Below are 922,746 nucleotides of genomic sequence, written 5' to 3'. Positions count from 1 at the left end.
CAACGATCTCGTTATGGCGAGGCTCCTGTACAAATACACGTTATCGCTCTGGTGGGTTCGAGAGAACCGGCACAGGGTAAAACAGGCACTGTCGAATCAAGGCTTTGTCAGTATAACTTCCCTTGCGGGATACGGTGTACAGTGCTGAACCCAGGACGTGGGGATCTCCTCTTCGACATGCCCTGTCTTGCTCGCCCCTGAGAGATTTTATTATTCAAAGGGAATTCACTATGTCTTACGCTATTCACAACCAAAACCAGGCATTCAATGACAGCGCGATCGCGCAATATATGAATACCGATTTTATCGTCCTCGATATTGCATTATGCGTGGCGCTGGCGCGCGAGCAATTCTTCGAAAAATTAAAAGACGATGATATTCCGTCGCATATTTTTATCGAAGACCATGGCCGCCTGGCGGGGATGGTTGCTGTGCGCAAATTGCTGCAAACCGCGGATACGGTGCAGCCGGTGAAATCGCTGATGATTTCGCAGTTTTTGCAGGTCAAACCGGAGGATGAACGTGCCGACGTTGCCGGGCTGCTGGCGCACGGCGGCGCGGATGTGGTGCCCGTGGTCACCCACGGCAAGCTCGTCGGCTGCCTGACCGAGCGCGAAATTGCCCATCTGCTGGAAGATGACGTCACCGAAGATGCTCAGCTTCAGGGGGCGACGCTGCCGCTGGAAAAGCCCTATCTGGACACCAGCCCGTATAGCCTGTGGAAGAAACGCTCCGTCTGGCTGCTGCTGCTGTTTGTCGCCGAAGCCTACACCAGCTCGGTCATTCAGCATTTTGAAGAGGCGCTGGAGTCCGCCATCGCGCTGGCGTTCTTTATTCCACTGCTGATCGGCACGGGCGGCAACAGCGGGACGCAGATCACCTCCACCCTGGTGCGCGCCATGGCGCTGGGGGAAGTCCGTCTGCGCGACGTTGGCCGCGTGCTGCGTAAAGAGATGACCACGTCGCTGATGATTGCCGCCACGCTGGGTCTGGCCGGGTGCATCCGCGCCTGGATGATGGGGATTGGGCTGGAAATTACGCTCATCGTCAGCCTGACGCTGGTGTGCATTACGCTGTGGAGCGCCATTGTCTCGTCCGTCATTCCAATGGTGCTCAAGCGCTGCGGCATTGACCCGGCGGTCGTCTCCGCGCCGTTTATCGCGACGCTTATCGACGGCACCGGGCTGATTATCTACTTTAAAATCGCGCAATATACGCTGGGTCTGGAGTGATGTGATTTCTTGCCGGGTGGCGCTGCGCTTACCCGGCCTGGCAATGCCGTAGGCCCGTGCAGGCGTAGCGCCGCCGGGCACTACTCAGATCGCATCAAGCTTTCTCACCGCCAGCCCAAACGCCTCAATCGCCAGAGCAACATCCTCAGCCATCACCGATTCGGCCGGATGGTGGCTGACCCCGCCCTTACAGCGCACAAACAGCATCCCCACCGGCCAGCGTTCCGCCAGGGCGATGGTGTCATGCCCGGCGCCGCTGGGCAGGGATAACGAGCGCCCCTGCACCGATTCAACGGCGTCGCCCAGCATGTGCTGCAAACGCGCATCGCACGGCGTGGCGGCGATCCGGTAAAACTCCTCGGCAGCAAAGCTTAACCCGCGACGGGCGGCGATGGCCTGCGCCTGCGCAAGCAGTTCCGCGAGCAGCGCGTCAAGCGGGCCATCCTGCGGGCCACGAATATCCAGCGAGAGCGCAACTTCGCCGGGGATGACGTTGACCGCGCCGGGCAGGCATCGCAGTTCACCGACCGTCGCCACCCGGTTGCCGCCCTGCTGTCGGGTGGTGTTTTCAATCAGAACCATCCATTCGGCGGCGGCGGCCAGGGCATCCTTACGGTGATTCATCGGCACGGTACCCGCGTGCCCGGCCTCCCCGGTGAAGCGGCAGCTGAGGCGGCGCGCGCCGTTAATGGCTTCCACCACGCCCAGCGCCAGCCCTTCCTGCTCCAGGCACGGCCCCTGTTCGATATGCAGTTCCAGACAGGCGCTGAAATCGTCCTGATGACGCGCCGCGAGCGCCACGCGGGCAGGATCGAGCCCCGCCTGCACCATCGCCTGCGCCACGCTGATGCCCTGAGCATCACACGTCTCCAGCCATCCCTGCGGCCAGGTGCCGGTGATGCCCCGGCTGCCTAACAGGGTGATTCCAAAACGGGTTCCCTCTTCGTCACCAAAGCCGACAATCTCTATGGCCTGGGCCAGATGCACACCCTGCTGGTGAAGGCCGTCCACCACTTCGATGGCGGTGAGCACCCCGAGCATGCCGTCGTAGCGCCCGGCGTTGCGTACGGTGTCCAGATGCGAGCCGAGCAGCACCGCCTGCGCCCCTTCCTGCGCGCCTTCGTAGCGTCCACAGATATTGCCCACGCTGTCCTGCCAGACGGTCATGCCCGCCTGACGCATCCACTCCCCGACCAGCTGGTTGGCCTGCAGATGCTGCGTGGAGAGATAGACCCGCGTCAGGCCGTCCGGGGTTTCACTGATGGCAGCCAGCGCGTCGGCGCGCGCCATCACCCGTTCTGCCGCCGGGCTCATTGCGGCATCTCGCGACGATAGTGGTCCCACGCGGCCTGCATGGCGGCACCCTGCGTGGTGGTGAATTTGAGGTAATTCAGCACCGACTCCAGCGCGCTCAGGGTGGTCATCACGCAGTCCTTGCGCGCGTTGTAGCCCATGGTGCCAATGCGCCAAACCTTGCCGTGCAGCGGGCCAAACGAGGTGCCGATTTCAATCCCGAAATCCTCCAGCATCAGCTTACGCACCTGGTCACCGTTGATGCCCTGCGGTATCACCACGCCCAGCACGTTGTTCATCTTGTGCTTCAGGTCGCCGAAGGTCTCCAGCCCCATCGCCTGAATCCCCTTCAGCAGCGCATCGCCGTGCAGCTTATGACGCGCAATGCCGTTATCCAGCCCTTCCTGCAGGATCAGCCGCGCGCATTCGCGGGCGCCAAACAGCGCGGTGGTCGCTTCGGTGTGGTGGTTCAGCCGCTCCGGCCCCCAGTAGTCCATCACCATGCCGAGATCGAAGTAGTTGGAGTAGATCATCTCCTCGTCGCCGTCGCGGTGGGCGTCGGTGCGAATGCCCTCCTCCACGCACTTGCGGCGGCGGATCGCCTCTTCCATCCGCGCGCTCAGGGTGATCGGCGACGTGCCCGACGGGCCGCCGAGGCACTTCTGCATCCCGGCCGAGACGGCATCCAGCCCCCAGGCGTCGGTCTCCAGCGCGTTACCGCCGAGCGACGCGGTGGCGTCGGTGTAAAACAGCACGTCGTAGCGACGGCAGATGGCACCCAGCTCCGCGAGCGGCTGCAGCATGGTGGTGGAGGTATCGCCCTGCACGGTCAACAGCAGGCGCGGACGAATACGTTTAATCGCATCCTCCACCTGGTCCGGGGTGAACACCTCGCCCCACGGCACCTCTATGGTATGCACCTCCGCGCGGCAGCGGCGGGCAATTTCGCACAGCAGATGACCAAAGCGGCCAAAAACCGGCACCAGCACCTTATCTCCCGGGCGAATGGCGGAGACCAGAATGGCTTCAATCCCCGCGCGGGATGTACCGTCTACCAGCATCGTCCAGCGGTTTTCGGTGCGGAACACCCCACGATAGAGCGCCATCACCTCATTCATGTAGTGGGTCATGGCCGGATCGTACTGGCCGATCAGCTGGCTCGACATGGCGCGCAGCACGCGCGGGTCGGCGTTAATCGGGCCCGGCCCCATCAGCAGGCGCTGCGGCGGGTTGATTTGCGGAAAGTGTGCGATATCCATTGTTAAGTCCTTATCAGTTGAGGCCGCGCACGGAGGAGATGAACTGCTTCAGTTCCGTGGTCTGCGGGTTGGCGAACAGCGTTTTGCTGTCGCCCTGCTCCCAGACTTTCCCCTGGTGCATAAACACCACGCGGTCGCCCACTTCGCGGGCAAAATTCATTTCATGGGTAACCAGTATGAGCGTCATCCCCTCGGCCGCCAGCTGCTCCAGCACCTTGAGCACTTCGCCCACCAGCTCCGGGTCGAGCGCGGAGGTGATCTCGTCGCAGAGTAACACTTTCGGCGACATGGCCAGCGCGCGGGCGATCGCCACGCGCTGCTGCTGGCCGCCCGAGAGGCTCGACGGGTAGTAATCCAGACGATCGCCGAGGCCAACCTTCTCCAGCATCTGCTGCGCCAGCGCCCGGCATTCGGCGGCGCTTTTCTTCAGCACCCGCCGCGGGGCGAGCATCACGTTCTCCAGCGCCGTCATGTGCGGGAACAGGTTGAAGCTCTGGAACACCATCCCGATCGAGCGGCTGATTTCACGCGCCTGAGAATCCCGGTCGGTAATGGTCATGCCGCCCAGCTTGATGCTGCCGTCCTGATAGCCTTCCAGTCCGTTGATGCAGCGCAGCAGCGTGCTTTTGCCCGATCCGCTGCGCCCGATGATGGAGATCACCTGGCCCATGTCGATATCCAGATCGACGCCCTTGAGCACGTGGTTATCGCCGTAGTACTTCTGCACCTGATTAATGGTGATGAGAGGCATTGAATTTCGTCTCCAGATAGCGGCTGTAGCGCGACAGCGGATAACACAGAATAAAGTAGCCGAGCGCCACCAGCGCAAAGACCTTAAACGGCTGATACGTCACGTTGGTCAGCATGGTCCCGGCCTTAGTCAGCTCGATAAAGCCGATAATCGACGCCAGCGCGGTGCCTTTGATCACCTGCACGGCAAAGCCGACCGTCGGCGCAATGCCGATGCGCAGCGCCTGCGGCGCGACGACGCGAAACAGGGTCTGGCCAAAGGTCAGCCCCAGACAGCGCGAGGCTTCCCACTGCCCTTTTGGCAGCGCGCGAATGCTGCCAAACCAGATATCGAGCAGGAACGCGCTGGTGTAGAAGGTCAGCGCCAGCGAGGCGGCGGTCCACGGCGAGACGTCAATGCCGAACAGCGCCACGCCGAAGAAGGCCAGAAACAGCTGCATCAGCAGCGGCGTGCCCTGAAACAGCTCAATATAGCCGCGGATGATGCGCTTGACCGTGCGCCCGCCCGTCAGGCGCAGCAGCAGCAGAGGCAGGGTCACCACCGCGCCGCCGACAAACGCCACCAGCGACAGCAGCACCGTCCAGCGCCCGGCCAGTAGCAGGTTGCGAATAATGTCCCAGTCGGTAAAGGTGGTCATCATGCCTGCACCCCCAGCCATTTTCGTCCTGCCGCCATCATCAGCTGGCGCAGGGTAATCGACAGCGCTAAGTAAATCCCGGTTGTCACCAGATAAACCTCAAAGCTCAAAAACGTTCTGGACTGGATCAGGTTGGCGGCGAAGGTCAGCTCTTCATACGAGACCTGCGACACCACCGACGAGCCGAGCATCACGATGATGCACTGGCTCACCAGCGCCGGGTAAATGCGCTGCAGCGCGGGCGGCAATACCACGCGGATAAAGGTCTGCAGGCGGGTCAGCCCCAGCACGCGTCCGGCTTCCCACTGCCCTTTCGGCGTGACCTGTATGCCCGCGCGGATAATCTCGGTACTGTAAGCACCGAGGTTCACCACCATGGCCAGCAGCGCCGCTTCCCCCGCCGTCATCTTCAGCCCGAGATTCGGCAGGCCGAAGACGATGAAAAACAGCTGCACTACAAACGGCGTGTTGCGGATGATCTCCACGTAGCCGCCCCAGATCCGGCTGAACCAGGTTGTGCGTCCGCTGCGGATCGCCGCCCCGAAAATCCCTGTTGCCAGCCCGCCGACGGTCGCCATCACCGTCAGCTGAACGGTGACCCACAGCCCCGCCAGCAGCTCCGGCCAGTGCGGCCAGAGCGCGGAGAAATCAAGTTGCTCAGTCATCGGCTCAGGCGCCAAGGTTTGCCGGCAGCGGGGCCTTCAGCCATTGCTCGGACAGGCCGTTCAGCGTGCCGTCCTTGATGCCCTGCTCAATCAGCGCATCCACTTTTGCCTTCAGGGCCGGTTCGTTTTTCTTCAGGCCAATAAAGCACGGCGAATCTTTCAGCATAAAGCTCGGCACCGGGGCTTTATCCGCGTTCTGGCGCGAAATGGCCGCTACCACGAGGTTGCCGGTTGCCACGTACTGCACCTGTCCGGAGAGGTAGGCGGAGAGCGTGGTGTTGTTGTCTTCGTAGCGCTTCACGTCCGCGTCTTTCGGCGCCAGGCCGGTCAGCACCATGTCCTCCACCGCCCCGCGCGTCACGCCGATGGTTTTTCCGCTCAGCGCGGCGGCGTCCTTCAGCTCGGCCCCTTTCGGACCAAACACGCCGAGGAAGAACGGCGCGTAGGCGCGGCTGAAGTCGATCACCTTCTCGCGCTCCGGGTTTTTACCGAGGCTGGAAATGACCAGGTCCACCTTATCGGTTTGCAGGTACGGCACGCGGTTGGCGCTGGTCACCGGCACCAGCTGCAGCTTGAGCTTCATCTGTTTAGCCAGATAGCGTGCCATATCGATGTCATAACCCTGCGGCTGCAGATCGGTCCCCACCGAGCCAAACGGCGGGAAATCCTGCGGAACGGCAATGCGGATAGTGCCGCGCTTCTCGATATCCTGAAGCTGGTCAGCCTTTGCCGGCAGCTGTGTGAAGAGACATGCGGCCCCGGCTAGTGCAATCAACAATTTTTTCATGGTGCTTTCCCGTAACGTTAACATGAAACAAAAGATTCTTTGAATGTGATTTTGCAACTAATGTGCCAGATAAGGCGAAGCGGGAAATATTGTTGTGAAGCCTTATAAAACGCGGACGGGGCATAAATGCTCTCCATTTACGCCCCGTCTGGTTGCACCATTTCAATGCAAAGCACCAGCCTGATGCCCCATTATCGCTGTTCGAGCTCGTCCAGCTGCTGGTAAAGGGAGGCAATCTCGTGAATGCGCGGGCGGCCTTTATCGAGAATTTCATGCAGGAAGGCGTTCGCCAGCAGGTTGATCAGGCTGTTGACCGATGAATAGCTATCATAGGCGGAGACGCTGTCCAGCGGGGCGCAAAGCTGCCAGCTCGCCAGCGGGAACAGACTGTGCGCCTGCGGCTCGCACATCAGCAGCACCGGAATACCGCTGCTCTGAAGCTGCTGCATCAGCGGGCGAATGATGCGCGGACGGCGGCGGAAGGCCATCATGACCACCAGATCGTCCGGCGTTAAATCCACCAGCTCTTCGCCCAGGCTCTGCCCCGGCTGCGGCAGGACCAGCACCTGCCCGCGCGCCTGCAGCAGCTGCTGGCGCAGGTGGAGCGCCGCCGGATAGGCGTTACGCATGCCGATAATGACGATGCGGCGCGCCCTGACCATGCAGGCCATGGCGTCGGCAAACTGCTGTGCGTCGAGGGCATTAACCCACTGGGTCAGGTTCGCCATCTCCTGCTTGTAGTGGCGCGCCAGCAGCGTGTTGCCCTGCACCGCATCGCGATTATCGGTGAGCGGCATCCCGCTCTGGCGCAGGGTGCGCAGCTCTTCGCGCATCTCCTTATATTTCTCATAGCCGAGCCGCTTAAACAGACGGCTGACCGTGGCTTTCGACACCCCGCTCAGCTGCGCCAGCTCGGCGCTGTTGTAGCTAATGAGGTCGTCAAAATGGTCGAAAATAAAGTCCGCCACCCGCTGCTCCTGCGGCGACAGCGACGGGTATTGTACTTTCAGACGTTCATCCAGTTGTTCCATAGCGCCTCTGTAACTTTTGTTTCATCACATTTTGCCTTTGATTCTACCTTTCATTATACGTGCCAGTTTACTGAAACTTTTCTTTCAGAACTGGAACAGCTTTTGCAGCACCTTGTGACTTTCAGGGTTACGAGGACTCTTCATGCAAAGTAATGTCTCCACACACGGTATGGCGGTTGCCCCCCACCACCTCGCCAGCCAGAGCGCGCTGGCCGTGCTGCGCGAAGGCGGCAGCGCCATCGAAGCGATGGTCGCGGCGGCGGCCACCATCGCCGTAGTCTATCCGCATATGAACGGGCTGGGCGGCGATGGCTTCTGGCTTATCGTGCCGCCGGAAGGCGATCCCATCGCCATTGATGCCAGCGGCGCGGCGGGATCGCGCGCGACGCTGGCCGCCTACGACGGGCTCACGCAGATCCCCCATCGCGGCCCCCGTGCGGCGCTGACCGTCGCCGGAACCGTCAGCGGCTGGGACGAGGCGCTGAAGGTCTCCCGCGAGATGACCGGCAAGGCGCTGCCGCTGGCTCGGCTGCTGGCCGACGCCATTGACTATGCGCAAAACGGCACGCCGGTTACGGCCTCTCAGGCCCACGCCACGGCCAGCAAGTTCGACGAGCTGAAGGACGTTCCCGGCTTCGCGGAAACCTGGCTGGTGGACGGCAAGCCGCCGCAGATCGGGAGCCGTTTTTACCAGCCCGCCATGGCCACGACCCTGACGCGCCTTGTGGAGGACGGTCTGGACAGTTTTTATCGCGGCCCGCTGGCGGAAGTCCTGGCGCAGGGCATGGAGACGCTGGATCTCCCCGTGACGCTGGCCGATCTCAACGCCCACGCCGCCCGACGCACCGTGCCGCTGAAGCTGCAGCATCAGCAGGGAGAGATCTTTAACCACGCCCCGCCGACGCAGGGGCTGGTCTCGCTGGCGATACTCGGCATTACCGACCGCCTGAACATGGCGGAGGCCGACGACGCCGAAACCCTGCACCGCATCGTGGAAGCCACCAAGCTGGCCTTTGGCCTGCGCGATGCCCACATCACCGACCCGCGCGCGCTAAAAACCGATATTCAGAGCCTGCTGGATCCCGCCGCTCTGCAGGCGCTTGCCGACAGGGTTGACGACGAACGCGCGGCGCCGTGGGGAACCGGAAAAGGTCCCGGCGATACGGTGTGGATGGGGGTGATGGACAGCAGCGGGCTTGCCGTGTCGTTTATCCAGAGCATTTATCACGAGTTCGGCAGCGGCGTGGTGCTGCCCGATACCGGCATCGTCTGGCAGAACCGCGGCGCATCGTTCAGCCTCGACCCCAATCATCTTTTAGCCCTCGCGCCGGGCAAACAGCCGTTCCACACCCTGAACCCGGCTGCGGCACGTCTGAAGGACGGTCGCGTGATGGTCTACGGATCGATGGGCGGCGACGGGCAGCCGCAAACCCAGGCCGCGCTCTTTACCCGCTACGTTATCCAGGGCGTCCCCCTGCAGGAGAGCATCACCCGCCCGCGCTGGCTGCTGGGACGTACATGGGGACAAACCTCGGACACGTTAAAGCTGGAAGGACGCTTTACCGCTGAGACGGTCTCGCGGCTTCAGGCACTCGGACATGAGGTGGAGCTTTTCCCTGACTTTAGTGAAGCGATGGGCCACGCGGGCGCGATTGTCCGCCACCCCAACGGGTTGTTTGAAGGGGCATTTGACCCGCGCAGCAACGGCGCGGCCGCCGGATTCTGAGGAGAAAACAATGACGACACCACAACCCGACTGGCAAGCGTATCTGGCGCAAATGGAAACCGTACTCGGCGTGACGCTGGACGATACCCGCCGCGCCGAGCTGCAGCTGCAGTTCAGCCGCATAGCAAATATGGCCGCCCCACTGATGGCGCTGCCGCTCGACGACCGTCTGGAGATTGCAGGAGTGTATAAAGCATGACGCTACACGAGATGAGTATCAGCGCGATCCAGCAGGCGCTGAGCGCGGGGGAGCTGAGCGCCCACGAGATCGCCCGACAGACGCTGGAGGCGATTGCGCGCGTAAATCCGCAGATCGGCGCCTGGACCACCGTGACGGAAGCGCGCATGCTTGCCGAAGCCGATAATATTGATACCCTGCGACGGGAAAAGCGTCCCCTGCCGCCGCTGGCAGGTGTGCCTTATGCGGTGAAAAACCTGTTCGACGTTGCCGGTCACACCACCCTCGCCGGGGCCGAGCTGTTCAGCCAGCGCCCTGCCGCGGCCGCTGATAGCTTTGCGGTGCGCCAGCTGCGCAGCGCGGGCGGGCTGCTGACCGGGATGGTGAATATGGACGCCTACGCCTACGGCTTTACCACCGAGAACAGCCACTACGGCACAACGCGTAACCCGCACGACCTGGCGCGCATTGCGGGCGGATCGTCCGGCGGTTCAGCCGCCGCCGTGGCCGCCGGGCTGGTGCACTTTTCGCTCGGCACCGACACCAACGGCTCAATCCGCGTTCCGGCCTCCCTGTGCGGTATCTATGGCCTGAAGCCCACCTTTGGCCGCCTGTCGCGATCCGGCAGCCATCCGTTTGTCGCGAGTCTGGATCATATCGGCCCCTTTGCCCGCCGCGTGTGCGACCTGGCATCCGTATACGACGCGCTGCAGGGGCGGGACAGCAGCGACGGTTTTCAGGCAGAGAGCTCGCGCGAACAGACGCGCCCCCTGCTCGATCGCGGGCTTGACGGCCTGCGCTGCGCGGTGCTCGGCGGCTACTTCACCACCTGGTGCGACCTGGACGCCAGAGACGCCGTGGCGCGGGTGGCGAAGGCGCTCGACGTGCAGGATGAGCTACAGTTCCCGGACGCCGAGCTGGCGCGTTCGGCGGCGTTTATCATCAGCGCCGCCGAAGGGGGAAATCAGTACCTGCCCGCGCTTCGCCATGAGCCGGAGCGTTTTGAACCGCACTCCCGCGAACGGCTGCTGGCCGGGGCGATGATCCCCTCCGCCTGGTACATCCAGGCCCAGCGGTTTCGCGCGCACGCCCGGCAGGCGTTCAAAACCCTTTTCGCGCAGGCCGACGTGCTGATTGCCCCGGCCACCCCGCGCAGCGCCACGCTGGCGGGCGAGCAGACCATGGAGATTAACGGCCAGCAGCTTCCTATTCGCGCCAGCATGGGGATGCTGACCCAGCCAATTTCGTTTTTGGGCCTCCCGGTGACCACCGTTCCGCTGCGCACCGCTCAGGGGGCACCGATTGGCCTGCAGCTGATTGCCTCGCCGTTTAACGAGCAGGCCTGCCTGCGCGTCGCGCGGGTTCTGGAAGAGAGCGGCATCACCGATGCCCGTCCGGCGGAGATAGCAGCATGATGAATCACGATGACATTAACCTCCCGTGGGTGGTTGCCGAGGTGACGGCCGCGTTTTACCGCTATGAGGACGCGCTGGTGAGCAACAACGTTGCGGTGCTGGACGAGCTGTTCTGGCACGACAAAAACACGGTGCGTCTCGGAGCGGGTGAAAACCTGTACGGGATTGATGAAATCCGCGCCTTTCGTGCGGCGCGCCCCGCCGCCGGTCTGCAGCGGACGCTGCGACACACCGTGATTACCACCTTCGGAGAGGATTATGCAGTGTGTAGCACCGAGTTTACCCGCGAGGGGACGGAACGCACTGGCCGCCAGCAGCAGACGTGGGTACGGTTTGCCTATGGGTGGCGGATCGTGGCGGCGCAGGTGAGTTTGATGGTGTAATGTAATGCACAGTTTTGCGGCTCAGGGCGGGAAATCCCCCTGAGCGCTATTTAGCAATACACTTTAAGCCGTTATGGTAAATCACCCGCTTTTAACAAGCCGATGGCACGGTCGAGTTGCTTGTAGAGTTTGTGTCTCAAATCTTCTAACTCGTCATTTTCCCTAAGTAAAGGCGTCCCATTTTTATGAAGAACAATATCGTTAAATGATCCCATTCCACCGAAGAGTTTTTTTAATGAGTAAATGGATGACTCATAATCAACATCAAGTTCGGAGCCTAATTTTTCAAAGGTTTTCGCCCACGAATCCTCATCATTTGAGGACAGTATGATGACGATGTCGATTACTGTTTTCTGTATTTCATTTTTCACTTCAAACCGCCACTCCCTGGTATCTTCCAAAGCGTAGCTACTATAACTTGCTCAGTTCCACCGGAGTAAAGGTCTTTTTACCTGCCCGGTGGCGCTGCGCTTACCGGGCCTACGATGTCCCGTATGTCCTGTGGGTCCTGTGGGTCCTGTAGGCCGGGTAAGGCGCAGCCGCCACCCGGCAAAACACGGCTCAATTACTTCTGAAACGGATGCACCTCCCGCCAGTGGTCGGCAATCTGCTGGCGGGAACAGACCCAAACCCGCTCGTGCTGCTGCACATAATCCAGGAACCGCTGCAGCGCGCGAAAACGCCCCGGTCGCCCCAGCAGGCGACAGTGCATGCCGATGGACATCATCTTCGGCGCGCTTTCTCCCTCTTCGTACAGCACGTCAAAACTGTCCTTCAGATACGTATAAAACTGATCGGCGGTGTTAAACCCCTGCGCGGTCGCGAAGCGCATGTCGTTCGCATCCAGCGTATAGGGCACAATCAGGTGCGGTTTACGGGAGCCGTCGCTGCAGGCCACCTCCGTCCAGAAGGGCAAATCGTCGCCGTAGTAGTCGCTGTCGTAGTCAAAACCGCCGTGCTCTACCACCAGCTGGCGCGTATTGGGGCTGTCGCGCCCGGTGTACCAGCCCGCTGGCGGCTTGCCAAACAGGTCGGTCAGAACATGCACCGCCTTGTGCAGGTGTTCGCGCTCCTGGCTGATGTCCATATTCTGATAGTGGATCCAGCGCCAGCCGTGGCTCACCACGTCGTAATCCGCGGCTTTGATCGCCTCAACGATCTCCGGGTGACGCGCCAGCGCCATCGCCACGCCGAAGACCGTCAGCGGCAGGCCGCGCTTTTGAAATTCACTGTGGATCCGCCAGAACCCGGCGCGGCTGCCGTATTCGTAGAGGGAGTCCATCGACATGTGTTTGTCCGGGTAGCTGGCCGCGCCGATGATGTCCGACAGGAACTGCTCGGAACCGGCATCGCCGTGCAGAACGTGGTTTTCCGCCCCTTCTTCGTAATTGAGCACAAACTGCACGGCGATGCGCGCCTGATTCGGCCACCGCGCGTGCGGCGGGTTGCCCGTGTAGCCGCGCAGGTCCCGCGGATAATCTTGTTCAAAAAGCCCCATTGCCACCCCCAAAAATTAAAATGGATTTAATGCCTGAAAATGTCCGCTTAACGGTTTGTTCTCCGGGAACGCCAGATCCCCGTGCTTGCTGGTCGACAGCCCCAGCGCCACCAGCGATTCCAGCATCTTCACCGCCGCGCTGACGCCGTCGATCACCGGCACGCGCAGCTCGCGGGTCAGCTCCTGCGCCAGCGTCGCCATGCCGCCGCAGCCCAGCACGATGGCGCCACAGCCATCCTCTTTCAGCGCCTGTATACAGCGCGCGCGCACTTTCTCCTGCGCCAGACCGCTGCCGTCCTCCAGCGCCAGCACCGGAAGGTCGATGGCGTGCAGCGCCGCGCAATGGTCCTGAAAGCCATACTGGTGCAGCAGATGACGGGCAATAATCAGCGTGCGCGGCAGCGTGGTCACAACCGAAAAGCGCGTCGCCACCAGCGTCGCCATATGCATGGCGGCTTCGGCGATGCCGATAACCGGCCCCTGCGCCAGTTCGCGCGCCGCCAGCAGGCCCGGATCGCCAAAGCAGGCGATCACGTGCCCGTCCACGCCCTGCTCCCTGCCTTTTTTGATCTGCTCCAGGACACCGACGGCGGCGATGGCCTCATCAAAATGGCCTTCAATCGACGGCACGCCCGCGCTTGGGCAGACCGCGAGGATCTCCGTTCCCGGCGCCGCCACCGCGCGGGCCGCCGCGCCGATGGTTTCCGTCATGGCGAGACTGGTGTTGGGGTTGATCACTTGTATACAGACAGACATTACGACTCCTTGTGGCCGGCAAACAGCCGGGCAAAATCAGGCAGGCACTCGCCCGCCCGCTCGAAGCAGAGGCTGGCGACGATATGTTCAAAATGGTGCATTAATGCATCGCTTAGCGGCTGGAGCGCCTTCTGGCGCAGCAGATCCACAAGCTGCTCGTGATCGTTGCAGCGGCAGCCCTGACGCCACGGCGCGCCCCAGGTGGCAATCACCAGCGAGGAGCGCTGGCTCAGGCTGGTCACCATCTCAGTGAGCACCTGGTTGCCGGAGATGGCCTGCAGCTGAATGTGGAAACTGGCAGAGTGGCGGATCGCTGCCGGGCCGTCATAGGCCTCGTGCGCCTGCTGCTCCTGACGAATAATGGCCTCCAGCGCGGCAAGATGCGGCGGCTGGCAGTGCGCCAGCACGTCCGGCAGGTTAGCAACCTCCAGCAGGGCACGGGTGCGGAAGATGTGCTGCGCCTCTTCCACCGTCGGGCTGGCGACGTGTGCACCACGCTTGGGCGTCAGGGTGACCATTTGCACAGCGGCGAGTCGCTGAAGCACCTTGCGGATGCCCGTGCGGCTCACGCCAAAGACCTCGGCCAGCGCCTCTTCCGGCAATTTGCTCCCCGGCAGCAGCTGATGTTCGACAATCGCGGTCATTAGCGCCTGGAAGATGGATTCGTCTTTGTCATGCAGGTCTGGCGCGGTCTGCAGGGCGTTTATGTTGTTCATTCACCACTCCGAATTTTACTTTCCGTTATCGAATCGTATACATAAAAATAAAATATTGCATACAAGATTTATTATTTTGGCCTGGATCCTGCAACACCGTTTGCACTCCCACTCAACGGGTTTTCATTCACAGGAGCAGGTTTCATGCCAAACAGTCAAAACGCACAGCAAGGTACGGCCGCTGATTCCGGTGCGGTTTACAGCCCACGTCTTTGCAATGAGGATCTGGCACCGACGCGTGACCAGAACTGGAGCTGGTACAACATCTTTTCGTTCTGGATGTCGGACGTTCACAGCATGGGGGGTTATGTTGTCGCCGCGAGCTTCTTTACGCTCGGGCTGGCAAGCTGGCAGGTGCTGCTCTGCCTGCTGGTGGGGATTTGCATCGTGCAGCTGTGCGCCAACCTGGTGGCCAAACCGAGCCAGATGGCGGGCGTGCCCTACGCGGTGATCAGCCGTCAGGCGTTTGGCGTGTTCGGGGCCAATATTCCGGCGGTGATCCGCGGGCTGATCGCCTTCGCGTGGTACGGCATTCAGACCTACCTGGCCGCCAACGCGCTGATGCTGGTGGCGCTGAAGTTTTGGCCGTCGCTCTCTTCACTCACCACCGGCGCGTTCCTGGGCCTGTCGCATCTGGGCTGGATCTGCTTCGCCATTATGTGGGTTCTGCAGGCGATGGTCTTCTGGCACGGCATGAGCGCCATCAAGCGCTTTATTGATATCGCCGGTCCGGCGGTTTACGTGGTGATGCTGGCCCTCGCCGGCTGGATTGTATACAAGACCGGTTTTGACGGCATTTCCTTCACTCTTGCCAGCAAATCCCTGAGCGCGGGCGAGCAGACCTGGCAGATGATCACCGCGACCGCGCTGGTAGTCTCCTACTTCTCCGGCCCGCTGCTCAACTTTGGCGATTTCTCCCGCTACGGCAAAAGCATGGGCGAGATCCGCCGCGGCAACCGCTGGGGGCTACCGTTTAACTTCCTGCTGTTCTCCATCGTGACCGTGGTGATAGTCTCCGGCACCCAGTCGCTGTTTGGCCGCATGATCACCGACCCGATTGAGACCGTCAGCCGCGTGGGCAACGATCTGGCCGTGGCGATTGGCCTGCTGACGATGATCACCGCCACCATCGGGATCAATATCGTGGCAAACTTCGTCTCCCCGGCGTTTGATTTCTCTAACTGCTCGCCGCAGAAAATCAGCTTCCGCACCGGGGGGATGATTGCCGCCGTCGGCTCGATCCTGCTCACCCCGTGGAACCTGTTCAACTCGCCGGAGCTTATCCACTACACCCTGGACGTGCTCGGGGCGTTTATCGGCCCGCTGTTCGGCATTCTGATTGCCGACTTCTACCTGATTAAACGCGGCAAGGTGTCGGTTGACGATCTGTTCGACGACACGCCAAAGGGCAAATACTGGTACCGCAACGGCTTTAACCCGAAAGCCATTGGGGCGCTGATCCCGTCCGTTGCCGTGGGCCTGGTCATTAGCTTTATCCCGGCCCTGCATGAGGTGGCAAACTTCAGCTGGTTTATTGGCGTCTTCCTCGGCGGCGTCACCTACCGCTGGCTGGCGCGGGAAGAGCGCGAGACGGCAGGTGCGACGTCGTTTGGCTCCCGCGTGGCGACGCAAAAAGAGTAACCCCTTCCCTCCGGCCGCAGCATATCTGCGGCCCGTTCATTCTGGCACCGTTCTTGCTGAGCCTTTTCACCCCCGCTACGCACACACGAAGGCAGGAACCATGATGGAATACCAGACTGCGATACGCGGTGCATTTTTTGATATTGCCCGGGTCTGCGACAGTGCAGACGCTATTGCACAACACGCGCGCTACCTTGAGGACGGCCTGCTGTTTATCCAGAACGGAAAAATTCTGGCACAGATGCCGTGGCAGGAGGGCGAGCAGTATCTTGACCCGCACAAAGGCTATACCGACCTGCGCGGCAGGCTGCTGCTGCCCGGTTTTGTCGACACCCACGTTCATTATCCGCAAACGGAGATGATCGGCGCCTTTGGTGAACAGCTGCTGGAATGGCTGACCACCTACACCTTCCCGGTGGAGAGCCAGTTTGCCGATGAGGCCTACGCGAAAGAGATCGCCGAATTTTTCATTAACCAGCTGGTGAGCAACGGCACCACCACCGCGCTGGTGTTTTGCACGCTGCATCCGGAATCGGTCGAGGCGCTGTTTACCGAGGCTCTACGCCTGAACATGCGCCTTATCGCTGGTAAGGTGATGATGGACAGACACGCGCCGGACTACCTGAGCGAAGACGCGAAGCAGAGCTACCGGCAGACGCGGGCGCTGATCCAGCGCTGGCATCACCGTGGACGGCTGGGCTACGCGATTACGCCGCGCTTTGCCCCGACCTCATCCCCCGAGCTGCTTGCCGCGGTCAGCCTGCTCAGAGAGGAGTTTCCGGACACCTGGCTGCAGACCCACCTGAGCGAAAACCCCAACGAAGTGGCCTGGGTGAGCGATCTCTGGCCGGAGCACGAGCGCTATCTGGACGTGTATCACCACTACGGCCTGACCGGCGAGCGCAGCGTGTTTGCCCACGCGATCCATCTGCACCACAGCGAGTGGCAGTGCCTGCATGACACCGGCTCGGCGGTGGCGTTTTGTCCCACCTCTAACCTGTTTCTCGGCAGCGGGCTGTTTCGCCTGCCCGCCTGCTGGCAACACAGGGTGCGGATGGGCATCGGCACCGACGTCGGGGCGGGCACGACCTTCAGCATGCTGCGCACGCTGGGGGAGGCCTACAAGGTGGGCCAGCTTCAGAGCTACCGCCTGCGCGCCAGCGAGGCCTTTTACCACGCCACGCTGGGCGGCGCGCACGCCCTCCGGCTGGACGATAAGATTGGCAACTTCGCGGCAGGCAAAGAGGCGGATTTCGTGGTTATCGACCCCAACGTGACGCCGCTGCAGCGCCTGCGCAATCGCCGCTGCCAGGATATCTACGAGCAGCTCTTTGTGCTGATGACCCTCGGCGACGAGCGCAACATCAGCGAGACCTGGGTCAACGGCGAGCGGGTGTGGTCAACTGCCCCGGTAGGTTGACCACCCGCCGGGGGCAATCACAAACGGCAGATGGAAATGCTCGTCTGCCGTTTCTCCCGTCACAAAATCAATTTGCGCGCAGGGGTAGATTGTCTCCCGGCCGGTATTGCTAAACCACGCGCCGATCTCCGCCACCAGCCGATAGCGGCCCGCGGGCAGAGAGGGAACGAACGCGGCGATGCGCCCCTGGGCGTTGGTCACGCCCGTCGCCAGCGTCTTTCCGTCCTGTTGCAGATGAACCGTTACGCCCTCTGCGGGTTTGCCCGTCGAAATATCGAGAATGTGGGTGCTGAGTGTGCTCATTCGCTAATGACTCCTTCCAGCCGCAGCAGCGTAATTTCCCGCAGCTGTTCCAGCGCGGCACGGACTTCCTGCGCGTCGCTGTTCTCCAGCCGCGCGTGCAGCGCTTGTAAAATGTCCTCACCGCTGCGGCCCTTCGCGCGGATCAGAAAGACGCGCCCGAAGCGGGCCTCGTAGCGAGCATTGCCTTCGCGCAGCGCCTGGGCCAGCTCGGCATCGCTATCGTTCACCGCCCCCTGCTCCCGGCGCGATAGCGCCGCCTCCGCCGCTGAACCCGCGGGCTTTTCCCCGATGCGCGGATGGGCGCTCAGGGCTTGCGTTAAGGCCGCCTCATCCCAGCGTTGCGTCAGTGCCTGCGCCGCAATGAACAAGGCTTCCCGGCTCGAATAAGGCCGCCCACTCACCAGCGCGTCGGCCCAGCCGGGTATCGCCACGCAGGGCTGAAGCAGCGTAAAAGCGTCTTTCTCAGGAAGCTGATTAAAGTCGTGCAGTGCGATCATAGGTTCTCCTTGATTATCCTTCTCCGCTTATTGCACAAACCACGCCACTCTTGAGACAAACGTGAAACAGTCGATTCCCGATAGCTGACCAGGAAATTTTTGATTCATAAAAAGGCACGCTCACCGCGTTTGCGCACCTTAGCAGTGCAAAGGTCGCCCTCACAACGCCGTTTTCGCCACTCTGCAGCCTGGTACGCAAATTGCTGAATGTCTTTACACCCTGCAAAAGGAGAGAAGCATGAGAGCAATCGTTATTGGTGCGGGTATTGGCGGCCTGAGCGCCGCCGTCGCGCTGAAGAAAGCGGGCATCGACTGTACCGTGTTCGAAGCCGTAAAGGAGATCAGGCCCGTCGGGGCGGCCATCTCCATCTGGCCGAACGGCGTGAAATGCATGCAGCACCTCGGCATGGGCGACATCATCGAGACCTACGGCGGGCCGATGCGTTTTATGGCCTATAAGGATTACCGGCGCGGCGATACCCTGACCCGCTTTAGCCTTGCCCCGCTGGTTGAGCGTACCGGCGGGCGTCCCTGCCCGGTCTCGCGCGCTGAGCTTCAGCGCGAAATGCTGGACTTCTGGGGGCGCGACAAGGTGCAGTTCGGCAAGCGCGTCGAACGCGTCCATGAAGACGACGCTGGCGTGAGCGTCACCTTCACCGACGGCACCACGGCATCCGGCGATTTCCTGATTGCCGCCGACGGCAGCCACTCGGCGGTTCGCCCGTACGTGCTGGGCTATACGCCGGAGCGCCGCTACGCCGGGTACGTTAACTGGAACGGGCTGGTGAAGATTGACGAAGAGATTGCCCCGGCGCACCAGTGGACCACCTTCGTTGGCGAAGGCAAACGCGTGTCGCTGATGCCCGTCTCCGGCGGTCGTTTCTACTTCTTTTTTGACGTGCCGCTGCCCGCAGGCCTGGAGGAGGACCGCACCACCCTGCGCGCCGATCTCACGGGCTACTTCCGCGGCTGGGCGCCGCCGGTGCAGAAGCTTATCGCGGCGCTGGATCCTGCAACGACCAACCGCATTGAAATCCACGACATTGAGCCATTCGACAGCCTGGTGCGCGGCAACGTCGCGCTGCTGGGCGATGCCGGGCACAGCACCACGCCGGATATCGGCCAGGGCGGCTGCGCGGCGATGGAGGACGCCGTGGTGCTGGGGGAATGCCTGCGTGAAAATCACAATATCACGCTGGCGCTGCGACAGTACGAGGCGCTGCGCTGCGACCGGGTGCGCGACCTGGTGCTGAAGGCGCGCAAGCGCTGCGACGTCACCCACGGGAAAGACATGGCGTTGACGCAGGCCTGGTATCAGGAGCTTCGAGAGGAGACCGGCGAGCGCATCATCAACGGTCTGTGCGAGACCATTCAGGGCGGCCCGTTAGGCTGAACGTAAGAGGGATAATGATGAAAAGAGAACCGACTCCACCCGCCCACTGTACGTTTGAGCCAGAGGACTGGCTGCGCCTGGCGAAATGCTGGCATCCGGTCGCGCGCACCTGCGACGTCGGACCGGCGCCGGTCAAAGCGACGCTACTGGATGAGCAGCTGGTGATTTACCGCATTAACGACCAGGTCGTGGTCGCCCGTGACGTTTGCCCGCACCGCGGCGTGCCGCTGACGCTCGGCTTTCATGACGAGCACGGGATTATCTGCCCCTATCATGGCTTACGCTTTGGGGAGGACGGGCGCTGCAACCGTATTCCCTCCAGCCCGGATCAGCCCGTTCCGGCGAAGCTGAACCTGATTAACTACGCCGTGGAAGAGCGGTTCGGGCTGATCTGGACCTGCCTGGCGTTTGATCCGGATAACCCCGCGCCGCTGCCTACCATGCCGCACTGGGATGACGACGGATTTCAACAGATTAACTGCCCGGCGTTTGAGGTGAACGGCTTTGCCGGACGTCAGGTAGAAGGTTTTCTGGACGTGGCGCACTTTGCCTGGATCCACACCGATACCTTTGCGGACCCGAATAACCCGCTGGTGCCCCACTATCAGCCGCAGGAGACGCCGTTTGGCTTCGTGGCGGATTACTGGAGCTCAGTGAGCAACTATCCCGCCAGTTCACCCGTGCAGGCCCCGGAAGGGTTCCAGTGGTTGCGCCATTTTGAAATGCATCTGCCGTTCACCGCCACCCTGACGATTCATTTTCCGGGTGAATCGAGACTGGTCATTATGAACGCCGCGTCGCCGGTCTCATCGCGCGTGACCCGCATGTTCGCCCCTATCGCCCGCAATTTTGACCTGCATATTCCGGTGGAGGATGTGCATGCCTTCAATCTGCGCATTTTTGAAGAGGACCGTCTGATGGTGGAAACCCAGCGCCCGGAAAGCCTGCCGCTGGACCTGACTCTGGAAGCGCATATCCCCGCGGATAAAAGCTCGATTGCCTACCGTCGGGGGCTTAAGAAGATGGGCTTTGGCGAGTTTTTCCTGGTATGACGGAGGCCGATATGCTGAGCGTAATTGTTGACGGGCTGTGGCGCGAGGGTGACAAAAGCCTTGCCGTCAGGCTGGTGGCTGAAGACGGGAGCGCACTGCCGACGTGGCAGCCCGGCGCGCACATTGATGTTCACCTGCCCTGCGGCGTGGTGCGCCAGTATTCCTTGACCGGAGCGTGTGGCGGCGAGAACTACCTGATCTGCGTGGGGCGGGAAACCGCGTCGCGCGGCGGATCGCGCTACGTTCACGAGACGCTGCGTCCCGGGCAGAAGCTGATGATATCCGCCCCGCGCAACCTGTTTCCGCTTCAGCAGGCAGAGCGGGTTTTGCTGCTGGCGGCGGGTATTGGCATTACGCCGCTGTATGCGATGGCCCTGCAGCTGAAGGCGGGCGGAACGCCGTTCACGCTGCACTATTACGTCAGGAACCGCGAAAGCGCGGCGTTTGCGCGCGAACTCTCGCAGTGCGGTGAGTGCATCATTCATACCGCCAGCCCGCGCACAGCGCTCGCAGAGCATATCCCCGTGCCTGAGGTGGGTTTGCGAGCCTGGGCGTGCGGACCGGCAGGATTTATGGAAAAAGTGCGTGAGGTCGCCACGGCGAAGGGATGGGATGACGCCCATATCCACAGCGAGGCGTTTCAGCCCGTTGTGCCCGCCGCAGGCGGTGAAACCGGGGAGATCTTCACGGTCAAGCTGGCCTCCTCCGGGGAGCGCTGGCCGGTGCCTGCGGACAAAACCATCGCCCAGGTGCTGCAGGCAAACGGCGTGGACGTGCCGCTGTCATGCGAGATGGGGATCTGCGGAGCCTGCCTGACGCCGGTGATTGACGGCGTGGTGGATCACCGGGATAGCGTGCAGTCGGAGGCGGAAAAAAGCGCGACGGACCAGCAGGTGGCGCTGTGTTGTTCGCGGAGCCATTCCCGGGAGCTGGTGATTGCCCTGTAAAGCAAAAAACCCTGCGATATTTCTATCGCAGGGTTTTTGAATTTGGCGGAAGCGTAGAGATTCGAACTCTAGAACCCTTTCGGGTCGCCGGTTTTCAAGACCGGTGCCTTCAACCGCTCGGCCACGCTTCCAAAGTGAGGCGCACTATAAACATCTATTAGCGCCTTGTAAAGCAGGAATTTTTCTATTTTTCCCCGCAGGCGTTTGACTGCGCAAAAAGTCACCCGCACGGCGATCTCACGTCACTCACCACGACCTTGTACATACCGTAACATAGCAACGCTCATCCTTTTAAATCGCTCTGGTATAGAATGCCTCAAAAATAGAAGGTCATTTGTTGTGTAATTGTTATAAATCTGAATTCCCGCAGATTTTAGACATTACTGCCATGCAGTGTTACGGGTTGATGATGAAAATCAAAAATACGCTTTGCTTACATATCCTGATGGCAACCCTGGCCATTTTGTTCCTTTGTATTCACCCGCTGGTGACGAGCTTCGATCCGCCGCTCGCCTTCCATCCGCTGATTAAATCAATGGCGGGCACGCCTAAAGAACAAGCGGAAAAAATTGCCACTATTTCTCATGCCTTAGAAGGGAATGCGATATTTTTCATCGGTGCGTCCGAGGTTGCGACCTCAGAAGATGAACATTACGCTGTATATAATTACTTTAATAAGCAATTACACAAACCCGTCGTGGCGTATGGCGATGCGTTTGTCGATGACGAAACGCAGTTTTTGCTGTTCTCACGTTTTAAAAATAGCCTTAACGCAAACAGTAAAGTTGTTTTGCTTCTGGCACCTGACAGCTTTTACTCTAAAGGTCTACCACCCGCTATCTATGCCGATAATTTCCCGGGTTCTATTTTTAATCCTTTGATGAAGGATCCGCAGGCGCGCCCAATATTAGTCAATTATTTAAAGCATATTGATAGTAAAGAAATAAGCCATTTAACCTTTGGCCAAATGCGCGTCTTTGGCTGGCACCCCGATCTGATCTGGGACGAGCTGAGCTTCCAGTTTGCGAACGTCTGCACCATGATTAAAAACGACTGGCTGGCGCTGCTCAACGTTACGCCCCAGACGGTACAGCCGTGGCCGCAGCAGCCAACCACCCACATTGCTCCCGACTGGGATAAAGAGCTGGCGAACGCGCGCGAGTTAAATAAAAAACGCCAGCAGAGCGCGGCCACGCTGTGGATGGACAAAACGATTTACGAGCAGGACGGTAAGCCGCAACAGTGGGATGACACGCCGGTCGTGCCTGCGCAAATCGCCGCGTTCAGTAAAACCGTCCAGCTGTTGAAAGAACGTCACGTGCAGGTGATTGCTATCGTCGACCCGGTTAACCCCTGGGCGCTTTACAACACCAATACCTTCCGCCCGGTTGATAAGCAAATTAAAACCATTCTGGAAAAGAACCAGATCCCTTATTTAGATATGTACGCCATGCCTTATCAAAATGGCTGGAACTGGGATCGTTTGCACCCTTCCGAACTGGCCTGGGTTCCTATGATTCGCTTTATTGCACAGAGCTTTAAATAATGAAAATCGCGATCCGTCTTTTTTTCCTTTATCTCCTGCTGGCGATCACCATCGTCGCGTGGACCTCTGTCGATGACAGCATGAGTATGCAGCTGCATTTTGAATATCAAAAGTTCTGAGGCCGAATGATGTATAGCTCAGGAATGTTTTTTGTCTATTTATTTTCCTCCGCCCTGGCGTTTGCGCTGGTCAATCGCGTATTACGCCATCGTCTGACCTGGTTATCTGCGCTATCGGTGCTGACGGCTCTGGGATGGGGATATATATTTCAGGGTGATTATATTGTCCCCGTCGCCGTTTTTTTCAGCTTTTATGTTTTCGCCACGCTAAAAGAGAAGGGATGGTTAAAAACGTGGCAGGCGGTTGTTCTGACATTATTGCCGCTGTTGCTGGTGAAATTACACTTAAATAACCACTGGGGCATGATTGGTCTCTCTTTTATGACGTTCCGCGCGGTGGACGTGCTGCTCTATCGCAGTAAAAAAGAGGGACAGAATTTCCTGCACTATTTCTGCTATCTGTTTATGCCCTTTATCATCCTGGCCGGCCCCATGTACCGCTGGCGGACATGGATGAGCGACGTTAGCAAGCCCGCGTTTGCCCTTAACCGTGAACAGTTTTTGGTCGCGTTAGAGCAAATCATTACCGGCATTGTCCAGAAGTTCCTGTTTGCCATGCTGGTTGATTCACTTGTCGTGCAGCCCTGGAGCCATAAGCCGTTTACGCTGACCGTGGGGGTGGTGATGTCGATTGCCTATAGCGCCTACCTCTACTTTGATTTTGCGGGCTATAGCAATATGGCCATCGGCGCGGGCCGCCTGTTTGGGCTCAATATTCCGGCAAACTTCAATATGCCGCTTCTGGCAAAAAACCCCCAGGACTTCTGGCGCCGTTTCCACATCAGTTTGTCTGAATGGCTGCGCGATGTGGTCTTTATGCCCGTTTACATGAACCTGATGAAATTCAACTTTTTCCGTCAGAACAAAACGCTGGCGCAAAATATCGGTATTTTTTGCACCCTGTTCTGCATGGGGGCATGGAATGGCCTGGAACGCCATTACGTCATCAGCGGCGCGCTGTTTGGCGCGATTTCCGTCACTCATAACATGCTGCTGTGGTCAGCCAAGCGCAGCCCGGCATTGCACCGGGTCTTGCAGTATCCGGCCGTTGCGTTTTTAGGGCGAATTCTGACGCTGGGAAGCGCCGCGGGATCCCTTTACATCTTTAGTGGAATGTCACCTCTATGAAAAATCACTCCGATCTTCAGGAACTGCAGGATTTCTTGCGTGCGGCATTATGCGATCCCGCCTCCCCGCAGCAGTTGGCCATCAGCGGCAGCGACGAAGCCTTAAGCTGGCTGCAGCTTTCCACGGCCGTGGCGGACTGGGCGCAGCGCTATCATCGCTGCCAGCCTGTTGCCGGTACGCCGGTCGTCTTGTACGGACACCAGCAGGCCGAGTTCGCCGTGGCGATTTATAGCTGCCTGCTGCACAACATTCCGTACATTCCGGTGGACTGCATCTACCCGCAGGAGCGCCTCCGGGAGATCTGCCATCTGGCCAATGCCCCTTACTATTACGACGTCGCGACCCGGCAGTTCATCGCCACCGGGGAACCGGGCAAGGTGCTGGAGGAGCAGGATCTGGCCTACATCATGTTTACTTCCGGCAGCACCGGTAAACCTAAAGGCGTGCAGATTGGGCGTGAAAGCGTATGGCACTTCATGAAATGGGTCAGCCAGGACTTTTCGCTGCCGGAAAAACCGGTGCTCATGAACCACGCGGTGTTCAGTTTTGACCTCTCCCTGATCCCTTTGCTGGCGAATCTGGCGATGGGCGGGCACATCGTGCTGAACGCCAAAGAGGACATTCAGAAAGAGAACTGGCTTGAGCGACTGAAAAGCAACGCCGTCTCAGCCTGGGTTTCCACCCCCTCTTTTGCCTACCAGCAGCTGCTTTCCCCGCAGTTTAACAGCGACTATTTGCCTGAACTCAACGTCTTTATCTTCATTGGTGAAGTGTTGAATAAAGCGCTGGTTAAACAGCTTCGCCGCCGTTTCCCGCAGGCCAAAATCATCAACTCCTATGGCCCTACGGAAGCAACCATCGCAACGACCGTGGTTGAAATCACGGATGCGATCCTGAACAGCGACAGCGCCGTGCTGCCGGTGGGGGTCATGATGCCTGAGAGCAGAATGGAAATTTCCGCCGACGGCGAGCTGATTATCTGGGGTAAAAACGTCATGCGCGGCTACCTTGGTCTGCCGCAGGAGAACGCGGCGAAATTACTCCATCGGGAAGATGAAGCGTTTCGCGGCTACCGTACCGGCGATCTGGGCTATGAGGCGGGGCTTATCTATTGCCAGGGCCGCAACGACAGCCAGGTGAAACTGAACGGCTACCGTATTGAAATTAACGAGATCGAAAACCGCCTGCTGGCCATGTCAGGCATCAACGAAGCGGTGGTTCTGCCGCTGATGAAATCCTGCGGCAGCGTGCTGCGCATTGCCGCGTTCTGCGTGACGGATATGGCGCCGGATACCATCAAAACATCGCTGTCGAAGGTAGTTCCGCACTATATGGTGCCTTCACAAATTATCGTAAAAGACGCTTTGCCGCTCAATCCTAACGGCAAAATTGACCGCAAGCTGCTGGACGCTTACGCCCGCACAAATTAATGACCCCAGGAAAAATTATGGAACAAGAAATTCTCGCCCTGTTCGAAAAAGTGTTATCCCGTAAGGTGGGCTTTCACGATGAACTGATTGAATCCGACATTCTCGACTCCATCCTGGCGGTCGATATGGTGCTGGAAGTGCAGGACGTTTACGGCTGCATGATCCCGCCAACTGACGTGGCGACGGTGCTGAAAACTCCGGCGGACCTGGCCCGCTATATCGAAGAAAACCGCTAAACGCCGCTGCTGTTAATCCTGCCCTGAAGGCTCTGGAGGATCTCTCCAGAGCCTTTATTCGTTCCCCCTTCCGCCTGAACGCTAAACGCTCCCTTTCACAAAAATGAAACCGCCTGCTTTTACTATTTCACCTACACTTTAGGGGTACTGTCGGTACGGGAAACAAAAAAAAGCCAACTTAATTAAGGCATTACTGATTCGCTGTGCGCTCAGCCGGGGAACGTTTTGCCTTTAACAGAGGAGTCTGCGGTATGGCATTCGTAACAACGAAAGACGGCGTCAATATTTACTATAAAGACTGGGGTCCAAAAGAGGCTCAGCCCATTGTTTTCCACCACGGCTGGCCGCTAAGTGCCGATGACTGGGATAACCAGATGCTCTTCTTCCTTGCAGAAGGCTATCGCGTTATCGCTATCGATCGTCGTGGTCATGGGCGTTCGGATCAGGTGAGTGAAGGCCACGATATGGATCATTATGCGGCCGATGCGTCAGCCGTGGTTGAAAGCCTGGATCTGCACAATGCCGTGCACGTCGGTCATTCCACCGGCGGCGGCCAGGTCGCCCGCTATGTTGCGCGGTATGGACAACCGCAGGGGCGCGTCGCCAAAGCGGTGCTCGTCAGCTCCGTTCCGCCTCTGATGGTCAAAACGGAGACGAATCCCGGCGGAACGCCCATCGAGGTGTTCGACGGCTTCCGCAAAGCGCTGGCGGCTAACCGCGCCCAGTTTTATCTCGACGTGGCCAGCGGTCCGTTCTACGGTTTTAACCGCGATGGCGCCGAGGTTTCGCAGGGTACGATCCAAAACTGGTGGCGTCAGGGAATGATCGGCAGCGCCAAGGCTCACTATGAGGGGATTAAGGCGTTTTCAGAGACCGACCAGACGGAAGATTTGAAAACCATCACGGTTCCCGTTCTGGTGTTGCAGGGCGATGACGATCAGGTTGTACCGTATAAGAATGCCGCCCTGCTGCAGGACAAACTGCTGGCGAACAGCGTGCTGAAAATTTATCCGGGCTTCCCGCACGGGATGCATACCACCCATGCGGATACCATCAACGCGGACATCCTGGCTTTTATCCGCTCATAACGCCGCGTTTCTTGCCGGGTGGCGCTACGCTTACCCGGCCTACATTCCGCCACGATATTCCATTCAATGCATGAACGCCACCCGAGGGTGGCGTTGTTTATTCCGCTTAACGATTATCCAGCTGGGCGCGAACGTTGTTCAGCCCGGTGGTGTTGATCCGATAAGGCTGCCCGTTCACGGATCGGATCAGCTTTTTGGTGCGGAGTTTTTTAAAGACGCTGAGCGTGCAGTCGCTCAGCACCAGCCCTTCACGGGTATAGCACTCAACGGACGTGACGCGGCCAGAACTGTCGCGGACGTGCACAATACGTCCACCTTTGGCGAGAACGTGCAAGGTACGTTGTTCCTGACGGGATAAATTCATACTGGAAAACCTGTGTAATCATCATGCGTAAAAACGAGCCCACACCCGCAGGTGCGTGCGTAAGGTTTAAGCGCAGCGATAACCAGTCCGTCCTGAAAGGGGCGGGAAGCTGATTATCTGATGAAAACATTCTCCAGCATCAAAGCCTCGGTGAGAGATGAAAAGGTATTTACGGGATGAATGATAACGCCTGTATTTTACAGGGGAATAGCAGGAGGCTAAAAGTGTGAACGGGATCGGTCCGTAAAATCGTCTTTCGTCAATTTTACTGCCAGACTGAAGCCCTTTACTGAACACCGACTGGAGCTCTTCTTATGCCTGATAACTATACCGTAGTTGAAACCGTCCCCACTGCAGAAGCGTTTTGCCGGCTGCGCGAAATTTCGGGTCTTAGCCCTCGCCCGCTGGAGGCGGCCCGAAAAGCGCTGCCCGGCAGCTGCTATGGTATGCATATAGTATTTCAGGGAAAACCGGTCGGTATGGGGCGCATCGTGGGGGATGGTGCGTTGAATTTTGATATTGTCGACGTCGCGGTTGATCCGCTTCATCAGGGGAAAGGGCTGGGCAGAGTCATTATGGAAACGCTTGTTGCCTGGCTGGATAACCACGCCTGTAAAGGAGCGTACGTTTGCTTAATGGCCGATGTGCCTGAGCTTTATACTAAATTTGGTTTTACGCTCGTTCGCCCGGCAAGCGAAGGAATGGCAAGAATCTGGTGAAGGACGAACCTGCGTTAAGGCAAAAGAAAAACCCCAGGTTAACGAGTAACCTGGGGTTTATATCTGGCGGAAGCGCAGAGATTCGAACTCTGGAACCCTTTCGGGTCGCCGGTTTTCAAGACCGGTGCCTTCAACCGCTCGGCCACACTTCCTGAGTGAGGCGAACTATAAACACCTCACCGCGTGCTGTAAAGAGTGACGGCAATCGTTCGCTGTAAAAATAGTCAAAACGTGTTTAATCGGTTGAACTGACGACACATCGACGATTTTATCAGCACCGTCTCCCGCGCTCAGGTTTAGTGTTTTTTGATGTACATGTCTTTCGTGTAATAGTACCCCAGCTTATCCGGCGTAAATCCGCCCACCCACGGTTTCACCAGATGCGTGCGGACGTAGTGATACACCGGGATGGCGGGCACATCACGTCCCAGCAGGTCTTCTGCCTGCTGGTAGAACTTACCTCGCTCATCAGCTGTTTTGGCTTTTGCGGCATTGAGCAGCGCCTGGTCATATTCTGGATTGCTGTACTGGCTGGTGTTTTCGCTGTCGCCGGTGCGGAAGTTGTTCAGGAATGTCGCCGCATCGTCGTAATCGGCAATCCACGCGTACCGCACCGCGTCAAAGTTGTGGGTGTGCATGGTATCCAGCATGGTTTTCCACTCCTGATTTTGCAGCTTCGCGTCCACGCCGAGGTTTTTCTTCCACATGGAGCTGGCCGCAATCGCGATGCGCTGGTGCGATTCAGAGGTGTTATAGAGCAGGTTAAAGCTCAGAGGATGGCTGGCGTTATATCCGGCCTCATTCAGCAGCTTTTTCGCCTCAGCGATGCGTTTGTCCAGCGGCCAGCTGGCATAATCCGGGTTCTGGAGCTTAACGCCGCCGATATCCGGCTGGCTGATGAGCCACGCCGGGCGTTGACCCTGCCCTAATACTTTTCCGGCAATGATGTCTTTATCGAGCGCCATGTTCAGCGCCTTGCGCACGCGGGCGTCGTTGAACGGCGGACGGGTGGTATTGAATTCGTAGTAATAGGTCGCCAGCTGAGGTGAAACGTCGAGCTGGCTGCCCAGTGTCTTCTTGAGCTGGGCAAACTGGTTGATCGGCACCGTGTAGACAATGTCAATTTCGCCCGCTTTATAGCGGTTCACATCCGCGGCCTCGGAGGTGATAGGCAGATAGGTCACCTTGTTAATCACGGTATGGTCATTATCCCAGTAGCGCGGGTTGCGCTCCGCCACGATGCGTTCGTTGACCACCCACTGGGATAGCTTATAGGCCCCACTGGTGACGATATGTTCAGGCTTGGTCCACTTGTCACCAAAGCGGCCAATCAGCACTTTATCCACCGGCACCAGCGACGGGTGCGCCAGCATAGCGAGGAATGCCGCGTTAGGCTGCGTCAATGTCACTTCCAGCGTGGTGTCGTTAATGGCTTTCACGCCCAGCGTATCGGGCGCTTTTTTCCCCTGGGCGATATCCGCACCATTTACGATGTGCATGTTGCCAGGATAGCTGGCATATGGTGAAGCGGTTTTAGGATCAACCAGACGCTGCCAGCTCCAGACCACATCTTCCGCGGTGATGGCAGTGCCGTCGCTCCAGGTGATCCCCGGGCGCAGATGGAACGTCCAGACGGTGTTGTCCTTGTTCTCCCATTTTTCCGCCAGTCGGGGCTGAACTTCACCCGACGGGGAAACGCTGACCAGCCCGTCGAATAAATCACTGATAATATTGAATTCGACGTCGCTTTCGACTTTATGCGGGTCGAGCGAAGCGGGCTCATTACCGTTGTTCCTGACCAGTTCCTGCTTATCGGCCAGCTGCGTTCCTGCCGGCACGTTAGCCGCCCAGGTTGCCGTGCTGGCGCACAGGATCCCGGCGGTAAGTAAAGAGAGCGTAAAGCGCGTGCGTGTTTGTGGTTTCATTTCCTTCGCCTTATTGTCTGTTTTTGTGACGATCCGGAAATAACTCTTAGCGGCCTTATGGTAATAACGCAATAATTTTCAGTAACCTATAAGAGGTTGATCTGATTAATCGCGTCAAACCGCTGTTCATACTAGTGAAATGTATTTATTCAGAAGAAACAACCAGCTCCAGCGCTAACCTGCTGAGTAAAGATGGGTAAAACCACTTTGAGACTGGCGCCCCGTTTCCTATTCTTTCCGTTAATTACATCTGTCATAAGAGAGTGACTCATGGATCGTATAATTACTTCCTCACGCGACCGTACATCGCTACTCAGCACCCACAAGGTGCTGCGCAATACCTATTTCATGCTCAGCCTGACGCTGGCGTTTTCGGCAATCACCGCCACCGCCAGTACCGTGCTGATGCTGCCGTCTCCGGGGCTGATTCTGACCCTGGTGGGCATGTATGGCCTGATGTTCCTGACCTACAAAACCGCTGACAAACCGGTCGGTATTCTGTCGGCGTTTGCCTTCACCGGCTTCCTGGGCTACATCCTGGGACCGATGCTGAACGCGTATCTGTCTGCCGGTATGGGCGACCTTATCGGCATGGCCCTGGGCGGCACCGCGCTGGTGTTCTTCTGCTGCTCGGCCTACGTGCTGACCACCCGTAAGGACATGTCCTTCCTCGGCGGTATGCTGATGGCGGGTGTTGTGGTAGTGCTGGTGGGCATGGTGGCAAACATCTTCCTGCAGCTGCCTGCCCTGCACCTGGCGATCAGCGCCGTGTTTATTCTGATTTCTTCCGGCGCGATCCTGTTTGAAACCAGCAACATCATTCGCGGCGGTGAGACGAACTATATCCGCGCCACCGTGAGCCTGTACGTGTCGCTGTATAACATCTTCGTCAGCCTGTTGAGCATCCTGGGCTTCGCCAGCCGCGATTAAGCCACAGCGCTGTGAACCTGGCCCCGCTTATGCGGGGCTTTGTTTTTTGGTACACTGCTGCGGTTTTTGACTGACGCGTGAATGACTATGTTGAGTTTTGAAGGCAAAGAGATCGAGACCGATAACGACGGTTATCTGAAAGATAGTGGCCAGTGGAGTGAAGCGCTGGCAGAAGTGATTGCTGAGAAAGAAGGTATCACCCTCTCCCCCGAACACTGGGAAGTGGTGCGTTTTGTCCGCGAGTTCTACCTTGAATTCAACACCTCTCCGGCTATTCGCATGCTGGTCAAGGCGATGGCCAATAAGTTCGGCGAAGAAAAAGGCAACAGCCGCTATCTCTATCGTCTGTTCCCGAAAGGCCCGGCAAAACAGGCCACCAAAATTGCTGGCCTGCCTAAACCGGTGAAGTGTATTTAGTAGCGAATACCGAAGTTCATATATTCCCGCCCGGGTTGATGCGGTTCTGTTAAGACCCTATCAACCCGTGCGCTGCGCGGCCCGCCCGCCTTCAGCCACGCCACCAGCTTGTCGACCTGCTCCGCTTCGCCGCAGGCGACCACCTCAACGCTGCCGTCATCCATGTTGCGCGCGTATCCCGTTAGCCCAAGCTGCACGGCCTCGCGCTGGGTGCTGTAGCGGAAACCCACGCCCTGAACAACGCCGTGAACCCAGGCAATAGTGCAGACTTTAGACATTCTTCTTCTCCTTAACGTAGCGTTTTCGGTAAACAGCCGTAGTGTTGCCGAAAACGAGCGGTAAAACGAGAGCTGGACAGATACCCACATTGTAATGCGATTTCGCCGATCGGTAATCGGGTTGACTGAAGCTGTGACAGCGCAACGGCCATCCTCACCTCCTCCACAATCTGACGAAAACTTTGTGACTCCTCGCGTAACCGCCTGCGCAGCGTCGGTACGCTTAATGCGAGGCGGCTGGCGACGTCCTGCGCGGTCCAGGCTCTGGCGGGCGACAGCATAATGAACTGTCGCACCTGCTCGGTCAGGTTATTGTTTCGCTCAATAAGCAGCGGACCTGCCACGCCGTCATGCAGCAAGGCCAGCAACAGACCGAAGGCCTGATGTTTTTGCAGCGCCTCCGGTAAATCCTGACGCACGGCGTGCAGCAGGTTATCCCACATAAACGCCAGCCCTTCGCTCAGCGGAGCACAGAGCGAATGTAACGTCGTGCGCGGCCAGGATTTCAGGTAATGCGCTTTAAACTCGGCAACGATCTCCGGCGATAACATCAGCAAATCTGAGTGAAACAGACCGTTTGCAGGCTGATTAATGATCTCCATTGCCGTATTGGCAGGGATAATAATGAGCTCACCCCGGGTTGCCACCAGGCGGTTATCGTCCTGAACAATCACCTTACTGCCGTGAGTGATATGGCAAATCGCCGGAAAAAAGAGTTTAACCTGGTGCAGGCGATGCATTTTGCTGGCAGTCACTTCACCCGCCGTGAGATGTTTATGTCGAAAATGGAACTCCTGCACCCCGCCATCCTTATCTGCTGTAGGTTGCTGTTAACTGAGCCTTTGCCAGAACGTGACTATTGAGCATATAGCCGACCAGCGCGCCGCTGGCATTTTTGTCGACGGGCAGTTTATCCACGTCCAGCGCCCAGACGGTCATCTGATAGCGGTGAGGCTTATCGCCTGCGGGCGGACAGGCGCCGCCGAATCCAGAATAGCCGAAATCATTACGCCCCTGCACAGCGCCAGCAGGTAATTTTTCGCCATTTGGGTTACCCGCATCAGCAGGCAGCGTCATTGTCTTCGCCGGTATATTGGCTACGGTCCAGTGCCACCAGCCGCTGCCGGTAGGCGCATCCGGGTCATAGACCGTGATGGCAAAACTTTTCGTACCGGCGGGGGGATTTGTCCACGCCAGCTGTGGAGATTGATTACCACCGTGGCAGCCAAACCCCTCAAATACCTGCTGCTGCAACAACCGGCGTTCGCCGGAAATATCCCGGCTGGTGAGGCCGAAAGGCGTTACCGCGAAAACCTGAAAACTTATCGCCGACAGAGCGGCTATTGTGATGACACTGCGCTTTTTCATGGGTATTTCCTTTGCTGAACCGGAAGCCCTAAGATAAAGCACGCAACAATGCCCCAATGTGCCTAAGCGATTTGATTTTGTGCCGAAACGCTCAACGGCATCGGCAGATGATTGCGCCTTGCTGAATGTGCTACTCTACGCGCCATTTCCCTGAAATCGACAGAACAGCAAATTATGAGTGTACGTTTAGTGTTAGCCAAAGGGCGCGAGAAATCCTTACTGCGCCGTCATCCCTGGGTCTTTTCCGGCGCGGTTGCCCGCATGGAAGGCAAAGCCAGCCTCGGTGAAACCATTGACATCGTTGACCATCAGGGGAAATGGTTAGCGCGAGGCGCCTTCTCGCCAGCGTCCCAAATCCGCGCTCGCGTCTGGACGTTTGATAAAGACGAAACCATCGACATCGACTTCTTCGTCCGTCGTCTGCAGCAGGCGCAGCAGTGGCGTGAGTGGCTGGCAAAACGCGACGGGCTGGACAGCTACCGCCTGATTGCCGGTGAGTCAGACGGTCTGCCGGGCGTGACCATCGATCGCTTCGGCAACTTCCTGGTGCTGCAGCTCCTGAGCGCCGGGGCGGAATACCAGCGTGCCGCGCTGATCAGCGCCCTGCAAACGCTGTTCCCACAGTGCGCCATTTACGACCGCAGCGATGTGGCGGTGCGCAAAAAAGAGGGCATGGAGCTGACCCAGGGTCCGGTCACGGGTGAACTGCCGCCTGCCCTGCTGCCGATTGAAGAGCACGGCATGAAGCTGCTGGTGGACATTCAGGGCGGCCACAAAACCGGTTACTACCTCGACCAGCGCGACAGCCGTCTGGCTACGCGTCAATACGTTGCCGACAAACGCGTGCTGAACTGTTTCTCCTACACCGGTGGTTTCGCCGTTTCAGCGCTGATGGGCGGCTGTGCCCAGGTGGTCAGCGTGGACACCTCCCAGGAAGCGCTGGACGTGGCAAAACAGAACGTCGAGCTGAACAAGCTGGATCTGAGCAAAGCCGAATTTATACGTGACGACGTCTTCAAGCTGCTGCGTAAATATCGCGACCAGGGCGAGAAGTTCGACGTCATCGTGATGGATCCGCCAAAGTTTGTGGAAAACAAAAGCCAGCTGATGGGCGCCTGCCGCGGGTATAAAGATATCAACATGCTGGCTATCCAGCTGCTGAACCCGGGCGGAGTTCTGCTCACCTTCTCCTGCTCAGGCCTGATGACCACAGATTTATTTCAGAAAATCATCGCCGACGCCGCAATAGATGCTGGCCGTGATGTACAATTTATAGAGCAGTTCCGTCAGGCAGCCGATCACCCCGTGATTGCTACCTACCCGGAAGGACTGTATCTGAAAGGGTTTGCCTGTCGCGTCATGTAACTTGAAAAGAGAAATATTGCCCGCACATAACGTGTAAGTAGTGTTTCCCGGGAGGTGACTATGATTGCCAGCAAATTCGGTATCGGCCAGCAGGTCCGCCACACTTTGCTCGGGTATTTGGGTGTGGTCGTGGATATCGACCCGGAGTATTCCCTTGATGAACCGTCAGCAGACGAGCTGGCGGTGAATGCAGAGCTTCGCGCCGCGCCCTGGTACCATGTGGTGATGGAAGGTGATGATGGACAACCCGTTCACACCTATCTTGCTGAAGCGCAGTTGAGCAGCGAGCTGCAGGAAGAGCATCCGGAGCAACCCACAATGGATGAGCTTGCTCAGACTATCCGCAAACAGTTACAGGCTCCGCGCCTGCGGAACTAAGCGTGTAAAAAAAGCCCGATGAACGGGCTTTTTTTTATTACTTCGCCAGCCCCAGACGGGGGATGTCAATCGCCGGACAGCGGTCCATGACGACCTTCAACCCCGCATCCCGCGCCAGAACGGCGGCCTGCTCGTTAATCACGCCCAGCTGCATCCACAGCGTTTTTGCCCCTACGGCGATAGCGTCCTGCGCCACTTCCCACGCCGCCTCGGAGTTTCGGAAGACATCAACCATATCAATTTTTTCCGGCACGTCAGCGAGCGTGGCATAACCCTGCTGGCCCATTAAGGTTTTCCCCGCCACTTTTGGCGAGACCGGGATGACGTGGTAGCCCTGATCGAGAAGGTATTTCATCACCCGATAGCTTGGACGATCGGGTTTATCGCTCGCGCCCACCAGCGCAATGGTACGCGTGGATGTCAGAATCTCGGCAATATCGTTCTCTTTCATGGTTTTTCTCCTGGCTTTTTTAAAAGTGTACGCCAAACCGCACATCTCAACCATCCATCCCATACCGACGCATGAGGGCAAAACGGCGAAATATGTCTATATGTTAGTAAACATGATTCTCGAAAAATTTAGATACATTAATGCGGCGACAGGATTTCTGACGGGAGCCTTCTATGAAAGCCGGTATTGCCACTGCTCTGATTGCGTTAGTGATGCCGGTCTGCGTTTTTGCTACCACACTCCGGCTCTCTACCGATATTGATCTCCTGGTGCTGGACGGAAAAAAGGTCTCCAGCTCGCTATTGCGCGGTGCCGACAGCATCGAGTTAGATAACGGGCCGCATCAGCTGGTATTCCGGGTGGAAAAATCGATCGGTCTGGCGAATCACGAGCAACGGATGTACATCTCGCCTCCGCTGATCGTCAGCTTTAATACCCGGCAAATCAGTCAGGTGAATATCACCCTCCCTCGTCTTGAAACGGAGAAAGAGTCTGCGGCCTTCGACGCTTCACCCCGCGTTGAACTGCTGGACGGGGATGCGATGCCGATTCCGGTGAAGCTGGATATTCTGGCGCTGACGACCTCACCAAAAGGTCCGGACTACGAGGCCGCGACGCAGACCTATAACAAAGCGGGGAAACGCGCATCGCTTCCGCAGTTTGCCACCATGATGGCGGACGACAGTACGCTGCTATCCGGCGTCTCCGAACTGGACGTCATTCCTCCCCAGTCCCAGACCCTGACGGAACAGCGCCTTAAATTCTGGTTTCAGCAGGCCGATCCCGACACGCGGGCCCGATTTTTACAGTGGGCAAAACAACAACCTTCATCGTAAGCCACATTTTTTACGCCTTTCTCTTGCAGCGTCAGAAGGTTCCCGTCATCGTGTAGGCAGTTAACCTGATGGATATGATTATGGAACTGACAACACGCACGCTGCCTGAGCGCAAACACATTGCTCTTGTGGCGCACGATCACTGTAAACAAATGCTGCTTAACTGGGTTCGCCGCCATCAGTCTTCGCTGGAAAAGCACGCCCTGTCGGCAACCGGCACAACCGGTAACCTGATTCAGCGTGAAACGGGTCTGCAGGTGAATGCCATGCTGAGCGGCCCGATGGGCGGCGATCAGCAGGTCGGCGCGCAGATCTCCGAAGGGAAGATTGATGTGCTGATTTTCTTCTGGGATCCGCTGAACGCGGTTCCGCACGATCCGGATGTTAAAGCGCTGCTGCGTCTGGCGACGGTGTGGAATATTCCGGTAGCGACGAACCTGTCGACGGCGGATTTCATCATCGAATCGCCGCAGTTCAACTCGCCGGTAGATATCCTTATTCCGGACTATCAGCGTTATCTTTCAGAGAGATTGAAGTAGCTTTACGCCCGGCGGCGCTACGCTTGCGCGGGCCTACTGGTTTTGTAGGCCGGGTCAGGCGAAGCCGCCACCCGGCAATCCCGCTACGGTTTTCTCGCCACCGGCACATCAATACTCTTCAAAATATCGACAAACACGGATGGCTCTTCTTTATTAAACAGTAGCCATACGCGATGCCGCGCGCGGGTGATAGCCACGTACAGCAAACGCCGCTCTTCGGCATCCGGGAAGTCTTCCGGCACCGGCAGCAAGGCCTGTTCCATTACCGACTCGCGGGCCGGAGCCGGGAAACCGTCGCTGCCCTCTTTCAGCCCCACCACAATCACATAATCAGCCTGCTGCCCTTTGCTGGCGTGAATCGTCATAAATTCAAGCTGCAGCTTCGGCCAGCGGGTGGCGGCTTTTTCCAGCGCCGCGGGCTTAAGGTGATGGTAGCGGGCCAGCACCAGAATACGTTCATCAGGCTTCGCGTAGCCGCTGAGCTTGTCCAGCAGCGGTTCCAGCTGGTCATCCGCCAGCAGGGTCACGGCTTTTTTATCCCCTGGCCGCAGGCTATTGAGCGGCTTTGCCAGCTGATGCGGGTTCTGCTGGATAAAGCGGTTGGCGATTTCACCAATACGTGAATTGAAGCGGTAGGTGGTGTCCAGATCGCTGCGATCCCCTTCGCCGAAGTAGTGGTGGAACGCGGTTGTCAGGGAGAGCTGCGCCCCGCTGAAGCGATAGATGGCCTGCCAGTCGTCACCCACCGCAAACAGCGACGTATGTTTATTTTGCGCCCGTAGCGCCGAGAGCAGTGCAGCACGCTGCGGTGAGATATCCTGGAACTCATCCACCAGAATATGTTTCCACGGGCTGACAAAACGCCCCTTCTCAAGAATGATGATGGCCTGATGGATCAGGCCGGAGAAATCGACGGCATTTTCCTCTTTCAGCGCGGTTTTCCAGGCTTTCAGCAGCGGAGCCATCAGCTTGACCCGCTTCGAAAACAGATCGCGGATCGCCTCCGGCGCGCTTTCAATCATCTCTGCCTGCGTTCCGCCGTGCATTCGCATCAGGCTGACCCAGCGGTCAAGCCGTGAACCCAGCCGACGCGCCAGTTTATCATCCTGCCAGAAGCTGCCCTCCGGCACCTCCCAGTTGAGTTCCTCCTCCAGCCACTGACGCCACCCTTTCGCCTGCGCCTTTTTCTCACTGCACTGCTGGCGCCACGTTTTGATGAACAGCGCCTGACGCGCCTGCGCGTCGTTTTCCAGCTTACTGATGGAAGGCACTTTTTTACTGCCCTGCTGAATAATATGCAGCGCAAGGGCATGGAAGGTTCTGGCCGTGATATCCCGGGTATGCAGACGCTCCTGGATCCGTTCGTCCATCTCCTGAGCTCCCTTGCGGCCAAAGGCCAGAAGCAGAATTTGATCGGCTACCGCTTCCCCGGTCGTCAGCAGCCAGCCGGCACGCGCCACCAGCACCGACGTTTTACCGCTACCGGCCCCCGCCAGCACCAGCAGCGAATGCTCACCGTTAACCACCGCGCGCGCCTGGGCCGGGTTGAGCGGAGAGGACTCCACCGAATTGAAAAAGTCGGCGTATTGGGTGAGCATGGCGTCCGTCCACGCCTGATTATGGGCGAGACGGCTTTTATCCTTATCATTCAGCCAGGCCTGACACTGGCGCCAGGCGTCGCGACAGTTGTCAAACTCGTCGAGACGCGTCACGGAGATCGGCAGTGCCGAGAGTGCCTGTCGGATCTTTTGCTGCAGCCCGGCGGTCTGCTGACGAGTGAGCCACGAATGCTGCGCGTTGCTTTGCGCGATATCGTCCAGCACCTGCTGGAGCACCTGGGCGGCAATCACGCTCATATCCTGGCTCCACTGCTGCCAGAGCGCGTTCAGGTGATGGTGGAAACGCTGGGTTTCCGCCCACTCGGTGCCGTGAAGACGCACGACTTTATCGTCAGGCAGAACGAACTCCAGCTCGCCCCATACCAGCCCGCGTTTGCAGTGGATAGCCAGAAGCTGATTAAACGGAATAAGGTATTCGTGGCGTTCCCCGGAGACTTTCACCCCGGCATTAAGGAGAACAACCCTGTCGTAAGGGTGTTGCGCCAGGCGTTTGCCTAACGACGTTGCTTTCAGTTCCATGTTCCGCCAAATCCACGAAGAGATAATTTACCTGACAGTTTAACTGCCAGTTTTAAGGTGCTCCAGCCTAAAAAAACGTTACAATCATTGGGCGTTAATTTTATCGAAAGGAAGTGAGGGTTTATGCGTACCGTTCTGAATGTGTTGAATTTTGTGCTGGGCGGTTTTGCCACCACCCTTTCCTGGCTTTTTGCCACGCTGGTGAGCATCGTCCTGATTTTCACGCTTCCCCTGACCCGTTCCTGCTGGGAAATCACAAAACTCTCCTTAATCCCCTACGGGAATGAAGCCATCCACGTTGACGAGCTGAATCCGGAGAGCAAAAGCGCCCTGATGAATACCGGCGGAACCCTGCTGAACATTCTGTGGCTGATTTTCTTCGGCTGGTGGCTGTGCATCATGCATATTTTTGCGGGGATTGCGCAGTGCATCACGATTATTGGTATTCCGGTGGGGATCGCGAACTTTAAGATCGCCGCTATCGCCCTTTGGCCCGTCGGGCGCAGGGTTGTTCCGATCGAAGTGGCCCAGGCGGCGCGTGAAGCAAACGCTCGTCGTCGTTTTCAGTAACTAAGGACCGGCCGCGTTTATGCTAAGCCCACTGCTTCGCCGTTATACCTGGAACAGCACCTGGCTATACAACGTCAGGATATTTATCGCGCTTTGCGGCACGGTTGCCCTGCCCTGGTGGCTTAATGATGTCAAGCTCACCATCCCACTCACGCTGGGCGTAGTGGCCGGGGCGCTGGCGGACCTGGACGATCGTCTGGCCGGGCGTTTACGTAACCTGGTTATTACGCTCGTCTGCTTTTTTATTGCCTCGGCGTCCGTTGAGCTGCTTTTCCCATGGCCCTGGCTGTTTGCCCTGGGGCTCACGCTCTCAACCAGCGGGTTTATTTTGCTGGGCGGCCTTGGGCAGCGCTATGCCACCATCGCTTTCGGTGCATTGCTGATCGCCATCTACACCATGCTGGGCGTTTCCCTGTACGACCAGTGGTATCAGCAGCCGGTTCTGCTGTTGCTGGGCGCCATCTGGTATAACCTGCTGACGCTAACCGGTCATTTAATCTTCCCGGTTCGCCCGCTGCAGGATAACCTTGCCCGCAGCTTTGAGCAGTTAGCCCACTATCTGGAACTGAAATCCCGCCTGTTCGACCCGGATATCGAAGAAGAAAGCCAGGCTCCGCTCTACGATCTGGCGCTGGCAAACGGCCAGCTGGTCGCCACCCTTAACCAGACAAAAGCCTCTCTGCTTACCCGTCTGCGCGGCGATCGCGGTCAGCGCGGAACGCGAAGGACCTTACACTACTATTTTGCCGCCCAGGATATTCATGAACGCGCCAGCTCTTCGCACGTTCAGTATGCCGCCCTGCGCGAGAAGTTCCGCTACAGCGACGTGATGTTCCGCTTCCAGCGCCTGCTGTCCATGCAGTCCCAGGCGTGCCAGCAGCTCTCTCGCTCTATTCTGCTACGCACGCCCTATCAGCATGACCCCCGCTTTGAACGCGTATTCAGCCACCTTGATGCGGCGCTCGACCGCGTACAGGCCAGCGGAACGTCACCGGAGCACATCAAAGCGCTGGGCTTTCTGCTGAACAACCTGCGGGCGATTGACGCGCAGCTGGCGACCATTGAGTCCGAACAGGCGATGGCGGTGCCGGGCAGTGAGGTTGAAAACCAGCTTGCTGATGACAGCGTCCACAGCGTCAGCGATATGTGGCTACGGCTGAGCCGCAACTTTACGCCGGAGTCGGCTCTCTTTCGCCACGCGGTAAGAATGTCGCTGGTGCTGTGCGTGGGTTATGCCTTTATCCAGATAACCGGGCTGCACCACGGCTACTGGATCCTGCTGACCAGCCTGTTCGTTTGCCAGCCAAACTATAACGCCACCCGACACCGTCTTGCGCTGCGTATTATCGGCACGCTGGTTGGCGTCGCGATCGGCCTTCCGGTGCTCTATTTCGTCCCCTCCGTTGAAGGTCAATTGATCCTGATCGTGATCACCGGCGTGTTGTTCTTCGCGTTTCGCAACGTGCAGTACGCCCATGCCACCATGTTCATCACGCTGCTGGTGCTGCTCTGCTTTAACCTGCTGGGTGAAGGGTTTGAAGTCGCCCTGCCCCGCGTGATCGATACCCTGATTGGCTGCGCGATTGCCTGGGCCGCGGTCAGTTTTATCTGGCCGGACTGGCGTTTTCGCAATTTGCCGCGCGTGGTAGACAGGGCGATGAACGCCAACTGTCGATACCTTGACGCTATCCTTGAGCAGTACCACCAGGGGCGCGATAACCGCCTGGCTTACCGGATAGCTCGTCGCGATGCGCATAACAGCGATGCAGAACTGGCCTCCGTTGTCTCTAACATGTCAACGGAGCCTCGCGCCACGGCGGAGATTCGTGAGACTGCGTTCCGCCTGCTCTGCCTGAACCATACGTTCACCAGCTATATTTCGACGCTGGGGGCCCACCGTGAGAAACTCACTAACCCGGGTATTCTCAACCTGCTCGATGACGCCGTCTGCTATGTTGATGACGCGCTTCATCACCGACCGGCCGATGAGCCGCGCGTTCAGCAGGCGCTGGATGAACTGGCTCAACGCATTGCGCATCTAGACCCTGGAAACGACAGCAAAGCGCCGCTGGTACTTCAGCAGATAGGCCTGCTTATCGCTCTGCTGCCTGAAATTTGCCGGCTGCAACAGCAAATCGCTACCTGGAGGAGTGATTCTCCTGTGGCTCAGGCAGCGCATTAAACCACTCCGTCAGCTCCCGGCGAATGCCTGCCGGGAGTGCCGCCTCATGCAGCCCTTCGATGGCCCCTTCCAGCGCGAAGAGAACTTTAATACTGAGCGCTTTGTTGTTTGCCCGCATCTTTAGCCAGCTCGCTCTGGCACCCAGCGCCCGGAGCGTTTCCTCGTTGGTTATGCCTGCTTCAAAGAGCAAGACCTCAAGCTGAAAGGTTAGGTTTGGCAGATCCTTAAGGCGGTTTCGCTGATGTCGCTGATAGCGCTCTTTTCTTGCCGCACTGAGCGCAAACGAGGAGAGCTGAAGCAATCGCTCCCTGTCCTGCCATAATCCGTCATCCACACGATAATAGTTGAGCAGCACCGGGCGACCTCGCTTCATCAACGTCAAAAAAGAGGAGGCATTTTTTACACAGTATTTTGCACTCTCCTCACAGGCCCGAAGATAAAGTTCGCCATCAGAAACCATGGCAAAAACCGCATCATCCACCGCGAGGGTGTAGCCTCCAAACAGCGCGCGATGATGGATCTCGCCCAACGGGGAGAGGTATTCCTGGGATTTATAAATCCGTTCATAAGATATCTTTTTCATGATATTTCCCTTAAAAATCAAAACGTAACAACGAAATTTCTTACTAGCGGATCCGTTAGCAGGAAAATAGGCAACTTATCGCCGTTGAGCAAGATGAATTTTCGAGGGGCATCAAGATTGAATGAATTTTGCGAGTCGCTTTCCGAAAATGAGGTTGATCTTTGGGCACACAGGGGTTACTGTATATTCATACAGTAACCACAGGGCTGGAATGAATATGCACACTTCAGGCTATGCAAATCGCGCAATCTCTCTCTCTTCTGCAGCAGGCAATGTCCCGCAGAATTCCGTCGAGCGTGTTTCCACAGGGCTTATCAGTGAAGTGGTTTATCGTGAAGACCAGCCCCTGTTGACGCAACTTCTGTTATTGCCGCTATTACAACAGCTCGGTCAGCAATCGCGCTGGCAGCTTTGGCTCACGCCTCAGCAAAAGCTGAGCCGCGAGTGGGTTCAGTCCGCAGGCCTTCCGCTCACCAAGGTTATGCAAATTAACCAGCTCTCGCCTTGCGATACCGTTGAGTCGATGATCCGTGCGTTACGCACCGGAAATTACAGCGTGGTGATTGGATGGTTACCGGAAGAATTGACGGAAGAGGAACATTTCCGTCTGACTGAAGCAGCTGAAGAAGGGAATGCGATCGGGTTCATTATGCGTCCTGTTCGATCGGATTCTTACCGCAGAGGACAACTTTCTGGGCTAAAAATTCACTCGAATTTGTATCATTGAGTGAAATTAAGATTTTTCCTGGAATTTTTTTTGACTACAAGATGACGCTAAAGTTCCCTGACTGAAAATTGCGGCAAGGCTTGTCTGGTGCGGTTCTCCTTAATTTTATTGCACAAAATTCGTTCGAAAAATGTTAAATAATCGGTATACGGAACTTTTTTTTTCATATGCCTGACGGACTTCACACTTGTAAGTTTTCAGCTACGTTGTAGACTTTACATCGCCAGGGGTGCTCGGCCTAAGCCGAAGATATCGGTAGATTTATATTTGACCACGCCCCCCGGTGAAGGATTTAACCGTGATTCTCTTCTGAGACTTTCATGGCGAATTTTGGATGATAACGAGGCGCAAAAAATGAAAAAGACAGCTATCGCGATTGCAGTGGCACTGGCTGGCTTCGCTACCGTAGCGCAGGCCGCTCCGAAAGATAATACCTGGTATGCAGGTGGTAAACTGGGCTGGTCTCAGTTCCACGACACCGGCTGGTACAACAGCAGCCTGAACAATGATGGCCCAACTCACGAGAGCCAGCTTGGTGCAGGTGCGTTCGGTGGCTATCAGGTTAACCCGTATGTTGGTTTTGAAATGGGTTACGACTGGTTAGGTCGTATGCCATACAAAGGCGACACCATCAACGGCGCTTTCAAAGCACAGGGCGTTCAGCTGACCGCTAAACTGGGCTACCCAATCACTGACGATCTGGACGTGTACACCCGTCTGGGCGGCATGGTATGGCGCGCAGACTCCAGCAACAACATCTCTGGCGACAACCACGATACCGGTGTTTCCCCAGTATTCGCTGGTGGCGTTGAGTGGGCTATGACCCGTGATATCGCTACCCGTCTGGAATACCAGTGGGTTAACAACATCGGCGACGGCAACACCGTTGGTGTTCGTCCAGACAACGGCATGCTGAGCGTAGGTGTTTCCTACCGTTTCGGCCAGCAGGAAGAAGCAGCACCAGTTGTTGCTCCAGCGCCGGCTCCAGCTCCAGAAGTACAGACCAAGCACTTCACTCTGAAGTCTGACGTTCTGTTCAACTTCAACAAAGCGACTCTGAAACCAGAAGGCCAGCAGGCACTGGATCAGCTGTACACCCAGCTGAGCAACCTGGATCCTAAAGACGGTTCTGTAGTGGTTCTGGGCTTCACCGACCGTATCGGTTCTGACGCTTACAACCAGAAACTGTCTGAGAAACGTGCTCAGTCTGTTGTTGATTACCTGATCTCTAAAGGTATCCCAGCTAACAAGATCTCCCCACGTGGTATGGGCGAATCTAACCCAGTTACTGGCAACACCTGTGACAACGTGAAAGCTCGCGCTGCACTGATCGACTGCCTGGCTCCAGATCGTCGCGTAGAGATCGAAGTTAAAGGCATCAAAGACGTTGTAACTCAGCCAGCGGCATAAGTTATCGTCTTATAAAAAAACCCCGCCATGCGGGGTTTTTTATTTTCTGCAGAAAACTAGAATCTATTTTTTACCCAACAGGGCCTGAAGGTCGTTCTTCAGCGTCGACATCTGATTGGCGTACTTCTCTTTATGTTCGGCATCCTCAATCAACTGCACGATGGTTTCCGACAGCGTTTTGCCCCGGCGTTGCGCCAGCCCAGCAAGGCGTTGCCAGACAACGAACTCCAGGTCGATTGATTTTTTGCGAGTGTGCTGATGCTCAGCGTTAAAATGCCGTTTGCGTCGCGCGCGGATAGTTTGCTTCATCCGGTTTAATAACGCAGGATTGATGTGTTTCTCAATCCAGCCGTTAACCTGTACCGGTTCATTTTCGAGGGTCAGCAAAATATCCACGGCTTCTTGCGCAGCGCTGGCTTCGATGTAGCAGGTGATCAGCTCCCCTTCACGGTGCTTTTTGACCAGGTACTTCCATTTCCAGCCGCTTTCGAGATTTTCCAGTTGTTGATATTTCATTGCGATCTCAGTGTTACCACGTAACTATGTTCAGAATATCAGTTTTTTAGCAATCTGCTGAAAAGAAATCATAGCCTGTGATTGAATGCAGCCAATCACCCTGTCGAAATCCCCAATCCTGCTTGGGTACAGCCCCCCGCTTACGGTATACTCCACGCTTTTACATCTGACTAAAAAACATCAACTTTGACCATTACGAAACTTGCATGGCGTGACCTTGTTCCGGATACCGAAAGTTACCAGGAACTGTTTGCACAGCCCAAACTCGCAAAAGAACACGAATTCATCCTTAGCGATACGCAGCCTCGTTTGCATTATGCGCTGGAGCAGGTGTTAAGCCCATGGGCAACAGCGCCCTTTATGCTGCTCAAGGCCCCGGAAGAAGCGGAATACCTGACGCTGCTCGGGGATGCCGTGCGCCAGCTGAAGCCGGAAGCGAACGCCGTTTTTGGCGGCCAGTATCGTATTGCGGGACATGATGTCACTTTCGAGCCAGCGGCGCAGGCCGATGGCCGTTTTGCCGCTAAGGGAGAAGTGATTACCGCTAACTGGGTCGAGGCGGAACAACTCTTTGGTTGTCTGCGCCAGTTTAACGGCGAACTTTCGCTGCAGCCGGGGCTGGTACATCGCGCAAATGGTGGTGTTCTCATCATCTCGCTGCGTACCCTGCTCTCGCAGCCGCTGCTGTGGATGCGTCTGAAAACCATCGTCCACCAGCAGCGTTTCGACTGGGTCGGCTACGATGAGTCTCGTCCCCTGCCTGTCTCGGTTCCGTCTATGCCGCTGTCGCTAACCGTCGTGCTGACGGGTGACCGTGAATCGCTGGCGGACTTCCAGGAAATGGAGCCTGAACTGGCTGAGCAGGCGGTGTATAGCGAATACGAAGACAATATCCAGATTGCCGATGCCGACGATATGGCACAGTGGTGCCAGTGGGTGATGGCCGTTGCCGAACGTTTTGCGCTGCCAACGCCTGCGGCTGACGCGTGGCCGGGCTTAATCCGCGAAGCGGTACGCTACACCGGTGACCAGGAAACGCTGCCGCTTTGCCCGCTCTGGATCGGCAAACAGCTGCGTGAAGTGGGTGTGATCAGCGGTAACGGGGCGTTCACCGGAGAACAGCTCACTCAGATGCTGGCTCAGCGCGAGTGGCGAGAAGGCTATCTTGCCGACCGTATGCAGGATGAAATTCTGCTCGAACAAATCCTGGTGGAAACCGAAGGCGAACGCGTCGGGCAGATCAACGCTCTGTCGGTGATTGAATTTCCTGGCCATCCGCGCGCGTTCGGGGAGCCGTCCCGTATCAGCTGCGTTGTGCATATTGGCGATGGCGAATTTACCGATATCGAACGGAAAGCCGAGCTGGGCGGAAACATTCATGCGAAAGGCATGATGATCATGCAGGCGTTTTTGATGTCTGAACTGCAGCTTGAGCAGCAGATCCCCTTCTCCGCCTCGCTGACGTTTGAGCAGTCCTACAGCGAAGTGGATGGCGATAGCGCCTCTATGGCCGAGCTGTGCGCCTTAATCAGCGCCCTGGCAGAAGTGCCCATCAATCAGAACATTGCGATCACCGGTTCGGTAGACCAATTCGGTCGTGCCCAGCCAGTGGGAGGCCTCAACGAAAAAATTGAAGGCTTCTTCTCTATCTGTCAGCAGCGCGGTTTAAACGGCAAACAGGGTGTGATTATTCCTGCTGCCAACGCACGCCATTTGAGCCTCAGTCAGGATATTCTGGATGCAGTTGAGCAAGAGCAATTCGCCATCTGGGCCATCGAAGGGATTGAGGATGCACTACCCTTACTGACAAATCTGGTTTGGGATGGCGAAGGGCAAACCACCCTGATGCAGACTATTCAGGAGCGCATTGCTCAGGCGACACAGCAGGATGCTCGTCATCGTTATCCATGGCCGTTACGCTGGCTGGGCTGGTTTAGTTCGAACTGATCGGACTTGTTCAGCGTACACGTGTTAGCTATCCTGCGTCCTTCACTAAAATAAGGCTTACTGAGAACATGGTAGATAAACGCGAATCCTATACAAAAGAAGATCTTCTTGCCTCTGGTCGCGGTGAACTGTTTGGCGCAAAAGGCCCACAGTTACCGGCCCCGAACATGCTGATGATGGACCGTGTCGTGAAAATGACCGAAACCGGCGGCAACTTCGATAAGGGTTACGTAGAAGCAGAACTCGATATCAACCCGGACCTGTGGTTCTTCGGTTGTCACTTTATCGGCGATCCGGTAATGCCTGGCTGTCTGGGTCTGGATGCGATGTGGCAGCTGGTTGGCTTCTATCTGGGCTGGCTGGGCGGCGAAGGTAAAGGCCGCGCGCTGGGCGTAGGCGAAGTAAAATTCACCGGCCAGGTTCTGCCTACAGCGAAGAAAGTGACCTATCGTATTCACTTCAAGCGCATCGTTAACCGCCGCCTGATTATGGGCCTGGCAGATGGCGAAGTGCTGGTCGATGGTCGTCTGATCTATAGCGCAAGCGACCTGAAAGTTGGCCTGTTCCAGGACACTTCAGCTTTCTGATCGTGCTTTTCGCACCACCAGAAAGGCGAAACCTCCGCATTGCGGAGGTTTCTTTTTTGAAAGAGACGTTATCAGGCTATGAGTGCCCTGTCGCCGATGGCTTCTCGCCAGCCTCCAAGCCATTGTGACCTTTGATTTATCGTCTGATAAGGACACATTTCTTTAGAACGTCCAGCGATGCCGGCCTGATAACCACGTTGATGAGCCCGTTCCAGGCGATCTCGTTTCTGTCTCTTCATGCCTCGTTTCCCTCATTCTTTTGTCTGGTGGAAAGAAAACAGTGTCTGCACTAAATGCACAGGCACAGATAACGAATACCCCGAATTAGTCGCAGCGTCAATGTTCAAAATTCATACGGGTGTAATATTTGTGAGGTACCTGGAAGTTCATTTGTACAAAAATTGTGACGTGGCACAAGTAACAATCTGAACTGAAAACGAAAAAAAACCGCAATCAGCGACAGGCCAACTGCGGTTTTTGATGATGAATTTTACTTATGGCAACCGGGAGATTTCCCTTGCGATGCTGGCCGACTCCTGTGCCCAACCCTGAGCCAGAACTTTCACCATTTCATCATAACCGTCTTTCTGCTGCTTCAGCTCCAGATGGAAAGGACGCTTAATCAGCTGCCCCTGATGATTCAGCAACCACTCCCCGCTGATCACCACCGCACCGTCATAACGGCCGTGGAAGCCCGTGACCGTGACGTTCAGAGTATCCTGGTCGTTACCCAGCGGCTGCGACGCGACAACCCAACCCGGAAGCTGGCTGCCCAGATTGGCCACCAGCGTGTTTCGCAGCTGCTGATCCAGCGGGCTGGCCCACAGGTTGTTCGTCGCAATCACGTATTTAACGTCGCTGGTCTGATAGACCACGCCGTTTCCTGCCAGATAATCCGGCACGGCAACCTGCTCAACCCACAGCTGACGGTTTCCCTGACTCGCCGTGCTTTGCCCGCCGCTGTGGGTCTCCACAGGCAGCTGATAGTAGCTTTTATTCTCTACCCCTGAACTGCACGCCGTTAACAGCAGAGCGCCAACCATCAATAGCCACTTTTTCATTGTTTTGCCCTCTTCGGCTCAGGATCCTTTTTATCTTTCGCTTCGAACACCAGCGCATTGCTCTTCTCGTTGAGCGTTTTCAGAACAGGCTGCAGTTCACGCAGGACCTGATCAAGACGCTGCATATCTGCCACCATCTTGTTATAGGCCGCTGAGCCCGGCTGGAAGCCCTGCATACTGCGGTTCAGCTCACGCAGCGTTTTCTGCATGTCCTGAGGCAGCTGCTGCATGCTCTGGCTCGCCGTGATCTTGTTGATATTATCCAGCGTGGTTTGCAGACGCTGCATTGTCTCCTGGCTCTGATGTAACGACCCGGTCGCCGCTTCAATCATCGGATTCAATGGCAGATTGTTAATCTTATCCAGCGTTTCCATCAGACGCTGCTGGATCTGGGCCAGACCGCTGCTCACCGTTGGAATGATCTTGTAGCCACCGAATTCACGGATACCGGTAATCGGAGGCGCTTTTGGATAGAAGTCCATGTCCACGTACAGCGCACCGGTCACTAGGTTGCCGGTTTTCAGCGACCCGCGCAGACCGCGTTCCATCAGCTGGGTGATATGAGTAGCGATATCCTGATTTTCACCAATCTGATTAAGCAGACGCTCCGGTTCAATGCGGATCAGCACCGGAATGCGGTAATCATCATCCAGCACCTGCTGAAGGCCCGGGACGAAGAACGGCACTTGCCCAACCGTACCGAGACGAATGCCGCGGAACTCAACAGGCGCCCCCGGCTGCAGGCCGCGAACGGAGTCTTTAAAGAACATCAGGAAGTCAACGTGATCGGTATAGAGCGCATCCTGAATGCTTTTTTGATCGTCAAACAGACGGAAAGCGGTGTTCTCTGCAACCGGCTGACCCAAGTCCAGCCCTTCCGGCACGTCAAAACTCACGCCGCCGCCAAACAGCGTGGTCAGCGAACCCATCTCAACGCGCATGCCTGCCGAGGTCAGATCCACCGCGATCCCGCTGTCTTTCCAGAAGCGGACGTTGCTGGTGACCAGGCGATCGTTTGGCGCATTGATGAAGAGCTGATAGCTGATCGCGCGTTTCTGCGGATCAAACGTGCTTTTCTCAACCGACCCGACGCGGTAGCCGCGGAACAGTACCGGGTCGCCCGCCGTGAGCTGACCTGCTTTTTTGCTGTCTAGGATCACGCGGATACCCTTGGCATCAGGCGGCGCAAGCGGCGGTGAGTCCAGAAGCTGGTATTTGGCTGGCTGGTTACCCTTAGCGCCGGGCTGCAGCTCAATGTAGGCGCCAGAAAGCAGCGTCCCTAAGCCGCTGATCCCTTCACGCCCCACCTGCGGCTTAACGACCCAGAAAACGGAATCGCCATGCAGCAGTTTTTCCATGCCGGCATTAAGGCGCGCCTTAATTTCCACATGGGTTAAATCGTCGGTCAGGGTTGCGCTTTCGACCACGCCCACGTCCACGCTACGGCTTTTGATGGTCGTTTTACCGCCCTCAATCCCCTCGGCATTGGTGGTTATCAGCGTGACTTCCGGTCCCTGATGGCTGTAATGATAAAACAGGATCCAGGCACCGATCAGCGCGGTCACGATGGGAAAAATCCACACCGGCGACCAGTTTTTGACCTTCTGCACTTTCGCCTCTCCACTCTTATTTTCCATGCTCTTACTCTTCCTCATGGCTTGATTCAGGCTCACGATCCCACGATAAACGAGGGTCGAAGGTCATGGCCGCAAACATGGTCATGATCACAACCAGTGCAAACATTAAAGCCCCCATCGCGGGATAAATACTCATCAAACCGCCCATCCGCACCAGTGCAGAGAGAACGGCGATGACAAACACATCAATCATTGACCAGCGTCCGACAAACTCGACCACTTCATAAATCAGGTGCATGCGCTCGCTGTCGCGTTTCCCATGACCTTTCGCATCCCAGCAGAGCCAGGCGATGGCAATCATTTTTAAGGTTGGCACCATAATACTGGCGATAAAAATTACGCCGGCGACCGGATAAGAACCTTCGCCCCAGAGCAATATCACCCCGGCCAGGATCGTGGAGGGCATTTTGTCGCCGAGCAAATCGGTGATCATGATTGGCAGAATATTGGCTGGCAGATACAACATGACGGACGTGACCAGCAGCGCCATCGTCCACTGCAGACTATTTTTACGGCGTACGTGACCTTTCGTTTCGCAGCGCGGACAAACGTCGAGATCGGCGGGCAGCACGGCGGTGCAGCATGGGCAGGAACGCAGCCCCTGGCGAATGCCGGGCAACCCGACCTTCACCTTCTGTGCAAGCGTCGGTGCCGGAGCGATATCATCCCACGCCCAGCGCCTGTCCACGCACTGGAATGCGCGCAGCTGCAGGACGCAGTAAAGGCACCACGGAATAAAGCTGCTGCCGATCCCCACGTCGCCGTACGCCATGAGCTTCACGAAGCTGACCAGAATGCCTGCCAGAAAGATCTCGGCCATGCCCCAGCTTTTAAGCTGAAAAAGGATGCGCGCGAGCCTGATTTTCAGCGATGCCGGCATCCTGACGCGGTTGACCAGCAAAAGGATAACGACCAGGCAAAAAGCCGGGACTATCTGAACAAACAAGAGAAAAAAGGTGCCGAGACTGGCGTAATCTTCCGAGAACATCACGCCCGGGATTTCAAGCAAATCCACCTGGCTGGTTATCCCTCCCACCTTCATATAGATGAAGGGGAAGAGATTGGAGAGCAGCAGCATGAACAATGCTGCCAGAGCGTAAGCAGTGGGACGCTGCCGCGGCGCGTCCCACTCGGTTGTCAACGTTGCGCCGCAACGTGGACACAGGGCTTTATGTCCGTGACCAAGCTCTGGCAACGCCACGAGCATATCGCATTGCGAGCATAAAATATGCCTGTCGGCATGGTGCTGGTCACACATATGTTATCCCTGTTTATGCGCCGTTTTTCAGAGACTCAAGGTACTCCCAGCGCTCAAATGCTTCTTCCAGGGCTTTTTCAGCCGCGGACAGTTCTGACAGTACTTTCTGAGTATAGTCATGCGATTGGGTAAAGAATGACGCATCAGCAACCTGTTTTTGCAGATCTTCAAGCGCGGCCTCCAGCTCTTCCAGACGCTGCGGTAGTCCCTCCAGTTCGCGCTGCAGGTTATAGCTTAGTTTAGCCGAGGTTTTCTTGACAGTTTCTGCTTTTGTTACAGTAGGTTCAGAACTTATTTTGGACTTTGCCTGTTTCTGCGCCAGAGACTGCGATTGCTGCCCTTTGGCATCGTGATAACCGCCGACATATTGACCAATTCGCCCTTCACCTTCGAAGATCCAGCATTCGGTTACGGTGTTATCCACGAACTGACGATCGTGGCTAACCAGCATCACGGTCCCCTGATAACCGTCAATCAGCTCTTCGAGTAATTCCAGCGTTTCGACATCCAGGTCGTTCGTTGGTTCATCGAGAATTAACAGGTTACTTGGTTTCAGGAACAAACGCGCCAGCAGAAGACGGTTTCGCTCACCGCCGGATAACGCACGGACTGGCGTCATTGCGCGTTTCGGATGGAACAGGAAGTCCTGCAGATAGCCCAGCACGTGGCGCGGTTTGCCGTTTACCATCACCTCTTGCTTGCCTTCGGCGAGGTTATCCATCACTGTGCGGTCCGGATCCAGCTCCGCGCGGTGCTGGTCGAAGTAGGCCACTTCAAGCTTAGTCCCGCAGTGAATGCGGCCGCTGTCGGCCTGCAGCTGGCCCAGCATCAGCTTCAGCAGCGTGGTTTTACCGCAGCCGTTCGGGCCGATAAGCGCAATTTTGTCGCCGCGCTGGACCTGAGCGGAGAAATCTTTCACCAGTACTTTGCCATCAACCTGATAGTTGACGTTTTCCATTTCGAAGACAATCTTGCCCGAACGGGACGCTTCTTCCACCTGCATTTTGGCGCTGCCCATCACTTCACGGCGTTCGCTACGCTCACGACGCATTGCCTTCAGAGCGCGCACGCGGCCTTCGTTACGTGTACGGCGGGCCTTGATGCCCTGGCGGATCCACACCTCTTCCTGCGCCAGCTTGCGGTCGAACTCCGCATTCTGCAGTTCTTCCACGCGCAGGTTTTCTTCTTTCTCAAGCAGATAGGTGTCGTAATCGCCGGGATAGGTAACCAGCTTGCCGCGGTCGAGATCGACAATACGCGTCGCCATGTTGCGAATAAACGAACGGTCGTGCGAGATAAAGATGATGGTGCCGCTGAAGGTTTTCAGGAAACCTTCCAGCCAGTCAATCGCTTCGATATCCAGGTGGTTCGTCGGTTCGTCCAGCAGCAGCACCTTGGGCCCGCTGACCAGCGCGCGGCCCAGGGCCGCTTTACGCAACCAGCCGCCGGAAAGCGCCGACAGTTCCATGTCCGCTTCCAGACCAAGTTGGGCCAGAACCTCGTTAATGCGGTTTTCAAGCTGCCACAGACCGTGGTGATCGAGCATCTCCTGCACTTTCGCCAGTTCGTTGAGGTTTTTGTCGCTCGGGTCGGTCATCACCAGATGCGAAATCTCGTGATAGCGCTTCAGGTATTCGGCCTGCTCAGAAATGCCTTCCGCCACGAAATCGTAAACGCTGCCGGTCACGTGACGCGGCGGATCCTGCTGGAGGCGGGAGACGATCAGATCCTGCTCGTAAACGATGCGGCCGTCATCCAGCCCCTGTTCGCGATTAAGGATTTTCATCAGCGTGGATTTACCCGCGCCGTTACGGCCCACCAGACAGACGCGCTCGTTATCTTCGATATGCAGCTCTGCATTATCGAGAAGCGGCGAGTCGCTGAAAGAGAGCCACGCGCCGTGCATACTAATTAAAGACATTTATATTTCCTTTCAGGCCGCGGTAATCAACCAGCAGTTATGAATTTGACGGTTACGGGCAAAGTCCTGAGACAGCGTTTTTTGGCTGATTTCTTGTGCTTTCAGTCCCAGGGCTGCTAAGCCGTCATGATCCATACGGAAGCCGCGTTTGTTGTTCGAGAACATAATGGTGCCGCCCTTACGCAGCATGCGCTTCAGGTCGGTCATCAGGCGCAGGTGATCGCGTTGTACATCAAAGCTATCTTCCATACGCTTGGAGTTGGAGAAGGTCGGCGGATCGATGAAGATCAGGTCGAACTGCTCGTCAGTATCGCGCAGCCAGCCCAGCACGTCGGCCTGCATCAGTCGGTGCTGACGTCCGGTCAGCCCGTTAAGACGCAGGTTGCGCTCCGCCCACTCAAGATAGGTGCGGGACATATCCACCGTGGTGGTGCTGCGTGCGCCGCCCAGACCGGCATGCACGCTGGCGCTGCCGGTATAAGAGAAGAGATTCAGGAAGTCCTTGCCTTTACTCATCTGGCCCAGCATGCGGCGGGCGATACGGTGGTCGAGGAACAGGCCGGTATCCAGATAGTCGGTCAGGTTGACCCACAGGCGCGCGTTGTATTCGCCCACTTCGATGAAGTCGCCCTTCTCGCCCATCTTCTGGTACTGATTTTTGCCTTTCTGACGTTCACGCGTTTTCAGCACCAGCTTGTTTGGCGCAATACCCAGCACGGCGATGGTGGCAGCAATGACGTCCAGCATGCGCTGACGCGCTTTTTGCGCATCAATGGTTTTCGGTGGAGCATATTCCTGAATCACCACCCAGTCCGCGTAGCGGTCAACCGCCACGTTGTACTCAGGCAGGTCGGCATCGTACAGGCGATAGCATTCAATGCCCTCCTGCTTCGCCCACTTCTCAAATTTCTTCAGGTTCTTGCGCAGGCGGTTGGCGTAATCTTCCGCCACGCCGGACGGCTTGCTGTCCGCCGCCTTCTCCGCCAGATGATAGTTCTTCTGCACGCAGTCCAGCGGGCCGTTTTTCGCCTTAAACTGGCGATCGGCACGCAGCTGCAGGCAGCTCAGCAGCTCCGGCGAGGCGCTAAATAGCGACAGATTCCAGCCGCCGAAGTAGTCCTTCATATTGCGGCCCAGCAGGCTGTGCAGGGCAATCAGCGCCGGTTCGCTGTCCAGACGCTCGCCGTATGGCGGGTTGCTGATCACGGTACCGTACGGGCCTTTTGGCAGCGGGTTGGTCAGGTTTGCCACGTCTTTCACCTCGAAGGTGACCAGCTCGCCGATACCGGCGCGACGGGCGTTGCTGCGCGCGCGTTCAATGACGCGCGGGTCGCTGTCCGAACCGTAGAAGTGGGAGGTGTACTCTGCCAGACCTTTGCGCGCGCGGGTCTGCGCGTCGTCTTTGACCTCTTTCCAGATCGCTTCGTCATGCTGTGCCCAGCCTTTGAAGCCCCAGTGACCGCGATGCAGCCCCGGCGCGCGGTCGGTTGCCAGCATGGCCGCTTCAATCAGCAACGTACCGGAACCACACATCGGATCGAGCAGCGGCGTGCCCGGCTGCCAGCCGGAGCGCATTACAATGGCGGCGGCCAGGGTTTCTTTAATTGGTGCCATACCGGTACGATCGCGGTAGCCGCGCAGGTGCAGCCCCGCGCCGCTCAGATCGAGGGAGATACTCGCCGTGTCGCCGTTCAGCCAGACGTTAATACGCAGATCCGGATTTTCGCGATCGACGTTCGGACGTTCCTTATTTTTACGCGTGAAGCAGTCCACAATGGCGTCCTTTACGCGCAGGGCACCGTACTGGCTGTTGCGAATCTCGTCGTTCACGCCGTTGAAATGCACCGCAAAGGTGGCATTGGGCGTGAAGATCTCTGTCCAGTCGATCATCTGTACGCCGGTATAGAGATCCAGGTCGCTATAGACCTTGCACTCCTTCATCGGCAGCATGATGCGCGACGCCAGACGGCTCCACATCAGGCTCTGGTAAATAAGCCGCGTGTCGCCCTCAAAATGGACACCACCCTGAACCACCTGGCACTCTTGCGCGCCCAGGCTTTCCAGTTCAGTTTTTAACAGCTCTTCCAGCCCACGGGCCGTACTGGCAAACAGAGAATTCATATCGTCACTTTTACTCTTAGAAAATTGTCGCGCATTATAGCTAATATGGCGTGTATGTCATAAAGTTGAAGGCTTATTTTCATTTGTGGGAGTGTGCAGTGGCGACGTTATCCAGGCTTTTTATTCATCCAGTGAAATCCATGCGCGGCATCGGCGTCTCTCACGCGCTGGCCGACATGAGCGGATTTGCCTTCGATCGTATTTTTATGGTCACCGAGCCTGACGGCACGTTCATTACCGCACGCCAGTTCCCTCAGATGGTTCGCTTTACCCCTTCCCCGCTTCATGACGGTTTGCACCTGACCGCGCCGGACGGCTCCAGTGCGGTTATTCGCTTTGCTGATTTTGCGCCTGTCGATGCGCCAACGGAAGTGTGGGGCAATCATTTTACCGCGCGCATAGCCCCGGATGAAATTAACCGCTGGCTGAGCGTTTTCTTCTCCCGCGACGTGCAGCTGCGCTGGGTTGGGCCTGAACTGACGCGTCGCGTGAAGCGCCACGACGCCGTTCCCCTCTCCTTCGCCGATGGCTTCCCGTTCCTGCTGACTAACGAAGCCTCGCTGCGTGATTTACAAGGCCGTTGCAAAGCCAGCGTTCAGATGGAACAGTTCCGTCCGAATCTGGTGGTGACGGGTGCCGGGGCATGGGAAGAAGATACCTGGAAAGTGATCCGCATTGGCAGCGTCATTTTTGACGTGGTGAAGCCCTGCAGCCGCTGCATTTTCACGACGGTCAGCCCGGAGAAAGGCCAGAAGCACCCTTCCGGCGAACCGCTGAAGACGCTGCAGTCATTCCGCACCGCGCAGGATAACGGCGATGTCGATTTCGGCCAGAACCTGATCCCGCGCTCCAGCGGCGCGATCCGCGTCGGTGATGAGGTAGAAGTGCTCGCCCGAGGGCCTGCAAGAGTGTACGGTTCAGGTCAGGAAGAAGAAATGGTCGACGTTGTGACAAATGTCGCCTCTGCGGTAGATATTCACTGGCAGGGTAACGTCATCCGGGGTAACAACCAGCAGGTGTTGCTTGAGCAGCTGGAACAAGCAGGGATCCGCATCCCCTATTCCTGTCGCGCGGGAATTTGCGGATGCTGCCGCATCAGGCTGGTGGATGGCGAAGTGAGTGCGTTGAAAAAATCGGCAATTGGAAATGACGGCACAATTCTGTGCTGTAGCTGCGTCCCGAAAACGTCCGTACAGCTGGAAGCTTAAACCGCCTGCTCGAGGCTAAAGGAATCTACGCGAAGCTGGGGCTTCAGCCTGTCGTTCATCACCTTAATGGCATCCCCAAGCTGCATCGTCCGCCCGGCAATCGTCACGCCGGGCTGGGCCAGCAAACAGAGCGCGGCATTTTCGCCAGGCTCCACCACCAGCAGGCTCACCTCTTCTGCGGTATCGCTCAGATTGACGCTCGCCGCATCGCCCGTTGCCGGAGTCCAGTTCATGCCGTGCGGCAGGAAATGCCAGCTCTTTGGCATTTGCGGCTTCAGGAAGCGGATAGCCACCAGCGCATTTAATACCAGCTCGGCGCGCTGCTCTTTCGAGAGCATCAGATCGCGACATTTTTCCTCAAAGGAGAAATAAAGCGCAGCGTCATCAACGCAAAAGCCTGACGGGGAAAAGGCGTCCGGGGTTAACATTCGGCGGGCAAAACGAGAGCGAAACAACATGCCATTGGCTAAGTCGAGCATCATTCGGTCATGCTCGTCGCAAAAATACCAGCGCCAGTTATCGTCAGGTTTAATTCGCATGTTTCTCTCCCGTCCCCGAAACGTCCTGTACTAAAAATGTCCCGATCGCCGCTTCGTTTATAACACCATTAATAAAAGACTATAATGTCTAAATAAGCAACAGTGACGGAATATAAAACAACCAGGGCTGGAAATAAAGCCCTGGTTGTCTGATTAAGAGAAAAGATTAGATATGCGTAACGATTTCTTTAATCAGCGGCGGCCCTTTAAAAATAAAGCCGGAATAGATTTGCACCAGCGACGCACCCGCCGCCATCTTCTCGCGCGCAGCAATCACGGAGTCAATGCCGCCGACGCCAATAATCGGCAAACGCCCATTTAATTCCGCAGACAGGGCGCGAATAATTTCGGTGCTTTTTAATTGTACCGGACGTCCACTTAACCCACCCGCTTCGTCACAGTTTTTCATTCCCTGCACGAGGGAACGATCGAGGGTGGTATTGGTCGCAATAACACCATCAATATTATGGCGAACCAAACTGTCGGCAACCTGGATCAATTCTTCGGCAGAAAGATCCGGGGCGATCTTAACCGCGACCGGAACATATTTATGGTGGATCGACTGAAGTTCATTTTGCTTATTTTTAATGGCACTCAGAAGATCGTCCAGCGCTTCGCCATATTGTAAGGAACGCAGGCCTGGAGTATTGGGTGAAGAAATATTCACCGCAATATAACCGGCATAGGCGTAGACTTTTTCCATACAAATCAGGTAGTCATCTTTACCCTGCTCGACCGGCGTGTCTTTATTTTTGCCGATATTGATGCCGAGTATTCCGTCAAAGTGGGCTTTTTTAACGTTCTCAACGAGGTGATCAACACCGAGGTTATTGAAGCCCATGCGGTTGATCAGCCCTTCGGCTTCCACCAGTCGGAACAGGCGCGGCTTGTCATTTCCCGGCTGCGGGCGCGGGGTGACGGTGCCGATTTCAATGGAGCCAAAGCCCATCGCGCCCAGGGCATCAATGCACTCGCCATTTTTATCCAGACCGGCCGCCAGACCCAGCGGATTTTTAAAGGTCAGCCCCATGCACTGCACAGGTTTTACCGGAACATGCTGGCGCACCAGCGCGGCCAGAGGCGTTCCGGTAATACGACGTAATTGCTGGAATGTAAATTCATGAGCGCGCTCAGGGTCGAGCTGGAAAAGGGCTTTACGAACGAAGGGGTAGTACATGAACTCTCCTGGATTCCCGGTGTGCAAACCGGGAGGGGATTATGGGCGATCCCGGCGCGAAAGGGAATTGACCTGCGGCAAAAAATCGGCGTAAAACGCAATCGTTTACCTCACCGTCTATTTCTTATGCACTTTTTCGCATTTTAATTGCAGATAAATCATTTAGTGGAATAAACGCGCGGTGTCACACTCCTTAAAATTGTTATGAATATTAGATAAAAGCAAACAATTAGTTATAAGGAGGAAGTATGCGCGTCATTACCCTGGCCGGAAGTCCACGATTCCCTTCGCGCTCCAGCGCCCTGCTGGAATATGCCCGTGAAAAACTCAATGCTCTGGATGTGGAAGTGTGCCACTGGAACCTGCATAACTTCGAACCTGAAGATTTGCTCTACGCCCGTTTCGACAGCCCAGCGCTTAAAACGCTCATCGAGCAGCTTAACGGCGCTGACGGCTTAATTGTGGCAACGCCCATTTATAAAGCCTCTTTTTCCGGAGCGCTGAAAACCCTGCTCGATCTGCTTCCGGAACGCGCGCTGGACGGCAAAGTCGTGCTGCCGCTGGCAACGGGCGGTACGGTTGCTCATTTACTGGCCGTGGATTACGCCCTGAAGCCGGTGCTGAACGCGCTGAAAGCGCAGGAGATCCTCCACGGCGTTTTCGCCGATGACTCCCAGGTCATCGACTATCAGCACAAACCCCACTTTACGCCAAACCTGCAAACCCGCCTCGATACTGCTCTGGAAACCTTCTGGCATGCCCTGCATCGCCGGGATATCCAGGCGCCGGCGTTTGGTCAGCCTCAAGGAGTCGCACATGTTTAAAACCTTAACCCGCATCGGACTGGCCGGTTTGATGGCGCTTACCTCGCTGGCCCATGCCGCAGAAACGGCTCCGGAAAGCTTACGTATCGGCTATCAGAAAGGCAGCGTCAGCATGGTGCTGGCAAAAAGCCACCAGCTTCTGGAAAAACGCTTCCCGGACACCAAATTCTCCTGGGTAGAGTTCCCGGCCGGCCCGCAGATGCTGGAGGCCCTGAACGTTGGCAGTATCGATCTCGGCAGCACGGGCGATATTCCCCCTATTTTCGCCCAGGCGGCGGGAGCGGACCTCGTCTATGTCGGCGTTGAGCCGCCCAAGCCGAAGGCCGAGGTGATCCTCGTGCCAGAAAACAGCGATATCAAAAGCGTCGCCGACCTCAAAGGCCATAAGGTCGCATTCCAGAAAGGTTCCAGCTCACACAACCTGTTGCTGCGTGCCCTGCAAGAGGCCGGGCTCAAGTTCACTGACATTCAGCCTGTTTACCTGACGCCTGCCGACGCGCGCGCCGCGTTCCAGCAGAAGAACGTTGATGCCTGGGCCATCTGGGATCCGTACTACTCTGCCGCATTGCTGCAGGGCGGCGTTCGCGTGCTGAAAGACGGTACCACGCTGAAGCAGACCGGTTCGTTCTATCTGGCCGCGCGCCCTTATGCGGAAAAGAACGGCGCATTTATTCAGGGCGTGCTGGATACCTTTACCCAGGCCGATGCCCTGACTCAGAGCCAGCGTCAGGAGAGCATTGCCCTGCTGGCGAAAACCATGGGCTTACCTGAGCCGGTGATCGCGAGCTATCTCAACCACCGTCCACCCACCACTATTACGCCCGTGGACGCGCACGTCGCCGCGCTTCAGCAACAAACGGCTGATCTCTTCTATCAAAACCACCTGGTACCAAAACAGGTCACTATTCGCGAACGCATCTGGCAGCCCGCAGGCAAAGAAGGAGCTAAATCATGAGTCTGAATCTTTTCTGGTTTTTACCCACCCACGGTGATGGACACTATCTTGGTACAGAAGAGGGCTCGCGCCCGGTTGACCACGGCTACCTGCAGCAGATTGCGCAGGCGGCGGACCGAATCGGTTTCACCGGGGTGCTGATACCAACCGGACGGTCATGTGAAGATGCGTGGCTGGTCGCCGCGTCGATGATCCCGGTCACCCAGCGCCTGAAGTTCCTGGTCGCGTTACGCCCGAGCGTCGTCTCCCCTACCGTGGCGGCACGTCAGGCGGCAACGCTGGACCGACTGTCCAACGGCCGCGCCCTGTTTAACCTGGTGACGGGTAGCGATCCGCAGGAGCTGGCGGGCGACGGCGTGTTCCTCGACCATACCGAACGCTACGAAGCCTCCGCCGAGTTCACCCGCGTCTGGCGACGTCTGCTGGAAGGGGAAACCGTCACCTTTGAAGGCAAGCATATTCACGTTCGCGACGCGAAGCTCTACTTCCCGCCGGTGCAGCAGCCGCGCCCGCCGCTCTATTTTGGCGGATCGTCGGATGTGGCGCAGGATCTGGCAGCAGAGCAGGTCGATCTCTATCTGACCTGGGGCGAACCGCCGGAGCTGGTGAAAGAAAAAATTGCTCAGGTTCGCGCTAAGGCGGCCGCCCATGGCCGCAAGGTGCGCTTCGGCATTCGCCTGCACGTGATTGTGCGCGAAACCAATGAAGAAGCCTGGCAGGCGGCGGACCGTCTGATCTCCCATCTGGATGATGAAACGATCGCCAGAGCCCAGGCCGCGTTTGCCAAAACCGACTCCGTCGGGCAGCACCGAATGGCGTCCCTGCACAACGGCAAGCGCGAGAACCTGGAGATCAGCCCGAACCTGTGGGCGGGCGTCGGTCTGGTACGCGGCGGCGCGGGCACTGCGCTGGTCGGCGACGGCCTAACCGTGGCCGCGCGCATTAATGAATACGCCGAACTGGGCATCGACAGCTTCATTCTCTCCGGTTATCCGCATCTGGAAGAGGCGTACAAGGTGGGCGAACTGCTGTTCCCACATCTGGATGTCGCCATTCCGGAGGTTCCGCAGCCGCAGCGGCTTCAGCTTCAGGGCGAAGCCGTGGCGAACGAATTCATTCCACGCAAAGCCGCACAGAGCTAAGGAGTGACCATGTCTGCCACCTCACAAAAATGGCTGCTGCGCGCCGCGCCGTGGTTTTTACCCGTCGGCATTGTGGCGCTCTGGCAGCTCGCATCGTCTACCGGCTGGCTGTCGAGCCGAATTCTGCCCTCTCCGGAGGGCGTTGTAGAAGCGTTCTGGTCGCTGAGCGTGAGCGGAGAGCTGTGGCAGCACCTGGCGATCAGCTCCTGGCGCGCCGTGATTGGGTTTTCCATCGGCGGCAGTATCGGTCTGGTTCTGGGCCTGATCAGCGGCCTTTCCCGCTGGGGCGAGCGGCTGCTGGATACCTCCATTCAGATGCTGCGTAATGTGCCGCATCTGGCGCTGATCCCGCTGGTCATTTTGTGGTTTGGAATTGATGAGAGTGCCAAGATCTTCCTCGTGGCGCTGGGCACATTGTTCCCGATCTACATTAATACCTGGCACGGCATCCGCAATATCGATCGCGGTCTGGTGGAGATGGCGCGCAGCTACGGCTTATCGGGTTTTTCCCTCTTTATTCATGTCATTCTGCCGGGCGCCCTGCCCTCCATTATGGTCGGGGTGCGTTTTGCGCTCGGCCTGATGTGGCTGACGCTGATTGTGGCGGAAACCATTTCAGCTAACTCCGGGATTGGCTACCTGGCGATGAACGCCCGCGAATTCCTGCAAACGGACGTGGTGGTGGTTGCCATTATCCTTTATGCCCTGCTCGGCAAACTCGCTGACGTCAGCGCCCAGTGGCTGGAGCGCAGCTGGCTGCGCTGGAACCCGGCCTATACCCTTCAGGAGGCGAAAGCATGAATACTGCACGACTGAATCAGGGGACCCCGTTACTGCTGAACGGCGTCACCAAACGCTACGGCGAAAACACCATTCTTAACGGGCTGGATCTGCATATTCCCGCCGGACAGTTTGTGGCCGTCGTCGGGCGCAGCGGCGGAGGCAAGAGTACGCTGCTACGGCTGCTGGCCGGACTGGAAGCCCCCAACGGCGGCGACATTCTGGCAGGGACAACGCCGCTTGCGAATATTCAGGACGATACCCGCATGATGTTCCAGGACGCGCGGCTGCTGCCGTGGAAAACGGTTATCGACAACGTCGGGCTCGGTCTTAAGGGCAACTGGCGGGATGAAGCCCGCCAGGCGCTGGCCGCCGTTGGGCTGGAAAATCGAGCCGATGAATGGCCTGCTGCCCTTTCGGGTGGACAGAAGCAGCGCGTGGCGCTGGCGCGGGCGTTGATTCACCGTCCGGGCCTGCTGTTGCTCGATGAACCGCTGGGCGCGCTCGACGCCCTGACGCGAATCGAAATGCAGGATTTGATTGGATCCCTCTGGCAGGCGCACGGCTTTACGGTACTGCTGGTGACGCATGACGTGAGCGAAGCCGTCGCCATGGCTGACCGGGTGCTGTTAATAGAGGAAGGGAAAATAGGTCTGGATCTGACGGTGGATCTTCCGCGGCCTCGTCGCGTGGGCTCGGCAAGACTGGCGGAGCTGGAAGCGGAAGTGCTGGATCGGGTGATGAAACGGGGGGGTACGGAGTTAGAACGGGCTAAGGCTAATGCCTGATGCCCTCACCCCGGCCCTCTCCCACGGGGAGAGGGAGTAAACACTAAAAACGGCAACCGAGGTTGCCGTTTTGCTTTTACCTGCCCACCGGGCTTTTACATCAGGCAAGCGCTTTAGCAATCTTCTCGTACAGATCGCCAGACAGGTTTTCCAGCCCTTTCAGCTGCTCAAGCGCGGCACGCATCTTCGCCTGACGCTTCGCATCGTAGCGTTTCAGACGGATCAGCGGCTCAATCAGACGCGACGCCACCTGCGGGTTACGGCTGTTCAGCTCGGTCAGCATTTCCACCATGAACTGATAACCGCTGCCGTCTTCGGCGTGGAACGCGGCCGGGTTGCTGCTGGCAAACGCGCCAATCAGCGAACGCACGCGGTTTGGGTTGCTCAGGGTAAAGGAGCGATGCTTCAGCAGGCTGCGTACGTTGCTGAGCGCATCGGCCGCCGGACTGGTCGCCTGCAGGATGAACCACTTGTCCATCACCAGGCCATCCTGATGCCACTTGTCGTCGTACTCCTGCATTAGCGCATCACGGCACGGCAGTTCAGCGGCAACGCTTGCGCCCAGCGCGGCCAGCGCGTCGGTCATGTTATCCGCTTCGTGATACTGCTTGCTCACCAGGGTGTTCGCCAGCTCGGTTTCACCAAACGCCAGATAGCGCAGGCAGGTGTTGCGCAGAGAACGTTTACCAATGTCCGCATGCTCAACGCGATAAGCGTCAAGCTTGTTGGCGTTATAAATAGCCAGGAACTCGTCCGCCAGTTCAGCAGCCAGCGTACGGGTCAGCGCTTCACGCACCGCCACGATCGCGATCGGATCGATAATTTCGAACAACTCCGCGATTTCAGTCGCTGACGGCAGGGTCAGAATTTCAGCGGCCAGCGCCGGGTCAATCTTCTCATCCAGCAGGATTGCGCGGAACGCGTCAGCTACGTGAACAGGCAGCGACAGCGGCTGGCCCTGCTGATGACGGTTTACGTTGAGCTTGATGTAGGTCGCCAGCAGGCTTTGTGCGGCATCCCAGCGGGAGAAGTCGTTACGCGCGTGACGCATCAGGAACGTCAGCTGCTGATCGCTCCACTTGTACTCCAGCTTCACCGGCGCGGAGAACTCACACAGCAGCGCAGGCACCGGCTGGAAGTAGACGTTATCGAAGATAAAGGTCTGTTCGGCCTGGGTCACGTTCAGCACGTGGTGTACCGGGTGGCCGCCCTTCTGCAGCGGGATGACTTTGCCTTCGTTATCGTACAGCTCAATGCTGAACGGAATATGCAGCGGATATTTCTCTTCCTGCTCCGCCGTCGGCGGCGTGCGCTGGCTGATGGTCAGCGTGTACTGCTCGGTTTCCGGATTGTAATCGTCTTTGACGGTAACAATCGGCGTACCGGCCTGGCTGTACCAGCGGCGGAAGTGGGAAAGATCGACATTGGAGGCATCTTCCATCGCCTGCACAAAATCGTCGCAGGTGGCCGCGCTGCCGTCATGACGCTCGAAGTACAGCTGCATCCCTTTCTGGAAGTTCTCTTCCCCCAGCAGGGTGTGGATCATGCGGATAATTTCAGCGCCTTTCTCATACACCGTCAGGGTGTAGAAGTTATTCATTTCGATGACTTTATCCGGGCGGATCGGATGCGCCATTGGGCTGGCATCTTCCGCAAACTGCAGGCCGCGCATGGTACGCACGTTGTTGATGCGGTTTACCGCGCGTGAACCCAGATCGGAGCTGAACTCCTGGTCACGGAAGACGGTCAGGCCCTCTTTCAGGCTCAGCTGGAACCAGTCGCGGCAGGTGACGCGGTTGCCGGTCCAGTTGTGGAAATATTCGTGGCCGATGACACGTTCGATATCGAGGTAGTCTTTATCGGTGGCGGTATCGGTACGCGCCAGCACGTATTTGGAGTTAAAGACGTTGAGGCCTTTATTCTCCATTGCGCCCATATTGAAGAAATCAACGGCGACGATCATATAGATGTCGAGGTCATATTCGAGGCCAAAGCGCTCTTCGTCCCACTTCATGGAGTTGATGAGGGAGGTCATCGCCCACGGCGCGCGGTCCAGGTTGCCGCGGTCAACAAACAGCTCCAGCGCCACCTCGCGGCCTGAGCGCGTTTTGAAGGTGTCGCGCAGCACGTCGAAATCGCCCGCCACCAGCGCAAACAGGTAGCACGGTTTCGGGAATGGATCCTGCCACTGAACCCAGTGACGACCGTTCTCCAGCTCGCCTTCACCTACGCGGTTGCCGTTGGAGAGCAGGAAGGGATACAGGGTTTTATCGGCGATGATTTTGGTGGTGAAGCGCGCCAGGACATCCGGGCGGTCGAGATACCAGGTAATGTGGCGGAACCCTTCCGCTTCACACTGGGTGCACAGCGCCACGCCAGACTGGTACAGCCCTTCCAGCGCGGTATTGGCGGCCGGGCTGATCTCATTCACGATGCGCAGCGTAAACTGTTCCGGCAGGTTGTCGATGACCAGCTGGTTGTTTTCTTCTTTATAGTCCGACCAGGCTTCATCATTAATATGCAGGGAGACCAGCGTCAGGTCTTCGCCATCCAGACGCAGCGGCACGGCAGTTGCGCTGTGGCGCGTCACCTGACTCACCGCCGTGACAACGGTTTTAGTGGCATCCAGGTCAAAAGTCAGATCGATTTCGCTAATCAGATAATCCGGCGCACGGTAGTCGTGGCGGTATTTGGCTTGTGGCTGTTGTGTCATAGAAAACCTTATGCATCGTTTGTCGAGTAACGTTTCAATATATTCCTGTTGCGCAAAACGCGCTATGCAGAATGTTCATCTTTTCAGGGTCAACACCCTTTTTTGCTACATTTGTATAACACGGGGCACAAAATGCCCTCGACCATAAAACGCGCTTATGTTGTGATCGGGGTTCAATAAATCACTAAACAAGGTATACTCCGGAGTTGTTTATTGTACTAAACGCTCCTGTGAGAGGATGCTACTGCGCACCTATGACTCAATTCGCTTCTCCAGTTCTGCATACGTTGCTGGATACCGACGCGTATAAACTGCATATGCAGCAAGCCGTTTTCCACCATTACTATGACGTTCATGTCGCGGCGGAATTCCGCTGCCGTGGCGACGACTTGCTCGGTATCTACGCGGACGCCATTCGTGAACAGGTCAGTGCTATGCAGCATCTGACGCTGCAGGACGAGGAATATCAGTGGCTTTCTGGCCTGCCTTTCTTCAAAGCCGACTACCTGAACTGGCTGCGCGATTTCCGCTATAAGCCGGAACAGGTCACCGTGGTTAACGATAACGGCAAGCTGGATATTCGCCTTGAAGGTCCGTGGCGGGAAGTGATCATGTGGGAAGTGCCGCTTCTGGCGGTGATCAGTGAACTGGCTCACCGCTACCGTTCACCGGAAACGGGCGTAGCGCAGGCGGTCACCTCGCTGGAAAACAAGCTCGCTGACTTCTCCACGCTGACCGCAGGGCTGGACATGTCCCGCTTCCGCCTGATGGACTTTGGCACCCGCCGCCGTTTCTCGCGTGACGTTCAGGAGGCCATTGTTAAACGTCTGCAGCAGGAGCCGTGGTTCGTTGGCACCAGTAACTACGATCTGGCACGCCGCCTCAACCTGACGCCGATGGGCACCCAGGCACACGAGTGGTTCCAGGCGCATCAGCAGATCAGCCCTGACCTGGCTAACAGCCAGCGTGCGGCACTGGCCGCATGGCTTGAGGAGTACCCGAATCAGCTCGGGATCGCCCTCACCGACTGTATTACGATGGATGCCTTCCTGCGCGACTTTGGTCCCGAGTTCGCTGAGCGTTACCAGGGATTACGCCACGACTCCGGAGATCCGGTTGAATGGGGCGAGAAGGCCATTGCCCATTACGAGAAACTCGGCATTGACCCGATGAGCAAGGTTCTGGTCTTCTCCGATAATCTCGACCTGGCGAAAGCGGTCGAACTCTACCGCCATTTCAACACCCGAGTGAACCTGAGTTTCGGGATCGGTACCCGTCTGACCTGCGATATCCCTCAGGTAAAACCTCTGAATATCGTCATCAAACTGGTGGAATGTAACGGCAAGCCGGTGGCAAAACTCTCCGACAGCCCGGGCAAAACCATCTGCCATGACAAAGCGTTTGTCCGCGCACTGCGTAAAGCGTTCGATCTTCCCCAGATCAAAAAAGCCAGTTAAGCGCTTACGGGAGCCTTCAAGGCTCCCCTCTTCTTATTTATTTCTCAATTCTTCTCTTTTGACTGCGAAATTTACTTGTCTGATAGCGGATGGCAGGTAACATAGATATCCCCCCATAAGGGTGGACAAGTGTTTATTTTTTCCGACTATTAACAGAGAGAATATTATGAGCGTTGTGCCTGTAGCCGACGTACTCCAGGGCCGTGTCGCCGTTGACCAGGAAGTCACCGTGCGCGGATGGGTGCGTACCCGCCGAGATTCTAAAGCTGGCATCTCCTTCCTTGCCGTCTATGACGGTTCCTGCTTTGATCCTGTACAGGCCGTCATTAATAATTCTCTGCCCAATTACAATGATGACGTTCTGCGCCTGACAACCGGTTGCTCCGTAATTGTTACCGGCGTGGTTGTGGCATCACCGGGCCAGGGCCAGAGCTTCGAAATTCAGGCTTCTGCGATTGAAGTCACCGGCTGGGTTGAAGATCCGGACACCTATCCGATGGCTGCAAAACGTCACAGCATCGAATATCTGCGTGAAGTCGCCCACCTGCGTCCGCGTACCAACCTGATTGGTGCGGTGGCGCGCGTGCGTCATACGCTGGCGCAGGCGCTGCATCGTTTCTTCGATGAGCAGGGCTACTTCTGGGTGTCTACCCCGCTGATCACCGCGTCCGATACGGAAGGTGCCGGTGAGATGTTCCGCGTCTCGACGCTGGACATGGAAAACCTGCCGCGCACGCCGGAAGGTAAAGTGGACTATGACAAAGACTTCTTTGGTAAAGAAGCTTTCCTGACGGTATCTGGTCAGCTCAACGGCGAAACGTACGCCTGTGCGCTGTCTAAGATCTACACCTTTGGCCCAACCTTCCGTGCCGAAAACTCCAACACCAGCCGTCACCTGGCGGAATTCTGGATGCTGGAGCCGGAAGTGGCCTTCGCCGATCTGGACGATGTTGCGGGTCTGGCGGAAGCGATGCTGAAGTATGTGTTCAAAGCGGTGCTGGAAGAACGTCCTGACGACATGAAATTCTTCGCAGAACGCGTAGACAGCGATGCTGTGGCGCGTCTGGAGCGTTTCGTCTCTGCCGACTTTGCGCAGGTGGACTATACCGACGCGGTGGCGATCCTCGAGAAATGCGGTGAGACGTTCGAGAACCCGGTTTACTGGGGCGTTGACCTGGCGTCTGAGCACGAACGCTATCTGGCCGAGAAACATTTCAAAGCGCCGGTTGTCGTTAAAAACTACCCGAAAGACATTAAGGCCTTCTACATGCGCCTTAACGAAGACGGTAAAACCGTGGCAGCGATGGACGTCCTGGCGCCGGGCATCGGTGAAATCATCGGTGGCTCTCAGCGTGAAGAACGTCTTGACGTGCTGGACGCGCGTATGGAAGAGATGGGGCTCAACCCAGCTGACTACAGCTGGTACCGCGATCTGCGTCGTTACGGTACCGTACCGCACGCCGGTTTTGGTCTGGGCTTCGAGCGTCTGATTGCCTACGTTACCGGTGTTCAGAACGTACGCGACGTGATCCCGTTCCCACGTACTCCACGTAACGCCAGCTTCTAATCGGTAAAAAACTAAAATGGCCAGCAGATGCTGGCCATTATTTTATTCTGTATTGTCAGTTTTCGTCAGCGTAAAGTCAGCGTCTTTAAACCTTATCCCCGTCACAACCACTACCTGTTACGTTTTGTTTCCGCGAAACATCCAGCCACAAAAAATAAACCCCATTATTATTGCGATTATTACACCTTCGGGCATTAGCACAAATTTCAACCACTTTTTCAGCCGTCCGGAAGGCCTTTTAAAGCCATAAGAAAAAATGAGTCGTTTAGCGTCTGTTTATATGAAATGCCTTTATCCAAATTAATCATAAGGAATTCATATATATAGGATATGCCCTGTCGCTTAATTCGCCAGGTCGCTCTGAAGTTTGAGGTGGTTCACAAAGTTCCCAAAAATACACATTTAGTTACACATAATTTCTTTTGGTTACTTAATCTTGAGAATTGTAGCACTTTCAGGCTAGCGAAACGCTTCGGCGAATGGAAAGATGCCTGTCAGATACATAAAGACACCAAACTCTCATCAATAGTTCCGGAAATATTTATTGACAGAATTTATTGACGGCAGTGGCGAGTGTCATAAAAAAACCAATGAGGGTAATAAATAATGATGAAGCGCAATATTCTGGCAGTGGTAATCCCTGCCCTGCTGGTAGCCGGTGCAGCTAACGCTGCAGAAATCTATAACAAGAACGGCAACAAACTGGACTTCTACGGGAAAGTTAACGCCGAGCACGATTTCGTGACTTCCGGTGATAACACCAACAATAACGACGCTACCTACGCGCAGATCGGTTTCAAAGGCGAAACTCAGATCAACGACCAGCTGACCGGTTACGGCCAGTGGGAATACCGTTTCCTGGCCAACCAGGCTGAAAATGGTACTCAGACTAACAAAAACCGTCTGGCATTCGCTGGCCTGAAAGCGGGCGATGCTGGCAGCATCGACTACGGTCGTAACTACGGTATCGTTTACGACGTAGAATCATACACCGATATGGCGCCGTCCTTCTCAGGTATGACCTGGGGCGGTAACTATGTTGATAACTTTATGACCAGCCGCAGCACCGGTCTGCTTACCTACCGTAACAGCAACTTCTTCGGTCTGGTTGACGGCCTGAGCCTGGGCGTTCAGTACCAGGGCAAAAACGACCGTTCTGACGTTAAAACCTCTAACGGTGACGGCGTAGGCTACTCTCTGGGTTACGACTTCGGCGAAGGCTTCGGTGCAATCGCATCTTACAGCAACGCTAACCGTACTCTGAACCAGAAAGCTGATGGGGAAGGTGATAAAGCTGAAGCATGGGGTGTTGGTCTGAAATACGACGCTAACAACATCTACCTGGCAACCACCTATGCAGAAACCCGTAACACCACCCGTACCGGTTCTAACGGTGACGCTGGCTTCGCTAACAAAACGCAGAACTTCGAAGTGGTTGCTCAGTACCAGTTCGATTTCGGCCTGCGTCCAGCAATCTCCTACGTGCAGACCAAAGGTAAAGACCTGGCTGCCGTCAATGGCTTCAGCGGTGGCGATGCAGACCTGGCTAAATTCATCCAGGTTGGTACCACTTACTACTTCAACAAAAACTTCAACGTGTGGGCTGACTACTACATCAACCTGCTGGACAAAGACTCCGACTACGCGAAAGCTGTTGGCGGTCTGAACGGCAACGACGATATGGCTGCTGTGGGCGTAACCTACCAGTTCTAATCAGAACACCACTTTGTTATATGCTTAATGAACAGGGCTTCGGCCCTGTTTTTTTATGCGTGACAGAAAATAATGGCGACTTTTGAAAAGCCGCACGCTTTTCGTCGCAAACGGTTGGCATTTTGTAAATCTACCGTTAACCTGATAGCGGATTTCACTTCTGTAATCACAATGGAACTTCGTCATGTTTGAGAACATTACCGCCGCTCCTGCCGACCCTATTCTGGGCCTGGCCGATCTGTTTCGTGCCGACGACCGCCCTGGCAAAATCAACCTGGGTATTGGTGTATATAAAGATGAAACCGGCAAAACTCCGGTACTGACCAGCGTTAAGAAAGCTGAGCAGTATCTGCTGGAAAACGAAACCACCAAGAACTACCTCGGTATTGATGGTATCCCTGAATTTGGTCGCTGCACCCAGGAGCTGCTGTTCGGTAAAGGCAGCGCAATTGTGAGTGACAAACGTGCCCGTACAGCACAGACCCCAGGCGGTACCGGTGCGCTGCGCGTGGCGGCGGATTTCCTTGCGAAAAACACCTCTGTGAAGCGCGTATGGGTAAGCAACCCAAGCTGGCCTAACCACAAGAGCGTGTTTAACTCCGCGGGTCTGGAAGTGCGTGAATACGCTTACTACGACGCGGCCAATCACTCTCTCGACTTTGACGGCCTGCTGGCGAGCCTGAGCGAAGCGCAGGCGGGTGACGTGGTGCTGTTCCACGGCTGCTGCCATAACCCAACCGGCATCGATCCAACGCTTGAGCAGTGGGAACACCTGGCGAAGCTGTCCGTAGAAAAAGGCTGGCTGCCGCTGTTTGACTTTGCCTATCAGGGCTTCGCTCGTGGTCTGGAAGAAGATGCCGAAGGCCTGCGCGCGTTTGCAGCCGTGCATCAGGAGCTGATTGTCGCAAGCTCGTATTCCAAGAACTTCGGTCTGTACAATGAGCGCGTAGGCGCCTGTACGCTGGTTGCTGCTAACGAAGAGACCGTCGATCGTGCGTTCAGCCAGATGAAATCGGTTATCCGCGCTAACTACTCTAACCCACCGGCACACGGTGCGTCTGTTGTTGCGACTATCCTGAGCAACGATGCGCTGCGCGCTATCTGGGAACAAGAGCTGAACGATATGCGCCAGCGCATTCAGCGCATGCGCCTGCTGTTTGTGAACACCCTGGCTGAGAAAGGCGCAGACCGCGACTTCAGCTTTATCATCAAACAGAACGGCATGTTCTCGTTCAGCGGCCTGACCAAAGAGCAGGTTCTGCGTCTGCGTGAAGAGTTTGGCGTGTACGCCGTGGCCTCTGGTCGCGTAAACGTTGCAGGCATGACGCCTGACAACATGGCGCCACTGTGCGAAGCGATTGTCGCCGTACTGTAATTTACGCCCATAAAAAAGCCTGCGTTATGCAGGCTTTTTTTATTCGGGTTACCAGACAGGCATCTCATCCTGAAGGAACGGGTTATGGAGCCGTTCATAGCCCAGCGTCGACATCGGACCGTGCCCAGGGATAAACGTCACATCATCACCCAGCGGCAATAACTTCTGTTTAATCGACTGAATCAGCTGTCCGTGATCGCCGCGCGGAAAATCGCTGCGTCCTACGCCACCTTTGAAAATCACATCGCCGGAAATCAGCAGACGGGACTGGTCATCAAAGAAGACGATATGGCCTGGCGTATGCCCAGGACAATGCAACACCTGTAAAGTCACATTCCCTACGTTAACGCGCTCTCCTTCGTTCAGCCAGCGATCGGGCGTCAGGGGCTGACACTCATCAAGGCCAAACATGCGGCTTTGGGCGGGTAAACCCTGCAGCCAGAACTCATCTTCTTTTTCCGGACCGACGATCGGCACACCGTAGTGTTTAGCGAGTTCAGCCGCTGCACCCACATGGTCGAGGTGACCATGCGTCAGTAAAATCTGCATGAGCGTCACGCCGCTGTCGGCGACTTCCTGCTTGATTTTCTCAGCGTCACCGCCGGGATCGACAAGCGCGGCCAGTTTAGTCTGTTCGCACCAGATCAATGAACAATTCTGGGAGAACGCGGTAACCGGAATAATACGATAGTTCATACTGCTCCTGTGTTTCGTTATTACCAGTGCCGAACCGGACCGGTATCAATATGCACAAAGTTGCTGCTGGGGTAATATCCTACACCACCTGCGTGCATAGATAACGCGGCTTTGCGAATATTGGCTAACGAAACGCCTTCAATATGGAAATCCATTGCCTGTCCCTTCGTATGATAGCTTTTTTTCGCTACCCCACGACTGTGGGCGCGCAGTTCATTATTGGTGTCAATAGAGCGATAGCCAGAAATGAGCTGCACCGGCTTGCTGGTGCCCAGCAGGCCCTGAAGGCGGAAAAGCTGATCAAACAGTCCTGGATCGATGGCTTTTATTTTATTCGCGCGGAAATCACGGAAAAAATGGTTAAGTCTTGCTAATTCATCCTGAATATAGCCTCTGCCATCGAAAAACTCCGCTTTTAGCGACTCACCGGTATGCAGATTGTTGAGCGTTAAAACTCGCGGACGAGGTGTCGAGAGGGTGGCAAATGCTGGCGTCGGCAAGATGGCCGCTGCGCCAAGCGCAACACCACCTAACGCCAGCAGTTTGCGGCGATTAGCGTCAAATTTGTCCATGATAATCAGGTCTACAGGTAAAAGAAATCGTAATATGCTTAGCGCACGAAGGGCACCTTAACTGGCAAAACCGGGTACGTCAAGGCGCCCAACCCCAGTGAAGACGCGGCTTGCAGCGATATAGCCCCTTATTCACCCTAACTTACGACAATCATTTTTCCCGAACTGCTTCATTTACCTGATTAATTGTTCCGCTTTTGGCAAAATTTGTGCGCCAGATCGCGCGGTGAGATCATAATTGTAAATATCTGTACGGTACTGAGTACGCCCGTCTTCGCCAACAAACGCCGTCAGATAGTAAAGATTGACCGGAATATTGTGTCGAATATTAACGTAACGCGTATCCCCCTGCTTCAGGGCATCCGAAATGCGCGTATCGTTCCAGCCCGCATCCTGCAGCAGCATATTGGCCAGCTCCGAGGCTTTGTTCACGCGTACGCAGCCAGAACTCAGCGCGCGAGTATCTTTCTGGAACAGGTTGTGGTTCGGCGTATCGTGCAGATAGATAGCTTCTGAACTCGGCATATTGAATTTGTAGCGCCCTAAAGAGTTATGCGCCCCGGGAGCCTGCTGGAAACGGAACGGCAGATTCGACGCGGTGATCGTCGACCAGTCAACCATATAAGGATCGATGGCCTCTTTACTGTTCCATCCACGCATAACCGTATAGCCATGACGTTCCAGATAGCCCGGATCGTTCCAGACCTTCGGCAGAATGTCTTTTCGCGCCAGAGTCGGCGGTACGTTCCACGGCGGGTTAACCACCACGTTATTCAGCGCGCTGCTCATCATCGGGGTTTTACGATCCGGACGACCGACAATCACGCGCGACGCCAGTTTTTCGCTACCATCCTGATAATAGACCAGGGAATACGCCGGGATGTTAACCATAATCCCGGTAGAGAGCGTTCCCGGCAGCAGGCGCAAACGCTGGATATTAAGCGCAAGCACCCCTGCCCTCTGCGCAGGCGATACGTTCAGCCAGTCGCGCGTCGTCTGGCCAATGACGCCATCGGCCCCCAGCCCCTGAGCGGCCTGAAACTGTTTAACAGCCGCAACCAGCTCGCGATCGTAAGCCGCGGGTTTGTTGCTCAGGACAACGGCTTTCTTCTCTTTTACTGGAGCTGACGGGCTGACGGCGACGCTTTGTGGATCATCACCCGGGAGAGCAATCTTTGGCCCGCCATCAAGAAGACCGGAGCGCGTTAAAATCTCCCGCAGAGCAGGCACATCGCTGCTCCACTGCCCCGGACGCAGCGTCGCGGTACCGCGCATCTGCGGCCATGGGCGCGAGTCGCCCACCAGCGCGAGGAGCGACTGGTGCAGAGTGGCATATTGTGGATGCGCCGGTGCGAGGCTGGCGATAAAGCGCGGCAGTTCGCCGTTATCCAGCGCTAACTGCCACTGGTTAATCACCGACAGCGCCGGCGTCGCCAGCTTGTACGGCTTATCGCTGTACAGCCAGCGGTTGCCGTTGACCGGAATGCCCGCCACGAACTGCAGGTAGCCCATCATGGCATCGGAAAGTACCACGTCCCGAGCCTGCCCGGTGACGGCAGGATCGGTTAACAGCTCAACCCACTTTGTAAACTGCGGCTGAAATCCTGCAATCGCGACTTCAGCCAGCTGCTGCTGGAAGGCGCGCACGGCATCGCGGTTTTCCCACATCGGTTTCATATCGCGGGCGGCATAGAGGAGCGTGAGCTGATTGAGATAGACAGGCGTGTAGCCTGACGGCAGCTCCGACTGCAGCTGCTGGCTGAGCGATTCGGCGTCGATGCCTTCCGGCAGCGGTTTAATACCGGCCATGATAGCCGTTGCCGGAGACTGGTCCAGCGGCTGGGACAACGACGTTGGCTGCGCGCCTGTCGTTGCCGAGCTGTCAGTCGGCACAATTTCAGGCTCGTCGGCCTGGGCGGTTAACAGCGGAGCAAACATCACTGCCAGGCATAAACTCAGCGCAGACAGCTGACGACCACATTTTTTCTTAAGCAACATCCCTTGCCCCCTGTTTTCACGACATGCCCATCACGTTGGGGCTTTATTTCATTATAGGTAGACGGCTAAGCTGTTGCCTTACCTTATGTAAAGAAGTTTAAAGATAACGCAGCCCCAAGCACAAGTTAAGTTTAAAAAAAAAGCGGCGCCAGTGCGCCGCTTCGGGTCAGAAGACGCTTCAGGAAGCGTCCGCCGTGGTTTCCGGCAATGACTCTGGCGGCTGCGGCGCAAAGCCACGCAGCCCCACAACGTGAACGTGTTCGCTGTTCTGGAACACTTTACGCACCAGTTTGTAGGTGGTGCCCTTCTCAGGGCTGATGTTTTCCGGCGCCGCGATAATGAGCTGCATATCGAGACGTTCGCAAAGCTCGAACAGCGTGGCAATTGAGCGGGCATCAAGACGCGCCGCCTCATCCAGGAACAGCAGTCGGCATGGGGAGATGTCTTTGCCGCGCAGGCGGCGCGCTTCATCTTCCCAGCTCTGTACGACCATCACCAGAATTGACATCCCGGTACCGATCGCTTCACCGGTTGAGAGCGCCCCGGACTCCGCACGCAGCCAGCCGTCTGAGCCACGGTTTACCTCAACTTCCATTTCCAGGTAGTTACGGTAGTCCAGCAGCTCTTCACCGATGGTTTGCGGCGTACGCTGGCCCATATCAATCTGCGGATTCAGGCGCTGATAGAGCTTCGCCAGCGCTTCGGAGAAGGTCAGACGGTTGCTGTTGAACAGATCCTGATGCTGCTCGTGCTGCTCTGAGAGCACTTCCAGCAGCGTCGCGTGAGCTTCACGCACGTTGACGTTGAGGCGCACGCTGTTCACCTGGCCAAACGACACGCTCTGCAAACCCTGGTTCAGCTGGCGGATACGGTTCTGCTCGCGCTGAATGGTTTTACGAATGATATTCGCCACGCTGCGGGAGCTGATCGCCAGCTTCTGCTCGCGGGAGGTCAGCTCCTCCGTCAGGCGACCCAGCTCGATCTCCATCTGTTCGATGGCTTCAACCGGATCGTCGGTACGGATGATGTCCTGACGAATACGCTCGCGCAGGTGCTGGTAAACCGCCACGAAGAACTGGATTTTACGCTCCGGACGTTTTGGATCTTCCGACATACGCAGCACGTCGCGCAGGTGTTCGTTATCCGCCACCGCCAGACGCAGCGCACCCAACGCCTTATCCGACATGGAACGCAGCTCATCGGCAGAGAGATACGCCAGCTCGCGACGGTGCAGACGACGCTCAACGTTATTGTCTTTCACCATGCGCATCACCGCGCACCAGCCCGCCTTGGCGGTCACGACCTGCTCGCGCATTTCGTGATAGTCGCGTTCCAGCTTGCGCAGGCGACGGGTCAGGTTATCCATTTCCGCTTCGCAGAAGGTCAGCGCTTTTTCCAACTGATTACGACGCGCGCGGTTATTGCTGAGCTGTGAATGCAGCTCGTCACGACGGATACGCGCGCGCTCTTCTGCCCCGCTATCGGCACGAACGCCGATGTCCTGAAGCTCTTTCTGCAGATCGTTTAACAGCTCTTTCTTGGTGTCGAAGGAGCTTTTCAGCGAGGCCAGCACCTGGTTGTACTGGTTCAGCTGAGCGGAGTGGCTGCGCATCGCTTCGCGGGCGCGAGTACGTTCCGCTTCCGCCTGCTCAAGGCGCTGACGCAGTTTTTCGTTCAGGTCGCTGTTACCGCTCAGCATTTCCGCCGAATCGGAGTAACCAAAGTGGGCCCGACGCTGCACCACTTCCGTCAGGGCAAACGCCTGCTGACGCGCTTCGCGCTGCACCTGCTGTGACCAGGCATAATCTTCTTTTAACTGCTCGAACTGTTCCGGGTCGCTCTGCAGAACAGACACGACGGGCTCCAGCTTCGCCAGCTGATTGCCGTGCTGCTGAACGAAACGCGCGGCTTCCTGCGCTTCATCCAGACGCTCCTGGATCTCGTCCACACGGTCAGCCAGCGTGTCATCCGCCAGCAGATTCAGGCGCGGCAGAATGCGGTTAAGGGCAGCAACGCCCTCTTTCGCCTGTTCAAACTGAACGCGACTCTGCTGGTTATCACTTTCATGGCTGGCAATCGCACGTTCCAGCTCGCCACGGCGGGTATTGAGCTTGCGGATTTCTGCTTCCGGATCCGCGTCAAACGCTACGGCGAGATGGCTGCCGATAAAGCGGCTGAAAGACTGGTGCAGACGCTGGGTTTTCTGCACGTCAAACGACAGGGTCGCAAAACGTTCAGACAGCGTTTCACGCTCGGCGTGCAGGCTCTCAATGCGGCTTTCGCGCGCGGCGCGGCCAAACAGCGGCAGCTCCGGGAAGCGGGAGTAACGCCACTGACGATCGGCGATTTTCACCACCACCGCTTTTTCCAGCTCGTCGACGCTGAATACGCTGTCATCGAACGACTGCGGATCCCCTTCGATCAGGTAGAGATCTTCCGGGCAATCTTCCAGGCCGGCAAGCTGCTCAGAAATCAGCGACAGATCCGGGACAACAATCGCGTTGCGGGATGGACCGTACAGCGCGGAGAAATACGGGGCATCGTCCAGGCCAACGTCGTCATAAATCTCGGACAGCAGCACGCCGCCAAAACGCTCGGCGAGAGTATTCAGGCGCGGATCTTCTGACCCGCCAGGCTGGCTTAAGCGCTCAATTTCTTCATCGACGTCACGCTTGCGCGCGCCCACTTCATCACGCTCAACGATGGCTTCGCGCTCGCGCTCCAGCAGCTGCTGCAGGTATTCGGTCACTTCCTGGCTGGATTCGAACTGCTCGCCGCATTGCTCGCTGAGCTGGTTCAGGCTGCTTTGAGCCGCCAGCCAGACCGGCGCACGCTCCAGGAGCGTCTTCGAACGGGACTGAATCTGCTCCAGCTCCTGACGCAGGTTCATACGCTGTTCGCTGGCGTTTGAGACGGTATCGGACAGGGCTGCAATACGCGCTTCCAGCTCCTGATGCAGGGCCTCAAGCTCGTCAAAATCGTAATTTTTTCCTTGACGCTTGCAGAATTCCGCCAGCAGACGCTCGGCCTCCTGCTGCTCGCGCAGGCGCTGTTCCAGCTCGTTCAGACGCATGCGCAGCGGCTGAACCTGCTCGGCCAGATGGCGCTGGTTCACGCCGTCGCGCAGCAGTTCACGGGCAACGTCCCAGGCTTCGCTACGCGCCAGCGGGCCGTTAATCGCAACGACTAACTGATAAGCCTGCTCAAACTGGCTGTGTGCCGTTTGCGCGACGCTCATTTTCTGTTCGAGGGACAGCAGTTTCTCGGTGGCTTCCTGCTCTTTGGCCTGGAAGGTATCCAGCCACTCGTCGGCGCTGTCCGGCGTCAGGTCAGGCAGATGGCAAAGCTCTTTCGCACGCTGCAATGCCTGCAACGCCTGGGTGTACTGAATCGCTCGCGTCTGCTGCACGTCAAGTGCCTGCTGGTAATCGGCAAGCTGGCTTTTCAGCTCATCCACTTCCAGCTCGGCGGCTTCGGCGCGGGCTTCGTTCTCTTCCTGCATCTCGGCGGCTTCAGCCACCACTTCATTCTGCTCTTCGAGGCGAATTTGCAGCTCGTCGAGGTCCGCTTCGTAGCGCTCAATTTTTTCCTGCTGACGCAGCGCAGTTTGCACCAGGTTCAGGTGATCGCTGGCGGCCTGGTAGTCGGCTTCCAGGTCCCCCTCGGCACCGTTATGCTCACCGAGCTCGCGCGCCATTTCGACGTGCTTGTACTGCTCGGCCACCAGCTGTTTACGGGAGGTAAACAGTTCGCGACGGTATTCTAATGCCTGATCGAGATGCACGCGCCGCTCGTTGGCGTGGCGCATGTAGTCCGCCGCCACATAGTTGGTGGCTTCGCTGATAAGGTGTTTAAACAGGTCACGGTCAGACTGGGTAACGCGAATCGCTTCCAGCGTCATACGGTTTTCACGCAGCGCCGCTTCCATATCCTGGAAGGCCTTACGCACCCCGCTGTTTTCCGGTAACAGGTAATCACGCAGGGAGCGGGTAATGGCGCTGGAGATACCGCCGTACAGAGACGCTTCGATCAGGCGGTAGTATTTGCTACGGTCTGATGCGGTGCGCAGACGACGCGCCACCACGCCCAGATCGAACATCAGCGAGTGGTAGTCGGTAATCGAGTTGAACTGCTTGAACTGCACGCCTTCGATCGCTTCGAGCTTATCTTTCAGCTCCTGCAGCGTTAGCACGCGCGCCTGGCGTTCGTTCAGGGTTTCCGTCAGCAGCGCCGTCGGCTGCACGGAGGTCGGCAGGCCCTGAATCGCAAACGGTTTGATATCCACTTTACGGTCGCGCCCGGCGACCTGCTGCAGGCGCACGCCTACTACCACTCGCTGATGACGGGAGTTAATGACGTCCAGAACCGAATAACAGACGCCGGCCTTCAGCTTACCGTGCAGACCTTTATCACGGGAGCCGCTTGTTGCCCCCGCTTCGGTGGTGTTACGGAAGTGAAGCAGAGTCAGGTCAGGGATCAGCGCCGTAACAAAGGCCGCCATGGTGGTGGATTTACCCGCACCGTTACCGCCGGAGAGCGTCGTGACCAGCTCATCCAGATCGAACGTTCGGGCAAAGAAGCCGTTCCAGTTAATCAGCGTCAGTGAGCGAAATTTACCGCGTTCAATCATTACTCTTCCTCCCCGCTATCCGGCAGATTTTCTTCATGCTCATCATTGAGCTGCAAATGGTTTTCCACCGGCATCGCTTCACCATCGCGGATCATGCGAAGCTGCGCTTCACGCGCGTCATCGCCCGCACGCACGTCGGCGCCGAAGCGGAAGACAGATTCCGTAATGCGGAATTTGCTGCTGTCGTGGCCCATAAACCAGACCATCCCCAGACGGCGCAGACGGTTCAGGGAAGAGCGAACCTTTTCCTGTAATTTCTGACGGTCAAGATCCGACCCCGTGGAGCGGTTGTTCACCAGCTTGAGCAGCTTGCTCTCATCTGCCAGCGTCAACAGCTCGTCGTAAAGTTCCTGCTGGGTGAAGATCCCTTCATTTGCCAGACGTTCCGGACTGAGGTAGAGGTAGCAGAGAATTTTGCCGACCATCATATCCAGCTCGGAGAGCACGGAACGCGGAATCAGCGTCGTAGAGCGCGGACGCAGGTAGAAAAACCCTTCCGGCGCGCGGATAAGTTCCACGTTGTAACGTGCGTAAAACTCTTCCAGATACTCCTGAAAGTCCATCAAAAAGGCGTGATTATCCAGCTCGTCTAAGCCAATGTGACGACCGGCACGCAGCTGGCTGTCCAGCGCCGGAAATAACGGATTCGCCAGCGCCTGTGCCAGCTTAACTGGCATCACTTGTTCAATATTTGTCAATGACATGCGCCTGTACCTTGGCTCCGTAATCGTTAATTGGCTGCCACTTAGGCGGCAGTCCAGTGAAATCTGCTTGTGCGATACCCAGGCGAACCGCCTGGTCTACCACAATGCGGGCAACGTCGAAGTGGCGCGCACGAGGATATTGCGCCAGATAGTCGCGCACCACGAGTCCAAGATCCAGCGGAGCTTGTCTGGTTTTGTAGACCGCGAGCTGTTCTTCGATCATCGCCGCAAGCTGCTCGCGAATTTCGTTAAATTCTTCGTATTCCAGATCCGGCGGCAGTTCACCGGTTACCTCTTCATCGCGCAGCGCCATCTCTTCGTCACGCATATCCAGCAGACGATCGGCATTAGCGTAGGTCAGCGCCCACGGCGCATCGAAATAGGTCTGCACCGACTGGCGAAGACGCTGAGCAAAGACGCGGTTTTTATCCATATCAATCGCGGTACGGATAAATTTATGCACATGTCGGTCGTAGCCGATCCACAGGTCGATCGACTGCTGGCCCCAGCTGATAATGCGGTCCAGTTTGCTCTGCAGATCGAATACAAGGCGGTCGACAAAATGCAGATCGTCGTGCGCCAGCGTCGCATCCTGGATGCGCAGCAGGTTGGCCTGCAGCTTGTCCCCTGCGGCTTCCAGCGTATCCTGCAGCTCACGCAGCGTGCCAGAGGTTTCTGATAGCAGAAGTTCACAGCTGGAGATGGCCGCTCGCCAGTCTTTATTCAGCAGTTGGGCAATATCGTCTTTCACCTGCTGCTGCTGTTCGTCCATCAGGCGCTGGGTGAGATCGATACTGTCGAAAATCTCGGCCACCGAGTATTTCAGCGGCGCGTAGACGTTACGGTGCCAGTGGAATTCGTCACCGTTTTCATCCGCCGCGTCGGCGGCGCGCTTAAGCTCACCCGCCACGATCGAGAGCTGCATGGAAAGACGCAGCGTGGAAAATTCACGCTGGCGAATATAGTAATCGGTGATGCCGATGCCCAGCGGCGTCAGGCGATAGATGGCGTTTCCTTCCGCCTGCTCGCTGGTAAAGCGGTTCAGCAGACGTTGACGCACCATATCGTTAATCGCGTTGTTGGCACGCACGCTAATGGTTTCGCTGGTTTGCTCAAACGCATCACTGACATGGCGGAAAGCATCCACCAGTTCACCCTCGCTCATTTCACCATCCAGCCGTTCGCCGTTCAGCGTGGCAACCGCCAGCAGGAAAGAGAGTCTGTCTACCGGCAGCGAGATGGAGAAATCGTTTTTCCTGGCCCAGGCAACCAGTTCGGGGACTGTCTGGGAAAATTCACTCATAGGTTATCCTTGCATCTGCGGCTTGTGCGCGGTGACGTGAATATAGCGGCCAAGGCTGATAAAAGGCTCCTGACGGCAATACCGCGTTTCCAATTCTGTTAAGGTGTCAAAACAGTCACGCTGTTTGTGTTTTTCACGCAGATAATCATGAAACACCCTGACGCCCGTCTTCCCGACAATCTGCCAGCCAATCGCTTCCAGCCAGCCATAAACCTGCTGCGGATCGCGCGGATAGTCCGGGGAAAGCGTGCGCTTTTTCTTTTTGGGCATCCCGACCTGCACATAGTCGAAGTTTCCTGCAACCATGTTGTGCATCAGGAAGCCGTTAGCATTGTAGAACATCAGCGACAGCGTGCCGCCCGGTCGCAACATCGACCACAGGGTTTGTAACACGCTTTGTGGATCGGCAACCCACTCCAGCACCGCATGAAACAATATCAGATCAACCTGGGTTTCCAAATGCTGTGCAATGTCCTGAGCGGCGCATTGTATAAAATGCATGTTGTCGCTCACACCTTTCTCTTCTGCCGCACGCGTCGCGCGGGCGACCATTTCTCCAGAAAGATCGCAAAGCGTGACGTGATGACCGCGCTCGGCCATTTTAATCGCCGTCTGCCCTTCACCGCCACCGGCGTCCAGCACGCGCAACGTTTGTCCACCAAAGGTGGTCAGAATGGTGTCCAGATCCTGCCAGAGGATCGTCTGACGGAGCTGCCCTTTCGTGGTGCCATAAATGTTGCGCGAAAACTTTTCCGCGATGTCATCAAAATTGCGATCCCGCATTGGGAGAGTTCCACTCGCTAACTACAAAACCGCTATTTTGTCACACCCGCGCGGAGAATGAACCTCTCTGGTGTAATATCACGGGTAATCACTTGCTATATGGTCAAAAAAGGAACCAAAAAGGATGCTTTTTACCCTGAAGAAATACGTTGGAGCGATGATGCTTCCCCTTCCGCTGCTGCTCATTATCATCGCGCTGGGGCTGGGGCTGGTCTGGTTCAGCCGCTTTCAGAAGAGTGGCAAAACGGTTATCACGCTCGGCTGGTTTGTCTTGCTGCTGTTGAGCCTGCAACCGGTCGCGGATGGTCTGTTAGACCCCATCGAAAACAAGTATCCGACCTGGCAGGGAAATCAGAAAGTGCCGTACATCGTGGTGTTGGGGGGCGGATATACCTGGGATCCTGACTGGGCTCCCAGTTCAAACCTGATCAACAACAGCCTGCCACGGCTAAACGAAGGCATTCGCCTCTGGCTGGCGAACCCGGGATCAAAAATGATCTTCACCGGCGCGGCGGCCAAAACGAACCCGGTGAGTACGGCTGAAGCGGGCGCCAGGGTCGCGGAATCGCTCGGCGTACCCCGTTCATCGATTATCACCCTGGACAGCCCAAAAGATACCGAGGAAGAGGCTGCCGCAGTGAAGCAGGCGATTGGCGATGCGCCGTTCTTACTGGTGACCTCCGCCTCACACCTGCCGCGCGCGATGATTTTCTTCGAGAAACAAGGCCTGCACCCGCTTCCCGCACCGGCAAACCAGATGGCCATCGACGCACCGCTCAACCCATGGGAACGGGCGATCCCATCCCCGATGTGGCTGATGCATAGCGATCGCGTCGGCTACGAGACGCTTGGACGCCTCTGGCAGTGGCTGAAAGGATCGTCAGGCGAGCCAGGGCAAGAGTGATCTTGTTGCCAGATCGAAGTTTGCGCGATTAAAACGTCCGGTGTTCACCAGCTGCGCGACTTCGTCCCAGAGCAGGTAGAGCCAGCGCCGCCAGAGAAATGCTTCCGCAACAGGGGCGCGTTGAAGGTAATGCCAAAGTAAACCTTCCGCCGCCCCGCTGTCGCTGAGCCTGAAGAGCTCATATTCACGCGGAGCCCAGAGCATGATCCCCGGCCCGAGCATCGCCAGAAGCTGATCGCTACGGGAGTCCTTGAGCATGCTGCGCAGGGTGAAATTACCGTGGATCAGCACGCAGTTGTCATTAAAACCCTCAAACAGCGCCGGTAAGCACTCGCGGGTGCGAAAGAGGATACGTTTGTCCTGCATGGTTAAACCGGTATTGTTGAACTGGTTAAGCGTCCCCCACAGCACTTCCACCCGCTGGCGATACCACAGCGGCCACAGGTTTTCCTGAGTGCTGTCGACCGGACCGACAAGCCCGCGGCTATCCTGGCGGTGCCAGGCCAGCAGCGCCTCGACAATCTGGTCCTTTAGCTGCTCCCAGCGTTCCGGCGTGCGCGCGGGCGCTTCAACGGGCACACCGCGTAAACGCTCAATCAGCAGTACGTCCGGGCCCGGGTGTTCCTCATGGGTCATCACGCCATACACCGTCGGCATACGGACGGTTCCCTCCCGCGCCAGCATCGACATTTTCCATGCAAGCTGCCTGGCAACGCCCGGCGAGGTGAAACTTCTGGCCATCAGCGGCATTGGATTACCCTGGCTGTCATACAACGACCAAAGCGCAGTATCGACCTTTTCACTCACGCATTCGACCCGACTTAATTTCTCACCAAGCAGATGGCTAAGTTCGGCACGCAGCTGTTCCATATGAGATTACCCCCATTAAGACTACTGCTTTTATAATGAGCGTCCTGAAGGAAGATGTCACCCGGAAGAGATCAATCAGGGAAAAGAAAGGGAAAAATAAACCGGAGAGTGCATCCCTCCTTACGGAGAGATGCCGGTAAGATTAACGCAATTCGGCGCGAACGCGCTCAAGATCTTCAGGGTTGTCTACGCCCGTGCCAGGGACTTCCTCAGCAACGGCAACGTGAATTTTCTCGCCGTACCAGAGCACACGAAGCTGTTCCAGCATTTCGATATGTTCCAGCGGACTCGGCGCCCAGGTAACATACCGACGAATAAAACCGGCCCGATAGCCGTAGATCCCAATATGACGCAGGAAGGTATCACCGATAGTCTCTTTAGAGAGCGCAAAGCGATCGCGATCCCACGGGATCGTGGCGCGTGAGAAATAGAGCGCATAGCCTTCGGCATCCATGACCACCTTCACCGCATTCGGATTGAATGCCTCTTCAGCGTGGTGAATGGGCACCGCGAGCGTCGCCATACCGACCTGACGCTGCGCCAGGTTTTCTGCTACCTGACGGATAATCACCGCCGGGATCATTGGCTCGTCGCCCTGCACGTTCACAATGACCGTATCATCACTGAAACCACATTTCTCAACCACTTCCGCCAGACGCTCGGTGCCGGACTGGTGATCGGCACGGGTCATGCACACCTCACCGCCTGCCGCCTCAACCGCACGGGCGACGTCAGGATGATCGGTAGCAACAATCACGCGATCGGCGCCGGATTCACGCGCACGCTCGAGGACATGCACGATCATCGGCTTGCCGTTGATATCCACCAGCGGTTTACCCGGCAGACGCGTTGAGGCATAACGCGCAGGAATAATGACAACAAAACTCATGGTTTGCTCTCTTCTGCCACCAGGGAACGAGCTTCATTTTCCAGCAGTACCGGAATGCCGTCACGCAGCGGGAAAGCCAGGCTGTCCAGCTTGCAAATCAGCTCCTGTTTGTCCTGGCTGTAGTAGAGTTTGCCGTTGCATACCGGGCAGGCAATAATTTCAAGTAAACGGTGATCCATAGTTCCTCCGTATGGGTAATCGCTAAAGCTTAACACATTCCCTTTTCAGGGCGTGCCTGTTTCCCAGCCACTTCGACAGGATGTAAACAGTCCGTCGGGCACCCGGCCCAGCGTCACGTCGCGGGCACCCTGCCAGCGCGCGAATTCGCTGATGGCGAACGTTAACCCTTTTTCCAGGCTTGCCGTCACCCTGACGCCCTCTTCCAGATAAAGCGCAATGATTTCAAGCGTGCCGATCTTGCGGTGCATTTTGGCGTCCATGCGCCCGACCAGCAGTCCCTTATGCAGCAGCGGGAGAACAAAGTAGCCATACTGGCGCTTTGGGGCCGGGGTATAACATTCCAGCCGGTAGCTAAAATCGAACAGCTGCTCAGCGCGTTTTCTGTCCCAGACGACCGGGTCGAAAGGCGACAATACCGCGCTGTGGGTTGCCTGAAGTTTCCCCTCCAGAGCCTGAGGCAATAACGGGAGGAGATCCGCATGCAGCCACATTTCGCCCAGCGTTTCCACGGTAACGGGAATAACGCGCTGCTCGTGTTGCCACATGTCCAGCAGCGGTTTCAGCGCGGGCTGGCGAAGGCGATAATAATCTGCCAGCCACTGCGTGCGGAAAATCCCCAGGCTGCGGGCGCTGTTTTCGAGCATGATGGCCTCGGCCGCCTCCTGGGTAAGCAGGTCACGCTCGTCGTCCCAGTGCGGCATCACGCGATGCGTCAGGTCGTAGACGCGCTGAAAATTACGCCGCTCAATCACCATGACTTTTCCAGAGGTGAACAGCCCTTCGAGATGACGTTTGTGCGGCTTCCACTCCCACCAGCCGCTTGTACCCTTGCGCGGGTGTTCAAAATCGGCGGAGCGGACGGGACCATTATCCTGAATATGCGCGATGAGCTGTTCAATTTCGGCCGCATGTTCCAGCATCCACGCCTGTCGGTATTTCCAGCCCATCTTTTCCGGGGCAAGCATACGGTGACGCACCAGGGCAAAATCGCTGCGGGGCAGGAAGCAGGCTTCGTGCGCCCAGTACTCCATTAATTCACCCTTGCTGAGCGCCTCATCCAGCCACTGTGAAGGATAATTCCCCAGGCGGCTAAACAGCACCAGGTAGGGGCTACGGGCCACAATATTAATGGTGTCGATTTGAAGCAGCGACATGCGCTGGACGGTAGAGAGAATATCGGCAGGCTGCGCGCGGCGGCGGGGCTTTTTGAGCAGCCCCTGCGCGGCGAGGTGGAGATTACGTGCGGCTGAAAGCGAGAGTTGCGGTAAAGACATGCGTTTTCCTGTCAGTCTAAGCGCCACCAGAACCGCGTAAGCCTTTACTGCACCAACGCAATCAGTTCCTGGAGCAAGTGTTCCGGCTGCTCGCCGCTGAGTTCAGCGTCAACCGGCAGATACCACCAGTTATCTTTCGCAAAGGCACGGCATTTCACCGCATCTTTTTCGGTCATGATCAGCGACTGTCCGGGTACGGTCAGGGCGTTTACTTCCCCTTCCACCAGCGCCTGGTGGTCGGCCAGCGGAACCCGTTTTTCCAGCCAGGCACCACACTGTTCCAGCGTCGCGAAGAAGCGCGGCGGATGGCCAATACCCGCCATCGCCACCAGTGAAGGCAGCTCAGCAACCGCCCGACGTTCACCCGTCGCCAGGTTGACTGCCAGACCCGGCTGCAGGTACATCGGGATTTCACCCGCGTTTGCTTCACCGCCGTTCACAATCACCGCATCAACGGACTTAAGACGCGAAGCCCGTTCGCGCATGGGTCCGGCCGGCAGCCACCAGCCGTTACCGAAGCGGCGAACGCCGTCAATGACCACAATCTCTTTATCACGCGCCAGGGCGTAATGCTGCAGACCATCGTCAGTGATAATGATTTGTACCGCCTGTTCGGCAAGTAGTGCCTGAACGGCGTCGCTGCGCACCGGAGAGACCGCAACCGGCGCGCCGGTACGCTGGAAAATCAATACCGGCTCATCACCCGCTTCGGCACTCGTGGTTTCCGCCGTCAGCAACAGCGGATAACGCGCCGCTTTACCGCCATATCCGCGCGATACCACTCCCGGGCGGATGCCGCGCTTTTGCAATTGCTCAACCAGCCAGATCACCACAGGCGTTTTACCGTTGCCGCCCGCCGTAAGATTACCGACCACCACAACCGGAACCGGCGCGCGCCAGGCACGCTTCAACCCCAGACGGTAAAGCAGACGGATAATGCCGCTCACCAGGCCGTAAAGCCAGGAGAGCGGCAAAAGCAGCAGCCACAGCGGGGATTCACCGGACCAGATGCGTGCAATCATTCGCCAAACTGCATCTTATGTAGCTGAGCGTAAACGCCGCGGTGTTCCAGCAAATCAGCATGGCTTCCACGTTCAACAATGATGCCGTCTTCAACTACGACGATTTCGTCAGCCTGCTCGATAGTCGACAGACGGTGCGCAATCACCAGCGAGGTACGGTTCTTTTGCAGCTCATCCAGCGCAGACTGAATAGCGCGTTCAGATTCCGTATCCAGCGCAGAGGTCGCCTCGTCCAGAATCAGAATCGGGCTATCGCGCAGCAGCGCACGGGCAATGGCGATACGCTGACGCTGACCACCGGAGAGCAGTACCCCGTTCTCACCGATTATCGTATCCAGACCATTATCCATCTTGTTGATAAAGTCCATTGCATAGGCCATGCGCGCGGCGTTCTCAATCTGCTCACGGCTGTATTCATCCGTGCGCGCATAAGCAATGTTGTTTGCCACAGTATCGTTGAACAGGTGCACGTTCTGGGAAACAAGCGCCACCTGGTTACGCAGAGATTGCAGGGTATATTCCCGCAGGTCATGGCCGTCTAAAAGGATTTCACCTTCGTTAATATCATAGAAACGGGTGATCAGGCTGGCAATGGTCGATTTACCCGAGCCGGAACGGCCCACCAGCGCTACGGTTTTACCCGCCGGAATGGAGAGATTGATATTACGCAGCGCCGGCGTTTCACGTCCTGGATAGGCGAAAGTGACATTGCGGAATTCGAGATCGCCACGAGCGCGCTCAATCTCGCGTGTACCCTCGTCTTTTTCCTGTTCGGAATCCAGAATGCTGAACAGCGTCTGACAGGCGGCCATCCCGCGCTGGAACTGGGCATTCACGTTCGTCAGGGATTTCAGCGGACGCATCAGGGCGATCATCGAGGAGAAGACTACGGTAATGGTACCCGCCGTCAGCGTCTCCATCACGCTTGGGAAGCTTGCCGCATACAGGACAAATGCCAGCGCCAGCGACGCGATCAGCTGAATAATCGGGTCAGAGATGGAAGAGGCCGAGACCATTTTCATCCCCTGCAGACGCATTTTATTGCTGACTTTATCGAAGCGTTTGGTTTCGACCTCCTGACCGCCGAAGATCAACACTTCCTTATGCCCTTTCAGCATCTGTTCCGCACTGGTCGTCACCTGGCCCATCGTGTTCTGCATGTTCTTGCTGATATTGCGGAAGCGCTTTGAGACGACGCGGATGGCAATAGAAACTACCGGTGCCAGAACGATAAGGATGATCGACAGCTGCCAGCTGTAATAGAACATCATCGCGAACAGGCCGATGATTGACGCGCCTTCACGCACAACGGTGATCAGTGCGCTCGAGGACGAGGAGGCAACCTGCTCGGAGTCGTAGGTGATACGGGACAGCAGCGTCCCGGTAGACTGCTTGTCAAAGAACGCAACCGGCATGCCCATCATGTGGCTGAACAGGCGACGGCGCATGGTCATAACCACTTTCCCTGATACCCAGGAAATACAGTAGCTGGAAATATAGCTGGTGATGCCGCGTAAAATCATCAGTCCGATAACCACCAGAGGCATCCATAGCAACACTGAGCGATCCGTTTTACCAAAACCGTCGTCCAGTAACGGTTTGAGAAGCGATAGCATAAAAGTATCGCTGGCTGCGTTGAGGATTAACGCTACTCCCGCCACGATCAGGCCTGCTTTAAAGGGCGCAATCATCGGCCAGAGTCGGCGGAAGGTTTGCCACGTGGAGAGATCTTTGTCGTTATGCATTCAAAAAACCAGCATTCGTTGAAATAGCCGCATATTCTACCCGTTATCGACGGGCTCGCCAAACCACTGATGATACCAAACGGGTAAAAATTGCTCGCGCAAGCGCCGGATTTGCCAGTGATGTTGCGAGAATGTCACCGATATTTGTCCAGAATGAGGAGTATCGTGCCAGATATACCCCTCTTTTCGATAACGTCGGACAACTTTTGCCGACGGGAATCGCCATGCATTATAGCGGGCCGCTGAATCCAGGGCGATCTGACCTTCCACCCGCTGTACCAGCGGCAATGAAGACGAAGTATTACTGCCATGATGGGGCACCTGTATGATCGTGGACGTCAGATAACGCCAGTAATGGCTAAGCATAGCCTGTTCCGCTTGCGCTTCAATATCTCCTGTTAGCAGAACACTCTGCTCACCGTCGTCCACCTTTACCACGCAGGAATGGTTATTTCCCTGAGCCGGGTAATTTTCGGGGGGCCAGTGGACGGTGAAGGTGAGTCCCTGCCATTTCCATCTCTGCCCGCGAAAACAGGGCAGATGCCCCGCCTGGCGCAATGGGCTTCTTACCCACACGTCCGGCCACGCTTTTTGCAACGATGCGAGTCCTCCCGCATGGTCGAGGTGCTCATGACTGAGAATAACGCCTTCAGGCCTCAGTTGATGCCAGCGAAGCCACGGGATAATTAACCGCTGCGCGCTGTCTCCGCCCGGCCAGGCGAGCCCGGTATCATAGAGAATGGCTTTCCCGTGCCGTTCAATGACCATCGCCAGCCCCTGCCCCACATCCAGCATATGCAGCGTCCAGCTCTCGCTTTTTTCCGGGCGCCAGAGAGGAAATGTCAGCAAGGCACTTCCTGCAAAACAAACGGCTGGAAGGGTTTTCCAGGCACGAAAACGCCAGCCAACGATGGTAAGCCAGGGCAGTAATGTCATGTACTGCCAGCGTTGGTCGACATTTTGCCAGCCGTCAGGCAGGCGCATGAGGAGCCAGAAAAGCCCCGCAAGTGACTTATTGGCTGCGAACCAGACGACGGTTTCCGGTGCCGCCAACGGCAGGAGATGAAGCAGCATGCCGAACAGGATCAGCGGCACGGAGACAAACGTCACCAGGGGAACGGCAAAGAGATTCGCGACCAGGGAGGAGATGCTGAAGCCATGGAAAATCAGGACCTGTACCGGCATCAGCAGCATCAACATACCCACCTGCAGATAGATCAGGTTCAGCAGCGGCCGTATACGTCGTGCCCTATGCCAGTCAGGAAGAGGCAGCCACTGAAACCAAAAAATCAGCGCGGCGACAGCAAATGCAGACAAGAGCAGACTCTGCGAGAGTATGGCTAAGGGGTCGCTTATCAGGATCGCCGCGATACAGCAGACCCACACCTGCCAGGGAGACCATTGCCGGGCAGCGATCCGCAATAATGCAAGCACAGCAAGCGCAATGACCGTTCGTAGCGCAGGTGGTTGCAGACCGGTAAGCCAGGCGTAGAACGCGGCAAAGCACAACCCGGCTAGGAGAGGCATCTGCCAGTGGACCCGGTGGCTGGGTAATAAAAACTGGATCCCACGTGCGAGTAACCAGACGAGGGATGCCGCCAGCGCGATATGCAGACCCGAAATCGCCATCAAATGCAGCGTCCCGGTTTCACGCATCAGGTCTTTTATTTCCTGGGGCATATCCAGACGTTCCCCCATTCCCAGTCCGAGGATAACCGCCCCCCATCGGTAAGCAGAAAGGCGGTTTTGCAGTGACATGAGATATTGCGCTCGCAGGCTACAGTGCCCATCAACGAGTTCCGCATGGGTGAAGCGCCCGCTCAGCGTTTGATGGCGGGCAAAAGCGCTGCGCTGAGAATCATAACCGCCGTCGTTCAGTTCGCCATGGGCAGGCCTGAGCCTGAGCGTCATGCTCCAGCGCTGACCGGCACACGCTTTCTGTGGCAGATAATTGCCATACAGCATGACGCCGGTAGTAGCCCACCAGCGCTTGCCATCAACGCTGAGAATGTTTCCCTGATGCTGCGTGGCGCCATCTGTGGCGGTGATCGCTACCTCAGCCTGCACAGCCCCCGTGGTTAAATGCTGCATCGGCCAGACGCTCTCCTTCGCAGCCAGAATACCCCACACGCAAAGTAACAGCGTGAAACCCGCATACTTCAGTCGTACGTTTCTTCGTGCGGCAAGCACGACCCCGCCAACAATCATTAGCCACACGGTATGACGTGATGGCAGTTCAGGTAACCAAAGTAACGGGGCTATTGCCAGAATGACGCAGACGCTAAGAGCGGGAATTCCCATTGCTACCTCCCTGTTTCAGGGGGGCAGTATGTAAGCAGACAGAGCGAGTTGTCAGGTGAGAAGCATGTGTTTTACGGCACGCGCTGTGCTGTTTTTATTGGTTTGCAGAAAATGAAACGAAAAATGCAGGGCACCTTCAGAATGAAAGCGACAGAGACAAAAAAAGCACCCGCAGGTGCTTCCTTTCGAACCCAGTTTAACCGGCTGGCTAAACTCAGTTGCCGTAAATATTGGCGCGATCGCGCAGTTCTTTACCCGGCTTAAAGTGTGGAACGTACTTACCTTCCAGCTCGACTTTATCGCCAGTTTTCGGGTTACGCCCGGTACGTGGAGCACGATAGTGCAGAGAAAAACTACCGAAACCGCGGATTTCAATGCGCTCGCCCTGGGCAAGAGTGGAGGCCATATGCTCCAGCATCTCTTTTACGGCATCCTCCACTGCCTTGGCAGGGATATGCGGTTGCTGACTGGCAAGTCTTTCAATCAATTCTGACTTGGTCATGATTCCTCCGGTTCCTTTCAAACCAATTAGCTGAACAGCTCATTAAACAAGGGCGGCCGTAGCCGCCCTTTGTTATTGATTACAGGACGAATCCTGCAATCTGTCAAGTTTGCTCCTCATCCTTCACGCTGTAAATGCGTTACAGCGCAAATGATGCTGAGAACCTGATATTACTCGCCTTTAGCTGCTTTGAAAGCTTCAGCCATTGCGTTGTTAGAGAAGTTTGCATCTTCCTGTTTGTTAACAGTTGCGATTGCATCTTTCTCATCAGCTTCGTCTTTAGCACGAACAGACAGGCTGATTGCACGGTTCTTACGGTCAACACCGGTGAACTTAGCTTCAACGTCGTCGCCTACGTTCAGAACCAGAGTGGCATCTTCAACGCGGTCACGTGAAGCTTCAGAAGCGCGCAGGTAACCTTCAACGCCGTCAGCCAGTTCTACGGTTGCGCCTTTAGCGTCAACTGCAGTCACTTTACCGTTTACGATTGCGCCTTTCTTGTTCAGTGCAACCCAGTTGTTGAACGGATCTTCTGCGAGCTGTTTAACGCCCAAGGAGATACGCTCACGCTCTGCGTCAACCTGCAGAACAACTGCAGCGATTTCGTCGCCTTTTTTGTATTCACGAACTGCTTCTTCGCCTGCAACGTTCCAGGAGATGTCAGACAGGTGAACCAGGCCATCGATGCCGCCGTCCAGGCCGATGAAGATACCGAAGTCAGTGATAGACTTGATTTTACCTTCAACACGGTCGCCCTTGTTGTGGGTTTCCGCGAACTGCTGCCATGGGTTGTTTTTGCACTGTTTCAGGCCCAGGGAGATACGACGACGTTCTTCGTCGATATCCAGAACCATAACTTCCACTACATCACCAACGTTAACAACTTTGGATGGGTGGATGTTTTTGTTGGTCCAGTCCATTTCGGAAACGTGCACCAGACCTTCAACGCCTTCTTCGATTTCAACGAAGCAGCCGTAGTCAGTCAGGTTGGTTACGCGACCAGTCAGTTTAGTACCTTCTGGGTAACGCTTAGCGATAGCTACCCATGGATCTTCGCCCAGCTGTTTCAGGCCAAGGGATACACGAGTACGCTCGCGGTCGAACTTCAGCACTTTAACAGTGATTTCGTCGCCCACGTTCACGATTTCGCTTGGGTGCTTAACGCGTTTCCACGCCATGTCGGTGATGTGCAGCAGGCCATCAACGCCGCCCAGGTCAACGAATGCGCCGTAGTCAGTGAGGTTCTTAACGATACCTTTGACTTCCATGCCTTCCTGCAGGTTTTCCAGCAGCTGATCGCGTTCTGCGCTGTTTTCGGATTCGATAACGGCACGACGGGAAACAACAACGTTGTTACGCTTCTGGTCCAGCTTGATTACTTTGAACTCAAGCTCTTTGCCTTCCAGGTGCAGAGTGTCACGAACTGGACGAACGTCTACCAGAGAACCTGGCAGGAACGCACGAATACCATTCAGCTCAACAGTGAAGCCACCTTTAACTTTGCCGTTGATAACACCGACCACAGTTTCAGCTTCTTCGTAAGCTTTTTCCAGCGTGATCCATGCTTCGTGACGTTTCGCTTTCTCACGAGAAAGCAGGGTTTCACCGAAGCCGTCTTCTACTGCGTCCAGAGCAACGTCAACTTCGTCACCAACCTGGATTTCCAGCTCGCCCTGGGCGTTTTTGAACTGCTCTGCCGGAATGGCGGACTCAGATTTCAGACCGGCGTCAACCAGTACTACGTCTTTGTCGATAGCAACAACAACACCGCGAACGATGGAACCCGGGCGGGTTTCGATTTCTTTTAAGGATTCTTCAAACAGTTGAGCAAAAGATTCAGTCATGTTTAATCTTCAGGTTAATATTAACGTCCACCTGGCTCCGTGCCGGATGGGGTTGTTTCACATACCCGCCGTCAATCCATTGCAGCGGGGGTACTGCTAAATCGGTCGCGATTACGCGAGTGCCAGTTTTTGGCGCGCATATTGTAGCGCTTTTTCAATCACTTGCTCAATAGTTAAACTGGTTGAATCCAGAACTAATGCATCTTCTGCAGGAACAAGTGGGGCGACGGCGCGGTTACGATCGCGGTCATCGCGCTCTTTTATCTCGGATAAAAGGCGATCAAAGTTAACACTAAACCCCTTTTCCTGCAACTGAAGCATGCGGCGTTGCGCACGTTCTTCCGAAGAGGCGTCGAGGAAAATTTTTACAGGCGCATCAGGGAATACCACAGTTCCCATATCGCGTCCGTCAGCGATCAAACCCGGTGCTTCACGAAACGCGCGCTGACGACGTAACAGCGCCTCACGAACGCGCGGGAATGCCGCAACCTGGGAGGCCGCATTAGCCACTTCCTGCGTACGGATTTCGCCGCTCACGTCTTCCCCTTCAAGGATGACTTCCAGGTTGCCATCGGTCGATACGAAACGCACATCCAGATGCGCAGCCAGCGGAACCAACGCTTCTTCAGACGCAACATCCACATGGTGATGCAGCGCGGCCAGCGCCAGCACGCGATAGATTGCTCCCGAATCTAAAAGATGCCATTGCAATGCTTCCGCCATCGCTTTGCACAGAGTACCTTTCCCTGCGCCACTCGGCCCATCAATGGTGATTACCGGGGCAACTGCCGTCATCTTTTTCTCCTTAAATAAGGCATACCGTTTACATGAACGCCGCGCATTATACGCGCCAACGTACGCAACTGTTACCTTTGCGTGCAAATTACGGAATGATTGAAGCAGAGTGTAGAAGAAATGAGCGGAGGTGTTCGTAATGAAGAGTAAGGAAATGCCGCATCGGGCGATGCGGCAAAGCGTTATCAGGCCAGCGTGCTAATGCGTGCCAGCTGTTCGAAGTAGTCCGGGAACGTTTTCGCGGTGCACTTCGGGTCAAGAATTGTGACAGGCGTGTCCGACAGCGCCACTAGCGAGAAGCACATCGCCATACGGTGATCGTTGTAGGTGCCGATTTCCGCAAACTGTAGTTTTGCCGGAGGCGTGACGCGAATGTAGTCTTCGCCCTCTTCCACCTCGGCACCGACTTTTCGCAGTTCTGTCGCCATTGCGAACAGGCGGTCCGTCTCTTTTACGCGCCAGTTGTAGATGTTACGCAGCGTGGTGGTGCCTTTGGCGAACAGCGCCGCCGTGGCAATAGTCATCGCCGCATCAGGGATATGGTTCATGTCCATGTCGATAGCGTTCAGCTCGCCGTGGGTACAGGAGATGAAGTCATCGCCCCAGGTGACAATGGCGCCCATTTTTTCCAGCACGTCCGCAAAACGGATGTCGCCCTGCACGCTGTTACGGCCAATACCGGTCACTTTTACCGTGCCGCCTTTAATCGCACCCGCGGCCAGGAAGTAAGACGCGGATGACGCATCCCCTTCAACCAGGTAGTTACCCGGAGACTGGTACTGCTGTGCCCCGCGCACCACGAAGCGCTGATAAGACTGGTTTTCCACATCAACGCCGAAGGTTTTCATCAGGTGCAGCGTGATATCAATGTACGGTTTAGAGACCAGCTCGCCTTTAATCGTGATAACCGTATCCTGCGGAGCCAGCGGCGCGGTCATCAGCAGCGCGGTCAGGAACTGGCTGGAGACGCTGCCGTCAACCTCGACGTGACCGCCGGTAAAACCGCCGCGCAGGCGCAGTGGCGGATAGTTTTCCTGCTCCAGATACTCAACCTGCGCGCCGCCCTGACGCAGGGCATCCACCAGGTGACCAATCGGACGCTCTTTCATGCGCGGCTCGCCGGTCAGCACGATGTTGTTGCTCCCCAGGCACAGGGCCGCCGCCAGCGGGCGCATCGCGGTACCCGCGTTGCCCAGAAACAGTTCAAGCTCTTCGCCCGAGCGCAGCGCGCCGCCGTTGCCGGTCACTTCGCAGCGGGTGCGATCGTCGGAGAGAGTGTAATGAACGCCCAACGCTTTCAGCGCATTGAGCATATGGCGCACGTCATCGCTGTCCAGCAGGTTTGTAAGGACGGTGGTGCCGTTTGCCAGAGCTGCCAGCAGCAGAGCGCGGTTCGAGACACTTTTTGAACCAGGCAGATTAATGGTGCCATCTACCCGCGCGATAGGTTGTAACGTCAGGGATTCCATGAAAACTAAACTCTCAACTCAACATAATAAAAACCCCGCAGGGGCGCTGCGGGGGTGAAAAACAGCAAATTAACCGTGACGACGTTCGAAGTCGATCATGAAATCCGTCAGGGCTTTAACGCCTTCCAGCGGCATCGCGTTATAGATGGAAGCACGCATGCCCCCAACGACACGGTGACCTTTGAGCGCATGCAGGCCTGCAGCGAAGGACTCTTCCAGGAAGACTTTATCCAGGCTGCTGTCCGCCAGCTGGAAAGGCACGTTCATGCGGGAACGGTTAGCGTTCGCCACATCGTTGCGGTAGAAATCGCTCTTGTCGATCACGCCGTACAACAGTTCAGCTTTCTGCTGATTCACCTTATCCATCTGCGCCACGCCGCCGTTTTGCTTCAGCCATTTGAAGACCAGGCCGGAGAGGTACCAGGCAAACGTTGGTGGGGTGTTGAACATAGAATCGTTATCATTCAGCACGGTGTAATCGAGAATCGACGGGCAGGATTTATGTGCTTTACCCAGCAGGTCTTCACGCACGACGACGATAGTCAAACCGGCCGGACCGATATTTTTCTGCGCGCCCGCATAGATAACGCCGTAGCGGCTGACATCAATTGGCGCAGATAGAATGGTAGAAGAGAAGTCGGCGGCAACCACGACATCGCTGCCGAAGTTTGGCGTCTCGTCGATGGCAATCCCGTCAATAGTTTCGTTCGGGCAGTAGTGCAGATACGCTGCGTTATCCGAAAGCTGCCACTCGCGCATTGGCTTCACGGCGCGCAGACCGTCAACGGTCACTTTGGCATCGATAACATTCGGCGTGCAGTATTTATGCGCTTCTTTAACGGCGCTCGCCGCCCAGTAACCCGCGTCAACGTAATCAGCCGTCGTTTTGTCACCGAGGATATTCAGAGGAACGCCTGCAAACTGGCCGCGTCCACCGCCGTGACAGAACAATACTTTGTAGTTCGAGGGAATATTCAGCAGATCGCGAAAATCCTTTTCTGCCTCTTCCGCCACCTGAATAAACTCTTTACCACGGTGGCTGATTTCCATCACCGACGTACCGAGACCGTTCCAGTCACAGAGTTCCTGTTGAGCCTGTTTAAGCACGTCTGCCGGTAACATCGCCGGACCTGAACTGAAATTAAAGACTTGAGCCATTTCCCCTCACCACGCTAAAAGCCATAAGTTATAACTGTGGATATCGGTTTTATCATTCAGTGACACGCGCCGCAATGTCTAAAACTTATGACCCGTGAAATGTGCCCCGCGTCACACAAAACAATCTGCCGCCTCGCCAGGACAAAACCGACAAAATGGCTGTCAGGTGATACGTTTAGCCCGGCTAACCTTCGTCCATTCCGGATTTGCACAGCGGGGGCATAATTGACGATCCCCCGGCTGCATCGCGACAACATGGCTACATCTCACGCAGGCATACTCGCCTGACTCAGGTACGGTTTTGAAACGCTCGATCAGCATATCCGGCAGGATACACAGTCCCGGCTTCACCTCGTCGTCAGAATAGTAATAGACGCTGATCTGCCCGTTAGTTTCCATGATCGCCAGCCGCACCTGCCCGAGCTGTTCAACGCTGTTCAGGCGTAGCTCCATAAAGAACTCAAACTCGGTCATATTGGCGCTTTGTACATTTTCCCAGGCCAGCTGTCCGTCCTCGACGATAACGACCGGCTTCCCTTCAAGCAGATCTTCCAGCTTTTCGCTTTTCGACATCAGCCACATGACAAGACGGTAAAGTAGCGCCAGTGAGACAAAAACGATAAACACCGGCACCATTGGTACGTCGTCATAAAAGGCGACGTCCCCCGCCGCCGAGCCCAGCGTCAGGATAATCAACACCTCAAAGAGCGACATCTGCCGCACGCCGCGACGGCCAGTAATTTTAAGAAACAGGAAGACGAGTACGAAGGTATACAAGCTGCGCAGCGCCACTTCGCCCAGAAATTCAGGAGGAACTTTATCAAACGCCATCCGCTGGAGATCAAATGCTTTCATTTTTCTATGCCTTAACAGTCAGTTACTGCCACTAAGCATAGCCCAGCCTTTTATTTTCGCCGAAGATAGCACCCGTCACGCAAAACCCGTATCATTGCGCGCTTTACGTACGATAAAAGTGAACGCCATGACTCAAACGTTTATCCCCGGCAAAGACGCCGCCCTGGAAGATTCCATCGCTCGCTTCCAGCAGAAACTGACCGACCTGGGTTTTAACATCGAAGAAGCCTCCTGGCTCAATCCGGTGCCTCATGTCTGGTCCGTGCATATTCGCGATAAAGACTGTGCCCTGTGCTTTACCAACGGTAAAGGCGCGACAAAAAAAGCGGCACTGGCCTCTGCACTGGGTGAGTATTTTGAGCGTCTGTCCACCAACTATTTCTTCGCAGACTTCTGGCTGGGCGAGACCATCGCTAACGGCCCGTTCGTTCACTATCCAAATGAAAAATGGTTCCCGCTGACCGAAGATGACGAACTGCCGGAAGGTATTCTCGACGCGCGCCTGCGTGCCTTCTACGATCCAGACAGCGAACTGACTGCCAGCATGCTGATCGATCTGCAGTCTGGCAATGAAGACCGTGGGATCTGCGCCCTGCCGTTCACCCGCCAGTCTGACGAGCAGACCGTCTATATCCCGATGAACATCGTCGGCAACCTGTATGTGTCCAACGGTATGTCCGCCGGTAACACCCGCAATGAAGCGCGCGTGCAGGGTCTGTCCGAAGTCTTTGAACGCCACATTAAAAACCGCATCATCGCCGAATCCATCAGCCTGCCAGAAATTCCGGCAGACGTGCTGGCGCGCTACCCGGGCGTGGTGGAATCCATCGCAAAGCTGGAAGCAGAAGGTTTCCCAATCTTCGCGTATGACGGCTCGCTGGGCGGTAAGTACCCGGTTATCTGCGTCGTGCTGTTTAACCCGACCAATGGTACCTGCTTCGCCTCCTTCGGCGCGCACCCGGACTTCGGCGTGGCGCTGGAGCGTACCGTCACCGAGCTGCTGCAGGGCCGTAGCCTGAAAGATCTCGACGTGTTTACGCCGCCAACGTTTGACGATGAAGAAGTGGCCGAGCATACCAACCTCGAAACCCACTTCATCGATTCCAGCGGCTTAATTTCCTGGGATATGTTCAAGCAGGACGCGGACTATCCGTTCGTGGACTGGAGCTTCGCGGGTACCACGGAAGAAGAGTTCGCCACGCTGATGGCGATCTTCAACGCGGAAGATCAGGAAGTTTACATTGCCGACTACGAACATCTTGGCGTCTACGCGTGCCGCATTATTGTTCCGGGCATGTCCGACATCTACCCCGCTGAAGACCTGTGGCTGGCGAACAACAGCATGGGTGCGCACCTGCGCGAAACGCTGCTGGCTCTGCCGGGCAGCGAGTGGGAGAAAGAAGATTATCTGAACCTGATCGCCCAGCTGGACGAAGAAGGCCACGATGACTTCACTCGCGTACGCGAACTGCTGGGCCTGGCGACCGGTAAAGACAACGGCTGGTATACCCTGCGTATCGGTGAGCTGAAAGCGATGCTGGCCCTGGCGGGTGGCGATTTGGATCAGGCTCTGGCCTGGACCGAGTGGACCATGGAGTTCAACCAGTCGGTCTTCTCCGCCGAGCGCACCAATTATTACCGCTGCCTGCAAACCCTGTTGCTGCTGGCACAGGAAGACGATCGCGAGCCGCTGCAATACCTGAACGCTTTCGTGCGTATGTACGGTGCTGAGGCCGTAGAAGCTGCCAGCGCGGCCCTGAGCGGCGAAGCGCCGTTCTATGGCCTGCAGGCTGTTGATAGCGATCTGAAAGCCTTCCCTGCGCATCAGTCGCTGCTTAAAGCCTATGAAAAGCTGCAGAAAGCAAAAGCCGCTTACTGGTCAAAATAAGCGCATATAACATTACCAGCAGTAGGCGTATTCAATCGTCTGGGCTATATTACGGGGCAATTTCATTGCCCCGTTTTTTATTTTCTTCGGCAATGACTGTTGATTGTAATAATAAAGTTAAACATGGGTAAATATAATAATATTTACCCGAGCTTTACTGTTACTTTTTATGGTAAATACTCCATATTAATTAACTGTCTCAGAGGTGGCTGAACGAAAAAATTCAACTCTTTTCATAACTTTTAAAATTTATTTTTATACGGATAATCAAATACTTACTCCGCATTTGTCGTAAAACCATACACACTGCGGGCCTATAAGCCAGGCGAGATATGATCTATATCAATTTCTCTTCTATAATGCTTTGTTAGTATCTCGTCGCCGACTTAATAAAGAGAGAGTTAGTGTGAAAGCTGACAACCCTTTTGATCTTTTACTCCCTGCTGCGATGGCCAAAGTTGCCGAAGAAGCGGGTGTCTATAAAGCAACGAAACACCCGATGAAGACGTTCTATCTGGCGATCACGGCTGGTGTGTTCATCTCTATCGCTTTCGTCTTCTACATCACCGCCACTACCGGTACTGCCGGAATGCCTTTCGGCATGGCCAAACTGATTGGCGGCATTTGCTTCTCACTGGGTCTGATTCTCTGCGTCATTTGCGGCGCCGACCTCTTCACCTCGACGGTACTGATTGTCGTGGCAAAGGCCAGCGGAAGAATTACCTGGGGTCAGCTGGCACGTAACTGGCTTAACGTCTACGTGGGTAACCTGGTTGGCTGTCTGCTCTTTGTTTTGTTGATGTGGCTTTCTGGCGAGTACATGACCGCCAACGGTGGCTGGGGCCTTAATGTCCTGCAAACCGCCGACCACAAAATGCACCACACATTTATCGAAGCCGTTGCTCTCGGCATCCTCGCGAACCTGATGGTCTGCCTGGCTGTATGGATGAGCTACTCGGGTCGTAGCCTGATGGACAAAGCCTTAATTATGGTTCTGCCGGTTGCGATGTTTGTTGCCAGCGGCTTTGAGCACAGTATCGCGAATATGTTCATGATCCCAATGGGCATTGTTATCCGCGACTTTGCGAGCCCGGAGTTCTGGACCGCAGTTGGTTCATCCCCGGAAAGTTTCTCTCACCTGACTATTATGAATTTCATTACTGATAACCTGATCCCTGTCACTATCGGGAACATTATCGGTGGGGGTCTGTTAGTTGGGTTGACATACTGGGTCATTTACCTGCGTGGCGACGATCATCATTGATGGTTTTCTCAGGCAGTAAATAAAAAATCCACTTAAGAAGGTAGGTGTTACATGTCCGAGCTTAATGAAAAGTTAGCCACAGCCTGGGAAGGTTTTGCGAAAGGTGACTGGCAGAATGAAGTAAACGTACGTGACTTCATTCAGAAAAACTATACCCCGTATGAAGGTGACGAATCCTTCCTGGCTGGCGCAACTGACGCGACCACCAAGCTGTGGGACAGCGTAATGGAAGGCGTTAAACTGGAAAACCGCACTCACGCGCCAGTTGATTTTGACACCTCCGTTGCTTCCACCATCACTTCTCACGATGCTGGCTACATCAACAAAGCCCTTGAGAAAATCGTTGGTCTGCAGACTGAAGCACCACTGAAACGCGCAATCATCCCGTTCGGTGGTATCAAAATGGTAGAAGGTTCCTGCAAAGCGTATAACCGCGAGCTGGACCCAATGCTGAAAAAAATCTTCACCGAATACCGTAAAACCCACAACCAGGGTGTATTCGATGTTTATACCAAAGACATCCTGAACTGCCGTAAATCTGGCGTTCTGACTGGTCTGCCAGATGCGTATGGCCGTGGCCGTATCATCGGTGACTACCGTCGCGTTGCGCTGTACGGTATCGACTTCCTGATGAAAGACAAGTACGCGCAGTTTGTTTCCCTGCAGTCCGATCTGGAAAACGGCGTAAACCTGGAAGCGACTATCCGTCTGCGTGAAGAGATCGCTGAACAGCACCGCGCGCTGGGTCAGATCAAAGAGATGGCTGCTAAATACGGCTGCGATATCTCTGGTCCTGCTACCAACGCTCAGGAAGCTATCCAGTGGACCTACTTCGGCTACCTGGCCGCAGTTAAGTCCCAGAACGGTGCAGCAATGTCCTTCGGTCGCGTATCCACCTTCCTGGATGCTTACATCGAACGTGACCTGAAAGCAGGCAAAATCACCGAGCAAGACGCTCAGGAAATGATTGACCACCTGGTCATGAAACTGCGTATGGTTCGCTTCCTGCGTACCCCTGAATATGATGAGCTGTTCTCCGGTGACCCAATCTGGGCAACTGAATCCATCGGCGGTATGGGCGTTGACGGCCGTACTCTGGTAACCAAAAACAGCTTCCGCTTCCTGAACACCCTGTACACCATGGGTCCTTCTCCGGAGCCGAACATCACCGTTCTGTGGTCTGAAAAACTGCCTCTGAACTTCAAGAAATTCGCCGCTAAAGTGTCCATCGATACCTCTTCTCTGCAGTATGAGAACGATGACCTGATGCGTCCGGACTTCAACAACGACGATTACGCTATCGCTTGTTGCGTAAGCCCAATGGTTGTTGGTAAACAAATGCAGTTCTTCGGTGCGCGTGCAAACCTGGCGAAAACCATGCTGTACGCAATCAACGGCGGCGTTGATGAAAAACTGAAAATGCAGGTTGGTCCTAAGTCTGAGCCAATCAAAGGCGACGTTCTGAACTTCGACGAAGTGATGGACCGCATGGATCACTTCATGGACTGGCTGGCTAAACAGTACGTCACCGCGCTGAACGTTATCCACTACATGCACGACAAGTACAGCTATGAAGCCTCTCTGATGGCGCTGCACGACCGCGACGTTATCCGCACCATGGCGTGTGGTATCGCAGGTCTGTCCGTTGCTGCTGACTCCCTGTCTGCAATCAAATATGCGAAAGTTAAACCAATTCGTGACGAAGACGGTCTGGCTATCGACTTCGAAATCGAAGGCGAATATCCGCAGTTTGGTAACAACGATTCTCGCGTTGATGACATGGCGGTTGACCTGGTAGAACGTTTCATGAAGAAAATTCAGAAACTGACTACTTACCGTAACGCTATCCCGACTCAGTCTGTTCTGACCATCACCTCTAACGTTGTGTATGGTAAGAAAACCGGTAACACCCCAGACGGTCGTCGTGCTGGCGCGCCATTCGGCCCAGGTGCTAACCCAATGCACGGTCGTGACCAGAAAGGTGCTGTTGCCTCTCTGACCTCCGTTGCTAAACTGCCGTTTGCTTACGCGAAAGATGGTATCTCTTATACCTTCTCTATCGTGCCAAACGCGCTGGGTAAAGACGACGAAGTGCGTAAAACTAACCTCGCGGGTCTGATGGATGGTTACTTCCACCACGAAGCGTCCATCGAAGGTGGTCAGCACCTGAACGTGAACGTCATGAACCGTGAAATGCTGCTCGACGCGATGGAACACCCTGAGAAATACCCTCAGCTGACCATCCGCGTATCTGGCTACGCAGTACGTTTTAACTCCCTGACGAAAGAACAGCAGCAGGACGTTATCACCCGTACTTTCACTCAGTCCATGTAAGTGGAATTGACTGAAATCACGCGTTAAAAAGCGTACAATAAAGGCTCCACATAAGTGGGGCCTTTTTAGCACCCTCTCCACCTCAGTCTCTTTTGTCCGCTATCTATACTCTATGGATATCAGCCAAAACAGACTTCAACACAGCCGGCTTTGAGCTGTGCATACTCAGGCCCCGGACGGGCCGATGCTGGAGATATCACCGCAATGTCAATTATTGGTCGCATTCACTCCTTTGAATCCTGTGGCACCGTCGATGGCCCGGGTATCCGCTTTATCACCTTTTTCCAGGGCTGCCTGATGCGCTGCCTGTACTGCCATAACCGTGATACCTGGGATACGCACGGCGGTAAAGAAGTGACCGTTGAAGACTTGATGAAAGAGGTGGTGACCTACCGCCACTTTATGAACGCGTCCGGCGGCGGCGTCACCGCATCCGGCGGTGAAGCCATTCTTCAGGCCGAATTTGTCCGCGACTGGTTCCGCGCCTGCCACAAAGAAGGCATTCATACCTGCCTGGATACCAATGGCTTTGTACGTCGCTACGATCCGGTGATCGATGAACTGCTCGAAGTGACCGATCTGGTGATGCTCGATCTCAAACAGATGAACGATGAGATCCACCAGAACCTGGTGGGCGTCTCCAACCACCGCACGCTGGAGTTTGCCAAATATATTGCTGATAAAGGCATTAAAACCTGGATCCGCTACGTGGTGGTTCCAGGCTGGTCAGACGACGACGACTCCGCGAACCGCCTGGGGGAATTCACCCGCGACATGGGCAACGTCGAGAAAATCGAACTTCTGCCCTATCACGAGCTGGGTAAACATAAATGGGTGGCCATGGGAGAAGAGTACAAGCTTGATGGCGTGAAGCCGCCGAAAAAAGAGACGATGGAACGCGTCAAAGGTATTCTTGAACAGTACGGCCACAAGGTGATGTATTAAAGATAAGGCCCGGTAAAAACCGGGCCTTTTTATATTCTATTTAAACACGCCGTTAATAACGGTCGTCACAATCGCAGTACTCAGGGCAATTAAGACCAGGTCGTCGCCCACTACTCGCCATTCATAGCCGGGATAGGAAGGAAGCTGGTCCAGCATTGAGGCCGGAACGGTTTTCTTCGCAATACCCGGAGGCAGTGGTTTACCGCGCGCCAGGTTTTTCGCGATCCCCGGTGGCAAAGACTTATAGCCCGTTAAGCCGTAATTCACGGCCAGATGGCGGGCATGATCGAAACTGACGCGAGCGTCGACATCATTACCGACATCTTTGCTGTTTTTAACGCTCTTATTCGATTTCCCAGGGTTATCCTGACCGTTTTTTTGCTTATTACCATGGTTACCGGAGTTACCAGAATTCCCGTTACCATGATTGCCGCTGTTACCCTGTCCGCCCCCGTTTCCGTGACCATTGCCATTCCCGTTTCCAGGGTTAGCCATGACCGGAGCCGTTGCAAACGTTAAAGACAACACTACGGCCAGTGCGGTAGTGGAAAAACGACGAATAGACATGATTGCTGCCTTATTGTGGTAGGACTCACCTGAATTATCGTCCGGCGCAATAAACAAACAATAAGTAAAACTCTGAGTTGTGATGGGGACAAAAAAGCCTGTCATCGACAGGCTTTTAATTCATCAGGCATGTGCCACAGGCGTTGGATGTTCACCCGCTTTACGCAGCAGCATTAACAGATAAATAAACGACACGCTGGCGATCATGATAAACAGTAAATTGTCGGAGTAATTCTGCATCAGCATCGCGGTAAACGTCGGCCCTAATAAGCTGCCGATGGTGTAGCTCAGTAACAGCGCCTGGTTCATTGCCACCAGCTGGTGATGCTCGACTTTCTCACAGGCCCAGGCCATCGCGACGGGATAGAGCGTAAAGCCGGCAGCCCCGAGAATGAACAGCGCAGGTGCCATCGCGGCGTTGCTGAGCATGGCAAGACAGCCCATGATCACCACGAAGACCTGAACGCGCAGCACCAGCAGACGGCCAAAGCGGTCCGCCAGGCGGCCAATCGGCCACTGCCCCACAATACCCGCACTCACCATAACCGCCATCCAGAAGCCAATTCCGGAATCGCTGACGCCCTGATGATTCAGATAGAGTGGCATCAGGCCATAGAGCGAGCCGAGGACAATCCCCGAGATAATGCAGCCGTTAACGCCCAGACGCGCCTGACGCAGTCTCAGCATTGGCCAGACGTGGGTTGCTTCCTGGTGTTCGCTGTTCTGGTTCACAATGCGCGTAAAGAGCAGCGGCAGGATCGCGGCCAGCACCATACCTGTCACCCACGGCAGAACGCTCATCAGGTCGGTTGGCAGCTTGCTCACCATCAGTTGTCCCAGCACGGTGCCGACGTAATAAACCATCATGTAGGCTGCCAGCAGGCGACCGCGGTTGCGGGAAGTGCCGCTGCACATCAGCGCACTTTCAACGACCACCCAAATCATCGCGCAGCCTACACCGGCAATAAAGCGCCATGCCATCCAGCTCCAGAAGCCGACCATCAGGCCCAGCCCCGCACACCCGGCAGCGAAAATCAGCGAAGCCAGATAATAGCTGCGGTTAAAGCCAAAGCGCTTAATCAGGCTCCCGGTCAACAGCGTACCCAGCAGGTTCCCGGTAAAAAAGGACGAGCTGACCATACCCACCTGCCAGGTCGGTAAGTTTTCATGGGCGAGCCACAGCGGGACGAGTGTATTTAACACTGCGATCGCCAGGGTCAACAGAAGCAGGCCACAGAGCAACAGCAGCACTGGCCGGGTATAGGTGGTCATGGATTAAAAAGCCGTGAGGAAGTTCAGATTTCGTGCGCATCATGCCACTGGCAAAAACAAAGTCAATCCACTGATTTAGCCGCCTCGCACAATATGTTCCCTGTCGATTTAAAAAACTTATCCTGCTAATGCCACGCCTGCTATAAATATTAATTATGTCGCTGTTTTCATTTATTAATGGGCAAAATTAAAACAAAACGACAGTCGAAAAATTTCATGATCGAAAAAAGAAAAAGCCGGGCACTCAGGCCCGGCTTGATATAACCAAATACAACGTTAACTGGCGATAGCCATACCGACGGTCATATGCAACCCGTAGAACACGCCGCGACCAATCAGTTCACCCGCCAGTACCAGCACAAAAGCCAGTGACAACAGTGGCAGCGCGGGCTGATAACCTTTGAGCTGAGGAGCAATCCAGAATACCAGCGCGGCGACCAGCAGAACGATACGCCAGGCCATCAGCGCACCGTAGTCCGGCACCAGGGCTGAGGCCTGCTGGATAGAGCTGTGAATGGTTGCCAGTTCAGAACCCTGCATCAGGGCGACCATCGCACTTACTACCAGCGCCAGCAGCGAAACGGCAGGTAGCAAACGCATTGCCCATCCGTCGACACCTGCCACGCACAGCAGCAGGTAGCCCAGCAGCGGCCCGCCAATAAACATCGTCAGGAAGAAGCTCATCGGCGTCCAGACGCTGTACCAGGTGGGGACGGTATCGATAGTGTTATAGACACGCACCATCATCCACACGAATACCACGCCCAGCACCATGGTCAGGATCAGCCACAGGCTGCGCAGACCGGCAGGCAACTTCTTCATAGCGGCCAGCAGCCAGCCCAGCCCACCGACGGCAAAGAAAATTGCCCCGCTGGCAATCTCGTTACTGAGGGATGAGGCTCCCACGCGGTTCAGAGAGTTAAACGCGCGCATCGGTGAACCCAGGTGCAGCGTAGAGGCAATAAAGCCAATTCCCATCAGCACCCACAGGCCAAACATGCTCAACACCAGACGCTGCTGCTGTTCGGCATTGAGGTTCCCTTTTAACAACGCCAGCGCGAGCACAATGAAGCCGCCCGCCACGCACTGACCAAAGACCGTGAAGATCATCAGCGGCCATTCATGCCATCCACTTCCCATCTCACACCTCCTTCGGGTTTGCCAGGTAGCCGGTGGTGTCACCTGTAGGACGGCTGTTGGCGTTAGGTTTAATCACAATACTCGGCTTCGTGAAGTGCGCAGACGGCAGCGGCGCCACGGCGGCGAGTTGACCATGTTTTTGACGCAGCTCTTCTATAGGACCGAAGTCCAGCGCGCGTAGCGGGCAGGACTCGACGCAAATCGGCTTTTTGCCATCCGCTACGCGAGTGTGGCAACCGTCGCATTTGGTCATATGACCTTTGGCGGCGTTGTACTGCGGCGCGCCGTACGGGCACGCCATGTGGCAGTAGCGACAGCCGATGCAGACATCTTCATCCACCACCACAAAGCCATCTTCACGCTTGTGCATCGCCCCGCTCGGGCAGACCTTGGTGCAGGCCGGATCTTCACAGTGGTTACAGGCAATCGACAGGTAATACGCAAAGACGTTCTGATGCCAGACGCCGTTATCTTCCTGCCAGTCGCCCCCGGCGTATTCGTAGATGCGGCGGAAGCTAACGTCCGGGGTCAGGTCTTTGTAATCTTTACAGGCCAGCTCGCAGGTTTTGCACCCGGTGCAACGGCTGGAATCAATAAAAAATCCATACTGGGTTGTCATCGGCTACTCCTTAAACCTTTTCAACCTGGACAAGGTTTGTGTGGGATGGATTGCCCTTCGCCAGCGGCGACGGACGCTGCGTGGTCAGCACGTTAATACTGCCCGCCTGGTCGATGCGGTTGGCATCCGGGCTGTACCAGGCCCCTTCCCCTAACGCCACCACGCCGGGCATCATGCGCGGCGTCACTTTGGCCTCAATGTGCACCTCGCCGCGACCGTTGAAGATGCGCACGCGATCGCCGTTGCTGATGCCGCGCGCTTTCGCGTCCATCGGGTTGATCCACATCTCCTGGCGGCAGGCGGCTTTCAGCACGTCGACGTTACCGTAGGTAGAGTGCACGCGCGCTTTGTAGTGGAAACCGGTCAGCTGCAGCGGGAATTTAGCCGTCAGCGGATCGTTGTAGTTCTCAAAACCCGGCGTGTAGATCGGCAGCGGATCGATAACGTCCCCTTCCGGCAGTTCCCAGGTCGACGCGATTTTTGCCAGCTCTTCGGAGTAAATTTCGATTTTGCCCGACGGTGTAGTCAGCGGGTTCGCCTGCGGGTCTTCACGGAACGCTTTGTACGCCACGTGGTGCCCTTCCGGATCGCGCTGTTTGTACATACCCTGCTTGCGGAAGGTATCGAAATCAGGCAGGTCAGGGACCGCCTTACGGGAGAGTTCATGCAGATGGCGCATCCACCCTTCCTGAGTACGCCCTTCGGTAAACTGCTGCTCAACGCCAAGACGTTTCGCCAGCTCAGAGGTCATCTCATAGATGGTTTTGCACTCAAAGCGCGGTTTAATCGCCTGGTCAGTAAAGATCACGTAGGACATGTTGCCGCAGGAGGCGTCCAGCGCGAAATCCATCTGCTCAGAGGCGGTGCAGTCCGGCAGCAGGATATCGGCATATTTTGCCGAGGAGGTCATATGGCAGTCGATCACCACAATCATCTCGCACTTCTTGTCGTCCTGCAGGATTTCATGGGTGCGGTTGATTTCGGAGTGCTGGTTGATGAGACAGTTACCGGCATAGTTCCAGATCATCTTGATCGGCACGTCCAGCTTGTCTTTGCCGCGAACACCGTCGCGCAGGGCGGTCATTTCCGGACCCCGTTCGATCGCATCGGTCCACATAAACATGGAGATGCTGGTCTGAACCGGGTTATCCAGCGTCGGCATACGTTCAAACGGCACTTCATACGAGCCTTCACGCGCGCCGGTGTTACCGCCGTGAATGCCGACGTTGCCGGTCAGAATGGAGAGCATGGAGATGGCACGGGTCGCAATTTCGCCGTTCGCATGACGCTGCGGACCCCAGCCCTGGCTAATGTAGGCCGGTTTGGCTGAGCCAATCTCACGCGCCAGCTGAACGATACGCTCTGCCGGGATGCCAGTGATGGTGGAGGCCCACTCCGGCGTTTTCGCCACGCCATCGCTGCCCTGACCAAGAATGTAGGCTTTGTAATGCCCGTTTGCCGGCGCGCTGGCTGGCAGAGTTTTCTCGTCATAGCCGACGCAGTATTTATCCAGGAAAGGCTGATCGACGAGGTTTTCGGTGATCATTACCCATGCCAGCGCTGAAACCAGTGCCGCATCGGTACCCGGCCGGATTGGGATCCACTCGTCTTCACGTCCGGCACCGGTGTCGGTATAGCGCGGATCGATGATGATCATGCGGGCATTGGATTTAGCGCGAGCCTGTTCGAGATAGTAGGTTACTCCGCCACCGCTCATGCGGGTTTCACCCGGGTTGTTACCGAACAGCACGACCAGCTTACTGTTTTCGATATCTGACGGGCTGTTGCCGTCCGCCCAGCCGCCGTAGGTGTAGTTCAGTCCCGCTGCGATCTGCGCCGAGGAGTAGTCGCCATAGTGATTGAGATAACCGCCGCAGCAGTTCATCAGGCGCGCCACCAGCGTTTTTCCCGGTGGCCAGGAACGGGTCATCGTGCCGCCGAGCGTCCCGGTACCGTAGTTCAGGTAGATAGATTCGTTACCGTACTCTTTAATCAAACGCTGCATGTTGGTGGCGATGATGTCGTAGGCTTCATCCCAGCTAATCCGCTCGAACTTCCCTTCCCCACGCTTACCGACGCGCTTCATCGGGTATTTCAGGCGGTCCGGGTTGTACACGCGGCGACGCATTGAGCGACCGCGCAGACAGGCACGAACCTGATGTAACCCTTCGTAGTTATCGTCCCCGGTATTGTCGGTTTCGACATATTTAATTTCACCATCCACCACGTGCATACGCAGCGGACAACGGCTACCGCAGTTGACGGTACAGGCACTCCACACTACTTTTTCCGGCGAAGTGGCCGGAGACAGAGCATCTGCCGCCGACGCCAGTCGGGTAAAGGGGAGCGTGAAGGCACTGCTGGCTACGGCCAGACCGCCTATGGCCGTGGTTTTCATCAACCCACGGCGAGTGACCTCGGCAGCCATTAATGCTTCAGGCGCGTTGATTTTCATAGAGACTCACTTTGGTTGCTCACAAAGAAAAGAGAGGCGGCGCGAACCGCTATGTAGTTTTATATATAACGAATGCTTTCGTTATCAGCTTTTTATGCTGACTTTCATTCGGAGGAGTATTACTACTTTAGAGGGAGGGGTTATTGCGTCGTATCAAATCAAAGGCATAAAAAAAGCGCCCTGAGGCGCTTTTTTGTTTTAAGACAAATTATTAGCCGATGTACTGCTGGCCCTTCATGTATGGACGCAGCACTTCAGGGATCTCAATACGACCGTCTGCCTGCTGGTAGTTTTCCAGCACGGCAACCAGGGTACGGCCCACAGCCAGACCAGAACCGTTCAGGGTATGCACCAGACGGGTTTTCTTGTCAGATTTGCTGCGGCAGCGTGCCTGCATGCGGCGAGCCTGGAAATCCCAGACGTTAGAGCAGGAGGAGATTTCACGGTAGGTGTTCTGCGCAGGCACCCACACTTCCAGATCGAAGGTTTTGCAGGCGCCAAAGCCCATATCACCGGTACACAGGGCCATACGACGGTACGGCAGACCCAGCAGCTCCAGCACTTTCTCAGCGTGGCCGGTCATCTCTTCCAGCGCGTCCATGGACTCTTCAGGACGGACGATCTGCACCATCTCAACTTTGTCGAACTGGTGCATACGGATCAGACCGCGCGTGTCGCGACCGTAAGATCCTGCTTCAGAACGGAAGCACGGAGAGTGCGCCGTCAGTTTGATCGGCAGATCGTCTTCGTCGATGATCTCATCACGCACGAGGTTAGTCAGCGGCACTTCCGCGGTTGGGATCAGCGCGTAGTTGCTACTGTCCGCTTCTTCGTCCAGCGGACGGGTATGGAACAGATCGCCGGCAAATTTCGGCAGCTGGCCCGTACCGTACAGCGTATCGTGGTTGACCAGATACGGCACGTAGGTTTCGCTATAGCCATGCTGCTCGGTGTGCAGATCCAGCATGAACTGCGCCAGCGCGCGGTGCAGATGAGCAATCTGGCCTTTCATCACCACGAAGCGAGAACCGGTCAGCTTAACCGCTGCCGCAAAGTCCAGGCCCGCGTGCATTTCGCCCAGCGTTACGTGATCGCGCACTTCGAAGTCAAACTCACGAGGCGTACCCCAGCGTTTCACTTCAACGTTGTCGTTTTCATCTTTGCCGACAGGCACGCTGTCGTCAGGAATATTCGGGATAGCCAGGGCAATATCACGAATCTCGGCCTGAAGAACGTCCAGCTCAGCTTTCGCCTGATCCAGTTCTTCACCCAGCTTGTTCACTTCCAGGCGTAATGGCTCAATATCTTCCCCGCGCGCTTTCGCCTGGCCGATGGATTTCGATCGAGAGTTACGCTCTGCCTGCAGATTTTCAGTTTGTACCTGCAGTACTTTACGACGCTCTTCAAGAGCGCGCAGCTTATCTACATCCAGCTTAAAGCCCCGGCGTGCCAGTTTTTCAGCGACTGCGTCTGGCTCATTACGCAGCAGATTGGGATCGAGCATGCTTATCCTGTGCTTATCGAATTAAAATAGGAAAATGTGACCACAGCCTGCGGCCACAAGGTTATACCCTAAATAATTCGAGTTGCAGGAAGGCGGCAAGCGAGCGAATCCCCAGGAGCATAGAAAACTATGTGACTGGGGTGAGCGAGCGCAGCCAACGCACATGCAACTTGAAGTATAACGGGTATACATTGCCAACATTACCGCAACGATTGAACTAACGGTAGCGTTTTATAGGGCTATTTTGATCCTGTCCGGCGAGCCAGGTGAGCTTTTCACCAATCTTGCCTTCAAGACCTCTGTTTGTGGGGTGATAATAGCGCGTTTGTGCCATCTCCTGTGGGAAATATTCCTCCCCGGCAGCGTAGGCATTGGGTTCGTCGTGAGCGTAGCGGTACTCCTGCCCGTAACCCATCTCTTTCATCAGTTTGGTCGGCGCGTTACGCAGATGAACCGGCACATCGTAGTCCGGTCGTTCGCGCGCGTCGGACATCGCCGCTTTGAAGGCGGTATAGACGGCATTGCTTTTCGGCGCACAGGCCAGATAGACAATCGCCTGCGCAATAGCTCGTTCGCCCTCCGCGGGTCCAACGCGGGTGAAGCAGTCCCAGGCCGAAAGCGCGACCTGCATAGCGCGAGGATCGGCATTGCCGACATCTTCTGAGGCAATCGCCAGACAGCGGCGCGCGACGTATAACGGATCGCCGCCCGCAGTGATAATGCGCGCGTACCAGTAAAGCGCCGCATCCGGCGCGCTGCCGCGCACGGACTTATGCAGCGCCGAGATAAGGTCGTAAAAACGATCGCCTTTGTTATCGAAGCGCGCGCTGCGTTCCCCGGCAATTTCGGTGAGCAACTCCTGCTTCAGCACCCGCTTCCCGGCATCGTCGACTTCGGCCATATCGGCCATCATTTCCAGCGTATTCAGCGCCCGACGCGCATCGCCGTTGACCAGCTCGGCAATCGCACGACGCGTGTCGTCAGGCAGAACGATATCCTGCCCGCCGTAGCCGCGCGCTTTGTCGTCCATCGCCTGGCTGAGAACCTTTTCGATATCCTCGGTGGTCAGCGATTTGAGCAGGTAAACGCGCGCACGGGACAGCAGCGCCGAGTTCAGTTCGAAGGACGGGTTTTCGGTGGTCGCGCCGATGAAGAAGATCGTGCCGTCTTCAATATGCGGCAGAAAGGCATCCTGCTGGCTCTTGTTAAAGCGGTGGACTTCGTCCACGAAGAGGATGGTGCGCCGCCCGGCATTGCGGTTCTGCCGCGCACGCTCGATCGCCTCACGGATCTCTTTCACGCCGGAGGTGACCGCCGAGATGCGTTCGACGTCCGCGTTGGCATAGCGGGCGATCACTTCTGCAAGCGTGGTCTTGCCGGTGCCAGGGGGTCCCCAGAGGATCATCGAATGGAGTTGCCCGGCCTCAATGGCGCGCGGCAATGGCTTACCGGCAGCCAGCAGGTGTTGCTGGCCGATGTACTGCGCTAAATTTTCTGGCCGCATACGAGCGGCCAGAGGTTGAAACGCGTTATCTGAAAAATCGAGCGACAGATTGCCCACTCACGCCTCTTACTTATTACGTTGGTCATCCACCGTTACGCCCTGCGGCGGGGTAAAGGTGAATTTCGATGCATCAACGGCGCCGTTCTGCTGAGACTTGAGCTGGTAGCTGCTGCGCTGATCGTCCTGCTCAACCGCGCCGAACTGATTAATGGTACCGTTGGTGCTTACGTTAATGGTGAACTGCTTCAGGTTGCCGTTGCTGCCTTTCGGCGTCAGGACAAACTCGTCACCCGTCTGTTTAATATTGTACTGCTGCCAGTCGCTGGCCTGGTTACGGGCAATCAGCATAAACGGCGTATTGCTGGTGGCATCCTTCAGCCAGGTCGCTGTAGCCTGCTCAACGAACGGGTTGAAGAACCATAAGGTTTTACCGTCAGATACCAGGATGCTCTCATCCGGCTGGGTCATATGCCAGTTGAACAGATTTGGGCGTTTTACCCATAAATCTCCCTGGCCTTCCTGCACCGCGTTGCCGCTGCCGTCAGTCACTTTTTGCGTGAAGCTTGCGTGGAAGCTGCTTACTTTATCCAGTCGGCTTTTAAGGTCGCTGGCTGCATCAGCCCAGACGCTGCTGGCGACAAAACTGGTGAGTAATGCACAGGCGATGGCGATTTTTTTCATTGTTATTCCTTAAAATACGTCTTCCCGGTATGGGGTTTCCGTCTTCTATTCTGGACCTGCCCGGAGGCAGGCGACAGAAGAAAATGCTTAATTTTGGCTGATTTACCCTTCTTTGCAATCGCTGAAGGTTAATCAAACGGCGGCGGTGCCAGCACCTCGCGGTTACCGTTATGGCCCTGCTCGCTCACAATGCCCTGCGCTTCCATCTGCTCGATGATGCGCGCCGCGCGGTTATAGCCGATGCGGAACTGACGCTGCACGCCAGAGATGGACGCTTTGCGTTTTTCGGTAACGAAGTTAACCGCCTGATCGAATAACGGATCCAGTTCTTCGCCGCCGTCGAAGCCACCGCCACCGCCTTCGCTTTCCGTGTCGCTGGTAATACCGTCAACGTATTGCGGACGACCGCGCGCTTTCCAGTCCTGCACGACGGCATGAACTTCCTCATCGCGGACGAACGCACCGTGGACACGCACCGGAGAGGTGGAGTTCGGGCCGGAATAGAGCATGTCACCCATACCCAACAGCGACTCTGCGCCGCCCTGATCAAGAATGGTACGGGAGTCAATTTTACTTGATACGGTAAACGCGATACGCGTCGGAATGTTCGCTTTGATAAGACCAGTGATAACGTCCACGGAAGGACGCTGGGTCGCAAGCACAAGGTGAATACCGGCCGCACGCGCTTTCTGCGCCAGACGGGCAATCAACTCTTCCACTTTCTTACCGACGGTCATCATCAGGTCGGCGAATTCATCAACCAGCACGACGATATAAGGCAGTTTTTCCAGCACCGGATGCTGGGCATCCATGCTATCACCTGGCTTCCAGTAAGGATCCGGTATCGGACGTCCCATGCGTACCGCCTGGGCGATTTTCTCGTTATAACCGGCCAGGTTACGCACGCCCAGCGCAGACATCAGCTTGTAGCGGCGTTCCATCTCATTGACGCTCCAGCGCAGGGCGTTGGCGGCGTCTTTCATGTCGGTCACAACTTCGGTCAGCAGATGCGGGATGCCTTCGTAGACCGACAGTTCGAGCATTTTCGGGTCGATCATGATGAAACGCACATCTTCCGGCTGCGCTTTATACAGCATGCTGAGGATCATGGCGTTCACCCCGACAGACTTACCGGAACCGGTAGTACCCGCGACCAGCAGGTGAGGCATTTTTGCGAGGTCTGCCACGACCGGATCGCCCGCGATATCTTTACCCAGCACCACGGTCAGCGGAGATGGGTTATCGCGGAACTTGGTGTTATCCAGCACTTCACGCAGGTAGACGGTCTGACGTTTCTTGTTCGGCAGCTCAAGGCCAACGTAAGGTTTGCCCGGAATCACTTCCACCACACGTACCGCAACGGTCGAGAGAGAACGCGCCAGGTCGCGGGACAGGTTAGAAATACGCGCCGCTTTAACGCCCGGCGCCAGGTTCAGTTCAAAACGGGTGATCACCGGACCCGGTGAGTAGTTCACCACGTCCGCCTTGATGCGGAAGTCAGCCAGACGGGCTTCGACCAGACGCGCCATCTGCTCCAGAGCGAAGGTATCAACCGGTTCCACTTCTGACGGCGGCGGCGTTAACAGATCCAGAGACGGCAGCGGCGTGCTTGGACGCTGCAGCGGACGGCTGTCACCGTTGCGCATCAGCAGCGGGTGAATCAGGCTCTCCTGCGGCTGAGGCGCAGGCTGCTGGAACTGCGGCGGCTGTGGTGGCTGCTGCGGTTGCGCATACGGCTGCTGAACAGGCTGATGCGGCTGCGCGTAGCCCTGTGGTGCTGGCTGCTGGCGCACAGGCTCTGCTTCCGGCATCACGCTCGGGGTAAATAAAGGCTCGCTCGGGCCATCATCCACCAGATCCTTCATGGGCGAGAATTCAAAATCAGACAGCGAGAACGGATTTGCACCAGCCGGTTGTTCACCTGAATAGCGCTGCTGCTGGGTGGCGGCAAACTGGCGCGCTAATTCCGCTTCTGCTGCGTCATCTTCGTCTTCCAGCAGCGGTTCATCGTGCTGATATTCTTCACCGTAGCGTTGATTCTGCTGCGCGGCGAACTGACGGGCCAGCTCGTCCTGCTGCATTTCATCGGCGTCATCTTCGTACTCAGGCTCGCGCACTTTTTCTTCGGCCATACGCTGGGAAGGCAGCTTGATACCATAAGAGGCAAGTTCACGGCGGGTTGGTACGCGAACGCGGTTAGGGCGAGGCAGTTGCGGACCAATCCCCTCCTTCACCTGAGGACGTGGCGTCCCTCCGGTTGCCAGGCTAAAGACAGGTGCAGCCACGGCAGCGGCCGCGGTAGCCTGCTTCACGCTTTCCGCTACGGGTGCAGTAGCAGGTGTCGGGTCGACCGGTGGAACGGAAACAGAAGGCGCTTTCGCAATTGGCTCCTGCACCGGTTCAGGCACAGGCTGATACCAGGCCGCCAGCTGCTCGCGTTCACGCGCACGACGCTCTTCGACTTCCTCGAAATAATACATTGGTGGACGAGAGGGTTTTACCTCTTCCACGATTTCAGGTTCAGGCTGTGGCTCTACATAAGGCTGCACGGGTTCAACCGGTTCAGGGGCATACTCCTGATAAGGTTGGGCCACAGGCTGTTCATAGTGCGGATAATCTTGCGGCTCATATGCAGGCTGCGGCGGCTGATAAGGCTGCTGCCACTGCTCCTGCTGCACAGGGATGTAGCTTTCTGGTTCAGGCGCGATAACCGGCTCCGGCGTGTGAACGCCTGGCGCAGTTTGCCAGTCAACCTGAGGCTGCTGAATAACGGATTCCGGCGGCGAAACCGGCGCGGATGGCATCACGGCATCGACAGGCGCGGCATACGCCTGCGCAGCGGTCGTCGCGGCTGCGGCTGCCGCAACCGGCTCGGTAACCGAGTGGCCATTTAACAGCGGATCGTATTCGTCGAAGTCACCCGGCGTGGCCCGGCTGCCGGAGAAGAGCACATCGTCAGGATCGACTGCGACCCCCGCAGCACGATACGCCACCTGCTCGTCTTCATCCATGCGTTTACCGGAGAAGAGCGCCGCATCGGTTTTACGGCCCAGGGGGTTGGCAAATTTCTCAGCAACACGCTGACGACGCGCCAGCGCGCCGCGTAGAATACGCGCACGACGAGACTCGCGATGCTGCACAGGTGCGTTATCTTCCTCTTCTTCTTCGTACTCGTCTTCATCAACCCACGTATCGTCACGGCGGGTACGGTTGCTGGCGAAGGTCAGAATAGTGAGGATAAAACTACCAATCTTCTCGGCAATGCTCACCCAGGACCAGCCGGTAAACAGCGTTAGCCCGGCCGCCCAAATGCACAGCAGCGCCAGCGTGCCCCCGCTGCTGTGCAGCATAGGCTGCAGCGCAGAACTGAGTAAGCTGCCGATCACCCCGCCAGAGGCGAAGTACCAGATATCATCCGCATTGATTGCCGCCAGCCCGCACGAGGTGAGGATCAGCGCCAGCGCGCCAATCAGGCGCAGCGATACGGCGAAATAGTCGATGTAATCATCGTTCTGACGATGACGCCACGCAAACCAGCATCCGCCAATGATAATGACGGGAAGGGTGTAGGCCATCACACCGAAAATGAAGAACAGCGTGTCCGCAAGCCAGGCACCTGGGACACCGCCTAAATTATGGATAGGCTCATGCCATGCAGTTTGTGACCAGCTGGGATCTGAGGGGTTGAAACTGAGTAAGGCTGCCATCAGCCAGACGGCAAAAAGGGCAATAACAATCAGCAAAGCCTCGAGGAGACGACGTCCGCTGCTTAGCTTCGATAGTGTGACTTCTTTGTCTTCAGTGTATTCCTGGCTCAAAAAAGGCTCTCCAGGTATCAGGCATATCCTGCCTTTTTGCTAAAACGGACAACAGCGCCGGGACTCCCCGGCACTGTTGCTGTATGGATTAACAGGAGTGTAATCAAACTACGCTGATTTTGCACCTGTTCCGTGTTAGCGCGTCTTAATAACCAGACGATTGCTCTGTTTGACCTCTTCCATCACCACATAGGTACGGGTGTCGTTCACGCCTGGCAGACGCAGCAGGGTTTCCCCCAGCAGCTTACGGTAGGCGGACATATCTGGCACACGGGTTTTCAACAGGTAGTCGAAATCACCGGACACCAGATGACACTCTTGAATTTCTTCAAGTTTTTGTACAGCGGCGTTAAATTGCTCAAACACATCCGGCGCACCACGATTCAGAGTAATCTCAACAAATACCAGAAGTGAGGCATCCAGATAATGCGGGTTCAGCAGAGCCGTATAGCCCTGAATAAAACCCTGTCTTTCCAGTCGGCGCACACGCTCAAGGCACGGCGTCGGGGAAAGTCCCACACGTTTTGAAAGCTCGACGTTGGAAATACGCCCATCCTTTTGCAATTCATTAAGAATGTTACGATCGATACGGTCGAGATCTTTGCCAGGGCGCTTCTTGCTATCTACCATTATTATTGTCTCTCTGTATTCCTTCCCTACTCCTGCCTGGACCCTGTGCACATCACTGTTCAGAGCCTGTACCCGTTAGTCATCACATCGCCTGATTATGTTATAGACGCGATGCGGATTCGGGTTCTGTTGGTAAGAAGACCGTTGCCCGAAGGCAGTCACCGACATCACGTATGGCGTCTGTCCACGCCATGCGTAGATTTCACTGACCCGGTAAAAATGGCATTTACGTGCATGCCTATGCGGCATACGGTTAACGCGGTTTTTTTTCTTCCTTGAATGTTTTCGCAAAAGCGCAGGGGATTGTCAAAGCAAAACATCGTTTTTTAGTACAACATGCCGGATATTCATTGCGGCAGGGTATTAATCCTCATTTTATTGCCTTACAAACGACCGCTTTTCTGGAGAAAGCGTGATGTTATAGCGCCTCATTCATCGTCCGTGGCTATTACACAGATTGATATCAAAATTGCTGCGCTCTTTTTTTACGGCAACAAATTCCCTACAATCCAGCCAAATGTCTGCCAACAACAATGGGGATCTCATGGGCACGGCCAAACACAGTAAGCTGCTAATCCTTGGTTCTGGACCTGCGGGATATACCGCAGCGGTCTATGCTGCACGCGCTAACCTGCACCCGGTACTTATCACCGGTATGGAAAAAGGCGGTCAGCTGACCACCACCACCGAAGTGGAAAACTGGCCAGGCGACCCGAACGACCTGACCGGGCCGCTGCTGATGGAACGTATGCACGAGCATGCCGCCAAATTCGAAACCGAAATTCTGTTCGACCACATTAATAAGGTCGATCTGCAGAACCGTCCATTCCGCCTGACGGGTGACAGTGGTGAATACACCTGTGACGCGCTGATCATTGCAACCGGCGCCTCTGCCCGTTACCTCGGCCTGCCATCTGAAGAAGCGTTTAAAGGCCGCGGGGTTTCTGCCTGCGCCACCTGCGACGGTTTCTTCTACCGCAATCAGAAAGTCGCGGTCATCGGCGGCGGCAACACCGCAGTGGAAGAAGCACTCTACCTGGCGAACATTGCCTCTGAAGTGCACCTGATTCACCGTCGCGAAACCTTCCGCGCGGAGAAGATCCTGATCAAACGTCTGATGGATAAAGTGGCAAGCGGCAACATCGTGCTGCATACCAACCGTACCCTGGAAGAGGTGACAGGCGACCAGATGGGCGTTGCCGGTCTGCGTATTCGTGATACCCAGAACACCGATAACGTCGAAACGCTGGAAGTGGCGGGTCTGTTTGTGGCCATCGGTCACAGCCCGAACACCGCAATATTCGACGGTCAGCTGGAGCTGGAAAACGGCTACATCAAAGTGCAGTCTGGCATTCACGGTAATGCGACACAGACCAGCATCCCGGGCGTATTCGCGGCCGGCGACGTGATGGACCACATTTATCGTCAGGCAATTACCTCTGCGGGCACCGGCTGTATGGCCGCGCTGGACGCTGAACGCTACCTCGATGGACTGGCTGAACAAGGTAAATAATCTTTACAAGTCAGTAACAAACGTAAATAAAGGCGGCGATAAGTCGCCTTTATTGTCTCCCCGTTGTAACATTGCGCTGCCCAATTTCTAATAACGTCACCTGCAAAGTACGCAATGGAAAAAACCCGTCAACAAGAGTTAACACGCTGGCTGAAACAGCAAAGCGTTATTTCCCGCCGCTGGCTTACGATTTCCCGTCTCCTGGGTTTCGTCAGCGGTCTGTTGATTGTTGCCCAGGCATGGCTGCTGGCCCGCATTCTTAATCACATGATCATGGAGAACATTCCGCGCGAAGCGCTCCTGCTGCCTTTTATTGTCCTGATCCTGATTTTTATCCTGCGCGCCTGGGTGGTATGGCTGCGTGAGCGCGTCGGTTTTCACGCCGGACAGCACATCCGCTACGAGATCCGCCGTCAGGTGCTCGACAGGCTTCAGGAAGCCGGCCCCGCGTGGATCCAGGGAAAACCGGCCGGTAGCTGGGCGACGCTGATCCTTGAGCAGATTGACGATATGCACGACTACTACGCGCGCTATTTACCGCAGATGGCCCTTGCCGTCTTCGTTCCGCTGCTGATCGTGATCGCCATCTTCCCGGTGAACTGGATGGCTGCGCTGATTCTGATGGGCACCGCCCCGCTAATCCCGCTGTTTATGGCGCTGGTCGGGATGGGGGCAGCGGATGCCAACCGCCGTAACTTCCTGGCACTGGGTCGCCTGAGCGGCCATTTCCTCGATCGTCTGCGCGGCATGGAGACGTTACGCATTTTTGGCCGCGGTGAAGCGGAAACCGAAAACATTCGCCTGGCGTCACAGGACTTCCGCCAGCGCACCATGGAAGTGTTACGCCTCGCCTTCTTGTCTTCCGGCGTACTTGAATTCTTTACCTCACTGTCGATTGCCCTCGTGGCGGTCTACTTCGGCTTCTCCTACCTCGGCGCGCTGGATTTCGGCCATTACGGCACGGCGGTGACTCTTTCTGCCGGTTTCCTGGCGCTGATCCTGGCCCCGGAGTTTTTCCAGCCGCTTCGCGATCTGGGAACCTTCTATCACGCCAAAGCGCAGGCGGTTGGCGCCGCCGATAGCCTGAAAACGTTCCTGGAAACGCCGCTGGCCCACCCTGAGCGCGGTGACGTAACGCTGAATGCGAAAGATCCGGTGACCGTTGAAGCGCAGGACTTTTCCATTCTGTCGCCCGAAGGCAAAGTGCTCGCCGGTCCGCTGAACTTTACCTTACCTGCCGGGCAACGCGTGGTCCTTGTCGGCATCAGCGGTTCCGGGAAAAGTTCTCTGCTGAATGCGCTATCCGGTTTTATGGCCTACACGGGTTCGCTGCGGATCAACAAAACCGAACTGCGCAACCTCGACCCTGACGCCTGGCGTAAACAGCTCAGCTGGGTAGGCCAAAACCCGCAGCTTCCCGCCGCTACGCTGCGCGAAAATGTGCTTCTGGCGCGCCCGGACGCGCGCGAAGATGAACTGCAATCGGTTCTCGACCGCGCATGGGTCAGCGAGTTTCTGCCGCTGCTGCCGCAAGGGGTGGATACCGTTGTCGGTGACCAGTCCGCCGGTCTGTCGGTCGGGCAGGCGCAGCGTGTGGCGGTTGCCCGCGCGCTGCTTAACCCATGCCAGTTGATGCTGCTGGATGAGCCCGCCGCCAGCCTGGATGCCCATAGCGAAAAGCGCGTAATGGAGGCCCTCAACGCCGCCTCCCGGCAGCAAACCACTCTGATGGTCACCCACCAGCTGGAAGGCATTGCCGACTGGGACCAGATCTGGGTTATGGAGAACGGCCGTATTGTTGAGCAAGGCGATTACGCCTCTCTCGTTGCCGCGCAGGGACCGTTTGCCGCCCTGCTGGCGAACCGTCAGGAGGACATCTGATGCGTGCTCTGCTGCCTTATCTTGCGCTCTACAAACGTCACAAATGGATGCTGACGCTGGGGATTGTGCTGGCTATTGTCACGCTGCTCGCCAGCATCGGCCTGCTCACGCTTTCCGGCTGGTTCCTGTCGGCCTCGGCCGTCGCGGGCTTTGCCGGTTTATACAGCTTCAACTATATGCTCCCGGCTGCCGGGGTTCGCGGTACCGCCATCACCCGTACCGCCGGACGCTATTTCGAACGGCTGGTCAGCCACGACGCCACTTTCCGCGTGCTGCAGCACCTGCGTATCTACACCTTCAGTAAACTGCTGCCCCTCTCCCCTGCCGGGCTGGCGCGTTTTCGTCAGGGCGAGTTGCTTAACCGCGTCGTGGCGGATGTCGACACGCTGGATCACCTTTACCTGCGCGTGATTTCCCCGATCGTGGGCGCGTTTGTAGTGATTGTGGTGGTCACGCTGGGACTGTCTGTTCTGGATGTTCCCGTTGCGCTGACGCTGGGCGGGATCATGCTGCTGACGCTTATCATTTTGCCGCCGCTGTTTTACCGCGCCGGGAAATCCACCGGGGAAAAACTGACGCGCCTGCGCGGGGACTACCGCCAGCAGCTAACCTCCTGGCTTCAGGGGCAGGCGGAGCTAACCATTTTTGGTGCCAGCAAGCGCTACCGCGCTCGGATGGAAAGTACGGAGCTGAACTGGCATGAGGCCCAGCGCCGCCAGTCGGAGCTGACGGCATTTTCTCAGGCGCTGATGATGTTAATCGGCGGCGTGGCAGTGATTGCCATGCTGTGGCTAGCTTCCGGCGATGTCGGGGGGAATTCACAGCCGGGTCCTCTTATTGCCCTTTTCGTCTTCTGTGCGCTGGCCGCGTTTGAAGCGCTGGCCCCGGTGACGGGCGCCTTCCAGCATCTGGGACAGGTCATCGCTTCTGCCCTGCGCATCACCCAGATTGCCGAGCAGAAACCTGAAGTCACGTTCAGTGCCGGGCAGACCGTGGTACCAGAGCAGGTTGCACTGACGCTGGAAGATGTCACTTTCGCCTACGACAAACAGGCGCAGAACGCGCTGGACGGTATTACCCTTTCTGTTAATGCCGGTCAGCGAATTGCGATCCTCGGCCGTACCGGCTGCGGTAAATCGACGCTGCTTCAGCTGCTGACCCGCGCCTGGGATCCGCAGCGCGGCCAGATCCGTTTTAATAATACGTTGCTGACTGATTTCAGCGAGCAGGCCCTACGCAAGACCGTGAGCGTCGTTCCGCAGCGCGTGCATCTGTTTAGCGCCACGCTGCGCGATAACCTGCTGCTGGCCGCGCCAGAGGCCTCTGATGATGCGCTTCGCGCCGTGCTGGAGCAGGTAGGTTTGCAAAAGCTGCTTGAGGACGAGGGGTTGAACAGCTGGCTGGGCGAAGGCGGCCGTCAACTCTCCGGCGGTGAACTGCGCCGTCTGGCAATCGCGCGCGCGCTGCTGCACGATGCGCCGCTGATGCTGCTCGACGAACCCACCGAAGGGCTGGATGCAACAACCGAGAGCCAAATCCTTGATTTACTGGCGAATGTTATGACCGGCAAAACCGTGCTGATGGTCACGCACCGCCTGCGCGGCCTTGCGAGTTTTGATCGGATAATTGTGATGGACAACGGACACATTATTGAGCAAGGTAGTCACGCAGAGCTGTTGGCGAAACAGGGTCGCTACTACCAGTTTAAACAGCGTCTGTAGACTATATTTGTAGCGTCCTCACTCGCGTACTGGAGTTTTGCTGTCATGCGCCTGGTCCAGCTTTCTCGTCATAACATCGCGTTCCCTTCTCCGGAAGGGGCGCTGCGTGAGCCCAACGGGCTGCTGGCCCTTGGCGGTGACCTCAGTCCCGCGCGGCTTTTAATGGCGTACCAGCGCGGTATATTTCCTTGGTTTTCTCCCGGCGACCCGATTTTATGGTGGTCCCCCGATCCGCGTGCCGTGCTTTGGCCAGCGCAGTTTCACCTGAGCCGCAGCATGAAGCGTTTCCATGCGAAATCACCGTACCGAGTCACCCTCAACCACGCCTTTGGTCAGGTCATTGAAGGCTGTGCAGAAGACCGCTATGAGGGGACATGGATAACCCGCGATATTATTACCGCCTACCACCAGCTTCATGAGCTTGGCTACGCCCACTCCATTGAGGTGTGGGAAGGCGGAGCGCTCGTCGGCGGCATGTACGGCGTGGCGCAAGGGACCCTGTTCTGCGGCGAGTCGATGTTCTCTCGTGCGGTTAACGCCTCGAAAACGGCGCTGCTGGTCTTCTGCGAGGCGTTTGCCCAGCGCGGCGGACGCCTGATCGATTGTCAGGTGCTCAACGAGCACACGGCCTCCCTGGGTGCTGTTGAAATCCCGCGACGCCAGTACATCGAGCATCTGGACGTCAGCCGCCAGGAGAAGCTCCCGCGCGACTTCTGGATACCGAGAACGCTCTTTATGCCCAATGCCTAAATGTTTTCCGCATATTTTTTGTGAGGGTGTTATAATTACGCCGCAGAGTAGCTTCTGCCTGTTGCCCCGCCGCCGTTTGGGACCCTCGCTTCAGATAACGTCCTGACGTTTATCCTGTCGTCTCCCCTTTACGAATGCGCTTCCTGTTCGGTTGTACCGTGACGCTTGGGCAATGCGCCGAAACTGTTTTGCTGCGTTTTAATCGCGCAATTCTTTACTTAATTGATGAATTTCGGCATTATCTTGCCGGTTCAAAACTTGGTAGTGATACCCCAGAGGATTAGATGGCCAAAGAAGACAATATTGAAATGCAGGGTACCGTACTTGATACGTTGCCTAATACCATGTTTCGCGTAGAGCTGGAAAACGGTCACGTGGTAACTGCGCACATCTCCGGTAAAATGCGCAAAAACTACATCCGCATTTTGACGGGCGACAAAGTGACTGTTGAACTGACCCCGTACGACCTGAGCAAAGGCCGCATTGTCTTCCGTAGTCGCTAATTGTTTTCGCCTGTAATGGCAGATGAATATTAAATAAGGCCGGGATTTTCCCGGCCTTACTTTTTTGCGCTGCTGGCGATTATTTGAACAATCATCTGGCTGTTCGTTTCTGCGCCAGGGCTGTCTGTTCGACAGTGCAGAGAGAAAGGGTGGGACGAATTAGCAGCAGCAATGCCCTTTTATAGGCTGTGTTTCGCTATGCTATCAGCCGTTTGCTACCTGATAACCTATATTTATCAAAGCATCAAGCTCGTCTTTTGCAAACAACCTTGCCCTGTAGCATTCGCCAGGGAAATCTGGATAGCCATCCAGCGAGCAAATCAGATCGTAGATTGTGGCAATGATATGGCCTGTCGCATCGCTGATAAAGAAAGAGCGTGCGTGGTTGGTGTAGATGCCATAGTAGTCACCATAATCTATTGCTGCCCCCATAAAATCAGTAATTTGAGGAACACGATCGGAAGGTAACTGGATAATGCTACCTGCCTGGGTTGCTGTTTTGTTGACGAGATCAACAGCATAGAACATGACTCTCGCAGGATCTGTTTTGTAAGAATCAGCCGTTGAATCAAGGGTAATATCTCGAGTAACTGCATTGCCTACATTATCGACGCAGGAGCGGTTATCAAACAGCGAAAGAACAAATTTTCCTTCAGTCCCATTGCTTAACCCAGCAAAAGCGCTATTTTTCGTAACGAATACGGTATGAGCGCCATTTTCAAAATTCTCAATACCGGAAGTATCTATCTGCGTAACGCCCTGCCCTGCAGCGAAATTACTGTTAAATCCCCCGGTATTAATACTCCATAATATCTTACCATCGGCAGGAGAAATACCAAACGTCAGGCCTGCAGAACGAGTATGGACAACAATCGCTTCAGCATTTGCCTCACCCGCTGGGATCCAGGAAAGCGAGTTAAGGTGAGCATCGTTTGTCGGGCTATTATTCAGGATCTGCGTATTATCAAATGCACGCGTATAATTTTTTGCCCAAAGCATCACGCCTGTCTTTTCATCAAATTTTAAAATCGATGCGTCCTGTCTCATCGTGTTGGTCGAACGGTCCGGGTTATCATTACCAATCATGAAGAGATTACCGGCTGAATCCCAGATCAGATCGTGGGTGTTAGCATAGCGGTTACCATCGCGGTCGCGTAAATCAAATTCCAGAATCTCATTGCCTAAAATATCGATTTTAAAAAAGCGTCGACCATACCAGTGTTCATCTTCATCACTGCCGATATAGAAATAGCCATTATGCGTTTTTAACATTTGATTACGATAGGGCTGGGCGTAATAGCAGCGAAGATCGCCGTTTTGGTCGTAACCATCACAATTGGTGGTCATTAACCAACTGTTTCCCCATACGGCCGCAAAGTTAGCGGGATCCGTTTTCTCAATATCGATATGGAAAATTGTCGCATCACGATAGACTTGTTCCTGTGTGCTCACCAGAATGGTTTGATTGAAAACTTCCACTCCGCTAAGGTTTTTAAAAACAACCTGTACTTGATTGAGATAATTCGCGTACAGTCCAATAACCGGAATTTTTATCTCAGATAAAGAGATAATGTCATTTGAAGAATACGTAAAATCTAAGCTTGATTCGCTAGTTAATCTTCCCAGAACCGTATAGGAATATGTTACCGCCTCATTAATCATAAACTTCAGATATACCGCAAGCTGGTTATTCGCAGGCGCGAGCTCCATTCCAAGATAGGTATTTTCCATTTTATTCACCTTTTGTTAGCTATTACTGTTTAACTTCTTTTACTCGCATCTCATTCACCTGTTGGGGAATGATCTTGTTTCCTTTCACAAGATAATCAATAACCGCATCAGAAAGGTTATACCCACCTTTTACCTGTTTGTTCTGACCATCGATAAATGCAGTAAAGCCATCGCCACCCGGGGCAAGGAAACTATTTGTCGCTACGCGATAGATATCAGTGTCTACAATCGGCTTGCCATTAAGCGTAAATAGCACAACGCGGTGCCCAACTGGTTTATGTTCGTCGTAGCGCATTTCCAGTCCTTTCGACATCTGCAAAACACCATTGGTAAGTGACGCACCGTGTTCCATAAGATTGCGTAAGGATTTCCCTTTCAAATCCATTACAGTTAGCTCATTGGGAAACGGGAAAGCGCTAATAACATCGCCAAGGGTTATCGGACCGGCATTCAAATCTGCGCGAAGACCACCTGAATTAGTGAGCGCCAGCTGCGCATCAGGCGCTGCAGCAAGCATTGCATCGGTAAATAAATTTCCCAGCGAAGATGATTCACCATAGGCGCGCGTAAGCGTAACAGGCGTCTCTCCAACTTTTTGGCGAACCGTCTCGGAAAGTTTTTTATTCCAGCTATCAATAACGCTCTGAGTTGCCGGATCGGGTTTCCATTCATCGGCATAAAGGGTTTTAAGTTCGAAGCTTTTTATTTTTTGGTGATGTGTTTTTAGATCCACATCCAGAACCAGCTTACCGATATCAATCCCACCACTGTCGGTCGAAAGTACCAGCGTGTTACCTGCTTTGAGCGGCTCCACTGTTCCAACATGCGCATGCCCGGTAATCAGAATATCCAGCCCCTTCACCTGCTTCGCCGTCTGGATATCCTTATCAAGGGCACGCTTCACATCCGTATTGCCGATACTGGACTGGCGTGCTGGGAAACCTTCATGCATGAGTGCCACGGTAACATCCACTTTCCCGCGAAGTTCATCCAGATAACGCTGGAGATATTTCACCTCGTCACGCGCTTCAATGCCCTGACGCATTGAAGATGAAACGGTATCATCGAAAGCGAACACGCCATGCAATCCAATGACCCCAATTTTTACGCCATCCTTTTCGATGATGGTATATGGCTTATTCCAGAAGAGGACGTTACTATTTTTATAAAAAACGTTCCCTAACAGTATCGGGAAGTTAGCCTGACTGAGCTGTATCAGCGTATTATCCCAACCATGATCGAACTCATGATTGCCTACAGACGCAGCATCAAAAGACATTGTATTCATAATATCTATGATTGCCCGCCCTTTTGTCAGGCTGCTAATGTACGGACCGGTAAAGTAATCGCCAGCATCAAAATAAAAAGTGGCTTTATTCTTTTTCTTTTCTTGCTTAACGTATGTTGCAATATTTGCGAAGCCACCGACAGCTCTTTTACCTTCTGCAACATAGGGAAGTTTATAGGGCTCAACATGTGCATGCAGGTCATTGGTATAAATGACGGTAACATCCTGCGCAGAGCTTAGCGAAGCATATCCCGATAGTAATAAAACCGCGATTACTGTTTTTTTCATCTTTTAACTCTCGAATTAAAGAAGGAATTTCATTATCGATTAGCGAAAAACAGATTTTGTGAACTTTCTCACGGCATATAAAAAAGGCGGGAGTGAAAATCGTCGACTGACAGAATCAGTTGGTGACATGCATGGAATGCGCTCCGAAAATAGATCTCAATGTTTGTAAAAGCTGGTCATGCCCTAATCTTGGAATACCAGATGCGAGTGACTATATTGTTCCTGTTTATCGTCTGGGCTACGCTGCACTTGAATGTCAAAAATGTGGCAGTCTTCCTCCATTGTTTAATAAAAAAGAATGTGACGAGTGGTTCAGCCACTTCATGCAACAAAAATTAGGGAATACAGGACAAGGTTGTCCCCGCTGTTTTACAGCTCACGTCATTCGCTATGGATATACAAAAGCCCGAACCCCACGCTTTCAATGTTGTACCTGCCGCTATGTGTTTACTCCACCCTATGACAATGCTCTATGCCAGAATAAAAATATCTCCCTTCTTTCACGGCTCGAACAAGGTGTGCACTCTGGAGAAACGACAAATCAAAGGGCGCTTGCGCAAGCGGTTAACGGGTTCGAACACGATCTTCATGTTTCTGTCCCTGGATTAACAAGGGTGTCAACGATGACGATGGTGATACCGTTTCAGGGCCGCTCTGCGAGACAGAAATTGTATGTTGTGATTAGCGCTGATGCTGATTCGGGCAAAATTATGCAAATCACAACCAACTATAGCGACTGGAAGGCAGGTGATTCGTTGCTCTATAAAAGTTCAAATGCCAGCCCTCCTGCGATATTACCGTCGAGCGATGTTGATCTTATTCGGGAACGAGAGAAACAATTTCTAACGCGAAGTCAATTTGATGAAATTCAGTACGGTAACGCCGAACTTAAGCGAAACGACCGAGGAAGCATAGTCCGTCCTGTCATAACCATACACAGTCATTTCCAGCGTTTAAAACGACGCTTTCCGGGTGTGACCGATCATTATCTCGCGCATGAGTGCGTCTTGCGCGGCGGTGCGATTACGGCCTGGTCAACAGAGGTTCGTCTTGGGAAAACCGATCTGTGGTTTGTGTCCGAAAAGGCTGAGGACGTCATGTTCTCTGACAAGTCATTTTACCTGACTGGTAGCTGGGAAATGGGATGGTGGAAGAACGTGTGGGAACGCTGGGATAATGGCGAAAGTTGCAAGATGATTGGGCTCCTGACCGGACAGCAAAGTACAGCACAACCCGCATTGATTACACTTGCACCCTGCACTGCATTTGCTGTCTGGCTGAGAGCCCATCCATGGTCATTACAGTGTCAAAACTATGGGGCGCGGGTAGTGAGCCAGCATTTAGTGGGTCTTGGCTGTATTTATAACCAACAGATAAACGGCGAACACTCCGACGCCTCGTTCCACACTTAGAAAGTAATGTTAATTACCGCTTCTGCGCTTCGAGCGCAACGACATCAGTAGCCACGCTTTTTGTCACGGCTGTTCTGCTTTGCCCTCACCCCGTCCCTCTCCCACAGGGAGAGGGAGAAAAGCAGGCATAAAAAAACCGGGCAAATGCCCGGTTTTAACATTAACGTTCAACTCACTTAGTGAGCCGCTTCCGGCTTGTGCTTCGCTGCACTCTGGAAATCGTACGTCAGTTCGTTCTTCGCCTGGTCCAGCGCCACGGTCACCTGGCCGCCGTCCACCAGCGAGCCAAACAGCAGCTCGTTCGCCAGCGGTTTCTTCAGGTTGTCCTGAATCACACGCGCCATCGGACGGGCGCCCATCGCACGGTCGTAGCCTTTCTCTGCCAGCCAGTTGCGGGCCTCCTGGCTTACTTCCAGCGACACGCCTTTCTGATCCAGCTGAACCTGCAGCTCGACGATGAACTTATCAACTACCTGATGGATCACCTCGGTAGACAGGTGATCGAACCAGATAATGTTGTCCAGACGGTTACGGAACTCCGGCGTGAAGATCTTCTTGATCTCCTCCATCGCATCGGTGCTGTTATCCTGGTGGATCAGGCCGATGGATTTACGCTCGGTTTCACGCACCCCGGCGTTGGTGGTCATCACCAGCACGACGTTGCGGAAGTCCGCCTTGCGCCCGTTGTTGTCGGTCAGCGTCCCGTTGTCCATCACCTGCAGCAGGATGTTGAACACGTCCGGGTGCGCTTTCTCGATTTCATCGAGCAGCAGAACCGCGTGCGGATGCTTGATCACCGCGTCGGTGAGCAGGCCGCCCTGGTCAAAGCCCACGTAGCCCGGAGGCGCACCAATCAAACGGCTGACGGTGTGACGCTCCATATACTCGGACATATCAAAGCGCAGCAGCTCAATGCCCAGCGCTTTGGAGAGCTGAACCGTCACCTCGGTTTTCCCAACGCCGGTCGGGCCAGCGAACAGGAAGGAACCGACAGGCTTATGGTCATGCCCCAGCCCGGCGCGGGCCATCTTGATCGCTTCGGTTAAGGCCTCAATGGCTTTATCCTGACCAAAGACCAGCATTTTCAGGCGATTACCAAGGGTGCGCAGCGTGTCGCGGTCGCTCTGAGAAACGCTCTTCTCAGGGATACGCGCGATGCGGGCCACCACGGATTCAATATCCGCCACGTTAACGGTTTTCTTACGCTTGCTGGCCGGCATCAGGCGCGCACGCGCCCCTGCCTCATCAATCACGTCAATAGCCTTATCCGGCAAGTGACGGTCGTTGATGTATTTCACCGCCAGCTCCACCGCCGCACGAACCGCTTTCGCGGTGTAACGCACGTCGTGGTGCGCTTCGTACTTCGGCTTCAGGCCGTTGATAATCTGCACCGTTTCCTCGACGGACGGTTCGGTCACGTCGATTTTCTGGAAGCGGCGCGCCAGCGCACGGTCTTTCTCAAAGATGTTGCTGAACTCCTGGTAGGTCGTGGAGCCAATCACGCGGATCTTGCCACTGGAGAGCAGCGGTTTGATCAGGTTAGCCGCATCCACCTGGCCACCGGAGGCCGCACCTGCACCGATGATGGTGTGGATCTCATCGATAAACAGAATGCTGTTGGTGTCCTGCTCCAGCTGTTTTAACAGCGCCTTGAAGCGTTTTTCAAAATCACCGCGGTATTTGGTGCCCGCCAGAAGCGAGCCGATATCCAGCGAGTAGATGGTGCAGTCGGCAATCACTTCCGGCACGTCGCCCTGCACAATACGCCAGGCAAGCCCTTCGGCAATCGCGGTTTTACCCACGCCAGATTCCCCCACCAGCAGCGGGTTGTTCTTGCGGCGACGGCACAGGACCTGGATCGCACGCTCCAGCTCTTTATCGCGACCAATCAGCGGATCGATACCGCCAACGCGAGCAAGCTGATTAAGGTTGGTGGTGAAGTTTTCCATACGATCCTCCCCGCCTGCTTGCTCTTCATTGTTATTGACCTGATTGCCGGAATCCGAGGCCTGGTTAGGCTCGTCTTTGCGCGTTCCGTGAGAAATAAAGTTAACCACATCAAGGCGGCTGACTTCGTGTTTGCGCAGCAGGTAGGCAGCCTGTGACTCCTGCTCGCTGAAGATGGCGACTAAAACATTTGCGCCAGTCACTTCGCTACGTCCGGAAGACTGGACGTGGAATACCGCACGCTGCAACACGCGCTGGAAGCTGAGCGTCGGCTGCGTGTCGCGCTCTTCTTCACTGGCTGGCAGCACCGGTGTGGTTTGTTCGATGAAGGCTTCGAGTTCCTGACGTAGCGCCACCAGATCCACGGAGCAGGCTTCCAGCGCTTCGCGGGCAGATGGGTTGCTAAGCAGTGCGAGCAGTAAATGCTCGACGGTCATAAACTCATGTCGGTGCTCACGCGCTCTGGCGAAAGCCATGTTTAAACTGAGTTCCAGTTCTTGATTGAGCATAGGCACCTCCCCCAATTTTATGCCTTATCAGGCCTTTTCCAGCGTACACAGCAACGGATGCTCGTTCTCCCTCGCATAGTCGTTCACCATCGCCACTTTGGTTTCCGCCACTTCGGCAGTGAAGATGCCGCAGATAGCTTTGCCACGATAATGAACGGTAAGCATCAGTTGCGTTGCACGTTCTACATCATAAGAAAAGAACTTTTGTAGCACGTCAATAACAAATTCCATTGGCGTGTAATCATCGTTCATTAACATAACTTTATACATAGATGGCGGTTTTAGCGCGTCGCGCACTTTGTCTTCCGCCAGCTGGTCAAAATCCAGCCAGTCGTTGGTCTTACCCATTTTGCATAACCACTTTGAATCTACCTCAGATGTTAGATAACAATCATCTATTACTGTCATCCGCGATGTCTGTCACAAACTGTTGCAATAGCGTTAACTGCTTCAAACTTTGGTTGATTATTGTCCCATCTCCAGCGCCAAACGCTTGACGACTTCTTTCGTTTCTCTAAATTGTACAAGCGTGAGATGGCGAGGTTTTGAACAGCCCCCACTCCACCACCGGTTCATTCCATCTTAACTTATAAGATTTACGAAGGATGTCGAAGCATGGAAATGGGTACTGTTAAGTGGTTCAACAACGCCAAAGGGTTTGGCTTCATCTGCCCCGAAGGCGGCGGCGAGGATATCTTCGCTCACTATTCCACCATTCAGATGGATGGTTACAGAACGCTCAAAGCCGGGCAGTCCGTCCGGTTCGATGTACACCAGGGACCAAAAGGCAATCATGCAAGCCTAATCGTACCCGTTGAAGCAGAGACGGTTGCATAGCTCTCTGTTTTATTGTGTACATCCCGCAGTCAAAATGCCAGCCCGATCGGCTGGCATTTTTATTTTCGGCTTATTCCCGAGCCAGCGCATCCACCGGATCCAGCCGCGCCGCGTTGCGGGCTGGCAACCAGCCAAATAAAATGCCGGTAAAGGTCGAACACAAAAACGCGGTGATAATGGCGACCGGCGAGAAGCCAATCTCCCAGCCGGGTAAAAAGAGCTGGAGCGCGAAGGCGATCATCATCGAGAGCGCAATCCCCATCGCACCGCCGACCAGACACACCAGCACGGCTTCAATCAAAAACTGCTGCAGCACGTCGCTGGCACGGGCCCCGACAGCCATGCGGATGCCAATCTCCCGGGTACGCTCGGTTACCGACACCAGCATAATGTTCATCACCCCGATGCCGCCGACGACCAGCGAAATCACCGCCACCAGCGTGAGGAACAGCTGAAGAGTACGTGTGGTCTTTTCCGCCGTTTTCAAGAGGCCGTCCATATTCCAGGTGAAGAAGTCCTTCTTCCCGTGGCGCAGGGTTAACAGCCGCTCAAGCTGCTGTTCGGCCAGCGCGCTGTCGTAGCCCTCCTTCACGCGCACAGTGATGGAATTGAGCCAGGACTGCCCCATAATCCGCCCGGAGATGGTGGTATAGGGCAGCCAGACGCGCAGGATCTTGCTGCTGCCAAACATCGACTGTTTCTCTTCCGCCACGCCGATGACCGTGGCAGGCATGTTGCCGACCAGGATCACTTCGCCCACAACGTTGGTTTTATTGGGGAAAAGCTGCCTGCGCGAGTTCGCGTCCAGCACCACCACCTGCGCCCTGCCCGCCAGCTGCTCGGCGTTGAAGGTAGCGCCTTCGCTAAAGGTCATGCCGTAGACGTTGAAATAGTCTCCGCTCACGCCGTTAGCGCTGGCGGCAACGTCAACATTGCCCACGCGCAGGCGCAGGTTCTGCGAAACCGCAGGCGTGGCGGAGTTCACCCACGGCTGCTTCTGAATCGCCGCCAGATCGTCGTACTTCAGCGCCTGCTGATACTGCGGCTCGTCGTCGCCAAAGTCTTTGCCGGGATAGACGTCAATGGTATTGGTGCCGATGGCGCGGATATCCGCCAGCACCAGCTGCTTGGCCGCGTCGCCCACCACCACAATCGACACCACCGAGGCGATACCGATAATGATGCCGAGCATCGTCAACAGGGTTCGCATTTTGTTGGCCGCCATCGCCAGCCACGCCATAGTCAGCGCCTCACGAAAGCCGCTGGAGAACTGACCCCAGCCGGTTGACGCCGGTAGTACTTCTTTCGGCGCCGCAGCTCTGGACTCACGCGGCGGCGGATTGCTGACCAGCTCGCCGTCGTGGATCTCAATGATTCGCTCCGCCTGCGCCGCCACCTGCGGATCGTGGGTCACGATAATCACCGTGTGCCCCCGATCGCGAAGCTGATGGAGGATCGCCATCACCTCTTCGCCGGAATGGCTGTCGAGCGCGCCGGTCGGTTCATCCGCGAGGATCACCTGCCCGCCGTTCATCAGGGCGCGAGCAATGCTCACGCGCTGCTGCTGGCCGCCGGACAGCTGCGAGGGCTGGTACTCTACCCGCTCAGCCAGCCCCAGACGCGTCAGCAGCATCTGCGCGCGCTCAAGGCGCTTTTTACGCTCGACGCCCGCATAGACCGCAGGCACTTCCACGTTCTGCGCCGCGTTAAGGTGAGAAAGCAGATGATAGCGCTGGAAGATAAAGCCGAAGTGTTCCCGGCGCAGCTTCGCCAGCGCGTCGCCGTCCAGCACGGAAACATCCGTCCCGGCCACGCGATAGGTACCGCTGGTCGGTTTATCCAGACAGCCGAGAATGTTCATCAGCGTCGATTTACCGGAACCCGATGCGCCGACAATCGCCACCATCTCGCCCGCCTCCACGCGCAGGGAGATGCCCTTCAGCACCTCCACCGGGCCATCGCCCGACGGATAGCTGCGACGAATGTTATTCAGCTCAAGCAGCGCCGTCATTTAGCAGCTCCGGGCAGGCTTTCGCTGACAACAACCTCCTCGCCCTCTTCCAGCCCTTTCACCACCACAACGTCGGTGTCGTTGCGCGCGCCAATCACGACCTCACGCTCGCGCGTTTCGCCGTTGCGCAGCACTTTCACTTTATAACGGCTCTCCCCGGCGGATTCGCCCAGCGCAGAGAGCGGAATGGTCAGCACGTTCTTCACGCCGGTCAGCTGAATATGCACCTGCGCGGTCATGTCGAGACGCAGCACGCCCTTCGGGTTTGGCACTTCAAAACGCGCATAGTAGAAGATTGCGTCGTTCACTTTTTCCGGCGTCGGCAGAATATCCTTCAGCACGCCTTCGTAGCGCGTCTGCGGGTCGCCCAGCACCGTAAACCAGGCGTTCTGCCCCGGCTTAAGATGAATAACATCCGCCTCGGAAACCTGGGCTTTGACCAGCATGGTGCTCATGTCCGCCAGCGTCAGAATGTTTGGCGCCTGCTGCGCGGCAATCACCGTCTGGCCCTGCAGCGTAGTAATCTGGGTCACTTCGCCCGCCATTGGCGCGACGATTTTGGTGTAGTCGAGGTTGGTTTTCGCCGTATCCAGCGAGGCCTGATTGCGTTTGATTTGCGCGTCAATCGTGCCAATCTGCGCCTGTTTCACCGCCAGTTCTGTAGTGGCAGTATCTAAATCCTGTTTCGAAATCGCCTGGGTTTTAGCCAGCGCCTGCTGACGGGTCAGCGTCACCTGGGCCAGGTTACGTTCTGCCAGCGCCTGCGCACGCTGCGCGCGCAGCTCCATCAGCGTGGCTTCCACCTCGCGGATCTGGTTCTCAGCCTGCTCAGGATCGATAACGCCGAGCAGCTGGCCTTTTTTTACCTTGTCGCCGATCTCAACCGACAGCGTTTTCAACTGGCCGCTGACCTGAGCGCCGACGTCAACCTTGCGCAGCGCGTCAAGCTTGCCCGTCGCGAGGACGTTTTGCTGCAGTTCGCCCGGGCGAACGATCAGCGTCTGATACTGTGGTACCGGCGCATTCAGCACCTGCCATAGCCAGTACCCACCGGCTAAAACCACGACCGCCAGCAGCAGAAACAGCGTTCTGCGTTTTCCCTTGAGGTTCATAAATATTCCAAATAAATGTTCTGGCAATGATAAGTGTTGATTCTAACTAAACGACTCTTCAACGAAAGCCCTGTTCTCCGAAATCGTCCTAATTTGTTTACGAGATGTTGACATTTCCCCTGCTGAAATAGCGATATTCCAAAAGGATCAGGATCTACCATGTCTTCTATCGTCGATACATCACTTTCAAACCTGCCGCAGCCAAAATCCGGCTGGCAGCTCTTCAAAAACCTGGCTTTCGGTGAGATCGCACCCGGGCTGGCATGGGAAAAAACCGCCTATCGACGTAAGTTCATGCTGCGTTCACTGGCGACACCGCTCAGCACCGCTCGGCTGCTGTCTGAGCTTGCAAAACATCCGCACCTGATGCAAATGCTCCAGGTACAGCCGGGGCTGCCCTGCCGCCTTCATCGTCCGTGGTTAACGGTCAATATGGATCGACAGCGTGCGCTGGCTTCGCTGTCCTGCCACTATCAGATGATGTGTCGTCAGCTGCCGGCGACGCTGACTCATGGTTACCTTTCTAAGCAGGGCGTGACTCTGCTGACCTTAACCGGAAAAGATGAACAGCAATTTACCGTCCGTCTTTGTGCGGACGCGTTTATGGATAAAGAGGGAGAAGCTACCCTCGTTTTCTGTAACAGTCAAAATACGGCGCTGGCGGAGATGACCTTTACGCTATGCCAGTTTGAGGGAAAATCGACGCTGTTCATTGGCGGTTTACAGGGCGCAAAAGCGCATGTTCCCCATGAGCTGATCCAGGGCGCGACGAAAGCCTGCCACGGTCTGTTCCCGAAACGTCTGCTGGTCGAGGCCGCAATGACGCTCGGCGCCGCGTTCCCGGTAGAGCAAATTGTCGCCGTCAGTAACGATACCCATATTTATCGCAGCTGGCGCTACCGCAAGAAAAAAGAGGGGAAACTGTTGGCCGATTACGACAGTTTCTGGATCTCCATCGGCGGTGAAAAGCAGGACAACGGTAACTTTATGCTGCCGCTCGTCATGCCGCGTAAACCGATGGAAGAGATCGCCAGCAAAAAACGTTCCGAATATCGCCGCCGCTACGAGCTGCTTGATAGCCTGATTCTGCAGGTGAAACAGGCGACCCAACGCTAATCCGCTTTCCCGCGTGCCAGCCACAGCACGCGGGAGAACATCTTCCGCAGCAAGGTCGGTACCGCCTCCACGCCCCGTCTCCCCGCTTCCGTCGCCACTTCAATGGCTAAATCCGGTTTTGACGAACGGTGAATGGCTTTGGCGATCACCCGCCGCATGTTCATCGGGACATCGACCGGCACCATGGCAATTCGGTGGAAGACGTCGTCGAACCCCTGACGATACATAAAGTGTTCCATGTCCATCGCGGGAAGCATGGTTAAATGGTCGCGCTCTTCCTCTCGCTCGTTATTCAGCAGGCTCCGCACGGTCGAGGCATATTTTTTGCCCGCCTCATCACCGTCTACCAGCACGTGCCACTCGATCCCCATCCGGCGGGCAAATTTTATCAGCGGCTTTAATCCCGACTGGGCGAATTCAATCACCTTAATGCCTTCCGCATCAAAATGGTGGCCGCACTGGCGCGCCAGTTCGTTGATGACCCAGGTTTCCGTTTCCCCCTCCACCAGCAGCCAGCAGCGGGCAAAGAGCGACGACGCCCGGTTAAAGCGAATATGAAACGCGATGCGCCGCCCGTCTTCCGCGTTCAAACCGCCCGGCCCAAGGCGGAAAGCGGAGACGCGGGAGGATTCACGCACCAGGCGACAGACGTGTTCTACCGGCGTCAGCGATAATAATTCCCCGGAATTGGTGGTCGTTATACGCTGGAGCGGCAGCAGATTCAGCAGATGCCATGCCACGGAAAGCATGATGGGATGCAGGCGCGTTTCCGGGTCTTCCACCAGCAGCAGCGGCCGGGCGTCCCGGTCAAGACGAACGGTGCCTTTGGCCTGCAGAAGCGTTGAAAACAGCCCCAGCAAAATTACCCGATGGGTACGACCGCCGGGCCGATCAATCATCCGGTTAATGATGTCGAGGTAGCGCCAGCTGCGCTGCTCATCATGAGAGCGGCGGCGCATCAGACGATGGCGCGACTCAGAGGTTCCCTGCTCGGAAAAATAGTGTTCCAGGAGTTGTACCATTGCGGACAACCCCTGACGGATTTGACCATCGGTCAGATTCTGCGGACGTGACACCAGCTCTCTGGCCAGAAAATCCAGCTCGCGGGCGGTGACTTCCACATCCGGCATATTGGGTACGGTACCGTTACGAATACGCCGCATAAAGCGCGCATCGCGCAGGCGTAACACCGGCGTCAGGCGGATCAGGTGGCGGGCCAGATCGTCGATATTGTCCAGCGGAATCGGGTTGGCTTTCTCATCGAGAAAATCACGCAGGGTGAGTACACCCTCGTTCTCCGCCATTTCACCTTCCAGCCGATAGAAAATCCGGTGGAAACCGTCATCGCAAGGCACCCAGCAGGGTGACAGCGGGCGGAAGCGACGCACGCGGTGACGTCCGGGTTCGGATTCGCGGAACGTCAGGATGATATGCAGGTGCTTCTCGCGCCCCGTCACGTCGCCGGGCGGGAACCAGAAATCGTCGCGAACAAAGTGATACAGATCATCCTCGGGTGAAAGCAGTAACGTCAGCGCATCCAGCAGGCTGGACTTACCCCACGCGTTCTCGCCGATAAGGACGTTGTTCTGCTCCAGCTGCAGTGACAGGCGGTTAATACCGCGAAACCCGACAATTTCCACACGTTCGAGAAGCATAAATCCCCCGCGATATGATCACTTTTTCCTTCAAGTTATCAGCAGTATAGCGGGATGCACACAGGCTTGACACTGCAATCCGCCTCCATTACCTGGAGGAAGCTCGAAAAATTCAGAATTTATCCATCAGGTTTCATTTGAAATAACCCTCATATCGCAAGATACTACCGCCCGCAAATTGGACTATGCTCTATTTACCTCCAGTTTGAACAAGGATTGACATCACATTGCCTTAAATCAAATTAATCGAATTTATTTAAGTGGCGAAGGGGTGTTGTTGGTTTTTAAAATACGAACTCTTTGAGTCGTCATCCCTTTATGGCGATATATCCCGTGCGCGGGAAAGCGTGCGGATAATTATTTGAGGTGGTTATGTTTAGAAAATTGGCAGCAGAATGCTTTGGTACATTCTGGCTGGTATTTGGTGGCTGCGGTAGCGCCGTTCTGGCAGCAGCATTCCCGGAATTAGGTATCGGTTTTGTCGGCGTCGCGCTGGCTTTTGGTTTAACCGTATTAACCATGGCGTTTGCCGTGGGGCATATTTCCGGCGGTCATTTTAACCCGGCAGTGACGTTAGGTTTGTGGGCTGGCGGTCGTTTTCCGGCGAAAGACGTGATTGGATATATTGTGGCACAGGTGGTTGGCGGTATTATTGCGGCTGGCGTTCTGTACGTGATTGCCAGCGGTAAAGCCGGGTTCGACGCGGCCGCCAGCGGCTTCGCCTCTAACGGCTTCGGCGAACACTCTCCGGGCGGCTACTCCATGCTGTCTGCCATCGTGATTGAAATTGTGCTGACCGCCGGCTTCCTGCTGGTGATCCACGGCGCAACGGACAAACACGCGCCAGCCGGTTTTGCCCCGATTGCCATTGGTCTGGCGCTGACGCTTATCCACCTGATTTCTATTCCGGTCACCAACACCTCCGTTAACCCAGCACGCAGCACCGCCGTTGCCATCTTCCAGGGTGGCTGGGCGCTTGAGCAGCTGTGGCTGTTCTGGGTGATGCCCATCGTCGGCGGTATTCTGGGCGGCGTGCTGTATCGCACCCTGCTGGAAAAACGCGATTAATTAAGTGCAGCAATGTCGGGTGGCGCTAACGCTTACCCGACCTATGTGAGTGTGCACTCTGTAGGCCGGGTAAGGCGTAGCCGCCACCCGGCTTTCTTTTGCCGCTTTACTGAACAGCCTTTATTGGTTAGTGTCACAGGCGCTTAACCGATACTCAAAAAGGACCGGCTGTTCATGTTTTCAGGACTCCTCATCATTTTACTGCCCCTGATTGTGGGGTACCTTATTCCGCTGCACAGAGAATCCGCATTACGGCTCATCAACCGTTTTCTCAGCTGGATTGTTTACGTCATTCTTTTCTTTATGGGGATTAGCCTGGCATTTCTGGACAACCTGTCGGCGAATTTACTCTCCATCCTCCATTATTCTGTCGTCACCGTGGTGGTTATTTTGCTGTGCAATATTGCCGCGCTGCTGTGGCTGGAACGCACTATTCCATGGAAAAACCACCATCATCAGGAAAAACTCCCTTCACGAATTGCAATGGCGCTTGAATCATTAAAATTATGCGGCGTCGTGGTGCTCGGTTTTCTTCTTGGGCTGACCGGTTGGGCTTTTTTACAGCACGCAACTGAGGCCAGTGAATATACTCTGATCTTCCTGCTGTTCCTGATCGGTATTCAGCTGCGAAATAATGGCATGACGCTGAAACAAATTGTCCTCAACCGTCGGGGGATGATGGTTGCCGTCATGGTTGTCGCAAGTTCAATGGTAGCGGGCGTCATTAATGCCTTTATTCTCGATCTGCCGCTGAAAACCGGCCTGGCGATGGCGTCAGGTTTTGGCTGGTATTCCCTCTCCGGTATTCTGCTGACTGAATCATTCGGCCCGGTGATCGGTAGCGCCGCATTCTTTAACGATCTGGCGCGCGAGCTGATTGCCATCATGCTGATCCCGAGCCTGGTTCGCCGCAGTCGTTCTACCGCGCTGGGTCTGTGTGGCGCGACGTCGATGGACTTTACCCTGCCGGTATTACAACGCTCCGGCGGGCTGGAGATGGTGCCCGCGGCTATCGTTCACGGCTTTATTTTAAGCCTGCTGGTTCCGATCCTGATGGCCTTCTTCTCTGCCTGATACTTCTTTGGCGGTAGGTTTCCTGCCGCCAAAATTGCGCTAAATCAATCTCCCTCTATTTTGTAGCAGAAAGCCCTTTTCACCGTTCTGGCACAAGCATAATCTTAAACATGTATATCAAATATAACTTTAACAGGTGTGATTATGTTTTGTGTGCAATGTGAACAAACCATCCGTACCCCGGCAGGCAACGGCTGCTCCTACGCACAGGGTATGTGCGGCAAAACCGCAGAAACATCTGACCTGCAGGACCTGCTGATTGCGGCTCTGCAAGGCCTTTCCGCCTGGGCGTTTAAAGCCCGCGAATATGGCATTGTCGACCACTACGTCGACAGCTTCGCTCCACGCGCGTTTTTCTCCACGCTGACCAACGTTAACTTCGACTCTCCGCGCATTGTGGGCTACGCCCGCGAAGCGATTGCCCTGCGTGAAGCGCTGAAAGCACAGTGCCTGAAGGCGGATGCCTGTGCCCGCCTGGAAAACCCGATGTCAGAACTTCAGCTGGTCAGCGACGATTTGGGCGACCTCCAGCGTCAGGCTGCAGAATTCACCCCGAATAAAGACAAAGCGGCGATTGGCGAGAACATTCTCGGCCTGCGCCTGCTGTGCCTGTACGGGCTGAAAGGCGCGGCGGCCTATATGGAACACGCGCACGTGCTCGGTCAATACGACAACGACATCTACGCCCAGTACCACAAAATCATGGCGTGGCTGGGCACCTGGCCTGCCGATATGAATGCCCTGCTTGAGTGCTCAATGGAAATCGGCCAGATGAACTTCAGGGTGATGAGCATTCTGGATGCCGGTGAAACCAGCACCTACGGCCACCCAACGCCGACGCAGGTCAACGTTAAAGCAACCGAAGGCAAGTGCATCCTGATTTCCGGTCACGACCTGAAAGATCTCTACAATCTGCTGAAGCAAACCGAAGGCACCGGCGTTAACGTTTATACCCACGGTGAAATGCTGCCGGCGCACGGCTATCCGGAGCTGCGTAAATTTAAGCATCTGATCGGTAACTACGGCAGCGGCTGGCAGAACCAGCAGGTGGAGTTCGCCCGCTTCCCGGGCCCTATCGTGATGACCTCTAACTGCATCATCGACCCGACCGTGGGCGCGTATGACGATCGCATCTGGACCCGCAGCATCGTCGGCTGGCCGGGCGTGAGCCATCTTGAAGGTGACGATTTCGGTCCGGTTATCGCCCAGGCGCAGCAGATGGCAGGCTTCCCGTACAGCGAGATCCCGCATCTGATCACCGTTGGCTTTGGTCGCGAGACGCTGCTCGGTGCCGCTGATTCGCTGATCGATCTCGTCAGCCGTCAAAAGCTGCGCCACATCTTCCTCGTCGGCGGGTGCGACGGCGCGCGCGGCGAGCGTAACTACTTCACCGATTTCGCCACCCGCGTGCCGGAAGACTGCCTGATCCTGACCCTGGCGTGCGGCAAATACCGTTTCAACAAGCTGGACTTCGGCGACATCGAAGGTCTGCCGCGCCTGATCGATGCGGGCCAGTGTAACGATGCTTATTCGGCCATCATTCTGGCGGTCACCCTGGCGGAGAAACTGGGCTGCGGCGTGAACGACCTGCCGCTGTCGCTGGTGCTGTCATGGTTTGAGCAGAAAGCGATTGTCATCCTGCTGACCCTGCTCTCTCTGGGCGTAACCAACATCGTGACCGGCCCGACCGCGCCTGGCTTCCTGACGCCGGATCTGCTGGCGGTGCTGAACGAGAAATTCGGTCTGCGTTCCGTGACCAACGTTGAAGATGATATGAAGCAGCTGCTGAGCGCGTAAGGAGTTATCCATGACCATGCCAACCTCACACTGCCCGTGGCGCATGCAGGTTCACCACATCCACCAGGAGACGCCGGATGTGTGGACGCTGTCGCTGCTGTGCCATGACTACTATCCTTACCGTGCAGGCCAGTATGCGCTGGTCAGCGTTCGCAATTCGGCGGACACTCTGCGCGCCTATACCCTATCCTCAACGCCGGGCGTGAGCGAATACATCACGCTTACCGTCCGTCGCATTGACGACGGCGTGGGTTCCCAGTGGCTGACCCGGGACGTGAAGCGCGGGGATTATATCTGGCTGTCCGATGCGCAGGGTGAATTCACCTGTGACGACAAAACAGACGATAAATTCCTGCTGCTGGCAGCGGGCTGTGGCGTGACCCCGATTATGTCGATGCGCCGCTGGCTGGCGAAGAACCGCCCGCAGGCCGACGTGCAGGTTATCTTCAGCGTCCGTTCCCCTGACGATGTGATTTTTGCCGATGAGTGGCGGAATTATCCGGTGACGCTGGTGGCGGAACACAACGCGACCCACGGCTTTGTGCCCGGTCGCCTGAGCCGCGAGCTGCTGCAAAGCGTGCCGGATATCGCGAACCGCACCGTGATGACCTGCGGTCCGGCGCCGTACATGGATATCGTTGAGAAAGAAGTGAAAGCGCTTGGCGTGACCCGCTTCTTCAAAGAGCAGTTCTTCACGCCGGTGGCGGAAGCGGCAACCAGCGGCATTACGTTCACCAAACTGCAGCCTGCGCAGACCTTCTTTGGCCGCGTGGGGACCACGCTGCTGGAGGCGCTGGAAAGCAACAGGGTGCCGGTTATGGCAGCCTGTCGGGCTGGCGTGTGCGGTTGCTGTAAGACGAAAGTGGTTTCAGGGGAGTACAGCGTCACCAGCACCATGACGCTGTCCGACGCGGAAATTGCCGAGGGTTACGTGCTGGCATGTTCGTGCCACCCACAGGGAGATCTGGTGCTGGCGTAATCTGATGCGGTGCCGCCATTTTTGCCGGGTGGCACTTCGTTTACCCGGCCTACTTTGTACAGGTTTGCTCTTCGTAGGCCCGGTAAGCGCAAGCGCCACCGGGCTTTTGTTATCCTCACCGCCACGCAGGACCTTTCCCTACCGCAAACCGCCCTGCCCCTAAAAACGCCACCGCCAGCGAGCCGATAAAGAAGTACACCAGGCTTTCAATCGCCCATGCGCCTACCTTATCGAGGGCAAGTGTTTCACCCATTCCCACCATCAGCCACGCCACAATCATCGTAAAGGCCAGCACAAGCGCGGCAGGGCGCGTAAGGAGCCCGACAATAATCAGGATCGGTGCCACCACTTCGCCAATCAACACGCCGTAGGCGATAAATCCCGGCAACCCTTTTTCCACCAGCATGCCGCTGATAAAGCCCACCCCGCCAAAAAGCTTGTGCAAACCGTGAAAGAGCATCAGCCCGCCGACGGCAAGTCGTAACAAGAGTTTGCCAAGATCGTCGCACGATAGCTTTTCATTAACAGCAATTAACAATGATTTAACCATCTGAAATTATTCCTTTTTTTAACAGTGATACCACCAGATTATGCCGAATAATTGCGCATGAAAAGCACCTTTTAATTGGGAGTATGCGACGGGCAATACGGAGACTTTCTTCTAAGCTTGTAAGCGATATCACAAAAAGGAGACGGACAACCATGAAACAAACCGTGGCTGCATATATAGCGAAAACGCTCGAACAGGCTGGCGTAAAACGTATCTGGGGCGTCACCGGCGATTCCCTGAATGGACTCAGCGACAGCCTCAACAAGATGAAGACCATCGAATGGATGCCCACCCGGCATGAAGAGGTTGCCGCCTTCGCCGCAGGCGCTGAAGCACAGCTCACGGGGGAACTGGCCGTCTGCGCCGGATCGTGCGGGCCGGGTAACCTGCATCTGATCAACGGCCTCTTTGACTGTCACCGTAACCACGTGCCGGTGCTGGCCATTGCCGCCCATATCCCCTCTTCCGAAATCGGCAGCGGCTATTTTCAGGAGACGCATCCACAGGAGCTGTTCCGTGAATGCAGCCACTATTGCGAGCTGGTTTCGTCCCCGGAGCAGATCCCGCAGGTGCTGGCGATAGCCATGCGCAAAGCCGTGCTGAATCGCGGCGTTTCGGTGGTCGTTATTCCGGGCGATGTGGCCCTCAAGGCTGCGCCAGAAGGGGCCAGCACCCACTGGTATCACGCGCCGCAGCCGGTGGTGACGCCAGCCGAGGAGGAGCTGAAAAAGCTGGCGCAGCTGCTGCGGTACTCCAGCAATATCGCCCTGATGTGCGGCAGCGGCTGCGCGGGCGCGCACAAGGAGCTGCTTGAATTTGCGGGTAAGCTTAAGGCCCCCGTTGTCCACGCCCTGCGCGGCAAAGAGCACGTCGAGTACGACAATCCTTACGACGTGGGGATGACGGGTCTGATCGGTTTTTCCAGCGGCTTCCACACCATGATGAACGCCGACACGCTGATCCTGCTCGGCACCCAGTTCCCGTATCGCGCATTCTACCCGACGGACGCCAAAATCATTCAGATTGATATCAACCCGGCCAGCATCGGCGCGCACAGCAAGGTCGATATGGCACTGGTGGGCGACATCAAATCCACGCTTGCCGCCCTGCTGCCGCTGCTTGAAGAGAAAACCGATCGCAAGTTCCTGGATAAAGCGCTAAGCGACTATCGCGATGCCCGCAAGGGGCTGGACGATCTCGCCAAACCGAGCGACAAAGCCATTCACCCGCAATATCTGGCGCAGCAGATCAGTCATTTCGCGGACGACGATGCCATCTTCACCTGCGACGTAGGCACGCCAACCGTCTGGGCGGCCCGCTACCTGAAGATGAACGGCAAGCGCCGGCTGCTCGGCTCCTTCAACCACGGCTCGATGGCCAACGCCATGCCGCAGGCGCTGGGCGCAAAAGCGACGGCGCCGGAGCGTCAGGTGGTGGCGATGTGCGGCGACGGCGGGTTCAGCATGCTGATGGGGGATTTCCTGTCGGTGGTACAGATGAAGCTCCCGCTGAAAATCGTGGTCTTTAACAACAGCGTCCTGGGCTTCGTGGCGATGGAGATGAAGGCCGGTGGTTACCTGACGGACGGTACCGAGCTGCACGAAACCAACTTCGCGCGCATTGCCGAGGCCTGTGGCATCACCGGTATTCGCGTGGAGAAAGCCTCAGAGGTGGATGAAGCCCTGCAGCGCGCGTTTTCCATCGACGGTCCGGTGCTGGTGGATGTCGTCGTCGCCAAGGAGGAGCTGGCGATCCCGCCGCAGATCAAGCTTGAACAGGCCAAAGGCTTTAGCCTCTATATGCTGCGCGCCATCATCAGCGGTCGCGGTGACGAGGTGATCGAACTGGCAAAAACCAACTGGCTCAGGTAAAACATTTCGCATGACCTCTTAAATTAAAGGGATGTGAAATGATTGATTTACGCAGTGATACCGTAACCCGCCCGAGCCGCGCCATGCTCGAAGAGATGATGGCAGCCCCGGTCGGGGACGACGTCTACGGCGATGACCCGACGGTCAACGAACTGCAGCGCTACGCGGCTGAACAGAGCGGCAAGGAGGCCGCCCTGTTCCTGCCTACCGGTACGCAGGCTAACCTGGTCGCGCTGCTCAGCCACTGCGAGCGCGGTGAAGAGTACATTGTCGGCCAGGGCGCGCATAACTATCTGTATGAAGCCGGCGGTGCCGCGGTGCTCGGCAGCATTCAGCCGCAGCCAATTGACGCCGCGCCGGACGGCACCCTGCCGCTCGATAAGGTCGCGGCAAAAATCAAAGCCGATGATATTCACTTTGCCCGCACCAGGCTGCTCAGCCTCGAAAACACCCACAACGGCAAAGTGCTGCCGCGCGAGTACCTGAAAGCAGCGTGGGAGTTCACCCGCGAGCGCGGGCTCGGCCTGCACGTTGACGGCGCGCGCATCTTTAACGCCGTGGTGGCGTACGGCTGCGAGCTGAAAGAGATTGCGCAATACTGCGACTCGTTCACCATCTGCCTCTCTAAAGGGCTGGGCACGCCGGTGGGTTCCCTGCTGGTGGGCAATGCGGACTACATCAAGCGTGCCAACCGCTGGCGTAAAATGACCGGCGGCGGCATGCGTCAGGCGGGTATTCTGGCGGCTGCCGGACTGTACGCCCTGAAAAACAACGTGGCGCGTCTGAAGGACGATCACGACAACGCCGCGTGGATGGCGGCGCAGCTGCGCGAGATTGGCGCCGACGTGATGCGCCACGACACCAACATGCTGTTCGTCCGCGTGGGCGAGGATCGCGCCGCTGCGCTGGGTGAGTTCATGAAAGCACGTGGCGTGCTGATTAACGCCTCACCTGTCGTACGTCTGGTGATGCACCTCGACGTGAACCGCGAGCAGCTGGCCGACGTGGTGAAACACTGGCAGGCGTTTTTACAGCGATAAGGATCATCACGTGCCGCAACGCATTCTGGTGCTCGGCGCCAGCGGGTATATCGGTCAGCATCTCACTGCGGCGTTAAGCAAGCAGGGGCACCGGGTGCTGGCAGCGGCACGCAACACCGAACGCCTGCAAAAACTCGGTTTGCCGGGCGTTACCTGCCACAACGTTGACCTCAACTGGCCGAGGGAGCTTCCCGCCCTGCTGGAAGAGGTCGACACGCTTTACTACCTGGTTCACAGCATGGGCGAAGGCGGGGATTTTATCGCCCACGAGCGTCAGGTGGCGATGAACGTCCGCGATGCCCTGCTGCAAACCCCGGTGAAGCAGTTGATTTTTCTCAGCTCACTCCAGGCACCTGAACACGAGCAGTCCAATCACCTGCGCGCCCGCCATCTGACGGCTGAAACCCTGCGCGGCGCTGCTATTCCCGTCACCGAACTGCGCGCCGGAATTATCGTCGGCGCAGGCTCCGCCGCCTTCGAAGTGATGCGCGATATGGTGTATAACCTGCCGGTGCTCACGCCGCCGCGCTGGGTCCGTTCTCGCACCACGCCGATTGCGCTGGAGAACCTGCTGCATTATCTGGTGGCTCTGCTGGATCATCCGGCAGAGCAACACCGCGTGCTCGAGGCGGCAGGCCCGGAAGTGCTGAGCTATCAGGAGCAGTTCGAACATTTCATGCGCGTCAGCGGACGCCGCCGCTGGCTGATCCCCATCCCCTTCCCGACCCGCTGGATTTCGGTGTGGTTTTTGAATGTGATCACCTCGGTGCCGCCGACCACCGCCAAAGCGCTGATCCAGGGGCTTAAGCACGATTTACTGGCCGACGATCGCGCGCTGCGCGCCTTAATTCCCCAGAATCTGATCCGCTTTGACGATGCCGTGCGCAATACGCTGAAAGAAGAAGAGCAGCTGGTGAACTCCAGCGACTGGGGTTACGACGCCCAGGCGTTTGCACGCTGGCGGCCGGAGTATGGCTATTACCCGAAACAGGCGGGCTGCACGGTGAAAACCCGCGCCAGCCTGGCCGCGCTGTGGGAGGTGGTGAATCAGATTGGCGGCAAAGAACGGTATTTCTTCGGTAATATTCTCTGGCAAACGCGCGGGGCGATGGACCTGCTGGTGGGCCACCGGCTGGCAAAAGGCCGTCCGGCACGCCCGTATCTTGAGGTGGGTGACGCGGTTGATAGCTGGAAGGTGATCATTGTCGAGCCGGAAAAGCAGCTGGCGCTGCTGTTCGGCATGAAAGCCCCGGGGCTGGGCCGACTCTGCTTTACCCTGAAAGACAAAGGCGATCATCGTGAACTGGACGTCCGCGCATGGTGGCATCCGCACGGAATGCCGGGCCTGTTTTACTGGCTGTTGATGATCCCTGCCCACCTGTTCATCTTCCGGGGCATGGCGAAACGCATTGCGCAACGGGCAGAACAAAAAATGGAAAAGTTCTAAATAAAACTCTCTTTCTTTCACCTTTCCCATTGCATAGCGCCGTAATTCACGAAAGAATGCGCACGAAATTCTTTTCAACACAGTGGATAGTTATGAAGGTACTGGTTACCGGTGCGACCAGCGGCTTAGGCCGAAATGCGGTCGAATTTCTGCGCAATAAAGGCATTAGCGTCAGGGCTACCGGTCGCAACGAAGCGATGGGTAAACTGCTGCAAAAAATGGGCGCAGAGTTCGTCCATGCCGACCTGACGGAGCTGGTCTCCTCGCAGGCGAAGGTGATGCTCGCCGGTATCGACACGCTATGGCACTGTTCCAGTTTTACCTCCCCATGGGGGACCCAGGAAGCCTTCGATCTCGCCAACGTGCGGGCCACCCGTCGTCTGGGTGAATGGGCCGTTGCCTGGGGCGTGCGTAACTTCATTCATATCTCGTCACCGTCACTCTATTTCGATTATCACCACCATCGTGACGTGCAGGAAGATTTCCGCCCTGCCCGCTTTGCCTGTGAGTTTGCCCGCAGCAAGGCGGCCAGCGAAGAGGTCATTGATCTGCTGGCGCAGTCAAACCCGCATACCCGCTTTACGGTTCTGCGTCCGCAGAGCCTGTTCGGGCCGCACGACAAGGTGTTTATTCCGCGTCTGGCGCAGATGATGCACCACTACGGCAGCGTGCTGCTGCCGCGCGGCGGCGATGCGCTGGTGGATATGACCTATTACGAAAACGCCGTCCACGCCATGTGGCTGGCAAGCCAGCCGGACTGCGATAAGCTGATCTCCGGTCGCGCCTACAACATCACTAACGGCGAACCCTGCACGCTGCGCAGCATTGTGCAGCGCTTAATTGATGAGCTGCAGATCGACTGCCGCATCCGTTCAGTCCCTTACCCAATGCTGGATATGATTGCCCGCAGCATGGAGCGTTTTGGCAATAAATCGGCCAAAGAACCTGCGCTGACGCATTACGGCGTATCGAAGCTTAACTTTGATTTCACGCTGGATATTTCGCGGGCAGAGAACGAGCTGGGATATAAACCGGTCGTGACGCTGGATGAAGGGATTATGCGTACGGCGGCGTGGCTGCGGGATCACGGAAAGCTTCATCGATAGATCTGCTTCTGCATTTTACGATGGGAAATAAAACGGCAACCCGAAGGTTGCCGTTTGTCATTTTGGTGATTACAGGGCAGTCCACGCATCCTGCCATGCAATCCCTTTACCTGGCTCGTAGTAGGATGGCGCGTTATTGCACCAGCCGCTGTACGGATAAGGTTTGCACTGGAACAGCTGGCCGCGGTTGTTAACGATATCGCCTGCTTTCCATTTGGTTTTGGAGGTCCACGTCGGGTAAGTCCCGGTCTGGCCGCCGTTGGTCTGCTTAGCCTGCACGTTCAGCGTATAGGTGGTGGTGCTGCTCAGCTCGCCGTCACTGACGGTAAGTTTGATCGGGTACTGCGTCGCCGCAGCCACTTCCGGTGCATTGAAGGTAATAATCGCTTTATCTTCGCCGCTTACGGTCTGGCCGTTTGGAGCCGTCCAGGTATAAGTCAGGTGGTTACCGTCTTCATCAGTTGAGCCAGACGCGTTCAGAGAAACAGATTTACCCGCTTCAACCGCCCCCACCGGACCGGCGATTTTTGCTACCGGCGCATGGTTTACCGGCGCTGGCGTATTATCGTCCGGAGCCGGGGTGTTATCGTCTGGCACCGGCGTGGTGTTGCCTTCGTCCGCCGGGTCGACAGGGGTCGGCGTCGGGGCTGGCGTGACGCTGCCGCCGTCGGAAGTCCCGTCTTCACCCACCACCTTCACATTGAAGAAATGCTTCACGCATTTGGAGTAGTCACCCTCTTTAAAGGCGCTGAATGGCGTCTGGTAGCCCACCAGCTGGCAAGAGTAGGTCTGGCCTGACGGGGTATCCGCGCTCCATCCCCAGTCCTGTTCCCAGTAGATCTTCAGCGCGCCGGCACCGCCTTCGTCGAACTGCTTCATGTTGGCGCAGCCCAGCACTTCGTTAGACGGAACAGACACTTTCAGGTAGTTAGCAAACTCTTTGTAGTATTTGATACGGTTTTGAGACTGGGCGATCTCAGTCGGGCCGCCACACTCCACGCCGCCGTTGATGATCTGCGTGGTCACGCCGAAGCCCGGTACCAGACCATTCGCCTTATCGTGAGCGTTCGGCTGCCAGGTGCCGTCGATAACCTGCAGCATGCTCGGTTTTGGCGGCTGCGGGTAGGCGAAGAAGAAGATCGCGGAAGCAAGGTTCAGCCAGGTGTCCGCCACCAGCTCAGGTTTTTCCAGCAGTACACGGACGTCGCCGTACATCGCTTCAGAGAACGGGCCGTAGTTGTAGTTATAGGAGAGCTGTTTCGCACCGCGACCAAAGTAGCTAACGAAATCGCCATCTTTGTCTTTACCGCACGGCCAGGTCTGCCCCTGCCAGACATCCGGGTTACATTCGCCGTTATAGCCGCCCTTCTGACCTTCGCTCCAGCCCATCTCACGCACGTAAACCAGCGCCTGACGCCACTCGGCTTCCGGACGCCAGGACTCGTGGCCGCCAGTTTCCTGCGCAAAGTGCGCGAACATGGTTGCCAGAGACTTACGGCAGATGGCATCGCTGTTACGACCATCGGTATAGGTCTGGCACAGTGCCGGGAATTTACCGACCGCTTTCAGGAAGTTGCTGTAGGTATATTCCGGCGCACGCAGTGGGAAGAGATATTCCCAGTCGCTGGCCTTGATAATCCCTTCCACGCGCTTGACGTTTTCCGGGTTTGTCGATTTACCCGGCTCAATTTGTTCCACCAGGCTGTTGTCCAGCGTGCGGATGGTTGACTTCACTGAAGCCATCAGCGGGAAGTTGGTCAACTCCTGCTCTTTCTTCTGCAGATCGCTGGCCTTAACGGTGTAAGGTTCGCTGCTGGCCTGCAGCTGGGTTGCCTGAGCCATAAACGGTGCAACGCATGCGCCCGCAATAAGAACACTGAGTAATGTTCTTTTGTTCATATCAATGGTCCTCTTAATTAAATTAAGGGTCAATAAAAGCTAATTTGTTTCGCGGTTTATTTATTAATCATTTAATAAATAAACCAGGGAGCAGTTTTCGTTTTATGAAGAACACCAGTTGGTACTCTTCAAAAAACAAAAATCAATAATAATAACGGTTACGGGTGCTACGTTTTAACTTCTGATATTTATTCCAGACCTTACGGGCATAGACCATGCGCTGCGCGTAATTCTCTTTTTTCAGCCCCGCGTTATAGGCGCCGACCGCCTCCCAGTTATAGCCATAAACTTTAATCATTCCGGATAATATCGATGCACCAACCATAATTGAGGTGCAGGGCTCGGTAATTAACCGGTACTCATTAATGCCTTTTTGCTCCAGCTCGGAAAAATGTGAACTGTTAATCTGCATCAGGCCGACATCACGCGTGCCATCATGATTCTGTCCAATCGCGTTGGGATTCATTCCCGATTCAACATTCGCAATGGCATACAACAGATAGGGATCCACATGATAATAACTGGCGGCTTTATCCCAGCAGTTGGCAAAGACGCTATGACTTATTATCAGCAACAATAAAAATAACGTTTTCATTTTCAGTCCGGCTCTTTTTCATTGTCTCCTTACGCGCTTATTGCTCTGTTTCCTGATTTACGGTCCACGTCCGTCGCGGGACGTGGACCGTAATAGCGGGCAAGTTCCTTACCCGCATCGTTATGGCAGTGACTTATTTGCAGTCAGCCGCAGGGCCTTTTTTCACCCATACATCGCTGCTACCTGGTTTATCACCCTTCGTCCACCATTTTGCGGTGTAGGTGTAACCGTTGTAGGTAGTGGTGTCGCCGCCGTTATAGACCACGTCGGAGCGCCAGTTGAATTTCACCTGACTTACCAGCTCCCATGCATCCACACCGAAGCCCGGCTGGTTGCCCTGAGTCCAGTATTTTGCTTTCCAGACCAGGTTGTCGAAGCTGACGGTATTGCCGGCGTTGTAAACCTTGCTTGCGCTCCAGGCAGCGTATTTACTGGCGTTGGCGTCAACAGGCTTATCGCAGCTATTGGTGGCAGAACCTTCGTCAGACGGCGTATTGCCTTCATCGGATGGAGTATTACCTTCGTCAGACGGCGTGTTGCCTTCATCGGCAGGGGTGTTACCTTCGTCAGACGGCGTGTGGCCTTCATCGGAAGGGGTATTGCCTTCGTCAGACGGCGTTTCCGCCGCTTTAGGCGTTACCGTCACCTGTACGTTAGTCTGTACGCTGGACTTGCCGTCGCTTACCACCACGGTCAGCGTGTAAGTTGATTCCGCATCCACGTCCGGCGCGGTGATGTTCAGGTTCGCGGTGTCTGCGCCTGTCGCCTGCATATTCGCAGGAACGCTCCAGGAGTAGGTCAGCGCGTCGCCATCAGGATCGTTAGCCTGAGCGTGCAGCGAGTAGCTCTGGCCCGCTTCCAGCGTCACGGCTTCCATCTGATTCACGACCGGCGCCTGGTTTGCTTTCGGCGCTTTGTTCAAGACCTGGACGTCAGCGGTGCTGCTCAACCCTTTCGCGTCAGTGACCGTCAGGCGGAACGCCAGAGTCTGATTACTGGTGACAGCGGCAACGTTGAAGGTCGCTTTCGCTTTGGTGCTGTTGGTGATGGTCACCGACGGGCCAGAGATCTGCGTCCACTTGTAGGTGATGGCATCGCCATCCGGATCGGTGGAAGCCGAGCCATCCAGGGTCACCGTCGCCGGACCGGTTACGCTCTGGTCAGCGGCAGTCGCCACCGGCGCATGGTTGGTCACCACCGGATCAACCGGCGCAGCGCCACCGCCTGTCAGGCTTTCATTCATCGCGTTCAGAATGTCTCCGGTATCGGAGTCGATAGACCATGCAAACAGACCGCCCAGGTTTTTCGCCAGCACATACTGACCTTTCGCCGTTGCGGAACGCGCATCTTCATAGGTGATCAGATCGCCGGTGGTTTTGTTAAACAGATACGGCGCTTCAGCGGTAGCATCATAGTTGTATTCCCAGCCCGCTTTGCCTTTGTACTCGTTAACGATCTGACGATAGTCAACCACGCCAGGTTCCCAGGTCCCTTTCACCATGCCCGTTGCCGTGCCGGTGAACGGGTTGTTATTGCTGTAACCGTGAACGCCGGTCCAGCCGCGACCATACATGGCCGTCCCCACGACAATTTTGCCGGGCTGTACGCCCTGCGCGAGGAGCGCATTCACGCCGTTTTCGGTGGTGTAGTTGGTATCCGGTTTGTTCGCCGGTGCGCGCAACGCGTTCTGGTGACCCAGCTCGGTGTTGCTCCAGCCGCCGTAGAAGTCGTAGCTCATCAGGAAGATGTGATCCATGTACTGCTGGGCAGTGGTGTAATCCACGTCTTCAATTTTGTCGCTGCCAGAACCGATTGCTGAGGTCAGTTCAAAGGTACGGCCGGTTTCGGCTGACAGTTCATTCATCATGGTGCGCAGTTCGCGCATCAGTGCGGTATAAGTCTCTTTATCCTGCTGCGGGTTGCCCAGCGTTTCGTTCTGACCGCCGCCGCCCGGGAATTCCCAGTCGATGTCCACGCCGTCAAAGAATTTCCAGGTTTTCAGGAAATCTTTCACGGAAGCCACGAAGCGATCGCGGATCGCTTTGTCATGCATTTTGAAGAACGGATCGGAGAGGGTCCAGCCACCGATAGACGGCAGCACTTTCAGGCCCGGGTTGGCTTTCTTCATTGCCATCAGCTGGCCGAAGTTGCCTTTGTAGGGATCGTCCCAGCCGCTTACGCCAGCCTGAGGTTTCTGCAACGCGGCCCACGGGTCGTGAATCGCCACCTGGAAGTCCTGACGCCCCGCACAGGCGCGCTTAAGCGCTTCGAAGCTGTTACCGCCATCAATGGTTTTCAGGCTGTCGTTGATGCCGTCGCCGCCGCAGATTGGAATGAAGCCATACAGAATGTGGTTAAGGTTAGCCGCCGGGATTTTATCCACCGGGAAATTACGGTCATAAACGCCCCACTCAGGGAAATAGGCACCGACCACTTTATCGGTGTGCTTAGAAAGGGTTTTATTATTTTCCTGCATGGTGGTGTTGAGTGGCAGCAGATGGCTACCGTCGGTATCCGCGACGATAATCAGTTTGCTGGCGCTGGTGCTGCACCCGCTGGCATTGCAGAGTTCAACCGTTTCCTGGTAGCGACCGCCTTTCTTCACTTTAAAAGTAGCCGTGCCGGACATGCTGCCTGCACCGGTCCAGACGGTTTTGCCGTCGAGCAACACTTTCGCAGAAGTCGGCGCCGCGCCGCTCCAGACATCCCACTGCACTTTAACATCGGCGCCATCATGGACTTTGACGAGGCTGTTGTAAGCAGTAGCAGACTGATCAACCTCGACAATGGCAAATTTATCATTACCACTGGCGATAGTTGCTTTACCTGGCACGGCTGCGAACACCGGGCTTGCAGCCGCTGCAACGAAGAGTGCCAGATATTTAGGCTTCAGAAATTTCATTATTTGATCCTGATAATACGATTTGTGAAATTAAATACCCATGCTTTTCCATTAACATGGACAAACGTTATTTACTGATAAATTAATCGTGAACGTTTCTGGTTCGCGAAAGACTTTACTTATTATTGCGCTGTATTTCCCTCCATTCATAAAACCTTCGACAACTTTTTATTGCGTTGGGAAGAATACAGTAGGGAATTTATTTTCGCCTTTCATTCCCTCGATGAAAAAACTTCAGAAAAAACTTGACTGCATTATTTAAAAGATGAGAGGTGAAATTTTCGCGATAAATACAACCAGCCCGGAAAAAGCAATATAGGGGCCAAAGGAAATAAGGTTATTTTTATTCTCAAAGGGCTTTAGCAGACAATGCATAATAATGCCCCCCAGCGCCGCGATCAGCACAATAGAGGGTAACGCTTGCCAGCCGCACCAGGCGCCTAGCGCCGCCAGCAGCTTAAAATCACCATAACCTAATCCTTCCCGGCCGGTAAGCAGGCGGAATGCCCAGTAAACCAGCCAGAGCGACAGATATCCCGCCACCGCGCCATAGATGGCATCGGTCAACGGTAGCGTACGGAACAGGGCATGGAACATCAGCCCCGTCCACAGCAGCGGCTGGGTCAGGCAGTCCGGCAGCAGCATATGACGCGCATCGATCACCACCAGCGGCAGCAGCAGACTCCACATTACCCACAGCGCGATCAGCGCCAAAAACGACGGCGCCAGCGCGGCGCTGGCGGCAAAGAAGAGAGCGCTACAGACTTCCACCAGCAGCAGCCGCAGCGGAATCGCGCTTTGGCAGTGGCGACAGCGACCGCGCAGCGCACACCAGCTAATGATGGGAATATTTTCCCACGCGCTCAGGGCGTGGTGGCATTCCGGGCAGTGAGAGGCGGGAAACAGCAGATTGCCAGCCCCCTCTTCTTCCATTACCAGCGGCGGAATACGCTCCGCCACTACGCCCAGGAAACTGCCGATGATCGCGCCCAGCGCTCCGCTCATGACGCTCAGCCCCGGCAGATTCGCCTCCTGCAACAGCATTAGCGGGTTCATGCGCTTTCCGCCCAGCTCAGCGTAATATGCGCTTTCACGTCACTCTGACGATCCACCGGCGTTAACGCGAGTTTCTCCAGATGTATACCGGAAGAGACGTTCATCTCACGCAGCCAGTTTTGCAGGGCAGAAACGCTGACGCGCTCGACATCAAAGGTCAGCGACTGCTCTTCCTGACGCATGTTTGTCAACGCGACGTGCACGACTTTGGCACTTTCTTCCACCACGCTGCGCGGGTTCGGGGTATTGACCACTCTGGACTGGAGATGGTTTTTATCAATTTCCTGACGCATCCAGTTCAGCGTCTGCTTCTGCTTAAATAACACGGCCTCGTTATTTTTGATGAGTGTATCGAGCGGCATCATCGCGCCGTAATAAACCATCGCACAGCAGAGTGCTCCGCCACAGAGTTTAAATAAATTACGCTCGCGTGGACTGTAATTTTGCCAGCGGTTTTTTAACTGGGCTATTTGCGTTTTCATTTATAGCTCCCGGTAATAATGGCGGTATAAGGCGCCTCGCCGGAAATCGGCTGCATCGTAAATTCAAAGGTCTCGGCGCTGCGGGCGACAAAATCCAGCAGGGCCTGTTTATCCATGGATTTAACATTCAACGTCAGCTGATTTTGCGTTTCGTCATATTCCACGTTATTGATTTCCAGAGACGGCAATGACTGCCTGATTTGATTCAGCGCTTCGAGCTGCAGGAAGAACCCTTTCTTCGCCTTGCTAATATTTTGCCCGACGTAGTATTTCAGGTTGCTGGTCTGGCGCAGGGTCGGGAAATAGTGCTGCGCAACGGTGGCCATCTCCCGGTGGATCTCGTTTTGCTGATGAGTGAGCATCCACGCCATCCCAACGCGGGGGCCGATCAGCAGGCCGACGCAAAGCAGCGCCGCCGCCGCGAGAGCCGTTTTGGCGTGGCGAAAACGCGGACCGGTGGCGCTGCGTCCGGAAAACTCCCCGTGCAGCATGTTGATACGACAGCCCTGCCACTGGGGCTGAATCAGCACCAGCGGATGCTGCCACGCCAGCTGTTCATCCACCTGTACCCCCTGCGGCGCATCGCCGTAGCAGCACACCTCACCCTCCGGGCATTTACTCAACAGCAGCGGCAGCAGAACCGTATCGGCTTCGCCAGCGCTGCCATGGGAAAAACGCAGCCAGTAGCTCTCTTCCAGGCTCGCCAGCGTAGTGCCCCCTTCGCTCACCGGCAGCAGCCAGGCATCCGGCAGCGCCTGGGCCACCGTGAGCCCCGCCTGAGCGAACAGCTCTAGCCAGTGGCGCAGACGTTCAGCGTCGATGGCCACGGCATCCACTTCCGGCCCCTTTTTGTTCAGCACCGTCCAGTGCAGCGTATCCACCTCGCCGAGCAGCGTCTCTTCCGCCATCCACGAGAACTGTGCCGTCTGGGCGGAAAGCCCTTTTTTCGGCAGGGTAAAATGACGAAAGATCGTCTCGCTCGCCGGCAACAACAGGCACACCTGCTGAGAAAGCGGGTGACAGGAAAGTTCGCTCAGTGCGCTCCAGCCCGTCAGATATTCCACCCGATCGTTACCGGATTCACACCACCAGATTTTGCCGTCCTCACGGGTATCGGGACGAATAAAAAGCACCTTTTTCATTATCTTCTACTTATCTTATTCAACCATTCGGTAGCGGCGTTGCCAGGTCACGACCTTGCCAGCCTCACTGTCAACGTGAATCTGACTGACGACGCGCAGCGTTAAATCATCGGTATTGCCGGTGGTATCCACCCGAAAATAGCGACTGTTGACCGCAACCCTGTCCTGAATCTGCGCCAGGATATCTTTGGTCTGCGGATAGTTGCTCTCCAGCACTTTGCTGAATGCCTCCAGCGACGCCCACCCCTCCTCCGGGCGTGAATCGATCAGGCGTGCAGCGTCGTCCGTGTTTAACACGCCGGTAAAAACCGCCGCCAGCAGCGGCGCCTGTTCGCGTGTTAAGGTATTCACGTTTATGGTGCCATCCGTATCCGGCAAGGCGCACAGCAGCTTGCTGGCCTTCGGCCACGCGGCCTGCGGAAAGGCGGGCAGCAGTCTGATTTCGTTGATGGTGCGCATCATTTGATTCGCCGGACCGCGGGCGGGCGTCACGCTCGCCCAGACATCGGCCTCCTGGCCCTGTTTCGCCGTCACGTTGTCGGCGTCAAGATAATCAACCAGTTGCTGGTAAATCTCTTCTGCCGCCAGCGTCCCGACGCCACTTTCTGTCAGCAGTTGTTCGATAATCTGCTCTTTGACCGGTTTTTCCGGCAGCGCAGTGGCGTCGGCCGGCGCCGCTGGCGCCGCGTCAACGGCCAGCAGACTATTGACGTTAAAGCAGGTCCGGGCATCCTCCACCTGACTCACCACGGTGTAATTTTCCCCGTGGGTTTCCAGCGGCTGCGCCCAGTCACCTCGCGGCGACAGCCCCGCCCCTTCTGAACTGGCCGCTTTCTGCAATACGTTTTCCAGTACCTTCTGTTGACGGGCAATGGCCCAGCGCAGCGTCTGCTGGCTGACCTGATAATGCGTTTTTTGCAGGTGTCGGCAGAACTGCTGACTGATTTTCGCAGCCAGGGCGGACATCATCACCAGCAGGATCAGCACCACCAGCAGCGCCACGCCACGCTCTTTTCGCGCTGTTTTGCCGCTCATGAACTCACTCCAGGATGTACTGCCGTATCGGTCTGCGGGGTGGTTACGGGCTGGGCCGCATTCTCCGCTGCCGGCTGTGCCGGGTCCGCATTCGTCTCTTTTGGTGCGGTCTGGATCTCAGGCATATCGCCGGGAGTGATAAAAACCCAGCGCCAGGTTTCCCCGTTTTCCATGGTCAGATTCAGCTCAACGCCATCAGGCTGATGGGCGATGTCGGTCCATTTTTCCTGCCAGCCTTCGTGCCAGAAGCGCCATTTCATCGCTTTCACGTCGTTCAGAATCGGCACTTCTTCCGGCTGCGCGCTGGCGGGACCGTCGATAGCAGCCCAGACGTTACGCCACAGGCGCTTGTCCTTTAAGGTCCAGCGCACCCGCTCCAGCAGCACCTGACCGCTGATGCCGTTCAGGGTTGTCATTTCCACACCATTCTGCTGCTGGACGAACACCTCGCCGCTGTTGCGCGGCGCGCGCGCCTGTTGCTGATAAAAGTCACGCGAGAGGAGGTTGTACGTGCGTTGAAGCGCTGTCACTTTTGTCGCCGCCTCGTCGCTGGCCGTCGAGGTGCGCATCGCGCCGTCGAGAATTTGCCAAGCGAGAATGCTGATCACCGCGAAGATAGCCAGCGCAATCATAATTTCCAGCAGGGTAAAGCCCTGCTGACGCTGCACCTTACTCACGATTCACCTCCGGTTCGGCGAGCTGAAGCGCCACCACCGGCTGCGCATCGCTTCCTTCGCTGTAAACCCGTACCTCATCGACAAAGGTATTTTCGGCGGTTTTCACCCGCTGGATATGCCATGTCCAGGTTTGTCCGCCCATGGTTTCGGTACCCTCCTGCTCGGCATCCGGGAAATCGGCCTGAGCCAGCTGCGCTTGCGCCAGTTGATTTTCCGCCACCCAGCCGGCCTGTAGCGTTTCCGACAGGCTGTGGGTAAAGCGCACGTTCAGGGTGACGGAGTTCATCAGCGCCAGCGCCGCGGTGGAGAAAATCACCAGCGCCACCATCACTTCCAGCAGGGTCATCCCCTGCTCGTTGGTTTTGCGTTTAGTCATCGTTTTCCACCACCACGGGAACAGAGCCCTGTGACGTCACGTGAAAGCGCTGCTTTTTATCCAGGCTTTCGAGGCTGAGCGTGAAGCGGCTAAGCTCGCCGTCCGGCAAAAAAATGATTTGCGGCTCATCGTCCAGCGTGGCCGCCAGCGTTCGCGATGAGAGGGAGACATGCATCTCCTCAGGAAACTCGCCGCGGGTGGCGATCCGCCCCGACTTTAACGGTGCCCAGTGGCGTTCACCGTTATTTCCAACCTGTGTTACCAGTTCAAATTCTGACGAGGTCATGACCAGCCCGACGATATTTCCGTCCATTACCGCACGGTCAGAACCATATTCAACGAGGGATTTTAGCTGCTGACCAAATGTATCTGCGCCGCTGCGTGATGGAATGGTAGTGACCACCATCATGGCGCTCAGGGCGAATATCACCAGCGCCACGATAATTTCCAGCAGGGTAAATCCACGTTGCTTATTCATTACTTATCTTTTTTATCAAAAGACCAGTTGCTGATATCGTCGGCAGTATTTGCTTCTGCATCCGGACCGGCTGAGAAAATATCGACAGCGCCATGCTCACCCGGGCTGACCAGAATATAGTCATTGCCCCATGGATCCTGCGGCAGGCGGCGAATATAGCCGTCGTCACGGTAGCCTTTCGGAATGGGTGCAATTTCAGGTTTGGTTACCAGCGCCTGCAACCCCTGCTCGGTGGTCGGGTAGCGATGGTTATCCAGTTTGTACATATCCAGCGAACCTTCCAGCGCCACAATATCGCTGGTCGCTTTCTGAATATCGGCTTTTTCTTTATTGCCCATTAAATTAGGCACAACCATACTGGCCAGCACACCGAGAATAACGATAACCACCATTAATTCGAGCAGCGTGAATCCCGCCTGACGCTTCAGGCTATTTTTTTTCAAAGACATGATTAACCCACCATATTATTAAGTTGAAGAAGCGGTTGTAATATTGAAAGAACGATAAATAAAACAACGGTCGCCATAGTTACTACCAGTGCCGGTTCAAATACCGACAGCGTTAAAGTAATTCGATGCTGTAATGCAGATTCCTGGTTTTCCGCCGCACGATCCATCAACGAGCCCAGCTCGCCGCTCTCCTCCCCGGAAGCCACCATGTAAAGCATGGTAGGTGGGAAAATCCTCGCCTGTTCCAGCGCGTTGTAGAGGGATGCCCCCTGACGCACGGTGTCCGCCGCCTGTTCAAGCACCTGCCGGGCATAGAGGTTTTCAATCCCGTCCATTGCGATGTACATCCCTTCCAGCAACGGAACGCTGCTGGCCTGCAAAATACTCAGCGTACGGATGTAGCGCGCGCTGTTGATGGCGCAGACCAGTTTTTTCAGCGGTGACTTTAGCAACAGCCACCGATGATAAACAAATCGGTTCTTTTCTATTTTTATCCAAAATTTAAAGCTCGCCGACGCCCCGAACAGGCCGCTGGCGATAACGATGCCCCAGGCCTGTAAAAAGTCGCTCACCGCAATCAGCGTGCGGGTGGTCACCGGCAGCTCTTGTTTCATGTGGGTGAACTGGTCGATGACCTGCGGCACCACGGCGACCAGCAGAATGGAGATCACCGCGATCGCCACCACCGTCAGGGTGATGGGGTAGACCATCGCCTGGGTGAGCTTGCTTTTCATCTTCTGGCGCTGCTCGTTGTACTCGGCGAGCTTTTCCAGTACGCCACCGAGATGACCGGTCTTTTCACCGGCCATCACCAGGGTGCAGTAGAGCTTGTCGAAGCTGCGCGGAAACTGGCTGAAGGCGTCGAACAGCGTGTGACCTTCCACAATCTTGTCGCGGATCTCGGTCACCATCGCCGCCAGGGTTTTATCTTCCGTCTGCTTCGCAATCGCTTTCAGCGCACTCTCCAGCGGCAGCGCGGCATTAACCAGCGTCGCAAGCTGTCGGGTAAACATCGACAGCACCGGAATCGACAGTTTTGCCCCTTTACGGGCGTTTTTTCCCGCCGCCGGATCGCTGGTCGGCGCAATGTTCACCGGCATCAGCTTCTGTTCGCGCAGCATCTGGCGCACCTGCTTTGGCCCTTCGGCCTGCAGGGTGCCGCGCTGGGTTTTCCCCGCGGCGTCCTTCGCGGACCACGCATACCAGGCCATTACGCATCCCCTCCGCGCTCGGCGGTGACACGCATCACCTCTTCCAGCGAGGTCACGCCGGAGATCACCTTCAGCAGACCGTTTTCACGCAGGCTGTAGGCCTCTTTGAAAAGCTGCGTTTCGATGGACATCTCATCTTTATCTTCATGGATCGCACGGCGCATGGCGCTGTCGACCACCAGAAATTCATGGATGCCTGCGCGTCCCTGGTAGCCGCTCTGGCGACACTGTTCACAGCCCACGGCGCGATAAATCGCTTTCGGCGGCGTTTCCATAAAGGTGAACAGCGCTTTCTCATTGTCATCCAGCGGACTGGTCGTGCGACAGTGCGGACACAGCCGACGCACCAGACGCTGAGCAATGACGCCAAGCAGCGACGAACCAATTAAAAATGACTCCAGCCCCATATCACGCAGACGGGTAATGGCGCCCGCGGCACTGTTGGTGTGCAGCGTGGACATCACCAGGTGACCGGTGAGCGAGGCCTGTACCGCGATTTGCGCGGTTTCGCCGTCACGAATTTCCCCGATCATCACTACGTCCGGGTCCTGGCGCAGAATGGCGCGCAGCCCGCGTGCAAAGGTCATATCCACGCGCGGGTTAACCTGGGTTTGCCCTACGCCTTCCAGTTCATATTCGATCGGATCTTCCACGGTCAGAATGTTGCGTTCATGACCGTTAAGCGCCGACAGCAGTGCGTACAGGGTGGTACTTTTCCCCGAACCGGTCGGGCCGGTCACCAGGATGATGCCGTGCGGACGTTCAATCAGTCCCTTTAGCTTCACCAGCTCTTCGTCAATCAGACCGAGCTTGTTGATGTCCGGCTTAAGGTTACTTTTGTCCAGCAGACGCATTACCACGCGTTCGCCGTACTGAGACGGAATAGTAGAGACACGCACGTCAATGGCCTTACGACCAATGCGCAGAGATATACGACCGTCCTGGGGGAGACGTTTTTCGGCGATGTCCAGTTTGGACATCACCTTGATACGCGACACCAGCAGCGGCGCGAGCTTGCGCGCCGGCTGCAGCACCGGACGCAGCACGCCGTCAACGCGAAAACGAATGCTCAGGGTGCGCTCGAAGGTCTCGATATGGATATCGGAAGCCCCCTCTTTCACCGCTTCGCCCATAATGGCGTTGATCAGGCGGATCACCGGCGAGTTCTCGTCGTTATCGAGCAGATCTTCGTTATCAGGGATCTCCTCGGTTAACGCCATCAGGTCAATATCGGCGTCCATGTCGTCCACCAGCTGCTGCGAGACGCCGCTGTTTTGCTGCCAGATGTTGGTCAGCAGTTCGTCAAACGCTTCCGCCGTCAGGATCGTCGGAGCATAGGAGCGCCCCAGCACGCGGCGCATCTCCAGCAGAGCATACGCCTGCGCATCCTCGCGGATATAAACCTCGTCGTTATAGAACAGGACCCCGTTCTCTTTCGCCCAGGTGCTGGTACAGAGCGCATTACTCATCTCGGTCATGTCGCTTGCGCCTTATTCTTTAAACGGGTTGCGGGACGACACCGGCGCACTGGTGCTTACCGGCGCGGCGCGGCTCTGCGACGGATAGGCTGGCAGTATCGGTGAATCAGAATTCTCTACGATGCCCAGCTTATGCTCTTCCATACGCTGCTGCTGACGCGCCTGGATCTGATCGTATTTCTCTTTCGACGCCGCGCTGTAGTTGTCATCGTCGCGCAGTACGGTAGTGTGGATAAACACCATCAGGTTACGTTTGGCGCTGTCCTGGGAGGTGTAGCGGAACAGCTGACCTACCACCGGAATATCGCCCAACAACGGTACTTTCGAGACCGACTGTTTGGTGACGTTTTCCATCAAACCACCCAGCACCACCGTCTGCCCGCTGTGGACCATCACTTCGTTGTTGATGGTGCGGGTGTTGAACGTTGGACCCAGGCTGGCATCGGCCGTCGAGGTGTTATCCACGCTGGAAACTTCCTGCTCGATCTTCAGATGGATCATGTCGCCATCGTTGATCTGCGGTACGATTTTCAGCTTCGTACCGACGGTTTTACGTTCCACCGAGTTAAAGACGTTATCGCCGCTGGTGGTCTGTGAACCGGAGAGTACCGGTACATCCTGACCGACGTTGAACGACGCCTCTTTGTTATCCAGCGTCACCACGCTCGGTGTCGAAAGAATGTCGTTTTTGCCGTTAGTGGACAGCGCCGTCATCAGCGCGCCAAAGTCGCCGTTAAAGAAACCGGTCGCCAGGCCCGTATAGCTGCCAATGACTTTTGACTTCTTGATCTGGCTAATCGGCAGACCGGTCGAACCAAACTGAACCCCACCGTGTTTACTTGTCCACTGCACGCCCAGATCCAGACCGTTACCGTCCTGAACTTCGGCGATAATCGCCTCCACCAGTACCTGAGGACGGCGAATATCCAGCTTGTCGATCACTTTTTCCAGCGAATTCATGACGTTTGGCTGGGCGGTGATCACCAGCGAATTGGTAGACTCGTCGGCGGAAATATTCAGATCGCCTGCCATCGGCGCGGCTTTGCTCTTGCCACCGCCAACTTTATCCTTCAATTGCTCGCCGATCCCCGTCAGCACCGGCACCACTTTGCTGGCGTTGGCATATTTCAGGTAGAAGACGCGGGTGTTGCCCTCGTTGTTCTGCTCGCGATCGAGCTGGGAGATCAGCATTCGGGTGCGCTGACGCGCGTCCGGGCTGCCGCTGATTACCAGGCTGTTGGTTTCATCGTCGGCGACCACTTTGGTCGACAGCTGCGGGGCGTTTTGACCTTTCTGCTCTTCGTTGTTGAGGTTGTTCAACATGTCAGAAAGCTCTTTGGCCGAGGAAAAACGCAGTGGCACGATTTCACGGCGCTGGACGCCGCTTTGATCCACACGCTGCACCAGATCCACCAGACGGTTAACCACCGAGGCTTTGCCGGTTAACAGCAGCACGTTTGACGGTTCAAAATGGACCACATTGCCGATGCCGGAGGCGTCGTTCAGCTGACGCAACAGGGGGGCCAGCTCACGTACCGGGACGTTCTCCATTCGCACCACGCGGGTGATGACTTCGTCGCCCTTGCCAGGGTTTTTGCTGTCGGCAATCGGTGCGCCCGACATGCGCGCCACCGAAGAGCGCACGACTTTCACCATCCCGTTATCCATCGGAATCACCGACAGACCATAGAGATCCAGCACGCTCAGGAAGAACTGGTAATATTCATCTTCCGTCAGTACGTTGTAGGTGCGAACCGACACCGTTCCCTGAACGGAAGGATCGACCAGAATGGTTTTATTGAGGTTACGCCCGACGGTATCGATAAATTCGCGGACATCGGTATTTTTAAAACTGGCGCTAAAGTTCGCCGCGAACAGCGAACCAGAATATAACGACAATGCGGTTAGCGCTACGCACGCCCATGGAAATTTCTTCATGTCTGTACACTTATTAATTGTTTAGAACATTGACCCGAATATTTTCAAGGTGAGCGTGACGCCGAATAACGACATCCGCTTCTTTCATTTTTGACCAGCGGGCGATGAGCTCTTTTGCCTGCGCCTCTTTAGTCATATCCACATCGTCAACTTTTACCACCACATCACCTTTTTCCAGGCCAGCATGGCTGTAGAAAGGCGACGCATTGCGTGGATTAATGTTGTAGCCTTCCAGCTGGCCTTTTTCGATTAATGGTTTTAACACCAGATAATCATCCAGATGCAGATTATCCAGCCCAGCATCTTTCTTCGATTTGGTTACCGGGGCGCTGTCAACGCCGCCTTTGAAATAGTCTGGTTTTTTAAGTGAAATAACCTGCGGTGCGCCTTCATAATTCACCACAACATTATCAGGATGAATTTCGGCAATAAAAGCATTGTCAAAACCAGCGAGCATTTCGCCCTCGCGATAGCTCTTTTGCCCGGCGGGGGTTTTTATCACCGCAAAGGACAGCCAGGCCTCATCGCTGCTGAGAATACCTTCGATTTCGGCACTGAGCGGCTTTTTCACCGCCGCTGGCTGTTTCGCTGGCATCACCGCCGGCGTGAAAAGTACAAACTGAGTTTCATCGTGACTTTTTTTGTGCATATTCTTTTTTGAATCAGACAACCTGTTCGTCACTTTCTTATAATCTTTATAAACCATATACCCTTGCTGGCCGCAGAAAATAAGCAGCACAAACATGACGCAGGGCATAATCAATTGAGTAACAAATGACATCCGCATTTTTTAACGAGCCTTTCTGCCAGTCAGTAATTCACAGCGCAGGGCTGTATGAGTGAGTGATGTAAATACTAATGTGTTTCCTCGCTCCCGCCCATTCGCACTTCCGCTAACAATAATTTAGAAAAATATTGATCGTTAAAAAAACCTATGATAGATGCGCAGACAGAATATTTTTATCCTGCAATTAAATTGCCCCTTCCGCCTGTCTCCTTTACTTTTCCGGCTCCTTGTTAAGAATGAAAGAGACGGTAATACGCTATGTATATGCGCCATTTTAATTTCACTACCCAGCCTTTCCGGGCTATCACCCGAATGCCAGGTGATTTTTTTGTTCCATATCATCAGGATGTGTTCGGTTTGCTGAAAGAGAAGTGCCAGACAACAGGCGTCACTGCGCTCTTTAGCGACGACAGCTATCTCACCTCACAGTTTTGCGATGCGCTGAAAAAGCATGACGGCACGCTGCTTGCCGTTAACGCTTTCCCGAAACTCAGCGCCAGCGGTCTGCTCTATAAACTCAACGCCACCACTAAAGAGAGCAAAACCCGGATCCAGGCAATCGATCGCGTGCTGCGTCAGTGGCAGGAGGAGATGCTGTCCTGCAAAACCACACGTAAAGTGCTGGTCATTTCGCATATTCAGTCGATGAAAGCGAATTGCCATGATGCACTGTCCATGTTGTTAACCCGCGCGCAGGAGCTGGATGTGCCTCTGTCGGTTGTGCTGATGGGATCGGCCGACCAGGAAGCTACCCTCCAGCAGTCCGGGTTGCGTGAATCTCTTCATACGCATCACACGCTCCGGCCCCTCACCGGCCGCGAGTCCCTGAGCTATGTTCAGGCCCAGTGTGAAGCGCATGGCAGCGACGCGACGCCGTTCACCCGGGCCCGCGTGCGCAAGATGCATGTTCTGACCAAAGGACAGACAGGCAAAATTAACGAGCTGGCGCACCTTGCGATGCTAGCCGCCTGGACCGAGCGTTCAGCGCAGGTATCGCCGCGCCATCTGCGCCTCGCCGCAGGAGAAGTTCTGCCTGCGAAACCGAAGGGTAAACGCCTTGCCATCATGGGCCTTTTTGCCTCTGTAATGTTTGCCGCCTGCGGCTGGGCATTGATGCCCACCATTACCGCCAGACTGCCGGTCCAGCTGCCCGTAATGGCAAGCTGGAAACCGCAGGCGCCAAAAACCAACGCCCCAGCGGTGCCGGTTATTGATAATGAAGTGGTGAATAAGCCCGATGCGATGCATCAGCTCTATACCATGTGGGGCTATGACGCCACGATGGAAGAGGCGGTCTGCCAGAACGCCGGGAGGGTCAACCTGATGTGTAAGGAGGGCAACGCTCCGGTCGAGGAGCTGGCAAAAGAGGGTTACCCGTGGATCGGCGAGATCAAAACAGGCGATCACCTGAACTATGCCGTGGTGGCCAGAGTAGATGATAACTCGCTGGATTTGCTGATGAATAATCGCACCTGGCAGGTGAGCCGCAGCTGGTTTACCCAGCATGCAACGGGCAATTACACCCAATTGCACCGCCTTACGCCGCAGGGGAAAGATGCCGTGAGCGCCGAAAGCAGCGCCAAAGATCTGGGCTGGATGGATCAGCAGCATAGCCTGGCGCTGAATCTGCCCGAAATCCACACAAAGGCGTGGACGGCCGAACTGATGCAACGCACCCGCGAGTTTCAGCAGAAAATGCATCTGCATGTGGACGGGATTGCGGGTGAAGATACATTGATGCAGTTAATGCGTGAAACCAGGACTACGCCAAGCGTACTTATTCAGTCCGCAAATATATCTGCGACCCCCACCGCGCAGGAGATGCATTCATAATGTCGACGATTACTCTGGCTGCCCAGCGCAGCCATACCCTGAACGCACCGGTCTGGTTTTCTTACCGGCGCCCCTCGATGAAAAAAGTGGTCTGTGCCACCCTGATATGGATGGTGGGAATAGTGATGGCGATCGCAGCGGGACTCTACGCTCATCTCTACTGGGATCTGCGCCATCCGGTACCTGAGCCAATCAAAGCTAGCGCCGTTAAGCCAGAAACGAAGCTATCGGATATGCATTATGTCTATGTCAGTAAACCGTTCCCGCAGCCTGAACAAAAGCAAGAACCGGTGTCAAAAGAGATGCCGCCGCTGCAGGAGATGCCCGTTGATAGCGGCGATGCCGACTGGCAGCAGGCGCCCGACGGTGAAATGCCGCATGATATTTCCCGGGATCCATTGCAAGGGACAGAAGTGAACAATTCTGCTATCCCCGATCGGGATAATACCGGTCAGACAGTTGATGACGGGGCGATCAAGGCATTATTGATGAAGGCGTTAAAAGAGCAGGAAAAAGATTATTCGCAGGGGAAAATGCCCGCGCCCCCAGTGGATGAAACCACGGCAGGAACGCAGGCAAATAATTTACTGAAACATAGTCCCCCTTTCAGTTAAAAAGGAGATAAAAGCAGTTAATACTTCTCCGGCAGTGCCGACAAATGCATAAGACGGCCTTTATTAACCTGAATATAATTACCTTTTTTCAGGTCGGCGAGGATTTTAATAATCGTACTCCGGGCCAGACTGGTATATTCCTGAATATAGTCGTAAATATTGATATCGCGCTGATGGTGCACAATCAGTTCGTTAATTTCCAGCAAGAACTCGCGAACAATCGAGTACGCGCTGCGGGCTACCAGCACTTCGTCACGCTTGCTGAGCAGACAAACGTACCAGGAAAGAACTTTACTCAAGGCTTCCCACAGGTTTTTCTCGCTTATCAGACGGACAAAGTCATCTTTTTTAATGGTGCGCACTACGGCATTGGCACGAACCAGGCCGTACATATGCGGTGAGTTATAATAAATAGAAGAGAGACCAAAAATACATTTATCCTGTAAGGTGAACATACACAGTTCATCCGACTCGCGGCGGAATTCAACTTCACCGCTAACGATAAAATGAATATATTCGCTGTTCTCGGTACTGATACGCTGCCATTTGCGTAAGGTTCTTTCTTCAAAACCTTCAGTCGCCGCGATAAGGGCATCAAGTTCTGCTTGTGGACGGCTATTTTTACTGTAGATACTTAACATAGTTATACCTGTTAATATTAAATTGAAAAAGGTGAACGTGTGCAATCACAGCGCATATATGCGTAGTCCATTTAACAAATGTAAAGTAAAGCTAAGGCGTTAGCACATCCCTATTTCTTATTTATCGTGCTGATATATTGTCAACCACGTTTGCGAGTAATTTCGACTGAGGAAACTATAAAACATTTACGGCGTGAATGTGATTAAAAATATGTCCAAAAGTAGACCCTGTAAAAGCGAAGTCGGGTAACCCGAAGGATTACCCCTGTCCGTAGCGCTCTAACAGCGCCTCCGCGATAGCCAGCGTTTCGCGATCGGCCACGCCGTCCCAGCGCGCCGGGCGAAAATGCATCTGAAACGCGACGATCACGCGCTTCTGCTGTGCGTTCGTCATGTTATCGGTCACCTCATAGCCGTAGCGCGCCAGCAGATCGAGCAGCACCTTCGGCTCCACGAGCTCATCGCGCGGCTTGCCGTTCAGGTAAAACTCCACCCGCGCCGGGTCGGGCCATGCGCCAATGCCCTGCATGGCGAGCGCCTGCCACGGGAACAGCGGGCCTGGATCGTCTTTACGCTGCGGCGCGATGTCCGAATGAGCGACCACATTTTCAGGCCTGATGTTGTAGCGGGTAATAATGTCTTTGGCGAGCGGCACCAGCGCCGCAATTTGTGCAGGCTCAAACGGCGTAAAATGCTTAACGCCCGACGTTTTTTGCCAGCCACGGTTCTCCAGCTCAATGCCGACAGACGTATCATTGATGCGGTTGGTGCCGCGCCAGAAGCTGATGCCCGCATGCCAGGCCAGTTCGCTTTCGGGTACCAGCTGCCAGATGCGCGGCTTACCGTCCGGTGCCGGGGGTTTAGCCGGGATCAAATAGTGAGAGCTGACGTTCTTATCCGTCAGCGTGGCCAGCGAGCTGTCAAAATCATCTGCGGTATAGTGGATAACCAGCACCTTGATGCGCGGGTAAGCCGCCTGCGCCTGATGACGCGTATCCAGCTCGTAGGCGCCTTTGTCGATGATCCCTTTTTCGGCGGCACACCCTGCCAGCAGCAGCGCCAGCAGGAGCGTGGCAAACGAACGCCTCATCGCAGGGTTTTCACCGCCGTACCGCTCACGCTCACCATCAGCATGCTGGCATCTTTGCCGACCGTTTCGTAGTCGATATCGATCCCGACGACCGCATCCGCGCCGAGGGCTTCCGCCTGCTCGCCAAGCTCTTTGAAGGCGATTTCGCGCGCTTTGCGCAGCTCTTTTTCGTATGCACCCGAGCGGCCACCCACGATATCGCGGATACCGGCAAAAAAGTCACGGAAGATATTGGCGCCGAGAATCGCTTCGCCGGTGACCACGCCGCAGTACTCGGTAATTGTCTGCCCTTCCAGGGTTGGCGTTGTTGAAAACTGCATGGTTTCTCTCCTTCTTTAGCGTTCAATGCCTTAGGCACAGCATTATCGGTTCGTTACGCTATGATTGAAAGGATAGTTAATAAATAAGGAAATCAACATGCGCTATTCAGCTTTAACACTTTTCGTGCCCTGCGCGCTGGTGCTCAGCGCCTGTACCACCACGGTCACGCCTGCCTTTAAGGATATCGGTACCCGCAGCGGCCCCTGCATTGAGGGCGGCCCGGACGCCGTGGCGCAGCAGTTCTATGATTATCGCATTCAGCACCGCAGCAACGATCTCACCGGCCTGCGCCCGTATCTGAGCGATGGCCTGGCAAAATTGCTTAACGATGCCACCCGCGATCCCCAGCATAACGCCCTGCTGAAATCCGATCCATTCTCCAGCCGTACCACGCTACCGGACAGCGCCGAAGTGGCGAGCGCGTCAACCATCCCGAACACGGATGCCCGTAACATTCCGCTGCGCGTGAAGCTGACGCAGGGAACCCAAACCTGGCAGGATGAAGTGCTGATGATCCGTGAAGGACAGTGTTGGGCGGTAGACGATGTGCGCTACGTTGGCGGCAGCGTTCATGCCCCGGCAGGCACGCTTCGCCAGTCGATTGAGAACCGCTAAATCATCACCAGTAAAAATGTTATCCCCGTAAAATGTCCGGCATTTCTCGCGGAATGCCGACATTTATACTCGCCCCCCTTGCCGTTCGCTATTTTGTGCTATGTTTAAGAGGAAACACGGGTTATATTTAACTTTTAACGCAGAAATATTGCATAACTATTCTGTGAACGGTACTATCTGCGGCCTCAATTGCTATAGATTGCCTGGATGAGTAAAGACTGCCCCGATGAGTATTAAACTAAACGGCATTAACTGCTTCTACGGCGCACACCAGGCGCTGTTTGACATCACGCTGAACTGCCCGGAAGGCGAAACGCTGGTTTTGCTTGGCCCAAGCGGTGCAGGCAAAAGCTCCCTTCTGCGCGTCCTTAATCTGCTTGAAATGCCCCGTTCAGGTACGCTGGCGATTGCCGGTAACCATTTTGATTTCGCGAAGACGCCGTCTGATAAAGCGATTCGCGAACTGCGTCAAAACGTCGGCATGGTCTTCCAGCAATACAATCTCTGGCCGCACCTGACCGTGCTGCAGAACCTGATCGAAGCGCCGTGCCGCGTGCTGGGGTTAAGCAAAGATCAGGCGATCGCCCGTGCCGAAAAGCTGCTGGACCGTCTGCGCCTTAAGCCCTACAGCGACCGCTACCCGCTGCACCTGTCCGGTGGTCAGCAGCAGCGCGTGGCCATTGCCCGCGCGCTGATGATGGAACCCGCGGTGCTGCTGTTTGATGAACCAACGGCGGCGCTGGATCCGGAAATCACCGCCCAGATCGTGAGCATCATTCGCGAGCTGGCAGAAACCAATATTACGCAGGTTATCGTCACCCACGAAGTGGAAGTGGCGCGTAAAACCGCCAGCCGTGTGGTCTACATGGAAAATGGGTATATCGTTGAGCAAGGTGATGCGAACTGCTTCGCTAACCCGCAAACCGATGCCTTCAAAAACTATTTATCTCATTGATTGTGTCAGGGGAAATATAATGAAAAAAGTATTACTTGCCGTGCTGCTTGCTGGCGTTACCCTTTCCGCTACCGCAGCCCAGACCATTCGTTTCGCTACGGAAGCCTCTTACCCTCCGTTTGAGTCCATTGATGCGAACAACAAAATTGTGGGCTTTGACGTGGACCTGGCTAACGCCCTGTGTAAAGAGATCGACGCGACCTGCACCTTCAGCAACCAGGCTTTCGACAGCCTGATCCCAAGCCTGAAGTTCCGTCGTATCGACGCCGTGATGGCCGGTATGGACATCACCCCTGAGCGTGAAAAGCAGGTGCTGTTCACTACCCCTTACTACGACAACTCCGCCCTGTTCATTGGTCAGAAAGGTAAATTCACCTCTGTCGATCAGCTGAAAGGCAAAAAAGTTGGCGTGCAGAACGGCACCACGCACCAGAAATTCATCATGGATAAGCATCCGGAAATCACCACCGTTCCGTATGACAGCTACCAGAACGCGAAGCTGGATCTGCAAAATGGCCGTATCGACGGCGTTTTCGGTGATACCGCGGTGGTGAGCGAGTGGCTGAAAGCCAACGACAAGCTGGCGCCAGTGGGCGACAAAGTGACCGATAAGGATTACTTCGGTACCGGTCTGGGGATTGCCGTTCGTCAGGGCAACACTGAGCTGCAGCAGAAATTCAACGCTGCGCTGGAAAAAGTGAAGAAAGACGGCACCTACGAAACCATCTACAAAAAATGGTTCCAGAAGTAATTCCTGATGAATGAAATTTTTCCTTTAGCAAGTGCCGCCGGGATGACCGTCGGCCTTGCCGTTTGCGCACTGATTATCGGCCTCGTGCTGGCGATGTTCTTTGCGGTGTGGGAATCTGCGAAATGGTTCCCCGTCGCCTGGACAGGCTCCGCGCTGGTCACCGTGCTGCGCGGGCTACCGGAAATTCTGGTGGTCCTGTTTATCTATTTCGGCTCCTCGCAGCTGCTGCTCACGCTGTCGGACGGCTTCACCCTCAATCTCGGCTTTGCGCAGATCCCGGTGCAGATGCAGATCGAAAACTTCGACGTCAGCCCGTTCCTGTGCGGCGTGATTGCTCTCTCCCTGCTCTATTCCGCGTACGCGTCGCAAACCCTGCGCGGTGCGCTGAAAGCCGTTCCGCAGGGTCAGTGGGAGTCGGGTCAGGCGTTAGGCCTGTCGAAGTCAGCCATCTTCTTCCGTCTGGTGATGCCGCAGATGTGGCGCCATGCCCTGCCGGGGCTCGGCAACCAGTGGCTGGTGCTGCTAAAAGATACCGCGCTGGTGAGCCTGATCAGCGTTAACGATTTGATGCTGCAAACCAAAAGCATCGCCACCCGTACCCAGGAGCCGTTTACCTGGTACATTGTGGCGGCGGCGATCTACCTGGTGATCACGTTGCTCAGTCAGTACATCCTCAAGCGTATTGACCTGCGAGCGACGCGCTTTGAACGGAGACCAGGCTGATGCTTGAATACTTTCCCGAGTTGATGAAAGGGCTGCACACCAGCCTGACGCTGACCGTGGCGTCCATTATCGTGGCGCTAATCCTGGCCCTTATCTTCACTATCATCCTGACGCTGAAAACGCCGGTGCTGGTGTGGATTGTGCGCGGCTACATCACCCTGTTTACCGGTACGCCGCTGCTGGTGCAGATCTTCCTGATTTACTACGGCCCGGGCCAGTTCCCGTCGCTGCAGGAGTATCCGGTTATCTGGCATCTGCTCTCTGAGCCGTGGCTGTGTGCCCTGATTGCCCTTTCGCTGAACAGTGCGGCCTATACCACCCAGCTGTTCTACGGGGCGATCCGCGCCATCCCGGAAGGCCAGTGGCAGTCCTGCGGGGCGCTGGGCATGAGCAAAAAAGACACGCTGGCGATCCTGCTGCCGTACGCCTTTAAGCGCGCCCTCTCCTCCTATTCCAACGAAGTGGTGCTGGTGTTCAAAAGTACCTCGCTGGCCTACACCATCACCCTGATGGAAGTGATGGGTCACGGACAGCTGCTGTACGGGCGCACCTATGACGTGATGGTGTTCGGCGCGGCAGGCGTGGTCTATCTGGTGGTGAACGGTCTGCTGACGCTGATGATGCGCCTGATCGAGCGTAAAGCACTGGCATTTGAGCGCAGAAATTAACCACGCGAATGCATAAAACGGTATTCATAAAGCGGGTAACCTGATGGGTTATCCGTTTTTTTTTTGTGGTAAATACAATATTTAATCATTTTTATTGCATACAAATTCATTAACTGGCATTGTACATCCAGGCCGCAGACACGGCGCATCAATAAGACAGACGGGAGCATTACAATGAAAAAGTTAGTTCTGGCCGCATTACTCGCCACCTTCGCCGCTGGCGCATCCGCTGCGGATAAAATCAATTTTGGCGTATCCGCCACCTATCCGCCGTTTGAATCGCTGGATGCCAGCAACCAGATCGTTGGTTTCGATATCGATCTGGCGAAAGCGCTGTGCAAACAGATGCAGGCCGACTGCACCTTTACTAACCATGCTTTTGACAGCCTGATCCCGTCGCTGAAGTTCAAAAAATACGACGCGGTGATCTCCGGGATGGACATCACGCCTGAGCGCAGCAAGCAGGTCGCGTTCACCGACCCGTACTACGCCAACTCGGCGGTGGTGATTGCGAAGAAAGGCGCTTACACCTCTTTCGATCAGCTGAAAGGCAAACGCATCGGGATGGAAAACGGCACCACTCACCAGAAATACCTGCAGGACAAACACCCGGAAGTGAAGACCGTGGCCTATGACAGCTACCAGAACGCGATTATCGACCTGAAAAATGGCCGTATCGACGGCGTCTTCGGCGACACCGCCGTGGTGAACGAATGGCTAAAAACCAACCCGCAGCTGGGTACCGCAACGGAAAAAGTGACCGATCCGCAGTACTTCGGCACGGGCCTCGGCATCGCGGTACGTCCGGATAACAAAGCCCTGCTGGAAAAACTGAACGGCGCGCTGAAGGCGATTAAAGCGGACGGGACGTACCAGAAAATTAGCGAGCAGTGGTTCCCGCAGTAACCTTTTTTGCCGGGTGACCTGGCCTACGGGGGTGGTAGTCTGTAGGCCGGGTAAGGCGAAGCCGCCACCCGGCAATTTCTTAAAGCGGCACAAAGAACCTGAACCGCGCCCCGCTCACCGACTCCATCAGCCTGATCCCGCCCCCGTGCAGCTCCAGCATCCGTTTCACGATTAACAGCCCCAACCCGCCGCGATTCTCCCGCGAGGCCTGGGTATTGAGCGCCGACGGCCGCTGGAACAGATCGTCGCGCAGCGAGGCATCCACGCCCGTTCCGCTGTCGGACACTTCGACCTGCAGCTGTTCATTTTCCTGCCACACCGCCAGGCGAATTTCTCCGCCGCCAGGCGTATGGCGCATCGCGTTATCCAGCAGGTTAGTCACCACGCGTTCGATCATCGACACATCGGCATTTACCAGCGGCAGCGGCCCCGGCACGTCAATATGCAGATTGACCTCTCGCGTGCGGGCGGTGAGCTCAAACTTCTGCGCTACGTCGGAAATCAGCTCCGCCATTGCGAACCGCTCGCGCTGGGGTTTGATGCCCCCGTGCTCAAGACGAGCCAGCTCAAACAGCTGCTGCGAAAGATGGCGGACCTTTTGTCCCTGACGCAGGGCGGTGGCGAGATACTGCTGGTGCTCCTGCGGCGTCAGCGTGGCGGATTTGAGCGACAGGGTTTCGAGATAGCCCAGCAGGGAGGTGAGCGGCGTGCGGAGATCGTGCGAAATATTGGCGATAAACTCCCGGCGCTGGCGATCGCTGTCGGCCAGCCGATCCCACTGTTGGGTGATTTTGCGCGCCAGCTCGATAAAGCTGTTGCGCAGGATCGCCACTTCATCTTTTGCCGCCGCGTCCGGCGTCTGTGCCGCCAGCAGCCTGATTGCGCTCATGCTGTCCTGCTCCAGCCCGGCCACTTCCACCGTCAGCTTTTTGACCGGACGCGTGACCCAGTACCAGATCAGCAGTCCTGCCAGCAGCCCAAACAGCGCAACCCACAGCAGTGACCACAGGACGGTACTCCACAGCGCCTTGTGCCAGGCCATTTCCGCCAGGGCGTTTGACTCCTCGCCCTGCAAAATAATGTACAGATAGCCTTTCAGCTCGCCGTCCTGCCGCAGGGGCGTGGCGCTGAAGACTTTTTGATTTTGACTGCGCGGATCGTCGCCCAGTACCGGCATGGCGGTGCCGCTCAGGAAGCTCTGCACCGGAGCCAGATCGATTTTTTGCCGCTGAATATGGCCCGGCGGTGCGGCATCGGCGAGGATATCGCCGTCAGGAGAGATAACGTACAGCTCAACGCTTGGATTAAAGGTCATCAGTCGGCCAAACAGCGGTTTCAGCGCGCTGCGGTCGACCCGGCCCTGCGCGTCCAGAATCGGTTCGCGCTGGACGATCTGCTGCGCCAGCCCGCCCGACAAACGCTGCACCATCGCGTTACCGTACTGCATGCTGCTGTAGAGCTGGACCGCGCAAGCGACGGCAGCGCAGAGCATCATCAGCAGGATGAACAGCAGCGTCAGGCGCTGGCTCAGGCTAAAGCGACGCATCATGCTGCGGCTCCGCAAATTTGTAGCCCTTGCCCCAGACGGTGCGAATGATCTCCGGTTCGGCGGCGTCCTTCTCTATCTTGATGCGCAGGCGGTTGATATGGGTGTTGACGGTGTGCTCGTAGCCTTCGTGCTGGTAGCCCCAGACCTGCTCCAGCAGCGCCAGACGGGAAAACACCTCTCCGGGATGACGGGCAAAGAAGTAGAGCAGCTCGAACTCGCGCGGGGTGAGATCCACCACCTGGCCGTGAAGCAGCACGCTGCGCGCCAGCGGGTCGATGGTCAGACCGTGGGCCTGAATGTGTCCGTCGGTTTGCGCCTGCCCCATCGCCTGCTGGCGGCGGAACAGCGCTTTGATGCGCGCAATCAGCTCCTGCACGGAGAACGGTTTTGCCAGATAGTCGTCGGCGCCGGTTTCCAGCCCGGTGATGCGGTCGGTTTCGCTGCTGCGGGCGCTGATGATGATCACCGGCAGGTAGCGCGTCATCTGACGGATGCGTCGGCAAATCTCCAGACCGTCCACGTTGGGCAGCATCAGGTCGAGGATCACCGCATCCCACGGCTGTGCTTCAAGACGCAGCAGGGCGTTGCCCCCGTCGGGCTCGTGGGTGATGGCGTAGCCTTCGTCTTCTAAATTGAGTCGCAGAAGCGCCGCGATATCGTGGTCGTCTTCCACCAGCAGGATCTGCTTCATGGGTAAGCCTTCATTCATTTCTTATGACGTAAGCTTACCTGATTTCGACGGGATGAAGAGTTCACATTTTGTTGAACATTGTGCGGGGGTCATGCCGGGTGGCGGCTACGCCTTACCCGGCCTACTCCGGATCGTAGGCCCGGTAAGCGCAGCGCCACCGGGCGATGTTGAGGATTAGTGCGTTTTCACCAACAACGTCAAAACTTCATAATGCGCGGTATGAGGGAACATATCAAAAAGCTGAACGCGTTCAACGCGATAGCCCGGTAGTTGAGCGATGTCTTTCGCCATGGTCTGCGCGTTGCAGCTGGAATAGATGATGTACTCAGGCGCCATCTGGCTCAGGTAGTCGCACAGCGCATTACCGATGCCGCGGCGCGGCGGGTTGACCAGCACCAGCTCCGGCACGTTGCCCTGTCCGGTCGCGAACTGCGTGGAGTCGAGCGCCTGGAAGCGCAGATTCGTTAACCCCAGCTCAGCGGCGGACTGCTTCGCGCAGGCAATCGCTTCGGCAGAGATCTCAATCCCGGTGAGCTGCATCTCCGGCGTCGCGCAGTGCAGGCCAAACCCACCCACGCCGCAGAACAGATCCCACATATGATGGATGTTCAACGCACGCACCCAGTCGCGGGCGGTAGCGTACAGGCTGCTTGCCACGGTCGGGTTGGTCTGGAAGAAGCTTTGCGGGCGGATCCACAGCGGCACGCCGTTGAAGCTCTCCGCCAGCGCGTGCTGGTCGGTGAAGAAAATTTCTTTCTCCCCTTCCATGATCGCCATATGCACCGGCTGGATGTTTGCCGTAATCACCTTCAGCTGCGGGAGCTGCGCCTGCAGCCACGGCAGCGCCGCGCGCAGCTGCTCCAGCTTGGCTTCCGAGCGCAGCACGAAGCGCAGCATCATGCCGCCGTCTTTCTGGCTTTCAGTCAGCAGAAGGTATTTCAGCTCACCGCGCTTGCGGGCCACGCTGTAGGGCGTTAATCCCGCCCGGGCAATAAAGGGTTTGAGCGCCGCAAAGACCGGCGCAAAGGAGGCGGGATACAGCGGGCAGTCGGTTAAATCTTCCGGCGTGCCGTCGCGGTGCAGCATCCCCAGCAGCGGTTTTTCGACGCTGCCGCTGACCACCATTTTGGCTTTATTGCGAAAGCCCTGCTCAGGGCCGCTGACGGGTGCGCACCACTCGCCCACCGCGTGTTCTGCCAGCAGCTGTTGCAGGTCGGCCATTTTGGCGGTGAGTTGTTGAGAGACCGGCTGTTCTATCCACTGACAGGAGCGGCAGCGTCCGGCGTCATAGAGTGCGCACTGCATATGAAAACCTTAAAAATCACGAGGGCTGCGATTATATACACAAAATCATTCAAGTTGTATCAAGGCGGCAAGTCTGAGAATCCCCAGGAGCTTACTCAAGTAAGTGACTGGGGTGAACAGACGCGGCCAACGCAGAGACGGCTTGAAGGATGACGTGTATACACATTATTGCAGGCGGAAGAATCGCCGACTGGAGGCCGGAACGAAGAGAAGAAAGAGCACCAGCATGTCCGGCAGTTTTTGCATAAACAGCGCGCGCAGGATCTCGCGTTTGGATTCTCCGGCAATGCTGAACAGCTCCGGGTAGCCGTAGCCCAGCGAGGCGGCCCACAGATAGCTCGCCGCGGTAATTTGCGTCAGCATATAGACCCAGCGCGCCCAGTTTCGCCCTTTAACCAGCGAAAACGCGCAGTAGATCTCGATAAACACCAGCACCAGGCTGCTCAAAAAGACCAGCGTCAGATTCCACGTCTGCACGCTACGGTGAATGAATTCACCGATGCCGCGCACGCCCAGGGTATTCAGAATCATCAGCACGTCCAGGCAGCGGATCATAATAATGGCGAGCGCCGCCACCTGAACCAGCGCAGGTACGTTAGGACGCGCGTGCGTAATACGTGATTTTTTTAATAATCCCAATGTTTTACTTCCCTGAAAAACAGTGCCGCGTCATGCGCGGCACATCACTGGAAATTTTAAATCCTTCAGCCGCGTCTTGCACGCTGGATATCACGCACACGCTGTTTTTCCGCGCGCGCCATCAAATACCAGGCGATAAATCCGACAATTCCGACCACGCCGAGGATGATAGAGGCCAGGGCGTTGATCTCCGGGTTGACCCCCATGCGCACGCTGGAGAAGACCAGCATCGGCAGTGTCGTCGCCCCCGGGCCGGAGACGAAGCTGGCGATGACCAGATCGTCGAGCGACAGGGTAAACGCCAGCAGCCAGCCGGAGATTACCGCCGGCATAATCATCGGCAGGGTGATGATGAAAAAGACCTTCAGCGGCGTCGCGCCGAGATCCATCGCCGCCTCTTCAATGGAGCGATCCAGCTCGCGCAGGCGCGAGGCGATCACCACCGCGACATAGGCGGTACAGAAGGTGACGTGCGCCAGCCAGATGGTGAGCATCCCGCGATCCACCGGCCAGCCGATGGCGTGCGCCAGGGCCACGAACAGCAGCAGCAGCGCGAGACCGGTGATCACGTCCGGCATAACCAGCGGGGCAGTGATCATAAAGGCGAAGCCGTTTGAACCGCGAAAACGCCCGAAGCGCACCATCACCAGCGCGGCGATCGTGCCCAGCACCGACGCCATGGTCGCCGCCAGCGCCGCGATGGTCAGGCTCAGCCCCACCGCGCTCATCATCGCAGCATCGTGGAACAGCTCGCTGTACCAGCGCGTCGACCAGCCTGCCCAGACCGTCACCAGTTTGGAGCTGTTAAACGAGTAGATCACCAGCATCAGCATCGGCGCATACAGGAAGGTAAAGCCGATAACGAGGATCGCAATTCGCCACGGGGAGCGCACTACCGGTAAGTTGTTCATCCGTGGTCTCCCATCTGTTTCTGCTGATGCTTGTGGAACCACATGATCGGCACGATCAGCAGCAGTAACATCACAATCGCTACCGCCGAGGCCACCGGCCAGTCGCGGTTATTGAAGAACTCCTGCCACAGCACGCGACCAATCATGATGCTGTCCGGCCCGCCGAGCAGTTCCGGGATCACAAACTCCCCTACCGCCGGGATAAAGACCAGCATCGACCCGGCGATAATGCCGCCTTTGGTCAGCGGGACAATGACGCTGAAGAAGGTTTTTAACGGACGGGCACCGAGATCGAGCGACGCTTCCACCAGCGAGTAGTCAATACGCGTCAGCGCCGTGTAGATCGGCAGCACCATAAACGGTAGATAGGCATATACAATGCCGATATAGACCGCGAGATTGGTGTGCAGGATCGTCAGCGGCTGATCGATAACCCCGAGCCACATCAGAAAGTTATTCAGCACGCCGTTGTTTTTCAGGATCCCCATCCAGGCGTAAACGCGGATCAGGAACGAGGTCCACGACGGTAAAATCACCAGCAGCAGCAGGATATTTCGCGTCGACGGCTTGCTGTGCGCCACCGCCCACGCCAGCGGGTAGCCCATCACCAGACAGCAGAGCGTCGAGATCGCCGCCACCTGCAGCGACTGCAGATAGGCTTCGAAATAGAGCGGGTCGTCGGTGAGCTGGAGGAAGTTACCGAGGTTAAGCGTCAGCGTCAGCTGCCCGTCGGCCCAGTCCAGCAGGTTGGTGTAAGGCGGGATCGCCCGCGCCATCTCCGCCAGGCTTATCTTGAAAACAATCAGGAACGGCAGCAGGAACAGCAGGATCAGCCACACGTACGGCATGGCAATCACCAGCTTGCGGCCGTGTTTCATCTGCATGCGCGTCAGCCAGTGGGCAAAGCCGCCCGGCTTTTCTACGCGGGCTGGAGGTTCAAGTGTGCTCATGATCGCTCCTTATACCGTCAGCACGACGCAACTGTCAGCGTCCCAGCACAGGCGCACTTCGTCGCCCCAGGTCGGCTGCCCCTTGCGATAGCGATGTTCGTTCTGTAGCTGCGCGCTGAGCATCTGCCCGCTCTTCAGGCGCACGTGGTAGATAGACAAATCGCCCAGATAGGCAATGTGCACCACTTCGCCGACGGCAAAGTTATAGCCATCGGCAGGCGGATCCTCACAGAGCATGATTTTCTCCGGACGCAGCGCGACGTAGACCGGCACGTTATCCACCACCGAGTTATCAGGATCGACCTTAAGCGGATGCTGCAGCCCCGGCGATTCGATAACAAGGCCATCCTCCTGACGCTCTTTCAGCAGCCCTTCGAAGACGTTAACCGAGCCGATGAACTCCGCGCTGTAGCGGGTGGTCGGATGCTCATAAATCTCTTCCGGCTCGCCAATCTGCACGAACTTCCCGCGGTTCATGATCGCGATACGTCCGGCCATGGTCATCGCTTCTTCCTGGTCGTGGGTCACCATCACGCAGGTCACCCCCACGCGCTCGAGGATATCGACCACTTCGAGCTGCATACGGTCGCGCAGCTTTTTGTCCAGGGCGCCCATCGGTTCGTCGAGCAGCAGCAGTTTCGGGCGTTTTGCCAGGCTGCGGGCCAGGGCCACGCGCTGGCGCTGGCCGCCCGAGAGCTGGTGCGGCTTACGCTTCGCGAACTCCTGCATGTGTACCAGACTGAGCATCTCGGCCACGCGCGCGGTAATTTCGGCTTTCGGCAGCTTGTCCTGCTTCAGGCCAAAGGCAATGTTCTGCTCCACCGTCATGTGCGGAAACAGCGCGTAGGACTGGAACATCATATTGATCGGGCGCTGATACGGCGGCACGCTGGAGAGATCAACGCCGTCGAGCATGATTTGCCCGGCAGTGGGCTGTTCAAAACCGGCCAGCATACGCAGCAGGGTCGATTTACCGCAGCCAGAGGCCCCCAGAAGGGCAAAAATCTCGCCTTTATAGATCGTCAGGCTGACGTCGTCCACGGCATGCTGGCCATCGAAAGATTTGGTGAGGTTACGAATTTCAAGAAGCGGGGTCAGCGCTTTACGGACTTTCGCCTGCGGGCGGGGGATCGCGTCATTCACGGGGTGTTCTCCGGTAGAGATCAAAACTGGTGCAAACGCACCGTCAGGGTGCGCATCGCCGGGCGGCGCTAACGCTTGCCCGGCCTACGGGTTGTAGAGGCCCGGTAAGCGATAGCGCCACCGGGCAACAATACCAAACGCCGTTATTTACCGCTTTTCACCTTGGTCCACGCGCGGGTACGCACGCGGTCAATTTTTGGATCCTGGACTTTCAGGGTGAAGAGCTTGGCGAACACATCCGCTGGCGGATAGATAGCCGGGTTATTACGGATTTCTTCGCTCACCAGCGGCACGGAGGCCTTGTTACCGTTCGCGTAGTAAACGTGGTCGCTGATATGGGCGATAACCTCAGGACGCATCAGGTAGTTGAGGAACTGGTAGGCTTCGTCTTTGTTCTTCGCATCAGCAGGCATCGCAAAGACGTCAAAGAAGGCCAGCGCCCCCTCTTTTGGAATGAAGTAAGAAACGTTCACGCCGTTTTTCGCCTCTTTAGCGCGGTTAGCCGCCTGCCACACGTCCCCTGCCCAGCCGATCGCGACGCAGATGTCGCCGTTCGCCAGATCGTTGATGTACTGAGACGAGTGGAAGTAACGGATGTTTGGACGCAGCTTCAGCAGCAGATCGGTCGCCGGGCCGGTGTAATCATCCGCCTTATTGCTGTTCGGATCTTTGCCCAGGTAGTTCAGCACGGTGGCGAAAATCTCTTCCGGCGCATCGAGGAAGGAGACGCCGCAGCTTTTCAGCTTCTCAAGGTTTTCCGGCTTCAGCACCACGTCCCAGCTGTCCAGCTTCACGTCCGGGCCCAGCGCCGCCTTCACTTTATCGACGTTAAAGCCGATACCGGTGGTCGCCCAGAGATACGGCATCGCGTATTTATTGTCCGGGTCATGCTTGGCCACCAGCTTCAGCACTTCCGGATCGAGGTTTTTCCAGTTAGATAGTTTGCTCTTATCCAGCGGCTGGAAGACGCCTGCCGTCAGCTGGCGCTCGAGGAAGCTTGCGGAAGGCACCACGAGGTCAAACCCGGTGCTGCCCGCCATCAGTTTTCCTTCCAGCACTTCGTTGGAATCGAACACGTCGTAGACCACTTTAATGCCGGTCTCTTTTTCAAAATTTGCGACCGTGTCCGGCGCAATATAGTCAGACCAGTTATAAACGTGCAGCGTTTTTTGTTCCGCAGCGAGCGTGCCGGCAGAGACGGCCATCAGAGCACCCGCAACCAGACCCGATAACCATTTTTTATTCAAGGCGATCATAGTGTTATTCCTTCTGAAAGCTCGTTAACAAACGAACTAAAACTGTGCAATCTGGATATATGCAAAAATCATGCATAGTTTGTCGCTCTGCTCAAAATAAAAAGAAACCTCTTTACCCGGCAGCTTCCGCTCGCTTTTTGAAGCATCGCAAGAATAACTGTAGCCCGTGTCCCCGGCTATAGCCCAGACGAAAAAACGCCTTTTATCAATTTTTTATGCAGGTTAAGTCTACGTGATAAGCCGAAACGGCCTTCAGGGAGGTGAAAAATTCTTTAAAGAAAGGTTAAAAGCAGCAGAAAAAATGGCCTTCTGCAGCCGCTATGGCAGCGACTGCGCAAAAGTCAGACAGGCTTAGTGAAGAAAATTGGGAGATGCATCATTATTCTCTGCATCATCTTCCGCGCTATACAGCAGATGGTGTGCATTGGCTTCCATCATGACCATCGAAATTTGCTCTTCACTCAAGCGCATAAACCAGGAGAACTGCTTGAACGACAGCCCGGCACCGGAGAATAAAGACTGGCAAACAACCAGTTTTGGCAGATTATCATCCTGTATGTCGAGAAATGCCTTCACCGTCAAAGAACTGGCATTGATGGCCGACAGGTCGGAGGCCAGCGCCAGCAGCGCGGACGGCTTCACTTCGGCCAGCGCGGAGAAAAGGATCACGTCGTTAATGAGATCGATTTTGGCATCGAAAATGCCGTCGAAATTCTGCATATGAGGCAGATGCAGCGCCTGGCAGGAATCGCATTCGAAGAACGTAATTCCGGCATCATCAAGCCATTGACGTAACGTATCCAGTGTAGGTACGACCTGTAAATCCATCGCTGTGCAGCCTCTTAAATAAAAACTTTGCATAGATTACGCAAAAAGTGCGTTCAATACCATTTAACCGCCCGTTTTCAGACAGTACCCCGGCGTGGCATGACGCTCGATCCATGCGATCATTTTACCCGCAATATCGACCCCGGTGGTTTTTTCCACGCCTTCCAGCCCCGGCGAGGCGTTCACCTCCATGACCAGCGGCCCGCGCGTTGCGCGCAGCAGGTCTACGCCCGCTACGTCCAGCCCCAGCGTTTGCGCCGCTTTGACGGCAATTTCCCGCTCGCGCTCGCTGATATCGGCTACCCGCGCGACGCCGCCGCGGTGAAGGTTAGAGCGGAAATCGCCCTCTTTCGCCTGGCGCTCAATGGCCGCCACCACTTCATTGCCGACCACGAAGCAGCGAATATCGCGCCCTTTCGCCTCTTCGATGTACTCCTGCACCAGAATGTGGGCATTCAGTCCCCGAAAGGCGTCAATCACGCTCTCCGCCGCCTGACGCGTCTCCGCCAGCACCACGCCAATGCCCTGGGTGCCTTCCACCAGCTTGATCACCAATGGGGCACCGCCCACCATGTCGATCAGATCGCTGGTGTCGTCCGGCGAATGGGCAATCCCGGTGACGGGAAGATCGATCCCCTGACGGGCAAGGAGCTGCAGCGAGCGCAGCTTGTCGCGGGCGCGGGAAATAGCAACGGATTCGTTGAGCGGATAGCTGCCCAGCATCTCGAACTGTCGCAGCGCGGCGGTGCCGTAGTAGGTAATCTGGGAGCCGATGCGGGGGATCACTGCATCAAAGTGCGGCAGCTTGCGGCCTTTGTAGTGAATCGACGAGGCGGCCGGGTCGATGTTCATATAGCAGGACATCGGGTCGAGGATCTCAACCTGATGCCCGCGTTTCGAAGCCGCTTCTCTCAGGCGCTTACATGAATAGAGCGTTCCATCCCGGGACAATATGGCAATTTTCACCCTGCACCTCTCTGAAGACATGGAAAAAGCCTGCGTATCATATACGCAGGCAGGCGCAGGATAAATGGACTATCGCGTTGCCCAGCCCTGTTTGTGCAGATAATCAAGAATAAACGGGCGATTTTCTTTAATGATGGTGCGGCGAATATGGTCAGTCCAGGTATCGCGACGATTGTTACTGCCGCGCGTCAGGTAGTAGTTCGCCAGCTCTTCATCGTATTGATTCAGGACGTCCTGATCGACCGGCTTATAGTAGTTTTCGTGCACCAGCATCGCCGCAGGAATGCGCGGCTTCAGATCCGGGTTATCCGCAGGCCAGCCGAGGCACAGGCCAAACAGCGGCAGCACGTGTTTTGGCAGCTTCAGTAGTTCGGTCACGCTTTCAATATTGTTACGCAGGCCGCCAATGTAGACACCGCCTAACCCCAGCGACTCCGCCGCAGTGAAGGCGTTTTGCGCCATCAGCGCGGTATCCACCACGCCCAGCAGCAGCTGTTCGGCCAGCCCGAGCTCGGCTTCAGGGCAGATCTGCAGGTGGCGGTTAAAGTCGGCGCAGAACACCCAGAACTCCGCCGCCTGGGCCACATGCTTTTGCCCGCCGGTCAGCGTCACCAGTTGTTCACGCATGGCCGGGTCGGTGATGCGGATAATGGAGCTGCACTGCAGAAAACTGGAGCTCGAAGTCGCCCTGGCGCTGTCAATAATAGCGGCACGCTGCGCCTCGGTAATCGGCTCATCGGTGAAGTGGCGAATGGAACGGTGGGAACGGAGCAGGTCAATCGTTGGTGTCATCTTGTCTCTCTTTGTCTTGCTTAAACCTTATGCCAGCCAGTATAGGCAATGATCTGCGCGATGTAATTGGCCAAACATAGCCTGACTGTATCAAAGCGACAGGCGAAACCTTCTTTAATGGCGACAGGTTATCGGGCACTATATGTCTTATTCGCCGTCAGGCTTGTTTTTTTAGGAGAGAGAAATGTTTGCAGTAATTTTTGGTCGTCCAGGGTGCCCATACTGTGTACGCGCGAAAGAGCTGGCTGAGAAACTGACCGAAGAGCGCGATGACTTCAACTTCCGCTACGTGGATATCCACGCGGAAGGCATCACCAAAGCGGATCTCGAAAAAACCGTCGGCAAGCCGGTTGAAACCGTACCGCAGATCTTCCTCGATCAGAAACACATCGGCGGCTGCACTGACTTTGAAGCTTACGCCAAAGAGCACCTGGGCCTGTTTGCTGCCCAGTAATGATATGAAACGACGCCCTCACCGAGAGGGCGTTTTTATTTGTGGTGCCGTCGGCGTTGAAGCAGACTGCGCACAAATAAGTAGCAGAGCGCGCCAAGGGCGCACCAGAATACGGCGCTCATCAGCCATGCCAGTTCCTGCCAGAAACTCCGCGTTGATATATACAGCATACGCATCAGCAGCAGACACAGCGGCGCGGCCAGGATGGCGCCCAGCAGCGGCTTCACCACCTCCCCTTTACGGGAGAGAAAACTGGCAGCAGCCCCCGGCAGCGTAAAAAAGAGCAGCCCCAGCTCCGGATGACCCGACGCCCTGAATGCTCCTTTCACGTTAAAAGCAAGCGACATGCATACGACCGTGAACAGCAAAAAGCAGCTGATCACCCCCGCCCAGTTTCGTTTAATGTTCAAACTATCCTCCTGATTTATCTCTATCAAATACACCTTCGTCTGTTAGACGCCCAGTCAGATAAAGCAGTGCGGCAATCCTTGCCAAAGTACGCACAGGGTGATGCGATAATCAGTAGCTGTCAGTAGCTAATGCGATTAAACTACACGCCAGCTAATGTTTTAGGGAATAAAGCAGGAAACAGGGAGCGTTAACGCCTTTCCCTGACCCAGAAAACAGTAGCCCAAAAAGTCCTTTCATTCAACAACTTACTGGTAAACAAGAAGTTAGCCTCCGTGAATATAAACGTCGCAGACTTGTTAAATGGGAATTACATCCTGTTATTATTTGTGGTACTGGCGCTGGGCCTTTGCCTGGGTAAATTGCGCCTGGGTTCAGTTCAACTTGGTAATTCCATTGGCGTTTTAGTCGTCTCCTTATTATTAGGCCAGCAGCACTTCAGCATTAACACGGACGCGCTCAACTTAGGTTTTATGCTGTTTATTTTTTGCGTTGGCGTGGAAGCGGGACCGAACTTTTTTTCAATTTTCTTCCGCGACGGCAAAAATTATCTGATGCTGGCGTTGGTGATGGTCGGCAGCGCGCTGCTGATCGCGTTAGGGCTGGGTAAACTGTTTGGCTGGGATATCGGGTTAACGGCCGGTATGCTGGCAGGCTCCATGACGTCCACCCCTGTACTGGTGGGTGCCGGCGATACCCTGCGCCATTCCGGCATGGCCGGCGCGCAGCTTTCTGCCGCACTCGACCACCTGAGCCTGGGCTATGCCCTGACCTATCTGATTGGTCTGGTGAGTCTTATCGTTGGCGCGCGCTACCTGCCAAAACTGCAGCACCAGGATTTACAGACCAGCGCCCAGCAAATCGCCCGCGAGCGCGGTCTGGATACCGACTCCAAACGTAAAGTCTATCTCCCGGTGATCCGCGCCTACCGCGTCGGGCCAGAGCTGGTTGCCTGGGCTGACGGCAAAAACCTGCGCGAGCTGGGGATTTACCGCCAGACGGGCTGCTACATCGAACGTATCCGCCGCAACGGCATTCTGGCGAACCCGGACGGCGACGCGGTGCTACAGATGGGCGACGACATTGCGCTGGTGGGTTACCCGGACGCCCACGCCCGTCTCGACCCGAGCTTCCGTAACGGCAAAGAGGTGTTCGACCGCGATCTGCTCGACATGCGCATCGTCACCGAAGAGATCGTGGTGAAAAACCATAACGCCGTGGGCCGCCGCCTGGCGCAGCTGAAGCTGACCGACCACGGCTGCTTCCTCAACCGCGTGATCCGCAGCCAGATTGAGATGCCTATCGACGACAACGTCGTGCTCAACAAAGGCGACGTTCTACAGGTCAGCGGCGACGCCCGACGCGTGAAAACCGTGGCCGACCGCATCGGCTTTATCTCGATTCACAGCCAGGTCACCGACCTGCTGGCCTTCTGCGCCTTCTTTATCGTTGGCCTGATGATCGGGATGATCACCTTCCAGTTCAGCAACTTCAGCTTTGGCATCGGTAATGCCGCCGGTCTGCTGTTCGCCGGGATCATGCTGGGCTTCCTGCGAGCGAACCACCCGACCTTCGGCTACATTCCGCAGGGCGCGCTGAACATGGTGAAAGAGTTCGGTCTGATGGTCTTTATGGCAGGCGTGGGCTTAAGCGCGGGAAGCGGTATCGGCCACAGCCTGGGTGCCGTCGGCTGGCAGATGCTGGTGTCCGGACTTATCGTCAGCCTGGTGCCGGTCGTTATCTGTTTCCTGTTCGGCGCCTACGTGCTGCGCATGAACCGCGCCCTGCTCTTTGGGGCAATGATGGGCGCGCGTACCTGTGCGCCTGCAATGGAAATCATCAGCGATACCGCGCGCAGCAACATCCCGGCGCTGGGGTATGCAGGCACGTACGCTATCGCTAACGTGCTGCTGACGCTGGCGGGTACGCTGATCATCATCATCTGGCCTGGACTCGGATAACTCCTAAGTTTGCGCGTGGTGAAAATTATTTTCGTTACGCGCAGAACTTTTTTATCAGGGGGCAGTCATAACTAGTGCCACTGCTTTTCTTTGATGTCCCCAATTTGTGGAGCCCATCAACCCCGCCGTTTTGGTTCAAGGTTGATGGGTTTTTTGTTGCCTGAAATTCCCCTTACTCAATTTCACCTTCTCTCCAGCCATTAAAACATATATGATTAAACGCATATAAAAACCACGCCGTCAGGAACCCTCATGCTCCACCCACTCCACCTCTTCAAAACCCTCTCCGACGAAACGCGGCTCGCCATCGTCATGCTGCTCCGCGAAGCGGGCGAGCTGTGCGTCTGCGATCTCTGCGCCGCCACCGCCGAATCTCAGCCGAAGGTCTCCCGCCACATGGCCCTGCTCCGCGAGTCCGGGCTTGTGATCGACCGTCGCGAGGGGAAATGGGTCCATTATCGTCTCTCGCCCAACATGCCTGCATGGGCGGCAGCCGTTATCGACACCAGCTGGAACTGCCTGCGGGAAGAGACGCGCATGAAGCTGAAAAACCGGCTTCCGGGTTCGTGCTAATCAAGACACATTCACAAAAACAGATATAACGGAGTAAGCGATGTTTCTGGCAGGGGCAATTTTTCTGTTTACGCTGGTGCTGGTCATCTGGCAGCCGAAAGGACTGAGTATTGGCTGGAGCGCCACCATCGGCGCCGTGCTGGCGCTGGTCAGCGGCGTGATTCACATTAATGATATACCGGTAGTCTGGAATATCGTCTGGAACGCTACGGCAACGTTCATCGCCGTCATCATCATCAGCCTGCTGCTGGATGAGTCCGGCTTTTTCGAGTGGGCGGCGCTGCACGTCGCCCGCTGGGGAAACGGTCGCGGGCGATTGCTGTTTACCTGGATTATCCTTCTGGGCGCAGCCGTCGCGGCGCTGTTTGCCAATGACGGCGCAGCGCTGATCCTGACCCCTATCGTTATCGCCATGCTGCTGGCGCTGGGGTTCAGCAAACAGGCTACGCTGGCATTTGTGATGGCGGCTGGTTTTATCGCCGATACCGCCAGCCTGCCGCTGATTGTGTCGAACCTGGTCAACATCGTCTCGGCAGACTTCTTCACGCTGGGGTTCAGTGAATATGCTTCGGTGATGATTCCCGTTGATATCGCCGCGATTGCCGCAACGCTGGTCATGCTCCATCTGTTCTTTCGCAAGGAAATTCCGGCGGAATATGACCTGGCGAAACTGCGCGAGCCTGCACGCGCGATAAACGATCTACCGACGTTCAGAACCGGCTGGATCGTGCTGCTGCTTCTGCTCGTAGGTTTCTTCGTCCTTGAGCCTCTCGGCATTCCGGTCAGCGCCATTGCGACTGCGGGCGCGCTGGTTTTGTTCGCTGTCGCAAAACGCGGACATGCGATAAACACCGGAAAAGTGCTGCGCGGCGCACCGTGGCAGATCGTGATCTTCTCGCTGGGGATGTATCTGGTGGTGTATGGCCTGCGCAATGCCGGGCTGACGGACTCTCTCACAGGCGTACTGAACAGCCTGGCCGGACACGGATTGTGGGCGACCACGCTGGGTACCGGGTTCATCACCGCGTTCCTGTCATCCATAATGAACAATATGCCCACGGTGCTGATTGGCGCACTCTCCATTGAGGGCAGCACAGCAACGGGATTGATTAAGGAGGCGATGATTTACGCCAACGTGATTGGCTGCGATCTGGGCCCGAAAATCACGCCTATCGGCAGCCTCGCCACCCTGCTCTGGCTCCACGTGCTGGCGCAGAAAAACATGACGATCACCTGGGGTTACTATTTCCGGACGGGCATCATCATGACGCTGCCGGTCCTGTTTGTGACGCTCGCCGCGCTGGCGCTACGTCTCTCCTTCACACTGTAATGAGCCACTGATATGAGCCACATCACCATTTACCACAACCCCGCCTGCGGCACCTCGCGCAACACGCTGGAGATGATCCGCAACAGCGGCACGGAGCCAGAGATTATCCTCTATCTGGAAACCCCGCCGTCGCGCGATACGCTGACCACCCTGATTGCCGATATGAGCATTTCGGTGCGGGATCTGCTGCGTAAAAACGTGGAGCCCTATGAACAGCTCGGCCTTGCCGAAGATAGCTTCACCGACGACCAGCTAATCGAGTTTATGCTGCAATACCCGATTCTGATTAACCGTCCGATCGTGGTCACACCGCTGGGCACCCGCCTGTGTCGCCCGTCAGAAGTCGTCCTCGACATTCTGCCTGATGCGCAGAAAGGGGCATTTACGAAAGAAGATGGCGAAGCGGTGGTGGACGCCAGCGGGAAGAATATCCTGAAAAAATAATCCATCCTCAGGTGGAGAACAGGGCCAGCTTCCGGTGGCCCTGAGCGCCTGGAGAAAACAACCGCCCGCTAGCTCGACACGCAGACGCGGTTGCGCCCCTCACGTTTTGCACGGTAAAGCGCCTGATCGGCTCGCGCCAGGGCTGACTGCATGCCATGTTCAATCTCAAGTTCATCCGGGGTCATGCATACAAGACCCATGCTGGCGGTGAAGCGGATCGTCTGCCCGTTGAAGTCGACGTTCTGGCTGGCAAGGCTCATCCGTACGCGCTCGGCGATCTCAGCGGCCGCCTCCAGAGTAGTATGCGGCATTGCCACGACAAACTCTTCCCCGCCAAAGCGGGCGACAATGTCGCTGCCTCTCACCAGTGCCGGAAGCGCGTTGCCAATATGCTTCAGCACCGCATCGCCACCGTCATGACCCCATGTGTCGTTAATATGCTTAAAGAAATCCAGATCCATGCTCATCAGGCACAGGGGCTGCTGATGCCGGCGGGCAAGATTGCAGGCCTTCAAAGACCACTCATCAAACTGACGACGGTTTGCCAGCCCGGTGAGCGGATCGTGCCGCGCCTCCTGCTGGAAACGCGCCCGCTGCAGGGCGTTGACGTGGATATAGTGCATAAGAAACCACTGCGTAAGGGAGATAACCAGAATCGCCAGCGCCGTCCACAGTGCCTGATAATACCAGCCGTGCAGCACGTCTTTTCTGGCCAGCCCGACGGCCAGCACCCATTTGCGTTCGTTGAGGTTGAGAAATACCCCCATACGTTCAACGCCATCAATCGGAGAGGTGTATCGGTGGACCTGTGCGGTATCACTCGCGTATTCCAGCAGCTTCGCGAGGCGCGGGTCGGAGGTGTTCAATTGCGTACCGCCATTCGCCCCCATACGGGCAAGCTGCACAGCATTGTCACGGTCAAGGACTGCCATCGCCCCGCCATGGCCTAAATCAAAGCCCTGCACTTCCATTTTGCGGAACATATCGTTCATGGAGTGACCATTGAAGAAACCCACCGCACCGCCCAGAAAGCGACCATGGGCATCGCGCACCGCTCGGAACATCACGAACCCTACCATGTTTTTATCCGTGCCGTTGCTTCGCCAGTAAAACAGACTTTCGGTGACTTCATCCCGGCGAAAATCGTTAAACAGAGGGCGCTGCCGGAAGCTGGCCTGCGCAAGCGTAGAGGCGTCCAGAGCGCGTTCAAAAGGAAATAGTGCGCGGCTGCTAAGAAAATCACCGTATTCATCAAAGACGACAACGCCATCCAGCCAGGCGCGCTTCAGTTCCCCTTTCAGAAATGACTGCGCATTTTCAGGCGTGACCGTATGGTTGAGCAGAAAGGCATTACCGATAAAGCGCATCTGGTAGCGCATCGCGTTAAGGCTGGTATCAAACTGCTGAGACTGGAGTATCGCCGTATTGCGAAGGATACGTGCAGCGTTATCCTCCACATAGCCGCGCTGGTAGAGCAGATGTCCAATCAGCAGACCCGCCTGAACCAAAATCACCAGTACCAACAACGCTCTCTTTTTTGCCAGACTGACCTGCACGAACCAGGTACTTACTTTTTCACCCAACGCCAACCTCAACCACTGAACAGTAAATAACCAACGCGGTGGATAGTCACGTGATCAGCCCGGATTGTCAATATGAAGAAAAATCGTAATACATTGAAAAATATAAACTAATTCGTTTTATTTAACGGTGTGATACCCGCAATCCTCCCCACCATCGCCCGAATCTCCTCCCGGGATAGCGGCGTCCGGTCGGTCACGTAGTGCAGCGTCATCCCTTCAATAAAGGCATCCAGCGCGCGGGTGGTGACCGGGTCGAACCACTGCTCCAGCGTGGTCTGGCTCATCTTCATCCAGTCCTGCATCACCGTTTTGAGCGCCGCGCTGCGGTGCATAAAGGCGTAAAGCTGATACATCAGCGCCATGTTGTGCGGCGTGGTCACCTGCGAGCTGTGGATCAGGGTAGTGATGGATTCGCACGCCATTTCCGGCCCGGTGACGCCCGCAAAGAAATCCCGGTACTGCTGCGACATCTGGCAGGTAAACCACGTGAAGGCCTCCTCCAGCAGCGGCTCCATACCGTCGAAATAGTAGGTCATCGACCCCAGCGGCACGCCCGCGCAGGTGGCGATTTTACGGTGCGTGACGGCGTGAATACCGTGTTCAGCAATGGTGTCGAGCGTCGCCTGCAGGATTTTCTCCCGGCGATGCGGATCGTTGGGTGGTCTGCTCATCAATTCCTCACCTGGTTTGTGTACAAATGTACACAAACTTGCTAGTGTTGTCGCTATTGTTGTACTTCTGGTGCTACCCCAATGACGCTGACCTCTCCCCGCAAAGCCCTGCAGCTCCGCATGTGGGCGCTGTTTATGTTCTTCTTTATTCCCGGTCTGCTGATGGCCTCCTGGGCCACGCGCACCCCAGCCATTCGCGACATTTTGTCCGTTTCTACCGCAGAAATGGGCATCGTGCTGTTCGGCCTGTCGATAGGCTCCATGAGCGGCATCCTCTGCTCCGCGTGGCTGGTGAAGCGCTTCGGTACGCGGGCGGTGATCCGCACCACCATGTGCTTCGCGGTGTTCGGGATGATTGTGCTGAGCGTGGCGCTGTGGTTTGCCTCACCGGTGCTGTTTGCGCTGGGGTTGACGGTGTTTGGCGGCAGCTTCGGCTCGGCGGAAGTGGCGATAAACGTTGAAGGGGCGGCGGTCGAGCGCGAGATGAACAAAACCGTGCTGCCTATGATGCACGGCTTTTACAGCCTCGGCACGCTGGCCGGGGCGGGCGTGGGGATGGCGCTGACGGCCTTCGGCATGACCGCGAATCTGCATATCCTGCTGGCGGCGCTGGTGTGCATTATTCCGATTCTGACCGGCATCCGGGCGATCCCGGACGGCACCGGCAAGAACGCCTCAGATGAACAGCATTCTGCTGAAAAAGGGCTGCCCTTCTACCGCGATTATCAGCTGATGCTGATTGGCGTGGTGGTTCTGGCGATGGCGTTTGCGGAAGGGTCCGCCAACGACTGGCTGCCTCTGCTGATGGTGGACGGTCACGGCTTTAGCCCAACCTCCGGCTCGCTGATCTACGCCGGGTTTACTCTGGGGATGACCGTCGGGCGCTTCACAGGCGGCTGGTTTATCGACCGCTACAGCCGCGTGGCGGTGGTGCGCGCCAGCGCCCTGCTCGGCGGGCTGGGTATCGCGATGATTATCTTTGTGGATGTGGACTGGATTGCCGGCGTCTCGGTGATCCTCTGGGGGCTGGGCGCGTCCCTCGGCTTCCCGCTGACCATCTCTGCCGCCAGCGACACCGGCCCGGATGCGCCGACGCGCGTCAGCGTGGTGGCGACAACCGGCTATCTCGCCTTCCTGGTCGGGCCGCCGCTGCTCGGCTTCCTCGGCGAGCACTACGGGCTGCGCAGCGCCATGCTGGTGGTATTAGGGTTGGTGATCGTCGCGGCGCTGGTGGCGCGCGCGGTGGCAAAGCCGGAAACGAAACACACGACACTGGAGAAGGGATATGAGCGTTAAACTGATCGCCGTCGACATGGATGGCACATTCCTGAGTGATGCCAAGACCTACAATCGCCCGCGCTTTCTGGCGCAGTACGCACGCATGAAGGCGCAAGGCATTCGCTTCGTGGTCGCCAGCGGCAACCAGTATTACCAGCTAATCTCCTTTTTCCCGGAGATTGCTCATGAAATTTCATTCGTCGCCGAAAACGGCGGCTGGGTCGTGAGCGAAGGTGAAGACGTCTTCAACGGTGAACTGTCGAAAGCCCATTTCGAGACCGTCGCGAACGTGTTAAACGACGTTCCGGGCATTGAGGTCATCGCCTGCGGGAAAAGCAGCGCCTACACGCTGAAATGCTATGACGAGGGCTTTAAGGAGATCGCGGCGAAGTACTATCACCGTCTGGAAATGGTCAGCGATTTCGACAACCTGAACGATATTTTCTTCAAGTTCGGGCTCAACGTGTCTGATGATGAAATTCCGCGTATTCAGGCGCTGCTGCATGAAAAGCTGAGCGACATCATGGTGCCCGTCACCACCGGTCACGGCAGTATCGACCTGATTATCCCCGGCGTGCATAAGGCCAACGGCCTGCGGATCCTTCAGCAGCGCTGGGGGATAGAGAACAGCGACGTGGTGGCCTTCGGGGACAGCGGCAACGACGTGGAGATGCTGCGCCAGTCCGGGTTCAGCTTTGCGATGGCGAATGCCAGACCGCATATCAAAGCGGCGGCGCGCTTTGAAGCGCCGCATAATAACGAGGAAGGCGTGCTGGATGTGATTGATAAGGTGTTGAACGGGGAGGCACCGTTTAATTAACACTGTGCGGTCTGGTGCCCTCTCCCCTCACCCTGGCCCTCTCCCCAAAGGGGAGAGGGAATAAACAGTTAAGGTTGCAGGGCGTTTCCGACGCGCTTGTCCTTCAGGAATACCACCATCAGGCCAACCCACAGCGCACCGTTGGCGAGGTTAAACAGGCTGAACAGCCCATTGCCGCCCATCGCATAGGCATGCTTGCTCACTTCGATACCGACGGTAAAAATCAGCATCTGCAGCATCCCCATCGCCGCTGAGACCGTGCCTTTACTCATCTCGCTGGCAAACAGCGTCAGGCGCACCAGCCCGGCGTTCGCCACGCCAATCCCGAAGGCGTAAATGCTCAGCCCTGCCGTCATCCACAGGTAAGCATGTGATGACGCGACGGTCGCCACCGCCGCCAGAATCAGCCCTGCCGCAATCGGCCAGCCGCCCATGATAATCAGTGAACGCACGGTGCGTCGTGACGTCAAACGTGCCAGCACCAGGTTGCCGATAATCAGCGCGCCAAAGATCGGCACCTGCAGCAGGCCGTACTCATAGCTGCTGAGCTTTTCGCCGCTGATGATAATAACCGGAGACTGGGCAATCCACGCCAGCAGCGGCAGGCTAACGAATCCGGTCGCCAGCGCCCCCGCCACAAAGCGGCCATTCTTCAGCACTTCTTTGTAATCCCGACCCAGCTCTTTCAGCGAGAGTTTCTCGCCGATGCGGGTGGCGGTTTCCGGCATCGCCCGGTGCAGGCCAAAGAACGCGATGGCGGCGAGAACCGCAAAGAGCACAAACATCCCTTCCCAGGGCGCCACATGCACCCATGCGGCGCCCACCAGCGGCCCGAGCAAGGGAGCGATCAGCGCCACGTTCGCCATCAGCGCGGTAATTTTGATGCACACCGCCTCTTCAAACGACTCCTGAATGGCGGCATACCCCACGGCGCCGATAAAGCACAGGCTCACCCCCTGCAGGAAACGCAGCAGGGTAAATTGTTCAATGTTTTGCGCCAGCAGCGTGGCGAGACAGGTGACGATAAACCACACCACGCCCGTCAGCATCACCGGACGGCGTCCAATACGATCCGACAGCGGGCCTAACAGCCACTGCAAAAACATGCCGCCGGCCAGATAGGCGGTCATGGAGGTCGGTACCCACTCAATTCCCGCGTTGTACTGCGCCACCACGGTCAGCATACCGGGCTGGATCATATCGTTGCCGATATAGGTAGAAAATTCGTAGAGCACCAGACACAGGGGGAAAAGCAACGCCTGACGACCCAGACGTGAACCAGAAGAAGAACGGTTTAACATGCAATCTCTTTATAATGACAAAATCGCGACGAGTGTAATGAAATGCCGGAGCCCGAGATAGTGATTTATCGAGGATAAACAGAAATAAAGCACATATCGTCTTCGTTTAAGGTTTCCTTAATTTGACAGATTTATGATAGCCGCATTACTCGTCAACGACCCCAAATTATGGCACTCACCTCCAGCCGTTCAGAATTGTCTAAGTTACAGACAAATAAGACAAAACGACTTTACCGCTTACCGACCCGCTTTTATGGTTATCAGCTTTTCATACTGATAGTCCTTGCCGTGGTGTTTACGTGGCTATCGCGCAATGAAGCGCTCGACAGATGGGTAACCGGCTTCTGGTATGACGCGGCGACGCAGAGCTTCCCGCTGCAGAAAGACCACCTGCTAGATCTGCTTAACCATCGTCTGGCGAAGTACATCGCCATCGCCTTAGGCGCCGTGGCGCTGTTTTACGGCGCTTACAAGCGTAACGCAAGGCTGGTTACGGCGGCGCTTCTGATGGGCGTTGGCGCGCTGGCGGTGGGCCTGTTGAAAAGCATGAGCCATCACAGCTGCCCGTGGGACCTGTTGGAATACGGCGGTAAGGCTGTCTCTTATCCCCTGTTCAGCACCATCCCTGCAGACAGCGGTCCGGGACGCTGTTTCCCCGGCGGTCACGCCTCCAGCGGCTTTATGGTGATGGGGCTGTTTTTTGCCTTCTGGCGCGAGCGCCCTCGCCTCGCCTGGAGCTTCGTCGCGCTGGGCGTGGTGTTAGGTCTGGCGATGGGCTTCGGTCAGGTCATGCGCGGGGCGCATTTTTTCTCTCACAACCTGTGGGCTGGGTGGTGGGTCTGGTTTTCTCAGGTGGTGGTCTACGGCCTTGTTTCCACCCGGTTTGCTAAAGAGTGATAACGTTATGTTAGAGAATCTAAATTATCAGCTGTTTTATCTGATCAATGCCACCCCGGCCTCGCCCGAGTGGACGATCGATTTTGCCACCTTCCTGGCAAAAGATCTGATCAGTATCGTGCCTGCACTGGCTGCGATTCTCTGGCTGTGGGGACCCCGCAGCCAGGTAAAAGCGCAGCGCCAGCTGGTGATCAAAGTGGCGATGGCGCTGGGCGTGAGCGTTCTGGTGAGCTTCGTTCTGGGTCATGTGTTCCCGCACGCCCGTCCTTTTGTTGCACATGTGGGCTATACCTTCCTGCACCACGCGCCGGATGACTCGTTCCCGAGCGATCACGGGACGGTGATCTTTACCTTTGCGCTGGCTTTCCTGTTCTGGCATCGCCTGTGGTCTGGTGCGGTCCTGATGGTGGCGGCCCTGGCAATCGCCTGGTCTCGCGTTTACCTGGGCGTACACTGGCCGCTGGATATGGTGGGCGGTTTCCTGGTCGGGCTGATTGGCTGCGTGAGCGCGGCGATCCTGTGGAGCCTCTTCGGTGAAGCGCTCTACCGCACGCTGTCTTTACTCTATCGCGCCATTTTCGCTATCCCGATCCGCAAAGGCTGGATACGTGACTAACCCCAACCTGACAGGTTACACTTGAACCCCCGCCCTGCGGGGGTTCACTTTTTTTATCCCGAGGAACTATGGAAACACGTCGCGATGACCGCATTGCTCAGCTGCTACAGGCGCTGAAGCGCAGCGATAAGCTGCATCTTAAGGAAGCCGCCAACCTCCTCGGCGTCTCAGAGATGACCATTCGTCGGGATCTAAACAGCGAGAGCGCGCCCGTCGTGCTGCTGGGTGGATACATTGTGCTTGAGCCGCGTAGCGCCAGCCATTATCTGATCAGCGACCAGAAGACGCGCCTGGTGGAAGAGAAACGCAAAGCCGCGCGGCTTGCTGCCTCACTGGTACAGCCGCACCAGACGCTGTTTTTTGACTGTGGTACCACCACGCCGTGGATTATCGAAGCCATCGACAGCAGCATTCCTTTTACCGCCGTGTGCTACTCCCTGAACACCTTTCTGGCGCTTCAGGAGAAACCCGAGTGCCGGGTGATCCTCTGCGGCGGTGAGTTTCACGCCAGCAACGCGATTTTTAAGCCGCTCAACCTGCAGGACACGCTCAGCAATCTCTGCCCGGATATCGCGTTTTATTCCGCCGCCGGCGTCAACGTGCGCCAGGGGGCGACCTGCTTTAATCTGGAAGAGCTGCCGGTGAAGCACTGGGCGTTGAGCGCCGCGCAGTACCATGTGCTGGTGGTCGATCACAGCAAGTTTGGCAAGGTGCGTTCGGCAAGAATGGGCGAACTGGCGCAGTTCGATGCCATCGTCAGCGACTGCCGCCCGGACGACGAGATTGTGGCCCACGCGAAGGCGCAGCAGGTGAAGTTGATGTATTAAACGGGGTGCGGTCTGATGCCCTCACCCCGGCCCTCTCCCACAGGGAGAGGGAGAAAAAACGTAGGCCGGGTAAGCGCAGCGCCACCCGGCAAAAAACTTAGCTAAACCAGCTGCCAAACCACCCGTGGAATTTCATCATCACGAAATCCCACATCCGGCTGAAGAAGCCGCCCTCTTCAACTGCTTCCATCACAATCAGCGGACGCTGTTCAATCGACTTGCCGTTAAGCTGGAAATCAATCGTCCCGACCACCTGGCCTTTTTTCAGCGGTGCGGTGAGCTGCGGGTCGGTCAGGGTGTAGCTGGCCTTCAGGTTTTTCAGCTGACCGCGCGGAATGGTCACCGAGCCCGCCTCACCCGCGCCCAGATTCACTTCACTCTTGTCACCAAACCAGACGCGCTGGCTGACGAACGTGGCATCCGGTTTAATCGGCGTCACAGTTTCATAGAAGCGGAAGCCCCAGGTCAGCAGTTTTTCTGACTCATTAAAGCGAATACGGTCGGTTTTGGTGCCCAGCACCACCGAAATCAGGCGCATGTCCCCCTGGGTCGCGGAGGCCACCAGGTTGTAGCCTGCACCCGCCGTGGTGCCGGTTTTCATCCCGTCCACGTTGACGTTGCTGCTCCACAGCAGGCGGTTGCGGTTCGGCTGGCGAATTTTGTTGAAGGTAAACTCTTTCTCTTTGTGGATCGCGTATTCATCCGGCACGTCGTGGATCAGCGCTTTGCCCAACAGCGCCATGTCGCGCGCGGTGCTGAACTGTCCCGGCGAATCCAGACCGTGAACCGTTTTGAACGTGGTGTTGGTTAAGCCCAACTTCTGCGCGTAGCCATTCATCAAGCCAATGAAAGAATCCTGGCTGCCGGCAACGTAATCGGCCAGCGCGATGCACGCATCATTTCCCGACTGAATAATTACCCCTTTGTTCAGATCGGAAACAGAGACCTGATCGCCAGGCTTCAGGAACATCACGGAAGAACCCCGCAGCGCCGGGTTGCCGGTCGCCCACGCATCCTTCCCGATGGTGACCATATCGTCCAGCTTGATCTTGCCCGCTTTCAGCGCCTGGCCCACCACGTAGCTGGTCATGATTTTGGTCAGGCTTGCCGGATCGAGTTTCTCATCCGCATTCCCTTCCGCCAGCACTTTACCGCTGGAATAATCCATCAGGATCCAGGCGCGCGCATCCACTGGCGGCGCTTCGGGCGCAGCCTGTTCAGCTGCATAGAGAGTTGGTGCAAACAGGAAAAGGAGCGCAGAGCCTGTCGCAAGGCTGCGCAGAGAAGTCATTTTACGCGTCATAAATGCCACCCGAGTGTCCATTCAAAAATTACGTCACATCACCGTGTCGCAAGAAGCGATGAGTAATAGCGCACTAAAACGGTTAAAGAAACCCAACGAGGGTAAAGTTATTAAAGTTTATGCAATAACATTCAGATACGCTTTGATTCAGACGATTTTTTTGTCTTCTGTTGCGTAATTGTTAGGTTTATCTCACCATGGCGAAAGCTGACCCGGATTCACATCTCATCAGGAGTAAATATGATTACGCTTTGGGGCAGGAACAACTCGACCAACGTTAAGAAAGTGCTCTGGACGCTCGAGGAGCTGGATTTACCGTTCAATCAAATCATGGCTGGCATGTCGTTCGGCGTTAACAAAGAGGCCGATTATCTGGCCATGAACCCGAACGGCCTGGTGCCGCTGCTGCGCGATGATGAAACAGACGCGACGCTTTGGGAGTCCAACACCATTGTCCGTTACCTCGCCGCCCAGTACGGGCAGGGCCGCCTGTGGGTTGAAAACCCGGCTCGTCGTGCTCAGGGCGAAAAGTGGATGGACTGGGCGAACCAGACGCTTTCGCCAACCCACCGCGTGATCCTGATGGGGCTTATCCGCACGCCGGAAGCAGAACGCGACTATCCCGCTATTCATGCCGCCCAGGACGCCTGCGAAAATCTGTTCGCGATGATGGATGACGAGCTGGCGAAGCACGCCTGGTTCTCCGGCGAGGCCTTCGGCACAGGCGATATCGCCGTGGCGCCGTTCGTCTGGAACCTGACCAATATGGGCTTGAAGTGGTCGCCGCGCCCTCACCTTGAGCGCTGGCTTAAACAGCTGAGCGATCGCCCTGCTTACCGCAACGTCGTGATGATCCCGGTCACCTGATTACGCGCCGGACGGGCTGACTTTCAACAGCTGCCCGTCCGTCTCGTCGGTCAGCACATATAAATAGCCGTCCGGCCCCACCCGCACATCGCGAATACGCTGGTCCCGGTCACCCAGAATGCGCCCGTCCTCCGTCACCTTGTTGCCCTGCACGCTCAGCACGATCACGTCCTTCTCCTTCAGCGCCCCAATGAACAGCTTGTTTTTCCACTGCGGGAAAACATCGCTGTTGTAAAACGCCATACCGCTCACCGCGGGTGAGACTTTCCAGACGAACAGCGGCTTCTCGGTGCCCTCAACGTGCTCGCCTTTGGCTTCCGGGATTTTCAGGCCGCTGTAGTTAATGCCGTGCGTCGCCAGCGGCCAGCCGTAGTTCTTACCTTTCTCCGGGATGTTGATCTCATCCCCGCCGCGCGGGCCGTGCTCGTTCAGCCAGAGCGTGTCGCTCCAGGGGTTCATCGCCATCCCCTGCGGGTTGCGAATGCCGTAAGACCAGATTTCGGGTCGCACACCGGGGGTATTCACGAAGGGGTTATCCGACGGGACTTTCCCGTCTTCGGTGAGGCGCACCACCTTACCCTGCAATTTATCCAGATCCTGGGCCGTCGGACGCTGATTGTTCTCGCCGAGTCCAATAAAGAGAGAGCCTTTACCGTCGAACACCAGCCGCCCGCCAAAATGGTTGCCGGTTGAGAGTTTTGGCATCTGGCGGAACGCCACCTGGAATCCCTCGATGCGGGAATAGTCGTCGCTCAGGCGGCCATAGCCCACCGCCGTTCCGGCTTTACCATCATGTCCGGCCTCGGCGTAGCTCAGCCAGACGCGGCGCGACTTTTCAAAATCCGGCGCCAATACCACATCCAGCAATCCTCCCTGACCGTTTGCCCAGACCTTCGGTACTCCGACAATAGGATCGGAAAGCCCTCTCCCGGCCTGCCAGCGTTTGAGCTGACCGCCCTTCAGGGTCACCAGCAGCCCGTCATTATCCGGCAGGAACGCCAGGGACCAGGGATGATCGAGTCTGTTTTGCAGCACCTCGACCTTGACCGCCTCTGGCGCAGCAAGAAGTGAAAACGAAATGAATAACGCAGGCAGGGAAATCAGCGAGGATCGAGGCATAACGCGCTCCTTTATCGGCATATGGCATAAAGATTAGCCACTGCGTCCGGGCGCGTTACCACTTTTACAAAAGCTTAATCAGAAGGGGGAGTTGCCTCCCCCGGGATCAGTGCTGTTCAAGCCGTTTGTGCTCGTTCAGGCACATGATGCATAGAGAGAGCGTTGTCAGGCAGTTTTCAAGCTTCTCCGCGTTTACGGCGATAAAGTTCGGGCAGTCGTGGCGTCCGTTCATCAGACACACCCCTGCAATGGAGAGCACCTCAGCGGCGCGGCGCAGCGCGATCTCTTCACTTTCGCCGCCGTTCGCCTTCAGGGTCGGTGCTTTTTCACGCATGAAATTACACAGTTCAAACAGGTTATCACGCAGATGTTCGCTTTCGCTGACTGACATATACCCTTTTGCCTTCCTCAACTGCAGGTACGCGGCCAGGTCGATTCGGGCGTTGATCAGCTTGTTCAGCAGATCGCGTTTTAGTCTGTCAACGGTCATGCTCTTTCCTCCTCTGTCAGCCATGGTGCATAGTCAGAATAAGTTTATTTTTTGTACAGTTTAATGCCTGGGATCAATTTTTATTAACTGATTAACATTATTTACAATGTTACAACCTCGGCCCGACGCATCCGCCTTGCAAAGAGTGTATAAATCCCCCGCGATACGCTGTAAAATCCCGCCCTGATAACTCCATAATTGATGAATTTTTAACCTATGAGCAATGTTACGCACCAGCCGAAAATCGGCTTCGTCTCCCTGGGCTGCCCGAAAAACCTGGTGGATTCAGAACGCATCCTGACCGAACTGCGCACCGAGGGCTATGACGTGGTGCCAAGCTACGACAACGCCGATATGGTGATCGTAAACACCTGCGGCTTTATCGACAGCGCGGTCCAGGAGTCTCTGGAAGCCATCGGTGAAGCGCTGACCGAAAACGGCAAAGTGATCGTGACCGGCTGTCTGGGCGCGAAAGAAGACCAGATCCGCGAAGTGCACCCGAAGGTGCTGGAGATCACCGGCCCGCACAGCTACGAGCAGGTGCTGCAACATGTTCATCACTACGTGCCAAAACCAAAACACAATCCGTTCCTGAGCCTGGTACCAGAGCAGGGCGTGAAGCTGACGCCGCGCCACTACGCGTACCTGAAGATTTCCGAAGGCTGTAACCATCGCTGCACCTTCTGCATCATCCCGTCCATGCGTGGCGATCTGGTGAGCCGTCCGATTGGCGAAGTGCTGGCTGAAGCCAAACGTCTGGCCGACGCGGGCGTGAAGGAACTGCTGGTCATCTCCCAGGATACCTCTGCCTACGGCGTGGACGTGAAGCACCGCTCCGGTTTCCACAACGGCGAGCCGGTGAAAACCAGCATGGTGGGCCTGTGCGAGCAGCTGTCCAAACTCGGTATCTGGACGCGTCTGCACTACGTCTACCCGTACCCGCACGTTGACGACGTCATCCCACTGATGGCGGAAGGCAAAATTCTGCCTTACCTGGACATCCCGCTGCAGCACGCCAGCCCGCGCATTCTGAAGCTGATGAAGCGTCCTGGCTCCGTTGATCGCCAGCTGGCGCGCATCAAGCAGTGGCGTGAGATCTGCCCGGACCTGACCCTGCGCTCCACCTTCATCGTCGGCTTCCCGGGTGAAACAGAAGAAGACTTCCAGATGCTGCTCGACTTCCTGAAAGAAGCGCGTCTGGACCGTGTCGGCTGCTTCAAGTACAGCCCGGTGGAAGGCGCAACCGCCAACGAGCTGGCGGACCAGGTGCCGGAAGAGGTGAAAGAGGAGCGCTGGAACCGCTTCATGCAGCTGCAGCAGCAGATCTCTGCCGAGCGACTGCAGGAAAAAGTGGGCCGCGAGATCATGGTAATTATCGACGAAGTGGATGAAGAAGGCGCGATTGGCCGCAGCATGGCGGACGCCCCTGAAATAGACGGTGCAGTGTACCTGAACGGCGAAACCAACGTTAAGCCGGGTGATATTATTCGCGTGAAGGTTGAAAACGCGGACGAGTATGACCTGTGGGGTAGCCGGGTTTAATCTCCTTTCCCCCTCACCCTAACCCTCTCCCCACTGGGGAGAGGGGACTGCTCGGTGCGGTTTTTCACCCTCGCCCCTTTGGGGAGAGGGCCTGGGTGAGGGGCAAGTAAAAGCCTATCCCTTTATCCTCGGATCCAGCGCGTCGCGCAGCCCGTCACCTAACAGGTTAAACGCCAGCACGGTCAGGAAAATCGCCAGACTCGGGAAGATCGCCACGTGCGGTGCAATCACCATATCCGCCCTCGCCTCGTTCAGCATCGCGCCCCACTCCGGCGTCGGAGGCTGCGCCCCTAATCCCAGAAACGACAGGCTGGCCGCCGAGATAATCGACACGCCAATACGCATGGTGAAATAGACCACGATGGACGACACCGTACCCGGCAGAATATGGCTGAAGAGGATGGTGGCGTCGCTGGCCCCCATACTGCGGGCCGACTCGATAAAGGTCTGCTGCTTCAGCACCAGCGTGTTGCCGCGCACCAGGCGAGCGAAAGCCGGAATAGAAAAGACCGCGACCGCAATGATGACGTTCGCCATGCCGCTGCCCATGATGGCCACCACGGCAATCGCCAGCAGAATGCCGGGGAAGGCAAACAGTACGTCGCAGATGCGCATGATGATGCGGTCCCACCAGCCTTCGTAATACCCGGCAACCAGCCCCAGCACGGTACCGATGGCCGCGCCGATCAGCACCGCAAACACCCCGGCGGCAAGCGAGATCTGCGCCCCCACCAGCACGCGGCTAAAGATATCGCGCCCGAGGGAGTCCACGCCGAACCAGTGCAGCATCGACGGTCCGTCGTTCAGACGGTCGTAGTCAAAATAGTTTTCCGCATCAAACGGCGCCACCCACGGCGCAATCACCGCCACCGCAATGAGCAGCAGCACAAACAGCCCTGCGGCCATCGCGACCGGCTGACGGCGGAAACGCCGCCAGAATTCAGACCACGGGGTGCGGACGTGGTCCGGCTTTAGCCCCGGCATGGAGTTTAAAACGGCCTGACGCCGCCAGTTCAACAATCGCATCTTACTTATACCTGATGGCCGGGTTAATGGCGGCGTAGAGCACGTCCACCACTAAGTTGATAAGGATAAACTCCAGCGAGAAAAGCAGGACTTCCGCCTGAATCACCGGGTAGTCGCGCATCTCGACGGAATCGACCAGCAGACGTCCCAGCCCCGGCCAGTTAAAGACCTTTTCCACCACGATAGAGCCGCCCAGCAGGAAGCCAAACTGAAGCCCCATCATCGTCACCACCGGGATCATCGCATTACGGAACCCGTGCTTGAGAATGACCCACTTCTCGCTAACCCCTTTCGCCCGCGCGGTGCGAATATAATCTTCGCTCAGCACGTCAACGAACGAGGCGCGGGTAAAGCGGGCCATTACCGCCGAAACGGCAGCCCCCAGCGTCATGGAAGGCAGGATGTAATGCTTCCAGGTATCGGCCCCGACGGTCGGCAGCCAGCCCAGCTCAACGGAGAAGATCTGCATCAGCAGCATCCCCAGCGCGAACGCCGGGAAAGAGATGCCGGTCACCGCCAGCGCCATGCCGAGCTTGTCCGGCCAGCGGTTGCGCCAGACGGCCGCGACAATCCCGGCGCCAAGTCCGAACACCACGGCCCAGCTCATGCTGGTTATCGTTAACCAGAACGTAGGCATAAAGCGGGTGGCGATCTCCTCCGACACCGGACGACGCGACACCATCGAGATACCAAAGTCACCCTGCAGAACGTTGCCAATATAGTGCAGAAACTGCACATACAGAGGCTGGTCAAGACCAAGCTGTTTACGCACCAGCTCAATGACCGCGGCATCCGCTTCGGGCCCGGCAACCAGACGCGCCGGATCGCCCGGCAGCATATGGACAAACAAAAACACCAGCACCGCCACAATCAGCAGCGTCGGAATAAGCCCCAGCAGGCGTTTACAAACATAATTCAGCATGGGCGTTATTTTAAATCCGCATCGTCAAAGCTAAAGCCCGTGTCCGGCATGATATAGAACCCGGTCAACGCTTTGTTATGGGCTGACACCAGTTTCTCCACCACCAGCGGCACCCACGGTGACTCTTTCCAGATGATGTCCTGCGCGTCCTTGTAAAGGCGTGCTTTCTCCTCCGGCCTGGTGGTTTTCAGGGCATCGGCCAGGTCTTTGTCCACCTGCGGGTTGCTGTAGAACGCGGTATTGAACAGGGTTGGTGGCCAGTTCTGCGAGGCAAACAGCGGCGACAGCGCCCAGTCGGCTTCACCGGTCGAGGCCGACCAACCGGTGTAGAACATCCGCACGCCGCTCTCTTTCTGCCCTTTCCCCTCAACCTCGGCCGCACGCTGCCCGGCATCCATGGCGGTCACCTGCGCCTTGATACCCACCTGCGCCAGCTGCTGCTGAGTGAACTGCAGCACCTTCTGGGCGGTACTGTGATTATGCGACGACCACAGCGTGGTGCTAAAGCCGTTCGGATAGCCCGCCTCTTTCAGCAGCTCGCGCGCTTTGGCCGGATCGTACGGCCACGGCTGATAGCTTTGCGCATAGGCGATAGCCGGCGGCAGCACGCCGGTGGCCGGGGTGGCATAGCCGGCAAATGCGACCTTCACCAGCGCCTGGCGGTTAATGGCGTAGTTAATGGCCTCGCGCACCTTCGGGTTATCGAACGGCTTTTGCGTGACGTTCATGCTGATGTAGCGCTGCATGATCGACGGGCTGGCGACCAGCTCCAGCTTGCTGTTTTTCTCCAGAATGGCGGCCTGCTCGTAAGGCACAGGGAAAGCAAACTGCGCCTCGCCGGTTTGCAGCATTGCCGCGCGGGTGTTGTTATCCACTACCGGGCGCCAGGTGATGGTGTCCAGCTTCGGCAGCCCTTTTTGCCAGTATCCCGGGTATTTCTTCACCTTCACAAAATCGGTCTGATTCCAGGTGACCAGCTCATACGGGCCGGTACCGACCGGGTGGAAGCCGATCTCCTTGCCGTATTTCTTCAGCGCGGCAGGGGAAATCATCGCCGTCGCCGGATGCGCCAGGATATTGATAAACGCGGAGAACGGCTCTTTCAGAGTAATTTTTACCGTCGCCGGGTCGACCACCTCGGTTTTGGCGATGTTTTTATACAGGTTGTAGCGCTTGAGGCTGTTTTCAGGATTGCTGGCGCGATCGAGGTTAACCTTCACCGCGTCCGCATTAAAGTCGGTGCCGTCCTGGAACTTCACCCCGGTTTTGAGCTTAATGGTGTACACCAGCCCGTCATCCGAAACGGTGTACCCCTCCGCCAGCACGTTTTTGAGCTTCATCTCTTTGTCCAGGCCAAACAGGCCCTGGTAGAACGATTTCGCCACCGCCTGTGAGAGCGTGTCGTTAGCGTCATACGGATCCAACGTCGTGAAGTTAGAGCCGACAGCGACCACCACATCTTTGGCAGCGAACGCGGGGGCAGCGGCCAGGGCTGCCGTCACGCTCGCGGCTAACAACCATCTACGCGCTACAAATGTAACCATTATGTTCTCCTGCCTGTTGAAAGTTATAACCGCGAAAAAGCATTGTCCTGACGCGGGGGAGCCACGAAATGACCCGGCCCGACCTCACGCAACGCCACGCGCTCTACGGCCTCGCCGCGTTTACGAATATTGCTCGGCATTTCATCCTGCAGCAGCACGCGCTGGCCGTGACGATGCGCCGGGTCGGCGACCGGGACCGCCGCGATGAGCTTGCGGGTGTACGGATGCTGTGGATTCTCAAACACTGCTCTTCGCGGTCCGATTTCCACGATTTGCCCCATAAACATCACCGCCACGCGATGGCTGATGCGCTCAACTACCGCCATGTCGTGCGAGATAAACAGGAAGGCGATCCCCATATCCCGCTGTAAATCCAGCAACAGATTGATGATTTGCGCCCGGATAGAGACATCCAGCGCCGAGACGGATTCATCCGCAATCACCACTTTCGGGTTCAGCGCCAGCGCGCGGGCGATGCAGATACGCTGCCGCTGCCCGCCGGAAAACTCGTGCGGATAACGCCAGGCGTGTTCTGCCTTCAGGCCAACGCGCTCCAGCAGCCAGGCCACGCGACGCTGCGCCGCCTCGCCGTCAAGCAGGTTATGCACTCGCAGCGGCTCCATGATCGAATACCCCACCGTATGGCGCGGATCGAGGGAGGCATACGGGTCCTGAAAAATAAACTGAATATCTCTCCGCACCGCCTGCAGCCTGCTGTCCGGAAGGGCGTCAATGCGCTCGCCGTTAAAGGTAATGCTGCCCTCCTGAGATTCCACCAGACGGAGCAACGCGCGCCCGGTGGTGGATTTACCGCAGCCGGACTCCCCCACCAGCGCCAGCGTTTCACCCGGCCAGAGATCGAAGCTGACGTTTTCCACCGCGTGCACTTCACGCTTCACGCGGTTCAGTACGCCGCTGCGCAGCGGAAACCGGGTAACCAGATTGCGCACTTCCAGAATGGGCTTGCCCGGCACCACGGTGTCCTGCTCGCGCTCATCCTCCTGCGGCTCAGACGCCTCGAGGGAAATCAGCGGAAAACGACGCGGCAGATCGCTGCCGTTCATCGCCCCAAGACGCGGGACCGCCGCCAGCAGCGCTTTGGTGTAGGGATGCGCGGGCGCGTGAAAAATCTGCTCGACCGGGCCGGTTTCCACCGCGCTGCCCTTGTGCATCACCAGCACCCGATCGGCGATATCGGCGACCACGCCCATATCGTGGGTGATGAAAATCACCCCCATCTCCATCTCCTGCTGCAGCACGTTGATGAGCTGCAGGATCTGCGCCTGAATCGTCACGTCCAGCGCCGTCGTCGGCTCATCGGCAATCAGCACCGCCGGACGACACGAGAGCGCCATGGCGATCATCACCCGCTGGCGCATGCCGCCGGAAAGCTGATGCGGGTAGCGGCCCAGAATGGCCTGCGCCTCCGGAATGCGCACCAGCTCCAGCATGCGTTTGGCTTCCCTGAGCGCCTCATCGCCGCTCAGCCCCTGATGCAGGCGGATGGACTCGGCGATTTGTTCCCCGACCGGGAACACCGGATTCAGGGAGGTCATCGGCTCCTGGAAGATCATCGCAATATCCGCCCCGCGCACGCCCTGCATCTGCGAACCGCTTAGCTCGTTTAAATCAATGACCTGACGGTTGCGGCGGCGCAGGAGCATTTTCTCGCTGCTGACTTGCCCGCCCGTCTGTTCCAGCAGGCGCATCAGCGCCAGCGCGGTGACCGATTTCCCGGAGCCGGATTCGCCAACAATCGCCAGCGTCTCGCCGCGCCTGAGCGTAAACGATAAATTCTGCACCGCGGGGATGAGTTGCCGCTCTTCCTGAAACGCAATATTGAGCTGATGGACAGCCAGCACTTCGCGGTTGTCCAGTTCTTCACTGTGCGGCACGCGCTGCCCCCTTATTCACGATAGATGCCCGTGCTCGGCTCATCACCGGCATAGCCCCAGGCGCGGTACATGCCTTCGCTGTTGAACGGCAGGGCCACGTTGCCCTCACGATCCACCGCGATGAGCCCGCCAACGCCGCCCAGGGCAGGTAATTTCTCCATCACCACGCGCTCGCAGGCCTCGTTCAGGCTTAAGCCGCCGTAATCCATCAGCGCGGTGATGTCGTAGGCCGCGAGGGCGCGGATAAACACTTCCCCGGTGCCGGTACACGACACCGCCGCCGTCGCGTTATTGGCATAGCAACCCGCGCCCGGCAGCGGGCTGTCGCCCACGCGTCCGGGCAGCTTGTTGGTCATCCCGCCAGTTGACGTCGCTGCCGCGAGGTTGCCGGCCTTATCCAGCGCCACCGCGCCGACCGTGCCCATTTTGCTGCGCTCATCCAGCGGCGCAGTATGATCAAGCTGCGTCGTGCCCGCCGAACGGGCGTCCAGCAGCTGCTGATAGCGCGCTTCGGTGGAAAACAGGTCAGGCGATACCGGCTCCATCCCGTGTTCGAAGGCAAACCTCTCCGCCCCGGCCCCCGTCAGCAGCACGTGCGGGCTCTCTTCCATCACCAGACGCGCGGCCAGCACCGGGTTACGCAGGTGGCTAACGCCTGCCACGGCCCCCGCTTTCAGGGTGACGCCGTCCATCACGCAGGCATCCAGCTCGTGCGTTTCATCCCGGGTAAAGACCGAACCGATCCCCGCATTAAATAACGGGCACTCTTCCAGCAGGCGCACCGCCTCGGTGACCACGTCCAGCGCGCTTTCGCCCGCTTCCAGCATTCTCTGGCCCGTTTCCACGATGGCGTACAGCGCGTCGATATAGCGCTTTTCCTGCTCGGGACTGAGCTGTGCTCGGGTGATTGCCCCGGCGCCACCATGAATTGCGATTACCGCATTAACCATTCGCATCACCCGTTAGCCTGATTTGCGGCTTTTTCTATAAATATCATTATCGTCGACGAAACTTCAGATGATTTTTGAATATAGAAAGACGTAACTGTGATGTAAAGCGTACACCCATCGGGTCATACAGTTAGCCGCACTTTTCTGCCATAATGAGCGCTTTCGTTGTTACTCCGCAGGAGCCCACCATGGATTTTACCGCCGGACTGATGCCGCTTGAGACGGCACTCACGCAGATGCTTGACCGAGTTTCCCCGCTGCATGACGTTGAGACGCTGCCCCTCGTGCGCTGTTTTGGCCGTATTGCCGCGCGCGATATCGTCTCTCCGCTTAACGTGCCGGGGTTTGATAACTCCGCGATGGACGGTTACGCGGTACGCCTGGCGGATCTCCAGACGGGTAACGCCCTGCCGGTGGCGGGTAAAGCCTTTGCGGGCCAGCCTTTTAGCGGTGAATGGCCTGCGGGCACCTGCGTGCGCATCATGACCGGCGCGCCGGTTCCGGCTGGCTGCGACGCCGTGGTGATGCAGGAAGAAACTGAACAGACCGACGACGGCGTGCGTTTTACCGCGAACGTTAAAGCGGGCCAGAACATTCGCCGTACCGGCGAGGACATTACCCTTGGCGCGACGGTCTTTGCCGCCGGACAGAAGCTGACGGTGGGTGAACTGCCGGTGCTGGCGTCCCTCGGCGTTGCTGAAATCGACGTTATTCGTAAAGTGCGCGTTGCCGTTTTCTCCACCGGCGACGAGCTGCAGCTTCCGGGCCAGCCGCTGCGGGACGGCCAGATTTACGATACCAACCGCCTGGCGGTACACCTGATGCTGGAGCAGCTGGGCTGCGACGTGATTAACCTCGGCATTATTCCTGACGATCCGGAAAAACTGCGCGCCGCGTTTATCGAGGCGGATAACGCTGCCGACGTGGTCATCAGCTCCGGCGGCGTCTCCGTGGGCGAAGCGGATTACACCAAAACCATCCTCGAAGAGCTGGGAGAAATCGCCTTCTGGAAGCTGGCCATCAAGCCGGGCAAACCGTTCGCGTTTGGCAAGCTTTCACAAAGCTGGTTCTGCGGCCTGCCGGGTAATCCGGTCTCGGCTGCACTCACCTTCTACCAGCTGGTGATCCCGCTGCTGGCGAAGATTTCCGGCAACAAGGCAAACCCGCTGCCTGAACGTCAGCGCGTGCGCGCCGCCACGCGCCTGAAAAAATCGCCGGGTCGCCTCGATTTCCAGCGCGGCATTCTGGCGCGCAACGCGGACGGCGAGCTCGAAGTAAGCACCACCGGGCACCAGGGCTCACATATTTTCAGCTCCTTCAGCCAGGGCAACTGTTTTATCGTGCTTGAGCGCGAGCGCGGCAATGTGGAAGCAGGCGAGTGGGTTGAGGTCGAGCACTTTAACCACCTGTTCGGAGGCTGACATGACGGTGGAGCTGAGCGACCCGGAGATGATGCGCTACAACCGCCAGATTGTGCTGCGCGGGTTTGATTTCGAAGGCCAGGAAGCGCTCAAGGCGGCCAGCGTGCTGGTCGTCGGTCTGGGCGGTCTGGGCTGCGCCGCCGCGCAGTATCTTGCTGCGGCGGGCGTGGGAAGCATGACGCTGCTGGATTTCGATACCGTATCGGTGTCCAACCTGCAGCGCCAGACGCTGCACAGCGACGCGACGGTTGGCCTGCCAAAAGTGGACTCTGCCCGCACGGCGCTGGCGCGCATCAACCCCAACGTTCAGTTCACCCTGATTGACGCGATGCTGGATGACGACGCGCTCTCCGCGCAGATTGCCCGACACGATCTGGTGCTGGACTGCACCGATAACGTCGCCGTCCGTAACCAGCTCAACGCGGGCTGTTTTGCCCACAAAACCCCGCTGATCTCCGGTGCGGCGATCCGCATGGAGGGGCAAATCAGCGTCTTCACGTACGCCGAGGGTGAACCCTGCTACCGCTGCCTGAGCCGTCTGTTCGGCGAGAATGCGCTGACCTGCGTTGAGGCGGGCGTGATGGCGCCGCTCGTCGGCGTGATTGGCTCACTGGAGGCGATGGAAGCGATCAAAATGCTGGCGCACTACGGCACGCCAGCAGCGGGGAAACTCGTGATGTATGACGCGATGACCTGCCAGTTCCGCGAGATGAAGCTGATGCGTAACCCGGGGTGTGAGGTTTGCGGAGGATAAACCCTGCTGCGGCCTGATGCCCTCACCCCGCCCCTCTCCCACAGGGAGAGGGAGAAAATCGTAGGCCGGGTAAGCGCCAGCGCCACCCGGCAACAGCGTCAGATCGACGTCCGTCCAAACGCACCCAGCCAGTCTTGCTCAAATTTCACGATCGCCGCATCCACGGCCGGAGAGGTAATAAACTGCTGCGCCACGTCCAGCGGCAGCGTGATGGACTCGCACCCTGCCAGCAGGCAGTCCAGCGCCTGACGCGGGGTTTTAAAGCTCGCGGCCAGCACTTTTGACTGCGGGGCATGCAGCGTCAGCAGCTGCTGTAATTCCATAACGGTCTGGATCCCGTCCCCGCCCTGCGCGTCCACGCGGTTAACGTAAGGCGCCACATACTCCGCCCCCGCCAGCGCGGACAGCATCCCCTGCGCGGCACCGTATACTGCCGTGCCCAGCGTCGGGATCCCTTCTGCTTTCAGCATCTTGATCGCCGCCAGCCCTTCTGCGGTCACCGGCACTTTCACCACCAGATCGTTAATGATAGCGCGCAGCTTACGCGCGTCTTCCACCATCCCTTCGGCGGTGGTCGCCATCACCTGAGCGAACAGACGGCCTTTACCGCCCATCGCGTCGTGCAGCGCGGGCAGCAGTTCTTCGAGCGGCGTTTTACCGGCAGCAACGATGCTTGGGTTGGTGGTCACGCCCGCCAGCGGGAAGATACGCGCCAGCTTTTTGACTGCCGCAACGTCAGATGTGTCGAGATAAAGTTCCATGATGTCACCCTCAAAATTAGCCTGCACTTACCCTATCACGATAAAACCTGCTCAAGAGTTGACCTGCATCAAGATAACTTTCATTCGAAAGTAATTTAATCTTCGTATGCAGGATGAGAGGCAAAAATATGATCTTCAATATTCAGCGTTACTCTACCCACGACGGCCCCGGTATTCGAACCGTGGTGTTCCTGAAAGGCTGCTCGCTGGGCTGTCGCTGGTGCCAGAACCCGGAAAGCCGCTCCCGCAGCCGGGACGTGCTGTTTGATGCGCGTCTGTGCCTGGACGGCTGCGACCTTTGCCAGAAGGCGGCACCGGGCTGCATCGAACGCGCGCTGAATGGCCTGGTCATCCACCGCGAGAAGCTGAGCGAAGAGACGCTTAACGCCCTCACCGACTGCTGCCCGACGCAGGCGCTGACCGTCTGCGGCGAAGAACGGCAGGTTAAGGAGATCATGGCAACCGTAGTGCGCGACAAGCCTTTCTACGACCGCAGCGGCGGCGGGATCACCCTCTCCGGCGGCGAGCCGTTTATGAACCCCGAGCTGGCGCACGCCCTGTTTAAAGCCAGCCACGAACAGGGGATCCACACCGCCGTGGAAACCTGCCTTCACGTACCGTGGCACTATATCGAGCCGTCATTACCCTACGTCGATCTGTTCCTCGCCGACCTGAAGCACGTCGACGGTGACGTTTTCAAACAGTGGACGGACGGTTCGGCTAAGCGAATCCTGGACAACCTGAAACGCCTGGCCGCCGCCGGGAAAAAGATCACCATCCGCGTGCCGCTGATCCAGGGCTTTAACGCAGATGAAGCCTCCATCACCGCCATTACCAACTTCGCCGCCGATGAGCTCGGCGTCGAGGATATTCATTTTCTGCCGTATCACACGCTGGGCATGAACAAATACACCCTGCTCGGCCAACCCTACTCTGCCCCTGACAAACCGCTGGATAACCCTGCTCTGCTGGACTTCGCGCAGCAGTACGCCTGCCAGAAAGGGTTAACCGCGACCTTACGAGGATAAACCTATGACAACCCTGAATCTCAACACCCTCAGCGAGCGTATTAAGGCACACAAAACGGCCCTGGTGCATATCGTTAAGCCGCCGGTCTGTACCGAGCGCGCCCAACATTACACCGAAATGTACCAGCAGCACATGGACAAGCCGATCCCGGTGCGTCGCGCCCTGGCGCTGGCGCATCACCTGGCTGAACGCACCATCTGGATCAAACACGACGAGCTGATTATCGGTAACCAGGCAAGCGAAGTGCGCGCCGCGCCGATCTTCCCGGAATACACCGTCTCCTGGATTGAGAAAGAGATTGATGACCTGGCGGATCGCCCGGGCGCGGGCTTTGCGGTGAGCGAACAGAACAAGCGCGTGCTGCATGAGATCTGCCCGTGGTGGCGCGGCCAGACGGTGCAGGACCGCTGCTACGGCATGTTCACCGACGAGCAGAAAGGCCTGCTGGAAACCGGCATTATCAAAGCCGAAGGCAACATGACCTCCGGCGACGCGCACCTGGCCGTTAACTTCCCGCTGTTGCTGGAGAAAGGTCTCGACGGCATGCGTGCGAAAGTGGCCGAGCGCCGCTCGCGTATCAACCTGACGGTGCTGGAAGACCTGCACGGCGATCAGTTCCTGAAGGCGATTGATATCGTGCTGGAAGCGGTGAGCCTGCACATCAAACGCTTCGCCGATCTGGCGCGCCAGATGGCCTCAACCGAAACCCGCGAAAGCCGCCGCGACGAGCTGCTGGCGATGGCTGAAAACTGCGACGTGATTGCTCACGAGCCGCCAAAAACCTTCTGGCAGGCGCTGCAGCTGTGCTACTTCATTCAGCTGATCCTGCAGATTGAGTCCAACGGCCACTCCGTCTCCTTCGCGCGTATGGACCAGTATCTTTATCCGTTCTACCGCCGCGACGTGGAGCTGGACCAGAGCCTCGACCGCGAGCACGCCATCGAGCTGCTGCACAGCTGCTGGCTGAAGCTGCTGGAAGTGAACAAGATCCGCTCCGGCTCGCACTCGAAGGCTTCCGCCGGTAGCCCGCTGTACCAGAACGTCACCATCGGCGGCCAGAAGCTGGTTAACGGTGAGCCGATGGACGCGGTCAACCCGCTCTCCTACGCGATTCTGGAATCCTGCGGTCGTCTGCGCTCCACCCAGCCGAACCTGAGCGTGCGCTATCACGCGGGCATGAGCAACGACTTCCTCGACGCCTGCGTGCAGGTGATCCGCTGCGGCTTCGGGATGCCTGCCTTTAACAACGACGAAATCGTGATCCCGGAATTCATCAAGCTCGGCGTTGAGCGCGACGATGCCTACGACTACGCGGCGATTGGTTGTATCGAAACCGCGGTGGGCGGCAAGTGGGGCTATCGCTGCACCGGCATGAGCTTTATCAACTTCGCCCGCGTGATGCTCGCCGCGCTGGAAGGTGGCCGCGATGCCACCAGCGGCAAGGTATTCCTGCCGCAGGAGAAAGCGCTCTCCACCGGTAACTTCGACAATTTCGAAGAGGTGATGGCGGCGTGGGATACCCAGATCCGCTACTACACCCGCAAATCCATCGAGATTGAGTACGTGGTAGATACCATGCTGGAAGAGAACGTCCACGATATTCTCTGCTCGGCGCTGGTGGACGACTGCATCGAGCGCGCGAAAAGCATCAAGCAGGGCGGCGCGAAGTATGACTGGGTCTCCGGCCTGCAGGTTGGCATCGCCAACCTGGGCAACAGCCTGGCGGCGGTGAAGAAGCTGGTGTTCGAACAGGGTACTATCGGTCAGCAGCAGCTGGCGGCGGCGCTGGCGGATGACTTCGACGGGCTGACCCACGAGCAGCTGCGCCAGCGCCTGATCAACGGTGCGCCGAAGTACGGCAACGACGATGACAGCGTGGACATGCTGCTGGCCCGTGCCTATCAGACCTACATCGAAGAGCTGAAGCAGTACCACAACCCGCGCTACGGCCGCGGCCCGATTGGCGGTAACTACTACGCGGGCACCTCTTCCATCTCCGCGAACGTGCCGTTTGGCGCGGCGACGATGGCAACGCCGGACGGACGTAAGGCGCACACGCCGCTGGCGGAAGGGGCTAGCCCGGCTTCCGGTACCGACCACCTTGGCCCAACGGCGGTGATTGGCTCGGTGGGTAAACTGCCGACGGAAGCGATTCTCGGCGGCGTGCTGCTTAACCAGAAGCTGAACCCGTCAACGCTGGAAAACGACAGCGATCGCCAGAAGCTGATGGTGCTGCTGCGCACCTTCTTCGAGGTACATAAGGGCTGGCATATTCAGTACAACATCGTCTCGCGCGAAACGCTGCTGGAAGCGAAAAAACATCCTGACCAGTATCGTGATCTGGTGGTGCGCGTCGCGGGTTATTCGGCGTTCTTTACCGCCCTTTCGCCGGATGCGCAGGACGATATTATCGCCCGTACTGAGCATACGCTGTAACGGTGTACCCCCTAAGGGGAAATGCGCACGCTGATGCCCTCACCCCGGCCCTCTCCCACGGGGAGAGGGAGAAAATACTAAAAACGGCAACCTCGGTTGCCGTTTTGCTTTTACTTTCGAATGAAATTAAATTTGTGCTCCCCGTCACCTTGTTATTAGAATGTTTCAAAACGCAGTGACCCAGGAGCACAGTATGACCGTTAAAGTTATCGTCACCGATATGGACGGAACTTTTCTTGATGATGCCAAGCAGTACGATCGTGACCGCTTCCAGGCACAGTTTGAACAGCTTAAAGCCCGCGACATTGAATTCGTTGTCGCCAGCGGCAACCAGTATTACCAGCTCATCTCCTTCTTTCCGGAGCTGAAAGACAGGATCTCCTTCGTGGCGGAAAACGGCGCGCTGGTGTTCGATCGCGGGGAGCAGATTTTCCACGGCGAGCTGACCCTCCATGAATCGCAGATCGTCATTGGCGAACTGCTGAAAGATAAAGGGCTGAACTTCGTGGCCTGCGGGCTGGAGAGCGCGTACGTCAGCGATAAAGCCCCGGACGCGTTCGTGGCGCTGATGTCAAAGCACTACCACCGCCTGAAACGCATCAGCGATTACCGCGACATTGACGACGTGTTGTTCAAGTTCTCCCTGAACCTGCCGGACAGCGATATCCCCAATCTGGTGGATAAGCTGCACGTCTCGCTGGACGGCATCATGAAGCCGGTCACCAGCGGCTTTGGCTTTGTGGATTTGATTATCCCCGGGCTGCACAAAGCGAACGGCATCAGCCGTCTGCTGAAGCGCTGGAAAATCTCCCCGCAGGAGTGCGTGGCCATTGGCGACAGCGGCAACGATGCCGAGATGCTGAAGCTGGTGAAATATTCCTTTGCGATGGGTAATGCGGCAGAAAGCATCAAAGAAATCAGCCGCTACAGCACCGACGACAACAACCATCAGGGCGCGCTGAACGTGATTCAGGCCGTGCTCGACAACCACTCCCCGTTCGACGTCTGATCCTCTCCTCGCCGGAGCCTGGCTCCGGCCTCTCACTCTTTTTCCGTCCTGTGGCGCACGTCAAGTTTTTAAACTTGCATTAACTTAATTTTAACTTAAAGTATCACTTGTAGACACTTTTACTTTCGAATGAAAGATGCGAGGCAGTTATGACCTTTACCAGTGAAACCTTGCCGGCGGATCACAAAGCGGCAATCCGTCAGTTGAAACGTGAGTTACGCGCGCAGATCGGAGACGTGCAGGCGGTGTTCAACAAGCTCAGCGATAGCATTGCCACCCGCGTGGCGGAAATTAACGCGCTTAAAAATAAAGGTGAATCCGTCTGGCCGGCGATCCCGTTTGCGGATGTGAAAAACGGCACGATTACCGACGCGCAGCGCGAAGCCGTTAAGCGCCGCGGCTGCGCGGTGATTAAAGGTCACTTCCCGCGCGAGCAGGCGCTGGCGTGGGATCAGTCGATGCTCGACTACCTCGATCTGAACAAGTTTGACGAGGTGTACAAAGGCCCGGGCGATAACTTCTTTGGCACCCTGACCGCCTCCCGTCCGGAGATTTACCCGATCTACTGGTCGCAGGCGCAAATGCAGGCGCGTCAGAGCGAAGAGATGGCACAGGTGCAGTCGTTCCTGAACCGTTTATGGACGTTCGAGAGCAACGGCAAGCAGTGGTTCGACCCGGACGTGAGCGTGATTTATCCGGATCGTATTCGCCGCCGTCCGCCGGGAACCACCTCAAAAGGACTCGGCGCACATACCGACTCCGGCGCGCTGGAGCGCTGGCTGCTGCCGGCCTATCAGCAGGTCTTCGCCCGCGTGTTTGACGGCAACGTCGAGAAATACGATCCGTGGAACGCCGCGCACCGTACCGAAGTGGAAGAGTATACCGTCGATAACACCACCAAATGCTCGGTGTTCCGCACCTTCCAGGGCTGGACGGCGCTGTCGGACATGATCCCCGGCCAGGGCTTGCTGCACGTGGTGCCGATCCCGGAAGCGATGGCGTACATTCTGCTGCGTCCGCTGCTGGACGACGTGCCGGAAGACGAGCTGTGCGGCGTGGCGCCGGGGCGCGTGCTGCCGATATCCGAGAAGTGGCACCCGCTGCTGATCGAGGCGCTGACCAGCATTCCGGCACTGGACGCGGGCGATTCCGTGTGGTGGCACTGCGATGTGATCCACTCCGTCGCGCCGGTGGAAAATCAGCAGGGCTGGGGCAACGTGATGTACATTCCTGCCGCGCCGATGTGCGAGAAGAACCTCGCCTACGCCAAAAAGGTCAAGGAAGCGCTCGAAACCGGCGCATCGCCGGGTGATTTCCCACGCGAAGATTATGAAAAGAGCTGGCAGGACCGCTTTACCGTGAACGATCTCAACATCCACGGCAAGCGCGCGCTGGGCATGGCTTAACCGTCGTACAGCCCTTCCCGCTCAACGGCGGTGCGTCGTTTCCCCTGACGTATCCGCCGTACCGATTCCCGTACGGTCAGCGTGCCGTTAAGCAGTAACGTCCCCACCGGCGCGTCCGGGCGCATCAGCCGCTGCTGGAGCATGTGCACCGCTTCCGTTCCCAGCTCGTCGCGCGGAACATGCACGGCCGTTAATGGAACATCCTGAATCGCCGCCAGGTTAAACCCGTCAATGCTCATCACCGACACGTCCTGCGGCACGCGCAATCCGTGGTTTTGTAATGCGTTGATGGTACCCGCCGCCATAAAATCGCCGCCGACCAGGAACGCGGTTGGCAAATCCTTGCCCTGCATTTCGCTGAGCCAGCCGCTGACCACCTGTTCCGTTTCGCGCGCGCTGAAGCTGGGCACCACCAGCAGATCGCGCCTGTCGTTGAACGTCAGGTTGTGAGATTGCCACGCGTCGCGGATCCCCGACAGACGCAGCTCCATCGTGTAGCGACGCAGGCACAGCACGCTCATAACCTCGCGGTGTCCCATCTCGAACAGATATTCCGCCGCCCGCTCGCCAATGGCGCGGTGATCGGGCGCGACGGCAGGCAGACGCATGTGCCGGTCGCGGCAGTTAATCAGCATGCAGGGTTTTCCCACGTCCACCGCCAGATCGTGGATATGCGGGTCGTCGATACCGAGAAGAATGGCGGCCTGCGTGTCCGACTCGTTCATGCGCGCCAGAAACAGCTGGGCGTCGCTGTCGTTCTCTTCCAGCGCGCAGTAGCGCAGGCGCACATCGTGGGATGCCAGGCCTTTACTCACGCTCTGGATCACGCGGTAGTAAAAGATGTCGGACCGCTCGTCGAAGGCGCGCTGAGGAGCAAAAACCACCAGGCTATTGAGCAGCAGCCGTCCCGCCGCCATACCCTCCATCACCCCCAGCTCCCTCGCGCACGCCAGCACCTTTGCGCGCGCCTTTTCACTGGTATTCGCTTTCCCCGCCAGCACGCGCGACACGGTGCTGATCGAGAGCTGCGTGCGGGCTGCGATTTCGGTGATTTTTAGCCTTTTGTCCATTTTGTGATCTGGCTCCATTTGCGAAATGAAAAAATTTTCATAGCGTGTTTATCAGGAAATAACTGACATAAATGCCATCTTGCCAGAGTGTTTACGTCAGTTATGAGAAATTTTGCACAAAATCGACTATTGCCCGCTCATTTTCTCCCTTATGGTGAACTTGTCACACAACCTCCATACTAGTTGTATACCAACTTAAGCAGTTTAAACGGATAGAAATCAAAGGCATAAAAATCTGTGTGACACCTGAACCTCCGTCCCCTTACCGTCCGTCTTGTGGAGAGTAAAATGAGTCAGGACATCAATAACACCGTTGCGACAAGCAAAACCCGTCGCGTCATTAAGAACCTGCGCTGGTACGTGCTGGTGCTGTTCTTACTTGGCGTCACCGTTAACTACATCACCCGAAATTCGTTAGGCATTCTTGCCCCCGAGCTGAAAGAGAGCCTCGGGATCACCACCGAGCAATACTCCTGGATCGTTGGCGCGTTCCAGATTGCCTACACCATTTTCCAGCCCCTCTGCGGCTGGCTGATTGACGTGATCGGTCTGAAGATTGGCTTTATGGTGTGCGCCGGGATCTGGGCGCTGATGTGTATTTTCCACGCGGGCGCCGGAAGCTGGCTGCACCTGGCTATTTTACGCTTCTTTATGGGTGCCTCTGAGGCCGCCGCTACCCCGGCTAACGCCAAAACCATCGGTGAATGGTTCCCGAAATCAGAACGGCCTGTTGCCGCCGGCTGGGCGGGCGTGGGCTTCTCTATCGGCGCGATGCTGGCTCCGCCTATCATCTACTTCGCTCACGCGTCGTTCGGCTGGCAGGGAGCGTTCATGTTTACCGGCGTGCTGGCGCTGCTGTGGGTGATCCTGTGGTGGGCGTTCTACCATAATCCGGAGCAGCACCCGAACCTGAGCAAGGACGAGCTGGCGTTTATCAAGCAGGATAACGAGCCGCCTGCCGTCAAACTGCCCTTCCTGACCGCGCTGAAAACCGTTTCAAAAAACAAACGTTTCTACGGTATCGCCATCCCGGCCTTTATGGCGGAACCGGCCTGGGCGGTGCTGAGCTTCTGGGTGCCGCTGTACCTTGCCAAAGAGCACGGCATGGACCTGAAGCAGATTGCGATGTTTGCCTGGCTGCCGTTCCTCGCCGCCGACCTCGGCAGCGTGGCGAGCGGCTACCTGACGCGTCTGTACACCCGCCTGTTCGGCTGCTCCCGCGTGAACTCGGTCGTCGCCAGCTCCGTGACCGGCGCGTTCATGATGATCTCTCTGGCCATCGTGGCCATTACCCGCGACCCGTATATCACCATCGTGCTGATCTCCATCGGCGGCTTCGGGCACCAGATCATCTCCTGCATGCTGAGCGCCCTGGTCGTTGAGTCGTTCGACAAAGGCCAGATGGCGACAGTCAACGGCATGCGCGGTTCGGCGGCGTGGATCGCCAGCTTCCTGTTCTCCCTGTTAATCGGTGTGACCGCCGACAAAATCGGCTTTAACCCGCTCTTTATCGCCATGGGCTTCTTTGACCTGATTGGCGCTGTCTTCCTGGTAGCATTTATTGCTGAACGTCGCGCCAAGCGCGCCTGATAGTGGATGTATTGCATATGAAAACCCTGAAAAACTGGACCGTTGATACGCAGTCGGCAAACCATCTGGAACTGCTGGTCGATAACCAGCACCGCCTGTGCCTGTATGTGCTGGAAGAGAACCTGTTCCGCGTGCTGGTCAAACGCAAAGGCGAGCTGGCGCTGGACCGCACCTGGAGCATCGCCCCAGAACAAGACGTGCCTTGGGAAGGCCGCCGCCGTGACGATATCAGCGGCTTCACCTGCCCGGCCTGGACGCTGACGCAGCAGGTCGACACGTTAACCGTGGCAACCGAGCAGCTGCGCGTGACGGTCCACCAGCCGCTATGGCTGGAGTGGGACTACCGCAATGACGCCGGCGAGTGGCAGCCGCTGGTCAACGACCGACCCACCAGCGCCTACCTGCTGAACGCCCACGGCGACGGCGTGGCGCACTACCTCAGCCGCCGTAAGGACGAGCGTTTCTACGGTCTGGGCGAGAAAGCGGGCGATCTGCAGCGCAACGGCAAACGCTACGAGATGCGTAACCTCGACGCGATGGGCTATAACGCCGCCAGCACCGACCCGCTGTACAAGCACATTCCGTTCACCCTTACCCGCCGCGACGACGTCAGCTACGGCCTCTTTTACGACAACCTGAGCAGCTGCTGGCTGGATCTGGGTAATGAAATCGACAACTATCACACCGCCTATCGCCGCTGGCAGGCGGAAGCGGGCGATATCGATTACTACATTTTTACCGGCAAGCGCGCGCTGGACGTCACCAAAGCCTTTGTCCGCCTGACCGGGAAAACGCTGTTCGGACCGAAATGGAGCCTGGGCTATAGCGGCTCGACCATGCATTACACCGACGCGCCGGACGCGCAAAACCAGCTGATGAACTTCATCCGCCTGTGCGAAGAACACGCCATTCCGTGCGATTCGTTCCAGCTCTCCTCCGGCTATACCTCCATCAACGGCAAGCGCTACGTCTTCAACTGGAACTACGACAAGGTGCCGCAGCCGAAGGTAATGAGCCAGGCGTTCCACGACGCGGGATTGAAGCTGGCCGCCAACATCAAGCCGTGCCTGCTGCAGGATCATCCGCGCTATAGCGAAGTGGCGGAAAGCGGCCTGTTCATTCGCGATTCAGAAACCGATGCACCCGAACGTTCCAGCTTCTGGGATGACGAAGGCTCGCACCTCGACTTTACCAACCCGCAAACGGTGCAGTGGTGGCAGAACGGCGTCACCACGCAGCTGCTGGAGATGGGCATCGACTCCACCTGGAACGACAACAACGAGTATGAAGTGTGGGACGGGGAAGCCCGCTGCTTTGGCTTCGGCAAGGAGATCGCCATCAAGCATATTCGCCCGGTCATGCCGCTGCTGATGATGCGCGCCTCGCTGGAAGCACAGCAGCGCTTTGCGCCGGAAAAACGTCCGTATCTCATCTCCCGCTCCGGCTGCGCCGGGATGCAGCGCTACGTTCAGACCTGGAGCGGCGACAACCGCACCAATTGGGACACCCTGCGCTATAACATCCGCATGGGGCTGGGCATGAGCCTGTCAGGGCTGTTCAACGTCGGCCATGACGTGGGCGGTTTCTCCGGCGACAAGCCGGACGCCGAGCTGTTCGTGCGCTGGGTGCAGAACGGCGTGATGCACCCGCGCTTTACCATTCACTCGTGGAACGATGACCACACGGTGAACGAACCGTGGATGTATCCGGCCATCACGCCGTGCATTCGTGGTGCGATTGAACTGCGCTATCGTCTGCTGCCGTATCTTTACACCCTGCTCTGGCAGGCGCACGCCGACGACGAGCCGATGCTGCGCCCGACCTTCCTCGACCACGAGCACGATGCACAGACTTTTGAAGAGTGCGATGACTTCCTGCTGGGCCGCGACCTGCTGGTCGCCAGCGTCGTCGAGGCCGGTCAGCGCGAGCGCCGGGTCTGGCTGCCGGATAACGAAACGGGCTGGTACGATTTTTACACCCACGCGTGGTATGCGGGCGGACAATCCATCGTCCTCGACGCGCCGCTGGAAAAACTGCCGCTGCTAGTGCGCGCCGGAGCCGGCCTGCCGCTGAGCGAGCGCATCACGCATGTGAGTGCCGAAAAAGATACGACCCGCGAGCTGAAGCTGTTCCCGGTTAAAGGCGTCGGCACAACCTCCGGGCTGCTGTTTGAAGACGACGGTGAAAGCTGGGGCTATCAGAACGGCAATGCGCTGTGGGTGGAATGGGAAATGGTGTGCGATGGCGCAACCATCAACCTGAAGGTGAACGCGCGCGGGGATTATCGTCCGGCGTGGAAGGCGCTGAAGGTGTCATTACCGGCGGGGGAAAAACGTACGCTGCGGGTGAATGGGGCTGAAGGGAGTGAGTGGGTGGTGTAGTGCGGCCTGATGCCCTCACCCTAACCCTCTCCCACAGGGAGAGGGTACAGAACGTAGACCCGGTAAGCGAAGCGCCACCGGGCTGCTGTTTGAAGACGACGGTGAAGGCCGGGGCTATCAGAACGGCAATGCGCTGTGGGTGGAATGGGGCTGAAGGGAGTGAGTGGGTGGTGTAGTGCGGCCTGATGCCCTCACCCTAACCCTCACCCACAGGGAGAGGGAACAGAACGTAGGCCCGGTAAGCGAAGCGCCACCGGGCTGCTTTTTGAAGACGACGGTGAAGGCCGGGGCTATCAGAACGGCAATGCACTGTGGGTGGTGTAGTGCGGCCTGATGCCCTCACCCTAACCCTCTCCCACAGGGAGAGGGAACAGAACGTAGGCCCGGTAAGCGAAGCGCCACCGGGCTTTTTTTTAGCCGTCGATACCTTTGCTGCGCAGGTAATCTTCGTAGTTACCGGTGAAGTCCACCACGCGCTCTGGCGTAATTTCGATCACGCGGGTCGCCAGGGAGCTGACGAACTCACGGTCGTGAGAGACGAAGATCAGGGTGCCCTGATACATCTCCAGCGCCATGTTCAGGGATTCGATAGATTCCATGTCCAGGTGGTTGGTCGGTTCGTCCATCACCAGGATGTTTGGTTTTTCCATCATCAGCTTGCCGAACAGCATGCGGCCTTTCTCACCACCGGAAAGCACTTTTGCCGGCTTTTTAATGTCGTCCTGGCTGAACAGCAGACGACCCAGAATGCTGCGCACCGCCTGCTCGTCGTCGCCTTCCTGCTTCCACTGGCTCATCCAGTCAAAGACGGTCAGGTCATTTTCGAACTCGTACTCATGGTCCTGCGCGTAGTAACCAATCTGCGCGTTTTCGGACCATTTCACGGTGCCGCTGTCCGGCTGCAGTTCGCCGACCAGGGTTTTCAGCATGGTGGATTTACCCACGCCGTTGGCGCCCAGAATGGCAATCTTCTCGCCCACTTCCAGCAGCAGGTTGAAGTTTTTAAACAGCGGGCCTTCATCGAAGCCTTTGGTAAGGGCTTCCACTTCCAGCGCGTTACGGAACAGCTTCTTGTCCTGCTCGAAGCGGATGAACGGGTTCTGACGGCTGGAGGCTTTAACCTCTTCCAGCTTGATTTTATCAATCTGACGCGCACGGGAGGTCGCCTGACGCGACTTAGAGGCGTTAGCGCTGAAGCGGCTGACGAAGGACTGCAGGTCCGCAATTTGCGCTTTCTTCTTGGCGTTGTCCGCCAGCAGACGCTCGCGCGCCTGGGTGGCCGCCGTCATGTACTCGTCGTAATTGCCCGGATAGACGCGCAGCTCGCCGTAGTCCAGATCCGCCATGTGCGTACAGACCATGTTCAGGAAGTGACGGTCGTGCGAGATGATGATCATGGTGCTGTCGCGATCGTTGAGCGTCTGCTCCAGCCAGCGGATGGTGTCGATGTCCAGGTTGTTCGTCGGTTCGTCGAGCAGCAGGATGTCCGGGTTAGAGAACAGCGCCTGCGCCAGCAGCACACGCAGCTTCCAGCCTGGCGCAACTTCGCTCATCGGGCCGTAATGCTGTTCAACCGGAATGCCTACGCCCAGCAGCAGCTCGCCCGCGCGCGCTTCCGCAGAGTAGCCGTCCATCTCACCGTACTGCGTTTCCAGCTCGGCCACCTTATAGCCATCTTCTTCGCTCATTTCGGCCAGCGCGTAGATGCGATCGCGCTCCTGCTTCACTTCCCACAGCTCCGCGTGCCCCATGATCACGGTGTCGAGCACGGTGAACTCTTCGAAGGCGAACTGATCCTGACGCAGCTTACCGATGCGCTCGTTCGGATCGAGCGACACGTTGCCGAGGGTCGGCTCCAGGTCACCGCCGAGGATCTTCATAAAGGTGGATTTACCGCTACCGTTGGCACCAATCAGGCCGTAACGGTTGCCGCCGCCAAATTTGACGGAAATGTTTTCGAACAGCGGCTTACTGCCAAACTGCATAGTGATATTGTTGCAAAGAAGCAAAATTGATACTCTCTTGTAAGTTACTGAGGTGTATATGAAACAAAACGGAAAAGCATACTCTTACATAAAATTTTCATCAAAGAAGCAGGAACAAGGCGACTCTGTAAGACGCCAAACCGAGCTTGCTGAACAGTACGCACACGCCAATAATTTAATTCTATCAGATAAGAACTTCCAAGATCTCGGAATCTCTGCGTTCAAAGAGGGAAGCAGGCCTTCGCTTGGAGATATGCTCGAAGCAATCGAGAAGGGTCAAATCGAGCAAGGCTCGACAATCATCATTGAATCGCTGGACCGACTAAGCCGACGAGGTATCGACGTCACTCAACAAATCATTAAGTCGATTCTGCAAAACAACGTCTTCATCGCTTCGTTGGTTGATGGATTGTTACTGAAGCGGGAATCTGTCAATGATCTTGTAAGTGTCATCAGATGATTGAACCAGAAACATTAACATCCGAGAACACTTTTGAAACCTGTGCCTGCGATTGTATTAAATTAATTTGATAATCAGTGGTTCCATTTTCGGAGTCGGATTTAGAAACTCGTGTATAGGCATAAATTGACATAATCCTTCTCTCTTTTGAAAAAAGTATTATAAACAGTGATTTATGACAAGTATATATTGTATTATAACAATAACTAAAACGACATCTCGCCAAGTATTTGTAGAAAATCTTGTTAATGTAAACAAATTTTATATACATGGATAAATTAGAGTGTGAAGGTAACTATTGAAATTAAGCTAAATTTTCAAAAAACTAACAAGCTGCCTGTATTGACTATTAGTAAATAAAACCCCATACAACTTAGCTTAAAAATAAATTGCTGGTGTTTAATTTATGGCAAAAATATAAATCTTGTAGATTAAAAAAGCCATAAAAGACAAATAAAGAACTTCCTTTATCTTTCCGAGTAAAGAAATAGTCTTTTCTACAAAAACATTACACCACGAGCTGTCTTCTCTATTATCAATAATTTCAATTGACTCAGGACTACCTATTAAAGGAAGCCAATATTTTTCCATGAAGTTTTCATTTCCCTCAAAATAATGACTGTGTCCACCCTTGAAATATCTATTGACGAACCTATTATTATTGAGACCATAAAATCCTATTCTACCAGCCATTCCAGTATTAGGTACAAATGCTTCTGAGAGGAAAAGGATTTTGTCATCCGAACCGCAATCGTTTACAATTCTTGCATTGGTTTTATCTAAAATTAGTTTGAAATCAAATTTTGAAGGTAATACACTTCCACTCAACACAATGAGTCGAACGTTAATTCTTTCTTTTTTCTTTAATAAAAAATCATTGACAGCTTTTATAACTATGTAAGTTCCAAAACTATGGCAAAAAAACATTATCTCTTTTTGGTTTTCGTTTCGATCTCTAATGTTTTTTAATTGTGCGGCAAAATGCTTAAGCCTTATGGTCCTTAAAAAAGGGATGAAGAAGGATATGACAGTGAAATACCCATATTTATAAGAGTGAAACTCTACTGTATTAACATTTGATTCAACTATCTTTTTCAGCTTCTCCTGCCATGCTCCTTTAGTCCTGATCCCATGAACTGTGATGCATATGATTTTATTTTCAACCGCATAATTAGAAATTTTTCGAGTCGATTCAAACTGGATAGCTTTCAGCAAAATCCCTTTCCAAGCTTTGTTTCGTACTGAAGCTTCGATTAACACTTCGCAATGCTCATCAAATTGCTTACGGAACAGTTCAATATCATCGAAATGTGCCGTTATTCCAACAATTTTCCCTGGTTTTAACAAAGTTGGTCTACTTTTTATGTCATTTAATAATGTCAAACCATATTGTGCACGTGGCGATTCATCTCTTTTCGGTAAAACTACATCCAGTATTAAAAAATCGAAACAGATTCCTCTTAAGAAGTCTTTTGCCTTTTGAGTATTTGGTGCAAGGAATATTTCATTTTCAGACAATCCAATTTTATCAATTAGTAAATTGCTGATTTCTGTTCTGCGCGTGATATTATCATCAACAATCAATACTTTCACTTTCTTAATCCTTTAATTGAATTCACTAACTCATCCCGCCATTCACTTTTTGTATTGCTGTAGAGTATAAATCCCATGCAAGATTCTTTGTACTGACTCAAAAGCTCATCTTTTAAAGCTTCATATGAATAGGAATTTACATTATCGCTAAAGCTTTTGAATTGCGTGATAAAAATAAATTTAATTCCTTTGCATCTTTTACTCATTTTTCTAGCGAGTTCTTTCCCACCGAAAACCCTAAAATCACCACCTGAGTTTGTAGAGGTTTTATCAAAAGTAGGAAGACTCATATCAAGAAGAACTAAATCATAATTAAACCTAGTTATCATTTGCCAAGCAGAAGTAAATGAATGACATTCATTTACTTTTATATCTTGAAATTCCGAATGAATTATCTCAACTATTCTCTTTCTTTTAAATTCGTTATCTTCAACGACTAGAATATTAATATCCATAAGTAATTTCCACCTTGAAGATATCGTCGTTATAAGAAGGAATAATATTATAAGACTTTGATACATTTTTTAAAGCATGAAGACATTTATATAATCCTGAACCACCATTATTTAATAGCAAATCACTATCATTCATATTGATTAGCTTTAACCTGATTTGTTCAAAATGTCCGTTATGCAACAAGCCTTTAGCTCGCTCCGACATTTGATTAGAAATCGATATTCTAAATTTATCATTTTCATCTCCTGAGATGTTAATAGTTACTATTAAATTGTCTTTAGAAAACTTATAACTATTATTCAAAAAATTAATCAAACATAAAACCAGTACGTATAGGTGTGATCCTGGTATGTAATAGTTATCCACTTTGTTGATCTTTACGTTGATTTCACAGTTGTTTATTTGTTGAAAACATTTAATTGCCAGTTGAACTAATTTTTCAAGTTCGATTTTTTCCAACTGAGTTGATTTCTTTAGAGAAAACCATTCACATACGGTACGAACATGCTCATTTACTTCTGTATTAGATAACTTTATCTCATCTAAAAGATCACTCATTGACGTGCCTCTTTTAGCTTGATTTATAGATTCTATTAGTTCCGAATACAGATCGTCTATTTTGGCCGAAAATATTTCATTCAGCTTTAATTTCATGATATATAAACATTTTGCTAGTTTAGCATTAAATAACCCGAATATAGATTCCGCGATATCTTCAACAGTTTGCTTTTCATCGAGCATGTTTTTTATGCTTGCAAACTCTTCAAAAGATATATCAAAAAAGAAAACCCTATCTGGTTCGTCACCATTTAGTGAGGTTTTCATCCAATTTTCAGCTATATCAATCAATTTGTTGAAATCAGCGCTAAATTTAACAAGCAATGCATCGATATCGTTCAAAATATTATCATTGATCATGTTATAATATTCTAACCAATAAACATTGGACTTATAATTACCATTTTCATCAAGTTCAGTAATTAGATGTTTGCTTTGAGGTGAAGAACAAATTAAATTACCGAAAAAACCATGTCTAATTTCAGAACTTAAATTAATATCCAAACCAACTTCTTTATTATTAAAGTATTCCACTAATAACGTATTGATAATTCTTCCTACTATAATATTTTTATCACCTTTCAAAACCGTTACATCTTCTATTTGATATTTCATATCAGAATCTACTACTTCTATTTCACTATCATCATGATATTTAGTAATAAGCGCCTCAATTTCCTGTTTTCTTTTTCCATATATATGTTTTGTATCAACAAATATTTTGGCATTGTTGAATCTTGCGGCCTCACTATTAATCAAGATTTCATCTACTATATATTTACATTCTTTATCGACATCAGATTGCTTCAAATAACTTAATGATACAAGTTTGTTAAGTATTTTAATACGTTCAATTTTAAGATCGTTTTCATCTTCAAAGCAACCCAGATAGTCCATAACATCAGTTTTAGCTATATCATATAAAAAAATGACCTGCTTTCCATTCATCTTATCATCAATTAATTCGCTCGGCCTTTCAATACCTTGAGTTATAATATACTCTTCAAAAAATTCGTTTATAACTTCGCTTTTATCATCGTTACTATATAAGTTATAATAATGAGCACAAATAACTGAATCTAATGAATATATTTTCATCTCATTAATATAGTTTACAATTTCTTCTAATGGCAAACAAATATTAGAGTTGGTGTTTTTGATAAGTTCGTCTGTTGAATATTCTACAAGCCCATTGAAATCATTATTTTTTAAATAATACTCAACTCTTAACTCTATAGAATCCTTCTTGATACTAGTTACTTTACTATATTCATGAATCAAGTCTAATGCGTTTCTATCATTTTTATCGATAGCTTTTATCGCTGCATACTTAAGCTTCCTGAAAGGATCGATATTTTCCAACGAGTTATTTAAAAACATAGAAGGTGGTGATTCTAAATTACAGGCTAATGGTGTTAAAGGTGTATGTAAAAATCTAGATTTTTCAATTATTTTAGTTTTCCTTTTTTCATCAAAAAAGAATGGTGCTGCTTTCATTATGCTAATTATTATGTGATCAGACAATTCCAAACTAGAATAAATTATAGACAGATTAATTAATTGCAAAATGGCTTGATTAGAGTCTTTTAAAGAATAAATTGAAATTAAATTATTAATTATATTGAGAAGCAAAGGAGGTAAAGATCGTGGTTTCCTGCCAGCGTAAATATAAGATTTAGCTATTATATTTACCTTAGTAACCACATCTGTAATAGAAAAGATATTTTCTTCTAAACGGTCTATGATAGCTGAGTAATTACCAGCTGTATAATCATAAACCTCTTTATCTTTTTCATTACTCGTTCGGACTGTTTCTTTCCGCTTTATCACATTGACTATATACTCTGAATTACTATAGATATTATAATCACTGAGTTTCTCTAAGATCGGAGTAAGTATGTCGTAATCTTTAGTTATATCCTCCTTTTTTGTAAGCCTATAAATGATTATTTTTTGCAAAGCATCAAAGAGATCTATCAATGGAAGTTTTTGCAACCAGTTAATTGAGTGAATAAGATCAACATCATCGTATAGTGGATATTGCAAACACATCAAAGAATGAAAAGCAGCAATATTTAAAGCTCCACCTTCAATATATTCTTTGTTTGACCGCCTTACCATAGTTTCAATAGCTGTACTGGCCTCAACACTATGCGATTTCCAGCCACTAACTCTAATCACTTCGTATAAGGTATCAGATATTTTATTTGTTTTCCATTTTTCAACTAAGTCATCAATAAGTTTAAATTCTTTTTTTGCTGTCAAGACAGCTATTCTATAATTCATTTCCCATAATGAAAGACCTGTTAGAGAATTTATAACATCTAATTTTTCATATATCTTTTCGAACTCTCCCTTAATAAAAAGGTCTTCCATATCTGAACGTATTGCATTTATCTCCTTTAATTTAACATTTTCCTTGGACAATACAGACTCGAATAAACGCATTAGTCTTCGATCACTAAAATCATTTAGTCCAAGTATTTCCTTAGTAACTAGCTCATCTGAAGGCATTTTAGACTGATTTAAGAAACCAAAGACCTCTTTATCTTTTAAGATTATATCTAATGAATTTACATATTCTTTATCAGTTGATCTTGCTAGGAAAAAATAAAATGCGTCTTGTTTTGCTTCATGTTGCGTTTTAGTAAGATCTGAAGGATTTAAAACGGATGATACAACTTCATGTGTTTTACGTGATCTATTTCTCAAATTGTGTATTCTAAACTTTGGCATGATTTTATTCCTTAATTAATATTATGCTGTATTAATAAATTATAATGATCCGCAAAATAATAAAATTCGCACAAGATAATAACACATGTTATTACCTACAAATAAAATAGTAACAATTTGAAATTATTGTTTTATGCTACCGCCCTCAAAAAAAATTTGCATCTGAATTTTAAAGCAATCATCTAGTACTGTCGAGTATCATCTTTTTATATTTCCTAAAACTAATCAATCTTGAATAGCACTCTAACTCAGTCTGAAAACTAATTAACTTTACTAGAATAATTCCGATTAACATTTTGTTTCTCAGTTCTAATAGAGAAATATCTCAGTCACCGAAATATAGGCGTTAAGTAATTATGTCATTCTGGGTAATGATAACTCTGTAAATCGCATTCCGATACATATCATAAGATGTGCTGTAAATTTATGCTTAAGGAATCTATTGCCTTTTTTAGTCTATTAAGAATCACTACACGCAAGAAAGGATATATCCTTGGTAAATGGGCTCCGTAGTTGACTGGCCTCTAAATATTATCCATTAAGTTACTGTGTAGCCTTCACATCAAAAGCGAAAAATACAATGTCTCATTTCAAAATATTAGCCTAGTCGCTTGCCTTTTTTTGACAACCAGGGACTGATTTCAACGCCTCTCATTAAGGAATCAGATATTCATTTGATTAGATATACCCACTACCGCCTCAGATTTTAATTCAATCCTTAGTAACGTTAATAAATAATGCTAATGTAAATGAATTCTGATTTTAACATTAATAATGTGAAATATGTGTGAGAGCCTTCTCTCGGGCATACAAATTCTAGCTAAAAAGTTGTTTGCCGGGTTCAAATGGTCCAATTTTGTATATAACCCAACTTGTAGGGGGTTTATGAATTAAACTTTAAGTTTTTATATTTTTTGTTAAACCGTAGATTTTACATTTGATTACCAAAGCTGTACTGAGGGTAGTGGTAGGCCTAACTTCAATCACTCCTAACTTTTCTTCAAAGGCTCCCATACTAACGATCCTCTTGCGAATGAAGCGAAAATTAGAGCAACCTAAGACTCTTCGATTCAGGCACATCTACATTGCAGGCTGTTGCAAGGCTCAAATGAGGAAAGATTTGTTACTTTGAAACAATTGTGTGACGTTGCTGGTAACTAACACGGGGAGATTCCTGCGAAAAGTGTGATAAACACGGCATTATGCCACAATTCCGAATTGAGATCCCGTGTTGCGGCAATCCACTAAACTTTAACAAAATCGAAAAAAATGTGATTTCGTACACATCTGAATTCCCTGTGAGCGGGAATGCACATATAATGCGCTCCCATCACAGATTCAGACTTATCAACTCATCGCCTGAATGGCTTAGATACCTTGCACAACATGAACATGAAATTAACAGCGCTTTTTGCGGCGGCGTTAGCCGTAGTAGGTTTTTGTAAGACCGCGTCTGCGGTGACGTATCCCCTGCCGACCGACGGAAGCCGTCTGGTGGGTCAAAACCAGGTGGTGACGGTTCCTGAAGGTAACTCTCAGCCGCTGGAGTATTTCGCGGCGCAGTACCAGCTGGGTCTGTCTAACATGCTGGAAGCGAACCCGGGCGTTGACCCGTACCTGCCGAAAGCAGGTACCGTGCTGAATATCCCTCAGCAGCTGATCCTGCCGGATACCGTTCATGAAGGTATCGTAATTAACAGCGCCGAAATGCGTCTGTATTACTACCCGAAAGGCACCAACACCGTGATCGTGCTGCCAATCGGTATCGGCCAGCTGGGCAAAGACACCCCGCTGAACTGGACCACCAAAGTTGAACGTAAGAAAGCGGGCCCAACCTGGACGCCGACCGCCAAAATGCACGCGGAATATATCGCTGCGGGCGAGCCGCTGCCAGCCGTTGTGCCGGCAGGCCCGGATAACCCGATGGGTCTGTATGCTCTGTACATTGGTCGTCTGTATGCGATTCACGGCACCAACGCCAACTTCGGTATCGGCCTGCGCGTGAGCCACGGCTGCGTGCGCCTGCGTAACGACGACATCAAGTTCCTGTTCGAAAACGTGCCGGTTGGTACGCGCGTGCAGTTCATCAACGAACCGGTGAAAGCAACGTCTGAACCAGACGGCAGCCGCTACATCGAAGTGCACAACCCACTGTCCACCAGCGAAGACCAGATCAACAACAACGAAGTCGTCCCTGTTACGCTGAACAGCGCGGTACAGGCGGTAACGTCTCAGCCAGACGTCGAAACGACGATTGTTGACCAGGCCGTGCAGAACCGCTCCGGTATGCCGGTGCGTTTGAACTGATAAAGAAGCATTAAAAAAGCGGGCCTCGTTGCCCGCTTTTTTTTACCCGTTATTCACGATCACGATCCCGCCGTGGTCGTACCGATAGTGGCAGTGCGCATACTCCAGCGGCGTGCCATCCTCCAGATAAATCACCTGCTCCACCTCCAGCACCGGATCGGTTTCCTCGCAGACCAGATGCTCTCTGTCCAGCGCGCTGGGCTTAAGCGCCCGCACCACCCGATACGAGCCCATAATTTTCAGCCCCAGGGTTTCCTGAACGTACTGAAACACCGAACCTTCAAGATGGTTTTTCGTCAGGCCCGGCACCAGATTCATCGGCATCACCGTGGAATCCAGCGACATGGGTTCGCCGTTTAATAAGCGCAGACGAATAAAGTCATAGACGGGCGCATCGGCGTTAATCATCAGCGACGCCTGCTCTTTTTCGTTCGGGAAGCGCAGTTCAAAATGCACCACCTGGCTGGTAACCGTGCCCAGATGTTCCCAGGTTTTGGTGGCACCGAAATAGTCGCTGCCGGAAAGATCCCACTGCGAGAGCTGGAGGAAATTTTTGCGGATGAACGTCCCCTGGCCCTGGCGGGTATAAACCAGCCCTTCGACGATCAGCTGGCGCATTGCCTGCTGGATGGTCATCCGGCTGGTACTGAACTCCGCCGCCAGCGCAAACTGGTCCGGGAGCGGTTCATGGGCGGCGTACTGCTGGCTGATAATGCGTTTCTTGATTTCCCGCGCTATGGTGATGTACTTCGCCGCCATGGTCCTTCCTTTCTGTTAGTTTTCTATCCCGCTGTTTTTCAAGGCCACTCGCTCGGCAATTTTGAGGAAAGGCAGGTAGAAGAATACACCAAATACGATGATTGCCAACTGCACCACCACCGCCCGCCAGTCTCCCGCCGTGGCCAGCCAGGCGCTGAGAATCGGCGGCGTGGTCCACGGGATCATCACCACGCAGCGCGACATTAACCCCAGCGTGGTACAGAGCCAGGCGAAGTAAATGCCTATCGCGGGCAGCAGCACGAACGGGATCATCAGCGGCAGGTTAAACACGATCGGCAGGCCAAAAATCACCGGCTCGTTGATATTAAACAGGCCCGGCGCCAGCGACAGACGCGCCACCTGCTTAGCCGACTGTTGTCGGGAGAAGATAAAGATGGCGATCAGCAGCGATATTGTGCTGCCCGTCCCGCCCACCATGCCAAAGGTCGGCACGAAGATGTTGTTGATGATGTGCGGAATGGGCTGGCCGTTGGCGAAGGCCAGCATGTTCTCGTTGGTATTGATCAGCAGGAACGGCTCCAGCACCACGCTGTTGACCACCGACTGATGAATGCCGAGCGTGAAGAGGAAGTTGCCGAAGCTGTAGATAAAAATCGTCCCCGGCAGGCTGGTGTTGATCAGCCGCAGCGGCTGCTGGATAAAGGTCGTAATGAGATGGATCAGGTCCGTATGCAGCACGTTTGCCAGTATCGCCGCGAGCACCGCAAACAGCGAAAGCGTGAGAATGGTTGGGATCAGCGCGGTAAAGGATTTGCTCACCGCCGGGGGCACGTTTTCACCGAGCGAAATGTGCAGCGCCTTCAGCCGCGAGATGGCGATGAATACCTCCGTTGAAAGCAGCCCAATCAGCACCCCGGCGAAGATCCCGGTGGAGCCGATATTGGCGAAGGTCAGCACCTGCGTCACGCTGACCGCAGCGTCGCTGCCGACGGGCGTAATCTGTAAGCGCATCGGCATCATAATGATAAAACTGCTGACGGCGATAACCACTGCCGAGACCGGGTTGTCGAAATCTTTGTTGCGCGCCAGCGACCAGGCAATCATCGGCGCCAGCAGCAGCGCGGCAATGTTCAGCGTGCCGTTGATAATCGCCTCGCCCCACACTTTGAAATGCGCCAGCGTATCGCCGTGGAAAATCCAGGGAAACACCACGTTGTTCACCAGCACCGCCAGACCGGCGAGGATGAAAATGGGCATCACCGTGGCGAAGGCGTCGCGCAGGGAGCGAAGGTGCACCTGGTTTGCCAGGCGCGCCGAGAACTCGACAAACTTATCGACAAAGGACTGCATGTGCGGTGTGATTTTTGTTTCAGACATAGCGGAGTGTTCCCATCAATCAGTCACAAAAACGGCCCGGCAGCGTACGGCTTACATCTCGCGTCCGTTGGAATGGATAACCTGTTTTAACCACGCGTAGCTCTTCTTCGGCACGCGCTTGAGGTCTTTCAGGTCGTGGTTTTCCCGGTTGACATAGACCACGCCGTAGCGCTTACGCATGTCGCCCTGGGAGCTGAGAATGTCGATCAACCCCCAGCCGAGGTAGCCAATGACCTCTGCCCCGTCCTCGAACATCGCCTCCTTCATGGCCTCGATATGCGCCCGGTGGTAATCGATGCGGTAGGTGTCCTCAATCGGGTTCACCCCGTCCCAGGACTCAATCACCCCAATGCCGTTTTCAATCGGGAATACCGGCAGGCGCCAGTCGTTGGCGTAGCGGGTAATGATGGTGCGAAAGCCCAGCGGATCAATCTGCCAGTTCCACTCGGTAGCTTTCAGGTAGGGGTTATTTTTCTCGCCGTGCAGCAGGTAATAGTTCACAGGCGTGCCTTCCGGAATTGCATCGCTGTCCAGCGTTTTGCTGGCGTAGTAGCTGAAGGCCATATAGTCATTTCTGGTGCGCGCCAGCAGCGCGAGATCGTCAGCGCGGTAGATATCGCCAAAGCCCTCCTGCTCCACCACCGCCATCACCGCCGGGCTGTAGCCCTGTCCTGCGAAGACGCGCAGCAGGTTCTGGTTGAGGAATTCGTCATACTGCTGGGCGCAGAAGATATCGCGCGGTTTGCAGGTGGCCGGGTAGATCAGCTGGTGCGCCAGCATGCCGCCCATCAGCTGGCCCGGTTTCGTCTGGTGCAGGTATTCGGTCAGCGCCATGTGCGCCACCATCGTATGGTGCTGCAGCTCGTACAGCTCGCGCAGGGTTTTTTCGCCTTTCATATAGCCGGAAATACGGAACGCTTCCGGCATATGGAAGATGTTCTGCTCGTTGAAGGTCAGCCAGTACTTCACGCGGTCGCCATAGCAGTCGATCATCTTTTTGCCGTAGCGGATAAAGGCGTCCATCACGCGGCGGTCGTTGAAGCCGTTGTACTCCTGCGCCAGCGCGAGCGGCATATCGAAATGGTACAGGCAGATCATCGGCTCGATGCCGCGGGCGATCAGATCGTCAATAAAGCGGTCGTAAAAGGCGATGCCTTCGTCATTGAACGGGCCGTCGCCCTGCGGGCAGACGCGGCTCCACGAGATCTGGAAGCGGTAGCAGTTCATGCCCAGATCCTGCATCAGGTCGAAATCCTCCCGGTAGCGGTGGTAGGAGTCGGTCGCGACTTTCCAGTCGGAGACGTTCTCCCCGGCTTCGCGAATGTCGTACACCGACATCCCCTTCCCGCCCTCGTTCCAGGCCCCTTCCGTCTGCATGCTGGAGACCGAGTTGCCCCATAAAAAGTTGGCCGGCAGCTGATTGTTCATGTTCCCTCCCTATATGACTAGTCATTTAAAATTTTATGACTAGTCATATAGGCGAAGATGAAGGGACGATCAAAGAGGAGAATCGTTTTTTGTGAGGTATGTTGGAAAGAAGAAGCCGGGCAGGAAAATGGATCGCGCAAATCCTTTTCCTGAGGCCGGAGAGTTAGCCTATGCAAAATCACATTTCCCGATCGTGCCACTGGCTGGCCTCATAAAATCATTATTAACTTAATGAGCATGAACCCAGGCCCTGGCCGGAAAATAAAAATCTCAACCCTATCAAATGGAAAATGACGCTCATGAAGATATCTACTAGCCGTATCGCATTCGCTCTCAGCTTAGCGTTGCCATGCTCTATGACTCACGCGGCAACGGTGTATACGGGTGATAAGGTGCAGGGAGTACCTGTTATCTCGACTCTGGATGTAGCTGACCTGACAGCAGGACAACATCGCTTCATGTTCGAGGGGGTTGAGACAGGGACGGGACAGCGATGGTATGTCCCCATAATGGTGGCAAAAGGGAAAACGGACGGGAAGAAAGTTCTGCTTCAGGCTGGGGTCCACGGGGATGAGCTAAATGGGGTTCGTATCGTACAAAAAGTGATGGAACAACTGGACCCCGCCAAAATGAAAGGAAGCGTTATTGGTATTATTGGCCCAAACCGTTCTGGACTTGAAAGGGTCTCCCGGACATGGTCTGTTTCAACCGATGGTGGTGAGACGATCGACTACAACCGCGTACATCCAGGAAAAGAAACGGGTAACTCTGCTGAGCGTCAGGCATGGATGATGTGGAATAAGGTTTACAAGGGAAATGTAGACCTGGCGATTGACTATCACACCCAGTCTACCGGAACGGCTTATCCGCTGTTCATTTATGCCGACTACCGCAATGCGGATGCCCGGACGATTGCAGAACTTTTTCCGGCCGATCAAATTAAGAAAGATCCCGGCGAAGCCGGCTCAATGGAGACAACCTTTATTCAAAATGGTATCCCGGCGATAACGGCCGAGACGGGAGAACCGAGGATTTACCAGCAGGATATGATTTCCCGGGGCTTAGAGGGTGCCCTCAATGTACTGATCCACTACAAGGTTATTGAAGGCAAAATCGGCGCAACCGCCAGCAGCAATAAAACATATATTGGTAATGCTATCAGTTCAATACGTGCAACCACGGGTGGGTTTGCGGAAGTTTTCGTTAAACCCGGCGACACGGTAAAAGCAGGACAAGAGGTCGCCCTGCAGCGAAATGCATTCGGTGATGTTGTCGCGAAGTATTCAGCAGAACGGGACGGCAAAGTACTGTCAATTGGAACAGATGTAGTTAGAGAACCCCGAGCCCTGCTGGTAAGAGTCCTTGAGCAAAATCCAGCGGCAACCTGCAAAGACGGTTGCTGATTGCCGCCACGGCCCATCGTTGAATCGGCAAAAGCATGCTCAATGGAATAAAATGCTTTCGCCGATTTCTGTACCGATGGGCAAAGAAATTTAAAATCACCTCGACAGATTTTTAAAATATCCAATGCCGATGGTCTTACGGAAACGCCAGTCCTGCCATTGAGGCCATAAAACGTGGGCGATCATCGCGATAGCTATCCATCGGAACCAGGTGGCAAACGTATTACTGTGCCCCTGAGGCTCTTTATATCCCTTCACCCATCCATCATATCCTCGCTCGCCAAGTAAGGTGTCCGGGAATCCACCATCCGCGTTCTGGAAGTCCAGCAATTTCACGAGCATACTGCGTAGCCAATGCTCAATTTCATCGCTGCGATATGGGCAACGCGCGTGGCCGTGCGCCAGAATATCGATAATATCGACATCAATACAGCTGCTACGAATGGCTAGTGGTTGTTCCAGGCAACGGCTTATCGACTGGTTAAAATAGGGAATATTTTCATCGAGTGCATAAAATACATGTAAATTATGCGTCGCACCGCAGAGCGCAAATAGTAAAGCTTCCTGGCTGTACTGCTGACCCGGCCCCCAAAAACCTGAATAGGGTTCGCTTTGCTGATTATGCCAGAAGATCATATCCTGCAAACGTTGAGCCGCAGGACCGTTCGGTTCTCTCTGATGTTCGAGTAACAGAAAACTACCGATGTTGACGATATTATTACCTTCCAGCCAGGGATCGCGCATATCACGTTGACCTAACCATGCCCAAAAATACTGAGCGTCGAGGTAAGGTTTCAAAAATGGCAGCTCGATTCTATCCAGTTGATCCAGCACTTCCAGCGTCCCCATACAGTAATTGGTTGTATGAAAACGCATGTACTGGCGCGTTTTTTCAGCATCCGGTCCTTTCCATGTTTCGTTCCAGCACAATCCCGGCAACTGGAAAAAACCGTCCTTTCCCTGATGACCCAATATCCAGTCCGCAAGCGCTTCTTTCCCGGCGATCTCATCCCCCAATAAAACGCGAGCCATCGTGCCATCATAGGTTCCCGGCAGAAGCATCTGCGGCCATTGCTCGGGCTGGTGAAGTGCGCTAACGCGTAATACGCCTGCCGTTGCGTTGGGGAGTTGCATTTTATTTAGCCAAAGAAGACTTTTCTCTCTGGCTGCCAAAATACGTTCCTTTAACAGACTATCGGTAAATGACATGTTCTGTACCTGTATAGTTAATATTATTTAAATTTAGCTGCTGACATTGATGGAATTAATAAATGCATTATCAGGAAACCCAGCAGATAGGCAAAACCACCCATCAGGAAAATAGACCAATAGCTTCCGGTTGCCTGTAAAATATGTCCTGTGGCCTGCGTAAAAAGAATTGAACCGAGAGAACCAATCAGGCAACCAATACCAACAACAGCACCCACCGCCTGTTTTGGGAACATATCGGATACGCTGGTATAAAGATTGACCGACCAGCCCTGATGCGCTGCGACAGCAAGCCCAATCAGCAGTACAGCGCACCAAAGATTGGAAACATTCGAGACCAGTAAAATAGGAAGCACGCAGGTAGCGCATAACAATAATGTCGCTTTACGCGCTTTATTGACGGCCATACCGCGGTTTACCATCCATGCAGGGAGATAGCCACCTGCAAGACCGCCCATCGTTGCCAGAATATTGATTAATACCAGGGGCATCGCCATATGCGCCATATCAATACCGCGAGCGTCATGCAGCCACTTCGGTAGCCAAAAAAGGAAGAACCAGAAAATCGGGTCAGTGAGAAATTTGCAAATGGCGAATGCCCAGGTCTGCTTATACTTTAGCAAACCCAACCAGCTGATTTTTTGAGTTGTTTGTGCTGTAATATCAGCGTCATCATCCTGATTAATCCAGGCTAATTCTTCTTTATTTACCTTCTTAATTTTCTCCGGTTTTCCGTATAATATTAACCAGAAAGCAATCCAGATAAACCCTACGGCACCGGTTACGATGAATGCTTCACGCCAACCCCACTGTAATGCTATCCATGGAATAATAACAGGAGCAAAAATATTACCGATGTTGGAACCCGAATTAAAAATACCCGTTGCAAAAGCACGCTCTCGTTTCGGGAACCACTCTGCGGCAACCTTCACAGCTGAAGGGAAGTTGGCACTCTCCCCAAGCCCAAGGAAGATTCGCGCGTAGATAAATCCTATAACGGTACCGACCATTCCGTGAGCCATCGCAGCTAAACTCCAGATTGCCAGTGCGACAGGTAAAACCAGGCGTGCGCCATAAACGTCAACAAAACGTCCGCACAGGAATAAACCTAAGGCATAGGCAGCCTGAAATGCCGTCACTATATTACCGTATTCAATTTCATTCCAGCCAATATCTTTTTGTAATATTGGGGCGAGCAATCCTAATATAGATCTGTCGAGATTATTTATGGTGACAGAAAAAAAGAGCAACGCGCAAATCGTCCATCGATATCGACTGGTTGTAGAACCAATATTTACAGCTTCATTACTGACACCACCCTGCAACTGACCCATCGTATTTCCTCCGTCACGATTTAATAATCGTATCCAAACAGACCCATAGTAATTAATTTCAACCAGTGTACGTTACCCGGCCTGAATGCATGACGGATAAGAAACAGAAGTGAGATCCCTGAAGTCCTGCCATAATTTTATGTGAGTCATATCGCGCCTCAGGGTTGCAGACGTGATCAAAATCACCATAGCAAAAGCAATTATGAGATGTACATCACATTAGAATCCTGTCGTTATTCGACCTCCATCACATTTACATGTTTTTATCACTTAACTTTCCTTCTGTTTATGAGGAACAGCTCCAGCGCCTGAATTCGAGCCGTTATTCTACAGAAACACCTCTTTTATGAAGGATATCTCATGTTGGAAAAATCGGACCTGGCTGAAAATGCCGTTGAATGCTTACATAACGAGCAATATGACCAACCGTATAATAAGCAGAATCTCAATCATACTAATCTGTTATTCACGGGTGGCCGAGACCGTGAAAGCCTGAGTGGCGAATGGCGCTTTACGCTGGATCTTCACGACACGGGATTAAGACAAAAATGGTATCTCTTAGAGAAAAACGACGCTGAAACACGTCGCGATCCTTACGATTATGATCCTTTTGCCGGGGATACCGTTCCGGTGCCGGGATGCTGGCAAATGATGAAAGAAAAATGGTTTTATTATGAAGGGAGTGCGTGGTACACCCGGGACATTGATTACCTCAAACAGGACGCGGATGAACGTATTTTCTTACGCATTGGCGCAGCCAATTATGATTGCAAAGTTTTTGTCAATCATCAGTTTATAGGCAACCACTATGGGGGCTCAACTCCATTTTGCGCTGAATTAACGTCTGTATTACTGCCTGGAAAGAATGTGGTGATGTTATGTGTGAATAACACCCGCACTACTGACAGGCTACCCTTGAGAAATAATGACTGGTTCAACTATGGCGGGATATACCGTGAAATTGATATTATTCGAACGCCGCAAACTTATATCAGGGATCTGTTCGTTTATTTAGTTCCAGACGGCAAATATAATAAAATAGCCGTGAGAATAGCAGTGGAAGGCGATGCGCGAGAGGTGAATTTCTCTCTCACTGAACTTGGCATCTCCGTAACTCTTCCGGTGGTGAATGGCATTGCTGAAGCTAACCTGTCTGCTGAACCGCAAATTTGGTCTCCTGAACACCCTAAATTGTATCGCGTTATGGCATCGCTGGGGCGCGACTGTGTCAGCGACCGCGTGGGTTTCAGGCAAATTGACGTTGTGGGTACGGATATCCGTCTCAACGGTAAATCGCTCTATCTACGCGGCATAAATTGTCACGAAGATGATGTATTATTGGGAAAAATGACCAACGAAGCGGATATCCGCCGCCGTTTTCATGATGCTAAAGAGCTGAACTGCAACTACCTGAGACTGGCGCATTACCCCCACCATGAGATGGTCGCGCGTATTGCGGATGAGGTCGGTTTGTTGCTCTGGGAAGAAATTCCAAACTACTGGGCGATAGATTTTAAAAATCCGACAACGCAACGCGATGCACATAATCAGTTGATGGAGCTAATCTATCGTGACCGAAACCGTGCGAGCGTAATTATCTGGTCAGTGGGTAATGAAAATGCCGATACCGATGAACGCCTGGATTTTATGAGCATGTTGATTGACGCAGCCCGAAAGGCCGATCCCAGCCGTTTGATTTCTGCCGCTTGCCTTGTCAATCATGCAAAAATGAAGATTGAAGATCGTCTGGCAGATTATCTTGATATTATCGGTCTGAATGAGTATTACGGCTGGTACGAAGAGAATTTTGACGATCTGATTGTGCTCGGTGAAAACTCGTCGCCAACAAAGCCTGTTGTCATCACTGAAACTGGTGCCGAGGGCGTTCCGGGCGAACATGCACCTCAGTCGGGGCCATTCTCGGAAAACTATATGGCGGATGTTTATCGCAAACAGACCGAGTATCTGCCAAAACTCAATTATGTGCGCGGTTTTACTCCATGGTTGTTGTATGACTACCGTACAGAAAGACGTCAGAACCCCTTTCAGAAAGGATTCAATTGCAAGGGACTGATTACCGCAGATAAAATAACGCGCAAAAAAGCATTTTATGTATTGCGGGATTTTTATCAGCAATTAAAAAATGCCGGGTCATAATTGATCAATTTTCTGTCAAACTTTCTGCCAGGCTAAGTAGCCTGGCAGGATCAAATAGCATAGCCAGATAATGTGGCTGTTGTTGTTCTTCTTTATCAATCCACGCAGAAATTCGAATCGCCAGAAGGCGCAGTTCATTAATTTCACTATTTAATTCAAATGAAGATATGCCACTCTGATGGCCGTAACGATCGACCATCATTTTCATAGCGACACTTCGTGCGACTCTGTTGAACATTTCAGTGTAGTACGGTACGCGGTCCCAGACGCGTTTGAATAAATCTTTTTTCTCATCCGACATATCAATGGAGTGTATTATTTGAAAGAGCCGGTTACGGGAGTCTTGTGCCAAAAACATAGCTCGTTCTTTCTCTAACACTAATTGCTGGAACTGTTCGCGTCCGGCATCGGGATCGTTTATCGGGAACAAGACCGTCGCAGCATAATCATCAGATTTAAGCAAATGAAACTGCAGTTGTTTTACGGCTTGTGCATAGTTTACCGGAACCTGGCTGAAATGGTGTAAAACATGTCCCAGAATATAGGGGGTCTTTCTCATCCATTCATAGCTGCTGGCGTACAATTGATGAAAGATGTTTAATTCAGCCGCCTCCACCTTACGCTCAAGCATATCCGTGAGCCAGCAATGAAATGCCTGTTTCTCAGACATAAATATTTCACGGCCAAACATCGCTAAGCCATGCAGGTTCACTGAATTTACGGAGTTAATCAGGGAACTGTTAGAGATCCATTCCCAACTAAGCCGTCCCGTAATCGCTTCCAGTTCCTCACCGGCCATACTTTCAACCCAGCTAAGACGGCCCTGAATTTCCTCTAATAAGTAGCACGGTAGTAGAGTCCAGCCGTACTCCAGCCCCCACATATCAAACTCAATCCACTTGACCCGACCTTCAAGCTGAGTCAATAAAGGGTTATTGACAAAACCCGGGCGATAACCATGAGCAACTGCTTTTATTGACACCCTCACATCCGGAGGTAATACCTGCAACGCATTGACTAATTGCCACGATGCTGCCTCATCCTCCATGTAGTCACGCAGGACCATTTTTTTCCCCAGGCTTCGCAGGGTTTGGTAGAGAAATGGGATTGTCGAGACCCAGCTGGCTTTATAGGGTTGATGTCGGTGAAGATTAACAATCATTCCATCAATGCCGGATAGCTGTTCCAGGGCTTCAAAGAGTGCGTGCTGATAAAAATTTTTCCAGAAAACTTCATCTGCGCTAATATTATCAATCAAAGCATATTCTGGATATTTTTCTTGTATTTTTCCATCCCGTGGTAGCGCTTCACCTTGCAACCAAACGCCAATGCCCGACGCCTGACAATAACGGCATAATCGCTGCAAATACAATAAATGCTCCTGATACTCACGCATCAGATTTTCACGACCATGTTGACAATATTTTGAGGGAGGAACTAATAAAGACAATAAATTCTGCTGATTAATAACAAGTCCATTAAATTGGTCCCGTACCATCACTGCAATAACACTCTGCAAGTATGGCCAGTGCCAGATCAGCGAAGAGTTTACTTCTAGTAAACGAAGCGGAATTGAGCTCTGCACTTAAAGAAACCACACTAAGAACGTTAGCCATGACCTGCATTTTATAGCTTTTATTTTTCATTCACCACATTTCTTTGTTCATAGACATCCTGAAGTCCTAATTACAATAGTGATACAGTTTGCCTTTAAAAAAGCAGCATCTCGTCATTTACTTTTATCTCATCCCCGGCAGGCGATGCGCTTACCGGGGATAAGGAAGGTTACTGCTGCGCGAGCTGATTGCGGCGATACTCCCCCTGCCGCTCCAGCATCCAGCCAGGATATTCCCGCGGCAGCGCGCTCACCGCATCAAGCTGCAGAAGCTCATCTTCGCTGAGACGGATCCCGGTGGCGGCAATGTTGTCGTCCAGCTGTTCAACGCGTTTCGCACCGATGATGACGCTGGTCACCGCTTTCTGGTGCAGCAGCCACGCCAGCGCGATTTGCGCGACGGAGACGCCCTTGCTTTCGGCAATAGTGCGCATCACGTCCACGCAGTCGAAAGCGCGATCTTTGTTCACCGGCGGGAAGTCAAACTCCAGACGACGACCACCGGCTTCGCTCTGCCCGTCGCGGCCATATTTTCCGCTCAGCAGGCCGCCTGCCAGCGGGCTCCAGACCATTAGCCCGACGCCTTCGCTCTGCATCATGGGCACCAGCTCGCGCTCCAGATCGCGCCCGGCAATGGTGTAATACGCCTGCAACGACGCGAAACGCGCCAGCCCGAGACGCTCGGAAATGCCCAGCGCTTTGGCAATCTGCCACGCCGCCCAGTTCGAGACGCCGATATAGCGCACGTGGCCGTGCTGCACCAGGTTATCCAGCGCATACAACGTCTCTTCAATCGGCGTGGCCGGGTCGAAGCCGTGCAGCTGGTAGAGATCGATATGATCGAGCTGCAGGCGGCGCAGGCTCTCCTTCACGCTGCTGATGATGTGATAGCGCGAGCTGCCGCGCGAGTTCACCCCTGCCGTTCCGGTTTCGCCGAACACTTTGGTCGCGACGACCACGTTCTCGCGGGGGATTTTCAGGTTTTTCAGCGCCTGGCCGGTGATCTCCTCCGAACGCCCTTCCGAGTAAACGTCCGCGGTATCGATAAAGTTGATCCCGGCATCCAGCGCGCGGCCCACCAGCTGTTCTGCTTCGCTTTGCTGGAGCTGACCAATCTTGCCCCACATGCCGCCTTCACCGCCGAAGGTCATGGTGCCGAGGCACAGTTCAGAAACGAACAGACCGGTATTGCCCAGTTTTTGATAACGCATAAGATAATCCTCGCATGTCGTTTATGGGGTACCCGATAGTTATACCCGCCCCTCAGCCATCGCGAATGTGGCGTTCCTGTCCGTTTCTTGCCCAATCCTCTGAAAATTTATCCGCGCGGGGCGTCGCCAAAGACGCTGTAGTCAGGTAATTGCACCTGCTGATACGGCTCCCAGCCGCCGCCGAGCGCCTTGTAGAGCGCCACCAGATCGAGCGCGCTTTGCACCTGCGCCTGCGCGCGCTGCTGCTCGGCCTGCGCCAGCTGTCGCTGGGCGTCCAGCACGTCGATAAAGCTGGCGATCCCCTGGCGGTAGCTGTCACTTGCCAGGTCAAACGCGTTTTGCAGCGCATCGATCGTTTTTGCGAGACCCGCCTCACGCTGCTGGTCGGTGCGATAGCTCACCAGCGCGTTTTCGACATCGCCAAGCGCGGTGAGCACCGTCTGACGATAGTCCAGCACCGCCGCCCCCTGCTGCGCGCGCGCCACCTTCACGCTGGAGACCAGCCGACCGCCCTGGAAAATGGGGATGGAGACCTGCGGGCCAAAGCTGTAGAAGTGGCTGCTCCAGTCGGTCAGCCAGTTGGTTTCGCTGTTGCGCAGGCCAAACTGCCCGGAGAGGGTAAAGCTCGGGAACAGCTCCGCCACCGAGACGCCGATTTGCGCCGTGGCGGCGTGAAGGTTCGCCTCCGCTTCGCGCACGTCCGGACGGCGGCGCGCCAAGGTCGACGGAATGCCGGTCTGCACGATATCCGGCAGGGCGGGCATCGGCTGCACGCTTTGCAATTCCGCATCCAGCGCCCCCGGCGGCTTGCCGAGGAGGATTGCCAGGCCGTTCATCGCCTGCCGCTCCTGCGCCTGATATTGCGGAAGCTGTGCCTCAAGGTTTCCTAACTGCGCCCGGGCGTTTTCCACATCCATCTGCGGTGACAGCCCGCCCCGCTGGCGGCTTTCAGTGAGATCCAGCGTCTGCTGCGCGCTTTTAATCTGGGTATTCAGCGTGGCGATAATGCTCTGCGCCCCGCGCAGCTGGAGCCACGCGCGCGCCACTTCGGCTTCCAGCGACACCAGCGCGTCGTTACGCTGCTCGATAGCCGCTTTCTGCTGCGCTTCGGCGGCTTCCACCTGACGACGCACCTTGCCCCACAGGTCGATTTCCCACTGGGCGTCGAAGCTGCCCTGATAGAGGTTAACCGGCTGCGTCAGCGGCCCCAGCGCGCCCTTCAGGGCAGGATCGATGCTATCCACCTGGTCATACACGCCGTGGGATTTCAGCTCCCCTTCCAGCCCGAGCTGCTGGCGCGTCGCCTGCAGGTTGCCGTTCACCGACGGGTAAAACGCCCCGCCCGCCTGGTTAATCTGCTCACGCGCCCCGGCGATGCGCAGCACCGTCTGCTGCAGCGTCAGGTTCCCGGCGATGGCCCGCTCAACCAGGCTGTCGAGCTGCGGCGAGCCGAAGGTTTTCCACCAGCGCGGGTTGGTCGCGGCGGAGGTCGTTTGCGATTTCACCGTGCTGTCGCCCTTATCGTTCCAGTGCGAGACGGCGGGCGGCGCGGGCTGCTGATAGTCCGGCCCGACGGCGCAGCCTGCCAGCAGCATCATTATCATCAGGGGGTGTAAACGTCTGTGTATCATCAATGTGCTCCTGCACTCCCCTCGCTCTTAACCGGCGAGAGCAACAAACAAAACGGAATCAGTAACAAGGCCACGGCGCTCAGAATGGTGAAGACGTCGATGTAGGCCAGAAAGCGCGACTGCTCAATCATGGTCTGGTACATGCGTCCGGTGGCAATGCCGGTGGGGTCACCCACCTGGGTGGTGAAGTTCTGGATCGCCTGGGCGCTTTCGCGTATCGCCTGCTGGAACTGCTCGTTAAACGGCGAGGCGTGGTACGCCAGATGCGCGCTGTGCGCCTGCGACCGTTCGGTGATGGCCGCCGTCGACAGCGAGATCCCAACCGAGCCCGCGACGTTACGGAACATGGTGAATAACGCCGCGGCATCGGCATTCAACCGTCTTGGTATCGAGATAAAGGCAATGGTGGTGAGGGGCACAAAAAGGAACCCCAGCCCAATCGACTGGGCGCTGCGGAACAGCACCAGCGTTTCGAAGTCGATATCCGGCGTCAGCGTGCGGGACCAGAAGAACGATACCGCCAGGCAGGTAAAGCCAAAGGCGATAATCCAGCGCGTCTGCACCACCGGCATCAGCTTCAGCACCAGCGGGATGGTTAACACGATCAGCACCGCCCCGGGCGACAGCACCAGCCCGGACCAGGTGGCGGTATAGCCCAGGTCCTGCTGTGCCAGCTGCGGGATCACCACCGAGCTGCCGTACAAAATCATCGCCATCCCCGCCATCAGCAGGCTTGAGATGGCAAAGTTGCGGTCCTTCATGCAGTGCAGATCCACCACCGGTTTTTTGGCATACACCAGCCAGTAAATGGCACCGATAATGCCGATAAGCGTCAATACGGCGAAGGTTCGAATAAAGTTCGAGTAGAACCAGTCCTCATCTTCCCCCCGGTCGAGCATCACCTGCAGGCAGCCCAGCCCCAGGGCGATCAGGCCGATCCCCGTCCAGTCGATGGTCAGCTTCTCTTTTGACTTGCTCTCCCACGGTGGATCTTCCAGCAGCTGGTAGATCGCCAGCACCGTGACAATTCCCACCGGGATGTTGATAAAGAATACCCAGCGCCACGAGTAGTTGTCGGTGATCCAGCCCCCCAGCGTCGGACCGAGGACGGGTGCGACGATAATCGCAATAGACGAGAGCCCAAAGGCTTTGCCCCTGTCCTCCGGCTTGAAGTAGTCGAGCAGTACCGACTGCTGCGTGGGCTGTAGCCCGCCGCCAAAAAAGCCCTGCATCACGCGGAACAGGATGATCTGCCACAGCTCGGTGGCGATCCCGCACAGGAACGAGCAGACGGTAAACATCACGATGCAAATCAGGAAGAATTGCTTGCGGCCAAACACCCGGCTCAGAAACGCCGAGATGGGCAGCACGATGCCGTTCGCGACCAGATAGCTGGTTAACACCCATGTGGATTCGTCATAGCTGGACGAGAGCGAGCCCGCCACGTGGGGCAGCGCCACGTTAACGATAGTGGTGTCCAGAATTTCCATAAACACCGCCAGGGTGACGACAATCGCCACCGCCCACGGATTACTGGCGGGCTTCCAGCTGTCGTGGCTGTGATCCGTCATTCCACCGTCACCTTCGGCGCAACCGACAGCCCCAGCGGCAGCGGTTTGTTCGGATCGAGCCCCTTATCAATCACGATTTTCACCGGCACGCGCTGCACAATTTTAACGAAGTTACCGGTGGCATTTTCTGCCGGGAAGGCGGAGAAGCGCGAGCCGCTGCCCTGCTGGATACTGTCAACGTGACCTTCAAGCTCCATATCCGGCCACGCGTCGACGGACACGGTGACCTTATCACCGGGCTTCATGCGCTCAAGCTGGGACTCTTTAAAGTTCGCCACCACCCACACGTTCGGTGAAACCAGGGAGAACAGCGCCGTTCCCGCCTGCACCAGCGTGCCGGGCTGCACGTTGCGTTTGGTGACAAAACCGTCGAACGGGGCGCGAACTTCGGTGTAGGAGAGGTTCAGATTCGCCGTTTCCAGCTGCGCTTTCGCCTGATCGACCTGACGCTCGCGCGCTTCAACGTTGGTTTCCTGCTGGCGGATTTGCAGCTGGACCTGCTCTGCCACCTCCAGCTGCGCCTGGGCGCTCGCCAGCCCCGCCTGCGCGCTGCGCAGCTGTGCGTTCGCGGAATCAATGCTTTGCTGGGTGGTTGCCCGCGGGTCGACGCCGCGCTGGCGTCGGTACTCTGCCTGCGCGTTCGCCAGATCGGCCTGCGCTTTCAGCACCTGCGCTTTGGCTTCGTCACGCTGGGCGGGATACTGCACTTTCGAGAGCGCCAGCTGCGCCTGGGCCTGATGCAGCTGCGCGATAGCCAGCCCAAGCTGGGCCTGGGCCTGATCGCGCTGCGCGGTGGTATCACGCGGATCGATGACCACCAGCAGATCGCCCTTTTTCACGCGCTGGTTATCGCGCACCCGTAGCTCGGTGACGTAGCCCGCCGTTTTCGGGGCAATCGTCACCACGTCGCCGTCGGTAAAGGCGTCGTCGGTCGTCTCTTCATTACGGGTTAAAAACCACCAGACCAGGGCCACGACGACCATCACCACCACGACAATGCCGAGGATAATTAACGGTTTCTTGCCCGGGCGCTTACGCTCATTATTATTTTTGTCCTGCTCGTCAGCAGGCGGAGTTTGATCTTCAGCCATAGTTCAGCAACGGTCCTGTCAGTGAGCGGCATCACACTATGCCGTTCACTAAAGCTAGGACGTTGCTATACGTTTGCCAGGAAAAACTGACAAATTGCGCACTATATGAGAAGGAATATTCCGAAACCGACCGCCGCAGCCCAAACCAGCATCGGGATCGACCAGAGATGGAAGCGCCACCAGATACGACGGTCGTTGGCCATGCGCAGAGCAATCAGGTTGGCCAGCGAGCCGGGCAGCAGGCCAAACCCGCCAATGTTAACGGCCCAGGCCAGGAGCGTATCAGGCGGAACGTAGTTGAGCAGCAGAATGGTGGACGGCACGTTGCTGATAAACTGCGACAGGCCAATCGCCGTCAGCCACAGTCCCGGCTGAGACAGCGTGCTGACGCTGTGCAGCACGTTTTGCAGCACCGGAAGCTGAATAAGCAGATGCACATCAATAAACATCGCCATAAAGACCAGCAGCAGCGTCCAGTCCACGCTAACCAGCACGCGACGCGCCAGGACGACAAAGCCTGCGGCTACGAGCAGCACGCCCGCCAGCTCATACTTCAGCTCCAGCGCAAACAGAAAGACGATGTATAACCCGAGGCAGCTCCACACCAGACGCGGCTGCCACTGCGGGCCCGTGGTGCCGCTGTGGTACTGCAGTTTTTTATCCGGAAACGCAAACCAGCAGACCGCCAGCAGCGACAGCATCATCACCAGCGCCAGAGGGGCCATCTGCCAGGTAAAGGCGGCGAACGATAGCCCGGACCGTCCCCAGAGAAGGATATTTTGCGGGTTGCCGATTGGCGTCAGAAGTGAGCCTGCATTGACGGCCAGCGCTTCAAAGATGATCAAGCGGCTGACGGGGATCTCGCACAGCTTACGCAGCGTGAGCGTGAGGGGCACGATGATAAACAGCGCCACGTCGTTGGTCAGAAACGTCGACAGCACCGCGGCGGAGAACACCATAAACAGGGACAACCTGCGCTCGGTGGCAAAGCGGCGCACCATTTTACGTCCCAGCACGTCAAAATAGCCGCTCAGCTCGACCCCTTTGGTGAGCATCATCAGGCCGCTCAGGGTAATGATGGTGCGCCAGTCAATGGCGGCGGGCCAGGCCTGCGGCGCAAACGGCACAAAGAGGCTTAACGCTGCGCCAATGAGTAATAAGAGATGGAAGAAACGATCGCGTGCCAGAGCCTGCAGTCCAGGGATTTTCATTCAGCGGAGGGACCATATTTAAGCGTAAATTCACGAAACTTCACCAGCGTCTCTTCGCTCACGTGGTGTTCCATTCCTTCCGCATCCCGGCGGGCGATCTCCGGGCTGACGCCCAGCACCAGTAAAAAATTCTCGACAAGCTGGTGGCGCTCGCGGCTCTCCTGCGCGAGTTTCTCCCCTTCCGGCGTCAGAAAGACCCCGCGCCAGGGGATCATTTCGATTAGGCCCACGGAGGCGAGACGTTTTAACATTTTTGCGACAGTTGGCTGCGACACCCCCAGCCTGGCGGCCATATCGACCTGCCGCGCTTCCCCGACCTCACGAATCAGATCGGAAATGAGTTCAACATAATCATCAATCAGTTCACGCCGGTGCGCTTCACGGACCTGGCGAAAACCTTCGACATGCTCTTCAACATTCACCAGTTGCGTCGTTTTTTTAATGGTTGGCTTACCTGCGCGACGGTTCATTGTACTTCCTCAGTGGGGTGACGCTTCCAGCGCCCGGTATCGAGAGCGCACATTGTAAACCATCCCTCCACAAGCACAAAAAATTAACGAAATAGCCATAGCTATACAATATAGCCTGTGCTATATCTGTATGTAATGCAGTCACCCTTCACGGATCGAAGGGATCTAAAATCAGGAGGTCTTATGAACGAATTCAAGAGGTGCATGACCGTGTTTACCCACTCACCCTTTAAAGTGCGCTTAATGCTGTTGAACATGCTGTGCGATATGTTTAACAACAAACCGCATCAGGATGACAAACCTTCCCACTAAGCGGCGTCGCGGTACGCCGCTTCATTTTCCCGTCACATTCTCGCTGTAAACTGGCTTCCAGCCGCCTTATTCCCGATCTTTTTTACGGATTTGCAATCCCCTTCGCAAAACATCTGCCTGGCAACTGTTGATATTATTTAGCGCTCGCACTATCTTCTTGCAGCCCTGCACAATTTGCGGCTCGCTGAAGCGGACCCTCATTCCCTCTCCACGCACTGTCAGGCAGGTTATGACCCTTGACGCCAGGGTGAGCACATGGCGTTTTCATCCATGATAGTGACCTATGAATTTAACCCTGATAGATACCGTTGTGACCCGCAGCCGGGCCTTAAGCCCGTGGACGGGGTTTTACTTTTTGCAGTCATTACTGATTAACTTTGCGCTGGGTTATCCCTTTAGTCTGCTCTACGCGGTGGCCTTCACCTGCATTCTGCACGTGCTGTGGCGAGCCGCGCCGCGCGCGCAAAAAGCGTTAATCGGCATCTGCTCGCTGGTTGCTGCACTTTATTTCCCGTTTGGTCAGGCCTACGGCGCGCCAAACTTTAATACCCTGCTGGCGCTGCACTCGACCAATATGGAAGAGTCAACGGAGATCCTGACGATCTTCCCGTGGTACAGCTATGTGGTCGGACTCTTTATCTTCGCGTTGGGCGTTATCGCCATCCGCCGTCAGTCGGGCGAGAAAAAATCCTGGGGTAAGATCGAAATACTCTGTCTGGTGTTCAGCGTTGCCGTGGCGTTTGTCGCCCCCATCCAGAACATTCCCTGGGACGGTAAGCTAAGGCTTACTAATATCGGCTATCCGGTTTTCCGCTTCGTGAAAGACGTCGTCGTAAATAATAAAGAGGTCCTCGACGAACAGGCCCGCATGGCTGAGCTTTCCAACATGAAAGACACCTGGAACGTGCTGGCCGTTAAGCCGAAATATCACACCTATGTAGTGGTGATTGGCGAAAGCGCGCGTCGCGATGCAATGGGGGCGTTTGGCGGCCACTGGGACAACACCCCGTTTGCGAGTTCGGTCAAAGGCACCCTCTTCACCGATTACGTCGCGGCCAGCGGCTCGACGCAGAAATCGCTCGGCCTGACGCTTAACCGGGTGGTCGACGGCAAACCCCAGTATCAGGATAATTTTGTCACCCTGGCAAACCGCGCGGGCTATCAGACCTGGTGGTTCTCCAATCAGGGGCAAATTGGCGAATACGATACGGCCATCGCCAGCATCGCCAAACGCGCTGATGAAGTGCAGTTCCTGAAAAACGGCGATTTTGAAGCCGACAAAAACACCAAAGACGAAGCGCTGCTGAAAATGACGGCACAGGTCTTCGCCACTCCGCGCACCCAGCCGCAGCTGATCGTCCTTCATCTGATGGGGTCGCACCCGCAGGCCTGCGATCGAACCGGCGGGAAGTACGCGGAGTTTGTGCAGTCCAAAGAGACGTCCTGCTATCTCTACACCATGACGCAAACCGACGACCTGCTGAGCAAGCTGTACGATCAGCTCCGCAATACGGGCGACAGCTTCTCCATGGTCTATTTCTCGGATCACGGTCTTGCGTTTAAAGAGCGTGGTAAAGAGGTGCAGTATCTGGCACACGATGATAAGTTCCAGCAGAACTTCCAGGTGCCGTTTATGGTGCTGTCGAGTGATGATAAAACGCATCGCGTGATTAAAGCGCGTCGTTCGGCTAATGATTTCCTGCAGTTCTTCTCGCAGTGGACCGGGATTAAGGCCGAGCAGATAAAAACTGCTTACCCGTTTGTCTCTAACAAGAAAGCTCCCCCAGTGTACGTTACCAACTTCAAGTTACAGAAAGTTGACTATAACCATCTGGGTACGGATATTTTTGATATTAAGAGTAAGTAATTGCCGTCTCGTGCGGGTTGATGCCCTCACCCTGGCCCTCTCCTACAGGGCTGAGGCCTGCACGGACGACGCCCTCTCCCTTGAGGGAGAGGGATGGGGTGAGGGGGAACATACGGCTCTGGTGGTCATTCCGTTCACTTTATGTTCCTTGCTACTCTGTAACGACATCACCGGTGAACGTGCCAGGGTGGCTCAGTCGCCACCACCCTGGCGACCCGGGCTCCCGGCGGTAAATCGCCGCTTCGCGGTACCCTCAGCTTATTCCTTCTGGCTATCGGGTCGGGCATGAGCCTGCATCCCTGCAGGCCACGCCCTCTCGGCGCATCCCTGCGCCTCGCCCCGGCCTTACGGAAACGCTTCGGCGATTTACAGCCGGACCATAGCATCGCTGAAGGTTAATCATTTCACTTCAAAACCTGAATCGCTTCTGGTTTAAAGTTACCTGGGATCTTTCCCCAAACGGGGAGGGAAAAAGACAAAAAAAATCCGCCTCAGTGGGCGGATTTTTTATTTAATCACCGAAGTGATTAGAAGCGGTAACCTACGCCAGCGATCCAGGTGCCAACGTCAACGTTGCGGATACGGCTCTGCTCATAGGAGAAGTCCAGAGCAACGTCCTGGATTGGGTTGAACTGCAGGCCCGCGCCGTAGGAGAAGCCGTAGTCGCTGTTGCTTGCAGTGCGGCTTTCGCTCTGGTTTTCAGTCTGCTGGAATTTACCGTAGCCAACACCTACAACACCGTAGATGCTCGCCCAGTCGTTCAGACGGTAAGCTGGACCAGCGGTGATACCGTAGTACTGGCCTTTGTTGTATGCGCCGTTTTCAGAACGATCTTTCTCGGTGTAGGTGAAAGAACCGATCACGCCCAGTGGGTTGTTATCCTGCTCGTAGCGATACTTCAGGTTGAAACCGTTAGCTTTGTTCATCACGCCCTGATAGTCGCTCTGAGCGTAACCACCAGTAACAGTAGAAGTAGCAGCTACAGCGGTACCTGCGGAAACAGCCAGTACAGCGGCCAGTGCTGAAAGACATGCAATTTTTTTCATAACCACCTCAAATGTGCTTCAAGTAAGTCCGTAAGTTTTAAATATATCAAAAAAATTTGCGAAACTCTTTGTGATTCGTGATGTCTAATGAAACCTTTCCTGTAACAGAACGTTTCCAGCGTAAGCTATCTCTTTCAAATCACATGCAATTTTCACTACTAAATGCGCATAGTGCGCGTCTGCGCCGTTACATTCATCCAGATTATTCCTAATCTTAAAGGCGATAAATCCACCAGCGCTTAACCATTTTACGGATTTCACCTGCTTTTTTTTCAACAGTACCTCAACCGTAGCCGCATATTTCCTTTACACTGCAACCTTTACCTCATTTGACATAAGCTGACAGGAGAAAGGATGCCTGGGTTATCCCGCACGTCGTCGGTCTGGTTGCCGGTAGCAGTCATACTCATTGCCATGTTGTCCATTCAAAGCGGTGCTTCGCTGGCAAAATCACTTTTTCCGCTAGTAGGTGCGCCAGGGGTGACTGCCCTGCGTATCGTACTGGGAACGGCGATACTGGTGGTCATTTTCAAACCCTGGCGTCTGCGTTTCAAAAAGGAGCAGCGTTTACCCCTGCTGTTTTATGGACTCTCCCTGGGGGCAATGAACTATCTGTTCTATCTCTCTATACAGACGATACCGCTGGGGATCGCCGTCGCGCTGGAGTTTACCGGTCCGCTGGCGGTGGCGCTTTTCTCCTCGCGGCGTCCGGTCGATTTTATCTGGGTGGTGTTAGCCGTTCTGGGCTTATGGTTCCTGCTGCCGCTGGGCCAGAATGTATCTGAGATTGATCTGACGGGCGCAGCGCTGGCGCTGGGTGCAGGCGCATGCTGGGCTGTCTATATTCTCACGGGACAGCGTGCAGGCGAAGAGCACGGTCCGGCAACGGTGGCGCTGGGTTCTCTCATTGCGGCCATCGTATTTGTGCCCATCGGCATGGCGCAGGCGACAGAGTCCATCTGGCAATGGTCCGTCATGCCCATCGGACTGGCAGTCGCGATTCTCTCTACCGCACTCCCCTATTCTCTGGAGATGATTGCCCTTACGCGTCTTCCGACACGCATATTTGGCACCCTGATGAGCATGGAGCCCGCCCTTGCTGCCATTTCCGGGATGGTATTTCTCGGCGAAACCCTGACGTTGACCCAGACGCTGGCGCTCTGCTCCATTATCGCGGCATCAATGGGCTCGACGCTCACCATGCGCCCGGAACCTAAAGTCGAGAAAGTGGATATCAACTAAAGCCATATATTCTGCATGGCTTCCACGTCATGCAGAATAAAGGCCAGAAATGCATGCGTTATAATTTCTTACACACTCAGTCCTGCCAGCAAAATATCCCTCTGCGTTGACTTCCTCATCCAGCAATTAAGATTGATCTGTATCAAATTTAAAAATATTGATTAATTTCAATAAATTAAATTCTCAACCTCCTTCTCGCTATTAAACCGATAGGCACAGCCAAACCGCAGAGAAAAAATCCGGTGCTATACTTAGTTCCGTAATTACCTGGGACATAAACATCAAGAGGATATGAGATTATGAGTACCGCTAAACTGGTGAAAACGAAAGCGTCTAATCTGCTTTATACCCGTAACGATGTATCGGACAGCGACAAAAAAGCGACCATTGAGTTGCTGAATCGCCAGGTGATCCAGTTCATCGATCTTTCGCTGATCACCAAACAGGCCCACTGGAATATGCGCGGTGCAAACTTTATTGCCGTTCATGAAATGCTGGATGGCTTCCGCACAGCACTGGTAACCCACCTCGATACGATGGCTGAGCGTGCCGTTCAGTTAGGTGGCGTGGCGCTTGGCACCACGCAGGTGATCAACAGCAAAACGCCTCTGAAGAGCTATCCGCTTGATATTCATACCGTTCAGGATCACCTGAAAGAGCTGGCGGACCGCTACGCGATTGTGGCAAACGATGTGCGCAAAGCGATTGGCGAAGCGAAAGACGAAGATACCGCAGATATCTTCACCGCCGCGTCGCGCGATCTGGATCAGTTCCTGTGGTTCATCGAATCTAACATCGAGTAATTCATATAATTGCTCTGTTAAATTCTCGCCATGACGCGATGCCGTTCACATTAGCGGAGCGGCACTGTGTTTCACGGGATAACGGGTTTTTTATCTTAACCGCCCACGGCCTTCATGGTCGGGGGCGTTTTATTTTGAACAACGCCTCCAGATTTCCACGCAGATGTTCCCGCTTTTTCGAGATGTGACGTAGCCGTCGTTCTCACCCTAACTCTTCGCATACGCTCACTAACCTCTCCGTGTCTAAGGTAAACCACCCGGTAAATACCGTGTACACAATAGCCTTTCAAGAAGTGCAGTTATCCCGAGTATGCAATATGATAGATGATTCATTCTGCAGTGACTTCAATCCGATGCTGGCTAAACGCATCGGTATTCCTAAAGGGAGTTTTTTGATGAAAGAAAATAAACACGTCAGCAAATTCGAAGCAAACCATCTCAATCCCGGTGAAGCCGTTCTGCAGTGGGGAGAAGGCTATATTGGCAAAGTGATGGGACAGGGCAAGGACAAACAGCACAACGGTGTACTGATCGTTACGGGCCAGCGAGTGGCATTCTACCGGAAAGGCTTTCTCGGCGAAGTGATTGAGACCATCCCGTTAAAATCCATCACGTCGATTGAACGCAAGTCCACGCTGGGTCACCGGGTCATTCGGATCCATACCTCCCACGACGATCTGGAATTTAAAATGTTCAGCAAGGATGCCGAGCTCGCCCTGATTGAGGCGATTGAAGCTGGCCGCGGAGTGAAGACGGAAACACCAATAGCCGAACCGGCTATGACCCATCAGGATCCCTATGAGCAGCTCAAAAAACTTTCCGAACTCAAAGAGAGCGGGATCATTTCAGAAGATGAATTCCAGGCGAAAAAAAGCAAATTAATGGAGCTGATTTAACGTTCCTTTCTCCTGGTTGACAGCGGAAATGAAGAGTTTCTGCAGCCAGCTCACCGGATAGCGGTTTTTTGATATCTTAATCGCCCCCGGCCTTGATGGTCGGGGGCGTTTGTTGCCTCACGCCGTAACAGCGGTCCGCCGGGAGCGATGTCAGCACCATTTTCTCCACGCCGTGCATCTCACAAGCTATCCTTCGGGCATATAAGTACTCTGGCAGTGAAGGTTTCTCTTTCCGTGCCTGTTTCGACACTTTGAGTTTCATCTGCCTGTCACCTGTGCCCTGGTGAGGGTTTTGCACATCTATGGTGCACGTTTTTTGCCTGAGAACATGCAAAAGTGAAGAAATTGTAATAATCACCTCACACAACCGTTAACGGAAGATTGTTTTTTCGTCAGAATTTACGCTAAATATCTCCCCGTCAGTTGAGCCAAACGAAGCGCACCAAAACAGTGCTCCACTTTGGTGCAATAAGACCTCATTGCCCCATTTATTGTGCAATGCATGACATCATCCCCTTTGCAAAACAATAGCTTGTAAAGTTGGCACGATTTTTTCATTGTGCCACCTGTTCTCGCAGGGGATCGCCCCGTGGATATAAAAGGAAATGCTATGAAGTCTGTATTAAAAGTTTCACTGGCTGCACTTACCCTGGCTTTTGCGGTGTCCTCTCAGGCTGCCGACAAACTGGTTGTGGCGACCGACACGGCGTTCGTTCCGTTTGAATTCAAACAGGGTGATAAATACGTTGGTTTTGATGTGGATCTGTGGGCCGCAGTCGCAAAAGAACTCAAGCTGGATTACACCCTGAAGCCGATGGACTTCAGCGGCATCATCCCGGCACTGCAAACCAAGAACGTTGATCTGGCGCTGGCGGGTATCACCATTACCGACGAGCGTAAAAAAGCGATCGACTTCTCTGATGGCTACTACAAAAGCGGCCTGCTGGTGATGGTTAAAGCCGATAATAACGACGTAAAAAGCGTGAAAGATCTCGACGGCAAAGTGGTGGCAGTGAAGAGCGGCACCGGTTCGGTTGATTACGCGAAAGCCAATATCAAAACCAAAGACCTGCGTCAGTTCCCGAACATCGACAACGCGTACATGGAACTCGGCACCAACCGTGCTGACGCTGTTCTGCACGACACGCCGAACATCCTGTACTTCATCAAAACAGCCGGTAACGGCAAGTTCAAAGCCGTTGGCGAGTCTCTGGAAGCCCAGCAGTACGGTATCGCGTTCCCGAAAGGCAGCGACGATCTGCGCACGAAAGTTAACGGCGCGCTGAAAACGCTGAAAGAGAACGGCACCTATAACGAAATCTACAAAAAATGGTTCGGTACCGAGCCTAAATAATTTCACCTGAATTCAGGTTTGTAACGCCCGGTGGCGCTGCCGCTTACCGGGCCTACGTTTTTCGTTTTTCACCACGGTATACAGGAATACATCATGCAGTTTGACTGGAGCGCCATCTGGCCTGCCATTCCACTCTTGCTTGAAGGCGCTAAAATGACCCTGTGGATTTCGGTCCTGGGTCTGGTTGGCGGGTTGATTATCGGTCTTGTCGCCGGTTTCGCCCGCACCTACGGTGGCTGGATTGCAAACCACATCGCACTGGTTTTCATCGAAGTGATCCGCGGCACCCCTATTGTCGTGCAGGTCATGTTCATTTACTTCGCCCTGCCTATGGCGTTCACCGACCTGCGCATCGACCCGTTCAGCGCAGCCGTCGTCACCATTATGATCAACTCAGGCGCGTACATTGCGGAAATCACCCGCGGTGCGGTGCTGTCGATTCATAAAGGTTTCAGTGAAGCCGGTCTGGCATTAGGCCTTTCACGTCGCGAAACGATCCGCCACGTTATTCTGCCGCTGGCGCTGCGCCGCATGCTGCCACCGCTGGGTAACCAGTGGATTATCAGCATTAAAGATACGTCGCTGTTCATTGTTATCGGCGTGGCCGAACTGACCCGTCAGGGGCAGGAGATCATTGCTGGCAACTTCCGCGCGCTGGAAATCTGGAGTGCGGTGGCCGTTGTCTACCTGATCATTACTCTGGTTCTGAGCTTCGTTCTGCGTCGTCTTGAAAGAAGGATGAAAATCCTGTGATTGAATTTAAAAACGTTTCTAAGCACTTTGGCCCAACCCAGGTGCTGCACAATATCGATCTGAACATCCAACAGGGTGAAGTGGTGGTCATTATCGGGCCGTCCGGCTCCGGTAAGTCGACCCTGCTGCGCTGCATCAACAAGCTGGAAGAGATCACCAGCGGCGACCTGATTGTCGACGGTCTGAAGGTGAATGACCCGAAAGTCGACGAGCGCTTGATTCGCCAGGAAGCCGGCATGGTGTTCCAGCAGTTCTACCTCTTCCCGCACCTGACGGCGCTGGAGAACGTGATGTTTGGCCCGCTACGCGTGCGCGGCGCCAACAAAGCGGCGGCAGAAGCGCTGGCAAAAGACCTGCTGGCAAAAGTCGGCCTGGCGGAGCGTTCGCACCACTACCCTTCCGAGCTGTCTGGCGGCCAGCAGCAGCGCGTGGCGATTGCCCGCGCGCTGGCGGTGAAGCCTAAATTGATGCTGTTTGATGAGCCTACGTCCGCACTCGACCCGGAGCTGCGCCACGAGGTGCTGAAGGTCATGCAGGATCTGGCAGAAGAAGGGATGACGATGGTTATCGTGACCCACGAAATCGGCTTCGCCGAGAAGGTTGCATCCCGCCTGATCTTCATCGACAAAGGCCGCATCGCCGAAGACGGTAACCCGCAGGATCTCATTGCGAATCCGCCGAGCCCGCGTCTGCAGGAGTTCCTGCAGCACGTCTCCTGATCCATCGCTTTACGCTAAAGCCGGGCTTGCCCGGCTTTTTTACGCCAGATTGTTCTCAAAAATCCCCCTCCTCGCCTCGACTTCTATACTTATCATTTTGTTCGACATTTTCACCGGAGGACGCCGTGCCGTGGATCCTGTTGCTGTTGATTAGCCTGTTTAGTGCGCCATCGTTCGCCGTCGCGATCCCCGGCGTGACCACCGGAACGACCGCCAGCCAGCAAAGTACGCCGCCCCCTGAACCCGATGTCGAACAGAAAAAAGCCGCCTATAGCGCGCTTGCCGACGTCCTTGAAAACGACACCTCCCGCCAGGAACTCATCAGCCAGCTGCGGAAAGTGGCCGCCACGCCGCCGCAGGAGCCGGTGCCTGTCATCACTCCTCCCCAGGTGGAGGAGCAAAAAACGGTACTGGAAAACGTCACCGACGTGAGCCGCCACTATGGGGAAGCGCTTTCCTCGCGCTTTGCCCAGCTCTATCGCAACCTGATTGGCTCACCGCACAAGCCCTTTAACCCACAAACGTTTACCGCCGCCGCCACGCAGTTCCTGATGCTGGCCGGTGCGGTATTTCTTTTTTACTGGCTGGTGCGCCTGTGCGCGTGGCCGTTGTACCGCAAAATGGGACAATGGGGACGCAGAAAGAATCAGCAGAAAAGCAGCTGGCTGCACCTGCCGTTGATGATAGCCTCAGCGTTTATCATTGATTTACTGCTGCTGGCGCTGACGCTGTTCTTAGGCCAGATGCTGGCCGACAGGCTTAATGCAGGCAATAAAACCATCGCCTTCCAGCAGTCGCTTTTCCTGAATGCCTTTGCCCTGATTGAGTTCTTCAAGGCGCTGCTGCGGTTACTCTTTTGTCCCCACGTGCCGGCACTGCGTCCTTTCTCTATCCGGGATGAAAGCGCGAAGTACTGGGCGCTGCGCCTGAGCGTGCTCAGCGGGCTGATTGGCTACGGTCTGCTGGTTGCCGTGCCGATCATCTCCAACCAGGTGAACGTCCAGTTTGGCGCACTGGCAAACGTCATTATCATGATCTGCATTACCGTCTGGTCGCTGTATCTGATCTTCCACAATAAAAAAACCATTACCCAAAGCCTGCTGAATCTGGCCGATCGCTCCCTCTCGTTTTTTAGCCTGTTTATCCGCGCTTTCGCCCTGGTGTGGCACTGGCTGGCAAGCGCCTACTTCATCGTACTGTGCTTCTTCTCGCTGTTCGACCCGGGCAATAGCCTGAAATTCATGATGGGAGCGACGTTCAAAAGCCTCGCCATTATCGGCATCGCGGCGTTTGTGTCAGGGCTGCTGTCGCGATGGATCTCGAAAACCATCACCCTGTCGCCGCAGGTACAGCGTAATTACCCGGAACTGCAAAAACGGGTAAACGGCTGGATGTCGGTATCGCTGAAGGTGGCGCGCATTCTCACCGTCTGCGTGGCGATTATGCTGCTCCTGAATGCGTGGAGCCTGTTTGATTTCTGGAACTGGCTGCACAACGGTGCAGGTGAAAAAACGGTCGACATCCTGATTCGCATCGCGCTGATTTTGTTCTTCTCTGCCGTCGGCTGGACGCTGCTGGCGAGCCTTATCGAGAACCGTCTGGTGTCGGATATCCACGGCCGCCCCCTGCCCAGCGCGCGGGCAAGAACGCTGTTAACGTTGTTCCGTAACGCGCTGGCGGTCATTATCAGTACCATCACCATCATGATTGTGCTGTCTGAAATCGGGGTGAATATCGCCCCGCTGCTGGCCGGTGCCGGTGCCCTGGGGCTGGCAATCTCCTTCGGGTCGCAAACGCTGGTGAAGGATATTATTACCGGCATCTTTATTCAGTTTGAGAACGGGATGAACACGGGCGATCTGGTGACCATCGGGCCGTTAACCGGCACCGTGGAGAGAATGTCGATTCGCTCGGTGGGCGTACGCCAGGACACCGGGGCGTACCACATTATTCCCTGGTCTTCGATCACCACCTTCGCCAACTTTGTGCGCGGCATTGGTTCCGTGGTAGCGAACTACGATGTGGATCGTCATGAGGATGCCGATAAAGCGAAGCAGGCGCTGCGCGATGCGGTAGAAGATCTGATGCAGATGGAGGATATTCGCGGACTGGTGATTGGAGAGCCGTCATTTGCCGGCATCGTCGGGCTGACGAACACGGCGTTTACCCTGCGCGTGTCGTTCACCACCCAGCCGCTGAAGCAGTGGACGGTGCGCTTTGCGCTCGACAGCATGGTGAAAAAACACTTTGATCTGGCGAACGTGCGGATGCCGGTACAGACGTATCAGGTACTACCGCCGCCCGCAGCGCCGCTCCCACCGCAGGAGCCGACGCTGTAGCCTGGTTGCCGGGTGGCGGCCTCGCCTTACCCGGCCTACGACGGAGTGCTATTTGCGACGTTTGTTATTGTCCATAAACGTCCAGGCGATAAAGCGACTCTGTTTCTGGCCCTGCGCCATCTCTTTTTTCACCACTTTTACGGCGCCCGCTTCGGTCAGCGCACGGTAGAGCGGCGGCAGGTTATCTCCGCGGGAGACCAGCGTCGTGAACCACTTCACCTGACGGCCAAACTGTTTGCTTTCCGCAATCATGCGCAGGATAAACGCCACTTCTCCGCCTTCACACCATAATTCCTGCTGCTGACCGCCGAAGTTCAGCGCGGCGTCTTCAGCCTGACCCAGGTTACGGCGCTTGCGCTCGCTGCCCGCACGGGCCGATGCCGCCGAATCATGGAACGGCGGATTGCACATCGTGGCGTCATAGCTTTCGTTTTTGTGAATAATGCCGTTGAAGATCGCACCTGCATCTTTCTGACGACGCAGGCGAATGGCGCGGCTTAATCCCGGGTTAGCGCTGATAATCGCCTGGGCGCTGGCAAAGGCCTCGTCACCGATTTCGCTTCCGGTAAAGCGCCACTGATATTCATGCGCGCCGATCAGCGGGTAAATCAGATTCGCCCCGGTGCCAATATCCAGAATCGTGGCCTGCTGTGGAACAGCGCCCTCATTACCTTCGGCAAGAAGGTCGGCAAGGTGATGAACGTAATCCGCGCGGCCCGGCACAGGTGGACAGAGAAAGCCTTCGGGAATATCCCAGTTCGCCACACCGTAAAAATGCGCCAGCAGGGCTTTGTTCAACATTTTAACCGCCTGCGGGTCAGCAAAGTTGACCGAAGGCTCACCCGCAGGGGTCTGGACAATGTAGTCCTGCAGCGGCGGGCAGCTCAGGCATAACGCATTCATGTCGTAGCGGCTGCGGTGGCGATTTCGTGGGTGCAATCCCGGCTTTTGGGAAGTCATGGCGTTCTCCTTTAAACAGCGGCGTAAGATACCCTTTGCTGGCCCAACGGTAAATCTTTCTCTGCATCGATTAAAAATTCGACATAAATCAAACACCTTTATGTCTATGATCTGTCAGCGAAATGTCAATTCATGTTGTTCAAAAAATAAGCAGATCATCATCAAATATTTGCGCTAAGTCACACTCCTCCGGCTTCTAAACTTAAGGGGAATCACCTGTTGTTTCCTCATGAGGATGTGATTATGAAAAAGTACCTGACCCTTGCTGTTATCGCAGCCGCCCTGGCGACGGCGTCCTTTTCTGCCATGGCCGTTCAGTCGCTGACCCAGAGTACTGACACCAGCCAGCTACGTCCTGCGGGCACCGTTTCGGTAAGCCGTGCCAGTAACCTTGACGATCTGCAGAATAAACTAGCCGAGAAAGCCCGCCAGGAAGGTGCCAAAGGTTTCGTGGTGAACTCCGCAGGCGGAGATAACCACATGTACGGCACTGCGACTATCTATAAATAACCGGCCTCTTTCCCAAGACTGCATCTGCCCAACGGGTGCAGTTCTCTTCTCCCTTCGGCTTGATTGTTCATTTTTTAACCCCATAGTAAAGGTATGACCTAAACCGATTTCAGGAGGACGCTATGGCTTCCGGCTGGGCAAATGACGACGCTGTTAACGAACAGATCAACAGTACTATTGAAGATGCGGTTGCGCGTGCCCGCGGTGAAATTCCGCGCGGCGAAAGCTTAACGGAATGCGAAGAATGTGGAGACCCCATTCCGGAGGCGCGGCGAAAAGCCATCCCAGGCGTAAGGCTTTGCATCACCTGCCAGCAGCAGAAAGATTCGAAAAACTCATCACACTCGGGATATAATCGCAGAGGTTCGAAAGACAGCCAGTTACGTTGACTTTACTTTACCCAGGCTAACCGAGCCCGCTTGTTCCTTTACGCTCACGGTTTTTAGCCAGACGCGTAGCAAAACGTGCCATTCTTATCGCTTCTGTAAAGCGCATCCGCAAGAAGTGTAAAGCGGTACTTTGAATTTATTAATATTCAATAAGTTATTTGTCATTCAATTTTTTTGAGCAACCACGTCAATTCTCTTCGATTTTATCACTCGCAAAAAACCGTGATACTTATCACATCGACGGAACATCGTCCCCTTAACAGAAACACCTGCGAGAGATTAATTATGAAAACCATCAAATATGCTGTAGCTGCTGTTGCCCTGTCCGCTCTGTCTTTCGGCGCTTTCGCCGTAGAGCCTGTCTCTTCCACTCAGGCACAGAACATGAACAAAGTCGGTGTGGTGAGTGCTGATGGCGCGACCACGCTGGACGGTCTGGAAGCCAAACTGGCTGAGAAAGCCGCTGCTGCCGGTGCAAGCGGATACACCATTACCTCCGCTAACGGCAATAACAAGCTGAGCGGTACCGCGGTTATCTACAAATAATCGACTGAATGAATGCTGTACCCTCGCCATACCCTCTGGTGAGCTGCTCCAACCCTCATTGACCCTGTTGTTGTTACCCTTGCTTGCCCGTCCGCCACTGGACGGGCTTTTTTTTGTCTAAAACGCCGCGTCCACGCGTTTGAGACCGGCCTCGATCGTATCAACCTCCCCGGTTGCCAGCAGGCAGCAGGCCATCTGCAGCTTGATCGAATGCGGAACAGGAACATTTCCGGCAAGGCACTGCTCAATCCAGTGGGCAGTAGTATGGGGATCTTTTGCCTCAGGCAATATCACACCGGTATTCTCTTCCCCGCGCTCCAGAATGGCGCGCGTGCCTGCGGAATCAATCAGCATCACCTGCGGGCAGCGCTGCGGGTTCGCATAAACCTCACCTTCCGTGCCGTGCATCAACAACGCCCTTCCGCCAATTGCCTCGAAGAATTGCCCCACGCGTGCCACGTATTCCGGATGCGAGACGCTGGAAAGACGCAGGGCGGCATCTTCGCCAAACGGCGTGGCCAGTTTCGCCAGCGTGTGTGCGCTGTTGCGCACGCCCATGCGCCAGCGCATGTCCAGCTGCTTCTCCAGCGGCGGGCACAGGGCACCGACGGGGATGTAAACCGGCTGATGGCCATCCAGCTTCGCCTGTGCCTGCCCCGCATGGCGCGTGGGCTCAATCCCCAACATGCCGAAAATGGTCTCCGTCAATACGCGGGTGGGATCTTCGCTTACCCCGTGAACCACCACCGGGAACCCCAGCTTGTGAAGTAAGATCGCCAGCAGCGGCGTCAGGTTCGCCAGCTTGCGTGCGCCGTTATAGCTCGGGATCACAATCGGCATCGGCTTTGCCACCGGCGGCGTCAGGCGCAGCGTTTGCGCCTGCATCGCCTCATAGAAGCCGCGCATCTCCGCTTCACCTTCACCTTTGATACGCAGCGCTATAAGGATGCCGCCCATCTCCAGGTCCGGTACCTCGCCGTCGAGCATACGGGTGTAAAGCGCGCGAGCGGTTTCATGGTCCAGGTCGCGGGCGTGGTTTTTCCCGCGCCCTACCTCTTTGATAATTTTGCGATAATCCACGACATTCCTCCTGACAGCCTTATCTTGCTAACAATATAGCCCTGATGATGACCCCGCTGTTAGTTATTTTGACCGTCCTGCGTATTTTAATAATCAATTGTTTTATAGAAATAAATTATTTTGCAAGAATTAATTGAGTGATTCGGAAGCCGCGCGGAGCCTTTCCCGGCATGAATTTTCTGATTAAATAACCAGCGGTGAGTAGTTGAGACATAACTTCGAACAATGCGAGCTGCAAAGATCGAAAGGAGAAACATACAGGTTCAAATATGAAAAAAGTCACTTTAGGTTTATTCATTACTGCTGCTCTGGGATGCTCTGCATCTTCTTTCGCAGCATCCACCGGTGAAGGACAAATTAACTTCACAGGTGAAATTATCGATTCCGCCTGTCAGGTGGTTAACGGCTTAAGCAGTCCGCTGAATGTTGCGCTGGGCAAAGTCTCCAAAACAACATTTACCGGCGTAGGCTCTACCAGCACCTTAACGAAATTTGATATTAAGTTAAAAGACTGCCCGGAAACGGTCACGTCTGCAGCTATCAACTTCGGTGGTACGCCGGATGCGGATAATAACACCACGCTGGCCTTGACCACGGGTGCTACGACTGCAACGGGCGTGGCGATTCAGCTGGTTGATTCTTCCGAACAGCCCGTCAGTTTATATACGCCTTCAAAGCAGTATCCTTTAACTGCTGGAACGACGGAAAATAATCTGGAGTTTGGTGCACGTTATATTCAGACTCAGGCATCGATCACTGCCGGCCAGGCTAACTCAGCCTCTACTTTTACAGTTATTTATAACTGATACGATCAATGAGGAGATATTCGCCCTCCCGCGAATATCTCCTCTTTATTTGAGACATATTTATGCGACACAGTTATTTATTAAGCGCACTTTTACTGACTGCAGTAACAGCCCATGCAGGTGTGATTATTAATGGTACCCGACTAGTTTATCAGGGAGAGAAAAAAGAGTCTTCGATTGGGATTTCCAATCCGGACGAGATTAACTATCTGGTACAGTCCTGGGTAGATACCGGTTTGAAAAAAGGCGATAAAGCGCCATTTCTGATTACCCCACCGCTGTTCCGTCTGAACGCTAAAGAAGATAACGTGTTGCGCGTGGTTCGCACCAGCGAGAATATGCCAGAAGATCGCGAGTCGTTGTACTGGTTAAATATTAAAGCCATTCCTTCTTCAAGCCATGAAGAAGGCGTTAATACGTTACAAATAGCCATTAATACCCGTATTAAATTGCTGTATCGCCCTGCATCGATTAAAGGCAAACCTGAAGCGGTGGCTGATAAGCTGGAATGGCACCGCGAAGGCAATGATCTGGTGGTAAACAACCCTACGCCTTTCTATATGAATTTCCAGAGCGTAACGCTGAACGGCCAAAAAGTGGCAAAAGCAACCTGGGCTGTGCCAAATACCTCTACCCACTTTGCCCTCCCGGCAAATATGAGCGGTAACAACGTAAGCTGGTCGGTTATTACCGATTACGGCAGCATCAGTAAAACCTGGTCTGCATCCGTTCGTTAATACTTTATTTGACGCCTGGATAATCATGTACAGCACAACTCAACCGCTATTACGTCGACTGCGTAAAATGCTGCCCACTTTTTGTGGAATAGCGGTAACATGCTGTGCGCTGCAGGCCCACGCTGATGATTATTTTAACCCTGCTCTGCTGGATATTGATAATCCAGAACAGGCAAAGACGGATCTCTCTGTTTATGAACACGGTCCCGGTCAGGCACCAGGTAAATATCAGGTCACGGTGTTCGTCAATAACAATAAAATCGACACCCATGACGTCCTTTTTACATTACAAAAAGATGCCCGGGGAGATGATTCCCTGAAGCCTTGCCTGAGCCTGGATGAATTAACCCATCTGGGCATCAAAACCAAAGATTATCCAAAGCTGGCGACCAAAGGGGAATGCGCGGATCTCAGCGCTATCCCTTCGGCCTCGGCGACTTTCCGCATCAAAAACCAGCAACTGTTGCTGAGTATTCCCCAGTCGGCGCTGGGCCAGGTGCCTCGCGGCTACATCGATCCGAAAGAGTATGACGAAGGGATCACCGCGGGCATCCTGAACTATAGCGTTAACGCCAGCCAAAGCCACGTTCGCCAGCAAGGGGAAGCGGACAACAGCAGTGAGTTTATTAACCTGCGCCCCGGTTTCAATACCGGAGCCTGGCGCGTGCGTAATTACAGCACCTGGAATCACAATTCGGATGGCGGTCAGGACGACGGCAAGCTGACCCCGGTCTATACCTATGCCCAGCGCGATATAGTGGGGCTGAAGAGCGAGATGACTGTGGGTCAGAGCAGCACCCAGGCCGACGTTTTCGACAGTGTCTCTTACACTGGCGCACAGCTGGCTACCGAAAGCGACATGCTGCCGGACAGCGAGCGCGGGTATGCACCGGTAGTGCGCGGTACGGCGCACAGCAACGCCCAGGTGGTGGTTCGCCAGAATGGCTACGTTATTTACCAAAACACCGTTGCCCCCGGCGCGTTTGAGATTAACGATCTCTACCCGACCGGCAGCAGCGGCGATCTGAACGTCACGGTAAAAGAGACCGACGGCAGCGAGAGTCATTTCGTGGTGCCGTTTGCCTCCGTGCCGGTGCTGCAGCGGGAAAAACACCTGAAGTACAGCGTCGCTGCAGGGCGCTACCGTTCATACGATAAAGAGGTTGAGAAGACCCCTTTCGCCCAGGGCAGCGCCATCTATGGCCTGTCACACGGCGTCACCGTTTACGGCGGTACGCAGCAGAGTTCGCATTACCACTCCGCCGCGCTCGGCGCGGGGAAAAACTTTGGCGATCTCGGAGCGTTCTCCGTAGACGTTACCCGTGCCAAAGCGTTACTGAAAAAGCGCCAAACCAGCAAAGGGCAATCCCTTCGTCTGCGCTACAGCAAAAATTTTACCGCGACCGGCACTAGCTTCTCGCTGGCGGGTTATCGCTACAACAGCAAAGGCTTTTACACCCTGCAGGACACCATGGAGTCCTGGACCAGTGCAAACGACTGGTCCGCTCCACAGCAGCGCCGCTCACGGGCGGAGGCGACCATCGACCAGACGTTGAGCGACAAGTGGGGTTCGGTGACGCTAAGCCTGGTGAAAGAGCGTTACTGGAGCCAGAGTCAGGATATGACCTCCCTGAGTGTTAACTACAACAACAGCTGGCATGGCGTGAGCTATAGCCTGAGCTACAGCCTCAATAAAAACAGCGACGACAAGGACGAGGACGGTAAATACATCAGCTATGACCGACAAATTGGCCTCAACGTGTCGGTTCCACTCGACCGCTGGCTGCCTAACACCTGGGCAAACTACAGCCTGAACACCAGTAAAGACGGCACCACGCATAACCTCGGTTTGAACGGTACGGCGCTGGAGGGTGACAACCTGAGCTGGAACATTCAGGAAAATCTCGACCGCGCCAACAACAACACGGCCACCAGCATGAATGCGGATTACAAAGGCACCTACGGTGAAGTGCGCGGCGGCGTAAGTCAGGACAGTCATCAGCAAACCGTGAGCGCCGGGATTCAGGGGGGGGTGGTAGCTCACGCCAACGGCATTACGCTTGGACAGTCATTGGGAGAAACCATCGTCCTGGTCAAAGCGCCGGGCACCCACGGCACCCACGTGGCGAATCAGACGGGCGTAGTAACCGACTCTCGCGGCTATACCCTCGTGCCCTTTGTGACACCGTGGCGTCATAACCCGATTTCTCTGGACACGGAGACACTGCCAGAAGATGCCGACGTCACGCACGCCTCGCAGACGGTCACGCCGACCCGTGGCGCAGTGGTTCGCGCCAGTTTCAATACTCGCGTGGGCAACCGCGTCTTAATGACCCTCTCCTGGAATGATAAACCGCTGCCCTTCGGCGCAACGGTCACTACGGAAGATAAGAGCGGTGAATTTATCGTCGGCAATGACGGCCTGGTGTATCTCACCGGACTGCCGCAGCACGGACGCCTTTTCGTTTCATGGGGCAAGGAGGCGAGCGAGCACTGCATCGCCGATTATGCCCTGATGCAAGGAAGGGACGACACCAACATTATTAACGCTGCCGCGCAGTGTCACTGATTAACACCGGACCGATTATGATGAAGATAGTAAAATCGTTTTTCTTACTTGTAGTTCTGGCGACCGCCGCGCTCTTTATGCCGCATGCGAAAGCTTCTTGCCAATCGCCGAGTCTGCCCGCTCTGCTATCACTAACGTCGATTTCGGTCCCCACCAGCCTGCCCGTGGGGTCGACTATTCCGGGAACTGAACGCACTGCGCACATATCGGGAAACTGTTACTACGCGCAGGATGCGGGTCAGCCAATCATCGCGTGCTACAACGGCTTCGGCAAAGAGATCCCCGGGATCCCCGGCGTCTATGAAACAGGCGTTGCTGGTATCGGCATCTCGCTAAGAAATGATAAAGGACAGCGCGTGACCGGCGCGGCGGACCAGACTTGTTCGGCGAACATGCCCGTAGGCCAGGTCTCCGGTACGATAAACAGCGACTCTTCCATCCCGTTTAGCTTTGACGTGATGCTGGAACTGGTAAAAACCAGCGAAACCGTGGCTTCTGGCGCACTGACAATGAGCAATACGCAATTCAACCTTGCAGTTGAACAAATTGAGGCCCTGAGTGACCCTAACACCCTCTCTTACTCAGGCAATGTTCAGGTAAAAGCTGTGACATGCACGGTGTCACCTAAATCCCTGACCATCACGCTGGGTGATTTTCCGGTGAGCCGCTTTACCGGGGCAGGAAGCGTGGTTTCCCAATCGACATTCAGTGTCGACATGCTCTGCGATCAGGATGTAGAGCCGGAGATGATGATCACCAGCGCCAATGGCTATGAAACGAATTTTCCTGGCGTGATCAAATTAACGCCGGAAAGCGGCGTGGCGACCGGCGTGGGGGTGAAAATGCTCTTTAACGGCCGGATACCTGTTTTCGGGGAATATATGAATACCTTAACCGCCCATGCCAATGTCCAGGCGCAATATCCCTTCAGCGTCTCTTACGAACAAACCAGCTCGGAGGTAACGCCCGGAACGGCGAATGCCGTCGCAACCATTACGGTGGCTTACAAATGAAAACGTTATTAACCCTTTTACTGCTTGGAGTGGCCAGCCAGAGCCTGGCGGAAGAGATTCAACTCGATATTCGCGGAAACATTTACGCCAACGCCTGCCAGGTGGACAGCGCCAGTCAGAACCTGACGGTCAATCTGGGCACAGCGAATACCGGCGATTTTAAGGATGTGGGCGATACCGGACAATGGAAATCATTCGACTTAACCCTGTCGAAATGCCCAACCACTTCCGTGCTGGCCACGGCCACCTTTCACGGTCAGCCAGACAGCGTTCATCCGACTAAATTCGCCAGCACAGGAACCGCGAAAGGACTGGCGCTGGAGCTTGCCGACCCGCAGGATCAGATCTCGCTTGCCCCGGACGCCAGCTTCAGCGTGATGATCAACCAGCACTATCACACGGCAGATTTCCCGCTGGCCGCCCGCTATTACGCTACCTCAATGCCGGTCACCGCAGGCACATTCAACAGCGCGGTGCAGGTGACCTTCACTTACCAGTAGGACCGCGCCCCTTAGCACGGAGGCTTTTTTTACGCCCGGCTGTCAATGTTGCCGGGCGTTTTTTTACCTCGGGCACCTCGGGCACCTCGGGCTGTTCAATCGGAAAGATCGGCAGCGCGTTTAACAACCGTTGGCCGTAATTTTTGGTCAGCAGACGTTTATCATAAATCACCACTTCCCCCCAGCAGCCATGGCTACGGATCAGGCGCCCGACCTGCTGAATGAGGTTAAACGACGCCGCAGGTAAACTTTGCACTTCAAACGGATAGCGGTTGAGGCTTTTCAGCCACTCGCCTTCAGTGATGACGACCGGGCTGTCGATGGGCGGGAAGGCGATTTTGTGGATGTGCACCTGAGTCAGGTAGTCCCCTTTCAGATCCAGACCTTCTGCAAAGGACTGCAAACCCACCAGCACGCTGCGCTCGCCGTTATCAATGCGCTTGCGGTGGGTTTCCACCAGCCGGTAGCGCGGCTGATCGCCCTGCACCAGCAGGAGTAAACGCAAATCGGTGACGTGCTCAAGGAAGCGCTGCATCGCCCGCCCGCTGGCAAACAGCACCAGCATGCCGGGGTACTTTTTACTTTCGACCTGCTCGCGAAAGTAGGCCGCCATTTCAGCGATGTGCTGCTCTACGTTGTCGATAAGCGGCTCGAATTTCATGCGCGGAATGACAAGCTTCCCCTGCTCGCAGTGGTTAAACGGCGAGTCCAGCGCCACGAAACGATCGCCCGCTTTCTCTTTAAGCCCGCTCATTTCCTGCAAACGAGAAAAACTGTTCAGGGAACGCAGCGTGGCAGAGGTGACCACCACGTGCGGCACGCTGCGCCAGATCAGCTTTTCCAGCTGATCGGCCACGCGGATGCCCACGCAGTGGAAAAAGAGATGGACCTGCCCGTCGCGCACTTCACGGGTGGTCCATTTAGTGACCGGCGCGCCCGACGCCTGCGCCATCGAGGCCAGCCGCCAGAGCTTGCTCTGCGCTTCAAACATGCCGAGCGCACGGTTCATTTGCAAAAGGATACGGTGCAGGCGAACAACGTCATGCGAGCCGGTTTTCTCGCTGAGATCGTTTAAGAACATCTCCGCCAGCCCGCGCAGCTTTTCGAGATGCTTCGCCAGCTGCTGGCAGATCTCCATCACCTCGTCCGGCAGCTCGCCCATCGCAAAGCGGTGTTCCGCTTCCTGGGTTGCGGGAAGATAAAGATTCAGGATGTTGTTCAGCGACGAGATAAGGCTGTAAACCTCTTCGCAGTGGTCGCTCAGCCGCTCCGGCACCGCCAGCGGCGGCGTGGTTTTCGGGCGGAACTGCTCCATGCAGGTGGCGACAAGCTTGCAGAAGAGATCCAGCTGCAGGCGGAACCAGGGCGCGGTAATTTCCGCGCTCATCTCCAGCGCGTCGCGCGCCACGTCGGGCAGATGGTGGCCTTCGTCAAGCACCAGCAGCAGGTTTTTCGGCTCCGGCAGCACCGCTTCGCTCTCCAGCGCCGCCATCACCAGAGCGTGGTTTGCCACAACCACCTCCGCCTCCTGAATTTCACGCCGGGCGACAAAAAACGGGCACTCGCGATAGTAGTGGCAGTTGCGGTTCAGGCAGCTGGCTTTGTCCGTGCTGAGCCTGCGCCACAAATCGTCGCTGATGGCTTTATCGGTGTGATCGCGCAGGCCGTCCCATTTGTAGCCATCGAGATCGCCTTTCAGCGTTGCGCAGAGCTCCTGCTCGGCTTTGTTGTTTGGCGTGAGATCGTCGTCGAGGAAAGCCAGCAGATCCTGTTGCGACGCCTCGCTGCTGGCAAGCCCTGCCAGATTGCGCGGGCAGACGTAGCGACCGCGCCCAAAGGCGGCCGTAAACCGCAGGTCGGGGATGATTTTGCGCAGCAGCGGTAAATCTTTGCTGAAGATCTGATCCTGCAAGGCCACGTTGGCGGTGCTGACCACCAGCGTTTTGTCTTCTTCCCGCGCAATCGCGATGCCGGGAATGAGATACGACAAGGTTTTCCCAACGCCGGTCGGCGCTTCAATCGCCAGATGTCGCCCGTCGTCCCCGGCGAGCGTTTTTGCCACGTCAGCAATCATCTGCCGCTGCGGCGCTCGGGGGATAAAGTCGGGGATCTGCTGTTGTAGCGCCTTGTACCATGCGCCTATTTGCGCCTTGAGCGCAGCGGTTAAAGCCATCGGAAAACCTGAAATACTGTATAAACAGACACTATTGTGGCACTTTCTCTTCACTGCCGCAAAAAGAAAAGCCCGGCTTTAAGACCGGGCTTCCAGATTACTGCGGGTTAGCAGGTTTGCGCGGGCGGCGTCGACGCTGCCCTTCCCCTGCCGGTTTCCCTTCGCCGCTGCGCCACGGGCTTTCACCCGCCGGTTTGCTGTCGTTGTTGCGACGCGGTGGTTTGCCGGACGATTTCGGCGCGCCGCCTTCGGCACGACGCGGCTGCTGACCGCGACCGCCACCACCCTGGCCACGTCCACCGCCGCCCTGACGACCGTTCTGAATCGGCTCGGCTTTGATCGACGGATCCACTTCATACCCCGGGGTTTCGATGCGCGGGATCTCTTTTTTCAGCAGACGCTCGATGTCGCGCAGCAGCTTGTGTTCATCCACGCAGACCAGAGAAAGCGCTTCACCGGTTGCCGCCGCGCGGCCGGTACGGCCGATACGGTGAACGTAATCTTCCGGCACGTTTGGCAGCTCGTAGTTCACCACGTGCGGCAGCTCTTCAATGTCGAGGCCACGGGCAGCAATGTCGGTCGCCACCAGCACGCGGATGTCGCCGGATTTAAAGTCAGCCAGCGCACGGGTACGCGCCCCCTGGCTCTTGTTACCGTGGATCGCCGCGCTGCGGATGCCGTCTTTATTCAGCTGTTCCGCCAGGTGGTTCGCGCCGTGCTTGGTGCGGGTAAAGACCAGCACCTGCTGCCAGTTACCCTGACCGATCATTTGGGAGAGCAGTTCGCGCTTGCGCTTTTTATCAACAAAGTGAACGTGCTGCGTCACCTGCTCGGAGGCGGTGTTGCGGCGCGCCACTTCAACTTCCAGCGGGTTATGCAGCAGCTTTTCCGCCAGCGCCTTGATCTCGTCGGAGAAGGTCGCAGAGAAGAGCAGGTTCTGACGACGCGCAGGCAGCTTGGCCAGCACGCGACGAATGTCGTGGATGAAGCCCATGTCGAGCATGCGGTCGGCTTCGTCCAGCACCAGAATTTCAATGCTATCAAGCTTAACCGCGTTCTGGTGTTCCAGATCCAGCAGACGACCCGGCGTTGCCACCAGCACGTCCACGCCGCCGCGCAGCTTCATCATCTGCGGGTTGATGCTGACGCCGCCGAACACCACCAGCGAGCGAATGTTGAGATAGCGGCTGTAGTCACGCACGTTCTCGCCAATCTGCGCGGCCAGTTCGCGGGTTGGGGTGAGGATCAGCGCACGAACCGGACGACGGCCTTTAGCGTGCGGCTGGTTTTTTACCAGCAGCTCTAACAGCGGCAGCGTAAAGCCCGCGGTTTTACCGGTGCCGGTCTGGGCGCTGGCCATCAGGTCACGGCCCTGAAGAACGGCAGGAATAGCCTGCTGCTGGATTGGGGTTGGCTCAACGTAGCCCTGCTCTGCGATCGCGCGCAGAATTTCCGGGTTCAGGCCAAGGGAATCAAAAGACATAAAAACTCCGAACCGCCCCGACCATCACAGGTGTAGTTTTCAGGGAGATATAACAATTAGGAGGACAAAAACCACAATGTCGCGAAGGGGCGGAGTGTAGCAGCTTTTGTGACGTGGCGCATAAAATATCCCTCCGCATTCCCTCGACGTTAGCGTGAATCAGGCATAATCTTAATCAATCGATTGATTAATTCTTAATGCCGCCATGAATACGACACCCACAACAACCAAAGGTGAACAGGCCAAAAATCAGCTTATCGCCGCCGCGCTGGCGCAGTTTGGTGAGTACGGGCTGCATGCGACCACGCGCGATATTGCCGCTCTGGCCGGACAGAACATTGCGGCGATTACCTACTATTTTGGCTCAAAAGAGGATTTATATCTCGCCTGCGCCGAATGGATCGCCGATTTTATCGGCACGCAGTTTCACCCGCACGTTGAGGAAGCCACCGCGCTGCTCGGCCAGCCATCGCCCGATCGCGAGGCCATCCGCCAGCTGATCCTCAAAGCCTGCCACAACATGATCCGCCTGCTGACGCACGACGATACGCTCAACCTGAGCAAGTTTATCTCCCGGGAGCAGCTCTCCCCAACCGTCGCCTATCAGCGGGTACACGATCGGGTGATTGCCCCGATGCATACCCATCTGACCCGGCTGATCGCCGCCTATACCGGTCGGGACGCCAGTGATACCGAGACAATTTTGCATACCCACGCCCTGCTGGGTGAAATCCTTGCCTTCCGTCTGGGCAGGGAAACCATCCTGTTACGCACCGGCTGGACACAATTTGATGAGGATAAAGCCGCGCAGATTAGCCAGGTCATCGCCTGTCATCTCGATCTGATCCTGCAAGGCTTAACGCAAAGGAGCCTGAAGTCATGAAAAAACCTGTCGCCATCATTCTGGTGGTTGTTGTTTTGCTTGCCGCTGGAGTCGGTGGATGGCTGTGGTATCAGAGCCATCAGGATAAAGGCCTGACGCTGTACGGTAACGTGGATATTCGCACGGTGAACATGAGCTTCCGCGTGGGCGGACGTCTCGCCTCGCTGAGCGTTGACGAAGGCGATGCCATTAAAAGCGGGCAGACGCTGGGGATGCTGGATAAAGCGCCCTATGAGAATGCGCTGCTGCAGGCCAAAGCGGGCGTATCCGTCGCTCAGGCGCAGTACGATCTGATGCTGGCGGGCTATCGCGACGAAGAGATCGCTCAGGCCGCCGCCGCCGTTAAGCAGGCACAAGCCGCCTATGACTACGCGCAGAACTTCTATGCCCGCCAGCAGGGGCTGTGGAAAAGCCGCACCATTTCCGCCAACGATCTGGAAAATGCGCGCTCGTCCCGCGACCAGGCGCAGGCCACGCTGAAGTCCGCGCAGGATAAATTAAGCCAGTACCACACCGGTAACCGCCCGCAGGATATCGCCCAGGCGAAAGCCAGCCTTGAACAGGCGCAGGCGCAGCTGGCTCAGGCTGAGCTGGATCTGCACGACACCACGCTCATCGCGCCGTCTGACGGCATGCTGATGACCCGCGCCGTGGAGCCGGGCAGCATGCTCAGCGCGGGCAGCACCGTGTTAACTCTCTCCCTGACCCGCCCGGTCTGGGTACGCGCCTACGTTGACGAGCCGAATCTCGGCCAGATGCAGCCGGGCCGCGAGCTGCTGCTCTATACCGACGGTCGCCCGGACAAGCCGTACCACGGCAAGGTGGGCTTTGTCTCCCCTACCGCCGAATTCACGCCGAAAACCGTTGAAACGCCGGACCTGCGTACCGACCTCGTGTATCGCCTGCGCATCATCGTGACCGATGCGGATGACGCCCTGCGTCAGGGCATGCCCGTCACCGTAAAAGTAGACAACGGGGAACGACATGAATGACGCGGTTATTCAGCTCAACAATCTGGTTAAACGCTTCGCGGGAATGGACAAACCGGCCGTTGCGCCGCTGAACTGCACCATTCAGAAAGGCTATGTGACCGGGCTGGTCGGCCCGGACGGCGCGGGGAAAACCACGCTGATGCGGATGCTGGCGGGGCTGCTGAAGCCGGATGAAGGATCGGCCAGCGTGCTTGGCCTGGATCCGATAAAAGACGACGGCGCGCTCCACGCCATGCTCGGCTATATGCCGCAGAAGTTTGGCCTGTATGAAGATCTGACGGTGATGGAAAACCTGAACCTGTACGCCGACCTGCGCAGCGTCACCGGCGAAACCCGGAAGAAAACCTTCGCGCGCCTGCTGGAGTTTACCTCCCTCGGCCCGTTCACCGACCGGCTGGCGGGCAAGCTCTCCGGCGGGATGAAGCAGAAGCTGGGGCTGGCCTGCACGCTGGTGGGCGAACCAAAAGTGCTGCTGCTGGACGAGCCCGGCGTCGGCGTGGACCCGATATCGCGCCGCGAGTTGTGGCAGATGGTGCACGAGCTGGCGGGCGACGGGATGCTGATCCTCTGGAGCACCTCCTACCTCGACGAAGCGGAACAGTGCCGGGACGTGCTGCTGATGAACGAAGGCGAACTGCTTTATCAGGGCGAGCCGACGACGCTGACGCAGAGCATGGCCGGTCGCAGCTTCCTGCTGCACAGCCCGCAGGCGTCCAACCGCACGCTGCTGCAGCGGGTGCTCAAGCTGCCGCAGGTCAGCGACGGGATGATTCAGGGCCGCTCGGTGCGGGTGATACTCAAAAAAGAGGCCACCGTCGACGATATTCGCCATGCGCCCGGCATGCCGACGATTGAGATGGAAGAGACTGCGCCGCGCTTTGAGGACGCGTTCATCGACCTGCTGGGCGGCGCGGGGACGTCAGAGTCGCCTCTTGGCGCAATCCTGCACACGGTGGAAGGCACGCCGGGCGAAACGGTGATTGAAGCCAAATCCCTCACCAAAAAGTTCGGGGATTTCGCCGCCACCGATAACGTCAATTTCGCGGTAAAACGCGGCGAGATCTTTGGCCTGCTCGGGCCGAACGGCGCGGGAAAATCGACCACCTTTAAGATGATGTGCGGCCTGCTGGTGCCGACGTCCGGCAAGGCTCTGGTACTGGATATGGACCTGAAGGTCAGCTCCGGCAAGGCGCGCCAGCATCTCGGCTATATGGCGCAGAAGTTTTCGCTGTATGGCAACCTGACGGTCGAACAGAATCTGCGCTTTTTCTCCGGCGTGTACGGCCTGCGCGGGCGGGCGCAGAACGAGAAAATCCGCCGCATGAGCGACGCCTTCGGGTTAACCAACATTGCTTCCCACGCCACCGACGAACTGCCGCTCGGCTTTAAGCAGCGGCTGGCCCTGGCCTGCTCGCTGATGCACGAGCCGGATATTCTGTTTCTGGATGAACCGACCTCGGGCGTTGATCCCATTACCCGCCGCGAGTTCTGGCTGCATATCAACAGCATGGTGGAAAAAGGGGTGACCGTGATGGTGACCACCCACTTCATGGACGAGGCGGAGTACTGCGACCGCATCGGGCTGGTGTATCGCGGCAAGCTGATTGCCCACGGTACCCCGGACGACCTGAAAAACGAGGCCGCCGACGATGAGGTCCCGGACCCGACCATGGAGCAGGCGTTTATCACCCTCATCCACGACTGGGATAAGGAGAATGCCCATGCGCAGTAACGCCCTTTCCTGGCGCAGGGTGCGCGCCCTGTGCATCAAAGAGACGCGGCAGATCGTGCGTGACCCCAGCAGCTGGCTGATTGCGGTGGTGATCCCCCTGCTGCTGCTGTTTATCTTTGGCTACGGCATTAATCTGGACTCCAGCAAGCTGCGGGTCGGGATTTTGCTGGAACAGCAGAGCGAAGAGGCGCTGGACTTCACCCACGCCATGACCGGCTCTCCCTACATTGACGCCACCATCAGCGACAGCCGCCAGGAACTGATCCAGAAGATGCAGGCCGGGAAGATTCGCGGTCTGATCGTCATTCCGGTGGATTTCGCCGCCAATATGGCGCGGGCGAATACCGATGCGCCGATCCAGGTGATCACCGACGGCAGCGAGCCGAACACCGCCAACTTCGTGCAGGGCTACGCGGAGGGGATCTGGCAGCTCTGGCAGATGCAGCGCGCGGAAGACCGGGGCGAGACGTTCGAACCGCTCATCGACGTGCAGACGCGCTACTGGTTTAACCCTGCCGCCATCAGCCAGCACTTTATTATTCCGGGCGCGGTGACGATTATCATGACGGTAATCGGCGCGATTCTGACCTCGCTGGTGATCGCCCGCGAATGGGAGCGCGGCACCATGGAGGCGCTGCTTTCCACCGAAGTGACGCGCGTCGAGCTGCTGCTGTGCAAGCTTATTCCCTACTACTTCCTCGGCATGCTGGCGATGCTGCTCTGTATGCTGGTGTCGGTCTTTATCCTCGGCGTGCCGTATCGCGGCTCGCTGGTCGTGCTGTTCTTTATCACCAGCCTGTTTTTACTCAGCACGCTGGGGATGGGGCTGCTCATCTCCACCATCACCCGCAACCAGTTTAACGCCGCGCAGGTGGCGCTCAATGCCGCTTTTCTGCCGTCGATTATGCTGTCCGGGTTTATCTTCCAGATAGACAGTATGCCTGCGGTGATCCGCGCCGTGACCTATGTGATTCCGGCGCGCTACTTTGTGAGCACGCTGCAAAGCCTGTTCCTGGCGGGGAATATTCCGGTGGTACTGATTATCAACACCCTGTTTTTGATGGCGTCGGCGGTGATGTTTATCGGGTTGACGTGGATGAAAACCAAACGGCGGTTAGATTAAGGAGCGCGCATGTTTCACCGATTATGGACGTTGATACGCAAAGAGCTGCAATCCCTGCTGCGCGAGCCGCAAACCCGCGCCATTCTGGTCTTGCCGGTGCTGATTCAGGTTTTGCTGTTCCCGTTTGCCGCCACCCTTGAGGTAACCAACGCCACCATTGCCATTTACAACGAAGACAACGGCAAACATTCCGTCGAGCTGACGCAGCGCTTTGCCCGTGCGAAGGCCTTTACCCACGTCCTGCTGCTGAAAAGCCCGCAGGAGATCCAGCCCACCATCGACACGCAAAAAGCGCTGCTGCTGGTGCGGTTCCCGGCGGATTTTTCCCGCAACCTGGATACTTTCCAGACCGCGCCAATGCAGCTGATCCTCGACGGGCGTAACTCCAACAGCGCCCAGATAGCGGCCAACTACCTGCAGCAGGTGGTGAAGGATTACCAGCAGGAGCTGATGGAGGGCAAACCGAAGCCCAACAACAGCGAGCTGGTGGTACGCAACTGGTACAACCCAAATCTGGACTACAAGTGGTTTGTGGTGCCGTCGCTGATCGCCATGATCACCACTATCGGGGTGATGATCGTGACTTCCCTTTCCGTCGCCCGCGAGCGCGAACAGGGCACGCTGGACCAGCTGCTGGTCTCCCCGCTCGCCACCTGGCAAATTTTCGTCGGCAAAGCGGTACCAGCGCTGATCGTCGCGACGTTCCAGGCCACCATCGTGCTGGGGGTGGGAATTTGGGCCTATCAGATCCCGTTCGCCGGTTCGCTGGCGCTGTTTTACTTCACGATGGTGATTTACGGGCTGTCGCTGGTGGGGTTTGGACTGCTGATTTCCGCACTCTGCTCGACGCAGCAGCAGGCGTTTATCGGGGTCTTCGTCTTTATGATGCCCGCGATTTTGCTCTCGGGGTACGTTTCGCCCGTCGAGAACATGCCGGTCTGGCTACAGGATCTGACGTGGGTAAATCCGATTCGGCACTTTACGGACATCACCAAGCAAATCTATCTGAAGGATGCGAGTCTGGATATTGTCTGGGGAAGTTTGTGGCCGCTACTGGTTATAGCGGCCACGACGGGCTCAGTGGCGTACGCGATGTTTAGACGCAACATTGCGTAGCTTTTTCTCTTTGGTCAGCAACGAGACCACCGCAGGCCCTGCGAGGATAGCCAGACCCGCCAGGGCCAGCAGCAGGTTGTTTTGCAGCACGCGCGACAGCAGCCAAAGCACAATCATCGCGGCACCAAAATACCAGGTGGTGGTGAGCTCTTCGAGCACATCACCCACCTCGCGCCAGCGCGCTTCATGGTGGCGCTGTAAGAACAGCATCGACAGCACGGTGACGCCGTAAAGGACGCATAGCCCCAGGCCAACACGCACCAGCGTGCCGCTCATCCAGCCCATCACCAGTACGGCCACGACCAGTAAATGCAACATTATCTGCCAGCAACTCAGGCCAGTTGCGACACGAACACGTTGTTGCCACTTCATGGCTTCTCTCCTGAAGGATTTTTCTCTGCTTAATCAGACTACCGCACTTTACGGAAAATTCCGTAACGCCGCATCTTTTTGTGACGCCGACTACACTTTATTTTCATTGGGATAGTCACTCAGGAAGGAGCTTATGACTCAAAAAATGCAGCATTTCTCGCTTAAGGTGCTGACGATAAACATTCATAAGGGCTTCACAGCATTTAACCGCCGCTTCATTTTACCGGAGCTGCGCGACGCGGTGCGCACCGTCAGCGCGGATATTGTCTGCCTGCAGGAGGTGATGGGCGCACACGAAGTGCATCCGCTTCACTTTGAAAACTGGCCCGACACGCCGCACTATGAATTTCTGGCCGACACCATGTGGAGTGACTACGCCTACGGCCGCAACGCGGTCTATCCGGAAGGGCATCACGGAAACGCGGTGCTTTCCCGCTACCCCATAGAACATTACGAAAACCGCGACGTTTCCGTTGGCGAGAGCGAAAAACGCGGCCTGCTATACTGCCGCATTAGCCCGCCCGACCTTGAGCTGCCCATCCATGTCGGCTGTGTTCATCTGGGCCTTCGAGAAACCCATCGTCAGGCGCAGCTGAAAATGCTGGCCGAATGGGCCAACGCGCTTCCCGAGGGTGAACCGGTAGTGGTGGCGGGCGATTTCAACGACTGGCGACAGCGGGCCAACCATCCGTTGAAAGTGGATGCCGGACTGGAGGAGATTTTTACTCGCGCCAACGGCAGGCCTGCGCGCACCTTCCCGGTCCGTTTCCCGCTGCTGCGGCTTGATCGCATCTACGTAAAAAATGCCCACGCCAGCAGCCCGACCGCCCTGGCGCTTCTCAACTGGCGGCATCTTTCCGACCACGCCCCGCTCAGCGCGGAGATCCACCTATGAAATGTTCCTGGCAGGAAGGCAACCGGATCACGCTGCTGGTCAACGGGGACGAGTACTACCCGGCCGTGTTTAAAGCGATTGATAACGCCCGGCAGAAAGTGATCCTCGAAACCTTTATCTGGTTCGAAGATAACGTCGGCAAGCAGCTGCACAGCGTGCTGCTGCGCGCCGCACAGCGTGGCGTCAAAATTGAAGTGCTGCTGGATGGCTACGGCTCGCCGGACCTCAGCGATGCGTTCGTCAATGAACTCACCGCCGCGGGGGTGGTGTTCCGCTACTACGATCCCGGCCCTCGCCTGTTCGGCATGCGTACCAACCTTTTCCGCCGGATGCACCGCAAAATTGTGGTGGTGGATGAGACGGTGGCGTTTGTCGGCGGCATTAACTACTCGGCTGAGCACATGTCCGACTACGGCCCGGAAGCAAAGCAGGACTACGCCATTCGCATTGAAGGCCCTGTGGTGCAGGATATTTTGCTGTTTGAGCTGGAGAACCTGCCGGGGAAAGAGGCCGTTCGCCGCTGGTGGCGACGCCGTCATCGCCCGGAAGAGAACCAGAAGCCCGGCGAAGCGCAGGCGCTTTTCGTCTGGCGCGACAACGGCGAACACCGGGACGACATTGAACGTCATTATCTCAAGATGCTCGCCAACGCGAAGCGCGAAGTGATTATTGCTAACGCCTACTTTTTCCCGGGCTATCGCCTGCTGCATGCCATGCGCAATGCGGCCCGACGCGGCGTGCGCGTGAAGCTGATCGTGCAGGGCGAGCCCGATATGCCGATCGTCAAAGTCGGGGCGCGGCTGCTGTATAACTATCTGGTGAAGGGCGGCGTACAGATCTACGAATATCGCCGCCGACCGCTGCACGGCAAAGTCGCGCTGATGGACGATCACTGGGCAACCGTGGGCTCCAGCAACCTCGATCCGCTGAGCCTGTCGCTTAACCTTGAAGCCAACCTGATCATTCACGATCGCCAGTTTAATCAGACCCTGCGGGATAACCTGCAGGCGTTGATCGTTAACGACTGCGTGCGCGTGGACGAATCCATGGTCCCCAAACGCACCTGGTGGAACCTGGGCATCAGCGTGGTGGTGTTCCACTTTCTGCGTCATTTCCCGGCTATGGTCGGCTGGCTGCCGGCGCACACGCCCAAGCTGGCGCAGGTGGACCCGCCGGTACAACCTGAAATGGAAACCCAGGACCGCATAGAAGCGGAAGACGGAGGCAAACCCTGATGTCGAAATCGCATCCGCGCTGGCGGCTGGCAAAAAAGATCCTGACCTGGCTGTTTTTCATTGCAGTCGCGGTGCTGCTGGTGGTCTACGCGCAGAAAGTTGACTGGGAAGAGGTGTGGAAGGTCATCCGCAACTATAACCGGATGGTGCTGCTGGGCGCGACGGGGCTGGTTATCGTGAGCTACCTGATGTACGGCTGCTATGATCTGCTGGGTCGGGCCTACTGCGGCCACAAGCTGGCCAAACGTCAGGTGATGCTGGTGTCGTTTATCTGCTACGCCTTTAACCTGACGCTGAGCACCTGGGTCGGGGGGATTGGCATGCGCTATCGCCTCTACTCGCGGCTCGGCCTGCCGGGCGGGACCATCACGCGTATTTTTTCCCTGAGCATTACCACCAACTGGCTGGGCTATATTCTGCTCGGCGGGGTGATCTTCACCATCGGCGTGGTGCAGCTGCCCGCGCACTGGTATATCGATGAGGCCACGCTGCGCATTCTGGGCATCGTACTGCTGCTGATTATCGCCGTTTATCTGTGGGCCTGCGCGTTTGCCAGACGCCGTCACATGACCATTAAAGGGCAAAAGCTGGTGCTGCCCTCATGGAAGTTTGCGGTGCTGCAGATGGCCGTTTCCAGCGCCAACTGGATGGCGATGGGGGCCATCATCTGGCTGCTGATCGGCGAGGACGTGAATTACTTCTTCGTGCTGGGCGTGCTGCTGGTGAGCAGTATTGCCGGGGTGATTGTACATATTCCGGCGGGGATCGGCGTGCTGGAGGCAGTATTTATTGCCCTGCTGGCCGGGGAGCACGTTTCTCAGGGAGCCATCATCGCTGCCCTGCTCGCCTACCGCATGCTGTATTACTTCCTGCCGCTGGCGCTGGCAACGATCTGCTATCTGGTGCTGGAGAGTCGGGCGAAAAAGCTGCGGGCGAAGAATGAGAGGATGCTGGCGAAGTGAATAAGTCGGGTGGCGGCTTCGCCTTACCCGACCTACGGTTCGCGCTTCGTAGGCCGGGTAAGGCGAAGCCGCCACCCGGCAAAGCAACCTTAACGACGGTTGCCGAAAATACGCAGCAGCATCAGGAACAGGTTGATGAAGTCCAGATAGAGCGTCAGCGCGCCCAGAATCGAGTATTTGCGCAGGTTAGAACTGTCGCGCACGTCGATCTGCTCGCCGATGTTTTTCAGCTTCTGGGTATCATACGCCGTCAACCCAACGAAGATCACCACACCGATATAGGTCACAGCCCACATCAGCGCTTCGCTCTTCAGCCACAGGTTCACCAGCGACGCCAGCACGATCCCAATCAGCCCCATAAACAGCATGCTGCCGAAGCCGCTCAGATCGCGCTTCGTGGTGTAACCGTACAGGCTCATCACACCAAACATCCCGCCGGTGACCACGAAGGTGCTGGCGATGGATGAGTAGGTGTAAACGATGAAAATGCTGGAAAGCGTCAGCCCCGTTAGCGCCGAATAGAGCATAAACAGGGTCGTTGCCATGCCGGCACTTAGCTTGTGCACCAGACCAGAAAGCACAAACACCAGCGCCAGCTGCGCGATAATAAGCCCAAAGAAGGTGATTTTGCTGGAGAAGATAAACATCATCAGCTCTGGCGTGTTCGCCGCATACCACGCGATAAACGCGGTAAGCAGCAGGCCAACCGTCATCCAGCCGTACACCTGAGCCATATACGTCTGCAGGCCGCTACGGGTCTGCTGTACTATTGAATCGGAACGCGGAAATCGGTCCATGATTCACTCCTGATTAAGATTAAGTAGACACACTCGTTAAGAGTAACACATCCACGTAAACCGACTACCAACGGCTGGCGGCCTGCTTATCGCTGTCGCGGGATTCTACCCAGCGCTCGCCTTCCGGCGTGGCTTCGCGCTTCCAGAACGGGGCTTTGGTTTTGAGGTAATCCATAATGAACTCTCCTGCCGCAAACGCGCTGCCGCGGTGCGCGCTGGTCACCCCGACGAAGACAATCTCCTCGCCGGGCCACATCTCGCCGATGCGGTGAATCACCGTGACGCGTCCGAGCGGCCAGCGGCCTCGCGCCTCGTCCACAATCTCCGCCAGCGATTTCTCGGTCATGCCGGGATAGTGCTCCAGCGTCAGCGCCTTCACGCTATCACCAAGATTGTGGTTGCGCACTTTGCCGGTGAAGGTGACAACCGCGCCGTCTTCATCGCGTTCCGCCAGCCAGCTGTATTCGGTCCCCACGTTAAAACGCTCGGGGCTCACCAGAATTCGGGTCTCTGACATCTTAGCCCCCCGTTACCGGCGGGAAGAAGGCCACTTCATCCCCTTCAGCCAGCGGGTGAGTGAACTCCACCAGCGTCTGGTTAACGGCGGCCAGCAGCTTGCCTTCGTCCAGCGCCAGCGCCCAGCGGTCGCCCTGTGCCGCCAGATGCGCGCGCAGGGCAGCGACGTTTTCGAAGGACGCATCCAGCGTCAGGCTGTCGGTATTCACCAGCTCGCGCACCTGCGCAAAAAAGAGCACCTTAATCATGGCTGTCCACCTTAAAATCACCCGATTTGCCGCCGCTTTTTGCCAGCAGGCGAACCGGGCCAATCACCATATCTTTCTGCACCGCTTTGCACATGTCGTAGATGGTCAGCGCGGCAACGGAGGCCGCCGTCAGCGCCTCCATCTCCACGCCGGTTTTGCCGGTTAAGCGGCAGAGTGACTCAATGCGCACGCGGCTCTGCTCCGGCTGGGCCTGCAGGTTCACCTCCACCTTGCTCAGCATCAGCGGATGGCACAGCGGAATTAAGTCCCAGGTGCGCTTGGCGGCCTGAATCCCCGCAATGCGCGCGGTCGCAAAGACATCCCCCTTATGGTGGCTGCCGTCGATAATCATCGCCAGCGTTTCCGGCAGCATGGTGACGAACGCTTCCGCGCGCGCCTCGCGCACCGTTTCCGCTTTGGCGGAGACGTCAACCATATGTGCTTCGCCAGCGGCGTTAATGTGGGTCAGTTGTGACATAGCTTATTTCTTTAAATGGGGATGGAAATTACACGGACGGGTGCGGGCATCCAGCTGCGGGGCGATGATGTTTTCCCACGCGGTGCGGCAGGCTTTCGTCGAACCCGGCATAGCGAAAATCAGGGTTTTGTTAGCCACTCCGGCAACGGCGCGCGACTGCAGCGTGGAGGTGCCAATCTCTTCAAAGGAGAGCATGCGGAACACCTCGCCGAAGCCTTCCACCTCGCGGTCGAACAGCGGGAGCAACGCTTCAGGCGCCTGATCGCCTGCGGTAAAGCCGGTGCCGCCGGTGATCAGCACCACCTGCACCTCATCACTCGCAATCCACTGCGAAACCTGAGCGCGAATGGCGTAGCGGTTCTCCTTCACGATCGCTTTATCGACGATGTTATGCCCCGCGTCATGGGCCGCCTCGCGCAGCCAGTGGCCGGAGGTATCATCCTCTTCGCCACGGCGGTCGGAAACGGTAAGGATAGCAATGCGTGTCGGGATAAATTCTGCGCTTACCTGACTCATCTTCTGATTCCTTCTTAAGCCTGATTACCCGCCGATGTAGGACAGGTTCTGAGTAATGCCGGTATTGCCCTGATGCAGGAAGTGGGTCTGTTTTTTATGCGTCAGCGCTTCAGAAATGCGTGCTTCAAGCGCGTCCTGCTGCGCATCGTCTTCCAACAGATCGCGAAGGTCCACGCCGCCGTCGCCGAACAGGCAAAGGTGGAGCTTGCCAACGGAAGAGACGCGCAGGCGGTTGCAGCTGGCGCAGAAGTCTTTCTCATAGGGCATGATGAGCCCAATTTCCCCTTCGTAATCAGGATGGCAGAAGACCTGCGCCGGGCCGTCGCTGCGCTGGCGGATCTGGTGGATCCAGCCGCGCCTGAGCAGCTCGTCGCGCAGCACCATGCCGGAGATGTGGTGCCGACGAAACAGCTCGCTACCCTCGCCGGTTTCCATCAGCTCAATAAAACGCAGCTGAATGGGGCGGGATTTAATCCACGCCAGGAAGGTATCGAGCTGGTGATGGTTTACATCACGCATCAGCACCGTGTTGACTTTGACTTTTTCGAAGCCGGCCGCAAATGCCGCATCGATACCGTCCATGACCTGCTGGAATTTATCCTGGCCGGTAATGGCGTGGAACTGGCGGGCGTCCAGACTGTCCACGCTGACGTTAATGGCGGTTAAGCCCGCATCGCGCCAGGTGGCCACGTCGCGCGCCATGCGGTAACCGTTGGTGGTGACGGCAATCTGGCGGATACGTTCGTTTTCACGCACGGCGGCAATGATGTCGGGGAAATCGCGGCGCAGCGAGGGCTCTCCGCCGGTCAGACGCACTTTTTCGGTGCCGAGCTCAGAGAAGGCGCGCGTGACGCGGCGCACTTCATCCACGGAGAGAAAGCCGTTATTGGTGACGCTGCCCGGTTTGTAGCCGTCGGGCAGGCAGTAGGTGCAACGGAAATTGCACACATCGGTAATCGACAGACGTAAGTAATAAAACTTACGCGCGAAAGCATCAGTAAGTTGTGAAGCCATGTACACCTTTCCAGATCGGGAGGCACAGTCATTTCTTTCTGTACCCTGGTGGCAAATTCGCCACGGCCAGAGCGCCATATCTTTCGACACAGGCACAAGGGCTAGAGTGTATGTTTTCAATTTTGAAAACGTGGTTAGGGCGATAGTAGCGCGGAAATTCTTACGGCGCCATTATCGCTTTACGCTATATAATCATCTATATAGCGAGTCATTCCTGCATTTTCGCTACAGAATACCTAAAAACCGCATTTTCACATTGATATACGTCATTTTGCATCAGGTGAGGCATCGTCTTTTAGGGGTAGTTAGGTTACTGTTACGCGATCGAACGTGATAAGGAATACGTATGCGCAATCGCACATTTGCGGATCTTGACCGAGTGGTCGCTCTTGGCGGAGGCCACGGCCTGGGCCGCGTCATGTCCTCTTTGTCGTCACTCGGCTCAAGGCTGACAGGGATAGTAACCACCACCGACAACGGCGGGTCAACCGGGCGGATCAGACGTGCCGAAGGCGGCATTGCCTGGGGAGATATGCGCAACTGCCTGAACCAGTTAATTACCGAACCCAGCGTCGCGTCGGCGATGTTTGAGTACCGTTTTGGCGGTAATGGCGAACTTTCCGGGCATAACCTCGGAAATCTGATGTTAAAGGCGCTGGATCACCTGAGCGTAAGGCCTCTGGAAGCCATCAACTTAATCCGTAATTTGCTCAAAGTGGACGCATTCCTAATCCCCATGTCTGAACAACCGGTAGACTTGATGGCAATCGATGCCGAAGGGCATGAAGTTTACGGTGAAGTGAATATTGACCAGCTCATCCTGCCGCCAGCGGAGTTAATGACCTATCCGAGCGTGCCCGCCACGCGAGAAGCGGTGGAGGCAATCGGGGAAGCGGATCTTATCCTGATCGGTCCGGGAAGTTTTTATACCAGCCTGATGCCAATTCTGCTGGTGAAAGAGCTGGCGCAGGCGCTGCGCCGCACCCCTGCCCCGATGGTTTACATCGGTAACCTGGGGCGTGAGCTGAGCCCGGCAGCCGCAAGCCTGTCGCTGGCGGATAAACTCAATTTGATGGAGCATTACGTCGGTAAGAAGATCATTGACGGCGTGGTGGTGGGGCCGAAGGTGGATGTATCCGGTATCGGCGATCGCCTGGTGGTGCAGGAGCCGCTGGAGGCCTCAGACATCAAGTATCGTCACGACCGGCATCTGCTGCGCGAGGCGCTGGAGAAGGCGATTCAGGCGCTGGGTTAGATTCGTTTTGTGCGGCCTGATGCCCTCACCCCGGCCCTCTCCCACGGAGCTGAGGAACCCCCAGTAATTTCTCTACACGAAGCGATGAATGTTGCTTCAGGAAAATGAACGGCTTGCAGTGACGCCCTGGTCCGGCTGTAAATCGCTGAGGCGTTTCCTGCAGGCCGGGGCGAGGCGCAGGGATGCGCCGAGAGGGCGGGCTTTACATGGACGTTGCCTCCGCCCGTACCCGACAAGACGGAAGGAATAAGCCGAGAGCACCGCGAAGCGGCGATTTACCGCCGGGAGCCCGGGTCGCCAGGGCGGCGGCGACTGAGCCGCCCTGGCACGTTCACCGGTACAGGAATCACAGAGTAGCAAGGAACATAAAGTGAACGGAATGACCACCGCTGCCGTATGTTCCCCTCACCCTAACCCTCTCCCCAAAGGGGCGAGGGGATTGTTCAGTGCTCGCATTATTTTGTGGGGATTCCTCAACCCACGGGGAGAGGGAGAAAACAACGCTTTACTCACGATGCCGCGATAAACAGATCCCGCAGCTGATGAAGCTGGTCGCGGATCTGCGCCGCCTCTTCGAACTCCAGGTTCTGCGCGTGCTGCATCATCTGCCCTTCCAGCTCGCGGATTTTCTGCTGCAGCGCTTTTGGCGTCAGCACGACGGTATCTTCTTCCACCACTGAACGCGCCTTGCCGCGGCCTTTCGCTTTGGTTTTGGCGATGTTCTGACCCAGCGCCAGAATATCCACCACCTTCTTGTTCAGCCCCTGCGGCGTAATGCCGTGCTCTTCGTTGTAGCGCTGCTGTTTCTCGCGGCGGCGCTCCGTTTCACTAATCGCTTTCGCCATCGACGGGGTGATTTTGTCACCGTACAGAATCGCTTTACCGTTGACGTTACGCGCGGCGCGGCCAATGGTCTGAATCAGCGAACGCTCGGAACGCAGGAAGCCCTCTTTATCCGCGTCCAGAATCGCCACCAGCGAAACTTCCGGCATATCCAGACCTTCTCGCAGCAGGTTGATCCCTACCAGCACGTCAAACTCGCCCAGACGCAGGTCGCGGATAATCTCCATGCGCTCCACGGTATCGATATCCGAGTGCAGATAACGCACCTTCTCGCCGTGCTCTTCGAGATACTCGGTCAGGTCTTCCGCCATGCGCTTGGTGAGCGTGGTCACCAGCACGCGCTCGTTGATGGCGGAACGGGCGCGAATTTCCGAGAGCAGATCGTCTACCTGCGTGGCCACCGGACGCACCTCGATAACCGGATCCAGCAGCCCGGTCGGACGCACCACCTGGTCAACCACCTCATCGCCCGATTTTTCCAGCTCGTAGTTGCCCGGCGTGGCCGAGACGTAGATGGTTTGCGGCGCCAGCGCCTCAAACTCTTCAAACTTCATCGGACGGTTATCCAGCGCTGACGGCAGGCGGAAGCCGTACTCCACCAGCGTCTCTTTACGCGCCCGGTCACCGCGGTACATCCCGCCGATCTGCGGGATCGTGACGTGGGATTCGTCGATCACCAGCAAACCGTCTGCCGGAAGGTAATCAAACAGCGTCGGCGGCGGCTCGCCCGGCCCGCGCCCGGAGAGGAAGCGGGAGTAGTTTTCGATGCCGGAGCAGTAGCCCAGCTCGTTCATCATCTCCAGATCGAACTGGGTACGCTGGCTGAGGCGCTGCTCTTCGAGCAGCTTATTGTTCGCCAGCAGCACCTTACGGCGCTCGGCCAGCTCCACTTTGATCTCTTCCATCGCCTGCACGATACGCTCGCGCGGCGTCACGTAGTGCGTTTTCGGGTAGATGGTGAAGCGCTGGATCACCGACTCAACGTGTCCGGTCAGCGGGTCGAAGAGTGACAGGCGTTCGACCTCCTCGTCAAACAGCTCGACGCGCAGCGCCATATCGTCCGATTCTGCCGGGAAGATGTCGATCACTTCGCCGCGCACGCGGAACGTACCACGCTGGAAGGCCTGATCGTTGCGGGTGTACTGCAGCTCCGCCAGACGACGTAAAATAGCGCGCTGGTCGATGATCATCCCCTGCGTCAGGTGCAGCATCATCTTGAGATAGAGATCCGGATCGCCCAGACCGTAGATCGCGGAAACCGAGGCGACAACGATCACGTCACGACGCTCCAGAAGCGCCTTAGTGGCCGACAGTCGCATCTGCTCGATGTGTTCGTTCACTGAGGCATCTTTTTCAATGAAGGTGTCAGAGCTCGGCACATAGGCTTCAGGCTGGTAGTAGTCGTAGTAGGAGACGAAATACTCCACCGCGTTTTCAGGGAAGAACTCTTTCATCTCGCCGTAAAGCTGCGCGGCCAGGGTTTTGTTGGGCGCCAGCACCATCGTGGGGCGCTGGAGATCCGCAATCACGTTGGCGATGGTAAATGTTTTACCCGAGCCGGTTACCCCCAGCAGCGTCTGGTGCGCCAGCCCATCTTCCAGCCCCTCTTCCAGACGACGGATCGCCTCAGGCTGATCGCCTGACGGACGGAAAGCAGAATTCAATTTGAACGGTTTACTCATGGGCGACAACCTGATGACGTTATAAGCGGCAGGTGAGTAATTTTACTCCTTGTTGCCAGGAATGCCAGTAAAAAACACTGGATGAAAAACCAGTAGCATGTCAGGATATTTAGAGTAGCGCCTGAATGATTAGCGCGAGAGCGACCAAAATTTGGACTGTGACAACATAAAACACCAGTCAGGTCAGGTTATCCCCAGAACTTTTTCTTTTTTAACATTTGTCAAGCCAGGTAATGATAGTTTTGTGGCAACCGGTGACAGTTTCATGACGGGAATTGCTTTTATCTAAGCAATTAAAAATTAAACGATATTTTCTAAAGCCGTGTTTCGCGTCAATTTGGGCGTAAGCCGCGCCCTCTCTCGCTTATCGCGTGTTTTCTAACTCTAATGCACAAGGTTATCCACAGGAATAGTGGATAACTGCTTCCAGCCCATGCAGACAGGCGCTCCGCAAATTCCCGGATTTTCCCACGAGACGGCGGCAAAAAATTTTTATAGCTATTTTTTGCTGATTAACAGTTGCGTCATTCATAACCAACCGATGCGATCTTGCTCACATTTCCACCATTTCGGGCTCTGCACCACAACTCACCACCGCTGGCACCGTCGATGTGCAATCCCGGTTTTTATCCACCGCGCTTCTGTGACTTATTCCTAAAAAAGCCGCTTTTTTAATCACTTTCCGCTTTATGGCAGGGGTTTTGCAGATTGAACGACGAGCCACACCTACACACATTTTTAAGGAGAGAAAGATGTTGAGTCTGCGTGCAGTGAATCAGTTTTACGGAAGTCAACATACGCTATGGAATGTGGATTTAGATTTTCCGCAAGGGATGTGTACAGGCGTCGTTGGCCTGCCGGGCATGGGTAAAACCACCCTCATGAATTGCATCGCCGGGAAAGTGCCCGTCGAAAGCGGCAGCATCATCTGGTATGAGGCGGGCGCGCCGCCGCGCGATTTGCTCAACCCGCCGTCAGAACAGCGCTCCGGACCGGGGATTGGCTATGTCTCGCAGGACAGGCGGATCTTCTCTCAGCTAACGATTGAGGAGAACCTGCATATCGCCATGCGGGCGACGGGGAAACCTAACCCGGAGGCGAAAAATGACGTTTACGATCTGTTTCCGGCGCTCTATGGGGTGCGACAAACCCGCGCCAACACGCTCTCTCCGGACCACCAGTATCAGCTGGCGCTGGCTAATGCGCTGGTAAACCGCCCTCACCTGCTGATCCTGGATGAACCCCTGCACGGCGCTGGGCACAGCGTTGCCCAGAAGCTGGTGCAGCTGCTGGGACGATTAAACCGGGAGCTGGGTATGACGGTGTTATTAGCCGAGCAGCAGCTGTCGTTTATCCGCCGGGTGGCGGACCGTTTCTGTATGCTCTATCGCGGGCGTAACGTGGCGCAGGGCCACGTTAACGAACTGGATGATGAGCTTATCGCTCACTGGATGTCGCGGGAAGCAAAACGCTGAGATCGAGATAACGTCCGGTTTCGGCATTTTCCGCGCCGTCAGCAAGCCAGGGAATCTCCCCGAGGCACGGCGCGGGAAGGACACGCCTGAGCGTCGCCAGATACTCCTGATGGCGTTTACCCGGCGCAACCACGTCGTTGGCTATCCAGCCCGCCAGACGTAGTCCGGCCTGCTGTACGGCCTGCGCGGTCAACATGGCGTGATTGATACAGCCCAGCTTGACGCCGACGACAAGAATGACCGGAAGCTGCTCGGCCTGCACCCAGTCAGCAAACGTCTGCGCGTCTGAAAGCGGCGTAAACCAGCCGCCGGCCCCTTCCACCAGCACCCAGTCGGCCTGATTTTCCAGCGTCCGCAATCCGGCGGACAGTACGGCAAAATCAATCGGACGACCTTCGTCAGCGCTGATAATGTGCGGCGAGGTCGGCTCGGCAAAGGTGTACGGATTCACCGCGGAATAGGCAAGCTCACACGTGCTGTTACGCTGGAGCGCCAGCGCGTCGGTGTTGCGTAACCCTTCCGCCGTCATCTCGCTGCCGGAAGCTACAGGCTTATACCCGGCGGTGTTTTTTCCGAGCAGCCGTGCCGCCTGCAGCAGCGCCGAACTGGCTACCGTTTTGCCCACTTCTGTGTCCGTGCCGGTAACAAAATAACGTTCAGTCACGTTCGATAATCCCATGAAAAAGTTGATAGGAGAGCGGGAATTGACCCCGCTGCTGCGGCCAAGCCAGCTCAAGGCGCTGCAGCTGCCCCCGGGTGAGCGGTTTTTTCTCGCGTCCGGTATGCAGGTGCGTGGCGCCTATGCCCTTCAGCGAACGCATGGCGCTGAACGCATCGCTAAAATTGAGCGTGATGGTCTGCACCACGCTGCGAGCGCGCCAGCCTGCCAGCGCCTGCGTCACCTGCTGATGCGATAAGAACCGGTTAGCGTGCGGCTGTTCATCGACCGCCTGCCAGGCCTGATTCAGCTCCGGCAGCGAACTTTCCAGCAGGGTGGTAAAAGCCACCTTCCCACCCGGTCGCGCCACGCGATAAAGCTCGCGCAAGGCCTGCGGCAGGCTGCTGCACCACTGAACCGCCAGATGGCTCCAGACCAGATCAAACTGCGCGTCCGCCAGCGGGATCGCCTCGATATCGGCCAGCAGATAACGATCTGCAGCCTGCCGCTGACGCGCCTCTTCCAGCATCCGGGCGGAGAGATCGATAGCCGTCACCTGGCTTCCCGCCCCGCGCCAGTAGCGGCTGTTGCTGCCGGGACCACAGCCGGCGTCCAGCACCTGTGGAAAACGGTTCTCGCCAAGGGCGGCAAGAAGCCCCTGCGCGCTCAGACGCTGCAGCTCATCATGCTGCGAATAGCTCTGCGCGGCGCGACCAAATGCCGCCGCGATGGCCTGCTTATTCACCGGCATCATGGAGCGCCTCCAGCAACGTCTCAATATCCTGTCGTTCATGCGCCGCCGTCAGGGTTAAGCGTAGCCGCGCCGTGCCCGGCGGCACGGTGGGCGGACGGATGGCGGTCACCCACATGCCGCGCTCGCGCAGCGCCTGTGCCAGCGCCAGCGCGCGGCCGTTTTCGCCGACAATCACCGGCTGGATAGCGCTCTGCGAATCGGGACTGCGGAAGGGCAGCACCGCTAACCCCTGGCAGAAGCGAGAGATATGCTCTGCCAGACGCTGGCGACGCTCATCCCCTTCCGCGCTGCGGATGACCGCCAGCGACGCCGACAGCGCCACGGCCTGCGCCGGGGGCATGCTGGTGCTGTAAATCAGGTGTCGGGCAAACTGCAGCAGATAGTCGGCAACGGATTCGCTGCACAGCACGGCGGCGCCGCTGACGCCAAAGCCTTTGCCGAAGGTGACAATCAGCAGTTCCGGCTTCACGTTTTGCTGATACGCGCTGCCTCGCCCTTCGTCGCCCATTACGCCAGCGCCGTGGGCATCGTCCACCAGCAGCCAGGCATTCTGCCGTTTTGCGGCCTCATGCAGCGCGGCAAGCGGCGCGCTGTCGCCGTCCATGCTGAACACCCCTTCCGTGACCGCCAGCTGTTGTCCTTCACACGGTTTATCCAGCAGCGCAGCAAGCTGTTCCGCATCGTTATGGGCAAAACGCCGCAGCTGAGCCGGGCTTAAATTTGCCGCCTCCAGCAGGGACGCATGGCTTAAGCGATCGGCAACAATGCGATCGTCCTTCCCCATCAGGGCCGTAATGACCGCCTGATTGGCGGCAAAGCCGGAGATAAACAGCAGCGCGCGCGGGTAGCCGAGCCAGTCGGCAAGCGCCTCTTCCAGCGCCTGATGCGCCGTGGTGTATCCGCTGACGTGTCCCGATCCGCCGCTTCCCACGCCAAACCGCTCAGCGCCCTGCTGCCAGGCACGGATGATGGCCGGATGCTGGCTCAGCCCGAGATAATCGTTGCTGGAGAAATTGCAGAACCGCTGGCCTTCACGGGTAAGAAAACGGCCCGCGCCGTTTTCAACCACCCTGCGAACGCGAAATGCCTCTGCCGCCCGACGGTCGTCGAGCGCAGAGTTGATACGTGCCTGCCAGGTCATACGGCTGCCGCGTTGTAGAACTGGTCGGTGTCGGCGTTGAAAATCTGCTGCTCCAGCTGCTGCTGTTGCTCGTTATCGCCCGTCAGCACTTCGGTCTGATGCGGGTTCAACCCCAGCTTGCGGAACAGCTGAACGTCTTTGTCCTCTTCCGGGTTCGGCGTGGTCAGCAGCTTGCAGCCGTAGAAGATGGAGTTGGCTCCGGCCATAAAGCACATCGCCTGGGTCTGCTCGTTCATCTGCTCGCGGCCCGCCGAGAGGCGAACGTAAGAGGTCGGCATCATGATGCGCGCCACCGCGATGGTGCGAATAAAATCAAACGCATCCACGTCCTCGTTATCCGCCAGCGGCGTACCCTTGACCTTCACCAGCATGTTGATTGGCACGCTTTCCGGCGGGGTCGGCAGGTTCGCCAGCTGCAGCAGCAGGCCCGCGCGGTCTTTCACCGTTTCGCCTAAGCCCACGATGCCGCCGGAACAGACCTTGATTCCCGCGTCGCGCACTTTATCCAGCGTGTCCAGACGCTCCTGATAGGTACGGGTGGTGATGATGTTGCCGTAAAACTCCGGAGAGGTATCGAGGTTGTGGTTGTAGTAGTCCAGCCCCGCGGCCGAGAGGCGCTGCGCCTGCTCTTCGTTGAGCGTACCGAGGGTCATACAGGCTTCGAGACCCATCTCCTTCACGCCCTTCACCATCTGCTCCAGGTACGGCATGTCGCGATCGTGCGGGTTTTTCCACGCCGCGCCCATGCAGAAGCGGGTCGAGCCGGCGTTTTTCGCCTTGCGCGCGGAGTCGAGGACCTGCTCCACTTCCATCAGGCGCTCTGACTCCAGACCGGTTTTGTAGCGCGCGCTCTGCGGGCAATATTTGCAGTCTTCGGGGCAGGCGCCGGTCTTGATCGACAGCAGCGTGCTGACCTGAACATGGCGAGGATCGAAGTGCTGACGATGCACCTGTTGGGCTTCGAACATCAGCTCAAGGAAAGGTTTATTGAATAATTCAGTGACTTGCGACATCGTCCAGCGTGCGTGGTGAGCCATCGGGCTTCTCCAAAGGGTTTTGTTAATTTTCGGTTCGGTTTATACTCGTAAACCTAAAACTTTTCAAAATGGTTTACAAGTCGATTATGACCCAGGACGATCTCGCCTTCGACAAGCAGCATATCTGGCACCCTTACACCTCCACCACCCGCCCCCTTCCCGTCTATCCGGTGGCCTCGGCCCACGGCTGCGAGCTGCACCTCGCCAGCGGCGAGCGGCTCGTTGACGGGATGTCTTCCTGGTGGGCGGCCATTCACGGGTATAACCACCCGCGCCTGAATGCGGCGATGAAGGCGCAGATTGACCAGATGTCGCACGTGATGTTTGGCGGGATCACCCATCAGCCCGCCGTAGATTTATGCCGCCGTCTGGTGGCGATGACGCCTGAATCGCTGGAGTGCGTGTTCCTGGCCGACTCCGGCTCCGTGGCGGTGGAAGTGGCGATGAAAATGGCGCTGCAGTACTGGCATGCGAAGGGCGAAACGCGCCAGCGGTTCCTCACCTTCCGCAACGGCTATCACGGGGATACCTTCGGGGCGATGTCGGTGTGCGATCCGGATAACTCCATGCACAGCCTGTGGAAGGGGTATCTGCCGGAAAACCTGTTCGCCCCTGCGCCGCAGAGCCGCTTCGACGGCGAGTGGAACGAGATGGACATGGTCGGCTTCGCGCGGCTGATGGCAGCGCATCGTCACGAAATTGCTGCCGTCATTCTTGAACCGATCGTGCAGGGCGCGGGCGGAATGCGGATGTACCATCCGGAATGGCTGAGGCGTATTCGCAGGATGTGCGACCGCGAGGGCATTCTGCTGATTGCCGATGAGATCGCCACCGGCTTTGGCCGCACCGGCAAGCTGTTTGCCTGCGAGCATGCGGGTATCGCCCCGGATATTCTGTGTCTGGGTAAAGCGCTGACCGGCGGCACCATGACGCTCTCCGCCGCGCTCACGACCCGCCAGGTTGCCGACACCATCAGCGACGGCGAGGCGGGCTGCTTTATGCACGGCCCGACGTTTATGGGCAACCCGCTGGCCTGCGCCGTCGCAAGCGAAAGCCTGGCCATTCTGGAGAGCGGCGAGTGGCAGACGCAGGTGGCGGCGATTGAGGCGCAGCTGAAAGATGAGCTGAATGCCGCCTCGGGTGCGAATTTCGTGGCGGACGTGCGCGTGCTGGGCGCCATCGGCGTGATTGAAACCACCCATCAGGTGAATATGGCGGCGCTGCAGCGCTTCTTCGTGGAACAGGGCGTGTGGGTCCGGCCTTTCGGCAAGCTTATCTACCTGATGCCGCCGTACAGCATTACCCCGGAGCAGCTGCGTAAATTAACCGACGCGGTCGTAACAGCCGTTAACATTCCCGCGCATTTCACGATTTAGCCCTATGCATTACACTTGCAGAACGAGTGATTAACGAGGGTAAACCGTATGAAAATCATCAGTAAAGATCTGCGCGACGGTGAAAAACTGCCGGAACGCCACGTATTCAACGGCATGGGGTATCAGGGAGACAATATCTCCCCGCACCTGGCGTGGGACGAGGTTCCGGCAGGCACTAAAAGCTTTGTCGTGACCTGCTACGACCCGGATGCGCCTACCGGCTCCGGCTGGTGGCACTGGATTGTGGCGAACCTGCCTGCCGACACGCGCGTCCTGCCGCAGGGCTCCGGTTCAGATCTGGTTGCCCTGCCTGAAGGCGCCATTCAGACGCGCACTGACTTCGGTAAAGCGGGCTACGGCGGCGCGGCGCCACCAAAAGGGGAAACCCACCGCTATATCTTCACGGTGCACGCGCTGGATGTGGAGAAGATTGAGGTCGATGAAGGCGCGAGCGGCGCGATGGTCGGGTTTAACGTGCATTTCCATTCGCTGGGTAGCGCGTCGATTACGGCGATGTATTCCTGAAAAAAGCCGGGTGGCGGCTACGCCTTACCCGGCCTGGATTTCGCATTCGTAGGCCCAGTAAGCGCAGCGCCACCGGGCAAAAATCACAGCACCGGCGGCAACAGCACCACCAGCCGCCCTTCTTCCAGAAGCTGCATCGCCTTATCAATATCCGGCGCAAAGAAGCGGTCATCATCGTAATGCGATACATGCTCGCGCAGCGCATGACGCGCCTGCTCCAGCAGCGGGCTGGATTTGAGCCCTTCACGCAGATCGATACCCTGACTCGCCGCCAGCCATTCCACCGCCAGCACGCCGCGGGTGTTGGAGGCCATCTCCCACAGACGACGCCCGGCAGCCGGTGCCATCGAAACGTGATCTTCCTGGTTTGCCGACGTTGGCAGGCTGTCCACGCTGTGCGGATGCGACAGCGCCTTGTTCTCGCTTGCCAGCGCTGCGGCCGTCACCTGAGCAATCATAAAGCCCGAGTTGACCCCGCCGTTACGCACCAGGAACGGCGGCAGCTGGGACATGTGTTTATCCATCATCAGCGCGATACGGCGCTCTGATAACGCGCCGACTTCGGCAATCGCCAGGGCGATATTATCCGCCGCCATTGCCACCGGCTCGGCGTGGAAGTTACCGCCGGAGACCACCTCGTTTTCCTCGGCGAACACCAGCGGGTTATCGGACACCGCGTTGGCCTCCACCAGCAGCACCTCTGCCGCCTGGCGCAGCTGCGTCAGGCACGCGCCCATCACCTGCGGCTGGCAGCGCAGGGAATACGGATCCTGAACCTTCTCGCAGTTATGGTGTGAATCGGCAATTTCGCTGGTGTCGGTAAGCACGTGACGGTACATCGCGGCGGCATCAATCTGCCCGCGCTGACCGCGCACCTCGTGGATGCGGGCATCGAACGGCCGACGCGAGCCCAGCACGGCTTCGGTTGTCAGCGCACCGCATACCACCGCCGAGGCAAACAGATCTTCCGCTTCAAACAGGCCGCGCAGCGCGAAGGCGGTCGACGCCTGGGTGCCGTTCAGCAGCGCCAGCCCCTCTTTCGCCGCCAGTGTGATCGGCGTTAAGCCAGCTTTTTTCAGCGCCTCTTTCGCCGGAAGCCACTCGCCCTGCCAGCGCGCTTTGCCTTCGCCCAGCAGCAGCAGCGACATGTGGGCCAGCGGCGCAAGATCGCCGGAAGCCCCGACGGAACCCTTCGCCGGGATCCACGGATAGACCTCCGCATTCACCAGCGCCATCAGCGCCTGAATCACGCTCAGGCGAATGCCGGAAAAGCCGCGCGCCAGGCTGTTGATTTTGAGAACCATCATCAGACGGACAATCTCATCATCCAGCGGCTGACCCACACCCGCCGCGTGCGACAGCACCAGCGAACGCTGTAAGTTTTCCAGATCGTGTGTCGCGATGCGGGTCTGCGCCAGCAGCCCAAAGCCGGTGTTAATCCCGTAGGCCGTGCGCCCTTCGGCAACGATGGCTTCGACGCAGGCGACGCTGTCGTTAATGGCGGCTTGGGCACTTGCATCCAGCGAAAGGGTGACCGACTGACGCCAGACGTTACGCAGCTGTTTGAGCGTCAGCGAGCCGGGAGTGAGTGTTAATGCGTTCATCAATGCTTTCCTTGTGTGGCAGGGATCATCGGCAGGTTAAGGCCCTGCTCTTTGGCACAGTCAATGGCAATCTCATAACCCGCATCCGCGTGACGCATCACGCCGGTGGCCGGGTCGTTGTGCAGTACGCGAGCAATACGCGCGGCGGCTTCATCCGTTCCGTCACAGACGATGACCATTCCGGAATGCTGGGAGAAGCCCATCCCCACGCCGCCGCCGTGGTGCAGCGACACCCAGGTCGCGCCGCTGGCGGTATTCAGCAGGGCGTTCAGCAGCGGCCAGTCGGAGACCGCATCCGAGCCGTCGCGCATGGCTTCGGTTTCGCGGTTCGGGCTGGCGACGGAGCCGGAGTCCAGGTGGTCGCGGCCGATGACAATCGGCGCGGAGACTTCACCGCTGCGCACCATTTCGTTAAAGGCCAGGCCGAGTTTTTGACGCCACTCCAGCCCTACCCAGCAGATACGCGCTGGCAGGCCCTGGAAGTTAATGCGCTCGCGGGCCATGTCCAGCCAGTGGTGCAGGTGTTCGTCATCGGCGACGATCTCCTTCACTTTGGCGTCGGTTTTGTAGATATCCTCCGGGTCACCGGACAGGGCAACCCAGCGGAACGGACCGATACCGCGGCAGAACAGCGGGCGGATATAGGCCGGGACGAAGCCCGGGAAGTCGAAGGCGTTACTCACGCCCATCTCTTTCGCCATCTGGCGGATGTTGTTGCCGTAGTCAAAGGTCGGAATGCCCATCTGGCTGAAGGCCAGCATGGCGGAGACGTGCTCGGCCATGGAGCGTTTCGCGGCAAGCACCGTGCCTTCCGGATCGGTTTCCGCTTTTTGCTGATAGTCTTCCCACGTCCAGCCTTTTGGCAGGTAACCGTGCAGCGGGTCATGGGCGCTGGTCTGGTCGGTAACCAGATCCGGACGCACGCCGCGGGCGACGAGCTGCGGGAGAATGTCCGCCGCGTTGCCGCACAGGGCAATCGACACCGCTTTACCTTCGGATGTGTATTTTTTGATGCGCGCCAGCGCATCGTCCAGATCGGTTGCCTGTTCATCGACGTAGCGGGTACGCAGGCGGAAATCAATGCGGCTCTGCTGGCATTCAATATTGAGCGAGCACGCGCCGGCAAGCGTGGCGGCCAGCGGCTGTGCGCCGCCCATCCCGCCGAGACCCGCGGTTAATACCCAGCGGCCTTTCAGCGAGCCGTTGTAGTGCTGGCGACCGGCTTCCACGAAGGTTTCGTAGGTGCCCTGCACAATCCCCTGGCTGCCGATATAGATCCAGCTACCCGCGGTCATCTGGCCATACATCGCCAGCCCTTTTGCGTCCAGTTCGTTGAAGTGTTCCCACGTTGCCCAGTGCGGCACGAGGTTAGAGTTGGCGATCAGCACGCGCGGCGCGTTTTTGTGCGTTTTAAACACGCCAACCGGCTTGCCGGACTGCACCAGCAGGGTTTCGTCGTGTTCGAGTTCGGTCAGGGATTTTACAATTGCGTCATAGCATTCCCAGTTGCGCGCGGCGCGGCCAATGCCGCCGTAGACCACCAGCTCGTGGGGGTTCTCCGCCACCTCAGGGTCAAGGTTGTTCATCAACATGCGCAGCGGGGCTTCGGTGAGCCAGCTTTTGGCGGTGAGAGTGGTGCCGCGCGCGGCGCGGACATCCTGCTGGCGGTATTTACCTGACGACATTGTGTGCTCCTCATACGGGACAGTGATGTATTTAGATATACTTGTATAGACAAGCACACACAAGGTCGGATTTAACAAAAAAGATACAATTTTGTTATATTGCGTTAGCTATCACGCTTTTAAAACTTATGACATAAAGTGGCCCTGAAGCCGATAGCGGTTCCCCGGGAAAAGCAGCCGGGCATGCGACACAATGTGCGACGAGGACCAGGTTCGACGGCGGATCAGCAGGCACGGATCGTGCTCTTTAATGCGCAGCCGCTCGCACTCCTGCGGCGTGGCGCGCACGGCTTCCACAATGTGCTCTCCTTCCGTCAGCGGTGCGACAAGCGAAAGATAGGCGTGAGGCGTAGTCTGGGTGTAATCCTGGTTCAGGTAGTCCGGTATCCGTTCGGCGTTAACGCAGCGATCTTCAATCTGCACCGGAATGTCGTTCTCAAAATGCACCATCACCGAGTGGAAGATGCGGCTTCCCTCTTTGACATTCAGCTCTACCGCCTGCTCGGCGCTGGCCTGGGTCTCTTCGAGCACCAGTACCTCACAGCGGTGCTGATGATTACGCGCGGCAATTTCGTCCGCGATGCTGCGGATTTCAAACAGGGCAGACTGCCCTTTCGGTTCCGCCACAAATGTCCCCACGCCCTGCAGGCGTACCAGAAGCCCTTCGTCGGTCAGCTCGCGCAGCGCCCGGTTGACGGTCATCCGGCTAAAACCAAACTGCGCCACCAGCTCAGCCTCCGAGGGAATGCGATCGTGCGGCCGCCAGACGCCGGTGGCGATTTTTTCGCTGATCGCCTGCTTTACCTTTTCGTAGAAAGGCGCGGGAGAGCTTGACTGCGGCAGGGGTGAGCGTGAAAACATCGTGACTCCTTGAATAGTGTTATGCCCACCAGTGAGCAATTTGCCAGGCCAGACGGGCGGCAAGCTTTGCGCCCTGTCCGTCCCGATCGTACTGCGGGTTAAACTCTACCAGATCGGCGGCCTGTAGCTTACCGCTACGGCAGATTTGTTCGATAACCAGGAGAAGATCCAGCGCCGGTATGCCTAACGCAGCCGGCGCGGACACGGCGGGCATTTCGCTGGCGGGCAGCACGTCCAGATCGATCGTCAGGTAGACGCGATCGGCCTGCGCCAGCACCTTTTCCAGCGCGAACAGTGCATCGCGCCTGAAATGGAGATCTTCCACCAGCGTGACGTTCAGGCGTTCGGCCTCATCCCACAAAGCCTGCGTGTTCGCCGCCCGGCTCACGCCAAAGCAGGCGTACTGAAATGCCCGCCCGCGCTCATCGCAGTAATGCGCCAGCTGGCGAAACGGAGTGCCGGACGTTGCCCGGTCGGCCTTGCGCAGATCGAGATGGGCATCAAGATTGATAATGACAACCCGCTCGTTCGGGAAGGCGTCCAGCACGCCGCGACCGTGCGCCCAGGCGGTTTCGTGCCCGCCGCCAAAGACCAGCGTACGCATCCCGGACTGCTGACAGGCCGTGACGGCATCGCTTAACGCCTGCTGCGCCGCTTCCAGCTCGTCGCCTTCAACGTATACCGAGCCCATATCCGCCAGCCGCTCGTGCCCCTGATGGCTTGCCATATTCGCCAGCGCTTTTCGCAGCATATCCGGTGCCTGCACGGCGCCAGGCCTGCCCTGATTGCGTTTAACCCCTGCATCACATTCAAAGCCTATCAGCGCGATGCCGGATGGAAGCGGCGTGAACTGCCCCTGCTGCTTTATCGTCTGGAAAATTCGCTTTGCATTGCTGGCCTCGGCGCTGTCGTCGCGCCCCTGCCAGACCGTTTCGGCTACGGGCCGCCATAATCTCATGCTGCCTCCCCACGGAAAATACGTTGATACAGCGGATTTCGTCCCGGCTCGTAGACCATCTCTACCGGATGGTGCGCATCCCAGACGACGAAATCAGCGACAAACCCTGCCCGCAACTGTCCGTGGGTTTCACCGCGGCCCAGCGCCTGCGCGGCATGCCGCGTGACGCCAGCCCAGGCCTCTTCAGGCGTCAGGCCAAACTGGACGCAGGCCATGTTCATCGCCAGGTGCAGGCTGGCAAACGGGCTGGTGCCGGGGTTATAGTCGGTCGCGACGGCCATCGGTACCCCCTGTTTTCTGAGCCGTTCCACCGGCGGACGCTGGCGCTCCTGCAGAAAATAGAACGCCCCCGGCAACAGGACCGCAACCGTGCCGCTTTCCGCCATCGCCTGAACGCCCGCGTCGTCGAGATATTCGATATGATCGGCGGAGAGTCCCTTATACCGGCTGACCAGCGCCGCACCGCCCTGATTTGACAGCTGCTCGACATGCCCTTTTACCGGGATACCGAGCGCGGCTGCCGCCTTAAAGAGGCGCTCGGTTTGCGACGGCGTAAAGCCGACGTTTTCGCAGAACACGTCTACTGCTTCGTATAACTTTTTTTGCCACAGCGTGGGCAATATCTGCTCACAGACCAGCGTGAGGTACGCATCCGGATCCAGTCGGTATTCCGGCGGAACCGCATGCGCCGCCAGCAGCGTTGGGCTGATATCAACCGGATTATTAAGGCTCAGCTGGCGAGCGACCTGCAGCATCTTCTCTTCGGCCTCGGCGTTGAGACCGTATCCGGATTTGATTTCAACCGTAGTGACGCCTTCATTCATCAGACGCTGAAGCCGCTGCTGCGCCAGCTCAAGCAGGGTTTCGGGCGAGCTGCTGCGCGTCGCCGTCACGGTAGCGTTAATCCCGCCCCCCTGGGCGCTGATGGTTTGATAAGAGACGCCGTTCAGACGCTGCTCCCACTCCGCCGCGCGATCGCCGCCAAATACCAGGTGGGTATGGCAGTCAATCAGGCCAGGCGTGACCAGACGCCCCTGAAGATCGACACAGTGCCGGTGTCCGGCCGGAATGTCAGATTCAGGGATCACGGCCAGAAGGGTGTGGCCGCGTACAACCAGGGCGTGTTGCTCTTTCAGTCCATAGGGCGCACAGACGTCAGGCGCCATCGTAGCCAGTCGCGCGTTTCGCCATATCACATCGTCGGGATGAATCTGCTGCATGGGCGTTCCACTTGTCATGGGTTGTATAGACATTTATTTGCATCCACCGTCAACTGTCAACTGCCTTGAAGGAAAATGTTATTTATTTGTGATCACTTACCTGCCGCTCCTGGGCTAAAAATGCAACTTTTACCCTTTTTATCTTCCCGTTTCGCTCAACTTAGTATAAAAAAGCAGGCTATTTCGTCTATCCCGTTTAAGACTTGCATACCCAGGAGCTCTACCTTGAACATTTCCAGGATTTCCCGTCTGGCGTTAGCACTCGCCTTTGGCGTGACCTTATCCGCATGCAGTTCAACACCACCGGATCAGCGCCCTTCTGAGCAGGTTGCGCCCGGTACCGCCTCCCGCCCGATTTTGTCCGCTGATGAAGCGAAGAACTTCGATCGTGCGCATTACTTCTCGGCGATGGATCCTAACGCTGCGCCGTGGACACCGTCTTCTATTAACCTGCCTAAACAGCCTGACTTCGTGGTTGGCCCGGCGGGTGCGCAGGGCGTAACGCATACCTCTATTCAGGCTGCGGTTGATGCTGCCATTACTAAACACAGCGCGTCTCGCCAGTACATCGCGATCCTGCCAGGTGAATATGAAGGCACCGTATATGTTCCGGCGGCACCAGGCAGCATTACGCTTTACGGTCTGGGCGAAAAAGCAATCGACGTAAAAATTGGCCTGGCGATTGATTCCGAAATCGACAGCAACACCTGGCGTCACCTGGTGAACCCGGCCGGTAAATATATGCCGGGTAAGCCGGCTTGGTACATGTTTGATAACTGCCAGAGCAAGCGTTCCGCCACCATTGGCGTGATGTGCTCGGCGGTATTCTGGTCTCAGAATAACGGTCTGCAGCTGCAGAACCTGACCATTCAGAACACCCTGGGCGACAGCGTTGACGCCGGTAACCACCAGGCCGTCGCGCTGCGTAGCGATGGCGATCAGGTGCAGATTAACAACGTCAACATTCTGGGCCGTCAGAACACCTTCTTCGTGACCAACAGCGGTGTGCAGAACACCCTGCAGAATAACCGCCTGACCCGTACCCTGGTGACCAACAGCTACGTTGAAGGTGACGTGGATCTGGTCTCCGGCCGCGGCGCGGTGGTGTTTGATAACACCGATTTCCGCGTGGTGAATTCACGTACTCAGCAGGAAGGTTACGTGTTTGCTCCGGCAACCCAGTCTAACCTCTTCTATGGCTTCCTGGCCGTGAACAGCCGCTTTAATGCTGCCGGTGACGGCGTGGCACAGCTGGGACGATCCCTGGACGTGGACTCTTCAACCAACGGTCAGGTCGTGATCCGCGACAGCGTGATCAACGAAGGCTTCAACATGGCGAAACCGTGGGCGGATGCCGCGATCTCCAAACGTCCGTTCTCCGGCAATACCGGTGCAGTGGATGATAAAGGGAACGTGCAGCGCAACCTCAACGACGCTAACTTCAACCGCATGTGGGAGTACAACAACCGCGGTCTGGGTAGCAAAGTGGTTGCTGAGCCGAAGCAGTAATAAGATGAGAGTAAAAGGGGGAGTTTAATCCCCCTTTTTACTGCGACTGAATGCGTCAGGCTCCAAACTTAAGATACGCATCCAATAGTTGCATAATCGCAACCATGAGTTGCAGGAACAGAATTGCCCATTCCACACCGCTCATACGCCACTCCTTTGGTATAGAGCACTTCTCCCCTGATTTACCTTTCCGCTGCCTGTCATCAGAGGTGTGTTGGTTATGTTTTGATGTGCTCCGCAGTTTAGGCACTGTCGGCACCACCCGACAGCCAGGACTGAATACGAATCCTGAATTGCGGAACTGCAACACATCAAGCCAACGGACAGAATGATATCAAATCACTACTGTATATAAAAACAGATAAGATCTGTTTAGGAATTTATAAAGAAAATGCATCTAACCAACTGATTATTTTAAAAATAACAACCGCTAATCATTCTATGTTCTTTGTCCTTCGTTGACGATGAATTTACTTCGCCTTGGGTCGACATTATGATGACCATGTTGGTTACGTTTTGATGTGCTCACCCGGCTACCACCGGACATAAAAAAACCTCGCATTCGCGAGGTTTTTTGTTTTCAGCCGCTTAGTGAGCGTTTACCACCACCCACATTGGCCCCTGGCCTACGGCATAACGCCCTTTCTCTTCGAGCAGACCCTGCTCGCCTTTAATTTCATACAGCGCGATATGGTGGGATTTCTGCCCCGCCGCAATCAGGTATTTGCCGCTGTGATCGATATTAAAGCCGCGCGGCTGGGCTTCCGTTGGCTGGAACCCTTCAATCGCCAGCACGCTGCCGTCTTCAGAGACGCTAAATACGGTGATCAGGCTGGAGGTACGGTCACAGGCGTACAGATGGCGGCCATCTGGCGTAATGTGGATATCTGCCGCCCAGCGGGTGTCGGAGAAATCAGACGGCATCATGTCCAGCGTCTGCACGCACTCAATCTGACCGTTCGGATCTTTCAGTTCCCATACGTCCACAGAGCTGTTCAGTTCGTTGACCACGTAGGCGTACTGCTGGTTCGGATGGAAGACCATATGGCGCGGACCTGCGCCTTCAACGGTAGTCACTTCAGCAGGATTTTGCGCCACCAGGTGACCATCGTCGCTCAGGGTGAACAGGCAGATACGATCCTGCTTCAGCGCAGGCACCCACAGCGTGCGGTTATCCGGAGAGATATTCGCCGAGTGACAGCCTTCCAGCCCTTCCACCACATCCACGGTTTCGACCGGAATGCCGTCTTCCAGACGGGTTACGCTGACGCAGCCCGCGTTGTAAGAGCCGCTAAAGACAAAGTTTCCTTTGCGATCGGTTGAGATATGGGTTGGGCTACCCGGCAACGGAGCTTCGGCAGTGTACGTCAGCGCGCCGTCGTCCGGAGAAATACGATAGGCCAACACGCGGAACTCCGGGCGCACACCCACGTACAAGAAACGTTTATCCGGGCTGATGACCATCGGTTGCACCTGGCCTGGCACATCAACAACCTGAACCAGCGTGAGTGTCCCCTCGGTATTTAAACGCCAGACATGGATCTGCTGGCTTTCAGGACTGGCGGTATAAACGGTTTGTTTCATGAATATTCACTCCTCACTGCGCATGAAAGTAGTTAACTTTTGACGGTGAATGCTGAATTGTCGACAGGAGTTTTGAAGCGTTCGCCTCTCGGTGTACCATCCCATCAAAACGTAAATTCAATATTAACCCGGGAAAACAGATGACCTCGCGTGTGATTGCTCTGGATTTAGACGGTACCTTACTGACGCCGCAAAAAACCCTTCTTCCCTCCTCCCTTGAAGCGCTAAAACGCGCGAAGGAAGCGGGATATCAACTCCTTATCGTAACGGGTCGACATCACGTTGCCATTCACCCTTTTTATCAGGCACTGGCGTTAGATACACCTGCAATTTGTTGTAATGGCACTTATTTGTATAATTATCAGGCAAAAAAGGTTTTAGAATCCGACCCGCTGCCGGTTCCCCAGGCGCTGCAACTGATTGATCTGCTGGATGAGCATGCCATTCACGGCCTGATGTACGTGGATAACGCGATGGTGTACGAGCGCCCAACCGGCCATGTGGTGCGCACCAGCAACTGGGCGTTATCCCTGCCTGAAGCCCAGCGTCCTGTCTTTACCCATGTTTCATCCCTGCGTCAGGCGGCCCAGGACGTTGAGGCTATCTGGAAATTTGCCCTGACGGATGAAGACACCACCAAACTGAATGCCTTCGCGAAACACGTGGAACAGACGCTGGGTCTGGAGTGCGAATGGTCCTGGCACGATCAGGTGGATATTGCCCGCAAAGGCAACAGCAAAGGCAAGCGTCTGAAGCAGTATGTGGAATCGCAGGGCTGGTCAATGCAGGACGCGATCGCCTTCGGCGACAACTACAACGACATCAGCATGCTGCAAGCTGCCGGTACGGGCGTGGCGATGGGCAATGCCGACGACGCAGTAAAAGCGCGCGCTGACGTAGTCATTGGCGACAACACCACCGACAGCATCGCGCAGTACATTTATACCCATCTGCTGTAATCAGGCGGTGATCGAGACGCTCTTGATTTGCGCGTAGAGCCACAGGCCGGGTTTGATCCCTAACTCATCCCTGGCCCAAGGGCTGATGCGCGCCCAGAGCGTTCTGCTTCCCACCTCGAGCTTCACTTCCACCTGGCCGTTATCATCAAAACACTCCGCCACTTTGGCGCGCAGAATATTTCGAATACTGGTTTGCAGCGGCGGTTGCAGCACCAGCGAAACGTCAGATGCCTGAATACGAATACGCAGCGCGGACTGCAATGGCTTGTCGATCTTATTGACCCACAGGTGCTGATCGCCCAGCGCCAGCGCCGTCATCGCGTAGTGCGGATGGTGTTCCAGCACGCTCACTTTCAGGATGCTGCTCTGCTGTTCCCGGGGTAACCACGGGTGCATTACGCTACTGCCCCACACCTCTTCCAGGTTGCCGAAGGCCTTGACGCTCCCCTCTTCCAGCACCAGCACTTTGTCGGCCAGATGCAGGATCTCATCCAGCGAATGGCTGACGTAGAGCATCGGAACATTAATTTCCCGCGTCAGGCGCTGTAGATAAGGCAGGAGCTCACGTTTGCGCGGAATATCCAGCGAGGCCAGCGGTTCGTCGAGCAGCAGCAGTTCGGGTGCGGTCAGCAACGCGCGGCCAATGGCCACGCGCTGTTTTTCTCCGCCGGAAAGCGAGGATGGCAGCCTGTCGAGCAGTGGCTCAATGCCTAAAAGCGTTACCAGCTTATCAAATTGCCCGGCCATGCTTTTCGCCATGCCGTAACGAAGGTTGCCGCGCACGCTGTAGTGCGGGAATAAGCGTGCGTCCTGGAAAACATAGCCGATGCGGCGTTTATCCGGCGACAGATAAACCTTATTTTTCACGTCATTCAGGACACGGTCATTCAGGACAATACGGCCAGACTGCGGGCGCGTCAGGCCGCTGATGGCATTTATCAGCGAGGTTTTGCCCGCTCCCGACACGCCGAAGATGGCGGTGATACCGCTTGCCGGCAGAGTCTCGTTAAGCGTCAGAGTATGGTTTCCCAGCGTCTGGGAGAAATTCAGTTCCAGCATGCTTATTTCCCCATCCGCTCACGGCTCAACCGCGCCAGCCATTCCGACACCAGCAGCGATACCAGGGCTAATACGATTGAGATGATACACAGCCGCGCCGCCGCGCCCTCTCCACCCGGCGTTTGAATCAGGGTATACATGGCCGAGGGGATGGTTCGCGTCTCGCCGGGGATGTTCGATACGAAGGTGATGGTCGCGCCAAACTCGCCCAGCGAGCGGGCGAAAGCCAGCACCGTCCCGACAATAATGCCCGGTAACGTCAGGGGGAGCGTGATGGTGAAAAAGACGCGCCAGCGCCCGGCGCCCAGCGTGCGGGCCGCCTGCTCGAGCTTCATGTCCACGCCTTCCAGCGCGAGGCGGATCGCCCTCACCATCAGCGGGAATGACATTACCGCTGCCGCCAGTACCGCACCGCGCCAGCTAAAAGCGAACGTCAGCCCAAACCAGTCGTAGAGCTTCTCGCCGATAAAACCGCGCCGCCCCATCGACACCAGCAGCAGATAACCAACCACCACGGGCGGCAACACGAGCGGAAGATGAAGCACGCTGTCGAGCAGCGCTTTGCCGGGAAACTGACAGCGAACCAGTAGCCAGGCAAAGAAGATCCCAAAGGGCAAACTCAGCGCAACCGCCAGGGAAGAGACTTTAAGGCTCAGCAGAACAGCCTGCCATTCAGGATCGGTCAATATCATCAGTGAGTCGTAAATCCGTAACGTTTAAAGATTGCGGACGCTTCCGGCCCCTTCAGATAATCGCGGAAAGCCGTCACGGTCGCATTTTTATGTCCATCAACAATCGCAACAGGATATTCCACTTTCTTGTGGGAGTCTTCCGGGAACGTTGCCACCACTTTCACACCCTTACTGGCTACGGCATCAGAGCCATACACAATGCCCAGCGGGGCTTCGTTGCGTTCCACCAGCGCCAGCGCGCCGCGGACATCCTCCGCCGGAGCCAGCTTCGGCGACAATGTCTCCCATGCGCCCAGCTTTTGCAGCGCTTCTTTGGCGTAGATCCCGGCAGGAACGTGCTCCGGATCGCCCACCGCCAGACGCCCGCCGTTCAGCAGACTTATCCAGTTGGTCTCTTTGTTGATGGTGATGTCAGCCTGGGCGCTGGCTTTTGGCGCCACCACGACCAGGCTATTCCCCAGCAGCGTTTCGCGGGTTGCCGCATCAATCGCTTTCTTCTCCACCGCGTAATCCATCCACTTCTGATCGGCCGAGATGAACAGATCCGCCGGCGCGCCCGCTTCTATCTGGCGCGCCAGCGTCGAGGAAGAGGCAAAAGAGGAGACCACCTCGACGTTTTTCTCTTTTTTATACGCCGCCGCGATATCCTGCAGCGCGTTGGTCAGCGACGCCGCCGCAAAGACCGTGATTTTAACCTCGTCCGCCAGCGCGTGTCCGGTAAGTGAAAGCGTCAGCGTTGCCCCTGCGAAAAGGCGTATCCATGAACGTGCCATCTGTAACTCCTGTGAGTAGCGTTATATACACATTAATATAACGGTAACGTCAGGGAGATCCCAGCGTTTAATCGTACCGCTGAAGGGGTAAACCAGTGTGATGCGTTAAATGATATCGGCGTAAACGGGAAAATCTTGAGAGCAAAACGCCCGGGCTAGCCGGGCGTTTTGTGGGGAATCAATGCTGCTTTTTAGCCTGGTCTTTGTGACCAATGTTCGAAAAGACGTTGAACACTTCACCCAGGCCGTAGATGGCACCGAGGATGATGGCCATCACTACTGGTACCATGATCACGGCGAATACCAGACTTTTCAACAACTCTAACATGGTTTTCTCCAGATATTGTGAATGGCTCATTCTACCTTTTCAAGTGAGAAAATCATCCCCTTTTGTGCGGTACCCTTTGCGCCCTGCACCATTTGGGTCACAATACTCTTTTTGCCAGGACACTGTTATGCAGGCCGAAATTCTCCTCACTCTTCGACTTCAGCAGAAGCTTTTCGCCGATCCGCGACGTATCGCCCTGCTTAAACAAATAGAACAAACGGGCTCGATTAGCCAGGGGGCGAAAAACGCGGGCATCAGCTACAAAAGCGCCTGGGACGCCATCAACGAAATGAACACCCTGAGCGAACAGCCGCTGGTGGACAGAGCCACGGGCGGCAAAGGCGGCGGCGGTGCGATCGTGACGCGTTATGGCCAGCGCCTTATTCAGCTCTACGATCTGCTGGCCCAGATCCAGCAAAAAGCGTTTGATGTATTGAGCGACGACGATAACGTTCCGCTGGACAGCTTGCTGGCCGCCATTTCCCGCTTCTCGCTACAAACCAGCGCCCGCAACCAGTGGTTTGGAACGGTGACCGCGCGGGACAATCTCCAGGTACAGCAGCATATTGAGATCCTGCTTGCCGATGGCGCCACCCGTCTTAAAGCCGCAATAACGGCGCAGAGTGCGGAGCGCCTTGAGCTGGATGAAGGTAAAGAGGTGCTGGTGCTGCTGAAAGCACCGTGGGTCACTATCACGCGCGATCCCAATGCGGCAAAGGCAGCTGATAATCAGCTGCAGGGCGCAATCAGCCATATCGAACGCGGCCAGGCGCAGTGCGAAGTGCTCATGACCCTGGCTGATGGGCAGCCGCTTTGCGCGACCCTACCGCTCAGCGAGTCGGACGACTTAGAAGAAGGTGCTGTCGTCACCGCGTATTTCAACGCAGACCGGGTGATTATCGCCACTTTGTGCTGAGCGCATTGACAATCGTACCGACAGTGCGTATCCCTGATATCTGTTGCTGCAAAAACAGGGATAAATCATGTCATCATTGCATATTTCGCAAGGCACATTTCGTCTTAGCGATACCCGAACGCTGACGATTGCTGATTTGACGATACGCGCGGGTGAAAGCTGGGCGTTTGTCGGCACCAACGGCAGCGGTAAATCCGCGCTGGCCCGCGCGCTGGCGGGAGAACTCAACCTCCTCAAGGGCGAATACCAGAGCGATTTTAAGCGCCTGACGCGCCTGTCATTTGAACAACTACAAAAGCTGGTCAGCGACGAGTGGCAGCGCAACAACACCGATTTACTCAGCCCAGGCGAAGAAGATACCGGCCGTACGACGGCGGAAATTATTCAGGATGAGGTGAAAGACCCCGCCCGCTGTCAGCGCCTGGCTGAACGGTTCGGCATCACCGCCCTGCTGAACCGACGCTTTAAATACCTTTCTACCGGCGAGACGCGGAAAACGCTGCTTTGCCAGGCGCTGATGAGCGAGCCCGAATTGCTTATCCTCGACGAACCGTTTGACGGCCTTGACGTGCAGTCCCGGGCGCAGCTGGCGTCCCTGCTGGCGTCGCTTAATCAGCAGGGATATACCCTCGTGCTGGTGCTTAACCGCTTCGATGAAATTCCGGATTTTATCCAGCACGCGGGCGTCCTGGCCGACTGTAACCTGACCGAGACCGGCGAAAAAAACGCGCTGCTTAAGCAGGCGCTGATTGCCCAGCTCGCCCACAGCGAACGGCTCGACGGTATTACCCTTCCCGAACCCGACGCCCCTTCGGCGCGCCATGCGCTCGATCCCCACCAGCCGCGCATCGTGCTGCGCGACGGGGTGGTCTCTTATGACGATCGCCCGATCCTTAATCGCCTCAGCTGGACGGTCAATCCGGGCGAGCACTGGCAGATTGTTGGCCCCAACGGCGCGGGAAAATCAACGCTGCTGAGCCTCATCACCGGCGATCACCCGCAGGGCTACAGCAACGATCTGACGCTGTTTGGTCGGCGTCGCGGCAGCGGAGAAACCATCTGGGATATCAAAAAACATATCGGCTATGTCAGCAGTAGCCTGCATCTGGATTACCGGGTCAGTACCACGGTACGCAACGTGATCCTCTCCGGATATTTTGATTCCATCGGTATTTATCAGGCGGTGTCGGATAAACAGCATAAGCTGGCCCAGCAGTGGCTGGACATTCTGGGCATGGACAACCGGGTTGCTGACGCGCCGTTTCATAGCCTTTCGTGGGGGCAGCAGCGTCTGGCACTGATCGTTCGCGCGCTGGTGAAACACCCTACGCTGCTGATCCTCGACGAACCGCTGCAGGGACTTGACCCGTTGAACCGCCAGCTTATCCGCCGCTTTGTGGACGTGCTGATTAGCGAAGGTGAAACGCAACTGCTGTTTGTTTCACATCATGCTGAAGATGCCCCCGCCTGCATCACGCATCGCCTGGAGTTTGTTCCGGATGGTGAACACTATCGCTATCGGCAAAGCAAAATCGATTGACCTCCGGAGGGCACCGCCCTCCGTTTTTCAGATAACCTGCACTAATACATTGCTATCCCGTTGATCTACAATGCCTCATGGCAGTTGAAAATCGGATTTTAAAAACAGTGTAAACGATTCCACTATTTTATCCCATGTCACACTTTTTGCGTCTCTGTTATGCTATGGTTATTACATACCATAAGCCCAATGGAGCGAAATATGCGAGTTCTGGTAACAGGTGGTAGCGGTTACATAGGTAGTCATACCTGCGTGCAACTGCTGCAAAACGGCCATGACGTCATCATTCTCGACAACCTGTGCAACAGTAAGCGCAGCGTGCTGCCTGTAATTGAACGTCTTGGCGGTAATCAACCGACTTTCGTGGAAGGTGACATCCGCAATGAAGCGTTGATGACCGAGATCCTTCACGATCACGCCATTGAAGCGGTAATCCACTTCGCGGGTCTGAAAGCGGTCGGTGAATCCGTTGCGAAGCCGCTCGAGTATTACGACAACAACGTCAACGGTACTCTGCGTCTCATCTCCGCCATGCGTGCGGCGAACGTCAAAAACTTCATCTTTAGCTCCTCCGCCACCGTTTACGGCGATCAGCCCAAAATCCCTTACGTTGAAAGCTTTCCGACCGGTACTCCGCAAAGCCCGTACGGCAAAAGCAAGCTGATGGTGGAGCAGATCCTGACCGACCTGCAAAAAGCCCAGCCGGAGTGGAGCATCGCCTTACTGCGCTACTTCAACCCGGTCGGCGCGCATCCGTCTGGCGACATGGGTGAAGATCCGCAGGGCATCCCGAACAACCTGATGCCGTATATCGCCCAGGTTGCCGTGGGTCGCCGCGACTCGCTGGCTATTTTTGGCAATGACTACCCCACCGAAGATGGCACTGGCGTGCGCGACTACATCCACGTGATGGATCTGGCCGACGGTCACGTTGCGGCCATGCAGCAGCTGGCTGACAAACCGGGCGTGCATATTTACAACCTCGGTGCCGGGGTCGGCAGCAGCGTCCTGGACGTGGTTAACGCCTTCAGTAAAGCCTGCGGGAAGCCGGTTAACTACCACTTCGCACCGCGTCGTGAGGGCGATCTGCCTGCTTACTGGGCCGACGCCACCAAAGCCGACAAAGAGCTTAACTGGCGTGTTACGCGCACGCTTGATGAAATGGCACAGGATACCTGGCACTGGCAGTCACGCCATCCGCAAGGCTATCCGGACTAAGGATCCGTCATGACGCAATTCAATCCCGTCGATCATCCGCATCGTCGTTTTAACCCGCTAAGCGGGCAATGGATTTTAGTTTCTCCGCATCGCGCCAAGCGCCCCTGGCAGGGGGCGCAGGAGACGCCTGCAAAACAGACGCTGCCACAGCATGACCCGGACTGTTTCCTCTGTCCGGGCAACACGCGCGTCACCGGGGATAAAAACCCGGACTACAAAGGTACCTTCGTGTTCACCAACGATTTTGCCGCCCTGATGACCGACACGCCGGACGCGCCGGAAAGCCACGATCCGCTGATGCGCTGCGAAAGCGCGCGCGGAACCAGCCGCGTGATCTGCTTCTCGCCCGATCACAGCAAAACGCTGCCGGAGCTGAGCGTTGAGGCACTGAAAGAGGTGGTCAGCACCTGGCAGGCTCAAACCGCAGAGCTGGGGCAGAGCTATCCGTGGGTGCAGGTGTTCGAAAATAAAGGCGCGGCCATGGGCTGCTCGAACCCGCACCCGCACGGCCAGATCTGGGCGAACAGCTTCCTGCCTAACGAAGCCGAGCGTGAAGACCGCCTGCAGAAAGCGTATTACGCGGAAAATGGTTCGCCGATGCTCGTGGATTACACCCAGCGTGAGCTGGCCGACGGCAGCCGCACCGTGGTCGAAACAGAACACTGGCTGGCCGTCGTCCCTTACTGGGCCGCCTGGCCGTTTGAAACGCTGCTGCTGCCGAAAGCACACGTGCAGCGCATTACCGATCTCAGCGACGCGCAGCGCGACGACCTTGCCCTGGCGCTGAAAAAACTGACCAGCCGTTACGACAATCTGTTCCAGTGCTCCTTCCCTTACTCCATGGGCTGGCACGGCGCGCCGTTTAACGGCGAAGAGAATCAACACTGGCAGCTGCACGCCCATTTCTATCCGCCGCTGCTGCGCTCTGCGACGGTACGTAAATTTATGGTGGGCTACGAGATGCTGGCGGAAACCCAGCGTGACCTGACGGCGGAACAGGCGGCAGAACGTCTGCGTGCCGTTAGCGACGTCCACTATCGCGAATCAGGAGTCTAAAAATGAGTCTGAAAGATAAAACACAATCCCTGTTTGCTGAGAAATTTGGCTACCCTGCCACCCACGTTATCCAGGCGCCTGGTCGCGTTAACCTGATCGGTGAACACACCGACTATAACGACGGTTTCGTGCTGCCGTGCGCCATCGATTACCAGACCGTCATCAGCTGCGCGAAGCGCGACGACCGTAAAGTCCGCGTGATTGCGGCGGATTACGATAATGAGACGGACGAGTTTTCCCTCGATTCCCCGATTGTGACGCACGACGGTCAGCAGTGGTCTAACTACGTGCGCGGCGTCGTAAAACACCTTCAGAAGCGTAACAAGAGCTTCGGCGGTGCGGATTTAGTCATCAGCGGCAACGTGCCGCAGGGTGCGGGCTTAAGCTCCTCTGCGTCTCTGGAAGTCGCCGTTGGCACCGTGTTCCAGCAGCTTTATCATCTGCCGCTGGATGGCGCGCAAATCGCCCTGAACGGTCAGGAAGCAGAAAACCAGTTCGTGGGCTGTAACTGCGGCATTATGGACCAGCTGATCTCCGCGCTGGGCAAAAAAGAGCATGCCCTGTTAATTGATTGCCGTTCGCTGGGCACCAAAGCCGTTCCCCTGCCAAAAGGCGCGGCAGTGGTAATCATCAACAGCAACTTTAAGCGCACGCTGGTGGGCAGCGAATACAACACCCGCCGCCAACAGTGCGAAACCGGCGCCCGCTTCTTCCAGCAGCCAGCCCTGCGCGACGTAACGCTCAATGAATTTAACAAAGTGGCGCACGAGCTGGATCCGGTTGTCGCTAAACGCGTTCGTCACGTGCTGACGGAAAATGCCCGAACCGTTGAAGCCGCGTCCGCGCTGGCGAAAGGTGACCTGAAACGCATGGGTGAGCTGATGGCGGAATCTCACGCCTCCATGCGCGATGATTTTGAAATCACCGTTCCGCAAATCGACACCCTGGTGGACATCGTTAAAGCGACCATTGGCGACAAGGGCGGCGTACGCATGACGGGCGGTGGTTTCGGCGGCTGCATCGTTGCGCTGGTGCCAGAAGAGCTAGTCCCTGCCGTGCTGGATGCCGTGACGAAGCAGTACGAAGCAAAAACAGGCATCAAAGAAACCTTCTACGTTTGTAAAGCATCACAAGGAGCCGGACAGTGCTAAACGAAACGCCCACACTCGCACCGGATGGTCTGCCGTATCGCCTGTTAACCCTGCGCAACAGCGCGGGGATGGTCGTTACGGTGATGGACTGGGGTGCAACCCTTCTTTCTGCCCGCGTACCGATGCCGGACGGCAGCGTGCGCGAGACCCTGCTCGGCTGCGCATCGCCCGAGCAGTATGTTAATCAGTCCGCCTATCTTGGCGCATCCGTAGGACGCTATGCTAACCGCATCGCAAAGAGCCGCTTTGAGCTCGACGGCGTGCAGTACCCCCTGCTTCCAAGCCAGGGTGAGAATCAGCTGCACGGCGGTCCGGACGGGTTTGATAAACGCCGCTGGAAGATTGTTCGTCAAAACGACGGTGAAGTGCTGTTCTCGCTGGATTCGCTGGACGGCGATCAGGGTTTCCCGGGTAACCTTACCGCCTCCGCGCGCTTTACGCTGACCGACGACAACCGTATCGCCATCGAATACCGTGCGACGGTCGACAGGCCGTGTCCGGTCAATCTAACCAATCACGCGTACTTTAATCTGGACGGTAGCCAGTGCGACGTGCGTAACCACAAGCTGCAGATCCTGGCGGATGCCTGGCTGCCGGTTGACGAAATGGGCATTCCGTATCAGGGCCTCAAAGACGTCAGCGGCACCAGCTTTGACTTCCGCAGCGCGAAAACGATCGCCCAGGATTTCCTGAGCGATGACGATCAGCGCAAGGTTAAAGGCTACGACCACGCGTTCCTGCTGCAGGCCAAAGGGGATGTGAAACAACCTGCCGCTCAGGTCTGGTCTGCGGATGAGAAGCTGCAGATGACGGTTTATACCACCGCCCCTGCCCTGCAGTTCTACTCGGGTAACTATCTCGGCGGCACAGCGGCGCGCGAACACGATGAGTACAGCGACTGGCAAGGCCTGGCGCTGGAGAGCGAGTTCCTGCCGGACAGCCCAAATCATCCGGAATGGCCGCAGCCGGACTGCGTTCTGCGTCCGGGTGAAGAGTATGTGAGCGTCACAGAGTATCATTTCATTCCACATTGATTTCCAGCCCTCCATCGGAGGGCTTTTTTCTGCGCGCCTTGCTGAAAATAGCGCCGATCGCAGACAAAATCATAACCCTGGATTCACAAGCATCTTACACTCAGAGACTATTTTCGCTATGGTTAGGGTTAAGCGTTGCTGGTGGCACGGCCACAGCAATATAATGAGAATTGTTATCATTCTAAAAATGCTTGAGGAGTAAGAGATGGCTATAACTAAGCTGGTCCTGGTACGTCACGGCGAAAGCCAGTGGAACAACGAAAACCGCTTTACCGGCTGGTACGACGTTGATCTGTCTGAGAAAGGCGTAAGCGAAGCAAAAGCAGCAGGTAAACTGTTGAAGGAAGAAGGCTTCAGCTTTGATTTTGCTTACACCTCTGTGCTGAAACGTGCCATCCACACCCTGTGGAACGTACTGGACGAACTGGATCAGGCCTGGCTGCCGGTTGAGAAGTCCTGGAAGCTGAACGAACGTCACTACGGTGCGCTGCAGGGCCTGAACAAAGCGGAAACCGCTGAGAAATATGGCGACGAGCAGGTTAAACAGTGGCGTCGCGGCTTCGCAATCACCCCGCCAGAGCTGACCAAAGATGACGAGCGCTACCCGGGCCACGATCCGCGTTACGCGAAGCTGACCGACGCTGAGCTGCCAACCACCGAAAGCCTGGCGCTGACCATCGACCGCGTTGTGCCTTACTGGAACGAAACCATTCTGCCACGCCTGAAAAGCGGCGAGCGCGTGATCATCGCGGCTCACGGTAACTCCCTGCGTGCGCTGGTGAAATACCTGGACAACATGGGTGAAGACGAAATTCTCGAGCTGAACATCCCAACCGGCGTACCGCTGGTTTATGAGTTCGACGAAAACTTCAAGCCTATCAAACACTACTATCTGGGTAACGCAGAAGAGATCGCAGCGAAAGCAGCGGCCGTTGCGAACCAGGGTAAAGCGAAGTAATTTCGCCAGACATAAAAAAAGCGCGGAGCCTTCCGCGCTTTTTTATTTGTGCCTGATAATTCAGCCGCGACGCGCTTTTACCGCATTCGCCAGCTGACGCAGGATAGTATCGGTATCGTCCCAGCCAATGCAGGCATCGGTCACGCTTTTGCCATACACCAGGGGTTCGCTGCCTTCCAGATTCTGGTTACCTTCAACCAGATGGCTTTCTATCATCACCCCAATCACCGCTTTCTCACCGCCGGCAATCTGCTGGCAGACGTCTGCGCCCACTTCCATCTGCTTTTTAAACTGCTTGCTGGAGTTGGCGTGGCTGAAATCGATCATCACCTGCGGTGGCAGCCCGGCTTTTTCCAGCCCGACTTTAACTTCGGCCACATGTTTCGCGCTGTAGTTCGGCTCTTTGCCGCCGCGCAGAATAATATGGCAGTCACCGTTGCCGCTGGTGTTAACGATGGCAGAGTGACCCCATTTGGTCACGGACAGGAAGCAGTGCGGTGCACCCGCAGCATTGATAGCGTCAATGGCGACCTTGATGGTGCCGTCAGTGCCGTTTTTGAAACCCACCGGGCAAGAGAGGCCGGAAGCCAGCTCGCGGTGCACCTGAGATTCAGTAGTGCGCGCACCAATTGCGCCCCAGCTCATCAGATCTGCCAGGTATTGCGGCGTAATCATGTCCAGGAATTCACCGGCCGCAGGCAGGCCGCTGTCGTTGATCTCCAGAAGCAGCTTGCGCGCAATGCGCAGACCGTCGTTGATCTGGAAGCTATTATCCATATGCGGATCGTTAATCAGCCCTTTCCAGCCCACGGTGGTGCGCGGTTTTTCAAAATAGACGCGCATGACGATTTCCAGCTCGTCCTTCAGCTCTTCACGCAGGGTGAGCAGACGAGCAGCGTATTCTTTCGCGGCAGCAGGATCGTGAATCGAGCACGGGCCAATCACCACCAGAAGACGATCGTCATTACCTTTCAGGATCTTATGGATCGCTTTACGAGCATGAGAAACCGTGTTTGCGGCATTTTCAGTGGCGGGGAATTTCTCAAGGAGTGCTACAGGAGGTAATAACTCATTGATCTCTTTAATGCGTAAATCGTCGTTCTGATAATTCATCTTCGTTCCAGCTCTGCCATATCTTTAGTAATGAAAGCAATCCTTTCAATCTAACTTGTCGGTCATGAAGTGTAAACACGGTTTTACACTTCACGCAGATAATTCCTGGAATTCGCCTAAAAATCGCCACAAAATAGCGAAAAATGAGATCTAACCTAAGCTTTTTAACTGTAACAACCAATTTTACACGCTTAAACGCGATTCCCTACTGACGTAAGTCCGTTAGGCGGAATCTTTCGCCTCAAAAAAGATGCACTGTTGGAGAATGTTATCCAGCGTAACGACAAGAACAGGAGCACCATGATGAAAATGACAAAACTGGCAACCCTCTTCCTGACCGCCACTCTCACTCTGGCCAGCGGCAGCGTCCTGGCCGCGGAAACGGGCACATCAGACAGCAACGGTGACGCGAATGCGGCTGCGGCGGCAGGTCAGCCTGCGCCTGATGCAAAACAGAACATCGCCCCGAATAATGTCGACAACAACCAGATCAACACCGGCAATACCAATACTGGCGGCACCATGCTGCATCCAGACGGTAGCGGTTCCGGCACCATGAACCATGACAATATGAGTTCAGACGAGGTCCATAAGAACTCGATGTGTAAGGACGGCAAATGCCCGGACCCTAACGACAAAGTGGGTAACGACGCCAATACCAAAACTGATGGCACCACCCAGTAATTTGTATGAACCGTCAGAAAAAGGAGAGCCCAGGCTCTCCTTTCTTTTTGGAGTAACCTATTAAAAACGCTACACTAAAAACAATAACACTTCAGGAAAGCAGACATGGCGCACTCCCATTCCCACTCGTATGCCCCCGGCAACGACAACGCTAAACGACTGATGCTGGCCTTTGGCGTCACGGCAACGTTTATGATTATCGAGGTCATTGGCGGCCTGGTATCCGGCTCTCTGGCGCTTCTGGCCGATGCCGGACATATGCTGACCGATGCCGCCGCCCTGCTCTTCGCCCTGCTGGCCGTGCAGTTTGCGCGTCGTCCACCAAACGCGCGCCATACCTTCGGCTGGCTGAGGCTGACCACCCTGGCCGCGTTTGTTAACGCCATCGCGCTGGTGGTCATTACCGTGCTTATCGTCTGGGAGGCCGTACAGCGCTTCAGACACCCGCAGCCGATCGCCGGGGCGACAATGATGGTCATTGCCGTGGCAGGGCTGCTGGCGAATGTCCTGGCCTTCTGGATTTTGCACCGCGGCAGCGGGGAAAAGAACCTCAACGTGCGCGCGGCGGCGCTGCATGTGCTGGGGGATTTGCTCGGTTCAGTCGGGGCGATTGTCGCCGCGCTGGTGATCCTCTACACCGGCTGGACGCCTGTCGATCCGATTCTGTCCGTGCTGGTGTCGTGTCTGGTCTTGCGCAGCGCCTGGCGGCTGCTTAAGGAGAGCGTGAACGAACTGCTTGAAGGGGCGCCAGCATCCATGGACATCGACGAGTTGAAGCGCAACCTGCGCCGTACTGTCCCGGAAGTCCGTAATGTCCATCACGTGCACGTCTGGCTGGTGGGAGAGAAACCGGTCATGACGCTGCACGTCCAGGTGATCCCACCTCACGACCATGATGCGCTGCTCGATCGCATCCAGCACTTCCTTGAACATCACTACGACATCAGCCACTCCACCATCCAGATGGAGTATCAGCCCTGTAGCGGACCGGACTGCCACCTTAACGAGGCGCAGTCCGGTCATTCACATCATCATGACCACTAGCTGGACAGCGCGTGAGAGCCTCGCTCACGCGCGCTGTTAATCCACATCCGGCTGCCGTTCAGCGCGATGAAGGTCAGCAGCAGATATTCCAGCGACATGGCATAGACGCCCTGCAGGGCAAAGATCGCCACGCTGATCACGTTGATGATGACCCACAGCAGCCAGTTCTCAACGTATTTACGGGTCATCAGGATCATCGCCGCAATCGACAGCACCATCATGCAGGAATCCCAGAACGGGAAAGCATCCGGCTGGAGTTCTGGCATCGTCACGTTCAGGCCGATACCGGACATGACCGAAACGGCAACGCGGGTCAGGAACGCAAACACCGGGTTGATGTAGACGGTCATTAAGCCAATGGCCACCACGCAGGCGACGAACCAGGCGATGGCTTTCGGCAGGGGCAGCCAGCGGATCTGCAGCTCGGCCTCCTGCTGGCTGTTCTGACGCGACCAGGCATACCAGCCGTAAATATTGGCGGCAAAGAAGAACAGCTGCAAAAGCAGGCTGGCGTACAGCTGGATCTGGAAGAAGATAATCGCAAACAGCGTGACGTTAATCAGCCCGAACGCGTAGTTGCTGATCTTCTCAAGGCTTGCCAGCCAGATACACAATAAGCCCGCCAGCGTACCTACGGCCTCAATCCATGACAGGTCATAGCCACCTGCACCAATCGGTATGTGAACCAGAATGTTATGTGTGCTAAAAAAATCCATCTTTTCCCCGGGGCGAGTTGAATTAAGTACGTAGTGTAGCCGCAAAATCCAGCATGCGGTTAAGCGGAATTAACGCGCCTTCACGCAGGGCAGCATCCACATGGATTTCATGCGCCGCACCACCGGTTTCTAACCCTTCGGCAATCGCTTTCAGACCGTTCATCGCCATCCACGGACAATGCGCACAGCTGCGACACGTTGCGCCCTCGCCCGCCGTTGGCGCTTCAAGAAGCTCTTTCTCCGGTACGGCCTGCTGCATCTTATAGAAGATACCGCGATCGGTCGCCACGATGAGCTGCTGGTGAGGCAACGTCCTGGCCGCGTTGATAAGCTGACTGGTTGAGCCCACGGCATCCGCCATGTCGACAATTGACTGCGGAGACTCGGGGTGAACAAGAATGGCCGCGTCGGGATAAAGCGCCTTCATGCGCGCCAGCGCCTGAGTTTTGAATTCGTCGTGCACAATGCAGGCACCTTGCCAGCAGAGAACGTCAGCCCCCGTCTGCTTCTGGACATAATTTCCGAGATGACGGTCAGGCGCCCAGATAATTTTTTCGCCCAGGCTGTCCAGATGTTCAATTAGCTCAACGGCGATGCTCGACGTGACTACCCAGTCTGCCCGCGCTTTTACCGCCGCAGAGGTGTTGGCGTAAACCACCACGGTCCTGTCAGGGTGGGCGTCACAGAAGGCCGTGAATTCGTCAATCGGACAGCCGAGATCCAGCGAACACTCCGCGTTAAGCGTAGGCATCAGAATGGTTTTTTCCGGGCTCAGGATTTTTGCCGTTTCGCCCATAAAACGCACGCCGGCAACCAGCAGCGTGGAAGCGGGATGTCGTGCACCGAAGCGTGCCATCTCCAGTGAGTCAGAGATACAGCCCCCCGTCTCTTCCGCCAGCTGCTGTATTTCCGGGTCGGTATAGTAATGGGCCACCATTACCGCATCGCGCTCTTTAAGAAGACGTTTGATCTTCTCGCGGTAGAACTGCTTTTCATCCTGGCTCAGCGGGACAGGCTTAGGCGGAAACGGATAGATTGCGGCTTCAGGATCAAACATCACACTCATTATGGCTTCTCGTTTTACGGGCTTAACAATATTGCCTTTCATTTGCCTGACATAGCAAAACGCGTGGCAATTGTGTTTTGTATACTAAACAAGATAGCGAATCTGGCGTGAAAAGTCACCGGGAATAGATGGGCGGAGCATTTGTTGTACCGCAGATAGCAAAAAGGCGCCTTTAGGGCGCCTTTCTACACTGGTGGGTCGTGCAGGATTACTCGGCTTCGCCTCGCCCTTCGGGCCGTTGCTAAAGCAACGTTATCCTTCACGTTTCATATCAAAACAAAACATTAAAATTGGTGGGTCGTGCAGGATTCGAACCTGCGACCAATTGATTAAAAGTCAACTGCTCTACCAACTGAGCTAACGACCCCTTGCGGGATGTACTACAAATTTATTCAGGCTGGTGGGTCGTGCAGGATTCGAACCTGCGACCAATTGATTAAAAGTCAACTGCTCTACCAACTGAGCTAACGACCCATTCGGGTGTCGCCTGAATTATCACTCGGAACCAATAAAATTGGTGGGTCGTGCAGGATTCGAACCTGCGACCAATTGATTAAAAGTCAACTGCTCTACCAACTGAGCTAACGACCCGAGTGGTGGGTGATGACGGGCTCGAACCGCCGACCCCCTCCGTGTAAAGGAGATGCTCTACCAACTGAGCTAATCACCCACTCTGTACTGCCGGTATGCGTTAAGTGGTGGGTCGTGCAGGATGACTCGGCTTCGCCTCGCCCTACGTGCCGTTGCTGACGCAACGTTATCCTTCACGTTTTACTACTACTTCCACCTGACTTAGTGGTGGGTCGTGCAGGATTCGAACCTGCGACCAATTGATTAAAAGTCAACTGCTCTACCAACTGAGCTAACGACCCACTTTTACGCTGTTTTCACGTTGTTTGATATCCCGTGGCAACGGCGGCATATATTACTGATTTAAGAATTCAGCGCAACAAAAATTTCGATGAAGATCACTTAACTGCTTAGTAATCATGCTGCACGACCAGAAATAACGCGATTTCTGGTCATGCGATAATCATCCCATCGAATTCAGACGTTTTTGCGCCTGCTTAGCACCTTCGGTACCCGGGAATTTTGCGACCACCTGCTGATACACCGCTTTGGCTTTCGCCGTGTCGCCTTTGTCCTGCATGATCACGCCAACCTTATACATCGCATCTGGCGCTTTCGGCGATTTTGGGTAATTTTTCACCACGGAGGCAAAATAAAACGCCGCATCGTCCTTTTTACCCTTGTTGTAATTCAACTGACCGAGCCAGTAATTGGCATTTGGCTGATAAGTGGAATCAGGGTATTTCTTAACAAAGCTCTGAAACGCAGCAATCGCGTCATCCTGACGAGATTGATCCTGCACCAGGGCAATGGCCGCATTGTAGTCCGTATTCGCGTCACCGCTCTGTACAGGCGCACCTGTTGAAGCTGACGTATCAGCAGATGGCGTTGGCGTAGACGTCGCCGCACCGCTCTGATCGCCTGCGGCTGGCTGTGCTGCTGCACCACCACCGCTGCTCAGGCTATCGATCTGCAACAAGATTTGCTTCTGACGTTCCACAACCTGGTTAAGCTGATACTGGCTTTCCTGAATCTGACCCCGAAGAGAGTCAATATCATTCTGGTTATCGGAAAGTTGTTGCTGGAGTTGGGTTAAAAGCTGGCTGTGAGCGTTAGAAATACGCTCGAGTTGAGTGACCCGGTCTTCTACCGAGCCTGAGCCGACACTACTGATTGGTGCCTGAGCAAAAGCGGCCCAGGGGGCCGCTATTCCAACCAGTAACGACAGACTCAACAGATGATGTCTGAAGTTACTGCTCATGCAATTCTCTTAGTAAACCAGTACGGCACGACGGTTTTTGGAGTAAGCCGCTTCGTCGTGACCCAGTACTGCAGGTTTTTCTTTACCGTAAGAAACGATGGAGATCTGGTCAGCAGAAACGCCTTTACCCTGCAGGTACATTTTAACAGCGTTAGCACGACGTTCACCCAGGGAGATGTTGTACTCTGGAGTACCACGTTCGTCCGCGTGACCTTCTACGGTGACTTTGTAAGATGGGTTGCTACGCAGGAAGTTAGCGTGCGCATCCAGCATCGCAGCGAAGTCAGAACGGATGTCGTATTTATCCAGATCGAAGTAAACGATGTTGTTCTGCTGCAGCTGCTGCATCTGAAGACGCGCTTGCTCTTCAGAAGACATGTTGCCATTGCCGTTCGCGTCCATACCGGTGCCGGCACCCATCATGCCTTCGCCGCTCTGGTCATTGCTTGCGTTCTTGTTAGAAGAACACGCTGCGATTGCCATTACAGGCAGAGCGATCATCAGCCCCTTCAGCACTTTGTTCAGTTGCATTTCTATGATTCCTTTAGTAATCAATTAATTATTATTTACAGATACGGCGACCAGGCAGGTGATTTTACCTGTCCATCAGTTGCCGGAATACGCGCTTTGAAACGCCCATCTGTAGAAACCAGATTCAGCACAGATCCCATCCCCTGAGAAGAGCTGTAGATTACCATCGTGCCGTTAGGTGCCAGACTTGGCGTTTCATCCAGGAACGTTGACGACAGAACTTGAACGCCACCCGCTACCAGATCTTGTTTGGCAATGTGCTGCTGCCCACCGTTGGAGCTGACCATTACCATAAATTTACCGTCGCTGCTCACGTCTGAGTTCTGGTTCTGTGAACCTTCCCAGGTAATACGCTGCGGAGCACCGCCGTTGATGTTGACTTTGTAGATTTGTGGACGGCCAGCCTGGTCAGAGGTAAACGCCAGGTTTTGACTGTCAGGGAACCATGAAGGTTCGGTGTTGTTGCTGCGTCCGTCGGTCACCTGACGGATCTGGCCAGAGCCAATATCCATCACGTACAGGTTCAGGCTACCGGTTTTTGACAGCGCAAACGCCAGTTTAGACCCGTCCGGAGAGAAGGAAGGCGCACCGTTGTGACGCGGGAAAGACGCCACCTGACGAACCGCACCGTTAGCCAGCGTCTGGATTACCAGCGCTGAACGGCCGCTTTCGAAGGTTACATACGCCAGTTTAGAACCGTCCGGAGACCAGGCTGGAGACATCAGCGGCTGTGAAGAACGTTTCACCAGGAACTGGTTATAGCCGTCGTAGTCAGATACGCGCAGCTCATACGGGAACTGACCACCGTTAGTCTGCACCACGTACGCGATACGGGTACGGAACGCCCCTTTAATACCGGTCAGTTTTTCAAATACCGCATCGCTGGCAGCGTGTGCCGCATAGCGCAGGTACTGCTTAGTGACCTTGTAAGAGTTCTGTGCCAGAACGGTACCCGGCGCCCCACCGGTATCCACCAGCTGCCAGGCCACGTTGTAAGAGCCGTCCGGGTTAGGCGTAACCTGACCCACAACCACGGCATCAATACCCAGCGCAGACCATGCTGCAGGCTGTACTTCCTGCGCGCTACCCGGCTGCTGAGGCAGACGAGAACGATCTAACGGGTTGAATTTACCGCTGTTACGCAGGTCAGCCGCCACGATGCCACCGGCATCTTCAGGTGCAGCGCCAGGACCGGCCCACTGGAACGGAACAACACCGATTGGGCGTGCCGAGTCCACCCCCTGGGTGATCTCGATACGTACTTCTGCGTGCAGTACTGCTGCCCACAGCATTAAAAAACTAAATGCTACACGTAATGCCTGCTTCATCATATCTCCCTTATCCGGGTAACCTTACCCACGATAATTTAGCAGAATGTTAACAAACTCAAATAGACAAAACTACCCGAACCCTGTGACTAAACCTGGTCTATTTTTCCCCGTTTGCACGGGGAAAATGTAACTTAAGGTTTGAAGTCCAGCGGCGCATTTTTGAAGACTTCGTAGACTGCCTGCGAAGGCGGTTTAGGCATCTTCGCCTGACGTGCTGCAGCCAGAGCCGCAGTACATAAAGCCGGGTCGCCACCTTCAGACTTAATATCCAGCAGCATGCCGTCCGGAGCCAGTTTTATACGCAACGTACACGTTTTACCGGTATAGGAAGACGCATCATAGAATCGGCTTTCAATAGCGGATTTAATCTGCGCGGCATAACCGTTGATTTCAGCCCCTGTCGCACCGTTACTCTTAGTGTTACCACTTCCGGTCGGCGCTGCGTTGTTTCCTTTCGCCCCACCGCCCGTTTTCGGCGCATTCTTACCGGAGCTCAAATCGCCCAGCAGATCGTCAACCCCTGCGGCAGCAGCGGCTTTTTCAGCGGCGGCAGCCTTTTTAGCAGCCGCTTTTTCAGCTGCTGCTTTCTTATCGGCAGCGGCCTTCTCAGCTGCAGCTTTTTTGTCAGCAGCGGCTTTTTCCGCGGCAGCTGCTTTTTCTGCAGCCGCTTTCTCAGCAGCAGCCGCTTTCTTAGCAGCCTCGGCAGCAGCTTTCTTCTCTGCGTCCTGAGCGGCTTTCTTCGCGGCTTCTGCTTCAGCTTTCTTCTGAGCGTCAGCAGCGGCTTTTTTCGCGGCTTCCGCTTCTGCTTTCTTCTGTGCATCAGCAGCAGCTTTCTTCGCGGCTTCCGCTTCAGCTTTCTTCTGTGCATCGGCAGCGGCTTTCTTCGCGGCTTCCGCTTCAGCTTTCTTCTGAGCATCAGCAGCGGCTTTCTTCGCCGCTTCTGCCGCTAATTTTGCCTGGGCATCAGCCTGTGCTTTCGCGTCCGCTGCGGCTTTAGCTGCCGCCTCTTCCGCCTGCTTTTGCTGTTCCTGAGCTTTCTTCGCGGCCTCTTCGGCTTGTTTCTGCTGTTCCGCCTGCTCTTTCGCAGCTTCCTGCGCCTGCAAACGTTCTTTCTCAAGCTGCTTCAGACGTTCCTGCTCTGCGGCCTGCTTTTCACGCAGTTCTTCCGCCTGCTGTTGCGACTGTTTTTCACGCTGCTCTTCAGCCCGTTTGGCACTCGCCTTCTGCTGTTGTTCGCGATTATAGTTCTGTACTACCGCACCGGGATCCACCATCACGGCGTCAATGGAAGACCCTCCACCGCCGCCGGCTGATGCATCAATATGCTCGTCGAACGAACTCCAGATCAGCGCTGCAAAGAGAATAACGTGCAGCACTGCGGAGACGATTATCGCTCGCTTAAGCTTGTCGTTCTGTTCGGTTGCCTTTGACACTATCGGTTCCCAAAAACTACGCGGATAATCAAATAGGTTGGGTCATTAAGCCAACTGACTTAACACCCGCACTATGTAGCAAGTTCAGCGCTTTAATAATTTCATCGTAGGGTACGTCTTTCGCGCCACCGATTAAGAAGACCGTTTTCGGATTTGACTCCAGGCGACGCTGCGCTTCGGCAATAACCTGCTCAGGCGGCAGCTGATCCATACGATCTTTCTCGACCACGACGCTGTATTGCCCTACGCCGGAAACCTCAATGATAACCGGAGGATCGTCATTGGTGCTCACCGCCTGTGATTCTGTCGCATCCGGCAGATCCACTTCCACGCTCTGGGTAATGATTGGCGCTGTTGCCATGAAGATCAGCAGCAGGACCAACAGAACGTCCAGCAGTGGAACGATATTGATTTCGGACTTGAGCTCGCGACGACCTCGTCCACGCGATCTGGCCATGGTTTACCCCTTGTTGCTCTCGGTGCTGGTAAACGCCTGACGGTGCAGAATCGCAGTGAACTCTTCCATAAAGTTGTCGTAGTTCAGTTCCAGTTTGTTCACGCGCTGGTTCAGACGGTTGTAAGCCATAACCGCCGGAATTGCCGCAAACAGACCGATAGCGGTCGCAATCAGTGCTTCAGCGATACCCGGTGCAACCATCTGCAACGTCGCCTGCTTCACCGCGCCCAGCGCGATAAAGGCGTGCATGATCCCCCACACGGTACCAAACAGGCCGATATACGGGCTGATGGAACCGACAGTACCGAGGAATGGAATGTGCGTTTCGAGATTTTCCAGCTCGCGGTTCATAGAGATGCGCATCGCACGCGAGGCACCTTCCACCACCGCTTCCGGCGCATGATTGTTTGCACGATGCAGACGGGCAAACTCTTTGAAACCGCTATAAAAAATTTGCTCGGAGCCTGTAAGGTTTTCACGGCGCCCCTGGCTTTCCTGATACAGACGAGAAAGCTCAATACCCGACCAGAACTTATCTTCAAACGCTTCAGCTTCACGGCCAGCGGCATTGAGGATACGCGTTCTCTGGATGATGATGGCCCAGGATGCGATTGAAAAACCAATCAAAATCAACATGATAAGTTTAACCAGAAGGCTTGCCTTCAGGAACAAATCAAGGATATTCATGTCAGTCACTGCTTAAACTCCGCGACAATAGACTTAGGAAGCGCACGAGGCTTCATTATGGTTGGATCAACACAAACAATCAGTACTTCAGCTGAGTTCAGTACGGTGTTCTCTGCGTTGACTATCCGCTGCGTGAAAACCAGTGAGGTCCCGCGCATTGATGTAATTTCAGTTTGGACTTCGAGCATATCGTCGAGTCTGGCAGGCGCAAAATACTCAAGCGTCATCTTGCGAACCACGAAGGCAACTCGCTCAGCCAACAGTACCTGTTGACTAAAGTGATGATGGCGCAGCATCTCTGTGCGTGCCCGTTCATAAAAAGCAACGTAGCTGGCGTGGTAAACCACACCACCGGCATCGGTATCTTCGTAATAGACACGAACCGGCCATCGAAACAGCGTTGTATTCACTTTACATCCCGGTAATGCAACAAAAGTTAATGCTTTTAAACTTCGCTACTATACGCGCGGGAAAGAGGGTTGGGAATGGGGGAAAGTAAACGGAGAGTAAATTTTTATGGGCCAGGGTAAGCCCATAACGTTAACGGACATTTCTTATTCAGAAGAAGAAGAAAATCAAACCGGCGAGAAGCACCAGATCGGCAATCAGCGGGCAAAAAATTCCCTGCCAGTGAACGGCTTTCGGACGAAAGCCCACGCCGTGGATCACACCTGCACATACCGCCCACATAATGAGGAAGCCGTGCCAGATTTCAAGCTCGCTGGTTTTCGCTGCAAAGCGCGAAGGGTCCCAGAAGATACAACCTGCCAGCAGTAATGCCATCACTAAAGAAAGCGCCCGTAACGGGCGCTTGTCCATTACCGCGTAAAGTTTCGCGATAATATTCATCAGTGTTTTTCTTCACCCGCTTTGGTCGCTTCGACATGCTCAAGCGCCAGGGCAGTGATGACACCAAATGCACAGGCAAGAAGCGTCCCTAAAATCCATGCGAAATACCACATATTCAGCTCCTTACTTAATACATAGAGTGGGTGTTGCTTTCGATATGTTCTTTAGTGATGCGACCGAACATTTTCCAGTAACACCAGATGGTGTAAGCCAGAACAATCGGAACGAACACGCAAGCAACATACGTCATCAGGTTCAGCGTCATATGGCTGGACGTTGCATCCCACATGGTCAGGCTAGCATTCAGCATGGTGCTGGATGGCATGACGAATGGGAACATTGCGATACCCGATGTCAGGATGATGCACGCCAGGGTCAGCGATGAGAACACGAACGCCAGCGCGCCTTTCTCCAGACGAGACGTCAGCATGGTCAGCAGCGGCAGCAGCACGCCCAGAGCCGGGATCGCCCACAGCGCAGGAGTATTGTTGAAGTTCACCAGCCATGCCCCTGCCTGACGCGCCACTTCTTTTGTCAGCGGGTTAGACGGTGCAGTGTGGTTGATCGCAGACGTCACCACATAACCATCAATACCGTACACCACCCACACGCCTGCCAGCGCGAAGCAGACCAGCGTAACCAGCGCAGCAACCTGAGCCGTCGCGCGGGAACGCAGATGCAGTTCACCAACCGTACGCATCTGCAGATAGGTTGCGCCCTGAGTGATGATCATCGCCACGCTCACCACGCCGGCCAGCAGACCAAACGGATTCAGCAACTGGAAGAAGTTTCCGGTGTAGTAAAGACGCATATATTCGTCGAGGTGGAACGGTACGCCCTGCAGCAGGTTACCGAACGCCACGCCGATCACCAGCGGTGGAACGAAGCTACCGATGAAGATGCCCCAGTCCCACATGTTACGCCAGCGGGTGTCTTCAATCTTGGAACGGTAGTCGAAACCGACCGGACGGAAGAATAAAGAGGCCAGCACCAGAATCATCGCCACGTAGAAGCCGGAGAACGCAGCCGCGTAGACCATCGGCCAGGCAGCGAACAGCGCGCCGCCTGCGGTGATCAGCCACACCTGGTTACCGTCCCAGTGAGGGGCGATTGAGTTGATCATGATTCGACGCTCGGTGTCATTACGACCGAGGAAACGGGTGAGCATCCCCACCCCCATGTCGAAACCATCCGTGACGGCGAAACCGATCAGCAGAACGCCGACCAACAGCCACCAGATAAAACGCAATACTTCATAATCGATCATTTGATGACTCCTGTCTTAGCGTGCCGGCTGAGTAGTCGCAGTGGACTGCTCGTAGTGATAGCGACCGGTTTTCAGGCTGCTTGGGCCAAGGCGCGCGAACTTGAACATCAGGAACAGTTCAGCCACCAGGAACAGGGTGTACAGACCACAAATCAGCAGCATGGAGAAGATCAGGTCGCCTGCGGTCAGGGACGAGTTCGCTACCGCCGTTGGCAGCACCTCACCGATCGCCCATGGCTGACGGCCATACTCCGCTACAAACCAGCCGGATTCGATTGCGATCCACGGCAGTGGAATACCGTACAGCGCAGTGCGCAACAGCCATTTTTTCTCGCCGATGCGGTTGCGAATCACGGACCAGAAGGAGGCCGCAATGATCAGCAGCATGATGATGCCGCAGCCCACCATGATACGGAATGCGAAGTACAGAGGCGCAACGCGTGGAATCGAGTCTTTGGTTGCCATCTGGATCTGCGCTTCTGTCGCATCAGACACGTTCGGGGTATAACGCTTCAGCAGCAGACCGTAACCCAGATCTTTCTTCACGTTGTTGAACTGGTCGCGAACGGCCTGGTCGGTAGAACCGGCACGCAGCTGTTCCAGCAGCGAGTAGGCTTTCATACCGTTACGAATACGCTCTTCGTGCTGAACCATCAGCTCTTTCAGACCCGTCACCTGCTTATCAACAGAACGGGTGGCGATGATACCCAGCGCGTAAGGGATCTGAATAGCGAAGCGGTTTTCCTGTGCGTCCTGATCCGGAATACCGAACAGCGTAAAGGCAGCTGGTGCCGGCTGGGTTTCCCATTCGGCTTCGATGGCGGCCAGTTTGGTTTTCTGCACGTCACCCATTTCGTAACCAGATTCATCACCCAGAACGATAACAGAGAGGATTGCAGCCATACCGAAGCTTGCAGCGATAGCAAAGGAGCGCTTAGCAAACGCGAAGTCACGACCGCGCAGCATGTAGTAAGAACTGATGCCCAGTACAAACATCGCGCCGCACACGTAGCCAGAAGCCACGGTGTGAACGAATTTAACCTGCGCAACCGGGTTCAGGACCAGCTCAGCAAAGCTGACCATCTCCATACGCATGGTTTCGAAGTTGAAATCAGACGCGATAGGGTTCTGCATCCAGCCGTTCGCCACCAGGATCCACAGCGCAGACAGGTTCGAACCTAATGCCACCAGCCAGGTCACCGCCATATGCTGGACTTTACCCAGACGGTCCCAACCGAAGAAGAACAGACCTACAAAGGTGGATTCGAGGAAGAATGCCATCAGACCTTCAATGGCCAGCGGCGCACCGAAGATATCCCCTACATAGTGGGAATAGTAAGACCAGTTAGTCCCGAACTGGAACTCCATAGTCAGACCGGTTGCCACGCCCAGTGCGAAGTTGATACCAAACAACTTGCCCCAGAACTTGGTCATATCTTTATAAATCTGTTTGCCGGAGAGAACGTATACCGTTTCCATAATGGCCAGCAGGAACGCCATACCCAGCGTCAGTGGCACAAACAGGAAGTGGTACATCGCGGTCAAGGCAAACTGTAAGCGCGACAGTTCGACTATATCTAACATCATGACTCCTTGCTCATCGCATGAAGACTCCGAGAGTGAACCCCGTCAGAAAGAGATCCACACGCATGCCCCAATACAAATTATTCGCATCCTTGTCGTCGTTATTACCCTGAAGGAGGATAAAAACGATGACGTGAGGTTACAAATACGTTAATAAAAAACTCAAATTGATCCCGCAAATATAATACGCTGCAAAACCCTTACAATAAACAGGTTTTTATTGAATCACATTTACGTTTTTCGACGGCGATCAATTTATAGCAAAATTACCACTTTTCGGCCATTTTGATCGGGGACAATTTAGCGCTTTTCATCGCCTTTTTCCAAGGATTAAACATTGATTTAAATCAAAAACGATCAGCGATGTTAACCATGTTTAATCATGGTGAGAATGGTAAAAACCATGTTAATGATATGTGCATACAAAGATGAGATTGGTTATCGAGGACGGAAACAAATATAAACAGAAGTGATTTTAATTAACGCGAATGAAAGGAACATTTCAACGAGGAACAAACCATAAAGCGTAGGCGGGCCAGGTTATTTTTCCATTGTATTTATGCAACCCTTCAAAATTACATTTAATTTACTTTTAACACCTCATAAGTTAACACCGATGTGTGACTATTTAATGAAAAAAGGCTGCCCTGGATGCAGCCTTTTCTTATCACGGTACTCAAACGATAAGAATACTAAAGGTTCGTGACTGCCCCGGCCTGAATGCCCCGACCATCCCCTCTTCTTCACCGTGGTCCATCAGCCGTTCATTCATGTCCGTTTCGCAGCACCGCTTCACCGCCGGATTTACGGATAGCGTCGCGTCACATGCGCTGGACTGTGAAGGGTTGAACAGACGAAGAATCAGCTCATCACGGTCTTCCGCTTTTTTGAGCGCACTGAGTACGCATCCCGTTGGCGAAAGCGCTAACAGGCTATAACTTTCCGGCGTGGTCAACGACGCGCGATTCAGCTTCATTGCATCCCAGGGGATCTTGTTATAACACTGCACCGGCGTTAACCACGATTTAGCCTGCTGCGCGACACCCGCGTTTTCCGGCGTGCCGCTGAAGCTGAAGAGACTAAAGCGACAGGTTAATGGCCCACGCAACTGAGAGTCAGGAACAGGTATTTTGATCCCCGAAGGTCTACCAGGACGCAACAGCAAATCTTCTTTCCCGAGAAGGCCCACGCCGCGCAACAAGGTTAAAGCGAATGCTTTTTTGTCATCACCCACCACTTCAAACTCACGCAGCCCCTCGGTGAATAGCGCAAGCCCGTTTCGTTTTTCCTGCAGAACGGCATAGTTGAGTAAATTCCAGACGGGAACCGGCGCTTCTTTCCAGCTCTCCTCCTGCCAGTTTTGCATCGCTGCGTCCTGCACCGGGCGAGAGATCGTGCCAAACTGCGTATCCGCTAACACTTCCTCTGTCATAAACGGCGTTGGGATCAGCACGCGAACGCGGTGGTCGTTAGCCTGGTTATCCAGACGCACGGCCACATCAATGCGCCTGCTGTTATGGCTAAGCGTGACGTCAAACTCCACGTTGAGTAAGCCGTTTCGCTGGCGCGCCGCGCGTTCGGCCAGATTTGCCGGAACGGCGATTCGATGGCGGATAGCCGCCCTGCTCTGCCAGCCTTCGTGCGTGACCTCAACCTGATGTTCGCCCTGCGCTGAAGTGAGTCTCCACTCTTCCCGCGAAGGCGAGTAGTCGTACTCATCGCCATCATCCGAGCTCTCTTCGATTTCCAGCACGCGGTCATAAATAAGCCCGGTTTCTTTATCGCGCAGGCGCAGCGTGCCGTCGTCATTTAAGTCAATCTGCCAGAAGGCATTTTCAAGTAAGGATTCGGTGTTTTTCATCGCAGAAAGCATCTTCCCGGCCACGTTTGGTTCGATAAACAATGTGCGGTAGCCCATCGACGGCAGTATCTGGCTGAGCTGAATATCAAACTCCATAAACGGTTCGTAATTGCCGTAGTGAACAATCTGCCGGTCAATAAGGCCGGGGTCGAGCTCGCGCGCGCTGCGGATGAAATAAGGGATCTCATTGCCTTTTTCATCGCACAGTCGGAACTGGCTGGCGCGCAGCCGAATCGTGGTGTTCAATACCTCTTCACGCGGCCAGGGCATCAGGTTGAACATCACCAGCTTATCGGCGTCGCTTTGCGGCATGTTGTCAACAATCTTGCGCATGTAGAAACGCACCAGGTTGTCAGCCATATCCTCAGCCAGTTCAATGCGGGAAACAATCTCGCGATGCACCTTGTCGCTACAGCAGCAGCCGATGCTGTCGTGAGCGTGGTTTTTGAGGATCTCTTTCCACATCTTCTCCAGCAGGCCGTGGTGGTAGTCGAAGCCCAGCGTCCAGGCAAGCGCCGCCAGCGGCTCGAGGATATTGACGATTTTGTTCTCGATACGGGCATGGGCGATTTTAATGTCCATGCGCGTGGAGCCGATGGTCCGGTGAACGCGCATGTATTTCCCGTCGATAAACTCACCTTTTAGCGTCGCCAGCCCATCGCGGTGCGCGTCGATATAATCAAACACCTCTTCGAACCGACTCATCACAAATTGACGCTGGGGATAGATTTCACGAAGCTTATCCATCACCGCGAAAATATTCTGCTGCAGCGGCATCTGGTCGTGACCGTTGGGCAGCAAAATCTCTTTGGTGACGGAGGCGTTTTCCAGGACCTCGAAATAGCTGTCGAGCCGTTTTCGCAGCCCCGCTTCGTCCTCAGGTAAGTACTTACCAATCGCGTAGCCCAGCGGCAGTACCTGAGCAGTCACTTCACTGCCGTCCTGGCTCTGCCAGAGAAATTCGGTTTTATCGGTTCCGTGTCTTTCCGAGCAGCCGCGCCAGAACATCGTGCGGGTGATGCCAAATCCGTTATAGATATGCGGAAGCTGGCTGGACATGCCAAACGAATCCGGCAGATAGCCGATCTTCATCGGCTCGCCGAACGCCATACAGTCACGAATGCCGTACATCAGGTTGCGGACAATCGACTCGCCGCCGACAATCGTGGTATCGGTCTGGGTATACCAGGGGCCGATAATCAGCTTTCCGCGCTCCACAAGCGCTTTCACCCGCGAGCGATTTTCAGGCACGACGGCAAAATAATCCTCCAGCACCGCCGTCTGTCCATCGAGGACATAATATTTATACTCGTCATCCTGCTCCAGACGGGTCAGGATCTCTTCCATATTATTGACCAGAAGAATACGCGACTCTTCGGTGGTGAAGTACCACTCACGGTCCCAGTGCATATGCGGCGTGATATGAACGCGAGATACAGCTTTCATCTTCGTTTCCTGTTTGTGCGTTGTTACGGTATAGCGTCTTCAGTGACGTAGTTGCCCTTTTTCACCGCCTGGCGTCGCCAGAGCAGCAGAATGAAGGTGGAGATAGCGGTACCCACCAGCGCCGCGCCAAACCAGCCCGCCGCCGCAACTACACCGCTCAACCCGGCATCGTGAAGTAAAAAGAGAGAGAAAATACCGGCCCCCGGCGTAGACAACCCGATCCCCATCGCGCCGACAATTGCGCCTGTTACCATGGAGCCGAGCACGAATGAACCAATGACGCGAAGCGGATCTTCAATCGCCATCGGAATCGCCCCTTCGGTAATGCCCGCGAGGCCGAGCAGCCAGGTCGATTTACCGGTTTCAATTTCAAATGGTTTAAACAGTTTCGGTGCCAGCATCGTTGATGCCGTAACGGTGAAGGCCGACACCATTTTGACGGAGGCAAAGATGGCATAAGGACCATATACCCCGTTCGCCATTGCCCCCAGACAGAACGCGTAAGAGGCTTTGTTGACCGGGCCACCCAAATCGAATGAGCACATAAACCCGAGAATCGCCCCCAGAAGCAGTGCATTCGCGCCGGATAGCCCATTAAGCCAGGCGGTGAGCGTAGTATTAAGCCAGGCCACCGGCTCACCGATCACAAACAGCATCAGGCTGCCCGCGCCCAGCACGCCAATTACCGGATAGAGATAAAAAGTCAGAAAGCCGTTGTAGCGGCTACTGAGCCGGATGTGGTTTTTCACCCAGCGCATCAGATAGCCCGCGATCAGCCCGCCGACGATAGCGCCGAGAAAACCGGAGCCGATCATGTTGGCAGCCAGACCGGCCGCAAAGCCCGGCGTCAGCGCGGGTTTGTCCGCCAGCGAGTAGGCGGTGTAGGCCGAGAGAACAGGCACCATCAAAATGCCGAGCATGCCGCCGCCAAGCTTGCGATACATCCACAGCCACGAGTTTTCCTGGTCAAACAGGTGCTGCAGGCCCAGGATTTGCGCCAGCAGTACCGATACGGCCAGCACCGTACCGCCGGCGACAATCAGCGGTACCGCAAAAGAAATACCGCTGAGAAGCGCCTGCTTGAGTTCAGTTTTAATGCTCTTTTTCGTTTCGGTATCGGCCTGTGCATGGCGCGCATCGGTAGAAGGCTTCAGCGCCAGCGCTCGCTCAATAAGCGCTTCTGCATGGCGCAGAGGTTCCGCGACGGGCACGGAAATGGCGGGGATCCCCTGAAAGCGCTCGCTCTCTTTGATCGCTACTTCTGCGGCAAAAATACACGCATTCGCCTCCTGCAACTGCTGGGCAGTAATGCGCCCTTCAATGCCGTTCGCCCCCTGCTTTTCGACCACCACGTTGACGCCGAGCTTACGTCCCGCTTTTTCCAGGTACTCTGCGGCCATATAGGTATGCGCGATCCCGGCCGGACACGCGGTGACACACACGACGGTTGGTGCATTCACCAGCGTATCAGCCTCGTCTACCTTCGAGACACCGTTCAGCGCATCAAGCAGATCCTCAGCCGTCTCTGCAGCCATAACGCGTTCCCGGAGGACATCATCGGCCAGGCGAGACGTCAGCGCCGTCAGCACCTGGATATGCGTGGATCCCGCTTCAGCTGGCGGGATGGCAAGCAGGACGATCAGCTCTACCTGTTCAGGGCCGTCCACCCCCTCCCACTCCAGCGGTTCGCACAGCGTAGCAACTGCAAAAGCCGCTTCGTTCACCGCGCTCGATTTACCATGCGGGACAGCCAGTCCTTCACCCAGCGCGGTCGGCCCCAGTGATTCACGACGGTAGACCTCCGCCAGAAATGCATCGCCATCGGTAATTTTGCCCAGCGCCACCAGCCGCATCGTAAGCTGGCGAATGGCCTCATCACGGCTGGCATAGTGCGCCTGCACGCAGACAGCACTGGTGTGGGTCAGAGTCGTCAGGTTCATAAGATCCTCACACGTAAGTTGTTATTGTCTGGCGGCAATTGTGGCAGGCAATACAATACATTTATGTGATCACTTTCACTAATGGCGAATATTTGTATTTAATTTGTATTATTTACAAATTTTAAGCTGAAGGCATAATTCCGTGAAAAGGTATTAGAAAGGCAGATTCAATGGGTAACAAACCGATGTACCGGCAGATAGCCGATGCGCTTCGCGAGAAAATCAACGCGGGTGAGTTAAAACCTGGCGATGCGTTACCGACGGAATCCAGCCTTCAGGAGGCGTTCAACGTTAGCCGTGTAACGGTGAGACAAGCGCTGAAGCTGCTTACGGAAGAACAGATCGTCGAGAGCATTCAGGGCAGCGGCACCTACGTAAAAGAAGAGCGCGTTAACTACGACATTTACCAGCTCACCGGCTTTTACGAAAAACTGGCGGACCGGAACGTGGATACCCACAGCGACGTCAGCGTCTTCGAAGTGGTGAAAGCCGATGAGAGGCTCGCCGCAAGGCTGGCGATCAACCCGGACGATAAAGTCTGGCACGTCAAACGCGTCCGCTTTATCAAACAAAAACCGGTGAATCTGGAAGAAACGTGGATGCCGCTGGCGATGTTCCCCGACCTCACCTGGGAAGTGATGGAGAATTCGAAATACCACTACGTTGAGCAGATCAAAAAGCTGGTTATCGATCGCAGCGAGCAGGAGCTGGTGCCGATCATGCCGTCAGAGGAAGCGATCGCCGCGCTGTCGCTCGATCCGGCAAAGCCGATCCTGGAAAAAGTCTCCCGCGGGTTTCTGAAGGACGGACGTGTTTTTGAATACAGCCGTAACGTGTTCAATACCGACGATTACAAGTTCACGCTTGTCGCCAAACGCAGGCAATAAAAAAGGCCGCTTTACAGCGGCCAACCATGTCGAAACGGACATTTTTATACTGCAACGCCCCCCTTTCGGGGAGCAGAGAGGACTTACTTAATGATGGATTTCAGTGCTTCGCCGATATCCGCCAGGCTGCGAACGGTTTTCACGCCTGCGGCTTCCAGCGCTGCGAATTTCTCATCAGCCGTACCCTTACCACCGGCGATGATCGCGCCTGCGTGACCCATACGCTTGCCTTTCGGCGCAGTCACGCCCGCGATGTAACCCACAACTGGCTTGGTCACGTGTTCTTTGATGTAAGCAGCCGCTTCTTCTTCCGCGCTACCACCGATCTCACCGATCATCACGATCGCTTCGGTCTGTGGATCTTCCTGGAACAGCTTCAGGATGTCGATGAAGTTAGAGCCCGGGATCGGGTCACCGCCGATGCCCACGCAGGTGGACTGGCCGAAACCGTAGTCGGTGGTCTGCTTAACCGCTTCATAGGTCAGGGTACCGGAACGGGACACGATGCCCACTTTACCCGGCTTGTGAATATGGCCAGGCATGATGCCGATTTTACATTCGCCCGGGGTGATAACGCCTGGGCAGTTCGGGCCGATCATACGCACGCCGGCTTCATCCAGCTTCACCTTCACGGTCAGCATATCCAGCGTCGGGATGCCTTCAGTGATGGTGATGATCAGTTTGATGCCTGCGTCGATCGCTTCCAGAATAGAGTCTTTGCAGAACGGCGCCGGAACGTAGATCACGGTCGCGGTTGCGCCGGTCGCTTCTACGGCTTCACGCACGGTGTTGAACACCGGCAGGCCCAGGTGCGTGGTGCCGCCTTTACCTGGCGTTACGCCACCAACCATCTGCGTGCCGTAGGCAATCGCCTGTTCGGAGTGGAAAGTCCCCTGGCTACCGGTGAAGCCCTGGCAGATAACCTTGGTATCTTTATTAATTAAAACTGACATTATTTCCCCTCCACTGCGGCAACAACCTGCTGAGCTGCATCCGTCAGACTTTTCGCTGCAATAATATTCAGGCCGCTGTCAGCCAGTTTTTTCGCGCCGAGTTCAGCGTTGTTACCTTCCAGACGCACAACCACCGGAACGTTAACACCCACTTCTTCTACCGCGCCGATGATACCGTCGGCGATCAGGTCGCAACGGACGATACCGCCGAAGATGTTAACCAGAACGGCCTTCACGTTGTCGTCAGAGAGAATGATTTTGAACGCTTCGGTTACGCGCTCTTTGGTAGCGCCACCGCCTACGTCGAGGAAGTTTGCTGGCTCACCGCCGTGCAGCTTAACGATGTCCATGGTGCCCATTGCCAGGCCCGCACCGTTAACCATACAGCCGATGTTACCGTCCAGCGCCACGTAGTTCAGTTCCCACTGTGCAGCCTGCGCTTCACGCGGGTCTTCCTGAGACTGGTCGCGCATTTCGCGCAGATCGGACTGGCGGAACAGCGCGTTACCGTCAGCGCCCAGCTTGCCGTCGAGGCAGATCAGGTCGCCCTGGGTAGTGATCACCAGCGGGTTGATCTCGATCAGCGCCAGATCGCGTTCCAGGAAGATGTTCGCCAGACCCATGAAGATCTTGGTGAACTGCTGAACCAGCTTGCCTTCCAGACCCAGCTTGAACGCCAGCTCGCGACCCTGGTAAGGCATTGGGCCCGCCAGCGGATCGATAGCCACTTTGTGGATCAGGTGAGGAGTTTCTTCCGCCACTTTTTCGATTTCCACGCCGCCTTCGGTAGACGCCATGAACACCACGCGACGAGAGCTACGGTCAACAACCGCGCCCAGGTACAGTTCTTTCGCGATGTCGGTCGCCGCTTCCACCAGGATCTGGTTAACCGGCTGGCCGTTCGCGTCTGTCTGGTACGTTACCAGACGCTTGCCGAGCCAATGTTCAGCAAACGCACGAATCTCTTCTTTGCTCTTAACAACCTTCACACCGCCCGCTTTACCACGGCCACCAGCGTGAACCTGACACTTAACTACCCACGGGCCGGCACCGATTTTAGATGCAGCTTCTTCTGCTTCACGCGGGGTAGTACAGGCATAACCCACCGGAGCCGGTAAGCCATACCGGGCAAACAGCTGTTTGGCCTGATATTCATGTAAGTTCATGTGTTCTATCCATCCTTCAGGGTAATCGTTATCTTCAAACCTGTAGACCGGCGCAGTCTGTGTGCCGGATGGCGCTACGCTTATCCGGCCTACAGGGCAGGTGATGCTAAATCGACACTAGACGTCCAGCAGCAGACGCGTTGGATCTTCCAGCAGCTCTTTAATCGCTACCAGGAAGCCCACGGACTCGCGGCCGTCGATCAGGCGGTGGTCGTAAGAGAGCGCCAGGTACATCATTGGCAGGATCTCAACTTTACCGTCTACCGCCATCGGGCGATCTTTAATGGCATGCATACCCAGGATCGCGCTCTGCGGCGGGTTAATGATCGGGGTAGACATCAGCGAGCCGAATACGCCGCCGTTGGTAATGGTGAAGTTACCGCCGGTCAGATCGTCTACGGTCAGCTTGCCGTCACGGCCTTTAACAGCCAGCTCTTTAATGTTTTTCTCGATGTCAGCCATACCCAGGGTATCCACATCACGCAGAACCGGCGTTACCAGGCCACGTGGAGTAGAAACCGCCATGCTGACGTCGAAATAGTTGTGGTAAACCACGTCATCGCCATCGATGGACGCGTTCACTTCCGGGTAGCGTTTCAGCGCTTCAACCACCGCCTTCACGTAGAAGGACATAAAGCCCAGACGGATACCGTGACGTTTTTCAAACGCGTCACCGTACTGCTTACGCAGGTCCATGATTGGCTTCATGTTCACTTCGTTGAAGGTGGTCAGCATCGCGGTGGAGTTTTTCGCTTCCAGCAGACGCTCAGCCACGCGCTTGCGCAGGCGAGTCATTGGCACGCGTTTTTCGCTGCGGGCGCCCAGAGCAGGCTGTGCTGCTGGTGCTGCCGCAGGGGCTTTCGCTTCCGCCTGAGCAGGCGCTTTCGCCAGATGTTTGTCGATGTCTTCACGGGTCAGACGACCGCCTACACCGGTGCCTTTAATGGCTGCCGGGTCAAGGCTGTGTTCAGCCAGCAGGCGACGGATCGCCGGGCTGAGGGCGTCGTTAGACTGTTCTTCCAGAGAAGCCTGCTGGCGCTGAGCCGGCGTAGAGGCTTTCTCTTCAGATTTCGCGCTGGACTCTTTGCCCGCGCTGTTGCCTTCACGCAGGCGACCCAGGATCTGACGAGAGGTGACGGTGGTACCTTCATCTTCCAGAACCGCGTCCAGAACGCCATCCGCCGAAGCCGGTACTTCCAGTACCACTTTGTCAGTTTCGATTTCTACCAGCACTTCATCGCGCTTAACGGCATCGCCTGGTTTTTTGTGCCAGGTAGCGACGGTCGCATCTGCTACGGATTCAGGCAGGTCGGGAACAAGAATATCTACGCTACTCATTTTGTATCCTTTAATTAATCGACGTTCAGCGCGTCATTGACCAGATCTTGTTGCTGCTTCTGGTGAACGGACATATACCCTACCGCCGGAGAGGCGGAGGCCGGGCGACCTGCATAGCGCAGGGCTGACCCAAATGGAATCACTTCACGGAAATGATGCTGGCTGCAGTACCATGCGCCCTGGTTGAGCGGCTCTTCCTGGCACCAGACAAAATCATGTACGTGAGCATATTGTTTCAGCACTTCCTGCATCGCCTGATGCGGGAACGGATAAAGCTGTTCGATACGCACGATGGCGACATCTTTCTGATCGTTCTTGCGGCGCTGTTCCAGCAGGTCGTAATAAACCTTACCAGAACACATCACCACACGCTTCACGGCCTGCGGATCCAGCTCGTCAATTTCACCGATGGCCGGCTGGAAAGTTCCGTTCGCCAGTTCTTCCAGGCTGGACACCGCCAGCGGATGACGCAGCAAGGATTTCGGCGACATCACCACCAGCGGACGGCGCATACCGCGCAGCGCCTGACGACGCAGCATGTGGTAGACCTGAGCCGGAGTGGACGGCACGCAGACCTGCATGTTCTGCTCGGCGCAGAGCTGCAGATAACGTTCCAGACGCGCGGAGGAGTGCTCCGGACCCTGGCCTTCATAACCGTGCGGCAGCAGCATTACCAGGCCACACATACGGCCCCACTTCTGCTCGCCGGAGGAGATGAACTGGTCAATAACCACCTGCGCACCGTTGGCGAAGTCACCGAACTGCGCTTCCCAGATGGTCAGGGTGCGTGGTTCAGCTGTGGCGTAGCCGTATTCAAAGGCCAGTACCGCTTCTTCAGACAGCACGGAGTCCCAGACCTTGAACTGGCCCTGACCGTTGTGCACGTGCTGCAGCGGGGTGTAGGTTGAACCGTTGGACTGGTTGTGAACAACCGCGTGACGGTGGAAGAAGGTCCCACGGCCCGCATCTTCACCGGAAAGACGAACCGGAATGCCTTCGTCAACCAGCGTTGCGTAAGCCAGCGTTTCCGCGCCGCCCCAGTCGAACAGCTTCTCGCCTGCCGCCATGGACTGACGGTCAGCGTAGATTTTCGCTACGCGAGACTGCATCTCGATAGCGTCCGGTACGGTGCTGATGCGTTTAGCCAGCTCCTGCAGGCGCTTCATCTCAACCTTGTTCGGGTAGCTCTCATCCCACTCGTGGTTGAGGTACGGCGACCAGGTAAAGGAGTGCATGTTCATCGGGCGCAGCTCTTTCACCACGCATTCACCCGCATCCAGCGCGTCGCGGTAGAGGTTGACCATTTCGGTCGCATCTTCCAGCGTCGCCACTTTGTCGCTCTCCAGCTTGTCAGCATAGATTTTGCGCGGGGTCGGGTGTTTTTTGATTTTCTGGTACATCAGCGGCTGGGTTGCACTTGGCTCATCCGCTTCGTTGTGGCCGTGACGGCGGTAGCAGAAGAGGTCAATGAACACATCGCGTTTAAAGGTATTACGGAAGTCCAGCGCCAGACGGGTAACGAAAGCCACGGCTTCCGGGTCATCCGCGTTAACGTGGAAGATCGGCGCCTGCACCATCTTACCGATGTCGGTGCAGTACGGGGTAGAGCGCGCATCCAGCGGGTTAGAGGTGGTGAAGCCCACCTGGTTGTTGATCACGATGCGAACGGTACCGCCCACTTCGTAACCACGCGCTTTCGACATGTTCAGGGTTTCCTGAACCACGCCCTGCCCTGTGACCGCCGCATCACCGTGGATGGTGATTGGCAGAACTTTGTTGCTGCTCGGCTCGTCCAGACGATCCAGACGCGCGCGCACGGAACCGATAACCACCGGGCTGACAATTTCCAGGTGCGACGGGTTAAACGCCAGCGCCAGGTGAACCAGACCGCCTTCGGTTTCGATATCAGACGAGAAGCCCATGTGGTACTTCACGTCGCCGGTGCCGAGGTGCTCTTTATGTTTGCCCGCGAACTCGTCGAACAGGTCCTGCGGTTTTTTACCCAGCACGTTGACCAGCACGTTCAGACGACCGCGGTGCGCCATACCCAGCACCACTTCACGGGTGCCGCTCTTGCCTGCGTGACGAATCAGCTCTTTCAGCATCGGCACCAGCGCGTCGCCGCCTTCCAGCGAGAAGCGTTTTGCGCCCGGGAATTTCGCGCCCAGATAGCGCTCAAGCCCTTCCGCTGCGGTCAGTTCGCTGAGGAAGCGTTTTTTCTCGTCAGCCGAGAAGGTCGCGTGGCCCGCTACGGATTCGATGCGCTGCTGGATCCAGCGTTTCTCTTCGGTAGAGGTAATGTGCATGTATTCCGCGCCGATGGAGCCGCAGTAGGTTTGCTTGAGCGCGTCAATCAGATCGCCCAGCTTCATCGTGTCTTTGCCGATGGCAAAGGAACCTACGTTAAAGCTTTCCTGGAAATCGGCCTCGGTCAGATCGTGATACGCCGGATCGAGATCGGCCACACGATCTTGTTTCCACAGTCCCAGCGGATCGAGATTGGCATGCTGGTGACCGCGGAAGCGATAAGCGTTGATAAGCTGCAGGACTTTAACCTGCTTCGCATTGGTGTCAGGGTCGGAAATCGCAGAAGAGTAACGTGAGGCATCCTTCGCCAGACGACGGAAATAATCACGTGTTTTGGAATGGAATTGATCCGGTTTGACCCCTGTGCCAGGCAACTGCTGGAACATGGAACGCCAGTTTGCGTCCACTGAGTCAGGATCGGTTAAGAAGTCTTCATAGAGCTGTTCAATCCAGCTCTGGTTCGCACCAGAAAGGAAAGAAGAGTCCAGCCAGGCTTTCATTGCGCCGTTCTGCATCGTGATCCCTTAAGCATTTTTATGCTTACTTTCGCCGTAGAAACTACCACGCACACCACGTGTACGTGCCGGGGTTCACCTGCGAGCTCTTTTCATTTGGCCCGCGAAGGAACCTTTAGAAACTGTCTGGACTTCAGGGTAGTACAGGGCAGTTTTTAAAGGTTTCTGCATTTTGCCCGGTGGCGCTACGCTTACCGGGCCTACAGTCTCGTAGGCCGGATAAGCGCAGCGCCATCCGGCAACGTTACTTACGCACTGCGCTGCAGCAGCATCGACTTAATATGGCCGATGGCGCGCGTCGGGTTCAGCCCCTTCGGACACACACTGACGCAGTTCATGATGCTATGGCAGCGGAATACGCTGAAAGCGTCACTCAGTCCTTCCAGACGGCTGTCGGTTTCGGTGTCGCGGCTATCGATCAGGAAGCGATAGGCAGCCAGCAGACCGGCCGGGCCGATAAACTTGTCCGGGTTCCACCAGAACGACGGGCAGGACGTTGAACAACATGCGCAGAGAATACACTCGTACAGACCATCGAGTTTTTCACGCTGCTCAGGAGACTGTAAGTGCTCGCGAGCGGGTGGATTTTGCCCATTATTCAATAAGTAAGGCTTAATCTTCTCATATTGTGCATAGAATTGCCCCATGTCTACCACCAAATCACGCACGACCGGCAGGCCTGGCAGAGGACGGATAACAATTTTCTGACCAGGACGCTGCAACGCTGAAATTGGCGTGATGCAGGCCAGGCCATTTTTGCCGTTCATGTTCACACCGTCAGAGCCACACACCCCTTCACGGCAGGAGCGGCGGAACGACAGGGTTGGATCTTTTTCTTTCAGCTGGATTAAGGCATCCAGCAGCATCATGTCACGACCTTCTTCCGCTTCCAGGGTGTAATCCTGCATGCGCGGAGCGTCGTCTACATCCGGGTTATAACGATAAACTGAGAATTCGAGTTTCATTATCCTGTCTCCGCATTAGTAAGTACGAATCTTCGGCGGGAACGCCGGACGCAGTTTCGGTTCCATGTTGACGCTACGACGCGTCATGGTTTCCGACTCTGGTAGATACAGGGAATGGCACAGCCAGTTTTCGTCATCACGATCCGGGAAGTCGAAGCGGCTATGCGCGCCACGGCTTTCGGTACGGAAGTTTGCCGACATCGCGGTCGCGAACGCGGTTTCCATCAGGTTATCCAGCTCCAGGCACTCAACGCGCTGGGTGTTGAACTCGCTGGAAGTGTCGTCCAGACGGGCATTTTTCAGACGCTCGCGGATCGCTTTCAGCTGCTCAAGACCTTTGGCCATCGCGTCGCCTTCGCGGAATACCGAGAAGTTGTGCTGCATGCACTCCTGCAGCGCTTTGCGGATTTCCACCGGATCTTCGCCGTTACGGTTGCCGTTCCAGCGGTTGAGGCGCTCAAGAGAGGCATCGATTTCGTCGTCGGTTGCGTCACGCAGCGCGCCCTGCTCGGCAATGGATTCCTGCAGATGCAGACCCACCGCGCGACCAAACACCACCAGGTCCAGCAGGGAGTTGCCGCCCAGACGGTTTGCACCGTGTACGGATACGCAGGCAATTTCGCCTACCGCGAACAGGCCAGGAATGACCACATCTTCGCCCTGCTCGTTCACGGTCAGCGCCTGACCGGTCACTTTGGTCGGAATACCGCCCATCATGTAGTGACAGGTTGGGATAACCGGAATCGGCTCTTTCACCGGGTCGACGTGTGCAAAGGTGCGGGACAGTTCCAGGATACCCGGCAGACGGGATTCCAGAACCTCTTTACCCAGATGGTCGAGTTTCAGCTTCGCGTGTGGACCCCACGGGCCGTCGCAGCCGCGGCCTTCACGGATTTCGATCATGATGGAACGCGCCACCACGTCACGACCCGCCAGGTCTTTCGCATTAGGGGCATAACGCTCCATGAAGCGCTCGCCGTGTTTGTTCAGCAGGTAACCACCTTCACCGCGGCAGCCTTCCGTCACCAGAACGCCCGCACCGGCGATACCGGTTGGGTGGAACTGCCACATTTCCATATCCTGCACCGGCACGCCCGCGCGGATAGCCATACCGACACCGTCACCGGTGTTGATGTGGGCGTTGGTGGTGGACTGATAGATACGGCCTGCACCGCCGGTCGCCAGCACGGTAGCGCGGGCTTTGAAGTAGACCACTTCACCGGTTTCGATGCACAGCGCGGTACAGCCTACAATTGCGCCATCGGCGTTTTTCACCAGATCCAGCGCATACCACTCGGAGAAGATAGTGGTGTGGTTTTTCAGGTTCTGCTGATACAGGGTGTGCAGCAGCGCGTGACCGGTACGGTCAGCCGCCGCCGCGGTACGTGCCGCCTGCTCGCCGCCGAAGTTTTTCGACTGGCCGCCAAACGGACGCTGATAGATAGTGCCATTTTCCAGGCGGGAGAACGGCAGACCCATATGGTCCAGCTCCAGAATCGCTTCCGGGCCGGTTTTACACATATATTCGATGGCATCCTGGTCGCCGATGTAGTCGGAACCTTTTACCGTGTCGTACATGTGCCATTCCCAGTTATCTTCATGGGAGTTACCCAGCGCAACGGTGATACCGCCCTGCGCAGACACAGTGTGGGAACGGGTCGGGAAAACTTTAGAGAGCAGCGCACAGGTCTGGCCGCTCTGGGAAATTTGCAGTGCGGCACGCATACCTGCGCCACCGGCACCAATCACAACAGCATCAAATTCTCTGACTGGCAGTTTCATTACACACCCCACACCACAACGAATCCATAAATAACGTAAACCACCAGTGCAACGACAATGGCCAGCTGCAGTGGGAGGCGAATCGCCAGCGGTTTAACGTAATCGGTCAACACCTGCCACATGCCAATCCAGGCATGGATAAGGATGGAGAATAGAGCCAGCAGGGTGAACACTTTGGTGAAGGCGGATCCGAAGAACCCACTCCAGATTTCCCACGTCAGCGTGCCGCTGGTCGCAAAGAAACCGATCATATAGATGATGTAAAGGGTGAGAACGATGGCGGTAGCACGGACCAGGATGAAGTCATGTACGCCGTTGCGTCCTAATGCGGAGGCGTTGCTTACCATACGAGAACTCCTGCGAGAAGTGAAAGCACGACAGTAATCACAAATGAAATGTTAGCGGAGCGTTTCCCGGCTTCGAAAGTCTCTTCCAGGTAGCCAAAGTCCATCAGCATATGGCGAACACCTACGACGACGTGGTACGCCAGCGCGGTAAGAATGCCCCACATGATGAATTTCACGAAGAAGCTGTTCATGATGGCAGAGGCCTGGAGGAATCCTTCAGGGGAAGAGAGGCTGGTGCCCAGTAACCACAACAGAATACCGACCGCCACAAACGTAATCACACCGGACACACGGTGCAGAATGGACGCTATTGCTGTTACAGGGAACCGGATCGTTTTCAGATCCAGATTGACAGGTCTTTGTTTTTTCACATTTCTTATCATGAATAACGCCCACATGCTGTTCTTATTGTTTCCTTCCTCCGGACTGCGATGCGGGTCAAGCAGCGTTCCTTTTCTATAACTGCGCGTCATGCAAAACATTGCTTCCAGATGCTAAAACGACACGTTACAACGCTGGGTGGCTCGGGATTGCAGGGTGTTCCGGAGACCTGGCGGCAGTATAGGCCGTTCACAAAATCATTACAATTAACCTACATACAGTTTGTCGGGTTTTCTCTGGAACAGTGATCAGGGTCACGATAACAACATCTTTTTAATTTTTAATCATCTGATTTGACAAATGTTAAACAATATTGTTACAAACGTCATCAGAAAAGGCATATAATGCGCAAAAGTTATGAGGTCTCACTTTCACCTGACAAATAGTTATGTAACAGTGTGATGGTATTGACCGAAGTTATCAGGACAGTTATTAGTGATATACAGGTTTGAATAATTCGGACTGCAAAAACGCTGATTTGCTGTTGTTTCACTGATATTTCATTCGTTTACCTGCAAGGCGCCATAGCTCTGTACCCTGGTTTGTCCTCGTGAGCTGAGCGGTAAGCCAAATAACAATCTGGTAACGGTGATTTACCGCTGAAAGCAAATCCGGTGAAGCGCAGTCTTAAGCATAAGGCGCTAAGGAGACCGTAAATGGCTGATACAAAGGCAACGCTCACCCTAAATGGTGACACTGCTATTGAACTGGATGTGCTAAAAGGCACGCTCGGTCAGGATGTTATTGATATCCGTACGCTGGGTTCCAAAGGGATGTTCACCTTTGACCCTGGATTTACCTCTACCGCATCTTGCGAATCCAAAATCACCTTCATTGACGGTGACGAAGGTATCCTGCTCCATCGCGGCTTCCCTATCGATCAGTTAGCCACCGAATCCAACTACCTGGAAGTGTGCTACATCCTGCTGAACGGCGAAAAACCGACGCAGGCCCAGTTCGATGAATTTAAAACCACCGTGACCCGTCACACCATGATCCATGAGCAGATTACCCGTCTGTTCCATGCGTTCCGTCGTGACTCTCACCCAATGGCGGTGATGTGCGGTATTACCGGTGCGCTGGCAGCGTTCTACCACGACTCCCTTGACGTGAATAACCCGCGTCACCGTGAAATCGCCGCTTACCGTCTGCTGTCCAAAATGCCTACCATGGCGGCCATGTGTTACAAATACTCCATTGGCCAGCCGTTTGTGTATCCGCGCAACGACCTCTCCTACGCGGGTAACTTCCTGCGCATGATGTTCTCCACGCCGTGCGAAGAGTATGAAGTGAACCCGGTGCTGGAACGCGCGATGGACCGTATTCTGATCCTGCACGCTGACCACGAACAGAACGCCTCTACCTCTACCGTCCGTACCGCGGGCTCTTCAGGCGCGAACCCGTTCGCCTGTATCGCTGCGGGCATCGCCTCCCTGTGGGGACCAGCGCATGGTGGTGCGAACGAAGCGGCACTGAAGATGCTGGAAGAGATCAGCACCGTTGAGCACATTCCTGAGTTCGTGCGTCGTGCGAAAGACAAGAATGACTCCTTCCGCCTGATGGGCTTCGGTCACCGTGTTTACAAAAACTACGACCCGCGCGCCACCGTGATGCGTGAAACCTGCCATGAAGTGCTGAAAGAGCTGGGTACCAAAGATGACCTGCTGGAAGTGGCGATGGAGCTGGAACACATCGCGCTGAACGACCCGTACTTCATCGAGAAGAAACTCTATCCGAACGTAGATTTCTACTCTGGCATTATTCTGAAAGCGATGGGCATTCCGTCTTCCATGTTCACCGTCATCTTCGCCATGGCTCGTACCGTAGGCTGGATTGCGCACTGGAACGAAATGCACAGCGAAGGCATGAAAATCGCTCGTCCTCGTCAGCTGTATACCGGCTACGAGCAGCGTGATTTTAAGTCTGACCTGAAGCGCTAAAAGACGTTGGGTGCGGCCTGATGCCCTCACCCCGGCCCTCTCCCACAGGGAGAGGGGGAAAACCTTAAAAACGGTAACCCAAGGGTTACCGTTTTACTTTTATTTCTGGCAGTGCGGGCACCAGTAAAAGGGTCTGGAAGAGAGCATCATCCTGTCGATAATTCCACCGCACCGTTCGCACTTTTTCCCCGCCCGATGAAACACCTTAAAGCGGAACAGCGCCCCGTGATGCTTGTTTTCATCTACGATGCCGCGCGTGTTGTACGACAGCCGCGGGATGTCCAGCAGCGCGTGGGACAGCGCCTCCAGCTGTTCATCGCTCAGCTGAGAGGCTTTATGCTGCGGCGCCAGCCCGACTTCCCAGAGGATTTCCACCCGCAGGTAGTTGCCAAGCCCGGCCAGAAACGACTGGTCAAGGAACAGGCCGGAAAACTGCCGGTTGCGGAATGTGGGCGATAGCAGTCGGGCCTTCACATCGCTCGCCGTCAGACGCATATCCAGTACGTCCGGTCCCACTCGCTTTAGAAACGGGTGCGTGAGCAGTTGTTCCGGCGTTAACATTTCGATATCAGAGGCGCTATAGAGCAGGATCGCCTTATCGGCCGTTTGCAGCCTGACGCGCAGCACGCGGGTGGTTTGCGGCTGCTCGTCCGCCTCCACCACTCGCCAGACGCCGTAAAGCTGATTATGGCTATATAACGTCAGGTTATGGGAAAAATGCGTGAGCAACGCTTTGCCGCGCGTTTCAATATGAGTCACCGTCTGGCCCACCAGCTGTGACTCAAACGGTTTCAGTTGAGGAAAAGCAAACCAGACCTCCGTCAGGGGTTTGCCCTTTATCGCCGACTCGAGGCTATCCGCCGCGCGGCGGATCTCCGGGCCTTCTGGCATTTTTCTGTCCTTTCATGATTAGTCTGCACTGACAAGAATGCCCTCTTCAGAGAACGCTGCCCGCAAGCGGCGCGCGAACTGGAGCGCATGCTCGCCATCACCATGTAAACATACCGTATCAGCCTGAACGTGTGCCGATGTGCCATCCACGGCGGTCACCCGCCCGGCGCGCACCATCTCCAGCGTCTGCGCCAGCGCTTGACCTTCGTCGGTAATCAGCGCACCGGCCTGCGTACGTGGAACCAGGCTGCCGTCCGGCATGTATCCTCGATCGGCAAAGACCTCCTGACGCGTGGTTAACCCCAGACGCTCGCCGGCGCGAATAAGCTCGCTGCCCGCCAGACCCACGAGGATCAGCTGCGGGTTGCAATCCTGCACCGCGCGGGCAATCGCCTCCGCCAGCGCCGGATCTTTTGCCGCCTGATTGTAGAGCATGCCGTGCGGCTTCACGTGGCGCAGCACGCCATTCTCCGCGCGCACCATCGCCTCCAGCGCGCCGATCTGGTAGAGCACCTGAGCGTAGACCGTCTCCGGCGGCAGATCCATTGCGGTGCGGCCAAAGTTTTCCCGGTCGGGGAAGCTGGGATGAGCCCCAATAGCGACGCCTTTCTTAATGGCATTACGCACGCTCTCCAGCATGGTTTGCGCATCGCCCGCGTGAAAGCCACAGGCGATGTTGACCGAGCTGACCAGCGTCATCAGCGCCGCATCGGCGCTGCCGCCCTCTCCCAGATCGGCGTTCAAATCAATCTTTACCATCAAGCCTCCACGCAAGCTGTTCGAGATAACGCTGCTGATCCTGCCGCGCCTTTAGCGCCTCCTCCAGCGAACACTGCACGAAGTGAATCGGCTGTCCGAGGGGAATTTGCGCCAGATGGTAGCGATCGGCTTCAATGATGCAGGCAATTCGCGGATAGCCGCCCGTCGTCTGCGCGTCATTCATTAACACGATCGGTTGCCCGTTGCCCGGAACCTGAATAACCCCAGGCAGTAAACCGTGGGAGAGTAGTTCCCTGTCGGTCGTTCGGATCAGCGGCTGCCCCTGCAGGCGATAGCCCATACGGTTACTCTGCGGACTGATTTTCCACGGCGAGCGCCAGAAGGACTCTTTTGAGGCCTCGTCGAACTCATGATATTCCGGCCCCGGTAAGGCGCGGATCTGGTTTCCCCACAGCAGCTGTTTTACGCCCTGCGTGGTCGAGAAATGGCGAGCAGAGGGCTTGATTGCAAGCCGATCGCCGTCGCGCAACAAACGTCCTTCATGACCGCCAATCCCGGCTTTCTGATCGGTACTGGATGAGCCCAGCACCTCAGGCACATCAATGCCGCCAGCCACCGCGAGATAGCTACGCACGCCGTGTAAAGGGCGCTTTAAGGTCAGACGCTGTCCGGCTTTGGCCCGCAGACGCCAGCCGGTCCATACCGCTTTGCCGTCCAGAGTGGCATCACAGCCTGCGCCGGTGAGCGCGAACCAGGTCTCCTGACCAAACTCAATGACACACTGGCCGAGCGTAATTTCGAGCGCCGCCGTGCTGCCGGGGTTGCCCACCAGCACGTTAGCGATTTCCAGCGCAGGACGGTCCAGCGCGCCACAATAGCTCACGCCCGACTGGCGCATGCCAAAGCGGCCGGCATCCTGTACGGAGGTATAAAGCCCGGCGCGAATAAGCGTTAACATACCCCCTCCTTTTGTGGAATAAAGCGAAGGGTATCGCCTGGGCGCAGCAGTATTGGCGACTCCAATCCGGGGTCAAATAACGGTGTGGCGGTATGCCCAATAAGCTGCCAGCCGCCGGGCGAAGTTAGCGGGTATACGCCGGTCTGCTCGCCGCCAATCGCGACCGTCCCCGCCGGTACGCTCAGGCGCGGTTCAGCGCGGCGTGGCGTATGCAACTGAGGGGATAATCCCCCCAGATACGGGAATCCGGGCTGAAACCCCAGGAACCAGACCACGTAGTCAACCGAGCTGTGCAGCTCAACAACCTGCTTTGCTGTCAGTCCACAGTGGTCTGCCACCACGCCAAGATCCGGTCCCCCCGAACCGCCATAAACGACCGGGATCTCAATGGCACGCGATTCCGGCTCCAGCGCCTCGCTCTCTTCCCACCAGCGCTGTAAACGTTCAATGGCATCCAGCGCCAGCGTATGCGGACTACGCAGCACCACCGTGATGTTATTCATCCCCGGAATGGCTTCAACCACTTCCGGCAGATCGACCATACGCTGGGTTAGCCGCCAGATACGCTTTTGCGTGGCAAGGGTCACCGGCGGCTCGAGCTCCAGAACCACTGCCGTTTCTCCCAGAAGATAACAACGCGCTCGCTGCACTCAGACACCTCTCATCAGGCCGGGTTAGGGATATCAATAAAGGTCACATCCAGATCGGTATTTTCCGTCAGCCACTCGCTGAGGGCACGAATACCGCCGCGCTCGGTCGCGTGATGCCCGGCCGCGTAGAAATGCAGCCCCTGTTCACGGGCCGAATGAATGGTCTGCTCGGAAACCTCGCCGGTGATAAAGGCATCGACACCGAAGCGCGCGGCGCTGTCGATAAAGCCCTGACCGCCCCCGGTGCACCATGCGACACGCTTCACCGTATCCGGACCGGTATCACCGCTCCAGAGCGGGCGCCGCCCCAGGCGCGCTTCTATCCACGAGGCCAGCTCCAGCCCCGGAACCGGCATCGCCAGCTCGCCCCACGGCACCAGCGGCTCAATTTCGCCCATCACGGTGATCCCAAGTAGCTGCGCCAGCTGGACGTTGTTGCCGAGCTCCGGATGTGCGTCCAGCGGCAGGTGATAGCCGTACAGGTTGATGTCGTTTGCCAGCAGCGTTTTCAGGCGATTGCGCTTCATCCCGCGAATAATCGGCGATTCGTTTTTCCAGAAGTAACCGTGATGGACAATCACCGCATCGGCGTTCTGACGAACGGCCTCGTCCAGCAGCGCCTGGCTTGCCGTCACGCCGGTGATAATTTTTTGTACCGTCTCGCGTCCCTCAACCTGGAGCCCGTTCGGGCCGTAGTCGCTGAAGGAGGCGCTGTTCAGTTTTTCGTTAATCAGGCTTTCCAGTTCGCTGTTTTTCATCATCACTCTCTTATGCTTTGCGGGCCGCTTCGTACGCCGCCAGCGTGGCGACACGCGCCTGTTTATGGTCGACAATCGGACGGGGATAATTCAGTTTTACACGCTGCTTATCCGCCCATGCCCACGGTTCGTGGATCGCTTTAGCCGGTATCTCTTTAAGTTCAGGGACCCAGCGGTAGATAAACTCGCCGTCCTCATCAAATTTTTGTCCCTGAGTGGTTGGATTAAAAATCCGAAAATAGGGAGCCGCATCGGTGCCCGTAGAGGCCGCCCACTGCCAGCCGCCATTATTCGCGGCAAGATCGCCATCGATCAGCTGAGAGATAAAATAGCGCTCTCCGATACGCCAGTCGATAAGCAGATCCTTCACCAGAAAGCTGGCGGTAATCATTCGCAGGCGGTTGTGCATCCACCCCGTCTCATTGAGCTGACGCATCGCGGCATCAACAATCGGGTAGCCCGTCTTCCCTTTTTGCCAGGCCTGTAAATGTGCCTCATCGTGCTGCCATTTTACGTTGTCGGTCCAGGGAATGAACGGACGATGCTTACAGAGATCGGGATGATACGTCATCAAATGGCGGTAGAACTCACGCCAGATAAGTTCGTTCAGCCAGACAGAACCGGTGCCCCCATCCAGCGCCTGCGGCTGCTCCGCCAGCAGGCGGTGTAAACACTGGCGAGGAGAGATCGCGCCCAGCGCTAAAGAGGCCGACAGGCGGCTGGTGCCCTCGATGGCGGGAAAATCCCGACGCGCCTCGTAGTTGGCCGCGTCCTGTTTGCAGAACTGGCGGAGTTGCGCGATGGCCGCTTTTTCATCTGCGGGGAACAGCGCTTTATCAAACTGCTTCTGAGGATAATCGAACGTCAGTTCAGGCAGGTCCTTTATGGCTTCGCCTCTCACGGCAGGCGCCGCAACGCACTCCGGCAACGCCTCCTTCAGACGTTTGATAAAGGCATTTTTAAACGGAGTGAAAACTTTATACATCTCGCGGTTGCCGGTCATCACGCTGCCCGGCGCCAGCATCACGCTGTCATCAAATCCTTCACAGACTACATCTTCCAGCATCTTCTCAAGCTGCCGGTCGCGCTGCTGCTCGTTGAATTCGTACTGATAGTTGTAAAAAAGATGCGTGACGTTGTGCTGCTTACAGGTCTCCTGCACTGTCTGCAGCTGTGCGGCAAAATCACTTACCTCTTTATAAATCAGCGGTATCCCTTTTCCGGCAAGCGAATGCTGCAGATCGGTCAGATACGCACGCAGCAAGGCCGCCTGGCGTGGCGCCATATCATGCTGCCGCCACTGCTCGGGCGTAGCCACAAACAGAGCCAGTACGTTAGCGTCTTTGGCGCGGCAGGCCGCCGCCAGGGCGATGTTGTCATGTACGCGCAGGTCCGCGCGAAACCAAACCAGATGGGTGGGCATAAAACTCCAGGCTATTGTCCATTATGTCCGTAAGGGCATGCCGTAAAAGGAAAAAGCATGCATTGAACTACTTTGCCATGAAGTGTAGACGGGATGAAATAAAAAAGGCCGCCCGCGGCGGCCTTAACGCTACTTGTCCTGCGCTATCGTGGTAAATGCAACAAACCCGATCGGCTCATCACCTTTGACAACGAGTACGCTGGCGACAATGAACGCGATGCAAAAATAGCGTTTCATTATGCGGTCCCTGCTGCTAACCGCTCCACCGTTCACCACCGGTGATAAGTCGGTGGACACAAGCTCTGACGAGAGCCTGACTTACGGTTGTGGTCACGCCTTTCCCAGGACCGGTGCCCATGTGCGAGATGGCGGAAAGGGACGCTGCATAGTAGTTGGCCCTGTCGTAAAACGTAATCCACCGAAAAGGTTTTTAAGAATATATTTAGGGAGTTGCTGTTTGATTACTTGATGACCCGAGATATTCTTGTAAGCCTCTGACGAGGGCTTGAAGACCACCCAACGGACTGCGAATCCCGAGGGACAAAAAAACCGCCACATTGCTGTTGGCGGTTTTTTTATTGCTGTGTGTAGTCTTCGTATCAGTAGAAATCGCAGGTCGCTTTCTCGGCCTGATCCATCCACACCGGCTTCTCGCTGGTTTTCGCCCAGACGCGGTGCAGATAGCTGTAAAAACGTGCACGATCTTTCCAGAACAGCATCACCGGCAAAGCCAGCACGCCAGCCACTACGGCGAAAGCGCGGCGCATGAACACGATATGAGCCGGAAACTCTTTATAAAGATCCATATTTTTCTCCCCTATAGTTGGCCGGAAACGTCATCCGGAAAATTCAAAATCTGTGACCTGGCTAAAATAATATCGCTTTGTTTGTAATTTTACTACTCATCCGACCACTTATTTTCGTTCGTTTAGCGAAAATTTACACTCACACCGTAATTAAGTTACAAAAGAGTTAACGATTTACTTATCAATAGTTAAATTGTGGGCTTTGGCATTTTTATACTTTTTTTACACCCGCCCTTCTCATTTTTGCGAAATCTTTGCGCCATAAATCCTACCGTTAGCACAACAACAAAAGTCACCCGGAGGTGGATTGTGAGTGCAGGTCTTATTGCCGGCATCGTGCTGGTGTTCCTGTTATTGGGTTATCTGGTTTATGCCCTGATTAATGCGGAGGCATTCTGATGGCTGCTCAGGCGTTTTTGCTTATTGCCAGTTTCTTAGTGGTGTTGTTCGTTCTGGCAAGGCCACTGGGATCGGGGCTGGCACGGCTAATCAATAACGTTCCCCTGCCCGGCACGGGAAGCGTTGAGAAAGGGATCTGGCGCGTACTGGGAATAGACGATCGGGAGATGAACTGGGGTGACTATCTGAGCGCCATTCTGCTGCTGAACATTGTCGGGCTCATTGCGCTTTTTGCCATGCTGATGTTGCAGGGCATTCTGCCGCTGAATCCGCAACAGTTGCCGGGCCTGTCCTGGCATCTTGCGCTGAACACGGCGGTCAGTTTTGTCACCAACACCAACTGGCAGTCCTATTCCGGTGAAACCACGCTCAGCTACTTCAGCCAGATGGTCGGGTTAACCGTGCAGAACTTCCTCTCTGCCGCCAGCGGTATTGCGGTGATCTTCGCGCTGACGCGTGCGTTTGCACGCCAGAAAGTGAGCACGCTGGGTAACGCTTGGGTCGATCTGACGCGCATTACGCTGTGGATCCTGCTGCCGATTGCGCTGCTGATCGCGCTGTTCTTCATACAGCAGGGCAGCCTGCAAAACCTGCTGCCCTACGCGCCTTATACCTCGCTGGAAGGCGCAAAACAGCTCCTGCCGATGGGGCCAGTGGCGTCGCAGGAAGCCATCAAAATGCTCGGGACGAACGGCGGGGGATTCTTCAACGCCAACTCCTCGCACCCGTTTGAAAACCCGACCGCCCTGACTAATTTTGTGCAGATGCTGGCGATTTTCCTGATCCCCGCCGCGCTCTGCTTTGCCTTTGGCGACGTGGTTAACGATCGCCGTCAGGGGCGTACCCTTCTCTGGACCATGTCGCTGATCTTCGTGGTCTGCGTTGCGCTGGTGATGTGGGCCGAATGGCAGGGTAATCCGCACTTCCTCTCACTGGGTGCCGACAGCGCAATCAACATGGAAGGTAAAGAGAGCCGCTTTGGCATTCTTGCCAGCAGCCTGTATGCGGTGGTCACCACGGCTGCCTCGTGCGGGGCGGTCAACGCCATGCACGATTCCTTTACGGCGCTCGGCGGCATGATCCCGATGTGGCTGATGCAGATTGGCGAGGTGGTGTTTGGCGGCGTAGGATCCGGTCTTTACGGTATGCTGCTGTTCGTGCTGCTGGCGGTGTTTATTGCCGGTCTGATGATTGGCCGCACCCCGGAATATCTGGGTAAAAAAATCGACGTTCGCGAGATGAAACTAACCGCGCTGGCGATCCTGGTCACCCCGGCTCTCGTGCTGCTCGGCACCGCGCTGGCGCTGATGACCGAGGCCGGACGCAGCGGCATCTTTAACCCTGGCATTCACGGTTTTAGTGAAGTGCTGTATGCCGTCTCCTCTGCCGCCAACAACAACGGCAGCGCCTTTGCAGGCTTAAGCGCCAACTCACCGTTCTGGAACTGCCTGCTGGCGTTCTGCATGTTCGTGGGTCGCTTCGGGATCATTGTGCCGGTTATGGCGATAGCCGGATCGCTGGTGAATAAAAAAATCCAACCGACCACTACCGGGACATTACCGACCCACGGCGCGCTGTTTATCGGCCTGCTGACGGGCACCGTGTTGCTGGTCGGCGCCCTGACCTTTATCCCCGCCCTCGCGTTAGGCCCGGTCGCGGAATACCTCTCTTTACGCTGATTTTGCGGAGAAATTGTCATGAGTCGTAAACAACTGGCCCTGTTCGAACCGTCATTAGTTCGCCAGGCGCTCATGGATGCGGTGAAAAAGCTGAGCCCGCGCGTGCAGTGGCATAACCCGGTGATGTTTATCGTCTGGGCGGGAAGCGTCCTGACCACCGCCCTGGCGATTGCCATGGGAACAGGCCATATGCCGGGAAATGCGATGTTTACCGGTGCCATCAGTCTGTGGCTGTGGTTTACCGTACTGTTCGCCAACTTTGCGGAAGCGCTGGCGGAAGGCCGGAGTAAAGCCCAGGCCAACAGCCTGAAAGGGGTGAAAAAAACCGCCTTCGCGCGCAAGCTACGTGAACCGAAATACGGCGCGCAGATGGATCACGTTCCGGCAGATGAACTGCGTAAAGGCGATGTGGTGCTGGTGGAAGTCGGTGACATCATCCCTTGCGACGGCGAAGTCATTGAAGGGGGCGCATCGGTGGATGAAAGCGCCATCACCGGTGAATCCGCGCCGGTGATCCGTGAGTCCGGCGGCGATTTCGCCTCCGTGACGGGCGGGACGCGCATTCTCTCCGACTGGCTGGTGATCCAGTGCAGCGTTAACCCGGGTGAAACCTTCCTCGACCGGATGATCGCCATGGTGGAAGGCGCTCAGCGCCGTAAAACGCCAAACGAGATTGCCCTGACCATCCTGCTGGTGGCCCTGACCATTGTCTTCCTGCTGGCAACCGCCACGCTGTGGCCGTTCTCCGCCTATGGCGGTACCGCGGTCACCGTCACGGTGCTGGTGGCGCTGCTGGTTTGTCTGATCCCTACCACCATCGGCGGCCTGCTGTCGGCCATCGGCGTGGCCGGCATGAGCCGTATGCTCGGTGCCAACGTTATCGCCACCAGCGGACGTGCGGTGGAAGCCGCCGGTGACGTGGACGTCTTGCTGCTGGACAAAACCGGCACCATTACCCTCGGTAACCGCCAGGCGTCGGATTTCTTACCCGCCCCGGGCGTGGATGAAAAAACGCTGGCGGATGCCGCGCAGCTCTCTTCGCTTGCCGATGAAACCCCGGAAGGCCGCAGTATTGTGATCCTCGCCAAGCAGCGCTTTAACCTGCGCCAGCGCGACGTTCAGAGCCTGCACGCCACTTTCGTGCCCTTCACGGCGCAAACCCGCATGAGCGGCATTAACATTCAGGATCGCATGATCCGTAAAGGCTCGGTTGACGCGATCCGTCGCCATATCGAGGCCAACAACGGCCACTTCCCGCCGGAAGTGGACAGCCTGGTCGAAAGCGTGGCCCGTCAGGGGGCGACGCCGCTGGTGGTGGCCGAAGGGGCCCATGTGCTGGGGGTGATTGCCCTGAAGGATATCGTCAAAGGCGGCATCAAGGAGCGTTTTGCCCAACTGCGTAAGATGGGGATCAAAACGGTGATGATCACCGGGGATAACCGTCTTACCGCCGCGGCGATTGCCGCCGAAGCGGGCGTGGATGATTTTCTTTCTGAAGCTACACCGGAAGCCAAGCTGGCGCTGATTCGTCAGTATCAGGCGGAAGGCCGTCTGGTGGCGATGACCGGCGACGGGACCAACGATGCCCCTGCCCTGGCGCAGGCCGACGTGGCGGTGGCAATGAACTCCGGTACCCAGGCGGCAAAAGAGGCGGGCAACATGGTCGACCTCGACTCAAACCCGACCAAGCTGATTGAGGTGGTGCACATCGGCAAGCAGATGCTGATGACGCGCGGGTCGCTGACCACGTTCAGCATCGCCAACGACGTGGCGAAATATTTCGCCATCATTCCGGCCGCGTTTGCCGCGACCTATCCGCAGTTAAACGCATTGAACGTGATGCACCTGCACTCTCCGGCCTCGGCGATTCTGAGCGCAGTCATCTTTAACGCCCTGATTATTGTCTTCCTGATCCCGCTGGCGCTGAAGGGCGTGAGCTATAAGCCGCTCACGGCGGCCGCCATGCTGCGCCGCAACCTGTGGATTTACGGCCTGGGCGGGCTGGTGGTGCCCTTCGTCGGAATCAAGGTTATCGACCTGCTGTTGACGCTGTTCGGCCTGGTTTAAAAGGTGAATCAAATGACCATGTTACGCCCCGCTATACTTCTGTTTATTCTGCTGTCTCTCATTACCGGCGGGTTGTACCCGCTGGTGACCACCGCGCTGGGCCAGTGGTGGTTTAAGGATCAGGCTAACGGCTCGCTGATATTGCAAAACGGTGAAAACCGCGGTTCTCGCCTGATTGGTCAGAACTTTACGGATGCCCGCTACTTCCAGGGACGCCCTTCCGCCACTGCCGAAAGCCCGTATAATCCAATGGCATCCGGCGGCAGTAACCTGGCGGGCAGCAACCCCGAGCTGGACAAAGCCGTCGCTGAGCGCGTAGCCGCCCTGCGCGCCGCGAATCCGCAGGCCAGCCGTGACGTTCCCGTGGAGCTGGTGACCGCATCGGCCAGCGGGCTGGACTACAGCCTGACGCCGGCAGCCGTGGCATGGCAGATCCCGCGCGTTGCCGCTGCCCGTCAGCTGACCGTCGAACAGGTGAGTCAGCTGGTTGCAGAGCACACGCAAAAGCCGCTGGTCAGCTTCATCGGCATGCCCGTGGTAAATATTGTTGAGCTGAATCTGGCGCTGGACGCGCTAAGGAAAAACTAAATGACCGACGAGCCCATGCGCCCGGATCCGGACAGGCTGCTCGAACAAACAGCTGAAGCCCATCGCGGCAAACTGAAAATTTTCTTCGGCGCCTGCGCGGGCGTCGGGAAAACCTTCGCCATGCTGACGGAAGCCCAGCGGCTTCGGGCGCAGGGGCTCGATATTCTGATCGGCGTGGTTGAAACCCACGGACGTAAAGAGACAGCATCACTGCTGAAGGGGCTGGCTACCCAGCCGCCCCGCCGCATCAGCCATCGCGGTCGGTTAGTCACCGAATTCGATCTCGATGCCGCCCTCGCCCGCCGTCCCGCGCTTATCCTGATGGACGAGCTAGCGCACAGCAACGCGCCTGGCTCACGCCATCCAAAACGCTGGCAGGATGTTGAAGAATTACTTGAAGCCGGTATCGATGTTTTCACGACGGTTAACGTTCAGCACCTCGAAAGCCTGAACGACGTGGTCAGCGGCGTGACCGGCATTCAGGTGCGCGAGACGGTGCCCGACCCCTTCTTTGATTCCGCGGACGAGGTGGTGCTGGTCGACCTGCCGCCCGATGATTTGCGCCAGCGCCTGCACGAAGGCAAAGTGTATATCGCCGGCCAGGCCGAGCGCGCCATCGAACATTTCTTCCGTAAAGGTAACCTGATAGCCCTGCGCGAGCTGGCCCTGCGCCGAACCGCCGACCGGGTGGACGATCAGATGCGCGCCTGGCGGGACCTGCAGGGCCAGGAACGCGTCTGGCACACGCGGGATGCCATCCTGCTGTGCGTGGGCCACGGCAGCGGCAACGAAAAACTTGTCCGCACCGCTGCTCGCCTGGCGGCCAAATTTGGCAGCGTCTGGCATGCGGTGTATGTCGAAACGCCGCAGCTGCACGCGCTGCCCGAAAACCAGCGTCGCGCGATCCTGAGTTCGCTGCGCCTGGCGCAGGAGCTGGGTGCCGAAACCGCCACCCTTTCCGATCCGCAGGAAGATAAAGCCATTTTGCGCTACGCGCGCGAGCACAACCTGGGGAAAATCGTCATCGGCCGTCGCCAGCATCGCCGCTGGTTTAGCCGCGAATCCTTTGCCGACAAGCTGGCCCGTCGTGCGCCGGATCTGGATCTGGTGATCGTGGCGCTGGACGACAAACCTACCCCCTTACCCAATCGCGCGCCGGACGGCCGCACCTTCAGCGATAAATGGCGCATTCAGCTCCGCGGCTGCCTTGTCGCCGTCGTGCTCTGCGCCCTGATTACCGTCATTGCCAGCCAGTGGCTGATTGCGTTTGATGCCGCCAACCTGGTGATGATCTACCTCCTTGGCGTGGTGGTGGTGGCGCTCTTTTATGGGCGCTGGCCGTCGGTACTGGCGACGGTTATCAACGTCATCAGCTTCGATCTGTTCTTTATTGCCCCCCGCGGGACGCTCGCCGTCTCGGACGTACAGTACATCCTCACCTTTGCGGTGATGCTCACCGTCGGGCTGGTGATCGGCAATCTGACGGCGGGCGTACGCTATCAGGCGCGCATCGCCCGCTATCGCGAACAGCGCACGCGCCATCTCTATGAGATGTCAAAATCGCTGGCGGTGGGCCGCACGCCGCTGGATATCGTGCAGACCAGCGAGCAGTTTATCCGCTCGACGTTTCATGCCAGCAACCTGATTCTGCTCCCGGACGAACACGGCAAGCTGCGCCCGCTGACGTCCGCCACAGGCATGACCCCCTGGGACGAAGCCATCGCGCGCTGGAGCTTTGACAAAGGCTTACCGGCGGGCGCGGGGACCGACACCCTCCCCGGCGTGCCCTATCAAATCCTGCCGCTGCGCAGTGCCGATAAAAATCAGGGGCTGGTGATTGTTGAGCCCTCAAACCTGCGCCAGCTGATGATCCCCGAACAGCAGCGACTGCTGGAGACCTTTACGCTGCTGGTTGCCAGCGCGCTGGAACGACTGGCTCTCACCGCAAGCGAGGAACAGGCCCGTCTGGCGAGCGAGCGGGAAAGCATTCGTAACTCGCTGCTGGCGGCGCTCTCGCACGATCTGCGTACCCCACTCACCGTCCTGTTCGGTCAGTCTGAAATTCTGACGCTGGACCTGGCGGCGGAAGGCTCTAAACATGCCCTTCAGGCCAGCGAGATCCGCCAGCATGTGCTGAATACTACGCGCCTGGTGAATAACCTGCTCGATATGGCGCGTATCCAGTCGGGCGGTTTTAACCTCAAAAAAGAGTGGCTCACGCTTGAAGAGGTGGTGGGCAGCGCCCTGAAAATGCTCGAACCCGGCCTGGGTGGGCGACATATCGCGCTGAACATGCCCGAACCCCTGACGTTAATTCACGTTGATGGTCCGCTGTTTGAACGAGTGCTGATCAACCTGCTGGAAAATGCCGGCAAATATGCGGGCGCCAGTGCTCAAATTGGCGTGGATGCGACGGTGGACGATGGCACGCTTCATCTTGACGTCTGGGATACCGGACCCGGCATTCCCGCCGGTCAGGAGTTGGCCATTTTCGAAAAATTCGCGCGCGGCAATAAGGAGTCGGCTATTCCGGGCGTGGGGCTGGGGTTGGCGATTTGCCAGGCAATCATTGACGTACACGGCGGGTCTATTTCCGCAGAGAATCGTCCGGAAGGCGGCGCGCGGTTTTGTGTTACACTTCCTCTGGAAACCCCGCCAGAACTTAATGAATTACCAGAGGATTTGTGATCAACGTTCTGATTGTTGAAGATGAGATCGCCATTAGCCGTTTTCTGCGCGCTGCGCTGGAAGGAGACGGTCTGCGCGTTCATGATGCGGGTACGCTTCAGCGGGGTTTAATTGAAGCCGCTACCCGCAAGCCGGACCTGGTGATCCTCGATCTTGGGCTGCCGGACGGTGACGGCATCGATTTTATTCGTGAAGTCCGGCAGTGGAGCCAGATGCCGATCCTCGTGCTCTCCGCCCGTACTGAAGAGACGGATAAAATCGCCGCGCTGGATGCCGGCGCGGATGACTATCTGATTAAACCGTTTGGTATCGGCGAGCTACAGGCCCGCCTTCGCGTGGCGCTGCGTCGCCACAGCGCCACCACGCCTGCTGACCCAACCTACACGTTTGGGGATATCCGGGTTGACCTGGCCGCGCGGCGCATTGTGCGCGGCGAAGAGGAAATTCACCTCACGCCCATAGAGTTTCGCCTGCTCGCCGTACTGCTCAACAACCACGGCAAGGTACTCACCCAACGCCAGCTGTTAAGTCAGGTATGGGGACCTAACGCCGTGGAACATAGTCACTATTTACGCATATATATGGGACATCTTCGTCAGAAACTCGAAGTCGACCCCGCTCGCCCTCGCCATTTATTAACTGAAACCGGTATCGGTTATCGGTTTATGCTCTGAATAACTATTCAGTTTATTTTTAAATAAAATAAAAATCCCTCAGAAAATATTTCAAAAATAACCCAACCGTTATATTTAGGGTTATTTATGCCCGTTTAAAACATTAACAAAACATCCTGTTAACTCATTGCCAACAAATCAGTATTTTGATCTGCGATATTCATCAAAAACGACTATTTATTTCTAAAATGATCGGTTAACGGTGATCTTCTTCACAGTTAATCCCCTTTTCCTGGATAAAATGACCGTGCTTTCAATTACTGAAAGGAAAATGAATCATGGAAAACAACAATCGTTTAATGCCCCATATAAGGCGGACAACACATATCATGATGTTTGCCCACCGAAACTGCTTTGACTTTCACCTCTTTAATGCCCGGTAGTCCTTCGACTTCTGGCGCACTCGCTTACAGGTTACCCTGAAACACCTTATTTTACAGGCCATTGCCTGTAAACTCGTGCGCTCATTCATTTTGATTCAGACTCATCCGCTCCGGGCGGACTGAATTTCAATCATCAAAAAAGCAATGTACTGATTTTAATCAGCGGCCACCCTTTGCTTTTTTTCCGGAAAATTATCGATTTCTTTCTTGCAAGAAATCGAGGGATGCTTATTACCTAAAATAAAGAGAGAAAGATGAAAAGTTTAAAAATCGCAGCCAGCCGTGCATGTCCGGATTGCTTTACCACCCAGCGTGAACTGGTGGATGTCAGAACCTCTGATTATATCGACGTTGCCGCTATTGTGCTGGCGGTCAGTGATATTACCGACGGCATACTGGACGAAATAGAAGCCACCGGATTTGACATTCCTGTTTTTGTTGCGACGCATAAAGAAGAGATCATTCCGGCAGACTATTTATCGCGCATTCATGGCGTATTTGAGTATTCAGACACCAGCAACGACTTTTATGGACGCCAGCTGGAAGCGGCTGCCCTGAAGTATGAAACCCAGCTGCGTCCACCGTTTTTCCGCGCGCTTGTCGACTACGTGAGGCAGGGTAACAGCGCGTTTGACTGTCCGGGGCATCAGGGTGGCCAGTTCTTCCGCCGCCATCCTGCCGGTAATCAGTTTGTCGATTTCTTTGGTGAGACGCTTTTCCGCTCCGATCTGTGCAACGCCGACGTCGCGATGGGCGATCTGCTGATCCACGAAGGCGCGCCGTGCATCGCCCAGCAGCATGCGGCGAAGGTCTTTAACGCCGATAAGACCTACTTCGTGCTGAACGGCACTTCGTCATCCAACAAAGTGGTGCTTAACGCCCTGCTCACCCCGGGCGACCTGGTGCTGTTCGACCGTAACAACCACAAATCTAACCATCACGGCGCCCTCCTCCAGGCAGGCGCAACGCCGGTCTATCTCGAAACCGCACGTAACCCGTACGGCTTTATTGGCGGCATTGACGCCCACTGCTTTGAAGAAAGTTATCTGCGCGAGCTGGTGGCAGAGGTGGCGCCGGGTCGTGCACGCGATGCGCGTCCGTTCCGTCTGGCGGTGATCCAGCTCGGTACCTACGATGGCACCATCTATAACGCCCGTCAGGTGGTGGATAAGATTGGGCACCTGTGTGATTACATCCTGTTTGACTCCGCCTGGGTGGGTTACGAGCAGTTTATTCCGATGATGGCCGACTGCTCTCCGCTGCTGCTGGAGCTGAACGAAAACGATCCGGGGATCCTGGTCACCCAGTCCGTGCATAAACAGCAGGCCGGCTTCTCGCAGACCTCGCAAATCCATAAGAAAGACAGCCATATCAAAGGCCAGCAGCGCTATGTCCCGCATAAGCGGCTGAATAATGCCTTTATGATGCACGCCTCCACCAGCCCGTTTTATCCGCTGTTCGCTGCGCTGGACATCAACGCCCGGATGCATGAAGGCCAGAGCGGCCGCAACATGTGGATGGACTGCGTGGTGAACGGTATCGAAGCGCGCAAGCTGATCCTGGAAAACTGCCAGTATCTGCGCCCCTTCGTGCCGGAAACGGTGGATGGTCGTCCGTGGGAAAGCTGGGACACGTCGGAGATTGCGACCGATCTGCGCTTCTTCCACTTCGTACCGGGTGAAAACTGGCACGCTTTTGAAGGCTACGCTGAGCATCAGTATTTTATCGACCCGTGCAAGCTCCTGCTGACCACGCCGGGCATTAACGCCCGCACCGGGGAGTATGACGACTTCGGCGTGCCCGCCACTATCCTTGCCAACTTCCTGCGCGAAAACGGCATCGTGCCGGAAAAATGCGATCTCAACTCGATCCTGTTCCTGCTCACGCCTGCGGAAGATATGGGCAAACTGCAGCAGCTGGTGGCGCAGCTGGTGCGCTTCGAAAAGCTGCTCGAGAGCGATGTTCCGCTGAAAGAGGTCCTGCCTTCTCTCTACAAACAGCATCCGGAACGCTATTCGGATTACACCCTGCGTCAGATCTGCCAGGAGATGCATGACCTGTACGCCCGTCACAACGTGAAGCAGCTGCAGAAAGAGATGTTCCGCAAGTCTCACTTCCCACGCGTGATGATGAACCCGCAGGACGCAAACTACGCCTATCTGCGCGGTGAGGTTGAACTGGTCTCCCTGCGCGACGCGGAAGGCCGCATCGCCGCGGAAGGCGCCCTGCCTTATCCGCCGGGAGTGCTTTGTGTTGTCCCTGGGGAGGTCTGGGGCGGTTCCGTGCTGCGCTACTTTGCCGCGCTGGAAGAAGGCATCAACCTTCTGCCGGGATTCGCGCCGGAGCTGCAGGGTGTGTACGTCGAAGAGTGCGAGGGCCGTAAACAGGTTCGCTGTAACGTCATCAAACAAGCCGCCGCTCAGCCCGCGCTGCTGAAAGGAGAGAAATTATGAGTAAGTCCAATAAGATGGGCGTGGTGCAGTTGACCATCCTTACCATGGTGAACATGATGGGGTCCGGGATTATCATGCTGCCAACCAAGCTTGCCGAAGTAGGAACCATTTCAATTATCTCCTGGCTGGTAACCGCTGTCGGCTCGATGGCGCTGGCGTGGGCGTTCGCCAAGTGCGGGATGTTCAGCCGTAAGTCAGGCGGCATGGGGGGCTACGCCGAGTATGCCTTTGGCAAGTCGGGCAACTTTATGGCCAACTATACCTACGGGGTGTCGCTGCTGATCGCCAACGTGGCGATTGCCATATCCGCCGTGGGTTACGGTACGGAGCTGTTTGGCGCGACGCTTAGCCCGGTACAGATTGGCTTAGCCACCATCGGCGTGCTGTGGATCTGCACCGTGGCTAACTTTGGCGGCGCGCGTATCACCGGACAGCTTTCCAGCATCACCGTCTGGGGCGTAATTATTCCGGTTGTCGGCCTGTGCATCATCGGCTGGTTCTGGTTCAGCCCGACGCTGTACGCCAACTCCTGGAACCCGCACCATGTGCCATTCTTTACCGCAGTCGGCTCTTCTATCGCCATGACGCTCTGGGCCTTCCTCGGTCTGGAATCCGCCTGCGCGAACGCGGAAGTGGTTGATAATCCGGAAAAGAACGTCCCGATTGCGGTCCTCGGCGGTACGCTGGGCGCGGCGGTGATCTATATCGTCTCGACGAACGTCATTGCGGGCATCGTTCCGAATATGGATCTGGCCAACTCCACGGCGCCGTTCGGGCTGGCCTTCGCGCAGATGTTCACTCCGGAAGTCGGGAAAGTGATTATGGGTCTGATGGTGATGTCGTGCTGCGGTTCACTCCTTGGCTGGCAGTTCACCATCGCGCAGGTGTTTAAATCCTCGGCTGATGAAGGTTACTTCCCAAAAATCTTCTCCCGCGTGACCAAAGCGGATGCGCCGGTGCAGGGCATGCTGGCGATTGTTATCTTCCAGAGCGGATTGTCGCTGATGACCATTAGCCCGTCGCTGAACAGCCAGTTCAACGTGCTGGTCAACCTGGCGGTCGTGACGAATATCATTCCGTATATTCTGTCGATGGCGGCGCTGGTGATTATTCAGAAGGTGGCGAAGGTGGATCCACGCAAGGCGCGCGCGGCGAATATCGTGGCGCTGATTGGGGCAATCTACAGCTTCTATGCGCTCTACTCTTCCGGCCAGGAAGCGATGCTATACGGGGCGATGGTGACCTTTATGGGCTGGACGCTGTACGGTCTGGTGTCACCACGGTTTGAACTGAAGAATAAGCACAGTTGAAAAAAGCCCGGTGGCGCTAGCGCTTACCGGGCCTACGAGGTCAATGCAAAACGGCAACTCAAGGGTTGCCGTTTTTAATGTTTTCTCCCTCTCCCTGTGGGAGAGGGTCGGGGTGAGGGCACCAGCCCGCACCAAACCGCACTTACGCGTTTTTCAGCACTTCGCTGACAATCTCTACCGCTTCTTTCTCAATCTGCTGGCGATGCTCAGCGCCGAGGAAGCTTTCGCAATAGATTTTATACGCATCTTCCGTGCCGGACGGACGCGCGGCGAACCAGCCGTTTTCGGTCATCACTTTCAGCCCACCAATGGAGGCGCCGTTACCCGGTGCCGCCGTCAGACGCGCGGTGATCGGGTCGCCTGCCAGGGTGCTTGCGCTGACCATCTCAGGAGAGAGTTTGGACAGAGCCGCTTTCTGAGCTGACGTCGCGCTGGCCTGAATACGGTTATAGCTTGGTGCACCAAAGCGTGCCGCCAGCTCGTTGTAATGTTCCTGCGGGTTCTTACCGGTGACCGCGGTGATTTCCGCTGCCAGCAGGCACATGATGATGCCGTCTTTATCGGTTGACCATGGCGTGCCGTCGAAGCGCAGGAAAGATGCGCCCGCGCTCTCTTCACCACCGAAGCCGAAGCTGCCGTCGTGCAGACCGTCAACGAACCATTTGAAGCCCACCGGCACTTCCACCAGCTTGCGGCCAAGCGCGTCGACCACGCGGTCGATCATCGCGGAGGAAACCAGGGTTTTACCGACGGCCACCTCTTTGCCCCACTGCGGACGGTGCTGGAACAGGTAGTTGATTGCAACAGCCAGATAGTGGTTCGGGTTCATCAGCCCGGCAGGGGTGACGATACCGTGGCGGTCGTAATCCGGGTCGTTAGCAAACGCCAGATCGAATTTATCACGCAGCGCCAGCAGGCCCGCCATCGCGCACTCGGAGGAGCAGTCCATGCGGATCGCGCCGTCTTTATCCAGGTGCATAAAGCGGAAGGTCTGATCGACGTGATCGTTCACGATGGTCAGATCCAGCTTGTAGTGCTCGGCGATACGTTTCCAGTATTCGATACCGGAGCCGCCCAGCGGATCCACACCCAGCTTCAGGCCGGCTTTCTGAATGGCCGCCATATCGACGATATCCGCCAGGCCTTCCACGAACGGCTGAACCAGATCCAGTTCTTTCACATGACCGGACGCCATAGCCGCATCCAGAGAGATGCGCTTCACGCCTTTCAGGTCATCAGCCAGCAGCGCGTTCGCACGATCTTCCACCACTTTAGTGACGTTGGTGTCTGCCGGACCGCCGTTAGGCGGGTTGTATTTGATACCCCCGTCTTCCGGCGGGTTGTGGGATGGCGTGATAACGATACCGTCAGCCAGCGCGCCACCTTTTTTGTTGTGTACCAGGATTGCGTTAGAGACCGCAGGCGTCGGGGTGAAGCCGTTGTTCTCCTGAACAATCACATCGACGCCGTTTGCCGCCAGCACTTCCACAACAGAAATGAACGCCGGTTCAGACAGGGCATGGGTATCTTTCCCCACGTAGCACGGACCGGTAACGCCGTTTTTAGCGCGCTCTTCCGCAATGGCCTGAGCAATGGCCAGAATGTGCGGCTCGTTAAAGCTGTGGCGCGCCGCGCTGCCGCGGTGACCTGATGTACCAAACTTCACTGCGTGTTCTGCGTTGCCCACGACCGGCTTCAGCACGTAATACTGCGCGGTCAGCTGAGCGACGTTAATCAAATCGCTTTGTTGTGCAGGTTGGCCTGCACGGCTGTGATTTGCCATTACCGGGTCCTTCTGATGCAAGGGTTAAATTGTACCGCAAACCTTTTCAATCAATTCCGCCGGGAACTGCATGGACTGCATGATGTGTTCAATCATGCTGCATTTGCGGCCCGTATTGGTATTGGTGATCACCCAGTACGGGGTGCCAGGTACATGTTTGGGTTTGGTTTGATTGCCATTTTGCAGCAGCGTCTGCTCGTCGCCCGCGAAGTAGACGCGAGTACGACCGTGCAGCGACTCGGTCGCTTCAGCAAACGCTTTGTTATCCAGTGAATAAAGTGTCGACAGCACCAGCATAAAGCGGTTAACCGCCTTTTTCTGCTCCGCGTATTCATCGGAGAGCAGCAGCTCGCGCATCGCGCGCACTTTATCTTTTGCCGGCGTCACGGCAGGTTTTGCTTGTGCAACAACGCTTGGCTGAGACACGACATCTTTGGTGACTGGGGTAGCAGGCTGTGAAGCGGCGGAAATTTTAAGCATGCGCCGTAAAATGTCGGACGCGCTCTCCCCGATATGCCGCGTCTGGCTGGCAATATACTGATAGAGTTCGTCATCAACTTCGATTGTTTTCATCTTAATCCAGTGCGATATCTTATCTGAATACAAGTCATTGGGATTATAAGGTCAAATCCCAACAGCGGATAGCGTCAAACCAGGTTGGCGGCAAAAGTCAGATTAAACTGGAACCTTGCAGCCGGGCGGCAGAATGGTCAACATGATACCCTAACCTAACATACGTAAAAAAAGAACTTTGCCATGAAATTGAATACCCGAGCGCAAACTGCACAATCGCCGAACAATAATTCTCCCATCGTACTGGTTCACGGGCTTTTTGGCAGCCTGGATAACCTGGGCGTGCTGGCGCGCGATCTGGTTACCGACCACGATATTTTACAGGTCGATATGCGAAATCACGGTCTTTCCGGCCGTTCCGACGAGATGACCTACGCCGCAATGGCGCAGGATCTGCTGGATACGCTGGATGCCAACGATCTGCAAAAGGTAACCCTCATCGGGCATTCAATGGGTGGCAAAGCGGTGATGGCCCTGACGGCGCTTGCGCCGGAGCGTATTAACGGCCTGGTGGTGATTGATGTTGCGCCCGTGGATTATGACGTCCGCCGTCACGACGAAATTTTTGCCGCCATCAATGCTGTCACCGAAGCGGGTGTCGCGACCCGCCAGCAGGCAGCAGCCGTCATGCGTGAGCATCTTGATGAAGAGGGCGTCGTGCAGTTCCTGCTGAAGTCGTTTGTTGACGGCCAGTGGCGTTTTAACGTGCCGGTGCTCTGGGACCAGTACAACAACATCGTGGGCTGGAAAACCGTCCCCGCCTGGCCGCACCCTACTCTCTTTATTCGCGGCGGAAACTCTCCTTACGTTACCGACGCGTACCGCGACGCCATACTGATGCAGTTCCCGGAGGCTCGCGCCCACGTTATTGCCGGTGCCGGGCACTGGGTGCATGCGGAAAAACCTGACGCCGTGCTGCGCGCCATTCGCCGCTATCTTGCTGATACTGCAAATTGATTAAAAAGAGAGCGACTGGAAGGCTGCGGGCTTCCAGTCGTTGGCGCGCCGTTTTTGGTGATGTATGATGGCGCGCTTATCGCCCGGGCATTAGCAGGGCGGCGTGTTTCCCCCGAAGTCTCAGAATCATGGCCAAAGAACAAACGGACCGTACGACACTAGATCTGTTCGCGAATGAGCGTCGTCCGGGACGACCGAAGACGAATCCGCTTTCGCGCGATGAACAGCTGCGTATCAATAAACGCAATCAGCTTAAACGCGATAAAAATCGTGGGCTTAAGCGTGTCGAACTGAAGCTTAACGCCGACGCCGTCGATGCGCTGAACGAGCTGGCTGACGCGCGAAATATCAGCCGCAGCGAGCTCATTGAAGAGATGCTGATCGCCCAGCTTGAGACGTTGCGCGGCCAGGCATAAGTCTGAAAATTCCCTTAATTACCCTTTTCATGTAGCACAGAGTGCAGTCCTGCGCGATAGCTGTTTCCGCAGGGTTGTCAGTTCTGCTATTATTGCCCTTATCCGTGGCCGAATTGCGCCACCATACTATTAAGTTTCAAGAGGTTATTTTACTCATGGCAATCATCGGCATTTTCTTTGGCAGTGATACCGGCAATACCGAAAATATCGCAAAAAACATTCAAAAACAGCTCGGTAAAGACGTTGCTGATGTGCATGACATCGCCAAGAGCAGCAAAGAAGATCTGGAAGGCTATGACATTCTGCTGCTGGGTATCCCAACCTGGTACTACGGTGAAGCCCAGTGCGACTGGGATGATTTCTTCCCGACGCTGGAAGAAGTCGACTTCAACGGTAAGCTTGTTGCCCTGTTTGGCTGCGGCGATCAGGAAGACTATGCCGAATACTTCTGTGACGCGCTGGGTACCATCCGCGACATCATTGAGCCGAATGGCGCGGTTATCGTAGGCCACTGGCCGACCGCCGGTTACCACTTCGAAGCGTCTAAAGGCCTGGCCGATGACGATCACTTCGTGGGTCTGGCCATCGACGAAGACCGTCAGCCAGAACTGACCGCTGAGCGCGTCGAGAAATGGGTTAAGCAGATCCGTGAAGAACTGCACCTGGACGATATTCTTAACGCCTGATTTTTATCGCGGCGCAACGGCGGTTGCGCCCGTGCACCAGGTCAAACCGATTAAATTAATTGCTACAATCTTTTAACTTTTTCGCCCAGACCTGTACAATGTCTCCCTGATAAAATGTGGTTTTTCATTGAGCAAGTTTGTTGGTGATACCCCATTTTTATAAGCATATTTTGCCTGAGACTTGCAGTTTTCATTTAGCCATGGCAGTTCTATAATGAGACGCATTATCCCAGGTGCATTTTCTGTCACTTCCTACAGAAGTGAATCGTTTAGCAACAGGACAGATTCCGCATGACTGACAACAATACCGCATTAAAGAAGGCTGGCCTGAAAGTTACGCTTCCTCGGTTAAAAATCCTCGAAGTGCTTCAGGGTCCAGACAATCACCATGTCAGTGCGGAAGACCTCTATAAACGTCTTATCGACATGGGTGAAGAGATTGGGCTGGCTACCGTCTATCGCGTGCTGAACCAGTTTGATGACGCGGGCATTGTTACCCGTCATAATTTCGAAGGCGGTAAATCTGTTTTCGAACTGACTCAGCAGCAGCACCACGATCACCTGATCTGCCTCGATTGCGGCAAGGTCATTGAATTCAGCGATGATTCCATCGAATCACGCCAGCGTGAAATCGCCGCGCGTCATGGCATCCGCCTGACTAACCACAGCCTGTACCTTTACGGTCACTGCGCTGAAGGCGACTGCCGCGAAGACGACCACGCGCACGACGCGAAATAATCAGTATTCATACTCTGAGCCAGCCGCAAGGTTGGCTTTTTTTTTGCCTGTAAAAAGCCCGGTGGTGCTGCGCTTACCGGGCCTACGGGCTATGACACCTTTGTAGGACCGGCAAGCGCAGCACCACCGGGCGTAAAGCACTTATTTATTGTTATTGCGTATCTCGTTCCAGATCTTATCGCAACGCTTCGCCACTTCCTGATCGTTACCGGTTTTACGTGCCTGAATGCAGGCCTGGTAATCCATCACGCGGACGTTCTCCTGCGTCGCGAACTGCTCGTGTGCTTTCTCTTTCTTCAGCACGTTCAGCACGCTCTGACAGGCTTCAATCTTCTCCGGCGATCCTTCCGCAGTATTAATGCAGGCGCTATACGCCTCTTTCAGACGGGTGTCCTCTTTCGGTGCCTGTGTCTGAGCGCACGCCACCAGCCCTGATGCCAGCAACGCGACGATTACGATTTTTTTCATCATGTGCAGTCTCCATACCGGCGGGACTCAGCCCGCCGGTGCGTTCATCAGAAGATAGTGAATGGGGCGATAACCATGAATTTCACGTCACGTTCATCCTGGAAGATGTTGCCGTAACCGCCCGCGTAGCTCGGGATATCGGAGTGGTTGTCGTACTGGGTGAAGTGCAGTTTGAACATCGTGCCTTTCGCGCGGCCATCCTGCAGCGTATAGATAGCATCCAGGCTGTAGGAAGACTCTTTCAGGCGATAGTTTGGATCGTAGTAAGCGTCCGGTGTTGCCATGTCGGCAGGTTTTGCATCCCAGGCGTAAGCGTAAGAAGCGCCCACCGCCCAGCCAGGCAGGTTCCAGTTTTTCAGGTCGTACATTGCGCCGAAGAAGACCGCTTTCTCGCCGTCGGCGTTGAAGTCGGAGCGGTTATCCCACCAGATATCAAGACGACCGTTGGAGGAAGCGTAGGTCGGGGTCATACGCTGCAGGAAGTAGCCCTGCTGCCCTTCCGCTTTCACCCATGTGCCTTCCAGACGCAAATCAACCTGACCGACCTTATAGCCGAAAGTGAGCGCCTGCAGCCAGGCGGTACCGTCGTAGATGTCGTTAACGCCACCGTTACTGACTTTATCGCGCGTACCGTAGAACTGGTAGCTGGTACTCAGCGGGCTACCCGCGACATCAAACTTATAGCTGGCCTTAGCAAAGTACTGATCGATATAACCTTGCGCCTGGCCAAATGCCGCTTCGAGAACCAGATCGTTTTTGAAGTCGTATTTCGCGCCCAGCGAGTGGAGGTAATCGACTTTGGTTTTCTTATCGTTCTGGTAGAACTTGTCCATTTCAATGTGCCACGGTGCTTTGTACTCGTTGGTCCACATATAGGAGAAGCTCAGCGCACCCGCATCGCCGTAGTCAAAGTTGGCTCCCGCTTCCGCCCCCTGATAGGTACCCGGCATAAAGCTCCAGTGTGGGGCTAACAGCGTCTGGCCGGTTGGCTGAATATAACCGCCGCGGGCCCATACCGGACCGTATTTAAATTTCGCTGCGGCTTTGTAAAGGCTGATACCGCTCTTATCGCCAGACCAGTCTTCTTTATACGCTTTGTTGCTGGAGGAGAAGGCGATTTCGTTCGGGTGGCCGCTGTCGCCGTTTTCCGCCATTTCAATCGCGGTGAACGCAGCAATATCCAGGCCGAACATATCCGCGGCGTAGCCTGACTGGAAGTCCAGGTTGGCGTTCCAGGTGGAGTGCGAGAGGTTGGTTTTGTATTTATCTTCAGTGACGTCTTTACGGTCACGCTCACGTTGCCAGTAATAAATACCGCCCGTGAGGGTAGAATCTTCGATGAAGCCCGCTGCTTTTGCCTCTGGCGCAATCACCAGGCCCGACATTGCTGTCACACCGGCAATAGCCAGCGCCAGCGCACTACGTTTGCCACTGAACGTACGCATAGATTATTCCTCTTTGACGAATTAAAACGCCTGAAACGGCGTAAATAAAAAAGACCAAATAGTCAGGGGTAGTTTTAAATACCCTCGAATTAACTACCGTCTTTAGGTTATTTTTCGCGACGCGAATTATCAATGCTTTTTAGCGGGCAAAAGTCAGGATTATGACGAAGTGCACATAATTGGTAGTGCTTTGTAACATTTACAGGAAGGCGAGGAATGACGGGGAATTATCAGTTATTTCAGCGGGTAGACGTGGTATCTCTTACCTGTTTTGTAACCTTTTTGATTTTCGCTATGACACAAACTTTTTTTAGAAAAATAAGTAGCACCTCATTGACCTGTTATTTTCATGACGCCTCTTTAGGCCCGGGCTTAATATCCTGATCGTTAAATAAAAAAACGCCGCATAATGCGGCGTTTGTCTCTCATTGACCAGAACAGCAATATTATTCGCCGATCTTCGTCCAGGTATCACGCAGACCCACGGTACGGTTAAATACCGGTTTCTCCGCCGTGCTGTAACGGCTGTCCAGGCAGAAGTATCCTTCACGTTCAAACTGGAACGCTTTGCCCGCTTCAGCGGCTTTCAGAGAAGGCTCCGCATAACCCTGCTTGATCACCAGCGATTCCGGGTTGATGGTTGCCAGGAAGTCTTCCGCCGCACCCGGGTTAGGCACGCTAAACAGACGATCGTACAGACGAATTTCTACCGGCAGCGCGTGGGAAGCGCTCACCCAGTGAATAACGCCCTTCACTTTACGGCCGTCAGCAGGATCTTTGCTCAGAGTCTCGGCGTCGTAAGAACAGAAGATGGTAGTGATGTTCCCTTCCGCATCTTTTTCGACGCGCTCGGCTTTGATGACGTAAGCATTACGCAGACGCACTTCTTTGCCCAGCACCAGACGCTTGTACTGCTTGTTGGCTTCTTCGCGGAAATCAGCGCGGTCAATCCAGATCTCGCCGCTGAACGGCACGTCACGGCTTCCCATTTCCGGTTTGTTCGGATGGTTAGGCATGGAGACCAGCTCGCTCTCGCCCTGCGGATAGTTTTCGATCACCAGCTTCACCGGATCGATAACGGCCATCGCGCGCGGGGCGTTTTCGTTGAGATCTTCGCGAATGCAGGATTCAAGAGAGGCCATCTCGATGGTGTTGTCCTGCTTGGTCACGCCGATACGTTTGCAGAACTCACGAATAGAGGCGGCAGTGTAGCCACGACGACGCAGACCGGAAATAGTCGGCATACGCGGGTCGTCCCAGCCCTCAACGTGCTTGTCGGTCACCAGCAGGTTCAGCTTACGCTTGGACATCACGGTGTATTCCAGATTCAGACGAGAGAACTCGTACTGGCGCGGATGCACAGGAATGGTGATGTTATCCAGCACCCAGTCGTACAGACGACGGTTGTCCTGGAACTCCAGCGTACACAGGGAGTGCGTAATGCCTTCCAGCGCATCGCTGATGCAGTGGGTGAAATCGTACATCGGGTAGATGCACCACTTGTTACCGGTCTGGTGGTGTTCTGCGAATTTGATGCGGTACAGCACCGGATCGCGCATCACGATGAACGGAGACGCCATGTCGATTTTGGCACGCAGGCACGCTTTGCCTTCTTCGAAACCACCGGCACGCATTTTTTCAAACAGCGCCAGGTTCTCTTCCACGCTGCGATCGCGGAACGGGCTGTTTTTGCCCGGCGCGGTCAGCGTACCGCGATATTCACGGATTTCGTCAGCAGACAGTTCATCAACATACGCCAGACCCTTGTTGATCAGTTCAACCGCGTAGGCGTACAGCTGATCGAAATAGTCAGAGGAGTAGCAGATATCGCCAGACCAGTTGAAGCCCAGCCATTGCACGTCATTCTTGATGGACTCAACGTATTCGATGTCTTCTTTTACTGGGTTGGTGTCATCGAAACGCAGGTTGCACTGTCCCTGGTAGTCTTGTGCAATGCCAAAGTTCAGGCAGATGGACTTCGCATGCCCGATATGCAGGTAGCCGTTCGGCTCCGGCGGGAAACGGGTATGAATTGTGGTGTGCTTACCACTGGCCAGATCTTCATCGATGATCTGACGAATAAAGTTACTCGGGCGGGCTTCTGCCTCACTCATCGTGGATTCCTCAAAGCGTAAACAACGTATAACGGCATATGATCTTATAAGCCGGACGTAGTGACAACCCTTAAAACGTCTCTGAAGAAAATAATGGGGGCTTTTGCTGCAAAAAAAAGCGGCGGAGGATATCCCCCGCCGCTTAAGGCATGACTCTACTCAGGAGCGATTACTTGCCTTTAATCTCATACAGCGGTGTTTGACCCGCAACAACCTGACCTTTGGCCTGAATGACCAGGCCGCTAAAGTCGTCGATGTTGCTGCAAACGACCGGACTTATCATGGAGCGCGCGTTGGCGTTCAGGAAGTCCAGATCCATTTCCAGAATCGGCTGCCCAGCCACCACTTCAGCGCCCTCTTCCACCAGACGAGTAAAGCCCTGGCCGTTCAGCGCAACGGTATCGATACCCATGTGGACAACGATCTCCGCGCCATTTTCGGTTTCGAGGCAGAACGCGTGGTTGGTGTTGAAGATTTTCACGATAGTACCGGCCGCCGGAGACACAACGGTTTTTTCCGTTGGTTTCACCGCCACACCGTCACCTACCGCTTTGCTGGCGAAGGCTTCGTCAGGCACCTGCTCAATCGCAACGACTTCACCGGTTACCGGTGAAACCAGCGCAGCTACCGTTTTGGCGTTGGGTACCGCCTGAGGTTTTGCAGCCGCTGGCGCGGCGGCAGGTGCGGCAGAAGCTTCTGCTGCGGCTACCGGACCGGTGGTTTTCATGGCGTTAGCAATTTTCTCTGCCACGAAGCCAACGATAATCTGCACGCTGGTTTTGTTCAGGCGGATAACACCGGAAGCACCCAGACGTTTGGCCAGCGCTTCGTTCACCAGGGAGGAGTCTTTAACGTTCAGACGCAGGCGAGTGATACAGGCGTCGATGCCGGTCAGGTTGTCAGAACCGCCGACAGCGGCGATGTACTGACGCGCCAGACCTGATACGTCCTGATCCTGAGCACCACTCACGTTCATATCCTGACCATCCGCTTCGCTACCGGCCACAGCCAGCTCACGACCCGGCGTCATCAGGTTGAATTTGGTGATAGTGAAACGGAACACCACGTAGTAGATCGCGAAGAACACCAGGCCTTGCGGGATCAGCATCCACCAGTGTGTCGCCAGCGGGTTACGGGACGACAGCACCATATCCACCAGACCGGCGCTGAAGCCAAAACCGGCAATCCACTGCATGCTGGCAGCGATGAACACGGAGATACCGGTCAGCACGGCGTGGATCACATACAGAACCGGCGCCACGAACATGAAGGAGAATTCCAGCGGCTCGGTGATACCGGTGAAGAAGGCCGCGAACGCCCCCGCCATCATGATACCCAGCACTTTCGCTTTATTCTCTGGACGCGCGCAGTGGTAGATAGCCAGCGCAGCACCCGGCAGACCAAACATCATGATTGGGAAGAAGCCAGCCTGGTAACGACCGGTGATACCGACAACCGCTTTACCTGCTTCGATGGACTGTGCGCCACCCAGGAAGTTAGGAATATCGTTAATACCGGCAACGTCGAACCAGAACACGGAGTTCAGCGCGTGGTGCAGACCGACCGGGATCAGCAGACGGTTGAAGAACGCGTACACGCCCGCACCGACAGAACCCAGTTTCTGGATGTGCTCACCGAAGTTCACCAGACCGTCGAAGATCATCGGCCAGACGTACATCATGATGAACGCGACAACGATCATCACAAACGAGGTCAGAATGGGGACCAGGCGGCGACCGCTAAAGAAGGAGAGCGCTTTTGGCAGCTCTACGCTGCTGAAGCGGTTATACAGTTCAGCGGAGATGATACCCACAAGGATACCGACAAACTGGTTGCTGATCTTACCGAATGCCGCCGGAACCTGGTCCGCCGGAATTTTTTGGATCATGGCCACCGCTGCAGGCGAGCAGAGGGTGGTTAACACGAGGAAACCGACAAAACCGGTCAGCGCAGCGGCACCGTCTTTGTCTTTGGACATACCGTAAGCCACACCAATCGCGAACAACACGGACATGTTGTCGATAATGGCGGAACCTGACTTGATAAAGAACGCCGCCAGCGCGCTGGTATTACCCCAGCCGTTGGGGTCGATCCAGTAGCCGACACCCATCAGGATGGCTGCGGCAGGCAGCGTGGCGACCGGCACCATCAGTGCGCGACCAACCTTTTGTAAATAACCTAGAATACTCACTTTCTTCCCCCTATGAGACCCCGTTTAAGGCATGTTCTCAGCTCTGTTTTTTATTGTGTCACGAACGATAGATACCGTTGATGCTTCACTGGCATTGTGAGTGTGTGAAAAATTAATTCGTATCGCAAATTAAACGCGTACTTTTTGTGATTTTTGTCACCAAATATCGTTATTCACCCTCCCTTATACTGGCTAACAGCGAAAACTTATTTTATCATTCAAAAAATCAAGACGGATTGATCCGGCCTGAAAGTTTCCAGGTTACGCTTAAGTATCAGGTTCCGATAGCCATCCGCCCACTCTTCTACTTTAACTCTTGAGGTGAACAATGAGACTGATTCCCCTGGCAACTGCTGAGCAAGTCGGTAAATGGGCCGCTCGCCATATCGTTAATCGTATTAACGCGTTTAAACCGACCGCCGATCGTCCTTTCGTTCTTGGACTTCCGACAGGCGGCACGCCGCTGACCGCCTACAAGGCGCTGGTTGAGATGCATAAAGCAGGCCAGGTTAGCTTCAAACATGTTGTAACCTTCAACATGGATGAATACGTTGGCTTACCGAAAGACCACCCGGAAAGCTACCATAGCTTTATGCACCGCAATTTCTTTGATCACGTTGATATTCCATCTGAAAATATTAACCTGCTGAATGGAAACGCGCCTGATATTGACGCAGAATGCCGTCAGTATGAAGAAAAAATCCGTTCTTACGGTAAGATCCACCTGTTCATGGGTGGTGTAGGTAATGATGGTCACATCGCGTTTAACGAACCGGCGTCATCTCTGGCTTCCCGCACCCGTATTAAAACGCTGACCCATGACACGCGCGTGGCAAACTCCCGCTTCTTTGACGGCGACGTTAACCAGGTTCCAAAATACGCCCTGACCGTAGGCGTAGGCACCCTGCTGGATGCCGAAGAAGTGATGATTCTGGTGCTGGGCGGCGTGAAAGCGCAAGCGCTCCAGGCTGCCGTTGAAGGCAACGTTAACCATATGTGGACCATCAGCTGCCTGCAGCTGCATCCTAAATCAGTCATCGTTTGCGACGAACCGTCCACGATGGAGCTGAAGGTTAAAACGCTGAAATACTTCAACGAGTTAGAAGCCGAGAACATCAAAGGTCTGTAATTGAATAACCGCCTCTTCATCAAGAGGCGGCCGCTTTTTTTAACCGGGGGTCGTTATGTACGCTTTAACCCACGGTCGGATTTATACCGGCCATGAAATTCTGGATGACCATGCGATTGTTATCGCTGATGGCCTGATTGAACGTGTTTGCCCGCTGGCAGAACTGCCGCCGGAGATTGAACAGCGCTCACTCAATGGAGCAGTAATCTCCCCCGGTTTCATCGACGTACAGCTCAACGGCTGCGGCGGTGTGCAATTCAATGACACTGCGGATGCGGTGACGGTCGAAACGCTGGAGATCATGCAGAAAGCCAACGAGAAATCGGGCTGCACCAGCTATCTGCCAACGCTCATCACCAGCAGTGATGACCTCATGAAGCAGGGTATCCGCGTGATGCGCGAATACCTGGGCAAACACTCTAATCAGGCGCTGGGCCTGCACCTTGAAGGGCCATGGTTGAATATGGTCAAGAAAGGAACGCATAACCCGGATTACGTGCGTAAACCTGATGCGGAGCTGGTTGACTACATGTGTGCGAACGCCGATGTGATCACCAAAGTGACGCTGGCACCTGAAATGACGGGTGCGGATGTCATTAGCAAACTGGCGGGTGCCGGGATTATCGTTTCAGCAGGCCACTCAAACGCGACGCTGAAAGAAGCGAAAGCCGGTTTCCGCGCGGGCATCACTTTCGCAACGCACCTTTACAACGCCATGCCGTATATCACAGGCCGTGAACCGGGTCTGGTCGGGGCGATTCTGGATGAGCCAGACGTCTACTGCGGCATTATTGCTGACGGTTTACATGTCGATTACACAAACATTCGCAACGCTAAGCGGCTGAAAGGTGACAAACTTTGTCTGGTGACGGATGCCACCGCACCGGCAGGTGCAAATATTGAGCAGTTCATTTTTGCCGGTAAAACAATATACTACCGCAATGGACTGTGTGTGGATGAAAACGGCACGCTGAGCGGTTCCTCTTTAACCATGATTGAAGGGGTCCGTAACCTGGTTGAACATTGCGGGATTGCGCTTGATGAAGTCCTGCGTATGGCAACCCTTTATCCGGCTCGCGCAATGGGCGTGGATAAACAGCTCGGCGGAATTGCACCAGGTATGGTTGCAAACCTGACGGCATTCACACACGATTATAAAATTATTAAGACCATCGTTAATGGTAACGAGGTCGTCACTGAGTAAGTAAAAGTATGACACCTGGCGGACAAGCTCAAATCGGTAATGTCGATCTCGTTAAACAACTTAACAGTGCGGCGGTGTACCGTCTGATTGACCAGCACGGACCAATCTCGCGAATTCAGATAGCCGAACAAAGCCAGCTTGCTCCCGCCAGCGTGACAAAAATTACCCGTCAGCTCATTGAGCGCGGTCTGATCAAAGAAGTCGATCAGCAGGCCTCCACCGGGGGCCGCCGCGCCATCTCTATTATCACCGAAACCCGAAATTTTCAGGCCATTGGCGTCCGTCTGGGCCGCCATGACACTACGCTCACGCTGTACGATCTGAGCAGTAAAGCCATTGCGGAAGAACACTACCCTCTTCCGGAGCGCACCCAGGAGACGCTGGAGCATGCGCTGCTGAATACCATCGCGCAGTTTATTGAAAGCTGTCAGCGCAAGATCCGCGAACTCATCGCCATCTCCGTGATTCTGCCCGGTCTGGTCGACCCGGAAAGCGGCGTGATCCGCTATATGCCTCATATTCAGGTTGAAAACTGGGGGCTGGTCGACGCGCTGGAAAAGCGTTTTAAAGTGACCTGCTTTGTGGGCCACGACATCCGCTCGCTGGCGCTGGCAGAGCACTACTTTGGTGCGAGCCAGGACTGTGAAGACTCTATTCTGGTGCGCGTCCACCGCGGAACGGGCGCGGGTATTATCTCTAACGGCCGTATTTTTATTGGTCGCAACGGTAACGTCGGGGAGATCGGCCACATTCAGGTTGAACCCCTCGGGGAGCGCTGCCACTGCGGCAACTTCGGTTGTCTTGAAACCATTGCCGCCAACACGGCCATCGAGCAGCGCGTTCGCCATCTCCTTGAACAGGGTTACCAAAGCCGCGTCACGCTGGACGATTGCAAGATTGGAACCATCTGCAAAGCCGCCAATAAAGGCGACGCGCTGGCCTGCGAAGTGATCGAGCAGGTGGGGCGCCATCTGGGGAAAACCATCGCCATCGCCATTAACCTGTTTAACCCACAAAAAGTGGTGATTGCCGGTGAAATTGTGGAAGCGGAAAAGGTGCTGCTCCCCGCGATTGAAGGCTGTATCAACACCCAGGCGCTGAAAGCATTCCGCCAGAATCTTCCGGTGGTTCGTTCAAAGCTTGACCATCGTTCGGCGATTGGCGCATTCGCGCTGGTCAAACGCGCCATGCTCAACGGAATTCTGCTGCAGCATTTGCTGGAAAGTTGATCGGACCTTATAGTAACGCCTTCTTTTTTTTGATGTCGGACTGTCCATGACCATTAAGAATGTAATTTGTGATATCGACGGCGTGCTGATGCACGACAACGTTGCCGTGCCGGGTGCTGCGGAGTTTCTTCACCGCATCATCGACAAAGGAATGCCTCTTGTTCTTCTCACGAACTACCCTTCTCAGACCGGTCAGGATCTGGCAAACCGCTTTGCCACGGCGGGTGTCGACGTCCCGGACAGCGTGTTTTATACCTCGGCGATGGCCACGGCGGATTTTCTGAAGCGTCAGGAAGGAAAAAAAGCCTACGTGGTAGGTGAAGGTGCGCTTATCCATGAGCTGTATAAAGCAGGCTTTACCATCACTGATGTAAACCCTGACTTTGTGATCGTCGGCGAAACGCGCTCCTTTAACTGGGAGATGATGCATAAAGCTGCATATTTTGTTGCCAGCGGCGCGCGCTTTATCGCTACCAACCCGGATACGCACGGCCGTGGTTTTTATCCGGCCTGCGGTGCGCTCTGTGCCGGTATCGAGAAAATCTCTGGTCGTCAGCCGTTTGTGGTCGGTAAACCGAGCCCGTGGATCATTCGTGCCGCGCTCAACAAGATGCAGGCCCACTCGGAAGAAACGGTTATTGTCGGCGACAACCTGCGTACCGATATTCTTGCCGGTTTCCAGGCTGGCCTGGAGACGATTCTGGTCCTCTCCGGCGTCTCTCAACTTGATGACATTGATTCGATGCCGTTTCGTCCAAGCTGGATTTACCCCTCCGTCGATGAAATTGACATCATCTGATACCAAACCACGCCTCAGGGCGTGGTTTTTCATTCATGGCCTATACAAACAAAACCCCATCTAACAAAAAGCACGTTTTATTGCATAATCATCAATAAAAGAACTCGCGGCGTACTCTTTTTTCACTATTCAGCAATCACTATTGCACTTTTTCCGCTTTCACCCGTAAAACGCTTGCGCGCCCTGCCCCTTTGCGGCATTTTCATAAGCAAGCAACATTACAAAGCAACAGGGTTAACGGAGAAGGTTATGTGTTCAATTTTTGGCGTACTGGATATTAAAACTGACGCGGGCGAACTGCGAAAAAAGGCACTCGAACTGTCCCGCCTGATGCGCCATCGCGGACCGGACTGGTCAGGCGTTTACGCCAGTGACAAAGCGATTCTGGCTCACGAACGTCTGTCTATTGTTGACGTCAACGCCGGTGCACAGCCGCTGTATAACGAGAAAAAAACGCACGCGCTGGCTGTCAACGGTGAGATCTACAACCATCAGGCGCTGCGCGCCGAGTACGGTGACCGCTACGCGTTCCAGACCGGCTCTGACTGTGAAGTTATCCTGGCGCTGTATCAGGAGAAAGGTCCTGAGTTCCTGGACGACCTGCAGGGTATGTTTGCCTTTGCCCTGTACGACAGCGAAAAAGACGCTTACCTGATTGGCCGCGACCACATCGGTATTATCCCGCTGTACATGGGCCACGATGAACACGGCAACTTCTACGTTGCCTCTGAAATGAAAGCCCTGGTGCCGGTTTGCCGCACCATCAAAGAGTTCCCGGCGGGCAGCTATCTGTGGAGCAAAGACGGCGAGATCCGCTCCTATTACCAGCGTGACTGGTTCGACTATGATGCGGTAAAAGACAACGTCACGGACAAAGCCGAGCTGCGTCAGGCGCTGGAAGATTCCGTGAAAAGCCACCTGATGTCCGACGTACCGTACGGTGTGCTGCTCTCCGGCGGTCTGGACTCCTCCGTGATCTCCGCGATCACCAAGAAATTCGCGGCCCGTCGCGTGGAAGATCAGGAGCGCTCAGAAGCCTGGTGGCCACAGCTGCACTCCTTTGCCGTGGGCCTGGAAGGCGCACCGGATCTGAAAGCCGCGCAGGAAGTGGCAAACCACCTCGGCACCGTGCACCACGAGATCCATTTCACCGTGCAGGAAGGACTGGATGCCATCCGCGATGTGATCTATCACATCGAAACTTATGACGTAACAACCATCCGCGCTTCAACGCCGATGTACCTGATGTCGCGTAAGATCAAGGCGATGGGCATCAAGATGGTGCTCTCCGGTGAAGGTTCTGACGAAGTGTTTGGCGGCTACCTGTACTTCCACAAGGCGCCGAACGCCAAAGAGCTGCACGAAGAGACCGTGCGTAAACTCCAGGCGCTGCATATGTTTGACTGCGCGCGCGCCAACAAAGCGATGTCGGCATGGGGTGTCGAAGCGCGCGTGCCGTTCCTGGATAAGAAATTCCTCGACGTGGCGATGCGCATCAACCCGCAGGACAAGATGTGCGGCAACGGCAAAATGGAAAAACATATCCTGCGCGAATGTTTTGAATCCTACCTGCCGGCGAGCGTGGCGTGGCGTCAGAAAGAGCAGTTCTCCGATGGCGTAGGCTACAGCTGGATCGACACCCTTAAAGAGGTCGCGGCGAAACAGGTTTCTGACCAACAGCTGGAAACCGCAAGCTTCCGCTTCCCGTACAACACGCCGGGTTCGAAAGAAGCGTATCTCTACCGAGAAATCTTTGAAGAATTGTTCCCGGTACCGAGCGCTGCGGAGTGCGTGCCGGGTGGCCCGTCCGTCGCCTGCTCTTCTGCCAAAGCGATTGAATGGGATGAATCTTTCAAATCCATGAACGATCCATCAGGACGCGCAGTAGGCGTTCACCAGTCAGCCTACAAATAATCACTCAGATCGCAATCGGGCCCCTCAGGGGCCTGATTTTTTTGCCTCGCATTTCACCGTCTAAATCTGATTAATAACCAATAATTGCCGAATATTCGGTCACGCTGTTCGCAACCTAACCAAACAGTCACATTCCAGCTATTTTCGTTGAAAAAGGTGTTGACGCTGCAAGGGTCTATACGCATAATGCGCCCCGCAACGCCGATAAGGTAACGCGAAAAAAGATGGCTACGTAGCTCAGTTGGTTAGAGCACATCACTCATAATGATGGGGTCACAGGTTCGAATCCCGTCGTAGCCACCATCTTTTTTGCGGGAGTGGCGAAATTGGTAGACGCACCAGATTTAGGTTCTGGCGCCGCAAGGTGTGCGAGTTCAAGTCTCGCCTCCCGCACCATTCCCGGGTAAGCGTTGCACGGATGGGGTATCGCCAAGCGGTAAGGCACCGGTTTTTGATACCGGCATTCCCTGGTTCGAATCCAGGTACCCCAGCCATATTTCTTCGATTTTGCGGTTCTCCGCGGTATTGGGGTATCGCCAAGCGGTAAGGCACCGGTTTTTGATACCGGCATTCCCTGGTTCGAATCCAGGTACCCCAGCCATCGAAGATTGCAGTACTGGCTACGTAGCTCAGTTGGTTAGAGCACATCACTCATAATGATGGGGTCACAGGTTCGAATCCCGTCGTAGCCACCAAATTTAGATTATCGATGTTGTTCGGTAATGAAAAAAAATTGTTGGGGTATCGCCAAGCGGTAAGGCACCGGATTCTGATTCCGGCATTCCGAGGTTCGAATCCTCGTACCCCAGCCAATTTAAAAAGTCGTTAGGCAGTTTGTTTAACGCAATTGGGGTGTCGCCAAGCGGTAAGGCTCTGGTTTCTGATACCAGCATTCCGGGGTTCGAATCCCTGCACCCCAGCCACTTAAGTAACAAAAAAGCCCGCTCTGCGGGCTTTTTTGTTTTTGTACAGAATTGTGCGGCCTGATTCCCCCTCACCCTAACCCTCTCCCCAAAGGGGCGAGGGAAAAGTCGGAGCAAAGATTAAAGTCCGAGGGCGTACTTCAGGGCCTGACGCTTCAGGCCACCAGCACGCTCTGCTGCCATCAATCCAATATTACGCAGAATGCGCACCGGGGCTAAATCATTGCTGAACCCGGCATAGAACAGATCCATCCCCGACTGCATGAGGAAGTTATCCGCCATACGCCGCGTCTGGTAACGCTTCAGGATCTGATGGCTGGCCCAGTTTTCCGCGTGCCCGCGGGCGCTGTCCAGCACATCCAGTAAGGCATCGACGTCACGATACCCCAGATTGACCCCCTGCCCGGCCAGCGGATGAATGGTGTGTGCCGCATCACCCACCAGCGCCAGCCCTTCACGGGCATACTGCAAAGCGTGACGTCGCGTGAGGGGAAACGCCCCGGCAGCGACCGGCGTAACATTGCCCAGACGGCTCGGGAAGTGCAGGCGGATTTCCCGCTGCAATTGTTCCATTGAAAGCCCCTGCAGCTGGCGAATACGCGCCGGTTTGTCGTACCAGACCAGCGACGCCCAGTTCTCAAACAGCGGTAAAAAGGCGTGCGGGCCGTTCGGCGTAAAGTGCTGCCAGGTGCTTTCTCCCGGCGCATTCTCGCACTCGACGGTAATCAGCATGCAGGACTGCTCATACTGCCAGGCATGAACCCCGATCCCCGCCATCTGTCTGACCTGCGAGTTAGCGCCGTCTGCCCCAACGACCAGCTTCACGGCCAGTTCATCGCCGCTGTCGAGCGTCAGTAAATAGCCACTCTCGTGAGGATGCAGTGCCTTAAGCGACGCCGGAACACGCAGCGTCACCTTCGGATGCGTCTCCAGCGCCTGCCAGAGTGCCAGCTGAAGCACGTTGTTTTCCACCATATAACCCAGGCGCGGCAGCTTCAGCTCAGCGGCATCAAACGCGACGTGGGCATTTTCCCACTCCCAGGTTTCAAGACGGCTGTATGGATGGGCGCGCATCGCCAGCACCGCCTCCCAGACGCCCAGCCCGCGCAGCAGATCGACGGACGCCGCGCTGATAGCAGAAATGCGCACATCCGGTTTGCTGGCGGGATCAAAGGCCGGCGGAGCAGCCTGTTCAATTACCGTTACCTCGAATCCCTGCTGCGCCAGCCCCAGCGCCAGCGCGCCGCCGACCATACCGCCGCCGACAACGGCAACTTCGGTGTGTAGGAGTGTCATGGTCAATTTTCCTTATTGGAGAATCCCTTAAGTTTACCGGATTTTTTCGGTCCTGAGACACATAACCTTCATACTGGTCACAACCCCACCAAAGCATTACAATACGCGGCTTGCAATCCTGAGCTGAGCAAGTCGATGACTAAAAAACTCCATATAAAAACCTGGGGCTGTCAGATGAACGAATACGATTCATCCAAGATGGCCGATCTGCTGGATTCAACCCACGGATACCAGCTGACAGAAAATGTGAAAGAAGCGGACGTGCTGCTGCTGAACACCTGTTCGATTCGTGAAAAAGCGCAGGAAAAAGTCTTTCACGTCTTAGGCCGCTGGAAGCTTCTCAAGCGAAAAAATCCGGACCTGATCATCGGGGTGGGTGGCTGCGTCGCGTCGCAGGAAGGCAAGCTGATCCGCCAGAGAGCTCCGTATGTGGACATTGTCTTTGGCCCTCAGACCCTGCACCGCCTGCCGGAGATGATTAATCAGGTTCGCGGCAACCGTAGCCCGGTCGTTGACGTCAGCTTCCCGGAGATCGAAAAGTTTGACCGTCTGCCAGAGCCGCGCGCCGATGGCCCGACCGCCTTCGTCTCCATCATGGAAGGCTGCAACAAATACTGCACTTACTGCGTGGTGCCTTACACCCGTGGTGAAGAAGTCAGCCGTCCGGCAGACGATATTCTGTTTGAAATCGCGCAGCTTGCCGCACAGGGCGTTCGCGAAGTGAACCTGCTGGGCCAAAACGTTAACGCCTGGCGCGGGGAAAACTACGACGGCACCACCGGCAGCTTTGCCGAGCTGCTGCGTCTGGTGGCCGCGATTGACGGCATCGACCGCATTCGCTTTACCACCAGCCATCCGATGGAGTTTACCGACGACATCATTGACGTGTACCGCGATACGCCAGAGCTGGTGAGCTTCCTGCACCTGCCGATTCAGTGTGGCTCTGACCGCGTGCTGAACCTGATGGGCCGCCCGCATACGGTGCTGGAGTACAAGTCCACCATCCGCAAGCTGCGTGAAGCGCGTCCGGATATCCAGATTAGCTCTGACTTTATCGTCGGCTTCCCAGGCGAAACCGCTGATGACTTCGAGCGCACCATGAAGCTCATCGGTGAAGTGAATTTTGACGTTAGCTACAGCTTCATCTTCTCTGCGCGTCCTGGAACACCGGCGGCCGATATGGTTGACGATGTGCCGGAGGAAGAGAAAAAGCAGCGTCTGTATATTCTGCAGGAGCGTATCAACCAGCAGGCCAACGCGTGGAGCCGTCGTATGCTCGGCACCGTTCAGCGCATTCTGGTGGAAGGCACTTCCCGCAAGAGCATTATGGAACTCTCTGGCCGTACCGAGAACAACCGCGTGGTGAACTTTGAAGGCACTCCGGATATGATCGGTAAATTCGTGGACGTCGAGATTGTCGAAGTGCTGACCAACTCGCTGCGCGCGAAGCTGGTACGCACCGAAGACGAAATGGGCCTGCGTATTGCCGAGTCACCGGAATCCGTGATCTCTCGTACCCGTAAAGAAAACGATTCTGGCGTGGGGATTTACCAGCCATAATCCTTCTGGCCTGCCCTTCCGGCAGGCCTTGTATTTCCTCTCATCGCCCCCAATATCTTCCGCAACGCTTGCGCCTTTATTCTGTGGCGTGAATAATTTCGGTAATGACCGTTTTATTACGCCGTGTGGCAGCGGGTCAGTTAACTAATCAAAGAGGAACAGTTTGAACATAGATACGCGTGAAATTAGCCTTGAGCCAGCAGACAACGCTCGCCTGCTGAGCCTGTGCGGGCCGTTTGATGACAACATCAAACAACTGGAGCGACGTCTGGGTATCGAAATCAATCGTCGCGATAATCATTTCAAACTTACCGGACGCCCTATCTGCGTCAACGCTGCTGCGGACATTCTGCGTAGCCTGTATGTCGATACCTCCCCCATGCGCGGCGAAATTCAGGATATCGAACCGGAACAAATTCACCTCGCCATTAAAGAGGCGCGCGTGCTCGAGCAAAGCGCGGAAAGCGTGCCGGACTATGGCAAGGCGATCAACATTAAGACCAAGCGTGGCGTCATCAAGCCGCGTACGCCAAACCAGGCGCAGTACATCGCCAATATTCTCGACCACGACATCACCTTCGGCGTGGGACCGGCGGGTACGGGTAAAACCTATCTGGCGGTTGCCGCGGCGGTCGATGCACTGGAACGCCAGGAGATCCGCCGCATCCTGCTGACCCGCCCTGCCGTCGAAGCGGGTGAAAAACTGGGCTTCCTGCCTGGCGATCTGAGCCAGAAGGTCGACCCGTACCTGCGCCCTTTATACGATGCGCTGTTCGAAATGCTGGGCTTTGAGAAGGTTGAGAAGCTGATTGAGCGCAACGTTATCGAAGTGGCCCCGCTCGCCTACATGCGTGGTCGTACGCTGAACGATGCGTTCATCATTCTCGATGAGAGCCAGAACACCACCATCGAACAGATGAAGATGTTCCTGACGCGTATCGGCTTTAACTCGAAAGCGGTGATTACCGGCGACGTCACGCAGATCGATCTGCCGCGCAGCACCAAATCGGGCCTGCGCCACGCCATCGAAGTACTGGCCGAGGTCGATGAAATCAGCTTCAACTTCTTCCACAGTGAAGACGTGGTACGCCACCCGGTGGTCGCGCGTATCGTTAACGCCTATGAAGCCTGGGAAGAGGCGGATCAGAAGCGTAAGGCCGAACTGGCCGCAGAACGTAAGCGCGAAGCGCAGGAGCAAGAACAGAAATGAGTCAGGTGATCCTCGATTTACAGCTGGCCTGTGAAGACAATTCCGGCATGCCAGATGAGGCACAGTTTCAGAAATGGCTGGACGCCGTTATTCCGCAGTTTCAGGAAGAATCAGAAGTGACGATTCGCCTGGTGGATGAAGCGGAAAGCCATGAGCTTAACCTGACCTATCGCGGGAAAGATAAGCCGACCAACGTGCTCTCTTTCCCGTTCGAAGCGCCTCCGGGCATTGAGATGCCGCTGCTGGGCGATCTGATCATCTGCCGTCAGGTTGTTGAGCAGGAAGCTAAAGAGCAGCAAAAGCCGCTTGAGGCCCACTGGGCGCATATGGTGGTGCACGGCAGCCTGCACCTGCTGGGCTACGATCATATTGAAGATGACGAAGCGGAAGAGATGGAGTCCCTCGAGACAGAGATAATGCTTGCTCTGGGCTATGAGGATCCGTACATTGCCGAGAAAGAATAGTCCGTCACCTGACTGACTCACCTGCCGCCACGAAAGGACATCGCGTGGCGGTAAACGTTGAACTAACAAGAGAACCCTTAACAAACGCCATGAGCGACGACAATTCACACAGTAGCGACACGACAACCAGTAAAAAGGGATTTTTCTCCCTCATTCTGAACCAGCTTTTCCACGGCGAACCCAAAAACCGTGATGAACTGCTGGAGCTGATTCGTGATTCCGGGCAGAACGACCTTATCGACGAAGATACGCGCGAAATGCTCGAAGGGGTTATGGACATCGCCGACCAGCGCGTTCGCGATATCATGATCCCCCGCTCGCAGATGATCACCCTGAAACGTAACCAGACCCTGGACGAGTGCCTCGATGTGATCATCGAATCCGCCCACTCGCGTTTCCCGGTCATCAGCGAAGACAAAGATCACATCGAAGGGATTTTGATGGCGAAAGATCTGCTGCCGTTTATGCGCAGCGATGCCGAAGCCTTCAGCATGGAAAAAGTGTTACGCCAGGCCGTGGTTGTGCCGGAAAGTAAACGTGTGGATCGGATGCTGAAAGAGTTTCGCTCTCAGCGTTACCACATGGCGATTGTTATTGATGAATTTGGTGGCGTCTCCGGTCTGGTCACGATCGAGGATATCCTTGAGCTGATCGTGGGCGAAATCGAAGACGAGTACGACGAAGAAGAGGATATCGACTTCCGTCAGCTCAGCCGCCACACCTGGACCGTGCGCGCGCTGGCCTCCATCGAGGATTTCAACGACGCCTTCGGGACCCACTTCAGCGATGAAGAGGTCGATACCATTGGCGGGCTGGTGATGCAGGCCTTTGGCCATCTCCCGGCGCGCGGTGAGACCGTTGACATCGACGGTTACCAGTTCAAAGTAGCCATGGCCGACAGCCGACGTATTATACAGGTTCACGTCAGAACGCCGGACGACTCACCGGTGCCAAAACTGGAAGATTAACGTAAATGGCATTTGCCCCATTGCTTGAACGCCAGCGCGTCCGTTTGCTGCTGGCGCTGTTACTCGGAGCCAGCGGTACGCTGGCTTTTTCTCCTTACGACATCTGGCCCGCGGCCATTCTCTCCCTGATGGGGCTTCAGGGTCTGACCCTGAACCGTCGTCCGGTGCAGGCTGCCGCTATTGGCTACTTCTGGGGACTGGGGCTGTTTGGCTCAGGTATTAACTGGGTCTATGTCAGCATCGCCCAGTTTGGCGGTATGCCGGGCCCGGTTAACGTCTTCCTGGTGGTACTGCTCGCCGCGTATCTCTCGCTTTATACCGGCCTGTTCGCCGGCATCCTTTCTCGCCTGTGGCCCAAAACCACCTGGCTGCGCGTCGCCATTGCCGCACCGGTGGTCTGGCAAATCACGGAGTTCCTGCGCGGCTGGGTGCTGACCGGCTTCCCGTGGCTGCAGTTCGGCTACAGTCAGATTGACGGCCCGCTCAAGGGCCTGGCGCCGGTCATGGGCGTTGAGGCCATTAACTTCCTGCTGATGGTGGTCAGCGGCCTGCTGGTCCTGGCGCTGGTCACGCGCGGCTGGAAGCCGCTGGTTGTGGCGCTGGTGCTGTTCGCTCTTCCCTTCCCGCTGCGCTATATCCAGTGGTTCACGCCTGAGCCCGCGCGCGCTATGCAGGTTTCCATGGTTCAGGGGAACATCCCGCAGTCCATGAAGTGGGACGAGAAAGAGCTGCTGAATACGCTGAAGATCTACGCCAACGCCACCGAAGAGGTGATGGGTAAATCGCAGCTGATTATCTGGCCGGAGTCTGCCATTCCCGATCTGGAGATCAACCAGCAGCCGTTCCTCAACATGATGAACGACCTGCTTGTGGCGCGCGGCAGCACGCTGATCACCGGAATTGTCGACGCGCGTCTGAATCAGCAGAACCGCTACGACACCTACAACACCATCATTACGCTCGGCAAAGACAGCGAATACAGCTACCACTCCACTGACCGGTACAACAAGAACCACCTGGTGCCGTTTGGTGAATTTGTGCCGCTGGAGTCGATTCTTCGCCCGCTGGCCCCGTTCTTCGATCTGCCGATGTCCTCCTTCAGCCGCGGACCGTACGTACAGCCTCAGCTGCACGCGCACGGCCTGGCCCTGACGGCGGCCATATGCTACGAAATCATCCTCGGCGAGCAGGTGCGCGATAACTTCCGCCCGGATACAGACTATCTGCTGACCATCTCCAACGATGCCTGGTTTGGTAAGTCAATCGGCCCGTGGCAGCACTTCCAGATGGCACGCATGCGCTCCCTGGAGCTGGCACGTCCGCTGCTGCGCAGCACCAACAACGGCATCACCGCCGTGATTGGTCCGCAGGGTGAAATCCAGGCGATGATCCCGCAGTTTACCCGAGAGGTGCTGACCGCTAACGTCACGCCAACCACGGGGCTGACGCCGTACGCACGCACCGGCAACTGGCCGCTGTGGATCCTGACCGCGCTGTTCGGCTTTGGCGCGGTGCTGATGAGCCTGCGCCAGCGTCGTCGATAATCCCTCCACTTCCTGCCGGGTGGCGCTGACGCTTACCCGGCCTACATTTTGCTCCCGTAGGTCGGGTAAGGCGCAGCCGCCACCCGACAATTCTCTCCAGACTCCAATTCTGGCACGCCTATTGCTTCGTTTATTCAGGTAAACGCAGTTTGGCTTAACGTGCAACTTTGTCGCACCAGCGTAGACCATCGGTAGCACCGAAACGGTGCAACGGGAGATATTTGCCTCTGAATGGTGCGGCGCGCTTCGCAAAAATAAACAATAACGCAGCAAAATCTTTACATTAAGCCAGACTAAATGTTAACAAGCTTGCATAACACTGCACTCGCATTGCGCGAGATATAACAACATCACAATGGGTATCAATGCGTCTCTGGCGCTGATAAAAAAGGAGTTGGGTATGCAATTACGTAAACTGGCCACAGCAATGCTGGTTATGGGAATGTCTGCTGGCGTGGTTCACGCTGAAGATGCGCCTGCAGCAGGCAGCACTCTCGACAAGATTGCCAAAAACGGCGTTATCGTGGTCGGCCACCGTGAATCTTCTGTCCCGTTCTCTTACTACGACAACACGCAAAAAGTCGTGGGCTATTCACAGGATTACTCCAACGCCATCGTTGAAGCCGTGAAGAAAAAGCTGAACAAACCTGACCTGCAGGTGAAGCTGATCCCAATCACTTCACAGAACCGTATTCCACTGCTGCAAAACGGCACCTTTGACTTCGAGTGTGGCTCCACCACCAACAACCTCGAGCGTCAAAAGCAGGCAGCCTTCTCTGACACCATCTTTGTAGTAGGCACCCGCCTGCTGACGAAGAAAGGCGGTGAGATTAAAGACTTCGCTGACCTGAAAGGCAAAGCAGTCGTTGTCACCTCCGGTACCACGTCTGAAGTGCTGCTGCACAAGCTGAACGACGAGAAGAAAATGGATATGCGCATCATCAGCGCGAAAGACCATGGCGACTCCTTCCGTACCCTGGAAAGCGGTCGTGCCGTCGCGTTTATGATGGACGACGCCCTGCTGGCGGGCGAGCGTGCGAAAGCGAAGAAACCAGACAACTGGGATATCGTCGGTACCGCGCAGTCCAAAGAAGCCTACGGCTGTATGCTGCGTAAAGACGATCCGCAGTTCAAAAAGCTAATCGATGACACCATCGCTCAGGTGCAGACCTCCGGCGAAGCGGAAAAATGGTTCGACAAATGGTTCAAGAACCCGATTCCACCAAAAAACCTGAACATGAATTTTGAACTGTCTGAAGACATGAAAGCGCTGTTCAAATCTCCAAACGACAAGGCTCTTAACTAATTAGAACAACAGGGGCGGGATCTCCTGCCCTCTCGATTGTCGGGAAGCATGGACAGACTATACGCTGAGTGGTCGTTCCCCACTCGGCGCGAAAAATGAGCTTCTCACCAATCTTCGAGGGTAGCGCTGCTACCCTTTTTTTTCTGGAGTTTATTATGTCAATCGACTGGAACTGGGGCATATTTCTGCAACAAGCCCCGTTCGGCAACACCACCTATCTTGGCTGGCTGTGGAGCGGCTTTCAGGTCACCGTGGCATTATCGATAACGGCGTGGATCATCGCGTTTCTTGTCGGTTCTTTGTTCGGTATTCTGCGCACCGTCCCTAACCGTTTTCTTTCAACACTCGGCACCCTGTATGTGGAACTGTTCCGTAACGTTCCGCTGATCGTGCAATTCTTTACCTGGTATCTGGTTATCCCCGAACTGCTGCCGGAAAATATTGGCATGTGGTTCAAGTCGGAACTGGATCCGAACGTGCAGTTTTTTGTCTCCTCCATGATGTGTCTGGGGCTGTTTACCGCTGCGCGCGTTTGCGAGCAGGTGCGTGCCGCCATTCAGTCATTGCCGCGCGGACAAAAAAACGCGGGCCTGGCGATGGGGCTGACCCTGCCGCAGACCTACCGCTACGTACTGCTGCCTAACGCCTACCGCGTCATCGTTCCACCGATGACCTCAGAGATGATGAACCTGGTGAAAAACTCGGCCATCGCCTCGACTATCGGCCTGGTTGATATGGCTGCACAGGCGGGCAAGCTGCTGGATTACTCCGCCCACGCGTGGGAATCCTTCACCGCAATCACGCTCGCCTATGTTCTGATTAACGCTTTCATCATGCTGGTGATGAACCTGGTTGAACGCAAAATTCGCCTGCCGGGCAACATGGGGGGCAAATAATGTACGAATTTGACTGGAGTTCTATCGTTCCATCCATGCCTTACCTGCTTGATGGCCTGGTGATTACCTTAAAAATCACCGTTATTGCCATCATCATTGGTATCGTCTGGGGGACCCTGCTGGCCGTCATGCGCCTGTCGAGCTTTAAGCCGCTCGCCTGGTTTGCGACCGCCTACGTTAACGTGTTCCGTTCCATTCCGCTGGTAATGGTGCTGCTGTGGTTTTACCTGATTGTGCCCGGCTTCCTGCAAAACGTGCTGGGCCTGTCGCCGAAGACTGATATCCGTCTGATCTCCGCCATGGTGGCATTCTCGATGTTTGAGGCCGCTTACTACTCGGAGATTATCCGTGCGGGCATTCAGAGTATCTCCCGCGGACAATCCAGCGCCGCGCTGGCGCTGGGAATGACGCACTGGCAGTCCATGCAGCTCATTATTCTGCCGCAGGCGTTTCGCGCCATGGTTCCGCTCCTGCTGACCCAGGGTATCGTGCTGTTCCAGGATACCTCGCTGGTCTACGTTCTGAGCCTGGCAGACTTCTTCCGTACCGCGTCAACCATCGGTGAGCGTGATGGTACGCAGGTTGAGATGGTGCTCTTTGCGGGTGCGGTCTATTTTGTGATTAGTTTAAGTGCGTCGCTGTTGGTCAGCTGGCTGAAGAAAAGGACGGTATAATGATTTCCCTGAAAAATGTTTCTAAATGGTATGGGCACTTTCAGGTGCTGACCGACTGCTCCACTGAAGTCAAAAAAGGCGACGTTGTGGTGGTGTGCGGGCCGTCCGGCTCCGGTAAATCAACGCTGATCAAAACCGTCAACGGACTGGAGCCGGTCCAGCAGGGCGAGATCGTGGTCAACGGTACTAAAGTCAACGACAAGAAAACCAATCTTGCCCAGCTTCGCTCTCACGTTGGCATGGTGTTCCAGCATTTTGAGCTGTTCCCTCACCTCTCCATTATTGAGAACCTGACGCTGGCACAGGTGAAAGTGCTCAAGCGTGATAAAAAAGCGTCGCGCGAGAAAGGCCTTAAGCTCCTGGAACGCGTTGGGCTTTCGGCGCATGCCGACAAGTTCCCGGCACAGCTTTCCGGCGGCCAGCAGCAGCGTGTGGCGATCGCCCGCGCGCTGTGCATGGATCCGGTGGCCATGCTGTTTGATGAGCCAACGTCGGCGCTCGATCCGGAGATGATCAACGAAGTGCTGGACGTGATGGTCGAGCTGGCGCACGAAGGGATGACGATGATGGTGGTGACCCACGAAATGGGCTTTGCCCGTAAAGTGGCCAACCGCGTGATCTTTATGGACGAAGGAAAAATTGTCGAAGACTCGCCGAAAGAAGAGTTCTTCGCTAACCCGAAATCCGAGCGTGCGAAAGATTTCCTCGCGAAAATTCTGCACTAATCTTCCCGGTGCGCAATCTGCGGATTGCGCACTGCTTCACGCTTTCACTCACTTCCTCTCGTCGGCGTCACATTGCAGCGTTAACCTTGTCACAAAATAACGTTACGTATGGAGAACGCTATGGCACAGCCTATTATTCTCGATTGCGATCCGGGTCATGATGACGCGATCGCGCTCGTCCTCGCTCTTGCCTCCCCCGAACTCGACGTCAAAGCCGTCACCTCTTCCGCCGGTAACCAGACGCCGGATAAAACCCTGCGTAACGTTTTGCGCATGCTGACGCTGCTCAAACGCACCGATATACCTGTCGCCGGCGGGGCCGTGAAGCCGCTGATGCGCGAGCTGATTATTGCCGACAACGTTCATGGTGAAAGCGGGCTGGACGGTCCGGCGCTGCCGGAGCCGGGATTCACGCCGCAAAACTGTACCGCCGTGGAGCTGATGGCGAAGGTGCTGCGGGAAAGCGCAGAACCGGTAACGCTGGTGGCTACAGGACCGCAAACCAACGTCGCGCTGCTGCTGAACAGCCACCCTGAACTGCACGGCAAAATAGCCCGTATCGTCATCATGGGCGGGGCCATGGGGCTGGGTAACTGGACGCCTGCGGCGGAGTTCAACATCTTTGTCGATCCCGAAGCCGCTGAGATTGTCTTCCAGTCCGGCTTACCGATTGTGATGGCAGGGCTGGACGTGACCCATCGTGCGCAGATTATGGCGGACGATATTGAGCGTTTCCGCTCGGTGGGCAACGCGGTCGCGACAACCGTGGCCGAACTGCTCGACTTCTTTATGGAGTATCACAAAGCCGAGAAATGGGGATTCCACGGCGCGCCGCTGCACGACCCGTGCACGATAGCCTGGCTGTTAAAGCCTGAGATGTTTACCACGGTTGACCGCTGGGTTGGCGTGGAAACGCAGGGAAAATATACCCAAGGGATGACGGTGGTCGATTATTACTCGCTGACGGGGAATAAACCGAATACCACGGTGATGGTGGACATCGATCGGGAGGCGTTTGTGGATTTGCTGGCGGATAGACTGGCTTACTATAGTGCGGCCTGATGCCCTCACCCCGACCCTCTCCCACGGGGAGAGGGAGCAAACACTAAAAACGGCAACATGGTTGCCGTTTTGCTTTTACCTTTTGCGGCCTGTTGCCCTCACCCCGCCCCTCTCCCACGGGGAGAGGGAGCACACACTAAAAACGGCAACATGGTTGCCGTTTTGCTTTTACCTTGTGCGGCCTGATGCCCTCACCCCAGCCCTCTCCCACAGGGAGAGGGAGCACACACTAAAAACGGCAAAATAGTTGCCGTTTTGCTTTTACCTTGTGCGGCCTGATGCCCTCACCCCAGCCCTCTCCCACGGGGAGAGGGAGCACACACTAAAAACGGCAACCATGTTGCCGTTTTGCTTTTACCTAGGGCTCAAACGGCCGACGCTGAAACTGATCGTGGCCGCATTTCGGGCACAGCGACAGAACCTCCGGCGTATACACTGCAATATGGTGGTGGCAATTCTCGCACACCAGATTTCCCAGCCCGACCACTTCACCGCTGTGATACACACCGTGATGGTTCAAATCCTGAAAGACCTCGCGCCACTCCAGCTGCGTTTTATCCGTGATGTCGGCCAGCTCTTGCCACAGGCTCTCTTTAATCACCCGCATAAAAACGCTGTCCGTGACCTCCTCCTGGCTCTCCTGGTAGCTGCGCGCGAACTCTTCCAGATCGCGACGCACGGCGCGTGTCACCTCTTCCACTTCGGTTCGCGTTAACTCACCCGTTTGCGTCACGCGGGCATGCGCCTGCTCCACCAGCGCATCGATATCGCGCTCGCCGTTACGCAGTCGTTCCGTCAGTGTCGCCACCAGTTCGCGGTAAAATTGAGCAACCTTGTTCATCATTTTGCCTCCCGGGTAAGTAACTATTTCTAATAATAGACCTTATTTCATCGCCGCTTTGTCAGGTGAAGCACAGACCCGGTAAATTCCTGCAAAGCGCATTTGTGCGAAAGGCTGTTTTGACGCGGGCGTTTGGGCTATGCTATGCGGATCTGAATTACCACATCCATTGGCTACATTTGTAGCTGTATTGAAAACAGGACCACTGGCTGCCATGCAAGAGCAATACCGCCCGGAAGAGATAGAATCAAAAGTCCAGCAACACTGGGACGAGAAGCGCACCTTTGAAGTAACCGAAGACGAGAGCAAAGAGAAGTATTACTGCCTGTCGATGCTTCCCTATCCTTCTGGTCGACTACACATGGGCCACGTGCGTAACTACACCATCGGCGATGTGATTGCACGCTACCAGCGCATGCTGGGCAAAAACGTTCTGCAGCCTATTGGCTGGGATGCGTTCGGTCTGCCTGCGGAAGGCGCGGCGGTCAAAAACAACACCGCACCGGCGCCCTGGACGTACGACAACATCGCGTACATGAAAAACCAGCTCAAAATGCTGGGCTTTGGCTATGACTGGAGCCGTGAGCTGGCAACCTGTACCCCAGAGTACTATCGCTGGGAGCAGAAGTTCTTCACCGAGCTGTATAAAAAAGGCCTGGTGTATAAGAAAACCTCAGCCGTTAACTGGTGTCCGAATGACCAGACCGTTCTCGCGAACGAACAGGTTATTGATGGCTGCTGCTGGCGCTGCGACACCAAAGTTGAGCGTAAAGAGATTCCACAGTGGTTTATCAAAATTACCGCTTACGCTGATGAGCTTCTGAACGATCTGGATAACCTGGACCACTGGCCAGATACCGTTAAGACCATGCAGCGCAACTGGATCGGCCGTTCTGAAGGTGTGGAGATTACCTTCAACGTTGAGAACTATGACCAGACCCTGACCGTCTACACCACCCGTCCGGACACCTTCATGGGCGCGACCTACCTGGCCGTGGCCGCAGGTCACCCGCTGGCGCAGAAAGCGGCAGAGAACAATCCGGAACTGGCTATCTTCATCGACGAGTGCCGCAACACCAAAGTGGCCGAAGCCGATATGGCAACGATGGAGAAAAAAGGGGTTGATACCGGCTTTAAAGCCATTCACCCGCTGACGGGCGAAGCGATCCCCGTCTGGGCCGCCAACTTCGTACTGATGGAATACGGCACAGGCGCCGTGATGGCCGTTCCGGGTCACGACCAGCGCGACTACGAATTTGCCACCAAATATGGCCTGACCATCAAGCCTGTTATCCTGGCGGCTGACGGTTCTGAACCAGACCTGTCCGAAAACGCGCTGACTGAAAAAGGCACCCTGTTCAACTCCGGTGAATTCAGCGGCCTGAGCTTCGAAGAGGGCTTCAACGCCATCGCCGACAAGCTGGCCTCTCTGGGCGTGGGCGAGCGTAAGGTTAACTTCCGTCTGCGCGACTGGGGCGTGTCCCGTCAGCGTTACTGGGGTGCGCCAATTCCAATGGTGACGCTGGAAGATGGCACCGTGATGCCAACGCCAGAAGATCAGCTGCCGGTGATCCTGCCGGAAGACGTGGTCATGGACGGCATCACCAGCCCGATCAAAGCCGATCCTGAGTGGGCTAAAACCACCGTCAACGGTCAGCCCGCGCTGCGCGAAACCGACACCTTTGACACCTTTATGGAGTCATCCTGGTACTATGCTCGCTACACCTGCCCGCAGTATCAGGACGGTATGCTCGATTCCGATGCGGCGAACTACTGGCTGCCGGTAGATATCTACATCGGCGGCATTGAACACGCCATCATGCACCTGCTCTACTTCCGCTTCTTCCACAAACTGATGCGCGATGCAGGCATGGTGAACTCTGACGAACCAGCAAAACAGCTGCTGTGTCAGGGCATGGTGCTGGCAGATGCGTTCTATTACGTCGGTGCCAACGGCGAGCGTAACTGGGTTTCACCGGTTGATGCGATTGTCGAGCGCGACGAGAAGGGCCGTATCGTGAAGGCCAAAGACGCCGAAGGTCATGAGCTGGTCTACACCGGCATGAGCAAGATGTCCAAGTCGAAAAACAACGGTATCGACCCGCAGGTGATGGTTGAGCGTTACGGCGCGGATACCGTGCGTCTGTTCATGATGTTTGCTTCTCCGGCGGACATGACGCTGGAGTGGCAGGAGTCTGGCGTTGAAGGCGCAAACCGCTTCCTGAAACGCGTCTGGAAACTGGTTTACGAGCACACCTCACTGGGCGATGCGCCGGCGCTGAACGCCGCGGCACTGACTGAAGATCAGCAGGCGCTGCGTCGTGATGTTCATAAAACGATTGCGAAAGTGACCGATGATATTGGTCGCCGTCAGACCTTCAATACCGCAATTGCGGCTATTATGGAACTGATGAACAAGCTGGCGAAAGCCCCGCAGGACGGCGAGCAGGATCGTGCCTTAATGCGTGAGGCACTGCTGGCCGTCGTTCGCATGCTGAACCCGTTCACGCCGCACGTTAGCTTTACCCTGTGGCAGGAGCTGAAAGGCGAAGGCGATATCGACAACGCGCCGTGGCCGCAGGCTGACGAAGCAGCGATGGTTGAAAACACAACGCTGGTCGTGGTCCAGGTAAACGGCAAAGTCCGCGGTAAAATTACCGTAGCGGTCGATGCAACCGAAGAACAGGTTCGCGAGCGCGCTGGCCAGGAACCTCTGGTCGCAAAATATCTTGAGGGCGTTACCGTACGTAAAGTGATCTACGTACCGGGTAAACTGCTCAATCTGGTCGTTGGCTAAGCGCGGGAGGAAACGTGCGACAACTGGCAACAATACTCTTATCACTGGCGGTGCTTGTCACCGCTGGCTGTGGCTGGCACCTGCGCAATACCACGGCGGTGCCCGCTGAGATGAAAACGATGATCTTCGACTCATCAGATCCGAATGGTCCGCTCAGCCGGGCAATTCGTAATCAGCTGCGTCTGAACGGCGTTGAGCTTGTTGAGAAACAAACGCTGCGCCAGGACATTCCATCTCTGCGTGTCATGGGGATGACTCTCGGCAAAGATACGGCATCTATCTTCCAGGACGGTCGTACCGCAGAGTACCAGATGGTTATGACGGTCAACGCAGCGGTCCTGATCCCGGGTAAAGACATCTATCCGATCAGCACGAAAGTGTATCGTTCGTTCTTCGATAACCCGCAGACGGCGCTGGCAAAAGATGCCGAACAGCAGATTATCATCAACGAAATGTACGACAAGGTGGCAGAACAGCTGATCCGCAAACTGCCAAGTATTGCAGCGTCAACTAAACAAGGATCTGACATCGTTGAAAAACCGGTTGCCGGCACGCTTCCTGCTGCTAACTCTCTGGGTAAATGATGATCAGGCTGTATCCTGAACAACTCCGCGCGCAGCTCAAAGAAGGGCTGCGCGCGGCGTATCTGCTTCTTGGAAACGATCCGTTATTACTTCAGGAAAGCCTGGATGCCGTGCGGCATGAGGCCGCCTCTCAGGGCTTCGATGAGCACCACACCGTCCAGCTGGACAACAACACCGACTGGAATGCCCTCTTCTCACTCTGTCAGGCGATGAGCCTTTTTGCGTCACGTCAGACTATTCAGATCCTGCTGCCCGAAAACGGCCCTAACGCCGCCATCAATGAACAGCTGGCCACGCTGGTCAGCCTGCTTCACAGCGATCTGCTGCTGATTGTGCGCGGCAACAAGCTCACCAAAGCGCAGGAAAATGCGGCGTGGTTCACCCAACTCGCAGCCCACGCGGTGCAGGTCACCTGTCAGACGCCAGAGCAGACGCATCTGCCAAAATGGGTCGCAGCGAGAGCGAAGCAGAACAACCTTCAGCTGGATGATGCGGCGAACCAACTGCTCTGCTACTGCTATGAAGGTAACCTGCTGGCCCTGGCACAGGCGCTGGACAGACTCTCCCTGCTCTGGCCGGACGGCAAGCTGACCTTGCCGCGCGTCGAGCAGGCCGTTAACGACGCGGCGCACTTCACGCCGTTCCACTGGGTGGACGCGCTGCTGTCGGCGAAGAGCAAACGCTCCCTGCATATTCTGCAACAACTGCGTCTCGAAGGGAGCGAACCCGTTATTTTGCTGCGTACGCTGCAGCGCGAATTACTGCTGCTGATTACGCTCAAGCGTCAGTCTGCCCATACGCCGCTGCGTTCGCTGTTGGATAAACACCGCGTGTGGCAAAATCGCCGCGCTTTGACCACCGAGGCCGTCAACCGCCTGAGTCATGAACAGCTTCGTCAGGCTGTACAGCTTCTGATGCGCGCTGAGCTTACGTTAAAACAAGATTACGGCCAGTCGGTCTGGGCGGAGCTGGAAAGTCTTTCTCTGCTGCTCTGCCACAAGGCGCTGGCAGACGTTTTTATTGATGGATAGCATGCATTCTTTACAGGCCTTGTATGGCGGCACCTTCGACCCGGTACATTACGGGCATCTGAAGCCGGTTGAAATTCTGGCGAATCTGATCGGCCTTCAGCGCGTCACTATTATGCCCAATAATGTCCCGCCCCATCGTCCACAGCCCGAGGCGACCAGTGAGCAGCGAAAAGAGATGCTTGCGCTTGCCATCGCAGATAAACCGCTCTTCCGACTTGATGAGCGTGAGCTGCGTCGCGACACACCCTCCTGGACATCTCAGACGCTTCAGGAGTGGCGCGCCGAACAAGGGCCAGACCAGCCGCTGGCTTTTATCATAGGCCAGGATTCCCTGCTGAATTTCCCCACGTGGCATCAGTATGAAACCATTCTGGAGAACAGCCATCTGCTCGTCTGCCGCCGTCCAGGCTATCCGCTAACCATGCGCGAAGAGCAGTACCAGCAGTGGCTTGAAGACCACCTCACCGATAATGTTGAAGATCTTCACAACCAGCCTGCCGGAAAGATCTATCTGGCTGAAACGCCGTGGTTCGATATCTCTGCGACCCTCATTCGCGAGCGTTTACAGCAGGGTTTAGCGTGTGACGAGCTGCTGCCGACCCCGGTGCTGGCCTATATTCATGCGCACGGTTTGTATCAGAAAAGCGCAGATGAATAGCCGGAGAGTATAAAAAGCGGCTTATTGTTTATCCTGCCTTGACAGGGTAAGCCATACTGTTATTCTCCGCTGCCAGACTTTCCCGCCGATCGTTGCTTTACAGAAATTGTTTTACAAAAATGGCAATGCAATCTCAGGCGGAGGGTGGGATGATACCCGCCTTCAAAAGCCCGGCCGAAGACATTTGTCCCGACTCAGGCGTGAGTTCAGGTATACTGTCTGGCTACGAATTCAAAGTTTTACAATCTCATTCACCCCAGGGGGAAAACTTGCAGGGTAAAGCACTCCAGGATTTTGTTATTGACAAAATTGATGACCTGAAAGGTCAGGACATCATCGCTATCGACGTTAAGGGTAAATCCAGTATTACCGACTGCATGATCATCTGCACCGGTACATCGACGCGTCATGTTGTTTCAATTGCCGATCACGTGGTTCAGGAATCGCGTGCAGCAGGGCTTTTGCCGCTGGGTGTTGAAGGTGAAGCGACGGCTGACTGGGTAGTAGTCGACCTCGGCGATGTGATTGTCCACGTCATGCAGGACGAGAGCCGTCGCCTGTATGAGCTGGAAAAACTCTGGGGTTAATGCGTGAAGTTGCAGCTGGTCGCCGTCGGCACCAAAATGCCGGACTGGGTACAAACCGGTTTTACTGAATATCTGCGTCGTTTTCCAAAAGACATGCCGTTCGAACTGGTGGAAATCCCCGCCGGTAAGCGCGGCAAGAACGCTGATATCAAACGTATTCTCGAAAAAGAGGGCGAACTGATGCTGGCTGCCGCAGGCAAGAACCGCATCGTCACCCTCGATATTCCAGGAAAACCCTGGGATACGCCGCAGCTGGCGCACGAACTGGAGCGCTGGAAGCAGGATGGCCGTGACGTCAGTCTGTTGATTGGCGGGCCCGAAGGGTTATCTCCTGCCTGCAAAGCGGCAGCAGAACAAAGTTGGTCCCTCTCCGCGCTGACGCTTCCCCACCCGCTCGTTCGGGTACTGGTGGCAGAAAGCCTGTATCGCGCGTGGAGCATTACTACCAACCACCCCTATCACCGCGAGTAATGACTGACCAGGGTAGATTAAGCAGCGGATGAAACTACAGAATTCTTTTCGCGACTATACGGCTGAGTCCGCGCTGTTTGTGCGCCGGGCGCTGGTCGCCTTTACCGGGATTTTGCTGCTTACCGGCGTGCTGATCGCCAACCTCTATAATCTGCAAATTGTCCGCTTTACCGACTACCAGACGCGTTCAAACGAAAACCGCATTAAGCTGGTGCCTATCGCACCCAGCCGCGGCATTATTTACGATCGTAACGGCACCCCGCTGGCGCTGAACCGCACCATTTATCAAATCGAGATGATGCCGGAAAAAGTCGATAATGTTCAGGATACGCTGGAAGCGCTGAAAAGCGTTGTTGACCTTAACGACGACGATATCGCCGCCTTTAAAAAAGAGCGCGCCCGCTCTCACCGCTTCACCTCGATTCCGGTTAAAACCAATCTGACGGAAGTCCAGGTGGCCCGCTTTGCGGTGAACCAGTACCGTTTCCCCGGCGTGGAAGTAAAAGGTTACAAGCGTCGCTACTACCCCTACGGCTCCGCGCTGACGCATGTGATTGGCTACGTCTCCAAGATTAACGACAAAGACGTTGACCGCCTTGATAAAGACGGCAAGCTGGCCAACTACGCCGCAACGCACGATATCGGCAAGCTGGGGATCGAACGTTACTACGAAGACGTTCTGCACGGGCAAACAGGCTATGAAGAGGTTGAGGTTAACAACCGTGGCCGCGTGATCCGCCAGCTGAAAGAAGTGCCGCCTCAGGCGGGGCATGACGTCTATCTGACGCTCGATCTTAAGCTGCAGCAGTATATTGAAACCCTGCTGGCGGGCAGCCGTGCAGCCGTTGTGGTCACCGATCCTCGTACCGGCGGCATCCTGGCAATGGTTTCCATGCCTAGCTATGACCCGAACCTCTTCGTTGACGGCATTTCCAGTAAAGACTATTCCGGTCTGCTGAACGATCCGAACACGCCGCTGGTGAACCGTGCGACGCAAGGGGTTTATCCGCCGGCATCAACGGTTAAACCTTACGTGGCGGTTTCTGCGCTGAGTGCCGGCGTCATCAACCGTAATACCAGCCTGTTTGACCCGGGCTGGTGGCAACTGCCTGGTTCAGATAAACGCTATCGTGACTGGAAAAAATGGGGCCACGGTCATCTGAATGTCACCAAATCGCTGGAGGAATCTGCGGATACCTTCTTCTATCAGGTGGCGTATGACATGGGTATCGACCGCCTGTCAGAGTGGATGAGCAAATTCGGTTACGGGCATTACACCGGCGTGGACCTTTCAGAAGAACGTTCCGGCAACATGCCAACGCGTGAATGGAAGCTGAAGCGCTTTAAAAAGCCGTGGTATCAGGGTGACACCATTCCGGTGGGTATCGGCCAGGGCTACTGGACGGCAACGCCGCTTCAGATGAACAAGGCCATGATGATCCTCATTAATGACGGCGTGGTGAAAGTACCTCATCTGCTGCAGAGTACGGTTGAAGACGGCAAAAAAGTACCGTGGAACCAGCCGCACGAAGCTCCAGTGGGTGACATTCATTCAGGCTTCTGGGAAATCGCGAAAGACGGTATGTACGGCGTGGCAAACCGCCCGAACGGTACCGCACACAAGTATTTCGCCGGGACGCCGTACAAAGTGGCGGCGAAGTCCGGTACAGCGCAGGTGTTTGGTCTGAAAGCCAACGAAACCTATAACGCGCACCGCATTGCCGAACGTCTGCGTGACCATAAGCTGATGACGGCGTTTGCCCCTTATGACAACCCGCAGGTCGCGGTGGCAATGATTCTTGAGAACGGTGGTGCCGGGCCTGCAGTAGGGACCATCATGCGCCAGATCCTTGACCACATCATGCTGGGTGATAACAACACCGAACTGCCGGCTGAAAACCCGGCCGCCGCTGCGGCGGAGGACCAATAATCATGACGGATAATCCAAATAAAAAATCGCTGTGGGACAAAATCCACATCGACCCAGCCATGCTGCTGATCCTGCTGGCTTTGCTGGTTTACAGCGCGCTGGTTATCTGGAGCGCCAGCGGCCAGGACATCGGGATGATGGAGCGCAAAATCGGCCAGATCGCTATGGGCCTGATCATCATGGTGGTGATGGCGCAGATCCCGCCGCGCGTCTACGAAGGCTGGGCGCCCTACCTCTACATCTTCTGTATTATTTTGCTGGTTGCGGTAGATGCGTTTGGCGCCATTTCAAAAGGGGCGCAGCGCTGGCTGGATTTGGGTATTGTCCGCTTCCAGCCCTCGGAGATTGCTAAAATCGCCGTGCCACTGATGGTGGCACGCTTTATCAACCGCGACGTTTGTCCACCGTCTCTGAAGAATACCGCTATCGCGCTGGTGCTGATTTTCCTGCCAACACTGCTGGTTGCGGCGCAGCCTGACCTTGGCACCTCAATCCTTATCGCGCTCTCTGGCCTGTTTGTTCTCTTCCTGTCGGGCCTGAGCTGGCGCCTGATTGGCATCGCGGTGGTGCTGATTGCGGCGTTCATCCCTATTCTCTGGTTCTTCCTGATGCATGATTACCAGCGCCAGCGCGTCATGATGCTGCTCGATCCGGAAACCGATCCGCTGGGCGCGGGCTATCATATTATTCAGTCCAAGATTGCGATTGGCTCCGGCGGCCTGCGCGGTAAAGGCTGGCTGCACGGTACGCAGTCGCAGCTGGAATTTTTACCGGAACGTCACACCGACTTTATCTTTGCCGTACTGGCGGAAGAGTTGGGGCTGGTTGGCATCTTAATATTGCTGGCGCTGTACGTACTGCTGATCATGCGGGGATTGTGGATTGCAGCGCGCGCGCAAACCACCTTTGGTCGCGTCATGGCTGGCGGGTTGATGCTGATTTTATTCGTTTATGTCTTCGTAAATATTGGTATGGTGAGTGGTATTCTGCCGGTGGTAGGCGTACCGCTGCCGCTGGTGAGTTACGGAGGCTCGGCACTGATCGTGTTGATGGCCGGGTTTGGTATCGTGATGTCGATCCATACCCACAGAAAAATGTTGTCAAAAAGCGTATAAAAATAAGGGGATCGGAATGCGTAAGCAGTGGCTGGGGATCTGCATTGCGGCAAGTTTACTTGCGGCCTGCACAAGTGATGATGGTCAGCAACAGGCAACCGTCGCGCCGCCGCAGCCTGCGGTGTGTAATGGCCCGATCGTTGAAATCAGCGGTGCCGATCCCGTTTATGAACCGCTGAATGCCAGTGCCAATCAGGATTACGAGCGCGACGGCAAAAGCTATAAAATCGTTCAGGATCCTTCCCGTTTCAGTCAGGCGGGCTTTGCCGCCATTTATGATGCCGAGCCAGGCAGTAACCTGACGGCCTCCGGGGAAGCGTTCGACCCCATGCAGCTGACGGCGGCACACCCGACGCTGCCAATCCCGAGCTACGCACGTATCACCAACCTGGCAAACGGCCGCATGATTGTCGTGCGTATCAACGACCGCGGCCCGTACGGGAATGACCGGGTGATCTCCCTGTCTCGCGCGTCAGCCGATCGTCTGAATACCTCGAACAACACTAAAGTTCGTATTGACCCGATTATCGTCGCGCAGGATGGTTCGCTGTCCGGGCCGGGTACCGCGTGTACGACGGTGGCGAAACAGACCTATGCCCTTCCCGACCGCCCAAATCTTGACGGCGGAATGGGCAGCGTCTCTTCTCCGGCCGAACCTGCTCAGCCTGGGGGAGAAATACGCCCGATCAGCAATGACACGCTGCAAAGCGACGATTCAACGGGCGCACCGGTAAAGAGTAGCGGTTTTCTTGGCGCACCAACGACCTTAGCCTCGGGCGTGCTGGAAGGCAGTGAGCCTACCCCAGCCCCAGCTCCCGTTGCTGCGCCAGCGACCCAGCCGGCTCCCGTAACGGCGCCAGCGGTCACGCAAAGTGCGGCGGCGGCAGTTCCAGCAGCGGCCAGCGGCAGCTACGTGGTTCAGGTCGGTGCAGTGAGCGATCAGGCCCGGGCCAAACAGTATCAGCAGCGTCTGAGCCAGCAGTTTGGCGTACCTGGACGCGTTGAGCAGAACGGTGCGGTATGGCGCATTCAGATGGGGCCGTTTGCCAGCAAATCGCAGGCCGCATCCCTGCAGCAGCGTCTGCAGAATGAAGCTCAGCTTCAGTCATTTATCGCTGTTGCAAAATAATTAACCGGCGGTATCCGAATTGTCAGTTTGTGTAAAACGCATTCACAAACTCATGCTTAAAGTCGGATGCCTGCCTGAATAGCATTTGCTATAGTAAGGCACTTTTTTTAATTCCATCACGGATGTCGTAGTTCTGACCATGAAGACCACTTTTTCTGCTCGTTTTGTGCAGCGCATGGCGCTGACCACGGCCCTTTGCGCTGCTGCGCTCTCCGCAGCTCACGCCGATGACCTGAATATCAAGACCATGATCCCTGGCGTTCCGCAAATCGATGCGGAATCCTACATCCTGATCGATTACAACTCTGGCAAAGTGCTGGCAGAACAGAATGCCGATGCCCGCCGTGATCCGGCCAGCCTGACCAAAATGATGACCAGCTACGTTATCGGCCAGGCGATGAAGGCAGGTAAATTCAAAGAATCGGATCTGGTCACCATCGGTAACGATGCGTGGGCAACCGGGAACCCTGTCTTCAAAGGTTCCTCTCTGATGTTCCTGAAGCCGGGTATGCAGGTCCCTGTTTCCCAGCTGATTCGCGGTATCAACCTGCAGTCTGGTAACGATGCCTGCGTGGCGATGGCCGATTTCGCCGCCGGTAGCCAGGATGCCTTCGTGGGTCTGATGAACAGCTACGTGAACGCGCTGGGTCTGAAAAACAGCCATTTCCAGACCGTACACGGCCTGGACGCAGACGGTCAGTACAGCTCCGCGCGTGATATGGCCCTGATTGGTCAGGCGCTGATCCGCGATGTCCCTAACGAGTACTCTATCTATAAAGAGAAAGAGTTCACCTTCAACGGTATTCGTCAGACCAACCGTAACGGCCTGCTGTGGGATAACAGCCTGAACGTTGACGGCATCAAAACTGGCCACACCGACAAAGCGGGCTACAACCTGGTGGCCTCAGCCACTGAAGGCCAGATGCGTCTGATCTCTGCCGTGATGGGCGGCCGCACCTTTAAAGGTCGTGAAACAGAAAGCAAGAAACTGCTGACCTGGGGCTTCCGCTTCTTCGAAACCGTAAACCCACTGAAAGCAGGTAAAGAGTTTGCTTCTGAACCCGTCTGGTTCGGCGACAACGACCGCGCTTCACTCGGTGTTGATAAAGACCTCTACCTGACCATTCCACGCGGTCGTATGAAGGACCTGAAAGCCAGCTACGTGCTGAACAGCACCGAGCTGCATGCCCCGCTGCAGAAAAACCAGGTTGTGGGCACGATCAACTTCCAGCTGGATGGCAAAACGATCGATCAGCGTCCGCTGGTTGTCCTGCAAGAAATTCCTGAAGGCAATTTCTTCGGCAAAATCATTGATTACATTAAATTGATGTTCCATCACTGGTTTGGTTAAAAATTGAACACTTGAAAGTGTGATTTTGATCCCCATATACTAAGTATCCTGATAACTCCCACCTGACGTGGGAGTTATTATTTTTTGACGTTACGCCGGAGCTGACATGAAAACCAAACTTAACGAACTGCTTGAATTCCCTACCCCATTTACCTACAAAGTAATGGGTCTGGCGAAACCTGAGCTGGTTGATCAGGTGGTTGAAGTGGTACAGCGCCATGCGCCGGGTGACTACTCTCCGTCAGTAAAACCAAGCAGCAAGGGCAACTACCACTCGGTTTCTATTACCATCACTGCGACACACATTGAGCAGGTTGAGACGCTTTACGAAGAACTCGGCAATATCGAAATCGTTCGTATGGTGCTGTAGTCCCTTTGCGGTTACCCGGTTTGCCGGGTAACCCCTCTCCCCGCTGTGATATACTCCCCCACACCTTTTGTCCCTCGTCTTCGGAGACGCAGTTTTGTATCAGGATAAAATTCTGGTCCGTCACCTCGGCCTGCAACCTTATGAGCCTGTCTCCCAGGCTATGCATGACTTCACCGATTCACGCGATGACAGCACCCCAGATGAAATCTGGCTGGTTGAACACCTGCCAGTATTTACGCAGGGTCAGGCGGGTAAAGCAGAACATTTGTTAATGACGGGAGATATCCCGGTTATACAGAGCGATCGCGGCGGTCAGGTCACTTATCATGGGCCCGGGCAGCAGGTGATGTACGTCCTGCTCAATCTGAAGCGCAGAAAGCTTGGCGTACGTGAACTGGTCACCCTCCTGGAACAAACTGTCGTCAACACGCTGGCGGAATATGGTATTGACGCGCATCCACGCGCCGATGCACCGGGCGTCTACGTTGGGGAAATGAAGATCTGCTCTCTGGGGCTGCGTATTCGTAAAGGCTGCTCATTCCATGGCCTGGCCTTGAATATTAATATGGATCTTGCGCCTTTCCAGCGCATTAATCCCTGCGGCTATGCCGGCATGGAAATGACGCAAATGCGCCAGTGGGTTGAAACCGCTACGCCAGAAGCTATTCGCCCCGTGCTTTTGAAGAACGTGTTAGCGCTACTTAACAATCCCCCGCACGAATATATCCCTGCTTAATATATCGTACAACAGGGCTCGCTAATTTGACGGGCCGCTGTTTATTTACCGCTTTTGCACTTTACAATAATCCACAGATTCTATATTTTCGAAGCGCCCGAATATTACCGCTACATATTATTTAGCCTCCAGCAAGCTCGGCAAACACGGCATAAGTAACGTGAGCAATTATCACTCAACCGTTTGCTTTTGAGAAAGAAGTGAAACAAAACCAACCCTTTACGAATCTCTACAAGCATAATAAATAAATTCAACTATCATTCATATTGTGAATGTATACGGAGTGAAAGCGTGGAGTATAATAATTTACCAGCCAAACGACTGAATGAACCTGGTGGCGAAGACAAGCCGCAAATTTTTCGGACTTTACGTAATATTGATCTCAATTTACTGACTATTTTTGAGGCAGTATATGTCCACAAGGGTATCGTTAACGCTGCGAAAATTCTTAATCTCACGCCATCAGCAATAAGCCAGTCAATCCAAAAGCTACGCGCTATATTTCCTGACCCGCTATTTATTCGTAAGGGCCAGGGGGTAACGCCGACGGCTTACGCCACGCATCTCCATGAGTACATCAGCCAGGGGCTGGAGTCGATTCTGGGCGCACTGGATTTAACCGGTAGCTATGATAAGCAGAGAACCATCACCATCGGCTGCTCCCCTTCTGTGGGAGTGCTTGTGATGCCGGCGATCTTCCAGGCCGTGAAAGAGCATGCTCCGCAGCTCCTGCTTCGCAATGTGCCTCTCCATGAACCTGACATTCAGCTTGCGCAGTTCCAGACGGACCTGATTATTGAAAGCGGTAGCTTCAGCGCCAGAGCGCTGGGACAAAATGTGCTCTATACGGATAACCTGGTGCTGGTTTGCCGGCAGCAGCATCCGGTTCTCAGCGAACCGCTGAACATCGAAAACCTGCGCAACTACGACCACTCCTCTTTCATGACCGAAGGGCAGTCTAACCATGCGCTTCGTCAGCGTATTGATGAAATTTTCCCGGAACGCCAGATCAGCTTCAGCAGTTACAATATGTTCACCACCGCATCCCTGATCGGCAGCAGCGACATGCTGTGCGTTATGCCATCACGCCTGTACAGCCTGCTACGAAAATGCTGGCCGCTGGAGAGCATTCCGCTCAGTCAGCTTAATGCGGAATCTATCGAGATTTCCCTGCATTACAACAAGCTGAGTTTGCGCGATCCGGTCCTGGAAAACGTCATCCGCATTATCCGTCAGGCCTTCTGACAGGTTTAGCCAGCACAAGCCCCTGCAACAGGCAGGGCAAAAGGCACAAAACAACAACTATTTTACAAATTGGCGATCTGGCAGGCTGCTTTAACGACCGTTTCAATGATATACTGCCTGTCGTTCGTTCAAAAATAGTTGATAAATACAACATTCCCTTGAATTGAAACGCTTTCCTTCGATATTCGCAACTGGAACACGCACGCTATGAGTAAACCCATTGTGATGGAACGCGGTGTTAAATACCGCGATGCCGATAAAATGGCCCTTATCCCGGTTAAAAACGTGGCTACAGAGCGCGAGGCGCTGTTAAGAAAACCGGAATGGATGAAAATCAAACTTCCGGCCGACTCTTCGCGTATCCAGGGGATCAAAGCGGCGATGCGCAAGAATGGCCTTCACTCCGTATGTGAAGAGGCTTCTTGTCCGAACCTTGCTGAATGTTTCAATCACGGTACCGCGACGTTTATGATTCTGGGTGCTATCTGCACCCGCCGCTGCCCGTTCTGCGATGTTGCTCATGGCCGTCCAGTCGCACCTGATGCTAACGAACCCCAGAAGCTGGCGCAGACCATCGCCGACATGGCGCTGCGTTATGTGGTAATCACCTCCGTTGACCGTGACGATCTGCGTGACGGTGGTGCTCAGCACTTCGCCGACTGTATTACGGCCATTCGCGAGAAAAGCCCTAACATCAAAATCGAGACGCTGGTGCCTGATTTCCGCGGCCGTATGGACCGCGCGCTGGATATCCTGACCGCCACGCCGCCAGATGTGTTTAACCACAACCTGGAGAACGTGCCGCGTATCTACCGTCAGGTCCGCCCGGGTGCTGACTATAACTGGTCTCTGAAACTGCTGGAGCGTTTCAAAGAAGCGCATCCGCATATTCCGACCAAGTCTGGTCTGATGGTGGGTCTGGGTGAAACAAATGAGGAAATCATTGAGGTGATGCGCGATCTTCGCCGCCACGGTGTGACCATGTTGACCCTGGGACAGTATTTGCAGCCAAGCCGCCACCACTTGCCGGTACAGCGCTACGTGAGCCCGGACGAGTTCGATGAAATGAAAGCCGAAGCGATGGCGATGGGCTTCACCCACGCTGCCTGCGGCCCATTCGTTCGCTCCTCATACCATGCAGATATGCAGGCTAAAGGCGAAGAAGTAAAATAATGCTGTAATATTCATTTACAGTAATACAAAAAAACCGGCCTCATGAGCCGGTTTTTTTTTCGCAAGCCCTCAGGCGTTGCTGTCACTCTTTGTGAGAAAGCTTGTCTGCCGGGACGTCATCCTCGGCGCTTTTCTTCGCCGCTGCATCATCGTCGTTCATTGCTTTCTTAAAGCCTTTGATGGCAGCCCCCAGGTCACCACCCAGCGTGCGTAACTTCTTGGTACCAAACAGCAGGACGACCAGTGCGGCAACCACCAGCAGTTTGGTAATACTAATCTCACCCATAGATACCTTCTTTACTTAAAACAGGCTGCATTCAGCGCCAAAACCTGATTGTATTAACGGTCATTTAGCGCGTGCACACAATAGCAATCTGTAACAAGGTGAATCAAGCATTGTTGAAAAAAACATCACAATAATTGCGGTGGCGCAAACCGACGATTGCGAAGAACGGGTAATTGCTGACGCGCAAGCGCAATTCTTTCTGAGCTTATCTCCGCCACCAGCAAATGCGGGGCTTCAGCGGCGGCGGCGATCGTTACCCCCAGCGGATCAACCACCCTGCTTTGCCCGATGTTTTTCGTGCCGCATTCTCCTGCAGCAACGACATAGCTGGTGGTATCCAGCGCGCGCGCCGCAAGCAGCGTTGCCCAGTGGTGCTCTTTTAACGGCCCTCTGACCCACGCGGCAGGCAGTACCAGTACGTCCGCCCCCTGTAGCGCCAGATGGAGCGCCAGCTCGGGAAAACGCAGGTCATAGCACGTCATCAGCCCGATCTTGAATCCGTCAATCTCCAGAAGCGGTGGAATACTGTCTCCGGGGTCAACGCGACGCGACTCCTGAATACTGAACGCATCATAGAGATGCAGCTTGGCGTAACGTGCAACAATGGCTCCGTCGCGAATCGCCACTAGCGTATTCACTGCACGGCCCGGCGTGGAGGGAACATGGATCGTTAAGATCGTCGTCATCGTATTGCCCACGCTCTGGGCGAGCAGCTGCTGTAAAAATTCGCCATCCAGCGGCTGCGCGGACTTCACGGATAAATCCGGGTCGTTATCATCCCTGGCCAGCAGCGCCTCGGGGAGCACCAGCAGCGACGCGCCTTTCTGCCGGGCCTGCATCATCAGGTTGACGCATGTGCTCGCATTCTCATGCCAGTCAGGTGTGACCGCAAACTGCCCTACCGCAACATACATATTTGTCCCCTCATCATAAACGGCGTTAAACTCGCTTCTCTTACACATCAAATAGCAGGTATTTAGCGTGTTACAACTACTTTTAGCCGTTTTTATTGGTGGGGGAACGGGTAGCGTTGCGCGATGGTTTCTGAGTATGCGGTTTAACCCCCTGCATCAGGCGATTCCCATGGGGACGCTTGCCGCTAACCTGATTGGTGCCTTTATCATCGGCATGGGGCTGGCCTGGTTTAACCGAATGACGCACATCGACCCAATGTGGAAGGTATTGATTACCACCGGATTCTGCGGTGGGTTAACCACTTTCTCAACCTTTTCTGCGGAAACGGTTTTTCTCTTTCAGGAAGGCCGTATCGGCTGGGCGCTGATGAATATGGCGATCAATATGTTCGGCTCCTTTGCGATGACGGGGATCGCATTTTGGCTCTTTTCTTCCGCAAGCGCGCATTAACAGCCGAACCGTTAATGTTGGCTTAATTTTTCTCTGTCACTCTGGATGCAGTACTGAACGAGGGTGACAGAATGAAACAGAGTCTGATGAGCGCAGGAATGGTGTTGTTGAGCGTGCTGATCGTTGCCAGCTTCCTGAAAATGTATCTGCTTGGCTGATTCAAAACGAAAAAAACCCGCTCAGTGAGCGGGTTTTGAAATTCTTGCTGACGCGTCTGAATTACAGAGCGATTACGTTAGCAGCAGAAGGGCCTTTGGCACCGTTAGTGATTTCGAACTCTACACGCTGACCTTCAGCCAGAGTTTTGAAACCATTAGACTGGATTGCAGAGAAGTGTACGAACACGTCTTTGCTGCCATCTTCAGGAGTAATGAAACCGAATCCTTTGGACTCATTAAACCACTTAACGTTACCTTTAATCTTAGACATCAAAATTACCTTTACATTAAAAAACGACACAAATGCTGTGTCGGTTATCAGTACATCAATTGTGGGACCTTTTGTCCAGCGGATCTTTGATAAAAAGTGACTAAAGTCGCGTTAATTTTCACTGACAGATTTTTATCGCTTATGAATCAACGCCTGCGCATTTTTTCACCACCACATCACGTTTTGTCAGTTAAAACTGAAAACGCATCCAGGCGAAGTAAACGTTTCCGTTGTTGTAAGTCCCCGGGATGTAGGTCATCTGGAACGTTGCAGGGCCATAGCCAATAGAGGCCAGCGGCAGCAGCACCGGGATCGGGATGTAGTTCCAGTTGTCACGTGCAGTGACCCCGGCGGTATAGCCCAAACCGACGTGGAAGTTCTCGTCCGCAAGCGGACGCCAGGTTTTCTCCCAACCATAGCCCCCAATCGGCTCCCATTTATTAAACGAGTCTTTGAAGGCCATCAGATAGATGCCATGCCAGTTGCCTTTTTCATCCCAGCGAGACTGGCCAAAACCTGCGCCCCACGGACGCTCGTTGTATTTATCGGTTTTCTCTTTGTCATAAGCAAAACGCGCGTGCCACGTTATTGCCGGAACATAGAGATCATAATGTTCAGGTGCCGTCCAGGTCTGGGAAACATTATCCGTAAAGGTTGAAAACCATCCTTTATCCGTCGCGTTGCCTTCTGCCTGTGCAACAGAAGAAAACGTTAACTGCCCAAAAATAAACAACAAAATAGAGAAAAATGTATTACGTACGATCACAATGCAATTACCATTCTTAGTATTCGAGGCAAAGTTTACCATAAAATAGTTGAATCAAGGCTTAACGGCATCGGCGTTATTCCTAATTATTCGGCCTCTTTCCGGGAATATTCTTAAAGAAAGTGGACGATACGTGCAAATAAGCCCACAAGGGGTGTGACTTTTATCATTTAGCTTTCTTAATCAAAGACATGCAAAACCATACAAAGCATTAACAATTTGTTATCATTAATGGGACATATTGCGCTATTTCTCACGGTCAAGGGCCTCATGACATAAATGTATGGGCTATGGCAAAAACACGGTTGTTCTGTTCTCTAGTCGTCTGTTTATTGATTTTAATCAGCAAGAACAGGCCAATTATTCGGCACATTTTCATCCTTATTTTTTTTATTGATTTTTTGTGCTCCATTGCAGCAGAGATACAGGGGACATCATGCTTACGTTATTCGAGCTCCTTATTGGAGTCGTCGTCATTGTCGGCGTCGCACGCTACATCATTAAAGGCTACTCGGCCACGGGCGTATTATTTGTTGGCGGTTTAACGCTGCTGATTATCAGCGCAATAATGGGGCACCAGGTGTTACCTGCCAGCGCGACCAGCACCGGTTACACCGCTACAGATATTGTTGAATACATTAAAATATTGCTCATGAGCCGCGGCGGCGATCTGGGCATGATGATCATGATGCTGTGTGGTTTTGCGGCCTATATGACCCATATCGGCGCCAACGACATGGTCGTTAAGCTTGCCTCCAGACCCCTGCAATACATTAACTCGCCGTATTTGCTGATGGTCGCGGCCTATTTCCTCGCGTGCCTGATGTCGCTGGCCGTTTCGTCGGCTACCGGACTTGGCGTACTGCTGATGGCGACGCTGTTCCCGGTGATGGTGAACGTCGGTATCAGCCGTGGCGCGGCTACAGCCATTTGCGCGTCTCCGGCAGCGATTATTCTCTCCCCTACCTCCGGCGACGTTGTGCTGGCGGCAAAGGCGGCGGAAATGTCGCTCATCGACTTTGCCTTTAAAACCACGCTACCGATCTCAATCGTTGCCATTGTCGGCATGGGTATCGCGCATTTCTTCTGGCAGCGCTATCTCGATAAGAAAGAAAACATCAGCCATGAAATGATGGACGTGAGTGAAATCACCACCACCGCTCCCGCGTTTTATGCCATTCTGCCCTTTACGCCGATCGTCGGAGTGCTGATTTTTGACGGCAAATGGGGTCCACAGCTGCACATCATCACCATTCTGGTTATCTGCATGCTGCTGGCCGCCGTGCTGGAGTTTGTGCGCGGTTTTAACACGCAAAAAGTCTTCTCAGGTCTGGAAGTGGCGTATCGAGGTATGGCGGATGCCTTCGCTGGCGTGGTGATGCTGCTGGTTGCAGCGGGCGTTTTTGCCCAGGGTCTGAGCACGATCGGCTTTATCCAGAGCCTGATTTCTATCGCCACTTCGTTCGGCTCGGCCAGTATTATCCTGATGCTGGTTCTGGTGGTGCTGACCATGCTGGCGGCGATGACCACCGGTTCCGGCAACGCGCCTTTCTACGCTTTCGTTGAGATGATCCCTAAACTGGCTCACTCGTCCGGTATTAACCCGGCCTATCTCTCCATTCCTATGCTGCAGGCATCAAACCTGGGCCGTACCATTTCGCCGGTGTCGGGCGTGGTCGTTGCCGTTGCCGGAATGGCGAAAATCTCGCCGTTCGAAGTCGTCAAACGCACCTCAGTGCCCGTTATGGTTGGGCTGATTATCGTGATTATCGCCACGGAAGTGCTGGTACCCGGCGCGGCCTAAGCTAAATTACTGATATCCAAAAAGCGCCTGCGGGCGCTTTTTGTGCTTTAATAACTTCCAGAAATTAATCGTGTTCATTCGATCAGGAAATCATATGTTCAGGAAGGATATTGTTATCCCGTCTGGCGCAATCGCGCTTGCACTCTGTGTCTTCTCCACACAGGCAGAACCGCTCGAGGCAACCCAGTATGGCGATTTCGATCGCTATGTGCTGGCCCTGTCCTGGCAAACCGGTTTTTGCCAGAGCATGGTCGAGCGCAACCGTAATGAACCTGACGAATGTCGCCTGCAGAAAGAGCGCGAGAATAAAGCCGATTTCCTGACCGTTCACGGGCTATGGCCCGGCCTGCCAAAATCTATTGCCGCACGCGGCGTGGATGAACGTCGCTGGATGCGTTTTGGCTGCGCCACGCGCCCCATTCCGAACATGCCGGAAGTGAAGGCCAGCCGCAAATGCGATGCCGCCGAAACCGGACTGTCGCTTTCCGCTGCCGCGAAGCTCAACGACGTGATGCCGGGCGCGGGCGGGAATTCCTGTCTGGAACGCTACGAATATGCCAAACATGGCGTCTGCTTTGGTTTCGATCCGGATGCCTATTTCGGCACGATGGTGCGGATGAATCAGGAAGTTAAAAGCAGCGCGGTCGGTAAATTCATCGCCGACAACTACGGGAAATCCGTCAATCGCAGCGACTTTGACAGTGCCGTTGCCAAAAGCTGGGGCAAGGAGAACATCAAAGCGATCAAGCTGACCTGCAACGGCAACCCGGCGTATCTGACCGAAATGCAAATTTCCCTGAAGGCAAACGCCATTAACAACCCGCTTTCAGCGGCGTCATTTGCACCGCAGCCACATCCGGGTAACTGCGGAAAACAGTTCGTGATTGATAAAGCCGGTTACTGATCCGCGCCCGGGCGCACCATATCAAACCGGTTTTCATCGCTGATGCCATAGTACGCCGTCGGCCCACCCGCACGCAGGATGGGCTGCGCTTTTGCCGTCTGGTATATCCCCTCTTCCAGCAGCGTTTCGGCAATATGGATTCCGACCACTTCCCCCAGCACCAGCCACGTGTCTACCGGCGTACCGTCAGCCCCCGTCAGTTGAATGCATTGCGACAGGCGACACTCAAAATTCACCGGGCTTTCTGCAACGCGAGGGGCGTTAACCAGGTGGCTGGCCGCTGGCGTAAGTCCGGCAAAGCTAAATTCATCCCGATCGTGGGGAAGCATCGCGGAGGTTTGATTCATCGCCTGGGCGAGATCGCGCGTCGCCAGATTCCAGACAAACTCTTTTGTCTCGGTAATATTACGCACGCTGTCCTTCCAGCCGTTGCTGGAAAAGCCGATGATCGGCGGGCGATAATTAAAGCAGTTAAAGAAGCTATACGGTGCGAGGTTCAGCTGACCGGCCTTATCGCATGAGGAGATCCAGCCGATCGGACGCGGACCAATAATGGCGTTCAGCGGGTCATGCGGCAGGCCGTGTCCCTGAGACGGTTGATAGAAGTACATAGTGCTCTCTCGTTGGTGGGCAACGCCCGGATTCAGGACACTCAGCGTAACGTATTCCACCCGGAATGAAGACTGAATAAATTTCAGCGAAAATTCATATGGACCATGAATGTGACTTTCATCACTTCAAACTTGCGTGCTCAGCCAGTATCATCGGGAGAGTTAAACCCTCGCTGCCAGACGGCGAGGGTTTTCTTTTGGATCAGTTTCTGCGTTAGACGCAGCATTAACGACATGGAGTAAAAAATGTCCAGACCTACCATTATCATCAATGAACTCGACGCAGAACGTATCGACAGGCTACTGGAGAAAGCGGAGTTCGCCTCACTCCCCGTGGCCGACGCACTGAATGAGGAGCTCGACCGGGCGCAGATGTGCACGCCTGAGACGATGCCGCATAACGTGGTCACCATGAACAGCCAGGTGAAATTCCGCAATCTGACCACCGGGGAAGAGTTGACCCGTACGCTGGTTTACCCCGCTCAGATGACCGACAGCAGCGCACAGCTCTCTGTTCTGGCTCCTGTGGGTGCCGCACTGCTGGGGCTGCGTACGGGGGATACGATCCACTGGGAATTGCCGGGCGGTGCCTCGACCCATCTTGAAGTGCTGGAGCTGCTCTACCAGCCAGAAGCCGCGGGCGATTACCTGCGTTAATCTCTTCTGAATAAGCGCCTATCCGCTTTGCACAGAGGATGCAGCCGCATCCTCTTTCCGCAAATTCACCCGATTTTCCTATACCGCGCAAAATGGCCTTAATCCACGCTTAATCTGTTTTGGTGCCGCGGGGACGGTCATGAGTGAGATAGGCGTTATTACACTTATCTTTCTGATTTTTGTGGCGGTTATCGTCACGGCCGTGCTCTATCTTGAACGCCACTGGTAAGCGAACATTCTCAGGCAACCCCACCCGGGAAAGCATTCACCAGGCCCTTAACTTTCTGCTCTGCAGCTTCGGGCGTTTCTGCACCAGGGACCAGAATCACCTTCCGGCACTCCTCCTCCCGTTTTTCGAAAATCTTATAGGCGCGTTCCGCATCCGCAAGGGGGAGATAATGGGTCACGATCTCTTCCGGCGTAAGCAGCCCTTTTTCGATCAGCGGTAACAGTTCCCCCAGCCAGGCATGGACGTGCGTCTGGCCCATCTTAAACGTCAGCCCCTTATCAAAGGCATCGCCAAACAGGAAGCCATGAATAAACCCGGCGTACACGCCGGGTACGCTGACCACGCCACCGCGTCGAACGGCAGCAATGCACTGACGCAGCGCTTTGCCGCTGCTGCCTTCAATTTTAAGATTGCTGAGGATCGTTTCGGTGGTGCTGCCTTTCGCTTCAAACCCGACCGCATCAATCACGGCGTCAACGCCGCGCTGGCCCGCGGTCTGCTCGATGATTTTTTCCGCGGCGTCGTTATCATCATCAAAGTTGATGGGGATTGCGCCGTAACGCGCCTCGGCAAATCGCAAACGGTACGGGTGGTGATCGATAACAAAGATCTGCTCAGCCCCTAACAGCCGCGCGCAGGCAATGGTCAGTAATCCCACCGGCCCGGCGCCGAAAACCGCTACGCTCGAACCTTTTCCAATCTGCGCATTTTTTGCCGCCTGCCAGGCCGTGGGCAAAATATCCGAAAGGAACAGCGCCTTATCATCGGAAAGGAGTTGCGGAACCTTAAACGGCCCGACGTTGCCTTTTGGCACGCGAACATATTCTGCCTGTCCCCCCGGCACACCGCCGTAGAGATGGCTGTAGCCAAACAGCGCGGCCGGCGCGGGGATTTGCTTTTTGTTCAGCGCAGCGCCCTGCCCGGCATTGGTATTCTCACAGGCAGCGTATTGCTGCAGACGACAAAAGAAACAGTCCCCGCAGGCGATGACAAAGGGGATCACCACCCGATCGCCTTTTTGCAAATTCTTCACCTCTGCGCCGCACTCGACGATTTCTCCCATAAATTCATGGCCAAAAATGTCGCCGTGCTGCACCTTCGGGATCTTTCCGCGATAGAGATGCAAATCGGAGCCGCAGATAGCCGTGGCCGTGACGCGCAGAATGATATCGTCGGGCTGTTCGATAATGGGATCGGGGACATTCTCGACGCGAACATGGTGCGGACCGTGATACGTAAGTGCTTTCATGCGACCTCCGAAAGGTTCCAGGTAAGTGTATAAGGGTAGCCACCCCTGAAGGTCCGCCCTGAAATACGGGGCTTTTGAGATTTATCCTGGTGAGATAAGAAAACTGACGGGGCGCTTACAGAAACCATTTATATTTTATGGTTGAATGAGTTCAGCGTTTATAAACAAGGAGAAACGGGTATGTATCAGAGAATCATTATGCCGGTTGATGTTTTTGAGATGGAGCTGAGCGACAAGGCCGTTCGCCATGCGGAGTTCCTGGCGCAGCAGGACGGTGTTATCCACCTTTTGCACGTACTGCCGGGCTCCGCCAGCCTGAGCCTGCACCGCTTTGCCGCCGACGTGCGTCGCTTCGAGGAGCATTTGCAGCATGAAGCGGAAACTCGCCTGCAAACCATGGTCAGCCACTTCAGCATCGACCCTTCACGGATCAAAACGCACGTCAGATTCGGCAGCGTACGCGATGCGGTAAACGAACTGGCGAACGAACTGAAAGCAGACGTGGTTGTCATCGGTTCGCGCAACCCTTCCATTACCACGCATCTGCTGGGCTCTAACGCCTCCAGCGTGATCCGCCACACCCATATACCGGTGATGGTCGTAAGATAAAAAAAGAGGCCACCTTTCGGTGGCCTCTCGCTATTGCAGGTGTAGCCTTACTTTCTTCTATTATGCGGTTTTGGTGCGGATCAGGTAGTCGAACGAACTCAGCGACGCCTTCGCCCCTTCGCCCGTGGCGATGATGATCTGTTTGTACGGCACGGTGGTGCAGTCGCCCGCCGCAAACACGCCCTTCACGCTGGTTTCACATTTCGCATCGATGATGATTTCGCCCATGCGGTTGCGCTCAATCGCGCCTTCCAGCCAGGTGGTGTTAGGCAGCAGACCAATCTGCACGAAGATCCCTGAAAGCTGAACGCTGTGCACGTCGCCGCTCACGCGGTCGCGGTATTCCAGACCGGTCACCTTGCTGCCGTCGCCCTTCACTTCCGTGGTCTGCGCGTTCAGCACGATGTCGACGTTTTTCAGGCTGCGAACTTTATCCTGCAGAACCTGGTCGGCCTTCATCTCTGGCGCGAACTCCAGCAGGGTGACGTGTTCAACGATACCCGCGAGGTCGATAGCCGCTTCCACGCCGGAGTTACCGCCGCCGATCACCGCCACGCGTTTACCTTTAAACAGCGGGCCGTCGCAGTGCGGGCAGTAGGTCACGCCTTTGGTACGGTACTGATCTTCGCCCGGGACGTTCATGTTGCGCCATTTCGCACCGGTGGCAATGATAATGCTGCGCGCTTTCAGCACCGCGCCGGAGGCGGTTTCAATGTGGTGTAAACCACCCTCGACCGCTGCCGGAACCAGCTTGCTGGCGCTCTGGCTGTCGATCACGTCTACGTCATAGTCGCTGACGTGCGCCTTCAGCGCGCCGGCCAGCTTCTGGCCTTCGGTCTTCGGCACGGAAATGTAGTTTTCGATGTCCACGGTATCGAGCACCTGACCGCCAAAGCGTTCGCCCATCAGGCCAGTACGAATGCCTTTACGCGCGGAGTATACCGCTGCCGCCGCGCCCGCAGGGCCAGAACCGACGATCAGCACGTCGTAGGCATCGCGTTTGTTCAGCTCTTCCGCCGCACGTTTTTCAGCACCGGTATCCACTTTGGCAACGATTTCGGTCAGCGTCATACGGCCCTGGCCAAACTCTTTGCCGTTCATGTAAACCGCCGGAACGCCCATCACGTTGCGATCGGTGATTTCATTCTGGAAGGTACCGCCGTCAATCGCCGTGTGCTTGATGCGCGGGTTGAGGACAGACATCAGGTTCAGCGCCTGCACCACGTCCGGGCAGTTGTGGCAGGAGAGCGAGTAATAGGTTTCAAACTCGAAATCACCGTCGATATCGCGGATCTGCTCCAGCAGCGCCTGCGCTTCTTTTGACGGATGACCACCGGTCCACAGCAGCGCCAGCACCAGTGAGGTAAATTCGTGACCCAGCGGAGAACCGGCAAAGCGCGGTCCCTGCCCGGAGCCCGGGTTGGTAATCAGGAAAGAGGGCTTACGGACGTTAAGCGAGTTATCTTCTTTGAAGGTCACTTTCGGCGACAGCTCGGCGATCTCAGCCAGCAGTTCTTTGATCTCTGCCGATTTCGCGCTGTCGTCCAGCGTAGCAATCAGCTCAACGGGTTTGGTCAGTTTCTCAAGGTAGGCCTTGAGCTGGGTTTTCATATTTGTGTCGAGCATTATTCTTCCCTCGTTAAAAACGTCATCATGCAAGCTGCCTTAATCGGGCGGCCTGAATGCAACTTGCATCATGGTGCTGGAATGAAATGGGCGCGGGGAGCGCCCATTGATTGCCGGGTGGCGCTTCGTTTACCTGGCCTACGATACTGTAGGCCCGTGCAATCGCAGCGCCGCCAGGCTTTACAGACTTAGATCTTGCCGACCAGGTCTAAAGATGGAGCCAGCGTGGCTTCGCCTTCTTTCCATTTCGCCGGGCAAACTTCGCCTGGGTGAGAAGCCACGTACTGAGCGGCTTTGACTTTACGCAGCAGGTCAGAAGCATCACGGCCGATACCTTCAGCGGTAACTTCGATAGCCTGGATAATGCCCTGCGGGTCAACAACGAAGGTTGCACGGTCTGCCAGGCCTTCATCTTCACGCATGTTGTCGAAGTTACGGGTCAGGGCGCCAGTCGGGTCGCCGATCATCGCGTATTTGATTTTTGCGATGGTTTCAGAGCTGCTGTGCCACGCTTTGTGGGTGAAGTGGGTATCGGTAGACACAGAGTAAACGTCTACGCCCAGCTTTTGCAGTTCGTCGTAATGGTCAGCCACGTCGCCCAGTTCAGTCGGGCAAACGAAGGTAAAGTCAGCCGGATAGAAGAAGAAGACGCTCCAGCGGCCTTCGGTATCTTTCTCGGTAACTTCGATGAACTCACCGTTTTTGAACGCCTGGTTTTTGAAAGGTTTAATTTTGGTATTAATCAAAGACATCTGTACTTCCTCCGTGTTTTCGTTGAGATGTAAGGTAACCAACTTTATTCATCGGGGCTAATGCGTATGCTTTATCAAATCAATCAGCCAAACCTTACAACGTCGACAAGACAACAAGGTGAACCTTTTACAGGGAAGCCTGAAAGTAAAAAGGCCGCCTCAACGGGCGGCCCTGATACCTGAATTCCCCGCAGGTTCATTCAGTGCCAGCCGAAACTGGCGTTGCGTTGCGCTCTACAACCCTTTCTATCAAGGCGGTAACAGCCGTTTGATTACACCATCCGCGCAGGGATTGAGCAATCCATAAGAGAGGCATTCCTGCCTATGGCTGTGATAGGTTGTGTCGAACATCATTCCGGAGCGTTATAAATTTATTTTTATTATAAAACTATCTCAATATATAAATGACAACTGTCATTTATATGATTACCCCGTTTTCGAAGATAAAATTACCTTAATCGCCTTTGAAGCGCTCTTTCAATAATCTACCACCGTGATACATTGAGATGCTTTTAATTTAAAACTAAGAGAGCTTACCAAAAGGGTTATAAATGGTTAGCCTCAAACTATTGTTATCAGTTATATGATAACCACAGCAAACGCAGCACCCTCAGGACGAAATATGGCAAACCTCTATGACCTTAAAAAATTTGATCTTAATCTGTTAGTCATTTTCGAGTGCATTTACCAACACCTTAGTATCAGTAAAGCCGCCGAGACGCTGTATATCACCCCCTCTGCCGTGAGCCAGTCACTGCAACGCCTGAGAGGACAGCTCAACGATCCTCTGTTTATCCGTTCCGGTAAAGGGATCACGCCCACGACCGTCGGCGTCAATTTGCATCATCATCTGGAACAGAACCTGAACCAGCTGGAGCAGACTATCAATATCATGCACAGCAGCGGGTTGAAGAAGAATTTTGTCATTTATTGCCCACATTTTATGAGTACGAAAGCAACGCTTGACCCTATAAAACTGCTCATGGACAACCATAACTATTCAATTGAATTGCATGATGTTTTTCTTTCGCCTGATTCAGCAGAAGATCTCTTAGCCTACAGAAGAGCCGACCTGATATTTTCGTTTTCCTCCTCTAACAGTCACTCTATCGCCTGTAGCCTCTACCATAAACTTCCTTTCGTGCTCGTTTGTCGGGAGGGTCATCCCCGTCTCAGTGAAAATCCCACGCGTGAAGAGATTCTGAATGAAAACTTCACCGCCTACCTGAACGATGAGAACAGCTTCAAAACCTATCAGGAAAAGGCCGAAAGCCTGTTAACCGAAAGAAATATTGTCTATCGTAGCGACTCTTTTATATCCCTTCTGTCGGTGATCGGTTCATCCGACCTCATAGGATTAGTGCCCGCGCCAGCCTTCGAACAATATGGGCCAGCCCTCAACCTGCGCAAAGTGGAAACTGACATTCAATTCCCCAGCATTGATATTTACATGATGTATAATCGCTCCGCGCTCAATAGCTCGGCATTCGCAAGTTTTATCGAAGAAATATCCTTACCGTGAGTTGTTGGTGTGGTTCTCACACTAAATGGGAACCACAATGTTAAAACATACACCACCGTTATAGAATTACGTGACATAACCATTTCATATCCAACTAATTATTGACTGATATAATCATCTCATTAGTATTAACGCTACAGTCAGGTATTTATTCCTCAGGAAGAGAATAAGCATGTCAATTTATAAATACCCCTTAAACCAGGATGTCCTTACTGCTGCTCGGGAGCGAATAAAATGGACTCTCGAAAATTTTCCCAGAACCTGTGTTTCTTTTTCAGGAGGTAAAGACTCCACCGTCATGCTGCATTTAGTTGCCCGACAGGCGCGACTGATGAAAATCAAAATAGATGTCCTCTTTATCGACTGGGAAGCGCAGTTTTCCCATACCATTACCCATGTTGAGCATATGCGCGAGTTGTACAGCGATGTCATCGATCATTTCTGGTGGGTCGCGCTTCCCCTGACAACGCAAAATTCCCTGTCGCAATTCCAGCCGGAATGGCAATGCTGGGAACCCGGCACCCGATGGGTCCGCCACCCTCCTGACAACGCGATAACCGATCCCGCTTTTTTCCCCTTCTACCAGCCAGGCATGACGTTTGAAACCTTTGTCCGCAGCTTCTCCGACTGGTTCTCTCACAATCGCCCGGCGGCGGTACTGATTGGCATCCGCGCCGATGAGTCTTACAACCGTTTTCTGGCTATCGCGTCGGCGCGTAAACAGCGGTTTGCCGATGATAAACCCTGGACAACCTTCGCTCCGGGCGGGCATGCCTGGTATATCTACCCCATCTACGACTGGAAAACCGCCGATATATGGACCTGGTTTGCCAAATCGGGATGTTGCTATAACCCACTCTATGACCTGATGTTTCAGGCGGGCGTGCCGCTACGCTACATGCGTATTTGTGAACCCTTTGGCCCGGAGCAGCGCCAGGGCTTATGGCTCTACCACGTTGTTGAACCCGATCGCTGGGCGTCCATGTGTGAGCGCGTGAGCGGTGCGCGCAGCGGGGGGATGTACGCCGGGCACGATAACCATTTTTACGGCCACCGAAAAATCTTGAAGCCTGAACGCCTCTGCTGGCACGAATATGCCATGCTGCTCCTCGACAGCATGCCGCAAAATACGGCTGAGCATTACCGCAATAAAATCGCCATTTATCTGCACTGGTATAAGAAGAGAGGCATAGAGAATATTCCCGACACGCAGGACGGTGATATCGGTTGCAAAGACATCCCCTCGTGGCGCCGTATTTGCAAGGTTCTCCTTAATAACGACTACTGGTGCAGAGCGCTATCGTTCAGCCCAAATAAACCCAAACATTATCAGCGCTACAGCGACAGAGTGAAGGCGAAACGCAAGGAGTGGGGCATATTATGCGACAAAGACTAATCACCGAGATGGAAACGTACCTTCAGTCACTTTCCGAAGAGGATCGCATTAAGGCCATAAATGCTTTTCGCGAAGCGATCCATAAAAACAGCCCGTTTCGTGAGCAACCGATAGACTGCGTCCTCTGGATCAGACAGGACGATATTACCGCTAACGACTACAACCCCAATAACGTTGCTCCACCAGAAAAACGGCTGCTCAGCAAGTCGCTGGAGCTTGATGGATTCACCCAACCTATCGTTGTGACAGAAAGTGAACCGCAGCACTACGAAATTGTGGATGGTTTTCATCGCCATGAAATCGGCAAAAACCAGGCGGCACTGAAGCACCAGCTCAAGGGTTATCTCCCCGTTACCTGCCTGCGTCAGGACCGACAGGATAAACATGACCGTATGGCTGCCACTATTCGTCACAACCGGGCGCGGGGTCGGCACCAGATTAACGCCATGTCGGAGATCGTTCGCGAGCTGGTGCAGCTTGGCTGGAATGACGAGAGAATAAGCAAGGAGCTGGGTATGGATGGCGATGAAGTTTTGCGCCTCAAGCAAATTAACGGTCTGCTGGAGCTGTTTGCAGACCGCCGTTACTCAGAAGCCTGGACGGTGAAATAATCAGAGCGTGTTCAGACGCTCTGCCGCCGCCAGCAGCGTCGATTCCTGCTTCGCAAAGCAAAGGCGGATCAGCTTATGCTGGAAGGGATCGGCGCAGAACACCGACAGCGGGATGGCGGCTACACCCACCTCTTTTGTCAACCACTGGCAAAAGCTGACGTCATCCAGATCGGAAATCGCGCTGTAGTCCGCGAGCAGGAAGTAGGTTCCTTCAGACGGCAAAATTTCCAGACGGCTTTTACTTAACGCAGCCACAAACAGATCCCGACGTTCACGATAGAAGTGCGGCAGCTCGCGGTAATGCCCGGGCTCAGCGCGCAGCATATCCGCCAGCGCCAGCTGAGCTGGCGTGTTCACGGCAAAGGTCAGATACTGATGCACCTTGCGCAGTTCAGCGCTAATGGCCGCCGGTGCGACGCAGTAGCCCACTTTCCAGCCGGTCATATGGTAAGTCTTACCGAATGACGAGACGGCGATAGCACGCTCACGAAGCTGCGGATGGGCCAGCACGCTGGCGTGTCCCTCTTCTGCAAAGCAGATGTGCTCGTAGACTTCATCACTCAGCACGTAAATTTCACGTTCCGCAATCGCCTGCCACAGCGCGGCGAAATCGGCTTTCTGCCACACCGTCGCCGACGGGTTGTGCGGGGTATTCAGGATCACCAGGCGGGTTTTGTCGCTCAGCAGCGCGGCAAACGCCTGCCAGTCAGGGCGAAAATGCGGCGGCTGGAGCGCCACGCGTTTTACCACGCCACCGGAGAGTTCAACCGCAGGCGCATAGCTGTCGTAGCTCGGATCAAAGCAGATAACCTCATCGCCCGTACGCACCAGCGCGGTGATGGCCGCATACAGCGCTTCGGTCGCCCCTGCCGTCACCGTAATATCGCTGTTCGCATCGGGCTTATAGCCATACAGCTCAGCCGTTTTGTCCGCAATGGCTTCCCGCAGCGCCTGAACGCCCGTCATCGGTGCATACTGATTTGCTCCCTGCGCCACGTGATACGCCAGACGCGCCTGCAGATAAGCCGGGCCGTCGAAATCCGGGAACCCCTGAGAAAGGTTAATGGCGTTGTGCTGCTGCGCCAGGGCGCTCATCTGCGTAAAGATGGTGGTGCCGAGATTGGGAAGTTTACTTTGCGGAATCAATGCGTTAATGCTCATTGTGTTGTGCCTGCCTGTAATACTTATGTTGCTGCCACTATAACACGATGTTAGTCTTTGGCAATCAAGACGCTTAGACGTCTAAACAATATGAATATTCCTGGCCGAGAGGGTAAAAGGAAATGACAGACAACCTGCAACTCACGCATCTGGTCGACGCCTGCCGCTGGATTGGTGCCAAAGGCTGGGCCCCAGCCACCGGCGGCAACATGTCGGTGCGTCAGGACGAACATCTGTGCTGGCTAAGCGAATCCGGTAAGGACAAAGGCAGCCTCACCATGGATGACTTCCTGCAGGTCGAGATTGCCACCAATCGCGCCCCATCCGGTCGTAAACCTTCGGCGGAGACCGGGCTGCACACCCTTATCTACCGTCTGTTTCCTGAGGCCAACGCCGTTCTGCACGTTCATACCGTCAACGCCACGGTGCTGTCCCGTCTGGTCAAAGAAGCCGAGCTCAACATTAGCGGCTTTGAGATGCAAAAATCCCTCACCGGGCAGACTACGCATCTGGACACGGTGGCTATCCCGGTCTTCGATAACGACCAGGATATTGACGCCCTCGCCTCCCGAATCGCCCATTACGCACGGGAACGCCCGCTTAATTATGGTTTTCTTCTGCGCGGTCATGGCTTAACCTGCTGGGGACGCGACGTGGCCGAGGCCCGCCGTCATCTTGAAGGATTAGAATTCTTATTTGAATGCGAAATGCGTTTACGACAACTGGAGAGAATATGATTCGCGCGATTGTGACGGATATTGAAGGGACCACCAGCGATATCCGTTTTGTCCATGACGTTTTGTTCCCCTACGCGCGTGAGCGGCTGGCGGCCTTCGTGACCGCTCAGCAGTACGCCGAGCCGGTCAAATCCATTCTGGACAACCTGCGTGATGAAATCGGTCACCCGAACGCCAGCGTCGGCGAACTTATCGACGCCCTGTTTGCCTTTATGGATGAAGACCGCAAATCGACCGCGCTCAAAGCCCTGCAGGGAATCATCTGGCACGACGGCTACGTCAACGGCGACTTTACTGGCCATCTCTACCCGGACGTGCTGCCCGCGCTGGAAAAATGGAAAGCGCAAGGGATTGATCTCTATGTTTATTCCTCTGGCTCCGTCGCCGCGCAGAAACTGTTATTTGGCTACAGCGACGAAGGTGATATTACTCATCTGTTCAGCGGCTATTTTGACACCCACATCGGCGCCAAGCGCGAGGTGCAGTCTTATCAGAACATTGCGGCGCAAACGGGCATTGCCCCGTCGCAGATCCTGTTCCTGTCCGATATTCATCAGGAGCTGGACGCGGCTGAACAGGCAGGTTTTCGTACCCTGCAGCTGATTCGCGGCGATGATGACGGCGCAAGCCATCACCATCAGGTCCACCAGTTTGACGAGATTAACCCGGAGCAGATCCCTTCATGAGCGCATTAACCATTTATTCCGATAAAGACGCCAGCCGACACCAGTGGCACAGCACCGACGCCGCCGAGATCGCCCAACAGCTCAACGCTAAAGGCGTGCGGTTTGAACGCTGGGCTGCGGATCGCGATTTAGGACACGATCCTGCGCCTGAAGCCGTGATCGCGGCGTATCAGCATGCGATCGACAAGCTGGTCGCAGAGAAAGGCTATCAGAGCTGGGACGTAATCAGCCTGCGCGCCGACAACCCGCAGAAAGAGGCGCTGCGCGCTAAATTCCTGAACGAACACACCCACGGCGAAGACGAAGTGCGCTTCTTCGTGGAAGGCGCGGGGCTGTTCTGCCTGCACATTGGCGATGAGGTGTATCAGGTACTGTGCGAGAAAAACGACCTGATCTCCGTGCCGGCGGGCACGCCGCACTGGTTTGATATGGGTTCAGAGCCGAACTTTACGGCGATCCGTATTTTCGATAACCCGGAAGGCTGGGTGGCGCAGTTTACCGATAGTAACATCTCCCAAAAGTATCCTACGCTGAGTTAATAAAGATAAGAGGTCTATTCTAAACGACCTCATATCTTTTCAACCACACCATAAGCTCCATTTAATTTATTCACCCCTAAGCGTACTAAATATATATTCATTTTCTTGAAAGCAAATAGGCATATACGTTCTACCAAGCATTGCTATTGGCAGATGAACATCGTATGCTATATTTTCCGCATGTGAAACGGGCTGTAAAACACATAATTTCGTGTACCAAAAAGATGTCATCGCAGATGATGTACTATACCATCGTGAAGAAAACCCCTTCATCTCGTTAATAATATCTAACATTATTACATCCCTTTCCTCTTTTGTACAACACTCTAAATAATACATTGTTATAGCATAGTCAATATCGCAAACCTTTATTTCATTAAGGAATTCAGCCTTTAATTCTTTTATCTGAAACCACTCTCTCCATAATTCATAGGCTATCTTCCACGTTGACATTCTAAACGACTGCTCTGCATATAATGAAAACTCAGACATACACTCAGAAACAGCCTTTCGGCCTCCATTATCAGAATTAAGTTCGTAAAGATGTAACGATATCGAATTAAAATATAGCGTCATTAACCCCTCAGACTTTATAGAAGCCAAGGCTTTTCCTAAAGGTTGTTGTAAAGTCGGGTACCTAGAGGGAAATGTATTAAATATCTTCATAAAATGCCCTGAGAGTTCTAAATTAACAAAAACATTCAAAAGCAATTCACTAATACGATCTTTATTAATTTTTTCCTTCCTGATTCTATTAAATGGAAAGATAGAAGCAATCGTATAAAAATTGATGCATGCAGAATTTGTTGAAATTGCCAAATCCAGAGCTTTATCCTCCCCCAAATAATCAAAAACCCCCCATAACACTGGGACATCCCTATGTCTATTTAAAGCGTCAATCAACATTTCACGGCAATTATAATAAAGAAAATCAACAGAACTTTTAATGTAATGATTTAGAAATAATTTGTAAACGTCAGCCTCGCGATGAAATTCATTGTAAATTGAATACCAATCATTTTTTTTAACGATATCATTTATGTAATTCTTTTTTTCAGTGTTATGGAAATCAGTATCACAACAATAATCAATAGAACTAATTGATGAAGTTATCATTTCTATCGACGTTGAATAAAATATCTTCGAGTCACTATGCAAACGATTATTACTCCAAAAAACATCAGAACCTATAGTTACATCGATAATATAGTAAATTGCAATAACTTCAAATTTATCATTGATATGCCCGTTGAAGATAATACATTCAATCCATTTCAAAAAAAACAATGCATCGTTGGAATATACAGTGCATCCAGTTCTATTCGTAAAGATAAATTCTGACAATCCATCCACACTTTCTGCACGTAACAATAAATGCTCCATGCAATTACAATCTTCTTTTACAGCACGAATAACTTCCGAAAAATACAATGCGAATTGTTCTTCTACTAATTTAGTATCATTTGTCATATGTACTCCAAACTAAGCAATCAGGATGTTGTATAACACCCCACAATTCCTCAAATGCATCTGCTATCAGTTGCGCATCACTTACTTTTTGTAAAATATGATGTTCTCTACCTACACTATTTATCGAGGTACCAATTGACCAAGCCATTGGTTCATTTTCGGTATAAGGAAAAATTAAAAATCGATCATGAAAGTTCCACCCTTTGTTACCGTAGGGCTTCCTTACTTCAATATTTAATCCTAACAATGTTTGTGGTGGGAGTGTTGACAAGCGTCCAAATGAATCAGAAATATACTCATCCATACTTCCATCGTCTTCAGCATTGGAAACCTTTGCATCACCAGCTACTTTTGAAATGTACTTTGAGGAAGTTATCGCTCTCATTTTCGATTTCAAACATGTATTGTAGAATAATGTCTCCAATAAATCATCGCCATTAAGATACGGATCCCACAAACAAACACCATTTTCTCCAAATTTGTTTATCAAAAAACGGATATCATTTAAAGCACGGGTTCGTTCACTTTCTCTATATTTACCCTTTGCGTTATATTGGACAAAATATTTTTCATGTAAGAGTTGCTCTCGTTCGCTACGATAAATACGAATCGAAGACCATTTTTTAACATCACTATCCCTTTCTCCAATCATGCTATTTTGTGGACTATAAACTTGTATTTTATCAAATCCTCCACTTTTTAAAGGAATAATTCTTGAACTGCCATTAATTGCTCTCATATTCAATGCAATTCTTTTAATAAATGACGAAGGTCTAACTGCATAAAGAAGAACTTTATGAAAAGGATCCCATATTGTCATTTCGTAAGGACTGCCATACTGACTTGGGAAGATCATTTCATTTTGCTCAGCACTAAGCACCGTGGAGTAAAATGAATCAATATTTGAATCACGATCCATCCTCTTAAAAGTAATATACACATCTCTTTTTGAAGCAGAGGGATGCCAAATAAGTTCGCAATGTAAATTTTCATTATTTGGATATGTGCGCACTCTCGCGCGAATAATATTTACTGGGATTTGCATTAATATACATCCTAATTTATCTGAAACTGATGCAATGCTAAAAGGAATCAACTTACTCACTTTTGAAGACAATTCTTGAAGAACCTGAGGATTATCTAAAAGGAAGTGAAGTTCATTTTTTGCTTCATTTTCTAATTCAACTAGTAAAGAACCACCAAAAAAATTATTTTTTAACAGCTTATTTATTACATTACAGTCGTAACTATCTGCTGGGATGAATTTATATGGATTGATTTTATAGTCACAAGCGGGCAATACGTCTTTACAACTTAGCCATGTTCTATCATTTATTAACCTTTTAATAAGCAATAAAATAGTTTCATGCGTGATATAATATTTTTTAATCCCAAAATACCAATTCTTTAAAGAGGATACTTTTAAATCATCTTTTCCATTCAAATAGCTTATCTTTTCAAACTCAGGATTAGTGACATTTTCATAGACGAGATGCGTTAAAACATTTATTACTGCGCGGCTATTTTTATTTAATGCAAATAGTTCAGTAACTTCTATGCAATTATAAAAGCCTAATACCCCCTCCGTAGTTAATCTATCTAAATCTAATATTAGATCATTTAACTCATCCATGCTTTTGCCTCATACATTTTCTTAACAAATGAATAAATGTAATGCTTGTTTTATTGCTTCCATGATCCCATGAGAACCATATCACGTATTACCTTTTCAGTATCTAATCCAACCAATGTTGCTAAACGCACAAACTCCACCACGTCTAACCTACGCACACCGTTTTCTACTTTGGCAATAAACGATTGTGGTTTACCCAAGTCCTCAGCAAGTTGCGCCTGAGTAATCCCCTTCTCTTTACGAGCTTTCTTCAACGCGTTGATTACACGCTGGTATTCATCCGAGTAAACTGAAGCCATTGTTCCGATTCCATACAAATATCCTGAAATCGAATATCCTCCCATTGTTTTTTATCCCAAAACAGGATAATTGAGCGCGTAACAAACACATGTAAGGAGGACACAATGCAACATCAGAACTGGCATCCGGCCGATATTATCGCTGCACTAAAGAAACATGGAACAAGCCTGGCTGCGTTGTCACGAAAGGCTGGCCTTTCCTCAGCCACGCTGGCAAACGCGCTTACCCGACCATGGCCCAAAGGTGAACTGCTTATCGCTCAGGCGCTAGACATTCCACCCGATGTGATATGGCTGGAAAGATACTTTGATGAAAAGGGAGAGCGAGTATTTCGTCAGATGAGGAATTCCAAAAAGAGAAATCTGTCTTCAACATAATCAATGAATTCTCCCCCCCTCACCCCAACCCTCTCCCTCAAGGGAGAGGGGGTCTAGGAGCACTACCGTTTTAGCCCCTTCACATACCCCACCAGCTGATCCAGCACTATCCCCCACCCTTCGTGGAAGCCCATCTGCTCGTGCTGCTCGCGGATATCCTTCGTCGGATGACGCGCAATCGCCGTATAGAGCGTTTTGCCCTCCCCGACATCTTCCAGCAATAAAATCGCCGTCATAAACGGCTTCTCGGCCGGTTTCCAGCCTTCGGTATAGCCGTCGGTAAAGACCAGCTTTTTCCCCGGGTCGATTTCCAGGAACACACCCCGGTTATCCATCCGCTGCCCGTCCACATCAAACACGGTGTTGAACCGACCGCCCACGCGCAGATCGAGGTCACATTCGGTCACCTTATGGGGAGCAGGAATGAAAAAGTTTTTGATGTGTTCCGGCGTGGTCCAGCAGAGCCACAGCAGATCGCGCGGTGCGTCCACCACGCGCTCCAGTTTTAAGTCAGTTTCAGGATCGAGCGTCACGATATTGTCCTCTTAAGGGAACCCCTTAAAGGATAGCCGGACTCAGGCGAATTTCCCGTTTGCCACCGCCTCCGGCGTGACCACGCCCGTATCCAGCACCCAGCCGCTAATCAGCGAGGCAGGAGTAACGTCAAACGCCGGGTTATAAACCCGTGCATCTTCCGGTGCCCACTGCACCGCGCCAAAGCTTCCGGCTACGCCCGTTACCTCGCTGGCGGCGCGCTGCTCAATCGGGATCGCGTCGCCGTTCGGGCAGTCCGGATCGAGAGTGGTTTGCGGCGCGGCCACGTAGAACGGAATGCCGTGGAATTTTGCCAGCACCGCCAGGGAATAGGTGCCGATCTTGTTCGCCACGTCGCCGTTGGCGGCAATGCGGTCTGCGCCCACCCACACTGCGTCTACCTGCCCTTTCGCCATCAGGCTGGCGGCCATGGAATCGGTAATCAGCTGATACGGCACGCCCAGCTCGCCGAGTTCCCACGCGGTCAATCTACCGCCCTGCAGCAGCGGACGGGTTTCATCGACCCAGACGTTGCTAACGTTGCCTTCCTGGTGCGCGCGAGCAATCACCCCCAGCGCGGTGCCGACGCCTGCCGTTGCCAGCCCGCCGGTGTTGCAGTGGGTCAGCAGGCGGCTGCCGGGCTTCACCAGCGCGCTGCCCGCTTTCGCAATGGCGTCACAGAGCCGTTTGTCTTCGTCGATCAGGCGCAGCGCCTCGGCGACCAGCGCCGGAACATACTCTTCCTGCCACAGCGCCAGCTTCATGCGGTCAAGGTTGTTCATCAGGTTCACCGCCGTCGGGCGGGACGCGCGCAGGGTTTCCAGCGCAACCGCCAGCTCGTCACGGCTTTTGCCGTTTTCCGCCAGCAGCGCCAGCAGCAGACTTGCAGAGAGACCGATCAGCGGCGCGCCGCGCACCCGCAAGGCGTGAATATGCCCCACCAGCGCCTCTACCGTTGAGGCATCCAGCCAGCGTTTCTCCTGCGGAAGGGCCTGCTGGTCGAGAATAAAGAGCTGATTATTCGTCACCCGCAGGCTGGTCGTCTGTAATGTCTGCATGTCGTTAATTCCCTGTTGCGTTGTTGTAGCACATTGTGTCAGGATGAAATCCAGATGTATAGACGTCTACATGTCTTTATTAGCAAACCCGTGAGGAGCAGGCCATGTCGCAATACCGTACCTTTACCGCTCAGGACGCCGTGGAATATGCCAGGCAGTTTGGCGGCCTTGACGATCCTTCATCGCTGGTGGAGGCGCAGGAGGTAGGCGACGGCAACCTCAATCTGGTGTTCAAAATCTTCGACAGCGCGGGCGTGAGCCGCATCATCGTTAAGCAGGCGCTGCCCTACGTGCGCTGCGTCGGCGAGTCCTGGCCGCTGACGCTGGACCGCGCCCGTCTGGAAGCGCAAACCCTGGTCGAGCACTACCGGCACAGCCCGCAGCACACGGTGAAAATCCACCACTTTGACCCGGAACTGGCGGTGATGGTGATGGAAGATCTCTCCAGCCATCGCATCTGGCGCGGCGAGCTGATCAAAAATAATTATTACCCGCAGGCTGCGCGTCAGCTGGGTGAATACCTCGCACACGCGCTTTTCCACACCAGCGATTTCTACCTGCACCCGCACGAGAAGAAAGCGCAGGTGGCGAAATTCATCAACCCGGAGATGTGCGAGATCACCGAAGATCTGTTCTTCAACGATCCGTACCAGATCCACGAACGCAACAGCTACCCGGCCGAGCTGGAAAATGACGTCGCCGCGCTGCGCGACGACGTCCAGCTGAAAATTGCCGTGGCCTCCCTGAAGCACCGTTTCTTTTCTCAGGCTGAGGCCCTGCTGCACGGGGATATCCACAGCGGCTCGATTTTTGTGGCCGACGGCAGCCTGAAGGCCATCGACGCCGAGTTCGGCTATTTCGGGCCGATTGGCTTTGACGTCGGCACCGCCATCGGCAACCTGCTGCTGAACTTCTGCGGCCTGCCGGGGCATCTGGGCATTCGCGATGCCGCCGCCGCCCGCGAGCAGCGCCTGACCGATATTCAGGAACTGTGGAACACCTTCGCGGAGCGCTTCCAGGCGCTGGCACACGAGAAAACGCGCGACGCCGCGCTCGGCGCACCGGGCTATGCCTCCGCGTTCCTGAAAAAGGTCTGGCATGATGCCATCGGCTTCAGCGGCACAGAACTCATTCGCCGCAGCGTCGGGCTTTCCCACGTCGCGGATATCGACACCATTCAGGACGAGGCGATGCGCCACGAATGCCTGCGCCACGCGATAACGCTCGGCAAGGCGCTGATTGTTATTGCTGACCGTATCGACAGCGCGGAAGATCTGGTGGCGCGGGTGCGGCAGTACAGCTGATATTTTTGCCGGGTGACGGCTTTGCCTTACCCGGCCTACGCTCCTGATTTTCTCCCTCTCCCCGTGGGAGAGGGCCGGGGTGAGGGCATCAAACAGCGCTTACCCCAAATACTCAATCACCGACAGCCCGCCGTTATAGTCCGTGCTGTAGATAATTCCCTGCGCATCCACAAACACGTCACACGACTGGATCACCTGCGGGCGATTCGGGCGGGTATCCATCATTTTCTCCGGTGCCGCAGGCACCAGCGCCCCCGTTTCCACCGGTCGATACGGATTAGAAATGTCATACGCGCGCACGCCCGCATTCTGATAAGTTGCAAAAATCAGCGTTGAGCTGACAAAGCTCCCCGGCCGGTTCTCGTGCAGGTTATGCGGCCCAAAATGCGCCCCTTTAGCCACGTAGTCAGTCTCGTCCGGCTGCGGGAAGGTAGAAATGCTGACCGGATTAGACGGCTCGCGAATATCAAACAGCCAGATCAGCTTCTCGCCGTCCTCCTGGTTATCAAGCACCGCTTCGTCCAGTACCACAAGCAGATCGCGGTCCGGCAGCGGCAGCGCGGTATGCGTCCCGCCGCCAAACGGCGGACTCCAGTTACGGTGGCTAATAAGCTTAGGCTGGGTACGGTCCTTCACGTCAAGCAGCGTCAGGCCGCCGTCGCGCCAGCTGCCGTACGCGGTATCGCCGGCAATAATCGCATGGTGGAGCGCGTAGCGTTTCCCTTCCGGCCAGTTCGGCTGTTCGCCTTCGGCCTGGTTCATCCCCGGCAGCCACCAGCGTCCCGCCACCTCAGGCTTACGCGGGTCGGCCAGGTCGATCGTAAGAAAGATGTAGTCGGTAAAACCGTCGATCAGCGCCGATACGTACGCCCAGCGGCCACCGACGTACCAGATGCGGTGAATGCCAATCCCGTTCAGCGACAGAAAGCCGATTTCGCGCGGCCTGTCCGGGGTGGAGATATCAAACACCCGCAAGCCCGCGCTCCAGCCTTTGTCCTTCACGTCGCTGACGGTCTCGCCCACCTGCCGGGTGTAGTAGACCTTCTCGTCGGCAAAGCGGGCATCGGCAAACAGATCCCGGGCATTGATCACCAGCAGGAGATCGTCATGTGCCTGGAGGTGCACGTTCCAGGTGCCCGGCGGCGCGGGAACATAGCCCGCCGCTTTCGGGTTTTTCGGATCGCGCACGTCTACTATCGAAAAGCCCTGCGACACCATATGGCCAATATAGGCGTAACCGCGGTGCACCATCAGCTGCACGCCGTCCGGGCGACCGCCCTGATCGCTATGGCCAATCAGCCGCATATTGCGGCTGTATTCGGGAGGGGGTAAAGAAGTCACCTTGAGCTCCTTACGCCCGGTGGCGCTGCGCTTACCGGGCCTACGGGTGCAAAATGTAGGCCGGGTAAGGCGCAGCCGCCACCCGGCTGGGTTTTATTTATTCTTCGCTTCCAGCGTCGCAAACCACGGCGCAATAAAATCTTCCGTCTGGCCCCAGCCCGGAATGATTTTGCCCAGCGACGCCACGTTCACCGCGCCCGGCTGGGCGGTCAGCAGCGCCTGCGGAATAGCGGCTGCCTTAAAATCGTAGGTCGCAGGCGTCGCTTCCCCGGCAATTTTGTTCGCCACCAGACGCACGTTGGTCGCCCCAATCAGCTTCGGATCCACCGCCACGCTCACCTTCCACGGGCTGCCCGGCTCGCGCATCAGCTGCAGATCCTGGTTGGAGATGTCGATGCTGTAGAGTTTGATCTCGGTACGGCCGTTCTCTTTCAGCGCTTTATACGCGCCCTGGCTGAAGGCGTCCCAGGTTCCCCAGATGGCGTCGATTTTACCTTTCGGGTATTTCGCCAGGATCGCGCCCACTTTGTTGGCGGTGTCGCCCTGCACGTCAGAGGAGACCGCGCCGATAGACTCCAGCTCTTTGATGTCCGGGTACTGTTTTTGCAGCTCTTTATACGCCGCCTGACGACGCTCCATCGGCGGGAAGCCCGCGACCCACAGCTTGACGATATTGGCCTTGCCGTTGAAATCTTTCGCCAGCTGGCCGAAGGAGAGATTGGTCAGGGAGGCATCATCCTGCTGGGTGACGGTCACGCCCGGGATCTCGCCGTTAACCGCGGTATCGAATACTGCAACTTTAATCCCGGCGTCCACCGCCTTCTTCACCAGCGCGGTGGAGTACGGATCGCGGCCCTGAGAAAGGATAATCCCGTCGTACTTCTGGCTGATGGCCTGGTTCACGAAGTCCTGGAATTTAGCGTCGTCCCCGTTGCTTAAAAAGGTGCTGACCTTAAAGCCAAGCTTCTTCCCTTCCTGAATGGCCCCGGCAATAAACTGCGTGGTGTTGTCGTCTGAGCCGAGGTTACGGATCACCGCGATGCGAATGGGGCCGTCATGGTTAGCTATGGCCGCCGGAAGCGGTGCGGGCGTGGCCGCATAGCCAGGCAGAGCGGTGAATAACCCTAATGCCACCAAAGAGAGTGCAATCTTTTTCATTTTTTATCCCGTTGTGTTGTCAGCGTTTTTGTATGTACGTAATCGCCAGCGCTACCGCGAGCACCAGCCCTTTTATAATGTCCATGGCGTAATACGGCACGGAGAGCATCACCAGCCCGTTCGACAGCACGCCGAGAATGACCGCCCCGACCAGAGTTCCCAGCGCATTCGGCTTGCCGGACCCGGCCAGCGAGAAGCCAATCCACGCCGCCGCCACCGCATCCATCAGGTAACCGCCGCCCGCGTTTACCTGCGACGAGCCAATGCGCGAGGCCAGCAAAATCCCGCCCAGGCCCGCCAGCAGGGAGGCAATCACGTAGGCCGCCACCTTGTAGCGGGTGGTGCGAATCCCCGAGAGGCGCGCAGCTTCCGGGTTACCGCCGATGGCGTACATCCTGCGCCCGTGGGTGGTCAACGAGAGCCCCAGCTGCGCCAGAACCGTCACTACCAGCATGATGATCACAATCGTCGGCACCTGCCCCAGCAGGCTGAACGCCGTCGGAATGGTGCCTTCCGCCATGTCACCGCTCGGCAGCACCATGTTTTCGGTAATCGAACCGCCGTAGCTGTAGGTCATCGCCACGCCCTGAATGACAAACAGGCTGGCAAGCGTCGCAAGCATGTCCGGAATACGCAGAATGACGATCAGAAAGGCGTTAAACAGCCCCACCAGCGTGCAGAGCGCGAGGGTGATCAAAATAGACTCGGTAGTGCCGAAGCCGTGCCAGACGAAAAGTGAAATCACCAGCGCGTTCGCCAGCGACGCGGTGGATCCCACGGAGAGATCGAACCCGCCGATGGTCAGCGATATCGACACGCCGATGGCTATCACCGTCACGATGGCAATCGAACGCAGAATATTGATGATGTTGTTCGGATCGAGGAAGCTGTCCGACGCCAGGCCAAAGACGGCAACCAGCGCGACGACGGTTAACAGCATGCCCCACTTGTAGAGAAAATCGAAAATCTGCTGACGGCCAGACGCCGCCGCGTTCACTGAAAGGGCCTTGCTCACGACGCCGTTCCTCCGGTTGAATAATAAAGTAGTGTCTCTTCACGGGCCTCGGCCCCGGTGATTTCCGCCACGATGCGCCCGTCCCACAGCACGCAGATGCGGTCGCACAGCCCGACCAGCTCGGCAAACTCGCCGGAGGCGTAAATCACCCCTTTGCCCTCGCGCGCCAGGCCGTCGATCAGCTGGAACAGATCGGTTTTGGCCTTCACGTCCACGCCTTTGGTCGGCTCGTCGAAGATCAGCACGCTCGCGTCATTGCGCAGCCACTTGCCGATGGCGACCTTCTGCTGGTTGCCGCCAGATAAGCGGCGCAGCACCTGTCCCGGCCCACGGGCGCGTACGCCTACGCGGGCGATCACCTCTTCTGCCCAGCGCCACGCCTGTCGATGGCCGAACAGGCTCCAGCGCGAGAAGCTGTTATCGGCGCACACGGCAAGGTTCATGCTCACCGGCTCGTCGATAAAAATGCCCTCTTTGCGCCGCTCCTCCGGCACCAGCGCCAGCCCGCGCAGCACGGAGTCCGCCGGGTCGCTCGGCTGCCAGGACTGATGATTCAGCTCACCGCGCGCCACGCGGCTTTTAGTTGCGCCAAACAGCGCCTTACAGAGTTCGGTTTTGCCCGCCCCCGCCAGCCCGGCAATCCCGAGAATTTCGCCTTTGCGCAGGTGCAGGGAGATATCTTTTAGCAGCGCGTCGTCGTGCAGCCCTTCTACCCGCAGCAACGTTTCGTCGCCGTGCGGCGGCCGCGCGGGCGGGTAGATATCGCTCAGCACGTGGCCGAGCATCTTCTCGACGATCGCTTCGCCGCTGAGATCGGCCATCGGGCCGGACTCGATCAGCTTGCCGTCGCGCAGCACCGTCAGGGTGTCGCAGATAGCTTTTAGCTCGTGAATGCGGTGGGAAATAAACACCACCCCGATGCCCTGCTGCTTTAAACGTCTCACCACGGCAAACAGACGCTCGCTCTCGTGCGCGTCCAGCGGCGCGGTGGGCTCATCAAGAATCAAAAAACGGCAGTGATGGGACAGGGCGCGCGCCAGCAAAATCTGCTGCTTTTCGGCAAGCGTGCAGCTGTCGATGGAACGGCGGACGTCCAGCGTAACGTCAAGCTGCTCCAGCGCCTGTCTCGCCTGCTGGCGGATCGCGCGCCAGTTAAAGCGATGCCCCGGCTGCGCCAGCTGGTCGAGCATGATGTTCTCGGCGATGCTTAACCCCGGGATCAGCGCCACGTCCACTTCCTGCTGCACGAGGTGGATCCCCAGCCGTTTGGCATCGAGCGGTTCGCGGATGCTTACCGGCTGGTTATTAATGCTGATCTCGCCTTCATAATGGTCGTGCGTCCCGCACAGCACCGCCATCAGCGTCGATTTCCCCGCGCCGTTGGCGCCGGTCAGCGCATGTACCGATCCGCCGGTTAAGGTGAAATTCACGCGCGACAGCGCCTGAAAGCCGGAAAAGGCCAGGCTGATACCGCGCATTTCAAGGCGACTGGAAACCATCCGCGTAAATCCTTCATTACTCTTCTGATTTATCGAATTTTTCACAGCTCCGGTTGACTGACAACGACGGAAAAGGCATAAGTTAAAGCGAAATATTATTAGCCATCCGGATGTCCAGACATAACATCGGGTTAGCGCTTGCTAAAAAAGGACAACACCATGAGCAACACCGATATCCGCGTCGTGCCTGGCCCGGCGAACTACTTCTCCCACTCCGGAAGCCTTGCGCGTCTGAATGACTTCTTTACCCCGGAACAGCTTTCCCGCGCGGTGTGGATTTACGGCGAGCGCGCTATCGACGGCGCGCGCCCTTTCCTGCCGGAGAGCTTTAACGCGCCGGGGGCGAAACGCCTGCTGTTTAAAGGCCACTGCAGCGAGCGCGACGTCACCCATCTTGCGAATGAATCCGGCAGCGACGCCAGCGTAGTGATTGGCGTCGGCGGCGGTGCGGTGCTGGATACCGTCAAGGCAGTGGCGCGCCGCTTAGGGGTACCGTTTGTGGGCATCCCCACCATCGCTGCTACCTGCGCGGCCTGGACCCCGCTCTCCGTCTGGTACAACGATGCCGGTCAGGCGCTACATTTCGAGATCTTCGACGACGCCAACTTCCTGGTGCTGGTAGAGCCACAGATCATTCTCAACGCACCCGCGGAATACCTGCTGGCGGGTATCGGCGATACGCTGGCGAAGTGGTACGAAGCGGTAGTGCTTGCTCCGCAGCCTGACAACCTGCCGCTGACCGTGCGGCTGGGCATCAACGGCGCGCTGGCAATCCGCGACGTGCTGCTGGAGCACAGTGAGGAAGCGCTGGCCGACCAGCAGCGCGGCGAGCAAACGCAGGCGTTCCGGGACGTGTTGGATGCGATTATCGCCGGTGGCGGGATGGTCGGCGGTCTGGGCGAGCGCTATACCCGCGTGGCGGCGGCTCATGCGGTGCACAACGGTTTAACCGTGCTGCCGCAGACGGAAAAATACCTCCACGGCACCAAGGTGGCCTACGGCATTCTGGTGCAAAGCGCCCTGCTCGGCCAGGACGACGTGCTGGCACAGCTGGTAGCGGCGTACCAGCGCTTTAACCTGCCGACCACGCTTCGCGAACTGGACGTCGACATCAATAACCGCGACGAGCTGGATCGGGTCATCACCCACACTCTGCGCCCGGTAGAGTCGATTCACTATTTACCCGTTACGTTAACGCCTGACGTTCTGCGCGAGGCGTTTGAGAAGGTGGAATACTTCAGCCGTTAATCTCCCTGACCGTCTATACCTAATGATGATTCTTACTACTCTCGTAACGAGGTCATCATGCAGATCGATTTAACAGGTAAAAAGGCGCTGGTTACCGGCGCCAGCCGCGGGTTGGGTCGTGCGATTGCCCTGTCGCTGGCGCGCGCCGGTGCGGATGTGATTATTACGTATGAAAAATCTGCCGATAAAGCCCAGGCGGTTGCCGATGAGATTAAGGCGCTGGGCCGACACAGCGAAGCCGTGCAGGCCGACAGCGCCAGCGCGCAGGCGATTCAGGATGCCGTCACCCATGCGGCGCGTTCCCTTGGCGGGCTGGATATTCTGGTCAACAACGCCGGGATCGCGCGCGGCGGCCCGCTGGAGTCCATGACCCTGGCGGACATCGACGCGCTCATCAACGTCAACATTCGCGGCGTGGTGATCGCCATTCAGGAAGCGCTGGTGCATATGTCAGACGGCGGGCGCATTATCAACATCGGCAGCTGTCTGGCAAACCGCGTGGCGATGCCGGGCATTGCCGTTTACTCGATGACCAAGTCTGCCCTCAACTCCCTCACACGCGGCCTGGCGCGCGATCTGGGGCCGCGCGGGATTACCGTTAACCTTGTCCACCCCGGCCCCACCAACAGCGATATGAATCCGGAAGACGGCGAACAGGCAGAAGCCCAGCGCCAGATGATCGCCGTCGGTCACTACGGCCAGCCGGAAGACATCGCAGCGGCGGTCACCTTCCTCGCCAGCCCGGCTGCGGGGCAGATCTCCGGTACCGGCCTGGATGTGGACGGTGGTTTAAACGCCTGATCGCACATTTCCTGCAAGCCTCTGTCGTCCGGCAGAGGCCTTTTCGAGCCGCCTCGACGGTTTACGTTTTGCCTCTTACCTGTGTTTTTTCTCCGCTCTACAGTACTCCATAAGAAATTCGGAATTTATCTAATAGTCTTATTATTTCCTTATATTTTGTGTGGGCGTACAGTGGAGGTACGGATGAAGATTGTCTGGTCCAATGGTGCAAAGAAGGCTTTTTCAAAGATTGAAGAGCGGTATCAGCGACGCATTGAGGTAAAGCTTACTGAGCTGGATGACCGTTCAGCTCCCCGGCCCGATATCAAAAAAATATCAGCGACCGAAAATCATTTCCGGCTACGCGTTGGCGATTACCGCATCATCTATACGCTTCGGGACGATCCCGATAACCATTGTTATGTTTTGGCCGTCAAGCGCAGAACTTCAACGACTTACCTGCATGAGGAGAAAGCCACCTATGGCTGTTCAGCTAATTAAGGACGATAACGGTAAAACGCAGTATGTGGTTATTCCTTACCACGAATACTTCCGCATGTGCTCACAGATGGCAGAGATCGACGACGAAACCGATGACGATCTGGAGGATATTGAGGTCGAACACGATAGTCTGGATGACGTGGAATTGCCCGGAGAAGTGTGCAGCATCATGACCTGGCAGAACGTCAGCCTGCAGGCCGCGTGGCGTATCCTGCGCGGGTTATCCCAGCAGGAGGTGGCGGAGAAACTCGGCATCAGCCAGTCCGCCGTGTCACAGCTGGAAGCGCTGGACTCCCGTCCGCAAAAGCGCACCCGTGAAAAGCTGGCAGCGATCTACGGCTGCAAGCAGGAGCAGATCAGCCTCTATTTACCGAAAGAGGGTTAACAGCACTTCGCCCCGCCCTTGCCGCCGTAACGGGCGTCCTGGCGGTCACGGAAAAATTCTTCGTAGGTCATGGGCGTCTGGTCCGGATGGTTGACGCGCATATGCTCGACGTAGTTGTCGTAGTCCGGCACGCCAATCATCATTTTGGCGGCCTGGCCCAGGTACTTACCTGCTTTGGAAAGGGTGTCGAACATAGGTCATTTCTCGTTTGTTTCCCTCACCCCGGCCCTCTCCCAAAGGGAGAGGAAGGATAAGAAATGTAGGCCGGGTAAGGCGAAGCCCCCACCCGGCACAAAGGTTAGTGCGCCCCTTTCGCCTGGGTCACAATCTCTTCCAGGTTTTCAGGCATTGGCTCATAAGGCGTCTCTTTCGCCGTTGGCGTGTCGACTTTCAATGCCGCCAGCGCGGTCTTGAGAGAATACAACGCCAGCACCACGACCACCACCATAAAGAAGATGGTCAGCCCGGCGTCCAGACGGTTGTTAAACACCAGCTGGGACAGCTGCGACTCGGTATACTGCGCCGGGATCTTACCGCTGTCGATCATCGCCTGGAACTTGTTGGCGATTGCCAGGAAGCCCACCTTGTTGTCCGGACTGAAGGCCTTCTGCCAGCCCGCGGTCAGGGTACAGATCAGCAGCCATGCGGTAGGCACCAGCGCCACCCATGCGTAACGCTGGCGTTTCATCTTGAACAAGACTACGGCGCAGAGCATCAGCGCCATGCCCGCCAGCATCTGGTTGGCAATACCGAACAACGGCCACAGGGTGTTAATCCCGCCCAGCGGATCGACCACGCCCTGGTGCAGGAAGTAGCCCCACGCCAGCACGCACAGCGCCGTCGCCAGCAGGTTAGCCGGGAGCGAGTCGGTACGTTTCAGGTTCGGGGAGATGACGCCCAGCAGATCCTGCAGCATAAAGCGCGCCGCACGGGTTCCCGCATCCACCGCAGTCAGGATAAACAGCGCTTCAAACAGAATGGCGAAGTGATACCAGAACGACACGTCCATCAGCCCGCCCAGCGCGCCGTGAAGAATATACGCCATGCCGACCGCCAGCGTCGGCGCCCCGCCCGCGCGGGAGATAATCGACTGCTCGCCCACTTCACTGGCGATGCTCGTCAACGTTTCAGGGGTAATCGCAAAACCCCACCCACTCACCACCTGCGCGGCAGATGCCACCACGTCAACGGTACCGGCCGGAGCCAGGACCGCCATCGGGCTGTTCATCGCGAAGTAGACGCCTGGGTCGATAATGCATGCGGAGACCAGCGCCATGATAGCCACGAAGGACTCCATCAGCATGCCGCCGTAGCCAATCAGGCAGGCCTGATTTTCATTCGCCAGCATCTTCGGCGTCGTCCCGGAGGCGATCAGCGCGTGGAAGCCCGACACTGCACCGCAGGCAATGGTAATAAACAGGAACGGGAAGAGATTGCCGGTCCAGACCGGGCCGGTACCGTCGATAAATTTGGTTAACGCCGGCATGGTTAGCGTTGGGCGCATAATCAGAATACCGATCGCCAGCCCGATGATGGTGCCGATTTTCAGGAACGTAGAGAGATAGTCACGCGGGGCCAGCAGGAGCCACACCGGCAGCACCGCCGCCACAAAGCCGTAGCCCACCAGCATCCAGGTCAGCTGTACGCCGGTAAAGTCGAAGAACGGCGCCCAGGTCGGGCTTTCCGCCACCCAGCCGCCGGAGATAATGGCGAACACGAGGAATACCAGGCCAATCACCGACACTTCACCAATGCGGCCCGGACGCAGGTAGCGAATATAGATCCCCATGAACAGCGCCAGCGGAATGGTAAAGGCAACGGTATACGTTCCCCACGGGCTGTGGGTCAGCGCTTTCACCACGATCATCGCCAGCACCGCGAGGATGATCACCATGATCATAAAGGTCGCCACCAGCGCAATCACCCCGGCGGTTGCCCCCATCTCCTCTTTCACCAGCTCACCCAGCGAACGCCCGTCGCGGCGGGTCGAGACGAACAGCACCATAAAGTCCTGCACCGCGCCCGCCAGCACCACCCCGGCGAGGATCCAGATCATTCCCGGCAGGTAGCCCATCTGCGCCGCCAGCACCGGTCCCACCAGCGGGCCTGCCCCGGCAATCGCCGCAAAATGGTGACCGAACAGCACTTTCTTGTCGGTCGGCACGTAGTCCAGACCGTCGTTATGACGAACGGCCGGGGTCATGCGGGTGCTATCGACCGCCAGAACATTTTTAGCGATATAGCGACCATAAAAACGATAGGCGATCAGGTAAACGCAGACCGAGGCAACGACGATCCAGAGCGCGTTGATCTGCTCCCCCCGGTTGAGGGCGATGTAGCCCAGGGCAAAGGCTCCCACAACGGAGAGCCCTGCCCATGTAAGGTATTTCCCTGAGTTGTTCATAGTTGTTGTCCGTTGTTGTGAAACAGTGAGATGTTACATTTTGTTTCTAGAACAACCGCAAAAATTTAACAACTTTGAAACGCAATAATGCGTGGTCAAACCAGAGATTTACACCACAGTGTTAAGCCGATCACTTTGATCTGCCTGGGCTAGCCCAGCACCATCGTACTCAACCGGCAGGTACAGCACCGCCGCCCCTGCTCGTCGAAGACAACAATCTCCCAGCTCTGGGTGGAGCGGCCCAGATGCAGCGGCTGGCACACCCCGCGCACCTTACCGTGAGAGACCGCCCGATGATGCGTGGCGTTCAGCTCCGTTCCCACCACGCTCTGACCGTCGCGGGTCATCAGAAATCCGGCCATTGAACCGAGCGTTTCCGCCAGCGCCGCCGATGCCCCGCCGTGGAGCAGGCCAAACGGCTGATGGGTACGCGCATCCACCGGCATCTCCGCTTCCAGCATGTCGTCGCCGATACGGGTATAGACAATGCCGAGATGCGCCACCAGGGTGTTCAGGCTGGTGGCGTTCAGCTCCTCGAGCGGTATATGACGTTTCCAGATCATTTACGCCCCCAGCGTGGAGCCGCCGTCCACCACGATATCCTGCAGGGTGATGTGGCTGGCGGCATCGGAGGCAAGGAACAGCACCGTGCTGGCGATCTCCTGCGGACGAGCGATTTTGCCCAGCGGAATACCGAGCTTAAACTGCTCGCCAAAGCCGCGAATACGCTGCTGCTCCGCGTCGTCGCTTTTCCACAGGGTGCGCTGCATGTCGGTATCCGTTGAGCCCGGCGACACCAGGTTACAGCGCACGCCGCAGCCCGCCAGCTCCAGCCCGACGGTCAGGGCCAGGCTTTTCAGCGCCGCTTTCGACGCGCCGTAGGCGCTCATGCCGATGCGCGGCGCGTGCGCCGCGTCGGACGCCACGGTAACAATCGCCCCGCCCTGCTGACGGCGGAACTGGCCCATGGTCAGCTGGAACAGATTGAACGCGCCTCCGACGTTGACCGCGAAGGTGTCCTGCCAGTCCTTCTGCGAGAGCTGGTCCGTCGCTCCCATGCGCAGAATGCCCGCCGCGTTGACCAGCACGTCCAGGCGTTCGAGCGACGCCAGCACTCGCCCGCAGACCTCATGCACCTGCGCGGCATCCGCCACGTCCAGCGTTTCGGTGGCGAACGGGTAATCATACTTCGGAAAGGCCAGATCGAACCCGGTCACCTGCGCACCGGCTTCGGCAAACGCCAGTGCGGTCGCATAGCCAATCCCCTTCCCCGCGCCCGTCACCCAGACGGTTTTGCCGGTAAAATCGAATCCCGCCATTACTTCACCTCGCGGGAAAGCAGCGCCCACCAGGCGTCGAGAGTGGGATTTTTTGCCAGCATCACGAAGTCGATATCGCCATGCACTTTGCGCCAGCGGGCGGCCAGCGCCATCATGCGTACCGAATCCAGTCCGTAGTCGATCAGGTTTTCGTCATCCATCGGCTCGTCGGACTCGTCCAACAGCGGCAGGATCAGTTCGCGCAGCGCGGCTTTGGTCGCCGGAACGGACGGCAGCAGTTCGTCGGTCATCACCACGCGCCCCGAGCGTCCGGCCACATAGTTCAACGACATCAGGTGCTCGTCACGGGTGAAATCCGCCAGCGCGTCGGCAATAAAGAACGGCTTGATGTCGCGCATAAAGGCGTCGGTGGCGGTGGTCATGCAGCCGATGTGGGCGTACACGCCGGTAATCAGCAGCTGGTTGCGGCCCGTCTCTTTCAGCATCTGCTCCAGCGGCGAACGGTGGAACGCGCTGTAGCGCCACTTCACCAGCACCGTGTCCGCTTCGTCCGGCGCCAGCTCGGCGACGATGCGCTGCTGCTCCGGCGAACGGGTCAGGCCCGGCCCCCACATGTCGTTCAGCAGGGCGCGATCGTCGTCGCTCTGCTCTTTTGGCTGCGCGGTGTAGTACACCGGGATATTGTGTTCTTTGCACCAGGCGCGCAGTCTGGCGATGTTCGCCACCACCTGCTGCATCATCGCGCTGTTTTCGCCCCAGAAGTTCAGGAAATACTCCTGCATATCGTGGATCAGCAGCGCCGCGCGCTCGGGCTCAAACGCCCAGTTCACCTTGCTGGTCGGCAGCTCAGCGGCGGTCGGCAGCGCGTAAGCGGTTAATTTTGGAATGGCCATACTCTGTTCCTCAGCCCCGGGCGCGTTCAGCAAGCCACAGGCGCAACTGTTTCTTATCGACTTTGCCGACCGGCGTCAGAGGGAGCGCATCCACGCTCTCCACGCGGTCCGGCAGCTTGAATTCGGCGACGCCCTGCTCGCGCAGGAAGCGGCGCACCTCAACCGCGCGCAGGGGCTGTTTCACCACCAGATACGCGCAGCTTTTTTCGCCCAGCAGGCTGTCCTCCATGCTCACCAGCGCGGCGTGGATCACCGCCTCATGGCGCAGCAGCAGGTTTTCGATCTCTTCGGCAGCGATCTTCTCGCCGCCGCGGTTGATCTGATCCTTCTCGCGTCCCTGCACGGTGATGTAGCCCTGCTCGTCAATGGCGATCAGATCCCCGGAGCAGTAAAAGCCGTCGGCGTCGAAGGCGCTGGCGTTGTGTTCCGGGCTGTTGAAATAGCCGCGGAAGGTATACGGGCCGCGCGTCATCAGACGCCCAACTTCCCCGCGCGGCAGCGGGTTGCCGTGCTCGTCCGCCACCCACACTTCGTCATCCGGGCACATCGGGCGACCCTGGGTGTTGATGATGCGCTCCGGCGCGTCGTCGAGCGCGGTGTAGTTCACCAGCCCTTCCGCCATGCCGAACACCTGCTGAAGCTGGCAGCCGATTTCAAGCGGAATGCGCGCCGCGAGCGTGGCGGAGAGGCGTGCGCCGCCCACCTGCAACAGCTTCAGGGAGTTGAGCTGCGCGTTGCCCGCGCCGTCGGCAATCGCCTGCAGCCAGAGGCTCACCGCCGGCGGAACCAGCGAGGTGACGTTAATCTGATGCCGTTCAATCAGCGGGAAGCAGAGCGTAGCGCTCGGATCGTTCGCCAGCACTACGCAGCCGCCCGCGGTGAAGACGCCCAGCGATCCCGGCGAACTCATGGCGTAGTTATGCGCGGCGGGGAGCGCGTTCAGGTAACGCGTTTCGACGGTAATGCCGCAGATCTCATTGCTGCGGCGGATGCTGTAGTCGTAGTCGTTATGCGTGCGCGGGATCAGCTTCGGCGTGCCGGTACTGCCGCCGGAGAGCTGGAAGAAGGCCACTTCGTCGGCGGGCGTCGGGTTCGGGATGAAGTTGTCCGCCGGACGCGCAATCGCCTCTTCCAGGGCATGTTCACCCTTATCGCCGCGCAGGAGCACGACGCGCACCGAGCGATGCGTATCCACAAAGGTATTAAGAAAATCATCGCCCGCAAACAGCGCGTGGTCACGGTCGGCAATCAGCACGGCGGGTTTGATCTGCGCCGCGTAGGCGTTCAGCTCGCTGCGCTGATGGCTAAAGAGCGCGTTGACCGGCGCGACGCCGATTTGCAGCAGCGCGAAGAAGGTGATGTAGAACTCGGCCACGTTGCCGAGCTGCACCAGCGCGGTCTCACCGCGATGCAGCCCGCGCGCCTGAAGGGCTGAGGCCAGGTTGTTCACCGCCTGATTAAACGCGCGGTAGGTAATGTGCCGCTCGCCGTCGATTATCGCCACGGCATCGCTGCCCGCGCGATCCGTCAGGATGTGGGTCAACGGCAGATCCTGCCAGTAGCCTTTTTCGCGGTAGCGGCGGGCGAATTCCTCAGGCCAGCGGGTAAAAGGGATGGTCATGAGTCTTCCTTAGTGCAAACCAAAAACGTTGAGCATGGTGGAGAGCTTCACGCCCGTCTCGCGCCACTCGCCCACCGGCGAGGAGGCGGGAACAATGCCCGCACCGGCAAACAGACGAACGGTATTTTTATGCAGACGCGCGCAGCGGATGGTTACCACCCACTCGCCGTTGCCTTCGCTGTCGCACCAGCCGACGATGCCGCCGAACAGCTCGCGGTCGAACGGCTCCAGCTCGGCGATCAGTTCTTTCGCCGCCTGATGCGGGAAACCGCTCAGCGCCGGGGTCGGGTGCAGAAGGCAGGCCAGGGTCAGGGCGTTTTCGTTTTCACGCGCGTCACCTTCAACCGGCGTCGCCAGATGCCACAGCGTCGGCGTGGTGATCAGCTGAGGAGAATCAGGCATGGTGAGATGATGGCTGCGCGGTGCCAGAATGGTCTTCATCGCCTGGGTCACCAGGTCGTGCTCGTGACGGTCCTTTTCGGAGGCCAGCAGCTTATTGCCCGCTTCACGATCTAATACGTCGTCCGGCTGACGGCGCGCCGAGCCTGCCAGCGGCAGCGAGCTAAAGTGCGAGCCCTCTTTGCGCAGCAGCAGTTCAGGGCTCGCGCCCAGCAGCACACCGCCGTCTTCCAGCGGCACGTGGAAGTTGAAGCTCGCCGGGTTCTGGGCGATCAGGCGCTCCATCAGCGCACCGCTGTCCATGTGTTTGTCGGTCGCGATATCAATCAGGCGCGACAGCACCACCTTGTTCACCTGCGGTGTGGCGGTGAGCGACGCGGCGCGAGCGACCATCTCTTCGAAAACGGGCTGCGGCGGGATCTCGGTGCGTTGTTCCACCTTCAGCGCCTGCGAGCCGGAAAAATAGCGTGCAGACTGCTGACGTGCCGGACGGGAAAAGGTCTGCCAGCGTTGGGGAATAAACAGAGAGGATGGCTTGCGGGTATCGAACGGGATAGCCCCCACCATCACCGGATGAGCGATACCGTTGGCTTTCGCATTCCGGAAAGCCTGGGCTAATTTTTGCTGGAAGTGCCCGGCCGGATCGTCGCCGCCAACGGCGGGTTCAGAGAAGCGGGCAAAGCAGCCTGAGGTAGTAAAGCTGCGGTAAGGCGACATAAAGAAAAAGCGGTCTGATTCGAGCGTGGTTGCGGCGTGCTGAATTTCCTCAGCCAGGGACGTGTCCATATCATCCTCCTCAAAATGATAAAAGAAGCAATAATGATTATCATTTATATTTTCGTCGGCTAACCTAATCCCACATCGCTTCGCTGTCAACCGTCGGGCAAATAACTTGTGCGACAAAAGCTTGCATCCCGGTGCCGCAACCATGAAAATGAGAAGCATTATCTTCAACAAAAACAGGATGTCGCGCTGTGAGATTCCCTTTCGTATTCCGTAATACCCTGCTTTTATCTGGACTTTTTGTTTTAGGACTTGCCTCAGCCGTGGCCGCCGACTGGCCGCGTCAGGTGACCGACAGCCACGGCGTTCACACGCTTGAGAGCAAACCGACGCGCATTGTCTCCACCAGCGTGACCTTAACCGGCTCCCTGCTGGCGATTGACGCGCCGGTGGTCGCCAGCGGCGCGACCACGCCAAACAACCGCGTGGCGGATGCGCAGGGCTTTTTACGCCAGTGGGGTGACATTGCGAAACAGCGCAAGGTTGCGCGACTGTACATCGGTGAGCCGAGCGCCGAAGCGGTCGCCGCGCAAATGCCTGATCTGATTTTGATCGGTGCAACCGGCGGGGATTCCGCGCTGGCGCTGTACGATCAACTCTCCGCCATCGCTCCAACGCTTATCATCAACTACGACGACAAGAGCTGGCAGGAGCTGCTGACCCAGCTGGGCACCATAACCGGACAGGAAAAACAGGCCGCAGAGCGCATTGCCGCGTTTGATAAACAGCTCGCGCAGGTGAAACAGCAGATGAAGCTGCCGCCGCAGCCGGTGAACGCCATCGTCTACACCGCCGCCGCGCATTCAGCCAACCTGTGGACCGCGGAATCGGCACAGGGCAAGCTGCTGCACCAGCTGGGCTTTAGGCTGGCGGATCTGCCAGCCGGGTTGCAGACCTCAACAAGCCAGGGCAAGCGCCACGACATTATCCAGCTTGGCGGCGAAAACCTGGCGACGGGACTGAACGGTGAAGGGCTGTTTGTGTTTGCCGGAGACGAGAAAGACGTGGAGGCGATTTACGCTAACCCGCTGCTGGCGCACCTGTCGTCGGTGAAAAACAAGCGCGTGTGGGCGTTGGGAACCGAGACGTTCCGCCTGGATTATTACAGCGCGATGTTGGTGTTGCAGCGTTTAGAGGCAATTTTCGGCTAATGCCTGCGCCCGGTGGCGCTTCGCTTACCGGGCCTACGGGGGCAAAATGTAGGCCGGGTAAGGCGCAGCCGCCACCCGGCAAATCACACCGGGGCACTCTCCTGCCTGAACCGGCGCAACTCCACCAACGCCACTAATAAAATCCCGCCAACAATCGCTAACACAAACCCGCTGCTGCTCGCCGACGCCGCCGGGGTCATTATCGCCCCCAGCCCGCCGAGGATCGCCGCGCCGATGGCATCGCCCGTGACGTTCTGCGCGGTCCACAGGCCGTTGATGCGCCCGAGCATCCCTTCCGGCGTCTGGGTCTGGATCAGGGTGTATTGCAAGAGCGAGCTGATGGCGCTCAGCCAGCCAAAGATCACCAGACACATCACCCCGAGCGCCCAGACCGGCATCAGGCTGAAGAAGCCAATGGCGATAAACGAGGCCAGCGTGGCGAGTAGCATTATCAACCCCGGTCGCGCGCTCTGCGCCAGGTTGCCGCTGGTCAGCGCCCCACAGGCCGCGCCGAGCGGAATCGCAGCGTACAGCAGGCCAATCTCCGAGGCGCTCATCTGCCACTCTCCCGCTAATGCCGGATACAGCACGCGCACGGCGCTCGCCATGGTCAACAGGCCGCCGAGCAGCGCAATGCCGCCAATCAGCGGGTTGCTGAACAGGAAACGAATAGCGGCCATCAGTGATTTCATCGGATGCTCGCGCGTCTGCGGCGGAGGCGGCAGCAGCGGCAGGCGCAGCAGCGTCAGGGTGGTGATGAAGGTTCCCGCCGCCGCCAGCCCGTAGTTCCACGCCACGTTGCCGGTCGCCAGCAGCAGGCCGCCCACCATCGGTGAAATTACTGAGCCGAGGCGCACGGTGAGCATGGTTATCGCCCCCGCCTGCATCAGGTTTTCGCGCCCGACCAGCGCGGGCGTCGCCGCCAGCAGCGCCGTCACGCCCAACGAGGCAAAAAAGCCGTCCCACAGCCCGAGGGCATAAATGGCCATCAGCGACGGCTCCGGCAGCATGGCGTTCAGGCACAGCCCGATAAAGCCCACGCCGCAGGTGCCGCGCGCCAGCAGGATCAGCTTCTTGCGCTCGTAGCGGTCCGCCAGCACGCCGCCGACCATCAGGCCGATGAACATCGCCCCGCCGGTTAAGGTGACGGATAACCCCACCAGCCAGCTGGAGTGCGTCATGGCCTGGATCTGTACCGGCACGGCCACGCCGAGCAGCCCGAGGGACAAAATAGAGATAAAGCGAGCGATAAAGACGGCGCGATATGCCGGGTGCGTTTTAAGCAGGCTGAGGTTGAGCAGCCAGGATTTTTGATTCATGACAAAGCCTTGAGTGTAATTCTACCCATTCCATGGGCGCACATGCTAACATAGCCAAATAAGATAGATAACGATAATCACTATCATTATCAAATCATGGATGTTGCTATGTCGTTTTCCTCTTCTTCGGTGCGCGCCATTGCCGTGCCCGTTTTACTGCTGCTCCTGAGCCTTGCCGTTGCACTCAGCCTGCTGGTCGGCGCGAAGCCGCTGCCCGCGTCCGTTATCGTTGATGCGCTCTCCGGCACCTGCCAAAGCGCTGACTGCGTCATCGTGCTCGACGCCCGACTGCCCCGCACGCTTGCCGGAATGCTGGCGGGTGGCGCGCTCGGCCTTGCCGGTGCGCTAATGCAAACCCTCACCCGTAACCCGCTGGCGGACCCCGGGATTCTCGGCGTGAACTCCGGCGCCAGCTTTGCCATCGTGCTCGGCGCGGCGCTGTTCGGGTTGACGTCGCCCTCTGAACAGCTGGTGATGGCCTTTTGCGGCGCGATGGCCGCCTCGCTGGTGGTCGCGTTTACCGGCAGCCAGGGCGGCGGCCAGCTCAGCCCGGTACGCCTGACGCTGGCGGGCGTGGCGCTCGCGGCGGTGCTGGAAGGCTTATCCAACGGCATCGCCCTGCTCAACCCGGACGTCTACGACCAGCTGCGCTTCTGGCAGGCCGGTTCGCTGGATATCCGCACCCTTGAAACCCTAAAAGTGGTGGCGATCCCGGTCATTATCGCTGCCGCCGTGGCGCTGTTCTTAAGCCGGTCGCTCAACAGCCTGAGCCTCGGCAGCGACACCGCCACCGCCCTCGGCAATCGGGTAGCGCGCACGCAGCTGATTGGTCTGCTCACTATCACCGTATTGTGCGGCAGCGCGACCGCCGTTGTCGGCCCGATCGCCTTTATTGGCCTGATGATGCCGCACATGGCGCGCTGGCTGGTGGGGGCGGATCACCGCTGGTCGCTGCCGGTGACGCTGCTGGCAACCCCTGCCCTGCTGCTGTTTGCCGACGTGCTGGGCCGCCTGCTGGTGCCCGGCGAGCTGCGCGTCTCGGTGGTCAGCGCCTTTATCGGCGCGCCGGTGCTGATCTTCCTCGTACGCCGTAAACGCGGAGGTGGCGCATGATGGCTCCTTCCCGGCGTTTAGTCACCTGCATCACCCTGCTAGTTATCGCCATCCTGCTGCTGGCAGCGTGGAGCCTTCGCAGCGGCGCGGTGACGCTCGATTTCAGCCAGGTGGTTAACGCCCTGCTCGGCAGCGCGCCGCGCAATATCACCATGGTTGTCACCGAATGGCGACTGCCGCGCGTGGCGATGGCGATTCTGGTCGGCGCAGCGCTCGGCGTGAGCGGTGCGATATTCCAGTCGCTGATGCGTAACCCGCTCGGCAGCCCGGACGTGATGGGCCTCAACACCGGGGCCTGGAGCGGCGTGCTGGTGGCGATGGTGCTGTTCGGCCAGCACCTGACGGCCATCACCTTTACGGCAATGGCGGGCGGCATTCTGACGTCCTTACTGATCTGGGCGCTGGCCTGGCGCAACGGTATCGACACCTTCCGGCTGATCGTTATCGGGATCGGCATCCGCGCCATGCTGATGGCCTTTAACACCTGGCTTTTACTGCAGGCCTCGCTGGAAACCGCGCTCTCCGCCGGGCTGTGGTACGCCGGCTCCCTCAACGGCCTGACGTGGGGCAAAACCTGGCCCGCCGCGCCGCTGATTGTGCTGATGTTTATCGGCGCGCTGCTGCTGGTACGCCGTATGCGCCTGCTGGAGATGGGCGACGACAGCGCCTGCGCGCTGGGCGTGGGCGTTGAACGCTCGCGCCTGATGCTGATGCTGGTCGCCGTACTGCTGACCGCCGCCTCCACCGCAATTGCCGGGCCCATCTCGTTTATCGCCCTCGTGGCACCGCACATCGCCCGCCGCCTTAGCGGAACGGCGCGCTGGGGCTTAACCCAGGCGGCGCTGTGCGGCGCGCTTTTACTGCTGGCCGCCGATCTCTGCGCCCAGCGGCTGTTTATGCCTTATCAACTTCCGGTGGGCGTGGTGACCGTCAGCCTCGGCGGGATTTACCTCATCGTGTTGCTCGTTCAGGAGTCACGCAAGAAATGACAGATTCAACCACCCGCTTGCGCGGCGAAAATCTCACTCTCGGCTACGGCAAAAAGATCATTGCTCGTGATTTATCCGTCGCCATTCCGGACGGCCACTTCACGGCGATTATCGGCCCGAACGGCTGCGGAAAATCGACTCTGCTGCGCACCCTGAGCCGCCTGATGACGCCTGCTGAAGGCCGCGTGTTCCTCGACGGGGAGCAGATCCAGCGCTTCGCCAGCAAAGAGGTGGCCAGGCGCATCGGGCTGCTGGCGCAAAACGCCACCACGCCGGGGGACATCACGGTGCAGGAGCTGGTCTCGCGCGGACGCTACCCGCACCAGCCGCTGTTTACCCGCTGGCGTGAGGAAGATGACGTGGCGGTTAGTCGCGCGATGAGGGCAACCGGGATTACCGATCTGGCCCAGCAGAGCGTGGATACTCTTTCCGGAGGGCAGCGTCAGCGCGCGTGGATCGCAATGGTGCTGGCGCAGGAGACCTCCATTATGCTGCTGGACGAGCCGACAACGTGGCTGGATATCAGCCACCAGATTGACCTGCTGGAGCTGCTGAGCGAGCTGAACCGCACGCAGGGATACACCCTGGCGGCGGTGCTGCACGATTTAAACCAGGCGTGCCGCTACGCCACGCACCTGATTGCCTTGCGAGACGGGGAGATTGTGGCGCAGGGTGCGCCGAAAGAGATTGTGACGCCGGAGCTGATCGAGCGGATCTACGGCATGCGCTGCATGATAATCGACGATCCGGTGGCGGGAACGCCGCTGGTGGTGCCGCTTGGGAAACGTGCGGTCTGATGTCCCCTCACCCTGACCCTCTCCCCAAAGGGGAGAGGGGACGATTACACCCTCTCCCCTTTGGGGAGAGGGCTGGGGTGAGGGGCTGTTGACGTTACCCCAAAATATTCTTCAGCACCGGTCCAATCTTCTCAAACGCCTGCGGTGAAATGATATCCACGTGGGCGCAATCCTGGCTGTACACCTCAAGTTCCGCCACCCACGGCGCCCAGGCGGCCTGCGGATCCATCGTTCGGGTGCGCTCGGCAACGAACAGCGTCGCTTTGCCATCAAAGCGCGCGCTGTGGGCCGTGGTGAGCAGCCGCACCGCGTCGGCGTAGTTGCCTTCAATGGTGTTAAACAGCTCGCTGGAGCCCTGCCCCTGCTGGGCGGCGATAAACGCCTGACGCTCGCGCTCGATTTCCGCCAGCACTTCCGGATCGAGGCCGTTGGCCTCTTTCTCCGCCCAGTTCTGGGTTTCCGGCGGCCAGGTATCCAGCAGGCCGAGGAACGCCACCGCTTCACCCTGCTCGCGCAGGCGGGCCGCAATCCCCTGCGCCAGCGTACCGCCGAGGGAATAACCGAACAGGTAATATGGCCCCTGCGGCTGCTGCTTACGCAACGTAGTCAGGTGATGTTCAATCACCCCATCCAGATCCGCACGCTGCTGCATCGGCCCGTCCGGGCGCGGCGACTGAATGCCGACGATTGACCAGCGCGGGCTGAGGTAGCGCGCCAGCACGCTAAACTGCCAGGCGAAGCCGGACGCCGGATGGAAGCAGAACAGCGTCGGACCGTCGCCTTCCCTTAGCGGAAGAAGCGTTTCATACCCCAGCCGCTGCGCCTGCTCATCGCTCATCTGCGAGTCCAGCAGCGCGCTGAGCTTACTCACCGTGGAGGCGACCATAATCTGCCCCGGCGTTACCTTACGGGTGAACGTGCGGCTAAGCTGCGCCGCCAGACGCATGGCCAGCAGCGAGTGGCCGCCGAGGGCAAAGAAGTCGGCCTCAATGTCGTTCACCTCGCAGCCCAGCAGCGCGGCAAACGCCTGCGCGACGGCGATTTCGGTTTCGCTTTCCGGCGCCCGCCCGGAGGTTTTACTCGTCAGCTCCGGCAGCGGCAGCGCCTTGCGATCCAGCTTGCCGTTGGCGCTCAGCGGCAGCGCGCTGATTTGCAGCAGCACCACCGGTACCATATGCGGCGGCAGCTGTGCCTTGAGCGATTCGAGCAGCGCATCGCGGTCCAGCGGTAAGCCGGATTCAGAAACCACGTACCCCACCAGCTGGCGCGCATCGCCGCCCGTTGCCGCCGCCTGGTTGAATACGCAGGCGTGCGCCACGGCCTGGGCCACGTCCGGCAGCGACAGCATCGCCCGGTCGATTTCACCCAGCTCAATGCGCTGGCCGCGGATTTTGATCTGGTCGTCGCTGCGGCCCAGATACTCAACCGCCCCGTTATCCAGCCAGCGGGCAACGTCTCCAGTGCGGTACATCCGCTCGCCCGGCGCGAACGGGTCGGCGATAAAGCGGCTGGCGGTGAGATCCGGACGACCAAGATATCCCTGCGCCAGCTGAATCCCGGTGAGGTAGAGATCGCCCGCCACGCCGAACGGCACCGGGCGCATCATCGCATCCAGAATGCGCAGCCCCGTGTTCCACACCGGGAAGCCGATCGGCACGCTGTTGCCTTCCACCGCCGCCAGTTCAGGCCCAAACGCCGGATACCAGCTGACGTCTACCGCCGCTTCCGTCGGGCCGTAGAGGTTATGCAGCGGCACGTGCGTCAGCTGTTCCCACTCGCGGCATAGCTCAGCCGGCAGAGCTTCGCCGCTGCAGAACACCTGCTTAAGGGTTTTGCAGCAGTCGACGTTTTCCGGCGTCAGCGAGGCAACAAACGCCGCCAGCATCGACGGCACAAAGTGGGTAGTGGTCACGCCGTAGTGCGTGAAGAAGCTTTGCATCGCCTGCGGATCGCGGTGCGCGTCCGGCTCGGCCATCACCAGCTTCGCCCCGGCGATAAACGGCCACCAGAACTCCCACACCGACACGTCAAAGCTGCACGGCGTTTTCTGCGCCACCACGTCGTTGGCATCGAGCGGATAATGGTCCTGCATCCACTTCAGACGGTTAACGATGGCGTTATGGCCGACCATGACCCCTTTTGGACGCCCGGTCGAACCGGAGGTAAAGATGATGTACGCCGTCTGCTCCGGCTTCGCCAGCCGCAGCGGCTCAGCACCCGCGGTCGGTAATAGCGTGTTGTAACTAAACGTCTCGACGGAGAGATCGCTAAAGCGCGGAAGCTGTTCGTCAGTGGTAATGAGCAGGGACGGCTTCGCGTCCTCGAGCATCATCCGCAGGCGATCGTCCGGGTAGCCGGTGTCGAGCGGCAGCCACGCGGCGCCCGCCTCCACAATGCCGTGCAGCGCTAACGACAGGAATACCGAGCGCGGCAGGGCCACCGCCACGCTGTCGCCCGGCTTCACGCCGCGCGCGCGCAGCAGGTTTGCCAGCGCGACGACCTGCTCGCGCATCTGGCGATAGTTCAGCTCAACGTGCGCATCCGCCAGCGCCGGGGCGTCCGGCGTTTTGCTCGCCTGTTCCGCCACCAAATCCGCGAGCGTAGTGGACGGCAGCGCCAGTCCGGTATCGTTGATGCGCGCCAGTTGGGCATATTCCTGTTCAGAAACGGTTTCCACCTCGCCGCAGCGCAGGTCCGGGTTGGCCGCAAACTGCACCAGCATCGCGTTCAGGCGCGCGACGTGACGCATCAGCGTCGCATCGTCGTAGCGCTGCTTATTGGCGAGGATCTCCATGCTCAACCCGCCCTGCTCGTCCGGGAACAGCGCCAGCTCCAGATCGTTCACCGGGCCGGTCGCCAGCGTGTGGGTGATGGCTTCCACGCCGTCGATATCCAGCTGGTAGTCGAACACTTTAACGTTCAGTACCGGCCCGAACAGCGCTTCATCACCCGCCGCTTTCCCACTGTCGCGCACGATCTGCTCGGCGTCGTAGCGCTGGTGGCGGCGCATTTTTTTCAGCTGGTTCGCCAGGCGCAGCGCCAGCGAGGGCAGGCTCTCCAGCGGATCGATATTGACCGCCAGCGGCAGGACGTTAAGCACCGGTCCGGTCGCGGTCAGGGCTGCGGACCCCATCCTTCGCATAAAGATAAACCCGGCGGCGTAGTCCAGACGTCCGGTGAGGCGCCCCAGCCATAGCGCCACCAGCGCAAGCGCCAGGTCGGTGCGCTGTACCTTTTCTGCCGCCTGCGCAAGCTGGCTAAAAGCACGACCGTCGGCGGCGATTTTCAGGCGCAGGATATCCGTAGTCGCCGCTCGGCCCGGCAGCGGCGCGGAGGAGAGCGAGACCGGAGACGGCAGCTGTTTGCGCTGCTCGGCCCAGAACGCGCCGTCGCGCCGGTACGCTTCACTGTCGCGATAGCGCTGGTACTCCTCCACTACCTCTTCAAATGGCGTAAACGGGGATTCAGGCGTAGGGTCGCCCTTTTTCCACGCGGCATAAATTGCGGCGATCTGGCGGGTAATGGCCGGGAAGCTGAAGCCATCCACCACCAGATGATGATAGCGCTGATACCAGTACCAGTGGTTTTCACCGACCTGAATCAGCTGGTGAAACGCCAGCGGCTGACCGCTGTCGACGCGCAGGTTCTGGTTAAGATCGGATTCCATCAGCGCCACGGCGGCGGCGTGAGAATCAACGCGAACAACGGACGGTTCCGGCAGAATGAATGTCTCATCCACCCACTGCCACACCTCACCGTTTTCTTCTGCAAAACGCATGCGCAGGGTATCGGCCTGCATCATGCCTTCCGCAATGGCTTTAGCCAGCAGTGGCGCATCGATATCGCCTTTCAGCTCGGTGTAGTGCGCAACGCTCCAGGCGTTTGGCAGCGTGGACAGCTGTTCCGCCATCCAGATCCCCGGCTGGGCGGCGACGAGAGGAAGACGGTTCATGCGTTCTCCCCCGCAAAGTGAGACGGCTCAAGCGTTTGCCAGTGCCCGGCAAGCCAGTGCTGGCACGCCTCCTGAGACTGTGCCTCGCACACCACGCGCCACCCTGCCGGCAGTTCGCACTGCTGCGGCCACAGGCTGTACTGCCCCTGGTCGTTTTGCAAAATGGCGAACTGTCCCTGCGGATTATCGAAAGGATTGCTGAATTCCATACAGACTCCGTTATTGAATGAGCGGCTGCCAGAGGGTCATCAGCCCCTGCGTCAGCCCACCGCGCCAGCAAAGCGCATCGTGTCCGCCGTCAACCTGACGCCAGATAACCGGTTGGTATGAGTGCAGTTCGGCGTAAATCGCCTGATTCGCGCGGAAGATGAGCGGCTCGTTGCGCCCGGCTTCAAGAAAGATGCATAGCCCGCGAGGGGATATTTCACCGGCTTTAAGCTGTTCGATTAACAGCCCGTCCTGCTGCCCGCCTCGGTGCGGCCACCAGTAAGAGCCGGACAGGCTGAGCACGCAGCCAAAACGCTGTGGCCAGTTGAGGCCAGCATACAGAGATGCGAGACCGCCAAAGCTCTGGCCTGCCACTACCGTACGGTCGGCGCGGTCGCTGAACGGCACGCGTTTTTGGACAAGGGAGAGCAGTTCTTCCTGCACCGCCAGCCAGAAATCGGGATTGCACGGCAGTTCGCGGTTGCGATGCTCCATGTCGATAACATCGATTAAGACGTAGACAGCAGGCGGTAATTTGCGCTCGGCGGTGAGCGACGCCAGCGCGGGCCAGATCGGCATACTTTCGGCCCATAACTGCCCGTCGAGCAGCACCGCCAGCGGGCGTTCCGGGCTATGATCCCCGGTGGTGAAAATCCAGATGCGGCGACGATTTTTCAGACGCGCGCTTTCCCACTCAATGCAGACCGGCGGCTGAAACGGCGTATCGGGATGATTCCAGCCCGGCTGAACGGGCGCGTCCGGCATCTCCAGCGCGGAGACGGCATGACCGCGCCCGCCGCGCCAGCTTTGCGGATTCAGCGGGTCGGAAACCGCGTGCGGCAGCAGCTTGCGCCACCCTTCGCGCAGCGCCATGCGCTCCGGCTGCTCGCCTTCAAACACTATGCTGGCAAAATCGTTTTCATTCACGGATGGGATAAAACAGTAGCTCCCGCGCCACTCGGGGCTGAACTCCCCCTGCCACTGCCAGACGTCGGTATCGGGAATGCGTTCGAGAGACTGCGGGCGGGCATTTTGGTGGTGATCGGTCACGCCGGTGACGTAGAGCCAGACGCGTTTGATCGGTGACGTTTTTTGCGTTCCTGCCGGGTCACGCCACCAGAACGTGACGCGATATTTTCCCTTTTCCGGCTTCCATTCAGGCCCGTTTTTCGACTGCCACCACGCTTCACTTCCCGTTGTTAACGCCGTCACCCTTATAACCTCATGTTTAACAGTCTTTTTTGTTTCAGAGCAAATTTTATTGATAATATTATTGATAACTATTTGCATTTGCAATAGCGTAGTGCCCGCGCTGTGGGAAGCGCTCATAAAACAACCACAAAAGCAGGACGTACAATGAATAAGAAGATTCACTCTCTGGCCTTGCTGGTCAATTTAGGGATTTACGGCGTCGCGATGCCCGCCATGGCAGACGACAACACCGCCTCTGCGCAGCACGAAGACACGATGGTGATCACCGCCGCCGAGCAGAATCTGCAGGCGCCGGGGGTATCGACCATCACCGCCGATGAAATTCGCAAAAACCCGCCCGCACGCGATGTAGCGGAAATCATCCGCACGATGCCGGGCGTTAACCTGACCGGAAATTCCACCAGCGGCCAGCGCGGGAATAACCGTCAGATTGATATCCGCGGCATGGGGCCGGAAAACACGCTGATCCTGATCGACGGTAAGCCGGTCACCAGCCGCAACTCTATTCGTCTGGGCTGGCGCGGCGAACGCGACACCCGCGGCGATACCGGCTGGGTGCCGCCGGAGATGATCGAGCGCATCGAGGTGATCCGTGGCCCGGCAGCCGCGCGCTACGGCAACGGTGCGGCTGGGGGCGTGGTAAACATCATCACCAAAAAATTCGACGACCAGTGGCACGGCTCCTGGAACACCTACCTGAACGCGCCTGAGCACAAGGACGAAGGTTCCACCAAACGCACTAACTTCAGCCTGAGCGGCCCGCTGGGCGGCGACTTCAGCTTCCGCATGTTCGGGAACCTGGACAAAACCCAGGCCGACGCGTGGGACATCAACCAGGGTCACCAGTCTGACCGTACCGGTGCCTACGCCGACACGCTGCCCGCGGGCCGTGAAGGGGTGGAAAATAAAGACATCAACGGCGTGGTGCGCTGGGACTTTGCGCCGATGCAGTCTCTGGAATTTGAGGCGGGCTACAGCCGTCAGAACAACCTCTACGCGGGCGATACCCAGAACACCAACAACGACAACAGCTCCAGCGGTCTGGTGAAAAAGAACTACGGCAAAGAGACCAACCGTATCTATCGCCAGAACTTCGCGGTGACCTGGAACGGCGGCTGGGATAACGGCATTACCACCAGCAACTGGGCGCAGTACGAGCACACCCGCAACTCCCGTCTGGGCGAAGGGCTGGCGGGCGGTCTGGAAGGTCTGTTCAACAGTAATAAATTCACCGACACCGATCTGGCCGACGTGATGCTGCACAGTGAAATCAACCTGCCGATTGATTTCCTCGTTAACCAGAACCTGACGCTCGGCACCGAGTGGAACCAGCAGCGCATGAAGGACTCGACCTCCTTCACCCAAACCCAGCAGGGCGGCACCATTCCGGGCATGAGCAACGACCGCAGCCCGTACACGTCGGCAGAGATTTTCTCTCTGTTCGCCGAAAACAACATGGAGCTGACCGACAGCACCATGCTGACCCCTGCCCTGCGCTTCGACCATCACACCATCGTCGGCAACAACTGGAGCCCGTCACTTAACCTGTCGCAGGGTCTGGGGGATGACTTCACGCTGAAGATGGGGATCGCCCGCGCCTATAAGGCGCCGAGCCTGTACCAGACCAACCCGAACTACCTGCTCTACAGCAAAGGCCAGGGCTGCTACGCCAGCTCCGACGGCGTGGGCTGCTACATGATGGGTAACGACGACCTTAAGGCCGAAACTAGTATCAACAAAGAGATTGGCCTGGAGTGGAAACACGACGGCTGGCTGGCGGGCGTCACCTGGTTCCGCAACGACTACCGCGACAAGATTGAAGCGGGCTACGCGCCGATTGGTCACACCTCTTCCGGTAAAGTGCAGACGGATATCTACCAGTGGGAAAACGTACCGAAGGCGGTGGTGGAAGGTCTGGAAGGCTCCCTGAACGTGCCGGTCAGCGACACGATTAACTGGACCAACAACATCACCTACATGCTGCAGAGCAAGAACAAGGAGACTGGCGACCGTCTGTCGATCATTCCGGAGTACACGCTGAACTCCACTCTGAGCTGGCAGGTGCATCAGGACGTGTCGCTCCAGTCGACCTTTACCTGGTACGGCAAGCAGCAGCCGAAGAAGTACAACTACAAAGGTCAGCCTGTCACCGGGTCTGAGAAAGACGAAGTCAGCCCGTACAGCATCGTGGGTCTGAGCGCAACCTGGGACATGACCAAAAACGTCAGCCTGACCGGCGGCGTGGATAACGTCTTCGACAAGCGCCAGTGGCGCGCGGGTAATGCCCAGACGACGGGCAACACCACTACCGGGGCGTATATGTACGGCGCGGGGGCTTATACCTATAATGAGCCAGGCCGCACGTGGTATATGAGCGTGAATACGCGTTTCTGATAAAGGCAACAACGCCTCCCTCTCCCTCTGGGAGAGGGCGAGGTGAAAGCAAAACGGTAACCCGTTGCCGTTTTTAGCGTTTGCTCCCTCTCCCTGTGGGAGAAGGCCGGGGTGAGGGCGAGGTGAAAGCAAAACGGCAACCCGTTGCCGTTTTTTAGTGTTTGCTCCCTCTCCCTGTGGGAGAGGGCCGGGGTGAGGGCATCAGGCCGCACTATTCGTTGATAGAGGGGAAAACATGCACACCACCCACACCACGTTCATTCTCGCCGGCCACACCGTTCACCACGTCACCTTCGACCCAACCACCTTCACCGACGCCGATCTCCTCTGGCTCCCCCACCACGCCGAGCTTTCAAACGCCGGGCGCAAACGCAAAGCCGAGCATCTGGCAGGCCGCATCGCCGCCGCACATACGCTCGATGCGATAAATGAACGCGCGATTCCCGGCATCGGCCCCAGCGGCGAACCGCTCTGGCCGGAAGGGGTTTCGGGCAGCATCACCCACTGCGGCACGCAGGCGATGGCCGTTGCCGTGCGTCATCCAGATGCGTTTGTGGGTATTGATTGCGAAGCCATTCTTCCCGACCGTGAAGCCCGAGAAATCCAGGACGGTATCATTGATGCACAGGAAGCGACGAGCCTGACGCGCTCGGGCTACCCTTTTGCGCTGGCGCTGACGCTCGCTTTTAGCGCCAAAGAGAGTCTGTTTAAGGCGCTCTACCCGCGGGTGAAGATGTATATGGGCTTTGACTGTGCGAGCGTCACAGAGGTAACGGAAAAAACAATCACACTGGCACTTTCGCGCCCGGCTGGAGAATATCCTGAGGGTAAACGCTTCACCCTCGTCTGGCAGCATAATGATGGGAACCTGTGGACGTTGCTAAAAGCCTGAATGCGCTTCGCTTATCAGGCCTACGGTAAACCGGTTTTGTAGGCCGGGTAAGGCATCGCCGCCACCCGGCATGAGGGCAGCGGCGATGCCTTTTTACGTTCTTCAGTTCAAGGATCACACATCCGGGAACATCACGCTATTCCCCGGCGCTTCCCTGTGCAGATGGATAAAGTTCAGGTGCCGTTCATACTGGTCCAGAATGTCTGTAATCACCTGCTCCTTGCTGTAGTCCATCAAATCATTCCCCTGGCTCCCTTCCAGCAGGAAGGTTTCCAGCCGGTAGTAGGTCGACTTCCCGCTGCGCGCCCGGTAGGTAAAACCAGGCACCGAATACTGCTGCGGCCAGATCTGGTAGACAAAGTTCTGTTCGTCGCCCATGTGCACCAGCAGATCCAGGTGTCCCAGGTTTTCGCCCTCCTCCGGCGGCAGGTTTTTCAGCTCCACGTAGGCGCCACGCAGCTTCAGCTCCTGCGCCACCTCTTCCATCGCCGGGAAGCAGACCGTCTCCATCATCTGTTTGGTGTAGCGCGTGCCCGGATAGTTCATCAGGCGCGACAGGCGTTTCTTCCAGCTCAGCCTGTCCTGCGCGCCCATCGGGCGCGGCGCGGTGTCGCGGCTGGCGCTGACGCGGCGGTAGTCTTCCACCTTGAGCGATTTATACAGCCCGGCCATCACGAAGAAGATAACGAAGCTGAACGGCAGGCCCATGATCACCGTGGTGTTCTGCAGCGCCGAAATACCGTTGGTCATCAGCATGCCGAGCGTCAGCAGGCCAATGGCGACGGACCAGAAGATGCGCAGCCAGTTCGGGGCATCGCTGTTGATGTCCTTCAGCTTCGAGGTGAAGTTGCCCAGCACGAGCGCGCCGGAATCCGCCGAGGTGACGTAAAACAGCAGGCCGGTGATAGTCGCCACGGAGGCGCTAAAGGTGAACGCCGGGTACTGCGCCAGCAGGCTGTAGAAGCCGCGCTCCGGGTGCGCCATCGCTTCCTGCGCGAAGGTCGCATTGCCTTGGATGATCTCGTGCAGCGCGCTGTTGCCGAACACCGACAGCCAGAGGAGCGTAAAGGTGAACGGGATAATCAGCGTGCCCATTACAAACTGGCGGATGGTGCGGCCACGTGAAATACGCGCCAGGAACAGTCCGACAAACGGCGACCACGCCACCCACCACGCCCAGAAGAACAGCGTCCAGTTGTTCATCCACTCTACCGGGCGGTCGAAGGCGAAGCTGTTCAGCGTCATGCCCATAAAGCGGTTCACGTAGTCGCCCACGTTGAGCACTAAGGCATTGAGCAGGAACGAGGTGTCGCCCATAAACAGCACGAACAGGATCAGGCCCAGCGCCAGCGCCACGTTCAGCTCGGAGAGCACGCGGATGCCCTTGTCCACGCCCGATGTCACCGAAATGGTGGCGATAATGACGGAGAGCGCAATCAGCGCCGCCTTCGCCGCCATCGAATCCGGAATATCAAACAGCACGCTCAGGCCGTAGTTGAGCTGCACCACGCCAATGCCGAGCGTTGTCGCGATGCCGAAGATGGTGCCGATCACCGCCGCGATATCCACCGTGTGACCAATCGGTCCGTTTATCTTTTTCCCGAAAATCGGGTACAGCGCGGAGCGGATGGTAAGGGGCAAATTATAACGATAGCTAAAGTATCCCAGCGCCATTCCCATCAGGGCGTACATTGACCAGCCGGTCAGGCCGTAGTGGAACAGCGTCCAGACCATCGCCTGGCGCGCGGCCTCCATCGTCTGCCCTGCCCCTTCCGGGGGCTGCATATACTGCGTGACCGGTTCCGCGACGGAGAAGAACATCAGGTCGATGCCGATGCCCGCGGCAAACAGCATCGCGGCCCAGCTCAGCAGGCTGAACTCGGGCTTTGACTGCTCGGGACCGAGCTTAACGGAGCCGAAGCGCGAGCAGGCAATGCAGACCACAAAGACGATATAGAGCGTCGCCGCCAGCAGGTAGTACCAGCCGAAGGTCTTCGATACCCAGTTCAGGGTGCGCCCAATCCACTCGGCGGAAAAATCACGAAAGAAGATCGTTGTCAGGGAAAACAACAAAATCAGCCCGGCGGACGTATAAAAAACGACCGGGTTGATTTTGTCTTTTTCTCTGTCCTGTGAAAGGTCTGTCATCCAGTATCCTCACTGTTTTTGTAACTATTAAAATCCAAATCCGCAACAATTAAGACACATTTTATATTGAACGTCCAATCAAAAACCGCTTTAATGGTTAACCAACGCTGATGAATGGAGTGGCAAAAATGCCCAAAGTGGGGATGCAGCCGATCCGGCGCAGGCAGCTTATCGACGCCACGCTGGAAGCAATAAATGAAGTGGGAATGCATGACGCGACGATCGCGCAGATCGCCCGTCGGGCGGGCGTTTCCACGGGGATCATCAGTCATTACTTCAAAGACAAAAACGGTCTGCTGGAAGCAACCATGCGCGACATCACCGGCCAGCTTCGCGATGCGGTATTAAGCCGCTTACGCGCCCTGCCGGACGGCAGCGCGGAGCAGCGCCTGCAGGCGATTGTCGGCGGCAATTTTGATGAAACCCAGACCAGCGGCGCGGCAATGAAGGCCTGGCTGGCCTTCTGGGCGAGCAGCATGCACCAGCCGATGCTCTACCGCCTGCAGCAGGTGAGCAGCCGCCGTTTATTGTCGAACCTGGTGTACGAGTTCCGCCGCGAACTGCCGCGCGAACAGGCCGAAGAGGCAGGCTACGGCCTGGCGGCCCTGATCGACGGACTGTGGCTGCGCGCTGCGCTGAGCGGCAAGCCGCTGGATAAGACCCTGGCGCAGTCGCTCACCAGCCACTTTATCAGCCAGCATTTACCGACCGAATAACCGAGGAGAATTTATGTCCCGAATGGCAGAACAGCAGCTTTATATCAATGGTGGTTATACATCGGCCACCAGCGGTCGCACCTTCGAGACCATCAACCCGGCCAATGGTGAAGTCCTGGCGACCGTACAGGCCGCCGGGCGCGAAGACGTCGATCGCGCCGTAGAAAGCGCAGCGCGCGGGCAAAAAGTCTGGGCGGCGATGACCGCCATGGAGCGCTCCCGCATCCTGCGTCGCGCCGTCGACATCCTGCGCGAGCGCAACGACGATCTGGCAAAGCTGGAAACCCTCGACACCGGTAAAGCGTTTTCTGAAACCTCGACCGTCGACATCGTCACCGGCGCGGACGTTCTGGAGTACTACGCGGGGCTGATCCCGGCGCTGGAAGGCAGCCAGATCCCATTGCGCGAGACCTCATTCGTCTACACCCGCCGCGAGCCGCTGGGCGTGGTGGCGGGCATCGGCGCGTGGAACTACCCGATCCAGATTGCCCTGTGGAAATCGGCCCCGGCGCTGGCGGCGGGCAACGCAATGATCTTCAAGCCGAGCGAAGTGACGCCGCTCACCGCCCTGAAGCTTGCAGAGATCTATACCGAAGCGGGCGTTCCGGACGGCGTGTTTAACGTCCTGCCGGGCGTGGGCGCGGAGACCGGCCAGTACCTGACCGAGCATCCGGGCATCGCCAAAGTCTCCTTTACCGGCGGCGTCGCCAGCGGCAAAAAAGTGATGGCCAACTCGGCGGCCTCGTCCCTGAAAGAGGTGACGATGGAGCTGGGCGGCAAATCGCCGCTGATTATTTTTGACGATGCCGACCTCGATCTCGCGGCGGACATCGCCATGATGGCCAACTTCTTCAGCTCCGGCCAGGTGTGTACCAACGGCACCCGCGTTTTTGTTCCGGCTAAGTTCAAAGCCGCGTTTGAGCAGAAAATTGTTGAGCGCGTGGGCCGCATCCGCGCGGGCGATCTGTTCGATGAACGCACCAACTTTGGTCCGATGGTCAGCTTCCCGCACCGCGACAGCGTGATGCGCTACATCGCCAAAGGCAAAGAGGAAGGCGCACGCGTGCTGTGCGGCGGCGACGTGCTGAAGGGCGAAGGCTTCGATAACGGCGCGTGGGTGGCCCCGACCGTGTTCAGCGACTGCACCGACGAGATGACCATCGTGCGCGAAGAGATCTTCGGCCCGGTGATGTCCATCCTCACCTATGACACCGACGAAGAAGCCATTCGCCGCGCCAACGATACCGACTACGGTCTGGCTGCGGGCATCGTCACGGCCGACCTGAACCGCGCCCACGGCGCCATTCATCAGCTCGAAGCGGGCATCTGCTGGATCAACACCTGGGGTGAATCCGCAGCCGAGATGCCGGTTGGCGGCTACAAGCACTCCGGCATTGGCCGAGAGAACGGCGTCATGACGCTCCAGAGCTACACCCAGGTGAAGTCCATCCAGGTTGAGATGGGTAAATTCCAGTCCATATTTTAACCGGGAGGTTTATTTGCAATTTGACTACATCATTATCGGGGCCGGCTCTGCCGGCAACGTGCTGGCTACACGACTGACAGAAGATCCGAACACCACCGTCCTGCTGCTTGAGGCAGGCGGGCCGGACTACCGCTTTGACTTCCGCACCCAGATGCCCGCCGCGCTGGCGTTCCCGCTGCAGGGCAAGCGCTACAACTGGGCGTACGAAACCGAACCAGAGCCGTACATGAACAACCGCCGCATGGAGTGCGGGCGCGGCAAAGGGCTGGGCGGCTCGTCGCTGATCAACGGGATGTGCTACATCCGCGGTAACGCGATGGACCTCGACCACTGGGCAAAAGAGCCGGGTCTGGAGCACTGGAGCTACCTCAACTGCCTGCCCTACTACCGCAAGGCCGAGACGCGCGACGTGGGGCCGAACGACTACCACGGCGGCGACGGTCCGGTGAGCGTCACCACCTCGAAACCGGGCGTGAACCCGCTGTTTGAAGCGATGGTGGAGGCGGGCGTGCAGGCGGGCTATCCGCGTACCGACGATCTCAACGGCTATCAGCAGGAAGGTTTCGGCCCGATGGACCGCACGGTCACGCCGCAGGGCCGACGCGCCAGCACCGCCCGCGGCTATCTGGATCAGGCGAAACCGCGTCCGAACCTGACCATCCGCACCCACGCCATGACCGACCGCATCCTCTTTGAGGGCAAGCGCGCGGTGGGCGTCGAGTGGCTGGAGGGTGAAAGCACTATTCCATCTAAAGCAACGGCGAAGAAAGAAGTGCTGCTGAGCGCCGGGGCGATTGCCTCTCCGCAGATCCTCCAGCGCTCCGGCGTGGGCAACGCTGACCTGCTGAAACAGTTCGATATCCCGCTGGTACACGATCTGCCCGGCGTGGGCGAAAACCTGCAGGATCACCTGGAGATGTACCTCCAGTACGAATGCAAAGAGCCGGTCTCCCTCTACCCTGCCCTGCAGTGGTGGAACCAGCCGAAGATTGGCGCCGAGTGGCTGTTTGGCGGCACCGGCGTGGGCGCGAGCAACCACTTCGAAGCGGGCGGGTTTATCCGCAGCCGCGAGGAGTTTGAGTGGCCGAACATTCAGTACCACTTCCTGCCGGTGGCGATTAACTACAACGGCTCGAACGCGGTGAAAGAGCACGGCTTCCAGTGCCACGTCGGCTCCATGCGCTCGCCGAGCCGCGGCCACGTGCGCATCAAGTCCCGCGACCCGCACCAGCATCCGGCGATCCTGTTCAACTATATGTCCCACGAGCAGGACTGGCAGGAGTTCCGCGACGCGATCCGCATCACCCGCGAGATCATGCACCAGCCCGCACTGGACAAGTACCGCGGCCGTGAAATCAGTCCGGGTATTGACTGCCAGACCGACGAGCAGCTGGACGAGTTTGTGCGTAACCACGCCGAAACCGCCTTCCATCCGTGCGGCACCTGCAAGATGGGTTACGACGAGATGGCGGTGGTCGACGGCGAAGGCCGCGTTCACGGGCTGGAAGGGCTGCGCGTGGTGGATGCGTCGATTATGCCGCAGATCATCACCGGCAACCTGAACGCCACCACCATTATGATTGGTGAGAAGATTGCCGACGCCATTCGCGGTCGCGAGCCGCTGGTGAAGAGCACGGCTGCGTATTATGTGGCGAACGGGGCGCCGGTCAGGCGCTGAGTTGCCTGACTACGTTTCAACAATGGTTAGGAACTCAGTTTCATAGATTAAATTCCCCGGACGTCGCCGCCGGGGAATTGTACCAGTCAGAACACATTGTCCCTGAGACGAAAAGAACGGGTAATGCGATCCCAAATCGCCACAAGCTCAGCGTCGCTATAGGCTGATGGGGGAGCAGTGTCGCTGCCTTCGGGTGGGATTTCGTTGCTTAACGTCAGATCAAGACTGGGATGCATGAAGTCTGCATTTGTCTCATTCGCTACGGCGGTATACATGAGCTGCGCTGAGGAATTATCGGATGAACTTTTTGGTGGGGCCGTAATCAGCCATTCACTGGCCGCAAAACCGGCAATCTGCGTTTCACCCTTACGCAGCGTGCGTCCATTAATGCTGTTGATATAAGACTGAATTTCCCCGGTTCGCTCCAGCATGGTGGTGCTTTCTTTCAGAGCATTATTGCTCCAGACGATAAAAGAAAATGCCGAACTGTGCGGATAAATAAAGGTGATGTCTTCCTTTGGTTTTCCGTTCCCGTCACGGATAAACCCTTCTGAAATACAGGTGCCCGGGTGTGTCGGGATTTCATCGTCTTTTCGCCCGCTCAGACGGGACATTAAGTCCTGTAGCTCTGCTATTTTCTGAGGTTTGTTATTGGCCATCCACTCTGGTCTTCCCACCTCTTTCCGTAGCCAGAATGCACGCTCTTTGGCAAAGCGCGGATCAGAGTAATCGGTAATCTCCTGAGTGAGGACAAACGCCACCCCATCAACATACAGATGCCCTTCCAGAATGCGACTAGAACCCGCCACACTCTCATTTTGATTACGGTCAAATATCACCGCGTTGTCATTTATCCGGTGCACCTGCTTTAAAAAAGGCTGATCCACTTTCCTTACTGTATGCCCGTTCAGCAACTCCAGCTCTCGAAGCCGGATACGCTGTGCAAAAGCCGGAAGGTAAATCCGCTTGCTGCTGATGCTGATCTCATTGATTTTGGCATCTTCAGTCCGGGTGTTTTCAAAAGAGGCCGGAACCTCAAACACATAGCGTCCCACGCACTGAGTTTTGGTGGAGGCAAACAGGTTGTCAACCATACGGATTTCCTTATCGGTTAATGCTGGTGGTGTGTGCACAAACGTCACGTAGTTATGAATATAGAATCCTGCCGCTAACAGCAGAAGCGTTATCGTGACAATTACAGGAGACTTGTCTTCTTTCATGGAGCTGGCACCTGTAGCGTGATTTTCACCACCGAGCGAACCGTGAACATCAGGGCGTCGGACAGGTCACTGCAGACCGAGAAATTATCTTTCATCCTGGAAATAATCCCGGACTTAAAACCTCCGTCATTATCCATTAAAGGCGCGATTACACAGCGGATTAAACTGACGTTTCTGGTACCATTCATATCTCAGATTCCATTCCCTTTACCCATGACACACTATTCAGAACGCATCGTCCCTGAGACGAAAAGAACGGGTAATGCGATCCCAAATCGCCACAAGCTCAGCGTCGCTATAGGCTGATGGGGGAGCAGTGTCGCTGCCTTCGGGTGGGATTTCGTTGCTTAACGTCAGATCAAGACTGGGATGCATGAAGTCTGCATTTGTCTCATTCGCTACGGCGGTAAACATGAGCTGCGCTGAGGGATTATCGGATGAGCTTTTTGGTGGGGCCGTAATCAGCCATTCACTGGCCGCGAAACCGGCAATCTGCGTTTCACCCTTACGCAGCGTGCGTCCATTAATGCTGTTGATATAAGACTGAATTTCCCCGGTTCGCTCCAGCATGGTGGTGCTTTCTTTCAGAGCATTATTGCTCCAGACGATAAAAGAAAATACCGAACTGTGCGGATAAATAAAGGTGATGTCTTCCTTTGGTTTTCCGTTCCCGTCGCGGATAAACCCTTCTGAAATACAGGTGCCCGGGTGTGTCGGGATTTCATCGTCTTTTCGCCCGCTCAGACGGGACATTAAGTCCTGTAGCTCTGCCAGTTTCTGAGGTTTGGTATTAAGATGACCGACACTGACACCAGCATTGATGAAATCCGCCCTATCTTTTTGATACTTTCGATCATTTAAATCTGTGATTTCCTGGGTAAGGGTAAATGCCACCCCGTCAACGTACAGATGCCCTTCCAGAATGCGGCCAAAACCCGGTACACTTTCATTTTCATTACGGTCAAAGATCACCGCATTCTCATTGATCCGGTACACCTGCTTTAAGAAAGGCTGATCCACTGTCCTCACTGTATGCCCGTTCAGCAACTCCTGCTCTCGTAGCCGGATACGTTGTTCAAACGCCGGGCGATAAAGTCGCTTGCTGCTGATGCTGATCTCATTGATTTTGGCATCTTCGGTCCGGGTGTTTTCAAAAGAGGTCGGAACCTCAAACACATAGCGCCCCACGCACTGAGTTTTGGTGGAGGCAAACAGGTTGTCAACCATACGGATTTCCTTATCGGTTAATGCTGGTGGTGTGTGCACAAACGTCACGTAGTTATGAATATAGAATCCTACCGCCAGCAACAGCATCGCCAGCGGAATAAGCAGGGGAAACGGGAATTTTTTCATGGTGCCGGCACCTGCTGCACGATTTTTACCACCGAGCGGACCGTGAACATCAGGGCGTCGGACAGGTCGCTGTAAACTGAACGGGAGCGATCTACAGGATCAACGGCATAGGCCCCTTCATGGTCAACATTGGTCGCCAGCACCCCAAGAATTCTGGGAAACCTGGTCCGGATCGCCTTTACTGGCACCGTGCCATCGCCGGGCGTTCCTGCGGAAATCAACTCAAAGGTTATTCCTGAATCATACCGATATGTCGGTGACGATGGCTCTGGATAGCCCATCACCGGCACGGGCCGCAGAGCAGGCCGTTCTTTCCACGTCAGAAAAGCATCAGACTTATTGTCTGCACTCGCGCCATAAAACAGCCAGGTCTGCGGGTGGTATTTGCCATTTAACTCCTCAATAAAAATTTGAACTGGACCCTTAATACGCTTAGCAAAACTATCCCACTGCTTATCAGTATCCCCAAGCAGCAAATCCTTCTCACACAGCCGCCACCAGTCCGTTTTGTTAAGGTATATTTCCGTGTATGGATCGCTTTTTGGCAGAGACTGTTGCGTACCACCGCTCTCGATTTTCAGCCAGCCAGGACCGTAAGCCTTGCCCGGCAGCAACTGTAACGGACCGGGAGACTGGGCCAGGACAGGCATCAGTTTCTCGGCACTGTCCCCGATAATTATCCCGGTAATTCCCCGTTCGCCGGTTTTCATACGTCGATAAGCCGCTGGCGAGCCAAGGTCCGGCATCACCCCGTGGACAATCCCCAGAATACTGCCCTGACCGTTCATGTTTTCTGAATAATGCCGGGCAACCATGCCTCCCATCGAATGGGTAACAAGAATGACTTTATCCACCGCGAGACGACCGTGATATAACCCCAGAACCTTGTTGATATATTGGCCAAGCAACGCCGCCGAATCAGCATTCGACTGTAGCCAGTTATAGCCAAAAACGTGAAGCGGGTATAAAAAGTGGTGGCCGTGCGCAGTTTCTTCTTCCGTCAGCACCTGCTCTGCAGGTTCGTCACCGATCCTTACACCGGTAAAACGCTGCCGCGCCGTTTGTAATTGCGCTTCACGGAAATAATTATCTAACAGGATATCGTCGTCACTGAGCAAGTACTGCAACCGGTCAAGCGCCTCGCCGTAGCTCATATAAAACGCACTTCCCCACCCCCGTGCACGGCGGGATGGGAATTTTTTACCATCAGCCCCCTCATTGAAGATATTCCCGCTGTCATCAACGGATGTGGTTTTTGGGTCCAGAAGCTGTTTTCTTTTCTCCGGGCCTGCTAACGGCCATTTTTTTAGTGATTCAAAGCTGTACTCCCAGACATTGTTCTCTTTGTTCTTTAAATTAGATCCCATCACTCCCGGAATAAAAATAACCGGAATGATTTTGTGCGGCGGCATAAGGCAAACCGCCACGTAATTATTTTCTTTTGGCTGGGAGGTCAATTCATAATGAAACCGTCCATTGTCGTCCCAGATGGGCCGATGATAAGCACGATTTTCAGAGTCATCCATGAGTTAAGTTCCTGATATTGGAGATCCAGAAGGGCATTAGCGCATAAAACCCGCGAACAGAACTTAACCAAAATCAACGTTCAAATTCACTTTGCCCCCCTTCCAAAAATATTTTCATACTCCTGCATCCAGTTTCCCCCCGCCCCTCGTATATGAGTATGTGAGCAACGCCTTTGCTCCTTAATCCGAGGATAAATGATGAAAAAGCTACTCAGTGTTGCATTCGTATCCAGCGCGATACTCTTCTGTGCAGGCGCATCAGCAGCCATGACGTCAGACACCGTGATGGTGGGCGGAGCGGCGATGTTCCCGAGCAAAAATATTGTTGAAAACGCCGTGAACTCGAAAGATCACACTACGCTGGTGGCCGCCGTCAAAGCGGCCGGGCTGGTGGATACGCTCCAGAGCAAAGGGCCATTCACCGTGTTTGCCCCGACCAATGCGGCGTTTGCGAAATTGCCTGCCGGCACGGTCGAGAACCTGGTCAAACCCGAAAACAAAGCCACGCTCACCAGCATTCTGACCTATCACGTGGTCGCCGGTAATTACGATATGAAAGCGCTGGAGCAGAAAATTAAACAGGGCGGCGGTCACGCGGAGCTTAAGACCGTTAACGGTCAACCGCTGTGGATCATGAGTAACGGCCCGCATAATATTCAGCTCAAGGATGGTAAAGGTAACGTGGCGAACATCAGCACCTACGACGTCCATCAAAAAAATGGCGTGATCGATGTGATTGATACCGTCCTGTTGCCTAAGTAGTTGTCTATACTTCGGAAGTGTGACGTTGCTTTCCGGGAAAAACATGGATAACGCGCTGGCTGAACAGCAGTTGAAATTAATGCAGGCGATCGCTAACGGCGATCGCCGCGCATTTGAACAACTTTACCGACTCACATCGCCTCACCTGTTTGCCGTTGCGCTGCGCATGTTGCGCGACCGCGCCTGGGCAGAAGAGATCCTTCACGACTGTTTTGTCACCGTCTGGAGTAAAGCCGAAACCTATAACGCTACCCTGAGCTCCCCGATGACCTGGCTTACGCATATTGTTCGCAACCGCTGTATTGACTGGCTGCGCAGCGGGCAAACCCGGGCTGCAGCCCGTGAAGAGTCGTATTCGGAAGATATTCTGCTGAGCGAAAGCGATGAGCAGAATAACTGGCACGACGACGCGCAGGCAGCACGGCTCAGGCATTGTCTGGACCATTTGAGTCATGAACAGCGCCAGAGTATTACGCTTGCCTACTATCAAGGCATGTCCCACAGCGACATTGCCGACTGGCTCCACCAGCCCGTGGGCTCGGTAAAAAGCTGGATCCGCCGCGCGATGGATCATCTTCGGGAGTGCGTGGGCCTATGAATGACAGCGAAAAACGCGATGACATGCTGGCTGCGGAATATGCCCTCGGCACCCTGCGCGGAGGGGCGCGGCTTCAGTTCCAGAAAAGACTTGCCGCTGAGCCGCGCCTGAAAGCCCGCGTCGCGTACTGGCAGGAAATGTTCAGCACGCTCGACAGTCATCTTGCGCCAGTTCCCCCACCCGAGACGGTGTGGAAGAGAATCGCCCTCGATCTGCCGCCCAAAAAGCCTTTGCGCAAAAGCCGGCCTTATCTCGGCTGGACGATCGCGGCCGGCATCGCCGCTGTTAGCGCGGTAGCCTGGTATACCATCCGCACGCCGGAACTCGCACCGCTGATGGTGCTCAACGATGCCCAACAGCACGGACAATGGGTCGTCAGTACAGACGCCCGCCGCCAGTATCTGAGCATAACGCCTCTCAGACCGAACGCTGTCGCGGCGCAAAACAGCCTGCAGCTTTGGCTTATTCCTGCCGGGAAGGCCCCGATATCCCTTGGGCTGCTGCAAAGTGATATACCGACCCATGTTGCCCTCAGGAATAACACCCTTACCCCTGACGCGATGATAGCCATAAGCCTTGAACCTGAGGGGGGATCGCCCACCGGTCAACCCACCGGTCCCGTGCTCTACAGTGGGAAAATTTAATTCTCAGGCCTTGTTCGCAGGGCCGCGAGCCTCTTAATCTACCTTCCCCGGATTTACGCCTGCATGATAAGAAAAGAGAGAGTTTTCAATACTAAATCCTGTACATAATATTGGCTGTTACATATAAGAATTAAATATTAGCACGGCAATGAATTTTATTACTTGAAACTTTATTGACACTCTCCCTGAAACTCCATTAAGTTTAAACCGAATGCTATTTAATTCGATATATACAATATATTTTCAAAAAGGGTTAAAGAATTTTTCATCATTCTTTAACCCTTCTCTGCATTTTATTTTTTAATCACACTACAGTGAGATAAGATCATGAATAATAGTGCAAACAAAGTTGTTGTTATCACCGGTGCCAGCAGCGGTATTGGTGAGGCCATCGCCCTTCACCTGGCAAATAAACCATTTTCTCTGGTGCTGGTTGCCCGTCGTCTGGAGAGAATTAACGCCCTTGTGGATCGCATTATTCAGCAGGGCGGCCAGGCAATTGCCGTGAAGGCGGACGTGACCCGACAGGAAGAGGTTCAGCGCGCGGTTGATGCTGCCGTCGCCGCATACCAGCGCGTCGATGTGCTGATCAACAACGCGGGCTTTATGGCGATTGCCCCCATCAGCGAGTTGAAAACCGACGAATGGGACCGGATGATTGATACCAATATCAAAGGCGTGCTGTACGGTATCGCAGCGGCATTTCCGGTGTTTCAGCGTCAGGGGAGCGGGCACTTTATTAACGTTGCCTCCGTGGCGGGCATCAAGGTCCTTGCCCCCGGCGGCGTGGTGTACAGCGCTACGAAATTCGCCGTCCGCGCCCTGAGCGAAGGGTTACGTCAGGAAGCGGGGAAAACCGTTCGGACTACCCTTATCTCCCCCGGCGCCGTTGAAAGCGAGCTGCAGTTTGGTAGCTCTGATGCCCCGAGCAAACAGTTCCTGCATGAATTTTATAAGCAGGCTATTCCGGCAGAGTCGATTGCCAGAGCCGTATTATTTGCTATCGAACAGCCTGGCGATGTTGATGTGAATGAAATAATTATTCGTCCCACGCAGGAAGAATTTTAGCATGAGTTAAATAACGCTGAATGAGGTGTCATTATGATTAAATCATTAACGTCCTTATCAGATTTAAATATGCGATCGGGTGCCGATATTCTCCTTGAAGTGCTGGAGAGTGAAGGCGTGGAATATATTTTTGGCAACCCCGGAACCACCGAACTTCCGCTCATTGATGCCCTGCTTCGCCATGAAAATATTCACTATATTCTGGCGCTTCAGGAGAGCAGCGTGGTCGCCATTGCCGACGGCTACGCGAAAGCCTCAGGCAAGACCGGTTTTATCAATTTGCATACCGCCAGCGGTCTGGGGCACGGTATGGGGAATCTCATTAATTCGCGGATCATGAAAACCCCGCTGGTTGTCACCGTCGGACAGCAGGATACGCGACACTACGTCCGCGACCCGCTCCTGTACGATGACATTGTCTCCATTGGTTCCCCGGTCATGAAATGGGCGCAGGAGGTCACCAGCGCCGACCAGCTACCGGTGCTGGTGCGCCGGGCATTTCACGCTGCCAGCTACCCTCCTGCGGGTCCGGTGCTGCTTTCTCTGCCAATGAACGTGATGGAAGAGCTCAGCGACGCCGGAATACAAACGGCCTCTAAAGTGAACTACCACACCGTGGCGGGCTCGCTGGACGAACTGGCGGCGGAGCTGAGCCAGGTTACGCCCGGCAGGATCATGATTGTGGCGGGGGATGAAGTTCACTCCAGCGGCTCAACGCAGGAGATTGTCCAGCTTGCTGAAGCGCTCGGCGCCCACGTCTACGGCTCCTCCTGGCCGTTGAACCTCCCCTTTCCCACCCAGCACGCGCTCTGGCGGGGCAATATGCCCACCACCGCCAGCGAAATCGCCAGCATCATCAACGCCTACGATGCCGTATTTATCATCGGCGGCAGAAGCCTGATTACCATTTTGTACAGCGAGGGCGAGGCCATTCCGGATGCCTGTGCGGTGTATCAGCTCTCGGCGGATATGAACGAACTTGGCCGCACGTATGCCACCCGCCTCTCGGTGATGGGGGATATCAAACTGTCCCTGCATGAACTACTGCCAAAGCTTGAGCAGCGTCTGATAGCCAGCACGCTGGCCCACCAGCGGCTGCTGGTTGCGGCTCGCGACGAACGTGAGAAGGAGTGGCAGCAGCAGGAAGAACGTCTGGCCGCCGAGCGGCTACGCCCGGCGATCTCCCCGATGGTAGCAGCCTGGGAAGTCATCCGATCCATTCCGCCTGGCACCACCATCGTTGATGAGGCGATAGCGACCGCCAGGCATGTCCGCCGGTTCATCTCTGACCAGCAGCATCAGCGCTACTACTTTATGCGCGGCGGCGGACTGGGCTGGGGGATGCCTGCCTCAGTGGGCCATTCGCTGGGGCGCGGACGTGAGCCGGTGGTCTGCCTGATAGGCGACGGAGCCTCCCTTTACTCGCCGCAGGCGCTCTGGACGGCGGCACACGAAAATCTGCCGGTCACCTTTATCGTTATGAACAACAGGGAGTACAACATCCTGAAAAACTTTATGAAGAGCCAGGCTGACTACAGCTCAACGCGGCTGGGGCGTTTTATCGGGATGGACCTTGTGAACCCGCATATCGATTTTCAGTCGCTGGCCACCGCCATGGGCGTCCACTGCTGCCGGGTGACCGAGGCTGCCGATATCGCCGAAGCGGTAGCGCGCGGGCTACAGTCAGGAAAAACCAACCTGATTGAAATTGCGATTTCCGCGTATTAGCCGCGCGTTTACGCTGTACCCTACATAAAAAACTTATAACCGAAACGCCTCAAGCCGCTTTATCTGACGCCCATCGTCGTCAAAATTCTCCGCCGCCAGCCAGGCACGCAGCTCCGCGTCTCTTTGCGGCCATTCGCCGTCAATAATAGAAAGCATATCGCTGTCGCGGTTGCGCCCTTTACGCACCAGCTTCTGGCGCAGGCGCCCTTCCCAGACAAACCCCAGCCGCTCCGCCGCCCTGCGTGAGGCAACGTTCATCGAATCGCACTTCCACTCGAGGCGCCGGTAGCCGTGCTCAAACGCATTTTTCAGCAGCAGCCACACCGTTTCAGTACCGATGCGGGATCTTTTCATTTTACGCGACCAGGTGACGTGCCCGATCTCCACCGACCCCAGAAGCCGCTCGTTGGCCATATAGCTCACCAGCCCCACCGCACGTTCGGTGCGTAAGTCAATGACGGCAAACGGCACCAGCTCATCGTCCATGACCTTCGCCATGATCCAGTGCGCGGTGGCTTCCACGCTCGTGGGCTGCGTGCTGGCAAGCCACGTCCAGTCGCTGTCGTCGCCCAGCGCGTAGGCCTCATAGAGATCGGCCGCGTGGCGATCGGCGTCCAGCGGCTCCAGGCGACAATACTGGCCGAACAGCGGCGTGCGGGTTAACGCCCGCGCGCCTTTCCAGTCAGGAACGATATCGTTAACGGTTTGACCATGTTGATTGATTTCGGGCACGGCGGTGACTCCCTGAAAGGTAAGGAGTTTGTTATAGCAGGTTAAAAAGCAGGCGAAAAGCAGCGTATTTTAATAGCCCGAGCGCATGCGATATTCCCGGAAGGCATAAGTAAAGCTGAATTTCGACTTTGTGGAATGCCACAGTCGCCCTAACGTAGCGGAGCATAAAACAATCACAATATATTCTTCTCAGGGATCGCTATGACTAAAAAACTGCTGCCGTTACTGGTACTGACTGCGCTCGCAGGCGCAGCCCACGCCGCTACTCCGCCCAACACGCTGGTGGTTGCCCAGGGGCTGGATGACATCGTGAGCCTCGACCCGGCCGAAGCCAACGAGCTCTCCAGCATCCAGACCGTGCCGAGCCTGTACCAGCGTCTGGTGCAGCCGGACCGCGATAATCCGGAAAAAATCACGCCGATTCTGGCAGAAAGCTGGGAAGCGGACGCGGCAGCAAAAACCCTGACCATCAAGCTTAAGCCCGATGCGAAATTCGCCTCCGGCAACCCGCTGCGCCCTGAAGACGTGATCTTCTCTTATACCCGCGCCGTGACGCTGAACAAATCCCCGGCCTTTATCCTCAACGTACTGGGCTGGGACGCGAGCAACATCGTCAGCCAGCTGAAAAAGGTGGACGAGCACACCCTCCAGCTTCACTGGACGGCGGACGTGAGCCCGTCGGTGGCGCTGAATATTCTCTCCACGCCGATTGCCTCTATCGTCGATGAAAAGCAGGTCGCCGCGAACGTGAAGGATAACGACTTCGGTAACGCGTGGCTGAAAATGCACTCGGCGGGCAGCGGCGCGTTCAAAATGCGCGTCTATCAGCCGCATCAGGCCATCGTGCTGGAAGCCAACGACTCCGCTCCCGGCGGCGCGCCGAAGCTGAAAAGCATCATCATTAAAAACGTCCCCGATCCGGCTTCGCGCCGCCTGCTGATCCAGCAGGGTGATGCGGACGTGGCGCGCGATCTGGGTGCAGATCAGATTAGCGCCCTGGACGGCAAGCCGGGCGTGAAGGTGCTGAGCATCCCGTCTGCTGAACAGAATTACCTGGTCTTTAACACCGGCAACAGCGCTAACCCGCTGCTGAATAACCCGGCCTTCTGGGAAGCGTCGCGCTGGCTGGTCGATTATGACGGCATCACTAAAAACCTGCTGAAAGGCCAGTACTTTGTTCACCAGAGCTTCCTGCCGGTCGGTCTGCCGGGCGCGCTGGAAGACAATCCGTTTAAATTTGATCCGGCAAAAGCGAAAGCCATTCTCGCCAAAGCGGGCATTAAGGACGCGCACTTCACGCTGGACGTGGAGAACAAGCCGCCGTTTATCACCATCGCGCAGTCGATGCAGGCGAGCTTTGCGCAGGGCGGCGTGAAGGTGGATCTGCTGCCTGCCGCCGGAAGTCAGGTCTATGCCCGCGTGCGCGCCAAGCAGCATCAGGCGGCGATTCGTCTGTGGATCCCGGACTACTTCGACGCGCACTCAAACGCCAGCGCCTTCGCGTGGAATGACGGGAAGTCCAGCACCGTGGCCGGCCTGAACGGCTGGAAAATTCCGGAGCTGAACAAGGCCACGCTGGCGGCGGTAGCCGAACCGGATCCGGCGAAGCGTCTGGATCTGTACAAGAAAATGCAGGAACAGCTGCAGCAGAGCTCGCCGTACGTGTTCGTCGATCAGGGCAAAACCCAGATCGTGGTGCGCGATAACGTGAAGGGGTATCAGCAGGGGCTGAACGCGGATATGGTCTGGTACGATCGCGTCACGAAGTAGCCCTCACCCCAACCCTCTCCCGTGGGAGAGGGTTGGGGTGAGGGCAACATCGCGCAGAAGAGCCGCCTGTTCCCCCTCACCCCCGCCCTCTCCCACAGGGAGAGGGGTCGTCCGTGCATATTTTCAGGATAACGATTTTCCCATGCCACATCTTTCCACCCGCGTGCTTCAGGGTCTGCTGACCCTGCTGCTCACGCTCTTCGGGCTGCTGCTCGTCACGTTTGCGCTTTCGGCGTTTTCACCGGTCGATCGCGTGCTGCAGATCGTCGGCGATCACGCCAGCCAGTCGACGTACGATCAGGTTCGCCACCAGCTTGGGCTGGATCGTCCCCTGCCCGTGCAGTTCTGGCACTACCTGCAAAACCTTGCCCACGGTGATTTGGGCACCGCCAGCGCCACCGGGCAACCGGTGCTGCAGGATCTGCTGCACGCCTTTCCCGCCACGCTCGAACTGGCGACTTTGGCCTTAATCATCGGCGCCGTGCTCGGCGTGATTGCCGGGGTGCTGTGCGCCCGCTACGCCGGTTCGCCGCTCGATTTAGCCATCAGAACGCTCACCCTGCTCGGCAACTCGGTGCCGATTTTCTGGCTCGGCCTGCTGATGCTGGCTCTGTTCTACGCGAAGCTGCAGTGGAGCGCGGGTCCCGGCAGGCTGGATGATATCTGGCAGTTCACCGTCGAGCCGCGCACCGGCTTTGCGCTCATAGATACCTGGCTTTCCGGCGACCGCGAGGCGTTCCGCAACGCCCTCAGCCACCTGGTGCTGCCGGTGCTGCTGCTGGCCTATTACTCGCTGGCGAGCATCACCCGCCTGACGCGCTCCGCCTGCCTCGGTGAAATGAACAAAGAGTACATCCTGCTTGCCCGCGCCAAGGGTGCCGGGGAGATGACCATCCTGCTGCGCCACGTGCTACCGAACATTCGTGGCACCCTGCTGACGGTGATCGCCCTCGCCTACACCAGCATGCTGGAAGGTGCTGTACTGACCGAAACCGTCTTCTCATGGCCGGGGATCGGGCGCTACCTCACCACCGCCCTGTTCGCCGGAGACACCACCGCGGTCATGGGCGGCACGCTGCTGATTGGCGTCTGCTTTGTCCTGATCAATAACCTTACCGACCTGCTTGTGCGGGCGACCGATCCCAGGGTGCGCTGATGCCGTTTTATCTTTTCTTACGCCGCCTGCGCCGCTCCCCTGCCGCGTTTTGCGGGCTGGTTGCCATTGCGCTGCTGGTGTTTATTGCCCTGTTCGCCCCCTGGCTGGCACCGGTTGATCCAAACTGGCAGGACGCCGCCGCGCGCCTGCAGGCACCGAACGGCCAGCACTGGCTGGGCACCGACAGCTACGGGCGCGACCTGCTCTCGCGCCTGATTTACGGCACCCGTCCGGCGCTCGGGCTGGTGGCGCTGGTTACCGTTATCACCCTGCCCGCCGGGCTGCTGGTGGGGATTTTGTCCGGCTACTATGGCGGCTGGATGGAGCGTATCCTGATGCGCTTCACCGACGTGGTGATGTCGATGCCGCGCCTGATCCTCGCCTTCGCCTTTGTGGCGATGCTCGGCCCGGGGCTGGTCAACGGCGCGCTGGCGCTGGCCTTAACCACCTGGCCTGCCTACGCGCGTCAGGCGCGGAGTGAAATTCAGCGTCTGCGCCACAGCGACTACCTCGCCGCAGCCGAAATGATGGGCATCCGCGGGCTGCGCCTGCTGGTCGGCCATATTCTGCCCCTGTGCCTGCCGTCCGCGATTGTGCGGCTGGCGCTCGATCTGGCGGGGATTATTCTGGCGGCTGCCGGGCTGGGCTTCCTCGGTCTTAGCGCACGCCCTCCAATGGCCGAATGGGGCGCGATGATCGCCGACGGCATGCAGGTCATTTTCGACCAGTGGTGGATTGCCGCCATTCCGGGCGGGGCAATTCTGTTTGCCAGCCTGGCCTTTAACCTGCTGGGCGATGGCCTGCGCGATGTACTGGAGCCACAGCATGACTGAACCCCGCGTCATCGTCGATGCGCTGAATATCGACTACCCCGCCGCACGCGTGGTCAACACCCTGAGCTTTACGCTTGGCAACGAGCGGCTGGCGCTGGTGGGGGAATCCGGCTCCGGCAAGTCCATGTCCGCCCGCGCCCTGATGGGGCTGGTGCGTAAGCCCGGCATCGTGAGCGCCAGCCGGCTTAACGTGCTCGGCAACGACCTGCTGACCCTGAGCACCCGCCGCTGGCAGGCGCTGCGCGGCAACGGGATTGCGATGGTCCTGCAGGACCCGCGCTACGCCCTGAATCCGGCGAAAAACGTCGCCGCTCAGCTTGATGAGGCGCTCACGCTGCATCAGCGCCTGTCGCGCCCGGAGCGTGCGGCGCGTATTCACGACATCATCCGCGCCGTCGGGCTGAACGAGAACGTGCTGTCACGCTACCCCGGTGAACTTTCCGGGGGAATGGGCCAGCGGGTGATGATCGCGATTGCGCTGATCAACAACCCGCAGGTGCTGATTGCCGACGAACCGACCTCCGCGCTGGACGCCCGCCTGCGTAGCCAGATCCTCGAGCTGCTGGTGCAGCAGAGCGAAGAACGCCGGATGGCGATGCTGTTAATCAGCCACGAGCTGCCTCTGGTAGCGGAACACTGTGACCGCGTGCTGGTGATGTATCAGGGCGAAAAGGTGGATGAAATGGCGGCAAGCCAGCTCCCGCAGGCGACGCACCCGTATACGCGCACCCTGTGGACCTGTCGTCCAGACGCCAACACCTTCGGCCAGATGCTGCCGACGCTGGACCGTTCGCAGCCGTGGAAGGAGACCGATAATGGCGCTCGTTGAAGTTAAGGATCTCCAGGTGAGCTTCGGAGATAAAACGGCGGTGTCCGCCGCCAGCTTTACCATCGAGAAAGGTGAAACCTTCAGCCTGATAGGTGAATCCGGCTGCGGGAAATCGACTATTTTGCGCGCGATGGCGGGGCTGCAGCGCGAGTGGAACGGTCGCATTTCTATACTGGGAGAAGCGCTACGGCCAGGGCGACGTTTTGAAGGCGAGCTTCGCCGCAACGTGCAGATGGTGTTTCAGGATCCGTGGGCGTCGCTGCACCCGAACCACACCATTGCGCGCACGCTGTCGGAGCCGTTAAGCATCCACGGCGAGACGCAGATCGCGGAAAAGGTGGCCAATGCGCTGCACGAGGTGGGGCTTTCCGCCGACGCGGGCAAGCGCTACCCGCACCAGCTTTCCGGCGGCCAGCGCCAGCGCGTTGCCATTGCCCGCGCGCTGCTGCTGCGCCCGAAGCTTCTGCTGCTGGATGAACCGACCTCGGCGCTGGACATGTCGGTACAGGCGGAAATCCTGAACCTGCTTAACCGCCTGAAGGCCGAGCACGGCATGACCTATCTGCTGGTGAGCCACGACGCGGACGTGATTGCGCATATGTCCGACCGGGCGGCGTTTATGGCGCACGGGGAGATCCAGAAGGTGTTTGACCGCGAGGCGATGTTACGGGGCGAGCACAGGATGGGATAAGTGCGCGCGGCGATGCCCGGTGGCGCTGCGCTTGCCGGGCCTACGTTGCGTGCCGCGTTGATGGTTTTTCGTTGGCCGGGTAAGGCATCGCCGCCACCCGGCAAAAAAATCACTTCAGCAGCTTCACCGTGGCATCAATGTCGATCTCATCTTCGGTGAAGATCAGCGTCGTGTTCTGGAAGGTGGTGATCGCGAGCTTCTTCACCGTGCGCATTTCGCCAGGCTTTTTATCAGATTTCGGCTTGATGCTGTTCATCAGCAGCCCCACCGACAGCACCGCATTCTCTTTGTCGATTTTGGTATCAACCGGTTCTTCTTCGTTGAACACCACGAAGGATTTGATGGAGGTGAGCTTCACGCGCTCGCCCGCAATAAAGAGATGTTTGCTTTCCGGGATCACCTTCACCGCGTAGGCGGAAAGGCCTTTGTTGTTGGTGGTTGGCTCGAAGGTCACCGCGGCATCTTTCTTAATCAGATCGGGGTTCGCGACCTTAATCACATGAAAATAGCGGTTGTCGCCGTTTTCATCTTTGATAAATCCAAAGCCTTTATCTTTAAACCACGTTGTGATTGTACCGTTCATCGCTGTTACCGCCTGTCAGATCGTAATGACTAAAGTTTTGCAGCGCGCAGTGTAATGCACAATGGCGGAGGAGACAAAAAAAAGCCCCTGCACGGGTGCAGGGGAAAACTCATGTCAGAGCTTATTAGAATTTAGTTGAATACCATCCCACCATCGATGAGCAGAGACTGGCCGGTCATGTAGTCGGAATCCGGTCCCGCCAGGTATGAAACGCAGGCGGCGACATCTTCCGGTTCGGACAGGCGGCCAAGCGTGATGCGTTTGGCAAAGGTTTCAGTCCCGTAGCCGAGCGGTTTACCCGCCGCCTCGGAGACCTGACGGTCGATCTCCGCCCACATCGGCGTTTTAACGATGCCCGGGCAGTAGGCGTTAACGGTGATCCCCAGCGGAGCAAGATCCCGTGCGGCGGTCTGGGTTAAGCCGCGCACCGCGAATTTACTGGAACTGTAGACAGCCAGCTCCGGGTTGCCGGTGTGGCCCGCCTGGGAGCAGGCGTTGATGATTTTGCCGCCGTGCCCCTCTTTGCGAAACGCGTCAATCGCGGCCTGGATCCCCCAGATCACCCCTTTCACGTTGATGTTGTAAACCTTGTCGACAATCTCCGGCGTGATGGATTCGATTGGGGTAGAAGGCGCAATCCCGGCGTTATTGACGATCACGTTGAATCCGCCCAGCGCGGTGCGGGCTTTCTCCACCGCCGCAAATACCTGCTCGCGGTCAGAGACATCCACCTTCACGGCGACGGCGTTACCGCCGTTACGGATGATTTCATCGGCGACGGCTCTTGCCGTCTCAACGTTATAGTCGGCGATGGCGACGGCAAACCCATCCTTAACCAGGCGAAGCGCGATCGCTTTACCAATCCCCTGGCCTGAGCCTGTTACGAGAGCAACTTTTTGCATTTCTCTGTCCTTATGTTGAGTCACAAAATCTGGCTGAGATGGAGCTGGCCCATCAGCAGCGGGTTATCGCTGTAGTCGACGGGAATGGCCACCACGGCCGGGCCATCCACATCCATCGCCGCACGCAGCGTGGGTTCGAGCGCGTCGGCGCTCTCCACGGCAAAGCCTTTCGCGCCAAAGGCGTCGGCATAGACTTTGAAATCGACCGGGCCGAACTCGACGCCGGAAAGACGCTGGTATTTTTTCTCTTCCTGAATGGCAACCATGTTGTAGCCGTTATCCACCCAGATGATGTGCAACACGTTAGCGTTGAGGCGCACCGCGGTTTCCAGCTCCATGCTCGACTGCAGGAAGCCGCCGTCGCCGGAGACCGAAACCACCTTGCGGCTCGGGTTGACCAGCCACGCGCCAATGGCCCACGGCAGCGCGACGCCCATGGTCTGCTGACCGTTGGAAATCATCACCTGACGCGCCCGGAAGCTGTAGAGGTAGCGGGCGATCCAGATGTGGAAGCTGCCCATGTCGACGGTGAGCGTCACGTCGTTATTGACGATGTCCTGCATGGCGCGCACGATGCGCAGCGGATGCAGGGCAAACTGGTTGAGCGAGGCGCCGCGACGATCGAGCAGATCGCGCTGATGCTGGCGGTCGACCAGAATTTCGGAGGCACGCTGGCTTAGCTCAAGCTTATGGTCGATACGGTTAGCGAGCTGATTCAGCGTTTCGGCGATGTCCCCCACCAGCTCCAGATCCGGCACGTAGTTTCGTTCTTCATAGGCAGGCAGCACGTCGATGTGCACCAGCGTGGCGTCGCCGCTGTTCCACATGGACGGCTCGTATTCCACCGGGCTATAGCCGATGCAGATAATCAGATCCGCCAGATGGAGCAGCCGGTCGCCCGCCTGGTTATTGAACAGACCGACGCGTCCGGCGAAACGGGTGAAGTGCTCCTGGTTCACCGCCCCGGCGGCCTGATAGGTGCTGGTGACCGGAATACGGCTTTTCTCCAGCAGCTTGCGCAGCGCGGCGCTGTTGGCTGGCTGGCTCGCCATCAGCCCCAGCAGAATGACCGGGTTTTTGGCCTTTTCAATAAGCTTCGCTACGTCGTTGATGGCGGATTCCGGTGCTGGTCCCATCAGCGCGGGACCGCTGGCAGGCAAAATCGCCCCGGTGGCGGGCTGGTCGACAATATCCTGCGGCAGGCTGACGAACGCGCCCCCCGGCCTGCCGTGCTCGGCGGCGCGAAACGCGTTGGAAACCACCTCAGCAATCGCGTCCGGCGCGCTCACCTCCACGGCGTATTTGGTGACCGGGCTGAACATGGCGACGGTGTCCATGCTCTGGTGCACCAGCTTCGCTTTATCCGCCCGCTTCACCGCCCCGCCCAGCGCGACTACCGGGTCGCCTTCGCTGTTGGCGGTGGCAATGCCGGTGATCAGGTTGGAACAGCCGGGCCCGGAGGTCACCAGCGCTACCCCGGCCTTGCCGGTCAGACGCCCTACCGCCGCCGCCATAAACGCCGCGTTGGCCTCGTGACGGACGGGAATGATCTCGATGGAGGAATCCAGCAGGGAGTCAAAGACCTTGTCGATTTTCGCCCCCGGGATCCCGAACACCTGCTTCACGCCCTGCGCTTCCAGCTGGCCGACAACCAAATCGGCGCCGTGTGCCCACTGACGTGACTGTTTCTCACTGTTCACGGTAGTTCTCCTGTTAGTTTTCGACGGCACGGATCGCCGCATCCAGATTGCTGGGGTGAAGGTTGGCCTGTAAAAAGGCGCTGTCGGCGGGCAGATCGATCATCAGCTTGTGAATTTCACCGAAGGTGAGCACGCCGCTCTCCAGCTGGTAGTCGAGCAGATGCCCACCGCCCTGACGGTCGTCGGTAATGAAATGTTCGTGGTAGCCCGCCACGTTGATGCCCTGCATATGCTGCGGCGTGCGGAACCCGACCAGCACCCCTTCACGCTGGTTAAAGCGGAACACCGGCTGGTCGTCCAGCACGTCGGTCATCGCGCGGTACGGCGGCTTCTGGCGCGGTACCGTGCGGGTGTGGGCGTGGCGAAAGTTGCCGTCAATGCGCAGCGCGCAGAACAGGTTATCGGAGGGGATTTGCTTATCGATCGCGTCGTGGATCTGCTGACGGCTGACCGGCGCATTGAAGGTGATACGGTACTGCGGCTGGAACCAGGTCATCACCGCAAACGGCGTTTTCTGCTCCGGCTTCGCGGCCCGGGCACTGCCGTCGGCGCGCAGCTGGTACACCTGGCTGCTGAAGGCGATCATTTCGCCGTCCAGCTCGTTGAAGGTGCCCAGACCAAAATCACCGTGTGCCAGCAGATCGGCGATGGTGGTCTCTCCTTCATACACGCCGCTTAGCAGGGCGCTCATTAGCGATGTCTGATAGATCACGCTGTCAGGATGCTGGGCGGAGAACCCACGCAGGGTCTCGCACAGACTGGCTTCGCAGTCGCAGGCAGATGAATGCACCATCATGCTCGTCCTCTTCAACTTTATTTAGAAAGGTTAAATAAATGTTGACCCGATTCAGCAGAGAGTTCCAATATAGAAACCATGCTGGTTTGAGACGTTTTAGATATGGAACTTCGTTATCTGCGGTATTTTGTCGCGGTTGCACGCGAGCGACACTTCACCAGGGCGGCCGAAGCGCTGGGTATTTCACAGCCTCCTCTGAGTCAGCAGATCAAACGGCTCGAAGAGGAAGTGGGCACGCCGCTGTTCAGGCGCCTGACGCGGGGCGTGGAGCTAACCGAAGCGGGAGAAGCCTTCTATGAGGACGCCTGCAAGATCCTGGCGCTGAGCGACGCCGCGCTGGAGAAAGCCCGCGGCATCGCGCGCGGGCTGAACGGCAACCTGTCGATTGGCATCACCAGCTCCGACGCTTTTCATCCCAAAATTTTTACCCTGATTCGCCAGTTTCAGGTGCAGAACATGGCGGTGCAGGTTCACCAGGTGGAAGCCAATATGTCATCGCTGACGACGATGCTGGCGGAGGGTGAACTGGATATCGCCTTCGTGCGCCTGCCGTGCGAGAGCAGCAAGGCGTTCGAGTTAAAAATCCTCGACCGGGAGCCGATGGTGGTGGCGCTGCATCGCGATCATCCGCTGGCGGCGTGCGATTCGCTGGCGTTAGAGCAGCTTCGGGAAACGCCGGTGGTGCTGTTCCCGCAGGAGGTCGCGCCGGGCCTGTATGACCGGGTTCACGGCTGCTGCGAGCGGGCCGGGATTGACGTCCAGCACGCGCTACAGTCGTCGCAGCTTTCCTCCTCCCTGAGCATGGTTTCCGCAGGCGGCGGGTTTGCGCTGGTGCCGAAATCCATGGCGGCCATTTCGCCGCCGAATGTGACCTATCACGCGCTGAGCTCACCGGAGCTTTATACCGACATCGCGCTCTGCTGGCGGCGCTTTGAACGCTCGCGGACGGTGAAGCGGTTTTTGACGATGCTGAGCGAGGGGTGACGGCAGCGCGGCTGTGCCCGGTGGCGCTGCGCTTGCACGGGCCTACTGTTCGTGTCGCGGGTTGGCGGGCTTGTAGGCCGGGTAAGGCGCAGCCGCCACCCGGCAATGCCATCCTCTGTCGTCAAAACACGGGATCTTAGAACGGTATAGGTCTTGTTGATGCACGCTTCGGTACTACGTTTTCCTGGTAATTGTCTGCCGCAATTCCTCTGTTACTCTGGCGGTGCTCAAAGGATGACAAGGAAGAACAATGCTGAACCCCGGATTCGTTACCCGCAAAGCGCTTGCTCAGTGGCAGGATGTTCCCGCTTTTCTCCGCCAGTTCCAGTTTCATGAAAAACACCGAACGGTCATTCATACTGCGCATCCTGAAAATATTCTGCCGTTGATTGCAAACTTTGACGTCCGGCAAGATGCCGTGATTCGTCGGCTGATGGCTTTACGGCAATTACCGCAAAAACTTCTCCGCAATCAGCAGGCTGGCTCAATCAGCGACTTTGGCCTGCACAGTTTTACCCTTTTGAAAAACTCCGCATCTGAACTCTGCTACGGCTTAAAAGGACAATTCTGGCGGACCAGTTTCGGTCTGGAAAACGCACCGGATGCCAGCGCGTTTCAGTCGCCAGCCGCGCCGGGCAGCGCAAAGCTGTTGCTACGCTATAAGGTAACGGAACTGACGCCAGGTCAACATGAACTCTGTACGGAGACCTTCGTCTATTGTCCGGACAAACGTACTCACCTAAAAATGGCAGCCTACTGGCTGGCAATACGGGCCGGGAGCGGCTGGATCCGCAGAAGGACGCTGAAAGCGGTTAAGTCGAATATCGAAGGGCTGGAATGAGCGAGGAGCAGCGCTATGCTGCATAGAAAACAGTCTTACCTTTGGCCTTTATCATAATGATCATCAGATTGGTTTCGCGCGTCTGATAACCCCCCCTGTTCAGCTCCCCGTTGACTTATTCACTCTGTGTTTTCATCATCCGTTTCTGAGACAACGCGAACCCGTTCGGTCTGTGAAGATCGAACGTAAGTTGATGACAGCAGCGCTAACCTTAAAAAGCGGGACTATTTGCTATGAATCCAAGGGAAAATATTGTCAGTACATTCAGTGAATTGTCTGCAGAATTGCAGCGTGCTGCCGAGTTCTCGCTACAGAATACCAATCAACTGGTCGTGCTATCGATGCGTGCCTTCGCCAGTGAAGCCGGTGTAAAACCCGCCACGCTGCTGCGGTTAGCGCAACGATTAGGCTACAACGGCTGGGGTGAACTCAAGGACGCATTCATCGATGAACTCGGGCTGCGCAATGATACATATGTATCCAAAGCCGAGAAGCTGATCGCCAAAGGCACTCAGCCGCAGCTGTATGAAGAGGTGTTTCAGGCGCATCAGGCCAATTTGGCTTTTACGCAGCATGAAAACCATCAGGCCATGGAGCAGGCCGTATCGCTGCTGGACGCCGCTGAGAATGTCTATATTTGCGGATTCCGGGCCAGCTTTCCTATCGCCTGGTCGCTGTTTTATGTCTATCGACTGTTCAACCGGCAGGCGTCGTTAATTGATGGTCTGGCGAGCAATATCGAAGTGTTCACTCGAGAATTAACAGCACAAGATTGCCTGTTACTCACCAGTTTTGCCCCCTATTCCCGTGAGTCGCTCGATGTCCTGCACGCGGCCCGGCAGGCAGGCGCGACGATCGTCGCCATCACGGATTCTCCCGTCTCGCCATTAGCCCAGGCTGCCGATTGCACGCTGCTGTTCTCCATAGACAGCCCGTCGTTTTTCCCTTCCGTGGTGTCCGGCATGGGGCTGGCCGAGTGTTTACTGGCGATGCTGGTCGCGCGCCATGGTCGGGATGCAGTGAATAAAATCGAAAATGCTGAACGCTACCTTATTAACTCTGGTGCCTATGTGGTGCCCGGGAAACCCTGAAAAATAATTCATTTGCATCCGGCATAAGAAAACAGAATACATTTGAATCAAAATGAAATTGACGTGATACAAATGAATCCTGCATGATGCGCTTCATTAGCACAGCGCATTCAGGAGCAGGACCAGCATGACCCATATCATTCACCGCAGTCTACGCAGCACGCCCACCGTGGCGGTACGCGCCCAGGGGGCGTACATTTTTGATGCACAGGGAAAACAGTATCTGGATGCCTGCGGTGGCGCCGCCGTTTCCTGTTTAGGCCACGCGCATCCTGACGTGCTGGCTGCGATGCATCGCCAGATCGATCGGCTGGCCTATGCCCATACCAGTTTTTTTACCAGCGACACCGTTGAGCAGCTTGCTGAGCATTTGATGCGCACGGCACCAGGCGACCTTAACTATGCCTATTTCGTTTCGGGCGGTTCGGAAGCGGTTGAAACCGCGCTTAAGCTGGCGCGCCAGTATTTTGTTGAGATCGGCCAGCCGTCGCGCACCAAATTTATCGCCCGTAAGCAGAGCTATCATGGCAATACCCTTGGGGCGCTCGCGGTGGGAGGCAACGAATGGCGCCGCCGCCAGTTTGCCCCCTTGCTGATCGACGTGATCCGCGTTTCGGCCTGCAATGAATATCGCGACCGCCGCGATGACGAAACCCAGCAGCAATACACCACGCGTCTGCTCAACGAGCTGGAGCAAGCCATTATTGAGGCCGATCCCGACACCATTATTGGTTTCTGCGCAGAAACCGTGGTGGGGGCCACCACCGGCGCCACCCCGCCTACCCCGGGCTATCTTAAAGGTGTACGCAACCTGTGTGATAAATACGGCATCCTCTATATCGCGGATGAAGTCATGTGCGGCATGGGACGCACCGGCACATTGCATGCGTTTGAACAGGATGATGTGGTGCCGGATTTGGTGACTATCGCGAAAGGGCTGGGGGGTGGCTATCAGCCGATTGGCGCAGTATTAGCGAGCGAGAAAATTGTCTCAGCGCTGCAGGCCGGTAGCGGTCTGTTCCAGCACGGACACACCTATATTTGTCACGCGACCGCCGCGTCTGCAGCCCTGGCCGTGCAGCAGGTGATTGCGCGCGATAATTTGCTGCAGGCGGTCAGGCAACAGGGGGCTTACCTGCACAGCGCATTGCGTGAAGTGCTGGGGGAATTACCGCACGTCGGTGATACGCGTGGACGCGGCTTGTTTGCGGGCGTTGAGCTGGTACGCGATAAAGACAGCAAAACCCCCTTCGATCCAGCCCTGAAGCTGCATGCAGCAATCAAAGCAAACTGTATGTCACGTGGGCTGATGGTCTATCCAATGGGTGGAACCATTGACGGGCAGTATGGCGACCATATCCTGATCGCCCCCCCGTTTATTGTCACGCCTGCCCAGCTCGACTTTGTGGTAGACACGCTGAACACCGTTATTCGCGAAGAGACCGGCAAATTATGATCAATCGTTTACCGCCGCTGGCGGAGCATGAGTGGGACGACCAGCAGCGCGCGTTGGCCGAAGAGATAATCAACGGGCCCCGCGGTGCGCTGCTGCCACCTTTCGAGCCGCTGCTGCGCAGTCCAGAGCTCATGGCGCATGCGCAGCGCATGGGGGAATACCTGCGTTATCGCAGCGCGCTGGGACAGCGCCTGTCGGAACTGGCGATTTTGATGACCGCGCGGCACTGGTCGCAGCCTGTTGAGTGGGCGATTCATGCGCCGATAGCGCGCGAGAAGGGTATTTCTGCCGCGGCGGTGCTGGCGATTAATGAAAAGCGTCTTCCTGAGGATCTGCAGCCGGATGAATGGGCGGTCTATCACTTTTGCAAGGAGTTACAGGAGCAGCAGAAGGTCAGCGATTCCACCTGGCAGCACGCTATCGCGCTGTGGGGCGAGAAAGGCGTGGTGGATCTTATCGGCATCAATGGTTATTACAGTTTTCTCTCAATGGTAATGAACGGCGCACAGACGCCGGTACCCGACACCCGGGATGATATTATTCCCGCATAAGCTTTCGTTTTAAATTTGGCGCATGAAAGTGCGCCCTGCATATCAACATTTTATTTCCCCACCCCGCCGATGTATTTCGCAGGGTGACATTCATGCACGCTACTTCACTGACGCCGAGGGTTATCATGTCTGGATTATTAACTAAATTAAAAGTTACGTTAGCGCTGGTCGCTTGCTCCGCCAGTTTTGTGGCACAAGCGCAGGATAAATTAACGGTTGGCGTGGATACCGCCTTTGTCCCCTTTGAATTTAAACAAGGCGATAAATACGTCGGCTTTGATATTGATTTGTGGGATGCCATCGCAAAAAAAATGGATGTCAGCTACGAATTACGCCCGATGGACTTCGGGGGACTGATTCCGGGTTTGCAATCACGTAATCTGGATGTCGCCATGGCGGGCATTACGATAACCGACGCGCGTAAACAGGTCGTCGATTTCAGCGACGGTTATTATGATGCTGACTTATTAATGGCGGTGAAAAGCAGCGATAATACTATTACTAAATTCAGCGATTTAGCTGGAAAGAAAGTGGGATTAAAGCAGGGAACGGCGGCGGCCAGCTTTATGAAAAGCAAATATAAGGCGAACTATGTCGAATTCCCGAATATCGACAACGCCTATCTTGATTTGCAGGCAGGTAACCTTGATGCCGTAGTGCATGATTCCCCCAACGTGCTCTATTACGTAAAAACGGCAGGTGATGGCAAAGTGAAATCGACCGGCGAGACTGACAGCATTCTGCCGCAGCACTACGGCTTTGCCATGCAGAAAAACAGCAGCCTGACGCCGAAGATCAACGCTGCTCTGCAGGCGCTGCGTGCGGACGGGACTTACAGCAAGATTTACGTGAAGTGGTTTGCTAAACAGCCAAAATAATCCCGCCAGGTCGGAGCGATCCGACCTCGTTGCATCTTAACGGGTAACATGATGAATTTCGACAGTAAATATATTTGGGAGTCCCTGCCGCTGCTGTTGCAAGGACTGCAGCTGACGCTGGTTATTTCATTATCAGGTTTATTAGGTGGTTTTGTTATTGGCCTGCTGGCGGGAACCTGTCGGGCGCTCGGAGGGAAAATATCAAAGACAGTCTCGTTAGTTTTTGTCGAGTTAATCCGCGGAACGCCTATTATGGTGCAGGTGATGTTTATTTACTTCGCACTTCCCATGGTGTTACCGATTCATATCGACCCGGTAACGGCGGCCATTACGACCATTGTAATTAACTCGGGTGCTTATATTGCAGAAATCACCCGAGGGGCGATTCTTTCGATTAATAAAGGATTTAGAGAGGCCAGCCTGGCAATGGGATTATCCCAACGCAGCACCCTATGGCATGTCATAATGCCGCTGGCATTACGCCGTATGATCCCGGCGTTAGGTAATCAGTGGATTATCAGCATTAAAGATACCTCGCTGTTTATTGTTATTGGTGTGGCGGAATTAACTCGTCAGGGGCAAGAAATTATTGCCGGTAATTTCCGCGCGCTGGAAGTCTGGACCGCAGTGGCAATGATTTACCTGCTGGTGACGCTGTGCCTGAGTTTCCTGCTGAAGCAACTGGAGAAGAGGATCCATATTTTATGAGCATGGTTGAATTTAGCGCAGTGTCGAAAAATTTCGGCGCCACTCAGGTGCTGCACGACATCAATTTAAAAATTGACGCCGGCGAAGTCGTGGTGATCATCGGCCCTTCCGGTTCGGGCAAATCAACGCTGCTGCGCTGCATTAACAAGCTGGAGGAAATCTCCTCCGGCACGCTGCTGGTAGCGGGAATGCACATTACCGACCCTCACGCTAACGAATGTGATATCCGCCGCGAAGCCGGGATGGTGTTTCAGCAGTTCCATCTGTTCCCCCATCTGACGGCGCTGGAGAATGTGATGTTTGGTCCGGTTCGCGTACGCAAACAGAGCAAAGTCGCCGCGCGGGAACAGGCGCTGGCGCTGCTTGACCGCGTTGGCTTACGCGAACGCGCCAGCCACTACCCATCAGAACTCTCTGGCGGTCAGCAGCAACGCGTAGCCATTGCCAGAGCCCTGGCAGTGAAACCGAAAATGATGCTGTTCGACGAGCCAACCTCAGCGCTGGACCCCGAATTACGGCATGAGGTGCTGAAAGTCATGCGCTCGCTGGCCGAAGAAGGCATGACCATGGTGATTGTGACCCATGAAATCGGCTTCGCCCGCGATGTGGCATCCCGGCTCATCTTTATTGATGGCGGTACCATTGCCGAAGATGGTCCACCTGATATGCTGCTGAATAGCAGTCGCAATCCCCGCCTGAAAGAATTTTTGCAACACGTATCCTGAACAGAAGTGAATGATAATTCTATGAAAAAAATCGACATTCGTGGTTCCGCTTTTGCAGTAGGTCAGGCGCTTGGCGCGTTCGGCCGCGAGGCCTGGCATGCAAAACTGACGCAAACGGCCTTGTGGCAAACCGTTACCGCTATGAAAGACGCAGAACAGACCCGGAGCATGCGCTCGCGGGTCCAGTCTCAATATCCCCTGATCTGGCAGGAGCTGGAAGGTTTGGCCGAGGGCCTGGATGCACCGTTTGATGAGGTGTTTGCCTGGAACTGCCGTGGCGATCTGGTGCGCTCAACCTCCGATGGCTGCACCACGGTAGCAGGAAGCACCGCGGAGGGAGAGCTGATTATCGCGCATAATGAAGACGGTTTTCCGCAGCTTCGCAACGACTGCGCCATCGTCAGCATCACCCCGGATGACGGCCTGGCGTTCACCAGTTTTGCCTATCCGGGATCGATTTGCGGACATACCTTCGCCGTAAACGAAAAAGGCGTGGTGAATACGGTGAATAACATACGCGCTTTGCACCGTCCGGAAGGAATGCCGCGCCAGATACTTGCCCGGGCTGCGCTGAATGCCACCACGCTAGATGAAGCCATCTCCATACTGACCACCGGGCCACGCGCCGGTGCATTTCATCATACGCTGGGGCAACGGGGAGACGGCCGGCTGTTCAGCGTGGAGGCGACGGGAACAGGCTGTTCCGTCACGCCGCTGCGGGACGTTTTCGCCCATGCTAATCACCTTATCCACCCTCAGCTTGATGCGGTTGAGCAGGTGATCACTGACAGCTCCCGGTCACGCCAGCAGCGGCTAAACGCCTGGCTGGAGACGCAATCTCACCTTGATGGCGAAGCGGCGCTGGCTATTCTCTCAGACCAGCATGATCCCGCGCTCCCGATTTATCGTCTCTCACCACACGATCCTGATGAAGAGAACACGCTGGCCACGGCCATTTTTATCCTGAGTAAGTCGGATATTGAATGGCAGATATTCACTCACGATCGGCAAAAACCTGTTTTACAGCAGGAATGCCCGGCGGCGCTGCGCTAGCGCGGGCCTACAGGGCTGTGATTTTTGTAGGCCGGGTCAGGCGTAGCCGCCACCCGGCAATGCACTTCTGGAAGCCGCCTCGCAAACCTGCAAGCAACCTTATGTAATTCAGGGGCATCCCCTTTCCTTCCTTTTTACACCGCCGTAAAGTGCCTGCGTTGCGGCACATCAGTAACCGGGCGTAGGAACCCGTTAGCATAACATGACATTTTTTGGACAAAGAGGATGCTAAATGGCTACTAACCCTGAATTTTCCTACGCGCTTTCTGAGAAAAGCGCTGTTCATCATCTCATCAATCATCCAATTTCCGATTCCGCGGATCTCTTCGAACTGGCCGATGCCTGCGCCGCTTACGTAAGCGTACTGGTGGAAACTGACGACGCGGTGACGTTTGCCACGCTCTGTACGCGATTACTGGCTGCGCTGAAACGGCTGCGCGAGTGCTGTGACTCGGAACTTCCGCCGTATCTGGTTGAACAGTTGGTTGCGGGGGAAAAGATTACCTCCTGCGTGCCGGACTGCTGGCAGGAAACGACGTTGCAGGTGGATTATGCCGTAGCGTTAACGCTGGCGGTGATGGGCGGAACACTGCCCATGAGCGTGGCGAAAGAACTGACCGGGCTGCTGCATGATATGGTCTGGTTGCTGGCGGAGTTTGTGAAGGAGCCTTATATCACGGCGCACTGAGACGGGTGATGGAAGGCCGGAATTCTGCGAGGTAAGAAGCAGGATTTCGCCTTACTCAAAGTACAGAGTAGTTTGTTGAATGTCCGTTAAGAGCGATTAACAGAAGTTGGCAACTATCATTGATGGGCAAGACAACCAACAAAACAGTTCAATACAGTGACTATTAGACTGGTGATTGTACTTACCCCATTATCTTCTTATAATATTTTGGATAAGAAGTTTGACAAGCAAGAATTATCGATTTGATCATTTTGATTTCTTAAGTAATTATATTCTCCGCAAGGATATTCAATGCGCTATACACCAGTTTTAATTGTCCCTTTATTAAGTGCCTGCAGTTTCAGTTTTATGAAGTTTGATAATGACCCACTAGTACAAGCGACATACGCATCTGGTGCGACCAAAAGTTCAGTTATTGCTGCGGGTGGAAAAGCAGAAAGTGAGATGAGTGTTCCAGAAATTAAAGGGACCTGCATCAACTACACGCTAAAAAAAGATGCAGAGACAATGCCTTTTTATGTGGCGTTCGATAAGAATGGAAACCGAACACATTATGGCTATATTTCCTGCCAACAGGCGAGAGCCAAAGGAATATTTAGTCAGTAAATTTGATTAGAACATCATCCCTCTTCTGTCTATAAAGACAAGAAGAGGAATGTATAAATTACTTATACATCAGTAACCTGCAGCCTTATTAGCTGCTTTTATACGCTTGTTTCTTGTGTCTTTTTCTTGTTTGTCTTTAGCTTGCATTATCCCACCTGCAGCATTCACCCAATCATTTGCGGTACAGCCTGACAATACCATACTCAATATTAGTGCAAATACATATTTCATTTTAGTTTCACCACCTAATTATTGTACAAATAACGTCCGTGTAATACTCATTGTATTTGACACTTACGGAGTAAATTTAACATAGAATCACATTACCAGCAACAGGAGTATTTCTAGCCCCGTTTATGTAACTGGTGAGTCATATTCATTAGCTTAAAAAATTTGAGTTGCATGGTAGAAAATAGACCAGTAGCTAACAAAACGACATATCATATTAAATCAAATATTAAATAGTGAATCATTTCCCTTACGCACATCAACCACACATAGCTGATTTAAATGACTGCTCGTTACACCGCCAATATCGGCAGTGCGATGTTCTGCTTCTGGTACAAAAAAGACATTCATACTCACATCTATCACCTTCCCTCTCTACCGCCCCACCGCCACGCTCGCCGACAGCCCCGCCACCAGCTCAACTCCCTCCGGCAACCTGTCGATATGAATGCGCACCGGCACGCGCTGCGCCAGCCGCACCCAGCTAAAGGTAGGCTCAACGTCGGGCAGACCCAGCCCGCCCGTCTCGTCGTTGCTGTCCCCAATTCCGTGCCCGATGCTCTCCACGTGCCCCGTGATGACCGGCTCGTAACCCATCAGCACCACCTGCGCGGCATCCCCGACGCGAATATGGCGCAGCTTGGTCTCCTCAAAGTACCCCACCACCCAGAAGCTATGCGCATCGACGATGGCGACCCTGGTCTCCCCCGCCGTCGCGTAGTCTCCGGGGCGAAGCCGCAGGTGGGTGACGTACCCTGAGACCGGCGCACGGACGGTGGCGTGCGCCAGATTAAGCTCGGCCAGTTCCAGCGCGGCCAGCGCACCGTGATAATTGGCCGCCGCGACGTTCGCCGCGCTGCCGGTTTGCTGAAGATCCTCGCTGGAGATGGCGTTTTTAATCAGCGTGCGACGGCGGGCCGCATCCTGGCGCATCAGCATCTCATGACGTTTCGACTCCACGTCAGCCTGCGCGCTGGCCACCGCCAGCTTAAGCCAGCGCGGATCGATGGTGTACAGCACATCGCCCCGATTCACCCACTGGTTATCCCTGACGGCCACGCTGATGACGGGCCCGGAGACGTCCGGCGCAATCTGCACCACATAGGCCCGCACGCGCCCGTCGCGGGTCCACGGCGTTTCTGCGTAGTGTTTCCACATCATAAACGCCAGAAGCGTAGCCGCCGCGACGGCGCTTAACGTCAGCGCATAGCGAGCCAGTAAAGAGAGCAGTGATTTCATGACAATAACCCCAACGCGGTCAGGCCCTGCATTAGCAGGAAAAAGGTGGCAATCCAGGTTGAAACATCCATCAGCGGGCGAAACGGCAAGCGTCGGTACCCCCTGCTGAGAGAAAAAAGCGCGACGAGGCCCAGCGTGCAGACCAGCGCCGCAAGAGCGACGACGAGCAGCCCCGGGATAAAAACCCCGCCGATATTGAGATCGTTAACCATGGTCAGGCCCCCGTAGTGCGCAGTGCAGATCCGCCAGCCTGAAGACAAACTGGCGCGTATGTTCATCTGCTGCAGGCAGATGGCGCTCGATAAGTGTGGTGATGAGTTCGCGTAAGGCGTCGCAGTCTGCGGCGTTTATCCGATGAAAAAGTGCGTCAACCTCCCTGCCGGGCGGTGCGTCACTGCGGCGTAAATGCATGACCGACAGCCCCAGACGCAGCGCGTGTAACAGCCGATCGAGCGCCTGCTCTGGCGCGCGCTCGCTGCGCTGCAGGCGCGGCAGCAACAGGGCGGTTCGGTCCATCATCAGGTTGATCCAGTGCGTTTCGTCAACCCGCAGCGTGCCTTTCACGCAGCGGCGAATGTCGCGCTGGCAAAGATTGAGCAATCGCGCGATAGCGCCATCCGCCTGCACGGTTTGCAGCAGGCTCATGCTGATGACGGCAAAGCCGGTCGCGGCAAATAGCGCAATGGCGGTGTTGGCCGCAGCGGCGAAGTCTCCGCTGTAGTGAGCCCCCAGCTCGCACAGAATGGGCAGTGTCAGGGTGATCCCCATCGCCATAAACGTGGTGGGCGGGCGCGCCTGAAGCGACCCGGCCAGCAGATACGCAGGGGCAAGCACCGCCACCAGAACCGGGAAGTCGCTCACCAGCGGCAGCAGCGCAAAGCTGTAGAACAGGCTAATCACCACGCCCCAGAACGAGCCAATGATGTATTTCAGAATGTGCGGTGCCGGGGTGTCGAAACTGCCAAACAGCGTGCAGCAGACCCCCAGAATAGACACCGCCGTACCGCCATCCGGCCATGCTGAGAAGATCCAGACCAGACAGCCGCCCAGAATAATGGCGAAAGCCCCCAGCGCCGTGCGGGCAGCGGTAAGAGGATCGCGGTGGAAAACGTAGCCTTTCGCCGCGCGGGTTTGCATCTCCCCCAAGACGGGTTTGGCGTGGAGGATGGCCCCGGAAAGACGCTCGCACTGCTGCAGAAGCGCGATAGCCTCCGAGAGATAGCGAATAAAACTGACCTGCAGCGCGTCTTCAAACGTCTGCGCCTGCGCGGCATACCGATCGATGAGAAGCGCACAGCGGTGCCGTAATGCCTCTGCCGTGCTGCTGAGGCTAGTGCCTTCACCGGCCAGCCAGGCCTGAACATCCTCCATCAAGGCCTGCTCGTCGGCGAGCAGGTTTCCGATCGATGGCAGGCGATCGTGCAGTTCACAGTTGATGATAACCAGCCGCGCCAGCCGATCGTGAATCGCTTTCCTGGCCTGCCGCACCGGGGCGGAGAGGGCAAAATCATACGGAATATGGTGGCTTATGCCCTGCAGGAACTGCAGCGCCAGGGCCAGATGCAGCGGGCCGGAAGCCGCATCTGGCTTGCCCGCTAAGGTATCCGCCACTCGCCTGCGCGCGGCCTGGAGCGTCTGGGATAATTTAGCGTTGAACAGTCCTGATACGCGCGCGGGCAGCACGTAGCGGTGAATCAGCGCCGCGCAGAAAATCCCTATCGCGATCTCCTGTACGCGGACGATGGCGACGTTAAAGATGCCGCCGGGATCGGCTACCGCTGGAAAACCAATCAGGCTTGCGGTGTAGCCGGCCAGCACAAAGGCATAGGCCCGGGGCGTGCGCTCCAGCAGGGAGAGCCAGAGGCAGAACGTGATCCAGCCCGTCAGCGCCACGCTACACAGGATCGGCGTATTCGCGAAGGTAGGTACAATCAGAACGGTCGCGCTGGCACCCACCACGGTTCCGGCCAGACGGTAGAGGCTTCTGCTCAGCGATGCGCCTACCGACGTCTGGGACACGATGTAAACCGTAATAATGGCCCATGAGGGACGTTCAAGGCCTATCGACAGCGCGATGTAATAAGCGAGCATCGCCGCGGCAAAACTCTTCGCGGCGTAGTTAAGCGCCCCAGCGTCGTTTTGCAGCGCGGCGGGCAGGCGCACGGGATAAGAGAAGATATTATTCATGCCGGGATTATTACCGGCTTGCAGTGCTGCTTAAATACTCTATTCTGTCAAAAAATACCTGAATGTTGCCAGAATCGTGAAGCCTCAATCTGCTACTACGCTGTATGACCCTGACTCTACCGACTCTCCTGCCGTGGCGCGTCATCTGGACTTAGTGGACTACGCGGCGGAAGTGCCGGTGCATAGCCACCGGAAAGGACAGCTGATTATTGCCCGGTACGGAGCGGTCAGCTGTTACGCAGAAAATGACATCTGGATCGTGCCGCCTGACTGCGCCGTCTGGATCCCCGGCGGGATCCCGCATAGTGCCAAAGCGACCTGGAACGCGCATCTGAACTATCTGTTTATTGAGCCCGGCGCGGCAGCGCTGCCTGAGAGGTGCTGCACGCTGGCGATCTCGCCGCTGATTAAGGAGCTGGTCGATCGTCTGACGCGTGAGGGCGTTGATTATCCGCCCGACGGCCATGTCGCCAGGCTAATCAGGGTCACGCTTGATGAGCTTGCCAGCATGCCGCAGCAGAAGCTGAGCCTGCCGGTTTCAACCGACCCTAAAATTCGCGCCATGGCCGACGCGCTGGTCAGCCGCCCTGAGGACCGAAGCACCCTGAAGGAGTGGGCGAAAAGGCTTGCCCTCAGCGAGCGCTCGTTTGCCCGCCTGATGCAGCGCGAGACCGGGCTGAGCTTCGGACGATGGCGCCAGCAGCTGCATTTAATTATTGCCCTGCGGGAACTGGCAAGCGGCGTGCCCGTCCAGAACGTGGCGACAACGCTCGGGTATGAATCCGTGAACGCGTTTATCACCATGTTCAGAAAAGCGATGGGCAGCACGCCCGCCCATTACTTTGCTGAACGAAAAAGCAGCGGCCGTTAACCCGGCCCCTCGCTCCCCGCCGCCAGCAGCGGCACCATCACGTCGCTGATGGGCACCGCAATGCCGTGTTTGCGGCCGTAGCGCTGGATGACGCCGTTGCGGATATCCCACTCCATCGGGCGATCCGCCTGACGGTCAGCGAGAATCGACGTCCCCAAATCCACTGGCGCGCGCTGGAAGTTCGCCAGAATCTCCTGCGCCACGTCATCGGCCAGCTTCGCCCCTTCGGCACGGGCGACGGCCAGCCCCTCGCGCAGGTAGGCCAGCGAAAGTTCGCTGATATCCTCGCGCCTGAACATCCCGGCACGGCGGTTGGCCAGCACCATCAGCCCGGCAACCGCGTTTTGCAGCAGCTTGCGCCAGGCGACGGTGGGGAAATCTGCCGAGAGTGCAACTTCACAGCGCGTACCGCGAAGCGCCTTCACCACCCGCTGCGCCTGCGGCACGTCCGGCAGCGTCAGGCGCGGTTTGGCGCGCAGCCAGACGGAGGCATCCGGCTCGCGCTGCGCCGGGAACCAGACCACCGAGGGCAGCACAGTCGCACCACTGACCAAAGGCTCAAGCTGCGCCTTCTGTTCCACGCCGTTTTGCAGGGCGCAGACCACCGTATTTTCATCGCACAGCGCGCGCAGCCAACCGGCGCTGTCGGCATTTTGCGTCGTTTTCACCGCGATAAACACGAGGTCAACGGGGCGCGAAATGGCCGTCGGATCGGTTAATACCGGGCCGGGCACCACCGTTTCACCCTCGTCGTGACGCAGGCGTAACGCCGCGTGTGCGGTCCGTCCGCAGAGCAGCGGCGTGCGGCCCGCGTCATGCAGTGCCGCGGCAATGGTGGTACCAATCGCACCGGGACCAATCAGCGCAACGGTTGGATAGTCAGACATGATTCACTCCCCTTTTGCTAAGCCTGCTATCAGTTATACCACCCTGAGACGAGCGCGCCACACCCGTTGTCTATACTCAACACTCTACAGACAACGGAGTGCGCCATGCCTTTACCCGATTTCAAATCCTCTGAACCGTTCACCCTTGGCATCGAGCTCGAACTGCAGGTGGTTAACCCGCCGGGGTACGATCTTAGCCAGGACTCCTCCGCGCTTATCGCCGCCGTCAAAGACGACATCAAAGGCGGTGAAGTCAAACACGACATCACCGAAAGCATGCTCGAAATCGCCACCGGCGTGTGTCAGACCATCGACCAGGCGGCGGCGCAGTTCTCGGTGATGCAGCAGAGCATCCTGCGCGCCGCGGCGGAGCAGCACATTCAGATCTGCGGCGGCGGGACGCATCCGTTTCAGAAATGGCAGCGTCAGGAGGTGTGCGACGACGAGCGCTATAACGTCACGCTGGAGCGCTTTGGCTATCTGATTTTGCAGGCGACGGTGTTCGGTCAGCACGTTCACGTCGGCTGCCGGACCGGGGATGACGCCATTTACCTCCTGCACGGCCTGTCGCGATTCGTGCCGCACTTTATTGCCCTGGCGGCCGCCTCGCCGTACATGCAGGGCACCGACACAAAGTTCTCCTCGTCGCGGCTCAATATCTTCTCCGGGTTCCCGGATAACGGGCAGATGCCGTGGGTTAACAGCTGGCAGGAGTTCGAAGGACTGTTCCGCCGCCTGAGCTCCACCAGCATGATCGACAGCATCAAGGATCTGCACTGGGATATTCGCCCCAGCCCGCATTTTGGCACCGTGGAGGTGCGGGTAATGGATACGCCGCTGACGCTCGGCCACGCGATTAACATCGCCGGGCTGATTCAGGCCACGTCGCACTGGCTGCTGACCACGCGACCGTATAAGCATCAGGAACGGGATTTTCTGCTGTACCGCTTTAACCGTTTTCAGGCGTGTCGCTACGGGCTGGAGGGGATCCTGACGGACGTGCACACCGGCGAGCAACGAACCGTGGCGGAAGACATTGCCTGGCTGCTGGAGCAGGTGGCGCCGTCGGCCGATAAGCTCGGAGCCACAAGCGCAATCAATGAAATTGCCCTGCTGTTAAAGCAGGGCAAGAGCGAGGCGCAGCGCATGCGGGACTTTATCGCCGACGGCGGCTCGCTTATTTCTCTGGTGCAGAAGCACTGTGAGCTGTGGGCGACGAGTCCGTAAGGCCGTGGCCCCACTCGCGCAGGCGCTGGAACAGCACGAACAGCGCCGGGATAAACAGGCTCCCCACCACGGTCGCTACCAGCATGCCGCTAAACACCGTGGTGCCGATGATGCGGCGGCTCTGGGCACCCGCCCCGGTCGCCAGCATCATCGGCAGGACGCCGATAATGAACGACACGGCGGTCATCATCACCGCGCGGAAGCGGCGCGAGGCCCCTTCCCGCGCGGCATCGACAATCGCCATTCCGTCCATGCGCCGCGCGCGGGCAAACTCCACGATCAGGATCGCGTTCTTGGCGGCGAGGGCTATCAGTAGCACCAGACCAATCTGCACGTACACGTCGTTGGCGTATCCGGCCATCCACAGCCAGACCAGCGCCCCGCCGATGGCGAACAGCACCGAAAGCATCACGCTCGCCGGGAGCGTCCAGCTCTCGTACTGGGCGACAAGGAACAGCCACGCCATCACCACCGCCGCCAGCACGATCCAGATCGCCTGATTGCCGGTCTGCTGCTCCTGGTACGACATGCCGCTCCAGGCGTAGTCGTAGCCGGCCGGCAGGCTTTCCGCCAGAATCTCGCCCATCGCCGCCATCGCCGTGCTGCTGCTCACCCCAGCCGCTGCCGAGCCGCTCACCGACACGGACGGGAACTGGTTGTACTGCTGCAGGAACGGCGCGCCGACGGTCGGCGTGATGGTGACAAGATTGCTCAGGCGTACCCGCTCGCCGCTGTTACTGCGCACGAACAGCTCGCTAATCTGCTCGGCGCGCTCGCGCCACTGCATCTCGTTTTGCATCACCACGTGGTAGACGCGGTTGTTGATGCTGAAATCCCCGGCGCGGGTGCCGCCAAAGGCGGTTTGCAGGCTGCTGAAGATGCGCGACACCGGCACGTCGAGGCGCGCGGCGCGCTCGCGGTCAACGGTCAGCGTCAGCTGCGGCACGTTGCTGCTCCAGGTGGTGAACACGCGGCTCAGCTGCGGGTGCTGGTTGGCTTTCGCCAGCACCTCACGCGTCACGCGCTCCAGCTCCGCCGGGCTCTGCCCAGCCTGGGCCTGGATGCGCAGGTCGAAGCCGGAGGCGTTGCCCAGTCCCGGCAGCGTCGGCGGCGCGAAGGTCATGATGGTCGCTTCCGGCAGAGCCAGCAGCTGGCGCTGCAGGGTGCCCATCACCTCCTCCAGCGGCGGGCGGTCGCTCCAGTCCTTCAGCATGATGGAGATAAACCCGCCGTTGGAGGCGCTGGTGCCGTTGAGGATGTTAAACCCGGAGACCTGAATCACGTCTTCAACCGCCGGGTTTTTGGCGATTAACTCGCGCGCCGTGGTCATCACCGCTTCGGTGCGCTCCAGCGAAGCCGCTTCCGGCAGCTGAACGCTGGCGAAGAAGTAGCCCTGGTCCTCCTGCGGCAGGAAGCCTTTTGGCATCGACGTAAAGCTGAACAGCACGACTGCCGCCGCGCCTGCGGTGGCCAGCAGCGCCAGCCACGGACGCAGGTTTAAGACATTCACGATGCGGGTGTAGAAACCGCGCGTGGCGTCCAGCCCGCGGTTAAAGGCGCGATAGACTGCCGCCGGTTTCTCCGGGGGCGGACGCAGCAGCATCGCGCACAGGGCGGGCGTCAGGGTTAGCGCCACGAGGCTTGACAGCGTCACGGCGGTGGAGAGCGTCACCGCGAACTGGCGGTAAAGCTCGCCGACAATCCCCGGCAGCAGCGCCACCGGCACAAACACCGCCAGCAGCACCAGCGTGGTCGCGATGACCGGCCCGGCAATCTGGCGCAGCGCCAGCGCGGTCGCCGCCGTGCGGCTCTGCCCTTCCGCCATCAGCGTTTCAACGCTCTCCACCACCACGATGGCATCATCCACCACCATGGTCAGCGCCAGAATAATGGCAAACAGGCTGAGGGTATTGGCGGAGTAGCCCAGCGTGTAGAGCACCGCAAAGGTGCCCACCAGCGACACCGGGATAGCGAGGGCGACAATCAGCGTCGCGCGCCAGCTCTGCAGGAACAGGGAAACGACCACCACTACCGCCAGCATCGTCAGCGCCAGCGAGACGCCGATCTCTTTAATGGTCGCGGCAACAAAAGAGGTGGTGTCGAATTTCACCTCGTAGACCAGGTCGTCCGGGAAGCGCGTAGAGAGACGCTCCAGCTCCGCGCGTACCGCATCGGCCACGCGCAGGGCGTTGGCGGACGGCGTCGGATAAATGCCGAGGTAGGCGGAGTCGTGGCCGTTCAGCTGCGCGCCGGAGCTGTAGCTGCGCGAGCCGAGCTCGATGGTGGCGATGTCCTTCAGGCGCACCAGCTGGCCCATCTCGCCCGCGCGGATAATGATGTCGGCAAAGTCTTCAGCCTGGCTTAAGCGCCCCAGCCCGTTGATGGTCAGCGTCTGCTGCTGGCCGTTAAACACCGGCGGCGTGCCCACCTGACCCGCCGCGCCCTGCACGTTCTGCTCGCGCAGCGCCTGCGCCACGTCATCGGTGGTGACGTTCAGGGCGTTCATGCGGTCCGGGCGCAGCCAGATGCGCATGCTGTAGTCGCGTGCGCCGAACATCTGCACCTGCCCGACGCCGGGCAGACGGGACAGCGCCTCGCGCACCTGGGTGCTGGCGTAGTTGCTGACGAACAGCGGCGTGTGGGTGTTGTTCGGTGAGTAAAGACTTACCCCCATCATCAGGTTGGTGGCACGCTTGCGCACCTGCACGCCGTTTTGCTGCGCCTCGGCTGGGAGCTGCGCCACGGCCTGCGCCACGCGGTTTTGCACGTCGATGGCGGCGAGATCCGGATCGGTGCCCGCCGCAAAGGTAATGTTCAGGCTGTAAGTGCCTTCGTCCGAACTGGTGGACTCCATGTAGAGCATATGATCCACGCCGTTCAGCTGCGTCTCCAGCGGCGTGGCGATAGCCTCCGCCACGTCAGCCGAGCTGGCGCCCGGCCAGCTGGCAGAGACGTTCACCACCGGCGGCGTGATCTGCGGGTACTGCTCCACCGGGATAATCCTCAGCGCAATGGCCCCCAGCAGGGTGATGACCAGCGCAATCACCATCGCGAAGCGCGGGCGTTTGATGAAAAACGTCAGCATGATGGCTCCTTAATTCAGTATCTGGACGGCAGCGCCCGGCTGCACGCGCTGCGCGCCGTCAGTAATCGCTCGCTCACCGGCCTTAACGCCGGAGGTAATCTGGAACTGCTGGCCGATTTGTCCGGCGACCGTCAGCGAACGCATTTCGGCTTTGCCGTCGGCGTTAATCACCCAGGCAAAGAATCCGTCGCCATTCTGCTGTACGGCAGCGGCGGGCAAGGTCAGCACCGGCTGCTCGCTTGCCGGACGCAAAAACACGTTCACATTGCCGCCGGGCAGCAGCTGATGACGCGGATTGGCAAACTCGGCGCGCAGCATCACGCTGGCGGTACGCGGGTCAATGCGGTTATCCACTGACGTCAGCTCGCCGCTGACGCGCTGGCCGTTGCTGTCGATCAGCGCCTGCCAGGCACGCTTCATGGCGCTGATATCCGCATGCTGTCCGGCTTTGGCGGCAAATGCCCCCTCTTCCAGCGAAAAGGCGATGCGGATCGGGTCAAGCTGCACCACCTCCACCAAAACGCCGCTCGCCGGGTTGACCAGGCTACCCACGTGGAAGCTGCTGTGCCCCACGCGGCCGTCAATCGGCGAGGTGATGCGGGTGTAGCTCAGGGTGACGTTGCGGGCTTCAAGCCGGGCTTTCGCCTGCTCCAGCGCGGCACTGGCGACGTCTCGCTGCATGCGGGCGTTGTCCACGTCGTGACGGCTGATGGCGTTGCTGCTGCCGAGACTTTCAAAGCGAGAAAGCTGCTGCTGCGCCTGGCGCAGCGTAGCTTCGGCGCTTTTCACTTCGGCCTGCGCCAGGCGCAGTGCGGCGCGCGGCTCGGCGTCGTCCAGCTCAAACAGCACGTCGCCTTTTTTCACGTACTGCCCGTCACGGAAGTGGATTTTGGCGATCGTACCCTCCGTGCGTGCGCGTAGCTCAACGGTGTGAATGGCTTCGATGCGGCCCGGGATCTGGCGCTCGGCGGCGTGGGCGGTTTGCTCCACGGTGGCGACGCGAACGGGAATGGCGGCGAATGCGGGTTGCAGGATGCAGGCGAGGAGCGCGAACAGGAGTGGGAATTTCATGGCAGTACCTCAGATATGTTCCCCTCACCCCGGCCCTCTCCCTAAAGGGGCGAGGGAGAAAACCGAGCCCAAGGGAGAGTACCAGACTGTCCCCTCTCCCCTATGGGGAGAGGATTAGGGTGAGGGGTAAGGTTTTAAGGTTTAGTTATGCAGCCTTACGGAACCTGCGGGTCAGTCGCTTCTCAATTTCGACGACGAAGAACATCACGCCTGCAACGGCCAGGGTCACAAACCAGTAGCGCAGCGGCAGGGCTTCGGTGCCAAACAGCATCTGCATAAACGGCAGGTAGATAATCGCCGCCTGGAGCAGGAACAGCACGCCCGTCACCAGCCAGATCCCTTTGTTCGCCAGCAATCCACGGTTCAGGGAGAACCCTTCGGTGTTGCGGCAGTTAATCATGTACACCCACTGGGCGCAGACCAGCATCTGCAGCAGCACGGTGCGGATGAACTCCGCGCTGTGGCCGCGCGGGGCCAGCCAGGCTTCCAGCGCAAAGGCGGCGATGGCAATCATGGTGCCGACGAAGGCCACGCGCCAGACGGCGTAGGCGTCCATCACGTGCTGCCCGGTCTGACGCGGCGGACGGCGCATGATGTTGCGCTCGGCGGCCTCAAAGGCCAGGCCGAAGGAGAGCGTGGCCGAGGTCGCCATGTTCATCCACAGAATCAGCACCGGCGTCAGCGGAATGATGTTCCCCGCCAGCAGCGCAATCACAATCAGCAGACCCTGCGCCAGGTTAGTCGGCATGATGAACAGGATGGTCTTCTTCAGGTTGTCGTAAACGCGACGCCCCTCTTTCACCGCGCTGGCGATGGTGGCGAAGTTATCGTCCGTCAGGACCATATCCGCCGCCTCTTTGGTCACTTCCGTACCCTTAATGCCCATCGCAATGCCCACGTCCGCCTGACGCAGCGCCGGGGCATCGTTCACGCCGTCGCCGGTCATGCCGACGATTTCGCCTTTGTCCTGCAGCGCTTTCACCAGGCGCAGCTTATGCTCCGGGCTGGTACGGGCGAAGATGTCATACTTCACCGCCGCGTCCGCCAGTGCGGCGTCGTCCATCTTCTCCAGCTCGTAGCCGGTGACCGCCTGCTCGCTGTTGGTGATCCCCAGCATCTGGCCGATACTCATCGCCGTCTGCGGGTGATCGCCGGTGATCATCTTCACGCGGATCCCCGCCTGCTGGCAGGCGTTAATCGCGTCAATGGCTTCCGGGCGCGGCGGATCCATCATCCCGGCGATGCCGAGGAAGATCAGGCCGTGGCTCAGGTCGTCGTGCGTCAGCTCTTGCTCGCCGTTCGCCGGCTTGAATGCCGCGGCAACCATGCGCAGCCCCTGACGCGCATAGCGCTCCATTTCGGTTTCCCAGTACGCGCGGTTGAAGGCTTCCGCACCGTTGCGGGTCTGCTGCTGCGCGCACAGGGCGAAAATGACGTCCGGCGCGCCGGTGATCAAAATCTGCTCCTCACCGCCAATCTGGTAGTGGGTGCTCATGTACTTGTACTGCGAGTCGAACGGGATCTTATTTACCAGCGTGGTCATCACCGGCTCAAGGCTGGCCTTCGCCGCCAGCACCTTCAGCGCGCCCTCGGTCGGCCCACCGGTAATGCCCCACAGGCCGCGCTCGTCCTGAATCAGCTGACTGTCGTTACACAGGTCGATGGTGCGCAGGTACTGCTCCAGCACGGTGCCCGGCTGGATCTGCACCGGCTCGTCGCTGCCTTCCAGATAGATGTTGCCTACCGGCTCGTAGCTGTTGCCGTCCACGCGGTAGCAGGCGTCGGCGGTGATGATGGCTTTAGCCGTCATCTCATTCATGGTCAGGGTGCCGGTTTTATCCGAGCAGACCACGGTCATCGCGCCGAGCGTTTCAACCGTCGGCAGCTTGCGGATAATCGCCCGCTTGCGCGCCATCGCCTGCACGCCAAGGGAGAGGATGATGGAGATAATTGCCGGCAGACCTTCCGGTACGGAGGCCACCGCCAGGCTAATCAGGGAGAGCAGCAGCTCGCCCATCGGGATCTCGCGGAACACCAGGCTGAAGACAAACAGCGCGGCCATCATTGCCAGGATAATGGCGAAGATCGCTTTACCCAGCTTGTCCATCTGCACCAGCAGCGGCGTACGGTGCTTCTCGATACCCGCCATCATCTGGTTGATGTGGCCGAGTTCAGTATCCTGACCGGTCGCGGTGACCACGCCGACGCCGCCGCCCGCGCTGACGGTCGTCCCGGAGAAGAGCATATTGGTGCGATCGCCCAGCGGTAATTCGCCGCTCAGCGGATTAACGTGTTTATCCACCACGGTGGATTCACCGGTCAGAATCGCCTCTTCCACGCGTAAATTATGCGCTTCAATTAAACGCATGTCCGCCGGAATACGGTCCCCCGCGCGCAATACAATAATATCGCCCGGGACTATTTCAGTTGTGGGTATAGTTTCGTGGTTGCCGTTACGAATAACGCGCGCCTCGCTGGAGAGCATATTACGAATACTCTTCAGGGATTTTTCCGCGTTGCTTTCCTGAATATGGCCAATTAAGGCATTGATTACCGCTACGCCCAAAATAACCAGCGTATCAACCCAGTGGCCCATTATTGCCGTTAATACGGCAGCGGCCAGCAGGACATAAATCAGTACATCATTAAAATGGGCTAAGAAACGCAGCCAGGCGGGTTTGCCTTTTTTCTCCGGCAGCGCGTTCGGCCCTTTTTTTTGCAGACGCGCCTGCGCCTCTGCACGATCCAGACCGCTGGCCTGGCTCTGCGCGTGAGCAAGCACCTGCTCTACGGTCTGCTGGTATGCCAACCCGCCGGAAGGCGGCACGTTAGGAGTCAATTTTTTTTCAGTCATCGTTTTTTTCCTTCAATTTCCGGTGAACAGAAGCCTGAATTCCTTTCGGGCTTAAATAAATTCATTTTAAAGTCTTGCGGGTAAAATTGATCTACCGCAATATAATGACTTCTCGGTTATTCAAAACTGATTAAAACTATTTCGATGATCTGATTTTTACAAAATATTTCTAAACCAATACTAAACGAGGGGGAACCATGTGGGGTATTTATCGCGGGCGCAGACTGGTGTTATACGTTATCGCGGCCATTGTTATTGCCACGTTAATTGGTTATAGCACCTATACATTTGTAAAATTATTTTCCTGATGCGGACGTTTATTTACATTACGAGATAATAATATAAACGCCGGGTCGTATGTTGTTATTTATTGGCAGTAATAATGTCTTTGTTTTATTCAAAAAGGCCAGCGGGGCTGATATTGCTTTACGTAACAGAATGCCGGACAATGACATTTTTAACTGACGATTAACATTACGATGAAACACCCGCTAGAATCGCTGCTCACCGCAGGCGGCATTTTATTACTGGCCCTGCTTTCGTGCCTGCTGCTCCCGGCGCCTTCGCTTGGGCTGGTGCTGGCGCAGAAGCTGGTTCAGACCTTTCACATGGTCGATCTTAACCAGCTCTATACCATTCTGTTCTGCGTGTGGTTTTTACTGCTCGGGGCGATTGAATTCTTCGTGCTGCGTTTCGTCTGGCGACGCTGGTTTTCACTCGCGTCCTGAGCCCATAAAAAAGCCGGGTGGCGGCTACGCCTTACCCGGCCTACGCGCGACAGGTTAATGTGTCTGGCTATGGTTCTCTTTACGGTACGCTCCCGGCGGCTGGTTGAACGTACGGGTGAAGATACGGGTAAACGTCTGCTGCGAGTCAAACCCGTAACGCAGGCAGATGTCGTACACCCTGGCATCGGATTCTCGCAGATCGCGCGCCGCCAGCAGCAGCTTACGTTCACGAATATAACGCCCCAGACTCTCCCCTTTGTACTGCATAAACAGCCGCTGCAGGTGCCATTTCGAGTAACCCGCGTGGCGGGCAATCTCCTCTATTCGTAATGGCTGGTGCAGATTGTCGTCGATCCATTCGACGATAGTGTCGATGACTTGAGCGGAAATGGTCATACTGCTGTCCCCCTCTGCTTCTCGCTTAAACATTATTCCCACCACGCACGAAAGGTTTGTGCGCTGTCGCTTACCCGGACGGGCTCGCCCAGTTCCGGCGTCAGCAACCGATAATTTTTATCCTTGCTGGCTTTTGCCAGCTGGATCAGCGGATCGTTCCAGGCGTGTTTCGCCAGCACGAAGCGTCCGTTATGCCCGGGCACCACGGCTTTCGCGTTGAGATCCGCCGAGGCCTGCGCCGTTTCCTCCGGCAGCATGTGGATGTACTTCCAGTCCTGGTCGTACTGGCCGTTCTCCATGATGGCGACGTCCACTTCGCCAAACTGTTCACCGATGGCCCTGAAGTGCGGGCCGTAACCGGAATCCCCGCTGTAGTAAACCTTCTGCTCTGGCGTGACGAACATGAAGCTGCCCCACAGGGTGCGATCGCGTTTGATGCCGCGACCGGAGAAGTGACGCGCTGGCAGAACGTGCACCGTCAATTCATCGCTGATGCGTACCGACTGGTTCCAGTCACGCTCGTCAATAATCTCGGGCTTCATCCCCCAGTAACGCAGGTGGGACCCCACGCCCAGCGGCGTCACTACGCGCTTCACCTTCGGCAGTAGCGCCTTGATAGTGGCGTAATCCAGATGATCGTAGTGATCGTGCGAGATAATCAGCAGGTCGATCTCCGGCATGCGTTCCGCGCGCCACGGATACTCGCCGGCAAAGGCCTTATTGAGGAACGAGAACGGCGCGGCATAGTTGCCAAGCACCGGGTCAATCAGGATCCGTTTACCCGCGAGCTGCATATACCACGAGGAGTGACCGAGCCACACCAGGGTGTCCTGCTCCAGCGGCAGGCTCGCAAGATCGGTTTTCACCAGCGGCAGCGGCTGGGCCGGGCGGGCGTTTTCGGTTTTTTTGGTCAGAAACTCCCACATTGCGACCAGCATATTTTTATCGCCGTTATAACCCGGCGTCGGCAGCGTATTGTGGAATTTCCCCTCGCGATACTGTGGGGAGGCCTCCACTTCAGTGAGTCGTTCACCCTGCGGCGGCTGGCCGAATCCGGCATTCAGAACAAACGGTAAACTCGCGGCTGAAGCAATAATCATGATTAACACCACGCAGATGAAGAGAGGTTTTTTCATATCCTGACCCGAAAACGCGCCCCATCCGATAGCGTGCGCAGGGTAAACTTGATTATGAGTGAGTAAGCACTCATTATAGATATGATGATAAAGTCGTCAAGACGTTTTCGATCTTTGACATTCCGCGTTGCAGCGTGTCAAAGCACGTGTTTCAATCAGGGTTTTTATAATTGACAGGAGGAAAAATTTAGTGGCACGTCCGAAGAGTGAAGATAAAAAACAGGCCTTACTGGAAGCCGCAACGGCGGCGTTTGCACAGTCAGGTATTGCCGCCTCAACGGCGCTCATTGCCCGTAAGGCGGGCGTCGCCGAAGGCACCCTGTTCCGCTACTTTGCTACGAAAGACGATCTGCTGAATGCCCTCTATCTTCATCTGAAGCAGGATCTCTGCCAGACCATGCTGGCGAACCTCGATCGCACCATCACGCTGCCTAAAGAACATACCCGCAATATCTGGAACAGCTATGTGGACTGGGGTATTCGTAACCCGGTTGCTCATGCGGCGATCCGCCAGATTGGCGTCAGTGAAAAGCTGAGCACCGAAACGGAACAGGCGGTGAAAGAGATGTTTCCGGAGCTGCATGAACTCTGCCGGCGCTCGGTGCGTCAGGTGTTTATGTCTGATGAGTTTAAAACGTTTGGCGATGCGCTTTTCTTATCGCTTGCCGAAAGTACGATGGAATTTGCCACCCGCGATCCGTCCCGCGCCGTTGATTTTAAAGCGCTCGGCTTTGAGGTGATGTGGCGCGGGCTTGCCCAGGAAGAGAGCGATGGACAGTAAAACGTTGCAGGAACACGCAAAACGCGTGGCGCTGGAACTGCCGTTCACCGAACACTGCTGGCCGTTCGGGCCGGAGTTTGACGTGTTCAAAGTGGGTGGAAAAATTTTCATGATTATGGCCGTCGCGCACGGGCGGCCGCACGTCAGCCTGAAGTCAGACCCGGAGAAATCTCTGTTAAACCAGCAGATCTACCGCGGGATAGAACCCGGCTACCATCTGAGTAAAAAGCACTGGATTTCCCTTTACGGCACTGACGACGTGACGCCGGAACTGGTTACCGATCTCATCAATGATTCCTGGCATCTGGTGGTGGATAAGCTGCCAAAAAAAGACCAGAAGTGGATCCGGCCGGTCTGATTGTTCGTCTGAGACGAACAGATTAAACGCTCGAATTGCCCTTATCTTTTTCCGCGTACCGCTGTAATCTGCTTACCTTTCGCGCCCGCACGCGGGCGAATTTCATCATCAGGAGTTGTTATGGATATCATTTCTGTTGCGCTGAAACGCCACTCCACCAAGGCGTTCGACGCAAGCAAAAAACTGACCGCTGAAGAAGCGGAAAAAATCAAAACCCTGCTGCAGTACAGCCCGTCCAGCACCAACTCCCAGCCGTGGCACTTCATTGTGGCCAGCACCGAGGAAGGAAAAGCGCGCGTGGCGAAATCCGCGGCAGGCACCTATGTGTTCAACGAACGCAAAATCCTGGATGCCTCTCACGTGGTGGTGTTCTGCGCGAAAACCGCGATGGACGATGCCTGGCTGGAACGCGTTGTCGATCAGGAAGAAGCCGACGGTCGCTTCAACACCCCGGAAGCCAAAGCCGCGAACCACAAGGGCCGCACCTATTTCGCCGACATGCACCGCGTGGATCTGAAAGATGACGACCAGTGGATGGCGAAGCAGGTTTACCTGAACGTCGGCAATTTCCTGCTGGGCGTGGGCGCAATGGGCCTGGACGCGGTACCGATCGAAGGTTTCGACGCCGCGATCCTCGACGAAGAGTTTGGCCTGAAAGAGAAGGGCTTCACCAGCCTGGTAGTGGTGCCGGTTGGACATCACAGCGTGGAAGATTTCAACGCCACGCTGCCGAAATCCCGCCTGCCGCTGAGCACGATTGTGACCGAGTGCTAAACAAAACGGGCCGCTCTGTGCGGCCCGTTACGCTTTACTGATGACTAACCTGCGATGTGGGTGCACATCACGATCGTGTCCCCAGGCAAACGCAATCCAGCGTTCTTCCAGTTCGGCATATGAACTCACCGGTGTTAAGTGCCACTCTTCCCCTACCGTACCGTCAGCCACGCTTATCCGATAATTCATACTGAACGCCCAGTCGATCATGCGTAACCAAAACCGCTGTCCATCGCCGGTTTGTTCGCTGTCAGAAACCACAATGTCGTATTCGCTCAACACCCATTGGAAGAAGGATTGGGGTAATCCACTGATTACCCGCTGATGGACAGCGCGTGGCGTGCGCCAGACCATCACCTGTGTTGCAGCCCCGTGTGGAAAGGTAATTTCTTTATGAAACGTCAACTTTACCGCATACGCCGTATAGGGTTTTCCGTCCTCGGTGGTCACGAGACGGTATTCATCGCCGTATCGCGATTTTAACAGGCGATATCCCACCGGCAGCATAAATCCGGGCAGATGAAAATCCACCGTACCCCGCGCAAGAAACGCTTCGGTATGTTCGACGTTTCGGGAGATAAGGCCTAATTTTTGGCTGAAATCTGCGGAATCAATCATCAGTGGCGACATGGTGGTTGCTCATGGCGAGAGTATAGACGACTTAACACCTTGTCGAAATGATGTCGATTCAGTCGATGGGTTTAAGTTAAACCCAACATTACACCGGTCTCCTCCACTTAGCAGATTCGGCGCTTATTCCCTGAAACCGTCTCGCAAAAAACTTACTTTCCCTGCGCAGCCAGCCACTCCATCGCCCGCTCCCCGGCCTCATCCACCGGCAGATACACCAGCAGACGCGACCCGTTTCGCGGCGCGGAGTACCAGTACATCTGCTGCAGCGTAAAATCCCCCAGCTCGGGATGGGTAAACAGCTTGAGCTGGTTCTCCACGCCGCGCACGTCGTTACGCTGGTGCCACAGGTTTTTAAACTCTTCGGACACCGCAAAGAAGCGCGCCAGTTTGGCCTCCCACTGCGGGTCACCCCGGTGTTCGGCCATCGCCGCCCGGAAATAGGAGACAAAGATGGGCAGTACGTCGTCGCGTCTGCCGAGGCGCGCGCGCCACGCCGGATGGGTGAGGAACAGGTAAATACAGTTGCGATCTTCGGGAGGGATGTCATTGAAATCGACGCCCATCAGATGCCCGAAGCTGTCGTTCCACGCCACGATATCGAAATTGGGTTTCTGAATGCTGGCGGGTTTCGGCATCAGCGTATCCAGCAGGCGTCGGGTGCCTTCGCTGATGCCTTCGCAGCAAACCGCCTGCGGCGCTTCACCCGGCGGCAAACCCGCTAACACAAACAGGTGCCGGGCTTCAGTTGGGGTGCATTGCAGCGCTTTTGCCACGGCCGCCATCACCGCGCTGGACGGATTGACGTCCCTGCCCTGCTCAAGCCAGGTGTACCAGGTCACGCCCACGTCTGCGAGCATCGCCACCTCTTCCCGGCGTAGACCCGGCGTGCGGCGACGACCGCTGCGCGGCAAGCCGAGACGCTGCGGATCGAGGCTTTCACGTCGGGCGCGTAAAAATGCCCCGAGCTGTTTTCGGGTGTCATCCTGAAGTGAGACGACGGGTTCAGACATAAGCGCCATAGATCCCCCTGCATGGTAGTGCCAGTACCAGTATAAGCAAGAACTGGTACCCGTTTATCTGATGGTAGATGCTACGACCATCTGTTGAATGACGCAATGGAGTTACCATGAATACGTCAGTTGTTTCACCGGGTCGCGCTGGCCTGATATTGCTGTTAACCGGCCAGATGCTGCCGATGATTGATACCTCAATCACCAACGTGGCGCTGGACGCCATTACCCATTCACTGCACGCTACCGCCACCGAACTGGAGCTGATCGTCGCGCTCTACGGCGTGGCCTTTGCCGTCTGCCTCGCGCTCGGCAGCAAGCTGGGGGATAACTTTGGCCGTCGCCGTCTGTTCATGTGGGGCGTGGCGAGCTTTGGCCTGGCCTCGCTGCTGTGTGGAATGGCGGGGAACATTGAACAGCTGCTCGCCGCGCGCATCGTTCAGGGCGCGGGTGCCGCACTGATCATGCCGCAAATTCTTGCCACGCTGCACGTGACGCTCAAAGGTACGGCGCATGCAAAAGCCATCAGCCTGTTCGGCGGCATCGGCGGGATTGCGTTTATCGTCGGGCAGATGGGCGGCGGCTGGCTGGTATCGGCGGATATCGCCGGACTGGGCTGGCGTAACGCCTTTTTTATCAACGTGCCGATTTGTCTGGTGGTGCTGGCGCTGAGCCGCCGCTTCGTACCGGAAACCCGTCGCGAGACGCCGTCACGCATCGACTGGCCGGGTACCGTGCTGCTGGCCATCATGCTTTGCTGCCTGCTGTTCCCGATGGCGCTCGGCCCGCAGTGGCACTGGTCCTGGCCGCTGAAGGTTATGCTTCTCGCCCTTGTCCCGCTGGCCTGGCTGATGGCGCTGAATGCGCGCAAAAAAGAGCGTGAGAATGCCCACCCGCTGATCCCGCCGCGCCTGCTTGCGCTTCGCAGCGTACGCTTTGGCATACTGATTGCGATGCTCTTTTTCAGCGTCTGGTCCGGTTTTATGTTCTGCATGGCCCTGACCATGCAAACCGGTCTGGGGATGGCCCCCTGGCAGTCCGGGAACAGTTTTATCGCCCTGGGCGTGACCTACTTTATTTCGGCGTGGTTCGCGCCGCGGCTGATTGCCCGCTACAGCACCAGCACTATTCTGCTGACGGGTCTGGCGATCCAGATTACCGGCCTGCTGGCGCTGATCGCCACGTTCCGCGTTTGGGGCATGGAGAATACCGCCCTGACGCTGGCACCCGCGACCGGACTAGTGGGCTACGGGCAGGCGCTGATCGTGAACAGTTTCTACCGCATCGGGATGCGCGATATTCAGCCTGACGACGCCGGGGCCGCGAGCGCCATTCTCAGCACCCTGCAGCAGGCCGCGCTGGGGCTTGGCCCGGCCATTTTTGGCGCGATTCTGCTGCACGCGCTGCAGAACCATCACGGGGATTACACCCTGGCGGTTAACGTCTTCCTGATGGTGGAAACGGCGATGATGGTGGTGCTTGCCCTGGCGACGCTGCGCATCCGCCATAGCCTGTGCCTGCCGGTGGTGAAGGTCTGCCAGGCCACCAAATAAGACCGTGAATTTGCATAATAGATCCGCAGCCGCCATTATGGGGCTGCAAAAATACAGGAGATGTTATGCAGGAATTGATTGCTCAGGTTGAAGAGTTAGGCATTGAAATTAATCACACCACCTCTTTAGTGATTATCTTTGGTATTATTTTTCTTACCGCCATCATCGTTCATTTTATTCTGCACAAAGGCGTGCTTCGCGCTTTCGAAAAACGCGCGCAGGCCAGCAGCCATTTATGGCTGCAGATCATCACCCAGAATAAATTATTTCACCGTCTGGCCTTTACCCTGCAGGGGATAATTGTCAACGTCCAGGCGGTACTGTGGCTGCAAAAGGGCAGCGAAGCAGCGGAAATACTCACCACCTGCGCGAAGCTGTGGGTGATGGTGTATGCCCTGCTCTCTTTCTTCTCGCTGCTGGACGTGATTTTCAATCTGTCGCAGAAAATGGCCACCGCATCACAGCTGCCGCTGAAAGGGATTTTCCAGGGCATCAAGCTGGTGAGCGCCATCCTGGTGGGAATACTGATTATCTCCCTGCTGATTGGCCAGTCCCCGGCGATTCTGATAAGCGGTCTGGGTGCCATGGCCGCCGTCCTGATGCTGGTGTTTAAAGACCCGATACTCGGACTGGTGGCTGGGATTCAGCTTTCCGCCAACGATATGCTCAAGCTCGGCGACTGGCTGGAGATGCCGAAATACGGTGCCAACGGCACGGTGACGGACATCGGCCTGACCACTGTGAAAGTACGCAATTTCGATAATACGATTACAACCATTCCGACGTGGGCGCTGGTCTCCGACGCCTTTATCAACTGGAGCGGCATGTCGGCCTCCGGCGGGCGACGCATTAAGCGCAGCCTGAACATTGATACCACCAGCATTCATTTTCTCGACGAGCAGGAACAGCAGAAGCTTATTCAGGCGAAACTGCTGAAGCCCTATCTGGCCGCGCGTCATGAGGAAATTAGCCTGTGGAATCAGCAGAACGGTGAAGGAGAATCGGTATTAAACCTGCGCAAGATGACCAATATCGGCACCTTCCGCGCCTACCTGAATGAATATCTGCGCAACCACCCGCGCATTCGTAAAGATATGACGCTGATGGTGCGTCAGCTCGCGCCTGACGCGAATGGCTTGCCGATTGAAATATATGCCTTCACCAACACGGTGGTCTGGGCAGAATATGAGGAGATTCAGGCCGACATCTTCGACCATATTTTCGCGGTGGTGGATGAGTTTGGGCTGCGTATTCACCAGTCCCCGACCGGAAACGATATTCGCTCGTTGACCCCTCAGCATCGGTAAGGTGGGTTGCCGGGTGGCGGCTTCGCCTTACCCGGCCTACTTTGGTTTTGTAGGCCCGGTAAGCGAAGCGCCACCGGGCGAAAAGGCAGGTGCGGTCTGGTGCCCTCACTCCGGCCCTCTCACACAGGGAGAGGGAGAAAACCGCGCTACTTTTTGCGGGAAAGCTTAAACGTCACAAACAGGAAGATAACCCACACCGGCAGCAGCATCGCCGAGAGACGCATCTCATCCATGGTGCACATCAGCACCAGAATCAGCCCCAGGAAAGCGATACAGATGTAGTTCCCCGCCGGATACAGAAGCGCTTTGAACTGCGTCTCTCGCCCCTTGCGGCGCATCGCGGCGCGAAAGCGCAGGTGCGCCAGGCAGATCATAATCCAGTTCAACAGCAGCGTGGCAACAACCAGCGCCATCAGCAGGCCAAAGGCCTCTTTCGGCAGCAGATAGTTAATCAGCACCACCAGCGAGGTGATAGCGCCGGAAAGGAACAAGGAATTCACCGGCACGCCGCGACGGCTGACGCGGGTGAGGAACTTCGGCGCGTTGCCCTGTACGGAGAGGCCAAACAGCATGCGGCTGTTGGAGTAGACGCCGCTGTTATAGACCGACAGCGATGCAACCAGAATGACGAAGTTCAGCGCGGAGGCGACCACGTTGCTGTTCAGATCGTGGAAAATCATCACGAACGGGCTGCTGTCGGATTTCACTTCCACCCACGGATAGAGCGCCAGCAAGACCACCAGCGAGCCGATGTAGAACAGCAGAATCCGGTACACCACCTGGTTGACCGCTTTTGGAATGCTTTTATGCGGGTCGCGCGCTTCGGCAGCGGTAATACCAATCAGCTCTAATCCACCGAAGGAGAACATGATCACCGCCAGGGAGAGAATCAGCCCTTTCCAGCCGGTCGCGAGGAAGCCGCCGTGCTGCCACAGGTTGTCGATAGTGGCCCGCTCGCCACCGTGGCCGGAGAACAGCAGCCACAGGCCAAAGCCGATCATACCGATAATCGCCAGCACCTTGATCAGCGCAAACCAGAACTCGGTTTCGCCATACAGGCGCACGTTGACGAGGTTAACGGCGTTAATAATGATGAAGAAGGCCGCCGCCCAGATCCACGTCGGGACATCCGGCAGCCAGTACTGCATGTAAATGCCTGCGGCGGTCAGCTCCGCCATCCCCACCAGCACGAACATGACCCAGTAGTTCCAGCCGGACAGGAAGCCTGCAAACGGGCCCCAGTATTTATAGGCAAAGTGCGCGAAGGAGCCTGAAACCGGCTCTTCAACGACCATCTCGCCAAGCTGGCGCATGATCAGGAAGGCAATAATCCCGGCGATACCGTAACCCAGCAGCACCGCCGGGCCAGCCATCTGAATAGCGGGGCCGATGCCGAGAAACAGCCCGGTACCGATGGCACCGCCAAGGGCAATTAACTGAATATGTCGATTTTGCAAACCACGTTGCAGCGTCGGATTCTGATCCGACGAGGCTTCAGCGCTACCATGGCCTGAAGCGGATGACGCGTCTTTCACGTCCTACCCCTGTCTCTTTTTTAGAAGGGGCACGTTTTAACACTTCATGCTGGAGGTAGCAAGGGATTGGGGCATCCCTGCCCCGGATAACGAGATGGAACGCTTAAAACGCGTAGCCAACCGAGACCTTAAAGGTGCGCGGCTCGCCCTGCGTAATATAGGTACCGGAATCGTCCACGCTGGCCCAGTAGTTTTCATTGGTCACGTTGTCGATGCCTGCGCGCACGGTCATCTGGTTTGCATTGTGGTTCACCGCGAAGCGATAGCGCATCCCCAGATCCAGCGTGGTGTAGCTATCCAGCTTTTTGGTGTTTGCCAGATCAGCGTACTGCGCGCCGGAGTGGTTCACGCGGGCGGTGGCGGTCAGGCCATCAATCGGCTTGATGTCGTACTCTGCGCCCAGCACGGCGTAAAAGTTCGGAATACCGATCGCATCGTTACCCTGATTCACACCATTTTTGGTTTTGGTCAGCTCGGCCTGCAGCCATGTGGCGCTGGCGTTCAGACGCATCCCCAGCATGGGTTCGCCGAAGACGTTCAGCTCCACGCCGCGGTTACGCTGCTCGGCGTCCAGGCCGTAGTGGCCGCTGTCGTCAAGGATCGCCGACGGCATCTTGATTTCAAACAGCGCAAGCGATCCGCCCACGCGGCCAAAGTCCGCCTTCACGCCCACTTCGTTCTGCTTAGAGTGAACGATACCGGTGCTCTGGCCGTAGTTGGTGGCGGTATTAGGCGCGGTTTTGCCCGGCTGCAGCGCTTCGGTATGGTTAGCATAGAGGGAGATTTCCTCCCACGGCTTGTAGACCACGCCATAGGTTGGCATCCAGCGGCTGCCGTCGAAGCCGTCTGCCGCGTTTTCCGCACCGGTAATTTTGTTATACCCGCGAATGACCACTTTCTGGTGGCGCGCGCCCGCGGTGAACAGCAGTTTGTCGTCCAGCACGCCCAGGGTATCGCTCAACAGCCAGCCCTGGGTACGGGTGCGTCCGCTGGTCAGCGGGTCGCTGTACTTTCCGCCAGATCCGTTGAGGTTGGTGCTGTCCGGCATATCGACCCCGGTGTTGTGATAGATGTTGGTCGTCGGGTTATCCTTCGTCGCCGACATTTTCCACGCGATCTTTTCGTTTTTGGTCATCGCCGAATAGCCAACGTTGACCTTGTGCGAGATAAAACCGGTATCAAAGTTACCGCGAATGCCCGCCATGCCGCTGACGGCGTCGCTGATGCGGTTGGTATCCAGACGGCTAACCGTTGCCTTGCCGCTTTTATCGACCAGCTTCGGCGCGCTGTAGATCCCTTCCTCATGCGCATGCTGCGCGCCCAGGCCGGTATAGGCGGTCCAGCCGTCGGTGATGTCGTACTCGCTGCGCCACATCCCGAACTCGTTTTCGATGTTGCTGTAGGCCCACTTCTGCGAGAAGTTGCGATCGTTTTTCGGCGGCTCGGGCACGAAATCCACCGCGGAAATATTGACGCTGGTCGGGCTGCCGTGGAAGGTTTTCTTCTGATAGCCGAGATCCAGCGAGGTGCGGAAGCGGTCACCGCTGTAATCCAGGCCGGTAGAGAGCAGCGTGGTGCGGCGGCGATCGTTCGGTATGCCGGTTTCCCCTTCGCGATGGACCAGGTTCACCCGCGCGCCAAACTGGTCGTTGTCGCCGTAGCGACGGCCCGCATCCAGCGTGGTGCCAATCTGAGAATCTGAGGTGTAGTCGACGCCCACTTTCGCCTGCGGAAGTTCGCCCGCGTGTTTTGGCTCAAGGTTGATCATCCCGCCCACGCCGGAGCTCGCCGCGCCGTTCATCAGGGCGTTTGCCCCTTTGAAGATCTCAATGCGCTCAACCATCTGCGTATCCACCACCTGCCGCGGCAGCACGCCGGACAGACCGCCAAAGGTCATGTCGTCACCGTCGAACTTCAGACCACGGATACGGTAGGTTTCCGCGCTATTGCCGAACCCCTGAACGAACTGCACGCCCGCGTCGTTCGCGACGACATCGGCAATGGTTTTCGCCTGCTGATCTTCCACCAGCTTCGAGGTGTAGCTGATGATGTTGAACGGCACGTCCATGGCGTTCTGCTGGCCCAGCATCCCCATGCGCCCGCCGTTCGCCACCTGTCCGTCAAGGAAGGCCGGAATCAGCTGGTCACCACCGGGTTTGAAATCGCTTGCTGGTGCAGCCTGGACAACGAGTGTGTCCTCTTTTTGATCGTCCGCCGCGAAGGCGGAATGTGTCACCGCGCCAACGGCGAGCGCCAGCAGCGTCTTGTGTATGTTGGTGTTGTTCATCGTTAACCCATTTGAAAGTGCGCGCAAAAATGACCCTTTGTCGGGCCTTAGAATGTATTGACAGCAATGCAAATGAGAACTATACGCATTATCTATGTGTTAGCAAGCGTAACCACGAACAACAAGACGAGGGGGAGACAGGGTGAGGAACAACCACCCCGTTTCGGGGGTGGCTGCAGTGACGTTATTTTTTCTTGTAGATATTGGCCGTACCGTGAATTTTATTATTGGTGTTCCCTGAAGTGAGCACCAGGACATCCGCGCCTTTCTTATCGGCTTTCTCAATCAGTTCTTTTTTCGCATCATCAACCGATACTTCATTCGAGGTGTTTACCGTACCGATTTTTTTATATTGAGATGCAACTTTTTTGAACTCACTTTTAGTCAGCAGCTGAGCAGCAAAAGCATTGGTTGTAAACAGTAACGCCGTTCCCAACAAAATAGCAGTCGTCTTTTTCATAACCTTTTTCCTTGAGATTAATCAGCAACTACGAAAAACCTCACGCAGTGTGGTGAGGTTTTATGAGCATGGTAGAGAATCTCAGGAAATGCCATACGGTCAGGAAAATTGTTTTATAACAACCCGTTGCATGAAATTACTAACGAATATTAAGAATATTCGAATACACGCGCTACGCCAGCAATATCAATGCGTACCGCCGTGCCCGGGTTCCATCCTGGCTGGCTGACGGTCTTCAGGGTCACGGGCTCGTGCTGCCCGGCGAGCCCGAGGGTGAGCGTCGACAGGTGGCCGGTAAAGTCCACATCAAGAATTGAGATTGGGCTTTCATGTGGGGCACATGCCGTCACGCTCAGCTGTTCCGGGCGCAGCATCACTCTGCCCTGCCCTGTCGCCTGCGCGTTGTCCGTGGGCACCTCACCCAGGGCGCAAAGGGCGTAGCCCGCGGTGAGCTGCGCAGGCAGGATCAGCGCATCGCCAAGAAACAGCGCCGTCTCTTCGTCAACCGGACGGGTGTAAACGTCATAAGGCATACCGACCTGCGTGAAGCGTCCGGAACGCATGACGGCAACCTGTGTGGCAAAGGACAACGCTTCGTTCTGATCGTGGGTGACCAGAATCGAGGCAACGCCCGCTTCGGCCAGCAGATCGGCCGTTGCCTTACGCGTCATCGCGCGCAGGCCGGTATCGAGAGCCGAGAACGGTTCATCCAGCAGCATCAGTGAAGGACGCTGGGCCAGCGCACGGGCAAGCGCCACGCGCTGCTGCTGTCCGCCGGAAATTTCGTGGGGCCAGTGTGTTGCGAGCTGCCTGTCCAGCGAGACCATCTCCATCAGCGCCTCAACGCGCTGGCGCTTCTCGTGGCGGGTCCCGTCCAGCCCCCAGGCAATGTTATCTGCCACATTGAGGTGCGGGAACAGCGCACCCTCCTGAGGCACAAAACCGATCCCGCGCAGATGGGCTGGGACAAAACGGTTTTCATCAAACAGCGTTCTTCCCTGCATGACAATACGTCCGGTGTCGGGCGTCTCAAACCCGGCAAGAATACGCAGCAGCGTGGTTTTCCCTGACCCGGACGGCCCGACAATCGCCGTCCTGCTCCCCGGCGCAACGCTCAGGTTTAAGCTGTCGAGCACCTGAACATCAGCAAACGATTTAGAAATGGCGGTTAATTCAAGCATGTCATAGCCCTGCAATTTTTTTCGACTGCATATAGAGAATGGCGGTCAGCGGGAGTGAAATCAGGATCATCAGCATCGCGTAAGGCGCGGCGGCCACGTAGTCAATTTCACTGGTCAGCGCCCAGAATCCGGTGGAAAGCGTGCGCGTGCCCAGGGGAGAGAGCAACAGCGTGGCGGTTAACTCGTTGCTGACGCCGAGGAAAACCAGCGCGGCACCCGCCGCCGCTCCCGGCGCGGCCAGGCGCATCGTGACGCTCCAGAGCGCCTTTGCGGGCGTGCTGCCAAGGCTGCGCGCCACGTTTTCCAGTTCGACCGGCGCCTGCGCAATCCCCGCCCGCAGGTTGATGAGCGCGCGGGGCATAAACATCAGCAGGTAGGCCAGGAACAGGGTTATTTCCGTCTGGTAAATAGGGCGGGCGTAATGAATGGTGACGGTGACCAGCGCCAGCGCCGTGACAATGCCCGGCAGTGAACTGGTGATATAGATGCACCCTTCCAGCATCCGGAAGATACGGTGCGGATAGCGGATACCGAGCCACGCGATGGGGATCACGCACGCCGTCGTCAGGAGCGCGCCGCCCACGCCGAGCATCAGCGTCTGGCGCAGGGAGTGCCAGAGATCGGCGCTCATCCAGTTTTCAACACCGCCGAGCCAAATCCAGCGACACAGGACAATTAACGGCACGCCCAGCGCCAGCACGATCAGCACGATGAAAAACAGTTGCCCCAGCGCGGCGGCCGCAGGCTTCAGCGGCCAGCGTTTCTGTTCCCGCGCGGCCCCGGCGCCAATGCGCGCGTAGCGTGCTTTTCCGCGCGTCACGCCTTCCAGCACTAAGATAGCCAGGCAGCATAACGCCAGCACGCCCGCCAGCATGTTCGCTGCCGGGCCGCTGAAGGTAGACTGAAACTGGTCATAGATTGCCGTGGTGAAGGTATCAAAGCGGATCATCACGTACAGGCCATATTCCGCCAGCAGGTGCAGCGCCACCAGCAGCGCGCCGCCGCAGATAGCCAGCTTGAGCTGGGGCAGCACCACGCGGAAAAAGACCCGCCACGGCGGGGTGCCGAGCGAAGCGGCGACATCTTCGAGCGTCGGGTCAAGGCGACGCAGCACCGCCGCAACCGGCATATAGATAAACGGATAGTAGGCAAGAACCGAGAGGAATACCCCCGCGGAGAGCCCGTGCATGGACGGGACAACGCTCACCCATGCATAGCTTTGCACAAACGCGGGGATCGCCAGCGGGGCGACCGCCAGTGCAGACCAGATCCCTCGTCCGGCAAGCTGCGTGCGCTCTGTGAGCCAGGCTATCGCCACGCCCGTCACGATGCACAGCGGAACCGCTAAAGCCGTCAGCCACAGCGTGTTGCTGAGCAGCTCGGCAACACGCGGGCGAAACACCAGCGCCTTAATGGTTTCCCAGCCGGTCTCAATGCCAATGGCAATGATAAAACCCAAAGGCAGAAGCGCCATTAATGAAAACAATACAGCTAACGCAACCATCGGGAGTGCAGGACGCCTGCGGGCAGGCTCCTGCACTCTGTTTTTTCCGATGTCGAGACTCAGACCAGACATAAGGCGTTCACTTCACTCTCAGGATCACAGCAGACCGGCTTGCGTCATCAGCTCGATAACTTTTTTACCGTTGAGCGATGAAGGTTCAACTTTCGGCGCATCAAGATCTTTCAGCGGGACCAGTTTCGGGTTGGAGGCCGCGTTCACGCCCACTGCATACTCAAAGGCATTGTTGGTACGCAGACTTTCCTGACCTTCTTTACCGGTAATGTATTTAATAAAGGCCTGCGCCTGCGCTTTGTGTTTGCTGGACGCCAGCACGCCACCGCCGGAGAGGCTTACGAACGCGCCCGGATCCTGGTGTTTGAAGTAGTAGAGCTGGGTGTTTTTGCTGTTTTCACCGGTTTTGGACTGATCGACAAAGCGGTAGTAGTGATAAATCACGCCGCCATCAATCTGGCCGGCATTGACTGCCTTCATCACGGTGCTGTTGCCTTTATAGGCAACGAAATTGGCTTTCATCGCCTTGAGCCATTCCAGGGTGGCCTTTTCGCCTTTCAGAGCCAGCATCGCGCTCACGATGGCCTGGAAATCCGCGCCTGACGGTGATGCCGCCCAGCGGCCTTTCCACTCGGGTTTTGCCAGATCCATCAGAGATTTAGGCAGCTGCTGTTCGCTCAGCTTCGCCGGGTTATAGACGAATACGGTGCTGCGGGCGGCAATGCCGATCCAGCGGCCGTGCGCCGGACGATACTCTGCCGGTACCTGCTTCAGGGTGTCTGCATCCAGCGGCGCAAACAGGTTGGCATTATCCACCAGCACCATTGACGGCGAGTTTTCCGTCAGGAATACGTCTGCCGGTGACGCGCTGCCTTCCTGAACCAGCTGGTTACCCAGTTCGCTGTCATCGCCGTTACGCAGAGTGACTTTAATGCCGGTTTCTTTAGTAAAACCGTCGACCCACGACTTCACCAGGTTTTCGTGCTGCGCGTTATAAACAACGATACCTTCGTTGTTATCGGCGGCAACTGATTGTGTGGAAAGGAAAAGGGATGAAGACAACAAGGCAAGCGAGAAGCAGGACAGCAGGCGAGAATTCATGAAGATATCCTTTATAGACCAACGGGATTAACAACTCATAGCTTTGTGGGACAGGATTAAAGCATACAACAACGCTAATGATAATTAGTATCAATCCAGTTTAGTCGTAAAAGTGTAAAATTTCTTTTTAGCAGATTTTAGAATGATAAAAATCCAAATTTTAATGCGAGATAATTTTTAGATTAAGAAAACCTTAAGCCTGTCTACAAGGAAATTAATTAGCCTTCTATTTATTATGGCACGAAGGTAAATCTGTTATTCATGCTTCCGGCAGATATAAAAGCCCCGATATTGCGGGGCTTTTTATGCTTATCCGGAGGTAGCTAGATTTATAAGGCTACTATTTTAAAAAGCATCACATAACCGCATGAGGGGCATACATAGGATAGGTGAAGAACAATAAATGCACGCAGTTCAGCCCAAAATGGAATAACGTTGCAACCCAGAGCCTGCCGCTCCACATCCATGCCAGGCCGTAAATAATGCCGGAGAGGCTGGCAAAAATAATCAGCAGTGAACCGCCGCTATAATGCATCAGCCCAAAGATGACTGAGGCAATCAACAGCGCGACAGCAGGATGAACGATCCGGGACAAGCGCTGCTGCAGGTAGCCTCTGAACAAGGCTTCCTCAGCCAAAGAGACGAAGAAAATATTCGCAAGGGCAAATTGAGCGAACCATTCTGGCGCATGCGGCTCAATTCTAAGCCCGCCCAACGCAACGGCCAGAAGTAACAGCGCGGGTACCGAAAGAACCAATATCGCCCAGCCGACCTTGCCAGCTTTATATAGGGGTTTTGCTACGAATAACGTTGGCATGCACGTAATTAAAAAGAACGGCACCACTGCTTTGTCCATATTAAAGTACATACTGAACGGTATGCTTTGCGGACCAACGACGACACCATCCAGCACCCTGGGATTATGAAAACACGGGATCACATGCAAAACCAGGGCAACGGCGATGACCACGCACAGGATTTCGACCAGATATATGTATTTATTTTTTTTATTACGTAGCCATTCAACAACAGACCAGCCAACAACGATTGATGCAATAATCAGTAGCGCCGGGGCGTCAAGAATACTCTGTTTCCAGCCGAGAAATGCCGTTAATCCCAGCATCAGGTAAGCCAGGCTTTTATTAAGGGAGAGTGCGGCAAGCGAAGTTGCGAGTAGATACCACATAAATGTCCTTCATGACCGGTAAATTTTAAGGGCGATGTCCCAAATATGTCCCACAACGGAAATCAGGAGGATGTGAAAGAGGCGTAACGCTATGAAATGAAATGGCACGCCCTGTAGGATTCGAACCTACGACCTACGGCTTAGAAGGCCGTTGCTCTATCCAACTGAGCTAAGGGCGCACTGAGAAGCGTGAACTTCGCGGTGGTGAAACGCGAAGAATTATACGGTCAATGGCAGGTGAGTCAATGCCTTTTCCGTTTTCAGGGCCAATTCCCCCTAGCCGATTGTAAATACGGCTATTTTCTCAACATTTATCCCCGTTTTACCGTAAAATTTAGCGCTGCGAAAAGCCTTAGTTGCATTTAAGTAACGCCTGCTGTTTTCCTGTAAGTCAGCTCGTCACACTAGAGTCAGGTATCCCGGCCGCCTGGAGGCTGACAGACAACAGGACAATGGAGTGACAGCGCAAAACCTGATCGATACGCCCCCCCGCTTACAGTACATATCTCAGGACATCGTCGGCATTAAGCTCGAGCCCATCGTCGCCCTTACCTCCTTGCGCCAGGTTGGCGTCGAGGTCCTTAGCGTCCTGGCCGACACGCGGCACAGTGAGGACTTTTTTTGCGATCGCTCCGCTGACTGGTCGATAACGCTGCTTGAAGCGCAGCTTGCTGCGTTAAAAAATACGCCGCACGGTCATAAACTTTTTATTAATCTGCCGATAACCGTCCTGACAGAGCCTGCGTCCTTTCAGCGTCTTATCAGACTCCCCTGCGTGCCGCTCAATATAGAATTTGTCGACCTTGCGGCTTTTTTGGCGCTGTCTGTCGCGCGCAAGCAGCATGTGGTTCAAAATCTGCAGCAGCTGAGCAGACAGGGGCACGCAATCTGGCTGGATGACATCGATGACGTCTTAGTACAGTCGTTTTTATCCTGCCGACTCCCTTTAAGTGGCATCAAAATAGATAAGGAAGCATTCTGGCGTTTACGCGACACCCCTGCGCTGAGGCAACTGGTTTCCCTTTGCTTTCAGCTTGCCGGGAAAGTGCTTATCGAAGGTATTGAGACTGAACGCGATCGTACCTTGGCACTGCAGGCAGGCGCAGACTTCGGCCAGGGGTATTACTGGCCGTCCTGGACATGGCCGGAGGATTAAAACGCCATTTCCAGGAGGGAGGCCATGCGAATGACAGTGCGCCGTTACCGGCGGCGGCGTACAGGAAGTGATGCACTGGGATTTACGCGCTCACCTTTTGCTCCCCCCTTTTTCGACCGGCTCGAATTCTTGAGCCAGTCCATCAGCCAGCCCCGCAAAACAGACGCCCCGTTTATCCTTCTGGTGACGGAGGATCACTATCTGCGTACCGGCTTTCTCAACGGGCAGTTCCCGCTGAGCAGCTGCTGCGACTACGCTACGCTTGATGACGCCCTTGTCGCGCAGACGCAGTGGCCCTCCGCCCGTCTGGTCGTTGATATTGAAAGCCGGTCCACGGGGCTGCTGGAGAAACTGGATCAGTTGAGACGGCACAGCCTGTTTCCGCCTTTCCTTACGCCCTGGCTGTTAGTCCGGGCCGATAATTACGACACCCGCCTCTTCTGCAAAGCGGCTGGTCCTTTTCATGTGCTCGAACGCCAGCTGAACGCCGCGGCACTCCAGCACAGCCTGCTGGATACCCGCCCCCCGCAGGGCTCCGACAAAGACTGGTTCTCCCGCAACGAATGGCCAATCCTGCAGGAACTTTCCCGGGGCAAGACGTTACGTCAGATTGCCCTTATGCAGAATCGTCCCTATAGCCGCATTATCTATCGTCTCAGCTGCATCCTGGTGAAACTGGGGCTGAGTCATCGGCAGGAATTGCTTCATCTTCTTAATAACCTCTCAGACTGCACGTTTACACTCACGTCCTAACCCCTTATTTCCTAAAGCGCTTTAGGAATTTACTTACCATTCGTGTTTCAAAAATGTTAATTTTTAACAATAAAGTCGAAATTATAACTATTCCTAATTTATGGCCGCGAACCTTGTGAAATGCCACAAATTGAACGAACGGCAGAACTTTCCTCCATCCGTTAAGTGAATGCAGGCAGCGTTAACAAGATGATAATGATGTAAAAACAAGCAGGTTAGCGGGAACGCTCAGGAGGAAAAAGCGAAGCGGATAGCATGTTCTCCTGTGCATGAGATGCGGGCCTTCGGGTCAACCTGCACGCTTTCAGATGAAGGTCTGACGGCCTGCGAGGGCAATTGTTGTCCTCATCAGCGTGGGTTAGCCCCGCTGAATGATGCGTGTTTTTGTTAACAATTGATCAACATAAAGAGATATCTGTTATTTTTTGTTATTACATAAAGATGAAAATATGCGGTAAATGAGATAACAGGATATTTCCGCTAAATTTAAAAAAATAGCGATTCAGATCCAGAAGATAATACAAACCCATACGCGGATATTAATTTACAGGGTTTTCGGAAAAAACTTACCCTGTATAATAAGATGCGTACCAAATTTGAATAAGAAAAATCTTTTTGCCAACACCAGCCTAATGAGATGACCGCGCTGAGGCATAGTTCTTTTCATTACGTAAACAAGGATGCTTTCGCTCTTTCCAGGGAAATACTACGGTATAGGGATCTGCACATTATATCCTTCCGGCATTTCGAGAGTTTTACAAACTCTGCATAACGCTTTTAACAATCTGAGGCATTAAAAATGAAACCGGCATCCGTTATCATTATGGACGAACATCCTATCGTCAGAATGTCGATAGAAGTCCTGCTACAGAAAAATAAGAATATCACAGTCAAGCTCAAGTCTGGCGATAGCCATGAAGTTCTTGACTGTATCCGTAATCACCCTATCGATCTGGTGATCCTTGACATTGAACTCACGGGCACGGATGCTTTCGCTTTACTCAAGAGAATCAGAAACTTAAACAAAGAGATTAAGGTTCTGTTTCTCTCATCTAAATCAGAGTTATTTTATGCGGGTCGCGCTATTCGCGCCGGGGCAAATGGCTTCGTCAGTAAACGTAAAGATTTGGGTGAGATCTACAACGCCGTAGAAATGATTCTGATGGGCTATTCCTTTTTCCCGTCGGAAACGCTGAACTTTATAAACCATTTGGGGTCAGGGAAAGGGATGGCTGTCGATATGCCATTATCGAACCGCGAGGTCACGGTATTACGGTATCTGGCGAATGGATTATCCAATAAGGAAATTGCTGAACAGCTACTATTAAGCAACAAAACCATTAGCGCGCATAAATCCAATATTTATTCCAAGCTGGGTGTGCAAAGCATCGTGGAATTAATTGATTACGCCAAAGCGCACGAACTGCTTTAACCTGAATTCACTCCCTGCAGCTTATCTGAGCTGCAGGGAGTGCGGTCAGTGCTAATTATAGTTAATCATAAAGGTGGCATCCGCATCGGCTCGTCCGGGCTGAGGGTTATCTGCAGTGGCAATATAATTGGCATAAAACGACAATGTCGCATTCCCCTGCGCATCAACCGAAACCGGCTGGCTGGCCTGCTGGAGAGCCAGACGCGTTTTATCCGCATCCCTGATCTCTACCGCGACATGACTCGCTGTACTGGCGTCGTTTAGCGCCAGCAAACCGTTATTGCTCCCGTCGGCTTTGCCCGAAAACGTAATGGAAGCCGCGCCCGGCGGGCAGCCGGTCAGCTTCAGCGTAAACGGCATGGGCTGCGTGCGGCTCCCGGTAGTGCTGAGCTGTTTCGTGGGCCAGGTGCCCAGCGTAACGCTCTTGTCGCTGTCGCTCCCCTCGGCTACGCAGGTAAAATCGACAATGTTGCCGGACATCTGAATATTGATTTCGCCCAGTGCAGTGGCTGACCACGCGTTTGCCTGAAACATCGCCAGGGCTACCGCAGCGCAATGCCATTTCCAGTTCAGCATCATTCCCCCTTAATCGTAATCCACGCGAAGATAGCCGCGAGAGGTGAAGCGGCCTTCTGCGGGTTTATTCCCGGTAATGCTCACCGGCCATACCCGAATTGCTACCTGCGCCTGCGCGCTGTCGTCCAGGCGGAACGGTATTTTGCTGTTCAGGTTGTTAGGCGTCAGAGGGGCGCCGCTATCGTTCGCAACCACAAATCCAAGATCCGGGTTATCGGAAATCAGCGCATTGCCAGAGACTTTTTCCGCCTCGATGCGCATCGTCAGATAAGCGTTGGCCTCTACGTTCGTACACTTAATGGCAATGGTTTTACTTTGCGGTGAGACTTTCTGGGGACGATTACCGGCACCCGCCTGGCTGAACAACGATGCACCGATATCGCCAAAATCGAACTCCACCACCTGCCCGGCATTTATCGCGCAGCTTTGCGGTACCTGAATGGTACCGCTATAGCTGATGGTATACACCGGCGTATTCAGTGGGTCAGATGTTGTGGTCGTCACATACACCCGAAACATGGTTTGCTGCGGGATCACCACCATATTGATAAACCGCCGCGTGACTCTCAGGCGGAAGACCAGCTTCGAGTCGGTAACCGGAAACGCCTTGTTATTCGGAACGTTAGGATGCTGCCCCATCTGGATATAGTTGGCTGGCGGGTAGAACGTACCCGCGAAGTCATCGTGGATCTGCATTGCGCCATCAAGGTAGTCATTCAGCTTCACATACTTATAGCTATCAATCACCGTCGTTATCGGCAGACTGGTGACGTAACTACGCATCGTGGACTTCCCGCTCGTTCCTTTGGGGCAGATAGCATTTACGCCGACCAGCCCGGACTTTTGCGCAAGGGTCACAATTTGCCCCGGTTTGTTATTGGAGCTGTTAAAAACGTTTGAGAGATCGTAGGAAATATCCTTCGCCACGCCAGTGGAGTTCTGGCAAACCGTTGCCCATGCGGGCATCGCGCTGCACAGCAGCGCAAAGCTCATTACGTTGCGTAAAATGCGCATCTTTGGAACCTCGTTAACGATCACAGCTTGCCCCTGCCATGGTAATGGCCTGGTTCTGGCTTTCAGGCGACAAGCGATAGTGTGCGCGACACTGGGACTGCGCCCCGTCGCCCCACTGGATCAGCAGTTCGCCTTCCAGCGGCAGCCCACTCAGGTAAATTTGTCCATCATCCCCCACCATGCTGGTGACACCGCTTCGGGTTTCACGGACCACCGCGCCGAACGGCACGGGCTGGTTACCGCGCATCACCGTCAGCAGAGCGCGTACGCCGATGCGGGTATCAAAGCTGGCGCGCACCAGCGCGCCTTTAGTCGGCACCACGCTGCTCACGTTGTTTTCAATGTCGGTGTTGTTGCTCATGGTGTTGGTATCCAGCGCCACGCGGTTGTAGCGATAGACGGTGGCATACGGCATCACCGCGTATCCTCGCCAGTCGGTTTTCACACCGGTCTGGTTTTCAATACTGACGCCTGATGCCCCCGGCGCTTTGATCAGCACGTTGGTGTCGCCCAGCGGCTGGCTGAAGGTCACGCCGTCGGCGTGGCCGACCACCCCGCCGGAGAGCTGCCAGTTGAGATCGTGCTGGTCGCGGGAATAGTTGTAGCCCACGCCCAGCGTGCCGTAGGTCGCCTGCCAGTTGGCGCTGGCGCTTCCGCTTGAGCCGTTGGTGCTGGCGTGTCCCTGGGTCACGCTGTAGTTCAGGTTGCGGTCCTCCAGCAGCGTTCCGCTGACGCCGGTTTGCCAGCTTGTGTCGCCATCGCTGTTTCGACTGGCGGATGCCGTAGCGTAGGCGCGGTCAATCGCGCTGTCCCGGCGATAGCCCTGACGGGTAAAGAGGCTAAACGGCACGGAGACGTTAAACGACGCGATCCGATCGGTGCCGTCTATCCCAACGGATTTGTTCCACGACCAGGAGACGGAGTAGTTGATCCCCTTCACGCCTCCCGCATAGCCCAGCTGGTACCAGAGGTTCGACTCGTCGGTTCCCCAGTAGGTCTGCTCGCTGCCGGAGATATAGACCGAGCCGTAGTCCCCCAGCGACTGAGACACGTTGAGCTGGAAGCGGCCTTTTTTATTCCACGTCAGGTTGTGATAACTCTGCACGTCAGGCACATCGTTATCGTTCTGGCTATCGGCATACTGATAACCCTCCATTGAGCGCCAGGCGACGTCGTCGAGGGTGTAAAAGCCTTTTGTGGAGTAGCGGTAGCCCAGCAGCTGGAAGTTGGTGCCGAAGCCGTTAAGGGATTTCGCATAGAGGAAGCGCAGAGACTGCCCTTCATGCTTGCTGTCGTCCGCGAGCTGGCTGCGGGCGTGGGTGATATCGAGCGAAACAGCGCCCCAGTCGCCCAGGTTTTTCCCGGCCCCGACGGCCACCGCGGTATAGCGTGACGCCAGCTGCGTCCCGCCGTAAAGCGTGTAACCGTTGGCTAGACCGGTAATCAGGGTTCCCTGGGTGAAGAACGGCGTATCCTGATCGCTGTTACCGCTGCGGTAATCCCCCGCAACGAGATCGTATTTCCAGCGCCCTTCACGCTGCAGAAGCGGCACGGTGGAGTACGGCACGGTATAGCGCTGCTGGGTGCCGTCTTTCTCTTCGACCGTGACCTCCAGGTCACCGCTTGAGGAGGTCGGGTTAAGATCGGTAATCGCAAATGCGCCCGGCTGGACGTAGCTTTGATAGATAACGTAGCCATTCTGGCGAACCACCACTTTGGCGGGCGTACGGGCGATCCCGCGCACGGTCGGCGCGTAGCCCTGCAGGCTGTCCGGGTACATGCTGTCAGACGAGAAGAGCCGCCCGCCGCGGAACCCCATGCTGTCGAAGACGTCATTCCCGGTATTGCTGTCGCCCAGCACCAGTTCGCTTTTAAGCGGGATAACGGTGCGCTGCGCCCAGGTGCCAATATTCTGCCACTCGCTATGACGCTGCCCGTTATTCTGCGTGTACCGCCATGCGCCGTTGTTACGTAAACGCCAGGCGCCATAGTTCAGCCCGCTCTGCAGGTTGAGGTAATAGCTGTCGTCCTCGCTTCCCCGGTTACCGGTGAAACTGTAGTTCACCAGCGCGGCGGGAATGCCTTCATCCCACTGTTCAGGCGGAATGTAGCCCCGGGCGCTGTTTTGCAACGCCACCTGCGGCAGGCTGACGTCCAAACGCTGTGAGGCAAAGTTAAATGCCGTTTCGCTGCCGGGGATAGCCGTGGTCAGAGGAACGCAGGTCTCGCCCTGCACCTTAGCCAGCTCGGGAAACGCCGCGACGTTAACGCCAAAGCGATCGAGCATCGCGCGCGTAATGCACGCTGACAAACCGCCCGCTACCGGCGGCGTATTCTCGGCCTGCTCAAAACGCACGTCCTGGGTACCGATAAACTCATCGTTACGCCAGATATCCACGCGATAAACGCCGGGTGCCTGCTGGTGTCCTTGTTCAAAACGCGACAAATCCGCCACGCTGGCGGTGTCGTCGGACAAGAAGGCCGGGTTGAAATAACTTTCGCTCCAGCCAGCCTGCGGCCAGAGCGCAGCCATCAGCGCCAGCGCAACCGGGCAGTAACGTCTCTGGTGGTTTTTCATCGCCCTGACTCTGCTCACAGGTTGACGCTACGCGCCGGAGTAATGGCACCGTAGTCATTCACGCTCTGCCAGGAAAGCGTGCCGCTGGCACCGGCTGGCAGCACCTGCTGAGCAGAGCTTTTCGGCGCAACCATCAGGTTTTCCAGCTGCTGCCCGCCCAGCTTCAGATTGACGAGGGTGATGTAATACGGGGAAGCGTTGCTGACTTTGAGGTGGTTGCCCGCGCGCTCAAACCGCAGCTGGGAAAGCGCCTCTTCCGGCTGCATCGCCAGGTTGTTCGGGCGCACAAACAGCTTGATGCGTGAGAGGATCGCCAGCTGCAGCACGTTATTGTTTTCCGTTTTCGCTTTGTTCACCGACGGGATCGCCTTCACATTCATGTAAAAGAGCGATTCGCGATCGGCAGGCAGTGCCGGGCCGGCGTAAATAATACGTAACGTGTTTTCACTGTTCGGCTCGCTAACAAACAGGGGCGGAGTGACGGCAAACGTTTTTTCTTTTTGCCCGCTCGCATTTTCGATCCACGCGTTAATTAAATAGCGTTCCTGTTTGTTGCTATTGGTGATCGCCAGCGACGTTTGTTTTGCCTCTGCGGGATAAATAACGCGCGTGGCTCCCAGCGCAATACCGCCGGAAGCATTTGCGCAGGTAGAAACCATCATCAAAATAAACGATAAAAAAAGTCCTGGTTTAATTAGGGTATTCATCACAACCGTACCTTTAATAATGTGTTCGCAGGTGTTATGGATAAATCAACGTAAACCAGACATCCGACTGAATTTTGCCTGGCTCGAGATGTTCGGAAATAGCCCGATAGCGGGCGCTAAAATGGAACGCGAGCTCGCGGGTATCGACAGGCAGCCAGCTGACGGCCGTGGCGTTTGGAATAATCTGACGTTGCTGTTCGTCAAAGAGTGCCAGCCCAACGCCGCTGCTGACGGGTGTTTCACCCGGCCTCGATGTCGCCAGAAAGACCTGCGGATCCTCTGCGGGTGTGGCGCCCTGAAACTGGATCCCCACGGTGCGCGAAACATCAACGCTGCAGTCCAGCAGCCGCACGGTGAAAGGCACATTCACCGTGGAAAAACTGCCCACACCGGAAAATGAATTGGTTCGGTACTGCCCCATGTCGATGCGCATATTCTGGCTGTCGGGCGCCACGGCGCAGCCGCCGTTCACCAGTTCACCCCGGAGATGAACCTTGCCGCCTTCGATCACCACGGTATGCGCCGATGCCGGGCAAGCCATCGCAAGGGTTAACAGCAGTAGTGTTCCAGTCCTTGTCATCCTTCGTTCCTGGCATTAGCGTATGACGGGCCTCTTCCCTGAGGCCTGAACATCCCTGTGCGGAGGAATTACTCGTATTTCATTACGAAGGTGGCGTCAGCGTTCGCCTGGCCTGGCTCAGTGGTGGCAGCCGTTGATTTGTAACGGGCGGTGAACTTCAGGGTGTTGGTCCCTTCGATCAGCGTCTGCGCAGCAGAGAAGGTCGCGCCGTCTGGGGTCAGAACACTGGATTTGCTGTCGAGGATTTCGATACCGACGCCTTTCGCGGTGCTGTCGTTGTTACCGGAGGTTACTGCCAGCAGGGTTTTGTCGGTTGGGTCGATCTGACCGGTGAACGCAACAGCTGCAGTTTTGGCAACCAGCGGATCGCAATCATTCAGTTCAATGTTGAATGGAATATTAGAGGTGGTGTCGCCCACTTTGGTGAATTTCGCGGTACGATACTGACCCAGATTAACGGTCTGCTCGGAAGAATCAGTATTTACTGAACAAGCCGCATTAACCAGCTCACCTTTAAAATGTACGGTACCGCCATTAACGGAAACCGGCGTAGCAGGATCTGCTGCATTTGCGGCACCTGCAACCAGGGCAAAAGTAGCAATAACAGTAGAAGCAATGTTGCTGAGTTTCATGTCTATTCCTTTAAAATGTAAATAACCCTTCCCGCGAATAATCGGGAATAAGAAATACGTTCAATTAATGAATTGAAAGCTTATTTCGGAGGAGACAAAGTAGCTCAGGATGCGTTTTTTAAATATGTCAAAACGCTGCCATTTCGCCAGGTCACATCCTAATACTGCCTAAGAAATTGACCATCCCTTAAGAAGGGTTTTTGCGTATCACTGATGAAAACTCGTAAAGGGTGACTGACAGCGACGCTCGCTTCTGACAAAATACACGCCATCCCCCCTTTCAAACGTTACAGACGGAATCTTCTCTCTGATGGCAGCAAAGATTATTGACGGTAAAACGATTGCGCAGCAGGTGCGCTCTGAGGTCGCGGAAAAAGTGAAGGCGCGTAAAGCTGCCGGAAAACGCGCCCCCGGGCTGGCCGTTGTGCTGGTTGGCAGCAACCCTGCATCGCAGATTTATGTGGGCAGCAAACGCAAAGCGTGTGAAGAGGTCGGCTTCGTCTCCCGCTCTTACGATTTGCCGGAAACCACCAGCGAAGCAGAACTGCTGGAACTTATTGACACTCTGAATGCCGATAAAGAGATCGACGGTATTCTGGTTCAGCTGCCGCTACCTGCCGGTATCGACAACGTGAAGGTGCTGGAGCGTATCGCACCGGATAAAGACGTGGACGGTTTCCATCCATACAACGTTGGCCGCCTGTGCCAGCGTGCGCCGCGTCTGCGTCCTTGCACGCCGCGCGGTATCGTGACGCTGCTGGAGCGTTATAACATCGACACCTACGGCCTGAACGCCGTGGTCATCGGGGCGTCCAACATCGTGGGCCGCCCGATGAGCATGGAGCTGCTGCTGGCCGGCTGCACCACCACAGTTACCCATCGCTTCACCAAAAACCTGCGCCACCACGTTGAAAACGCCGATCTGCTGATCGTCGCTGTCGGTAAGCCGGGCTTTATTCCGGGTGAATGGATTAAAGAGGGGGCGATTGTCGTGGACGTCGGAATTAACCGTCTGGAAAACGGCAAAGTGGTCGGCGACGTGGTGTATGAAGATGCCGCCGCACGCGCGTCTTACATTACCCCAGTACCGGGCGGCGTAGGCCCGATGACCGTAGCAACGCTGATTCAGAATACCCTGCAGGCGTGCGAAGAATATCACGACGTAGAGGACGCGTAAGATGGCGACTTTTTCATTAGGTAAACACCCGCACGTTGAGCTGTGCGATCTGCTCAAGCTGGAAGGCTGGAGCGAAAGCGGCGCGCAGGCAAAAATCGTTATCGCCGACGGGCTGGTAAAAGTCGACGGCGTGGTAGAAACGCGCAAGCGCTGCAAGATTGTCGCGGGCCAGACCGTAAGCTTCGAAGGACAGAGCGTAACCGTTACGGCCTGAGCCCCCTCACCTAACCCTCTCCCCAAAGGGGAGAGAGAACAGTCCGAACGCCGTTTCCAGGCCGGGTAAGGCGAAGCCGCCACCCGGCAATTTTTCTGACTATCCCCTCATACCCATCACGGTTATTTATCGATCCACTTCAAATAATCATTATTTCGTTTGTTGAAAAGTGAAAATTCAGTTGCGCGTTTTTCACTCTTTGCCCACGATAAGTAGAACGTTCTACTAAAACGTTCTACTTACAATAACAGCGCCAAAAAAAGCGCTACTCGGGGGAAATCAGCATGAGTCTGATATCAGGGTTTGTTAAATCGCTGTCTAAGTTATCGATGATTGGTCGCGCCTTAATGCTGCCAATTTCACTGCTTCCCGCTGCGGGCCTGCTGCTGGCCTTCGGCGATAAGTTCCATCTGCCGCTGATGATGAACGCAGGCGGGGTTATCTTTGATAACCTGCCGATGCTGTTTGCCATTGGCTCCGCCGTGGGTCTGGCGTCAGAATCCGGCATCGCGGCGCTGTCTGCGGCCGTTTCGGTGTTTGTCACCAATATCACCATCAGCACCGTGCTGAGCATCACCCCGGAAATGGCCTCCCAGGGCGGGAAATACGCCATGGTAGTGGGCATTCCGACGCTGCAGATGGGCGTCTTCGGCGGCCTGATCTGCGGTATTCTCGCGGCCTGGTGCTACAACCGCTTCCATACCATGCAGCTGCCGGAGTTCCTGGGCTTCTTCTCCGGCAAGCGCTTCGTGGCGATTGCAACAGCGTTCCTCTCGTTCCTGATGGGGCTGCTGCTGCCGTACGTCTGGCAGCATATCCAGGCCGGTATCGACGCCCTCTCCGTGGTCGTTAACGGCGATAATCAGGCGGCCTCGACCTTTATCTTCGGTCTGGTGGAACGCGCGCTGATCCCGCTCGGTCTGCACCATATCTGGTATCCGTCGTTCTGGTATTCGTTTGGGGATTACACCACCCAGGCAGGCCAGGTGATCCACGGCGACCAGACCATCTGGTTCAAGATGCTGGAAGAAGGGGTGAAATCCTTCAGCAGCGACACCTACCAGAACGCCGGCAAGTTCATGCAGGGTGAATTCCCGCTGATGCTGTTCGCGCTGCCCGCGGCGTGCCTGGCGATGTATCACGAAGCCCATACGAAGAATAAAAAAATCGCGGCCGGTATTCTGTTCTCCGCGGCGCTCACCTGCTTCCTGACGGGGATCACCGAACCGGTTGAGTTTACCTTTATCTTCGTGGCACCGATTCTGTACGTCTTTAACGCCATCATGGCGGGCCTGGCCTACATGACCATGTACCTGCTGCATGCGCATATCGCCAAGTCGTTCTCTGCGGGCTTTATCGACTATCTGTCATTCGGGATCCTGCCGTCGTTTAACGGTTACCAGACCCACTTCCTGAGCGCCATTATCATCGGCATTCCAATGGGCCTGATTTATTATTTCACGTTCCGCTTTGTGATCCGTCGTTTCGACGTGAAAACGCCGGGCCGCACCGAAGTAACGGCCAACGCGAATGAGAAATCAGATTCTGAACTCGCGACCGAGATCATCACCCTGCTGGGCGGCGCGCATAACATCGACTCCGTCGGCGCCTGTATCACTCGTCTTCGCCTGGAAGTGACAAAAAGCGAGGTGGTGGATAAAGACGGTCTGAACGGACTCGGCGCGCGCGGCGTGGTCTTCGTCGGCGACAACGGTATCCAGGTGATTTTCGGTGCCAGAGCACAGTTTATCGCCCAGACCATGTCCACCATGATCGGCAAATAATAAGATGCCTGAACGACACGTCTCCTGTACGCTGGGAGACGTGTTTTATCTGGCTGATAATCGGCAAATTTCAGGGAGCGGTTTTGAAGAAAGTCAGCATCATTGATGTCGCAAAGCACGCGGGCGTGTCGGTTTCAACCGTCTCGCTGGTGCTGCGCCAGAAAGGGAAAATCTCAGAGGCAACGATCGAGAAGGTCAACGCTGCCATCAATACGCTGGGCTATGTTCATAACGTCGCCGCTGCCAACCTCCGCGCCAATACCTCCAATCTGATTGGCCTGATCCTCCGTGACTTTAGCGACAGTTTCTCCATCAAGGTGATGGCGAGCATCGTCCAGGATCTTGAAAAACAGGGGTATATGGTTTTTCTCGGCCAGCCCCAGAACGACCATGACCATCTTGAGCGCTGCCTGCTGTCGTTTAAGCAGCAGGGCGTCGCCGGGGTAATCTATCTGGCCTCGGATACCCGCACCGCCACCCTCCCGGAAAAGATTCGCCACTGCCCGCTACCGCTGGTGGTGGTCTCTCAGTCGCTGCTGGATGAAAAATGCAATCTGGTGATGCGCGATAACCGGCAGGCGGCCAGTCTGGCGGTGCGTTATCTTATCGAGCGCGGCCATCGCAATATCGCCTATATTGGCGGACGTGAAGGCTGCCTTATCCGCGAACAGCGCCTGCTCGGTTTTCGCAGCGCGATGGCGCAAAACGGGCTGGTCTGGCGCGATGAGTACTCTCCGGCCTGCAGCGATGACACGCTGGCAGCGGGTTTCGCCACCCGCCAGCTGCTGGAAAAAAACAACACCATCACCGCCCTGCTCTGCCACTCGCCGGATGCCATGATCGGCTCCATCTCCGGTATTCATCAGGTCGGGCGTACGGTGGGTAAAGATGTGTTTCTGACGCAGCAGGTCGCGCTGGTCGGTTTCGAAGATATGCTCCACGTTAACCTCACCTCGCCGTCATTTACCTACGTTTCGTCCGCCAGCGAAGAGACGGGGCGTCAGGCGGCCGGGCTGATTATTCGCACGCTGAAGGAGCCGACGCTGCAAACCCAGCGCATTACGCTTTCCGGGCAGCTTATCGCGCGCGAGTCGGCGTAAAATAAGAATTTGACGCGGGTCTGCTGGCGCGGGTTTACTGCTATATTTCCATGATTTGCCATGGATAATGTCAATGCCTACCGTTATTACGCACGCTGCTGTTCCGCTTTGTCTGGGCTTAGGCCTGGGAACCAAAGTGATTCCTCCTCGCCTGCTGTTTGCCGGGATTGTCCTCGCCATGCTGCCGGATGCCGACGTGCTGGCGTTCAAGTTCGGCGTCGCGTACGGCAACGTTTTCGGCCATCGCGGCTTTACCCACTCCCTGCTGTTTGCCTTCGTGGTGCCCATACTCTGCGTGCTGACTGGACGACGATGGTTCCGGGCCAGCCTGACGCGGTGCTGGCTGTTTTTAACGGTGTCACTGCTGTCGCACAGCCTGCTGGATTCGATCACCACGGGCGGGAAAGGCGTCGGCTGGCTGTGGCCGTGGTCAGATGAACGCTTCTTTGCGCCGTGGCAAGTGATTAAGGTCGCACCCTTTGCGCTGTCGCGCTATACCACGCCGTACGGGCATCAGGTGATTATTTCAGAACTGCTGTGGGTGTGGCTGCCGGGGGTCGTGCTGATAGGGTTGCTGTGGTGGAAGCGGAGGTAAAAGCAAAACGGCAACTCAAGTTGCCGTTTTTAGTGTTTGCACCCTCTCCCTGTGGGAGAGGGCTGGGGTGAGGGCATCAGCGCGCACCAGACTTACTTACGGCGCCAGGTGGTCCCCTGCGGGCCGTCCTCCAGAATAATACCCATCTCGGTCAGACGGTTACGCGCCGCATCGGCCGCCGCCCAGTCTTTCGCCTGACGCGCTTCCAGACGCGCTTTGATCAACGCTTCAATTTCCGCCACTTCACCGTCGTCCGCCTGCGCACCGCTCTGCAGGAACGCGTCCGGCTCCTGCTCCAGCAGGCCGAGCACGGAGGAGAGCTTACGCAGATGAGACGCCAGCGCATTCGCCGCGGCCATATCTTCTGACTTCAGGCGGTTCACTTCGCGCGCCATGTCGAACAGCACGGAGTAGGCTTCCGGGGTGTTGAAGTCGTCGTTCATCACCTCAACGAAGCGCGCTTCGAACGCTTCGCCGCCTGCCGCCGGAACAGACCTGTCGGTACCGCGCAGCGCGGTATACAGACGCTCCAGCGCCGAGCGCGCCTGCTTCAGATTCTCTTCGCTGTAGTTCAGCTGGCTGCGATAGTGGCCGGACATCAGGAAGTAGCGCACGGTTTCCGCGTCGTAATACTTCAGCACGTCGCGCACGGTGAAGAAGTTGCCCAGCGATTTGGACATCTTCTCACGGTCAACCATCACCATTCCGGAGTGCATCCAGTAGTTCACGTACTCGCCGCCGTGGGCGCAGGTGGACTGCGCGATTTCGTTTTCGTGGTGCGGGAACATCAGGTCCGAGCCGCCGCCGTGAATGTCGAAGTGTTTACCCAGCTGCTTGCAGTTCATCGCAGAACATTCAATGTGCCAGCCCGGACGGCCTTCGCCCCACGGGGATGGCCAGCTTGGTTCACCCTCTTTGGACATTTTCCACAGCACGAAGTCCATCGGGTTACGCTTCACGTCAACCACGTCAACGCGGGCACCGGCCTGGAGCTGGTCCAGATCCTGACGGGAAAGCGCACCGTAGGTTGGGTCCGTCGGCACGGAGAACATCACGTCGCCGTTGTCGGCAACATACGCATGACCGCGGGCGATCAGCTTTTCGGTGATCTCGATGATTTCGTGAATATGGTGGGTCGCGCGCGGCTCGCTGTCCGGGCGCTGAATATTCAGGGCGTCAAAATCTTTGTGCATCTCAGCGATCATGCGATCCACCAGCGCGACAAAGCTTTCGCCATTTTCATTCGCGCGCTTGATGATCTTATCGTCGATGTCGGTGATGTTGCGCACGTATTTCAGGTTGTACCCCAGAAAACGCAGGTAGCGTGACACCACGTCGAAGGCGACAAAGGTACGGCCATGGCCAATGTGACAGAGATCGTAAACCGTAATACCACACACGTACATGCCGACTTCCCCGGCATGGATAGGTTTAAATTCCTCTTTCTGGCGCGTCATTGTATTAAAGATTTTTAACATCGAAGATTCCATGTAAACACGTGTGTGGTTGAAAACCGGCTATTCTACCCGTAATTCAAACCCGAAGCAGCACACAATGCAAGGTGATCGCATCCTGTGGTTATGCTATAACAAGCCCCTATAGATGACCCGAAGGCGGGTCGACGTACCACAATAACGGAACAGGATGCAAAAATGGTTACTTTCCACACTAATCATGGCGATATCGTAATCAAAACCTTTGATGACAAAGCGCCTGAAACAGTTAAAAACTTCCTGGACTACTGCCGCGAAGGTTTCTACAACAACACCATTTTCCACCGCGTGATCAACGGTTTTATGATCCAGGGCGGCGGTTTCGAACCTGGCATGAACCAGAAAGCCACTAAAGAACCGATCAAAAACGAAGCGAACAACGGCCTGAAAAACACCCGCGGTACGCTGGCAATGGCGCGTACTCAGGCTCCACACTCTGCAACCGCGCAGTTCTTCATTAACGTAGCAGACAACGACTTCCTGAACTTCTCCGGCGAAAGCCTGCAGGGTTGGGGCTACTGCGTATTCGCAGAAGTGGTTGAAGGCATGGACGTGGTTGACAAGATCAAAGCCGTCTCTACTGGCCGCAGCGGTATGCACCAGGACGTTCCTAAAGAAGACGTTGTGATTACAAGCGTGACCGTCAGCGAGTAATTGGTGGCGACACTCTTTATTGCGGATCTGCATCTGCAAACAGAAGAACCGGCGATAACCGCCGGTTTTCTGCGTTTTTTACGCGGTGAAGCGAAAAGCGCCGATGCGCTGTACATCCTGGGCGACCTCTTTGAAGCCTGGATTGGCGACGACGATCCTAACCCGCTGCATCGTGAAATGGCTTCGGCCATTAAAGCGCTGGTGGATTCCGGCGTCCCCTGCTACTTCATTCACGGCAACCGTGATTTCCTGATCGGCAAGCGCTACGCCCGCGAAAGCGGCATGACCCTGCTGCCGGAAGAACAGGTGCTCGATCTCTACGGCCGCAAGGTGCTGATCATGCACGGCGACACGCTCTGCACCGACGATACCGGCTACCTGGCGTTTCGCGCCAAAGTCCACACCCCGTGGATCCAAAAGGTGTTCCTTGCCCTGCCGCTGTTTATCCGCAACCGTATCGCCGCCAGAATGCGCGCAGGCAGTAAAGCCGCCAACAGCAGCAAATCTATGACCATCATGGACGTGAACCCGCAGGCCGTGGTGAGCGTGATGGAAAAGCATGGCGTTCGGTGGTTGATCCACGGTCATACCCATCGTCCTGACGTGCATTCCCTTATCGCCAACGGCGAACCGGCCCATCGCGTGGTGTTGGGTGCATGGCACTCAGAAGGATCCATGGTCAAAGTCACGCCAGAGGGCGTGGAGCTGATCGCTTTTCCTTTTTAAGCCCTCACAATTCATTCTATTTTTTTGAATAATATCGGCAAATTGTTTCGATTTTAATCAGCCCGCGGTCGGCCTATTATCTATCACATCAGGGCAACACGCCCTATCCCAGATAAATTACTTTAGGAATACGACCATGAAATCCATCAAAACTTTCGTTGCAGTTGCCGCTCTCTCCCTGGCTTCTTTCGGTGCTTTCGCGCAGAGCGTCAGCGCAACCGGTTCAACCCTTGACCGCGCAGAGGCAAAAATTGCTGCGCAGGCCGCTGAACAAGGTGCGTCCTACAAAATCACCAGCGCACAGTTCAACAACCGCGTGTATATGACCGCTGAACTGACTAAATAATGATTGTCGATTGACGAAAACAGACCGCCAGAACGCGGTCTGTTTTGTTATGAATTGATGGCAACAACGGCTCAAGATTTAACCGCGCAACCGTTTTCCTTGCCCGTATAACATGCTATTCTCTGTGCCCTCGAAAGCAGTGTGTTTCGCACCACAGGAGTTTTAAGACGCATGTCTTCCCGCAATAATCCGGCGCGTGTCGCCATCGTGATGGGGTCCAAAAGCGACTGGGCTACCATGCAGTTCGCCGCCGAAATCTTTGAAATCCTGAATGTTCCGCACCACGTCGAAGTGGTCTCCGCGCACCGTACACCGGACAAACTGTTCAGCTTCGCCGAAAGCGCCGAAGAGAACGGTTATGAGGTGATCGTTGCCGGTGCGGGCGGCGCAGCACATCTGCCGGGCATGATTGCCGCCAAAACCCTGGTGCCGGTGCTGGGCGTCCCGGTACAAAGCGCCGCGTTAAGCGGTGTGGATAGCCTCTACTCCATCGTCCAGATGCCGCGTGGCATTCCCGTCGGCACGCTGGCGATTGGCAAAGCGGGTGCGGCGAACGCTGCCCTGCTGGCGGCGCAAATTCTTGCGACGCACGATAAAGCATTGCATCAGCGTCTGGCGGAGTGGCGTAAAGCCCAGACCGACGAAGTGCTGGACAATCCGGACCCGCGGGGTGCGGCATGAAGCAGGTTTGCGTTCTCGGTAACGGCCAGCTAGGCCGCATGCTGCGTCAGGCCGGTGAGCCGCTGGGTATTGCCGTCTGGCCCGTCGGGCTGGATGCCGAGCCGGAGGCGGTACCGTTCCACCAGAGCGTGATCACCGCCGAGATCGAACGCTGGCCGGAAACTGCGCTGACCCGCGAGCTGGCGCGTCATAACGCCTTCGTTAACCGCGACGTATTCCCGATCATTGCCGACCGTCTGACGCAAAAGCAGCTTTTCGACAAGCTCGGTCTGCCGACCGCGCCGTGGCAGCTCCTGTCTGATAAAAACGAGTGGAATGATGTTTTCGCGATGCTGGGAGAGCTGGCAATCGTGAAGCGCCGCGTGGGCGGTTACGATGGCCGCGGTCAGTGGCGCCTGCGCGCAGACGACACCGCCGAGCTGCCGGATGATTGCTACGGCGAGTGTATCGTTGAGCAGGGCATCAACTTCAGCGGTGAAGTGTCGCTGGTTGGCGCGCGCGGACACGACGGGCATACCGTCTTTTATCCGCTGACGCATAACCTGCACCAGGACGGCATTCTGCGCACCAGCGTCGCCTTCCCGCACGCTAATGCTGACCAGCAGACGCAGGCGGAAGAGATGCTCTCTGCCATCATGCACGAGCTCGGGTACGTGGGCGTGATGGCGATGGAGTGCTTTATCACCCCGTCCGGTCTGCTGATCAACGAGCTGGCACCGCGTGTGCACAACAGCGGCCACTGGACACAAAACGGCGCGTCCATCAGCCAGTTCGAACTGCACCTGCGCGCCATCACCGACCTGCCGCTGCCGCAGCCGGTGGTCAACAGCCCGTCGGTGATGATCAACCTGATCGGCACCGATCTGAACTACGACTGGCTGAAGCTGCCGCTGGTGCATCTGCACTGGTATGACAAAGAGGTTCGCCCGGGTCGTAAGGTTGGCCACCTGAACCTGAGCGACAGCGACACGGGCCGTCTGAGCGCCACGCTGGAAGCCATGATCCCGCTCCTGCCGCCGGAATACGCGAGCGGTATTGTCTGGGCACAGTCAAAGCTAAAATAGTTCTCCCTCCGCCGGGGAGTTGACCTCCTCTTTCCCCGGCGTACAATTCCCGCCCATTGCTGCTTAGCTTTCTTCTGGAATAACCATGAACGATGGAACGGACTATCGCGCGATCCTCGCGTCCGATACCCCTTTAATCGACGTTCGCGCGCCGATCGAATTTGCCCAGGGCGCGATGCCAGCGGCAGTCAACCTGCCATTAATGAATGATGACGAGCGCGCCGCCGTCGGCACCTGTTATAAACGTCAGGGACCGGACGCCGCGCTGGCGCTCGGCCATCGCCTGGTGAGCGGCGACACGCGTGAGGCTCGCATCAGCGCCTGGCGGGAAGCCAGCCTTGCCCATCCTGAGGGCTTTCTCTGCTGCGCGCGGGGCGGCCAGCGTTCACATATCTCGCAGGCGTGGCTGAAAGAAGCAGGTATCGACTACCCGCTGATCCGCGGCGGCTATAAAGCCCTGCGCCAGACGGCGATTCAGGTGACTATTGAGCAGTCGCAAAAGCCGATGGTGCTTATTGGCGGCTGCACCGGAAACGGTAAGACCCTGCTGGTGAAGCAGCACGCACAGGGCATCGATCTGGAAGGGCTGGCGCACCATCGCGGCTCGTCCTTTGGCCGCACGCTCACGCCGCAGCTTTCTCAGGCCAGCTTTGAAAATCACCTTGCCGTCGAGTTGCTGAAAAAAGACGCCGCGCGCTGGGTGCTGGAAGATGAAGGCCGGATGATTGGCTCCAACCACCTGCCGGAGTGCCTGCGCGACCGCATGGTTGAATCCCCTATCGTTGTTGTCGAAGACCCGTTTGACGTCCGTCTTGAGCGCCTGCGCGAAGAGTATTTCGATCATATGTGGGCGGATTTTTCTGCCGCCTACGGCGAGGAAGCAGGCTGGAAAGAATACAGTGAGTACCTGCACCACGGCCTGTTCGCCATTCGCCGCCGTCTGGGGCTGCAGCGGTATGCCGAATTCAGCGCGCTGTTAGATTCCGCGCTGCTGGAACAGCAACGATCTGGCAGCACGGACGCGCACTTCAGCTGGCTTGCGCCGCTGCTGAAGGACTATTACGACCCGATGTACGGCTATCAGTTGGAGAAGAAAGCGGAGAAGATTGTGTATCGCGGGACGTATGAAGAAATTGCTGAGTGGCTTGATCGCTGAAAAATAAAGCCGGGTGGCGGCTACGCCTTACCCGGCCTACATGTTCTATCCGTCTGTTCCCTCTCCCTTTCAGGGAGAGGGTTAGGGTGAGGGTTAGAAGTCGTAACGCAGACGCACCAGGTTCATGTCGCCCAGGTTGTCGGTGCTGGAGGTGAACACGTGTTCGTAATCCACGCGGAAACCGTAATCCAGCTGGAAGCTGATACCCACGCCGTTGTCGATGCGCTGGTAGTTACGACCGTTCACGTACTGAATACGGTCACCCATGAAGTAAGGCTGGATGGATTTAACCGCGTACTGACCGATTGGGAATTTGTAACCTGCGAAGTACTCAATACCCCACGCGTCGCCCGCAAAGTAGTCGTTAACAGACACTTTTTTGGTGGTCAGGAAGTTCTGATACCAGCCGCCGCCTGCGGAGAAGGTCCAGTTGTCCGGGGTCCAGCTCAGCGCGGTACCGAGGATGTTCTGGTCGTAGGTTTTGCTGTCGCCGTTGTCCGGGTTACGCATGTCGGCACGGGTATAGTTCCACGCGGCGCCCCAGGTCAGATCGGTGGTCAGGTGATAATCCAGACCCAGCGAGCCGCCGCCTTTACGCTTGTAGCGCAGGCCGTTGCCCGGCAGGTATTCGCTGTCTTCAAACAGGTAGGATGCATAGATGTCAGCATCGCCCACGGTTTTCTTATATTTCAGCATCTGGCGTGAACGGTAAGAGCCGTCGTAGTCGCCGTTGATACCGTTACCTGGTGCCTGACCAATCATGTCGTAGTCCCAGATATCGGTTTTCGCGCCAACCACATCATAGTAAACGCTGTTCTGTTGACCAAAGGTCAGCGTACCCCAGGTGTCGCTCTTCAGACCGGTGTAGAGCATACGACGCGTGGTGTCGTGTGCGCCGTCGGCGTAGTGGTGATCCCAGTTGAACTGCGCTGGAATGTTCACACCCAGCTCGTAGTAGCTGATCCAGCTGATGTCATCAAACAGGTAGTAATCTGCTGCGAAACGGAAACGGGTGCCGCCGTCAAAGCCGTTACGCTTGTAGCTGTTTTTACCGTCGTCGCCGGTCATGTTCTGGAACTGAGGACGGATACTGCCACCAACGGTGAAGTTCAGGCGGCTCAGCGGGTTACCCGCCTGAGGATCCTGCTTAAGAACGGTGATTTCCGCCTGAGAAGCGAAGGTCGTTAATGCCACTGCCGCGCCGATCGTTGCCGCCAGCGCTGATTTTTTTATAGTCATTATTTTTCCTTAATAGACACGCTGCTAAGTATTTAGCGGGTGAATATTAACTGGAAATAATCGGGCCGTGTGGTCGGGTTTTTAATGTTTTGTGCTACTAAATGAGTGGGTATTATCACTTTGTGCTATTTAAACACTGCGCACCGGCACAAAAACCGGTGCGCAACTATCACCGTGCTAAATCAACTCGCGAACTGACGGAACAGGGCTTTACCCTTTAACAGCCGCGTGCCGAGCCAGCCTCCGCAGAGAGAAAGCAGCGCAGCGCCGCACAGAGGCAGGGTTAACCAAAGACGCCAGTCAGGCTCCCACGGGAAGTCGAAGACCTTTGTCTGCAGCACCGCCAGCGCCGTCTCTGCGCCAATGGCCGCTACCAGACCGGCCACCAGCCCCAGCAGCGCAAACTCGCTCCAGAGCGTCATTCGCAGCAGCCTCTTGCCGGCCCCCAGCGTGCGGTAAACCACCAGTTCCTGATGGCGCTGGCGCATGCCCACCTGTACCTGAGCCAGCAGCAACAGCACGCCGCAGATCGTCACCAGCACCACCATGACCTCCAGCGCGCGGCTCACCTGCTCCAGCACCTGCCCTACCTGTTTGAGGATCGCGCCGATATCCAGCAGGCTGACCGTCGGAAACTCGCGGTTTAGCTGGGTCAGCATGCCGTTGCTGTTTTCCCAGCGGAAGCTGGTCAGCCAGCTCTGCGGTTGCCCGTCCAGCGCCCCCGGCGGGAAGATAAAGAAGAAGTTGGGCCGCAGGCTTTCCCAGTCCACTTTACGCAGGCTGGTGACTTTCGCGGTAAAATCCTGGGTATCGCCTGTGAAGGTGACGCTGTCTCCCAGCTTCACCTTCAGGCGCGTCGCCAGCCCCTCCTCCATCGACACCTCTCCCGCTTTCGGCGGCCAGGTGCCGGCGGTTATCGGGTTGTGGTCAGGCCGTTTCTCCTGCCAGGTGAGGTTCAGCTCGCGGTTCAGCGACTCGTCCTTGTTCCCCTCCGTTGGCTGCCCGTTGATCTGCGTCAGACGCGCGCGAACGATGGGATAGAACGACTCGAGGATGATGTGATGCTCCGCCAGGAAGCCCTTCAGCGGCGTAACCTGCTCAGGGGCGATATTGATCAGGAAATAGTTCGGGCTTTCCGGCGGAAGCTGCTGCTGCCAGCGATCGAGCAGATCGCCGCGCAGCACCAGCAGCAGCGCCAGCAGCATAAACGACAGCGAAAACGCCGACAGCTGGCTGAGCGTAGCCCAGGGCTGGTGCAGCAGACGGTTGACCGCCAGGCGCACGGGCAGGGATTTTACCGTCACCCTTTTCAGGAGGTTGAGTAGGATCCAGCCCAGCACGCCGCACAGCAGCGCCAGCACAACCGCCCCGGCCAGCACCGCCCACAGCAGCGTACTGCCCCCCATCAACCACGCCAGCAGCCCCACCGCCACCGCAATAATCACCGGAAGGTAGAACTTCAGCGGCCAGACGTTCGCCACCACATCGTTACGAAGCACGCGCAGCGGCTGCGTGGCGAGCAGCAGGCGATAGGGTCGGAGCCCCACCAGCAGCGAAATCACCGTCATTGCGCCGATTGCCCATAGCCACGGCCAGAGGCTGGCCGGCGGCAATGCTGCCGGGAGCACCGGTTTCAGCATCACCATCAGCAGTTTTTCAAACAGCAGCCCTATTATTCCGCCGGTCAGCGCCGACAGAACCAGCAGCATCAGCCACTGGCCGACGATCAGCTTGCGCAGCTGCGCCCTGCCCGCCCCCAGGGTTTTGAGGATCGCCACCAGGTCGTAGCGGCTGCGGCAGTAGTGCCCCATCGCCACGGCCACCGCCGCCACCGCCAGCAGCAGGGTCAACAGGGCCGAGAGCAGCAGGAACTGCTGAGAGCGCTCGAGAGATTTACCGAGCGCCCCCTCGTCCTGCTCCAGCCCGAACCAGCGGTGTTCCGGTTTGAGCTGCGGCAGAAGCCATTTTTCATATGCGGCAAGCTGGGCGGGCGTGCCGCCAAACTTATAGCGCCAGGTGACGCGGCTGCCCGGCTGCACGGCATGGGTTGCCGCGACATCCGCGGTGTTCATCAGCAGGCGCGGCGCAAGCTGGAACGGGTTAAATCCGCCGTCGGGCTCCTGCACCACTTCCCCGGTAATCCTGAGGGTAGCGTCACCGACGTCGATACTGTCGCCGGGTTTCAGGTTCAGCAACGCCATCAGACGCGATGCCAGCAGCACCGTACCGGGCGTGGGCTTTAATCCCGGCGGAAGGGTCTGTAAGTCACCGTACATCGGGTAGATATCATCGACGGCCTTGACGCTCGCCAGCTGCGGCGTGTCGCCCGCGAAGGTCATGGTCTGGAAGGTGATTTGTTCCCCCACCTTCAGCCCTTCTTTGCGCGCTGCTTCAATCCAGCCCGGCGGCACGGGGCGGGAACTTTCCAGCGCCCTGTCCCCCGCCATAAACTCCCGGCTCTGCTGGCTGAGCCCTTTTTCCATGCGGTCACTGACGCTGCCGAGCGCCAGCACGCAGGCCACCGCCAGGCTTAGCGCCAGCCAGACAATCAGCAGCGAGGGGGAGCGCCACTCGCGCCAGAACCAGCGGGTAATCATGCTTCCTCCTGCAGAACGCCGTTCACCAGCCGCAGGCGACGGTCGCAGCGCGCGGCGAGCTGCGGATCGTGGGTCACGAGGATAAGCGTAGTGCCGTGCTCGCGGTTGAGCGAAAACAGCAGGTCGGCAATCCGGTCTCCGGTTTTACGGTCAAGGTTGCCGGTAGGTTCATCGGCAAACAGCACCTCAGGGCGGCCGTTAAACGCGCGAGCCAGCGCCACGCGCTGCTGCTCACCGCCGGAAAGCTGGGCGGGAAGATGGTCGAGACGTTTCCCCAGACCGAGCTGTTCCAGCAGCGCCTTCGCGTGAGCGCGGCTTTCACGGCTGTTTTCACCGCGCAGCAGCGCCGGGAGCTCGACGTTTTCCAGCGCGTTCAGGGTTGGGATCAGCATAAATGACTGAAAGACAAATCCAACGTGACGCGCGCGCAGCGCGGCCCGCGCCTCTTCATCAAGCTGATGCAGCGGCTGCCCGACAAGGTGCACCTCACCGCTGCTGCCGTCGTCCAGACCGGCTAAAATCGCCAGCAGCGTGGACTTACCGGAACCGGATTCGCCAATCAGCGCAATGGTTTCAGCGCGTTTGACAACGAGTTCAACTCCGGTAAGGATGGAAAGCTCGTGTTCCCCCTGACCGACGGACTTCTTAAGATGATGAACTTCAACACTGTTTTCCGCTGGCATTTGCCCTTCCTGTTTTTGATTCTGATGACTTTCCGCGCGGCGGCAGCGGACACGTTACTGGTTCTCGGCGACAGCCTGAGCGCAGGCTATCGCATGGCGGCCAGCGCGGCCTGGCCCGCTCTGCTCAATGACAAATGGCAGAGCAAAACGTCTGTAATCAACGCCAGCATCAGCGGCGACACCTCGCAGCAGGGTCTGTCGCGCCTGCCTGCGCTGCTCAAACAGCATCAGCCGCGCTGGGTGCTGGTGGAGCTTGGCGGTAATGATGGCCTGCGCGGTTTCCAGCCTCAGCAAACCGAGCAAACGCTGCGCACCATTTTGCAGGACATCAAGGCGGCAAACGCCCAGCCGCTGCTGATGCAAATTCGCCTGCCCGCCAACTACGGTCGTCGGTATAATGAGGCCTTTAGCGCGATCTACCCCAGGCTTGCCAAAGAGTTTGATATTCCGCTGCTGCCATTTTTCATGGAAGAGGTCTATCTCAAACCCCAGTGGATGCAAGACGACGGGATCCACCCCAATCGCGATGCGCAGCCGTTTATTGCCGACTGGATGGCAACGCGGCTGGCTCCTTTAGTTAAACATGACTCCTGATTAAGCGGAGATCCTGACAGGTAAAGTTATGCAAAAATCGGTCTTAATTACAGGATGTTCCAGCGGAATCGGCCTGGAAAGCGCGCTCGAATTAAAGCGCCAGGGGTTTCGGGTTCTGGCGGCCTGCCGCAAACCCGACGATGTCGAACGCATGAACGGGCTGGGCTTTACCGGCGTGCTGCTGGATATGGACTCACCGGAGAGCGTTGAGCGCGCCGCGGATGAGGTGATCGCACTGACCGGTAATCGTCTGTACGGCCTGTTTAATAATGCCGGCTACGGCGTGTATGGCCCGCTGGATACCCTCTCCCGCGAAACGCTGGAGAAGCAGTTTTCGACCAACTTCTTCGGCGTGCATCAGCTCACCATGCGTCTGCTCCCCGCGATGCTGCCGCACGGCGAAGGGCGCATCGTGATGACGTCGTCGGTGATGGGACTGATTTCCACCCCGGGCCGCGGCGCCTACGCCGCCAGCAAATATGCGCTGGAGGCCTGGTCCGACGCCCTGCGCATGGAGTTACGCCACAGCGGCATTAAGGTCAGCCTGATTGAACCCGGCCCGATCCGCACCCGTTTTACCGAAAACGTTAACCAGACGCAGGCGGATAAACCGGTCGAAAACCCCGGCATCGCCGCACGTTTTACCCTTGGGCCAGAGGCGGTTGTGGCCAAAGTGCGCCATGCTTTTGAGAGTGAACATCCCAAAATGCGCTATCCGGTGACGCTGGTCACCCATGCCGTCGGCTGGTTAAAACGCCTGCTGCCGGGCCGGATAATGGACAAAATTTTACACGGTTGAGTTGAAGCGCCGACGCGCATCCCCATGTAAAGAACAAACCGACAAAAGAGAAAGCCGCATGTCCGTACAGAATATCGTCAATATCACAGAAGCTAACCTGCAACAGACCCTTGAACAGTCGATGACCAAACCGGTCCTGTTCTACTTCTGGTCTGAACGTAGCCAACACTGTCTGCAGCTGACGCCGGTGCTGGAAAGCCTTGCCGCCCAGTACAACGGTCAGTTCATTCTCGCGAAGCTGGACTGTGACGCCGAACCGATGGTCGCGTCTCAGTTTGGTCTGCGCGCCATTCCTACCGTCTATCTGTTCCAGAACGGCCAGCCTGTTGATGGCTTCCAGGGGCCACAGCCGGAAGAGGCTATCCGCGCCCTGCTGGATAAGGTGCTGCCGCGCGAAGAAGAGCTGAAAGCGCAGGAAGGCATGGCGCTGATGCAGGAAGGCAAATACGACGAGGCGCTGCCGCTGCTCAAAGACGCATGGCAGCTGTCGAATCAGAACAGCCAGATTGGCCTGCTGCTGGCGGAGACGCAGATCGCCCTGCACCGCTCAGAAGACGCGGAAGCCGTACTCAAGACGGTTCCGCTACAGGATCAGGACACCCGCTATCAGGGGCTGGTTGCACAAATTGAGCTGCTGAAGCAGGCGGCGGATACCCCGGAAATTCAGCAGCTGCAGCAGCAGGTTGCCGACAATCCGGCGGATGCCGCGCTGGCAAGCCAGCTGGCGCTGCAGCTGCATCAGGTGGGGCGTAACGAAGAGGCGCTTGAGCTTCTCTTCAGCCATCTGCAAAAAGATTTAGCCGCTGCAGACGGTCAGGCGCGCAAGATGTTCCAGGAGATCCTGGCCGCGCTGGGCACCGGCGACGCGCTGGCGTCGAAGTATCGTCGTCAGCTGTACGCGCTGTTGTATTGATAAAAAAGCCCGGTGGCGGCTTCGACTTACCGGGCCTACAAAAGCACGAATCGTAGGCCGGGCAAACGCAATGCCGCCCGGCACAATCACCGCACCTTTTTCAACTGCGTCACCACCAGCTGGTGGCGCGCGTTGTAGAACTTCCGATAGGTCAGGTAGCAGGCAATGATGGTCGACAGGCTTGCCGTGGAAAGCAGCATAAACGTCACCATGATCTGATACTTAATCGCTTTTACCGGATCGATACCGGCAAAAATCAGCCCCGACATCATGCCCGGCAGGCTCACCAGCCCCACCGTTTTGGCGGAATCTACCGTTGGGATCAGCGATGAGCGAATGCTCTCACGTATCAGCCGCGCCGAGGCCACTTTTGGCGTCGCCCCCAGGCTTAGTTTCTCCTGCAACTGCTGCTGTTCGCTGCTGAATCGCTGCCCAAGGTTGTTGTAACAGAGCCCAACGGCCACCATCGCGTTCCCCGCAATCATCCCAGAGATAGGGATAACCTGCATCGGCGTAAACTCAATGGAGCCGGAGAGCACCAGCACCGCCAGCGTGAGCGCCGTTCCGGTGGTAATCGCGATAAACGATGAAACAAACGCCTTATCAATGTATTTACTGCGTTTCTGCGCATTCCACGCCGCGTTAAAGCAGATAAAGAGCACCATCAGCAGCGTCAGCACCGCGTGGTTAACGTTGAAGATATACTTCAGCACATAGCCGACGATGATGAGCTGAATCACCGCGCGGCAGATACTCCATACGATATCTTTTTCCAGCCCCAGCTTTTCGCGGTAGCTGACCACAATCGCAATCAGCACCAGCACCATCGAAAAGGCCAGCGATTCGTTGGTAATGTTGTGTTCACCCACGGTTTGCCTCCTGCATTTTCCCGCCGTGCGGCTGGAGCGTAATAACGTCATCCGCATGGGTTATTTCGTTAGCGTCGTGCGTCACCCACAGCACGGCAATATTTTGCTCACGAGCGTAGCGATGAATAATCTCGTTGACGTTGCGCTTGTTGACGTCATCGAGCGCGCTGGTGATTTCGTCCAGCAACAATACCTTGGGTAAAAACTGCAGGTTGCGGATCAGCGAGACGCGCTGCTTTTCGCCGCCCGACAGCGCGTTGATGGATTTAGTCAGCGTCTCCTGCGCCAGGCCAAAGCGGGCCAGATCGTGGATAAACTTTTCCGGCTCCGGCGTCTTATTGCGGATTTGCCACGGGAAAATCAGGTTGTCATAGACCGTATCGCCAAAAAGCACGGGCGTTTGTACGCAGTACGAAACCTGCTGGCGATAGCTTTCCGGGGAAAGCGACGCGATATCCTCACCTTCAAACAGAATGGCTCCCTCCGTCGGGCTGAGAAGTGAAGCCACAATCTTCAGCAGCGTGCTTTTACCACAGCCTGAGGGACCCGTGATTAATTTAAACTCGCCCGGCGACAGGCTAAACCCGACGTGCTGCAGGATCGTGTTTCCACCGACTCGAAATCCGACATCCCTGAGCAGTAATACGTTTTTTTTATCATTCATAGCGCTTCCGTTGACCGCTTCGTGTAATAACCGCCTGTAGCATAATCCTTTCGCCCGCACAGCGCGAATAGCCTCACGCTAAAGCAAGTGTTAAACTTTTTGTTTGTAAATTGTCACCACCATCACTGCAGGAAGTATGCGACATGGCACATATCTTTTATGAGTTTCCCTCCCTGAAGCCTGGTGTTCCTGATGTCGAAACATTAATGGAAGTCATCAAATCGTCGGAACTTACGCGTTTTGTGATGGGTGCAGAGGTGGTGGATTTTGTTAAGAAGGCGCTCATCGTGAACACCACGATCGGCAGCTTCAAAAATTGCTATTTCGCCTTCGACAACGGAACACACTTCCTTGAATTTGACGGTAAAGGCAAATCAAAACGCTTTAATGAGGTGCCGGACTGGTTCGTCTCTCCGGCGGAATTTTCACGCACCCAGTGGCTTATCAACCACAATCTTGCGGATGTGAAAGCCACTCAGTTCATTGACGTGCTGATGTCCTACCCGCTGAAAGCGCGCCGCGCGCACTGCAATTTGCTATTCGGGCTGGAGCTGGAAAAAGTCAACGCGGTTCCGGCCGCAGCCTCGGCGGCAGGTAAAATCGGCAATAAAAACGGTAAAACCACCAAACCCCGCGTCACCGATCTGGGATCGTTTGAATTGTTCAGCCAGTTCTTTGCGCGCATGAAAACCGCCGTGCTGGCCGATGAGTTCCCGACTCTGCAGATCCTGACGGGCATGGATAACCTGGCAAAAGCGCCGCATAATTTAAAGCAGGGCATCAGAACCTGGTTTAAAGCCATCGCGGGTGACCTTCCACCGAATAACAAACGCGTTGAAGCGGGGAATGCCGTTCTGTTCTGCGCCCCCATTCGCGAACAGATCCAGCGTATCGAAGCGCTGGGGCTGGAGAATTACTACCAGGGATTATCGAAAGCCATTGCTGAAGCGGGTGATGGATTCATCTCTGACTTTACCTATACTTACGAGCAATAAACACACACTTTCACTCGTCACAGCATGCAAAACAGGAGGTTTTTATGCTTATCGTTGTTCCCGTCCTTATTTTCGTTGCGCTGGTTATCGTGGGCGCTGGCGTCAAAATTGTCCCTCAGGGTTATCAGTGGACCGTCGAGCGTTTCGGTCGTTACACCAACACGCTCCAGCCAGGCTTAAGCCTGATTGTTCCGTTCATGGACAGAATTGGTCGCAAGATCAACATGATGGAGCAGGTGCTGGACATTCCTTCTCAGGAAGTGATCTCCAAGGATAACGCCAACGTTACTATCGACGCCGTCTGCTTTATTCAGGTGATTGACGCGCCGAAAGCGGCCTATGAGGTGAGCAATCTGGAGCTGGCAATCGTCAACCTGACGATGACCAACATCCGTACCGTGCTCGGCTCGATGGAGCTGGACGAAATGCTTTCCCAGCGCGACAGCATCAACACCCGCCTGCTGCACATTGTCGATGAGGCAACGAACCCGTGGGGGATCAAAGTTACCCGCATCGAGATCCGCGACGTGCGCCCGCCGGCGGAGCTGATTGCCTCCATGAACGCCCAGATGAAGGCCGAGCGAACCAAGCGCGCCTATATCCTGGAAGCCGAAGGGGTACGGCAGGCGGAGATCCTCAAAGCGGAAGGGGAAAAACAGTCGCAGATCCTGAAAGCGGAAGGCGATCGTCAGTCCGCATTTTTACAGGCGGAAGCGCGTGAACGTTCGGCCGAAGCGGAAGCCCGCGCCACCCAGATGGTGTCCGAGGCGATCGCCGCCGGTGATATTCAGGCCGTGAACTACTTTGTCGCGCAAAAATATACCGATGCCCTGAAAGAAATTGGATCGGCGAACAACAGCAAAGTGGTGATGATGCCGCTGGATGCCAGCAGCCTGATGGGCTCTATCGCCGGTATTGCCGAACTGATCAAGGACAGCGGAAACGAGCGTAAAAAATGATTGAGCTGATCGTTGCACATCCTCATGCCTTCTGGCTAAGCCTCGGCGGCTTATTGCTGGCGGCGGAGATGCTGGGCGGCAACGGCTATCTGCTCTGGAGCGGTGTTGCCGCCGTCATTACCGGTCTTCTGGTCTGGATCCTTCCTCTGGACTGGGCGTGGCAGGGCGCGCTGTTTGCCGCGCTGACGCTGGTGGCAGCGTGGCTGTGGTGGCGCTGGCTTAACCGACGGGTTAAGGAGCAGAAACCGGTCGACGCCCACCTTAACCAGCGCGGACAGCAGATTGTCGGCAAGCGTTTTACGCTCGACACCGCGCTGGTGAACGGGCGCGGGCATATGCGGGTGGGCGACAGCTCGTGGCCGGTGGTGGCCGACGATGACCTCAGCGCCGGCACGCGGGTTGAGGTCATCGCGGTGGAAGGCATTACCCTGCGGGTAAAAGCCTGCTAAGCGTGGGTTTTGCGGTGGCAGCAGCCGGCAAGGTTATCGATAATCGGGCAGTCGGCGCTGTCATCTCCCGGACAGGACTCCGCGAGCTGCAGCAGCTGTTCGCGCATCGCCTGTAGCTCGACGATGTGTCGTTCAATTTCGGCCACCTTTTCCAGCGTGCGTTTTTTCACGTCGGCGCTGTGACGCTTTGGATCGTTGAACAGGTTAACCAGCTCGCCGCACTCTTCCAGATTAAAACCGACCTGTCTTGCCTGACGCAGCAGCGTCAGCTCATCCAGATGCAGCTGCGTGTAGCTGCGGTAGCCATTTTCACTGCGCAGCGGCGGCGTCACCAGCCCCTTCTCTTCATAAAAGCGAATCGCTTTGCTGGTTAAGCCGGTTTTTTTCGCAACGTCACTGATATTCACATTTCCCCCTTGACCTTCCCCTTGATGGAAGGTTTAACCTTCATAACAGTTAGTGAAAAGCGTTACTCCGGTCAACAACTGACCAAAATATTATACGGGAGTTTTGTTATGTCTCACACTATTGACCTGACGCTGGACGGCCTCTCCTGCGGCCACTGCGTCAAACGCGTTAAAGAAAGCCTGGAACAGCGTCCTGATGTGGAAAGCGCTGACGTGACTATCGATCATGCCGCCGTGACCGGCAGCGCCAGCGCGGATGCGCTGATCGATACCATCAAGCAGGCCGGTTACGGGGCGGAGTTAAGCCACCCAAAGGCTAAACCGCTGGCAGAGTCATCATCCCCGTCGGAAGCGCTGACAGCGGCCACTCCTGAGCTTCCGGCAGCTGATGATATTGATGACAGCCAACAGCTGCTGATCAACGGCATGAGCTGCGCCAGCTGCGTCTCCCGGGTACAAAACGCCTTGCAGGCGGTACCGGGCGTCGCGCAGGCACGGGTCAATCTTGCGGAGCGTACTGCGCTGGTGATGGGCAGCGCCTCCGCCGCAGATTTAGTGCAGGCCGTTGAGAAAGCGGGCTACGGGGCGGAGGCCATCGAAGATGATGCCGAGCGCCGCGAGCGCCAGCAGGAAACGGCTATCGCCACCATGAAGCGCTTCCGCTGGCAGGCCATCGTCGCCCTGCTGGTGGGTATTCCGGTGATGGTGTGGGGCATGCTCGGGGACAACATGATGGTCACCGACGACAACCGCACGCTGTGGCTGGTGATTGGTCTGATTACCCTTGCGGTGATGGTGTTTGCCGGCGGTCATTTCTATACCAGCGCCTGGAAGAGCCTGAAAAACCGCACCGCGACGATGGATACCCTGGTCGCCCTCGGTACCGGCGCGGCGTGGCTCTATTCGATGAGCGTGAACGTCTGGCCCCAGTGGTTCCCGATGGAAGCGCGGCATCTGTATTATGAAGCGAGCGCGATGATTATCGGTCTGATTAACTTAGGCCATATGCTGGAAGCCCGCGCCCGCCAGCGCTCATCGAAAGCGCTGGAAAGATTGCTTGATTTAACCCCGCCGACGGCCCGCGTGGTCACGGACGAGGGAGAAAAAAGCGTTCCGCTGGCCGATGTTCAGCCCGGCATGACGCTGCGTCTAACCACCGGTGACCGCGTTCCCGTTGACGGCAAGATAACCCAGGGCGAAGCCTGGCTGGATGAAGCGATGCTGACCGGCGAGCCCATCCCTCAGCAGAAATCCGACGGCGACGCCGTTCATGCCGGTACGGTGGTGCAGGACGGCAGCGTGCTGTTCATCGCCAGCGCCGTCGGCAGCCACACGACGCTGTCGCGTATTATCCGCATGGTGCGCCAGGCGCAGAGCAGCAAGCCGGAAATTGGCCAGCTTGCTGACAGAATCTCGGCTATTTTTGTGCCGGTGGTGGTCGGCATTGCCCTGCTGAGCGCGGCGATCTGGTACTTCTTCGGCCCCGCGCCGCAGACTGTGTATACCCTGGTGATCGCCACCACGGTGCTGATCATCGCCTGTCCTTGCGCCCTTGGCCTGGCGACGCCAATGTCGATTATCTCCGGCGTAGGCCGCGCGGCCGAATTTGGCGTGCTGGTGCGGGACGCGGACGCGCTGCAGCGGGCCAGCACCCTCGACACGCTGGTGTTTGATAAAACCGGCACGCTGACGGAAGGTAAACCGCAGGTGGTTGCCGTCCACACCGTGGGCGTTACGGAAGCGGATGTGCTGCGTCTCGCCGCCGCGCTGGAGCAAGGCTCCAGCCATCCGCTGGCGCGCGCCATTCTCGATAAAGCGAGTGAGTCTGCCCTGCCGCAGGTCAGCTACTTCCGCACCCTGCGCGGGCTTGGCGTGAGCGGTGAAGCAGAAGGCCACGCCCTGCTGCTGGGCAACCAGGCATTGCTCAATGAAAACGGTATTGATACCACCGCGCTGGAAAGCGAGCTGAAGGCGCAGGCGTCTCAGGGTGCCACGCCGGTTCTGCTGGCGGTGGATGGCAAAGCCGCCGCGCTGCTGGCCGTGCGCGATCCGCTTCGCCAGGACAGCGTGGACGCCCTGCAGCGCCTGCACCGTGCGGGCTACCGTCTGGTGATGCTGACCGGGGATAACCCGACCACCGCCAACGCCATCGCGAATGAAGCCGGTATTGATGAGGTGATTGCGGGCGTACTGCCGGACGGTAAAGCGGACGCCATCAAGAAACTGCAAAGTCAGGGCCGTCAGGTGGCGATGGTCGGCGACGGCATCAACGATGCCCCGGCGCTGGCCCAGGCGGATGTGGGGATTGCAATGGGCGGCGGCAGCGATGTCGCCATCGAAACCGCGGCCATAACGCTGATGCGCCACAGCCTGATGGGCGTGGCCGACGCGCTGGCCATTTCGAAAGCCACGTTGCGCAACATGAAGCAGAACCTGCTGGGGGCGTTTATCTACAACTCGCTCGGCATCCCGATTGCTGCCGGTATTTTGTGGCCGCTGACCGGCACGCTGCTTAATCCGGTGGTCGCGGGTGCGGCGATGGCGCTCTCCTCCATCACCGTGGTGAGCAACGCCAACCGGCTGCTGCGCTTTAAACCGAAGGATTGAACCTTGTACCCGTACGCGCTAGCATGAACCTTTCCGTTTATGGAGCGCGTATGGGTCTGTTTCATCGTATAAAAACATCGTTTCGCGCCCTTTTCCCTCGCCGTTACGCCTGGCCCGGTCTGGATATCTCGCTTCCCGGCGGGCAACACCTTCACCTGGTCGGCAGCATCCATATGGGCACGCAGGATATGTCTCCCCTGCCTCCCGGCCTGATTAAACTGCTGAAACACGCCGATGCGCTGGTCGTTGAGGCGGATATTTCGGGCCACGAGTCGCCGTTTGCCGGGCTTGAGAGCGATCTCACCCTGGCGGAGCGCCTGGATGAAACCCAGCTTGCGGAACTGACGCGCATCGCCGAGGAAACCGGCGTCTCGCTCTCCATGATTGACACCCTGCCGCTGTGGCAAATCGCGATGGTATTGCAGGCTACGCAGGCGCAGCGTCTGGGCCTGCGCGGTGATTACGGTATTGATTACCAGCTGCTGAACGTGGCAAGGGCGCGCAGTCTGCCCATCATCGAGCTGGAAGGAACGGACAGCCAGATTGCGCTCCTGCGACAGCTTCCCGACGACGGTCTGATGCTGCTGGATGATACGCTGACCCACTGGCACACCAACGCACGCCTGCTGCAAACGATGATTGGCTGGTGGCTGGATGCGCCGCCTGCGGACGGCAGGCTGGCGTTGCCGTCGACGTTTAGCGAATCGCTGTATGATGTGCTAATGAACGCGCGTAACAAAGCCTGGCGGCAGACGCTGCATGCCTTACCTGCGGGGCGTTACGTGGTGGCGGTTGGGGCGTTACATTTGTACGGAGAAGGGAATTTGCCGTCGTTGCTGAAATAAAAAAATGGCCAATATTTCTATTGGCCCGTCAAAGAGGAATTTCATCGTTTTTATTATGCCGAAGGAGACCTTCGGTTGAGCCGATTGTCGCTCAAAGTGACCATCACTGCCAATACTATTGCGCAAGATGGTGCTATTTTTTAGACAAACGTCAGGCGTATGCTGTGGGCATAATTTGTCTGTCGTAAGAAGGATAGCTATGACTCCCGCCGTTAAATTACTCGAAAAAAACAACATTTCTTTCCGGATCCACACTTACGATCACGATCCGAATGAGACCAACTTTGGTGATGAAGTGGTGCGCAAGCTGGGGCTGAATGCTGACCAGGTTTACAAAACGCTGCTGGTTGCGGTGAACGGAGATATGAAGCATCTCGCCGTCGCGGTGACGCCCGTGGCAGGACAGCTGGATCTGAAGAAGGTCGCCAAAGCGCTGGGGGCGAAGAAGGTGGATATGGCGGATCCGATGGTGGCGCAGCGCACCACGGGCTACCTGGTGGGCGGCATCAGTCCACTCGGGCAGAAAAAACGCCTGCCGACGCTGATCGATGCCCCTTCACAGGAGTTTGAGACCATCTATATTTCCGGCGGCAAACGCGGGCTGGACATTGAGCTTGCCGCGGGCGATCTGGCGAAAATGCTGGACGCGAAGTTTGCGGATATTGCCCGCCGGGATTGAGGAAATTGCCCGGTGGCGGCTACGAGGTAAAAGCAAAACGGTAACAGGCGTTACCGTTTTTTGTATTTGCGCCCTCTCCCGGTGGGAGAGGGTTGGGGTGAGGGCATCAGGCAGCACAACGCTACTGCCAGCTCACCTCGCCTTTCGGCTCATACGCATTCACGTCAATCGGTGAATTCTGCTCGATGAACTGCTTCAGCACTTCCGCGTCGATAAAGCCGGTGTTCACATATCCAGGTTTATTATCAATATGCGGATAGCCGTCGCCGCCGGTAGCGTTAAAGCTTAACGTCGCCAGACGGTAGGTTTTAGCCGGGTCAACCGGTTCACCTTTGATCTTCAGATCGTTAAGCTTGCCGTCTTTCGCGACGAAGCTGACGTTAGCAAACTGCGGATAGGCCCCGGAATCTGGCTTCATCTGCGCCACGGCGGTCAGGTAGTCAATTACCTCTTTCCCGCTCATGTCGGCATAGACCACCACGTTACCAAACGGCTGCACCTTCAGGACGTCCTTATAGGTAATGTTTCCACCCTCGATGGAATCACGAATGCCGCCGCCGCTCATCACCCCAAAATCAGCCCCGGTGCGCGCCATTTGCGCCGCCAGCACCAGGTGGCCCATATTGGTCTGCACGAAGCGAACTTTACTGCGGTCCCCCTCCAGACGGCCGTTCAGCGTGCCGATTTTCACGTCCAGCTGCGCCTTGCCTTTGTTCTGGAACGGCGTCAGCAGGGAGAGCATCTGCTGGTTTTCAGCGATCTCTGGCGTGTAGAGTACGCGCTCGCTTTTTCCGTCCGGGTAGGTGACTTTCTTCTTCAGGTTGACCGGAATAAGTTGGTAGTGGACCAGCTTCATCTCGCCGTTGCGGAACTCAAAGTCCGCCCGGCCCACGTATTTGCCCCACTCATGCGCCTGCACAATCCAGATACCGTTTTGACGGTCCGGCGCGCACGGCGTACCCGGGACGTAGTCCCCCTGCTTTTTGTTCTCGGATGCCATGCACACTGGATCCTGTGAGTGACCACCCACAATCATCGCCAGTGAACCCGCAGGCAGGCTGCGCGCCATCTCCACGTCGCCGGGCGCGTTAGAGCCGTGCTCGCCGTTGTCGTAGTGCCCCATGTGCGTGGTGGCGATAATCACGTCCGGCTTTTCGTTTTGCTGCAACTCCTGAATCACCAGCTTCGCTTCGTCTGCCGGTTTGCGGAATTCGATATCGGTGAAGAACTCAGGGTTGCCAATTTTCGCCGTATCGTCGGTGGTTAAGCCGATCACCGCGATCTTTAGATCCTGACGCTTAAACAGCGCCCACGGCTTAAACAGGCGCTCGCCGGTACTTTTCTGGTAAATATTGGCGGAGATGAACGGGAATTTGGCCCATTTTTCCTGCTGACGCAGCACGGTCAGCGGATTATCAAACTCATGGTTACCGACGGCCATCGCGTCGTAACCAATCAGGTTCATGCCGCGAAAGTCGGGTTCGGCGTCCTGCAGGTCGGATTCCGGCACGCCGGTATTAATATCGCCGCCTGAGAGCAACAGCACGCTGCCGCCCTGGGCTGCGACCTCTTTACGAATGCCGTCCACCAGCGTTTTTTGTGCCGAGAGGCCATATTCGCCGTATTCACTGCGCCAGAAATGACCGTGGTGGTCGTTGGTATGCAGAATGGTAATTTTATAGGTTTTGTCTTTTTCATACGCCTGCGCGGGCAGGCTTACCAGCCCCCACGCCGCGATGAGCGCCAGCGCGACGCCCCGCTTCATTAACTTCATCTTCTCTCTCCCTGACCAATAGACAAAGGCAGAAATTACAGTGACTAATAAGAATAGACAAATAAGTTTTCATAATTGCGACTTTCTTCAAATGTCCCGGGCGGGTATGTTAGTCGGATAATAATTACTCCCTGCACTTCTGCTAACGAAAACGTGGTATTTATGGCAATCAGTGAATCAACCCAGCCCGTTCCGGGCGCGCCGGCGTCGCCGCCTGCATCGCGCACCTCCTTTAAAGTCTTAGGCGCAATCAGTCTCTCGCACCTGCTCAACGATATGATCCAGTCGTTGATTCTGGCCATTTATCCGCTGCTGCAGTCCGAGTTTTCGTTAACCTTCGTGCAGATCGGGATGATCACCCTGACCTTCCAGCTGGCGTCCTCGCTGCTGCAGCCGGTGGTGGGCTACTGGACGGATAAATACCCGATGCCGTGGTCACTGCCGATCGGCATGTGCTTTACCCTAAGCGGTCTGGTGCTGCTCGCCATGGCCGGGAGTTTTGAAGCCGTGCTGATCGCCGCCGCGCTGGTGGGTACCGGCTCGTCCGTCTTCCATCCGGAGTCCTCCCGCGTGGCGCGGATGGCGTCCGGCGGTCGTCACGGCCTGGCGCAGTCACTTTTCCAGGTTGGCGGTAACTTTGGTAGCTCTCTCGGCCCGCTGCTGGCCGCGGTGATTATTGCCCCGTACGGTAAAGGCAACGTGGCGTGGTTTGTGCTGGCCGCGCTGCTGGCGATTATCGTGCTGGCGCAGATTAGCCGCTGGTATGCCGCTCAGCATCGCGTCAATAAAGGAAAACCTAAAGCGAAGGTTATCAATCCCCTGCCGCGCAATAAGGTTATCCTGGCGGTGGCCGTCCTGCTGGTGCTGATTTTCTCGAAATACTTCTATATGGCGAGCATCAGCAGCTATTACACTTTTTATCTGATGCAAAAATTCGGATTATCGGTACAAAATGCGCAGATCCACCTGTTTGCCTTCCTGTTCGCCGTTGCGGCCGGTACGGTCATTGGCGGGCCTGTGGGGGATAAGATTGGGCGTAAATATGTCATTTGGGGCTCTATCCTCGGCGTGGCGCCCTTTACCCTCATTTTGCCGTACGCCAGCCTTGAATGGACGGGAATTTTAACCGTGATTATTGGTTTTATCCTCGCTTCAGCGTTTTCCGCCATTCTGGTCTATGCCCAGGAGCTGCTGCCTGGCCGTATCGGTATGGTTTCCGGACTGTTTTTCGGTTTCGCCTTCGGAATGGGCGGGCTTGGCGCAGCGGTGTTAGGGATGGTTGCGGATCACACCAGCATCTTCCTGGTTTATAAAATCTGCGCTTTCCTGCCACTTCTTGGGATGTTGACCATATTCCTGCCTGATAACCGCCACAAAGCGTGAATTACGGGCAGTCAAAGTGTGACTTTGGCTGCCTGACACCCTTATGCCATAAGGGTTTCTTCTTTCCCCTCTCGCGGAATTTATCAAAATGCGCTTTTTTACGCGCATATTGCTGTTTTATTCAAACTTCAACAATTATTCATAAACATAAGGGTAAAAATTGTCATAAACTATTACTCGGTTTTTTGGTTTTTCACCAAAAAGGAACACCCACAACGAAAGGAGACGGAATGCACCACGCCACACCGCTTATCACCACCATTGTTGGTGGACTTGTGCTCGCTTTTATCCTCGGCATGATTGCCAATAAACTGCGTATTTCTCCTCTTGTCGGCTATCTGCTGGCAGGTGTTCTGGCGGGACCGTTTACGCCAGGTTTCGTTGCGGATACCAAACTGGCCCCTGAACTGGCGGAATTGGGCGTGATTCTTCTGATGTTTGGCGTCGGCCTGCACTTTTCCCTGAAGGATCTGATGGCGGTAAAGTCGATCGCCATACCGGGAGCGATCGCCCAGATAGGGGTGGCGACGCTGCTGGGGATGGCGCTTTCGGCCGTGCTGGGCTGGTCGTTAATGACCGGTATCGTATTTGGGCTGTGTCTCTCAACCGCCAGTACCGTGGTGCTGCTGCGCGCGCTTGAGGAGAGACAGCTGATAGACAGCCAGCGCGGGCAGATCGCGATTGGCTGGCTGATTGTTGAAGACCTGGTCATGGTGCTGACGCTGGTGCTCCTGCCTGCCGTCGCCGGGATGATGGAAAAAGACAACGTCGGCTTTGCCTCGCTGGCGCTGGATATGAGCATCACCATCGGTAAGGTTGTGGCGTTTATCGCCATCATGATGCTGGTGGGCCGCCGTCTGGTGCCGTGGATCATGTCCCGCAGCGCGGCGACCGGCTCCCGCGAGCTGTTCACCCTCTCCGTGCTGGCGCTGGCGCTGGGAATCGCGTTTGGTGCCGTTGAGCTGTTTGATGTCTCCTTTGCCCTGGGCGCGTTCTTCGCCGGGATGGTGCTGAACGAATCCGAGCTGAGCCACCGTGCGGCGCACGATACGCTGCCGCTGCGCGATGCGTTTGCCGTGCTGTTCTTCGTCTCCGTCGGGATGCTGTTCGATCCGCTGGTGCTGATCCAGCAGCCGCTGGCCGTGCTGGGCACGCTGGCGATCATTATTTTTGGTAAGTCGCTCGCCGCCTTCTTCCTGGTGCGAATGTTCGGTCACTCCCCGCGGACGGCGCTGACTATTGCCGCCAGCCTGGCGCAGATTGGCGAATTCGCCTTTATTCTGGCCGGTCTGGGCATGGCCCTGAACCTGCTGCCGCAGGCCGGACAAAACCTGGTGCTCGCGGGGGCGATCCTGTCGATTATGCTGAACCCGGTCCTGTTTGCCCTGCTGGAAAAATACCTCGATAAAACCGAAACGCTGGAAGAACAGACGCTCGAAGAGGCCATCGAAGAAGAGAAGCAGATCCCGGTGGATATTTGCAATCACGCCCTGCTGGTCGGCTTTGGCCGCGTGGGCAGCCTGCTCGGCGAGAAGCTGATGGCGCAGGGCATTCCGCTGGTGGTGATTGAAACCTCACGCACCCGCGTCGACGAGCTGCGCGAGCGCGGTATTCGCGCGGTGCTGGGCAACGCGGCGAACGAAGAGATCATGAATTTGGCGCATCTGGACTGCGCGCGCTGGCTGCTGTTGACCATTCCTAACGGCTATGAGGCGGGTGAGATTGTGGCTTCCGCGCGCGCGAAGTGCCCAACGATTGAGATTATCGCCCGGGCGCACTATGACGACGAGGTGGAGTACATTACCGAGCGCGGTGCGGATAAGGTGGTGATGGGCGAGCGTGAGATTGCCAACACCATGCTGACGCTGCTGGAAAAACCGCCGGTTGAAGAGGCGGTGACGGGGTAATTTGGTGCGGCCTGATGCCCTCACCCTAACCCTCTCCCACAGGGAGAGGGAACAAACACTAAAAACGGCAACCATAGGTTGCCGTTTTGCTTTTTACCTTGTGCGGCCTGATACCCTCACCCTGGCCCTCTCCCACGGGGAGAGGGTTAGGGTGAGGGGTTTTCTTTTACCTGTCCCAATAAGCCTCTTCGAGGCTGTCTTCCCGTTCCGGCAGGCCACGCGTTAAGCGCGGTGAATGCTGGTTCAGCACCTGATAGCTTACGCGGTTGGCGTACTTACACACCTGAGCCAGCGACGAATAGGTTAGCCAGCTGAACTTGTGCTTGCTGGAGTTCGGCACGTTGGTTTTGTGGTAGGCGTTAGCGGTGATGTCGTGCAGCAATGCAGCCAGCGCGCCGTCGCCCGCACCGTTGGTGTTCATGATCTTCTCTGGCCCGCCCATGTATGGCGCGATGTGAGAGTAAATCCGTAGCGGGTTGATGCAATCTTTATAACGCATGCCGCGGCTGAATTCGTACTGGTTGAATTCGGCAATCGCACCGGGCAGCAGCGGGTGCTGAGTTTTGCGTTTGCTCTCTTCTTCCGTGAAGCCTGCCATATACAGCCCAACCGGGCCAGCGGTGCAGAGCACCAGATCCACCCAGTCCAGCGCTTTGTCAGACGCCAGCAGCGGATCGCTTTCGCCGGTCAGCGCTTCGGCCTCTTCTTCGTTCATCGCCAGAATCGAGACGTGCTCTTTCAGGAAGGCCTGCCACCATTCCGGGTTATCGGCAATCACGAATTTGGTGCCCAGCGTCAGAACGACCGGCACGTCGTACTTCTTCGCGTACTCAATCGCCTTCATGGTCGCTTCAGGCATCGGCTCGCCCGGCTTGCATCGCACCAGGTAGGAGGTCAGCACCAGCGCCGAGGCGCCCGCAATTACCTCTTCGGGAATGCTTTCCGCGCGCAGCTTGTTCATATGCCCAGGACTGATGGCAAAGGTCCGCTCGCCGGATTCGCCGATCAGCGTAAAGCAGCGGCCAATCGGGCCGTCGACGCCCTGAAGATAGTTCAGATCGGTACGGCTGGAGGTATTGCACAGGTAGCGGTAAGCGTAACCGCCGATTTCAATGTTGCTGCACATCACGCCGAGCAGTACCGAGCGGTCGTCGGCCAGCACGGAGTAGTTATGCATGGTATTGCCGATGGTACCGCCGGCGAACTGATGGGTAATCAGGTTTTCGCGCACCAGCTCCTGGTACAGCGCTTCGGCAACGTCATCCTCAATCACCAGCGAGTGCCCGGCGCTCAGACCGTAACGAGCGACAAACGCATCATCCACTTTCGCCTCAATGTCCACCAGCGTCTGATCGATACCGACGACCCACGCCGCGCTGGTTTCATTTTCTGGCTGGATTTGCTGCAGGAGCGGATCGCGGGCATCGACGGGGAAGTAGTGTTTGGATTTGCGTTTACCGGGAAATTTCATGGTCTGAACTGTACGAAGAATATGGGCCGGGAATGGTAGCACAAACCCGGCCCGGAGTGCGATCAGCGGCTGTTCGTCACCAGTGAGACCATCATGTCGATATGCTCAGGCGAGTCGTTAAGCGCCGGAATGTACTCGTACTTTTCGCCGCCAGCCTCCAGGAAAAATTCCCGGTTTTGCACCGCGATCTCCTCCAGCGTTTCCAGACAGTCTGCCGAGAAGCCCGGCGACATCACCTGAATGTGCTTCACGCCCTTCTCACCGAGCATTTTGAGGGTTTCATCGGTGTACGGCGTCAGCCACGGCTCGCGACCGAAGCGCGACTGGAAGGTCATCATCACCTTCTCCGGCGGCAGGCCAAGAGCGGAGACCAGCTCGCGGGTGGTATCGCGGCAGCGCTGAGGATAATCATCCCCTTCATTGGCGAAGCGCTGCGGGATCCCGTGATAGGAAAGCAGCAGCAAATCAGGCTCGCCGTGCTTTTCAAACGACGCGCGCGCGCTGTTGGCAAGCGCCTGGATGTAGAGATCGTTATCCGCGTAGTCGCGAATAAAGGTCACGCCCGGAATGCGGCGGCGGGTCGCCAGAATGCGCGCCAGTTCGTCCCAGACGGCGGCTACCGTCGAGCAGGAGTACTGCGGGTAGAGCGCAAGTACCACGATATGGTCCACGCCCTGCGCCAGCAGGGATTCCACCGCGCTCTCGAGGGACGGTTTTCCATAGCTCATGCCGAGCGCGACGGGCATATCCGGCAGGCGGGCCGCCAGCGCCTTTTCCTGGCGACGGCTATAAACCATCAGCGGCGAGCCCTCTTCCATCCACACGGACTGATAGAGTTTGGCGACGCGCGGAGAACGAATCGGCAGAATGACGCCACGCAGCAGCGGCCACCACAGGAGTCGCGGAAAATCCACGACGCGCGTGTCGCTTAAAAATTGTCGCAGGTAGCGTTTTACCGCGTCTGATGTAGGTGCTTCTGGAGTGCCCAGATTGGCAAGCAGGATGCCGGTTTTCGCCTGACTCATTCACGCCTCTTAACCATTTGAATGGTTGTCAATTGTAGCGGAAATGCGTTTAAACGGAACCCATTGCTGTAATAGGTAAGATGAGAATATTTCTCACCCGGAGGACCCGGGTGAGAGAAATGCAATTAGCCGAGGATTTTTTCCAGCTCTGCACGTACGTCAGCCACGGCTTTGGTGCCGTCGACTTTGGCGTATTTGGTGTTACCCGCCTGCGCTTCTTTGGTGTAGTAGCCGATCAGCGGCGCGGTCATCTGATGGTATTCCACCAGGCGCTTGCGCACGGTCTCTTCCTGATCGTCTTTACGGGTGGTCAGCTCTTCGCCGGTCACGTCGTCTTTGCCTTCAACCTTAGGCGGGTTGAATTTGATGTGGTAAACGCGGCCAGAAGCAGCGTGCACGCGACGGCCAACGATGCGGTCAACGATCAGCTCGTCCGGTACGTCGAACTCCAGAACGTAGTCCACGTTGATGCCCGCTTCTTTCATGGCGTCAGCCTGAGGAATGGTGCGTGGGAAGCCGTCCAGCAGGAAACCGTTACGGCAGTCTTCCTGAGCAATGCGCTCTTTAACCAGAGCAATAACCAGCTCGTCGGTCACCAGCTTGCCTGCGTCCATGATGTCTTTCGCCTGTTTACCCAGCTCGGAGCCAGATTTAACAGCGGCGCGCAGCATATCACCGGTGGAGATTTGCGGAATACCGTATTTCTCCATGATGAACTGAGCCTGAGTTCCTTTACCCGCGCCCGGAGCGCCAAGCAGAATAATACGCATTGCGAAAATCCCCTCAAAAGTCGTTTCAATTTTCAAAAGCGCTAAACAATACCACCAGAACGGGCATCGCTCAAGGAAGGCAGGAAGGCTGAAACGGTTAACGGGGGGAGATAATTTGGGATAGTGCGAGGGTTCCCCCTCACCCTAACCCTCTCCCAAAAGGGAGAGGGGACGATTATACCCTCTCCCTTTTGGGAGAGGGCTGGGTGAGGGGCAGGTTTTTAATTACGCCAGCAGCAGCGCATTCACACGTTTAATGAAGAGGTTAGGATCTTCCAGCGTGCCGCGCTCGGCCAGCAGGGACTGATCCAGCAGGAGTTCAACCCACTCGGCAAAGCGGGCGTCGTCCTGGGTATCCGCCGCGCGTTTCACCAGCGGGTGATCCGGATTAAGCTCAAAGATATATTTCACTTCCGGTACCGCCTGGCCCGCCGCCGCGAACAGCTTCGCCATCTGGGTGCTCATTTCGTCGGCATCGGTCGTGACGATGGCCGGGGTGTCGGTCAGACGGTGGGTGAAACGCACCTCTTTCACGCGGTCGCCCAGCAGGGTTTTCACGCGCTCAACGAACGGCTCCAGCGCCTTCTCGGCTTCTTTCGCACTTTCGTCTACTTCATCCGCCAGCTTGTCGATAGATTCGTCGGCTTTGGCAACGGACTGGAACGCCTTACCGTCGAACTCGGTCAGGTAGTTCATCATCCACTCGTCGATGCGGTCAGAAAGCAGCAGCACTTCGATGCCTTTCTTACGCAGCAGCTCCAGGTGCGGGCTGCTCTTCGCCGCCGCGTAGCTGTCGGCGGTGATGTAGTAGATCTTCTCCTGCCCTTCTTTCATGCGGGAGACGTACTCTTCCAGCGACACGGTCTGCGCGGAGGAGTCGGTATGCGTAGAGGCGAAGCGCAGCAGTTTGGCGATGGTTTCAACGTTCGCCATGTCTTCAGCCGGGCCTTCTTTCAGCACCAGGCCGAACTGTTTCCAGAAGGTCTGATATTTTTCCGCATCGTCTTTCGCCAGTTTTTCCAGCATCTGCAGCGCACGTTTGGTCAGGGCGTTGCGAAGGTTACGGGTGACGGCGCTGTCCTGCAGAATTTCACGGGAGACGTTGAGCGGCAGATCGTTGGAATCGATCAGGCCGCGGACAAAGCGCAGGTAGTTCGGCATGAACTGCTCGGCGTCGTCCATGATGAAGACGCGCTGCACGTATAGCTTCAGGCCGTGCTTGTGATCGCGGTTCCACATGTCCCACGGCGCCTGTGCCGGGATGTACAGCAGGCTGGTGTACTCCTGCTTACCTTCCACACGGTTGTGGCTCCAGGTCAGCGGGTCGGTAAAGTCGTGGGCGATGTGCTTGTAGAACTCGTTGTATTCGTCGTCTTTAATTTCAGCCTTGTTGCGCGTCCACAGCGCCTGCGCCTTGTTGATCTTCTCCCAGGAAACCACGGTTTCGCCGTCTTTCTCTTCCTGTTTTTCAATCTCTACCGGCAGGGCGATGTGATCGGAATATTTGCTGATGATGGAACGCACGCGCCAGTCGTTCAGGAAATCGTCTTCCCCTTCACGCAGGTGCAGGGTGATTTCGGTGCCGCGATCCGCCTTGGTGATGTCATCAACGGTGTATTCGCCTTCCCCTTTGGATTCCCACAGCACGCCGTTCTCGGCGCTGTCGCCCGCCGCACGGGTGCGCACGGTGACTTTGTCCGCCACGATGAACGCAGAGTAGAAACCGACGCCGAACTGGCCGATCAGCTGGCTGTCTTTCGCCTGGTCAGAGCCCATGGACTCGAGGAACGCTTTGGTGCCGGATTTGGCGATGGTGCCGAGGTGGTCGATCACCTCGTCGCGGTTCATCCCGATGCCGTTATCGGCGATGGTCAGGGTGCGGTTCTCTTTATTGAACGAGACGCGCACGCGCAGCTCGCCGTCGCCTTCGTACAGATCCGGGTTAGACAGCGCGCGGAAGCGCAGCTTGTCCGCCGCATCCGAGGCGTTGGAAATCAGCTCACGCAGGAAAATTTCTTTGTTGGAATACAGGGAATGGATCATCAGGTGCAGAAGCTGTTTTACTTCTGACTGGAAACCACGGGTTTCTTGTCCTTTCATCTATGTCGACCTCAACAATGCCATTTAATGGGGTTTTAAAACGTTGAGTGAGAGATGGGGATACGGGGGGAAATTTTCAAGCGGAGGCCGCGCGCGCAGCCTCCGTTTGGTCAGAAAATAATCTTGTGACGCCCGGCCAGAGAGTGCGACAGCGTGGTGCCGTCCACCATCTCCAGCTCGCCGCCGACAGGCACGCCGTGGGCGATGCGGCTGGCGTCAACGCCATACTGCGAGCACAGCTCGGCGATGTAGTTAGCGGTTGCCTCCCCTTCCACCGTGGGGTTGGTGGCGAGGATCACCTCTTTGATCGTTTCGGACTCAAGGCGCTGTTCAAGGCGGTCAAGACCGATATCGTCCGGGCCAATACCGTCCAGCGGGGAGAGATGCCCCATCAGCACGAAGTAGCGGCCTGAAAACTGCCCGGTTTGCTCGATGGCGTAGATGTCCGCCGGACTCTCCACCACGCAAATCTGGCCGTTTTCCTGACGACGCGGGTTCGTGCAGATGTTACACACGTCCTGCTCGGTAAAGGTACGGCAATCCGCACAGTGACCAATTTCTGACATGGCGCGGGTTAAAGCCTGCGCCAGGCGCATCCCGCCGCTGCGGTCGCGCTGCAATAGCGTAAACGCCATGCGCTGCGCCGACTTCGGGCCAACGCCCGGCAGGCAGCGCAGTGCTTCCATTAACTGCGTGAGCAGCGGACTGGTTTGCATCAGAATGGCATCTTGAAGCCAGGCGGCAGCTGCATGCCGCTGGAAACGGAGGCCATTTTCTCTTTCTGAGTTTCGTCGATACGGCGAGCGGCATCGTTAAACGCGGCTGCAACCAGATCTTCCAGCATCTCTTTGTCGTCTTCGAGCAGGCTCGGGTCGATTTCAACGCGACGGCAGTTGTGCGCACCGTTGATGGTCACCTTGACCAGACCGGCACCGGACTCACCCGTGACTTCCAGCTGAGCGATCTCTTCCTGCATCTTCTGCATTTTTTCCTGCATCTGCTGAGCCTGCTTCATCAGGCCACCCAGACCGCCTTTTCCACCAAACATAGGCTTCTCTCTTCTTTCACGTTTAAGGATTACAACCGTAAGTCAGACTTACGATCAAATGGGGCGAATACTCTCTTCATCCAGATCGGCGTCGAAGAACCGGCGCAGGGTCTGAATGTTGTTATCCGCAATAATCGCCTCGCGCGCCTGCGCGAGCTTCTCTTCATAAATGGCCTGGCGCCACTCGAGCGGCGTTTTCACTGCCGGATTATCATCTTCAATGATAGTCAATTCAACCGGCGCGCCCTGTAAAGCGGCGAGCGCCTCGGCCAGCGCCTTTTGCGCGCCCGGGGAATTCAGGTGACGCTGGCCCGGACGCAGGTGCAGACGCACCTGATTGCCGTCCTGCTCTTTCCAGGCATTAAGCGCGACCTGCTCCACCAGCTTCGGCAGATGGAGTTTGCTGACCTCGGCCGCCCAGGCGTCGCGCGCAATGGACTCTTCGGCAAGCTTCGCGGAAAGCTCCGGCGTTTTCTCATGCTCCAGCGCCTTTTTAAGCGCTTTCGGCGTGGCGACCTCTTCCTTCACCTCTTCGGTGATGGTGGTTGCCTTCCAGCGGTAAGCCTCTTCTTTCACCGGGGCTTTCTGCTCGAGCGCGGACGGTGCAGGACGCGACTGTACGCGCTCCGTTACCGAGGCCAGTCGTTCAAGCGCGGCGTTGTTCACCGGCCGCGCTCTTCCTGGCGCTGCCGGTTCACTCTTTTTTGGTTTGGTTACTCCCTGGGCACGCTGCAGCTGGCTGCGCGCGGCAAGCACCGAACTGGTGGCATCCGACAGCGGTACGTTCTGCTGCGGTGGCGGCGTCGGCTGCGGCGGCACCTGCTGCGGCGACATCACCGCCGTGGGCGCGACCGGCGCGAAAGACTGTCGCGGCACTTCCGGCTCCGGCAGCGGCATGCGCGGGTGGAACGCCAGCGCGCGCAGCAGCGTCATTTCAACGCCCATACGCGGATCCGGCGCAAACGGTAATTCTTTGCGGCCAATCAGCAGCGTCTGGTAATAAAGCTGCACGTCGGCAGGCGGCACGGTGCGGGCAAGCTCACGCATCCGCTGTTCAATGGCCGCCATATCCGCACCAATCGCGGAGGGAGAAAGCTGCAGCATCGCCACGCGGTGCAGCAGGCTGAGCATCTCAACCAGCAACCCTTCCCACTCAATACCGCGGGCGGCGGCCGCGTTCACCTGCGACATCACGCGTTCGCCGTTGGCGGCAATCATCGCTTCGATAAGCGACAGCGCCTGATCGTCATCCAGCGTGCCGAGCATGGTGCTGACCGCCTCGGTGGAGAGCTTGCCGTCACCGCTGGCAATCGCCTGGTCGGTCAGGCTTAATGCATCACGCAGGCTGCCGTCCGCCGCGCGGGCCAGCAGCTGCAGGGCGCGCGGTTCATGGACAATTTTCTCTTCGTCAAGAATGTGTTCAAGCTGCGCGCGGATCTGCTCAACGTCCAGCGCCTTCAGGTGGAACTGCAGGCAGCGTGACAAAATCGTGACCGGCAGCTTTTGCGGATCGGTGGTCGCCAGCAGGAACTTCACGTGCGCGGGCGGCTCTTCCAGCGTCTTCAGCAGGGCGTTAAAGCTGTGGCGCGACAGCATGTGCACTTCATCGATCAGGTAGACCTTGAAGCGGCCGCGCGCCGGGGCGTACTGCACGTTATCGAGCAGATCGCGGGTATCTTCCACTTTGGTACGCGAGGCGGCGTCGATCTCGATTAGATCGACAAAACGCCCCTGCTCGATTTCCCGACAGTTATCACACACGCCGCACGGCGTGGCGGTGATCCCGGTTTCGCAGTTGAGACCTTTTGCCAGCAAACGGGCAATAGAGGTCTTACCGACGCCGCGGGTGCCGGAAAAAAGATAGGCGTGATGGATGCGACCTAGCGACAAGCCGTTCGCCAGGGCCGTCAGCACATGTTCCTGACCGACAACGTCAGCAAAGGTTTGTGGTCGCCATTTACGGGCTAACACCTGATAACTCATGGGCAGGCTCTGCAACGCTGGAAGGTGAATTTATGGAGGGGAATGCTATCACAACCTCACCCATTGAGCGAGGTTGTGAAAACCGGGATTAGTGACCCGGGAAAGGCACCAGGCTGTAGCTGGTAATACCCTGTTTTTCCAGGCGCTGTTCACCGCCGAGATCGAACAGGTTGATGATGAAGGCCGCGTCGGTCACTTCCCCACCCAGACGGCGGATCAGCTTAACGGTCGCTTCAATGGTGCCGCCGGTCGCCAGCAGATCGTCAACCACCAGCACTTTGTCGCCAGGCTTGATCGCGTCAACGTGGATCTCCAGCTGATCGGTGCCGTACTCCAGCTCGTAGCTTTCTGCGATAGTTTCACGCGGCAGCTTGCGCGGCTTACGCACCGGCACAAAACCTACGCCCATTGCCAGCGCAACCGGCGCGCCAAACAGGAAGCCACGGGCTTCGGTACCTACTACTTTGGTGATCCCGGCGTTTTTATAACGCTCGACCAGCAGTTCAATGCTGAGCGCGTACGCTTTCGGGTCTTCCAGCAAGCTGGTGACATCACGGAAAAGAATGCCAGGCTTTGGATAGTCCTGGATGCTTTTGATGCTGTTTTTCAGATATTCAAGCTGCTGTGCAGTTGCGGTCATCGGTTTGTGCCTAAATAAAACAGTGTTACTCACAGCGCGCAACGAGTCGGCCAAGGCAACAATTGTTTAACCTTTGACCAGGCGCACCTGTGCTCGAAAACGGTCGAATTTACTGGCTGCGCGTGATAATTGCAACAGCCATGATAAGGCTTCAGTGCTTTTGTTGCTTTTCATCAACCACGGGGATCCGCCACATAAAGAAAAGCAGGCAGGTCAGGATCGCCAGCAGCAGAATACGTACCCACATCATTTTCACCAGCCATAATGAAATAGCGAAGGTGATGAGGATCACCGCGATCGCGCGCGGCTTCGCGCCGGGCGGCATGGCCCGGTGTTTTTGCCAGTGCCGCAGATAGCCGCCAAACCATGAACGATAGAGCAGCCAGTGGTGAAAACGCGGCGACGAGCGGGCGAAGCACCAGGCCGCCAGCAGGATAAACGGCGTGGTCGGCAGCAAGGGTAAAAACACACCCAGCGTGCCAAGCACTACCGCGAGCCAGCCAATGATGATTAAAATAGTACGCTTCATAATGCGAATCGTTATCAAACTGAACGGCTACTTTACCACTGGAGAGCGCCTTGAAAACAGCACTGCTTCTTGAGAGGCTGCAAAATCAGCTGATTGCTCTGCGGGAGCAGGCCACGCCGCTGATGGGGCACGCCACGCTGAAACCGCGCTTTGACCGGCAGCTTTTTCGGACCCGCAGCACCGTTATTCAGGATTACCTGGCTGAAGCGCAGACCAATCTCGACGAGCTTCGCCATGCGGTTGAGAGTGAACAGCAGGAGCAGGTGGCGTGGCTTGCGGAGCATCTCACCGAACAGATCACCGCGCTGCATCGCGAAATCACCGCCTGGCCGCTGCGCGCCTGGGACAGCGCCTCGCCGGGGCTCGGCAAATGGCAGCGCAAGCGGCTGGAGAACCAGGAGTTTGAACGCCGGCTGTTTGAGATGAAGCGCGAACGCGAAGTGCGGCTGAACAACAGCGAAACGCTGGAAGAGCAGCAGCTATTGATGCGCGAGATTAGCGCGCTGGAAGGACGTATCGTCCGCTGCCGTCAGGCGCTGGATGAAATTGAACGCGTTATAGAACGTTTGACCCGTTAACAGGAGCCACACCCATGTCACTGGAAAATGCACCCGATGAGGTCAAGCTGGCCGTCGATTTGATTATGCTGCTGGAGAATCATGAGATCCCCGCCGGGACGGTGCTTAAGGCGCTGGAGATTGTGCGGCGGGATTTTGAGGGGAAACTTCCCCCTCACCCTGCCCTCTCCCCTGAGGGGAGAGGGTAAAAGCAGACTGCAGCAGATTATTCCCTCTCCCTTCAAGGGAGAGGGTTAGGGTGAGGGTCACCACCCTTAATGTCGCGCTTCACTTCCGTATGCTCATCACCTTTCTCGTTACGCAGGTGAACCTCAAGCTGGTTGAAGGCGATATTAATATCGTTTTCACGGCACAGGCGATCGATAGAGCGGTTAAGCTCATCCACCGTGTAGCTGCGGTCGCGCAGCTCGCGCACGTATAAACGCAGCTCGTGATCCAGCGTACTCGGCCCAAAGGTGGTGAAGAAGACCGCCGGAGCCGGATCGTGCATCACTTTCGGATGCTCAGACGCCGCCTTCAGCAATACCTCTTTCACCTTATCCAGATCCGATCCATAGGCCACGCCCAGGCGGATCACCACGCGCGTCACCGTATCGGAGAGCGACCAGTTGATCAGACGCTCGGTCACGAACGCTTTGTTCGGGATGATCACCTCTTTACGATCGAAGTCGGTGATGGTGGTGGCACGAATACGGATCTTGCTGACCGTTCCCGAGAACGTGCCGATGGTGACGGTATCGCCGATACGTACCGGACGTTCGAACAGGATGATCAGACCGGACACGAAGTTACCGAAGATCTCCTGCAGGCCAAAACCAAGACCGACCGAGAGGGCCGCCGCCAGCCACTGTAGTTTATCCCACGAGACGCCAAGCGAGCCAAAGACCGTCATCGCCCCGACAATAATGATCACGTAGTTAAGGATCGTAGTAATGGCGTAGGACGCCCCCTGCCGAAGATTCAGACGTGACAGGAGAAGCACTTCAAGCAGGCCTGGCAGGTTGCGAATCAGCGCCCAGGCCACTACCGACGACACCAGTGCAAACAGCAGGCTGCCCATGGTCACGCTTTTCATGACCGCCGCGCCGGCTTCGGTGCCGTTGTATTGCCAGAGGGTAATACTGTCAAGATAGGCGAAAACGGTAATAAGATCGGACCAGATAGCCCAGAACATCACGGCAAACAGGGCGATCATCACCAGCATGGTGATGCGCAGCGTCTGCTGGTTAACCTGCTCCAGGGCGATGGTCGGCTCTTCCTGCGGTTCCGCGCCTTCGGCCCCTTCTTTCACCTGATGCTGACGACGCGCGATAGCACGGCGATAGGCAATGCGGCGGGCCGCCACGCTCAGGCCGCGCAGCACGGTCTGATAGAGCAGGTTCCAGACGATCACCAGATAGACCGTTTCAATCCAGCGCCCGGACAGGCGCAGCGTGGTATAGAAGTACCCCGTTGCCGTCAGCACCATCAGCGCCAGCGGAATGATCGCCAGTACCGTCACGGTGACCAGACGAATATTGTGGGACTCTTTATCACGCCAGCTGTCGCGGCACATCGGCCACATCAGGATCGCAATCAGCAGCAGGTTCAGCAGGATAACCAGCTGGCCCAGCACATCATCCATCAGATGCAGCGGGGAAAGCTCAGAAACAACCGACCAGAAGTGCAGCGGCAGGAGCGCCAGGCTGATGCGCACAATCTGGCGACGCCAGTGGCTGGTCAGCTGCGCAGGCATGTTGAAATGACGCACCGCCACGCCGTCTTTTTCCAGCACCTTCCAGCACACGCCAAACACCAGCCAGAACAGCGCCAGTTTTTTACTGAACGCCCACAGCAGATCGCTAACGTTGAGCTGCATGGTGAGCAGAATTAGCCCCACGGCCAGAATAATCAGGCACACCGGCAGGGCGCGAATGAGATCGATGAGAATCGCTTTTGGCGTATGGAGCTGGCTATCGTTGCGCAGCTGCCCCACTTCGGACGCCAGCTTCGCCTGGTATTTTTTCAGCCAGCCCAGACGCCAGCGGATCAGGCCGGCAATCAGCAGCAGCGGTAATCCCGCCAGTAAGGCAATCGTCACCGCAGGCCAGGCTTTCTCCCAGTTTACGGTGATCTTCATGCTCTTAATCTGCGTTTTCAGCGTCTCAGGGAAGGATTTAATCCAGTCCCAGTCCATCGGTTTGTTGCTGTTTACCCAGAAAATCTGCTGGGTCAGGATCTCCTGCAGACTTTTCGAGACGCTCACCAGCTGCTGCTGGTTGATCTGCAGGTTAATGGCCATCATCAGCTGGTTACCCAGCTGTTTGTTGAGCTGGTCCAGCAGCTCGCGACGCATATCGATGACCTGGAGCAGCGCGTCGTGCACTTCCGGGTTCACGTCGCTGGAGTGCCCTTCTTCAATTTTGGCGACAAAGGCATCGCTCTGGAAAAGGGCATCGCGTTGCTGGTTGACGTCAAACTGTTCCAGACGTAAATCCGCAATGCGGTTGGTCATGTCTTCCAGCTCATCGGCGGACGGGAGCGTCTGCTGCTGCTGGTAGAGAATGCGCGACAGCAGGAGGCTGCCCTTCAGAACCGCGATCTGCTCTTTAATGTTGCGTTCAGCCTGCAGCGCGCGATCCAGCCAGTTCTTCACTTTGATGTTTTGCTGAACCAGCGAGTTACCGTGTTCCGTCGCCAGTATCAGGCGCTGGCTAAGCTGGTGGTTGGCCTCGAGCTCCTGTTTCACCAGCGGATTCGCCTGAATGCGGGCAGTTTCGTCAGGCGATACGGCCTCCTGGGCGGTTTTTTCCGTCAGCGTCAGGCGTTTGCTGTTTACCGCCTCCTGCAGCAGCTGAAGCTGGTGTTCCAGGCGATTAATATTCGCGGTGACGTAATCACGCTGTTTCTGCAGCGTGTCCTGCAGCACCGTATTCCCTTCCAGGCTTTTACGCTGCTGTTCGATTTGTGCATTGAGTAACGTCTGCTGCACCAGCAGCAGGGTTTGCTGCGTCGGGCGCAGCGTGCCTTCGCCTACCGTCGTGCCGTTGAGGCGGTTGCGGATCTGCTGCAGCTGCTGAGACGCGGCGTACATCGCATTTTGCACGCGCTCTGGCTGGGTTTGCAGGGAGACAAGCTGGCTGTTATAGGTCGCGAGGTCGGACTGCGCGGTTTGCAGGTCGTCAAGCAGTTGCGCAACGCGCGACTCCAGCTGGCGTAAAGAGAGCGTCGAGAGCGTTTTGCGCGTTTCGGTATCGTTATCGACGTCGCTCAGGGCGTTCAGCGATTCCGTGGCCTTGCGCATATTTTCAGGAGCCTGCGCCACCTTCTGACGAAGCTGGGCGGTATCTGCTTTGACGCGTTCAATTTTATCCAGCGTTTCCAGCGTTTCCGTCAGATCCTGCTGGATGAGCTTATCCTGAGGAGAGAGCTCTTTTTGTTTGTTCAGCGTGTCGAGCTGCGACTGAACATCCGCACGCGTGGGGATATCGTTGCTGTTGTCGGCGCGGGCCCAGGTCAGCGGCGCGGTGGCGAAGAAAAACAGCATCGCAAAGAGCAATGCAAAAACAGGATGTTGCGAGCGATTGATGGGCAGCATAGTTGTGAATGATGTCAGAAGATGACCGAAAATAGTCCGGCGTGAAGAATATCACGCTCGCTGAGAGCAGAATAGCGCGAACGTTATCCTCTGAGATAAATCCTGGAAAGGGATCAGGCCGTTAGCGAAGGCGCATCGCCGCGCAGCGTGGGGCAGAGCTGTAGCATTTCCAGTAAAATCGCCACGTAGCTGCGGGCTTCCTCTTTGAGGTCAAAGGATTGCGGCGCAAAAAGCCAGTTTTCCATCAGACCGGAAATGTAGCCACGCATCAGGATTGCCGCCCGTCGGGTCAAGAGATTGGCCGGTAACAGCTTCGCCTGCATACACAGGTTCAGATTCTGTTCAATGCGGTCATAGCTCTCGAGGCTGAGGCTGCGTTGCGCCTGCTGCACCACCGCCATTTCGCCGACAAACTCGCATTTATGATAAATAATTTCCATCATTAATCTGCGACGTTCTTCAACTACCGTTGCTTCAAGGATATATACTAATATTTCTCTCATTACTGAGAGTGGATCGTCAGGGAATTTTGCCCGATACTCACTCTCAAGATCGCTAATGCTGGACTCTGAAAGCTCCCAGATTTCACTGAACAGATCTGACTTATCTTTAAAATGCCAGTAAATCGCTCCTCGCGTCACACCGGCAGCCTGAGCAATCTGCGCCAGCGAGGTGGATGAAACACCCTGCTGCGAGAACAAACGTATTGCCACATCCAGAATGTGTTGTCGGGTTTCCAGCGCTTGTTGTTTAGTTTTTCGTGCCATAGGTGGGTGAATTTACAGGAGTCAGATTTACATACATTTGTGAATGTATGTACCATAGCATGACGATAATATAAACGCAGCAATGGGTTTTAGACTCAGGACCCTTGATCAATTTGAAATCGGACACTCGAGGTTTACATATGAACAAAAACAGAGGGTTAACGCCTCTGGCGGTCGTTCTGATGCTCTCAGGCAGCTTAGCGCTAACAGGATGTGACGACAAACCAGCTCAACAAGGAGCTCAGCAGGCGCCAGAAGTAGGCGTTGTGACGCTCAAATCTGAACCTCTACAAATCACCACCGAATTACCAGGCCGTACAAATGCTTACCGCATTGCGGAAGTGCGTCCTCAGGTTAGCGGCATTATCCTGAAACGTAACTTCACCGAAGGCGGTGATGTGAAGGCCGGTGAGTCTCTGTATCAGATTGATCCAGCAACCTATCAGGCCAATTATGAAAGCGCGAAAGGCGATCTGGCTAAAGCACAGGCCGCGGCTAAAATTGCTCAGTTGACGCTGAATCGCTATCAAAAACTGCTCGGTACCAAGTACATCAGTCAGCAGGATTACGATACCGCCCTGGCGGATGCCCAGCAGGCTAACGCAGCCGTGGTGGCAGCCAAAGCGGCCGTCGAAACCGCGCGCATTAACCTGGCCTATACCAAAGTGACCTCCCCTATCAGCGGTCGTATTGGTAAGTCTTCCGTGACGGAAGGGGCTCTGGTGCAGAACGGTCAAACCACTGCGCTGGCGACCGTGCAGCAGCTCGATCCGATCTACGTTGACGTGACGCAGTCCAGCAACGATTTCCTGCGCCTGAAACAGGAGCTGGCTAACGGCACCCTGAAACAGGAAAACGGCAAAGCCAAAGTGGAGCTGATTACCAACGACGGTATCAAGTTCCCGCAGGAAGGTACGCTGGAATTCTCTGACGTGACGGTCGACCAGACCACAGGTTCCATCACCTTACGTGCGATTTTCCCGAACCCTGACAAAAATCTGCTGCCAGGTATGTTCGTTCGCGCGCGTCTGGAAGAAGGAACGAATCCAACCGCACTTCTGGTTCCACAGCAGGGTGTGACCCGTACGCCTCGCGGCGATGCGAGCGCGCTGGTGGTTGGGGCTGATGACAAAGTCGAAACGCGCAATATCACCGCCACCCAGGCGATTGGCGATAAATGGCTGGTGACGGAAGGTCTGAAAGATGGCGATCGCGTGATTGTTACTGGTTTGCAAAAAGTTCGTCCTGGCGCGCAGGTTAAAGCACAGGAAGTGAAATCTGACGATAAACAACAAGCTTCGGCCGCTGGCCAGTCAGAACAAACCAAGTCTTAACTTAAACAGGAGCCGTTAAGACATGCCTAATTTCTTTATCGATCGCCCCATATTTGCGTGGGTGATCGCCATTATCATCATGCTGGCCGGGGGACTTGCGATCCTGAAGCTGCCTGTCGCGCAATATCCAACGATTGCGCCACCGGCGGTAACAATTTCCGCAACCTACCCGGGGGCTGATGCGAAAACGGTGCAGGACACCGTCACCCAGGTTATCGAACAGAACATGAACGGTATCGATAACCTGATGTACATGTCCTCAAACAGTGACTCCACCGGTACAGTGCAGATCACCCTGACCTTCCAGTCAGGTACGGATGCTGACATTGCGCAGGTTCAGGTGCAGAACAAACTGCAGCTGGCGATGCCTTTGCTGCCGCAGGAAGTACAACAGCAGGGTGTGAGCGTCGAGAAATCGTCCAGTAGCTTCCTGATGGTTGTCGGCGTTATCAACACCAACGGCACCATGACGCAGGAGGATATTTCCGACTACGTGGGCGCCAACATGAAGGACGCCATCAGCCGTACTTCCGGTGTGGGTGACGTGCAGCTGTTCGGTTCTCAGTACGCGATGCGTATCTGGATGGATCCGAACAAACTGAACAACTTCCAGCTGACTCCGGTTGACGTGATCAGCGCGATTAAAGCGCAGAACGCCCAGGTAGCGGCCGGTCAGTTAGGCGGTACACCGCCGGTGAAAGGCCAGCAGCTTAACGCCTCGATCATCGCGCAGACCCGTCTGACCTCTGCCGATGAGTTCAGCAAAATTCTGCTGAAAGTGAATCAGGACGGTTCGCAGGTTCGCCTGCGCGACGTGGCAAAAGTAGAGCTGGGCGGTGAGAACTACGACATCATCGCGAAGTTTAACGGTAAACCGGCTTCCGGTCTGGGTATCAAACTGGCGACAGGCGCTAACGCCCTGGACACCGCCACGGCGATCCGCGCAGAGCTGAAGAAGATGGAACCGTTCTTCCCGTCAGGTCTGAAAATCGTTTACCCATACGACACCACGCCGTTCGTCAAAATTTCGATTCACGAAGTGGTTAAAACGCTGGTAGAAGCCATCATCCTGGTGTTCCTGGTGATGTATCTGTTCCTGCAAAACTTCCGCGCGACGCTTATTCCAACGATTGCCGTGCCGGTTGTTCTGCTCGGGACCTTTGCGATCCTGTCGATATTTGGCTACTCGATAAACACCCTGACGATGTTCGGGATGGTGCTCGCCATCGGCCTGCTGGTGGATGACGCCATCGTCGTGGTAGAGAACGTCGAGCGCGTGATGGCGGAAGAAGGTCTGCCGCCGAAGGAAGCAACCCGTAAATCAATGGGTCAGATCCAGGGCGCGCTGGTCGGTATCGCGATGGTGCTGTCTGCGGTATTTATCCCAATGGCCTTCTTCGGGGGCTCTACCGGTGCGATTTACCGTCAGTTCTCGATTACCATCGTTTCCGCGATGGCGCTGTCGGTGCTGGTGGCGTTGATCCTGACTCCTGCCCTGTGTGCCACCATGCTGAAGCCGATTCAGAAAGGCGGTCACGGCGAGCACAAAGGATTCTTCGGCTGGTTTAACCGCATGTTTGATAAGAGCACGCATCACTACACCGACAGCGTGGGCAACATCCTGCGCAGCACCGGTCGTTACCTGCTGCTCTATATCATCATCGTGGTGGGCATGGCTTTCCTGTTCGTTCGTCTGCCAAGCTCGTTCCTGCCGGATGAAGACCAGGGCGTGTTCCTGACGATGGCACAGCTTCCGGCGGGTGCCTCGCAAGAACGTACCCAGAAAGTGCTGGATGAAGTGACGGACTACTACCTCACCAAAGAGAAAGACAACGTTGAGTCCGTGTTTGCGGTTAACGGCTTTGGCTTTGCGGGTCGTGGTCAGAACACCGGTATTGCCTTCGTTTCTTTGAAAGACTGGTCTGAACGTCCAGGCGAAAAGAACAAGGTTGAAGCCATCACCGGCCGTGCAATGGGCACCTTCTCGCAGATTAAAGATGCGATGGTCTTCGCCTTTAACCTGCCAGCGATTGTTGAACTGGGTACGGCGACCGGTTTCGACTTCCAGCTGATTGACCAGGGCGGTCTGGGTCACGAAAAACTGACGCAGGCGCGTAACCAGCTGTTCGGTGAAGTTGCTAAACACCCTGACCTGCTGGTCGGCGTGCGTCCAAACGGCCTGGAAGATACGCCGCAGTACAAGATCGATATCGACCAGGAGAAAGCCCAGGCGCTGGGTGTATCCATCAGTGACATCAACACCACGCTGGGCGCAGCCTGGGGCGGTAGCTACGTTAACGACTTCATCGACCGCGGTCGTGTGAAGAAAGTGTACGTGATGTCCGAGGCGCAGTACCGTATGTTGCCTAACGATATCAACAGCTGGTTCGTGCGCGGCAGCAATGGTCAGATGGTACCGTTCTCGGCGTTCTCAACCTCACGCTGGGAATACGGTTCACCGCGTCTGGAACGCTATAACGGCCTGCCGTCTATGGAGATCCTGGGTCAGGCTGCTCCGGGTCGAAGCACCGGTGAAGCCATGAACCTGATGGAAGAGCTGGCGAGCAAGCTGCCTGCGGGTATCGGCTATGACTGGACCGGTATGTCCTATCAGGAACGTCTGTCCGGTAACCAGGCCCCTGCTCTGTACGCCATTTCACTGATTGTGGTCTTCCTGTGTCTGGCGGCACTGTACGAGAGCTGGTCGATTCCGTTCTCCGTTATGCTGGTAGTTCCACTCGGGGTTATCGGCGCGCTGCTTGCGGCAACGTTCCGTGGACTGACCAACGACGTTTACTTCCAGGTAGGCCTGCTGACAACCATTGGCTTGTCGGCGAAGAACGCGATACTTATCGTTGAATTCGCCAAAGATCTGATGGAGAAAGAAGGCAAAGGTCTTATTGAGGCGACGCTTGAGGCGGTTCGTATGCGTCTGCGCCCAATCCTGATGACGTCGCTGGCGTTTATCCTCGGCGTACTGCCGCTGGTTATCAGCTCCGGTGCGGGTTCCGGCGCGCAAAACGCAGTAGGTACAGGTGTGATGGGCGGTATGGTTACCGCGACCGTACTGGCTATCTTCTTCGTACCGGTGTTCTTCGTGGTGGTTCGCCGCCGCTTTAGCCGAAAGAATGAAGATGTTGAACACAGTCATTCGGTAGAACCTCACTGATACCGGTTTCACATGATAAAAAGGCCGCATTAGCGGCCTTTTTCATTTTCAGAAAAAATCATAAATTACGCTTATTGTGGTTCTATTTATTTTCTGCCATCTTAAATAGACATATCATAATTAACTGATAACTTAATCGGTGAATTCAGGATTTTTTTAATTTCATTTCTCCGCTTAAGCCATTAGGAATATTCCTAATAAGAAGTTCTTACAAAGATAAGTCTGAATCTGAACTTTCCTCATCATTTTTGCTAAGCCAATGAAACGTAAGGAAGCGATAAAACACCTTCGTTAATTTGGATAAAAACGTTGGGTCCAGGATGACCATTTGCGTAGAAACTCGCAGTCTGCGGTTTTATTTGTAATTTTTCGTAATAGCGCGATGAAATCCAGGAAGGAGTGGCTTATAGTTAGGTTATCAGGAACACAGCACTCATGTAGCTAAGTCAGTTGTATCCATCCCGACAATGATGTTCGGTGAGTAAGAAATCACTCAGAAGGGGATGCGCTATGGACGAGTACTCGCCAAAAAGGCATGATATCGCGCAGTTGAAATTTCTCTGCGAATCCTTGTACCATGACTGCCTTGCCAACCTTGATGAAAGCAACCATGGCTGGGTAAACGACCCAACGTCTGCCATCAATTTGCAGTTGAATGAGCTGATAGAGCATATCGCAACCTTCGCACTTAATTATAAAATTAAGTACAATGAAGATAATAAGCTGATTGAGCAAATTGATGAATACCTGGACGACACCTTTATGTTGTTCAGCAGTTACGGCATTAACGCTCAGGATTTGCAAAAATGGCGTAAATCGGGAAATCGGCTATTCCGCTGTTTCGTCAACGTGAGCAGAGCTAACCCGGTTAGTCTTTCCTGTTAAAATTATTACAATTACTAAGGTGAATTTATGTCTGATAAACCACTCACAAAGATCGATTATTTGATGCGCTTACGACGTTGTCAGTCAATTGACACGCTTGAGCGCGTCATTGAAAAGAATAAATACGAGCTTTCTGATAATGAACTGGCGGTATTTTATTCAGCCGCTGACCATCGTCTTGCTGAACTGACAATGAATAAGCTGTATGACAAAATCCCTACTTCTGTGTGGAAATTTGTCCGTTAATCTTTGAAGGGTGTCTGTAGAGTTCTACGCCTCGTTCTAAGTATTTGCCTATCCCGTTATGCTCCCTGTGCGTAAGCCAGGTCTCCGTGTAAAACGTGTTCAGCAGCAGCAATGTTGTGACTCCAGTCACATCGGCTTTTCGGGAACGTTCCCCTCCTGGCCTGTTCCGATTACTCTGCGGTAATCACATCCAGAGAGGTTTCCAATGAGCTTAGAAAAACAGAAAATGATTGCCGGTGAACATTACCGCCCCGGCGATGAGACGTTACGAGCCGACCGACTGCGCGCCCGCCATCTGGTTTATCGCTATAACCACACCGCGCCTGATGATAAAACAGAACGCCAGAAGATTCTGGCGGAACTTCTGGGACAAAGCGAAGGCGCATATATAGAACCGAGCTTCCGCTGCGACTATGGATATAACATTTACCTGGGCAAAAACTTTTACGCTAACTTCGATTGCGTGATGCTGGATGTCTGCCCTGTTCATATTGGCGATAACTGCATGCTCGCACCGGGTGTGCATATTTATACGGCAACCCACCCGCTGGACGCAGAGGAACGGAATAGCGGCGTGGAGTTTGGAAAACCCGTCACTATTGGCAATAACGTCTGGATCGGTGGCCGGGCGGTCATTAACCCTGGCATCACCATTGGTGATAATGTTGTGGTGGCCTCCGGCGCCGTCGTGACGAAAGACGTCCCGGCTAACGTCGTCGTTGGCGGCAACCCGGCAAAAATTATCAAAACGCTGTGAGGTTTCGGGGAGTCAACTGTTATGGCCTTTTAGCGCCAGACTGTTACTTTTTTCAGCCTGATGGCTCCCCTAAAATTGGCAGATACCCTGTATTGTCAACTCTCATGAAGGCAAAAAATGACCGAGATACAGCGCCTGCTTACCGCCACCATCGACGATCTTAACCTCCGCGAAAAGCGCGACAATCGCCCGCGCTTTAGCATTAGCTTTATTCGCAAACACCCAGGACTGTTTGTCGCTATGTATGCCGCCTGGCTGGCGACGCTTATTGTAATGCTGAAGTCCGAAACGCTGGTGGACTCCGTCTGGCTGCTGGTTGTGCTGTTTGTGGTCTTTAACGCCTTTTTCTTTTTCGACGTGAATCCGCGCTACCGTTACGAAGACATCGACGTGCTCGACTTTCGGGTCTGCTACAACGGCGAATGGTACAACACGCGTTACGTTCCAGAGGAGCTGATTGAAAACATCATGCACTCTCCGGCAGTTGAAGCCGGGCAAAAAGAGAAGCTGCAGAAAATGGTCTCCACCAAAGGACAGCTCTCTTTCTATGATGTCTTTACCCTTTCCCGCCCTGCTGCTGCGTAATTAACGCCTGCAGACGTCGGATCCCCGGCGCAAACTGAGAAGCAGAGGTATTACCGTAACCTAAAACCAGCCCGGTTTGCCCCTGCTTCGCCTCCAGGTAGTACCCGCTCAATGCAGCGGGTGACAGCTGAAACGCCCTCGCCTGCTCCACCAGCCTCTGGTCATCAATATCATCTATCGCCAGCGTCAGATGCATTCCGCCTTCACCGGCCAGAATACGGTGCGGCGCATGAAGCTCTGTGCCCAGCACCTCCCGCAGCTGGCGGTATCGTTTACGATAGAGCCGACGCATGGCAGCCAGATGACGGGCGTAGTGACCTTCTTCGATAAACAGCGCCAGCGTGCGCTGTTCGGCACGATGCCCACCGCGCAACAGCGAGCCGATGGCCGGACGAGCCGCCTTCGCCAGCGCTGGCGGCAAGACCATGAACCCTATTCGGAGCGAAGGAAACAGCGTTTTACTGAACGTCCCGAGATAAACCACGGGCGCGTTGTTTACCATTCCCAGCATCGCCGGTACGGGCTCACCGGCATAACGGAACTCGCTGTCGTAATCGTCTTCAATGATCCACGCGTTGTGCTGCCGGGCGAGCTCCAGTAACGCCAGACGCCGTCGGGCACTGAGCACGCTTCCGTAGGGGAACTGGTGTGAAGGTGAGGTAAAAATTAACAAGGGAGAAGGTACATTCAATCCCTCCCAGCACATCCCCTCGTCATCAATCGGGATCCCCGTCATTGCCAGGCCGGTTTTAACAAACGCACTCTTTGCCCCGCTATAGCCGGGGTTTTCCACCCAGGCGACATCGCCAGGCTCGCTCAACAGCATCGTGCAAAGATTGACGCCCTCAAGCGCTCCTTCGGTTATCACAATCTGGCTGGCGTCGCAGTCGATACCGCGGGACAGGGCGAGATGCCGGGCAATCGCGGCACGCAGCGACGGTTCGCCGGCCGGGTCGCCATAGCCTAGCAGGGCACTTCCCTCCTCGCGCAGGACGCGATCGTACAATCTCCGCCACAGCGGCAAGGGGAAATAGTTAATGGCAGGCGTTCCCGGCGTGAACGCCATCACCGGGGTGTCACGCTGCACAGGCGCGGGCAGCAGGGCGACCCGTTTTGACAGCCTGACGTCAGGATCCGGCAATGCCCGGGGAATCGTACGATGAGCGAATTGCCCCACCCGCGTACCCAGACGGTTGCGCAGCAAATAGCCTTCAAGCGTGAGCTGGTCCAGCGCCGCATTGACTGTATTTCGGGAAACCGAGATCTGCTGCGCCAGCGTTCGCGAACCGGGCAGCTGGCTGCCGGACCGAAGCCTTCCACCCAGTATGGCCTCCCGTAAAGCATGATAGAGCGCGCGCTGAAGCGTCTCTTGCCCACGCTTTTTCAGCGCAGCATGGAGCAAAGTGTAAAGCTCATCACCCGGTATATTCATCTTCCCTCCTCGTGGTACCAGAAAAACATAGCCTGGTGGTTCTTTTTAAGGAACCACCAATTCACTAATCTGAAGATCTTTTCAACGTCATGGAAATAAAGATGAATACATTCAATGAGTTTGGACAGCCTGTAGGCGAATCCCTTATCGACTGGCAGCCTCGTCAGCACCCGTCCCGGGTGGTCCTGCAGGGCCACTATTGTCGGCTGGAGCCGCTGCGCGTGGAGCATGCCCACGCGTTGTTCTCCGCCTATTCCCTGGCCGAAGATACCCGCAGCTGGACGTGGCTGCTGCGTGAACCCGATGCCACCGCAGAGGAGTTTACCGAATGGGTGGCGAGCGTAAGTGCGTTATCCGATCCCATCCACTTTACCGTTATCGATAACCGGACCCAGTCCCCAGTCGGGACGCTGTCCCTGATGCGTATCGATCCTAAAAACGGGGTCGTGGAAGTGGGACACGTTCACTTCTCTCCTCTGTTAAGCCGCACGCCGATGTCGACAGAAGCCCAGTATCTGCTGATGCGATACGTGTTCGATACCCTTGGGTATCGGCGTTATGAATGGAAGTGCAACAGCCTGAACGAGCCTTCCCGTAAAGCGGCGCTGCGTCTGGGCTTTCAGTTTGAAGGGCGCTTTCGTCAGGCGCTGGTCATAAAAGGCCGTAACCGGGATACCGACTGGTTTTCGATTCTCGACAAAGAGTGGCCGGCGCTGGCGAGCGCCTTTGAAAGCTGGCTTGCCACCGACAATTTTACTGCCGATGGCAAACAGAAAAGATCCCTGGAAAGCTGGCGAGAAACGCGCGTCTAGCGTCTTTTTTTACGTCCCTGAACCGCCTTAAAGCGCGGATTTGATTTGCAAATCACGTATAAGCGTCCCTTGCGTTTGACTATCTGGCAATCCGGGTGACGCTGCTTTGCACTACGTAATGAGTTAAGAACCTGCATGGTTAGCCCCGCTTCGCATTGAGAAATCCGCCAAAACGCTTGCGGAAGCGCGCTGCGCTGCCGTCAGTAGAGAACGTTTTCTGCTTACCGGTATAAAACGGGTGCGATTTTGAAGAAACCTCGATGGTGATGTACGGATACGTTTCACCGTCGAGTTCAATTTCACGGTCGGTCTTAATGGTTGAGCCCACTTTGAAGTATTCATTCGCGCTGGTGTCGTGGAAGACCACGGTGCGATAGGCGGGATGGATATTGGGTTTCATCGTAAATCCTTTATGTTTTGTTATAACATAACAAAATAATATCCAGGCCAGTTTGAAAAAACAACCCCCTCTCGCCTGACGATAATTTCTCGTTTGCCTGTGATAAGATGAAAACCATGCCAACCACGTGCTATAACTATATCATTTCGCGGTAAAATCTTTCTCTTCAGGCAGGGAACTCAATGCCCAGGAACGGGTATACGAGGAAGGACACGACAGCATGAAAACCCGACATCTGGTCAGTCTGGTGACTGGCATACTTATCTTTTCTGTGCTGGTCCCCATTTGCCTGAGCATCTGGCTGGCCCATCGCCAGGCGGAGGATAAATTTGCCGATGCGCTGGATAATTATGCCTCACGCGTGCTGGTACGAGCCGACAGGGTTGTGGCTCAGGCAAAAGAAGCGCTCGATCACCTGCAGGCCTTTGATGGCGTGCCGTGTAGCCCTTTACAACTGAGGGAAATGCGCCGGGTCGCTTTCTCGTGGCGATATGTCCAGGAAGTGATTTATATCGACAACCTTCGGCCGCTCTGCTCCTCCCTCGAGCAAACCAGTCATGCCCCCCCTTTCCCCCCTCCGATGCGCATTACCGGAGATGGTTATAGCGCATGGCTGACCACGCAAAACGATCTTGGGTTTAATCGCTACATGGCAGTGCTGGGAAAAGGCCACTACCTTGTCATGGTCGATCCTGCCTCACTGGTGGACGTGATCCCTTTCGGCGAGATAGCCATTGATGCCGCCCTGGTAGGAAGCACAACGCACCGCATTTTCGCCAGCAGCAGTAAGCTCGATTCTCACATCCGCGACATGGTTCAGGAGCGGGGCGTGAAAAGCGTGCAGTACAACGGTTCAATGTACATCATGAAGTCTGTACCTGAGCTTGGATTTACCGTAGTCGCTTGGGCAACGCTCAAACCGCTCTCTGAAACCTGGCACCGGCAGCTGCTTTTCTGGTTACCGTTCGGCATGTTGATAAGCCTGCTCGCCGCGCTCTTCGTCCTGCGGATACTGCGGCGTATCCAGTCACCTCGCAATCGCCTGCTGGACGCCATTAACAGCCGGGATTTTGTGGTGCACTATCAGCCCATCGTGGCGCTCTGCAGCGGAAAAATTGTGGGCGCTGAGGCGCTGACGCGCTGGCCTCAGCCGGACGGAAGCAGCCTCTCGCCGGATATTTTTGTCCCCCTTGCCGAGCAAACGGGGCTCATCTCACAGCTGACGCAGTTAGTCATCGAAAAGGTGTTTGAAGATATGGGTCACTGGCTGCAACGCTACCCGGATCAGCATATCTCCATTAACCTCGCGCCTGACGATTTGACCTCCGGCATCCTGCCGCCTCTGCTGAGTCAGCTACTGAATAAATGGCAAATCCATCCCCGGCAAATCGCCCTTGAGCTCACCGAGCGCGGCTTTGCCGATCCCAAAATCAGCGCGCCGGCAATCGCCGCACTCCGCCGTTCGGGCCACCCTGTCTATATTGATGATTTTGGTACGGGCTATTCCAGCCTGAGCTATCTGCAGGATCTGGACGTCGACACGCTAAAAATTGATAAATCGTTCGTGGATGCGCTGGAGTATAAAAACGTGACGCCGCACATCATTGAAATAGCAAAGTCGCTGAAGCTGGCAATGGTGGCCGAGGGGGTCGAAACCGCAGGGCAGCTCGCCTGGCTACACCGCCACGGCGTGCAGTACGGGCAGGGGTGGTACTACAGCAAAGCGCTGCCAAAAACGGAATTTATTCTTTGGGCAGAGAATAACCTCGGCACGCACTCTACTTAAGATAGGATTTGATCACCTGCAGCACCACGCCAAGATCGGCTTCACGCTGCGCTTCTTCGGGTTCTTTCACCACATGATCGGTTAAATGCCCTTCGATCACCTGCATCATCATGCCATTGACCGCCCCGCGAATCGCCGCAAGCTGCTGTAACACCTCGGCGCATTCGTGATCGCTGTTAAGCATTTTTTCCAGCGCGGTGCTCTGCCCCTGAATTTTCTTCAGGCGAGTCAGTAACATCTTCTTGTCTCGAACGGTATGTGACATCTCTCTATCCCTTATTTTTGGCTTTTAAAGCATATCACGCTCTACTCCCCCTGAGTATTTTTCTACTGGGGGGTAGTATTACGCTACTGGGGGGGAGTAGTATCTCCGCACGCTTCCCACTCCGGAATTTCCCATGACCGATTTTGCTTCACTTCTTCAGCAGGGCAATGCCTGGCTGTTTGTTCCCAGCGCTATCCTGCTCGGTGCGCTGCATGGCCTGGAACCGGGCCACTCAAAAACAATGATGGCCGCCTTTATTGTTGCCATCCGCGGCACGCTGAAACAGGCGGTGCTGCTCGGCCTGGCAGCTACGCTTTCGCATACGGCAGTGGTCTGGATCATCGCTATGGCGGGATTATGGTTTGGTCGGGGCTGGGATGCACACACGTCCGAACCCTGGTTCCAGCTGATCTCCGGGGTGTTGATCGTTGCGATCGCCCTGTGGATGGCGTGGCGAACCTGGAAAGAAAACCAGCCGCACGATCATCATCACGACCATGATCACCACCATGACCATGACTCTGACCATGACCACCATCATGATTATCATCATCACGAACACACGCTGATTGAAGAAGAGTGGCAGGACGCCCACCAGCGCGCGCACGCGCAGGATATAAACCGACGCTTCAGCGGACAAAACGTCACCACCGGACAGATCGTAATGTTTGGCCTGACCGGCGGGCTTATCCCCTGCCCGGCGTCCATCACCGTTCTGCTGATCTGCCTGCAGCTAAAGCATTTTGCCCTCGGCGCGACGCTGGTGTTCAGCTTCAGTATTGGTCTGGCGTTAACGCTGGTGGCTTCCGGCGCGATTGCCGCCTTGAGCCTCAAACATGCGACAAAACGCTGGCCCGGGTTTAACGAACTTTCCCGTAAAGCGCCGTGGATTTCCGCTGCGCTGATTACCGTGGTAGGGATTTATATGAGCCTGCACGGTCTGAGCGGGATTCTGGCGTAAGCTGCGGCCACGTCCTGTGGCCGCATCTCAATGGTCAGTTAAGGATTTTGCTGCCAGCTAAAGGTGTAGCGAAGCTGGCGTGTCTGCAGAATGAATTCCGGTGAAACGCTGGGGCTCCAGGAGTCGTCGCCGCCCACGCCCATATGGAACGCGTCGAGGTTAAGCCAACACCCCGGCTCTTCCCGCAGTAGATGGTGATGGGTTGTCTCCCGCAGCTGCTGCTGGCTGTAGCGGCTAACCGAGAAATGGAACCGGCCATGTAGCTGATGCGTTCCCAGAGCCAGCTGCCGCGTATCACAGCGCAAACCATTTTCCGTCGGGAAGATATACGGCGTGTGCATCTCCGCCAGGGGTAATGTCCAGCGCCCCTGCTGTGCCGCCAGCATTCTGTCCGGATAGTTTTCATGCGGCCCCAGTCCCAGCCAGGAGACGTTTTCCGGCGTTTCGGCGAGATGAACGCTCAGGCCAACGCGCGCGGGTTCCGGAATATCGGACGCCATATCGACCTGAATATCGCCGTGCAGCCTCCCCTGGTCGTCCACCCGCCAGACTTTACGGCTTATGAACAGCGTTTTGCCATGATACTCCCCGACATGAAGGGTGGTGACCACGGCTTCGCCCGCGTGCTGCTCTGCCTCACAGCGCAAAGCGCGTAAGGTGAGATCGTACATGCCCGCCGCTTTCCAGCGTTCAACCCACGCATTCGGATCGATCTTCGTCGCTTCACTCACGCCAATATCATTGTCCAGCGGCGCACGGCTGAGGTTATCGGTCAGAGGTGACATCAGCGTTTCAACGCCATTTCGCCACCATTGGGTCAGGTTTCCGGATGAGCGATCGAACTGCCAGCGCTGTTGACGATGCGCGATCTCCAGGATGCGGTCGTTTTGCGTCAAAACAGGAGGCTCGCCCGCAGAGGCTGGCGGTGCGACATACAGCGGAGACGGAAGCGGCCACTGCTCCCACGCGCAGCGATGGTTTGCCGGCGACCACGTTGTTGCCCGCGGCTGGCGTACTTCAACATTCAGCCAGACTTCCCCCGGTTCGTTTTGCCATTCCGGCAGAGCGATCTCCAGACGCTGAGCGCCTTCAGGGGCTATTGCCAGCGTCACCTCGCCCGAAGCCAGCACCTCTCCGTCCCGGGCAACCGTCCAGCTCAGCACTTCGTTATCGGTGTGGCGGAACAGGTAGCCGCTTTGCACCTCAATCACCAGCGGAGAGGTGCTGACCCGCGTAAAGGTGAAGAACTGCTGGGCGCGCTGCGCCTCGTACAGCGCCGGGTGCGGCGTGCGATCGGGGAAGACCAGTCCATTGAGGCAGAACTGTCGGTCGTTCGGTTTATCGCCAAAGTCCCCGCCGTATGCCCAGAACGAATTGCCCTCTTCATCTTGCTTCGTCAGAGCCTGATCGACCCAGTCCCAGACAAATCCCCCCTGCAACCGAGGGTGGCTGCGAAACGCCTGCCAGTATTTCGAGAATCCGCCGAAGCTGTTCCCCATCGCGTGGGCGTATTCGCAGAGGATCAGCGGGCGTGTTTCATCCGGCATACCGATCCATTTTTTGATGGACCATTTCGGCACTGCCGGGAAAGGCTGATCCTGATCGACCCGGGCATACATCGGACAGACAATATCGGTCGCCGCAGTGTTCGCGCCGCCGCCTTCATACTGTACCGGACGCGTCGGATCCGTGGCTTTCACCCAGCGATATAGCGCGTCGTGGTTTGCACCGTGCCCGGACTCATTGCCCAGCGACCAGATGATAACTGAGGGATGATTACGATCGCGCTGCACCATGCGCGTCACGCGCTCGCTCATGGCGGGCAGCCAGCGCGGATCGTCAGCAAGGCGGCTCATCGGCACCATGCCGTGGGTTTCGATGTTGGCTTCGTCAACAACGTACAGACCATAGCGATCGCAAAGCCGGTACCACAGCGGATGGTTCGGGTAGTGCGAGCAGCGCACGGCGTTGAAGTTGTGCTGCTTCATGATTTCGATATCGCGACGCATGGTCGCTTCGTCCATCACCTGGCCGTTTTCCGGATGATGCTCGTGCCGGTTAACCCCGCGGATCAGCAGCGGTTTACCGTTGAGCTTCAGCAGGCCATTGCTGATTTCAACCCGCCGGAAGCCGACATCGCACGCTTCCGTCTCCAGCACGGTGCCCTGCGCATCCAAAAGCGCGATTGTCAGGCGATAGAGTTCCGGGGTTTCTGCACTCCATAACGCCGGGGCTGTAACCGGGATCGCCGCCGTTAACCGCTCGGCCCAGTTGCCGCGCTCGTCCACAATGGCAGAGCCTGGCCGTTGGGTAGTGCTGCCACAGCGTTCACCGTTGCGCCACAGCGTTATCGCCACCTCGCACTCCGCGTAGTCAGCGCCTATCAGCGCGACCTCGACTTTCAGCACCGCGCGGTCCAGCTCCGCATTCAGATCGGTGACCACATGATAATCCGCAATGTGCGTCTCCGGCTTATGCAGCAGGGAGACATCACGGAAGATGCCGCTCATGCGCCACATGTCCTGATCTTCCAGATAGCTGCCGTCGCACCAGCGCAATACCATGACCGCCAGGCGGTTCTGCCCGGGGCGTAATGCCGCCGAGAGGTCAAATTCGGCGGGCAGGCGGCTGTCCTGGGAATAGCCCACCCACAGTCCGTTACACCACAAATGGAACGCCGAGTTCACGCCATCAAAAATAATTCGGGTCTGCCCGCTCTGAAGCCAGGCGTCATCTACGTCAAATGTGAGCGAGTAACAACCGGCCGGATTTTCCTGCGGCACAAAAGGCGGGTTAACCGGGATAGGATAGGTGACATTGGTATAAACAGGCGTGTCGAAACCCTGCATCTGCCAGTTAGACGGCACGGGCATCGCAACGGCATCCGCGCAATCTTCGGTGACCCATGCCTGAGGAACCTGCTCGGGAGCAGAAAAGTAGCTAAATCGCCACATCCCGTTGAGGGAGAGCCTGCTGATAGATTCAGCGTCATCCCTGGCGGAAGAGTCATTACGCCAGCTGTGCAGCGGCGCGTGTGCGGCCAGGCGGTTCCACTGGGTGACGCCGGGATTTTCCCAGTCCCGACGGGCGAGGATATCGCTGAGGGTCAGCGAAGGTGTATGAAACATATTAACCTCTTTGCGAAGCGCTCACAATTTTGGTTAACATGCCCTGGCACTCTGCGACGGTAAAGCGTTCGATCACGGGGTAGCGAGTCCGATCACAAAGTTTTATTTGCGGGCAAGCTGCTCGGCCAGGAGTGCCAGGCTTCTGAGCTGCTGCACCAGTTCCTCGCGTTCGGCCTGCTGCGGCGCGCGGCGCGCGCTGGAATGGCGGGTAACCAGCGTCACCGGCAACTGAACCTGCCAGCACGTCTCGCCTTCGGTAGGGGCCAGTAGCCACTCCACGCTGCGCTCGCCCGCCTCGCGAAACGCCTGGCGAATGGTCGTCAGCGGCGGAGAAAACCAGGCGCTGTCAGCCGTATCGTCGAAACCAACCACCGACATCTGACCTGGAATCGCGATCCCCTTTTCCGCGCAGGCGCGCATCACCCCGAGCGCCATTTGATCGTTCGCCACCAGAATGGCATCCGGCAATGCGCTACCCGACAGCAGCACATGTCCTTTCTCGTAACCGCTGGCCGCGCTCCAGTCTCCATAAGCCACCGCAGCGGCTTCATGCCCCGCGCGGGCCAGAGCCGCTTTCCATCCTGCCAGACGCGCCCGAGCAGAGACCGAGCTTTCCGGCCCGCTCAGCAGGGCAACATGCTGATGCCCCAGCGAAAGCAGGTGCTCAACGCCCAGATGCGCGCCCTGCCCGGCGTTAAACACAAGGCTGTTAACCTGTGCTGAAGGCGAGACATCAAGGAAAAGCACCGGAACAGGCGACGCCAGCGCACTGAGCGCTTCAGCGTCAGGATCGTCGAGCGGTACATTCACCAGCAGCGCGTCCACCCGCTGTGCCAGCAGCGCCTGAAGCGCGGCCTGACACTGCTGCGGTTGCTCCACCATGGAAATGAGGACGCTCGCCCCCTGTTCCGCCGCCCGGGATTTTACTGCCGACACAATTTGTGAAGGCGCATGCAGGGCCAGATCGGTGGTGATGAGTCCCAGCGTGCGGGTGCGTTTACCCGCCAGCTGCTGTGCCCGCAGGTTAGGCACGTAGTGCAGCTCCGCCATCGCCTGCTGCACCTTTTCCCGCGTGCGGGCAGAGACATGCTCCGCGTCGTTAATGACGCGAGAGACGGTCTGATAAGAAACCCCCGCAAGGAGGGCGACATCATAGAGAGTAATCGCTTTCATGCATTCTGGCATCGCGTGTGTCGTGGCCCATTATTGTGGCACAGCAAGGCCGCGAAAACATGTGAGCGCTTCGCAAAATTAGACAACCCGCTCCGGCTGCACGATTTCAGCAACGCGCGGCTTCTGGCGGAACCAGGGCAGACAGAGCTGGATAAGTGGGCCAATGGTCAGGGCATACACTACCGTTCCCACCCCAAACGTGCCGCCAAGCACGCATCCAATCAGCAGGACGGATACCTCAATGGAGGTACGCACGCTGCGAATGGACCACCCCAGACGGGCATGAATGCCGGTCATCAGGCCGTCGCGCGGGCCAGGCCCAAAACCGGCGCCAATGTACATGCTGGTCGCAATCGCGTTCATCACGATGCCCGACACCAGGAAAGCGATGCGAACGGGTAACGAATCCAGTTCCGGAATAAGCGCCATGCTGGCGTCCGCCGCCAGACCGATACAAATCACATTACTTATCGTGCCAAGGCCCGGCATCTGGCGCAGGGGGATCCACAGCAGCAGCACCGCAGCGCCGGTCACAATGATCACCGTCCCGATCGTCATCCCCAGCTGCACCCCCACCCCAAGGTGAAAAACATCCCAGGGATCGACCCCCAAATCGGAACGAATAAACATCGCGGTGGACAGGCCATACAGACCTAAACCGACATAGAGTTGTAGCAGACGACGTACCATTTTTATCTTCTCCAGTGAACCAGCTTTCATCCTGACCTAAAATGGCACTATGATTAATGTCCAGTTTTCAAATAGTGGACTGCATATGTCGTCACGTCGCTTCGGAAGCCAGTCTCTGGTACGCCTCTTAGGCCACTGGCAGCAAACCTCATCCCGCACGCCGCTCTGGCGGCAGCTGGCCGATGCACTGCGCCTGTTAATTCTTGATGGACGTCTGGCGCTGAATACACGGCTACCGGGAGAGCGCGAGCTGGCCACGGCGCTGGACGTGAGCCGGACCACCATCAGCAGCGCCCTCGCCCATCTGCGCGAGGAGGGATATCTTGAGAGCCGCCACGGCAGCGGGTCACGCGTGATCCTCCCGGATACACGCGCTGTTCCCACACTTTCCGCAGCGAGTGCGGCACTGGATCTCTCCACTGCCGCCCTCAATGCCGGGCCGGAGATCCACCAGGCTTATACCCATGCGCTCACGGCCATTACGCAGCACCTCTCGCTGACTGGCTACGATCAGCTAGGACTGCCGACGCTGCGGGAGGCCATCGCTGCGCGCTATACGGCGCGGGGCCTTCCCACCCGCGCGGACGAAGTGATGGTGGTCAATGGCGCCGTGAGCGGCTTCGCGCTGATCCTGCGGATGATGACCGGGCCGGGAGATCGCGTCGTGGTCGATCACCCCACCTATCCGCTGGCGATTGCCGCCATTCAGGGCGCGCAGTGTCGTCCCGTTGGGGTGTCGCTGCCGGAAACCGGCTGGGATACGGATGGCTTTGCCGCAACGCTTGCCCAAACGGCGCCCCGCCTGGCGTATCTGATGCCTGATTTTCATAACCCCACCGGGCGCTGTATGGATATCGCGACCCGTCAGGCAATTACCGATATTGCTGCGCAAACCCGCACGGCGCTGGTGGTGGATGAAACGATGGTGGATCTCTGGTTTGATGCACCTCCCCCGCCCCCGCTGGCCTCCTTTAACCCGCAGGCCACCGTCATCACCTTAGGCTCCGCCGGAAAAAGTTTCTGGGGCGGCCTGCGTCTCGGCTGGATCCGCGCCTCCTCGCGCACAATCGCCACGCTTGCCCAGACGCGGGATACCCTCGATTTAGGCTCCCCTCTTCTGGAACAGCTGGCAATGCTGTGGCTGATTAACAACAGCGAGACGTTTCTGCCCGCACGCCGGAAGATGCTGGCGGAACGACGCGATCGATGCGGTGAACTGCTGCGTGAACATTTCCCCGACTGGAAATTCCATGAAGCGGAAGGCGGGCTCTCTTACTGGATCGAGCTGCCGGGCATGCTGGCGACACAGCTTGCCGCGCGGGCTGAGATTCTGGGGATTAATCTGGGGACCGGTACGCGGTTTGGCCTATCGGGCGCGTTTGACCGCTATTTGCGGATGCCCTTCTCGCTGGAATCTACAGAGCTTGAGCAGGCGTTGCTGAGGATCAAACCGTTATGGCTCGCCCTGAATAAAAACGTGCCATCGTTAAAACGCAGCGTGATCTAATATTAAAATATTTGAAGTCGATCATAAAAAAATAAAAACTGCTGACTGTTACGGATACAGTCAGCAGTTTTCACCAGTCCGGAATTAATGCTGAGCAGGAATTGGAAAACCTTTCAGTGAAATAACGAAGTTTTCACCATCTTTCTTTATTTTTGCGCCGGTATCACACCAGTCAGACGCAATACGAAAGAACTCATCACTTCCGACATTCCAGCCAAGACGTACATGCTTCACGTAGCCTGAACGCAACAGATCGCAGGCCTCTTTGTAGTCACTGGCAGTTGACAGTTGTTGTTTCATTTTCTCTTCTTCAGAAGTTTGCGTAGAGCTTTGATTTCTTTAGGAGTAAAAGGAGAAACACTCTCTTCTTCCGTATGCTGATTATCAATATCCTCTTCCGATACTCCCGCCTCTTCTACTGCTTCGAACGCCAGCAGCAGCAGTTTCTCTGTCGTCACGCTTAAGTTCTCGTTATTCACTTCCGCATAGTGGCGAAGCCTTTCTTTTAGCGCGTCATCAATCTTAACGTTTAATACCGCTGTAGCCATGTTTGTCACTTCCCTTCGGAATAAGTACTTTATGTAATACACGAAGTTAACAACGTTATCCAGATATATATTTTTTTGAGTTATGGAGGTAAATAACCGTCCAATTATAAAATGACAGTCTATTATTACAGGTTTATGACAATAATATTTCAGTGCGATTAAATATATATTACACGATATAGGCATAATATTATTGTGGGATAGCGGTTTAAAGGGAGAGGTAAAGCAGGAGGATCTTATGAGGGCACAAATGGGTGGGGGCCCTGCCAGCTACATCCCGGCACACACGTCGTCTGCCCTGGCTGCTTCCTTCCGGACCTGACCTGGTGAACAGAGTAGCGTTGCGGGAGAACCAACAGAGCCCCCATTGAGAGCGTTGATAACCAACGCGCTGGCGCATTATCCCTGTGCGAAGGCCCAATTGCAAGCCGCCAGGAACCGGATGCTGGTTTCTTGCGCAAACAGCCGCAGCAATCATGACGATCTTCGTTTACCATGGCTCTCCAGAAACTCCCCACAGGTGAAGGTATGGACGAGCACGACTCTTTTCCACAGCGCGTATGGCAAATCGTGGCTTCAATCCCGGAAGGCTATGTCACCACCTATGGTGATGTCGCGCGCCTGGCCGGTTCCCCGCGCGCGGCGCGACAGGTTGGAGGCGTCCTGAAACGGCTGCCGGAAGGGAGTACGTTGCCCTGGCATCGGGTAGTGAATCGTCATGGCGCCATTTCGCTCACCGGGCCAGATCTCCAGCGTCAGCGTCAGGCGTTACTTTCAGAGGGCGTGCAGGTGTCCGGGTCGGGTCAGATCGATTTGCAGAAGTTTCGCTGGGTGTATTGACCCCTCTCCCGGAGGAGAGGGGAAATGCATAAATTACATTTGAGTCGGTGGGGTTGGCAAAGACGGCTGATTGGTCTGCGGTGCCACCGGGACTTCGGTCTGCTGCACCGGCACCAGGTTCAGGTCGATTTTTGTCCCACCGTTGTTGATCGCTTCCTGGACCGTATCGGTAATGAAGACCAGCTTACCGTTAATGGTTACCGCTGCGCTCAGCAGGATACGGGCGTTAGGCTGCACGTCCGACGGGTTATACGGCAACACGAAGCTAAACGGCGCCTGCTTGCCCTCAGTACGAACGGCACGCTGAGCCACGACTTTAGACGGTGCGTCGGCCAGGGAAGCATCAGACAGCGTCACCGTTAATACCGCGTCCGGCGGCAGCGCAACTCTCTGTTTAATCCAGATGGTACCGGAAACGTTAGGCTGCTGAATGGATTGCTGCGAAAGGGTGTTAATCCCGTTCGGGTCTGCTGCTGGCACTGGCACCTGGGCGCTCTTACCGGCACAGGCGGACAACGCCACCGCAATAGCTACACCACTTAGCATGGGCACGAGTTTCATTGAAGTCTCCTTATCAATGCACCAGCGGGATCGATCCCATCCGATGTCGTTTCAATCACATAACGTATTCAAGTGTGGCACAGATCACCGATTTATGCCTGAAAACGTGCCGATATTCAGATTATTCTACCCATCGGACCACTTTCATTTCTGCGTTATACTCTGCCTATCTTTCGCTACGGCGTTTATTGAGGACAATTATGAGTCAGGCACTGAACAATCTGCTGACATTACTGAATCTGGAAAAAATTGAGGAAGGACTCTTTCGCGGACAGAGCGAAGATCTTGGTTTACGCCAGGTCTTCGGGGGACAAGTCGTCGGACAAGCTCTGTACGCAGCAAAGGAGACTGTCCCGGCAGACCGTCTGGTGCATTCGTTCCACAGCTACTTCTTACGCCCTGGCGATAGCGCGAAACCCATCGTGTATGACGTTGAAGTTCTGCGAGACGGTAACAGCTTCAGCGCGCGCCGCGTCGCGGCCATTCAGAACGGTAAGCCGATCTTTTACATGACCGCCTCTTTCCAGGCGCCGGAGCCGGGCTACGAGCATCAGAAAGTCATGCCTCCTGCCCCTTCGCCGGACGATCTCAAATCTGAAACGGATATCGCTCGCGCCTTGGCGCATCTGCTACCGCCGCAGGTCAAAGAGAAGTTTCTCTGCGATAAGCCGCTTGAGATCCGCCCCGTCGAGTTCCACAACCCGATGAAAGGCCATACCGCCGAGCCGAAACGCCAGGTGTGGATCCGCGCCAACGGCACTGTGACGGAAGATTTCCGCGTCCATCAGTATCTGCTGGGCTATGCGTCTGACTTCAACTTCCTGCCGGTGGCGCTGCAGCCGCACGGCGTCGGCTTCCTCGAAAAAGGGATGCAGGTCGCGACGATCGATCACTCGATGTGGTTCCACCGTCCCTTCAACATGAATGAGTGGCTGCTTTACAGCGTGGAGAGTACGTCGGCATCCAGCGCCCGCGGGTTTGTGCGTGGGGAGTTTTATACTCAGGACGGCGTGCTGGTCGCTTCAACGGTGCAGGAAGGGGTAATGCGTAACAGAGGTTGATGTTGTGCGGCCTGATGCCCTCACCCTGCCCCTCTCCCACGGGGAGAGGGAATACACACTAAAAACGGCAACCTGAGGTTGCCGTTTTGCTGTTTATTAGGCGTTATACGCATTCTCGCCGTGGCTGTTCACATCCAGACCTTCGCGTTCCTGCTCTTCAGGTACGCGCAGACCGACTGTCATGTCCGCCAGCTTGTAGCCGATGAAAGCGACAACCGCAGACCAGACAACGGTGATTGCAATACTTTCCAGCTGCACCAGCACCTGATGAACCATGGTCACGCCTTCTGCGTAGCCCACGCCACCGAGCGATTTCGCGGCGAAGATACCGGTCATGATACAGCCAACGATGCCGCACACGCCGTGGACTCCAAACACATCGCATGGGTCGTCAACGCGCAGCACGCGTTTCAGTGCGGTCACGCCCCACAGGCCCGCCAGACCGGACACCAGGCCAACCAGCAGCGCACCGCCCACACCGACATAACCACACGCAGGGGTGATGCCAACCAGACCGGCAATGGCACCCGAACAGGCACCCAGCAGAGAAGGCTTACCGCGTACCGCCCACTCGCCGAACACCCAGGAGAGGATTGCACCCGCCGTGGCCACCACGGTGTTCACGAAGGCCAGCGCGGCAATTTCGTTCGCGGCACTTGCTGAGCCGGCGTTAAAGCCAAACCAGCCAAAGTAGAGGATCGCGGTACCGGTAAAGACCATCGGCAGGTTGTGCGGTTTGAACGCTTCTTTACCGAAGCCCACGCGTTTGCCAATCAGGTATGCGCCCACCAGACCCGCGACCGCGGCGTTAATGTGAACAACGGTACCGCCCGCGAAGTCCAGCGCGCCGTGCGTTGCCAGCAGACCGCCACCCCAGACCATGTGCGCAATCGGCACATAGGAGAGCGTCATCCAGACCACAACGAAGATCAGCACGGCAGAAAAGCGAATACGCTCGGCGAGCGCGCCCACAATCAGCCCGACGGTAATACAGGCAAAGGAGCCCTGGAACGCAACGTGGATGTACTGATAGAAGCTGCCCATCAGCGCTGTCAGCTCAATGTTTTTCAGCATCACCCAGTCGAAGTTACCAAAGAACGCGTTGCCCGTGCCGAACGCCAGAGAGTAACCGTAAACCACCCACAGCACGCAGACCAGTGCGAACGTCACGGCAACCTGCGTCAGCATGGAGAGAACGTTTTTGCCACGGATCAGGCCGCCGTAGAACAGCGCAATGCCCGGAATGGACATAAACAGCACCAGCGCGGTGCTGATCATCATAAAGGCGTTATCGGCTTTGTCGACCACCGCAGGGGTAGCAGCCAGCGCCAGGCCCGGCAGCAGCGCCAGCGAACCCAGACCCGTTTTAAGTGTTGCTATCTTCATTTTCTCGATCCCTATCACTGTGTGCCAGGCGTTAATTACAGTGCCGCTTCGTCAGATTCGCCGGTACGGATGCGAATGACGCGCTGCAGTTCGGCAACGAAAATTTTGCCGTCGCCAATTTTGCCGGTATAGGCCGCTTTGCTAATGACATCAATGACTTCATCAAGCTGATCGTCAGCAATCGCGACATCAATTTTTACTTTTGGCAGAAAGTTAACGCTGTATTCCGCCCCGCGATAAAGCTCGGCATGACCCTTCTGACGACCAAAGCCTTTCACTTCGGTGACAGTCAGTCCCTGAATACCCATTGAAGACAACGCTTCACGCACGTCTTCGAGTTTGAATGGTTTGATTACAACCGTAACCAGCTTCATAGATCCCCTCCAGTCAGAATTCGGTAATGGCCGTAGCTTACGCAGAAGGTATTGCAAGGGGTGTGCCAGAAATGAAAACGTGAGGGAATAGCGGTGCGATGTGCGTTACACGGTCCTGATAAATGAACCGGTGAAAAAAAACGCACCATGCCGGTGCAGGGTGCGTTTCAGTTTTGCACCAACAGGAATGACTGTTAGCGCGGCGCCTCATTTTAGTGCATCAGGCGCTAAGCGACTCTTCATCACGCACGCTGGCGGCCAGCTCTTCGCCCGCCAGCTGCAGCTGGTACATCTGCCAGTAGCGCCCTTTTGCTTCCAGCAGTTCACGGTGCGTACCGCGTTCAACGGCCTGTCCGCGATGCAGCACCAGAATAGTGTCCGCGTCGACGATAGTGGAAAGACGGTGAGCAATCACCACCAGCGTTGTATGGTCGCGTACGGCGGCCAGCGCCTGCTGAATCGCCTGCTCGGTACCGGAATCTATGCTGGCCGTGGCTTCGTCAAGAATCAGCACCTGTGGCGTTTCAATCAGGACGCGCGCCAGCGCCAGGAGCTGTTTTTGCCCCACGGAGAGGTTGTTGCCCTGCTCGCCCAGCTTCGTGTTGATCCCGTCGCTGAACCCGCGCGCCATCTCTGCCAGCTGCACCGTTTCCAGTACCGCCCAAACCTGCGCCTCTGAATAGTCCCGTCCCAGGGTCACGTTAGCGTAGAAGGTATCGGCCAGCACGACCGGATCCTGCTGCACCATCGCAACGCCTTTGCGTAACACTGTATGGCTGAGAGACGCGAGCGGGCGTCCGTCGAGGCGGATTTCACCTTGCGTGACCGGGTAATAGCCCATCAACAGGCTGGCAAGCGTGCTCTTACCGCTGCCGGTATGCCCCACCAGCGCGACGAAACCGCGCGACGGAACGTCAAGCGTGATGTCCTGCAACACCAGACGGTCTTCGCGATAGGCAAACGATACGTTATCAAAGGCGATAGCCCCGCTTTGCAGAGGTCGCTCATCCTTGCCGTAGGTCTGGCGCGGCCTGTCCATCAGCTCAAAGACGCGCTCACCGGCGACGACCGCCTGTTGCAGCATCGATTGCTGCGTAGTGAGTTCGATCAGCGGCTCGTTGAGGCGTCCCAGATAGCTAATAAAAGCGTACAGTACGCCCACTTCAATCGTACCGTTTGAGCTCAGGCCAAAGAGCATCAGCAGCCCACACAGCACCAGCGCCGAGAAAAGGCTCAGCAGCGGTCGCAGCAGGAAACCGTCCAGGCGCAGCGTCTGCATACGCGCCATATAGTGCGAACGGCTGGCTTCGCCCATGCGCTCGCCAAAGCGCGCCTGCTGGCGGAACTGCTGGATGACGCTCATGCCGTTAATTACTTCGTTGAAGCCATCGTTGATGTCGGCCAGATAGGTGCGAACCCGACGCACAATCGGCGTGCTGTAACGCTGGTAAATCACCATGACGATCAGCACCGCCGGGAAGATGGTGATCGCCACCAGCGCCATGCGCCAGTCGAGGCTGAACATCGCCACCAGCATCGCGCCAATCAGCGCCGCGCTGCGTAATACCGTCGCGACCACGGTGACGTACAAATCGCGGATCACCTCGGTATCGTTAGTCACGCGCGAAATCACCTGCCCGACCGGCTGGATATCAAACTCACTGAGCGGCTGGCGAAGCGCCGCGTCCATGACGTCGGTGCGCAACTGCTGCACGACGCCCACGGCAGCCCGGTTAAACAGCAGCGACTGGGCATAGTGCAATCCTGCCGCCGTCAGCTGTAAGCCAACGTAGGCCACGCCTAAACCCGCCACCAGCCCGAGCGGCAGGTAGCTTTTGGCGACCATGTTGTCGATGAAGTAGCTGATGAGCAGCGGACCACTCACTTCGGCAATCGCCGCAATCCAGAGTAAAAGCACGGCAACCGAGAGCGGTTTACGCCACGGTGAGCCGTAGGCCAGCAGACGTTTGAGCGTCGGCCACATCGTTCCAGGCTTACGCATTGGCCGCCTCCTCGTCCTGCTCCGGCGCATCGTCAAGCGCCGCTTCAAGCTGTTGATAGCGGTACATATCGCGATACCAGCCCGGCTGCTCGGCCAGCGCGTCATGCTGACCGCGCTGGGCAATATGGCCGTGCTGCAATACCAGAATTTCGCTGGCTTCGGTGAGCGCTGACAAACGGTGGGCGCTGATGATTATCGTGCGTCCGTCGCCCCACTGACGCAGGTTATGCAGAATTTGATGCTCTGTACGGCCGTCAACGGCGGAGAGTGCATCGTCCAGAATCAGGATTTCCGCATTCAGCAGCAGCGCGCGGGCAATGGAGATACGCTGTTTTTGCCCGCCGGACAGCATGACGCCACGTTCCCCGACTTCGGTGTCGTAGCCCTGTGGCAGGCGCAAAATGTCATCATGTACGCTGGCTAAACGCGCCACGTGTTCGATCTCTTCCTGCGTTGCTGCCGGGCACCCGAGCGCGATGTTGTTCGCCACGGTGTCAGAAAAAAGAAACGGCGTCTGGCTGACGACCGCCAGGCGACCACGCCACTCATCCAGCAGCAGGCTGGTGAGCGGAATATCATGGAAGCGAATATCGCCCTGCGTGACGTCAAAGTGGCGCTGGAGCAGCGACAGCACGGTACTTTTGCCGGATCCCGTCGGGCCACAGATGCCCAGCATCTGGCCAGGCTGCAGCGTAAAGCTGACGTTCTCCAGCACCGGATGCTCCGTATGCGGATAGACAAACTTGCGGACGTCGACATGCATGACGCCGCGCCCTTCCGGTACGGCTTCGCTACCGTCGATGACCACCGGCGCTTCGGCCAGCATGGCGCGAATGCGGCTGTAGGCGGCACTGCCGCGCTCCACGATGTTAAACATCCAGGCCAGCGCCAGCATCGGCCAGATCATCAGCCCCAGATACATGGCAAAGCTGGTCAATTGTCCCAGGGTAAGCGTGCCCTGCACCACCATCCAGCTTCCGCCGCCAATCGCCAGCAGGTTTGCCATGCCGATTGCGATATAGATGGTCGGATCGAAACGGGCGTCGATACGCGCGACGCGCATGTTCTTCGCTCCCGTGTCCGCGGCATCGGCCGCAAACAGCGCTGATTGCCGGTCTTCCAGGCCAAACGCCTTGATCATGCGGATGCTGGTCATGCTCTCCTGGGTGCGATCGTTCAGCGACGAAAATGCCGCCTGCGCCAGCTTAAAGCGCTCGTGCAATTGTTCGCCATAGCGATTAATCGCCAGCGCCATGATCGGCATCGGCAGCAGGGCCAGCAGGGTCAACTGCCAGCTGATCTGCGTGGACATCACGATCAGCACCGCACAGCCCATCACCAGCGAGTCCACCAGCGTCAGCACCCCTTCCCCGGCGGCAAAGACCACGCGGTCGACGTCGTTAGTGGCGCGGGCGATAAGATCCCCGGTGCGGTGGCGCAGATAAAATTCGGGATGCTGTCGGCTCAGCTGGTGGTAAAAATCTTCGCGCAGCTCAACGGCCAGCTGATAGGACGCACCAAACAGCAGCACGCGCCAGACGTAGCGCAGCAGATAAACAATGACCGCCGTCAGCACCAGCGTGCCGACCCACATCAACACCCGTGCGGTGGTGTAATGCTGTTCGGTGACGCCATCCACAACGTAACCCACCACTTTCGGCGGGATCAGCTGCAGGATGGCAATAATAATAAGCAGGGCGACTGCACCGAGGTAGCGTTGCCACTCCCGACGAAAGTACCAGCTTAGTTGGGCAAATAATCGCACGCGGTTTGTTCCTGAAGGTATTTTACGAAGTTATTCAATAGGTAACGCTGTGGTGTATTTAATCTGTTCCATGGCGAAGCTTGAGGTGACGTCCGACAAACCCGGTACGCTGTTCACCAGCCGCTTGTAGAAATCATCATAGCGCTTCATGTCGGCCACCTGGACGCGCATCAGGTAATCGTACTCTCCGGCCATGCGCCAGAAACCGAGCACTTCAGGCATCTCAGACACCTGAGTAACGAAGCGGCAATACCACTCGCTGCTGTGATGCTGGGTTTTTATCAGCACAAATGCCGTCAACCCAAGCCCCAGCTTTTCGGGATCTAACAGCGCGACGCGCCCCAGAAGAATGCCGTCATCTTCCAGCTTCTTAAGGCGCTTCCAGCACGGGGTGGTGGTCAGATTAACGGCATCTGCCAGCGCCTGCAAAGAGAGGGTACAGTCATTTTGCAGCAATGAAAGGAGCTTTCGGTCAATTTTATCTAGCATACCCACCTCGCAGAGAAAATTTTTCTCCCTTCATTCTATTTTAAAGGCCAGATAGCAACAATTTTTTCTGTGCTTTTCGCTATCCTAGGCACAAAATGACAAACGGATAACGATGATGAATAGCACCTGGGTTAAACATGCGATCAGCGAAATCAATGCCGACTATCAGCGCTCGGCGGATACGCACCTGATTCGCCTTTCCCTGCCGGGATTTGACGGCATTCAGCTCTATCTGAAAGATGAAAGCACCCATCCAACCGGCAGCCTGAAGCATCGCCTGGCGCGCTCGCTGTTTTTATACGGTTTATGTAACGGCTGGATTAAAGAAGGCACGACTATCATTGAATCTTCGTCCGGTTCAACGGCGGTGTCCGAAGCCTATTTTGCCCGCCTGCTGGGCCTGCCGTTTATCGCGGTGATGCCGTCCTGCACCGCAAAACGCAAAATCGAGCAGATCGAATTTTACGGCGGTCGCTGCCACTTTGTGGAAAGCGCCTGCGAAATCTATGCCGCCTCCGAAATGCTGGCCCGCGAGCTGAACGGCCACTATATGGACCAGTTCACATTCGCCGAGCGCGCAACGGACTGGCGCGGCAATAACAACATTGCCGACAGTATTTTCCGCCAGATGACCCACGAACCGCATCCGGTTCCGTCGTACATCGTCATGAGCGCCGGTACCGGCGGCACGTCAGCCACGATTGGACGCTACATCCGCTGTCAGGGCTACGATACCCAGCTGATGGTGGTCGACCCGCAGAACTCCGTGTTCCTCGACTACTGGCAAAACCGCGATGCCAGCCTGCGCAGCCCGGTGGGCAGTAAAATTGAAGGGATTGGCCGCCCGCGCGTGGAGCCCTCTTTCATCCCCGACGTTGTGGATGAGATGATGCGCGTGCCGGATGCCGCAAGCGTGGCAACGGCGCACTGGCTGGAAGCGCAGCTGGGCCGCAAAGTGGGCGCCTCGACGGGCACCAATATGTGGGGCGCACTGCAGCTTGCCGCACGCATGCGCGAAGAGGGCCGCACCGGTTCCATCGTCACGCTGCTGTGCGACAGCGGCGAGCGTTACCTTGAAACTTACTACAATGCGCAGTGGGTGCAGGCCAACATCGGCGAAATCGCCCCGTGGAAAGCGCAGATTGCAGAACTGGTGAAATAAAAAAAGCCAGACCGAAGTCTGGCTTGCTGGAAGGGTCTCACTATTCGGGGGAATACGGGAGATTGTTGTTGTCCAGCCAATGCGTCAAAAAATGGGACACTGCTTCATTGCGGCAGTGGCCGATAACCGGCAGATGGGGAAGTTCTGCTTTCAGCTGCGCCATCGCATTCCCCATGATCAGACCGCGACCTACGCTGCCCAGCATTTCGCGGTCGTTCATGGCATCACCAAACGCCATACACTCCTTCAGCGTTAACCCCAGGTGGTCGCTGAGTACCGCCAGAGCGGAACCTTTGTTACAGCCCACCGGCAGCACTTCCAGACAATCCACCGCCGAGAAGGTCAGGTGCGCCCGGTCGCCCAGCGCCTCATTCAGTTGGATCCGTAAGCGACAGAGATCGTCGTGATCGCCGCAGAAGCAGATCTTAGTGACCGCATGGGCGGGGATCCGACGCAGATCGATAAGCTGGTATTTAAAGCCGCTGTAAACATGCGCGTGCAATAATTCCGGGATTTCGCTTCCGGTAAACCAGCCGCGATCGTTAAAAACGTGGACGCTGGCCTGCGTGTCCCAGGTACTGTGCAGCACGATGTCCGCGACTTCCGGGTTAAGATCCTGTCGGTGCAGCACATCGCCTTCCACGGAGTGAATTCGCGTCCCGTTGCCGGTGATCAGAAAGGCGTCGAGGGAAAACGCGCCCAGTAAATGGCGCATCTCCAGCACGTGACGCCCGGTGGCAAACGTCAGGGTGACATTACGCTCGTGCAGGCGCTTCAGCGTGTTCAGGGTTTTTTCCCCTAAACGGTGATCCGGCATTAACAGCGTACCGTCCATATCAAATGCAGCGAGCCGAGCCATGATTACTCCCGAAATGTGATGCGGTTAACTTGTGCATCAGTATCGTGTGAGATATACGGAAGTAATAGTGAATAGATGAAAATTATTGTTCCGGGTTTCTTATGCGCCAGCTCAATCGACTCAACCAGTATCACCGCCTCTGGCAGCCTTCCCTGGGGGCAACGCAACAGGTCACCATCAGCGAGCTGGCTGCCCGCTGTTTTTGTAGCGAGCGGCATGTGCGAACGCTGCTGCGTCAGGCCCAGGAGGCGGGCTGGCTCAGCTGGCGAGCGCAGTCTGGCCGCGGTAAGCGCGGTGAGTTGACGTTTCATGTTGCCCCGGAATCACTGCGCAATACGATGATGGAGGAGGCGCTGAAAAGCGGGCAGCAGCATAACGCGCTGGAACTTGCGCAGCTTGCCCCTGAAGCGCTGCGTTCATTACTGCATCCTTTTTTGGGCGGGCAGTGGCAAAACGATACGCCGACGCTACGCATCCCCTACTATCGCTCGCTGGAGCAGCTTCAGCCGGGTTTTTTACCGGGCCGGGCAGAGCAGCATCTGGCGGGACAGGTGTTCTCAGGCTTGACGCGTTTTAACGGTAACAGCAGTGAACCCACGGGCGATCTGGCGCATCACTGGGATGTCTCTGCTGACGGCCTGCGCTGGCATTTCTACATTCGCTCCACCCTGCACTGGCATAACGGCGATAAAATAGAAACGGCGCAACTCCAGCGAAGTCTGACAACGCTGTTGACGATCCCAGCCCTGCGCACCCTGTTACAGAGCGTCTTATATATCGAGACAACGCATCCACAGTGTCTGACGTTTACGCTGCATCAACCTGACTACTGGCTACCGCACAGGCTGGCAACCTACTGTAGCCGTCTGGCGCATCCCGACCATCCTGCGGTTGGCTGCGGCCCCTTTCGGCTGGCCGCCTTCGAGCCCGACCTGGTTCGTCTGGAAAGCCATGAGCAGTATCACCTGAGTCATCCGCTGCTCAAAGCCATCGAATATTGGATCACACCCCAGCTTTTTGATTACAGGCTGGGTACCAGCTGTCGTCATCCGGTGCAAATCGCGATCGGCGAGGCCGACGAGCTGGAAAGTCTGCGGCTGGTAAGCAGCAGCACCAGCCTGGGATTCTGTTATCTTACGCTAAAGCAGAGCGCACGCCTGAATGAGCTCCAGGCAAAGCGGCTTATCAATATCATTCATCTCTCCAGGCTTCTTCACACACTTCCATTAAACGAAGGGCTCATCACGCCAACCCAGGAACTCCTTCCCGGCTGGACCATCCCCAAATGGCCTGATTTATCGGGCGTAACACTCCCTGAAGCATTGACGCTGGTTTACCATCTCCCTGTTGAGCTCCACACCATGGCCAGCCAGTTGAAGGCATACCTGGCGCTACAAGGGTGTGAACTGACCGTCATCTTTCACGATGCCAAGACGTGGGACGGATGCCCGGCGCTTGCCTATGCAGACATAATGATGGGCGACAGGCTGATTGGCGAAGCGCCGGAATATACGCTGGAACAGTGGCTGCGCTGCGATGCCCTCTGGCCGCATGTTCTTAGCGCACCGGCTTACGCCCATCTGCAAGCCACGCTGGATGCGGTACAGACTCAGGCCGAGACTCGGGATAGACACGCGGGGCTACAAACCATCTTCAACCGGTTAATGGAGAAAGCGGTGCTGACGCCACTCTTTAATTATCAATACCAAATCAGTGCTCCGCCTGGCGTGAATGGTATACGCCTCAACACCCGCGGCTGGTTCGATTTTACCGAAGCCTGGCTGCCCGCCCCTAAATCGTGAAGAAGCTGGTCGCCGTCGTGGTCAGACGGTAACATAACGCTTTTACCGTAACAGTCGAGATGATTTATGAAACGTGCCGTCGTCGTGTTCAGCGGAGGACAAGACTCTACTACCTGCCTGGTCCAGGCCCTTCATCAGTACGATGAAGTTCACTGTGTCACTTTCGATTATGGTCAGCGTCACCGCGCTGAAATCGACGTTGCCCGTGAACTGGCCCTGAAACTGGGCGCACGCGCGCACAAGGTGCTGGACGTTACGCTGTTAAATGAACTTGCCGTGAGTAGCCTCACGCGGGACAGTATTCCTGTACCAGACTATGAACCCGATGCCAGCGGCATTCCAAATACCTTCGTGCCGGGCCGTAATATCCTCTTCCTGACCCTGACGGCGATTTACGCCTATCAGGTAAAAGCCGAAGCGGTGATCACGGGCGTGTGTGAAACAGATTTCTCCGGCTACCCGGACTGTCGTGATGAGTTCGTGAAGGCGTTAAACCACGCCGTCAATCTGGGGATGGCGAAAGAGACGCGCTTTGAAACCCCGCTGATGTGGCTGGATAAAGCAGAAACCTGGGCGCTGGCGGACTACTGGGGCAAGCTGGACCTGGTTCGCAGCGAAACCCTCACCTGCTATAACGGCATCAAAGGCGATGGTTGCGGCCAGTGCGCGGCCTGTAATCTTCGCGCTAACGGGCTGAACCACTATCTTGCCGATAAAGTCGGCGTGATGGCCGCGATGCAGAAAAAGACCGGGCTTAAATAAGATTACTTGACCGTGCTGTCGAACAGTTTCACACCGGCAGCACGGGTGACTTTCATCAGCGTTGTCAGCGTTGGGTTGCCGTTGTCTGATAGGGTTCGGTATAGCTGCTGACGGGACAGACCTGCTTTGGCAGCGATTGTACCGATGCCGCCGCGGGATTCGATGACACGTCTTAACGCGATTAAGTATGCTGGGATCCCCTGTTCCTCATAAATCTCATCCAACGCAACCTGCAGATAGAGTTGAGCGTAGGAAGGGTTTTCGCGAAGCATTTTAACGACGGCTTCATCATGGCTGACGGAACTAGAAAATTTTCGTTGGCTCTTGCTCATCCGGTTTATCCTTTTGATGTTCTCTCCAGTAATCTATTGCCAGTTTCACATCAGTCTTTTGACTCTTTTTGTCACCGCCGATCAGCAACAACAGGATCTTCCGATGTTGAAGCGCAAAATAGATTCGATAGCCGGGACCACAATCAATTTTCAATTCCCAGATACCCTCTCTGAGATATCTATAATCGCCGAAATTCCCTTTCTCAGCACGGTCAATTCGCAGAAGGATCCGAAACGCTAACTCCGGATCCTTTCGCTTTATCTTTGCTACCCACTCCTCAAACGGTACTTTCCCGTCACGGGTCCGGTAGCGTTCAACGACATAGTCCCTGTCCATTATTCTATCCCTGAAAAATCCTTTTGTCTTTTATAAAAGACAACCTTTCTAAGCGATCATCAGCTCCAGCTTTTCCCGCAACTCCCCTTCCAGCGGCAGTGCTTTTTGCGTTTTCAGATCGATACAGACAAAAGTAATCAGCGCATCAGCCACAACCTGCCCTTCAGGATCGAGCGTCACCACCTGGCTTAACACTCCGCTTTTGCCGTTGATCTGCTGCACCTGGCTGGTCACAGTGAGCACATCACCCAGCAAGGCCGGACGGCGATAGTTGATGTTGATATTGACGACCACGAACGCGATGTTGTGCGCGGTCAGCCACTGAAAGCTTTCGCTGTTTTCCAGCCCGTCCCAGCGCGCTTCCTCAAGAAATTCCAGGTAGCGGGCATTATTCACATGCTGGTAAACGTCGAGGTGAAAACCGCGTACTTTGATTTTTGTCTGCATAGCGCAATAGCCTTAACTGTTATTGTAGGATGAGAGGTCATAACTGGTATGACCTCTTTATCCTGGCAAAATTTTGCCACAGTGCAAGAAATTGCGTAATTACAACGTCAGGTGTGAGAGGTTGCGCTCAACCAGCGCGCTGCCCATGCCCGGCACCTGTTTGAGATCGTCGATCGTTTTGAAAGGACCATACTCTTCGCGGTAGCTGACGATGGCCTGCGCTTTTTTCATGCCCACGCCATTCATCGCACGGGCGAGATCTTCCGCTGAGGCCGAATTGATACTGACCCGCGTACCGTCATCATCCGCATTTTTGCCGGCGTCTGTCGCTTTGGTTTGCCCTTGCACCGGCGCTGCCGCGTCGGACTTGCTCTGCGCTGTTTGTGTTTTGGCGGCGGGGGCCGACGCCATCACGCCCGCGCTCATCCCGGTGGTGGCAATAGCCAGCGTAATTAACAGTGCTTTGATTCCACATTTCATGCTGTTATCTCCTTGTTTGTTGACAGCCACGTCACGATAGCCGCCAGTTAAAACCGGCACAAACAGCAGATTGCAGAAATGGAAAAGGCCGCGAAAGCGGCCTTTAGTTTTTGCAGAGCGTTACGAAAATCTGCGAGCAGACACGTAATTACTGCTGCTGAGTCATCACATCACCCAGCTTAATTTTGGCTTCTTTACGCAGGTTGCTCATCATGGCTTCGAAGGCAATCTGAGCATTGTTCTGGGTAATCCCCTGAACCATCGCTTTCTTCTGCGCTTCTGGCAGGGTGCCTGCTTTCACTTCATCCAGCGCCAGCAGGACGACGTTACCCTGCGTATCGGTGGTAGTACCGAAGCTTGGCTTGTCCTTCGCAGGCAGAGTCAGACCAAACGCGGCCTGGCTGATTGGATCCTGGCCGGTACGGCTCAGCGTTTTCGCTTCACCGAAGCTCAGACCAGCCGCTTTCAGCGCGTCTTCTTTACCCGCTTTCAGGTCAGACAGAATCTTCTCAGCATCCAGTTTCGCCTGCTGTTCCGCTTTGTTGTGCTTAACCTGAGCGACAACCTGATCCTTCACTTCCGCCAGCGGTTTGACCGCTTCTGGCTTGTGCTCGCTGACGCGCAACACAAACGCACGATCGCCGTCGACGGTAATGATGTCAGAGTTACTACCCGGCGTGCCGTTCTCGCCCACCAGACCACCGTTGAAGATGGCATCAGAAACCGGTTTAAAGTTCAGCTCTTCCGGCAGGTTGTCACGACCAAACCAGCCCGTCTCAACCGCCTTCACACCCGCCGCCTGCTCGGCACCCGCCAGAGATTCGTTGTCGTTGCTGGCAGCATCGCTCACCTTCTGCTGCAGCGCGTAGTAGGCATCCAGCGCTTTTTCCTGTTTCACTTTCGCCGCGATATCATCGCGAACGTCAGCCAGCGGCTTGGTTTTCGCCGCGGTGATGTCGTCCAGACGAACGACCAGGAAACCCACTGAAGATTTAATGACGCCTGAAAGCTGGCCTTTCTCTTTCAGACCGGCATTTTTCAGCTCATCCGGTGTAGTTGCGTCTTCCAGCCAGCCCATATCACCGCCGTTTTTCGCAGAGATAATGTCGGTGGATTTCGCTTTCGCAACGGTCGCGAAATCAGCGCCTTTGTTCAGCTCTTCCAGTGCCGCTTTAGCATCAGCCTCGGTTTTCGTCTGAATCACGCTGTAGCGGTTACGCTGCGGCTGAGTAAACTGATCCTGATGCTGGTCGTAGTAAGACTGTATTTCAGCATCAGATGCGGTTTCCTGCAGCGCGGCCGCATCCAGCTTGATGTAGCTCACGCGGAACTGCTCTGGAGAAACAAAGGAATTCTTGTTCTGTTCGTACCAGGCGTTAACGTCAGCGTCGCTCACCTGCTGTTTCGCCGCCAGGGCGTTCACATCAATGGTTGCTTCACGTACAACACGCTGCTGTGCCACCAGCGCGGCCAGTTCGTCCGTTTCACCTTTGAGCATGAAATCGGTTCCCACGACCGCATTGATGAGCTGCTGGGTGGTCAGCTGGTTACGCAGCGCCTGAGCGTACTGATCGGCTGTCATCCCCATCTGGTTGACGATACTGTTGTAACGCGCGTTGTCGAATTTTCCGTTAGACTGGAAGGCCTGGGTGGTGAAGATGGCTTTTTTCACCTGCTCATCACTGATGCCAAGGCCCAGTTTTTTGGCATACTGATCGAGCAGCGCTTCGTCGATAAGACGGTTCAGTGTCTGTTGGCGCAGGGTCTTCATGTACCCCTCGTTCGCCGCCAGTTCAGAGAATTGGTCGCCCAGCTGTTGCTGCATACGGTTACGTTCACCGGCAAAAGCATTCTCGAACTGACCACGGCTGATTTCCTGGCCATTCACTTTTGCGGCGTAGTTTGCGCCACCGCCAATAAGGTAACTGCTCACGCCGGTCAATATGAACGACACGATAATGATACCGAAAATAATCTTGAGCACGAGACTGTTAGCAGCCGTGCGTAAGCTGTCCATCATGGTGTAACAACACTCCGCTGTAGGTGACTGGTTACCTGACGCTGACGGAAAATCCTGCCCGTCGCGCGTGAAGGCGTATTGTGACAAGAAAACGGGGCGATTGTCAGCCCACAACTCGCATAAACTCGCACAAATCAGGTCTGGACAAACAAAAAAGGCACATCAAATGATGCGCCCTTGTACTTTCCGGCTTCCCTGAAACGGGAAAGCAATCAGTTTACTGCGTCTTTCAGCGCTTTACCTGCACGGAAACCCGGCACTTTAGCAGCAGCAATGGTGATCTCTTTACCGGTCTGAGGGTTGCGGCCAGTACGGGCAGCACGCTCTTTAACAGCAAAAGTACCGAAGCCTACCAGTGCAACGTCGTCCCCAGCCTGCAGAGATTCAGTAACAGAAGCAATTAAGGCATCTAACGCACGTCCAGCTGCAGCTTTAGAAATATCAGCACCAGCAGCAATTTTGTCAATCAGTTGAGATTTATTCACTGTTCTCTTCCTCTCTTTATAATTTATATCGCGCCTGAATCCTTCACAACGCGACCGCGCAGCAGTTATATCAGGCCTGCCATGACCTTACAACACCCGTTGTTGATGGCGGACCTAATCAGCAATCTAAATTAGCTATACAAAAAAAGGCTGGCAAGTGCGAAATGACTTACCAGCCTTGTTTTTATTGACGCTCTTTGCGCGAGGTCACTATTTTGCGGTTACAACCTGCATTCCGGAGGGTTCATTCTGCAGTGCTAGACTAAGAACTTCCTCAATTCGCTTCACAGGATGAATCTGCAGATCGGCAATCACGTTGTCCGGAATCTCTTCCAGATCGCGTTTATTTTCGTAAGGGATCAATACGGTTTTGATCCCACCGCGGTGCGCCGCCAGCAGTTTTTCTTTTAAACCACCAATCGGCAGAACCTGACCACGCAGCGTGATTTCACCGGTCATTGCCACATCAGCACGCACCGGGTTACCTGTCAGGCAGGAAACCAGAGCGGTACACATGGCAATACCCGCGCTTGGACCATCTTTCGGCGTCGCCCCTTCAGGTACGTGCACGTGGATGTCGCGTTTTTCGTAGAAATCAGGGTTGATACCCAGTTTCTCCGCACGTGCGCGCACCACGGTCAGCGCAGCCTGAATGGACTCCTGCATCACTTCACCCAGCGAGCCGGTGTAGGTCAGTTTGCCTTTACCCGGTACACAGGCGGTTTCGATTGTCAGCAGATCGCCGCCCACTTCCGTCCATGCCAGACCGGTCACCTGGCCAACGCGGTTTTCGTTGTCGGCGCGACCGTAGTCGAAGCGCTGAACACCGAGATAGGCATGCAGATTATCGCCGTTAATCACAATGTGTTTCAGGCTCTTATCCAGCAGCAGCTGTTTCACCGCCTTACGGCACAGTTTAGAGATTTCACGCTCAAGGCTACGCACGCCCGCTTCACGGGTGTAGTAGCGAATGATGCCAATAATCGCGCTGTCCTCGACGGTCAGCTCGTTGGCTTTCAGCGCGTTACGCTCAATCTGTTTCGGCAGCAGGTGCTGTTTAGCAATGTTCAGCTTCTCGTCTTCGGTGTAACCGGAGAGACGGATCACTTCCATACGGTCCAGCAGCGGAGCCGGAATGTTCATGGAGTTCGACGTCGCCACGAACATGACGTCGCTCAGGTCGTAGTCCACTTCCAGGTAGTGATCGCTGAACGCCACGTTCTGTTCTGGATCAAGCACTTCCAGCAGTGCAGACGCTGGATCGCCACGCATGTCAGACGACATCTTGTCGATCTCATCCAGCAGGAACAGCGGGTTTTTAACGCCCACTTTCGCCATCTTCTGGATCAGTTTACCCGGCATAGAACCGATGTAGGTACGGCGGTGACCGCGGATTTCCGCTTCATCGCGTACGCCACCCAGCGCCATACGGATATACTTACGTCCGGTCGCTTTAGCGATGGACTGACCCAGAGAGGTTTTACCCACCCCTGGCGGTCCTACCAGGCACAGAATTGGGCCTTTGATTTTGTTTACACGGCTTTGTACCGCGAGGTACTCAAGAATGCGGTCTTTCACGCGTTCCAGGCCGTAGTGGTCGGTATCGAGGATTTCCTGCGCCTGACGCAGGTCTTTTTTGACCTTGCTGCGGGCGTTCCACGGAACCTGCACCATCCACTCAATGTAGCCGCGTACAACGGTCGCTTCAGCCGACATTGGAGACATCATTTTCAGCTTCTGCAACTCGGCTTCGGCTTTCTCTTTCGCCTCTTTCGGCATCTTCGCCGCGTCGATCTTACGCTTCAGCGCTTCGTTTTCGTCCGGCGCATCGTCCATCTCGCCCAGTTCTTTCTGAATGGCCTTCATTTGCTCATTCAGATAGTACTCACGCTGAGATTTCTCCATCTGCTTTTTAACGCGGTTGCGAATGCGCTTCTCAACCTGCAGCAGATCGATTTCAGACTCCATCATCGCCATCAGGTATTCCAGACGTTCGTTAACGTCGGACATTTCCAGCACGGACTGTTTGTCAGCCAGCTTCAGCGGCATGTGTGCAGCGATGGTGTCCGCCAGACGAGCAGGATCGTCGATGCTGTTCAGCGACGTCAGCACTTCTGGTGGGATTTTCTTGTTCAGCTTGATATAGCCTTCAAACTGGCTAATCGCGGTGCGAACCAGTACTTCCTGCTCGCGCTCATCAAGTTCAGGCGAATCAAGGTACTCTGCCTTCGCAGAGAAGTGTTCGCCGTCGTCTGACAGAGTGGTAATACGCGCACGCTGCAGGCCTTCTACCAGCACCTTAACGGTGCCGTCAGGCAGCTTCAGCATTTGCAAAATAGAGGCCACGGTCCCGACGGTGAAAAGATCGTTTACACCCGGCTCATCCGTTGATGCTTCTTTCTGCGCCACCAGCATGATTTTTTTATCATGATCCATAGCGGCTTCGAGGCAACGGATAGATTTTTCCCGCCCTACAAATAAGGGTATGACCATGTGCGGATAAACCACCACATCGCGCAACGGCAATACGGGGATTTCAATGCGTTCAGAACGCTCAGGATTCATAGAGCTCTCTCTTAGTTAGTGTCCGCCAGGTAAGCTGGTCATGTCACTGTGCTTCACATAACCATTAACATGTATCCAGTATATGGGGATGTTTCCCACACATTCAACGCTATGAATACGGAAAAAGTAAAGGGGAGATAAAATCCCCCCTTTTTGATTAACTGCTTGTATGATTTGGTGAATTATTCGCCAGATGCCTGCTGTGCTTCCGGTTTGCCGTAAATCAGCAGCGGCTTGGTTTGACCGCTAATGACGGACTCGTCAATCACCACTTTCTCAACGTCTTCCATCGACGGCAGATCGTACATGGTGTCGAGCAGTGCCGCTTCAACGATAGAACGCAGGCCACGGGCACCGGTTTTACGGATCATCGCTTTCTTGGCAATGGCATCCAGCGCTTCGTCGCGGAATTCCAGATCAACGCCTTCCAGATTAAACAGCGCCTGATACTGCTTGGTCAGCGCATTTTTCGGCTCTTTCAGGATCTGGATCAGCGCGTCTTCGCTCAGCTCATTCAGCGTTGCCACAACAGGCAGACGGCCAATAAATTCAGGGATCAGACCGAATTTGATCAGATCTTCCGGCTCAACCTGAGACAGCAGTTCGCCTTCATTCGGTTTTTCGGACGTCGATTTCACCGTTGCGCCAAAACCAATGCCGGAGCCGGTTTCAACACGGTGGGAGATGACTTTGTCCAGACCGGCAAACGCACCGCCACAGATGAACAGAATCTTGGAGGTATCAACCTGCAGGAACTCCTGCTGAGGATGTTTACGACCACCCTGTGGTGGAACGGCGGCAACCGTACCTTCGATCAGCTTCAACAGTGCCTGCTGTACGCCTTCACCCGATACGTCACGGGTAATGGACGGGTTGTCTGATTTACGGGAGATCTTGTCGATCTCATCGATGTAAACAATCCCGCGCTGGGCTTTCTGTACGTCGTAATCGCACTTCTGCAGCAGTTTCTGGATGATGTTTTCGACGTCCTCACCCACATAACCGGCTTCGGTCAGGGTGGTGGCATCAGCCATCGTGAACGGAACATCAAGCAGGCGTGCCAGGGTTTCAGCCAGCAGCGTTTTACCGGAACCGGTTGGGCCGATCAGCAGAATGTTACTTTTACCCAGTTCTACGCCATTGCTGGTGTCGCCGTTACGCAGGCGTTTGTAGTGGTTATAGACCGCTACCGCCAGCACTTTCTTGGCCTGCTCCTGGCCGATGACGTAGTCGTCAAGGTGATGACGAATTTCATGCGGCGTTGGCAGCGCGCTGCGCTCACGGTGCGGTGCGACTTCTTTAATCTCTTCGCGAATGATGTCGTTACATAAATCGACACATTCGTCGCAGATATACACGGACGGCCCGGCAATCAGTTTACGCACTTCATGCTGGCTTTTGCCGCAAAAAGAGCAGTACAGCAGTTTGCCCGAACCATCTTTGCGTTTATCTGTCATGAGTCCAAACCTCTTTTTAAGTTCTTTGTGCCGCACATGACGACGCAAATGCCATTCTAAGACGCAAGCTGCAGTTAGCAGCGTGCCGCCCTACATTAGTATAGCGGCACACTCGCGTCGCGGGCATCAATTACGATGGGTCAACACGGAGTCGACTAAGCCGTACTCAACTGCCTCTGGAGCAGAGAGGAAGCGATCGCGCTCGGTATCGCGCTCGATCTGCTCGAGTGGTTGACCCGTATGCTGCGCCATAAGTTCATTCATGCGCGCTTTTACTTTCAGAATTTCGCGGGCGTGGATTTCGATATCCGTCGCCTGCCCCTGGTAACCGCCCAGCGGCTGGTGAATCATCACGCGGGAATTTGGCAAGCAGAAACGCTTACCCTTCGCCCCTGCGGTTAACAGGAACGCGCCCATCGATGCAGCCTGACCCATACAGATAGTGCTTACATCAGGCTTGATGAATTGCATGGTGTCATAAATAGACATCCCTGCTGTAATCACGCCACCTGGGGAGTTGATGTACAGGTAAATGTCTTTTTCCGGATTTTCCGCTTCCAGAAACAGCATCTGCGCCACGATCAGGTTAGCCATGTGGTCTTCCACCTGGCCGGTCAGAAAGATAACGCGTTCCTTGAGCAGACGGGAATAGATATCAAAAGAACGCTCACCACGTGAGGTCTGTTCAATAACCATTGGCACCAGAGCCATATGGGGTGCAAAGTTATCTCGTTCGCCACTGTATGACATTTCCGTCTCCTGGATCAAAATTGAAAACACCTGCTGTACTGATTGTAACCTTACGGACGGATTATCAGCCAGTCTCATTCATCGTGATTACGTACTTATGGGGTTTACAGTGCCCTATTTCAAGCATAACAACCTTTTGTTGTTACGCTAACACCGAAAGGGCGTTTTAGCACTCTTCCTGGGCTCTGGCTGCGATAAAAAAAACCCGCTGCCGCAAGGCAACGGGTTTTCTGTTCAAACTTTAAACCGTTGGGGCGAAATTACGCCTGCTGGTTCATCAGTTCGTTGAAAGAGGTCGCTTTTTCGGTCACTTTCGCTTTCGCCAGTACCGCTTCAACCGCCTGCTCTTCCAGGGCTACGTTGCGCATGTTGTCCATCAGCTCTTTGTTCTTACCGTAGAACTCGATCACTTCTGATGGATCTTCGTATGCAGAAGCCATCTCTTCGATCAGGCCTTTCACACGCTCTTCGTCAGCTTTCAGCTCGTGGGTACGAATCACTTCGCCCAGCAGCAGGCCAACGACAACGCGACGTTTCGCTTGCTCTTCGAACAGCTCACGCGGCAGTTCCATCGCTTGCTGCTGGTTGCCACCGAAACGCTGTGCAGCCTGACGGCGCAGAACGTCGATTTCGCTGTCGATCAGGGCAGCAGGAACGTCGATTTCGTTGGCTTTCACCAGACCTTCGATCGCCTGAGACTTCACACGGTTGCGCACAGCACCGTTCAGCTCGCGTTCCATGTTTTTACGCACTTCGGTACGCAGACCCGCTACGGAACCATCTTCCACGCCGAAACGCTTGATGAATTCTTCAGTCAGCTCTGGCAGTTCACGCTCTTCAACTTTCTTCAGGTTGATAGCGAACTTAGCTGCTTTACCTTTCAGGTTTTCAGCGTGGTACTCTTCCGGGAAGGTCACGTCGATGGTGAACTCTTCGCCAGCCTTGTGGCCTTTGATACCGTCTTCGAAGCCTGGGATCATACGACCCTGGCCCATTGCCAGTACGAAGTCAGACGCTTTACCGCCTTCGAACTCTTCGCCGTCTACAGAACCGGTGAAGTCGATGGTGACACGGTCTTCAGCGTCAACAGCGCCTTCTTTCTCTTTCCAGTTCGCCTGCTGCTTGCGCAGGGTATCCAGCATGCCGTCAACGTCTTCGTCAGTCACGGAAACAACTGGTTTTTCAACTTCGATAGATTCCAGACCTTTCAGCTCAACTTCCGGGTACACTTCGAACTCTACGGAGTAGGTGAAGTCTTCGCCCAGTTTGTATTCGCCTGGAACGTAGTTAGGCGCGCCGGCCGGATTGATTTTTTCTTTGATGATCGCATCAATAAAGTTACGGCTCATCAGTTCACCCAGCACATCCTGACGCACGGAGGCGCCATAACGCTGAGCAACAACATTCATTGGTACTTTGCCCTTGCGGAAGCCGTCAATACGTACTTTTTTTGCTACGTTGACCAGCTCGCTTTTCACAGCAGTTTCGATGCTGTCAGCAGCGATAGTAATCGTTACACGGCGGCCAAGGCCTTGAGTGGTTTCAACTGAAACTTGCATCTTGTTACCTCAAAAAAATCACAGTGCTCGGTCAACTCTGAATCTGTCTGTTATACCGGGATGCTCTCTTAGTGCAGATTCACATTCCCTGTCGCCAGAATCATCCCGAAGACATTCAATAAGACGCGGCATTATAGCGGCATCACTTAGGTGAGTCGAGAACGGTTGGGGCATGTTGCTGCGGCTTTTTTCACACTTTAAGGCTATTTTTAGCCTTAAAATCGCACCATTCGCTCAAAACGTAGACAAAACAAAACGGCCCGGGGGCCGTTTTGAGGAAATCTGTAAGCAACATACTGGAAAAGCTCCAGCCGTTGCAAATCCGATTTATCAGGCGATAGTGCCTGCACCGCGACAGGGCGGCGATGCGAAAACCGTATCCTGCAGGCCTTCCCATTCCTTAATGGTGTAGGTATGCAATGCCAGCGCATGCACGGTCGTGGAGAGTTCTTCCGTTAAGGTGCTGTAGATCAAGCGGTGTCGATTCAGGAAACGTTCTCCCGTGAAGCGATCGCTAACCAGAACCACTTTAAAGTGGCTTTCAGAACCTGCCGGTACGTTATGACGATAGCTTTCGTCGACGACTTCGAGGAACACAGGGTTGAACGCTGCCCTTAATTTATCTTCTATATGCTCACGTATCATCATGAAATTACTCCTCCGACAACGCCAGGATGTCACCCATCCCTTTAAATGTTAGCCGCTTTTACCGTTTCCATTACACCTTGACAACAAATATTTAGCTTTCGTCTGATTTTCTCATTCAAACGAATGAAGTTCACTGTGAGACTCATACGTTTTGTCATACACGGATTGGGAAAAACGGTGAACTGGTCAGTTTTCGGACAAGGCGATGAATTTACATGCGTTGACCACTTCCCCTCGCCGTTAGCGATGTTATGATGGCGGCAATTTTTCTCTTTATATGCTTACGATTCGTTGAGAACCCGAAAATGTTAAAAAAACTCTTCTTTCCGTTGGTAGCCCTTTTTATGCTGGCAGGCTGTGCTACCCCGCCTACCACTATTGATGTCTCACCAAAAATCACTCTGCCTCAGCAGGACCCAAGCCTGATGGGCGTCACCGTAAGCATTAACGGTGCCGATCAGCGTCAGGACCAGGCGCTGGCAAAAGTGACCCGCGATAACCAGCAGGTTACCCTCACCGCGTCCCGCGACCTGCGCTTCCTGCTCCAGGAAGTTCTGGAGAAGCAGATGACCGCTCGCGGCTACATGATTGGCCCAAGCGGCGCTGTCGATCTGCAGATCATCGTGAATAACCTGTACGCTGACGTGTCTCAGGGCAACGTGCGCTACAACATCGCGACCAAAGCGGATATCGCCATCATTGCCACCGCGAAGAATGGCAACAAGATGACCAAAAACTACCGCGCCAGCTATTCTGTTGAAGGTGCGTTCCAGGCCTCCAACCAGAACATCGCTAACGCCGTTAACAGCGTGCTGACCGACACCATCGCCGATATGGCGCAGGACACCAGCATTCACGACTTCATCAAGCAAAACGCGCGTTAATCCCGCTCGCTGACCCGGTGTATCACCGGGTCAGTTTTATAAAGACATGTCCAGCCATTACTTACGCATTTTCCAGCAACCGAAATCAGCTATCCTGCTGATCCTCGGCTTCGCCTCGGGTTTACCCCTCGCACTCACTTCCGGCACGCTTCAGGCCTGGATGACGGTTGAGAACATCGATCTTAAAACCATTGGTTTCTTCTCGCTTGTGGGCCAGGCCTATGTCTTTAAGTTCCTGTGGTCTCCGGTCATGGATCGCTATACGCCGCCTTTCCTGGGGCGTCGGCGCGGCTGGTTAGTGATGACGCAGATCCTGCTGCTGCTGGCCATTGCGGCGATGGGTTTTCTTGAACCTACCACACAGCTTCGCTGGATGGCGGCGCTTGCGGTGGTGATTGCCTTCTGTTCCGCCTCTCAGGATATCGTGTTCGACGCCTGGAAGACGGACGTGTTACCTGCGGAAGAGCGCGGCGCCGGGGCGGCAATCAGCGTGCTGGGCTATCGCCTCGGGATGCTGGTCTCCGGCGGTCTGGCGCTGTGGCTGGCAGACCGTTACCTTGGCTGGCAGGGCATGTACTGGCTGATGGCTGCTCTGTTGATCCCGTGCATTATCGCGACGCTATTAGCGCCAGAACCGAGTGATGTCATCCCGGTTCCCCGCTCACTGGAGCAGGCCGTCGCCGAACCGCTACGCGACTTCTTTGGCCGCAACAACGCCTGGCTGATCCTGCTGCTTATCGTTCTTTATAAGCTGGGTGACGCTTTTGCCATGAGCCTGACCACCACCTTCCTTATCAGGGGTGTCGGTTTTGACGCCGGTGAAGTGGGCGTGGTGAATAAAACGCTGGGGCTGTTTGCGACCATTGTCGGCGCACTGTATGGCGGCGTGTTGATGCAGCGCCTGACGCTGTTCCGCGCGCTGCTGATTTTCGGCATCCTTCAGGGCGCCTCTAACGCAGGCTACTGGCTGCTGTCGATTACCGACAAACATATGATTAGCATGGCCGCGGCGGTATTCTTCGAAAACCTCTGCGGCGGCATGGGGACCGCGGCGTTTGTCGCCCTGCTGATGACGCTGTGCAACAAGTCATTTTCCGCCACGCAGTTCGCTCTGCTCTCGGCGCTCTCCGCCGTTGGCCGCGTGTACGTGGGCCCGATTGCTGGCTGGTTTGTGGAAGCCCACGGCTGGCCAACATTTTATCTCTTCTCGGTCGTGGCTGCCGTGCCGGGAATTTTATTGCTGCTGGTCTGCCGCCAGACGCTGGAATATACCCAGCGGACAGAACATTTTATGCCGCGTACCGAATATCGCCGCGCCTACCGTTTTGCGTTACGTCTGTTAATGGCGGGCTGCATTGCTCTGGCGCTCTGGCTTGTGGTGCTTATTATCAATGCTAGTTCCTCTCTGGCACTCCCTTTCGAAGCCCTTCTGCTGGACGCAGGCGCCCTGTTGGCTATCGCTGGGATCCTGATCGGAGGTCTGCTTGATTTCATGGCGTTGCGTAAAACGCAGATGACCTGAAGAAAAATGCGAAAGGTTATTTCCCGTTGTAATCACTAACTGAAATTATAACGGCGAAATAGCCACCAGCCACTAAAAAAAATATTTGTTGTTTTGTGCGGGATAGGATTTGGAAATTATTGGCTCCCGTTCCAAAACGCTATTTTTCATTAAACGATTCAGCATACGAGAGTTTGATTTTTCGTTTTTCAGATGTCTTTTTATTGATAATTAATTGTTAATTTTTTGTTTATTTTCAACAATGGTTATACCAATTGTCCCTTTTAGGGTATGCTTGGGGGTCCTTTCGTTATAAAGCCCATGCCATGCGGCTTCGGTCATAAAAACCGACATAATTTGCAACACTTGTGACACGTGCGGCAGAACCCGGTAACACCTTCCTGACACAGGCCTAATGATGTTTACAGTAATGTAACCTTCCCGTAAAATGCCCGCACACTTTAAACGCCACCAGACTCCGTGGAATTGAGGTCGTTAAATGAGACTCGGGAAATACAATAAAAGTTTGGGATGGTTGTCATTATTCGCGGGCACTGTATTACTCAGTGGCTGCGATTCTGCACTACTAGACCCCAAAGGACAGATTGGACTGGAACAACGTTCACTGATATTGACGGCTTTTGGCCTGATGTTGATTGTGGTTATTCCTGCCATTTTGATGGCTGTTGGTTTCGCCTGGAAGTATCGTGCGAGCAATAAAGATGCGAAGTATAGCCCTAACTGGTCACACTCCAATAAAGTGGAAGCTGTGGTCTGGACGGTACCTATTCTGATCATCCTGTTCCTTGCCGTACTGACCTGGAAAACCACTCACGCACTTGAGCCAAGCAAACCGCTGGTTCACGATGAGAAACCTATTACCATTGAAGTGGTCTCCATGGACTGGAAATGGTTCTTCATCTATCCAGAGCAGGGTATTGCTACCGTGAATGAAATCGCCTTCCCGGCGAACACTCCGGTACAGTTCAAAGTGACCTCCAACTCCGTAATGAACTCCTTCTTCATCCCACGTCTGGGTAGCCAGATTTACGCGATGGCCGGTATGCAGACCAATCTGCATCTGATCGCGAATGAAGCAGGCACCTATGATGGTATCTCCGCCAGCTATAGCGGCCCGGGCTTCTCAGGTATGAAGTTCAAAGCTATTGCAACGCCAGACCGTGCCGCTTTCGACCAGTGGGTTGAAAAAGCGAGGCAGTCTCCAAACACCATGTCTGACATGGCGGCGTTCGAAAAAGTGGCTGCACCAAGCGAATACAACAAGGTGGAGTACTTCTCTAATGTGAAACCAGATTTGTTCAAAGACGTTATTGGCAAATTTATGGATCACGGCAAGAGCATGGACATGACCCAGTCTGAAGGCGAGCACAGCGCGCACGAAGGTATGGAAGGCATGGACATGAGCCACGCGGAAACCGCTCACTAAGGGGCCGAGGAAGAAAATGTTCGGAAAATTGACACTGGATGCAGTGCCCTACCATGAACCGATTATCGTGGTTACGGTGGCTGCAATTATCATTGGTGGCGCGGCCTTACTGGCCCTGATCACTTACTTCGGTAAGTGGAGCTACCTGTGGAACGAGTGGCTGACTTCGGTTGACCACAAAAAACTCGGTATCATGTACTGCATCGTCGGTATCGTCATGTTAATTCGTGGCTTTGCGGATGCGATCATGATGCGTAGCCAGCAGGCACTCGCTTCTGCGGGTGAAGCCGGCTTCCTGCCACCGCACCACTACGATCAGATCTTTACCGCCCACGGCGTTATCATGATCTTCTTCGTGGCGATGCCGCTGGTTATCGGTCTGATGAACGTTGTCGTTCCGCTGCAAATCGGCGCGCGCGACGTGGCGTTCCCGTTCCTGAACAACCTGAGCTTCTGGTTCACGGTTGTCGGCGTTATCCTGGTTAACCTGTCACTGGGTGTCGGCGAATTCGCGCAGACCGGCTGGCTGGCTTATCCACCGCTGTCAGGAATTGAGTACAGTCCGGGCGTTGGCGTCGACTACTGGATTTGGGCGCTTCAGCTCTCCGGTGTCGGTACTACCCTGACCGGTATCAACTTCTTCGTGACCATTATCAAGATGCGTGCCCCTGGCATGACCATGTTCAAGATGCCGGTATTTACCTGGGCATCTCTGTGCGCCAACATCCTGATTATTGCCTCCTTCCCAATTCTGACCGTCACCATCGCGCTGCTGACCCTGGACCGCTACCTGGGCACCCATTTCTTCACGAATGATATGGGTGGCAACATGATGATGTACATCAACCTGATTTGGGCCTGGGGTCACCCGGAAGTGTACATTCTGGTTCTGCCTGTGTTCGGTGTGTTCTCCGAAATCGCGGCAACCTTCTCGCGTAAACGTCTGTTTGGTTACACCTCTCTGGTGTGGGCAACCGTGTGTATTACCGTTCTGTCGTTCATCGTTTGGCTGCACCACTTCTTCACCATGGGTGCGGGCGCGAACGTAAACGCCTTCTTCGGTATTACCACCATGATTATCGCCATCCCTACCGGGGTGAAGATCTTCAACTGGCTGTTCACCATGTACCAGGGCCGTATCGTGTTCCACTCAGCAATGCTGTGGACCATCGGCTTCATCGTAACCTTCTCCGTAGGTGGGATGACCGGCGTACTGCTGGCAGTACCAGGTGCTGACTTCGTTCTGCACAACAGCCTGTTCCTGATTGCGCACTTCCATAACGTTATCATCGGTGGCGTGGTCTTCGGCTGCTTCGCTGGCGTAACCTACTGGTGGCCAAAAGCGTTCGGCTTCACGCTGAACGAAAAATGGGGTAAACGCGCGTTCTGGTTCTGGATCATCGGCTTCTTCGTGGCATTTATGCCGCTGTACGTGCTGGGCTTCATGGGTATGACCCGTCGTCTGAGCCAGCAGATCGATCCGCAGTTCCACCCAATGCTGATGGTTGCAGCGGGCGGCGCAGTGCTGATTGCATGTGGTATCGCGTCTCAGCTGATTCAGTTCTACGTGTCTATTCGCGACCGCGACCAGAACCGTGACCTGACCGGTGACCCATGGGGTGGCCGTACGCTGGAGTGGGCGACCTCTTCTCCACCTCCTTTCTATAACTTCGCCATTGTGCCGCAGGTTCATGAACGTGACGCATTCTGGGAAATGAAAGAGAAAGGTGAAGCGTACAAGCAACCTGCTCATTACGAAGAGATCCACATGCCGAAAAACAGCGGTGCGGGTATTGTTATTGCCGCCTTCGCAACGGTATTTGGTTTCGCAATGATCTGGCACATCTGGTGGATGGCGATTGTTGGCTTCGCCGGCATCGTAATCAGCTGGATTGTGAAGAGCTTTGACGAGGACGTGGACTACTACGTACCAGTCCGTGAAGTTGAGAAGCTGGAAAATCAGCATTTCGACGAGATTTCTAAAGCGGGGCTGAAAAATGGCAACTGATACTCTGGCGCACTCAACTGCCCACGCGCATGAACATGCGCACCACGATACAGGACCGACCAAAGTCTTCGGTTTCTGGATCTACCTGATGAGCGACTGCATTCTGTTCTGCTGTCTGTTCGCGACCTATGCCGTTCTGGTGAACGGCACGGCGGGCGGCCCGACCGGCAAGGACATCTTTGAACTGCCGTTCGTTCTGGTTGAAACCGCACTGCTGTTATTCAGCTCCATCACCTACGGCATGGCGGCTATCGCCATGTACAAAAACAACAAGAGCCAGGTTGTTTCCTGGCTGGCGTTGACCTGGTTGTTTGGTGCTGGATTTATCGGGATGGAAATCTATGAATTCCATCACCTGATCATGGAAGGCTTCGGCCCGGATCGTAGTGGCTTCCTGTCAGCGTTCTTCGCGCTGGTCGGCACTCACGGTCTGCACGTGACCTCCGGTCTGATCTGGATGGCAGTCCTGATGTTCCAGATCTCCCGTCGCGGCCTGACCAGTACTAACCGTACCCGTATCCTGTGCCTGAGCCTGTTCTGGCACTTCCTGGACGTGGTGTGGATCTGTGTGTTCTCTGTTGTCTATCTGATGGGGGCGATGTAATGAGTCATTCTAACGATCATGGCGCTTCCCACGGCAGCGTAAAAACCTACATGACAGGTTTCATCCTGTCGATCATCCTGACGGTGATCCCGTTCTGGATGGTGATGAGCGGTTCTGCGTCTAAGCCGGTTATTCTGGGTGCAATCCTGGTGACCGCGGTGATTCAGATTCTGGTGCATCTGGTTTGCTTCCTGCACATGAACACCAAGTCCGATGAAGGCTGGAATATGACCGCCTTTATCTTTACCGTGATTATCATCGCTATCCTGGTAGTCGGTTCCATCTGGATTATGTGGAACCTCAACTACAACATGATGGTTCACTAAGAGCGGCGAGTATGTTTAAGCAATACCTGCAAGTAACGAAACCAGGCATCATCTTTGGCAACCTGATCTCCGTGATCGGAGGGTTCCTGCTGGCCTCCAAAGGCAGCATTGATTACACCCTCTTTATCTACACGCTGGTCGGTGTGTCACTGGTTGTTGCGTCCGGTTGTGTATTTAACAACTACATCGACATGGATATCGACAAGAAGATGGAAAGGACCAAAAATCGGGTGCTGGTGAAAGGCCTGATCGCCCCTTCCGTCTCGCTGGTGTACGCCACCTTGCTGGGTATTGCTGGCTTTATGCTGCTGTGGTTTGGTGCTAACCCGCTGGCCTGCTGGCTGGGGGTGATGGGGTTCGTGGTGTATGTGGGCGTCTACAGCCTGTATATGAAACGCCACTCCGTCTACGGCACGCTGATTGGTTCTCTCTCCGGCGCTGCGCCGCCGGTGATTGGCTACTGCGCGGTCACGAACGAGTTCGACAGCGGTGCGCTGATCCTGCTGGCTATCTTTAGCCTGTGGCAGATGCCGCACTCCTATGCCATCGCGATTTTCCGCTTCAAGGATTATCAGGCAGCGAACATCCCGGTTCTGCCGGTCGTGAAAGGAATTTCGGTTGCCAAGAACCACATCACGCTGTACATCATCGCCTTTGCCGTGGCAACGCTGATGCTCTCTCTGGGTGGTTACGCTGGATACAAATATCTGGCGGTAGCGGCTGCGGTGAGCGTCTGGTGGCTCGGCATGGCGCTGCGCGGTTACAAAGTGGAAGATGACAAAGTCTGGGCGCGCAAACTGTTTGTGTTCTCGATTGTGGCCATCACCTCGCTGTCCGTAATGATGTCCGTAGACTTCATGGTGCCAGATTCACACAACCTGTTGACTTACGTCTGGTAAGCCACTACAGGTGAATAAAGGGGTGCTTCGGCACCCTTTTTTATTCATCGAATCTATTAATAACGCATGTAATATTTGTTAAATAACCCTTTATTTACCCCGCCCCTTCCCCGCACTACACTATGGCCTGCTTTTGAACTGAGGTGGTAATGAACGATTATAAAATGACGCCAGGCGAGCTTCGCGCGACCTGGGGCTTAGGGACTGTCTTCTCGCTACGGATGCTTGGCATGTTTATGGTCCTGCCTGTTCTGACCACGTACGGTATGGCGCTGCAGGGGGCCAGCGAGGCGCTGATTGGACTCGCCATTGGCATTTATGGTCTGGCGCAGGCGGTATTCCAGATCCCCTTTGGCCTGCTCTCTGACCGGGTGGGCCGCAAGCCACTGATCGTCGGCGGGCTGCTGGTCTTTGTGCTCGGAAGCATCATTGCCGCCCTCTCCCACTCCATCTGGGGGATTATTCTCGGCCGTGCCCTGCAGGGCTCCGGCGCGATTGCCGCCGCGGTGATGGCGCTGCTGTCAGACTTAACACGCGAGCAAAACCGCACCAAAGCGATGGCGTTTATTGGCGTGAGCTTTGGCGTTACCTTTGCGATTGCGATGGTGCTGGGCCCCATCATTACCCACACGCTGGGTCTGCACGCCCTGTTCTGGATGATTGCCGTACTGGCGACCATCGGTATTGCCTTAACCCTGTGGGTGGTTCCGGACAGCAAAAACCACGTCCTCAACCGTGAGTCGGGGATGGTCAAAGGCTGCTTCAGCAAAGTAATTGTTGAGCCGCGCCTGTTGAAGCTGAATTTTGGCATTATGTGTCTGCACATCCTGCTGATGTCGACCTTTGTCGCCCTGCCCGGCCAGCTTGCCGCGGCCGGTTTCCCGGCGGCAGAGCACTGGAAAATCTATCTGGTCACGATGCTGATTTCGTTTGTCTCCGTCGTGCCGTTCATCATCTACGCCGAAGTGAAGCGCAAAATGAAGCGCGTCTTCGTGGGCTGCGTGGCGATCCTGCTGATTGCCGAGATCGTGCTCTGGGGGGCCGGTCCGCACTTCTGGGAGCTGATTGCCGGCGTGCAGCTGTTCTTCCTGGCCTTTAACCTGATGGAAGCCCTGCTGCCGTCGCTGATCAGCAAAGAGTCTCCCGCCGGTTATAAAGGCACGGCAATGGGCATTTACTCCACCAGCCAGTTTCTCGGCGTGGCGATCGGCGGCTCGCTTGGCGGCTGGGTGGACGGCCTGTTTGATTCACAAACCGTGTTTCTCGCGGGGGCGCTGCTGGCGACAGTCTGGCTACTGGTCGCCGGCACCATGAAGGAGCCGCGCTACGTGAGCAGCCTGCGCGTAGAAATTCCGGATGATGTGGAGATTAGCGATGCGCTGAAACAGCGTCTGGAAGAAAAAGAAGGGGTTACAGAGGTGCTGATTGTCCCCGAAGAGCGCAGCGCTTACGTCAAAATTGACAGCAAGGTGACCAACCGCTTCGAGGTCGAGCAGGCGCTCAAGGCGTAAAAAAAAGCCCGGTTAAACCGGGCTTTTTATATTAATCGCGGAAGTTTTTAAACTGGAACGGCTGTCCCAGATCGCCGCCGCGCACCAGCGCCATCACGGACTGGAGGTCGTCGCGGGACTTACCGGTGACGCGAATCTCTTCGCCCTGGATCTGCGCCTGCACCTTCAGCTTGCTGTCTTTGATGAGCTTCACAATCTTCTTCTGCACCGCGCTCTCGATGCCCTGCTTCAGTTTGGCTTCCACAAACCAGTTCTTACCGCTGTGCACAAACTCTTCCGGCACATCCAGAGACGTCCCTTCGATGCCGCGCTTTAACAGCTTGGCGCGCAGAATGTCGAGCAGCTGATTTACCTGGAAATCAGACTCGCTCAGCACCTTAATGATCTTATTTGCGTCGTTCAGCTCAAACGACGCCTCAACGCCACGAAAATCGAAACGTGACTCAACTTCGCGGGTTGCGTTCTCAACGCCGTTGCGAACTTCCTGGATATCAACTTCGGAAACAATATCGAAAGATGGCATCTTTTCTTCTCCCTTCACTTTTGTTGCGTTGCATAATACCCGCTACGAGGCATAACTCAACAGAAGCTTAGCTGTATAATTAAGCTGTAACACCTGGCGCAGTTGCAGGTGAGGAGGAACAATGAAAATTACAGTGCTCGGATGTGGAGCCCTTGGTCAGCTATGGCTGACCGCGCTGTGCAAGCACGGACATGAGGTTCAGGGCTGGCTGCGCGTGCCCCAGCCCTATTGCAGTGTAAACCTGATTGGCGAAGACGGAAGCATCTTTAACGAATCCCTCACCGCGAACGATCCTGATTTCCTGGCGCAAAGCGACCTTTTACTGGTGACGCTCAAAGCGTGGCAGGTTTCAGACGCGGTCAAGATGCTGGCCGCCCAGCTCCCCCCCACTTCGCCCATCCTGCTGCTGCATAACGGCATGGGAACCCTTGACGAGCTGAAAAGCGTTCCGCAGCCTCTGCTGATGGCGACGACCACGCACGCTGCACGTCGCGACGGCAACATCATCGTGCATGTCGCCAGCGGCGTAACGCACATCGGCCCGGCCAGAACACAGGATGGCGACTACAGCTATCTGGCCGATGTGCTTCAAAAGGTGCTGCCGGACGTGGCCTGGCATAACCACATCCGTCCTCAACTCTGGCGCAAGCTGGCCGTAAACTGCGTGATCAATCCGCTGACGGCCCTGTGGAATTGCCCGAACGGAGAGCTGAAAAATCATCCGCAGGACGTTGCGCTGTTGTGTGCGGAAGTCGCGGCGGTCGTTGAGCGGGAAGGCCTGCATACCTCGGCAGATGATTTACGCTGCTACGTCGAGCAGGTCATTGAGAGTACGGCAGAAAACATCTCCTCGATGCTGCAGGATGTTCGGGCATTACGCCACACGGAGATCGACTACATCACCGGCTATCTGCTAAAACGCGCCCGCGCGCACGGCATCGCGGTGCCGGAAAACGCCCGTCTGTATGACCTGGTTAAACGTAAGGAGAGTGAATATGAGCGCGTCAGCCCTGATCTGCCTCGCCCCTGGTAGCGAAGAGATGGAAGCGGTCACCACCATTGATTTGATGGTGCGCGGCGGCATTAAGGTCACCACCGCCAGCGTCGCCAGCGACGGCAATCTGGAAATCACCTGTTCACGCGGGGTGAAAATCCTCGCGGATGCCCCCCTTGTTCAGGTGGCTGATGGAGATTACGACATCATCGTACTGCCCGGCGGCTTAAAAGGCGCGGAATGTTTTCGCGACAGCCCGCTGCTGGTCGAGACCGTGCGTCAGTTTCATTTATCCGGCCGTATCGTCGCGGCTATCTGTGCCGCCGCCGGAACGGTTCTGATTCCGCACGACATTTTCCCGATAGGCAATATGACCGGCTTCCCGGGGCTTAAGGATACGATCCCGGAAGAGCACTGGGTGGATAAACGCGTCGTCTGGGATCCGCGCGTCAACCTGCTGACCAGCCAGGGGCCCGGCACCGCGATTGATTTTGGCTTAAAGATTATTGATCTGCTGATCGGACGCGAGAAAGCGTACGAAGTGGCATCGTCGCTGGTGATGCCGGCGGGGATTTATAATTACTATGAAGAGTAGTGCATAAAAAAAGCCGGGTGGCGGCTACGCCTTACCCGGCCTACAAATGCACGGTACCGTAGGCCCGGTAAGCGAAGCGCCACCGGGCGAGAAACTACGGGCGATACACCTTCACATTTGCAAAGCCCTGCTCGCGCAGATACAGCGCCTGCAGGCGGCTCATCACCCCGCGCTCACACCACAGCAGATACGTTTTGCTCTGGTCGAGGTCGCCAAACTTCGTGCTCAGCTTGTAGAACGGCAGAGAAACCACTTCGACGCCGTCAACCTGCAGCGGCTTGTCATCCTGCTCGTCAATGGAGCGGATATCCAGAATCGCATCGTTAGCGCCGAAACCGCTCACGGTTTCAACTTCAACGACTTCCTGCTCGGTCTGATGGGCAATCTCGCGGATATCAATGTTGGACGCTTCCGCCACCACTTTTTCCAGAATGCTGAAATCGAAGTTCTCTTCTTCCGCTTCGATCTTCGCCTTCACCGCTTTCACCGTTGGGCTTTTTGAGATCACGCCGCAGTATTCCGGCATGGTGCGGGCAAAATCTTCGGTGCCGATTTCGCGAGCCAGATCGATGATGTGCTCTTTATCGTGGGAAATGAGCGGACGCAGGATCAGCGTATCAGACACGTTGTCGATCAGGCGCAGGTTGGTCAGCGTCTGGCTGGAGACCTGGCCCAGCGCTTCGCCGGTGACCAGCGCCTGCACGCCGTAGCGTTCAGCCACTTTGGACGCGGCACGCACCATCATGCGCTTCAGGATGACGCCCATCTGGCCGTCGTCCACTTTCTCCAGAATCTCGCCGACCACAGGTTCGAAATTAATTGCCACGAAACGCACGCGGTGGGAGCTGCCGAAGCGGTTCCACAGGTAATGCGCCACCTGACGAACGCCGATCTCGTGCGCCGCGCCGCCCAGGTTGAAGAAGCAGTAGTGCACGCGGCAGCCGCGACGCATCAGCATATAGCTGGAGACGCCGGAGTCGAAGCCGCCGGAGATCAGGGACAATACGTCTTCCTGGGTACCGATCGGGAAACCGCCGATGCCTTCATAGCGGCCTTTCACCAGCAGCAGGCGATCGTTTTCGATCTCCAGGTTCACGGTCACGTCCGGGTTGGTCAGGCGCACGCGAGCAGACTCGACGTGCTGGTTCAGACCGCCGCCGACGTAACGTTCCACTTCAATGGAGCTGAATTCGTGCTTGCCGCGACGCTTCACGCGCACGCAGAAGGTTTTACCTTCGATCTGGTCGCGGTACTGGACCAGCGCTTTCTCGAAAATGTCGTGCATATCGCTGAACGGAACATCTTCCACTTCGAGAATATGGTGGATCCCCGGAATACGGGTCAGCGCGTCGCGAATATCCTGACGTTTGTTTTCGTCTTTGGCGCGGACCTCAACGTGGTCCCAGTGGCGCACCACGGCGAGGGTTTCGTCGTAGTGCTTTAATACGTTACGAATGTTCCCGGTGAGAATTTTAATAAAGCGCAAACGCACAGATTGGCTTTTGATGGTGATTTCAGGGAACAATTTAATGATAAACTTCATGGCGGCAATGTTTCTTAGGCAAGCGTATTAAGGCTTGTAATGGAAAAGAGTACAGCAGCCCACACCCGTGGCTGCATCCAGGCGCGCAAGTATACCACCATCGCGCTGCTCCTGTGCACATTGCGCGTTATTTGCTTATCCGCCCGAGTCCGTTACCATGTCGGGGCGAAGAATATAAGAGTCAATTCACTATGCCGAAGAAGAACGACGCACCGGCCAGTTTTGAAACTGCGCTGAGTGAACTGGAGCAAATTGTTACCCGCCTCGAGAGCGGCGATCTCCCGCTGGAAGAGGCACTCAACGAATTCGAGCGCGGCGTGCAGCTGGCGCGCCAGGGGCAGGTCAAGCTGCAGCAGGCCGAGCAGCGCGTGCAGATCCTGCTTTCCGATAGCGAAGAGGCGAAAACCACGCCTTTCACACCGGACGCCGAGTAAATGGATTTTGCCAACGAGCTTCAGGCGCGTGTCGTACGCGCCAACGACGCCCTGCGCCGTTTTATTGCGCCACAGCCTTTTCAGAACACTCCACTGGTTGAAGCCATGCACTATGGCGCACTCTTGGGTGGAAAGCGCCTGCGCCCGTTCCTGGTGTACGCCACAGGCAATATGTTTGGCATCAGCGATAACACGCTGGACGCCCCGGCAGCCGCCGTTGAGTGCATCCATGCCTACTCGCTGATCCACGACGATCTCCCGGCCATGGACGACGACGACTTGCGTCGGGGTCAACCGACCTGCCATATCAAGTTTGGCGAGGCGAATGCCATTCTGGCGGGTGATGCCCTGCAGACGCTGGCGTTCTCGATTCTGAGCGATGCGCCAATGGCGGAAGTGGCTGACCGTGACCGTCTGGCAATGATTTCCGAACTTGCAATGGCCAGCGGCGTGGCCGGCATGTGCGGCGGACAGGCGCTGGATCTTGAAGCGGAAGGACGTCAGGTTAATCTGGAACAGCTGGAGCGTATTCATCGCCATAAAACCGGGGCATTGATTCGTTCAGCCGTTCGTCTTGGCGCGCTGAGCGCGGGCGAACAAGGGCGCAAAGCCCTGCCGATTCTGGACAGATACGCAGAAAGTATCGGTCTGGCATTCCAGGTTCAGGATGACATTCTGGATGTGGTGGGCGATACTGCAACATTGGGTAAACGTCAGGGTGCGGACCAGCAGCTTGGCAAAAGTACCTACCCCGCCCTGCTGGGTCTTGAGCAAGCCCAACGTAAAGCCCGGGATCTGATTGACGATGCCCGCCAGTCGCTGAATCAGCTGGCCGCGCAATCGCTGGATACCTCGGCACTGGAAGCGCTAGCGGACTATATAATCCAGCGTGATAAATAAACTATATATCTCGATGAGCCTTTGATGAGTTTTGATATTGCCAAATACCCGACACTGGCGTTAGTTGACTCCACCCAGGAGTTACGTCTGTTGCCGAAAGAGAGCCTGCCGAAGCTGTGCGACGAGCTGCGTCGCTACCTGCTCGACAGCGTAAGCCGCTCCAGCGGCCATTTCGCCTCCGGGCTTGGCACGGTAGAGCTGACCGTGGCGCTGCACTACGTCTATAACACGCCGTTCGATCAGCTTATCTGGGACGTGGGACACCAGGCGTATCCGCACAAAATTCTGACTGGACGTCGCGATAAAATTGGCACCATTCGTCAGAAAGGCGGCCTGCACCCATTCCCGTGGCGCGGTGAGAGCGAATATGACGTGCTGAGCGTCGGCCACTCCTCCACCTCCATTTCTGCGGGCATCGGTATTGCCGTTGCCGCCGAAAAAGAGAACAAGCAGCGCCGCACCGTCTGCGTGATTGGCGACGGCGCTATCACTGCCGGTATGGCCTTTGAGGCCATGAACCACGCGGGCGACATCAAGCCTGACATGCTGGTTGTTCTTAACGATAACGAAATGTCGATTTCCGAAAACGTCGGCGCTCTAAACAACCATCTGGCGCAGCTGCTCTCCGGCAAGCTTTACTCCTCGCTGCGTGAAGGCGGCAAGAAAGTCTTCTCTGGCGTACCGCCGATTAAAGAGCTGCTCAAGCGCACCGAAGAGCACATCAAAGGCATGGTCGTGCCGGGCACCCTGTTTGAAGAGCTGGGCTTTAACTATATTGGCCCGGTGGACGGCCACGACGTGCTGGGCCTGGTGACCACGCTCAAGAACATGCGCGACCTGAAAGGCCCGCAGTTCCTGCACATCATGACCAAAAAAGGGCGTGGCTACGAACCGGCGGAAAAAGATCCGATCACCTTCCACGCGGTGCCGAAATTCGACCCGTCCAGCGGCTGTCTGCCAAAAAGCAGCGGCGGCATGCCGAGCTATTCCAAAATCTTCGGCGACTGGCTGTGCGAAACCGCCGCGAAAGATAACAAGCTGATGGCGATCACCCCGGCCATGCGCGAAGGCTCCGGCATGGTGGAGTTCTCCAGAAAATACCCTGACCAGTATTTTGACGTTGCCATAGCCGAGCAGCATGCGGTGACGTTTGCAGCGGGCCTGGCCATTGGCGGCTACAAGCCGGTTGTCGCTATCTATTCCACCTTCCTGCAGCGCGCCTACGATCAGGTGATCCACGACGTGGCGATTCAGAAGCTGCCGGTACTGTTTGCTATCGATCGTGCGGGCATCGTCGGTGCCGACGGTCAGACGCACCAGGGCGCGTTTGACCTGTCATTCCTGCGCTGTATTCCGGATATGGTCGTCATGACGCCAAGCGACGAAAATGAATGTCGTCAGATGCTGTTTACCGGCTACCACTATCAGGATGGTCCAAGCGCGGTTCGCTACCCGCGCGGCAATGCGGTAGGCGTTGAGCTCCAGCCGCTGGAAAAACTGCCGATCGGTAAAGGTCTGGTGAAGCGTCGCGGTGAAAAAGTGGCGATCCTGAACTTCGGCACGCTGATGCCAGAGGCGGCGAAAGCGGCTGAAGCGCTGAATGCCACCCTGGTGGACATGCGCTTTGTGAAGCCGCTCGACGAATCCCTGATCCTGAGCATGGCTGAGACGCATGACGTGCTGGTCACGCTGGAAGAAAACGCCATCATGGGCGGCGCGGGCAGCGGCGTTAACGAGGTGCTGATGGCAAATCGTAAAGCCGTGCCGGTGCTGAATCTCGGCCTGCCGGATCATTTCATTCCTCAGGGTACCCAGGATGAAGCCCGTGCGGCTATTGGCCTGGACGCCGCTGGTATAGAAGCCAAAATCCGCGCCTGGCTGGACTGATCCCTCCCCCCTTTTCCGCTCCTGCTATGCTTAAACGTATTGTTTAAACAGCAGGAGCGGAACCGTGCATTACACAACATTAGGAAAAACGGACCTTAAGGTTTCCCGACTTTGTCTGGGATGCATGACCTTTGGCGAACCCGATCGGGGAAACCACGCGTGGACGCTGCCGGAAGAGAGCAGCCGTCCGATAATCAAACGCGCCATTGAGGGCGGCATTAACTTCTTTGACACCGCCAACAGCTACTCCGACGGCAGCAGCGAGGAGATTGTTGGTCGCGCCCTACGCGATTTTGCCCGTCGTGATGACGTTGTCGTCGCCACCAAGGTCTATTATCCGGTAGGCGACCTGGCTGAGGGCCTTTCTCGCGCGCAGATCCTGCGCTCAATTGATGACAGCCTCAGACGCCTGAACATGGATTACGTCGACCTGCTGCAAATTCACCGCTGGGATTACAACACGCCAGTCGAGGAGACGCTTGAAGCGCTGAATGACGTGGTCAAAGCCGGTAAAGCACGCTACATCGGCGCGTCGTCTATGCACGCGTCGCAATTTGCTCAGGCGCTGGATCTCCAGGTGCAGCACGGCTGGGCGCGCTTCGTCACCATGCAGGATCACTACAACTTGATCTATCGTGAAGAAGAGCGCGAGATGTTGCCGCTGTGCCATCAGGAGGGCGTGGCAGTGATCCCGTGGAGCCCGCTCGCGCGCGGCCGCCTGACCCGTCCGTGGGGAGAAACCACGGCTCGCCTGGTATCGGATGAAGTTGGAAAAAATCTTTATAGCGGAACGGAAGCCAGCGATGCATTGATTGCCGAACGCTTAGCCGGAATTGCCGACGATACCGGCGCAACCCGCGCCCAGGTAGCACTGGCGTGGCTGCTGGGCAAGCGCGGCGTTGCGGCACCGATTATTGGAACGTCGCGGGAAGAACAGCTGGATGAGCTGCTGAATGCGGTGGATATCACGCTGACGCCGGAGCAGGTTGCCGAGCTGGAGACGCCGTATCAGCAGCATCCGGTGGTAGGATTTAAATAAGCCCATCTTTTGTAGGCCGGGTAAGGCGGAGCCGCCACCCGGCAATACAGAGCGCACAACATCACGCGAAGTGATCGTACCCTTTCCAGTCCAGCGTAACCGGCGCACCGTCTTTCACAAACTTCAGCCCTTCACTCTCCGGCATGATCTGACCGATGCAGGTAAATTTCGCGCCGAGATGCGCTAACGCCACGTCCAGCGTTCCACGGTTGAGCTCAGGCACCGTGAAGCACAGTTCGTAGTCTTCCCCACCGGACAGCGCCCAGCGCAGCGCCTGCTCAGGTTCGACATGGCGAAGCAGTTGCTCAGACAGAGGGAAGAGATCCAGGTCAACGCGCGCGCCTACGCCGCTGGCCTTCAGGATATGCCCGAGGTCCGAGATCAGCCCGTCAGAGAGATCGATAGCCGAGCTGGCCCGCTCGCGCAGCGCCTGACCGTGCAGAATACGCGGCGTCGGGCGCAGATGGCGTTTCACCAGATACGCCGCATCGTCGGCATCCTTCACGGTTAAGCGTTCCTGGAGGATCGCCAGCCCTGCGGCGCTGTCGCCCGGCGTACCGGTCACGTAAATCCAGTCACCGGGTTTTGCGCCTGAGCGCTTCAGCGCGCGGCCAAGCGGCACATAGCCGTGAATCGCCAGCGTCATCGACAGCGGCCCGGCGGTGGTATCACCGCCAATCAGCTGCATATCGTAGTAGCTAAGCTGCTCAAACAGCGCATCGCTAAAGGCTTCCAGCCAGGCTTCATCCACCTCTGGCAGGGTCAAAGCCAGCGTCAGCCAGGCAGGGTCGGCCCCCATCGCCGCCAGGTCGCTGACGTTAACCGCCAGCGCCTTATAAGCCAGATCGGCAGGATCGATATCCGGTAAGAAATGACGACCGCACACCAGAGTGTCGGTGCTGATTGCCAGCGTCTGTTTTTCGGGAATATTGAGAAGTGCACAGTCATCGCCAATGCCGGTTTCAACATCCAGACGAGAGGTTCTGACACGGTCGAAATAACGGGCAATCAGGGAGAATTCGCCGCATGCCATACGTTATGCCTCAGCAAATAAAAGAAAAAACCGGAGCCGCACTGCCCGTCAGGCAATGCAGGACTCCGGTTTGCGGATCACTTTTTGTGGGGACGGATCGCAGGTGCTGCTTTATCAAGTACGCCGTTTACAAACTTGTGGCTATCTTCAGCGCCGAAGGTTTTCGCCAGCTCGATCGCTTCGTTGATGGCCACTTTATACGGCACATCATCACGTTTAGACAGCTCAAACAGCGCGATACGCAACACTGCTTTTTCCACCTGGCCCAGCTCTTCGAGCAGACGGGACAGGTATGGCTTCATCAGGCCATCGAGATACGCGCTATTAGTCGCCACTCCCGACAGCAGTTCGCGGAAGTACAGAACGTCAACGTCTTTTACGTCCTGTTCTGACAGGAACTGGTATTCGACATCAGCGATGTCGTTCTGGGACAACTGCCAGGAGTAAAGTGCCTGGACGGCACATTCACGGGCGCGGCGACGAGCAGCAGGTTTCACGGAATTCCCCTTACAAAAAATCAGGCCTTGATGGCTTTCAATACATTGATCATTTCAAGCGCGGTCAGTGCAGCTTCTGCACCTTTGTTACCGGCTTTGGTGCCAGCACGTTCGATGGCTTGTTCAATACTTTCGGTAGTCAGCACGCCGAACGCGACAGGAATTTCAGCATCCTGCGCAACGTGTGCCAGACCGTTGCTTGCACCGCCCGCAACGTATTCGAAGTGCGCAGTGCCGCCACGAATAACGGTACCCAGCGCAATCACCGCGTCGTATTTACCGGTTTTCGCCAGCGCGCCTGCCGCCAGTGGCAGTTCGTAAGCGCCTGGAACCCAAACAACGGTAATGTTGTCATCTTTAACCTGGCCGATACGTTTCAGGGCGTCAATCGCACCTTCCAGCAGGCTGTCGTTGATGAAGTTGTTGAAACGCGCAATGGTGATGGCGACGCGAGCGTCCGGGGTAGCTACAGCAGCTTCAATAATGTTCATACTCTTCCTTTACGGGTTCATTTGGCCCCGCAGGGGGGCGGATTTTATCATAATACTTTGCGCACTGCTTCCCTATTTCGGGAGCAATTACGCTGTCGTTAAGTGGAGGCAGACATCCGGACCTACCGGACGAATCTCGCTAAATTTGAGTTGTGGTGCATCGGCCAGTTTTTCAAGGCCGGGCAGCACAAACAGACCGCGCGCGTCGTGACCTACCAGTTTAGGCGCAACGTAAACAAGCAGCTCATCCACCAGTCCGGCCTGTAAGAGCGCACCGGCGAGCGTTGGCCCCGCTTCGACCCAGATGCTGTTCACCTGCTGCTTGCCGAGCAGCATCATCAGCACTACCAGATCCAGATGGCCGTTATGCTCCGGCACCATTATGCTGCGCACGCCTTCCGGCCATTCGCGCGTATCTTCTCTGGTGCGGGCAATCCAGGTCTCACCCGGCTGCTGGACGATGCGGTGCTCCGGCGTCACGCGGTTCTGGCTATCAATGACAATACGCAGCGGCTGACGCAGGTTCTCCTGCGGGTACATCGCCTGAGTATCGGCATTCAGCTCGTCCCAGCGCACGGTCATGGCCGGATCGTCAGCCAGAACGGTTTCACTGCTGGTGAGGATAGCATGGCTTTGCGCGCGCAGACGTTGCACATCGCGCCTTGCCTGTGGCGACGTGATCCACTGACTCTCGCCGTTTGCCATCGCAGTACGACCGTCCAGCGAGGCGCCCAGCTTAAGCTGGATATAGGGGAACCCCGTGCGCATGCGCTTCAGAAAGCCTTTGTTGATCGCTTCCGCATCCTGCATCATCAGGCCGTGGCTGACGTCAATGCCTTCCTGCTGCAGGCGATACAGACCGCGTCCGGCCACCTGCGGGTTCGGGTCCTGCATCGATGCGACCACGCGTGAAACGCCTGCCGCGATCAGCGCTTCGCAGCACGGCGGCGTACGCCCGTGATGGCTGCAGGGTTCCAGCGTGACGTAGGCTGTGGCACCGCGCGCCTTCTCACCGGCCATGCGCAGAGCATGAACCTCGGCATGCGGCTCGCCGGCGCGATAGTGAAAACCCTCCCCCACGATCTCGCCATCTTTAACGATAACGCACCCAACGTTCGGGTTGGGATGGGTAGTAAAACGACCGCGCTGCGCCAGCTTCATGGCTCGCGCCATGTAAATCTCATCCTGCATGAGCTTAATCCTGTAAGCGGGCGATCTCTTCGCCAAACTCTTTGATGTCTTCGAAGCTGCGGTAGACCGAGGCGAAGCGGATATAGGCGACCTTATCGAGCTTTTTCAGCTGCTCCATCACCAGATTGCCGATCATTTTGCTCGGCACCTCACGCTCACCCAAACCACGAAGATAAGATTTTATGTGGTTTAACGCCATCTCCACGTCGTCTGCGCTGACGGGACGTTTTTCCAGAGCCTTCAGCATCCCGCTGCGCAGTTTCTCTTCGTTAAACGGCTCGCGCACGTCGTTGCTTTTTACCACGCGCGGCATTACCAGCTCTGCAACCTCAAAGGTCGTGAAACGCTCGTTGCACACCAGACACTGCCGACGACGGCGTACGGATGACCCTTCGCCCACAAGACGAGAGTCGATGACTTTGGTATCCACAGCGGAGCAGAATGGGCAATGCATACGGTATCCCTGTTATGTGGTTAACTAATTTTCATTTTACCCTGATCTGGCCTGACAACAAAGGAAGAGCTTTTTGAGACAAAGGATCTATGTCTGACGCGATGATGCTGGCTACCATTAAGGCGATCCGTTATTTCAAGGAAATAAACGCAATGACAAGACGTTACCTGAAAATTTTGCTGGTGGGGAGCCTCTTCACCCTTAGCGCCTGTGCACAGCAAAACGAAGTCCGCCAGATGAAACAGAGCGTGAATACGCTGAACACGGCGATGGACAAACTGAACAAAGAAACGGTGAAGATCACCCAGCAAAACGCGCTGAATGCCAAATCCAGCAGCGGGGTTTATCTGCTGCCGGGGGCGAATACCCCTGCGCGTCTCAATAGTCAGATCGGCACGCTAAAAATGTCTCTGGTGAATGTGGCGGCGAATGCAGATGGTACTCGCGCAACATTGCGCATTCAGGGCGAGTCCAACGATCCGTTGCCAGCCTTCAGCGGTACAGTCGAATGGGGGCAGATCCAGGGCACTACTGAGAGCTACCAGGAGGTGAATGTTAACAGTCAGCTGTTCACCGCACCGGCCAGCGTGCTGGCTCCAGGCGACGTTGACATCCCGCTGCAGCTTAACGGACTCACTCCCGATCGGTTAGGTTTTATCCGCATTCACGATATCCAACCCGCCGCGCAGTAACCCCTCTTCTGGCGGAGTGCAATGTCACTCCGCTAACATTTACATTTCGTATGGATTGGCAACATAAATGATTGCCGCTACAATCCCGCCCGTTTAAAGTACGCAAACGTGAACGCAATCGATTACGCGTGTGAGAGATATGTGAAACAACACATATTTTTGTGAGCAGGGATTCCTATAATAGGCACCGCAGAAACACGAAATATTTAGAAACGCAATTCGCGCATTTTTCACTCCCGGAAGGGAATTTCAATCAGTGGCATGATTATGAAAAAAACATTACTCGCAGCTGGCGCCGTGCTGGCACTTTCTTCCTCTTTCACTGTTAACGCAGCGGAAAACGATAAACCTCAATACCTCTCCGACTGGTGGCACCAGAGCGTTAACGTGGTCGGCAGCTACCACACCCGTTTCGGACCACAGATCCGCAACGATACCTACCTGGAATACGAAGCGTTCGCCAAGAAAGACTGGTTTGATTTCTATGGCTATATGGATGCACCGGTCTTCTTTGGTGGTAACACCGACGCGAAAGGTATCTGGAACCACGGTTCCCCACTGTTCATGGAAATTGAACCACGCTTCTCTATTGATAAACTGACCGGTACCAGCCTGGCGTTTGGTCCGTTCAAAGAGTGGTACTTCGCAAACAACTACATCTACGACATGGGCCGCAACAAGTCCGGTCGCCAGAGCACCTGGTACATGGGTCTGGGGACGGACATCGATACCGGCCTGCCAATGAGCCTGTCTCTGAACGTGTATGCTAAGTACCAGTGGCAAAACTACGGTGCCGCGAACGAAAACGAGTGGGATGGCTACCGTTTCAAAGTTAAATACTTTGTGCCAATTACCCAGCTGTGGGGCGGCAACCTGAGCTATATCGGCTTCACCAACTTTGACTGGGGTTCAGATCTGGGCGACAACGACTTCCGCGACCTGAACGGTAAGAAAGCGCGCACCAACGACTCCATCGCCTCCAGCCACATCCTGGCGCTGAACTACGATCACTGGCACTACTCTGTAGTTGCGCGTTACTGGCACAACGGTGGTCAGTGGAACGACGACGCGAGCCTGAACTTCGGCAACGGCGACTTCAGCGTCCGTTCTACCGGTTGGGGTGGCTACCTGGTTGTAGGTTATAACTTCTAACCTTGTGGTTGGTGCCGGGTGGCGGCTACGCCTTACCCGGCCTACAAAAACTGTAGGCCCGTGCAAGCGCAGCGCCGCCGGGCAAAAAAGCCAGCTCAAGAGCTGGCTTTTTATTGCTTAACCTTCCGCAAAAAATCCGCCAAAGACCTGTCCGCACTCTCACTAAACCGCCTCTCCGTCTGGACAATATTGAGGCACCGGTCGAGCCTGAAACAGCGATAGTCATCGCGCCTTTCGCACCACGCCGCCAGCAGCCAGCGCTCCCCCCAGAAGAACAAACCCAGCGGCTGAACCTCGCGCTTTGAGAGCTGTCCGGCTTCATCGCGGTAATGCAGCGCCAGCACGCGCTGGGCGGAAATCGCCTGATGAATCATGTCAAAATCACTGCGGGAGTGGCTTTGCATGCAAAAGTCCGGGGCGTAGATCCGCGTCTGCTCCGCCTTTCGACGACTCTCCTCGGGCAGGATAGCCAGCACCTTTTCCTGCGCCGACTCCAGCTCGCGCGACAGCGATTCCCCTCCCCAGGTTTTGAGCAGGCGAATCGCGACGATCAGCGCCTCTGACTCCTTATTTGTCAGCATCAGCGGCGGCAGGTCAAAACCCGACATCAGTCGATATCCGCTCCCCGCCTCACCTTCCACCGGTACGCCGGAAAGCGACAGGTCACGGATATCGCGATAGACCGTGCGCTCGGACACGCCCAGCCGGTCCGCCAGATGCGCTGCCGTTGTCAGACGCCTGCCCCGCAGGATCTGCACAATCTGAAACAAACGGTCAGCGCGTCGGGTCATATCTTAGGCCGCTCTCAGGCAGGTTGATGGAGGCCGACGCGGTTACCTTCGCTGTCGGTAAACAATGCGATAGTGCCAATGCCATGCGGCAGTTCCAGTGGGCCAAAAACGCATTCGCCGCCCGCAGAGGCGATGCGATCGAGCGTGGCCGCCAGATTGTCAGTATGCAGGTAAATAATAGCGCCCTGCAAAGACGGTGTAACGCCGTCAAATTTTGCCAGCGCCCCGCCGGTAGCCGGATCCTCATGCGGGAAAACCGCCAGCTCCGCACAGTCCATTTTCTCGCGACGCAGCGCGAGCTGCATCACCGGCTCATAAAATTTGATGGCGCGATCCATATCCGAGACCGGAATTTCAAACCAGTTAATGACGCTTTTCATACATCCTCCTGCCTGTTGTTTGGGTTCAGAAGGAGTCTACGACAGGGCTCCTGACAGCATACTGTCAGGAGCAGATAAAAAAAATCCCGGTCAACCGACCGGGATTTCGATAACGCGCTAAAAGTCGCCTTACGGCAGAATGGACGGCTGATCCGCCCCTTCTTTCTCAACTTTCTGCTGGAGCAGGTGCTCGCGCTTCATGCCGAGTTTCAGTGCCAGTGCGGACGCGACGTAGATAGACGACGCCGTACCGATGGTGACACCGATCAGCATTGTCAGCGAGAAGCCTTCCAGTACCGGACCACCGAAGAGGAACAGCATCAGGATCACCATCAAAGTGGTACCGGAGGTGATCAAGGTACGGTGCAGCGTCTGGGTCAACGACACGTTAAAGATTTCGTACGGCGTACCGCGACGGATCTTACGGAAGTTTTCACGAATACGGTCAGATACCACGATACTGTCGTTCAGTGAGTAACCGATAACGGACATCAGGGATGCCACGATCGTCAGGTCAATCTCAATGTGGAACAGCGACAGTATGCCCATGGTGATCACCACGTCGTGCGCCAGGGCGATAACCACACCGGCCGCCAGTCGCCACTCAAAGCGGAAACCGACGTACACCAGGATGGAGATCAGCGCCACCAACAGCGCCATGGCACCGGTCTGCGCCAGGTCAGCACCCACGCTTGGGCCGACGAACTCAATACGCTTAACAGCCGCGTTCTGGCTGGTTGTTTCGTTAATCACGCTAACAACCTTACTGCCCAGCTCCTGGCTGCCGTTGGCATCGTGCACCGGCGGCATACGCACCATGATGTCACGGCTGCTGCCGAAGTTCTGCAGCAGCGGCTCTTCAAAGCCCGCTTTCTGCAGCGATTCGCGCATCTGGTCCATATCAACCGGTTTTTCCAGGGAGATCTCGATGACCGTACCACCGGTAAAATCGAGCCCCCAGTTAAAGCCTTTCACGCCCATAATGACGATGGACAGAATCAGCAGGAAACCTGAAATGCCGAAGGCCCAGTAGTCCCAGCGCATAAAGTCCCAGACTTTACGGCCGTGGTTCAATTGTTCAACAGTATATTCCTGTGCCACAACGCACTCCTCAGATAGACAGCTTTTTGACGCGCTTGCCGCCGTACAGCAGGTTCACGATGGCACGGGTGCCGACAATAGCGGTAAACATTGACGTTGCGACACCGATACCGGTTGTAATCGCAAAGCCTTTGATAGCGCCAGTACCCACTGCATACAGGATAAGAACCTTAATCAGTGTTGTTACGTTCGCATCGAAGATGGAGCTGAACGCGCCTTTATAGCCTTCGTCAATCGCCTGCTGGACAGAGCGACCGTTACTCAACTCTTCTTTGATACGTTCGTTAATCAGTACGTTGGCGTCGACCGCCACCGCAAGGGTCAGAACGATACCCGCAATCCCCGGCATGGTCAGCGTCGCCCCCGGCAGCAGGGACATAATGCCGATAATCAGCACCAGGTTGGCGATCAGCGCGGAGGTCGCAATCAGACCAAACTTCTTATAGAAGAAGATCATGAAGAGGATAGAGACCACCAGACCGGCCAGACACGCTTCCAGGCCCTGCTGAATGTTTTGCATACCCAGCGTTGGACCAATGGTACGTTCTTCAACAATCTGAATTGGCGCAATCAGCGCACCGGCACGCAGCAGCAAGGAGAGCTGACGCGCTTCGTTCGGGTTGTTGATACCGGTAATACGGAAGCTGTTACCCAGACGAGACTGGATGTTGGCGATGTTAATCACCTCTTCCTCTTTCACCAGCACCGCACGACCGTTTGCATCTTTCTTACCGCTGTCTTTGTACTCCACGAACAGGGTTGCCATCGGCTTGCCGATGTTGTCCTTGGTGAAGTTAGACATGATGTTACCACCCGCGCTATCCAGCGAGATGTTAACCTGCGGCTGGTTGTATTCGTCCTGGCTCGACGTGGAGTCGGTGATGTGATCACCGGTCAGAATCACGCGTTTGTACAGCACAACTGGCTGACCTTCGCGGGTCTGTTTCACTTCGGAGTCACCCGGAATACGCCCTGCTGCGGCAGCGGACTGATCGACGTTGGAGTTCACCAGACGGAATTCCAGGGTTGCGGTCGCACCCAGAATCTCTTTCGCACGCGCAGTGTCCTGGATACCCGGCAGTTCAACCACGATACGGTCAGCACCCTGACGCTGTACCAGCGGCTCAGCCACGCCCAGTTGGTTTACACGGTTACGCAGAATGTTGATGTTCTGCTGAACGGCATATTCACGCGCTTCTTTAAGGCGCGCATCGGTCATCACCGCGCGCAGCTGGTTGCTGCCCTGCGAGGAGATCACCAGGTCACGGTGACGTTGGGTCAGGTAATCTACAGCCTGATCGCGCGCCGCACTGTCGCGGAACGTGATGCTCATGCCGTAGTTATCTTCTTTACGCACGGTGGTGTAAGCGATGCCTTTATCACGCAGATCGCTGCGCAGGCTGTCGATATTCTGTTCCTGCAGCTTGCCGAGCGCGGTATCCATATCCACTTCCATCAGGAAGTGAACGCCGCCACGCAGGTCAAGACCGAGTTTCATTGGCTCTGCTTTCATCGCAGCCAGCCAACGCGGGGTTGCAGGGGCAAGGTTAAGCGCCACGACGTATTTGTCACCCAGCACGCCCATCAGCGCTTCGCGAGCGCGGAGCTGCGTGTCGGTGGTGTCGAAGCGAGCAAGAATTGCACCCTCTTCCAGAGCCACAGACTTAGCGGTAATTTTTTCTTCTTGTAACGTTTTCTGGACCTGGATCAGCGTTTGCTCACTGGCGGCGACACCGCGCGCGCCAGTGATTTGAACAGCCGGATCCTCACCATACAGGTTGGGAAGCGCGTACAGCAGGCCGACGAGAATCACGACGACCAGCATGATGTACTTCCACAAAGGATAACGGTTTAACACGGCAGTTCCCTTTGGGAAAAGTTGGGATTACAGCGCCTTCATGGTGCCTTTCGGCAGAACGGCAGCTACGAAGTCACGTTTGATGACCACTTCAGTGGTGTCGTTCAGGGCGATAGCAATGTAGCCGTTTTCAGCCACTTTGGTTACGCGACCGACCAGACCACCGTTAGTCAGCACTTCATCGCCTTTCGCAATGGAGTTCATCAGGTTCTTGTGCTCTTTGGTGCGCTTCTGCTGTGGACGCAGGATCATGAAGTAGAAGATCAGACCGAACACAACCAGCATCAGAATCAGAGACATCGGGCTGCCCTGCGCTGGAGCACCTGTTGCCGCTACCGCATCAGAAATAAAAAAGCTCATTCAAATTCCCTCATTATAAAATTAATCAACGTTCAACGGTGGAACATCCCGCCCCTGACGTTGGTAAAAATCGGTCACGAAGCTCTCTAATTTACCCTCTTCGATAGCCTTACGTAAACCAGCCATTAAGCGCTGATAATAACGAAGATTATGAATGGTATTGAGACGCGCGCCCAAAATCTCGTTACAACGATCGAGATGATGCAGATACGCGCGAGAATAATTGCGACAGGTATAGCAATCGCACTCGGAATCGAGCGGGCTGGTGTCACTCTTATGCTTCGCGTTACGGATTTTCACCACGCCATCGGTAACGAACAAATGACCGTTACGCGCGTTGCGGGTTGGCATGACGCAGTCGAACATATCAATGCCGCGGCGTACGCCTTCAACCAGATCTTCTGGTTTACCCACGCCCATCAGGTATCGTGGTTTATCCGCCGGGATTTGCGGGCAAACATGCTCCAGAATGCGATGCATGTCTTCCTTCGGCTCACCCACAGCCAAACCGCCGACAGCGTAGCCATCAAAACCTATCTCTACCAGACCTTTAACAGAGATATCGCGTAAATCTTCGTAAACACTGCCCTGGATAATGCCGAACAGCGCATTTTTGTTATTCAGGGAGTCAAAACGGTCACGGCTACGCTTCGCCCAGCGCAGAGACATCTCCATGGAACGCTTAGCGTAATCCCAGTCGGCCGGGTACGGCGTACACTCGTCGAAGATCATCACGATGTCAGAGCCGAGATCGTACTGAATCTCCATCGATTTTTCTGGATCGAGGAAAATCGGATCGCCATTGATCGGGTTACGGAAGTGAACGCCCTGCTCGGTGATCTTGCGGATATCGCCCAGGCTGAAAACCTGGAAGCCGCCTGAGTCGGTCAGGATTGGACCTTTCCACTGCATGAAATCGTGCAGGTCGCCGTGGAGCTTCATGATCTCCTGACCCGGACGCAGCCACAGGTGGAAGGTGTTGCCGAGGATAATCTGCGCGCCGGTGGCTTCAACTTCTTCCGGCGTCATCCCTTTGACGGTGCCGTACGTGCCCACAGGCATAAACGCGGGGGTTTCCACCACGCCGCGATCAAACACCAGGCGACCGCGACGCGCGCGACCGTCGGTGGTATCGAGTTCAAATTTCATTTTTTCTCCGACGTCAGAAAAACAGTCCAACGTTGTAAAACGGTGCCGCGGACTTATTCCCCGACACGCTCATTCAAAGCCAGCGGATTGTACGTGATAAACATCGCGTCCCCGTAGCTAAAAAAGCGATATTTTTGTTCTACCGCAGACTTGTAAGCATTCATCGTATGCTGATAACCCGCGAATGCGGAAACCAGCATAATCAGCGTCGATTCAGGCAGATGGAAGTTGGTCACCAGCGCGTCAATCACTTTGTACTGGTAGCCCGGGTAGATAAAGATCTGCGTATCGCCAAAGAATGGCTCGATAAGACCGTTTTTCGCCGCCTGCGCGGCGCTCTCGAGTGAGCGTACCGATGTCGTACCGACAGCAACGACGCGGCTACCGCGCGCCTTCGCCGCCAGCACTGCGTCCACCACGTCCTGAGGCACTTCGGCATACTCAGAGTGCATGATGTGATCTTCAATGCTGTCCACGCGCACCGGCTGGAAGGTTCCCGCGCCGACGTGCAGCGTCACGAACGCCATCTCAACGCCCTTCGCACGCAGTTTTTCCAGCAGCGGCTCATCAAAATGCAGGCCCGCGGTTGGCGCAGCGACGGCACCCGGCTTCTGGCTGTAGACGGTCTGATACAGCTCGCGGTCGGCCTCTTCGTCCGGACGCTCAATGTACGGCGGCAGCGGCATGTGGCCGATGGCGTTCAGGATATCGAGCACCGTACGCTCGTCGTTGAACTCCACCTCAAACAGCGCATCGTGGCGCGCGGTCATGGTCGCCTTGATGCTCTCATCATCGCCCAGCAGCAGTTCAGCGCCCGGCTTCGGCGCCTTAGAAGCACGAATATGTGCCAGAATACGTTTATCATCGAGCATACGTTCGACCAGCACTTCAATCTTGCCGCCGCTGGCTTTACGGCCGAACAGGCGCGCCGGGATCACGCGGGTATTGTTAAAGACCAGCAGATCGCCAGGGTTGAGCTTGTCGAGCAAATCGGTGAAAGTACCGTGCGTCAGCTCGCCCGTTGGCCCATCCAGTGACAGTAAGCGACAGCTGCTGCGCTCAGGCATGGGATAGTGAGCAATCAGGGATTCAGGTAGTTCAAAGGAGAAATCGGCGACGCGCATGACGTATACTCGTGACTTAAAAACAGGCGGCATAGTCTAGTGCTCACACCCTTTTGCTGCAACAACTAGCCGCCCCCGGACAAATAAAACGCATGAATTTTCTCGCTCACCTGCATCTCGCGCACCTCGCTGAAAGCTCCCTGTCCGGCAATTTGCTGGCCGATTTCGTACGCGGCAACCCCGCAGAGGACTATTCCCCTGAGGTCGTCGACGGGATTTTTATGCACCGCCGCATCGACGTGCTGACGGATAAGCTGCCGGAAGTGACGGAAGCCAAAGCGTGGTTCCGCCCTGAAACGCGCCGCGTTGCGCCAATCACGCTCGACGTCATGTGGGATCATTTCCTGTCGCGCCACTGGGAACAGCTGTCGCCGGAGATGCCCTTGCCGGCGTTTGTGCGCTATGCCCACCAGCAGGTGTCGATCATTCTGCCCGACTCTCCTCCGCGCTTTGTGAATCTCAATAACTATCTGTGGTCGGAACGCTGGCTGGAGCGCTATCGCGAGATGGACTTCATCCAGAACGTGCTGAACGGGATGGCGAGCCGTCGCCCGCGCCTGGATGCGCTGCGGGATTCATGGTATGACCTGGATGAACATTACGATGCGCTGGAAACGCGTTTCTGGCAGTTTTACCCGCGCATGATGGTACAGGCGAAAAACAAACAACTTTGAATACACGTCATCCTTCAAGCTGCCTCTGCGTTGGCTACGTCTGCTCACCCCGGTCACTTACTTAAGTAAGCTCCCGGGGATTCCCAGCCTTGCCGCCTTGATGCAACTTGAATGATTTTGTGTATAAAAATGACATTGATAGGTAAAAGCTGGCGGAACGATTGTCACCACCTCTTTGTCTTATCCATGAACACTCTCTATACTGGCTCGCGTTGCGTTCCAAATAACCTTAGTATCTACAGGAGAATCATATGGTTCTGGTAACTCGTCCGGCTCCGGATTTTACAGCTGCAGCAGTTCTGGGCAACGGTGAAATCGTTGAAAACTTCAACTTCAAACAGCACACCAACGGTAAAGCGACCGTTCTGTTCTTCTGGCCAATGGACTTCACTTTCGTTTGCCCGTCTGAGCTGATCGCATTCGACAAACGTTATGAAGAATTCCAGAAGCGTGGCGTGGAAGTTGTTGGCGTCTCCTTCGACTCTGAATTTGTACACAACGCATGGCGTAACACCCCTGTCGACAAAGGCGGCATCGGTGCGGTGAAATACGCAATGGTTGCGGACATCAAACGCGAAATCCAGCAGGCTTACGGTATCGAACATCCGGACGCTGGCGTTGCGCTGCGCGGTTCCTTCCTGATCGACGCGAACGGCATCGTTCGTCACCAGGTTGTGAACGATCTGCCGCTGGGTCGTAACATCGACGAAATGCTGCGTATGGTTGACGCGCTGCAGTTCCACGAAGAGCACGGCGAAGTGTGCCCGGCTCAGTGGGAAAAAGGTAAAGAAGGTATGGCTGCTTCTCCAGACGGCGTGGCTAAATACCTGTCTGAGAACGTATCCAGCCTGTAATCGGCACGGTTTACGAGAAAGGCCCGCTTATGCGGGCCTTTTTTTATGCCTTACGCTGCGTTTCCCGCCAGATGCGCCAGGCCATGCCCGCCAGCAGAATCACGCCCGCAATCAGCACGCCCCACACCAGCAGGGCGTTCATCCAGCTCGCCCGATCGGCCGCAGAGGTGGCGGTCAGACGCCCCTCGCCGCCTAACGCAACATCATCCACAATGTCGGCCTGCGGCAGGTTCGCCATATCATAGGTCTTGCGCAGATCGGCTGGGATCAGCATATCAGGCTCCACCTGTGCTGGCTTTGCGGCGCCGTTGCCCCAGGCGAGCAAGTACGGCGCTTTCCCCTGCGCGTTGAACACCAGGTCATAACGGTCGCGATGTCCCGTGACGCCCGGCAGGTATTCTGGCAGACGCGCATTCAGCGTCGTGATTTTTACGGCCTGCACCAGGCCCCCGTTAAGCGAAACCGGTGGCGACGTTTTTCCATCAAGACGGTAAAGAACCTCTTTCTTCAGGGGATGCCAAGCGTCTTTTTCCGTACTCCGCCACGCGATCTCCACGGGAAGGACGCCATCGCCATTCAGTGAGATGCTGACAGCACTCAGCGGCTGCTGGCGCGCCCAGTGCCACTGCGCTTCGCTTGTCGATAGCTGCTCCCCTTTCCCTTCAAGATTGACCGCTTCCGGGGCCGCCTGGGCAGGTGCGCTGATTGCGTTTACGCCGGTCAAGGTTATTCCCTGGCTCTGCGCATTCAGCACCACCATGAGATAGCGATTCGCATCGGGAGATAAAACCGTATCGGTATCGATCCGATCGAGCTTAAGGCGATCCTTACCGCTGGCGACGTCCAGCAGCGGCATATCTTCGCGCAGGGTATACCAGCGCTTAAGATCTTCGCTGTAATAGACCGACGCCGTTCCCTGCCACGGCGTCTGCGGGGTATTCCAGAGCAGCTGCAGCTGGGATATGGCCATCTCCCCCGTAGCCTGCTCCGGCAAGGTCAGCAGATAATGTTGCCCGGCTGCGGCGGCTTTTTGCCCCTCCAGCACAATCTCAACGCCGTTTGCGGAGCGGAGCAGGATCTTATCGCTATCACCGGATCCTCGCGAAGCCGCAAGCGGTGAGGCGTCCAGCGGGAAGAGGCGCAGCGCCGTGGATTGCACTGGCGCCTGCGGACGCGTCGCGCTGACCAGGCTGAAGGGAACCGTCTCGCCCGACTGGTTAAAGACGCGAACATCACGCAGATCCGGCGACGTGCTTTGCTCATAGATGGCGAGCGGCAGCATCATCCGATACCACCGGGAAGGAACGGACGTATCGAGTGAAAGACCAAAGGCATAGTCCCGGGGCGATTCCGTTTGTCCCTCGTCGCAGAACGCCGGGCCGGAAAGCGCCAGCAGCGCGGTACAGGCTACCGCTTTCATCCATTTCATTTCTCATCTCCTGTTTTGGGCGGTAGCGGTGAGAAATACCCCACGATCAGAACCAGTATCGCCACGCCGATAAACGCCACCGCGCGCGACAAACCGCCTCCGCCCGCGCTGTCCACCAGCATCAGTTTAACCATTACCACACCCAGCAGCGCGGCGCCGCAGAGCCACTCCTGCCGGGAAGCCCGACGGGTGGCATGGATCATGACTACCAGCGCGCTCAGCATCCAGAACAGGGCAAAGCTGGTCTGGATAAGCCGCGAATCCCACAGCGATGCCATATTCCAGGCCACGTCGCCGTACCAGGCCAGGGCGCGCATCAGCGCGCCGTTTAGCCACCAGAAGCCAAACGCCATAAGCGCGACGGCAGGCCACGGGCGGGCCTGCAAGAGCCACTCCGGATAGTAACGATCCACTGCCCGATAAAAGACTACCAGCCCCAGCAACGCGAACGCGGCACCTTCCTCAAGCGGGTTCACCAGCGGCAGCCAGGTCTGACGATAGACCACGCCGTCCTGAAAATTGGTCACCACCAGCAATACCAGCAGCGCCACGACTACGGGAATCGGTGCCAGGCAGGCGTAGAGCGCAGGCCACTCCCGGAACGGCCATACGCGACGCCGTACGGCTGTAGAGAGCGCCATAATCACCCCGCCACCTGCTGCCATCGCTAAACCGCTGCCCCAGGCCGCCATTCCCCACGGCAGAGACCGGGCAAACCAGTAAAGCTCGGCGGCCAGCGCCAGTAAAATCATCCAGAACAGCGACAGATGCAGCCCCATCGCGATGCGCGGCAGGAGTCTTTCACCGTCGCGCCGCAGCAGCATCAGCGCGGCAGGAAGCGCAACGCACCAGGCCAGGTTTGACCAGCCGGCGGAAACGATCTGCTGGTGCCAGAGCTGATACCCCACCATCAGCAGCATAACCGGCCAGAGCAGCCATTTGCTGGCATCCAGCTCCCGCCACGCCAGACGAGCGGCCACCTGCCGCCAGCCCCAGGCCGACGCCGCCGTCAGCGCCAGCACGCCCGCCAGAATCGGTAATTCCTTCGTCAATGCCAGCCGCGATGCGCCCAATAGCGCCACGAGCCAGAACAGCAGCCCGCCTGCCAGCAGCGCCCAGCTGACCGGCAGGAAGAGAGTCCGCCACAGCCAGGCCGCAGCCAGCCAGCAAAGGCTGAGGATGGCGAAGATCAGCAGCAGGCTCAGCGACGTAACGCCGTTGGTTTGCGCCCACAGCGCGCTGCCGAGCGCCAGCACCATCAGCGCCGTCCCGCTATAGCTCATCCGCCGCTGCTGCTGCTGCACGCCCAGCCAGAGGATACCCAGCCCCTCCAGCGCCCAGGCCATTGCCGTCCAGCGCGCCGACAGCGCCAGCGGAATGGCGAGCGTGGCAAACCCGCCGCCGATCGCAAGCGCCGCCATGACCAGCGGCCGTCCGAGGGAGGGATAGCGCCGCAGCGCGAGGTACGCGAGGGTGAGATAAAATGCGCCGTAGCCCAGCGCGCTCAGCGCCGGGCCATATTCCCAGTGCCGTGTCATGCCGTACTGCATCCCGAAGCCGATAAGCGGCGGGGCAAACAGCAGCACGCCGTCAATAATCTGCTTCCCTTTCTCCTGCGCCCGCAGCGACAGCGCCACGCTCAGCACGCCGAATATCAGCGTATTGGCAATCAGGAACAGCTGGCAGATCCAATAATCTTCAGGCTGGTAGTCATTCAGCCCCCACAGGCCGCCCACGCCGAAGGTGAACAGCAGCCCAAGCAGATTCAGCTCGCGCCAGTGCTGCCAGATGCTGATAGCGAGAATGCCGATGGACAGCAGGAGATAGAAAGAGAACAGCGCGACAAAGCTGCCGCCCCCGGTAGACAAGAGCAGCGGCGCAAGATAGCCGCCCAGGCTCGCCAGCATGGCAAGGCTCAGCGCCTTCTGCAGCACCGCCAGCCCGACGCTTGCCGCGCAAATCACCACCAGCAGCGCAAAGGCCAGCGTCATCGGCAGCATTTGCCAGAGCCGGAAGGCGCCAAACACCGTCAGGTAGAGCACGCCCGTCGCGCCGCCCTGGAGGATCAGCGCATAGACGCGCTGCCTGTGCCTCAGCCGCCACCCGACTGCCAGCAAAACAATGGCAAACAGCGCGGTTGCCACGAGGCGCAGTTCAAGCGGGAACAGGGAATGCTCGACGGTATAGCGCAGCAGGAATGAAAGACCGAGGAAGAGCAGCAGGATCCCAAGCTTCGCCAGGGGATTACCCTGCATGAACCAGCGCGCCAGCGACGTCAGGATGCCGCCAAAGGCTGAAGGCTGTTTTGCCGCTGGCGCCGGGGCCGGAGCGGGTTCTGCCACCGCAGCGGGAATATCGGGGCGCCAGGGGTCGACAGGCGCGGGGGCGTCCTCTACCACCGGCGCGGTTACAGGCACCGGCGCGGCGGTCTGCACCGGTTCCGGCGCATTCTCGGGTACGCCGCGCTGCTCAAGCGCCTCTATGCGCTGGCGCAGCCGGGCAATCTCCTGCCGCGCTGCCGTACTTCGATTAAACCCGATAACCGCAAGCACGGGCGCAACCAGCAGCGCAAAAACCAGGAATAAACAGCCAAGGATGTAAAGCTCGTCCATGTTTCCACCTTCACCGTAAACGATCCGTTAAGATTGACACAAATCGTTGCATTTGCGCCATCTTAAAAGGTGGAAACATTAACAGGTCTTAACTGCCGAACCAGATCGTCGCGGATACCGCAGGCAGAGCCAGCACGCCGTCCTGTATCGTCGCCTTGCCCTCTTTGCTCTTCCACGCAGCCACCTTAAGCAGCGGTGAATCATCCAGCACCACTTCGCAGGCCTCGCCCCGGTTGATCGCCACCAGCACGCGCTGCTGGTTATAGACGCGAGCAAACACCACCACGTTATCGTGGGCGTACACCACCTGACAGCCGCCGTAGCGCAGGGCGAGACTCTGCTTACGCAGCTTCGCGAGCCGCTGATACAGGCTGAACAGCACCTTGTCCTGCTTCGCTGGCTCCCACGGGAAGGTTTTGCGGCAGAACGGATCGTTGTTGCCGTCCAGCCCCACCTCGTCTCCGTAGTAGATGCACGGTACGCCCGGCCAGGAGAAGAGCCAGATCACCGCCAGCGGCAGACGCGCAACATCCTTGCCGAGCAGGGATTTAAAGCGCGCGGTATCGTGGCTATCGAGCTGGTTAAACATCCGCAGCTGCTGCTGATGCGACAGGCCGGCGCGGTAGTTCTCCATCCACGCCATGCAGGTTTCAGCGTCGATATGATTCGGATCGTAGGAGATATCGGTGTTAGCGAGGAATCCCCACAGCGGGAAGGTAAAGCCGCGATAGTTCATCGCCGCATCTTCCGCATCGTTCTGCAACCACTGGCGCGCGTCGCCAAAGTGCTCGCCAAAGACGAACGCCTCCGGCTGGGCCGCTTTTGCCGAGCGCGTAATCCCGGCGACGTGCTGAAGGTTATTCCGCGCCCCGCCCGCTTCGCCGAGCATGTGCACTACGTCCAGACGCCAGCCGTCCATATTCCACGGCGCCTTCAGCCAGTGGCGCACGATGCTGTCTTCGCCGCCGTAGATTTCATTCACGAGCGTTGGCGACTGGAAATCCAGCTTCGGCAGGCTCGGGTAGCCCAGCCAGTCCAGCGCACGCCCCTCCTCATTAAAGCTATACCAGTCGCGCTGCGGCGAATCCGGGTTATGGCATGCCCCGCCCATCGACTGGTTATGCCGATCAAACCACGCATGCGAATCTCCGCTGTGGTTGAACACGCCGTCCAGAATGAGGCGCATACCTTCGTTTTGGGTGTTCTTACGCAGGCGCAGCAGCGCCTCGTCACCGCCAAACTGCGCGTCAACGTGGCGATAATCTTCGGTATCGTATTTATGTACGCTCGGGGCCTTGAACACCGGGTTGAGATAGAGCGCCGTCACGCCCAGTTTTTTCAGGTACGGCAGCTTTTCGCTGATGCCGTCGAGATCGCCGCCGTAGAAGGTCGATCCGCCCGCCTGCGCCGTGACCGGGTCATCCCACGCTTTCATAATGACGTCGTGACCCGCCGCGTGGTGGTAATAAACCTTATCCTGCTGCTCGGTGCGCTTTTCGCTGCGCGCAAAGCGGTCCGGGAAAATCTGGTAAAAGATCTGATCGTTAACCCACTGCGGGCCGTTATCCGGGTAATCGACCGCAAACTGCTCCAGCCGTGCAGGTGGGAAACGGCTAAACCCCTGCGGGGTAAACCACAGCTGGCGGTTGTTCCACAAAAGCTTAAAGCTGTAGCGGCGGCGCGGCTGTCCGCTACGCAGGTCGATATTCGCCCGCCAGGCGGTGATCCCCGGCTGAGGCTGACTGCGCAGCTTGTGCATTTTCAGCCCGGTTTCTTCGTTATCGATTTCGGCGCGGAGCGTCACGCGTTCAGGCTGATTTTCCCCCGCCAGCCAGAGCGTAATCACAAGGTTGTCTTTGTTTTGCTTAACAAATGGGGCAACCGGAAGGTGCCAGGCGTTTAACATCACGAATCCCCTTTGATGAAATTGACGTCACCTTGCCACAGGGTGGTTAAGGATAGCTCACCATGACGTGATTTATTGGGGGAGGAGGACGGGGGATGAGGCATCAGCGCGGCCTGATGCCCTCACCCTAACCCTCTCCCACGGGGAGAGGGGAAAAGGATGTTACTGCGCTTCCGCCAGCTGACGGTCGCGGCGGCATTTAAACACCCAGCCCACCAGCAGCAGCACAATCCACGCGCAGCCCACGTAGAGCGAAATGCGGGTGTCCGGATGGTAGCCAATCAGGCCAATGATAAACACCAGGAAGATCAGCCCGACGACGGTCGTCGCCACCCCGCCCGGTACTTTGAACTTCAGCGCTTTCGCCTCATCCGGCGACAGGCGACGGCGGAAGGCAATCTGCGACAGCAGGATCATGATCCACACCCATACCGTTGCGAAGGTTGCCAGGGACGCAATCACCAGGAAGACGTTCTCCGGCATGATGTAGTTCAGGTAAACCGAGAACAGCAGCGCAACGGTCATCACCACGACGGTCACCCACGGCGTGCCGCGGCGCGAGGTTTTGGCGAACACCTTCGGCGCACTGCCCTGCTCCGCCATGCCGTGCAGCATACGGCCCACGCCAAAGACGTCACTGTTGATCGCGGAAAGCGACGCGGTAAGCACCACAAAGTTGAGAATGCTGGCCGCAAACGCAATGCCCATATGCTGGAAGGTCAGGACAAACGGGCTACCGTTGGTGCCCACCTGGTTCCACGGGTAGATGGACATAATCACGAACAGCGTACCCACGTAGAACACCAGAATACGCATCGGTACCGAGTTGATGGCGCGCGGAATGGATTTCTCCGGGTCTTTCGCTTCCCCGGCGGTGATACCGATAATCTCGATACCGCCGTAGGCGAACATCACCATCTGTAGCGACATGACCATCCCGAGCCAGCCGTTGCTGAAGAAGCCGCCGTTGCTCCAGAGGTTGTGGATCCCGGTCGGCTGCCCGCCGTTGCCAATCCCCCAGATGATGATGCCGAAACCGGCCACAATCATGATGATGATGGTCGCGACCTTAAAGAAGGAGAACCAGAACTCCAGTTCGCCGAACACCTTCACGCTCATCAGGTTGACGGCGCAAATGATCAGCACCACGCTCAGCACCCAAATCCAGTGCGGCACCGCCGGGAACCAGACGCCCATATAAATGCCAAACGCCGTCACGTCGGCAATCGCCACAATCAGGATTTCGAAGCAGTAGGTCCAGCCGGTGATAAATCCGGCCAGCGGGCCGAGGTTTTCCTGCGCGTAGCGGGAGAAGGAGCTGGCAGACGGATTGTGAACCGACATTTCGCCGAGGGCGCGCATGATGATATACGCCGCCACGCCGCCGATGATGTACGCCAGCAGCACGCTGGGACCGGCCATTTTGATGGCATCTGCCGAGCCATAAAAAAGACCGGTGCCGATAGCCGAGCCCAGCGCCATAAAGCGGATGTGGCGCGTGCTCAATCCACGTTTAAGTTTGTTAGTGCTTTCCATTTAAATCTTGCCATTCAACACGAAAAAACAAAAAACCACGGGGCCTTAAGCCCCGTGGTTAAACAGTTTGTTGCCGTTGATTAATGGGCGTTCGATGCGACCTGACGCCCTGCAGCACGGTCCCAGATAATCGCCAGAACCAGCGCAACAACGGTAGGCATCAGCCAGGCCAGACCCTGCTCGGACAGCGGCAGACGCTGTGTCCAGGCTGGCAGAACTTCAGCGAACGCTGATGCTTTAATCCCGTCAAGGATACCAAAAATCAGGCTGATAAACATGGCTGGCGCAATAATTCGTGAGGAGTTGTTCCACCACGGGCGGGTGAAGCTCAGCACAACCAGCACGATGCACGGCGGATAAATCGCCGTCAGTACCGGAATAGAGACCTGAATCAGGTGGCTCAGACCGAGGTTGGATACCGCCATGGAGAAGATACCAAGGATAAACACCAGGGTGCGGTAAGAGAGCGGCAGATACTGCGCAAAGAACTCTGCGCAGGCGCAGGTCAGGCCAACGGCGGTAACCAGACAGGCCAGGAAGATCAGCGCCGCCAGCAGCATACTGCCCGCACCGCCGAAGGTGTGCTGAACGTAGGCGTGCAGGATAGCCGCACCGTTGGCGTTCTGATCGACCAGCATGGCGCTATCGGAGCCCAGGCGGAACAGCGCCAGATACAGCAGCGTCAGACCCACACCGGCCATCAGGCCGGCCCAGATGGTATAGCGGGTCAGCAGACGCGCCTCGGTCACACCGCGGGAACGCGCGGCGTTAACGATCACGATACCAAACACCATCGCGCCCAGCGTATCCATCGTCAGGTAGCCGTTCACGAAGCCGTTAGAAAACGCGGCGTTTTTATAGGCGTCCATCGCGTCGCTAATCGGGCCGGCGGGCCAGACGACAGCCGCTACCGCCAGAACAATCAGCGCCACAATTTTCAGCGGAGCCAGGAAGTTACCCACGGTATCCAGCAGCTTGCCAGGATAGAGGGAAACCAGAATCACGATAGCGAAGTAGATCAGGCTGTAGATGAACAGCGGCATCGCGCCGTCACCGGTCAGGGGAGCAATCCCCACTTCGAAGGAAACGGTCGCGGTACGCGGGGTGGCAAACAGCGGCCCCACGGCCAGATAGCAGACGGTTGCCAGCAGAACGCCTGCCACTTTGCCGATCGGGGAGCTGAGGCTATCCACACCGCCGCCGACTTTCGCCAGCGCGATGACGGTCAGCACCGGCAGACCCACGGCAGTAATCAGGAAACCAAACGCGGCGGTCCAGACGTGTTCACCCGCCTGTAAGCCAACCATTGGAGGGAAAATGATGTTGCCTGCGCCAACGAACAGCGCAAATGTCATAAAGCCCAGCGCGATGATGTCACGCGATTTTAAGTGATGGGTCATAAAACCTTACTGCCTGTGGATGTGGTGTTGAAAACATTGAGATTTTCGTTCTCCCTTACGGGACGATACAGCCGAAAATTTGCTCAATTTCAGCGGGAAATGCTCCCGTCCTGGCGTGGAGAAGAATAGTTTTTCGATTTACCACGCAAATACAGTCGGTCTGACAGTATCTGGGGCGCAATTTAAACGCTTATAACGTTTAAAGGCAAGGTGGGATCGTAAAACCAGAACAATATGCCAGCATGAAAATACGCACCAGCACAATACGCTGTTTATAAGAAAAACCCATGGCTAATCATGCGAACAAAAAATAGCCAGCCGTATAAAATTCATCCGCGTTTCGCTTGACTGCAAAGCAAACGGGCCAGCAATGGCTGACCCGTGGAAAGGTAAAATGACACGCCCGCCGTCAGGCGATCTTTTTGGCAATTAATCGTTCCGGGATAACGAAGCTAAAGCGGGTTCCTTTGCCCAGGGTACTCTGAATATCGAGACGGCTTTCATGGTGATTGACCGCGTGTTTCACAATTGCCAGCCCCAGGCCGCTTCCGCCCGTCTGCCGCGATCGCGCTTTATCCACACGGTAGAAGCGCTCGGTCAGACGCGGAATATGCTCCGGCGCGATCCCCGGCCCGTTGTCCTCCACGCTAAACTCGGCCCCCGTTGGGGCATGGTGCCAGCGCACCACGATATTTGTCCCCTCCGGCGTATGATTTACCGCGTTATACACCAGGTTAGAAATGGCGCTACGCAGCTCATCCTCACTGCCCAGCACCTTCAGCGTGTTGTCAACCTCAAAGGTCAGGTGATGCTTTTTGTGGCTTAACGTCTGCGCTTCACGCTCCACGACCCGCAGCATCATCGGAACATCAATAGTGTCATTCAGCGCGAGCGTTGGCGCCGCTTCAATCTTCGAGAGCGTCAGCAGCTGCTTCACCAGGCCTTCCATCCGGTGCGTTTGCTCGCGCATGGTGTGCAGCGCTTTTTCACGCGGCGCGCCTTCCAGCGTTTGCTCCTGCATCATCTCCAGGTAGCCCTGCAGCACGGTCAACGGGGTTCGCAGTTCGTGGCTGACGTTGGCGAAGAAGTTGCGACGCGCCCCTTCCAGCTGGTGCATCTGGGTAACATCACGCGCCACCATCAGCCACTGCTTATCGCTGTAGGGCATCACGCGGATCTCCAGATGGCGACCATTATTGAGCTTGAGATTGTGCGGGCGTGTGAAGTCACGCTTTTTCAGGTACAGCGTGAACTCGGGATAACGCAGAAGGTTGAGGATATTCTGTCCATTGTCATCCGGCCAGCGCAGGCCCAGCAGCTGCTGCGCCAGGCCGTTACACCAGAAGATCGTCCCTTCTTCGGTCGTCAGAATTACGGCATCCGGCAGCGACTCCGCACCGCTGCGAAAACGCTTAATCAGGCTTCCCAGCTCGCGGCGGCGCTTTTTATTACGCATCTGCATCTGATGCAAACCGTACAGCAGCGGCTCCCAGCTGCCGCTTCCCGGCGGCGGCGTCATGCTTCGGTCAACCCACAGCCACCAGGAGAGGCGCAGCAGGTTCCAGAAATGCCAGATGAGCAGCCCGGTGACCGACGCAAGCAGAAACCACGGCAGGTGTCCAAGAAAGGCCCCCAGAATGAAGGCCGGAATACAGCATAAGATCAGTTCAAAGACGAGCCTTTTCCATGACAGACGTTCCAGCACGCGTCACACTCCTGTCATTGTTCAGAAACGGGTAGAAAAACGATAACCCGTGCCGCGGACCGTCTGCACCATGCGATCGTGGCCGCTCAGTTCCAGTGCTTTTCGCAGGCGGCGGATATGTACGTCAACCGTCCGGTCTTCGACATACACGTTAGTTCCCCAGACGTTATTCAGCAACTGCTCGCGGCTGTATACGCGTTCCGGGTGGGTCATGAAGAAGTGCAGGAGTTTAAATTCGGTAGGCCCCATGTCGAGGGGGTTTTCACCGGTCATCACGCGGTGAGACGTCGGATCAAGGCTCAGCCCCTGCATTTCGATCACCTCTTCCACCGCCATCGGCGAAATACGGCGCATCACGGCTTTGATGCGGGCCACCAGCTCTTTGGGGGAGAACGGTTTGGTAATGTAATCGTCCGCGCCGGTCTCCAGACCGCGCACGCGATCCTCTTCTTCTCCGCGCGCCGTGAGCATCACAACCGGGATGTCGCGGGTCAGCGCCTCACGCTTCAGGTGTTTGATAAACTGCAGTCCGGAGCCGCCGGGCAACATCCAGTCCAGCAGAATCAGATCGGGCCAGGGTTCATTCAGCTGGTTCACTGCGCTGTCATAATCTTCAGCTTCAACCGGCTGGAAGCCATTTTGTTCGAGCACGAAGCACACCATTTCACGAATTGGAGCTTCATCTTCTACGACCAGAATACGTCTCGCCATACTTTGCCCTGTCTTATCTTATTTACGTTACAAGTTTGTAATTCGGCGCCATTATGCGTCAGATTTATGACAGATTTATGAAAAACAGTACCACGTTAACGGGCAAACCGTTGTTTTATTACAGCGGTTATTTTCCCTTCTCTGAACGTTTATAATCCTGCTTTCTCTTTTTTGCCACGGATCAGCTATGCGCATACTTCACACCTCGGACTGGCATCTGGGTCAAAATTTTTACAGCAAAAGCCGTGCGGCTGAACATGAGTCGTTCCTGAACTGGCTGCTGGAAACGGCCCGGACGCACGAGGTGGACGCGATTATCGTGGCGGGTGACATCTTTGATACCGGCTCTCCGCCGAGCTATGCGCGCGAGCTATATAACCGCTTCGTGGTAAATCTGCAGCAAACCGGCTGTCATCTGGTGATTGTCGCCGGCAACCACGATTCCGTCGCGACGCTGAATGAATCCCGCGACATCCTGGCGTTTCTCAATACCACCGTCGTCGCCAGCGCCGGGCACGCCCCGCAAATTCTAAAAAAACGCGACGGGTCGCCGGGGGCGGTGCTGTGTCCGATACCTTTTTTACGGCCGCGCGACATCGTGCAAAGCCAGGCGGGGCTGTCGGGTGCAGAAAAGCAGCAGCATCTCTTGCAGGCCATCACCGACTATTATCACCAGCAGCATGCCGAAGCCTGCACCCTGCGCGGCGACCAGCCGATTCCGGTGATTGCGACCGGGCATCTCACCACCGTCGGGGCCAGTAAAAGTGACGCCGTGCGTGACATCTATATCGGCACGCTGGACGCCTTTCCGGCGCAGAACTTCCCGCCAGCCGACTACATTGCGCTCGGGCATATCCACCGCGCGCAGGTTATTGGCGGCAGCGAGCACATCCGCTACTGTGGCTCCCCCATTTCGCTCAGCTTTGACGAAACGGGCAAAGCCAAATCCGTGCATCTGGTGAGCTTCAGCGAGGGAAAACTCCGCGCCGTCGAGACGCTGGAAGTACCGGTCACCCAGCCGCTGGCGGTGCTAAAGGGCGATCTCGACGCCATTACAGCCCAGCTGGAACAGTGGCGCGGTGTCGAACAAGATCCCCCCGTCTGGCTGGATATCGAAATCACCACCGATGACTACCTGCACGATATGCAGCGCAAAATTCAGGCGCTGACGGAGGATTTGCCCGTCGAAGTCTTACTGGTACGCCGCAGCCGCGAGCAGCGCGAGAAAATGCTGTTAAGCGCTCAACGCGAAACGCTCAGTGAGCTTCGGGTTGAAGAGGTGTTTGAACGCAGGCTCTCGCAGGAGGAAATTGACGACGCGAAGCGCGCAAGACTCAGCGAACTGTTCAGCCATACCCTGCATGCGCTCAATGATGAGGAAGAAAACGCATGAAAATTTTGAGCCTGCGCCTGAAAAACCTCAACTCCCTTAAGGGCGAGTGGAAAATTGACTTTACCGCGGAGCCGTTTGCCAGCAACGGGCTGTTTGCCATCACCGGCGCGACCGGGGCAGGAAAAACTACCCTGCTCGACGCCATCTGTCTGGCGCTTTATCACGAAACGCCGCGACTGCAGAAGGTCTCTCAGGCGCAAAACGACCTGATGACGCGCGACACCGCCGAGTGCCTGGCGGAAGTGGAGTTCGAGGTAAAAGGGACCGCCTATCGCGCCTTCTGGAGCCAGAACCGCGCGCGCAATCAGCCGGACGGAAACCTGCAGGCGCCGCGCGTGGAGCTGGCGCGCTGCGAAGATGGCAAAATCCTGGCCGACAAAGTGTCGGATAAACTGGAGCAAACCGCCGCGCTCACCGGACTGGACTATGGCCGCTTTACCCGCTCAATGCTGCTCTCACAGGGGCAGTTTGCCGCCTTCCTTAACGCCAGGCCGAGCGACCGCGCCGAGCTGCTGGAAGAGCTGACCGGCACCGAGATCTACGGCCAGATTTCCGCCATGGTGTTTGAAAAACACAAAGCCGCCCGCAGCGTGCTTGAAAAGTACGAGGCACAGGCGGCGGGCGTCGTGCTGTTGAGTGAAGAGCAACAGCAGCAGTTACAGCAAAGTTTGCAGGCACTTACTGACGAAGAGAAAACCCTGCTGGTTCAGCAGCAAAGCCAGCAGAAAGATTTTCAGTGGCTTACGCGTCATGATGAGCTCGTGCGCGAGCAACAGCGCGTCACCGCGATGCAGCAGCAGGCGCAACAGGCGCTGACGAACGCTGCGCCAGAGCTGGCTAAGCTCCAGCTTGCTCTCCCCGCCGCCCAGCTTCGGCCGCTTTGGGATCATCAGCAGGAGCAAACCGCGCGCCTGACGCAAACCCAGCAGCGAATTATCGAAGTAAATACTCGCTTACAAGCCAAAACCGCGCTGCGCGCACGGATTCGTCATACCGCCCAGCGTAATAATGAGCAGCTTCAAACCGAGCTGACGGCGCTGGCGCAGTGGATGGCGCAGCACGAGCGCTATCGCCTGCTGGGGCAAGAAATTGCCGGCTGGCGCGCCCAGTTATCGCAGCTTAACCGCGACAAAACGCAGTTAGCCACGCTTGCTGCACGGATGAGCGAATTACGCAACAGGCTGGCCGGGATGCCGGAAAATGCGCTGACCCTGACGGCGGATGAGGTTAGCGCGGCCATGGAGCAGCAGACTCGGTCACGCCCGCTGCGCCAGCAGCTAACCTCGCTGCATGCCCGCTATCAGCCGCTGCAAAAGCGCCTGCGCCAGAGCGGTGAAAGCGTGCAGAAGGCCCAGGCCGAACAAAATAAGCTCAATGAAACGCTGGCCCTGCGCCGCCAGCAGTACAAAGAGAAACACCAGCATTATCTGGATCTGAAGGCCCTTTGCGAACGCGAAGCGACGATAAAAGGCCTGGAAAGCTATCGTTCGCAGCTTGAGGCGGGCAAACCCTGTCCACTGTGCGGTTCCTGCGAGCATCCCGCCGTTGAGCAATACCAGTCTCTCGAGCTGACGGATAACCAGCGCCGCCGTGATGCCCTGGAAAAAGAGGTCGCCGCGCTTAAAGAGGAAGGCCTGCTGGTGCTGGGGCAGGTCAATGCCCTGAGTCAGCAGATCCAGCGCGAGACAGACGAAGTTCAGACGCTCTATCAGGAAGAGCAAGCACTCACTAAAGAGTGGATGGAGGCCTGTGCTTCCCTGAATATAGCGTTGAATATTCAGGACGATATCTCGCCATGGCTGAACGAACAGGAACATTACGAGCGCCAGCTTTATCAGCTCAGCCAGCGGCTGACCCTTCAAAACCAGCTGAACGAACAGGAAGCGCAGGAGCGGCAGTATCAGCAGCAGCTGGCGGCCACGCGCCAGGCGCTGGAATATGCCCTGCTCGCGCTCTCACTTAACGCACCTGAAGAGGGTCAGGAAGCCGCCTGGCTTCAGGCCCGTGAAGCGGAATTCGCGCTGTGGCAGGAAACGCAAACGCAGCACGGCGTGCTTCTGGAACGCATAAACGCCCTGAAGCCGCTGCTCGACGCGCTTCCGGCAACGAACAGCGAAGAAGCCGAACCGGTTATCCCTGAAAACTGGCGCGACGTCCACGACGAATGCCTGTCGCTGCAGAGCCAGCTCACCGCGCAGCATCAGCAGGAAAAGCTGGAGCAAGAGCGCCTGCAGCAGTCGGAGACGCAGTTCACCGCGGCGCTCTCGGCGAGCTGCTTTGCCGATCGGGACGCGTTCCTTGCCGCGCTGCTGGATGACGAAGCCATTCGCCACCTCGAACAGCTGAAACAGTCGCTGGAAAACCAGATACAGCAGGCCGCGGCTCTATGCGGGCAAGCGAACCAACAGCTGCAGTCTCATCTGGCGCTGCGTCCGGAAGGGTTAAATGCAGATGCTCCCACGCTGCAAAGCCAGCTGCAGCAGCTGGCGCAACGGCTGCGCGAGAACACCACGCATCAGGGCGAGATCCGTCAGCAGCTTAAGCAGGACAGCGATAACCGCCAGCACCAGCTGGCGTTGATGCAGCAAATTGAAGAGGCCGCGCGCCAGGCGGACGACTGGGGTTACCTGAACGCGCTGATCGGCTCAAGCACCGGCGACAAGTTCCGTAAGTTCGCCCAGGGGCTGACGCTGGACAATCTTGTCTGGCTTGCTAACCAGCAGCTTAACCGTCTGCACGGGCGTTATTTATTGCAGCGCAAGGCCAGCGACGCGCTGGAGCTGGAAGTGGTGGATACGTGGCAGGCGGATGCGGTCCGCGATACGCGCACCCTCTCCGGCGGCGAGAGCTTCCTGGTCAGCCTGGCGCTGGCGCTGGCGCTTTCCGATCTGGTGAGTCATAAAACGCGGATCGATTCCCTGTTCCTGGATGAAGGGTTCGGCACGCTCGACAGTGAAACGCTGGATACCGCGCTGGATGCGCTCGACGCGCTGAACGCCACCGGGAAAACCATCGGCGTGATCAGCCACGTAGAGGCGATGAAAGAGCGCATCCCGGTGCAGATCAAAGTGAAGAAGATTAACGGGCTGGGGTATAGCAAGCTGGACAGGGAATTTGCTGTGCAGTAAAGGTCCACTCCATCTGTAGGCCGGGTAAGGCGTAGCCGCCACCCGGCTTTTTTTTGCAGCTGCCTGAATTCGCCCGGTGGCGCTTCGCTTACCGGGCCTACGAATTTACTGGCCATAACCACGCCGCGCCGCGCACGCCGCTGGAGTCCCCGTGCAGCGCTTTGCGGATCGGGGTTTCACACTCGCCGCCGAAGACCCACTGCTTTACCAGGTTCGGCACCGTGGCGTAAAGCCGATCGACGTTGCTCATGCCGCCACCCAGCACTATCACGTCAGGATCGAGAATATTCACCACGTGGGCCAGCGATTTCGCCAGCCGCATTTCGTAGCGGCTCAGGGCCAGCTCCGCCACCGGGTCCTGCTCTTCGACGAGACGCATGATCTCATTTCCCTTGAGCGGCTGGCCGCTCAGACGGTGGTAGTCGGTCGCAAAACCGGTACCGGAGATAAACGTCTCAATACAGCCCTGTTTTCCGCAGTAGCACGGCACTTCGGTGCGGTATTTAAGCTCGTCTTCATCCATCCACGGCAGCGGGTTGTGTCCCCACTCGCCCGCCGTGCCGTTGCCGCCAATATGGGCGCGCCCGCCGAACGCCACCCCCGCGCCGCAGCCGGTACCGATGATCACCGCAAACACGGTCTGGGCACCGGCCGCCGCGCCGTCAATGGCCTCAGAGACCGCCAGGCAGTTGGCGTCGTTGGCCAGACGCACGTCCCGGTTCAGGCGCGCGCTTAAGTCTTTATCAAACGGCTGGCCGTTGAGCCAGGTGGAGTTAGCATTTTTAACCACGCCGGTATACGGCGAGATCGACCCCGGGATCCCCATCCCGACGCTGCCGGTTTGCCCGGTCGCCTGCTCTGCCATCTCAACCAGCCTGGCAATCGTCTCGATAGTCTGGTGATAATCATCGCGCGGCGTAGGCAGACGGTGGCGAAACAGCTGCTCCCCCTGCTCGCTCAGTGCGATAACTTCTGTTTTGGTGCCGCCCAAATCGATCCCAATACGCACAAGACTCTCCTCATTATTTTGATTATCAACAGAGTAGAAGCACGCTTCCCGATTAGCAATGCAAGCGATGCGACAATTCGTTATCATGCCCGCTGATTTAACGACAAGGCCGTGGAAATTATCATGCTGTGGTTCAAAAATTTGATGGTTTACCGTCTCAGCCGCGACGTTTCGCTGCGTGCAGAAGAGATGGAAAAACAGTTAGCCGCTTATACCTTTTCCCCTTGCGGTAGCCAGGATATGGCGAAAACCGGTTGGGTTCCGCCAATGGGTTCACAAAGCGATGCACTGACCCACGCCAGCAGCACGGGTCAAATCATCGTCTGCGCCCGTAAAGAAGAGAAGATTCTGCCCACGCCGGTGGTTAAGCAGGCGCTCGAAGCAAAAATTTTCAAGCTGGAAGCCGAGCAGGGCCGCAAGCTGAAAAAGACCGAAAAAGATTCGCTGAAGGATGAAGTGCTGCACTCCCTGCTGCCGCGCGCCTTTAGCCGCTTCAGCCAGACCATGATGTGGATCGACACCGTTAACGGGCTGATCATGGTGGACTGCGCCAGCGCCAAGAAAGCAGAAGACACGCTGGCCCTGCTGCGTAAAAGCATCGGATCTTTACCGGTCGTTCCGCTGGCGCTGGAAACGCCAATTGAGTTAACGCTCACCGAATGGGTACGCAGCGGTGCTGCGGCTCAGGGTTTCCAGATCCTTGATGAAGCCGAGCTAAAAGCCCTGCTGGAAGATGGCGGTGTGATCCGCGCGAAAAAGCAGGATCTGGTGAGCGACGAGATCGCCGTACACATTGAAGCGGGCAAAGTCGTGACCAAGCTGGCACTCGACTGGCAGCAGCGCATTCAGTTCATGATGTGCGACGACGGCTCCGTGAAGCGTCTGAAGTTCTGCGACGAGCTGCGCGATCAGAACGAAGATATCGACAGGGAAGATTACGCCCAGCGTTTTGACGCGGACTTTATCCTGATGACCGGCGAGCTGGCTGCGTTGATTCAGAATCTGGTGGAAGGTCTCGGCGGCGAAGCGCAGAGATAACAGGCAAAACTTAGGCCGGGTAAGCATTAGCACCACCCGGCTTATTTTTTATTTCAGATAGCGGCACAGATAAGAGGTAGGTTCAGCGACCTGCAAATGAAACTCGCTGTGGCCAGGGACGTTGAAAACTTGCCCGGCAGCGTAAACTTTCCATTCCGTTTCACCCGGCAGTAAGACGTTCAGCGCACCGCTGACCACCGTCATTTCTTCCGCTTCCGCCGTGCCAAAGGTGTATTCGCCTTCCGCCATAACGCCGACACTGGCGCGGCCAGTGCTGCTGCTGGTAAAACCAATGGATTTCACTTTACCGGAAAAGTATTCGTTACTCTGAAGCATGAACTGGCCCTTATATTTTTAGATAAAAATTCACTATAGGGGCCATGCTCATCACCTGTCACGCAAAATCATTACATGAGGAGTTCCGAGGCCAGGCGAGCCATCAGAACGTTGGATAACAGTACGGGCACATCCAGCGCTTTTTGCAGCAAATCACGATGATGCTGATGGAAACCCAGGCAGTCCAGGATCAGGACATCTGCCCCTCTCTCCAGCAGTTCCTTCCCGGCAGCAATGAGCTTGGCCTCGCTGTCCCAGAACGGATTTGCCAGCGCATACAAGGGCACTTTTTCCAGCACGTGCCATTTTGCTTCCTGGTTATCCATGAGTTCCTCGATGGGGACAATCACCCCCACCTGATGACCATCGACGATGGAGGCCACCAGCGGTGGAATGATGCGCATCGGTTCCAGCAAAATCGCATTGCGCGCCGTGAGCCCCTTAATGGGGGCCGTGCTCATCAGCAAAATAACGTCATAACCTTGATTATCGAGCACTTCTATCACGCCCTGCAGCGAGCGCTCGATTTTCTGGCGTGAAACGTGCGCCAGTTTACCGTCACTTAATAACGTCGCCAGGGGATCCTCCCCCGCCTCGACAGCGTAGTCCTCCATGACCTCTTCCCGACTCATCTTCCCCAGCAGGCTCAGATGCGTTATCTGTTGTTCAGATACATGCTCGGTTAAGAGCGGTAACACTTCGCTTACAGGGACCACACCAATGGTGAGGATCGCCAACGTTGCCTTCATCTTTATCGCCTTCCATTACTCCAACATCGTGCACACAGGTACAGGCTCACTACGCTGCACAGTTCATTTTTTCAACAAAACAGCACCAAGCGTAGCAGGTGATCCCGTCATCGAAATGTAAAGATCGCCTGCCGATACCGGAGTTACTTGTAATAACTAAATATTAACTCCTGCTTAACTTTCACGATGAGTAAAAAGTGTGATTCAGGCACGATCCTGGAGCGTTTAGGAAAACATTCAGGTTATGTCGGGATCTTCGTAGCGCCGTTTCGCATCCAGCGCTTCCTGCTCAGTCTCGTGTTCACTGATCAGCGAGTCCGGTTTTGGGTGATCCGCACGCAGTTGATACCAGGTCACGGTATGACCCGTATGGCCTTTTTCAACGGTAACAATGCGCGCTTCACGCGGATAGGGAGGTCTGGTTGGCATAGCTCATCCTTTTTTTATGTCTGAGCTATAAGTATAGACGCCGCTTAGCTGGCACAAGCCAAACGCAGGGCGGTAATAATCTGAATCACAACGTCTTCGGGAGAGGCAGACGCATCCACCACGTGGTGAGCCCCTTCGCGGTATAGCGCATCGCGTTCCGCCAGCACTTCACTCACCTCTTCGTTGAGTGGCCTGGAGGTCAGCGCAGGGCGTTGCCCCTCTTCCGGAAAAGCTTCCAGACGCCCTACCAGAGCCGACACCGGCGCGCTGAGGTAAATCACAATACCCTTTTCGCGCATAAAGTGACGATTACACTCCGCCAGAACAATGCCCCCACCGGTCGCGATCACGGCAGACGGGGTGGTGACCGCTTTCAGCGCGGCGGTTTCGCGCGCGCGAAAGCTTTCCCATCCCTCTTGCTCAACAATCTCAGCGATGGTTTTTCCGGCCTCGGTTTGCAGCCAGTGGTCGGTATCCACAAACTGGCGATGACACACGCGTGCCAGCTCCAGGCCAACGGTGGTTTTCCCACAGCCGCGGGGGCCAACTAAAAAGATGGGTTGGGTCATAGCCAGGTGTTCCCCTTGATGCCGGATGGCTGAAGAGTGTAAAGAAATAATTGCAGAAGATGTTGCGATTACTTTACTGCAAAGCGGTACGGGATGACAACCCTGTGGAGGCCACACTGTACCACAAATTGACAATAATTATCATTACGCTGTGCGGCGCTTCACTTCCAGCAGCCATTTATCCAGTTCGGCAGCAAACTGCTGGCGATCGCGCTGTGACAGGCTGTCCGGTCCACCGGTCTGCACGCCGCTGGCCCGCATCGTATCCATGAAATCGCGCATGGTGAGCTTCTCGCGAATGGTCGACGGCGAGTATCGCTCACCGCGCGGATTGAGCGCCGCCGCCCCTTTCTCCAGCACTTCGGCAGCCAGCGGAATATCCGCCGTGATCACCAGATCCTCCGCGCTGCACAGGCGAACAATTTCGTTATCCGCTACGTCAAACCCGGCCGGCACGCGCAAAGAGCGGATGAACCGCGAAGGCGGTACGCGAATATTCTGGTTCGCCACCAGCGTCAGCGGCATCTGAACGCGCTCGGCGGCGCGAAATAAAATCTCTTTAATCACGTTCGGACACGCGTCCGCATCAACCCAAATCGCCATATTGTCTCCCCATAATGACTCTGTCGACTATTGTCGCCTGCATTTCGTTGTTAAGCTATCAATCAGAGAAAACAACGCATAATGACGGAGAATCGTGATGGACAAGAAAATCGGGTTTATCGGCTGCGGTAACATGGGCAAAGCCATCCTGGGCGGTCTGATCGCCAGCGGGCAGGTGCTGCCGGGTCAGATTTGGGTCTATACCCCGTCACCGGACAAGGTCGCCGCGTTGCGCGATCAATACGGGATCAACGCCGCCGAAAGCGCGCAGGAAGTGGCCCAGGTCGCCGATATCGTCTTTGGCGCCGTCAAGCCGAACATCATGATCAAAGTGCTGAGCGATATCACCTCCAGCCTGAATAAAGAGACGCTGGTGGTGTCGATTGCCGCGGGCGTCACGCTCGATCAGCTGGCGCGCGCGCTGGGCCACGACCGCAAAATCGTCCGTGCGATGCCCAACACCCCTTCACTGGTCAACGCCGGCATGACCTCCGTCACGCCTAACGCGCTGGTGACCTCGGAAGAAGTGGCCGATGTGCTGAATATTTTCCGCTGCTTCGGTGAAGCAGAAGTGATTGCCGAATCAATGATCCATCCGGTGGTCGGCGTGAGTGGCTCAGCCCCTGCCTATGTTTTCATGTTTTTAGAAGCGATGGCCGACGCCGCCGTGCTTGGCGGAATGCCGCGCGCCCAGGCGTATAAGTTCGCCGCGCAGGCCGTCATGGGCTCCGCCAAAATGGTGCTGGAGACCGGCAAACACCCGGGTGAACTGAAAGATATGGTCTGCTCCCCGGGCGGTACCACCATCGAAGCGGTGCGGGTGCTAGAGGAGCGCGGATTCCGCTCGGCCGTCATTGAGGCAATGGCAAAATGTATGGAAAAATCAGAGAAGCTAAGTAAATCCTGATCGTTTCAGTCGGGCGTCAGGCGGCCACTTCGGTACGGCTGCGCCCGGCATTTTTCGCTCTGTACAGCGCCACGTCAGCCGCCTTTAGCCATTCCCGATAATGTCCAAACTGCGGCCCCCAGGGGGCAACGCCTACGCTGATGCGCAGCGTCTCTTTTGGCGCGCACGGTAGCGACAGCGTTTCCAGCCGCTCATGCACCCGGGACATCACGGCGATCGCGCTTTCCGCCGCGGTCTGCGACATAATCACCGCAAACTCATCCCCGCCAAACCGGCCGATGGCATCACCTGACCGCACCGACATCTGGAGCTGGCGCGTGATGGCAATGATCGCCTCATCCCCCACGGCGTGACCCCAGGTATCGTTGATATTTTTAAAATGATCGATATCAATCAGCAAAATCGTGGCGGTACAGTGGTCGCGGCGGCAATGCTCAAATTCATTTCGCAGCAGCATTTCCCAGTGGCGTCGATTAAAGACCCCGGTCATGCCGTCGCGGGTGCTCATCATTTCCAGCCGCTGCTTGTGCTCGGCAAGCCTGACGGCGGTGCGGTGGCTGAGCCAGGCAAACAGCATGGGATAAAGCACCAGCACCGGCAGCGTTAAGCCCCACTCCACCGGGTCGGGGTTGAAGACGGCCACGTGACCGACAAGCGGCAGCGTCACCAGCGCGGAGAGCAGGGTTAACAGGATCCCCGGAATAAACAGACGACAGCCCCCGGAGCCCATCATGTTCATCCCTACCATCATCACCAGCGCTGCAGTGGGTAACGCGCTCATTCCCATCACGCCGATCCAGAGCCCGGCGATTATGGCATCTATTTTAAGATTGAAAATTTCCTGCTGATGAGGTGATGCGGCCCGGCAGGACAGCTGCCAGGCGAAATGGGGCCAGACGAACGCCCAACCGACCAGTAAAAGCCACCAGCCTCCGGGTAAAAAATGGGTGACCAGCATTCCTGCAACCGGGAAAAACATCGCTGCCAGCCCCACGGCGCGCGCCAGCCGAACCCGCCGGGCAAACTGAATGCCGGCGCGGTGAGAGTCATCCTGAGAAAGGGTTAAATTCCACTCTTCCCGAATGCGCTTTTTGTTGTAATACGTTTCATCATTCATCATTTTTGGGAATATTCTGAAACATTTTCCCAAATTATAGAGAGGGGGTCTGCGGGGAAAGTATGAAATTTCGGGTGAGCCGCCGGAGCCGCTCACCCGTTCGAACTACACTTTTTTCTTCAGGCAGGCACTCATGAACTTGCTGCGGTCATCCCCTTTCAGGGACTGCTCGGTTGCCTTGGCATTACACTCGCGCATCTTTTGCTGCTGAGGCGTCAGGCTTTTTTCAGCCGGTTTCGAGGCGCCGTTTTTGAGGCAGTCGCTCATGTAGGTCTTGCGAGCATCGCCCTTCAGACTCTGAGACGTCGCCTGTTGATTACAGGTGGTCATACGCTGCTGCTGCGGCGTTAACGTTTTCTCTTCCGCGTTCGCCGATGCGACCAGGAACAGGCCGGAGAGCAGAGTAACCAGTAATGTTGTTTTCATTGCACCATCCTTTTGTGAACATTCCCTGTAAGTCTGGTTCGTGACAGGAAAAAAACCAGCCGACAGATGTGATTTCCGCCGGGATTTTATCATTTCAGACCCAGCGCCGCCTTCATGGTGTAGAACAGATCCGTTTGATCCGTCAGGCCTACCACGTTTGCCGCGTGCGGGCCGTAGGCGGCAATGCGCAGCTGGGTGCCCGTGTGCTCCATGGACTCTTCTTCAGAGTTGCCGTAGCTCATCACCATGACGGCGCCATCTTTGGTGTTCAGCGCCTGCGTCAGGCCCGGAGCTTTGGTGTCTGGCGGAATGATCTGGCTGGCGTGCGCGTGGTCCGCGGTGACGATCACCAGGGTGTTACCGTCTTTTTTCGCAAACTCAAGCGCCTTCTGCACCGCTTCGTCCAGATCGACGGTTTCGCCAATCTGACCGCACGGATTCGCCGCATGATCCTGCTTATCGATTGACGCGCCTTCCACCTGCAGGAAGAACCCTTTTTCGCTCTTGCTCAGCAGAGAGATCGCTTTGTCGGTCATCGCCGCCAGCGTCGGTACGCTGTCCGTGCGTTTCGGGTTTGGCGTACAGGTCACCGCAGGCTTATCGATATTGCCGTGATACGAGGCTTTTGGACCTTCCCAGCGCACGGGCATGTTACCGTCAGAGAACAGCCCCAGCAGCGGCTTGTCCTGGTTCGCCTCGGTAATTGCTGCCAGCGAATTTGCGTCACTCACCAGCTGATAGCCGCGAGCCTGCGCCTGCTCGCGCAGCGTTTTGCCCTGCCATTCGCCCGCCGTCGCGGTTTCCGCGAAGGTTTTCGCGCCGCCGCCCAGGGTCACGTCAGGACGCGCGTTCAGAAGCTGTTCCGTAATCGAGCCTTTGCCGCCTTTTTCCAGCGCATTCGTTGGGCATTTTTCGCTGGTCACTGACGGGCCGTAGCACTTACGCGAGGTCACGTGCGCCACCAGCGCCGCGGGCGTCGCATCCTGAAGCTCAGCAGTGGAGACATTTCCGGTCGCCAGGCCCGCCGCCTTTGCCATCTCCAGAAGGGTTTGATGATCTTTTTCGTGAATATCCACGCCCAGCGCGCCATTATAGGTTTTAACGCCGGTGGACCACGCCGTGGCCGAGGCCGCAGAGTCCGTTACGTAATCCGGTTTACCGGTTTTTTTATCCAGCGCGTAATGGGTATATTGTCCGGTCAGGGGTAAGGCGTCGATGCCTTTAAAAAAGCCGCCCGCTCCCTCGGCATAATTTCGCGCCGCCGTGATTTCGGAATCGCCCATTCCATCGCCAATCAGCAGAATAATATTTTTATTTAGCGAAGCGCGAATAGCGGCAGTTTGATCTTCTGATAAACGGCGCGCGCCGCCAGGCTGGGTGATATCCCCTTTTGCCGCACGATTATCCAGCACGCTGGTTTGCGTCGTATCAGCATAAATGGCAGGGGTAATTAACAGGGGAAGTAATGCGATGAAAAGTGCGCTCTGTTTCAATTTATTTTCTCCATGTACAAATACATAAAAATAAAAACAGAGCGACTATAGGCATCCTGCATGACAATTCTATGACACGTCGTTACGTCCTGTGACGGTTTAGCTGCGCGGATGCCTTAACAGCTTCTTTACGTACTGGTGGAGCATCTCAGCATCCTCAACCGGTACCTGCGATTCGGGTCTGACGCTCTCCAGCGCGCCCTCCACGCTCTCAATCAACGCCTGTTGATCGGTTTTCGCCATTTGTCGCAGCAGCGCGGTGACCACAATTTCAAGCGCTTCGACCTGAGCCACCAGCTCTTTTGACTCCTCTTCCTTTTGTGCCAGCTTGACCAGCAATTCAGCAATGAGATTCTTCATCGTGCCAGTTCCTTTTTCAGTTTTGTCTGACGTTATCACTCTGAATCCATATTGCAAAGAGAAGATATTAATTATGGTATGCAAAAGTGATACAGGAACGGAAATAAAGAGGCAGCGCCGTGAGCGAAACGTTTTTCTATAAAAAGATGCCGCATTTTGTTATATAAAAATGCGGCTACCATAAGAATATATAATACATCTGACAAATCGTTATCTCGTCGATTTGGCCTCCGCCATTTGTCTGCGACGCCGCAGCGCAATAGCCAGCTGGATAATATTGATTAAAACGACAATCGCCGTGGCGGCAAATACCCAACGAAAACCGGCCATTGCGGAAACGGATGCGCCAATAAGCGGACCGGCAACATTCCCCAGATACATAAATGACTGGTTATATCCAAAAATACGCCCCGTCACCTGGTCGCTGGAATATTTGACCAGCAGGGTCTGTACCGCAGGCAACATGGCGCCGTCAGCAAAGCCGAGCAGAAATCGCAATACGCCTAGCTGAAGCGGAGAGGTGACAAACGACATCGCGAAGAAGAGCACCACCGCAAAGATCAGCGTCGCCATCAGGATGCGCGCGGTGCCGATCCTGTCACCCAGTTTTCCCAGACGCGGCGCGGAAATCAGGGCGGATACGCCCGGCACGGCGGCAATCATGCCGCTCAGAAAAGCGATATTCGTGCTCTCCGGCTCCATCGACTTAATAAACAGCGCCAGAATCGGACCGACCGAACCGTTACAGAGCTGGATAACCATAGTGGTCACAAACAGGCTGATCATCAGCCCCGGATAGGGCAGCGAGGCGAAGACCGCCTTGCCGCTGAGGCGTTCAGATTTACTGATAACCGGGCGCCCCCCTTCTTTAATCAGAAAGAGCGTGACCAGAAAACTGACCACCAGCAGGATCGCCGTGATAATAAATACCGCTCGCAGCCCGACGTGGTCTGCCAGAAAGCCCCCCAGCAGCGGCCCGCCGATAACGCCGCTTATCTGTGCCGTGGAGAGCGTACTTAGCGCCCAGCCGCTGCGCTCGCGCGGCACCTGAGAGGCGACCAGCGCCATGGCATTCGGAATGTAACCGGACGTCAGCCCCATCACCGCACGCAGGAAAAACAGCTGCCAGACGTTAGTGGCGAAGGCCTGCAGCAGAATGGCAATCGCCATCCCGAGCGAGGCGCGCAGCAGCATCAGTTTTCGGCCTTTCCGATCCGCCAGGCTGCCCCACATCGGAGACACAATGGCGGAGACCAGAAACGTGACGCTGAACGTCAGACCTGACCACATGGAGAGCGCTTCATGCGAGGTCACCCCCAGCTGCGAAACGTACAGCGGCAGGAACGGCAGGATCTGGCTGATGGCCAGCCCGGTAAAGAAGCAGCCGAACCAGACCGAGATGAGATTAACTTTCCAGGATTCCATAAAGAAATAGTCTTCATTTTTAGGCGAATTCGCCTACAGATTAGCAAGTTACGCGTTTTGACGTCGCACCAGAGATGCGGCCTGACTGACTTTGGTGTTTTATCTTCCCAGTCATCATATCTGTGAAATAAGTCACAATTCATCCATTTCCTGGCGGAATATTATGCTTCACCGACAGAGTCCGAAACCGCGCATGCCCAGATGAAAATGGTTGGCATGCGCCGCGTTATACTCCGGTCCCAGGCCGTTTCCGTAGTAGCCACAGCTCGCCGCCAGCATGGCCTGCAGCCATGGCTGCGTTGTCGCCGCCTTCCAGCCGTTCAGTACCGTGACCCGTTCCCCGTTCGCCAGACGAAATGCGGCGATATCCAGCGCCTCCGCCGTGGCGTGTTCACTGCGGCGCGCGTCAGGGCGATGATAAATATTGCGGCAGGCAAAGCTGCCGAGGTGGTCTATGCGCGCCAGGTCACTGCCCGTATAGCGTTTTGTCAGCGGCCGGGCCTGCTGGCTGATAAAGAGGGCTGAGCTGAGCGCTAGCGGACAGCTGGCAAGAAAGCTGCTGTTCAGGCCGACCGGACCAAAGTCACGCACACGCACAACATTGTTAAGCGGACACGCGCCGCCGCTGTCAGCGACCGGCTGGGTGCGGATGAGATCTCTTTGGTTAGCCTGTAACAACAGGCTCGCGCACGCCTCGGGGGTTAAACGCCGAAGCTTATACTGGGTGATTAGGCCTGGCGGATCGTCAAGCGTCAGCGGCATGAAAGGGTTGTAGTAAGGCGGCAACCAGCGGTAACCCAGCGTTGCGATGGTCAAAATGATAAATCCGATCAGCAGCGTTTTTCCTTTCACTCTCCCCCCTCAACATTCCCCACAACATTATGGCAGAAGGCCGCGAAACCCGCCGGGCATCGTGGTATGTTATTGGCTTTTCGTCAGACTGGAAGAGAGTGAGATGGCTAAGCAGCGCGTAGGTATTGTCTTTGGGGGAAAATCAGCGGAGCACGAAGTGTCATTGCAATCGGCCAAAAATATCGTTGATGCGATCGATAAAAGCCGTTTCGACGTGGTGCTGCTGGGCATTGATAAACAGGGCCAGTGGCACGTTAACGATGCCAGCCAGTATCTGCTGAACGCTCACGATCCGGCCCATATTGCCCTGAATCCTTCGGAAGTGAGCGTCGCCACCGTACCCGGCGTCGTGAAGGGGCAGCTCATCGACGCCGGCAATGCACAGGCTCTCGCCCAGATCGACGTTGTCTTCCCCATCGTTCACGGCACCCTGGGGGAAGATGGGTCCCTGCAGGGGATGCTGCGCATGGCCAACCTGCCGTTCGTCGGCTCGGATGTCCTCGGCTCTGCCGCCTGCATGGACAAAGACGTCACCAAACGCCTGCTGCGCGATGCCGGGCTGAATATTGCGCCATTCGTGACCCTCACCCGCGCCAACCGCGACAAGCACAGCTTCGCGCAAATTAGCGGAGAGCTCGGTTTGCCGCTCTTTGTGAAGCCGGCAAACCAGGGCTCCTCCGTGGGCGTCAGCAAAGTGACCAGCGAAGCTGAGTTCACGGAAGCTGTCCGCCTGGCGTTTGAGTTCGACCATAAAGTGGTGGTTGAGCAGGGCATCAAAGGCCGTGAAATTGAGTGTGCCGTGCTGGGCAATGATTTTCCACAGGCGAGCACCTGCGGCGAAGTGGTCTTAAACAGCGACTTTTACTCGTACGACACCAAATACATTGATGACAAAGGCGCGCAGGTTGTCGTTCCTGCGGATATCGATCCGGCGATTAACGATAAGATCCGGGCGATCGCCATTCGCGCTTATCAGACGCTCGGCTGTTGCGGCATGGCGCGCGTGGATGTGTTCCTGACGGCGGAAAACGAGGTGGTGATCAATGAAATCAACACGCTGCCGGGGTTCACTAACATCAGCATGTATCCGAAACTGTGGCAGGCCAGCGGCCTTAGCTATCCGGAGTTGATCACCCGCCTGATCGAACTGGCGCTGGAGCGTCACGCCGCCGACAGCGCGCTTAAAAGTTCCGTAAACGGTTAATCGGCGCGCTTCGCCGACTCCGTCTCATCCGCTGTCGTCTCTTCAGGACGACGGCGGATAATAAACCCCGCCAGCCAGAAACTTATCACCCAGGTCACCAGCCCAACGGCATACGTTTGCCAGCCTTTTGCTTCAAACCCCAGCAGGCCCACGACACCGTTAAGAATAAAGATCAGCCCGATAGCGAAGGCGTAGTAGTGCCAGTCACGGCGTAGTTTGGACGTGAGCTTCATAACAACTCCGGCAGGAAAAAAAGACATCCTCTCACAGTTTTACGGCCAGGTCTGTGGCAGATACGGAAATTCTGAAACGCGACGCAATTTCACTTAAGTGATGAAATTGTGATGTGCTGCAGAAATCAACAATCCAGGAGGATTCCGGCGCGTAAATTACCACGATTCTGATATTGACAAATGCGATGACCTGTCAAACTCACCCTGTACGAAGCGTATTATCAGAGCGATTTATCCGGAGGTCATCATGGCTGACTTTACATTGTCGAAACCGATTTTTGGCGGAAAACCAAAAACCTCCACGGCGGGTAATATCGCGTATGCCCTGTTTGTCCTGTTCTGCTTCTGGGCTGGCTCACAGCTGCTCAATATGCTGGTCCATGCGCCAGGCGTTTATGAACACCTGATGCAGGTGCAGGATAACGGACGCCCGCGAGTTGAGATTGGGTTTGGCGTCAGTACCCTGTTCGGCCTGATTCCCTTCCTCGCGGGATGTATGATTCTGGGCGTTGTGGCGTTAGTTTTGCGCTTTCGCCGTCGCCGTTAAAGCCCCATACAGCGAGCCCGGCGATCGTCCACGCGTTTAGCGAACCACGCCGTGGTGAGGTTACGCGTGATCTTCGGGCTTTCCAGCTGAATGCCCGGCAGGATAGCCCTCGGTAACGTTTTCCCGCTCTTCTTCTCTGCAAGCGCAAACACCTTCTTGTACAGATCCGTTTTCTCAAAGGCCAGGCTATCGCCTTTCTCAAGCTGGCGGCGAATGTCGCTGTTGCTCAAGCCAAGCGTTGTCGATAATTTCCGTACGGCAAGCTCAGTGCTTCCCGCCTCGCTGCTGCCGTAAGCGATGAGATCGCCGTCCAGCGCGAGCTTAACGCCGCTTGCGCGGCTGACCGCACTCTGGAATGCCGCATTACGACTGGCATACCAGCCGGCGTTAAAGTCGGCAAAGCGGTACAGCGGCTCATCGTAGTTCGCCGGGTAGTTCAACAGATGATACGTACCGAACCACAGTCCACCGCGTAGCGAGAAGACCTCCTGGCGCACCGTACCGTCGATTTTCCACGGATAGCCGTCGGTGTGTTTCTCCGCGAACGCGATGCTTACCTGCATTGGGCCACCGGTGTGCACCGGGTTCAGTGAGCCAAACAGCTTCTGTCCCATTGGGACCATGCTGATGAAATCATCAAAGATGGCGCTAAGCTGTTTTTCGGTTTTCACCGCATCCAGCCGTTCGCTGTAGCTTTTGCCATTCGGCGAGGTGATTTTAAGCGCGGTATGCACGAGGAATACCGGAATGTGCATGGACTCCGCGCGGCGGTCGATCTCTTTCCAGGCGATTTTATTCAGCCCCGGCACAGCCGGGTCTGACTGGTACATCGACTCCTGCTGTGCCACCGCCAGCACCGAGCAGATATTCTCCTCGGTCGGCGCGATCTTTTGGCTTTCAAAGGTTTTTGCCAGCGCGTCTGCCCACGCATTGCGATCCTTCACGCTGGCGGGCATTTTCTGCCGCACAACGCTCGCCACATCGACGGGCTTCTCGCCCTTTTTGAGCGGAGCGGCCCCCTTTTCGGCACAGCCTGCCAGCATAAAAGCGGCCAGAATGGTCAACGGTACTGCGCGCGGTACGGCAAAAGACATAGCAACGTCCTGTATTAGCTAAATGTGTTGGTGACTTCCTGCAGGTCACGATCGTCCAGCTCGAGTTCAAAGCTGCGCAGACGTTTGTAGATGGACATCAGTTCCACCAGCGTGGTCCAGGAGCTGATCAGGTACTGGAACGACCCACGAACCTGACCGAAAACGTTGGTGATCTGCGTCATCAGGCCGAGCGTAATCGTACCTGCAACAATGGACGGAAACAGCAGGAACAAACCGAAAACGTTATCCACCTGCAGATACAAAATACGCGCAATGTTGAAATACATGTAGTGGAAGTAGAGTCGGAAGTAGTTACGACGTACGGCGCCAAACAGCTCGCGGACGGTCGGCGGCGAAGCGCGGTTGGCATCGTCTTCACCGTAAACCAGCTCTTTACGGTAAGCGGCTTCCACGCGTTGATTTTTAAACTCCAGACCCGGCAGCTTGATCCCCACCACCGCCAGCAGGCCCGTCCCCATCAGCGACCAGACGATAGCAGCAATCACCAGACCATACGGAATATGACCGACAATAGGCAGATCCGGCACGTGTGCAGAGAGCGTCACCAGCACCGGCAGGAAGGCAATCAGCGTCATGATGGCGTTGATAAAGCTTACGCCCATGTCTTCAAGCGTGGAGGCAAAACGCATGGTGTCTTCCTGCACGCGCTGCGCGGCACCTTCGATATGCCGCAGGTGCTGCCAGTGCGCCATATAATGTTCGTTCATCGCGGTACGCCAGCGGAAAACGTAGTGGCTGACGAAGAAGTTGTTCATGACGCCGATGATAACCGCAATCAGGGCGATGCCGAGGAAGACGCCAACTTCATGGTAGAACTGGTTGATGGTCACCTTATGCGGCGAGCTCAGCGCGGTCTGGATCAGATCGTAGAACGGCGCATACCAGGCGTTCACCGCCACGCCCACCTCTACGAGGAACCAGGTCACAAAGATAATCAGCGATGTGCCGAGGATCGACCAGTACTGCCAGCGGTGCGGAGAGTACATAAACCAGAACAGGGCAAACAGCCCTACGCACACCGTGTAGTAGGCATAAAACAGCAGGTAGCTGAGCGACCAGAAACGCGCCGCGCTAATCGGCACTTCGCCTGTCGCCCCCGTGATGCGCGTCAGCCATGCGCCGCCGCCCGCCTGCCAGAAAATGACAGCGATCAGTGCCCAAATAAATGCCGACAGGAAAAAAGGCCCCGGCTTTGGGAAAAAAGACTTAAACATAATGCTTCCTTCTTGTTGTTATGGCTGTTGCTGTGTACAACACGTCACCAAACGAAAACCTGCCCGAGCCAGCCTCCCGGCTCCGGCAAAAAGGTCAGACCCGAGCGTTAATTATTAGTTCGCTTTCCAGTTTTCAAGAATTGTTTCGGTGCGTTTCACCGCGAGAGGATTCGCCGGCGCGATGAAGTTACGCCAGACGTCGTTGTGGTGGTTAATCACGATCTGCGCATCTGCCGCTGGGCGATTGGCGGTAGTATGGGCATCTTCCGCCACGGTGATGTGATAACCCCGGCTGACGCCGTTCTTAACCGTCGCATCAACGCAGTAATCGGTGGCGCAGCCGCAGATGACAAACTCGCGAATGCCCTGCTCACGCAGCAGCGCCTCAAGCGCGGTGTTATAAAAGGCATCGCAGGCAGTTTTGGTCACGTAAAGCGCGTCGACAGGCTGATGGAGTTCAGGCAACAGCGCAAACCCTTCACTTCCCTCTTCCAGGCCCCCGGCCTCTGTGTGCTGAATAAAAATAACCTTGTCGGCTGCCTGCGTAAGCTGGTTGATCAGAGAAACACACTTTTCGCGCTGATGACGAGGGGTTTCAAATACCCCGTTCTGCATATCGACAACCATAACCACACGCTTCTCAGACATACCGTTCTCCGTAAGATTGAGTGAAACTGGTGCCTATCATAAGCCCGATGTCACAAAATGGGAGATGGCTCGCAAGTAAATTGTTCATATTTACCCATGGTTACGTTTTTCTCGCTATCGTTATGCAATTCGGGGCATTGCGCGGTACCGTTTAGTAGTATAAATACCCATTACTTTCCTCATTCACTTCATGGATGCTTTTCGTTGAAACGTTGTCTGCTCTCTTTTGCCGCGCTGTGTGCGGTGAGCTTCTCTACCGCCCAGGCAGCCCAACCGCTGACGGCTCCCGTTTTAGCTTCAGATATTGCCGATCGCTATGCGAACCTTATCTATTACGGCAGCGGCGCAACCGGAATGGCGATGGTTGTCATCGACGGAAACCAGCGTGTATTCCGCAGCTTTGGCGAAACGCGCCCGGGAAATAATATTCATCCGCAGCTGGATTCCGTTATCCGCATCGCATCCTTAACCAAGCTTATGACCAGCGAAATGCTGGTGAAACTGCTCGACCAGGGCGTGGTGAAGCTCGACGATCCGCTCAGCAAATACGCGCCGCCAGGTGCCCGGGTACCCACGTATCAGGGGACGCCGATCCGGCTCGTGAACCTTGCTACCCACACCAGCGCCCTGCCGCGTGAGCAGCCAGGCGGAGCGGCGCATCGTGACGTATTTGTCTGGCCAACGCGCGACCAGCGCTGGAGCTATCTGAGTACCGCCACGCTGAAAGCGGCACCGGGCTCGCAGGCCTCTTATTCAAACCTGGCATTCGACCTGCTGGCGGATGCCCTCTCAACGGCGGCAGGCAAACCCTACACGCAGCTGTTTGAAGAGCAGATCACCCGCCCGCTCGGCATGAAAGACACCACGTTTACCCCGTCCCCGGACCAGTGCCGTCGTCTGATGGTGGCGGAGAAAGGCGCCAGCCCCTGTAATAACACGCTGGCGGCCGTGGGCAGCGGCGGGGTTTACTCCACGCCTGGCGACATGATGCGCTGGATGCAGCAGTTCCTTTCCTCTGATTTTTACTCGCGCAGCAGCCAGGCTGACCGTATGCAGACCCTGATTTATCAGCGTACTCAGTTGCATCGGGTCATCGGGATGGACGTACCGGGTAAAGCCGATGCGCTCGGCATGGGCTGGGTCTATATGGCACCGAAAAATGGCCGTCCGGGTATAATTCAGAAAACCGGCGGCGGCGGCGGATTCATTACCTATATGGCCATGATCCCGCAGTCAAACGTGGGCGCGTTTGTGGTGGTGACCCGCTCCCCGCATACGCGTTTCGTCAATATGAGTGACGGTATTAATAACCTGGTGGCAGAACTGAGCGCCAATAAAGCCCAGGTGCTTACCGCGTCCAACTGATATTAATATTCCGTGGGCAAGCGGTTGATGCTGACCAGCTTGCCCCGACTCATATTGATATAGTTTCCCTGTCGCAGGGCGGCCAGAACTTCGGCAACAACAGAACGTGAAATGCGTGTACTTTGCTGAATATGATTCATCACACCGATTTTTGAACGCAGCGTTTCATCCCATTCGGCCATATTTAACAGCATCGCGCGGATCTGGTGATAGGAGTTATTGCCCACCAGCTGCATATCGCGTTTCCCGAGAATGTAGTTTATCCAGGATAACCAGCAGAAGGCCTCCTTCCAGAGTGAATACTGCTGGATGAGTTGACGGGTGGTTTCCGTGGGCAAATAAAAACCGGTACAGGCCGTTTTAGCCATCACTCTATATTCCTGAGAGTGATTAATGACAACCGTAGACAGACCGAAAATAAAAGGTGCCGTCGCGATCCCCACCAGCAGCTCATCAGAAGGGCGATAGACCTCAATAACGCCGGTTTGTAATACGATCGTTCGAGGCTCATTTGATTCGCCTGACGTAATGGATTGTTGGGGAGCACATGTAAAAGGGGTACTGGCTGTTATTAACCCCTGTTCGAGCCGGCGTAATTCAGAAAGTGGTTTCGCATTAACATTCATGCAGACCTCAAGTCATCCGTATTTGTCGGTTCAATATTATTTTTATTGCTTCTGTAAAAAGCGGGGAAGATAACTCTCCCCCGCTTTTATTCATTACCAGGTATATTTCACGCCCAGGTTTGCGCCCCAATTCTGGTCGACGTCTGCGCCGCCCAGATAAGTAGCATCCGTATAAGCGCTGAAGTTCTTCGTGAAGCTGAACTGAGTGCCCAGCCCAACACGAACAGCGGACCCTTTCACGCCGTTATCAATGCTGTCACCGTTAATATCGGCATTGTTATCGGCGTCGTCATAGACGTAGGCCAGTTTGAAGTAAGGCGTCAGAGCCTGATCGCCGCCATAGTTGAAGGTATAACCCGTATCAACACCAAGTTCATAACGCAGGCTGTCGTAAGATTGTCCATCAACGCGCATGTCATTGCTCAGACGGTAGTCATCACCAGACTGGAACAGACCCGATACGGCTGCGTATGGAGTAACGTAACCAGAGAGGTTTGGTTTCCAGTCATAGCCCAGCTTCAGCCCAAAACCAACGGCGTCACTGGTGGTATTGCCGTCAACATACTGGCCGTTGCTCATGTTAGCGGAAAGATCGCTGTTGAAGCGGGTGTAGCTCAGGGAGCTGTCGAGGAACAGATCGTTCATGAACTTGGCCGACGCGTAGATCATCGCCGTCTGGCTGTCCTGATCGACCTGACCGGTACGATCGCTGATATCACCCTTCGCGAAACCTGCCGCCCCACCGACGATCCATTTCGCGTTATTACCGTCAATCTGAGTATCCAGACCCACCATAATGCCGCTTACGTCCTGATCGTAGCTGATAACGCCATTGTCACCGTCGAAGTTGCCACCGAAGTAGCTCACCCACGCCCCGCCGTTATCCGCCAGGCCGTGACGGCTGATGGTCAGACGCGTGCCGACGGTATCCTGCTGCAGATTCCAGATATTGGTATTGGCTGATGGGATGCTCAGCGCCATATTGGCAGAGTCAGTCAGCTCTTTCTGCTGAAGGACAACGGCATCACCCTGCTGCTGCGCCTGATAGGTGTACGCACCTAAATCGGCTTTGTTTGCGGCAGTAAAGCTGGCGGTGGTATCCGCATTATTGTCATAGACGCGAATAATCTCTTTGTTTTTGTAATCAGCAACGGAACCGGCCCCGGTCGCATCATCGATGCGCACCTGGTAGTTACCTGCAACGTCACCATTCACTGACAGGTGGCCATCAGAGTTAATCGCCACAACACCGTAGTCGTAATCGGCATTGTACTTATCGTTAGTGATATAGCGTGCGTTGTTCAGATCGCTGTTCAGGACGTAATCACGGCTGGCAACGTTCAGCACCCCGCCATCGGTCAGTTCCATATTGTGCGTATCAACCTGACCCAGCCCCAGCGCCAGCTCAGCACCGTTATCCACGGTGATGGTGTTGGCATACAGTTCGGCCGTTTCTTCCGTCAGTGCCGCACGGCTATAGCTGTCCAGATACAGATGGTCGGTCGCCACGCCACCGCTGTCCCCAATATTCATTGATGAAGCATTGGTCAGGGTGATGGAGTCCGCCAGCAGACCAGAGTCTTCAACGTTAACCTGAGACTGGTTGTTTACCGTCAACGTGTCGATGTTTGAAAACTTGCGGGTATCCCACTCAGAGCCGTTATCCAGCGCGATGTTAAACAGACCGCTCTGATACACCGCATCGCCCGCGACATGTCCATTGCTGTCATAGGTGGAGTCCGGCCAAATGCTGTTCGGGGACAGAGTGCTCCAGTCTACGTTGCTGTAGCCCTGCCCATACATCTGCGCCGTGCCGATAGCCTCGACGCTGGACTGTGCTGCGCCGACCCATTTGCTGCCGTTGGTGAGAGTAACATCCAGCTTATCGGTGCCATCCCAGCCGTTGGTGGTTGGGTTATAGATGCCATCGGCGGTGGTATCGGTTGCCGGATCGCCGTTCGGATAGAAGTTGTTGTCGAAGGTGCTGGAGAACAGAATATCGCCAGTAACGGTGGAGTGATCGAACGTGGCGGTGGTCTGCATCGCGTTATCAGACGCGCTAGCAGCAACGATCAGCGCCGCATCATCCGCTGCCGTGGCATTCGTTTCGCCGTAGTCGCTCGGTTTCGCGGTTTGACCGTAGAACCCGCTGGTCCCCAGATCGCTGTATGCGCCGGAGGTCAGAACGGAGTCTTTCACCATCAGCGTGTCGGTAAATACTTTGCTGCTGTTGGCTACGCCTTCAATACCGTCGTAAGGAGTGTTATCCAGCTCCTGATAACCCTGCGTCAGGGTAATACCGGCAATGTGGGAATTATTCTGGATAACAATATCGGACTCCACATCCAGGGTAATCGCATTACCCAGATTATACGTGTCCAGATAGTGTCTTTCCGTATTCACCCCATTTACGACATCATACGCATAATGCTCATAGGTATCGTTAATGGTGGAATTATCTACGGTCAGGCTAAAACGTTCGTACTGAGAATGGGTTGTGCCATCGGTATCTATACCATCAGCACACGTGGTGGTCATACACGCAGAGGTAATCATGCCATTAACGGTGCTATTGGAAATGCTCAATGCATTCGCCCGACCATTGATACCATCATCCAGATAGTATGTTGAAATAACACCATTCACGATGCTTTTATTAATCACCGGATAAATATCACCGTCGTGGGTCGCATCTGAGTAATCCCAGTCGGCATAGCCATAATACCAGGGAGAGGAAGCGGTATTATCGTATCCGAAGGTATTATATGTCGTACCAGAAATATCTTTCGCATTGGCCTGAGAAGCGATAGCCAGGGTGCAGGCTAATGCAAGTTGAGATACAACGAGTTTCTTTTTCCATGTTTGCATTGGGTCATCCCTCCTCAGGGACGTAAGCAAGTTTGTCCATCAATGATTTTGCAACATTTAATTGCGGAGGGAATTATGCATTTTCATTTCGAAAAGGTTCAATGAATGATTCCATTAAGTCCGTATTCAGACAAAAAACACACCCAGACTAAAGAGAATAAGGCGTCATATAATAAATATTATAAAAACAGAATGTTAATACACGGCTAAATCAACAGAAAAAACACACCGGGAAATAATAAATCACTTTTAATTATGCTTTCATTTCCATATAGAAATAACGCGAATATCTCATTCTCTTCTCAACGTTATACTGCCCTGCATTATATATTATTGATGACAGGCTAACTCACCTGCCGCATTTCACAAAAGCAAAATGCCCACTTTAGTAAAACACCCGTCTTCACTTTGATGTACACTAGCCCTCTTTGTTCCACAAACATCAGGCATACCATGACCGATTTAATTGCACGCCCACGCCGCCTGCGCAAGTCACCTGCACTGCGCGCTATGTTTGAAGAGACAACCCTGAGCTTAAACGATCTGGTGTTGCCGATTTTTGTCGAAGAAGAGATCGATGACTACAAAGCCATCGAAGCCATGCCGGGCGTAATGCGCATTCCGGAGAAATATCTGGCGCGTGAGATTGAACGCATCGCCAACGCGGGGATCCGCTCGGTGATGACCTTCGGCATCTCCCACCATACTGACGCGACCGGCAGCGACGCGTGGAAAGAAGATGGCCTCGTCGCCCGCATGTCCCGCATCTGCAAAGAAACCGTGCCGGAAATGGTGGTGATGTCCGACACCTGCTTCTGTGAATATACCTCGCACGGCCACTGCGGCGTACTGTGCGATCACGGCGTGGATAACGATGCCACCCTGCTTAACCTCGGCAAGCAGGCTGTGGTCGCGGCTGCGGCAGGCGCAGATTTCATCGCACCATCTGCGGCGATGGACGGACAGGTTCAGGCGATTCGTCAGGCCCTGGACGCGGCCGGTTTCACCGACACCGCAATCATGTCCTACTCCACTAAATTTGCCTCCTCCTTCTACGGCCCGTTCCGTGAAGCAGCCGGTACGGCGCTGAAAGGCGATCGTAAAACCTATCAGATGAACCCGCTGAACCGCCGCGAAGCGATTCGTGAATCCCTGCTCGATGAAGCCCAGGGCGCAGACTGCCTGATGGTAAAACCGGCTGGCGCGTACCTTGATATCCTGCGCGACATCCGCGAGCGCACCGAGCTGCCGCTGGGCGCTTACCAGGTGAGCGGTGAGTATGCGATGATCAAATTCGCCGCGCTGGCGGGCGCCATTGATGAAGAGAAAGTGATCCTGGAAAGCCTGGGGGCGATCAAGCGCGCGGGCGCGGATCTGATCTTCAGCTACTTCGCGCTGGATCTGGCCGAGAAGAAAATTCTGCGTTAATCCGCTTTAGCGCCGGGTGACGCCTTCGCCTTACCCGGCCTGCTCTCTGCTCTAATCTTCACTAAACTGCAATACAACCGACATCTGCCCCTTCTACTGTCTTCGCAAGACGGCAGGAGGAGTGACCATGTTTAGCCTCGATAGCGTTCTCGACGATCTTTGGCCTCAGGCGAGGCCCGCACCCTGGCAAAAAAGTCTGTTAAAAAGACTGTTCTACGAAGACGAATTTCAGCAATTTGCCGCAGCACACCGCCACCTGAAAGGCCTGGATATGGTGGAGCAGGTTCTGGAACACCTGGATATTCTCTGCACCGTTTCCGCCCGCGATCTCGAACAAATCCCCGAACATGGCCCGCTGGTCATTATTGCCAACCACCCGACGGGCACGCTGGACGGACTGGCGCTGCTGTATGCCGTCTCCCGCGTGCGGCGCGATGTTAAAGTCGTGACCAACCGGATGCTGACCCACCTTGAGCCCCTCAGCTCGCTGTTTATTCCGGTGGACAATATGGGCGGCAGGACGGCGAAATCGTCCCTGGTGCAGATGGAACAGCATCTGCAAAACGCGGGCGTGCTGATCTTCTTCCCGGCCGGAGAAGTTTCGCGCCCCACGCGCAAAGGCATTCGCGACAAAAAGTGGCACTCTGGCTTTATCAAACTCGCCGGCAAGCTGCGCGCCCCGCTGCTGCCGGTGCATATTCAGGCGCATAACAGCCTGCTCTTTTATGCCAGCACGCTGGTCTCCCCAACACTGTCGATGCTGCTGTTGATGCAGCAGATGTTCCGCCGCCGCCACAGCCAGCTGCCGATCAAAATCGGCCAGCAGATTGCGTGGCATCACTGGCACAGCGCTAACCTTTCGTCGCGTGAGATGGCCGAGCAGTGCCGTCAGCACGTGATGCGTCTTGGCAAGGGAGTGCCCGGCGTCTTTAAAACCCAGTGCGCCATTGCCCGTCCGGAAGACCGGGCCACCCTGAAACGCGCGCTGGCGCAGGCCGAATGTCTGGGCAAAACCAGCGACGGCAAAACCATCTATCTTTGGCAGCGAAACGGTCAGGAAGACGCCCCGCTGCTGCGCGAGCTTGGCCGCCTGCGCGAGATTGCCTTTCGTGCGGTCGAGGAAGGGAGCGGCAAGCGCCGGGACACCGACAGCTACGACGATGACTATCTGCATCTGATCCTGTGGGATGATGAGGATCTGGAGATCGTCGGCGCGTATCGCTTTATGCCGACGGCCATGCAGATCGAAAAGCGCGGCGTCGAGGGGTTGTACAGCTATAGCCTGTTCCACTACGACGACAAAATGCAGGACGTGCTGGAGCACGGCATTGAGCTGGGGCGCAGCTTTATTCAGCCGCGCTACTGGGGACGCCGCGGCCTGGACTACTTATGGTCCGGCATTGGGGCGTATCTGGCGCGTTATCCGCACTACCGCTACCTGTTTGGCCCGGTCTCAATTTCCGGTGGCTTACCGCCTGCCGCGCGGGATCTGCTGGTCGCCTTTTACCGCCTGTGGTTCCCGGCGACGCATCCGCTAGCCGCCTCGCGCCAGCCGTATCCCGCGTCCCTGCCGGACGTGCTGGCGCAATTTGGCGGCGTGGATTACGTGGACGATCTGACGAAACTGAAATCCCTGCTCGGCAATCTGGGCTGCGGCATTCCGCCGCTCTACAAGCAATATTCCGAGCTGTGCGAGCCCGGCGGCGTGCAGTTTATTGATTTTGGCAGCGACCCGGCGTTCAACAACTGCGTTGACGGGCTGGTGCTGGTGGATTTGTGTTACCTGAAGGCGAACCGCTACCAGCGGTATATTGAGGCGCACCTTTAATTAGCCGGGTATTTGTAGGCCGGGTAAGGCGTAGCCGCCACCCGGCAATTGTGCACCGTTTTCGCCGGGTGGCGCTGCGCTTACCCGGCCTGCGGGTGTGACGAGGTTAAGGACGGTAAAACGGCTTATCGCCCAGAATCGTCGCCCGCTGCATGATCCGGCGCTGCGGCAGATAGTCCGCATTGGCATAATGCTGCGTCACGCGGTTATCCCAGATCGCCAGATCGTTCTCCTGCCAGCGCCAGCGCACCTGGAACTCCGGTTTGGTGATATGCGCAAACAGGAAACCTAACAGCGCCTCACTCTCTTTTTCCGTCACGTCCACGATACGCGTGGTGAACCCTTCGTTCACAAAAAGCGCCTGCTTGCCCGTCACCGGATGGGTTCGCACCACCGGGTGCAGCAGCGGAGGGTGCTTCGCAACCGCCTCCTGCCAGCGCTGATGTTCCTCTTGCGTTTTACGGTACTTGTACTCCGGGAATGATTTCTTGAAATCATGCTCCGCCCGCAGCCCGCTCAGCAGCGTCCGAAGCGGCGCAGAGAGCGCCTCATACGCCGCAATCCCGCTGGCCCACAGCGTATCGCCCCCCGTCTCCGGCAGCTGTTTCGCCGCCAGAATCGCCCCGGCAGGCGGCGTCTCGATAAAGGTTACGTCGGTGTGCCAGTTATCGTTATCCGGCGGGTTATCGTTGTGGGTGTCGAGGACGATAATCTCCTCCACCCCTTCCGCATGCGGATAGACCGGGTGGATATGCAGATCGCCAAAGCGCAGGGCCAGCGCGCGCTGCTGCTGCGGGGTGATCGCCTGCTCGCGCAGGAACACCACCTGATGGCGCAGCACCGCGTGGTACAGCTGCTCAAACTGGTTATCGCTCAGCGGACGGGTCACATCAAGGCCCGATACCTGTGCGCCAATGTACGGCCCCAGCGGGGTAATGGTCAGACGTTCACTCATTGTATTTCTCCATGCCAGGGCGTCAGGCGGCGCTGTAACGCGCGCAGCCCCAGTTCTAATCCGAAGGCGATCGCGGCGATCACCGCGATCCCTGCCAGCACCACGTCAGTCGCCAGGAACTCTCCCGCCGACTGCACCATAAACCCAAGGCCGCGCGTGGCCGCAATAAGCTCCGCCGCCACCAGCGTGGACCAGCCCACGCCAAGGCCGATGCGCAGCCCGGTTAAAATCTCCGGCAGCGCGCCGGGTAAAATCACGAACAGCAGCACCTGCGTACGGCTGGCTCCCAGCGACTGCGCCGCGCGGATCCGCACCTGCTGGGCGCTCTTCACGCCCGCCAGCGCCGACATGGCCACCGGGGCAAAAATCGCCAGATAGATCAGCAGGATTTTTGACGTTTCACCGATGCCGAACCAGATCACCATCAGCGGCAGATAGGCCAGCGGCGGGACCGGACGATAAAGCTCAATCAGCGGGTCGAGGATGCCGCGCACCGTCGGGCTCAGCCCCATCGCAATCCCCACGGGAATGCCGATAATCACCGCCGCCAGCAGCGCCACCAGAATGCGCGTCAGACTTGCCCCAAGATGCTGCCAGAGCGTGGCATCCATAAAGCCCTGCGGCCCGGCGATGGTAATGAGTTTGGCCAGCACCTGTCCCGGCGGCGGCAGAAACAGCGGGCTGACCCACTGCTGGGCAGCAACCGCCCACCACACCGCCAGCAGCACCAGCAGCGTACCGACGCTCAACGTAATTTGACGCGAAAAAGGCCAGCGCAGCGCCAGACGCGTGCGACGCGTTTTTTCACTGAAGACGATACTCATGAGAAAGCCTCCCGCTGTTCAAACACGCGGCTTAAGACGTATTCACGCTGTTCGATAAACAGCGGATCGGATTTGATGCTGCGCACGGGTTCCCCCGCGACGTAGCGGCGGGCGAAATCCAGTGGCAAACGCTCCAGCACGCGGCCCGGCCCCGGCGAGAGCAGCACCAGCTCCGTCGCCATAAACACCGCCTCTTCGATATCGTGGGTAATCAACAGCACCTGCTTGCCCGTCTCATGCCACAGGCGCAGGAGCAGGGTTTGCATCTGCTCGCGGGTGAAGGCGTCGAGCGCGCCGAACGGCTCGTCCAGCAGCAAAAGCTGCGGATTCGCTGCCAGCGCGCGGGCAATACCTACGCGCTGTCTCTGGCCGCCGGAAAGCTGCCAGATATAGCGTTTTTCCGCCCCTTCCAGCCCCACTTTTTTCAGCATCGCCCGCGCTGTTTCCAGCCGCTGTTCACGATTGATGCCCGCAAGCTGTAGTCCAAACGCTACGTTTTCCTGCACGTTGCGCCACGGGAGCAGGCCTTCATTCTGGAAGACCACGCCGCGCTCGGCGCCGGGGCCTTCCACCTTTTTGCCTTCCAGCTGAATGGTGCCATGCTGATAAGGGACAAACCCGGCGATCAGATTCAGCAGCGTGGTTTTTCCGCACCCGGACGGCCCCAGCACCACCAGCAGTTCACCGCTGTCCAGCGTCAGGTTGATCTCCTCCAGCGCGGGTTTGCCACCGTAATCAGCAGACAGATTTGTAATATTCAGCATGGCGGACTCCTTATTTCACAAAACGATCGGTCACGTACTGACTGTAATCCGTCGCTACCGCGGGCACTTTGCCCTGCTCTTTCAGGAAGGTGGCGGTATCAACAATCGCTTTGTTTACCGGCCCGGTCAGCTGCTGCACCTGCTGCGCGGGGGTCAGATAGGTATTGCCCTTCACCAGCCCCGGCACGTCCGCTTCCGGCACGCCGCTCAGGCGGGAGAGTTTTTCCAGGTTGGCGGGCTGCTTCAGCCATTCATCCGGGTTACTGATATACGGCTGCTGGGCGTCAATCGCGCTTTTCGCAAAGGCTTTCACCACCTCAGGATGTTTCTCGGCGAAGTCTTTACGCACGACCCACACGTCGAGCGTTGGCGCGCCCCACTGGCCCACTTTTTCGGAGTCGGTCAGCACGGTGCCGTCTTTTTCCAGTTCGTTCACGGCCGGTGCCCACACATAGGCCCCGTCAATGTCGCCGCGCTGCCAGGCCGCAATAATCGCCGGCGGCTGGAGGTTGATAATTTGTACCTGTCCCGGCTTGATGCCCCAGTGTTTGAGCGCCGCCAGCAGGCTGTAGTGGGTGGTGGAGATGAACGGCACGGCGATGCGTTTGCCGATCAGGTCTTCCGGCTTGGTGATGTTTTTCTTCACCACCAGCGCTTCTGAGTTACCGAGCTGCGAGGCGAGCAGGAAAACCTCAATCGGCACCTGCTGGCTGGCCGCAACCGCCAGCGGGCTGGATCCGATATTGCCGATCTGCACGTCGCCGGAGGCTAACGCACGCACCACGGACGCCCCGCTGTCGAACTTGCGCCAGTCAACTTTCGCGCCGCTCTCTTTGGCAAAAGTGTTATCCGCCTGCGCGACTTTCGCCGGTTCCGCAGAAGTTTGATACGCGACGGTGACGTCCACCGCCTGCGCCTGAAATGCCCACAGCGCCAGTGCGCCGAGTAGTGTGATTCGCGATGAAATTGCCATAGTGCCTGCTCCCCTTGTTGTTATGAGGGCAGTATTTCCAACGCGTGAATTTTGATAAAGGAATAAAAATGAATCGCTCATAACGATTCGTTTTTAGATAAAAAGCGGGAAAGGATAGTTGGTATTGTGCGTTTGTTTTTTTCCCCTCTCCCCGTGGGCTGAGGAATCCCCACAAAATAATGCCTGCACGGACGCCCCCCTCTCCCTTGAGGGAGAGGGCTGGGGTGAGGGGGAACATACGGCTGTGGTGGTCATTCCGTTCACTTTATGTTTCTTGCTACTCTGTAAGGACATGACCGGTGAACGTGCCATGGCGGCTCAATCGCCGCCGCCCTGGCGACCCGGGCTCCCGGCGGTAAATCGCCGCTTCGCGGTACCCTCAGCTTATTCCTTCAGGCTATCGGGTCGGGCATGAGCCTGCATCCCTGCAGGCCACGCCCTCTCGGCGCATCCCTGCGCCTCGCCCCGGCCTTACGGAAACGCTTCGGCGATTTACAGCCGGACCAGGGCGTCGCTGTAAGTTATTAATTTTTTTTGAAGCAACGTTCATCGCTTCAGGTAAAAAAATTACTGGAGATTCCTCAGCCCCGTGGGAGAGGGTCAGCGATCCGTAGGCCGGGTAAGGCGTAGCCGCCACCCGGCAAAGTACTCAGCGCTGCGCGTTCAGCTCAGCAATGTCTTTCGGCGTGGTCCGACAGCAGCCGCCAATCAGCTTCGCTCCGGCATCCAGCCACTGGGGCAGATACCCCGCCAGCGTCTCGCACGCTTCGCCGTGGTGGTGCCAGGTTTTGGTTACCGCGTCATAATGCTCGCCCGAGTTCGGGTAGACCACCAGCGGCAGCGGCGTCAGGCTTTGCAGGTGCTTCAACGCTGCCGTGGTGTTTTCCAGCGCGATGCAGTTAATGCCCAGCGCAACAATCTGCGGAGAGTTTGCCAGCGCGCTGACCACCTCACGCAGCGGCGTACCGTCGCTCAGGTGCTCGCTATCGCTTAGGGTAAACGAGAACCACGCCCGGGCGCGGGGATATTCAGACAGCAACGCCGCCAGCGCCTTAATCTCGGCAAACGAAGGCAGCGTTTCGCAGGCAAGCAGGTCAGCGCCCGCATCCAGCAGCGCCTCCACGCGCGGGCGGTGGAAGGCGGTAAACTCCTCGGCACTGCGCACGTAGTCGCCGCGATACTCTGAGCCATCCGCCAGATAGGCACCGTATGGTCCAACGGATCCCGCCACCAGCAGCGTGCCCGCATGCGGATTTTCCGCCAGATACGCTTCGCGCGCCTTACGCGCCAGCTCCACGCTTCTGCCAATCAGCGCCCGGGACTGCGCCTCGTCCAGGCCGCGCGCCGCAAAACCCGCAGGCGTGGCCTGATAGCTGGCGGTGATCGCCACCTGCGCACCTGCACGGTAATAATCAAGATGCACTTCGCGGATAAGCTCCGGGTTTTCCATCAGCACTTTGGCAGACCAGAGGCTGTCTGCCAGGTTGCAGCCGCGCGCTTCCAGCTCCGTCGCCATCGCGCCATCCAGCACCACAAACGGCTGCTTTTCAAGGAGGGCGGTAAGCGGATTATTCTGCGACATGTTCGGGCTCCTGCGATGTCATATTTCGGGTCAGGTAGTAGGCACCATAACACAGGGCGACAAACGGAATCCCGCAATAAAGGGCAATGCGCTGGCTTGGGTCAAACCACAGGCCGACGCAGGCCACCACGCAGAGGATAAAACCGAGCACCGGCACCAGCGGATACCACGGCGCGCGGTACTGCAGCGCAAAGAGCGGTTGCCCGGACTGCAGATGGCGACGACGGAAAACGAAGTGCGACGCGCAGATGCTGATCCACACTGCCACCACCGCAAAGCCAGAAATCGCCGAGAGTGCGACAAACACCGTGTCCGGCGCCACGACGCTTGAGAACAGCGCCAGTACGCCGCCGAGCATAGAAACCGAGAGCGCCGTCAGCGGCACGCCGTTTTTGTTCACGCGGGCAAAGCAGCGCGGGAGCGTTTTCTCATTAGAGAGCGACCACAGCATGCGCCCGGAGGCGTACAGCCCCGAGTTCGCGGCCGAAAGGATCGCCGTCAGGATCACGAAGTTAAAAATATCCGCCGCGTAAGGAATACCGACCTTTTCAAACACCAGCACGAACGGACTCTTTTCCACGCCCGCCTGCTGCATCGGGATCAGCGCCGCCAGCACAAACACGGTGCCGATAAAGAAGATGATCAGGCGGGCAATGGTGGTACGGATTGCGACCGGAATAACCTTGTGCGGATTTTCCGTTTCCCCTGCGGCGATACCGATAAGTTCGGTCCCCGAAAAGGCAAAGTTCACCGCCACCATGGTCATCAGGATCGGCAGGCCGCCGTGCGGGAACCAGCCCTCCGCGGTAATGTTGCTTAAGCCCGGCGCGGGTGAACCGTCCTGCATCGGGATAAAGCCAAAGACCGCCGCGCCGCCAAGAATAATAAAGGCGATGATGGTGATGACTTTCACCAGGGAGAACCAGAACTCGCCTTCCGCAAAGAAGCGCGTTGAGATGACGTTCAGGCCAAAAATCACCACGCAGAAGACAACGCACCACGCCCAGACGGGCACCTGCGGGAACCAGTACTGCATGCAGAACCCGGCGGCGGTAAAGCTCGACCCGAGCGCCACCGTCCAGGTGAGCCAGTAGAGCCACGCCACGGTGTAGCCCGTCGCCGGGCCAAGATAGCGGGCGGCATAGACGTGGAACGCGCCGGTTTCCGGCATCGCCACGGAGAGCTCGCCCAGACACTGCATCACCAGCCAGACCACCAGCGCGCCTATCAGGTACGCCAGCAGCGTGCCCGCTGCCCCGGTCGTGGAAATGATGTAGCCGGTATTGAAGAATAACCCTGTCCCAATCACGCCACCCAGCGAGAGCATTATCAGGTGGCGTGTTTTCATGGTGCGCTTAAGCTGCCCATTTTCTTGTTGTGTTTGCATATTACCTTCTATACGTATGGACATCTAAACATCCAAAGAAGGTGTGTTATACCGCGATTGTTAATAAAAAGCTAGATGACCAGACGCAAACGGGCGCGCCGCGCGCTAAGTCTGGGGTGGGTTGTAAGGATCACATAGAGAATCGGACGCCAGGCCATAAGCACCTCCGCAAGCAGATACTTACAGCATGGTGCGGACGAGGTCGCTCCTGGGTAAGACAAAAGTCGTATCTTTTCCCTACCAGCTAAACTCTCTGCATGCCTCGCGCAGGCGAATTAAAAACTGGCGCGCGTTAGTCGTCATCGCCGATTTCTGCGACCACACCGCGCAATACTGAGCCGACGGCAGTTGGGCGATGGGCAGCGCGACCAGCTTGTCATCAAGCTGCAGCGGCTGACACATTGCCCGAGCAACCACCGTAAGATAGTCCGCGTTAAGTACCATACTCAGGCCGGTGATAACAGAATCCGTACGCAGCGGAGTCACGTCGACCTGTCGGTAAAAATGGCTGAGCTCGTTTTGCAACTGCTGGTAGTAACCCATTGATGACTCCGGCAGCAGCCATTTAGCCTGACGTAGCGCCATCAGATCGCGAGCGTCAGCCAGCGGATGTCCTTTGCGCGCGACGATACAAAACGGCGAGGTGAACAGGGGTTCGATCATCACCCCTTCTGGCGGCGCCATCGGATCGACAGAACCGATGGCGATGTCAATTTCACCGTTGCGCACGCCGGGTAACAGCGAGGATAACTGTCCTTCTTTAACCGTCAGCAGCACCTGCGGCAGCGTCTCTTTAAACGCCTCGGCCACATCGGGAAACACCGTCAGCGCAATCAGTGACGAGAATCCCACGGTCAGCCGTCCGTGGGTGTAATGGTTAATCTGTTCCACTTCATCTGCCGCACGGCGCAACTCCTCCAGCACCCACTCCGCGCGGTGGGAAAAGGCCATTCCCGCCTCGGTCAGGGCGATGCCCTCTTTGCTGCGCAATAAAAGTTGCGTGCCTAAAGTTTGCTCAAGCTCACGCAATGTTCGGCTCAACCCGGGCTGAGAAACGCCCAGCTCACGCGCGGCTGAACGAATACTGCCGCTACGTGCCACCTGACGAAAGGCCTGAAGATGCCCAAGTTTTGGCAAATATCTCATCACTCACCCTATAACAAAAAAGCATCACCTATAGAAAAATTATATCTTCCCCAGCCTCAGGTAAACCCCTAGATTCGGAGTACACACCACACTCATCATCACACTCTGACGTCAGGCGGAAAATAAAATGAAAAGCCAGTCACAGATGATTTTTTTGCTTTTTGTCGGCTATGTCGTGGTCTATATCGATAAAACCGTCATGGGGTTTGCCCTGCTGCCTATCGAAAAAGAGTTCGGCCTCACCAGCGCGGAGCTGGGCTATATCACGGGCATTTTCTTCCTGGCCTATTCTCTCTTTCAGGTGCCAGCGGGCTGGCTGAACGACAGGCTCGGCTATAAAACCATGCTGCTCCTCTCCCTGTGCGCGCTCGGGATCTTCGCCCTGTGCTTCGGTGCGCTGGGCATGAGCTTTGGCCTGCTGCTGCTGTTTCGCTTTCTCTCCGGAGTGGGGCATTCCGGCTATCCCTGCTCATGCGCGAAAGCGGTGGTCAGCAATTTCTCGCTGGAAAAACGCACCTTTGCGCAATCGGTTTTACTTTCCTCCGCCGGACTGGCAATGACCGTGGGGCCCATTGTGGCCGTCTCTGCGCTGGAGCACCTGGGCTGGCACGCGTCGTTTGTGGTGCTGGGGATTGTTGCTTGTGCCATCGCCGTGCTGATCGCCGTGCGCGTGCCCTATCAGAAACCTGCGCCGCGCCAGCAGTCAGGTGAACAAAACGGCGCCCTGTGGCGTAACCCGACGGTGGTGCTACTCTTTGTCTCTGTGTTCTGCGTCAATATTCCCAGCTACGGCCTGATGGCCTGGCTGCCAAAATTCTTCGTGCAGAGCAGGGAGATGCCGCTGGAAATTTCCGGCTATATCGTCGCCGTCGGCGGTGCGGGGATTTGGCTCTCGTCCTTGTGCACCGGCTGGTTCGTCGGGAAATATTTCCACAACCGCGAGCCGCAGGTGATTTTGATCTGCGCCCTGATCGGTGCTGCTGCTATTTTCGGCATCTTCCATACCGCCACGGCACTGACGGCCAGCATCCTGCTGTTCGTGGGGGAGGTTTTCCTGATGGCAACCTTTGTAACCGCCTTTACCCTGCCGATGAAACGCCTTCCGGAGAACATTATGGGCTCGGCTATCGGCCTGATAAATACCGGCGGAACGCTGGGAGGCTTCGTTTCGCCTGTCGTAATTGGCTATCTTGTCGGGAAAAGCCACAGCTACGAAAGCGCGTTTATTTTCCTGTCACTGGCAATGGTCTGCGCGGGAGCGGCGATAGTACCGCTGATAAAAAAACCTGTGGCCACGCTGCCGGTGACTGACTGAAGGAGACCGTCATGAAAAGTACCACTGAAAACCTTATCCGCGACGTTAATGAAGAGGTGATCCGCTGGCGCAGGCATATTCACGCCAACCCGGACCTCTCGTTTCAGGAAAAACCCACCGCTGATTTTATTGCCCGCGAGCTGGGGAATCTGCCGGAGCTGGCGATAAGCCGCCCGCTGGAGAACAGCGTAGTAGCCGTATTGCAGGGCGAAAAGCCCGGCCCAATGTGGGCGCTACGGGCCGATATCGACGCGCTACCGCTACAGGAAGAGAGTGGAGAATCATTTAGCTCCACTCGGCCCGGCGTGATGCACGCCTGCGGTCACGATGCCCACACCGCCATGTTAATGGGGGCAGCGAAAGTGCTCTGCCATCTGCGCAGCCAGCTTTGCGGCAGCATTAAGTTTATCTTCCAGCCTGCCGAAGAGGTGCCGCCGGGCGGCGCACGCGAGCTGGTGGAGAAAGGGGTCGTTGACGACGTCGAAAAGATTTTCGGCCTGCACGTCTTCCCGAACAGCCCTACTGGAAAAATCACGCTGAAAGAGGGCGTTTACGTCGCCTCCAGCGATAACTTTGACATCACTATTTTTGGGCAGGGTGGCCACGGCTCAATGCCGCAGTTTTGTATCGACCCGGTGGTAATCGGCGCTGAGGTGGTTACCGCACTGCAAAACGTGGTCGCACGTAATCTTGACCCGATTAACGCCCCGGTGCTGACCATTGCCACCTTCCAGGCCGGAGATAGCTATAACGTCATTCCGGACAGCGCCCGTCTGGCAGGAACGGTGCGAACCCATAATCAGCAGGTGCGTGAACAGGTTCCCCAGCTAATGCAGCGTATTGTTGAAGGCGTAGTTAGTGCTCACGGGGCGCGCTGTGAGATCCGCTGGCAGCAGGGTTATGCCGTCGGAAATAACCATACAGACACCAACGCCATCGCCAAAAAAGCCATTGCGGAGCACTTTGGTGACGGGACGCTGCAGCTGGCCGATCGCGCGCTGTTCGGCAGCGAAGATTTCTCATCCTATCAGGAGAAAATTCCCGGCTCGTTCCTGTTTGTCGGCTGCGGCAACGAGGAAAAGGGTGCGGTATGGAACGTCCATAACCCACATTTCCGCATTGATGAAGCCGCGCTGGCCGTGGGCGTTAAGGCACATGTTGCGCTGGTAAGCGCGTTATTTGAGGCGATTTAACGCCTCACCAACCCTTGCACCTTAGCCGGTGCAATGGTTGGTAATTCTCACAATCAGTTCTATAGTCGTCACAGTTTCTTAGTAACCAGGACTGACTGATGCGCTTTAACGGACTGACTAAAGGTTTCTTTATTTTCATTCTCGCCCTTGTAACCTGGGCCTTCTTCGACGTGCTGTCGCCCTACTTCTCCGCGATACTGTGGGCCGCCATTCTGACCGTCATCTTCAACCCGGTAAAAAACAAGCTGCGCGCCGCGCTGGGGGATCGCAACGGGCTGGCCTCGCTGTTGACCATCGGTATTATTTGTCTGATCGTCTTTATTCCGCTGATGGTGATCCTCTCCTCGCTCGCCATTGAGCTGAATGTGGTTTACACCAAACTGCAGGAGAATAACACCCAGTTCCCGGAAGTGGTGGCGAGCATCTTCAACCACCTGCCTGACTGGGCCAGCGGCTTCCTGGCGGATCACAACCTGACCAATGCGGCGCAGATCCAGAAAAAACTCTCTGATGTCGCGCTGCAGGGCGGGCAGTATCTGGCGGGCAGCGCGTTCCTGATCGGCAAGGGGACGTTTGGCTTTGCGATTAGCTTCGGCATCATGCTGTATCTGCTGTTCTTCCTGCTGAAAGACGGCCCGTATCTGGTGCGCCAGATCCTCGACTCCCTGCCGCTGTCTGATTTTGCCAAGCAGCATCTGTTCGCCAAATTCGTCGGCGTGTCGCGCGCCACGGTGAAAGGGACGGCGGCGGTGGCCGTGGTTCAGGGCATCCTCGGCGGGATTGCGTTTGCCATTGCCGGTATCGACGGCAGCGTGCTCTGGGGCGCATTAATGGCCTTCCTCTCGCTGGTGCCCGCCATCGGCTCGGCGATTGTCTGGGTGCCCGCCGCCATCTTCCTGTTCGCCACGCACCAGATCTGGCAGGGGCTGTTTATTGTCGGTTTCTTCGTGATCGTCGTCGGGCTGGTGGACAATATCCTGCGCCCACTGCTGGTGGGGAAAGACACAAAAATGCCGGACTACCTGATTCTGATCTCCACTCTCGGCGGCATGGAGCTGTACGGCATTAACGGCTTTGTGATTGGGCCGCTCATTGCCGCGCTGTTTATCGCCTGCTGGAACCTCTTCTCAGGCCGCGATCACGAAGGTAACGCCGAAGAGCTGGACCCCGATTTCATCGAGGAAGGAAAAAATCCTCCAGATTTGTAATGGCGTGACGATAAAGACCACACCAGGCGGCGCTGAGCCGCCTTTTTTTTCGCCTTAAATCAGACGTTTTCTATAATTTGAAGAACGCCATCCTACTCATGTCGTAAAAGGATCATCTGGTGCGAATCGCGACGATAACAAACTGGGCCTATGGGGCCACGGTCTGCCTGACCATCGCCTCCGGCATCATCATGCTGATGGCGTCCAGTGCGGATACCCTCGAACGTCAGGCCGTTGAACAGCGGCAGAAATTTGATCAGCTGACGGAAGATATCGAAACCGATATCTGGGCGCAGTCTGATTTAGCGCGGCTGTACGTCATCAAAAAAGATCCTCAGGTGCTCAAGGAATATAACCAGGCAGAAAACAGCCTGAAGCGCATCGAGCTTCGGCTGGAAAAGCTGCAGGATAACGGCGCATCGGATGAGGAACTGGCCCTGCTGCATGAAGGAATAAAGATCGTCGATGAACTGCAGGACGAGCAGCAAACCGCCCTCGAAAGCCTGGAACGCGGTGAAGACGCCCAGGCCGTAGCCTTGCTCTATGGTCAGCCCTATGAGCAGGAGCTGGATCGCGCGCAGAATCAGATCGATCACTTTCGCCAGATACTCGACAAGCGCGTCATCGCCGCCGTTCAGGAGGCGACAAAAAAATCGAAAGCGCTGCGTACCGCCTCTGAGCTGACGGTTGGCCTGACCGCCCTGCTGTTCCTGTTTGTGCTCGGCTTTATATTAAAGCGCCGCGTGCTACGCCCCGTGGTGCGCCTGAGCGACGTGGTGCACCGTCTGGCATCCCAGGATTACGCGGTTGAAACACCCAATTTCAACCAGATCGATGAGATAGGCGATATGGCTCAGGCCATTAGCATCTTCCGTGAAAACGGCCTGGCGCGGCAGCGTCTGGAAAAAGAGCGCGATGCCGACTGGGCCATCCGCGAGCTGCTGGCGCGCATGACCCAGCGGCTGCAGGGGTGTGAGAACTTTAACGATGTGATTAACGTGGCGGAGCTGTTTGCCCCCAATATCGCGCCGGGGATCGCGGGCCGACTCTACGTCCTTGACCGCGAGCCGTGGCAGATGCGCTGCGTCGCGCAGTGGCTTTCGCCGGTTGGTGAAGAGACGACGTTCCATCCGGACGAGTGCTGGGCCGTGCGTCGCGGGCAGAGTCACCCACCGGTGAACGGCGAGCCGGATATTGCCTGTTATCATCTTCCGGCATCCCAGGCGGAAAGCGCGCTTTGCGTGCCGCTTATCGCTCAGGGCGAGGCCATTGGCCTGCTCTCCTTCCAGAATATTATGGCGGATAATGCCCCTTCCCGCGCGTATCTGGAGCTGATGGCCGAGGCGCTCGGGCTGGCGTTGGCCAACCAGCGTCTGCGCGACGCGCTGCTGGAAAAAGCGTTGTTTGACCCGCTCACCGGCCTGCGTAATCGTCACCATCTGGAAGATACCCTGCAAACCCAAACGGCACAGGCGATACGCACCGGCGTGCCGTTAAGCTGCATGATGATTGATATCGACCACTTCAAGAGTATTAACGATCGGTTCGGTCATGAAGCGGGCGATCTGGTGATCAAAAGCGTGGCGTCAATTGTTCAGCGCGCCGCACATGACAATGGGCTGGCATTCCGCTACGGCGGCGAGGAGTTTCTGGTGCTGCTTTCCGGTGCCGATGAAGCAGAAGCGTACGCCTGCGCGCAGAAGATTTACACAGGCGTGCATGAGCTGTCGCTTCGCTACGGGCTGACCGAGATTGGGCCGGTGGACGTGTCGATTGGCATTGCCAGCTATCCGCAACATGCCCAGACCGACAACCTGCTGCGCGCTGCGGATGTGGCGCTATACCGGGCAAAAGAGCTGGGACGCGCGCGGATTGTGAGTTTTGGGATGCTGGAGGCGGGCTGACGCTGATTCTCGCGCTCTGACTTTCCCCGATTCAGGCGCGGGTTATAGCCCAAAGCACGACAATCCCCAGGGCATTGCTCCGCTTTTCCACATACAGGGTGGTATCGGAATAAACGTTACCCTGCGGGTTACAGATGCGGATCTCTTTCTTTAATTCCGGCTCGTAGACTTCCGCACCCGAGCAGGTGTGGCGGGTACTGGATTCATACCGGTAAGGTTTGCTCCAGGCCGAATAGTCCCCCTCCAGCAGCCAGGCCGTTGTAAAGACCACGAACATGGCAACCGGCAGGCTGCAGATAAAGAAGCCAAGGTAGATTTTTACCGCGTCAGCAAGGCGCTTACCTTTCAGTCTCCCCTTTCTGATGAAATAGATCATCGCCACCAGTGCCAGCAGGAACGCCCCACAGGCAAGGTACTGCTCCCCGCGGATCGAAAGGTATGTCACGCGGTAAATGTTGACTGACCAGACCACAAAACCCGATATCAGTCCTATCCCGCCCGCGATGAGAGGGATCCAAAAGGAAAAACGCGCTTTTTTCATGGTGGACTCGTCCTTGTCATTCTTGTCGGGTCAGAAGGTCAATCATTGCCCGGGTAGCTGCTGACTGACGTCGGTGCGGGGCAAACAGCACGGAGAAAGGTCGCGATCGTCCCCGAAGGTGCGGCAGCACCTCAACTAACTGGCCGCCCTGTATTCTGTCGCGGACGATAAATTCATAGCTCTGACAGATCCCCATCCCCTGCTCCGCCAGCGAAACCACGCCGAGTACATCGTCTGATATTTCGATAGTTGAACACGGCATCCAGTCAATATCGCGCCCTTCATCATGAAATACCCAGGGGGCGATACGCCCGGTGCGCGGCATGATAAACGGCAGGCACTGATGGCCCTGCAGCTCTTCCAGCGCCTGAGGCTTTCCTCTCCGATGCAGGTAGTCCGGGGAGGCGACCAGGAGCAAGGCCGCGTCTTCCAGCTTACGCGCCACAAGTCCACTGTCAGGCAACTGTCCCAGACGGATCGCAAGATCGAACCCCTCAGCGATCAGGTCAACGTTGCGATTGGTAATGTTCAGCTCCACCTGTACGCGTGGGTAGCATTGATTATAGTGCGCCAGCAGCGGCGGCAGGCGGTAGTGGGCATAGGTGGTCGGGACGCTCATTCTCACGCGACCGGTCAGATCGCCCTCCTGACCCCGGCCAACGCGTTCGGCGTCATCGAGCAGAGAAAACGCTGAGCGAGCCTGCTCAAGATAGACGCGTCCGGCTTCGGTCAGCCCCACCCGGCGGGTCGTGCGCTGTAACAGCTGCCGTCCAAGGCGCGCTTCCAGGCGGGTGACCGCTCGGCTCAGTACCGAAGGGGTGGTTGAAAGGGCAACCGCTGCGGCAGTAAACGAGCCGTGCTCAACCACAGCAATGAAGACTTCAACGTCGCCGAGGTAATCGAATTTCCGGCTCATTTTGCTCTCTCAGGAACAAATGTTTTTCAATTCGGCTAATTTATCTCCCGTTGGGCGATGAGTAAAGTGGCCAGCATTCATCACCTGAACGTGCCACTGGAGCCTGTCAATGTTCAACCGCCCCCTTATTCTGCCCGCCATCGCAATGGCGGCGTTGTTCTCTTTCCCGAGTGTTGTTAACGCGGCGAACCACCCGCTTCTGGAGCGCTGGCGAAGCTACACCGGCGTGAGCTGGGAAACCGCTACAAACGGAAAGATACCTGCGACGTTTTCCGGTTCGGTCAATGCCCCTATTGCGGGTATCCACTTTGATGCAATGGACCGTGCCTTTGTCAGCACGCCCCGGCTGGTTTCCGCCGCAGCACCCGCCACGTTAAGCATTCTGGATACGACGGCGCAGTCTGGCCCTGCCCGCCTGACGGCGTTTCCCTCCCGCGAGGGGAATGCGGTGAACACCGATCCGGCTCAGAGCCTGCGCAACGTGCTCGGTTTTTATATTGACCGTAAAAACGGCTGGCTATGGGCGCTGGACATGGGGTTTGTTGCAGGCGAAACAGAGTCCCCCGTGGGGGCGCAGAAACTGGTCGTGCTGGATCTCCACTCTGGCCGTACCATCAAACGCATCGCCCTGGACGGCGTAGCGGACCGCAAGGCAAGTTTCCTTAATGATGTGGTGGTCGATGAGAACCGCCGTGTCGCCTATATCTCCGACAGCGGCTCGCGGAGTGCGCCTGAAAACCAGGTGGGACTAATTATCGTTGATTTCGCTACCGGTACGGCCCGGCGCGTGCTCGATCGTCACCCTGCGCTGCAGATTGAGCCTGGCGTTAACGTCGTCTCGCACGGGACTGAAGTCTGGCCTGGTAAACCATTACTGATAGGTATCAATGGCATTGCGCTTTCACCCGATGCGGGCACGCTGTACTGGACGGTGACAACCGGCACGCACGCCTATGCGGTACCGACTGCGATACTGAGGCAGCCTGCGTCAACCAATGCGCAAATCGCCGGGCAGATCCGCGATCTGGGTCGCGTGGGGGGCAACACCGACGGAATGGTGACAGATGTAAAAGGTAACCTCTACATTACCGATGTCACACGCAATGGTATCGTCAGATACGATCCTGAAACCCATTCCATGTCGCTGATTGCAGCAAGCGAAGAGGTGCGCTGGCCAGACACGCCGGCAATCCGTCCGAACGGAGACCTGGTATTTACCTCGAGTCGCCTCAATGACCACTTCGCGGGAACCGTTAAACCGGGAGAAGAACGCTATGATTTGTGGCGCTTGCGTCTCGATGCTTTACAAAAATAAGGGCAAGTAAACCAGGAGACCTGCATATATTGGCTCATAATTTCACAGGTTCTTATTTCCTTAAAGGCTGAACGTGATGTCTTCCCCCTGCTCAGAAAGAAGTGGTTAACATTGCGCTCCTGGAAATTCCGTGAGGTGCGTTTTACTTCGCGCTTCACCGAAGTAACGCACGTTTGCACAACGTAGACTGGGCCTTCGTTAATCAGAGGATGATAAAATGAAAACCCAGCAGGTCGATTTTGCTTCTTTATATTTTGGTACACCGGTCGCCATTATCTCCAGCCAAAATCCTGACGGTTCAACCAACCTGAGCCCGATCTCCTCGTGGTGGATCCTTGACCGAAATATCGTGTTCGGGCTTGGCACCTCCGGAAAGTGTTATGAAAATATCACGGGTAACCCCGATATTGTTCTGAACATACCGGACAGCAGGCTCTGGCAGAATATTGAAGCTATCGCAAATAAAACGGGAAAAGCATCGCCACCGGAATGGAAGAAAAAGATGGGATATGTTTTTGAACAGGACAAATTTAGCGGCGGGAATTTCCATAAGGAAAAGGCGGTGACGATTAACTCGTTGAGAATTAAAGAGTGTCCTGTACAAATAGAGGCTAAGGTTGGCGGGATAGCGCCCCTGACCGGTTCGCAGGGGAACCTGGTGTCCGTTGATGCCTCGATAACCTGCATCCACATATCTGAGGCATTATTAATTCGTACTCAGCGAGGGGTGAAATTTAATGTGGAGAAATGGAACCCCCTCTATTATCTATTTCGCCACTATTTCTCGCTGGGTCACCGACTCGGTCACAACTTCCGCCACGATGATTAACCCGGTCTTTTTGACAGCGGAAAGGTTTAAACTTTTCGTGATATTCTTTCTTTACGCCCCTTAGTTCCTATACTCGAGCCATATTCGCCACTGTATTAACACCTGTCACGCGCAATACGTTGCACATGGCAGGTGAAGATATTTTGTTCTGGAAAAACGTCTATGTCGAAACTGGATTTGAGGTCCAAAAACACCTGGGGCGCGCTGGCAGCGATCGCCGTTGTCGCCGGTACGCTGGCATCTGCTTTTGCATGGACGGCGGGCTGGCTTGGGTCGCGCACGGTGAGCCAGGCACTGGTAGGGGAAACACCGAAACCCTTCCCGCCGGGTTTTCGCCGCGCGCATGGAAAAGGCATCTGCTTTGCCGGCACCTTTACGCCAAACGGCTCGGCGGCTTCTCTTTCAACCTCCCGCCTCTTCTCGCAGCAGGAAGTGCCCGTGGTGGGCCGATTCTCTATTGGTACCGGCGATCCGCATGCCCCGGATAGTACGACCAAAACCCTGAGCATGGCGCTGCTGCTGAAGACAGATGATAAGCAACAATGGCGGATGGCAATGAACAACGAGCCTTTCTTCGCCACGCACAGCCCGGAAGGTTTTCTGGCCTTGCGAAAAGCCACGGCCGTTGATGCGGCCACCGGCAAACCGGATCCGCAGCGTCTCAAAGACTTTTTGAAAGCGTACCCGGAGGCGGAGAAATACCTAAAATGGGCGGCACAAAAACCCGCGCCCGGCAGCTTCGCGGGGGCGACGTTTTACAGCATTAACGCCTTTTACCTTGTGAACGCGCAGGGGGACCGTCAGGCCGTTCGCTGGATGATGCGTCCGCACGAGCCTTTCCTGTTGATAAGCGATGAGCAACGACAGAAAGCCGATGACAACTTCCTGTTCGAAAATCTGCGTCAGCGCCTGGCGCAGAAGCCACTCTACTGGGATTACGTTTTGCAGCTCGCACAGCCGGGCGATCCGGTGGATGACCCTTCCCAGCCATGGCCGGACGATCGCAAAAAGGTGGTCGCCGGCACGCTGGAAGTAGCGCGGGTCGAAGCACAATCTACAGGCGCGTGCCGCGACATTAACTTTGATCCTTCTGTCGTACCTGCAGGCGTTGCGGTGTCTGACGATCCCATCTTGAACGCCCGCTCCGCAGCCTACTCCCACTCTTTCAGCCGTCGTGAGCGGGAAATCGGCTACGGCAAGGCCACCGAAGCCGTGCAAAAGCAGGAGGTAAAATGAGCTCAAATAAAGATATGCGAGCGCGCGCGCCGCAGAATTTCAATACCCTGGCGCGAAGCCTGCACTGGCTGATGGCGGTGATGATCCTGGCCATGCTTTTCATCGGTGCCGCGATGATGACGTCGTTACATCACCGGATTTGGCTAATCGACCTCCACCGGCCGCTGGGTATCGCCATTTTACTTCTGGCACTGGTTCGTCTGGTCAATCGACTTTTGAGCCGCACGCCCCCACTTCCTGCCGATTTGCCCGTCTGGCAGCTGCTTGCCGCAAAGGCATCACACTGGATGCTGTATGGGTTAATGCTGGCAATGCCGCTGCTGGGCTGGGCGCAGCTGTCGGCAGCAGGCCTGCCGATTGTGATGGTTGATGGCGTCAACCTGCCGGCAATTGTCCCGACCAGTCCAGCACTCTATGCCTGGTGCCACGACGCCCATAGCCTTCTGGCAAAGTTGCTTTTTGCCGTGGTGCTGGTCCATCTCTCCGCCGCACTCGTTCATGCGTGGATCTACCGGGACGCAGTGTTTGCCAGCATGGCGAAAGGGGGTAAGTCTGCGTCAGCCACCCGAGATGACGTAAAGTAAGGCAAGCGGCAGGTGACACGCACAATCAGAATGTTCGTGTCCTCGCTTATCATCGCCATCCTGAAACAGCGCACACAACCGGGGCGCGTATTTAGTCTCCAGATTCGCGCTCCAAAAAGCCGCGGACACCCCACAATTATCGTGGAAGATAATATCTCTCAATTAAAGCGATTATTTTTTAAACAGAAGAGCATTTATGCCCGCAATTTTGGCTTTTATCAAAAAGTTAAGCGTTCCTCGAGTATCAAACACCCTGACACCCTCAACACCTAAACCATTGATTAAAATGAGATTTCACCAATAAAAACGATAAAACCCCCTACTCCCCAACAAAATATATCAACTCGTGTGATATCTAAATTATAATTCTTATACTTCTGTTAAAAAGGTGGAGGTCAAAATGCGATTAACCCTACTGCTGTTATGCTGTCTGGTACAAAGTGTAACCTGGGCTGGCGACCTGCCAAAACCAGTTGGTAAACCCATTTTAACGATTTACGGTAATATAGAAAATACCAATGAAAATGGAAAAGCAGTGTTTGATCTCGCCAGCCTTGAAAAACTCGGAGTAGTGAGTTTCGAGACGACCTCCCCCTGGTATAACGGCCGTACGAAGTTTGAGGGTGTCCCCATGAGCAAGCTCATGGATTATGTTGGTGCAAAAGGTACGAACGTTAATGTTATTGCGCTTAATGATTACTCAACCGTCATCCCTCTTAGCGACTTTAAAAAATACAACGCCATCCTTGCCTTAAAGGTCAATGGCGAATATATGCGCATCCGCGATAAAGGCCCATCGTTCATTGTATACCCCTATGACAGTCTTCCTGAGTTGAATAATCAGATTTATTACTCACGATCAGCATGGCAGGTAAGCAAAATGAAGATTGAGTAGTCGTTCAGGAGAACATAATGAACAGGATACTGGTTGGTATCATTTTTTCTCTTTTTATCACGACAGGATATATTGCATACCTTGTTTATGATCGACAGCAGGAATTGCAAAAACTGACTCAATACACTGAGTCCTGGTCCGTGGCACAACTGGTATCAGAGTATTACCGTTTTGAATCATGGCTTGGTCTATACGCAACCGATACTGATGACGTTACGATAGACCAGGTCCGCATGCGCCTCGAAATTATGCTCAGTCAGGGCGATTTAATGAAAGGGGGCGATTTAGGTCGCTACATTGACAGCGATAAAACGCATCAGGAGCTCGCTCTACGCTTAGAAAAAATACTGGCCTATCTTGATAGTCATCTTGAAAAAATGAGCCATCCGGAGTTACAGGCATACCTGACAAATATGCATGAACTCGATGCACCGCTCAGCCAACTGTCTGCTACGGCATTAACAAAAGATATTAACACAGTTAATGAATCCAATAAAAAAATACAAATTCTGTACTATATTTATTCCGCACTTTCTTTGCTTCTGGTGATTTTAAGCTTTATTCTTGGCTTCTTAATGATCTACCAGAATAAAAACATTCTGAAAGCACACATGCAGGTGAAAAGCCTGGCAGACGAACTTCAAATATCAAAAGAAAAACTGCAAATTCAGAACTCGAAGCTGGAGTATGATGTTTATCATGACTCCCTCACCGGCATGAAAAACCGCCTTTTCTTCTGGGACGATCTCAACAAAATTAATCTTCAGGCAGATAAAAACCACGTCCCAGTCACCGTGATGTTATTTGATTTAGACCGCTTCAAAGAGGTCAACGATACGTATGGCCATGATACGGGAGATTTGCTGCTGAATCAGGTATCCCGACGGCTTACCTCGATGAGCAGCGCAACGGATACATTTTACCGTTTGGGCGGCGATGAATTCGCCCTTCTCTCCAGCGGACTTACGGAAACCGCTGCCGTTTCGCGCGCCAAAGAAATCAGCGATCATATCAGCCAGCCCTATACGATTAATAATCAGCTGATAAAAATTGCCACCTGCGTGGGTATCGTATTATCAGATAATGAACGACGCTCTGATTATCTTTACAAATTTGCCGATCTGGCCCTCTACGAAGCGAAAAAAGAAGGTTCGCAGCAGATCAAGGTCTTCCGGCAGTGGATGCTGCAAAGACTGCAGGAGAGCAGAACCCTTGAACATGATATGGCTCTGGCGATCGATCACAATGAATTCGTTGTGTATTACCAGCCTATTGTTGACTCATTCAGTAATGAAATTTACGGCTATGAAGCGCTTATTCGCTGGATACACCCGGTGAAAGGGATTCTCGCGCCAGATTATTTTATTTCCGTCGCTGAAAAAACCGGGATGATCAATGAGATCGGCAGGTCGGTGCTTGAGATGGCCTGCCGGGAAGCGGTGTCCTGGGCGGTGCCGGCCAGGATCTCGGTGAACGTCTCACCCGTTCAGCTAGGCAGTAAATCGTTTACCACGATGGTGCAGTCCATCCTGAAAGAAACGGGGCTACCGGCCAGCCGACTCGAGTTAGAGGTAACAGAGTCTTCGCTCTTCAGTGACAGCAACATGCCGATCACTATTCTCAAAAAACTCCGGGCATTGGGTGTCAAAATTTCTATCGATGATTTCGGAACCGGATATTCCTCGCTCTCACGACTGAGTGAACTTAATTTTGATAAAATTAAGATAGATAAATCCTTTGTGAATCCGATATCCACGCAGGATGATGCCCTTAATATCGTTAAGTTGATTACCGGCATGGCGAAAAGCCTCAATATGCGGGTCATTGCAGAGGGTGTAGAAACCGAAGCGCAGCTTGAACGTCTTCAGGCGCTTGGCTGCGATCTCGTGCAGGGATACCTGTTCGGAAAACCACAGGCTGAGATTGACAGGAAGATTAGATACGGTTGAAATGGTTGTGCGGTTTTTTCCGGCCCAAAATCATGTAGACGATTGATAATCAAAGGTTAAACAATGAAAAAAACAGCCCCGGACTATACGCCTGTTGATTTATCTCGTTGGCCAAGGAAGGAGCATTTTGAAGTCTTCCAGTCATTTGCTGAATGCACAATTAACCAAACCGTTCTGATCGACATTACCGCGCTGCGAAAACATATCAAAGAGGTGGGCTGGAAGTTTTACCCGACGATCATTTTTCTCCTGTCTAACATCATGAACCGGCATCCTGAGTTCCGTATGGCCATGAAGGACAATGAGCTTGTCATATGGAATGAAGTTCATCCCAGCTACACCATTTTCCACCCAGAAACGGAGACCTTTTCGTCACTGTGGAGCCACTATGACGGCAATATGCATCACTTCCAGAACACGTATGCAGAAGATACGGCCCGCTATGGAAATAGCCTTTCCTACTGGCCTAAGGAAGAGTCCCGGGAAAACGTCTTTTTCGTCTCGTCTATTCCGTGGGTAACGTTCACGAACTTTACGATGAACATTGCGCACATGAAGAACTTCTTTTCGCCTATGTTCACGTTTGGAAAATACTACGAGCAGGATGGAAAAGTGCTGTTGCCGCTCGCGGTGCAGGTGCATCATTCGGTGTGCGATGGTTTCCATGTGGCAAGGATGTTTAATGAGCTGCAGGAGATGTGTGATGGTTTGTCGGGACTGTCAGAGGAGAGGAATGGCTGATGCACAAGGGACAAATGTTGTTTATTTGATAGTCTGAAGACTACGTAAAAAATGGTGCGATAATAGGATTCAAACATTAACATAAACAACTGTTTTAAAAGAAAAAATAACAACAAAAATACGCTAATGCCCCCATTTATGCCCCCTAAACACCTTTATTAGGTGCAAAGGGGGAATTGTCAATCATGCTTGATTCGAGATTCACTTATACGGGCGTGTAAGTTACTTACAAAACGCAAATTACTCTTGATAACACTAAAGATGCAACGAGCTTGAAGCCAACAAGAGAAATAAACCAAAGTAAAAGAAATGACTCTAATAAATTGTCTTAATTCTTGGTAAATCACTGTTTTATAGAATAAGGACTTAAGCATGTAAAATACAAGCGTCCCTAACATCACTAAAGCAGATATTATTATGACATATATTAGTTTCTCAATCCTAGGTACATCCTTACTGTTTTTAATATAATCAACATTATCATTAACAATACTCTGAATAGCGTTTGGGTAAAGAAACCCCACCCATAACCCAACAATTGTAAATATTGCAGCCGATATATTCTGCAAAGTACCCACAACGTCTTTAATATCATTAAATGATAATGAATCTCTAACAATGATAATTAGAATAACCATAATGAATAGAAAGCACACATCAATTTTTGATGCATCCCACAATTCATGTAAGGCTTTTTTAGCTCCAGGACTCATATTACTCCCCTACCACTTGTACAAGATCGTTTAATGCTGGATTTTGATCTTCTAAAGCAATATTAGGAGCATCTTCTTCGCTCCCTTCAACATCACCCTCTTGCACAATTACAGAATTAAGCATATCGGCTCTGACTGTATTAATTTCTGCAAGTAAACGCTCAGGTGAATAATGCGAGAAACCATCTGAATCTATAGGTAACGTTGATTTAACAATATATTTAGTTAACCATATTGGAATATCAGAATCTTTAATTTTAAAACCAATGTCAGCCCAATCGGTTTCATCCGTTCTCTGTTCGAAAAGTAGTGCGATTTCTTCTGCCGAAGGTGCTCCATCGATTTTGACTTCGATACGCTTAGGGGCTTGAAGTTGAGGAGCCTCACCAAATAAAGATGGTAGATATTCACTAGCTAATCGAAGTAAAGGACCACGCTCGTCCTCCACATGTGTTGTAGTTGTATCTCTAATTATGGTTTGAGTTATCTGAGGCAACAGCGCTTCTAAATTCCTAACAGCGGTTCTCATTTTAGTTTGTTCGGTCTCAAATTTAAATATGCAGTTGCACTGTTCTTTCCCTTCACCATATTCAAATCTAGTTTTAACTGTATTAATAACTCGTCCTGGCTGACGATGATCCTGATGTGTAGAAGTAGTTTGTTTTTTTACACCATCAACGTTACCATTATTATTAACGAAAGACGTGACATAATTACAAAACCTTATGGTATCAGCACCAGAATGAGGGAAGATTATAGAAGCAATTTTATTATGTTCAGGAATTATCCAATAATAGCAAGGCTCCCCCCAAATTACAGGCTCTCCCTCGACTTCAGTTCCTGCTTTAACCGTTTCACTTTCATTAGCTCCTACAGCCGAACCAATGCGCACACCATGTAGATTTCCTGCCCCATCACCAACTGCTCTTAATAGAACAATAACAATATCGTTTGTATCGGGGTCAATTGCAACTCCCCTGCAATATGTCTTTGAGCGCATAGGATGCGTATTTACATCCCATGGAATGGTTTGCTCAATAGTCTTACCTCGCAGCCAATTCTCAAAGTCGGCAAAAATCTCATTCAATGTTCCATATTTGTAATCTAATTCTTTAGCTTTACGTTTTAAACGATAAAAACCAAAAGCATTAATATCAAAAAAAGTAACAGAACCATTATCCATAATTTTTCCCTTTCTAATAGAGTATCTTTTTGCTGTATTTTCCCATATTAAACATCACGTTAAGTTTGGTAAAGTTATTTTTGCCCATTTCATGTTCAATCACTCATTGTTGTGAAAAAACTGAAAAAGACCAAAATTGCACTACACCGCACCCGCCTGCGGTTTTCAGATCGCAAAAATTTTTCAGTTGGGATTTTTTACAAATGATAGCGCCAGACCGCGCCACAACTGGGGATTTACAGCGAGCAGAGAACTGAAAAGAGTGAAAAGAATTTCAGCTTTTTTCAGTTCAGCTTTACTCTAAAATCGTAAGCACTTGAATTAAGCTATTGATAGTAAAGGGATATAAATTTTTAGGTGAGATTTTTCATGATAATTGATGGCACACTTAAAAGTTAAAAAACTGATTCTTATAGACATTTTTTCTTAAGCAGCTGAAATTTAATGAACCGAAGCCGGGAAAATTTTAGTTACTCCCGGCGAACCGTTCAGTGACTCTCTTTGGCTGCCATCAGGAGTTCTAATGCTTTTTGTCGCTCGTCCGGTGGCAGGGCATCCATTAGCTCTTTAATCCGTCCCTGGCCGCGCAAAGCGCTGGGACTAATCGTGTGTGAGAATGAAACGTTCATCACAAACGTATGCCCACACTCTACATTTGAACAATAGCAGAAAACATCTGACAATTTGGGGTGCTTTCGGTTTGTTTTCCTCACCGTTGCCGCAGACATACACTCCGGGCAGTAAATTGTCATCACTCGCATCGCTAAACCTCTGTTGCCTGCCAGAAGAAAGGATTTTGGTTCCCCTCCATTTTGTTCTGAACGTGTAACACTGGTAGCAAGTATTAAATCGAGAGGTAACGAGAGGTAACATACTGAGTTTTTTACCTCTATTACAGGCCACCTCCATCAGATGGTTTATAGCTTATATCTTTACCTTTAGCGGCTTCTACCTGACTGGCATTCAGCATCATCGAGGACACATTTACTAAGCCGAACAGATGATGCCCTGATTGCCCCCCAATCGCATGTTGATTTCATGAGACAAGGGGTGACCTCAAACGACTAAAACAGTCGTAATTTGTATGTTTTGAAAGGTTTTGTTGATGTGAATTGACTTGAGAAAATTATGAGGGATGGTGCCGATAATAGGAGTCGAACCTACGACCTTCGCATTACGAATGCGCTGCTCTACCAACTGAGCTATATCGGCCCTGAGAGGCCGGTTACGAGTGTAACCACGGGGCAAAAGGTTAGATCTATCCGGGTGATGCGTCAATGCCCTTTTGAATCAAACGGCTATTTTTGCATCACCCGTGATTATTTACGCACGAATCGTATCGTCGCCGAAGCCGATCCACTTGTACGTGGTCAGCGCTTCCAGTCCCATCGGACCGCGCGCGTGCAGTTTCTGCGTGCTGACCGCCACCTCGGCGCCGAGGCCGAACTGGCCGCCGTCGGTGAAGCGGGTGGAGGCATTCACATACACCGCAGAGGAATCCACTTCGTTCACAAAGCGATCGGCATTGCGCAGGGTGCGCGTCAGGATGGCGTCAGAATGCTGCGTGCCATGCTCACGGATGTGCGCAATCGCATCGTCGAGATCGCTCACGATTTTCACGTTCAGATCCAGTGACAGGAACTCGTCGTCGTACTGCTCCGCGTTGACGGGAACGACGTTAGCCGGGCCATCCTGAAGCAGCGCGAGCGCACTGGCGTCAGCATGCAGCGTCACGCCGCTCTCTGCCATCTGTTTGCTCAGGGCCGGAAGGAAAGTGTTCGCAATGTCCTGATGCACTAGCAGCGTTTCAACGGTGTTACAGGTGCTTGGACGCTGGGTCTTCGCGTTAACGATAATCTTCAGCGCCGGTGCAATCTCAGCGCTGTCGTCGACCACGATGTGGCACACGCCAATACCGCCGGTGATCACCGGAATCGTCGACTGCTCGCGGCACAGCTTGTGCAGGCCCGCGCCGCCGCGTGGGATCAGCATGTCGATGTATTTGTCCATGCGCAGCATTTCGTTGACCAGCGCGCGGTCCGGGCTCTCAATTGCCTGCACGGCACCCGCCGGTAAGCCACACTCTTCCAGCGCCTGCTGAATGACTTTCACCGTCGCGGCGTTGGTGCGCCAGGTCTCTTTCCCACCGCGCAGAATAGCGGCGTTGCCGGTTTTCAGGCAGAGGGAGGCGACATCCACCGTCACGTTTGGACGGGCTTCATAAATAACGCCGATAACGCCGAGCGGCACGCGGCGGCGCTCCAGGCGTAAACCGCTGTCGAGCAGCCCACCGTCAATCACCTGCCCTACCGGGTCGGCCAGATTGCAGACCTGACGAACATCGTCGGCGATACCTTTCAGGCGGGCCGGGGTCAACGCCAGACGGTCGAGCATGGCTTCGCTCAGACCGTTGCGGCGCGCTTCCAGTAAATCCTGCTCGTTGGCGAGCAAAATTTCCTGGGACTGAGATTCCAGATAATCAGCGATTTTTTCCAGCACGCGGTTTTTTTCGCGGCTGGAAAGGAGCGCCAGTTTGTAAGAGGCGGCCTTCGCGGCGGCGCCCATTTGTTCCAGCATGTTCTGGCTCCTTAACGAATAATCATGTCATCGCGATGCACGGCAACCGGGCCATATTCATAGCCCAGAATGGCGTCGATCTGCTGCGAATGGTGACCCGCGATGCGGCGCAGGGCATCGCTGTTATAGCGGCTTACGCCGTGGGCGATGTCGCGACCTTCGAGGTTACGGATACGGATCACTTCACCACGGGAGAAGTTGCCTGTCACGCTTTTAATTCCTTTAGGAAGTAATGAACTTCCTCGTTCCAGAATCGCGGCGGTCGCCCCTTCATCAACGACGAGTTCGCCCGCAGGCGGCGCGCCAAATATCCAGCGTTTACGGTTTTCCAGCGGGGATTCCTGGGCGTGGAAGCGGGTGCCGACGGAGATGCCTTCCATCACGTCGCCAATCACGCCAGGACGGCTGCCCGCGGCAATGATGGTGTCGATACCGGCGCGGCACGCCACGTCGGCGGCCTGCAGCTTGGTCCCCATCCCGCCCGTTCCCAGGCCGGACACGCTGTCACCGGCGATGGCGCGCAGCGCATCGTCGATACCTTGAACGTCGGTAATCAGCTCGGCTTCCGGGTTAGAGCGCGGATCGGCGGTGAACAGCCCCTGCTGATCGGTCAGAAGCAGTAATTTATCGGCGCCGGCCAGAATGGCGGCCAGCGCAGAAAGGTTATCGTTATCTCCCACTTTGATTTCAGCGGTAGCAACGGCATCGTTCTCATTAATGACCGGAACGATATTGTTGTCGAGCAGCGCGCGCAGGGTATCGCGGGCGTTCAGGAAGCGCTCTCTGTCTTCCATATCCGCACGCGTCAGCAGCATCTGCCCGACGTGGATGCCATAGATAGAGAACAGCTGCTCCCAGAGTTGAATGAGTCGGCTTTGTCCCACGGCGGCCAGCAGCTGTTTGGAGGCGATCGTCGCGGGAAGTTCGGGGTAACCCAGGTGTTCACGCCCGGCGGCAATCGCCCCGGAGGTCACAATCACAATACGATGCCCTGCGGCATGTAACTGAGCGCACTGACGTACAAGCTCAACAATGTGGGCGCGATTTAGGCGGCGCGATCCGCCTGTTAAAACACTGGTACCGAGTTTTACCACCAGCGTCTGGCTGTCACTCATGATTCTCTGCCGTTCAACGATAAGGGAAAGTAATGTCGAACGAACGTTTTAGCAGGAGTCAGCCCCGTTGCCAACTGCCTTAGCACATCGCGAAACACTTTGTTGCGCGGGATCAGGAAGCGTAGCGGGAGAATTTGACACTTTTATTACCGAAATAATAAATCACAGTTTTTTAAAATTATTCTTAGTTTGTCATAAAAGTTTCATTCCAGAACGATAAAACCCTTCCTGTTTTTTCACGGGACTTAAGCAAGAGCTTATCGTCCAGCGAATTTTTTAGCGCGTTTATAAGACAGGATCGAAAATGAAAAAGAGCACTCTGGCATTAATGGTTATGGGCGTAGTGGCTTCCGCATCCGTTCACGCAGCTGAAGTTTATAATAAAAATGGTAATAAGCTGGACGTGTACGGCAAAGTGAAAGCCATGCACTACATCAGCGATGATGCCACCAAAGATGGCGATCAGACTTACGTTCGTTTCGGTTTTAAAGGCGAAACGCAGATTAACGATCAGCTGACGGGCTATGGCCGTTGGGAATCTGAATTTGCAGGTAACAAAGCCGAGAGCGACTCCTCTCAGAAAACCCGTCTGGCGTTCGCGGGCCTGAAGCTGAAAAACTTTGGTTCTCTGGATTACGGTCGTAACCTGGGTGCCCTGTATGACGTCGAAGCATGGACCGATATGTTCCCTGAGTTCGGCGGCGATTCTTCCGCGCAGACCGATAACTTCATGACCAAGCGTGCGACCGGTCTTGCTACCTACCGTAACACCGACTTCTTCGGCGCGGTTGACGGTCTGGACATGACCCTGCAGTACCAGGGCAAAAACGAAAACCGTGACGCCAAGAAACAGAACGGTGACGGTTTTGGTACCTCTCTGACCTATGACTTCGGCGGCAGCGATTTCGCCGTCAGCGGCGCCTACACCAGCTCTGACCGCACCAACGCGCAGAACCTGCTGGCGCGTGGCCAGGGGCAGAAAGCCGAAGCCTGGGCTACCGGTCTGAAATATGACGCGAACGATATTTATCTGGCAGCGATGTATTCAGAAACCCGCAATATGACGCCAATTTCTGGCGGGTTTGCAAATAAAGCACAGAACTTTGAAGTGGTCGCACAATATCAGTTCGATTTCGGTCTGCGTCCGTCCCTGGGTTATGTCCAGTCTAAAGGCAAAGATATCGAAGGTATCGGTGACGAAGATCTGGTGAAATATATTGACGTTGGCGCGACCTATTACTTCAACAAAAATATGTCCGCGTTTGTTGATTATAAAATCAACCAGATTGACGACGATAATAAACTGGGCGTGAGCAGCGATGACATTGTTGCTCTGGGTATGACCTACCAGTTCTAATGATGCGAAATAAAAAACCGGCCTCTGCCGGTTTTTTTTTATTTCGGGGATTAATGCGGACTGGTGCCCTCACCCCGGCCCTCTCCCACGGGGAGAGGGAGAAAACCATCATTTTTTGTAGGCCGGGTAAGGCGAAGCCGCCACCCGGCGCTGGGACACCATCAGGCAGTCAGCTTCACCGCTTCGCTGGAAAAGTTATCCGCTGGCTCGAACTTGAGATCCAGAGTCGCCAGCAGTGCGCGTGCCTTATCGTGGAACTCTTTCAGGGTGTATTCCAGACGGTCAATCACTTCCTGATCTTTAATGGTGGTCGCCTGCCAGTTGCCGTCTTTATTAAACAGGCCAAACTGGTAGCTATACGTAAAGCGTTTTTCCTCTGCTTCCATTTCCATCCACCAGCCCCAGAATTCACGTTTTTCGGGTGCAGGCTTCACGTTGACGCATACAGCCAGGCAGTCGAAAAAAAAGCGATTCTCTTCACACTGCTCTTCTCGAATATACGGGCCGAGAGCCATAAACTTCTTAATCAGTCTACTTTTCGGGTGTCCACTCGGTAACGTCATTGCGATCTCCTTTTGTGAAGCCACTGTTTTACCAAACCAGCAAAATTTAGCAATCTATTAACACAATCTCTGAGCGATCCAGCGCGTAATCTCTTTCAGTGCTTTATCGAAATTCTGATAGACCGGGCTGAACGGCACCTCAAGCAGTTTGCCATCCGCAGATGACGACGTGATTAAGCGCGACTCTTCTTCCGGACTGAACGGATCGTTTTTCCAGAAACCCGACAGCATCGGCGTTGGGCAGCGACGTCCCAGTAACCCTTGCGTTTTTAACGAGTAGCGATTGAGCTCAACGCGCAGCGCTTCATCTGATGCATCATGCATGCCAAGACGACTGGCCAGCACATCAAGGTACATTTCAGGCACGCTTCCCTGGCGTGCGGGATCGCTGAGCAGGGCGTGAACGACCGGACCAAGGCAGGCGACGGCTTTAAGGCGCGAAGATTCAAGGTAAGCCAGACGTACCGCGACGTTCGCGCCAAAGCGGAAGCCAAATGCCGCCACGCGGGTGTGGTCAACCCACGGAATGTTTTCCAGCGCTTTTAGCGCATGCTGGTGCAGCAGGCTGGAATCCTGAGTCAGCTTCCATTTGGAGGAGAAGCCGATTGAGGGCATATCAAGCGTCAGCATCGCGATCCCTTTTGGTGCGAAGTAACGCTCATACAGGCTGTAATAATCGATTTGCAGAGAGTCCAGCCCACCGCACATCAGCACGGTCGGGAACGGACCGTCGCCTTCCGGCATATGCAGGAACCCGGTGACGGGTGCGCCACCTGGAATGCTGAACTCAAGCTCGCGCATTTGGCCCGGCAAACGCTGCGCCGCCTCTTCATAAGCACGGTTCGCCAGCGCCTGGGCCTGCTCCGCCAGCTCATCACCTTTCAGATGTGGATACGCGGCGATGGCGAAGAGATTGGCCGCATGCAGCCAGTGCTTGCCGCTACGCGTGGCATCCTCTTCCTGACTGGCTTTTTGCTGCCAGAGCATCGCCTGTTTCGACCACTCATAGATCCAGTTGCCGCCGCGATAGCCCACCACCGTATCGTAAAGCTCGCTATCGGTCCGTTCGGCTTCACTCATCACGATACGCGCCTGCACGTCAAGGATTTCACGGGGGTCGATACCGCGCCAGATCCACATCAGGCGGTTAATCATACGATACCAGTGAGGCACGTTTTTGCCGTCTAACGCGGACTGGACGGCAGGCTGGGTCCCCGGATTAAAGCGACGCACCAGCGTCGACGTTTCAGGGTGTTTGAAACGGGGTTTGAAAAGTGTCTCGGTGAGATTCGCCTGCGTCATTGCGTTGCCTCCATGAATACGTCATATGGAGACTATTGTAACGCGTGGCAGGCCAAAAAGAACAACGCCCGGCATAGCCGGGCGTGTAAAGTTACGTACTGGTATTAACGGCCTGAAATCGGCGGTACGAAGACCACGCCCATATCCCATGGCTGTTCAATCCAGGTATCCTGCGGAATATCAATCACGTAATCGTCAACCAGCGGACGGCCAGCAGGCTTCGCGAAGATAGTGACGAAATGTGCTTTCGGATACATTTCGCGGATAGCGACCGCAGTACCGCCGGTATCCACCAGGTCATCAATAACGATAAAGCCTTCACCGTCGCCTTCCGCGCGTTTCAGCACTTTCAGCTCACGCTGGTTGTCATGGTCATAGCTGGAGATGCAGACGGTATCGACATGACGAATACCCAGCTCACGTGCCAGCAGCGCCCCCGGTACCAGACCGCCACGGCTGACGGCAATAATGCCTTTCCACTGTTCGGAAGGCATCAGACGCGCAGCCAGTTTGCGTGCGTGAATCTGCAACATGTCCCAGGTGACGACGTATTTTTCGCTCATGTGAAGTGTCCCAGCCTGTTTTTATACGGCTTAAAAAGTGTTCGAGGGGGAAATAGGTTGCGCGAGATTATAGAGATCTGACGCACTAAAAACCAGTGTTTAGCGCCCTCTGCCTGAGTTTTTACATGCTTTATGCTACCAGCCAGCAGAGAAAGTGGTATTCTCAGTTTCATCTCGCAAGCCTGACTTGTGGTAACTATTAACCTGCTAACCCTGTGACCTGCAACCCTGTTTGCAGCGCCTCGACAAGGAGACTTATCGTGTCTGAACTGTCTCAACTATCTCCGCAGCCGCTGTGGGATATTTTTGCCAAAATCTGCTCCATTCCACACCCTTCCTACCACGAAGAACAGCTTGCCGAACATATTATGGGCTGGGCGAAGGAAAAAGGTCTGCATGCGGAACGTGACCAGGTTGGCAACATTCTGATCCGCAAACCCGCCACCGCAGGCATGGAAAACCGTAAACCGGTTGTGCTGCAGGCGCACCTGGACATGGTGCCACAGAAGAACAACGATACCGTTCACGACTTCACCAAAGACCCGATTCAACCGTACATCGACGGCGACTGGGTGAAAGCGCGCGGCACTACCCTGGGCGCGGATAACGGCATCGGTATGGCCTCTGCGCTGGCCGTGCTGGCCGACGACAGCGTTGAGCATGGTCCACTGGAAGTGCTGCTGACCATGACCGAAGAAGCGGGCATGGACGGCGCGTTCGGGCTGCAGGCAAACTGGCTGCAGGCGGATATTCTGATCAACACCGACTCCGAAGAAGAAGGTGAGATCTACATGGGCTGCGCGGGCGGGATTGATTTCATCTCTACCCTGCCGCTGTCGCGCGAAGCGATCCCTGCCGGTTTCCAGACCTTCAAGCTGACGCTGAAAGGTCTGAAAGGCGGCCACTCCGGCGGCGATATTCACCTGGGTCTGGGCAACGCCAACAAGCTGCTGGCCCGCTTCCTGGCAGGCCATGCGGCCGAGCTGGATCTGCGTCTGGTTGACTTCAACGGCGGTACCCTGCGCAACGCGATCCCACGCGAAGCCTTCGCCACCGTAGCGGTTCCAGCAGCAAAAGCGGACGAGCTGAAAAAACTCTCCACCGTGTACCTGGATATCCTGAAAAACGAACTGTCGGCGAAAGAGAAGAACCTCACCGTGGTGCTGGAATCCGTCTCCACGGATAAAGCCGCGCTGACCGCGCAGTCTCGTGACACCTTCGTTCAGCTGCTGAACGCAACGCCAAACGGCGTGATCCGCAACTCTGACGTGGCGAAAGGCGTGGTGGAAACCTCACTGAACGTGGGCGTGGTGACCATGAGCGACGACAGCGCGGAGATCATCTGCCTGATCCGCTCCCTTATCGACAGCGGTAAAGAGTATGTGGTGAGCATGCTGGAATCTCTGGGCACGCTGGCGGGCGCGAAAACGTCTGCAAAAGGCAGCTACCCGGGCTGGCAGCCGGATGCAAGTTCTCCGGTGATGGCGCTGGTGCGTGAAACCTATCAGCGTCTGTTCAACAGCACGCCGAACATTCAGGTGATCCACGCGGGTCTGGAATGTGGTCTGTTCAAGAAACCGTATCCTGATATGGACATGGTTTCTATCGGGCCAACGATTACCGGTCCGCACTCGCCGGATGAGCAGGTTCATATCGAAAGCGTTGGCCATTACTGGACGCTGCTGACTGAACTGCTGAAAGCGATCCCTGCGAAGTAACATCTTCATCCCAACCCTCTTCCTCTGGAAGAGGGTGAAAAACCCAGGCCCGGTAAGCGTAGCGCACCGGGCTTTTTTACAGTCCTAATACCAGCTGTCGCTCTAACTGCGGATCCAGCAGCGTGACGTGCAATCCCACCAGCCTCACCCCTCGCCCGCCCCGGCGCTCTTCCCATGCCTTTTTTGCCGTTGCGATAAGATCGTCTTTATTCAGACGCGGCCAGACGTGTTCCTGCGTGGTCTGCTGGAAGTCATTGAATTTGAGCTTGATGCCCTGACGGGCGATGAGCAGGTCCGGCTTTACCTTGCTTAAGCGTCGTTCCAGCTCCGGGTAGAGCTGTTCCGTGATAATAGATTCGCACTCGGACCAGTCATGAATATCTTCAATGAGGGTACGCTCAACGCCGACGGATTTCCGCAGCCGCTCGTTGTTCACATCGCGATCGTCAATCCCCTGGCTGCGCTCCCACAGCACGCGGCCAAACTTCCCGAAGCGCTTGAGCAGCATGGCGAGATCGCTTCGCTGCACGTCTTCGCAGGTCCGTAACCCCATGCTTTCCAGCTTTGCGGCGGAAACTTTCCCCACGCCGGGGATTTTGCCGAGCGGCAGCGTTTTTAAAAAAGCAGGCACCTCTTCCGGCGTGATGACGTACTGGCCGTTGGGCTTATTTAAATCCGAGGCAATTTTGGCAAGGAATTTAACGGGCGCGACGCCCGCAGACGCCGTCAGATTCAGCTCGTTGAAAATCGTCTGGCGGATCTCCTGAGCCATCAGCGTGGCGGAGCCGTGGCAATGTACGCTGTCGGTCACGTCGAGATAGGCTTCGTCCAGCGACAGCGGCTCTATCAGAGAGGTATAGCGGGAGAAGATTTCCCGAATGTGAAGGGAAGCCTCTTTATAGGCTTCAAAACGGCCGGGCAGAAGCGTGAGATGAGGGCAAAGCTTCAAGGCCATCGCCGTCGGCATGGCGCTTCGCACGCCAAATTTGCGCGCAGGATAGTTGGCGGTGCTGATGACACCACGCTGAACGCGGCTGCCGCCAATGGCGATGGGAATATCCCGTAGCGCCGGGTTGTCACGCATCTCCACTGCGGCAAAAAAGCAGTCCATATCGACATGGATTATTTTGCGCATAGTAAGCCCTCACTCATCACTGGATAAGTATACAGTAAATAAATGAGGGTTGAGAAGCAGATGTAAGAATGCCGGGTGGCGGCGTTGCCTTACCCGGCCTACAAAAACTTAAATAATGCGCTGCTGCTCGCGCGCCATGCGTTTTTTGCGGGCGTCGCACGGTTCCGGGCAGTCGCAGACCTTCTCCATACCAATGGAGGAAATACCGCCGCAGCTGCCCTGAATGCTTTTCCGCTTAACGATCCAGCCTAACGACATGCCAAAGATAACAAGCACAAACACCACAAAGGTTGCCAGAAACGTCAGCATCATCAGCCTCCAAAGTCATCAAGCATGATGTTCTCATCTTCGACGCCGAGATCCTTCAGCATCTTAATCACGGCGGCGTTCATCATCGGCGGACCACACATATAGAACTCGCAGTCCTCGGGCGCCGGGTGCTGCTTGAGGTAGTTTTCATACAGCACGTTGTGGATGAACCCCGTGTAGCCCGTCCAGTTATCTTCCGGCTGCGGATCGGAGAGCGCAACGTGGAAGGTAAAATTCGGGTTTTCACGCGCCAGCTGTTCAAACTCGTCGTCGTAGAACATTTCGCGCAGCGAGCGCGCCCCGTACCAGAAGCTGATTTTACGCTTGCTGCCGAGCCGCTTGAGCTGGTCAAAAATGTGCGAGCGCATCGGGGCCATCCCCGCTCCGCCGCCAATAAAGACCATTTCCGCGTCGGTATCTTTCGCGAAGAACTCCCCGAACGGACCGGAGATGGTCACCTTATCTCCCGGCTTCAGGGACCAGATGTATGACGACATCACGCCCGGCGGCGCATCCGGGACATTCGGTGGCGGCGTGGCGATACGCACGTTGAGCATGATAATGCCTTTCTCTTCCGGGTAGTTGGCCATCGAGTAGGCGCGCAGCGTCGGCTCTTTTACCTCTGATACAAAGCGGAAGAGATTAAATTTATCCCAGTCGGCGCGGTATTCATCCGGCACGTCGAAGTCCGCATAGGCTACGGTATGCTCAGGACACTCAATCTGAATGTATCCGCCGGCGCGGAACGGGACATCTTCCCCCTCCGGTACGCGCAGCTTCAGCTCTTTGATAAAGGTGGCTTTGTTATCATTGGAGATAACCTCGCACTCCCATTTTTTGACGCCGAAGATCTCTTCCGGCAGCTCAATCTTCATGTTCTGACGCACCGCGACCTGGCAGGCCAGACGGCAGCCCTCTTTTGCCTCACGCTTAGTGATATGCGCCAGCTCGGTGGGCAGAATATCGCCACCGCCCTCTTTTACCGTCACGCGGCACTGCCCACAGGAGCCGCCGCCGCCGCAGGCTGAGGAGACAAAAATACCGTTACCGGAGAGCGTGTTGAGCAGTTTATCTCCCGCAGGCGTGCGGATCTGATTCTGCGGATCGCCATTAATATCAATCACCACGTCGCCGGAATTCACCAGCTTCGCCCGCGCAGCCAGAATGAGTCCTGACAGCACCAGTACGATCAGCGTGAACATCACCACGCCAAGAATAATTTCCATCTGTTAGCCCTTATAGCTGCACACCGGAGAAGGACATAAAGCCCAGCGCCATCAGCCCGGTGGTGATAAAGGTGATCCCTAAGCCGCGCAGACCCGCAGGCACGTTGGCATATTTCATTTTCTCGCGGATCCCCGCCATGGTGACAATAGCCAGCATCCAGCCGATACCGGAGCCGAAACCGTACACCACGGATTCACTGAAGTTGTAATCACGCTGAACCATAAACGAGACGCCGCCGAAGATGGCGCAGTTCACCGCGATCAGCGGGAGGAAGATCCCCAGCGCGTTGTAGAGTGAAGGGAAGTACTTATCGAGGATCATCTCCAGGATTTGCACCAGCGCCGCGATCACCCCGATAAAGGTAATGAAGTTCAGGAAGCTGAGATCAACCCCTTCTACCAGCGCGCCATCCCGCAGCACGAAGTTGTACACCAGATTGTTAATCGGAACCGAAAGCCCCAACACCACGGTGACCGCGATACCGAGACCAAATGCCGTCGACACCTTTTTGGAAACCGCAAGGAACGTGCACATGCCGAGGAAAAACGCGAGCGCCATGTTTTCAACAAACACCGCGCGCACAAACAAACTCAGGTAATGAGCCATTGTCGGTTACTCCTTTTCCTGCTGCTCTGGTCTCAACGTACGAATCAGCCAGATCAGCAAACCGATAATGAAAAATGCGCTAGGGGCCAGCAGGAACAGGCCGTTTGGCAGATACCAGCCGCCGTTTTGCACCGTGTCCAGCACCGTAATGCCAAACAGCTTGCCGCTGCCAATCAGCTCGCGCAGGAACCCCACGGTAAGCAGGATCGCGCCGTAGCCCAGGCCATTCCCGATACCGTCCATAAAGCTCGCCAGCGGCGGCATTTTCATGGCGTAGGCTTCCGCACGCCCCATGACGATACAGTTGGTGATAATCAGCCCGACAAACACCGAGAGCTGTTTGGAGGTCTCATAGGCGAAGGCGCGCAGCAGCTGATCGACCACGATCACCAGCGAGGCGATGATCGCCATCTGCACGATGATCCTCACGCTGTTGGGAATGTGATGGCGGATCATCGAGATAAACATGCTCGAAAACGCTGTGACCAGCGTAACCGCCAGCGTCATCACCACCGCCGTTTCCAGCTTGGTGGTCACCGCCAGGGCTGAACAGACGCCCAGCACCTGCAGCGTGATCGGGTTATTGGCGAGCAGTGGGCCAATGAGTACCTTTTTCACTTCTTTCAGTTCACCGGTATCAGCCATTGTTCAGCGCTCCTTCACGTACGTTTTTCAGGAAAGGACCAAAGCCCAGCTCGCCCATCCAGAAATCAAAACTGTGCTGCACGCCGTTTGAGGTGAGCGTGGCGCCGGAGAGCCCGTCAACGGCGTATTCGTCACCGGGACGTGCCGCCCCTTTCATCACCTTCAGCGCAGGCAGACCGTTATCATCGAGCACTTTCTTGCCGACAAACTGTGCCCGCCAGTTAGGGTTTTCCACTTCGCCACCCAGCCCCGGCGTTTCGCCCTGGTCGTAATACGTAATGCCTTTGACCGTGCGGCCATCCGTATCAAGGGCCACAAAGGCATACATCATTGACCACAGGCCGTTACCGTAAATAGGCACTACCACTTCCTGAATGCGTTTTTGGGGATCGCGAACCAGATAGATTTCGGCCAGATTGCTGCGACGCTTAATCCCGGCGGGATCTTGCGATGCCTCCAGCGTCACGCTCATCTGCGGATCTTTCAGCGCTAGCGCCTGGTTGAAGGTTGCCGGGTCTTTATCCAGCAGCTCACCCGTTTTTAAATCCACCAGACGCGCGGAAATACGTTCGGCAAAGACGGCCGAAACGTCGTCTGCGCTCATCCCCTCCTGCATCAGCCCGGCCACGGCCAGAATGTTGCGCTGCTTATCCAGGGCACGTTGCTCCTGCTGAAGGGGTTTTAACCCCACGGCAGAGCCGGCCACGACGATGGAACAGACCAGACAGAGCACCAGCACAACCAGCAGCGTTTTGCTGATGCTGTCGTTATTTTTTACCTCAGCCACGCGCCTTCCTCCGCTTGATGTTGGCCCGCACCACCAGGTAATCGAAGAGCGGCGCAAACAGATTGGCAAACAGAATGGCCAGCATCATCCCCTCCGGATAGGCCGGGTTGACCACGCGGATCAGGACGCACATCGCGCCAATGAGCACGCCATAGCTCCATTTACCTTTATCGGTAAACGAGGCCGAGACGGGGTCCGTCGCCATGAACATCATGCCGAACGCGAAGCCACCCAGCACCAGATGCCAGTACCACGGCATGGAGAACATTGGGTTGGTGGTTGAACCAATAGCGTTGAACATCGTGGCGGTCAGCACCATACCGATCATCACGCCCGCCACAATCCGCCAGGAGGCCACGCGCCCAAACAGAATGATTGCCCCGCCAATCAAAATCATCAGCGTGGAAACTTCCCCGATGGAGCCCGGAATGTTGCCAATAAAGGCATCAAACCAGGTCACTGGCTGACCCGTCGCGTTGTTCACCAGCGTTTCGCCGCCGTGTGCCGCCCACTGTGAAAGCGGCGTTGCGCCGGAAAAACCGTCTGCCGCCGTCCAGACCAGGTCGCCCGAGATTTGCGCCGGATAGGCAAAGAACAGAAACGCACGTCCCGCCAGCGCCGGGTTGAGGAAGTTCCGCCCGGTGCCGCCGAAAATTTCTTTGGCAATGACCACGCCAAAGCTGATGCCCAGCGCCGCCTGCCAGAGCGGCAGAGTCGGGGGAACAATCAGGGCAAACAGAATCGAGGTCACGAAGAAGCCTTCGTTGATCTCGTGTTTACGGATGATAGCGAACAGCACTTCCCAGAAGCCACCCACGATAAATACCGTGAGGTAAATCGGCAGGAAGAACACCGTGCCCAGCGTCATCATGCTCAGCCAGCCCGCGTCTGCAGCAAAGCTTACCCCTAGCGACTGCGCCAGGCGGTAGTGCCAGTCGGACTGAATTACCTGCGCCAGCTGCTGTGCATCGTACATGTGGTGCAGCGCCGGAATGGTCTGCAGGCCAACGTTGTACATTCCCCAGAACATCGCCGGGAAGACCGCAAACCACACCAGGATCATCATCCGCTTAAGGTCGATAGCGTCACGAACGTGCGCCGCGCCTTTCGTCACCAGCCCCGGCGTGTAGAAAATGGTCGCCGTTGCTTCGTACAGCGGGTAGTACTTTTTGAGCTTCCCTTCGGTAAAGTGCGGCTCCATTTTTTCAAAGAGGTGTTTTAAGCCCATCGGTTATCCTTCCTGCTCAATGCGGGTTAACACCTCGCGCAATACCGGTCCATATTCGTATTTTCCCGGACAGACATAGGTACAGAGCGCCAGATCTTCTTCGTCAAGCTCCAGGCATCCCAGCGCCTGCGCGCTGTCGGTATCACCGGCGAGCAGATCGCGCAGCAGCATGGTCGGCAGAATATCCAGCGGCATGACGCGCTCGTAGTTGCCAATCGGGACCATGGCGCGCTCGCCGCCGTGCGTGCTGGTTGAGAAGCTGAACAGCTTATTACGCAGGAAGTGGCCCAGCGTGGTGCGGGTGACGGAGTATTTTTCCGCACCGGGCAGCACCCAGCCGAACAGCTCTTTCTCACGCCCTTCCTGCACAATGCTGACCTGTAAATGGAAACGCCCCAGATACGCGTGCGCCTGCACGGCATGGCGGCCACTGAGGACCGAACCGGAAATCAGGCGGTTTTCGCCCGCTTTGGTTTCTTCGCTCAGCAGTTCATTGATATCCGCGCCAATCAGCGTCTTCACCAGGCGCGGGTTTGCAGCCTGCGGCCCACCGATGGCGACGATCCGTTCAACGCAGAGTTCACCCTTAGTAAAAAGCTTACCGATGGCGATAACGTCCTGATAATTAAGATGCCAGACCTGTTTCGCCAGACTTACCGGCTCAAGAAAGTGGATGTGCGTCCCGACCAGACCCGCCGGATGCGGGCCCGCAAACGCATTAAATGTGACCTGCCCCTGCGGATGTCCGCCGAGCTTGCCGCCGCCGGCCTGGCAAACGTGGACTTTCCCCGACGTCAGGCGGGTTAACACGGTCAGCCCGGCATCAAAGGCTTTGCGCTGCGCCAGGATAACCGGCTCCGGGTCCACGCTGAGCGGGTTGGTGTCCATTGCCGTGACGAAAATCGCGGCCGGTTCCGTACCCGGAACAGGGGATTTGCTGAAGGGTCGGGTACGAAGCGCGGTCCATAAACCGGACGCAAGGAGTTGAGCCTGAACAGCGTCACGGCTCAGCGACGCGAGGTCTGCGGCATCGTAATGGGCGAATTCACGCTGTTCATCGCCTTCAATGCGGATAACCACCGACTGTAGAACGCGCCGTTCGCCGCGGTTGATCGCCACAACGGTGCCGCTTGCGGGGGCCGTGAACATCACGCCGGGATTTTTTTTGTCCTCGAAGAGCGCCTGTCCTTTAATAACGCAATCGCCCTCCTGTACCAGCATTGAAGGACGCATTCCCAGGTAGTCGTCGCCCAAAATGGCGACATGACGGACGCTTGCGCCTGTCGAAACGTGCTGCGCTGGCACGCCTGCAATCGGCAGATCAAGTCCTTTTTTTATTTTAAACATGTGGTTAGCAGGTTTCCATGAACAACAATCCAGTGGCCGCGAAGTGTAGCATTTTCCCCTTCTCGCGGGCAGGGAAACCGCCGTCGCGCGCGCCAAATTGCGAGCTAATGCGCAAAGTTCCTGGAGCCATCGCGATTTTGATGGTTTATAAAGTAAAACTAATTTGTAAACTCACCGCCCGGCTCTTGCGAAAATCTATAGCGGTGCTAATGTGAGCGCTCCTAACAGAATAATCTGATTTCGGGTCTCTTTTGCCGTCCTGGCAAGTTGGTCATGGTTTTATCAAGGAACTAGTAGTATGCGTAAAATCGCATTGTTCATTGCGATGCTTCTGATGCCGTGCATGTCGTTTGCCGGGCTGCTCAGCAGTAACAGCTCAACGACGCCGATCAGCAAGGAATATAAACAGCAGTTAATGGGATCGCCGGTTTATATTCAGATCTTCAAGGAAGAGCGCACTCTCGATCTGTTTGTGAAAATGGGCGAGACCTATCAGCTGCTTGATAGTTACAAGATTTGTAACTACTCCGGTGGGCTGGGGCCAAAACAGCGTCAGGGCGATTTCAAAAGTCCGGAAGGGTTCTACAACGTTCAGCGCAGCCAGCTCAAGCCTGACAGCCGCTTCTATAAAGCCATTAACATCGGCTTCCCGAATGCCTATGACCGTGCACACGGTTATGAAGGTAAATACCTGATGATCCACGGCGCCTGCGTGTCTATCGGCTGTTATGCGATGACCGACTCCGGCATTGATGAGATTTTCCAGTTCGTGACGGGCGCGCTGGTCTTTGGGCAGCCTAACGTTCAGGTCAGCATCTATCCGTTCCGCATGACGGACGCCAATATGGCGCGTCACAAGTACTCATACTACGCGGATTTCTGGAAACAGCTGAAGCCTGGTTACGACTACTTTGAGCAGACCCATAAGCCACCGGTGGTCTCTATCGTAGATGGCCGTTACGTGGTCAGCAAACCGCTGAGCCACGAAGTCGTCCATCCACAGCTGGCGTCAAATTACACGGTCCCCGAGACAAAATAGCACCCACTCGCCTGGCATAATCTTTTGCCAGGTTTCGTTGCCCGTCAGCGGCTGCGTTGCAATGACTGTGACCACATCGTTGGGTGTGGTCTCCTTCTGAAAGTCTATCTCCACATCCTGATCGAGCAGCGTCGCAACGCCAAACGGCGCACGGCGGGTGATCCAGAACAGATTCGTCGAGCAGAACGCCATCACATAGCGCCCGTCAGAGAGCAGCATGTTGAACACGCCTTTTTCGCGAAGCTCGGTCGCCAGCGTCGCGATGTATTTGAATACGGCAGCCATGTTGCCGGGCGTGCGGGGATAGCGCTCCGTCAGCTTGTGCAGCAGCCAGCAGAAGGCTTTTTCGCTGTCCGTCTCGCCGACCGGGCGGAAATTGCCCGTCTCCAGCGACTTATAGCCCGTAAGTTGCCCGTTGTGCGCGTAGGTCCAGTTACGGCCCCACAGCTCGCGGGTAAACGGATGGGTATTTTCCAGCGCCACTTCGCCGCGGTTAGCCTGACGGATGTGGGCGATCACCGAGCGGGACTTGATGGGATAGTCCTGCACCAGTTTGGCAATCGGTGAGTTAAAGCTGGGCTGAGGATCTTTGAACGTGCGACACCCTTTGCCTTCGTAGAAGGTGATGCCCCAGCCGTCTTTATGCGGCCCGGTTCCTCCACCGCGCTGAACCAGCCCGGTGAAACTAAAGCAGATATCGGTTGGCACATTGGCGCTCATCCCGAGCAGTTCGCACATACATCACCTCCACAACAGCGGGGGCAAGAGTGCCCCCAGCGAAGTCTTACTTAACCATCTCTTTTTCGATCAGCTGGATCAGGATGTGGATCACTTTGATGTGAATTTCCTGAATGCGGTCAGCATAACCGAAGTGCGGAACGCGGATTTCAACGTCCGCCGTACCGTCCATCTTACCGCCATCTTTACCGGTCAGGGTGATGACTTTCATCCCTTTTTCACGCGCGGCGGCGATCGCTTTGATCACGTTGCCGGAGTTGCCGGAGGTAGAAATCCCCAGCAGCACGTCGCCTTCACGGCCTACCGCTTCAACGTAGCGAGAGAAGATGTGGTCGTAACCGAAGTCGTTGCCTACGCAGGAGATGTGGCTCACGTCTGAAATCGCAATCGCCGGGTAGCCCGGGCGGTTTTCGCGATAGCGACCGGTCAGCTCTTCTGCGAAGTGCATCGCGTCGCAGTGGGAACCGCCGTTACCGCAGGAAAGCACTTTGCCACCCGCTTTGAAGCTGTCGGCCAGCAGGACCGCTGCGCGCTGAATAGCGTGAATATTGGCATCATCTTTCAGAAAGTTCGCCAGCGTTTCCGCCGCTTCGTTCAGTTCGTTACGAATAAGATCCTGGTACATGAGGATAATCCTTCAGTATTGATGAAATAACACAGTGGAGTGTACCGGATAGCGCGAAAAGCGAGAAGCTAAAGCCATGCGAATCGTCCGGCGTTTTGATTTTTTGTGCCGGCTAAAACACGAACAATGTGAACCAGGTTGTAATTATTTTGTAAACACATTGCTAAAGGAATTCACATCAACTACAACCATATCATCACAAGTGGTCAGACCTCCTACAAGCAAGGGAGCTTTTCTTTATGATGATTTTGAGCATTCTCGCAACCGTTGTTCTGCTCGGTGTGTTGTTCTATCACCGCGTGAGTTTATTCCTGAGCAGCCTGATTCTTCTGGCCTGGACGGCTGCGCTTGGCGTCGCAGGCCTCTGGAATATCTGGCTTTTAGTCCCTCTTGCCATCATCCTTCTGCCGTTTAACTTTGCCCCGATGCGTAAATCAATGATCTCTGCGCCGGTGTTCAAAGGCTTCCGCAAAGTGATGCCGCCAATGTCGCGTACCGAGAAAGAAGCGATTGATGCGGGCACCACCTGGTGGGAAGGCGATCTGTTCCAGGGCAACCCGGACTGGAAAAAGCTGCATAACTACCCGCAGCCGCGCCTGACCGCTGAAGAACAGGCCTTTATTGACGGCCCGGTGGAAGAAGCGTGCCGTATGGCGAACGACTTTGCCATCACCCATGAAATGGCCGACCTGCCGCCAGAGCTGTGGGCGTATCTGAAAGAACATCGCTTCTTCGCGATGATCATCAAGAAAGAGTACGGCGGTCTGGAATTCTCCGCCTACGCACAGGCTCGCGTGCTGCAAAAGCTGGCGGGCGTTTCCGGGATCCTGGCGATTACCGTTGGCGTGCCTAACTCCTTAGGCCCGGGCGAACTGCTGCAGCATTACGGTACGGAAGAGCAAAAAGATCACTACCTGCCGCGTCTGGCACGCGGTCAGGAAATCCCTTGCTTCGCGCTGACCAGCCCGGAAGCAGGCTCTGATGCGGGCGCGATTCCGGATACCGGCGTGGTCTGCATGGGCGAGTGGCAGGGCGAGCAGGTGCTGGGCATGCGCCTGACCTGGAACAAGCGTTATATCACCCTGGCGCCTATCGCCACCGTGCTGGGTCTGGCCTTTAAGCTCTCTGACCCGGAAAAACTGCTGGGCGGTGAAGAAGATCTGGGCATTACCTGTGCTCTGATCCCAACCTCTACCCCAGGCGTCGAGATTGGTCGTCGTCACTTCCCGCTGAACGTGCCGTTCCAGAACGGTCCAACCCGCGGCCAGGATATCTTTGTGCCGATTGACTACATCATCGGCGGTCCGAAAATGGCCGGCCAGGGCTGGCGTATGCTGGTGGAATGTCTGTCGGTGGGCCGCGGAATTACCCTGCCGTCGAACTCAACCGGCGGTCTGAAGTCGGTAGCGATGGGGATTGGTGCCTACGCGCACATCCGCCGTCAGTTCAAAATCTCCATCGGCAAGATGGAAGGTATCGAAGAGCCGCTGGCGCGTATCGCGGGCAACGCCTACGTGATGGACGCCGCCGCCACGCTGATTACCTACGGCATTATGCTGGGCGAAAAACCGGCCGTACTGTCCGCTATTGTGAAGTACCACTGTACCCACCGCGCGCAGCAGTCAATCATTGACGCGATGGATATTGCAGGCGGTAAAGGCATTATGCTCGGCGAAGGCAACTTCCTGGCGCGCGGCTATCAGGGCGCACCGATTGCCATCACCGTGGAAGGGGCAAATATCCTGACGCGCAGCATGATGATCTTCGGTCAGGGCGCAATTCGCTGCCATCCATACGTGCTGGAAGAGATGGCCGCTGCGCAGAACAACGACGTGGATGCCTTCGATAAGCTGCTGTTCAAACATATCGGTCACGTGGGCAGCAACAAGGTGCGCAGCTTCTGGCTGGGCCTGACGCGCGGTCTCACCAGCGCGACGCCGACCGGCGATGCGACCAAACGTTATTACCAGCATCTGAACCGTCTGAGCGCCAACCTGGCCCTGCTGTCTGACGTTTCCATGGCGGTGCTGGGCGGCAGCCTGAAGCGTCGCGAACGTATCTCTGCCCGTCTGGGGGATGTGCTGAGCCAGATCTTCCTGGCCTCTGCGGTCCTGAAACGTTACGACGATGAAGGCCGTCAGGAAGCGGATCTGCCGCTGGTGCACTGGGGCGTGCAGGATGCGATGTATCAGGCCGAGCAGGCGATTGACGATCTGCTGGCGAACTTCCCGAACCGCTTCGTGGCAGGCGCCCTGCGCGCGGTGATCTTCCCGACCGGTCGTCACCATCTGGCGCCGTCCGACAAGCTGGACCACAAGGTGGCTAAGATCCTGCAGGTTCCGAGCGCAACCCGCTCCCGCATCGGTCGCGGTCAGTATCTGGCGCCGACGCCGCATAACCCGGTGGGTCTGCTGGAAGAGGCGCTGCTGGACGTGATGGCCGCCGATCCGATTCACCAGAAGATCTGTAAACAGCTGGGCAAAAACCTGCCGTTTACCCGTCTGGACGAACTGGCAAAACAGGCGCTGGCCGGTGGCATTATCAGTAAAGATGAGGCCGCTCTGCTGGTGAAAGCCGAAGAGAGCCGTCTGCGCAGCATTAACGTGGATGATTTCGAACCGGACGAGCTGGCGACGCAGCCGGTAAAGCTGCCGGAGAAGCACCGCAAACCTGAAGCGGCATAACGCGTTTCGCTTATACAAACCCCGCCTCGCGCGGGGTTTTTTATTGCCACATTTTCTCGTTATGTCGTGCTACAGTGTCAAAAAGTGGTCGTTTGAGGAGTCTGAATTGTGCCTGGTCTGAAGATTTCTATTTTGCAGCAACCTTTAGTGTGGATGGATGGCCCCGCCAACCTGCGCCACTTTGATCGTCAACTGGAAGAGATTACCGGGCGTGATGTGATTGTCCTGCCGGAAATGTTCACCACCGGCTTCGCCATGGAAGCGGCAAAACAGTCAATGCCTCAGGATGAGGTGGTCGCCTGGATGCATGCCAAAGCGCAGCAGACGAATGCGCTGATCGCCGGCAGCGCCGCCCTGCAGACCGAACGCGGGCCGGTGAACCGTTTCCTGCTGGTGGAGCCGGAAGGCAAAGTGCACTTCTACGATAAGCGCCACCTGTTCCGCATGGCGGATGAGCATCATCACTATGAGGCCGGTAACGAGCGCGTGGTGTTCGAATGGCGCGGCTGGCGTATTCTGCCGCTGGTCTGCTACGACCTGCGTTTCCCGGTGTGGTCGCGTAACCGCAACGATTACGACCTGGCGCTGTATGTTGCCAACTGGCCTGCACCGCGCTCCCTGCACTGGCAGTCGCTGCTGGTGGCGCGCGCGATTGAGAACCAGGCGTACGTGGTGGGCTGTAACCGCGTGGGAACGGACGGCAACGGGCATCACTATCGCGGCGATAGCCGGGTGGTGAATCCGCAGGGCGAGATCATCGCCACCGCCGAGCCGCATCAGGCGACGCGCATTGATGCCGAGCTGTCATTGACGGCGCTGAAGGAGTATCGGGAGAAGTTTCCGGCATGGCAGGATGCGGATCCGTTTAGCATTGGGTGAATAAAAGCCGGGTGGCGGCTACGCCTTACCCGGCCTACAAAGAGCACAACGTAGGCCCGGTAAGCGCAGCGCCACCGGGCGTTAATTAACTCACCAACGCCTGCCCGTCCTTGCGGCTTTCCGTCGCGGCCACGTAGTGTCCTTCCGGCAGGCGGTAAATCACCTGCGCACCGCCGAAGTTGTAATCCTGAAGCGGATCTTCAACCACGATCTGATGCCCGCGCTCGCGCAGGGCGGCAATCGTGTTGCGATCGAACGTCGATTCAACGATCACCTCCCTGCCCTGCACCACGCGCCAGCGCGGCGCATCGATTGCCGCCTGCGGGTTTTGTCCGTGCAGCATGATGCGCAGCGCCATCTGCATGTGCCCCTGCGCCTGCATCGGGCCGCCCATCACGCCAAAGGACATCAGCGGCTGGCCGTTGCCGTCCATCGCAAAGCCCGGAATGATGGTGTGGAACGGACGCTTGCTACCCGCCAGCGCGTTCGGGTGATTTGGATCCAGCACAAAGCCACAGCCCCGGTTTTGCAGGCTGATCCCCGTATCCGGCACCACAATGCCTGAACCGAAGCCCATATAGTTGGACTGAATAAACGAGACCATCATCCCGCTGGCGTCCGCGGTGCTGATGTAGACCGTGCCGCTCTGCGTCGGGGAACCGTAGACAAAATCAGAGGCGCTGTCGTGGTTGATCAGCGCCGCGCGCGACTTCAGATAATGGTCGCTCAGCAGCTCTTTCGCCGCGAACGCCATGTGCTCTTCGTCCGCCACGTAGCGGTCGAGATCCGCCAGCGCCAGCTTCATCGCCTCAATGGACAGATGCAGGGACTGCACGGAATCCGGATGATACTTCTCAATGCCGCACTGCTCAAGAATGCCGAGCGCAATCAGCGTGGCGATCCCCTGACCGTTAGGCGGGAGCTCCTGCACCGAACCGCCCGCGAAGTCGCGCGACAACAGCTCTACCCAGTCCACGCGATGGTTAGCCAGATCCTCAGCCGTCAGGTGCGCGCCGTGTTCTTTGGCGAAAGCGGCAATTTTCTGCGCCAGCTCGCCGCGATAAAAGGCTTCGCCGCTGGTGCGGGCGATCAGCTCCAGCGAGTTCGCCTGCGCCGGGTTACGGAAGATCTCCCCCACGCGCGGGGCGCGGCCTTCCGGGGCGAAGCAGGCGCTGAAGCCCGGCTGATCTTTCAGCTTGCTATAGCCGCGCTGCCAGAGATGCCCAATCAGCGGGGAGACGGGGAAACCGTTGCGCGCGTAGTCAATGGCTGGCTGCGCCAGGGTAGTAAGCGGCAGCGTGCCGAAGCGTTCCGCCAGGGCGACCCAGCCGGATACCGCGCCCGGCACGGTCACAGCATCCCAGCCAATTTCCGGCACCGCCGTTTTACCGGCAAACAGATCCGCATGCCAGCTGGCCGGCGAACGACCGGACGCGTTGAGGCCGTGCAGTTTTTCACCGTCCCAGACGATGGCAAAGGCGTCGCTGCCGATCCCGTTGCCGGTCGGCTCGACCACCGTCAGCGCCATCGCGGTGGCAATGGCCGCATCCACGGCATTCCCCCCCAGCTGCAGCATTTTCATCCCTGCCTGCGCCGCCAGCGGCTGCGACGTGGCAACCGCGTTATGGCCCATCATCGGCGGACGGCGTGAATCGTAACCGGACGTAAAATCAAGCGCTTTGGTCATCATGACTCCTTAGTCGTGGCGCGGATCGAGCGCATCGCGCAGCCCGTCGCCGAGTAAATTAAAGCCCTGCACGGCAAGGAAAATCGCCACGCCGGGGAAAACGGACATCCACGGCGCCTGCTCCAGAAACCCTTTCGCGGTGTTGAGCATTGAGCCCCAGGACGGATTTGGCGGCTGCTGTCCCAGCCCTAAAAACGACAGGCTGGCTTCGGCGATAATCGCCGAGGCAATCGCCAGCGTGGCCTGCACCAGGATCGGCGACATCACGTTTGGCAGGACGTATTTAATGATGATCCAGCGATCCGGCAGGCCAATCGCCCGCGCGCCGTCGATATACTCTTCGTTGCGAATGGCGATCACCTGGCCGCGCGTCAGGCGGGCGAAGATCGGCATCGCAGAAAGACCGATGGCGATCATCGCGTTGGTCAGGCTCGGGCCTAAAAATGCCCCCAGCGCGATCGCCATGATCAGGAACGGGCAGGCCAGCAGCGCCTCGATCACGCGCGAGATGACGCCGTCCCACATCTTCTGGAAGTAACCCGCCACCAGCCCCAGCGGTACGCCGATAACCACGGCAATCACCACAGACATACAGCCCGCCATCAGCGAGGTGCGCGCCCCCCAGATAATGCGGGAAAAGATGTCGCGCCCCAGTTCGTCGGTGCCGAACCAGTACATCGCCGACGGGGCTTTGCGCACCGCCAGGAAGTTGGCCTTAACCGGATCGAACGGGGCGATCCACGGCGCAAGCAGCGCCACCAGCACAAAGAAGCCCACCACCGCCGCGCCAATGACCGCGCTTTTATTGCCGAGAAATTTCTTCAGCACCCGGTTTTGCGCCCGCGGCAGCGCAGGCAAAACGGTTTGCGTCGTCAGTTCCGCCATGGTTAACCTCGCATTTTCGGGTTGATGAGGACGTAGAGCACGTCGGCCAGCAGGTTCAGCATCAGGAAACCGATCGCCACGATCAGCACCACGCCCTGCACCACCGCGTAGTCACGGTTAAATACCGAGTCGACGATCATCTTGCCGAAGCCCGGAATGGTGAAGACCTGCTCGGTCAGCACCGCGCCGCCCAGCAGCTCGCCAAAAAGCAGCGTGGTGAGAGTGATCACCGGCACCAGCGCGTTGCGAAACGCGTGCTTCAGGATCACCGCCTTCGGCAGCAGCCCTTTCGCCCGCGCGGTGCGGATGTAATCCGCTTTCAGCACGGCAATCATCGAGGCGCGGGTATGGCGCATCAGCGTCGCCGCCAGGCCCGTTCCGAGCACGGACGCGGGAAGCAGCAGCGTGCGCAGGTTCTGGAGCGGGTCTTCACTGAACGGCACGTAGCCGGACGCGGGGAGCCACTGCAGGTTTACCGAGAAGACCAGAATCAGCAGGATCCCCAGCCAGAAGTGCGGGATCGAGATCCCCGAGATCGCCACGAAGTTCGCCCCGTGATCGACCCAGCTGTTTTTGTTCACCGCCGCGAGGATCCCCATGCTGATGCCGAACACCAGCGCGATAATCATCGCCAGCAGCGACAGCTCCAGCGTGACCGGCAGCTTGCTGGCGATCAGCTGCGTCACCGGTTCGTGCGTGCGTAAGGAGACGCCCAGATCGCCCTGCAGCGCCCGCGTCAGCCAGTGGAAATACTGCACGGGGATCGGGGCATCGAGGTTCAGCTCCGCACGCAGCTGAGCGATGACCGCCGGGTCGCGCTCCTCGCCTGCCATGGCGATCAGCGGGTCGCCGGGCAGCAGCTTTTGCAGCCCAAACACCATCATGCTCACCAGCAACAGCGTCGGGACGGCCAGCAGCAGACGTTTGCAAATCAGTTCCAGCATGGGCTCTCCTCAGGACACTTATTTCGCAAGCGTCAAACCGGCCAGACGCACAATGCCGTCCGGGTACGGTTTAAAGCCCTGCACGCTTTTGTTCAGGCCAAAAATGCGCGGCTCGAAGTAGAGGTAGGCAATCGGCATGTCGGTTTGCAGCTGCTTCACCACCTTGTCGTACAGCGGCTGGCGCGCAGCCTGGTCGGTGCTCTGGCGCGCCTGGGTCAGCCATTCGTCAACCTGCGCGTTGCTGTAGCGGCCGTCGTTCAGGGTGCCTTTGCTGTTGATAAAGCCGTAGATGCTGCCGTCCGGATCCGGGCGCCCCGACCAGCCGGAGAAGCTCAGCTGATAGTCACCGCTCTGCTGGCGGTCGAGCAGCGTGGCGAATTCGGTCATCTGCAGGTTCAGGTTAAATCCGGCCTCGGCGACCATCGCCTGCAGCACCTGCCCAACCTGCTGTGATGTTGGGTTGTTTGGCACCAGCAGGTTGACGGTCAGCGGCGCGCTGACGCCTGCCGCTTTGAGCAACGCTTTGGCCTTCTCGACGTCGCGCGGCGGGACCGGCAGGTTGACGTGATACGGGCTCACCGTCGAAAACGCCTGGTTGGCTGGCGTATACAGTCCTTCAAAGACCACCTGATTTAGCGCATCGCGGTCGATAGCCTGCGAGAAGGCCTCGCGCACGCGGGCATCTTTGAACGGGTCGTTGGCCGGCACCTTGCCGTTGTTGATGTTGAAGGTGATGCCCTGATACCCCAGGCCCGTTACCTTCGCCAGAGACAGCTTGCTGTCAGCCTCGACGGTTTTCACGTCGCTGGCGGCGATGCCTTCGGTCAGATCGAGATCGCCCGCACGCAGGTTCGCGAGGCGCACGGAGGCATCCGGGATCGGCAGGTAGATAATTTTGTCGAAGTGGTAGGCGTCTTTGTTCCAGTAGTTGTCGAAGCGGGTCAGCACGATGCGGTCCTGTGACACGCGGCTGTCGAATTTGTACGGGCCGGAGCAGACCGGGTGGGCGGCAAAGTCAGGCTTTTTCGCCGCCTCGGGGGCCATCATCGCGCCCGCGCGGTCGGTGAGCTGCATCAGCAGCGCGGCATCGGGGGTCTTCAGGTGCAGCGCAATCTGCATCGGGCCGGTGACCTCGACCGATTCAACGGAGGAGATCTCGCTTTTGCGCAGGGAGCCTTTCAGGGTCAGGGCGCGGTCGAGGTTGTATTTTGCGGCGGCGGCATCGAATTTCTCACCGTCGTGGAAGGTCACGCCTTCGCGCAGATTGAGCGTCAGGGTTTTACCGTCGTCACTCCACGCCCAGTCTTTGGCCAGACCGGGGACCACCTTCAGGTTTTCATCCACGTCCACCAGCCTGTCGCACAGGGAGGCGAAGACGAAGCGGCCATAGTAGGTGCGCGCCAGATGCGGGTCGAGCATGTCCGGGTCAGCACCCAGACCGATTCGCAGCACGCTTTCAGAATGCGCGGGCAGCGCCGCGCCAAGCAACATAACACTTCCCAGTACGGTCAAAAGAGAATTACGCATTGTCATTATCATGAGTTCCTTGAAGGAAGGGACGAGTGAGTGGCCGCGTGTTCAAACAGCGCGCGGCGGCGCAGAAAAGCGGCGGATGGCGGTGCGATCTGGATAACGCTGCGATCGCGGTTGATCTCCTGCCAGCGGTGGCAGGCAACCTGACGCCCGCCGTCGAGCACCTGATTAATCGGCTCAACCTGGCGGCATTCGTCGGTGACGTACGGACAGCGGGTGTGGAAACGACAGCCGGTCGGCGGGCTGGCAGGGTTCGGTAAGTCCCCCTGCAGCAGCGGCGCGTCACGTTCAGCGCCCGGCTGCATCTGCGGCGCCGAGGCGATCAGCGCCTGCGTATAAGGATGCAGCGGCGCGTCAAAGATCTCATCCACGGTGGCAAGCTCGACGATTTGCCCTAGGTACATGACCGCCACGCGGTCGCTCATGTGGCGGATCACCGCCAGTCCGTGGGCGACAATCACCATCGTCAGCCCCAGCTGCTGCTTTAGGGTTTCCAGCAAATTGACCACCTGCGCCTGCACCGACACGTCCAGCGCGGATACCGGCTCGTCGCCCAGCAGCAGCTTCGGTCCTGAGGCCAGCGCGCGCGCAATGCCGATACGCTGGCGCTGCCCGCCGGAAAACTCGTGCGGGTAGCGCCCGGCCCAGGCGGCGGGCAGGCCTACGGTTTTAAGCAGCTCGGCAACGCGGTACTGCCGGTCCGCTTTATTCATGTTCTGGTGCAGCCACAGCGGCTCGCCGACGATCTGCTCCACCGTCATGCGCGGGTTCAGGGACGCAAAGGGATCCTGAAAGATGATCTGCAGCTCGCGGCGGAGCTGATTGAGACGCGCACCCGATGCATGAGTGATCTCTTCCCCCTGGTAAAATACGCGCCCTTCGCTGGCGGCCAGCAGGCGCAGCAGCAGACGGCCAAGCGTAGATTTTCCGGAGCCGGACTCGCCGACAATCGCCAGCGTTTCGCCCGGCATCACGGCAAGCGACACGCGATCGACCGCGGTGACAAACCGGGCCGGGGTAAAGAGTTTTTTGGGGCCGGGGAAGAGCTTGCTGAGGTCCCGAGCTTCAAGAATGGGCGTGGTCATGCGGTCTCTCCCAGGGCAATGTGGTGTTCGAGCGGCACGCGGAAGCAGGCGACCCGATGGCCCGCGCCGAGCGCGGTGAGCTGCGGTTTTTCATCATGGCAGCGGGACTGCGCAAACGGACAGCGGGTGGCAAAACGGCAGCCCTTCGGCATGGATTCAGGCAAAGGTACCGAACCGGGAATAGTGGAAAGCGGGCCTTTACGTGCCCCCAGCGAGGGGATCGACCCCATCAGGCCGATGGTGTACGGGTGCTGCGGATCGGCAAATATCGCCTCGACGCTTCCCTGCTCCACCACCTGTCCGGCATACATCACCGCCACCTGCTGGGCGACTTCGGCCACCACGCCTAAATCGTGGGTGATCATCAGCACCGCCGTTCCGGTTTCCTCTTTTAAGGTGTTGAGCAAGGCGAGGATTTGCGCCTGAATGGTGACGTCGAGCGCGGTGGTCGGTTCGTCGGCAATCAGCAGTTTGGGGTGGTTAATCAGCGCCATCGCAATCATCACGCGCTGGCGCATGCCGCCGGAAAGCTGGTGAGGATAAGCCTTGAGACGCATCTCTGCTGCCGGGATCTGCACTTTCTCGAGGATCTGCAGCGCGACCTTCATCGCCTCTGCGCGCGAGACGTTCTGGTGTCGCATAACCGCTTCGCTCAGCTGATCCCCCAGCGTAAACGCCGGATTGAGCGAGGTCATCGGCTCCTGAAAAATCATCGCCAGCTCGCTGCCGCGCAGGTCGGCATATTCCCTCGGTGAGAGCTTTCGCAGATCGCGGCGGCGAAACTGCATCTCCCCGCTGACGATCCGTGCGCTGGCGGGCAGTAACCCCATTAGCGCCAGTGAGGTGATACTTTTCCCGCAGCCGGACTCCCCCACCAGCGCCAGCGTTTCGCCGGCCCTGACGGTCAATGAGATACCGTCAAGCACGCTAACCGGCGAGCCCGCGAACGTAACGTTGAGGTTTTGTACTTGCAGTACGGGCGTGGCGTCCTTAAAGGGGATTGTCGTCATGGCGTGAAGTCGTCCTCAAGGTGGATCGCCTGAATCAGGGCGGTTTGCAGGCTGAGCAGGTGTTCGCGCATGGCGGCCGCAGCTTCATTAGGCTGGCGATGGATAATCGCAGTCATGATCTTGTGGTGGTGGTCGTTATAGCTATCGACACGTTCGGGCGTGCGGGCTAATTCGCGCAGATGCTGCCAGCCCGGTTCACGTCTGACGGCATCAATGGCATCAAACAGGCCGAGCATCAGACGGTTGCCCGCCGCCTCGGCAATTGCGCGGTGAAAGGCGCTGTCCCAGAGTTCGTTGAGATCGCGGTCATCCGGGCTGACCTTATCGATGCGTTCCAGCATGCGCTGCATAAGCGCGAGGTTTTCCCTGGTGGCACGCAGTGCCGCAAGCCGGGCGAGGCCGGGTTCAAGCTGTAGACGAGCTTCCATCACTTCCAGCAGGTTTGTTTGCTGCACCAGTCCCTGAAGGGCCAGCGGTTCAACAGGTGCTGACGGGCCGATAAACGTCCCTTTGCCCTGCTTACGCCAGATACGCCCCTCTTCTTCCAGCACGTCCAGCGCACGACGGACTTCACGTCGCCCTACGCCGAGAGTATCCGACAGCTCACGTTCCGTGGGCAGCGGAATGCCTGGTGTTGACTCATGCTGGTTGATTAGCCCGCGCAACTGCTCAAGCGCGGTGCTGGAATTTGCCAGAAACCGTGACGATTTTTCCATATTGGTTCGCTCGCTTTCATCATTGCTTTATTTTTATTAACGATAAGTTATTGATATGGAATGAAGCTTATCGTGCTAATGATTAAGCAATAACCAAACCAATACGCAATTGGTTCGGTGTTTTTTTGGCAAGCAGGAGATAACCAAATGATTCTGCGTGAATTATTTTTACAGAAAGACACATTCTGAATGAGGGCTTAAGAGAGAAGTGGTGGCAAAATGCACATTAACAGTGCAAATAATGCACTATATTTGTGCAATTGTTAATAAATTGCACTATGTGTATTAACTTTTTGTTAACGACAAGTGATAGGATGAGATTACAGAATGCTGAAACGACGAAGGCCTGAATCATTTCTGATTCAGGCCTTCTGAATAGTGGCGGAACGGACGGGACTCGAACCCGCGACCCCCTGCGTGACAGGCAGGTATTCTAACCGACTGAACTACCGCTCCACTGTTCCCGTTTGGGGAACGAGGCGCATATTACGGTGCGCCTCCGATCTCGTCAACGCTTTTTCTCACGTTTTGAATCGTTTGCTGCAAAAATCGCCCAAGCGATGATTTAACAGGCATTCCGCCGTTTTTTCAGGCACGCCAAAGACAGCTGCCGCCCTTCTTCTGCACCAGATCAAGACGGGATTCGTGGTTAAGTAGCTCTTCATCACTGGCTAAAACAACCCGTAGCCGGCTTGCCTGACGGACAACACGCTGAATCCCCGCTTCGCCCTGCGTCTGCTGAGACTCATTTTCCATACTGAACTTCATAGAGGTCTGCCCACCGGTCATCGTCAGATAAACATCGGCGAGGATCTGGGCATCGAGCAACGCCCCGTGGAGCGTTCGTTTGGTATTGTCTATCTCGTAGCGCGAACAAAGCGCATCCAGGCTGTTACGCTTGCCGGGGAACATCTTCCTCGCCAGCGCCAGACTGTCTGTTACCTTACAGAAGGTATTCGTCTTCGGGATATCACGATTAAGCTTGCTGAATTCATAATCCATAAAGCCGATATCGAACGATGCGTTGTGGATGACAAGCTCAGCGCCCTTGATGTATTCCAGGAACTCGTCAGCCACATCCGCAAACGTCGGCTTATCCAGCAAGAACTCATCGGCAATACCGTGAACGCCGAACGCTTCGGGGTCCACCAGTCGATCGGGCTTGAGGTAGACGTGGAAGTTGTTCCCCGTAAGACGACGGTTCACCACTTCAACGGCGCCGATCTCGATGATCTTATGCCCTTCGTAGTGCGCGCCGATCTGGTTCATACCGGTGGTTTCGGTATCGAGGACAATCTGGCGAGTAATTGCAGTGCTCATAGCGGTCATTTATGTCAGACTTATCGTTTAACTGAACGTTTCGAATACAGGAAGTCTACCAGAGATGCGTAAACAGGTAGAAATTTTCACCGATGGATCTTGTCTCGGTAACCCAGGACCTGGCGGCTACGGCGCGATTATGCGCTATCGCCAGCACGAAAAAACTTTTAGCGAAGGCTATTTTCTGACCACCAACAACCGGATGGAGTTGATGGCGGCCATCGTGGCGCTGGAGGCGTTAAAAGAACATTGCGACGTGGTGTTAAGTACCGACAGTCAGTACGTCCGCCAGGGGATTACCCAGTGGATCCATAACTGGAAAAAACGCGGCTGGAAGACTGCCGATAAGAAACCGGTCAAGAACGTCGATCTCTGGAAACGTCTTGATGCTGCGCTGGGCCAGCACCAGATTAAGTGGGAGTGGGTTAAAGGCCACGCAGGCCATCCGGAGAACGAACGCTGCGACGAACTGGCGCGTGCTGCGGCATCCAATCCCGCTCATGAAGATGCAGGCTATCAGCCCGACGTCTGATCGGTTTTTTTGTACTGCCGCGTGGCGCCGACGGTCTGACGGATGGGCGTTTTCGACTTGCTCTGCTTCATAGGGTTAAGCGTAAGGGGAATGGTTCGCTTACGCGCAACGATAAACTGCAAACAGCCCAGTGCGGGGAGATGGGTGCTCAGTACCACGCCCCCCTGCCTCGCCCAGGGCAGCACCTGAAAACCACCGTAGCAGAGCACTTCAAAGTTCAGCAGTGAAAGCCAGTCGAGCTGGCGCATCATGGTGAACATCCGGCTGTTGTAAGGTGGAGTCCGGCGTAGCACCGGTACAAGCTTACGCAGGCCCATCAGGCTTAGCGGATTGAATCCGCTAAGTACCAGCCAGCCATCATCAATCAGCACGCGATCGGCTTCGCGAAGCAGACGATGCGGATCGCTGCACCAGGGCAGCGTGTGTGCGAGCAAACACGCATCGACGGATTTTTCCGCAAACGGCAGATGCAACGGGTCTGCTTTCACCTGGACCGGCGATCCGCCGAGAGAGACGTTAACCTGATGCGAGATAGCGCAGCTTTCGGTATTGATTTCCGCGCTGAGATTGCCAATCTTAAGCAGGTGAAAGCCATACATTTTCGCAAGCCAGGGCTTCAGCTGTTGTTCTAACGCTTCGCGATAGTATTCACCCCAGGGCAATTCCGCCCAACGTTCCGGTGCTGCGACAGTCTGAGGTATCCTTGCCGGTTTCATCAAAACACCCGCCACGCTATAAGAGGTAAAGTATGAATCTTATCAGTATTCCAGCCTTTCAGGACAATTACATCTGGGTTTTGGTTGACGACGATCGCCGATGCGTGATTGTCGATCCCGGAGAATCCGCCCCTGTTCTGCGCGCAATAAAAGAGAACGGCTGGCAGCCAGAAGCCATTCTGTTGACGCATCATCATAACGATCACACTGGTGGCGTGCCTGAACTGCGCGCTCACTTTCCGCATCTGGTGGTTTACGGACCGGCAGAGGCACAAGATAAGGGAATTACGGATGTAGTCGAAGAAGGCGAAACTATTATCATACGCGAGTGGGAGTTTTCCGTATTTGCTACACCAGGTCACACTTTGGGACATCTGTGTTTCTACAGTAAACCTTATCTTTTTTGCGGCGATACGCTGTTCTCCGGAGGTTGCGGAAGACTGTTTGAAGGCACACCAGCTCAAATGTACCAGTCTTTACAGAAGATTAACGCACTGCCCGATGAAACAATCATTTGTTGCGCCCATGAGTATACATTAGGAAATATGAAGTTTGCCGTGAGCCTCTTACCCGAGGATCGGGCGATTCAGGATTATTATCACAAAGTGAAGGAGTTACGTGCAAAAAACCAAAAAACACTCCCCGTAATTCTGAAAAACGAGCGCCAAATTAATTTATTTTTACGAACAGATGATATTGATTTAATTAATAAAATTAACCAAGAAACAAATTTGCAACAACCAGAACAGCGATTTGCATGGTTAAGGTCAAAGAAAGATAACTTCAGATAATTGCGGGTTGCCTTTTCAAAATTTCGCCGTTATCATCGCTCGTCTTTTAAGCAACTATTGACACACACATGAAGGCAAAAGCGATATTACTCGCCTCTGTCCTGCTTGTAGGTTGCCAGTCGCAGAACGGCAGCAACGTACAACAGCACGCACAGAGCCTTTCTGCAGCTGGTCAAGGGGAAGCAGGGAAGTTTGCAAGTTCGGCGCGCTGGATGGACGATGGAACATCTTTCGCGCAGGATCAAGACTTGTGGACCTCTATTGGCGACGAGCTAAAGATGGGAATTCCGGAAAATACCCGGATTCGCGAACAGAAACAGAAGTATTTAAGTAATAAGAGCTATCTCCACGATGTAACGTTACGGGCAGAGCCGTATATGTACTGGATAGCCGGGCAAGTTAAGAAACGTAACATGCCTATGGAGCTGGTACTCCTACCCATAGTGGAGAGCGCTTTTGACCCACACGCGACGTCTGGCGCCAATGCCGCAGGCATTTGGCAGATCATTCCGAGCACCGGGCGAAACTATGGTCTGAAACAGACCCGCAACTATGATGCGCGTCGTGATGTTGTCGCTTCAACGACAGCCGCTCTCGACATGATGCAACGTCTGAACAAGATGTTTGACGGCGACTGGCTGTTAACGGTCGCAGCGTATAATAGTGGCGAAGGTCGTGTACTGAAGGCAATGAAAGCGAATAAAGCACGGGGTAAATCCACCGATTTTTGGTCGCTCTCACTGCCACAGGAAACAAAGATTTACGTACCGAAAATGCTGGCATTGAGCGATATTCTCAAGAACAGCAAGCGTTACGGTGTACAACTGCCAACACCAGACGAAAGTCGTGCACTGGCGCGTGTTCGCCTCAGTAATCCGGTTGATATTCAACAGGTTGCTGATATGACGGGTATGTCGGTAAGTAAATTGAAAACCTTTAATGCTGGCGTTAAAGGCTCAACCCTGGGGGCAAGTGGCCCACAGTATGTAATGGTTCCGCAGAAACATGCTGACCAGTTACGCGAGTCTTTAGCTTCTGGTGAAATCGCCGCCGTTCAGTCAACGCTGATCGCGGATGCATCATCAGTTAACAGCCGCAGCTATAAGGTTCGTTCAGGTGATACGCTTTCGGGCATTGCGTCACGTCTTGGCGTGAATGCGAAAGATCTGCAGCAGTGGAATAATCTGCGCAGTTCTGGCTTGAAAGTGGGTCAGACTCTGACGGTAGGTGCAGGTAGCAGCGCACAGCGTCTCGCCAGCAACAGCGATAGCATTACCTATCGCGTGCGCAAGGGCGATTCACTGTCCAGTATCGCAAAACGACACGGCGTGAACATCAAGGATGTGATGCGCTGGAACAATGATACTGACAATCTGAAACCTGGCGACCAGCTGACGCTGTTTGTGAAGAACAGCGCTACGCCAGACTCCTGATAACACGATCTAAAGATAAAAAGGCACCGATTCCCCTCGGTGCCTTTTTTGTTTATCCCGCTTTTTGCGCTTCCGCCATGATGGTGTCGCTGGTAAACGAGCCATCGTCCTGCAGTTCAAAATACGCCTTTACCTCCGCGGACGCGCTTTCCTGATAGAGTCTGATCGCCTGGCTTAATGCGTCCGGGGTGCGCATACGCGCGATCCACGAGCTGAACTCCAGCGGTAAGCGATCGGTAATCAACGCGCGCGCGATCAGTCCCGCTTCAGTAATAAGCGACAACCACTCTCCGCTGGAATAGTTTTGCACGTGCGAGGTATCGCGCAGCGCTTCCACCGTTTGCAGCCAGATATTGCGCACCGGATGTCCAGGTGACATCACATCCATAATAAAGAAGGTGCCGCCCGGCTTCAGAACGCGTTTGACTTCGCGTAATGCCTGGCCGACATCATGCCAGTGGTGCGCGGAATAACGGCTGATCACCACTTCAAACGAGGCATCATCAAAAGGTAAGGATTCGGCATAGCCCTGACGCGTATCAATGTTGTCCAGCCCCTTCGCTTTCGCCGCTTCAGCAACCACCTCCAGCATCTGGCTGGATAAGTCATACGCGGTAACGTGCGCGACCTGCTGCGCAGCCGTAAAGCTGGCATGCCCTGCCCCGCAGCCCAAATCCAGCACGTGCGCCTGCGGGAACGCCTCCAGACGTTCACCGAGACGCACCAGATCGCGGCCAGAAGCATGCACGGCGCTGCTCAGATAGGCGCTTGCCTGAGAACCAAACTGTTTTTCTACGTTGTCATGATGGGAGTGTGTTGTTGTCATCGTACTGTCCTTTGTGAGTGAAAAATAAAGGGCAGCACCCGCGCAGGCCTGCCCCACGGCAGACCTGACACACCATTATTTATCAGGTTTGCCGGGACTGAATTCAACTAGTAGAGGGTTATGATCCGAGGCGCGCGTCACCAGAACAGAGGCATCGTGCACGCTCAAACCACGATAGAAGACAAAATCGAGAGGACGACCAAAGGCTTTTTTGCGCTGGTCATCGCTAAAACGAACTTCACGCAGCGACATTTCGCGCGCAAAGCGATACAGCGCATTCATGCGCGGACGGCTCCAGGCATTGAAATCGCCCGCCATAATGATAGGGCCGCTGTGATGGGCAATCTGATCGCCGATCGGAAGTAACTGCTTACTGTAGACATCCACGCCCAGGCTGAAATTTACCGCATGGATATTCACGACCATCAGCATTCGGGTATCCGGCAGCGGATAGACCGTCACCAGCGCCGATTTTGCCAGACGCAGGATAGGCTCACGTTCTCGCAGAGGACAGCAATAGACCGGATGTGCTGCTGAAAGCGTCATCACGCCTGAGGGGTGTTGTGGCAGGACAAATGCAGGCACCTGGTCGGCGGCAAGATAGTTCGTGGTGGCAAACCGGACCAGCTCAGGGGTGGTTTGCGCCTCCTGGAGCAGAACCAGGTGGGCATCTTTTCCAAAATTCTTGAGTACCGATAACCATTCGGCACGCTGCTGCTTAAAGATATTCCACACCAGTACACGGATTTTCTCATCGCTGCTTAACGGTGTGCCGGCGGGTAATGCCTGGCTTATGCTCGCAAATGACCCCGGAGGCAAGATCCTCTCCGCGGGCATTCCGGCAACATAACGCATGGCATAGGTATTTTTTCGCACTTTTGGAAACAGCCTCTGTAACATGAACCAGCCCGGAAAACGGACTGGTTCTAATGTTATAGGGACTTTAGGTCATACTTTCAACGCAATTTCTGAGAAACCGCTTTCCAGTTTTGTAAGCAAGCACTTACTGATGTTAACCCAGCGCGACGCGAGCAGGTTTATCAAGACGCCCACTCAGGCCAATCAGCAGGAAGGCCACCAGGACAATCACCGCGCCAATCCACGGGGTCTGGGCTAATCCAACATGCGCTACGGTTTGTCCGCCAATGATGGAGCCCAGCGCGATGCCGATATTAAATGCGGCAATATTCAGACCCGATGCCACATCCACCGCATTTGGCGTATAGAGCTCGGCTTTCTGGACAACGTAAACCTGAAGCCCGGGCACATTACCAAAGGCAAAGATCCCCATGACCAGCACCGTGACCAGCGCGGCGTAGTGTATCGAAGCGGTGAACTGGAAAATCATCAGCAGAACAACCAGAGCGGCGAAGATAAATTTCAGCGCCGGTACCGCACCATGCTTATCTGCAAGCTTTCCGCCCCAGATATTGCCAATGGCAACGGAAATACCGTATCCCAGCAAAATCCAGCTCACGGCATTGGGGGAAAAGCCCGCCAGGTCCTGCATCATCGGCGCCAGGAAGGTGAAGGCGGTGAATACGCCGCCATAGCCCAGTGCCGTAACCGCGTAGATGATCAGCAAACGCGGATGCGTGAGCACCTTCAGCTGATCGCGCAGACTGGCGCTCGCCCGGCCCGGAATATTCGACGGTACCAGCAGCAGGCTGGTCACCAGGGCAATGACGCCCAGTAAGGAGACGGCCAGGAACGTTTCACGCCAGCCGAAGTGTTGTCCGATAAACGTCCCCAACGGTACGCCCGTGACGAGTGCAACGGTCAGCCCACCGAACATGATCGCAATGGCGGAGGCCGCTTTCTCTTTGGGGACCAGGCTGGTTGCAATAGTGGAACCAATCGAGAAGAACACCCCGTGTGCAAGGCCGGTCAACAGACGAGCGATGACCAGCGTGGTGTAGTCCGGCGCCTGCCAGGCCAGCACGTTGCCGGCGGTGAACAGCACCATTAATGCAACTAACAGCTGCTTACGCGGAAAGCGTCCGGTCAGGGCCGTCAGCACGGGGGCACCGACGGCAACACCCAGGGCATAGATGGACACCAGTAATCCGGCGGAGGGCAATGAGATCGCAAGCTGGTTAGCAATGGTGGGAACCAGCCCCACGATAACAAATTCGGTCGTGCCAATTGCAAAGGCACTGATCGTCAGGGCAAGAAGCGCCAGTGGCATAAAATACTCCGTATCATCAGGATTAAGATGACAGGCAGTATGCGCCAGTGTTTAAATAACAAAAATGGTCAAAATCTCAATAGAATTTTGCAGGTGGTGCAACAATGAAAGCAACGTCAGAAGAGCTGACAATCTTTGTCGCCGTTGTTGAAAGCGGCAGCTTTAGCCGCGCGGCCGAACAGCTGGGTCAGGCTAATTCGGCCATCAGCCGTTCGGTAAAGAAACTGGAGATGAAGCTTGGAGTGAGTCTGCTCAACCGAACGACGCGGCAGCTGAGCCTGACGGAAGAAGGAGAGCGTTACTTTCGCCGCGTGCAGTCGGTACTGCAGGAGATGGCTGCAGCAGAGACGGAGATTATGGAGACCCGCAACACGCCGCGTGGATTGCTGCGCATTGATGCGGCCACGCCGGTGGTGCTTCACTTTCTGATGCCGCTGATTAAACCTTTCCGCGAGCGCTATCCGGAGATGACGCTATCTCTGGTCTCCTCAGAGACGTTTATCAACCTCATCGAACGGAAAGTGGATGTGGCTATCCGGGCAGGAACCCTGACAGATTCAAGCTTGCGTGCCCGCCCTCTGTTTGCCAGCTACCGCAAAATTATCGCATCACCAGAGTATATTGCCGAACATGGTAAACCGGAGACGGTTGAAGAGTTGAAGCAGCATCTGTGCCTGGGATTTACGGAGCCGGTGTCGCTAAACACCTGGCCTGTCGCCTGTCATGATGGTCAGTTGCATGAAATCACCTGCGGGTTATCGTCTAACAGCGGGGAAACGCTAAAACAGCTGTGCCTTACCGGGAATGGCATCGCCTGTTTGTCGGATTACATGATTGATAAAGAAATTGCGCGCGGTGAGCTCGTGGAGTTAATGGCCGATAAGCGTTTACCTGTAGAGATGCCTTTTAGCGCGGTGTATTACAGTGACAGAGCGGTAAGCACGCGCATCCGGGCCTTTATTGACTTCCTGAGTGAACATATAAAAACAGCTCCCGAAGGAGCTGTGTGAGGGTTTAGAGTACAGAGGGGGGTTAATATCAGTCCCAGTCAGGCGCTAAACCTTCCGGGCTTACCAGGCGATCGTTGCACTCCAGGGCTGCGATCGCTTTTTTATCGTCAGCATCCAGCAGAAGATCCGTTGCTAACAGGTTGCTGGCCAGGTTTTCACGCTTCGTTGAAGATGGGATCACGGCATAACCTTCCCCCATTGCCCATGCCAGAATGACCTGCGCAGCAGTCGCGTTATGCTTCTCTGCGATACGCGTAATCACTTCATCTTTAAGCGCTTTACCGTAGGCCAGCGTCATGTATGAGGTGATGTGGATACCGTGCTGTTTTGCCCAGTCCACGACTTTGCGGTTTTGCAGGTATGGGGACAGCTCAATCTGGTTGGTCGCAATATTTTCTGCACCTACAGCAGCAATGGCTTTTTCCATCAGCGGGATCGTGAAGTTGGAGATTCCAATTTCGCGGGTTAAGCCCTGCTTTTTCGCTTCCAGCAGCGCCTGCATGAATTCTTCCACGGAGACAGCATCGTTTGGTGATGGCCAGTGGATCAGCGTCAGATCGGCGTAGTCAGTACGCAGTTTTTTCAGGCTTTCTTTCAGACTAGGGATCAGCTTGTCTTTGCTGAGATTCTCAATCCAGATTTTCGTGGTAATGAACAACTCATTACGCGGTACACTGCTCTCTTCGAGAGCTTGTCCAACGGCAGCTTCGTTTTCATAGATCTGCGCCGTATCAACTGCGCGAAAGCCCAGTTCGAGCGCGGTTTTAACTGATGCGATAACAACGTCGTCTTTCAGGCGGAAAGTGCCCAGACCAAATGCAGGGAGAGTCATAATTTTCCTCAATCGTTATTTATGTTCGTAAACTGAGGACGATTATCGCTGTCGGTGTTATAGAGAAAAAGATCGCAAAACGCAGAGGATTTTTGCTAATTTCGCAATAATTAAGCGTCAGATAAGAAAAAAGCCCTGAGCGTTAACTCAGGGCTTTTAATAAGTGGCGGAACGGACGGGACTCGAACCCGCGACCCCCTGCGTGACAGGCAGGTATTCTAACCGACTGAACTACCGCTCCACCGAAGACTGCTTGTAACCACCGGATTAATGCACCGGCTTACTACTTAATTTGATGCCTGGCAGTTCCCTACTCTCACATGGGGAGACCCCACACTACCATCGGCGCTACGGCGTTTCACTTCTGAGTTCGGCATGGGGTCAGGTGGGACCACCGCGCTAAAGCCGCCAGGCAAATTCTGTTAATCTGTATCAGGCTGAAATTTGATTGTTCTGTCTCTTCGCCAAAACATCTTCGGCGTTGTAAGGTTAAGCCTCACGGTTCATTAGTATCGGTTAGCTCAACGCATCGCTGCGCTTACACACCCGACCTATCAACGTCGTCGTCTTCAACGTTCCTTCAGGACCCTTAAAGGGTCAGGGAGAACTCATCTCGGGGCAAGTTTCGTGCTTAGATGCTTTCAGCACTTATCTTTTCCGCATTTAGCTACCGGGCAGTGCCATTGGCATGACAACCCGAACACCAGTGATGCGTCCACTCCGGTCCTCTCGTACTAGGAGCAGCCCCCCTCAATTCTCCAGCGCCCACGGCAGATAGGGACCGAACTGTCTCACGACGTTCTAAACCCAGCTCGCGTACCACTTTAAATGGCGAACAGCCATACCCTTGGGACCTACTTCAGCCCCAGGATGTGATGAGCCGACATCGAGGTGCCAAACACCGCCGTCGATATGAACTCTTGGGCGGTATCAGCCTGTTATCCCCGGAGTACCTTTTATCCGTTGAGCGATGGCCCTTCCATTCAGAACCACCGGATCACTATGACCTGCTTTCGCACCTGCTCGAGCCGTCACTCTCGCAGTCAAGCTAGCTTATGCCATTGCACTAACCTCCTGATGTCCGACCAGGATTAGCTAACCTTCGTGCTCCTCCGTTACTCTTTGGGAGGAGACCGCCCCAGTCAAACTACCCACCAGACACTGTCCGCAACCCGGATTACGGGTCTACGTTAGAACACCAGCCATTAAAGGGTGGTATTTCAAGGATGGCTCCACGCAGACTGGCGTCCACGCTTCAAAGCCTCCCACCTATCCTACACATCAAGGACCAGTGTTCAGTGTCAAGCTATAGTAAAGGTTCACGGGGTCTTTCCGTCTTGCCGCGGGTACACTGCATCTTCACAGCGAGTTCAATTTCACTGAGTCTCGGGTGGAGACAGCCTGGCCATCATTACGCCATTCGTGCAGGTCGGAACTTACCCGACAAGGAATTTCGCTACCTTAGGACCGTTATAGTTACGGCCGCCGTTTACCGGGGCTTCGATCAAGAGCTTCGCGTTGCCGCTAACCCCATCAATTAACCTTCCGGCACCGGGCAGGCGTCACACCGTATACGTCCACTTTCGTGTTTGCACAGTGCTGTGTTTTTAATAAACAGTTGCAGCCAGCTGGTATCTTCGACTGATTTCAGCTCCACCCGCAGGGGCTTCACCTACATATCAGCGTGCCTTCTCCCGAAGTTACGGCACCATTTTGCCTAGTTCCTTCACCCGAGTTCTCTCAAGCGCCTTGGTATTCTCTACCTGACCACCTGTGTCGGTTTGGGGTACGATTTGATGTTACCTGATGCTTAGAGGCTTTTCCTGGAAGCAGGGCATTTGTTACTTCAGCACCGTAGTGCCTCGTCATCACACCTCAGCGTTAAAAAGGTACCGGATTTACCTGGAACCTCCGCCTACATGCTTAAACCGGGACAACCGTCGCCCGGCTAACATAGCCTTCTCCGTCCCCCCTTCGCAGTAACACCAAGTACAGGAATATTAACCTGTTTCCCATCGACTACGCCTTTCGGCCTCGCCTTAGGGGTCGACTCACCCTGCCCCGATTAACGTTGGACAGGAACCCTTGGTCTTCCGGCGAGCGGGCTTTTCACCCGCTTTATCGTTACTTATGTCAGCATTCGCACTTCTGATACCTCCAGCAACCCTCACAGGCCACCTTCAACGGCTTACAGAACGCTCCCCTACCCAACAACGCATAAGCGTCGCTGCCGCAGCTTCGGTGCATGGTTTAGCCCCGTTACATCTTCCGCGCAGGCCGACTCGACCAGTGAGCTATTACGCTTTCTTTAAATGATGGCTGCTTCTAAGCCAACATCCTGGCTGTCTGTGCCTTCCCACATCGTTTCCCACTTAACCATGACTTTGGGACCTTAGCTGGCGGTCTGGGTTGTTTCCCTCTTCACGACGGACGTTAGCACCCGCCGTGTGTCTCCCGTGATAACATTCTTCGGTATTCGTAGTTTGCATCGGGTTGGTAAGCCGGGATGGCCCCCTAGCCGAAACAGTGCTCTACCCCCGAAGATGAGTTCACGAGGCGCTACCTAAATAGCTTTCGGGGAGAACCAGCTATCTCCCGGTTTGATTGGCCTTTCACCCCCAGCCACAAGTCATCCGCTAATTTTTCAACATTAGTCGGTTCGGTCCTCCAGTTAGTGTTACCCAACCTTCAACCTGCCCATGGCTAGATCACCGGGTTTCGGGTCTATACCCTGCAACTTAACGCCCAGTTAAGACTCGGTTTCCCTTCGGCTCCCCTATACGGTTAACCTTGCTACAGAATATAAGTCGCTGACCCATTATACAAAAGGTACGCAGTCACACCACGAAGGTGCTCCCACTGCTTGTACGTACACGGTTTCAGGTTCTTTTTCACTCCCCTCGCCGGGGTTCTTTTCGCCTTTCCCTCACGGTACTGGTTCACTATCGGTCAGTCAGGAGTATTTAGCCTTGGAGGATGGTCCCCCCATATTCAGACAGGATACCACGTGTCCCGCCCTACTCTTCGAGTTCACAACCTGTGTGCTTTCGTGTACGGGACTGTCACCCTGTACCGTGCGACTTTCCAGACGCTTCCACTAACACACAAGCTGATTCAGACTCTGGGCTGCTCCCCGTTCGCTCGCCGCTACTGGGGGAATCTCGGTTGATTTCTTTTCCTCGGGGTACTTAGATGTTTCAGTTCCCCCGGTTCGCCTCGTTAACCTATGTATTCAGTTAACGATAGTGTGACGAATCACACTGGGTTTCCCCATTCGGACATCGCCGGGTCAAAGGTTCATATCACCTCGCCGGCGCTTTTCGCAGATTAGCACGTCCTTCATCGCCTCTGACTGCCAGGGCATCCACCGTGTACGCTTAGTCGCTTAACCTCACAACCCGAAGATGTTTCACTTCTGATTGCGAAAATTTGAGAGACTCGAACACACCATTTAAGATGTGTCGTTTCAATTTTCAGCTTGATCCAGATTTTTAAAGAGCAAAACTTCGCAGTGCACCTTTTCAGGTTCACTCTGAAGTTTTCTTGTGTTCGCAGTAAAAGATGGTGGAGCTATGCGGGATCGAACCGCAGACCTCCTGCGTGCAAAGCAGGCGCTCTCCCAGCTGAGCTATAGCCCCATCGTTTTGCAATCTCTGTACCGCTCATCCTTTAAAAGGAGTTTGGTAGGCCTGAGTGGACTTGAACCACCGACCTCACCCTTATCAGGGGTGCGCTCTAACCACCTGAGCTACAAGCCTGCAGAGATTTTTACTGCTGTTTTTCATCAGACAATCTGTGTGAGCACTACAAAGGCAGGTTCTTTAAGGTAAGGAGGTGATCCAACCGCAGGTTCCCCTACGGTTACCTTGTTACGACTTCACCCCAGTCATGAATCACAAAGTGGTAAGCGCCCTCCCGAAGGTTAAGCTACCTACTTCTTTTGCAACCCACTCCCATGGTGTGACGGGCGGTGTGTACAAGGCCCGGGAACGTATTCACCGTAGCATTCTGATCTACGATTACTAGCGATTCCGACTTCATGGAGTCGAGTTGCAGACTCCAATCCGGACTACGACGCACTTTATGAGGTCCGCTTGCTCTCGCGAGGTCGCTTCTCTTTGTATGCGCCATTGTAGCACGTGTGTAGCCCTACTCGTAAGGGCCATGATGACTTGACGTCATCCCCACCTTCCTCCAGTTTATCACTGGCAGTCTCCTTTGAGTTCCCGGCCGGACCGCTGGCAACAAAGGATAAGGGTTGCGCTCGTTGCGGGACTTAACCCAACATTTCACAACACGAGCTGACGACAGCCATGCAGCACCTGTCTCAGAGTTCCCGAAGGCACCAATCCATCTCTGGAAAGTTCTCTGGATGTCAAGAGTAGGTAAGGTTCTTCGCGTTGCATCGAATTAAACCACATGCTCCACCGCTTGTGCGGGCCCCCGTCAATTCATTTGAGTTTTAACCTTGCGGCCGTACTCCCCAGGCGGTCGACTTAACGCGTTAGCTCCGGAAGCCACGCCTCAAGGGCACAACCTCCAAGTCGACATCGTTTACGGCGTGGACTACCAGGGTATCTAATCCTGTTTGCTCCCCACGCTTTCGCACCTGAGCGTCAGTCTTTGTCCAGGGGGCCGCCTTCGCCACCGGTATTCCTCCAGATCTCTACGCATTTCACCGCTACACCTGGAATTCTACCCCCCTCTACAAGACTCTAGCCTGCCAGTTTCGAATGCAGTTCCCAGGTTGAGCCCGGGGATTTCACATCCGACTTGACAGACCGCCTGCGTGCGCTTTACGCCCAGTAATTCCGATTAACGCTTGCACCCTCCGTATTACCGCGGCTGCTGGCACGGAGTTAGCCGGTGCTTCTTCTGCGGGTAACGTCAATTGCTGAGGTTATTAACCTCAACACCTTCCTCCCCGCTGAAAGTACTTTACAACCCGAAGGCCTTCTTCATACACGCGGCATGGCTGCATCAGGCTTGCGCCCATTGTGCAATATTCCCCACTGCTGCCTCCCGTAGGAGTCTGGACCGTGTCTCAGTTCCAGTGTGGCTGGTCATCCTCTCAGACCAGCTAGGGATCGTCGCCTAGGTGAGCCGTTACCCCACCTACTAGCTAATCCCATCTGGGCACATCTGATGGCAAGAGGCCCGAAGGTCCCCCTCTTTGGTCTTGCGACGTTATGCGGTATTAGCTACCGTTTCCAGTAGTTATCCCCCTCCATCAGGCAGTTTCCCAGACATTACTCACCCGTCCGCCGCTCGTCACCCGAGAGCAAGCTCTCTGTGCTACCGCTCGACTTGCATGTGTTAGGCCTGCCGCCAGCGTTCAATCTGAGCCATGATCAAACTCTTCAATTTAAGTTTGATGCTCGTGAATTAAACTTCGTAATGAATTACGTATGTTCACTCAGAGACTTGGTATTCATTTATTGTCCGAAGACATTAAGAATCCATGTCACTTTGAGTGCCCACACAGATTGTCTGATAAATTGTTAAAGAGCAGTGCAACGCGGCTTTCGCTCACCGTTGCGAGGTGGCGTATATTACGCTTTCCTCTTTCAGAGTCAACCCGTTATTTCAGGATTTTTTCTCTTCAACCGACTGGGCTGTTTGTGAAGTGATTCACATCCGCCGTGTCGATGGAGGCGCATTATAGGGGGCCGCCGAGGAATGACAAGCGGAAAAATGCATTTTTATTTCAACCGCTCATCTTTTCACCAGAAAGGTTATTTTTGGTGCTTTTTAATCTCTTTTGGCAGATCGGCCAGACTATTAATTACCCAATCCGCCGCATTCTCAGCTTCTGGCGTCACTGGCTTGCCGGTGCGAACTAATATTTTGGTCCCTACACCCGCAGCTGCTGCTGCCTGCATATCTTCCAGTTTATCGCCCACCATATAAGAAGCCGCCATATCAATGTGCAGGAATTCCTGCGCAGAGATGAACATCCCCGGATGCGGCTTACGGCAGTCACAGGTCTGACGATACGCTTCAACGGTTCCCTGCGGGTGGTGCGGACAATAGTAGATACCGTCGAGATCCACACCGCGGTCGGCCAGCGACCAGTCCATCCATTCCGTCAGCGTTTCGAACTGCGCTTCGGTGAATTTACCGCGTGCAATACCGGACTGGTTCGTCACCACCACCAGCGCATAGCCCATCTCTTTCAGCTGGCGCATGGCATCTATTACGCCCTCGATAAACTCGAACTCATCAATCTCATGAACATAACCGTGATCCACATTAATAGTGCCGTCACGATCGAGGAAAATTGCGGGTACTGATTTTGCCACCGGTTTGCTCCTGAAAAAGGCATGTTCGACTAGTATCTCATGAATCGCAGCGCAATAAAGTGCTCATCGTACAGAGTTGGATTGATTTAGACGTCTGGATGCCTTAACATCCGTTTTGTTTACGGTCATCACCCGTATCTGGCAGAAGAAAATGCCACGGCTAACTTACATACGATAAAAATAATCTAATGATTAAACTTTCCAATATCACCAAAGTGTTCCAGCAGGGGAACCGAACCATTCAGGCGCTGAACAACGTCAGCCTGCATGTTCCTGCTGGTCAAATTTATGGCGTCATTGGCGCATCGGGTGCAGGTAAAAGCACGCTGATCCGTTGTGTTAACCTGCTTGAGCGCCCAACCCAGGGCAGCGTAGAAGTTGGCGGCCAGGAACTTACCGCCCTTTCAGAGAAAGAACTCACCAAAGCGCGTCGTCAGATTGGCATGATTTTCCAGCACTTTAACCTGCTGGCCTCCCGCACCGTGTTCGGCAACGTTGCCTTACCGCTTGAGCTGGATAACACGCCGAAAGAAGAAGTGAAGCGTCGCGTCACCGAGCTGCTCGACCTCGTGGGTCTGGGCGATAAACATGATAGCTACCCGGCAAACCTGTCCGGTGGGCAAAAACAGCGTGTGGCCATTGCCCGCGCGCTGGCAAGCAATCCTAAGGTACTGCTGTGCGATGAAGCCACCAGCGCACTGGATCCTGCCACCACGCGTTCGATTCTGGAACTGCTAAAAGACATTAACCGTCGCCTGGGCCTGACGATCCTCCTTATTACGCACGAGATGGACGTGGTGAAACGCATTTGCGACTGCGTGGCGGTCATCAGCAACGGTGAACTGATCGAGCAGGACACGGTAAGTGAAGTGTTCTCGCATCCGAAAACCCCGCTGGCACAGCAGTTCATCCAGTCCACCCTGCATCTGGATATTCCGGAAGATTATCTGGAGCGTTTGAAAACCGAACCCGCTGCTGACAGCGTCCCGATGCTGCGCATGGAGTTCACCGGTCAGTCCGTTGATGCTCCCCTGCTTTCCGAAACCGCACGTCGCTTTAACGTGAACAACAACATCATCAGCGCGCAGATGGATTACGCCGGTGGCGTTAAGTTCGGCATCATGCTGACAGAAATGCACGGCACACAAGAAGAAACCCAGGCAGCCATTGCCTGGCTGCAAGAACATCACGTAAAAGTAGAGGTACTGGGTTATGTCTGAGCCGATGATGTGGCTGCTGGTTCGCGGCGTTTGGGAAACGCTGGCAATGACCTTTGTCTCTGGCTTCTTTGGTTTTGTGATTGGCCTGCCGGTCGGCGTGTTGCTGTACGTGACGCGTCCGGGTCAAATCATTGAGAACGCGAAGCTGTACCGTACGCTCTCTGCGCTGGTGAATATTTTCCGTTCTATCCCCTTCATTATTTTACTGGTGTGGATGATTCCGTTTACCCGCGTGATCGTCGGAACGTCTATCGGTCTGCAGGCGGCGATCGTTCCGCTGACCGTTGGCGCTGCGCCGTTTATCGCCCGCATGGTGGAAAACGCCCTGCTGGAGATCCCAACCGGTTTGATCGAAGCTTCCCGCGCAATGGGTGCCACGCCGATGCAGATCGTCCGCAAGGTGCTGCTGCCTGAGGCGCTGCCTGGGCTGGTGAATGCGGCAACCATTACGCTTATCACCCTGGTCGGTTATTCTGCAATGGGCGGTGCAGTTGGCGCGGGCGGTTTAGGTCAGATTGGTTACCAGTACGGCTATATTGGATATAACGCTACCGTGATGAATACCGTTCTGGTATTGCTGGTCGCTCTGGTTTACTTAATCCAGTTCTCTGGCGATCGCATCGTCCGGGCTGTTACGCATAAATAACGTTACACACAACACAAACTCTACGAGTTAAGGATAAAACATGGCGTTTAAATTAAAGACCTTCGCAGCAGTAGGCGCGCTGATCGGCTCTCTGGCACTGGTGGGTTGCGGTCAGGACGAAAAGGATCCAAACCACATTAAAGTGGGCGTTATCGTGGGTGCAGAACAGCAGGTTGCGGAAGTTGCTCAGAAAGTGGCAAAAGAGAAGTATGGCCTGGACGTGGAGCTGGTGACCTTCAACGATTACGTTCTGCCGAACGAAGCGCTGAGCAAAGGCGATATCGACGCGAACGCCTTCCAGCATAAGCCATACCTGGACCAGCAGATCAAGGATCGCGGCTATAAACTGGTGGGTGTCGGTAACACCTTCGTTTATCCAATTGCCGGTTACTCTAAGAAAATTAAATCACTGGACGAACTGCAGCCGGGCTCTCAGGTTGCCGTACCTAACGACCCAACCAACCTTGGTCGTTCCCTGCTGCTGCTGCAGAAAGTGGGCCTGATCAAACTGAAAGACGGTGTTGGCCTGCTGCCAACCGTTCTGGACGTCACCGAGAACCCGAAAAATCTGAAAATTGTTGAACTGGAAGCACCGCAGCTGCCACGTTCTCTGGACGATGCGCAGATTGCCCTGGCCGTTATCAACACCACGTACGCCAGCCAGATTGGCCTGACACCAGCCAAAGACGGTATCTTCGTTGAAGATAAAGACTCTCCGTACGTTAACCTGATCGTGACTCGCGAAGACAACAAGGACGCGGAAAACGTGAAGAAATTCGTTCAGGCCTATCAGTCAGACGAAGTTTACCAGGAAGCCAACAAAGTGTTTAACGGCGGCGCTGTTAAAGGCTGGTAATCTCACCTCAGTGTAATATCATCAGGACGGGCTTATGCCCGTCTTGTCATTTGTGCAGTCAACTGATTCAATATCTGACGTTTTGATTATCCATTGAGGAAATATTATGCGTGCTTTACCGATCTGTCTTTTAGCACTCATGCTGAGCGGCTGTTCTATGCTAAGCAGATCTCCCGTTGAACCTGTTCAAAGCACGGCAACCCCGCCAAAGACCGAGCCTGCGAAACCGAAAGTGGTTCGCCCTGCGCCGGTTCGCATTATCACGAAAGCGGACGAACTCGTCGGTAAACCGTTCCGTGAACTGGGCGAAGTAAGCGGCGAATCCTGTCAGGCGACCAATCAGGACTCACCACCGAATATTCCGACAGCGCGTAAACGTATGCAGATTAATGCTGCAAAAATGAAAGCCAACGCGGTCCTGCTGCACAGCTGTGAAGTCACCAGCGGCACGCCGGGCTGCTACCGTCAGGCGGTTTGCATCGGTTCTGCGCTGAACATTACGGCTAAATGAGTGCATTTCAGTTCGAGCAGATAGGCGTTATCCACTCTCCTTATAAAGAGAAGTTCGCCGTCCCCCGCCAGCCCGGTCTTGTCACCAGCGGACGCGGTGAGCTTCACCTGATTGCGCCTTACAACCAGGCCGATGCGGTACGCGGGCTTGAGGCGTTCAGCCATCTGTGGGTGGTGTTCGTGTTTCACCAGACGATGGAAGGCGGCTGGCGTCCTACCGTGCGTCCTCCTCGTCTTGGCGGCAATGCGAGAATGGGGGTGTTTGCGACGCGCTCGACCTTTCGTCCAAACCCGGTTGGCATGTCGCTGGTTGAACTGAAAAGCATACGCTGCCAGAAAGATCAGGTGATCCTGGAGTTAGGTAGCCTGGACCTGGTCGACGGCACGCCGGTGATCGACATCAAACCCTATTTGCCCTTCGCCGAAGCCCTTCCGGACGCGCGTGCAAGCTATGCCCAGGACGCACCACAGGCGGATATGCCGGTGTATTTTACCCCTGAGCTCGCCTCGCAGCTCGGTCAACTGGAGAAACGCTATCCTCGCTTACGGGATTTCATCACTGAAGTTTTGGCACAGGACCCGCGTCCAGCCTACCGTAAAGAAGAGGAAGAAGGAAAAACGTACGCCGTCTGGCTGCTGGATTTTAACGTTCGCTGGCGCGTCACCGGGGCAGGTTTTGAAGTGTTTGCCCTTGAACCCAGGTAATTTTGTTCTCCTCTCTTTTGGCATCTTTGCCACACTGGTAAACTAAACCACTTTTTTTGTGTCAGGCTGGTGTTTCAGCCTGTTCCAATCGTCGAAATGGAACCGTAACAACATGCGTACTAGCCAATATCTGCTCTCCACTCTGAAGGAGACGCCTGCCGACGCCGAAGTGATCAGCCATCAGCTGATGCTGCGCGCCGGGATGATCCGCAAGCTGGCCTCCGGGTTATACACCTGGCTGCCGACCGGCGTGCGCGTCCTGAAAAAAGTCGAAAACATCGTGCGTGAAGAGATGAACAACGCCGGTGCTATCGAGGTGTCCATGCCTGTGGTTCAGCCCGCTGACCTGTGGCAGGAGAGTGGCCGTTGGGAACAATATGGCCCTGAACTGCTGCGCTTCGTCGATCGCGGCGAGCGTCCGTTCGTTCTCGGCCCAACGCATGAAGAAGTCATTACCGACCTGATTCGTAATGAGCTGAGCTCTTACAAACAGCTGCCGCTGAACTTCTTCCAGATCCAGACCAAGTTCCGTGACGAAGTTCGCCCACGTTTCGGCGTCATGCGCTCCCGCGAATTCCTGATGAAAGATGCCTACTCTTTCCATACCTCTCAGGAATCCCTGCAAGAGACGTACGACGCAATGTACGCGGCATACAGCAAAATCTTCTCCCGCATGGGTCTGGATTTCCGCGCTGTGCAGGCTGATACCGGCTCCATCGGCGGTAGCGCATCCCATGAGTTCCAGGTTCTGGCGCAGAGCGGTGAAGACGATGTGATCTTCTCTGACTCTTCAGACTACGCGGCGAACATCGAATTTGCAGAAGCGCTGGCACCAAAAGAACCGCGTGCAGCGGCAACGCAAGAGATGACGCTGGTTGATACGCCAAACGCGAAAACCATTGCCGAGCTGGTTGAGCAGTTCAATCTGCCGATCGAAAAAACCGTTAAGACGCTGCTGGTGAAATCCACCGAAGGGAGCGCTTACCCGCTGGTTGCCCTGCTGGTGCGTGGCGATCATGAGCTGAACGAAGTGAAAGCCGAGAAGCTGCCGCAGGTCGCCAGCCCGCTCACTTTCGCTACGGAAGCGGAAATCCGCGCCGTGGTCAATGCCGGCCCAGGTTCTCTCGGTCCGGTGAATATGCCGGTTCCTGTTGTTATTGACCGCACGGTAGCCGCGATGAGCGACTTCTCCGCCGGCGCGAACATCGACGGTAAACACTATTTCGGCATCAACTGGGATCGCGACGTGGCGACGCCGGAAGTTGCAGACATCCGTAACGTGGTCGCAGGCGACCCAAGCCCGGACGGTCAGGGTACCCTGATGATCAAGCGCGGTATCGAAGTGGGTCACATCTTCCAGCTGGGCGATAAATACTCGCGCGCGCTGAACGCCGCCGTTCAGGGTGAAGATGGACGTAACCAGATCCTGACCATGGGTTGCTACGGTATCGGGGTGACGCGCGTGGTGGCTGCCGCTATTGAGCAGAACTACGACGAGCGCGGCATCGTATGGCCGGACAACATCGCGCCGTTCCAGGTGGCTATTCTGCCAATGAACATGCACAAGTCTTACCGCGTGCAGGAGCTGGCCGAGAAGCTGTATGCCGAGCTGCGTGCGCAGGGTATCGAAGTGCTGATGGATGACCGTAAAGAGCGTCCGGGCGTGATGTTTGCCGATATGGAACTGATTGGTATCCCGCACACCATCGTTATCGGCGACCGTAACCTCGACAGCGACGAGATTGAATACAAATACCGTCGCAGCGGCGAAAAACAGATGATCAAGACCGGCGACATTCTTGATTACCTGGTGAAAGCCATCAAAGGCTAAATCAAAAACCCCGCTCAGGCGGGGTTTTTTAATGGCGCTACGTCATCTTATTTGCTGTTACAGTCTTTGCCCGCAATAAATTTCGCGTCTTTATCCGCCACCAGCGTTTTGACCATCTCGCCGCTATCCGGATTTGGCTCCAGCGTAAAGTGTCCATCCACCGTCAGCAATATCGGCTTGCTGTCATTGCCGCGCGCCACAGCGTAATCACGTTCAAGCTGCGCATTGTTTGCCACGCTAACCTTCCTGCCGGTTGCGCAGTCGGTAAAGATCGCCGCATCCGCCATATAGAAGTACATCCCGCGCATTGCCATCGGCGTCGCGGGCAGAGCCGCTTTCACCGGCGCCAGCGTGTAGTTAAACTGGGATTCAATCGGGTTGCCTTCGCGGTCAAGCATCTCCATCCCCTCGCCTTTGGCGCGGAAAAAGGTTTTCTCACCGGAGGTATCCGTCAGAACCAGCTTCTCAGCCGTACGCGCCCATGTTCCATAAGTCGCAAAAGAAGAAGGCTCTTTCGCGCCCTGATAACGCTGGTTCATTACCCAGGTGCCGTCTTTTTGCAGGAACAGGGACGTTTCAATGCCTTCACAGTCCGCGCAAGGCAATACGCCGCGCCAGCTCTGCTGCATTGGTTTTAATTCTTCCGTTTGCGTAGGTTGTAAAACCTGCGTTTCGGAGCGGTTGTTACACCCGAAAAGCGCAAACAGCGTACTCACTGCCAGCGCAGACCATAATGCTTTTTTCACAATGAATTCCTTATGAAAATTGTGTTCCCTTTCGTCACTCTGTCGGGCGACGAACTTTGCCGCGTAATGCTTTCACTGTGGATTTTTGGGCCTTCGAGGTCAGCCGACGCTCTTTCGATGCGCGGGTTGGCCGCGTTGCCCGGCGGCTTTTTTGTACTGCCGTTAATTCTTTGATGACCGCCACCAGCCTGGCGATGGCCGCTTCCCGGTTGAGTTCCTGACTACGGTACTCCTGGGCTTTGATCACCATCACGCCATCGCTGGTGATCAGGTGATGGCTGGCGGCAAGCAGGCTTTCTTTATAATACTCTGGCAGGCTTGAGGCCCGAATGTCAAAACGCAAATGGATAGCCGTTGAGGCCTTGTTAACGTGCTGCCCGCCTGCCCCCTGAGCGCGGATGGCGGTGATCTCCAGCTCGTTGTCAGGAATGCTGACGTTTCGGGACAAGACTATCATGGTGCCGGTTGCCACGCCGTTAAATGAATTTCCAGATTATTCTGAGAATCAGAAAGCCAGATTGCACCGTCCTGAATCGTCGCCTGTAACACCATGGTCCGGCTGGCAAAGTCGCTCAGCTGCGCCAGCTGCTCATCATCCAGATACCAGACCGTGAGATTTTTAAACTGTCCGCACTTGCTCTTGTTTTGCTGCCACCAAATCTCTGCAGCACGCTGATTATACGCAAATAAGGCCACTTCAGCGGACTGGGTGCAGGCCTTCTTAATTCTGCGCTCGTCCGGCAGTCCGAGTTCGATCCACAAATCGATACCCAGATGATCGTTGCGCAGCCAGGCTTCAGGCTCGTCTTCTGCGCTTAACCCACGGGTAAACTGCAGACGCTCGTCAGCGTACTTAATCCACGCCAGCAGGCGCAGCATCATGCGTTCCTGGGTTTCGGAGGGGTGGCGTGCCAGCGTCAGCGAGGCGTCCAGGAACTGGTTGCGATCGAGATCGGCCACATTGACCACTGCTTTATAGATTGTCGCTTTCAGCGCCATGAGAGAACTCCATTCAAATCAGGCGCACATTGTAGCGAAAACCGCGGCAAAAGGCTGTTACGGGGTAATAAATACACCGCTATCAAGGCGCTGATATTGCTTAAATGAGTATGGTATAGTCACCTTGCTAAACCGAGTTTATCTTCGTAGGCTTAATGATATCTCACAGTAAGTCAGTGCGCTGGCGGGAGGGGATGTGAATAATTATTGTGAGTTAATTCGCAAACGGTATGCGGAAATCGCCAGCGGAGATCTGGGGTATATCCCGGACGCGTTGGGCTGTGTATTGAAAGTGCTTAATGAAGTGGCCTCTGATGAGAGCCTTTCAGAGTCGGTCAGGGAAAAAGCAGCGTATGCTGCGGCGAATTTACTGGTGAGCGATTATGTCGATGAATGATACTTATCAACCCATCAATTGTGATGACTATGACAACCTCGAACTCGCCTGCCAGCATCATTTATTACTGACGCTGGAGCTAAAAGATGGCGAAGTGTTGAAGGCAAAAGCCAGCGATCTGATTTCACGTAAAAATGTGGAATACCTGATAGTGGAAGATGCCGGTGCGACGCGTGAGCTGCGTCTGGATAAAATAGCCAGCTTCAGCCACCCGCAAATCGGCACCGTCGTGGTGAGCGAATCCTGATGTGACTAACGGGCAGCCAGGCTGCCCGTTACGCTTTCTGCCACTCAAACCTGACCCCGTCTTCCGCCCATCCCGCTTCCGTGATGAATACCCCTGCCGCAGCAATCAACGTTTCACCATAGAACAGCAGCGGCGTAGTGTCGCGCAGCCACGGCGGCACGTTGCACTCCTGCCAGATTTTCTTCAGCTTCCGACCTCCGTTACGCCCGACAATATGCAGCATGCCGCCAGCCTTAAAGCGCACGGTGACCGGTTCACCGGGCTGCGGCAGCCGCACATGACCAGACGGCAGGAGAGAGACACGTCCAGCCTCTGCGGGCAATATCAGCGGAACCTCTGGAGAAAGCCAGTCGAGTACGACATCGGTCAGCGAGGGCATGGATTTTATCCACCAGAGTTCCCCTTTATAGCGTCTAACCTCGAAACCGTTCAGGTGGACGCACGGGGAAGCATCATCCCGCGCCAGAGCGACTTCGTCCCAGATACGGCTCAGCATTGTCCGCGACGGCATCGCGGCGCGATGAAAGGCCAGCCAGCGTCGTAGCAGCGCGGCGCGACGCACCGGGCTCATCGCAGTCAGCGGTGCAATGGCCAGCGCTCCGTCTTTAGAAATCAGTTCAGCCAGCTCGTCGCTCAACAGCTCGTCCAGCAGCGATTCCTGTTCGGCGCACAGCATAGCGCTTCTTGCCGTCGCGTCGGCGAAATGCGGCCAGCGCTCGCTCAATAGCGGGAGGACCCGCAGACGCAGAAAGTTACGATCATAGCCGTCATCCTGGTTACTCTCATCTTCGATCCAGCTCAGCTGATGCTCTCGCGCCCAGGCTTCAAGCGAGGCACGCGTCTCGCCAAGCAGCGGACGCAGTAACGTTGTGCCGGCAAATGCCGAACGCGCCGGCATGGCAGAAAGCCCCGCAGGCCCGCTTCCCCGCTTAAGCGCCAGCAGAAAGGTTTCGCACTGATCGTCCAGATGCTGGGCCGTAACCAGCGCTTCTCCAGCACGTAATGCCCCGGCAAACGCGGCATAGCGGGCTTTACGCGCCTGCGCCTCGAGGCCAAGCCCTTCCTCCGCAAGCGTGACGCGTTCAATGATGAGCGGGATCGCCCACGCCGCACACAAGGCTTCGCAGTGCGCCACCCACTCCTCTGCGTGGGGACTTAATCCGTGATGAATATGCATCGCCCGCAGCTGGACGCCAGGCTCCCGGTCTCGCCAGCGCTTGAGGCGATGAAGCAGAACGGTGGAATCCAGGCCACCGCTAAACCCCACCAGCAGCTGGCGGTACGGTGAAACGGCGTGTGCGATAGCGGGTAAGGTCATAGGGAATTACACATAAAAAATGCCCGAACTGAGCGGGCATTATCACACAGGACGAAGATTACTGCTGATAAAGCTCCAGCGGCAGGCCGTCCGGGTCGCTGAAAAAGGTAAAGCGCTTGTCCGTGAACGGATCGACGCGGATCGCTTCACACGTCACGCCGTGCGCTTCCAGATGTTTTACTGCGCTATCCAGATCATCGACGCTAAAGGCAAGATGGCGCAGGCCGCAGGCTTCCGGGCGGGACGGACGCGCAGGCGGAAAAGGAAAAGAGAACAGCTCAATCACATACTGCCCGTTTAATGCCAGATCGCCCTTCCAGGAGTCGCGCTCTTCGCGGTACGCCTCGCTTAACAGCGTAAAGCCGAGAATGTCGCAGTAGAAGGCCTTACTCTTTGCGTAATCGGTCGCAATGATCGCAATATGATGAACCTGTTTTAAACCCAGCATAGCTTCTCCTTTTTATGATGCCTGAACGTTACAACCGAAAACCCGCACCATGCAAGCGGTCACCCTTATTTTAGGACTCGCACCCAGTAAACGCCGTTTTCGTCGCGCTTCGCACCGTGAATATCCGTCTCAAAACCGGGGTAATGACGTCCTACCGAACAGAGCATCAGCAGGAAATCGAGCACGGCCCGACTCTCCTCGGTGATCATCTCCCCCGGCATCAGGAGCGGTACGCCCGGCGGGTAAGGCAGGATCATGTTGGCCGATACGCGTCCGACCAGGTTTTCCAGCTCAACGGTTTCGACCTCCCCTTTCACCTGGCGCTGCCATGCCTTGTGCGGGGTAAACTTCATCTCCGGTAAGACATCGAACGCCTGAAGCATCAGGCGCGGCAGATCGTGCTGACGGATCAGCCTGTGGATCCCCTGGGCCAGATCCTGAATGCGCATATTACGATAGAAGTCAGGATCCTCCGCGTAGAGATCCGGGAGCATGTTCTTCACCCGCAGGTTGAGATCGTAGGCGCGCTTGAACTCCATCAGCCCGCGCAACAACCCCATCGCCCGCGTTTTATCAATACCAATGCTGAACAGGAACAGCAGGTTATAGGGCCCGGTCTTCTCTACCACCACGCCACGTTCATCAAGGAATTTCGCGACCAGCGCGGCCGGAATACCTTCCTCGCTCATCTTGCCTTGCTCATCCATGCCCGGCGTCAGGATCGTCACTTTTACCGGGTCGAGAAACATATGGTCGCTATCGGCATCCCGGAAACCATGCCAGTCTTCGCCGGGCGAGACGGGCCAGCATTCCGCCTCATCAATCTCTTCCGGCTGCCAGATATCAAAGAACCAGCCGTCGGCTTCATCTTTCAGCCGCTGAACCTCTTTGCGGAAATGCAGCGCGCGCTCCACCGAACGGTTGATGAGGCGTTTGCCCGGATTGCCGCGCAGCATCGCCGCGGCCGTTTCGATAGACGCCACCAGCGGATAGCTCGGTGAGGTGGTGGTATGCATCATAAAGGCTTCGTTGAAGGTCTCTTCGTCGTACTCGCCTTTGATGTGAATAAGCGAAGCCTGGGAAAACGCCGCCAGCATTTTGTGCGTCGACTGCGTTTCGAAGAACACTTTACCCGGCACGCGCTCACCGCTCATGCCGCTTTTACCTGCGTAAATCGGATGGAAATTGGTGTACGGCACCCACGCGGAATCGAAGTGGATCGACGACACGTCCAGCGTCTTTTTGATCCAGTTCGTGTTGTACAGCAGACCGTCATAGGTCGAGTTGGTGATCACCGCATGGACAGGCCAGCTTGCGCCGGGGATCGCCGCGACCTTACGTTCAATCGCGTCATGCGCAAACTCCCGCCGCGGAATGCCGCCAAGAATACCGAGCGCGTTACGCGTGGGCGACAGCCAGAGCGGTACGACGTCGCTCATCATCAGCAGGTGAGCCAGCGACTTATGGCAGTTACGGTCAATCAGCAGGGTGCTGCCCGCAGGCGCAGCGTACATCCCGACGATTTTGTTCGAGGTCGAGGTGCCGTTGGTCACCATATAGCTCTGTTCGGCGCCAAAGGTGCGGGCAATATACTCTTCCGCTTCCAGATGCGGGCCAGTGTGATCCAGCAGAGAGCCTAATTCGGTGACTGAAATGGACACGTCCGCTTTCAGCGTGTTGCCACCAAAGAAATCATAGAACAGGCAGCCGACCGGACTTTTTTGGTAGGCCGTCCCCGCCATATGGCCCGGCGTACAGAAGGTATATTTCCCCTCTTTCACGTAGGTGAAGAGCGCCCGGGTAAACGGTGGCGTAATGTTATCGAGATATTCATTCGTGTACTGCTGAATGCGGGTCGCAATGTCTTCCGCCACGCCGAGGGAATATTCAAAGAACCACAGCGCCATACGCATATCATTTGCGCTGACGTCCATGGTTGAGTGGGTATTGATAAAGGCGTACAGCGGGAGATATTCGTTCAGCTTGTTGATATCGCTGCACAGTTCGAGGTCATATTCATCCCAGTCGAAGATCACGCCGCAGATACGCGGGTTATGCTCGATGAACTTCAGCAGATCGGCGCTGTTGTGCGGCCAGATTAGCTGATACCCGCGCGACTGCAGGGATTGCTCCAGCTCCTTAATCGGCTCATCTTTATAAAAGACGCCGTGTGGCCCCATAACGGCAATGATATTCATGGGCTTCCTCCTTAAAAAACATTAGCTAAGCATAGCCCGGCTAAACCGCAGGTATAAAAAAAGCCGCAACAGTGTGCGGCTTTTCAGATAATTGTGAAGCTTATGCGTAGCCGTAGGTCATCAGACGCTGGTAACGGCGGTTGAGCAGATCTTCTTTGCTCAGCACGTCCAGGTCTGCCAGATCGGCCAACAGCTGCGCTTTCAGAGACGCAGCCATCACTTCCGGCTTACGATGCGCACCACCCAGCGGTTCCGGGATGATGGAATCGATCAGCTTAAGTTCTTTCAGGCGTGGCGCAATGATGCCCATTGCTTCTGCGGCCAGAGGCGCTTTATCGGCACTTTTCCACAGAATGGACGCACAGCCTTCCGGGGAGATAACGGAATAGGTGCTGTACTGCAGCATATTCACTTTATCACCCACGCCAATCGCCAGCGCGCCACCGGAACCACCTTCACCGATAACGGTACAGATGACCGGCACCTTCAGACGAGACATCTCGCGCAGATTGCGCGCGATGGCTTCAGACTGGCCGCGCTCTTCCGCGCCCACGCCAGGGTAAGCACCCGGGGTGTCGATGAAGGTGATGATTGGCATATTAAAACGCTCAGCCATCTCCATCAGACGCAGGGCTTTACGGTAGCCTTCTGGGGCTGGCATACCGAAGTTACGACGGATTTTTTCTTTGGTTTCACGACCTTTCTGATGACCAATGATCATCACCGGGCGTCCGTCCAGACGCGCAATACCGCCAACGATAGCTTTATCGTCAGCGTATGCGCGATCGCCTGCCAGTTCGTCAAATTCGTCAAACGCCAGGCGGACATAATCCAGGGTGTACGGACGCTGTGGATGGCGAGCCAGCTGGGCCACCTGCCATGCGCCGAGATCGGCAAAGATTTTGCGCGTCAGCTCTACGCTTTTCTCGCGCAGACGATGCACTTCTTCGTCGATGTTAATATCCAGTTTTTCATCCTGACGGCTTACCGCTGTCAGAGAATCGATTTTCGCTTCCAGCTCAGCAATCGGCTGTTCGAAATCAAGGAAATTCAGACTCATAGTATTCCTGTATTAGTCAAACTCCAGTTCCACCTGCTCCGAACCAATGAGGCCACGGAGATCGTTCAGTAAACGATCGCTCGGAGAGACACGCCACGTTGCACCAAAGCGCAACCGCGCACGTGCATCCGCCCTCTGATAGTAGAGATGTACTGGAATTGTCCCCGAGCGGTGGGGTTCCAGAGACTGACGGAGTCGGTTTAAAAGCTGGTCATCAATTTGCCTGTCCGTCAGCGAGATAGCAAGCCCGCGAGCATATTTTTCCCGGGCTTCGTCAATGTCCATCACTTCGCGGGCGGTCATTTTAAGCCCCCCACTGAAGTCATCAAAGCTGACCTGTCCGCTGACGATAAGTATGCGGTCTTTTTCCAGCAATTGCTGGTATTTATCCAGCGCGTCGGTGAACAGCATCACCTCCAGACGCCCGGAACGGTCATCCAACGTACAGATGCCGATACGATTGCCGCGCTTGGTGACCATAACCCTTGCAGCAATCACGAGCCCCGCAGCCGTGGTGATTTTACCACGTTCTGTCGGATGCATGTCTTTTAGCCTGTGGCCGCCGACATAGCGCTCAATTTCTTTAATGTACTGGTTGATCGGGTGCCCCGTCAGGTACAAGCCTAACGTTTCACGCTCGCCGTCCAGCACCACCTGTTCTGGCCACGGCTGGCAGTTGGAATACGACTGCTCAATCTGCTCCGGCTCTTCCGCCAGCACCCCGAACATATCCGCCTGGCCAATGGCTTCCGCTTTGGCGTGCTGATCCGCCGCTTTCAGGGCGTCGCCCAGCGAGTTCATCAGCGCGGCGCGGTGCGGCCCCAGCCTGTCAAACGCGCCGGACATGATCAGTTTTTCCAGCACGCGGCGGTTCAGTTTTTTGGTATCGGTACGGGCGCAAAGGTCGAACAGCTCGCGGAAATAGCCGCCGTTGTTGCGCGCTTCGATGATCGCCTCGATCGGCCCTTCGCCTACACCCTTGATCGCGCCGATCCCGTAAACGATCTCCCCGTCGTCATTGACGTGGAAATGGTAAAGACCCGAGTTGATATCCGGCGGCAGGATCTTCAGCCCCATGCGCCAGCACTCATCCACCAGCCCTACCACCTTCTCGGTGTTGTCCATATCCGCGGTCATTACCGCAGCCATAAACTCAGCAGGATAGTGCGCCTTCAGCCACAGCGTTTGATACGACACCAAAGCATAGGCGGCGGAGTGAGATTTGTTAAATCCGTACCCGGCGAATTTCTCCACCAGGTCGAAAATTTTCATCGCCAGTTCGCCGTCAATGCCGTTTTTCTTAGCACCGTCTTCAAAGATGGAACGCTGCTTGGCCATCTCTTCCGGCTTTTTCTTACCCATCGCACGACGCAGCATGTCCGCGCCGCCGAGGGTATAGCCGGAAAGCACCTGGGCGATCTGCATAACCTGTTCCTGGTACAGGATAATGCCGTAGGTAGGCTCCAGCACCGGCTTCAGGCTTTCGTGCTGCCACTGAACGTCCGGGTAAGAAATCTCTTCGCGACCGTGCTTACGGTCGATAAAGTTATCTACCATCCCTGACTGCAGTGGCCCCGGACGGAACAGGGCAACCAGTGCGATCATATCTTCGAAGCAGTCGGGCTGCAGACGCTTAATCAGATCTTTCATGCCGCGGGATTCAAGCTGGAAGACGGCAGTCGTCTCCGAGCGCTGCAGCATGTCGAAACTTTTCTTGTCATCCAGCGGGATGGCAGCAATGTCTATGGGCTCAAGGCCCTGCTTTTCCCGACGCGGGTTGATCATCTTCAGCGCCCAGTCGATGATCGTGAGCGTACGCAGGCCGAGGAAGTCAAACTTCACCAGCCCGGCGTATTCCACGTCGTTCTTATCAAACTGAGTAACCGGATGCTCACCCGCTTCATCGCAGTAGAGCGGCGCGAAGTCGGTAATTTTGGTCGGCGCGATAACTACGCCCCCCGCATGCTTACCGGCGTTACGCGTGACGCCTTCCAGCTTGCGCGCCATGTCTATCAGCGCTTTCACTTCTTCGTCAGCTTCGTAGATTTCCGGCAACTGAGGTTCGGCTTCAAACGCTTTTGCCAGCGTCATGCCCGGATCGGGCGGCACCAGCTTAGAAATACGATCGACAAATCCGTACGGGTGACCCAGCACGCGGCCGACGTCACGGATAACCGCCTTCGCCGCCATCGTACCGAACGTAATAATCTGCGATACCGCATCACGGCCGTACATATCGGCAACGTGCTCGATCACCTGGTCGCGTTTCTCCATGCAGAAATCGACGTCAAAGTCGGGCATGGAAACACGTTCCGGGTTAAGGAAACGTTCGAACAGCAGGTCGAATTCCAGCGGATCGAGGTCGGTAATTTTCAGCGCATACGCCACCAGAGATCCTGCACCGGAACCACGCCCCGGTCCGACAGGTACGCCGTTATCCTTCGACCACTGGATAAACTCCATTACGATCAGGAAGTAGCCCGGGAAGCCCATCTGGTTGATAACCTGGAGTTCAATATCCAGGCGCTCATCGTACGGCGGGCGCTTCTCTTTGCGAACGGCCTCATCCGGGAACAGGAATTCCAGACGCTCTTCCAGACCTTCTTTTGATTTGACGACCAGGAAATCTTCCGTGGTCATGTCACCCGTCGGGAACTGCGGCAGGAAGTACTCGCCGAGGCGGACGGTAACGTTACAGCGCTTGGCAATCTCTACGCTGTTTTCCAGCGCTTCCGGGATATCGGAGAAGAGCTCACACATCTCCTCCTCGCTGCGCATGTATTGTTGTGCGGAGTAATTACGCGGCCGCTTCGGATCGTCGAGGGTGAAACCATCGTGAATCGCCACGCGAATTTCGTGGGCGTCAAAATCCCCCGGCTCGAGAAACCGCACGTCGTTGGTGGCCACCACGGGCAACCCGCGCTCTTCTGCGAGCGCCACCGCGGCATGAAGATAGCTCTCTTCATCCTGACGGCCGGTACGGATCAACTCCAGGTAATAGCGATTCGGGAAATATTCTTCATAGAACGAGACGCATTGATCCACCAGCGCGCTATTGCCGCGCAGCAGGCATTTGCCGACATCACCCATGCGGCCGCCGGAGATCAGCAGCAGCCCTTCGTTCAGCTCAGCCAGCCAGTCCCTGTCGATCCACGGGCCCAAAGCACCATATCCGCGCTGATAGGCTTTTGAGATAAGCAGAGTGAGGTTTTGATAGCCCGTGTTGTTCATCGCCAGCACGGAGATTTGCGTCATTTCATCGCCGATGAGATCGCTCTGCACATGAAAATCCGCCCCAACGATAGGCTTCATCCCCGCGCCGTGCGCCGTTCCGTAGAACTTCACCAGGCCACACAGGTTGGTAAAATCGGTGATCGCCAGCGCGGGCATGCCAAGGGAGGCCGCCTTTTTTACCAGCGGCCCGGTCTTCGCCAGCCCATCGATCATGGAGTAGTCGCTATGCACCCGCAGGTGTACGAAACGTGGTTCAGCCATCTTCAGATTCCGCGTTACTTAATTGCTTGCGTATTGATTCAGGACACCCGTCCCAGCGCGCGTTTCACCGGGCCAAAACTGCGACGGTGGTGTTCGGTTGCGCCATGTTCAGCCAGCCTTTCCAGATGGAAAGGTGTGGGATACCCCTTATGCTGGGCGAAACCATACTGAGGGTAAGTGAGGTCCAGCGCGGCCATTTCGGCGTCGCGCGTCACTTTGGCAATAATAGAAGCTGCGCTAATTTCTGCGACCCGGCTATCGCCTTTGACGACCGCCATTGAAGGCATGGGCAATGCAGGACAGCGGTTGCCGTCAATCAGAACATATTCCGGGGAAATTTTCAGGCCTGCTACCGCACGCTGCATCGCCAGCATCGTGGCATGCAAAATATTCAGCTCGTCTATTTCATGCGGTTCAGCGCGCCCCAGGCTCCAGGCCAGCGCCTTCTCCTGAATCTCACCAAACAGCGCCAGCCGGCGCTTTTCAGACAATTTTTTTGAGTCGTTCAGCCCGATAATCGGGCGAGCCGGATCGAGGATCACCGCGGCAGTCACCACAGCCCCGACTAACGGGCCACGACCCACTTCGTCCACACCCGCCACAAGGCGAGTGTGAGGATAAACAAATTCCATCATTTTGCTAGCTCCAGCACCGCATCAGCCGCTTGCTCATCAGCATTACAGCGAATCAGTTGATGCAGTTCGCGGAAGGTATCGTGCATCTGGTGGCTGGTCTTGCCGTCGGCGAGAAGCGGCAGCAGTGCATCGGCAAGCGCCTGCGGCTGGCAATCATCCTGCAGCAGCTCTTTCACCAGCTCGCGCCCGGCAAGCAGGTTTGGCAGCGAGACATAATCTGTTTTCACCAGACGTTTTGCCAGCCAGAAGGTGAACGGCTTCATGCGATAACCGACCACCATAGGGCATTTCGCCAGCATACATTCCAGCGCCGCCGTGCCGGAGGCCAGCAGCGCGGCATCGCTCGCATACATCGCTTCCCGACCTTTACCGTCCAGAAGACGGACGTGAAGTTCCGGGGCGACTTCCGCTTTGATGCGCTCAAACTGTTCGCGGCGTTTGGCATTTACCAGCGGAACAACCACTTCAAGATCCGGATAGGTCTGGCGAAGAATCTGCGCTGTTTTGAGGAAATCGGCACTCAGCATCTCAACTTCTGCGCCACGGCTGCCTGGCAGCAGTGCCAGACAGTGCACATCATGCGGGATGCCCAGCGCGTCGCGCGCCGCGTTTTTATCCGGATCCAATGGCATCGCATCCGCCATGGTATGACCGATAAAACGGCACGGAACATTAAATCTGTCGTAAAACGCTTTTTCGAAAGGCAGGAAAGCCAGCACCAGGTTGGTGGACCGTCCGATTTTGAAAACGCGTTTCTGTCGCCACGCCCAGACGGACGGACTGACGTAGTGAATGGTTTTTATGCCCTGCTTTTTCAGATTCCCTTCGAGGGTAATGTTGAAATCAGGCGCATCGATACCGACAAACACATCGGGTTTGAGTTCGGTAAAGCGGCGGGTGAGATCGGCACGAATGTGCAGCAAACGGCGGAGCCGTCCCAGCACCTCAACGATGCCCATCACGGCGAGCTCTTCCATTTCATACCAGGCTTCACAGCCTTCGGCCTGCATTAGCGGGCCAGCAACGCCAACAAAGCGAGCATTGGGTACACGCGCCTTAAGCGCGCGGATGAGACCTGCACCAAGAATATCGCCGGAGGTTTCTCCGGCGACCAGGGCTATCGTAAGCGGACGACTGTCGACCATTAACGAATCAGACCCCTTGTTGAACGGTCAAAGAATTCCATGAACGCGTTCACTTCCGGGTACTTGTTCGCCAGTTCGGCAATTTCCGGCTTAGCCTCTTCCAGCGTTTTACCGCTACGGTACAGCAGTTTGTACGCGTTGCGGATGGCAGTAATCGCTTCGCGACTAAAACCACGACGCTTGAGGCCTTCAATATTCACGCCAAACGGCGTGGCATGGTTGCCCTGCGCAATCACATACGGTGGGACGTCCTGCGCCACACCGGAGCATCCGCCAACCATCACGTGCGCACCAATGATGCAGAACTGATGGACTGCGGTCATGCCGCCAATAATTGCGAAGTCATCAACCGATACGTGTCCTGCCAGCGTTGCGTTGTTGGCAAGAATACAGCGGTCACCCACGGTACAGTCGTGCGCGATATGCGCATTAACCATAAACAGGTTGTCGCTGCCCACCTTCGTCAACCCACCACCCTGTACTGTTCCACGATGAATGGTGACACTTTCGCGAATACGGTTACGATCGCCAATTTCCAGACGGGTCGACTCACCAGCATATTTTAGATCCTGGTTAACTTCGCCGATGGAAGCGAACTGATAGATCTCGTTATTGCAGCCAATGGTCGTGTGACCATTCACGACAACGTGAGATTTCAGTACTGTACCCTCACCAATTTCGACATGGGGTCCAACAATACAAAACGGGCCAATGTGGACGTTAGCGCCAATGATGGCACCGGTTTCCACAATCGCGGTAGGATGAATAAAGGCGGATTTATCAATCACGTATCAGGACTCCCGGCTACGAGCACACATCATCGTCGCTTCGCAAACAACTTTGCCGTCAACCAGCGCTACGCCTTTGAAGCGAGTCAGGCCACGACGCGTTTTTTCAAAAGTGACTTCCATGATCATCTGATCACCAGGCACGACAGGGCGCTTAAAGCGCGCTTCATCAATACCCGCGAAGTAATACAGCTCACCTGGCTCCAGTTTACCAACGCTTTTAAACGCCAGAATACCGGTAGCCTGAGCCATCGCTTCCAGAATCAACACACCCGGGAAGATAGGCTTACCAGGGAAGTGCCCCTGGAAGAACGGCTCGTTCACGGAAACATTTTTCACTGCGCGCAGAAAACGACCTTCTTCAAAATCCAGCACACGGTCTACCAGCAGAAACGGGTAGCGGTGCGGCAGAAGTTCTAAAATCTCTTCAATATGCAGAGTATGAGTGTCAGTAGTCAAAATACTCTTCCTGTCAAAATGTACTGATAACAATAATAACACGGCCTGCCGGTTTATTAGAAAGCCGACAGGCCGGGAAAAATAGCGTTAAACGGATGACGCTTAATCTTGTTGATCGATCTTACGCTCAAGGGACTTGAGGCGCTTGCTCATATCATCAATGTTCATCACCAGAGCTGCTGTTTTACGCCATACCTTGTTGGGTTGTAGCGGAATGCCTGAGGAATAGACGCCAGGTTCAGTGATAGGACGCATTACCATGCCCATTCCCGTCACGGTGACCTTGTCGCATATTTCCATATGGCCATTAATCACGCTCGCGCCGCCAATCATGCAATAACGGCCGATTTTCAGACTGCCAGCCATGATGACGCCACCCGCAACCGCGGTATTGTCGCCAATCACAACGTTATGCGCAATCTGGCACTGGTTATCGATGATAACACCATTACCAATGATCGTGTCGTCAAGCGCGCCACGGTCAATGGTGGTACAGGCACCGATCTCCACGCGATCGCCAATAATAACGCGACCAAGCTGCGGGATCTTAACCCAGTTACCGCGATCGTTAGCGTAACCAAAGCCGTCAGAACCAATCACGGTGCTGGACTGGACGAGGCAATTTTCGCCAATTTCAACGTCATGATAAACGGACACGTTGGCCCATAAACGGGTCCCGGCGCCGATTTTCGTATTTTTCCCAACGAAACAACCCGGGCCAATGACGACGTTATCGCCCAGCACAACGCCGGATTCGATAACCGCATTCGCGCCAACGGCGACGTTGTTGCCCAGCCTGGCCGTCGCATCAATCGCTGCGCTGGCAGCAATGTTCTGGGCCGGCTGCGGCGTGGTATCAAGAATTTGAGCCATGCGTGCATACGTCAGGTAGGGGTTTTTCACTACCAGCGCGCTTACAGTGGCAAATGGAAGATCGTCCTGCGTCAGTACAACAGCTGACGCCTGGCATTGAGCCAGTTGCTCACGGTACTTAGGGCTTACCATGAAGGTAATCGTGCCAGCTTTAGCAGATTGCATGGACGCAACAGCGGTGATGACGATATCGCCATCACCGTGTAATTCTGCATCCAACTGCTGAGCTAAATCAGCCAGTCGAATTGAAGGCATTACTTATTTAACCTGTTTCAGAACATCAGCAGTGATGTCTTTAACATCTTTGCTGTTATAAGCAACGGCGTTCGCATCTACAACCAGATCGATACTCTGATCGGCAGCCACTGCTTTAACAGCGGTCTGAATGCGAGTTACCAGCTTGCCGCGTTCTTCGTTAGAACGACGCTGACGATCCTGCTCGAAAGCCTGCGCTTTCTGGGAGAACGTCTGGCGCTGAGCCATTACGTCTTTTTCCAGCTTGCTGCGGTCGCTTGCTTTCATGGTAGAACCATCACGCTGCAGACGCTGCATTTTGGACTGAAGATCGTTTTCCATACCCTGCAGTTCGCTTGCACGGCCTTTGAATTCGTTTTCCAGAGTCGCAGAAACACCTGTTTTCTGTGCAACCTGCTGGAACAAATTACCCATGTTGACGATTGCAATTTTGTCTGCTGCCTGAGCAGAAGTTGCCATCGCTAAACCGAGACCTGCAGCTAATAACCACTTTTTCACAATTAACTCCTTACCATCCCATTGGCACCAGAAGGTACCGTTCTTTGCGTGGCAAGGCGACCGTGTTACCGATCGCCAGTTGTCAGCGCTACACTGCCAACGCATTCCTTTGCAGCGGATTATTACCAGGTTTTACCAATGTTAAACTGGAATTGCTCCGACTTATCTCCATCATATTTCTTAAACGGCTGGGCGTAAGAGAAGACCAACGGCCCCAGCGGTGACATCCATTGTAATGCGATACCGGCAGACATGCGAATATTGCTCGGATCGCTGTAGTCAGGAATGCCTTCTGCGCGCATCTGGGCAGTATTCTGCCAGTTGGTATCCCACACGGTACCGGCATCCCAGAAGAAGGACGTACGGACCGAGTTCGCGTATTTATCACTGATAAACGGCGTTGGCGTGATGAACTCCAGGCTGGCAACGGCCATGGCGTTACCGCCCACCGCGTCATCAGAGCTACAGACTTCGGAAGAAGAAGACTTATTACAGTTATCTTTGTCGTTCCCGCCGTAGTAAACCGCTTTCGGACCAATGTTGTTGGACTGGAAACCACGAACGGTGCTTGAGCCACCCGCATAGAAGTTTTCATAGAACGGCAGTTCTTTGCCACCCAGACCATCGCCATAGCCCCAACGGGTACGACCCAGAACCACCCACTTATGATCGTCATCGATCGGGAAGTAGGATGCGGTATCCAGCGTGACCTTATAGAACTCGTTATCGGAGCCCGGCACGGTCACTTTACCGTTCAGGTTGACGCGAGAACCTTCCGTTGGGAAGTAACCACGGTCGAGACGGTTATAGGTCCAGCCGTAGTTGAAGGTGAAGTCATCCGCCGCGAAGCCATTATCATGGCCATTTTTGCTGGTTGACTGGCCAATAGAGTCCAGATAACGCCACATCGCCACCTGCGGTTGCATGTTGGACAGGTCGTTATGCACGTAACCTAAGCCCGCACGCAGGGTGTTGTATTCGTTAACCGGGAAGCCAAGCGTACCGTCCACACCGTAACTCTTGTTGGTGTAAGAAGACAGGTCCGCGTCGTCTGCTTTAAAGTCGTTATAGAAGATACGACCGCCCAGGCTTACACCGTCTACGGTGAAGTATGGGTTAGTCACAGAGAACTCAGAGTAGGTCTGGTAGTCGTTTTTGGTGCCGTTAATACCGACAGAGTAACCCGTACCCAGCCAGTTATCCTGCTGCACGCCGACCTGGAAGCTAACGCCGCTTTCAGTACCGTAGCCCACACCGAAGTTGAAGCTACCGGTGTTGCGCTCTTTCACTTTATAAACAACATCAACCTGATCCGGGCTGCCCGGTACGCGCTGCGTATCGGTATCCACCGTTTCAAAATAGCCCAGACGGTTCAGACGCTCTTTACCCTGATCAACAAGGTCGCTACCCAACCATGCGCCTTCCATCTGACGCATTTCGCGACGCAGAACGGAATCTTTGGAGGTGTCGTTACCGACGAAGCGGATCTTACGCACGTAGAAACGGTTGCCCGCATCAACATTCACGTGCAGCTTAACGGTTTTATCCGCATCGTTGATTTCCGGCTGAGTCTGTACGCGCGGATAGGCATAACCGTAGCGGCCGAGCAGCTTCTTAATGCTGTCTTCCATTTTGGTTACCTTGGAACCGCTATACAGGTCACCCGGCTGAATTTTGGTCAGCGATTCGATTTCAGCAGAATGCCCCGCCAGGTTACCACTCACTTCAACACCCGAAAGCTTGTACTGCTCGCCTTCAGTGATGTTAACCGTAATGTAGATGCCTTTCTTGTCCGGAGTCAGACTGACCTGAGTCGAGTCGATGTTGAAACGCGCATAGCCACGATCGAGATAGTAGCTGCGCAGGGTTTCAAGGTCACCCGCCAGTTTCTGTTTCTGGTATTTGCGATCGCCCACCACGTTCCACCACGGCACTTCATCGCGCAGCTGGAAGGTGGAGATCAGTTCGTCGGTGCTGAACGCATGGTTGCCGACAATGTTGATCTGCTGGATCTTCGCAGAAACACCTTCCTGGAAGACCAGCTTCAGGTCAACACGGTTACGTGGCAGCGGAGTGACAACCGCTTTCACGCTGGCGCTGTATTTACCGACGCTGTAGTAGAAGTCTTCCAGACCTTTTTCAATGTCTGAAAGGGTTGTGCGGTCCAGAGATTCACCCACACGAACACCCGATGCTTCAAGGTTCTGCTTGAGCATGTCATCTTTCACCGATTTGTTACCGGAGAAAGTGATACTGGCAATCGTTGGACGTTCTTTTACCTGTACCAGCAGCGTATCACCATCGCGCAGGACGCGAACGTCCTCAAAGTTGCCGGTGGCAAACAGAGCACGGATGGTGTTACTGATATCATCATCATTAACCGTATCGCCGGGGCGTACAGGCATACTGAGGAGGGCCGCACCAACGGCGACACGCTGGAGGCCTTCGAAATGAATGTCTTTCACTACGAACCCGTCAGCACCGTATACGGTGGCGCTGCTAAACAGCAGCGACGCTATGAGCAACTTTTTCATCGCCATCGTTATTATGCGTTCTTCCTAACACTCTCTTACAACCGAGAGAAATCATTGAAAAGTGCAAGCCCCATTAACAGCACCAGCAAAATCGAGCCAATGCGATAACTAAAGTCTTGAACTCGCTCGGATACCGGTCCGCCTTTTAGCTTTTCAATCGCTAAAAACAGCAGATGACCCCCGTCTAAAACGGGAAGCGGGAACAGGTTGATTATCCCAAGGTTCACGCTAATGAGCGCGAGGAACATGAGATAGTAAATCACCCCGAATTCCGCTGACATCCCAGCCCCCTGAGCAATCGAAATTGGCCCACTGAGGTTGTTCAGTTTCACATCACCGGTTATCAATTTCCCCAACATGTTGACCGTCAGCTTCATCAGTTGCCATGTTTTATCCGTGGCTTCAAGGATGGCGCTGAACGGCCCATACTGGCGTATTGTCTTGTACTCATCTGGCAGCGGGATCACTTTTGGCACAACGCCTGCAAACCCTTCTGCCTTCTTGCCGACCGACTTCGTATCCGGGATCAGCGTCAGCGAAAGCGGACTGCCTTGCCTTTCAACTTCCAGCGCGAGAGACGTTCCCGGATTATCGCGCACCAGAGTAACAAAGGTCATCCACTCTGTTAATGGTTGACCATCGACTTTAACGATCCTGTCGCCCGCTTGCAAACCCGCTTTGCTCGCCGCCGAGTTGGCCTGGACTTCGGCTAATACCGGCTCGATCTGCGCGCCGCGTGGACGAATGCCCAGCGCAGCGACGGGATCCTCTTTGTCCGGCTCGAAACGCCAGTGACGTAAATCGAGGACTTTGTCCTGACGCGTATCTGAACCAAACGGCGATACGCTGATGGTGGTCTGCGGATCGCCAATTTTGGCGACCAGCTGCAGTCGCACGGCATCCCAATCAGGGGTTTCGATGCCATCAATCGCTTTAAGTTCCATCCCGGATGTAATTTGTGCACTCGCCGCGATGGAGTTGGGAGCAATTTCTCCCACCACCGGACGCACGCCAGGAACGCCGATGATGAACACCAGCCAGTAAGCGAAAATCGCAAAGATGAAGTTGGCTACCGGTCCGGCAGCAATGATGGCGGCGCGTTGTCCAACGGTTTTATTGTTGAATGCACTGTGTCGCAGCTCAGGCGCGACAGGCTCGACGCGTTCGTCGAGCATTTTGACGTAGCCGCCCAGCGGGATAAGGGCGATGACAAATTCCGTACCGTGGCGATCGGTGCGCGTCCAGAGTGATTTGCCAAAACCGATGGAAAATCGCTCTACGCGCACGCCACAGCGGCGAGCAACCCAGAAATGGCCAAATTCATGCACGGTAATCAGTACACCCAGTGCAACAATGAACGCCGCCAGATTCCAGAGAATGCTCAGCATAAAACCTTCCGTTAAATCGTCCCGAATACCAGTAAAAGCAAACACGCAAACACGGGAACAGCCGCTGTCAGGCTATCAATGCGATCCAGTATACCGCCATGCCCTGGAATCAGGTGTCCGCTGTCCTTAATCCCTGCTTCACGCTTAAACATACTTTCGGTTAAATCACCGAGCACGGAGGCAAGCGCAGCAAAAATCGAGCACACCAGCAGTATTGACGGTGCCACTTCAAGATTCGCCCAGACGCCGTAGCCCCAGGAGATGATCGCTGCCGTAAACAGGCCGCCGATGAATCCTTGCCAGGTTTTGCCCGGAGAAACCTTCGGTGCCAGCTTATGTTTGCCAAACAGTTTACCAAACATATAGGCTCCGGAGTCAGCTCCCCAGACCAGAATCATCACATAAAGCAGCCAGATCGCACCGCTGTAGTGGTTTTCGTCATAGTGCCAGGCCCGCAGCGCAACCATACCCCAGAAAAAAGGAATAATTGTGAGCAAGCCAAAAATCAGTCGCAGCACTTTTGAATTACGCCATAATGCCGCGGAGCCTGGATAAAAAAGAACCAGCAACAGCGCGGCAACCCACCAGGCCAACGATATCCACAAGGAACCGGCAACCAGGGGCTGATGAATATCATGGTGATATTCAGGCAACGTAAACAGCATTATGGCCAGGATAAAGCCACAAAGTACCGCAAGCCATACTCGCTGAGTGCGCGAGGTAAAGCCGCTAAACTGTCCCCATTCCCACGCGGCGAGCATGCACACCACCAGCGTGACAATAGCGAATCCCACCGGGGGCAGTAAAAACAGCGCCGCAATGACAATGGGTATTAATACAAAAGCGGAAATCAGGCGATACTTCAGCAAAAGCTACCCCCATCAGGCTTTGTCGCCACCAGGCTCGGTGCCGCCGAAACGACGCTCTCGATTGGCAAAGGCATGCAGCGCACCTTCAAAGTCTTGTTCATCAAAATCGGGCCAAAGAACATCCGTAAAGTAAAGTTCGGCATAGGCAATTTGCCATATCAAAAAGTTACTTATGCGATGTTCCCCCCCTGTCCTAATTACCAAATCCACAGGTGCCTGTTCATTCATGCAGATTTGCTTGCTCAGCGCCTCTTCATCAATTTGGTCGGGTCTCAACAGCCCTTCCTGAACCTGTTCGGCCAGATGCCGAACGCCCTGGATAATATCCCAGCGCCCGCCGTAATTCGCCGCAATATTCAGCGTCAGACCGGTATTATTTTCCGTCAGCGCTTCTGCTTTGCGAATCCGTTCCTGCAAACGTGAGTTAAAACGACTGGTATCGCCAATGATACGCAGGCGGACGTTGTGGCGGTGCAGGCTTTTTACTTCGCTGTCTAGCGCCCACACAAACAATTCCATCAACGCAGTCACTTCCTGCAGAGGTCGATTCCAGTTTTCACTGCTAAAAGCATAGAGCGTTAACGCATCAATGCCGTTGTTGGCGGCAAAAGAAACGGCGCGACGGACGGATTTCGCCCCCGCTTTATGCCCAAAGGCTCGTATCTTCCCTTGTCTTTTCGCCCAGCGGCCATTGCCATCCATAATGATTGCTACATGACGGCAGCCATGAGCTGGCAAATTTTCGCTTATTGGTTGATTCGCAGACAACATAACGCGTTTTTTGTCCCTGAAAAGGATTTAACGGTACTCAGGAATACTGAAGCCTATACATAAAAAAGCCGTGTCAAACCACGGCTCACCTGACCACATTAAGTCAAATACCTGCGATCAGGTGGCGCAGACTATATCACTGAAGCCCAACGCTAACAAATAGCACGACGACTAGTGCTTGCTTTATCACCAGCTTGCGAGACGTGTCACCTGTTGGCGCGCAATATTACGCGCAGCTGCATCCACCGCCAGCACCTCTTCCACGCTTTGTGGTTCACGCAAATCCATCATCTCCAGTACCGATAAATTTAACGACGCGATATCGGTAAAACGAATTTGCTGATTCAGAAATGCCTCAACGGTAATTTCATTGGCTGCATTAAGTGCCGTCGTCGCCGCCTGCCCCTGGTCAAAGGCCTTCATCGCAAGCTTCAGACAAGGATAGCGGTCATAGTCTGGTTCACTGAACGTCAGGGAACTTAGCTTGCAGAAATCAAGCGGCTTCACGCCGGACTTCACTCGATTTGGCCACGCCATGGAATGGGCAATCGGCGTACGCATGTCCGGCTCGCCCAGCTGTGCCAGCACGCTGCCATCCTGATAACGCACCATCGAGTGAATCACCGATTGCGGGTGAATCAGTACTTCCATCTGTTTCGCTGACGCATTAAACAGCCAGCGCGCTTCAATGTATTCCAGACCTTTGTTCATCATGGTGGCAGAGTCAACGGAGATTTTACGCCCCATCGACCAGTTCGGATGACGGCACGCCTGATCCGGCGTCATGGCGCGCAGTTCAGACAGTGGCGTTTCACGGAACGGGCCACCAGACCCGGTAAGCAAAATAGACACCACGCCATTCTGCTCCAGGTCAGCGTACCCCAGGTTCTGTTGAAAAGGTTGCGGTAAACTCTGAAAAATCGCGTTGTGCTCGCTGTCGACCGGTAAAAGACGCGCACCGCGCTGCTTCACCGCATCCATAAACAGGCGTCCACAGGTGACCAGCGACTCTTTATTGGCCAGCAGAACATCCTTACCGGCATCAATCGCGGCAAGCGTGGGCAATAACCCTGCCGCCCCGACGATAGCCGCCATCACCTGATCCACCTCATCCAGCGCCGCCATCTCGCAGGCCGCCTGTTGGCCACTCAACACCTCGGTTCGGCTGCCCTGTTCACGCAGCTGTACTTTCAGCAAGCGTGCGCTCTCTTCGTCATCCATCACCGCATAGCGGGGCGCAAACTCCAGGCACTGCTCGACCATTCGCTGCACATTCTTACCGGCCACCAGCGCTGTCACGGTGTAGAGTTCAGGATTATGGCGAACGACGTCGAGAGTGCTGCAACCGATAGAGCCGGTTGAGCCAAGGAGTGTTAAATGCTTCATGAGATGCCCGAAAAAAGTTAGACCAGATAAAAGCAAAACGCCGCCAGCAAGACCCGAAGTCCCTCTGAACGGCGTTTATCAGTGTACGACAGAAATCAGAACTGCATCAGTTCCGCTTCTTTATCTGCCAGCGCCGCATCAATTTTCTTGATGGCAGCGTCGGTCATTTTCTGAATGTCGTCCTGAGAACGACGATCGTCATCTTCACTGATCTCTTTTTCTTTAAGCAGCGCTTTTACTTTATCGTTCGCGTCGCGACGGACGTTACGCACGGATACACGACCCTGCTCAGCTTCGCCACGAACGACTTTGATCAGATCTTTACGACGCTCTTCCGTCAGTGGAGGCAGTGGAACGCGGATGTCAGAACCCGCAGAGCTTGGGTTCAGTCCGAGGTCAGAGGCCATGATCGCTTTCTCAACGGCCGGGCTCATAGAACGATCGAACACGTTGATTTTCAGCGTACGGGTATCTTCTACCGTGACGCTCGCCAGCTGACGCAGAGGGGTTGGCGTACCGTAGTATTCTACGATGATGCCATCCAGCAGGCTTGGGGAAGCACGGCCAGTACGGATTTTGCTGATTTGGGTTTTGAACGCTTCTACGCATTTTTCCATGCGTACTTCAGCATCTTTTCTGATGTCGTTAATCACGTTACGAATCCTTGAAAACTTGTCTCAGGCAGACTATCCGCCAGCACAGCGCTACAGGTGTGCTAAGTATAGTCGCGTTTAATTCATGACAACGCCAAAGGCGCGCCCGGGTAAGATACCACTACAAAATAAAGCGGAATCTTACCTGTATTTATCGTCAACGGAAATTATTCCGTGATCAAAGTGCCTTCTTTTTCGCCCATGACCACGCGACGCAGTGCGCCTGGCTTGTTCATGTTGAAGACGCGGATCGGCAGTTTGTGGTCGCGAGCCAGCGTAAAGGCGGCAAGATCCATCACTTTCAGCTCTTTATCCAGCACTTCGCTATAGCTCAGCTGATCGTACATGGTCGCAGAAGGATCTTTTGCCGGGTCGGCAGTAAACACGCCATCGACTTTAGTCGCTTTTAGCACCACATCAGCTTCGATCTCGATACCGCGCAGGCAGGCAGCGGAATCGGTTGTAAAGAACGGGTTACCCGTACCGGCGGAGAGGATCACCACGCGGTTATTGCGCAGCAGGCTGATGGCTTCTGCCCAGCTGTAATTATCGCATACGCCATTCAGAGGGATTGCGGACATCAGGCGAGCGTTCACATAGGCGCGATGGAGCGCATCACGCATCGCCAGGCCATTCATGACGGTTGCCAGCATACCCATGTGGTCGCCCACAACGCGGTTCATCCCCGCTTTCGCCAGACCAGCACCACGGAAAAGGTTGCCACCGCCAATGACCACGCCAACCTGGATACCCAGTTCGACCAGTTCTTTGATTTCCTGTGCCATGCGATCAAGGATGCTTGCGTCAATACCGAAGCCTTCCGATCCCTGCAGCGCTTCGCCACTCAGCTTAAGCAGAATGCGTTTGTACACGGGTTTTGCATTGGTAGCCATGTTTCTTTCCTGAGACTGTCAACGATTAAGATGGGGGTTAATTCTGGCGACATGATATGCCGCAAATCAGTACAGCGATACTGGAGCCTGTCTGATTTCCTGTGACGGGTGACAAAAAGAAGCCGCCCTCAGGCGGCTCCTTTTCAATCATTAAGACTGCTTGGACATTGCAGCAACTTCTGCTGCGAAGTCAGTCTCAACTTTCTCGATGCCTTCGCCCACTTCGAAGCGGATGAAGCCAGTTACGTCAGCGTTGTGCTCTTTCAGCAGCTGAGCAACAGACTTGCTTGGATCCATAACGAATGGCTGGCCAGTCAGAGAAACTTCGCCGGTGAATTTCTTCATGCGGCCTTCAACCATTTTCTCTGCGATTTCTTTTGGCTTACCAGACTGCATCGCGATGTCCAGCTGAACCTGGTACTCTTTCTCTACCACTTCAGCAGACACGTCTTCTGGCTTAACGAATTCTGGTTTGCTTGCAGCGATGTGCATAGCCAGCTGTTTAACCAGCTCTTCGTCAGCGCCTTTAGCCGCAACCAGAACACCAATACGTGCACCGTGCTGGTAAGAGCCCAGAACGTCGCCTTCCAGAGAAGATACGCGACGGATGTTGATGTTCTCACCGATTTTAGCAACCAGCGCAACACGTTCTTCTTCGAACTGTGCTTTCAGAACTTCAACGTCAGTGATTTTACCAGCAACAGCTGCGTCCAGAACTTTGTTAGCAAATGCCTGGAAACCACCATCTTTAGCAACGAAGTCAGTCTGGCAGTTAACTTCCAGAATGATGCCGTAGTTGCCGTCGATCTTAGTGATGATCACGCCGTCAGCAGCAACGTTGCCTGCTTTTTTAGCTGCTTTGATCGCACCGGATTTACGCATGTTTTCGATTGCCAGCTCGATGTCGCCGTTCGCTTCAGTCAGCGCTTTTTTGCAATCCATCATGCCTGCGCCAGTACGCTCGCGCAGCTCTTTTACCAGGGATGCGGTAATTTCAGCCATTCTTAAATCCTCGGGAGATGTGAACTGCCCGGCCGGGGGCCAAACAGTGTAAATTGAAAAAAGGGGCCGGTAATGGGCCCCTATTCATACACGGTACTAATAAGGGGTAAAACCTTATTATTCAGCTTCTACGAAGCTTTCTTCCGCCTGAGAAGCCAGATCCTGGGAACGGCCTTCACGAACGGTAGCAGCTACAGCGCTCAGGTACAGGCTAACAGCACGGATTGCGTCGTCGTTACCCGGGATAACGAAGTCAACACCGTCCGGATCGGAGTTGGTATCAACGATAGCGAATACCGGGATACCCAGGTTGTTAGCTTCTTTGATTGCGATGTGCTCGTGGTCTGCATCGATTACGAACAGCGCGTCTGGCAGGCCGCCCATATCTTTGATACCGCCCAGGCTGTTTTCCAGCTTGTCCAGTTCACGAGTGCGCATCAGCGCTTCTTTCTTAGTCAGCTTGTCGAAAGTACCGTCCTGAGACTGGGTTTCCAGATCTTTCAGGCGTTTGATGGACTGACGAACAGTTTTCCAGTTGGTCAGCATGCCGCCCAACCAGCGATGGTTCACGAAGAACTGGTCGCAGCTGTTAGCAGCATCTTTCACAGCTTCGCTTGCAGCGCGCTTAGTACCAACGAACAGAATCTTACCTTTACGGGAAGAGATCTTGTTCAGCTCAGCCAGGGCTTCGTTGAACATTGGTACAGTTTTCTCAAGGTTGATGATGTGAACTTTGTTACGCGCGCCGAAGATGAAAGGCTTCATTTTCGGGTTCCAGTAACGGGTCTGGTGACCAAAGTGAACACCAGCCTTGAGCATGTCGCGCATGGAAACAGTTGCCATGTTTAAAACCTCTATATTGAAAGTTGGGGTTATGCCTCCACGTATCCCATATTACCGACCCCGAAGGGCACCCCGGAATATGTGCCGATACGTGTGTGTTGTTACACAAAGTGAGATTTGTCGCTTCCGTCCAGCCTGTGTATCTGAGATGGATCGGAAGTCCGGCGCGCTTTATACCACAAAACACGACCAGAAACCAACAGTTGTTGGCGGAGTGTGCTGTTAATGATTCTCAATTTGGCACGGAGCGTGCCTGACTGATACCATTGACGACACTTAGACTAGTATTGTCGAAAAAATCGACACCGATGGACAGATTACATGGCTATCTCTATTAAGACACCTGAAGAAATTGAAAAGATGCGCGTCGCCGGTCGTCTGGCCGCGGAAGTGCTGGAAATGATCGAACCGTTCGTGAAGCCGGGCGTCAGCACCGGTGAACTGGACCGCATCTGTAACGACTATATCGTGAACGAGCAGCACGCGGTTTCCGCCTGTCTCGGCTATCACGGTTTCCCGAAATCCGTCTGCATCTCTATTAATGAAGTGGTGTGCCACGGCATCCCGGACGATGAAAAACTGCTGAAAGATGGCGACATCGTTAACATCGACGTGACCGTCATTAAAGACGAATACCACGGTGACACCTCAAAAATGTTCATCGTTGGCAAGCCGACTATTCTTGGCGAGCGTCTGTGCAAAGTGACGCAAGAGAGCCTCTACCTGGCGCTGAAAATGGTTAAACCGGGTATTCGCCTGCGTACCATCGGTGCGGCAATCCAGAAGTTTGTGGAAGCAGAAGGTTTCTCCGTGGTGCGCGAGTACTGCGGTCACGGCATTGGTCGCGTCTTCCATGAAGAACCGCAGGTCCTGCACTATGATGCAGATGACGGCGGCGTAGTGCTGCAAAAAGGCATGACCTTTACCATTGAGCCGATGGTCAACGCGGGTGACTACCGCATCCGTACCATGAAAGACGGCTGGACCGTGAAAACCAAAGACAGAAGCTTGTCTGCGCAGTACGAGCATACTATTGTGGTAACAGACAACGGCTGCGAAATTATGACGTTGCGCAAGGATGACACCATCCCGGCGATACTGACGCACGATGAATGATAAAAAAGCCGGCAAATGCCGGCTTTTTTAATGGCTATAGCTTTTTCTTATGGGTGGCGCACGATGAGTAATCTTTTACCCGAACAGTATGCTAACACAGCACTTCCCACCCTCCCCGACCAGCCCGATAACCCGGGCGTCTGGCCGTCGCACGAGCTGACCTGCGCGAATATTAAAGCCCATATGGATGTTTTCCATCGCTGGCTGGGCAGCGCGTTCGACGCAGGCGTGTCGGCCGAGCAGCTCATTGAAGCGCGCACCGAATTTATTGACCAGCTGCTGCAGCGTCTGTGGATCGATTACGGGTTTGGGCAAATCAGCGATGTTGCGCTGGTTGCCGTCGGGGGCTATGGCCGCGGCGAGCTGCATCCGCTTTCCGATATCGATCTGCTGATCTTAAGCCGCAAAAAGCTGCCGGACGAACAGGCGCAAAAAATTGGCGAACTGCTGACGCTGCTCTGGGACGTAAAGCTGGAGGTCGGCCACAGCGTGCGCACCCTGGAAGAGTGTCTGCTGGAAGGGCTATCGGACCTGACCGTCGCCACCAACCTGATTGAAACCCGCCTGCTGATTGGCGACGTCGCGCTGTTCCTCGAACTGCAAAAACACATCTTCAGCGACGGCTTCTGGCCGTCAGAAAAGTTCTTCGCCGCGAAGGTCGAGGAGCAAAACCAGCGCCACCAGCGCTACCACGGCACCAGCTATAACCTTGAACCCGATATTAAAAGCAGCCCCGGCGGCCTGCGCGACATCCACACGCTACAGTGGGTCGCCCGACGCCATTTTGGCGCCACCTCGCTGGACGAGATGGTTGGCTTCGGCTTCTTAACCGAGGCGGAGCGTAACGAGCTCAACGAGTGCCTGCACCTGCTGTGGCGCATCCGATTCGCCCTGCATCTGGAAGTTACGCGCTACGATAACCGTCTGCTGTTTGACCGCCAGCTCAGCGTGGCTCAGCGCCTGAATTACCAGGGCGAAGGCAACGAGCCGGTTGAGCAGATGATGAAGGATTTCTTCCGCGTCACCCGCCGGGTGACCGAGCTGAACCAGATGCTGCTGCAGCTGTTCGACGAGGCCATTCTGGCCCTGACGGCCGACGAAAAGCCGCGCCCGATTGATGACGAATTCCAGCTGCGCGGCACGCTTATCGATCTGCGCGACGAAACGCTGTTCATCCGCGAGCCGGAAGCAATTCTGCGGATGTTCTATACCATGGTGCGCAACAGCACCATCACCGGCATCTATTCCACCACCCTGCGCCATCTGCGCCACGCGCGCCGCCATCTGACGCAGCCGCTGTGCTATATCCCGGAAGCGCGTTCGCTGTTCCTGAGCATGCTCCGCCACCCGGGTGCCGTCAGCCGCGGCCTGCTGCCGATGCACCGTCACAGCGTGCTGTGGGCCTATATGCCGCAGTGGTCGCACATTGTCGGGCAAATGCAGTTCGATCTGTTCCACGCCTACACGGTGGATGAACACACGATCCGCGTGATGCTCAAGCTGGAAAGCTTTGCGAAAGAAGAGACGCGGTCCCGCCACCCGCTGTGCGTCGAGCTGTGGCCGCGCCTGACCCATCCGGAACTGATCCTGATCGCCGCCCTGTTCCACGACATTGCCAAAGGCCGCGGCGGCGACCACTCGGTGCTGGGCGCGCAGGACGTGCTGAAATTTGCCGAACTGCACGGCCTGAACTCGCGTGAAACGCAGCTGGTGGCCTGGCTGGTGCGCCATCACCTGCTGATGTCGGTTACCGCGCAGCGTCGTGACATTCAGGACCCGGAAGTCATTAAGCAGTTCGCCGAAGAGGTTCAGACGGAAAACCGTCTGCGCTATCTGGTCTGCCTGACGGTGGCCGATATCTGCGCCACCAACGAAACCCTGTGGAACAGCTGGAAGCAGAGCCTGCTGCGCGAGCTGTACTTCGCTACCGAAAAACAGCTGCGTCGCGGGATGCAAAACACCCCGGACATGCGCGAACGCGTGCGCCATCACCAGCTGCAGGCGCTGGCGCTGCTGCGGATGGATAACATTGATGAAGAGGCACTGCATCAGATTTGGGCCCGCTGCCGTGCCAACTATTTTGTCCGCCACAGCCCAAACCAGCTTGCCTGGCACGCGCGGCATCTGCTGAAGCACGATCTGTCCCAGCCGATGATCCTGCTAAGCCCGCAGGCTACCCGCGGCGGGACGGAGATTTTCATCTGGAGCCCGGACCGCCCTTATCTGTTTGCTGCGGTCTGCGCCGAGCTGGACAGGCGTAACCTGAGCGTGCACGACGCGCAGATTTTCACTACCCGCGACGGCATGGCGATGGACACCTTTATCGTGCTTGAGCCGGACGGCAGCCCGCTCTCGTCGGACAGGCATGAAGGGATACGTTTTGGTCTGGAGCAGGCGATCACCCAGCGCAGCTGGCAACCCCCGCAGCCGCGTCGCCAGCCGGCGAAATTGCGCCACTTCACCGTGGATACCGAGGTCAATTTCCTGCCGACCCACACCGACCGTAAATCGTTCCTGGAGCTGATCGCGCTCGACCAGCCAGGGCTGCTCGCCCGCGTCGGCCAGGTTTTTGCCGATCTGGGAATTTCGCTCCACGGGGCCCGAATTACAACGATTGGCGAGCGAGTAGAAGATTTATTTATAATCGCCACCGCCGACCGGCGTGCCCTTAATAATGACCTGCAGCTTGAAGTGCAACAACGGTTGACAGCAGCCCTCAATCCAAACGATAAAGGGTGATATGTTTTTTAGTGAAATGGAAAGAGTAAACAATGCAGCAGTTACAGAACGTTATTGAGTCCGCTTTTGAGCGTCGCGCCGAGATTACCCCGGCAAATGTGGATACCGTGACCCGTGAAGCGGTAAACCAGGTGATTTCCCTTCTGGATTCCGGCGCGCTGCGCGTGGCAGAAAAAATCGACGGTCAGTGGGTCACTCATCAATGGCTGAAGAAAGCCGTGCTGCTCTCTTTCCGCATCAACGATAACCAGGTTATCGACGGAGCAGAAAGCCGCTACTTCGATAAAGTGCCAATGAAATTCGCTGACTACGACGAAGCGCGTTTCCAGAAAGAAGGTTTCCGCGTGGTGCCGCCTGCGGCAGTGCGTCAGGGCGCCTTCATCGCACGCAATACCGTGCTGATGCCATCCTACGTGAACATCGGTGCCTACGTTGACGAAGGCACCATGGTTGACACCTGGGCGACCGTCGGTTCCTGCGCGCAGATCGGTAAAAACGTTCACCTGTCCGGCGGCGTGGGCATCGGTGGCGTTCTGGAGCCACTGCAGGCTAACCCGACCATCATCGAAGACAACTGCTTCATCGGCGCACGCTCTGAAGTGGTTGAAGGCGTGATCGTTGAAGAAGGCTCCGTGATCTCCATGGGCGTTTACATCGGTCAGAGCACCCGTATTTACGACCGTGAAACCGGCGAAGTGCACTACGGTCGCGTTCCGGCGGGCTCCGTGGTAGTTTCCGGCAACCTGCCGTCAAAAGATGGCAAATACAGCCTCTACTGTGCAGTCATCGTGAAGAAAGTGGATGCGAAAACGCGCGGTAAGGTGGGCATCAACGAGTTGCTGCGCACCATCGATTAATCGGGTATAACAAAAAGCGGGGGCAACCCCGCTTTTTTTATATCTGAGGGTGGCGAAAATAGATTTTTTCGTTAATTATTCAAAGGTTATGTTGAGATCAAGGGTACCGCTATGTACGATAATCTGAAAAGTCTGGGCATTACCAATCCTGATGAAATTGATCGTTACAGCCTCCGCCAGGAAGCCAACAACGATATTTTGAAAATCTATTTTCACAAGGACAAAGGAGAGTTTTTCGCCAAAAGCGTGAAGTTTAAATACCCACGCCAGCGTAAGACCGTTGTTGCTGACGGTGTAGGACAGGGATACAAAGAAGTACAGGAAATCAGCCCTAACCTGCGCTATGTGATCGATGAACTCGATCAGATCTGCCAGCGCGACCGCACCGAAGTCGATCTCAAGCGTAAAATACTTGACGACCTGCGTCACCTTGAAAGCGTTGTAACTAACAAGATCAGCGAAATTGAAGCGGATCTTGAGAAATTAACGCGGAAATAAAAGCAAAACGGCAATCCTTGATTGCCGTTTTTAATGTTTGCGCCCTCTCCCCGTGGGAGAGGGATGGGATCAGGGCACCAGACCGCACTCAGCATGTAGGCCGGGTAAGGCGAAGCCGCCACCCGGCAAACAGCATCATCTCTGCTCGTCCAGCTGCAGCGCCACATACAGCAGCAACCTGTCATCGAAATTCCCCAGATCCAGCCCCGTCAGCTCTGAAATCCGGTTTAACCGATACTCCAGGGTATTGCGGTGAATAAACAGCGCCTTCGACGTCGCCAGCGGCTGTACGTTATGGCGGAACCACGCCTGTAGCGTCCGGCGCAGCAGGCCGTTGTTGTCCATCGCTTTCAGGCGCGCTAATGGCCGCGCCAGCTCATTGGCCTGCCAGCCCCCGCGCAGGCTGTCGAGCAGCACCGGCAGCATCAGATCCTGATAGAAATAACTGCGGCTCTCCGGCATCCGCTGCTTGCCCACCATCATGGTGGTGCGCGCGGTACGCCAGGAACGGGCGATACTGCCCGGCCCGGTAAAGTAGTTGCCCAGCGCAACGCGAAAACGCAGCTGACCATTCTCCTTCATTCGGGAGATCAGCTGCTCTACGCGACGACGATGATCTTCCGCATCCCAGCGGCCAAACGCATTAAGCGCAGGTTTGAGCACCACCATTTCCGTCAGAGAAACAATCGCCACCAGGTTATCGCGCTCCGGCGTCGCCAGCGCATTTTGCAGCTGCTGCAGTTCGGCCATCGCGCTGTCTACGCCAAGCTGGCCGCTATCAACCTCAATCACCGCCACCACGCGCGGCTGGTTGAGATCGATCCCCAGACGCTGCGCCCATTCACTGAGCGCAGGCGTATGCTCCTCCGCCTGAATAAGGTTCATCACCAGCTCTTCACGCAGGCGGCTGTCCTGAGCGAGCAGGTGCATCAGGCGCGACTGCTCCAGCATCATCTCCGCCGTCATGCAGACCAGCTCACCGTATTTTCGCAGTGACTCGGGCTCACCGGTGAGCCCGATGACCCCAACAATCTCGCCTTCAAGGCGCAGCGGTAAATTGATTCCCTGGCGTACGCCGTGCAGGTGTTTCGCTACCGCATCGTCGATATCCACGACACGCCCCTGGGAAAGCACCAGTAGCGCGCCTTCGTGCAATTCCCCAATACGCTCGCGATCGCCGCTGCCAATAATGCGCCCGCGGGCATCCATCACGTTGATATTGGTATCGATGATGCGCATGGTGCGCGCCACGATGTCCTGCGCCATTTTGGTATCAAGATGCCAGCCAGCCATAGAACCCTCCCGTGAGCAGAGCTCAAGCATAGGGAAGTTCAGCGACGGCCGCATTGTGCAGATGCACAAAGAGAGAGGGAGAAGTATGGAGTTGTGGCAAGTATCACAGAAACGAGAAAGCCCCTGCGAACAGGGGCTTCTGAGGATTACTGCATCAGCAGATAAAGAGAGGTATCACCACGCTGGATATTCAGCGCCAGCACGGAAGGCTTGCTGTCGAGAATTTTGCGCAGTTCAGCGATATTTTTCACCGGCTGCTGGTTAGCGCCCATGATCACATCGCCTTTTTTCAGGCCGATGCGGGCTGCCGGTGAATTCGCTTTCACGTTATTCACCACCACGCCTTTGTCTGCGCCTTTATTGCTCATCTCGGCACCTTCAATACCGCTGAAGATGGTGCTGGAATCCACCTGATTCTGGCTGCTCTGCTGCAGCTCCAGGCTCACGTTAACCGGCTTACCGTCGCGCAGCAGGCCGAGGGTCACTTTGCTGCCAATCGGCATCGAGCCCACTTCGGCACGCAGGGCGGCAAAGCTGCTGATCGGCTTACCGTTCAGGGAGGTGATCACATCCCCTGCTTTAATGCCCGCTTTCGCCGCAGAGGAATTCGGCATCACCTGGCTGACGAATGCCCCGCGCTGGGCGTCAACTTTCATCGCCTTAGCCAGTTCGGAGTTCAGCTCCGTACCGAGGATACCCAGCTCGCCGCGTTTCACCTGGCCATACTGCACCATCTGCGCGGTCAGGTTTTTCACCATGTTACTCGGGATAGCAAAACCGATACCGATGTTGCCGCCGTCCGGTGCCAGGATCGCGGTGTTGATACCGATCAGCTCACCGTTCAGGTTGACCAGCGCACCGCCAGAGTTACCGCGGTTGATCGCCGCATCCGTCTGGATGAAGTTTTCATAGTTCTCAGCGTTGAGGCCGCTACGGCCCAGCGCAGAGACGATACCCGAAGTCACGGTTTCACCCAGACCGAACGGGTTACCGATCGCCACGGTATAGTCGCCCACGCGCAGCGCGTCGGAGTCGGCAATTTTAATCGCCGTCAGGTTTTTCGGATCCTGGATCTGGATCAGCGCGATGTCGGAGCGCGGGTCTTTACCCACCACTTTGGCGTCGAACTTACGGCCATCGCTCAGCTGAACCTTAATGCTGTTAGCGTTATCGACAACGTGGTTGTTAGTGACGACATAGCCTTTCGCCGCATCAATAATTACCCCCGAGCCAAGCGCCATGAATTTCTGCTGCTGGCCGCCGCCCTGGCTGTCATCCCCGGCACCGCCGCCCTGACAGAACGGAGAGCTCTGGAATGGCGAACCGTCCTGGCAGAACGGCGAGTTGTCGCCGAAGAACTGCTGGAAGTTACGCGGCATACGCGGCGTATTGACGGTCGTGCTGCCCTCAACGTTAATACTCACCACCGATGGCATCACTTTTTCGAGCATCGGTGCCAGGCTTGGCATCTGCTGCGCGGTTGCTGCCGACGACGCGGTCTCGGCTGCAGTAGCAGTCAGAGGAGACAGCGCTAAACCTAAACTCAGAGCCAGTGCACTCATTGCTAATGTGGTTTTTTTCATGTTTCTCAATCTCGATTTACAGGTAACGCAAAATTGCTGTGTAACTCAGATTCGTTTTATACCGCTTAGTTCCGGCGATAAGTTTATGGAAAAGGTAAAAATTTATTGGCCGTCTTTACAAAACTCCGGAGTTATTCCACCGCCATCAGCTTGCGATATTCATCCCAGGCATACAAATCCGTCATGCCGCTGATATAGTCCTGGATGAGACGGCAGCGATAATAATATTCCATCACCGGCCATTGGAGAGAATGGCGATCCAGCTTGCCAATCGCTTCCACATACGCCAGACGATGCCGGGTCGAGAGTTTCTGATAAAGCCGCGATTCGATAGGTATTCTGCGCACCCGCTCGTGTTCCACCAGCTCGCTGAATTCATCGACCGACAGCTGGAGCAACGGGGAATAAATTTCCAGTAACCCACTAATTACCCGGTAGCCCTGCAGCTCAAGCTGCTCGACATCCGGATGGCTGAATACATGCCGCATCGCCACATGTTTATAAAGCTCAAGGAGTTGACTGAAACTGCTGTCATCTTCCAGCAGCGCGTGGTTGAATTCCCCGCTGAAAATAAGCGGCAGATTATCAATAAAGCGCGACGCCGCATACGGCACCAGTTTATTTAATGTATTGACCCGCAAATACATAAAGAACTGATCTTCCGTACTGCGGCTTAATGTATTTGAGCGCGATTTTTCCCAGGCATTTTCGACAACCTGCGCAAACAGCGAGCCTTTTTCATGGGTACCCCAGGCCGCATAAAGATGCTGATAAAGCTCCTCGACGCTGAAGATTCTTTTCTCCACGGCATCTTCCAGATCGGCCACGCAATAGGAGATATCATCGGCGGCTTCCATAATCCAGGTCAATGGAAAGCGGCCGTTTGGCGTCAATGAAAGTTCTTTACGTAGCCGCTCAATATAGGCCTCTTCGGAAAGGTAATAGCCTGGTTTTTTCATTAAATAACTGTGGGACGCGGGCGTATCCCCCATCCACCACGCGGGGCGCGTATATTTCAGAATGCAGCCGACCTGTGCCCAGGTCAGGTTCATGCGCATCAGGGAATGGACCAGCCGGATCCCCTGCGCGTTGCCCTCAAAGTGACAGAGATCCTGGCGCACCTTACGGCGCAGATCGTTCAGCCCCTCTTCGCCTTCACGCAGGCGTAAATCTCGTACGATGCAGCGGTCGTCGCTCAGCGGCTGGCTTACCGCATCCGAAGGGTAAAGCCGTTGTTTAAACCAGTCATTGATTGCCGCCTCACCAAAGTGGCCGAAAGGCGGGTTGCCGATGTCATGCATCAGGCAGGCCATCTCAACGATGCTCTCGAAAGGCCCCGTCAGCTCGTCCAGACCATAGGTTTCCAGTAAGCGCTGCTCTTTGAGACGGCTCAAAATCTCTTTGGCAATGTAGCGCCCGACCTGCTGCACCTCCATGGAGTGGGTTAAGCGCGTGCGCACCGCGGCGTTACGCTCAAGCGGAAAAACCTGGGTCTTTTGCTGCAGACGGCGGATGGCGGGCGAGTTAATGATCCTCCCGCGATCGCTTTCGAAGATACGCAGGATCTCATGTTCGCTCTTGTCGCCCTGCGGCGAACGGAAACGTCGGTGCCAGTTAATTTTGGTGCGAAAATCGATTGGTGCCATGTGCTCCCCCGCGTGAGAATGCGTTTCCCCTTAACCGCATGATAGACTATGCATCTTAACAAGGCACATCGCGAGTAAATCTATGAAAATCGGCATTATTGGTGCAATGGAAGAAGAAGTTACGCTGCTGCGTGACAAAATTGAGAACCGTCAGACCCTCTCTCTTGGTGGTTGTGAGATCTACACCGGCCAGCTGAACGGTGTTGACGTGGCTCTGCTGAAATCTGGCATCGGTAAAGTGGCTGCTGCGCTGGGTGCGACCCTGCTGCTGGAGCGCTGCAAGCCGGATGTGATCGTGAATACCGGCTCTGCGGGCGGCCTGGCGCCGACGCTGAAAGTGGGTGATATCGTTGTCTCCGACGAAGCGCGTTACCACGATGCCGACGTCACCGCGTTCGGTTACGAGTACGGTCAGCTCCCGGGCTGCCCTGCCGGGTTTAAAGCTGACGACAAACTGATTGCGGCGGCGGAAACCTGCATCGCAGAACTTAACCTCAACGCGGTACGCGGTCTGATTGTCAGCGGTGATGCGTTCATCAACGGCTCCGTTGGCCTGGCGAAAATCCGTCATAACTTCCCTCAGGCGGTGGCCGTTGAGATGGAAGCGACCGCGATTGCGCACGTTTGCCATAACTTCAGCGTACCGTTCGTGGTGGTTCGCGCCATCTCTGACGTGGCAGACCAGCAGTCCCACATCAGCTTCGACGAGTTCCTGACCGTTGCGGCAAAACAGTCCACCGTGATGGTGGAACGCCTGGTGCAGAATCTGGCACGTGGCTAAAGATACCCTCAGGGCGCTGGCCGCCCTGCTTCTTCTCGCACCGCTGTGGCTCTACGCTGTACCGCGCGTGATTACGCTCTCTCCCGCCAATACGGAACTGGCATTTGCCGCCGGGATCACGCCCGTTGGCGTGAGTAGCTTTTCGGATTACCCACCGCAGGCCGCGGATATTGAACAAGTGGCAACCTGGCAGGGGATGAACCTTGAGCGCATCGTGGCGCTGAAACCGGATCTCGTGCTGGCCTGGCGTGGCGGCAACGCCGAGCGGCAGGTCAACCAGCTTACCTCCCTTGGCATAAAGGTCATGTGGATTGATGCCGTTAGCATTGAGCAAGTCGCTCAGGCGCTACGCGCCCTGGCACCCTATAGCCCTGTGCCAAAAAAAGCCGAGGCCGCGGCGAAACAGATGCTGAGCGACTATGCCGCGCTGAAATCCCGATACGATACTCCTGTTAAAAAGCGCATCTTCCTGCAGTTTGGCAGCCAGCCGCTGTTCACCACCGGAAAAGGGTCGATTCAAAACCAGGTGCTGGAAGTTTGTGGCGGTGAAAATATCTTTGCTGCCAGCCGGGTGCCGTGGCCTCAGGTTAGCCGTGAACAGGTCCTGGCGCGCCAGCCGCAGGCCATCGTCGTGGTCGGAAATGCGAGCGAAATTCCCAAAATTGAGCAATTCTGGCAAAAGCAGCTAAAAATACCGGTAATACCCCTCAACAGCGACTGGTTTGAACGCGCCAGCCCGCGTATTATCCTCGCCGCAAAACAGCTCTGTGCCGCGCTGGCAGAGAGTCACTAACATAAGACCCTTTTCGAGGATTTAACGATGCTCGTTTATTGGCTGGATATTCTTGGCACAGCCGTTTTTGCTATCTCCGGCGTCCTGCTCGCCGGAAAACTACGCATGGATCCGTTCGGCGTGCTGGTGCTGGGCGTAGTGACCGCCGTGGGCGGCGGGACTATCCGCGATATGGCGCTGGCGAATGGCCCGGTGTTTTGGGTGAAAGATCCGACCGATCTGGTGGTCGCGATGGTCACCTGCCTGTTAACCATTGTGCTGGTTCGTCAGCCCCGCAGATTACCCAAATGGATGTTGCCGGTGCTGGATGCCGTGGGTCTGGCCGTGTTTGTCGGTATTGGCGTCAATAAGGCGTTTAATGCGGGCACCGGTCCGATGGTGGCGATCTGCATGGGCGTATTAACCGGCGTGGGCGGCGGGATCATTCGCGACATTCTGGCGCGTGAGGTACCGATGATCCTGCGAACTGAAATTTACGCGACGGCCTGTATTGCGGGCGGCATTGTCCACGCGACCGCGTACTACACGTTTGCACTTCCGCTGGAAAACGCCGCGATGCTGGGGATGGTCGTGACGCTGGTGATACGTTTAGCGGCGATACGCTGGCACCTGAAGCTGCCGACGTTTGCGCTGGATGATCGGTAAAAGCAAAACGGTAACCTGACGGTTACCGTTTTTAGTCTTTTCTCCCTCTCCCTGTGGGAGAGGGCCGGGGTGAGGGCAACAGCCCGCACCTTCTTAAATGCTGAACGAAGAACCACACCCGCAGGTGCTTGTTGCGTTCGGGTTGGTGACCACAAAGCGCGAACCTTCCAGACCCTCGGTGTAATCCACCGAACCGCCCACCAGATATTGCAGGCTCATCGGGTCAACCACCAGCGCGACGCCCTGTTTCTCGATGGTCATATCGCCATCGTTAACCTGATCGTCAAAGGTAAAACCGTACTGGAAGCCGCTGCAGCCGCCGCCGGTAATATAGACACGCAGTTTCAGATCCGGATTGTCTTCGTCGGCAATCAGGGTTTTCACTTTGTTGGCTGCTGCTTCGGTAAACTCCAGCGGCAACGCTACATCATCACTCATCTTATGCTCCCATGAATACTGCTACTGCTATTGGGTAAAATTCACCCAATTCTTTGTGTCATTATCTAATACCCTGGTAATTCATTCAAGTATTCTGCGTTGCAGCCCGCTCCGCCTCTTGTTTTGCCAGAGTACGCGCAAGAATGGTGGAGTATAGCGGTTTTCCACCCAGGAACTGGGCTAATAGTGTCGCGCCGAGACAGGTAATGATCATTGGCAAAATGAGCTGGTAATTATCCGTCATCTCCAGCACCAGCACGATCCCGGTCAATGGCGCGCGCAGGGAGGCGGCCAGCAGCGCCCCCATTCCGGCCACCGCAAAGGTCCCGGCGTCAAGGTGATAGGCGGGAAAGCCCGCTTCAGCCGCCATACCAAACGCGGTGCCCAGCAACGTCCCCAGCGCCAGCATCGGGGCGAATATCCCTCCGGGCGCGCCGGAGGAAAAACAGAGCACCGTCGTGATGACGCGGGAGATAAACATAAACAGCAGCAGACCCACGCTAAAGTTCCCCGCCGCCGCAATGGGGATCAGCCCGAACCCGCCGCCAGCGGCATTCGGCTCGATAAACCCGAGCACTCCACACATTCCGCCCAGCAGGCCGCCCATCAGCACCCATTTCGTGGTGTTCCCGCCGTGAATGCGCTGGAACATATCCTGAGCGCGAAGGATAAAGGTGTTAAACAGCGGCCCCACCACGCCAAAAATCATGCCGAGGATAAGATAAAGCCACAGGGTATTGACCGGCGCGTTGGTCAGTTTCCCCACCTCAATAACCGCCCCTTCGCCATTAAAAATGCGAAAGACGATGCTCGACATAATGACGCCGGTAAACACCGCTTTAATCGAGATTAGGTTGTAGCGGAACTGCGCGCGCATCTCTTCGATAATGAACAAAATGCCCGCCAGCGGCGCGTTAAACGCGGCGGAAAGCCCCGCCGCCGCGCCGGTTGCCAGGAGCGTATGGCGCGCTTCGGCGCTTCGCATCCGAAACAGATCGCCCACCATGCGGCCGACGTTCCCCCCCAGCTGTACCGTGGGCCCTTCCCGGCCAAGCACCATCCCCGCGCCCAGGGTACCCATGCCGCCGATAAATTTCACCGGAATGACACGCCACCAGCGCACCGGACGCAGCTCTTCCAGCGCGCCTTCAATTTCCGGAATGCCCGAACCTCCCGCCTCCGGCGCGAATTTACGCACCAGAAAATACCCCACCATAGCAAACAGCGCCGACAGCCCAAATGCCCACACCCAGACCAGCCATTCGCTGTCGGCGAAACCGGCCACGGTGCCCACTCGCCAGTTGAGCACAGCATTAACCGCTTTTTCAAACGCCACGCCAATAAGCCCCGCGAGAGTTCCCACCACGGCAGCGGCCAGCAGGATCGCCAGCGGCGTTTTATCGCGATTGAGCAGCCGCCGAATACTGATTCGATGCTGAGCCCGCGTAAACTGTTGTTCTTCAAAAGACGGAGAATTTGATTTCATGTCCTGTTCTTATTCGTCATACAAAAAGCCGCGAGGATTTTACCAGAGACTGCCCCGCCGTCTCCTGAAAATTACTTAACAAATCTTAAAGCATTACCCGGCTAAAAATTTCATAACCTTCCCTGAATCACTTAGAATAGTGGGCTTAATCATTTTATACGAACCAGGAACGACGCCATGAGCAAGTCTGAAAACCTCTACAGTGCAGCCCGCGAGCTTATTCCAGGTGGTGTGAACTCACCTGTTCGCGCCTTTACCGGCGTGGGCGGCACGCCGCTGTTTATCGAACGTGCTGACGGCGCGTATCTGTACGATGTCGATGGCAAAGCCTATATCGATTATGTCGGCTCCTGGGGCCCGATGGTGCTGGGACACAACCACCCGGCCATTCGTAACGCGGTGATTGAAGCCGCTCAGCGCGGCCTGAGCTTCGGTGCGCCAACCGAAATGGAAGTGAAAATGGCGGCGCTGGTCACCGAGCTGGTGCCTACCATGGACATGGTGCGCATGGTGAACTCCGGTACCGAAGCGACCATGAGCGCCATCCGCCTGGCGCGCGGCTTTACCGGCCGCGACAAGATTATCAAGTTTGAGGGTTGCTACCACGGTCATGCGGACTGCCTGCTGGTGAAAGCCGGTTCCGGCGCGCTAACGCTCGGCCAGCCAAACTCACCTGGCGTACCGGCTGACTTCGCGAAGCACACCCTGACCTGCACCTACAACGATCTTGCTACCGTTCGCGCGGCGTTCGAGCAGTATCCGCAGGAGATCGCCTGCATCATCGTTGAGCCGGTTGCGGGCAACATGAACTGCATTCCACCGCAGCCTGATTTCCTGCCGGGCCTGCGTGCCCTGTGCGATGAGTTCGGTGCGCTGCTGATCATTGATGAAGTGATGACCGGCTTCCGCGTGGCTCTGGCGGGCGCCCAGTCGTACTACGGCGTTGAGCCGGATCTGACCTGCCTCGGTAAAATCATCGGCGGCGGCATGCCGGTCGGCGCATTCGGTGGTCGTAAGGACGTCATGGAAGCGCTGGCACCCACCGGCCCGGTTTACCAGGCGGGCACGCTCTCCGGTAACCCTATCGCCATGGCGGCGGGCTTTGCCTGCCTGACCGAAGTGGCTCAGCCAGGCATTCACGAAACCCTGACCGACCTGACCACGCAGCTGGCAAACGGCCTGCTGGAAGCGGCAGAGGAAGCCGGTATTCCGCTGGTGGTTAACCACGTGGGCGGCATGTTCGGGATCTTCTTCACCGAGGCGAAAACCGTGACCTGCTATCAGGACGTGGTGAAGTGCGACGTTGAACGCTTCAAGCGCTTCTTCCACCTGATGCTGGAAGAAGGCGTGTACCTGGCACCGTCCGCGTTCGAAGCGGGCTTTATGTCCGTGGCGCACACCGAAGAAGATATCAATAACACCATTGACGCGGCGCGTAAGGTGTTTACGAAGCTCTAAGTCGCCTGCAAATCGCCCGGTGGCGCTACGCTTACCGGGCCTACGGGCTGGGTGTTCTCCCTCTCCCTGTGGGAGAGGGTCGGGGTGAGGGCATCAAGCCCGCACCTGACTACCTACTCTGTTTTCTCAACAGATAAATAAAGTACGGCGCACCGATAAAGGTCGACAGCAGACCCGCCGGGATCTGATACGGGAACAGCACCATTCTTCCGCACCAGTCCGCAAACACCAGCATCACCCCGCCCGTCAGGGCCGACATCACGATATGCGGCATCGTCCGGCGGAACCCCATCATTCTGGCAATGTGCGGCGCCATTAATCCGACAAAACTCAGCGGTCCTATCGTCATGGTCGCCGTCGCCGTCAGGCACGCAGCGAGCAGCAGCAACGCTACACGCGCTGGCGTCAGCGCCATTCCCACCGCGCGCGCGGTTTCCCCGCCGAGCGGCAGAATGGTCATCCAGCGACGGCACAGCGGCACCGTCGCCAGCAGCACGATCATCACGATCCCGGACCAGATCGCCTGGCTGCCGGTCGCGCCGTACGTTGAGCCGGATATCCAGGTCAGGATCTTCGCCATACGCGGATCGCCGCTTGCCTGCAGCATCATCAGCAGCATCGTAAACGCTGTGCTGAGCGCCATCCCCGCCAGCAGCATGCGGTGCGGCGAAAACCCGCCTCGACCGGCGGCGATCAGGATAATCATCAGCGTAACCGCCGCGCCGATACTGCCGGCAGGCATCAGCCAGCCAAACGCATTGCCCGGCACGAAGAACAGCATCAGCACCACGCCAAAGGCGGCGCCTGAGCTGATCCCGAGCACTTCCGGGCTCGCCATCGGGTTGCCGGTCAGACGCTGAATAATGCACCCTGCTACCGCCAGCATCACCCCTGCGATCAGCGCAGCGAGGATACGCGGCCAGCGCCACTGCAGCAGTTCATTGAGTAAATCACCCGTTGCCCAGTGCCAGCCCGCGGCATCGCGTCCGAACGAGAGCGCCGCGAACGAGGCGATAATCAGCACCGCCAGACCGGCTAGGCTAAACCACAGCACCGACCGACGTTCAGCGTAGACTTTATCGCCCGCGTCCATCGCCGGTGCGCTCATGCTGCGCAGGCGCGGGAGCAGCCACAGCAGCAGCGGCGCCCCGATAAGCGCAGTCACAGAGCCGGTGGACACTTCCCTCCAGACCTGCGCCAGCCAGAGAATGAGCTGATCGGAAAGCCAGAGGATCAGTGCCCCAATCAGCGGCGCCAGCATCAGACGCGCCAGCAAGCGACGCGCCCCAAGCATTTTCGCCAGCAGCGGCGCAAACAGGCCGATAAACCCAATGATGCCGACCGCGTTTACCAGCAGGGCACTCAATACAATCGCCAGCGTCAGCGCCGCCAGACGAGCCAGCGACAGCGCCAGCCCCAGGTTACGCGCCACGCCATCATCCAGTCCCATCAGCGTCAGAGGACGCAGGAGCAGCAGCGTCAACACAACGCCGCCAGCCAGCTGTGGCCACAGGCGCAGGACAACGCTCCAGTCGGTCTGGGTGAGCGTGCCGGTACTCCACAGGAACATGCTTTGCAGCCGATCGTGATGGAACAGCACCAGCAGCTGGTTAATCGCACCGCAGTACAGGCTCACCACCAGCCCGGCCAGAATAAGCGTCACAGGAGAAAGGCGCTTGCCCCAGGCCACGCCAAAGACCAGCGCGCCGACCACGCACGCCCCCGCGAGCGCCGCAAACTGCGAGGTTAACGCTCCCGGCAGCGCCCACAGCGTGGTGATGGTGATCCCAAGCTGTGCGCCGGTCGCGACGCCGAGCGTGGTAGGCTCTGCCAGCGGGTTACGTAAAACCTGCTGGAACAGCACGCCCACCAGCCCTAAGCCGGCTCCTACCAAAAGGGAGATCGCCAGACGCGGCAGTAGGCTGTAGTGGAACAGCATCTGTTGAATATTGTCGATATCCGGCGAGGCCAAAGCGGCCCCCCACTGCGCGCGCGGTAACGCGGCCGAGAGGTTGAAGCCGGTTAACGCCAGCGCGGCAAGAAAAATCAGCACCAGCAGAAGCGCCGGGAAACGGGCGATACCCGTACTCATGCTTTACCTCCCAGGGCGTTATCCAGCACGCGGGCAAAATGCATGGCCGACAGCGTCGCGCCGTAGAACCAGACCGCCGGGGCGCGCAGGAAGCGCTTCTCGCGCACAAACGGCATCGCCTGCCAGAGCGGGGTCGCCATCAGGGTTTGCATATCGCGTTCGTTGCCGTGGTCGAAACACAGCACATCCACATCGCGAAACGCCGCCAGGCGGTCGATACCCACGGCGGTACTGCCCCAGAACGTCATCTCCCCTTCCCAGGCATTGCGAATGCCGAAGCTGTCCAGCACCTCCTGGAACAGACAGTTTTTACCGAAGACCAGCATATGGCGGGCATCCAGCAGCGTCACCATCAGCAGCGGACGGTCGCCCCGGTGAGCAAAGCGCGGCTTCAGGGAGTCGATTAGGGCATCAAATTCGTCGAGATGTTTTTTGGCCTCCGCTTCGCGGTTGAGGAAATTCGCCATCTCGTTAACCGACTTTTTCGCCATCGCCAGCGGTTTTTTACCGTCGCTGAAAGCGAATCCACGTCCGGGCGCAATACGCGCCATGGTCTCCTCTGACGGGCCGTAGCCCGCGGACCAGAACAGGAATGACGGTTTCATCTGGGTGAGCAGTTCAAGGTTTGGCTCCGTCCGCAGTCCGACGTCGATAACCGAGTCCGGCAGCTTCGGCTCGTTCACCCAGAGGTTATAGTTAGGAATGTCCGCCACGCCGTAGGGCGTGACGCCGAGCGCCATCATCAGCTCGACCGGCAGCCATTCCAGAGCGACTATGCGGTGCGGATCGACGGCGGCGGCTCGCGCCGTGTTCATTTTTAACAGCAGCGGTGAGAGGGCCATCGCCGTCAGCAGGCGACGGCGGCTAATGCGCATGTTGTCGAGCATCAGTAGACGAAGCTCACCGGTGCAGCCCCGGCCGGGTGAGGCAGAATACCCATCGGAATACCGTAAATATGTTCCAGCGTTTCGCTGCGCATCAACTCTGCCGGTGTACCCTCGGCAATCATCTCGCCCCCGCGCAGTGCAACAAGGTAGTCGCAATAGCGCGCCGCCATGTTGATGTCATGCAGCACCGCAATCACTGTCAGACCGCGCTGCTGGCTTAAGTGGTGTACCAGCGCCAGGACATCGACCTGATGGGCAATATCGAGCGCGGAGGTGGGTTCATCAAGGAGCAGGCAGCGGCTGTCCTGCGCCACCAGCATCGCAATCCACGCACGCTGGCGTTCACCGCCGGACAGGCTATCCACCAGACGGTGCGCCAGCGGCTTTAGCCCGACCAGCGCAATCGCCTCTTCCACTTTCTCTCTGTCGGCGACGCCGAAGCGGCCAAGCGCCCCGTGCCACGGATAACGCCCAATCGCCACCAGCTCACGCACCGTCATCCCTTCCGCCTGCGGCAGCTGCTGCGGCAGATAGGCCACTTTGCGGGCAAAGGCTTTACTGCTCCAGCTCTCCAGCGGTTGGTCATCCAGCAGAATATCGCCTTCTGAAGGCGGCTGATGGCGCCCCAGCATCTTGAGCAGCGTGGATTTACCTGAACCGTTGTGACCAATCAGGCCCGTCACTTTACCGGCCGGAAACGTCAGAGAGAGCGGATGCAGCAGCGTGCGCCCGGGTACGCGAAAAGAGAGATGATTGAGCGTAAAGGTGGTGTCGGGTTGCGTTTGATTATCCTGCATATCAGCCAACTTAAATAAAAAGGGCACGGCGAACCGTGCCCGGACAGAGATTAGAAGCGGAAGGTCGCGGTAGCAACAACCTGACGTCCTGCGCCCCAGTAGCATGCATATTCGCTGTAGCAGCTGGAGACGTATTCACGATCGAAGATGTTGTTCACGTTGACGCCGACAGACGAGCCCGGCAGCCCAAAGCGTGCCAGGTCGTATTTCACGGTCGCGTCAGCCAGTGCGTAGCCCGCAACGTTGAACGACTGGTAGGCTTTTGGCGACGAGGCAGAGTAGTAGGACACGGTGTTACCGATGTAACGGGTGCCTGCCCCTACCGTCAGACCGCTCAACGCCGTCTCGTGGAAGGTGTAATCTGCCCACAGAGACGCCATGTTACGCGGCACTTCCGCCGGACGACGGCCTTCATACCAGGTATCGTGCGTGTATTCCGCATCAGTAAAGCTATAGGATGCCGTCACGTTCACGTTGGCAGACACTGCCGCTTTCGCTTCAAGTTCGAAACCGCGAGAGCGAATTTCACCGCCCTGTACGCTAAAGCCGCTTGTCGGATTCGCCGGATCGGCCGTCAGGTTGTTATTTTTGGTCAGCTGATACACCGCTGCAGTCACAACCACAGGCAGATCTTTCGGTACATACTTCACGCCCGCTTCATACTGCTTGCCGCGAGCCGGATCGAACGGTTTGCCGCCCTGGGTTGCGCCTGAAATAGGCTCGAAGGATTCGCTATAGCTGAAGTACGGCGTAATACCGTTATCAAACAGGTAGTTGATCCCGCCGCGCCAGGTGAATGCCCGATCGTTGATTTCAGCCGTCGTGTCGGAGGAACGCGTCAGCGTGGACGTTTTAGCGAAATCATAGCGTCCGCCAAGGGTCAGTACCCACTTATCCCACTCAGCCTGATCCTGCGCGTACAGGCCCGTTTGCTCCTGACGATTGAGAACGGCATACGGGAAGTTCACGTTGATATTGGCATTGTTGTGCTGCGGATTCGTCATGCTGATAGGGTCAGCGCTGCCGTAATCAGCATCAATATCGTTACGCATGCGCAGGTAATCGACGCCCGTTAACAGGGTATGATCCACTGCACCGGTGGCAAATTTAGACTGCAGCTGGGTATCGACCGTGAACGAGTTGAGGTCCTCATCAGAGCGCACGTACGCGCGGCTGATCTGAGCCGGTGCAATATAGCCGTTACCGTAAACGGAACGGTAAAGCGTATTGATTTTGGTGTAGCGCAGGTTTTGACGCACGGTAAAGGTGTCATCAAACTGATGCGAGAAGCTGTAGCCCACCATTTTCTGGCGGCGGGAGATCTTGTTGTCTTCGTCACCTTCGTTGAAATCGGTCGGCAGCTTATGCGCGTTGCCGTTGGCGTCGTAGTAAGGCACAACGGTACCTTCCCGCGGCAGCCAGCCGTAATAGCCTGCATCCGGATCGCTCTGGAAGTTGCTCAGGAAAGTAAAATCGGTTTTATCGTCAGGACGCCAGCTGAAAGCAGGTGCAATAGCGTAGCGCGAAGATTTCACCATCTCCTGCTGCGCATTTTCGCTGCGCCCCAGACCGGTCAGACGGTATGACCACACGCCGTCATCATCAATCGCATCGCTGAAATCAAACCCGGTCTGCCACAGGTTATCGGTACCCATTTTGAACTGAATTTCTTTCAGTGGCTCTGTGGTTGGACGCTTGCTGACCATGCTGACCACGCCGCCCGGGTGACTTTTACCGTACAGAACGGACGTAGGGCCGCGCAGCAGCTCGACGCGCTCAAGGAAATACGGATCCATGGACGCTTCAGAATAGTTATCACCCTGCAGCTTCATCCCGTCCAGATACTGGTTGGTATTCACGGTACTGGAGGTGGTGAAACCACGGATAGAAACAACATCATACGTTGTTGACGCGCCGCGCGTTGCGAACACGCTCGGCGTATAGGCCAGCGCCTGTTTAACCGTACCCGGCTGCTTCATGTCCATCTCTTCACGGGTGACGACAGAAATAGACTGCGGGGTTTTCTCAATCGGGGTATCGGTCTTGGTCGCCGTGGCGGTGCGTTTGGCCGCAATCGTGGGTGCCGGTCCCCAGGCACTTTCCTGTGCCGCAGGTGCTGCGGTTACCGTAATGGTTTCTTCTTTTTTCGGGGTTTCGGCCGCGTGAGTATAAGCAGACATGCCGGCAACCGCTGTGGCGACGACGACCGCGAGTTTACGCAGCGACGTGTTCATTGGCTGAGCAGTATTGGAAAGCGCCATGTTGAATCTCTGATGTGAAAGTGAATGATAACGTAAACGAGAATTATTATTATGAGCGCCAGAATAATATGCGAAACGCTGGTTGCATAGCAAGCAGTAAGCGCCCCTATGAGAATTAAGGGTTTAAGAAATCATCAAGAGAAAACGAAGGGTTAATCAGAGTTAAAGCGAAGGTTAACGAAATAAAGTTTACGGGTAAAAAAAGCCCCCTTCCGGAGAAGAGGGCTTTAAAAGGTTAGTTACCGCCGAACATGTCTTTAATCCAGCCTGCGACACCGTCGCTGTCTTTCTTCTCATTCTGCTGCTGCGGCTGTTGCTGCTGCGGCTGCTGTGGCTGAGAGGACTGGTCGAACGGGTTACCCGTTGGCTGTTCTGGCTGGCTTTGCTGGCACAGCGAGTCCGGGTTTGCGGTCCAGACAGGAAGCGTACGCATCCCGCCGCCGCAGACGAAGTTTCCGGCACTGTCCACGCCCATATCGACGATATCTTCCGGCGCAACCAGATTCAGCGGAACCGGAGACTGATTTGCCAGATAGCGCTGGTAAATCGACATCGCTCCGCTCGCACCATACAGCTTGGTCGGCTGGTTGTTATCGCGGCCTACCCAGGTGATCACCACTTCACGGCCATCGATACCGGCAAACCAGGTATCGACGTTGTTGTTGGTGGTCCCGGTTTTACCAGCCAGATGCAGACCCGGATACTTCGCACCCAGCTGACGCCCGGTACCACGCTGCACAACCTGCTGCATTGTCCACAGCGTCATGTAGGCGGCCTGAGCAGGAACGGCACGCTCCGCCTGCGGGAAGCTCTGATACAGCACGGAGCCATCTTCGGCAATCACCGAACGCAGGGCTGACAGCGGTGCACGGTTACCGCCGCTGGCAATGGTCTGGAACGCCTGGGCGACTTCGATCGGCGTCAGGTTAAGCGCCCCGAGGATCATCGCCGGCACCGGGTGCAGCTGATCTTTCGCCACGCCCAGTTTTTGCCAGGTATCGACAATCGCTGGCAGTCCCAGCGACATGCCCAGGTTCACCGTCGGCACGTTCATGGAGCGAGTTAACGCATCCACCAGCATCACCTGACCGCTGAACTGCTTGTCGTCGTTCTGCGGTGACCAGACCTGGCCGTTAGGCTGGCGCAGGGAGATCGGCGCATCGGCAATCCATGTGTTCAGGCGGTACTGGTTTGGCTGGCTCAGGGCAGTGAGATAGGTCGCCGGTTTTGCCAGAGAACCGATCGAACGACGCGCCTGCATGGCACGGTTGTAGCCTGCAAACTGCGGCTCGGCGCCGCCCACCATGGCGCGAACTTCGCCGGTGTTGCGATCAACCACCACCATCGCGGTTTCAAGATCGGAGAGCTTGCGCTGCTTCTTCAGCGCCGGAATGCCTTCCACCGCCGCTTTTTCTGCCGCGTCCTGGGCCACCGAGTCAAAGGTCGTAAAGATCTTCACGCCGGAGAGATCTTTCACCTTATCGCCAAGCTTACTTTGCAGCTCCTGACGCACCATCTGCATAAAAGCAGGCTGAGGTGAGATCACCCCACCGCGCGGCTGAACGCCAAGCGGACGTGCGCTCAGCATGTCGTACAGCTCCTGGTCAATCACCTGCTGCTGTTGCAGCAGACGCAGCACCAGGTTACGACGCTCAAGCGCCAGTTTCGGGTTACGCCACGGGTTATAAATGGACGCCCCTTTCACCATGCCCACCAGCAGCGCCTGCTGATCGAGGCTCAGCTCTTCCACCGGGCGACCAAAGTAGTACAGGCTCGCCAGCGGGAAGCCGCGGATTTCGTTATCGCCGCTCTGACCGAGATAGACCTCGTTCATATACAGCTCAAGGATACGATCCTTGCTGTAGCGCGCATCCATCAGCACGGCCATGTAGGCTTCGTTCGCTTTGCGCCAGTAAGAACGCTCGCTGGAGAGGAACAGGTTCTTCACCAGCTGCTGGGTCAGCGTACTCGCCCCCTGCACGGTACGACCGGCAGTCAGGTTAGCCAGCACCGCACGACCAATCGAGTAGAGGCTAATGCCGTCGTGCTCGTAGAAGTGGCGGTCTTCGGTCGCCAATAGAGTATCAACCAGCAGATCCGGGAAGCCGTTACGCGCCACGAACAGGCGCTGCTCGCCGTTTGCTGACGAAAGCATGGTGATCAGACGCGGATCGAGACGGAAGAAACCGAACTGGCGGTCGTTATCCATGTTCTCAATGGTTTCCAGGCGATCGCCGTCAAAGGTCAGACGCGCGCGCACCTGCCCCTCTTTGCTGTCCGGGAAGTCGAACGGACGACGGATCATCTCAATGCTTTTCGCCTGGACGGTAAATTCGCCCGGACGGGTCATTTTTGTGACCTGACGATACTGCGTGGCTTGCAGCAGCTTCACCATCTCGTTCTTGCTGATGGACATGTCCGGCTCAAGGTTCACCATGCGGCCATACACTGCCGCAGGCAATTGCCAAACTTTCCCGTCGATACGGCTGCGGATCTTCTGATCCAGATACACGCCGTAAATCGCGATCAGGACAACAAAAACAATAAACAGCTTCAGCAGCAGCCAGAACCAGCCGCGCTTGCCCCGAGGCTTACGCCCTTTGCCTTTTCCATTACGCGGCATCGGTTCTTCATCCTCATAATCGTCTTCATAGTCATCGTCATAATCCTCATCTCTGAGGCGACGACGGCTTACCTTTTCTTTCGCCGGACGCGTTGGTTTTCCCTTACGTCCTATTGGCTCGCGGTCATTCCCCGCCATGCTTTTTCTCCGCAACTTTCAGGCGCAAAGGCCAGATTTTCTTTTCTTTCACAGGCCTGTGAAAGAAGAAATCTCTCAAAATAAACAGCAAGACTTTCCTGTCAGGAAAGTCTTTAGTGTTTTCTCCCTCTCCCCGTGGGAGAGGGCTGGGGTGAGGGCATCAGGCCGCACTCTCCAGGCCGCACTCCCCTTTCAGGAATATTTCTTCGTTCGCCGCGTCGGCGCCGTATTCGCCGGATCGTCCGGCCAGACATGTTTGGGGTATCGTCCCTTCATCTCTTTCTGCACGTCACGGTAGCTTCCCGCCCAGAACGCCCCCAAATCTCGGGTGATTTGTAATGGACGATGCGCAGGCGACAGCAGCTCAAGCACGAGCGGCACGCGCCCTTCAGCAATGGACGGCGTGGTTGCTTCACCAAACATCTCCTGCATCCGAACCGCCAGCGCCGGCGGATTATCCTCATGATAACGGATGGCAATCCGGCTTCCGGTCGGCACAGTGTAATGCCCAGGCAGTTCACTATCCAGACGTTGACGTAATGACCAGTCCAGTAAATTCTGTAACGCAGTCTTAACATCAAGCGCCTTAAGGGCGCGCAGAGAGTGCGCGCCGCTCATTTGCGGCAGTAGCCAGCGCTCAAGCGTAGCCAGCAGCGTCTCGTCATCCACCGCTGGCCAGCCATGTTCCGGTAGCCACTTCGCGGCGCAGTGCAGGCGAATGCGGTACTGTTCGGCTTCCGGCGTCCAGTTCAGCACGCTCAGCCCTTTTTCCCGAATGCCGTTCAGCATAGCCTGATGAAGCTCTTCTTCCGACGGCTTCGCCAGCGGCTTCGTCCCGAGCGTCAGTTTTCCAATCTGGCTGCGACGAAACGCCTTCAGCGTGCCTTGTGCGTCATCCCACTCGACGATGTCCGATTGCTTAAGCAGCTGCGGACAGGTGCGGGTCAGGGCATCAATATCGACGGCAATCGCCTGCAGGATACGCGCATCCGGGGAGTGGCTCCCCTGCAGCAGGAGCGGCGCAATCAGCCACTCATGACGCGTCAGAGCGTCATCGCTGTCCAGCATCGCCCCCATGCCGTTTGCCAGCTGATAGCGCCCGTCCAGCCCGCGCCGACGCGCAATTCGATCCGCAAACGCCTGCGCTAACAGCCGGGAAATACTTTCGCTGTCCGGCACGCCTCCGCGGCTGTTAAGCCGTTTGCACAGCTGCTGCGCCCGCTGCTGCCAGTTCCCCTGATTGCGCGAAAACGCCTGCCCCAGATCGCTGGAACCTCCGCGCGGCGGCTCCTCAAGGATAGCCGCCAGTTTGGCCGCCGTGGCAATCTCATCTTCCCCCTGCGCGGCCACCAGCATCGCGGCCAGACGCGGATCGTTGCCCAGCGCCGCCATTTTCTGGCCGCGTACCGTCAGACGTTCCCCTTCCAGCGCGCCAAGCTCAGTCAACAGATTGCGCGCAGCGGCGAGGTTAACGACAGGGGGAGAATCAAGCCAGGTAAGCTGTCCAGGATCCGGACAGCCCCACTGCAGCAGATCCATCACCAGGCCCGACAAATCACTTTGTAAAATTTCCGGCGTGCTTTGCTGCGCAGCGCGTTCCGCCTGCTCCGCGCTGGTCAAATGCAGGCAAATACCCGGCTCGAGACGCCCGGCGCGACCCGCGCGCTGCACCATTGATGCCTGGCTGATGCGCTGCGTCAGGAGTTTAGTCAACCCGGTGCGCGGATCAAAGCTTGCCACTCTCTCCTGCGCGCTATCCACCACCAGGCGAATCCCTTCGATGGTTAAACTGGTTTCAGCGATGTTGGTTGCCAGCACCACCTTGCGCTGCCCTGCTGGTGCAGGAAGAATCGCTTTACGCTGATCCTGTAGCGACAACGCGCCGTAGAGCGGGCAAAGCAGCACATCGCCGCCTACGCGGGTAGAAAGCTGCTCCTGCACGCGCTGAATTTCGCCCACGCCGGGCAAAAACAGCAGCAAGGAACCGGGTTCCTGGCGCAGCAACTCAGCGGTGGCAATGGCGACCGCCTCGTCAAAACGCTGGTGGGAAGGAAGCGGTTGATAGCGGCGTTCAACAGGAAACGCCCGCCCTTCAGAGCTGATGACCGGCGCATCGGGTAGCGCCTGCCGTAGCCGCACATTGTCCAGCGTGGCCGACATAATCAGCAGCCGGAGATCGTCGCGCAGCCCCTGCTGCACGTCCAGCAACAGCGCGAGGGCCAGATCCGCCTGCAGGCTGCGCTCGTGGAATTCATCCAGGATCACCAGCCCAACGCCGGTCAGCTCCGGATCGTTTTGCAGCATGCGGGTGAGAATACCCTCGGTGACCACTTCAAGACGCGTGTTCGGGCCAACGCAGGTCTCGGCACGCATCCTGTAACCTACCGTTTCGCCCGGTTTTTCATTCAACAATTCCGCCAGACGCTGCGCCACGTTGCGCGCGGCCAGCCTGCGCGGCTCCAGCAGGATAATCTTCCCGCTGATGTTTCCGTCTTTCAGAATCTGCAGCGGCAGCCAGGTGGACTTGCCCGCGCCCGTAGGGGCATTCAGCAAAACCTGCGGGGCATGGCGTAAGGCAGCGAGAAGCTCAGGAAGAACGACGGCGACCGGCAATGAGGACACTAACAGCTCCAGAGGGTTAACATTAGTCGGCGTACATTGTAGCATCGGCGCATATCATTACCGAGTCCTCCGTATGCCTGAGTCGAAACGGCTGTTTTTTGCCATTGAATTGCCCACCGCGATACAGCGTCAAATTGTTCGCTGGCGTGCTGACAACTTCCCGCCGGAAGCAGGCCGCTCTGTTGCGGCGGCCAACCTGCACCTGACGCTGGCCTTTTTGGGCGACGTCAGCGCCGAAAAACAGCGGGCATTGGCCGCAATGGCCGGGCGTATTGCCCAGCCGGAATTTACGCTACACCTCGACGACGCGGGCCAGTGGCTGCGTTCGCGCGTGGTCTGGCTGGGTACGCGTCAGCCGCCGCGCGGATTATTGCAGCTGGCGAACATGCTGCGCGCCCAGGCGGCGCGCAGCGGCTGTTATCAGAGCCCACAGCCGTTTCATCCACATATCACGCTGCTGCGCGATGCCGGTCAGGCCGTTGCCATCCCGCCGCCGGGTTTTCACTGGGCCTTTCCGGTCAACGCATTCGCGCTTTACGAATCCGTCTTTGCACAGGGACGCACCCGCTATACGCCGCTACAGCGCTGGACGCTGGGCAACACCGAAAGGAATTCTGATGAAGTTTAGTCCTCCCCTGCAGCACGCCACGCTTATCCAACGCTACAAACGCTTCCTCGCCGACGTGATCACCCCCGAAGGGATTCAGCTCACCCTGCACTGCCCCAATACCGGCGCCATGACGGGATGTGCGACGCCAGGTGACAGGGTCTGGTTTTCCACATCAGAAAATATTAAACGCAAATATGCCCATACCTGGGAAATGACCGAAACCCAAAATGGGGCATTTATTTGCGTTAACACCCTGCGCGCCAATCAGCTGGTTAAGGAAGCGCTGACCCTTGGCACAATTCCTGAACTGGTAGGATACGGCACGCATAAAAGTGAAGTGAAATATGGCGATGAAGGCAGCAGAATTGACTTCATGTTACAGGCGGAAGACAGGCCTGAGTGCTATATTGAAGTAAAATCAGTGACGTTAGCGGAACAGGAAAATGGCTACTTCCCGGATGCGGTAACGCTACGTGGCCAGAAGCATCTGCGAGAGCTAATGAGTGTTGCGGCGGCGGGCAAACGCGCCGTATTGCTGTTTGCGGTGTTGCATTCAGCCATTGAACGTTTCTCCCCTGCCCGCCATATTGATCCTAAATACGCGCAATTGTTGAATGAGGCACAAAAGCAGGGGGTAGAGGTTTTCGCTTATAAAGCGGAACTTTCTGCCGATAATATGACTCTGAGATCCTCTCTTCCCATTGTCTTATAAGGGATTAGACGATTGTCGAATAAGTGTTCTGGCCGCGTGCGCAAATACGCTTTTCCTCACAGGCTTGTCAAGTGTTACGTTTAGATAATTGCCTTACGGAAAAGCATCTGCTATTTATAGCGACCTGATTTTTCCCCCAACACGGGGATCGATAGTGCGTGTTAAGGAGAAGCAACATGCAAGAAGGGCAAAACCGTAAAACATCGTCCCTGAGTATTCTCGCCATCGCTGGGGTGGAGCCGTATCAAGAGAAGCCGGGCGAAGAGTATATGAACGAAGCCCAGCTGTCGCACTTCAAGCGTATTCTTGAAGCATGGCGTAATCAACTCAGGGATGAAGTCGATCGCACCGTTACTCATATGCAGGATGAAGCTGCTAACTTCCCGGACCCGGTAGACCGTGCCGCTCAGGAAGAAGAGTTCAGCCTCGAACTGCGTAACCGTGACCGCGAACGCAAACTGATCAAAAAGATCGAGAAAACGCTGAAAAAAGTCGAAGACGAAGATTTTGGCTACTGCGAATCCTGCGGTGTTGAAATCGGTATTCGTCGCCTGGAAGCGCGTCCAACCGCCGATCTGTGCATCGACTGTAAAACGCTGGCCGAAATCCGCGAAAAACAGATGGCCGGTTAACACCAGCGCTGTTTACACACTCCAAAGGCGGGAGTCTCTCCCGCCTTGTTACTGTTGATATGTCTGAATCACACTATATTGGGCGCTTCGCGCCATCTCCTTCCGGTGAATTACACTTCGGCTCATTAATTGCCGCGCTCGGCAGTTACCTGCAGGCTCGCGCCCGCCGGGGAAAATGGCTCGTCCGCATTGAAGATATTGACCCTCCGCGTGAAGTTCCCGGTGCAGCAGAGACGATTCTGCGTCAGCTGGAACATTACGGTCTTCACTGGGATGACGAGGTTCTGTGGCAGTCAAAACGTCACGAGGCCTATCGGGAACGTCTGGCCTGGCTTCGCGCTCAGGGACTTTCCTATAACTGCACCTGCACCCGCGCGCGTATCCAGAGCGTGGGTGGCGTCTATGACGGCCACTGCCGCACGCTCAACCATCCCCCGGAAAATGCCGCCGTGCGCATCAAGCAGCGCTCCCCGGTGACGCGCTTTAACGATCTCCTCTCCGGTGAGATTCATGCCGATGAACGTCTGGCGCGTGAGGATTTTATTATTCACCGTCGCGATGGCCTTTTCGCCTATAACCTGGCCGTGGTGGTGGACGATCATTTTCAGGGCGTGACGGAAATTGTGCGCGGAGCGGATCTGGTCGAGCCGACCGTGCGACAAATCTCGCTGTATCACCAGTTTGGCTGGACGGCTCCGGACTACATTCATCTGCCGCTGGCGGTCAATGCGCAGGGCTTTAAATTGTCAAAGCAGAACCACGCCCCGGCCCTGCCAGACGGCGATCCGCGTCCTGTTTTGATCGACGCGCTGCGATTTCTCAACCAGAATGTAACCAACGAATGGCAGGATCTGCGTATTGACGAACTGCTGAAAATGGCCGTTGCCACCTGGACGCTCGCGGCAGTGCCAAAAATCCAGCATTCTCAAATGCGTTGCGCTGAGCTATGATTAGCCGCTTTTTTCATAACAAAACACACTACGAGGTGTACCATTTTTACCCGAGTCGCTAATTTTTGCCGTAAAGTGCTAAGCCGCGAAGAGAGCATGGCGAACGATGCTATTGCACAGCCACACATGTCGGTTATTCCGCGTGAGCAGCACACTATTTCCCGCAAAGATATCAGTGAAAATGCCCTCAAGGTGCTCTATCGTCTGAACAAAGCGGGCTACGAGGCTTATCTCGTGGGCGGTGGGGTGCGTGATTTACTTCTGGGCAAAAAACCAAAAGATTTCGACGTGACGACCAGCGCCACGCCTGAGCAGGTGCGCAAATTATTCCGTAACTGCCGTCTCGTTGGCCGCCGTTTCCGTCTGGCTCACGTGATGTTTGGGCCGGAAATTATCGAAGTGGCGACCTTCCGCGGCCACCACGAAGCGGGCGCATCCGATCGCACTACGTCACAGCGCGGCCAGAACGGTATGCTGCTGCGTGACAATATCTTCGGCTCTATCGAAGAAGATGCTCAGCGTCGCGACTTCACCATCAACAGCCTTTATTACAGCGTGGCGGATTTCACCGTGCGCGATTACGTCGGCGGCATGCAGGACCTTAAAGAAGGTCTGATTCGCCTGATTGGCACGCCGGAAACGCGCTATCGTGAAGATCCCGTGCGAATGCTGCGCGCCGTGCGTTTCGCCGCCAAGCTCAATATGCGCATCAGCCCGGAAACGGCAGAGCCAATCCCGCGTCTGGCGACGCTGATTAACGACGTGCCGCCGGCACGCCTGTTCGAAGAGGCGCTGAAGCTGCTGCAGGCTGGCCACGGCTTTGAAACCTACAATCTGCTGCGCGAATATAACCTGTTCCAGCCGCTGTTCCCGACCATTACCCGCTACTTCACCGAAAGCGGTGACAGCCCAATGGAGCGGATGATTGCGCAGGTGCTGAAAAATACCGATACCCGAATTCGCAACGACATGCGCGTGAACCCGGCGTTCCTCTTTGCCGCGATGTTCTGGTATCCGCTGCTGGAAACGGCCCAGCGTATTACCCAGGAGAGCGGGCTTGCCTATTATGATGCCTTCGCGCTGGCCGCCAACGACGTGCTGGACGAAGGGTGCCGTACGCTCGCTATTCCGAAACGTATTACCACTCTGGTGCGCGATATCTGGCAGCTTCAGCTGCGCATGTCTCGTCGTCAGGGCAAACGCGCCTGGAAGCTGATGGAGCATCCTAAATTCCGCGCCGCTTTCGATCTGCTGTCGCTGCGTGCTGAAATTGAACGTAATCAGGAGCTGCAGCGCCTGGCGCAGTGGTGGGCCGAATTCCAGGTTTCCGCCCCGCCGGAGCAAAAAGATATGCTCACCGGGCTGGATGAAGAGCCGGAACCGCGTCGCCGCCATCGTCGTCCGCGCAAACGCGCGCCGCGTCGTGAAGGGACAGCATGACCCTCGCGTATATCGCCATCGGCAGTAATTTAGCCTCTCCGCTGGAGCAGGTGAACGCTGCCGTACAGGCGCTGGGGGAGATCCCGCAAAGCAGGATCGTGGCGGTCTCCGCTTTCTACCGCACTCCGCCGCTGGGCCCACAGGATCAGCCTGATTATCTGAACGCCGCCGTGGTGCTTGAAACTGCCCTTGATGCTGAAACGCTGCTGGACAATACCCAGCGCATCGAACTGCAGCAGGGCCGCGTACGTAAAGCCGAGCGCTGGGGACCGCGCACGCTGGATCTCGACATTATGCTGTTTGGTCACGAGACCATTAACACTGAACGTCTCACCGTTCCGCATTACGATATGAAAAATCGCGGGTTTATGCTCTGGCCGCTCTATGAAGTCGCCCCCGATCTCATCTTCCCGGATGGCGCCCCACTTAAGTCCATTCTGGACAACCTCAACGCGGAAAGACCCGCTCGCTGGTGATCTGATTCCCCTGCCGATTAGCCTCAAAATAATTGTGGCTAATCGGTTACCTAAAATCATTGTTCCCTCGAATGTTACTGTTAGAATGCGCAAAGATTCGCTTTTGGGCTATCAGGAAACAGTATGAAACCAACCACCATCTCCTTACTGCAGAAATGCAAAAAGGAAAAAAAACGCTTCGCCACCATCACCGCGTATGACTACAGCTTCGCCAAACTCTTTGCCGAAGAGGGTATCAACGTCATGCTGGTCGGAGATTCGTTAGGGATGACGGTACAAGGACATGATTCCACCCTGCCGGTCACGGTTGAGGATATCGCTTACCACACGCGTGCGGTACGCCGCGGCGCTCCAGCCTGTCTGCTGCTTTCCGATCTGCCGTTTATGGCCTACGCCACGCCGGAGCAGGCATTCGAAAATGCGGCAGCCGTCATGCGCGCCGGAGCCAATATGGTCAAAATTGAAGGCGGCGCCTGGCTGGTGGATACGGTGAAAATGCTGACCGAGCGCGCCGTGCCGGTCTGTGGCCATTTGGGTTTGACGCCGCAGTCCGTCAACATCTTTGGTGGATATAAAGTGCAGGGCCGCGGTGACGCCGCCCAGACGCTGGTTGATGATGCCCTGGCGCTGGAAGCCGCAGGCGCGCAGCTGCTGGTGCTGGAGTGCGTGCCGGTTGAGCTGGCAAAGCGTATTACTGAGGCACTGTCGATTCCGGTGATTGGTATTGGCGCAGGCAACGTGACCGACGGTCAGATTCTGGTGATGCACGACGCCTTTGGCATCACCGGCGGACATATCCCGAAGTTTGCCAAAAATTTCCTCACCGAAGCGGGCGACATGCGCGCTGCGGTCAGGCAGTATATTGCCGACGTTGAATCCGGTGTTTACCCGGGTGAAGAACACAGTTTCCATTAAGGAGTCTCGTTGTGCTAATCATTGAAACCCTGCCGCTGCTGCGCCAGCACATCCGTCGTGCGCGTCAGGAAGGTAAACGTATCGCACTGGTCCCGACCATGGGCAACCTGCATGACGGTCATATGAAGCTGGTTGACGAAGCAAGAGCCCGTGCAGATATCGTGGTGGTCAGTATCTTCGTTAACCCCATGCAGTTTGACCGCGCCGACGATCTGGCACGCTACCCGCGTACCCTGCAGGAAGATTGCGAGAAGCTCAAAAAACGCCATGCGGATATCGTCTTCTCTCCGGCACCTGCGGATGTCTATCCTCAGGGTACCGATGAGGCCACTTACGTTGACGTACCGGGCATTTCCACCATGCTGGAAGGCGCAAGCCGCCCGGGTCATTTCCGCGGCGTATCGACCATCGTCAGCAAGCTGTTCAACCTCGTGCAGCCGGACGTTGCGTGCTTCGGTGAGAAAGATTTCCAGCAACTGGCGCTGATCCGCAAGATGGTTGCGGATATGGGTTACGATATCGAGATTGTCGGCGTACCGATCGTACGCGCTAAAGACGGTCTGGCGCTCAGCTCGCGCAATGGCTACCTGACCGCCGACCAGCGTAAAATCGCGCCGGGCTTAAGCAAGGTCATGAACGCCATGGCAGAACAGCTGCTGGCGAAAGAGTTAACTGCCGAAGAGATTATTGCTCTGGCTGAGCAGGCGCTGAATGATAAAGGCTTCCGCGCTGATGATATTCAAATTCGCGATGCCGACACGCTTCTGGAGCTTACACAGACCAGCAAACGTGCGGTCATTCTGGTGGCGGCATGGCTTGGTCAAGCCCGCCTAATCGACAACAAAGTGGTTGAACTGGCGTAGATTTTTCTACCCGGAAGATGAAAGGTAAACGTAATGATTCGCAAAATGCTGCAAGGCAAGCTTCACCGTGTGAAAGTCACCCAGGCCGACCTGCACTATGAAGGTTCCTGCGCCATCGACCAGGATTTCCTTGATGCTGCGGGCATCCTTGAAAACGAAGCGATTGATATCTGGAACGTTAACAACGGCAAACGTTTCTCAACCTACGCCATCGCCGCCGAACGTGGGTCTAAAATCATCTCCGTTAACGGCGCGGCAGCGCACTGCGCGGACGTGGGCGATATTGTGATTATCGCAAGCTTCGTGATGATGTCTGATGAAGAAGCACGCCGCTGGCAGCCGAAAGTCGCCTACTTTGAAGGCGACAACGACATGAAACGTACCGCGAAGGCGATTCCGGTTCAGGTTGCATAAGCACTATCCCTGCGGCTGATTGCTGATCAGCCGCGACATTGTCTCCAGAGAATCCGTTCTTAAGATGTACAGGCGTTTCAGCAAGAACGGATTATCCCCCGGCTTCACCTTCCCTTTCACCGTCGTCACCGCCAGATGGAAACCGGCATCATTCGCCGCCTTTATCGCTTTATTGTCGTAGCCGCCAAACGGATAGGAAAGATAGAGCACGCGTGGATTAAACTGCGCCAGCGCGCGACGCGAGCGTTCAAAATCAAACAAAATCACGTGATAGGTGCGGCTCAGTAAAATCGGATGCTTATTACCATCCACGCGGTGCAGGAAGTGGGTATGAGACTGAATATCAAACACATCCTGGATCCCCTTAATCTCCTGCACGCTCATAAACTGCAGCGATTTTGGATCCCACTTCTGCGGATGGCCTTTTATGCGGGAAGAGATAATAAACGCGGTAGCCTTGAAGCCGTACTCTTTCAGCACAGGATAGGCATAGCGGCTGACCGATTTCAGGCCATCGTCAAAGGTAATCACCACCGATTTTGCAGGCAGGTTCATTTTGTTACGCACGTACCCTTCCAGCTGGTACATCGTCAGGGTGGTATAGCCTTGATCGCGTAACCAGGCCATCTGGTTGTTAAACGCACGTACGCTGGTCGTTGTGGACGTATGTCGAAAGCGCGTATTTTCTTCATCACGCAAAATATGATGGTAGGTCAGAACCGGAAGTCCGTTATCTTCCTGCGCATCCAGGCTGCTGATCCACGCCAGACGATTGCCGATGCGGATCTGGAACCAGGTCTGATTCAGACGGTCTTTCAGTTTGTTTAGTATCGGATAGCGCAGATTGGCGCTTAAGGTGCCGAACGGCGCGCTGCCGCTCGACGGCGCGTTATACACCGGCGTGTCTTTCCAGGTAATGAGGTTCTGATTGCTCAGGGGCTTATTGAGATCCCCGAGGCTGTCCTCGACGCGCTGTTTCCCCTGAACCGGCTCCAGGTGCCCTTTATCGATAAAACCCGTGCCAAAACCGAAGCGAAATTCATAGTAGTCCGCCGCCGCAGGCACAACGGCCAGGATCTGCCCGGCGCGCACGTTACCGACGTTGATCACGCTGTTCCCCACCTGCGCCCAGATCGCCGCATCTTCGGTGGTTTGCATGTACTGGGCAGGCAGCGTTTGCTGGCTGAGTAAACTGGCCGAGCTGACGCCGGAAATGAGCATCAACAGCAAGAAAAGAATGCGCGGTAGCATGGTGTCTTATTCAGTGCGGAAAACTGCCGCTATTGTAACAAATGAGACATCAATACCAACGTTTAATTCTTATACAAATCGTGGAGCAGGACGAAAGGAGGATTTTTTTGCTGCTGATGCCACAAGCTGCTGACGCCCGGAACGCCCTGCGCCACGATGGCCTGGCGAAACTCAGCGCTGCTTAAGGATCCACGCTGCGGATACATTAACGTCAGCAGGGAGAGGTTAATACCCGAGATCACTTCACAGCACGCGTGCTTATGGCTCAGCAAAGCGGCTGCGCGGTAAGGCGCCGCGCCCGATTTATCGGTAAGGAAAATGACGCCATCACCGGTGTCCGTTTCATGCAGGGCATCGCACATCATGCGGCTCAGCATGTTGGTGCTCAACCCGCGCCAGTAGTTTACCGCCCGGCATTGCACCAGCGTGCCAAACCTGGCTTCAAGCTTATCCAGCATTTCCTGCGCCTGTTCATCGTGGCAGGTGATAACCCATCCCAGCATAACTCTCTCCTTAGCAGGCAAGTAGTTTAGCGGAGTGAAGGTTAGCTTTCGGTGATAACTGTCAAAGAAAATGCCCGGCAAACAGAACGTCGCCGGGCAAAAGATTAGCTGCGCAGACCGCGTCCGCGCTGGATCAGCGACCAGCACAGCAGGTAGAAGGCGATGATAAACACCACCAGCACCGCCACCGTGGTAAACAGCGGCACATCGGTGATACCGAGGAAGCCAAAGCGGAAGCCGCTGATCATGTAGACAATCGGGTTCAGGTGCGAGAGTGCCTGCCAGAACGGTGGCAGCAGCGTCAGGGAGTAGAACACCCCGCCGAGATAGGTCAGCGGCGTCAGCACGAAGGTCGGGATCAGGCTGATGTCGTCAAACGTTTTGGCGAACACGGCGTTCAGCAGACCGGCCAGCGAGAACAGGATCGCCGTCAGGAGCAGCGTCAGCGCGACGAACAGCCACGAGTGTACCTGGAACGGGACAAAGAACAGAGAAATCGCCGTGACCAGGATCCCCACGCACAGCCCGCGCGCTACGCCGCCGCCAACATAGCCCGCGATAATGACGTGCGTCGGCACAGGCGCAACCAGCAGCTCTTCAATATTGCGCTGGAACTTGGCGCTGAAGAATGACGACGCTACGTTGGCATAGGCGTTAGTGATCACCGCCATCATAATCAGGCCCGGCACGATAAACTGCATATAGGTAAAGCCGTGCATCTCACCAATCCGGGAACCAATCAGGTTACCGAAGATGATGAAATAGAGCGTCATCGTGATGACCGGCGGCACCAGGGTTTGCACCCAAATGCGCATAAAGCGGTTAATCTCTTTCGCCCAGATGCTTTTCAGCGCGACCCAGTAAAGATGCGTCATGCCTTGTCTCCTTATTTCTCATGAACCAGAGAGACAAACAGCTCTTCCAGTCGGTTCGCTTTGTTACGCATACTTAAGACCTGAATCCCCTGCGCGCTCAGCTGCGAGAACACGCTGTTAATCCCCTGCTCGCGCAGCACTTCCACTTCCAGCGTCGAGGTATCCACCAGACGATAGTTGTAACCTTCAAGTTTTGGCAGCGCGCTTTTCGCCGCCAGATCGAGAATGAAGGTTTCTGATTTCAGCTTGGAGAGCAGATTCTTCATCGAGGTGTTTTCCACCAGCTCGCCGTGCTGAATAATGCCGATGTTGCGGCACAGCATTTCAGCCTCTTCCAGGTAGTGGGTGGTCAGAATAATGGTGGTGCCTTTGTCGTTGAGGTCTTTCAGAAAGCCCCACATGGAACGACGAAGTTCGATATCGACACCCGCAGTCGGCTCATCGAGGATCAGCAGCTTTGGCTCGTGCATCAGCGCGCGGGCAATCATCAGACGGCGCTTCATCCCGCCGGACAACATGCGCGCACGTTCGTTACGCTTTTCCCACAGATCGAGCTGCTTGAGGTATTTTTCGCTCCGCTCCAGGGCCTCTTTACGCTCAACGCCGTAATAACCCGCCTGGTTAACGACGATCTGCTGCACCGTCTCGAACGGGTTGAAGTTGAATTCCTGCGGCACCAGTCCCAGCTGACGCTTGGCGTTCACCACATCTTTTTGCAGGTCGTAACCAAAGACGCTCACCCGGCCGGACGTTTTATTGACCAGCGAACTGATAATCCCAATGGTGGTCGATTTCCCCGCGCCGTTCGGCCCCAGAAGCGCGTAAAAATCACCGGCCTCTACTTTTAGATCTATTCCGCGCAGCGCCTGAACGCCGCCCGGATAGGTTTTTTTAAGCTGCTCAAGCTCCAGTGCAATTGCCATGAAATTAACTTACCTTCAGTTCTGACACACGTTGTGTGGTTTCATTAAAAGTCGGGTTACCCTATAGTAGCGCAACGCAATTACTCGGTTACAGGTCGCTAACCTCCATGAACAACATAGATACACTCATCAGCAACAATGCACTATGGTCAAAAATGCTGGTGGAGGAAGACCCCGGATTTTTTGGAAAACTCGCGCAGGCGCAAAACCCACGCTTTCTCTGGATTGGATGCTCCGACAGCCGCGTACCGGCGGAGCGTCTGACCGGCCTTGAGCCCGGCGAACTGTTTGTTCACCGCAACGTTGCCAACCTGGTGATTCACACCGATCTCAACTGTCTTTCTGTTGTTCAGTATGCCGTTGACGTTCTGCAAGTCGAGCACATCATCATTTGCGGCCACTACGGCTGCGGCGGCGTGCAGGCGGCGGTTGAAAATACGGAGCTGGGGCTCATTGATAACTGGCTGCTGCACATCCGCGATATCTGGTTCAAACATAGCTCACTGCTGGGCGAAATGCCGCAGGAGCGTCGCATGGATACCCTGTGTGAACTCAACGTGATGGAGCAGGTATATAACCTGGGCCACTCAACGATCATGCAATCGGCGTGGAAACGCGGGCAGAAGGTCTCTATCCACGGCTGGGCCTACGGTATTCACGATGGCCTGCTGCGCAATCTGGAAGTGACCGCCACCAACCGCGAAACGCTGGAGCAGCGTTACCGTTCGGGAATTGCCAACCTTCAGCTTAAGCACGTAAACCATAAATAAAGCCGGGGATGTTCTCCCTCTCCCTGTGGGAGAGGGCCGGGGTGAGGGCATCAGGCCGCAATTACTCGTCCAGCAATACCACTTTCCCAACATACGGCAGATGACGATAGCGCTGTGCGTAGTCAATGCCGTAACCAACGACGAACTCGTCCGAGATAGAGAAACCGACAAACTCTACCGGCACATGCACTTCACGGCGGTCAGGCTTATCCAGCAGGGTGCAAATTGCCAGCGATTTTGGCTCACGCAGGCTCAGGATCTCGCGCACTTTCGACAGCGTGTTGCCGGAGTCAATAATGTCCTCAACGATCAACACATCTTTACCACGAATATCTTCATCCAGATCTTTCAGGATTTTCACATCACGGGTGGTGGACATGCCGCTGCCGTAGCTGGAAGCGGTCATAAAATCGACCTCATGGGGCACATGCACTTCACGGCACAGGTCTGCCATGAACATGAAAGAGCCGCGCAACAGACCGACCAGCACCATTTCGCTGCCGCTGTCCTTGTAATGTTCGGTGATTTGACGACCCAGTTCGGCGATACGCGCTTTGATCTCGGCTTCCGGGATCATCACTTCAACAGTATGTTTCATATTACTAACCAAATGATTTTAATGAAAATCTCTCAATACGGATGAGTTAATATCCAGCACTGATACGCAAGCCAGCCATTATATCAGCAAATGGATAACCCTGGCGTATGAGTTATAAAAAGCAAATATTGTGATTCCGATCACACTTGTTAATACCTATAATTAGTTGCTAGCAAATTATTAACAAAAACTGACGAGTACACTTTCTATGGCTGAAACAAACTCTAAACAGCCGCGTCTACTGGTGACATTAACAGCAGCGTTCGCAGCCTTCTGCGCGCTGTATCTGTTAATCGGTGGCGTCTGGCTGGTCGCTTTAGGCGGCTCCTGGTACTACCCGATTGCGGGTCTGGTTATGGTTGCCGTAACCGTCCTGCTGTTGCGTAGAAAACAATCTGCACTGTGGCTGTATGCCGCACTCCTTCTTGCCACCATGATCTGGGGCGTCTGGGAAGTCGGCTTTGACTTCTGGGCACTGACCCCGCGCAGCGACATCCTGGTCTTCTTTGGCATCTGGCTGATCCTGCCGTTCGTGTGGCGTCGCCTGATTGTGCCTTCCAGCGGTGCGGTGGCGGGCCTGGTTGTTGCCCTGCTGATTACCGGCGGTATTCTGACCTGGGCCGGCTTTAACGACCCACAGGAGATCAACGGTACGCTGAACGCGGAATCCACGCCTACTGCGGCTATCTCGCAGGTGGCGGACGGTGACTGGCCTGCATATGGTCGTAACCAGGAAGGTCAACGCTACTCACCGCTGAAGCAGATTAACTCGGATAACGTTAAGAACCTGAAAGAAGCCTGGGTATTCCGTACCGGCGACCTGAAGATGCCGAACGATCCGGGTGAACTGACCAACGAAGTCACGCCGATTAAAGTCGGCAATATGCTCTATCTGTGTACGGCGCACCAGCGTCTGTTCGCGCTCGACGCGGCCACCGGTAAAGAGAAATGGCACTTCGATCCGCAGCTGAATTCCAACCCGTCCTTCCAGCACGTGACCTGCCGTGGCGTCTCTTACCACGAAGCGCGCGCCGATAATGCGAGCCCGGAAGTGGTTGCCGACTGCCCTCGCCGCATCATGCTGCCGGTCAACGATGGCCGTCTGTTCGCCATCAATGCCGAAACGGGTAAGCTGTGCGAAACCTTTGCCAACAAAGGTATCCTGAACCTGCAGACCAACATGCCGGACACCACGCCGGGTCTGTATGAGCCAACCTCGCCGCCAATCATCACCGATAAAACGATCGTGATTGCCGGTTCGGTAACGGATAACTTCTCCACGCGTGAAACCTCCGGCGTTATCCGCGGTTTCGACGTGAATACCGGTAAGCTGCTGTGGGCCTTCGACCCGGGCGCGAAAGATCCAAACGCGATCCCGTCGGATGAACACACCTTTACCTTTAACTCGCCAAACTCCTGGGCACCAGCCGCGTATGACGCGAAGCTGGACCTGGTCTACCTGCCAATGGGCGTAACCACGCCAGATATCTGGGGCGGTAACCGCACGCCGGAGCAGGAGCGTTACGCGAGCGCTATCGTGGCGCTGAACGCGACCACCGGCAAGCTGGCATGGAGCTACCAGACCGTTCACCACGATCTGTGGGATATGGATATGCCTTCCCAGCCGACGCTGGCGGACATTACCGTTGATGGCAAAACCGTACCGGTGATTTACGCTCCGGCGAAAACCGGCAACATCTTCGTTCTGGATCGCAGCAACGGCAAGCTGGTTGTGCCGGCACCGGAAAAACCGGTTCCGCAGGGCGCGGCGAAAGGCGATTACGTCAGCAAAACCCAGCCGTTCTCCGAGCTGAGCTTCCGTCCGAAGAAAGACCTCAGCGGGGCAGACATGTGGGGCGCCACGATGTTTGACCAGCTGGTGTGCCGCGTGATGTTCCATCAGCTGCGCTATGAAGGCATCTTCACGCCGCCTTCGGAGCAGGGCACGCTGGTCTTCCCGGGTAACCTGGGGATGTTCGAGTGGGGCGGTATTTCCGTCGACCCGAACCGTCAGGTGGCGATCGCCAACCCAATGGCGCTGCCGTTCGTTTCCCGTCTGATCCCACGCGGTCCGGGCAATCCAATGGAGCAGCCGAAAGACGCGAAAGGCAGCGGTACCGAAGCCGGCATTCAGCCGCAGTACGGCGTACCGTTCGGCGTAACGCTGAACCCGTTCCTGTCACCGTTTGGTCTGCCGTGTAAACAGCCTGCCTGGGGTTATATCTCCGGTCTGGACCTGAAAACTAACCAGATTGTGTGGAAAAAACGTATTGGTACGCCACAGGACAGCATGCCGTTCCCGATGCCGGTTCCGGTGCCGTTCAATATGGGTATGCCAATGCTTGGTGGCCCAATCTCCACCGCCGGTAACGTGCTGTTCATCGCGGCAACCGCAGATAACTACCTGCGCGCGTACAACATGACCAACGGTGAGAAACTGTGGCAAGGCCGTCTGCCGGCAGGTGGACAAGCCACGCCGATGACCTATGAAGTGAATGGCAAGCAGTACGTTGTCATCTCAGCGGGCGGTCACGGTTCGTTTGGCACGAAGATGGGCGACTATATTGTCGCGTATGCACTGCCTGACGACGCAAAATAAATGCAAAACGGCAACTTCGGTTGCCGTTTTTGTGTTTGTTCCCTCTCCCTGTGGGAGAGGGTCAGGGTGAGGGCATCAGGCCGCACCCGCGAAATGTAGGCCGGGTAAGGCGAAGCCGCCACCCGGCTTTTTTTATACGGTAAAGCCCAGCATCATCCCCGTATCTTCATGCTCCAGCAGGTGGCAGTGCGCCATATAGGCAAACTCCTTCGGCGCGTCGTGGTCAAACTTCACCACCACCTCGCTGACGCCGCCTTCCACTCTCACCGTATCTTTCCAGCCCGCGCGATGCGCATCCGGCGATTTGCCGTTCTCAGAAAGAATGCGGAACTGGGTACCGTGGATATGGAACGGATGCAGCATCATGTCCCCTTCACCCGAAATCACCCAGCGCTCAAGCTGCCCTTTTGTCGCAGCAAACATCGGCGTGTTCATGTCGAACGCTTTACCGTTGATCATATTGGCGTTGTGGAAATCAAAGCCATGGTCGCCATGATTCATGTTCCCCATTCCGCCCATTTTGCCGTGGTCCATATTCATATGGCCCATCATCTGCCCGTGATGCATCCCCGCCATCGCCTTATCGCCATATTTCGCCATCAGCGCCTGCATCCCCATCATATCGAGCATCGGGTTCATGGAGAGCTGCAGCCTGCGCTGCGTAAGCCCCTCCAGCGACGGGAGGGCTGGCAGCGTGGTTAACGTATCAGGCAGAGTGCCGGAAGCGGTCACCAGCAACGGCTGGATACGTAGCACCGGATGCGGCTTGTCAAACGGTGCGACCGCCATCCCCATCTGGCTCACCGGCAGGGTCACGAGATCAAACGGCTTGCCGTCGCTGATATCCACCAGCACCTCAAAGCGTTCGCCCATGAGCATCGGCAGCTCGCTCACCTTCACCGGCTCCGGCAGCAGGCCGCCGTCGCTGGCGACCACGTACAGCGGACGCTTATCGCTGGTGGCGAAATTGAGCGAGCGCGCGTTACAGCCGTTGAGCAGGCGCAGGCGCAGCCAGCCCTTCGGCGCGGCATGCTGAGGGTAAATAGCGCCGTTGGTCAGCAGCGTGTCGCCAAACCAGCCTACCGCCGCGCTCATCACGTCCAGCTGGTAGTCAATTTGCCCGTCAGCGGTAAATTTTTTGTCCTGCACAATCACCGGCACATCGTCTATGCCCCACTGTTTCGGCAGGCGCAGCAGGCGGCTTTCGTCGTCTTCAATCAGCACCAGTCCCGCCAGCCCCATCGCCACCTGATGGCCCGTTTTGCCATGCTGATGCGGATGGAACCAGCAGGTTGCCGCGCGCTGGTCGGGCGTAAAGGTGACGCTGCGCGAGCCGCCAGCTTTGATGATGCCCTGCGGCCCGCCGTCTACCTCGCCCGGCACTTCCAGTCCGTGCCAGTGCACCGTCGTCTCTTCAGCAAGCGTATTGTGGATATCCACCGTCACCGCCTTCCCTTTGCGCAGCTGCAGCGCCGGGCCGAGCAGATTGCCGTTATAGCCCCAGGTTGTCGCGTTGTGCGCACCGAAAAGCGTGCTGCCGGACTGAACAACAAGCTTGATACGGCTACGGGCATCCGCGGTCAGCAAGTCAGGGATGGGTAAGGCAGGCCTGTCAGCCGCAAAAACCGCGCGGCTCCAGAGGGGCAATGCGCTGGCAGCACCCAGCGCCACGGAATATTTTAAAAAATCACGACGTTGCATGTTCATTTCCTTATTTCCAGCAGGCGATCTTTTGAGCATAAACCCTCCCCTTACCGGAAGGTCAAGTAAAGCGGCAATAATAAAGATCGTCGCACTGGCATCAAGTATGCTAACGTTAATTTTCCGTGAAGAAGTGGTAGAAGCAATGAAGACGTTTTTCAGGACAATTTTGTTCGGTAGCCTGATGGCAATGTGTGCGAACAGCTATGCGCTAAGTGAAAATGAAGCGGAAGATATGGCCGATTTAACGGCGGTTTTTGTATTCCTGAAAAATGATTGTGGCTACCAGAATTTACCCAACGGGCAAATTCGCCGCGCTCTGGTCTTTTTTGCCCAGCAGAACCAGTGGGATCTCAGCAACTACGACAGCTTCGACATGAAGGCGCTCGGCGAAGACAGCTACCGTGACCTAAGCGGTATTGGCATTCCCACTTCTAAAAAATGCAAAGCGCTGGCTCGCGACTCGCTCAGCCTGCTCGCCTACGTCAAATAACCTTCCCGACGCCCCCTGTTGAACCTCTGGCCGTGCAACCACGGTTAGAGTTAGCTATCATGTTTCGCTCATTTTTGTGAGCGTAATGGATGTTTACACAGGAGGAGTTCGCTATGGCCGACCACACGTTGTGGCATGAAACACTGCATGACCAGTTTGGTCAGTACTTTGCCGTTGATAACGTTCTCTATCATGAGAAAACCGATCACCAAGATCTGATCATCTTCGAGAATGCCGCCTTTGGCCGCGTCATGGCGCTGGACGGCGTAGTGCAGACGACCGAGCGAGATGAGTTTATCTATCATGAGATGATGACCCACGTCCCGCTGCTGGCGCACGGCCACGCGAAGCATGTCCTGATTATCGGCGGTGGCGACGGCGCAATGCTGCGTGAAGTTTCCCGCCATCGTTCCATTGAAACCATCACCATGGTGGAAATCGATGCGGGCGTCGTCTCTTTCTGTCGCCAGTATCTGCCTAACCACAATGCCGGCAGCTATGACGATCCGCGCTTTAGCCTGGTGATTGACGACGGCGTTAACTTCGTTAATCAGACCTCACAGACTTTTGACGTGATTATCTCCGACTGCACCGACCCTATCGGCCCCGGCGCGTCGCTGTTTACCTCCTCGTTCTACGAAGGCTGCAAGCGCTGCCTGAACCCGGGCGGGATCTTCGTCGCACAGAATGGCGTCTGCTTCCTGCAGCAGGATGAAGCGCTCGATAGCCATCGTAAGCTCAGCACCTATTTCAAGGATGTGAGCTTCTATCAGGCGGCCATTCCGACGTATTACGGCGGGATCATGACCTTTGCCTGGGCAACGGATAACGACGTATTACGTCATCTCTCCACCGAAATTATTCAGGCCCGCTTCCATCAGGCCGGTCTTCAGTGCCGATACTACAATCCGGCTATTCATACCGCAGCGTTTGCTCTGCCGCAGTACCTGCAAGACGCATTATCCACTAAGGGGGTGAGCTAATTGAAAAAGCTTAAACTGCATGGCTTTAACAACCTGACCAAAAGCCTGAGTTTTTGTATTTACGATATCTGCTATGCCAAAACAGCGGAAGAACGCGATGGTTACATCGCCTATATCGACGAACTCTACAACGCCAACCGTCTGACCGAGATCCTGTCAGAAACCTGTTCCATTATCGGCGCCAACATCCTGAACATCGCCCGACAGGATTATGAACCCCAGGGCGCCAGCGTGACCATTCTGGTCAGCGAAGAGCCGGTCGACCCAAAGCTTATCGACAAAACGGAACATCCGGGCCCGCTGCCGGAAGTGGTGGTTGCCCACCTGGATAAGAGCCATATCTGCGTCCATACCTACCCGGAGAGTCACCCGGAAGGTGGGCTGTGTACGTTCCGCGCCGATATCGAAGTGTCGACCTGCGGCGTGATTTCCCCGCTGAACGCGCTGAACTATTTAATTCACCAGCTGGAATCGGACATCGTCACCATTGATTACCGCGTGCGCGGTTTTACCCGTGACGTCAATGGCATGAAGCACTTCATCGACCACGAGATCAACTCTATTCAGAACTTTATGTCCGAGGACATGAAGTCGCTGTACGACATGATGGACGTGAACGTGTATCAGGAAAACATCTTCCATACCAAGATGTTACTTAAGGAATTCGACCTTAAGCACTATATGTTCCACACGAAGCCGGAAGATTTGAGCGAAGAAGAGCGTAAGGCGATTACTGACCTGCTCTGGAAAGAGATGCGCGAGATCTACTACGGCCGTAATATTCCGACCGTGTAAAAGTAAACCGGAGCAGGGATGCTCCGGTCTGTTATTTCTGTTTCATGAAGTCGCGGTATGCGTTCACCACCTGTAGGAAATCCTCTACGCCGCACAGCGACAGGCTTTCTTCGTCATAGTAGCTCATCCCCTCTTCCATCTCGTCACCTGAAAACTCGAGCTGGTTGGCACGCACCATGACCTCTTCACCGTCCATCCACAGCGTGTATTCGTGCCCGGCGCGTTGCCAGGAGCGTTCACTGCCTTTCACCGTATTTGCCGCCTGTTCAACCTCATCAAGAAGGGCGAGATTTTCTTTCACCTCTTCGTTAAACCAGTGTCCAACGGCTTCGTGGCCCATCGACATACGCACTTTCACCACTCCGGTGATGTCGCGCAGAAATTCGTAATCCATAGTGTTTTCCTCTGCAAAGCCATTAGGGTAATTATCGCAGCAGAGAGGAAGAAAAAAAGCGTGAGAGGTGGGAGGAATGAAAATAAAAAAGCCCCTCACCCTAACCCTCTCCCCAAAGGGGAGAGGGAACTGGACTCCCCTCGCCCCTTTGGGGAGAGGGGCTGGGGGTGAGGGGTTAGTTTTTATACTGCCGTCTGGAAGATAACCCCGTCGGCCTTCTCGGTGTACTGAGAGAGCTGGTCGAAGTTCAGATAGCGATAGGTATCCACCGCGGTCTTATCCACCTGAGCCACGAAGGTCTGGTACTCTTCCGGCGTTGGCAGTTTGCCAATCAGCGCCGCAACCGCCGCCAGCTCCGCAGAAGCCAGGAAGACGTTCGCACCGGTACCTAAACGGTTCGGGAAGTTACGGGTCGAGGTGGAAACCACCGTCGCACCGTCGGCTACGCGCGCCTGGTTGCCCATACACAGGGAACAGCCAGGAATTTCAATACGCGCCCCGCTCTTACCAAACACGCTGTAGTAGCCCTCTTCGGTCAGCTGTGCCGCGTCCATACGGGTTGGCGGCGCCACCCACAGACGGGTTGGCAGCTGGCCTTTGTGGGTATCCAGCAGCTTACCGGCAGCACGGAAGTGACCGATGTTGGTCATACAGGATCCGATGAACACCTCGTCGATCTTCTCGCCCTGAACCTCAGACAGCGGACGCGCGTCGTCCGGATCGTTCGGTGCACACAGGATTGGCTCTTTGATATCCGCCAGATCGATGTCGATCACCGCCGCGTACTCTGCGTCAGCATCGGCTTCCAGCAGCTGTGGATCGGCCAGCCATTTTTCCATGCCCTGGATACGACGCTCCAGCGTACGACGGTCGCCGTAGCCTTCTGCAATCATCCACTTCAGCAGCACGATGTTCGAGTTCAGATACTCAATAATCGGCTCTTTGTTCAGCTTGATGGTACAGCCCGCAGCTGAACGTTCGGCGGAGGCATCGGTCAGCTCGAACGCCTGCTCAACCTTCAGATCCGGCAGGCCTTCGATTTCCAGGATACGGCCAGAGAAGATGTTTTTCTTGCCTTTCTTCTCAACGGTCAGCAGGCCCTGTTTGATGGCATACAGCGGGATCGCGTGAACCAGATCGCGCAGGGTGATACCCGGCTGCATTTTACCTTTGAAGCGCACCAGCACCGATTCCGGCATATCCAGAGGCATCACGCCGGTCGCAGCAGCAAACGCCACCAGACCGGAACCCGCCGGGAAGGAGATACCGATTGGGAAACGGGTATGGGAGTCACCGCCGGTACCGACGGTATCAGGCAGCAGCATGCGGTTCAGCCAGGAGTGGATTACGCCGTCGCCCGGACGCAGGGAAACGCCGCCGCGGTTCATGATGAAGTCTGGCAGCGTGTGGTGCGTGGTCACGTCAACCGGCTTCGGATAGGCCGCCGTGTGGCAGAAGGACTGCATCACCAGATCGGAAGAGAAGCCCAGGCACGCCAGGTCTTTCAGTTCGTCACGGGTCATTGGGCCAGTGGTGTCCTGAGAACCTACGGAGGTCATCTTCGGCTCGCAGTATGCGCCAGGACGAACGCCGGCGACGCCACAGGCGCGACCGACCATTTTCTGTGCCAGAGAGTAACCGCGATTGCTTTCCGCCACGTCTTTCGCCTGACGGAACACGTCACTGTGCGGCAGACCCAGCGCTTCACGCGCTTTGGTGGTCAGGCCACGGCCGATGATCAGCGGAATACGGCCCCCGGCGCGCACTTCGTCGATCAGCACGTCGGTTTTCAGCTCAAAGCTCGCCAGCAGCTCGTTGGTTTCGTGGTTACGCACTTCACCTTTGTACGGGTAAACGTCAATCACGTCGCCCATGTTCAGGTTAGAAACATCCACTTCGATCGGCAGCGCGCCCGCATCTTCCATGGTGTTGAAGAAGATCGGTGCAATTTTACCGCCGAGGCACAGGCCGCCGCCGCGCTTGTTCGGCACGTGCGGAATGTCGTCACCCATGAACCACAGCACGGAGTTGGTGGCGGACTTACGGGAAGAACCGGTACCCACAACGTCACCGACGTAGGCCAGCGGGAAACCTTTCTTCTGAAGCGCTTCGATCTGTTTGATCGGGCCAACAGTGCCTGGCTGATCCGGCTCAATGCCTTCACGGGCGTTTTTCAGCATCGCCAGGGCGTGCAGAGGAATATCCGGGCGAGACCACGCGTCCGGTGCCGGAGAGAGGTCATCGGTGTTGGTTTCACCCGTCACTTTAAAGACGGTAACGGTGATTTTTTCAGCCAGCGCAGGACGATTCAGGAACCATTCGGCATCGGCCCAGGACTGCATCACCTGCTTCGCATAGACGTTGCCCGCTTTGGCTTTTTCTTCTACGTCGTAGAAGTTATCGAACATCAGCAGCGTGGAAGAGAGCGCTTTAGCGGCAATCGGTGCCAGCTTGTCGTTATCCAGCGCGTCAATCAGCGGATGAATGTTGTAACCACCCTGCATGGTGCCGAGCAGTTCAATGGCTTTTTCAGGAGTAACCAGTGGGGAGGTGGCTTCGCCTTTGGCGATAGCAGCAAGGAATCCGGCTTTTACGTAGGCAGCTTCATCTACGCCAGGCGGTACGCGGTTGATCAGCAGATCTAACAGGAATTCTTCTTCGCCCTTAGGCGGGTTCTTCAGCAGCTCGACGAGCGCGGCCATTTGGGTTGCATCTAAAGGTTTGGGTACAATTCCCTCGGCGGCACGTTCTGCTACGTGCTTACGGTATTCTTCTAGCACGACGGTTCTCCTCGCTCTCATTGTCATATGCGGCGGGCGTTCTCTTCACGCTCCTGTGAGACAGCAGTTTGTAGGGTAAATGCCCGATACCGCGTCGGGCAGCATAGCAGGATTTCTGCACAGTGTTAATCCGTTTACAAAAAAGCAACATTAAAAAATTTGCTGAATCGTTAAGCATGGTGTAGCGGGGTGAGGAGGTGAATTTTGGGGACAAAAAAACCGCCTGATAGCGGTTTATTTGTTGCCTTGCGGTGGTAGCACACCGTGTTGGCAGATTTGCGGCAATGCACTCGGCATAAATAATGCTCCTGAGTATGCGGATCCGCAAGCACATATTTTGTGTTTACGAGCCGCCATCCAGTTTCGAATGAAAAAGGATGAAACTGCATTTCACCTCTTTTCAGTCCATTTCGGCTGTAAAACTATTGCCCCCGGCCTGCTTCGCTGGTGTAGCAACCAGTCACCGGGCCCGGAAGCAGTTCCGTAACCTAGGCGGCAATGTACTCATTTGCCAGGTTCTACCTTTCCCGGTGGAGAATGAACCCGCGTAGCCTGTACAGGAACGCACGCAATGGAGATGCGAATCACTGCGCTGATCGTTGTGACTGGTTTACTGCTAACCGCGCTGCACGGTGGCTGGAACATATCCGACATCACGGTGCTGTTTGTCGTCAACCTCGGCAATTAGCTGCTGGCCGCTCGCAAGAGCGGCCTTCTGAATTCCCTTCGGTTTTTCCCGCATCGCATATAATTGTGTAATAAATACTCACACTCTTTATCCGGACGTACCGGACGCTTCCCAATAAAAGTCAAAACAGTAAAAGACGGGTGAATAATACTCACGCCAACCGTAACGCCTCACGGCACAGCGCTTGTCTCGTTGGAGTCATTTTATGAAGTTGCCCTTTAAGCCACATCTGCTCGTCCTTCTGTGCAGTGCCGGGCTGCTTGCCGCCTCAGGCGTCATGTTTGTCAAAAGCCGCGCAACAGAACCCGTTGCGCCCGCCCCCGTCGCTCAACAACCGGCGGCACCCGCAGCACCGGTAGCAGCAACGCCCGCCCCTGTCGTCGCGCCAGCCTATACTGCCGCGCAAATCGATCAGTGGGTTGCCCCTATCGCTCTCTACCCGGACGCTCTGCTGTCGCAAATCCTGATGGCCGCGACTTACCCCGCCAACGTGATTCAGGCGGCGCAGTGGTCAAAAGACAACCCTAAAATGGAAGGGGACGCCGCCATTCAGGCAGTTGCCAGCCAGCCGTGGGACCCGAGCGTAAAATCGCTGGTCGCGTTTCCTCAGCTCATGTCGCTGATGGGTGAAAACCCGCCGTGGGTACAAAATCTGGGCGATGCGTTTCTCGCACAGCCGAAGGACGTAATGGATTCCGTTCAGCGCCTGCGCGCGCTGGCACAGAAGACCGGCGCTTTACAATCCACGCCTCAGCAGACGGTCACTACCGTGACAAAACCGGCACCAGCCAAAACCAGCACCACCGAGGCAACGACGACAACCACAACTACGTCTGCGCCCGCGCCCGCGCCAACGGTAATCAAAATTGAATCTGCCGATCCGCAGGTTGTGTACGTCCCCACCTATAACCCCAATACGGTTTACGGGACATGGCCCAACACCGCCTATCCGCCCACCTATCTCCCACCTACACCCGGGGAGCAGTTTGGCAACAGCTTCGTCAACGGCTTAGGCTTCAGCCTGGGTGTCGCCACAACCTATGCTATTTTCAGCAACATCGACTGGGATGACGACGATGACTGGGACCACCATCATGACGGCGACTGGGATAATCATGGCGGCTATAACCGCAACGGTGATAACAATATCAATATCAACGTTGAGAACTTCAATAAAATCAGCGGACAGCGCCTGACGGATGCCAACCGTACCTGGCAGCATAATCCGGCCTATCGGGAAGGCGTGCCCTATCCGACTAACCAGCTCAACAACCGTTTCCACTCCACCAGCACGGCTAACGGGCTAAGCTCAACGCAGCAAAAACCGGTTAACCGCGATAGCCAGCGTCAGGCTGCCCTGAGCCAGATGGAGAAGTCCACAGGTAAAACCTTCCCCCAAACGGCACGTCCCGGCACGAAAGATGTGCAGCGTCAGGCCTCAAGTGAACAGCTGAAGCAGATTTCCCAGCGCAATAACTATCGTGGCTACGACACCAAACCGCAGACGACGAAGCGCACCACCACGCAGCAGCGAGAAAATCGCCAGACCACCGCTCAGAGGCAAGAGAAACGGGTTTCGCAGCCCGCGCAGCAACGCTCTCTCCAGCAGCGAAACAGCCAGCCCCGGGCCAATGCTCTGAGCGGCAACGACAGCCGCTCGGCGAACTGGCAGGCGCAGCAGCAGCGCGGTGCGCAAAGCAGGCAGCTTGCGGCTCGCCAGCAGCAGCCGCGTCAGGCGTCTGGTGGACGCGCTGAACGCCGTGAAATTCGACATCGCTAAGGGAACCGACATGAAAAGTAAACTACTCAGTGGAATGGTGTTGTTCATGCTTTCGGCCTCGGCGATGGCGCAGCAGTCCTTCAGCACGCCCGATCAGGCAACCGATGCGCTGGCCGAAGCCATTAGTGAGCATAATGAGAGCGCGATGAGTAACCTGCTCGGAGAAAACTGGCGCGACTTTCTGCCCCCTGAAGGCGTTGATCCTGATGCCGTCGATCGTTTCCTGCGCGACTGGAAAGTCAGTCATAACACCGTTGTCGAAGGGGATACGGCGCATCTTGTTGTCGGCGATAACAGCTGGCAGCTTCCCATTCCGGTGATCAAAACCGCCGCCGGCTGGCAATTCGATATCAAAGAAGGGGCGGAAGAGATCCTGACCCGCGAAATCGGGCGTAACGAACTTGCCGCCATTGAAGCCTTACACGCCTATGTTGATGCGCAGCAAAGCTATTTTGCGATGAACCAGAAATACGCGCAGAAGATTGTCAGCTCGGAAGGGAAGAAAGACGGTTTGTACTGGCCCGCCTCACCGGGCGAAGCGCCCAGTCCGCTCGGACCGGCATTTAGCCCAAAAGAGCCGGGTACCGGCTATCACGGCTATCGCTTCCGGATCCTGCCGGATAATAACGGTTTCGCGATGGTGGCCTGGCCGGTCAGCTATGGTCAGACGGGCGTCATGAGCTTTGTGATAAACCAGGACGACAAGGTCTACCAGTCCGATCTCGGCAGCGATTCTGAGCAGAGAGCCCGGGCGCTAGCCGCCTATAGCCCTGATAAAACCTGGCAGCCTGTGGCCCCCTGAACGCAGCCCATAAAAAAAGCGGCCTAAGGCCGCTTTTTTCATCTGAAGAAACTTATTTCTTCTTCGCTTTCGCGTTTGGCAGGTCGGTGATGCTGCCTTCGAACACTTCTGCCGCCAGGCCCACGGACTCGTGCAGAGTCGGGTGTGCGTGGATAGTCAGCGCGATGTCTTCAGCGTCACAGCCCATTTCGATCGCCAGACCGATTTCACCCAGCAGCTCGCCGCCGTTGGTACCGACAATCGCACCACCGATCACACGGTGAGTCTCTTTGTCGAAGATCAGTTTGGTCATACCGTCTGCGCAGTCGGAAGCGATAGCACGGCCAGAAGCAGCCCACGGGAAGGTGGCGGTTTCGTAGCTGATGCCTTTCTCTTTCGCTTCTTTCTCGGTCAGACCTACCCACGCCACTTCTGGCTCGGTGTACGCGATAGATGGGATCACTTTCGGATCGAAGTAGTGCTTCATGCCGGCGATAACTTCAGCGGCAACGTGACCTTCGTGAACACCTTTGTGTGCCAGCATTGGCTGACCGACGATATCGCCGATAGCAAAGATGTGAGGCACGTTGGTACGCAGCTGTTTGTCAACGCGGATGAAGCCACGGTCGTCCACTTCCACGCCAGCTTTGCCCGCGTCGAGGTTTTTACCGTTCGGTACACGACCGATAGCCACCAGCACGGCGTCGTAACGCTGTGGTTCGGATGGGGCTTTTTTGCCTTCCATGGAAACGTAAATACCGTCTTCTTTCGCTTCAACGGCAGTCACTTTGGTTTCCAGCATCAGGTTGAATTTCTTGCTGATGCGCTTGGTGAAGACTTTAACGATGTCTTTGTCGGCTGCCGGGATAACCTGGTCGAACATTTCAACCACGTCGATCTCTGAACCCAGCGCATGGTACACGGTACCCATTTCCAGACCGATAATACCGCCGCCCATAACCAGCAGACGCTTAGGAACGGTTTTCAGCTCCAGCGCATCGGTGGAATCCCACACGCGTGGATCTTCATGCGGAATGAATGGCAGTTCGATTGGGCGAGAGCCTGCCGCGATGATCGCGTTGTCGAAGTTGATTACGGTTTTGCCGTTTTCGCCTTCCACTTCCAGGGTGTTCGCACCGGTGAATTTACCCAGACCGTTTACCACTTTCACTTTACGGCCTTTGGCCATACCCGCCAGACCGCCGGTCAGCTGAGTGATAACTTTCTCTTTCCAGGTACGAATTTTGTCGATATCGGTTTTCGGCTCGCCGAAGACGATACCGTGTTCAGCCAGCGCTTTGGCTTCTTCGATAACTTTCGCTACGTGCAGCAGCGCTTTAGAAGGGATACAGCCGACGTTCAGACAAACACCGCCGAGGGTGCTGTAACGCTCTACGATGACGGTTTCCAGACCTAAATCCGCGGCGCGGAATGCTGCGGAGTAACCTGCCGGGCCTGCCCCAAGTACTACGACCTGAGTTTTGATTTCTGTGCTCATCATGACCTCTTAATTTATACCCGTCGTCCACCGGGTCGTTCTATCCGCCCGCAGTTTACAAAATTGTTAACAATTTTGAAACAACAAACGGCTCACGAATTGTCGCTTTCGCCAATAACCTCACAAACCCCATGAGATTATCAGAAAAAAGCCGGCCGACTGGCCGGCTTTTCGATTACATCACCAGGCGGCGAATGTCGCTCAGCATGTTGTTGATGATGGTGATGAAACGCGCACCATCAGCACCGTCGATCACGCGGTGGTCGAAGGACAGAGAGATTGGCATCATCAGACGCGGCACGAACTCTTTGCCATTCCACACCGGCTCCATCGCGGACTTGGACACACCGAGGATAGCCACTTCCGGCGCGTTCACAATCGGCGCGAAGTGGGTAGTACCCAGGCCGCCGATGCTGGAGATAGTGAAGCAGCCGCCCTGCATTTCGCCGGCAGTCAGCTTACCATCACGCGCTTTCTTGGAGATGGTGGTCAGTTCACGGGACAGCTCAGTGATGCTCTTCTTGTTCACGTCTTTGAATACCGGAACAACCAGACCATTTGGCGTATCAACCGCAACACCGATGTTGATGTATTTCTTCAGCGTCAGCTTCTGGCCGTCTTCGGACAGGGAGCTGTTGAAGCGTGGCATCTGTTCCAGAGCCGCAGCAACCGCTTTCATGATGAAGACCACTGGAGTGAATTTCACGTCCAGTTTACGCTTCTCAGCTTCGGCGTTCTGCTGTTTACGGAACGCTTCCAGATCGGTGATATCGGTTTTGTCGAAGTGCGTAACGTGCGGGATCATCACCCAGTTACGGCTCAGGTTCGCACCAGAGATTTTCTGGATACGGCCCAGCTCCACTTCTTCGATTTCGCCGAACTTGCTGAAGTCCACTTTCGGCCATGGCAGCATGCCCGGGATACCGCCGCCAGCGGCTGCAGCTGGTGCAGCTTCGGCGCGTTTCACCGCGTCTTTCACGTAGGTCTGAACGTCTTCGCGCAGGATACGACCCTTACGGCCGGTCCCTTTCACTTTCGCCAGGTTCACACCGAATTCGCGCGCCAGGCGACGAATCAGCGGCGTCGCGTGGACGTAAGCGTCGTTTTCAGCGAACTCTGATTTTTCTGCTTTTGCAGCAGGGGCAGCGGCTGGTTTAGCAGCCTGAGCCGGTGCAGCAGCCGGTGCTGGAGCAGCCGCGGCAGCCGGAGCTGCGGCAGGCGCAGCGCCTTCCACTTCGAAGACCATGATCAGAGAGCCGGTAGACACTTTGTCGCCGGTGCTGATTTTGATCTCTTTAACGGTACCCGCGAATGGCGCTGGCACTTCCATAGAAGCCTTGTCGCCTTCAACGGTGATCAGTGACTGTTCAGCGGCAACTTTGTCGCCCACTTTCACCATCACTTCGGTGACTTCAACTTCGTCACCGCCGATGTCTGGTACGTTAACGTCTTTCGCGCCGCCAGCAGCGGCTGGTGCTGCGGCCGGAGCCGGAGCAGCGGCCTGTGCAGGCGCGGCAGCGCCTTCTGCACCCGCCACTTCGAAGACCATGATCAGGGAGCCAGTAGACACTTTGTCACCGGTGTTGATCTTGATCTCTTTAACGGTACCCGCAAACGGTGCTGGCACTTCCATAGAGGCTTTGTCGCCTTCTACGGTGATCAGTGACTGCTCGGCCGCAACGGTATCGCCCACTTTCACCAGGATCTCAGTGACTTCAACTTCATCACCGCCGATGTCAGGCACGTTCACTTCTTTCGCGCTCGCGGCAGCTGCTGGAGCAGCGGCGGCCGGAGCGGCTTCTTTCTTCTCTTCCTGCGCAGGTGCAGCAGCTGCTGCACCATCGGCGGAATCGAAAATCATGATCAGTTTGCCAGTCTCGGTTTTATCGCCAACAGAGACTTTGATCTCTTTAACGATGCCAGCCTGAGGAGACGGGACTTCCATAGAGGCTTTGTCGCCTTCTACGGTGATCAGCGACTGTTCAGCTTCAACTTTGTCGCCAACTTTGACCAGGATCTCGGTGATTTCAACTTCATCAGCCCCGATGTCCGGTACATTGATTTCGATAGCCATTATTCTTTTACCTCTTACGCCAGACGCGGGTTAACTTTTTCTGCATCGATGTTGAATTTGGTGATTGCGTCCGCAACCACTTTCTTATCGATTTCGCCACGTTTAGCCAGTTCGCCCAGTGCTGCTACAACCACGTAAGAAGCATCAACTTCGAAGTGGTGACGCAGGTTTTCGCGGCTGTCAGAACGACCGAAGCCGTCAGTACCCAGAACGCGATAATCATCAGCTGGAACGTAAGTACGAACCTGCTCAGCGAACAGTTTCATATAGTCAGTAGACGCCACCGCCGGTGCGTCGTTCATCACCTGAGCGATGTACGGAACGCGTGGAGTTTCGAGTGGGTGCAGCATGTTCCAGCGCTCACAATCCTGGCCATCACGCGCCAGCTCAGTGAAGGAAGTCACAGAGTACACATCGGAGCCCACGCCGTAGTCTTTCGCCAGGATCTGAGCTGCTTCACGAACGTGACGCAGGATAGAGCCGGAGCCCAGCAGCTGAACTTTACCTTTGCTACCTTCGATGGTTTCGAGTTTGTAGATACCTTTACGGATACCTTCCTCGGCACCTGCTGGCATTGCCGGCATGTGGTAGTTTTCGTTCAGGGTGGTGATGTAGTAGTAAATGTTCTCCTGCGCTTCACCGTACATGCGCTGCAGACCGTCATGCATGATGACTGCCACTTCGTACGCGTAAGACGGGTCGTAAGAGATACAGTTAGGGATAGTCAGAGACTGAATGTGGCTGTGGCCATCTTCGTGCTGCAGACCTTCACCGTTCAGGGTCGTACGACCAGAAGTACCACCGATCAGGAAGCCGCGAGCCTGCTGGTCGCCTGCCTGCCAGCACAGGTCACCGATACGCTGGAACCCGAACATGGAGTAGTAAATGTAGAACGGGATCATCGGCAGGTTGTTGGTGCTGTAAGAGGTCGCAGCAGCCAGCCAGGATGCGCCTGCGCCCAGCTCGTTGATACCTTCCTGCAGGATCTGACCTTTCTCGTCTTCTTTGTAGTATGCAACCTGCTCACGGTCCTGCGGGGTGTACTGCTGGCCGTTCGGGCTGTAGATACCGATCTGACGGAACAGACCTTCCATACCGAAAGTACGCGCTTCGTCGGCGATGATTGGAACCAGACGATCTTTGATCGACTTGTTCTTCAGCATCACGTTCAGGGCACGAACGAAAGCGATAGTGGTAGAGATCTCTTTGTTCTGCTCTTCCAGCAGCTGAGAGAAGTCTTCCAGCGCTGGCAGTTCCAGCTTCTCGGTGAAGTTAGGCTGACGAGCTGGCAGGTAGCCTTTCAGCGCCTGACGACGTTCGTGCAGGTACTTGTGCTCTTCAGAACCTTCAGGGAAGGTGATGTAAGACAGGTTTTCTACCTGCTCATCGGTCACTGGAACGTTGAAACGGTCGCGGATATAACGCACGCCGTCCATGTTCATTTTCTTAACCTGGTGAGCGATGTTTTTACCTTCTGCGGTATCACCCATGCCGTAACCTTTGATGGTGTGGGCCAGGATTACAGTCGCTTTACCTTTGGTTTCGCGCGCTTTTTTCAGTGCAGCGTAGACTTTCTTCGGATCGTGACCACCGCGGTTCAGGGCCCAGATCTGCTCATCAGTCCAGTCTGCAACCAGGGCTGCGGTTTCTGGATATTTGCCGAAGAAGTGCTCACGCACGTAGGCACCGTCTTTGGATTTGAAGGTCTGGTAGTCACCGTCAACGGTTTCGTTCATCAGCTGGATCAGCTTACCGCTGGTGTCTTTACGCAGCAGCTCATCCCAACGACCGCCCCACATGACTTTGATCACGTTCCAGCCAGCACCCGCGAAGATGCCTTCCAGTTCGTTGATGATCTTGCCGTTACCGGTTACCGGACCATCCAGACGCTGCAGGTTACAGTTGATGATGAAGCACAGGTTGTCCAGCTTCTCACGGGTCGCGATGGTGATCGCGCCTTTCGATTCTGGCTCATCCATTTCGCCGTCGCCCAGGAAGGCGTAAACGGTCTGCTCAGAAGTGTCTTTCAGGCCACGGTGTTCCAGATACTTCAGGAATTTAGCCTGGTAGATCGCGCCGATTGGGCCCAGACCCATAGATACGGTCGGGAACTGCCAGAATTCAGGCATCAGTTTAGGGTGAGGGTAAGAAGACAGACCTTTACCGTGAACTTCCTGACGGAAGTTGTTCATCTGCTCTTCAGTCAGACGACCTTCCAGGAAGGCACGTGCATAGATGCCCGGAGAGATGTGGCCCTGGAAGTACACCAGATCGCCGCCGTCTTTCTCGTTCGCTGCACGGAAGAAGTGGTTGAAGCACACTTCGTAAACGGTCGCAGAAGACTGGAAGGACGCCATGTGGCCACCCAGTTCCAGGTCTTTCTTGGATGCGCGCAGAACGGTCATGATGGCGTTCCAGCGGATTGCAGAACGGATACGACGTTCCAGATCCAGATTGCCCGGGTATTCCGGTTCGTCTTCGACGGCAATCGTGTTTACGTAGTTGCTAGCCCCTGCACCTGAAGCCACCTTCACACCGCCTTTGCGGGCTTCAGAAAGCAGCTGATCAATCAGATACTGAGCGCGCTCAACACCTTCTTCACGGATGACCGATTCGATCGCCTGTAGCCAGTCGCGAGTTTCGATCGGATCCACGTCATTTTGGAGACGTTCTGACATGGGGGTATTCCTTATCTATCTAATACGTTGATTTGTCTGGAACCTGTCCCATTGTGCTCTTGGGCAAGAACACAATAAGACAGGTTCTGCGTTTAGTTGCCGCGCTCTAAAAGTACCTGGCGCTTAATCCTTTCGTTGCTGTATGCGGCGTAATGAACGTTCGCGACGCGATTGTTCACGGCTGCGGTCCAGCAAGATTTCCTCAATGAAAGCCAGATGACGGTGCGACGCTTCGCGCGCCTGCTCCGGTTCCCCGGCCATTATCGCCTCGAATACTCGGGTGCGATGGTTGCTTACCAGTGGGAGCATGTCCCGACGGGCATACAACAATTCAAAATTCTGACGAACGTTCTGGGCCAGCATGGGCTCCATGCAGCGTAGCAGATGGAGGAGCACCACGTTGTGGGCCGCTTCGGTTACGGCGATTTGATACTGGACGACGGCGCTGGACTCGGCGTCTAAATCGCCGGACTGCTGTGCCCGTTCAATGGCCTGATGCAGTTCGCGGATACGCACGCGATCTTCATCAGTGCTGCGAAGGGCAGCGTAATAAGCCGCAATACCTTCCAGCGCGTGACGGGTCTCAAGCAGGTCAAACTGGGATTCTGGGTGGTCAGAGAGAAGTTCTACCAGCGGATCGCTGAAGCTCTGCCACAGGCTGTTTTGCACAAAGGTTCCGCCGCCCTGGCGACGAAGCAGCAAGCCCTTTGCTTCGAGACGTTGAATCGCCTCACGCAGAGAGGGACGTGAAACGTCGAACTGTTTTGCCAGCTCGCGTTCTGGCGGAAGTTTCTCACCCGGGCGCAGAGTCCCTTCGAGGATTAAAAACTCCAGCTGCTGCTCAATCACATCAGATAGTTTTGGTTGGCGAATTTTGCTGTAGGCCATATTCCCTGTCTTACGCCTTTTTGCCCGGAGTCAATTGGTCTTACCAATTTCTATTTCGTATCGCTAAAGTAACAAAGTATTCACCTTCTGTCCATATTGGTTTTGATTGAAATCAGTAAACCCTGCACATTTTAACAACCTTACAGAAATAACGTTTCAGAAATGTAACTTTGCACAAATGAGTTGATTACTCCCAAAGAGGGAGCTTTAACCTTAATGAAACGAGGGCTTTTGCAATCTGAAGCGATTCAACAAGGCAAATAATGAAAATTCGCCCACTTATGGCGCATTTCTATTCTATAGGTTGGGAGAGGAACAACGAGCGGGCCGATTTACAAATGCTTTCTTTTTATTCAAGTCGTCATCACCCCTTCATAAAGCAGGTGCATTCGCAGGCACTTACCACTATTCTGGCGCTTACGGAAGTCATCTCCGCTTTTTTCGGTCTCGTTAACCGTAAAGAAATAAATACAGAATATGGATTTTCATAATTACACACGCTCAGCGTGAACATAACAACCACACACGAGGTTTCAAATGGAAGCTCAACAGCACGGCGATCAGCTAAAGCGCGGGCTTAAAAACCGCCATATTCAGCTCATCGCACTGGGCGGTGCGATTGGTACCGGCCTGTTTCTGGGCAGCGCATCCGTTATCCAGTCTGCCGGTCCGGGCATTATTTTGGGTTACGCGATTGCGGGTTTCATTGCTTTTCTGATCATGCGCCAGCTGGGCGAAATGGTTGTGGAAGAGCCGGTCGCAGGCTCCTTCAGCCACTTTGCCTATAAATACTGGGGCAGCTTTGCCGGTTTCGCCTCGGGCTGGAACTACTGGGTGCTGTACGTTCTGGTTGCCATGGCCGAGCTGACCGCCGTCGGGAAATACATTCAGTTCTGGTATCCCGAGATCCCAACCTGGGCCTCCGCAGCGGCTTTCTTCGTCATTATTAACGCCATTAACCTGACCAACGTTAAAGTGTTCGGGGAGATGGAGTTCTGGTTCGCTATCATCAAGGTCATTGCCGTGGTGGCGATGATTATCTTTGGCGGCTGGCTGCTGTTCAGCGGAAACGGCGGCCCGCAGGCCACCGTGCGCAACCTCTGGGAACAGGGTGGCTTCCTGCCTCACGGCATGACCGGTCTGGTGATGATGATGGCCATTATCATGTTCTCCTTCGGCGGTCTGGAGCTGGTGGGCATCACCGCTGCAGAAGCCGACAACCCGGAGCAGAGCATTCCAAAAGCCACTAACCAGGTTATCTACCGTATTCTGATCTTCTATGTGGGCTCGCTGGCCGTGCTGCTCTCTCTGCTGCCGTGGACGCGCGTCACCGCCGACACCAGCCCGTTTGTGCTGATCTTCCACGAGCTGGGCGACACTTTTGTCGCCAACGCCCTGAACATCGTGGTGTTGACCGCAGCGCTCTCCGTTTACAACAGCTGCGTATACTGCAACAGCCGCATGCTGTTCGGCCTCGCCCAGCAGGGTAACGCGCCAAAAGCGCTGCTCAACGTCGATAAACGCGGCGTGCCGGTAAACACAATTCTGGTTTCGGCGGTCGTGACCGCGCTGTGCGTACTCATTAACTACATGGCACCGGAATCGGCGTTTGGCCTGCTGATGGCGCTGGTGGTCTCTGCCCTGGTCATCAACTGGGCGATGATCAGCCTGGCGCACATCAAGTTCCGCCGCGCGAAACAGCAGCAGGGCGTCACCACGCGCTTCCCTGCCCTGCTCTATCCGCTGGGTAACTGGATCTGCCTGCTGTTCATGGCAGCCGTGCTGGTGATCATGCTGATCACGCCGGGTATGGCGATTTCCGTCTATCTGATCCCGGTCTGGATTGCGATTCTTGGCGTGGGCTATCTCTTCAGTCAGAAAAGCCGTAATGCTATGAAAGCACACTAAGCCTCTCTCCGCGGCGCCTGCTTTTGCGGGTGCCGCGCGTTGTTATCTTCCTCACACTTTCACGCCCACAGCGCATTTATCCATATCACCGCCCTGATACTGCAACGCATATATTCCTTTGCCAGCAAATAATTCTCTCCATACCGTAAACCGGAGAGCTGTCGATGGATAACAACACACTGTCAGTAAAAGAAAAGATCGGCTATGGGATGGGCGACGCCGGATGCAACATTATTTTTGGCGCCATCATGCTGTTTGTTAACTATTTTTATACGGATATTTTTGGCCTCGCCCCTGCGCTGGTCGGCGTGCTGCTGCTGTCCGTTCGCGTGATTGACGCCGTAACGGACCCGATCATGGGCGCGATTGCCGACCGTACCCGCAGCAAATATGGCCGGTTTCGTCCATGGCTGCTGTGGATCGCTTTCCCCTACGCGCTGTTCAGCATCCTGATGTTCACTACGCCAGAGTGGAGCTATAACAGCAAAGTTATCTATGCCTTTGTCACTTATTTCCTGCTGTCGCTGACCTATACCGCCATCAACATCCCCTACTGCTCGCTCGGCGGGGTGATCACCAACGATCCAAAAGAACGAGTGGCCTGCCAGTCGTATCGCTTCGTGCTGGTCGGTATCGCCACGCTGCTGCTCTCATTAACGCTGCTGCCGATGGCCGACTGGTTTGGCGGGGATAACAAAGCCAAAGGCTACCAGATGGCGATGACCGTGCTGGCGCTGATTGGCACATGTATGTTCCTGTTCTGCTTCGCCACCGTGCGCGAACGCGTGCGTCCGGCGGTACAGACCAACGACGAGCTGAAAAACGATCTCAAAGACGTGTGGAAGAACGACCAGTGGGTGCGCATTCTGCTCCTGACGCTGTGCAACGTCTGCCCGGGCTTTATCCGCATGGCGGCAACCATGTATTACGTTACCTGGGTAATGGGCCAGAGCACCCACTTCGCCACGCTGTTTATCAGCCTGGGCGTTGTCGGCATGATGTTCGGCAGCGTGCTGGCAAAAGTGCTGACCGACCGCTGGTGTAAGCTGAAGGTCTTCTTCTGGACCAATATCGTGCTGGCGATTTTCTCCTGCGCCTTTTATTTCTTCGACCCGAAAGCTATCGTCACCATCGTGGTGCTCTACGTCCTGCTGAACATCCTGCACCAGATCCCGTCTCCGCTGCACTGGTCGCTGATGGCCGACGTGGACGACTACGGCGAGTGGAAGACCGGTAAGCGCATCACCGGGATCAGCTTCTCCGGCAACATCTTCTTCCTGAAGCTGGGGCTGGCGATTGCCGGGGCGATGGTCGGGTTCCTGCTCTCCTGGTACGGCTACGACGCGGGAGCAAAAGCGCAGAGCGCGGACGCCATTAACGGGATTGTACTGCTCTTTACCGTCATTCCCGGCATTGGGTACTTGATTACCGCTGGCGTGGTGCGTCTGCTGAAGGTGGATCGCGAAACCATGAAGCAGATCCAGGCCGATCTGGAGAAGCGTCGCACCAACTACCGCGAGCTAAACGATTATCGGGAACTCAACGCCGCTGAGACTAAATAAGGAAAGCAGAATGCAAACCTGGCCAAACCCGTTTATTGAACAACGCGCCGATCCGTATATTTTACGCCACGAGGGGCAGTACTATTTTATCGCCTCCGTGCCGCAGTACGACAGGCTGGCGATCCGCCGCGCAGCGTCGCTGGAAGGCTTACGTCATGCCGAAGAAGTGGTGGTCTGGCGTAAACCAGAGACCGGCCCGATGAGCCAGCTGATTTGGGCACCGGAACTGCACCACATTGACGGGAAGTGGTACATCTACTTTGCCGCGACGCACACCCAGGCGCTCGACGCGCTCGGGATGTTCCAGCACCGCATGTTTGCCATTGAATGTACCGACAGCGATCCGCTTACCGGCGCGTGGGTGGAAAAAGGGCAAATCCAAACCCCGTTCGATACCTTCGCCCTGGACGCTACCACCTTTTTGCATCAGGGGAAACGCTGGTATCTGTGGGCGCAAAAGGCGCCGGATATCACCGGGAACTCCAACCTTTATCTGTGCGAAATGGCGAACCCGTGGACGCTAAAAGGCGAGCCGGTGATGCTCAGTAAACCGGAGTATGACTGGGAGTGTCGCGGATTTTGGGTTAACGAAGGCCCGGCGGTGTTGGTTCACGGTGATAAGCTGTTTATCAGCTATTCCGCCAGCGCCACCGACGAGAACTACTGCATGGGGCTGCTGTGGATAGACCTGAATGCCGATCCGCAAAATCCTGCAAACTGGCACAAATCCCCGCGTCCCGTATTCGTGACCAGCTACGAAAACCGCCAGTTCGGCCCGGGCCACAACAGCTTTACGCAAACGCCGGAAGGGGAAGATGTGCTGGTGTATCACGCGCGGAATTACACCGAAATTGAGGGCGACCCGCTTTACGATCCGAATCGTCACACCCGCCTGAAGCTTGTCCGCTGGAATGAAAACGGGATGCCTGATTTCGGCATCCCGCCCGCGGATACGCTGTAGCCTTTGCGGCGCGCTGGCTTACACCAGCGTGCCGTAGATAGTCAGCAGCGCCACGATAACCACCACCACAAACGACGTTTTCTTCGCCATGGAGACAGCGGCTTTCGGCGTCTCAATCTTGTCGGTATGCGGCTCACGCGCCAGCGAGAACTGCGCCAGACGCGTTAGCACCTGGTACTGTGACGTATGACGATCGGCAAGAGAAGCGAACCAAGCTGGCAGCGCCTTTTCACCATGACCAATTAACGCGTACACCACGCCTACCAGACGCACCGGGAGCCAGTCGAGCACGTGCAGGATGGCATCGATGCCAGACAGCAAACGTTCATGCGGCGTCAGATAGCGGGCAAGCCAGGTCTGCCAGGCGCGCAGGAACGCATACCCCATCAGCAAGACCGGTCCCCACGGGCCGCCCACCACAAACCAGAACAGCGGCGCCAGGTAGTAACGGAAGTTAATCCACAGCAGCGCGTTTTGCAGCTCTCGCAGGAATTCGCGCTCGTCGCAGTCCGGCGGCACGCCGTGGATCATCGTCAGCTCGCTCGCCATGGCACCGCGCGCATGCGCATCGTCGCGGGAGGCGGCTTTAAGGTAGGCGTGATAGTGTAAACGCACCTTGCCCGCACCAATGCACAGCACCCCAAGCAGGATCCACACCACCAGCAGCGGCACGTTGAAAAAGAGTCCGTACAGCGAGCGCAGAAGCAGGAACGTAATGACCATCACTCCTGCCATCATCAGCAGCGTGCGCAGCATGGAAAAATGTTTGATACGGCGGAATAACACCTCCAGCCGGTGATCCAGATGCCAGTGCTCGCCGAGCTTGAACAGGCGTTCAGCGATGATAACCAGCAGCATGGTAAACAACGTCATGGTATCTCCTTATTCTGACGACGCGGTGAGCATGGCGCGAAACCGGGGCCAGTCAAAGGCCGGGCCGGGGTCGGTTTTTCTCTCCGGGGCTATATCACTGTGTCCCGTGATATTTTCGGCGATAGCCGGGTAGAGTCCAATAAGCGTGCGGGTCACTGCAGCTAGCTGTTGATACTGTGCATCGGTGTAGGGCGTCGTATCCGTGCCTTCCAGTTCGATCCCGATAGAAAAATCGTTGCACCGTTCGCGCCCGTGATACATCGACACGCCGGCATGCCAGGCGCGCTTATCAAAGGGAACATACTGAACCACTTCACCATCGCGACGAATCAGGCAGTGAGCCGATACGCGCAGATGTGCAATTTCAGCAAAGAAGGGATGAGCATCGGGATCAATCGTTCCCGTGAATAACGCATCGATCCACGGGCCGCCAAATTCACCCGGCGGGAGACTAATATTATGAACCACCAGCAGTGTGGGTTTTTCATCCTCCGGGCGGCAATCGTGGTGCGGCGAGGGCACACGCCGCGTATCCACCAGCCATCCGTTTTCTAACAACATGCTGGAACTCCTTCTGTATGGTGCAATGACTCGGTTCAGAGTAGCATGTTTCAATATTATGATTCGTTACCAATTTGGAGTTTTATCATGCCGCCTCGCCGCTACAACCCCGACCACCGACGTGAAGCGCTTCTGGAACGTATTAATATGGATATTCCGGCAAGCGTCTCCCATGCTTTGAAAGAAGATCTGGGCGGTGACGTTAACGCTGATAAGGATATTACCGCACAATTGTTGCCAAAAGAGACACGCTCGCACGCGGTCATTATCACCCGTGAAGACGGCGTCTTTTGCGGCAAGCGTTGGGTTGAAGAGGTCTTTACTCAACTGGCGGGCGATGATGTGCAGGTGACCTGGCACGTTGAAGACGGCGATGCAGTTACGGCCAACCAGCCGCTGTTCGAACTGGACGGTCCTTCCCGCGTCTTGCTGACCGGCGAACGTACCGCGCTCAATTTTGTACAAACGCTCTCAGGCGTAGCCAGTGAAGTGCGTCGCTACGTTGACCTGCTGGCCGGTACCCGCACCCAGCTGCTGGATACCCGCAAAACGCTGCCGGGCCTGCGCACGGCGCTGAAGTATGCGGTGCTGTGCGGCGGTGGCGCAAACCATCGTCTGGGCCTGTCCGACGCCTTCCTGATTAAAGAAAACCATATTATTGCCTCTGGCTCCGTGCGTCAGGCGGTAGAAAAGGCCTTCTGGCTGCACCCGGATGTGCCTGTTGAGGTAGAGGTCGAAAGCCTGGAAGAGCTGGAGCAGGCGATTAAGGCCGGGGCCGATATCATCATGCTTGATAACTTCGAAACAGAGCAGATGCGCGAGGCGGTAAAACTGACTAACGGCCGGGCCCAGCTTGAAGTGTCCGGGAACGTCACTTTCGAAACGATCCGTGAATTCGCCGAAACCGGCGTGGATTACATCTCCGTCGGCGCGCTGACCAAACACGTTCGCGCCCTCGACCTCTCGATGCGCTTCAAATAACGCATTCTCCCCTCTCCACCCGGAGAGGGGAATTTCAGCCCCGCTCGCAGATCCGCTGTTCTTCCCTGCAACACTAAATAAATTCTCTGAAGCCTCCTTCCCGTTCCGTTTTTTGCCTCTCGTTTCTGCTCTTTCCTGCAGACAAAGTAGCGTCACTTTGCATAAGGAGAAGATATGGACAGACAACAAGGATTCACACTCATTGAGCTGATGGTGGTCATTGGCATTATTGCAATTCTCAGCGCTATCGGCGTTCCCGCCTATCAGAACTACCTGCGCAAGGCGGCGCTGACCGATATGCTGCAAACCTTTGTTCCCTACCGTACGGCCATTGAGCTTTGCGCACTGGATCACGGTGGCGTGGAGAGCTGTGACGCTGGCAGTAACGGTATCCCTTCCCCCACCACAACACGCTACGTGTCAGGGATGAGCGTGGCGAAAGGAACCGTGACCTTAACAGGACAGGAGAGTCTTAACGGGCTGACGATAACCATGACGCCACGGTGGAACGATGGCAACGGGATGACGGGCTGGACGCGCGACTGCAACATCAGTGCTGACAGCGCCCTGAAACAGGCCTGCGAAGACGTTTTCCGCTTCGACAATAACTGAGGAGCGGATAATGAATACCGATCAACTCGTGGCGCTTTGTCAACGCCATCACGCTCTGCTGCTGAACAGCGACAGTGACATGGTCAGCATCGCCGTCGTGGGTAGCCCCGCGGCTGAACTCATGGAGGCGCTGCGCTTCGCGACCCAGAAACGGATTGATATTGAGTGCTGGAGCGCTGAGCGCATGGAAAAACACCGGCAGCTAACGTCACAATCGCATCTGCCCGTTGTTTCGCAAACACACTCGTCGGTGGATATTCTCAACCACACTTTGCAGCAGGCAATCAACCAACGCGCCTCCGACATTCATATCGAACCGATGGAGCACGCATGCCAGATCCGTTTACGCATCGACGGGGTTCTTTGCCCCCAGCCTCCGCTTTCCGCCTCGCTGGCAAGCCTGTTCAGCGCGCGTTTAAAGGTGCTGGGTAACCTGGATATTGCAGAACGTCGTTTACCTCAGGACGGTCAGTTTACGATTGAGCTGGCAAACGAGCCGGTCTCGTTTCGGATCGCGACGCTTCCCTGCAACGGTGGCGAGAAAATTGTGCTGCGTCTGCTGCATCAGGTTCAGCAGGCTCTTGAGCCGAAAGCGCTTGGTATGAGCCTAGAACAATTGGCCTGTTTCAATGAGGTTCTCCACCAGCCGCAGGGGCTGATTCTGGTCACCGGCCCTACCGGCAGCGGCAAAACCGTGACGCTGTACAGCGCGCTGCAGGCGCGTAACACCCCTGACGTCAACATCTGTAGCGTGGAGGATCCCATTGAGATCCCCCTTTCGGGATTAAACCAGACGCAGATTAATCCCCGGGCGGGTTTAACATTTCAAAGCGTGCTGAGGGCACTGCTACGTCAGGATCCAGACATCATTATGGTCGGTGAAATCCGTGACGGTGAAACGGCAGAAATTGCCATTAATGCCGCCCAGACCGGCCATCTGGTGCTGTCAACGCTGCACACCAACTCGACGACGGAAACCCTGATTCGCCTGGAGCAGATGGGCGTCGCGCGCTGGATGATATCTTCCGCGCTGTCGATGGTGATTGCCCAGCGACTGGTCCGGCGTTTGTGCCCGCATTGTCGCCGGGAAGCCAGCGACAATGCTGAATTACCGCGCGCCGTATGGCCCAGACCGCTTCCACGCTGGCAGCCCACCGGCTGCGAGCGGTGTTATCACGGTTTTTATGGTCGCGTGGCCATTTTTGAAGTACTGGCGATCGACAATGCTCTGCGTCAGGCCATTGCCAGCGGGGCGGGAATCGAAGTGATAGAGGCGAGCGCCCGGCAGGCGGGAATGATTTCTCTTTTTGAGCACGGCTGCATGGCCGTCGAACAAGGGCTGACCTCGATCGAAGAGCTGGTGCGAGTGCTGGGAATGCCGGATGGCTGCTAATCAGCTCTGGCGCTGGCGGGCGCTCACCCAGGAAGGAGAGTCCCGAAGCGGGACTCTCTGGGCCACAGACCGGAATGCAGCCTTCACCAGGCTGATGCGTAGCGATCTCCATCCTCTGGCGTTGACCCGATGCGCTCAGCGACACCGCTGGCAGCCACATCACTGCTATGAGATGTTTCGCCAGCTCGCAACGCTTCTGCAGGCGGGGCTGACATTGTCCCACAGCCTGCAGATGCTGGCAGAGCAACATCCGTTAAAACCGTGGCAGGCTCTGCTGCAAAGCATTGCCGATGAGCTCAGTGAGGGCTCTCCCTTTTCTGAGTCGCTAAAAAAGTGGCCAGCGGTGTTTAGCCCACTGCATGTCTCGATGGTGAAAACCGGTGAGCTCACAGGGAAACTGGAGGAGTGCTGCAGCCAGCTCGCGCAGCAGCAAAAAGCGCAGCAGCAGCTCAGAGAGAAGGTGAAAAAGGCCTTTCGCTACCCGGCTATCGTCCTGACCCTGGCCATGCTCGTTGTTCTGGCGATGGTCATTCTGGTCTTGCCCGAGTTTGCCGCGATCTACAAAACGTTTAACACGCCGCTCCCGATGCTGACGCAAATGGTCATGGGGATGGCCGCATTTATCCAATGCTATGGTCTCGCGTTGTTTGCCGCATTATTAGGGCCCTTAGGCGCAGCCTGGGCTCTGCGGCAGAACCCTCGCTGGCAGCGCATGCTGATCCATACGCCCGTTATGGGCGCGCTGGCAAAAGGCCAAAAGCTGGGACACATCTTTACAGTACTGTCACTCACGCAGCAGGCCGGCATCCCCTTTTTACAGGGTCTGGAGAGCGCAGAGGAGACAGTGGAAAGTTGTTACTGGCGGGGAATACTTCGCAGCGTTCGGGAGGATATTGAAAAAGGTCTCCCCGTCTGGTCATCCTTTCAGAAAGTGGCCATCTTTACCCCGCTGTGTATTCAGCTTTTACGAACCGGTGAAATGTCAGGTGCGCTGGACATCATGCTTGCAAACCTCGCCCGACATCACACGGAACAGACCTTTCAACGGGCAGATAATCTGGCGGCACTTCTCGAGCCAGTGCTTCTGATTGTGACAGGGATCATCATCGGCACGCTGGTGGTGGCAATGTACCTGCCGATTTTCCATCTGGGGGATGCAATGAGTGCGGGTTAGTGCTGAACAGTGCTGGCGCACGAGCATGCGCCAGCATAAGCCATTACAGGCTGTTGAATACGCGGTTTTCCTGTTCCTGAACGCGAATAAACGTCGTACGTTTCGTCAGTTCTTTCAGGCGGGATGCCCCAACGTAGGTGCAGGCCGAGCGCAAGCCACCGAGGATATCGCGCGCGGTGTATTCAACCGGGCCGCGCAGAGGCAGCTTCACGGTTTTACCTTCCGCAGCACGGTATTTTGCCACGCCACCGACGTGACGGGTCATCGCGGATTCAGAACTCATGCCGTAGAACAGCATAAATTTCCCGCCGTTCTCTTCTACAACGGTACCACCGCTCTCTTCGTGGCCTGCCAGCATACCGCCGAGCATCACAAAGTCTGCGCCGCCGCCGAAGGCCTTTGCGACATCACCCGGCATGGTACAACCGCCGTCGCTGATGATCTGGCCGCCCAGCCCGTGCGCCGCGTCGGCACATTCAATGACGGCAGAGAGCTGCGGATAACCGACGCCGGTTTTAACGCGCGTGGTGCATACGGAGCCCGGACCAATGCCCACTTTCACAATATCGGCGCCGGAGAGGATCAGCTCTTCACACATTTCACCGGTTACCACGTTGCCCGCAATGATGGTTTTCGTCGGCCAGGCCTCACGCGCCTTGCTGACGAACTGCACGAAGTGCTCGGAGTAACCGTTCGCCACATCAATACAAACGAAGTTGAGTGCCGGGTTAGCCTTCAGGATCTGTTTGGTCTTCTCGAAATCCGCATCAGAGGTGCCGGTGGAGACCATCACGTGCTTCAGCACATCAGCAGAGGCGGACGCAACAAACGCATCCCACTCTTCAGGACTGTAATGTTTGTGAACGGCGGTAAGAATGTCGAACTGTGCCAGCGCGGTTGCCATCTCAAAGGTTCCCACAGTATCCATGTTGGCAGCGATGATCGGCACGCCAGACCAGGTCTGACCGGAATGCTTAAAGGTGAATTGACGTTCGAGTTCAACGTCTGAGCGACTTTTCAGTGTAGAGCGTTTAGGGCGGATAAGAACGTCTTTGAAACCTAACTTCAGATCTTCTTCGATACGCATGTGCGGATTCCTGGGGTTAGAGGCAAATATGTTAAAAGCACAACTCCAGTGACGCTATCATACGCACTAATACCTGCTCCGCAAGACTGCGAAATTCTCTTTTTTTACGCTACAATCCTATAAATTTACCTGGTAAAAAGCCGGTAAACAGGGCTAAACAGTGACTGGCGCATCTGTGATTTTTAATCAACTGATTTTAATAATGAATAATTCCCAGGATTTAATTTAATGGGGTATATCGTCGCATTAACCGGCGGCATCGGTAGTGGCAAAAGTACCGTTGCGGACGCGTTTTCTCATTTGGGCATCACGATTATCGATGCCGATATTATTGCCCGCCAGGTGGTAGAGCCCAATACACCCACACTAAAGGCCATCGCAGAACATTTTGGCCAGGCAATCATCAATCCCGATGGCACACTGAATCGCCGTCAGCTTCGCGAATGTATTTTTTCTGATTCTGCGGAAAAAGCCTGGCTTAATGCCCTGCTCCACCCCATCATCCACCAGGAAACTCAGCGTCAGATAGCCGCAGCTCGCTCGCCCTATGTCCTGTGGGTGGTTCCGCTACTGGTTGAAAATCAGCTGCAGAAGAAAGCCGATCGGGTGCTGGTGATTGATGTCGCACCCGAAACGCAAATTCAGAGAACCATGACGCGCGATCGCGTCTCGCGGGAGCATGCTGAACGAATTCTTGCCGCTCAGGCTACGCGCGCTCAGCGCCTTGCCGTGGCGGATGATGTTATTGATAATAACGGCGCACCAGATGCCATTGCATCGGATGTTGCCCGTCTGCACGCGCAGTATCTGACGTTCGCCGCGCAGGCCGTTGCACAGGAAAAACCATAATGTCGACACACATCCTTTTTGAGCATCCGCTCAACGAAAAAATGCGCACCTGGCTGCGCATCGAATTCCTTATTCAACAACTTTCACAACATCTGCCTGTAAACGATCATGCCACGGCGTTGCACTTTTTCCGCAACGTAGGCGATCTGCTGGATGTGATTGAACGCGGCGATGTCCGCACAGAATTACTCAAAGAGCTGGAGCGCCAGCAGCGTAAATTACAGGCATGGACAGAGGTCCCCGGCGTCGATCAGAGCCGTATCGACGCGCTCCGCCAGCAGTTAAAGAGCAGTAGCGCCGTCCTGATGGCCGCGCCGCGCGTCGGGCAGTTTTTGCGTGAAGACCGCCTGATTGGTCTGGTGCGCCAGCGTCTGAGCATTCCTGGCGGCTGCTGTAGCTTCGACCTGCCGACGCTACATATGTGGCTACATATGCCACAGGCGCAGCGTGACGCGCAGGTGAATAGCTGGCTGGCAAGCCTGGAGCCAATGCACCAGACGCTGTCACTGATCCTCGATCTGATCCGTAACTCAGCGCCGTTTCGCAAGCAAACCAGCCTGAACGGTTTCTACCAGGACAACGGAGATGATGCCGATCTTCTGCGCCTGAATTTATCGCTTGGCGAACAGCTTTATCCGCAAATTTCCGGGCATAAGAGCCGCTTTGCGATTCGCTTTATGCCGCTGGACAGCGAAAATGGTACCGTGCCGGAACGCCTCGATTTTGAACTGGCCTGTTGTTAAGGAGTGCCGATGTCTGATGTCACCACCGTAAACTGTCCTACCTGCGGCAAAACTGTTGTCTGGGGCGAAGTGAGTCCGTTCCGCCCATTCTGCTGCAAACGCTGTCAGCTTATTGACCTGGGAGAATGGGCGGCGGAAGAGAAACGCATTCCGAGCAAAGGCGATCTCTCGGACAGCGACGACTGGAGTGAAAACCAGCAGTAATCTGTAAAGCCTGCTGGCGCGTCGCTTAGCAGGCCTACTGTTGTGCAACGAGCCGCAGGATCACAGGCTCGTTGGCCGGGGGGAATTTGTCGGCATCACTATCCTGAAGCTTCACCCAGTTACCCGGCTGCCCCTCTTTACCCCAGGGTTCACCTTCCCAGTTTTCCACCAGCCAGAACCACAGCGTAATGTGCCTGTCCGGGAACTGATATTCGAGCTTATCAAACAGCGTTGCGCCAAGCGGTGTAATTCCGACTTCTTCCTGAAGTTCCCGAACCAGCGCCGCTTCCGGCGTTTCACCAGCCTCAATTTTACCGCCAGGGAATTCCCATTTGTTCGCCATATGGGCGTCGGCAGCACGCTGGGTGATAAAGATTTGGTTTTGCGGGTTGCGAATAATCCCGACGGCAATTTGCAGTATTTTCATATTGTCACTTCCATAAAAAAGGCGCAGATGTCTGCGCCTTTTTGGTTTTTTATGAACTTAGCTCAGACGCCCGTGGCACGCCTTGTACTTTTTACCGGAGCCACACGGGCACGGATCGTTACGACCCACTTTACGATCGCCGGTCTGCGCGGCGATCGCCGCTGCGGCTTCGCTGTCGTCGGTCTGGTGGCTCAGCTGTTGCATTTGTGCCAGACGCTCGGCTTCTTCACGACGCTGCTGCTCCATCGCTTCCACTTCTTCCGGCATACGCACCTGAACCTTGCTCAGGGTGCTGATCACTTCGTACTTCAGTGACTCCAGCATAGACGCAAACATGGAGAAGGATTCACGCTTGTATTCCTGCTTCGGATCTTTTTGCGCATAGCCACGCAGGTGGATACCCTGACGCAGGTAGTCCATCGCCGCCAGGTGCTCTTTCCACAGGGAGTCCAGCGTCTGCAGCATCACGCCTTTCTCGAAGTGACGCATCATCTCAGCGCCAACAACCTCTTCCTTACGCTTGTAGACGTCCAGCGCGGTTTCAAAGATACGTTCACGCAGCGTCTCTTCGTGCAGCTCAGGCTCTTTGTCCAGCCACTCTTTGATAGGCAGTTCGAGGTCAAAGTCATTTTTCAGACGTTCCTGCAGACCTTCGATATCCCACATCTCTTCCAGAGACTGCGGTGGAATATGCGCGTCGATGGTGGCTTTAAAGACATCTTCACGAATGCTGTTGATGGTTTCACTCACGTCGGACACGTCCAGCAGTTCGTTACGCTGGGTGTAGATTGCACGACGCTGATCGTTAGCCACATCGTCATATTCCAGCAGCTGCTTACGAATATCAAAGTTGCGGCTTTCCACTTTACGCTGTGCGTTAGCAATCGCTTTAGTCACCCACGGGTGCTCAATGGCTTCGCCAGGTTTCATCCCCAGCTTACGCATCATGCCGGACACGCGGTCGGAGGCAAAAATACGCATCAGCGCATCTTCCATGGACAGGTAGAAGCGGGATGAACCGGCATCACCCTGACGACCCGCACGGCCACGCAGCTGGTTATCGATACGACGGGATTCATGACGCTCGGTACCGATGATGTGCAGACCGCCGGAAGCCAGAACCGCGTCATGACGAACCTGCCAGTCGGCTTTGATCTGGGCAATCTGTTCTGGCGTTGGGTTTTCCAGCTCCGCCACTTCAGCCTGCCAGCTACCGCCCAGCATAATGTCGGTACCACGACCCGCCATGTTGGTAGCGATGGTTACGGCAGCCGGATAACCCGCCTGCGCAACAATGTCCGCTTCTTTGGCGTGGAATTTGGCGTTAAGAACGTTGTGTTTGATACCCGCTTTCGTCAGCTCGTGCGAAACCACTTCGGATTTCTCGATGGAGATGGTCCCCACCAGAACCGGCTGGCCATTGGCTGTACGGTCGCGAATATCTTCGATGATCGCCTGAATTTTTTCCGCTTCGGTCATGTACACCAGGTCCGGCATATCCTTACGGATCATCGGACGGTTGGTTGGAACGACCACGGTATCCAGCTTGTAGATTGAGCTGAATTCAAACGCTTCGGTATCAGCAGTACCGGTCATCCCCGCCAGCTTCTCGTACAGACGGAAGTAGTTCTGGAAGGTGATAGACGCCAGCGTCTGGTTTTCATTCTGAATATCCACACCTTCTTTGGCTTCCACAGCCTGGTGCAGACCGTCAGACCAGCGACGTCCCTGCATGGTACGGCCGGTGTGTTCATCGACGATGATCACTTCGCCGTCTTTTACGATGTAATCGACGTCGCGGGTGAACAGCGCGTGGGCGCGCAGAGCAGCGGTCACGTGGTGCATCAGCATAATGTTGCTCGGGGAGTACAGAGACTCGCCCTCTTCCATAATGCCTTCAGCGACCAGCAGCTCTTCAATTTTCACCAGACCACGTTCGGTCAGGTTCACCTGGCGCGCTTTTTCATCTACGGAGAAGTGGCCTTCACCCTGGAAGGTATCAGAGTCCTCTTTCTCCTGGCGCAGCAGGTGTGGAATGATTTTGTCGACCTTACGGTACATCTCGGAGCTGTCTTCAGCCGGGCCGGAGATGATAAGCGGAGTACGCGCTTCATCGATCAGGATGGAGTCAACCTCATCCACCAGCGCATAGTGCAGCTTACGCTGTACGCGCTCTTCCGGGCTGAACGCCATGTTGTCACGCAGGTAGTCGAAGCCGTATTCGTTGTTGGTGCCGTAGGTGATGTCCGCGTTATACGCTTCGCGTTTGGCTGGCGCAGGCAGGCCGGACATGTTGATGCCGACGGTCATACCGAGGAATTCGAACAGTGGGCGGTTGTTTTCGGCGTCACGCTGCGCCAGATAGTCGTTGACGGTAACGACGTGAACGCCTTTACCGGTCAGCGCGTTCAGGTAAGCCGGCAGCGTTGCGGTCAGAGTTTTACCTTCACCGGTACGCATTTCCGCGATGCAGCGCTCGTTGAGCACCATACCACCCAGCAGCTGAACGTCGAAGTGACGCATGCCGAATACGCGCTTACTCGCTTCGCGCACGACAGCAAACGCTTCCGGGATCAGGCTTTCTAAGGTTTCACCTTTTTCCAGACGCGCACGGAATTCCGCCGTTTTCGCTTTCAGCTCATCATCAGAGAGCTTCTCCATCGCCGGTTCCATACCGTTGATGACGGCCACAGCTTTGCGCATACGGCGCAGGGTACGATCGTTACGACTACCAAAAACTTTAGTTAACAATTTGATTAGCATAATAAATTCTCAAACGCCCCATCATGGGCAGATAAATTAAGGTATTGAAAAAGTTAATTTAACTGAGGCGTTGCGGCCCGGCGCGAATGCCGTGGACCTGGCTAATCCAGGTTGAAACAGAGAATGAGACAGGAGGCACGAGCGCGCGTTGCGCCGTCTGGCGAACCATGACCGGCGGCTGGCTGTCCTGCGTTAGCAGCGCGTTGAGCGTGTCCAGCAGGGCAAGATGCTGTGCCTGCACCGGCAGCGTCTCTTCCGCAACAGGCATGGCCTGCGGCGCCATCGCAAAGGAGAGATGGCGGATAACCGTACGGATAGCGTGCTGGTGCCAGTAATCGACGGAGAAATTTGGGCGGCGACCGGCTTCAAGCCACGCAAGGTTAGTAAAATTAACCCGCGTGTTGAGATCGTGTTTGGTAGTCGAAGTTTTCGCGGGCGTCGCCGCTTCGGCACTGTTGCTGAGCGCAGGCAAGCCGAAACTCGCCGCGACCATCCCTAATAAGAGATGCGGCCAGAAGTAACGTCTGCCAAATTGTCGCCAGCGCGTCAGTATTCCGCTCACCTGCTCCACCCAATAAGCCAGCCTTGCAGAGGCTGAATTCAGTTATTCGTTATAGCGCCCAGATAGTACCACTAAAGCCAATATACATCAGCAGGAATGAGGTGCCACCGCGGGGAAAAATGGTCAAGAATGCAGCTAACGCGCACATTTTCTGCGTAAGACAAACTAGAGATAACGCTGGGGTAAACGAAGAAGGGTAAAATAAAAACGACTGGTCTTCCTGGTCGGAGAGAGTACCAGGTTAACCAGTCGATTTTTTTACGAAACGGGATGAACCGTTACGCCAGAACCATACTTGGTGCTTTGAAAGCCAGCGGCAGTTCAGCTTCGTCTTCGAAGGTCACATATTCCCAGGCTTCCTGTTTTGCCAGGACGGCCTGCAACAGTTTGTTGTTCAGCGCATGACCGGATTTGAACGCGGTAAATGCACCAATGATGTTGTGACCACACATGAACAGGTCGCCGATAGCATCCAGCATTTTGTGACGAACGAATTCATCTTCGAAACGCAGGCCGTCTTCGTTCAGTACGCGATAATCGTCAACAACGATGGCACAATCGAAGCTGCCGCCCAGGCACAGGCCGCGGGACTGCAGATATTCGATATCACGCATGAAGCCAAATGTACGGGCTCGGCTGATCTGGCGCATAAACGCATCGGCAGAGAAGTTCATCGCATAGCGTTGGGTGCTGGAATCAATCGCCGGATGGTTAAAGTCGATGGTAAAGTCCAACGAGAAACCATTGTACGGTTTGAATTCAGCCCACTTGTCACCATCTTCGACGCGAACGGTCTCTTTGATGCGAACAAATTTCTTCGCGCAGTTCAGTTCTTCGATGCCGGCATCCAGCAACAGATAGACGAACGGTGCAGCACTGCCATCCATAATCGGGATTTCTGGCGCATCGACTTCAACAATAATGTTGTCGATACCCAGACCCGCCAGGGCGGCGTTAAGGTGCTCTACGGTAGAAATCCGCACGTCATGCTCGTTCACCAGACAAGTACAGAGCATAGTATCACGCACAGATTTTGCATCGGCCGGAAAATCTACCGGTGGATTCAAGTCGGTGCGACGATAGATGACCCCGGTATTGGCCGGCGCAGGGCGTAACGTCAGCGTGACTTTCTTGCCGGTATGTAAACCGACACCTGTCGCCTGAACGATACGTTTAAGTGTCCTTTGTTTGATCATCGTATAATCTCGCCAAATTAACTATCCAACCGAGAGTGTATATCACTAACGGTGGGCCAGTTTAGCACAAAGAGCGCAAATCCCCTAATTCCAGCCAATTCTTAGTCAGCTTGCTTACGCAGGAACGCCGGGATATCCAGATAATCTGGCTCTTTCGCCGTTTGCGGCGTTGGGTCGTTTACCACTTTCGCGGCCGGTTTCTGCTCCTGAGTCAGAGGAGACATACCGTGCTGCTGGTAACGATCCATTACCGGTTGCTGAGTCTGCTTGTTGGTCACTAAGGTGATCTCAGGACGCTTGTCCATACCGATACCGGTCGCAACAACGGTAACACGCAGCTCGTCGTTCATTTCTGGGTCAAGTGAAGTACCGATTACCACGGTAGCGTTGTCAGAGGCGAACGCACGGATAGTGTTACCCACGGTTTCAAACTCATCCAGACGCAGGTCAAAGCCAGCGGTAATGTTGACCAGCACGCCGCGCGCACCAGACAGATCGATATCTTCCAGCAGTGGAGAAGAGATAGCCATTTCAGCCGCTTCTTCTGCACGGTCTTCACCGCTCGCCACGCCAGAGCCCATCATCGCGTAGCCCATTTCGGACATCACGGTGCGAACGTCTGCAAAGTCAACGTTCATCAGGCCAGGACGGGTAATCAGTTCAGCGATACCCTGAACCGCGCCTTTCAGCACGTCGTTTGCTGCACCGAATGCGTCCAGCAGGGAGATACCGCGGCCCAGAACTTTCAACAGCTTGTCGTTCGGGATGGTGATCAGCGAGTCCACATGCTTGGACAGTTCGGTGATACCCTGCTCAGCGAAAGCCATACGCTTCTTGCCTTCAAAGTTGAAAGGCTTGGTCACGACAGCAACGGTCAGGATACCTAAATCTTTTGCCACTTCAGCCACAACAGGTGCTGCGCCAGTACCGGTACCGCCACCCATACCTGCTGCGATGAAGACCATGTCTGCACCTTCCAGTGCAGCGCGCAGGGCTTCACGATCTTCTTCAGCCGCATTGCGACCGACTTCCGGGTTAGCCCCTGCTCCCAGCCCTTTGGTGATACCACCGCCGATCTGGATAGTCTGGCCTACAGCCGTCTTACGCAGTGCCTGTGCATCGGTGTTAACTGCAAAGAATTCAACACCTTCAATGCGTTCGCGCACCATATGCTCTACGGCGTTACCGCCGCCGCCACCGACGCCGATGACTTTAATCACCGCGTCGTTGGTCAGTTCCATAGGTTCAAACATAATTTCTCTCTCCGTTGTGCCTGTCGCCCGAGACCGCTAATTCTCTCCGGTCTCTTAAAAAAATTAAAACTCTTTTCGCAACCAGTTGTTCAGTCGTTTGACCCACGACCCCACTGACACGCGTTTTTCCACTTCCGCTTCACCACTGAGATGAGACTCCTTCCCGTAGTGGAGCAGGCCCACAGCCGTTGAATAATACGGCTCCTGAGCATAATCCGTTAAACCGGTGATATTCAGCGGCGCCCCAATACGCACCTGCGTATGGAAAACGCGCTGTGCACAGGCCGCAAGACCTTCAATTTGCGCTGCACCGCCGGTTAATACAATCCCCGCCGCAAGATGATGCTTAACGCCCTGCTGACGAAGCTGTTCCTGTAACTGTAAAATCTCTTCGTTGACCAGGTTGAGCAGCTCGGTATAGCGCGGCTCAATCACCTCTGCCAACGTCTGGCGCTGCAGGCTACGCGGTGGACGACCACCAACGCTCGGCACTTCAACGCTCTCATCTTTGCCAACGATAGACCCCAGCGCACAGCCGTGGCGCACTTTAATCGCTTCTGCATCGCTCGGCGGCGTACCAAAAGCGTAAGCAATATCGCTGGTCACAACGTTCCCTGCGTACGGAATCACTTTGGTGTGGCGCAACGCACCGCCGGTATATACGGCGATATCCATTGTACCACCACCAATATCGACCACACAGACACCCAGTTCACGTTCATCTTCGGTCAGCACGGAATAACTTGCCGCCAGACCCGCGAAAATAAGTTGGTCAACTTTCAGGCCACAACGTTCAACGGCTTTTACAATGTTCTTCGCCATATCGTTGTGACATGTGATCAGGTGCACTTTTGCCTGCATACGTACGCCAGAAAGACCGACCGGGTTCTTGATCCCTTCCTGATAGTCAATCGCATATTCCTGCGGGATCACGTGCAACACGCGATGCTCATCGCGGACACGCACAGATTTCGCCGTATGCACAACGTTTTCAACGTCTTCCTGCGTCACTTCCTCTTCGGAAATCGGAACCATACCAATTTCGTTCTGGCAGCTAATGTGCTTACCAGAAAGGGCCAGATAGACAGAAGAAATCTGGCAATCTGCCATCAATTCAGCCTGATCGATGGCGCGCTGAACGCATTTCACCACCGATTCAAGATCGTTTACCCCACCTTTATCCATACCACGGGACGGGCAACTGCCCACGCCAATGATATTGACCATACCGTCGGGCAGAACTTCCCCTACTAAAGCGGCAACCTTCGCGGTGCCAATCTCCAGTCCAACTACCAGTTTTCTGTCCGTCGCCTTGATCATTGTTGTTCTGCCTGTACCTGTGCCTGATTCTGTTGCTGATTAGGTTCCTCGACCGGAGCCGGTACCCAACCGACTGCTGCGCCTGAGTCATAGCGCAAATCAACGTAGCTTATCCGTTTGCCGTCAGTCTGTGCCTGCTGCTGTAAAACCGGGTAAAGTTCGACAAAACGCGCCAGACGCTTCATGGTGTCCCCGCGCCCCAGGTTGAGCTTAATGCCGTTCGTTAACGTAAGCTGCCAGGAACGGCGCGCCGTCATGGCAGCATCTTTTAACGTAAACCTGTCCTTCGCCAGAACCTGACCCATTTCACGAAAACCCTGTAACACTTCGTTTTCGCTGCCTTCAGGGCCATACAACATTGGTAAATTTTGCTTGTTGACACGATCGGCCGGGACGCTGAAGGAATTTCCGTCGACGTCAACCATGTGCTGATCATTCCAACGCGCAATGGGCACATATTCAACCAGATGAATCTTCAATTCATCAGGCCATTGCTTTCTTACGCTCGCCTGTTTTATCCATGGCAGACGTTCAATCTGGCTCTGGATAATATTGACGTCCTGAGTCATAAAGGTGCCAGGCGAGCCCAGTGCCAGTATTGACTGGCGAATATCGTCGTTACGCGTGTAGTGACGCTCACCGGTGACCACCAGCTTAGAAAGTGGCAACCGCTGCGCATCTTCCATCCAGCCCAGGACCATCCAGCCGCTGATAAACACGGTGCACAGCACCCCGAGCAGGAAAATGATGCCTGCAAGACGCGTTCCATTACTGCGGCGTGAAGAGGTGTATTCTTCCTCGTCATCGCGGTTGCGCGTGTTCAATGCAGCCTGAGACATATCAGCCCGCCTGGTCCAGAATGCGTACGACTAACTGCGAGAAGCTCATCCCCGCCTGACGCGCGGCCATCGGCACAAGGCTGTGGCTGGTCATTCCCGGAGAGGTATTGGCTTCCAGCAGATAAAATTGTCCATCTCGGTCCTGCATCACGTCGATGCGTCCCCAGCCCTGGCAACCCAGAATATGCCAGGCTTTAAGCACCAGAGACTGTAAATCGGCTTCACGCTCAGCTTCAAGACCACTTGGGCAGAAATATTGCGTCTCATCAGAGAGATACTTCGCCTCATAATCATAGAAGACTCCAGCGGGTTGGATGCGGATTGACGGTAAAATTTCTTCGCCAAGCATCGCGACGGTAAATTCCGGCCCGCTAAGCCATTTTTCTACCAGAACTTCATCATCATGTTGAAATGCCAGCGCTAAAGCGGACGCTAAATCGTCAGCTTTGTCGACTTTGGACATTCCCACGCTGGAGCCCTCCCGGCTGGGCTTTACAATAACCGGTAAGCCCAGTTCAGCAATGCGTGCATTAACGCTATCCGACAGGCCCAATTCAAATTCGCGTCGCGTCAGCGCAACCCATGGCGCAACGGGTAACCCTGCGCCCTGCCACAGCAGCTTGCTGCGCAGTTTATCCATAGAGATAGCGGAAGCCATCACGCCGCTGCCGGTGTACGGCAGGCCGATCAGATCCAGAAGCCCCTGCAGGGTACCATCTTCACCGCCGCGACCATGCAAAGCGATAAAGACTTTATCGAAGCCCATGGCTTTTAATTGCGTCACGTCGACCTCTTTTGGGTCAACCAGGTGCGCATTGACGCCCCCTTCACGCAGGCCCGCCAGCACAGCCGCGCCGGAATTGAGGGAAACCTCGCGCTCGGCGGAAGTGCCGCCAGACAGGACAGCAATCTTATCAGCCATGATGCTCATCCTCCTGAGTTTGCGGCTTCAGTTTGATTTCAGCTAAGGTACGGGCGATTTTGCCGATATTTCCCGCGCCCTGAATCAGAATCAAATCGTTACCTGTCAGGACCGGAGCCAGAATTTCCGCTACCTGTGCAGGGTCAGAAACCAGAATAGGGTCAACTTTACCGCGTCCACGGATGGTACGACACAGAGAACGACTGTCTGCGCCCGGAATCGGAGTTTCGCCCGCTGAATAAACATCCAGCATTAACAGAGTATCGACCTGTGACAGGACGCTGGCGAAATCGTCGTACAGATCGCGCGTACGCGTGAAACGGTGCGGCTGGAAGACCATCACCAGATTTTTGTCAGGCCAGCCTGCACGTGCGGCTTTAATAGTGGCGTCCACTTCGGTCGGATGGTGGCCATAGTCGTCCACCAGCATAGCTGTTCCGGCTTTACCGTTCACGGCGTCCAGTGGGAATTCACCGAGGAAATCGAAGCGACGGCCGGTGCCCTGGAAGCTTTCCAGCGCGCGCAGGATCGCATCATCATCAATGCCTTCTTCCGTCGCGACGGCCACTGCCGCTGCGGCATTGAGGGCGTTATGGCGCCCTGGCGCATTCAGCGTGACGTGCAGCAGTTCTTTGTCCTGACGCGCCAGCGTGAAATGCCCCTGCGCACCAATCTGTTTGTACTCTTCCACGCGAACGTCAGCGTCTTCGCTGAAGCCGTAAGTAGTGATTTGACGACCCACGCGAGGCAGCAGCTCGCGGATAACCGGATCGTCTACGCACATCACCGCGCGTCCATAGAACGGCAGGTTGTGCAGGAAGTTGATGAAGGTCTGCTTTAAGTTCTCGAAGTCACCATGGTAGGTATCCATATGGTCAGCTTCGATGTTAGTGACGATCGCCACCATCGGCTGCAGGTGCAGGAACGACGCGTCGCTCTCATCCGCTTCGGCAATCAGATAACGACTGTGGCCCAGACGCGCATGTACGCCTGCGGCTTTAACCAGACCACCGTTGACGAACGTCGGGTCGAGGCCCGCTTCCGCATAAATACTGGAAACCATCGCCGTGGTTGTTGTTTTACCGTGGGTCCCGGCAATGGCGATGCCGTGACGGAAACGCATCAGTTCCGCCAGCATTTCTGCACGGCGGATCACAGGAATGCGCGCTTCATGCGCGGCAACGATCTCCGGGTTGTCAGAGGAGATGGCGCTTGAGACTACCACCACGCTCGCATCGCGCACGTTTTCCGGACGATGGTTGAAATAGATAGTCGCCCCAAGCGACGCCAGCTGCTGCGTAACAGGGTTTGGCGCCAGGTCAGACCCGCTGATCTGATAGCCTTCGTTAGCTAACACTTCGGCAATACCGCCCATGCCAGCACCACCGATGCCAACAAAGTGAATGTGCCGGACGCGACGCATCTCGGGCACGATTGAACGCAGTTTTGCCAGTTGTTGTGTATTCATTCTCTAAACGCCATCGACTACTTAAAATTCGTGCAGCGCAACACGCGCTGCGAGGGTTAAGCCTGGGCTGCCAGGCTCACTTCTTTTGCCACCCGTTCCGTCGCATCAGGGATGGCGGCCGCGCGCGCGCGTTGCGCCATCTCCAGCAGTGCGTCTCTGTTCCAGCCCGCCAGGGTGGTGGCGACCGCGTCGGCGGTAAATTGTGGCTGCTCAAATATCTTCGCGGCACCTGCTTTCTCAAGCGGCAGCGCATTCCAGTACTGCTGTCGGTCTTTGTGCTGGAACGGCACAAACAGGGCCGGCAGACCGGCGGCGGCGATCTCGCTCACCGTCAGCGCGCCTGAACGACAGACCACGACATCGGCCCAGGCATACGCTGCCGCCATGTCGTCGATAAACTCTGTGACTTTATGCTGCGGCTGGCCTTCATCTGCATAAGCTTGCTCAACGGTCTGCTGAGCGCCTTTTCCGCTTTGGTGCCAGATCGTCACGGTATCCCCCAGCTTTGCGGCAACCTGCGGCATCGTCTGGTTTAAAATGCGCGCGCCCTGAGAGCCACCGACGACAAGTACACGAACCGGCCCTTCACGGCCCGCCAGACGAGCGTCCGGCAGCGGGAGCGCCAGCACGTCGACACGAACCGGGTTACCTACCACGTCCGCTTTCGGGAACGCGCCAGGAAACGCCTGCATGACTTTGGTGGCGATTTTCGCCAGCCACTTGTTGGTCAGACCGGCAATACCGTTCTGTTCATGCAGCACAACGGGAATGCCTAACGACCACGCCGCCAGCCCACCAGGACCAGAAACATAGCCGCCCATGCCCAGCACCACATCTGGCTTAAAGCGCTTCATGATGGTGCGCGCCTGACGCCAGGCGTTAAAAATGCGCACCGGTGCCAGCAGCATTGCCTTGAGGCCTTTACCCCGAAGGCCGGAAATACGAATAAAGTCGATCTCAATACCGTGTTTCGGTACCAGGTCGGCCTCCATGCGGTCTGCGGTTCCCAGCCAGCGTACCTGCCAGCCCTGATCCATTAAATGGTGTGCAACCGCCAGTCCCGGGAACACGTGTCCGCCGGTACCGCCTGCCATCACCATTAACCGCTTCGGTTGATTCATCGTGAACCTCGTGTAAACGCCTGGGCTTTTTCCAGACGCGTTTCATAATCTATGCGCAACAACAGCATGATGGCCGTCGACATAATCAACAGACTGGAACCACCATAACTGATCAACGGCAACGTCAGACCTTTGGTCGGCAGCATACCCGCTGCGGCCCCGACGTTAACCAATGCCTGGAAGCTAAACCAAATACCAATTGAACAGGCCAAGAAGCCTGAGAAGCGGTGATCGATCTCCAGCGCTTTCCTGCCGATGGACATAGCACGGAAAGCGACGAAGAATACCATTAATAGCGCTAACACCACACCGATATAACCCAGTTCTTCCGCAATAATGGAGAAGATGAAGTCAGTATGCGCTTCCGGTAAATACTCAAGTTTCTGTACCGAGTTACCCAGCCCCTGTCCCCAGACTTCACCGCGACCAAAGGCCATCAGCGACTGCGTCAGCTGATAACCGCTGCCGAACGGATCTTCCCACGGGTTCCAGAACGAGGTCACGCGGCGAATACGGTAAGGCTCGGCGAGGATCAGCAGCACAACCGCCGAAATCCCCATCCCGATGATAGCGATGAACTGCCACAGCTTCGCGCCCGCCAGGAACAGCATCGCCAGCGTGGTTACAAACAGTACCACCACGGTACCAAGGTCAGGCTGCGCCAGCAGTAATACCGCCAGCACCAGAATCACGCCCATCGGTTTTAAGAAGCCGCGCAGGTTGTTACGCACTTCATCTACCTTACGCACCAGGTAGTTTGCCAGGTAGCAGAACAGGGAGAGCTTGGTAAATTCCGCAGGCTGAATGCGCAGCGGGCCAAAGGCGATCCAGCGCGATGCCCCGTTAACAGAGCTCCCCACCACCAGTACGATCAGCAGCATAATAATTGAGGCGATCAGCATCGCCGTGCTGTGCCGCTGCCAGAACTCCATCGGCAGACGCAAGGTCACCAGCGACAGACAGAACGCCAGGATAATGTACAGACCATCGCGTTTGGCAAACAGGAAAGGATCGTTCGCCAGACGCTGCCCGACGGGCATTGAAGCTGACGTGACCATAATAAAGCCTACCGCCGCCAGCCCCATCGTGAGCCAGAACAGCGTGCGGTCGTACATGATCAGGCTGTCGTTATCTTTTTGACGAGAGCCCATCACCCAGCCTTTGAGCGCCGCAAACAGCCATGCCAGGATCCCAAATCCTGGCAGGCGCGGCATTTTCAGGCGAGGGAGAGATAAACGCATCAGCCTAACTCCTTCGCCAGGCGGGTAAAGACATCACCACGCTGTTCGAAATTCTTGAATTGATCGAGGCTGGCACAGGCCGGAGAGAGCAGCACCATATCGCCTGGCTTCACGCGAGGGGCAATGAGCCGCATTGCCTGTTCCATCGTTTCGGTTTGCTCAGCAACTTCAGGGCGCAGTTCAGCCAGCTCGCTGCCGTCACGGCCGAAGCAGTACAAGCGAATGTTATCTCCGCCGAGATACGGCTTCAGGGAGGAGAAATCAGCTGATTTACCGTCGCCGCCCAGCAGTAAATGCAGGGTGCCGTCAACGTGCAGGCCGTTAAGCGCGGCCTCCGTGCTTCCCACGTTGGTGGCTTTGGAGTCGTTGATCCAGCGTACCCCGTTGTGCTCCAGCGCCAGCTGGAAACGGTGTGCCAGACCAGAAAACGTGGTTAATGCTTTCAGGCTGGAGGAGCGCGGCAGCCCTACTGCATCCGCCAGCGCCAGCGCCGCCAGGGCATTGGTATAGTTGTGCTGACCAGAGAGCTTCATCTCTTTCACGTTCAGCACTTTCTCACCCTTAACGCGCAGCCATGTTTCGCCCAGCTGGCGGTTCAGGTGGTAATCACCCATCGTAATACCGAAGCTAATACAGCGATCGTCTGCGCCACGCACCGGCATGGTCAGCGCATCATCGGCGTTAACAACGCAGACTTTGGCATTTTCATAAACGCGGAGCTTGGCGGCACGATACTGCTGCAGACCAAATGGATACCTGTCCATATGATCTTCTGTCACGTTGAGGATCGTCGCAGCCGCAGCATGCAGGCTGGAGGTAGTTTCCAGCTGGAAGCTGGAAAGCTCGAGAACATACAGCTCGCAGTCTTTGCCCAGCAGCATCAGAGCGGGTAAACCAATGTTACCGCCAACGCCGACGTTCATGCCCGCCGCTTTCGCCATTTCCCCCACCAGGGTGGTGACGGTGCTTTTACCGTTAGAACCGGTAATAGCGATAACGGGCGCCTGCGCTTCGCGGCAGAACAGCTCGATATCGCCGACAATCTCAACGCCCGCATCCGCGGCAGCGCTCAGAGAAGGGTGCGCCAGCGCCATACCCGGGCTGGCGACAATCAGATCGGCTGCCAGCAGCCAGTCATCATTCAGACCACCAAGGTGGCGTTCAACCTGTTCCGGCAGTTTGTCCAGACCCGGCGGAGAGACACGCGTATCCATCACGCGTGGCGTCACGCCGCGTGCGAGGAAAAAGTCCACGCAGGAGAGCCCCGTTAGGCCCAACCCGATGATAACGACTTTTTTGCCCTGGTAATCTGCCATGATTAACGTACCTTCAGCGTTGCCAGGCCAATCAGCACCAGCATCAGCGAAATAATCCAGAAGCGCACAATCACGCGCGGCTCCGGCCAGCCTTTCAGTTCATAGTGGTGGTGAATCGGCGCCATACGGAAGATGCGCTGACCGCGCAGCTTGAAGGAACCGACTTGCAAAATCACCGACAGAGTTTCAACCACAAAAACGCCGCCCATGATCACCAGCAGGAACTCCTGACGCAGCAGTACGGCGATAATGCCGAGCGCACCGCCCAAAGCCAGAGAACCGACGTCACCCATAAAGACCTGCGCCGGATAGGTGTTGAACCACAGGAAGCCCAGCCCCGCGCCGACAATCGCCGTACAGACGATCACCAGTTCGCCCGCGTGGCGCAGATAAGGGATGTGCAGGTAGTTCGCAAAGTTCATGTTACCGGTCGCCCACGCCACCAGCGCAAAACCGGCGGCCACAAAGACGGTTGGCATAATGGCCAGGCCATCCAGACCGTCGGTCAGGTTAACGGCGTTGCCGGTACCGACAATCACAAAGTAGGCCAACAGGATGTAGAACAGCCCCAGCTGCGGCATCACGTCCTTAAAGAACGGCACGACCAGCTCGGTGGCAGGCGTGTCTTTTCCGGCCAGATACAGCGCGAAGGCTACGCCCAGCGCGATCACCGACATCCAGAAATATTTCCAGCGCGCGATCAGGCCCTTAGTATCTTTGCGGACGACTTTGCGATAATCATCAACAAAACCGATGATCCCGTAACCCACCAGTACCGTCAGCACACACCAGACATACGGGTTGGACGGGTACGCCCACAGCAGTACGGAAACAACGATGGCAGTCAGGATCATGATCCCGCCCATGGTCGGGGTACCGCGCTTGCTGAAGTGCGATTCCGGACCGTCGTTACGCACAACCTGGCCGAAAGAGAGTTTTTGCAGACGGGCAATCATGCGCGGGCCCATCCACAAAGAGATGAACAACGCAGTCAGCAGGCTGACGATGGCGCGAAACGTCAGATATGAAAAGACGTTAAAGCCTGAGTAATATTTGACCAAATGTTCGGCCAGCCAAACTAACATGTCCCGTTCTCCTGTAATGCGTGCACAACCTCTTCCATGGCGGCACTACGTGAACCTTTAACTAACACAGTCACAATTTGTTTTTCTGCAATCAACGCCTTAAGGCGCTCAATCAACGCGGTTTTTTCAGCAAAATGCTCGCCAACGCCGCTGGCCTGGCTAATCGCCTGGCTCAGTTTTCCTGCGCTCAGCACGCAGTCCAGCCCCGCCGCTTTCGCCGCTTCACCGACCTGGGTATGACAGGCTTCGCTTTCGTCGCCAAGCTCTGCCATATCGCCAACCACCATGATGCGGTAGCCCGGCATTTCAGATAACACCTGCACCGCCGCCGTCATCGAGCCAACGTTCGCGTTATAGGAGTCATCCAGCAGCAGTTTGTTTTCCGCCAGCTGGATTGGGAACAGACGACCCGGCACGGCTTTCAGGTTCGCCAGCCCGGCTTTGATCGCCTCATGTGAAGCGCCCACCGCCGTTGACAGCGCCGCCGCCGCAAGGACATTGGCGATGTTATGGCGACCCGGCAGCGGCAGCAGCACCTCCACGCCACCCGTTGGGGTCGTGAGGGTGAACTCGGTGCCGTGCGACGTCACATGGATATTGGTCGCCGTAAAATCACTGTTGGCCGCATTTGGCGAGAAGCGCCAGGTTTTACGCGCCCCAATGATGCTCTGCCAGTTTAGCCAGTCGTTGTTATCGGCGTTCAGAATAGCGATACCGTTTTCCGGCAGGCCGGTATAAATCTCGCCTTTCGCTTTCGCCACGCCTTCCAGCGATCCAAAGCCTTCCAGGTGCGCAGCCGCGAGGTTATTCACCAGCGCCGCTTCCGGACGAGTCAGGCTCACGGTCCAGGCGATTTCACCCTGGTGATTTGCACCTAACTCGATCACCGCATAATCGTGCTCTTTGGTCAGGCGAAGTAATGTCATCGGCACGCCGATGTCATTATTGAGGTTGCCCGCGGTATAAAGCGTGTTGCCGCACTGGCTGAGGATCGCCGCCGTCATCTCTTTCACTGACGTTTTGCCTGATGATCCGGTCAGCGCGACGACGCGAGCCGGCACCTGCTGACGAACCCAGGCAGCCAACTCACCGAACGCGAGACGCGTATCTTTCACCACAACCTGCGGCAGATCGATATCAAGCTTGCGGCTGACCAGCAGCGCACCGGCGCCGTTCTCTTTGGCCTGCCCGGCAAAATCATGCGCGTCAAAACGCTCGCCTTTCAGCGCCACGAACAGACAGCCTGCAGTGATTTTGCGGGTGTCCGTCGTTACGGCATCAATGGTCAGGTCTTGCCCGTGAAGTTCACCGTGCAGTACCGAAGCGGCCTTGCTTAACGAGAGGCTAATCATGCGACGACTCCCAGCAGGCGAGCTGCCGTTACGCGATCCGAGTAATCCAGACGGCGGTTGCCAACGATCTGATAATCTTCATGGCCTTTACCCGCCAGCAGAACAACATCATTCTCCTGTGCCTGCATGATGGTGTTCGTTACGGCTTCCGCGCGGCCTTCCACGACGCGCGCGCGACCCGCATCCAGCATGCCCGCCAGAATGTCATTAATGATGGCGCGCGGCTCTTCCGTACGCGGGTTGTCATCGGTGACAACCGGAATATCTGCGAACTGTTCCGCAATAGCGCCCATCAGCGGACGTTTGCCTTTGTCACGATCGCCGCCGCAGCCAAACACGCACCAGAGCTTACCGGTACAATGCAGGCGCGCCGCTTCCAGCGCTTTTTCCAGCGCGTCTGGCGTGTGGGCATAATCAACCACTACGGTCGGTTTACCGGGCGCGCTAAACACTTCCATACGGCCACAAACCGGCTGCAGACGCGCGGCGGTTTTCAGCAGTTCAGCCATCGGGTAACCCAGCGCCAGCAGCGTTGCCAGCGCCAGCAGCAGGTTGCTGACGTTAAACGCGCCCATCAGGCGGCTTTCAATTTCGCCTTCACCCCAGGAAGAGGCAAAGCGGATGGTCGCCCCGCTGTCGTGATATTTCACCTCAACCGCCTTCAGCCAGCGGCCGTGGCAGTTCGGATTGATATGGTCTTCCATCGATACGGCAACCGCATCCGGCAGCTTCGCCAGCCAGCGGCGGCCAACTTCATCGTCGGCATTGATGATCGCCTGACCACAGTGGTGAGTGGAATAGAGCAGCCATTTCGCAGCTTCGTAGTGCTCCATATCACCATGATAATCAAGATGATCGCGGCTCAAATTGGTAAACACTGAAGCGGCAAATTTCAGCGCCGCGACGCGGTGCTGTACCAGACCGTGCGAAGAGACTTCCATCGCCGCAAAGGTTGCGCCCTGCCCTGCCAGACCGGCAAGCACGTGCTGTACGTCAACCGCGGAGCCGGTGGTGTTTTCCGTCGGGCTCACTTTGCCCAGCAGACCGTTACCCACGGTCCCCATCACCGCGCCGGTTTCACCCAGTAGCTGAGCCCACTGCGCCATCAGCTGCGTGGTGGTAGTTTTTCCGTTGGTACCCGTTACGCCAACCAGACGCAGCCGATCGGAAGGTTCGTGATAAAAACGTCCCGCCAGCGCGGAAAGACGCTCGTTTAACTGGCTGAGATAGATAACCGGCACCCCGTGCATTTCACGGATCTCACCGTCGGTTGCCTCATCTTTAGCCTCAGCAATAATGGCAGCCACACCTTGCGCAATCGCCTGCGGGATATAACGACGCCCGTCCGCCTGATGACCGACCACCGCCACAAAAAGATCGCCAGAAGCAGCCACGCGGCTGTCCAGTACCATCTCTCGCAGTGCTCGCTCCGGTGCATTTGGCACCCACGGAGCGAGAAGGTCGCGCAAATTACGATCTGCCACCTGTACCCTCGCCTTGATTAATTACAAATTCACTTTTTTCGCCCGTCGCCAGCGCATCCGGTTCAATGTTCATGGTGCGTAACACGCCGCCCATGATGGCCCCGAACACAGGCGCGGAGACGGCGCCGCCGTAGTATTTACCCGCCTGTGGATCGTTTATCACGACCACCAGCGCAAAACGCGGATTGCTTGCAGGCGCAACGCCTGCGGTATAGGCAATGTATTTGTTGATATAGCGGCCGTCCGGCCCTACTTTTTTCGCTGTACCGGTTTTAATGGCGATACGATAGCCTTTAATCGCCGCCTTCACGCCGCCGCCGCCCGGCAGCGCCACGCTTTCCATCATATGAACAACAGTACGGACGGTTGATTCCGGGAAGATACGCTCGCCGGGAACCGGTGGATCAACTTTGGTAATCGACAGCGGACGATAAACGCCATAGCTGCCGATCGTTGCGTAGACTCGCGCTAACTGTAACGGTGTCACCATTAGCCCGTAGCCGAAAGAGAAGGTGGCCCTCTCTATGTCAGACCACCGTTGTTTTTGAGGATATAAGCCACTGCGTTCTCCGACCAACCCCAAATTGGTCGCCTTTCCAAGCCCAAAACGTGAGTAAGTCTCTACTAACGCTGAGGACGGCATCGCTAACGCCAGCTTTGAAACACCGACGTTACTCGACTTCTGTAACACCCCGGTCAGGGTCAATTCGCTGTAGCGCGCCACGTCTTTGATTTCGTGGCCGTTAATTCGATATGGAATGGTATTCAGTACGGTGTTTTCATTGACGATACCGCGCTGAAGTGCAGTCATGACCACCATCGGCTTAACGGTCGAGCCCGGCTCGAACACGTCGGTGATGGTACGGTTACGCATAACATCCTTTTGCGTACCGGTGAGATTGTTAGGGTTGTAGGACGGGCTATTGGCCATCGCCAGCACTTCACCCGTGTTGACATCAACTAACACGGCACTGCCCGATTCCGCTTTGTTAAAGGCCACGGCATTGTTCAGCTCGCGGTAAACCAGCGCCTGTAGCCGCTCATCGATACTCAGCGCAAGGTTGTGTGCGGCCTGGCTGTCCGTTGAGGAAATATCTTCAATTACGCGACCATAGCGGTCTTTACGCACAATGCGCTCGCCCGGCTGACCGGTGAGCCATTTATCAAAGCTTTTTTCAACGCCTTCAATCCCCTGGCTATCAACGTTAGTAAAGCCAATGAGGTGAGCAGTTACTTCGCCGGATGGATAGTAACGACGGGACTCTTCACGCAGATGGATCCCCGGCAGCTTCAGTTTTTTGATGTAGTCAGCCATGTCAGGGTTCACCTGACGCGCCAGATAAATAAACCGCCCTCTCGGGTTGGTATTCACGCGTGAAGCTAACTGGTCCAGAGGCATCTTCAGGGCGTCTGCAAGGGCCTTCCAGCGGTTATCAAGCGTGATCCCGCCAGCATCATGCAGTTCTTTCGGATCGGCCCAGATCGCTTTCACCGGCACGCTCACCGCCAGCGGACGACCCGAGCGGTCGGTGATCATCCCGCGGGAGGTCGACACCTCCTGGACTCGCAGAGAGCGCATATCGCCCTGGCGTACCAGCATGTCAGGGGCGACGATTTGCAGCCAGGCCACGCGTCCCAGCAGAAAACCCAGAGCGAGTAAAATGCAGCCGCAAAGCAACGCAAAACGCCAACTGATAAAGTTGGCCTGTTCTTCCTGACGTTTTGGTTTTAGCGTTTTTGCCGCTGCTTTCATGCGTCGCGTTTTCCCTTATTTTTGTACTACGATATTTTCCTGCGAAGGATCAACATGCTGCAGCTGCAGCTTTTCCGTTGCGATCCGTTCAACCCGGCTGTGATCGCCGAGCGCGTTTTCTTCAAGGATCAGATTTCGCCATTCAATATCCAGCGCATCGCGTTCCAGTACCATCTGCTCGCGTTGCGCAGTCAATAAACGTGTATGGTGGGCGGTGGTCACCACCGTAACTGCCGTGACAATGATGCAAATGAACAGACAGAGTGGCAGTTTCCCAAACCGCAAAAGATCGTCGCCGATCACGCCAGGCAAGGCATGGCGCTCGTTGCTTCCTAACGAATCCTTAACTTTGCTTAGGGTCTCTGTCACTCTGCCGATCATGCGTTCGTCCTCTCTGCAACACGCAGCACTGAACTACGGGCGCGTGGATTCTCTGCCACTTCTTCTTCGCCCGGCATCAACTTGCCTAATGCTCGCAACTGACGGCCACCCAGCTTCCTGAGTTGTTCTTCCGTCATCGGCAGCCCCGCTGGCACCTGAGGACCGCGGCTTTGTTCACGCATAAAGCGTTTCACAATACGGTCTTCCAGCGAATGGAAGCTGATGATGGATAACCGCCCACCCGGGGCCAGCACGTCTAGCGAGCTTTTTAGCGCCAGCTCTATTTCCTCCAGTTCACTGTTTACCCAGATGCGAACCGCCTGGAAGGTACGGGTCGCGGGATGTTTGTGCTTATCTTTCACCGGTGTCGCCGCCGCGATAACTTCGGCCAACTCTTTAGTGCGGGTCATGGGCTCAATGCGATTGCGCTCAACGATGGCGCGCGCAATACGTTTGCCAAAGCGCTCCTCGCCGAACGTTTTGATGACCCATGCAATATCGGCTTCGTCAGCGGTCTGTAACCACTCAGCGGCAGACTGACCACGCGTCGGGTCCATTCGCATATCCAGCGGACCATCACGCATAAAGGAGAAACCACGTTCAGCGTCATCAAGTTGGGGTGAAGAGACGCCAAGATCGAGAAGAATCCCGTCGATCTTGCCCGTCAGGCCGCGCTCAGCGACATAATCCGCGAGCGCAGAGAAAGGTCCATGCACGATGGAAAAGCGTGGGTCATTGATGGTCTGTGCAACGGCAATAGCCTGCGGATCGCGATCGATTGCCAACAGACGTCCTTCCTCTCCAAGCTGGGAGAGAATCAAACGCGAGTGACCACCGCGACCAAACGTGCCATCAATGTAGATGCCATCCGGACGAATATTCAGGCCGTTAACGGCCTCGTCCAGTAACACCGTTTTATGTTTATAATTTTCCATCATATTTATAGAGACAAGTCCTGCAGCCGTTCCGATAATGTCGCGGAATCAGACTGCTCAGCGTCGATATCTTCCTTGACCTGTTGATACCAGGTCGTTTCATCCCACAGTTCAAACTTGTTGAACTGACCGACCAGCATCACTTCTTTGGTCAGACCGGCATGTTGCCGCAACACAGGGGCAATCAGTAATCGCCCTGCGTTATCCATCTGACATTCACTGGCATGTCCCAATAAAAGCCGCTGTACGCGACGTTCCTGCGGGTTCATGCTCGACAGTCGCGACAGCTTTTGCTCAATAATTTCCCATTCAGGCAAGGGGTAAAGCAGCAGGCAGGGGGAGTTAATGTCAATGGTGCAAACCATTTGACCCGCAGCGTTCTCAATCAGCTGGTCGCGGTATCGGGTTGGAACCGATAAACGCCCTTTGCTGTCGAGATTGACTAACGTAGCTCCACGGAACATGCCAGTCTCACCCCTCCTCACCACTTTAACCCACAAATTCCCACCTAAAGGAGTTTACGGAGCGAGGGAAAAGCTTGTCAAGCCGGGACTCTCCCTATAAGGACTCGAAAGCCCTCTATTTACAGAGATAAACAGTCCTGGTTAATAACTGCACAACTGGCGAGGCAAAATTAACGTTATGAATATTTGTAAGAAAAAAACCGAATATGCACACTAGCGTTAAAGCTCACTCAATATCATCGCAGATAAATATAAAGTGTCAGTTTGCGACGCGGGCAGCATTTTATGACAGATTCTCAGGGGATAACAGCGCCAGATGCACCCAGGCCCCCGGTAACCGCGGCGGTTGCCACGTTAGCTGGCAAAGGAGGAGGAAAAACGTCTGAATATTCATCGGCCGACGAGGGTTTGTAACAAAATAATACAAAGAATGCCGTTTAAAATCGCCAGGGCTTTCTTTAAAAGGACAATTTAAAAGGTAGAATGAATTAAGAAAATAGGTGATAAGGATCCCTCAAGAATTATCCTAATTTCTCTCCGGGAATTATCTGCACGAATTATCGCAACAAAATGGGGCAGATTTCTCCACCCCAGTCATTTCATTTTTGGCGGCTTAAAATTCCGCGATGGTAGAGATTACGTTTGATACGCGTCAGGCCCGGCTTCGGCTTGCGCGGCTCATCCAGGCTTGCAAGCACAATCTCAAGCACGCGTTCAGCCACATCGCGGTGACGCTGTGCTACCGCCAGCACCGGGCACTGGAGGAAGTCGAGCAGCTCGTTATCCCCGAACGTGGCTATCGCCAGGTCGGAGGGCAGCTTACCTTCACGGCGTAAGGTCACATCCATGACCCCCTGCAACAGTGCGAACGACGTGGTGAACAACGCCTGAGGCATCGGATGCGTTTCCAGCCATTTCTCGAACAGCTGCGCGGCGGCTTCACGCTCGTAGCTGTTGGCATAAAGGTAGTGAACCTCGCGCGGATCGTCCTTCCAGGCAGTTCTGAACCCCTGCTCACGCAGAAAGCTCACGGAAAGCTCGGGCAACGCGCCAAGATACAGCACCGTTTCAGCGGGGAATGTTCTCAGCTCTGCGGCCAGCATTTCGGCATCATCCTGATCCGCACCGACGACGCTGGTGAAATGTTCGCGATCGAGCGCGCGATCCAGCGCAACGATTGGGAACGGGTCGTTCGCCCAGCGCTGGTAGAACGGATGCTCTGGCGGCAAGGAGGTCGACACGATGATGGCATCCACCTGGCGCTGGAGAAGGTGCTCAATGCAGCGCATCTCGTTGTCAGGCTGATCTTCCGAGCACGCAATCAGCAATTGATAGCCGCGCTGGCGCGCCTGACGTTCAAGATAGTTGGCGATACGGGTATAGCTGGTGTTTTCCAGGTCAGGGATAACCAGACCAATAGAGCGGGTACGCCCGGCACGCAGACCGGCTGCGACAGCATTCGGATGGTAGTTATGCTCACGAACCACCGCCATAACTTTTTCAACGGTCTTGTCGCTGACACGGTACTGCTTTGCTTTACCGTTAATCACATAGCTGGCCGTTGTTCGTGACACGCCGGCTAGCCGGGCGATTTCATCCAGTTTCACAATTGCCCCTTAAAAAAAGAAAAGAGTCCATGGCCCTGTCAAGGTTATGGTTAAATCTTTTAACATCTAAACGCAGAAAAGCCTTCGCGGCAACCGCTTTTATCTGCGTTGTCGGCTGATTACGCAAAAAAAAGCCCGGCTTTGGTGACCGGGCAGAAAGAGGCGAACCTTTTTGACAACTAACGCATGATCTTCTCGCCGCGTGACAGACCCACTACACCCGATCTCGCCACCTCGACAATTTTTGCGACGTCCCGCACGGACGCCAGGAAAGCATCCAGCTTGTCGCTTGTCCCGACCAGCTGAACCGTATAAAGAGAAGGCGTGACGTCGATAATCTGTCCGCGGAAAATATCCGCATTGCGTTTGACTTCATCACGCCCGTAGCCACTGGCCTGGATTTTCACCAGCATGACCTCACGTTCAACGTAGGCCCCCTGCCCCAGCTCGCTCACGCGAAGTACGTCGACCAGCTTGTGCAGCTGTTTTTCAATTTGCTCAAGCACTTTGGCATCGCCGACGGTTTGGATCGTCATGCGCGACAGCGTCGGGTCTTCCGTCGGGGCAACGGTCAGGCTTTCAATGTTATAGCCGCGCTGCGCAAAAAGGCCAATGACGCGCGACAGTGCGCCAGACTCGTTTTCCAGTAAAACAGATAATATCCGGCGCATATCAGGTTCTCTCCGTTTTGCTTAACCACATTTCATCCATACCACCACCACGAATATGCATCGGATAAACGTGCTCGGTTCCATCAACAATCACATCCATAAAGACGAGGCGGTTGTTTTTAACGTGCTCAAGCGCTTGTGCAAGCTTCGTCTCCAGCTCGGCCGGATCGGTCACTCGCATCCCAACATGGCCATAAGCTTCAGCAAGACGAACAAAATCCGGCAGCGATTGCATATATGACTGCGAATGACGGCCAGAGTAGATCATATCCTGCCACTGCTTCACCATACCGAGGTAGCCGTTATTCAGGTTCAGCACGAGAACCGGCAGCTCATACTGCAGCGCGGTAGACAGCTCCTGAATGTTCATCTGAATACTGCCGTCCCCCGTCACGCAGACGACGGTTTCATTCGGCAGCGCCAGCTTCACGCCCAGCGCGGCAGGCAGACCAAAGCCCATGGTTCCTAAACCACCGGAGTTGATCCAGTGTCGCGGTTTATCAAACGGGTAATACAGGGCGGCAAACATCTGGTGCTGCCCCACGTCTGAGGTCACGTAAGCCTCACCTTTCGTCAGTCGCCACACCGCTTCAATGACCGCCTGCGGCTTAATGTTTTCACTTTGCGTGTCATATTTCAGGCACTGACGCGCCCGCCAATGTTCAATCTGCTGCCACCAGTCGCGGATCTCATCCAGCGGCTGGGTGGCGCTCTCCTGGGCCAGCAGATCCAGCATTTGCTCCAGAACCTGACGGGCATCGCCGACGATAGGCACATCAGCCGACACCGTTTTTGAAATGGATGTCGGATCGATATCAATGTGCAGCACGGTGGCGTTCGGGCAATACTTCGCCAGGTTGTTGGTGGTGCGATCGTCAAACCGCACGCCGACGGCAAAGATCACATCGGAATGGTGCATCGTCATGTTAGCTTCATAGGTACCGTGCATGCCCAGCATCCCCAGCGCCTGACGATGGCTGGCAGGAAACGCCCCCAGACCCATCAGCGACGACGCAACGGGAAGGTTGAGTTTTTCAACCAGCTCGCAAAGCTGGGCTTCACAGGCAGAGTTAATCGCCCCACCACCGACATAGACCACCGGTTTTTTGGCTGCCAGAAGCGTTTGCAATGCCCGCTTGATCTGTCCTTTATGCCCCTGCGTTGTCGGATTGTAAGAACGCATGCTCACCGAGTCCGGCCAGACGTACGGCAGCTTGTTTGCCGGGTTGAGGATATCTTTAGGCAGATCGACCACCACCGGTCCCGGGCGCCCGCTTGCTGCCAGCCAGAAGGCTTTTTTCAGTACGGCGGGAATGTCTTCTGTTTGCTTGACCAGGAAGCTGTGCTTCACAACGGGACGTGAAATCCCAACCATGTCGCACTCCTGAAACGCATCGTAGCCAATCAGTGAGGTTGCCACCTGCCCGGAGAGGATCACCAGCGGGATGGAGTCCATATAGGCTGTCGCAATGCCGGTAATGGCGTTTGTCGCACCGGGGCCTGACGTGACTAACACCACGCCTACTTCACCCGTCGCGCGTGCCAGGCCGTCAGCCATGTGTACCGCCGCCTGCTCGTGACGTACAAGAACATGGTCAATGCCCCCAACCGTATGCAGCGCATCATAAATATCGAGGACCGCACCGCCAGGGTAGCCGAACACTTGCTTTACGCCCTGATCGATCAGTGACCGAACGACCATTTCCGCGCCAGACAACATCTCCATGCTTTGCCTCCAGGCATTTTGTTATAGACGGACTGCCGAATTCATTTCCGCACCGTCTTACGATTGGGATAAACCAATCTTATATTTTGCAGAGTGTTCTTTACCTTAACCGCTCGTTATGAGGCAGGCAATTAGCAAACCCGGGGAGATAAACGGTGCGTAAAGCAGAAAAAGCAGCCGTTAACTGAAGATATAGTTAATTCCTCTGGGAATAGAGGACGGTGTGATAAATCATCGCTGGAAAGCGCGACAATGCAGGAAATCATCTATTTTTGCGTGCCGCAGAGCAGCCCGAAAAAAAGCATCGCAGAACAAAATAGCAATTATCTAAAAAAAATCAGGATAAATCACATAAACCCATGCGATTTATCCTGATGCGTTTACCGGCGGCAGATACCAACCAGCAACTCTTCCATCCACTGATGTCCTTTATCCCGGCCCGCTGCTTCATGCCAGGAAAGATAACAGGTACGGCTATTTAGCTTGAGCGGCAGAGGCAAAACTTGCAGATTTAAAGGGTCAGAAAACTCTTCTGCCAGCCAGCGCGGCGCAATCGCCACCAGCTGCGTCTGGGATACCACGTTTAATACGCTGACCATGGCCATGCCCTGATAAGCCACGCTCGCCTGCTTATCCGCAGTGTCATACCACGGCAGGCTAAAGGACGCATATCTGTCGAGTGCCACAACGGCGTGCTGCTCGTTATAAACATCGTTTTCTCGCAGCGGAGAATTCATGCGTGGATGCTTTTTACTGGCGACCAGAACCATTTCATCTTTAAACAGCGGCACGCAGGAAAATTCCGGACGACGGAACTCTTCATATCCCAGAACAAATTCGATCTCCTGATAGCGCAACTGATGTTCTGTGTTTTGATTCAGAGATGATTTAAAAATAAGATTGATATTTGGTGCGATCTCTTCAACTTTATTATATATAATCGACGTTAGATAATTATCTAATGGGCTACAGACACAAAGATGGAATACGCGCTCACTGCTTAAGGGTTCAAAGCCCGAACCCGGCAGCTCATTTTGAACCAGTTGCAACGCCTGGCGAATGGAGCCAAACAGCTGAAATGCGCGCGCCGTCGGCTGGATCCCTCTCCCGTATCGAACAAATAATTCGTCGTTAAACATGACTTTAAGTCTGGAAACGGCATTACTCACGGCAGGTTGTGACATCCCCAACGTTTGGGCCGCTCGGGTGATATTCTGTTCCTGCATGACAGCATCAAACACCGTCAGAAGATTAAGATCCACCGTGCGTAACTGCGGTTTAATCCCATCAGTAGCTTGAGGTTGTTTAATATTATTTTCTGGCACTTCTGACTCCACTGTCACGCTACACTCCCTTTGCCATCATACGGTAATAATCTCGAAAAATATGATTTATCATGCAAATACGATCGGCGAAAGAGAATTATTTAAAATTCAGAATATATAAAGACTCTATATAAACGAAAACTAATGAGCGCAAATGATATGTTTGACTTTAGGCTCTGAATGAAACCATAAACCAAACAAATATACAATTACCATCAGGTTAATGTTGACTTAAGCATTATTAAACTATTAGTGCTATCGACCTACAGTTAGTTAACAACCTGATATCTCCTTTCGTTTTTCAGCGTACTGGAATAGATTCACTGTATTTATAACTTAATGATATCCAAACTCTTTAAGCACAAAGCATCTTCTTCAACACATTTTACTCATTTTAAACAATTATATTTATTTGTTTCTGCAATTCTTTTATTAAGTCCGAAATTAGACAATTTATCGGGCTACGTAAGCTAAAACCAGCACAATTAGCTAAAGCGAATATACTGTAAATTCCGTCATTCGGGCCCGTTTTCATCCTCAGGGGTTGACATGAACAGCCGTATCCAGTACCACTAAAAGCATATTGAATTTAACGGAGCACGATTCATGATTCGCACCATTCGTTTCACCGGTCTACTACTACTAAACGCATTCACTGTGCGCGGTAGACTGGCGGGCGAAATTCAGCGTTGAATCGTCACCAGTAAGACTAAAAACCCGCGCCACTGCGCGGGTTTTTTTATGCTCGTAGCAAGGCGCCCTAAGACTGACAAGGACCTAACCCATGAGCCAGCAAGTCATTATTTTCGATACTACTTTACGTGACGGTGAACAGGCATTACAGGCAAGCCTGAGTGTAAAAGAGAAACTGCAGATCGCGCTGGCTCTCGAACGTATGGGTGTCGACGTGATGGAGGTCGGTTTCCCGGTCTCTTCTCCGGGTGATTTCGAATCCGTCCAGACTATCGCTCGCACGATCAAAAACAGCCGCGTGTGTGCCCTGGCGCGCTGCGTAGAGAAAGACATCGACGTTGCCGCCGAGTCATTGAAAGTCGCCGAAGCGTTCCGTATCCACACCTTTATTGCAACCTCGCCCATGCACATCGCAACCAAGCTGCGCAGCACGCTGGATGAGGTGATTGAGCGCGCGGTCTACATGGTTAAGCGTGCACGCAACTATACCGATGACGTCGAATTCTCCTGTGAAGATGCGGGTCGTACGCCAATCGAAGACCTGGCGCGCGTTGTGGAAGCCGCCATCAACGCGGGCGCGAAAACCATCAATATCCCGGACACCGTTGGCTACACCATGCCGTTTGAGTTTTCCAACATCATCACCGGCCTGTATGACCGCGTACCGAATATTGATAAGGCAATTATTTCCGTCCACACCCACGATGATTTGGGTCTGGCCGTGGGCAACGCAATCGCCGCCGTCCACGCCGGGGCGCGCCAGGTAGAAGGCGCGATGAACGGTATCGGCGAACGCGCGGGCAACTGTTCGCTGGAAGAAGTGATCATGGCGATCAAAGTGCGCAAAGACATCATGGACGTACACACACGCATTAATCACAACGAAATCTGGCGCACCAGCCAGACCGTCAGCCAGATTTGCAACATGCCCATTCCGGCTAACAAAGCGATTGTCGGGACTGGCGCTTTCGCACACTCCTCCGGTATTCACCAGGATGGTGTCCTGAAGAACCGTGAAAACTACGAAATCATGACCCCGGAATCCATCGGCCTGAATCAGGTGCAGCTGAACCTGACCTCCCGTTCCGGCCGCGCGGCGGTTAAGCACCGTATGGAAGAGATGGGTTACAAGGACAGTGATTACAACATGGATCAGCTGTATGACGCGTTCCTGAAACTGGCCGACAAAAAAGGTCAGGTGTTCGACTATGACCTGGAAGCGCTGGCCTTTATTAACAAGCAGCAGGAAGAGCCAGAGCACTTCCGTCTGGATTACTTCAACGTGCAGTCCGGCTCCAGCAACATCGCCACTGCCTCGGTCAAACTGGCCTGCGGTGATGAAATTAAAGCAGAGGCCGCGAACGGTAACGGCCCTGTCGATGCCATCTACCAGGCGATTAACCGCGTCACAGAGTACGACGTTGAGCTGGTGAAGTATGACCTGACGGCCAAAGGCCACGGCAAAGACGCACTGGGTCAGGTTGACATTGTTGTTACCCACAATGGCCGCCGCTTCCATGGCGTGGGCCTGGCGACCGATATCGTTGAATCCTCCGCAAAAGCGATGGTGCATGTGCTGAACAACATCTGGCGCGCCGCCGAAGTCGAAAAAGAGTTGCAACGCAAAGCTCAGAATAAAGAGAACAACAAGGAAACCGTGTAATGTCGAAGAATTACCATATTGCTGTGTTACCGGGCGACGGTATTGGTCCGGAAGTGATGGCACAGGCGCTGAAAGTACTGGAAGCCGTTCGCGCGCGTTTTGCGATGAAAATCACCACCAGCCACTACGATGTGGGCGGTATTGCGATTGATAACCACGGTACGCCACTGCCAAAAGCGACCGTGGAAGGCTGTGAAAATGCCGATGCCGTGCTGTTCGGTTCCGTCGGTGGTCCAAAATGGGAACACCTGCCGCCAGCAGAGCAGCCAGAGCGCGGTGCGCTGCTGCCGCTGCGTAAACATTTCAAACTGTTCAGCAACCTGCGTCCGGCGAAGCTGTATCAGGGTCTGGAAGAGTTCTGCCCGCTGCGCGCGGATATCGCCGCCAACGGTTTCGACATTCTGTGCGTGCGTGAACTGACCGGAGGAATCTATTTCGGTCAGCCAAAGGGGCGCGAAGGCAGCGGTCAACACGAGAAAGCGTTCGACACCGAGGTATATCACCGTTTCGAAATCGAACGTATCGCCCATATTGCGTTTGAGTCGGCGCGCAAACGTCGCCATAAGGTGACCTCTATTGATAAAGCGAACGTGCTGCAGTCTTCTATTTTGTGGCGCGAGATCGTCAGCGAAGTCGCTAAACAGTACCCGGACGTTGAGCTGTCGCACATGTACATCGACAACGCGACCATGCAGCTGATTAAGGATCCGTCCCAGTTTGACGTCCTGCTGTGCTCCAACCTGTTCGGCGATATTCTCTCTGACGAGTGTGCGATGATCACCGGCTCCATGGGGATGCTGCCATCCGCAAGCCTGAATGAAGAAGGCTTTGGCCTGTACGAGCCTGCGGGCGGCTCCGCGCCGGATATCGCCGGCAAGAACATTGCCAACCCGATTGCGCAGATCCTCTCCCTGGCCCTGCTGCTGCGCTACAGCCTGGATGCAGGCGATGCGGCAACCGCAATTGAGAACGCCATTAACCGGGCGTTAGAAGAAGGCGTCCGTACCGGCGATTTAGCACGCGGCACGGCGGCAGTCAGTACCGATGAAATGGGCGACATTATTGCCCGCTATGTCGCTGAAGGGGTGTAATCATGGCCAAGACGTTATATGAAAAGTTGTTTGATGCGCACGTTGTTTACGAGGCACCAAACGAAACCCCGCTGCTGTACATCGATCGTCATCTGGTACACGAAGTGACCTCACCTCAGGCATTTGACGGCCTGCGCGCGCACAAGCGTCCGGTACGTCAGCCGGGTAAAACCTTCGCGACGATGGATCACAACGTTTCCACCCAGACCAAAGACATTAACGCCTCGGGTGAGATGGCGCGCATCCAGATGCAGGAGCTGATTAAGAACTGCAATGAATTTGGCGTTGAGCTGTACGACCTGAACCACCCTTATCAGGGCATCGTCCACGTGATGGGGCCTGAGCAAGGGATTACCCTGCCGGGCATGACCATCGTCTGCGGCGACTCCCATACCGCAACACACGGCGCGTTTGGCGCCCTGGCGTTCGGGATTGGCACCTCTGAAGTTGAACACGTTCTGGCGACGCAGACCCTGAAGCAGGGCCGCGCCAAAACGATGAAGATTGAAGTGAAGGGCAAAGCTGCACCTGGCATTACCGCGAAAGATATCGTGCTGGCGATTATCGGTAAAACCGGCAGCGCAGGCGGTACCGGCCACGTTGTTGAATTCTGCGGTGAAGCCATCCAGGCGCTGAGCATGGAGGGTCGCATGACCCTGTGCAACATGGCCATTGAGATGGGTGCCAAAGCCGGGCTGGTCGCGCCAGATGAAACGACCTTTAACTATGTGAAGGGCCGTCTGCACGCGCCGAAAGGGCAGGATTTTGACGACGCGGTAGCCTACTGGAAAACCCTGAAAACCGACGACGGGGCAACGTTTGATACCGTTGTCACGCTGCAGGCAGAAGATATTGCCCCTCAGGTGACCTGGGGCACCAACCCGGGGCAGGTGATTTCCGTCAATGACGCCATTCCCGATCCTGCCTCCTTCGCCGATCCGGTCGAGCGCGCCAGTGCGGAAAAAGCGCTGGCCTATATGGGGCTGAAGCCCGGCGTGCCGTTGACCGACGTGACCATTGATAAAGTGTTTATCGGCTCCTGCACCAACTCCCGTATCGAAGATTTGCGGGCGGCGGCTGAGATCGCCAAAGGCCGTAAAGTCGCGCCGGGCGTACAGGCGCTGGTGGTTCCAGGCTCCGGTCCGGTGAAAGCCCAAGCGGAAGCCGAAGGTCTGGATAAGATCTTTATAGAAGCAGGCTTCGAGTGGCGTCTGCCGGGCTGTTCCATGTGTCTGGCCATGAACAACGATCGCCTGAATCCGGGTGAGCGCTGTGCCTCCACCAGCAACCGTAACTTTGAAGGCCGTCAGGGCCGCGGTGGGCGCACCCATCTGGTCAGCCCGGCAATGGCCGCCGCTGCGGCAGTCACCGGCCATTTCGCCGACATTCGCAGCCTGAAATAAGGAGACAATCATGGCAGAGAAATTTACCCAACATACGGGCCGGGTTGTCCCGCTGGACGCCGCTAACGTCGATACTGACGCTATTATTCCGAAACAGTTTCTGCAGAAGGTGACGCGTACCGGTTTCGGCGCTCATCTGTTCAACGACTGGCGATTCCTGGACGATAAGGGTGAAGTGCCTAATCCGGAATTCGTTCTGAACTTCCCGGAATACAAAGGTGCCTCCATTTTGCTGGCGCGGGAAAACTTTGGCTGCGGCTCGTCGCGTGAGCATGCGCCATGGGCGTTGACCGACTACGGCTTTAAGGTGGTCATTGCCCCGAGTTTCGCGGATATCTTCTACGGCAACAGCTTCAACAACCAGCTTCTGCCGGTAACGCTGAGCGATGAGCAGGTCGACGAATTGTTCGCGCTGGTTAAGGCGAATCCGGGCATGTCGTTTGAAGTGGATCTGGAAGCGGAAGTGGTGAAAGCCGGGGATAAGACCTACAGCTTCAGCATTGATGCGTTCCGCCGCCACTGCATGCTGAACGGTCTGGACAGCATTGGCCTGACGCTGCAGCACGAAGACGCCATCTCAGCGTACGAGAACAAACAGCCTGCGTTTATGGGCTAAAGGCAATGGCCCGCGAAGCGCGGGCCATTGATAAGGGTGCGTTGAGGCTCAACCACTCTGGAGAGGCGGGGAATTTTCCCCGCCCATACCGCTAACGTTTCGCTTCGTAAGCCAACACTGCCGCCATTTCTGTTTTCTCCTGTCTGAAATGCAATTCACATAACGAATCACGGACCATCCAGGTGAAGATCAACAACGTCGTACAGATCAGAAACAAACCTAACAGCAGAGTACGTTTTGGCATTCCAGCCTCCTTATTGCTTTTCGGCAATGAAGAGACTAACCTCGCAATGTGGGTTGTGAAGTTGATCTCCCCATCAATCTTTTGATGTGGGACTCTCCACTGTTTGCCTCTTGCGAAAGCCTGAGGCAAACAGCCTCAAGCACCCGCCACGCACTCTATTCCCCTTCGCGAGCTCTGTCAGAATGTCGTTCCATTTTGTGAAGCCGTCTTCCAGAATCAGACGTCTTTTACCCGGCAGGTCAGCAGGAGCGTCACAACGGATATCGCCGCAATCACCCAGTAAACAGAAGCATGCCCATAGCTTTGCGCCAGCGCGCCCTGGATCACACCGGCAAGAATCACGCCGGTTGAAATACTGTTCGTAAAGAGCGTCGTAGCCGATCCCGCGCGTCCGGGCATCAGATCCTGAAACCAGAGCATGCCGATTCCGGCGACGATCCCAATGAACACGGCATTGAACAGCTGCAGCGCCAGTAGCGCTTCGCGCGAGTGGAATAAGATCAGCCCAAGATAAAACAACACCCCGGCAGCAACCGCAACCACCATCATTTTGCGTTTACCGAAACGCTTTACGTAATATCCCGCCAGAATCATCGCCGGAATTTCCAGCCCGGCAGCGGTTCCCATTAAGATCCCGGCGAGCTTGTCCGGTAAGCCCAGATCGCTGCTGATCCACAGCGGCATATCGATGATGTACATGGTGTTGCAGGTCCACATCAGCGTGGAGGCAATAAACAGCATGCGGACGTTTTTGTCCTGCCAGCCGCTCACCTGGGTGAGAGGTTTATCCGGTGTCTGTTCGACGCGCGCCACGGACGGCAGCGCGAAGGCAATCAATACCAGGCTGATGACAAATATCCCGGCGGCAATGGAGAACATAGTGGTAAAGCCGTAGTTCAACGCCAGCATAAAGGCCAGCGGCGGGCCAATGACCCACGCCAGCGAGAGCTGGGCACGCATCACCGAGCTGAACATCACCACTTCCCGCGCCGAGCTATCCGCATATTCCCGGGCCAGCGCGAACAGCTGCGGCATAGCGGTGTTCGCCAGCGACGCCAGCAGCACGCCACAGGTAATGAGCGTCAGGTAGTGGCGGTTAAAGGCAAAGAGCAGCGCGTTGCCCACGGCCATGGCGCAGCAAAAGAGGATCAGCCTGCGGCGATCGCCCTGGCTGTCCGATCGTTTCGCCAGCGCGAGGCTGACCAGAATCCCGGCGATGGCGTTGACGGTATAAAACAGGCCGACCCAAAACGGCTGCGCCCCCACCTCGCGGCTGAGAAACAGGCTCAGCGTCGGCGCCTGCAGCGCCCCCGCCACGCCCATCATAAAGGCCACCAGCATAAAAGCGGCATACACGCCGTTCAGGCGTCGCCCCATCGTCATCAACCACAGCATGCGCAAGTCCTTGTGAAAGCGAATCAAAATTGGGTGAATAGTAAACGAAAAAAGCCAGCAAAAACATTTTGCTGGCGGGTGATAAGCACCAATACTCAGTCACACATGATCGAGGCGAGTTAGCGGGAAGAGGTCGGTTTCGTAACGTCCCACTGCATCAATTCTTCTAACGTTTTCAGCCGTTGCTCTGCACACCGGCGGGCCAGCCAGGACGATCCCTTTGTCGCTGAAAAGTACTGCTGATAAAACTGACGTGCGGTAGACCTCTTCATAATTTACCTCCTCACTTCATCGAGGAGAATTATTGGCCTAATATAGGGATAAATAAATTGCTGGTTTTTTGTCAGGAGTTCCCCTTTTATGCCTTCCGGCCGTCTGCAACAACAGTTTATCCGCCTCTGGCAGTGCTGCGAGGGGCAATCGCAGGAGACCACGCTCAACGAGCTGGCTGACTTGCTTAGCTGTTCCCGCCGCCATATGCGCACGTTGCTGAACACCATGCAGCAGCAGGGTTGGTTAAGCTGGGAAGCAGAGGCGGGACGCGGCAAACGCTCGCGACTGACCTTTCTCTATACCGGGCTGGCGCTACAGCAGCAGCGCGCAGAAGATCTGCTGGAGCAGGACCGCATCGATCAGCTGGTCCAGCTGGTGGGCGACAAGGCCGCCGTGCGCCAGATGCTGGTTTCCCATCTCGGACGCAGTTTTCGTCAGGGCCGACACATCCTGCGGGTGCTCTACTATCGTCCGATGAAAAATCTGTTACCCGGCACAGCTTTACGCCGCTCAGAAACCCATATGGCCCGACAAATCTTCAGCGGCCTGACGCGGATAAATGAGGAAAACGGGGAACTGGAAGCGGATATCGCGCACCACTGGCAGCAGCTTTCCCCGCGCCACTGGCGCTTTTTCTTACGCCCCGGCATCCACTTTCACCACGGTCGCGAGCTGGAAATGCACGACGTCATCGCCTCTCTGGAACGCGCCCGCAAGCTCCCGCTCTACTCCCATATCTCCCGCGTCCACTCCCCCACGGCCTGGACGCTGGATATTGAACTGTCGCAGCAGGACAAGTGGCTTCCCTGGCTGCTGGGCTATGTGCCGTCGATGATTTTGCCCGGCGACTGGGAATCGATGAACAATTTTGCCAGCCTGCCGATTGGCACCGGGCCCTACTCCGTCTCCCGCAATAACAGCAACCAGCTGAAAATCCGCGCGTTCGATGACTACTTTGGCTATCGGGCGCTGATCGACGAAGTGAACGTGTGGGTATTGCCGGATCTCAATGAAGACCTGAGCTGCGGACTGACGCTTGAAGGCCCTACCACCGGAGAAAAGGCCGTGGAGAGCCGCCTGGAGGAGGGCTGCTACTATCTCCTCTTTGACCGCCGCCCCCACCGTGGGGCAAACCCGGCCGTCCGCAAGTGGATCAGCCACGTGCTGTCTCCTTCCAATCTTATCTACCATGCGGAAGAGCAATACCAGACATACTGGTTCCCGGCGTACGGCCTGCTTCCGCGCTGGCACCACGCCCGCCCAACGCGCTGCGACAAACCCGCGGGGCTGGAGTCCATCACCCTGACCTACTACCGCGAGCATGTTGAGCATCGTTTTATCGCGCGGATCATGACCCGACTGCTGGCAGCCGAGGGGGTCAAGTTAGAGGTCAGGGAAGTGGACTATGACGAATGGCATCAGGGTGAGCTTACCAGCGATATCTGGCTGAACAGCGCCAACTTCACCCTGCCGCTCGATTTTTCATTATTCTCACACCTGTATGAAGTCCCGCTGATCCAGCACTGCATCGACCGGGACTGGCAGCAGGATGCCGCCCTGTGGCGTGCGGGCGAGATGAATCTTGCCGTTTGGTGCCAGCAGCTGCTGGCCGAGCAGGCAATCGTCCCGCTGATCCACCACTGGCTGATGATCCAGGGCCAGCGCAGCATGCGCGGCTTGCGGATGAACACCCTGGGCTGGTTTGATTTTAAATCCGCCTGGTTTGCGCCGCCGGAGCCATAACGCTTTCGTAATATTCACCAAATCATTACAATAGCGCCGTTCTCAACGGGGTGCTGCATCACAGATGTGCGCTGAGATAATACCCGTCGAACCTGATCCGGATAACGCCGGCGAAGGGATTTGAGGCTGTCGCTCAAAATCCTTTGCCACTCAACCCTGAGGTGCAAAGTGTTAAAAAAAGTTCTCCCCCTGCTGGCGCTGTTCGCGCTGCCTGCTTTTGCCAAACCCGTCCTGACGGTCTACACCTACGATTCGTTCTCCGCCGACTGGGGCCCTGGCCCGGTGGTCAAAAAAGCCTTTGAAGCTGACTGCAACTGCGAGCTGAAGTTCGTGGCGCTGGAAGATGGCGTTTCGCTGCTCAACCGCCTGCGCATGGAGGGAAAAAACAGCAAAGCCGACGTGGTGCTCGGACTGGATAACAACCTGCTGGAAGCCGCCTCGCAAACCAAACTCTTTGCCAAAAGCGGCGTAGCGGCAGATGCCGTTAACGTGCCGGGCGGCTGGAAAAACGACACTTTTGTGCCGTTCGACTATGGCTACTTTGCTTTTGTTTACGACAAAAACAAGCTGAAAAACCCGCCGAAGAGCCTGAAAGAGCTGGTGGAAAGCGACCAGAAGTGGCGCGTGATTTATGAAGATCCGCGGACCAGCACGCCGGGCCTGGGTCTGCTGCTGTGGATGCAAAAGGTCTACGGGGATAAAGCGCCGGAAGCGTGGCAGAAGCTGGCCGCCAAAACCGTCACCGTGACCAAAGGCTGGAGCGAAGCCTATGGCCTGTTCCTCAAAGGCGAAAGCGACCTGGTGCTGAGCTACACCACCTCCCCGGCCTACCACATTATCGCCGAGAAGAAAGATAACTATGCTGCCGCAGATTTTGCGGAAGGGCACTATCTGCAGGTGGAAGTGGCCGCGCGTACCGCTGCCAGCAAACAGCCCGAGCTGGCCGAGAAGTTCCTTAAATTTATGGTTTCACCGGCATTCCAGAACGCGATTCCCGCAGGCAACTGGATGTATCCGGTCACTAACGTTGCGCTGCCTGCAGGTTTTGAACAGTTGACCAAACCGAAAACCTCGCTGGAGTTTACGCCGCAACAGGTCGCCGCGCAGCGTGCCGCATGGGTAAGTGAATGGCAACGCGCCGTCAGCCGTTAATTCCCGGCTGGTTATTGCCCGGGCTGCTCGCCGCCGTACTGATGGTGGTAGTCAGCCTGGGGGCTTTTCTTGCATTGTGGTTTAACGCGCCAGAGAGCGACCTGCTCGCCCTCTGGTACGATAGCTACCTATGGCACGTCATTCGCTTCTCTTTCTGGCAGGCGTTTCTCTCTGCCCTGATGTCGGTGCTCCCGGCTATTTTTCTTGCACGCGCGCTGTATCGGCGGCGTTTCCCCGGCAGGCAGGCCCTGCTGCGCCTGTGCGCCATGACGCTGATCCTGCCCGTGCTGGTAGCGGTATTTGGCATTCTGAGCGTTTACGGTCGCCAGGGCTGGCTGGCATCGCTGTTCGGCCAGCTTGGTCTGGAATGGTCATTCTCGCCTTACGGACTGCAGGGCATCCTGCTGGCGCACGTCTTTTTCAATATGCCGATGGCAACGCGCCTCTTTTTGCAGGCGCTGGAGAACATTCCCGGCGAACAGCGTCAGGTTGCCGCCCAGCTCGGCATGCGCGGCGCGTCGTTCTTCCGCTTTGTCGAATGGCCGTGGCTGCGCCGCCAGCTCCCGCCCGTGGCGGCATTAATCTTCATGCTCTGCTTTGCCAGCTTTGCCACCGTGCTGTCGCTCGGCGGCGGGCCGCAGGCCACTACCATTGAGCTGGCGATTTACCAGGCGCTGAGTTACGACTACGATCCCGGCCGCGCCGCGCTGCTGGCGATAGTCCAGATGGCGTGCTGTCTTGCGCTGGTGCTGTTGAGCCAGCGGCTGAGTAAAGCCATTCCCGCTGGCAGTCATCAAATAACCGGCTGGCGCGATCCGCAGGACAGCCTGCACAGCCGCGTCAGCGATTTTATCCTGATCGCGCTGGCGCTTCTGCTACTGCTGCCGCCGCTGATGGCCGTTATCGTTGACGGACTGAACCTCAATCTCATGTCAGTCCTGCAACAGCCCGTCCTCTGGCAGGCCACCTGGACCTCGCTGCGTATCGCGCTGGCGGCAGGATTACTGTGTGTCATCCTGACCATGATGCTGCTGTGGAGCAGCCGTGAGCTTTTCGCCCGCCGGGCGCAAAAAGCCGGACAAATGCTGGAGCTGACGGGCATGCTGATTCTGGCAATGCCGGGGATCGTGCTGGCAACGGGCTTCTTTTTACTGTTTAACAGCACCATCGGCCTGCCGGAAAGCGCCGACGGCATTGTGATCTTTACCAACGCCTTAATGGCCATCCCTTATGCGCTCAAGGTGCTGGAAAACCCGATGCGCGACGTCAACAGCCGCTACGGTTTGCTGTGCCAGTCGCTGGGCATGCAGGGCTGGCAGCGGCTGAAGGTGGTCGAACTGCGCGCGCTAAAGCGTCCCCTGGCTCAGGCGCTGGCGTTTGCCTGCGTGCTCTCTATTGGAGACTTTGGCGTCGTGGCGCTGTTCGGCAATGACGATTTCCGCACGCTGCCATACTGGCTCTATCAGCAAATCGG

The 922,746-nt window shown here is 55.9% G+C and carries 829 protein-coding genes, 20 tRNA genes, 3 rRNA genes, 1 other RNA gene, 3 pseudogenes, 3 riboswitches and 1 other annotated feature (1 of these 860 running past the window's edge); of the genes and pseudogenes, 378 read left to right on the top strand and 478 right to left on the bottom strand.

Annotated features, from left to right (window positions below; translation table 11 throughout):
* Nucleotides 1-170: riboswitch (M-box (ykoK) riboswitch) on the top strand.
* Between the two features lie 60 nt (nucleotides 171-230).
* On the top strand, nucleotides 231-1,232 hold the full coding sequence (locus tag V1587_RS10335; RefSeq protein WP_371898358.1) for a magnesium transporter: 1,002 nt from the start codon (nucleotides 231-233) through the stop codon (nucleotides 1,230-1,232).
* An 84-nt stretch (nucleotides 1,233-1,316) separates the two neighbouring features.
* Here V1587_RS10335 and hpxK read toward each other — a convergent pair whose 3' ends face one another.
* From hpxK to hpxU, 7 genes are all read right to left on the bottom strand, one after another.
* Complete coding sequence (gene hpxK / locus V1587_RS10330; protein ID WP_371898359.1) at nucleotides 1,317-2,546, bottom strand: allantoate amidohydrolase; 1,230 nt, start codon at nucleotides 2,544-2,546, stop codon at nucleotides 1,317-1,319.
* On the bottom strand, nucleotides 2,543-3,784 hold the full coding sequence (locus tag V1587_RS10325; protein ID WP_371898360.1) for an alanine--glyoxylate aminotransferase family protein: 1,242 nt from the start codon (nucleotides 3,782-3,784) through the stop codon (nucleotides 2,543-2,545). The genes hpxK and V1587_RS10325 overlap by 4 nt, the downstream gene beginning before the upstream one ends.
* 13 nt (nucleotides 3,785-3,797) lie before the next feature.
* A complete protein-coding gene (locus V1587_RS10320; protein WP_311390746.1) occupies nucleotides 3,798-4,535 on the bottom strand; it encodes an amino acid ABC transporter ATP-binding protein in 738 nt (245 codons plus the stop codon).
* Nucleotides 4,516-5,172, bottom strand: a complete 657-nt coding sequence (locus tag V1587_RS10315) for an amino acid ABC transporter permease (protein WP_049008460.1) — start codon at nucleotides 5,170-5,172, stop codon at nucleotides 4,516-4,518. The genes V1587_RS10320 and V1587_RS10315 overlap by 20 nt, the downstream gene beginning before the upstream one ends.
* On the bottom strand, nucleotides 5,172-5,837 hold the full coding sequence (locus V1587_RS10310; RefSeq protein WP_048989974.1) for an amino acid ABC transporter permease: 666 nt from the start codon (nucleotides 5,835-5,837) through the stop codon (nucleotides 5,172-5,174). Before V1587_RS10310 ends, V1587_RS10315 begins: the two co-directional genes overlap by 1 nt.
* A gap of 4 nt (nucleotides 5,838-5,841) precedes the next feature.
* Nucleotides 5,842-6,624 (bottom strand): transporter substrate-binding domain-containing protein, encoded by a 783-nt coding sequence (locus V1587_RS10305; RefSeq protein WP_023311064.1) that lies wholly within the window; start codon nucleotides 6,622-6,624, stop codon nucleotides 5,842-5,844.
* A 191-nt stretch (nucleotides 6,625-6,815) separates the two neighbouring features.
* Nucleotides 6,816-7,655, bottom strand: coding sequence for a MurR/RpiR family transcriptional regulator HpxU (gene hpxU / locus V1587_RS10300; RefSeq protein WP_395314579.1), 840 nt, complete (start codon nucleotides 7,653-7,655; stop codon nucleotides 6,816-6,818).
* 142 nt (nucleotides 7,656-7,797) lie between these two features.
* Here hpxU and hpxW point away from each other — a divergent pair, with 142 nt between their 5' ends.
* From hpxW to hpxZ, 4 genes are read left to right on the top strand one after another with little or no spacing between them, the layout of a single operon-like run.
* On the top strand, nucleotides 7,798-9,381 hold the full coding sequence (hpxW, locus tag V1587_RS10295; RefSeq protein ID WP_371898362.1) for an oxamate amidohydrolase: 1,584 nt from the start codon (nucleotides 7,798-7,800) through the stop codon (nucleotides 9,379-9,381).
* Between the two features lie 10 nt (nucleotides 9,382-9,391).
* Entirely contained in the window at nucleotides 9,392-9,580 is a 189-nt protein-coding gene (gene hpxX / locus V1587_RS10290) for an oxalurate catabolism protein HpxX (protein ID WP_371898363.1), read from the top strand.
* The gene (locus tag V1587_RS10285) at nucleotides 9,577-10,974 is read left to right on the top strand and encodes an AtzE family amidohydrolase (protein ID WP_371898364.1); all 1,398 of its coding nucleotides are present in this window, start codon (nucleotides 9,577-9,579) and stop codon (nucleotides 10,972-10,974) included. The genes hpxX and V1587_RS10285 overlap by 4 nt, the downstream gene beginning before the upstream one ends.
* On the top strand, nucleotides 10,971-11,357 hold the full coding sequence (gene hpxZ / locus V1587_RS10280) for an oxalurate catabolism protein HpxZ (RefSeq protein ID WP_371898365.1): 387 nt from the start codon (nucleotides 10,971-10,973) through the stop codon (nucleotides 11,355-11,357). Before V1587_RS10285 ends, hpxZ begins: the two co-directional genes overlap by 4 nt.
* A gap of 71 nt (nucleotides 11,358-11,428) precedes the next feature.
* Here the strand turns inward: hpxZ and V1587_RS10275 are convergent, their stop codons facing one another.
* The 4 genes and pseudogenes from V1587_RS10275 to V1587_RS10260 form a co-directional block, all read right to left on the bottom strand.
* Nucleotides 11,429-11,758 (bottom strand): DUF6966 domain-containing protein, encoded by a 330-nt coding sequence (locus tag V1587_RS10275; RefSeq protein WP_371898366.1) that lies wholly within the window; start codon nucleotides 11,756-11,758, stop codon nucleotides 11,429-11,431.
* Nucleotides 11,759-11,922: 164 nt separating this feature from the next.
* Nucleotides 11,923-12,822, bottom strand: coding sequence for an allantoinase PuuE (gene puuE / locus V1587_RS10270; RefSeq protein WP_371898544.1), 900 nt, complete (start codon nucleotides 12,820-12,822; stop codon nucleotides 11,923-11,925).
* Nucleotides 12,743-13,611: pseudogene (locus V1587_RS10265) on the bottom strand (aspartate/glutamate racemase family protein); the annotation flags it as partial. The pseudogene V1587_RS10265 and the gene puuE, both read right to left, overlap by 80 nt.
* Complete coding sequence (locus V1587_RS10260; RefSeq protein ID WP_371898367.1) at nucleotides 13,611-14,327, bottom strand: GntR family transcriptional regulator; 717 nt, start codon at nucleotides 14,325-14,327, stop codon at nucleotides 13,611-13,613. The pseudogene V1587_RS10265 and the gene V1587_RS10260, both read right to left, overlap by 1 nt.
* Before the next feature lie 144 nt (nucleotides 14,328-14,471).
* On the opposite strand from V1587_RS10260, the gene V1587_RS10255 reads away from it, so the two are divergent.
* Together V1587_RS10255 and guaD are read left to right on the top strand one after the other, a co-directional pair.
* Nucleotides 14,472-15,968, top strand: coding sequence for an NCS1 family nucleobase:cation symporter-1 (locus V1587_RS10255; protein ID WP_008499855.1), 1,497 nt, complete (start codon nucleotides 14,472-14,474; stop codon nucleotides 15,966-15,968).
* Nucleotides 15,969-16,068: 100 nt separating this feature from the next.
* On the top strand, nucleotides 16,069-17,388 hold the full coding sequence (gene guaD, locus V1587_RS10250) for a guanine deaminase (protein WP_371898368.1): 1,320 nt from the start codon (nucleotides 16,069-16,071) through the stop codon (nucleotides 17,386-17,388).
* Here guaD and uraH read toward each other — a convergent pair.
* Together uraH and uraD are read right to left on the bottom strand one after the other, a co-directional pair.
* Nucleotides 17,368-17,691: a hydroxyisourate hydrolase gene (gene uraH / locus V1587_RS10245; protein WP_371898369.1), complete on the bottom strand. Its 324-nt coding sequence runs from the start codon at nucleotides 17,689-17,691 to the stop codon at nucleotides 17,368-17,370. The genes guaD and uraH overlap by 21 nt on opposite strands.
* A complete protein-coding gene (gene uraD, locus V1587_RS10240) occupies nucleotides 17,688-18,188 on the bottom strand; it encodes a 2-oxo-4-hydroxy-4-carboxy-5-ureidoimidazoline decarboxylase (RefSeq protein ID WP_371898370.1) in 501 nt (166 codons plus the stop codon). Before uraD ends, uraH begins: the two co-directional genes overlap by 4 nt.
* A gap of 238 nt (nucleotides 18,189-18,426) precedes the next feature.
* On the opposite strand from uraD, the gene hpxO reads away from it, so the two are divergent.
* Genes hpxO through V1587_RS10225 form a run of 3 tightly spaced genes read left to right on the top strand, consistent with a single transcriptional unit; the run spans nucleotide 18,427 to nucleotide 21,580 of the window.
* Nucleotides 18,427-19,581, top strand: a complete 1,155-nt coding sequence (gene hpxO, locus V1587_RS10235) for an FAD-dependent urate hydroxylase HpxO (protein WP_371898371.1) — start codon at nucleotides 18,427-18,429, stop codon at nucleotides 19,579-19,581.
* 14 nt (nucleotides 19,582-19,595) lie between these two features.
* Nucleotides 19,596-20,633, top strand: a complete 1,038-nt coding sequence (hpxD, locus tag V1587_RS10230) for a molybdenum cofactor-independent xanthine hydroxylase subunit HpxD (RefSeq protein WP_371898372.1) — start codon at nucleotides 19,596-19,598, stop codon at nucleotides 20,631-20,633.
* 11 nt (nucleotides 20,634-20,644) lie between these two features.
* Nucleotides 20,645-21,580, top strand: a complete 936-nt coding sequence (locus V1587_RS10225) for a 2Fe-2S iron-sulfur cluster-binding protein (RefSeq protein WP_371898373.1) — start codon at nucleotides 20,645-20,647, stop codon at nucleotides 21,578-21,580.
* Nucleotides 21,581-21,623: 43 nt separating this feature from the next.
* Here V1587_RS10225 and V1587_RS10220 read toward each other — a convergent pair.
* Nucleotides 21,624-21,711: transfer RNA gene (locus tag V1587_RS10220), tRNA-Ser, on the bottom strand.
* A 278-nt stretch (nucleotides 21,712-21,989) separates the two neighbouring features.
* Here V1587_RS10220 and V1587_RS10215 point away from each other — a divergent pair.
* From V1587_RS10215 to V1587_RS10195, 5 genes are all read left to right on the top strand, one after another.
* The gene (locus tag V1587_RS10215) at nucleotides 21,990-23,126 is read left to right on the top strand and encodes a D-alanyl-lipoteichoic acid biosynthesis protein DltD (RefSeq protein ID WP_371898545.1); all 1,137 of its coding nucleotides are present in this window, start codon (nucleotides 21,990-21,992) and stop codon (nucleotides 23,124-23,126) included.
* Between the two features lie 128 nt (nucleotides 23,127-23,254).
* The gene (locus V1587_RS10210; protein WP_371898546.1) at nucleotides 23,255-24,373 is read left to right on the top strand and encodes an MBOAT family O-acyltransferase; all 1,119 of its coding nucleotides are present in this window, start codon (nucleotides 23,255-23,257) and stop codon (nucleotides 24,371-24,373) included.
* A complete protein-coding gene (locus tag V1587_RS10205; protein WP_371898374.1) occupies nucleotides 24,370-25,803 on the top strand; it encodes an AMP-binding protein in 1,434 nt (477 codons plus the stop codon). The genes V1587_RS10210 and V1587_RS10205 overlap by 4 nt, the downstream gene beginning before the upstream one ends.
* A gap of 17 nt (nucleotides 25,804-25,820) precedes the next feature.
* Nucleotides 25,821-26,039: an acyl carrier protein gene (locus V1587_RS10200; RefSeq protein ID WP_008499867.1), complete on the top strand. Its 219-nt coding sequence runs from the start codon at nucleotides 25,821-25,823 to the stop codon at nucleotides 26,037-26,039.
* A gap of 251 nt (nucleotides 26,040-26,290) precedes the next feature.
* A complete protein-coding gene (locus V1587_RS10195; protein WP_371898375.1) occupies nucleotides 26,291-27,127 on the top strand; it encodes an alpha/beta fold hydrolase in 837 nt (278 codons plus the stop codon).
* A gap of 106 nt (nucleotides 27,128-27,233) precedes the next feature.
* On the opposite strand, the gene V1587_RS10190 is transcribed toward V1587_RS10195, so the two are convergent.
* The gene (locus V1587_RS10190; protein ID WP_021240841.1) at nucleotides 27,234-27,491 is read right to left on the bottom strand and encodes a YjhX family toxin; all 258 of its coding nucleotides are present in this window, start codon (nucleotides 27,489-27,491) and stop codon (nucleotides 27,234-27,236) included.
* Nucleotides 27,492-27,805: 314 nt separating this feature from the next.
* Here V1587_RS10190 and V1587_RS10185 point away from each other — a divergent pair, with 314 nt between their 5' ends.
* The gene (locus V1587_RS10185) at nucleotides 27,806-28,210 is read left to right on the top strand and encodes a GNAT family N-acetyltransferase (protein WP_048027271.1); all 405 of its coding nucleotides are present in this window, start codon (nucleotides 27,806-27,808) and stop codon (nucleotides 28,208-28,210) included.
* Between the two features lie 64 nt (nucleotides 28,211-28,274).
* Here V1587_RS10185 and V1587_RS10180 read toward each other — a convergent pair.
* A tRNA-Ser gene (locus V1587_RS10180) sits at nucleotides 28,275-28,362 on the bottom strand.
* Nucleotides 28,363-28,506: 144 nt separating this feature from the next.
* The gene (locus tag V1587_RS10175; protein ID WP_371898376.1) at nucleotides 28,507-30,135 is read right to left on the bottom strand and encodes an ABC transporter substrate-binding protein; all 1,629 of its coding nucleotides are present in this window, start codon (nucleotides 30,133-30,135) and stop codon (nucleotides 28,507-28,509) included.
* Between the two features lie 270 nt (nucleotides 30,136-30,405).
* Between V1587_RS10175 and yccA the strand changes: the two genes are divergently transcribed.
* Complete coding sequence (yccA, locus tag V1587_RS10170; RefSeq protein ID WP_023335168.1) at nucleotides 30,406-31,065, top strand: FtsH protease modulator YccA; 660 nt, start codon at nucleotides 30,406-30,408, stop codon at nucleotides 31,063-31,065.
* Nucleotides 31,066-31,152: 87 nt separating this feature from the next.
* Entirely contained in the window at nucleotides 31,153-31,482 is a 330-nt protein-coding gene (tusE, locus tag V1587_RS10165; RefSeq protein ID WP_371898547.1) for a sulfurtransferase TusE, read from the top strand.
* Here the strand turns inward: tusE and yccX are convergent.
* The 3 genes from yccX to V1587_RS10150 are packed head-to-tail and all read right to left on the bottom strand — an operon-like array spanning nucleotide 31,479 to nucleotide 33,128.
* Complete coding sequence (gene yccX / locus V1587_RS10160; protein WP_371898377.1) at nucleotides 31,479-31,760, bottom strand: acylphosphatase; 282 nt, start codon at nucleotides 31,758-31,760, stop codon at nucleotides 31,479-31,481. The two genes, tusE and yccX, sit on opposite strands and share 4 nt — an antisense overlap.
* Before the next feature lie 11 nt (nucleotides 31,761-31,771).
* Nucleotides 31,772-32,560, bottom strand: coding sequence for a helix-turn-helix transcriptional regulator (locus V1587_RS10155; protein ID WP_371898378.1), 789 nt, complete (start codon nucleotides 32,558-32,560; stop codon nucleotides 31,772-31,774).
* 10 nt (nucleotides 32,561-32,570) lie between these two features.
* Complete coding sequence (locus tag V1587_RS10150; RefSeq protein ID WP_371898379.1) at nucleotides 32,571-33,128, bottom strand: kinase inhibitor; 558 nt, start codon at nucleotides 33,126-33,128, stop codon at nucleotides 32,571-32,573.
* Nucleotides 33,129-33,302: 174 nt separating this feature from the next.
* Here V1587_RS10150 and rlmI point away from each other — a divergent pair, with 174 nt between their 5' ends.
* Both rlmI and hspQ read left to right on the top strand, forming a co-directional pair.
* A complete protein-coding gene (gene rlmI / locus V1587_RS10145; protein ID WP_371898380.1) occupies nucleotides 33,303-34,493 on the top strand; it encodes a 23S rRNA (cytosine(1962)-C(5))-methyltransferase RlmI in 1,191 nt (396 codons plus the stop codon).
* A 60-nt stretch (nucleotides 34,494-34,553) separates the two neighbouring features.
* On the top strand, nucleotides 34,554-34,871 hold the full coding sequence (gene hspQ, locus V1587_RS10140) for a heat shock protein HspQ (protein ID WP_008499919.1): 318 nt from the start codon (nucleotides 34,554-34,556) through the stop codon (nucleotides 34,869-34,871).
* A gap of 37 nt (nucleotides 34,872-34,908) precedes the next feature.
* On the opposite strand, the gene V1587_RS10135 is transcribed toward hspQ, so the two are convergent.
* The gene (locus V1587_RS10135) at nucleotides 34,909-35,322 is read right to left on the bottom strand and encodes a CoA-binding protein (RefSeq protein WP_193051279.1); all 414 of its coding nucleotides are present in this window, start codon (nucleotides 35,320-35,322) and stop codon (nucleotides 34,909-34,911) included.
* Nucleotides 35,323-35,495: 173 nt separating this feature from the next.
* On the opposite strand from V1587_RS10135, the gene V1587_RS10130 reads away from it, so the two are divergent.
* Together V1587_RS10130 and mgsA are read left to right on the top strand one after the other, a co-directional pair.
* Entirely contained in the window at nucleotides 35,496-36,158 is a 663-nt protein-coding gene (locus V1587_RS10130; RefSeq protein WP_371898381.1) for a DUF2057 family protein, read from the top strand.
* A gap of 80 nt (nucleotides 36,159-36,238) precedes the next feature.
* Nucleotides 36,239-36,697 carry a methylglyoxal synthase gene (mgsA, locus tag V1587_RS10125; RefSeq protein ID WP_048991031.1) on the top strand — a complete coding sequence of 153 codons (459 nt, stop codon included), beginning with the start codon at nucleotides 36,239-36,241 and terminating at the stop codon, nucleotides 36,695-36,697.
* Nucleotides 36,698-36,780: 83 nt separating this feature from the next.
* On the opposite strand, the gene helD is transcribed toward mgsA, so the two are convergent.
* Nucleotides 36,781-38,835, bottom strand: a complete 2,055-nt coding sequence (gene helD, locus V1587_RS10120; protein ID WP_371898383.1) for a DNA helicase IV — start codon at nucleotides 38,833-38,835, stop codon at nucleotides 36,781-36,783.
* A 123-nt stretch (nucleotides 38,836-38,958) separates the two neighbouring features.
* On the opposite strand from helD, the gene V1587_RS10115 reads away from it, so the two are divergent.
* The gene (locus tag V1587_RS10115; protein ID WP_371898385.1) at nucleotides 38,959-39,405 is read left to right on the top strand and encodes a YccF domain-containing protein; all 447 of its coding nucleotides are present in this window, start codon (nucleotides 38,959-38,961) and stop codon (nucleotides 39,403-39,405) included.
* A 19-nt stretch (nucleotides 39,406-39,424) separates the two neighbouring features.
* Nucleotides 39,425-41,587 (top strand): YccS family putative transporter, encoded by a 2,163-nt coding sequence (gene yccS / locus V1587_RS10110; protein WP_371898386.1) that lies wholly within the window; start codon nucleotides 39,425-39,427, stop codon nucleotides 41,585-41,587.
* On the opposite strand, the gene V1587_RS10105 is transcribed toward yccS, so the two are convergent.
* Nucleotides 41,544-42,170: a TfoX/Sxy family DNA transformation protein gene (locus V1587_RS10105; RefSeq protein ID WP_371898388.1), complete on the bottom strand. Its 627-nt coding sequence runs from the start codon at nucleotides 42,168-42,170 to the stop codon at nucleotides 41,544-41,546. The two genes, yccS and V1587_RS10105, sit on opposite strands and share 44 nt — an antisense overlap.
* A 217-nt stretch (nucleotides 42,171-42,387) precedes the next feature.
* On the opposite strand from V1587_RS10105, the gene sulA reads away from it, so the two are divergent.
* Together sulA and ompA are read left to right on the top strand one after the other, a co-directional pair.
* Complete coding sequence (sulA, locus tag V1587_RS10100) at nucleotides 42,388-42,897, top strand: SOS-induced cell division inhibitor SulA (protein WP_371898548.1); 510 nt, start codon at nucleotides 42,388-42,390, stop codon at nucleotides 42,895-42,897.
* A gap of 354 nt (nucleotides 42,898-43,251) precedes the next feature.
* A complete protein-coding gene (gene ompA, locus V1587_RS10095) occupies nucleotides 43,252-44,307 on the top strand; it encodes a porin OmpA (RefSeq protein WP_023311028.1) in 1,056 nt (351 codons plus the stop codon).
* A 63-nt stretch (nucleotides 44,308-44,370) separates the two neighbouring features.
* Here the strand turns inward: ompA and matP are convergent, their stop codons facing one another.
* Nucleotides 44,371-44,823 carry a macrodomain Ter protein MatP gene (gene matP / locus V1587_RS10090; RefSeq protein ID WP_008499929.1) on the bottom strand — a complete coding sequence of 151 codons (453 nt, stop codon included), beginning with the start codon at nucleotides 44,821-44,823 and terminating at the stop codon, nucleotides 44,371-44,373.
* A 186-nt stretch (nucleotides 44,824-45,009) separates the two neighbouring features.
* Here matP and V1587_RS10085 point away from each other — a divergent pair, with 186 nt between their 5' ends.
* Nucleotides 45,010-46,770 carry an AAA family ATPase gene (locus tag V1587_RS10085; protein WP_395314578.1) on the top strand — a complete coding sequence of 587 codons (1,761 nt, stop codon included), beginning with the start codon at nucleotides 45,010-45,012 and terminating at the stop codon, nucleotides 46,768-46,770.
* Nucleotides 46,771-46,838: 68 nt separating this feature from the next.
* Complete coding sequence (fabA, locus tag V1587_RS10080; protein ID WP_008499931.1) at nucleotides 46,839-47,357, top strand: 3-hydroxyacyl-[acyl-carrier-protein] dehydratase FabA; 519 nt, start codon at nucleotides 46,839-46,841, stop codon at nucleotides 47,355-47,357.
* A gap of 71 nt (nucleotides 47,358-47,428) precedes the next feature.
* On the opposite strand, the gene rmf is transcribed toward fabA, so the two are convergent.
* The 6 genes from rmf to rlmKL all read right to left on the bottom strand — a co-directional run bounded on the left by rmf (nucleotide 47,429) and on the right by rlmKL (nucleotide 55,355).
* Complete coding sequence (gene rmf, locus V1587_RS10075) at nucleotides 47,429-47,596, bottom strand: ribosome modulation factor (RefSeq protein WP_013097261.1); 168 nt, start codon at nucleotides 47,594-47,596, stop codon at nucleotides 47,429-47,431.
* 255 nt (nucleotides 47,597-47,851) lie between these two features.
* Nucleotides 47,852-48,418: a membrane integrity-associated transporter subunit PqiC gene (gene pqiC / locus V1587_RS10070; RefSeq protein WP_371898390.1), complete on the bottom strand. Its 567-nt coding sequence runs from the start codon at nucleotides 48,416-48,418 to the stop codon at nucleotides 47,852-47,854.
* The gene (gene pqiB / locus V1587_RS10065; RefSeq protein ID WP_371898391.1) at nucleotides 48,415-50,055 is read right to left on the bottom strand and encodes an intermembrane transport protein PqiB; all 1,641 of its coding nucleotides are present in this window, start codon (nucleotides 50,053-50,055) and stop codon (nucleotides 48,415-48,417) included. Before pqiB ends, pqiC begins: the two co-directional genes overlap by 4 nt.
* 4 nt (nucleotides 50,056-50,059) lie before the next feature.
* Nucleotides 50,060-51,313, bottom strand: a complete 1,254-nt coding sequence (pqiA, locus tag V1587_RS10060) for a membrane integrity-associated transporter subunit PqiA (protein ID WP_371898392.1) — start codon at nucleotides 51,311-51,313, stop codon at nucleotides 50,060-50,062.
* A 13-nt stretch (nucleotides 51,314-51,326) separates the two neighbouring features.
* The gene (locus tag V1587_RS10055; RefSeq protein WP_371898393.1) at nucleotides 51,327-53,234 is read right to left on the bottom strand and encodes an ABC transporter ATP-binding protein; all 1,908 of its coding nucleotides are present in this window, start codon (nucleotides 53,232-53,234) and stop codon (nucleotides 51,327-51,329) included.
* Nucleotides 53,235-53,246: 12 nt separating this feature from the next.
* Complete coding sequence (rlmKL, locus tag V1587_RS10050; RefSeq protein WP_371898394.1) at nucleotides 53,247-55,355, bottom strand: bifunctional 23S rRNA (guanine(2069)-N(7))-methyltransferase RlmK/23S rRNA (guanine(2445)-N(2))-methyltransferase RlmL; 2,109 nt, start codon at nucleotides 55,353-55,355, stop codon at nucleotides 53,247-53,249.
* Nucleotides 55,356-55,453: 98 nt separating this feature from the next.
* Between rlmKL and V1587_RS10045 the strand changes: the two genes are divergently transcribed.
* Nucleotides 55,454-56,563 (top strand): YcbX family protein, encoded by a 1,110-nt coding sequence (locus V1587_RS10045; RefSeq protein WP_371898395.1) that lies wholly within the window; start codon nucleotides 55,454-55,456, stop codon nucleotides 56,561-56,563.
* On the opposite strand, the gene zapC is transcribed toward V1587_RS10045, so the two are convergent.
* Both zapC and pyrD read right to left on the bottom strand, forming a co-directional pair.
* Nucleotides 56,560-57,102, bottom strand: a complete 543-nt coding sequence (gene zapC, locus V1587_RS10040) for a cell division protein ZapC (protein WP_371898396.1) — start codon at nucleotides 57,100-57,102, stop codon at nucleotides 56,560-56,562. The two genes, V1587_RS10045 and zapC, sit on opposite strands and share 4 nt — an antisense overlap.
* A gap of 166 nt (nucleotides 57,103-57,268) precedes the next feature.
* Complete coding sequence (gene pyrD / locus V1587_RS10035; protein ID WP_371898397.1) at nucleotides 57,269-58,279, bottom strand: quinone-dependent dihydroorotate dehydrogenase; 1,011 nt, start codon at nucleotides 58,277-58,279, stop codon at nucleotides 57,269-57,271.
* 248 nt (nucleotides 58,280-58,527) lie between these two features.
* Between pyrD and ssuE the strand changes: the two genes are divergently transcribed.
* From ssuE to ssuB, 5 genes are read left to right on the top strand one after another with little or no spacing between them, the layout of a single operon-like run.
* Nucleotides 58,528-59,103 (top strand): NADPH-dependent FMN reductase, encoded by a 576-nt coding sequence (gene ssuE, locus V1587_RS10030; protein ID WP_023335146.1) that lies wholly within the window; start codon nucleotides 58,528-58,530, stop codon nucleotides 59,101-59,103.
* Nucleotides 59,096-60,058 (top strand): sulfonate ABC transporter substrate-binding protein, encoded by a 963-nt coding sequence (locus tag V1587_RS10025; RefSeq protein ID WP_165556925.1) that lies wholly within the window; start codon nucleotides 59,096-59,098, stop codon nucleotides 60,056-60,058. The genes ssuE and V1587_RS10025 overlap by 8 nt, the downstream gene beginning before the upstream one ends.
* Nucleotides 60,055-61,200, top strand: a complete 1,146-nt coding sequence (ssuD, locus tag V1587_RS10020; RefSeq protein WP_371898398.1) for an FMNH2-dependent alkanesulfonate monooxygenase — start codon at nucleotides 60,055-60,057, stop codon at nucleotides 61,198-61,200. Before V1587_RS10025 ends, ssuD begins: the two co-directional genes overlap by 4 nt.
* A 9-nt stretch (nucleotides 61,201-61,209) precedes the next feature.
* Nucleotides 61,210-62,001, top strand: coding sequence for an aliphatic sulfonate ABC transporter permease SsuC (ssuC, locus tag V1587_RS10015; protein ID WP_023311016.1), 792 nt, complete (start codon nucleotides 61,210-61,212; stop codon nucleotides 61,999-62,001).
* On the top strand, nucleotides 61,998-62,768 hold the full coding sequence (ssuB, locus tag V1587_RS10010; RefSeq protein ID WP_371898399.1) for an aliphatic sulfonates ABC transporter ATP-binding protein: 771 nt from the start codon (nucleotides 61,998-62,000) through the stop codon (nucleotides 62,766-62,768). The genes ssuC and ssuB overlap by 4 nt, the downstream gene beginning before the upstream one ends.
* Before the next feature lie 100 nt (nucleotides 62,769-62,868).
* Here ssuB and pepN read toward each other — a convergent pair whose 3' ends face one another.
* Nucleotides 62,869-65,481: an aminopeptidase N gene (gene pepN, locus V1587_RS10005; RefSeq protein WP_371898400.1), complete on the bottom strand. Its 2,613-nt coding sequence runs from the start codon at nucleotides 65,479-65,481 to the stop codon at nucleotides 62,869-62,871.
* A 254-nt stretch (nucleotides 65,482-65,735) separates the two neighbouring features.
* On the opposite strand from pepN, the gene pncB reads away from it, so the two are divergent.
* From pncB to aspC, 4 genes are all read left to right on the top strand, one after another.
* Nucleotides 65,736-66,938, top strand: coding sequence for a nicotinate phosphoribosyltransferase (gene pncB / locus V1587_RS10000; RefSeq protein WP_371898401.1), 1,203 nt, complete (start codon nucleotides 65,736-65,738; stop codon nucleotides 66,936-66,938).
* Nucleotides 66,939-67,104: 166 nt separating this feature from the next.
* Nucleotides 67,105-68,505, top strand: a complete 1,401-nt coding sequence (gene asnS, locus V1587_RS09995; protein ID WP_029739509.1) for an asparagine--tRNA ligase — start codon at nucleotides 67,105-67,107, stop codon at nucleotides 68,503-68,505.
* 606 nt (nucleotides 68,506-69,111) lie between these two features.
* Complete coding sequence (locus tag V1587_RS09990; protein ID WP_371898402.1) at nucleotides 69,112-70,218, top strand: porin; 1,107 nt, start codon at nucleotides 69,112-69,114, stop codon at nucleotides 70,216-70,218.
* A gap of 184 nt (nucleotides 70,219-70,402) precedes the next feature.
* Complete coding sequence (gene aspC, locus V1587_RS09985; protein WP_047346900.1) at nucleotides 70,403-71,593, top strand: aspartate transaminase; 1,191 nt, start codon at nucleotides 70,403-70,405, stop codon at nucleotides 71,591-71,593.
* Nucleotides 71,594-71,641: 48 nt separating this feature from the next.
* On the opposite strand, the gene V1587_RS09980 is transcribed toward aspC, so the two are convergent.
* From V1587_RS09980 to cmoM, 7 genes and pseudogenes are all read right to left on the bottom strand, one after another.
* Entirely contained in the window at nucleotides 71,642-72,289 is a 648-nt protein-coding gene (locus V1587_RS09980) for an MBL fold metallo-hydrolase (RefSeq protein WP_033145105.1), read from the bottom strand.
* Nucleotides 72,290-72,309: 20 nt separating this feature from the next.
* Nucleotides 72,310-72,861: a DUF882 domain-containing protein gene (locus V1587_RS09975; RefSeq protein WP_371898403.1), complete on the bottom strand. Its 552-nt coding sequence runs from the start codon at nucleotides 72,859-72,861 to the stop codon at nucleotides 72,310-72,312.
* Nucleotides 72,862-73,035: 174 nt separating this feature from the next.
* Nucleotides 73,036-74,859: a L,D-transpeptidase gene (ldtD, locus tag V1587_RS09970; protein WP_371898404.1), complete on the bottom strand. Its 1,824-nt coding sequence runs from the start codon at nucleotides 74,857-74,859 to the stop codon at nucleotides 73,036-73,038.
* Between the two features lie 178 nt (nucleotides 74,860-75,037).
* A complete protein-coding gene (gene mukB, locus V1587_RS09965; protein WP_371898405.1) occupies nucleotides 75,038-79,489 on the bottom strand; it encodes a chromosome partition protein MukB in 4,452 nt (1,483 codons plus the stop codon).
* Entirely contained in the window at nucleotides 79,489-80,193 is a 705-nt protein-coding gene (mukE, locus tag V1587_RS09960; RefSeq protein WP_008499954.1) for a chromosome partition protein MukE, read from the bottom strand. The genes mukB and mukE overlap by 1 nt, the downstream gene beginning before the upstream one ends.
* Complete coding sequence (gene mukF / locus V1587_RS09955) at nucleotides 80,174-81,496, bottom strand: chromosome partition protein MukF (RefSeq protein WP_371898406.1); 1,323 nt, start codon at nucleotides 81,494-81,496, stop codon at nucleotides 80,174-80,176. Before mukF ends, mukE begins: the two co-directional genes overlap by 20 nt.
* Nucleotides 81,489-82,279, bottom strand: a pseudogene (gene cmoM / locus V1587_RS09950) (tRNA uridine 5-oxyacetic acid(34) methyltransferase CmoM). The gene mukF and the pseudogene cmoM overlap by 8 nt, the downstream one beginning before the upstream one ends.
* Nucleotides 82,280-82,403: 124 nt before the next feature.
* Between cmoM and elyC the strand changes: the two are divergent.
* On the top strand, nucleotides 82,404-83,183 hold the full coding sequence (gene elyC, locus V1587_RS09945; RefSeq protein ID WP_371898407.1) for an envelope biogenesis factor ElyC: 780 nt from the start codon (nucleotides 82,404-82,406) through the stop codon (nucleotides 83,181-83,183).
* Here elyC and V1587_RS09940 read toward each other — a convergent pair.
* The 13 genes from V1587_RS09940 to V1587_RS09880 form a co-directional block, all read right to left on the bottom strand.
* On the bottom strand, nucleotides 83,160-84,053 hold the full coding sequence (locus tag V1587_RS09940; protein WP_371898408.1) for a YcbJ family phosphotransferase: 894 nt from the start codon (nucleotides 84,051-84,053) through the stop codon (nucleotides 83,160-83,162). The genes elyC and V1587_RS09940 overlap by 24 nt on opposite strands.
* A 142-nt stretch (nucleotides 84,054-84,195) precedes the next feature.
* The gene (kdsB, locus tag V1587_RS09935) at nucleotides 84,196-84,942 is read right to left on the bottom strand and encodes a 3-deoxy-manno-octulosonate cytidylyltransferase (protein ID WP_395314577.1); all 747 of its coding nucleotides are present in this window, start codon (nucleotides 84,940-84,942) and stop codon (nucleotides 84,196-84,198) included.
* Nucleotides 84,939-85,121, bottom strand: a complete 183-nt coding sequence (ycaR, locus tag V1587_RS09930) for a protein YcaR (RefSeq protein ID WP_006174474.1) — start codon at nucleotides 85,119-85,121, stop codon at nucleotides 84,939-84,941. The genes kdsB and ycaR overlap by 4 nt, the downstream gene beginning before the upstream one ends.
* 45 nt (nucleotides 85,122-85,166) lie before the next feature.
* Nucleotides 85,167-86,396: a winged helix-turn-helix domain-containing protein gene (locus V1587_RS09925; protein WP_371898410.1), complete on the bottom strand. Its 1,230-nt coding sequence runs from the start codon at nucleotides 86,394-86,396 to the stop codon at nucleotides 85,167-85,169.
* 44 nt (nucleotides 86,397-86,440) lie between these two features.
* The gene (lpxK, locus tag V1587_RS09920; RefSeq protein WP_371898411.1) at nucleotides 86,441-87,418 is read right to left on the bottom strand and encodes a tetraacyldisaccharide 4'-kinase; all 978 of its coding nucleotides are present in this window, start codon (nucleotides 87,416-87,418) and stop codon (nucleotides 86,441-86,443) included.
* The gene (gene msbA / locus V1587_RS09915; protein ID WP_371898412.1) at nucleotides 87,415-89,163 is read right to left on the bottom strand and encodes a lipid A ABC transporter ATP-binding protein/permease MsbA; all 1,749 of its coding nucleotides are present in this window, start codon (nucleotides 89,161-89,163) and stop codon (nucleotides 87,415-87,417) included. Before msbA ends, lpxK begins: the two co-directional genes overlap by 4 nt.
* A 36-nt stretch (nucleotides 89,164-89,199) precedes the next feature.
* Nucleotides 89,200-91,464, bottom strand: a complete 2,265-nt coding sequence (locus V1587_RS09910) for a ComEC family protein (protein WP_371898413.1) — start codon at nucleotides 91,462-91,464, stop codon at nucleotides 89,200-89,202.
* Between the two features lie 214 nt (nucleotides 91,465-91,678).
* Nucleotides 91,679-91,966 carry an integration host factor subunit beta gene (ihfB, locus tag V1587_RS09905; protein WP_008499965.1) on the bottom strand — a complete coding sequence of 96 codons (288 nt, stop codon included), beginning with the start codon at nucleotides 91,964-91,966 and terminating at the stop codon, nucleotides 91,679-91,681.
* Between the two features lie 170 nt (nucleotides 91,967-92,136).
* On the bottom strand, nucleotides 92,137-93,810 hold the full coding sequence (gene rpsA / locus V1587_RS09900) for a 30S ribosomal protein S1 (RefSeq protein ID WP_008499966.1): 1,674 nt from the start codon (nucleotides 93,808-93,810) through the stop codon (nucleotides 92,137-92,139).
* Nucleotides 93,811-93,921: 111 nt separating this feature from the next.
* Nucleotides 93,922-94,605 (bottom strand): (d)CMP kinase, encoded by a 684-nt coding sequence (gene cmk / locus V1587_RS09895; RefSeq protein ID WP_013097305.1) that lies wholly within the window; start codon nucleotides 94,603-94,605, stop codon nucleotides 93,922-93,924.
* Between the two features lie 185 nt (nucleotides 94,606-94,790).
* Nucleotides 94,791-96,074, bottom strand: a complete 1,284-nt coding sequence (gene aroA / locus V1587_RS09890) for a 3-phosphoshikimate 1-carboxyvinyltransferase (RefSeq protein WP_371898414.1) — start codon at nucleotides 96,072-96,074, stop codon at nucleotides 94,791-94,793.
* 69 nt (nucleotides 96,075-96,143) lie between these two features.
* A complete protein-coding gene (gene serC / locus V1587_RS09885; RefSeq protein WP_371898415.1) occupies nucleotides 96,144-97,232 on the bottom strand; it encodes a 3-phosphoserine/phosphohydroxythreonine transaminase in 1,089 nt (362 codons plus the stop codon).
* A 162-nt stretch (nucleotides 97,233-97,394) separates the two neighbouring features.
* Nucleotides 97,395-98,087 (bottom strand): DUF421 domain-containing protein, encoded by a 693-nt coding sequence (locus V1587_RS09880; RefSeq protein WP_371898416.1) that lies wholly within the window; start codon nucleotides 98,085-98,087, stop codon nucleotides 97,395-97,397.
* 127 nt (nucleotides 98,088-98,214) lie between these two features.
* Here V1587_RS09880 and ycaO point away from each other — a divergent pair, with 127 nt between their 5' ends.
* The 4 genes from ycaO to pflA all read left to right on the top strand — a co-directional run bounded on the left by ycaO (nucleotide 98,215) and on the right by pflA (nucleotide 104,518).
* Nucleotides 98,215-99,975: a 30S ribosomal protein S12 methylthiotransferase accessory factor YcaO gene (gene ycaO / locus V1587_RS09875; RefSeq protein WP_371898417.1), complete on the top strand. Its 1,761-nt coding sequence runs from the start codon at nucleotides 98,215-98,217 to the stop codon at nucleotides 99,973-99,975.
* 406 nt (nucleotides 99,976-100,381) lie between these two features.
* Nucleotides 100,382-101,239 carry a formate transporter FocA gene (focA, locus tag V1587_RS09870; RefSeq protein ID WP_008499974.1) on the top strand — a complete coding sequence of 286 codons (858 nt, stop codon included), beginning with the start codon at nucleotides 100,382-100,384 and terminating at the stop codon, nucleotides 101,237-101,239.
* Nucleotides 101,240-101,290: 51 nt separating this feature from the next.
* Nucleotides 101,291-103,573, top strand: a complete 2,283-nt coding sequence (pflB, locus tag V1587_RS09865) for a formate C-acetyltransferase (protein ID WP_023310992.1) — start codon at nucleotides 101,291-101,293, stop codon at nucleotides 103,571-103,573.
* A 204-nt stretch (nucleotides 103,574-103,777) separates the two neighbouring features.
* Nucleotides 103,778-104,518, top strand: coding sequence for a pyruvate formate lyase 1-activating protein (gene pflA / locus V1587_RS09860; protein ID WP_371898418.1), 741 nt, complete (start codon nucleotides 103,778-103,780; stop codon nucleotides 104,516-104,518).
* A 36-nt stretch (nucleotides 104,519-104,554) separates the two neighbouring features.
* Here the strand turns inward: pflA and V1587_RS09855 are convergent, their stop codons facing one another.
* The 10 genes from V1587_RS09855 to lrp form a co-directional block, all read right to left on the bottom strand.
* Entirely contained in the window at nucleotides 104,555-105,085 is a 531-nt protein-coding gene (locus V1587_RS09855; protein ID WP_371898419.1) for an anti-virulence regulator CigR family protein, read from the bottom strand.
* Nucleotides 105,086-105,208: 123 nt separating this feature from the next.
* Nucleotides 105,209-106,357, bottom strand: coding sequence for an MFS transporter (locus V1587_RS09850; protein WP_045261768.1), 1,149 nt, complete (start codon nucleotides 106,355-106,357; stop codon nucleotides 105,209-105,211).
* A 276-nt stretch (nucleotides 106,358-106,633) separates the two neighbouring features.
* Nucleotides 106,634-107,497, bottom strand: a complete 864-nt coding sequence (locus V1587_RS09845) for a dimethyl sulfoxide reductase anchor subunit family protein (protein WP_371898420.1) — start codon at nucleotides 107,495-107,497, stop codon at nucleotides 106,634-106,636.
* A 1-nt stretch (nucleotide 107,498) separates the two neighbouring features.
* Nucleotides 107,499-108,116, bottom strand: coding sequence for a DMSO/selenate family reductase complex B subunit (locus V1587_RS09840; RefSeq protein ID WP_021240882.1), 618 nt, complete (start codon nucleotides 108,114-108,116; stop codon nucleotides 107,499-107,501).
* A gap of 10 nt (nucleotides 108,117-108,126) precedes the next feature.
* Nucleotides 108,127-110,571, bottom strand: a complete 2,445-nt coding sequence (gene dmsA, locus V1587_RS09835; protein ID WP_371898421.1) for a dimethylsulfoxide reductase subunit A — start codon at nucleotides 110,569-110,571, stop codon at nucleotides 108,127-108,129.
* Between the two features lie 211 nt (nucleotides 110,572-110,782).
* A complete protein-coding gene (gene serS, locus V1587_RS09830) occupies nucleotides 110,783-112,075 on the bottom strand; it encodes a serine--tRNA ligase (RefSeq protein WP_008499983.1) in 1,293 nt (430 codons plus the stop codon).
* A 217-nt stretch (nucleotides 112,076-112,292) separates the two neighbouring features.
* Complete coding sequence (rarA, locus tag V1587_RS09825; RefSeq protein WP_395314576.1) at nucleotides 112,293-113,636, bottom strand: replication-associated recombination protein RarA; 1,344 nt, start codon at nucleotides 113,634-113,636, stop codon at nucleotides 112,293-112,295.
* 9 nt (nucleotides 113,637-113,645) lie between these two features.
* Nucleotides 113,646-114,260, bottom strand: a complete 615-nt coding sequence (lolA, locus tag V1587_RS09820; RefSeq protein ID WP_032639238.1) for an outer membrane lipoprotein chaperone LolA — start codon at nucleotides 114,258-114,260, stop codon at nucleotides 113,646-113,648.
* Between the two features lie 128 nt (nucleotides 114,261-114,388).
* Complete coding sequence (locus V1587_RS09815) at nucleotides 114,389-118,078, bottom strand: DNA translocase FtsK 4TM domain-containing protein (protein WP_371898423.1); 3,690 nt, start codon at nucleotides 118,076-118,078, stop codon at nucleotides 114,389-114,391.
* Between the two features lie 135 nt (nucleotides 118,079-118,213).
* Nucleotides 118,214-118,708, bottom strand: a complete 495-nt coding sequence (gene lrp / locus V1587_RS09810) for a leucine-responsive transcriptional regulator Lrp (RefSeq protein ID WP_000228469.1) — start codon at nucleotides 118,706-118,708, stop codon at nucleotides 118,214-118,216.
* A 544-nt stretch (nucleotides 118,709-119,252) separates the two neighbouring features.
* Between lrp and trxB the strand changes: the two genes are divergently transcribed.
* The 5 genes from trxB (at nucleotide 119,253) to infA (ending at nucleotide 125,076) form a co-directional block, all read left to right on the top strand.
* Nucleotides 119,253-120,221, top strand: a complete 969-nt coding sequence (gene trxB, locus V1587_RS09805; RefSeq protein WP_032638969.1) for a thioredoxin-disulfide reductase — start codon at nucleotides 119,253-119,255, stop codon at nucleotides 120,219-120,221.
* Between the two features lie 114 nt (nucleotides 120,222-120,335).
* On the top strand, nucleotides 120,336-122,102 hold the full coding sequence (gene cydD / locus V1587_RS09800; RefSeq protein WP_371898424.1) for a cysteine/glutathione ABC transporter permease/ATP-binding protein CydD: 1,767 nt from the start codon (nucleotides 120,336-120,338) through the stop codon (nucleotides 122,100-122,102).
* A complete protein-coding gene (gene cydC, locus V1587_RS09795; RefSeq protein WP_371898425.1) occupies nucleotides 122,102-123,823 on the top strand; it encodes a cysteine/glutathione ABC transporter ATP-binding protein/permease CydC in 1,722 nt (573 codons plus the stop codon). Before cydD ends, cydC begins: the two co-directional genes overlap by 1 nt.
* A 45-nt stretch (nucleotides 123,824-123,868) precedes the next feature.
* Nucleotides 123,869-124,573, top strand: coding sequence for a leucyl/phenylalanyl-tRNA--protein transferase (gene aat / locus V1587_RS09790; RefSeq protein ID WP_371898426.1), 705 nt, complete (start codon nucleotides 123,869-123,871; stop codon nucleotides 124,571-124,573).
* A gap of 284 nt (nucleotides 124,574-124,857) precedes the next feature.
* A complete protein-coding gene (gene infA, locus V1587_RS09785; protein WP_002211347.1) occupies nucleotides 124,858-125,076 on the top strand; it encodes a translation initiation factor IF-1 in 219 nt (72 codons plus the stop codon).
* Between the two features lie 204 nt (nucleotides 125,077-125,280).
* On the opposite strand, the gene V1587_RS09780 is transcribed toward infA, so the two are convergent.
* Both V1587_RS09780 and V1587_RS09775 read right to left on the bottom strand, forming a co-directional pair.
* On the bottom strand, nucleotides 125,281-126,807 hold the full coding sequence (locus tag V1587_RS09780; protein ID WP_371898427.1) for an aryl-sulfate sulfotransferase: 1,527 nt from the start codon (nucleotides 126,805-126,807) through the stop codon (nucleotides 125,281-125,283).
* Nucleotides 126,808-126,829: 22 nt separating this feature from the next.
* Complete coding sequence (locus tag V1587_RS09775; protein ID WP_371898428.1) at nucleotides 126,830-128,383, bottom strand: bifunctional UDP-sugar hydrolase/5'-nucleotidase; 1,554 nt, start codon at nucleotides 128,381-128,383, stop codon at nucleotides 126,830-126,832.
* A gap of 131 nt (nucleotides 128,384-128,514) precedes the next feature.
* Here V1587_RS09775 and V1587_RS09770 point away from each other — a divergent pair, with 131 nt between their 5' ends.
* Nucleotides 128,515-129,795 carry a hypothetical protein gene (locus tag V1587_RS09770; RefSeq protein WP_371898429.1) on the top strand — a complete coding sequence of 427 codons (1,281 nt, stop codon included), beginning with the start codon at nucleotides 128,515-128,517 and terminating at the stop codon, nucleotides 129,793-129,795.
* Between the two features lie 176 nt (nucleotides 129,796-129,971).
* Here the strand turns inward: V1587_RS09770 and clpA are convergent, their stop codons facing one another.
* Both clpA and clpS read right to left on the bottom strand, forming a co-directional pair.
* A complete protein-coding gene (clpA, locus tag V1587_RS09765; RefSeq protein WP_181594696.1) occupies nucleotides 129,972-132,251 on the bottom strand; it encodes an ATP-dependent Clp protease ATP-binding subunit ClpA in 2,280 nt (759 codons plus the stop codon).
* 27 nt (nucleotides 132,252-132,278) lie between these two features.
* Complete coding sequence (clpS, locus tag V1587_RS09760; RefSeq protein ID WP_006174393.1) at nucleotides 132,279-132,599, bottom strand: ATP-dependent Clp protease adapter ClpS; 321 nt, start codon at nucleotides 132,597-132,599, stop codon at nucleotides 132,279-132,281.
* A gap of 267 nt (nucleotides 132,600-132,866) precedes the next feature.
* Here clpS and cspD point away from each other — a divergent pair, with 267 nt between their 5' ends.
* Nucleotides 132,867-133,088: a cold shock-like protein CspD gene (cspD, locus tag V1587_RS09755; RefSeq protein ID WP_006809408.1), complete on the top strand. Its 222-nt coding sequence runs from the start codon at nucleotides 132,867-132,869 to the stop codon at nucleotides 133,086-133,088.
* Between the two features lie 70 nt (nucleotides 133,089-133,158).
* Here cspD and macB read toward each other — a convergent pair whose 3' ends face one another.
* Together macB and macA are read right to left on the bottom strand one after the other, a co-directional pair.
* Nucleotides 133,159-135,099 (bottom strand): macrolide ABC transporter ATP-binding protein/permease MacB, encoded by a 1,941-nt coding sequence (gene macB, locus V1587_RS09750; RefSeq protein ID WP_371898430.1) that lies wholly within the window; start codon nucleotides 135,097-135,099, stop codon nucleotides 133,159-133,161.
* Nucleotides 135,096-136,211, bottom strand: coding sequence for a macrolide transporter subunit MacA (macA, locus tag V1587_RS09745; protein WP_371898431.1), 1,116 nt, complete (start codon nucleotides 136,209-136,211; stop codon nucleotides 135,096-135,098). Before macA ends, macB begins: the two co-directional genes overlap by 4 nt.
* A gap of 159 nt (nucleotides 136,212-136,370) precedes the next feature.
* Here macA and V1587_RS09740 point away from each other — a divergent pair, with 159 nt between their 5' ends.
* On the top strand, nucleotides 136,371-137,327 hold the full coding sequence (locus V1587_RS09740) for a VirK/YbjX family protein (protein WP_371898432.1): 957 nt from the start codon (nucleotides 136,371-136,373) through the stop codon (nucleotides 137,325-137,327).
* Here V1587_RS09740 and V1587_RS09735 read toward each other — a convergent pair.
* The gene (locus V1587_RS09735) at nucleotides 137,324-138,982 is read right to left on the bottom strand and encodes an ATP-dependent endonuclease (RefSeq protein WP_032649228.1); all 1,659 of its coding nucleotides are present in this window, start codon (nucleotides 138,980-138,982) and stop codon (nucleotides 137,324-137,326) included. The two genes, V1587_RS09740 and V1587_RS09735, sit on opposite strands and share 4 nt — an antisense overlap.
* Before the next feature lie 372 nt (nucleotides 138,983-139,354).
* Here V1587_RS09735 and aqpZ point away from each other — a divergent pair, with 372 nt between their 5' ends.
* The 4 genes from aqpZ to hcr all read left to right on the top strand — a co-directional run bounded on the left by aqpZ (nucleotide 139,355) and on the right by hcr (nucleotide 143,900).
* A complete protein-coding gene (aqpZ, locus tag V1587_RS09730; protein ID WP_032642513.1) occupies nucleotides 139,355-140,050 on the top strand; it encodes an aquaporin Z in 696 nt (231 codons plus the stop codon).
* A 174-nt stretch (nucleotides 140,051-140,224) separates the two neighbouring features.
* Nucleotides 140,225-141,124: a lysine exporter LysO family protein gene (locus tag V1587_RS09725; RefSeq protein ID WP_371898433.1), complete on the top strand. Its 900-nt coding sequence runs from the start codon at nucleotides 140,225-140,227 to the stop codon at nucleotides 141,122-141,124.
* A 144-nt stretch (nucleotides 141,125-141,268) separates the two neighbouring features.
* Nucleotides 141,269-142,921 carry a hydroxylamine reductase gene (hcp, locus tag V1587_RS09720; protein ID WP_371898434.1) on the top strand — a complete coding sequence of 551 codons (1,653 nt, stop codon included), beginning with the start codon at nucleotides 141,269-141,271 and terminating at the stop codon, nucleotides 142,919-142,921.
* A gap of 10 nt (nucleotides 142,922-142,931) precedes the next feature.
* Nucleotides 142,932-143,900 carry an NADH oxidoreductase gene (gene hcr / locus V1587_RS09715; RefSeq protein ID WP_371898435.1) on the top strand — a complete coding sequence of 323 codons (969 nt, stop codon included), beginning with the start codon at nucleotides 142,932-142,934 and terminating at the stop codon, nucleotides 143,898-143,900.
* Nucleotides 143,901-144,015: 115 nt separating this feature from the next.
* Here hcr and V1587_RS09710 read toward each other — a convergent pair whose 3' ends face one another.
* A complete protein-coding gene (locus tag V1587_RS09710) occupies nucleotides 144,016-144,450 on the bottom strand; it encodes a DoxX family protein (protein ID WP_371898437.1) in 435 nt (144 codons plus the stop codon).
* 152 nt (nucleotides 144,451-144,602) lie between these two features.
* On the opposite strand from V1587_RS09710, the gene poxB reads away from it, so the two are divergent.
* The 4 genes from poxB to V1587_RS09690 all read left to right on the top strand — a co-directional run bounded on the left by poxB (nucleotide 144,603) and on the right by V1587_RS09690 (nucleotide 149,914).
* Complete coding sequence (gene poxB / locus V1587_RS09705; protein ID WP_371898438.1) at nucleotides 144,603-146,321, top strand: ubiquinone-dependent pyruvate dehydrogenase; 1,719 nt, start codon at nucleotides 144,603-144,605, stop codon at nucleotides 146,319-146,321.
* Nucleotides 146,322-146,359: 38 nt separating this feature from the next.
* Nucleotides 146,360-147,361: a low-specificity L-threonine aldolase gene (gene ltaE, locus V1587_RS09700; RefSeq protein WP_371898439.1), complete on the top strand. Its 1,002-nt coding sequence runs from the start codon at nucleotides 146,360-146,362 to the stop codon at nucleotides 147,359-147,361.
* A 10-nt stretch (nucleotides 147,362-147,371) separates the two neighbouring features.
* On the top strand, nucleotides 147,372-148,808 hold the full coding sequence (locus V1587_RS09695; RefSeq protein ID WP_395314575.1) for a DUF2867 domain-containing protein: 1,437 nt from the start codon (nucleotides 147,372-147,374) through the stop codon (nucleotides 148,806-148,808).
* Nucleotides 148,809-148,900: 92 nt separating this feature from the next.
* The gene (locus tag V1587_RS09690) at nucleotides 148,901-149,914 is read left to right on the top strand and encodes an NAD-dependent epimerase/dehydratase family protein (RefSeq protein WP_371898441.1); all 1,014 of its coding nucleotides are present in this window, start codon (nucleotides 148,901-148,903) and stop codon (nucleotides 149,912-149,914) included.
* 69 nt (nucleotides 149,915-149,983) lie between these two features.
* On the opposite strand, the gene V1587_RS09685 is transcribed toward V1587_RS09690, so the two are convergent.
* From V1587_RS09685 to gspC, 15 genes are all read right to left on the bottom strand, one after another.
* On the bottom strand, nucleotides 149,984-151,813 hold the full coding sequence (locus V1587_RS09685) for a glycoside hydrolase family 19 protein (RefSeq protein ID WP_371898442.1): 1,830 nt from the start codon (nucleotides 151,811-151,813) through the stop codon (nucleotides 149,984-149,986).
* 142 nt (nucleotides 151,814-151,955) lie between these two features.
* Complete coding sequence (iagB, locus tag V1587_RS09680) at nucleotides 151,956-152,408, bottom strand: type III secretion system invasion protein IagB (protein ID WP_371898443.1); 453 nt, start codon at nucleotides 152,406-152,408, stop codon at nucleotides 151,956-151,958.
* A gap of 133 nt (nucleotides 152,409-152,541) precedes the next feature.
* The gene (locus V1587_RS09675; RefSeq protein ID WP_395314574.1) at nucleotides 152,542-155,310 is read right to left on the bottom strand and encodes a glycosyl hydrolase family 18 protein; all 2,769 of its coding nucleotides are present in this window, start codon (nucleotides 155,308-155,310) and stop codon (nucleotides 152,542-152,544) included.
* 258 nt (nucleotides 155,311-155,568) lie between these two features.
* On the bottom strand, nucleotides 155,569-156,366 hold the full coding sequence (locus V1587_RS09670) for an A24 family peptidase (protein ID WP_371898445.1): 798 nt from the start codon (nucleotides 156,364-156,366) through the stop codon (nucleotides 155,569-155,571).
* The gene (gene gspM / locus V1587_RS09665; RefSeq protein ID WP_371898446.1) at nucleotides 156,363-156,848 is read right to left on the bottom strand and encodes a type II secretion system protein GspM; all 486 of its coding nucleotides are present in this window, start codon (nucleotides 156,846-156,848) and stop codon (nucleotides 156,363-156,365) included. The genes V1587_RS09670 and gspM overlap by 4 nt, the downstream gene beginning before the upstream one ends.
* Nucleotides 156,845-157,990, bottom strand: coding sequence for a type II secretion system protein GspL (gspL, locus tag V1587_RS09660; protein WP_371898447.1), 1,146 nt, complete (start codon nucleotides 157,988-157,990; stop codon nucleotides 156,845-156,847). The genes gspM and gspL overlap by 4 nt, the downstream gene beginning before the upstream one ends.
* A 15-nt stretch (nucleotides 157,991-158,005) precedes the next feature.
* The gene (gene gspK, locus V1587_RS09655; protein ID WP_371898448.1) at nucleotides 158,006-159,025 is read right to left on the bottom strand and encodes a type II secretion system minor pseudopilin GspK; all 1,020 of its coding nucleotides are present in this window, start codon (nucleotides 159,023-159,025) and stop codon (nucleotides 158,006-158,008) included.
* Nucleotides 159,022-159,702 carry a type II secretion system minor pseudopilin GspJ gene (gspJ, locus tag V1587_RS09650; RefSeq protein ID WP_371898449.1) on the bottom strand — a complete coding sequence of 227 codons (681 nt, stop codon included), beginning with the start codon at nucleotides 159,700-159,702 and terminating at the stop codon, nucleotides 159,022-159,024. Before gspJ ends, gspK begins: the two co-directional genes overlap by 4 nt.
* Nucleotides 159,695-160,078, bottom strand: coding sequence for a type II secretion system minor pseudopilin GspI (gene gspI / locus V1587_RS09645; RefSeq protein WP_371898450.1), 384 nt, complete (start codon nucleotides 160,076-160,078; stop codon nucleotides 159,695-159,697). Before gspI ends, gspJ begins: the two co-directional genes overlap by 8 nt.
* Entirely contained in the window at nucleotides 160,071-160,556 is a 486-nt protein-coding gene (gene gspH / locus V1587_RS09640) for a type II secretion system minor pseudopilin GspH (protein WP_371898451.1), read from the bottom strand. Before gspH ends, gspI begins: the two co-directional genes overlap by 8 nt.
* Nucleotides 160,556-161,005, bottom strand: a complete 450-nt coding sequence (gspG, locus tag V1587_RS09635; RefSeq protein WP_029739462.1) for a type II secretion system major pseudopilin GspG — start codon at nucleotides 161,003-161,005, stop codon at nucleotides 160,556-160,558. Before gspG ends, gspH begins: the two co-directional genes overlap by 1 nt.
* 2 nt (nucleotides 161,006-161,007) lie before the next feature.
* Complete coding sequence (gene gspF / locus V1587_RS09630; protein ID WP_371898452.1) at nucleotides 161,008-162,216, bottom strand: type II secretion system inner membrane protein GspF; 1,209 nt, start codon at nucleotides 162,214-162,216, stop codon at nucleotides 161,008-161,010.
* Complete coding sequence (gene gspE, locus V1587_RS09625; protein WP_023310951.1) at nucleotides 162,216-163,694, bottom strand: type II secretion system ATPase GspE; 1,479 nt, start codon at nucleotides 163,692-163,694, stop codon at nucleotides 162,216-162,218. Before gspE (V1587_RS09625) ends, gspF begins: the two co-directional genes overlap by 1 nt.
* A 12-nt stretch (nucleotides 163,695-163,706) precedes the next feature.
* On the bottom strand, nucleotides 163,707-165,632 hold the full coding sequence (gene gspD, locus V1587_RS09620; protein ID WP_371898453.1) for a type II secretion system secretin GspD: 1,926 nt from the start codon (nucleotides 165,630-165,632) through the stop codon (nucleotides 163,707-163,709).
* A 13-nt stretch (nucleotides 165,633-165,645) separates the two neighbouring features.
* Nucleotides 165,646-166,377: a type II secretion system protein GspC gene (gene gspC, locus V1587_RS09615; RefSeq protein WP_371898549.1), complete on the bottom strand. Its 732-nt coding sequence runs from the start codon at nucleotides 166,375-166,377 to the stop codon at nucleotides 165,646-165,648.
* Nucleotides 166,378-166,677: 300 nt separating this feature from the next.
* Between gspC and V1587_RS09610 the strand changes: the two genes are divergently transcribed.
* Together V1587_RS09610 and V1587_RS09605 are read left to right on the top strand one after the other, a co-directional pair.
* On the top strand, nucleotides 166,678-168,252 hold the full coding sequence (locus V1587_RS09610) for a peptidoglycan-binding protein (protein ID WP_395314573.1): 1,575 nt from the start codon (nucleotides 166,678-166,680) through the stop codon (nucleotides 168,250-168,252).
* A complete protein-coding gene (locus V1587_RS09605; RefSeq protein WP_371898455.1) occupies nucleotides 168,252-168,866 on the top strand; it encodes a hypothetical protein in 615 nt (204 codons plus the stop codon). The genes V1587_RS09610 and V1587_RS09605 overlap by 1 nt, the downstream gene beginning before the upstream one ends.
* 17 nt (nucleotides 168,867-168,883) lie before the next feature.
* Here the strand turns inward: V1587_RS09605 and V1587_RS09600 are convergent, their stop codons facing one another.
* The 3 genes from V1587_RS09600 to V1587_RS09590 all read right to left on the bottom strand — a co-directional run bounded on the left by V1587_RS09600 (nucleotide 168,884) and on the right by V1587_RS09590 (nucleotide 170,917).
* Nucleotides 168,884-169,507 (bottom strand): helix-turn-helix domain-containing protein, encoded by a 624-nt coding sequence (locus V1587_RS09600; RefSeq protein ID WP_371898456.1) that lies wholly within the window; start codon nucleotides 169,505-169,507, stop codon nucleotides 168,884-168,886.
* 259 nt (nucleotides 169,508-169,766) lie between these two features.
* Nucleotides 169,767-170,597: an N-acetylmuramoyl-L-alanine amidase gene (locus tag V1587_RS09595; protein WP_371898457.1), complete on the bottom strand. Its 831-nt coding sequence runs from the start codon at nucleotides 170,595-170,597 to the stop codon at nucleotides 169,767-169,769.
* Nucleotides 170,594-170,917 carry a heavy metal-binding domain-containing protein gene (locus tag V1587_RS09590; RefSeq protein WP_023310944.1) on the bottom strand — a complete coding sequence of 108 codons (324 nt, stop codon included), beginning with the start codon at nucleotides 170,915-170,917 and terminating at the stop codon, nucleotides 170,594-170,596. Before V1587_RS09590 ends, V1587_RS09595 begins: the two co-directional genes overlap by 4 nt.
* A 97-nt stretch (nucleotides 170,918-171,014) precedes the next feature.
* Between V1587_RS09590 and V1587_RS09585 the strand changes: the two genes are divergently transcribed.
* The 6 genes from V1587_RS09585 to artJ all read left to right on the top strand — a co-directional run bounded on the left by V1587_RS09585 (nucleotide 171,015) and on the right by artJ (nucleotide 175,536).
* On the top strand, nucleotides 171,015-171,533 hold the full coding sequence (locus tag V1587_RS09585; RefSeq protein ID WP_264439002.1) for a lipoprotein: 519 nt from the start codon (nucleotides 171,015-171,017) through the stop codon (nucleotides 171,531-171,533).
* A gap of 226 nt (nucleotides 171,534-171,759) precedes the next feature.
* A complete protein-coding gene (artP, locus tag V1587_RS09580) occupies nucleotides 171,760-172,488 on the top strand; it encodes an arginine ABC transporter ATP-binding protein ArtP (protein WP_371898458.1) in 729 nt (242 codons plus the stop codon).
* 19 nt (nucleotides 172,489-172,507) lie between these two features.
* Entirely contained in the window at nucleotides 172,508-173,239 is a 732-nt protein-coding gene (gene artI / locus V1587_RS09575; protein ID WP_371898459.1) for an arginine ABC transporter substrate-binding protein ArtI, read from the top strand.
* Nucleotides 173,240-173,245: 6 nt separating this feature from the next.
* The gene (artQ, locus tag V1587_RS09570) at nucleotides 173,246-173,962 is read left to right on the top strand and encodes an arginine ABC transporter permease ArtQ (RefSeq protein WP_025756069.1); all 717 of its coding nucleotides are present in this window, start codon (nucleotides 173,246-173,248) and stop codon (nucleotides 173,960-173,962) included.
* Nucleotides 173,962-174,630 carry an arginine ABC transporter permease ArtM gene (gene artM / locus V1587_RS09565; RefSeq protein ID WP_023310940.1) on the top strand — a complete coding sequence of 223 codons (669 nt, stop codon included), beginning with the start codon at nucleotides 173,962-173,964 and terminating at the stop codon, nucleotides 174,628-174,630. Before artQ ends, artM begins: the two co-directional genes overlap by 1 nt.
* Nucleotides 174,631-174,804: 174 nt before the next feature.
* Nucleotides 174,805-175,536 (top strand): arginine ABC transporter substrate-binding protein ArtJ, encoded by a 732-nt coding sequence (artJ, locus tag V1587_RS09560; RefSeq protein WP_021240923.1) that lies wholly within the window; start codon nucleotides 174,805-174,807, stop codon nucleotides 175,534-175,536.
* 79 nt (nucleotides 175,537-175,615) lie between these two features.
* Here the strand turns inward: artJ and V1587_RS09555 are convergent, their stop codons facing one another.
* From V1587_RS09555 to nfsA, 11 genes are all read right to left on the bottom strand, one after another.
* Entirely contained in the window at nucleotides 175,616-177,085 is a 1,470-nt protein-coding gene (locus V1587_RS09555) for a sensor histidine kinase (protein ID WP_371898460.1), read from the bottom strand.
* The gene (locus tag V1587_RS09550) at nucleotides 177,069-177,776 is read right to left on the bottom strand and encodes a response regulator transcription factor (RefSeq protein ID WP_371898461.1); all 708 of its coding nucleotides are present in this window, start codon (nucleotides 177,774-177,776) and stop codon (nucleotides 177,069-177,071) included. The genes V1587_RS09555 and V1587_RS09550 overlap by 17 nt, the downstream gene beginning before the upstream one ends.
* A 174-nt stretch (nucleotides 177,777-177,950) precedes the next feature.
* Nucleotides 177,951-179,081 carry a 23S rRNA (uracil(747)-C(5))-methyltransferase RlmC gene (rlmC, locus tag V1587_RS09545; protein WP_371898462.1) on the bottom strand — a complete coding sequence of 377 codons (1,131 nt, stop codon included), beginning with the start codon at nucleotides 179,079-179,081 and terminating at the stop codon, nucleotides 177,951-177,953.
* Nucleotides 179,082-179,246: 165 nt separating this feature from the next.
* Nucleotides 179,247-179,720, bottom strand: a complete 474-nt coding sequence (locus V1587_RS09540; protein WP_045908434.1) for a YbjO family protein — start codon at nucleotides 179,718-179,720, stop codon at nucleotides 179,247-179,249.
* Nucleotides 179,721-179,785: 65 nt separating this feature from the next.
* Nucleotides 179,786-180,631 (bottom strand): putrescine ABC transporter permease PotI, encoded by an 846-nt coding sequence (gene potI / locus V1587_RS09535; protein ID WP_371898463.1) that lies wholly within the window; start codon nucleotides 180,629-180,631, stop codon nucleotides 179,786-179,788.
* Complete coding sequence (gene potH, locus V1587_RS09530) at nucleotides 180,628-181,581, bottom strand: putrescine ABC transporter permease PotH (RefSeq protein WP_024907854.1); 954 nt, start codon at nucleotides 181,579-181,581, stop codon at nucleotides 180,628-180,630. Before potH ends, potI begins: the two co-directional genes overlap by 4 nt.
* Nucleotides 181,582-181,590: 9 nt before the next feature.
* Nucleotides 181,591-182,724: a putrescine ABC transporter ATP-binding subunit PotG gene (potG, locus tag V1587_RS09525; protein WP_274242435.1), complete on the bottom strand. Its 1,134-nt coding sequence runs from the start codon at nucleotides 182,722-182,724 to the stop codon at nucleotides 181,591-181,593.
* 143 nt (nucleotides 182,725-182,867) lie between these two features.
* The gene (potF, locus tag V1587_RS09520) at nucleotides 182,868-183,980 is read right to left on the bottom strand and encodes a spermidine/putrescine ABC transporter substrate-binding protein PotF (protein ID WP_371898464.1); all 1,113 of its coding nucleotides are present in this window, start codon (nucleotides 183,978-183,980) and stop codon (nucleotides 182,868-182,870) included.
* A 351-nt stretch (nucleotides 183,981-184,331) separates the two neighbouring features.
* Complete coding sequence (locus tag V1587_RS09515; RefSeq protein ID WP_014169308.1) at nucleotides 184,332-184,808, bottom strand: YbjN domain-containing protein; 477 nt, start codon at nucleotides 184,806-184,808, stop codon at nucleotides 184,332-184,334.
* Between the two features lie 63 nt (nucleotides 184,809-184,871).
* On the bottom strand, nucleotides 184,872-185,774 hold the full coding sequence (gene rimK, locus V1587_RS09510) for a 30S ribosomal protein S6--L-glutamate ligase (RefSeq protein ID WP_371898465.1): 903 nt from the start codon (nucleotides 185,772-185,774) through the stop codon (nucleotides 184,872-184,874).
* A gap of 69 nt (nucleotides 185,775-185,843) precedes the next feature.
* A complete protein-coding gene (nfsA, locus tag V1587_RS09505) occupies nucleotides 185,844-186,566 on the bottom strand; it encodes a nitroreductase NfsA (RefSeq protein WP_371898467.1) in 723 nt (240 codons plus the stop codon).
* A 184-nt stretch (nucleotides 186,567-186,750) separates the two neighbouring features.
* Here nfsA and V1587_RS09500 point away from each other — a divergent pair, with 184 nt between their 5' ends.
* Nucleotides 186,751-187,020 carry a GrxA family glutaredoxin gene (locus V1587_RS09500; protein WP_006809455.1) on the top strand — a complete coding sequence of 90 codons (270 nt, stop codon included), beginning with the start codon at nucleotides 186,751-186,753 and terminating at the stop codon, nucleotides 187,018-187,020.
* A 35-nt stretch (nucleotides 187,021-187,055) separates the two neighbouring features.
* Here the strand turns inward: V1587_RS09500 and V1587_RS09495 are convergent, their stop codons facing one another.
* Nucleotides 187,056-187,430, bottom strand: a complete 375-nt coding sequence (locus tag V1587_RS09495; protein ID WP_371898469.1) for an inner membrane protein YbjM — start codon at nucleotides 187,428-187,430, stop codon at nucleotides 187,056-187,058.
* A gap of 273 nt (nucleotides 187,431-187,703) precedes the next feature.
* Here V1587_RS09495 and V1587_RS09490 point away from each other — a divergent pair, with 273 nt between their 5' ends.
* From V1587_RS09490 to arsC, 4 genes are all read left to right on the top strand, one after another.
* The gene (locus V1587_RS09490; protein WP_111963874.1) at nucleotides 187,704-189,389 is read left to right on the top strand and encodes an aspartate:alanine antiporter; all 1,686 of its coding nucleotides are present in this window, start codon (nucleotides 187,704-187,706) and stop codon (nucleotides 189,387-189,389) included.
* A gap of 252 nt (nucleotides 189,390-189,641) precedes the next feature.
* Nucleotides 189,642-189,962: a metalloregulator ArsR/SmtB family transcription factor gene (locus tag V1587_RS09485; RefSeq protein WP_008503437.1), complete on the top strand. Its 321-nt coding sequence runs from the start codon at nucleotides 189,642-189,644 to the stop codon at nucleotides 189,960-189,962.
* Nucleotides 189,963-190,002: 40 nt separating this feature from the next.
* The gene (locus tag V1587_RS09480; protein ID WP_371898470.1) at nucleotides 190,003-191,292 is read left to right on the top strand and encodes an arsenic transporter; all 1,290 of its coding nucleotides are present in this window, start codon (nucleotides 190,003-190,005) and stop codon (nucleotides 191,290-191,292) included.
* 12 nt (nucleotides 191,293-191,304) lie between these two features.
* Nucleotides 191,305-191,736 carry a glutaredoxin-dependent arsenate reductase gene (gene arsC / locus V1587_RS09475; protein ID WP_371898471.1) on the top strand — a complete coding sequence of 144 codons (432 nt, stop codon included), beginning with the start codon at nucleotides 191,305-191,307 and terminating at the stop codon, nucleotides 191,734-191,736.
* A gap of 68 nt (nucleotides 191,737-191,804) precedes the next feature.
* Here the strand turns inward: arsC and V1587_RS09470 are convergent, their stop codons facing one another.
* Together V1587_RS09470 and V1587_RS09465 are read right to left on the bottom strand one after the other, a co-directional pair.
* Nucleotides 191,805-193,319 carry a diguanylate cyclase gene (locus V1587_RS09470; RefSeq protein WP_371898473.1) on the bottom strand — a complete coding sequence of 505 codons (1,515 nt, stop codon included), beginning with the start codon at nucleotides 193,317-193,319 and terminating at the stop codon, nucleotides 191,805-191,807.
* Nucleotides 193,320-193,426: 107 nt separating this feature from the next.
* Nucleotides 193,427-193,990 carry a TetR/AcrR family transcriptional regulator gene (locus tag V1587_RS09465; protein WP_371898475.1) on the bottom strand — a complete coding sequence of 188 codons (564 nt, stop codon included), beginning with the start codon at nucleotides 193,988-193,990 and terminating at the stop codon, nucleotides 193,427-193,429.
* A gap of 81 nt (nucleotides 193,991-194,071) precedes the next feature.
* Between V1587_RS09465 and V1587_RS09460 the strand changes: the two genes are divergently transcribed.
* Nucleotides 194,072-195,286 carry an MFS transporter gene (locus V1587_RS09460; protein WP_371898476.1) on the top strand — a complete coding sequence of 405 codons (1,215 nt, stop codon included), beginning with the start codon at nucleotides 194,072-194,074 and terminating at the stop codon, nucleotides 195,284-195,286.
* Nucleotides 195,276-196,088 carry a Cof-type HAD-IIB family hydrolase gene (locus V1587_RS09455; RefSeq protein WP_371898477.1) on the top strand — a complete coding sequence of 271 codons (813 nt, stop codon included), beginning with the start codon at nucleotides 195,276-195,278 and terminating at the stop codon, nucleotides 196,086-196,088. Before V1587_RS09460 ends, V1587_RS09455 begins: the two co-directional genes overlap by 11 nt.
* A 68-nt stretch (nucleotides 196,089-196,156) precedes the next feature.
* On the opposite strand, the gene V1587_RS09450 is transcribed toward V1587_RS09455, so the two are convergent.
* Nucleotides 196,157-197,389, bottom strand: a complete 1,233-nt coding sequence (locus tag V1587_RS09450; protein WP_371898479.1) for an MFS transporter — start codon at nucleotides 197,387-197,389, stop codon at nucleotides 196,157-196,159.
* 168 nt (nucleotides 197,390-197,557) lie between these two features.
* Between V1587_RS09450 and V1587_RS09445 the strand changes: the two genes are divergently transcribed.
* The 3 genes from V1587_RS09445 to deoR all read left to right on the top strand — a co-directional run bounded on the left by V1587_RS09445 (nucleotide 197,558) and on the right by deoR (nucleotide 199,729).
* Nucleotides 197,558-198,286: a phosphatase PAP2 family protein gene (locus V1587_RS09445; protein ID WP_371898480.1), complete on the top strand. Its 729-nt coding sequence runs from the start codon at nucleotides 197,558-197,560 to the stop codon at nucleotides 198,284-198,286.
* 7 nt (nucleotides 198,287-198,293) lie between these two features.
* A complete protein-coding gene (gene ybjG / locus V1587_RS09440) occupies nucleotides 198,294-198,902 on the top strand; it encodes an undecaprenyl-diphosphate phosphatase (RefSeq protein ID WP_371898482.1) in 609 nt (202 codons plus the stop codon).
* Nucleotides 198,903-198,970: 68 nt separating this feature from the next.
* Nucleotides 198,971-199,729, top strand: a complete 759-nt coding sequence (deoR, locus tag V1587_RS09435) for a DNA-binding transcriptional repressor DeoR (RefSeq protein ID WP_008503427.1) — start codon at nucleotides 198,971-198,973, stop codon at nucleotides 199,727-199,729.
* A 97-nt stretch (nucleotides 199,730-199,826) separates the two neighbouring features.
* Here deoR and dacC read toward each other — a convergent pair whose 3' ends face one another.
* Nucleotides 199,827-201,032 (bottom strand): serine-type D-Ala-D-Ala carboxypeptidase, encoded by a 1,206-nt coding sequence (gene dacC / locus V1587_RS09430; RefSeq protein ID WP_047653218.1) that lies wholly within the window; start codon nucleotides 201,030-201,032, stop codon nucleotides 199,827-199,829.
* 240 nt (nucleotides 201,033-201,272) lie between these two features.
* Here dacC and V1587_RS09425 point away from each other — a divergent pair, with 240 nt between their 5' ends.
* Nucleotides 201,273-201,899, top strand: a complete 627-nt coding sequence (locus tag V1587_RS09425; protein WP_371898483.1) for a glutathione S-transferase family protein — start codon at nucleotides 201,273-201,275, stop codon at nucleotides 201,897-201,899.
* Here the strand turns inward: V1587_RS09425 and V1587_RS09420 are convergent, their stop codons facing one another.
* A complete protein-coding gene (locus V1587_RS09420) occupies nucleotides 201,900-203,018 on the bottom strand; it encodes a PQQ-dependent sugar dehydrogenase (protein WP_371898484.1) in 1,119 nt (372 codons plus the stop codon).
* A gap of 106 nt (nucleotides 203,019-203,124) precedes the next feature.
* On the bottom strand, nucleotides 203,125-203,508 hold the full coding sequence (gene bssR, locus V1587_RS09415; RefSeq protein WP_104949038.1) for a biofilm formation regulator BssR: 384 nt from the start codon (nucleotides 203,506-203,508) through the stop codon (nucleotides 203,125-203,127).
* A 216-nt stretch (nucleotides 203,509-203,724) separates the two neighbouring features.
* On the opposite strand from bssR, the gene rimO reads away from it, so the two are divergent.
* On the top strand, nucleotides 203,725-205,050 hold the full coding sequence (rimO, locus tag V1587_RS09410; protein ID WP_008501203.1) for a 30S ribosomal protein S12 methylthiotransferase RimO: 1,326 nt from the start codon (nucleotides 203,725-203,727) through the stop codon (nucleotides 205,048-205,050).
* Between the two features lie 114 nt (nucleotides 205,051-205,164).
* Here the strand turns inward: rimO and gsiD are convergent, their stop codons facing one another.
* The 5 genes from gsiD to iaaA are packed head-to-tail and all read right to left on the bottom strand — an operon-like array spanning nucleotide 205,165 to nucleotide 211,387.
* Nucleotides 205,165-206,076, bottom strand: a complete 912-nt coding sequence (gene gsiD / locus V1587_RS09405) for a glutathione ABC transporter permease GsiD (protein ID WP_371898486.1) — start codon at nucleotides 206,074-206,076, stop codon at nucleotides 205,165-205,167.
* Between the two features lies 1 nt (nucleotide 206,077).
* Nucleotides 206,078-206,998: a glutathione ABC transporter permease GsiC gene (gsiC, locus tag V1587_RS09400; RefSeq protein WP_371898487.1), complete on the bottom strand. Its 921-nt coding sequence runs from the start codon at nucleotides 206,996-206,998 to the stop codon at nucleotides 206,078-206,080.
* Nucleotides 206,999-207,003: 5 nt separating this feature from the next.
* Nucleotides 207,004-208,542, bottom strand: a complete 1,539-nt coding sequence (gene gsiB, locus V1587_RS09395; protein ID WP_371898489.1) for a glutathione ABC transporter substrate-binding protein GsiB — start codon at nucleotides 208,540-208,542, stop codon at nucleotides 207,004-207,006.
* A gap of 23 nt (nucleotides 208,543-208,565) precedes the next feature.
* Nucleotides 208,566-210,437 (bottom strand): glutathione ABC transporter ATP-binding protein GsiA, encoded by a 1,872-nt coding sequence (gsiA, locus tag V1587_RS09390; RefSeq protein ID WP_371898491.1) that lies wholly within the window; start codon nucleotides 210,435-210,437, stop codon nucleotides 208,566-208,568.
* Nucleotides 210,438-210,448: 11 nt separating this feature from the next.
* Nucleotides 210,449-211,387: a beta-aspartyl-peptidase gene (gene iaaA / locus V1587_RS09385; RefSeq protein ID WP_371898492.1), complete on the bottom strand. Its 939-nt coding sequence runs from the start codon at nucleotides 211,385-211,387 to the stop codon at nucleotides 210,449-210,451.
* Nucleotides 211,388-211,575: 188 nt separating this feature from the next.
* Between iaaA and moeA the strand changes: the two genes are divergently transcribed.
* Both moeA and moeB read left to right on the top strand, forming a co-directional pair.
* Complete coding sequence (gene moeA / locus V1587_RS09380; protein WP_371898493.1) at nucleotides 211,576-212,808, top strand: molybdopterin molybdotransferase MoeA; 1,233 nt, start codon at nucleotides 211,576-211,578, stop codon at nucleotides 212,806-212,808.
* 1 nt (nucleotide 212,809) lies between these two features.
* On the top strand, nucleotides 212,810-213,562 hold the full coding sequence (gene moeB / locus V1587_RS09375) for a molybdopterin-synthase adenylyltransferase MoeB (RefSeq protein WP_395314572.1): 753 nt from the start codon (nucleotides 212,810-212,812) through the stop codon (nucleotides 213,560-213,562).
* Between the two features lie 98 nt (nucleotides 213,563-213,660).
* Here the strand turns inward: moeB and fsa are convergent, their stop codons facing one another.
* Nucleotides 213,661-214,323, bottom strand: coding sequence for a fructose-6-phosphate aldolase (fsa, locus tag V1587_RS09370; protein WP_371898495.1), 663 nt, complete (start codon nucleotides 214,321-214,323; stop codon nucleotides 213,661-213,663).
* 128 nt (nucleotides 214,324-214,451) lie between these two features.
* Here fsa and V1587_RS09365 point away from each other — a divergent pair, with 128 nt between their 5' ends.
* The 4 genes from V1587_RS09365 to V1587_RS09350 all read left to right on the top strand — a co-directional run bounded on the left by V1587_RS09365 (nucleotide 214,452) and on the right by V1587_RS09350 (nucleotide 220,203).
* Nucleotides 214,452-215,351 (top strand): glycyl-radical enzyme activating protein, encoded by a 900-nt coding sequence (locus V1587_RS09365; protein ID WP_371898496.1) that lies wholly within the window; start codon nucleotides 214,452-214,454, stop codon nucleotides 215,349-215,351.
* A 4-nt stretch (nucleotides 215,352-215,355) separates the two neighbouring features.
* On the top strand, nucleotides 215,356-217,788 hold the full coding sequence (locus V1587_RS09360; protein ID WP_395314571.1) for a formate C-acetyltransferase/glycerol dehydratase family glycyl radical enzyme: 2,433 nt from the start codon (nucleotides 215,356-215,358) through the stop codon (nucleotides 217,786-217,788).
* Between the two features lie 193 nt (nucleotides 217,789-217,981).
* Entirely contained in the window at nucleotides 217,982-218,797 is an 816-nt protein-coding gene (locus V1587_RS09355; RefSeq protein ID WP_371898498.1) for a Cof-type HAD-IIB family hydrolase, read from the top strand.
* A 149-nt stretch (nucleotides 218,798-218,946) separates the two neighbouring features.
* Nucleotides 218,947-220,203, top strand: coding sequence for a DUF1479 domain-containing protein (locus tag V1587_RS09350; protein ID WP_371898499.1), 1,257 nt, complete (start codon nucleotides 218,947-218,949; stop codon nucleotides 220,201-220,203).
* Here the strand turns inward: V1587_RS09350 and V1587_RS09345 are convergent.
* Complete coding sequence (locus V1587_RS09345) at nucleotides 220,200-221,273, bottom strand: LacI family DNA-binding transcriptional regulator (protein WP_371898500.1); 1,074 nt, start codon at nucleotides 221,271-221,273, stop codon at nucleotides 220,200-220,202. The genes V1587_RS09350 and V1587_RS09345 overlap by 4 nt on opposite strands.
* Nucleotides 221,274-221,561: 288 nt before the next feature.
* On the opposite strand from V1587_RS09345, the gene V1587_RS09340 reads away from it, so the two are divergent.
* Together V1587_RS09340 and V1587_RS09335 are read left to right on the top strand one after the other, a co-directional pair.
* Nucleotides 221,562-222,863 carry an MFS transporter gene (locus tag V1587_RS09340; protein WP_371898501.1) on the top strand — a complete coding sequence of 434 codons (1,302 nt, stop codon included), beginning with the start codon at nucleotides 221,562-221,564 and terminating at the stop codon, nucleotides 222,861-222,863.
* Between the two features lie 17 nt (nucleotides 222,864-222,880).
* Nucleotides 222,881-225,244, top strand: a complete 2,364-nt coding sequence (locus tag V1587_RS09335) for a TIM-barrel domain-containing protein (protein WP_371898502.1) — start codon at nucleotides 222,881-222,883, stop codon at nucleotides 225,242-225,244.
* Between the two features lie 413 nt (nucleotides 225,245-225,657).
* On the opposite strand, the gene V1587_RS09330 is transcribed toward V1587_RS09335, so the two are convergent.
* On the bottom strand, nucleotides 225,658-227,253 hold the full coding sequence (locus V1587_RS09330) for an ABC-F family ATPase (protein ID WP_395314570.1): 1,596 nt from the start codon (nucleotides 227,251-227,253) through the stop codon (nucleotides 225,658-225,660).
* A gap of 34 nt (nucleotides 227,254-227,287) precedes the next feature.
* On the opposite strand from V1587_RS09330, the gene V1587_RS09325 reads away from it, so the two are divergent.
* Nucleotides 227,288-227,689 carry a recombinase family protein gene (locus V1587_RS09325; RefSeq protein ID WP_371898504.1) on the top strand — a complete coding sequence of 134 codons (402 nt, stop codon included), beginning with the start codon at nucleotides 227,288-227,290 and terminating at the stop codon, nucleotides 227,687-227,689.
* Between the two features lie 399 nt (nucleotides 227,690-228,088).
* Here V1587_RS09325 and V1587_RS09320 read toward each other — a convergent pair whose 3' ends face one another.
* Genes V1587_RS09320 through V1587_RS09310 form a run of 3 tightly spaced genes read right to left on the bottom strand, consistent with a single transcriptional unit; the run spans nucleotide 228,089 to nucleotide 233,032 of the window.
* Complete coding sequence (locus tag V1587_RS09320) at nucleotides 228,089-229,282, bottom strand: response regulator (RefSeq protein ID WP_371898505.1); 1,194 nt, start codon at nucleotides 229,280-229,282, stop codon at nucleotides 228,089-228,091.
* The gene (locus tag V1587_RS09315) at nucleotides 229,279-229,737 is read right to left on the bottom strand and encodes a response regulator (protein WP_371898506.1); all 459 of its coding nucleotides are present in this window, start codon (nucleotides 229,735-229,737) and stop codon (nucleotides 229,279-229,281) included. Before V1587_RS09315 ends, V1587_RS09320 begins: the two co-directional genes overlap by 4 nt.
* The gene (locus V1587_RS09310; protein ID WP_371898507.1) at nucleotides 229,727-233,032 is read right to left on the bottom strand and encodes a hypothetical protein; all 3,306 of its coding nucleotides are present in this window, start codon (nucleotides 233,030-233,032) and stop codon (nucleotides 229,727-229,729) included. The genes V1587_RS09315 and V1587_RS09310 overlap by 11 nt, the downstream gene beginning before the upstream one ends.
* 1,386 nt (nucleotides 233,033-234,418) lie before the next feature.
* Here V1587_RS09310 and ldtB point away from each other — a divergent pair.
* Entirely contained in the window at nucleotides 234,419-235,339 is a 921-nt protein-coding gene (gene ldtB / locus V1587_RS09305) for a L,D-transpeptidase (protein ID WP_371898508.1), read from the top strand.
* Between the two features lie 42 nt (nucleotides 235,340-235,381).
* Here ldtB and V1587_RS09300 read toward each other — a convergent pair whose 3' ends face one another.
* The 3 genes from V1587_RS09300 to V1587_RS09290 are packed head-to-tail and all read right to left on the bottom strand — an operon-like array spanning nucleotide 235,382 to nucleotide 238,864.
* Nucleotides 235,382-236,098, bottom strand: a complete 717-nt coding sequence (locus V1587_RS09300) for a GntR family transcriptional regulator (protein WP_371898509.1) — start codon at nucleotides 236,096-236,098, stop codon at nucleotides 235,382-235,384.
* Nucleotides 236,099-236,113: 15 nt separating this feature from the next.
* On the bottom strand, nucleotides 236,114-237,436 hold the full coding sequence (locus V1587_RS09295) for a PTS sugar transporter subunit IIC (protein ID WP_048222165.1): 1,323 nt from the start codon (nucleotides 237,434-237,436) through the stop codon (nucleotides 236,114-236,116).
* Nucleotides 237,437-237,487: 51 nt separating this feature from the next.
* Complete coding sequence (locus tag V1587_RS09290) at nucleotides 237,488-238,864, bottom strand: glycoside hydrolase family 1 protein (RefSeq protein ID WP_371898510.1); 1,377 nt, start codon at nucleotides 238,862-238,864, stop codon at nucleotides 237,488-237,490.
* Nucleotides 238,865-239,163: 299 nt separating this feature from the next.
* Between V1587_RS09290 and V1587_RS09285 the strand changes: the two genes are divergently transcribed.
* A complete protein-coding gene (locus V1587_RS09285) occupies nucleotides 239,164-240,267 on the top strand; it encodes a succinylglutamate desuccinylase/aspartoacylase family protein (protein ID WP_371898511.1) in 1,104 nt (367 codons plus the stop codon).
* A gap of 96 nt (nucleotides 240,268-240,363) precedes the next feature.
* Here V1587_RS09285 and V1587_RS09280 read toward each other — a convergent pair whose 3' ends face one another.
* Complete coding sequence (locus V1587_RS09280) at nucleotides 240,364-241,476, bottom strand: hypothetical protein (protein WP_371898512.1); 1,113 nt, start codon at nucleotides 241,474-241,476, stop codon at nucleotides 240,364-240,366.
* Nucleotides 241,477-241,499: 23 nt separating this feature from the next.
* Nucleotides 241,500-242,810: an MFS transporter gene (locus tag V1587_RS09275; RefSeq protein ID WP_371898513.1), complete on the bottom strand. Its 1,311-nt coding sequence runs from the start codon at nucleotides 242,808-242,810 to the stop codon at nucleotides 241,500-241,502.
* A gap of 360 nt (nucleotides 242,811-243,170) precedes the next feature.
* On the opposite strand from V1587_RS09275, the gene V1587_RS09270 reads away from it, so the two are divergent.
* On the top strand, nucleotides 243,171-244,967 hold the full coding sequence (locus tag V1587_RS09270) for a glycoside hydrolase family 2 protein (protein WP_371898514.1): 1,797 nt from the start codon (nucleotides 243,171-243,173) through the stop codon (nucleotides 244,965-244,967).
* Nucleotides 244,968-244,971: 4 nt separating this feature from the next.
* Here V1587_RS09270 and V1587_RS09265 read toward each other — a convergent pair whose 3' ends face one another.
* The 7 genes from V1587_RS09265 to mntR form a co-directional block, all read right to left on the bottom strand.
* The gene (locus V1587_RS09265) at nucleotides 244,972-246,552 is read right to left on the bottom strand and encodes a hypothetical protein (RefSeq protein ID WP_395314569.1); all 1,581 of its coding nucleotides are present in this window, start codon (nucleotides 246,550-246,552) and stop codon (nucleotides 244,972-244,974) included.
* Nucleotides 246,553-246,752: 200 nt separating this feature from the next.
* The gene (locus V1587_RS09260; RefSeq protein ID WP_371898516.1) at nucleotides 246,753-247,793 is read right to left on the bottom strand and encodes an aldo/keto reductase; all 1,041 of its coding nucleotides are present in this window, start codon (nucleotides 247,791-247,793) and stop codon (nucleotides 246,753-246,755) included.
* A 107-nt stretch (nucleotides 247,794-247,900) separates the two neighbouring features.
* Nucleotides 247,901-249,424, bottom strand: coding sequence for an efflux transporter outer membrane subunit (locus V1587_RS09255; protein ID WP_371898517.1), 1,524 nt, complete (start codon nucleotides 249,422-249,424; stop codon nucleotides 247,901-247,903).
* Nucleotides 249,424-250,995 (bottom strand): DHA2 family efflux MFS transporter permease subunit, encoded by a 1,572-nt coding sequence (locus V1587_RS09250; RefSeq protein ID WP_371898518.1) that lies wholly within the window; start codon nucleotides 250,993-250,995, stop codon nucleotides 249,424-249,426. Before V1587_RS09250 ends, V1587_RS09255 begins: the two co-directional genes overlap by 1 nt.
* A complete protein-coding gene (locus V1587_RS09245; protein ID WP_371898519.1) occupies nucleotides 250,992-252,086 on the bottom strand; it encodes an HlyD family secretion protein in 1,095 nt (364 codons plus the stop codon). Before V1587_RS09245 ends, V1587_RS09250 begins: the two co-directional genes overlap by 4 nt.
* A 101-nt stretch (nucleotides 252,087-252,187) precedes the next feature.
* Entirely contained in the window at nucleotides 252,188-253,297 is a 1,110-nt protein-coding gene (locus tag V1587_RS09240; protein ID WP_371898520.1) for an anion transporter, read from the bottom strand.
* Nucleotides 253,294-253,767 (bottom strand): manganese-binding transcriptional regulator MntR, encoded by a 474-nt coding sequence (mntR, locus tag V1587_RS09235; protein ID WP_008501176.1) that lies wholly within the window; start codon nucleotides 253,765-253,767, stop codon nucleotides 253,294-253,296. Before mntR ends, V1587_RS09240 begins: the two co-directional genes overlap by 4 nt.
* A gap of 183 nt (nucleotides 253,768-253,950) precedes the next feature.
* Between mntR and mntS the strand changes: the two genes are divergently transcribed.
* Both mntS and V1587_RS09225 read left to right on the top strand, forming a co-directional pair.
* On the top strand, nucleotides 253,951-254,079 hold the full coding sequence (gene mntS / locus V1587_RS09230; RefSeq protein WP_014831181.1) for a manganase accumulation protein MntS: 129 nt from the start codon (nucleotides 253,951-253,953) through the stop codon (nucleotides 254,077-254,079).
* A 283-nt stretch (nucleotides 254,080-254,362) separates the two neighbouring features.
* Complete coding sequence (locus V1587_RS09225) at nucleotides 254,363-255,946, top strand: phosphoethanolamine transferase (RefSeq protein ID WP_371898521.1); 1,584 nt, start codon at nucleotides 254,363-254,365, stop codon at nucleotides 255,944-255,946.
* A 527-nt stretch (nucleotides 255,947-256,473) separates the two neighbouring features.
* Here V1587_RS09225 and ompX read toward each other — a convergent pair.
* Nucleotides 256,474-256,992: an outer membrane protein OmpX gene (ompX, locus tag V1587_RS09220; RefSeq protein ID WP_023310884.1), complete on the bottom strand. Its 519-nt coding sequence runs from the start codon at nucleotides 256,990-256,992 to the stop codon at nucleotides 256,474-256,476.
* A gap of 354 nt (nucleotides 256,993-257,346) precedes the next feature.
* Here ompX and rhtA point away from each other — a divergent pair, with 354 nt between their 5' ends.
* From rhtA to V1587_RS09205, 3 genes are all read left to right on the top strand, one after another.
* Nucleotides 257,347-258,234: a threonine/homoserine exporter RhtA gene (gene rhtA, locus V1587_RS09215; RefSeq protein WP_334763046.1), complete on the top strand. Its 888-nt coding sequence runs from the start codon at nucleotides 257,347-257,349 to the stop codon at nucleotides 258,232-258,234.
* A gap of 299 nt (nucleotides 258,235-258,533) precedes the next feature.
* The gene (gene dps / locus V1587_RS09210) at nucleotides 258,534-259,037 is read left to right on the top strand and encodes a DNA starvation/stationary phase protection protein Dps (RefSeq protein ID WP_010428924.1); all 504 of its coding nucleotides are present in this window, start codon (nucleotides 258,534-258,536) and stop codon (nucleotides 259,035-259,037) included.
* A 395-nt stretch (nucleotides 259,038-259,432) separates the two neighbouring features.
* Nucleotides 259,433-259,933 (top strand): SHOCT domain-containing protein, encoded by a 501-nt coding sequence (locus V1587_RS09205; protein ID WP_371898522.1) that lies wholly within the window; start codon nucleotides 259,433-259,435, stop codon nucleotides 259,931-259,933.
* Between the two features lie 130 nt (nucleotides 259,934-260,063).
* Here the strand turns inward: V1587_RS09205 and V1587_RS09200 are convergent.
* Nucleotides 260,064-260,213 (bottom strand): annotated as a pseudogene (locus V1587_RS09200) (IS4 family transposase); the annotation flags it as partial.
* Nucleotides 260,214-260,543: 330 nt separating this feature from the next.
* Between V1587_RS09200 and glnH (V1587_RS09195) the strand changes: the two are divergent.
* The 4 genes from glnH (V1587_RS09195) (at nucleotide 260,544) to ybiO (ending at nucleotide 265,098) form a co-directional block, all read left to right on the top strand.
* Entirely contained in the window at nucleotides 260,544-261,287 is a 744-nt protein-coding gene (gene glnH, locus V1587_RS09195) for a glutamine ABC transporter substrate-binding protein GlnH (RefSeq protein ID WP_023310880.1), read from the top strand.
* A 93-nt stretch (nucleotides 261,288-261,380) separates the two neighbouring features.
* Nucleotides 261,381-262,040, top strand: a complete 660-nt coding sequence (glnP, locus tag V1587_RS09190; RefSeq protein WP_003858462.1) for a glutamine ABC transporter permease GlnP — start codon at nucleotides 261,381-261,383, stop codon at nucleotides 262,038-262,040.
* On the top strand, nucleotides 262,037-262,759 hold the full coding sequence (gene glnQ, locus V1587_RS09185) for a glutamine ABC transporter ATP-binding protein GlnQ (RefSeq protein WP_371898523.1): 723 nt from the start codon (nucleotides 262,037-262,039) through the stop codon (nucleotides 262,757-262,759). Before glnP (V1587_RS09190) ends, glnQ (V1587_RS09185) begins: the two co-directional genes overlap by 4 nt.
* 125 nt (nucleotides 262,760-262,884) lie before the next feature.
* Nucleotides 262,885-265,098, top strand: a complete 2,214-nt coding sequence (gene ybiO / locus V1587_RS09180) for a mechanosensitive channel protein (protein WP_371898524.1) — start codon at nucleotides 262,885-262,887, stop codon at nucleotides 265,096-265,098.
* Between the two features lie 48 nt (nucleotides 265,099-265,146).
* Here ybiO and rlmF read toward each other — a convergent pair whose 3' ends face one another.
* On the bottom strand, nucleotides 265,147-266,058 hold the full coding sequence (gene rlmF, locus V1587_RS09175; RefSeq protein ID WP_371898525.1) for a 23S rRNA (adenine(1618)-N(6))-methyltransferase RlmF: 912 nt from the start codon (nucleotides 266,056-266,058) through the stop codon (nucleotides 265,147-265,149).
* A 243-nt stretch (nucleotides 266,059-266,301) separates the two neighbouring features.
* On the opposite strand from rlmF, the gene mcbA reads away from it, so the two are divergent.
* The 3 genes from mcbA to ybiJ all read left to right on the top strand — a co-directional run bounded on the left by mcbA (nucleotide 266,302) and on the right by ybiJ (nucleotide 267,503).
* Entirely contained in the window at nucleotides 266,302-266,568 is a 267-nt protein-coding gene (mcbA, locus tag V1587_RS09170) for a DUF1471 family periplasmic protein McbA (protein ID WP_371898526.1), read from the top strand.
* Between the two features lie 122 nt (nucleotides 266,569-266,690).
* Entirely contained in the window at nucleotides 266,691-266,957 is a 267-nt protein-coding gene (locus tag V1587_RS09165) for a DksA/TraR family C4-type zinc finger protein (RefSeq protein WP_371898527.1), read from the top strand.
* A gap of 285 nt (nucleotides 266,958-267,242) precedes the next feature.
* A complete protein-coding gene (ybiJ, locus tag V1587_RS09160) occupies nucleotides 267,243-267,503 on the top strand; it encodes a DUF1471 family protein YbiJ (RefSeq protein WP_023310874.1) in 261 nt (86 codons plus the stop codon).
* A 117-nt stretch (nucleotides 267,504-267,620) separates the two neighbouring features.
* Here ybiJ and ybiB read toward each other — a convergent pair whose 3' ends face one another.
* Nucleotides 267,621-268,583, bottom strand: a complete 963-nt coding sequence (ybiB, locus tag V1587_RS09155) for a DNA-binding protein YbiB (protein WP_371898528.1) — start codon at nucleotides 268,581-268,583, stop codon at nucleotides 267,621-267,623.
* Between the two features lie 269 nt (nucleotides 268,584-268,852).
* On the opposite strand from ybiB, the gene V1587_RS09150 reads away from it, so the two are divergent.
* The 5 genes from V1587_RS09150 to V1587_RS09130 all read left to right on the top strand — a co-directional run bounded on the left by V1587_RS09150 (nucleotide 268,853) and on the right by V1587_RS09130 (nucleotide 274,208).
* The gene (locus V1587_RS09150; RefSeq protein WP_371898529.1) at nucleotides 268,853-269,389 is read left to right on the top strand and encodes a fimbrial protein; all 537 of its coding nucleotides are present in this window, start codon (nucleotides 268,853-268,855) and stop codon (nucleotides 269,387-269,389) included.
* Between the two features lie 62 nt (nucleotides 269,390-269,451).
* Nucleotides 269,452-270,126, top strand: coding sequence for a molecular chaperone (locus V1587_RS09145; RefSeq protein WP_371898530.1), 675 nt, complete (start codon nucleotides 269,452-269,454; stop codon nucleotides 270,124-270,126).
* Nucleotides 270,127-270,151: 25 nt separating this feature from the next.
* Nucleotides 270,152-272,695, top strand: coding sequence for a fimbria/pilus outer membrane usher protein (locus V1587_RS09140; RefSeq protein ID WP_371898531.1), 2,544 nt, complete (start codon nucleotides 270,152-270,154; stop codon nucleotides 272,693-272,695).
* A gap of 17 nt (nucleotides 272,696-272,712) precedes the next feature.
* Nucleotides 272,713-273,708, top strand: coding sequence for a fimbrial protein (locus V1587_RS09135; RefSeq protein WP_371898532.1), 996 nt, complete (start codon nucleotides 272,713-272,715; stop codon nucleotides 273,706-273,708).
* The gene (locus tag V1587_RS09130) at nucleotides 273,705-274,208 is read left to right on the top strand and encodes a fimbrial protein (RefSeq protein WP_371898533.1); all 504 of its coding nucleotides are present in this window, start codon (nucleotides 273,705-273,707) and stop codon (nucleotides 274,206-274,208) included. The genes V1587_RS09135 and V1587_RS09130 overlap by 4 nt, the downstream gene beginning before the upstream one ends.
* Here V1587_RS09130 and dinG read toward each other — a convergent pair.
* Together dinG and rhlE are read right to left on the bottom strand one after the other, a co-directional pair.
* Nucleotides 274,195-276,381: an ATP-dependent DNA helicase DinG gene (gene dinG, locus V1587_RS09125; RefSeq protein WP_395314568.1), complete on the bottom strand. Its 2,187-nt coding sequence runs from the start codon at nucleotides 276,379-276,381 to the stop codon at nucleotides 274,195-274,197. The genes V1587_RS09130 and dinG overlap by 14 nt on opposite strands.
* Nucleotides 276,382-276,478: 97 nt before the next feature.
* The gene (gene rhlE / locus V1587_RS09120; RefSeq protein ID WP_371898535.1) at nucleotides 276,479-277,864 is read right to left on the bottom strand and encodes an ATP-dependent RNA helicase RhlE; all 1,386 of its coding nucleotides are present in this window, start codon (nucleotides 277,862-277,864) and stop codon (nucleotides 276,479-276,481) included.
* 205 nt (nucleotides 277,865-278,069) lie between these two features.
* On the opposite strand from rhlE, the gene cecR reads away from it, so the two are divergent.
* The 5 genes from cecR to V1587_RS09095 are packed head-to-tail and all read left to right on the top strand — an operon-like array spanning nucleotide 278,070 to nucleotide 283,710.
* Nucleotides 278,070-278,747 (top strand): transcriptional regulator CecR, encoded by a 678-nt coding sequence (gene cecR, locus V1587_RS09115; protein WP_371898536.1) that lies wholly within the window; start codon nucleotides 278,070-278,072, stop codon nucleotides 278,745-278,747.
* Nucleotides 278,744-279,739: a secretion protein HlyD gene (hlyD, locus tag V1587_RS09110; RefSeq protein WP_045355736.1), complete on the top strand. Its 996-nt coding sequence runs from the start codon at nucleotides 278,744-278,746 to the stop codon at nucleotides 279,737-279,739. The genes cecR and hlyD overlap by 4 nt, the downstream gene beginning before the upstream one ends.
* Complete coding sequence (locus V1587_RS09105; RefSeq protein WP_371898537.1) at nucleotides 279,732-281,471, top strand: ATP-binding cassette domain-containing protein; 1,740 nt, start codon at nucleotides 279,732-279,734, stop codon at nucleotides 281,469-281,471. The genes hlyD and V1587_RS09105 overlap by 8 nt, the downstream gene beginning before the upstream one ends.
* A complete protein-coding gene (locus tag V1587_RS09100) occupies nucleotides 281,461-282,594 on the top strand; it encodes an ABC transporter permease (protein WP_371898538.1) in 1,134 nt (377 codons plus the stop codon). Before V1587_RS09105 ends, V1587_RS09100 begins: the two co-directional genes overlap by 11 nt.
* Nucleotides 282,595-282,603: 9 nt before the next feature.
* Nucleotides 282,604-283,710 (top strand): ABC transporter permease, encoded by a 1,107-nt coding sequence (locus V1587_RS09095; protein ID WP_371898539.1) that lies wholly within the window; start codon nucleotides 282,604-282,606, stop codon nucleotides 283,708-283,710.
* Here V1587_RS09095 and V1587_RS09090 read toward each other — a convergent pair.
* Nucleotides 283,672-284,082, bottom strand: a complete 411-nt coding sequence (locus V1587_RS09090; RefSeq protein ID WP_014883088.1) for a YbhQ family protein — start codon at nucleotides 284,080-284,082, stop codon at nucleotides 283,672-283,674. The two genes, V1587_RS09095 and V1587_RS09090, sit on opposite strands and share 39 nt — an antisense overlap.
* A gap of 133 nt (nucleotides 284,083-284,215) precedes the next feature.
* On the opposite strand from V1587_RS09090, the gene V1587_RS09085 reads away from it, so the two are divergent.
* The 3 genes from V1587_RS09085 to V1587_RS09075 are packed head-to-tail and all read left to right on the top strand — an operon-like array spanning nucleotide 284,216 to nucleotide 287,174.
* On the top strand, nucleotides 284,216-284,977 hold the full coding sequence (locus tag V1587_RS09085; protein ID WP_371898540.1) for an endonuclease/exonuclease/phosphatase family protein: 762 nt from the start codon (nucleotides 284,216-284,218) through the stop codon (nucleotides 284,975-284,977).
* Complete coding sequence (gene clsB, locus V1587_RS09080) at nucleotides 284,974-286,212, top strand: cardiolipin synthase ClsB (protein ID WP_371898541.1); 1,239 nt, start codon at nucleotides 284,974-284,976, stop codon at nucleotides 286,210-286,212. The genes V1587_RS09085 and clsB overlap by 4 nt, the downstream gene beginning before the upstream one ends.
* Complete coding sequence (locus tag V1587_RS09075; protein ID WP_371898542.1) at nucleotides 286,212-287,174, top strand: lysylphosphatidylglycerol synthase domain-containing protein; 963 nt, start codon at nucleotides 286,212-286,214, stop codon at nucleotides 287,172-287,174. Before clsB ends, V1587_RS09075 begins: the two co-directional genes overlap by 1 nt.
* Nucleotides 287,175-287,263: 89 nt before the next feature.
* On the opposite strand, the gene V1587_RS09070 is transcribed toward V1587_RS09075, so the two are convergent.
* The 6 genes from V1587_RS09070 to moaA form a co-directional block, all read right to left on the bottom strand.
* Nucleotides 287,264-287,971: a Bax inhibitor-1/YccA family protein gene (locus V1587_RS09070; RefSeq protein WP_047354271.1), complete on the bottom strand. Its 708-nt coding sequence runs from the start codon at nucleotides 287,969-287,971 to the stop codon at nucleotides 287,264-287,266.
* A 64-nt stretch (nucleotides 287,972-288,035) separates the two neighbouring features.
* Nucleotides 288,036-288,488 carry a molybdopterin synthase catalytic subunit MoaE gene (gene moaE / locus V1587_RS09065; RefSeq protein WP_371898851.1) on the bottom strand — a complete coding sequence of 151 codons (453 nt, stop codon included), beginning with the start codon at nucleotides 288,486-288,488 and terminating at the stop codon, nucleotides 288,036-288,038.
* Between the two features lies 1 nt (nucleotide 288,489).
* A complete protein-coding gene (gene moaD / locus V1587_RS09060; protein ID WP_371898852.1) occupies nucleotides 288,490-288,735 on the bottom strand; it encodes a molybdopterin synthase sulfur carrier subunit in 246 nt (81 codons plus the stop codon).
* A complete protein-coding gene (gene moaC / locus V1587_RS09055; RefSeq protein ID WP_023292962.1) occupies nucleotides 288,728-289,213 on the bottom strand; it encodes a cyclic pyranopterin monophosphate synthase MoaC in 486 nt (161 codons plus the stop codon). Before moaC ends, moaD begins: the two co-directional genes overlap by 8 nt.
* Nucleotides 289,214-289,216: 3 nt before the next feature.
* Nucleotides 289,217-289,729, bottom strand: coding sequence for a molybdenum cofactor biosynthesis protein B (gene moaB / locus V1587_RS09050; protein WP_045403780.1), 513 nt, complete (start codon nucleotides 289,727-289,729; stop codon nucleotides 289,217-289,219).
* 24 nt (nucleotides 289,730-289,753) lie between these two features.
* Nucleotides 289,754-290,743: a GTP 3',8-cyclase MoaA gene (gene moaA, locus V1587_RS09045; RefSeq protein WP_048222132.1), complete on the bottom strand. Its 990-nt coding sequence runs from the start codon at nucleotides 290,741-290,743 to the stop codon at nucleotides 289,754-289,756.
* A riboswitch (molybdenum cofactor riboswitch) is annotated at nucleotides 290,731-290,864 on the bottom strand. (Overlaps the previous gene by 13 nt.)
* Before the next feature lie 225 nt (nucleotides 290,865-291,089).
* On the opposite strand from moaA, the gene yvcK reads away from it, so the two are divergent.
* Nucleotides 291,090-291,998 carry a uridine diphosphate-N-acetylglucosamine-binding protein YvcK gene (gene yvcK / locus V1587_RS09040; RefSeq protein WP_371898854.1) on the top strand — a complete coding sequence of 303 codons (909 nt, stop codon included), beginning with the start codon at nucleotides 291,090-291,092 and terminating at the stop codon, nucleotides 291,996-291,998.
* A 509-nt stretch (nucleotides 291,999-292,507) separates the two neighbouring features.
* Here yvcK and uvrB read toward each other — a convergent pair.
* Nucleotides 292,508-294,523 carry an excinuclease ABC subunit UvrB gene (gene uvrB / locus V1587_RS09035; RefSeq protein ID WP_371898855.1) on the bottom strand — a complete coding sequence of 672 codons (2,016 nt, stop codon included), beginning with the start codon at nucleotides 294,521-294,523 and terminating at the stop codon, nucleotides 292,508-292,510.
* 752 nt (nucleotides 294,524-295,275) lie between these two features.
* Between uvrB and V1587_RS09030 the strand changes: the two genes are divergently transcribed.
* The gene (locus V1587_RS09030; protein ID WP_371898856.1) at nucleotides 295,276-295,998 is read left to right on the top strand and encodes an ABC transporter ATP-binding protein; all 723 of its coding nucleotides are present in this window, start codon (nucleotides 295,276-295,278) and stop codon (nucleotides 295,996-295,998) included.
* Here V1587_RS09030 and bioD read toward each other — a convergent pair.
* The 4 genes from bioD to bioB are packed head-to-tail and all read right to left on the bottom strand — an operon-like array spanning nucleotide 295,961 to nucleotide 299,588.
* The gene (gene bioD / locus V1587_RS09025) at nucleotides 295,961-296,662 is read right to left on the bottom strand and encodes a dethiobiotin synthase (protein WP_395314567.1); all 702 of its coding nucleotides are present in this window, start codon (nucleotides 296,660-296,662) and stop codon (nucleotides 295,961-295,963) included. The two genes, V1587_RS09030 and bioD, sit on opposite strands and share 38 nt — an antisense overlap.
* Complete coding sequence (bioC, locus tag V1587_RS09020) at nucleotides 296,655-297,410, bottom strand: malonyl-ACP O-methyltransferase BioC (protein ID WP_371898858.1); 756 nt, start codon at nucleotides 297,408-297,410, stop codon at nucleotides 296,655-296,657. Before bioC ends, bioD begins: the two co-directional genes overlap by 8 nt.
* Nucleotides 297,394-298,551, bottom strand: coding sequence for an 8-amino-7-oxononanoate synthase (bioF, locus tag V1587_RS09015; protein WP_371898859.1), 1,158 nt, complete (start codon nucleotides 298,549-298,551; stop codon nucleotides 297,394-297,396). Before bioF ends, bioC begins: the two co-directional genes overlap by 17 nt.
* Nucleotides 298,548-299,588 carry a biotin synthase BioB gene (bioB, locus tag V1587_RS09010; RefSeq protein ID WP_008501133.1) on the bottom strand — a complete coding sequence of 347 codons (1,041 nt, stop codon included), beginning with the start codon at nucleotides 299,586-299,588 and terminating at the stop codon, nucleotides 298,548-298,550. The genes bioF and bioB overlap by 4 nt, the downstream gene beginning before the upstream one ends.
* 86 nt (nucleotides 299,589-299,674) lie before the next feature.
* Between bioB and bioA the strand changes: the two genes are divergently transcribed.
* On the top strand, nucleotides 299,675-300,964 hold the full coding sequence (gene bioA / locus V1587_RS09005; protein ID WP_395314566.1) for an adenosylmethionine--8-amino-7-oxononanoate transaminase: 1,290 nt from the start codon (nucleotides 299,675-299,677) through the stop codon (nucleotides 300,962-300,964).
* Between the two features lie 48 nt (nucleotides 300,965-301,012).
* Nucleotides 301,013-301,489, top strand: coding sequence for a kinase inhibitor (locus V1587_RS09000; protein ID WP_008501131.1), 477 nt, complete (start codon nucleotides 301,013-301,015; stop codon nucleotides 301,487-301,489).
* An 83-nt stretch (nucleotides 301,490-301,572) separates the two neighbouring features.
* On the opposite strand, the gene hutH is transcribed toward V1587_RS09000, so the two are convergent.
* From hutH to hutI, 5 genes are all read right to left on the bottom strand, one after another.
* A complete protein-coding gene (hutH, locus tag V1587_RS08995) occupies nucleotides 301,573-303,093 on the bottom strand; it encodes a histidine ammonia-lyase (protein WP_371898861.1) in 1,521 nt (506 codons plus the stop codon).
* On the bottom strand, nucleotides 303,093-304,778 hold the full coding sequence (gene hutU / locus V1587_RS08990) for a urocanate hydratase (protein ID WP_371898862.1): 1,686 nt from the start codon (nucleotides 304,776-304,778) through the stop codon (nucleotides 303,093-303,095). Before hutU ends, hutH begins: the two co-directional genes overlap by 1 nt.
* A gap of 126 nt (nucleotides 304,779-304,904) precedes the next feature.
* Complete coding sequence (locus tag V1587_RS08985; RefSeq protein WP_371898863.1) at nucleotides 304,905-305,639, bottom strand: histidine utilization repressor; 735 nt, start codon at nucleotides 305,637-305,639, stop codon at nucleotides 304,905-304,907.
* Between the two features lie 19 nt (nucleotides 305,640-305,658).
* A complete protein-coding gene (hutG, locus tag V1587_RS08980) occupies nucleotides 305,659-306,597 on the bottom strand; it encodes a formimidoylglutamase (protein WP_371898864.1) in 939 nt (312 codons plus the stop codon).
* A complete protein-coding gene (hutI, locus tag V1587_RS08975) occupies nucleotides 306,594-307,817 on the bottom strand; it encodes an imidazolonepropionase (RefSeq protein WP_371898865.1) in 1,224 nt (407 codons plus the stop codon). Before hutI ends, hutG begins: the two co-directional genes overlap by 4 nt.
* A 225-nt stretch (nucleotides 307,818-308,042) precedes the next feature.
* Between hutI and V1587_RS08970 the strand changes: the two genes are divergently transcribed.
* A complete protein-coding gene (locus tag V1587_RS08970; protein ID WP_371898866.1) occupies nucleotides 308,043-309,326 on the top strand; it encodes a putative acyl-CoA thioester hydrolase in 1,284 nt (427 codons plus the stop codon).
* A 55-nt stretch (nucleotides 309,327-309,381) separates the two neighbouring features.
* Here V1587_RS08970 and tisB read toward each other — a convergent pair whose 3' ends face one another.
* Nucleotides 309,382-309,471, bottom strand: a complete 90-nt coding sequence (tisB, locus tag V1587_RS08965) for a type I toxin-antitoxin system toxin TisB (RefSeq protein ID WP_023332440.1) — start codon at nucleotides 309,469-309,471, stop codon at nucleotides 309,382-309,384.
* Nucleotides 309,472-309,914: 443 nt separating this feature from the next.
* On the bottom strand, nucleotides 309,915-310,910 hold the full coding sequence (gene pgl, locus V1587_RS08960) for a 6-phosphogluconolactonase (protein ID WP_371898867.1): 996 nt from the start codon (nucleotides 310,908-310,910) through the stop codon (nucleotides 309,915-309,917).
* Between the two features lie 140 nt (nucleotides 310,911-311,050).
* On the opposite strand from pgl, the gene V1587_RS08955 reads away from it, so the two are divergent.
* A complete protein-coding gene (locus V1587_RS08955) occupies nucleotides 311,051-311,869 on the top strand; it encodes a pyridoxal phosphatase (RefSeq protein ID WP_371898868.1) in 819 nt (272 codons plus the stop codon).
* Here V1587_RS08955 and modC read toward each other — a convergent pair whose 3' ends face one another.
* From modC to V1587_RS08935, 4 genes are all read right to left on the bottom strand, one after another.
* Nucleotides 311,870-312,928, bottom strand: coding sequence for a molybdenum ABC transporter ATP-binding protein ModC (modC, locus tag V1587_RS08950; protein ID WP_371898869.1), 1,059 nt, complete (start codon nucleotides 312,926-312,928; stop codon nucleotides 311,870-311,872).
* A gap of 2 nt (nucleotides 312,929-312,930) precedes the next feature.
* Complete coding sequence (gene modB, locus V1587_RS08945) at nucleotides 312,931-313,620, bottom strand: molybdate ABC transporter permease subunit (RefSeq protein ID WP_045909470.1); 690 nt, start codon at nucleotides 313,618-313,620, stop codon at nucleotides 312,931-312,933.
* On the bottom strand, nucleotides 313,620-314,393 hold the full coding sequence (modA, locus tag V1587_RS08940) for a molybdate ABC transporter substrate-binding protein (RefSeq protein WP_395314565.1): 774 nt from the start codon (nucleotides 314,391-314,393) through the stop codon (nucleotides 313,620-313,622). Before modA ends, modB begins: the two co-directional genes overlap by 1 nt.
* 178 nt (nucleotides 314,394-314,571) lie before the next feature.
* Nucleotides 314,572-314,721: an AcrZ family multidrug efflux pump-associated protein gene (locus V1587_RS08935; RefSeq protein ID WP_023310811.1), complete on the bottom strand. Its 150-nt coding sequence runs from the start codon at nucleotides 314,719-314,721 to the stop codon at nucleotides 314,572-314,574.
* Nucleotides 314,722-314,848: 127 nt separating this feature from the next.
* On the opposite strand from V1587_RS08935, the gene modE reads away from it, so the two are divergent.
* From modE to gpmA, 7 genes are all read left to right on the top strand, one after another.
* Nucleotides 314,849-315,637, top strand: coding sequence for a molybdenum-dependent transcriptional regulator (modE, locus tag V1587_RS08930; RefSeq protein WP_371898871.1), 789 nt, complete (start codon nucleotides 314,849-314,851; stop codon nucleotides 315,635-315,637).
* A gap of 67 nt (nucleotides 315,638-315,704) precedes the next feature.
* Nucleotides 315,705-317,177: a molybdate ABC transporter ATP-binding protein ModF gene (modF, locus tag V1587_RS08925; RefSeq protein ID WP_371898872.1), complete on the top strand. Its 1,473-nt coding sequence runs from the start codon at nucleotides 315,705-315,707 to the stop codon at nucleotides 317,175-317,177.
* A gap of 201 nt (nucleotides 317,178-317,378) precedes the next feature.
* Entirely contained in the window at nucleotides 317,379-318,395 is a 1,017-nt protein-coding gene (gene galE / locus V1587_RS08920) for a UDP-glucose 4-epimerase GalE (protein ID WP_395314564.1), read from the top strand.
* A gap of 9 nt (nucleotides 318,396-318,404) precedes the next feature.
* Nucleotides 318,405-319,451 (top strand): galactose-1-phosphate uridylyltransferase, encoded by a 1,047-nt coding sequence (gene galT / locus V1587_RS08915; protein WP_371898873.1) that lies wholly within the window; start codon nucleotides 318,405-318,407, stop codon nucleotides 319,449-319,451.
* A gap of 2 nt (nucleotides 319,452-319,453) precedes the next feature.
* Nucleotides 319,454-320,602, top strand: coding sequence for a galactokinase (galK, locus tag V1587_RS08910; RefSeq protein WP_395314563.1), 1,149 nt, complete (start codon nucleotides 319,454-319,456; stop codon nucleotides 320,600-320,602).
* Complete coding sequence (gene galM / locus V1587_RS08905; RefSeq protein WP_371898875.1) at nucleotides 320,596-321,636, top strand: galactose-1-epimerase; 1,041 nt, start codon at nucleotides 320,596-320,598, stop codon at nucleotides 321,634-321,636. Before galK ends, galM begins: the two co-directional genes overlap by 7 nt.
* A 205-nt stretch (nucleotides 321,637-321,841) precedes the next feature.
* Nucleotides 321,842-322,594 carry a 2,3-diphosphoglycerate-dependent phosphoglycerate mutase gene (gene gpmA / locus V1587_RS08900; RefSeq protein WP_023310804.1) on the top strand — a complete coding sequence of 251 codons (753 nt, stop codon included), beginning with the start codon at nucleotides 321,842-321,844 and terminating at the stop codon, nucleotides 322,592-322,594.
* A gap of 60 nt (nucleotides 322,595-322,654) precedes the next feature.
* On the opposite strand, the gene aroG is transcribed toward gpmA, so the two are convergent.
* Nucleotides 322,655-323,707 carry a 3-deoxy-7-phosphoheptulonate synthase AroG gene (gene aroG / locus V1587_RS08895; protein WP_024908788.1) on the bottom strand — a complete coding sequence of 351 codons (1,053 nt, stop codon included), beginning with the start codon at nucleotides 323,705-323,707 and terminating at the stop codon, nucleotides 322,655-322,657.
* Between the two features lie 303 nt (nucleotides 323,708-324,010).
* Here aroG and V1587_RS08890 point away from each other — a divergent pair, with 303 nt between their 5' ends.
* Nucleotides 324,011-324,391, top strand: coding sequence for a protein YbgS (locus tag V1587_RS08890; protein ID WP_371898949.1), 381 nt, complete (start codon nucleotides 324,011-324,013; stop codon nucleotides 324,389-324,391).
* A 105-nt stretch (nucleotides 324,392-324,496) separates the two neighbouring features.
* On the top strand, nucleotides 324,497-325,435 hold the full coding sequence (gene zitB / locus V1587_RS08885) for a CDF family zinc transporter ZitB (protein ID WP_371898876.1): 939 nt from the start codon (nucleotides 324,497-324,499) through the stop codon (nucleotides 325,433-325,435).
* Here the strand turns inward: zitB and pnuC are convergent.
* From pnuC to mngA, 20 genes are all read right to left on the bottom strand, one after another.
* Entirely contained in the window at nucleotides 325,432-326,151 is a 720-nt protein-coding gene (gene pnuC, locus V1587_RS08880) for a nicotinamide riboside transporter PnuC (protein ID WP_024908791.1), read from the bottom strand. The two genes, zitB and pnuC, sit on opposite strands and share 4 nt — an antisense overlap.
* A 22-nt stretch (nucleotides 326,152-326,173) precedes the next feature.
* A complete protein-coding gene (gene nadA, locus V1587_RS08875; RefSeq protein ID WP_371898877.1) occupies nucleotides 326,174-327,217 on the bottom strand; it encodes a quinolinate synthase NadA in 1,044 nt (347 codons plus the stop codon).
* A gap of 291 nt (nucleotides 327,218-327,508) precedes the next feature.
* Nucleotides 327,509-327,584: transfer RNA gene (locus V1587_RS08870), tRNA-Lys, on the bottom strand.
* A 31-nt stretch (nucleotides 327,585-327,615) separates the two neighbouring features.
* Nucleotides 327,616-327,691 (bottom strand) — tRNA-Lys (locus V1587_RS08865).
* Nucleotides 327,692-327,732: 41 nt separating this feature from the next.
* Nucleotides 327,733-327,808, bottom strand: a tRNA-Lys gene (locus V1587_RS08860).
* Between the two features lie 3 nt (nucleotides 327,809-327,811).
* Nucleotides 327,812-327,887 (bottom strand) — tRNA-Val (locus tag V1587_RS08855).
* 126 nt (nucleotides 327,888-328,013) lie between these two features.
* Nucleotides 328,014-328,089, bottom strand: a tRNA-Lys gene (locus tag V1587_RS08850).
* 161 nt (nucleotides 328,090-328,250) lie between these two features.
* Entirely contained in the window at nucleotides 328,251-329,048 is a 798-nt protein-coding gene (gene cpoB, locus V1587_RS08845; protein ID WP_371898878.1) for a cell division protein CpoB, read from the bottom strand.
* Between the two features lie 9 nt (nucleotides 329,049-329,057).
* Nucleotides 329,058-329,579 (bottom strand): peptidoglycan-associated lipoprotein Pal, encoded by a 522-nt coding sequence (gene pal, locus V1587_RS08840; protein ID WP_003858578.1) that lies wholly within the window; start codon nucleotides 329,577-329,579, stop codon nucleotides 329,058-329,060.
* Nucleotides 329,580-329,614: 35 nt separating this feature from the next.
* A complete protein-coding gene (gene tolB / locus V1587_RS08835; protein ID WP_008501103.1) occupies nucleotides 329,615-330,907 on the bottom strand; it encodes a Tol-Pal system beta propeller repeat protein TolB in 1,293 nt (430 codons plus the stop codon).
* 134 nt (nucleotides 330,908-331,041) lie between these two features.
* A complete protein-coding gene (tolA, locus tag V1587_RS08830; protein ID WP_048990051.1) occupies nucleotides 331,042-332,343 on the bottom strand; it encodes a cell envelope integrity protein TolA in 1,302 nt (433 codons plus the stop codon).
* Nucleotides 332,344-332,371: 28 nt separating this feature from the next.
* A complete protein-coding gene (tolR, locus tag V1587_RS08825) occupies nucleotides 332,372-332,800 on the bottom strand; it encodes a colicin uptake protein TolR (RefSeq protein ID WP_003858589.1) in 429 nt (142 codons plus the stop codon).
* Nucleotides 332,801-332,803: 3 nt separating this feature from the next.
* Nucleotides 332,804-333,496 (bottom strand): Tol-Pal system protein TolQ, encoded by a 693-nt coding sequence (tolQ, locus tag V1587_RS08820; protein ID WP_008501101.1) that lies wholly within the window; start codon nucleotides 333,494-333,496, stop codon nucleotides 332,804-332,806.
* Nucleotides 333,493-333,897, bottom strand: a complete 405-nt coding sequence (gene ybgC / locus V1587_RS08815) for a tol-pal system-associated acyl-CoA thioesterase (RefSeq protein WP_003858593.1) — start codon at nucleotides 333,895-333,897, stop codon at nucleotides 333,493-333,495. Before ybgC ends, tolQ begins: the two co-directional genes overlap by 4 nt.
* A 148-nt stretch (nucleotides 333,898-334,045) precedes the next feature.
* Nucleotides 334,046-334,336, bottom strand: coding sequence for a cyd operon protein YbgE (gene ybgE / locus V1587_RS08810; protein WP_008501100.1), 291 nt, complete (start codon nucleotides 334,334-334,336; stop codon nucleotides 334,046-334,048).
* A complete protein-coding gene (gene cydX, locus V1587_RS08805) occupies nucleotides 334,336-334,449 on the bottom strand; it encodes a cytochrome bd-I oxidase subunit CydX (protein ID WP_003858598.1) in 114 nt (37 codons plus the stop codon). Before cydX ends, ybgE begins: the two co-directional genes overlap by 1 nt.
* Nucleotides 334,450-334,463: 14 nt before the next feature.
* The gene (cydB, locus tag V1587_RS08800) at nucleotides 334,464-335,603 is read right to left on the bottom strand and encodes a cytochrome d ubiquinol oxidase subunit II (RefSeq protein ID WP_371898879.1); all 1,140 of its coding nucleotides are present in this window, start codon (nucleotides 335,601-335,603) and stop codon (nucleotides 334,464-334,466) included.
* Between the two features lie 15 nt (nucleotides 335,604-335,618).
* On the bottom strand, nucleotides 335,619-337,187 hold the full coding sequence (cydA, locus tag V1587_RS08795) for a cytochrome ubiquinol oxidase subunit I (protein WP_023310795.1): 1,569 nt from the start codon (nucleotides 337,185-337,187) through the stop codon (nucleotides 335,619-335,621).
* Nucleotides 337,188-337,863: 676 nt separating this feature from the next.
* Entirely contained in the window at nucleotides 337,864-340,494 is a 2,631-nt protein-coding gene (mngB, locus tag V1587_RS08790) for a mannosylglycerate hydrolase (protein ID WP_395314562.1), read from the bottom strand.
* A 23-nt stretch (nucleotides 340,495-340,517) separates the two neighbouring features.
* Nucleotides 340,518-342,434, bottom strand: coding sequence for a PTS 2-O-a-mannosyl-D-glycerate transporter subunit IIABC (gene mngA / locus V1587_RS08785; protein WP_371898881.1), 1,917 nt, complete (start codon nucleotides 342,432-342,434; stop codon nucleotides 340,518-340,520).
* A gap of 170 nt (nucleotides 342,435-342,604) precedes the next feature.
* Between mngA and V1587_RS08780 the strand changes: the two genes are divergently transcribed.
* On the top strand, nucleotides 342,605-343,321 hold the full coding sequence (locus V1587_RS08780; RefSeq protein WP_029741596.1) for a GntR family transcriptional regulator: 717 nt from the start codon (nucleotides 342,605-342,607) through the stop codon (nucleotides 343,319-343,321).
* A gap of 83 nt (nucleotides 343,322-343,404) precedes the next feature.
* Here V1587_RS08780 and sucD read toward each other — a convergent pair whose 3' ends face one another.
* The 8 genes from sucD to sdhC form a co-directional block, all read right to left on the bottom strand.
* Nucleotides 343,405-344,274: a succinate--CoA ligase subunit alpha gene (gene sucD / locus V1587_RS08775; protein ID WP_008501094.1), complete on the bottom strand. Its 870-nt coding sequence runs from the start codon at nucleotides 344,272-344,274 to the stop codon at nucleotides 343,405-343,407.
* A complete protein-coding gene (gene sucC, locus V1587_RS08770; protein WP_047347067.1) occupies nucleotides 344,274-345,440 on the bottom strand; it encodes an ADP-forming succinate--CoA ligase subunit beta in 1,167 nt (388 codons plus the stop codon). Before sucC ends, sucD begins: the two co-directional genes overlap by 1 nt.
* Nucleotides 345,441-345,557: 117 nt before the next feature.
* Nucleotides 345,558-346,778, bottom strand: coding sequence for a 2-oxoglutarate dehydrogenase complex dihydrolipoyllysine-residue succinyltransferase (gene odhB / locus V1587_RS08765; protein ID WP_008501093.1), 1,221 nt, complete (start codon nucleotides 346,776-346,778; stop codon nucleotides 345,558-345,560).
* A 14-nt stretch (nucleotides 346,779-346,792) separates the two neighbouring features.
* Entirely contained in the window at nucleotides 346,793-349,600 is a 2,808-nt protein-coding gene (gene sucA, locus V1587_RS08760; protein ID WP_371898882.1) for a 2-oxoglutarate dehydrogenase E1 component, read from the bottom strand.
* A 248-nt stretch (nucleotides 349,601-349,848) separates the two neighbouring features.
* Nucleotides 349,849-350,565, bottom strand: a complete 717-nt coding sequence (gene sdhB, locus V1587_RS08755; RefSeq protein WP_008501090.1) for a succinate dehydrogenase iron-sulfur subunit SdhB — start codon at nucleotides 350,563-350,565, stop codon at nucleotides 349,849-349,851.
* A 15-nt stretch (nucleotides 350,566-350,580) separates the two neighbouring features.
* Nucleotides 350,581-352,347 (bottom strand): succinate dehydrogenase flavoprotein subunit, encoded by a 1,767-nt coding sequence (sdhA, locus tag V1587_RS08750; protein ID WP_032638917.1) that lies wholly within the window; start codon nucleotides 352,345-352,347, stop codon nucleotides 350,581-350,583.
* Complete coding sequence (gene sdhD, locus V1587_RS08745; protein WP_008501088.1) at nucleotides 352,347-352,694, bottom strand: succinate dehydrogenase membrane anchor subunit; 348 nt, start codon at nucleotides 352,692-352,694, stop codon at nucleotides 352,347-352,349. The genes sdhA and sdhD overlap by 1 nt, the downstream gene beginning before the upstream one ends.
* A complete protein-coding gene (gene sdhC / locus V1587_RS08740; RefSeq protein WP_020684965.1) occupies nucleotides 352,688-353,092 on the bottom strand; it encodes a succinate dehydrogenase cytochrome b556 subunit in 405 nt (134 codons plus the stop codon). The genes sdhD and sdhC overlap by 7 nt, the downstream gene beginning before the upstream one ends.
* Before the next feature lie 639 nt (nucleotides 353,093-353,731).
* On the opposite strand from sdhC, the gene V1587_RS08735 reads away from it, so the two are divergent.
* Nucleotides 353,732-355,015 carry a citrate synthase gene (locus tag V1587_RS08735; protein WP_045909567.1) on the top strand — a complete coding sequence of 428 codons (1,284 nt, stop codon included), beginning with the start codon at nucleotides 353,732-353,734 and terminating at the stop codon, nucleotides 355,013-355,015.
* A 99-nt stretch (nucleotides 355,016-355,114) separates the two neighbouring features.
* Here the strand turns inward: V1587_RS08735 and nei are convergent, their stop codons facing one another.
* The 7 genes from nei to V1587_RS08700 all read right to left on the bottom strand — a co-directional run bounded on the left by nei (nucleotide 355,115) and on the right by V1587_RS08700 (nucleotide 361,221).
* Complete coding sequence (gene nei / locus V1587_RS08730; protein ID WP_371898883.1) at nucleotides 355,115-355,906, bottom strand: endonuclease VIII; 792 nt, start codon at nucleotides 355,904-355,906, stop codon at nucleotides 355,115-355,117.
* A gap of 18 nt (nucleotides 355,907-355,924) precedes the next feature.
* Nucleotides 355,925-356,665, bottom strand: coding sequence for a 5-oxoprolinase subunit PxpA (pxpA, locus tag V1587_RS08725; RefSeq protein WP_371898884.1), 741 nt, complete (start codon nucleotides 356,663-356,665; stop codon nucleotides 355,925-355,927).
* The gene (gene pxpC, locus V1587_RS08720; RefSeq protein WP_371898885.1) at nucleotides 356,652-357,584 is read right to left on the bottom strand and encodes a 5-oxoprolinase subunit PxpC; all 933 of its coding nucleotides are present in this window, start codon (nucleotides 357,582-357,584) and stop codon (nucleotides 356,652-356,654) included. The genes pxpA and pxpC overlap by 14 nt, the downstream gene beginning before the upstream one ends.
* The gene (pxpB, locus tag V1587_RS08715) at nucleotides 357,578-358,234 is read right to left on the bottom strand and encodes a 5-oxoprolinase subunit PxpB (protein ID WP_371898886.1); all 657 of its coding nucleotides are present in this window, start codon (nucleotides 358,232-358,234) and stop codon (nucleotides 357,578-357,580) included. Before pxpB ends, pxpC begins: the two co-directional genes overlap by 7 nt.
* A 14-nt stretch (nucleotides 358,235-358,248) precedes the next feature.
* Nucleotides 358,249-358,992 carry a type 2 GTP cyclohydrolase I gene (locus tag V1587_RS08710; RefSeq protein ID WP_337280634.1) on the bottom strand — a complete coding sequence of 248 codons (744 nt, stop codon included), beginning with the start codon at nucleotides 358,990-358,992 and terminating at the stop codon, nucleotides 358,249-358,251.
* 10 nt (nucleotides 358,993-359,002) lie between these two features.
* Nucleotides 359,003-360,415, bottom strand: coding sequence for a deoxyribodipyrimidine photo-lyase (gene phrB, locus V1587_RS08705; RefSeq protein WP_371898887.1), 1,413 nt, complete (start codon nucleotides 360,413-360,415; stop codon nucleotides 359,003-359,005).
* 599 nt (nucleotides 360,416-361,014) lie between these two features.
* Nucleotides 361,015-361,221, bottom strand: a complete 207-nt coding sequence (locus V1587_RS08700; RefSeq protein WP_008501079.1) for a YbfA family protein — start codon at nucleotides 361,219-361,221, stop codon at nucleotides 361,015-361,017.
* A gap of 309 nt (nucleotides 361,222-361,530) precedes the next feature.
* Here V1587_RS08700 and kdpF point away from each other — a divergent pair, with 309 nt between their 5' ends.
* The 9 genes from kdpF to potE all read left to right on the top strand — a co-directional run bounded on the left by kdpF (nucleotide 361,531) and on the right by potE (nucleotide 373,462).
* Nucleotides 361,531-361,620: a K(+)-transporting ATPase subunit F gene (gene kdpF, locus V1587_RS08695; RefSeq protein ID WP_014069365.1), complete on the top strand. Its 90-nt coding sequence runs from the start codon at nucleotides 361,531-361,533 to the stop codon at nucleotides 361,618-361,620.
* Entirely contained in the window at nucleotides 361,620-363,299 is a 1,680-nt protein-coding gene (gene kdpA / locus V1587_RS08690; protein WP_371898888.1) for a potassium-transporting ATPase subunit KdpA, read from the top strand. The genes kdpF and kdpA overlap by 1 nt, the downstream gene beginning before the upstream one ends.
* Nucleotides 363,300-363,317: 18 nt before the next feature.
* On the top strand, nucleotides 363,318-365,366 hold the full coding sequence (gene kdpB, locus V1587_RS08685; RefSeq protein ID WP_371898889.1) for a potassium-transporting ATPase subunit KdpB: 2,049 nt from the start codon (nucleotides 363,318-363,320) through the stop codon (nucleotides 365,364-365,366).
* A gap of 12 nt (nucleotides 365,367-365,378) precedes the next feature.
* A complete protein-coding gene (gene kdpC / locus V1587_RS08680) occupies nucleotides 365,379-365,954 on the top strand; it encodes a potassium-transporting ATPase subunit KdpC (protein ID WP_021241023.1) in 576 nt (191 codons plus the stop codon).
* Complete coding sequence (kdpD, locus tag V1587_RS08675) at nucleotides 365,955-368,642, top strand: two-component system sensor histidine kinase KdpD (RefSeq protein ID WP_371898890.1); 2,688 nt, start codon at nucleotides 365,955-365,957, stop codon at nucleotides 368,640-368,642.
* Nucleotides 368,639-369,316 carry a two-component system response regulator KdpE gene (gene kdpE, locus V1587_RS08670; RefSeq protein ID WP_008501074.1) on the top strand — a complete coding sequence of 226 codons (678 nt, stop codon included), beginning with the start codon at nucleotides 368,639-368,641 and terminating at the stop codon, nucleotides 369,314-369,316. Before kdpD ends, kdpE begins: the two co-directional genes overlap by 4 nt.
* A 278-nt stretch (nucleotides 369,317-369,594) precedes the next feature.
* Complete coding sequence (gene speFL, locus V1587_RS08665; RefSeq protein ID WP_003858645.1) at nucleotides 369,595-369,699, top strand: leader peptide SpeFL; 105 nt, start codon at nucleotides 369,595-369,597, stop codon at nucleotides 369,697-369,699.
* Between the two features lie 254 nt (nucleotides 369,700-369,953).
* Nucleotides 369,954-372,152 (top strand): ornithine decarboxylase SpeF, encoded by a 2,199-nt coding sequence (gene speF / locus V1587_RS08660; protein ID WP_371898891.1) that lies wholly within the window; start codon nucleotides 369,954-369,956, stop codon nucleotides 372,150-372,152.
* On the top strand, nucleotides 372,149-373,462 hold the full coding sequence (gene potE, locus V1587_RS08655) for a putrescine-ornithine antiporter (RefSeq protein ID WP_023619027.1): 1,314 nt from the start codon (nucleotides 372,149-372,151) through the stop codon (nucleotides 373,460-373,462). Before speF ends, potE begins: the two co-directional genes overlap by 4 nt.
* 142 nt (nucleotides 373,463-373,604) lie before the next feature.
* Here the strand turns inward: potE and pgm are convergent, their stop codons facing one another.
* Together pgm and seqA are read right to left on the bottom strand one after the other, a co-directional pair.
* Nucleotides 373,605-375,245, bottom strand: a complete 1,641-nt coding sequence (gene pgm, locus V1587_RS08650) for a phosphoglucomutase (alpha-D-glucose-1,6-bisphosphate-dependent) (RefSeq protein WP_302234499.1) — start codon at nucleotides 375,243-375,245, stop codon at nucleotides 373,605-373,607.
* Nucleotides 375,246-375,269: 24 nt separating this feature from the next.
* A complete protein-coding gene (gene seqA, locus V1587_RS08645) occupies nucleotides 375,270-375,818 on the bottom strand; it encodes a replication initiation negative regulator SeqA (protein ID WP_008501070.1) in 549 nt (182 codons plus the stop codon).
* Nucleotides 375,819-376,001: 183 nt separating this feature from the next.
* On the opposite strand from seqA, the gene ybfF reads away from it, so the two are divergent.
* The 4 genes from ybfF to fur all read left to right on the top strand — a co-directional run bounded on the left by ybfF (nucleotide 376,002) and on the right by fur (nucleotide 378,615).
* Complete coding sequence (gene ybfF, locus V1587_RS08640) at nucleotides 376,002-376,775, top strand: esterase (RefSeq protein WP_371898892.1); 774 nt, start codon at nucleotides 376,002-376,004, stop codon at nucleotides 376,773-376,775.
* 128 nt (nucleotides 376,776-376,903) lie between these two features.
* The gene (ybfE, locus tag V1587_RS08635; protein ID WP_024908816.1) at nucleotides 376,904-377,191 is read left to right on the top strand and encodes a LexA regulated protein; all 288 of its coding nucleotides are present in this window, start codon (nucleotides 376,904-376,906) and stop codon (nucleotides 377,189-377,191) included.
* A gap of 155 nt (nucleotides 377,192-377,346) precedes the next feature.
* Nucleotides 377,347-377,877, top strand: coding sequence for a flavodoxin FldA (gene fldA, locus V1587_RS08630; protein ID WP_008501067.1), 531 nt, complete (start codon nucleotides 377,347-377,349; stop codon nucleotides 377,875-377,877).
* Between the two features lie 291 nt (nucleotides 377,878-378,168).
* Complete coding sequence (gene fur / locus V1587_RS08625; protein WP_023310771.1) at nucleotides 378,169-378,615, top strand: ferric iron uptake transcriptional regulator; 447 nt, start codon at nucleotides 378,169-378,171, stop codon at nucleotides 378,613-378,615.
* A 141-nt stretch (nucleotides 378,616-378,756) separates the two neighbouring features.
* Here the strand turns inward: fur and chiQ are convergent, their stop codons facing one another.
* The 4 genes from chiQ to nagE form a co-directional block, all read right to left on the bottom strand.
* Nucleotides 378,757-379,083 carry a ChiQ/YbfN family lipoprotein gene (chiQ, locus tag V1587_RS08620; protein ID WP_032661388.1) on the bottom strand — a complete coding sequence of 109 codons (327 nt, stop codon included), beginning with the start codon at nucleotides 379,081-379,083 and terminating at the stop codon, nucleotides 378,757-378,759.
* A gap of 47 nt (nucleotides 379,084-379,130) precedes the next feature.
* Complete coding sequence (gene chiP / locus V1587_RS08615) at nucleotides 379,131-380,528, bottom strand: chitoporin (protein ID WP_371898893.1); 1,398 nt, start codon at nucleotides 380,526-380,528, stop codon at nucleotides 379,131-379,133.
* Nucleotides 380,529-380,974: 446 nt separating this feature from the next.
* On the bottom strand, nucleotides 380,975-382,642 hold the full coding sequence (gene glnS, locus V1587_RS08610; protein ID WP_032649541.1) for a glutamine--tRNA ligase: 1,668 nt from the start codon (nucleotides 382,640-382,642) through the stop codon (nucleotides 380,975-380,977).
* A gap of 169 nt (nucleotides 382,643-382,811) precedes the next feature.
* Nucleotides 382,812-384,833 carry an N-acetylglucosamine-specific PTS transporter subunit IIBC gene (gene nagE / locus V1587_RS08605; protein ID WP_213821296.1) on the bottom strand — a complete coding sequence of 674 codons (2,022 nt, stop codon included), beginning with the start codon at nucleotides 384,831-384,833 and terminating at the stop codon, nucleotides 382,812-382,814.
* Nucleotides 384,834-385,161: 328 nt separating this feature from the next.
* Here nagE and nagB point away from each other — a divergent pair, with 328 nt between their 5' ends.
* The 12 genes from nagB to V1587_RS08545 all read left to right on the top strand — a co-directional run bounded on the left by nagB (nucleotide 385,162) and on the right by V1587_RS08545 (nucleotide 392,031).
* Complete coding sequence (gene nagB / locus V1587_RS08600; RefSeq protein WP_023310765.1) at nucleotides 385,162-385,962, top strand: glucosamine-6-phosphate deaminase; 801 nt, start codon at nucleotides 385,162-385,164, stop codon at nucleotides 385,960-385,962.
* Nucleotides 385,963-386,017: 55 nt separating this feature from the next.
* Complete coding sequence (gene nagA / locus V1587_RS08595) at nucleotides 386,018-387,166, top strand: N-acetylglucosamine-6-phosphate deacetylase (protein ID WP_371898894.1); 1,149 nt, start codon at nucleotides 386,018-386,020, stop codon at nucleotides 387,164-387,166.
* Between the two features lie 8 nt (nucleotides 387,167-387,174).
* Complete coding sequence (locus V1587_RS08590) at nucleotides 387,175-388,395, top strand: N-acetylglucosamine repressor (protein ID WP_021242995.1); 1,221 nt, start codon at nucleotides 387,175-387,177, stop codon at nucleotides 388,393-388,395.
* A 46-nt stretch (nucleotides 388,396-388,441) separates the two neighbouring features.
* Nucleotides 388,442-389,194, top strand: coding sequence for a ribonucleotide monophosphatase NagD (nagD, locus tag V1587_RS08585; RefSeq protein ID WP_023310763.1), 753 nt, complete (start codon nucleotides 388,442-388,444; stop codon nucleotides 389,192-389,194).
* Nucleotides 389,195-389,443: 249 nt separating this feature from the next.
* Nucleotides 389,444-391,108 carry an asparagine synthase B gene (gene asnB, locus V1587_RS08580; RefSeq protein WP_023310762.1) on the top strand — a complete coding sequence of 555 codons (1,665 nt, stop codon included), beginning with the start codon at nucleotides 389,444-389,446 and terminating at the stop codon, nucleotides 391,106-391,108.
* Between the two features lie 226 nt (nucleotides 391,109-391,334).
* Nucleotides 391,335-391,411 (top strand) — tRNA-Met (locus V1587_RS08575).
* Nucleotides 391,412-391,419: 8 nt separating this feature from the next.
* A tRNA-Leu gene (locus V1587_RS08570) sits at nucleotides 391,420-391,504 on the top strand.
* A 23-nt stretch (nucleotides 391,505-391,527) separates the two neighbouring features.
* Nucleotides 391,528-391,602, top strand: a tRNA-Gln gene (locus tag V1587_RS08565).
* Between the two features lie 32 nt (nucleotides 391,603-391,634).
* Nucleotides 391,635-391,709, top strand: a tRNA-Gln gene (locus tag V1587_RS08560).
* Nucleotides 391,710-391,726: 17 nt separating this feature from the next.
* Nucleotides 391,727-391,803, top strand: a tRNA-Met gene (locus tag V1587_RS08555).
* Between the two features lie 42 nt (nucleotides 391,804-391,845).
* A tRNA-Gln gene (locus tag V1587_RS08550) sits at nucleotides 391,846-391,920 on the top strand.
* A gap of 36 nt (nucleotides 391,921-391,956) precedes the next feature.
* A tRNA-Gln gene (locus tag V1587_RS08545) sits at nucleotides 391,957-392,031 on the top strand.
* Nucleotides 392,032-392,151: 120 nt separating this feature from the next.
* On the opposite strand, the gene ubiF is transcribed toward V1587_RS08545, so the two are convergent.
* The gene (gene ubiF / locus V1587_RS08540; protein ID WP_395314561.1) at nucleotides 392,152-393,327 is read right to left on the bottom strand and encodes a 3-demethoxyubiquinol 3-hydroxylase; all 1,176 of its coding nucleotides are present in this window, start codon (nucleotides 393,325-393,327) and stop codon (nucleotides 392,152-392,154) included.
* Between the two features lie 135 nt (nucleotides 393,328-393,462).
* On the opposite strand from ubiF, the gene miaB reads away from it, so the two are divergent.
* The 10 genes from miaB (at nucleotide 393,463) to rihA (ending at nucleotide 403,736) form a co-directional block, all read left to right on the top strand.
* The gene (gene miaB, locus V1587_RS08535; protein ID WP_032641703.1) at nucleotides 393,463-394,887 is read left to right on the top strand and encodes a tRNA (N6-isopentenyl adenosine(37)-C2)-methylthiotransferase MiaB; all 1,425 of its coding nucleotides are present in this window, start codon (nucleotides 393,463-393,465) and stop codon (nucleotides 394,885-394,887) included.
* Between the two features lie 163 nt (nucleotides 394,888-395,050).
* Entirely contained in the window at nucleotides 395,051-396,097 is a 1,047-nt protein-coding gene (locus V1587_RS08530; RefSeq protein ID WP_008501053.1) for a PhoH family protein, read from the top strand.
* Nucleotides 396,094-396,561: an rRNA maturation RNase YbeY gene (gene ybeY, locus V1587_RS08525; protein ID WP_008501052.1), complete on the top strand. Its 468-nt coding sequence runs from the start codon at nucleotides 396,094-396,096 to the stop codon at nucleotides 396,559-396,561. The genes V1587_RS08530 and ybeY overlap by 4 nt, the downstream gene beginning before the upstream one ends.
* An 89-nt stretch (nucleotides 396,562-396,650) precedes the next feature.
* Complete coding sequence (gene corC / locus V1587_RS08520; protein ID WP_021242574.1) at nucleotides 396,651-397,529, top strand: CNNM family magnesium/cobalt transport protein CorC; 879 nt, start codon at nucleotides 396,651-396,653, stop codon at nucleotides 397,527-397,529.
* 5 nt (nucleotides 397,530-397,534) lie between these two features.
* On the top strand, nucleotides 397,535-399,073 hold the full coding sequence (gene lnt, locus V1587_RS08515) for an apolipoprotein N-acyltransferase (RefSeq protein WP_371898896.1): 1,539 nt from the start codon (nucleotides 397,535-397,537) through the stop codon (nucleotides 399,071-399,073).
* A 400-nt stretch (nucleotides 399,074-399,473) separates the two neighbouring features.
* A complete protein-coding gene (locus tag V1587_RS08510; RefSeq protein ID WP_023334902.1) occupies nucleotides 399,474-400,379 on the top strand; it encodes an amino acid ABC transporter substrate-binding protein in 906 nt (301 codons plus the stop codon).
* A gap of 155 nt (nucleotides 400,380-400,534) precedes the next feature.
* Nucleotides 400,535-401,275, top strand: coding sequence for a glutamate/aspartate ABC transporter permease GltJ (gene gltJ, locus V1587_RS08505; RefSeq protein ID WP_008501048.1), 741 nt, complete (start codon nucleotides 400,535-400,537; stop codon nucleotides 401,273-401,275).
* Entirely contained in the window at nucleotides 401,275-401,949 is a 675-nt protein-coding gene (gene gltK / locus V1587_RS08500) for a glutamate/aspartate ABC transporter permease GltK (RefSeq protein WP_014883002.1), read from the top strand. The genes gltJ and gltK overlap by 1 nt, the downstream gene beginning before the upstream one ends.
* The gene (locus tag V1587_RS08495) at nucleotides 401,949-402,674 is read left to right on the top strand and encodes an amino acid ABC transporter ATP-binding protein (protein ID WP_014883001.1); all 726 of its coding nucleotides are present in this window, start codon (nucleotides 401,949-401,951) and stop codon (nucleotides 402,672-402,674) included. The genes gltK and V1587_RS08495 overlap by 1 nt, the downstream gene beginning before the upstream one ends.
* A 120-nt stretch (nucleotides 402,675-402,794) precedes the next feature.
* A complete protein-coding gene (gene rihA / locus V1587_RS08490; protein WP_371898897.1) occupies nucleotides 402,795-403,736 on the top strand; it encodes a pyrimidine-specific ribonucleoside hydrolase RihA in 942 nt (313 codons plus the stop codon).
* 358 nt (nucleotides 403,737-404,094) lie between these two features.
* On the opposite strand, the gene V1587_RS08485 is transcribed toward rihA, so the two are convergent.
* Nucleotides 404,095-404,577: a zinc ribbon-containing protein gene (locus V1587_RS08485; protein WP_371898950.1), complete on the bottom strand. Its 483-nt coding sequence runs from the start codon at nucleotides 404,575-404,577 to the stop codon at nucleotides 404,095-404,097.
* Between the two features lie 214 nt (nucleotides 404,578-404,791).
* Here V1587_RS08485 and leuS point away from each other — a divergent pair, with 214 nt between their 5' ends.
* The 14 genes from leuS (at nucleotide 404,792) to lipA (ending at nucleotide 419,754) form a co-directional block, all read left to right on the top strand.
* On the top strand, nucleotides 404,792-407,374 hold the full coding sequence (gene leuS, locus V1587_RS08480; RefSeq protein ID WP_371898898.1) for a leucine--tRNA ligase: 2,583 nt from the start codon (nucleotides 404,792-404,794) through the stop codon (nucleotides 407,372-407,374).
* Nucleotides 407,375-407,388: 14 nt separating this feature from the next.
* On the top strand, nucleotides 407,389-407,958 hold the full coding sequence (lptE, locus tag V1587_RS08475; protein ID WP_371898899.1) for an LPS assembly lipoprotein LptE: 570 nt from the start codon (nucleotides 407,389-407,391) through the stop codon (nucleotides 407,956-407,958).
* Nucleotides 407,958-408,989 (top strand): DNA polymerase III subunit delta, encoded by a 1,032-nt coding sequence (gene holA, locus V1587_RS08470; protein WP_371898952.1) that lies wholly within the window; start codon nucleotides 407,958-407,960, stop codon nucleotides 408,987-408,989. Before lptE ends, holA begins: the two co-directional genes overlap by 1 nt.
* The gene (gene nadD / locus V1587_RS08465) at nucleotides 408,982-409,647 is read left to right on the top strand and encodes a nicotinate-nucleotide adenylyltransferase (protein ID WP_371898900.1); all 666 of its coding nucleotides are present in this window, start codon (nucleotides 408,982-408,984) and stop codon (nucleotides 409,645-409,647) included. Before holA ends, nadD begins: the two co-directional genes overlap by 8 nt.
* A gap of 269 nt (nucleotides 409,648-409,916) precedes the next feature.
* Complete coding sequence (gene rsfS, locus V1587_RS08460; RefSeq protein WP_023334893.1) at nucleotides 409,917-410,234, top strand: ribosome silencing factor; 318 nt, start codon at nucleotides 409,917-409,919, stop codon at nucleotides 410,232-410,234.
* 3 nt (nucleotides 410,235-410,237) lie between these two features.
* Nucleotides 410,238-410,705 (top strand): 23S rRNA (pseudouridine(1915)-N(3))-methyltransferase RlmH, encoded by a 468-nt coding sequence (rlmH, locus tag V1587_RS08455; RefSeq protein ID WP_014069327.1) that lies wholly within the window; start codon nucleotides 410,238-410,240, stop codon nucleotides 410,703-410,705.
* A 28-nt stretch (nucleotides 410,706-410,733) separates the two neighbouring features.
* Nucleotides 410,734-412,635, top strand: coding sequence for a peptidoglycan DD-transpeptidase MrdA (gene mrdA / locus V1587_RS08450; RefSeq protein ID WP_032638848.1), 1,902 nt, complete (start codon nucleotides 410,734-410,736; stop codon nucleotides 412,633-412,635).
* Between the two features lie 2 nt (nucleotides 412,636-412,637).
* A complete protein-coding gene (mrdB, locus tag V1587_RS08445; RefSeq protein WP_008501037.1) occupies nucleotides 412,638-413,750 on the top strand; it encodes a peptidoglycan glycosyltransferase MrdB in 1,113 nt (370 codons plus the stop codon).
* 16 nt (nucleotides 413,751-413,766) lie between these two features.
* Nucleotides 413,767-414,879 (top strand): endolytic peptidoglycan transglycosylase RlpA, encoded by a 1,113-nt coding sequence (gene rlpA / locus V1587_RS08440; protein ID WP_371898901.1) that lies wholly within the window; start codon nucleotides 413,767-413,769, stop codon nucleotides 414,877-414,879.
* 139 nt (nucleotides 414,880-415,018) lie between these two features.
* Nucleotides 415,019-416,230, top strand: a complete 1,212-nt coding sequence (gene dacA, locus V1587_RS08435) for a D-alanyl-D-alanine carboxypeptidase DacA (RefSeq protein WP_032638844.1) — start codon at nucleotides 415,019-415,021, stop codon at nucleotides 416,228-416,230.
* A gap of 106 nt (nucleotides 416,231-416,336) precedes the next feature.
* Complete coding sequence (ybeD, locus tag V1587_RS08430; protein WP_003858718.1) at nucleotides 416,337-416,600, top strand: DUF493 family protein YbeD; 264 nt, start codon at nucleotides 416,337-416,339, stop codon at nucleotides 416,598-416,600.
* Between the two features lie 94 nt (nucleotides 416,601-416,694).
* Nucleotides 416,695-417,336: a lipoyl(octanoyl) transferase LipB gene (lipB, locus tag V1587_RS08425; protein WP_371898902.1), complete on the top strand. Its 642-nt coding sequence runs from the start codon at nucleotides 416,695-416,697 to the stop codon at nucleotides 417,334-417,336.
* Between the two features lie 291 nt (nucleotides 417,337-417,627).
* Nucleotides 417,628-418,581, top strand: a complete 954-nt coding sequence (locus V1587_RS08420; protein WP_371898903.1) for a YbeF family transcriptional regulator — start codon at nucleotides 417,628-417,630, stop codon at nucleotides 418,579-418,581.
* 207 nt (nucleotides 418,582-418,788) lie between these two features.
* Nucleotides 418,789-419,754: a lipoyl synthase gene (gene lipA, locus V1587_RS08415; RefSeq protein WP_023334887.1), complete on the top strand. Its 966-nt coding sequence runs from the start codon at nucleotides 418,789-418,791 to the stop codon at nucleotides 419,752-419,754.
* Between the two features lie 82 nt (nucleotides 419,755-419,836).
* On the opposite strand, the gene tatE is transcribed toward lipA, so the two are convergent.
* Together tatE and V1587_RS08405 are read right to left on the bottom strand one after the other, a co-directional pair.
* Complete coding sequence (gene tatE, locus V1587_RS08410; RefSeq protein ID WP_023310742.1) at nucleotides 419,837-420,040, bottom strand: twin-arginine translocase subunit TatE; 204 nt, start codon at nucleotides 420,038-420,040, stop codon at nucleotides 419,837-419,839.
* Between the two features lie 125 nt (nucleotides 420,041-420,165).
* A complete protein-coding gene (locus V1587_RS08405; RefSeq protein ID WP_371898904.1) occupies nucleotides 420,166-420,954 on the bottom strand; it encodes a deaminated glutathione amidase in 789 nt (262 codons plus the stop codon).
* Between the two features lie 67 nt (nucleotides 420,955-421,021).
* Between V1587_RS08405 and crcB the strand changes: the two genes are divergently transcribed.
* Nucleotides 421,022-421,405, top strand: a complete 384-nt coding sequence (gene crcB / locus V1587_RS08400; RefSeq protein WP_023310740.1) for a fluoride efflux transporter CrcB — start codon at nucleotides 421,022-421,024, stop codon at nucleotides 421,403-421,405.
* Nucleotides 421,406-421,624: 219 nt separating this feature from the next.
* Here the strand turns inward: crcB and cspE are convergent, their stop codons facing one another.
* Together cspE and pagP are read right to left on the bottom strand one after the other, a co-directional pair.
* On the bottom strand, nucleotides 421,625-421,834 hold the full coding sequence (gene cspE / locus V1587_RS08395) for a transcription antiterminator/RNA stability regulator CspE (protein ID WP_002439184.1): 210 nt from the start codon (nucleotides 421,832-421,834) through the stop codon (nucleotides 421,625-421,627).
* 190 nt (nucleotides 421,835-422,024) lie between these two features.
* A complete protein-coding gene (pagP, locus tag V1587_RS08390; RefSeq protein WP_080298633.1) occupies nucleotides 422,025-422,642 on the bottom strand; it encodes a lipid IV(A) palmitoyltransferase PagP in 618 nt (205 codons plus the stop codon).
* A 394-nt stretch (nucleotides 422,643-423,036) separates the two neighbouring features.
* Between pagP and dcuC the strand changes: the two genes are divergently transcribed.
* Together dcuC and rna are read left to right on the top strand one after the other, a co-directional pair.
* Nucleotides 423,037-424,404, top strand: coding sequence for an anaerobic C4-dicarboxylate transporter DcuC (gene dcuC / locus V1587_RS08385; RefSeq protein WP_371898905.1), 1,368 nt, complete (start codon nucleotides 423,037-423,039; stop codon nucleotides 424,402-424,404).
* Nucleotides 424,405-424,498: 94 nt separating this feature from the next.
* Nucleotides 424,499-425,308: a ribonuclease I gene (gene rna / locus V1587_RS08380; protein WP_371898906.1), complete on the top strand. Its 810-nt coding sequence runs from the start codon at nucleotides 424,499-424,501 to the stop codon at nucleotides 425,306-425,308.
* Here rna and V1587_RS08375 read toward each other — a convergent pair.
* Nucleotides 425,302-425,919, bottom strand: coding sequence for a flavin reductase family protein (locus tag V1587_RS08375; protein ID WP_371898907.1), 618 nt, complete (start codon nucleotides 425,917-425,919; stop codon nucleotides 425,302-425,304). The genes rna and V1587_RS08375 overlap by 7 nt on opposite strands.
* Nucleotides 425,920-426,165: 246 nt before the next feature.
* Here V1587_RS08375 and rnk point away from each other — a divergent pair, with 246 nt between their 5' ends.
* Both rnk and yldA read left to right on the top strand, forming a co-directional pair.
* Nucleotides 426,166-426,576 (top strand): nucleoside diphosphate kinase regulator, encoded by a 411-nt coding sequence (gene rnk / locus V1587_RS08370; protein WP_045261020.1) that lies wholly within the window; start codon nucleotides 426,166-426,168, stop codon nucleotides 426,574-426,576.
* 139 nt (nucleotides 426,577-426,715) lie between these two features.
* Nucleotides 426,716-426,805 (top strand): small membrane protein YldA, encoded by a 90-nt coding sequence (gene yldA, locus V1587_RS08365; protein ID WP_321195651.1) that lies wholly within the window; start codon nucleotides 426,716-426,718, stop codon nucleotides 426,803-426,805.
* 10 nt (nucleotides 426,806-426,815) lie between these two features.
* Here the strand turns inward: yldA and V1587_RS08360 are convergent, their stop codons facing one another.
* A complete protein-coding gene (locus tag V1587_RS08360) occupies nucleotides 426,816-428,054 on the bottom strand; it encodes a zinc-dependent alcohol dehydrogenase (protein WP_371898908.1) in 1,239 nt (412 codons plus the stop codon).
* Nucleotides 428,055-428,234: 180 nt separating this feature from the next.
* Between V1587_RS08360 and uspG the strand changes: the two genes are divergently transcribed.
* On the top strand, nucleotides 428,235-428,663 hold the full coding sequence (gene uspG, locus V1587_RS08355) for a universal stress protein UspG (RefSeq protein WP_023310731.1): 429 nt from the start codon (nucleotides 428,235-428,237) through the stop codon (nucleotides 428,661-428,663).
* 60 nt (nucleotides 428,664-428,723) lie between these two features.
* On the opposite strand, the gene ahpF is transcribed toward uspG, so the two are convergent.
* On the bottom strand, nucleotides 428,724-430,289 hold the full coding sequence (gene ahpF, locus V1587_RS08350; protein ID WP_371898909.1) for an alkyl hydroperoxide reductase subunit F: 1,566 nt from the start codon (nucleotides 430,287-430,289) through the stop codon (nucleotides 428,724-428,726).
* A gap of 188 nt (nucleotides 430,290-430,477) precedes the next feature.
* On the bottom strand, nucleotides 430,478-431,041 hold the full coding sequence (ahpC, locus tag V1587_RS08345) for an alkyl hydroperoxide reductase subunit C (protein ID WP_008501015.1): 564 nt from the start codon (nucleotides 431,039-431,041) through the stop codon (nucleotides 430,478-430,480).
* 622 nt (nucleotides 431,042-431,663) lie between these two features.
* On the opposite strand from ahpC, the gene V1587_RS08340 reads away from it, so the two are divergent.
* The 3 genes from V1587_RS08340 (at nucleotide 431,664) to V1587_RS08330 (ending at nucleotide 434,570) form a co-directional block, all read left to right on the top strand.
* A complete protein-coding gene (locus V1587_RS08340; RefSeq protein WP_371898910.1) occupies nucleotides 431,664-432,563 on the top strand; it encodes a LysR family transcriptional regulator in 900 nt (299 codons plus the stop codon).
* A 172-nt stretch (nucleotides 432,564-432,735) separates the two neighbouring features.
* Entirely contained in the window at nucleotides 432,736-433,959 is a 1,224-nt protein-coding gene (locus V1587_RS08335; RefSeq protein WP_371898911.1) for a phosphoadenosine phosphosulfate reductase, read from the top strand.
* Nucleotides 433,944-434,570 carry an IbrB-like domain-containing protein gene (locus tag V1587_RS08330; RefSeq protein ID WP_371898912.1) on the top strand — a complete coding sequence of 209 codons (627 nt, stop codon included), beginning with the start codon at nucleotides 433,944-433,946 and terminating at the stop codon, nucleotides 434,568-434,570. The genes V1587_RS08335 and V1587_RS08330 overlap by 16 nt, the downstream gene beginning before the upstream one ends.
* On the opposite strand, the gene V1587_RS08325 is transcribed toward V1587_RS08330, so the two are convergent.
* Complete coding sequence (locus V1587_RS08325; RefSeq protein WP_371898913.1) at nucleotides 434,571-435,731, bottom strand: pyridoxal phosphate-dependent aminotransferase; 1,161 nt, start codon at nucleotides 435,729-435,731, stop codon at nucleotides 434,571-434,573. It abuts the gene before it with no gap.
* A 122-nt stretch (nucleotides 435,732-435,853) separates the two neighbouring features.
* Between V1587_RS08325 and V1587_RS08320 the strand changes: the two genes are divergently transcribed.
* The 3 genes from V1587_RS08320 to V1587_RS08310 are packed head-to-tail and all read left to right on the top strand — an operon-like array spanning nucleotide 435,854 to nucleotide 437,693.
* Nucleotides 435,854-436,468: a methylthioribulose 1-phosphate dehydratase gene (locus tag V1587_RS08320; RefSeq protein WP_371898914.1), complete on the top strand. Its 615-nt coding sequence runs from the start codon at nucleotides 435,854-435,856 to the stop codon at nucleotides 436,466-436,468.
* Nucleotides 436,465-437,154: an acireductone synthase gene (mtnC, locus tag V1587_RS08315; protein WP_371898915.1), complete on the top strand. Its 690-nt coding sequence runs from the start codon at nucleotides 436,465-436,467 to the stop codon at nucleotides 437,152-437,154. Before V1587_RS08320 ends, mtnC begins: the two co-directional genes overlap by 4 nt.
* Nucleotides 437,151-437,693, top strand: a complete 543-nt coding sequence (locus tag V1587_RS08310; RefSeq protein ID WP_371898916.1) for an acireductone dioxygenase — start codon at nucleotides 437,151-437,153, stop codon at nucleotides 437,691-437,693. The genes mtnC and V1587_RS08310 overlap by 4 nt, the downstream gene beginning before the upstream one ends.
* A 66-nt stretch (nucleotides 437,694-437,759) precedes the next feature.
* On the opposite strand, the gene V1587_RS08305 is transcribed toward V1587_RS08310, so the two are convergent.
* From V1587_RS08305 to V1587_RS08295, 3 genes are read right to left on the bottom strand one after another with little or no spacing between them, the layout of a single operon-like run.
* Complete coding sequence (locus tag V1587_RS08305) at nucleotides 437,760-439,163, bottom strand: hypothetical protein (protein ID WP_371898917.1); 1,404 nt, start codon at nucleotides 439,161-439,163, stop codon at nucleotides 437,760-437,762.
* Nucleotides 439,153-440,796, bottom strand: a complete 1,644-nt coding sequence (locus V1587_RS08300) for a VPA1262 family N-terminal domain-containing protein (RefSeq protein ID WP_371898918.1) — start codon at nucleotides 440,794-440,796, stop codon at nucleotides 439,153-439,155. Before V1587_RS08300 ends, V1587_RS08305 begins: the two co-directional genes overlap by 11 nt.
* Nucleotides 440,797-440,846: 50 nt before the next feature.
* Nucleotides 440,847-441,095, bottom strand: coding sequence for a helix-turn-helix domain-containing protein (locus V1587_RS08295; protein ID WP_371898919.1), 249 nt, complete (start codon nucleotides 441,093-441,095; stop codon nucleotides 440,847-440,849).
* A 105-nt stretch (nucleotides 441,096-441,200) separates the two neighbouring features.
* Here V1587_RS08295 and V1587_RS08290 point away from each other — a divergent pair, with 105 nt between their 5' ends.
* Nucleotides 441,201-441,473: a helix-turn-helix domain-containing protein gene (locus V1587_RS08290; protein WP_371898920.1), complete on the top strand. Its 273-nt coding sequence runs from the start codon at nucleotides 441,201-441,203 to the stop codon at nucleotides 441,471-441,473.
* A 62-nt stretch (nucleotides 441,474-441,535) separates the two neighbouring features.
* Here the strand turns inward: V1587_RS08290 and V1587_RS08285 are convergent, their stop codons facing one another.
* Together V1587_RS08285 and mtnA are read right to left on the bottom strand one after the other, a co-directional pair.
* A complete protein-coding gene (locus V1587_RS08285) occupies nucleotides 441,536-442,006 on the bottom strand; it encodes an SRPBCC family protein (protein WP_371898921.1) in 471 nt (156 codons plus the stop codon).
* Nucleotides 442,007-442,048: 42 nt separating this feature from the next.
* Nucleotides 442,049-443,065, bottom strand: coding sequence for an S-methyl-5-thioribose-1-phosphate isomerase (gene mtnA / locus V1587_RS08280; RefSeq protein ID WP_371898922.1), 1,017 nt, complete (start codon nucleotides 443,063-443,065; stop codon nucleotides 442,049-442,051).
* Between the two features lie 104 nt (nucleotides 443,066-443,169).
* On the opposite strand from mtnA, the gene mtnK reads away from it, so the two are divergent.
* The gene (gene mtnK / locus V1587_RS08275; RefSeq protein ID WP_371898923.1) at nucleotides 443,170-444,369 is read left to right on the top strand and encodes an S-methyl-5-thioribose kinase; all 1,200 of its coding nucleotides are present in this window, start codon (nucleotides 443,170-443,172) and stop codon (nucleotides 444,367-444,369) included.
* A gap of 99 nt (nucleotides 444,370-444,468) precedes the next feature.
* On the opposite strand, the gene V1587_RS08270 is transcribed toward mtnK, so the two are convergent.
* The 4 genes from V1587_RS08270 to V1587_RS08255 all read right to left on the bottom strand — a co-directional run bounded on the left by V1587_RS08270 (nucleotide 444,469) and on the right by V1587_RS08255 (nucleotide 449,382).
* A complete protein-coding gene (locus V1587_RS08270; protein WP_395314560.1) occupies nucleotides 444,469-445,710 on the bottom strand; it encodes an LVIVD repeat-containing protein in 1,242 nt (413 codons plus the stop codon).
* Nucleotides 445,711-445,803: 93 nt separating this feature from the next.
* Nucleotides 445,804-446,868: a sugar ABC transporter substrate-binding protein gene (locus V1587_RS08265; RefSeq protein ID WP_395314559.1), complete on the bottom strand. Its 1,065-nt coding sequence runs from the start codon at nucleotides 446,866-446,868 to the stop codon at nucleotides 445,804-445,806.
* 19 nt (nucleotides 446,869-446,887) lie between these two features.
* Entirely contained in the window at nucleotides 446,888-447,883 is a 996-nt protein-coding gene (locus V1587_RS08260) for an ABC transporter permease (RefSeq protein ID WP_371898926.1), read from the bottom strand.
* Nucleotides 447,880-449,382, bottom strand: a complete 1,503-nt coding sequence (locus V1587_RS08255; protein ID WP_371898927.1) for a sugar ABC transporter ATP-binding protein — start codon at nucleotides 449,380-449,382, stop codon at nucleotides 447,880-447,882. The genes V1587_RS08260 and V1587_RS08255 overlap by 4 nt, the downstream gene beginning before the upstream one ends.
* Before the next feature lie 159 nt (nucleotides 449,383-449,541).
* On the opposite strand from V1587_RS08255, the gene V1587_RS08250 reads away from it, so the two are divergent.
* The 4 genes from V1587_RS08250 to V1587_RS08235 all read left to right on the top strand — a co-directional run bounded on the left by V1587_RS08250 (nucleotide 449,542) and on the right by V1587_RS08235 (nucleotide 452,296).
* Nucleotides 449,542-450,630 carry an oxidoreductase gene (locus V1587_RS08250; protein ID WP_371898928.1) on the top strand — a complete coding sequence of 363 codons (1,089 nt, stop codon included), beginning with the start codon at nucleotides 449,542-449,544 and terminating at the stop codon, nucleotides 450,628-450,630.
* 57 nt (nucleotides 450,631-450,687) lie between these two features.
* The gene (locus V1587_RS08245) at nucleotides 450,688-451,431 is read left to right on the top strand and encodes an SDR family NAD(P)-dependent oxidoreductase (RefSeq protein ID WP_024906989.1); all 744 of its coding nucleotides are present in this window, start codon (nucleotides 450,688-450,690) and stop codon (nucleotides 451,429-451,431) included.
* 183 nt (nucleotides 451,432-451,614) lie between these two features.
* Entirely contained in the window at nucleotides 451,615-451,911 is a 297-nt protein-coding gene (locus tag V1587_RS08240) for a type II toxin-antitoxin system RelE/ParE family toxin (protein WP_371898929.1), read from the top strand.
* Nucleotides 451,892-452,296 (top strand): helix-turn-helix domain-containing protein, encoded by a 405-nt coding sequence (locus tag V1587_RS08235; RefSeq protein ID WP_371898930.1) that lies wholly within the window; start codon nucleotides 451,892-451,894, stop codon nucleotides 452,294-452,296. Before V1587_RS08240 ends, V1587_RS08235 begins: the two co-directional genes overlap by 20 nt.
* Here the strand turns inward: V1587_RS08235 and V1587_RS08230 are convergent.
* From V1587_RS08230 to entC, 7 genes are all read right to left on the bottom strand, one after another.
* Entirely contained in the window at nucleotides 452,293-452,490 is a 198-nt protein-coding gene (locus tag V1587_RS08230; protein ID WP_006809671.1) for a YbdD/YjiX family protein, read from the bottom strand. The two genes, V1587_RS08235 and V1587_RS08230, sit on opposite strands and share 4 nt — an antisense overlap.
* Nucleotides 452,491-452,594: 104 nt before the next feature.
* Nucleotides 452,595-454,700 (bottom strand): pyruvate/proton symporter CstA, encoded by a 2,106-nt coding sequence (gene cstA / locus V1587_RS08225; RefSeq protein WP_371898931.1) that lies wholly within the window; start codon nucleotides 454,698-454,700, stop codon nucleotides 452,595-452,597.
* A 149-nt stretch (nucleotides 454,701-454,849) separates the two neighbouring features.
* Nucleotides 454,850-455,263, bottom strand: a complete 414-nt coding sequence (gene entH, locus V1587_RS08220) for a proofreading thioesterase EntH (protein WP_371898932.1) — start codon at nucleotides 455,261-455,263, stop codon at nucleotides 454,850-454,852.
* The gene (gene entA / locus V1587_RS08215; protein WP_371898933.1) at nucleotides 455,264-456,019 is read right to left on the bottom strand and encodes a 2,3-dihydro-2,3-dihydroxybenzoate dehydrogenase EntA; all 756 of its coding nucleotides are present in this window, start codon (nucleotides 456,017-456,019) and stop codon (nucleotides 455,264-455,266) included.
* A complete protein-coding gene (locus V1587_RS08210; RefSeq protein ID WP_371898934.1) occupies nucleotides 456,019-456,873 on the bottom strand; it encodes an isochorismatase family protein in 855 nt (284 codons plus the stop codon). The genes entA and V1587_RS08210 overlap by 1 nt, the downstream gene beginning before the upstream one ends.
* Nucleotides 456,874-456,883: 10 nt before the next feature.
* Nucleotides 456,884-458,494, bottom strand: coding sequence for a (2,3-dihydroxybenzoyl)adenylate synthase EntE (gene entE / locus V1587_RS08205; protein WP_371898935.1), 1,611 nt, complete (start codon nucleotides 458,492-458,494; stop codon nucleotides 456,884-456,886).
* 9 nt (nucleotides 458,495-458,503) lie between these two features.
* Nucleotides 458,504-459,679, bottom strand: coding sequence for an isochorismate synthase EntC (entC, locus tag V1587_RS08200; RefSeq protein WP_371898936.1), 1,176 nt, complete (start codon nucleotides 459,677-459,679; stop codon nucleotides 458,504-458,506).
* A 188-nt stretch (nucleotides 459,680-459,867) separates the two neighbouring features.
* Here entC and fepB point away from each other — a divergent pair, with 188 nt between their 5' ends.
* Nucleotides 459,868-460,827: a Fe2+-enterobactin ABC transporter substrate-binding protein gene (fepB, locus tag V1587_RS08195; RefSeq protein WP_371898937.1), complete on the top strand. Its 960-nt coding sequence runs from the start codon at nucleotides 459,868-459,870 to the stop codon at nucleotides 460,825-460,827.
* Between the two features lie 83 nt (nucleotides 460,828-460,910).
* Here the strand turns inward: fepB and entS are convergent, their stop codons facing one another.
* Nucleotides 460,911-462,146, bottom strand: a complete 1,236-nt coding sequence (gene entS / locus V1587_RS08190; protein WP_395314558.1) for an enterobactin transporter EntS — start codon at nucleotides 462,144-462,146, stop codon at nucleotides 460,911-460,913.
* A gap of 108 nt (nucleotides 462,147-462,254) precedes the next feature.
* On the opposite strand from entS, the gene fepD reads away from it, so the two are divergent.
* Genes fepD through fepC form a run of 3 tightly spaced genes read left to right on the top strand, consistent with a single transcriptional unit; the run spans nucleotide 462,255 to nucleotide 465,045 of the window.
* Nucleotides 462,255-463,259: a Fe(3+)-siderophore ABC transporter permease gene (gene fepD, locus V1587_RS08185; protein WP_371898939.1), complete on the top strand. Its 1,005-nt coding sequence runs from the start codon at nucleotides 462,255-462,257 to the stop codon at nucleotides 463,257-463,259.
* Nucleotides 463,259-464,248: an iron-enterobactin ABC transporter permease gene (fepG, locus tag V1587_RS08180; protein WP_371898953.1), complete on the top strand. Its 990-nt coding sequence runs from the start codon at nucleotides 463,259-463,261 to the stop codon at nucleotides 464,246-464,248. Before fepD ends, fepG begins: the two co-directional genes overlap by 1 nt.
* Entirely contained in the window at nucleotides 464,245-465,045 is an 801-nt protein-coding gene (fepC, locus tag V1587_RS08175) for an iron-enterobactin ABC transporter ATP-binding protein (RefSeq protein WP_371898940.1), read from the top strand. The genes fepG and fepC overlap by 4 nt, the downstream gene beginning before the upstream one ends.
* A 94-nt stretch (nucleotides 465,046-465,139) precedes the next feature.
* Here fepC and entF read toward each other — a convergent pair whose 3' ends face one another.
* The 3 genes from entF to fes are packed head-to-tail and all read right to left on the bottom strand — an operon-like array spanning nucleotide 465,140 to nucleotide 470,416.
* Nucleotides 465,140-468,997 (bottom strand): enterobactin non-ribosomal peptide synthetase EntF, encoded by a 3,858-nt coding sequence (entF, locus tag V1587_RS08170; protein ID WP_395314557.1) that lies wholly within the window; start codon nucleotides 468,995-468,997, stop codon nucleotides 465,140-465,142.
* Nucleotides 468,994-469,206, bottom strand: a complete 213-nt coding sequence (locus tag V1587_RS08165) for an MbtH family protein (protein ID WP_371898942.1) — start codon at nucleotides 469,204-469,206, stop codon at nucleotides 468,994-468,996. Before V1587_RS08165 ends, entF begins: the two co-directional genes overlap by 4 nt.
* 10 nt (nucleotides 469,207-469,216) lie before the next feature.
* Nucleotides 469,217-470,416, bottom strand: a complete 1,200-nt coding sequence (gene fes / locus V1587_RS08160; RefSeq protein ID WP_371898943.1) for an enterochelin esterase — start codon at nucleotides 470,414-470,416, stop codon at nucleotides 469,217-469,219.
* Nucleotides 470,417-470,560: 144 nt separating this feature from the next.
* Here fes and V1587_RS08155 point away from each other — a divergent pair, with 144 nt between their 5' ends.
* Nucleotides 470,561-472,810, top strand: coding sequence for a TonB-dependent siderophore receptor (locus V1587_RS08155; protein ID WP_371898944.1), 2,250 nt, complete (start codon nucleotides 470,561-470,563; stop codon nucleotides 472,808-472,810).
* A gap of 235 nt (nucleotides 472,811-473,045) precedes the next feature.
* Nucleotides 473,046-473,702: an enterobactin synthase subunit EntD gene (entD, locus tag V1587_RS08150; RefSeq protein ID WP_371898945.1), complete on the top strand. Its 657-nt coding sequence runs from the start codon at nucleotides 473,046-473,048 to the stop codon at nucleotides 473,700-473,702.
* Between the two features lie 114 nt (nucleotides 473,703-473,816).
* Here entD and betT read toward each other — a convergent pair whose 3' ends face one another.
* Nucleotides 473,817-475,850 carry a choline BCCT transporter BetT gene (gene betT / locus V1587_RS08145; protein ID WP_371898946.1) on the bottom strand — a complete coding sequence of 678 codons (2,034 nt, stop codon included), beginning with the start codon at nucleotides 475,848-475,850 and terminating at the stop codon, nucleotides 473,817-473,819.
* 128 nt (nucleotides 475,851-475,978) lie between these two features.
* Between betT and betI the strand changes: the two genes are divergently transcribed.
* The 3 genes from betI to betA are packed head-to-tail and all read left to right on the top strand — an operon-like array spanning nucleotide 475,979 to nucleotide 479,730.
* On the top strand, nucleotides 475,979-476,566 hold the full coding sequence (betI, locus tag V1587_RS08140; protein ID WP_032662864.1) for a transcriptional regulator BetI: 588 nt from the start codon (nucleotides 475,979-475,981) through the stop codon (nucleotides 476,564-476,566).
* 13 nt (nucleotides 476,567-476,579) lie between these two features.
* Nucleotides 476,580-478,052, top strand: coding sequence for a betaine-aldehyde dehydrogenase (gene betB / locus V1587_RS08135; RefSeq protein WP_371898947.1), 1,473 nt, complete (start codon nucleotides 476,580-476,582; stop codon nucleotides 478,050-478,052).
* A gap of 13 nt (nucleotides 478,053-478,065) precedes the next feature.
* Entirely contained in the window at nucleotides 478,066-479,730 is a 1,665-nt protein-coding gene (gene betA, locus V1587_RS08130) for a choline dehydrogenase (protein ID WP_371898948.1), read from the top strand.
* An 86-nt stretch (nucleotides 479,731-479,816) separates the two neighbouring features.
* On the opposite strand, the gene V1587_RS08125 is transcribed toward betA, so the two are convergent.
* The 3 genes from V1587_RS08125 to V1587_RS08115 form a co-directional block, all read right to left on the bottom strand.
* Nucleotides 479,817-480,950 carry a T6SS immunity protein Tli4 family protein gene (locus V1587_RS08125; RefSeq protein WP_395314556.1) on the bottom strand — a complete coding sequence of 378 codons (1,134 nt, stop codon included), beginning with the start codon at nucleotides 480,948-480,950 and terminating at the stop codon, nucleotides 479,817-479,819.
* A gap of 225 nt (nucleotides 480,951-481,175) precedes the next feature.
* A complete protein-coding gene (locus V1587_RS08120; RefSeq protein ID WP_395314555.1) occupies nucleotides 481,176-482,303 on the bottom strand; it encodes a T6SS immunity protein Tli4 family protein in 1,128 nt (375 codons plus the stop codon).
* The gene (locus V1587_RS08115) at nucleotides 482,300-483,829 is read right to left on the bottom strand and encodes an esterase/lipase family protein (RefSeq protein WP_371898846.1); all 1,530 of its coding nucleotides are present in this window, start codon (nucleotides 483,827-483,829) and stop codon (nucleotides 482,300-482,302) included. Before V1587_RS08115 ends, V1587_RS08120 begins: the two co-directional genes overlap by 4 nt.
* A 198-nt stretch (nucleotides 483,830-484,027) precedes the next feature.
* Between V1587_RS08115 and V1587_RS08110 the strand changes: the two genes are divergently transcribed.
* The 5 genes from V1587_RS08110 (at nucleotide 484,028) to V1587_RS08090 (ending at nucleotide 488,629) form a co-directional block, all read left to right on the top strand.
* Nucleotides 484,028-484,591 (top strand): fasciclin domain-containing protein, encoded by a 564-nt coding sequence (locus V1587_RS08110; RefSeq protein WP_371898845.1) that lies wholly within the window; start codon nucleotides 484,028-484,030, stop codon nucleotides 484,589-484,591.
* Between the two features lie 43 nt (nucleotides 484,592-484,634).
* Nucleotides 484,635-485,189: an RNA polymerase sigma factor gene (locus V1587_RS08105; RefSeq protein ID WP_371898844.1), complete on the top strand. Its 555-nt coding sequence runs from the start codon at nucleotides 484,635-484,637 to the stop codon at nucleotides 485,187-485,189.
* Nucleotides 485,186-485,833 (top strand): anti-sigma factor domain-containing protein, encoded by a 648-nt coding sequence (locus tag V1587_RS08100; protein ID WP_371898843.1) that lies wholly within the window; start codon nucleotides 485,186-485,188, stop codon nucleotides 485,831-485,833. The genes V1587_RS08105 and V1587_RS08100 overlap by 4 nt, the downstream gene beginning before the upstream one ends.
* A gap of 327 nt (nucleotides 485,834-486,160) precedes the next feature.
* Complete coding sequence (locus V1587_RS08095) at nucleotides 486,161-486,901, top strand: SDR family oxidoreductase (RefSeq protein WP_371898842.1); 741 nt, start codon at nucleotides 486,161-486,163, stop codon at nucleotides 486,899-486,901.
* A gap of 33 nt (nucleotides 486,902-486,934) precedes the next feature.
* On the top strand, nucleotides 486,935-488,629 hold the full coding sequence (locus V1587_RS08090; protein ID WP_371898841.1) for a thiamine pyrophosphate-binding protein: 1,695 nt from the start codon (nucleotides 486,935-486,937) through the stop codon (nucleotides 488,627-488,629).
* 33 nt (nucleotides 488,630-488,662) lie between these two features.
* Here V1587_RS08090 and V1587_RS08085 read toward each other — a convergent pair whose 3' ends face one another.
* On the bottom strand, nucleotides 488,663-489,361 hold the full coding sequence (locus V1587_RS08085; protein ID WP_371898840.1) for a GNAT family N-acetyltransferase: 699 nt from the start codon (nucleotides 489,359-489,361) through the stop codon (nucleotides 488,663-488,665).
* 201 nt (nucleotides 489,362-489,562) lie between these two features.
* On the opposite strand from V1587_RS08085, the gene V1587_RS08080 reads away from it, so the two are divergent.
* From V1587_RS08080 to V1587_RS08060, 5 genes are all read left to right on the top strand, one after another.
* Nucleotides 489,563-491,131, top strand: a complete 1,569-nt coding sequence (locus V1587_RS08080) for an ABC transporter substrate-binding protein (RefSeq protein ID WP_371898839.1) — start codon at nucleotides 489,563-489,565, stop codon at nucleotides 491,129-491,131.
* Between the two features lie 142 nt (nucleotides 491,132-491,273).
* A complete protein-coding gene (locus V1587_RS08075; protein WP_395314554.1) occupies nucleotides 491,274-492,287 on the top strand; it encodes an ABC transporter permease in 1,014 nt (337 codons plus the stop codon).
* Nucleotides 492,287-493,120, top strand: coding sequence for an ABC transporter permease (locus V1587_RS08070; RefSeq protein ID WP_371898837.1), 834 nt, complete (start codon nucleotides 492,287-492,289; stop codon nucleotides 493,118-493,120). The genes V1587_RS08075 and V1587_RS08070 overlap by 1 nt, the downstream gene beginning before the upstream one ends.
* Complete coding sequence (locus tag V1587_RS08065; RefSeq protein WP_395314553.1) at nucleotides 493,113-493,949, top strand: ABC transporter ATP-binding protein; 837 nt, start codon at nucleotides 493,113-493,115, stop codon at nucleotides 493,947-493,949. The genes V1587_RS08070 and V1587_RS08065 overlap by 8 nt, the downstream gene beginning before the upstream one ends.
* On the top strand, nucleotides 493,936-494,640 hold the full coding sequence (locus tag V1587_RS08060; RefSeq protein ID WP_371898835.1) for an ABC transporter ATP-binding protein: 705 nt from the start codon (nucleotides 493,936-493,938) through the stop codon (nucleotides 494,638-494,640). The genes V1587_RS08065 and V1587_RS08060 overlap by 14 nt, the downstream gene beginning before the upstream one ends.
* A gap of 109 nt (nucleotides 494,641-494,749) precedes the next feature.
* On the opposite strand, the gene V1587_RS08055 is transcribed toward V1587_RS08060, so the two are convergent.
* From V1587_RS08055 to budA, 4 genes are all read right to left on the bottom strand, one after another.
* On the bottom strand, nucleotides 494,750-495,223 hold the full coding sequence (locus V1587_RS08055; RefSeq protein ID WP_024906955.1) for a cold-shock protein: 474 nt from the start codon (nucleotides 495,221-495,223) through the stop codon (nucleotides 494,750-494,752).
* Nucleotides 495,224-495,354: 131 nt separating this feature from the next.
* On the bottom strand, nucleotides 495,355-496,125 hold the full coding sequence (locus tag V1587_RS08050; RefSeq protein WP_045402003.1) for a (S)-acetoin forming diacetyl reductase: 771 nt from the start codon (nucleotides 496,123-496,125) through the stop codon (nucleotides 495,355-495,357).
* Nucleotides 496,126-496,145: 20 nt separating this feature from the next.
* On the bottom strand, nucleotides 496,146-497,867 hold the full coding sequence (alsS, locus tag V1587_RS08045) for an acetolactate synthase AlsS (protein ID WP_198925452.1): 1,722 nt from the start codon (nucleotides 497,865-497,867) through the stop codon (nucleotides 496,146-496,148).
* A complete protein-coding gene (gene budA / locus V1587_RS08040) occupies nucleotides 497,839-498,618 on the bottom strand; it encodes an acetolactate decarboxylase (protein ID WP_102863686.1) in 780 nt (259 codons plus the stop codon). The genes alsS and budA overlap by 29 nt, the downstream gene beginning before the upstream one ends.
* A 105-nt stretch (nucleotides 498,619-498,723) precedes the next feature.
* Between budA and V1587_RS08035 the strand changes: the two genes are divergently transcribed.
* From V1587_RS08035 to V1587_RS07985, 11 genes are all read left to right on the top strand, one after another.
* Complete coding sequence (locus V1587_RS08035; protein ID WP_371898834.1) at nucleotides 498,724-499,605, top strand: LysR family transcriptional regulator; 882 nt, start codon at nucleotides 498,724-498,726, stop codon at nucleotides 499,603-499,605.
* A 250-nt stretch (nucleotides 499,606-499,855) separates the two neighbouring features.
* Nucleotides 499,856-500,446: a hypothetical protein gene (locus V1587_RS08030; protein ID WP_371898833.1), complete on the top strand. Its 591-nt coding sequence runs from the start codon at nucleotides 499,856-499,858 to the stop codon at nucleotides 500,444-500,446.
* Nucleotides 500,447-500,679: 233 nt separating this feature from the next.
* On the top strand, nucleotides 500,680-501,537 hold the full coding sequence (locus tag V1587_RS08025) for a MurR/RpiR family transcriptional regulator (protein ID WP_371898832.1): 858 nt from the start codon (nucleotides 500,680-500,682) through the stop codon (nucleotides 501,535-501,537).
* 127 nt (nucleotides 501,538-501,664) lie between these two features.
* Complete coding sequence (locus V1587_RS08020) at nucleotides 501,665-502,993, top strand: aspartate aminotransferase family protein (protein ID WP_371898831.1); 1,329 nt, start codon at nucleotides 501,665-501,667, stop codon at nucleotides 502,991-502,993.
* Nucleotides 502,990-503,544 carry a carboxymuconolactone decarboxylase family protein gene (locus V1587_RS08015; RefSeq protein WP_371898830.1) on the top strand — a complete coding sequence of 185 codons (555 nt, stop codon included), beginning with the start codon at nucleotides 502,990-502,992 and terminating at the stop codon, nucleotides 503,542-503,544. Before V1587_RS08020 ends, V1587_RS08015 begins: the two co-directional genes overlap by 4 nt.
* Nucleotides 503,545-503,669: 125 nt before the next feature.
* The gene (gene glnH / locus V1587_RS08010) at nucleotides 503,670-504,422 is read left to right on the top strand and encodes a glutamine ABC transporter substrate-binding protein GlnH (protein WP_371898850.1); all 753 of its coding nucleotides are present in this window, start codon (nucleotides 503,670-503,672) and stop codon (nucleotides 504,420-504,422) included.
* Nucleotides 504,423-504,473: 51 nt separating this feature from the next.
* A complete protein-coding gene (gene glnP, locus V1587_RS08005) occupies nucleotides 504,474-505,130 on the top strand; it encodes a glutamine ABC transporter permease GlnP (protein ID WP_116341329.1) in 657 nt (218 codons plus the stop codon).
* Nucleotides 505,131-505,132: 2 nt separating this feature from the next.
* Nucleotides 505,133-505,855 (top strand): glutamine ABC transporter ATP-binding protein GlnQ, encoded by a 723-nt coding sequence (gene glnQ / locus V1587_RS08000; protein ID WP_371898849.1) that lies wholly within the window; start codon nucleotides 505,133-505,135, stop codon nucleotides 505,853-505,855.
* 21 nt (nucleotides 505,856-505,876) lie between these two features.
* Entirely contained in the window at nucleotides 505,877-506,908 is a 1,032-nt protein-coding gene (locus V1587_RS07995) for a C45 family autoproteolytic acyltransferase/hydolase (RefSeq protein ID WP_371898829.1), read from the top strand.
* 232 nt (nucleotides 506,909-507,140) lie between these two features.
* Nucleotides 507,141-507,596: a hypothetical protein gene (locus V1587_RS07990; protein WP_371898828.1), complete on the top strand. Its 456-nt coding sequence runs from the start codon at nucleotides 507,141-507,143 to the stop codon at nucleotides 507,594-507,596.
* Nucleotides 507,597-507,887: 291 nt separating this feature from the next.
* On the top strand, nucleotides 507,888-508,202 hold the full coding sequence (locus tag V1587_RS07985) for a hypothetical protein (RefSeq protein WP_371898827.1): 315 nt from the start codon (nucleotides 507,888-507,890) through the stop codon (nucleotides 508,200-508,202).
* 69 nt (nucleotides 508,203-508,271) lie between these two features.
* Here V1587_RS07985 and V1587_RS07980 read toward each other — a convergent pair whose 3' ends face one another.
* From V1587_RS07980 to V1587_RS07960, 5 genes are all read right to left on the bottom strand, one after another.
* Nucleotides 508,272-508,433 carry a hypothetical protein gene (locus V1587_RS07980; protein ID WP_258885730.1) on the bottom strand — a complete coding sequence of 54 codons (162 nt, stop codon included), beginning with the start codon at nucleotides 508,431-508,433 and terminating at the stop codon, nucleotides 508,272-508,274.
* A gap of 219 nt (nucleotides 508,434-508,652) precedes the next feature.
* Complete coding sequence (locus V1587_RS07975) at nucleotides 508,653-508,787, bottom strand: hypothetical protein (RefSeq protein WP_371898826.1); 135 nt, start codon at nucleotides 508,785-508,787, stop codon at nucleotides 508,653-508,655.
* Between the two features lie 18 nt (nucleotides 508,788-508,805).
* Nucleotides 508,806-509,669 (bottom strand): efflux RND transporter periplasmic adaptor subunit, encoded by an 864-nt coding sequence (locus V1587_RS07970; RefSeq protein WP_371898825.1) that lies wholly within the window; start codon nucleotides 509,667-509,669, stop codon nucleotides 508,806-508,808.
* On the bottom strand, nucleotides 509,666-509,881 hold the full coding sequence (locus V1587_RS07965; protein WP_371898824.1) for a DUF1656 domain-containing protein: 216 nt from the start codon (nucleotides 509,879-509,881) through the stop codon (nucleotides 509,666-509,668). The genes V1587_RS07970 and V1587_RS07965 overlap by 4 nt, the downstream gene beginning before the upstream one ends.
* Nucleotides 509,874-511,856 (bottom strand): FUSC family protein, encoded by a 1,983-nt coding sequence (locus V1587_RS07960; protein ID WP_395314552.1) that lies wholly within the window; start codon nucleotides 511,854-511,856, stop codon nucleotides 509,874-509,876. The genes V1587_RS07965 and V1587_RS07960 overlap by 8 nt, the downstream gene beginning before the upstream one ends.
* 76 nt (nucleotides 511,857-511,932) lie before the next feature.
* On the opposite strand from V1587_RS07960, the gene V1587_RS07955 reads away from it, so the two are divergent.
* Nucleotides 511,933-512,727, top strand: coding sequence for a helix-turn-helix transcriptional regulator (locus tag V1587_RS07955; RefSeq protein ID WP_371898822.1), 795 nt, complete (start codon nucleotides 511,933-511,935; stop codon nucleotides 512,725-512,727).
* Here the strand turns inward: V1587_RS07955 and V1587_RS07950 are convergent.
* Nucleotides 512,724-513,614: an oxidoreductase gene (locus tag V1587_RS07950; RefSeq protein ID WP_395314551.1), complete on the bottom strand. Its 891-nt coding sequence runs from the start codon at nucleotides 513,612-513,614 to the stop codon at nucleotides 512,724-512,726. The two genes, V1587_RS07955 and V1587_RS07950, sit on opposite strands and share 4 nt — an antisense overlap.
* A gap of 105 nt (nucleotides 513,615-513,719) precedes the next feature.
* Here V1587_RS07950 and V1587_RS07945 point away from each other — a divergent pair, with 105 nt between their 5' ends.
* Nucleotides 513,720-514,841, top strand: a complete 1,122-nt coding sequence (locus V1587_RS07945) for a YbdK family carboxylate-amine ligase (RefSeq protein ID WP_069720322.1) — start codon at nucleotides 513,720-513,722, stop codon at nucleotides 514,839-514,841.
* Here V1587_RS07945 and V1587_RS07940 read toward each other — a convergent pair.
* The 3 genes from V1587_RS07940 to V1587_RS07930 form a co-directional block, all read right to left on the bottom strand.
* Complete coding sequence (locus tag V1587_RS07940; RefSeq protein ID WP_371898820.1) at nucleotides 514,792-517,926, bottom strand: efflux RND transporter permease subunit; 3,135 nt, start codon at nucleotides 517,924-517,926, stop codon at nucleotides 514,792-514,794. The genes V1587_RS07945 and V1587_RS07940 overlap by 50 nt on opposite strands.
* Before the next feature lie 9 nt (nucleotides 517,927-517,935).
* The gene (locus tag V1587_RS07935; protein ID WP_395314550.1) at nucleotides 517,936-518,997 is read right to left on the bottom strand and encodes an efflux RND transporter periplasmic adaptor subunit; all 1,062 of its coding nucleotides are present in this window, start codon (nucleotides 518,995-518,997) and stop codon (nucleotides 517,936-517,938) included.
* Nucleotides 518,998-519,142: 145 nt separating this feature from the next.
* Nucleotides 519,143-521,851, bottom strand: coding sequence for a cation-transporting P-type ATPase (locus tag V1587_RS07930; protein ID WP_371898818.1), 2,709 nt, complete (start codon nucleotides 521,849-521,851; stop codon nucleotides 519,143-519,145).
* A gap of 479 nt (nucleotides 521,852-522,330) precedes the next feature.
* On the opposite strand from V1587_RS07930, the gene V1587_RS07925 reads away from it, so the two are divergent.
* Complete coding sequence (locus V1587_RS07925; protein ID WP_013097677.1) at nucleotides 522,331-522,579, top strand: DUF1158 domain-containing protein; 249 nt, start codon at nucleotides 522,331-522,333, stop codon at nucleotides 522,577-522,579.
* A 54-nt stretch (nucleotides 522,580-522,633) separates the two neighbouring features.
* Here V1587_RS07925 and V1587_RS07920 read toward each other — a convergent pair whose 3' ends face one another.
* On the bottom strand, nucleotides 522,634-522,975 hold the full coding sequence (locus V1587_RS07920; RefSeq protein WP_010428317.1) for a RamA family antibiotic efflux transcriptional regulator: 342 nt from the start codon (nucleotides 522,973-522,975) through the stop codon (nucleotides 522,634-522,636).
* Nucleotides 522,976-523,007: 32 nt separating this feature from the next.
* Nucleotides 523,008-524,111: an MBL fold metallo-hydrolase gene (locus V1587_RS07915; protein WP_371898817.1), complete on the bottom strand. Its 1,104-nt coding sequence runs from the start codon at nucleotides 524,109-524,111 to the stop codon at nucleotides 523,008-523,010.
* Between the two features lie 190 nt (nucleotides 524,112-524,301).
* Between V1587_RS07915 and V1587_RS07910 the strand changes: the two genes are divergently transcribed.
* The 3 genes from V1587_RS07910 to nfsB all read left to right on the top strand — a co-directional run bounded on the left by V1587_RS07910 (nucleotide 524,302) and on the right by nfsB (nucleotide 526,024).
* The gene (locus V1587_RS07910) at nucleotides 524,302-524,892 is read left to right on the top strand and encodes a TetR/AcrR family transcriptional regulator (RefSeq protein ID WP_371898816.1); all 591 of its coding nucleotides are present in this window, start codon (nucleotides 524,302-524,304) and stop codon (nucleotides 524,890-524,892) included.
* Nucleotides 524,882-525,250 carry an MmcQ/YjbR family DNA-binding protein gene (locus V1587_RS07905; RefSeq protein WP_371898815.1) on the top strand — a complete coding sequence of 123 codons (369 nt, stop codon included), beginning with the start codon at nucleotides 524,882-524,884 and terminating at the stop codon, nucleotides 525,248-525,250. Before V1587_RS07910 ends, V1587_RS07905 begins: the two co-directional genes overlap by 11 nt.
* A gap of 120 nt (nucleotides 525,251-525,370) precedes the next feature.
* Nucleotides 525,371-526,024, top strand: coding sequence for an oxygen-insensitive NAD(P)H nitroreductase (gene nfsB / locus V1587_RS07900; protein ID WP_371898814.1), 654 nt, complete (start codon nucleotides 525,371-525,373; stop codon nucleotides 526,022-526,024).
* A gap of 27 nt (nucleotides 526,025-526,051) precedes the next feature.
* Here the strand turns inward: nfsB and V1587_RS07895 are convergent, their stop codons facing one another.
* A complete protein-coding gene (locus tag V1587_RS07895) occupies nucleotides 526,052-526,654 on the bottom strand; it encodes a hypothetical protein (RefSeq protein WP_008499384.1) in 603 nt (200 codons plus the stop codon).
* Nucleotides 526,655-526,806: 152 nt separating this feature from the next.
* Nucleotides 526,807-527,676 carry a helix-turn-helix transcriptional regulator gene (locus tag V1587_RS07890; protein ID WP_371898813.1) on the bottom strand — a complete coding sequence of 290 codons (870 nt, stop codon included), beginning with the start codon at nucleotides 527,674-527,676 and terminating at the stop codon, nucleotides 526,807-526,809.
* A gap of 107 nt (nucleotides 527,677-527,783) precedes the next feature.
* On the opposite strand from V1587_RS07890, the gene V1587_RS07885 reads away from it, so the two are divergent.
* On the top strand, nucleotides 527,784-529,220 hold the full coding sequence (locus V1587_RS07885; protein WP_371898812.1) for an MFS transporter: 1,437 nt from the start codon (nucleotides 527,784-527,786) through the stop codon (nucleotides 529,218-529,220).
* A 65-nt stretch (nucleotides 529,221-529,285) separates the two neighbouring features.
* Nucleotides 529,286-530,527 (top strand): mechanosensitive ion channel family protein, encoded by a 1,242-nt coding sequence (locus V1587_RS07880; protein WP_371898811.1) that lies wholly within the window; start codon nucleotides 529,286-529,288, stop codon nucleotides 530,525-530,527.
* Between the two features lie 146 nt (nucleotides 530,528-530,673).
* Here the strand turns inward: V1587_RS07880 and pheP are convergent, their stop codons facing one another.
* The 8 genes from pheP to V1587_RS07840 all read right to left on the bottom strand — a co-directional run bounded on the left by pheP (nucleotide 530,674) and on the right by V1587_RS07840 (nucleotide 539,972).
* A complete protein-coding gene (pheP, locus tag V1587_RS07875; RefSeq protein ID WP_371898810.1) occupies nucleotides 530,674-532,062 on the bottom strand; it encodes a phenylalanine transporter in 1,389 nt (462 codons plus the stop codon).
* A gap of 103 nt (nucleotides 532,063-532,165) precedes the next feature.
* Nucleotides 532,166-534,349, bottom strand: a complete 2,184-nt coding sequence (locus V1587_RS07870; protein ID WP_371898809.1) for a TonB-dependent receptor — start codon at nucleotides 534,347-534,349, stop codon at nucleotides 532,166-532,168.
* 184 nt (nucleotides 534,350-534,533) lie between these two features.
* Nucleotides 534,534-534,809, bottom strand: coding sequence for a DUF1471 family periplasmic protein YahO (gene yahO / locus V1587_RS07865; protein ID WP_023310654.1), 276 nt, complete (start codon nucleotides 534,807-534,809; stop codon nucleotides 534,534-534,536).
* Between the two features lie 149 nt (nucleotides 534,810-534,958).
* Nucleotides 534,959-535,990: an ABC transporter ATP-binding protein gene (locus V1587_RS07860; protein ID WP_371898808.1), complete on the bottom strand. Its 1,032-nt coding sequence runs from the start codon at nucleotides 535,988-535,990 to the stop codon at nucleotides 534,959-534,961.
* A 1-nt stretch (nucleotide 535,991) separates the two neighbouring features.
* Nucleotides 535,992-537,566, bottom strand: a complete 1,575-nt coding sequence (locus V1587_RS07855) for an ABC transporter permease (RefSeq protein WP_371898807.1) — start codon at nucleotides 537,564-537,566, stop codon at nucleotides 535,992-535,994.
* Between the two features lie 24 nt (nucleotides 537,567-537,590).
* A complete protein-coding gene (locus tag V1587_RS07850; RefSeq protein ID WP_371898806.1) occupies nucleotides 537,591-538,607 on the bottom strand; it encodes an iron ABC transporter substrate-binding protein in 1,017 nt (338 codons plus the stop codon).
* 355 nt (nucleotides 538,608-538,962) lie between these two features.
* A complete protein-coding gene (locus V1587_RS07845) occupies nucleotides 538,963-539,793 on the bottom strand; it encodes a lysostaphin resistance A-like protein (protein ID WP_371898805.1) in 831 nt (276 codons plus the stop codon).
* A 102-nt stretch (nucleotides 539,794-539,895) separates the two neighbouring features.
* Nucleotides 539,896-539,972, bottom strand: a tRNA-Arg gene (locus V1587_RS07840).
* 278 nt (nucleotides 539,973-540,250) lie between these two features.
* Between V1587_RS07840 and V1587_RS07835 the strand changes: the two genes are divergently transcribed.
* From V1587_RS07835 to fimZ, 3 genes are all read left to right on the top strand, one after another.
* A complete protein-coding gene (locus tag V1587_RS07835) occupies nucleotides 540,251-540,949 on the top strand; it encodes an EAL domain-containing protein (RefSeq protein ID WP_371898804.1) in 699 nt (232 codons plus the stop codon).
* A 24-nt stretch (nucleotides 540,950-540,973) separates the two neighbouring features.
* Complete coding sequence (locus V1587_RS07830) at nucleotides 540,974-541,702, top strand: response regulator transcription factor (protein ID WP_048225963.1); 729 nt, start codon at nucleotides 540,974-540,976, stop codon at nucleotides 541,700-541,702.
* Nucleotides 541,703-542,501: 799 nt separating this feature from the next.
* Complete coding sequence (gene fimZ / locus V1587_RS07825) at nucleotides 542,502-543,134, top strand: fimbria biosynthesis transcriptional regulator FimZ (RefSeq protein WP_371898803.1); 633 nt, start codon at nucleotides 542,502-542,504, stop codon at nucleotides 543,132-543,134.
* Between the two features lie 51 nt (nucleotides 543,135-543,185).
* On the opposite strand, the gene sfmF is transcribed toward fimZ, so the two are convergent.
* The 6 genes from sfmF to fimA form a co-directional block, all read right to left on the bottom strand.
* Nucleotides 543,186-543,710: a fimbria assembly protein gene (gene sfmF / locus V1587_RS07820; RefSeq protein WP_371898848.1), complete on the bottom strand. Its 525-nt coding sequence runs from the start codon at nucleotides 543,708-543,710 to the stop codon at nucleotides 543,186-543,188.
* A gap of 9 nt (nucleotides 543,711-543,719) precedes the next feature.
* The gene (gene fimH / locus V1587_RS07815) at nucleotides 543,720-544,724 is read right to left on the bottom strand and encodes a type 1 fimbria D-mannose specific adhesin FimH (RefSeq protein WP_371898802.1); all 1,005 of its coding nucleotides are present in this window, start codon (nucleotides 544,722-544,724) and stop codon (nucleotides 543,720-543,722) included.
* Nucleotides 544,725-544,737: 13 nt separating this feature from the next.
* Nucleotides 544,738-547,302 carry a fimbrial biogenesis usher protein gene (locus tag V1587_RS07810; RefSeq protein WP_371898801.1) on the bottom strand — a complete coding sequence of 855 codons (2,565 nt, stop codon included), beginning with the start codon at nucleotides 547,300-547,302 and terminating at the stop codon, nucleotides 544,738-544,740.
* Between the two features lie 14 nt (nucleotides 547,303-547,316).
* Nucleotides 547,317-548,009 carry a type 1 fimbria chaperone FimC gene (gene fimC / locus V1587_RS07805; RefSeq protein WP_371898800.1) on the bottom strand — a complete coding sequence of 231 codons (693 nt, stop codon included), beginning with the start codon at nucleotides 548,007-548,009 and terminating at the stop codon, nucleotides 547,317-547,319.
* Between the two features lie 34 nt (nucleotides 548,010-548,043).
* A complete protein-coding gene (gene fimI / locus V1587_RS07800) occupies nucleotides 548,044-548,589 on the bottom strand; it encodes a type 1 fimbrial protein subunit FimI (RefSeq protein WP_371898799.1) in 546 nt (181 codons plus the stop codon).
* A 68-nt stretch (nucleotides 548,590-548,657) separates the two neighbouring features.
* Complete coding sequence (gene fimA / locus V1587_RS07795; RefSeq protein WP_371898798.1) at nucleotides 548,658-549,221, bottom strand: type 1 fimbrial major subunit FimA; 564 nt, start codon at nucleotides 549,219-549,221, stop codon at nucleotides 548,658-548,660.
* A gap of 310 nt (nucleotides 549,222-549,531) precedes the next feature.
* On the opposite strand from fimA, the gene folD reads away from it, so the two are divergent.
* The 5 genes from folD (at nucleotide 549,532) to V1587_RS07770 (ending at nucleotide 554,091) form a co-directional block, all read left to right on the top strand.
* The gene (folD, locus tag V1587_RS07790; protein WP_008499332.1) at nucleotides 549,532-550,398 is read left to right on the top strand and encodes a bifunctional methylenetetrahydrofolate dehydrogenase/methenyltetrahydrofolate cyclohydrolase FolD; all 867 of its coding nucleotides are present in this window, start codon (nucleotides 549,532-549,534) and stop codon (nucleotides 550,396-550,398) included.
* A gap of 1 nt (nucleotide 550,399) precedes the next feature.
* Nucleotides 550,400-550,612 carry a ribosome-associated protein YbcJ gene (gene ybcJ, locus V1587_RS07785; protein ID WP_023334767.1) on the top strand — a complete coding sequence of 71 codons (213 nt, stop codon included), beginning with the start codon at nucleotides 550,400-550,402 and terminating at the stop codon, nucleotides 550,610-550,612.
* Nucleotides 550,613-550,896: 284 nt separating this feature from the next.
* Complete coding sequence (locus V1587_RS07780; protein WP_371898797.1) at nucleotides 550,897-552,396, top strand: PTS transporter subunit EIIC; 1,500 nt, start codon at nucleotides 550,897-550,899, stop codon at nucleotides 552,394-552,396.
* Between the two features lie 83 nt (nucleotides 552,397-552,479).
* The gene (gene malI / locus V1587_RS07775; RefSeq protein ID WP_045909727.1) at nucleotides 552,480-553,496 is read left to right on the top strand and encodes a Mal regulon transcriptional regulator MalI; all 1,017 of its coding nucleotides are present in this window, start codon (nucleotides 552,480-552,482) and stop codon (nucleotides 553,494-553,496) included.
* A 73-nt stretch (nucleotides 553,497-553,569) separates the two neighbouring features.
* On the top strand, nucleotides 553,570-554,091 hold the full coding sequence (locus tag V1587_RS07770; protein ID WP_371898796.1) for a metal-dependent hydrolase: 522 nt from the start codon (nucleotides 553,570-553,572) through the stop codon (nucleotides 554,089-554,091).
* A gap of 92 nt (nucleotides 554,092-554,183) precedes the next feature.
* On the opposite strand, the gene cysS is transcribed toward V1587_RS07770, so the two are convergent.
* Nucleotides 554,184-555,569, bottom strand: a complete 1,386-nt coding sequence (cysS, locus tag V1587_RS07765) for a cysteine--tRNA ligase (RefSeq protein ID WP_371898795.1) — start codon at nucleotides 555,567-555,569, stop codon at nucleotides 554,184-554,186.
* Between the two features lie 174 nt (nucleotides 555,570-555,743).
* On the opposite strand from cysS, the gene ppiB reads away from it, so the two are divergent.
* The 6 genes from ppiB to mnmH all read left to right on the top strand — a co-directional run bounded on the left by ppiB (nucleotide 555,744) and on the right by mnmH (nucleotide 560,211).
* Nucleotides 555,744-556,238, top strand: coding sequence for a peptidylprolyl isomerase B (gene ppiB / locus V1587_RS07760; RefSeq protein WP_008499327.1), 495 nt, complete (start codon nucleotides 555,744-555,746; stop codon nucleotides 556,236-556,238).
* A 3-nt stretch (nucleotides 556,239-556,241) separates the two neighbouring features.
* Nucleotides 556,242-556,964 carry a UDP-2,3-diacylglucosamine diphosphatase gene (gene lpxH, locus V1587_RS07755; RefSeq protein ID WP_371898794.1) on the top strand — a complete coding sequence of 241 codons (723 nt, stop codon included), beginning with the start codon at nucleotides 556,242-556,244 and terminating at the stop codon, nucleotides 556,962-556,964.
* A gap of 136 nt (nucleotides 556,965-557,100) precedes the next feature.
* Entirely contained in the window at nucleotides 557,101-557,310 is a 210-nt protein-coding gene (locus tag V1587_RS07750; protein ID WP_371898793.1) for a YdgH/BhsA/McbA-like domain containing protein, read from the top strand.
* Between the two features lie 171 nt (nucleotides 557,311-557,481).
* A complete protein-coding gene (gene purE, locus V1587_RS07745) occupies nucleotides 557,482-557,991 on the top strand; it encodes a 5-(carboxyamino)imidazole ribonucleotide mutase (RefSeq protein WP_023310631.1) in 510 nt (169 codons plus the stop codon).
* Entirely contained in the window at nucleotides 557,988-559,055 is a 1,068-nt protein-coding gene (gene purK / locus V1587_RS07740; RefSeq protein WP_371898791.1) for a 5-(carboxyamino)imidazole ribonucleotide synthase, read from the top strand. The genes purE and purK overlap by 4 nt, the downstream gene beginning before the upstream one ends.
* Before the next feature lie 85 nt (nucleotides 559,056-559,140).
* Complete coding sequence (gene mnmH / locus V1587_RS07735; RefSeq protein ID WP_371898790.1) at nucleotides 559,141-560,211, top strand: tRNA 2-selenouridine(34) synthase MnmH; 1,071 nt, start codon at nucleotides 559,141-559,143, stop codon at nucleotides 560,209-560,211.
* Between the two features lie 93 nt (nucleotides 560,212-560,304).
* Here mnmH and V1587_RS07730 read toward each other — a convergent pair whose 3' ends face one another.
* The 3 genes from V1587_RS07730 to ybbA form a co-directional block, all read right to left on the bottom strand.
* On the bottom strand, nucleotides 560,305-561,450 hold the full coding sequence (locus V1587_RS07730; protein WP_023334757.1) for a porin: 1,146 nt from the start codon (nucleotides 561,448-561,450) through the stop codon (nucleotides 560,305-560,307).
* A 182-nt stretch (nucleotides 561,451-561,632) separates the two neighbouring features.
* Nucleotides 561,633-564,047 carry a putative ABC transporter permease subunit YbbP gene (gene ybbP, locus V1587_RS07725; protein WP_371898789.1) on the bottom strand — a complete coding sequence of 805 codons (2,415 nt, stop codon included), beginning with the start codon at nucleotides 564,045-564,047 and terminating at the stop codon, nucleotides 561,633-561,635.
* Nucleotides 564,044-564,730, bottom strand: coding sequence for a putative ABC transporter ATP-binding protein YbbA (ybbA, locus tag V1587_RS07720; protein WP_008499319.1), 687 nt, complete (start codon nucleotides 564,728-564,730; stop codon nucleotides 564,044-564,046). Before ybbA ends, ybbP begins: the two co-directional genes overlap by 4 nt.
* Between ybbA and tesA the strand changes: the two genes are divergently transcribed.
* Genes tesA through V1587_RS07705 form a run of 3 tightly spaced genes read left to right on the top strand, consistent with a single transcriptional unit; the run spans nucleotide 564,701 to nucleotide 567,036 of the window.
* Nucleotides 564,701-565,324, top strand: coding sequence for a multifunctional acyl-CoA thioesterase I/protease I/lysophospholipase L1 (gene tesA, locus V1587_RS07715; RefSeq protein ID WP_371898847.1), 624 nt, complete (start codon nucleotides 564,701-564,703; stop codon nucleotides 565,322-565,324). The two genes, ybbA and tesA, sit on opposite strands and share 30 nt — an antisense overlap.
* Before the next feature lie 28 nt (nucleotides 565,325-565,352).
* Nucleotides 565,353-566,123, top strand: coding sequence for an SDR family oxidoreductase (locus V1587_RS07710; protein WP_023617270.1), 771 nt, complete (start codon nucleotides 565,353-565,355; stop codon nucleotides 566,121-566,123).
* Nucleotides 566,124-566,181: 58 nt separating this feature from the next.
* Complete coding sequence (locus V1587_RS07705; protein WP_024906867.1) at nucleotides 566,182-567,036, top strand: co-chaperone YbbN; 855 nt, start codon at nucleotides 566,182-566,184, stop codon at nucleotides 567,034-567,036.
* Nucleotides 567,037-567,122: 86 nt separating this feature from the next.
* On the opposite strand, the gene fetB is transcribed toward V1587_RS07705, so the two are convergent.
* Nucleotides 567,123-567,905 carry an iron efflux ABC transporter permease subunit FetB gene (fetB, locus tag V1587_RS07700; RefSeq protein ID WP_023617520.1) on the bottom strand — a complete coding sequence of 261 codons (783 nt, stop codon included), beginning with the start codon at nucleotides 567,903-567,905 and terminating at the stop codon, nucleotides 567,123-567,125.
* Complete coding sequence (gene fetA, locus V1587_RS07695) at nucleotides 567,898-568,569, bottom strand: iron efflux ABC transporter ATP-binding subunit FetA (RefSeq protein ID WP_371898788.1); 672 nt, start codon at nucleotides 568,567-568,569, stop codon at nucleotides 567,898-567,900. The genes fetB and fetA overlap by 8 nt, the downstream gene beginning before the upstream one ends.
* Nucleotides 568,570-568,712: 143 nt before the next feature.
* On the opposite strand from fetA, the gene V1587_RS07690 reads away from it, so the two are divergent.
* From V1587_RS07690 to V1587_RS07680, 3 genes are read left to right on the top strand one after another with little or no spacing between them, the layout of a single operon-like run.
* Nucleotides 568,713-569,564, top strand: coding sequence for a hypothetical protein (locus V1587_RS07690; RefSeq protein ID WP_371898787.1), 852 nt, complete (start codon nucleotides 568,713-568,715; stop codon nucleotides 569,562-569,564).
* A gap of 44 nt (nucleotides 569,565-569,608) precedes the next feature.
* A complete protein-coding gene (locus tag V1587_RS07685; RefSeq protein WP_008499312.1) occupies nucleotides 569,609-570,523 on the top strand; it encodes an SPFH domain-containing protein in 915 nt (304 codons plus the stop codon).
* A complete protein-coding gene (locus V1587_RS07680; protein ID WP_032656590.1) occupies nucleotides 570,520-570,972 on the top strand; it encodes an NfeD family protein in 453 nt (150 codons plus the stop codon). Before V1587_RS07685 ends, V1587_RS07680 begins: the two co-directional genes overlap by 4 nt.
* On the opposite strand, the gene cueR is transcribed toward V1587_RS07680, so the two are convergent.
* Entirely contained in the window at nucleotides 570,969-571,379 is a 411-nt protein-coding gene (cueR, locus tag V1587_RS07675; protein WP_126543994.1) for a Cu(I)-responsive transcriptional regulator, read from the bottom strand. The genes V1587_RS07680 and cueR overlap by 4 nt on opposite strands.
* A gap of 108 nt (nucleotides 571,380-571,487) precedes the next feature.
* Here cueR and copA point away from each other — a divergent pair, with 108 nt between their 5' ends.
* The 3 genes from copA (at nucleotide 571,488) to ybaK (ending at nucleotide 575,510) form a co-directional block, all read left to right on the top strand.
* Nucleotides 571,488-573,986, top strand: coding sequence for a copper-exporting P-type ATPase CopA (gene copA, locus V1587_RS07670; RefSeq protein ID WP_371898786.1), 2,499 nt, complete (start codon nucleotides 571,488-571,490; stop codon nucleotides 573,984-573,986).
* Between the two features lie 50 nt (nucleotides 573,987-574,036).
* On the top strand, nucleotides 574,037-574,831 hold the full coding sequence (locus V1587_RS07665; protein WP_371898785.1) for a TraB/GumN family protein: 795 nt from the start codon (nucleotides 574,037-574,039) through the stop codon (nucleotides 574,829-574,831).
* A gap of 199 nt (nucleotides 574,832-575,030) precedes the next feature.
* Nucleotides 575,031-575,510 carry a Cys-tRNA(Pro)/Cys-tRNA(Cys) deacylase YbaK gene (ybaK, locus tag V1587_RS07660; RefSeq protein ID WP_021241623.1) on the top strand — a complete coding sequence of 160 codons (480 nt, stop codon included), beginning with the start codon at nucleotides 575,031-575,033 and terminating at the stop codon, nucleotides 575,508-575,510.
* 121 nt (nucleotides 575,511-575,631) lie between these two features.
* Here ybaK and ushA read toward each other — a convergent pair whose 3' ends face one another.
* A complete protein-coding gene (gene ushA, locus V1587_RS07655) occupies nucleotides 575,632-577,284 on the bottom strand; it encodes a bifunctional UDP-sugar hydrolase/5'-nucleotidase UshA (RefSeq protein WP_371898784.1) in 1,653 nt (550 codons plus the stop codon).
* A 162-nt stretch (nucleotides 577,285-577,446) separates the two neighbouring features.
* Here ushA and V1587_RS07650 point away from each other — a divergent pair, with 162 nt between their 5' ends.
* Both V1587_RS07650 and ybaL read left to right on the top strand, forming a co-directional pair.
* Nucleotides 577,447-578,667, top strand: coding sequence for an MFS transporter (locus V1587_RS07650; RefSeq protein ID WP_196352047.1), 1,221 nt, complete (start codon nucleotides 577,447-577,449; stop codon nucleotides 578,665-578,667).
* Between the two features lie 230 nt (nucleotides 578,668-578,897).
* Nucleotides 578,898-580,574 carry a YbaL family putative K(+) efflux transporter gene (gene ybaL / locus V1587_RS07645; protein ID WP_045909744.1) on the top strand — a complete coding sequence of 559 codons (1,677 nt, stop codon included), beginning with the start codon at nucleotides 578,898-578,900 and terminating at the stop codon, nucleotides 580,572-580,574.
* A gap of 166 nt (nucleotides 580,575-580,740) precedes the next feature.
* Here the strand turns inward: ybaL and V1587_RS07640 are convergent, their stop codons facing one another.
* The 9 genes from V1587_RS07640 to V1587_RS07600 all read right to left on the bottom strand — a co-directional run bounded on the left by V1587_RS07640 (nucleotide 580,741) and on the right by V1587_RS07600 (nucleotide 590,140).
* Nucleotides 580,741-582,045, bottom strand: coding sequence for an inosine/guanosine kinase (locus V1587_RS07640; protein ID WP_045909745.1), 1,305 nt, complete (start codon nucleotides 582,043-582,045; stop codon nucleotides 580,741-580,743).
* A 62-nt stretch (nucleotides 582,046-582,107) separates the two neighbouring features.
* On the bottom strand, nucleotides 582,108-583,070 hold the full coding sequence (gene hemH / locus V1587_RS07635) for a ferrochelatase (RefSeq protein WP_032661468.1): 963 nt from the start codon (nucleotides 583,068-583,070) through the stop codon (nucleotides 582,108-582,110).
* 125 nt (nucleotides 583,071-583,195) lie between these two features.
* The gene (adk, locus tag V1587_RS07630; protein WP_006809841.1) at nucleotides 583,196-583,840 is read right to left on the bottom strand and encodes an adenylate kinase; all 645 of its coding nucleotides are present in this window, start codon (nucleotides 583,838-583,840) and stop codon (nucleotides 583,196-583,198) included.
* A gap of 225 nt (nucleotides 583,841-584,065) precedes the next feature.
* Nucleotides 584,066-585,940, bottom strand: coding sequence for a molecular chaperone HtpG (gene htpG, locus V1587_RS07625; protein ID WP_371898783.1), 1,875 nt, complete (start codon nucleotides 585,938-585,940; stop codon nucleotides 584,066-584,068).
* 110 nt (nucleotides 585,941-586,050) lie between these two features.
* Entirely contained in the window at nucleotides 586,051-586,656 is a 606-nt protein-coding gene (recR, locus tag V1587_RS07620; protein ID WP_008499298.1) for a recombination mediator RecR, read from the bottom strand.
* The gene (locus V1587_RS07615; RefSeq protein WP_003858972.1) at nucleotides 586,656-586,988 is read right to left on the bottom strand and encodes a YbaB/EbfC family nucleoid-associated protein; all 333 of its coding nucleotides are present in this window, start codon (nucleotides 586,986-586,988) and stop codon (nucleotides 586,656-586,658) included. The genes recR and V1587_RS07615 overlap by 1 nt, the downstream gene beginning before the upstream one ends.
* A 54-nt stretch (nucleotides 586,989-587,042) precedes the next feature.
* Complete coding sequence (gene dnaX / locus V1587_RS07610; protein ID WP_395314549.1) at nucleotides 587,043-588,971, bottom strand: DNA polymerase III subunit gamma/tau; 1,929 nt, start codon at nucleotides 588,969-588,971, stop codon at nucleotides 587,043-587,045.
* Nucleotides 587,649-587,713: a sequence feature (DnaX frameshifting element), on the bottom strand. It overlaps the preceding gene by 65 nt.
* Before the next feature lie 88 nt (nucleotides 588,972-589,059).
* A complete protein-coding gene (gene apt / locus V1587_RS07605; protein ID WP_000127359.1) occupies nucleotides 589,060-589,611 on the bottom strand; it encodes an adenine phosphoribosyltransferase in 552 nt (183 codons plus the stop codon).
* 151 nt (nucleotides 589,612-589,762) lie between these two features.
* Nucleotides 589,763-590,140, bottom strand: a complete 378-nt coding sequence (locus V1587_RS07600) for a DUF454 family protein (protein WP_024906851.1) — start codon at nucleotides 590,138-590,140, stop codon at nucleotides 589,763-589,765.
* Between the two features lie 50 nt (nucleotides 590,141-590,190).
* On the opposite strand from V1587_RS07600, the gene priC reads away from it, so the two are divergent.
* Nucleotides 590,191-590,718 carry a primosomal replication protein N'' gene (gene priC / locus V1587_RS07595; RefSeq protein ID WP_371898781.1) on the top strand — a complete coding sequence of 176 codons (528 nt, stop codon included), beginning with the start codon at nucleotides 590,191-590,193 and terminating at the stop codon, nucleotides 590,716-590,718.
* Nucleotides 590,719-590,732: 14 nt separating this feature from the next.
* Nucleotides 590,733-590,906 carry a pleiotropic regulatory protein RsmS gene (gene rsmS, locus V1587_RS07590; RefSeq protein WP_371898780.1) on the top strand — a complete coding sequence of 58 codons (174 nt, stop codon included), beginning with the start codon at nucleotides 590,733-590,735 and terminating at the stop codon, nucleotides 590,904-590,906.
* A 32-nt stretch (nucleotides 590,907-590,938) separates the two neighbouring features.
* Here rsmS and mscK read toward each other — a convergent pair whose 3' ends face one another.
* On the bottom strand, nucleotides 590,939-594,295 hold the full coding sequence (gene mscK, locus V1587_RS07585) for a mechanosensitive channel MscK (RefSeq protein WP_371898779.1): 3,357 nt from the start codon (nucleotides 594,293-594,295) through the stop codon (nucleotides 590,939-590,941).
* Between the two features lie 113 nt (nucleotides 594,296-594,408).
* A complete protein-coding gene (acrR, locus tag V1587_RS07580) occupies nucleotides 594,409-595,062 on the bottom strand; it encodes a multidrug efflux transporter transcriptional repressor AcrR (protein WP_371898778.1) in 654 nt (217 codons plus the stop codon).
* Nucleotides 595,063-595,202: 140 nt separating this feature from the next.
* Here acrR and acrA point away from each other — a divergent pair, with 140 nt between their 5' ends.
* The 6 genes from acrA (at nucleotide 595,203) to V1587_RS07550 (ending at nucleotide 602,038) form a co-directional block, all read left to right on the top strand.
* On the top strand, nucleotides 595,203-596,396 hold the full coding sequence (acrA, locus tag V1587_RS07575) for a multidrug efflux RND transporter periplasmic adaptor subunit AcrA (RefSeq protein ID WP_371898777.1): 1,194 nt from the start codon (nucleotides 595,203-595,205) through the stop codon (nucleotides 596,394-596,396).
* Nucleotides 596,397-596,418: 22 nt separating this feature from the next.
* The gene (gene acrB / locus V1587_RS07570) at nucleotides 596,419-599,565 is read left to right on the top strand and encodes a multidrug efflux RND transporter permease subunit AcrB (protein WP_029741964.1); all 3,147 of its coding nucleotides are present in this window, start codon (nucleotides 596,419-596,421) and stop codon (nucleotides 599,563-599,565) included.
* Nucleotides 599,566-600,075: 510 nt separating this feature from the next.
* Nucleotides 600,076-600,450 carry an Hha toxicity modulator TomB gene (tomB, locus tag V1587_RS07565; RefSeq protein ID WP_008499288.1) on the top strand — a complete coding sequence of 125 codons (375 nt, stop codon included), beginning with the start codon at nucleotides 600,076-600,078 and terminating at the stop codon, nucleotides 600,448-600,450.
* Between the two features lie 27 nt (nucleotides 600,451-600,477).
* Complete coding sequence (locus V1587_RS07560) at nucleotides 600,478-600,696, top strand: HHA domain-containing protein (protein WP_008499287.1); 219 nt, start codon at nucleotides 600,478-600,480, stop codon at nucleotides 600,694-600,696.
* A 205-nt stretch (nucleotides 600,697-600,901) separates the two neighbouring features.
* Nucleotides 600,902-601,453 (top strand): maltose O-acetyltransferase, encoded by a 552-nt coding sequence (gene maa / locus V1587_RS07555; RefSeq protein ID WP_371898776.1) that lies wholly within the window; start codon nucleotides 600,902-600,904, stop codon nucleotides 601,451-601,453.
* Between the two features lie 117 nt (nucleotides 601,454-601,570).
* Nucleotides 601,571-602,038: a YlaC family protein gene (locus V1587_RS07550; RefSeq protein WP_023310598.1), complete on the top strand. Its 468-nt coding sequence runs from the start codon at nucleotides 601,571-601,573 to the stop codon at nucleotides 602,036-602,038.
* Here the strand turns inward: V1587_RS07550 and V1587_RS07545 are convergent.
* Nucleotides 602,010-603,470 (bottom strand): PLP-dependent aminotransferase family protein, encoded by a 1,461-nt coding sequence (locus tag V1587_RS07545; RefSeq protein WP_371898775.1) that lies wholly within the window; start codon nucleotides 603,468-603,470, stop codon nucleotides 602,010-602,012. The genes V1587_RS07550 and V1587_RS07545 overlap by 29 nt on opposite strands.
* 101 nt (nucleotides 603,471-603,571) lie before the next feature.
* Between V1587_RS07545 and V1587_RS07540 the strand changes: the two genes are divergently transcribed.
* The gene (locus V1587_RS07540; protein WP_371898774.1) at nucleotides 603,572-604,282 is read left to right on the top strand and encodes a GNAT family N-acetyltransferase; all 711 of its coding nucleotides are present in this window, start codon (nucleotides 603,572-603,574) and stop codon (nucleotides 604,280-604,282) included.
* Here the strand turns inward: V1587_RS07540 and ykgO are convergent.
* Both ykgO and V1587_RS07530 read right to left on the bottom strand, forming a co-directional pair.
* Entirely contained in the window at nucleotides 604,279-604,419 is a 141-nt protein-coding gene (gene ykgO, locus V1587_RS07535) for a type B 50S ribosomal protein L36 (protein WP_003859006.1), read from the bottom strand. The genes V1587_RS07540 and ykgO overlap by 4 nt on opposite strands.
* 2 nt (nucleotides 604,420-604,421) lie before the next feature.
* Entirely contained in the window at nucleotides 604,422-604,682 is a 261-nt protein-coding gene (locus tag V1587_RS07530; RefSeq protein WP_006176933.1) for a type B 50S ribosomal protein L31, read from the bottom strand.
* A 220-nt stretch (nucleotides 604,683-604,902) separates the two neighbouring features.
* Between V1587_RS07530 and V1587_RS07525 the strand changes: the two genes are divergently transcribed.
* Complete coding sequence (locus V1587_RS07525) at nucleotides 604,903-606,468, top strand: EAL domain-containing protein (protein WP_371898773.1); 1,566 nt, start codon at nucleotides 604,903-604,905, stop codon at nucleotides 606,466-606,468.
* Here the strand turns inward: V1587_RS07525 and V1587_RS07520 are convergent.
* Nucleotides 606,461-606,733, bottom strand: a complete 273-nt coding sequence (locus V1587_RS07520) for a metal/formaldehyde-sensitive transcriptional repressor (protein ID WP_028012182.1) — start codon at nucleotides 606,731-606,733, stop codon at nucleotides 606,461-606,463. The two genes, V1587_RS07525 and V1587_RS07520, sit on opposite strands and share 8 nt — an antisense overlap.
* A 133-nt stretch (nucleotides 606,734-606,866) precedes the next feature.
* Here V1587_RS07520 and V1587_RS07515 point away from each other — a divergent pair, with 133 nt between their 5' ends.
* Nucleotides 606,867-607,694 carry a nickel/cobalt efflux protein RcnA gene (locus V1587_RS07515; protein ID WP_371898772.1) on the top strand — a complete coding sequence of 276 codons (828 nt, stop codon included), beginning with the start codon at nucleotides 606,867-606,869 and terminating at the stop codon, nucleotides 607,692-607,694.
* A gap of 38 nt (nucleotides 607,695-607,732) precedes the next feature.
* Here the strand turns inward: V1587_RS07515 and V1587_RS07510 are convergent, their stop codons facing one another.
* The 3 genes from V1587_RS07510 to V1587_RS07500 all read right to left on the bottom strand — a co-directional run bounded on the left by V1587_RS07510 (nucleotide 607,733) and on the right by V1587_RS07500 (nucleotide 612,685).
* Nucleotides 607,733-610,822 (bottom strand): beta-galactosidase, encoded by a 3,090-nt coding sequence (locus V1587_RS07510; protein ID WP_371898771.1) that lies wholly within the window; start codon nucleotides 610,820-610,822, stop codon nucleotides 607,733-607,735.
* Between the two features lie 102 nt (nucleotides 610,823-610,924).
* Nucleotides 610,925-611,995: a LacI family DNA-binding transcriptional regulator gene (locus V1587_RS07505; RefSeq protein ID WP_371898770.1), complete on the bottom strand. Its 1,071-nt coding sequence runs from the start codon at nucleotides 611,993-611,995 to the stop codon at nucleotides 610,925-610,927.
* A gap of 78 nt (nucleotides 611,996-612,073) precedes the next feature.
* On the bottom strand, nucleotides 612,074-612,685 hold the full coding sequence (locus V1587_RS07500) for a YitT family protein (RefSeq protein ID WP_371898769.1): 612 nt from the start codon (nucleotides 612,683-612,685) through the stop codon (nucleotides 612,074-612,076).
* Between the two features lie 85 nt (nucleotides 612,686-612,770).
* Between V1587_RS07500 and V1587_RS07495 the strand changes: the two genes are divergently transcribed.
* The gene (locus V1587_RS07495; RefSeq protein ID WP_371898768.1) at nucleotides 612,771-614,192 is read left to right on the top strand and encodes a PLP-dependent aminotransferase family protein; all 1,422 of its coding nucleotides are present in this window, start codon (nucleotides 612,771-612,773) and stop codon (nucleotides 614,190-614,192) included.
* An 84-nt stretch (nucleotides 614,193-614,276) separates the two neighbouring features.
* On the opposite strand, the gene V1587_RS07490 is transcribed toward V1587_RS07495, so the two are convergent.
* From V1587_RS07490 to ffs, 3 genes are all read right to left on the bottom strand, one after another.
* Nucleotides 614,277-614,492: a hypothetical protein gene (locus V1587_RS07490; RefSeq protein WP_008503298.1), complete on the bottom strand. Its 216-nt coding sequence runs from the start codon at nucleotides 614,490-614,492 to the stop codon at nucleotides 614,277-614,279.
* Nucleotides 614,489-614,740 (bottom strand): hypothetical protein, encoded by a 252-nt coding sequence (locus tag V1587_RS07485; RefSeq protein ID WP_023310587.1) that lies wholly within the window; start codon nucleotides 614,738-614,740, stop codon nucleotides 614,489-614,491. The genes V1587_RS07490 and V1587_RS07485 overlap by 4 nt, the downstream gene beginning before the upstream one ends.
* Nucleotides 614,741-615,001: 261 nt before the next feature.
* Nucleotides 615,002-615,098: signal recognition particle sRNA small type (ffs, locus tag V1587_RS07480), an RNA gene on the bottom strand.
* Between the two features lie 137 nt (nucleotides 615,099-615,235).
* Here ffs and V1587_RS07475 point away from each other — a divergent pair.
* Nucleotides 615,236-615,580, top strand: a complete 345-nt coding sequence (locus V1587_RS07475; protein WP_371898767.1) for an MGMT family protein — start codon at nucleotides 615,236-615,238, stop codon at nucleotides 615,578-615,580.
* Between the two features lie 33 nt (nucleotides 615,581-615,613).
* Here V1587_RS07475 and V1587_RS07470 read toward each other — a convergent pair whose 3' ends face one another.
* Nucleotides 615,614-616,141, bottom strand: coding sequence for a YbaY family lipoprotein (locus V1587_RS07470; RefSeq protein WP_024906833.1), 528 nt, complete (start codon nucleotides 616,139-616,141; stop codon nucleotides 615,614-615,616).
* Nucleotides 616,142-616,341: 200 nt separating this feature from the next.
* On the opposite strand from V1587_RS07470, the gene tesB reads away from it, so the two are divergent.
* Complete coding sequence (tesB, locus tag V1587_RS07465; RefSeq protein WP_371898766.1) at nucleotides 616,342-617,202, top strand: acyl-CoA thioesterase II; 861 nt, start codon at nucleotides 616,342-616,344, stop codon at nucleotides 617,200-617,202.
* Between the two features lie 96 nt (nucleotides 617,203-617,298).
* On the opposite strand, the gene amtB is transcribed toward tesB, so the two are convergent.
* The 5 genes from amtB to V1587_RS07440 all read right to left on the bottom strand — a co-directional run bounded on the left by amtB (nucleotide 617,299) and on the right by V1587_RS07440 (nucleotide 623,218).
* Entirely contained in the window at nucleotides 617,299-618,588 is a 1,290-nt protein-coding gene (gene amtB / locus V1587_RS07460) for an ammonium transporter AmtB (RefSeq protein WP_023310584.1), read from the bottom strand.
* Between the two features lie 35 nt (nucleotides 618,589-618,623).
* Nucleotides 618,624-618,962 (bottom strand): P-II family nitrogen regulator, encoded by a 339-nt coding sequence (glnK, locus tag V1587_RS07455; protein WP_008503304.1) that lies wholly within the window; start codon nucleotides 618,960-618,962, stop codon nucleotides 618,624-618,626.
* 220 nt (nucleotides 618,963-619,182) lie between these two features.
* Nucleotides 619,183-620,964, bottom strand: a complete 1,782-nt coding sequence (locus V1587_RS07450; protein ID WP_371898765.1) for a SmdB family multidrug efflux ABC transporter permease/ATP-binding protein — start codon at nucleotides 620,962-620,964, stop codon at nucleotides 619,183-619,185.
* Entirely contained in the window at nucleotides 620,957-622,729 is a 1,773-nt protein-coding gene (locus V1587_RS07445) for a SmdA family multidrug ABC transporter permease/ATP-binding protein (RefSeq protein WP_371898764.1), read from the bottom strand. The genes V1587_RS07450 and V1587_RS07445 overlap by 8 nt, the downstream gene beginning before the upstream one ends.
* Before the next feature lie 30 nt (nucleotides 622,730-622,759).
* Nucleotides 622,760-623,218 carry an Lrp/AsnC family transcriptional regulator gene (locus tag V1587_RS07440; RefSeq protein ID WP_023310581.1) on the bottom strand — a complete coding sequence of 153 codons (459 nt, stop codon included), beginning with the start codon at nucleotides 623,216-623,218 and terminating at the stop codon, nucleotides 622,760-622,762.
* A gap of 112 nt (nucleotides 623,219-623,330) precedes the next feature.
* Between V1587_RS07440 and V1587_RS07435 the strand changes: the two genes are divergently transcribed.
* A complete protein-coding gene (locus tag V1587_RS07435) occupies nucleotides 623,331-624,380 on the top strand; it encodes a PLP-dependent cysteine synthase family protein (protein ID WP_371898763.1) in 1,050 nt (349 codons plus the stop codon).
* Nucleotides 624,381-624,420: 40 nt separating this feature from the next.
* Here the strand turns inward: V1587_RS07435 and cof are convergent, their stop codons facing one another.
* Nucleotides 624,421-625,239 carry an HMP-PP phosphatase gene (cof, locus tag V1587_RS07430; RefSeq protein WP_371898762.1) on the bottom strand — a complete coding sequence of 273 codons (819 nt, stop codon included), beginning with the start codon at nucleotides 625,237-625,239 and terminating at the stop codon, nucleotides 624,421-624,423.
* A gap of 101 nt (nucleotides 625,240-625,340) precedes the next feature.
* On the opposite strand from cof, the gene V1587_RS07425 reads away from it, so the two are divergent.
* Both V1587_RS07425 and queC read left to right on the top strand, forming a co-directional pair.
* Nucleotides 625,341-627,041: an SgrR family transcriptional regulator gene (locus tag V1587_RS07425; protein WP_371898761.1), complete on the top strand. Its 1,701-nt coding sequence runs from the start codon at nucleotides 625,341-625,343 to the stop codon at nucleotides 627,039-627,041.
* Between the two features lie 66 nt (nucleotides 627,042-627,107).
* Complete coding sequence (gene queC, locus V1587_RS07420) at nucleotides 627,108-627,803, top strand: 7-cyano-7-deazaguanine synthase QueC (protein WP_032646166.1); 696 nt, start codon at nucleotides 627,108-627,110, stop codon at nucleotides 627,801-627,803.
* A gap of 2 nt (nucleotides 627,804-627,805) precedes the next feature.
* On the opposite strand, the gene V1587_RS07415 is transcribed toward queC, so the two are convergent.
* The 11 genes from V1587_RS07415 to bolA form a co-directional block, all read right to left on the bottom strand.
* Entirely contained in the window at nucleotides 627,806-628,135 is a 330-nt protein-coding gene (locus tag V1587_RS07415) for a DNA-binding protein (protein WP_045909774.1), read from the bottom strand.
* Nucleotides 628,107-628,472, bottom strand: coding sequence for a type II toxin-antitoxin system RelE/ParE family toxin (locus V1587_RS07410; RefSeq protein ID WP_045909775.1), 366 nt, complete (start codon nucleotides 628,470-628,472; stop codon nucleotides 628,107-628,109). Before V1587_RS07410 ends, V1587_RS07415 begins: the two co-directional genes overlap by 29 nt.
* 48 nt (nucleotides 628,473-628,520) lie before the next feature.
* A complete protein-coding gene (locus tag V1587_RS07405; protein ID WP_371898760.1) occupies nucleotides 628,521-628,919 on the bottom strand; it encodes a YbgC/FadM family acyl-CoA thioesterase in 399 nt (132 codons plus the stop codon).
* A 99-nt stretch (nucleotides 628,920-629,018) separates the two neighbouring features.
* Entirely contained in the window at nucleotides 629,019-629,399 is a 381-nt protein-coding gene (locus tag V1587_RS07400; RefSeq protein WP_371898759.1) for a helix-hairpin-helix domain-containing protein, read from the bottom strand.
* A 148-nt stretch (nucleotides 629,400-629,547) separates the two neighbouring features.
* Nucleotides 629,548-631,419 carry a peptidylprolyl isomerase gene (ppiD, locus tag V1587_RS07395; protein ID WP_371898758.1) on the bottom strand — a complete coding sequence of 624 codons (1,872 nt, stop codon included), beginning with the start codon at nucleotides 631,417-631,419 and terminating at the stop codon, nucleotides 629,548-629,550.
* A gap of 212 nt (nucleotides 631,420-631,631) precedes the next feature.
* Nucleotides 631,632-631,904 carry a nucleoid-associated protein HU-beta gene (gene hupB / locus V1587_RS07390; RefSeq protein WP_002444653.1) on the bottom strand — a complete coding sequence of 91 codons (273 nt, stop codon included), beginning with the start codon at nucleotides 631,902-631,904 and terminating at the stop codon, nucleotides 631,632-631,634.
* A gap of 210 nt (nucleotides 631,905-632,114) precedes the next feature.
* Nucleotides 632,115-634,469 (bottom strand): endopeptidase La, encoded by a 2,355-nt coding sequence (gene lon / locus V1587_RS07385; RefSeq protein ID WP_023334706.1) that lies wholly within the window; start codon nucleotides 634,467-634,469, stop codon nucleotides 632,115-632,117.
* A 182-nt stretch (nucleotides 634,470-634,651) separates the two neighbouring features.
* On the bottom strand, nucleotides 634,652-635,926 hold the full coding sequence (gene clpX / locus V1587_RS07380; protein ID WP_024906819.1) for an ATP-dependent protease ATP-binding subunit ClpX: 1,275 nt from the start codon (nucleotides 635,924-635,926) through the stop codon (nucleotides 634,652-634,654).
* A 126-nt stretch (nucleotides 635,927-636,052) separates the two neighbouring features.
* A complete protein-coding gene (clpP, locus tag V1587_RS07375; RefSeq protein ID WP_010428105.1) occupies nucleotides 636,053-636,676 on the bottom strand; it encodes an ATP-dependent Clp endopeptidase proteolytic subunit ClpP in 624 nt (207 codons plus the stop codon).
* Between the two features lie 260 nt (nucleotides 636,677-636,936).
* Nucleotides 636,937-638,235: a trigger factor gene (tig, locus tag V1587_RS07370; protein ID WP_023310569.1), complete on the bottom strand. Its 1,299-nt coding sequence runs from the start codon at nucleotides 638,233-638,235 to the stop codon at nucleotides 636,937-636,939.
* 330 nt (nucleotides 638,236-638,565) lie between these two features.
* Nucleotides 638,566-638,883 carry a transcriptional regulator BolA gene (bolA, locus tag V1587_RS07365; RefSeq protein WP_021241655.1) on the bottom strand — a complete coding sequence of 106 codons (318 nt, stop codon included), beginning with the start codon at nucleotides 638,881-638,883 and terminating at the stop codon, nucleotides 638,566-638,568.
* Nucleotides 638,884-639,188: 305 nt separating this feature from the next.
* Here bolA and V1587_RS07360 point away from each other — a divergent pair, with 305 nt between their 5' ends.
* The 8 genes from V1587_RS07360 to V1587_RS07325 all read left to right on the top strand — a co-directional run bounded on the left by V1587_RS07360 (nucleotide 639,189) and on the right by V1587_RS07325 (nucleotide 648,063).
* Complete coding sequence (locus V1587_RS07360) at nucleotides 639,189-639,767, top strand: lipoprotein (protein WP_023310568.1); 579 nt, start codon at nucleotides 639,189-639,191, stop codon at nucleotides 639,765-639,767.
* 46 nt (nucleotides 639,768-639,813) lie between these two features.
* Nucleotides 639,814-641,289, top strand: coding sequence for a muropeptide MFS transporter AmpG (gene ampG, locus V1587_RS07355; RefSeq protein ID WP_371898757.1), 1,476 nt, complete (start codon nucleotides 639,814-639,816; stop codon nucleotides 641,287-641,289).
* A gap of 478 nt (nucleotides 641,290-641,767) precedes the next feature.
* Nucleotides 641,768-642,715 (top strand): cytochrome o ubiquinol oxidase subunit II, encoded by a 948-nt coding sequence (gene cyoA / locus V1587_RS07350; RefSeq protein ID WP_371898756.1) that lies wholly within the window; start codon nucleotides 641,768-641,770, stop codon nucleotides 642,713-642,715.
* A gap of 16 nt (nucleotides 642,716-642,731) precedes the next feature.
* Nucleotides 642,732-644,723: a cytochrome o ubiquinol oxidase subunit I gene (cyoB, locus tag V1587_RS07345; RefSeq protein WP_014168864.1), complete on the top strand. Its 1,992-nt coding sequence runs from the start codon at nucleotides 642,732-642,734 to the stop codon at nucleotides 644,721-644,723.
* Nucleotides 644,713-645,327, top strand: coding sequence for a cytochrome o ubiquinol oxidase subunit III (locus tag V1587_RS07340; protein ID WP_008503324.1), 615 nt, complete (start codon nucleotides 644,713-644,715; stop codon nucleotides 645,325-645,327). Before cyoB ends, V1587_RS07340 begins: the two co-directional genes overlap by 11 nt.
* A complete protein-coding gene (locus V1587_RS07335; protein WP_006176899.1) occupies nucleotides 645,327-645,653 on the top strand; it encodes a cytochrome o ubiquinol oxidase subunit IV in 327 nt (108 codons plus the stop codon). Before V1587_RS07340 ends, V1587_RS07335 begins: the two co-directional genes overlap by 1 nt.
* A gap of 11 nt (nucleotides 645,654-645,664) precedes the next feature.
* Complete coding sequence (gene cyoE, locus V1587_RS07330) at nucleotides 645,665-646,552, top strand: heme o synthase (RefSeq protein WP_013095848.1); 888 nt, start codon at nucleotides 645,665-645,667, stop codon at nucleotides 646,550-646,552.
* Nucleotides 646,553-646,701: 149 nt separating this feature from the next.
* On the top strand, nucleotides 646,702-648,063 hold the full coding sequence (locus V1587_RS07325; RefSeq protein WP_371898755.1) for an MFS transporter: 1,362 nt from the start codon (nucleotides 646,702-646,704) through the stop codon (nucleotides 648,061-648,063).
* 31 nt (nucleotides 648,064-648,094) lie between these two features.
* Here V1587_RS07325 and V1587_RS07320 read toward each other — a convergent pair whose 3' ends face one another.
* Nucleotides 648,095-648,586, bottom strand: coding sequence for a YajQ family cyclic di-GMP-binding protein (locus V1587_RS07320; protein WP_395314548.1), 492 nt, complete (start codon nucleotides 648,584-648,586; stop codon nucleotides 648,095-648,097).
* A gap of 121 nt (nucleotides 648,587-648,707) precedes the next feature.
* Here V1587_RS07320 and panE point away from each other — a divergent pair, with 121 nt between their 5' ends.
* Nucleotides 648,708-649,619: a 2-dehydropantoate 2-reductase gene (gene panE / locus V1587_RS07315; RefSeq protein WP_371898754.1), complete on the top strand. Its 912-nt coding sequence runs from the start codon at nucleotides 648,708-648,710 to the stop codon at nucleotides 649,617-649,619.
* Nucleotides 649,582-650,175, top strand: coding sequence for a protein deglycase YajL (gene yajL / locus V1587_RS07310; protein WP_371898753.1), 594 nt, complete (start codon nucleotides 649,582-649,584; stop codon nucleotides 650,173-650,175). Before panE ends, yajL begins: the two co-directional genes overlap by 38 nt.
* A gap of 94 nt (nucleotides 650,176-650,269) precedes the next feature.
* Here yajL and thiI read toward each other — a convergent pair whose 3' ends face one another.
* Entirely contained in the window at nucleotides 650,270-651,718 is a 1,449-nt protein-coding gene (thiI, locus tag V1587_RS07305; protein ID WP_371898752.1) for a tRNA uracil 4-sulfurtransferase ThiI, read from the bottom strand.
* 191 nt (nucleotides 651,719-651,909) lie between these two features.
* Between thiI and xseB the strand changes: the two genes are divergently transcribed.
* The 4 genes from xseB (at nucleotide 651,910) to V1587_RS07285 (ending at nucleotide 655,978) form a co-directional block, all read left to right on the top strand.
* On the top strand, nucleotides 651,910-652,152 hold the full coding sequence (xseB, locus tag V1587_RS07300; protein WP_045909783.1) for an exodeoxyribonuclease VII small subunit: 243 nt from the start codon (nucleotides 651,910-651,912) through the stop codon (nucleotides 652,150-652,152).
* A complete protein-coding gene (gene ispA, locus V1587_RS07295; protein ID WP_045909784.1) occupies nucleotides 652,153-653,052 on the top strand; it encodes a (2E,6E)-farnesyl diphosphate synthase in 900 nt (299 codons plus the stop codon).
* Between the two features lie 24 nt (nucleotides 653,053-653,076).
* A complete protein-coding gene (dxs, locus tag V1587_RS07290) occupies nucleotides 653,077-654,939 on the top strand; it encodes a 1-deoxy-D-xylulose-5-phosphate synthase (protein WP_371898751.1) in 1,863 nt (620 codons plus the stop codon).
* 64 nt (nucleotides 654,940-655,003) lie between these two features.
* Nucleotides 655,004-655,978 (top strand): aldo/keto reductase, encoded by a 975-nt coding sequence (locus V1587_RS07285; protein WP_371898750.1) that lies wholly within the window; start codon nucleotides 655,004-655,006, stop codon nucleotides 655,976-655,978.
* Nucleotides 655,979-656,039: 61 nt separating this feature from the next.
* Here the strand turns inward: V1587_RS07285 and thiL are convergent, their stop codons facing one another.
* The 5 genes from thiL to nrdR form a co-directional block, all read right to left on the bottom strand.
* Nucleotides 656,040-657,011, bottom strand: a complete 972-nt coding sequence (gene thiL, locus V1587_RS07280; RefSeq protein WP_371898749.1) for a thiamine-phosphate kinase — start codon at nucleotides 657,009-657,011, stop codon at nucleotides 656,040-656,042.
* 77 nt (nucleotides 657,012-657,088) lie between these two features.
* Nucleotides 657,089-657,508: a transcription antitermination factor NusB gene (gene nusB / locus V1587_RS07275; protein WP_006809908.1), complete on the bottom strand. Its 420-nt coding sequence runs from the start codon at nucleotides 657,506-657,508 to the stop codon at nucleotides 657,089-657,091.
* A gap of 20 nt (nucleotides 657,509-657,528) precedes the next feature.
* Nucleotides 657,529-657,999 (bottom strand): 6,7-dimethyl-8-ribityllumazine synthase, encoded by a 471-nt coding sequence (gene ribE / locus V1587_RS07270; RefSeq protein WP_006176874.1) that lies wholly within the window; start codon nucleotides 657,997-657,999, stop codon nucleotides 657,529-657,531.
* An 87-nt stretch (nucleotides 658,000-658,086) separates the two neighbouring features.
* Nucleotides 658,087-659,190, bottom strand: coding sequence for a bifunctional diaminohydroxyphosphoribosylaminopyrimidine deaminase/5-amino-6-(5-phosphoribosylamino)uracil reductase RibD (gene ribD, locus V1587_RS07265; RefSeq protein ID WP_395314547.1), 1,104 nt, complete (start codon nucleotides 659,188-659,190; stop codon nucleotides 658,087-658,089).
* A gap of 4 nt (nucleotides 659,191-659,194) precedes the next feature.
* Nucleotides 659,195-659,644 (bottom strand): transcriptional regulator NrdR, encoded by a 450-nt coding sequence (nrdR, locus tag V1587_RS07260; RefSeq protein ID WP_008503337.1) that lies wholly within the window; start codon nucleotides 659,642-659,644, stop codon nucleotides 659,195-659,197.
* 152 nt (nucleotides 659,645-659,796) lie between these two features.
* Here nrdR and V1587_RS07255 point away from each other — a divergent pair, with 152 nt between their 5' ends.
* Together V1587_RS07255 and V1587_RS07250 are read left to right on the top strand one after the other, a co-directional pair.
* Nucleotides 659,797-660,336, top strand: coding sequence for a DUF3251 domain-containing protein (locus V1587_RS07255; RefSeq protein ID WP_371898747.1), 540 nt, complete (start codon nucleotides 659,797-659,799; stop codon nucleotides 660,334-660,336).
* 267 nt (nucleotides 660,337-660,603) lie between these two features.
* Nucleotides 660,604-661,488: a nucleoside-specific channel-forming protein Tsx gene (locus V1587_RS07250; RefSeq protein WP_025756198.1), complete on the top strand. Its 885-nt coding sequence runs from the start codon at nucleotides 660,604-660,606 to the stop codon at nucleotides 661,486-661,488.
* 110 nt (nucleotides 661,489-661,598) lie between these two features.
* Here V1587_RS07250 and V1587_RS07245 read toward each other — a convergent pair whose 3' ends face one another.
* The 7 genes from V1587_RS07245 to queA all read right to left on the bottom strand — a co-directional run bounded on the left by V1587_RS07245 (nucleotide 661,599) and on the right by queA (nucleotide 668,251).
* Nucleotides 661,599-662,279 carry a YafY family protein gene (locus V1587_RS07245; protein WP_047061231.1) on the bottom strand — a complete coding sequence of 227 codons (681 nt, stop codon included), beginning with the start codon at nucleotides 662,277-662,279 and terminating at the stop codon, nucleotides 661,599-661,601.
* 14 nt (nucleotides 662,280-662,293) lie between these two features.
* Nucleotides 662,294-662,659 (bottom strand): VOC family protein, encoded by a 366-nt coding sequence (locus tag V1587_RS07240; RefSeq protein ID WP_008503341.1) that lies wholly within the window; start codon nucleotides 662,657-662,659, stop codon nucleotides 662,294-662,296.
* Nucleotides 662,660-662,788: 129 nt separating this feature from the next.
* A complete protein-coding gene (gene secF / locus V1587_RS07235) occupies nucleotides 662,789-663,760 on the bottom strand; it encodes a protein translocase subunit SecF (RefSeq protein WP_008503342.1) in 972 nt (323 codons plus the stop codon).
* Nucleotides 663,761-663,770: 10 nt separating this feature from the next.
* Nucleotides 663,771-665,618, bottom strand: a complete 1,848-nt coding sequence (gene secD / locus V1587_RS07230) for a protein translocase subunit SecD (RefSeq protein ID WP_371898746.1) — start codon at nucleotides 665,616-665,618, stop codon at nucleotides 663,771-663,773.
* A 27-nt stretch (nucleotides 665,619-665,645) separates the two neighbouring features.
* Entirely contained in the window at nucleotides 665,646-665,978 is a 333-nt protein-coding gene (gene yajC / locus V1587_RS07225; protein ID WP_003859109.1) for a preprotein translocase subunit YajC, read from the bottom strand.
* 21 nt (nucleotides 665,979-665,999) lie between these two features.
* Nucleotides 666,000-667,127 (bottom strand): tRNA guanosine(34) transglycosylase Tgt, encoded by a 1,128-nt coding sequence (gene tgt, locus V1587_RS07220; RefSeq protein WP_371898745.1) that lies wholly within the window; start codon nucleotides 667,125-667,127, stop codon nucleotides 666,000-666,002.
* Nucleotides 667,128-667,180: 53 nt separating this feature from the next.
* A complete protein-coding gene (gene queA, locus V1587_RS07215; protein WP_148769542.1) occupies nucleotides 667,181-668,251 on the bottom strand; it encodes a tRNA preQ1(34) S-adenosylmethionine ribosyltransferase-isomerase QueA in 1,071 nt (356 codons plus the stop codon).
* A 92-nt stretch (nucleotides 668,252-668,343) separates the two neighbouring features.
* On the opposite strand from queA, the gene acpH reads away from it, so the two are divergent.
* Nucleotides 668,344-668,925, top strand: a complete 582-nt coding sequence (acpH, locus tag V1587_RS07210; protein ID WP_371898744.1) for an ACP phosphodiesterase — start codon at nucleotides 668,344-668,346, stop codon at nucleotides 668,923-668,925.
* A 251-nt stretch (nucleotides 668,926-669,176) separates the two neighbouring features.
* Nucleotides 669,177-669,779 (top strand): peroxiredoxin, encoded by a 603-nt coding sequence (locus V1587_RS07205; RefSeq protein WP_008503347.1) that lies wholly within the window; start codon nucleotides 669,177-669,179, stop codon nucleotides 669,777-669,779.
* 43 nt (nucleotides 669,780-669,822) lie between these two features.
* Here V1587_RS07205 and V1587_RS07200 read toward each other — a convergent pair whose 3' ends face one another.
* The 7 genes from V1587_RS07200 to phoB form a co-directional block, all read right to left on the bottom strand.
* A complete protein-coding gene (locus V1587_RS07200) occupies nucleotides 669,823-671,208 on the bottom strand; it encodes a DUF3999 domain-containing protein (protein ID WP_371898743.1) in 1,386 nt (461 codons plus the stop codon).
* Nucleotides 671,205-673,820: a DUF2339 domain-containing protein gene (locus V1587_RS07195; RefSeq protein ID WP_371898742.1), complete on the bottom strand. Its 2,616-nt coding sequence runs from the start codon at nucleotides 673,818-673,820 to the stop codon at nucleotides 671,205-671,207. Before V1587_RS07195 ends, V1587_RS07200 begins: the two co-directional genes overlap by 4 nt.
* Before the next feature lie 88 nt (nucleotides 673,821-673,908).
* Nucleotides 673,909-675,726: a maltodextrin glucosidase gene (malZ, locus tag V1587_RS07190; protein ID WP_371898741.1), complete on the bottom strand. Its 1,818-nt coding sequence runs from the start codon at nucleotides 675,724-675,726 to the stop codon at nucleotides 673,909-673,911.
* A gap of 162 nt (nucleotides 675,727-675,888) precedes the next feature.
* Entirely contained in the window at nucleotides 675,889-677,262 is a 1,374-nt protein-coding gene (proY, locus tag V1587_RS07185; protein ID WP_008503261.1) for a proline-specific permease ProY, read from the bottom strand.
* Nucleotides 677,263-677,342: 80 nt separating this feature from the next.
* The gene (gene brnQ / locus V1587_RS07180; protein ID WP_371898740.1) at nucleotides 677,343-678,662 is read right to left on the bottom strand and encodes a branched-chain amino acid transporter carrier protein BrnQ; all 1,320 of its coding nucleotides are present in this window, start codon (nucleotides 678,660-678,662) and stop codon (nucleotides 677,343-677,345) included.
* A gap of 409 nt (nucleotides 678,663-679,071) precedes the next feature.
* Nucleotides 679,072-680,367 (bottom strand): phosphate regulon sensor histidine kinase PhoR, encoded by a 1,296-nt coding sequence (gene phoR, locus V1587_RS07175; RefSeq protein WP_045400639.1) that lies wholly within the window; start codon nucleotides 680,365-680,367, stop codon nucleotides 679,072-679,074.
* Nucleotides 680,368-680,388: 21 nt separating this feature from the next.
* Nucleotides 680,389-681,078 carry a phosphate response regulator transcription factor PhoB gene (phoB, locus tag V1587_RS07170; RefSeq protein ID WP_008503265.1) on the bottom strand — a complete coding sequence of 230 codons (690 nt, stop codon included), beginning with the start codon at nucleotides 681,076-681,078 and terminating at the stop codon, nucleotides 680,389-680,391.
* Nucleotides 681,079-681,265: 187 nt separating this feature from the next.
* On the opposite strand from phoB, the gene sbcD reads away from it, so the two are divergent.
* Both sbcD and sbcC read left to right on the top strand, forming a co-directional pair.
* Nucleotides 681,266-682,471, top strand: coding sequence for an exonuclease subunit SbcD (gene sbcD / locus V1587_RS07165; RefSeq protein WP_371898739.1), 1,206 nt, complete (start codon nucleotides 681,266-681,268; stop codon nucleotides 682,469-682,471).
* Nucleotides 682,468-685,599, top strand: a complete 3,132-nt coding sequence (gene sbcC, locus V1587_RS07160; RefSeq protein ID WP_371898738.1) for an exonuclease subunit SbcC — start codon at nucleotides 682,468-682,470, stop codon at nucleotides 685,597-685,599. The genes sbcD and sbcC overlap by 4 nt, the downstream gene beginning before the upstream one ends.
* A 97-nt stretch (nucleotides 685,600-685,696) precedes the next feature.
* Here sbcC and mak read toward each other — a convergent pair whose 3' ends face one another.
* On the bottom strand, nucleotides 685,697-686,608 hold the full coding sequence (mak, locus tag V1587_RS07155; RefSeq protein WP_371898737.1) for a fructokinase: 912 nt from the start codon (nucleotides 686,606-686,608) through the stop codon (nucleotides 685,697-685,699).
* Nucleotides 686,609-686,731: 123 nt separating this feature from the next.
* Here mak and rdgC point away from each other — a divergent pair, with 123 nt between their 5' ends.
* Complete coding sequence (gene rdgC / locus V1587_RS07150; RefSeq protein WP_028017678.1) at nucleotides 686,732-687,646, top strand: recombination-associated protein RdgC; 915 nt, start codon at nucleotides 686,732-686,734, stop codon at nucleotides 687,644-687,646.
* A gap of 48 nt (nucleotides 687,647-687,694) precedes the next feature.
* Here the strand turns inward: rdgC and ppnP are convergent, their stop codons facing one another.
* The 5 genes from ppnP to V1587_RS07125 form a co-directional block, all read right to left on the bottom strand.
* Nucleotides 687,695-687,982, bottom strand: a complete 288-nt coding sequence (gene ppnP / locus V1587_RS07145; RefSeq protein ID WP_008503270.1) for a pyrimidine/purine nucleoside phosphorylase — start codon at nucleotides 687,980-687,982, stop codon at nucleotides 687,695-687,697.
* 71 nt (nucleotides 687,983-688,053) lie between these two features.
* Nucleotides 688,054-688,731, bottom strand: a complete 678-nt coding sequence (locus tag V1587_RS07140) for an AroM family protein (RefSeq protein ID WP_008503271.1) — start codon at nucleotides 688,729-688,731, stop codon at nucleotides 688,054-688,056.
* A gap of 237 nt (nucleotides 688,732-688,968) precedes the next feature.
* On the bottom strand, nucleotides 688,969-689,160 hold the full coding sequence (gene yaiA / locus V1587_RS07135; protein ID WP_023334675.1) for a protein YaiA: 192 nt from the start codon (nucleotides 689,158-689,160) through the stop codon (nucleotides 688,969-688,971).
* 44 nt (nucleotides 689,161-689,204) lie between these two features.
* On the bottom strand, nucleotides 689,205-689,729 hold the full coding sequence (gene aroL, locus V1587_RS07130; RefSeq protein WP_371898736.1) for a shikimate kinase AroL: 525 nt from the start codon (nucleotides 689,727-689,729) through the stop codon (nucleotides 689,205-689,207).
* Between the two features lie 144 nt (nucleotides 689,730-689,873).
* Nucleotides 689,874-690,332, bottom strand: a complete 459-nt coding sequence (locus V1587_RS07125) for a YaiI/YqxD family protein (protein ID WP_010428006.1) — start codon at nucleotides 690,330-690,332, stop codon at nucleotides 689,874-689,876.
* 97 nt (nucleotides 690,333-690,429) lie between these two features.
* Here V1587_RS07125 and proC point away from each other — a divergent pair, with 97 nt between their 5' ends.
* A complete protein-coding gene (proC, locus tag V1587_RS07120) occupies nucleotides 690,430-691,239 on the top strand; it encodes a pyrroline-5-carboxylate reductase (RefSeq protein WP_111963440.1) in 810 nt (269 codons plus the stop codon).
* Between the two features lie 16 nt (nucleotides 691,240-691,255).
* Here proC and adrA read toward each other — a convergent pair whose 3' ends face one another.
* From adrA to V1587_RS07090, 6 genes are all read right to left on the bottom strand, one after another.
* Entirely contained in the window at nucleotides 691,256-692,359 is a 1,104-nt protein-coding gene (gene adrA / locus V1587_RS07115) for a diguanylate cyclase AdrA (protein ID WP_371898735.1), read from the bottom strand.
* A 102-nt stretch (nucleotides 692,360-692,461) separates the two neighbouring features.
* A complete protein-coding gene (psiF, locus tag V1587_RS07110) occupies nucleotides 692,462-692,782 on the bottom strand; it encodes a phosphate starvation-inducible protein PsiF (RefSeq protein WP_008503278.1) in 321 nt (106 codons plus the stop codon).
* Between the two features lie 89 nt (nucleotides 692,783-692,871).
* A complete protein-coding gene (gene phoA, locus V1587_RS07105; protein ID WP_395314546.1) occupies nucleotides 692,872-694,275 on the bottom strand; it encodes an alkaline phosphatase in 1,404 nt (467 codons plus the stop codon).
* 99 nt (nucleotides 694,276-694,374) lie between these two features.
* Nucleotides 694,375-694,635, bottom strand: coding sequence for an anti-adapter protein IraP (gene iraP / locus V1587_RS07100; protein WP_023293178.1), 261 nt, complete (start codon nucleotides 694,633-694,635; stop codon nucleotides 694,375-694,377).
* Between the two features lie 210 nt (nucleotides 694,636-694,845).
* The gene (locus V1587_RS07095; protein ID WP_371898733.1) at nucleotides 694,846-696,060 is read right to left on the bottom strand and encodes a multidrug efflux MFS transporter; all 1,215 of its coding nucleotides are present in this window, start codon (nucleotides 696,058-696,060) and stop codon (nucleotides 694,846-694,848) included.
* A 168-nt stretch (nucleotides 696,061-696,228) separates the two neighbouring features.
* Nucleotides 696,229-696,912 carry an extensin family protein gene (locus V1587_RS07090; RefSeq protein ID WP_395314545.1) on the bottom strand — a complete coding sequence of 228 codons (684 nt, stop codon included), beginning with the start codon at nucleotides 696,910-696,912 and terminating at the stop codon, nucleotides 696,229-696,231.
* Between the two features lie 103 nt (nucleotides 696,913-697,015).
* Here V1587_RS07090 and ddlA point away from each other — a divergent pair, with 103 nt between their 5' ends.
* A complete protein-coding gene (gene ddlA / locus V1587_RS07085) occupies nucleotides 697,016-698,116 on the top strand; it encodes a D-alanine--D-alanine ligase (protein ID WP_371898731.1) in 1,101 nt (366 codons plus the stop codon).
* On the opposite strand, the gene V1587_RS07080 is transcribed toward ddlA, so the two are convergent.
* Complete coding sequence (locus tag V1587_RS07080) at nucleotides 698,113-698,349, bottom strand: DUF2754 domain-containing protein (protein ID WP_371898730.1); 237 nt, start codon at nucleotides 698,347-698,349, stop codon at nucleotides 698,113-698,115. The genes ddlA and V1587_RS07080 overlap by 4 nt on opposite strands.
* A 247-nt stretch (nucleotides 698,350-698,596) precedes the next feature.
* Here V1587_RS07080 and V1587_RS07075 point away from each other — a divergent pair, with 247 nt between their 5' ends.
* Nucleotides 698,597-698,896 (top strand): DUF2755 family protein, encoded by a 300-nt coding sequence (locus V1587_RS07075; RefSeq protein ID WP_008503287.1) that lies wholly within the window; start codon nucleotides 698,597-698,599, stop codon nucleotides 698,894-698,896.
* On the opposite strand, the gene V1587_RS07070 is transcribed toward V1587_RS07075, so the two are convergent.
* The 3 genes from V1587_RS07070 to V1587_RS07060 form a co-directional block, all read right to left on the bottom strand.
* Nucleotides 698,893-699,990: a DUF1615 domain-containing protein gene (locus V1587_RS07070; RefSeq protein ID WP_371898729.1), complete on the bottom strand. Its 1,098-nt coding sequence runs from the start codon at nucleotides 699,988-699,990 to the stop codon at nucleotides 698,893-698,895. The two genes, V1587_RS07075 and V1587_RS07070, sit on opposite strands and share 4 nt — an antisense overlap.
* 14 nt (nucleotides 699,991-700,004) lie before the next feature.
* Nucleotides 700,005-701,225 carry a peptide antibiotic transporter SbmA gene (gene sbmA, locus V1587_RS07065; protein ID WP_371898728.1) on the bottom strand — a complete coding sequence of 407 codons (1,221 nt, stop codon included), beginning with the start codon at nucleotides 701,223-701,225 and terminating at the stop codon, nucleotides 700,005-700,007.
* Nucleotides 701,226-701,339: 114 nt separating this feature from the next.
* Nucleotides 701,340-701,873 carry an isochorismatase family protein gene (locus V1587_RS07060; RefSeq protein ID WP_371898727.1) on the bottom strand — a complete coding sequence of 178 codons (534 nt, stop codon included), beginning with the start codon at nucleotides 701,871-701,873 and terminating at the stop codon, nucleotides 701,340-701,342.
* A gap of 204 nt (nucleotides 701,874-702,077) precedes the next feature.
* Between V1587_RS07060 and ampH the strand changes: the two genes are divergently transcribed.
* Complete coding sequence (gene ampH, locus V1587_RS07055) at nucleotides 702,078-703,238, top strand: D-alanyl-D-alanine-carboxypeptidase/endopeptidase AmpH (protein ID WP_032638396.1); 1,161 nt, start codon at nucleotides 702,078-702,080, stop codon at nucleotides 703,236-703,238.
* Nucleotides 703,239-703,240: 2 nt separating this feature from the next.
* On the opposite strand, the gene V1587_RS07050 is transcribed toward ampH, so the two are convergent.
* Nucleotides 703,241-703,864 carry a helix-turn-helix domain-containing protein gene (locus V1587_RS07050; RefSeq protein ID WP_371898726.1) on the bottom strand — a complete coding sequence of 208 codons (624 nt, stop codon included), beginning with the start codon at nucleotides 703,862-703,864 and terminating at the stop codon, nucleotides 703,241-703,243.
* A gap of 93 nt (nucleotides 703,865-703,957) precedes the next feature.
* On the bottom strand, nucleotides 703,958-706,732 hold the full coding sequence (locus tag V1587_RS07045; RefSeq protein ID WP_395314544.1) for an autotransporter outer membrane beta-barrel domain-containing protein: 2,775 nt from the start codon (nucleotides 706,730-706,732) through the stop codon (nucleotides 703,958-703,960).
* Nucleotides 706,733-707,185: 453 nt separating this feature from the next.
* Here V1587_RS07045 and hemB point away from each other — a divergent pair, with 453 nt between their 5' ends.
* Nucleotides 707,186-708,160 carry a porphobilinogen synthase gene (gene hemB / locus V1587_RS07040; RefSeq protein ID WP_045909816.1) on the top strand — a complete coding sequence of 325 codons (975 nt, stop codon included), beginning with the start codon at nucleotides 707,186-707,188 and terminating at the stop codon, nucleotides 708,158-708,160.
* 127 nt (nucleotides 708,161-708,287) lie between these two features.
* Complete coding sequence (locus V1587_RS07035; RefSeq protein ID WP_371898725.1) at nucleotides 708,288-709,988, top strand: lysophospholipid acyltransferase family protein; 1,701 nt, start codon at nucleotides 708,288-708,290, stop codon at nucleotides 709,986-709,988.
* 106 nt (nucleotides 709,989-710,094) lie between these two features.
* Here V1587_RS07035 and tauD read toward each other — a convergent pair whose 3' ends face one another.
* The 7 genes from tauD to V1587_RS07000 form a co-directional block, all read right to left on the bottom strand.
* Nucleotides 710,095-710,943, bottom strand: a complete 849-nt coding sequence (tauD, locus tag V1587_RS07030; protein WP_371898724.1) for a taurine dioxygenase — start codon at nucleotides 710,941-710,943, stop codon at nucleotides 710,095-710,097.
* Nucleotides 710,940-711,767: a taurine ABC transporter permease TauC gene (tauC, locus tag V1587_RS07025; protein ID WP_371898723.1), complete on the bottom strand. Its 828-nt coding sequence runs from the start codon at nucleotides 711,765-711,767 to the stop codon at nucleotides 710,940-710,942. The genes tauD and tauC overlap by 4 nt, the downstream gene beginning before the upstream one ends.
* A complete protein-coding gene (gene tauB / locus V1587_RS07020; protein WP_024906770.1) occupies nucleotides 711,764-712,531 on the bottom strand; it encodes a taurine ABC transporter ATP-binding subunit in 768 nt (255 codons plus the stop codon). The genes tauC and tauB overlap by 4 nt, the downstream gene beginning before the upstream one ends.
* Nucleotides 712,532-712,541: 10 nt before the next feature.
* Complete coding sequence (tauA, locus tag V1587_RS07015) at nucleotides 712,542-713,504, bottom strand: taurine ABC transporter substrate-binding protein (RefSeq protein WP_001018397.1); 963 nt, start codon at nucleotides 713,502-713,504, stop codon at nucleotides 712,542-712,544.
* A 649-nt stretch (nucleotides 713,505-714,153) separates the two neighbouring features.
* Nucleotides 714,154-715,086: a homocysteine S-methyltransferase gene (gene mmuM / locus V1587_RS07010; protein ID WP_371899754.1), complete on the bottom strand. Its 933-nt coding sequence runs from the start codon at nucleotides 715,084-715,086 to the stop codon at nucleotides 714,154-714,156.
* Nucleotides 715,073-716,473, bottom strand: coding sequence for an S-methylmethionine permease (gene mmuP / locus V1587_RS07005; protein WP_371899755.1), 1,401 nt, complete (start codon nucleotides 716,471-716,473; stop codon nucleotides 715,073-715,075). The genes mmuM and mmuP overlap by 14 nt, the downstream gene beginning before the upstream one ends.
* A 237-nt stretch (nucleotides 716,474-716,710) precedes the next feature.
* On the bottom strand, nucleotides 716,711-717,619 hold the full coding sequence (locus V1587_RS07000; RefSeq protein ID WP_371899756.1) for a LysR substrate-binding domain-containing protein: 909 nt from the start codon (nucleotides 717,617-717,619) through the stop codon (nucleotides 716,711-716,713).
* A 127-nt stretch (nucleotides 717,620-717,746) separates the two neighbouring features.
* Between V1587_RS07000 and V1587_RS06995 the strand changes: the two genes are divergently transcribed.
* The 4 genes from V1587_RS06995 to V1587_RS06980 all read left to right on the top strand — a co-directional run bounded on the left by V1587_RS06995 (nucleotide 717,747) and on the right by V1587_RS06980 (nucleotide 723,239).
* Nucleotides 717,747-718,934, top strand: a complete 1,188-nt coding sequence (locus tag V1587_RS06995) for an MFS transporter (protein ID WP_371899757.1) — start codon at nucleotides 717,747-717,749, stop codon at nucleotides 718,932-718,934.
* Nucleotides 718,935-718,945: 11 nt separating this feature from the next.
* Nucleotides 718,946-720,127 (top strand): amidohydrolase, encoded by a 1,182-nt coding sequence (locus V1587_RS06990; protein ID WP_371899758.1) that lies wholly within the window; start codon nucleotides 718,946-718,948, stop codon nucleotides 720,125-720,127.
* 98 nt (nucleotides 720,128-720,225) lie between these two features.
* Nucleotides 720,226-721,335 (top strand): AI-2E family transporter, encoded by a 1,110-nt coding sequence (locus tag V1587_RS06985; RefSeq protein ID WP_024906767.1) that lies wholly within the window; start codon nucleotides 720,226-720,228, stop codon nucleotides 721,333-721,335.
* Nucleotides 721,336-721,454: 119 nt separating this feature from the next.
* Nucleotides 721,455-723,239: a diguanylate cyclase gene (locus V1587_RS06980; RefSeq protein ID WP_371899759.1), complete on the top strand. Its 1,785-nt coding sequence runs from the start codon at nucleotides 721,455-721,457 to the stop codon at nucleotides 723,237-723,239.
* Nucleotides 723,240-723,270: 31 nt separating this feature from the next.
* Here the strand turns inward: V1587_RS06980 and V1587_RS06975 are convergent, their stop codons facing one another.
* Nucleotides 723,271-723,780 carry a hypothetical protein gene (locus V1587_RS06975; protein ID WP_371899760.1) on the bottom strand — a complete coding sequence of 170 codons (510 nt, stop codon included), beginning with the start codon at nucleotides 723,778-723,780 and terminating at the stop codon, nucleotides 723,271-723,273.
* A gap of 16 nt (nucleotides 723,781-723,796) precedes the next feature.
* A complete protein-coding gene (locus V1587_RS06970; protein ID WP_371899761.1) occupies nucleotides 723,797-724,696 on the bottom strand; it encodes a LysR family transcriptional regulator in 900 nt (299 codons plus the stop codon).
* A 109-nt stretch (nucleotides 724,697-724,805) separates the two neighbouring features.
* On the opposite strand from V1587_RS06970, the gene V1587_RS06965 reads away from it, so the two are divergent.
* From V1587_RS06965 to catA, 7 genes are all read left to right on the top strand, one after another.
* Nucleotides 724,806-726,011 carry an L-dopachrome tautomerase-related protein gene (locus tag V1587_RS06965; RefSeq protein WP_371899762.1) on the top strand — a complete coding sequence of 402 codons (1,206 nt, stop codon included), beginning with the start codon at nucleotides 724,806-724,808 and terminating at the stop codon, nucleotides 726,009-726,011.
* A 217-nt stretch (nucleotides 726,012-726,228) separates the two neighbouring features.
* Nucleotides 726,229-726,840, top strand: a complete 612-nt coding sequence (locus V1587_RS06960; protein WP_371899763.1) for a flavin reductase family protein — start codon at nucleotides 726,229-726,231, stop codon at nucleotides 726,838-726,840.
* A 162-nt stretch (nucleotides 726,841-727,002) separates the two neighbouring features.
* On the top strand, nucleotides 727,003-728,076 hold the full coding sequence (locus V1587_RS06955; protein WP_371899764.1) for a catalase family peroxidase: 1,074 nt from the start codon (nucleotides 727,003-727,005) through the stop codon (nucleotides 728,074-728,076).
* Nucleotides 728,073-728,660: a cytochrome b gene (locus V1587_RS06950; protein ID WP_371899765.1), complete on the top strand. Its 588-nt coding sequence runs from the start codon at nucleotides 728,073-728,075 to the stop codon at nucleotides 728,658-728,660. Before V1587_RS06955 ends, V1587_RS06950 begins: the two co-directional genes overlap by 4 nt.
* A 400-nt stretch (nucleotides 728,661-729,060) precedes the next feature.
* Nucleotides 729,061-729,555: a molybdopterin-dependent oxidoreductase gene (locus V1587_RS06945; RefSeq protein ID WP_024909477.1), complete on the top strand. Its 495-nt coding sequence runs from the start codon at nucleotides 729,061-729,063 to the stop codon at nucleotides 729,553-729,555.
* A 17-nt stretch (nucleotides 729,556-729,572) separates the two neighbouring features.
* A complete protein-coding gene (locus V1587_RS06940) occupies nucleotides 729,573-731,504 on the top strand; it encodes an EAL domain-containing protein (RefSeq protein ID WP_371899766.1) in 1,932 nt (643 codons plus the stop codon).
* A 63-nt stretch (nucleotides 731,505-731,567) separates the two neighbouring features.
* Nucleotides 731,568-732,245, top strand: a complete 678-nt coding sequence (catA, locus tag V1587_RS06935; protein ID WP_371899767.1) for a type A chloramphenicol O-acetyltransferase — start codon at nucleotides 731,568-731,570, stop codon at nucleotides 732,243-732,245.
* Between the two features lie 179 nt (nucleotides 732,246-732,424).
* Here the strand turns inward: catA and V1587_RS06930 are convergent, their stop codons facing one another.
* The 6 genes from V1587_RS06930 to proB all read right to left on the bottom strand — a co-directional run bounded on the left by V1587_RS06930 (nucleotide 732,425) and on the right by proB (nucleotide 737,833).
* A complete protein-coding gene (locus V1587_RS06930) occupies nucleotides 732,425-732,958 on the bottom strand; it encodes a hypothetical protein (RefSeq protein ID WP_395314543.1) in 534 nt (177 codons plus the stop codon).
* A 1-nt stretch (nucleotide 732,959) separates the two neighbouring features.
* Entirely contained in the window at nucleotides 732,960-734,141 is a 1,182-nt protein-coding gene (locus V1587_RS06925) for a hypothetical protein (protein ID WP_395314542.1), read from the bottom strand.
* Between the two features lie 488 nt (nucleotides 734,142-734,629).
* On the bottom strand, nucleotides 734,630-734,902 hold the full coding sequence (locus V1587_RS06920; RefSeq protein WP_395314541.1) for an ogr/Delta-like zinc finger family protein: 273 nt from the start codon (nucleotides 734,900-734,902) through the stop codon (nucleotides 734,630-734,632).
* Between the two features lie 375 nt (nucleotides 734,903-735,277).
* Nucleotides 735,278-735,353: transfer RNA gene (locus tag V1587_RS06915), tRNA-Thr, on the bottom strand.
* 111 nt (nucleotides 735,354-735,464) lie between these two features.
* Complete coding sequence (gene proA / locus V1587_RS06910) at nucleotides 735,465-736,718, bottom strand: glutamate-5-semialdehyde dehydrogenase (protein ID WP_032646979.1); 1,254 nt, start codon at nucleotides 736,716-736,718, stop codon at nucleotides 735,465-735,467.
* An 11-nt stretch (nucleotides 736,719-736,729) separates the two neighbouring features.
* Nucleotides 736,730-737,833 carry a glutamate 5-kinase gene (proB, locus tag V1587_RS06905; RefSeq protein WP_023310508.1) on the bottom strand — a complete coding sequence of 368 codons (1,104 nt, stop codon included), beginning with the start codon at nucleotides 737,831-737,833 and terminating at the stop codon, nucleotides 736,730-736,732.
* A gap of 304 nt (nucleotides 737,834-738,137) precedes the next feature.
* On the opposite strand from proB, the gene phoE reads away from it, so the two are divergent.
* On the top strand, nucleotides 738,138-739,190 hold the full coding sequence (gene phoE, locus V1587_RS06900; protein ID WP_371899778.1) for a phosphoporin PhoE: 1,053 nt from the start codon (nucleotides 738,138-738,140) through the stop codon (nucleotides 739,188-739,190).
* 161 nt (nucleotides 739,191-739,351) lie between these two features.
* Here the strand turns inward: phoE and crl are convergent, their stop codons facing one another.
* The 3 genes from crl to gpt all read right to left on the bottom strand — a co-directional run bounded on the left by crl (nucleotide 739,352) and on the right by gpt (nucleotide 741,618).
* On the bottom strand, nucleotides 739,352-739,753 hold the full coding sequence (gene crl, locus V1587_RS06895) for a sigma factor-binding protein Crl (protein WP_371899779.1): 402 nt from the start codon (nucleotides 739,751-739,753) through the stop codon (nucleotides 739,352-739,354).
* 57 nt (nucleotides 739,754-739,810) lie between these two features.
* A complete protein-coding gene (gene frsA, locus V1587_RS06890) occupies nucleotides 739,811-741,055 on the bottom strand; it encodes an esterase FrsA (RefSeq protein WP_395314540.1) in 1,245 nt (414 codons plus the stop codon).
* 104 nt (nucleotides 741,056-741,159) lie between these two features.
* Nucleotides 741,160-741,618 carry a xanthine phosphoribosyltransferase gene (gene gpt / locus V1587_RS06885; protein ID WP_003863205.1) on the bottom strand — a complete coding sequence of 153 codons (459 nt, stop codon included), beginning with the start codon at nucleotides 741,616-741,618 and terminating at the stop codon, nucleotides 741,160-741,162.
* Nucleotides 741,619-741,878: 260 nt separating this feature from the next.
* Between gpt and pepD the strand changes: the two genes are divergently transcribed.
* Nucleotides 741,879-743,336, top strand: a complete 1,458-nt coding sequence (gene pepD / locus V1587_RS06880) for a cytosol nonspecific dipeptidase (RefSeq protein WP_063439699.1) — start codon at nucleotides 741,879-741,881, stop codon at nucleotides 743,334-743,336.
* Nucleotides 743,337-743,412: 76 nt separating this feature from the next.
* Here pepD and dinB read toward each other — a convergent pair whose 3' ends face one another.
* From dinB to V1587_RS06840, 8 genes are all read right to left on the bottom strand, one after another.
* Nucleotides 743,413-744,471 carry a DNA polymerase IV gene (gene dinB, locus V1587_RS06875; protein ID WP_371899781.1) on the bottom strand — a complete coding sequence of 353 codons (1,059 nt, stop codon included), beginning with the start codon at nucleotides 744,469-744,471 and terminating at the stop codon, nucleotides 743,413-743,415.
* Between the two features lie 108 nt (nucleotides 744,472-744,579).
* Nucleotides 744,580-744,783, bottom strand: coding sequence for a (Na+)-NQR maturation NqrM (gene nqrM, locus V1587_RS06870; protein ID WP_023615899.1), 204 nt, complete (start codon nucleotides 744,781-744,783; stop codon nucleotides 744,580-744,582).
* Entirely contained in the window at nucleotides 744,783-746,006 is a 1,224-nt protein-coding gene (gene nqrF, locus V1587_RS06865) for an NADH:ubiquinone reductase (Na(+)-transporting) subunit F (protein ID WP_371899782.1), read from the bottom strand. The genes nqrM and nqrF overlap by 1 nt, the downstream gene beginning before the upstream one ends.
* 10 nt (nucleotides 746,007-746,016) lie before the next feature.
* A complete protein-coding gene (gene nqrE, locus V1587_RS06860) occupies nucleotides 746,017-746,613 on the bottom strand; it encodes an NADH:ubiquinone reductase (Na(+)-transporting) subunit E (protein ID WP_008500255.1) in 597 nt (198 codons plus the stop codon).
* A 6-nt stretch (nucleotides 746,614-746,619) separates the two neighbouring features.
* Nucleotides 746,620-747,258 (bottom strand): NADH:ubiquinone reductase (Na(+)-transporting) subunit D, encoded by a 639-nt coding sequence (locus V1587_RS06855; protein WP_045330387.1) that lies wholly within the window; start codon nucleotides 747,256-747,258, stop codon nucleotides 746,620-746,622.
* Nucleotides 747,251-748,045 carry a Na(+)-translocating NADH-quinone reductase subunit C gene (locus tag V1587_RS06850; protein ID WP_395314539.1) on the bottom strand — a complete coding sequence of 265 codons (795 nt, stop codon included), beginning with the start codon at nucleotides 748,043-748,045 and terminating at the stop codon, nucleotides 747,251-747,253. The genes V1587_RS06855 and V1587_RS06850 overlap by 8 nt, the downstream gene beginning before the upstream one ends.
* Nucleotides 748,038-749,273: an NADH:ubiquinone reductase (Na(+)-transporting) subunit B gene (locus V1587_RS06845; protein WP_371899784.1), complete on the bottom strand. Its 1,236-nt coding sequence runs from the start codon at nucleotides 749,271-749,273 to the stop codon at nucleotides 748,038-748,040. Before V1587_RS06845 ends, V1587_RS06850 begins: the two co-directional genes overlap by 8 nt.
* A 3-nt stretch (nucleotides 749,274-749,276) precedes the next feature.
* On the bottom strand, nucleotides 749,277-750,620 hold the full coding sequence (locus V1587_RS06840; RefSeq protein ID WP_371899785.1) for a Na(+)-translocating NADH-quinone reductase subunit A: 1,344 nt from the start codon (nucleotides 750,618-750,620) through the stop codon (nucleotides 749,277-749,279).
* Between the two features lie 298 nt (nucleotides 750,621-750,918).
* On the opposite strand from V1587_RS06840, the gene dpaA reads away from it, so the two are divergent.
* A complete protein-coding gene (dpaA, locus tag V1587_RS06835; RefSeq protein WP_023334609.1) occupies nucleotides 750,919-751,659 on the top strand; it encodes a peptidoglycan meso-diaminopimelic acid protein amidase in 741 nt (246 codons plus the stop codon).
* Here the strand turns inward: dpaA and V1587_RS06830 are convergent.
* Both V1587_RS06830 and lpcA read right to left on the bottom strand, forming a co-directional pair.
* Nucleotides 751,630-752,397: a class II glutamine amidotransferase gene (locus V1587_RS06830; RefSeq protein WP_008500262.1), complete on the bottom strand. Its 768-nt coding sequence runs from the start codon at nucleotides 752,395-752,397 to the stop codon at nucleotides 751,630-751,632. The two genes, dpaA and V1587_RS06830, sit on opposite strands and share 30 nt — an antisense overlap.
* 46 nt (nucleotides 752,398-752,443) lie before the next feature.
* Nucleotides 752,444-753,022 (bottom strand): D-sedoheptulose 7-phosphate isomerase, encoded by a 579-nt coding sequence (gene lpcA, locus V1587_RS06825; RefSeq protein WP_010427884.1) that lies wholly within the window; start codon nucleotides 753,020-753,022, stop codon nucleotides 752,444-752,446.
* 239 nt (nucleotides 753,023-753,261) lie between these two features.
* Here lpcA and fadE point away from each other — a divergent pair, with 239 nt between their 5' ends.
* A complete protein-coding gene (gene fadE / locus V1587_RS06820; RefSeq protein ID WP_371899786.1) occupies nucleotides 753,262-755,706 on the top strand; it encodes an acyl-CoA dehydrogenase FadE in 2,445 nt (814 codons plus the stop codon).
* Nucleotides 755,707-755,814: 108 nt separating this feature from the next.
* The gene (locus V1587_RS06815; protein WP_371899787.1) at nucleotides 755,815-756,585 is read left to right on the top strand and encodes an amidohydrolase; all 771 of its coding nucleotides are present in this window, start codon (nucleotides 755,815-755,817) and stop codon (nucleotides 756,583-756,585) included.
* Nucleotides 756,586-756,670: 85 nt separating this feature from the next.
* Here V1587_RS06815 and V1587_RS06810 read toward each other — a convergent pair whose 3' ends face one another.
* The 9 genes from V1587_RS06810 to dnaQ all read right to left on the bottom strand — a co-directional run bounded on the left by V1587_RS06810 (nucleotide 756,671) and on the right by dnaQ (nucleotide 765,765).
* Nucleotides 756,671-758,272 carry a gamma-glutamyltransferase family protein gene (locus V1587_RS06810; protein WP_371899799.1) on the bottom strand — a complete coding sequence of 534 codons (1,602 nt, stop codon included), beginning with the start codon at nucleotides 758,270-758,272 and terminating at the stop codon, nucleotides 756,671-756,673.
* Nucleotides 758,273-758,281: 9 nt separating this feature from the next.
* The gene (locus V1587_RS06805) at nucleotides 758,282-759,157 is read right to left on the bottom strand and encodes an ABC transporter permease (RefSeq protein ID WP_371899788.1); all 876 of its coding nucleotides are present in this window, start codon (nucleotides 759,155-759,157) and stop codon (nucleotides 758,282-758,284) included.
* A gap of 2 nt (nucleotides 759,158-759,159) precedes the next feature.
* Complete coding sequence (locus V1587_RS06800) at nucleotides 759,160-760,101, bottom strand: ABC transporter permease (RefSeq protein ID WP_008500268.1); 942 nt, start codon at nucleotides 760,099-760,101, stop codon at nucleotides 759,160-759,162.
* Nucleotides 760,102-760,119: 18 nt separating this feature from the next.
* Entirely contained in the window at nucleotides 760,120-761,634 is a 1,515-nt protein-coding gene (locus V1587_RS06795; RefSeq protein ID WP_371899789.1) for an ABC transporter substrate-binding protein, read from the bottom strand.
* A gap of 2 nt (nucleotides 761,635-761,636) precedes the next feature.
* Nucleotides 761,637-762,719 carry an ABC transporter ATP-binding protein gene (locus V1587_RS06790; RefSeq protein ID WP_371899790.1) on the bottom strand — a complete coding sequence of 361 codons (1,083 nt, stop codon included), beginning with the start codon at nucleotides 762,717-762,719 and terminating at the stop codon, nucleotides 761,637-761,639.
* A complete protein-coding gene (locus V1587_RS06785) occupies nucleotides 762,716-763,729 on the bottom strand; it encodes an ABC transporter ATP-binding protein (RefSeq protein WP_371899791.1) in 1,014 nt (337 codons plus the stop codon). Before V1587_RS06785 ends, V1587_RS06790 begins: the two co-directional genes overlap by 4 nt.
* Complete coding sequence (locus V1587_RS06780; protein WP_371899792.1) at nucleotides 763,726-764,445, bottom strand: FadR/GntR family transcriptional regulator; 720 nt, start codon at nucleotides 764,443-764,445, stop codon at nucleotides 763,726-763,728. Before V1587_RS06780 ends, V1587_RS06785 begins: the two co-directional genes overlap by 4 nt.
* A 379-nt stretch (nucleotides 764,446-764,824) precedes the next feature.
* A tRNA-Asp gene (locus tag V1587_RS06775) sits at nucleotides 764,825-764,901 on the bottom strand.
* Nucleotides 764,902-765,033: 132 nt separating this feature from the next.
* Entirely contained in the window at nucleotides 765,034-765,765 is a 732-nt protein-coding gene (gene dnaQ / locus V1587_RS06770) for a DNA polymerase III subunit epsilon (RefSeq protein WP_048029949.1), read from the bottom strand.
* 64 nt (nucleotides 765,766-765,829) lie between these two features.
* On the opposite strand from dnaQ, the gene rnhA reads away from it, so the two are divergent.
* Nucleotides 765,830-766,297 (top strand): ribonuclease HI, encoded by a 468-nt coding sequence (rnhA, locus tag V1587_RS06765; protein WP_023334599.1) that lies wholly within the window; start codon nucleotides 765,830-765,832, stop codon nucleotides 766,295-766,297.
* On the opposite strand, the gene V1587_RS06760 is transcribed toward rnhA, so the two are convergent.
* Nucleotides 766,282-767,013: a class I SAM-dependent methyltransferase gene (locus V1587_RS06760; RefSeq protein ID WP_371899793.1), complete on the bottom strand. Its 732-nt coding sequence runs from the start codon at nucleotides 767,011-767,013 to the stop codon at nucleotides 766,282-766,284. The genes rnhA and V1587_RS06760 overlap by 16 nt on opposite strands.
* Nucleotides 767,014-767,045: 32 nt before the next feature.
* On the opposite strand from V1587_RS06760, the gene gloB reads away from it, so the two are divergent.
* Nucleotides 767,046-767,804 carry a hydroxyacylglutathione hydrolase gene (gene gloB, locus V1587_RS06755; protein ID WP_371899794.1) on the top strand — a complete coding sequence of 253 codons (759 nt, stop codon included), beginning with the start codon at nucleotides 767,046-767,048 and terminating at the stop codon, nucleotides 767,802-767,804.
* Between the two features lie 68 nt (nucleotides 767,805-767,872).
* Nucleotides 767,873-769,237 carry a murein transglycosylase D gene (gene mltD, locus V1587_RS06750; protein ID WP_063145495.1) on the top strand — a complete coding sequence of 455 codons (1,365 nt, stop codon included), beginning with the start codon at nucleotides 767,873-767,875 and terminating at the stop codon, nucleotides 769,235-769,237.
* Nucleotides 769,238-769,289: 52 nt separating this feature from the next.
* Here the strand turns inward: mltD and V1587_RS06745 are convergent, their stop codons facing one another.
* The 3 genes from V1587_RS06745 to V1587_RS06735 all read right to left on the bottom strand — a co-directional run bounded on the left by V1587_RS06745 (nucleotide 769,290) and on the right by V1587_RS06735 (nucleotide 772,251).
* Nucleotides 769,290-770,063, bottom strand: coding sequence for a class I SAM-dependent methyltransferase (locus V1587_RS06745; protein ID WP_371899795.1), 774 nt, complete (start codon nucleotides 770,061-770,063; stop codon nucleotides 769,290-769,292).
* A gap of 75 nt (nucleotides 770,064-770,138) precedes the next feature.
* A complete protein-coding gene (locus V1587_RS06740) occupies nucleotides 770,139-770,939 on the bottom strand; it encodes an endonuclease/exonuclease/phosphatase family protein (RefSeq protein ID WP_024909448.1) in 801 nt (266 codons plus the stop codon).
* Between the two features lie 136 nt (nucleotides 770,940-771,075).
* Nucleotides 771,076-772,251: an MFS transporter gene (locus V1587_RS06735; RefSeq protein ID WP_371899796.1), complete on the bottom strand. Its 1,176-nt coding sequence runs from the start codon at nucleotides 772,249-772,251 to the stop codon at nucleotides 771,076-771,078.
* A gap of 104 nt (nucleotides 772,252-772,355) precedes the next feature.
* Between V1587_RS06735 and yafC the strand changes: the two genes are divergently transcribed.
* A complete protein-coding gene (gene yafC, locus V1587_RS06730; protein WP_371899797.1) occupies nucleotides 772,356-773,261 on the top strand; it encodes a DNA-binding transcriptional regulator YafC in 906 nt (301 codons plus the stop codon).
* 28 nt (nucleotides 773,262-773,289) lie between these two features.
* On the opposite strand, the gene dkgB is transcribed toward yafC, so the two are convergent.
* From dkgB to gmhB, 8 genes are all read right to left on the bottom strand, one after another.
* Nucleotides 773,290-774,093, bottom strand: a complete 804-nt coding sequence (gene dkgB, locus V1587_RS06725) for a 2,5-didehydrogluconate reductase DkgB (protein ID WP_371899798.1) — start codon at nucleotides 774,091-774,093, stop codon at nucleotides 773,290-773,292.
* 164 nt (nucleotides 774,094-774,257) lie between these two features.
* Nucleotides 774,258-774,334, bottom strand: a tRNA-Asp gene (locus V1587_RS06720).
* Nucleotides 774,335-774,390: 56 nt separating this feature from the next.
* A 5S ribosomal RNA gene (gene rrf, locus V1587_RS06715) occupies nucleotides 774,391-774,506 on the bottom strand.
* Nucleotides 774,507-774,578: 72 nt separating this feature from the next.
* Nucleotides 774,579-777,484, bottom strand: a 23S ribosomal RNA gene (locus V1587_RS06710).
* A 171-nt stretch (nucleotides 777,485-777,655) separates the two neighbouring features.
* Nucleotides 777,656-777,731 (bottom strand) — tRNA-Ala (locus V1587_RS06705).
* 43 nt (nucleotides 777,732-777,774) lie between these two features.
* Nucleotides 777,775-777,851 (bottom strand) — tRNA-Ile (locus tag V1587_RS06700).
* A 69-nt stretch (nucleotides 777,852-777,920) separates the two neighbouring features.
* Nucleotides 777,921-779,460: ribosomal RNA gene (locus tag V1587_RS06695) — 16S ribosomal RNA — on the bottom strand.
* Together the 16S, 23S and 5S rRNA genes with 3 tRNA genes alongside form the textbook arrangement of a ribosomal RNA operon.
* 368 nt (nucleotides 779,461-779,828) lie before the next feature.
* On the bottom strand, nucleotides 779,829-780,395 hold the full coding sequence (gmhB, locus tag V1587_RS06690) for a D-glycero-beta-D-manno-heptose 1,7-bisphosphate 7-phosphatase (RefSeq protein WP_008501879.1): 567 nt from the start codon (nucleotides 780,393-780,395) through the stop codon (nucleotides 779,829-779,831).
* Nucleotides 780,396-780,583: 188 nt separating this feature from the next.
* On the opposite strand from gmhB, the gene metN reads away from it, so the two are divergent.
* The 6 genes from metN (at nucleotide 780,584) to proS (ending at nucleotide 786,163) form a co-directional block, all read left to right on the top strand.
* Nucleotides 780,584-781,615 carry a methionine ABC transporter ATP-binding protein MetN gene (metN, locus tag V1587_RS06685; RefSeq protein ID WP_023310475.1) on the top strand — a complete coding sequence of 344 codons (1,032 nt, stop codon included), beginning with the start codon at nucleotides 780,584-780,586 and terminating at the stop codon, nucleotides 781,613-781,615.
* Nucleotides 781,608-782,261 (top strand): methionine ABC transporter permease MetI, encoded by a 654-nt coding sequence (locus V1587_RS06680; protein ID WP_395314538.1) that lies wholly within the window; start codon nucleotides 781,608-781,610, stop codon nucleotides 782,259-782,261. Before metN ends, V1587_RS06680 begins: the two co-directional genes overlap by 8 nt.
* 40 nt (nucleotides 782,262-782,301) lie before the next feature.
* Nucleotides 782,302-783,117, top strand: coding sequence for a methionine ABC transporter substrate-binding lipoprotein MetQ (gene metQ / locus V1587_RS06675; protein WP_014168729.1), 816 nt, complete (start codon nucleotides 782,302-782,304; stop codon nucleotides 783,115-783,117).
* 106 nt (nucleotides 783,118-783,223) lie between these two features.
* Nucleotides 783,224-783,628 (top strand): Rcs stress response system protein RcsF, encoded by a 405-nt coding sequence (gene rcsF, locus V1587_RS06670; protein WP_008501883.1) that lies wholly within the window; start codon nucleotides 783,224-783,226, stop codon nucleotides 783,626-783,628.
* Nucleotides 783,625-784,332, top strand: coding sequence for a tRNA (N6-threonylcarbamoyladenosine(37)-N6)-methyltransferase TrmO (tsaA, locus tag V1587_RS06665; RefSeq protein ID WP_371899223.1), 708 nt, complete (start codon nucleotides 783,625-783,627; stop codon nucleotides 784,330-784,332). Before rcsF ends, tsaA begins: the two co-directional genes overlap by 4 nt.
* Before the next feature lie 112 nt (nucleotides 784,333-784,444).
* Nucleotides 784,445-786,163, top strand: a complete 1,719-nt coding sequence (gene proS / locus V1587_RS06660) for a proline--tRNA ligase (protein WP_371899224.1) — start codon at nucleotides 784,445-784,447, stop codon at nucleotides 786,161-786,163.
* Between the two features lie 47 nt (nucleotides 786,164-786,210).
* Here proS and nlpE read toward each other — a convergent pair whose 3' ends face one another.
* Genes nlpE through V1587_RS06645 form a run of 3 tightly spaced genes read right to left on the bottom strand, consistent with a single transcriptional unit; the run spans nucleotide 786,211 to nucleotide 787,908 of the window.
* Nucleotides 786,211-786,909, bottom strand: a complete 699-nt coding sequence (gene nlpE / locus V1587_RS06655) for an envelope stress response activation lipoprotein NlpE (RefSeq protein ID WP_371899225.1) — start codon at nucleotides 786,907-786,909, stop codon at nucleotides 786,211-786,213.
* Between the two features lie 34 nt (nucleotides 786,910-786,943).
* Nucleotides 786,944-787,366, bottom strand: coding sequence for an alternative ribosome rescue aminoacyl-tRNA hydrolase ArfB (arfB, locus tag V1587_RS06650; RefSeq protein ID WP_371899226.1), 423 nt, complete (start codon nucleotides 787,364-787,366; stop codon nucleotides 786,944-786,946).
* Nucleotides 787,363-787,908 carry a YaeQ family protein gene (locus V1587_RS06645; RefSeq protein WP_371899227.1) on the bottom strand — a complete coding sequence of 182 codons (546 nt, stop codon included), beginning with the start codon at nucleotides 787,906-787,908 and terminating at the stop codon, nucleotides 787,363-787,365. Before V1587_RS06645 ends, arfB begins: the two co-directional genes overlap by 4 nt.
* A gap of 196 nt (nucleotides 787,909-788,104) precedes the next feature.
* Between V1587_RS06645 and V1587_RS06640 the strand changes: the two genes are divergently transcribed.
* Nucleotides 788,105-788,305, top strand: coding sequence for a YaeP family protein (locus tag V1587_RS06640; protein WP_006173580.1), 201 nt, complete (start codon nucleotides 788,105-788,107; stop codon nucleotides 788,303-788,305).
* Complete coding sequence (gene rof / locus V1587_RS06635; RefSeq protein ID WP_371899228.1) at nucleotides 788,292-788,552, top strand: Rho-binding antiterminator; 261 nt, start codon at nucleotides 788,292-788,294, stop codon at nucleotides 788,550-788,552. Before V1587_RS06640 ends, rof begins: the two co-directional genes overlap by 14 nt.
* 28 nt (nucleotides 788,553-788,580) lie before the next feature.
* On the opposite strand, the gene tilS is transcribed toward rof, so the two are convergent.
* The 20 genes from tilS to rpsB form a co-directional block, all read right to left on the bottom strand.
* Nucleotides 788,581-789,870, bottom strand: coding sequence for a tRNA lysidine(34) synthetase TilS (gene tilS / locus V1587_RS06630; RefSeq protein WP_371899229.1), 1,290 nt, complete (start codon nucleotides 789,868-789,870; stop codon nucleotides 788,581-788,583).
* A 58-nt stretch (nucleotides 789,871-789,928) separates the two neighbouring features.
* Nucleotides 789,929-790,318: a VOC family protein gene (locus V1587_RS06625; RefSeq protein WP_371899230.1), complete on the bottom strand. Its 390-nt coding sequence runs from the start codon at nucleotides 790,316-790,318 to the stop codon at nucleotides 789,929-789,931.
* Between the two features lie 65 nt (nucleotides 790,319-790,383).
* Nucleotides 790,384-792,516 (bottom strand): lysine decarboxylase LdcC, encoded by a 2,133-nt coding sequence (locus tag V1587_RS06620; protein WP_371899231.1) that lies wholly within the window; start codon nucleotides 792,514-792,516, stop codon nucleotides 790,384-790,386.
* 100 nt (nucleotides 792,517-792,616) lie between these two features.
* A complete protein-coding gene (accA, locus tag V1587_RS06615) occupies nucleotides 792,617-793,576 on the bottom strand; it encodes an acetyl-CoA carboxylase carboxyl transferase subunit alpha (protein ID WP_008501895.1) in 960 nt (319 codons plus the stop codon).
* A gap of 12 nt (nucleotides 793,577-793,588) precedes the next feature.
* Nucleotides 793,589-797,071 (bottom strand): DNA polymerase III subunit alpha, encoded by a 3,483-nt coding sequence (gene dnaE, locus V1587_RS06610; RefSeq protein ID WP_371899232.1) that lies wholly within the window; start codon nucleotides 797,069-797,071, stop codon nucleotides 793,589-793,591.
* 38 nt (nucleotides 797,072-797,109) lie between these two features.
* Complete coding sequence (rnhB, locus tag V1587_RS06605) at nucleotides 797,110-797,706, bottom strand: ribonuclease HII (protein WP_063145194.1); 597 nt, start codon at nucleotides 797,704-797,706, stop codon at nucleotides 797,110-797,112.
* Nucleotides 797,703-798,851 (bottom strand): lipid-A-disaccharide synthase, encoded by a 1,149-nt coding sequence (gene lpxB, locus V1587_RS06600; RefSeq protein ID WP_371899233.1) that lies wholly within the window; start codon nucleotides 798,849-798,851, stop codon nucleotides 797,703-797,705. Before lpxB ends, rnhB begins: the two co-directional genes overlap by 4 nt.
* Nucleotides 798,851-799,639 carry an acyl-ACP--UDP-N-acetylglucosamine O-acyltransferase gene (lpxA, locus tag V1587_RS06595; RefSeq protein ID WP_049005315.1) on the bottom strand — a complete coding sequence of 263 codons (789 nt, stop codon included), beginning with the start codon at nucleotides 799,637-799,639 and terminating at the stop codon, nucleotides 798,851-798,853. Before lpxA ends, lpxB begins: the two co-directional genes overlap by 1 nt.
* Before the next feature lie 3 nt (nucleotides 799,640-799,642).
* The gene (gene fabZ / locus V1587_RS06590) at nucleotides 799,643-800,098 is read right to left on the bottom strand and encodes a 3-hydroxyacyl-ACP dehydratase FabZ (protein WP_010426706.1); all 456 of its coding nucleotides are present in this window, start codon (nucleotides 800,096-800,098) and stop codon (nucleotides 799,643-799,645) included.
* Nucleotides 800,099-800,200: 102 nt separating this feature from the next.
* Nucleotides 800,201-801,226, bottom strand: coding sequence for a UDP-3-O-(3-hydroxymyristoyl)glucosamine N-acyltransferase (lpxD, locus tag V1587_RS06585; protein ID WP_032644136.1), 1,026 nt, complete (start codon nucleotides 801,224-801,226; stop codon nucleotides 800,201-800,203).
* A gap of 3 nt (nucleotides 801,227-801,229) precedes the next feature.
* On the bottom strand, nucleotides 801,230-801,724 hold the full coding sequence (gene skp / locus V1587_RS06580) for a molecular chaperone Skp (RefSeq protein ID WP_032644135.1): 495 nt from the start codon (nucleotides 801,722-801,724) through the stop codon (nucleotides 801,230-801,232).
* Between the two features lie 122 nt (nucleotides 801,725-801,846).
* Complete coding sequence (gene bamA / locus V1587_RS06575; RefSeq protein ID WP_371899234.1) at nucleotides 801,847-804,264, bottom strand: outer membrane protein assembly factor BamA; 2,418 nt, start codon at nucleotides 804,262-804,264, stop codon at nucleotides 801,847-801,849.
* A gap of 29 nt (nucleotides 804,265-804,293) precedes the next feature.
* Complete coding sequence (gene rseP, locus V1587_RS06570; protein ID WP_023310458.1) at nucleotides 804,294-805,646, bottom strand: sigma E protease regulator RseP; 1,353 nt, start codon at nucleotides 805,644-805,646, stop codon at nucleotides 804,294-804,296.
* Nucleotides 805,647-805,657: 11 nt separating this feature from the next.
* Nucleotides 805,658-806,515, bottom strand: a complete 858-nt coding sequence (gene cdsA / locus V1587_RS06565; protein ID WP_023310457.1) for a phosphatidate cytidylyltransferase — start codon at nucleotides 806,513-806,515, stop codon at nucleotides 805,658-805,660.
* 12 nt (nucleotides 806,516-806,527) lie between these two features.
* On the bottom strand, nucleotides 806,528-807,286 hold the full coding sequence (ispU, locus tag V1587_RS06560; protein ID WP_024907522.1) for a (2E,6E)-farnesyl-diphosphate-specific ditrans,polycis-undecaprenyl-diphosphate synthase: 759 nt from the start codon (nucleotides 807,284-807,286) through the stop codon (nucleotides 806,528-806,530).
* 186 nt (nucleotides 807,287-807,472) lie between these two features.
* On the bottom strand, nucleotides 807,473-808,672 hold the full coding sequence (gene ispC / locus V1587_RS06555; RefSeq protein ID WP_371899235.1) for a 1-deoxy-D-xylulose-5-phosphate reductoisomerase: 1,200 nt from the start codon (nucleotides 808,670-808,672) through the stop codon (nucleotides 807,473-807,475).
* Between the two features lie 95 nt (nucleotides 808,673-808,767).
* Nucleotides 808,768-809,325: a ribosome recycling factor gene (gene frr / locus V1587_RS06550; RefSeq protein WP_014882629.1), complete on the bottom strand. Its 558-nt coding sequence runs from the start codon at nucleotides 809,323-809,325 to the stop codon at nucleotides 808,768-808,770.
* Between the two features lie 167 nt (nucleotides 809,326-809,492).
* A complete protein-coding gene (pyrH, locus tag V1587_RS06545) occupies nucleotides 809,493-810,218 on the bottom strand; it encodes a UMP kinase (protein WP_008501910.1) in 726 nt (241 codons plus the stop codon).
* Between the two features lie 150 nt (nucleotides 810,219-810,368).
* Entirely contained in the window at nucleotides 810,369-811,220 is an 852-nt protein-coding gene (gene tsf, locus V1587_RS06540) for a translation elongation factor Ts (RefSeq protein WP_014882627.1), read from the bottom strand.
* Between the two features lie 117 nt (nucleotides 811,221-811,337).
* Entirely contained in the window at nucleotides 811,338-812,063 is a 726-nt protein-coding gene (gene rpsB / locus V1587_RS06535) for a 30S ribosomal protein S2 (protein ID WP_003856207.1), read from the bottom strand.
* Between the two features lie 321 nt (nucleotides 812,064-812,384).
* Between rpsB and map the strand changes: the two genes are divergently transcribed.
* The 4 genes from map to V1587_RS06515 all read left to right on the top strand — a co-directional run bounded on the left by map (nucleotide 812,385) and on the right by V1587_RS06515 (nucleotide 817,273).
* Entirely contained in the window at nucleotides 812,385-813,179 is a 795-nt protein-coding gene (map, locus tag V1587_RS06530; protein ID WP_023310454.1) for a type I methionyl aminopeptidase, read from the top strand.
* Between the two features lie 63 nt (nucleotides 813,180-813,242).
* Nucleotides 813,243-815,918 (top strand): bifunctional uridylyltransferase/uridylyl-removing protein GlnD, encoded by a 2,676-nt coding sequence (gene glnD / locus V1587_RS06525; RefSeq protein ID WP_371899236.1) that lies wholly within the window; start codon nucleotides 813,243-813,245, stop codon nucleotides 815,916-815,918.
* A gap of 32 nt (nucleotides 815,919-815,950) precedes the next feature.
* Nucleotides 815,951-816,775 (top strand): 2,3,4,5-tetrahydropyridine-2,6-dicarboxylate N-succinyltransferase, encoded by an 825-nt coding sequence (gene dapD, locus V1587_RS06520; RefSeq protein WP_008501915.1) that lies wholly within the window; start codon nucleotides 815,951-815,953, stop codon nucleotides 816,773-816,775.
* 111 nt (nucleotides 816,776-816,886) lie between these two features.
* The gene (locus V1587_RS06515) at nucleotides 816,887-817,273 is read left to right on the top strand and encodes a DUF3461 family protein (RefSeq protein WP_014168696.1); all 387 of its coding nucleotides are present in this window, start codon (nucleotides 816,887-816,889) and stop codon (nucleotides 817,271-817,273) included.
* A 135-nt stretch (nucleotides 817,274-817,408) separates the two neighbouring features.
* Here the strand turns inward: V1587_RS06515 and cdaR are convergent, their stop codons facing one another.
* From cdaR to dgt, 3 genes are all read right to left on the bottom strand, one after another.
* Nucleotides 817,409-818,566 (bottom strand): DNA-binding transcriptional regulator CdaR, encoded by a 1,158-nt coding sequence (gene cdaR, locus V1587_RS06510; protein ID WP_252002977.1) that lies wholly within the window; start codon nucleotides 818,564-818,566, stop codon nucleotides 817,409-817,411.
* Between the two features lie 146 nt (nucleotides 818,567-818,712).
* Nucleotides 818,713-820,149 (bottom strand): serine endoprotease DegP, encoded by a 1,437-nt coding sequence (gene degP / locus V1587_RS06505; protein ID WP_024907518.1) that lies wholly within the window; start codon nucleotides 820,147-820,149, stop codon nucleotides 818,713-818,715.
* A 131-nt stretch (nucleotides 820,150-820,280) separates the two neighbouring features.
* A complete protein-coding gene (gene dgt / locus V1587_RS06500; protein WP_371899237.1) occupies nucleotides 820,281-821,795 on the bottom strand; it encodes a dGTPase in 1,515 nt (504 codons plus the stop codon).
* An 82-nt stretch (nucleotides 821,796-821,877) separates the two neighbouring features.
* On the opposite strand from dgt, the gene mtnN reads away from it, so the two are divergent.
* From mtnN to V1587_RS06485, 3 genes are read left to right on the top strand one after another with little or no spacing between them, the layout of a single operon-like run.
* Complete coding sequence (mtnN, locus tag V1587_RS06495; RefSeq protein ID WP_014882620.1) at nucleotides 821,878-822,576, top strand: 5'-methylthioadenosine/S-adenosylhomocysteine nucleosidase; 699 nt, start codon at nucleotides 821,878-821,880, stop codon at nucleotides 822,574-822,576.
* Nucleotides 822,569-823,369, top strand: a complete 801-nt coding sequence (gene btuF, locus V1587_RS06490; RefSeq protein ID WP_371899238.1) for a vitamin B12 ABC transporter substrate-binding protein BtuF — start codon at nucleotides 822,569-822,571, stop codon at nucleotides 823,367-823,369. The genes mtnN and btuF overlap by 8 nt, the downstream gene beginning before the upstream one ends.
* A 27-nt stretch (nucleotides 823,370-823,396) precedes the next feature.
* A complete protein-coding gene (locus V1587_RS06485) occupies nucleotides 823,397-824,014 on the top strand; it encodes a TRIC cation channel family protein (protein ID WP_371899239.1) in 618 nt (205 codons plus the stop codon).
* A gap of 93 nt (nucleotides 824,015-824,107) precedes the next feature.
* Here the strand turns inward: V1587_RS06485 and erpA are convergent, their stop codons facing one another.
* Nucleotides 824,108-824,452 carry an iron-sulfur cluster insertion protein ErpA gene (gene erpA / locus V1587_RS06480; protein ID WP_013095643.1) on the bottom strand — a complete coding sequence of 115 codons (345 nt, stop codon included), beginning with the start codon at nucleotides 824,450-824,452 and terminating at the stop codon, nucleotides 824,108-824,110.
* An 85-nt stretch (nucleotides 824,453-824,537) separates the two neighbouring features.
* Entirely contained in the window at nucleotides 824,538-825,938 is a 1,401-nt protein-coding gene (gene clcA, locus V1587_RS06475; RefSeq protein WP_371899240.1) for a H(+)/Cl(-) exchange transporter ClcA, read from the bottom strand.
* Nucleotides 825,939-826,115: 177 nt separating this feature from the next.
* Between clcA and hemL the strand changes: the two genes are divergently transcribed.
* A complete protein-coding gene (gene hemL / locus V1587_RS06470) occupies nucleotides 826,116-827,396 on the top strand; it encodes a glutamate-1-semialdehyde 2,1-aminomutase (protein WP_371899241.1) in 1,281 nt (426 codons plus the stop codon).
* Between the two features lie 109 nt (nucleotides 827,397-827,505).
* On the opposite strand, the gene fhuB is transcribed toward hemL, so the two are convergent.
* The 6 genes from fhuB to hrpB all read right to left on the bottom strand — a co-directional run bounded on the left by fhuB (nucleotide 827,506) and on the right by hrpB (nucleotide 838,816).
* Nucleotides 827,506-829,488: a Fe(3+)-hydroxamate ABC transporter permease FhuB gene (fhuB, locus tag V1587_RS06465; RefSeq protein WP_371899242.1), complete on the bottom strand. Its 1,983-nt coding sequence runs from the start codon at nucleotides 829,486-829,488 to the stop codon at nucleotides 827,506-827,508.
* Nucleotides 829,485-830,375, bottom strand: a complete 891-nt coding sequence (gene fhuD, locus V1587_RS06460) for a Fe(3+)-hydroxamate ABC transporter substrate-binding protein FhuD (protein ID WP_371899243.1) — start codon at nucleotides 830,373-830,375, stop codon at nucleotides 829,485-829,487. Before fhuD ends, fhuB begins: the two co-directional genes overlap by 4 nt.
* Nucleotides 830,375-831,172, bottom strand: coding sequence for a Fe3+-hydroxamate ABC transporter ATP-binding protein FhuC (gene fhuC, locus V1587_RS06455; protein WP_371899244.1), 798 nt, complete (start codon nucleotides 831,170-831,172; stop codon nucleotides 830,375-830,377). Before fhuC ends, fhuD begins: the two co-directional genes overlap by 1 nt.
* Before the next feature lie 50 nt (nucleotides 831,173-831,222).
* Nucleotides 831,223-833,433, bottom strand: coding sequence for a ferrichrome porin FhuA (gene fhuA / locus V1587_RS06450; RefSeq protein WP_371899245.1), 2,211 nt, complete (start codon nucleotides 833,431-833,433; stop codon nucleotides 831,223-831,225).
* A gap of 235 nt (nucleotides 833,434-833,668) precedes the next feature.
* Nucleotides 833,669-836,194 carry a bifunctional glycosyl transferase/transpeptidase gene (gene mrcB / locus V1587_RS06445; RefSeq protein WP_371899246.1) on the bottom strand — a complete coding sequence of 842 codons (2,526 nt, stop codon included), beginning with the start codon at nucleotides 836,192-836,194 and terminating at the stop codon, nucleotides 833,669-833,671.
* Between the two features lie 192 nt (nucleotides 836,195-836,386).
* Nucleotides 836,387-838,816, bottom strand: coding sequence for an ATP-dependent helicase HrpB (hrpB, locus tag V1587_RS06440; protein WP_395314537.1), 2,430 nt, complete (start codon nucleotides 838,814-838,816; stop codon nucleotides 836,387-836,389).
* 73 nt (nucleotides 838,817-838,889) lie between these two features.
* Here hrpB and thpR point away from each other — a divergent pair, with 73 nt between their 5' ends.
* The 9 genes from thpR (at nucleotide 838,890) to panD (ending at nucleotide 845,828) form a co-directional block, all read left to right on the top strand.
* On the top strand, nucleotides 838,890-839,444 hold the full coding sequence (thpR, locus tag V1587_RS06435; protein WP_371899248.1) for an RNA 2',3'-cyclic phosphodiesterase: 555 nt from the start codon (nucleotides 838,890-838,892) through the stop codon (nucleotides 839,442-839,444).
* A complete protein-coding gene (sfsA, locus tag V1587_RS06430) occupies nucleotides 839,434-840,138 on the top strand; it encodes a DNA/RNA nuclease SfsA (RefSeq protein WP_371899249.1) in 705 nt (234 codons plus the stop codon). Before thpR ends, sfsA begins: the two co-directional genes overlap by 11 nt.
* A gap of 176 nt (nucleotides 840,139-840,314) precedes the next feature.
* Nucleotides 840,315-840,770 carry an RNA polymerase-binding protein DksA gene (gene dksA, locus V1587_RS06425; RefSeq protein ID WP_001155232.1) on the top strand — a complete coding sequence of 152 codons (456 nt, stop codon included), beginning with the start codon at nucleotides 840,315-840,317 and terminating at the stop codon, nucleotides 840,768-840,770.
* A gap of 59 nt (nucleotides 840,771-840,829) precedes the next feature.
* Nucleotides 840,830-841,720 (top strand): tRNA glutamyl-Q(34) synthetase GluQRS, encoded by an 891-nt coding sequence (gene gluQRS, locus V1587_RS06420; protein WP_371899250.1) that lies wholly within the window; start codon nucleotides 840,830-840,832, stop codon nucleotides 841,718-841,720.
* A gap of 42 nt (nucleotides 841,721-841,762) precedes the next feature.
* Nucleotides 841,763-843,160, top strand: coding sequence for a polynucleotide adenylyltransferase PcnB (gene pcnB / locus V1587_RS06415; RefSeq protein WP_072162357.1), 1,398 nt, complete (start codon nucleotides 841,763-841,765; stop codon nucleotides 843,158-843,160).
* On the top strand, nucleotides 843,157-843,636 hold the full coding sequence (gene folK / locus V1587_RS06410) for a 2-amino-4-hydroxy-6-hydroxymethyldihydropteridine diphosphokinase (protein ID WP_371899251.1): 480 nt from the start codon (nucleotides 843,157-843,159) through the stop codon (nucleotides 843,634-843,636). Before pcnB ends, folK begins: the two co-directional genes overlap by 4 nt.
* A gap of 123 nt (nucleotides 843,637-843,759) precedes the next feature.
* Complete coding sequence (panB, locus tag V1587_RS06405; RefSeq protein WP_371899252.1) at nucleotides 843,760-844,551, top strand: 3-methyl-2-oxobutanoate hydroxymethyltransferase; 792 nt, start codon at nucleotides 843,760-843,762, stop codon at nucleotides 844,549-844,551.
* An 11-nt stretch (nucleotides 844,552-844,562) separates the two neighbouring features.
* Entirely contained in the window at nucleotides 844,563-845,414 is an 852-nt protein-coding gene (panC, locus tag V1587_RS06400; RefSeq protein WP_371899253.1) for a pantoate--beta-alanine ligase, read from the top strand.
* Nucleotides 845,415-845,447: 33 nt separating this feature from the next.
* Nucleotides 845,448-845,828: an aspartate 1-decarboxylase gene (panD, locus tag V1587_RS06395; protein WP_006810068.1), complete on the top strand. Its 381-nt coding sequence runs from the start codon at nucleotides 845,448-845,450 to the stop codon at nucleotides 845,826-845,828.
* 3 nt (nucleotides 845,829-845,831) lie between these two features.
* Here the strand turns inward: panD and V1587_RS06390 are convergent, their stop codons facing one another.
* From V1587_RS06390 to V1587_RS06375, 4 genes are all read right to left on the bottom strand, one after another.
* Nucleotides 845,832-847,079, bottom strand: coding sequence for a polysaccharide deacetylase family protein (locus V1587_RS06390; protein ID WP_371899254.1), 1,248 nt, complete (start codon nucleotides 847,077-847,079; stop codon nucleotides 845,832-845,834).
* Between the two features lie 62 nt (nucleotides 847,080-847,141).
* Entirely contained in the window at nucleotides 847,142-847,582 is a 441-nt protein-coding gene (locus V1587_RS06385) for a PTS sugar transporter subunit IIA (RefSeq protein WP_371899255.1), read from the bottom strand.
* Between the two features lie 104 nt (nucleotides 847,583-847,686).
* A complete protein-coding gene (locus V1587_RS06380; RefSeq protein ID WP_023310428.1) occupies nucleotides 847,687-848,457 on the bottom strand; it encodes an ABC transporter permease in 771 nt (256 codons plus the stop codon).
* Nucleotides 848,458-848,468: 11 nt separating this feature from the next.
* Nucleotides 848,469-849,380 carry an ABC transporter ATP-binding protein gene (locus V1587_RS06375; protein WP_371899256.1) on the bottom strand — a complete coding sequence of 304 codons (912 nt, stop codon included), beginning with the start codon at nucleotides 849,378-849,380 and terminating at the stop codon, nucleotides 848,469-848,471.
* 107 nt (nucleotides 849,381-849,487) lie between these two features.
* Between V1587_RS06375 and can the strand changes: the two genes are divergently transcribed.
* Nucleotides 849,488-850,150, top strand: a complete 663-nt coding sequence (gene can / locus V1587_RS06370; RefSeq protein ID WP_008501947.1) for a carbonate dehydratase — start codon at nucleotides 849,488-849,490, stop codon at nucleotides 850,148-850,150.
* Nucleotides 850,151-850,211: 61 nt separating this feature from the next.
* Here the strand turns inward: can and hpt are convergent, their stop codons facing one another.
* On the bottom strand, nucleotides 850,212-850,748 hold the full coding sequence (gene hpt, locus V1587_RS06365) for a hypoxanthine phosphoribosyltransferase (RefSeq protein ID WP_395314536.1): 537 nt from the start codon (nucleotides 850,746-850,748) through the stop codon (nucleotides 850,212-850,214).
* 208 nt (nucleotides 850,749-850,956) lie between these two features.
* Between hpt and V1587_RS06360 the strand changes: the two genes are divergently transcribed.
* The gene (locus V1587_RS06360; protein ID WP_371899258.1) at nucleotides 850,957-853,347 is read left to right on the top strand and encodes a glucose/quinate/shikimate family membrane-bound PQQ-dependent dehydrogenase; all 2,391 of its coding nucleotides are present in this window, start codon (nucleotides 850,957-850,959) and stop codon (nucleotides 853,345-853,347) included.
* A gap of 132 nt (nucleotides 853,348-853,479) precedes the next feature.
* Here the strand turns inward: V1587_RS06360 and cueO are convergent, their stop codons facing one another.
* Nucleotides 853,480-855,048 carry a multicopper oxidase CueO gene (cueO, locus tag V1587_RS06355; protein WP_395314535.1) on the bottom strand — a complete coding sequence of 523 codons (1,569 nt, stop codon included), beginning with the start codon at nucleotides 855,046-855,048 and terminating at the stop codon, nucleotides 853,480-853,482.
* A 145-nt stretch (nucleotides 855,049-855,193) separates the two neighbouring features.
* On the opposite strand from cueO, the gene V1587_RS06350 reads away from it, so the two are divergent.
* From V1587_RS06350 to speD, 3 genes are all read left to right on the top strand, one after another.
* Nucleotides 855,194-855,541, top strand: a complete 348-nt coding sequence (locus tag V1587_RS06350) for a YacC family pilotin-like protein (RefSeq protein WP_045327862.1) — start codon at nucleotides 855,194-855,196, stop codon at nucleotides 855,539-855,541.
* A gap of 113 nt (nucleotides 855,542-855,654) precedes the next feature.
* Nucleotides 855,655-856,524 (top strand): polyamine aminopropyltransferase, encoded by an 870-nt coding sequence (speE, locus tag V1587_RS06345; RefSeq protein WP_257833430.1) that lies wholly within the window; start codon nucleotides 855,655-855,657, stop codon nucleotides 856,522-856,524.
* The gene (gene speD, locus V1587_RS06340) at nucleotides 856,525-857,319 is read left to right on the top strand and encodes an adenosylmethionine decarboxylase (protein WP_371899260.1); all 795 of its coding nucleotides are present in this window, start codon (nucleotides 856,525-856,527) and stop codon (nucleotides 857,317-857,319) included.
* A 31-nt stretch (nucleotides 857,320-857,350) separates the two neighbouring features.
* Here the strand turns inward: speD and yacL are convergent, their stop codons facing one another.
* Together yacL and acnB are read right to left on the bottom strand one after the other, a co-directional pair.
* Nucleotides 857,351-857,713, bottom strand: a complete 363-nt coding sequence (gene yacL, locus V1587_RS06335) for a protein YacL (protein ID WP_223562445.1) — start codon at nucleotides 857,711-857,713, stop codon at nucleotides 857,351-857,353.
* 182 nt (nucleotides 857,714-857,895) lie between these two features.
* A complete protein-coding gene (gene acnB, locus V1587_RS06330) occupies nucleotides 857,896-860,493 on the bottom strand; it encodes a bifunctional aconitate hydratase 2/2-methylisocitrate dehydratase (protein ID WP_371899261.1) in 2,598 nt (865 codons plus the stop codon).
* Between the two features lie 893 nt (nucleotides 860,494-861,386).
* Between acnB and V1587_RS06325 the strand changes: the two genes are divergently transcribed.
* Entirely contained in the window at nucleotides 861,387-862,961 is a 1,575-nt protein-coding gene (locus V1587_RS06325; RefSeq protein WP_371899262.1) for a DUF3300 domain-containing protein, read from the top strand.
* Nucleotides 862,962-862,971: 10 nt separating this feature from the next.
* Entirely contained in the window at nucleotides 862,972-863,763 is a 792-nt protein-coding gene (locus tag V1587_RS06320) for a DUF2950 family protein (RefSeq protein WP_371899263.1), read from the top strand.
* A 52-nt stretch (nucleotides 863,764-863,815) separates the two neighbouring features.
* On the opposite strand, the gene lpdA is transcribed toward V1587_RS06320, so the two are convergent.
* From lpdA to pdhR, 4 genes are all read right to left on the bottom strand, one after another.
* Nucleotides 863,816-865,240, bottom strand: coding sequence for a dihydrolipoyl dehydrogenase (gene lpdA / locus V1587_RS06315; RefSeq protein ID WP_003856313.1), 1,425 nt, complete (start codon nucleotides 865,238-865,240; stop codon nucleotides 863,816-863,818).
* A 175-nt stretch (nucleotides 865,241-865,415) separates the two neighbouring features.
* Nucleotides 865,416-867,314, bottom strand: a complete 1,899-nt coding sequence (gene aceF / locus V1587_RS06310) for a pyruvate dehydrogenase complex dihydrolipoyllysine-residue acetyltransferase (protein WP_371899264.1) — start codon at nucleotides 867,312-867,314, stop codon at nucleotides 865,416-865,418.
* A gap of 14 nt (nucleotides 867,315-867,328) precedes the next feature.
* Entirely contained in the window at nucleotides 867,329-869,992 is a 2,664-nt protein-coding gene (gene aceE / locus V1587_RS06305) for a pyruvate dehydrogenase (acetyl-transferring), homodimeric type (protein WP_045355159.1), read from the bottom strand.
* A gap of 123 nt (nucleotides 869,993-870,115) precedes the next feature.
* Entirely contained in the window at nucleotides 870,116-870,880 is a 765-nt protein-coding gene (gene pdhR, locus V1587_RS06300; protein WP_008501960.1) for a pyruvate dehydrogenase complex transcriptional repressor PdhR, read from the bottom strand.
* Nucleotides 870,881-871,143: 263 nt separating this feature from the next.
* Here pdhR and V1587_RS06295 point away from each other — a divergent pair, with 263 nt between their 5' ends.
* The 4 genes from V1587_RS06295 (at nucleotide 871,144) to V1587_RS06280 (ending at nucleotide 875,311) form a co-directional block, all read left to right on the top strand.
* The gene (locus V1587_RS06295) at nucleotides 871,144-871,371 is read left to right on the top strand and encodes a hypothetical protein (protein WP_337279746.1); all 228 of its coding nucleotides are present in this window, start codon (nucleotides 871,144-871,146) and stop codon (nucleotides 871,369-871,371) included.
* 46 nt (nucleotides 871,372-871,417) lie between these two features.
* The gene (gene aroP / locus V1587_RS06290) at nucleotides 871,418-872,788 is read left to right on the top strand and encodes an aromatic amino acid transporter AroP (RefSeq protein ID WP_371899265.1); all 1,371 of its coding nucleotides are present in this window, start codon (nucleotides 871,418-871,420) and stop codon (nucleotides 872,786-872,788) included.
* A 164-nt stretch (nucleotides 872,789-872,952) separates the two neighbouring features.
* Entirely contained in the window at nucleotides 872,953-874,350 is a 1,398-nt protein-coding gene (locus tag V1587_RS06285; protein ID WP_371899266.1) for a glycoside-pentoside-hexuronide (GPH):cation symporter, read from the top strand.
* A gap of 10 nt (nucleotides 874,351-874,360) precedes the next feature.
* Complete coding sequence (locus V1587_RS06280) at nucleotides 874,361-875,311, top strand: family 43 glycosylhydrolase (protein ID WP_371899267.1); 951 nt, start codon at nucleotides 874,361-874,363, stop codon at nucleotides 875,309-875,311.
* 18 nt (nucleotides 875,312-875,329) lie between these two features.
* Here the strand turns inward: V1587_RS06280 and ampE are convergent, their stop codons facing one another.
* Together ampE and ampD are read right to left on the bottom strand one after the other, a co-directional pair.
* Nucleotides 875,330-876,184 (bottom strand): beta-lactamase regulator AmpE, encoded by an 855-nt coding sequence (gene ampE / locus V1587_RS06275; protein WP_047651515.1) that lies wholly within the window; start codon nucleotides 876,182-876,184, stop codon nucleotides 875,330-875,332.
* A 9-nt stretch (nucleotides 876,185-876,193) separates the two neighbouring features.
* On the bottom strand, nucleotides 876,194-876,745 hold the full coding sequence (ampD, locus tag V1587_RS06270) for a 1,6-anhydro-N-acetylmuramyl-L-alanine amidase AmpD (RefSeq protein WP_371899268.1): 552 nt from the start codon (nucleotides 876,743-876,745) through the stop codon (nucleotides 876,194-876,196).
* 87 nt (nucleotides 876,746-876,832) lie between these two features.
* Here ampD and nadC point away from each other — a divergent pair, with 87 nt between their 5' ends.
* The 4 genes from nadC (at nucleotide 876,833) to hofC (ending at nucleotide 880,905) form a co-directional block, all read left to right on the top strand.
* Complete coding sequence (gene nadC, locus V1587_RS06265) at nucleotides 876,833-877,726, top strand: carboxylating nicotinate-nucleotide diphosphorylase (RefSeq protein WP_032660661.1); 894 nt, start codon at nucleotides 876,833-876,835, stop codon at nucleotides 877,724-877,726.
* A gap of 174 nt (nucleotides 877,727-877,900) precedes the next feature.
* Nucleotides 877,901-878,338, top strand: coding sequence for a prepilin peptidase-dependent pilin (ppdD, locus tag V1587_RS06260; RefSeq protein WP_371899269.1), 438 nt, complete (start codon nucleotides 877,901-877,903; stop codon nucleotides 878,336-878,338).
* 10 nt (nucleotides 878,339-878,348) lie between these two features.
* Complete coding sequence (gspE, locus tag V1587_RS06255; protein WP_371899270.1) at nucleotides 878,349-879,731, top strand: type II secretion system protein GspE; 1,383 nt, start codon at nucleotides 878,349-878,351, stop codon at nucleotides 879,729-879,731.
* Nucleotides 879,721-880,905, top strand: coding sequence for a protein transport protein HofC (hofC, locus tag V1587_RS06250; protein ID WP_371899271.1), 1,185 nt, complete (start codon nucleotides 879,721-879,723; stop codon nucleotides 880,903-880,905). The genes gspE (V1587_RS06255) and hofC overlap by 11 nt, the downstream gene beginning before the upstream one ends.
* A 43-nt stretch (nucleotides 880,906-880,948) precedes the next feature.
* On the opposite strand, the gene V1587_RS06245 is transcribed toward hofC, so the two are convergent.
* Nucleotides 880,949-881,992: a GMP reductase gene (locus V1587_RS06245; RefSeq protein ID WP_371899272.1), complete on the bottom strand. Its 1,044-nt coding sequence runs from the start codon at nucleotides 881,990-881,992 to the stop codon at nucleotides 880,949-880,951.
* Nucleotides 881,993-882,220: 228 nt separating this feature from the next.
* On the opposite strand from V1587_RS06245, the gene coaE reads away from it, so the two are divergent.
* From coaE to yacG, 3 genes are read left to right on the top strand one after another with little or no spacing between them, the layout of a single operon-like run.
* Nucleotides 882,221-882,841, top strand: coding sequence for a dephospho-CoA kinase (gene coaE, locus V1587_RS06240; RefSeq protein WP_371899273.1), 621 nt, complete (start codon nucleotides 882,221-882,223; stop codon nucleotides 882,839-882,841).
* Complete coding sequence (gene zapD / locus V1587_RS06235; protein WP_047173318.1) at nucleotides 882,841-883,584, top strand: cell division protein ZapD; 744 nt, start codon at nucleotides 882,841-882,843, stop codon at nucleotides 883,582-883,584. The genes coaE and zapD overlap by 1 nt, the downstream gene beginning before the upstream one ends.
* 9 nt (nucleotides 883,585-883,593) lie before the next feature.
* On the top strand, nucleotides 883,594-883,788 hold the full coding sequence (gene yacG / locus V1587_RS06230; RefSeq protein ID WP_023615920.1) for a DNA gyrase inhibitor YacG: 195 nt from the start codon (nucleotides 883,594-883,596) through the stop codon (nucleotides 883,786-883,788).
* Nucleotides 883,789-883,822: 34 nt separating this feature from the next.
* On the opposite strand, the gene mutT is transcribed toward yacG, so the two are convergent.
* The 23 genes from mutT to leuO all read right to left on the bottom strand — a co-directional run bounded on the left by mutT (nucleotide 883,823) and on the right by leuO (nucleotide 911,017).
* Nucleotides 883,823-884,215 carry an 8-oxo-dGTP diphosphatase MutT gene (gene mutT, locus V1587_RS06225; protein WP_371899274.1) on the bottom strand — a complete coding sequence of 131 codons (393 nt, stop codon included), beginning with the start codon at nucleotides 884,213-884,215 and terminating at the stop codon, nucleotides 883,823-883,825.
* 57 nt (nucleotides 884,216-884,272) lie between these two features.
* The gene (gene secA, locus V1587_RS06220) at nucleotides 884,273-886,978 is read right to left on the bottom strand and encodes a preprotein translocase subunit SecA (protein ID WP_371899275.1); all 2,706 of its coding nucleotides are present in this window, start codon (nucleotides 886,976-886,978) and stop codon (nucleotides 884,273-884,275) included.
* Between the two features lie 58 nt (nucleotides 886,979-887,036).
* Nucleotides 887,037-887,540, bottom strand: a complete 504-nt coding sequence (secM, locus tag V1587_RS06215) for a secA translation cis-regulator SecM (RefSeq protein ID WP_371899276.1) — start codon at nucleotides 887,538-887,540, stop codon at nucleotides 887,037-887,039.
* A gap of 278 nt (nucleotides 887,541-887,818) precedes the next feature.
* Nucleotides 887,819-888,736, bottom strand: a complete 918-nt coding sequence (gene lpxC / locus V1587_RS06210; protein WP_008501977.1) for a UDP-3-O-acyl-N-acetylglucosamine deacetylase — start codon at nucleotides 888,734-888,736, stop codon at nucleotides 887,819-887,821.
* A gap of 101 nt (nucleotides 888,737-888,837) precedes the next feature.
* Entirely contained in the window at nucleotides 888,838-889,989 is a 1,152-nt protein-coding gene (gene ftsZ, locus V1587_RS06205; RefSeq protein ID WP_008501978.1) for a cell division protein FtsZ, read from the bottom strand.
* Nucleotides 889,990-890,052: 63 nt separating this feature from the next.
* Nucleotides 890,053-891,309: a cell division protein FtsA gene (gene ftsA / locus V1587_RS06200; protein ID WP_023334508.1), complete on the bottom strand. Its 1,257-nt coding sequence runs from the start codon at nucleotides 891,307-891,309 to the stop codon at nucleotides 890,053-890,055.
* On the bottom strand, nucleotides 891,306-892,148 hold the full coding sequence (gene ftsQ, locus V1587_RS06195) for a cell division protein FtsQ (protein ID WP_023293285.1): 843 nt from the start codon (nucleotides 892,146-892,148) through the stop codon (nucleotides 891,306-891,308). Before ftsQ ends, ftsA begins: the two co-directional genes overlap by 4 nt.
* A 1-nt stretch (nucleotide 892,149) precedes the next feature.
* The gene (locus V1587_RS06190) at nucleotides 892,150-893,070 is read right to left on the bottom strand and encodes a D-alanine--D-alanine ligase (RefSeq protein ID WP_371899277.1); all 921 of its coding nucleotides are present in this window, start codon (nucleotides 893,068-893,070) and stop codon (nucleotides 892,150-892,152) included.
* On the bottom strand, nucleotides 893,063-894,538 hold the full coding sequence (murC, locus tag V1587_RS06185; RefSeq protein WP_371899278.1) for a UDP-N-acetylmuramate--L-alanine ligase: 1,476 nt from the start codon (nucleotides 894,536-894,538) through the stop codon (nucleotides 893,063-893,065). Before murC ends, V1587_RS06190 begins: the two co-directional genes overlap by 8 nt.
* A 56-nt stretch (nucleotides 894,539-894,594) precedes the next feature.
* Nucleotides 894,595-895,659, bottom strand: a complete 1,065-nt coding sequence (gene murG, locus V1587_RS06180; RefSeq protein ID WP_239631911.1) for an undecaprenyldiphospho-muramoylpentapeptide beta-N-acetylglucosaminyltransferase — start codon at nucleotides 895,657-895,659, stop codon at nucleotides 894,595-894,597.
* The gene (gene ftsW / locus V1587_RS06175; protein ID WP_014068899.1) at nucleotides 895,656-896,900 is read right to left on the bottom strand and encodes a cell division protein FtsW; all 1,245 of its coding nucleotides are present in this window, start codon (nucleotides 896,898-896,900) and stop codon (nucleotides 895,656-895,658) included. The genes murG and ftsW overlap by 4 nt, the downstream gene beginning before the upstream one ends.
* A complete protein-coding gene (murD, locus tag V1587_RS06170; protein WP_371899279.1) occupies nucleotides 896,900-898,216 on the bottom strand; it encodes a UDP-N-acetylmuramoyl-L-alanine--D-glutamate ligase in 1,317 nt (438 codons plus the stop codon). The genes ftsW and murD overlap by 1 nt, the downstream gene beginning before the upstream one ends.
* A gap of 2 nt (nucleotides 898,217-898,218) precedes the next feature.
* Entirely contained in the window at nucleotides 898,219-899,301 is a 1,083-nt protein-coding gene (gene mraY / locus V1587_RS06165) for a phospho-N-acetylmuramoyl-pentapeptide-transferase (protein ID WP_008501985.1), read from the bottom strand.
* Nucleotides 899,295-900,653: a UDP-N-acetylmuramoyl-tripeptide--D-alanyl-D-alanine ligase gene (murF, locus tag V1587_RS06160; RefSeq protein ID WP_371899280.1), complete on the bottom strand. Its 1,359-nt coding sequence runs from the start codon at nucleotides 900,651-900,653 to the stop codon at nucleotides 899,295-899,297. Before murF ends, mraY begins: the two co-directional genes overlap by 7 nt.
* Nucleotides 900,650-902,137, bottom strand: coding sequence for a UDP-N-acetylmuramoyl-L-alanyl-D-glutamate--2,6-diaminopimelate ligase (gene murE, locus V1587_RS06155; RefSeq protein ID WP_371899281.1), 1,488 nt, complete (start codon nucleotides 902,135-902,137; stop codon nucleotides 900,650-900,652). Before murE ends, murF begins: the two co-directional genes overlap by 4 nt.
* On the bottom strand, nucleotides 902,124-903,890 hold the full coding sequence (locus tag V1587_RS06150) for a peptidoglycan glycosyltransferase FtsI (RefSeq protein ID WP_029741225.1): 1,767 nt from the start codon (nucleotides 903,888-903,890) through the stop codon (nucleotides 902,124-902,126). The genes murE and V1587_RS06150 overlap by 14 nt, the downstream gene beginning before the upstream one ends.
* A gap of 15 nt (nucleotides 903,891-903,905) precedes the next feature.
* A complete protein-coding gene (gene ftsL, locus V1587_RS06145) occupies nucleotides 903,906-904,271 on the bottom strand; it encodes a cell division protein FtsL (RefSeq protein WP_008501989.1) in 366 nt (121 codons plus the stop codon).
* Nucleotides 904,268-905,209, bottom strand: a complete 942-nt coding sequence (rsmH, locus tag V1587_RS06140) for a 16S rRNA (cytosine(1402)-N(4))-methyltransferase RsmH (protein ID WP_021240527.1) — start codon at nucleotides 905,207-905,209, stop codon at nucleotides 904,268-904,270. The genes ftsL and rsmH overlap by 4 nt, the downstream gene beginning before the upstream one ends.
* Nucleotides 905,210-905,211: 2 nt before the next feature.
* Nucleotides 905,212-905,670 carry a division/cell wall cluster transcriptional repressor MraZ gene (gene mraZ, locus V1587_RS06135; RefSeq protein WP_021240528.1) on the bottom strand — a complete coding sequence of 153 codons (459 nt, stop codon included), beginning with the start codon at nucleotides 905,668-905,670 and terminating at the stop codon, nucleotides 905,212-905,214.
* A gap of 599 nt (nucleotides 905,671-906,269) precedes the next feature.
* Entirely contained in the window at nucleotides 906,270-907,277 is a 1,008-nt protein-coding gene (cra, locus tag V1587_RS06130; RefSeq protein WP_008501993.1) for a catabolite repressor/activator, read from the bottom strand.
* A 179-nt stretch (nucleotides 907,278-907,456) separates the two neighbouring features.
* A complete protein-coding gene (ilvN, locus tag V1587_RS06125) occupies nucleotides 907,457-907,948 on the bottom strand; it encodes an acetolactate synthase small subunit (protein WP_023310389.1) in 492 nt (163 codons plus the stop codon).
* Between the two features lies 1 nt (nucleotide 907,949).
* Nucleotides 907,950-909,674 carry an acetolactate synthase 3 large subunit gene (ilvI, locus tag V1587_RS06120; RefSeq protein WP_395314534.1) on the bottom strand — a complete coding sequence of 575 codons (1,725 nt, stop codon included), beginning with the start codon at nucleotides 909,672-909,674 and terminating at the stop codon, nucleotides 907,950-907,952.
* A gap of 380 nt (nucleotides 909,675-910,054) precedes the next feature.
* Nucleotides 910,055-911,017 carry a transcriptional regulator LeuO gene (gene leuO / locus V1587_RS06115; protein WP_371899283.1) on the bottom strand — a complete coding sequence of 321 codons (963 nt, stop codon included), beginning with the start codon at nucleotides 911,015-911,017 and terminating at the stop codon, nucleotides 910,055-910,057.
* A 588-nt stretch (nucleotides 911,018-911,605) separates the two neighbouring features.
* On the opposite strand from leuO, the gene leuL reads away from it, so the two are divergent.
* The 5 genes from leuL (at nucleotide 911,606) to leuD (ending at nucleotide 916,465) form a co-directional block, all read left to right on the top strand.
* The gene (leuL, locus tag V1587_RS06110; RefSeq protein ID WP_071787438.1) at nucleotides 911,606-911,692 is read left to right on the top strand and encodes a leu operon leader peptide; all 87 of its coding nucleotides are present in this window, start codon (nucleotides 911,606-911,608) and stop codon (nucleotides 911,690-911,692) included.
* 91 nt (nucleotides 911,693-911,783) lie between these two features.
* Entirely contained in the window at nucleotides 911,784-913,355 is a 1,572-nt protein-coding gene (gene leuA / locus V1587_RS06105; protein ID WP_024907451.1) for a 2-isopropylmalate synthase, read from the top strand.
* Nucleotides 913,355-914,446 (top strand): 3-isopropylmalate dehydrogenase, encoded by a 1,092-nt coding sequence (gene leuB / locus V1587_RS06100; protein ID WP_089599190.1) that lies wholly within the window; start codon nucleotides 913,355-913,357, stop codon nucleotides 914,444-914,446. The genes leuA and leuB overlap by 1 nt, the downstream gene beginning before the upstream one ends.
* A 2-nt stretch (nucleotides 914,447-914,448) precedes the next feature.
* The gene (gene leuC, locus V1587_RS06095; protein WP_371899284.1) at nucleotides 914,449-915,849 is read left to right on the top strand and encodes a 3-isopropylmalate dehydratase large subunit; all 1,401 of its coding nucleotides are present in this window, start codon (nucleotides 914,449-914,451) and stop codon (nucleotides 915,847-915,849) included.
* Between the two features lie 10 nt (nucleotides 915,850-915,859).
* Complete coding sequence (gene leuD, locus V1587_RS06090; protein WP_371899285.1) at nucleotides 915,860-916,465, top strand: 3-isopropylmalate dehydratase small subunit; 606 nt, start codon at nucleotides 915,860-915,862, stop codon at nucleotides 916,463-916,465.
* Nucleotides 916,466-916,556: 91 nt separating this feature from the next.
* Here the strand turns inward: leuD and V1587_RS06085 are convergent, their stop codons facing one another.
* From V1587_RS06085 to sgrT, 3 genes are all read right to left on the bottom strand, one after another.
* Nucleotides 916,557-916,709, bottom strand: coding sequence for a Hok/Gef family protein (locus V1587_RS06085; RefSeq protein WP_045907789.1), 153 nt, complete (start codon nucleotides 916,707-916,709; stop codon nucleotides 916,557-916,559).
* A 216-nt stretch (nucleotides 916,710-916,925) separates the two neighbouring features.
* Complete coding sequence (locus V1587_RS06080; RefSeq protein ID WP_371899286.1) at nucleotides 916,926-918,104, bottom strand: sugar efflux transporter; 1,179 nt, start codon at nucleotides 918,102-918,104, stop codon at nucleotides 916,926-916,928.
* Nucleotides 918,105-918,223: 119 nt separating this feature from the next.
* On the bottom strand, nucleotides 918,224-918,376 hold the full coding sequence (gene sgrT, locus V1587_RS06075) for a glucose uptake inhibitor SgrT (protein WP_371899287.1): 153 nt from the start codon (nucleotides 918,374-918,376) through the stop codon (nucleotides 918,224-918,226).
* A gap of 88 nt (nucleotides 918,377-918,464) precedes the next feature.
* Between sgrT and sgrR the strand changes: the two genes are divergently transcribed.
* The 3 genes from sgrR to thiP form a co-directional block, all read left to right on the top strand.
* Nucleotides 918,465-920,120 carry an HTH-type transcriptional regulator SgrR gene (gene sgrR, locus V1587_RS06070; protein WP_371899288.1) on the top strand — a complete coding sequence of 552 codons (1,656 nt, stop codon included), beginning with the start codon at nucleotides 918,465-918,467 and terminating at the stop codon, nucleotides 920,118-920,120.
* A 36-nt stretch (nucleotides 920,121-920,156) separates the two neighbouring features.
* A riboswitch (TPP riboswitch) is annotated at nucleotides 920,157-920,257 on the top strand.
* A gap of 31 nt (nucleotides 920,258-920,288) precedes the next feature.
* Nucleotides 920,289-921,272: a thiamine ABC transporter substrate binding subunit gene (gene thiB, locus V1587_RS06065; protein ID WP_069303662.1), complete on the top strand. Its 984-nt coding sequence runs from the start codon at nucleotides 920,289-920,291 to the stop codon at nucleotides 921,270-921,272.
* Nucleotides 921,248-922,746: the 5' portion of a thiamine/thiamine pyrophosphate ABC transporter permease ThiP gene (gene thiP, locus V1587_RS06060; RefSeq protein ID WP_395314533.1), read on the top strand. Its footprint extends 112 nt past the window's final position; 1,499 of the gene's 1,611 nt are visible here — the first part of the coding sequence; the start codon lies at nucleotides 921,248-921,250; its stop codon lies off the right edge, out of view. Before thiB ends, thiP begins: the two co-directional genes overlap by 25 nt.

Source organism: Enterobacter sp. ECC-249 (assembly GCF_043965265.1).
Lineage (GTDB): Bacteria > Pseudomonadota > Gammaproteobacteria > Enterobacterales > Enterobacteriaceae > Enterobacter > Enterobacter quasiroggenkampii.
Note: the sequence above shows the minus strand (reverse complement) of the source record. Positions and strands in the feature narration are given on the sequence as shown.

Bases quoted from the DNA above. Each gene is read 5' to 3' on its own strand.
- V1587_RS07505 (WP_371898770.1), bottom strand. From the start codon at position 611,995: ATGAAAGCGATTACTCTCTATGATGTCGCCCTCCTTGCGGGGGTTTCT.
- V1587_RS06970 (WP_371899761.1), bottom strand. From the start codon at position 724,696: ATGAGCCGGAAATTCGATTACCTCGGCGACGTTGAAGTCTTCATTGCT.
- V1587_RS07925 (WP_013097677.1), top strand. From the start codon at position 522,331: ATGAAACACCCGCTAGAATCGCTGCTCACCGCAGGCGGCATTTTATTA.
- lpxK (WP_371898411.1), bottom strand. From the start codon at position 87,418: ATGATTGCACGCATCTGGTCCGGTGAATCCCCGCTGTGGCTGCTGCTT.
- holA (WP_371898952.1), top strand. From the start codon at position 407,958: ATGATCAGGCTGTATCCTGAACAACTCCGCGCGCAGCTCAAAGAAGGG.
- V1587_RS07680 (WP_032656590.1), top strand. From the start codon at position 570,520: ATGATTGAGCTGATCGTTGCACATCCTCATGCCTTCTGGCTAAGCCTC.
- ldtD (WP_371898404.1), bottom strand. From the start codon at position 74,859: ATGTTGCTTAAGAAAAAATGTGGTCGTCAGCTGTCTGCGCTGAGTTTA.
- murD (WP_371899279.1), bottom strand. From the start codon at position 898,216: ATGGCAGATTACCAGGGCAAAAAAGTCGTTATCATCGGGTTGGGCCTA.
- V1587_RS08305 (WP_371898917.1), bottom strand. From the start codon at position 439,163: ATGACAAATGATACTAAATTAGTAGAAGAACAATTCGCATTGTATTTT.
- V1587_RS09365 (WP_371898496.1), top strand. From the start codon at position 214,452: ATGATCTTCAATATTCAGCGTTACTCTACCCACGACGGCCCCGGTATT.
- V1587_RS08090 (WP_371898841.1), top strand. From the start codon at position 486,935: ATGATTAAATCATTAACGTCCTTATCAGATTTAAATATGCGATCGGGT.
- phoE (WP_371899778.1), top strand. From the start codon at position 738,138: ATGAAAAAGAGCACTCTGGCATTAATGGTTATGGGCGTAGTGGCTTCC.
- V1587_RS08075 (WP_395314554.1), top strand. From the start codon at position 491,274: ATGCCACATCTTTCCACCCGCGTGCTTCAGGGTCTGCTGACCCTGCTG.
- tauD (WP_371898724.1), bottom strand. From the start codon at position 710,943: ATGAGTGAACGTCTGACCATTACCCCGCTGGGGCCGTACATTGGCGCA.
- lpxC (WP_008501977.1), bottom strand. From the start codon at position 888,736: ATGATCAAACAAAGGACACTTAAACGTATCGTTCAGGCGACAGGTGTC.
- sdhC (WP_020684965.1), bottom strand. From the start codon at position 353,092: ATGTGGGCGTTATTCATGATAAGAAATGTGAAAAAACAAAGACCTGTC.
- V1587_RS07325 (WP_371898755.1), top strand. From the start codon at position 646,702: ATGAACGATTATAAAATGACGCCAGGCGAGCTTCGCGCGACCTGGGGC.
- pqiC (WP_371898390.1), bottom strand. From the start codon at position 48,418: ATGAAAAAGTGGCTATTGATGGTTGGCGCTCTGCTGTTAACGGCGTGC.
- fepD (WP_371898939.1), top strand. From the start codon at position 462,255: ATGTCGTTTTCCTCTTCTTCGGTGCGCGCCATTGCCGTGCCCGTTTTA.
- V1587_RS08300 (WP_371898918.1), bottom strand. From the start codon at position 440,796: ATGGATGAGTTAAATGATCTAATATTAGATTTAGATAGATTAACTACG.
- adrA (WP_371898735.1), bottom strand. From the start codon at position 692,359: ATGATGAATGATGAAACGTATTACAACAAAAAGCGCATTCGGGAAGAG.
- gsiC (WP_371898487.1), bottom strand. From the start codon at position 206,998: ATGCTGAATTATGTTTGTAAACGCCTGCTGGGGCTTATTCCGACGCTG.
- trxB (WP_032638969.1), top strand. From the start codon at position 119,253: ATGGGCACGGCCAAACACAGTAAGCTGCTAATCCTTGGTTCTGGACCT.
- pagP (WP_080298633.1), bottom strand. From the start codon at position 422,642: ATGGTAAACTTTGCCTCGAATACTAAGAATGGTAATTGCATTGTGATC.
- V1587_RS09280 (WP_371898512.1), bottom strand. From the start codon at position 241,476: ATGTCATTTACCGATAGTCTGTTAAAGGAACGTATTTTGGCAGCCAGA.
- artI (WP_371898459.1), top strand. From the start codon at position 172,508: ATGAAAAAAGTATTACTTGCCGTGCTGCTTGCTGGCGTTACCCTTTCC.
- tesA (WP_371898847.1), top strand. From the start codon at position 564,701: ATGAACTTCAACACTGTTTTCCGCTGGCATTTGCCCTTCCTGTTTTTG.
- mscK (WP_371898779.1), bottom strand. From the start codon at position 594,295: ATGCTGCCCATCAATCGCTCGCAACATCCTGTTTTTGCATTGCTCTTT.
- V1587_RS09225 (WP_371898521.1), top strand. From the start codon at position 254,363: ATGAATTTAACCCTGATAGATACCGTTGTGACCCGCAGCCGGGCCTTA.
- mntR (WP_008501176.1), bottom strand. From the start codon at position 253,767: ATGAACCGTCGCGCAGGTAAGCCAACCATTAAAAAAACGACGCAACTG.
- alsS (WP_198925452.1), bottom strand. From the start codon at position 497,867: ATGCGGCGATCCGTGCCGTCGAAAACTAACAGGAGAACTACCGTGAAC.
- V1587_RS07255 (WP_371898747.1), top strand. From the start codon at position 659,797: ATGACAAGACGTTACCTGAAAATTTTGCTGGTGGGGAGCCTCTTCACC.
- pyrH (WP_008501910.1), bottom strand. From the start codon at position 810,218: ATGGCTACCAATGCAAAACCCGTGTACAAACGCATTCTGCTTAAGCTG.
- matP (WP_008499929.1), bottom strand. From the start codon at position 44,823: ATGAAATATCAACAACTGGAAAATCTCGAAAGCGGCTGGAAATGGAAG.
- ribE (WP_006176874.1), bottom strand. From the start codon at position 657,999: ATGAACATTATTGAAGCTGCTGTAGCTACCCCGGACGCTCGCGTCGCC.
- panB (WP_371899252.1), top strand. From the start codon at position 843,760: ATGAAACCAACCACCATCTCCTTACTGCAGAAATGCAAAAAGGAAAAA.
- zapC (WP_371898396.1), bottom strand. From the start codon at position 57,102: ATGCGAATTAAACCTGACGATAACTGGCGCTGGTATTTTTGCGACGAG.
- V1587_RS07470 (WP_024906833.1), bottom strand. From the start codon at position 616,141: ATGAAACTCGTGCCCATGCTAAGTGGTGTAGCTATTGCGGTGGCGTTG.
- fimH (WP_371898802.1), bottom strand. From the start codon at position 544,724: ATGCGCATTTTACGCAACGTAATGAGCTTTGCGCTGCTGTGCAGCGCG.
- V1587_RS07440 (WP_023310581.1), bottom strand. From the start codon at position 623,218: ATGCTAGATAAAATTGACCGAAAGCTCCTTTCATTGCTGCAAAATGAC.
- glnQ (WP_371898849.1), top strand. From the start codon at position 505,133: ATGGTTGAATTTAGCGCAGTGTCGAAAAATTTCGGCGCCACTCAGGTG.
- V1587_RS09735 (WP_032649228.1), bottom strand. From the start codon at position 138,982: ATGCTTCTCGAACGTGTGGAAATTGTCGGGTTTCGCGGTATTAACCGC.
- V1587_RS08060 (WP_371898835.1), top strand. From the start codon at position 493,936: ATGGCGCTCGTTGAAGTTAAGGATCTCCAGGTGAGCTTCGGAGATAAA.
- V1587_RS10130 (WP_371898381.1), top strand. From the start codon at position 35,496: ATGAAAGCCGGTATTGCCACTGCTCTGATTGCGTTAGTGATGCCGGTC.
- can (WP_008501947.1), top strand. From the start codon at position 849,488: ATGAACAACATAGATACACTCATCAGCAACAATGCACTATGGTCAAAA.
- V1587_RS10335 (WP_371898358.1), top strand. From the start codon at position 231: ATGTCTTACGCTATTCACAACCAAAACCAGGCATTCAATGACAGCGCG.
- cof (WP_371898762.1), bottom strand. From the start codon at position 625,239: ATGGCTCGGCTCGCTGCATTTGATATGGACGGTACGCTGTTAATGCCG.
- mraY (WP_008501985.1), bottom strand. From the start codon at position 899,301: ATGTTAGTTTGGCTGGCCGAACATTTGGTCAAATATTACTCAGGCTTT.
- V1587_RS07750 (WP_371898793.1), top strand. From the start codon at position 557,101: ATGAAATCCATCAAAACTTTCGTTGCAGTTGCCGCTCTCTCCCTGGCT.
- hcp (WP_371898434.1), top strand. From the start codon at position 141,269: ATGTTTTGTGTGCAATGTGAACAAACCATCCGTACCCCGGCAGGCAAC.
- ahpF (WP_371898909.1), bottom strand. From the start codon at position 430,289: ATGCTCGACACAAATATGAAAACCCAGCTCAAGGCCTACCTTGAGAAA.
- lrp (WP_000228469.1), bottom strand. From the start codon at position 118,708: ATGGTAGATAGCAAGAAGCGCCCTGGCAAAGATCTCGACCGTATCGAT.
- murG (WP_239631911.1), bottom strand. From the start codon at position 895,659: ATGAATCAACCGAAGCGGTTAATGGTGATGGCAGGCGGTACCGGCGGA.
- serS (WP_008499983.1), bottom strand. From the start codon at position 112,075: ATGCTCGATCCCAATCTGCTGCGTAATGAGCCAGACGCAGTCGCTGAA.
- V1587_RS08210 (WP_371898934.1), bottom strand. From the start codon at position 456,873: ATGGCCATTCCAAAATTAACCGCTTACGCGCTGCCGACCGCCGCTGAG.
- potH (WP_024907854.1), bottom strand. From the start codon at position 181,581: ATGAGCACACTTGAACCTCCAGCCCGCGTAGAAAAGCCGGGCGGCTTT.
- V1587_RS09355 (WP_371898498.1), top strand. From the start codon at position 217,982: ATGACCGTTAAAGTTATCGTCACCGATATGGACGGAACTTTTCTTGAT.
- tsaA (WP_371899223.1), top strand. From the start codon at position 783,625: ATGAGTGCATTTCAGTTCGAGCAGATAGGCGTTATCCACTCTCCTTAT.
- V1587_RS09990 (WP_371898402.1), top strand. From the start codon at position 69,112: ATGATGAAGCGCAATATTCTGGCAGTGGTAATCCCTGCCCTGCTGGTA.
- V1587_RS09770 (WP_371898429.1), top strand. From the start codon at position 128,515: ATGGAATGCGCTCCGAAAATAGATCTCAATGTTTGTAAAAGCTGGTCA.
- V1587_RS09460 (WP_371898476.1), top strand. From the start codon at position 194,072: ATGACGCTGACCTCTCCCCGCAAAGCCCTGCAGCTCCGCATGTGGGCG.
- V1587_RS07960 (WP_395314552.1), bottom strand. From the start codon at position 511,856: ATGAATAATATCTTCTCTTATCCCGTGCGCCTGCCCGCCGCGCTGCAA.
- V1587_RS06620 (WP_371899231.1), bottom strand. From the start codon at position 792,516: ATGAATATCATTGCCGTTATGGGGCCACACGGCGTCTTTTATAAAGAT.
- nagB (WP_023310765.1), top strand. From the start codon at position 385,162: ATGAGACTGATTCCCCTGGCAACTGCTGAGCAAGTCGGTAAATGGGCC.
- artJ (WP_021240923.1), top strand. From the start codon at position 174,805: ATGAAAAAGTTAGTTCTGGCCGCATTACTCGCCACCTTCGCCGCTGGC.
- V1587_RS09090 (WP_014883088.1), bottom strand. From the start codon at position 284,082: ATGAAGTGGCAACAACGTGTTCGTGTCGCAACTGGCCTGAGTTGCTGG.
- V1587_RS07930 (WP_371898818.1), bottom strand. From the start codon at position 521,851: ATGACTGAAAAAAAATTGACTCCTAACGTGCCGCCTTCCGGCGGGTTG.
- V1587_RS09250 (WP_371898518.1), bottom strand. From the start codon at position 250,995: ATGACGGATCACAGCCACGACAGCTGGAAGCCCGCCAGTAATCCGTGG.
- rihA (WP_371898897.1), top strand. From the start codon at position 402,795: ATGGCACAGCCTATTATTCTCGATTGCGATCCGGGTCATGATGACGCG.
- mukE (WP_008499954.1), bottom strand. From the start codon at position 80,193: ATGTCATTGACAAATATTGAACAAGTGATGCCAGTTAAGCTGGCACAG.
- thiI (WP_371898752.1), bottom strand. From the start codon at position 651,718: ATGAAGTTTATCATTAAATTGTTCCCTGAAATCACCATCAAAAGCCAA.
- bioA (WP_395314566.1), top strand. From the start codon at position 299,675: ATGACCCAGGACGATCTCGCCTTCGACAAGCAGCATATCTGGCACCCT.
- hemH (WP_032661468.1), bottom strand. From the start codon at position 583,070: ATGAGTCAGGCGAAAACCGGCATCCTGCTTGCCAATCTGGGCACTCCA.
- V1587_RS08165 (WP_371898942.1), bottom strand. From the start codon at position 469,206: ATGGAATTCAGCAATCCTTTCGATAATCCGCAGGGACAGTTCGCCATT.
- cmk (WP_013097305.1), bottom strand. From the start codon at position 94,605: ATGACGGCAGTTGCCCCGGTAATCACCATTGATGGGCCGAGTGGCGCA.
- V1587_RS08360 (WP_371898908.1), bottom strand. From the start codon at position 428,054: ATGAAAGCACTTACGTATCACGGTCCGCACCATGTTCGCGTCGAGAAT.
- ubiF (WP_395314561.1), bottom strand. From the start codon at position 393,327: ATGACACTCCTACACACCGAAGTTGCCGTTGTCGGCGGCGGTATGGTC.
- V1587_RS06975 (WP_371899760.1), bottom strand. From the start codon at position 723,780: ATGAAAAAAGCGCGTTTTTCCTTTTGGATCCCTCTCATCGCGGGCGGG.
- ssuE (WP_023335146.1), top strand. From the start codon at position 58,528: ATGCGCGTCATTACCCTGGCCGGAAGTCCACGATTCCCTTCGCGCTCC.
- V1587_RS06960 (WP_371899763.1), top strand. From the start codon at position 726,229: ATGAAAACCCAGCAGGTCGATTTTGCTTCTTTATATTTTGGTACACCG.
- mukB (WP_371898405.1), bottom strand. From the start codon at position 79,489: ATGATTGAACGCGGTAAATTTCGCTCACTGACGCTGATTAACTGGAAC.
- sfsA (WP_371899249.1), top strand. From the start codon at position 839,434: ATGAAGTTTAGTCCTCCCCTGCAGCACGCCACGCTTATCCAACGCTAC.
- rnk (WP_045261020.1), top strand. From the start codon at position 426,166: ATGTCCAGACCTACCATTATCATCAATGAACTCGACGCAGAACGTATC.
- hpxK (WP_371898359.1), bottom strand. From the start codon at position 2,546: ATGAGCCCGGCGGCAGAACGGGTGATGGCGCGCGCCGACGCGCTGGCT.
- V1587_RS09360 (WP_395314571.1), top strand. From the start codon at position 215,356: ATGACAACCCTGAATCTCAACACCCTCAGCGAGCGTATTAAGGCACAC.
- pxpA (WP_371898884.1), bottom strand. From the start codon at position 356,665: ATGGTAAAGATTGATTTGAACGCCGATCTGGGAGAGGGCGGCAGCGCC.
- V1587_RS06190 (WP_371899277.1), bottom strand. From the start codon at position 893,070: ATGGCTGATAAGATTGCTGTCCTGTCTGGCGGCACTTCCGCCGAGCGC.
- dnaE (WP_371899232.1), bottom strand. From the start codon at position 797,071: ATGGCTGAACCACGTTTCGTACACCTGCGGGTGCATAGCGACTACTCC.
- ycaO (WP_371898417.1), top strand. From the start codon at position 98,215: ATGACTCAAACGTTTATCCCCGGCAAAGACGCCGCCCTGGAAGATTCC.
- rmf (WP_013097261.1), bottom strand. From the start codon at position 47,596: ATGAAGAGACAGAAACGAGATCGCCTGGAACGGGCTCATCAACGTGGT.
- V1587_RS06390 (WP_371899254.1), bottom strand. From the start codon at position 847,079: ATGCTACCGCGCATTCTTTTCTTGCTGTTGATGCTCATTTCCGGCGTC.
- phrB (WP_371898887.1), bottom strand. From the start codon at position 360,415: ATGCCCACCCATCTGGTTTGGTTTCGCGCGGACCTGCGCGTACATGAC.
- frsA (WP_395314540.1), bottom strand. From the start codon at position 741,055: ATGACGCAGGCGAATCTCACCGAGACACTTTTCAAACCCCGTTTCAAA.
- V1587_RS07770 (WP_371898796.1), top strand. From the start codon at position 553,570: ATGCCTACCGTTATTACGCACGCTGCTGTTCCGCTTTGTCTGGGCTTA.
- V1587_RS08290 (WP_371898920.1), top strand. From the start codon at position 441,201: ATGCAACATCAGAACTGGCATCCGGCCGATATTATCGCTGCACTAAAG.
- bolA (WP_021241655.1), bottom strand. From the start codon at position 638,883: ATGATGATACGTGAGCATATAGAAGATAAATTAAGGGCAGCGTTCAAC.
- nagA (WP_371898894.1), top strand. From the start codon at position 386,018: ATGTACGCTTTAACCCACGGTCGGATTTATACCGGCCATGAAATTCTG.
- chiQ (WP_032661388.1), bottom strand. From the start codon at position 379,083: ATGAAAAAAATCGTAATCGTCGCGTTGCTGGCATCAGGGCTGGTGGCG.
- V1587_RS07850 (WP_371898806.1), bottom strand. From the start codon at position 538,607: ATGAATTCTCGCCTGCTGTCCTGCTTCTCGCTTGCCTTGTTGTCTTCA.
- bssR (WP_104949038.1), bottom strand. From the start codon at position 203,508: ATGACCGTTGACAGACTAAAACGCGATCTGCTGAACAAGCTGATCAAC.
- V1587_RS08055 (WP_024906955.1), bottom strand. From the start codon at position 495,223: ATGAACGGTACAATCACAACGTGGTTTAAAGATAAAGGCTTTGGATTT.
- gspI (WP_371898450.1), bottom strand. From the start codon at position 160,078: ATGACTAAACGCAAAACCAACGAGCAGGGGATGACCCTGCTGGAAGTG.
- moaD (WP_371898852.1), bottom strand. From the start codon at position 288,735: ATGATTAAGGTGCTCTTTTTTGCGCAGGTGCGCGAGCTGGTGAATACC.
- V1587_RS08375 (WP_371898907.1), bottom strand. From the start codon at position 425,919: ATGTACTTCTATCAACCGTCTCAGGGACACGGCCTGCCGCATGACCCG.
- helD (WP_371898383.1), bottom strand. From the start codon at position 38,835: ATGGAACTGAAAGCAACGTCGTTAGGCAAACGCCTGGCGCAACACCCT.
- fimA (WP_371898798.1), bottom strand. From the start codon at position 549,221: ATGAAACTCAGCAACATTGCTTCTACTGTTATTGCTACTTTTGCCCTG.
- purK (WP_371898791.1), top strand. From the start codon at position 557,988: ATGAAGCAGGTTTGCGTTCTCGGTAACGGCCAGCTAGGCCGCATGCTG.
- acrR (WP_371898778.1), bottom strand. From the start codon at position 595,062: ATGGCACGAAAAACTAAACAACAAGCGCTGGAAACCCGACAACACATT.
- V1587_RS10190 (WP_021240841.1), bottom strand. From the start codon at position 27,491: ATGAATTTATCCCGTCAGGAACAACGTACCTTGCACGTTCTCGCCAAA.
- V1587_RS07485 (WP_023310587.1), bottom strand. From the start codon at position 614,740: ATGGCTACAGCGGTATTAAACGTTAAGATTGATGACGCGCTAAAAGAA.
- V1587_RS09205 (WP_371898522.1), top strand. From the start codon at position 259,433: ATGAAAGAAAATAAACACGTCAGCAAATTCGAAGCAAACCATCTCAAT.
- V1587_RS07545 (WP_371898775.1), bottom strand. From the start codon at position 603,470: ATGAATATACCGGGTGATGAGCTTTACACTTTGCTCCATGCTGCGCTG.
- arsC (WP_371898471.1), top strand. From the start codon at position 191,305: ATGAGCCACATCACCATTTACCACAACCCCGCCTGCGGCACCTCGCGC.
- V1587_RS06810 (WP_371899799.1), bottom strand. From the start codon at position 758,272: ATGACCAAAGCGCTTGATTTTACGTCCGGTTACGATTCACGCCGTCCG.
- hpxU (WP_395314579.1), bottom strand. From the start codon at position 7,655: ATGGAACAACTGGATGAACGTCTGAAAGTACAATACCCGTCGCTGTCG.
- V1587_RS06760 (WP_371899793.1), bottom strand. From the start codon at position 767,013: ATGAAACCGGCAAGGATACCTCAGACTGTCGCAGCACCGGAACGTTGG.
- V1587_RS09425 (WP_371898483.1), top strand. From the start codon at position 201,273: ATGATTACGCTTTGGGGCAGGAACAACTCGACCAACGTTAAGAAAGTG.
- V1587_RS09290 (WP_371898510.1), bottom strand. From the start codon at position 238,864: ATGAACAATCAGCTGCCGGCCAACTTTTTATGGGGCAACTCGGTCTCC.
- ispA (WP_045909784.1), top strand. From the start codon at position 652,153: ATGGATTTTGCCAACGAGCTTCAGGCGCGTGTCGTACGCGCCAACGAC.
- V1587_RS08935 (WP_023310811.1), bottom strand. From the start codon at position 314,721: ATGTTAGAGTTGTTGAAAAGTCTGGTATTCGCCGTGATCATGGTACCA.
- entS (WP_395314558.1), bottom strand. From the start codon at position 462,146: ATGAATCAAAAATCCTGGCTGCTCAACCTCAGCCTGCTTAAAACGCAC.
- V1587_RS07550 (WP_023310598.1), top strand. From the start codon at position 601,571: ATGACCGAGATACAGCGCCTGCTTACCGCCACCATCGACGATCTTAAC.
- V1587_RS06360 (WP_371899258.1), top strand. From the start codon at position 850,957: ATGGCTGAAACAAACTCTAAACAGCCGCGTCTACTGGTGACATTAACA.
- sgrT (WP_371899287.1), bottom strand. From the start codon at position 918,376: ATGAAGAGGTCTACCGCACGTCAGTTTTATCAGCAGTACTTTTCAGCG.
- V1587_RS08070 (WP_371898837.1), top strand. From the start codon at position 492,287: ATGCCGTTTTATCTTTTCTTACGCCGCCTGCGCCGCTCCCCTGCCGCG.
- V1587_RS07405 (WP_371898760.1), bottom strand. From the start codon at position 628,919: ATGCAGACAAAAATCAAAGTACGCGGTTTTCACCTCGACGTTTACCAG.
- mtnN (WP_014882620.1), top strand. From the start codon at position 821,878: ATGAAAATCGGCATTATTGGTGCAATGGAAGAAGAAGTTACGCTGCTG.
- V1587_RS10195 (WP_371898375.1), top strand. From the start codon at position 26,291: ATGGCATTCGTAACAACGAAAGACGGCGTCAATATTTACTATAAAGAC.
- potE (WP_023619027.1), top strand. From the start codon at position 372,149: ATGAGTAAGTCCAATAAGATGGGCGTGGTGCAGTTGACCATCCTTACC.
- V1587_RS06080 (WP_371899286.1), bottom strand. From the start codon at position 918,104: ATGCTGTGGTTGATGACGATGGGGCGACGCCTGAACGGCGTGTATGCC.
- V1587_RS08095 (WP_371898842.1), top strand. From the start codon at position 486,161: ATGAATAATAGTGCAAACAAAGTTGTTGTTATCACCGGTGCCAGCAGC.
- apt (WP_000127359.1), bottom strand. From the start codon at position 589,611: ATGACCGCAACTGCACAGCAGCTTGAATATCTGAAAAACAGCATCAAA.
- V1587_RS07985 (WP_371898827.1), top strand. From the start codon at position 507,888: ATGCGCTATACACCAGTTTTAATTGTCCCTTTATTAAGTGCCTGCAGT.
- V1587_RS07650 (WP_196352047.1), top strand. From the start codon at position 577,447: ATGGCAATCAGTGAATCAACCCAGCCCGTTCCGGGCGCGCCGGCGTCG.
- sbcD (WP_371898739.1), top strand. From the start codon at position 681,266: ATGCGCATACTTCACACCTCGGACTGGCATCTGGGTCAAAATTTTTAC.
- tilS (WP_371899229.1), bottom strand. From the start codon at position 789,870: ATGACCTTACCCGCTATCGCACACGCCGTTTCACCGTACCGCCAGCTG.
- queC (WP_032646166.1), top strand. From the start codon at position 627,108: ATGAAACGTGCCGTCGTCGTGTTCAGCGGAGGACAAGACTCTACTACC.
- proC (WP_111963440.1), top strand. From the start codon at position 690,430: ATGGACAAGAAAATCGGGTTTATCGGCTGCGGTAACATGGGCAAAGCC.
- sdhB (WP_008501090.1), bottom strand. From the start codon at position 350,565: ATGAAACTCGAATTCTCAGTTTATCGTTATAACCCGGATGTAGACGAC.
- nadA (WP_371898877.1), bottom strand. From the start codon at position 327,217: ATGAGTGTGATGTTTGATCCTGAAGCCGCAATCTATCCGTTTCCGCCT.
- V1587_RS09335 (WP_371898502.1), top strand. From the start codon at position 222,881: ATGAAAACCCTGAAAAACTGGACCGTTGATACGCAGTCGGCAAACCAT.
- dmsA (WP_371898421.1), bottom strand. From the start codon at position 110,571: ATGAAAATCAACGCGCCTGAAGCATTAATGGCTGCCGAGGTCACTCGC.
- V1587_RS08120 (WP_395314555.1), bottom strand. From the start codon at position 482,303: ATGAAAAAATTCCCGTTTCCCCTGCTTATTCCGCTGGCGATGCTGTTG.
- V1587_RS09910 (WP_371898413.1), bottom strand. From the start codon at position 91,464: ATGGGAATTCCCGCTCTTAGCGTCTGCGTCATTCTGGCAATAGCCCCG.
- gpt (WP_003863205.1), bottom strand. From the start codon at position 741,618: ATGAGCGAAAAATACGTCGTCACCTGGGACATGTTGCAGATTCACGCA.
- dxs (WP_371898751.1), top strand. From the start codon at position 653,077: ATGAGTTTTGATATTGCCAAATACCCGACACTGGCGTTAGTTGACTCC.
- sdhA (WP_032638917.1), bottom strand. From the start codon at position 352,347: ATGAAACTGCCAGTCAGAGAATTTGATGCTGTTGTGATTGGTGCCGGT.
- ltaE (WP_371898439.1), top strand. From the start codon at position 146,360: ATGATTGATTTACGCAGTGATACCGTAACCCGCCCGAGCCGCGCCATG.
- infA (WP_002211347.1), top strand. From the start codon at position 124,858: ATGGCCAAAGAAGACAATATTGAAATGCAGGGTACCGTACTTGATACG.
- betB (WP_371898947.1), top strand. From the start codon at position 476,580: ATGTCCCGAATGGCAGAACAGCAGCTTTATATCAATGGTGGTTATACA.
- glnK (WP_008503304.1), bottom strand. From the start codon at position 618,962: ATGAAGCTGGTTACGGTTGTAATCAAACCATTCAAACTCGAAGACGTG.
- hemB (WP_045909816.1), top strand. From the start codon at position 707,186: ATGACCGATTTAATTGCACGCCCACGCCGCCTGCGCAAGTCACCTGCA.
- ybbA (WP_008499319.1), bottom strand. From the start codon at position 564,730: ATGCCAGCGGAAAACAGTGTTGAAGTTCATCATCTTAAGAAGTCCGTC.
- V1587_RS07615 (WP_003858972.1), bottom strand. From the start codon at position 586,988: ATGTTTGGTGGAAAAGGCGGTCTGGGTGGCCTGATGAAGCAGGCTCAG.
- V1587_RS09285 (WP_371898511.1), top strand. From the start codon at position 239,164: ATGAAGATATCTACTAGCCGTATCGCATTCGCTCTCAGCTTAGCGTTG.
- V1587_RS08890 (WP_371898949.1), top strand. From the start codon at position 324,011: ATGAAAATGACAAAACTGGCAACCCTCTTCCTGACCGCCACTCTCACT.
- ispC (WP_371899235.1), bottom strand. From the start codon at position 808,672: ATGAAGCATTTAACACTCCTTGGCTCAACCGGCTCTATCGGTTGCAGC.
- V1587_RS07560 (WP_008499287.1), top strand. From the start codon at position 600,478: ATGTCTGATAAACCACTCACAAAGATCGATTATTTGATGCGCTTACGA.
- V1587_RS09980 (WP_033145105.1), bottom strand. From the start codon at position 72,289: ATGAACTATCGTATTATTCCGGTTACCGCGTTCTCCCAGAATTGTTCA.
- ybiJ (WP_023310874.1), top strand. From the start codon at position 267,243: ATGAAAACCATCAAATATGCTGTAGCTGCTGTTGCCCTGTCCGCTCTG.
- V1587_RS09130 (WP_371898533.1), top strand. From the start codon at position 273,705: ATGAAAACGTTATTAACCCTTTTACTGCTTGGAGTGGCCAGCCAGAGC.
- ldtB (WP_371898508.1), top strand. From the start codon at position 234,419: ATGAACATGAAATTAACAGCGCTTTTTGCGGCGGCGTTAGCCGTAGTA.
- uspG (WP_023310731.1), top strand. From the start codon at position 428,235: ATGTATCAGAGAATCATTATGCCGGTTGATGTTTTTGAGATGGAGCTG.
- betT (WP_371898946.1), bottom strand. From the start codon at position 475,850: ATGACAGACCTTTCACAGGACAGAGAAAAAGACAAAATCAACCCGGTC.
- crl (WP_371899779.1), bottom strand. From the start codon at position 739,753: ATGACGTTACCGAGTGGACACCCGAAAAGTAGACTGATTAAGAAGTTT.
- dkgB (WP_371899798.1), bottom strand. From the start codon at position 774,093: ATGACTCTCCCTGCATTTGGTCTGGGCACTTTCCGCCTGAAAGACGAC.
- V1587_RS08110 (WP_371898845.1), top strand. From the start codon at position 484,028: ATGAAAAAGCTACTCAGTGTTGCATTCGTATCCAGCGCGATACTCTTC.
- V1587_RS08025 (WP_371898832.1), top strand. From the start codon at position 500,680: ATGAATCCAAGGGAAAATATTGTCAGTACATTCAGTGAATTGTCTGCA.
- budA (WP_102863686.1), bottom strand. From the start codon at position 498,618: ATGGTGCATTCATCTGCCTGCGACTGCGAAGCCAGTCTGTGCGAGACC.
- V1587_RS07245 (WP_047061231.1), bottom strand. From the start codon at position 662,279: ATGACCCGACGCGCTGACCGTTTGTTTCAGATTGTGCAGATCCTGCGG.
- rpsB (WP_003856207.1), bottom strand. From the start codon at position 812,063: ATGGCAACTGTTTCCATGCGCGACATGCTCAAGGCTGGTGTTCACTTT.
- tauB (WP_024906770.1), bottom strand. From the start codon at position 712,531: ATGCTGAATATTACAAATCTGTCTGCTGATTACGGTGGCAAACCCGCG.
- V1587_RS07780 (WP_371898797.1), top strand. From the start codon at position 550,897: ATGAGTCTGATATCAGGGTTTGTTAAATCGCTGTCTAAGTTATCGATG.
- rpsA (WP_008499966.1), bottom strand. From the start codon at position 93,810: ATGACTGAATCTTTTGCTCAACTGTTTGAAGAATCCTTAAAAGAAATC.
- V1587_RS08340 (WP_371898910.1), top strand. From the start codon at position 431,664: ATGGCAAACCTCTATGACCTTAAAAAATTTGATCTTAATCTGTTAGTC.
- clpX (WP_024906819.1), bottom strand. From the start codon at position 635,926: ATGACAGATAAACGCAAAGATGGTTCGGGCAAACTGCTGTACTGCTCT.
- hutH (WP_371898861.1), bottom strand. From the start codon at position 303,093: ATGAACGCATTAACACTCACTCCCGGCTCGCTGACGCTCAAACAGCTG.
- miaB (WP_032641703.1), top strand. From the start codon at position 393,463: ATGACTAAAAAACTCCATATAAAAACCTGGGGCTGTCAGATGAACGAA.
- V1587_RS06280 (WP_371899267.1), top strand. From the start codon at position 874,361: ATGCAAACCTGGCCAAACCCGTTTATTGAACAACGCGCCGATCCGTAT.
- V1587_RS07475 (WP_371898767.1), top strand. From the start codon at position 615,236: ATGGCTCTCCAGAAACTCCCCACAGGTGAAGGTATGGACGAGCACGAC.
- V1587_RS06150 (WP_029741225.1), bottom strand. From the start codon at position 903,890: ATGAAAGCAGCGGCAAAAACGCTAAAACCAAAACGTCAGGAAGAACAG.
- V1587_RS07320 (WP_395314548.1), bottom strand. From the start codon at position 648,586: ATGCCATCTTTCGATATTGTTTCCGAAGTTGATATCCAGGAAGTTCGC.
- V1587_RS07500 (WP_371898769.1), bottom strand. From the start codon at position 612,685: ATGGTACGTCGTCTGCTACAACTCTATGTCGGTTTAGGTCTGTATGGC.
- ppiD (WP_371898758.1), bottom strand. From the start codon at position 631,419: ATGATGGACAGCTTACGCACGGCTGCTAACAGTCTCGTGCTCAAGATT.
- hofC (WP_371899271.1), top strand. From the start codon at position 879,721: ATGGCTGCTAATCAGCTCTGGCGCTGGCGGGCGCTCACCCAGGAAGGA.
- leuB (WP_089599190.1), top strand. From the start codon at position 913,355: ATGTCGAAGAATTACCATATTGCTGTGTTACCGGGCGACGGTATTGGT.
- glnD (WP_371899236.1), top strand. From the start codon at position 813,243: ATGAGTAATCTTTTACCCGAACAGTATGCTAACACAGCACTTCCCACC.
- bioC (WP_371898858.1), bottom strand. From the start codon at position 297,410: ATGATGCCGGTGAATAAGCAGGCCATCGCGGCGGCATTTGGTCGCGCC.
- V1587_RS08265 (WP_395314559.1), bottom strand. From the start codon at position 446,868: ATGAAAAAGATTGCACTCTCTTTGGTGGCATTAGGGTTATTCACCGCT.
- iraP (WP_023293178.1), bottom strand. From the start codon at position 694,635: ATGAAGAATCTCATTGCTGAATTGCTGGTCAAGCTGGCACAAAAGGAA.
- V1587_RS10200 (WP_008499867.1), top strand. From the start codon at position 25,821: ATGGAACAAGAAATTCTCGCCCTGTTCGAAAAAGTGTTATCCCGTAAG.
- zitB (WP_371898876.1), top strand. From the start codon at position 324,497: ATGGCGCACTCCCATTCCCACTCGTATGCCCCCGGCAACGACAACGCT.
- hpxZ (WP_371898365.1), top strand. From the start codon at position 10,971: ATGATGAATCACGATGACATTAACCTCCCGTGGGTGGTTGCCGAGGTG.
- macA (WP_371898431.1), bottom strand. From the start codon at position 136,211: ATGAACCTCAAGGGAAAACGCAGAACGCTGTTTCTGCTGCTGGCGGTC.
- V1587_RS09145 (WP_371898530.1), top strand. From the start codon at position 269,452: ATGCGACACAGTTATTTATTAAGCGCACTTTTACTGACTGCAGTAACA.
- V1587_RS06920 (WP_395314541.1), bottom strand. From the start codon at position 734,902: ATGCGAGTGATGACAATTTACTGCCCGGAGTGTATGTCTGCGGCAACG.
- ahpC (WP_008501015.1), bottom strand. From the start codon at position 431,041: ATGTCTTTGATTAATACCAAAATTAAACCTTTCAAAAACCAGGCGTTC.
- psiF (WP_008503278.1), bottom strand. From the start codon at position 692,782: ATGAAAACAACATTACTGGTTACTCTGCTCTCCGGCCTGTTCCTGGTC.
- macB (WP_371898430.1), bottom strand. From the start codon at position 135,099: ATGACGGCGCTGCTTGAGCTGAATAACATTCGTCGCAGCTATCCGTCG.
- brnQ (WP_371898740.1), bottom strand. From the start codon at position 678,662: ATGACCCATCACTTAAAATCGCGTGACATCATCGCGCTGGGCTTTATG.
- cydC (WP_371898425.1), top strand. From the start codon at position 122,102: ATGCGTGCTCTGCTGCCTTATCTTGCGCTCTACAAACGTCACAAATGG.
- V1587_RS09465 (WP_371898475.1), bottom strand. From the start codon at position 193,990: ATGAGCAGACCACCCAACGATCCGCATCGCCGGGAGAAAATCCTGCAG.
- bamA (WP_371899234.1), bottom strand. From the start codon at position 804,264: ATGGCGATGAAAAAGTTGCTCATAGCGTCGCTGCTGTTTAGCAGCGCC.
- V1587_RS10320 (WP_311390746.1), bottom strand. From the start codon at position 4,535: ATGCCTCTCATCACCATTAATCAGGTGCAGAAGTACTACGGCGATAAC.
- modC (WP_371898869.1), bottom strand. From the start codon at position 312,928: ATGCTGGAACTGAATTTCTCCCAGACGCTGGGAAACCATACTCTGACG.
- folD (WP_008499332.1), top strand. From the start codon at position 549,532: ATGGCAGCAAAGATTATTGACGGTAAAACGATTGCGCAGCAGGTGCGC.
- ftsW (WP_014068899.1), bottom strand. From the start codon at position 896,900: ATGCGTTTATCTCTCCCTCGCCTGAAAATGCCGCGCCTGCCAGGATTT.
- leuC (WP_371899284.1), top strand. From the start codon at position 914,449: ATGGCCAAGACGTTATATGAAAAGTTGTTTGATGCGCACGTTGTTTAC.
- V1587_RS09275 (WP_371898513.1), bottom strand. From the start codon at position 242,810: ATGGGTCAGTTGCAGGGTGGTGTCAGTAATGAAGCTGTAAATATTGGT.
- ybaL (WP_045909744.1), top strand. From the start codon at position 578,898: ATGCACCACGCCACACCGCTTATCACCACCATTGTTGGTGGACTTGTG.
- clpA (WP_181594696.1), bottom strand. From the start codon at position 132,251: ATGCTCAATCAAGAACTGGAACTCAGTTTAAACATGGCTTTCGCCAGA.
- V1587_RS07095 (WP_371898733.1), bottom strand. From the start codon at position 696,060: ATGGAATCCTGGAAAGTTAATCTCATCTCGGTCTGGTTCGGCTGCTTC.
- V1587_RS09000 (WP_008501131.1), top strand. From the start codon at position 301,013: ATGAAAATCATCAGTAAAGATCTGCGCGACGGTGAAAAACTGCCGGAA.
- mtnA (WP_371898922.1), bottom strand. From the start codon at position 443,065: ATGCAGACATTACAGACGACCAGCCTGCGGGTGACGAATAATCAGCTC.
- artQ (WP_025756069.1), top strand. From the start codon at position 173,246: ATGAATGAAATTTTTCCTTTAGCAAGTGCCGCCGGGATGACCGTCGGC.
- V1587_RS06925 (WP_395314542.1), bottom strand. From the start codon at position 734,141: ATGGATAATGGTTCTGTTACTTTTTTTGATATTAATGCTTTTGGTTTT.
- hpxO (WP_371898371.1), top strand. From the start codon at position 18,427: ATGAGAGCAATCGTTATTGGTGCGGGTATTGGCGGCCTGAGCGCCGCC.
- V1587_RS08510 (WP_023334902.1), top strand. From the start codon at position 399,474: ATGCAATTACGTAAACTGGCCACAGCAATGCTGGTTATGGGAATGTCT.
- modE (WP_371898871.1), top strand. From the start codon at position 314,849: ATGCAGGCCGAAATTCTCCTCACTCTTCGACTTCAGCAGAAGCTTTTC.
- mrdA (WP_032638848.1), top strand. From the start codon at position 410,734: ATGAAACTACAGAATTCTTTTCGCGACTATACGGCTGAGTCCGCGCTG.
- iagB (WP_371898443.1), bottom strand. From the start codon at position 152,408: ATGAAAACGTTATTTTTATTGTTGCTGATAATAAGTCATAGCGTCTTT.
- ssuD (WP_371898398.1), top strand. From the start codon at position 60,055: ATGAGTCTGAATCTTTTCTGGTTTTTACCCACCCACGGTGATGGACAC.
- dnaQ (WP_048029949.1), bottom strand. From the start codon at position 765,765: ATGAGCACTGCAATTACTCGCCAGATTGTCCTCGATACCGAAACCACC.
- pncB (WP_371898401.1), top strand. From the start codon at position 65,736: ATGACTCAATTCGCTTCTCCAGTTCTGCATACGTTGCTGGATACCGAC.
- tsf (WP_014882627.1), bottom strand. From the start codon at position 811,220: ATGGCTGAAATTACCGCATCCCTGGTAAAAGAGCTGCGCGAGCGTACT.
- V1587_RS07915 (WP_371898817.1), bottom strand. From the start codon at position 524,111: ATGAAAAAACCTCTCTTCATCTGCGTGGTGTTAATCATGATTATTGCT.
- V1587_RS07945 (WP_069720322.1), top strand. From the start codon at position 513,720: ATGCCTTTACCCGATTTCAAATCCTCTGAACCGTTCACCCTTGGCATC.
- acrA (WP_371898777.1), top strand. From the start codon at position 595,203: ATGAACAAAAACAGAGGGTTAACGCCTCTGGCGGTCGTTCTGATGCTC.
- V1587_RS09240 (WP_371898520.1), bottom strand. From the start codon at position 253,297: ATGAAAATCCCTGGACTGCAGGCTCTGGCACGCGATCGTTTCTTCCAT.
- lipA (WP_023334887.1), top strand. From the start codon at position 418,789: ATGAGTAAACCCATTGTGATGGAACGCGGTGTTAAATACCGCGATGCC.
- V1587_RS09605 (WP_371898455.1), top strand. From the start codon at position 168,252: ATGTCGACGATTACTCTGGCTGCCCAGCGCAGCCATACCCTGAACGCA.
- uvrB (WP_371898855.1), bottom strand. From the start codon at position 294,523: ATGAGTAAACCGTTCAAATTGAATTCTGCTTTCCGTCCGTCAGGCGAT.
- chiP (WP_371898893.1), bottom strand. From the start codon at position 380,528: ATGCGTACGTTCAGTGGCAAACGTAGTGCGCTGGCGCTGGCTATTGCC.
- ispU (WP_024907522.1), bottom strand. From the start codon at position 807,286: ATGTTGTCTGCGAATCAACCAATAAGCGAAAATTTGCCAGCTCATGGC.
- fhuA (WP_371899245.1), bottom strand. From the start codon at position 833,433: ATGGCGCTTTCCAATACTGCTCAGCCAATGAACACGTCGCTGCGTAAA.
- hutI (WP_371898865.1), bottom strand. From the start codon at position 307,817: ATGCAGCAGATTCATCCCGACGATGTGATATGGCGAAACGCGCGACTG.
- V1587_RS09070 (WP_047354271.1), bottom strand. From the start codon at position 287,971: ATGGACCGATTTCCGCGTTCCGATTCAATAGTACAGCAGACCCGTAGC.
- yccX (WP_371898377.1), bottom strand. From the start codon at position 31,760: ATGTCTAAAGTCTGCACTATTGCCTGGGTTCACGGCGTTGTTCAGGGC.
- ampG (WP_371898757.1), top strand. From the start codon at position 639,814: ATGTCCAGCCATTACTTACGCATTTTCCAGCAACCGAAATCAGCTATC.
- V1587_RS09245 (WP_371898519.1), bottom strand. From the start codon at position 252,086: ATGGCTGAAGATCAAACTCCGCCTGCTGACGAGCAGGACAAAAATAAT.
- cspE (WP_002439184.1), bottom strand. From the start codon at position 421,834: ATGTCTAAGATTAAAGGTAACGTTAAGTGGTTTAATGAGTCCAAAGGA.
- entF (WP_395314557.1), bottom strand. From the start codon at position 468,997: ATGAACCGTCTTCCTCTCGTCGCCGCCCAGCCGGGGATCTGGATGGCG.
- nagD (WP_023310763.1), top strand. From the start codon at position 388,442: ATGACCATTAAGAATGTAATTTGTGATATCGACGGCGTGCTGATGCAC.
- V1587_RS08330 (WP_371898912.1), top strand. From the start codon at position 433,944: ATGCGACAAAGACTAATCACCGAGATGGAAACGTACCTTCAGTCACTT.
- V1587_RS07600 (WP_024906851.1), bottom strand. From the start codon at position 590,140: ATGAAGCGTACTATTTTAATCATCATTGGCTGGCTCGCGGTAGTGCTT.
- tusE (WP_371898547.1), top strand. From the start codon at position 31,153: ATGTTGAGTTTTGAAGGCAAAGAGATCGAGACCGATAACGACGGTTAT.
- V1587_RS09845 (WP_371898420.1), bottom strand. From the start codon at position 107,497: ATGGGAAGTGGATGGCATGAATGGCCGCTGATGATCTTCACGGTCTTT.
- V1587_RS06845 (WP_371899784.1), bottom strand. From the start codon at position 749,273: ATGGGCTTAAAACACCTCTTTGAAAAAATGGAGCCGCACTTTACCGAA.
- V1587_RS06515 (WP_014168696.1), top strand. From the start codon at position 816,887: ATGTACGATAATCTGAAAAGTCTGGGCATTACCAATCCTGATGAAATT.
- V1587_RS06385 (WP_371899255.1), bottom strand. From the start codon at position 847,582: ATGCTGGGATGGGTTATCACCTGCCACGATGAACAGGCGCAGGAAATG.
- fepG (WP_371898953.1), top strand. From the start codon at position 463,259: ATGGCTCCTTCCCGGCGTTTAGTCACCTGCATCACCCTGCTAGTTATC.
- metN (WP_023310475.1), top strand. From the start codon at position 780,584: ATGATTAAACTTTCCAATATCACCAAAGTGTTCCAGCAGGGGAACCGA.
- V1587_RS08255 (WP_371898927.1), bottom strand. From the start codon at position 449,382: ATGGTTTCCAGTCGCCTTGAAATGCGCGGTATCAGCCTGGCCTTTTCC.
- ybfF (WP_371898892.1), top strand. From the start codon at position 376,002: ATGAAATTGAATACCCGAGCGCAAACTGCACAATCGCCGAACAATAAT.
- pxpC (WP_371898885.1), bottom strand. From the start codon at position 357,584: ATGTTAACGCTTATTCGCGCCGGGCTTTATACCTCCGTACAGGATGCC.
- V1587_RS09315 (WP_371898506.1), bottom strand. From the start codon at position 229,737: ATGGATATTAATATTCTAGTCGTTGAAGATAACGAATTTAAAAGAAAG.
- V1587_RS09350 (WP_371898499.1), top strand. From the start codon at position 218,947: ATGACCTTTACCAGTGAAACCTTGCCGGCGGATCACAAAGCGGCAATC.
- V1587_RS06805 (WP_371899788.1), bottom strand. From the start codon at position 759,157: ATGGCGGAACTGACGACGCAAACCGTTTTGCCTGCGCTGCCGCGGGCG.
- aqpZ (WP_032642513.1), top strand. From the start codon at position 139,355: ATGTTTAGAAAATTGGCAGCAGAATGCTTTGGTACATTCTGGCTGGTA.
- proA (WP_032646979.1), bottom strand. From the start codon at position 736,718: ATGCTGGAACAAATGGGCGCCGCCGCGAAGGCCGCCTCTTACAAACTG.
- phoB (WP_008503265.1), bottom strand. From the start codon at position 681,078: ATGGCGAGACGTATTCTGGTCGTAGAAGATGAAGCTCCAATTCGTGAA.
- V1587_RS06645 (WP_371899227.1), bottom strand. From the start codon at position 787,908: ATGGCGCTGAAAGCGACAATCTATAAAGCAGTGGTCAATGTGGCCGAT.
- V1587_RS07895 (WP_008499384.1), bottom strand. From the start codon at position 526,654: ATGTCGCCACTGATGATTGATTCCGCAGATTTCAGCCAAAAATTAGGC.
- rlmKL (WP_371898394.1), bottom strand. From the start codon at position 55,355: ATGAATTCTCTGTTTGCCAGTACGGCCCGTGGGCTGGAAGAGCTGTTA.
- V1587_RS09780 (WP_371898427.1), bottom strand. From the start codon at position 126,807: ATGGAAAATACCTATCTTGGAATGGAGCTCGCGCCTGCGAATAACCAG.
- V1587_RS06940 (WP_371899766.1), top strand. From the start codon at position 729,573: ATGAACAGGATACTGGTTGGTATCATTTTTTCTCTTTTTATCACGACA.
- V1587_RS09095 (WP_371898539.1), top strand. From the start codon at position 282,604: ATGTTTCACCGATTATGGACGTTGATACGCAAAGAGCTGCAATCCCTG.
- V1587_RS07140 (WP_008503271.1), bottom strand. From the start codon at position 688,731: ATGAAGGCAACGTTGGCGATCCTCACCATTGGTGTGGTCCCTGTAAGC.
- V1587_RS07890 (WP_371898813.1), bottom strand. From the start codon at position 527,676: ATGGCGCTTATGTCTGAACCCGTCGTCTCACTTCAGGATGACACCCGA.
- V1587_RS08245 (WP_024906989.1), top strand. From the start codon at position 450,688: ATGCAGATCGATTTAACAGGTAAAAAGGCGCTGGTTACCGGCGCCAGC.
- V1587_RS07970 (WP_371898825.1), bottom strand. From the start codon at position 509,669: ATGAAATCACTGCTCTCTTTACTGGCTCGCTATGCGCTGACGTTAAGC.
- ssuC (WP_023311016.1), top strand. From the start codon at position 61,210: ATGTCTGCCACCTCACAAAAATGGCTGCTGCGCGCCGCGCCGTGGTTT.
- V1587_RS06780 (WP_371899792.1), bottom strand. From the start codon at position 764,445: ATGGAAAAATCGTCACGGTTTCTGGCAAATTCCAGCACCGCGCTTGAG.
- mukF (WP_371898406.1), bottom strand. From the start codon at position 81,496: ATGAGTGAATTTTCCCAGACAGTCCCCGAACTGGTTGCCTGGGCCAGG.
- degP (WP_024907518.1), bottom strand. From the start codon at position 820,149: ATGAAAAAAACCACATTAGCAATGAGTGCACTGGCTCTGAGTTTAGGT.
- pgl (WP_371898867.1), bottom strand. From the start codon at position 310,910: ATGAAACAAACCGTTTATACCGCCAGTCCTGAAAGCCAGCAGATCCAT.
- catA (WP_371899767.1), top strand. From the start codon at position 731,568: ATGAAAAAAACAGCCCCGGACTATACGCCTGTTGATTTATCTCGTTGG.
- kdpA (WP_371898888.1), top strand. From the start codon at position 361,620: ATGGCTGCTCAGGCGTTTTTGCTTATTGCCAGTTTCTTAGTGGTGTTG.
- V1587_RS09610 (WP_395314573.1), top strand. From the start codon at position 166,678: ATGTATATGCGCCATTTTAATTTCACTACCCAGCCTTTCCGGGCTATC.
- V1587_RS08985 (WP_371898863.1), bottom strand. From the start codon at position 305,639: ATGTTTTCACGCTCACCCCTGCCGCAGTCAAGCTCTCCCGCGCCTTTC.
- V1587_RS06320 (WP_371899263.1), top strand. From the start codon at position 862,972: ATGAAAAGTAAACTACTCAGTGGAATGGTGTTGTTCATGCTTTCGGCC.
- ybjG (WP_371898482.1), top strand. From the start codon at position 198,294: ATGTTAGAGAATCTAAATTATCAGCTGTTTTATCTGATCAATGCCACC.
- fimZ (WP_371898803.1), top strand. From the start codon at position 542,502: ATGAAACCGGCATCCGTTATCATTATGGACGAACATCCTATCGTCAGA.
- panD (WP_006810068.1), top strand. From the start codon at position 845,448: ATGATTCGCAAAATGCTGCAAGGCAAGCTTCACCGTGTGAAAGTCACC.
- thiL (WP_371898749.1), bottom strand. From the start codon at position 657,011: ATGGCATGCGGCGAATTCTCCCTGATTGCCCGTTATTTCGACCGTGTC.
- gspM (WP_371898446.1), bottom strand. From the start codon at position 156,848: ATGAAAACGCAAATAGCCCAGTTAAAAAACCGCTGGCAAAATTACAGT.
- zapD (WP_047173318.1), top strand. From the start codon at position 882,841: ATGTCGACACACATCCTTTTTGAGCATCCGCTCAACGAAAAAATGCGC.
- V1587_RS10025 (WP_165556925.1), top strand. From the start codon at position 59,096: ATGTTTAAAACCTTAACCCGCATCGGACTGGCCGGTTTGATGGCGCTT.
- ftsQ (WP_023293285.1), bottom strand. From the start codon at position 892,148: ATGTCTCAGGCTGCATTGAACACGCGCAACCGCGATGACGAGGAAGAA.
- V1587_RS09295 (WP_048222165.1), bottom strand. From the start codon at position 237,436: ATGTCTGAAACAAAAATCACACCGCACATGCAGTCCTTTGTCGATAAG.
- V1587_RS07250 (WP_025756198.1), top strand. From the start codon at position 660,604: ATGAAAAAAACATTACTCGCAGCTGGCGCCGTGCTGGCACTTTCTTCC.
- mrdB (WP_008501037.1), top strand. From the start codon at position 412,638: ATGACGGATAATCCAAATAAAAAATCGCTGTGGGACAAAATCCACATC.
- V1587_RS06285 (WP_371899266.1), top strand. From the start codon at position 872,953: ATGGATAACAACACACTGTCAGTAAAAGAAAAGATCGGCTATGGGATG.
- V1587_RS06800 (WP_008500268.1), bottom strand. From the start codon at position 760,101: ATGCTGGAACTGATTTGCAAACGTCTGCTGCTGGCCGTCCCGACGCTG.
- leuD (WP_371899285.1), top strand. From the start codon at position 915,860: ATGGCAGAGAAATTTACCCAACATACGGGCCGGGTTGTCCCGCTGGAC.
- moaC (WP_023292962.1), bottom strand. From the start codon at position 289,213: ATGTCACAACTGACCCACATTAACGCCGCTGGCGAAGCACATATGGTT.
- fimC (WP_371898800.1), bottom strand. From the start codon at position 548,009: ATGAATACCCTAATTAAACCAGGACTTTTTTTATCGTTTATTTTGATG.
- gltK (WP_014883002.1), top strand. From the start codon at position 401,275: ATGTACGAATTTGACTGGAGTTCTATCGTTCCATCCATGCCTTACCTG.
- adk (WP_006809841.1), bottom strand. From the start codon at position 583,840: ATGCGTATTATTCTGCTTGGCGCTCCGGGCGCGGGTAAAGGAACTCAG.
- pqiB (WP_371898391.1), bottom strand. From the start codon at position 50,055: ATGGAAAATAAGAGTGGAGAGGCGAAAGTGCAGAAGGTCAAAAACTGG.
- gsiB (WP_371898489.1), bottom strand. From the start codon at position 208,542: ATGGTTACATTTGTAGCGCGTAGATGGTTGTTAGCCGCGAGCGTGACG.
- cecR (WP_371898536.1), top strand. From the start codon at position 278,070: ATGAATACGACACCCACAACAACCAAAGGTGAACAGGCCAAAAATCAG.
- aat (WP_371898426.1), top strand. From the start codon at position 123,869: ATGCGCCTGGTCCAGCTTTCTCGTCATAACATCGCGTTCCCTTCTCCG.
- V1587_RS06830 (WP_008500262.1), bottom strand. From the start codon at position 752,397: ATGTGCGAACTGCTCGGGATGAGCGCCAATGTGCCAACCGATATCTGC.
- hemL (WP_371899241.1), top strand. From the start codon at position 826,116: ATGAGCAAGTCTGAAAACCTCTACAGTGCAGCCCGCGAGCTTATTCCA.
- msbA (WP_371898412.1), bottom strand. From the start codon at position 89,163: ATGCATAACGACAAAGATCTCTCCACGTGGCAAACCTTCCGCCGACTC.
- ybbP (WP_371898789.1), bottom strand. From the start codon at position 564,047: ATGATTACCCGCTGGTTCTGGCGCGAGTGGCGCTCCCCCTCGCTGCTG.
- V1587_RS06945 (WP_024909477.1), top strand. From the start codon at position 729,061: ATGCGATTAACCCTACTGCTGTTATGCTGTCTGGTACAAAGTGTAACC.
- V1587_RS08155 (WP_371898944.1), top strand. From the start codon at position 470,561: ATGAATAAGAAGATTCACTCTCTGGCCTTGCTGGTCAATTTAGGGATT.
- V1587_RS07125 (WP_010428006.1), bottom strand. From the start codon at position 690,332: ATGGCGATTTGGGTTGATGCGGACGCGTGTCCGAACGTGATTAAAGAG.
- acrB (WP_029741964.1), top strand. From the start codon at position 596,419: ATGCCTAATTTCTTTATCGATCGCCCCATATTTGCGTGGGTGATCGCC.
- V1587_RS06745 (WP_371899795.1), bottom strand. From the start codon at position 770,063: ATGACAACAACACACTCCCATCATGACAACGTAGAAAAACAGTTTGGT.
- mgsA (WP_048991031.1), top strand. From the start codon at position 36,239: ATGGAACTGACAACACGCACGCTGCCTGAGCGCAAACACATTGCTCTT.
- ilvN (WP_023310389.1), bottom strand. From the start codon at position 907,948: ATGCGCCGGATATTATCTGTTTTACTGGAAAACGAGTCTGGCGCACTG.
- xseB (WP_045909783.1), top strand. From the start codon at position 651,910: ATGCCGAAGAAGAACGACGCACCGGCCAGTTTTGAAACTGCGCTGAGT.
- V1587_RS07435 (WP_371898763.1), top strand. From the start codon at position 623,331: ATGATGAATAGCACCTGGGTTAAACATGCGATCAGCGAAATCAATGCC.
- V1587_RS08700 (WP_008501079.1), bottom strand. From the start codon at position 361,221: ATGGATCTTTATAAAGAGTTTCCGGCTCATATCGTGTTCATGCGCCGC.
- cpoB (WP_371898878.1), bottom strand. From the start codon at position 329,048: ATGAGCAGTAACTTCAGACATCATCTGTTGAGTCTGTCGTTACTGGTT.
- pepN (WP_371898400.1), bottom strand. From the start codon at position 65,481: ATGACACAACAGCCACAAGCCAAATACCGCCACGACTACCGTGCGCCG.
- dgt (WP_371899237.1), bottom strand. From the start codon at position 821,795: ATGGCACCAATCGATTTTCGCACCAAAATTAACTGGCACCGACGTTTC.
- pyrD (WP_371898397.1), bottom strand. From the start codon at position 58,279: ATGTACTACCCCTTCGTTCGTAAAGCCCTTTTCCAGCTCGACCCTGAG.
- V1587_RS08325 (WP_371898913.1), bottom strand. From the start codon at position 435,731: ATGAGCATTAACGCATTGATTCCGCAAAGTAAACTTCCCAATCTCGGC.
- V1587_RS09105 (WP_371898537.1), top strand. From the start codon at position 279,732: ATGAATGACGCGGTTATTCAGCTCAACAATCTGGTTAAACGCTTCGCG.
- rof (WP_371899228.1), top strand. From the start codon at position 788,292: ATGTCGATGAATGATACTTATCAACCCATCAATTGTGATGACTATGAC.
- gluQRS (WP_371899250.1), top strand. From the start codon at position 840,830: ATGTCTGAATCACACTATATTGGGCGCTTCGCGCCATCTCCTTCCGGT.
- ybfE (WP_024908816.1), top strand. From the start codon at position 376,904: ATGGCCAAAGAACAAACGGACCGTACGACACTAGATCTGTTCGCGAAT.
- purE (WP_023310631.1), top strand. From the start codon at position 557,482: ATGTCTTCCCGCAATAATCCGGCGCGTGTCGCCATCGTGATGGGGTCC.
- recR (WP_008499298.1), bottom strand. From the start codon at position 586,656: ATGCAAACCAGTCCGCTGCTCACGCAGTTAATGGAAGCACTGCGCTGC.
- dps (WP_010428924.1), top strand. From the start codon at position 258,534: ATGAGTACCGCTAAACTGGTGAAAACGAAAGCGTCTAATCTGCTTTAT.
- moeA (WP_371898493.1), top strand. From the start codon at position 211,576: ATGGATTTTACCGCCGGACTGATGCCGCTTGAGACGGCACTCACGCAG.
- nqrF (WP_371899782.1), bottom strand. From the start codon at position 746,006: ATGGAAATTATTCTTGGCGTGGTGATGTTCACGCTGATCGTACTGGTG.
- V1587_RS07870 (WP_371898809.1), bottom strand. From the start codon at position 534,349: ATGAACAACACCAACATACACAAGACGCTGCTGGCGCTCGCCGTTGGC.
- V1587_RS09775 (WP_371898428.1), bottom strand. From the start codon at position 128,383: ATGAAAAAAACAGTAATCGCGGTTTTATTACTATCGGGATATGCTTCG.
- V1587_RS06995 (WP_371899757.1), top strand. From the start codon at position 717,747: ATGAAAAGCCAGTCACAGATGATTTTTTTGCTTTTTGTCGGCTATGTC.
- V1587_RS08955 (WP_371898868.1), top strand. From the start codon at position 311,051: ATGACCTCGCGTGTGATTGCTCTGGATTTAGACGGTACCTTACTGACG.
- hpxD (WP_371898372.1), top strand. From the start codon at position 19,596: ATGATGAAAAGAGAACCGACTCCACCCGCCCACTGTACGTTTGAGCCA.
- bioB (WP_008501133.1), bottom strand. From the start codon at position 299,588: ATGGCTCACCACGCACGCTGGACGATGTCGCAAGTCACTGAATTATTC.
- V1587_RS09925 (WP_371898410.1), bottom strand. From the start codon at position 86,396: ATGTCTTTACCGCAACTCTCGCTTTCAGCCGCACGTAATCTCCACCTC.
- tisB (WP_023332440.1), bottom strand. From the start codon at position 309,471: ATGAGCGGTGTGGAATGGGCAATTCTGTTCCTGCAACTCATGGTTGCG.
- leuL (WP_071787438.1), top strand. From the start codon at position 911,606: ATGATTCGCACCATTCGTTTCACCGGTCTACTACTACTAAACGCATTC.
- V1587_RS07515 (WP_371898772.1), top strand. From the start codon at position 606,867: ATGACCGATTTTGCTTCACTTCTTCAGCAGGGCAATGCCTGGCTGTTT.
- serC (WP_371898415.1), bottom strand. From the start codon at position 97,232: ATGGCTCAAGTCTTTAATTTCAGTTCAGGTCCGGCGATGTTACCGGCA.
- V1587_RS07205 (WP_008503347.1), top strand. From the start codon at position 669,177: ATGGTTCTGGTAACTCGTCCGGCTCCGGATTTTACAGCTGCAGCAGTT.
- V1587_RS07920 (WP_010428317.1), bottom strand. From the start codon at position 522,975: ATGACCATTTCCGCTCAAGTCATCGACACTATCGTCGAATGGATCGAC.
- V1587_RS08035 (WP_371898834.1), top strand. From the start codon at position 498,724: ATGGAACTTCGTTATCTGCGGTATTTTGTCGCGGTTGCACGCGAGCGA.
- V1587_RS09940 (WP_371898408.1), bottom strand. From the start codon at position 84,053: ATGGAACAGCTGCGTGCCGAACTTAGCCATCTGCTTGGTGAGAAATTA.
- V1587_RS07530 (WP_006176933.1), bottom strand. From the start codon at position 604,682: ATGAAACCCAATATCCATCCCGCCTATCGCACCGTGGTCTTCCACGAC.
- V1587_RS09740 (WP_371898432.1), top strand. From the start codon at position 136,371: ATGTCTTCTATCGTCGATACATCACTTTCAAACCTGCCGCAGCCAAAA.
- V1587_RS09455 (WP_371898477.1), top strand. From the start codon at position 195,276: ATGAGCGTTAAACTGATCGCCGTCGACATGGATGGCACATTCCTGAGT.
- seqA (WP_008501070.1), bottom strand. From the start codon at position 375,818: ATGAAAACAATCGAAGTTGATGACGAACTCTATCAGTATATTGCCAGC.
- V1587_RS07495 (WP_371898768.1), top strand. From the start codon at position 612,771: ATGTCGTCACGTCGCTTCGGAAGCCAGTCTCTGGTACGCCTCTTAGGC.
- arfB (WP_371899226.1), bottom strand. From the start codon at position 787,366: ATGATAGTCTTGTCCCGAAACGTCAGCATTCCTGACAACGAGCTGGAG.
- V1587_RS09725 (WP_371898433.1), top strand. From the start codon at position 140,225: ATGTTTTCAGGACTCCTCATCATTTTACTGCCCCTGATTGTGGGGTAC.
- V1587_RS06785 (WP_371899791.1), bottom strand. From the start codon at position 763,729: ATGACGACAATCCCCTTTAAGGACGCCACGCCCGTACTGCAAGTACAA.
- deoR (WP_008503427.1), top strand. From the start codon at position 198,971: ATGGAAACACGTCGCGATGACCGCATTGCTCAGCTGCTACAGGCGCTG.
- V1587_RS09480 (WP_371898470.1), top strand. From the start codon at position 190,003: ATGTTTCTGGCAGGGGCAATTTTTCTGTTTACGCTGGTGCTGGTCATC.
- fhuD (WP_371899243.1), bottom strand. From the start codon at position 830,375: ATGCTCGACAACATGCGCATTAGCCGCCGTCGCCTGCTGACGGCGATG.
- rcsF (WP_008501883.1), top strand. From the start codon at position 783,224: ATGCGTGCTTTACCGATCTGTCTTTTAGCACTCATGCTGAGCGGCTGT.
- thpR (WP_371899248.1), top strand. From the start codon at position 838,890: ATGCCTGAGTCGAAACGGCTGTTTTTTGCCATTGAATTGCCCACCGCG.
- V1587_RS07830 (WP_048225963.1), top strand. From the start codon at position 540,974: ATGCGAATGACAGTGCGCCGTTACCGGCGGCGGCGTACAGGAAGTGAT.
- V1587_RS10225 (WP_371898373.1), top strand. From the start codon at position 20,645: ATGCTGAGCGTAATTGTTGACGGGCTGTGGCGCGAGGGTGACAAAAGC.
- V1587_RS09255 (WP_371898517.1), bottom strand. From the start codon at position 249,424: ATGATACACAGACGTTTACACCCCCTGATGATAATGATGCTGCTGGCA.
- clsB (WP_371898541.1), top strand. From the start codon at position 284,974: ATGAAATGTTCCTGGCAGGAAGGCAACCGGATCACGCTGCTGGTCAAC.
- yacG (WP_023615920.1), top strand. From the start codon at position 883,594: ATGTCTGATGTCACCACCGTAAACTGTCCTACCTGCGGCAAAACTGTT.
- V1587_RS06795 (WP_371899789.1), bottom strand. From the start codon at position 761,634: ATGACAATGCGTAATTCTCTTTTGACCGTACTGGGAAGTGTTATGTTG.
- ppnP (WP_008503270.1), bottom strand. From the start codon at position 687,982: ATGCTTCAGAGTAACGAATACTTTTCCGGTAAAGTGAAATCCATTGGT.
- hpxW (WP_371898362.1), top strand. From the start codon at position 7,798: ATGCAAAGTAATGTCTCCACACACGGTATGGCGGTTGCCCCCCACCAC.
- V1587_RS09500 (WP_006809455.1), top strand. From the start codon at position 186,751: ATGTTTGCAGTAATTTTTGGTCGTCCAGGGTGCCCATACTGTGTACGC.
- rhtA (WP_334763046.1), top strand. From the start codon at position 257,347: ATGCCTGGGTTATCCCGCACGTCGTCGGTCTGGTTGCCGGTAGCAGTC.
- V1587_RS10150 (WP_371898379.1), bottom strand. From the start codon at position 33,128: ATGAAAAAGCGCAGTGTCATCACAATAGCCGCTCTGTCGGCGATAAGT.
- V1587_RS08240 (WP_371898929.1), top strand. From the start codon at position 451,615: ATGAAGATTGTCTGGTCCAATGGTGCAAAGAAGGCTTTTTCAAAGATT.
- nfsA (WP_371898467.1), bottom strand. From the start codon at position 186,566: ATGACACCAACGATTGACCTGCTCCGTTCCCACCGTTCCATTCGCCAC.
- V1587_RS07665 (WP_371898785.1), top strand. From the start codon at position 574,037: ATGGGTCTGTTTCATCGTATAAAAACATCGTTTCGCGCCCTTTTCCCT.
- maa (WP_371898776.1), top strand. From the start codon at position 600,902: ATGAGCTTAGAAAAACAGAAAATGATTGCCGGTGAACATTACCGCCCC.
- malZ (WP_371898741.1), bottom strand. From the start codon at position 675,726: ATGTTAAACGCCTGGCACCTTCCGGTTGCCCCATTTGTTAAGCAAAAC.
- V1587_RS08405 (WP_371898904.1), bottom strand. From the start codon at position 420,954: ATGTATGTTGCGGTAGGGCAGTTTGCGGTCACACCTGACTGGCATGAG.
- V1587_RS07905 (WP_371898815.1), top strand. From the start codon at position 524,882: ATGGACAGTAAAACGTTGCAGGAACACGCAAAACGCGTGGCGCTGGAA.
- proB (WP_023310508.1), bottom strand. From the start codon at position 737,833: ATGAGTGACAGCCAGACGCTGGTGGTAAAACTCGGTACCAGTGTTTTA.
- cydB (WP_371898879.1), bottom strand. From the start codon at position 335,603: ATGATCGATTATGAAGTATTGCGTTTTATCTGGTGGCTGTTGGTCGGC.
- V1587_RS10315 (WP_049008460.1), bottom strand. From the start codon at position 5,172: ATGACCACCTTTACCGACTGGGACATTATTCGCAACCTGCTACTGGCC.
- lpcA (WP_010427884.1), bottom strand. From the start codon at position 753,022: ATGTACCAGGATCTTATTCGTAACGAACTGAACGAAGCGGCGGAAACG.
- ssuB (WP_371898399.1), top strand. From the start codon at position 61,998: ATGAATACTGCACGACTGAATCAGGGGACCCCGTTACTGCTGAACGGC.
- yahO (WP_023310654.1), bottom strand. From the start codon at position 534,809: ATGAAAAAGACGACTGCTATTTTGTTGGGAACGGCGTTACTGTTTACA.
- queA (WP_148769542.1), bottom strand. From the start codon at position 668,251: ATGCGCGTCGCCGATTTCTCCTTTGAACTACCTGAATCCCTGATTGCT.
- aceE (WP_045355159.1), bottom strand. From the start codon at position 869,992: ATGTCAGAACGTCTCCAAAATGACGTGGATCCGATCGAAACTCGCGAC.
- cyoB (WP_014168864.1), top strand. From the start codon at position 642,732: ATGTTCGGAAAATTGACACTGGATGCAGTGCCCTACCATGAACCGATT.
- V1587_RS10205 (WP_371898374.1), top strand. From the start codon at position 24,370: ATGAAAAATCACTCCGATCTTCAGGAACTGCAGGATTTCTTGCGTGCG.
- clpP (WP_010428105.1), bottom strand. From the start codon at position 636,676: ATGTCATACAGTGGCGAACGAGATAACTTTGCACCCCATATGGCTCTG.
- accA (WP_008501895.1), bottom strand. From the start codon at position 793,576: ATGAGTCTGAATTTCCTTGATTTCGAACAGCCGATTGCTGAGCTGGAA.
- V1587_RS07360 (WP_023310568.1), top strand. From the start codon at position 639,189: ATGTTAAAAAAACTCTTCTTTCCGTTGGTAGCCCTTTTTATGCTGGCA.
- gloB (WP_371899794.1), top strand. From the start codon at position 767,046: ATGAATCTTATCAGTATTCCAGCCTTTCAGGACAATTACATCTGGGTT.
- potI (WP_371898463.1), bottom strand. From the start codon at position 180,631: ATGAACAACTTACCGGTAGTGCGCTCCCCGTGGCGAATTGCGATCCTC.
- ftsZ (WP_008501978.1), bottom strand. From the start codon at position 889,989: ATGTTTGAACCTATGGAACTGACCAACGACGCGGTGATTAAAGTCATC.
- V1587_RS08710 (WP_337280634.1), bottom strand. From the start codon at position 358,992: ATGAAAAACAGCGAACTGGAAAGCCTGATTAACGAAAAACTGAACAGC.
- mtnK (WP_371898923.1), top strand. From the start codon at position 443,170: ATGTCGCAATACCGTACCTTTACCGCTCAGGACGCCGTGGAATATGCC.
- yaiA (WP_023334675.1), bottom strand. From the start codon at position 689,160: ATGCCAACCAGACCTCCCTATCCGCGTGAAGCGCGCATTGTTACCGTT.
- speF (WP_371898891.1), top strand. From the start codon at position 369,954: ATGAAAAGTTTAAAAATCGCAGCCAGCCGTGCATGTCCGGATTGCTTT.
- V1587_RS08100 (WP_371898843.1), top strand. From the start codon at position 485,186: ATGAATGACAGCGAAAAACGCGATGACATGCTGGCTGCGGAATATGCC.
- kdpC (WP_021241023.1), top strand. From the start codon at position 365,379: ATGACCATGTTACGCCCCGCTATACTTCTGTTTATTCTGCTGTCTCTC.
- ihfB (WP_008499965.1), bottom strand. From the start codon at position 91,966: ATGACCAAGTCAGAATTGATTGAAAGACTTGCCAGTCAGCAACCGCAT.
- elyC (WP_371898407.1), top strand. From the start codon at position 82,404: ATGCTTTTTACCCTGAAGAAATACGTTGGAGCGATGATGCTTCCCCTT.
- nqrM (WP_023615899.1), bottom strand. From the start codon at position 744,783: ATGATGCTGACGTTTCTGGCAACCTTTGTGGTGTTTGTGCTTGTTATC.
- V1587_RS10260 (WP_371898367.1), bottom strand. From the start codon at position 14,327: ATGAACAACATAAACGCCCTGCAGACCGCGCCAGACCTGCATGACAAA.
- entC (WP_371898936.1), bottom strand. From the start codon at position 459,679: ATGGACACGTCCCTGGCTGAGGAAATTCAGCACGCCGCAACCACGCTC.
- fadE (WP_371899786.1), top strand. From the start codon at position 753,262: ATGATGATTTTGAGCATTCTCGCAACCGTTGTTCTGCTCGGTGTGTTG.
- rnhB (WP_063145194.1), bottom strand. From the start codon at position 797,706: ATGATGGAATTTGTTTATCCTCACACTCGCCTTGTGGCGGGTGTGGAC.
- rna (WP_371898906.1), top strand. From the start codon at position 424,499: ATGTTCAGGAAGGATATTGTTATCCCGTCTGGCGCAATCGCGCTTGCA.
- V1587_RS06950 (WP_371899765.1), top strand. From the start codon at position 728,073: ATGAGCTCAAATAAAGATATGCGAGCGCGCGCGCCGCAGAATTTCAAT.
- V1587_RS08320 (WP_371898914.1), top strand. From the start codon at position 435,854: ATGACAGACAACCTGCAACTCACGCATCTGGTCGACGCCTGCCGCTGG.
- ompX (WP_023310884.1), bottom strand. From the start codon at position 256,992: ATGAAAAAAATTGCATGTCTTTCAGCACTGGCCGCTGTACTGGCTGTT.
- ampD (WP_371899268.1), bottom strand. From the start codon at position 876,745: ATGTTGTTAGAAAACGGATGGCTGGTGGATACGCGGCGTGTGCCCTCG.
- artP (WP_371898458.1), top strand. From the start codon at position 171,760: ATGAGTATTAAACTAAACGGCATTAACTGCTTCTACGGCGCACACCAG.
- V1587_RS08235 (WP_371898930.1), top strand. From the start codon at position 451,892: ATGGCTGTTCAGCTAATTAAGGACGATAACGGTAAAACGCAGTATGTG.
- pdhR (WP_008501960.1), bottom strand. From the start codon at position 870,880: ATGGCCTACAGCAAAATTCGCCAACCAAAACTATCTGATGTGATTGAG.
- V1587_RS07510 (WP_371898771.1), bottom strand. From the start codon at position 610,822: ATGTTTCATACACCTTCGCTGACCCTCAGCGATATCCTCGCCCGTCGG.
- V1587_RS09165 (WP_371898527.1), top strand. From the start codon at position 266,691: ATGGCTTCCGGCTGGGCAAATGACGACGCTGTTAACGAACAGATCAAC.
- V1587_RS07710 (WP_023617270.1), top strand. From the start codon at position 565,353: ATGCAAAAATCGGTCTTAATTACAGGATGTTCCAGCGGAATCGGCCTG.
- V1587_RS07045 (WP_395314544.1), bottom strand. From the start codon at position 706,732: ATGCAAACATGGAAAAAGAAACTCGTTGTATCTCAACTTGCATTAGCC.
- pgm (WP_302234499.1), bottom strand. From the start codon at position 375,245: ATGGCAAATCACAGCCGTGCAGGCCAACCTGCACAACAAAGCGATTTG.
- V1587_RS07425 (WP_371898761.1), top strand. From the start codon at position 625,341: ATGCGCCAGCTCAATCGACTCAACCAGTATCACCGCCTCTGGCAGCCT.
- tolR (WP_003858589.1), bottom strand. From the start codon at position 332,800: ATGGCCAGATCGCGTGGACGAGGTCGTCGCGAGCTCAAGTCCGAAATC.
- V1587_RS10215 (WP_371898545.1), top strand. From the start codon at position 21,990: ATGAAAATCAAAAATACGCTTTGCTTACATATCCTGATGGCAACCCTG.
- V1587_RS07410 (WP_045909775.1), bottom strand. From the start codon at position 628,472: ATGGACAGGGACTATGTCGTTGAACGCTACCGGACCCGTGACGGGAAA.
- nadC (WP_032660661.1), top strand. From the start codon at position 876,833: ATGCCGCCTCGCCGCTACAACCCCGACCACCGACGTGAAGCGCTTCTG.
- gspG (WP_029739462.1), bottom strand. From the start codon at position 161,005: ATGTCTTTGAAAAAAAATAGCCTGAAGCGTCAGGCGGGATTCACGCTG.
- tesB (WP_371898766.1), top strand. From the start codon at position 616,342: ATGAGTCAGGCACTGAACAATCTGCTGACATTACTGAATCTGGAAAAA.
- V1587_RS07685 (WP_008499312.1), top strand. From the start codon at position 569,609: ATGCTTATCGTTGTTCCCGTCCTTATTTTCGTTGCGCTGGTTATCGTG.
- ampE (WP_047651515.1), bottom strand. From the start codon at position 876,184: ATGACGTTGTTTACCATGCTGCTGGTTATCATCGCTGAACGCCTGTTC.
- modB (WP_045909470.1), bottom strand. From the start codon at position 313,620: ATGATATTGACCGATCCTGAATGGCAGGCTGTTCTGCTGAGCCTTAAA.
- V1587_RS07450 (WP_371898765.1), bottom strand. From the start codon at position 620,964: ATGCGTAAGCCTGGAACGATGTGGCCGACGCTCAAACGTCTGCTGGCC.
- V1587_RS06325 (WP_371899262.1), top strand. From the start codon at position 861,387: ATGAAGTTGCCCTTTAAGCCACATCTGCTCGTCCTTCTGTGCAGTGCC.
- cstA (WP_371898931.1), bottom strand. From the start codon at position 454,700: ATGAACAACTCAGGGAAATACCTTACATGGGCAGGGCTCTCCGTTGTG.
- V1587_RS06680 (WP_395314538.1), top strand. From the start codon at position 781,608: ATGTCTGAGCCGATGATGTGGCTGCTGGTTCGCGGCGTTTGGGAAACG.
- V1587_RS09100 (WP_371898538.1), top strand. From the start codon at position 281,461: ATGCGCAGTAACGCCCTTTCCTGGCGCAGGGTGCGCGCCCTGTGCATC.
- nrdR (WP_008503337.1), bottom strand. From the start codon at position 659,644: ATGCATTGCCCATTCTGCTCCGCTGTGGATACCAAAGTCATCGACTCT.
- V1587_RS07810 (WP_371898801.1), bottom strand. From the start codon at position 547,302: ATGAAAAACCACCAGAGACGTTACTGCCCGGTTGCGCTGGCGCTGATG.
- rlmI (WP_371898380.1), top strand. From the start codon at position 33,303: ATGAGTGTACGTTTAGTGTTAGCCAAAGGGCGCGAGAAATCCTTACTG.
- V1587_RS09840 (WP_021240882.1), bottom strand. From the start codon at position 108,116: ATGACAACCCAGTATGGATTTTTTATTGATTCCAGCCGTTGCACCGGG.
- dacA (WP_032638844.1), top strand. From the start codon at position 415,019: ATGAAGACCACTTTTTCTGCTCGTTTTGTGCAGCGCATGGCGCTGACC.
- kdsB (WP_395314577.1), bottom strand. From the start codon at position 84,942: ATGAGTTTTGTTGTCATTATTCCTGCGCGTTATGCCTCAACGCGTCTG.
- mnmH (WP_371898790.1), top strand. From the start codon at position 559,141: ATGAACGATGGAACGGACTATCGCGCGATCCTCGCGTCCGATACCCCT.
- lpdA (WP_003856313.1), bottom strand. From the start codon at position 865,240: ATGAGCACAGAAATCAAAACTCAGGTCGTAGTACTTGGGGCAGGCCCG.
- mngB (WP_395314562.1), bottom strand. From the start codon at position 340,494: ATGAAAGCTGTATCTCGCGTTCATATCACGCCGCATATGCACTGGGAC.
- yafC (WP_371899797.1), top strand. From the start codon at position 772,356: ATGAAAGCAACGTCAGAAGAGCTGACAATCTTTGTCGCCGTTGTTGAA.
- tolB (WP_008501103.1), bottom strand. From the start codon at position 330,907: ATGAAGCAGGCATTACGTGTAGCATTTAGTTTTTTAATGCTGTGGGCA.
- V1587_RS06380 (WP_023310428.1), bottom strand. From the start codon at position 848,457: ATGACGCATCTTTACTGGGTCGCGCTGAAAAGCATCTGGGCGAAAGAG.
- V1587_RS09670 (WP_371898445.1), bottom strand. From the start codon at position 156,366: ATGAACCCGCTAATGCTGTTGCAGGAGGCGAATCTGCCGGGGCTGAGC.
- bioF (WP_371898859.1), bottom strand. From the start codon at position 298,551: ATGACCTGGCAGGCACGTATCAACTCTGCGCTCGACGACCGTCGGGCG.
- gsiD (WP_371898486.1), bottom strand. From the start codon at position 206,076: ATGCGATTGTTGAACTGGCGGCGTCAGGCCGTTTTAAACTCCATGCCG.
- rsmH (WP_021240527.1), bottom strand. From the start codon at position 905,209: ATGATGGAAAATTATAAACATAAAACGGTGTTACTGGACGAGGCCGTT.
- hspQ (WP_008499919.1), top strand. From the start codon at position 34,554: ATGATTGCCAGCAAATTCGGTATCGGCCAGCAGGTCCGCCACACTTTG.
- htpG (WP_371898783.1), bottom strand. From the start codon at position 585,940: ATGAAAGGACAAGAAACCCGTGGTTTCCAGTCAGAAGTAAAACAGCTT.
- V1587_RS09140 (WP_371898531.1), top strand. From the start codon at position 270,152: ATGTACAGCACAACTCAACCGCTATTACGTCGACTGCGTAAAATGCTG.
- V1587_RS08230 (WP_006809671.1), bottom strand. From the start codon at position 452,490: ATGTTCGACACCCTTTCCAAAGCAGGTAAGTACCTGGGCCAGGCCGCC.
- V1587_RS09270 (WP_371898514.1), top strand. From the start codon at position 243,171: ATGTTGGAAAAATCGGACCTGGCTGAAAATGCCGTTGAATGCTTACAT.
- panE (WP_371898754.1), top strand. From the start codon at position 648,708: ATGAAAATTACAGTGCTCGGATGTGGAGCCCTTGGTCAGCTATGGCTG.
- lpxB (WP_371899233.1), bottom strand. From the start codon at position 798,851: ATGGTCGACAGTCGTCCGCTTACGATAGCCCTGGTCGCCGGAGAAACC.
- mrcB (WP_371899246.1), bottom strand. From the start codon at position 836,194: ATGGCGGGGAATGACCGCGAGCCAATAGGACGTAAGGGAAAACCAACG.
- V1587_RS08050 (WP_045402003.1), bottom strand. From the start codon at position 496,125: ATGCAAAAAGTTGCTCTCGTAACAGGCTCAGGCCAGGGGATTGGTAAA.
- V1587_RS06735 (WP_371899796.1), bottom strand. From the start codon at position 772,251: ATGCCACTGGCGCTTCTTGCCCTGACGATCAGTGCCTTTGCAATTGGC.
- V1587_RS09340 (WP_371898501.1), top strand. From the start codon at position 221,562: ATGAGTCAGGACATCAATAACACCGTTGCGACAAGCAAAACCCGTCGC.
- V1587_RS09850 (WP_045261768.1), bottom strand. From the start codon at position 106,357: ATGACCACCTATACCCGGCCAGTGCTGCTGTTGCTCTGTGGCCTGCTT.
- clpS (WP_006174393.1), bottom strand. From the start codon at position 132,599: ATGGGTAAGACCAACGACTGGCTGGATTTTGACCAGCTGGCGGAAGAC.
- V1587_RS09445 (WP_371898480.1), top strand. From the start codon at position 197,558: ATGGCACTCACCTCCAGCCGTTCAGAATTGTCTAAGTTACAGACAAAT.
- V1587_RS07520 (WP_028012182.1), bottom strand. From the start codon at position 606,733: ATGTCACATACCGTTCGAGACAAGAAGATGTTACTGACTCGCCTGAAG.
- sdhD (WP_008501088.1), bottom strand. From the start codon at position 352,694: ATGGTAAGCAACGCCTCCGCATTAGGACGCAACGGCGTACATGACTTC.
- moaB (WP_045403780.1), bottom strand. From the start codon at position 289,729: ATGAGTCAGGTAAGCGCAGAATTTATCCCGACACGCATTGCTATCCTT.
- V1587_RS07880 (WP_371898811.1), top strand. From the start codon at position 529,286: ATGCAGGAATTGATTGCTCAGGTTGAAGAGTTAGGCATTGAAATTAAT.
- metQ (WP_014168729.1), top strand. From the start codon at position 782,302: ATGGCGTTTAAATTAAAGACCTTCGCAGCAGTAGGCGCGCTGATCGGC.
- nqrE (WP_008500255.1), bottom strand. From the start codon at position 746,613: ATGGCTCATTACCTGAGTTTGTTTGTGCGCGCGGTGTTTGTTGAAAAC.
- ompA (WP_023311028.1), top strand. From the start codon at position 43,252: ATGAAAAAGACAGCTATCGCGATTGCAGTGGCACTGGCTGGCTTCGCT.
- yacL (WP_223562445.1), bottom strand. From the start codon at position 857,713: ATGGATTACGAATTTCTGCGCGACATCACCGGAGTGGTGAAAGTGCGT.
- V1587_RS09450 (WP_371898479.1), bottom strand. From the start codon at position 197,389: ATGTTAAACCGTTCTTCTTCTGGTTCACGTCTGGGTCGTCAGGCGTTG.
- V1587_RS07240 (WP_008503341.1), bottom strand. From the start codon at position 662,659: ATGAAAAGCGTCATTAACTGGTTTGAAATTCCGGTCTCGGATATGGAT.
- V1587_RS09690 (WP_371898441.1), top strand. From the start codon at position 148,901: ATGAAGGTACTGGTTACCGGTGCGACCAGCGGCTTAGGCCGAAATGCG.
- V1587_RS10255 (WP_008499855.1), top strand. From the start codon at position 14,472: ATGCCAAACAGTCAAAACGCACAGCAAGGTACGGCCGCTGATTCCGGT.
- V1587_RS08780 (WP_029741596.1), top strand. From the start codon at position 342,605: ATGGGTAACAAACCGATGTACCGGCAGATAGCCGATGCGCTTCGCGAG.
- entH (WP_371898932.1), bottom strand. From the start codon at position 455,263: ATGATCTGGAAACGTCATATACCGCTCGAGGAGCTGAACGCCACCAGC.
- V1587_RS08125 (WP_395314556.1), bottom strand. From the start codon at position 480,950: ATGAAAGAAGACAAGTCTCCTGTAATTGTCACGATAACGCTTCTGCTG.
- V1587_RS07995 (WP_371898829.1), top strand. From the start codon at position 505,877: ATGAAAAAAATCGACATTCGTGGTTCCGCTTTTGCAGTAGGTCAGGCG.
- poxB (WP_371898438.1), top strand. From the start codon at position 144,603: ATGAAACAAACCGTGGCTGCATATATAGCGAAAACGCTCGAACAGGCT.
- pal (WP_003858578.1), bottom strand. From the start codon at position 329,579: ATGCAACTGAACAAAGTGCTGAAGGGGCTGATGATCGCTCTGCCTGTA.
- V1587_RS09485 (WP_008503437.1), top strand. From the start codon at position 189,642: ATGCTCCACCCACTCCACCTCTTCAAAACCCTCTCCGACGAAACGCGG.
- gspK (WP_371898448.1), bottom strand. From the start codon at position 159,025: ATGAGCGGCAAAACAGCGCGAAAAGAGCGTGGCGTGGCGCTGCTGGTG.
- V1587_RS08020 (WP_371898831.1), top strand. From the start codon at position 501,665: ATGACCCATATCATTCACCGCAGTCTACGCAGCACGCCCACCGTGGCG.
- V1587_RS10115 (WP_371898385.1), top strand. From the start codon at position 38,959: ATGCGTACCGTTCTGAATGTGTTGAATTTTGTGCTGGGCGGTTTTGCC.
- sgrR (WP_371899288.1), top strand. From the start codon at position 918,465: ATGCCTTCCGGCCGTCTGCAACAACAGTTTATCCGCCTCTGGCAGTGC.
- pqiA (WP_371898392.1), bottom strand. From the start codon at position 51,313: ATGTGTGACCAGCACCATGCCGACAGGCATATTTTATGCTCGCAATGC.
- leuA (WP_024907451.1), top strand. From the start codon at position 911,784: ATGAGCCAGCAAGTCATTATTTTCGATACTACTTTACGTGACGGTGAA.
- aceF (WP_371899264.1), bottom strand. From the start codon at position 867,314: ATGGCTATCGAAATCAATGTACCGGACATCGGGGCTGATGAAGTTGAA.
- mntS (WP_014831181.1), top strand. From the start codon at position 253,951: ATGAACGAATTCAAGAGGTGCATGACCGTGTTTACCCACTCACCCTTT.
- V1587_RS07070 (WP_371898729.1), bottom strand. From the start codon at position 699,990: ATGTCTTTTGCCGTACCGCGCGCAGTACCGTTGACCATTCTGGCCGCT.
- V1587_RS06295 (WP_337279746.1), top strand. From the start codon at position 871,144: ATGAAAATTCGCCCACTTATGGCGCATTTCTATTCTATAGGTTGGGAG.
- V1587_RS06350 (WP_045327862.1), top strand. From the start codon at position 855,194: ATGAAGACGTTTTTCAGGACAATTTTGTTCGGTAGCCTGATGGCAATG.
- murF (WP_371899280.1), bottom strand. From the start codon at position 900,653: ATGATTAGCCTCTCGTTAAGCAAGGCCGCTTCGGTACTGCACGGTGAA.
- fetA (WP_371898788.1), bottom strand. From the start codon at position 568,569: ATGAATGATAAAAAAAACGTATTACTGCTCAGGGATGTCGGATTTCGA.
- guaD (WP_371898368.1), top strand. From the start codon at position 16,069: ATGATGGAATACCAGACTGCGATACGCGGTGCATTTTTTGATATTGCC.
- entE (WP_371898935.1), bottom strand. From the start codon at position 458,494: ATGACCATCCCTTTTACCCGCTGGCCTGAGGAATTCGCCCGCCGCTAC.
- V1587_RS09075 (WP_371898542.1), top strand. From the start codon at position 286,212: ATGTCGAAATCGCATCCGCGCTGGCGGCTGGCAAAAAAGATCCTGACC.
- yajL (WP_371898753.1), top strand. From the start codon at position 649,582: ATGAGCGCGTCAGCCCTGATCTGCCTCGCCCCTGGTAGCGAAGAGATG.
- ybeD (WP_003858718.1), top strand. From the start codon at position 416,337: ATGAAAACCAAACTTAACGAACTGCTTGAATTCCCTACCCCATTTACC.
- V1587_RS08105 (WP_371898844.1), top strand. From the start codon at position 484,635: ATGGATAACGCGCTGGCTGAACAGCAGTTGAAATTAATGCAGGCGATC.
- V1587_RS06955 (WP_371899764.1), top strand. From the start codon at position 727,003: ATGTCGAAACTGGATTTGAGGTCCAAAAACACCTGGGGCGCGCTGGCA.
- V1587_RS07935 (WP_395314550.1), bottom strand. From the start codon at position 518,997: ATGAAATTCCCACTCCTGTTCGCGCTCCTCGCCTGCATCCTGCAACCC.
- V1587_RS08485 (WP_371898950.1), bottom strand. From the start codon at position 404,577: ATGAACAAGGTTGCTCAATTTTACCGCGAACTGGTGGCGACACTGACG.
- dinB (WP_371899781.1), bottom strand. From the start codon at position 744,471: ATGCGCAAAATAATCCATGTCGATATGGACTGCTTTTTTGCCGCAGTG.
- rsmS (WP_371898780.1), top strand. From the start codon at position 590,733: ATGTCACTGGAAAATGCACCCGATGAGGTCAAGCTGGCCGTCGATTTG.
- V1587_RS07845 (WP_371898805.1), bottom strand. From the start codon at position 539,793: ATGTGGTATCTACTCGCAACTTCGCTTGCCGCACTCTCCCTTAATAAA.
- dpaA (WP_023334609.1), top strand. From the start codon at position 750,919: ATGCGTAAAATCGCATTGTTCATTGCGATGCTTCTGATGCCGTGCATG.
- V1587_RS09880 (WP_371898416.1), bottom strand. From the start codon at position 98,087: ATGAAAGCATTTGATCTCCAGCGGATGGCGTTTGATAAAGTTCCTCCT.
- ppiB (WP_008499327.1), top strand. From the start codon at position 555,744: ATGGTTACTTTCCACACTAATCATGGCGATATCGTAATCAAAACCTTT.
- lon (WP_023334706.1), bottom strand. From the start codon at position 634,469: ATGAATCCTGAGCGTTCTGAACGCATTGAAATCCCCGTATTGCCGTTG.
- ppdD (WP_371899269.1), top strand. From the start codon at position 877,901: ATGGACAGACAACAAGGATTCACACTCATTGAGCTGATGGTGGTCATT.
- gspL (WP_371898447.1), bottom strand. From the start codon at position 157,990: ATGAAAAAGGTGCTTTTTATTCGTCCCGATACCCGTGAGGACGGCAAA.
- odhB (WP_008501093.1), bottom strand. From the start codon at position 346,778: ATGAGTAGCGTAGATATTCTTGTTCCCGACCTGCCTGAATCCGTAGCA.
- tatE (WP_023310742.1), bottom strand. From the start codon at position 420,040: ATGGGTGAGATTAGTATTACCAAACTGCTGGTGGTTGCCGCACTGGTC.
- V1587_RS07415 (WP_045909774.1), bottom strand. From the start codon at position 628,135: ATGAGCAAGAGCCAACGAAAATTTTCTAGTTCCGTCAGCCATGATGAA.
- V1587_RS09420 (WP_371898484.1), bottom strand. From the start codon at position 203,018: ATGCCTCGATCCTCGCTGATTTCCCTGCCTGCGTTATTCATTTCGTTT.
- mmuP (WP_371899755.1), bottom strand. From the start codon at position 716,473: ATGCAAACACAACAAGAAAATGGGCAGCTTAAGCGCACCATGAAAACA.
- entD (WP_371898945.1), top strand. From the start codon at position 473,046: ATGCACACCACCCACACCACGTTCATTCTCGCCGGCCACACCGTTCAC.
- V1587_RS09150 (WP_371898529.1), top strand. From the start codon at position 268,853: ATGAAAAAAGTCACTTTAGGTTTATTCATTACTGCTGCTCTGGGATGC.
- V1587_RS06245 (WP_371899272.1), bottom strand. From the start codon at position 881,992: ATGCGTATCGAAGAAGATCTGAAGTTAGGTTTCAAAGACGTTCTTATC.
- entA (WP_371898933.1), bottom strand. From the start codon at position 456,019: ATGGCGGGATTCGATTTTACCGGCAAAACCGTCTGGGTGACGGGCGCG.
- V1587_RS07990 (WP_371898828.1), top strand. From the start codon at position 507,141: ATGGCTACTAACCCTGAATTTTCCTACGCGCTTTCTGAGAAAAGCGCT.
- yccA (WP_023335168.1), top strand. From the start codon at position 30,406: ATGGATCGTATAATTACTTCCTCACGCGACCGTACATCGCTACTCAGC.
- V1587_RS07940 (WP_371898820.1), bottom strand. From the start codon at position 517,926: ATGCTGACGTTTTTCATCAAACGCCCGCGCTTCGCGATGGTGATTGCG.
- tauA (WP_001018397.1), bottom strand. From the start codon at position 713,504: ATGGCAATTTCATCGCGAATCACACTACTCGGCGCACTGGCGCTGTGG.
- dacC (WP_047653218.1), bottom strand. From the start codon at position 201,032: ATGACGCGTAAAATGACTTCTCTGCGCAGCCTTGCGACAGGCTCTGCG.
- uraH (WP_371898369.1), bottom strand. From the start codon at position 17,691: ATGAGCACACTCAGCACCCACATTCTCGATATTTCGACGGGCAAACCC.
- gspE (WP_371899270.1), top strand. From the start codon at position 878,349: ATGAATACCGATCAACTCGTGGCGCTTTGTCAACGCCATCACGCTCTG.
- V1587_RS07200 (WP_371898743.1), bottom strand. From the start codon at position 671,208: ATGAAATGGATGAAAGCGGTAGCCTGTACCGCGCTGCTGGCGCTTTCC.
- V1587_RS09600 (WP_371898456.1), bottom strand. From the start codon at position 169,507: ATGTTAAGTATCTACAGTAAAAATAGCCGTCCACAAGCAGAACTTGAT.
- V1587_RS07640 (WP_045909745.1), bottom strand. From the start codon at position 582,045: ATGAAATTTCCCGGTAAACGCAAATCCAAACACTACTTCCCCGTCGAT.
- V1587_RS07335 (WP_006176899.1), top strand. From the start codon at position 645,327: ATGAGTCATTCTAACGATCATGGCGCTTCCCACGGCAGCGTAAAAACC.
- gpmA (WP_023310804.1), top strand. From the start codon at position 321,842: ATGGCTATAACTAAGCTGGTCCTGGTACGTCACGGCGAAAGCCAGTGG.
- V1587_RS06965 (WP_371899762.1), top strand. From the start codon at position 724,806: ATGTTCAACCGCCCCCTTATTCTGCCCGCCATCGCAATGGCGGCGTTG.
- galK (WP_395314563.1), top strand. From the start codon at position 319,454: ATGAGTCTGAAAGATAAAACACAATCCCTGTTTGCTGAGAAATTTGGC.
- V1587_RS07195 (WP_371898742.1), bottom strand. From the start codon at position 673,820: ATGGACGAGCTTTACATCCTTGGCTGTTTATTCCTGGTTTTTGCGCTG.
- ftsL (WP_008501989.1), bottom strand. From the start codon at position 904,271: ATGATCGGCAGAGTGACAGAGACCCTAAGCAAAGTTAAGGATTCGTTA.
- fepC (WP_371898940.1), top strand. From the start codon at position 464,245: ATGACAGATTCAACCACCCGCTTGCGCGGCGAAAATCTCACTCTCGGC.
- galE (WP_395314564.1), top strand. From the start codon at position 317,379: ATGCGAGTTCTGGTAACAGGTGGTAGCGGTTACATAGGTAGTCATACC.
- murC (WP_371899278.1), bottom strand. From the start codon at position 894,538: ATGAATACACAACAACTGGCAAAACTGCGTTCAATCGTGCCCGAGATG.
- V1587_RS09325 (WP_371898504.1), top strand. From the start codon at position 227,288: ATGAAACAAAACGGAAAAGCATACTCTTACATAAAATTTTCATCAAAG.
- V1587_RS09555 (WP_371898460.1), bottom strand. From the start codon at position 177,085: ATGATGCGTCGCTTTAGCCTGAGCCAGCGCCTGACGCTGCTGTTCATC.
- V1587_RS09300 (WP_371898509.1), bottom strand. From the start codon at position 236,098: ATGGCGGCGAAGTACATCACCATAGCGCGGGAAATCAAGAAACGCATT.
- V1587_RS08115 (WP_371898846.1), bottom strand. From the start codon at position 483,829: ATGGATGACTCTGAAAATCGTGCTTATCATCGGCCCATCTGGGACGAC.
- sulA (WP_371898548.1), top strand. From the start codon at position 42,388: ATGCACACTTCAGGCTATGCAAATCGCGCAATCTCTCTCTCTTCTGCA.
- tauC (WP_371898723.1), bottom strand. From the start codon at position 711,767: ATGAGTATCGTCTTCAGTGAAAAAACGCGTCGCACGCGTCTGGCGCTG.
- mmuM (WP_371899754.1), bottom strand. From the start codon at position 715,086: ATGTCGCAGAATAATCCGCTTACCGCCCTCCTTGAAAAGCAGCCGTTT.
- V1587_RS09710 (WP_371898437.1), bottom strand. From the start codon at position 144,450: ATGGTTAAATCATTGTTAATTGCTGTTAATGAAAAGCTATCGTGCGAC.
- corC (WP_021242574.1), top strand. From the start codon at position 396,651: ATGAGCGACGACAATTCACACAGTAGCGACACGACAACCAGTAAAAAG.
- V1587_RS09590 (WP_023310944.1), bottom strand. From the start codon at position 170,917: ATGCAGTTTTCAACAACGCCAACCCTGGAAGGGCAGACAATTACCGAG.
- V1587_RS07980 (WP_258885730.1), bottom strand. From the start codon at position 508,433: ATGAAATATGTATTTGCACTAATATTGAGTATGGTATTGTCAGGCTGT.
- erpA (WP_013095643.1), bottom strand. From the start codon at position 824,452: ATGAGTGATGATGTAGCGTTGCCGCTGGAGTTTACCGAAGCAGCAGCC.
- V1587_RS07525 (WP_371898773.1), top strand. From the start codon at position 604,903: ATGAAAACCCGACATCTGGTCAGTCTGGTGACTGGCATACTTATCTTT.
- rimO (WP_008501203.1), top strand. From the start codon at position 203,725: ATGAGCAATGTTACGCACCAGCCGAAAATCGGCTTCGTCTCCCTGGGC.
- modF (WP_371898872.1), top strand. From the start codon at position 315,705: ATGTCATCATTGCATATTTCGCAAGGCACATTTCGTCTTAGCGATACC.
- asnS (WP_029739509.1), top strand. From the start codon at position 67,105: ATGAGCGTTGTGCCTGTAGCCGACGTACTCCAGGGCCGTGTCGCCGTT.
- fabA (WP_008499931.1), top strand. From the start codon at position 46,839: ATGGTAGATAAACGCGAATCCTATACAAAAGAAGATCTTCTTGCCTCT.
- rlpA (WP_371898901.1), top strand. From the start codon at position 413,767: ATGCGTAAGCAGTGGCTGGGGATCTGCATTGCGGCAAGTTTACTTGCG.
- lpxD (WP_032644136.1), bottom strand. From the start codon at position 801,226: ATGCCTTCAATTCGACTGGCTGATTTAGCTCAGCAGTTGGATGCAGAA.
- V1587_RS08335 (WP_371898911.1), top strand. From the start codon at position 432,736: ATGTCAATTTATAAATACCCCTTAAACCAGGATGTCCTTACTGCTGCT.
- rseP (WP_023310458.1), bottom strand. From the start codon at position 805,646: ATGCTGAGCATTCTCTGGAATCTGGCGGCGTTCATTGTTGCACTGGGT.
- V1587_RS08250 (WP_371898928.1), top strand. From the start codon at position 449,542: ATGAGCAACACCGATATCCGCGTCGTGCCTGGCCCGGCGAACTACTTC.
- V1587_RS07705 (WP_024906867.1), top strand. From the start codon at position 566,182: ATGTCCGTACAGAATATCGTCAATATCACAGAAGCTAACCTGCAACAG.
- V1587_RS07690 (WP_371898787.1), top strand. From the start codon at position 568,713: ATGGCACATATCTTTTATGAGTTTCCCTCCCTGAAGCCTGGTGTTCCT.
- cydA (WP_023310795.1), bottom strand. From the start codon at position 337,187: ATGTTAGATATAGTCGAACTGTCGCGCTTACAGTTTGCCTTGACCGCG.
- rnhA (WP_023334599.1), top strand. From the start codon at position 765,830: ATGCGTAAACAGGTAGAAATTTTCACCGATGGATCTTGTCTCGGTAAC.
- modA (WP_395314565.1), bottom strand. From the start codon at position 314,393: ATGGCACGTTCATGGATACGCCTTTTCGCAGGGGCAACGCTGACGCTT.
- V1587_RS09135 (WP_371898532.1), top strand. From the start codon at position 272,713: ATGATGAAGATAGTAAAATCGTTTTTCTTACTTGTAGTTCTGGCGACC.
- uraD (WP_371898370.1), bottom strand. From the start codon at position 18,188: ATGATCGCACTGCACGACTTTAATCAGCTTCCTGAGAAAGACGCTTTT.
- V1587_RS07950 (WP_395314551.1), bottom strand. From the start codon at position 513,614: ATGTCTGACTATCCAACCGTTGCGCTGATTGGTCCCGGTGCGATTGGT.
- dnaX (WP_395314549.1), bottom strand. From the start codon at position 588,971: ATGAGTTATCAGGTGTTAGCCCGTAAATGGCGACCACAAACCTTTGCT.
- cspD (WP_006809408.1), top strand. From the start codon at position 132,867: ATGGAAATGGGTACTGTTAAGTGGTTCAACAACGCCAAAGGGTTTGGC.
- V1587_RS10175 (WP_371898376.1), bottom strand. From the start codon at position 30,135: ATGAAACCACAAACACGCACGCGCTTTACGCTCTCTTTACTTACCGCC.
- V1587_RS10310 (WP_048989974.1), bottom strand. From the start codon at position 5,837: ATGACTGAGCAACTTGATTTCTCCGCGCTCTGGCCGCACTGGCCGGAG.
- V1587_RS09550 (WP_371898461.1), bottom strand. From the start codon at position 177,776: ATGAAGCAGATCCTGCTGGTGGAAGACGACCACGATATCGCGGCGCTT.
- pnuC (WP_024908791.1), bottom strand. From the start codon at position 326,151: ATGGATTTTTTTAGCACACATAACATTCTGGTTCACATACCGATTGGT.
- V1587_RS08495 (WP_014883001.1), top strand. From the start codon at position 401,949: ATGATTTCCCTGAAAAATGTTTCTAAATGGTATGGGCACTTTCAGGTG.
- lolA (WP_032639238.1), bottom strand. From the start codon at position 114,260: ATGAAAAAAATCGCCATCGCCTGTGCATTACTCACCAGTTTTGTCGCC.
- yldA (WP_321195651.1), top strand. From the start codon at position 426,716: ATGAGTGAGATAGGCGTTATTACACTTATCTTTCTGATTTTTGTGGCG.
- V1587_RS09515 (WP_014169308.1), bottom strand. From the start codon at position 184,808: ATGGATTTACAGGTCGTACCTACACTGGATACGTTACGTCAATGGCTT.
- yvcK (WP_371898854.1), top strand. From the start codon at position 291,090: ATGCGCAATCGCACATTTGCGGATCTTGACCGAGTGGTCGCTCTTGGC.
- secA (WP_371899275.1), bottom strand. From the start codon at position 886,978: ATGCTAATCAAATTGTTAACTAAAGTTTTTGGTAGTCGTAACGATCGT.
- ybeY (WP_008501052.1), top strand. From the start codon at position 396,094: ATGAGTCAGGTGATCCTCGATTTACAGCTGGCCTGTGAAGACAATTCC.
- V1587_RS07730 (WP_023334757.1), bottom strand. From the start codon at position 561,450: ATGACTATAAAAAAATCAGCGCTGGCGGCAACGATCGGCGCGGCAGTG.
- aroL (WP_371898736.1), bottom strand. From the start codon at position 689,729: ATGACCCAACCCATCTTTTTAGTTGGCCCCCGCGGCTGTGGGAAAACC.
- glnH (WP_023310880.1), top strand. From the start codon at position 260,544: ATGAAGTCTGTATTAAAAGTTTCACTGGCTGCACTTACCCTGGCTTTT.
- mngA (WP_371898881.1), bottom strand. From the start codon at position 342,434: ATGAACCTGACGACTCTGACCCACACCAGTGCTGTCTGCGTGCAGGCG.
- V1587_RS07400 (WP_371898759.1), bottom strand. From the start codon at position 629,399: ATGAAATGTGGAATCAAAGCACTGTTAATTACGCTGGCTATTGCCACC.
- ybaK (WP_021241623.1), top strand. From the start codon at position 575,031: ATGACTCCCGCCGTTAAATTACTCGAAAAAAACAACATTTCTTTCCGG.
- nei (WP_371898883.1), bottom strand. From the start codon at position 355,906: ATGCCAGAAGGCCCGGAGATCCGCCGCGCGGCGGATAGCCTCGAGTCG.
- V1587_RS10305 (WP_023311064.1), bottom strand. From the start codon at position 6,624: ATGAAAAAATTGTTGATTGCACTAGCCGGGGCCGCATGTCTCTTCACA.
- V1587_RS09030 (WP_371898856.1), top strand. From the start codon at position 295,276: ATGTTGAGTCTGCGTGCAGTGAATCAGTTTTACGGAAGTCAACATACG.
- V1587_RS06085 (WP_045907789.1), bottom strand. From the start codon at position 916,709: ATGCCAAAACGTACTCTGCTGTTAGGTTTGTTTCTGATCTGTACGACG.
- fur (WP_023310771.1), top strand. From the start codon at position 378,169: ATGACTGACAACAATACCGCATTAAAGAAGGCTGGCCTGAAAGTTACG.
- V1587_RS07540 (WP_371898774.1), top strand. From the start codon at position 603,572: ATGAATACATTCAATGAGTTTGGACAGCCTGTAGGCGAATCCCTTATC.
- ushA (WP_371898784.1), bottom strand. From the start codon at position 577,284: ATGAAGTTAATGAAGCGGGGCGTCGCGCTGGCGCTCATCGCGGCGTGG.
- gspF (WP_371898452.1), bottom strand. From the start codon at position 162,216: ATGGCCTGGTATGCGTGGTCCGCGAAGGACGCCGCGGGGAAAACCCAG.
- V1587_RS07855 (WP_371898807.1), bottom strand. From the start codon at position 537,566: ATGTCTGGTCTGAGTCTCGACATCGGAAAAAACAGAGTGCAGGAGCCT.
- aroP (WP_371899265.1), top strand. From the start codon at position 871,418: ATGGAAGCTCAACAGCACGGCGATCAGCTAAAGCGCGGGCTTAAAAAC.
- V1587_RS09975 (WP_371898403.1), bottom strand. From the start codon at position 72,861: ATGGACAAATTTGACGCTAATCGCCGCAAACTGCTGGCGTTAGGTGGT.
- ybcJ (WP_023334767.1), top strand. From the start codon at position 550,400: ATGGCGACTTTTTCATTAGGTAAACACCCGCACGTTGAGCTGTGCGAT.
- folK (WP_371899251.1), top strand. From the start codon at position 843,157: ATGACCCTCGCGTATATCGCCATCGGCAGTAATTTAGCCTCTCCGCTG.
- sucC (WP_047347067.1), bottom strand. From the start codon at position 345,440: ATGAACTTACATGAATATCAGGCCAAACAGCTGTTTGCCCGGTATGGC.
- cysS (WP_371898795.1), bottom strand. From the start codon at position 555,569: ATGTTAAAAATCTTTAATACAATGACGCGCCAGAAAGAGGAATTTAAA.
- cueO (WP_395314535.1), bottom strand. From the start codon at position 855,048: ATGCAACGTCGTGATTTTTTAAAATATTCCGTGGCGCTGGGTGCTGCC.
- moaE (WP_371898851.1), bottom strand. From the start codon at position 288,488: ATGTCAGAGACCCGAATTCTGGTGAGCCCCGAGCGTTTTAACGTGGGG.
- mtnC (WP_371898915.1), top strand. From the start codon at position 436,465: ATGATTCGCGCGATTGTGACGGATATTGAAGGGACCACCAGCGATATC.
- gspE (WP_023310951.1), bottom strand. From the start codon at position 163,694: ATGACCGAGATGAGTAATGCGCTCTGTACCAGCACCTGGGCGAAAGAG.
- kdpB (WP_371898889.1), top strand. From the start codon at position 363,318: ATGAGTCGTAAACAACTGGCCCTGTTCGAACCGTCATTAGTTCGCCAG.
- tomB (WP_008499288.1), top strand. From the start codon at position 600,076: ATGGACGAGTACTCGCCAAAAAGGCATGATATCGCGCAGTTGAAATTT.
- mraZ (WP_021240528.1), bottom strand. From the start codon at position 905,670: ATGTTCCGTGGAGCTACGTTAGTCAATCTCGACAGCAAAGGGCGTTTA.
- V1587_RS08310 (WP_371898916.1), top strand. From the start codon at position 437,151: ATGAGCGCATTAACCATTTATTCCGATAAAGACGCCAGCCGACACCAG.
- V1587_RS06485 (WP_371899239.1), top strand. From the start codon at position 823,397: ATGCTCGTTTATTGGCTGGATATTCTTGGCACAGCCGTTTTTGCTATC.
- lnt (WP_371898896.1), top strand. From the start codon at position 397,535: ATGGCATTTGCCCCATTGCTTGAACGCCAGCGCGTCCGTTTGCTGCTG.
- ykgO (WP_003859006.1), bottom strand. From the start codon at position 604,419: ATGCAGGTTCTTAACTCATTACGTAGTGCAAAGCAGCGTCACCCGGAT.
- V1587_RS08030 (WP_371898833.1), top strand. From the start codon at position 499,856: ATGCTGAACCCCGGATTCGTTACCCGCAAAGCGCTTGCTCAGTGGCAG.
- cyoA (WP_371898756.1), top strand. From the start codon at position 641,768: ATGAGACTCGGGAAATACAATAAAAGTTTGGGATGGTTGTCATTATTC.
- gltJ (WP_008501048.1), top strand. From the start codon at position 400,535: ATGTCAATCGACTGGAACTGGGGCATATTTCTGCAACAAGCCCCGTTC.
- fimI (WP_371898799.1), bottom strand. From the start codon at position 548,589: ATGACAAGGACTGGAACACTACTGCTGTTAACCCTTGCGATGGCTTGC.
- V1587_RS09310 (WP_371898507.1), bottom strand. From the start codon at position 233,032: ATGCCAAAGTTTAGAATACACAATTTGAGAAATAGATCACGTAAAACA.
- sbmA (WP_371898728.1), bottom strand. From the start codon at position 701,225: ATGTTTAAGTCTTTTTTCCCAAAGCCGGGGCCTTTTTTCCTGTCGGCA.
- V1587_RS08015 (WP_371898830.1), top strand. From the start codon at position 502,990: ATGATCAATCGTTTACCGCCGCTGGCGGAGCATGAGTGGGACGACCAG.
- V1587_RS10105 (WP_371898388.1), bottom strand. From the start codon at position 42,170: ATGAAAAAGATATCTTATGAACGGATTTATAAATCCCAGGAATACCTC.
- moaA (WP_048222132.1), bottom strand. From the start codon at position 290,743: ATGGCTTCACAACTTACTGATGCTTTCGCGCGTAAGTTTTATTACTTA.
- V1587_RS07885 (WP_371898812.1), top strand. From the start codon at position 527,784: ATGAATACGTCAGTTGTTTCACCGGGTCGCGCTGGCCTGATATTGCTG.
- amtB (WP_023310584.1), bottom strand. From the start codon at position 618,588: ATGAAGATAGCAACACTTAAAACGGGTCTGGGTTCGCTGGCGCTGCTG.
- V1587_RS07080 (WP_371898730.1), bottom strand. From the start codon at position 698,349: ATGAAGCTCACGTCCAAACTACGCCGTGACTGGCACTACTACGCCTTC.
- kdpD (WP_371898890.1), top strand. From the start codon at position 365,955: ATGACCGACGAGCCCATGCGCCCGGATCCGGACAGGCTGCTCGAACAA.
- V1587_RS06375 (WP_371899256.1), bottom strand. From the start codon at position 849,380: ATGGCAATTGCACTGGAGCTTGAGCAGCTTAAAAAAACCTATCCGGGC.
- nfsB (WP_371898814.1), top strand. From the start codon at position 525,371: ATGGATATCATTTCTGTTGCGCTGAAACGCCACTCCACCAAGGCGTTC.
- fldA (WP_008501067.1), top strand. From the start codon at position 377,347: ATGGCAATCATCGGCATTTTCTTTGGCAGTGATACCGGCAATACCGAA.
- moeB (WP_395314572.1), top strand. From the start codon at position 212,810: ATGACGGTGGAGCTGAGCGACCCGGAGATGATGCGCTACAACCGCCAG.
- V1587_RS08080 (WP_371898839.1), top strand. From the start codon at position 489,563: ATGACTAAAAAACTGCTGCCGTTACTGGTACTGACTGCGCTCGCAGGC.
- ribD (WP_395314547.1), bottom strand. From the start codon at position 659,190: ATGCAGGATGAGATTTACATGGCGCGAGCCATGAAGCTGGCGCAGCGC.
- leuS (WP_371898898.1), top strand. From the start codon at position 404,792: ATGCAAGAGCAATACCGCCCGGAAGAGATAGAATCAAAAGTCCAGCAA.
- proS (WP_371899224.1), top strand. From the start codon at position 784,445: ATGCGTACTAGCCAATATCTGCTCTCCACTCTGAAGGAGACGCCTGCC.
- ycaR (WP_006174474.1), bottom strand. From the start codon at position 85,121: ATGGATCACCGTTTACTTGAAATTATTGCCTGCCCGGTATGCAACGGC.
- hpxX (WP_371898363.1), top strand. From the start codon at position 9,392: ATGACGACACCACAACCCGACTGGCAAGCGTATCTGGCGCAAATGGAA.
- dinG (WP_395314568.1), bottom strand. From the start codon at position 276,381: ATGGCTTTAACCGCTGCGCTCAAGGCGCAAATAGGCGCATGGTACAAG.
- aroA (WP_371898414.1), bottom strand. From the start codon at position 96,074: ATGGAATCCCTGACGTTACAACCTATCGCGCGGGTAGATGGCACCATT.
- hpt (WP_395314536.1), bottom strand. From the start codon at position 850,748: ATGAAACATACTGTTGAAGTGATGATCCCGGAAGCCGAGATCAAAGCG.
- V1587_RS06790 (WP_371899790.1), bottom strand. From the start codon at position 762,719: ATGACCACGCCCATTCTTGAAGCTCGGGACCTCAGCAAGCTCTTCCCC.
- asnB (WP_023310762.1), top strand. From the start codon at position 389,444: ATGTGTTCAATTTTTGGCGTACTGGATATTAAAACTGACGCGGGCGAA.
- hutG (WP_371898864.1), bottom strand. From the start codon at position 306,597: ATGAGATTATGGCGGCCCGTAGCCGAAACGGTCTGGCAGGGGCGCGAC.
- potF (WP_371898464.1), bottom strand. From the start codon at position 183,980: ATGATCGCCTTGAATAAAAAATGGTTATCGGGTCTGGTTGCGGGTGCT.
- nadD (WP_371898900.1), top strand. From the start codon at position 408,982: ATGGATAGCATGCATTCTTTACAGGCCTTGTATGGCGGCACCTTCGAC.
- aspC (WP_047346900.1), top strand. From the start codon at position 70,403: ATGTTTGAGAACATTACCGCCGCTCCTGCCGACCCTATTCTGGGCCTG.
- gspC (WP_371898549.1), bottom strand. From the start codon at position 166,377: ATGTTTGTGCTGCTTATTTTCTGCGGCCAGCAAGGGTATATGGTTTAT.
- speE (WP_257833430.1), top strand. From the start codon at position 855,655: ATGGCCGACCACACGTTGTGGCATGAAACACTGCATGACCAGTTTGGT.
- V1587_RS10135 (WP_193051279.1), bottom strand. From the start codon at position 35,322: ATGAAAGAGAACGATATTGCCGAGATTCTGACATCCACGCGTACCATT.
- V1587_RS09345 (WP_371898500.1), bottom strand. From the start codon at position 221,273: ATGGACAAAAGGCTAAAAATCACCGAAATCGCAGCCCGCACGCAGCTC.
- V1587_RS09585 (WP_264439002.1), top strand. From the start codon at position 171,015: ATGCGCTATTCAGCTTTAACACTTTTCGTGCCCTGCGCGCTGGTGCTC.
- hutU (WP_371898862.1), bottom strand. From the start codon at position 304,778: ATGTCGTCAGGTAAATACCGCCAGCAGGATGTCCGCGCCGCGCGCGGC.
- pflA (WP_371898418.1), top strand. From the start codon at position 103,778: ATGTCAATTATTGGTCGCATTCACTCCTTTGAATCCTGTGGCACCGTC.
- V1587_RS08590 (WP_021242995.1), top strand. From the start codon at position 387,175: ATGACACCTGGCGGACAAGCTCAAATCGGTAATGTCGATCTCGTTAAA.
- ftsA (WP_023334508.1), bottom strand. From the start codon at position 891,309: ATGATCAAGGCGACGGACAGAAAACTGGTAGTTGGACTGGAGATTGGC.
- fhuC (WP_371899244.1), bottom strand. From the start codon at position 831,172: ATGCAGGATAATCAAACGCAACCCGACACCACCTTTACGCTCAATCAT.
- V1587_RS10185 (WP_048027271.1), top strand. From the start codon at position 27,806: ATGCCTGATAACTATACCGTAGTTGAAACCGTCCCCACTGCAGAAGCG.
- rlmF (WP_371898525.1), bottom strand. From the start codon at position 266,058: ATGACTTCCCAAAAGCCGGGATTGCACCCACGAAATCGCCACCGCAGC.
- V1587_RS07965 (WP_371898824.1), bottom strand. From the start codon at position 509,881: ATGGTTAACGATCTCAATATCGGCGGGGTTTTTATCCCGGGGCTGCTC.
- V1587_RS07060 (WP_371898727.1), bottom strand. From the start codon at position 701,873: ATGTCTGAGAAGCGTGTGGTTATGGTTGTCGATATGCAGAACGGGGTA.
- V1587_RS09260 (WP_371898516.1), bottom strand. From the start codon at position 247,793: ATGCGTTATCAAAAACTGGGCAATACCGGTCTGTTCGTTTCTGAACTG.
- sucA (WP_371898882.1), bottom strand. From the start codon at position 349,600: ATGCAGAACGGCGCAATGAAAGCCTGGCTGGACTCTTCTTTCCTTTCT.
- V1587_RS09085 (WP_371898540.1), top strand. From the start codon at position 284,216: ATGACTCAAAAAATGCAGCATTTCTCGCTTAAGGTGCTGACGATAAAC.
- hlyD (WP_045355736.1), top strand. From the start codon at position 278,744: ATGAAAAAACCTGTCGCCATCATTCTGGTGGTTGTTGTTTTGCTTGCC.
- cyoE (WP_013095848.1), top strand. From the start codon at position 645,665: ATGTTTAAGCAATACCTGCAAGTAACGAAACCAGGCATCATCTTTGGC.
- gspH (WP_371898451.1), bottom strand. From the start codon at position 160,556: ATGAATAAGCAACGTGGATTTACCCTGCTGGAAATTATCGTGGCGCTG.
- yajC (WP_003859109.1), bottom strand. From the start codon at position 665,978: ATGAGCTTTTTTATTTCTGATGCGGTAGCGGCAACAGGTGCTCCAGCG.
- fhuB (WP_371899242.1), bottom strand. From the start codon at position 829,488: ATGAGTACGGGTATCGCCCGTTTCCCGGCGCTTCTGCTGGTGCTGATT.
- mcbA (WP_371898526.1), top strand. From the start codon at position 266,302: ATGAAAAAGTACCTGACCCTTGCTGTTATCGCAGCCGCCCTGGCGACG.
- sucD (WP_008501094.1), bottom strand. From the start codon at position 344,274: ATGTCAGTTTTAATTAATAAAGATACCAAGGTTATCTGCCAGGGCTTC.
- gspD (WP_371898453.1), bottom strand. From the start codon at position 165,632: ATGAAGAAATTTCCATGGGCGTGCGTAGCGCTAACCGCATTGTCGTTA.
- V1587_RS09685 (WP_371898442.1), bottom strand. From the start codon at position 151,813: ATGAACAAAAGAACATTACTCAGTGTTCTTATTGCGGGCGCATGCGTT.
- glnP (WP_116341329.1), top strand. From the start codon at position 504,474: ATGAATTTCGACAGTAAATATATTTGGGAGTCCCTGCCGCTGCTGTTG.
- dcuC (WP_371898905.1), top strand. From the start codon at position 423,037: ATGCTTACGTTATTCGAGCTCCTTATTGGAGTCGTCGTCATTGTCGGC.
- ilvI (WP_395314534.1), bottom strand. From the start codon at position 909,674: ATGGAGATGTTGTCTGGCGCGGAAATGGTCGTTCGGTCACTGATCGAT.
- V1587_RS06855 (WP_045330387.1), bottom strand. From the start codon at position 747,258: ATGGCTGATACCGGTGAACTGAAAGAAGTGAAAAAGGTACTCATTGGC.
- rdgC (WP_028017678.1), top strand. From the start codon at position 686,732: ATGCTGTGGTTCAAAAATTTGATGGTTTACCGTCTCAGCCGCGACGTT.
- V1587_RS08735 (WP_045909567.1), top strand. From the start codon at position 353,732: ATGGCTGATACAAAGGCAACGCTCACCCTAAATGGTGACACTGCTATT.
- betI (WP_032662864.1), top strand. From the start codon at position 475,979: ATGCCCAAAGTGGGGATGCAGCCGATCCGGCGCAGGCAGCTTATCGAC.
- V1587_RS07860 (WP_371898808.1), bottom strand. From the start codon at position 535,990: ATGCTTGAATTAACCGCCATTTCTAAATCGTTTGCTGATGTTCAGGTG.
- artM (WP_023310940.1), top strand. From the start codon at position 173,962: ATGCTTGAATACTTTCCCGAGTTGATGAAAGGGCTGCACACCAGCCTG.
- speFL (WP_003858645.1), top strand. From the start codon at position 369,595: ATGGAAAACAACAATCGTTTAATGCCCCATATAAGGCGGACAACACAT.
- V1587_RS06840 (WP_371899785.1), bottom strand. From the start codon at position 750,620: ATGTTTAAAATAAAAAAAGGACTTGATCTGCCGATTGCAGGCGTGCCA.
- map (WP_023310454.1), top strand. From the start codon at position 812,385: ATGGCTATCTCTATTAAGACACCTGAAGAAATTGAAAAGATGCGCGTC.
- fsa (WP_371898495.1), bottom strand. From the start codon at position 214,323: ATGGAACTTTATCTCGACACATCTGACGTTGCGGCAGTCAAAAAGCTG.
- V1587_RS09675 (WP_395314574.1), bottom strand. From the start codon at position 155,310: ATGAAATTTCTGAAGCCTAAATATCTGGCACTCTTCGTTGCAGCGGCT.
- V1587_RS07000 (WP_371899756.1), bottom strand. From the start codon at position 717,619: ATGAGATATTTGCCAAAACTTGGGCATCTTCAGGCCTTTCGTCAGGTG.
- V1587_RS09595 (WP_371898457.1), bottom strand. From the start codon at position 170,597: ATGAGGCGTTCGTTTGCCACGCTCCTGCTGGCGCTGCTGCTGGCAGGG.
- V1587_RS07050 (WP_371898726.1), bottom strand. From the start codon at position 703,864: ATGAATGTTAATGCGAAACCACTTTCTGAATTACGCCGGCTCGAACAG.
- V1587_RS06985 (WP_024906767.1), top strand. From the start codon at position 720,226: ATGCGCTTTAACGGACTGACTAAAGGTTTCTTTATTTTCATTCTCGCC.
- V1587_RS06990 (WP_371899758.1), top strand. From the start codon at position 718,946: ATGAAAAGTACCACTGAAAACCTTATCCGCGACGTTAATGAAGAGGTG.
- V1587_RS10325 (WP_371898360.1), bottom strand. From the start codon at position 3,784: ATGGATATCGCACACTTTCCGCAAATCAACCCGCCGCAGCGCCTGCTG.
- V1587_RS07340 (WP_008503324.1), top strand. From the start codon at position 644,713: ATGGCAACTGATACTCTGGCGCACTCAACTGCCCACGCGCATGAACAT.
- mutT (WP_371899274.1), bottom strand. From the start codon at position 884,215: ATGAAAATACTGCAAATTGCCGTCGGGATTATTCGCAACCCGCAAAAC.
- sfmF (WP_371898848.1), bottom strand. From the start codon at position 543,710: ATGCTGAACTGGAAATGGCATTGCGCTGCGGTAGCCCTGGCGATGTTT.
- clcA (WP_371899240.1), bottom strand. From the start codon at position 825,938: ATGAAATCAAATTCTCCGTCTTTTGAAGAACAACAGTTTACGCGGGCT.
- V1587_RS08295 (WP_371898919.1), bottom strand. From the start codon at position 441,095: ATGGCTTCAGTTTACTCGGATGAATACCAGCGTGTAATCAACGCGTTG.
- pflB (WP_023310992.1), top strand. From the start codon at position 101,291: ATGTCCGAGCTTAATGAAAAGTTAGCCACAGCCTGGGAAGGTTTTGCG.
- rlmC (WP_371898462.1), bottom strand. From the start codon at position 179,081: ATGCAGTGCGCACTCTATGACGCCGGACGCTGCCGCTCCTGTCAGTGG.
- hcr (WP_371898435.1), top strand. From the start codon at position 142,932: ATGACCATGCCAACCTCACACTGCCCGTGGCGCATGCAGGTTCACCAC.
- V1587_RS10210 (WP_371898546.1), top strand. From the start codon at position 23,255: ATGTATAGCTCAGGAATGTTTTTTGTCTATTTATTTTCCTCCGCCCTG.
- galT (WP_371898873.1), top strand. From the start codon at position 318,405: ATGACGCAATTCAATCCCGTCGATCATCCGCATCGTCGTTTTAACCCG.
- glnH (WP_371898850.1), top strand. From the start codon at position 503,670: ATGTCTGGATTATTAACTAAATTAAAAGTTACGTTAGCGCTGGTCGCT.
- V1587_RS08065 (WP_395314553.1), top strand. From the start codon at position 493,113: ATGACTGAACCCCGCGTCATCGTCGATGCGCTGAATATCGACTACCCC.
- glnS (WP_032649541.1), bottom strand. From the start codon at position 382,642: ATGAGTGAGGCAGAAGCCCGCCCGAGTAACTTTATTCGTCAGATCATC.
- V1587_RS07490 (WP_008503298.1), bottom strand. From the start codon at position 614,492: ATGAAACAACAACTGTCAACTGCCAGTGACTACAAAGAGGCCTGCGAT.
- cydX (WP_003858598.1), bottom strand. From the start codon at position 334,449: ATGTGGTATTTCGCATGGATTTTAGGGACGCTTCTTGCCTGTGCATTT.
- copA (WP_371898786.1), top strand. From the start codon at position 571,488: ATGTCTCACACTATTGACCTGACGCTGGACGGCCTCTCCTGCGGCCAC.
- cdaR (WP_252002977.1), bottom strand. From the start codon at position 818,566: ATGGCTGGCTGGCATCTTGATACCAAAATGGCGCAGGACATCGTGGCG.
- V1587_RS10055 (WP_371898393.1), bottom strand. From the start codon at position 53,234: ATGTCTTTAATTAGTATGCACGGCGCGTGGCTCTCTTTCAGCGACTCG.
- V1587_RS09855 (WP_371898419.1), bottom strand. From the start codon at position 105,085: ATGTCTATTCGTCGTTTTTCCACTACCGCACTGGCCGTAGTGTTGTCT.
- mltD (WP_063145495.1), top strand. From the start codon at position 767,873: ATGAAGGCAAAAGCGATATTACTCGCCTCTGTCCTGCTTGTAGGTTGC.
- ddlA (WP_371898731.1), top strand. From the start codon at position 697,016: ATGGCTAAGCAGCGCGTAGGTATTGTCTTTGGGGGAAAATCAGCGGAG.
- tgt (WP_371898745.1), bottom strand. From the start codon at position 667,127: ATGAAATTTGAACTCGATACCACCGACGGTCGCGCGCGTCGCGGTCGC.
- dksA (WP_001155232.1), top strand. From the start codon at position 840,315: ATGCAAGAAGGGCAAAACCGTAAAACATCGTCCCTGAGTATTCTCGCC.
- sbcC (WP_371898738.1), top strand. From the start codon at position 682,468: ATGAAAATTTTGAGCCTGCGCCTGAAAAACCTCAACTCCCTTAAGGGC.
- proY (WP_008503261.1), bottom strand. From the start codon at position 677,262: ATGGAAAGCACTAACAAACTTAAACGTGGATTGAGCACGCGCCACATC.
- ybgE (WP_008501100.1), bottom strand. From the start codon at position 334,336: ATGAATATTATCGCGAAACTTTACGCGGTAATGGACAAGCGCCCGTTA.
- V1587_RS06625 (WP_371899230.1), bottom strand. From the start codon at position 790,318: ATGCTGGGTTTAAAACAGGTTCATCATATTGCGATCATTGCGACCGAT.
- V1587_RS06930 (WP_395314543.1), bottom strand. From the start codon at position 732,958: ATGAGTCCTGGAGCTAAAAAAGCCTTACATGAATTGTGGGATGCATCA.
- cydD (WP_371898424.1), top strand. From the start codon at position 120,336: ATGGAAAAAACCCGTCAACAAGAGTTAACACGCTGGCTGAAACAGCAA.
- coaE (WP_371899273.1), top strand. From the start codon at position 882,221: ATGGGGTATATCGTCGCATTAACCGGCGGCATCGGTAGTGGCAAAAGT.
- iaaA (WP_371898492.1), bottom strand. From the start codon at position 211,387: ATGGTTAATGCGGTAATCGCAATTCATGGTGGCGCCGGGGCAATCACC.
- dapD (WP_008501915.1), top strand. From the start codon at position 815,951: ATGCAGCAGTTACAGAACGTTATTGAGTCCGCTTTTGAGCGTCGCGCC.
- glnP (WP_003858462.1), top strand. From the start codon at position 261,381: ATGCAGTTTGACTGGAGCGCCATCTGGCCTGCCATTCCACTCTTGCTT.
- V1587_RS07075 (WP_008503287.1), top strand. From the start codon at position 698,597: ATGGCTGACTTTACATTGTCGAAACCGATTTTTGGCGGAAAACCAAAA.
- V1587_RS07035 (WP_371898725.1), top strand. From the start codon at position 708,288: ATGTTTAGCCTCGATAGCGTTCTCGACGATCTTTGGCCTCAGGCGAGG.
- aroG (WP_024908788.1), bottom strand. From the start codon at position 323,707: ATGAATTATCAGAACGACGATTTACGCATTAAAGAGATCAATGAGTTA.
- V1587_RS10285 (WP_371898364.1), top strand. From the start codon at position 9,577: ATGACGCTACACGAGATGAGTATCAGCGCGATCCAGCAGGCGCTGAGC.
- tig (WP_023310569.1), bottom strand. From the start codon at position 638,235: ATGCAAGTTTCAGTTGAAACCACTCAAGGCCTTGGCCGCCGTGTAACG.
- rhlE (WP_371898535.1), bottom strand. From the start codon at position 277,864: ATGTCTTTTGATTCCCTTGGCCTGAACCCGGAAATTCTGCGCGCGATC.
- acpH (WP_371898744.1), top strand. From the start codon at position 668,344: ATGAATTTTCTCGCTCACCTGCATCTCGCGCACCTCGCTGAAAGCTCC.
- yccS (WP_371898386.1), top strand. From the start codon at position 39,425: ATGCTAAGCCCACTGCTTCGCCGTTATACCTGGAACAGCACCTGGCTA.